828 protein-coding genes, 12 tRNA genes, 20 pseudogenes, 3 CRISPR repeat arrays and 5 riboswitches (2 of these 868 cut by a window edge) are annotated in these 922,746 nt (G+C 70.7%); of the genes and pseudogenes, 487 read left to right on the top strand and 373 right to left on the bottom strand.

Translation table 11 applies throughout. The features are described from left to right. From ccsB to OG792_RS34355, 6 genes and pseudogenes are all read right to left on the bottom strand, one after another. Positions 1-112: the start of a c-type cytochrome biogenesis protein CcsB gene (ccsB, locus tag OG792_RS34380; protein ID WP_329111617.1), read on the bottom strand. It extends 860 nt beyond the left edge of the window; only the first 112 of its 972 coding nucleotides appear in the window; its start codon is at positions 110-112; its stop codon lies beyond the left edge, outside the window. Positions 113-158: 46 nt separating this feature from the next. After that, positions 159-386: a heavy-metal-associated domain-containing protein gene (locus OG792_RS34375; RefSeq protein ID WP_329106042.1), complete on the bottom strand. Its 228-nt coding sequence runs from the start codon at positions 384-386 to the stop codon at positions 159-161. Positions 387-643: 257 nt separating this feature from the next. Continuing rightward, complete coding sequence (locus tag OG792_RS34370) at positions 644-1,075, bottom strand: hypothetical protein (RefSeq protein ID WP_329106040.1); 432 nt, start codon at positions 1,073-1,075, stop codon at positions 644-646. A 140-nt stretch (positions 1,076-1,215) separates the two neighbouring features. Then, on the bottom strand, positions 1,216-3,225 hold the full coding sequence (locus OG792_RS34365) for a cytochrome c oxidase assembly protein (protein ID WP_329111615.1): 2,010 nt from the start codon (positions 3,223-3,225) through the stop codon (positions 1,216-1,218). 44 nt (positions 3,226-3,269) lie between these two features. Continuing rightward, the gene (locus tag OG792_RS34360; protein ID WP_329106038.1) at positions 3,270-3,845 is read right to left on the bottom strand and encodes a copper resistance CopC family protein; all 576 of its coding nucleotides are present in this window, start codon (positions 3,843-3,845) and stop codon (positions 3,270-3,272) included. Between the two features lie 79 nt (positions 3,846-3,924). Further along, positions 3,925-4,548: pseudogene (locus tag OG792_RS34355) on the bottom strand (cation diffusion facilitator family transporter). Between the two features lie 291 nt (positions 4,549-4,839). Between OG792_RS34355 and OG792_RS34350 the strand changes: the two are divergent. Then, positions 4,840-5,865, top strand: a complete 1,026-nt coding sequence (locus OG792_RS34350; protein WP_329106036.1) for a C40 family peptidase — start codon at positions 4,840-4,842, stop codon at positions 5,863-5,865. Positions 5,866-6,320: 455 nt separating this feature from the next. On the opposite strand, the gene OG792_RS34905 is transcribed toward OG792_RS34350, so the two are convergent. Together OG792_RS34905 and OG792_RS34340 are read right to left on the bottom strand one after the other, a co-directional pair. After that, entirely contained in the window at positions 6,321-6,509 is a 189-nt protein-coding gene (locus tag OG792_RS34905) for a hypothetical protein (RefSeq protein WP_442932349.1), read from the bottom strand. Further along, on the bottom strand, positions 6,506-6,733 hold the full coding sequence (locus tag OG792_RS34340) for a hypothetical protein (protein ID WP_329111629.1): 228 nt from the start codon (positions 6,731-6,733) through the stop codon (positions 6,506-6,508). Before OG792_RS34340 ends, OG792_RS34905 begins: the two co-directional genes overlap by 4 nt. 96 nt (positions 6,734-6,829) lie before the next feature. Between OG792_RS34340 and OG792_RS34900 the strand changes: the two genes are divergently transcribed. Together OG792_RS34900 and OG792_RS34330 are read left to right on the top strand one after the other, a co-directional pair. Beyond that, positions 6,830-6,967 carry a DsbA family protein gene (locus OG792_RS34900; RefSeq protein ID WP_442932348.1) on the top strand — a complete coding sequence of 46 codons (138 nt, stop codon included), beginning with the start codon at positions 6,830-6,832 and terminating at the stop codon, positions 6,965-6,967. A 228-nt stretch (positions 6,968-7,195) separates the two neighbouring features. Further along, positions 7,196-7,672 carry a hypothetical protein gene (locus OG792_RS34330; protein WP_329106032.1) on the top strand — a complete coding sequence of 159 codons (477 nt, stop codon included), beginning with the start codon at positions 7,196-7,198 and terminating at the stop codon, positions 7,670-7,672. 1,006 nt (positions 7,673-8,678) lie between these two features. On the opposite strand, the gene OG792_RS34325 is transcribed toward OG792_RS34330, so the two are convergent. Together OG792_RS34325 and OG792_RS34320 are read right to left on the bottom strand one after the other, a co-directional pair. Beyond that, positions 8,679-8,751 (bottom strand) — tRNA-Arg (locus tag OG792_RS34325). A 35-nt stretch (positions 8,752-8,786) separates the two neighbouring features. After that, a tRNA-Ser gene (locus OG792_RS34320) sits at positions 8,787-8,877 on the bottom strand. Between the two features lie 843 nt (positions 8,878-9,720). Between OG792_RS34320 and OG792_RS34315 the strand changes: the two genes are divergently transcribed. Continuing rightward, on the top strand, positions 9,721-10,401 hold the full coding sequence (locus tag OG792_RS34315) for a hypothetical protein (RefSeq protein ID WP_329106029.1): 681 nt from the start codon (positions 9,721-9,723) through the stop codon (positions 10,399-10,401). Between the two features lie 108 nt (positions 10,402-10,509). On the opposite strand, the gene OG792_RS34310 is transcribed toward OG792_RS34315, so the two are convergent. Next, the gene (locus OG792_RS34310; RefSeq protein ID WP_329106027.1) at positions 10,510-11,280 is read right to left on the bottom strand and encodes a CPBP family intramembrane glutamic endopeptidase; all 771 of its coding nucleotides are present in this window, start codon (positions 11,278-11,280) and stop codon (positions 10,510-10,512) included. 208 nt (positions 11,281-11,488) lie between these two features. Here OG792_RS34310 and OG792_RS34305 point away from each other — a divergent pair, with 208 nt between their 5' ends. Next, complete coding sequence (locus OG792_RS34305) at positions 11,489-12,607, top strand: globin domain-containing protein (protein ID WP_329111611.1); 1,119 nt, start codon at positions 11,489-11,491, stop codon at positions 12,605-12,607. A gap of 363 nt (positions 12,608-12,970) precedes the next feature. On the opposite strand, the gene OG792_RS34300 is transcribed toward OG792_RS34305, so the two are convergent. After that, positions 12,971-14,485, bottom strand: a complete 1,515-nt coding sequence (locus OG792_RS34300; RefSeq protein ID WP_329106025.1) for a peptide deformylase — start codon at positions 14,483-14,485, stop codon at positions 12,971-12,973. A gap of 458 nt (positions 14,486-14,943) precedes the next feature. Here OG792_RS34300 and OG792_RS34295 point away from each other — a divergent pair, with 458 nt between their 5' ends. Together OG792_RS34295 and OG792_RS34290 are read left to right on the top strand one after the other, a co-directional pair. Further along, positions 14,944-15,729, top strand: a complete 786-nt coding sequence (locus OG792_RS34295) for an IucA/IucC family C-terminal-domain containing protein (RefSeq protein WP_329111610.1) — start codon at positions 14,944-14,946, stop codon at positions 15,727-15,729. Positions 15,730-16,041: 312 nt separating this feature from the next. Further along, entirely contained in the window at positions 16,042-16,761 is a 720-nt protein-coding gene (locus tag OG792_RS34290; protein ID WP_329106023.1) for a class I SAM-dependent methyltransferase, read from the top strand. An 81-nt stretch (positions 16,762-16,842) separates the two neighbouring features. On the opposite strand, the gene OG792_RS34285 is transcribed toward OG792_RS34290, so the two are convergent. Further along, positions 16,843-17,382: a YbhB/YbcL family Raf kinase inhibitor-like protein gene (locus OG792_RS34285; RefSeq protein ID WP_329106021.1), complete on the bottom strand. Its 540-nt coding sequence runs from the start codon at positions 17,380-17,382 to the stop codon at positions 16,843-16,845. 627 nt (positions 17,383-18,009) lie between these two features. Continuing rightward, positions 18,010-18,153, top strand: a riboswitch (cyclic di-AMP (ydaO/yuaA leader). Positions 18,154-18,567: 414 nt separating this feature from the next. On the opposite strand from OG792_RS34285, the gene OG792_RS34280 reads away from it, so the two are divergent. The 4 genes and pseudogenes from OG792_RS34280 to OG792_RS34895 form a co-directional block, all read left to right on the top strand. Beyond that, positions 18,568-19,419, top strand: coding sequence for a C39 family peptidase (locus tag OG792_RS34280; RefSeq protein WP_329106017.1), 852 nt, complete (start codon positions 18,568-18,570; stop codon positions 19,417-19,419). A 119-nt stretch (positions 19,420-19,538) separates the two neighbouring features. After that, positions 19,539-19,700 carry a hypothetical protein gene (locus OG792_RS34275; protein ID WP_329106015.1) on the top strand — a complete coding sequence of 54 codons (162 nt, stop codon included), beginning with the start codon at positions 19,539-19,541 and terminating at the stop codon, positions 19,698-19,700. Continuing rightward, the gene (locus OG792_RS34270; RefSeq protein WP_329106013.1) at positions 19,697-19,924 is read left to right on the top strand and encodes a hypothetical protein; all 228 of its coding nucleotides are present in this window, start codon (positions 19,697-19,699) and stop codon (positions 19,922-19,924) included. The genes OG792_RS34275 and OG792_RS34270 overlap by 4 nt, the downstream gene beginning before the upstream one ends. Before the next feature lie 55 nt (positions 19,925-19,979). Next, positions 19,980-20,153, top strand: a pseudogene (locus tag OG792_RS34895) (aldo/keto reductase); the annotation flags it as partial. A 227-nt stretch (positions 20,154-20,380) separates the two neighbouring features. On the opposite strand, the pseudogene OG792_RS34890 reads toward OG792_RS34895, so the two are convergent. After that, positions 20,381-20,587 (bottom strand): annotated as a pseudogene (locus tag OG792_RS34890) (hypothetical protein); the annotation flags it as partial. A 184-nt stretch (positions 20,588-20,771) separates the two neighbouring features. On the opposite strand from OG792_RS34890, the gene OG792_RS34260 reads away from it, so the two are divergent. Continuing rightward, positions 20,772-20,987: a hypothetical protein gene (locus OG792_RS34260; RefSeq protein WP_329106010.1), complete on the top strand. Its 216-nt coding sequence runs from the start codon at positions 20,772-20,774 to the stop codon at positions 20,985-20,987. 89 nt (positions 20,988-21,076) lie between these two features. Here OG792_RS34260 and OG792_RS34255 read toward each other — a convergent pair whose 3' ends face one another. Beyond that, the gene (locus OG792_RS34255) at positions 21,077-21,352 is read right to left on the bottom strand and encodes a hypothetical protein (protein ID WP_329106008.1); all 276 of its coding nucleotides are present in this window, start codon (positions 21,350-21,352) and stop codon (positions 21,077-21,079) included. A 437-nt stretch (positions 21,353-21,789) separates the two neighbouring features. Next, a tRNA-Ser gene (locus tag OG792_RS34250) sits at positions 21,790-21,881 on the bottom strand. A 169-nt stretch (positions 21,882-22,050) separates the two neighbouring features. Between OG792_RS34250 and OG792_RS34245 the strand changes: the two genes are divergently transcribed. Beyond that, positions 22,051-23,028: an NAD(P)H-quinone oxidoreductase gene (locus OG792_RS34245; protein ID WP_329106007.1), complete on the top strand. Its 978-nt coding sequence runs from the start codon at positions 22,051-22,053 to the stop codon at positions 23,026-23,028. On the opposite strand, the gene soxR is transcribed toward OG792_RS34245, so the two are convergent. Next, a complete protein-coding gene (gene soxR, locus OG792_RS34240; protein ID WP_329106005.1) occupies positions 23,015-23,512 on the bottom strand; it encodes a redox-sensitive transcriptional activator SoxR in 498 nt (165 codons plus the stop codon). The genes OG792_RS34245 and soxR overlap by 14 nt on opposite strands. A 47-nt stretch (positions 23,513-23,559) precedes the next feature. On the opposite strand from soxR, the gene OG792_RS34235 reads away from it, so the two are divergent. Together OG792_RS34235 and OG792_RS34230 are read left to right on the top strand one after the other, a co-directional pair. After that, on the top strand, positions 23,560-24,252 hold the full coding sequence (locus OG792_RS34235) for a transketolase (RefSeq protein WP_329106003.1): 693 nt from the start codon (positions 23,560-23,562) through the stop codon (positions 24,250-24,252). Positions 24,253-24,333: 81 nt separating this feature from the next. Then, complete coding sequence (locus tag OG792_RS34230) at positions 24,334-25,227, top strand: transketolase family protein (protein WP_329111609.1); 894 nt, start codon at positions 24,334-24,336, stop codon at positions 25,225-25,227. On the opposite strand, the gene OG792_RS34225 is transcribed toward OG792_RS34230, so the two are convergent. Then, positions 25,208-25,915, bottom strand: a complete 708-nt coding sequence (locus OG792_RS34225; protein WP_329106001.1) for a glycosyltransferase family 2 protein — start codon at positions 25,913-25,915, stop codon at positions 25,208-25,210. The genes OG792_RS34230 and OG792_RS34225 overlap by 20 nt on opposite strands. A gap of 120 nt (positions 25,916-26,035) precedes the next feature. On the opposite strand from OG792_RS34225, the gene OG792_RS34220 reads away from it, so the two are divergent. Beyond that, entirely contained in the window at positions 26,036-28,090 is a 2,055-nt protein-coding gene (locus OG792_RS34220; RefSeq protein ID WP_329106000.1) for a hypothetical protein, read from the top strand. Positions 28,091-28,096: 6 nt separating this feature from the next. Here the strand turns inward: OG792_RS34220 and OG792_RS34215 are convergent, their stop codons facing one another. The 5 genes from OG792_RS34215 to OG792_RS34195 all read right to left on the bottom strand — a co-directional run bounded on the left by OG792_RS34215 (position 28,097) and on the right by OG792_RS34195 (position 32,914). Next, positions 28,097-28,723 (bottom strand): hypothetical protein, encoded by a 627-nt coding sequence (locus OG792_RS34215; protein WP_329105998.1) that lies wholly within the window; start codon positions 28,721-28,723, stop codon positions 28,097-28,099. A 154-nt stretch (positions 28,724-28,877) separates the two neighbouring features. After that, positions 28,878-30,344 (bottom strand): sensor histidine kinase, encoded by a 1,467-nt coding sequence (locus tag OG792_RS34210; protein ID WP_442932347.1) that lies wholly within the window; start codon positions 30,342-30,344, stop codon positions 28,878-28,880. Next, positions 30,334-31,029 (bottom strand): response regulator transcription factor, encoded by a 696-nt coding sequence (locus tag OG792_RS34205; protein WP_329105996.1) that lies wholly within the window; start codon positions 31,027-31,029, stop codon positions 30,334-30,336. Before OG792_RS34205 ends, OG792_RS34210 begins: the two co-directional genes overlap by 11 nt. 82 nt (positions 31,030-31,111) lie before the next feature. After that, entirely contained in the window at positions 31,112-31,609 is a 498-nt protein-coding gene (locus OG792_RS34200) for a hypothetical protein (RefSeq protein WP_329105994.1), read from the bottom strand. A 114-nt stretch (positions 31,610-31,723) separates the two neighbouring features. Continuing rightward, positions 31,724-32,914: a thiolase family protein gene (locus tag OG792_RS34195; RefSeq protein ID WP_329105992.1), complete on the bottom strand. Its 1,191-nt coding sequence runs from the start codon at positions 32,912-32,914 to the stop codon at positions 31,724-31,726. 84 nt (positions 32,915-32,998) lie between these two features. On the opposite strand from OG792_RS34195, the gene OG792_RS34190 reads away from it, so the two are divergent. Then, positions 32,999-33,466 (top strand): PH domain-containing protein, encoded by a 468-nt coding sequence (locus OG792_RS34190; protein ID WP_329105990.1) that lies wholly within the window; start codon positions 32,999-33,001, stop codon positions 33,464-33,466. Between the two features lie 34 nt (positions 33,467-33,500). Here OG792_RS34190 and OG792_RS34185 read toward each other — a convergent pair whose 3' ends face one another. Both OG792_RS34185 and OG792_RS34180 read right to left on the bottom strand, forming a co-directional pair. Beyond that, complete coding sequence (locus tag OG792_RS34185) at positions 33,501-34,415, bottom strand: rhomboid family intramembrane serine protease (protein ID WP_329105989.1); 915 nt, start codon at positions 34,413-34,415, stop codon at positions 33,501-33,503. A 91-nt stretch (positions 34,416-34,506) separates the two neighbouring features. Continuing rightward, positions 34,507-35,037, bottom strand: a complete 531-nt coding sequence (locus tag OG792_RS34180) for a peptidylprolyl isomerase (protein ID WP_329105987.1) — start codon at positions 35,035-35,037, stop codon at positions 34,507-34,509. Positions 35,038-35,196: 159 nt separating this feature from the next. Here OG792_RS34180 and OG792_RS34175 point away from each other — a divergent pair, with 159 nt between their 5' ends. After that, the gene (locus tag OG792_RS34175; RefSeq protein WP_329105985.1) at positions 35,197-35,946 is read left to right on the top strand and encodes a hypothetical protein; all 750 of its coding nucleotides are present in this window, start codon (positions 35,197-35,199) and stop codon (positions 35,944-35,946) included. Positions 35,947-35,972: 26 nt separating this feature from the next. Here OG792_RS34175 and corA read toward each other — a convergent pair whose 3' ends face one another. Both corA and OG792_RS34165 read right to left on the bottom strand, forming a co-directional pair. Further along, positions 35,973-37,118, bottom strand: a complete 1,146-nt coding sequence (gene corA / locus OG792_RS34170) for a magnesium/cobalt transporter CorA (protein ID WP_329105983.1) — start codon at positions 37,116-37,118, stop codon at positions 35,973-35,975. 463 nt (positions 37,119-37,581) lie between these two features. Continuing rightward, on the bottom strand, positions 37,582-38,682 hold the full coding sequence (locus OG792_RS34165) for an aminotransferase-like domain-containing protein (protein WP_329105981.1): 1,101 nt from the start codon (positions 38,680-38,682) through the stop codon (positions 37,582-37,584). Between the two features lie 211 nt (positions 38,683-38,893). Between OG792_RS34165 and OG792_RS34160 the strand changes: the two genes are divergently transcribed. From OG792_RS34160 to OG792_RS34145, 4 genes are all read left to right on the top strand, one after another. After that, the gene (locus tag OG792_RS34160; RefSeq protein WP_329105979.1) at positions 38,894-39,343 is read left to right on the top strand and encodes an NUDIX hydrolase; all 450 of its coding nucleotides are present in this window, start codon (positions 38,894-38,896) and stop codon (positions 39,341-39,343) included. Positions 39,344-39,486: 143 nt separating this feature from the next. Further along, positions 39,487-40,227: a phosphocholine cytidylyltransferase family protein gene (locus OG792_RS34155; protein WP_329105977.1), complete on the top strand. Its 741-nt coding sequence runs from the start codon at positions 39,487-39,489 to the stop codon at positions 40,225-40,227. Between the two features lie 55 nt (positions 40,228-40,282). Then, positions 40,283-41,350 carry an iron-containing alcohol dehydrogenase family protein gene (locus OG792_RS34150; RefSeq protein ID WP_329105976.1) on the top strand — a complete coding sequence of 356 codons (1,068 nt, stop codon included), beginning with the start codon at positions 40,283-40,285 and terminating at the stop codon, positions 41,348-41,350. Continuing rightward, positions 41,325-42,050 carry a CDP-alcohol phosphatidyltransferase family protein gene (locus tag OG792_RS34145; protein ID WP_329105974.1) on the top strand — a complete coding sequence of 242 codons (726 nt, stop codon included), beginning with the start codon at positions 41,325-41,327 and terminating at the stop codon, positions 42,048-42,050. The genes OG792_RS34150 and OG792_RS34145 overlap by 26 nt, the downstream gene beginning before the upstream one ends. A gap of 208 nt (positions 42,051-42,258) precedes the next feature. Here the strand turns inward: OG792_RS34145 and OG792_RS34140 are convergent, their stop codons facing one another. Further along, positions 42,259-43,431 carry a glycosyltransferase family 4 protein gene (locus OG792_RS34140; protein ID WP_329105972.1) on the bottom strand — a complete coding sequence of 391 codons (1,173 nt, stop codon included), beginning with the start codon at positions 43,429-43,431 and terminating at the stop codon, positions 42,259-42,261. 25 nt (positions 43,432-43,456) lie between these two features. Here OG792_RS34140 and OG792_RS34135 point away from each other — a divergent pair, with 25 nt between their 5' ends. From OG792_RS34135 to OG792_RS34085, 11 genes are all read left to right on the top strand, one after another. Next, complete coding sequence (locus OG792_RS34135; protein ID WP_329105971.1) at positions 43,457-44,317, top strand: Fpg/Nei family DNA glycosylase; 861 nt, start codon at positions 43,457-43,459, stop codon at positions 44,315-44,317. Positions 44,318-44,588: 271 nt separating this feature from the next. Next, positions 44,589-46,151 (top strand): sugar transferase, encoded by a 1,563-nt coding sequence (locus tag OG792_RS34130; RefSeq protein WP_329105970.1) that lies wholly within the window; start codon positions 44,589-44,591, stop codon positions 46,149-46,151. A gap of 327 nt (positions 46,152-46,478) precedes the next feature. Continuing rightward, entirely contained in the window at positions 46,479-47,696 is a 1,218-nt protein-coding gene (locus OG792_RS34125) for a sensor histidine kinase (RefSeq protein WP_329105968.1), read from the top strand. 22 nt (positions 47,697-47,718) lie between these two features. After that, complete coding sequence (locus tag OG792_RS34120; RefSeq protein WP_329105966.1) at positions 47,719-48,474, top strand: LytR/AlgR family response regulator transcription factor; 756 nt, start codon at positions 47,719-47,721, stop codon at positions 48,472-48,474. Between the two features lie 111 nt (positions 48,475-48,585). Beyond that, positions 48,586-49,263, top strand: a complete 678-nt coding sequence (locus tag OG792_RS34115; RefSeq protein WP_329105964.1) for a response regulator transcription factor — start codon at positions 48,586-48,588, stop codon at positions 49,261-49,263. Next, positions 49,260-50,351, top strand: a complete 1,092-nt coding sequence (locus tag OG792_RS34110) for a sensor histidine kinase (RefSeq protein WP_329105962.1) — start codon at positions 49,260-49,262, stop codon at positions 50,349-50,351. The genes OG792_RS34115 and OG792_RS34110 overlap by 4 nt, the downstream gene beginning before the upstream one ends. Before the next feature lie 149 nt (positions 50,352-50,500). Continuing rightward, a complete protein-coding gene (locus tag OG792_RS34105; RefSeq protein WP_329105960.1) occupies positions 50,501-52,486 on the top strand; it encodes a DUF4153 domain-containing protein in 1,986 nt (661 codons plus the stop codon). Between the two features lie 224 nt (positions 52,487-52,710). Then, positions 52,711-53,124, top strand: coding sequence for a hypothetical protein (locus OG792_RS34100; protein ID WP_329105959.1), 414 nt, complete (start codon positions 52,711-52,713; stop codon positions 53,122-53,124). Continuing rightward, a complete protein-coding gene (locus tag OG792_RS34095) occupies positions 53,125-54,765 on the top strand; it encodes a sodium/solute symporter (RefSeq protein WP_329105957.1) in 1,641 nt (546 codons plus the stop codon). It abuts the gene before it with no gap. A gap of 129 nt (positions 54,766-54,894) precedes the next feature. Then, positions 54,895-56,778: a glycosyltransferase family 2 protein gene (locus tag OG792_RS34090; protein WP_329105956.1), complete on the top strand. Its 1,884-nt coding sequence runs from the start codon at positions 54,895-54,897 to the stop codon at positions 56,776-56,778. A gap of 49 nt (positions 56,779-56,827) precedes the next feature. After that, a complete protein-coding gene (locus tag OG792_RS34085) occupies positions 56,828-58,519 on the top strand; it encodes a glycosyltransferase (RefSeq protein ID WP_329105955.1) in 1,692 nt (563 codons plus the stop codon). A 70-nt stretch (positions 58,520-58,589) separates the two neighbouring features. On the opposite strand, the gene OG792_RS34080 is transcribed toward OG792_RS34085, so the two are convergent. From OG792_RS34080 to OG792_RS34065, 4 genes are all read right to left on the bottom strand, one after another. Next, on the bottom strand, positions 58,590-59,612 hold the full coding sequence (locus OG792_RS34080; RefSeq protein ID WP_329105953.1) for a glycosyltransferase family 2 protein: 1,023 nt from the start codon (positions 59,610-59,612) through the stop codon (positions 58,590-58,592). A 223-nt stretch (positions 59,613-59,835) separates the two neighbouring features. After that, entirely contained in the window at positions 59,836-60,069 is a 234-nt protein-coding gene (locus OG792_RS34075; protein ID WP_329105951.1) for a hypothetical protein, read from the bottom strand. Next, entirely contained in the window at positions 60,066-60,296 is a 231-nt protein-coding gene (locus tag OG792_RS34070) for a hypothetical protein (protein WP_329105950.1), read from the bottom strand. The genes OG792_RS34075 and OG792_RS34070 overlap by 4 nt, the downstream gene beginning before the upstream one ends. Positions 60,297-60,450: 154 nt before the next feature. Beyond that, the gene (locus tag OG792_RS34065; RefSeq protein WP_329105948.1) at positions 60,451-60,666 is read right to left on the bottom strand and encodes a hypothetical protein; all 216 of its coding nucleotides are present in this window, start codon (positions 60,664-60,666) and stop codon (positions 60,451-60,453) included. Positions 60,667-60,993: 327 nt separating this feature from the next. On the opposite strand from OG792_RS34065, the gene OG792_RS34060 reads away from it, so the two are divergent. The 15 genes and pseudogenes from OG792_RS34060 to OG792_RS33990 all read left to right on the top strand — a co-directional run bounded on the left by OG792_RS34060 (position 60,994) and on the right by OG792_RS33990 (position 77,058). Continuing rightward, a complete protein-coding gene (locus OG792_RS34060) occupies positions 60,994-62,211 on the top strand; it encodes a helix-turn-helix domain-containing protein (protein WP_329105946.1) in 1,218 nt (405 codons plus the stop codon). 339 nt (positions 62,212-62,550) lie between these two features. Beyond that, on the top strand, positions 62,551-63,309 hold the full coding sequence (locus tag OG792_RS34055; protein WP_329111607.1) for an ABC transporter ATP-binding protein: 759 nt from the start codon (positions 62,551-62,553) through the stop codon (positions 63,307-63,309). Next, positions 63,300-64,979: an ABC transporter permease gene (locus OG792_RS34050; RefSeq protein ID WP_329105944.1), complete on the top strand. Its 1,680-nt coding sequence runs from the start codon at positions 63,300-63,302 to the stop codon at positions 64,977-64,979. Before OG792_RS34055 ends, OG792_RS34050 begins: the two co-directional genes overlap by 10 nt. Positions 64,980-65,028: 49 nt before the next feature. Continuing rightward, positions 65,029-65,589: pseudogene (locus OG792_RS34045) on the top strand (flavin reductase family protein); the annotation flags it as partial. Positions 65,590-65,757: 168 nt separating this feature from the next. Further along, the gene (locus OG792_RS34040) at positions 65,758-66,108 is read left to right on the top strand and encodes a DUF485 domain-containing protein (protein ID WP_329105940.1); all 351 of its coding nucleotides are present in this window, start codon (positions 65,758-65,760) and stop codon (positions 66,106-66,108) included. Next, on the top strand, positions 66,105-67,778 hold the full coding sequence (locus tag OG792_RS34035; RefSeq protein WP_329105938.1) for a solute symporter family protein: 1,674 nt from the start codon (positions 66,105-66,107) through the stop codon (positions 67,776-67,778). The genes OG792_RS34040 and OG792_RS34035 overlap by 4 nt, the downstream gene beginning before the upstream one ends. A 172-nt stretch (positions 67,779-67,950) precedes the next feature. Beyond that, positions 67,951-68,928: an NAD-dependent epimerase/dehydratase family protein gene (locus OG792_RS34030; protein ID WP_329105936.1), complete on the top strand. Its 978-nt coding sequence runs from the start codon at positions 67,951-67,953 to the stop codon at positions 68,926-68,928. Positions 68,929-68,982: 54 nt separating this feature from the next. Beyond that, positions 68,983-70,272, top strand: a complete 1,290-nt coding sequence (locus tag OG792_RS34025; protein ID WP_329105934.1) for an LCP family protein — start codon at positions 68,983-68,985, stop codon at positions 70,270-70,272. A 143-nt stretch (positions 70,273-70,415) separates the two neighbouring features. Continuing rightward, complete coding sequence (locus OG792_RS34020) at positions 70,416-71,615, top strand: LCP family protein (RefSeq protein ID WP_329105932.1); 1,200 nt, start codon at positions 70,416-70,418, stop codon at positions 71,613-71,615. A 110-nt stretch (positions 71,616-71,725) separates the two neighbouring features. Beyond that, positions 71,726-72,808, top strand: coding sequence for an LCP family protein (locus tag OG792_RS34015; RefSeq protein ID WP_442932346.1), 1,083 nt, complete (start codon positions 71,726-71,728; stop codon positions 72,806-72,808). A 57-nt stretch (positions 72,809-72,865) separates the two neighbouring features. After that, positions 72,866-73,201, top strand: a complete 336-nt coding sequence (locus OG792_RS34010) for a rhodanese-like domain-containing protein (RefSeq protein WP_329105930.1) — start codon at positions 72,866-72,868, stop codon at positions 73,199-73,201. 2 nt (positions 73,202-73,203) lie between these two features. Continuing rightward, entirely contained in the window at positions 73,204-74,001 is a 798-nt protein-coding gene (locus tag OG792_RS34005; RefSeq protein ID WP_329105928.1) for a glycerophosphodiester phosphodiesterase, read from the top strand. Between the two features lie 118 nt (positions 74,002-74,119). After that, complete coding sequence (locus tag OG792_RS34000; RefSeq protein ID WP_329105926.1) at positions 74,120-75,580, top strand: sensor histidine kinase; 1,461 nt, start codon at positions 74,120-74,122, stop codon at positions 75,578-75,580. 43 nt (positions 75,581-75,623) lie between these two features. Next, a complete protein-coding gene (locus OG792_RS33995) occupies positions 75,624-76,067 on the top strand; it encodes an ATP-binding protein (RefSeq protein ID WP_329105924.1) in 444 nt (147 codons plus the stop codon). A 67-nt stretch (positions 76,068-76,134) separates the two neighbouring features. Then, positions 76,135-77,058, top strand: a complete 924-nt coding sequence (locus OG792_RS33990; protein WP_329105922.1) for a DUF5926 family protein — start codon at positions 76,135-76,137, stop codon at positions 77,056-77,058. 30 nt (positions 77,059-77,088) lie between these two features. Here the strand turns inward: OG792_RS33990 and OG792_RS33985 are convergent, their stop codons facing one another. Beyond that, positions 77,089-78,297 carry an arginine deiminase gene (locus OG792_RS33985; RefSeq protein ID WP_329105920.1) on the bottom strand — a complete coding sequence of 403 codons (1,209 nt, stop codon included), beginning with the start codon at positions 78,295-78,297 and terminating at the stop codon, positions 77,089-77,091. A gap of 159 nt (positions 78,298-78,456) precedes the next feature. Between OG792_RS33985 and OG792_RS33980 the strand changes: the two genes are divergently transcribed. From OG792_RS33980 to pheA, 5 genes are all read left to right on the top strand, one after another. Continuing rightward, positions 78,457-79,194, top strand: coding sequence for a hypothetical protein (locus OG792_RS33980; RefSeq protein WP_329105918.1), 738 nt, complete (start codon positions 78,457-78,459; stop codon positions 79,192-79,194). Positions 79,195-79,376: 182 nt separating this feature from the next. Then, positions 79,377-79,838: a PAS domain-containing protein gene (locus OG792_RS33975; protein WP_329105917.1), complete on the top strand. Its 462-nt coding sequence runs from the start codon at positions 79,377-79,379 to the stop codon at positions 79,836-79,838. 75 nt (positions 79,839-79,913) lie between these two features. Further along, positions 79,914-80,303, top strand: coding sequence for an ACT domain-containing protein (locus tag OG792_RS33970; protein ID WP_329105915.1), 390 nt, complete (start codon positions 79,914-79,916; stop codon positions 80,301-80,303). A gap of 115 nt (positions 80,304-80,418) precedes the next feature. Beyond that, complete coding sequence (locus OG792_RS33965) at positions 80,419-80,976, top strand: hypothetical protein (protein ID WP_329105914.1); 558 nt, start codon at positions 80,419-80,421, stop codon at positions 80,974-80,976. 10 nt (positions 80,977-80,986) lie between these two features. Beyond that, a complete protein-coding gene (gene pheA / locus OG792_RS33960; RefSeq protein ID WP_329105912.1) occupies positions 80,987-81,943 on the top strand; it encodes a prephenate dehydratase in 957 nt (318 codons plus the stop codon). Between the two features lie 55 nt (positions 81,944-81,998). Here pheA and OG792_RS33955 read toward each other — a convergent pair whose 3' ends face one another. From OG792_RS33955 to OG792_RS33945, 3 genes are all read right to left on the bottom strand, one after another. Next, entirely contained in the window at positions 81,999-82,721 is a 723-nt protein-coding gene (locus OG792_RS33955) for an AIM24 family protein (protein ID WP_329105910.1), read from the bottom strand. 86 nt (positions 82,722-82,807) lie between these two features. Then, positions 82,808-83,170, bottom strand: coding sequence for a metallopeptidase family protein (locus tag OG792_RS33950; RefSeq protein WP_329105909.1), 363 nt, complete (start codon positions 83,168-83,170; stop codon positions 82,808-82,810). A 147-nt stretch (positions 83,171-83,317) separates the two neighbouring features. Further along, a complete protein-coding gene (locus tag OG792_RS33945) occupies positions 83,318-83,749 on the bottom strand; it encodes an OsmC family protein (protein WP_329105907.1) in 432 nt (143 codons plus the stop codon). Positions 83,750-83,897: 148 nt separating this feature from the next. Between OG792_RS33945 and OG792_RS33940 the strand changes: the two genes are divergently transcribed. From OG792_RS33940 to OG792_RS33925, 4 genes are all read left to right on the top strand, one after another. Continuing rightward, a complete protein-coding gene (locus OG792_RS33940; protein WP_329105905.1) occupies positions 83,898-84,668 on the top strand; it encodes a hypothetical protein in 771 nt (256 codons plus the stop codon). 79 nt (positions 84,669-84,747) lie between these two features. Beyond that, complete coding sequence (serS, locus tag OG792_RS33935) at positions 84,748-86,007, top strand: serine--tRNA ligase (RefSeq protein ID WP_329105903.1); 1,260 nt, start codon at positions 84,748-84,750, stop codon at positions 86,005-86,007. A 208-nt stretch (positions 86,008-86,215) separates the two neighbouring features. Next, on the top strand, positions 86,216-87,037 hold the full coding sequence (locus OG792_RS33930) for an HAD family hydrolase (RefSeq protein ID WP_329105901.1): 822 nt from the start codon (positions 86,216-86,218) through the stop codon (positions 87,035-87,037). Beyond that, positions 87,037-87,843, top strand: a complete 807-nt coding sequence (locus OG792_RS33925; protein ID WP_329105898.1) for an HAD family hydrolase — start codon at positions 87,037-87,039, stop codon at positions 87,841-87,843. Before OG792_RS33930 ends, OG792_RS33925 begins: the two co-directional genes overlap by 1 nt. 92 nt (positions 87,844-87,935) lie before the next feature. On the opposite strand, the gene OG792_RS33920 is transcribed toward OG792_RS33925, so the two are convergent. Then, a complete protein-coding gene (locus OG792_RS33920) occupies positions 87,936-88,529 on the bottom strand; it encodes a bacterial proteasome activator family protein (RefSeq protein ID WP_329105896.1) in 594 nt (197 codons plus the stop codon). Positions 88,530-88,668: 139 nt separating this feature from the next. On the opposite strand from OG792_RS33920, the gene OG792_RS33915 reads away from it, so the two are divergent. Together OG792_RS33915 and OG792_RS33910 are read left to right on the top strand one after the other, a co-directional pair. Beyond that, positions 88,669-89,484, top strand: coding sequence for an alpha/beta hydrolase family protein (locus OG792_RS33915; RefSeq protein WP_329105894.1), 816 nt, complete (start codon positions 88,669-88,671; stop codon positions 89,482-89,484). 108 nt (positions 89,485-89,592) lie between these two features. Then, positions 89,593-90,795: an ABC transporter substrate-binding protein gene (locus OG792_RS33910; protein ID WP_329105892.1), complete on the top strand. Its 1,203-nt coding sequence runs from the start codon at positions 89,593-89,595 to the stop codon at positions 90,793-90,795. Positions 90,796-90,873: 78 nt separating this feature from the next. On the opposite strand, the gene ddaH is transcribed toward OG792_RS33910, so the two are convergent. After that, positions 90,874-91,707 (bottom strand): dimethylargininase, encoded by an 834-nt coding sequence (gene ddaH, locus OG792_RS33905; RefSeq protein ID WP_329105891.1) that lies wholly within the window; start codon positions 91,705-91,707, stop codon positions 90,874-90,876. A gap of 59 nt (positions 91,708-91,766) precedes the next feature. On the opposite strand from ddaH, the gene OG792_RS33900 reads away from it, so the two are divergent. Continuing rightward, positions 91,767-92,231 carry an Lrp/AsnC family transcriptional regulator gene (locus OG792_RS33900; RefSeq protein ID WP_326561806.1) on the top strand — a complete coding sequence of 155 codons (465 nt, stop codon included), beginning with the start codon at positions 91,767-91,769 and terminating at the stop codon, positions 92,229-92,231. A gap of 125 nt (positions 92,232-92,356) precedes the next feature. On the opposite strand, the gene OG792_RS33895 is transcribed toward OG792_RS33900, so the two are convergent. Continuing rightward, complete coding sequence (locus tag OG792_RS33895) at positions 92,357-92,839, bottom strand: hypothetical protein (protein WP_329105889.1); 483 nt, start codon at positions 92,837-92,839, stop codon at positions 92,357-92,359. A gap of 208 nt (positions 92,840-93,047) precedes the next feature. Here OG792_RS33895 and OG792_RS33890 point away from each other — a divergent pair, with 208 nt between their 5' ends. Beyond that, positions 93,048-95,090, top strand: a complete 2,043-nt coding sequence (locus tag OG792_RS33890) for a beta-propeller domain-containing protein (RefSeq protein WP_329105888.1) — start codon at positions 93,048-93,050, stop codon at positions 95,088-95,090. Positions 95,091-95,100: 10 nt separating this feature from the next. Here the strand turns inward: OG792_RS33890 and OG792_RS33885 are convergent, their stop codons facing one another. The 4 genes from OG792_RS33885 to OG792_RS33870 form a co-directional block, all read right to left on the bottom strand. Beyond that, positions 95,101-96,267 (bottom strand): T3SS (YopN, CesT) and YbjN peptide-binding chaperone 1, encoded by a 1,167-nt coding sequence (locus tag OG792_RS33885; RefSeq protein ID WP_329105886.1) that lies wholly within the window; start codon positions 96,265-96,267, stop codon positions 95,101-95,103. Positions 96,268-96,481: 214 nt separating this feature from the next. Next, positions 96,482-96,745 (bottom strand): DUF6457 domain-containing protein, encoded by a 264-nt coding sequence (locus OG792_RS33880; protein WP_329105884.1) that lies wholly within the window; start codon positions 96,743-96,745, stop codon positions 96,482-96,484. Between the two features lie 49 nt (positions 96,746-96,794). Continuing rightward, positions 96,795-97,421, bottom strand: a complete 627-nt coding sequence (mobA, locus tag OG792_RS33875; protein WP_329105882.1) for a molybdenum cofactor guanylyltransferase — start codon at positions 97,419-97,421, stop codon at positions 96,795-96,797. 52 nt (positions 97,422-97,473) lie between these two features. After that, a complete protein-coding gene (locus tag OG792_RS33870) occupies positions 97,474-98,616 on the bottom strand; it encodes a DUF4192 domain-containing protein (RefSeq protein WP_329105881.1) in 1,143 nt (380 codons plus the stop codon). A 158-nt stretch (positions 98,617-98,774) separates the two neighbouring features. Here OG792_RS33870 and OG792_RS33865 point away from each other — a divergent pair, with 158 nt between their 5' ends. The 5 genes from OG792_RS33865 (at position 98,775) to OG792_RS33845 (ending at position 105,745) form a co-directional block, all read left to right on the top strand. Continuing rightward, complete coding sequence (locus OG792_RS33865; protein ID WP_329105879.1) at positions 98,775-99,665, top strand: fructosamine kinase family protein; 891 nt, start codon at positions 98,775-98,777, stop codon at positions 99,663-99,665. A gap of 17 nt (positions 99,666-99,682) precedes the next feature. Further along, positions 99,683-100,756 carry a GTP 3',8-cyclase MoaA gene (gene moaA / locus OG792_RS33860; protein ID WP_329105878.1) on the top strand — a complete coding sequence of 358 codons (1,074 nt, stop codon included), beginning with the start codon at positions 99,683-99,685 and terminating at the stop codon, positions 100,754-100,756. A 2-nt stretch (positions 100,757-100,758) separates the two neighbouring features. Beyond that, complete coding sequence (locus OG792_RS33855; protein WP_329105877.1) at positions 100,759-101,025, top strand: MoaD/ThiS family protein; 267 nt, start codon at positions 100,759-100,761, stop codon at positions 101,023-101,025. Positions 101,026-101,146: 121 nt separating this feature from the next. Further along, positions 101,147-102,346 (top strand): low temperature requirement protein A, encoded by a 1,200-nt coding sequence (locus OG792_RS33850; protein WP_329105875.1) that lies wholly within the window; start codon positions 101,147-101,149, stop codon positions 102,344-102,346. A 177-nt stretch (positions 102,347-102,523) separates the two neighbouring features. Continuing rightward, positions 102,524-105,745 carry a UvrD-helicase domain-containing protein gene (locus tag OG792_RS33845; protein WP_442932345.1) on the top strand — a complete coding sequence of 1,074 codons (3,222 nt, stop codon included), beginning with the start codon at positions 102,524-102,526 and terminating at the stop codon, positions 105,743-105,745. A gap of 24 nt (positions 105,746-105,769) precedes the next feature. Here the strand turns inward: OG792_RS33845 and OG792_RS33840 are convergent, their stop codons facing one another. Further along, a complete protein-coding gene (locus tag OG792_RS33840) occupies positions 105,770-106,507 on the bottom strand; it encodes an A24 family peptidase (protein ID WP_329105872.1) in 738 nt (245 codons plus the stop codon). 234 nt (positions 106,508-106,741) lie between these two features. Here OG792_RS33840 and OG792_RS33835 point away from each other — a divergent pair, with 234 nt between their 5' ends. Beyond that, positions 106,742-107,815, top strand: coding sequence for an LppU/SCO3897 family protein (locus OG792_RS33835; protein WP_329105870.1), 1,074 nt, complete (start codon positions 106,742-106,744; stop codon positions 107,813-107,815). A gap of 147 nt (positions 107,816-107,962) precedes the next feature. Then, entirely contained in the window at positions 107,963-109,213 is a 1,251-nt protein-coding gene (locus tag OG792_RS33830; protein ID WP_329105868.1) for an ATP-binding protein, read from the top strand. Between the two features lie 47 nt (positions 109,214-109,260). On the opposite strand, the gene OG792_RS33825 is transcribed toward OG792_RS33830, so the two are convergent. Beyond that, on the bottom strand, positions 109,261-109,800 hold the full coding sequence (locus OG792_RS33825; RefSeq protein WP_329105867.1) for a GNAT family N-acetyltransferase: 540 nt from the start codon (positions 109,798-109,800) through the stop codon (positions 109,261-109,263). A 187-nt stretch (positions 109,801-109,987) separates the two neighbouring features. Here OG792_RS33825 and OG792_RS33820 point away from each other — a divergent pair, with 187 nt between their 5' ends. Both OG792_RS33820 and OG792_RS33815 read left to right on the top strand, forming a co-directional pair. After that, the gene (locus tag OG792_RS33820; protein ID WP_329105865.1) at positions 109,988-110,533 is read left to right on the top strand and encodes a DoxX family protein; all 546 of its coding nucleotides are present in this window, start codon (positions 109,988-109,990) and stop codon (positions 110,531-110,533) included. 244 nt (positions 110,534-110,777) lie between these two features. Further along, positions 110,778-112,229, top strand: coding sequence for a glycosyltransferase 87 family protein (locus tag OG792_RS33815; RefSeq protein ID WP_329105863.1), 1,452 nt, complete (start codon positions 110,778-110,780; stop codon positions 112,227-112,229). 16 nt (positions 112,230-112,245) lie between these two features. Here the strand turns inward: OG792_RS33815 and OG792_RS33810 are convergent, their stop codons facing one another. The 4 genes from OG792_RS33810 to moaC all read right to left on the bottom strand — a co-directional run bounded on the left by OG792_RS33810 (position 112,246) and on the right by moaC (position 115,046). Further along, positions 112,246-112,683: a molybdenum cofactor biosynthesis protein MoaE gene (locus OG792_RS33810; RefSeq protein ID WP_329105861.1), complete on the bottom strand. Its 438-nt coding sequence runs from the start codon at positions 112,681-112,683 to the stop codon at positions 112,246-112,248. 37 nt (positions 112,684-112,720) lie between these two features. Continuing rightward, positions 112,721-113,977 (bottom strand): molybdopterin molybdotransferase MoeA, encoded by a 1,257-nt coding sequence (locus OG792_RS33805; RefSeq protein ID WP_329105859.1) that lies wholly within the window; start codon positions 113,975-113,977, stop codon positions 112,721-112,723. A 98-nt stretch (positions 113,978-114,075) separates the two neighbouring features. Beyond that, on the bottom strand, positions 114,076-114,558 hold the full coding sequence (locus OG792_RS33800) for a MogA/MoaB family molybdenum cofactor biosynthesis protein (RefSeq protein WP_329105858.1): 483 nt from the start codon (positions 114,556-114,558) through the stop codon (positions 114,076-114,078). After that, positions 114,555-115,046 carry a cyclic pyranopterin monophosphate synthase MoaC gene (moaC, locus tag OG792_RS33795; protein WP_329105856.1) on the bottom strand — a complete coding sequence of 164 codons (492 nt, stop codon included), beginning with the start codon at positions 115,044-115,046 and terminating at the stop codon, positions 114,555-114,557. The genes OG792_RS33800 and moaC overlap by 4 nt, the downstream gene beginning before the upstream one ends. Before the next feature lie 615 nt (positions 115,047-115,661). Here moaC and OG792_RS33790 point away from each other — a divergent pair. The 6 genes from OG792_RS33790 to OG792_RS33765 are packed head-to-tail and all read left to right on the top strand — an operon-like array spanning position 115,662 to position 121,490. Next, positions 115,662-118,187 carry a putative bifunctional diguanylate cyclase/phosphodiesterase gene (locus OG792_RS33790; protein ID WP_329105854.1) on the top strand — a complete coding sequence of 842 codons (2,526 nt, stop codon included), beginning with the start codon at positions 115,662-115,664 and terminating at the stop codon, positions 118,185-118,187. A gap of 44 nt (positions 118,188-118,231) precedes the next feature. Continuing rightward, positions 118,232-119,551: a glycosyltransferase family 87 protein gene (locus OG792_RS33785; protein ID WP_329111604.1), complete on the top strand. Its 1,320-nt coding sequence runs from the start codon at positions 118,232-118,234 to the stop codon at positions 119,549-119,551. Positions 119,552-119,583: 32 nt separating this feature from the next. After that, positions 119,584-119,994 (top strand): fluoride efflux transporter CrcB, encoded by a 411-nt coding sequence (crcB, locus tag OG792_RS33780; protein ID WP_329105852.1) that lies wholly within the window; start codon positions 119,584-119,586, stop codon positions 119,992-119,994. Further along, complete coding sequence (gene crcB, locus OG792_RS33775) at positions 119,991-120,362, top strand: fluoride efflux transporter CrcB (protein WP_329105850.1); 372 nt, start codon at positions 119,991-119,993, stop codon at positions 120,360-120,362. Before crcB (OG792_RS33780) ends, crcB (OG792_RS33775) begins: the two co-directional genes overlap by 4 nt. Before the next feature lie 50 nt (positions 120,363-120,412). Beyond that, positions 120,413-121,039 (top strand): phosphoribosyltransferase, encoded by a 627-nt coding sequence (locus tag OG792_RS33770; RefSeq protein WP_329105848.1) that lies wholly within the window; start codon positions 120,413-120,415, stop codon positions 121,037-121,039. Positions 121,040-121,064: 25 nt separating this feature from the next. Next, the gene (locus OG792_RS33765) at positions 121,065-121,490 is read left to right on the top strand and encodes a TFIIB-type zinc ribbon-containing protein (protein ID WP_329105847.1); all 426 of its coding nucleotides are present in this window, start codon (positions 121,065-121,067) and stop codon (positions 121,488-121,490) included. 218 nt (positions 121,491-121,708) lie between these two features. On the opposite strand, the gene dnaB is transcribed toward OG792_RS33765, so the two are convergent. Next, the gene (dnaB, locus tag OG792_RS33760; protein ID WP_329105845.1) at positions 121,709-124,441 is read right to left on the bottom strand and encodes a replicative DNA helicase; all 2,733 of its coding nucleotides are present in this window, start codon (positions 124,439-124,441) and stop codon (positions 121,709-121,711) included. A gap of 433 nt (positions 124,442-124,874) precedes the next feature. Here dnaB and OG792_RS33755 point away from each other — a divergent pair, with 433 nt between their 5' ends. Continuing rightward, on the top strand, positions 124,875-127,139 hold the full coding sequence (locus tag OG792_RS33755; protein ID WP_329105843.1) for a hypothetical protein: 2,265 nt from the start codon (positions 124,875-124,877) through the stop codon (positions 127,137-127,139). A 110-nt stretch (positions 127,140-127,249) separates the two neighbouring features. Here OG792_RS33755 and rplI read toward each other — a convergent pair whose 3' ends face one another. The 4 genes from rplI to rpsF form a co-directional block, all read right to left on the bottom strand. After that, positions 127,250-127,699, bottom strand: coding sequence for a 50S ribosomal protein L9 (gene rplI / locus OG792_RS33750; RefSeq protein ID WP_329105841.1), 450 nt, complete (start codon positions 127,697-127,699; stop codon positions 127,250-127,252). Positions 127,700-127,713: 14 nt separating this feature from the next. Continuing rightward, the gene (gene rpsR, locus OG792_RS33745; protein ID WP_007073789.1) at positions 127,714-127,953 is read right to left on the bottom strand and encodes a 30S ribosomal protein S18; all 240 of its coding nucleotides are present in this window, start codon (positions 127,951-127,953) and stop codon (positions 127,714-127,716) included. A 44-nt stretch (positions 127,954-127,997) separates the two neighbouring features. After that, positions 127,998-128,543, bottom strand: coding sequence for a single-stranded DNA-binding protein (locus tag OG792_RS33740; RefSeq protein ID WP_329105839.1), 546 nt, complete (start codon positions 128,541-128,543; stop codon positions 127,998-128,000). Between the two features lie 81 nt (positions 128,544-128,624). Next, positions 128,625-128,915: a 30S ribosomal protein S6 gene (gene rpsF / locus OG792_RS33735; protein ID WP_121157770.1), complete on the bottom strand. Its 291-nt coding sequence runs from the start codon at positions 128,913-128,915 to the stop codon at positions 128,625-128,627. 807 nt (positions 128,916-129,722) lie between these two features. Here rpsF and OG792_RS33730 point away from each other — a divergent pair. Next, the gene (locus OG792_RS33730) at positions 129,723-130,499 is read left to right on the top strand and encodes a deoxyribonuclease IV (protein WP_329105835.1); all 777 of its coding nucleotides are present in this window, start codon (positions 129,723-129,725) and stop codon (positions 130,497-130,499) included. A 14-nt stretch (positions 130,500-130,513) separates the two neighbouring features. Beyond that, positions 130,514-132,757: a hypothetical protein gene (locus OG792_RS33725; protein ID WP_329105832.1), complete on the top strand. Its 2,244-nt coding sequence runs from the start codon at positions 130,514-130,516 to the stop codon at positions 132,755-132,757. Positions 132,758-132,861: 104 nt separating this feature from the next. On the opposite strand, the gene OG792_RS33720 is transcribed toward OG792_RS33725, so the two are convergent. Further along, positions 132,862-134,412, bottom strand: a complete 1,551-nt coding sequence (locus OG792_RS33720) for a glycosyltransferase family 87 protein (protein ID WP_329105830.1) — start codon at positions 134,410-134,412, stop codon at positions 132,862-132,864. 121 nt (positions 134,413-134,533) lie between these two features. Beyond that, entirely contained in the window at positions 134,534-136,801 is a 2,268-nt protein-coding gene (locus tag OG792_RS33715) for a transglycosylase domain-containing protein (protein ID WP_329105828.1), read from the bottom strand. A gap of 7 nt (positions 136,802-136,808) precedes the next feature. On the opposite strand from OG792_RS33715, the gene OG792_RS33710 reads away from it, so the two are divergent. Beyond that, on the top strand, positions 136,809-137,393 hold the full coding sequence (locus tag OG792_RS33710; protein ID WP_329105826.1) for a hypothetical protein: 585 nt from the start codon (positions 136,809-136,811) through the stop codon (positions 137,391-137,393). 319 nt (positions 137,394-137,712) lie between these two features. On the opposite strand, the gene OG792_RS33705 is transcribed toward OG792_RS33710, so the two are convergent. Continuing rightward, positions 137,713-138,174: a DUF5318 domain-containing protein gene (locus OG792_RS33705; protein ID WP_329105824.1), complete on the bottom strand. Its 462-nt coding sequence runs from the start codon at positions 138,172-138,174 to the stop codon at positions 137,713-137,715. A gap of 177 nt (positions 138,175-138,351) precedes the next feature. On the opposite strand from OG792_RS33705, the gene OG792_RS33700 reads away from it, so the two are divergent. Together OG792_RS33700 and OG792_RS33695 are read left to right on the top strand one after the other, a co-directional pair. Further along, the gene (locus OG792_RS33700) at positions 138,352-138,999 is read left to right on the top strand and encodes a PadR family transcriptional regulator (protein ID WP_329111602.1); all 648 of its coding nucleotides are present in this window, start codon (positions 138,352-138,354) and stop codon (positions 138,997-138,999) included. 20 nt (positions 139,000-139,019) lie between these two features. After that, positions 139,020-140,099 carry an inositol-3-phosphate synthase gene (locus OG792_RS33695; protein ID WP_326561844.1) on the top strand — a complete coding sequence of 360 codons (1,080 nt, stop codon included), beginning with the start codon at positions 139,020-139,022 and terminating at the stop codon, positions 140,097-140,099. Between the two features lie 90 nt (positions 140,100-140,189). Here the strand turns inward: OG792_RS33695 and OG792_RS33690 are convergent, their stop codons facing one another. After that, positions 140,190-140,765, bottom strand: a complete 576-nt coding sequence (locus OG792_RS33690; protein WP_329105819.1) for a methylated-DNA--[protein]-cysteine S-methyltransferase — start codon at positions 140,763-140,765, stop codon at positions 140,190-140,192. 23 nt (positions 140,766-140,788) lie between these two features. Further along, on the bottom strand, positions 140,789-141,460 hold the full coding sequence (locus OG792_RS33685) for a hypothetical protein (protein WP_329105818.1): 672 nt from the start codon (positions 141,458-141,460) through the stop codon (positions 140,789-140,791). Positions 141,461-141,799: 339 nt separating this feature from the next. On the opposite strand from OG792_RS33685, the gene OG792_RS33680 reads away from it, so the two are divergent. Further along, positions 141,800-142,357, top strand: coding sequence for an NADPH-dependent FMN reductase (locus tag OG792_RS33680; RefSeq protein ID WP_329105817.1), 558 nt, complete (start codon positions 141,800-141,802; stop codon positions 142,355-142,357). 85 nt (positions 142,358-142,442) lie between these two features. On the opposite strand, the gene OG792_RS33675 is transcribed toward OG792_RS33680, so the two are convergent. Then, positions 142,443-143,948 (bottom strand): CCA tRNA nucleotidyltransferase, encoded by a 1,506-nt coding sequence (locus OG792_RS33675; protein ID WP_329105815.1) that lies wholly within the window; start codon positions 143,946-143,948, stop codon positions 142,443-142,445. A gap of 153 nt (positions 143,949-144,101) precedes the next feature. Here OG792_RS33675 and murJ point away from each other — a divergent pair, with 153 nt between their 5' ends. From murJ to OG792_RS33640, 7 genes are all read left to right on the top strand, one after another. Beyond that, positions 144,102-145,847 carry a murein biosynthesis integral membrane protein MurJ gene (gene murJ, locus OG792_RS33670; RefSeq protein ID WP_329105813.1) on the top strand — a complete coding sequence of 582 codons (1,746 nt, stop codon included), beginning with the start codon at positions 144,102-144,104 and terminating at the stop codon, positions 145,845-145,847. A gap of 371 nt (positions 145,848-146,218) precedes the next feature. Continuing rightward, positions 146,219-147,817: a protein kinase family protein gene (locus OG792_RS33665; protein WP_329105811.1), complete on the top strand. Its 1,599-nt coding sequence runs from the start codon at positions 146,219-146,221 to the stop codon at positions 147,815-147,817. Positions 147,818-147,863: 46 nt separating this feature from the next. Then, complete coding sequence (gene sigM / locus OG792_RS33660; RefSeq protein ID WP_329105809.1) at positions 147,864-148,628, top strand: RNA polymerase sigma factor SigM; 765 nt, start codon at positions 147,864-147,866, stop codon at positions 148,626-148,628. Continuing rightward, a complete protein-coding gene (locus OG792_RS33655) occupies positions 148,625-149,653 on the top strand; it encodes a hypothetical protein (protein ID WP_329105807.1) in 1,029 nt (342 codons plus the stop codon). Before sigM ends, OG792_RS33655 begins: the two co-directional genes overlap by 4 nt. Before the next feature lie 185 nt (positions 149,654-149,838). After that, on the top strand, positions 149,839-150,792 hold the full coding sequence (trxB, locus tag OG792_RS33650) for a thioredoxin-disulfide reductase (protein WP_329105805.1): 954 nt from the start codon (positions 149,839-149,841) through the stop codon (positions 150,790-150,792). Positions 150,793-150,829: 37 nt separating this feature from the next. After that, positions 150,830-151,153, top strand: coding sequence for a thioredoxin (gene trxA, locus OG792_RS33645; RefSeq protein WP_329105803.1), 324 nt, complete (start codon positions 150,830-150,832; stop codon positions 151,151-151,153). A 287-nt stretch (positions 151,154-151,440) separates the two neighbouring features. Then, positions 151,441-152,604, top strand: coding sequence for an N-acetylmuramoyl-L-alanine amidase (locus tag OG792_RS33640; protein WP_329105801.1), 1,164 nt, complete (start codon positions 151,441-151,443; stop codon positions 152,602-152,604). A 23-nt stretch (positions 152,605-152,627) separates the two neighbouring features. Here the strand turns inward: OG792_RS33640 and OG792_RS33635 are convergent, their stop codons facing one another. Further along, a complete protein-coding gene (locus tag OG792_RS33635) occupies positions 152,628-153,293 on the bottom strand; it encodes a GNAT family N-acetyltransferase (RefSeq protein ID WP_329105799.1) in 666 nt (221 codons plus the stop codon). 325 nt (positions 153,294-153,618) lie between these two features. Here OG792_RS33635 and OG792_RS33630 point away from each other — a divergent pair, with 325 nt between their 5' ends. Both OG792_RS33630 and OG792_RS33625 read left to right on the top strand, forming a co-directional pair. Next, complete coding sequence (locus OG792_RS33630) at positions 153,619-154,935, top strand: aminotransferase-like domain-containing protein (protein WP_329105797.1); 1,317 nt, start codon at positions 153,619-153,621, stop codon at positions 154,933-154,935. Between the two features lie 83 nt (positions 154,936-155,018). Next, the gene (locus OG792_RS33625; RefSeq protein WP_329111600.1) at positions 155,019-155,960 is read left to right on the top strand and encodes a D-alanine--D-alanine ligase family protein; all 942 of its coding nucleotides are present in this window, start codon (positions 155,019-155,021) and stop codon (positions 155,958-155,960) included. A gap of 62 nt (positions 155,961-156,022) precedes the next feature. On the opposite strand, the gene OG792_RS33620 is transcribed toward OG792_RS33625, so the two are convergent. The 9 genes and pseudogenes from OG792_RS33620 to rpmH all read right to left on the bottom strand — a co-directional run bounded on the left by OG792_RS33620 (position 156,023) and on the right by rpmH (position 165,315). Beyond that, the gene (locus OG792_RS33620) at positions 156,023-156,904 is read right to left on the bottom strand and encodes a hypothetical protein (RefSeq protein WP_329105795.1); all 882 of its coding nucleotides are present in this window, start codon (positions 156,902-156,904) and stop codon (positions 156,023-156,025) included. A 1,629-nt stretch (positions 156,905-158,533) separates the two neighbouring features. Next, positions 158,534-159,367: pseudogene (locus tag OG792_RS33615) on the bottom strand (ParB/RepB/Spo0J family partition protein); the annotation flags it as partial. 231 nt (positions 159,368-159,598) lie between these two features. Further along, on the bottom strand, positions 159,599-160,636 hold the full coding sequence (locus OG792_RS33610) for a ParA family protein (RefSeq protein ID WP_442932529.1): 1,038 nt from the start codon (positions 160,634-160,636) through the stop codon (positions 159,599-159,601). Positions 160,637-161,664: 1,028 nt separating this feature from the next. Continuing rightward, entirely contained in the window at positions 161,665-162,519 is an 855-nt protein-coding gene (gene rsmG, locus OG792_RS33605) for a 16S rRNA (guanine(527)-N(7))-methyltransferase RsmG (RefSeq protein WP_329111599.1), read from the bottom strand. Positions 162,520-162,526: 7 nt separating this feature from the next. Beyond that, positions 162,527-163,090, bottom strand: a complete 564-nt coding sequence (locus OG792_RS33600) for a Jag family protein (RefSeq protein WP_442932528.1) — start codon at positions 163,088-163,090, stop codon at positions 162,527-162,529. A 285-nt stretch (positions 163,091-163,375) separates the two neighbouring features. Then, the gene (gene yidC, locus OG792_RS33595) at positions 163,376-164,428 is read right to left on the bottom strand and encodes a membrane protein insertase YidC (protein WP_329105787.1); all 1,053 of its coding nucleotides are present in this window, start codon (positions 164,426-164,428) and stop codon (positions 163,376-163,378) included. Continuing rightward, positions 164,425-164,718: a membrane protein insertion efficiency factor YidD gene (gene yidD, locus OG792_RS33590; protein WP_329105785.1), complete on the bottom strand. Its 294-nt coding sequence runs from the start codon at positions 164,716-164,718 to the stop codon at positions 164,425-164,427. Before yidD ends, yidC begins: the two co-directional genes overlap by 4 nt. Then, positions 164,715-165,143 carry a ribonuclease P protein component gene (rnpA, locus tag OG792_RS33585; RefSeq protein ID WP_329105784.1) on the bottom strand — a complete coding sequence of 143 codons (429 nt, stop codon included), beginning with the start codon at positions 165,141-165,143 and terminating at the stop codon, positions 164,715-164,717. The genes yidD and rnpA overlap by 4 nt, the downstream gene beginning before the upstream one ends. 34 nt (positions 165,144-165,177) lie before the next feature. Further along, complete coding sequence (rpmH, locus tag OG792_RS33580; protein ID WP_091249168.1) at positions 165,178-165,315, bottom strand: 50S ribosomal protein L34; 138 nt, start codon at positions 165,313-165,315, stop codon at positions 165,178-165,180. 658 nt (positions 165,316-165,973) lie between these two features. On the opposite strand from rpmH, the gene dnaA reads away from it, so the two are divergent. From dnaA to OG792_RS33555, 5 genes are all read left to right on the top strand, one after another. Next, positions 165,974-167,866: a chromosomal replication initiator protein DnaA gene (dnaA, locus tag OG792_RS33575; RefSeq protein WP_329105780.1), complete on the top strand. Its 1,893-nt coding sequence runs from the start codon at positions 165,974-165,976 to the stop codon at positions 167,864-167,866. Positions 167,867-168,901: 1,035 nt separating this feature from the next. Next, positions 168,902-170,035 (top strand): DNA polymerase III subunit beta, encoded by a 1,134-nt coding sequence (gene dnaN / locus OG792_RS33570; protein WP_329105778.1) that lies wholly within the window; start codon positions 168,902-168,904, stop codon positions 170,033-170,035. 39 nt (positions 170,036-170,074) lie between these two features. Further along, entirely contained in the window at positions 170,075-170,947 is an 873-nt protein-coding gene (gnd, locus tag OG792_RS33565) for a phosphogluconate dehydrogenase (NAD(+)-dependent, decarboxylating) (RefSeq protein WP_329105776.1), read from the top strand. Positions 170,948-170,952: 5 nt separating this feature from the next. Continuing rightward, positions 170,953-172,086: a DNA replication/repair protein RecF gene (gene recF / locus OG792_RS33560; protein WP_329105774.1), complete on the top strand. Its 1,134-nt coding sequence runs from the start codon at positions 170,953-170,955 to the stop codon at positions 172,084-172,086. After that, positions 172,076-172,783, top strand: a complete 708-nt coding sequence (locus tag OG792_RS33555; RefSeq protein ID WP_442932344.1) for a DUF721 domain-containing protein — start codon at positions 172,076-172,078, stop codon at positions 172,781-172,783. Before recF ends, OG792_RS33555 begins: the two co-directional genes overlap by 11 nt. Before the next feature lie 163 nt (positions 172,784-172,946). Here OG792_RS33555 and OG792_RS33550 read toward each other — a convergent pair. Both OG792_RS33550 and OG792_RS33545 read right to left on the bottom strand, forming a co-directional pair. Further along, positions 172,947-174,077, bottom strand: a pseudogene (locus OG792_RS33550) (MFS transporter); the annotation flags it as partial. Positions 174,078-174,271: 194 nt separating this feature from the next. Then, positions 174,272-174,826 (bottom strand): hypothetical protein, encoded by a 555-nt coding sequence (locus OG792_RS33545; protein ID WP_329105772.1) that lies wholly within the window; start codon positions 174,824-174,826, stop codon positions 174,272-174,274. Between the two features lie 496 nt (positions 174,827-175,322). On the opposite strand from OG792_RS33545, the gene gyrB reads away from it, so the two are divergent. The 8 genes from gyrB to OG792_RS33505 all read left to right on the top strand — a co-directional run bounded on the left by gyrB (position 175,323) and on the right by OG792_RS33505 (position 182,483). Next, entirely contained in the window at positions 175,323-177,266 is a 1,944-nt protein-coding gene (gyrB, locus tag OG792_RS33540; protein ID WP_329105770.1) for a DNA topoisomerase (ATP-hydrolyzing) subunit B, read from the top strand. 183 nt (positions 177,267-177,449) lie between these two features. Further along, positions 177,450-179,972 carry a DNA gyrase subunit A gene (gyrA, locus tag OG792_RS33535; protein WP_329105768.1) on the top strand — a complete coding sequence of 841 codons (2,523 nt, stop codon included), beginning with the start codon at positions 177,450-177,452 and terminating at the stop codon, positions 179,970-179,972. A 3-nt stretch (positions 179,973-179,975) separates the two neighbouring features. Beyond that, positions 179,976-180,965 carry a DUF3566 domain-containing protein gene (locus tag OG792_RS33530; RefSeq protein ID WP_329105766.1) on the top strand — a complete coding sequence of 330 codons (990 nt, stop codon included), beginning with the start codon at positions 179,976-179,978 and terminating at the stop codon, positions 180,963-180,965. 174 nt (positions 180,966-181,139) lie between these two features. Further along, positions 181,140-181,213 (top strand) — tRNA-Ile (locus tag OG792_RS33525). Positions 181,214-181,255: 42 nt separating this feature from the next. Beyond that, positions 181,256-181,384 carry a DLW-39 family protein gene (locus OG792_RS33520; RefSeq protein WP_329105764.1) on the top strand — a complete coding sequence of 43 codons (129 nt, stop codon included), beginning with the start codon at positions 181,256-181,258 and terminating at the stop codon, positions 181,382-181,384. 47 nt (positions 181,385-181,431) lie between these two features. Further along, a tRNA-Ala gene (locus OG792_RS33515) sits at positions 181,432-181,504 on the top strand. Positions 181,505-181,537: 33 nt separating this feature from the next. Next, positions 181,538-181,819, top strand: coding sequence for a hypothetical protein (locus tag OG792_RS33510; protein WP_329105762.1), 282 nt, complete (start codon positions 181,538-181,540; stop codon positions 181,817-181,819). Positions 181,820-181,889: 70 nt separating this feature from the next. Further along, positions 181,890-182,483 (top strand): cadmium resistance transporter, encoded by a 594-nt coding sequence (locus tag OG792_RS33505; protein ID WP_329105760.1) that lies wholly within the window; start codon positions 181,890-181,892, stop codon positions 182,481-182,483. A 70-nt stretch (positions 182,484-182,553) separates the two neighbouring features. On the opposite strand, the gene OG792_RS33500 is transcribed toward OG792_RS33505, so the two are convergent. From OG792_RS33500 to OG792_RS33490, 3 genes are all read right to left on the bottom strand, one after another. Next, the gene (locus OG792_RS33500) at positions 182,554-182,877 is read right to left on the bottom strand and encodes a transcriptional regulator (RefSeq protein WP_329105758.1); all 324 of its coding nucleotides are present in this window, start codon (positions 182,875-182,877) and stop codon (positions 182,554-182,556) included. Beyond that, positions 182,874-183,329 carry a hypothetical protein gene (locus tag OG792_RS33495; protein WP_329105756.1) on the bottom strand — a complete coding sequence of 152 codons (456 nt, stop codon included), beginning with the start codon at positions 183,327-183,329 and terminating at the stop codon, positions 182,874-182,876. The genes OG792_RS33500 and OG792_RS33495 overlap by 4 nt, the downstream gene beginning before the upstream one ends. A 97-nt stretch (positions 183,330-183,426) precedes the next feature. Continuing rightward, on the bottom strand, positions 183,427-184,440 hold the full coding sequence (locus tag OG792_RS33490; RefSeq protein ID WP_329105754.1) for an LCP family protein: 1,014 nt from the start codon (positions 184,438-184,440) through the stop codon (positions 183,427-183,429). A gap of 314 nt (positions 184,441-184,754) precedes the next feature. Here OG792_RS33490 and OG792_RS33485 point away from each other — a divergent pair, with 314 nt between their 5' ends. From OG792_RS33485 to OG792_RS33475, 3 genes are all read left to right on the top strand, one after another. After that, entirely contained in the window at positions 184,755-185,843 is a 1,089-nt protein-coding gene (locus OG792_RS33485) for an S-(hydroxymethyl)mycothiol dehydrogenase (RefSeq protein WP_329105752.1), read from the top strand. Beyond that, on the top strand, positions 185,843-186,472 hold the full coding sequence (locus tag OG792_RS33480; protein ID WP_329105750.1) for an MBL fold metallo-hydrolase: 630 nt from the start codon (positions 185,843-185,845) through the stop codon (positions 186,470-186,472). Before OG792_RS33485 ends, OG792_RS33480 begins: the two co-directional genes overlap by 1 nt. A 120-nt stretch (positions 186,473-186,592) precedes the next feature. Continuing rightward, positions 186,593-188,248 carry a carboxylesterase/lipase family protein gene (locus OG792_RS33475; protein ID WP_329105748.1) on the top strand — a complete coding sequence of 552 codons (1,656 nt, stop codon included), beginning with the start codon at positions 186,593-186,595 and terminating at the stop codon, positions 188,246-188,248. A gap of 17 nt (positions 188,249-188,265) precedes the next feature. Here OG792_RS33475 and OG792_RS33470 read toward each other — a convergent pair whose 3' ends face one another. Next, complete coding sequence (locus OG792_RS33470; RefSeq protein ID WP_329105746.1) at positions 188,266-192,819, bottom strand: cation-translocating P-type ATPase; 4,554 nt, start codon at positions 192,817-192,819, stop codon at positions 188,266-188,268. A gap of 172 nt (positions 192,820-192,991) precedes the next feature. Here OG792_RS33470 and OG792_RS33465 point away from each other — a divergent pair, with 172 nt between their 5' ends. Then, the gene (locus OG792_RS33465; protein WP_329105745.1) at positions 192,992-193,246 is read left to right on the top strand and encodes a hypothetical protein; all 255 of its coding nucleotides are present in this window, start codon (positions 192,992-192,994) and stop codon (positions 193,244-193,246) included. 110 nt (positions 193,247-193,356) lie between these two features. Next, on the top strand, positions 193,357-194,811 hold the full coding sequence (locus OG792_RS33460) for an MFS transporter (protein WP_329105743.1): 1,455 nt from the start codon (positions 193,357-193,359) through the stop codon (positions 194,809-194,811). Between the two features lie 19 nt (positions 194,812-194,830). Here the strand turns inward: OG792_RS33460 and OG792_RS33455 are convergent, their stop codons facing one another. Both OG792_RS33455 and OG792_RS33450 read right to left on the bottom strand, forming a co-directional pair. Continuing rightward, positions 194,831-195,400, bottom strand: a complete 570-nt coding sequence (locus OG792_RS33455; RefSeq protein WP_329105740.1) for a TetR/AcrR family transcriptional regulator — start codon at positions 195,398-195,400, stop codon at positions 194,831-194,833. Beyond that, positions 195,393-196,199, bottom strand: coding sequence for an alpha/beta fold hydrolase (locus OG792_RS33450; protein ID WP_329105738.1), 807 nt, complete (start codon positions 196,197-196,199; stop codon positions 195,393-195,395). Before OG792_RS33450 ends, OG792_RS33455 begins: the two co-directional genes overlap by 8 nt. Before the next feature lie 103 nt (positions 196,200-196,302). Here OG792_RS33450 and OG792_RS33445 point away from each other — a divergent pair, with 103 nt between their 5' ends. The 3 genes from OG792_RS33445 to OG792_RS33435 all read left to right on the top strand — a co-directional run bounded on the left by OG792_RS33445 (position 196,303) and on the right by OG792_RS33435 (position 197,949). Beyond that, positions 196,303-197,085 carry an SDR family oxidoreductase gene (locus OG792_RS33445; RefSeq protein ID WP_329105736.1) on the top strand — a complete coding sequence of 261 codons (783 nt, stop codon included), beginning with the start codon at positions 196,303-196,305 and terminating at the stop codon, positions 197,083-197,085. A gap of 37 nt (positions 197,086-197,122) precedes the next feature. After that, on the top strand, positions 197,123-197,320 hold the full coding sequence (locus OG792_RS33440) for a hypothetical protein (protein ID WP_329105734.1): 198 nt from the start codon (positions 197,123-197,125) through the stop codon (positions 197,318-197,320). Between the two features lie 77 nt (positions 197,321-197,397). Next, positions 197,398-197,949, top strand: a complete 552-nt coding sequence (locus tag OG792_RS33435) for a YbaK/EbsC family protein (RefSeq protein WP_329111595.1) — start codon at positions 197,398-197,400, stop codon at positions 197,947-197,949. Between the two features lie 211 nt (positions 197,950-198,160). On the opposite strand, the gene OG792_RS33430 is transcribed toward OG792_RS33435, so the two are convergent. The 6 genes from OG792_RS33430 to OG792_RS33405 form a co-directional block, all read right to left on the bottom strand. Next, positions 198,161-198,424, bottom strand: a complete 264-nt coding sequence (locus OG792_RS33430; protein ID WP_329105731.1) for a hypothetical protein — start codon at positions 198,422-198,424, stop codon at positions 198,161-198,163. After that, positions 198,421-198,648, bottom strand: coding sequence for a hypothetical protein (locus OG792_RS33425; RefSeq protein WP_329105729.1), 228 nt, complete (start codon positions 198,646-198,648; stop codon positions 198,421-198,423). Before OG792_RS33425 ends, OG792_RS33430 begins: the two co-directional genes overlap by 4 nt. A 77-nt stretch (positions 198,649-198,725) precedes the next feature. Beyond that, a complete protein-coding gene (locus OG792_RS33420) occupies positions 198,726-198,887 on the bottom strand; it encodes a hypothetical protein (protein ID WP_329105726.1) in 162 nt (53 codons plus the stop codon). Between the two features lie 133 nt (positions 198,888-199,020). Further along, positions 199,021-199,653, bottom strand: a complete 633-nt coding sequence (locus tag OG792_RS33415) for a DsbA family oxidoreductase (protein WP_329105724.1) — start codon at positions 199,651-199,653, stop codon at positions 199,021-199,023. A gap of 21 nt (positions 199,654-199,674) precedes the next feature. After that, positions 199,675-200,103 (bottom strand): SufE family protein, encoded by a 429-nt coding sequence (locus tag OG792_RS33410; protein ID WP_329111593.1) that lies wholly within the window; start codon positions 200,101-200,103, stop codon positions 199,675-199,677. 16 nt (positions 200,104-200,119) lie between these two features. Then, positions 200,120-200,545, bottom strand: coding sequence for a CBS domain-containing protein (locus tag OG792_RS33405; RefSeq protein WP_329105722.1), 426 nt, complete (start codon positions 200,543-200,545; stop codon positions 200,120-200,122). 145 nt (positions 200,546-200,690) lie between these two features. Here OG792_RS33405 and OG792_RS33400 point away from each other — a divergent pair, with 145 nt between their 5' ends. After that, positions 200,691-201,302, top strand: coding sequence for a dTDP-4-dehydrorhamnose 3,5-epimerase family protein (locus OG792_RS33400; RefSeq protein WP_329105720.1), 612 nt, complete (start codon positions 200,691-200,693; stop codon positions 201,300-201,302). 54 nt (positions 201,303-201,356) lie between these two features. Here OG792_RS33400 and OG792_RS33395 read toward each other — a convergent pair whose 3' ends face one another. After that, on the bottom strand, positions 201,357-203,114 hold the full coding sequence (locus OG792_RS33395; RefSeq protein WP_329105717.1) for a proline--tRNA ligase: 1,758 nt from the start codon (positions 203,112-203,114) through the stop codon (positions 201,357-201,359). A 127-nt stretch (positions 203,115-203,241) separates the two neighbouring features. On the opposite strand from OG792_RS33395, the gene OG792_RS33390 reads away from it, so the two are divergent. The 5 genes from OG792_RS33390 (at position 203,242) to OG792_RS33370 (ending at position 209,163) form a co-directional block, all read left to right on the top strand. Continuing rightward, complete coding sequence (locus tag OG792_RS33390; protein WP_329105715.1) at positions 203,242-203,769, top strand: SigE family RNA polymerase sigma factor; 528 nt, start codon at positions 203,242-203,244, stop codon at positions 203,767-203,769. Further along, positions 203,766-204,947, top strand: a complete 1,182-nt coding sequence (locus OG792_RS33385; protein WP_329105713.1) for a hypothetical protein — start codon at positions 203,766-203,768, stop codon at positions 204,945-204,947. Before OG792_RS33390 ends, OG792_RS33385 begins: the two co-directional genes overlap by 4 nt. Before the next feature lie 155 nt (positions 204,948-205,102). Continuing rightward, positions 205,103-205,870, top strand: coding sequence for an SGNH/GDSL hydrolase family protein (locus tag OG792_RS33380; RefSeq protein WP_329105711.1), 768 nt, complete (start codon positions 205,103-205,105; stop codon positions 205,868-205,870). A 134-nt stretch (positions 205,871-206,004) separates the two neighbouring features. Then, a complete protein-coding gene (locus tag OG792_RS33375) occupies positions 206,005-208,131 on the top strand; it encodes a hypothetical protein (protein WP_329105709.1) in 2,127 nt (708 codons plus the stop codon). A 141-nt stretch (positions 208,132-208,272) separates the two neighbouring features. Next, positions 208,273-209,163, top strand: coding sequence for a sulfurtransferase (locus tag OG792_RS33370; protein ID WP_329105707.1), 891 nt, complete (start codon positions 208,273-208,275; stop codon positions 209,161-209,163). A 36-nt stretch (positions 209,164-209,199) separates the two neighbouring features. Here the strand turns inward: OG792_RS33370 and OG792_RS33365 are convergent, their stop codons facing one another. Then, positions 209,200-210,456, bottom strand: a complete 1,257-nt coding sequence (locus tag OG792_RS33365; protein WP_329105705.1) for an MFS transporter — start codon at positions 210,454-210,456, stop codon at positions 209,200-209,202. Positions 210,457-210,574: 118 nt separating this feature from the next. Here OG792_RS33365 and OG792_RS33360 point away from each other — a divergent pair, with 118 nt between their 5' ends. The 4 genes from OG792_RS33360 to OG792_RS33345 all read left to right on the top strand — a co-directional run bounded on the left by OG792_RS33360 (position 210,575) and on the right by OG792_RS33345 (position 217,406). Beyond that, positions 210,575-212,368: an HSP90 family protein gene (locus OG792_RS33360; protein WP_329105702.1), complete on the top strand. Its 1,794-nt coding sequence runs from the start codon at positions 210,575-210,577 to the stop codon at positions 212,366-212,368. A 6-nt stretch (positions 212,369-212,374) separates the two neighbouring features. Continuing rightward, a complete protein-coding gene (locus OG792_RS33355) occupies positions 212,375-215,323 on the top strand; it encodes a hypothetical protein (protein ID WP_329105700.1) in 2,949 nt (982 codons plus the stop codon). A gap of 24 nt (positions 215,324-215,347) precedes the next feature. After that, on the top strand, positions 215,348-215,971 hold the full coding sequence (locus OG792_RS33350) for a TetR/AcrR family transcriptional regulator (RefSeq protein ID WP_442932343.1): 624 nt from the start codon (positions 215,348-215,350) through the stop codon (positions 215,969-215,971). Between the two features lie 97 nt (positions 215,972-216,068). Beyond that, positions 216,069-217,406, top strand: coding sequence for an acetyl-CoA carboxylase biotin carboxylase subunit (locus OG792_RS33345; RefSeq protein ID WP_329105698.1), 1,338 nt, complete (start codon positions 216,069-216,071; stop codon positions 217,404-217,406). Between the two features lie 111 nt (positions 217,407-217,517). On the opposite strand, the gene OG792_RS33340 is transcribed toward OG792_RS33345, so the two are convergent. After that, positions 217,518-218,243, bottom strand: a complete 726-nt coding sequence (locus tag OG792_RS33340) for an XRE family transcriptional regulator (RefSeq protein WP_329111589.1) — start codon at positions 218,241-218,243, stop codon at positions 217,518-217,520. Positions 218,244-218,938: 695 nt separating this feature from the next. Between OG792_RS33340 and OG792_RS33335 the strand changes: the two genes are divergently transcribed. From OG792_RS33335 to OG792_RS33305, 7 genes are all read left to right on the top strand, one after another. Continuing rightward, a complete protein-coding gene (locus OG792_RS33335; RefSeq protein WP_329105697.1) occupies positions 218,939-219,130 on the top strand; it encodes a hypothetical protein in 192 nt (63 codons plus the stop codon). After that, positions 219,127-219,363, top strand: a complete 237-nt coding sequence (locus tag OG792_RS33330) for a hypothetical protein (RefSeq protein WP_329105696.1) — start codon at positions 219,127-219,129, stop codon at positions 219,361-219,363. The genes OG792_RS33335 and OG792_RS33330 overlap by 4 nt, the downstream gene beginning before the upstream one ends. Before the next feature lie 142 nt (positions 219,364-219,505). After that, positions 219,506-220,414 (top strand): hydroxymethylglutaryl-CoA lyase, encoded by a 909-nt coding sequence (locus OG792_RS33325; protein ID WP_329105695.1) that lies wholly within the window; start codon positions 219,506-219,508, stop codon positions 220,412-220,414. A 127-nt stretch (positions 220,415-220,541) separates the two neighbouring features. Beyond that, positions 220,542-222,074 carry an acyl-CoA carboxylase subunit beta gene (locus OG792_RS33320; protein WP_329105693.1) on the top strand — a complete coding sequence of 511 codons (1,533 nt, stop codon included), beginning with the start codon at positions 220,542-220,544 and terminating at the stop codon, positions 222,072-222,074. An 84-nt stretch (positions 222,075-222,158) separates the two neighbouring features. Further along, positions 222,159-223,307 carry an acyl-CoA dehydrogenase family protein gene (locus OG792_RS33315; RefSeq protein ID WP_329105690.1) on the top strand — a complete coding sequence of 383 codons (1,149 nt, stop codon included), beginning with the start codon at positions 222,159-222,161 and terminating at the stop codon, positions 223,305-223,307. A gap of 215 nt (positions 223,308-223,522) precedes the next feature. After that, positions 223,523-225,793, top strand: a complete 2,271-nt coding sequence (locus tag OG792_RS33310) for an MMPL family transporter (RefSeq protein WP_329105687.1) — start codon at positions 223,523-223,525, stop codon at positions 225,791-225,793. A gap of 164 nt (positions 225,794-225,957) precedes the next feature. Continuing rightward, positions 225,958-228,606 carry an ATP-binding protein gene (locus OG792_RS33305; protein ID WP_329105685.1) on the top strand — a complete coding sequence of 883 codons (2,649 nt, stop codon included), beginning with the start codon at positions 225,958-225,960 and terminating at the stop codon, positions 228,604-228,606. A gap of 244 nt (positions 228,607-228,850) precedes the next feature. Here the strand turns inward: OG792_RS33305 and OG792_RS33300 are convergent, their stop codons facing one another. Further along, positions 228,851-229,297, bottom strand: coding sequence for a MarR family winged helix-turn-helix transcriptional regulator (locus tag OG792_RS33300; RefSeq protein ID WP_329111587.1), 447 nt, complete (start codon positions 229,295-229,297; stop codon positions 228,851-228,853). 158 nt (positions 229,298-229,455) lie between these two features. Between OG792_RS33300 and OG792_RS33295 the strand changes: the two genes are divergently transcribed. Then, the gene (locus tag OG792_RS33295) at positions 229,456-230,037 is read left to right on the top strand and encodes a YceI family protein (RefSeq protein WP_329105683.1); all 582 of its coding nucleotides are present in this window, start codon (positions 229,456-229,458) and stop codon (positions 230,035-230,037) included. A gap of 286 nt (positions 230,038-230,323) precedes the next feature. Continuing rightward, positions 230,324-231,802: a glutamate--cysteine ligase gene (locus OG792_RS33290; protein WP_329105681.1), complete on the top strand. Its 1,479-nt coding sequence runs from the start codon at positions 230,324-230,326 to the stop codon at positions 231,800-231,802. 40 nt (positions 231,803-231,842) lie between these two features. Here the strand turns inward: OG792_RS33290 and OG792_RS33285 are convergent, their stop codons facing one another. Continuing rightward, on the bottom strand, positions 231,843-233,177 hold the full coding sequence (locus OG792_RS33285) for a hypothetical protein (RefSeq protein WP_329105679.1): 1,335 nt from the start codon (positions 233,175-233,177) through the stop codon (positions 231,843-231,845). Positions 233,178-233,362: 185 nt separating this feature from the next. Between OG792_RS33285 and OG792_RS33280 the strand changes: the two genes are divergently transcribed. After that, positions 233,363-234,064, top strand: a complete 702-nt coding sequence (locus OG792_RS33280) for a PASTA domain-containing protein (RefSeq protein ID WP_329105677.1) — start codon at positions 233,363-233,365, stop codon at positions 234,062-234,064. A 312-nt stretch (positions 234,065-234,376) separates the two neighbouring features. Further along, positions 234,377-235,618, top strand: coding sequence for a PASTA domain-containing protein (locus OG792_RS33275; RefSeq protein ID WP_329105675.1), 1,242 nt, complete (start codon positions 234,377-234,379; stop codon positions 235,616-235,618). A 108-nt stretch (positions 235,619-235,726) separates the two neighbouring features. Here OG792_RS33275 and OG792_RS33270 read toward each other — a convergent pair whose 3' ends face one another. Both OG792_RS33270 and OG792_RS33265 read right to left on the bottom strand, forming a co-directional pair. Continuing rightward, a complete protein-coding gene (locus OG792_RS33270) occupies positions 235,727-236,194 on the bottom strand; it encodes a hypothetical protein (protein ID WP_329105673.1) in 468 nt (155 codons plus the stop codon). A gap of 193 nt (positions 236,195-236,387) precedes the next feature. Beyond that, positions 236,388-236,690 (bottom strand): hypothetical protein, encoded by a 303-nt coding sequence (locus OG792_RS33265; RefSeq protein WP_329105671.1) that lies wholly within the window; start codon positions 236,688-236,690, stop codon positions 236,388-236,390. Between the two features lie 575 nt (positions 236,691-237,265). On the opposite strand from OG792_RS33265, the gene OG792_RS33260 reads away from it, so the two are divergent. The 3 genes from OG792_RS33260 to OG792_RS33250 all read left to right on the top strand — a co-directional run bounded on the left by OG792_RS33260 (position 237,266) and on the right by OG792_RS33250 (position 239,024). Next, positions 237,266-238,141 (top strand): helix-turn-helix domain-containing protein, encoded by an 876-nt coding sequence (locus OG792_RS33260; RefSeq protein WP_329105669.1) that lies wholly within the window; start codon positions 237,266-237,268, stop codon positions 238,139-238,141. Continuing rightward, positions 238,117-238,338 carry a DUF397 domain-containing protein gene (locus tag OG792_RS33255; protein ID WP_329111585.1) on the top strand — a complete coding sequence of 74 codons (222 nt, stop codon included), beginning with the start codon at positions 238,117-238,119 and terminating at the stop codon, positions 238,336-238,338. The genes OG792_RS33260 and OG792_RS33255 overlap by 25 nt, the downstream gene beginning before the upstream one ends. Positions 238,339-238,610: 272 nt before the next feature. After that, positions 238,611-239,024, top strand: a complete 414-nt coding sequence (locus OG792_RS33250) for a hypothetical protein (RefSeq protein ID WP_329105666.1) — start codon at positions 238,611-238,613, stop codon at positions 239,022-239,024. Here the strand turns inward: OG792_RS33250 and OG792_RS33245 are convergent. The 6 genes from OG792_RS33245 to OG792_RS33220 form a co-directional block, all read right to left on the bottom strand. Beyond that, complete coding sequence (locus OG792_RS33245; protein WP_329105665.1) at positions 238,992-239,603, bottom strand: hypothetical protein; 612 nt, start codon at positions 239,601-239,603, stop codon at positions 238,992-238,994. The genes OG792_RS33250 and OG792_RS33245 overlap by 33 nt on opposite strands. A gap of 112 nt (positions 239,604-239,715) precedes the next feature. Further along, a complete protein-coding gene (locus OG792_RS33240) occupies positions 239,716-240,495 on the bottom strand; it encodes a 3-ketoacyl-ACP reductase (RefSeq protein WP_329105663.1) in 780 nt (259 codons plus the stop codon). Continuing rightward, positions 240,492-241,919, bottom strand: a complete 1,428-nt coding sequence (locus OG792_RS33235; protein ID WP_329105662.1) for a hypothetical protein — start codon at positions 241,917-241,919, stop codon at positions 240,492-240,494. The genes OG792_RS33240 and OG792_RS33235 overlap by 4 nt, the downstream gene beginning before the upstream one ends. 264 nt (positions 241,920-242,183) lie before the next feature. Next, positions 242,184-242,990, bottom strand: a complete 807-nt coding sequence (locus OG792_RS33230) for a WecB/TagA/CpsF family glycosyltransferase (RefSeq protein WP_329105660.1) — start codon at positions 242,988-242,990, stop codon at positions 242,184-242,186. Between the two features lie 90 nt (positions 242,991-243,080). Next, positions 243,081-244,154, bottom strand: coding sequence for an NAD-dependent epimerase/dehydratase family protein (locus OG792_RS33225; RefSeq protein ID WP_329105658.1), 1,074 nt, complete (start codon positions 244,152-244,154; stop codon positions 243,081-243,083). A 122-nt stretch (positions 244,155-244,276) separates the two neighbouring features. Continuing rightward, positions 244,277-244,362 (bottom strand) — tRNA-Leu (locus OG792_RS33220). A gap of 242 nt (positions 244,363-244,604) precedes the next feature. Between OG792_RS33220 and OG792_RS33215 the strand changes: the two genes are divergently transcribed. From OG792_RS33215 to pknB, 7 genes are all read left to right on the top strand, one after another. After that, a complete protein-coding gene (locus OG792_RS33215; protein WP_329105656.1) occupies positions 244,605-245,399 on the top strand; it encodes a DUF3662 and FHA domain-containing protein in 795 nt (264 codons plus the stop codon). A 4-nt stretch (positions 245,400-245,403) separates the two neighbouring features. Next, positions 245,404-245,886, top strand: coding sequence for an FHA domain-containing protein FhaB/FipA (locus OG792_RS33210; RefSeq protein WP_329105654.1), 483 nt, complete (start codon positions 245,404-245,406; stop codon positions 245,884-245,886). Beyond that, a complete protein-coding gene (locus OG792_RS33205) occupies positions 245,883-247,349 on the top strand; it encodes a PP2C family protein-serine/threonine phosphatase (RefSeq protein WP_329105652.1) in 1,467 nt (488 codons plus the stop codon). The genes OG792_RS33210 and OG792_RS33205 overlap by 4 nt, the downstream gene beginning before the upstream one ends. Positions 247,350-247,428: 79 nt before the next feature. Continuing rightward, positions 247,429-248,880 carry an FtsW/RodA/SpoVE family cell cycle protein gene (locus tag OG792_RS33200; RefSeq protein WP_329105650.1) on the top strand — a complete coding sequence of 484 codons (1,452 nt, stop codon included), beginning with the start codon at positions 247,429-247,431 and terminating at the stop codon, positions 248,878-248,880. Next, positions 248,877-250,379, top strand: coding sequence for a peptidoglycan D,D-transpeptidase FtsI family protein (locus OG792_RS33195; RefSeq protein WP_329105648.1), 1,503 nt, complete (start codon positions 248,877-248,879; stop codon positions 250,377-250,379). The genes OG792_RS33200 and OG792_RS33195 overlap by 4 nt, the downstream gene beginning before the upstream one ends. Continuing rightward, complete coding sequence (locus tag OG792_RS33190; RefSeq protein ID WP_329105646.1) at positions 250,379-251,818, top strand: serine/threonine-protein kinase; 1,440 nt, start codon at positions 250,379-250,381, stop codon at positions 251,816-251,818. The genes OG792_RS33195 and OG792_RS33190 overlap by 1 nt, the downstream gene beginning before the upstream one ends. Continuing rightward, a complete protein-coding gene (pknB, locus tag OG792_RS33185; RefSeq protein WP_329105645.1) occupies positions 251,815-253,626 on the top strand; it encodes a Stk1 family PASTA domain-containing Ser/Thr kinase in 1,812 nt (603 codons plus the stop codon). The genes OG792_RS33190 and pknB overlap by 4 nt, the downstream gene beginning before the upstream one ends. Before the next feature lie 78 nt (positions 253,627-253,704). Here the strand turns inward: pknB and OG792_RS33180 are convergent, their stop codons facing one another. The 4 genes and pseudogenes from OG792_RS33180 to OG792_RS33165 all read right to left on the bottom strand — a co-directional run bounded on the left by OG792_RS33180 (position 253,705) and on the right by OG792_RS33165 (position 257,598). Further along, positions 253,705-254,355 carry an aminodeoxychorismate/anthranilate synthase component II gene (locus OG792_RS33180; RefSeq protein ID WP_329105643.1) on the bottom strand — a complete coding sequence of 217 codons (651 nt, stop codon included), beginning with the start codon at positions 254,353-254,355 and terminating at the stop codon, positions 253,705-253,707. 4 nt (positions 254,356-254,359) lie between these two features. Further along, positions 254,360-254,650: a hypothetical protein gene (locus OG792_RS33175; RefSeq protein ID WP_329105641.1), complete on the bottom strand. Its 291-nt coding sequence runs from the start codon at positions 254,648-254,650 to the stop codon at positions 254,360-254,362. A 3-nt stretch (positions 254,651-254,653) separates the two neighbouring features. After that, positions 254,654-255,676 (bottom strand): annotated as a pseudogene (locus OG792_RS33170) (class E sortase); the annotation flags it as partial. 1,112 nt (positions 255,677-256,788) lie between these two features. Then, a complete protein-coding gene (locus tag OG792_RS33165) occupies positions 256,789-257,598 on the bottom strand; it encodes a DUF881 domain-containing protein (RefSeq protein WP_329105637.1) in 810 nt (269 codons plus the stop codon). Positions 257,599-257,818: 220 nt separating this feature from the next. Here OG792_RS33165 and OG792_RS33160 point away from each other — a divergent pair, with 220 nt between their 5' ends. From OG792_RS33160 to OG792_RS33125, 8 genes are all read left to right on the top strand, one after another. After that, positions 257,819-258,082 (top strand): cell division protein CrgA, encoded by a 264-nt coding sequence (locus OG792_RS33160; RefSeq protein WP_329105635.1) that lies wholly within the window; start codon positions 257,819-257,821, stop codon positions 258,080-258,082. A gap of 300 nt (positions 258,083-258,382) precedes the next feature. Further along, complete coding sequence (locus OG792_RS33155; RefSeq protein ID WP_329105633.1) at positions 258,383-260,575, top strand: (Fe-S)-binding protein; 2,193 nt, start codon at positions 258,383-258,385, stop codon at positions 260,573-260,575. 26 nt (positions 260,576-260,601) lie between these two features. Beyond that, the gene (locus tag OG792_RS33150) at positions 260,602-261,768 is read left to right on the top strand and encodes a sensor histidine kinase (protein WP_329105632.1); all 1,167 of its coding nucleotides are present in this window, start codon (positions 260,602-260,604) and stop codon (positions 261,766-261,768) included. After that, entirely contained in the window at positions 261,759-262,403 is a 645-nt protein-coding gene (locus tag OG792_RS33145; RefSeq protein ID WP_329105630.1) for a response regulator transcription factor, read from the top strand. The genes OG792_RS33150 and OG792_RS33145 overlap by 10 nt, the downstream gene beginning before the upstream one ends. Before the next feature lie 79 nt (positions 262,404-262,482). Next, positions 262,483-263,808 carry a hemolysin family protein gene (locus OG792_RS33140; RefSeq protein WP_329105628.1) on the top strand — a complete coding sequence of 442 codons (1,326 nt, stop codon included), beginning with the start codon at positions 262,483-262,485 and terminating at the stop codon, positions 263,806-263,808. Positions 263,809-263,833: 25 nt separating this feature from the next. Then, on the top strand, positions 263,834-264,877 hold the full coding sequence (locus OG792_RS33135; RefSeq protein WP_329111583.1) for a hemolysin family protein: 1,044 nt from the start codon (positions 263,834-263,836) through the stop codon (positions 264,875-264,877). A 137-nt stretch (positions 264,878-265,014) separates the two neighbouring features. Further along, on the top strand, positions 265,015-266,043 hold the full coding sequence (locus tag OG792_RS33130; protein ID WP_442932342.1) for an NlpC/P60 family protein: 1,029 nt from the start codon (positions 265,015-265,017) through the stop codon (positions 266,041-266,043). 215 nt (positions 266,044-266,258) lie between these two features. Then, positions 266,259-266,396, top strand: a riboswitch (cyclic di-AMP (ydaO/yuaA leader). Between the two features lie 117 nt (positions 266,397-266,513). Beyond that, on the top strand, positions 266,514-267,443 hold the full coding sequence (locus OG792_RS33125) for a C40 family peptidase (protein WP_329105624.1): 930 nt from the start codon (positions 266,514-266,516) through the stop codon (positions 267,441-267,443). A 171-nt stretch (positions 267,444-267,614) separates the two neighbouring features. On the opposite strand, the gene dcd is transcribed toward OG792_RS33125, so the two are convergent. Continuing rightward, entirely contained in the window at positions 267,615-268,193 is a 579-nt protein-coding gene (dcd, locus tag OG792_RS33120; protein ID WP_329105622.1) for a dCTP deaminase, read from the bottom strand. 115 nt (positions 268,194-268,308) lie between these two features. On the opposite strand from dcd, the gene OG792_RS34885 reads away from it, so the two are divergent. Next, on the top strand, positions 268,309-268,959 hold the full coding sequence (locus OG792_RS34885) for a pyridoxamine 5'-phosphate oxidase family protein (protein ID WP_442932341.1): 651 nt from the start codon (positions 268,309-268,311) through the stop codon (positions 268,957-268,959). Between the two features lie 125 nt (positions 268,960-269,084). Here OG792_RS34885 and OG792_RS33110 read toward each other — a convergent pair whose 3' ends face one another. Further along, the gene (locus tag OG792_RS33110) at positions 269,085-270,062 is read right to left on the bottom strand and encodes a zinc metalloprotease (RefSeq protein ID WP_329105620.1); all 978 of its coding nucleotides are present in this window, start codon (positions 270,060-270,062) and stop codon (positions 269,085-269,087) included. A 211-nt stretch (positions 270,063-270,273) separates the two neighbouring features. Here OG792_RS33110 and OG792_RS33105 point away from each other — a divergent pair. After that, positions 270,274-270,347: transfer RNA gene (locus OG792_RS33105), tRNA-Gly, on the top strand. Positions 270,348-272,071: 1,724 nt separating this feature from the next. Here the strand turns inward: OG792_RS33105 and OG792_RS33100 are convergent. The 5 genes from OG792_RS33100 to OG792_RS33080 all read right to left on the bottom strand — a co-directional run bounded on the left by OG792_RS33100 (position 272,072) and on the right by OG792_RS33080 (position 274,483). Further along, entirely contained in the window at positions 272,072-272,581 is a 510-nt protein-coding gene (locus tag OG792_RS33100; RefSeq protein WP_329105618.1) for a pyridoxamine 5'-phosphate oxidase family protein, read from the bottom strand. A gap of 67 nt (positions 272,582-272,648) precedes the next feature. After that, the gene (locus tag OG792_RS33095) at positions 272,649-272,957 is read right to left on the bottom strand and encodes a hypothetical protein (RefSeq protein WP_329105616.1); all 309 of its coding nucleotides are present in this window, start codon (positions 272,955-272,957) and stop codon (positions 272,649-272,651) included. Between the two features lie 94 nt (positions 272,958-273,051). Beyond that, positions 273,052-273,447, bottom strand: a complete 396-nt coding sequence (locus OG792_RS33090; protein ID WP_329105614.1) for a DUF7718 family protein — start codon at positions 273,445-273,447, stop codon at positions 273,052-273,054. A gap of 572 nt (positions 273,448-274,019) precedes the next feature. Continuing rightward, on the bottom strand, positions 274,020-274,277 hold the full coding sequence (locus OG792_RS33085) for a hypothetical protein (protein WP_329105612.1): 258 nt from the start codon (positions 274,275-274,277) through the stop codon (positions 274,020-274,022). After that, complete coding sequence (locus OG792_RS33080) at positions 274,274-274,483, bottom strand: hypothetical protein (protein ID WP_329105610.1); 210 nt, start codon at positions 274,481-274,483, stop codon at positions 274,274-274,276. Before OG792_RS33080 ends, OG792_RS33085 begins: the two co-directional genes overlap by 4 nt. A gap of 731 nt (positions 274,484-275,214) precedes the next feature. Between OG792_RS33080 and OG792_RS33075 the strand changes: the two genes are divergently transcribed. From OG792_RS33075 to OG792_RS33055, 5 genes are all read left to right on the top strand, one after another. Beyond that, positions 275,215-276,012: a helix-turn-helix domain-containing protein gene (locus OG792_RS33075; RefSeq protein ID WP_329105608.1), complete on the top strand. Its 798-nt coding sequence runs from the start codon at positions 275,215-275,217 to the stop codon at positions 276,010-276,012. Further along, the gene (locus OG792_RS33070; protein WP_329105606.1) at positions 275,999-276,187 is read left to right on the top strand and encodes a DUF397 domain-containing protein; all 189 of its coding nucleotides are present in this window, start codon (positions 275,999-276,001) and stop codon (positions 276,185-276,187) included. Before OG792_RS33075 ends, OG792_RS33070 begins: the two co-directional genes overlap by 14 nt. Before the next feature lie 229 nt (positions 276,188-276,416). Next, complete coding sequence (locus OG792_RS33065; RefSeq protein ID WP_329111581.1) at positions 276,417-276,809, top strand: MerR family transcriptional regulator; 393 nt, start codon at positions 276,417-276,419, stop codon at positions 276,807-276,809. Next, positions 276,779-277,126, top strand: coding sequence for a thioredoxin (gene trxA, locus OG792_RS33060; RefSeq protein WP_329105604.1), 348 nt, complete (start codon positions 276,779-276,781; stop codon positions 277,124-277,126). The genes OG792_RS33065 and trxA (OG792_RS33060) overlap by 31 nt, the downstream gene beginning before the upstream one ends. A 328-nt stretch (positions 277,127-277,454) precedes the next feature. Further along, a complete protein-coding gene (locus OG792_RS33055; protein ID WP_329105602.1) occupies positions 277,455-277,814 on the top strand; it encodes a hypothetical protein in 360 nt (119 codons plus the stop codon). Here OG792_RS33055 and OG792_RS33050 read toward each other — a convergent pair. Further along, the gene (locus tag OG792_RS33050; protein WP_329105600.1) at positions 277,807-278,550 is read right to left on the bottom strand and encodes a glycosyltransferase family 2 protein; all 744 of its coding nucleotides are present in this window, start codon (positions 278,548-278,550) and stop codon (positions 277,807-277,809) included. The two genes, OG792_RS33055 and OG792_RS33050, sit on opposite strands and share 8 nt — an antisense overlap. Then, positions 278,547-279,248: a UTRA domain-containing protein gene (locus tag OG792_RS33045; RefSeq protein WP_329105598.1), complete on the bottom strand. Its 702-nt coding sequence runs from the start codon at positions 279,246-279,248 to the stop codon at positions 278,547-278,549. Before OG792_RS33045 ends, OG792_RS33050 begins: the two co-directional genes overlap by 4 nt. 63 nt (positions 279,249-279,311) lie before the next feature. On the opposite strand from OG792_RS33045, the gene OG792_RS33040 reads away from it, so the two are divergent. Then, a complete protein-coding gene (locus tag OG792_RS33040; RefSeq protein WP_329105596.1) occupies positions 279,312-280,241 on the top strand; it encodes an LLM class flavin-dependent oxidoreductase in 930 nt (309 codons plus the stop codon). Positions 280,242-280,271: 30 nt separating this feature from the next. On the opposite strand, the gene OG792_RS33035 is transcribed toward OG792_RS33040, so the two are convergent. After that, positions 280,272-280,823 (bottom strand): phosphoribosyltransferase family protein, encoded by a 552-nt coding sequence (locus OG792_RS33035; protein WP_329105594.1) that lies wholly within the window; start codon positions 280,821-280,823, stop codon positions 280,272-280,274. 169 nt (positions 280,824-280,992) lie between these two features. Here OG792_RS33035 and OG792_RS33030 point away from each other — a divergent pair, with 169 nt between their 5' ends. The 4 genes from OG792_RS33030 (at position 280,993) to OG792_RS33015 (ending at position 285,526) form a co-directional block, all read left to right on the top strand. Then, positions 280,993-281,661 carry a septal ring lytic transglycosylase RlpA family protein gene (locus tag OG792_RS33030; protein WP_329105592.1) on the top strand — a complete coding sequence of 223 codons (669 nt, stop codon included), beginning with the start codon at positions 280,993-280,995 and terminating at the stop codon, positions 281,659-281,661. 147 nt (positions 281,662-281,808) lie between these two features. After that, positions 281,809-282,936, top strand: a complete 1,128-nt coding sequence (locus OG792_RS33025; RefSeq protein WP_329105591.1) for a PP2C family protein-serine/threonine phosphatase — start codon at positions 281,809-281,811, stop codon at positions 282,934-282,936. A 139-nt stretch (positions 282,937-283,075) separates the two neighbouring features. Then, a complete protein-coding gene (locus tag OG792_RS33020) occupies positions 283,076-284,929 on the top strand; it encodes an acyl-CoA dehydrogenase (protein ID WP_329105589.1) in 1,854 nt (617 codons plus the stop codon). A gap of 327 nt (positions 284,930-285,256) precedes the next feature. After that, complete coding sequence (locus OG792_RS33015; RefSeq protein WP_329105587.1) at positions 285,257-285,526, top strand: DUF6458 family protein; 270 nt, start codon at positions 285,257-285,259, stop codon at positions 285,524-285,526. 21 nt (positions 285,527-285,547) lie between these two features. Here OG792_RS33015 and OG792_RS33010 read toward each other — a convergent pair whose 3' ends face one another. Then, entirely contained in the window at positions 285,548-286,081 is a 534-nt protein-coding gene (locus OG792_RS33010) for a SixA phosphatase family protein (RefSeq protein WP_329105585.1), read from the bottom strand. Positions 286,082-286,520: 439 nt separating this feature from the next. Here OG792_RS33010 and OG792_RS33005 point away from each other — a divergent pair, with 439 nt between their 5' ends. Then, on the top strand, positions 286,521-286,793 hold the full coding sequence (locus tag OG792_RS33005) for a DUF6458 family protein (protein ID WP_329105583.1): 273 nt from the start codon (positions 286,521-286,523) through the stop codon (positions 286,791-286,793). 186 nt (positions 286,794-286,979) lie between these two features. Here OG792_RS33005 and trhA read toward each other — a convergent pair whose 3' ends face one another. Further along, on the bottom strand, positions 286,980-287,603 hold the full coding sequence (trhA, locus tag OG792_RS33000) for a PAQR family membrane homeostasis protein TrhA (protein ID WP_442932527.1): 624 nt from the start codon (positions 287,601-287,603) through the stop codon (positions 286,980-286,982). Positions 287,604-287,758: 155 nt separating this feature from the next. Here trhA and OG792_RS32995 point away from each other — a divergent pair, with 155 nt between their 5' ends. The 3 genes from OG792_RS32995 to OG792_RS32985 are packed head-to-tail and all read left to right on the top strand — an operon-like array spanning position 287,759 to position 289,981. Beyond that, positions 287,759-288,370 (top strand): 5-oxoprolinase subunit B family protein, encoded by a 612-nt coding sequence (locus tag OG792_RS32995; protein ID WP_329105579.1) that lies wholly within the window; start codon positions 287,759-287,761, stop codon positions 288,368-288,370. Further along, positions 288,268-289,236: a biotin-dependent carboxyltransferase family protein gene (locus OG792_RS32990; protein ID WP_442932526.1), complete on the top strand. Its 969-nt coding sequence runs from the start codon at positions 288,268-288,270 to the stop codon at positions 289,234-289,236. The genes OG792_RS32995 and OG792_RS32990 overlap by 103 nt, the downstream gene beginning before the upstream one ends. Next, the gene (locus tag OG792_RS32985; RefSeq protein WP_329111579.1) at positions 289,232-289,981 is read left to right on the top strand and encodes a LamB/YcsF family protein; all 750 of its coding nucleotides are present in this window, start codon (positions 289,232-289,234) and stop codon (positions 289,979-289,981) included. The genes OG792_RS32990 and OG792_RS32985 overlap by 5 nt, the downstream gene beginning before the upstream one ends. A 54-nt stretch (positions 289,982-290,035) precedes the next feature. Here OG792_RS32985 and OG792_RS32980 read toward each other — a convergent pair whose 3' ends face one another. The 22 genes from OG792_RS32980 to OG792_RS32880 all read right to left on the bottom strand — a co-directional run bounded on the left by OG792_RS32980 (position 290,036) and on the right by OG792_RS32880 (position 307,769). Next, a complete protein-coding gene (locus OG792_RS32980; protein ID WP_329105575.1) occupies positions 290,036-291,868 on the bottom strand; it encodes an NHL domain-containing thioredoxin family protein in 1,833 nt (610 codons plus the stop codon). 438 nt (positions 291,869-292,306) lie between these two features. Next, positions 292,307-292,582 carry a hypothetical protein gene (locus OG792_RS32975; protein ID WP_329105574.1) on the bottom strand — a complete coding sequence of 92 codons (276 nt, stop codon included), beginning with the start codon at positions 292,580-292,582 and terminating at the stop codon, positions 292,307-292,309. 498 nt (positions 292,583-293,080) lie between these two features. Continuing rightward, entirely contained in the window at positions 293,081-293,581 is a 501-nt protein-coding gene (locus tag OG792_RS32970; protein WP_329105572.1) for a hypothetical protein, read from the bottom strand. A 76-nt stretch (positions 293,582-293,657) separates the two neighbouring features. Continuing rightward, a complete protein-coding gene (locus OG792_RS32965) occupies positions 293,658-294,248 on the bottom strand; it encodes a sigma-70 family RNA polymerase sigma factor (RefSeq protein WP_329105570.1) in 591 nt (196 codons plus the stop codon). Next, entirely contained in the window at positions 294,235-294,615 is a 381-nt protein-coding gene (locus tag OG792_RS32960) for a hypothetical protein (RefSeq protein ID WP_329105568.1), read from the bottom strand. The genes OG792_RS32965 and OG792_RS32960 overlap by 14 nt, the downstream gene beginning before the upstream one ends. Further along, the gene (locus tag OG792_RS32955; RefSeq protein WP_329105566.1) at positions 294,612-294,968 is read right to left on the bottom strand and encodes a hypothetical protein; all 357 of its coding nucleotides are present in this window, start codon (positions 294,966-294,968) and stop codon (positions 294,612-294,614) included. The genes OG792_RS32960 and OG792_RS32955 overlap by 4 nt, the downstream gene beginning before the upstream one ends. Continuing rightward, positions 294,956-295,513, bottom strand: a complete 558-nt coding sequence (locus OG792_RS32950; RefSeq protein WP_329105564.1) for a hypothetical protein — start codon at positions 295,511-295,513, stop codon at positions 294,956-294,958. The genes OG792_RS32955 and OG792_RS32950 overlap by 13 nt, the downstream gene beginning before the upstream one ends. Further along, on the bottom strand, positions 295,510-295,668 hold the full coding sequence (locus tag OG792_RS32945) for a hypothetical protein (protein WP_329105562.1): 159 nt from the start codon (positions 295,666-295,668) through the stop codon (positions 295,510-295,512). The genes OG792_RS32950 and OG792_RS32945 overlap by 4 nt, the downstream gene beginning before the upstream one ends. A 96-nt stretch (positions 295,669-295,764) precedes the next feature. Continuing rightward, complete coding sequence (locus OG792_RS32940; protein ID WP_329105560.1) at positions 295,765-296,538, bottom strand: hypothetical protein; 774 nt, start codon at positions 296,536-296,538, stop codon at positions 295,765-295,767. 224 nt (positions 296,539-296,762) lie between these two features. Next, a complete protein-coding gene (locus tag OG792_RS32935; protein WP_329105558.1) occupies positions 296,763-297,044 on the bottom strand; it encodes a hypothetical protein in 282 nt (93 codons plus the stop codon). Between the two features lie 84 nt (positions 297,045-297,128). Further along, positions 297,129-297,428, bottom strand: coding sequence for a DUF7169 domain-containing protein (locus tag OG792_RS34880; RefSeq protein ID WP_442932525.1), 300 nt, complete (start codon positions 297,426-297,428; stop codon positions 297,129-297,131). Positions 297,429-297,519: 91 nt separating this feature from the next. Next, positions 297,520-299,328, bottom strand: coding sequence for a DNA polymerase (locus tag OG792_RS32930; RefSeq protein WP_329105556.1), 1,809 nt, complete (start codon positions 299,326-299,328; stop codon positions 297,520-297,522). Between the two features lie 361 nt (positions 299,329-299,689). Beyond that, a complete protein-coding gene (locus tag OG792_RS32925; RefSeq protein ID WP_329105554.1) occupies positions 299,690-302,206 on the bottom strand; it encodes a phage/plasmid primase, P4 family in 2,517 nt (838 codons plus the stop codon). 56 nt (positions 302,207-302,262) lie between these two features. Further along, positions 302,263-302,712 (bottom strand): hypothetical protein, encoded by a 450-nt coding sequence (locus OG792_RS32920; RefSeq protein WP_329105552.1) that lies wholly within the window; start codon positions 302,710-302,712, stop codon positions 302,263-302,265. Between the two features lie 279 nt (positions 302,713-302,991). Beyond that, positions 302,992-303,666: a recombination directionality factor gene (locus OG792_RS32915; protein WP_329105551.1), complete on the bottom strand. Its 675-nt coding sequence runs from the start codon at positions 303,664-303,666 to the stop codon at positions 302,992-302,994. 136 nt (positions 303,667-303,802) lie between these two features. Continuing rightward, entirely contained in the window at positions 303,803-304,180 is a 378-nt protein-coding gene (locus OG792_RS32910) for a hypothetical protein (RefSeq protein WP_329105549.1), read from the bottom strand. Beyond that, the gene (locus OG792_RS32905; protein WP_329105547.1) at positions 304,177-304,995 is read right to left on the bottom strand and encodes a hypothetical protein; all 819 of its coding nucleotides are present in this window, start codon (positions 304,993-304,995) and stop codon (positions 304,177-304,179) included. Before OG792_RS32905 ends, OG792_RS32910 begins: the two co-directional genes overlap by 4 nt. Positions 304,996-305,230: 235 nt before the next feature. After that, a complete protein-coding gene (locus OG792_RS32900) occupies positions 305,231-305,860 on the bottom strand; it encodes a hypothetical protein (RefSeq protein ID WP_329105545.1) in 630 nt (209 codons plus the stop codon). Positions 305,861-306,053: 193 nt separating this feature from the next. Beyond that, positions 306,054-306,605 carry a deoxynucleotide monophosphate kinase family protein gene (locus tag OG792_RS32895; protein WP_329105544.1) on the bottom strand — a complete coding sequence of 184 codons (552 nt, stop codon included), beginning with the start codon at positions 306,603-306,605 and terminating at the stop codon, positions 306,054-306,056. Then, positions 306,605-306,961, bottom strand: a complete 357-nt coding sequence (locus OG792_RS32890; protein WP_329105542.1) for a hypothetical protein — start codon at positions 306,959-306,961, stop codon at positions 306,605-306,607. The genes OG792_RS32895 and OG792_RS32890 overlap by 1 nt, the downstream gene beginning before the upstream one ends. Positions 306,962-307,047: 86 nt before the next feature. Further along, positions 307,048-307,437, bottom strand: a complete 390-nt coding sequence (locus OG792_RS32885; protein ID WP_329105540.1) for a hypothetical protein — start codon at positions 307,435-307,437, stop codon at positions 307,048-307,050. Beyond that, entirely contained in the window at positions 307,434-307,769 is a 336-nt protein-coding gene (locus tag OG792_RS32880) for a PadR family transcriptional regulator (RefSeq protein WP_329105536.1), read from the bottom strand. The genes OG792_RS32885 and OG792_RS32880 overlap by 4 nt, the downstream gene beginning before the upstream one ends. 200 nt (positions 307,770-307,969) lie before the next feature. On the opposite strand from OG792_RS32880, the gene OG792_RS32875 reads away from it, so the two are divergent. Continuing rightward, positions 307,970-308,851 carry a hypothetical protein gene (locus OG792_RS32875; protein ID WP_329105533.1) on the top strand — a complete coding sequence of 294 codons (882 nt, stop codon included), beginning with the start codon at positions 307,970-307,972 and terminating at the stop codon, positions 308,849-308,851. A gap of 136 nt (positions 308,852-308,987) precedes the next feature. Here OG792_RS32875 and OG792_RS32870 read toward each other — a convergent pair whose 3' ends face one another. The 20 genes from OG792_RS32870 to OG792_RS32775 form a co-directional block, all read right to left on the bottom strand. Then, complete coding sequence (locus OG792_RS32870; protein ID WP_329105530.1) at positions 308,988-309,302, bottom strand: hypothetical protein; 315 nt, start codon at positions 309,300-309,302, stop codon at positions 308,988-308,990. A gap of 26 nt (positions 309,303-309,328) precedes the next feature. Then, positions 309,329-309,574, bottom strand: coding sequence for a hypothetical protein (locus OG792_RS32865; protein WP_329105528.1), 246 nt, complete (start codon positions 309,572-309,574; stop codon positions 309,329-309,331). 6 nt (positions 309,575-309,580) lie between these two features. Next, complete coding sequence (locus OG792_RS32860) at positions 309,581-310,525, bottom strand: peptidoglycan-binding domain-containing protein (RefSeq protein WP_329105526.1); 945 nt, start codon at positions 310,523-310,525, stop codon at positions 309,581-309,583. A gap of 92 nt (positions 310,526-310,617) precedes the next feature. Continuing rightward, on the bottom strand, positions 310,618-312,036 hold the full coding sequence (locus tag OG792_RS32855; RefSeq protein WP_329105524.1) for a hypothetical protein: 1,419 nt from the start codon (positions 312,034-312,036) through the stop codon (positions 310,618-310,620). Between the two features lies 1 nt (position 312,037). Beyond that, positions 312,038-313,114, bottom strand: coding sequence for a hypothetical protein (locus tag OG792_RS32850; protein ID WP_329105522.1), 1,077 nt, complete (start codon positions 313,112-313,114; stop codon positions 312,038-312,040). Then, on the bottom strand, positions 313,111-314,091 hold the full coding sequence (locus OG792_RS32845) for a hypothetical protein (RefSeq protein ID WP_329105520.1): 981 nt from the start codon (positions 314,089-314,091) through the stop codon (positions 313,111-313,113). Before OG792_RS32845 ends, OG792_RS32850 begins: the two co-directional genes overlap by 4 nt. 15 nt (positions 314,092-314,106) lie before the next feature. Beyond that, on the bottom strand, positions 314,107-314,991 hold the full coding sequence (locus OG792_RS32840; RefSeq protein ID WP_329105518.1) for a hypothetical protein: 885 nt from the start codon (positions 314,989-314,991) through the stop codon (positions 314,107-314,109). After that, positions 314,984-317,173 (bottom strand): phage tail protein, encoded by a 2,190-nt coding sequence (locus OG792_RS32835; RefSeq protein WP_329105516.1) that lies wholly within the window; start codon positions 317,171-317,173, stop codon positions 314,984-314,986. The genes OG792_RS32840 and OG792_RS32835 overlap by 8 nt, the downstream gene beginning before the upstream one ends. Positions 317,174-317,531: 358 nt before the next feature. After that, positions 317,532-317,801, bottom strand: coding sequence for a hypothetical protein (locus OG792_RS32830; RefSeq protein WP_329105514.1), 270 nt, complete (start codon positions 317,799-317,801; stop codon positions 317,532-317,534). Between the two features lie 100 nt (positions 317,802-317,901). Further along, positions 317,902-318,453: a phage tail tube protein gene (locus OG792_RS32825; protein ID WP_329105512.1), complete on the bottom strand. Its 552-nt coding sequence runs from the start codon at positions 318,451-318,453 to the stop codon at positions 317,902-317,904. Between the two features lie 10 nt (positions 318,454-318,463). Continuing rightward, a complete protein-coding gene (locus tag OG792_RS32820; RefSeq protein WP_329105510.1) occupies positions 318,464-318,856 on the bottom strand; it encodes a hypothetical protein in 393 nt (130 codons plus the stop codon). Next, the gene (locus OG792_RS32815; RefSeq protein WP_329105508.1) at positions 318,853-319,140 is read right to left on the bottom strand and encodes a hypothetical protein; all 288 of its coding nucleotides are present in this window, start codon (positions 319,138-319,140) and stop codon (positions 318,853-318,855) included. The genes OG792_RS32820 and OG792_RS32815 overlap by 4 nt, the downstream gene beginning before the upstream one ends. After that, positions 319,137-320,099: a hypothetical protein gene (locus OG792_RS32810; RefSeq protein ID WP_329105506.1), complete on the bottom strand. Its 963-nt coding sequence runs from the start codon at positions 320,097-320,099 to the stop codon at positions 319,137-319,139. Before OG792_RS32810 ends, OG792_RS32815 begins: the two co-directional genes overlap by 4 nt. Beyond that, the gene (locus OG792_RS32805) at positions 320,096-320,539 is read right to left on the bottom strand and encodes a hypothetical protein (RefSeq protein ID WP_329105504.1); all 444 of its coding nucleotides are present in this window, start codon (positions 320,537-320,539) and stop codon (positions 320,096-320,098) included. The genes OG792_RS32810 and OG792_RS32805 overlap by 4 nt, the downstream gene beginning before the upstream one ends. A 41-nt stretch (positions 320,540-320,580) precedes the next feature. Next, a complete protein-coding gene (locus OG792_RS32800) occupies positions 320,581-321,498 on the bottom strand; it encodes a P22 phage major capsid protein family protein (RefSeq protein WP_329105502.1) in 918 nt (305 codons plus the stop codon). 15 nt (positions 321,499-321,513) lie between these two features. Next, a complete protein-coding gene (locus OG792_RS32795; RefSeq protein ID WP_329105500.1) occupies positions 321,514-322,041 on the bottom strand; it encodes a hypothetical protein in 528 nt (175 codons plus the stop codon). Positions 322,042-322,204: 163 nt separating this feature from the next. Further along, on the bottom strand, positions 322,205-322,963 hold the full coding sequence (locus OG792_RS32790) for a VG15 protein (RefSeq protein ID WP_329105498.1): 759 nt from the start codon (positions 322,961-322,963) through the stop codon (positions 322,205-322,207). Between the two features lie 3 nt (positions 322,964-322,966). After that, a complete protein-coding gene (locus OG792_RS32785; protein WP_329105496.1) occupies positions 322,967-324,367 on the bottom strand; it encodes a phage portal protein in 1,401 nt (466 codons plus the stop codon). Positions 324,368-324,391: 24 nt separating this feature from the next. Continuing rightward, positions 324,392-326,107, bottom strand: a complete 1,716-nt coding sequence (locus OG792_RS32780; RefSeq protein ID WP_329105494.1) for a terminase — start codon at positions 326,105-326,107, stop codon at positions 324,392-324,394. Continuing rightward, positions 326,104-326,553, bottom strand: coding sequence for a phage terminase small subunit (locus tag OG792_RS32775; protein ID WP_329105492.1), 450 nt, complete (start codon positions 326,551-326,553; stop codon positions 326,104-326,106). The genes OG792_RS32780 and OG792_RS32775 overlap by 4 nt, the downstream gene beginning before the upstream one ends. Before the next feature lie 58 nt (positions 326,554-326,611). On the opposite strand from OG792_RS32775, the gene OG792_RS32770 reads away from it, so the two are divergent. Together OG792_RS32770 and OG792_RS32765 are read left to right on the top strand one after the other, a co-directional pair. Next, positions 326,612-326,944: a hypothetical protein gene (locus OG792_RS32770; protein ID WP_329105490.1), complete on the top strand. Its 333-nt coding sequence runs from the start codon at positions 326,612-326,614 to the stop codon at positions 326,942-326,944. 336 nt (positions 326,945-327,280) lie between these two features. Next, on the top strand, positions 327,281-327,784 hold the full coding sequence (locus OG792_RS32765; RefSeq protein WP_329105488.1) for a hypothetical protein: 504 nt from the start codon (positions 327,281-327,283) through the stop codon (positions 327,782-327,784). A 985-nt stretch (positions 327,785-328,769) separates the two neighbouring features. On the opposite strand, the gene OG792_RS32760 is transcribed toward OG792_RS32765, so the two are convergent. From OG792_RS32760 to OG792_RS32730, 7 genes are all read right to left on the bottom strand, one after another. Next, positions 328,770-328,967: a hypothetical protein gene (locus OG792_RS32760; RefSeq protein WP_329105486.1), complete on the bottom strand. Its 198-nt coding sequence runs from the start codon at positions 328,965-328,967 to the stop codon at positions 328,770-328,772. Positions 328,968-329,135: 168 nt separating this feature from the next. Continuing rightward, positions 329,136-329,336: a hypothetical protein gene (locus OG792_RS32755; RefSeq protein ID WP_329105485.1), complete on the bottom strand. Its 201-nt coding sequence runs from the start codon at positions 329,334-329,336 to the stop codon at positions 329,136-329,138. Between the two features lie 242 nt (positions 329,337-329,578). Next, entirely contained in the window at positions 329,579-329,821 is a 243-nt protein-coding gene (locus OG792_RS32750; protein ID WP_329105483.1) for a hypothetical protein, read from the bottom strand. After that, the gene (locus OG792_RS32745; RefSeq protein ID WP_329105481.1) at positions 329,814-330,260 is read right to left on the bottom strand and encodes a hypothetical protein; all 447 of its coding nucleotides are present in this window, start codon (positions 330,258-330,260) and stop codon (positions 329,814-329,816) included. Before OG792_RS32745 ends, OG792_RS32750 begins: the two co-directional genes overlap by 8 nt. A gap of 106 nt (positions 330,261-330,366) precedes the next feature. Beyond that, on the bottom strand, positions 330,367-330,549 hold the full coding sequence (locus OG792_RS32740) for a hypothetical protein (protein WP_329105479.1): 183 nt from the start codon (positions 330,547-330,549) through the stop codon (positions 330,367-330,369). Continuing rightward, positions 330,546-330,944, bottom strand: coding sequence for a hypothetical protein (locus tag OG792_RS32735; protein WP_329105478.1), 399 nt, complete (start codon positions 330,942-330,944; stop codon positions 330,546-330,548). The genes OG792_RS32740 and OG792_RS32735 overlap by 4 nt, the downstream gene beginning before the upstream one ends. Before the next feature lie 142 nt (positions 330,945-331,086). Then, on the bottom strand, positions 331,087-331,338 hold the full coding sequence (locus OG792_RS32730) for a hypothetical protein (protein ID WP_329105476.1): 252 nt from the start codon (positions 331,336-331,338) through the stop codon (positions 331,087-331,089). A 157-nt stretch (positions 331,339-331,495) separates the two neighbouring features. Here OG792_RS32730 and OG792_RS32725 point away from each other — a divergent pair, with 157 nt between their 5' ends. Beyond that, entirely contained in the window at positions 331,496-332,170 is a 675-nt protein-coding gene (locus OG792_RS32725) for a hypothetical protein (protein WP_329105474.1), read from the top strand. Positions 332,171-332,261: 91 nt separating this feature from the next. Here OG792_RS32725 and OG792_RS32720 read toward each other — a convergent pair whose 3' ends face one another. The 12 genes and pseudogenes from OG792_RS32720 to pdhA all read right to left on the bottom strand — a co-directional run bounded on the left by OG792_RS32720 (position 332,262) and on the right by pdhA (position 345,434). After that, complete coding sequence (locus OG792_RS32720) at positions 332,262-332,474, bottom strand: hypothetical protein (protein ID WP_329105472.1); 213 nt, start codon at positions 332,472-332,474, stop codon at positions 332,262-332,264. A 10-nt stretch (positions 332,475-332,484) separates the two neighbouring features. After that, complete coding sequence (locus tag OG792_RS32715; protein WP_329105470.1) at positions 332,485-332,742, bottom strand: hypothetical protein; 258 nt, start codon at positions 332,740-332,742, stop codon at positions 332,485-332,487. 65 nt (positions 332,743-332,807) lie between these two features. Continuing rightward, a complete protein-coding gene (locus OG792_RS32710) occupies positions 332,808-333,095 on the bottom strand; it encodes a hypothetical protein (RefSeq protein WP_329105468.1) in 288 nt (95 codons plus the stop codon). Between the two features lie 502 nt (positions 333,096-333,597). Next, complete coding sequence (locus OG792_RS32705; protein WP_329111577.1) at positions 333,598-334,248, bottom strand: DUF5753 domain-containing protein; 651 nt, start codon at positions 334,246-334,248, stop codon at positions 333,598-333,600. Positions 334,249-334,251: 3 nt separating this feature from the next. Then, positions 334,252-334,452 (bottom strand): annotated as a pseudogene (locus OG792_RS32700) (helix-turn-helix domain-containing protein); the annotation flags it as partial. A 6-nt stretch (positions 334,453-334,458) separates the two neighbouring features. After that, on the bottom strand, positions 334,459-334,971 hold the full coding sequence (locus OG792_RS32695; RefSeq protein WP_329105466.1) for a DUF6879 family protein: 513 nt from the start codon (positions 334,969-334,971) through the stop codon (positions 334,459-334,461). Between the two features lie 674 nt (positions 334,972-335,645). Then, a complete protein-coding gene (locus OG792_RS32690; RefSeq protein ID WP_329105465.1) occupies positions 335,646-337,247 on the bottom strand; it encodes a recombinase family protein in 1,602 nt (533 codons plus the stop codon). A gap of 440 nt (positions 337,248-337,687) precedes the next feature. Continuing rightward, positions 337,688-340,984, bottom strand: coding sequence for a hypothetical protein (locus tag OG792_RS32685; protein WP_329105463.1), 3,297 nt, complete (start codon positions 340,982-340,984; stop codon positions 337,688-337,690). A gap of 374 nt (positions 340,985-341,358) precedes the next feature. Next, complete coding sequence (locus OG792_RS32680) at positions 341,359-341,490, bottom strand: hypothetical protein (protein ID WP_329111627.1); 132 nt, start codon at positions 341,488-341,490, stop codon at positions 341,359-341,361. Positions 341,491-341,768: 278 nt separating this feature from the next. Then, positions 341,769-343,250, bottom strand: a complete 1,482-nt coding sequence (locus tag OG792_RS32675; protein ID WP_329105461.1) for a dihydrolipoamide acetyltransferase family protein — start codon at positions 343,248-343,250, stop codon at positions 341,769-341,771. A gap of 4 nt (positions 343,251-343,254) precedes the next feature. Beyond that, positions 343,255-344,244 carry an alpha-ketoacid dehydrogenase subunit beta gene (locus OG792_RS32670; protein ID WP_329105459.1) on the bottom strand — a complete coding sequence of 330 codons (990 nt, stop codon included), beginning with the start codon at positions 344,242-344,244 and terminating at the stop codon, positions 343,255-343,257. After that, on the bottom strand, positions 344,244-345,434 hold the full coding sequence (pdhA, locus tag OG792_RS32665) for a pyruvate dehydrogenase (acetyl-transferring) E1 component subunit alpha (protein ID WP_329105457.1): 1,191 nt from the start codon (positions 345,432-345,434) through the stop codon (positions 344,244-344,246). The genes OG792_RS32670 and pdhA overlap by 1 nt, the downstream gene beginning before the upstream one ends. A 562-nt stretch (positions 345,435-345,996) precedes the next feature. Here pdhA and OG792_RS32660 point away from each other — a divergent pair. Both OG792_RS32660 and OG792_RS32655 read left to right on the top strand, forming a co-directional pair. Then, the gene (locus OG792_RS32660; protein ID WP_329105455.1) at positions 345,997-347,025 is read left to right on the top strand and encodes a hypothetical protein; all 1,029 of its coding nucleotides are present in this window, start codon (positions 345,997-345,999) and stop codon (positions 347,023-347,025) included. Positions 347,026-347,191: 166 nt separating this feature from the next. After that, positions 347,192-348,724 carry a M28 family metallopeptidase gene (locus OG792_RS32655; protein ID WP_329105453.1) on the top strand — a complete coding sequence of 511 codons (1,533 nt, stop codon included), beginning with the start codon at positions 347,192-347,194 and terminating at the stop codon, positions 348,722-348,724. 64 nt (positions 348,725-348,788) lie between these two features. Here OG792_RS32655 and OG792_RS32650 read toward each other — a convergent pair whose 3' ends face one another. From OG792_RS32650 to OG792_RS32640, 3 genes are all read right to left on the bottom strand, one after another. Continuing rightward, on the bottom strand, positions 348,789-350,015 hold the full coding sequence (locus OG792_RS32650) for a hypothetical protein (RefSeq protein WP_329105451.1): 1,227 nt from the start codon (positions 350,013-350,015) through the stop codon (positions 348,789-348,791). 87 nt (positions 350,016-350,102) lie between these two features. Then, positions 350,103-351,806, bottom strand: a complete 1,704-nt coding sequence (locus tag OG792_RS32645) for a GTPase (protein ID WP_329105449.1) — start codon at positions 351,804-351,806, stop codon at positions 350,103-350,105. Next, a complete protein-coding gene (locus OG792_RS32640; protein ID WP_442932340.1) occupies positions 351,803-353,656 on the bottom strand; it encodes an ABC transporter in 1,854 nt (617 codons plus the stop codon). The genes OG792_RS32645 and OG792_RS32640 overlap by 4 nt, the downstream gene beginning before the upstream one ends. Positions 353,657-353,994: 338 nt before the next feature. Between OG792_RS32640 and dnaK the strand changes: the two genes are divergently transcribed. The 4 genes from dnaK (at position 353,995) to OG792_RS32620 (ending at position 358,645) form a co-directional block, all read left to right on the top strand. Next, positions 353,995-355,881, top strand: a complete 1,887-nt coding sequence (dnaK, locus tag OG792_RS32635; RefSeq protein WP_329105448.1) for a molecular chaperone DnaK — start codon at positions 353,995-353,997, stop codon at positions 355,879-355,881. A gap of 161 nt (positions 355,882-356,042) precedes the next feature. After that, complete coding sequence (locus OG792_RS32630; RefSeq protein WP_329105446.1) at positions 356,043-356,891, top strand: nucleotide exchange factor GrpE; 849 nt, start codon at positions 356,043-356,045, stop codon at positions 356,889-356,891. A 95-nt stretch (positions 356,892-356,986) separates the two neighbouring features. After that, a complete protein-coding gene (dnaJ, locus tag OG792_RS32625; protein ID WP_329105444.1) occupies positions 356,987-358,180 on the top strand; it encodes a molecular chaperone DnaJ in 1,194 nt (397 codons plus the stop codon). A gap of 27 nt (positions 358,181-358,207) precedes the next feature. Then, entirely contained in the window at positions 358,208-358,645 is a 438-nt protein-coding gene (locus OG792_RS32620) for a heat shock protein transcriptional repressor HspR (protein WP_329105442.1), read from the top strand. A 160-nt stretch (positions 358,646-358,805) separates the two neighbouring features. Here OG792_RS32620 and OG792_RS32615 read toward each other — a convergent pair whose 3' ends face one another. After that, positions 358,806-359,114, bottom strand: a complete 309-nt coding sequence (locus OG792_RS32615; protein ID WP_329105440.1) for a hypothetical protein — start codon at positions 359,112-359,114, stop codon at positions 358,806-358,808. Positions 359,115-359,369: 255 nt separating this feature from the next. On the opposite strand from OG792_RS32615, the gene OG792_RS32610 reads away from it, so the two are divergent. Together OG792_RS32610 and OG792_RS32605 are read left to right on the top strand one after the other, a co-directional pair. Then, a complete protein-coding gene (locus tag OG792_RS32610; RefSeq protein WP_329105439.1) occupies positions 359,370-360,167 on the top strand; it encodes a helix-turn-helix domain-containing protein in 798 nt (265 codons plus the stop codon). Continuing rightward, positions 360,158-360,346, top strand: a complete 189-nt coding sequence (locus OG792_RS32605; RefSeq protein WP_329105437.1) for a DUF397 domain-containing protein — start codon at positions 360,158-360,160, stop codon at positions 360,344-360,346. The genes OG792_RS32610 and OG792_RS32605 overlap by 10 nt, the downstream gene beginning before the upstream one ends. 35 nt (positions 360,347-360,381) lie before the next feature. Here the strand turns inward: OG792_RS32605 and OG792_RS32600 are convergent, their stop codons facing one another. The 3 genes from OG792_RS32600 to OG792_RS32590 form a co-directional block, all read right to left on the bottom strand. After that, on the bottom strand, positions 360,382-360,813 hold the full coding sequence (locus OG792_RS32600; protein ID WP_329105435.1) for a hypothetical protein: 432 nt from the start codon (positions 360,811-360,813) through the stop codon (positions 360,382-360,384). Between the two features lie 171 nt (positions 360,814-360,984). Then, complete coding sequence (locus OG792_RS32595) at positions 360,985-362,196, bottom strand: cation:proton antiporter (RefSeq protein WP_329105433.1); 1,212 nt, start codon at positions 362,194-362,196, stop codon at positions 360,985-360,987. Between the two features lie 6 nt (positions 362,197-362,202). Continuing rightward, positions 362,203-362,703 (bottom strand): cation:proton antiporter regulatory subunit, encoded by a 501-nt coding sequence (locus OG792_RS32590; protein WP_329105431.1) that lies wholly within the window; start codon positions 362,701-362,703, stop codon positions 362,203-362,205. Positions 362,704-362,884: 181 nt separating this feature from the next. Here OG792_RS32590 and clpB point away from each other — a divergent pair, with 181 nt between their 5' ends. The 15 genes from clpB to OG792_RS32515 all read left to right on the top strand — a co-directional run bounded on the left by clpB (position 362,885) and on the right by OG792_RS32515 (position 376,154). Further along, a complete protein-coding gene (gene clpB, locus OG792_RS32585) occupies positions 362,885-365,476 on the top strand; it encodes an ATP-dependent chaperone ClpB (RefSeq protein ID WP_329105429.1) in 2,592 nt (863 codons plus the stop codon). Between the two features lie 122 nt (positions 365,477-365,598). After that, the gene (locus OG792_RS32580) at positions 365,599-365,991 is read left to right on the top strand and encodes a hypothetical protein (protein ID WP_329105428.1); all 393 of its coding nucleotides are present in this window, start codon (positions 365,599-365,601) and stop codon (positions 365,989-365,991) included. A gap of 70 nt (positions 365,992-366,061) precedes the next feature. Then, positions 366,062-367,009, top strand: a complete 948-nt coding sequence (locus OG792_RS32575) for a hypothetical protein (protein ID WP_329105426.1) — start codon at positions 366,062-366,064, stop codon at positions 367,007-367,009. A gap of 5 nt (positions 367,010-367,014) precedes the next feature. Further along, on the top strand, positions 367,015-367,689 hold the full coding sequence (locus tag OG792_RS32570; RefSeq protein WP_329105424.1) for a DUF4178 domain-containing protein: 675 nt from the start codon (positions 367,015-367,017) through the stop codon (positions 367,687-367,689). 2 nt (positions 367,690-367,691) lie between these two features. Continuing rightward, positions 367,692-368,240 carry a DUF2617 family protein gene (locus OG792_RS32565; RefSeq protein ID WP_329105422.1) on the top strand — a complete coding sequence of 183 codons (549 nt, stop codon included), beginning with the start codon at positions 367,692-367,694 and terminating at the stop codon, positions 368,238-368,240. After that, on the top strand, positions 368,237-368,662 hold the full coding sequence (locus OG792_RS32560; RefSeq protein ID WP_329105420.1) for a DUF4247 domain-containing protein: 426 nt from the start codon (positions 368,237-368,239) through the stop codon (positions 368,660-368,662). The genes OG792_RS32565 and OG792_RS32560 overlap by 4 nt, the downstream gene beginning before the upstream one ends. Before the next feature lie 32 nt (positions 368,663-368,694). Next, a complete protein-coding gene (locus tag OG792_RS32555) occupies positions 368,695-369,120 on the top strand; it encodes a DUF350 domain-containing protein (protein WP_329105418.1) in 426 nt (141 codons plus the stop codon). After that, the gene (locus OG792_RS32550; RefSeq protein ID WP_329105416.1) at positions 369,120-370,106 is read left to right on the top strand and encodes a hypothetical protein; all 987 of its coding nucleotides are present in this window, start codon (positions 369,120-369,122) and stop codon (positions 370,104-370,106) included. Before OG792_RS32555 ends, OG792_RS32550 begins: the two co-directional genes overlap by 1 nt. After that, the gene (locus OG792_RS32545) at positions 370,103-371,710 is read left to right on the top strand and encodes a polyamine aminopropyltransferase (protein ID WP_329105414.1); all 1,608 of its coding nucleotides are present in this window, start codon (positions 370,103-370,105) and stop codon (positions 371,708-371,710) included. Before OG792_RS32550 ends, OG792_RS32545 begins: the two co-directional genes overlap by 4 nt. A 132-nt stretch (positions 371,711-371,842) precedes the next feature. Continuing rightward, positions 371,843-372,601 (top strand): hypothetical protein, encoded by a 759-nt coding sequence (locus OG792_RS32540; RefSeq protein ID WP_329105412.1) that lies wholly within the window; start codon positions 371,843-371,845, stop codon positions 372,599-372,601. A gap of 141 nt (positions 372,602-372,742) precedes the next feature. Then, positions 372,743-373,414 (top strand): hypothetical protein, encoded by a 672-nt coding sequence (locus tag OG792_RS32535; protein WP_329105410.1) that lies wholly within the window; start codon positions 372,743-372,745, stop codon positions 373,412-373,414. Between the two features lie 20 nt (positions 373,415-373,434). Next, entirely contained in the window at positions 373,435-374,247 is an 813-nt protein-coding gene (locus OG792_RS32530) for an SDR family NAD(P)-dependent oxidoreductase (protein WP_329111574.1), read from the top strand. Between the two features lie 187 nt (positions 374,248-374,434). Beyond that, complete coding sequence (gene pyrE / locus OG792_RS32525; protein ID WP_329105409.1) at positions 374,435-374,974, top strand: orotate phosphoribosyltransferase; 540 nt, start codon at positions 374,435-374,437, stop codon at positions 374,972-374,974. A gap of 57 nt (positions 374,975-375,031) precedes the next feature. Then, positions 375,032-375,409, top strand: coding sequence for an ArsR/SmtB family transcription factor (locus tag OG792_RS32520; RefSeq protein WP_076468717.1), 378 nt, complete (start codon positions 375,032-375,034; stop codon positions 375,407-375,409). Positions 375,410-375,506: 97 nt separating this feature from the next. Further along, complete coding sequence (locus tag OG792_RS32515) at positions 375,507-376,154, top strand: class II aldolase/adducin family protein (RefSeq protein WP_329105405.1); 648 nt, start codon at positions 375,507-375,509, stop codon at positions 376,152-376,154. A 3-nt stretch (positions 376,155-376,157) separates the two neighbouring features. Here the strand turns inward: OG792_RS32515 and OG792_RS32510 are convergent, their stop codons facing one another. Beyond that, positions 376,158-376,865, bottom strand: coding sequence for a DedA family protein (locus OG792_RS32510; RefSeq protein WP_329105403.1), 708 nt, complete (start codon positions 376,863-376,865; stop codon positions 376,158-376,160). Between the two features lie 793 nt (positions 376,866-377,658). Between OG792_RS32510 and OG792_RS32505 the strand changes: the two genes are divergently transcribed. From OG792_RS32505 to OG792_RS32495, 3 genes are read left to right on the top strand one after another with little or no spacing between them, the layout of a single operon-like run. Then, a complete protein-coding gene (locus tag OG792_RS32505; protein ID WP_329105401.1) occupies positions 377,659-378,786 on the top strand; it encodes an LCP family protein in 1,128 nt (375 codons plus the stop codon). Next, positions 378,779-379,294: a SigE family RNA polymerase sigma factor gene (locus OG792_RS32500; protein WP_329105399.1), complete on the top strand. Its 516-nt coding sequence runs from the start codon at positions 378,779-378,781 to the stop codon at positions 379,292-379,294. The genes OG792_RS32505 and OG792_RS32500 overlap by 8 nt, the downstream gene beginning before the upstream one ends. Beyond that, positions 379,291-380,370 (top strand): LCP family protein, encoded by a 1,080-nt coding sequence (locus OG792_RS32495; protein ID WP_329105397.1) that lies wholly within the window; start codon positions 379,291-379,293, stop codon positions 380,368-380,370. Before OG792_RS32500 ends, OG792_RS32495 begins: the two co-directional genes overlap by 4 nt. 51 nt (positions 380,371-380,421) lie before the next feature. Here OG792_RS32495 and OG792_RS32490 read toward each other — a convergent pair whose 3' ends face one another. Continuing rightward, positions 380,422-380,670: a hypothetical protein gene (locus OG792_RS32490; RefSeq protein ID WP_329105395.1), complete on the bottom strand. Its 249-nt coding sequence runs from the start codon at positions 380,668-380,670 to the stop codon at positions 380,422-380,424. Positions 380,671-380,824: 154 nt separating this feature from the next. Between OG792_RS32490 and OG792_RS32485 the strand changes: the two genes are divergently transcribed. Both OG792_RS32485 and fbaA read left to right on the top strand, forming a co-directional pair. Then, positions 380,825-381,208 carry a phage holin family protein gene (locus tag OG792_RS32485; protein WP_329105393.1) on the top strand — a complete coding sequence of 128 codons (384 nt, stop codon included), beginning with the start codon at positions 380,825-380,827 and terminating at the stop codon, positions 381,206-381,208. 152 nt (positions 381,209-381,360) lie between these two features. Beyond that, the gene (gene fbaA, locus OG792_RS32480) at positions 381,361-382,386 is read left to right on the top strand and encodes a class II fructose-bisphosphate aldolase (protein ID WP_329105391.1); all 1,026 of its coding nucleotides are present in this window, start codon (positions 381,361-381,363) and stop codon (positions 382,384-382,386) included. Between the two features lie 72 nt (positions 382,387-382,458). Here fbaA and OG792_RS32475 read toward each other — a convergent pair whose 3' ends face one another. Then, positions 382,459-383,736, bottom strand: coding sequence for an LOG family protein (locus OG792_RS32475; RefSeq protein ID WP_442932339.1), 1,278 nt, complete (start codon positions 383,734-383,736; stop codon positions 382,459-382,461). Between the two features lie 364 nt (positions 383,737-384,100). Here OG792_RS32475 and OG792_RS32470 point away from each other — a divergent pair, with 364 nt between their 5' ends. Next, positions 384,101-384,529 (top strand): DUF3151 domain-containing protein, encoded by a 429-nt coding sequence (locus tag OG792_RS32470; protein WP_329105387.1) that lies wholly within the window; start codon positions 384,101-384,103, stop codon positions 384,527-384,529. A gap of 75 nt (positions 384,530-384,604) precedes the next feature. Here the strand turns inward: OG792_RS32470 and OG792_RS32465 are convergent. Next, positions 384,605-386,530: pseudogene (locus OG792_RS32465) on the bottom strand (chromosome partitioning protein). Positions 386,531-387,179: 649 nt separating this feature from the next. Next, the gene (locus tag OG792_RS32460) at positions 387,180-388,187 is read right to left on the bottom strand and encodes a hypothetical protein (protein WP_329105385.1); all 1,008 of its coding nucleotides are present in this window, start codon (positions 388,185-388,187) and stop codon (positions 387,180-387,182) included. A gap of 125 nt (positions 388,188-388,312) precedes the next feature. On the opposite strand from OG792_RS32460, the gene OG792_RS32455 reads away from it, so the two are divergent. Beyond that, entirely contained in the window at positions 388,313-389,599 is a 1,287-nt protein-coding gene (locus OG792_RS32455) for an adenylosuccinate synthase (RefSeq protein ID WP_329105383.1), read from the top strand. Positions 389,600-389,704: 105 nt separating this feature from the next. Here the strand turns inward: OG792_RS32455 and OG792_RS32450 are convergent, their stop codons facing one another. Then, positions 389,705-390,622 (bottom strand): type IV toxin-antitoxin system AbiEi family antitoxin domain-containing protein, encoded by a 918-nt coding sequence (locus tag OG792_RS32450; RefSeq protein ID WP_329105381.1) that lies wholly within the window; start codon positions 390,620-390,622, stop codon positions 389,705-389,707. Between the two features lie 193 nt (positions 390,623-390,815). Between OG792_RS32450 and purD the strand changes: the two genes are divergently transcribed. The 8 genes from purD (at position 390,816) to OG792_RS32410 (ending at position 403,199) form a co-directional block, all read left to right on the top strand. Continuing rightward, positions 390,816-392,069, top strand: a complete 1,254-nt coding sequence (gene purD, locus OG792_RS32445; protein ID WP_329105379.1) for a phosphoribosylamine--glycine ligase — start codon at positions 390,816-390,818, stop codon at positions 392,067-392,069. A gap of 109 nt (positions 392,070-392,178) precedes the next feature. Continuing rightward, positions 392,179-392,865, top strand: coding sequence for a hypothetical protein (locus OG792_RS32440; protein ID WP_329105377.1), 687 nt, complete (start codon positions 392,179-392,181; stop codon positions 392,863-392,865). A gap of 202 nt (positions 392,866-393,067) precedes the next feature. Next, positions 393,068-393,700, top strand: coding sequence for a hypothetical protein (locus OG792_RS32435; RefSeq protein WP_329105375.1), 633 nt, complete (start codon positions 393,068-393,070; stop codon positions 393,698-393,700). A gap of 14 nt (positions 393,701-393,714) precedes the next feature. Then, on the top strand, positions 393,715-395,742 hold the full coding sequence (locus tag OG792_RS32430; protein ID WP_329105374.1) for a flotillin family protein: 2,028 nt from the start codon (positions 393,715-393,717) through the stop codon (positions 395,740-395,742). Continuing rightward, positions 395,735-400,789: a DNA repair ATPase gene (locus OG792_RS32425; RefSeq protein ID WP_329105372.1), complete on the top strand. Its 5,055-nt coding sequence runs from the start codon at positions 395,735-395,737 to the stop codon at positions 400,787-400,789. The genes OG792_RS32430 and OG792_RS32425 overlap by 8 nt, the downstream gene beginning before the upstream one ends. A 503-nt stretch (positions 400,790-401,292) precedes the next feature. Continuing rightward, positions 401,293-401,715, top strand: coding sequence for a hypothetical protein (locus tag OG792_RS32420; RefSeq protein WP_329105369.1), 423 nt, complete (start codon positions 401,293-401,295; stop codon positions 401,713-401,715). A gap of 208 nt (positions 401,716-401,923) precedes the next feature. Beyond that, entirely contained in the window at positions 401,924-402,436 is a 513-nt protein-coding gene (locus OG792_RS32415; protein ID WP_329105367.1) for a SigE family RNA polymerase sigma factor, read from the top strand. After that, positions 402,429-403,199: an RICIN domain-containing protein gene (locus OG792_RS32410; RefSeq protein ID WP_329105365.1), complete on the top strand. Its 771-nt coding sequence runs from the start codon at positions 402,429-402,431 to the stop codon at positions 403,197-403,199. The genes OG792_RS32415 and OG792_RS32410 overlap by 8 nt, the downstream gene beginning before the upstream one ends. Positions 403,200-403,490: 291 nt before the next feature. On the opposite strand, the gene OG792_RS32405 is transcribed toward OG792_RS32410, so the two are convergent. The 3 genes from OG792_RS32405 to OG792_RS32395 are packed head-to-tail and all read right to left on the bottom strand — an operon-like array spanning position 403,491 to position 405,812. Beyond that, positions 403,491-404,069, bottom strand: a complete 579-nt coding sequence (locus OG792_RS32405; protein ID WP_329105363.1) for a hypothetical protein — start codon at positions 404,067-404,069, stop codon at positions 403,491-403,493. Between the two features lie 41 nt (positions 404,070-404,110). Further along, entirely contained in the window at positions 404,111-405,325 is a 1,215-nt protein-coding gene (locus tag OG792_RS32400; RefSeq protein WP_329111572.1) for an acyl-CoA dehydrogenase family protein, read from the bottom strand. A gap of 34 nt (positions 405,326-405,359) precedes the next feature. Then, positions 405,360-405,812, bottom strand: coding sequence for an SCP2 sterol-binding domain-containing protein (locus tag OG792_RS32395; RefSeq protein WP_329105362.1), 453 nt, complete (start codon positions 405,810-405,812; stop codon positions 405,360-405,362). A gap of 73 nt (positions 405,813-405,885) precedes the next feature. Between OG792_RS32395 and OG792_RS32390 the strand changes: the two genes are divergently transcribed. Then, positions 405,886-406,542, top strand: a complete 657-nt coding sequence (locus tag OG792_RS32390) for a TetR/AcrR family transcriptional regulator (protein WP_329105360.1) — start codon at positions 405,886-405,888, stop codon at positions 406,540-406,542. A gap of 3 nt (positions 406,543-406,545) precedes the next feature. On the opposite strand, the gene OG792_RS32385 is transcribed toward OG792_RS32390, so the two are convergent. Both OG792_RS32385 and OG792_RS32380 read right to left on the bottom strand, forming a co-directional pair. Beyond that, complete coding sequence (locus OG792_RS32385; protein ID WP_329105358.1) at positions 406,546-407,439, bottom strand: MaoC/PaaZ C-terminal domain-containing protein; 894 nt, start codon at positions 407,437-407,439, stop codon at positions 406,546-406,548. Beyond that, positions 407,439-408,866: a 3-oxoacyl-ACP reductase gene (locus tag OG792_RS32380; RefSeq protein WP_329105356.1), complete on the bottom strand. Its 1,428-nt coding sequence runs from the start codon at positions 408,864-408,866 to the stop codon at positions 407,439-407,441. The genes OG792_RS32385 and OG792_RS32380 overlap by 1 nt, the downstream gene beginning before the upstream one ends. Positions 408,867-408,923: 57 nt before the next feature. Between OG792_RS32380 and OG792_RS32375 the strand changes: the two genes are divergently transcribed. After that, positions 408,924-410,249, top strand: a complete 1,326-nt coding sequence (locus OG792_RS32375; RefSeq protein ID WP_329105354.1) for an acetyl-CoA C-acetyltransferase — start codon at positions 408,924-408,926, stop codon at positions 410,247-410,249. Positions 410,250-410,376: 127 nt separating this feature from the next. Here the strand turns inward: OG792_RS32375 and OG792_RS32370 are convergent, their stop codons facing one another. Further along, positions 410,377-411,243 (bottom strand): aldo/keto reductase, encoded by an 867-nt coding sequence (locus OG792_RS32370; protein WP_329105352.1) that lies wholly within the window; start codon positions 411,241-411,243, stop codon positions 410,377-410,379. Between the two features lie 259 nt (positions 411,244-411,502). On the opposite strand from OG792_RS32370, the gene OG792_RS32365 reads away from it, so the two are divergent. The 3 genes from OG792_RS32365 (at position 411,503) to purB (ending at position 416,377) form a co-directional block, all read left to right on the top strand. After that, entirely contained in the window at positions 411,503-412,768 is a 1,266-nt protein-coding gene (locus OG792_RS32365; protein ID WP_329105350.1) for an MFS transporter, read from the top strand. 101 nt (positions 412,769-412,869) lie between these two features. Then, a complete protein-coding gene (gene htpG / locus OG792_RS32360) occupies positions 412,870-414,795 on the top strand; it encodes a molecular chaperone HtpG (RefSeq protein WP_329105348.1) in 1,926 nt (641 codons plus the stop codon). A 136-nt stretch (positions 414,796-414,931) separates the two neighbouring features. Then, positions 414,932-416,377, top strand: coding sequence for an adenylosuccinate lyase (gene purB / locus OG792_RS32355; protein ID WP_329105346.1), 1,446 nt, complete (start codon positions 414,932-414,934; stop codon positions 416,375-416,377). A 46-nt stretch (positions 416,378-416,423) separates the two neighbouring features. On the opposite strand, the gene OG792_RS32350 is transcribed toward purB, so the two are convergent. Both OG792_RS32350 and OG792_RS32345 read right to left on the bottom strand, forming a co-directional pair. Continuing rightward, the gene (locus OG792_RS32350) at positions 416,424-416,888 is read right to left on the bottom strand and encodes a YbjQ family protein (RefSeq protein WP_442932338.1); all 465 of its coding nucleotides are present in this window, start codon (positions 416,886-416,888) and stop codon (positions 416,424-416,426) included. Positions 416,889-417,140: 252 nt separating this feature from the next. Then, positions 417,141-417,821: a S1 family peptidase gene (locus OG792_RS32345; protein ID WP_329105342.1), complete on the bottom strand. Its 681-nt coding sequence runs from the start codon at positions 417,819-417,821 to the stop codon at positions 417,141-417,143. Between the two features lie 410 nt (positions 417,822-418,231). Between OG792_RS32345 and purS the strand changes: the two genes are divergently transcribed. The 4 genes from purS to OG792_RS32325 are packed head-to-tail and all read left to right on the top strand — an operon-like array spanning position 418,232 to position 422,703. Continuing rightward, positions 418,232-418,486 (top strand): phosphoribosylformylglycinamidine synthase subunit PurS, encoded by a 255-nt coding sequence (gene purS, locus OG792_RS32340; RefSeq protein WP_329105341.1) that lies wholly within the window; start codon positions 418,232-418,234, stop codon positions 418,484-418,486. Continuing rightward, positions 418,483-419,166, top strand: a complete 684-nt coding sequence (gene purQ / locus OG792_RS32335; RefSeq protein WP_329105339.1) for a phosphoribosylformylglycinamidine synthase subunit PurQ — start codon at positions 418,483-418,485, stop codon at positions 419,164-419,166. The genes purS and purQ overlap by 4 nt, the downstream gene beginning before the upstream one ends. Continuing rightward, entirely contained in the window at positions 419,163-421,940 is a 2,778-nt protein-coding gene (gene purL / locus OG792_RS32330) for a phosphoribosylformylglycinamidine synthase subunit PurL (RefSeq protein ID WP_329105337.1), read from the top strand. The genes purQ and purL overlap by 4 nt, the downstream gene beginning before the upstream one ends. Then, a complete protein-coding gene (locus tag OG792_RS32325) occupies positions 421,933-422,703 on the top strand; it encodes a 2-phosphosulfolactate phosphatase (RefSeq protein ID WP_329105335.1) in 771 nt (256 codons plus the stop codon). Before purL ends, OG792_RS32325 begins: the two co-directional genes overlap by 8 nt. Before the next feature lie 166 nt (positions 422,704-422,869). On the opposite strand, the gene OG792_RS32320 is transcribed toward OG792_RS32325, so the two are convergent. Then, entirely contained in the window at positions 422,870-424,933 is a 2,064-nt protein-coding gene (locus tag OG792_RS32320; protein ID WP_329105334.1) for a carboxypeptidase-like regulatory domain-containing protein, read from the bottom strand. A 443-nt stretch (positions 424,934-425,376) separates the two neighbouring features. Between OG792_RS32320 and OG792_RS32315 the strand changes: the two genes are divergently transcribed. The 5 genes from OG792_RS32315 (at position 425,377) to amcA (ending at position 430,191) form a co-directional block, all read left to right on the top strand. After that, entirely contained in the window at positions 425,377-425,703 is a 327-nt protein-coding gene (locus tag OG792_RS32315; RefSeq protein ID WP_329111570.1) for a sterol carrier family protein, read from the top strand. Positions 425,704-425,873: 170 nt separating this feature from the next. Further along, complete coding sequence (gene purF / locus OG792_RS32310; RefSeq protein ID WP_329105332.1) at positions 425,874-427,454, top strand: amidophosphoribosyltransferase; 1,581 nt, start codon at positions 425,874-425,876, stop codon at positions 427,452-427,454. Positions 427,455-427,555: 101 nt separating this feature from the next. Next, a complete protein-coding gene (gene purM, locus OG792_RS32305) occupies positions 427,556-428,722 on the top strand; it encodes a phosphoribosylformylglycinamidine cyclo-ligase (RefSeq protein ID WP_329105330.1) in 1,167 nt (388 codons plus the stop codon). A 157-nt stretch (positions 428,723-428,879) separates the two neighbouring features. Next, positions 428,880-429,983 (top strand): cyclophane-forming radical SAM peptide maturase AmcB, encoded by a 1,104-nt coding sequence (gene amcB, locus OG792_RS32300; RefSeq protein WP_329105328.1) that lies wholly within the window; start codon positions 428,880-428,882, stop codon positions 429,981-429,983. Next, positions 429,952-430,191, top strand: a complete 240-nt coding sequence (gene amcA / locus OG792_RS32295; protein WP_329105326.1) for a multiple cyclophane-containing RiPP AmcA — start codon at positions 429,952-429,954, stop codon at positions 430,189-430,191. The genes amcB and amcA overlap by 32 nt, the downstream gene beginning before the upstream one ends. Before the next feature lie 190 nt (positions 430,192-430,381). On the opposite strand, the gene OG792_RS32290 is transcribed toward amcA, so the two are convergent. After that, positions 430,382-430,600: a DUF3073 domain-containing protein gene (locus OG792_RS32290; RefSeq protein WP_329105325.1), complete on the bottom strand. Its 219-nt coding sequence runs from the start codon at positions 430,598-430,600 to the stop codon at positions 430,382-430,384. A gap of 517 nt (positions 430,601-431,117) precedes the next feature. Continuing rightward, a complete protein-coding gene (locus OG792_RS32285; RefSeq protein WP_329105323.1) occupies positions 431,118-432,200 on the bottom strand; it encodes a Glu/Leu/Phe/Val family dehydrogenase in 1,083 nt (360 codons plus the stop codon). A gap of 207 nt (positions 432,201-432,407) precedes the next feature. Here OG792_RS32285 and OG792_RS32280 point away from each other — a divergent pair, with 207 nt between their 5' ends. After that, positions 432,408-433,247, top strand: a complete 840-nt coding sequence (locus tag OG792_RS32280; protein WP_329105321.1) for a hypothetical protein — start codon at positions 432,408-432,410, stop codon at positions 433,245-433,247. A gap of 381 nt (positions 433,248-433,628) precedes the next feature. Then, positions 433,629-433,838 (top strand): BldC family transcriptional regulator, encoded by a 210-nt coding sequence (locus OG792_RS32275; RefSeq protein ID WP_007073996.1) that lies wholly within the window; start codon positions 433,629-433,631, stop codon positions 433,836-433,838. A gap of 113 nt (positions 433,839-433,951) precedes the next feature. On the opposite strand, the gene OG792_RS32270 is transcribed toward OG792_RS32275, so the two are convergent. The 5 genes from OG792_RS32270 to OG792_RS32250 form a co-directional block, all read right to left on the bottom strand. After that, complete coding sequence (locus OG792_RS32270; RefSeq protein ID WP_329105318.1) at positions 433,952-434,659, bottom strand: ABC transporter ATP-binding protein; 708 nt, start codon at positions 434,657-434,659, stop codon at positions 433,952-433,954. Then, entirely contained in the window at positions 434,656-435,639 is a 984-nt protein-coding gene (locus OG792_RS32265; RefSeq protein ID WP_329105316.1) for an ABC transporter ATP-binding protein, read from the bottom strand. The genes OG792_RS32270 and OG792_RS32265 overlap by 4 nt, the downstream gene beginning before the upstream one ends. Then, entirely contained in the window at positions 435,639-438,362 is a 2,724-nt protein-coding gene (locus OG792_RS32260) for an FtsX-like permease family protein (RefSeq protein WP_329105313.1), read from the bottom strand. Before OG792_RS32260 ends, OG792_RS32265 begins: the two co-directional genes overlap by 1 nt. Positions 438,363-438,403: 41 nt before the next feature. Then, entirely contained in the window at positions 438,404-441,604 is a 3,201-nt protein-coding gene (locus OG792_RS32255) for an FtsX-like permease family protein (protein WP_329105312.1), read from the bottom strand. Positions 441,605-441,838: 234 nt separating this feature from the next. After that, positions 441,839-442,216: a PPOX class F420-dependent oxidoreductase gene (locus tag OG792_RS32250; protein ID WP_329105310.1), complete on the bottom strand. Its 378-nt coding sequence runs from the start codon at positions 442,214-442,216 to the stop codon at positions 441,839-441,841. 52 nt (positions 442,217-442,268) lie between these two features. Between OG792_RS32250 and OG792_RS32245 the strand changes: the two genes are divergently transcribed. Both OG792_RS32245 and OG792_RS32240 read left to right on the top strand, forming a co-directional pair. Further along, on the top strand, positions 442,269-443,048 hold the full coding sequence (locus tag OG792_RS32245) for a class I SAM-dependent methyltransferase (protein WP_329105308.1): 780 nt from the start codon (positions 442,269-442,271) through the stop codon (positions 443,046-443,048). Beyond that, a complete protein-coding gene (locus OG792_RS32240) occupies positions 443,048-443,623 on the top strand; it encodes an RNA 2'-phosphotransferase (protein WP_329105305.1) in 576 nt (191 codons plus the stop codon). The genes OG792_RS32245 and OG792_RS32240 overlap by 1 nt, the downstream gene beginning before the upstream one ends. Positions 443,624-443,788: 165 nt before the next feature. Here OG792_RS32240 and OG792_RS32235 read toward each other — a convergent pair. After that, positions 443,789-444,046 (bottom strand): annotated as a pseudogene (locus tag OG792_RS32235) (hypothetical protein); the annotation flags it as partial. Between the two features lie 126 nt (positions 444,047-444,172). Then, entirely contained in the window at positions 444,173-447,427 is a 3,255-nt protein-coding gene (locus OG792_RS32230) for a putative Ig domain-containing protein (protein WP_329105303.1), read from the bottom strand. 134 nt (positions 447,428-447,561) lie between these two features. Here OG792_RS32230 and OG792_RS32225 point away from each other — a divergent pair, with 134 nt between their 5' ends. Next, positions 447,562-448,419, top strand: coding sequence for a 3-hydroxyacyl-CoA dehydrogenase family protein (locus OG792_RS32225; protein WP_329105301.1), 858 nt, complete (start codon positions 447,562-447,564; stop codon positions 448,417-448,419). Beyond that, a complete protein-coding gene (locus OG792_RS32220; RefSeq protein WP_329111568.1) occupies positions 448,395-449,171 on the top strand; it encodes an enoyl-CoA hydratase/isomerase family protein in 777 nt (258 codons plus the stop codon). The genes OG792_RS32225 and OG792_RS32220 overlap by 25 nt, the downstream gene beginning before the upstream one ends. A gap of 9 nt (positions 449,172-449,180) precedes the next feature. Here the strand turns inward: OG792_RS32220 and OG792_RS32215 are convergent, their stop codons facing one another. Both OG792_RS32215 and OG792_RS32210 read right to left on the bottom strand, forming a co-directional pair. Next, entirely contained in the window at positions 449,181-449,786 is a 606-nt protein-coding gene (locus tag OG792_RS32215; RefSeq protein ID WP_329105299.1) for a hypothetical protein, read from the bottom strand. Positions 449,787-449,973: 187 nt separating this feature from the next. After that, the gene (locus OG792_RS32210) at positions 449,974-451,326 is read right to left on the bottom strand and encodes an ABC transporter substrate-binding protein (protein WP_329105298.1); all 1,353 of its coding nucleotides are present in this window, start codon (positions 451,324-451,326) and stop codon (positions 449,974-449,976) included. Between the two features lie 167 nt (positions 451,327-451,493). Here OG792_RS32210 and OG792_RS32205 point away from each other — a divergent pair, with 167 nt between their 5' ends. Next, complete coding sequence (locus OG792_RS32205; protein WP_329105296.1) at positions 451,494-451,883, top strand: hypothetical protein; 390 nt, start codon at positions 451,494-451,496, stop codon at positions 451,881-451,883. Between the two features lie 64 nt (positions 451,884-451,947). Then, complete coding sequence (locus OG792_RS32200; protein WP_329105295.1) at positions 451,948-452,703, top strand: DUF2786 domain-containing protein; 756 nt, start codon at positions 451,948-451,950, stop codon at positions 452,701-452,703. Here OG792_RS32200 and OG792_RS32195 read toward each other — a convergent pair. Then, positions 452,659-453,174, bottom strand: coding sequence for an SRPBCC family protein (locus OG792_RS32195; RefSeq protein ID WP_329105293.1), 516 nt, complete (start codon positions 453,172-453,174; stop codon positions 452,659-452,661). The two genes, OG792_RS32200 and OG792_RS32195, sit on opposite strands and share 45 nt — an antisense overlap. 237 nt (positions 453,175-453,411) lie before the next feature. Between OG792_RS32195 and OG792_RS32190 the strand changes: the two are divergent. Next, positions 453,412-453,918: pseudogene (locus OG792_RS32190) on the top strand (snapalysin family zinc-dependent metalloprotease); the annotation flags it as partial. A gap of 149 nt (positions 453,919-454,067) precedes the next feature. On the opposite strand, the gene OG792_RS32185 reads toward OG792_RS32190, so the two are convergent. Beyond that, entirely contained in the window at positions 454,068-454,658 is a 591-nt protein-coding gene (locus tag OG792_RS32185) for a hypothetical protein (RefSeq protein ID WP_329105291.1), read from the bottom strand. A gap of 168 nt (positions 454,659-454,826) precedes the next feature. On the opposite strand from OG792_RS32185, the gene OG792_RS32180 reads away from it, so the two are divergent. The 4 genes from OG792_RS32180 (at position 454,827) to OG792_RS32165 (ending at position 457,014) form a co-directional block, all read left to right on the top strand. Next, a complete protein-coding gene (locus OG792_RS32180) occupies positions 454,827-455,408 on the top strand; it encodes a helix-turn-helix domain-containing protein (RefSeq protein ID WP_329105289.1) in 582 nt (193 codons plus the stop codon). Continuing rightward, a complete protein-coding gene (locus tag OG792_RS32175; protein ID WP_329105287.1) occupies positions 455,405-455,767 on the top strand; it encodes a hypothetical protein in 363 nt (120 codons plus the stop codon). The genes OG792_RS32180 and OG792_RS32175 overlap by 4 nt, the downstream gene beginning before the upstream one ends. A 168-nt stretch (positions 455,768-455,935) precedes the next feature. Further along, the gene (locus OG792_RS32170) at positions 455,936-456,283 is read left to right on the top strand and encodes a DUF2304 domain-containing protein (protein ID WP_329105285.1); all 348 of its coding nucleotides are present in this window, start codon (positions 455,936-455,938) and stop codon (positions 456,281-456,283) included. Continuing rightward, positions 456,280-457,014, top strand: coding sequence for a glycosyltransferase family 2 protein (locus OG792_RS32165; RefSeq protein WP_329105283.1), 735 nt, complete (start codon positions 456,280-456,282; stop codon positions 457,012-457,014). Before OG792_RS32170 ends, OG792_RS32165 begins: the two co-directional genes overlap by 4 nt. An 83-nt stretch (positions 457,015-457,097) precedes the next feature. Here OG792_RS32165 and OG792_RS32160 read toward each other — a convergent pair whose 3' ends face one another. Next, positions 457,098-457,874 (bottom strand): GntR family transcriptional regulator, encoded by a 777-nt coding sequence (locus tag OG792_RS32160; protein ID WP_329105281.1) that lies wholly within the window; start codon positions 457,872-457,874, stop codon positions 457,098-457,100. 178 nt (positions 457,875-458,052) lie between these two features. Here OG792_RS32160 and OG792_RS32155 point away from each other — a divergent pair, with 178 nt between their 5' ends. The 4 genes from OG792_RS32155 (at position 458,053) to OG792_RS32140 (ending at position 459,423) form a co-directional block, all read left to right on the top strand. Next, positions 458,053-458,277, top strand: coding sequence for a hypothetical protein (locus tag OG792_RS32155; RefSeq protein ID WP_329105279.1), 225 nt, complete (start codon positions 458,053-458,055; stop codon positions 458,275-458,277). Continuing rightward, a complete protein-coding gene (locus OG792_RS32150) occupies positions 458,274-458,417 on the top strand; it encodes a hypothetical protein (protein WP_329105278.1) in 144 nt (47 codons plus the stop codon). The genes OG792_RS32155 and OG792_RS32150 overlap by 4 nt, the downstream gene beginning before the upstream one ends. Positions 458,418-458,867: 450 nt before the next feature. After that, positions 458,868-459,128, top strand: coding sequence for a hypothetical protein (locus OG792_RS32145; protein WP_329105276.1), 261 nt, complete (start codon positions 458,868-458,870; stop codon positions 459,126-459,128). Positions 459,129-459,141: 13 nt separating this feature from the next. Further along, complete coding sequence (locus tag OG792_RS32140) at positions 459,142-459,423, top strand: hypothetical protein (protein WP_329105273.1); 282 nt, start codon at positions 459,142-459,144, stop codon at positions 459,421-459,423. Between the two features lie 292 nt (positions 459,424-459,715). Here the strand turns inward: OG792_RS32140 and OG792_RS32135 are convergent. The 7 genes from OG792_RS32135 to crtI all read right to left on the bottom strand — a co-directional run bounded on the left by OG792_RS32135 (position 459,716) and on the right by crtI (position 464,303). Then, a tRNA-Phe gene (locus OG792_RS32135) sits at positions 459,716-459,789 on the bottom strand. A gap of 106 nt (positions 459,790-459,895) precedes the next feature. Further along, positions 459,896-459,972, bottom strand: a tRNA-Asp gene (locus OG792_RS32130). 45 nt (positions 459,973-460,017) lie between these two features. Beyond that, positions 460,018-460,090 (bottom strand) — tRNA-Glu (locus OG792_RS32125). 133 nt (positions 460,091-460,223) lie between these two features. Then, positions 460,224-461,039 (bottom strand): polysaccharide deacetylase family protein, encoded by an 816-nt coding sequence (locus OG792_RS32120; protein ID WP_329105271.1) that lies wholly within the window; start codon positions 461,037-461,039, stop codon positions 460,224-460,226. 162 nt (positions 461,040-461,201) lie between these two features. Next, on the bottom strand, positions 461,202-462,194 hold the full coding sequence (locus OG792_RS32115; protein WP_329105269.1) for a MerR family transcriptional regulator: 993 nt from the start codon (positions 462,192-462,194) through the stop codon (positions 461,202-461,204). After that, positions 462,184-462,825, bottom strand: coding sequence for an isopentenyl-diphosphate Delta-isomerase (gene idi / locus OG792_RS32110; protein ID WP_329105267.1), 642 nt, complete (start codon positions 462,823-462,825; stop codon positions 462,184-462,186). The genes OG792_RS32115 and idi overlap by 11 nt, the downstream gene beginning before the upstream one ends. Continuing rightward, the gene (crtI, locus tag OG792_RS32105) at positions 462,822-464,303 is read right to left on the bottom strand and encodes a phytoene desaturase family protein (RefSeq protein WP_329105266.1); all 1,482 of its coding nucleotides are present in this window, start codon (positions 464,301-464,303) and stop codon (positions 462,822-462,824) included. Before crtI ends, idi begins: the two co-directional genes overlap by 4 nt. Before the next feature lie 236 nt (positions 464,304-464,539). On the opposite strand from crtI, the gene OG792_RS32100 reads away from it, so the two are divergent. Beyond that, a complete protein-coding gene (locus OG792_RS32100; protein WP_329111566.1) occupies positions 464,540-465,448 on the top strand; it encodes a phytoene/squalene synthase family protein in 909 nt (302 codons plus the stop codon). On the opposite strand, the gene OG792_RS32095 is transcribed toward OG792_RS32100, so the two are convergent. Beyond that, on the bottom strand, positions 465,445-466,623 hold the full coding sequence (locus tag OG792_RS32095; RefSeq protein WP_329105264.1) for a serine hydrolase domain-containing protein: 1,179 nt from the start codon (positions 466,621-466,623) through the stop codon (positions 465,445-465,447). The two genes, OG792_RS32100 and OG792_RS32095, sit on opposite strands and share 4 nt — an antisense overlap. Before the next feature lie 299 nt (positions 466,624-466,922). Here OG792_RS32095 and OG792_RS32090 point away from each other — a divergent pair, with 299 nt between their 5' ends. The 9 genes from OG792_RS32090 to OG792_RS32050 all read left to right on the top strand — a co-directional run bounded on the left by OG792_RS32090 (position 466,923) and on the right by OG792_RS32050 (position 483,503). Further along, positions 466,923-468,284, top strand: a complete 1,362-nt coding sequence (locus tag OG792_RS32090; RefSeq protein WP_442932524.1) for a dihydrolipoyl dehydrogenase family protein — start codon at positions 466,923-466,925, stop codon at positions 468,282-468,284. Between the two features lie 76 nt (positions 468,285-468,360). Further along, the gene (locus tag OG792_RS32085) at positions 468,361-469,362 is read left to right on the top strand and encodes a LacI family DNA-binding transcriptional regulator (RefSeq protein ID WP_329105260.1); all 1,002 of its coding nucleotides are present in this window, start codon (positions 468,361-468,363) and stop codon (positions 469,360-469,362) included. A 295-nt stretch (positions 469,363-469,657) separates the two neighbouring features. Beyond that, complete coding sequence (locus tag OG792_RS32080) at positions 469,658-471,037, top strand: ABC transporter substrate-binding protein (protein ID WP_329105258.1); 1,380 nt, start codon at positions 469,658-469,660, stop codon at positions 471,035-471,037. Positions 471,038-471,123: 86 nt separating this feature from the next. Beyond that, on the top strand, positions 471,124-472,080 hold the full coding sequence (locus OG792_RS32075) for a carbohydrate ABC transporter permease (protein WP_329105257.1): 957 nt from the start codon (positions 471,124-471,126) through the stop codon (positions 472,078-472,080). A 12-nt stretch (positions 472,081-472,092) separates the two neighbouring features. Further along, positions 472,093-472,980, top strand: a complete 888-nt coding sequence (locus tag OG792_RS32070) for a carbohydrate ABC transporter permease (RefSeq protein ID WP_329105255.1) — start codon at positions 472,093-472,095, stop codon at positions 472,978-472,980. A gap of 100 nt (positions 472,981-473,080) precedes the next feature. Then, complete coding sequence (locus tag OG792_RS32065; RefSeq protein WP_329105253.1) at positions 473,081-474,709, top strand: glycoside hydrolase family 13 protein; 1,629 nt, start codon at positions 473,081-473,083, stop codon at positions 474,707-474,709. Between the two features lie 376 nt (positions 474,710-475,085). Further along, positions 475,086-478,028: a galactose-binding domain-containing protein gene (locus OG792_RS32060; protein WP_329105250.1), complete on the top strand. Its 2,943-nt coding sequence runs from the start codon at positions 475,086-475,088 to the stop codon at positions 478,026-478,028. Between the two features lie 226 nt (positions 478,029-478,254). Further along, on the top strand, positions 478,255-482,568 hold the full coding sequence (locus OG792_RS32055) for a galactose-binding domain-containing protein (RefSeq protein ID WP_329105248.1): 4,314 nt from the start codon (positions 478,255-478,257) through the stop codon (positions 482,566-482,568). A gap of 137 nt (positions 482,569-482,705) precedes the next feature. Further along, positions 482,706-483,503 (top strand): hypothetical protein, encoded by a 798-nt coding sequence (locus tag OG792_RS32050; RefSeq protein ID WP_329105246.1) that lies wholly within the window; start codon positions 482,706-482,708, stop codon positions 483,501-483,503. Between the two features lie 129 nt (positions 483,504-483,632). Here OG792_RS32050 and OG792_RS32045 read toward each other — a convergent pair whose 3' ends face one another. From OG792_RS32045 to OG792_RS32035, 3 genes are all read right to left on the bottom strand, one after another. Then, a complete protein-coding gene (locus OG792_RS32045) occupies positions 483,633-484,136 on the bottom strand; it encodes a hypothetical protein (RefSeq protein WP_329105245.1) in 504 nt (167 codons plus the stop codon). A 120-nt stretch (positions 484,137-484,256) separates the two neighbouring features. Continuing rightward, a complete protein-coding gene (locus OG792_RS32040) occupies positions 484,257-485,495 on the bottom strand; it encodes a phosphotransferase (RefSeq protein WP_329105243.1) in 1,239 nt (412 codons plus the stop codon). Positions 485,496-485,610: 115 nt separating this feature from the next. Further along, positions 485,611-486,129, bottom strand: coding sequence for a pyridoxamine 5'-phosphate oxidase family protein (locus tag OG792_RS32035; protein WP_329105241.1), 519 nt, complete (start codon positions 486,127-486,129; stop codon positions 485,611-485,613). Positions 486,130-486,442: 313 nt separating this feature from the next. Here OG792_RS32035 and OG792_RS32030 point away from each other — a divergent pair, with 313 nt between their 5' ends. Then, complete coding sequence (locus OG792_RS32030) at positions 486,443-487,801, top strand: IS4 family transposase (RefSeq protein WP_329104950.1); 1,359 nt, start codon at positions 486,443-486,445, stop codon at positions 487,799-487,801. Between the two features lie 16 nt (positions 487,802-487,817). On the opposite strand, the gene OG792_RS32025 is transcribed toward OG792_RS32030, so the two are convergent. From OG792_RS32025 to OG792_RS32010, 4 genes are all read right to left on the bottom strand, one after another. Then, positions 487,818-488,774, bottom strand: coding sequence for a zinc-binding dehydrogenase (locus OG792_RS32025; RefSeq protein ID WP_329105239.1), 957 nt, complete (start codon positions 488,772-488,774; stop codon positions 487,818-487,820). Between the two features lie 100 nt (positions 488,775-488,874). Next, positions 488,875-489,534, bottom strand: a complete 660-nt coding sequence (locus OG792_RS32020; RefSeq protein ID WP_329105237.1) for a response regulator transcription factor — start codon at positions 489,532-489,534, stop codon at positions 488,875-488,877. After that, complete coding sequence (locus OG792_RS32015; RefSeq protein ID WP_329105235.1) at positions 489,531-491,027, bottom strand: sensor histidine kinase; 1,497 nt, start codon at positions 491,025-491,027, stop codon at positions 489,531-489,533. Before OG792_RS32015 ends, OG792_RS32020 begins: the two co-directional genes overlap by 4 nt. Next, positions 490,999-491,445: a hypothetical protein gene (locus OG792_RS32010; RefSeq protein WP_329105233.1), complete on the bottom strand. Its 447-nt coding sequence runs from the start codon at positions 491,443-491,445 to the stop codon at positions 490,999-491,001. Before OG792_RS32010 ends, OG792_RS32015 begins: the two co-directional genes overlap by 29 nt. 273 nt (positions 491,446-491,718) lie before the next feature. On the opposite strand from OG792_RS32010, the gene OG792_RS32005 reads away from it, so the two are divergent. The 4 genes from OG792_RS32005 (at position 491,719) to OG792_RS31990 (ending at position 503,324) form a co-directional block, all read left to right on the top strand. After that, the gene (locus OG792_RS32005; protein ID WP_329105232.1) at positions 491,719-500,244 is read left to right on the top strand and encodes a right-handed parallel beta-helix repeat-containing protein; all 8,526 of its coding nucleotides are present in this window, start codon (positions 491,719-491,721) and stop codon (positions 500,242-500,244) included. 319 nt (positions 500,245-500,563) lie between these two features. Next, the gene (locus OG792_RS32000) at positions 500,564-502,042 is read left to right on the top strand and encodes a sensor histidine kinase (protein WP_329105230.1); all 1,479 of its coding nucleotides are present in this window, start codon (positions 500,564-500,566) and stop codon (positions 502,040-502,042) included. Beyond that, positions 502,020-502,682, top strand: coding sequence for a response regulator transcription factor (locus OG792_RS31995; RefSeq protein WP_329105229.1), 663 nt, complete (start codon positions 502,020-502,022; stop codon positions 502,680-502,682). Before OG792_RS32000 ends, OG792_RS31995 begins: the two co-directional genes overlap by 23 nt. A gap of 192 nt (positions 502,683-502,874) precedes the next feature. Then, positions 502,875-503,324 carry a type II toxin-antitoxin system PemK/MazF family toxin gene (locus OG792_RS31990; protein ID WP_442932337.1) on the top strand — a complete coding sequence of 150 codons (450 nt, stop codon included), beginning with the start codon at positions 502,875-502,877 and terminating at the stop codon, positions 503,322-503,324. 223 nt (positions 503,325-503,547) lie between these two features. Here OG792_RS31990 and OG792_RS31985 read toward each other — a convergent pair whose 3' ends face one another. Next, a complete protein-coding gene (locus OG792_RS31985) occupies positions 503,548-503,880 on the bottom strand; it encodes a hypothetical protein (protein ID WP_329105225.1) in 333 nt (110 codons plus the stop codon). Positions 503,881-504,226: 346 nt separating this feature from the next. Here OG792_RS31985 and OG792_RS31980 point away from each other — a divergent pair, with 346 nt between their 5' ends. Continuing rightward, positions 504,227-505,342, top strand: a complete 1,116-nt coding sequence (locus tag OG792_RS31980; protein WP_329105222.1) for a DUF1996 domain-containing protein — start codon at positions 504,227-504,229, stop codon at positions 505,340-505,342. Positions 505,343-505,417: 75 nt separating this feature from the next. Here OG792_RS31980 and OG792_RS31975 read toward each other — a convergent pair whose 3' ends face one another. Next, positions 505,418-506,179, bottom strand: a complete 762-nt coding sequence (locus OG792_RS31975) for a crotonase/enoyl-CoA hydratase family protein (RefSeq protein ID WP_329105220.1) — start codon at positions 506,177-506,179, stop codon at positions 505,418-505,420. A gap of 173 nt (positions 506,180-506,352) precedes the next feature. Here OG792_RS31975 and OG792_RS31970 point away from each other — a divergent pair, with 173 nt between their 5' ends. After that, positions 506,353-506,739, top strand: coding sequence for a DUF4259 domain-containing protein (locus OG792_RS31970; protein ID WP_329105218.1), 387 nt, complete (start codon positions 506,353-506,355; stop codon positions 506,737-506,739). 58 nt (positions 506,740-506,797) lie between these two features. On the opposite strand, the pseudogene OG792_RS34875 reads toward OG792_RS31970, so the two are convergent. Next, a pseudogene (locus tag OG792_RS34875) lies at positions 506,798-506,851 on the bottom strand (hypothetical protein); the annotation flags it as partial. 15 nt (positions 506,852-506,866) lie between these two features. Here OG792_RS34875 and OG792_RS34870 point away from each other — a divergent pair. Both OG792_RS34870 and OG792_RS34865 read left to right on the top strand, forming a co-directional pair. Further along, a pseudogene (locus OG792_RS34870) lies at positions 506,867-507,136 on the top strand (ABATE domain-containing protein); the annotation flags it as partial. Positions 507,137-507,161: 25 nt separating this feature from the next. Continuing rightward, positions 507,162-507,266: a hypothetical protein gene (locus OG792_RS34865; protein WP_442932336.1), complete on the top strand. Its 105-nt coding sequence runs from the start codon at positions 507,162-507,164 to the stop codon at positions 507,264-507,266. On the opposite strand, the gene OG792_RS31960 is transcribed toward OG792_RS34865, so the two are convergent. Further along, positions 507,254-507,670, bottom strand: a complete 417-nt coding sequence (locus OG792_RS31960) for an SUKH-4 family immunity protein (RefSeq protein WP_329105215.1) — start codon at positions 507,668-507,670, stop codon at positions 507,254-507,256. The two genes, OG792_RS34865 and OG792_RS31960, sit on opposite strands and share 13 nt — an antisense overlap. A 288-nt stretch (positions 507,671-507,958) precedes the next feature. On the opposite strand from OG792_RS31960, the gene OG792_RS31955 reads away from it, so the two are divergent. Together OG792_RS31955 and OG792_RS31950 are read left to right on the top strand one after the other, a co-directional pair. Next, entirely contained in the window at positions 507,959-510,280 is a 2,322-nt protein-coding gene (locus OG792_RS31955) for a serine/threonine protein kinase (RefSeq protein ID WP_329105213.1), read from the top strand. 102 nt (positions 510,281-510,382) lie between these two features. Further along, entirely contained in the window at positions 510,383-510,799 is a 417-nt protein-coding gene (locus OG792_RS31950) for a hypothetical protein (RefSeq protein WP_329105212.1), read from the top strand. A gap of 198 nt (positions 510,800-510,997) precedes the next feature. On the opposite strand, the gene OG792_RS31945 is transcribed toward OG792_RS31950, so the two are convergent. Next, positions 510,998-512,038, bottom strand: coding sequence for an NAD-dependent epimerase/dehydratase family protein (locus tag OG792_RS31945; RefSeq protein ID WP_329105210.1), 1,041 nt, complete (start codon positions 512,036-512,038; stop codon positions 510,998-511,000). Positions 512,039-512,298: 260 nt separating this feature from the next. Here OG792_RS31945 and OG792_RS31940 point away from each other — a divergent pair, with 260 nt between their 5' ends. Then, positions 512,299-513,150: a Rieske 2Fe-2S domain-containing protein gene (locus OG792_RS31940; protein WP_329105208.1), complete on the top strand. Its 852-nt coding sequence runs from the start codon at positions 512,299-512,301 to the stop codon at positions 513,148-513,150. Between the two features lie 135 nt (positions 513,151-513,285). Here the strand turns inward: OG792_RS31940 and OG792_RS31935 are convergent, their stop codons facing one another. The 12 genes from OG792_RS31935 to OG792_RS31880 are packed head-to-tail and all read right to left on the bottom strand — an operon-like array spanning position 513,286 to position 522,434. Next, positions 513,286-514,431, bottom strand: coding sequence for a LysM peptidoglycan-binding domain-containing protein (locus OG792_RS31935; RefSeq protein WP_329105206.1), 1,146 nt, complete (start codon positions 514,429-514,431; stop codon positions 513,286-513,288). A gap of 16 nt (positions 514,432-514,447) precedes the next feature. Beyond that, positions 514,448-514,873, bottom strand: coding sequence for a hypothetical protein (locus OG792_RS31930; protein WP_329105204.1), 426 nt, complete (start codon positions 514,871-514,873; stop codon positions 514,448-514,450). Next, complete coding sequence (locus OG792_RS31925; protein WP_329105202.1) at positions 514,870-515,352, bottom strand: TadE/TadG family type IV pilus assembly protein; 483 nt, start codon at positions 515,350-515,352, stop codon at positions 514,870-514,872. The genes OG792_RS31930 and OG792_RS31925 overlap by 4 nt, the downstream gene beginning before the upstream one ends. A 2-nt stretch (positions 515,353-515,354) precedes the next feature. Further along, complete coding sequence (locus OG792_RS31920; protein ID WP_329105200.1) at positions 515,355-515,780, bottom strand: TadE/TadG family type IV pilus assembly protein; 426 nt, start codon at positions 515,778-515,780, stop codon at positions 515,355-515,357. 49 nt (positions 515,781-515,829) lie between these two features. After that, positions 515,830-516,042, bottom strand: a complete 213-nt coding sequence (locus OG792_RS31915) for a hypothetical protein (RefSeq protein WP_329105198.1) — start codon at positions 516,040-516,042, stop codon at positions 515,830-515,832. 31 nt (positions 516,043-516,073) lie between these two features. Next, on the bottom strand, positions 516,074-516,940 hold the full coding sequence (locus OG792_RS31910; protein ID WP_329111564.1) for a type II secretion system F family protein: 867 nt from the start codon (positions 516,938-516,940) through the stop codon (positions 516,074-516,076). Next, a complete protein-coding gene (locus OG792_RS31905; RefSeq protein ID WP_329111563.1) occupies positions 516,940-517,845 on the bottom strand; it encodes a type II secretion system F family protein in 906 nt (301 codons plus the stop codon). The genes OG792_RS31910 and OG792_RS31905 overlap by 1 nt, the downstream gene beginning before the upstream one ends. A 16-nt stretch (positions 517,846-517,861) precedes the next feature. After that, complete coding sequence (locus tag OG792_RS31900) at positions 517,862-519,490, bottom strand: CpaF family protein (RefSeq protein WP_329105196.1); 1,629 nt, start codon at positions 519,488-519,490, stop codon at positions 517,862-517,864. Beyond that, complete coding sequence (locus OG792_RS31895) at positions 519,480-520,283, bottom strand: ParA family protein (protein ID WP_329105194.1); 804 nt, start codon at positions 520,281-520,283, stop codon at positions 519,480-519,482. Before OG792_RS31895 ends, OG792_RS31900 begins: the two co-directional genes overlap by 11 nt. A gap of 2 nt (positions 520,284-520,285) precedes the next feature. Further along, complete coding sequence (locus OG792_RS31890; RefSeq protein WP_329105192.1) at positions 520,286-520,948, bottom strand: SAF domain-containing protein; 663 nt, start codon at positions 520,946-520,948, stop codon at positions 520,286-520,288. Next, complete coding sequence (locus OG792_RS31885; protein WP_329105190.1) at positions 520,945-521,874, bottom strand: hypothetical protein; 930 nt, start codon at positions 521,872-521,874, stop codon at positions 520,945-520,947. Before OG792_RS31885 ends, OG792_RS31890 begins: the two co-directional genes overlap by 4 nt. Beyond that, the gene (locus OG792_RS31880) at positions 521,868-522,434 is read right to left on the bottom strand and encodes a hypothetical protein (protein WP_329105188.1); all 567 of its coding nucleotides are present in this window, start codon (positions 522,432-522,434) and stop codon (positions 521,868-521,870) included. The genes OG792_RS31885 and OG792_RS31880 overlap by 7 nt, the downstream gene beginning before the upstream one ends. A gap of 668 nt (positions 522,435-523,102) precedes the next feature. Between OG792_RS31880 and OG792_RS31875 the strand changes: the two genes are divergently transcribed. Both OG792_RS31875 and OG792_RS31870 read left to right on the top strand, forming a co-directional pair. After that, complete coding sequence (locus OG792_RS31875) at positions 523,103-523,897, top strand: prepilin peptidase (RefSeq protein ID WP_329105186.1); 795 nt, start codon at positions 523,103-523,105, stop codon at positions 523,895-523,897. A gap of 92 nt (positions 523,898-523,989) precedes the next feature. Then, positions 523,990-525,030 (top strand): fibronectin type III domain-containing protein, encoded by a 1,041-nt coding sequence (locus tag OG792_RS31870; RefSeq protein WP_329105184.1) that lies wholly within the window; start codon positions 523,990-523,992, stop codon positions 525,028-525,030. A gap of 23 nt (positions 525,031-525,053) precedes the next feature. On the opposite strand, the gene OG792_RS31865 is transcribed toward OG792_RS31870, so the two are convergent. From OG792_RS31865 to OG792_RS31850, 4 genes are all read right to left on the bottom strand, one after another. Continuing rightward, positions 525,054-525,221: a hypothetical protein gene (locus tag OG792_RS31865; protein WP_329105182.1), complete on the bottom strand. Its 168-nt coding sequence runs from the start codon at positions 525,219-525,221 to the stop codon at positions 525,054-525,056. A 118-nt stretch (positions 525,222-525,339) separates the two neighbouring features. Beyond that, the gene (locus tag OG792_RS31860; RefSeq protein WP_329105181.1) at positions 525,340-525,540 is read right to left on the bottom strand and encodes a DUF6186 family protein; all 201 of its coding nucleotides are present in this window, start codon (positions 525,538-525,540) and stop codon (positions 525,340-525,342) included. Next, the gene (locus OG792_RS31855; protein ID WP_329105179.1) at positions 525,537-525,959 is read right to left on the bottom strand and encodes a hypothetical protein; all 423 of its coding nucleotides are present in this window, start codon (positions 525,957-525,959) and stop codon (positions 525,537-525,539) included. The genes OG792_RS31860 and OG792_RS31855 overlap by 4 nt, the downstream gene beginning before the upstream one ends. A 53-nt stretch (positions 525,960-526,012) precedes the next feature. After that, complete coding sequence (locus OG792_RS31850) at positions 526,013-527,155, bottom strand: SAM-dependent methyltransferase (protein ID WP_329105177.1); 1,143 nt, start codon at positions 527,153-527,155, stop codon at positions 526,013-526,015. 54 nt (positions 527,156-527,209) lie between these two features. Between OG792_RS31850 and OG792_RS31845 the strand changes: the two genes are divergently transcribed. From OG792_RS31845 to OG792_RS31810, 8 genes and pseudogenes are all read left to right on the top strand, one after another. Then, the gene (locus OG792_RS31845; protein ID WP_329105175.1) at positions 527,210-528,505 is read left to right on the top strand and encodes a phytase; all 1,296 of its coding nucleotides are present in this window, start codon (positions 527,210-527,212) and stop codon (positions 528,503-528,505) included. Positions 528,506-528,652: 147 nt separating this feature from the next. After that, the gene (locus OG792_RS31840) at positions 528,653-529,645 is read left to right on the top strand and encodes a DUF2520 domain-containing protein (protein ID WP_442932335.1); all 993 of its coding nucleotides are present in this window, start codon (positions 528,653-528,655) and stop codon (positions 529,643-529,645) included. A 117-nt stretch (positions 529,646-529,762) separates the two neighbouring features. Then, a pseudogene (gene panC, locus OG792_RS31835) lies at positions 529,763-530,602 on the top strand (pantoate--beta-alanine ligase); the annotation flags it as partial. An 83-nt stretch (positions 530,603-530,685) separates the two neighbouring features. Then, positions 530,686-531,114: an aspartate 1-decarboxylase gene (gene panD / locus OG792_RS31830; protein WP_329105173.1), complete on the top strand. Its 429-nt coding sequence runs from the start codon at positions 530,686-530,688 to the stop codon at positions 531,112-531,114. A 122-nt stretch (positions 531,115-531,236) separates the two neighbouring features. After that, the gene (locus tag OG792_RS31825; protein ID WP_329105171.1) at positions 531,237-532,148 is read left to right on the top strand and encodes a septum formation family protein; all 912 of its coding nucleotides are present in this window, start codon (positions 531,237-531,239) and stop codon (positions 532,146-532,148) included. Between the two features lie 84 nt (positions 532,149-532,232). Next, a complete protein-coding gene (locus OG792_RS31820) occupies positions 532,233-533,918 on the top strand; it encodes an L-aspartate oxidase (RefSeq protein WP_329105169.1) in 1,686 nt (561 codons plus the stop codon). Further along, positions 533,915-534,883 carry a carboxylating nicotinate-nucleotide diphosphorylase gene (gene nadC / locus OG792_RS31815; protein ID WP_329105167.1) on the top strand — a complete coding sequence of 323 codons (969 nt, stop codon included), beginning with the start codon at positions 533,915-533,917 and terminating at the stop codon, positions 534,881-534,883. Before OG792_RS31820 ends, nadC begins: the two co-directional genes overlap by 4 nt. 3 nt (positions 534,884-534,886) lie before the next feature. Then, the gene (locus tag OG792_RS31810) at positions 534,887-535,645 is read left to right on the top strand and encodes a type III pantothenate kinase (RefSeq protein ID WP_329105165.1); all 759 of its coding nucleotides are present in this window, start codon (positions 534,887-534,889) and stop codon (positions 535,643-535,645) included. 42 nt (positions 535,646-535,687) lie between these two features. Here OG792_RS31810 and OG792_RS31805 read toward each other — a convergent pair whose 3' ends face one another. After that, complete coding sequence (locus OG792_RS31805) at positions 535,688-536,431, bottom strand: class I SAM-dependent methyltransferase (RefSeq protein WP_329105163.1); 744 nt, start codon at positions 536,429-536,431, stop codon at positions 535,688-535,690. Between the two features lie 173 nt (positions 536,432-536,604). Here OG792_RS31805 and lysS point away from each other — a divergent pair, with 173 nt between their 5' ends. From lysS to OG792_RS31790, 3 genes are all read left to right on the top strand, one after another. Then, on the top strand, positions 536,605-538,059 hold the full coding sequence (gene lysS / locus OG792_RS31800) for a lysine--tRNA ligase (protein WP_329111560.1): 1,455 nt from the start codon (positions 536,605-536,607) through the stop codon (positions 538,057-538,059). A gap of 108 nt (positions 538,060-538,167) precedes the next feature. Further along, positions 538,168-538,518, top strand: coding sequence for a histone-like nucleoid-structuring protein Lsr2 (locus OG792_RS31795; RefSeq protein WP_329105161.1), 351 nt, complete (start codon positions 538,168-538,170; stop codon positions 538,516-538,518). 677 nt (positions 538,519-539,195) lie between these two features. Then, a complete protein-coding gene (locus OG792_RS31790; protein WP_329105159.1) occupies positions 539,196-541,727 on the top strand; it encodes an ATP-dependent Clp protease ATP-binding subunit in 2,532 nt (843 codons plus the stop codon). Between the two features lie 184 nt (positions 541,728-541,911). Here OG792_RS31790 and OG792_RS31785 read toward each other — a convergent pair whose 3' ends face one another. Beyond that, entirely contained in the window at positions 541,912-542,841 is a 930-nt protein-coding gene (locus OG792_RS31785) for an A/G-specific adenine glycosylase (protein ID WP_329105157.1), read from the bottom strand. A gap of 208 nt (positions 542,842-543,049) precedes the next feature. Here OG792_RS31785 and OG792_RS31780 point away from each other — a divergent pair, with 208 nt between their 5' ends. The 3 genes from OG792_RS31780 to OG792_RS31770 all read left to right on the top strand — a co-directional run bounded on the left by OG792_RS31780 (position 543,050) and on the right by OG792_RS31770 (position 545,056). Further along, positions 543,050-543,562: a glycine cleavage system protein R gene (locus tag OG792_RS31780; protein WP_329105156.1), complete on the top strand. Its 513-nt coding sequence runs from the start codon at positions 543,050-543,052 to the stop codon at positions 543,560-543,562. 59 nt (positions 543,563-543,621) lie between these two features. Beyond that, positions 543,622-544,179, top strand: coding sequence for a peptide deformylase (locus OG792_RS31775; RefSeq protein ID WP_329111559.1), 558 nt, complete (start codon positions 543,622-543,624; stop codon positions 544,177-544,179). Between the two features lie 142 nt (positions 544,180-544,321). After that, positions 544,322-545,056 carry a hypothetical protein gene (locus OG792_RS31770; protein WP_329105154.1) on the top strand — a complete coding sequence of 245 codons (735 nt, stop codon included), beginning with the start codon at positions 544,322-544,324 and terminating at the stop codon, positions 545,054-545,056. Between the two features lie 53 nt (positions 545,057-545,109). Here the strand turns inward: OG792_RS31770 and disA are convergent, their stop codons facing one another. The 4 genes from disA to OG792_RS31750 form a co-directional block, all read right to left on the bottom strand. Beyond that, positions 545,110-546,294, bottom strand: coding sequence for a DNA integrity scanning diadenylate cyclase DisA (disA, locus tag OG792_RS31765; RefSeq protein ID WP_329105152.1), 1,185 nt, complete (start codon positions 546,292-546,294; stop codon positions 545,110-545,112). 163 nt (positions 546,295-546,457) lie between these two features. Beyond that, a complete protein-coding gene (gene radA, locus OG792_RS31760) occupies positions 546,458-547,900 on the bottom strand; it encodes a DNA repair protein RadA (RefSeq protein WP_329105150.1) in 1,443 nt (480 codons plus the stop codon). A 119-nt stretch (positions 547,901-548,019) separates the two neighbouring features. Then, positions 548,020-548,748, bottom strand: coding sequence for a hypothetical protein (locus tag OG792_RS31755; RefSeq protein ID WP_329105148.1), 729 nt, complete (start codon positions 548,746-548,748; stop codon positions 548,020-548,022). A 152-nt stretch (positions 548,749-548,900) separates the two neighbouring features. Then, positions 548,901-549,788: a UbiA family prenyltransferase gene (locus OG792_RS31750; RefSeq protein ID WP_442932334.1), complete on the bottom strand. Its 888-nt coding sequence runs from the start codon at positions 549,786-549,788 to the stop codon at positions 548,901-548,903. 20 nt (positions 549,789-549,808) lie between these two features. Between OG792_RS31750 and OG792_RS31745 the strand changes: the two genes are divergently transcribed. The 4 genes from OG792_RS31745 to OG792_RS31730 all read left to right on the top strand — a co-directional run bounded on the left by OG792_RS31745 (position 549,809) and on the right by OG792_RS31730 (position 553,680). Further along, positions 549,809-550,708, top strand: coding sequence for a methyltransferase domain-containing protein (locus tag OG792_RS31745; RefSeq protein ID WP_329105144.1), 900 nt, complete (start codon positions 549,809-549,811; stop codon positions 550,706-550,708). Between the two features lie 70 nt (positions 550,709-550,778). Continuing rightward, the gene (locus tag OG792_RS31740; RefSeq protein ID WP_329105142.1) at positions 550,779-551,948 is read left to right on the top strand and encodes an acyl-CoA dehydrogenase family protein; all 1,170 of its coding nucleotides are present in this window, start codon (positions 550,779-550,781) and stop codon (positions 551,946-551,948) included. After that, entirely contained in the window at positions 551,942-553,021 is a 1,080-nt protein-coding gene (locus OG792_RS31735; protein WP_329105140.1) for a type III polyketide synthase, read from the top strand. The genes OG792_RS31740 and OG792_RS31735 overlap by 7 nt, the downstream gene beginning before the upstream one ends. Continuing rightward, a complete protein-coding gene (locus OG792_RS31730; RefSeq protein ID WP_329105138.1) occupies positions 553,015-553,680 on the top strand; it encodes a hypothetical protein in 666 nt (221 codons plus the stop codon). Before OG792_RS31735 ends, OG792_RS31730 begins: the two co-directional genes overlap by 7 nt. A gap of 66 nt (positions 553,681-553,746) precedes the next feature. Here the strand turns inward: OG792_RS31730 and OG792_RS31725 are convergent, their stop codons facing one another. Further along, on the bottom strand, positions 553,747-554,493 hold the full coding sequence (locus tag OG792_RS31725; protein WP_329105136.1) for a hypothetical protein: 747 nt from the start codon (positions 554,491-554,493) through the stop codon (positions 553,747-553,749). 327 nt (positions 554,494-554,820) lie between these two features. On the opposite strand from OG792_RS31725, the gene OG792_RS31720 reads away from it, so the two are divergent. From OG792_RS31720 to OG792_RS31705, 4 genes are all read left to right on the top strand, one after another. Next, on the top strand, positions 554,821-555,306 hold the full coding sequence (locus OG792_RS31720) for a CarD family transcriptional regulator (RefSeq protein ID WP_121157498.1): 486 nt from the start codon (positions 554,821-554,823) through the stop codon (positions 555,304-555,306). 65 nt (positions 555,307-555,371) lie between these two features. Continuing rightward, entirely contained in the window at positions 555,372-556,082 is a 711-nt protein-coding gene (ispD, locus tag OG792_RS31715) for a 2-C-methyl-D-erythritol 4-phosphate cytidylyltransferase (protein ID WP_329111558.1), read from the top strand. A 35-nt stretch (positions 556,083-556,117) separates the two neighbouring features. Next, positions 556,118-556,591, top strand: coding sequence for a 2-C-methyl-D-erythritol 2,4-cyclodiphosphate synthase (ispF, locus tag OG792_RS31710; RefSeq protein WP_329105131.1), 474 nt, complete (start codon positions 556,118-556,120; stop codon positions 556,589-556,591). Between the two features lie 80 nt (positions 556,592-556,671). Continuing rightward, positions 556,672-557,739 (top strand): tetratricopeptide repeat protein, encoded by a 1,068-nt coding sequence (locus tag OG792_RS31705; protein ID WP_329105130.1) that lies wholly within the window; start codon positions 556,672-556,674, stop codon positions 557,737-557,739. Positions 557,740-557,883: 144 nt separating this feature from the next. On the opposite strand, the gene OG792_RS31700 is transcribed toward OG792_RS31705, so the two are convergent. Then, a complete protein-coding gene (locus OG792_RS31700; protein WP_329105128.1) occupies positions 557,884-559,053 on the bottom strand; it encodes a homogentisate 1,2-dioxygenase in 1,170 nt (389 codons plus the stop codon). A 95-nt stretch (positions 559,054-559,148) separates the two neighbouring features. Here OG792_RS31700 and OG792_RS31695 point away from each other — a divergent pair, with 95 nt between their 5' ends. The 4 genes and pseudogenes from OG792_RS31695 to OG792_RS31680 form a co-directional block, all read left to right on the top strand. Further along, positions 559,149-560,042, top strand: a complete 894-nt coding sequence (locus OG792_RS31695) for a hypothetical protein (RefSeq protein WP_329105126.1) — start codon at positions 559,149-559,151, stop codon at positions 560,040-560,042. Next, the gene (fahA, locus tag OG792_RS31690; protein WP_329105125.1) at positions 560,039-561,241 is read left to right on the top strand and encodes a fumarylacetoacetase; all 1,203 of its coding nucleotides are present in this window, start codon (positions 560,039-560,041) and stop codon (positions 561,239-561,241) included. The genes OG792_RS31695 and fahA overlap by 4 nt, the downstream gene beginning before the upstream one ends. A gap of 235 nt (positions 561,242-561,476) precedes the next feature. Next, positions 561,477-561,680, top strand: coding sequence for a DUF397 domain-containing protein (locus OG792_RS31685; protein WP_329105123.1), 204 nt, complete (start codon positions 561,477-561,479; stop codon positions 561,678-561,680). Positions 561,681-561,825: 145 nt separating this feature from the next. Beyond that, positions 561,826-562,155: pseudogene (locus tag OG792_RS31680) on the top strand (helix-turn-helix domain-containing protein); the annotation flags it as partial. Between the two features lie 139 nt (positions 562,156-562,294). Here the strand turns inward: OG792_RS31680 and bluB are convergent. Then, positions 562,295-562,954: a 5,6-dimethylbenzimidazole synthase gene (gene bluB, locus OG792_RS31675; protein ID WP_329105121.1), complete on the bottom strand. Its 660-nt coding sequence runs from the start codon at positions 562,952-562,954 to the stop codon at positions 562,295-562,297. 33 nt (positions 562,955-562,987) lie between these two features. Further along, positions 562,988-563,188: riboswitch (cobalamin riboswitch) on the bottom strand. A 128-nt stretch (positions 563,189-563,316) separates the two neighbouring features. Here bluB and OG792_RS31670 point away from each other — a divergent pair. The 4 genes from OG792_RS31670 to OG792_RS31655 all read left to right on the top strand — a co-directional run bounded on the left by OG792_RS31670 (position 563,317) and on the right by OG792_RS31655 (position 566,920). After that, positions 563,317-563,823 carry an SRPBCC family protein gene (locus OG792_RS31670; protein ID WP_329105119.1) on the top strand — a complete coding sequence of 169 codons (507 nt, stop codon included), beginning with the start codon at positions 563,317-563,319 and terminating at the stop codon, positions 563,821-563,823. Positions 563,824-563,925: 102 nt separating this feature from the next. Next, a complete protein-coding gene (locus tag OG792_RS31665) occupies positions 563,926-565,137 on the top strand; it encodes an outer membrane protein assembly factor BamB family protein (RefSeq protein WP_329105117.1) in 1,212 nt (403 codons plus the stop codon). Between the two features lie 210 nt (positions 565,138-565,347). After that, positions 565,348-565,902, top strand: a complete 555-nt coding sequence (locus OG792_RS31660; RefSeq protein WP_329105115.1) for a hypothetical protein — start codon at positions 565,348-565,350, stop codon at positions 565,900-565,902. A 70-nt stretch (positions 565,903-565,972) separates the two neighbouring features. Then, positions 565,973-566,920 (top strand): hypothetical protein, encoded by a 948-nt coding sequence (locus OG792_RS31655; protein ID WP_329105114.1) that lies wholly within the window; start codon positions 565,973-565,975, stop codon positions 566,918-566,920. 69 nt (positions 566,921-566,989) lie between these two features. Here OG792_RS31655 and hisC read toward each other — a convergent pair whose 3' ends face one another. The 4 genes from hisC to hppD are packed head-to-tail and all read right to left on the bottom strand — an operon-like array spanning position 566,990 to position 571,128. Next, a complete protein-coding gene (gene hisC / locus OG792_RS31650; RefSeq protein ID WP_329105112.1) occupies positions 566,990-568,108 on the bottom strand; it encodes a histidinol-phosphate transaminase in 1,119 nt (372 codons plus the stop codon). Then, positions 568,105-569,166, bottom strand: a complete 1,062-nt coding sequence (locus OG792_RS31645; RefSeq protein WP_329105110.1) for an RDD family protein — start codon at positions 569,164-569,166, stop codon at positions 568,105-568,107. Before OG792_RS31645 ends, hisC begins: the two co-directional genes overlap by 4 nt. After that, complete coding sequence (locus tag OG792_RS31640; protein WP_329105107.1) at positions 569,163-569,909, bottom strand: RDD family protein; 747 nt, start codon at positions 569,907-569,909, stop codon at positions 569,163-569,165. Before OG792_RS31640 ends, OG792_RS31645 begins: the two co-directional genes overlap by 4 nt. A gap of 10 nt (positions 569,910-569,919) precedes the next feature. Continuing rightward, positions 569,920-571,128 carry a 4-hydroxyphenylpyruvate dioxygenase gene (hppD, locus tag OG792_RS31635; RefSeq protein ID WP_329105105.1) on the bottom strand — a complete coding sequence of 403 codons (1,209 nt, stop codon included), beginning with the start codon at positions 571,126-571,128 and terminating at the stop codon, positions 569,920-569,922. A gap of 132 nt (positions 571,129-571,260) precedes the next feature. Between hppD and OG792_RS31630 the strand changes: the two genes are divergently transcribed. From OG792_RS31630 to OG792_RS31605, 6 genes are all read left to right on the top strand, one after another. Next, a complete protein-coding gene (locus tag OG792_RS31630) occupies positions 571,261-571,797 on the top strand; it encodes an Lrp/AsnC family transcriptional regulator (RefSeq protein ID WP_329105104.1) in 537 nt (178 codons plus the stop codon). Between the two features lie 26 nt (positions 571,798-571,823). Further along, positions 571,824-573,272 (top strand): outer membrane protein assembly factor BamB family protein, encoded by a 1,449-nt coding sequence (locus OG792_RS31625; RefSeq protein WP_329105102.1) that lies wholly within the window; start codon positions 571,824-571,826, stop codon positions 573,270-573,272. A 90-nt stretch (positions 573,273-573,362) separates the two neighbouring features. Continuing rightward, positions 573,363-575,033 (top strand): fumarate hydratase, encoded by a 1,671-nt coding sequence (locus OG792_RS31620; RefSeq protein ID WP_329105100.1) that lies wholly within the window; start codon positions 573,363-573,365, stop codon positions 575,031-575,033. Between the two features lie 287 nt (positions 575,034-575,320). After that, entirely contained in the window at positions 575,321-576,496 is a 1,176-nt protein-coding gene (locus OG792_RS31615) for a Fic family protein (RefSeq protein WP_329105098.1), read from the top strand. Between the two features lie 300 nt (positions 576,497-576,796). After that, the gene (locus tag OG792_RS31610) at positions 576,797-579,691 is read left to right on the top strand and encodes an AfsR/SARP family transcriptional regulator (RefSeq protein WP_329105096.1); all 2,895 of its coding nucleotides are present in this window, start codon (positions 576,797-576,799) and stop codon (positions 579,689-579,691) included. Between the two features lie 37 nt (positions 579,692-579,728). Beyond that, positions 579,729-581,138 (top strand): class II fumarate hydratase, encoded by a 1,410-nt coding sequence (locus OG792_RS31605; protein WP_442932333.1) that lies wholly within the window; start codon positions 579,729-579,731, stop codon positions 581,136-581,138. 4 nt (positions 581,139-581,142) lie between these two features. Here OG792_RS31605 and OG792_RS31600 read toward each other — a convergent pair whose 3' ends face one another. Then, a complete protein-coding gene (locus tag OG792_RS31600; RefSeq protein WP_442932523.1) occupies positions 581,143-581,799 on the bottom strand; it encodes an IclR family transcriptional regulator in 657 nt (218 codons plus the stop codon). A 95-nt stretch (positions 581,800-581,894) separates the two neighbouring features. Between OG792_RS31600 and cysS the strand changes: the two genes are divergently transcribed. The 3 genes from cysS to OG792_RS31585 all read left to right on the top strand — a co-directional run bounded on the left by cysS (position 581,895) and on the right by OG792_RS31585 (position 587,438). After that, on the top strand, positions 581,895-583,310 hold the full coding sequence (gene cysS, locus OG792_RS31595; protein ID WP_329105091.1) for a cysteine--tRNA ligase: 1,416 nt from the start codon (positions 581,895-581,897) through the stop codon (positions 583,308-583,310). Then, a complete protein-coding gene (gene rlmB, locus OG792_RS31590) occupies positions 583,310-584,470 on the top strand; it encodes a 23S rRNA (guanosine(2251)-2'-O)-methyltransferase RlmB (protein ID WP_329105089.1) in 1,161 nt (386 codons plus the stop codon). The genes cysS and rlmB overlap by 1 nt, the downstream gene beginning before the upstream one ends. A gap of 214 nt (positions 584,471-584,684) precedes the next feature. Beyond that, complete coding sequence (locus tag OG792_RS31585; protein ID WP_329105088.1) at positions 584,685-587,438, top strand: Hsp70 family protein; 2,754 nt, start codon at positions 584,685-584,687, stop codon at positions 587,436-587,438. A gap of 90 nt (positions 587,439-587,528) precedes the next feature. Here OG792_RS31585 and OG792_RS31580 read toward each other — a convergent pair whose 3' ends face one another. From OG792_RS31580 to OG792_RS31560, 5 genes are read right to left on the bottom strand one after another with little or no spacing between them, the layout of a single operon-like run. Beyond that, positions 587,529-588,200 (bottom strand): hypothetical protein, encoded by a 672-nt coding sequence (locus tag OG792_RS31580; protein WP_329105086.1) that lies wholly within the window; start codon positions 588,198-588,200, stop codon positions 587,529-587,531. Positions 588,201-588,205: 5 nt separating this feature from the next. Continuing rightward, entirely contained in the window at positions 588,206-589,111 is a 906-nt protein-coding gene (locus tag OG792_RS31575) for a carbohydrate ABC transporter permease (RefSeq protein WP_329105083.1), read from the bottom strand. Next, the gene (locus tag OG792_RS31570; protein ID WP_329105082.1) at positions 589,111-590,094 is read right to left on the bottom strand and encodes a carbohydrate ABC transporter permease; all 984 of its coding nucleotides are present in this window, start codon (positions 590,092-590,094) and stop codon (positions 589,111-589,113) included. The genes OG792_RS31575 and OG792_RS31570 overlap by 1 nt, the downstream gene beginning before the upstream one ends. A gap of 34 nt (positions 590,095-590,128) precedes the next feature. After that, complete coding sequence (locus tag OG792_RS31565; protein ID WP_329105079.1) at positions 590,129-591,481, bottom strand: ABC transporter substrate-binding protein; 1,353 nt, start codon at positions 591,479-591,481, stop codon at positions 590,129-590,131. A gap of 19 nt (positions 591,482-591,500) precedes the next feature. Continuing rightward, entirely contained in the window at positions 591,501-592,640 is a 1,140-nt protein-coding gene (locus OG792_RS31560; RefSeq protein ID WP_329105077.1) for a LacI family DNA-binding transcriptional regulator, read from the bottom strand. 297 nt (positions 592,641-592,937) lie between these two features. Between OG792_RS31560 and OG792_RS31555 the strand changes: the two genes are divergently transcribed. From OG792_RS31555 to OG792_RS31510, 10 genes are all read left to right on the top strand, one after another. Next, positions 592,938-594,266: a Gfo/Idh/MocA family protein gene (locus tag OG792_RS31555; RefSeq protein WP_329105075.1), complete on the top strand. Its 1,329-nt coding sequence runs from the start codon at positions 592,938-592,940 to the stop codon at positions 594,264-594,266. 19 nt (positions 594,267-594,285) lie between these two features. Then, positions 594,286-595,719, top strand: a complete 1,434-nt coding sequence (uxaC, locus tag OG792_RS31550) for a glucuronate isomerase (RefSeq protein WP_329105073.1) — start codon at positions 594,286-594,288, stop codon at positions 595,717-595,719. Next, on the top strand, positions 595,716-597,011 hold the full coding sequence (locus tag OG792_RS31545; RefSeq protein WP_329105071.1) for an enolase C-terminal domain-like protein: 1,296 nt from the start codon (positions 595,716-595,718) through the stop codon (positions 597,009-597,011). The genes uxaC and OG792_RS31545 overlap by 4 nt, the downstream gene beginning before the upstream one ends. Beyond that, positions 597,002-598,528: a mannitol dehydrogenase family protein gene (locus tag OG792_RS31540; protein WP_329105070.1), complete on the top strand. Its 1,527-nt coding sequence runs from the start codon at positions 597,002-597,004 to the stop codon at positions 598,526-598,528. The genes OG792_RS31545 and OG792_RS31540 overlap by 10 nt, the downstream gene beginning before the upstream one ends. 80 nt (positions 598,529-598,608) lie before the next feature. Next, a complete protein-coding gene (locus tag OG792_RS31535; protein WP_329105068.1) occupies positions 598,609-599,772 on the top strand; it encodes a Gfo/Idh/MocA family protein in 1,164 nt (387 codons plus the stop codon). 239 nt (positions 599,773-600,011) lie between these two features. Then, positions 600,012-601,364: a pectate lyase family protein gene (locus tag OG792_RS31530; RefSeq protein ID WP_329105067.1), complete on the top strand. Its 1,353-nt coding sequence runs from the start codon at positions 600,012-600,014 to the stop codon at positions 601,362-601,364. A 122-nt stretch (positions 601,365-601,486) separates the two neighbouring features. Next, positions 601,487-603,109 carry a pectate lyase family protein gene (locus tag OG792_RS31525; protein WP_329105064.1) on the top strand — a complete coding sequence of 541 codons (1,623 nt, stop codon included), beginning with the start codon at positions 601,487-601,489 and terminating at the stop codon, positions 603,107-603,109. 219 nt (positions 603,110-603,328) lie between these two features. Beyond that, positions 603,329-605,902: a pectate lyase family protein gene (locus OG792_RS31520; protein ID WP_329105062.1), complete on the top strand. Its 2,574-nt coding sequence runs from the start codon at positions 603,329-603,331 to the stop codon at positions 605,900-605,902. A 73-nt stretch (positions 605,903-605,975) separates the two neighbouring features. Continuing rightward, positions 605,976-607,565 carry a pectate lyase family protein gene (locus tag OG792_RS31515; protein WP_329105060.1) on the top strand — a complete coding sequence of 530 codons (1,590 nt, stop codon included), beginning with the start codon at positions 605,976-605,978 and terminating at the stop codon, positions 607,563-607,565. A 93-nt stretch (positions 607,566-607,658) separates the two neighbouring features. After that, positions 607,659-609,260, top strand: a complete 1,602-nt coding sequence (locus OG792_RS31510; protein ID WP_329105058.1) for a pectate lyase family protein — start codon at positions 607,659-607,661, stop codon at positions 609,258-609,260. A 58-nt stretch (positions 609,261-609,318) separates the two neighbouring features. On the opposite strand, the gene OG792_RS31505 is transcribed toward OG792_RS31510, so the two are convergent. Further along, entirely contained in the window at positions 609,319-610,152 is an 834-nt protein-coding gene (locus OG792_RS31505; protein WP_329105056.1) for an endonuclease/exonuclease/phosphatase family protein, read from the bottom strand. A 450-nt stretch (positions 610,153-610,602) separates the two neighbouring features. Here OG792_RS31505 and OG792_RS31500 point away from each other — a divergent pair, with 450 nt between their 5' ends. The 4 genes from OG792_RS31500 to recD2 all read left to right on the top strand — a co-directional run bounded on the left by OG792_RS31500 (position 610,603) and on the right by recD2 (position 614,289). Then, positions 610,603-611,373 carry a helix-turn-helix domain-containing protein gene (locus tag OG792_RS31500; RefSeq protein ID WP_442932522.1) on the top strand — a complete coding sequence of 257 codons (771 nt, stop codon included), beginning with the start codon at positions 610,603-610,605 and terminating at the stop codon, positions 611,371-611,373. Further along, positions 611,348-611,548, top strand: a complete 201-nt coding sequence (locus OG792_RS31495; protein ID WP_329105054.1) for a DUF397 domain-containing protein — start codon at positions 611,348-611,350, stop codon at positions 611,546-611,548. Before OG792_RS31500 ends, OG792_RS31495 begins: the two co-directional genes overlap by 26 nt. A 124-nt stretch (positions 611,549-611,672) precedes the next feature. After that, positions 611,673-612,005, top strand: a complete 333-nt coding sequence (locus OG792_RS31490) for a helix-turn-helix domain-containing protein (RefSeq protein WP_329105053.1) — start codon at positions 611,673-611,675, stop codon at positions 612,003-612,005. 94 nt (positions 612,006-612,099) lie between these two features. Further along, positions 612,100-614,289, top strand: a complete 2,190-nt coding sequence (gene recD2, locus OG792_RS31485; RefSeq protein WP_329111555.1) for an SF1B family DNA helicase RecD2 — start codon at positions 612,100-612,102, stop codon at positions 614,287-614,289. 89 nt (positions 614,290-614,378) lie between these two features. On the opposite strand, the gene OG792_RS31480 is transcribed toward recD2, so the two are convergent. Next, positions 614,379-615,059: a hypothetical protein gene (locus OG792_RS31480; protein ID WP_329105051.1), complete on the bottom strand. Its 681-nt coding sequence runs from the start codon at positions 615,057-615,059 to the stop codon at positions 614,379-614,381. A 311-nt stretch (positions 615,060-615,370) separates the two neighbouring features. On the opposite strand from OG792_RS31480, the gene OG792_RS31475 reads away from it, so the two are divergent. Further along, positions 615,371-616,738 carry an NlpC/P60 family protein gene (locus OG792_RS31475; RefSeq protein ID WP_329105049.1) on the top strand — a complete coding sequence of 456 codons (1,368 nt, stop codon included), beginning with the start codon at positions 615,371-615,373 and terminating at the stop codon, positions 616,736-616,738. Next, positions 616,723-617,361, top strand: coding sequence for a C40 family peptidase (locus OG792_RS31470; protein WP_329105047.1), 639 nt, complete (start codon positions 616,723-616,725; stop codon positions 617,359-617,361). Before OG792_RS31475 ends, OG792_RS31470 begins: the two co-directional genes overlap by 16 nt. 88 nt (positions 617,362-617,449) lie before the next feature. Here the strand turns inward: OG792_RS31470 and OG792_RS31465 are convergent, their stop codons facing one another. Next, positions 617,450-618,541, bottom strand: a complete 1,092-nt coding sequence (locus tag OG792_RS31465; protein ID WP_329105045.1) for an ABC transporter ATP-binding protein — start codon at positions 618,539-618,541, stop codon at positions 617,450-617,452. A 320-nt stretch (positions 618,542-618,861) separates the two neighbouring features. Here OG792_RS31465 and OG792_RS31460 point away from each other — a divergent pair. From OG792_RS31460 to OG792_RS31440, 5 genes are all read left to right on the top strand, one after another. Next, positions 618,862-618,935 (top strand) — tRNA-Thr (locus OG792_RS31460). Between the two features lie 200 nt (positions 618,936-619,135). Beyond that, positions 619,136-620,368, top strand: a complete 1,233-nt coding sequence (locus OG792_RS31455) for a helix-turn-helix domain-containing protein (RefSeq protein ID WP_329105043.1) — start codon at positions 619,136-619,138, stop codon at positions 620,366-620,368. Between the two features lie 250 nt (positions 620,369-620,618). Continuing rightward, complete coding sequence (locus OG792_RS31450) at positions 620,619-620,786, top strand: hypothetical protein (RefSeq protein ID WP_329105041.1); 168 nt, start codon at positions 620,619-620,621, stop codon at positions 620,784-620,786. Then, complete coding sequence (locus OG792_RS31445; protein ID WP_329105039.1) at positions 620,783-621,019, top strand: hypothetical protein; 237 nt, start codon at positions 620,783-620,785, stop codon at positions 621,017-621,019. The genes OG792_RS31450 and OG792_RS31445 overlap by 4 nt, the downstream gene beginning before the upstream one ends. Before the next feature lie 142 nt (positions 621,020-621,161). Further along, positions 621,162-621,743, top strand: coding sequence for a hypothetical protein (locus OG792_RS31440; RefSeq protein WP_329105037.1), 582 nt, complete (start codon positions 621,162-621,164; stop codon positions 621,741-621,743). A gap of 9 nt (positions 621,744-621,752) precedes the next feature. Here OG792_RS31440 and OG792_RS31435 read toward each other — a convergent pair whose 3' ends face one another. Then, a complete protein-coding gene (locus OG792_RS31435) occupies positions 621,753-622,403 on the bottom strand; it encodes an RNA ligase family protein (RefSeq protein ID WP_329105035.1) in 651 nt (216 codons plus the stop codon). A gap of 128 nt (positions 622,404-622,531) precedes the next feature. Between OG792_RS31435 and OG792_RS31430 the strand changes: the two genes are divergently transcribed. Together OG792_RS31430 and OG792_RS31425 are read left to right on the top strand one after the other, a co-directional pair. Further along, complete coding sequence (locus OG792_RS31430; RefSeq protein WP_329105033.1) at positions 622,532-623,815, top strand: VWA domain-containing protein; 1,284 nt, start codon at positions 622,532-622,534, stop codon at positions 623,813-623,815. Next, on the top strand, positions 623,815-624,690 hold the full coding sequence (locus OG792_RS31425; protein WP_329105031.1) for a peptidase: 876 nt from the start codon (positions 623,815-623,817) through the stop codon (positions 624,688-624,690). The genes OG792_RS31430 and OG792_RS31425 overlap by 1 nt, the downstream gene beginning before the upstream one ends. A 24-nt stretch (positions 624,691-624,714) precedes the next feature. Here OG792_RS31425 and OG792_RS31420 read toward each other — a convergent pair whose 3' ends face one another. From OG792_RS31420 to OG792_RS31405, 4 genes are all read right to left on the bottom strand, one after another. Continuing rightward, complete coding sequence (locus tag OG792_RS31420) at positions 624,715-624,951, bottom strand: RNA polymerase subunit sigma-70 (RefSeq protein WP_442932332.1); 237 nt, start codon at positions 624,949-624,951, stop codon at positions 624,715-624,717. Between the two features lie 54 nt (positions 624,952-625,005). Further along, the gene (locus tag OG792_RS31415) at positions 625,006-625,449 is read right to left on the bottom strand and encodes an HNH endonuclease (protein WP_329105029.1); all 444 of its coding nucleotides are present in this window, start codon (positions 625,447-625,449) and stop codon (positions 625,006-625,008) included. 300 nt (positions 625,450-625,749) lie between these two features. Beyond that, positions 625,750-627,285, bottom strand: coding sequence for an FAD-dependent oxidoreductase (locus tag OG792_RS31410; protein ID WP_329105027.1), 1,536 nt, complete (start codon positions 627,283-627,285; stop codon positions 625,750-625,752). Positions 627,286-627,298: 13 nt separating this feature from the next. Beyond that, positions 627,299-627,796 carry an MSMEG_6728 family protein gene (locus OG792_RS31405; protein WP_329105025.1) on the bottom strand — a complete coding sequence of 166 codons (498 nt, stop codon included), beginning with the start codon at positions 627,794-627,796 and terminating at the stop codon, positions 627,299-627,301. A gap of 109 nt (positions 627,797-627,905) precedes the next feature. On the opposite strand from OG792_RS31405, the gene OG792_RS31400 reads away from it, so the two are divergent. From OG792_RS31400 to OG792_RS31385, 4 genes are all read left to right on the top strand, one after another. After that, the gene (locus OG792_RS31400) at positions 627,906-629,705 is read left to right on the top strand and encodes an NAD-binding protein (RefSeq protein ID WP_329105023.1); all 1,800 of its coding nucleotides are present in this window, start codon (positions 627,906-627,908) and stop codon (positions 629,703-629,705) included. Between the two features lie 113 nt (positions 629,706-629,818). Next, entirely contained in the window at positions 629,819-630,424 is a 606-nt protein-coding gene (locus OG792_RS31395; RefSeq protein ID WP_329105021.1) for a hypothetical protein, read from the top strand. A gap of 136 nt (positions 630,425-630,560) precedes the next feature. Continuing rightward, the gene (locus tag OG792_RS31390) at positions 630,561-641,666 is read left to right on the top strand and encodes a LamG-like jellyroll fold domain-containing protein (RefSeq protein WP_329105020.1); all 11,106 of its coding nucleotides are present in this window, start codon (positions 630,561-630,563) and stop codon (positions 641,664-641,666) included. 6 nt (positions 641,667-641,672) lie between these two features. Beyond that, positions 641,673-642,095, top strand: a complete 423-nt coding sequence (locus OG792_RS31385; RefSeq protein WP_329105018.1) for a hypothetical protein — start codon at positions 641,673-641,675, stop codon at positions 642,093-642,095. Between the two features lie 84 nt (positions 642,096-642,179). Here the strand turns inward: OG792_RS31385 and OG792_RS31380 are convergent, their stop codons facing one another. The 3 genes and pseudogenes from OG792_RS31380 to OG792_RS31370 form a co-directional block, all read right to left on the bottom strand. Further along, positions 642,180-642,386, bottom strand: a complete 207-nt coding sequence (locus OG792_RS31380; RefSeq protein ID WP_329105016.1) for a DUF397 domain-containing protein — start codon at positions 642,384-642,386, stop codon at positions 642,180-642,182. Positions 642,387-642,393: 7 nt separating this feature from the next. Further along, complete coding sequence (locus OG792_RS31375; protein WP_329111552.1) at positions 642,394-643,014, bottom strand: DUF5753 domain-containing protein; 621 nt, start codon at positions 643,012-643,014, stop codon at positions 642,394-642,396. Between the two features lie 18 nt (positions 643,015-643,032). Continuing rightward, positions 643,033-643,131 (bottom strand): annotated as a pseudogene (locus tag OG792_RS31370) (helix-turn-helix domain-containing protein); the annotation flags it as partial. A 184-nt stretch (positions 643,132-643,315) separates the two neighbouring features. Between OG792_RS31370 and OG792_RS31365 the strand changes: the two are divergent. The 3 genes from OG792_RS31365 to OG792_RS31355 all read left to right on the top strand — a co-directional run bounded on the left by OG792_RS31365 (position 643,316) and on the right by OG792_RS31355 (position 646,316). Further along, complete coding sequence (locus OG792_RS31365) at positions 643,316-643,741, top strand: hypothetical protein (RefSeq protein WP_329105014.1); 426 nt, start codon at positions 643,316-643,318, stop codon at positions 643,739-643,741. 114 nt (positions 643,742-643,855) lie between these two features. Further along, on the top strand, positions 643,856-644,260 hold the full coding sequence (locus OG792_RS31360; protein WP_329105012.1) for an SCP2 sterol-binding domain-containing protein: 405 nt from the start codon (positions 643,856-643,858) through the stop codon (positions 644,258-644,260). Continuing rightward, complete coding sequence (locus tag OG792_RS31355) at positions 644,247-646,316, top strand: amylo-alpha-1,6-glucosidase (RefSeq protein ID WP_329105010.1); 2,070 nt, start codon at positions 644,247-644,249, stop codon at positions 646,314-646,316. The genes OG792_RS31360 and OG792_RS31355 overlap by 14 nt, the downstream gene beginning before the upstream one ends. A gap of 17 nt (positions 646,317-646,333) precedes the next feature. Here the strand turns inward: OG792_RS31355 and OG792_RS31350 are convergent, their stop codons facing one another. Then, the gene (locus OG792_RS31350) at positions 646,334-647,548 is read right to left on the bottom strand and encodes a DUF4032 domain-containing protein (protein WP_329105008.1); all 1,215 of its coding nucleotides are present in this window, start codon (positions 647,546-647,548) and stop codon (positions 646,334-646,336) included. Positions 647,549-647,753: 205 nt separating this feature from the next. Between OG792_RS31350 and OG792_RS31345 the strand changes: the two genes are divergently transcribed. Beyond that, positions 647,754-648,536, top strand: a complete 783-nt coding sequence (locus OG792_RS31345) for a phosphatase PAP2 family protein (RefSeq protein ID WP_329105006.1) — start codon at positions 647,754-647,756, stop codon at positions 648,534-648,536. A 10-nt stretch (positions 648,537-648,546) separates the two neighbouring features. Then, positions 648,547-649,806 (top strand): APC family permease, encoded by a 1,260-nt coding sequence (locus OG792_RS31340; RefSeq protein ID WP_329105004.1) that lies wholly within the window; start codon positions 648,547-648,549, stop codon positions 649,804-649,806. 144 nt (positions 649,807-649,950) lie between these two features. Here the strand turns inward: OG792_RS31340 and nagA are convergent, their stop codons facing one another. The 3 genes from nagA to OG792_RS31325 are packed head-to-tail and all read right to left on the bottom strand — an operon-like array spanning position 649,951 to position 652,972. After that, a complete protein-coding gene (gene nagA, locus OG792_RS31335; protein ID WP_329105002.1) occupies positions 649,951-651,060 on the bottom strand; it encodes an N-acetylglucosamine-6-phosphate deacetylase in 1,110 nt (369 codons plus the stop codon). A gap of 11 nt (positions 651,061-651,071) precedes the next feature. Further along, entirely contained in the window at positions 651,072-652,046 is a 975-nt protein-coding gene (locus OG792_RS31330) for an ROK family protein (RefSeq protein ID WP_329105000.1), read from the bottom strand. Continuing rightward, positions 652,043-652,972 carry an SIS domain-containing protein gene (locus OG792_RS31325; protein WP_329104998.1) on the bottom strand — a complete coding sequence of 310 codons (930 nt, stop codon included), beginning with the start codon at positions 652,970-652,972 and terminating at the stop codon, positions 652,043-652,045. The genes OG792_RS31330 and OG792_RS31325 overlap by 4 nt, the downstream gene beginning before the upstream one ends. A gap of 193 nt (positions 652,973-653,165) precedes the next feature. Here OG792_RS31325 and OG792_RS31320 point away from each other — a divergent pair, with 193 nt between their 5' ends. From OG792_RS31320 to OG792_RS31305, 4 genes are all read left to right on the top strand, one after another. After that, positions 653,166-653,951, top strand: a complete 786-nt coding sequence (locus tag OG792_RS31320; RefSeq protein ID WP_329104997.1) for a DeoR/GlpR family DNA-binding transcription regulator — start codon at positions 653,166-653,168, stop codon at positions 653,949-653,951. A gap of 92 nt (positions 653,952-654,043) precedes the next feature. Beyond that, a complete protein-coding gene (locus tag OG792_RS31315; protein WP_329104995.1) occupies positions 654,044-655,066 on the top strand; it encodes an ATP-binding cassette domain-containing protein in 1,023 nt (340 codons plus the stop codon). Continuing rightward, entirely contained in the window at positions 655,063-656,073 is a 1,011-nt protein-coding gene (locus tag OG792_RS31310; protein WP_329104993.1) for an ABC transporter permease subunit, read from the top strand. The genes OG792_RS31315 and OG792_RS31310 overlap by 4 nt, the downstream gene beginning before the upstream one ends. Positions 656,074-656,189: 116 nt before the next feature. Continuing rightward, positions 656,190-656,618 carry a DUF3263 domain-containing protein gene (locus OG792_RS31305; RefSeq protein ID WP_329104991.1) on the top strand — a complete coding sequence of 143 codons (429 nt, stop codon included), beginning with the start codon at positions 656,190-656,192 and terminating at the stop codon, positions 656,616-656,618. 25 nt (positions 656,619-656,643) lie between these two features. On the opposite strand, the gene OG792_RS31300 is transcribed toward OG792_RS31305, so the two are convergent. Then, positions 656,644-656,856, bottom strand: a complete 213-nt coding sequence (locus OG792_RS31300) for a hypothetical protein (protein ID WP_329104989.1) — start codon at positions 656,854-656,856, stop codon at positions 656,644-656,646. A 283-nt stretch (positions 656,857-657,139) separates the two neighbouring features. On the opposite strand from OG792_RS31300, the gene OG792_RS31295 reads away from it, so the two are divergent. Next, positions 657,140-657,982: a hypothetical protein gene (locus OG792_RS31295; RefSeq protein WP_329104988.1), complete on the top strand. Its 843-nt coding sequence runs from the start codon at positions 657,140-657,142 to the stop codon at positions 657,980-657,982. A gap of 150 nt (positions 657,983-658,132) precedes the next feature. On the opposite strand, the gene OG792_RS31290 is transcribed toward OG792_RS31295, so the two are convergent. Continuing rightward, on the bottom strand, positions 658,133-659,509 hold the full coding sequence (locus OG792_RS31290) for an acyltransferase family protein (protein ID WP_329104986.1): 1,377 nt from the start codon (positions 659,507-659,509) through the stop codon (positions 658,133-658,135). A 318-nt stretch (positions 659,510-659,827) separates the two neighbouring features. On the opposite strand from OG792_RS31290, the gene OG792_RS31285 reads away from it, so the two are divergent. Continuing rightward, complete coding sequence (locus OG792_RS31285) at positions 659,828-660,319, top strand: GNAT family N-acetyltransferase (protein WP_329104984.1); 492 nt, start codon at positions 659,828-659,830, stop codon at positions 660,317-660,319. A gap of 102 nt (positions 660,320-660,421) precedes the next feature. Here the strand turns inward: OG792_RS31285 and OG792_RS31280 are convergent, their stop codons facing one another. Further along, complete coding sequence (locus tag OG792_RS31280; RefSeq protein WP_329104982.1) at positions 660,422-661,000, bottom strand: CGNR zinc finger domain-containing protein; 579 nt, start codon at positions 660,998-661,000, stop codon at positions 660,422-660,424. A gap of 209 nt (positions 661,001-661,209) precedes the next feature. Between OG792_RS31280 and OG792_RS31275 the strand changes: the two genes are divergently transcribed. The 3 genes from OG792_RS31275 (at position 661,210) to OG792_RS31265 (ending at position 662,885) form a co-directional block, all read left to right on the top strand. Beyond that, positions 661,210-661,923 carry a type 1 glutamine amidotransferase domain-containing protein gene (locus OG792_RS31275; RefSeq protein ID WP_329104980.1) on the top strand — a complete coding sequence of 238 codons (714 nt, stop codon included), beginning with the start codon at positions 661,210-661,212 and terminating at the stop codon, positions 661,921-661,923. 138 nt (positions 661,924-662,061) lie between these two features. Next, positions 662,062-662,535, top strand: a complete 474-nt coding sequence (locus OG792_RS31270; protein ID WP_329104979.1) for a hypothetical protein — start codon at positions 662,062-662,064, stop codon at positions 662,533-662,535. Continuing rightward, complete coding sequence (locus OG792_RS31265; RefSeq protein ID WP_329104977.1) at positions 662,532-662,885, top strand: hypothetical protein; 354 nt, start codon at positions 662,532-662,534, stop codon at positions 662,883-662,885. The genes OG792_RS31270 and OG792_RS31265 overlap by 4 nt, the downstream gene beginning before the upstream one ends. Positions 662,886-662,896: 11 nt before the next feature. Here the strand turns inward: OG792_RS31265 and OG792_RS31260 are convergent, their stop codons facing one another. From OG792_RS31260 to OG792_RS31230, 7 genes are all read right to left on the bottom strand, one after another. Next, the gene (locus OG792_RS31260) at positions 662,897-665,179 is read right to left on the bottom strand and encodes an AAA family ATPase (RefSeq protein WP_329104975.1); all 2,283 of its coding nucleotides are present in this window, start codon (positions 665,177-665,179) and stop codon (positions 662,897-662,899) included. Between the two features lie 76 nt (positions 665,180-665,255). Further along, positions 665,256-665,903 (bottom strand): hypothetical protein, encoded by a 648-nt coding sequence (locus tag OG792_RS31255; protein WP_329104973.1) that lies wholly within the window; start codon positions 665,901-665,903, stop codon positions 665,256-665,258. A gap of 39 nt (positions 665,904-665,942) precedes the next feature. Further along, the gene (locus tag OG792_RS31250; RefSeq protein WP_329104971.1) at positions 665,943-666,740 is read right to left on the bottom strand and encodes a GTP-binding protein; all 798 of its coding nucleotides are present in this window, start codon (positions 666,738-666,740) and stop codon (positions 665,943-665,945) included. Then, a complete protein-coding gene (locus OG792_RS31245; protein ID WP_329104968.1) occupies positions 666,718-667,212 on the bottom strand; it encodes a DUF742 domain-containing protein in 495 nt (164 codons plus the stop codon). Before OG792_RS31245 ends, OG792_RS31250 begins: the two co-directional genes overlap by 23 nt. After that, on the bottom strand, positions 667,209-667,685 hold the full coding sequence (locus OG792_RS31240; RefSeq protein ID WP_329104966.1) for a roadblock/LC7 domain-containing protein: 477 nt from the start codon (positions 667,683-667,685) through the stop codon (positions 667,209-667,211). The genes OG792_RS31245 and OG792_RS31240 overlap by 4 nt, the downstream gene beginning before the upstream one ends. Beyond that, positions 667,682-670,495 carry a sensor histidine kinase gene (locus OG792_RS31235; RefSeq protein ID WP_329104964.1) on the bottom strand — a complete coding sequence of 938 codons (2,814 nt, stop codon included), beginning with the start codon at positions 670,493-670,495 and terminating at the stop codon, positions 667,682-667,684. Before OG792_RS31235 ends, OG792_RS31240 begins: the two co-directional genes overlap by 4 nt. Then, a complete protein-coding gene (locus tag OG792_RS31230; RefSeq protein ID WP_329104962.1) occupies positions 670,482-671,705 on the bottom strand; it encodes a hypothetical protein in 1,224 nt (407 codons plus the stop codon). The genes OG792_RS31235 and OG792_RS31230 overlap by 14 nt, the downstream gene beginning before the upstream one ends. A 516-nt stretch (positions 671,706-672,221) precedes the next feature. Here OG792_RS31230 and OG792_RS31225 point away from each other — a divergent pair. From OG792_RS31225 to OG792_RS31205, 5 genes are all read left to right on the top strand, one after another. Beyond that, positions 672,222-675,050, top strand: a complete 2,829-nt coding sequence (locus OG792_RS31225; RefSeq protein ID WP_442932521.1) for an alpha/beta fold hydrolase — start codon at positions 672,222-672,224, stop codon at positions 675,048-675,050. A 36-nt stretch (positions 675,051-675,086) separates the two neighbouring features. Further along, positions 675,087-675,971 (top strand): ABC transporter permease, encoded by an 885-nt coding sequence (locus tag OG792_RS31220; protein WP_329104958.1) that lies wholly within the window; start codon positions 675,087-675,089, stop codon positions 675,969-675,971. A 282-nt stretch (positions 675,972-676,253) separates the two neighbouring features. Further along, a complete protein-coding gene (locus OG792_RS31215) occupies positions 676,254-676,610 on the top strand; it encodes a hypothetical protein (RefSeq protein ID WP_329104956.1) in 357 nt (118 codons plus the stop codon). A gap of 214 nt (positions 676,611-676,824) precedes the next feature. Continuing rightward, a riboswitch (SAM riboswitch) is annotated at positions 676,825-676,957 on the top strand. A gap of 11 nt (positions 676,958-676,968) precedes the next feature. Beyond that, positions 676,969-678,276 (top strand): threonine synthase, encoded by a 1,308-nt coding sequence (gene thrC, locus OG792_RS31210; protein WP_329104954.1) that lies wholly within the window; start codon positions 676,969-676,971, stop codon positions 678,274-678,276. Positions 678,277-678,598: 322 nt separating this feature from the next. Then, positions 678,599-679,639 carry a GNAT family N-acetyltransferase gene (locus OG792_RS31205; protein ID WP_329104952.1) on the top strand — a complete coding sequence of 347 codons (1,041 nt, stop codon included), beginning with the start codon at positions 678,599-678,601 and terminating at the stop codon, positions 679,637-679,639. A gap of 16 nt (positions 679,640-679,655) precedes the next feature. Here OG792_RS31205 and OG792_RS31200 read toward each other — a convergent pair whose 3' ends face one another. Further along, a complete protein-coding gene (locus OG792_RS31200; RefSeq protein WP_329104950.1) occupies positions 679,656-681,014 on the bottom strand; it encodes an IS4 family transposase in 1,359 nt (452 codons plus the stop codon). Between the two features lie 408 nt (positions 681,015-681,422). Here OG792_RS31200 and paaN point away from each other — a divergent pair, with 408 nt between their 5' ends. Next, on the top strand, positions 681,423-683,096 hold the full coding sequence (paaN, locus tag OG792_RS31195) for a phenylacetic acid degradation protein PaaN (RefSeq protein WP_329104948.1): 1,674 nt from the start codon (positions 681,423-681,425) through the stop codon (positions 683,094-683,096). A gap of 244 nt (positions 683,097-683,340) precedes the next feature. Here the strand turns inward: paaN and OG792_RS31190 are convergent, their stop codons facing one another. After that, positions 683,341-683,883, bottom strand: coding sequence for a GNAT family N-acetyltransferase (locus OG792_RS31190; protein ID WP_329111551.1), 543 nt, complete (start codon positions 683,881-683,883; stop codon positions 683,341-683,343). Positions 683,884-684,478: 595 nt separating this feature from the next. Between OG792_RS31190 and OG792_RS31185 the strand changes: the two genes are divergently transcribed. Then, on the top strand, positions 684,479-684,682 hold the full coding sequence (locus OG792_RS31185; protein ID WP_121157415.1) for a cold-shock protein: 204 nt from the start codon (positions 684,479-684,481) through the stop codon (positions 684,680-684,682). Positions 684,683-685,620: 938 nt separating this feature from the next. Beyond that, positions 685,621-687,243: a chaperonin GroEL gene (groL, locus tag OG792_RS31180; RefSeq protein WP_329104944.1), complete on the top strand. Its 1,623-nt coding sequence runs from the start codon at positions 685,621-685,623 to the stop codon at positions 687,241-687,243. Positions 687,244-687,299: 56 nt separating this feature from the next. Here groL and OG792_RS31175 read toward each other — a convergent pair whose 3' ends face one another. The 3 genes from OG792_RS31175 to OG792_RS31165 form a co-directional block, all read right to left on the bottom strand. After that, entirely contained in the window at positions 687,300-687,494 is a 195-nt protein-coding gene (locus tag OG792_RS31175) for a hypothetical protein (RefSeq protein WP_329111549.1), read from the bottom strand. Between the two features lie 228 nt (positions 687,495-687,722). Then, positions 687,723-688,742, bottom strand: coding sequence for a GNAT family N-acetyltransferase (locus OG792_RS31170; RefSeq protein WP_329104942.1), 1,020 nt, complete (start codon positions 688,740-688,742; stop codon positions 687,723-687,725). Between the two features lie 62 nt (positions 688,743-688,804). Then, positions 688,805-691,390, bottom strand: a complete 2,586-nt coding sequence (locus tag OG792_RS31165; RefSeq protein ID WP_329104940.1) for a S8 family serine peptidase — start codon at positions 691,388-691,390, stop codon at positions 688,805-688,807. A 315-nt stretch (positions 691,391-691,705) separates the two neighbouring features. Here OG792_RS31165 and OG792_RS31160 point away from each other — a divergent pair, with 315 nt between their 5' ends. The 3 genes from OG792_RS31160 to OG792_RS31150 all read left to right on the top strand — a co-directional run bounded on the left by OG792_RS31160 (position 691,706) and on the right by OG792_RS31150 (position 694,842). Then, positions 691,706-693,514, top strand: coding sequence for a glycerol-3-phosphate dehydrogenase/oxidase (locus OG792_RS31160; RefSeq protein WP_329111548.1), 1,809 nt, complete (start codon positions 691,706-691,708; stop codon positions 693,512-693,514). 94 nt (positions 693,515-693,608) lie between these two features. After that, on the top strand, positions 693,609-694,196 hold the full coding sequence (locus tag OG792_RS31155) for a hypothetical protein (protein WP_329104938.1): 588 nt from the start codon (positions 693,609-693,611) through the stop codon (positions 694,194-694,196). A 64-nt stretch (positions 694,197-694,260) separates the two neighbouring features. Next, positions 694,261-694,842: an NADAR family protein gene (locus OG792_RS31150; protein ID WP_329104933.1), complete on the top strand. Its 582-nt coding sequence runs from the start codon at positions 694,261-694,263 to the stop codon at positions 694,840-694,842. 4 nt (positions 694,843-694,846) lie between these two features. On the opposite strand, the gene OG792_RS31145 is transcribed toward OG792_RS31150, so the two are convergent. Beyond that, entirely contained in the window at positions 694,847-696,247 is a 1,401-nt protein-coding gene (locus OG792_RS31145; RefSeq protein WP_329104931.1) for an FAD-binding oxidoreductase, read from the bottom strand. A gap of 36 nt (positions 696,248-696,283) precedes the next feature. Between OG792_RS31145 and OG792_RS31140 the strand changes: the two genes are divergently transcribed. Continuing rightward, positions 696,284-696,553, top strand: a complete 270-nt coding sequence (locus OG792_RS31140; protein WP_329104929.1) for a DUF4031 domain-containing protein — start codon at positions 696,284-696,286, stop codon at positions 696,551-696,553. Positions 696,554-696,641: 88 nt separating this feature from the next. Here OG792_RS31140 and OG792_RS31135 read toward each other — a convergent pair whose 3' ends face one another. Next, entirely contained in the window at positions 696,642-697,331 is a 690-nt protein-coding gene (locus OG792_RS31135) for an HD domain-containing protein (RefSeq protein ID WP_442932331.1), read from the bottom strand. A 69-nt stretch (positions 697,332-697,400) separates the two neighbouring features. On the opposite strand from OG792_RS31135, the gene OG792_RS31130 reads away from it, so the two are divergent. Further along, positions 697,401-698,603: an FUSC family protein gene (locus OG792_RS31130; RefSeq protein ID WP_329104927.1), complete on the top strand. Its 1,203-nt coding sequence runs from the start codon at positions 697,401-697,403 to the stop codon at positions 698,601-698,603. Positions 698,604-698,702: 99 nt separating this feature from the next. Here OG792_RS31130 and OG792_RS31125 read toward each other — a convergent pair whose 3' ends face one another. Then, a complete protein-coding gene (locus OG792_RS31125) occupies positions 698,703-700,010 on the bottom strand; it encodes an aminotransferase class V-fold PLP-dependent enzyme (RefSeq protein ID WP_329104925.1) in 1,308 nt (435 codons plus the stop codon). Between the two features lie 47 nt (positions 700,011-700,057). Beyond that, a riboswitch (SAM riboswitch) is annotated at positions 700,058-700,179 on the bottom strand. Positions 700,180-700,306: 127 nt separating this feature from the next. Here OG792_RS31125 and OG792_RS31120 point away from each other — a divergent pair. Next, entirely contained in the window at positions 700,307-701,770 is a 1,464-nt protein-coding gene (locus OG792_RS31120) for a PrsW family intramembrane metalloprotease (protein ID WP_329104923.1), read from the top strand. Between the two features lie 40 nt (positions 701,771-701,810). On the opposite strand, the gene OG792_RS31115 is transcribed toward OG792_RS31120, so the two are convergent. Next, positions 701,811-702,149 (bottom strand): GroES family chaperonin, encoded by a 339-nt coding sequence (locus tag OG792_RS31115; protein WP_329104921.1) that lies wholly within the window; start codon positions 702,147-702,149, stop codon positions 701,811-701,813. A 201-nt stretch (positions 702,150-702,350) separates the two neighbouring features. Here OG792_RS31115 and OG792_RS31110 point away from each other — a divergent pair, with 201 nt between their 5' ends. Beyond that, entirely contained in the window at positions 702,351-703,658 is a 1,308-nt protein-coding gene (locus tag OG792_RS31110) for an AI-2E family transporter (RefSeq protein ID WP_329104919.1), read from the top strand. A gap of 12 nt (positions 703,659-703,670) precedes the next feature. Here the strand turns inward: OG792_RS31110 and OG792_RS31105 are convergent, their stop codons facing one another. Further along, positions 703,671-705,863, bottom strand: a complete 2,193-nt coding sequence (locus OG792_RS31105; RefSeq protein WP_329104917.1) for an ATP-dependent DNA helicase — start codon at positions 705,861-705,863, stop codon at positions 703,671-703,673. Between the two features lie 99 nt (positions 705,864-705,962). Here OG792_RS31105 and OG792_RS31100 point away from each other — a divergent pair, with 99 nt between their 5' ends. Next, positions 705,963-706,466 (top strand): DUF402 domain-containing protein, encoded by a 504-nt coding sequence (locus OG792_RS31100; protein WP_329104915.1) that lies wholly within the window; start codon positions 705,963-705,965, stop codon positions 706,464-706,466. Between the two features lie 56 nt (positions 706,467-706,522). Here the strand turns inward: OG792_RS31100 and sigJ are convergent, their stop codons facing one another. Beyond that, positions 706,523-707,509: an RNA polymerase sigma factor SigJ gene (sigJ, locus tag OG792_RS31095; protein WP_329104913.1), complete on the bottom strand. Its 987-nt coding sequence runs from the start codon at positions 707,507-707,509 to the stop codon at positions 706,523-706,525. Positions 707,510-707,728: 219 nt separating this feature from the next. Here sigJ and OG792_RS31090 point away from each other — a divergent pair, with 219 nt between their 5' ends. The 3 genes from OG792_RS31090 (at position 707,729) to OG792_RS31080 (ending at position 710,431) form a co-directional block, all read left to right on the top strand. Continuing rightward, the gene (locus OG792_RS31090; protein ID WP_329104911.1) at positions 707,729-708,646 is read left to right on the top strand and encodes a PPK2 family polyphosphate kinase; all 918 of its coding nucleotides are present in this window, start codon (positions 707,729-707,731) and stop codon (positions 708,644-708,646) included. Positions 708,647-708,785: 139 nt separating this feature from the next. Continuing rightward, on the top strand, positions 708,786-709,412 hold the full coding sequence (locus OG792_RS31085; RefSeq protein WP_329104909.1) for a DUF47 domain-containing protein: 627 nt from the start codon (positions 708,786-708,788) through the stop codon (positions 709,410-709,412). A 5-nt stretch (positions 709,413-709,417) separates the two neighbouring features. Further along, positions 709,418-710,431: an inorganic phosphate transporter gene (locus OG792_RS31080; RefSeq protein WP_329104906.1), complete on the top strand. Its 1,014-nt coding sequence runs from the start codon at positions 709,418-709,420 to the stop codon at positions 710,429-710,431. A 95-nt stretch (positions 710,432-710,526) separates the two neighbouring features. Here the strand turns inward: OG792_RS31080 and OG792_RS31075 are convergent, their stop codons facing one another. Beyond that, on the bottom strand, positions 710,527-711,522 hold the full coding sequence (locus OG792_RS31075; RefSeq protein ID WP_329104904.1) for a Gfo/Idh/MocA family protein: 996 nt from the start codon (positions 711,520-711,522) through the stop codon (positions 710,527-710,529). A gap of 444 nt (positions 711,523-711,966) precedes the next feature. Here OG792_RS31075 and OG792_RS31070 point away from each other — a divergent pair, with 444 nt between their 5' ends. Continuing rightward, complete coding sequence (locus OG792_RS31070) at positions 711,967-712,929, top strand: threonine ammonia-lyase (protein ID WP_329104902.1); 963 nt, start codon at positions 711,967-711,969, stop codon at positions 712,927-712,929. 253 nt (positions 712,930-713,182) lie between these two features. Next, a complete protein-coding gene (locus OG792_RS31065) occupies positions 713,183-714,064 on the top strand; it encodes an NUDIX hydrolase (protein ID WP_329104900.1) in 882 nt (293 codons plus the stop codon). Positions 714,065-714,154: 90 nt separating this feature from the next. On the opposite strand, the gene pstB is transcribed toward OG792_RS31065, so the two are convergent. The 7 genes and pseudogenes from pstB to OG792_RS31030 all read right to left on the bottom strand — a co-directional run bounded on the left by pstB (position 714,155) and on the right by OG792_RS31030 (position 721,499). Further along, on the bottom strand, positions 714,155-714,931 hold the full coding sequence (gene pstB, locus OG792_RS31060; RefSeq protein ID WP_329104898.1) for a phosphate ABC transporter ATP-binding protein PstB: 777 nt from the start codon (positions 714,929-714,931) through the stop codon (positions 714,155-714,157). Positions 714,932-714,951: 20 nt separating this feature from the next. Beyond that, the gene (gene pstA, locus OG792_RS31055) at positions 714,952-715,995 is read right to left on the bottom strand and encodes a phosphate ABC transporter permease PstA (protein ID WP_442932520.1); all 1,044 of its coding nucleotides are present in this window, start codon (positions 715,993-715,995) and stop codon (positions 714,952-714,954) included. A gap of 35 nt (positions 715,996-716,030) precedes the next feature. Then, entirely contained in the window at positions 716,031-717,128 is a 1,098-nt protein-coding gene (gene pstC, locus OG792_RS31050) for a phosphate ABC transporter permease subunit PstC (protein WP_329104894.1), read from the bottom strand. 45 nt (positions 717,129-717,173) lie between these two features. Next, positions 717,174-718,277 carry a phosphate ABC transporter substrate-binding protein PstS gene (gene pstS, locus OG792_RS31045; protein WP_329104893.1) on the bottom strand — a complete coding sequence of 368 codons (1,104 nt, stop codon included), beginning with the start codon at positions 718,275-718,277 and terminating at the stop codon, positions 717,174-717,176. A 213-nt stretch (positions 718,278-718,490) separates the two neighbouring features. Beyond that, positions 718,491-719,432 carry a mycothiol synthase gene (mshD, locus tag OG792_RS31040; protein WP_329111546.1) on the bottom strand — a complete coding sequence of 314 codons (942 nt, stop codon included), beginning with the start codon at positions 719,430-719,432 and terminating at the stop codon, positions 718,491-718,493. 224 nt (positions 719,433-719,656) lie between these two features. Further along, a pseudogene (locus OG792_RS31035) lies at positions 719,657-720,592 on the bottom strand (polysaccharide deacetylase family protein); the annotation flags it as partial. Positions 720,593-720,770: 178 nt separating this feature from the next. Further along, on the bottom strand, positions 720,771-721,499 hold the full coding sequence (locus OG792_RS31030; protein ID WP_329104891.1) for a winged helix-turn-helix transcriptional regulator: 729 nt from the start codon (positions 721,497-721,499) through the stop codon (positions 720,771-720,773). 259 nt (positions 721,500-721,758) lie between these two features. Between OG792_RS31030 and OG792_RS31025 the strand changes: the two genes are divergently transcribed. From OG792_RS31025 to OG792_RS31010, 5 genes are all read left to right on the top strand, one after another. Then, a complete protein-coding gene (locus OG792_RS31025) occupies positions 721,759-722,865 on the top strand; it encodes a hypothetical protein (RefSeq protein WP_329104889.1) in 1,107 nt (368 codons plus the stop codon). 132 nt (positions 722,866-722,997) lie between these two features. Next, the gene (locus OG792_RS31020; RefSeq protein WP_329104887.1) at positions 722,998-723,819 is read left to right on the top strand and encodes an LmeA family phospholipid-binding protein; all 822 of its coding nucleotides are present in this window, start codon (positions 722,998-723,000) and stop codon (positions 723,817-723,819) included. Between the two features lie 79 nt (positions 723,820-723,898). Beyond that, positions 723,899-723,976, top strand: a complete 78-nt coding sequence (locus OG792_RS34860; RefSeq protein WP_311202345.1) for an Ms5788A family Cys-rich leader peptide — start codon at positions 723,899-723,901, stop codon at positions 723,974-723,976. 165 nt (positions 723,977-724,141) lie between these two features. Next, positions 724,142-724,990 carry a sulfurtransferase gene (locus OG792_RS31015; protein WP_329104885.1) on the top strand — a complete coding sequence of 283 codons (849 nt, stop codon included), beginning with the start codon at positions 724,142-724,144 and terminating at the stop codon, positions 724,988-724,990. Between the two features lie 3 nt (positions 724,991-724,993). Further along, positions 724,994-725,314 (top strand): DUF1416 domain-containing protein, encoded by a 321-nt coding sequence (locus OG792_RS31010; RefSeq protein ID WP_329104883.1) that lies wholly within the window; start codon positions 724,994-724,996, stop codon positions 725,312-725,314. A 160-nt stretch (positions 725,315-725,474) separates the two neighbouring features. Here OG792_RS31010 and OG792_RS31005 read toward each other — a convergent pair whose 3' ends face one another. Beyond that, the gene (locus OG792_RS31005) at positions 725,475-729,875 is read right to left on the bottom strand and encodes a S8 family serine peptidase (protein WP_329104881.1); all 4,401 of its coding nucleotides are present in this window, start codon (positions 729,873-729,875) and stop codon (positions 725,475-725,477) included. Positions 729,876-730,224: 349 nt separating this feature from the next. On the opposite strand from OG792_RS31005, the gene OG792_RS31000 reads away from it, so the two are divergent. The 7 genes from OG792_RS31000 to OG792_RS30970 all read left to right on the top strand — a co-directional run bounded on the left by OG792_RS31000 (position 730,225) and on the right by OG792_RS30970 (position 735,547). After that, positions 730,225-730,659 (top strand): winged helix-turn-helix domain-containing protein, encoded by a 435-nt coding sequence (locus tag OG792_RS31000; protein ID WP_442932519.1) that lies wholly within the window; start codon positions 730,225-730,227, stop codon positions 730,657-730,659. Between the two features lie 356 nt (positions 730,660-731,015). Further along, positions 731,016-731,501, top strand: a complete 486-nt coding sequence (locus OG792_RS30995; protein ID WP_329104877.1) for a winged helix-turn-helix domain-containing protein — start codon at positions 731,016-731,018, stop codon at positions 731,499-731,501. Positions 731,502-731,551: 50 nt separating this feature from the next. Next, complete coding sequence (locus OG792_RS30990) at positions 731,552-732,433, top strand: hypothetical protein (protein WP_329104875.1); 882 nt, start codon at positions 731,552-731,554, stop codon at positions 732,431-732,433. A 171-nt stretch (positions 732,434-732,604) separates the two neighbouring features. Further along, complete coding sequence (locus OG792_RS30985; RefSeq protein ID WP_329104872.1) at positions 732,605-733,417, top strand: inositol monophosphatase family protein; 813 nt, start codon at positions 732,605-732,607, stop codon at positions 733,415-733,417. A gap of 117 nt (positions 733,418-733,534) precedes the next feature. After that, on the top strand, positions 733,535-734,044 hold the full coding sequence (locus OG792_RS30980; protein WP_329104870.1) for a nucleoside deaminase: 510 nt from the start codon (positions 733,535-733,537) through the stop codon (positions 734,042-734,044). Next, a complete protein-coding gene (locus tag OG792_RS30975) occupies positions 734,041-734,928 on the top strand; it encodes a TIGR03619 family F420-dependent LLM class oxidoreductase (RefSeq protein WP_329104867.1) in 888 nt (295 codons plus the stop codon). Before OG792_RS30980 ends, OG792_RS30975 begins: the two co-directional genes overlap by 4 nt. A gap of 85 nt (positions 734,929-735,013) precedes the next feature. Next, positions 735,014-735,547 (top strand): GNAT family N-acetyltransferase, encoded by a 534-nt coding sequence (locus tag OG792_RS30970; RefSeq protein WP_329104865.1) that lies wholly within the window; start codon positions 735,014-735,016, stop codon positions 735,545-735,547. Here OG792_RS30970 and OG792_RS30965 read toward each other — a convergent pair. Then, the gene (locus tag OG792_RS30965) at positions 735,541-735,915 is read right to left on the bottom strand and encodes a DsrE family protein (protein ID WP_329104863.1); all 375 of its coding nucleotides are present in this window, start codon (positions 735,913-735,915) and stop codon (positions 735,541-735,543) included. The genes OG792_RS30970 and OG792_RS30965 overlap by 7 nt on opposite strands. Positions 735,916-735,929: 14 nt before the next feature. On the opposite strand from OG792_RS30965, the gene mtfM reads away from it, so the two are divergent. Both mtfM and OG792_RS30955 read left to right on the top strand, forming a co-directional pair. After that, positions 735,930-736,034, top strand: coding sequence for a small membrane protein MtfM (gene mtfM / locus OG792_RS30960; RefSeq protein WP_269476287.1), 105 nt, complete (start codon positions 735,930-735,932; stop codon positions 736,032-736,034). A gap of 29 nt (positions 736,035-736,063) precedes the next feature. Beyond that, on the top strand, positions 736,064-736,639 hold the full coding sequence (locus tag OG792_RS30955; RefSeq protein ID WP_329111545.1) for an FABP family protein: 576 nt from the start codon (positions 736,064-736,066) through the stop codon (positions 736,637-736,639). A 106-nt stretch (positions 736,640-736,745) separates the two neighbouring features. Here the strand turns inward: OG792_RS30955 and OG792_RS30950 are convergent, their stop codons facing one another. Beyond that, complete coding sequence (locus OG792_RS30950; RefSeq protein ID WP_329104856.1) at positions 736,746-737,603, bottom strand: aminotransferase class IV; 858 nt, start codon at positions 737,601-737,603, stop codon at positions 736,746-736,748. A gap of 97 nt (positions 737,604-737,700) precedes the next feature. Between OG792_RS30950 and OG792_RS30945 the strand changes: the two genes are divergently transcribed. From OG792_RS30945 to OG792_RS30930, 4 genes are all read left to right on the top strand, one after another. After that, positions 737,701-738,126 (top strand): Fur family transcriptional regulator, encoded by a 426-nt coding sequence (locus OG792_RS30945; RefSeq protein ID WP_329104854.1) that lies wholly within the window; start codon positions 737,701-737,703, stop codon positions 738,124-738,126. A 19-nt stretch (positions 738,127-738,145) separates the two neighbouring features. Next, positions 738,146-739,258, top strand: a complete 1,113-nt coding sequence (gene ygfZ / locus OG792_RS30940; RefSeq protein WP_329104852.1) for a CAF17-like 4Fe-4S cluster assembly/insertion protein YgfZ — start codon at positions 738,146-738,148, stop codon at positions 739,256-739,258. 66 nt (positions 739,259-739,324) lie between these two features. Then, positions 739,325-740,164: a 3-keto-5-aminohexanoate cleavage protein gene (locus tag OG792_RS30935; protein ID WP_329104850.1), complete on the top strand. Its 840-nt coding sequence runs from the start codon at positions 739,325-739,327 to the stop codon at positions 740,162-740,164. A 45-nt stretch (positions 740,165-740,209) separates the two neighbouring features. Continuing rightward, positions 740,210-741,175 (top strand): asparaginase, encoded by a 966-nt coding sequence (locus OG792_RS30930; RefSeq protein ID WP_329104848.1) that lies wholly within the window; start codon positions 740,210-740,212, stop codon positions 741,173-741,175. A 6-nt stretch (positions 741,176-741,181) separates the two neighbouring features. Here OG792_RS30930 and OG792_RS30925 read toward each other — a convergent pair whose 3' ends face one another. After that, a complete protein-coding gene (locus OG792_RS30925; RefSeq protein ID WP_329104847.1) occupies positions 741,182-741,979 on the bottom strand; it encodes an alpha/beta fold hydrolase in 798 nt (265 codons plus the stop codon). Between the two features lie 141 nt (positions 741,980-742,120). Between OG792_RS30925 and OG792_RS30920 the strand changes: the two genes are divergently transcribed. The 5 genes from OG792_RS30920 to OG792_RS30900 all read left to right on the top strand — a co-directional run bounded on the left by OG792_RS30920 (position 742,121) and on the right by OG792_RS30900 (position 745,578). After that, complete coding sequence (locus OG792_RS30920) at positions 742,121-742,735, top strand: helix-turn-helix domain-containing protein (RefSeq protein WP_329104845.1); 615 nt, start codon at positions 742,121-742,123, stop codon at positions 742,733-742,735. A 5-nt stretch (positions 742,736-742,740) separates the two neighbouring features. Next, entirely contained in the window at positions 742,741-743,535 is a 795-nt protein-coding gene (locus tag OG792_RS30915; RefSeq protein ID WP_329104843.1) for a hypothetical protein, read from the top strand. Between the two features lie 69 nt (positions 743,536-743,604). Further along, positions 743,605-743,919, top strand: coding sequence for a DUF2516 family protein (locus OG792_RS30910; RefSeq protein WP_329104841.1), 315 nt, complete (start codon positions 743,605-743,607; stop codon positions 743,917-743,919). Beyond that, on the top strand, positions 743,916-744,803 hold the full coding sequence (locus OG792_RS30905; protein ID WP_329104839.1) for an alpha/beta fold hydrolase: 888 nt from the start codon (positions 743,916-743,918) through the stop codon (positions 744,801-744,803). Before OG792_RS30910 ends, OG792_RS30905 begins: the two co-directional genes overlap by 4 nt. Positions 744,804-744,840: 37 nt before the next feature. Then, positions 744,841-745,578, top strand: a complete 738-nt coding sequence (locus OG792_RS30900; protein ID WP_329104837.1) for an alanyl-tRNA editing protein — start codon at positions 744,841-744,843, stop codon at positions 745,576-745,578. On the opposite strand, the gene OG792_RS30895 is transcribed toward OG792_RS30900, so the two are convergent. Continuing rightward, positions 745,575-746,261, bottom strand: a complete 687-nt coding sequence (locus OG792_RS30895) for a nucleotidyltransferase domain-containing protein (RefSeq protein ID WP_329104835.1) — start codon at positions 746,259-746,261, stop codon at positions 745,575-745,577. The genes OG792_RS30900 and OG792_RS30895 overlap by 4 nt on opposite strands. Before the next feature lie 95 nt (positions 746,262-746,356). Here OG792_RS30895 and OG792_RS30890 point away from each other — a divergent pair, with 95 nt between their 5' ends. Beyond that, positions 746,357-747,280: an SDR family oxidoreductase gene (locus OG792_RS30890; protein ID WP_329104833.1), complete on the top strand. Its 924-nt coding sequence runs from the start codon at positions 746,357-746,359 to the stop codon at positions 747,278-747,280. Positions 747,281-747,330: 50 nt separating this feature from the next. On the opposite strand, the gene OG792_RS30885 is transcribed toward OG792_RS30890, so the two are convergent. Then, positions 747,331-748,317, bottom strand: a complete 987-nt coding sequence (locus tag OG792_RS30885; RefSeq protein ID WP_329104832.1) for a helix-turn-helix transcriptional regulator — start codon at positions 748,315-748,317, stop codon at positions 747,331-747,333. Between the two features lie 175 nt (positions 748,318-748,492). Between OG792_RS30885 and OG792_RS30880 the strand changes: the two genes are divergently transcribed. Both OG792_RS30880 and OG792_RS30875 read left to right on the top strand, forming a co-directional pair. Further along, positions 748,493-749,320, top strand: a complete 828-nt coding sequence (locus OG792_RS30880) for an EI24 domain-containing protein (protein WP_442932518.1) — start codon at positions 748,493-748,495, stop codon at positions 749,318-749,320. Further along, a pseudogene (locus tag OG792_RS30875) lies at positions 749,320-749,445 on the top strand (macro domain-containing protein); the annotation flags it as partial. The gene OG792_RS30880 and the pseudogene OG792_RS30875, both read left to right, overlap by 1 nt. A gap of 12 nt (positions 749,446-749,457) precedes the next feature. On the opposite strand, the gene OG792_RS30870 reads toward OG792_RS30875, so the two are convergent. From OG792_RS30870 to OG792_RS30850, 5 genes are all read right to left on the bottom strand, one after another. Next, entirely contained in the window at positions 749,458-750,474 is a 1,017-nt protein-coding gene (locus tag OG792_RS30870; RefSeq protein WP_329104828.1) for a LacI family DNA-binding transcriptional regulator, read from the bottom strand. Between the two features lie 77 nt (positions 750,475-750,551). Next, positions 750,552-751,976, bottom strand: coding sequence for a GH1 family beta-glucosidase (locus tag OG792_RS30865; protein ID WP_329104826.1), 1,425 nt, complete (start codon positions 751,974-751,976; stop codon positions 750,552-750,554). 322 nt (positions 751,977-752,298) lie between these two features. Beyond that, positions 752,299-753,060, bottom strand: coding sequence for a maleylpyruvate isomerase family mycothiol-dependent enzyme (locus tag OG792_RS30860; RefSeq protein ID WP_329104824.1), 762 nt, complete (start codon positions 753,058-753,060; stop codon positions 752,299-752,301). A 250-nt stretch (positions 753,061-753,310) separates the two neighbouring features. Further along, positions 753,311-754,102, bottom strand: a complete 792-nt coding sequence (locus OG792_RS30855; RefSeq protein ID WP_329104822.1) for a class I SAM-dependent methyltransferase — start codon at positions 754,100-754,102, stop codon at positions 753,311-753,313. Between the two features lie 34 nt (positions 754,103-754,136). Beyond that, positions 754,137-754,901 carry an SDR family oxidoreductase gene (locus OG792_RS30850; RefSeq protein ID WP_329104820.1) on the bottom strand — a complete coding sequence of 255 codons (765 nt, stop codon included), beginning with the start codon at positions 754,899-754,901 and terminating at the stop codon, positions 754,137-754,139. 185 nt (positions 754,902-755,086) lie between these two features. Here OG792_RS30850 and mshA point away from each other — a divergent pair, with 185 nt between their 5' ends. The 3 genes from mshA to OG792_RS30835 all read left to right on the top strand — a co-directional run bounded on the left by mshA (position 755,087) and on the right by OG792_RS30835 (position 758,108). Then, a complete protein-coding gene (gene mshA, locus OG792_RS30845) occupies positions 755,087-756,475 on the top strand; it encodes a D-inositol-3-phosphate glycosyltransferase (protein WP_329104818.1) in 1,389 nt (462 codons plus the stop codon). A gap of 49 nt (positions 756,476-756,524) precedes the next feature. After that, complete coding sequence (locus OG792_RS30840; protein ID WP_329104816.1) at positions 756,525-757,058, top strand: YbjN domain-containing protein; 534 nt, start codon at positions 756,525-756,527, stop codon at positions 757,056-757,058. A gap of 189 nt (positions 757,059-757,247) precedes the next feature. Next, positions 757,248-758,108: a hypothetical protein gene (locus OG792_RS30835; RefSeq protein WP_329104814.1), complete on the top strand. Its 861-nt coding sequence runs from the start codon at positions 757,248-757,250 to the stop codon at positions 758,106-758,108. 515 nt (positions 758,109-758,623) lie between these two features. On the opposite strand, the gene OG792_RS30830 is transcribed toward OG792_RS30835, so the two are convergent. Continuing rightward, complete coding sequence (locus OG792_RS30830) at positions 758,624-759,997, bottom strand: MFS transporter (protein WP_329104812.1); 1,374 nt, start codon at positions 759,995-759,997, stop codon at positions 758,624-758,626. Between the two features lie 137 nt (positions 759,998-760,134). Then, complete coding sequence (locus OG792_RS30825; protein ID WP_329104811.1) at positions 760,135-761,454, bottom strand: MDR family MFS transporter; 1,320 nt, start codon at positions 761,452-761,454, stop codon at positions 760,135-760,137. A gap of 151 nt (positions 761,455-761,605) precedes the next feature. On the opposite strand from OG792_RS30825, the gene OG792_RS30820 reads away from it, so the two are divergent. Continuing rightward, positions 761,606-762,355, top strand: a complete 750-nt coding sequence (locus tag OG792_RS30820) for a phosphoglyceromutase (RefSeq protein WP_442932330.1) — start codon at positions 761,606-761,608, stop codon at positions 762,353-762,355. Between the two features lie 171 nt (positions 762,356-762,526). Here the strand turns inward: OG792_RS30820 and phoU are convergent, their stop codons facing one another. Further along, entirely contained in the window at positions 762,527-763,201 is a 675-nt protein-coding gene (phoU, locus tag OG792_RS30815; RefSeq protein WP_329104809.1) for a phosphate signaling complex protein PhoU, read from the bottom strand. A gap of 221 nt (positions 763,202-763,422) precedes the next feature. Between phoU and OG792_RS30810 the strand changes: the two genes are divergently transcribed. Both OG792_RS30810 and OG792_RS30805 read left to right on the top strand, forming a co-directional pair. Further along, positions 763,423-764,709, top strand: a complete 1,287-nt coding sequence (locus OG792_RS30810) for a sensor histidine kinase (protein WP_329104807.1) — start codon at positions 763,423-763,425, stop codon at positions 764,707-764,709. Between the two features lie 34 nt (positions 764,710-764,743). Next, positions 764,744-765,427, top strand: a complete 684-nt coding sequence (locus OG792_RS30805; RefSeq protein WP_329104805.1) for a response regulator transcription factor — start codon at positions 764,744-764,746, stop codon at positions 765,425-765,427. An 87-nt stretch (positions 765,428-765,514) separates the two neighbouring features. Here OG792_RS30805 and OG792_RS30800 read toward each other — a convergent pair whose 3' ends face one another. From OG792_RS30800 to OG792_RS30790, 3 genes are all read right to left on the bottom strand, one after another. Next, on the bottom strand, positions 765,515-767,005 hold the full coding sequence (locus OG792_RS30800; protein WP_329104803.1) for a cellulose binding domain-containing protein: 1,491 nt from the start codon (positions 767,003-767,005) through the stop codon (positions 765,515-765,517). Positions 767,006-767,123: 118 nt separating this feature from the next. Then, positions 767,124-768,362, bottom strand: coding sequence for an MFS transporter (locus OG792_RS30795; protein ID WP_329104802.1), 1,239 nt, complete (start codon positions 768,360-768,362; stop codon positions 767,124-767,126). Positions 768,363-768,496: 134 nt separating this feature from the next. Continuing rightward, positions 768,497-769,342, bottom strand: coding sequence for a hypothetical protein (locus tag OG792_RS30790; protein WP_442932517.1), 846 nt, complete (start codon positions 769,340-769,342; stop codon positions 768,497-768,499). A gap of 132 nt (positions 769,343-769,474) precedes the next feature. On the opposite strand from OG792_RS30790, the gene OG792_RS30785 reads away from it, so the two are divergent. Beyond that, complete coding sequence (locus tag OG792_RS30785) at positions 769,475-770,419, top strand: Ppx/GppA phosphatase family protein (protein WP_329104798.1); 945 nt, start codon at positions 769,475-769,477, stop codon at positions 770,417-770,419. A 75-nt stretch (positions 770,420-770,494) separates the two neighbouring features. After that, positions 770,495-771,295: a sugar phosphate isomerase/epimerase family protein gene (locus OG792_RS30780; protein WP_329104795.1), complete on the top strand. Its 801-nt coding sequence runs from the start codon at positions 770,495-770,497 to the stop codon at positions 771,293-771,295. A gap of 19 nt (positions 771,296-771,314) precedes the next feature. Here OG792_RS30780 and OG792_RS30775 read toward each other — a convergent pair whose 3' ends face one another. Next, positions 771,315-771,920, bottom strand: coding sequence for a CGNR zinc finger domain-containing protein (locus OG792_RS30775; RefSeq protein WP_329104794.1), 606 nt, complete (start codon positions 771,918-771,920; stop codon positions 771,315-771,317). A gap of 347 nt (positions 771,921-772,267) precedes the next feature. Between OG792_RS30775 and OG792_RS30770 the strand changes: the two genes are divergently transcribed. The 9 genes from OG792_RS30770 to OG792_RS30730 all read left to right on the top strand — a co-directional run bounded on the left by OG792_RS30770 (position 772,268) and on the right by OG792_RS30730 (position 781,288). Continuing rightward, entirely contained in the window at positions 772,268-773,185 is a 918-nt protein-coding gene (locus tag OG792_RS30770) for a proline dehydrogenase family protein (protein ID WP_329104792.1), read from the top strand. Positions 773,186-773,312: 127 nt separating this feature from the next. Beyond that, positions 773,313-774,638 carry a hypothetical protein gene (locus OG792_RS30765; protein WP_329104791.1) on the top strand — a complete coding sequence of 442 codons (1,326 nt, stop codon included), beginning with the start codon at positions 773,313-773,315 and terminating at the stop codon, positions 774,636-774,638. 97 nt (positions 774,639-774,735) lie between these two features. Then, on the top strand, positions 774,736-776,136 hold the full coding sequence (locus OG792_RS30760) for an efflux RND transporter periplasmic adaptor subunit (RefSeq protein ID WP_329104789.1): 1,401 nt from the start codon (positions 774,736-774,738) through the stop codon (positions 776,134-776,136). Then, complete coding sequence (locus OG792_RS30755; protein WP_329104787.1) at positions 776,133-777,029, top strand: ABC transporter ATP-binding protein; 897 nt, start codon at positions 776,133-776,135, stop codon at positions 777,027-777,029. The genes OG792_RS30760 and OG792_RS30755 overlap by 4 nt, the downstream gene beginning before the upstream one ends. 120 nt (positions 777,030-777,149) lie before the next feature. Then, positions 777,150-778,334 (top strand): ABC transporter permease, encoded by a 1,185-nt coding sequence (locus OG792_RS30750; RefSeq protein ID WP_329104785.1) that lies wholly within the window; start codon positions 777,150-777,152, stop codon positions 778,332-778,334. 257 nt (positions 778,335-778,591) lie between these two features. Continuing rightward, on the top strand, positions 778,592-778,804 hold the full coding sequence (locus OG792_RS30745; RefSeq protein WP_121157347.1) for a helix-turn-helix domain-containing protein: 213 nt from the start codon (positions 778,592-778,594) through the stop codon (positions 778,802-778,804). Between the two features lie 252 nt (positions 778,805-779,056). Then, complete coding sequence (locus OG792_RS30740) at positions 779,057-779,158, top strand: 30S ribosomal protein bS22 (RefSeq protein WP_020520584.1); 102 nt, start codon at positions 779,057-779,059, stop codon at positions 779,156-779,158. Between the two features lie 123 nt (positions 779,159-779,281). Beyond that, the gene (locus OG792_RS30735) at positions 779,282-780,376 is read left to right on the top strand and encodes an NAD-dependent epimerase/dehydratase family protein (protein WP_329104782.1); all 1,095 of its coding nucleotides are present in this window, start codon (positions 779,282-779,284) and stop codon (positions 780,374-780,376) included. A 6-nt stretch (positions 780,377-780,382) separates the two neighbouring features. Next, entirely contained in the window at positions 780,383-781,288 is a 906-nt protein-coding gene (locus OG792_RS30730; protein WP_329104780.1) for a lysophospholipid acyltransferase family protein, read from the top strand. An 11-nt stretch (positions 781,289-781,299) separates the two neighbouring features. Here the strand turns inward: OG792_RS30730 and OG792_RS30725 are convergent, their stop codons facing one another. From OG792_RS30725 to OG792_RS30710, 4 genes and pseudogenes are all read right to left on the bottom strand, one after another. Continuing rightward, positions 781,300-782,472 (bottom strand): hypothetical protein, encoded by a 1,173-nt coding sequence (locus OG792_RS30725; protein ID WP_329104778.1) that lies wholly within the window; start codon positions 782,470-782,472, stop codon positions 781,300-781,302. Then, positions 782,469-783,344 (bottom strand): HAD family hydrolase, encoded by an 876-nt coding sequence (locus tag OG792_RS30720; protein WP_329104776.1) that lies wholly within the window; start codon positions 783,342-783,344, stop codon positions 782,469-782,471. The genes OG792_RS30725 and OG792_RS30720 overlap by 4 nt, the downstream gene beginning before the upstream one ends. A gap of 470 nt (positions 783,345-783,814) precedes the next feature. Next, a pseudogene (locus OG792_RS30715) lies at positions 783,815-784,687 on the bottom strand (DUF5667 domain-containing protein); the annotation flags it as partial. A 256-nt stretch (positions 784,688-784,943) separates the two neighbouring features. Beyond that, complete coding sequence (locus tag OG792_RS30710; RefSeq protein ID WP_442932329.1) at positions 784,944-785,912, bottom strand: ECF subfamily RNA polymerase sigma factor, BldN family; 969 nt, start codon at positions 785,910-785,912, stop codon at positions 784,944-784,946. A 595-nt stretch (positions 785,913-786,507) separates the two neighbouring features. Between OG792_RS30710 and OG792_RS30705 the strand changes: the two genes are divergently transcribed. Both OG792_RS30705 and OG792_RS30700 read left to right on the top strand, forming a co-directional pair. After that, positions 786,508-786,756, top strand: a complete 249-nt coding sequence (locus tag OG792_RS30705; protein ID WP_329111541.1) for a glutaredoxin family protein — start codon at positions 786,508-786,510, stop codon at positions 786,754-786,756. 181 nt (positions 786,757-786,937) lie between these two features. Next, positions 786,938-787,576, top strand: a complete 639-nt coding sequence (locus OG792_RS30700) for an HAD family hydrolase (protein ID WP_329104771.1) — start codon at positions 786,938-786,940, stop codon at positions 787,574-787,576. A gap of 110 nt (positions 787,577-787,686) precedes the next feature. Here OG792_RS30700 and OG792_RS30695 read toward each other — a convergent pair whose 3' ends face one another. Further along, positions 787,687-788,349, bottom strand: a complete 663-nt coding sequence (locus tag OG792_RS30695) for a response regulator transcription factor (RefSeq protein WP_329111540.1) — start codon at positions 788,347-788,349, stop codon at positions 787,687-787,689. A 68-nt stretch (positions 788,350-788,417) separates the two neighbouring features. Next, positions 788,418-789,710, bottom strand: a complete 1,293-nt coding sequence (locus tag OG792_RS30690) for a sensor histidine kinase (RefSeq protein WP_329104769.1) — start codon at positions 789,708-789,710, stop codon at positions 788,418-788,420. 368 nt (positions 789,711-790,078) lie between these two features. Between OG792_RS30690 and OG792_RS30685 the strand changes: the two are divergent. From OG792_RS30685 to hemB, 5 genes and pseudogenes are all read left to right on the top strand, one after another. Next, positions 790,079-790,834 (top strand): annotated as a pseudogene (locus OG792_RS30685) (redox-sensing transcriptional repressor Rex); the annotation flags it as partial. Positions 790,835-790,902: 68 nt separating this feature from the next. Beyond that, positions 790,903-792,255: a glutamyl-tRNA reductase gene (locus tag OG792_RS30680; RefSeq protein WP_329104767.1), complete on the top strand. Its 1,353-nt coding sequence runs from the start codon at positions 790,903-790,905 to the stop codon at positions 792,253-792,255. Then, positions 792,252-793,217: a hydroxymethylbilane synthase gene (gene hemC, locus OG792_RS30675; RefSeq protein WP_329104765.1), complete on the top strand. Its 966-nt coding sequence runs from the start codon at positions 792,252-792,254 to the stop codon at positions 793,215-793,217. The genes OG792_RS30680 and hemC overlap by 4 nt, the downstream gene beginning before the upstream one ends. Next, positions 793,214-794,794, top strand: coding sequence for a uroporphyrinogen-III synthase (locus OG792_RS30670; protein ID WP_329104763.1), 1,581 nt, complete (start codon positions 793,214-793,216; stop codon positions 794,792-794,794). The genes hemC and OG792_RS30670 overlap by 4 nt, the downstream gene beginning before the upstream one ends. A 62-nt stretch (positions 794,795-794,856) precedes the next feature. Next, entirely contained in the window at positions 794,857-795,840 is a 984-nt protein-coding gene (hemB, locus tag OG792_RS30665; protein WP_329104761.1) for a porphobilinogen synthase, read from the top strand. 24 nt (positions 795,841-795,864) lie between these two features. Here the strand turns inward: hemB and OG792_RS30660 are convergent, their stop codons facing one another. Together OG792_RS30660 and OG792_RS30655 are read right to left on the bottom strand one after the other, a co-directional pair. After that, positions 795,865-796,899 (bottom strand): GNAT family N-acetyltransferase, encoded by a 1,035-nt coding sequence (locus OG792_RS30660; protein ID WP_329111539.1) that lies wholly within the window; start codon positions 796,897-796,899, stop codon positions 795,865-795,867. A gap of 83 nt (positions 796,900-796,982) precedes the next feature. Then, on the bottom strand, positions 796,983-798,398 hold the full coding sequence (locus OG792_RS30655; protein ID WP_329104760.1) for a lytic transglycosylase domain-containing protein: 1,416 nt from the start codon (positions 798,396-798,398) through the stop codon (positions 796,983-796,985). Between the two features lie 78 nt (positions 798,399-798,476). Between OG792_RS30655 and OG792_RS30650 the strand changes: the two genes are divergently transcribed. Together OG792_RS30650 and OG792_RS30645 are read left to right on the top strand one after the other, a co-directional pair. Continuing rightward, complete coding sequence (locus OG792_RS30650; protein ID WP_329104758.1) at positions 798,477-798,707, top strand: FmdB family zinc ribbon protein; 231 nt, start codon at positions 798,477-798,479, stop codon at positions 798,705-798,707. Between the two features lie 225 nt (positions 798,708-798,932). Next, positions 798,933-801,794, top strand: coding sequence for an NB-ARC domain-containing protein (locus OG792_RS30645; protein WP_329104756.1), 2,862 nt, complete (start codon positions 798,933-798,935; stop codon positions 801,792-801,794). Between the two features lie 51 nt (positions 801,795-801,845). Here OG792_RS30645 and OG792_RS30640 read toward each other — a convergent pair whose 3' ends face one another. Then, positions 801,846-802,382 (bottom strand): phospholipase, encoded by a 537-nt coding sequence (locus tag OG792_RS30640; protein WP_329104754.1) that lies wholly within the window; start codon positions 802,380-802,382, stop codon positions 801,846-801,848. 325 nt (positions 802,383-802,707) lie between these two features. Here OG792_RS30640 and OG792_RS30635 point away from each other — a divergent pair, with 325 nt between their 5' ends. Continuing rightward, positions 802,708-803,718, top strand: coding sequence for a potassium channel family protein (locus OG792_RS30635; RefSeq protein ID WP_329104752.1), 1,011 nt, complete (start codon positions 802,708-802,710; stop codon positions 803,716-803,718). Positions 803,719-803,796: 78 nt separating this feature from the next. Here OG792_RS30635 and OG792_RS30630 read toward each other — a convergent pair whose 3' ends face one another. The 3 genes from OG792_RS30630 to OG792_RS30620 form a co-directional block, all read right to left on the bottom strand. Then, positions 803,797-804,831 (bottom strand): 2-oxoacid:ferredoxin oxidoreductase subunit beta, encoded by a 1,035-nt coding sequence (locus OG792_RS30630; RefSeq protein ID WP_329104750.1) that lies wholly within the window; start codon positions 804,829-804,831, stop codon positions 803,797-803,799. Next, positions 804,824-806,671, bottom strand: a complete 1,848-nt coding sequence (locus tag OG792_RS30625; RefSeq protein ID WP_329104748.1) for a 2-oxoacid:acceptor oxidoreductase subunit alpha — start codon at positions 806,669-806,671, stop codon at positions 804,824-804,826. The genes OG792_RS30630 and OG792_RS30625 overlap by 8 nt, the downstream gene beginning before the upstream one ends. Positions 806,672-806,957: 286 nt before the next feature. Next, positions 806,958-808,448: a hypothetical protein gene (locus tag OG792_RS30620; protein ID WP_329104747.1), complete on the bottom strand. Its 1,491-nt coding sequence runs from the start codon at positions 808,446-808,448 to the stop codon at positions 806,958-806,960. Between the two features lie 168 nt (positions 808,449-808,616). On the opposite strand from OG792_RS30620, the gene OG792_RS30615 reads away from it, so the two are divergent. Beyond that, a complete protein-coding gene (locus OG792_RS30615; RefSeq protein ID WP_329104745.1) occupies positions 808,617-808,841 on the top strand; it encodes a helix-turn-helix domain-containing protein in 225 nt (74 codons plus the stop codon). A 31-nt stretch (positions 808,842-808,872) separates the two neighbouring features. Then, positions 808,873-809,253, top strand: a complete 381-nt coding sequence (gene ndhC, locus OG792_RS30610) for an NADH-quinone oxidoreductase subunit A (protein WP_329104743.1) — start codon at positions 808,873-808,875, stop codon at positions 809,251-809,253. A gap of 13 nt (positions 809,254-809,266) precedes the next feature. Here the strand turns inward: ndhC and folP are convergent, their stop codons facing one another. Then, on the bottom strand, positions 809,267-810,136 hold the full coding sequence (gene folP, locus OG792_RS30605; protein ID WP_329104741.1) for a dihydropteroate synthase: 870 nt from the start codon (positions 810,134-810,136) through the stop codon (positions 809,267-809,269). 127 nt (positions 810,137-810,263) lie between these two features. On the opposite strand from folP, the gene OG792_RS30600 reads away from it, so the two are divergent. The 5 genes from OG792_RS30600 (at position 810,264) to OG792_RS30580 (ending at position 813,079) form a co-directional block, all read left to right on the top strand. Further along, a complete protein-coding gene (locus OG792_RS30600) occupies positions 810,264-810,974 on the top strand; it encodes a DivIVA domain-containing protein (RefSeq protein ID WP_329104739.1) in 711 nt (236 codons plus the stop codon). After that, positions 810,971-811,465: an SRPBCC family protein gene (locus tag OG792_RS30595; RefSeq protein ID WP_329104736.1), complete on the top strand. Its 495-nt coding sequence runs from the start codon at positions 810,971-810,973 to the stop codon at positions 811,463-811,465. Before OG792_RS30600 ends, OG792_RS30595 begins: the two co-directional genes overlap by 4 nt. A 56-nt stretch (positions 811,466-811,521) precedes the next feature. Next, complete coding sequence (locus OG792_RS30590; protein ID WP_329104734.1) at positions 811,522-812,139, top strand: DNA-3-methyladenine glycosylase I; 618 nt, start codon at positions 811,522-811,524, stop codon at positions 812,137-812,139. A 31-nt stretch (positions 812,140-812,170) separates the two neighbouring features. Further along, a complete protein-coding gene (locus OG792_RS30585) occupies positions 812,171-812,737 on the top strand; it encodes a hypothetical protein (RefSeq protein WP_329104732.1) in 567 nt (188 codons plus the stop codon). Between the two features lie 84 nt (positions 812,738-812,821). Continuing rightward, complete coding sequence (locus OG792_RS30580) at positions 812,822-813,079, top strand: hypothetical protein (protein ID WP_329104730.1); 258 nt, start codon at positions 812,822-812,824, stop codon at positions 813,077-813,079. A 115-nt stretch (positions 813,080-813,194) separates the two neighbouring features. Here OG792_RS30580 and OG792_RS30575 read toward each other — a convergent pair whose 3' ends face one another. Then, positions 813,195-813,986 (bottom strand): enoyl-CoA hydratase-related protein, encoded by a 792-nt coding sequence (locus OG792_RS30575; protein ID WP_329104728.1) that lies wholly within the window; start codon positions 813,984-813,986, stop codon positions 813,195-813,197. After that, a complete protein-coding gene (locus OG792_RS30570) occupies positions 813,983-814,810 on the bottom strand; it encodes a PaaX family transcriptional regulator (RefSeq protein ID WP_329104727.1) in 828 nt (275 codons plus the stop codon). Before OG792_RS30570 ends, OG792_RS30575 begins: the two co-directional genes overlap by 4 nt. 190 nt (positions 814,811-815,000) lie before the next feature. On the opposite strand from OG792_RS30570, the gene OG792_RS30565 reads away from it, so the two are divergent. The 3 genes from OG792_RS30565 to OG792_RS30555 all read left to right on the top strand — a co-directional run bounded on the left by OG792_RS30565 (position 815,001) and on the right by OG792_RS30555 (position 817,798). Further along, the gene (locus OG792_RS30565; protein ID WP_007455245.1) at positions 815,001-815,168 is read left to right on the top strand and encodes a DUF3117 domain-containing protein; all 168 of its coding nucleotides are present in this window, start codon (positions 815,001-815,003) and stop codon (positions 815,166-815,168) included. A 155-nt stretch (positions 815,169-815,323) separates the two neighbouring features. Further along, positions 815,324-816,832, top strand: a complete 1,509-nt coding sequence (locus OG792_RS30560) for a leucyl aminopeptidase family protein (protein ID WP_329104725.1) — start codon at positions 815,324-815,326, stop codon at positions 816,830-816,832. 123 nt (positions 816,833-816,955) lie between these two features. After that, positions 816,956-817,798 carry an MBL fold metallo-hydrolase gene (locus tag OG792_RS30555; protein ID WP_329104724.1) on the top strand — a complete coding sequence of 281 codons (843 nt, stop codon included), beginning with the start codon at positions 816,956-816,958 and terminating at the stop codon, positions 817,796-817,798. A 9-nt stretch (positions 817,799-817,807) separates the two neighbouring features. Here OG792_RS30555 and OG792_RS30550 read toward each other — a convergent pair whose 3' ends face one another. Next, positions 817,808-818,434, bottom strand: a complete 627-nt coding sequence (locus tag OG792_RS30550; protein ID WP_329111538.1) for an O-methyltransferase — start codon at positions 818,432-818,434, stop codon at positions 817,808-817,810. A gap of 305 nt (positions 818,435-818,739) precedes the next feature. Here OG792_RS30550 and OG792_RS30545 point away from each other — a divergent pair, with 305 nt between their 5' ends. Together OG792_RS30545 and OG792_RS30540 are read left to right on the top strand one after the other, a co-directional pair. Continuing rightward, positions 818,740-820,059 (top strand): S1C family serine protease, encoded by a 1,320-nt coding sequence (locus OG792_RS30545; RefSeq protein WP_442932516.1) that lies wholly within the window; start codon positions 818,740-818,742, stop codon positions 820,057-820,059. Positions 820,060-820,134: 75 nt separating this feature from the next. Then, on the top strand, positions 820,135-820,590 hold the full coding sequence (locus OG792_RS30540; RefSeq protein ID WP_329104722.1) for a preprotein translocase subunit TatB: 456 nt from the start codon (positions 820,135-820,137) through the stop codon (positions 820,588-820,590). 72 nt (positions 820,591-820,662) lie between these two features. Here the strand turns inward: OG792_RS30540 and OG792_RS30535 are convergent, their stop codons facing one another. From OG792_RS30535 to OG792_RS30525, 3 genes are all read right to left on the bottom strand, one after another. Next, entirely contained in the window at positions 820,663-821,814 is a 1,152-nt protein-coding gene (locus OG792_RS30535; RefSeq protein ID WP_329104720.1) for an Mrp/NBP35 family ATP-binding protein, read from the bottom strand. Between the two features lie 74 nt (positions 821,815-821,888). Continuing rightward, on the bottom strand, positions 821,889-822,482 hold the full coding sequence (locus OG792_RS30530) for a DUF1003 domain-containing protein (RefSeq protein ID WP_329104718.1): 594 nt from the start codon (positions 822,480-822,482) through the stop codon (positions 821,889-821,891). Further along, positions 822,475-823,791: a magnesium transporter MgtE N-terminal domain-containing protein gene (locus tag OG792_RS30525; protein WP_329104716.1), complete on the bottom strand. Its 1,317-nt coding sequence runs from the start codon at positions 823,789-823,791 to the stop codon at positions 822,475-822,477. The genes OG792_RS30530 and OG792_RS30525 overlap by 8 nt, the downstream gene beginning before the upstream one ends. A 33-nt stretch (positions 823,792-823,824) precedes the next feature. On the opposite strand from OG792_RS30525, the gene OG792_RS30520 reads away from it, so the two are divergent. After that, the gene (locus tag OG792_RS30520; protein WP_329104714.1) at positions 823,825-824,694 is read left to right on the top strand and encodes a PhzF family phenazine biosynthesis protein; all 870 of its coding nucleotides are present in this window, start codon (positions 823,825-823,827) and stop codon (positions 824,692-824,694) included. Between the two features lie 79 nt (positions 824,695-824,773). Here OG792_RS30520 and OG792_RS30515 read toward each other — a convergent pair whose 3' ends face one another. The 3 genes from OG792_RS30515 to OG792_RS30505 form a co-directional block, all read right to left on the bottom strand. Further along, a complete protein-coding gene (locus tag OG792_RS30515; RefSeq protein ID WP_329104713.1) occupies positions 824,774-825,298 on the bottom strand; it encodes an SgcJ/EcaC family oxidoreductase in 525 nt (174 codons plus the stop codon). Between the two features lie 139 nt (positions 825,299-825,437). Continuing rightward, entirely contained in the window at positions 825,438-825,905 is a 468-nt protein-coding gene (locus OG792_RS30510) for a hypothetical protein (RefSeq protein WP_329111535.1), read from the bottom strand. Between the two features lie 90 nt (positions 825,906-825,995). After that, the gene (locus tag OG792_RS30505) at positions 825,996-826,751 is read right to left on the bottom strand and encodes an HAD family hydrolase (RefSeq protein WP_329104711.1); all 756 of its coding nucleotides are present in this window, start codon (positions 826,749-826,751) and stop codon (positions 825,996-825,998) included. Positions 826,752-826,887: 136 nt separating this feature from the next. Between OG792_RS30505 and OG792_RS30500 the strand changes: the two genes are divergently transcribed. The 3 genes from OG792_RS30500 (at position 826,888) to OG792_RS30490 (ending at position 830,853) form a co-directional block, all read left to right on the top strand. Next, positions 826,888-827,856, top strand: coding sequence for a DMT family transporter (locus OG792_RS30500; protein ID WP_329104709.1), 969 nt, complete (start codon positions 826,888-826,890; stop codon positions 827,854-827,856). 149 nt (positions 827,857-828,005) lie between these two features. Beyond that, complete coding sequence (locus OG792_RS30495; RefSeq protein WP_329104707.1) at positions 828,006-830,222, top strand: APC family permease; 2,217 nt, start codon at positions 828,006-828,008, stop codon at positions 830,220-830,222. 118 nt (positions 830,223-830,340) lie between these two features. Beyond that, positions 830,341-830,853 carry a pyridoxamine 5'-phosphate oxidase family protein gene (locus OG792_RS30490; protein ID WP_329104705.1) on the top strand — a complete coding sequence of 171 codons (513 nt, stop codon included), beginning with the start codon at positions 830,341-830,343 and terminating at the stop codon, positions 830,851-830,853. 132 nt (positions 830,854-830,985) lie between these two features. Here the strand turns inward: OG792_RS30490 and OG792_RS30485 are convergent, their stop codons facing one another. Then, complete coding sequence (locus tag OG792_RS30485) at positions 830,986-832,338, bottom strand: hypothetical protein (RefSeq protein WP_329104703.1); 1,353 nt, start codon at positions 832,336-832,338, stop codon at positions 830,986-830,988. Between the two features lie 316 nt (positions 832,339-832,654). After that, positions 832,655-833,452 (bottom strand): SDR family NAD(P)-dependent oxidoreductase, encoded by a 798-nt coding sequence (locus tag OG792_RS30480; protein ID WP_329111534.1) that lies wholly within the window; start codon positions 833,450-833,452, stop codon positions 832,655-832,657. A gap of 174 nt (positions 833,453-833,626) precedes the next feature. Here OG792_RS30480 and OG792_RS30475 point away from each other — a divergent pair, with 174 nt between their 5' ends. Continuing rightward, on the top strand, positions 833,627-834,580 hold the full coding sequence (locus OG792_RS30475; RefSeq protein WP_329104701.1) for an HpcH/HpaI aldolase/citrate lyase family protein: 954 nt from the start codon (positions 833,627-833,629) through the stop codon (positions 834,578-834,580). A 68-nt stretch (positions 834,581-834,648) separates the two neighbouring features. On the opposite strand, the gene OG792_RS30470 is transcribed toward OG792_RS30475, so the two are convergent. After that, positions 834,649-835,344, bottom strand: coding sequence for a DUF4190 domain-containing protein (locus OG792_RS30470; RefSeq protein ID WP_329104700.1), 696 nt, complete (start codon positions 835,342-835,344; stop codon positions 834,649-834,651). 193 nt (positions 835,345-835,537) lie between these two features. Between OG792_RS30470 and OG792_RS30465 the strand changes: the two genes are divergently transcribed. Next, positions 835,538-836,386: an SDR family NAD(P)-dependent oxidoreductase gene (locus OG792_RS30465; protein ID WP_329111531.1), complete on the top strand. Its 849-nt coding sequence runs from the start codon at positions 835,538-835,540 to the stop codon at positions 836,384-836,386. 3 nt (positions 836,387-836,389) lie between these two features. Here the strand turns inward: OG792_RS30465 and OG792_RS30460 are convergent, their stop codons facing one another. The 4 genes from OG792_RS30460 to OG792_RS30445 form a co-directional block, all read right to left on the bottom strand. Beyond that, positions 836,390-836,947 (bottom strand): DUF4190 domain-containing protein, encoded by a 558-nt coding sequence (locus OG792_RS30460; protein ID WP_329104698.1) that lies wholly within the window; start codon positions 836,945-836,947, stop codon positions 836,390-836,392. 89 nt (positions 836,948-837,036) lie between these two features. Continuing rightward, positions 837,037-837,444 carry a CoA-binding protein gene (locus tag OG792_RS30455; protein WP_329104696.1) on the bottom strand — a complete coding sequence of 136 codons (408 nt, stop codon included), beginning with the start codon at positions 837,442-837,444 and terminating at the stop codon, positions 837,037-837,039. Between the two features lie 70 nt (positions 837,445-837,514). Continuing rightward, entirely contained in the window at positions 837,515-838,567 is a 1,053-nt protein-coding gene (locus tag OG792_RS30450; protein WP_329104694.1) for an Rv2578c family radical SAM protein, read from the bottom strand. Positions 838,568-838,634: 67 nt separating this feature from the next. Beyond that, positions 838,635-839,657, bottom strand: a complete 1,023-nt coding sequence (locus tag OG792_RS30445) for a LacI family DNA-binding transcriptional regulator (RefSeq protein ID WP_329104692.1) — start codon at positions 839,655-839,657, stop codon at positions 838,635-838,637. A 216-nt stretch (positions 839,658-839,873) separates the two neighbouring features. Between OG792_RS30445 and OG792_RS30440 the strand changes: the two genes are divergently transcribed. From OG792_RS30440 to OG792_RS30430, 3 genes are all read left to right on the top strand, one after another. After that, positions 839,874-841,052 (top strand): Gfo/Idh/MocA family protein, encoded by a 1,179-nt coding sequence (locus OG792_RS30440; RefSeq protein WP_329104691.1) that lies wholly within the window; start codon positions 839,874-839,876, stop codon positions 841,050-841,052. Next, a complete protein-coding gene (locus OG792_RS30435) occupies positions 841,049-841,867 on the top strand; it encodes a sugar phosphate isomerase/epimerase family protein (RefSeq protein ID WP_329104689.1) in 819 nt (272 codons plus the stop codon). Before OG792_RS30440 ends, OG792_RS30435 begins: the two co-directional genes overlap by 4 nt. 86 nt (positions 841,868-841,953) lie before the next feature. Then, positions 841,954-842,358: a thiol-disulfide oxidoreductase DCC family protein gene (locus tag OG792_RS30430; protein WP_329104687.1), complete on the top strand. Its 405-nt coding sequence runs from the start codon at positions 841,954-841,956 to the stop codon at positions 842,356-842,358. Between the two features lie 238 nt (positions 842,359-842,596). On the opposite strand, the gene trxA (OG792_RS30425) is transcribed toward OG792_RS30430, so the two are convergent. Then, the gene (gene trxA, locus OG792_RS30425) at positions 842,597-842,959 is read right to left on the bottom strand and encodes a thioredoxin (RefSeq protein WP_329104686.1); all 363 of its coding nucleotides are present in this window, start codon (positions 842,957-842,959) and stop codon (positions 842,597-842,599) included. A gap of 619 nt (positions 842,960-843,578) precedes the next feature. On the opposite strand from trxA (OG792_RS30425), the gene OG792_RS30420 reads away from it, so the two are divergent. The 11 genes from OG792_RS30420 to OG792_RS30370 all read left to right on the top strand — a co-directional run bounded on the left by OG792_RS30420 (position 843,579) and on the right by OG792_RS30370 (position 853,164). After that, positions 843,579-844,208, top strand: coding sequence for a hypothetical protein (locus OG792_RS30420; protein WP_329104684.1), 630 nt, complete (start codon positions 843,579-843,581; stop codon positions 844,206-844,208). A 126-nt stretch (positions 844,209-844,334) separates the two neighbouring features. After that, positions 844,335-844,997 carry a TrmH family RNA methyltransferase gene (locus OG792_RS30415; RefSeq protein WP_329104682.1) on the top strand — a complete coding sequence of 221 codons (663 nt, stop codon included), beginning with the start codon at positions 844,335-844,337 and terminating at the stop codon, positions 844,995-844,997. A 134-nt stretch (positions 844,998-845,131) separates the two neighbouring features. Further along, the gene (locus tag OG792_RS30410; protein WP_442932328.1) at positions 845,132-845,773 is read left to right on the top strand and encodes a DUF6758 family protein; all 642 of its coding nucleotides are present in this window, start codon (positions 845,132-845,134) and stop codon (positions 845,771-845,773) included. Between the two features lie 119 nt (positions 845,774-845,892). Further along, the gene (locus OG792_RS30405) at positions 845,893-846,051 is read left to right on the top strand and encodes a hypothetical protein (RefSeq protein WP_329104678.1); all 159 of its coding nucleotides are present in this window, start codon (positions 845,893-845,895) and stop codon (positions 846,049-846,051) included. A gap of 6 nt (positions 846,052-846,057) precedes the next feature. Further along, a complete protein-coding gene (locus tag OG792_RS30400; protein WP_329104676.1) occupies positions 846,058-846,933 on the top strand; it encodes a PH domain-containing protein in 876 nt (291 codons plus the stop codon). A 136-nt stretch (positions 846,934-847,069) separates the two neighbouring features. Further along, a complete protein-coding gene (locus OG792_RS30395) occupies positions 847,070-847,858 on the top strand; it encodes a SigE family RNA polymerase sigma factor (RefSeq protein WP_329104674.1) in 789 nt (262 codons plus the stop codon). Next, entirely contained in the window at positions 847,855-849,024 is a 1,170-nt protein-coding gene (locus OG792_RS30390; protein WP_329104672.1) for a hypothetical protein, read from the top strand. Before OG792_RS30395 ends, OG792_RS30390 begins: the two co-directional genes overlap by 4 nt. Before the next feature lie 103 nt (positions 849,025-849,127). Beyond that, positions 849,128-850,348 carry a hypothetical protein gene (locus OG792_RS30385; RefSeq protein ID WP_329104670.1) on the top strand — a complete coding sequence of 407 codons (1,221 nt, stop codon included), beginning with the start codon at positions 849,128-849,130 and terminating at the stop codon, positions 850,346-850,348. A 197-nt stretch (positions 850,349-850,545) separates the two neighbouring features. Continuing rightward, positions 850,546-851,415: a PHP domain-containing protein gene (locus OG792_RS30380; protein WP_329111530.1), complete on the top strand. Its 870-nt coding sequence runs from the start codon at positions 850,546-850,548 to the stop codon at positions 851,413-851,415. A gap of 102 nt (positions 851,416-851,517) precedes the next feature. Beyond that, positions 851,518-852,132, top strand: a complete 615-nt coding sequence (locus OG792_RS30375) for a MarC family protein (RefSeq protein WP_329104668.1) — start codon at positions 851,518-851,520, stop codon at positions 852,130-852,132. 90 nt (positions 852,133-852,222) lie between these two features. Then, entirely contained in the window at positions 852,223-853,164 is a 942-nt protein-coding gene (locus OG792_RS30370; RefSeq protein ID WP_442932327.1) for a RecB family exonuclease, read from the top strand. Between the two features lie 24 nt (positions 853,165-853,188). Here OG792_RS30370 and OG792_RS30365 read toward each other — a convergent pair whose 3' ends face one another. Together OG792_RS30365 and OG792_RS30360 are read right to left on the bottom strand one after the other, a co-directional pair. Next, entirely contained in the window at positions 853,189-854,085 is an 897-nt protein-coding gene (locus OG792_RS30365) for an oxygenase MpaB family protein (protein ID WP_329104667.1), read from the bottom strand. A gap of 53 nt (positions 854,086-854,138) precedes the next feature. Next, positions 854,139-854,564, bottom strand: a complete 426-nt coding sequence (locus tag OG792_RS30360) for a Fur family transcriptional regulator (RefSeq protein ID WP_329104665.1) — start codon at positions 854,562-854,564, stop codon at positions 854,139-854,141. A 207-nt stretch (positions 854,565-854,771) separates the two neighbouring features. Between OG792_RS30360 and OG792_RS30355 the strand changes: the two genes are divergently transcribed. Beyond that, positions 854,772-855,248, top strand: a complete 477-nt coding sequence (locus OG792_RS30355; RefSeq protein ID WP_329104663.1) for a DUF2231 domain-containing protein — start codon at positions 854,772-854,774, stop codon at positions 855,246-855,248. A 41-nt stretch (positions 855,249-855,289) separates the two neighbouring features. Here the strand turns inward: OG792_RS30355 and OG792_RS30350 are convergent, their stop codons facing one another. After that, positions 855,290-855,676 (bottom strand): hypothetical protein, encoded by a 387-nt coding sequence (locus tag OG792_RS30350; RefSeq protein WP_329104662.1) that lies wholly within the window; start codon positions 855,674-855,676, stop codon positions 855,290-855,292. Between the two features lie 362 nt (positions 855,677-856,038). Here OG792_RS30350 and OG792_RS30345 point away from each other — a divergent pair, with 362 nt between their 5' ends. Further along, positions 856,039-856,227 carry a hypothetical protein gene (locus OG792_RS30345; protein WP_329104660.1) on the top strand — a complete coding sequence of 63 codons (189 nt, stop codon included), beginning with the start codon at positions 856,039-856,041 and terminating at the stop codon, positions 856,225-856,227. Positions 856,228-856,432: 205 nt separating this feature from the next. On the opposite strand, the gene OG792_RS30340 is transcribed toward OG792_RS30345, so the two are convergent. The 3 genes from OG792_RS30340 to OG792_RS30330 form a co-directional block, all read right to left on the bottom strand. Then, a complete protein-coding gene (locus OG792_RS30340; protein ID WP_329104658.1) occupies positions 856,433-857,059 on the bottom strand; it encodes a flagellar biosynthesis protein FlgA in 627 nt (208 codons plus the stop codon). A gap of 154 nt (positions 857,060-857,213) precedes the next feature. Further along, positions 857,214-857,660, bottom strand: a complete 447-nt coding sequence (locus OG792_RS30335; protein WP_329104656.1) for an FmdB family zinc ribbon protein — start codon at positions 857,658-857,660, stop codon at positions 857,214-857,216. Between the two features lie 86 nt (positions 857,661-857,746). Continuing rightward, on the bottom strand, positions 857,747-858,445 hold the full coding sequence (locus OG792_RS30330) for a 5-formyltetrahydrofolate cyclo-ligase (RefSeq protein ID WP_329104654.1): 699 nt from the start codon (positions 858,443-858,445) through the stop codon (positions 857,747-857,749). Positions 858,446-858,531: 86 nt separating this feature from the next. On the opposite strand from OG792_RS30330, the gene OG792_RS30325 reads away from it, so the two are divergent. From OG792_RS30325 to OG792_RS30300, 6 genes are all read left to right on the top strand, one after another. Next, positions 858,532-860,727, top strand: a complete 2,196-nt coding sequence (locus OG792_RS30325; protein WP_329104653.1) for a GGDEF domain-containing protein — start codon at positions 858,532-858,534, stop codon at positions 860,725-860,727. A gap of 9 nt (positions 860,728-860,736) precedes the next feature. Continuing rightward, entirely contained in the window at positions 860,737-861,699 is a 963-nt protein-coding gene (locus tag OG792_RS30320) for a UTP--glucose-1-phosphate uridylyltransferase (RefSeq protein ID WP_329104651.1), read from the top strand. Continuing rightward, a complete protein-coding gene (locus tag OG792_RS30315) occupies positions 861,696-863,027 on the top strand; it encodes a molybdopterin molybdotransferase MoeA (RefSeq protein ID WP_329104649.1) in 1,332 nt (443 codons plus the stop codon). The genes OG792_RS30320 and OG792_RS30315 overlap by 4 nt, the downstream gene beginning before the upstream one ends. After that, complete coding sequence (locus OG792_RS30310) at positions 863,024-863,665, top strand: GNAT family N-acetyltransferase (RefSeq protein ID WP_329104647.1); 642 nt, start codon at positions 863,024-863,026, stop codon at positions 863,663-863,665. Before OG792_RS30315 ends, OG792_RS30310 begins: the two co-directional genes overlap by 4 nt. Positions 863,666-863,831: 166 nt before the next feature. Beyond that, positions 863,832-864,650 carry a divisome protein SepX/GlpR gene (sepX, locus tag OG792_RS30305; RefSeq protein WP_329111526.1) on the top strand — a complete coding sequence of 273 codons (819 nt, stop codon included), beginning with the start codon at positions 863,832-863,834 and terminating at the stop codon, positions 864,648-864,650. 128 nt (positions 864,651-864,778) lie between these two features. Continuing rightward, positions 864,779-864,855, top strand: a tRNA-Ala gene (locus OG792_RS30300). Positions 864,856-865,073: 218 nt separating this feature from the next. Here OG792_RS30300 and OG792_RS30295 read toward each other — a convergent pair. Next, positions 865,074-866,981, bottom strand: a complete 1,908-nt coding sequence (locus OG792_RS30295; RefSeq protein ID WP_329104645.1) for a hypothetical protein — start codon at positions 866,979-866,981, stop codon at positions 865,074-865,076. A 151-nt stretch (positions 866,982-867,132) separates the two neighbouring features. Between OG792_RS30295 and OG792_RS30290 the strand changes: the two genes are divergently transcribed. Beyond that, on the top strand, positions 867,133-868,068 hold the full coding sequence (locus OG792_RS30290; RefSeq protein WP_329104643.1) for a threonine/serine dehydratase: 936 nt from the start codon (positions 867,133-867,135) through the stop codon (positions 868,066-868,068). 53 nt (positions 868,069-868,121) lie between these two features. Beyond that, a complete protein-coding gene (locus OG792_RS30285; RefSeq protein WP_329104641.1) occupies positions 868,122-868,634 on the top strand; it encodes a GNAT family N-acetyltransferase in 513 nt (170 codons plus the stop codon). 24 nt (positions 868,635-868,658) lie between these two features. Here OG792_RS30285 and OG792_RS30280 read toward each other — a convergent pair whose 3' ends face one another. Together OG792_RS30280 and OG792_RS30275 are read right to left on the bottom strand one after the other, a co-directional pair. Further along, entirely contained in the window at positions 868,659-869,921 is a 1,263-nt protein-coding gene (locus tag OG792_RS30280) for a D-alanyl-D-alanine carboxypeptidase family protein (RefSeq protein WP_329104639.1), read from the bottom strand. 167 nt (positions 869,922-870,088) lie between these two features. Next, positions 870,089-871,693, bottom strand: a complete 1,605-nt coding sequence (locus OG792_RS30275) for an alpha/beta hydrolase (RefSeq protein WP_329104637.1) — start codon at positions 871,691-871,693, stop codon at positions 870,089-870,091. Positions 871,694-871,890: 197 nt separating this feature from the next. On the opposite strand from OG792_RS30275, the gene OG792_RS30270 reads away from it, so the two are divergent. From OG792_RS30270 to cas2, 10 genes are all read left to right on the top strand, one after another. After that, on the top strand, positions 871,891-872,427 hold the full coding sequence (locus tag OG792_RS30270; RefSeq protein ID WP_329104635.1) for a DUF1697 domain-containing protein: 537 nt from the start codon (positions 871,891-871,893) through the stop codon (positions 872,425-872,427). A gap of 77 nt (positions 872,428-872,504) precedes the next feature. Further along, positions 872,505-873,077 carry a SigE family RNA polymerase sigma factor gene (locus tag OG792_RS30265; protein ID WP_329104633.1) on the top strand — a complete coding sequence of 191 codons (573 nt, stop codon included), beginning with the start codon at positions 872,505-872,507 and terminating at the stop codon, positions 873,075-873,077. Continuing rightward, on the top strand, positions 873,074-874,222 hold the full coding sequence (locus tag OG792_RS30260) for a hypothetical protein (RefSeq protein ID WP_329104631.1): 1,149 nt from the start codon (positions 873,074-873,076) through the stop codon (positions 874,220-874,222). Before OG792_RS30265 ends, OG792_RS30260 begins: the two co-directional genes overlap by 4 nt. Before the next feature lie 122 nt (positions 874,223-874,344). Beyond that, complete coding sequence (gene cas3 / locus OG792_RS30255) at positions 874,345-876,615, top strand: CRISPR-associated helicase Cas3' (protein WP_329104629.1); 2,271 nt, start codon at positions 874,345-874,347, stop codon at positions 876,613-876,615. 1,064 nt (positions 876,616-877,679) lie between these two features. Next, positions 877,680-878,366: a type I-C CRISPR-associated protein Cas5c gene (gene cas5c / locus OG792_RS30250; RefSeq protein ID WP_329111525.1), complete on the top strand. Its 687-nt coding sequence runs from the start codon at positions 877,680-877,682 to the stop codon at positions 878,364-878,366. Next, positions 878,366-880,189: a type I-C CRISPR-associated protein Cas8c/Csd1 gene (gene cas8c, locus OG792_RS30245; protein ID WP_329104628.1), complete on the top strand. Its 1,824-nt coding sequence runs from the start codon at positions 878,366-878,368 to the stop codon at positions 880,187-880,189. Before cas5c ends, cas8c begins: the two co-directional genes overlap by 1 nt. Beyond that, a complete protein-coding gene (gene cas7c / locus OG792_RS30240) occupies positions 880,186-881,049 on the top strand; it encodes a type I-C CRISPR-associated protein Cas7/Csd2 (protein ID WP_329104626.1) in 864 nt (287 codons plus the stop codon). Before cas8c ends, cas7c begins: the two co-directional genes overlap by 4 nt. Beyond that, positions 881,046-881,690, top strand: coding sequence for a CRISPR-associated protein Cas4 (cas4, locus tag OG792_RS30235; RefSeq protein WP_329104624.1), 645 nt, complete (start codon positions 881,046-881,048; stop codon positions 881,688-881,690). The genes cas7c and cas4 overlap by 4 nt, the downstream gene beginning before the upstream one ends. Further along, on the top strand, positions 881,683-882,711 hold the full coding sequence (gene cas1c, locus OG792_RS30230; RefSeq protein WP_329104623.1) for a type I-C CRISPR-associated endonuclease Cas1c: 1,029 nt from the start codon (positions 881,683-881,685) through the stop codon (positions 882,709-882,711). The genes cas4 and cas1c overlap by 8 nt, the downstream gene beginning before the upstream one ends. A 1-nt stretch (position 882,712) precedes the next feature. Then, positions 882,713-883,003 carry a CRISPR-associated endonuclease Cas2 gene (gene cas2, locus OG792_RS30225; RefSeq protein WP_329104622.1) on the top strand — a complete coding sequence of 97 codons (291 nt, stop codon included), beginning with the start codon at positions 882,713-882,715 and terminating at the stop codon, positions 883,001-883,003. A gap of 121 nt (positions 883,004-883,124) precedes the next feature. After that, a CRISPR array of direct repeats spans positions 883,125-884,947; the repeat unit is 37 nt; unit sequence GCTGCGCCCGGTCCCCAGACCAGGCGAGGATCGCAAC. Between the two features lie 708 nt (positions 884,948-885,655). On the opposite strand, the gene OG792_RS30220 is transcribed toward cas2, so the two are convergent. Beyond that, a complete protein-coding gene (locus OG792_RS30220) occupies positions 885,656-885,883 on the bottom strand; it encodes a hypothetical protein (protein ID WP_329104620.1) in 228 nt (75 codons plus the stop codon). A 1,042-nt stretch (positions 885,884-886,925) separates the two neighbouring features. Here OG792_RS30220 and OG792_RS30215 point away from each other — a divergent pair. The 4 genes from OG792_RS30215 to OG792_RS30200 all read left to right on the top strand — a co-directional run bounded on the left by OG792_RS30215 (position 886,926) and on the right by OG792_RS30200 (position 893,670). After that, positions 886,926-887,726 carry a helix-turn-helix domain-containing protein gene (locus OG792_RS30215; RefSeq protein ID WP_329104619.1) on the top strand — a complete coding sequence of 267 codons (801 nt, stop codon included), beginning with the start codon at positions 886,926-886,928 and terminating at the stop codon, positions 887,724-887,726. Beyond that, positions 887,723-887,905, top strand: a complete 183-nt coding sequence (locus OG792_RS30210; RefSeq protein WP_329111523.1) for a DUF397 domain-containing protein — start codon at positions 887,723-887,725, stop codon at positions 887,903-887,905. Before OG792_RS30215 ends, OG792_RS30210 begins: the two co-directional genes overlap by 4 nt. Before the next feature lie 472 nt (positions 887,906-888,377). Next, positions 888,378-888,923 (top strand): cysteine hydrolase, encoded by a 546-nt coding sequence (locus tag OG792_RS30205; RefSeq protein ID WP_329111521.1) that lies wholly within the window; start codon positions 888,378-888,380, stop codon positions 888,921-888,923. A gap of 406 nt (positions 888,924-889,329) precedes the next feature. Next, positions 889,330-890,792: direct repeats of the CRISPR family, unit length 37 nt; unit sequence GCTGCGCCCGGTTCCCGGACCGGGCGAGGATCGCAAC. A gap of 110 nt (positions 890,793-890,902) precedes the next feature. Beyond that, positions 890,903-891,236: direct repeats of the CRISPR family, unit length 37 nt; unit sequence GCTGCGCCCGGTTCCCGGACCGGGCGAGGATCGCAAC. A 280-nt stretch (positions 891,237-891,516) separates the two neighbouring features. Beyond that, complete coding sequence (locus OG792_RS30200; RefSeq protein WP_329104616.1) at positions 891,517-893,670, top strand: acyltransferase family protein; 2,154 nt, start codon at positions 891,517-891,519, stop codon at positions 893,668-893,670. A 9-nt stretch (positions 893,671-893,679) separates the two neighbouring features. Here OG792_RS30200 and OG792_RS30195 read toward each other — a convergent pair whose 3' ends face one another. Then, the gene (locus OG792_RS30195; RefSeq protein ID WP_329104615.1) at positions 893,680-895,233 is read right to left on the bottom strand and encodes an acetolactate synthase large subunit; all 1,554 of its coding nucleotides are present in this window, start codon (positions 895,231-895,233) and stop codon (positions 893,680-893,682) included. Positions 895,234-895,431: 198 nt separating this feature from the next. Between OG792_RS30195 and OG792_RS30190 the strand changes: the two genes are divergently transcribed. From OG792_RS30190 to OG792_RS30180, 3 genes are all read left to right on the top strand, one after another. Continuing rightward, positions 895,432-897,345 carry a glycerophosphodiester phosphodiesterase gene (locus tag OG792_RS30190; RefSeq protein ID WP_329104613.1) on the top strand — a complete coding sequence of 638 codons (1,914 nt, stop codon included), beginning with the start codon at positions 895,432-895,434 and terminating at the stop codon, positions 897,343-897,345. Positions 897,346-897,639: 294 nt separating this feature from the next. Continuing rightward, positions 897,640-902,022: an ExeM/NucH family extracellular endonuclease gene (locus OG792_RS30185; RefSeq protein WP_329104611.1), complete on the top strand. Its 4,383-nt coding sequence runs from the start codon at positions 897,640-897,642 to the stop codon at positions 902,020-902,022. Positions 902,023-902,230: 208 nt separating this feature from the next. Then, positions 902,231-903,142: an NADP-dependent oxidoreductase gene (locus tag OG792_RS30180; protein WP_329104609.1), complete on the top strand. Its 912-nt coding sequence runs from the start codon at positions 902,231-902,233 to the stop codon at positions 903,140-903,142. A gap of 132 nt (positions 903,143-903,274) precedes the next feature. Here the strand turns inward: OG792_RS30180 and OG792_RS30175 are convergent, their stop codons facing one another. After that, positions 903,275-904,798: an outer membrane protein assembly factor BamB family protein gene (locus tag OG792_RS30175; protein WP_329104608.1), complete on the bottom strand. Its 1,524-nt coding sequence runs from the start codon at positions 904,796-904,798 to the stop codon at positions 903,275-903,277. Positions 904,799-905,007: 209 nt separating this feature from the next. On the opposite strand from OG792_RS30175, the gene OG792_RS30170 reads away from it, so the two are divergent. The 6 genes from OG792_RS30170 to OG792_RS30145 all read left to right on the top strand — a co-directional run bounded on the left by OG792_RS30170 (position 905,008) and on the right by OG792_RS30145 (position 914,669). Then, on the top strand, positions 905,008-906,369 hold the full coding sequence (locus tag OG792_RS30170; protein ID WP_329104606.1) for a hypothetical protein: 1,362 nt from the start codon (positions 905,008-905,010) through the stop codon (positions 906,367-906,369). Further along, a complete protein-coding gene (locus OG792_RS30165; RefSeq protein WP_329104604.1) occupies positions 906,366-907,406 on the top strand; it encodes a transporter substrate-binding domain-containing protein in 1,041 nt (346 codons plus the stop codon). The genes OG792_RS30170 and OG792_RS30165 overlap by 4 nt, the downstream gene beginning before the upstream one ends. Positions 907,407-907,413: 7 nt before the next feature. Further along, the gene (locus tag OG792_RS30160) at positions 907,414-908,751 is read left to right on the top strand and encodes a hypothetical protein (RefSeq protein ID WP_329104602.1); all 1,338 of its coding nucleotides are present in this window, start codon (positions 907,414-907,416) and stop codon (positions 908,749-908,751) included. Beyond that, a complete protein-coding gene (locus OG792_RS30155) occupies positions 908,748-911,297 on the top strand; it encodes a serine/threonine-protein kinase (RefSeq protein ID WP_329104600.1) in 2,550 nt (849 codons plus the stop codon). Before OG792_RS30160 ends, OG792_RS30155 begins: the two co-directional genes overlap by 4 nt. 61 nt (positions 911,298-911,358) lie before the next feature. Next, positions 911,359-912,933: a vWA domain-containing protein gene (locus tag OG792_RS30150; protein WP_329104598.1), complete on the top strand. Its 1,575-nt coding sequence runs from the start codon at positions 911,359-911,361 to the stop codon at positions 912,931-912,933. Continuing rightward, a complete protein-coding gene (locus OG792_RS30145; protein ID WP_329104596.1) occupies positions 912,897-914,669 on the top strand; it encodes an NACHT domain-containing protein in 1,773 nt (590 codons plus the stop codon). Before OG792_RS30150 ends, OG792_RS30145 begins: the two co-directional genes overlap by 37 nt. Positions 914,670-914,717: 48 nt before the next feature. On the opposite strand, the gene OG792_RS30140 is transcribed toward OG792_RS30145, so the two are convergent. Together OG792_RS30140 and treS are read right to left on the bottom strand one after the other, a co-directional pair. Then, on the bottom strand, positions 914,718-915,374 hold the full coding sequence (locus OG792_RS30140) for an HNH endonuclease family protein (RefSeq protein ID WP_329104595.1): 657 nt from the start codon (positions 915,372-915,374) through the stop codon (positions 914,718-914,720). A gap of 138 nt (positions 915,375-915,512) precedes the next feature. After that, positions 915,513-917,348: a maltose alpha-D-glucosyltransferase gene (gene treS / locus OG792_RS30135; RefSeq protein WP_329104593.1), complete on the bottom strand. Its 1,836-nt coding sequence runs from the start codon at positions 917,346-917,348 to the stop codon at positions 915,513-915,515. Between the two features lie 635 nt (positions 917,349-917,983). On the opposite strand from treS, the gene OG792_RS30130 reads away from it, so the two are divergent. Together OG792_RS30130 and OG792_RS30125 are read left to right on the top strand one after the other, a co-directional pair. Further along, on the top strand, positions 917,984-918,373 hold the full coding sequence (locus tag OG792_RS30130; protein ID WP_329104591.1) for a hypothetical protein: 390 nt from the start codon (positions 917,984-917,986) through the stop codon (positions 918,371-918,373). 67 nt (positions 918,374-918,440) lie between these two features. Beyond that, positions 918,441-919,460 (top strand): NADPH:quinone reductase, encoded by a 1,020-nt coding sequence (locus OG792_RS30125; protein ID WP_329104589.1) that lies wholly within the window; start codon positions 918,441-918,443, stop codon positions 919,458-919,460. 59 nt (positions 919,461-919,519) lie between these two features. Here the strand turns inward: OG792_RS30125 and OG792_RS30120 are convergent, their stop codons facing one another. After that, entirely contained in the window at positions 919,520-920,275 is a 756-nt protein-coding gene (locus OG792_RS30120) for a TetR/AcrR family transcriptional regulator (protein WP_329104587.1), read from the bottom strand. A gap of 106 nt (positions 920,276-920,381) precedes the next feature. Between OG792_RS30120 and OG792_RS30115 the strand changes: the two genes are divergently transcribed. Next, complete coding sequence (locus OG792_RS30115; protein ID WP_329104584.1) at positions 920,382-921,656, top strand: DUF418 domain-containing protein; 1,275 nt, start codon at positions 920,382-920,384, stop codon at positions 921,654-921,656. A gap of 103 nt (positions 921,657-921,759) precedes the next feature. Here the strand turns inward: OG792_RS30115 and OG792_RS30110 are convergent, their stop codons facing one another. Then, positions 921,760-922,746: the 3' portion of a dolichyl-phosphate-mannose--protein mannosyltransferase gene (locus tag OG792_RS30110; RefSeq protein ID WP_329111520.1), read on the bottom strand. 858 nt of this gene lie beyond the right edge of the window; the window shows 987 of its 1,845 coding nt (coding positions 859-1,845); its start codon lies off the right edge, out of view — the gene reads right to left on this strand; the stop codon is at positions 921,760-921,762.

The following is a 922,746-nucleotide window of genomic DNA, read 5'->3' as shown; positions in this document are numbered from 1 at the left end:
GGGGATGTGCGGGGTTGCGCAGGCTCCAGGCGTAGGTGGCGGCGTGGGCGACCAGAGCCACCAGGTAGCAGCCCATGGAGACGACCAGCAGCTGGTCGGACAGGCCGGCCATCACCGCGAGATCCGGATCGGCGTCGACACCGGCGGACATGGATGGGTCACGGGTGTTCTACCTCCGTCGGGTAGCCGGCGATCGTCAGCGCGGTGGCGAGCTGCTGGGGGTCGCAGGTCGTGGGGTCGGCGTCGACGACACAGCGCCCGGTGCGGGCCGAGGTGTGGGCGTGATGCACCCCTGGCAGGCCCTGGAGGGTGTCGTTGACGCTGACCGCGTCCAGGACGCCGCTCAGTCCGGACACGATCAGGTGATAGGTGACGGCTTCGTGCATGGTTCGACCGCCTTTGGTCATGAGCGTTCACACGGGTAGGGCACAACGGGCCATCGGCGCCGGCACGACGTCGTGGACGGCACGTCAGGCCGACGTGTCATGGGTTCGATGGGTGCCCAAGGGGGACCCGCTCAACGCGATCCGGGCGGGCTCGTGGGCGGGGTTACGTGTGCATCCGGGTGTCGCGGGCGTCGCCTAGGTGCGGCAACGACATCCGCTGTCCAGGGAGGGGTGGCAATGAGCCGTGGAACCGGCTTCTACGTTCGCAGGATGCCCAGCTGGGACAGCGCCGGCCGAGACGGGCGCGGTCGTGCTCCGGGCCGTGGCCCTGGTCGGGGATCGTCGGCGGCGTAGCCCCTGGTCTCGCGGTTGACGAGGAGAAACGCGAGGACCAGCAGGAGCAGGCATGCCCCGACGGTCCTCGCGGTCCCGCTGCCGTGGTCCGGGCCGTCGGCGACGTCAACGGCCACGGCGAGGTCCGAACCGGGCGCCCCCCGCTGGGCGACGTCGACAACTTCGGGGGTGTGGCTGACGGCGGTGATGGCGGTGCCGGTGGCTGCCACGGCGGGACTGACCAACCCGGCCGCGCACTGCACGCCGTGCAGCCACGCGAGTGCCAGGGCGGCGACCATGATGATCAGGGCGCGTGCCTCGTGGGGCGCGCGCGGCTGGTCAACGGGCGCCGGCATGCGGCCACGGTACAACATTCTCATCAAGTCACCCCCTGCGCGAACCGGTCATCGGCCGGACCGCGAAGGGTTGCCCGCTCCTGTCGTTGCGCGGTGTCACGGCAGCATGCCGGCCCACTCGTAGTGGTGACCTTGTCGGGTCAGGTATCCGCATGGTGTGGCGTCTCGGGGGCGCCGTCGGGTTGGCGGTCGGCGGTCGCCTGGTCGCGTTGGGCGAGGCGGGTGAGCATGGTGTTGTACGCGGCGAGGGCGTCGTCTTCGTGGCCTTCGGCTTGCGCGCGGTCGGCCGCGCGGTCCAGGCGCCGCTGTTCGCGTTCGTCGGCGCGGATCCACTGGACCAGGAGAACGGCCAGGACGATCAGGGTCGGTATCTCCCCGAAGGACCAGGCGATGCCACCGGCGGTGCGTTGGTCGTCCAGCGGGGTGTCGCCCCAGGGTCGGGCCAGGGCGGTGAACCAGTCCGCGGCAACCAGGGTGCGGGACTGCATGAGGGCGACGCCGAGGAAGGCGTGCAGGACCATCGCCACCAGCACGAGGAGCATCCGCACAGGGTGGGGTGGGCGGCGGGGGGCGGGGTCGACGCCGATGACCACCCAGAAGAGGAGATAGCCGGTGGCGACGAAGTGGATCATGACGATCAGGTGGGTGGCGTGGGAACGCAGCGCCATCTCGTAGAGGCCGGTGAAGTACATCGCGTAGAGGCTGCCGACGTAGAGGGCCAGGGCGACCACCGGATGGGTCAGCACCCGCGCCGGCCGGGAGTGCAGGGCGGCCTGGATCCACTCCCTCGGGCCTGGCCAGTGCGGGTCTTTCGAGGCGGGTAGTGCCCGCAGGGCCAGGGTGACCGGGCCGGACAGGGCGAGCAGGATCGGGGCGACCATGGTCAGGAGCAGGTGCTGGGTCATGTGGACGCTGAACAGGACCGGGGCGTACCGGGCGACGCCGCCGGAGGTGGCCACGACGATGACCGCCCAGCCGGCCAGGAACACCACGGTCCGCGACAGCGGCCACGTGTCGCCGCGCCGGTGCAGCCGCCACACGCCGCGCAGGTAGAGGCCGGCGGCGATGACGGCCGCGGCGATCGACAACGGTTCCGGAAGCCAGTCGCCGAGCAGACCGTCGGCGGTCAGCGGGCCCGGCATCGGGTAGCCGAGCAGCGCCTGGGCGATGCTTTCCTCGCCGGCCGCCTGGACCGGTGCCGGGGTTCGGGACAGGGCGACGGCGGTGCCGATGGCGGCGGCGAACAGGAGCACTTCGACGGTGGCGGTGGTGACGAACCGGAGGCGGTCCCCCGCGTTCAGGGCGGGCATCGCGGCCCGGCGCTGCCACCACCCGGCGGCGCCGAGCCCGACCAGGGCGATCACCTTGATCAGGACGAGTTGGCCGTAGCGGGTGTCGACGAGCGTGCCGAGGTCGGGCAGCCGGACGTAGGCCGAGAGGAGCCCGGATACCCCGACGAGGGCCAGGCAGACGGTCGCCAGTGGTGAGAACCGGCGTACCGCGACGGGCAGCGCCGCCGTCGGTGCCCGATTCGTCAGGGCCAGGGCGAGTAGCCCGCCGGCCCAGACCGCTACCGGGACGACGTGCAACAGCAGCCCGGACACGGCGAGTTGGTGGTTACTCGCCGCGGCGGCGTGGCCGGTGAACACCGGGGGCATGACGGCGACGACCGCGAGGACGAGGGCGGTCGTCGCACCGCGCGGGGTGATGGCGGCGCGGCAGAGCAAGAAGATCACCGCGGCGAGCCACGCGGACAGCCCGAGGGCGCGGCCGAGTCCCACCGTGGTCGCGAAATTGATCACCGCGTTGATGGAGACGGCGTCGGCGACGGGAACTCCGAGGAGGTCGGCCAGGGTGTAGCACAGCGCGGCGACGGACGACAGGCACCAGGCCAAGGCGGCCCAGCCGGCGGCACGGACCCGCCGGTACCCGGTCGCGGACAGGCCGCCCGCGTCGCTGCGAGGTGAGAGCAGCACTGCCGCGAGCAGGAGCCCGATCGTCGCGACCGCGAACACCTGCATGCCCAGCCGGGCGGCGGGCACCGCCCACACGGTGACTGCCCCGGGGTCGACCAGTCCGGGCAGGGACTCACGGCGGGCCGCGCCGCCGTACCAGAGCAACGCGGCCATCACGCCGCCCGCGACCGCCATGCCCGCGACCGCGCGCGGCCACCAGCCGTGGACTGCTGTCCTGGTCACGACCGGCTGGTCCTGCGCCGCAGCAGGACGCTGACGGCGCCCCCGACAGCGGCCACCAGTGCCGCGGCGCCGAGGCCCCATCCCAGCGCGGAGCCGGATCGGCCTGTGGCGCTGTCAGCTGCGGTGACGGCGGCAGCAGGTGGTGTTGGTGTTGGTGACCCGGCAATTGACGCGGGGGTCGGGGTTGTCGGGGTTACGCCAGCGGCGGTGAGGGTGAAAACCTGTGATCCCTGTACGGGGTGGCCGTCGACTGAGACGACCCGGAACGCCACCGTGTATGTGCCGGCGGCCAGCGGCTGGGTCAGGGCCTGGGTGCCGCGTACCCCGTCGACGACCGGCTTGCCCACGGTGACCGCCATCCCCCGCGCCGTGGTCACGGCGATGGTGGTGAACTGCGGGTCCAGGCGCTCGGCGAACTCCAACACCACCTGCGTCGGCGGCACGTCGAGGGTCGCACCTTTCGCGGGGGTCGACGTGCGGAGCGAGTTGTGTGCCCAGGCCGGGGACGGTGCGATGACCGCTGCGATCACGCAGGCGGCGAGGACGGCCACGACTCGGCGCAGCGGGCGCATTTCTTCGTCAACTCCTGTGACCTGCGGGGACGGGTGGCCCACGGGTAGTCGTTGCGGACTGCGGGGAAGTTCCCGGCCGTTACCAGGAGTCCTGGCAGTCCTGCGCCGCGGTGCGCGGCTCGACCTGAAGGGTGGCGTGGTCAATGCCGAAACCCTCATGCAGTTGCTCGCGCGCGTCGGCGAGCACGGTGGCCGAATCGGCTCCCTCGGCGAGGGTGAGATGCGCCGACACCACGTCCATGCCTGAGGTCAGGGTCCACACGTGCAGGTCGTGGACGTCCGTGACGCCCGGCACCTGCCGCAGCCGGGTCTCGACCTCGCCGACGTCGAGGTGCTCCGGTGCCGCCTGTACCAGTACCCGCACCGCGGACCGGCCCAGTTACCAGGTGCGCGGGAGGATGAACGGCCCACCGCGACCGCTACGACGAGGTCGGCGTACAGCCACCCGGTGGTGGCGATGATGATGGCCGCGGCGATCACCCCGAGTGAGCCGAGTAGGTCGCCGACGACCTCGAGCCGCCAACGCCATGCCGATGCCCTGCATGTCGGTGAACATGTGCCCGGCGTCGGACAGCAGCGCCAGTGATCCGGTCCAGAAGGCTGCCGCGCCTTCGACCAGCATGAACACGGCCAGGACGACGAACGCCGTCCAGAGGCGTTTGCGGTGCCGCATACGCAAGCTTGGATTGACTGCGATGCGCATGAGACAGCTGGATCGAACAGGGTGTTCGTCGACTCCGGAGAGCAGCGGATCGGTTCGGTTCGACGCTGCGGTCCCGCACTCCCAAGCGAGCGCGTGGCCCGTGGCCCGACTAACAACGACCTCCACCACCAAGGGTCCCTGTGTTCCTATACCGGGCAGGCTATCTCCTATCTTGCGTCGGAGTGGACCCTTCCCTAATGTGGGGCATCGACCGGTTGTGGGGCGTCGGCCTCCCCCTCCTCAGCCCCCGGAGAGGCACCCCGACGGTCAATCAATTAAGGAGTCGTACTGGTGGCAAACCCGCCCACCCAGTCCCGCTCGCCGGATCGGCCGATCGCCCCTCACGTCAGGCCACTGCGAACGCTCCGCGGCCTGCTGCTAATCGCCACGGCCGTCTGTGTCGGCCTGGCGCCCGGCGCCATCGCGCACGCGGCGCCCACGCCGCAGGAGATCGAAACGCAGATGGACAAGCAGTGGGAACAGCTTGAGCCGACCATCGAGGAGTACAACAAGGTCCACAGCCAGTTGCTCGTCAACCGGAAGAAGTCCGACGAGCTGAAGCGGAAGATCCAACCGCTCGCACTTCAGGTCGACATGGCCCTCGGGCGGGTCGGCGAGCTCGCCTCCCGGTACTACCGCAGCGGCCCGTCATCCACCCTGAACGCGTTGCTGGCCAGCGGTGACCCGATGATGCTCACCGATCAGCTGACGCTTCTCGACCGGCTGGCCCGCGAGGAGCAGCAGCAGATCACGGAAGTGGTCGCCGCCCGGGACAAGTTCAACGCCGAAAAGGCGAAGCTCGACGGGTTGATCGCGCAGCAGACGAAGCAGGACACCGAGCTGGCCGGCAAGCGCAAGCAGATCGACGGGGAGATCAAGCGGCTGGAGCAGTTGCGGCAGGCGGCGTACGGATCGAGCACCGCCGGTGGCGCGCTGCGCAAGGGGCCCTGTCCCGCGACCTACATCGGGGGTCCCGCGGGTACCGCGGTGAAGACCGCGTGCGCCCAGATCGGCAAGCCGTACGTGTGGGCCAGCAACGGGCCGAACTCGTTCGACTGCTCCGGTCTCACCCAGTTCGCCTGGGGCAAGGCCGGGGTCTCCCTGACCCACCACACCGGAAAGCAGTGGACCGAGGGCAAGGTCATTCCCCGCGCCCAGGCCCGCCCCGGCGACCTGGTGTTCTTCTACGGCGACCTCCACCACATGGGCATGTATGTCGGCAACGGCCTGATGGTGCACGCCCCCCGCACCGGCGATTTCGTCAAGATGAGCAGCATCGACGTCATGCCCGTCGTCGGATTCCGACGCCCGGGCTGATCCCCTTTCTCCTCGTCACGATCCCCCGCCCGAGGTGGACGTCAGGTCGGTCGACGATGAGGTACCCGTACCAGTACGCCCGCGCGGATCCCGCTGCCCGATCCGCGCGGGCCGGCCCAGCTCCCGCGCGGCGAGGCAGTGTCACGTTCGGCTCCTGGGGCACCAGCGAACTGGTGTTACCGCGCGATGTTCGCCTGGCCCTGCCCGGATCGTACCCGCGGTGTCCCGGACGGAAGTCGTGCCGCCCGCTCCGCGAGCATCGTACGGTGGCGGGGTCGCTAGCGGGTGCCGTCGTGACGGTCTGCGCTGGTGGTTCGGGTGTGGGCGACCCCCTGTCGCTCAGGCGCGGCTGCGCCGAGAAGCTTCCCGAACTGCTGCGCCAGCCGCACGCCGGTCACGCCGTTGGCACTGAATCGGCGGGTTTCGCCGGTCTCGAAGCTCAACGTGACCGTCACTCACCCGCTCAGCACATCGCTGTTGCCCCAATGCACGTCGTGGGGACTGATCATCGACTGTGCACCCGGGAGACGCGCCGCGCGTTCGATGCGGGTGGTGATGGTCCAGGCGGCGACGACGCCAACCGCCCCGGTGACGAGCAGGACGGCCGCGGTGATCGCCAGCCCGACACCGAGCGTCGTGTTCACGGCATCGGCGACAGCGTTGGCGACAGCGGCGAGACCAAACGCGGTGACCGCCGCTGCACCGCCGAATCGGTAGAGGCGGCCGGGGTGATGCTCGGGTGACCCCGTACGGCGTCTTCCCCGAAGATCAGGCTGACGGTTTCGCCGGTCTCGACCTCGACGGGGGACACCTTCGCGGCCGCCAGGTTACGTCGCGTACCGAGGGTTGTCGGGATCTCGAAGGGCATGTGTCCCGTTGTCGGACTCGACGACCACGGCGCGCCGCCGCCGGCTCCGTGGAACGATTCGGGACACCTACCCAGGACCCGGATTTCGCCGAGCGGGTGGCAACCGACCAACGCGACGGGGCCACCCTCGGCGTCCGAGGCACCCCCACCTTCTTCATCAACGGCACGCCCATCAACGGCCTGCCCGACCACGCCACCTTCGTGGCCCTGTTGGATCGGGAACTGGCGCGGTGAGCACCACCGGACCTACGCCCGCCAGTGCAACCGCCCAGGTGGTTACTGATGTCGATCTGAACGGTGTCGCCGACCCTTCCGGGATGCATTACGGGCCACACGCGGACCTCGAATGTAGCCCCTGACCAACAACCGCCGCTGTCACAGCGACGCCCGTAACTTGTGATCAGGTGGCACGGTTTGCAAAGTGACAGCAGGAGCGATCACAGGAGCTTCGGGAGCGAGACAGTGAGCAGCGGAGAAGCCGGCTGGCGCCCGGCCCCGGGCGCCTACCGTGCTCCCAAGAATCTTCCCCGGGTCGAGCCCGGCCGTGTTGTTGGCCTGGGCGCCAGCTGCGATCTGCTTGGGGAGTACCCCGAGGATGCGAGTACCCGGAGCTTCATAGTCAGCGAGTTCGCGACGCTGGAGGACGGCCGGCGCGTGCTCCTGCATGCGGAACGCGGGTTCAGTGTCACTGCTAGGTCAACCGGTGTCCCAGGTGGTGTTGTACCGCTCGTCGAGACTCGGAAAAGCATCACCCAGCAAATTTTGAGCGCCGTGCTTCCCGACGATGAAGAGTGCGCAATGGAGCAGGAACACGATTGGTCAAGGCTGGCCGAGCTAGCTCGGGCTCGCGGCCTGGATGTGACCGCGGAAGACCTACAAGGTCTTCCCTATGAGGTGATTTTCACCGACAGGGTGGCCGAATGGCTTGCGCCCACCTGAGCTTGGCCGCATGCACCACCGAGTTGCAAGACGATGGGCGGCGGTACATGACCTCGTCCGAGTTGAGCCCGGACATCGACGTCGACCACTGGTGACTGTGGCCGGCGCAGCCCTGGTCCATCCTCGGCTGCCGGCATCCGGTGCTGGTCCGGGACACGGCCAGGCTGGACGACAGCCGGGAATGGTTCGGCTGGGAGCGCCGCTGGGACCGGCTCGGCGACCAGGGTCTGGACCGGATGCTTGAGTTCATCGGCTGCGCCGACGGGCGGGGGCACGAGGAACTGGGGTCCGGCCGGGGCACTCTGGGACGGTCTGGTCGGCGAGGTCTCGCGATCTGCGGGGAACTCGGTGCCTTCCGCGACGTCCGGGTCCGGTACCTGGCCACCGACTCCGCCGGGCGGCTCGGCCTGACGGTCCGGCCCGACGACGCCGAGGGTCGGTTGCGCGGCCCGTGCTGGCGCTGGAGATCTCGCCGGACTGGCTGGCGCCGTGGGCGCGGCTGGTGGCCGGCGTCACCGAGACCGGTGTGGACGCGATGGTGGCGCTGGTCGGTTCGGGCGAGGTGGTGCCGGTGGTCGAGCCGCCACCGGCCGACTCACCCCGTTCGACCGGATGCTGCGGTTCCGCGCCGAGGCCACCGTGGACACGTACCGGTCGGCCGGCTACCCCGCGGTCGACCCGCGCACCCCGTCGGTCATGCGGGTGGTGCAGTCGGCGATGATGCCCCGCTCCCGGCCCGCGCACCTAGTAGTACTTTGTCACGTTTTGGTTACGGCCGTAGCCGCACTCCACCCAGGGAACACCATGTCCCACTATTTGGGCTTCCGTGCCTACAGGGCACACCATGATCAAACCCAGCCGGACTAGGCACGGGTCCACCGGACAGAGCAGGACGTGAGGGATGCTCGTCGCACGAGCACCCACCGAGCACCCAATCATCCACAAGGGACAGACCAGCGAAGGGGCCTGACCACCGTTTCGGCAGGTCAGACCCCTTTTGATGCTGTGCGCCCGAAGGGACTCGAACCCCTAACCTTCTGATCCGTAGTCAGATGCTCTATCCGTTGAGCTACGGGCGCAGGTGCTCGATCAGCATACACAAGCCAATCTCGCGCGGAGACTCCGGGATTCGAACCCGGGAGGGGCTTTAAGACCCCAACCGCATTAGCAGTGCGGCGCCATAGACCAGACTAGGCGAAGTCTCCCCGGTGGTCAGCAGACCACCGCCGATCGAGAATACAGGTCCCCTACCGGGAGAGGCAAAGCGAGTATCCCGTCCGCCGTGCTGCGGGCGTGCGCGACACGGCGGACCTGGCTCGTACGCACAACTTCCGGGAGGTGAAGCTCGGTCAACCGGACTAGGCTCGCTGGGCATGGAGGAGCAGCCGCCCACCGATCCAGCGCCCGGCCGCCGACCGCAGGCGAAGTCGGCGCCCCGCTCCCGTACGCCGAGGGCGGCCTTCACCGCCCCGCCGCAGCCGGACGCCCCACCACCGACCGCCACCGCGCGTACGGCCGGGGCAGCGCCGGCGGTGCTCTTCCAGCCCCCGCCCGATGAGCAGCCGCCGCGCCCAGCGCCGCCTCCCGTCGAGCCGGATGAGCCGGATGAGCACGGGCCAGCTTCCGGCGTCACCACCGAACCACCGACGCCCCAGCCCGAGCCGGCCCGGGTCACCGCCCCCCGAAAGGCGACCGCGCCGAGGAAGTCGACCCCTGCTCGCAAGGCGACCACGTCGGCGAAGGCCACCACGAAGCAACCGGCCCACGCCGAAACCACCGACAGGGCCGTCCCCTCCGCCCCGACCCCACCCCAACCCGGACCCGACCTCGGAACCGTCCCCGACGCCGCAGCCACCCCGGCATCCACACCCCTACCGGCACCGGTCAAGCGGACCCCTCGCAAGGCCGCCACCACAAAGCCTGCAAAGGCTACAAAGACCGTCAAAACCGCCAAGGCGGCGACATCCATCAAACCCGCCGAATCACCGCCCGTACCCGCCCAGGCGGCGCCGACGGGACCGATAGCGCCGACGGGACCGATAGCACCGGTGCGACCCGTAGCGTCGAGCCGGCCCGTAGCGCCGATTGGCACGCGGCTGTTCGAGCACCCCGGCTTCACCCCCGAACTGCTGGCCCTCGCCGCCGTACGCACGTTCGGGCCCACCGCCGAGGCGTGGTCGGCCCGTACCCGGGGCAGTTATCCCACCGCGACCACCGACGGCCTGGCCCGGCTGGTCACCACCCGGTTCGTCCGGCTGGCCGGCGCGGGTGGCGCGGCATCGGCCGCCGCCGGCCTGTTCGCACCGCTCGCCGAGCTGGCGGTGGTCTCCTGGACCCAGGCCGAGTTGGTGCTGCACCTCGCCGCCGCCCACGGCCTGGACCCCACCCACCCGGAACGTGCCGTCGACCTGCTGGTCCTGACCCAGGTGCATCCGGACGACCGCAGTGCCCGCGACGCGCTCGACGCCGCCATCGCGGCCACGCCGGACGGTGACGGCGGCGGCCTGCACCGGCTGGCGGAGGCGGGCTGGCGACTTGCCGCACCGCTCACCGCGCAGGCCGGTGGCTGGGTGCTGCTGCGGCTCGCGGCACGGCTACTGCCCGGTGCCGCGATGCTCGCCGCCGCAGCCGGCGACTCGGCCGCCGCCCAGCGGCTCGCCGCACGGGCGGTGACCCGCTACCGCGCCGCCGTCACCAACGCCGCCCGCCCGGCACCCACAGCGGAGTAAACCTGCCAGCCGAGACGAGATCCGGTCGAGCCGGGACGAGATCCGATGACGGCAGGGACGAGATCCGAACGTGTCGGGACGGGATCCGAACGTGGTCGGCCGTGTCGCCTACAGCCAGTCGAGCCAACTCGACGGCAGCGCCGAGTAGCCGACGAAGGCGACCACGTCGAGCAGTGTGTGCGCGACCACCAGCGGCAGCACCCGCCTCGTCCGCAGGTAGAAGAGGCTGAAGATCACGCCCATGATCGCGTTGCCGATGAACGCGCCGAAGCCCTGGTAAAGGTGGTACGAACCGCGTAGCAGGGCGCTCGTCGCGATCACCGCGCCGACCCGCCAGCCGAGATCGCGCAGCCGGGTCACCAGGTAACCGACCACCACGATCTCCTCCAGGATCGCGTTCTGTGCGGCGGCGAGCACCAGCACCGGAATGGTCCACCAGAGGTCGGGCAGAGCGGCCGGGACGACCGAGACGTTGATCCCCAGTTTGGCCGCGACGTAGAACAGGCCGAGGCCGGGCAGCCCGATCAGGGCCGCCAGGCCCGCACCCCGGGCCAGGTCCTGGCCCGGTCGGCGGGCATCCAGGCCGAGCGTCAGTCGGGCATCGCCCCGGTCGCGGTTGAGCAGGTGTACGGCGAGCAGCACCGGAACCAGTGCGAACGCGATGTTCAGCGACTGGTAGGTGAGGTCGAGCCAGGGTCGGGCGGACTGGGACGCGTTGAGTGTCGCGGTCTGCTGCGACAGCGGCCGGTCGGCGGTGAGCCGGCCGACGATGTTCACGGCCGCGTAGACCGCGGACTGGCCGAGGGACACACCGAGGACCAGCAGCACCTCGGTGCCGAGGGTCCGGCGGGACACCGGCCGGGCGAGCTCAACCGTCACCCGACCACTCTGCCTCAGACCGTGGCGATCGACCGCCTCCGGGGCCGGAAGTTCCATTCGCCACCACCGCCCCGGAGTCGATCGCACATTCTGTGCGACCAACATCCACGGAGAGTGCCCATCCTGATCGGGACGGACAGCCCCATGGTCCCGCCATCCGAGAAGCTCGCACGTGCGCCGGCCGCACGTCGTCATCGAGAAGGGCGCAATGGACAACCTGGCGCAGGTGCTGAAGGAGAGTTGGACCCTGGTCGAGGAGGACCGGGCCAAGATCGCAGGACATTTCTACGCCCGCCTGTTCCTCTCCAACCCGCAACTGCGTGAGCTGTTCCCCGTACAGATGGACGGCCAGCGGGATCGGCTGCTGGAGGCGATCATCACCTCGATGCAGACGCTCGACGATCCGGAGCGGTTCGCCGACTTCCTGCGCGGGCTCGGTCGCGACCACCGGAAATACCATGTCACCCCGGAGCACTACGCGCTCGTCGGCGAGGCGCTACAGGTGGCGTTGCGCACCGCCGGGGGCGAGCAGTGGACCATCGAGTACGACCAGGCGTGGCGGGACGCGTACGCGCTGATCGCGGAGAAGATGATCGCGGGTGCCGCCGACGACGCCGCCAATCCCCCGTTCTGGCATGCCGAGGTGCTGACCCACGAACGACGGGGCCGCGACGTCGCCGTCTTCACCTGCCGCCCGCTCCAGTTTCCGCTGCACTACCGCGCCGGCCAGTACGTCAGCATCGAGGTCCCCCGCTACCAGCCGCGACTGTGGCGTACGTACTCGATCGCGAACGCGCCGACCGAGAACAACGTGCTGGAGTTCCACGTACGGGCGGTCGGCGCCGGTTGGGTCTCCAGCAGCCTGGTCCGCAAGATCAAGACGGGTGACCTGCTCCGGTTGGCGGCCCCGATGGGTTCGATGGTCCTGGACCGCAAGTCGAACCGGGACATCCTCTGCGTCGCCGGGGGTGTCGGCCTCGCCCCGATCAAGGCACTGGTCGAGGAGCTGACGCTCTACAACCGCACCCGCTGGGTGCACGTCTTCTTCGGCGGCCACAGCCAGGACGAGTTGTACGGCCTCACCGAGCTGTACGAACTCGCCGCCCGGCACCCCTGGCTGTCGGTGCTGCCCTCGTGCAGCGTCGACGACGAGTTCACCGGCGAGCGCGGCGACCTCGCGGAAGTGCTGTCCCGGTACGGCCCCTGGACCACCCACGACTGTTTCGTCTCCGGCTCCGCCCCGATGGTCCGCTCGATCCTGAGCACCCTGGCCCAACACGACGTCCCCCCCACCAACATCCGCTACGACACCTTCGGCGACCTCTAACCCCCCACCACGCCCACCCCTGACACCCAGCCCCCTCCCCCCAGCCGGGTATCGGGCCCTGCCGGCAGGGCCCGATACCCGGCCCCCAGCCCCACACCCACCCCAAATACAGAGAAAGAGTGGCTTCCCCCCCCGGAAATAGCCACTCTTTCTCTGTATTTGTCGCCCCCACCTCACCCCACACCAGCCGGCCGCCCCACCACCCCACCCCACCGCAACCGGAGTCGCGAGTCGACCGAGCGCCGCCGCGGTGTCTTCGTCCGAGGACGACGAGGCGAAGCCTTCGTCGCCCGCAGGACGAAGTCACCGCACTGGGCGGCGCGAAGCGGAGCGAGCCGGCCGAGCGGAGCGAGGCCCAGAAATCTAGTACCGCCAGGGGCTGCCGGTTTCGCGGTATTCCTCGACCGGGACGAGGGGGATGTTGGGGTCCATGCGGTCGATGTAGAGCTTGCCTTCGAGGTGGTCGATCTCGTGGGCGACGAGTCGGGCCATGGCGAACTCGAAGGAGGTGATCGCCCGTCCGCCGTCCCATCGCGCGTGTTCGACGTCGAGTCGGAGCGGACGGGCCACCAGGCCGCGCTGGTCGAAGAAGGAGAGGCAGCCCTCGTACTGCTCGTCGGTGTCTCGGGCGGCGTCGACGACGCGCGGGTTGAGCAGGACGACCGGTTCGGCGTCCCGGTCGGGCGGGCGTACGACCGCGGCGGCCCAGGGGATGCCGAGTTGCGGTGCGGCGAGTCCGACACCCTTGCTGAACGGGTGCAGTTCGTCCAGCCGGTGCAGGGCCGCGCGGAGTTGGTAGACGACGTCGCGGGCGGTGGCCTCGTCCCGGGGCAGTTCGAACGGCTGGGCCGGCTGCCGCAGCAGGGCCGCGCCGCGTTGGACGATGCCGGCGGCCCGCATCCGGTCGCTGGCCCGTGGTTCGGGCTCGGTGTCGACGGTGGGTTGGGCCCGGTAGCGCCATTCGAGGCGGTAGCGGGCGTTCAGCGGGGGTTCCTCGGTCGACCAGTCGAAGACCGCCCGGCCGTCGGCGTCGTGCCGGAGCAGGGGCGTACGGAGGGGGCCTTCCTCGGCCGACAGGGTGGTCTCCACCCCCCACACCTGTGGGTCGAGGTCCAGCGGAAGGTTCAGCCGGACGGAGAGCTGCCGGGTGGGCAGGCGTACGGCCCGCTGGAACCAGGGACCCCACTTCTCCTCACCGACGGTGTACGCGTACTCGATGGTGACCCGCTCGCCGGGGTAGAGCGGGAAGCGGCCGTTGGCGTTCTCGAAGAGCAGCCACACCTCTTTGAACGCGTCCCGGTCGTGCTTCTTGCGCCAGTCCATCGGCTCGGGCTCGCCCTCGTCGCCGCAGAACGCCTGGAGGTCGAGCTCGGCGAAGGTGAGCGGGTGGTCGCGGTGGTGCCGGTTGGATCGTCCGGGGTCGCTGGGGTAGCGGTCGACGGCCACCCGGACCAGGTAGCGGGTGACGGGTTCGGTGCCGGCGTTGTAGAGCGCGCGACGGATGACACACCGGTAGGACTTCTCCTGGTATGTCAGGGTGGCGGACTCCTGCTCGACGATGAGCCCGGTGCCGGGCGGCAACCACTGCTCGGGTACGGGCGGGTCCCGATGGGCGGTCAGGCTCGTCCGGGCGTGCCGGAGTTCGTCGTACTCCTGGAAGCGTTGCCAGATCGCACCGGACGCGCCGAGTACGGCCTCGGCTCGGCGGGCGAAGTCCTCGGTGGGCCGGTGGCGCCGGCCCTCTACGTGGCTGACATAGGAGGGGTCGAACCCCATCCGGGCGGCGAGCTGCTTCTTGGTCATGCCCCGCTCGACCCGCCGTTTGGAGAGTTCGGCCGCGAACGAGTCGGCAGCCCGTTCGATGGGCGAGGTGGTCATCTGGTTCCTAAGGGGCCGGGTATCCCAGTTTGCTGGCCGACTCACCCAACGGGGCAGAACTGCCGCGTTAACGACATTTGGCTTGACAATTCTTTCATCATCATCGATCCTATCGCGGCTCGCCGCCCTGCTCAGGGCCCTTTCCGAGCCCGCCACTCGATCACTGCCGGTTACCTGTCACCCGTTCGGGTACCCGCCCGCCGGACGTACCGGTGGATTTCAGTAGCCGATGGTGACGAAAGCCTCCGGCACCCCGCAAGATGTGGTTAGGCTTCCCTTAGTGCTAACGTGGCGTCGGCAGGTGACTGGAGGGCGGGTGCGGTGACAGCGGTGACACCACGGCGAACACGGCCACTCAGCCACACTGACCTGGGCATCGCCCGTATCCCGCAGGTCCCGGCCGGCAACCGGCACGGCGTACCGGCGCAGCAGACCGGTGACACCCAGTGACCGCCTTGATCGACGGTCGGGCGTACGCGACCGCCCCGTTGGCGCCGGTAAACGCGACGCTGCGTCAGATGTTCGGGACCGACGACCTACCCGGCCTGGTACCCGGACTGTTCGTCGACGACGAGCGGGGCTGGCTGCCCGCCACCGAGCTGATCAACGGCGAGGACCACCTGCCCGACCTGCTGGCCGCCGCGCAGCGCTCGTGGCAGTCGACCCCGCACGCCGCCGCCGCACTGTTCTGGAAGGCGTACACCTACTGGTTGGCGCTGCCCGCCGTGGTCGGTTGGGCCTCCGCCCGCCGGGTACCACTGCTCCGAGCATCGGACATACTGGTACAGATCGACGCCGACCGGGCCGCGTTGACCCTCGGGCTGCGGCGTACGACAACGGTCGCGGTGCTGCCCTCCGACCCGCTGGCGCTCAGTGGGCTGCCCGAGGTGCGGGTGCTCACCGACGAGACCGAACTGCTCCGCGCGCTGCGCGAATCGCTACTCGACGAGCACCTGACCCCGCTGCTCGACGCGATCCACACTCAGGTTCGGGTCGGCGCCCGTACGCTGCTCGGTTCGGTCGCCTCCGGGGTCGCGTACGGCGTCCTGCGGGCCGCCGACGGCCTGCCCGGCGCCGCGGCGGACAACGTCGGGACGCTGCTCTCCGCGCTCGACCTCGACGACCTGGTCGACCTCGTGCCCGGACCGGCGGGCGAGCCGACCGTGCAGCGCAAGACCTGCTGCCTGGCCTTCACCCTGCCGCAGCCACGCGTCTGCAAGGGCTGCTGCATCCGCTCGAACTGAGCGACGCCGGTCAGCGCCGTCATGGCCGTCCTGTAACGCGTCAGCCCGTCCCTGTGGAGCGAGGATGACCACCCCGCCCCGCCAGGACTGCGGCGGCCCGCCCGAGCACCACCGTGCGCCGGAGCGGGGGTCGGGCGCGATCACGGGCATCGGCGCGCTCTGTGCCTGAACGCCCGGAAGGCGGACGGGACGGATCAACCGAACAATCCGTTCGTGCCACGCCGATGCCTCAATTTCCCTACGGTCGTCGTAGATGGTTCACTCTGTCGGTCCAGGGTGCAGGTCGAGATTCAGATCGCGAGGAATCGACGCATGGCAGAAATCACTGGGGATCAGCGAGTTCAGTCCGAGGTACTCGAAGGTCTCGCGACCGCCGTGAACCACCGCCGATGGTTTGTTGAGCTGGCGCTGCCGTACCTGGGGGACAACCCGATCGAGATCGGCAGCGGCCTCGGTGACTACGTGCTTGAGTGGGCGCCGCACTTCCCCAGGTTCACCGCCACCGAGGCCGACCCCGACCGGCTGGTGGCACTGAAGGAGCGACTCGCCGGCGAGTCCAACGTCGAGGTACGGCAGATGCTGCTGCCGCAGCCCGAGCCGGAGCAGGGCGACTACAGCGCGGCGGTCTCGTACAACGTGCTCGAACACATCGAGGACCACGTCGGGGCGCTGCGCGGCATGCGGGACCTGGTCCGTCCCGGCGGTGCGATCGTACTGATCGTGCCGGCGTTCGAGTTCGCCATGGGCCCGGCGGACATCGCCACCGGACACGTACGGCGCTACACCAAGAAGACGATGCGGGCCGCACTGCTCGGCGCGGGGCTGACCGTGGAGCGGCTGCACTACGCGAACGCTCTGGGCCTCATCGGCTACTACATGGCGACGAACGTGTTCCGGCTGATGCCGAAGGAAGGCCCGATGGTGAAGGTCTACGACAGCCTGGTGCTGCCGGTGACCAAGGCGGCCGAGCAGATCGTGCGGCCACCGTTCGGACAGTCGGTCTTCGCCGTCGCCCGGGTGCCCGGCGCGTAGTTGGCCCGACCGACCAGGAGAGCGACGACCGACACCGTTCAACCCGTCCCCGGTGTCGGCCGTCCACTTACTCCGGTCAGCTCAGCCCTTGACCTGGTACGTGGGCCGGATCACCGCCCGTGCCAGGGTGTGGAAGGTCAGGTTGAAGCCGACGACCGCCGGGCTGTTGTCCGGCGTGAGGTCAAGCTTGTCCACATCGAGGGCGTGTACGGCAAAGAGGTACCGGTGCGGCCGGTCGCCGGCCGGCGGCGCCGCACCGCCGTACTCCTGGGTGCCGTAGTCGTTGCGGACGGCGAACGCCCCGCCCTCGACGGACCCGGCCTTGCCCGCGCCGCGCGGCAACTGGGTGACCGATACCGGGACGTTGACCAGCACCCAGTGCCAGAAACCGCTGGTGGTGGGCGCGTCCGGGTCGTAGCAGGTGATCACGAAGCTGCGCGTCGCGTCCGGGAACCCGGACCAGGCGAGCTGCGGCGACAGGTCGCCACCGCCCAGGCTGGAGTGGACGAACTCGTCGTCCAACTGCTCGCCGTCGCGTACGTCGTCGCTGGTCAGGGTGAACGCCGGCACCGGCGGCAGCAGGTCGTACGGGTCCGGCGCGATCGCTCGCTCAAGGTTCATCGAAAGGTCCTTCCAGAGATCGGGTGACTCGGTGTCTTTGTACCCTGTCTGACCCGGCCTACCGCCGCCGGTGGGCGAAACAACGGATGACGACCGGGTACGCGGCCGCGAATGTCGCTGTACGCCCATTCCCGCAGACGTTTATTCTTCGCTTTCGGGAAGCCGTTCCATTCACTCGCCCGGCCGACCTGTCGACGTTTCCATCCGATGATGAACGTCATTTCGTGCCCACCGGATCGCGCCCGGACCGCTTCGTTCGTCCGCCGGCGTGCGTCGGCGGCGGGACGGACGGTGCACCGGGCCGGCCGGGCCGGGCACCGGGGACGAGGGGACCGGCCCGAATCCGCCCAACGGACAATTCTCTGAACCGGACATCCGGCGGCAAGGGTCACCGGGTCGGCAAATCCGACACCCTCTATCTGCGGAACACAAGCGGGTACGCCCGCCACAGCCAAACTGGTCACTCCGGCGACAACCACTCTCCGTGATCATGGGGATAGACCCGAAACACCGGAAAGAAGCGGCGTGGGTCACGGTTTAAGCAGGCCAGTGGGGGTTGGCAGGAACAGAAGCCGCCCAGTAACGTCAGCCCGTCTGGTCCGGCCCTTAGTCACCGCGGGTGACACCGGAACAGGCCCGCTGAGTCGTAACTGTTACGAGCCGGGGACCCACAGTAGTTCTGGGGTGAATCCGCGAACCGTTGGTTCGTGGTAGGGCGAGCTTCCCGCCCGAATCCGTCAGCTAACCCGGTAGGCGGTATCGGAAGGAGAACATGCTCGTGCAGCGCCGTACCTGCCGTGGTCAATCCCTCGATCCCCCCGGTCCGCTCCGCCACCTGCCCCGGCTCGCCCGCACAGCGGCGCAGCCCGCGAAGGTAGCCCGCTAGGCCGTCCGACGACCGACGACGCGTGAGCGCGTACGCGGTCGGTGGCGCGAGGACGCGCGTGACCGGTGGGTGATCCAGAACCGTTCGGCGGCAATTTCGTCGGCGACGTTCATCCGGTGACGCATTCCACCGCTTCGCGGTGGCGGTTCCGCACGCCCCGATCCGGACTCGACGGCCGGCGGTGAATCCGCCCCGCCGATAACGCGTACGACGTCACGCGAACCGGCCCCGGCAGAGAAGAACGCCATCCCGAATCATGTGCCCCCGATCGCAGATCGGCACATCTGCGGAGGATTTATATGAAGCATCGTCAGCAACTCCGACGCGTCGTGACCGCCAACCCGTACCGGGCCAGCGTCGTCTCCGCCGCGGTTCTCGCCGTGGGTCTCACCACCGGCATCATGCTCACCCAGAACAACGGGTCGGCCGCGCCGACCAACCCCGAGACGGTCGCGGTCGCCGAGAGGCTGGGCGGCCAGGCCGGCGCCGAGGTCGCGCCCAGCCTGATCACGCCCAGCCCGGTCGTCCCGACCCCGAGCGCCTCGTCGGCGGCACCGGCACCGGCGGCGCCCTCGTCGGCTCCGCCCGCCACCACCAAGGCCCCGGCGACGCCGGTCAAGGCGGTCAAGAAGGCGGCTCCGCCCGCGTCGAAGGTGCTCGACTACGACTACGAGGCGCAGATCAACGGCTGGTACTGCGGCCCGGCGGCCGCCCGGATCGCCCTGACCGCCCGTGACCGCCAGCCGAGCCAGGACGACGTCGCCGCCGCCCTGGGCACCACTTTCAACGGCACCAACTCCGCCGACGACACCACCCGAGGACTGAACGCCCTGGCCAAGACCGACTTCTACCGGAGCACCTTCATCCCCGGGACCCCGTCCCCGGCCCAGATGGACCGGCTCCAGGCGGACGTCGTACACGCGGTCAGCAGCGGGTACGCGGTCGTGGCGAACATCGTCGGTTCGGCGACCGACGTCGACGGCGGCTGGCACGCGTACGACGGGGGTCACTACCTCACCGTGGTCGGCTACCGCGACAGCGGACGGACCGTGCAGATCGCGGACCCGGCGTACGTCAACGGGGTCAGCTCCTACTGGATGACCACCATCGACCTGGCCAACTGGATGGCTACTCGGGGCTACTCAGCCTGACCCACTCTCCCCCCGGCCCCGGGTGCCAGCCGTTCCGGTTGGTGCCCGGGGCTGTCCGTACCAGTGGGACGGTGGCCGTCCTGCCACAACCATCCAGGGACGCGTGCGTTGTCCCTGTCGTGACCATGGACCTCGCCGATCGGGCGGGCACCGACGACCGCGAGGTCCGGGTGGCCGACTCCGCCCCCTGCCGTCACTCCGAGTCGGCCGCCGCCGTGCGCCGGCACCCCGAACGAAAGGCCCAGGTGGTGGCCATGACCGGTCAGGTGCTCGTTCCGTGAGCCGCGTCGACGAACCGCTGACCCGCGCCGGGATCTGGGAGGCGGCGGCGATGACCATCGCCCAGCACCAGGACCGGGGGACCTCCTACGCCCCCGGCACCTGCGCCTGCTGCACCCCGGACGGCTGCGCGCAGCTACGTTGGGCGCAGGAGGTACGCGCCGGCCGCGACCCGGAGTACCCGGTCGGCACACCGGTCCCGCCGACGCTCAGGGCGATCAGCTAGCGCTCCGGGGCTGGCCGACCTGTTGCCGCTCTGCGTCGAGCGCGGGGTGGCGGTGATGGCGGCGGGAGTCTTCCAGGCCGGTCTGCTTGCCGAACCCCGAACCGGTGCCGCGTACGGCTATGCCGACGTGCCCGACGCCCTGCTCGACCGCGTCCTGGCCGTACGCGAGATCTGCACCCGGTACGGGGTGCCGCCGCTCGCGGCGGCGATCCAGTTCGCGTTCGGGCATCCGGCCGTCGCGACGGTGGTGGTCGGTGCGCGCGAACCACACGAGGTCGCAGCCTCTACGACCTGTCGGAACGTCATCTGGCCGTCGCGGGCACGAACCCACTCGGGAGCGACCGATGTCGCCGCGTTGTACAGCAGTTCCCCGCCGTCGCTCGCGATGGTGTTCGTGGCCAGGACGTACTCCTCGCCCGTGTCGCTCCGTAGGCGTGCCACTCCGGCTCGGATCTGCCCCATCGAAAGGCCGGTGTTGCGGAGCTCGCGCAGGATCTGGGCCTCGGCCAGGGCGATGAAGGGCAACCGTGGTCCGTGCGGGGTTTCGGGTGCCACCGAGTGCATGGCCGGTTGTTCAGGACCGTCGTAGCGGATCCACTGCTTGATAGTGCTCGCCGGGATACCGAGGTGCACACCCGCCGCGTGGGCAGTGAGAAGCGGCATCGTGAACCGCTCATCCCGTGGTCTCGTTCTCGGCGCCATGCTGGCCACGGTAGCGTGCCCCGCGCCCGGAACCAGCGAACCGGCCGCCGGTCGTCCGGTTCGCGCCATGCCAGAGCACCAACGGCGGGCCGCTCCGAATTTTCTCGCTCAACCTGCCACCGAACGCTGGCGTAGCCTCGGCGCGGTGTGGGGGATTCGGGACTACCGGCCGTACCCGGTGGACACCGTCGAGGACCTGGTGGAGCGGCACGGCGAACGGCTGACCGCGCTGGTCGGGCGCCGGTTCGACGGGTCGGCGTTACAGGTCTACAACAGCCTGAACGCGCTGGAGTTCGGCTACGAGGACCAGCACTCGGACTCCTGGCACCGGGCCGCGCTTTCCCGACAGGTCAACCGGTGAGGACCAAGGACGCGTTTCCGGTGTGGGCGTGAGCGCTCTCGCCCCATTTCAGGGGAGCGAAAATGCCCACGCCCACAACGGGCCTGGGGCTACCGGAGCAACTTGTGCAGGCTTGTTGCAATGACCAGTCCGGTCACCGCGAAAGCGACAATCCCGGCGGTGATTCCCACCGCTACATCGTCCACATTCCCCGATGCCGACCCAACCTGGGCTGTGGTCGTCAGACCCGCGACCGCACCGGCCATCGCGGAAACGACCAACGAGATCACCAGAATGACGAGGTCACGTGTGGACAGCAGAGGTGCGGGACTGTGCGTTGTGCCGTCACGGGGTGTATTGCGACCACCCCGGATGTTCTTTGCCACGGATCCTCCGTGCTAGCTGGTGGGAAGTGTTGCACTCGGGAAGACGCCCCTTCCTCTCGTGACCGTCCGCGCCGGTTACCGCCGTCGCGAACCGAGGTGAGAATCTCCGAACGTGACAACGAGACTCATTCACGTGCGTTACGGGAGTAATCTGGTCACGTTCGGACCTTGATCTACTTGTGCGGATTACTCAGGGATACGGAGAAGCCGTATCCACAGGCCAGCACCAAGTGATCTTCCGAAGAGATCGAACCTTGTCGGTTAATACTCATATTTGTACTTGCGTTCGATCGAGGCCCGTTCCCGCCATCTCGACCCATCGTTCCTGAGGAGGAGGATGTGAGCCAGGTGGGAATGGCTGCGCTTCGGACAGAACGGCCCTTTGTTACCGCAAGGGGCCGTTCGCCGCTAAATACCCCTGCGGGAGCGAAGAAGGCTGGCGGAGGGTGTGGGATTCGAACCCACGAAGAAGATCGCTCCCCTTACCGGTTTTCAAGACCAGCGCCATCGGCCACTAGGCGAACCCTCCTTGGCCCCGGAAGCCGTACCCGGCGGTCCGCTGCCGTCGCCTAGTCTGCCATGAACCACACCTTCCCGGATGCCAAGGTCCACCGGCATCCGCTGCGGTCGATCAAGGCGAACGGGCCCCGGACCGGGACAGGGCTGGACAGGACGGCAGCTTTCGCCAGACTGGACCCATGAAGGCGATCACTGTTCCGGAGCCGGGCGGACCCGAGGCACTGGTCTGGGCCGAGGTGCCCGACCCCGAGCTGGGCTCGGGCGAGGTGCTGATCGACGTACGCGCGACCGCCGTCAACCGCGCCGACGTACTGCAACGGCAGGGCAACTACGCGCCGCCGAAGGGCGCTTCGCCGTACCCCGGGCTGGAATGCTCCGGGGTGATCAGCGCGATCGCCCCCGACGTGACCGGGTGGCGCGTGGGCCAGGAGGTCTGCGCCCTGCTCACCGGTGGCGGCTACGCGCAGCGGGTGGCGGTGCCGGCCGGTCAGCTGCTGCCGGTGCCGGCAACGGTCGACCTGGTCGACGCCGCCGGCCTGCCCGAGGTGGCCTGCACGGTCTGGTCCAACCTGGTGCAGGTGGCCCGGCTCGGCATGGGCGAGACGCTGCTCGTGCACGGCGGCGGCAGCGGCATCGGCAGTTTCGCCATCCAGGTCGGTGCCGCGCTCGGCGCGAACGTGATCGTCACCGCCCGCACCAGCAAGCACGAACAGCTGCGCAAGCTGGGCGCGACGCACGTCATCGACTACACCGACCAGGATTTTGTCGAGGAGACCAGGGCCGCCACCGGCGGGCGCGGCGCCGACGTGATCCTGGACATCATGGGCGCGTCCTACCTCACCCGGAACGTGCAGGCGCTCACCAACCACGGCCGGATAGTGGTGATCGGGCTCCAGGGCGGACGCAAGGGCGAACTGAACCTGAACACCCTGATGGCAAAGCAGGGCACGGTCCACGGGACCGTGCTTCGCTCGCGCCCGGTCGCGGAAAAAACCGCCATCGTACGGGGAGTGCGCGAGGAGATCTGGCCGCTGCTGGAGTCGGGTGCGATCCACCCGGTGGTGGACCGCCGGCTGCCGATCACCGAGGCGGCGCAGGCGCACCGGATCGTCGAGGACAGCAACCACCTCGGCAAGGTGCTGCTCACACTGGAGTGACCGACGGCGGTTCGCTCGGGCCGGGGCTCGGATGCTGTGCCCTGCCGGAACCGGGAAGCATCAGGCGGGCACCCGGGCCGTGGGCGGCCAGCTCGTCGCCGGGGTTGTAGAGGGTGCAACGCTGCAACGACAGGCAGCCGCAGCCGATACAGCCGGTCAGGTTGTCGCGCAGCCTGGTCAGTATCCGGATCCGCTCGTCCAGCCGGCCCTGCCAGGCGGCCGACAGCCGGGTCCAGTCCGAGGTGGTGGGCGTACGTGAGTCGGGCAGCGAGTCGAGCGCGGTCCGGATCTCGTCCAGCGAGATGCCGACCTGCTGCGAGATCCGGATGAACGCCACCCGACGCAGCTCGCTGCGCTCGTAGCGGCGCTGGTTGCCGCCGGTGCGACCGGCCCGGATCAGCCCGAGCCGTTCGTAGTAGCGCAGCGCCGAGGGAGCCACGCCGGACCGGACGGCCAGTTCGCCGATGGTCAATCCCTCCTGCACCACACACCCCTTGACCTGAAGTTAACTTCAACTCGCAGGCTAGCCTCATGACAACAGCACCGACAACCAGCGCCGGGCTCGGCCCGCTGCTTCGCCGGTTGACCGGCGACGAGAAACACGGGCCGAGCGCGTTCTCGACCCTGGACGTGATCTGGGTGCTCTACGACCGGCTCCTGCGGGTCGACCCCGAGAACCCGGACGCCCCCGACCGGGACCGGTTCCTGCTCTCCAAGGGACACGGACCGGCCGCCTACTACGCCGTACTCGCCGCCAAGGGTTTCATTCCCGAGGCGTGGCTGGACGACCTCGCCGGACCGGAGAGCCGGCTCGGCCACCACCCGGACCGGCTGCTGGTGCCCGGCGTCGAGATCGGCAGCGGATCACTGGGCCACGGCCTCGGACTGGGCGTGGGCACCGCACTCGGCCTGCGGGCCCAGGGCATGAGCCAACCCCGGGTGTACGTCCTGCTCGGCGACGCCGAACTGGACGAGGGCGCCAACCACGAGGCGATCGCGTACGCGGGTGCGACCGGTCTGCCCAACCTCACCGCGATCGTGATCGACAACCAGTCGGCGAGCCACGGCTGGCCGGGCGGGATCGCCAGCCGGTTCACCGTCAACGGCTGGACCGCCAGCGGCGTCGACGGGCGGGACCAGGACGCCATCGAGGCCGCCCTGCGTGGCCACCACCGGAACCGGCCCCACGTCGTGGTGGCCCGGGTCGAACCGAAGGAAGGCTGAACGAACATGCCCGCGACCGAAGCCATGCCCGTGACCGAAGCCATGCCCGTGAGCGCGGCGGTGCCCGTGCCCGTCCGCAGCATGCGCGAGACGTTCGTCGACACGGCGGGCGCGCTGCTCGACGAGCGGCCGCGTACCGCCGTGGTGCTCGCCGACATCTCCGCCTCGGCGTTCGCCCCGGCCGCCCGAGCCCACCCGGACCGGGTGCTCAACGTCGGCATCCGCGAGCAGTTGATGATCGGCGTCGCCGGTGGACTGGCCCTGACCGGGCTGCGCCCGATCGTGCACTCGTACGCGACCTTCGCCGTCGATCGGGCGTACGAGCAGCTGAAACTGGATCTGGACCATCAGGGCGTGGGCGCGGTGCTGGTCAGCGTCGGTGCGTCGTACGACGGATCGAGCATGGGCCGCACGCACATGTCCCCGGCCGACGTGGCACTGATCGACACGCTCGGCAACTGGACGGTGCACGTACCCGGTCATCCGGACGAGGTGCCGCCGCTGCTGCGGGCAGCGGTCGAGCACGACGATTCGGTCTACCTACGGCTGTCCGACCAGACCAACGACCACGCGTACGAGCATGACGGCGGCCGGCTGCGGGTGCTGCGACAGGGAAGTGAGCAGGGGACCGTGGTGGTGGCGGTCGGGCCGATGCTCGAACCAACCCTGCGGGCGGTGGCCGGCCTCGATGTCACGGTCGCCTACACGAACACGCCTCGCCCGTTCGACACGGCCGGGCTACGGGCGCTTCTCGGCAACCGGGGTGTGGCCGAGGTGGTGCTGGTCGAGCCGTACCTGGCCGGTACGTCGAGCGGTGTGGTCGGCCGGGCGCTGGTAGACGTACCCCATCGGTTGCTCGCCCTCGGCGTGGGCCGCGCCGACCTGCGACGTTATGGCAACCCGGCGGACCATGCCCGGTGGCACGGGTTGGATCCGGTTGGACTGCGCGCCTCGATCAGCGGGTTCCCGGGGTGACGGTACGGCGTCGGGCGCGCTCGCGGCCGAGGATCCAGATCGCCTCGACGCCGTCCTTCCAGGTGATCTTCTTGCCCTCTTCGCGACCACGGGCGCGGTAGCTGATCGGCACCTCGTACGGGCGGATCTTGCGGCGGAGCAGCTTGCCGGTGACCTCGGCCTCCATGCCGAAACCGCGCGACTTCACGTCCAGCGATCGGTAGAGCGCCACCGGTAGCAGCTTGAAACAGGTTTCCAGGTCGCCGATGTACGAGTTGAACAGGACATTGGCAGCGGTGGTGACGGCCTTGTTACCCATCACGTACCAGAAGCTGTAGGCGCTGTGGCTGCCGAAGGTCCGATTTCCGTAAACGACCGTGGCCCGCCCGTCGAGCACCGGGTCGAGAAGCTTCGGAATGTCCTGTGGGTCGTATTCGAGATCGGCGTCGAGCATCACCATGTACTCACCGTCGGCATGCGCGACCGCGGTCTTGATCGCGGCGCCCTTGCCGGCGTTACGCGGATGGGTGATCACCCGAAGCCGGGCGTCGTCAGCCCGGCCGAGGATCTCGGCGGTACCGTCGCGGCTGCCGTCGTCGACAACGAGCAACTCGATCTCGCAGGGGTAGTCGACCGCAAGTGCCTGTTTGAGGGCATCCGCGATGCGTTCTTCCTCGTTGTAAACCGGCATGAGGATCGATAGCTTCACAGGAGTCTCCACGGTGCGGACGACGGATCGGCCTTAGCCTAGCTGGTCTCGCTGTATGCCAAAGTCCGGTGCTCTGCGTCGCTTCCCGGCCCGCAGGCCAGGTGGTGTTTAATTCCCGCCATGCCGGCAGCAGCCTCCGCGCTCGTGGTGGTACCCACGCTCGGGTTCCTGTCCCTGCTGTATGCCGCTCGTCCGGCCACGGATACCACCGTCGGACCGTACCGGCTGGCCGCCGTCCGGGCCGCACTGGCGACCGGCGCGTACGCCGTACTGACCGTCGAACTGCTCGGCGCACTCGACGCACTGGCACTGCCGGGGATCACCCTCGCCTGGCTGATCTTCCTGATCGTGGCGGTGGCCCTGGCCGAACTGCGCCGACGCCGCGACCCACGCCCCGTCACACCCCTCGACCGGTTCCGCGCCTTCCGCCGTACGGCGAGCCGGGGCGAACACCTGCTGGCCGGTACGGTCCTCGGCCTGCTCCTGGTCGAGCTGGTCGTCGCGGTGCTGGCCGAGCCGAACAACTACGACTCGCAGACGTACCACCTGCCGAAGGTCGAGCACTGGGTGGCCCAGCGCACGGTCGAGATCTGGCCGACCGTGGTCGACCGGCAGGTCACCATGCCGCCCGGCGCCGAATACCTGCTGCTGCACCTGCGCCTGTTCACCGGCGGCGACGGGCTCTACAACCTGGTCCAGTGGGCCGCCGGGCTGGCCTGCCTGCTGTTGGCCGCCCGGATCGCCGCCCAGCTCGGCGGTGGCCGGCGGGCCCAACTGCTCACCGCGTTCCTGGTCGGGACGACCCCGATGGTCGTACTCCAGGCCACCAGCACCCAGACCGACCTGGTCACCGCCGCCTGGGTGGCCTGCCTGGCGACGCTGGTCCTGGATGGGCTGACCCGACGGGTGACCGCCGGTTCGGCACTCGCCCTCGGTGTGGCCACCGGGCTGGTCGCGGTCACCAAGACGAGCGGGCTGATCGGCGCGGGGCCGCTGCTCGTACTCTGGGCGCTCGCCCAACTCCGGCTCGGCCGGACCGGCGGACAGGTGGGCCGGGCGGTGTGGCGTACCGGGCTCGCCTCGGTGGTGATCCTGCTGCTCGCGGCCGCGATCACCGGGCCGTACCTGGCCCGGATGACGGAGGAGTTCGGCCACCCGCTGGGACCGCCCCGGTTGCGCGACGTGGTTCCGACGCAGCGGCACGATCCCGGCTCGATCCTGGTCAACACGCTGCGGATCGCGCACACCGCACTGGACACGCCACTGAGCGCGCTGACCGACACCCCCGCCGGTGTGGTCGCCGACGCGCCGGCCGAGGCGATCAAGGGTGGGGCACGACTGATCGGGGTGGACCCGCAGGACCGGGCGATCACGTTCGGCCGGACCACGTTCCCGGTCCAGTCGTGGTACCCGGACGAGGACCGGGTCGCCTTTCCGATCGCCGGTGCGCTGGCACTGCTCGGTGGCCTGTTCGCGCTGGTCCGGCCGCGCCGGATCAGTTCGGCACGGCCGGGAACGCTGCGCGCGTACGCGGTGACGGCGGCGGTGACGCTGGTGCTGCACTGCTCGATGGTCAAGTGGCAGCCGTGGGGGAACCGGCTGCTGCTCTACCTGCTGGTGATGGCCCTGCCGCTGGCCGGGCTCTGGCTCGACGCGCTGCTGCGCCGGCGTACCGGGGGCGGGACGGCGACCGACCGCCCGGCTCGGCGTTCGGTCGCCGTCGTCCTGGCGGTCGCCCTGCTCGCCGGCTCGGCGCTGGCCGGGGTGCTCGCCGTGTCGTACGGCTTCCCCCGCCGGCTGGTCGGCAGCGGATCGGTCTTCACCACCTCCGACTGGGACACCCGGTTCCTGCGCCGTCCACAGTGGGCCGACGAGTTCACCTGGGCGGCCGACCGGGTACGGGCCAGTGGCGCGCACCGGATCGGCCTGGTCCAGCAGGTCGACAACTGGGAGTACCCGTGGTGGCTGCTGCTGCGCGACGACACCGGCGGCACCGGCCGGGAGATCGTGGCACTACAGTCGCTGGTGCCCAAGCGCCCGCCGGCCGATCCGTCCAGCGTGGACGCGATCATCTGCACCGGCAGGCCCGCCGACTGCACGAAACTGGTACCGGCCGGCTGGCCGATCGAGTGGAACGGCCACGTCGCCGTCGCCCTGCCGCCCACCCCACGCTGACCCGACCTACTTCGGGCGCGGTACGACGACGAGGCGGGCGACGCCGCCGTCACCGTCCCTGACGCCGGACACCCCGAGTTGCGTACCGACCTTCACGTCCGACGGTTGGATCGTCGCCCGCCGCTGCACCACCCGCAGGTCCGGCCCGAAGGTCCAGGTCTGGGCGAAGCCGTCGGTCGACTCGACGGTCATCGAGCTGCCGTCGATCGCGGTGACCGTGCCCCGCTGTACGGCGATCGTCTTCGCACCGTCTTTGCCCTGCACCACGACATCGCCGTGCAGCGTGTTCCGGCGCAGCAGCACCCGTGCCCTGGCCCGCTCCCGCAGTGCGCCGGCCCGCTCGCCGGCCCGCTCGCCGCCGCGCGCCCCGGTGCCGGGGGAAGCGGTCGGGGACGCGGTCGCGCCGGTCGACGGGGCATCCGACGAGGGCGCACCGGCCGCGATGTCCTCGACGTCGAAGCCCAGCGCCGCGAGCGCCTGCCCGTCCGCGCCCATCGCCGAGGCCACCTCGACCGCCACCGAGCCGGCGGCATCCGACACCGGTGCCCCGGCCGCACCGCAGCCGGCCAGCCCGACCAGACCGACCGAGGCCAGCAGGGCGGTCACGGCGGTGACCCGCCAACGTCGTGTCATCGGTATCCCTCTCAATCCGGTTCGCCGGGTCCCTCCCCGATGGAGGTCCCGTCCGCTCGGAGAAAGGCTCCCGCCGGCCCGGCAGCACCGGATCAGCCCGAGGTACGGATCAGGTAAAGGCTGGCGGGTCAGCGCACGGACGCAAGCCGGCGGATCAGCGGGCGGGTGGGAGCCAGACAGTGAACCGGGCGCCGCCCTCCGGCGCGTGTCCGGCGGTGATCCGGCCACCGAGCCGACGGACCAGACCGGCGGCGAGCGCCAACCCCAGCCCACTGCCGACCTTGCGTACGCCCCGGTAGCGCTGGTGCAGCGCACCCCGTTCGAAGGCGACCGCCAGGTCGTCGTCGGTGAAACCGGGGCCACCGTCGCGTACCTCGACCACCCCGCCGCCGTCCGGTGCGACGGCCACGGCGAGCACCACCGGCGTTCCCGGCGGCACCACCCGCAGCGCGTTCTCCAGCAGCCCGTCCACCACCTGCCGGATCCGACCGGGATCGGTGTACGCCGACACCGGCCGGTCCGCCACCTCGCTGCGCAGCAGTACGCCCATGCCGGCGCACCGGGCCGCCCAGGTTTCCGCCGCGTCGGCGACCAGCCGGCCGAGATCGACCCGCATCGGTTCCAGCGGAAAGTCGACCGCCTCCAGTCGGGCCAGCGCGAGCAGGTCGCTGACCAGCCGGTCCAGGTGTTCGGCCTCGGCGAGCATGGTCTGTCCGGCCCGCTGCGCGCCCTCCGGGCCGACCACCCCGTCGGCGATCGCCTCGGCGTAACCCCGGATGGCGGTCAACGGCGTACGCAACTCGTGCGAGACCGAGAGCAGGAACTCGCGCTGCCGACCCTCGCTGCCGGCCAGGGCGGCGGCGAGCTGGTTGAACGCGTACGCCAGGTCGGCCACCTCCTGCGGTGGCTCGACCGGCAGACGTACGGTCCGGTCGCCGGAGCGCAGCCGTCCGGCGGCGATGGCGGCGTTGCGGATGGGCCGGGCCAGCCGGCGGGCGAGCAGCACACCGGCGACGACCCCCGCGGCGAGCCCGGCGAGCAGTGGCACCCACATGCTGCCGAGCACCGTCCAGAACAGCCCGGTGGAGACCTCGCGGGCGAGCACCACCCCGTTGCCGCCGGGCAGGGCGCGCCCCTCGACCAGTGACGGAACCCCGGAGACGGTACGGCGACCGGAGAAGTTGCGGCCGGCACCGACCTGGTCGACCACCCGTGCCGGCAGGCCCGGCCGGTCGGCCACCCCGGCCCGGATCAGGTACGCGTCGATGTCCTGGTTGCGCAGCTGCCGGATGATCCGTTCCTCGTCGGCGGTACGACCACGGTCGAGCCGGGGACGGAGCGTCTCGGCGGCCAACCGGGCCTGCGCCGTGAGTGCCTCCTTCGCCTGACGTTGTGCCGCCGCGACCGCCAACGGCCCGGCCACGGCAGCGGTGACCAGCACCGAAACCAGGGCCACCGCGCAGCTGACCAGCACCGCGCGGGCGGAGAGGGTACGCCCGACCCGCCACCGCCGCGGCGGAGCCCCGTCGACGAAATACGGTCCGTCGGCGGGAGGTGGCCGGTCGGCGGGACGTGGACCGTCGGCGGGACGTGGACCGATGGCGCGGCGGTCAGTCGGCACAGGCGTACCCGACTCCCCGGTAGGTCCGGATCACCTCGGCGCCGGCGCCGAGCTTGGCGCGTACCTGCGCCACGTGCACGTCCACGGTGCGGGTGCCGGCGTGCGCCGCGTAACCCCAGACCCCGGCCAGCAACTCGTCCCGGGTGAACACCCGGCCGGGCCGGGCCATCAGGTGCGCCAGCAGGTCGAACTCGGTCGAGGTGAGCTGCACCGGGGCACCCGCCACGGCCACCGTACGCCGGGCGGGGTCGAGGGTGACCGGTCCGACCGCGCGGGGACGTTCGGTCCGGTCCGGCGGGCCCGCGGTACGGCGGAGCACCGCCCTGACCCGGGCCACCAGTTCCCGTGGGCTGAACGGCTTGGTCACGTAGTCGTCGGCGCCGAGTTCGAGCCCGACGATCCGGTCGGTCTCGTCGTCGCGCGCGGTGAGGAAGATGATCGGGGTCCAGTCGCCGGCCTCGCGCAACCGCCGGCAGACCTCCGTGCCGGCCAGTCCGGGCAGCGAGATGTCGAGTACGGCGGCAACCGGGCGCAGCCGCCGGGCGGCGGCGAGCCCGGCCGTGCCGTCCCGCTCGATGTGTACGCCGAATCCGTCCCGGACCAGGTAGAGCCGGACCAGGTCGGCGATGGCGGGCTCGTCCTCGACCACCAGGACGAGCCCACGGGCGGCTGCGTCGTCCGTCACCCGCCCATGATGGCCGACCGGTGGCCGTCCGGACATGGCGGGTTTGTTCGAGTTGTGTATGGATCCGGTACGGCGGGTCGGCTCAGGCCGCGACGGCCGGGCTGAACGTCAGGCGGCGGGCCTCTTTCGGGCTCGGCGGCGCCTGCGGGCCGGGGGCACCGGCGCCCCGGAACACGTGGTCGAGCAGGGCGTCGAGCTGCGGCACCGGCTGACAGTGCCCGGCCCTGATCAGGTAACGCTCACGGATGCCGTCCATCGCGGTCGCGGTGAACTCCAGTACGGGCAGCCGGGGATCCGGGGTCCAACTGACGTTGCTGAGGTGCCGCAGGTCGGTGTTGAGGTGCAGACCGAGTCGGCGGAGCACCCGACTCTGCCGGGTCACCACCAGCCGGTGGCTGGTGAGCAGGAGCAGGTGGCCGCCGGGCACCGGGGCGTCCGGTCGGATACAGCGGGCGACGAGTACCGCGGCGTCGTCGGCGGCCACGCATCGCCGGAAGATCGGCAGGTGCCGGCTCATGATCGGCGCGGCCAACCCCGCCTCCGCCGCAGCCGGCAGGAACGTTCGGAAGAAGAGGTCCATGCGCTACTCAACGAAACGTCACCTGGAACTGACGTGGCGTACGCATGGATGAATATGGAATTACAGAACTTCCACGATGGCAAGTTCACCCTCCGGGCGACGCCACCGGTGCGGTCACAGCAGCTCCACGATGGTGGCGTTGGCCATCCCGCCGCCCTCGCACATCGTTTGCAGCCCGTACCGGATGCCGTTGTCCCGCATGTGCTGCAACATCGTGGTCATGATCCGCGCGCCCGAGCCGCCCAGCGGGTGACCGAGCGCGATCGCGCCGCCGCGCGGATTGAGCCGGGTCGGGTCGGCCTCGGTCTCGGCCAGCCAGGCCAGCGGGACCGGCGCGAACGCCTCGTTGACCTCGTACACCCCGATCTCCTCGATGCCCAGCCCGGCCCGGCGCAGCGCCTTCGCGGTGGCCGGGATGGGGCCGGTCAGCATGACCACCGGATCGTCGGCGGCGACCACGGCGGTGTGGATCCGGGCCAGCGGTCGCAACCCGTGTCGACCGGCCCACTCCGAACTGGTCACCGCGAGCGCGGCGGCACCGTCGGAGATCTGCGACGCCGAGCCGGCGGTGACCACACCGTCGGGGCGGAACGGGGTGGCCAGCTCGGCCAACCGGGCCAGGGTGGTGTCCCGACGGATCCCCTCGTCGGCGGCGACCTTCCCGCCGTCGGCCACCGGCACCGGGGCGATCTCCGGGTCGAACGCGCCGGCGTCCTGCGCGGCGGCCGCCTTCTCGTGGCTGGCCAGGGCGAACTCGTCAAGCTGGCTACGCGACAGCCGCCAGCGTCGGGCCATCAGCTCGGCGCCGACCCCCTGGTTGAACGGCACCGGATCCGAGGCGGCGAAGCCGTCCACCCCCCGGTAGCGGGCCCGGACCTGCTCGCCGTAGGGGAGGCCGTCGGTCCCGGACTCCGGCACCCGGATGCTGCTGCCCATCGGCACCCGCGTCATCGACTCCACCCCGCCGGCCACCACCAGCTCGGCCTGGCCGGAGATCACCGAGGCGGCGGCGAAGTGCAGCGCCTGCTGACTCGATCCGCACTGCCGGTCGAGGGTGGTGCCCGGCACCGTCTCCGGCCAGCCCGCCCCGAGTACGGCGTTGCGCCCGACGTTCCACGCCTGCTCGCCGACCTGGGACACGCAACCCCAGATCACGTCGTCCACGTCCACCGGATCGAGACCGGTACGTTCGACCAGCGACCGCAGCACGTGCGCGGACAGGTCGACCGGATGCACCGTGGCCAGCCCGCCCCGGCGTCGTCCGACCGGGGTGCGTACGGCGCCGACGATGACCGCGTCTCTCATCCCAACTCCCCGGTAACTTGGCCTGCTCCGATCGTACGCGGGCAGGACCTGCACCCGACCGGGTCGGGCTGGCATCCTGGATCGGTGCACCCCGATCAGAGCGCGACGCCGACCCGCTGGCGGGTACGCCCCGCCCTGCCCGTACTGAAGCTCGCCGGGGCGGTGGCCCTGGTCGGGCTCGGCCTGCTGCTCGGGGGCGGGGATCCGGTGCCGATCGGGGTGAGCGTACTGGCCGGCGTCGGGCTGCTCGGCTGGGCCGTACGCGACCTGGTGGCCCCGGTACGACTCGCCGTCGACCCGGCCGGAGTGACCGTGATCAGGGGATTCGCCGGCCAGCGACGGCTCGCCTGGAGCCAGGTCGAACGGATAGCGGTGGACAGCCGGCCGCGCCTCGGACTGCGTACCGGCACCCTGGAACTCGATGCCGGTGACTCGCTGCACTTCTTCAGCCGCTATGACCTGGGCGCCGAACCGGGCGAGGTGGCGAACGCCCTGCGAATGGCCAAGTTCCACGCCGGCAACACGTCCGCCGGCCCGGCCGAGCAGCCCTGAGCACACCGGCCGCGCCCGGACCGGGCCCGCCGGCTCAGCCGAGCAGCAGCGAGGTGCGCAGCAGGGTCAGGCCGATCAGGGCGAGCACGACCACCGCGCCGCCGGCGGCCTGGAAGGCGGACCGGCGCATCCGTGGGGCGTAGGCCAGCACCAGCGCCATCAGGGCACCGATCACCAGCCCGCCGAGGTGGCCGGCGATCGAGATGCCGGGCACGGCGAAGGTGAAGACCAGGTTGACCACCAGGACCGGCACCACCGCCGAGGTGTCCCGGCCCATCCGGCGCATGATGATGAACAGCGCGGCGAACAGCCCGAAGATGGCGGTCGAGGCGCCCACGGTCTGGGCGTTGGGCGCGGAGAACAGGTACGCGGCGACGTTCCCGCCGAGCCCGGCGATCAGGTAGAGCGCGAGGAAGCGCAGCGGCCCGAGGGTCGCCTCCAGGGTGCGGCCGAGCATCCAGAGCGCCCACATGTTCAGCAGCAGGTGCACGATGCCGTAGTGCAGGAACATCGCCGTGAACAGCCGGTAGTACTCGTCGGCGGCGATTCCGTGCACCGGGCCGAAGCTGACGTACGGGGCGAAGCCCAGCACCGAGCCCCACCGGGTGAGCGGCGTGCCGCCGCCGAGCAAACCACCGAGACCGCCGCCGGCCACCGCGTCGCCACCGCCGGCCGAGGCGATCGAGATCAACATCAACAGTACGTTGAAGCCGATCAGGGTCTTGGTGACGTAGCCGGCACGGCCGGCGGCACCGCCACCGAAGACGGTACGCGCCGGCCGCTGGCCACGACGGCCTTCGGCCACACACTCGGGGCACTGGTGCCCGACCGACGCTTCCCGCATGCAGTCGGGGCAGATCGGCCGGTCACAGCGGGTGCACCGAACCCAGGTCTCCCGACCGGGGTGGCGGTAGCAGACCGGGGCGGTGGTCTGGGGCGACTCGCTCACGCGGCCACCTCATTGCGCTTACTCAACGCCCGCCACCTCGCTGCACTCGGATGCTCCCGCTCATGCAGCCAAAGGGTACCCCGGTGTGTGGTCAGTCGCCGATGCGCTCGATCTGCACCCGCTCGATCACCACGTCCTGCCGGGGACGGTCGCCCGCGTCGGTCGGGGTGTTGGCGATCACATCGACGACCTTGACCGAGTCCTCGTCGGCGACCTGGCCGAAGATGGTGTGCCGGTTGTTCAGGTGCGGGGTCGCGCCCACGGTGATGAAGAACTGCGAACCGTTGGTGCCCGGTCCGGCGTTCGCCATCGCGAGCAGGTACGGCCGGTCGAAGCGCAGCTCCGGGTGGAACTCGTCACCGAAGTTGTAGCCCGGACCGCCCCGGCCGGTGCCGGTCGGGTCGCCCATCTGGACCATGAAGCCGCTGATCACCCGGTGCGAGATGGTGCCGTCGTAGTACGGCCCGCTGCCCGGCTGCCCGGTGCGCGGGTCGGTGTAGTCCTTCGTGCCCTCGGCGAGCTCGACGAAGTTACGCACCGTCTTCGGGGCGTGGTTGGGGAAAAGTTCCAGCCGGATCGGACCGGCGTTCGTGTGCAGGGTGGCGTAAATGGCCTCGGCCACGGAGTACTCCTCGATCGTCGTGGACTTGCCGGCCGGGGGACGCAGACCGGCAGGCACGGGTCAGTTTCCATGCGGATCCTCCCATGTGCCCGTTCCGGCCGTGCGAAGGCATCCGAAGGTGGAGGATGGCGGAGGAACAACCCGAGGAGGTGGAGACCGGTGTTTGGATTCGGACGCCGCAAGTCCCACGGCCAGCTCGTGCGTACGGAGCTGGGTGAGGGCTTCGGCCACTTCATGCAGGCGGCCGGCCATGCCGCGGACGGTGTCGGCGCCACCGTCGGCCCGAGGGTGCAGGTGGCCCGGAGCCACCTCTCGCCGACCGCGACGAGGGTCGCGGCGACGGCGGCCAACGGTTGGGAGTCGACCATGACCGTGGTCGCACCCCTCGCGGTGGCCGCACTGGCCGGCGCCCGTCAGGCCGGTATGTCCGCCGCCGCGAGCGGGACCAGGAACATCACGGGATCTAAGAAGAAGATGATGAAGGCGATGCCGAAGAACAAGCGGAAGTCGAACGGGTCACGTCGACGCTGGACCCTGTTGACCGGGCTGCTCGCGGCCGGGGCGGTGGCCGGGGCGGTCGGGGCGGTCGCGATCCGCCGCCGACAGCAGGAGCACTGGGAGGCGTACGAGCCGCTGCCGGCGCCGGAGACCAGCCGGGGCGATGGTCGGGCCTCGGCCGGCGGTGGCCTCAGCTCGACTGCCGGCCGCAACGGCGACGAGGCGGCGGGGACGGCGACGAAGCCGAAGCCGGTCACCATCGAGAAGGTCCGGGACCGGACCGCGGCGGCCGGCGAGAAGATCGCCACTACGGCCGGGACGGCCACCGACGGTGGCAAGCCCGCCGGCAAGGCCGCGGCGAAGCCCGACGGTCTGCTCGGCGCCGGCCCGGCGGGCAACAGCCGGAGCTGAGGCCCCGCCGGACGGGTCGTGCCGGGTCAGAGCCAGCGGTTACGCCGGAACCAGCGGTACAGCCCCAACGAGATCGCCACCATGAGGGCGAACACCACCGGGTAGCCGTACTTCCACTGGGTCTCCGGCATGTACGCGAAGTTCATGCCGTACACGCCGGCGATAGCGGTCCAGACGGCCGCGATACCCGCCCACGCGGCGATCTTGCGCATGTCGTTGTTCTGGTCGACGGTCACCTGGGCGAGCCGCGCCTGGAGGATCGAGTTGAGCAGGTCGTCGTAGGAGTTGACCTGTTCGACGGTGCGGGTGAGGTGGTCCTGGACGTCCCGGAAGTAGCGCCGGATCTCCTTGGGCACGTCCCGGTTGACCGTGCCGGTCAACATCATCAGCGGCCGTTGCAGCGGAACCACCGCGCGCTTGAACTCGACCAGCTCGCGCTTCATCTGGTAGATCCGCTGGATCCGGCCGTGCGCCTTGACCGAGAACACCTGGGCCTCCAGGGTGTCCAGGTCGGCCTCGACCTGGTCGGCCACCTCCAGGTAGAGGTCGACCACCCGGTCGGTGACCGCGTACGCGACCGCCCACGGTCCCTGTTCCAGCAGCTCCTTCTTGCCCTCCAGATCGGCCCGGACACCGGCCAGCCGGCAGGCGTCGCCGTGCCGCACGCTGATCACGAACCGGGGCCCGATGAAGAGCATCACCTGGCCGGTCTCGACCACCTCGGAGGTCTCGGTCAGCTCACCGTGCTCGACGTACCGGGCGGTACGCAGCACCAGGAAGCTGACCTCGCCGAACCGCTCCAGCTTCGGCCGCTGTTCGGCCTTTACCGCGTCCTCGACCGCCAGCTCGTGCAGCCCGTACGCGTCGGCGATGCCCGCCATCTCGGCCTGGCCGGGCTCGTGCAGCCCGAGCCAGACGAAGGCGTCGGGCTTGTCCTGTGCGGCGGCCAGCGCGGAGGTGTAGTCCCAGTCGCCGGGCTGGCGCACCCCGCCCACGTAGAGGCCGCAGTCGACCACGCCGGTACGGACTCCATCGGGTGGGGACGCGGGGTGCTGACCGGGGTCGGCGTTGAGTATCCGGCCCATCGCCCGGACCGGGGCGATCCAGGAGCGGGGTCGGACCCGGACCCGCCCGTCGCTACCCGTCTGGTCCTGGTCAAGTCGTTCTGCCATTGGTGGCCCGCCCCCCTCCGTGATTCCGGTACGCGGCTTTGCAGGTTACGCCGGGAGTCGCCGGCCACGCAGATTACGCCGGGAGTCGCCGGCCACGCAGATTACGCCGGGAGTCGCCGGCCACGCAGATTGCGCCGGAGGCGCTGGACGCCGAGCGCGCCGGAAAGGGTCGGTGCCGGGTGGACCGACCGCGTCGGGGGGTAAGGAGCGGTCGGCCCACCCGGCACCTTTGGGGGCGGGGGGCTATGCATTTGGGTCCTGCCCGGACGACCTCGGCGGATCAGCACAGACAACGTCGTGGCTGGTGGCCGGGTCGAAACGTGACAGGCGCTCGCAGCATTGTGGGCCGTTTGCCGGTCCGGCGGGGCCCCCGGACCGGCAATGACGAACTTCTGTCGGGTATCCGACACTTTCTCGGTGGCCGATGCGGGATCTTTCTGATCACCGCCGGATTCTTGCCCGTTCAGCTCTGGCCGCGGACCTCGTCGACCGCGGCGGCCAACCGGCGTACGCCCTCCTCGACCTGGTCCAGGGTGACCGCCGAGTACGCCAACCGCAGCGCGTGGTGCCCACCCTCGATCAGGAAGTCGCTGCCCTTGACCACGGCGACCCCGCGTTCGGCGGCGGCCGGCGCCAACCGGTCGACCAGCACGTCCGGCGGCAGCTCGATCCAGAGGAAGTAGCCGCCGTCCGGCTCGTAGAACCGGACGCCCGGGATGTGCGTGCGCAGCGCCTCGGCGAGCAGCCGGGACCGCTCCCCGAGCGCGGTGCTTACCGTCTCGATCGAGCGGTCGATGTCCCCGGAGACGCAGAACTGGTAGACCGTGGCCTGGGCGAACATGCCCGGCGAGATGTAGAGGTTGGTGGCCTTCTTGGCGATCTCGGCGATCAGTGCGGCCGGGCCCACCAGGTAACCGACCCGGACACCGGGGCAGACCGTCTTGGTGAAACTCGACGCGTGCACCACCACGTCGTGCTCGTCCAGGGACAGCATCGACGGCAGCTGCTCGCCCCGGAACCGGATGTCCGCGTACGGGTCGTCCTCGAAGATCGTGAAGCCGTACTCGACCGCCAGGGCGAGCAGCGCCTGCCGCTTCGCCAGGGAGAGGGTCACCCCGGCCGGGTTCTGGTAGTTGGGGATGATGTGCGCGAGCTTGGGGCGTACTCCGGATTCGAGCAGCTTGCCCAACTCGTCGGTGTCGATCCCGTCGGGGTGGATGGTCACCGAGTGCAGATCGCCGCCCTGTTGTTGCAGGTTGAGCAGGGTCCGGTCGTACGTCGGCCGCTCCACCACCACCGAGTCACCCGGCCGGACCAGGTGCTCGAAGAGGAACGCGTCGGCCTGCAACGAACCGTTGGTCACCAGCACCTGGTCCACCGCCACGCCGTGTTTGCGGGCGATCCACTCGCGCAAGGGCGGGTAGCCCAGCGACGTTCCGTAGGCGGTGACGCCGGCCGGATCCGCGTCCAACGCGCGTACGGCCGCGGCCTTCAGCCCTTCGATATCGATGATGTCCAGCGACGGAGCGCCACGGGCAAAGGAGATCAGCTGCTCGGCAGTCATGACTACCCAGCGTACGGGCGCCCCTCGTCGGTACGGCGGCGGCACGGCGATGTCCGAATCCTGGAAAACGTGACCGGTCGCGTCCCACCCGCGCCCGGACAACGTCCCAGCCCCGCGTACGCCCCGCGGCGACGCGCAACCGACCGCGTGCACCGCGTACCGATGGAAAAGACCCTGTTCACGGCGGACAGCGGGTGACTAATCTCGACCCGTGCCCACCGACCCCCTCCGGTGCGCTGGAGCGCTGATCGTCGACGACGACGGTCGGATCTTCTTCCAGCGCCGGTCCCCGCAGCGAAAGCTCTTCCCCGACACCTGGGACATCGTCGGCGGCCACCTCGAACCCGGTGAGGAGGTCGAGGACGCGCTGTACCGGGAGGTGACCGAGGAGACCGGCTGGACCGTCTCGGTCGTGCTGGGCCCGGTCGGCGAGTACGCCTGGACCGGCAACGACGGCCTCGCCCGGGTGGAGAGCGACTTCCTGGTCCGGGTCGACGGTGATCTCGCCCGGCCCCGGCTGGAGCGGGACAAGCACACCGAGTTCCGCTGGCTGGCCGAGCACGAGATCGCGGTGCTCGACGAACACCGGGACGTCAACGACGGGCTGATCCGCCGGATCGCCGAGGACGGCTTCGCCGCACTGCACGTGATCGGCCTCTGAGCCGACGTCGGCTCGTGCGCGGCCGGCGCCGGCCGGTCGAGCACGAGCCGAGCCCGGCGGGGCACCTGGTCCGACTGGAAACCGCTGTTCTGTCCCGAGGGGCTGTCTCCGTGCGGTAGTCGTTGACTCAAGGAGGCCCCACGATGATCGGACTGGTGCTCGCCGCAGGGGCGGGACGGCGGCTGCGCCCGTACACGGACACCCTGCCCAAAGCGCTCATTCCGGTCGACGGTGGAACCACCATCCTCGACATCGCGCTGCACAACTTCGCCGAGGTCGGGCTGACCGAGGCCACCATCGTGGTCGGCTACGCCGCCCCGGAGGTACACGACCGGCAGGCCGCGCTGGAACGGCGACACGGGGTACGACTCACCCTGGTGCACAACGCCAAGGCCGAGCAGTGGAACAACGCGTACTCGCTGTGGCTGGCCCGGGAACACTTCGGTCGGGGCGCGCTGCTGGTCAACGGCGACACCGTGCACCCGGTGAGCGTGGAACGTACCCTGCTCGCCGGTCGTGGCCCGAGCATCCTGATCGCCGTGGACGACGTCAAGAAGCTCGCCGACGAGGAGATGAAGACCGTCTTCGACGCCGACGGCCGGCTCAAGAAAATCACCAAGCGGATGGACCCGGGCGACGCGCACGGGGAGTACATCGGGGCCACGCTGATCGAGCCGTACGCCGCGCCCGCGCTCGCCGAAGCGCTGGAGGCCACCTGGCGCCGGGACCCGAACCTCTACTACGAGGACGGCTACCAGGAGTACGCGACCCGGGGCGGCGAGGTACGCGGCGCACCGATCGGTGACGTCGAGTGGGTCGAGGTCGACAACCTCGCCGACCTGGTCCGGGCCCGTGAGCTCACCGGCTGGCAGTGGGGACCGTAGAACGACCCGGCAGTGGGGCCGTAGGACGACCGTCAGCGTTTGATGAGGGGGATCGATGCCGCTTCTAGCCCGTACGGTCAACACGCCACTGGTCATCGAGGTGCGCCGGGGTGCGATCGCCGACCTCGGCCCACTCCTGGCCGACCAGCGGATATCCGCCGGTGGCGACGTCGCGGTGGTGGTCGGCCCGGGGCAGGGCGAACGGATCGTCGAGCTGATCCGCCCGACGCTCGGCGCCGCCGACGTGTTCACCGTCTACGGCGGCACCCTGGACGCCGCCCTCGAACTGGGCGACAAGCTGCCCGCCGGGGCGTACGACGCGGTTGTCGGCATCGGCGGCGGCAAGACCATCGACACCGCAAAATACGCCGCCACCCGGTACGGCATGCCGATGGTCTCGGTGGCGACCAGCCTGGCCAACGACGGCATCGCCTCGCCGATCGCCACCCTGGACCACAACGGCGGGCGCCCCTCCTACGGCGTGCACATCCCGATCGCGGTCATGGTCGACCTCGACTTCGTCGAAACCGGTTCGGACCTGCGCAACCGGGCCGGGATCGGCGAGGTACTCAGCAACCTCAGCGCCCTGGCCGACTGGGAACTGGCCCGCGAGGTACGCGGCGAGCAGGTGGACGGCCTCGGCGCCACGCTCGCCCGCAGCGGCGCCGAGGCGATCATCAACCATCCCGGCGACATGAGCGACGACGGCTTCGTGACCATCCTCGCCGAGTCACTGATCTCCAGCGGCCTGGCGATGGCGATCACCGGCACCAGCCGCCCGTGCAGCGGCGGCTGCCACGAGATCATGCACGCGATGCACCTGCTCCGGCTCGGCACCGGCTCGCATGGCGAGCAGGTCGGTCTCGGCGGCCTCTTCTGCACCTTCCTCCGGGGCGACCTCGACCGCTTCCGGCAGATGGCAAGCTGCCTGCACCGGCACGGCCTGCCGATGCTGCCGGCCGGGATCGGACTGACCGACGACGAGTTCGTCGAGGTGGTGACTCTCGCGCCGCGTACCCGGCCGGACCGCTACACGATCATCGAGCACCTGGACCTGGCGCCGGACGGGATCCGCGGCCGGCTCGCGGACTATGCCGATGCGCTCCACGACCACCTCCGCTGAGCCGTACCGGCCGTCCGCCGCCGACTTCTACCGGGCGAACCGGGGCGGCGGGCTGTTCAGCGAGGCACTCAGTCAGCGGCTCGGCGCCGGCCTCGCGTGGCTCGCGTACCGGTTCGGGTTGAGCCCCAGCACGGTGACCATCGGCAACCTGGTGCTGGGCCTGTCCGCCTCGGTCACCACGGCGGCACTGGCCGCGCCGGTCGCCGACGGCACCGTACCGGCCTGGGCCGCCGGTCTGGTCGCGCTGATCGGCTGGCAGACGGCGTACGCCCTGGACTGCGCCGACGGGCAACTGGCCCGGGTGACCGGTCGGGACAGCCCGGCCGGCGCCCGGCTGGACGTGCTCTGTGACGTGGCCGCCCAGATCGGCGTGGTGACGGCGCTCGGCGCGACCGCGGTGGCCCAGCGCCCCTCGACGCCGGTCTGGCTGGTCGCGGCCTTCGCCGGCAGCTGGATGGTGAACCTGGTCACCTCGGTCATGCAGTCCGGCCCGAGTCGCGCCAGCCTGATCACCTCCACCGCCCTGCCGGTCCGGCTGGTGAAGCTCGTCCGCGACTACGGCGCACTGATCTTCGTCGCCGCCCTGGTCCTGCTCCTGGCCCCCGCCGCAACAATCTGGACCATAACCGCCCTCACCACCCTAAACAGCACCTTCCTCCTAGCCAGCATCGCCGCCTCCACCCGCCCCTCCCCCCACTAGCCCCTCCCTCCCCTCCTCCTCCTCCTCCCCCTCCTCCTCCGCGCCGCGCCGCGCCCGCGCGCCTCTCCTCGTCGATCTAGGGCAAATACGTGTTACTTGATCTCTGATCACACGTATTTGCCCTAGATCGACGGCGGGGGCGGGGGGCGGGGGCGGGGCGGGGCGGGGGCGGGGCGGGGCGGGGGCGGGGCGGGGCGGGGGGGTAGGTCTACTTCCGGGTTAGGGAGGTGTAGGTGGTTAGGAGTTGGGTGGTTACTACCTGGGGGTGGAAGGTTTGGGTGTAGCGGGTGCGGGCCAGGGGGGCCAGGGTGGGGGCGGCGGCTCGGGCGGTGGGCAGGGCGGCGGCCAGGGCGGCCGGGTCCGCCGGCACTACCCAGCCGGCGGCGGTGGGCGGGTGGTCCATGCCGATCAGGTACGGCACCCCGCCGAGCGCCGTACCGAGCACCGGGCGGCCGGCGGCGAGCGCCTCGATCACCACTGTCGGAAGTACGTCGTGCCAGGTGGGGACCGCCACCACCACGGCGGTGGAACGGACCGCCGCCCATACCCCGGCCCGGTCCAGCGGACCCAGGTACTCGATGTCCGTACGTTCGGCGGCAGCCGCCTCGGCGAGCGGGCGCAGTTCACCGTCACCGGCGATGCGCAGCGGCCCAAGTGACCCCTCGGGGTGCCGCCGCCAGGCGTCGAGCAGGAGGGCGAGGCCCTTCTCCGGGGAGAGCCGGCCGTAGAAGAGGAAGCCGTCGCCGAGCGGAGCCGGCTCGCCCGGATCGGGGATGGCGTTCGGCTTGATCACTATCCGGTCGGCCGGGATGCCGTACTCCCGGAGGTGGTCGGCGACGGCCGAGGTGAGCGCGATGAAGCGGTCGACCGAACGCCAGGTCGGACGGTGTACGGCGAGTGTCGTCGCCATCAGCGCGCTCTGCACCCGGGAGCCCCGGTAGCAGCGGTGCACGATCGCCGGCACGCCGAGCGCCCGTCCCCGGCAGTCGTGGCAGATGTGCCCGTCCCGGAAGTAGAGGCCGGAGGAGCAGACCTGGCGGTAGTTGTGCACCGTCTGCACCACCGGTACGCCGTGCTGGTGCGCGGTCCGCACTACCCAGGGTGACAGCAACGGGTACGGATTGTGCAGGTGCAGTACGTCCGGCCGGTGTGTCTCGATCAGCCGGCTCAGGTCCCGCTGCGCCTGGGGCGCGTAGATGGGCGAGATCGGCAGCAACGCCTTCGCGCTCTTCGGCATCGCCGGTATCTCATCCGAGCTGCGCAGGAACGGCAGGACCTCGACCCCCGCCGCCGTGAGCTGGGCGATCTCCAGATCGACCATGGTGTTCTCACCCGAGGGTTGAGCCTCGCGATACCGGTTGTGCGCCACGACCACCTTCACGCGACTAGAGGCTACCGTTAGTGACGTGCCCGAACTGCCTGAGGTAGAGGCGCTCGGTGCCTACCTGCGCGAGCGCGCGGTGGGCCGCCGGGTGGAGCGGCTTGAGGTCGCCGCCATCAGCGCCCTGAAGACGTACGATCCGGCGCCGACCGCGGCGGTCGGCCGCGCGGTGTCCGGTGCCAGCCGGTACGGCAAGTTCCTCGACGTCCAGTTCGACGGCGGCCTGCACCTGGTGGTCCACCTGGCCCGAGCCGGGTGGTTGCACTACCGGGAGGCGTTCGTCTCGACCACCCCGCTCAAGCCCGGCAAGGGCCCGATCGCCGTCCGGGTACGCCTCGACGACAGCTCCGGCTTCGACCTGACCGAGGCCGGTACGCAGAAGAAGCTCGCCGCGTACCTGGTCACCGATCCGACCCAGGTGCCCGGCGTGGCCCGACTCGGCCCGGACGCGCTCGCCGCCGACCTGCCGCTGTTCAGCGAGCGGCTGCGCTCCCGCCGGGGACAGGTCAAGGGGATCCTCACCGACCAGGAGATCCTGTCCGGGGTGGGCAACGCCTACTCGGACGAGATCCTGCACACGGCCCGGCTCTCCCCGTTCGCGATCACGGACCGCCTCGCCGACGGCCAACTCGCCGCCCTGCACGCCGCGACCCGGCAGGTGCTGGGTGACGCGGTGGCCCGGTCGGTGGGACAGCGCGCCGCCGAACTCAAGGGCGAGAAGCGGTCCGGGCTGAAAGTGCACGGCCGTACGGGACTTCCCTGCCCGGTCTGCGGCGATACTGTGCGTGAGGTTTCGTTCGCTGATTCGAGCCTTCAGTACTGCCCGACCTGCCAGACCGGGGGCAAGCCCCTTGCCGACCGCCGACTATCCCGACTTGTGCGTTAGGTGACCAACAATTGGCTGAGGGTAGAAATCGCCCAGGTGGCGATGAAATCTCCATCCGACAGATCTGGCGGGGGCGTCATCCATCGGTATAGTGACCCGGTCCGAGGCTCTTATCGCACAGGGCCGGGTCGTTCTCACCGCAAGCCGGTGAGGCGTAATGTCCCTCCGGTTCATGCCCCTACCGGGGCCTGCGTGGGAGACTGAGACGGTGGGCGACCCGAGCCCTTATGGCGAATGGGCGGCACGTGTCACACGGGAGGACGTAGGTGAGGTGACGACAAGCCTCCAACGCCCGGTAACCGGCACTGGCCGAACCAGCCCGGTACGACACGTCGACAGCTTCGAAATCCAGCTGCCCAGCACTCCACCTCCGAATGGCGTACCCCGCTCGGCCTGGGCGAAGGTGAGCCGGCGGGTGTCGCGGTGGCACCGGCCGTACATCCTGATCCTGCTGTTGCTGGATTTTGCCGCCGCCGCCCTGGCCAGTTGGGTCTCGATCAGCAGGTTCGAGAAGGCCACCGCAGGCTTCAACGCCGCCGACGTGGACGCCACCTGGTTCCACACCGTGTCCTACCTGCTGCTGCCGCTCGGCTGGCTGCTGGTGCTCTGGGGCAACCGCGCCTATGACCGGCGCTACCTGGGCATCGGCACCGAAGAGTTCAAACGCGTCGTACGCGCCGGGGTGGTGGTCGCGGCGAGCGTGTCGTTCCTGGCCTTCGCCACCGTGACCCAACTGTCCCGGCTCTCCGTCGCGACCGCGTTGGTCGGCGCACTGGTGTTCATCCTGATCTTCCGACTGCTCGCCCGTTCCGTGTTGCACACGATGCGCCGACGCAGTGGCCACGCCGCCCACCGGATGGTGCTGGTCGGCACCCTGCCGGAGGCGCTGGAGGTCTACACCGCGGTCACCCGCAGCCCGGCCGCCGGGCTGATCCCGGTCGCCATCCACCTCACCGACGGGTACGCCGCCGCCCGGGGCATCGAGACTCCGGTGCCGATCTACGCCGGACGGGACGTACTGGCGCTGGTCCGGGAGGTGGCCGGCGACACCATCGCGGTCTGCGGCTCGGCCAGTTGGGAGCCGGGCGAGCTGCGCCGGCTCGCCTGGCAGCTTGAGGGTTCCGGCATCGACCTGGTGGTGGCCCCGCAGTTGACCGACATCGCCGGCCCCCGGGTGCACATTCGGCCGGTCGAGGGCCTGCCGCTGCTGCACGTCGAAGAGCCGACCCTGTCCGGTCCGGCACTCCTGGCGAAGAACCTGCTCGACCGGGTCGCGGCCGGGCTCGGCCTGCTGCTGCTCGCCCCGGTCTTCATCGCCGTGGCGCTCGCGATCCGGATCTCCGACCCCGGCCCGGTCTTCTTCCGCCAGCCCAGGGTGGGCCACGAGGGCCGCACCTTCCGGGTCTGGAAGTTCCGCACCATGTACGTCGACGCCGAGGACCGCCTCGCCAGCCTGGTCGACCGGAACGAAACCGACGGCATGCTCTTCAAGATCAAGGAAGATCCTCGGGTCTTCCCGGTCGGCCGGTTCCTGCGCGCCAGCTCCATGGACGAACTACCCCAGTTGATCAACGTACTCAAGGGCGAAATGTCCCTGGTCGGGCCGCGTCCGCTCCCGGCGGACGACGGCGACTTCCTCGGCGATGTACGGCGCAGACTGCTCGTCCGCCCCGGCATGACCGGCCTCTGGCAGGTCTCCGGACGATCCGACCTCTCCTGGGACGAAGCGGTTCGCCTGGACCTCTACTACGTCGACAACTGGTCCCTCGCCTACGACCTCAGCATCCTCTGGCGCACCATCGGCGTCGTCCTCGCCCGCAAGGGGGCTTACTAGCTGGCGACGGCTCCGCCGTCGCGGCTCGCGCTTTGCTGGCTGGCCTCGGCTTCGCCTCGGCTGGCTCGCTCCGCCCAGTGCGGTGACTTCGTCCTGCGGGCGACGAAGGCTTCGCCTCGTCGTCCTCGGACGAAGACACCGCGGCGGCGCTCGGTCGACTCGCGACCTTGCTTGCGGTGGGGCGGGGCTGGGGTGGTGGGGGCGGCAGATGTAGAGAAAGAGTGCTTATCCGGGCTTGGGTAGGCACTCTTTTCTCTACATCTGTGGGCGGGTGGGGTGGGGGCGCGGGGGTGGGTGGGGTGTGGGGGGCGGCAGTAGGTTGTGCGGGTGGGGGCGAATCTTTCTGCTGCGCTTGCTGTGGTGGTGTTGGTGAGCGCGCTCGGGGCCGCCCTGTTTGCGGTGGTACGGCTGCGGGCCCGTCGGGGGATCGCCACCGCTAGTCAACTGGCTACGTACGACGTGTTGCATACGGCTGGGTTGGCGGCGGAGCCGTTGCGGGCCGGGTTGAGTCCGGCTAGTGCGGCCAAGGCGGTACGGCACCTGCGGGCGCTGGTGGGGGCGGCCGGGTTGGCGCTGGTGGACGACACCGAGGTGTTGGCGATCGACGGCCGGGGCGGGCATCACGGGGCCCAGTTCGTGGCGGCGGCGGAGCGGGCGATCGGGGTGAACCGGTCGACGGTGCTCGGCGAGCCGGAGTTGCGTTGCGACCGGGTCGACTGTCCCGTACGGGGGGCGGTGATCGCACCGCTGACCGGGTCGGACGGGCACGCCGTCGGGGTGCTGGTGGCGATCGCGGACGACCAGCCGGCACCGGGCCTGGTCCAGGCGACGCTGGAGACCGCACACTGGGCCAGTGCGCAGCTCGCGCTCGCCGAACTCGACTCGTCCCGGGAGCGGCTGGCACGGGCCGAGGTACGGGCACTGCGGGCACAGATCAGCCCGCACTTCATCTACAACGCGCTGACCGCGATCGGCTCGTTCGTGCGTACGGACCCGGAGCGGGCCCGGGAGCTGATCCTGGAGTTCGCCGAGTTCACCCGGTACTCGTTTCGGGCGCACGGTGAGTTCACCACGCTGGCCGAGGAGTTGCGTTCGATCGACCGCTACCTCACGATCGAGCGGGCCCGGTTCGGTGACCGGCTCCAGGTCCGGCTGGAGATCGCCCCCGAGGTGCTGCCGGTGACCGTGCCGTTCCTCTGCCTGCAACCGCTGGTCGAGAACGCCGTACGGCATGGTCTGTCCCGCAAGCCGGGGTTGGGGATGGTGAGCATCGAGGCGCGTGACGCCGGCGCGGAGTGCCACATCACGGTGGAGGACGACGGGGTGGGGATGGATCCGGCGGTGCTGGCCGCGGGCATCGCCGAGGCAGCTCGGGACAGCGCCGACGACGCCGGGCAGCACGTCGGACTTTCCAATGTGGACGAACGACTCCGGTCGGCGTTCGGGGACGCGTTCGGCCTGGTCGTGGAGACCGGGCTGGGATCGGGTACGAAGGTGAGCATGCGAGTGCCGAAGTTCCACCGGCATGTCCGGGCGCGTACGTGACCGAGCGGAGCGAGGTGCGGGTGTGAACGGTTTCCTACGGGTGCTGGCGGTGGACGACGAGCCACCTGCGCTGGACGAGCTCGCGTACCATCTGCGGGCCGACCCCCGGGTGGCCCGGCTGCACACCGCGTGCGACGCCACCGAGGCGCTGCGGGTGCTCCGGGACGCCGACGTGGACGTGGTCTTCCTCGACATCCGGATGCCCGGACTGGACGGCATGGAACTGGCCCGGGTGCTGCGGCGGTTCGCCCGGCCACCGGCGATCGTCTTCGTCACCGCGTACGACGACGGTGCGGTCGACGCGTTCGACCTGGGCGTGACCGACTACGTCCGCAAGCCCGTACGCGCCGAGCGGCTGGCCGAGTCGCTGCGCCGGGTGATCGGCGCCCGGGTGGTGCCGACCCATCCGGCGGCCCTGGCCCGTGCCGAGGAGGATCCGACGATCCCGGTGGAGCTGGCCGGGACGACCCGGATGCTGCCCCGTTCGGCGGTACGTTGGGTGGAGGCGCAGGGCGACTACGCGCGGCTGTACACGGCCGACGCGTCGCACCTGGTCCGGGTGCCGCTGGCGACCCTGGCCGAACGCTGGGCGGACGCCGGTTTCGTCCGGATCCACCGCTCGTACCTGGTGCAGCTCCGGCTGATCGCCGAACTCCGGCTGGCCAACTCCGGGTACGTGGTGGTGGTCGACGGCACCGAGCTGCCGGTCAGCCGTCGACACACCCGCGAGTTGAAGGACAAGCTGGTTCGCGCGGCGAAGCAGGACTGGAACCGGTAACCTCGCCGCGACCGGCGGAGTCGTGAGTTATCCACAGGCGCCGCTCGTTCTCCACAGGTTATTCACAACCTGCCCCGTCCCTCTCCATCCCGCATGCCTACAGTCCAGGACATGAACGAGCGTCGGGTCCTGGTCGTCGAGGACGAGCAGACCATCGCGGAGGCGGTCGCGGCACGGCTACGGGCCGAGGGCCTCGCCGTCGAGATCGCCGGTGACGGCCCGACCGCCGTCGAGTCGGTTCGGCTGCGCCCGCCGGACCTGGTGGTGCTGGACGTGATGCTGCCGGGCTTCGACGGGCTGGAGGTGTGCCGACGGATCCAGGCCGACCGACCCGTACCGGTGCTGATGTTGACCGCCCGTGACGACGAGACCGACCTGCTGGTCGGGCTCGCGGTCGGCGCGGACGACTACCTGACCAAACCGTTCTCGCTGCGCGAGTTGGCGGCGCGGGTGCACGCGCTGCTGCGCCGGGTCGACCGGGCGGCGAGCAACGCCCAGCAGATCCTCCGGCTCGGCGATCTGGAGATCAACCAGGCCGAGCGGCGGGTCCGGCGGTCCGGGGTCGAGGCACATCTGACGCCTACCGAATTCGACCTGCTGGTCCACCTCGCGGGCCGACCGAGGGCCGTACTGCCCCGGGAACGGTTGCTCTCCGACGTCTGGGGGTGGGCCGACGCGTCCGGCACCCGGACCGTGGACAGCCACATCAAGGCGTTGCGTCGTAAGCTCGGCGCGGATCTGATCCGGACCGTGCACGGCGTCGGCTACGCACTGGAGGTACAGCCGTGACGGACGCGATCTGGGCCTGGGTCAACCGGGGACTCGACCTGCTGCCCCGCCCGCTGGACCCGGTCCGCTCGATCAAGGTGAAGCTCGGCATCCTGCTGGTGTCGTCGGGCGCCGCCGGGCTGGCCGTCTTCTGGATCGGCATCGGCTGGATCCCGCCGTGGACCTCGGCGACCGCCATCATCGTCGCCCTGACCACCTCGCAGGTCCTCGCCCACGGAATGACCTCGCCGCTGCGGGAGATGACCGCCGCGGCCCGGGCGATGGCCCGGGGCGACTACACCCGCCGGGTCCGGGCCACCTCACGGGACGAGGTCGGGGAGCTGGCGGTCGCGTTCAACCAGATGTCGGCGGAACTGGCCGAGGCCGACCGGCGACGGCGGGAGCTGATCGCCAACGTGTCGCACGAGCTGCGTACGCCGATCACCGCGTTGCAGGGGGTGCTGGAGAACATCGTGGACGGGGTCGCCGAGCCGGAGCCGGCCACCCTGCGGACCGCCCTCGCGCAGACCGAACGGCTCGGTCACCTGGTCGCCGACCTGCTCGACCTGTCCCGGTTGGATGCCGGCGTGGTGCCGCTGCGCCGGGTCAACCTCGACGTCGCGGACTTCCTGGACGAAGCGGTCCGGCAGGCCGCGGTCAGCGCGAGCGGCGCCGGGCGGATGGTCGAGTTCCGGGTACGCCAACCGGCCGCACCGCTGAGCATCAGGGCCGACCCGTGGCGGCTGCACCAGGTCTTCGCCAACCTGCTCGACAACGCGGCCCGGCACAGCCCGGCCGGCGGCAACGTACTCGTGACCGCGGAGCAGCGGGCCGACCGGCTCAACGTCGAGGTGTCCGACGAGGGCGAGGGGATCCCGGTGGGCGAACGTTCCCGGGTCTTCGAACGGTTCACCAGGGGCGAGCGGGCCGGCGACGGCGGCACCGGACTCGGTCTGGCGATCGCCCGCTGGGTGGTCGAGCTGCACGGCGGCACCATCGCGGTGGCGGAACCCGCGCCGGGTGCCGGCAACCGCCGGAACTCCGGTTGCCGGATCCGGGTGAGCCTGCCCCTCGGTCCCTCCACAGTGGCGGTCACCGCGGTCTCCTGAACCCGTCGTCCCACACCACCACTGGCCGTCCCCCGTCCCACACCACCACTGGCCGTCCCCCGTCTCACACCACCACTGGCCGTCCCCCGCCCCGGACCACCCGGCGGGCCGAACCGGCCGGTCGGATCCGTGCGCCCCTCGGAGGAAGCATGACCACGCGTCCAATCCCCGACCCTGCACCCGAGCCGCTGCCACAACAGCCGGTGACCCGGGTGGAGCCACCGACGGATCACACCGAGCCACCGGCGGACAACCTGGAAGCGTCCGTGGACCGGACAGCGGAGCGGCAACCACCGATGAACGCGCAGGTGTCGGGTCCGACGACGGCACAGGATCCGCACCCGATCCCGCGGCGACCGCCGGTGACGGCACAACGAACGCCGGTGACGGCACAACGGCCGCTGCTCGTGACGGCGCAACGAACGCCCGTGGCGGTGCAGCCGTCGCCGCTCGTACCCGCGCCGCCGTCGAGGTGGCAGCGGCGGTGGGCGGGGCCGGCTGCCGATGCACCCCGGGCGGTCCTGGCCGCGACCGCCACGGCGGCGGTGGTCGGCGCGGTGAGCATTCCGCTGGACCGGCCCGGCGCCGGCTGGCTCGTCGCCGCCGTCGCCGGCACCGTGGCCCTGTCGGTCGCCGCCGCTCGGGTCCCCGGATGCTCAGGTCGACGCCCTCGTCGGCGAACCCTGCACCCGCCCAGGTCGAACACAAACGTGAACCCGGCGGGGGTGAACCCGACCGGCGTACGCGGTGGCGAGGCGGGCGCCGCCAACACGGACCCGGTACGGTCCGGCACCACGGGGGCGCCGGACCGTACCGCAGCGGTGGAGCAGGGTAGCCGGGGCGCCCGCACCCGGCTGGGTGCCGTACGGCTGATCTGGCTGGCCGCGACGGTGGCCCTGGTCGGGGTCGGCACCGTGCGGGCGGCCGGCTGGCTGTTCGTACTCTGTCTGTTCACCGCCGGACTGACCGCGTGCCTCGCGGTGGCCGACGGCCGGACGCTGCCCGGTCTGTTCTTCTCCATCGGGATCACACCCGCCGCGGTGCTCCGGGCCCTGCCCTGGGCGCGGCGCGGGTTGCGTCAGGCCGACCGGGCGGGGCGTTCGAGCCTCAGCCGGGGCTTTGCCACCGCCGCCGCCTCGGTCGCCCTGCTGGTCGTCTTCGGTGCCCTGTTCGCCTCGGCGGACGCGCACTTCGCGGACCTGATCGACGGTCTGCTTCCGGAACTGTCGGCCGGGACCGTGCTCAGGTGGATCTTTGTGTCGCTGGTGTTCGGCGGCGGACTGCTCGGAGCGGCGTACGTGCTGGCCGCACCGCCGGACCTGACCGGGTTGGAGCGGCCCGCCCGGCACCGGCTACGCGGTACGGAGTGGGCGGTACCGGTCGCCCTGCTCGACCTGCTGTTCGCGGCGTTTGTCCTGGTACAGCTCACCAACCTGTTCGGCGGGTCGGCACACGTGCAGGACACCGCCGGACTGACCTACGCCGATCACGCCCGGGGCGGCTTCTGGCAACTGCTGGCGGTCACCGTGCTCACCCTGATGGTGATCGCCGCGGCGACCCGTTGGGCGCCTCGGGACACACCCGCGAAGCGGTGGCTGATCCGGGCACTGCTCGGCATCCTCGCCCTGTTCAGCCTGGTCGTGGTCGCCTCGGCGCTGTACCGGATGAACGTCTACACCCACGCGTACGGTGCCACCCGGCTCCGCCTGCTGGTGGCCGCCTGCGAACTGTGGCTCGGCGTGATCTTCGTGCTCGTCCTCGTCGCCGGGCTGCGCCTGCGAGCCACCTGGCTACCCCGGCTGATCGTGGGTACGGCCGTACTGGCACTGCTCGGCCTCGCGGCGGCGAACCCCGATCGGCTGATCGCCGAGCGGAACGTCGACCGGCACGCCACCAGCGGACGTTTGGACCTGGAGTACCTCTCGCGACTGTCCGCCGACGCGGTACCGGCGCTCGACCGGCTGCCCGACCCGCTCCGGGACTGCGTACTCAGGAACATCGCCGAACACCTGAACGACCACCCCGACGACTGGCGCAGCGCGAACCTCGGCCGCTCCAACGCCCGAAACCTCCTCCACACCACCCCCGCAACCCACCCCACCCCCCAACAAAACCCCTGCCCCACCACCCCCTGACCCTCCCCGCCCTCCCTCCCCTCCCCCCTCCCCCCTCGCCCCGTCGATCTAGGGCAAATACGTGTGGGTAGAGATCAACTCACACGTATTTGCCCTAGATCGACGAGAGGGGGGCGGCGGAGGGGGCGCGGGGAGGGAGGGGAGGGAGGGAGGAGGGAGGAGGGAGGAGGGAGGAGGGAGGAGGGGTGGCTTGACTTTTGGGGGTGGGGGGTGAGACTGCCGGGGTGGGTGCTTCCATCGATCCGTCGGCTGATCCGGCGGCGCCGGTCCGTTTGCCGCGGGCCCGGGTCGTGCTGGCCGAGGTGGCGCGGCGGGGGCCCGGGACGGAGCGCACCCGAGCCGAGTTGACCGAACAGACCCGGGTCGGCGAGGCACTCGTACGCGGGCTGGTGCGCGCGCAACTGGCGCTCGCCGTACGGCTGTTCCTGGTGGTCGCGATCGGGCTCGGCGGGCTGCCGCTGATGTTCGCGCTCGCCCCGGCGGCCGGAGCGGTGAAACTGTTCGGGGTCAACCTGCCCTGGCTGCTGCTGGGCGTCTGCGCGTTCCCGTTCCTGGTCGGGGTCGGCTGGGCGTATGTGCACCTGGCGGAACGCAACGAGCAGGAGTTCACCGACCTGGTCCAGCGGCCGGAGCGCTGAGTGGACAACCCGTACCTGGTGCCGTCGATCGTCGCGGTCACCCTGATCACTCTCGCGATCGGGTTCTACGGGCTCAAGCTGGCCCGGACGACGTCGGACTTCCTGGTCGCGTCGCGTACGGTCAGTCCTAACTGGAACGCGGCGGCGATCGGCGGCGAGTACCTGTCGGCGGCGTCCTTCCTCGGCATCGCCGGCCTGATCCTGAAATACGGCGTGGACGTGCTCTGGTACCCGGTCGGTTTCGCCGCCGGCTACCTGGCCCTGCTGCTGTTCGTGGCGGCGCCGCTGCGCCGGTCCGGCGCGTTCACCCTGCCGGACTTCTGCGAGGTACGGCTCGGTTCCCGCTGGCTGCGCAAGCTCGCCACCCTCTTTGTCATCTTCATCGGCTGGCTGTACCTGGTGCCGCAGTTGCAGGGCGCCGGGCTGACCCTGACGACGGTCGCCGGTGGGCCGTACGAGTTGGGTGCGCTGCTGGTGGGCGCGGTGGTGACGACGAACGTGGCGCTCGGCGGGATGCGCGCGGTCACCTTCGTGCAGGCGTTCCAGTACTGGCTGAAGCTGACCGCGCTCGCCGTACCGGTGATCTTCCTGGCCTTGCAGTGGCAGTCGGACGGGCGTCCGGCGGTGACACCGCCGGACGGGCCGACGTTCCGGACCGCGATCACCGTCGTGGTCGAGCAGCCGGCGACCCTCACCCTGCCCGACGGTGGAACCCGAGCGGTACGCCCCGGCGACGAGCTGACCTTCGCCGCCGGTGACCCGGTGCCGGCGCTGTCGGGCGTGGTCACCGACGGGCCGGACTGGCTGCTGCCGAGCGCCGCCGGCAGCGACGACCGGGACCTGTTCGCGACGTACTCGCTGATTCTGGCGACGTTCCTGGGCACGATGGGGCTGCCGCACGTACTCGTGCGGTTCTACACCAACCCCGACGGTGCCGCCGCCCGGCGGACCACACTGGTGGTCCTCGCCCTGGTCGGCATGTTCTACCTGCTGCCCACCCTGTACGGCGTCCTCGGCCGGATCTACACCCCGCAACTGCTGCTGACCGGGCAGACCGACGCGGTGGTGGTGATGCTGCCCGGTGCGGCGCTCGGCGGCGGCCTGACCGGGCAACTGCTCGCCGCGCTGGTCGCCGCGGGCGCGTTCGCCGCCTTCCTGTCCACCTCGTCCGGGCTGCTCACCAGCGTCGCCGGGGTCATCTCCACCGACGTGCTCGGCCGGGGCTCGGTACGCGACTTCCGGCTCGCCACCCTGCTCGCCGGGGTGGTTCCGCTGGTGCTGGCGCTGAACGTCTCCGGGCTGGACGTGTCGCAGGTGGTGGGGCTGGCGTTCGCGGTGGCCGCGTCGAGCTTCTGCCCGCTGCTGGTGCTCGGCATCTGGTGGCGTGGGCTGACCGACCTGGGTGCGGCGGCCGGCATCCTGGCCGGCGGCGGTGCCTCGATCCTGGCGGTCCTGGTCACCGTGGTCGGGCCCGAGTTGACCGGCTGGCCGGCGACGTTGATCGCCCAGCCGGCCGCCTGGACGGTTCCGCTGGCCTTCACGGTGATGGTCGCGGTGTCGATGGCGACCCGGCGCCGGGCCCCGGTGGACGTCGGTGCGACCATGCTGCGCCTGCACGCGCCGGAGGCACTTCGCCTGTAGTCGGTGCGATCGGTTTTCGGGACGTTGATGGCGGTGTGGTGGTCCCACGGCCGGGTGGTCCGGATCGTCCGTACATCGTGGGTGCGTAGAGTGAGAGACCTACTAGCCGGAGGGAAACGGGCTGAGGTAATGCGCGATGCCAGTGCCGAGCCGGCCGGCCGGGGGCGCCACTGGCGCCTCGTCGGCGTACCTTCGCCCACCCTGCCCGAGCGGCTGAGTCGCGCCGTCGGTCTACGGGTCTTCCGGGTGCCCGGCTCGCGCCGGGTATTCGTCGCCGCCGGTTCGATGGACCGGCTGCGGGACCTGCTGGCCGACCCGGCGTCGCTCGCACCGACCTCCCGGGCCACCGTCCTGGTCGCCCTGTGGCGGGCCCCTTGGCGGGGCTGGTCCGGCGGCGTCGGCGCACTGCCGCACATGCGGCGGCACCGGGTGTCGCTGCCCAGGTTCGGACGCGGGGCCGCCACGGTCAGCGTGCACCTGGGTAGTCCTGCCCCGTTCCGTGAGGTGCTCGAAGCCGCGCTGCGCGCGCTGGGGCCGACCCGACCGCTGCCCGCACCGGCCAGCGCGGACCTGACCGGCCACGGCCTGCTGCCGGCGTACCTGCCGGCGCAGCCGTCGGCGACGGTGGCCACCGGCCGGCTGCCCGAACGTACCGAGATCCGCGCGCATGACCTGGTCCTGCGCGCATCCGACGCCGCCCCGGACAACACGGACACCGCGGCCTCGTACGCCGCCGCCTACACCGCCACCCGGCACGGGCTGCGGGGGCCGGCCGGCGAACAGGTGATCCTGGTCGACGCCCGGCGGATCAACCCTCGGGGCCGGCGGGCCGGCTCCTACGCACCGGACGCGGCCCGGATCGAACTGGACCTCGACGCGGGCGGGCGCCGGTTCGGGTGGGGCGGAAATCCGGCGACCGCGAGGCCGCTCGACGGGCCCGGCCTGGACGCGGCGACCCTGGCCGCGTTGCGCCAGACCGCCGTGGTGAGCGTGCCGCGGGTCGGCGGGGACGCCCCGGTGCCCACCGCCGCCCTGCTCGTCCAGGTGGCGATGGCCGGCGCCGTCGTCGCCGTACCGACACTGCCGCCGCAGGTCGCGAACCTGCTCGACCCGGATTTGCGGGCGATCCTGACCGCTGCCCTGGTCGAGACCGATCCGCTGGCCCTGGAGGCGCGCAGCGTACGGCAGCGGCGGGCCGCCATGCGCGGGCACGCGCTCGCCTTCGCGCTGCCGGAGCTGGCCACGGCCACCTTTCCCGAGCTGGGTCGCCCGCCCTCGGTCACCGCGATCCTGGCCACCCGGCGGCCCGAGATGCTCGCCGACGTGCTCCGGGCGATCGTCGGGCAGACCTACCCGGAGCTGGAGGTCGTCCTGTGCCTGCACGGGATCGAGCTGCCCGCCGAGGCGCGTGCCCTGCTCACCGCGAGCGGGCGGCCGTTCGAGATCGTGCACGTACCGGCCACCGCCAGTTTCGGCGAGGCGCTGGGCGACGCCACCCGCCGGGCCCACGGCACCCTCGTCACCAAGTTCGACGACGACGACACCTACTCCCTGGAACACGTCTGGGACCTGGTGCTCGCCCGGCACTACTCGGGCGCCACCCTGGTCGGCAAGATGGCCGAGTTCGTGCACCTGGAGACGCTCGGCATCACCGTACGGCGATCGTCGGGCGTCCCCGAGTCGGACGGTGAGATGGTCGCGGGCGGCACGATGCTGCTTGCCAAGGGCGACCTGGAGTCCGTCGGCGGTTGGCGACCGGTGCCGAGGTCGGTCGACCTCGGCCTGATCGACCGGCTCCGCCGCGACGGCGCGATGATCTACCGGACCCACGCGCTCGGCTATATCTACCACCGCCGGGCCACGGGTCACACCTGGGACCCCGGCGACCAGTACTTCCTCGACGCCGCCGTCGACCGGTGGCCCGGCCTGCCGCGCCTCGCCCTCACCGACCCCGAACCGGCAGCCGGCGGACCGGCAGCCGACGAGGCAGCCGAGACGGCGTCACGTGCCTGACAATTTCCCACCCCGGGAACCTTCCCCCGTACGAGGAGTCCGACAGCCGGTGAGCCGCACTCCCCGCGTCATCCGCAACGACTGGTCGCCGGTGACCGTGCCCGACCTGGACGGCTGGCAACCGACCATGACGGTGAGCGTGGTCATTCCCGCGTTCCAGTGTCAGCCCACGCTCGACCTGACGCTGGCGTCGCTGAGCCGGCAGACCTACCCGGCCGACCTGCTTGAGGTCATCGTCGTCGACGACGGCTCCGAACCGCCGTTGACCCTGCCGCCGATCCGGCCGGAACGGACGAAGCTCGTCCGTCTCGACGATGCCGACAAGTTCGGTTGGGGGCGGGCGAACGCGCTGCACTGGGGGGTGGAGCACAGCTCCGGCGAGATCCTGCACTGGCTGGACGCCGACATGATCGCCTACCCGGAGCACGTCGCGGCGCAGGCCCGCTGGCAGCACGTGCTGCCGTACGCGGTCACGCTGGGCTACAAGCGGTTCGTCGACACGGCGGTGCACGGCGCGTGGCCGTCGCCGGAGCGGGTCGCCGAGATGGCGGACCGGGGGGCGAGCGCCGAGCTGTTCGGCGGCAGCGCCGGCGAGCCGCACTCCTACGTCGAGCGGTACGTCAACCAGACGAACCAGCTCCGCACCGCCGACCACCACGCCTTCAAGATCCACGTTGGTGCCACGGCCGCGCTGCGCCGCGAGCTGTACGACGCGGCCGGTGGCCTCGATCGGGAGCTGCGCCTCGGCGAGGACACCGAGTTCGGCTACCGGCTGGCCCAGGCCGGTGCCGTCTTCGTGCCGGAGCCGCAGGCCCGCAGCTGGCATCTCGGGCCGACGCACGTGATGCAGGCCCGGGAACAGGTCAGCCGGTACAACCGCCCGTTCCTGGCCGACCGCATCCCGTACCCGCGCAACTGGCGTCGGGTCGGCGGAACGTCCTGGTCGGTGCCGCTGGCCGAGGTGGTCGTGACGGTGGCGGACGAGCCACTGGAACGCGTACGGGCGTCGGTCGACTCGGTCCTGCGTGGCACCGAGCACGACGTCCGGGTCAGCCTGGTGGGTCCGTGGGACCAGCTCGACAACGCACGGGTACGGGTGCTGTCCGACCCGCGACTCGACCTGCGGCTGATCGCCGCCACCTACCGTGGCGAACCTCGCGTACGGCTGGTCACCGAGCCGCCGGTGTCCGCCTTCCCGGCACCGTACCTGCTCGAACTGCCGGCCGCGTACGGCCTCGCGCCGGACACCCTGCGGAGCCTGATCGACCTCGCCGACCGCCATCAGGTCGGCCTGGTCCGGGTCGATCCGGCCGAGGAGGAACCCGCCGAGGGGGAACCGACCGAGGGGGAACCGACCGGGGTGGCAGCCGAGACGGGTCCGGCCGTGCTGCTCTGGCGGACCGCCGCACTCGGCCGTGCACACTGGGTCCGCGCCGAGGGCGAGTCACCGGTCGACGCGGTCACCTCGGTGTACGGCCAGCGGCAGGTGTCCGCCACGGCGGTCGGTGTGGTCGACCTGACCGGGTTCGAGCCTCGGGAGCTGGCCTCCGGCGTCGCCCGCCTGTCGTCCGGCGGCAGCCGGCGCTCGGGTGGTCTGGTGCCGGGAATGGTCGAGGTGGAGGGCGTGCGCTCGTTGGCCAAGGCAACCGTGGTGGTTGCCTGGCTGGCGGGCCGGCGGGCGAAGGCGTTGCTGCGGGTCCCCGAGCGACGCACGCACCGCCGCGACAGCGGCGGCTCGTAGCGGGATGAGGGCCCGGCGCGGCTGCCGATCGGCGTGGCTTCGGCCCGAGGCCGCTGCCGCCAACCCGCCGCTACCGCTGCTGACCCGCCGCGCCGGTACGCCCGGTCGTGGACGCGCCGACGCCGTCGGCCGGGGTGGGCTGGCCGGCGGCGTTCGAGTGGCCCCGGCGCTTCAGGACCCGGTCCCGCACGGTGTGCCGTAGCTGCGGCGGAATCAGCCAGATCTGGAGAAACGTCAGATAGTCGAGCGTGCTCGGCCGCCCGTGCTGACGGGCCTCGCGCAGCAGCGTCCCGAAGACCCTGGTGCTGCGGGTCGGCGCCGCCATCGAGCTGACCACGCTCATCGTGACGGCCGCGTACGCCCGCGGGGTGAACAGCGGGCGGCTGCGCCGGAGCCACTCCAGTTGCCGCTCCCAGGGCGTGCTGAGGGTGATCCGGGGCCGGTCCTCGTCCTGGTGGAAGAGGACCAGGGGCTCGTCGGCGAAGAACAGTTCGACGTCGTCGTGGCTGGTCGCCCGCAGGGTCCAGTCGAGTTCCTGCATCCGGGGCACGCTGGGGTCGAACGGCACCCGGCGCAGCAGTTCGGTCGGGGCCATGATGGTGGAGGTCTGGATGAAGCCGTCGCCGTGGAACAGCCCGCGCCGGACGGTGAGGTACTCGCTCAGTGGCTCGCCCGCCGACGGAAGCCGACGCGGGATGACAAACTCGGCGCGCGGCGTGCGGTTGATCAGGCGGCTCGCCACGATCGGCAGCGGTACACGCGCGTTCTTGGCCAGGTCGAGCTGGACTTCGAGCTTGTGCGCGAGCCATTCGTCGTCGTCGTCGAGCAGGGCGACCCAGGGGGCCCGGGCCGCCGCCACACCGGTGTTGCGGGCGTTCGGCGCACCGCCCGACTCGGGCAGTCCGATCACCCGCAGACGGGTGTCGGTGATCGCGGCGAGCACGCTGCGGGTCTCGTCGTCCGGTCCGTCGACCACGACGATGACCTCGATGTTCTCGACGGTCTGCGCCAAGGCACCGCGTACGGCGCGGGTCACCAGGTCCGGCCGGGACAGGGTGGGGATGACCACGCTGACGTCAGGTGTGGACGACATGTAGACCTGCAATCAGTACGGGGGAAGAGGCACGAGGGGTCGTACTCGAACCGCCTGCGTCAGGGGGATCCGATGCGGGCGTGTCCCGGCGGATTGTACCGTTCCGGCACGCCCACCGCTCCAAGCCGAACCCCGCCCCGGCGAGCGAATGGCGACACCGCCCCTCGGACCTGTCGATTGCTCCGTTCGTCCTCGGTGCGTGCCAGGGAAGAATTGCACGTTCTCACAGCAGGTGCACCCGTTCGGTGCTGCCGTCCGGCAATAGCACCGTCAGGCTCCCGCCACCGTGCTCGACCAGCTCAAGCACCAGGTTGTGGGCAACCAGGGCCCGGTTGATCGTGTCGGTCTTGGTGTCGCTGGTCCGGGCGCAGGCCGCTTCGAGGGCGTCCTGGGCGCGAGGGATCAGATTGACGGTGACCTTCGTCAACGCCGACCGGTCCGGCTTCGGTTCGGTCACACCGGCGTCATTCGATCGGCGGCCGACTGACGCTCCACCATCGGGTACGCGGCAGCCCGGCTGGACCGGATCTCGACCGCCCACGCCAACTGGGCGCACCCGTCCGGCTCGCACTGGTAGCAGGTGCCCGGCCGCCACATGTTCCCGCCGGGCTGATGCTGCCGCCAGGTCCGATCCGCAGCGGCGAACAGGGTGGCCGGGTCTGTGGCTTCGTCGTTGCGGCTCACCACGCCGCCCCCGCTCGCTCGATCGCGGAGACACGCACGTAGTTGCCGAAGCAGTCCTGGTGCGGACGTGAGAACACGCACGGCAACCGGTGCGCCCACACCCAGACTTCCAGTTCCCCCTCGTGGGTACGCGGATCATCGCCGTCGATGGGGATCACCGAGCCGCCTGCCGCTCGGCGGCCAACATCTCCGGGTCGACCACCATCAGCCGGGCCCACCGCCACCGACTGCACCGGCCGGGCTTGTAGCACGGGCACAGGCCGCACTCCTCGCCCTGCTCATGCCGGGCGACGGTGACCCTGGCGATCCCGAGCAGTGCCGGCCACAGGTACCGGGAGGCTCGGGTGAGCGGATGCTGCTGAGTGTTCATCGCCGCCGCCACACCCAGCGCGGGCGGCGGGTGTTCCACAGGATCCGGACCAGGGCCCGCGTGTTGCGGGCCAGCGGCGGCTTAGGGACCGGTGGGGCGTCGGCTGGCCGGTACGCGCCGCATCGGTCGGGATAACTGGTCGCCGGGCCAGGGCCCGGCGACGGGTCGGGTGAATCAAGCGGTCGCATCGCGCATCCTCGCTCTGACATTGCGGAACGGTCCAAGGGCGGGCCCCGCAGTTCCGTCCGGTCACTTGCCGCTGACGCCGAACGGTCCCGCTGATGACACTCTGGCGTCGCGAGGCATACGCTCGGAAGGTGCCGCGTGATGCCTGAACACACTGGCAACAGCCTGGGGGATCTGATGCGCGAGACGTTCGGGGCAGCAGTACGTCGCCTCCGCGCGGAGCACACCGGCATGACGCTGCGTACCCTTGCCCGCTTTACGCACGTCGATCCTGGACACCTGAGCCGGATCGAACGCGACCTTCGTCCACCCACACCCGATATCGCGGCAGTACTCGACGAGGCACTTTCCGCAAACGGCTACCTCGTTGGCCTCGCCGCGGATGCGGGCGATCTGGCCGCACGGGAGTCCGCCAAACTGACCGACCTGTTGTGCGGCATTTCGGCATCGGACCTGGTGGGTCGGCTGGCCGCAGAAACGCATCAACTCGCGATCGCGTATCTGTCGTCGCGACCGGCCGACATGCTCGACCGAGCGGGCGCACTTCGTCGCCAGGCAATCGGGGCGTTGCACGGTGGCCGACTCAACCGGCCGGGTGAACTCGCCGACACCGTTCTCTATGCGGGTTATCTTTCGGGAGTCATCTCCTACGCTGCCCTCGACCTGAACGATGCTCGCAGCGCCATGACCCACGCGGAGGCGGCATGGCACGCCGCCAAGTCGGCCGGCTCCGATCCGCTTCGCGCGTGGGTACGCGGTACCCAGTCACTGATTGCCCGCTTTTCCAGCGATTTCCCCCGTGCGCTCGCCTATGCGGAAGACGGACTCCGGTACGCCACGAGCGGAACGGCCAGGGTCCGGCTACTGGGCGGGGTGGCGCAGTGCCACGCGAACATGGGCAGCGGCCCGGCGGCCCGTGCCGCACTGGGTGCGGCTGTTTTCGCCCGTGATCGTGCCCATGAGCCGGATGACCTGCCCGGCCTCTTCACGTTCAGCCAGGCCAAGCAGCACTACTACTCGGGTTCAGCACTCATCTGGCTCGATACCGAGGCGGACGCCAGGCGCGCTCGGGCGGGCGCCGAGCAGGCGCTCGCCCTGTGGGCTGCGGCTGGGTCGACTGATCGGGCCCTGGACGACGAGGCGTTGGCTCACATCTACGCGGCGACCGCATCATTGCAGCTCAATGATTTGGAATCGGCAGTCGAATCCCTGAATCCGATCCTCGACCTTCCCGAGGATCGGCGGATCTCGTGGATTCACAAAAGGCTTGAACGGGTTGACGCGATGCTGTCGGCGAAGCCGTACGCCAAAGATCCGTTGTCAATCGAAACGCGGGCACGTATAGCTGAATACCGGTAGGCAACGGATGTGACCTACCCCATCGCAACACTCCAGGCGAAACGCTCGTGGCGGCATTGCTGCGGGCCGGACGCCGCTACGAGCGGCCCGGTCTCGGCGAGATGCTGCGGCTCAAGATCAGGAATCGTGCGACAGTCGGGGACCGCCGGATCGTGCGGCTGGTCAGCGCCCCGGTGCGGGGTCACGATGAACGGGACTGTAGGCCGCCAACCGGACGGATCGGGCTCGCCCCGGCCGGGCAGCGGCCTCGGCGGGTGACTTCCGCGTACGCGGGCACGGTGACGGATCGGCACGGCACGGACACGATTCGGCGCTCTGAGCGACTACCGTCAAGGGATGATCGGGGCTGAGCACGCCGCTCTCGCGCTGCGCGGGCTGGGCAAGCGGTTCGATGCCAAAATCGCCGTCGCCAGGGTCGATCTCGAAGTGCCGGCCGGCTCGTTCTACGGCCTACTCGGCCCCAACGGCGCCGGCAAGACCACCACCCTGTCGATGGCTGTCGGACTGCTCCGGCCGGACGCGGGCGCGGCCTGGGTGCTCGGCCACGACGTCTGGGCCGACCCGGTACGGGCGAAGCAGCTGCTCGGTGTGCTGCCCGACGGCGTACGGCTGTTCGACCGGCTCAGCGGGGCCGAGTTGCTGGCGTACCACGGGTTGCTGCGGGGCATGGAGCCGGCGGTGGTCGACCAGCGGGCCGGCGAACTGTTGGACGTACTCGCGCTGGCAGACGCCGGGCGGACCCTGGTGGTCGACTACTCGGCCGGGATGAAAAAGAAGATCGGCCTGGCCTGCGCGTTGCTGCACGGGCCGCGGCTGCTCGTCCTGGACGAGCCGTTCGAGGCGGTCGACCCGGTTTCCGCCGCCCTGATCCGCGACATCCTCCAGCGGTACGTCGCCGGTGGCGGCACGGTCGTCTTCTCCAGCCACGTGATGGAGGTGGTGGAGCGGCTGTGCAGTCACGTCGCGATCCTCGCCGACGGCACCATCAAACGGGTCGGCACGCTGGCCCAGGTGCGCGGTGACCGCTCGTTGGAGGACGTCTTCGTCGAGGTGGTCGGCGGTCGTACGGCGACCGGGGAGGAACTGGCGTGGCTCTGAGCGCCGAGGGTGGAGTGACCGGCATACATCCCGTCTCGGCCCGGCACTTCGTCCGGCTCAAGCTGCGGATGATGGCCAACAGCTTCCGGGGGCAGGGCTGGCGGATCGCCATCTTCCTCAGCGGCATCCTGATCGGCGGCTGGTTCGCGGCGTCCGGGTTCCTGCTGCTGGCCCTGCCCGGTCTGGCCGGCAACCGGCAGATGGCCGGCATCACCGCCGCCTTCGTCGGCGCGCTGCTGGTGATCGGTTGGCTGCTGCTGCCGCTGATCTTCTTCGGGGTGGACGAGACGCTCGACCCGGCCCGTTTCGCCCTGCTGCCGCTGTCCCGGCGCACCCTGCTCACCGGCCTGATCGCCGCCGCGCTGATCGGGGTGCCCGCGGCGGCGGCACTGCTCGCCACCAGCGGTCTGGTGCTGACCGGTTGGGCGCTGGGCGGCTGGGGTGCGGGGCTGGTCACCGGGCTGGGCGTCCTGGCCGGGCTGCTGCTCTGTGTCATCGCCAGCCGCGCGGTGACCAGCGCGTTCTCGAACATGCTCCGGTCGCGCAAGGTACGCGACCTGGCCGCGATCCTGCTCGCGGTCTGCGCCGCCCTGCTCGGTCCGTTGCAGATCGCGGTGCTCAGCGCGGTCGGGCGGGCGGACTGGGATCGGTTGGCCGGTATCGCCGGGGTGCTGAGCTGGACCCCGCTCGCCGCGCCGTACACGATGGGTCTGGACGTCGCCGACGGGCGGGGCTGGGCCGTACCGGTGAAGTTGCTGATCACGGCCGGGACCATCGCCGCGTTGCTGCGCTGGTGGTCGGTCTCGCTGGAGGCGGCGATGCTCGGCACGGCCAGCACCGACCGGGCGGCGCGGGCTCAGCCGGCCGCCGGTAGGGGGTCGAGCGCGCAGCTCTTCCCGTGGATTCTCGGCTGGTTGCCGCGTGACCGGTACGGCGCGCTGGTGGCCCGGGAGGCCCGCTACTGGTGGCGGGACACCCGCCGCCGGGCCAGCCTGATCACCTTCGCCGTGGTCGGCATCTTCGTCCCGGTGTCGGTGAACATCGGCAGCCAGGGTCTGTTCACCGGGCCGACCGAGTTGGACGCGTCCCCGGTGCTGGTGAGCCTGTCGATGCTGTTCGTCGGCGTGGTCGCGGCGGTCACCCCGGCGAACCAGTTCGGCTGGGACGGCAGCGCGTACGCGGCGAACGTGATCGCGGGCGTGCCCGGCCGGCTGGAGCTGCGGGCACGGGTGGTCGCGTTCACGCTCTACGTCGGGCCGATGCTGTTGGTGATCGCCGCCGTCCTGGCGTTCTTCCTGCGGGAACCGGAGTGGATCGGCGTACTGGCCGGGTCGCTCTTCGCGGCGTACGGCAGCGGCCTGGCGGTCACCCTGTACGTCTCGATCCTGAGCCCGTACGCGCTGCCGGAGAGCACCAACCCGTTCGCGATGAACAGTGGCGCCGGGGTGGCGAAGAGCGCCCAGGTTCTGCTGGCGATGCTGGTCGGGTCTGTGCTCGCGTTGCCGATGGTGCTGGCCACCGCCCTGCTCGGCGGGGTGTGGCTCTGGCTGGCCCTGCCGGTCGGCCTGGCGTACGGCCTCGGCGCGCTCGCCCTCGGCATCCACCTCGCCGGTGGCGTGCTCGACCGGCGGATGCCGGAACTACTGGTCGCGATCACCCCGCGCCGGTGACCGGGGACAATGTGCCGGTGAGCGGACAGGGGACCACGGCGAACGGCGGCGGGTGTTTCACGTGAATCCAGAACCGGGCGCCCGGATCCACGACTCCGACCCGTTCGCCACCCCGGACGCCGACCGGTCCCCGGTCCGCCGGATGCGCGGCCGGCTGGCCTCGGCGGTGACCCTCTGGACCGCCGGTGGCGGGACCGGGGACGACCGGAACCCGCCGGCCGGCCTGACCGTCTCCTCGACCGTGATCGCGGACGGCGATCCGGGTCGGCTGCTCGGCCTGGTGGACGAGGAGTCGGAGTTCTGGGCGGCGGTGTCGGTCACCGGGCGGTTCGCGGTCGCCACCCTCGGCCCGGCCCACCGGCAGCTCGCCGACCGGTTCGCCGGCCTCTTCCCCGCGCCGGGCGGACTCTTCGCCACCGGGGAGTGGACCCGAACCGGGTACGGGCCGGTGCCGGCCGACGCCGGGGCGTGGCTGGGCTGCCGGCTGGACGGCTCGCGCGAGTACGGCTGGTCGCTGCTGGTGGAGGCCACCATCGAGGTGGTCGAGGTGGTCGGGGAGAGCGTGCCGATGGTGTACCACCGGGGCCGTTACCGGGGCCTGGCCGGCTGACGACGCGACGTCGGCCGCACCGTTGAGCGACGTGACCGAGGTCACTCGGCGCAGCCAGTAGCCCGTTCGGCGCAGCCGCCCGCAGGGGCCCGTACACCGCTTTCCGGCAGGTCGGCCGGGTCCTTACGGTGCGCGAAATCCCCCACACCTGCGAAGGTGGTGACTCCCATGTCCACGGATGCTCCCGCACCGGCGAGTGCGCCGGATCGGTACGTCGCAGTTCAGCAGTCGGACGAGTTCAGCGGGCTCCGCAAGGCGCTACGCGGTTTCGTCTTCCCGATGACGGTGGCGTTCTTCCTCTGGTACGCGCTCTACGTGATCCTCTCCGCGTACGCCCGCGGTTTCATGAGTACGAAGCTCTTCGGCAGCAACATCAACGTGGCCCTCATCTTCGGGCTGTTGCAGTTCGTCTCCACGTTCCTGATCGCGTGGCTGTACTCCCGCTACGCCGATCGCAAGCTCGACCCGGTCGCGGACAGGATCCGGGCAGAACTCGACCAGGGGGTTGAGTCCCGATGACCGACGTGTTCGCCGCGGCGGCCGGGGACAACACCGCCCGTACGCTCACCATCACGCTGTTCCTGGTCTTCGTCGCGGCCACCCTGGGCATCACCATCTGGGCCAGCCGGCAGACCAAGACCGCCACCGACTTCTACGCCGGTGGCCGCTCGTTCACCGGTTTCCAGAACGGCATGGCGATCGGCGGCGACTACATGTCGGCGGCCTCGTTCCTCGGCATCGCCGGCATCATCGCCCTGTACGGCTACGACGGCTTCCTCTACTCGATCGGCTTCCTGGTCGCGTGGCTGGTCGCCCTGCTGCTGGTGGCCGAACTGCTGCGCAACTCCGGCCGCTACACGATGGCGGACGTGCTGGCGTTCCGGATGCGGCAGCGACCGGTCCGGACCGCCGCCGCGGTCTCCACCATCACCGTGTCGATCTTCTACCTGCTGGCCCAGATGGTCGGCGCGGGCGCACTGGTCGCGCTGCTGCTGGGGATCCGGCCGGGGACGACGTTCCTGGGCATGGACGCCGACGCCGCCAAGATCGCGACCATCATCATGGTCGGCGCCCTCATGATCATCTACGTGACCGTGGGTGGCATGAAGGGCACCACGTACGTGCAGATCGTCAAGGCGTTCCTGCTGATGACCGGCGCGCTGGTGATGACCCTGCTGGTGCTGGCCCACTACAAGTTCAACCTGTCCGCGCTGCTCGGCGACGCGGCGGCATCCTCCGGCAAGGGGGACGCGTTCCTCGAACCCGGCCTGCGGTACGGCGTGGAGGTGGCCGGCAACGCCACCCAGACCTTCTACAACAAGGTCGACCTGCTCTCGCTCGGCATCGCCCTGGTGCTCGGCACCGCCGGGCTGCCGCACATCCTGATCCGCTTCTACACCGTGCCGACCGCGAAGGCGGCCCGCAAGAGCGTGCTCTGGGCGATCGGCATCATCGGCACCTTCTACCTGTTCACCCTGGCCCTCGGCTTCGGCGCGGCAGCCCTGGTGGGCGGGGAGGCGATCACCGCGCAGGACAAGGCCGGCAACACCGCCGCGCCGCAGCTCGCCCAGGCCCTCGGTGCCGACTTCTTCGGCGGCGAACTGGGCGGGGCCACCCTGCTCGCGATCATCGCGGCGGTCGCCTTCGCGACCATCCTCGCCGTGGTCGCCGGCCTCACCCTGGCGTCGTCGTCCAGCCTGGCGCACGACTTCTACGCCAACGTGATCAAGCGCGGCGAGGCGTCGGAGCGGCAGGAGGTCCGGGTCGCCCGGATCTCGGCGTTCGTGATCGGCGCGATCTCGATCGCACTGTCGATCTTCGCGCAGAACCTCAACGTCGCCTTCCTGGTGGCGCTGGCGTTCGCGGTCGCCGCGTCCGGCAACCTGCCGGCCATCCTGTTCAGCCTGTTCTGGAAGCGGTTCAACACCTCCGGCGCGGTCTGGGCGATCTACGGCGGCCTGCTCAGCGCCGTACTGCTGGTGTTCTTCTCCCCGGTCGTCTCCGGGGCGGCCACCTCGATGTTCCCGGACCACGACTGGCAGTGGTTCCCGTTGTCCAACCCGGGCATCATCTCGATCCCGCTCGGCTTCCTGGCCGGCTGGATCGGCACGATCGTGTCCAAGGAGACCGACGACGAGAAGTACGCGGAGCTTGAGGTGCGGGCGCTCACCGGACACGGCGCGCACTGACCCGATCCGGGCAGCATGTTCGGTGCCGGGCGACCTCGGGTTGCCCGGCACCGAACAGCGGTTACCGACCCTGAGCAACCGATCAACGACGCACCGACACAACCGCTGCCGTACGGTCACCCCCCGCCACCCATGACCCACCCGAGATCGGCATCCTGGGTAGGCTGGCGGCATGGTGGTAGCCCAGCGATTCGGACAAGGTCACCGCATACTCGTCACCGGAGGCGCTGGTTTCGTCCCGTCTCACCTGGTAGACGCGCTGATCGCCCGCGGTTGCACGGTTGTCGCGATGGACAACTTCGTCACCGGGTCGAAGGACAACGTCGCCCACCTGATCGAGCACCCCCGGTTCACCCTGGTCGAGGCCGACGTCTCCGAGGGGCTGCCGCAGCACCAGCCGGCGATCGCCGCGCGGTTCGACGCGATCCTGCACCTGGCGTCCCCGGCGAGCCCGACCGACTTCGCCACGCTGCCGATCGAGATCCTGCGGGTCGGTTCCATCGCCACCCTGCACCTGCTCGACCGGGCCGTCGCCGACGGTGCCCGGTTCGTCATGGCCTCCACCTCCGAGGCGTACGGCGACCCGAGGGAGCACCCGCAGCGGGAAACCTACTGGGGCAACGTGAACCCGGTCGGCATCCGGAGCGTCTACGACGAGGCCAAGCGGTTCGCCGAGGCGGCCACCATGGCCTACCACCGCTTCCACGGTCTCGACGCCGGAATCGTCCGGATCTTCAACACGTACGGGCCCAGGATGCGGCCGGACGACGGGCGGGCCATCCCGACCTTCATCACCCAGGCCCTGCGCGGCGAGCCGATCACGGTCCACGGCACCGGCACCCAGACCCGCTCGATCTGCTACGTCGACGACCTGGTCCGCGGCATCCTGATGCTGCTCGACTCGACCGAGACCGGCCCGATCAACTGCGGCACCGAGCACGAGGTGTCCATGACCGAGCTGGCCGAACTGATAGTGACCCTGACCGGGAGCCGTTCCTCGGTGACGTACGTCAACCGGACCGCGGACGACCCGGAGATGCGCCGGCCGGACCTGACCCTGGCCCGCGAGCGGCTGGGCTACGCGCCGACCATCCCGCCGCAGGAGGGGCTCCGTCGTACGATCGAGCACTTCAGTCACCGGTTGGGCTGACACCGGGCGGTTGCTGACCAGCGCCCCTTGGCTTCGCTCCGTACCCTGATGGACATGTCAGCCAGCGCGTCTGCCGGTCCCCTGCCCGTCTCCGTCCACCTGCGTTCGAGTGGTGGCACCGCCGGACGCGGATCCGTTTCCGGATCCGACTCCGGACGCACCGGCCGCACCTACGGCCGGGCCCCGCGCGGGCGGGACCGGGAGTACGCCGCCGTTCCCGGCGGGCCGACCGGACCGAGTGGACCGACCGGACCGAGTGGACCCGGCGGACCCAACGGGCCGGGTGGGCCGACCGGACCCGGTGGACCGGTGCCGCCCGGTGGACCGGTACGACCCGGCCCGCGCCCCCGCTGGGGCCGGATCGCCATGGTGGCCGGTGCCGCCGTACTCGTGCTCGCCCTACTCGCCGCCGGCGGCACCTGGATCTACGTACGCGGCCTGGACAACGACCTGGCCCGGACCGACCCGTTCTCGGAACTCACCGGCGAACGGCCGAAGTCGGTCAACGGCGCGCTCAACATCCTGCTGGTGGGCAGTGACTCGCGCGACCCCGACGCGCCGGTGGACCAGAAGAGCGAATGGCGGGCCGACACGATCATCGTGATGCACATTCCGGCCGACCACAAAGCGGCCTACCTCGTCTCCATTCCCCGCGATCTATACGTACCCATTCCGGACGGAGCCGGGGCGGAGTGCGGCAGCGGAGCGCGAGGGAAGATCAACGGTGCGTTCGCATTCGGCGGCCTGCCGCTGGCCGTACGGACCGTGGAGTGCGTCACCGACGTGCGCATCCACCACGTGATGGCGATCGACTTCGGTGGCTTCAAGGAGGTCACCGACGCGCTCGGCGGGGTGGACCTGACCGTCGAGCAGACCACCACCTCGATCCACAAGCCCTTCCGCAAGTTCAACAAGGGCGTCAACCACATGGACGGCACCGAGGCGCTGGACTGGATCCGGCAGCGCTACCAGTTCCCGGACGGCGACTTCGCCCGGATGCGCCACCAGCAGGAGTTCCTCAAGGCCCTGCTGGACAAGGCGGCCAGCTCCGGCACGCTGACCAACCCGGCGAAGCTGAACTCGTTCCTCAAGTCGGTCACCTCGGCGGTCACCGCCGACCAGGGTTTCTCGGTGGTCGACATGGCGGTCGAGTTCCGCAACCTGCGCGGCGAGAATCTGCACTTCTACACCAGTCCGAACCTGGGCAGCGACACCATCAACGGGGAGTCGGTGGTGGTGTCCAACCGGGAGAAGGCGCTGGCGATGTACCAGGCGATGGCGGCCGACAAGATGGCCGAGTGGGCGCAGGCGAACGGTACGCCGGCAACCCCGGACAGTAACTGAATGGCAGCGGAAACACTCGAATCGAGCCATCGACGGAGATACACGGGGAACAAGACACAGGTTTGAAACGTACGAGACTCGCGCGATTCCGCCCTTGTCCGTACAGTGGGCTCGCCCCCATCGATCCGCGAAGTGGAGCGAGCATGCCGGTTCAAACCAGCCGACGTTCCCCGTCGCCGGACCAGACCGAGCCGCCGGGCCGCACCGGAACCACGGTCGGGAAGTCCACAAGGGGCGGCAAGCGCGCCCGGCGCAAGGATCCGCTCTGGGCCCGGCTCGCATTGATCATGGGCGCGGTCCTGCTGGTGAGCAGCGGCGTCGCGATCGTCGGCAGCAAGGTCGTGATCAACCAGGCCACCAGCGGCATCGAGCAGGAGAACCTGCTCGGTGACGCCGGCAAGAGCGACGCCGAGGGCGGCAAGGACCTTGAGGGTCCGATCAACATGCTGCTGCTCGGCGTGGACGTGCGCGGTGCGTGGGGTCCGGAGAACGTCCGCGCGGACACCATCATCGTGCTGCACATCCCGGCCAGCCACGACCAGGCGTACCTGGTCTCGATCCCCCGCGACACCGAGGTGCAGGTGCCGGCGTCGAAGAAGAGCGGCTGGGGCGGCGGCACGGCGAAGATCAACAGCGCGTTCGAGATCGGCGCCAAGAACGGGGCCGGTTGGGCCGGCGGCGCCCAGATGATGGCGGCGACGATCAAGAACCTGACCGGCATCAGCTTCGACGGTGCCGCGATCATCAACTTCGAGGGCTTCAAGAAGGTCATCGACGCGCTCGGCTCGGTGCATCTCTGTGTCGACCAGGAGGTCACCTCGTACCACATGAAGTGGGTCGACGGTAAGCCGATGTGGAACTCGGACGCCGAGCGGTCCGGCAAGCCGATGAAGCCGATCGTGCACAAGAAGGGCTGCCGGGACATGAAGGGCTGGGAGGCGCTGGACTTCTCCCGCCAGCGTTACGGCCTGAAGAACGGCGACTACGACCGGCAGCAGCACCAGCAGCAACTGATCAAGGCGATGGCCAAGAAGGCGATGGACAGCGGGGTGATCACCAACCCGATCAAGCTGAACGGGCTGGTGAAGTCCGCCGGCGAGGCGTTCGTGCTGGACACCGGCGGTACGCCGGTCGCCGACTTCGTCTTCACCATGCGCGGCGTGGCCGCCAACGACCTGGTCATGCTCCGCACCAACGACGGCCACTTCAACTCCGTCACGGAGGGCGCGGAGGAGCGCGAGGTGCTCAAGCCGATCAGCCTGGAGATGTTCAAGGCGGTCAGGGACGACAAGCTCGCCGACTTCATCGCCGCCAACCCGAACGTGATCTCGACCAAGAAGTGACCGGCGTGACGCTACAAACGCCGCTGGGCGGGTAGCCCGGATCCAGGCCGGACGTGGGAGATGCCCACGCGGCAGGGGTCCGGGAGGCTGTCACGTTCAAATCGAAGCGGGTGACTCGGGATCAGCCGGAGCACCCGGAACGCGAGTCGGATTCGTCACCCTCGGGCGGATCGGGGCGCCGCCGTACGAAGCGGGCACGCCGTACCGCACGTTGGCCCAGATTCCTGCTCGGCCTCGGCATCGTCCTGGTGCTGGTCGCCGTCGGCGCCAGCCTCAGCCTGCACGGTGTGACCCAACGGTACGACCGCAGCCTGGCCAAGGAACTCCTGCTCGATCCGGCCGCCCGCCGGGACGGGGGCACCGGCAACGGTCCGCTCAACTACCTGCTGGTCGGCTCGGACCGGCGGGCCGCCAGCGAGCAGGGCGACCAGCGGGCGGACACGATCCTGATCGCGCACGTCCCGGCCGGGCTGAACCGGGCCTACCTGATCTCCGTACCCCGGGACCTGCTGGTGGAGATACCGCCGTCGCCCGCGAACGCCTACGCCGGCGGATCCGACAAAATCAACTCCGCGTTCCACTACGGCGGCGGCGGACAGCCCGGCGCACGGCTGCTCTCGGCGACCCTGACCCAGGTCACCGGACTTCGGTTCGACGGCGCGGCCCTGATCGACTTCTCCGGCTTCCGCAAGGTCATCGACCTGCTCGGCGGCGTACGGATGTGCGTCGACACCCCGGTCCGGTCGATCCACACCAACACCCAGTTCAACCCCGGCTGTCAGGATATGAACGGGGCGACGGCGCTGGACTACGCCCGCCAGCGCTACGACCTGCCCGCGGGCGACTTCGACCGGCAGCGGCACCAGCAGCAGTTGCTCCGCGCGATCATGGACAAGGCCAGCGCCAGCGACCTGCGTACCAACCCGCTGAAACTCGACCAGGTGATCCGCGCGGTGGGCGCCTCGCTGACCGTGGACACCAACGGCAAACAGACCCAGGACATCCTGTTCGGCCTGCGCGGTCTGCGCCCCGAGGCGATGAAGGGCATCCAGGTGCCGTCCCGCTCCGAGATGATCGGCGACACGTCGTACGTGATGCTGGACGACGGCGCGCCCGGACTCTTCCAGTCGCTGCGCGGTCCCGACCTGGACGGATGGGTACAAGCCAACCCTAAATGGGTGAACAGACTGTAGTGGGGTTCGCCCGCCCGGCCGCGCCGCCCCGACCGTCCGGGCTCTAGGCTGGTGGTCGTGAACGGATCTGGAATCCCCAGCGTGACGGTGTCCGAGGTCGACGACGACGCATACCTGCTCGACGTACGCGAACCCGACGAGTGGGCGGCCGGCCACGCGCCCGGCGCGCACCACCTGCCGATGATGGAGGTGCCGGCCCGCCTCGCCGAGCTCCCCACCGATCGGGACGTGGTAGTGGTCTGCCGGTCCGGCGGCCGCTCCGGTCAGGTCGTCTCCTACCTGCTCGGCAACGGCTGGGACAACGTCCGCAACCTCGACGGCGGCATGCAGCAGTGGGCCGCCTCCGGCCGGCCGGTGAGCAGCGAGAACGGGCAGCCGGCCCGAGTGATCTGAGGATGACCGGACCTCTCGTGTTCGCGCACCGCGGTTCCTCCGCGGTGCTGCCCGAACACACCCTCGCCGCGTACCTGCGGGCGCTCGACGAGGGCGCCGACGGGTTGGAGTGCGACGTCCGGCTGACCCGTGACGGGCACCTGGTCTGCGTACACGACCGGCGGCTGGACCGGACCAGCAACGGCACCGGGCTGGTGAGCACGCGTACCCTCGCCGAGCTGGACCGGCTCGACTTCGGCTCGTGGCACACCGCGCCGACCGGGGAGGACCTGCCGACCGACGTACCGGCCGACCCGTCCCGAACCCGGCTACTCACCCTCGACCGGCTGCTGGCCGCGGTCCGCGCCGCCGGTCGCCCGGTCGAGCTGCTGATCGAGACCAAACACCCGACCAGGTACGGCGCCGACGTCGAGCGCCGGCTGGTCGACCTGCTCCGCCGGCACGGGCTGCTCGACACCGGCCCGAACGCGACCGTACGGGTCACCGTCATGTCGTTCTCGCCGCTGGCCGTACGCCGGGTCCGCGAACTGGCCCCGCGACTGCCCACCGTGCTCCTGCTAGAGGTGCTGCCGCCCTGGCTGCGGATGGGACGGCTGCCGTTCGGAGCCAGGATCGCCGGCCCCGGCATCGGCCTGATCCGGGCCCGTCCCCGGTTGGTGTCGGCGCTGCGCGCGGCCGGCAACCGGGTTTATGTCTGGACGGTCAACGAGCCCGCCGATCTGGATCTGGTCCTCGACTGCGAGGTGGACGGCATCATCACCGACCGCCCGGCGCTGGTCCTGCGCCGGCTGGGTCGCTGACCGGACGACCGGCACTGCGGAAAGCCGACCGGAGCCGGGGGACCGGCACTGCCGAGAGCCGATCGAAGCCGGACGACCGGGACTGCCGAAAGCCGACCGGAGAAGGCAGACTCGGGGCATGCCGGACCGCCCCGATTACCCCGCGCTCGTTGCCGGCCACACCGTCGTCATCGAAATGATCAATTCCGGTGACGCCGCGCTGCCGGTCCTCGGTCACCTGCTCCGGGTCGCCCAGCGGACGGTCGGCGCGGCCGGCATGGCCTTTGTGGAGTACGCCCCCACCAGCGGTCGGATCATCGCCGCGACCGGCGCCGCCGAGTGGGCGCTCGGTCGGCCGGTGCCGCTCGGCGACCCGGCGACCGAACGGCTGCGTCTCGGCGCCAGGGTGCAGGACATGCGGGTCGACGCGCTCTCCTGGGAACTCGCCAACCAGCCCGACGGGTCGGACCTGCGCCGGATGGTGGTCGCGCGGGCGGAGATCGGCGGCGTCATGATCGGCAGCCTGCACGCCCTCTACCCGGACGGGGACGACCACTGCGGCGCGGAGTACCGCAGTGTGCTGACGTACGTCGCCTCCTGCGTCGCGCACATGTACGGCGACCAGGCGGGCCTGCCCGTACACGGGGACGGGCCGGTGGTGGCCGCGCTCGCCGACGGGCTGGCGATCGCCGACCGGGACGGCTTCGTCCGACTCTGGAACCCGGCGGCCGAGCGGATCGTGGGGCGGGTGGCCGCCCAGGTGCTCAACCGGCCGTTGCCGTTCCCGCTGCCGCCGCCGGGACAGGTGCTCGACCACCGGCTGCCCGACGGGCGCTGGCTCAAAATCACCTCGGGCGAGCTGCCCGGCGCCGTCGCGTCCCGGGTGGTCACCTTCCGGGACGTCACCGACCAGTTCCGGCAGGACCACGACACCGACCTGTTCGTCGCGGTCACCAGCCACGAACTCCGTACGCCGGTCACCGTGATCAAGGGGTACGCCGACACGCTCACCGACCACTGGGACTCACTTTCCGAACCGGACCGGCGCCAGGCGGCCCGGGTGATCGGGCAACGGGCCGGCGAACTCGCCCGCCTGGTCGACCGACTGCTCTCGGCGGCCAACGACGCGGGTCCGGTCGGCGGTGGCGCGCCCGTACCGTTCGACCTGGTCGAGGCGCTGCGTGCCGCGGTCGCCGACCTGCCCGCGCACCTGCGCCGCCGGTTCGTCCTCGCACTGCCGGCGGACCTGCCCAAGGCGCTCGGCGACCGGGCCAGCCTGGCCACCGTGCTGACCGAGCTGGCCACCAACTCGGACAAGTACTCGCCCGCCGACTCCCCGGTCGAGCTGCGCGCGGAGGCCGACCGGCACACGGTGGCGTTCCGGGTCAGCGACCGCGGCGTCGGCATCCGTTCCGAGCACGTGGAGCGTGCGTTCGACCGGTTCTGGCAGGGCGAGTCCGGTGACCGGCGGCGCTATCCCGGCGCCGGCCTCGGCCTCTACCTGGTCCGCCGGATCGTCGAGCGACAAAATGGATGGGTTTCCCTGCGACCCCGGGCCGGGGGCGGTACGGTCGCAGAGGTGCGGCTGCCGAGAGGGTGATCCGCGCCGATGGATTCCGGCGGTGTCCCGAGGAGGCACGTCCGTGGTTACGGGGATCGCTGAACGCTCCTGGTGCGTGGTCGTACCGCACGAGGCGAGCGGTGCACGGACGGCCCGGCAGCGGTTGGCCACCGAGCTGTCCGGCGTTATCCCGGCGGAACTGCTGGCCGACGTCGTGGCCGTCCTGGCCGAACTGGTCGGCAACGCGGTCCGGCATGCCGAGCCGCTACCCGGCGGCGTGGTCCGGGTGGCCTGGCGACTGCGCCACGGTCCGGGCACCGACGTGGTCGGAATCCGGGTCACCGACGGCGGGGCGAGCACCTCACCCCGGATCCGGACGGTCGGGCTCGACGCGATCGACGGCCGCGGCCTGCACATAGTGACCGCGCTCACCACCGGCTGGGGGGTCGAACGGGACGGGCTCGGGCAGAGCGTCTGGGCCGAACTCGCCGCCCCCGCCGCGGACCGCCTGGTCGCCCTGCACTGAGCCGATCCGGCCGGTACCGGGCCCGAGCCGACCGGAGTCCGGGCCCGATCCTCTAGGCTGTCTCGCCGTGAGCAAGCGTCGAAAGCAAACCCGGTCCGCGTCCGTTGCCGGTTCGAGCGGCGCCCCGGCCGGCGGCCAGCGGGCGAAGGAGAAGCGGGAGAAGATCCGCGACGTCTTCGTACCCCGGCCGTTCGAGGGGCTCGCCGACGAGGCGGAGTGGATCGCCCTGCGCGAACTCGTACCGGCCGCGTCGGCCCCGCTGCGGCTGCACCCCGACCTGGTCGAGCGGTACGGCGACCGCCCGGTGACGCTCTCCACCGTGCTGCCGATGGCCTGGCCGGCGATGACCAAGCCGGATGGTCGGGTCTTCATCGGCCTGCAACGCCACGACCAGTCCGGTGATGTCTCCCGCGACCTCGCCGTGGCGCTGCTCGCCGCCCTGGACGCCGAACCCGGCAAGCAGGTGTCGGTGCCGCCGCTGCCCGGCATCGGGCCCCGGTTGCAGGACCTGCTGGTGACCGACCGGCTCGACATCACCATGCACGACGGCTTCGACTTCTGGCTGGACCCCGACGCCACCGACGACCCGACGGTGCAGGCGTCGCTGGAGCGGGCGAACGCCTCGATCTACCCGACCGTACGGCTGGCCGCCGCGCCCGCCGCGTACTGGTGTCGGGTGCCGGAGAAGAGCCACGTGCGCTGGGTGCTGCCCGACGACGAGGATCCCGCGCTCGACGCCCTGTCCCGGCTCAGCGCGGCCGGTGAGCTGACCCTCGGCGAGGGCACCCGGTTCGCCGGCATGTTCCGGGCCCACGGCCGGCTCGTCCCGGTCTGGGACCTGCCCCGCAACCCGGAGGCGGACGAGTGGGAGGCCCCGCTGGCCGACTTCGCCAAGCGGTACGCGGGCGCGCTCGCCGACCCGGCACCGCTGGACGGCGCCGCCCGCCGCGCCCGCCAGGGGCTGGTCGGCCGGCAACTGACCCTGCGCTGACGATCCGCTCCTCGATCCGGGGCGGCGCGGTTACCGGAGCGGGTCGCGGACCAGCGGGCACGACATGCAGCGCGGGCCACCCCGGCCCGAGCCGAGTTCCGAACCGGCGATCCGGATCACCTCGATCCCGGCCCGCTCCAACTGCGCGTTCGTCTCCACGTTGCGCTCGTACGCGACGCAGAGCCGGGGTGCCAGGGCCAGGGTGTTGTTGCCGTCGTCCCACTGTTCCCGTTCGGCGGTGACCGGGTCGAGTCCGGTGTCGATGACCCGCAGCGTGTCCAGGTCCATCGCGTCGGCCGCCGCCCGCAGGAACGACGCCGGGCCGTCGACCTGCGGCTCGCCGTCGGGGCCGGCGACCACGGTGTACGCCGTGAGGGTGTCGGCGACGTTGGCGTACATCAGCACGGTGTCGACGTCGACCATGGTGCAGACGGTGTCCAGGTGCATGGTGGCGCGTTCCTGCGCGATCGGCACCACCAGGACGGTGTGCGCCAGCTCGGCGGCGAAGACCCGGCGGGCCAGCCGTTCGGCACCGGCCGGGGTGGTCCGCTCACCGACACCGACCGCGATCACGCCGGGGGCGAGCAGCAGCACGTCGCCGCCCTCGATCCGCTCCAGACCGGGCTGGTAGACGAACGGCGTACCGCCGAAGCGGGGGTGGTGCCGGTAGATCGCGTCGGTCAGCGAGGTCTCCCGCTGCCGGGCCGGCATGGTGAGACTGGTCACGGCGGCATGGTCTCTGATCCAGGTTGATGAATCTCTGGTGAAGAGAAGATTGGGCAACGGGTCGATGACGAAGTCGTGCCGGTCGAGCAACGTGTAGACCAACCCGCCGGGCCGGTCCCAACTCGTACGGAGCTCCTCGTGCGCGAGCCCGGCGATGAGTACGCCGGCGAGCGCGGCCGGGTCGAGGTAGGTCAGATGGTCCGCGACCCGCCGCCGCAGCGTCTCACCGAGCCGGGGGTCGGCGAGCACCTGTTCGGTCAGTTCGGCTCGGGCGTCGGACAGGGCCAGCGTCTCGGCCAGCAGGTTTCCCAGGTACAGCACCTCGACCCCACGGGACGCGAGCGCGGCGGCGAAGGCGTCGTGCTCCTCCTGGGCCCGTCCAACCCATGGGATGGCGTCGAAGAGCAGCGAGCCGTTGTTCCGGGGCGTGAGCCGGGCGAGTTCGCCGCCGGGGCGGTGCAGCAGCACCGTACGAAGACGGCCTACCTCACTGTCGACGTAGTGTGTCACCATCGAAGCGTAGGGCAGGACTTGTCACCATCCGGGAAAACGGGCTGGGCATGAATATGGCATTCATCCATACTCACTCAGCGGTTCGCCTTGCCGAACCACCGGTGTGGCCACGTACGGTAGTGAAGACATAACCCGAGGGACCTTTTGCCGGAGGTCACGATGACTGTGTTTCCTGCGCGCCGCGCGGTTTCGACCGCTCGGGCCCTACCCGCTCCGCCACCCAACGGGCCGTCCGCGGAGCTCGAAGCAGCCCGACCCACCCCATTGGACTGGGCCCGCCGTCGCCGCGCCGAACGCGACGCCCGCCGGGTCGAGGCGGCCGGCGCACGCGCACTCAACCAGCTCGACCACCTCGGTCCCTCGTGGCACGTGATCGACGTACCGCGGGCCGACATGTCCGGGTCGAACCCGGTCCTGGACCGCGGCGCCCGCGACGACCGGGCCAGCTTCCTCGCCATCGGACCCAGCGGGCTGTTCGCGGTCACCATCGCCGACCACGGCCGGGCCCGCGTCATGATCGCCGGTGACGTGGTCCAGATCAACGGCAAGCGCCCGAACTACGTCGCCGAGGCACGCCGGGACGCCAAGCGGGCGAGCAAGGCGCTCTCCACCGCGGTCGGCCTGAACATCCCCGTCACCCCGGTGCTCACCTTCGTCGGCTCCGGCGTGATCAGCGTCTACGGCCTGCCGAAGGAGTGTCTGGTCGCGACCCACCGCGAACTGGACCGCCTCCTGGTGGCCGGCGGGGCCAAGATCAGCGCCGCCACCGCCGAAAAACTGTCCCAGGTCGCGCAGGCGCCTTCCACCTGGTTGAACGGCCCGTACCGGTCGGCCGCGGACTACCGTTGGTACGAGGACGGCCGAACGGCCGCTGACAAGCGGGCCAGCCACCGGTAACGTCACGAGCCAGCGTCACCTATCGGGGCGAGAGTCCGCTTTCGCCCCCGTGGCATCGCTGGGCCCTGCCCGGGGCCGGGTGCTGTCATGGCTGGCCGTTGCGACGACCCCACCGGGGGTGAGCACCGAACCGTCGCGATCGGCTAGCGTGGGTCCGACCGGTGGAGTGCATAGGAGGCGCGGTGGCCCACGTCGAACTCTCACTCACCGAGGCGTTCGTGTCACCTGCCGACGACACCTCGACGGGTCACGAGTCCGACAGCTTCAACCACTGGTCCGCCAGTGTTTCAAGAGCCGCCGAGCCGTGCCTGCTCATCGACCTGCGTACGACCATCACCGCCATCTCCGACTCCTGCTGCGCACTGCTCGGCCTGAGCGCGCCCGCGAAGGTGGTGGGCCACCCGCTGCTCGACGGTGAACTGCGACTGCTCGACTTCACCGCCGCCCGTGGCGAGCTGCACGAGCAGGAGGTCGACAAGATCCCGCCGCTGCTCGCGCTCAGCTCCGGCCGGCTCACCCGCGGCCTGCTCCGCGTGCAGGCCGGCACCGGCCCGACAACCGACGCCACGGTGGACGCGATCTCGACGCCGTTGCTGGTCGCGGGTGCGGTCGCCGGATCCCTCACCTTCTTCGCCAAGATCTGACCGCCCGACCCACTGTGTCAATCACCGCACGGTAAGGAGTTGGGCGGCCGACCAGGCTCACCGTAAGGTTCCCTCATGTTGGATATCGCTCTGCTTCCGGAGGAATACGCGGTGTGCCGGCTGCCGGCCGGCTCGTCGCTCCCCGCCGGCCTGCTGAGCGGTTCGGCCGAGTCCGGCGTGCTGTCGGTGACCTGGACCGCCGACGAGGTGTCGATCATCTGCCGGGCCGACCGGGCGCCGGTCGAGGCCACCGTCGAAACCCCGTGGCGCTGCCTGCGGGTCGCCGGCCCGCTCGACATGGCGCTGACCGGGGTCCTGGCGTCGCTGGTCGTACCGCTCGCCGACGCGCGGGTCAACATCTTCGCGTTCTCGACCTACGACACCGACTACCTGATGGTTCCGGCGGTCCGGCTCGCCGAGGCTCTGGCCACCCTGACCCACGCCGGGCACCGGGTCTCCGGCTGAGCCTCTACCTACGCCCGGTTTCAGGCAATACCATGGGGCCCGGTCAACTGATCGGCTTTTCCGCCCCGGCGCAAGGAATCGGCCCGTGCTCCGCGCACCATCCTTACCCACCACAGTGGCCCGCCGGCTGCTCGCCGGCGGCCTGCTCGTCGGTTGCCTCGCCCCGGCCGGCTGCGGCACCCCGCCTGAACTCCGCAAGCCACCCGGCAGTGACCTACCGTCGCCCACCGCACATCCGAGCCCGACGAGCACGCCGGCCGGACCCGGAACCCGTACTCCGACGTCCGGCCTCCCGTTGAGCCCCACGCCGCTGTTCGGCGAGAACACCGCCGTCGCGTGCCAGGGGAAACCCACCGCCGACCAGGTGGTCGCCCTGCTCCGCCGCTCGTCCACCGGAATCCCGCGCGGGGTCGGTCTGACCGTCCCGGCACCCGGCCCACTCTGCGCCGGCGACTGGCAGTACACCGTGATCCAGGTCGGCGACCGGGGCCCCTGGCAGGTCGTATCCAAGGGACCGGCCACCGCGCTGACCCTGGTCACCGCCGGCACCGACGTGTGCAGCATCCCGGTGCGTACGGGCGCACCCGCCGGCATCCGGACCGCCGCCTGCGAAACCCCGCCACCCGTCGGCATCGGCGGGTACACCACTGCACCGCCCACCACGGGTGCGTAGGCTGGACCGCATGCCCGGCATACCGCCGACCCGGTTCGTCTATCTCGGCCCCGAGGGGACCTTCGCCGAGCAGGCGCTGCGTACCCTGCCCGCCGCCGAGCGGAGCAGCCGTACGCCGTCGCGCAGCGTGCCGGAGGCGCTCGACGCGGTCCGCCACGACGACGCGGACGCGGCGCTGGTGCCCCTGGAGAACTCGATCGGTGGCGCGGTCGGGGTCACCTTCGACGAGATGGTCGACGGCGAACCCCTGATGATCGCCCGCGAGGTGGTGCTGCCGGTCGAGTTCGTGCTGGCCGCCCGGCCGGACCGGACGCTGGCCGAGATCCGTACGGTGGCCGCCCATCCGCAGGCGTCCACCCAGTGCCGGGGTTGGCTGCGGGAGCAACTCCCGAACGCCACCGTGGTCGACGTGCTCTCCAACGGGGCCGCCGCCGCGGCCGCCGCGGCCGGCGAACATGACGCCGCCATCTGCGCACCGATCGGGGTGACCCGGCAGCGGCTGGCCGTACTGGCCGAGAAGATCGCCGACCACGGCGACGCGGTCACCCGGTTCGTGCTGGTCACCCGGCCGGCGACCCCGCCGCCGCCGACCGGCGACGACGTGACCTCGCTGGCCGTGTTCATCGCCCACGACCGGGTCGGCGCGCTGTTGGCGGTGCTGATGGAACTCGCCGTACGCGGGGTGAACCTCACCCGGATCGAGTCCCGCCCGACCGGCGAGGCCCTGGGCCGCTACGTCTTCTTTCTCGACTGCACCGGGCACGTCGCCGACGACCGGGTCGGCGAGGCGCTGCGCGGGCTACGCCGGATCTGCGCCGAGGTCCGGTTCCTCGGCTCCTATCCCCGGCACCGGTGGGGCGTGGCGCCGCACGAACGGCCGGTACCGGCGCCGCCGGGCCTGACCGACGCCGACTACGCCGACGCGACCGCGTGGCTGACCCGGCTGCGCACCGGCGACATCGGCTGACCGTACGGCGGGGCGACCGTTGCCACGGCCACCCCGCACGACCCCGGTCACCGGGTCAGCTCAGCAGTCCGCCCAGCAGACCGCCCTGCTGTTCCTGCTGGCCACTGCCCTGCACCGGCGGCTCCTCCGACGGCTGGACGACCACGAAGCCCTGGCCGGCGAAGCTCATCGTGAACGCTTCCCCGGTGCGGCGTCCGAGCAGGGTGCCGAGCCCGAGCTGCTCGGCCCGGTGGTAGCCGGTTTGCAGGCTCGCCGACCAGCAGACCGCCGCCTGCGGGTCGACGTAGGTCGGCTGGTCGACGTTGAGCACCACCGGGGTCCCCTTGGTGGTGATCGCGATCCGGCCGTAGCCGGTGAACACGCAGTTGAACAGGCCGGACGACGAGGCCATGCCGGCGCCGCCGACCATCTTGATGTCGTACTGGAGGCTGGAGTCGAAGGCCAGCACGCTGGAGCCGTTGATCGACAACGCGTCGCCCGGCTCCAGGTCGATCAGGTGTACGTCGCTGGCGTAGTCGGCGAGGAAGACGTCGCCCCGGCCGGTGACCTTCATCAGCGGCACACCCTCGCCGGTGAGCTTCTGCTTGAGGAACTTGCCGATGCCGCCGGAGCCGAGTGCCTGGAACTGCACCTGCCCCTGGTACGCCACCATCGAGCCGACGCGGGCCATTGCCTCGCCGTTCAGCTCGATCTTCAGCATCTTGGAGTTTTGCAGCCGCAGGCCGGGCTGGTCGGACTCCTTCTCCAGATTCTCTGCCGAGAACAGCGCGCTGCGCATGGGTGTTCCTCCTGGTAGGGGTTGTGGCCCGAGGGTAGGCACCGGACGCAACAACGGGTACCACCCGAACGGCGGACCGGGCCCGCTCAGCCCCAGCCGAGAGCGTGCAGGCGCTCGTCGTCGATGCCGAAGTGGTGCGCGATCTCGTGCACGACGGTGACCGCGATCTCCTCGACCACCTCGTCGTCATCGTGGCAGATGCGCAGGATCGGGTAGCGGTAGATGAAGATCCGGTCCGGCAGGACGCCCGCGTAGTCCCAGCCCCGGCTGGTCAGCGCGTGGCCCTCGTAGAGGCCGAGCAGCTCGGGACCGTCCGGGGGCGAGTGGTCCTCGACCAGGATCACGACGTTGCTCATCAGCCGGAGCAGCTCCGCGGGCACCTCGTCCAGTGCCTCGCCGACCAGCTCCTCGAAACGCTCGCGGCTCATCTCGACCGGCACGCTCACCATTGTGCCCGATCAGCGGAGGCGCGGCCGGGGCGTCGGACGTCCGGTACGGGTGAGCGCGGTGCTCCGGCGGCCGTACCGCCGGTCTGCCGGCGCGTACGGGTGGTGCCGTGAACACCGCGCTCGGCGGCTCGGATCAGCTGGTGCTGGTCAGGCGGAGAGGCTGGCGACCAGGGAGATCTCGGCGCCCGGAGAGAGCAGCCGGGAGATCGGGCAGTTCGCCTTGGCGCCCTCGGCCAGCTTCTGGAACTCGGCCTCGTCGATGCCCGGGACGTCCCCGACGGTTTCGAGGTCGATCCGGGTGACGGCGAAACCCGCGTCGGTCTTGTCGAGGTGGACCTTTGCCGTGGTCTCCACCGAGGTGGGGGTGAAGCCGGCGTCGGCCAGGCCCTTCGAGAAGGCCATCGAGAAGCAGCCGGCGTGAGCCGCGCCGATCAGCTCCTCCGGGTTGGTCCCCTCGCCCTCCTGGAACCGGGACTGGAATGAGTAGTTCCCTTCGAGTCCGCCGTTGCCGGTGCGGATCGTGCCGGAACCTTCGGTCAGGTTGCCCTGCCAGCGGGCGGAAGCGGTACGGATAGGCATGCCCACGACGCTAGTGCAAAGCGGCCGACGAAGCGACGAAGCGGGGCGGGACCATGGACACAGTGTGCCGGCGGCGTTTCCCGGGCGGGCTCAGGAAGCTGTGTCATGATGCCGCTGAGGACCGCGCTTACCCGGAAAGGGCTCGGCCATGTCCCAGGATTACCCGATTCCCCGGCAGGATTCCCGGTCGGACGGCGTCGCCACGGTGGAGTGGGGCGACCAGGACGAACCCCGCCGACCCGGTCGCCGTGGCGACCTGTTGGCCCGACTCGGTCGCGACCCCCGGCTGGTGCCGGTGGTCGCCGGGATCGGCGCGGTCGCGATCTTCGCCTCGCTGGTCGGCGAGTGGACGATCATGCTGGCGCCCAACTTCGGCCCGGACGGCGGCACCGTCGGCCGGACCCCGATCGGCGTCTCCGACTCGACGAACTTCGGCAGCGCGTACCTGTTCGGGATCTTCGGCATCGTTGGCTGCCTGGCCCTGGTGATCTTCGGCACGGCCGCCGTCCGGCGCAACGTACGGGTGCTCGGCCTGGCCCTCACCGGTACGGTGCTCGCCGTACTCGTCGCGGCCTCGCTGACCCTGGACGACGTCTCCCGGCTCGGGCTGGGCGAGGACACCGGCCTGCGCATCGAGTACGGCCGCGGCCTGGTGATGGCGTACGTCGGCACGGCGGTGCTCGGGCTCGCCCTGTATCTCGCCGGGCGGCTGGTCGGACCCGATCCGGTGCCAACCGGATCATCGGCGACCGGGGTGGACGGGGTCGGGTCGGCGGAGTCGGCGCCGGAAGCGGCCTTCTCCTGGCGTCGCCCGATGGGCAGCGGTGGGCCGGACGACGAGTTGGACGAAGCGCCGCGCGACCTGACGGTCGGCCCGACCACCCCGTTCGCCTCGCCCGAACAACCGGACGCCCGCTGACCACCGCTTCGCCCCGACCGGCCCCGCGCCGAGATATCGCGGTGAAGGAGTCCGGCACTTCCCGGTAGGCTCACTTCCCGTGATTGACCTGCGTCTGCTTCGCGACGAACCGGAAACCGTCCGTGCCAGCCAGCGTGCCCGTGGCGAGTCCGAGTCGGTCGTCGACGACCTGCTCCGCGCCGACGAGCAGCGGCGGGCCGCGGTCGGCCGCTTCGAGGCACTGCGGGCCGAGCAGAAGCAGCTCGGCAAGCAGATGCCCAGGGCCACCGGGGACGAGCGGACCGCGCTGCTGGCGCGTACGAAAGAGCTTTCCCCCGAGGTGAAGGCGGCCGAGGCGGCCGTCACGGACGCCGAGGCGGCCCTACACCGGGCGCAGTTCGCGGTTCCGAACGTGGTCCAGCAGGGCGCACCGCCCGGCGGCGAGGACGACTACGTCGTGCTGCGCGAGGTCGGCGAGCGGCCGGCGATCGACAACCCCCGCGACCACCTCGAAATCGGGGAGGCGTTGCGGGCGATCGACATGGAACGCGGCGCCAAGGTCTCGGGCAGCCGGTTCTACTTCCTGACCGGGGTGGGAGCGCTGCTCCAGCTCGGCATGCTCCAGCTCGCCATCGCCCAGGCGGTCGAGTACGGCTTCATCCCGGCCATCACCCCGGCGCTGGTCAAGCCGGAGTCGATGGAGGGCACCGGCTTCCTCGGCGCGCACGCCAGCGAGGTCTACCGGCTCGACGCCGACGACATCTTCCTGGTCGGCACGAGCGAGGTGCCGCTGGCCGCGTACCACTCGGAGGAGATCCTGAAGCTGGACGACGAGCCGCTGCGCTACGCCGGCTGGTCGTCCTGCTTCCGCCGGGAGGCCGGCTCGTACGGCAAGGACACCCGCGGCATCATGCGGGTGCACCAGTTCGACAAGGTCGAGATGTTCTCCTACTGCCGGCCCGAGCAGGCCGCCGACGAGCACCTGCGGCTGCTGGCCTGGGAAGAGGAGATGCTGGCCAAGGTCGAGATCCCGTACCGGGTGATCGACGTGGCCGCCGGCGACCTCGGGTCGAGCGCCGCCCGCAAGTTCGACTGCGAGGCGTGGGTGCCCTCGCAGGGGCGCTACCGGGAGGTCACCTCGACCTCGAACTGCACCAGCTTCCAGGCCCGGCGGTTGCACGTCCGCTACCGGGACGCGGACGGCAAGCCGCAGTTCGCCGCCACGCTCAACGGCACGCTCGCGACCACCCGGTGGCTGGTGCCGATCCTGGAGAACCACCAGCAACCGGACGGTTCGGTACGGGTCCCCAAGGCCCTCCAGCCGTACCTCGGCGGCCGGGACGTGCTCGAACCAAGCTGATCCGGGCAGCGGAGACGGGTGCCGGGCGGCCGGCTCGGCCATCCGGCACCTGCACGCTGGTACGGGAGTATTAGCGCGGAAGTCATGGGCACGTAGCACGGCGTGAGATACGGTTGCTCCCCCGTCGCCACGGACAGACCCCTGGAACTGGGCGAATCCCGCCAGTTCGACCGGGTCGGCGGAGGTGGCGGGGCCGAGGAGGAATCTCATGCCGCGACCCGGACTACCCAAGCTGGTGGCCACCGACCTGGACGGCACCCTGGTACGCAGTGACGACACCGTCTCGGCGTTCACCCACGAGGTGCTCGACCGGGTACGCGCCGCCGGTATCCCGGTGGTCGGCGCGACCGGCCGGGGCCCACGCCTGGCCGAGCTGAGCCGAAACGACATCAGAGCGGCCGACTTCCTGGTGATGGCCGGCGGCGGCTGGGTGGTGGACCAGACCGACCCGCTCGGGCCGGTGGTGCTGCGCGACGAACGGCTGCCCGGCGGCGTCCTGGCCGCCCTGCTCGGCACCCTGGAGGCCGAGGTCGGCCCGCTCACCGTGATGGTCGAGGCGCTGGACACCGTGGACGCGCCGCTGTGGGGCGACTACGACCCGACCTGGCCGTACCCGGAGCGGTTCGAGTCCCGGTCCCGGCTGGACTGCTGCGCCAGCGACGTGATCAAGGCGTTCGCGCGTACGCCGGGGCACGACGTGGACGCGCTGCTCGACGCCGCCCGCCGGATCGTGCCGCCGGAGCAGGCCACGATCACCCAGGCCGGGCAGGGCTTCATCGAGATCAGCCCGCCCGGGGTGGACAAGGCCACCGGGTTGGCCGTGGTGGCCGAACGACTCGGAGTCGACCCGGCCGAGGTGCTGGTCTTCGGCGACATGCCCAACGACCTGCCGATGTTCGAGTGGGCCGGCTGGGGCCGGGTGGCGGTCTCCAACGCCCACCCGACGGTCCGGTCGATCGCCGACGAGGTCACCCTGCGCAACGACGACGACGGGGTCGCGGTCTACCTGGACCGGCTACTGTCGCACTGATGGATCAACCGCCCCGCCTGATCGCCACCGACCTGGACGGCACCCTGCTGCGCGGGGACCGGACGGTCAGCGTACGGACCGCCGACTCGCTCGCCCGCAGCACGGCGGCGGGGGCGCGGGTCGTACTCGTCACCGGTCGGCCGATCCGCTGGCTGAACGGGGTGTACGAGCAGCTGAGGGGCACCGTACCGGCGGTCTGCGCCAACGGGGCGGTGGTGTACGACCCGGTCGAGGACGTCGTGTTACGGGCGGATCCGCTCGCCCCGGACCTGCTCGCCGAGGTGGCCCGCCGGCTCCGGGCGGAGGTGCCCGGCGTACGGCTCGCGGTCGAGGTCACCGACGGGCGACAGATGCGGCACGAGGTCGACTGGCCGTTGCGCTGGGACGGCGACATGAAGGACATCCGGAGCATCGAGTCGCCGGAGGAGCTGTTCTCCGTACCGGCGGTCAAGCTGCTCGCCCGCGCCGGCACCCAGGATCCGGACGTGTTCGTCAAGGTGGTGGCCGGGGCCGTGGCCGGGCTGGCCGAGGCGACGCACTCGTCCAACTCGGGGCTGGTCGAGATCTCCGCGGCCGGGGTGACCAAGGCGGCCGGGCTGGCCTGGCTCTGCGCGCGGTACGGGGTGAGCGCGGACCAGGTCGTGGCGTTCGGTGACATGCCGAACGATCTGCCGATGTTGGCCTGGGCGGGGCGGGCGGTGGCGGTGGCGAACGCTCATCCTTCGGTGTTGTCGGTTGCGGATGTGGTGGTGGGGTCGAATGAGGAGGACGGGGTGGCTTCGTACCTCGACCGGTTGTTCCTGTAGCGGGGTCGGGGATTTGGGGCGGCGTGCGGTGCGCGAGTCGGTCGCGGTGGCGTGGCAGCAGATGGTGCGGCTGCGGTGCGGCGTGGGCTGGGTCAGAGGTACTGGCCGGTGTTGGGGTTTTCGGTGGGTTGGCCGGGGGTGCCGGGGATGAGGCCGGGGCCCTGGGGGCCGCTGGGCAGGGCCGGGCGGCCGCCGCGCATCTGCTCCAGTTGCAGTCGGGCGGCCATCTGCTGGGCCACCAGGGCGGCCTGGATGCCGTGGAAGAGTCCTTCCAGCCAGCCGACGAGCTGGGCCTGGGCGACCCGGAGTTCGCCCTCGCTCGGGGTCACGCCCTCCTCGAACGGGAGGGAGAGGCGCTCCAGCTCGTCGCGCAGCTCGGGGGCGAGACCGTCCTCCAGCTCGACGATGGAGCGCTGGTGGATCTCACGCAGGCGGTGCCGGCTCGCCTCGTCCAGCGGAGCGGCCTTGACCTCCTCCAACAGCTGCTTGATCATGCTGCCGATCCGCATCACCTTCGCCGGCTGCTCGATCAGGCTGCCCGGATCCTCGCCCTGCGCGTTCCCACCGCCCGGTAGTGCGCCGACCGGCTGGCCGTCCGGGCCGACCACCACCACGGTGCCGGGACGGCCGGCCTCCGGGCGACTCGACTCGTCATTCTCGTTCGCGGAGCGCGCGGCATCGGTCATGACCCCATTTTCGCGCAGTGGGAGGGCCGGCCGCTCGCCGGGACCGGTTTCAGCCAGTCCGGAGGGCGGCCGCTCGCCGGGACCGGTTTCACACGGTCCGGAGGGCGGTCGCTCGCCGGGACCGGGATACCGTCTGGCCGTGCTTCCCGATCCCCGCGCGGTGCTCAGCCGCGCCGCGCCCGTACCCGATGCCACGGTTCGCTATGGCGACGGGCCGGACCAGGTCGCCGACGTACGCCTGCCGGCTGCCCTCGGTGGCCCGGCGCGGCCGTTGGTGGTGGTGATCCACGGCGGGTTCTGGCGGTCCGAGTACGACCGGGGGCACACCTCGCCGTTGGCCGCTGATCTGGCCGCTCGGGGGTATCCGGTGGCTCAGTTGGAGTACCGGCGGACCGGGCAGGTGGGTGGGGGTTGGCCGGGGACGCTGGCGGACGCGGTGGCGGGGGTGACCGCGTTGCCGGGGCTGGTGGCCGGGGTGCTGGCGGCGGCCGACCGCCCGGCGGGGGCGGCCGGGAGCGGGCCCGCGGTGGGGGCGCCGCTGCTGGTGGGGCACTCGGCCGGGGGGCAGCTCGCGCTGTACTGCGCGCGGTCGGTGCCGGAGCGGGTGGGCGGGGTGCTGGCGTTGGCGCCGGTGAGCGATCTGGCGGAGGCGTACCGGCTCGATCTCGACGGGGGTGCGGTGGCGGAGTTGCTGGGCGGGGGTCCGGCGGAGTTCCCGGAGCGGTACGCCGCCGCCGACCCGCGCCAACACGTGCCACTTCAGTCACGTACGGTAGTGATCCATGGCGGTCTCGACCAGCAGGTACCGGCCGGGATGAGCCGGCGGTACGCGGCGGTCGCCGGGCCGAACTGCCGGTTGATCGAGCTACCTGATTGCGAGCATTTCGGTCTCATCGATCCCGAATCGGCCGCCTGGCCGACCGTGACCGCCGCGCTGCGTTCACTTCACCGGTGACGTCTCATTCCCTGAACGGATGATCCACCGCCATTGACGCAGCGTCGCCAACCCGGTAGAACGCGGAGGGGCTGTCGGCCGCCCATTCACGTTCGGGAGGAACGATCTGTGTCGCAAATGGACCGCAGGCAGGCACTGAAGCTCTTCGCCGCACTCGGCGGAACCGGGCTGGCCGCCGCGTGCAGTACCGACACCACGGCGGAGGAGGCCGACGGTCCGGTGAGCGACCAACCGGTCCGGATCGGCCTGATCGCTCCGCAGACCGGCGGCTACAAGCCCATTGGTGACGAGATCGTAAAGGGTTTCCAGCTCTACCTGGAACTGAACGAGGGACGGCTCGGCGGGCACCCGGTGCAGCTGGTCCAGGCCGACGAGGGCGAGACGGCGCAGACCGGCAAGGCGGCCCTGGACGGGCTGCTCAAGCAGAACGTGCTCGCCCTGACCGGGGTGGTGAACTCGTCGGTCATGCTCGGCATCCGGGACGCGGTCGAGCAGGCCAAGGTGCCGCTGGTCGGCTCGAACGCCTCACCCGCGACGTTGCAGAGCGTCGTGTACATCTGGCGCACGTCGTACGTGAACGACGAGCCGGGACGCGCACTGGCGCCGTACGTCGCGGAGCATGTGCCGCGCGGGAAAAAGATCGTCATCATCGCGCCGGACGGACAGAGTGGCCGGGACGCGGTGGCCGGCTTCCAGCAGGGATTCGGCGCCGCCGATCCGCGGATCTCCGGTTCCGTGCTGTGGACGGAGTTCTCCACCAATCCCGGCAAGGGCGCCTTCTCCGCCAAGATCGAACAATTGCGCGACCGCAATCCGGACGCGGTCTTCTGCTTCTATGCCGGTGCCGCCGCGGTCGAGTTCCTCCGCCAGTTGCGCGGCTCCGGCTACCGCAAGACCATCTACGCGCCGGGCTTTCTCACCGAGGGTTCCGTGCTCAGCGAGCTGAAGCCGGACGAGGCGGAGGGGATCATCACCGCCCTGAACTACTCGGCGGACCTCAACAACTCGGCCAACCGTCGGTTCGCGTCGGCGTTCCGCAAGGCCCACGGCGCTTCGCCGACCACGTACGCGATGGCCTCGTACGACGCGGCGCAGGTGTTGAACAAGGCGATCCGGATCGCCGGGGTGAAGCCGACGCCGCAGCAGGTCAACCTCGCGCTCGGCAACGTGGGTCAGATCGACAGCCCGCGCGGGCCGTGGCAGTTCAACCAGCCCCGTACGCCGCAGCAGAAGTGGTACCTGCGCAAGGTCCAGCGCGACGGGCAGTTGCTCTCCAACGTGCTGATCAACGAGTTGGCGACGCTGGGCTAGCCGAGCTGACGGGTGGTCGGCCGGGGGCACCGGAATCCGATGTCCCCGGCCGAGGCGCGGTCAGCGGCACGGGTCGGCTCAGGGGCGCAGTTCCGCGACGCAGCACTTGACGCTGCCGCCGCCCTTCTTCAGCTCGCCCAGCTCGATCGGCACCGGGACGTAGCCGGCCGCCTCGATCTTGCTGGCCAGGCCGGTCGCCTCGCTGTTGAGCAGTACGTGCCGGCCGTCGCCGACCAGGTTCAGCCCGAAGGCCAGGGCGTCGGTCTCGTCGGCGAGCACGGCGTCGGGGAAGAGCTGGGCGAGCACCTGCTGGGCGGCGGTCGAGAACGCGCCGGGGAAGTAGGCGATGTTCCGGTCGTCGAGCGCGGCCAGCGCGGTGTCCAGGTGGTAGAACCGGGGGTCGACCAGGCGCAACGAGATCGCCGGGCGGCCCAGCACCTCCTGTGCCTGCGCGTGCGCGGCCACCTCGGTCCGGAAGCCGTAGCCGGCGAGGATGACGCCGCCGTACGCCTCGGGCAGGTAGGCGAAGTCGCCCTCGCCCTCGTTCGTCACGGTCGGCGCCACGTACCGCCAGCCGTGGGCCTGGTAGAACGCCTGGTGGGCGGCAGCCTCGGCGGTGCGCTGCTCGTACCGGAACTGGGCGCCGTAGGCGGTGCCGTCGACCACGAACGCCCCGTTGGCCGCGAAGACCATGTCCGGCAGGCCGGGCTCGGGGTCGAGTACGTGGACCGTGTGGCCGAGGCCGACCAGGGTCTCCCGAAGCCGCTCCCACTGTTTGACCGCCAACTCGACGTCGACCGGCGCGGTGGGATCCATCCACGGGTTGATCACGTACTGCACCGCGAAGTACTCCGGTGCACACAAGAGAAATGTCCGCTTTCGCGGGATCCGCCGCTGGTTCACGGATACCAAGAGTAGGTACGCTGGAGCAGCGTAAACAGCCGGATCTGTTGCTTCTCAGAGGCGGAACGTTGCAGATAGACGAGATAGATCAGCGAATCATTGCGTCCCTGGTGGCGGACGCGCGTCAGTCGTACGCGGAGATCGGTAGTCGAGTGTCACTCTCCGCACCGGCGGTCAAGCGCCGGGTGGACCGGCTGCGGGCCGGCGGGGTCATCCGGGCATTCACCACCGTCGTGGACCCGGCGGCCGTCGGCTGGACCACCGAGGCGTTCGTCGAGCTGTTCTGCACCGGCCGGACCACCCCGGCACAGCTCACCGTCGCCACCCGCCGGCATCCGGAGGTGGTCGGCGCGTACACCGTCTCCGGGGAGGCGGACGCGCTGGTGCACCTGCGCGCCGCCGACATCACCCACCTGGAGCAGGCGCTCGAACGATTGCGGGCGGAACCGTTCGTCACCTCGACCCGGAGCATGATCGTGCTGTCCCGGCTGGTCGACTCGCCGACCGTCGTCCCGGCGCCGGCCGCCGGCTGAGCGGACGCTGCGGGGTCAGCTCGGGCGACCGGCGGTGCGGGATCGACGGAATACGGCGTCGGGTCGACGCGAGGCGGTGCGGGATCAACGCGAGAGCGCGGGCCGGGGCCCGCGTTCCGGCACGGTCAGCGCGGGCCGGGGGTGGCGTCGCTGCCGCCCCAGCTCAGACCCCCGAGGCCGGCCGCCCGGTGGAAGCCGGGATGTTCGCGTACGTCGGCGCAGACCTCCTCGTCCGGGCCGACCGCTCCACAGAAGAGCGGTTCGATGTGGTTCCAGGTGTCGGCGCGGGAGAGCAGTGGCGCGTGCACGCCCACCTCGGGCCGGAGCATGCTGAGCCCTTCGGCGTAGCTGACCGCGTGCGCGCGGGCCTCGTCCAGGGTCGCCGCCGGGAAGGTGAGATGCAGCGTGTACCGGGTGTGCGCGGCCTGCTCCGGCCAGGTGGGCCCGGACTGCCGGGGAAACTGTGGCGGGCGCCTGAGCGCGTGCGCCACCGCCGCCCGCACCGGCTCGGAGACGTCCGCCCCGTCAAGTACGGCAAACAGGTCCGCCTCGCGCTCCGGTTGGGCATAGTGGGGCTTGTGCCAGTGTGGCGAGCGGTTGTCGATCACCAATACCTCCCGGTACGCACGCAGTAGCGTCCTTTGTCGATATTTCTCGTGAAACACAGTGACGAAGCAGTCACGAAGAGCATGCATGGGATTTCTCTCGGATGCAACGCCGCAAATCGGGATGGACCGCCGACCCCTCGCGGATCCAGTGGCGGCCAATCGCCGACCGGGGCGGAACGCGAGCGCCGTTCGGTGCGTCGTACCGGCCATGACCCGCAGGCGTTTCGCTCGTCCCGTCACCGTCATCGCCGGCTGCGCACTGGTCGGCACGCTCGCACTGGTCGCCGCGAGCAGCAGCCCGGCCCCCACCGGCCGCCCCGGTCTCCGGGACCCCGGCGTACCGGCCGCGGGCTGGCAACTCGTCGCCTTCGACTCCTGCGCGGACGCGCTGACCCGGCTCAGGTCGGCCGCCAGGGCGTACGTCGGGCCGTGGGGTTTCGGGGGCGACCACCGGGCCCTCGCCGACGCGTCGGTGGGCGGCGGACAGCGGGCGCGGGCAGCCGAGGGCGCGGTCCCGCCGGCCGGAGCCGGAGCGCCCGGCGCGGCCGTCGAGAAGGGATCCACCTACTCCGGCACCAACACGCACGAGGCCGGCGTGGACGAACCCGACCTGGTCAAGACCGACGGCCGACGGATCGTCACGGTCACCGGCGGGGTGCTGCACGTGGTCGACCCGGCCACCCGGCAACGGACCGGACGGCTGGAACTGTTCGGGGCCGACGACCCCGGCCGGTGGAGCGAGAGCAGCCTGCTGCTGCACGGCGACCGGGCGCTGGTGCTGGTCCGCGACGGTTGGGGCGGCGCAATGCCGGCGGCCGAGATCAGGCGCCCGGCCATCGTGCCCGGCCCCGACGGAATGCCACCCGCGGCGGACGCGGTCAGCGGGCCACGGCTGATCCTGGTCGACCTGACCGGAACACCCCGGATCCTCACCGAGTACCGCACCGACGGCAGTCTGATCGACGCCCGACAGGTCGGCGCCACGGTCCGGATAGTGGTGCGGTCGGCGCCCCGGCTGACCTTCCCGTACAAGGAATCCGGCACCGACGCGCAACGCGTCGACGCCAACCAGAAGGTCATCGACGAGGCGCCGGAGGAGTCCTGGCTGCCCCGCTACGAGGTCACCACCGGCGGCGCCACCCGCGCCGGGCAGGTCGGCTGCGACCGGCTGGTCCGGCCGGCAACCTACTCCGGTACGTCGATGGTGACCCTGCTCAGCTTCGACCTCGGCGCCACCAGCCTCGGTACGGGCGACCCGCTGACCGTGGTCGCCGACGGCGACACCGTCTACAGCACCGGCGCCCGGCTCTACCTGACCAACGACCAGCGGTGGCGGGTCACCGGCGGACCGGCCGTCGACGGCTTCGCCCCGAAGCCCGGAAACGAGAACACCGAGATCTACCAGTTCGACACCAGCGGTACGGGCACTCCCCGTTACCTCGCCGCCACCACCGTCCCCGGCTGGCTGATCAATCAGTACGCGCTGTCGGAGTGGGACGGCCACCTCCGGGTCGCCACCACCACCGGCCCGGCCAGGGGCACCGACCCACAGTCCAGTTCGGCCGTGTACGTGCTGCGGGCGGACGGCAAGACGCTGACCGAGACCGGACGGGTGACCGGGCTGGGCAAGGGCGAACGGATCTACGCCGTACGGTTCGTCGCCGGCACCGGGTACGTGGTCACCTTCCGCCAGACCGATCCGCTGTACACGGTGGACCTGAGCCGTCCGGCCGCCCCACGGGTGGTCGGCGAGCTGAAGATCAGCGGATACTCGGCGTACCTGCATCCGGTCGACGGTAACCGGCTGCTCGGCATCGGCCAGGAGGCCAGTGAGCAGGGGCGGGTGCAGGGCACGCAGGTGTCCCTCTTCGACGTCTCCGACCCGGCCCGGCCGAACCGGCTGGCTCAGCACCACGTTCGGCAGGGCCAGTCGGAGGCCGAGTACGACCCGCACGCGTTCCTCTACTGGCCGGCGGACCGCCTGGTCGTGGTGCCGCTGACCGCGTACGACGACACCGCGACCCCGACCGGGAAGATGCCGACCCAGGGTGCCCTGGCCCTGCGGGTCACCGAGCGCGGCTTCACCCAACTCGGGGTGGTCGAACACACGCGCGAGGCCGGGCCGGAGCAGACCGGGATGATCCGCCGGTCGCTGGTGGTGAACGGAGTGCTCTGGACCGTCTCCGACACCGGCCTCAAGGCCAGCCAACTATCCACGATGGAGACAACGGGCTGGGTGGAGCTGTCCTGACCGGCGCCGGTCAGAGATACATCCCGGTACGGTGCTCGCCCGTACCCCGGTTCGTCGGCTTGTCACCCTCGCCGAAGAACCGCTTGCCGCCGAACTCGCCGTGCAGCCGGTCGTCGAGTTCGTCGGCGAGCCCGGTCATCACCTGTACGGCGAGCATCAGGTGGGTCGCCTGGAAGTTACGGCCGAAGACCGGGATCGACGCCCAGACCGTCTCGTTGGCACAGTAGAGCCGGCCGATCGGCATCCGGTTGGTCAGTTCCGAGAGCTTCACGTAGAGCTGCTCGGTCGGCTCGATCTCGGTCAGGATCGGGGAGAAGACGTCGACCAGCGGCGGGTTGTCCCGTACCCGGACGAAGACCATGGCCGAACCGGCCCGGATGTTGATGTCGCCGTCGGAGTCGACCTGGACCTGTTCCGCATTGGACTTCATCATCGCGGAAACCACCGTCCGGACCCGCTCGTCGAGCGGGATGACGTCTTCGCCGACCCCCTGGGCGGCCCGTGCGGCGGCCAACGCCTCGTCCAGCGCCGCTTCCTCGGCTTCACCGGTGGATCCGGTGTCCTCGTCGGCGTCCGGAACGAGCGCGGAACGGGCCGTACCGAGCGGTTGGATGGCGATCGGCTCGTCGTCGGCGTCCTGGGCCAGGTAGACCAGGAACGCCGGGTGCGGGGCACCGTAGACGTCGCGCAGCGTACGGACCACCGTGGTGGCCAACCGGCTCGCCTCCGCCGTGGCGCTGCGCAGGCCGAAGTGCGGGCCGGAGCCCTCGATCACGCCGGGCGGCGACCAGCCGAGCGCGACCATTTCCGCGACCGCGCTTCGGTTCAGCCGGAAGCCCTCCGGCAGGGCCGCGTTGCCGACCGCACGGGCACCGATCCTGCCCTCGGCACCGCCCTCGATGCTGACCGAGTAGATGGCGTCACCGGTGCCGGAGGCGGTGGGATCGAGGGTGACCTCCACCCGGGCGCCGGGCGGCAGCTCACGCAGGGCCACCGCCAGCGCGCGGGCGAACTCCTGCCACGCCTCGGTCACCTTCGCCTGAAGATCGGCGGTGCTGGGCTCGTCGAGCAGAATCGAGTCGTGGTGACCGAGCCAGGCGTCACCGGCCAGGGCAGGCTCGGCCGCAGCAGGCTCGGTCGCTTCGGACCCGGTCGCCGAGGGGTGCTCCGCGTTCATGATCGCCTCCGTCCGTCAGGCTCACACCCTACCCAGCGCGACGGTCGGGGGGCATAGCGCCGACCCGGATCGGACACTCGCCCCAAGCCGCGCCGGAACCGATGTCCACAGGCGTCGGTCAGCGCTCGCAGACCGTGGCGTGCACGTCCTCAAACCGCGGCGCCCAGGCCCACGGATCGTGGCGCGCACGTCCTCACACCGTGGGCTCAGGTCCTCAGGTCGCGTCGTCGGAGGCGGCGGGACCGTCGGGGAGGGGCCAGGAACGGGCCAGCACGGCCAGCCGGTCGGCCGCCCGTGCCGGGTCCGCGCCGCGCCCGACCGCGATCCCCAACAGGTACGCGGTGACCGGCGCACCGGGACGCAGCACCTGGTGGGCGACGTCCCGGGCCAGGTCGAGCACCACCGGAACGTCTGCCTCCGTCGGCTCCAGCCCCAGCTCGGCGCAGGCCGCCGCCACCCAGTCGTCGAGCGTCCCCATCAGCTTCGCACCGCTGTCCGGTCCGCTGACCTGAGCCGATCGAGCACCGTCATCGCGTCCACTCCTCGGCCCGGCGTACGTCGTCGTCAGTGTCGCAGTCGAACCACGGCGGTGGACCCGATCCGGCCCAGGAAATCTCGATCACGCTCAGTTCGGCCACCAGCGCCCGGATCGCGGCGCCGGCCAGGCTCCCGCCCCGCTGTTCGGCGAGCCGGTCGAGGGCGCCGACCAGGGCCGCCGTACGCCACACCCCGCACAGCAGCTGCCGCCGGCCGTCGTCGTCGCGGTAGAGCACCCCGTCGGCGGTGGACCCGGCGAGCCGGTCGACCAGCAGGGCGACCGCGTCGGCGGTCAGCAGCGGCAGGTCGGCGGCGAGCAGCGCGACGTACTCCGGTGGGGTTGCCCGGTCGTGCTCGCGCGGGTGGTCGGCGAGCGCGGCGAGGCCGGCGGCGGTCGCGGCGACCGGGCCGCCGCCGGGCGGCTCCTCGCGGGTGAGCAGCACTCCCGGTGGCAGGTCGACGAGCGGCCCGACCACGACCCGTGGCGACGCCGTGGCGACCGCGGCGAGCACCCGGTCACGCATCGACCGACCGTTGACCGGCACCGCTGGCTTGTCCACCCCGCCCATTCGACGGGCCGCACCCCCGGTGAGCACCACCGCCGCCATTCCAACCATCCGCCCACGTTAACCCGGCAGGTCGGCCCGGACCGGGTGGCACCTCAACCGCTCAGTTGGCGTCGCGGCGGGACGGGCGCCAGTCCCGGCGACGGATCCTGGACCGGCGCGGCCGGGCGGCCCGTTCGGAGAGGCCACCGGTGCCGGGGCGGCGCGGACCTCCGCCCCGGCGGCCACCACGCCGGTTGCGACGGGCCGGCGATGCCCAGCTCTCGTCCAGCGCGGACGGCGGCAGGCCGCCGTTGAGCACGTCGGCCATCAGCTGTGCCATCGAGTAGCCGGGGTCGTCGGCGAGCGCCCGCTCCACCGCCGTCGAGGCCAGCGCGCCGTTGCCGACCCGCCAGGCGGCGAAGGCGAGCAGGCCGCCCGGTGCCGCCGCCAGGCCGGGTTCGGCCCGGCGCAGTACGTCGGTCCAGAGCGTCACCTGCCACTCCTGCCCGCCGATCCGCTCCCAGGCGTGGTCGCGTACGGGCAGGTGGGTCAGGAGCACGGTGAGCCAGGCCAGCTGGTCGTCGGGCAACGTGTTCCCGGCGCGGTACCGGTCCTCGGCCAGTCGTACCGCCGTCGCACCGGCCGCCCGGACCGCTCCGATGCCGGTCGGATCGGTGTCCGGAACGGTGGCGAGCAGGTCGAGCAGGCGCTGTCGGGCGCGTACGGTGGCCCGGCTCATCGCCTCGCGGGCCGGGCCCTCGACCGGGGCCACCCTGCCCGTCAGTGCCGCCCGGTCGGGCAGTGCCACATGGCCGGCGAAGGTGGCCGCGGCGGCGACCTCACTGGTGGTCGGGTCGAACGGGGTGCCCTCCGGCGGGCAGCACCGGGGTTCGTCGCACCGGTACGACCAGTAGCGGCCGTCGGTGACCCGGAGCGCGTCGAAGACCATCAGGCCGGCTCGTCCGATGGCGGCCTCCAGTTCGTCCACGGCCGGCGTGACCCGCTGCGGCGGCCCGTACCCGATGATGGTGACCGCGTGGGCGCCCTGCCGGCGGATGACGGCGGTCAGGTACTCGGCGGCCTGGCGCAGCTCGGGGCCGCCCGGCTCGGGCAGGTCGCCTCGGGCAACGAAGACGATCCGGGTGCCCCGCATGGCGAGCAGCACGAGGCTGTCGGTGGGGTGGAAGCCGAGCAGGTAGGGCACCGCCGAGATCATGTCGGCGGTCGAACGTACGGTGAGCTGCGATGGATCGGTCGGGGTCATACCGGCAGCCTGGCCCGGAGGGCCCGTTGATCGGAAGGACCCCGGTCCCGGCTGTGGACAACACGCGGGTTATCCACAGGTACGCAGCGTAGTTCCCCTGCTCAGCCGGATCCGCGACCGGCGGCGGTGAACCGCCGGGCGGGCGGTACGTTGCGCGGATGGACCTGGCGTACCTCCGGGCACACCCGCGACACCTGCCCACCTTCCTGACCCACCAGCGGATCAGGGAGACGCCGGTCGCCGGTGGCGACATCTGCGACGCCCGTCGGCTCACCCTGGACGACGGTAACTCGGTGTTCGCCAAGAGCTGGCCCGAGGGCGGTGCGACACCCGTACCCGATGGGTTCTTCGCCGCCGAGGCGGCGGGGCTGCGCTGGTTGCGGGCGGCCGGCGCGGTGCCGGTGCCGGAGGTGATCGCGGAGCTGCCGGAGCTGCTCGCGCTGGAATGGGTCGAGCCCGGTCCGCCGACCCCGGCGGCGGCCACCCGGTTCGGCCGGGAGCTGGCCGCGCTGCACCGGGCCGGGGCACCCGCGTTCGGTGCCGACCGGGCCGGTTTCATCGGCGCGCTGCCGCAGTCGAACACCCCGTCGACCGGGCCGTGGCCGGCGTGGTTCGCCGAGCACCGGCTCGGACCGTACCTGCGGCTGTCGGTCGACAACGGCGCCCTGGGGTCGGCGGAGGTCGCGCTGGTCGAGCGGGTGATGAAAAACATCGACGGGTACGGCGGAGCCGAACCACCCGCCCGCATCCACGGTGACCTGTGGCCGGGCAACCTGCTCTGGGGAGCGGACGGGCGGGGCTGGCTGGTCGACCCGGCCGCCCACGGTGGGCACCGGGAAACCGACCTGGCCCAGCTCGCGCTCTTCGGCGGTGCCGCCGAACTGCCCCGGATCCTCGACGGTTACCAGGAGATCTGGCCGTTGGCCGATGGTTGGCGCGAGCGGGTGCCGGTGCACCAACTGCACCTGTTGCTGGTGCACACGGCGCTTTTCGGCGCCGCCTACCGTACGGCGGTAAGCGCGGCGGCTGGCTCCGCACTACATGGTTGACGGTATACCTTCGAACGATGGGCATCCCGGTTATCCAATCGACCGTCACCGGGCCGGCGACCGTGTCCGTACGGCCGCCGCTCGGCACCCTCGTTGACCGGTACCAGCGGGTCGCCACCGACCTTCGTGTCTCCCTGACCGACAAATGCAACCTGCGCTGCACCTACTGCATGCCGGAGGAAGGGCTGCCCTGGCTGCCGAAGGGCCGGCTGCTGACCGACGCCGAGATCAACCGACTGGTCCGGGTCGCGGTGCGACTGCTGGGCGTGACCGAGGTCCGGTTCACCGGCGGCGAGCCGCTGATCCGCCCCGGACTGCCGGCCATCGTCGCGGCCGCCGCCGGCCTGATCCCACGACCGAAGCTGTCGCTGACCACCAACGGTATCGGGCTGGAACGGCTCGCCGGCCCGCTGCGGGCGGCCGGGCTGGACCGGGTGAACGTCTCGCTGGACACCATCGACGCCGACCGGTTCACCACGCTGACCCGGCGCGACCGGCTGGCCGACGTACTGGCCGGGCTGGCCGCTGCGGCGACCGCCGGACTGACCCCGGTGAAAATCAACTCGGTGCTGATGCGCGGCGTCAACGACCGGGACGCACCGGAGCTGCTCCGCTTCGCCCTCGACCACGGCTACGAACTGCGGTTCATCGAACAGATGCCGTTGGACGCCCAGCACGGCTGGGACCGCTCCTCGATGGTCACCGCCGACGAGATCCTGGCCGCCCTGCGGGCCGAGTTCACCCTGCTCCCCGACCCGGTGGCGCGCGGTGGCGCACCGGCGGAGACCTGGCTGGTCGCCGGGTTCACCGGGCTCGACGGGCGGCCGGCACGGGTCGGCGTGATCGGCAGCGTCACCCGCCCGTTCTGCGGTGACTGCGACCGGACCCGGCTCACCGCCGACGGCCAGGTACGGGCCTGCCTGTTCGCCAGCGAGGAGTCCGACCTGCGCGAGGCGCTGCGGGGCGGGGCGGACGACGAGGAGATCGCTCGGCGCTGGCGTACGGCGATGTGGGGCAAGCGGGCCGGCCACGACATCGACGACCCGACGTTCCTGCAACCGTCCCGCCCGATGTCGGCGATCGGAGGCTGACCATGACCACACCCGAGACCTCCCCCACCATCACGGTCCGCTACTTCGCGGCGGCGCGGGCGGCGGCCGGGGTCAGCGAGGAGTCCGCTCCCGGCGGGCTCACCCTCGACGCGCTGGCCGACACGCTGGGCATCCGGCACGGCGAGCGGCTGGCCGGCGTACTCAAGGTGGCCAGTTTCCTGGTGAACGGCGTGGTGCAGCGCGACCGCCGGCAACCGCTGCCGGCCGGCGGCACGGTGGACGTACTGCCGCCGTTCGCGGGCGGCTGACCGACCGGGAGGGCGAGACCGACCGGCTGACCCGCCGGCCCGCGTCGGCACCGGCCGTCGCTCGTTCGTCTGCACGTGGGGGCGGGCAGAGCTTGGGGTACGGGGGTCGGGCCGGTGGGTGATGGCGACTGACCGCGCCGCCGACCTGGTACGCGAGCCCGACGAGCCGGAACGCGCCACGTTCATCGAACTCCTCTTCGACGTGGTGTTCGCGTTCGCGCTGACCCGGGTGTCCCAGCAACTCCTGGAAAGCATCGATTCGGGTCGCCGGATCGAGTGGCTTCCCTTCGGCGAAACCCTGGTGCTGTCGGTCGCGGTGTGGAACGTCTGGACCTTCACCTGCTGGACCACCAGCAGGTTCAACCGGCTGGCCGGGTCGCTGCACGTCACGATCTCGGCGCTGATCCTGGGCAGCCTGCTGATGGCGGTGGGCCTGCCGAAGGCGTTCGAGGACCGGGGTCTGCTGTTCGCCGGGGCGTACGCGGCATCGCAGATCGGTCGACCGCTGATCATCGTGCTCGCGTTGGGCAACCATCCACGGCGGGAGAACTCGCTCCGGATGCTGTGCTGGGCGGTGGCGTCCGGGGTGTTCTGGATCGTCGGCGCGTTCCTGCCCGGTGCGCTGCGGATGCTCTTCTGGGCGGTCGGGATCGGGATCGACTACCTGGGCATCCGGTTCGGGTGGCCGGTGCCGGGGCTCGGCCGGGAACGCAACGAGCGGTGGCGGCTGGCCGGTGAGCACCTCGCCGAGCGGTACCAGCAGTTCTACATCCTGGCGCTCGGCGAGTCGGTCCTCTTCACCGGGCTGACCTACAGCGACGGCGACCTCACGTTCGGCCGTACGCTCGCGTTTCTGATCTCGCTCGGCAGCACGCTGCTGCTCTGGCACATCTACTTCTTCGAAGCCGGTCGCTCACTGCCGGACGCGATGGCCCGCGCCGGGCGTCCGAGCGAGCTCGGCCAGTCGTCGAACTACACCCAGTACGCCCTGGTGGCCGGTGTGCTCGCCACCGCGGTCGCCAACGAACTGGCCATCGACGACCCGTTCGGCAGCCCGCACCTGGCCTTCGTCGCCGTCACCCTGGGCGGGCCGGCCATCTTCCTGGCCGCGCGGCTGCGCTTCGAGTACGAGGTGTTCGGGCGACTCAACCTGAGCCTGGTCATCGGACCGCTGGCGCTCTGCGCGCTGATCCCGGTGATGCTGTTTCCGCCGGCACTGGTCGCGACCATCACCGCAGCCGGGGTGCTGGCCGCGGTGTCCGCCGTCCAACTCGTACGCCGCCGGCAGGGCCGGACCGTCGAGCCGGCGCCGCCGTTCTGACCTCGGCGGGAGCCCCCGGCCCGACCGCTGCTCGCCGGACCACCACTCTGGTTTGGCCGGACCATTGCGCCGGTTTCGCCGGACCACCGCCCCGGTACGGCTCCCGGGCCGCATCGCGGATCTCACGCTTGTGCGTGGCGCCACGCGCGGGCGGACCGGCCCATGACAGGATGCGGCGTGCTTCCGTTCAGCGCTGCACCTTCCGGCGGCCCCGCCACGACCGCCGGTTCCTTCGTCGCGGACCTGCACATCCACTCGAAATACTCGCGCGCCTGTAGCCGGGACCTGACCCTGCCGAACCTCGGCTGGTGGGCCAAGCGCAAGGGCATCAGCGTGCTGGGCACCGGCGACTTCACCCACCCCGCCTGGTACGACCACCTGCGCGAGACGCTGCGCCCGGCCGAGCCGGGGCTCTACCGGCTCAGCCCGGAGGCGGAACGGGACATCGCCCGGCGGTTGCCGCCCCGGCTGTCCAGCGTGGCCGAGGCCAACCCGGTGCGCTACCAGCTCAGCGTCGAGATCTCCACGATCTACAAGCGGGACGACCGGACCCGCAAGGTGCACCACCTGGTCTACCTGCCCGACCTGGACGCGGTGGCGCGGTTCAACACCGTACTGGGTCGGATCGGCAACATCGGTTCCGACGGGCGGCCGATCCTCGGGCTCGACTCCCGCAACCTGCTGGAGATCGTGCTGGAGGCGAGCCCGGACGGTTACCTGGTGCCGGCGCACATCTGGACCCCGTGGTTCTCCGCGCTCGGCTCGAAGTCCGGCTTCGACGCGATCGCCGACTGCTACGCCGACCTGGCCGAACACATCTTCGCGGTGGAGACCGGCCTCTCCTCCGACCCGGAGATGAACTGGCGGGTCTCCAGCCTCGACCGGTACCGCCTGGTCTCGAACTCGGACGCGCACTCGCCGCCGGCGCTGGCCCGCGAGGCCACCGTCTTCGCCACCGACGTGGACTACTACGCGATCCGCTCCGCGCTGCGTACGGGCGACGGGCTGGCGGGGACCATCGAGTTCTTCCCCGAGGAGGGGAAGTACCACGCGGACGGCCACCGGCTCTGCGGGGTCAACTGGGCGCCGGAGCGAACCCGGCAGGCCGGCGGGCTCTGCCCGGAGTGCGGCAAGCCGCTCACCGTCGGGGTGCTGAGCCGGGTCGAGGACCTGGCCGACCGGCCGGAGGGGCACGTACCGGCCGGCGCGCCACGGGTGAGTCACCTGGTCCAGCTCGCCGAGATCCTGGGCGAGATCAACGGGGTCGGCCCGAAGTCGAAGACCGTCGAGGGGCAGCTCAACAACCTGGTCGCCGCGCTCGGCGCCGAACTGGACATCCTCACCGCCGTACCCCTGGACGACCTGCGGCAGGCCGGTGGGGAACGGATCGCCGAGGCGATCGGCCGGCTCCGCCGGGGCGAGGTGCGCCGAACCCCCGGCTTCGACGGCGAGTACGGCGTGATCAGCCTCTTCGCCCCGGACGAACTGCGCGGACCGGGTGCGGCCGGCGAACCGGCGGCGCTGTTCGACGTACCCGTTTCGGTGCCCCGGCCGCGACCGGCGGCGGAGTCGGCGCCGAAGCCCCGGGCCAAACCCGCCGCGAAGGCCGCCGCCGAACCGAAGCGCCGACCGGCCCGACCCGTGCCGGCCCCGGCCCCGCCGATCGCTCCGCCGCCCTCGCCGCACGAACCGTTCGAGCCGATGCTCGCCGGGATGGAGGAGGTCGGCACCGGGCTGCTCGACCGGCTCGACGCGATGCAGCGGGTGGCCGCGTCGGCACCGGGCGGACCGCTGCTCATCGTCGCCGGTCCGGGCACCGGCAAGACCCGTACGCTGACCCACCGGATCGCGTACCTGTGCGCGGAGCTGAACGTCTTCCCGGAGCACTGCCTGGCGATCACGTTCACCCGGCGGGCGGCGGAGGAGTTGCAGGCCCGGCTCGACGGGCTGCTCGGCCCGGTGGCCGAGGACATCACCGTGGCCACCTTCCACTCGCTCGGCCTGGCGATCCTGCGGGAGCACCCGGTCGCCGCCGGCCTGCCGACGAACTTCCGGATCGCCGACGACACCGAGCGGACCGCCGCGCGGGCCGAGGCCGGCGAGGACGATTCGGCGTACGTGAAGCTGCTGCGCGGCCAGGACCTGGTCGACCTGGACGAGCTGGTGACCCTGCCGGTACGGCTGCTGCGCGACGATCCGGCGCTGGTCCGGCACTACCGTGACCGCTGGCGCTGGATCTTCGTGGACGAGTACCAGGACGTCGACGAGGTCCAGTACGAGCTGCTCCGGCTGCTCGCCCCGCCGGACGGCAACCTCTGCGCGATCGGCGACCCGGACCAGGCGATCTACTCGTTCCGGGGCGCGGACGTGGCGTACTTCCTGCGGTTCTCGGAGGATTTTGTCGACGCCCGGCTGGTCCGGCTGACCCGCAACTACCGCTCGTCGGCGCCGATCCTGGCTGCTGCGGTGCAGGCCATCGCGCCGACGTCGCTGGTGCGGGGGCGCCGGTTGGATCCGGCCCGGCTGGATCCGGAGGCACCGCTGGTCGGCCGCTATCCGGCCGCGTCGGTCGCGGACGAGGCGAACTTCGTCGTACGCACCGTCGACGACCTGGTCGGTGGCCTGTCCCACCGGTCGTTGGACTCGGGCCGGATCGACGGTCGCAACTCGTCCGTCTCGTTCTCCGACATCGCGGTCCTCTACCGCACCGACGCACAGGCCGCACCGATCGTGGACGCGCTGGTCCGGGCCGGGGTGCCGGTGCAGAAGCGGTCGCACAACCGGCTGCGGGACCGGCCCGGGGTGGCGGTGATCGCCCGCGAGCTGCGGCACGCCGACGGGCTCGGCGGTTCACTGGCGGCTCGGGTGCGTCTCGCCGGTCAGGTGCTCGCCGAACGGTTCGCCATGCCGACCCTCGACACGCCCGGCGGGGTCGGCCCGGAGGAGATCCGCAACGCGGTCGACCTGCTCACCCCGCTGGCCCAGCGCTGCGGCGACGACCTGCCGCTGTTCCTGGCCCAGCTCGCCACCGGCGCCGAGGTGGACGCGCTCGATCCGCGCGCCGAGGCGGTCACCCTGTTGACCCTGCACGCCGCCAAGGGCCTGGAGTTCCCGGTGGTGTTCCTGGTCGGCTGCGAGGACGGGCTGCTGCCGCTGCGTTTCCCCGGTCGCCCACCGACCGACGACGACGTGGCCGAGGAACGCCGGCTGTTCTTCGTCGGGCTCACCCGTGCCCAGGACCGGCTCTACGTCAGCCACACCGCCCGGCGGGTACGCCACGGTCAGGAGCGGGACATCGTGCCGACGCCGTTCCTGGGCGCGATCGACCCCGGCCTGTTCGAGCGCTTCGGCGACACCGAGCCGCGCCGCCCGAAGGACCGCCAGCTCCGCCTGCTCTGAGAACTTCCGCTCTGGGTTCCTCTGTCACGCTCGGAGCAGGATCGCCAGCAGAGCGCCGGTGAGCAGGGCGGGGCCGAAGGGCAGGGCGGTGTTCCGGTCGGCGCGGCGGCTCAGCAGCAGAACCAGCGCCACGGTGCCGTTGATCAGGTGCGGCAGCGCGAGCCCGAGCAGCAACACCGGCCAGCCCAACCAGCCCAGCGGCAGGCCGAGTACGGCGGCCAGCTTCACGTCGCCGAAGCCGAGCCGGGACCCCGGCAGGAGGGCGAGCAGCAGGTAACCCACGCCGCTGGCGAGCGCACCGAGCAGGGCGCGTACCAGCGGCTGCGGGGTGCCGAGCAGGTACGCGGCGGCGGCGAGCCCGAGCAGGGCGGCCACCGCACCGAGTGCCACCAGGGGGTCGGGCAGCCGCAGGCAGGCCAGGTCGATCAGCGCCAGTGGCAGCCCGACCGCGGCGACCGCGAGCAGCGCGGGCAGCACCGGATCGACCCCGGTGTCGGTGCCCATCCGCACGGTGAGCAGGCCGAACACGACAGCGCCGAGGGCGGCGGGCAGTCCGATACGGGAACCCAGACGCGCGCCGCAGCCCGGGCAGCGCGCGTCGGGGCGTACCCAGCCGGGGAGGCCGCGCGGGAAGGTGCGGGTGCACCGGGCGCAGGCCGACCTCGGCGGCGATCCGGACTCGACGGCGAGTCGGTGGACCAGCCACGGTGTGCTCGCCCCGAGCACCGCCCCGAGTGCGGTGGCGGCGAGCGCGGCGAACATGCGCCCGGATGTTATCGCCCGATCGCCGGGTCGGGCGACCCCCGAGTCGACCGGGGTGACATTCTCCGCTGTCGGGGCGGATTCGGATGGTACGGATCCGGCAAAGCCGACCGACTCGGCGAGTTGGCGCGGTTGGGGGAGGTGAGCCGATCGGGGGGTCACGCTACGGTGGCCTGAGCATCGCCGTCGCCCGCGGGTGACCAGCCTCTTTCTCTCGCGCCAGGAGGACAGTCCATGTCTAACTACGGACCGCCCGGCGGGCCGTACCCCGGCCAGCAGCCGTACCCCGGCCAGCAGCCGGAGCCATGGCCCGGTCAGCAGCAGGGGCCGCGAGGCCAGCAGGGACCGGGGCAGCCACACCCGGGCCAGCAGGGGCCCTACCCGGGCCAGGAGCCGTATCCGGGGCAGGAGCCGTATCCGGGCCGGGAGCCGTGGCCGGGGCAGCAGGCGGACGACCCGTACCGGCGGCCACAGGACGACCCGTACCGGCAGCAGCCGGCCGAGCCGTACTGGCAGCAGGGCGGGCAGCCAGCGGGTCCGGCGTACCCGCAGGAGCCGTACCGGCAGCCCCGCGACCCGTACGCCCAGCCGCCGCAGGAGCCGTACCGGCAGCCGCGTGACCCGTACGCCCAGCCGGCCGACCCGTGGAGCGGCGGTCAGGAGCAGTGGGGTGGTGGGCCGGCTTCGGTCCCGCCCGCCGGCCCCGGCTCGCCGACCGGCTACCCCGGCTACGGCGACCAGGGTTACCGCGACCAGGGTTACCGTGAGCAGGGCTATCCGCCGGGTTACCCGGCGCCGGGACCGGATCCGGAGTGGACCACGGCCGCGCCGGTGCCGCCGCCGAAGGGCAACCGGGGGATGACCGCCGTCCTGGTCACGCTGGTGGTGCTGGTGGTCCTGGTCGGCGGGGCGGGGTTCTGGTGGGTGACCCGGGACAGCGGCGGGTCGGACACGCTGCCGAACGCCGGTGCGACCACTCCCGCCACGGACCCGAGCGGGCAGGCACCGGCCGAGCCCGGACCGGATCCGGAGCAGGGCAGCCCGGCACCGGAGTCGTCGACCGACGCGCGACTGGTCAAGGAGGGCCAGTGCGTGAAGAACGAGGGCGACGCGAGCGGCAAGCCGAAGCTGGCGATCACTCAGTGCGCGCCGAAGACGTACGAGGTGCTGCGGCGGTTCGACGGGGCGACCGGTGGCGAGGAGGACGCCAAGACGAAGTGCGCCCAGGTCGAGGGCTACACCGAGTGGTACTTCTTCAACAGCGAACTCGACGTGCTCGACTTCGTGCTCTGCCTGAAGTCCCGCTGACTCCGGCCGGAATCGCTGCCGATTGTGGAAACTAGGACTGTCTAGCGGAATTGCTAGACAGTCCTAGTTTATTCACGAGACGACACGCCGTAGCGGGATCTACCTGTTTCTAGCTCACCGGCTAGACGTGCCGATACGGTGCAATGCGTGGATCCGGTCCGCAACCCGTACGCCCCCGGCGCCGGCCAGCGCCCGCCCGAACTCGCCGGCCGGGGGCGGGAACTCGACGTCTTCGACATCGTGCTCGAACGGGTCGCCCGAGGCCGCCCGGAACGCAGCCTGATGCTCACCGGCCTGCGCGGGGTCGGCAAGACCGTACTGCTCAACACGCTGCGCTCACAGGCGATCGGGCGACTGTGGGGCACCGGCAAGATCGAGGCCCGACCGGACCAGTCACTGCGCCGACCGGTGGCCGCCGCCCTGCACATGGCCGTACGCGAACTCGCCCCGCACCACCGCGCGCCGGACCGGATCGACGGCTTCCTCGGCGTACTCAAAGCCTTTGCCCTGCGTGGCGGACCGGCCGGCGGCAGCGGTCGCGGAGCCGCCGCCACGAAGCTGCGCGACCGCTGGCAGCCCGGCATCGACGTGCCCGCCGCCAGCGGCCGGGCCGACTCCGGCGACATCGAGATCGACCTGGTCGAACTGCTCACCGACGCGGCCAGCGTCGCCACCGACGTCGGCACCGGCATCGCGGTCTTCATCGACGAGATGCAGGACGTGAACCCCGAGGACGTCTCCGCGCTCTGCGCCGCCTGCCACGAGCTGTCCCAGCTCGGCGCGCCGCTGATAGTGGTCGGCGCCGGGCTGCCGCACCTGCCCGCCGTGCTGTCGGCGGCCAAGTCCTACTCCGAGCGACTGTTCCGCTACCAGCGCATCGACCGGCTCGACCGGATCGCCGCCGACCAGGCGCTGTGCGCCCCGGCCGAGCGCGAGGACGTCGAGTACGAGCAGAAGGCGCTCGACCTGCTCTACGAGAAGTCCGGCGGCTACCCCTACTTCGTCCAAGCGTACGGGAAGGCGACCTGGGACCACGCGCCCCGCTCCCCGGTCACCGCCGCCGACGTACGGGTCGCCGCCCCGGAGGCGGAGGCGGAACTGGCGGTCGGCTTCTTCGGCTCCCGGTTCGAACGGGCCACCCCGGCCGAACGCGAGTACATGCGGGCGATGGCCACGTTGTCCCTGGTAGCGGGCGAGGAGAGCGGCGTGGAGCGCGACGACATGGACGCGGCGGTGCCGACCGCCGAGATCGCCCGCGCGCTCGGCCGCAAACCGGCGAGCCTGTCCCCGGCCCGGGACGCGCTGATCAAGAAGGGCCTGATCTACTCGGGTGAACGGGGCACGGTCGCGTTCACCGTGCCGCACTTCGGGCGCTACCTGCGTACCCAGCCGGCGTGAGTCGGCGCTGTCGGCGTGCCCGGCCGGCGTGAGTCGGCGCGGCGCGGTCAGACCCGGGACCAGGGCAGCGGGTAGTTGACCTCACCGGTCGGCACCGCGCCGTCACCGCTGACCGACGGCGGCAGCACCAGCGCCTGCCACGGCGCGCCCAGCCCGGACCAGGGGCTGGTCAGGTCGTACCGGGCCGCCGGCACGAACCCGAACCGGCGGTAGTACGCCGGATCGCCGAGCACCACCACCAGCCGCTCACCGAGCTCGGTGGCGGCGGCGAGCGCCGCCTGCACCACGTCGGTGCCGTAGCCCACCCCGCGCCGCTTCGGCAGCACCGCCACCGGCCCCAGCGCCAGCGCCGGCACCGCACCGGGCTGCACCAGCACGCGGGTGAGCAGCGCGTAGCCGACCACCTCGCCATCGACCTCGGCCACCATGGACAGCTCCGGCAGCCACGCGTCGCTGTCCCGCAGCGCCTCGACCAGCCGCACCTCGGCCGGCACCGGCCGCTCCGGGGCAGCGAAGGCGGCGGCCACCACCCGGCGGATCGCCGGTGCGTCGGCCGTGTCCTCCGGTCGCAGCCGTACAGTCGTCACGCCTGGCGACGCTACCGGTACCCACACCCCGCCCGCATCACGATTCGCCGACCAGATACCTGATCAAGGCGGGTGCCGGCGGTGACGATCAAGGGTGCCGGCCGCGCCGGGCGGTCAGGGGTTCGGCGTACGGTGAGTCCGGCGGTTGCGGGGGTGAACGGGGCGCCGAACGGGTAAGACTGGTCTCATGAGACCCGTACGTACCGTCGCCCGGACCCTACTGAGCGGCATCTTCGTGGTCAGCGGCGCACAGTCGGCCGCCAGTCCCAAGTCGTACGCGGCTCGGGCCGAGCGGGTGACGGACCGGGTCGCCCCACTCCTGGCCCGTGCCAATCCCCGACTGCCGACCGACCCGACGACGCTGGTCCGGATCAACGGCACCGTCCAGCTCGTCGGCGGCCTCATGCTCGCCACCGGTTACTTTCCGCGTACGGCCGCCGCGGTGCTCGCCGGCACCCTGGTGCCGACCACGCTGGCCGGGCACGCGTACTGGGCCGAGGACGACCCGGCCCGGCGCCGGATGCAGCGCATCAACCTGCTGAAGAACCTCGGCCTGTTCGGTGGTCTGCTGCTCGCCGCCGTCGACACCGAGGGCCGCCCCGGTTTGCGTTGGCGGGCGGAACACGCGATCGTCGACAGCGGCCGGTCGGTACGCCGTACTGTGCGTGACGCCCGGCGGGGCACCCGGATCGCGGCGAGGTCCGCCCGCACCGCACGACGGCTGCCGGGGTGAGTCAAACGACGGCTGGTTGAGCTGCGTCGATATCGGGGCGTGTCCCCTCCGGTACGGCGGAAACGGCGAAACACGTGAAACAGTCTCCCTGCGTTAACGCGGTGGAAATGTCGCGAACTAGTGTGGGATCGGACACGGTCGGGTAACGCAGGAGGCATTCACGTGGTGCGCCGTTCTAGGCTCCCAACAGGACCTGGGCGGGAACTTCGGGAAGTTCGACATTGGTACGGGGGGTGGCCACACCATGCCGGCGACCGTCGGGAGACGGCTGGACCGACTTGCCCCAGTCCGCCGTGTCACACGTGGGATCGATCGTCGAACGGTCGCCCAGCTCGGAATCATCGTCGCGAGCTGGTACGCCGCCTGGCTCGCCATCGACGCATTTGGACGCCCGTACAACTTCTTCGACATGAAGATCTACCACGGTGCGATCGTGTGGTGGGCCAACGGAAACGACCTCTACGGCTTCATCGCGCCGATGACCACGCTCGGCTTCACCTACCCACCGTTCGCGGCCCTGCTCATGCTGCCGATGGCCTGGTTCCCGGTCGGCGCCGCCGGCTGGCTCAACGTACTGGCCAGCCTCGGTGCGCTCACGGTTGTGCTGACCGCCCTGTTGCGACCGACCGTCGAACGGCTCGGCTGGTCGCTGTGGTTCGTCGTCGGTGTCGCCGTACCGCTCGCGGTGGCGATCGAGCCGGTCCGGGAGACGCTCGGCTTCGGCCAGGTGAACCTGCTCCTCTTCGCGCTCATCATGGCCGACCTGGTGGCCCTGCGCTGGCGGGCCCGGCGCAGCGTCCGTACCGGCTGGACGGACCGGCCGCTGCGCCGGTTCTTCTTCAGCGGTGCCTGGGCCGGCGTCGGCATCGGCCTGGCCACCTCGGTCAAGCTCACCCCGGCCCTGTTCATCCTGTACTTCCTGCTGACCCGGCAGTGGCGGGCCGCGATGACCGCGATCGGCACAATCATCGGTGTCGCGCTGGCAGGCTTCGCGATCGCCGGCCGCGAGTCGATGACCTACTTCACCGGCGTGATCTGGGAGACCGAGCGGGTCGGCGCGGCCGACATGACGCCGAACCAGTCACTGGCCGGGGTGCTCGCCCGGCTCTACGACTCGATCGAGACGCCGAGCCTGCTCTGGCTCTCGTTCGCCCTGGTCATCCTCGCGATCGGACTGTCCCGGGCGGGCAACGCGCACGCCGACGGTGACGAGCTGACCGCGTTCACCCTGGTCGGGCTGACGACCAACGTGATCAGCCCGATCTCCTGGTCGCATCACCTCGTCTGGGTGGTGCCGGCGATCATCGTGCTCGCGGACACCGCCCTGCGCCGCCGTCGAGCCAGTCGCGGCCTGCTGCACCGGATCGGCCCACCGCCGTCGGCGGCCAACCCGATAGGTGTAGCCGGACTGCGCTCGCCGATCTGGTTCCCGACCCTGACCGGGCTGCGGCACGCGGTCGCCGCGGTCGGCCTCTACCTACTGTTCCTGATCTCGCCGATCTGGCCGTACGAGCACAAGCTGCCCGAGGTGTCGCACTACCAGGACGGGTTCTTCGGCGCCCTGATGGAGAACTCGCTCGCGCTGGCGCTGATCGTGCTGGTGGCGACGCTGCCCTGGCGACCCGGCGCGGAACCGGCGTTCTACGCCGAACGGCGCCGGCCGGAACCCATCTCGCTGCACCACGGTCAGCGCTGACCAGGTGTTGCCCCGGTCAGGGGCAGTTGACCCACTCCTCGGTGCCATCGGCGAACACCTGCCGCTTCCAGACCGGCAACTGCGCCTTGACCTCGTCGACCAGCCGGGCGCAGGCCGCGAACGCCGCCGCCCGGTGCGCGGTGCTCACCGCCGCCACCAGGGCCACGTCGCCGATCTCCAACGGTCCGACCCGGTGGGACACGGCAACCGCGTGTACGGCCGGGTCGGCGGCGATCTCGGCGGCCACCTTCCGGAGCACGTCAACGGCGCTCGGGTGGCCCTCGTACTCCAGCCGGGTGACCGCGCGGCCTTGATCGTGGTCGCGGACCACGCCCTGGAAGCAGACGACCGCACCGGACCGCGGGTCGGCGACCGCGGCCTCGTGCGCGGCCGGGTCGAGCGGTTCGGTGGTGACCGCCACCTCGGTGACGCCTCCGGCAGTCGGTGCGCTCACGAAACCCACCTTCCGTCCCCGGCCGGCGGGCCGGTGGTCATGGTCTCACTCCGGGCAGCAACGGCAACGGTACAACCGGAACCCGCGCCCCCGCCTCGCCGGTGCTGCCCGGTTCGATGACCGCGAAGCCGTCGGCCCGGGCCAGCCCGCGCAGCATCGCCGATCCGACGTGCCGGACCGGGGCGGCGGTGCCGAGCACCGGGTCGACCCGGACCAGGGCCAGGTGGGTGTAGTCGCCCCGACCGGCGACCGGTTCGGCCAGCGTGACGTACGGCAGCAGCGGTGCCGGTCGGCCCTGTAGGGCCGCCAGCAGCGGCGCGACCAGCGAGACCAGGGCGACGATGGCGGACTGCGGGTTGCCGGGCAGCCCGGCGACGTACCGGTTGCGCCCGTCCGGGCCGGTGATCCGGGCCAGCAGCATCGGGAAGCCGGGGCGGACCGCCACGGTGTTGACCACGTAGTCGGCGTCGAGTTGGGCCAGCGCCGGGTGCAGGTGGTCGACCGGCCCGTGCATGGTCCCGCCGGTGGTGCAGACCAGGTCGGCGCGGGCCAGCGCCCGGCGCAGCGCGGTCACGTGCGCCGGCAGGGTGTCCTCGACCGGCCCGATCACGTCGTCCGGGGTGACCGTGGCGCCGTACCGCCGCAGCCAGGCCGGTACGGCCGGGCCGAGTGCGTCGCGTACCCGGCCGGCCTGGGGCGGGCCGGCGGTGAGCAGTTCGTCGCCGAAGACCAGCAGGGCGGCCCGGGGCGCGGGAAACACCCGGAGCCGGTCGTAGCCGCAGGAGGCGGCCAGCCCGATCACGCCCGGCCCGACCGGGGTGCCGGCCGGCAGCAGTTCCTCTCCGGCGTACGCCTCCTCGCCCGGAACCCGCCACTCCGGCGTGCTTCGCGGCGTGCCCGCCACCCGCCCGTCGGCGGTACGGGTCGACTCCTCAATCCGCAGCACCTCGTCCGCGCCGGCCGGCAGCATGGCCCCGGTGGCGATCTCCACGCCGGTGCCGTCGTCGGTCAGCGGCGGTGGCGTACCGCCGGCCAGTACCCGCCCGACCACCCGCCACGGTCCGTCGCCCCGGACCGCCCACCCATCCACGCTGGAGGTCGGGAACGCGGGCAGGTCGGTCAGGGTGCGCAGGGGTTCGGCCAGGGTGAGCCCGTCGGCGTCGGCCAGCGGGACGTCGACCGGTGCCGGGGTGTCCGCCCGGCCGGTCGCGTAGACGAGGGCCCGCGCCTGCGCCCAGTCGACCGGCGGCGCTCCGGCGCCCCGGTCCGTGGCGACGGCGGGTTCGACGCTCATCGGGCCGGCCTCGACCGGCTGAAACTTCCATCCACCGATCGAGCCTATCGTCGTGCACCGCCGGTTGGTCCCGGTCGGGGCTGCGGGCCGGTCCGGGCTCAGGCCGGCTGTGGGTGATCGCCGCCGCGTAGCTGGTCCACGGTGTGGGCGAGGATCGGACCGAGTACGGCGAGCCCGTCCTTGGCGCCGCCGGTGGATCCGGGCAGGTTGACCACGAGCATCCGGCCGGCCACCCCGGCGAGTCCCCGGGAAAGGACGGCGGTCGGTACGGCCGCCCGGCTGTGCGCGCGGATCGCCTCGGCGATGCCGGGGATCTCGTAGTCGAGCACCGGCCGGGTCACCTCGGGCGTCCGGTCGGTCGGGGTGACCCCGGTGCCGCCGCTGGTGAGCACGACGTCGATCCCGTCGGCGAGCGCCTGGCGCAGCGCCGCGCCGACCGGCTCACCGTCGGGCACGACCACCGGATCGTCGACCTGACAGCCGAGTTCTCGCAGGCCGGCGACGAGGCGGGGGCCGCTGGTGTCGGCGTACACCCCGGCGGCGGCCCGGTTGGACGCGACGACGACCCTGGCCCGGATCACGGGCGGTCCGCCGGCCGGTCCCAGTCTCCGGTCTTGCCGCCCTCTTTGCGCAGCACCCGTACGTGTTCGAGGGAGGCGGCGGGGTCGACGGCCTTGACCATGTCGATCAGGGCGAGGCCGGCGGTGGCGACCGCGGTCAGCGCCTCCATCTCCACCCCGGTCCGGTCGGCGGTCCGTACGGTCGCGGTGATCTCCACGGTCGAGCCGTCCGGGTTCAGCTCGACGGTGACCCCGTGCAGCGCGATCGGGTGGCAGAGCGGGATCAGGTCCGGGGTCCGTTTGGCGCCCATGATGCCGGCCAGCCGGCCGACCGCCAGGGCGTCGCCCTTGGGCAGGCCGTCCTCGCGTAGCAGCCGGACCACCTCGTCGGTGGTCTGGAGCCGACCGGCGGCGACGGCCCGGCGGCCGGTCACCGGTTTGCCGGACACGTCGACCATGCGGGCCGCGCCGGCCCGGTCGACGTGGGTAAGACGGTCCGAGGTGGTCACGTCCGCGAGCCTATCGACCGTCGCCGTCGGTTCGCGAGAACCCGACCCGGAGGTGCATTTCGGGAATTGACTAGTCCGGCGAATCGAGAGAACATCCGCCGATGACACCCGAGCGGGGATGTCTGGGGGCGGTACGGCGGCTGGCCGGGGGCGGCTCGATGCCGATCGGACCGACCCGATCGACCTGGCCACAGCGACGTGGCAGGCGAATAGGGCCTTGGGCCCGAGCGGCGCCGGCTGTCAACGGGGGGCGTGGACTCACGATTCTCCGACCCCAATCCACAAATGGGAAATATGACGCCGTTCAGACGGACGCATAAGCATTCAGTCTCCATATCGGGACGCAAAGTAGCAAACTAGGTGAGGATTAGCGAATACTGCGCATATCGACACCTAACGGTATATATTTGTCACGCCAGCCCATACGCTTCTCCCGTCGAACACGGACGAGCGAAGCGCGGGACCCCCTCCCGCCTTCACGGATACACGGAAGGACGGGCCCCATGCGCACCCTCGACTGGACCTGAGCAAGAGGTATCCGACAACCACTACGAGTCGTAGGCTGGCGAGACATACCGTCACGAGAGAAATACCGAGTGGCGACAAAGGACTGGTATGACTCGGACTGATCAGGACGACACTGGGACCGATCGGCGGCTGGTGCTGCTTGTCGGTCTCGTCGTCGTTTGTGCGGGCATAGCCGCAGTGATCAGCATTGGCGATATCTCGACCCACGGACTCCCGTCATTCGCGGAACTGTCCACCGCCGCCAAACTGACCTTCCTGGTCGTCGTCGGCGCGACGGTCAGCGTCCAGATCCGCATCCGCTCCACCGCGCACGGCATCTCCTGGACCGAGGTCGCCTTCCTCACCGGACTCGCGACCGCGCCGACCCCCTGGGTCATCCTCTGCACCGGGCTCGGTGTCGCCATCGCCCGGGTGATCGTCCGACTCGCGCCGCTGAAACTCACCTTCGGCGTCGCCAAGGACATGCTGCTCGCGTCCGCGGCCGGGCTGGTCCTCATGCAATTCGGGGCATCCGGTCCCACCGACCGGCCACTCACCGAACTGATCCTGCCGCTCGCCGCCGCGTACCTCGCGGTCGTGGTGCTCGACGAACTACTCGTCCTGCCGGTCGTCGCACTCGCCAGCCGGGTCAGCGTACGCAGCCTCTTCTCCGGTCACCTGGACCTGCGGCTGGCCAGCGGCATCGCCCACTTCCTGGTGATCCTGGCCATCCTGCTGATCCTCCAGGTCGACATAAACCTGCTGCTCATCGTCCCGCCCCTGGTGCTGAGCCTGCACCTGGCGTACTCGTCCCGACTGCGCAGCCGGGCCGAACGACACGCCTGGCAGCAGCTCGCCCGAGCCACCGACGCGCTCAACGACGTCGACCTCGGACAGGTGCTCCGGACCGCCGTGCACAGCGCCGCCGAACTCTTCGCCGCCGACGAGGTCGAGGTCGTACGCCACGACGGCGGGCGAACCATCCGGGGCGACAGCGCCACGATCACCTCCGACGGCACCGGCGGCGAGCCGCTACCCGGCAGCGGCACCACCATCACCACCCCGCTCCAGGGCCACGACGGCATCGAGATCGGGCTGCTCCGGCTCTGGTTCCCCGGCCCGGTCCAGTTCTCCGAACGCGAGCGGTACACGCTGCGTACGTTCGCCTCCGCGCTCTGCACCGCCATCCGCAACGCCTCGGCGTACGCCGAACTGACCCGGGTCGCCGACGAACACGCGCACGCGGCTTCGCACGACGTACTCACCGGCCTGGCCAACCGGCGCCACCTGCTGGAGCGCGGCACCGAGCAACTGAACCTGCGGCACGCCGACGGGGTCGCCGCCGTACTGCTGATCGACCTGAACCACTTCAAGGAGGTCAACGACACCCTCGGCCACCCGTCCGGCGACCGGGTGCTGATCGAGGTCGCCGAGCGGCTCAGCGCCGCCGCCGGCCCCGAGGACCTGGTCGCCCGGCTCGGCGGCGACGAGTTCGCCGTACTGATCGCCGGCCTCCCCGCCCCGGCGGTCGCCACCCACCGGGCCGAGAAGCTGCTGGCCGTACTCCACGAACCGATCGAGCTCGACGGCATGCGGATCAGCGTCGAGGCCAGCGGCGGGATCGCCGTCGCGCCCAACACCGGCGGCATGTCCGAACTACTGCGCCGCGCCGACGTCGCGATGTACCAGGCAAAACGGAGCGGCCAGCGGCTCGCGAACTACGTACCGAGCCGGGACACCGCCGACCTCGGACGGCTCACCCTCAGCGGGGAGCTGTCCCGCGCGGTCGCCGAGCGGGAGTTCACCGTCGAGTTCCAGCCGATCGTCGACCTCGGCACCGGCGTGGTGGTGGCCGCGGAGGCACTGGCCCGCTGGCAGCACCCGACCCACGGCACGATCGACCCGCTGCGGTTCCTGGACGCTGTCGAACGCTCCGGCCTGCTGCCGGCGTTCGCCGCCGCCGTACTCGACCAGTCCATCGTCGCCGCCCGCGACTGGCACGCGGCCGGGTTCGACCTGCCGGTGGCGGTGAACGTGTCCCCACGCAGCCTGCTCGACGCCAGCTTCCCCGAGGTCGTACTGGCCCGGCTGCACGCCCACGACCTGCCACCCGAACGCCTGGTCCTGGAACTCACCGAGAACCTCACCCTCAGCCAGCTTGAGATCGTCGACCGGGTGCTCGGGCAACTACGCGACGCCGGCGTCCGGCTCGCCCTCGACGACTTCGGCACCGGCTACTCCTCGCTGTCGGTGCTGTCCCGGATCCCGGTGCACGAACTGAAGATCGACCGGACCTTCGTGATGGCGATGGAGACCTCGGCCGAGGCGGTGGCGGTGATCCGATCAACCGTCGACCTGGGCCGCAGCCTCGACCTCCAGGTCATCGCCGAGGGTGTGGAGAGCGAACCGCAGCGGCTGGCGCTCTGGGAACTGGGCTGCACCGCCGGACAGGGCCACCTGTTCGCCCGCCCGATGCCGGCCACCCGGATGCTCGCCGCGCTGCGCCGGGGCGCCGACGGCCGGCCGGGCGCCCTCGCCCCGCCGCTGCACGACGAGGGCGCGGTGATCCGGCTGTCCCCCGGACGGCGCACCGGCATCCGACAGACCGACCGTCTGCCACACTTGCCGGCGTGATCTCCCCGGACCCGCGCGGCCGCGCCCACCGGCTGTGGAGCCGGATGGACGGTGCCGCCGGTGGGCTCGCCGGAGACCTGTGGTTCTACGGCGCCTCGACCGTCTTCGCCGCCGTCACCGCGGCCACCTCCACCCTGCTGCCGCACCGCGCCTGGGGAACCGTGGCCACCGCCGGCTACCTGCTGGCCGTGCTCGCCGCCACCGGCCAGTTCCTCGCCCGCCGCCGGGGCGTGACCCGGCTGACCGGCACCGCCGCCCGCGCCACGCTCACCGCAGTGACCTGGGCGACCACCGCACTGTTACCGATGGTGTGGCAGTCCGTCGAACGGGCCGGTGGACACGCCGACCGGGCACAGGAGGAGGTGGCCGTGATCGAGCACGCCGGCATCCGCCTGCTCGACCACGGAACGCCATACCTCGGACCGGACGCGATCAGGGCGTTGCCGGCCGGCGAGCAACTGTCCGGCTACACCCCGTACCAGCCGGGCATGGCCCTGTTCGGGCTGCCGAGGGCGATCGCCGCAGACGCCTGGTGGACCGACGCCCGGATCTGGTTCGCCCTGGTCACCGCCGTCGCGCTGGGCGTCGCGGTGACGACGCTGCGGCGTACCGGAAAAGCCCTGGCCCGGACCGCCGCGCGACCGGACCGGTCCGACCGGGCCGACGCCCGCGACCATGCCCTGGTACGGGCGGTGCAGTTCGCCACCGTGCTGCCGGTCTGCGCGCTGACCCTGGCCACCGGCGGAGACGACCTGCCGGTCCTGGCCCTCTGCCTGCTCGCCCTGGCCCTCGGCGCGAAGCACCGGTTCGGTGCCGCCGGGGTGGCGATCGGGCTCGCCGGAGCGCTGAAGCTCTTCGCCTGGCCGGTCGCCCTGGTGCTGATCGGCTACGCCGCGACCCGGGGTTGGCGGACCGCCGCCCGACTGGCCGCCGGCGCGATCGGCCTGCCCGTCGCCGCGCTGATCCCGGTCCAGCTCGTCGACTCGTCGGCGCTGGTGGAGAACGTGCTGCGATTCCCGCTCGGCCACGGTGTGGTGACCAGCCCGGCCCAGTCGCCGTTCCCCGGTTACCTGATCGCGGCGGCGTTGCCCGCCGGCCGGGTGATCGCCGCCGCGCTGCTCGTCGGGGCCGGGCTGCTGATCGCCGTACGACTCGTCCGCCGCCCCCCGCAAACCGCCGGATCGGCCACCCTGATCTGCGGGTACGGACTGCTCGCCGCGATCGTGCTGATGCCCTCGACCCGCTTCGGCTACCTGCTCTACCCGATCGTGTTCCTGACCTGGGCGCCCGCCCTGTGGCTCGGCCGACCCGCAGCCGACCCCGCCACCGACCGGACCCCACCGGCGGCCGCCACCGCCCGATGAGGAACCCGACCGGAGCGGTCGACGGTGACCGAATGCCGCTGGACGTGCTCGCCACGGTGGCGGTCGGCGGCGCCCTCGGCGCGGCGGCCCGGTACGGCGTCGCCGTGCTCTGGCCGACCCCGTCCGGCCATTTCCCGTGGACCACCCTGGCCGTCAACCTGACCGGCTGTCTCCTGCTCGGCCTGCTGATGGGATTCGTCAACGGCCGGATCGCCCCGCACCGGCTGATCCGCCCGTTCCTCGGCACCGGTCTGCTCGGCGGCTACACCACCTTCTCCACGTACGCGGTCGAGACCCGTGGACTGCTCGCCACCGACCGCCCCCTGCTCGCCTGCGGGTACGTGCTCGGCACCCTGGCCGGCGCGCTGACGGCCGCCTGGCTCGGCGGCCGGCTGGTCGAGCGGATCGTTCCCGGCGCCTTCGACTCCGACCGGCCGACGTGACGAACCTGCTGCTCGTGCTGGCCGGCGGGGCAATCGGGGCGGCCTGCCGGTTCCTGGTCGACCGGATCGCCACCCGCCGGCTCGACCGGACCCTGCCCTGGGGCACCCTGACCGTGAACGTGGCCGGCTCGCTGGTGCTCGGGCTGCTCGCCGGGCTCGGCAGCGCCCTGCCCGGCTGGGTCGGCGTACTCGTCGGAACCGGCTTCTGTGGCGCGCTGACCACGTACTCCACCTTCAGCTACGAGACCGTGCGGCTGGCCGGCGAGACGACGTACGGGCGGCTGCGGGCGCTGCTCTACGTCGCCGCGACGCTGATCGCCGGACTCGGCGCGGCCGCACTCGGCTGGTGGCTCGGCCAGACGCTCTGAGTCTGGCGGAGAAGCCGGCGGGCTACGCCGACGAGGCGTACACCTGAGGCATGACCTTCTACCGGGACCGGGTCGACGCGGGCCGGGCACTCGCGGATCAGTTGGCCGACCTCGCCGGGCGGCCGGACACCAGCGTGCTCGGCCTGGTCCGGGGCGGTGTCCCGGTCGCCGCCGTGGTGGCCGAACGGCTCGGCGCGCCACTGGACGTGCTCGTCGTACGCAAGCTCGGCCTGCCCCAGGCCCCCGAGGTGGCGTTCGGCGCGCTCGGTCCGGGCGGTGTCCGGGTGCTCAATCCGGAGTTGGCGGACCGGCTCGACCCCGAGCGGATAGCGGAGGTCGTCCGCCGGGAGGCGGCCGAGCTGGAACGCCGGGAGCAGCTCTATCGGGCCGGTCGACCACCGCTGTCGCTCGATGGCCGTACCGCCGTGATCGTGGACGACGGGCTCGCCACCGGCGCCACCGCACGGGCCTCGGTGGCGGTGGCCCGTCGGCTGGGCGCGCAGCGGGTGGTGGTGGCCGTGCCGGTGGGCTCGCCGGAGGCGTACGCGGCCCTCGCCACCGAGGCCGACCAGGTCGTCTGCCCGCACCGACCGGAGCAGTTCGGCGCGGTCAGCCGCTTCTACGAAGACTTCCGTGAGGTGTCCGACGACGAAGTCACGGCCGCGCTCGGTGGGTGATGGTGACTTGACCCGGTACCTTCGAGTGATGCATCTGACATGTCCGAAGTGCCAGGGCGACATGCGCCAGTACGAGCGCAGCGGCGTCACCGTAGACCAGTGCAGCGAATGCCGTGGAATTTTCCTTGACCGCGGCGAGCTGGAGAAGCTTTTCGAGGCCGAGTCGAATTGGAACCAGCAGGGTGGCGCACCGCGCCAGCCTTCCGCCGCGCCGGCCGGCGGTTACGCACCGCCGCCGCCTCCGCCCGGCGCCGGTTACCCGCCGCCCCCGCCCGCCCCGGGACAGCACCAGCCCGGTTATCCCGCCCCGGGCCACGCCCCGCCGCCGCCGGTCACCCACGGCTACCCGCCGGCTCCGGCGTACGGACAGCACCAGGGACAGCACCAGGGCTACCACGGGCACTACCGGAACAAGAAGCGTAAGAGCTTCCTGAACGAGCTCTTCGACTAACCACCACCAACTCGCCCAGCAAAAAAACAAGGTGTCGGCCGGGCCCGGGACGCCCCCCTCCCGGCCGCCACCCCCTCCCCCCGTCCCTACTTCCTCCGCGATCTAGGGCAAATGGTGGTGGATAGAGATCCACTAGCACGTATTTGCCCTAGATCGACGGCGTGTGGGGGGTGCCGGGGGGTGCGAGGGGTGCGAGGGGTGGCGTTCGGGGGGTTGGGTTAGACGATGGCCATGTCTACGAACCGTGACAGGTGGAGTTGTGCGGCGACGGTCACGGTGTCTGTTGGGCCGTTTCTGTGTTTTGCGACGATGAAGTCGGCCTCGCCCGCGCGCGGGGACTCCTTGTCGTAGTAGTCGTCGCGGTGCAGCAGGATGACAACGTCAGCATCTTGCTCAATTGACCCAGACTCACGCAAATCAGACAGTTGGGGTCGCTTGTCCGTACGCTGCTCCGGTCCACGGTTCAGCTGACTGACCGCGATGACCGGGCACTCGACCTCCTTGGCCAGCAGCTTCAGTCCTCGGGACAGCTCGGCGACCTCCTGCTGGCGGCTCTCCGTCTTCTTTGGCGAGCTCATCAGCTGGAGATAGTCGACCACGATCATCTTCAGATCGTGCCGCTGCTTGAGTCGGCGAGCCTTTGCCCGGATCTCCATCAGGTTCATGTTGGGCGTGTCGTCCACGAAGAGCGGGGCCTCGCTGATCTCGCCCATGCACCGGGCGAGCTTGGTCCAGTCGTCGTCGGAGAGCTGCCCACTGCGCAGGACATGCAGCGGGACCCGGGCCTCGGCCGAGAGCAACCGCATGACGATCTCGACCTTGCTCATTTCGAGCGAGAAGATGGCCGCCGCCTGATTAGCCCGAATCGCAGCATTTCGGGCAAAGTCCATAGATGCGGTGCTGTTGTGAGTCGGAACCATCGTCTCGCCAGCGAGGTACAGGTGGTCCTCGTTGTCGACGGTGACGCAGCGGACCGGCACGCTGGGAACCGCACGCACGGCAACGATGAACCGGGAGCCGCTGCGGACCTCTGAATCGGTTCTGCGCCGAGTTCGGTGCGCTTCCTGCTTCCGTCGCAGTCGAAACACGACGTCGTTGGTAGAGAAGTTCAACGTGTACGCCGTCGACGACTCGGGCCCGCGTTCCCGTACCTTCTTTTCGGTCACGCTGCACCGGTACCCGAGGGTGACGACCAGTTCTCGAACGTTGTAAGCCAGGCGCCGAGAAGTCGACGTGTACTGGAGGTTCCCGCTGGGGGCGACCGTGCCGTCCGTGTCGAGCAGCCCCGCCAGGAGTGCTCGACGCTGGGCCTCGGATGCCCGGAGGTAACTCTGGGGAATGTGCTTGTTGTTGAGCACCCCGATCGACTTCAGCATCCCCCCGAAAGACCCGAACGTACGGTGACAGTCCTCGCACCGCCGGCTGATCGCGTAGAGCATCGGGCCGGTTTGGCGGACGAGAAGGCCGGCTTCCTCGATGTAGGTCGCTATCTCGGGGTCGGCACTGGTGAAACGATCGCCAGCACTATGACCGTCCCCCAGCCACACCCCCAACACGTACGGAGGCACGAGTAGTTCTTGTTCCGGAAGTGCGAGCGGGGCGCAGTTTTCAACCGCGTGGTTGAGACGCCGATCAGCAGTGTCGGTTCGCAGGGTGGCAGCGATTTGCTCGGTCGTAACCACGCTCTGCTGTGCCGCCCGGTCCAGCGTCTCGCTCCAACCCTCGCCGCGATCCAGCAAGCCCGAATACAACACCTGGGCGGAGTAGGTTTGAGCAGGACGGCCTCGTCGCCCCGTCCCGGCAGTTGATCGGACCGACTGGACCGGCAGGCCGCGCACCACGCGTTGAAGGGTGCTCTTGAACTCCGGGCCGACCATAGCAAGCGCTTCCTGGATAGAGACTTCCGTATCCGGCGCTGTCGCGTGCTCCTGGTGGGCGCGCCGCAACCCGGTGAGGGCATTGCCAGACCAGCCGATCTGCCGGCGGGTACTGCCGCCTCGGCGGCTTGCCCTGGTTGTTGTTTTCCACAGGTGCTCAGCGTCCGCGACGATGACCGACCCGTCGGAGAACTCGACCTCGTAGCACGGCCGGTCGTGCATCACCTCGAAAACCGCCGTGACAACGGTTGGACGGCCGTCGGCACCCAACAGCTGATCGCCCTGGCGCACGGCTTCCATCGTCGTCCACCCATCGGGGGTCGGCAGCGGCGTGTCGAGCGCCAGCGCCTTCCCTAGACCGGGCCGACCGGCAACAATGATCAACTGGCCCGGATGCAGCCCGTTCAGCAGGCGGTCCAGGTCGCTGAAGCCGGTCGGTACGCCGGTCATCATCCCGCCGGAGGCACCGACCGCCTCGATCTCGTCGAGCGTGGGTTGCAGCATGTCGGCGAGGACCGCGAAGTCCTCGCTGACCCGCTTCTCGGTGACGTCGTAGATGGCCTGCTGGGCCAGGTCGACCACGTCGTCGACGTCGCGCCCGCCGCCCGCGGCCGAGCCGTAGCCAAGCTGGACGATGCGGGTGCCGGCCTCGACCAGGCGGCGCAGCACCGCGCGCTCGCCGACGATCCGGGCGTAGTAGCCGGCGTTCGCGGCGGTCGGCACGCTGGCGATGAGCGTGTGCAGGTACGGCGCGCCACCGATCCGGGCCAGGTCCCCGGAGTCGGCGAGCGCTGCGGCCACGGTGATCGAGTCGGCCGGCTCTCCCCGCCCGTACAGGTCGAGGATGATGTCGAAGATCGTGCCGTGTACCGGCCGGTAGAAGTCACCGGTCTTGAGGATCTCGACCACGTCGGCGATGGCGTCCTTGGACAGCAGCATCCCGCCGAGCACGCACTGTTCGGCCGCGATGTCCTGGGGCGGGGTCTTGTCGAACTGACCGTCGCGCTGGGCCGGTGGTCCCGAGGGTGGTCCGGCCGCCCTGGCCTCCGCGCGTATGTCATCGCTGACCGACACCGACTCCCCCTCCGCTGGATCGGCTGTGTCTGAGCGATACCGCCGAGGTACGACAAATTTTCGGGTTCGCGCCTACCTGTTTTCGGTTCGGGCCTACCTACCGGCACGGCCGGGGAACATCGCGTCAGGGGTGGGGTTCCGCCAGGTAACCATACGAAAGTCGAGGTCAGGACCTCAAACGCGGCGGTGGACGAGCCTCGGGACAACCTGTGGACAGCGGGCGCCAGGGTGTGTGCAGCCCTGTGCACAGGCTGTGCATAACGGCTGGGGAAGGTAGCCTGTACCAGTCGTGACATGGGCGTACTCCGTCCCCACGGTGTGGAGGAAAGAAAAACCCAGAAGATCCGTCCGAGCTGGCAGGATTATGCCGACATCGACAGATCCGTCTGGACGGTCGATTGCCATTCGATCTCAGAAAGGTCACGCTCCGACCGTGGACTATCGGGACTGGGGGCGCGGTGACCTCACCCGCCCCGCGCGGCGACCAGCCGACGCCTGGGTCGATGATGGCGATCCACGCCCCGGTGACCCCTACTCGCACACCGGCGAGGGTTACGAGCCCACCAGCCGCCGTCGCGGCGCGCACCGCAGTGACCCGGAGCGGTACACCCCGAGTTGGGCGTTGGAATCCGCGGCCGGGGCTCGGGACGACGTCGCGCGGTATCCGGCCGATCCAGAGCCCGATCGCCCCTGGGCCGACGTCGGCGGCACCGCCGGGCGCGGCGGCAGTGGGTCGCGTACGGCCGACTCCGGCACGGACACCTCGGCGACGGACTACTGGACCGCCCCGACCGGTTGGCAGGGCACCGAGCCGTCGGGCGGTGGACGGCGCAGGGCCGAGCCGGACGACCGGCCGGCGGGCCGCTCGGGCCGGCACGCGGACGACACCGACGAACGGGCCGGTGGCGGCCGCTCCGACCGCCGAATCAGCGACGGGTACGCCCCTCGGCGACGCAGCCGTTCCGAGGATGGAGAGTCGACCGCCGGCACCTGGACCGACGGCGGGGCGGGCACGGACGACACCCGTACCGGCGGTTCCCCGGCGGGGGGCACCCGGCAGCGCTCCGATCGCCGGAGTCGGGACTGGGCGGGCGACACACCCGTCGACGGTCGGGGCGAAGCGACCGGCACGAGCCGGTGGAGCACCGGCTCCGACGCCGCCACCACCAGCAGCGGTGGCCGGCGGCGGCGTACGGCCGGTTCTGACCGCTCTGCGGACGCCGCCCGCTGGCAACGGTTCGACGACACCGGCGTCTGGGACCGATCCGACCTCCTCGACCAGGACCCCGACAAGGGCGTCGAGCGGGCCGATCGGGCCGGTCCGACGGCTCGTGGTGGGCTGTCGGCGGAGCCCCGACGCGCGGACCGGACCGGACGGTCCGAACGCGCGGGCCGCACCGAACGGCCCGAGCGTGCGAACCGGACCGAGCCCACCGGCCGGACAGGTCGCGCGGACCGAACCGAACCCACCGGCCGGACAGGTCGTGGGGACCGGGCCGAACGAACGCGGGCCGAGCGAGCGAGCCGGGCCGAACGCCCGACCGGGGAGAGCCGAGCAGGGCGGGCGGACCGGGCCGGACGGCCGGATCTGCGCGCGGTGCCAGGGCCGGAGGATCGGGTACGCGCGCCGCGCTCCGACCCGCCGGAGGCGCCGCCGGACGAGCCCTCGACGGGCCGGCGCAGCCGGGACAGGTTCACCGAGACCGGCCAGTGGAACCGGGTGACCGACACCGGTGAGCGGCACCGGGCCGCCGGGCCGGGTCACCGGCACCGAGCCGCCGACACCGGCCAGTGGGACCGGTTCGACGACACCGGCGTCTGGGACCGGTTCGACCTCGACAGCCGGGGCCCCGACGAGGCGGGCACCGGGGTCTTGAGTTCGTTCACGGACACCGGCCGGTGGGATGGCTCCACGGACACCGGCCGGTGGGATGGCTCCACCGACACCGGTCAGTGGGACCGGTTCACCGACACCGGCGTCTGGGACCGGAGCGAGCTGGCCGCGCTGGACGACCCGGACCGGCGGGAGGGCGCGGCACCGCCGTGGCGGGACCGGGACGCCTTCTGGTCCGGCACCCGCCTGGCCGGCGACGATCCGCGCTGGATGGAGACGCCCACCTCGGCGCCCCGGTCTCCGGCGGTGGCCTATCCCCGTCCGCCCAGGACCGGACCGCCGCGTACTCCGGCGGCACCGACGACGGGGGCCAGGACCGCGCCCGCCGTCGCGGCGCAACGGCGTACCGGTCGCAGTGTTCGGAACGCCCCGACCGCGCCGCCCGGACCGGGCAACCTGCCGGGCCGGAGCAGTCGACCGCCACGGCGGATCGAAGAGGACCTGCTCGCCGCGGAACCCGGCAGCCATCTCGCGGCGGTGCTCTATACCGCCGCCTGGTACGCCGTACCGGTGCTGGTTTTCTTCGTCTGGCTGGTGACCCTGGACAACAGCGTCCCGGATGGTTGTGTGACCGACCCGACCGGCGGCGGATGTGACTCGCAGCGGGCCCAGGCGCTGGCCTCGATCCTCGGTGCCGCACCACGCTTCGGTGCCGCGCTGACGGGCAGCCTGGTGGTGGCACTGTTGCTGCGCTGGGTGAGTCGAGCCTGGCGGCCGGCCAGCCTCGGACTCGCCTCGGCGGTTGTCGGCGGCGGTCTGTCCACCGTGCTCTACAGCGTGATCACCGGTCAGCAGCTCGGCTGACCGGGGCGGGGACGGTCGGCGTCGACGGTGTCCCCCGGTCGCGAGTGTTCGTTCGATGCAACGAGTGAAGGCCGCACCCGAGGGTGCGGCCTTCACTCGTCAGTTCCGTACTACCGGCCCTGCACCACGTTCAGGTCGAACTTGGCGGTGACGTCCGGGTGCAGCTTGACCCGCACCGGGTACGCACCGACCGACTTGATGTGGCCGGGCAGTTCCAGCCGGCGCCGGTCGAGGACCGGGCCGCCAGCGGCCTTGACCGCGTCGACGACCTCGGCCGGGGTGACCGAGCCGAAGAGCCGGCCACCCTCGCCGGCCCGCGCCCTGAGGCTGACCTTGAGCCCTTCGAGCTGGCCGGCGACCTCGGTGGCGTGGCCGAGGTCGCGGATCTCGCGAGCCGAGCGGGCCCGCTTGATGACCGAAACCTGCTTCTCCGCACCCTTGGTCCAGACGATGGCGAAGCCCTGCGGAAGCAGGTAGTTACGGCCGTAGCCGTCCTTCACCTCGACAACGTCGCCGGGGGAACCGAGACCGGACACTTCCTGCGTCAGGATGACCTTCATGTCGGCGTCTCCTCTCAGCGGGCCGTGGCCGTGTACGGCAGGAGCGCCATCTCACGGGCGTTCTTGACCGCACGGGCGATCTGGCGCTGCTGCTGGGAGGTGACCCCGGTCACCCGCCGAGCGCGGATCTTGCCGCGGTCGGAGATGAACTTCCGCAGCAGCGCGGTGTCCTTGTAGTCGATGTAGGTGATCCCGTCCTTGTCGAGCGGGTTCACCTTCTTCTTCGGCTTGCGCAGTGCCGCAGCCTTTGCCATTGCTCTTGCTCCTGGTTTGCGATCGCGAGCGCTCGGCGGCGCCATCAGAACGGGGGCTCTTCGTCGAAGTTTCCGCCGCCCGAACCGGAAGCCGAGGAGGACGGGGCTGCCGTGGCCCACGGGTCGTCGAAGTTGCCTCCGCCGCCCTGGCCACCACCGCCACCGCCACCGCCGGAGGCGCCGAAGCCGCCACCTCCACCAGCGGAACGCGACATCTTCTGCACCTTCGCCGTGGCGTACCGCAGCGACGGGCCGATCTCGTCGACCTCCAGCTCGATGACGGTGCGCTTCTCACCCTCGCGGGTCTCGTACGACCGCTGGCGCAGCCGGCCCGAGACGATCACGCGGGCACCCCGCTGTAGTGACTCGGCAACGTGCTCCGCTGCCTGCCGCCATACGGTGCAGGCAAGGAAGAGCGGGTCGCCGTCCTTCCACTCGTTCGTGGCCCGGTCCATGAACCGGGGCGTCGATGCGACCCGGAACTTGGCTACCGCCGCGCCAGACGGGGTGAAACGCAACTCGGGGTCATCAGTCAGGTTGCCGATGACCGTGATGGTGGTATCTCCTGCCATGACCAACTCCTCGCGCACTCATCAGACTCCGTCGTAGGCTGCCAGAGCAGTACGACAGAGCCCTGAGGCTGATCCGGGCGTGCCGGGAAAGAACGCGCGTCAGCGCGTTTCCGGCCGGATGACCTTGGTGCGCAGCACGGACTCGTTGAGTCGCAGCTGACGGTCCAGCTCAGCCACCGCCGCAGGGGATGCCTGCAAATCGATGACGGCGTAGATGCCCTCGGCCTTCTTATTGATCTCGAACGAGAGGCGCCTGCGGCCCCACACGTCGAGCTTCTCCACCGAGCCACCCGCAGTGCGGATCACGTTGAGGTACGTGTCGAGCGACGGGGCGACGGTGCGCTCCTCGAGGCTTGGATCGAGGATGACCATGATCTCGTAATGACGCAAGACGTGCTCACCTCCTATGGGCTAACGGCCACGGTCCTTCCGTGGCAGGAGGTCGTGCGTCGTTGCCTCGGCACCGGCGGGGGAACCCGTGGTGACACAGACAACCTGACCAGGATACCCGGTGGCGTACCGGGAGGTTCACCGGGCGTACGGGGTGTTGACAGAGCCCCCTCCCGTCGAAGATCGACAGAAAGGGGCCCTTCCTTGCAGAGCCGCGGGGCGCCCTGTCCGCATTCTTTGGGTGGGACCTGGGGAGGAACGACCACACCGATGAGGTTGGACAGGAGGCGCCCCGCGGAGCCTACTTAGTTGTCATCTTACGCCACAACAGTCCGTGTTGCCCGTTGAGCGATGATAGCCCGAATTGCCCCGGCGCTTACGCCTACCACGCAGATCGTGGCAATGAGCGCGAGCAGGCGGGTCAACCCGGCGTCCCCGGCAAGGGTGCTCCCCTCCGCCGCGCCGGGCCGCGCGGCGGAGGGGTGCCATGAATCAAGGTCAGTCGTACGCCCGACGGCCGGCACCACCGCGATCTGCCCACCGAGGGTCGCCGCCGCCAGCGGCGGCGCACCGGCGAACAACGCGGCAACGGCCACGGTGGCGCGGCGGTGTCGGAGCAGCGACGGCACTTTCCTCGTCCCTCGGTCGGCAGCGGTTGCACCTGATCCGAGTGCCGGGCCAGGAGTCTCACCACTGCTAACGACCGGCCCGGCAGGCGGTAACGCGGCCCGCTCCGCGACGCCGCACCGCCCCACCCGACAGCCGCCGCGATGCCGGCCCTGGTCTGTGGCACGTAGGCTCGCCCTCATGCGTATCGGAGCCCACGTCGACTCTGCGGACCCGCTGGACGAGGCCACCCTCCGCAAGGCGGACACGGTGCAGTTCTTCCTCGCCGATCCCCAGGGCTGGAAAGCACCCGAGCCACGGGCGGACGCCGACCGGTTGCGCGCCGCCGAGGTCGACGTCTACATCCACGCGCCGTACGTGATCAACGTGGCGACGTTGAACAACCGGATCCGGATCCCCAGTCGCAAGCTGCTCGTCGAGCACGCCAACGCCGCCGCGACAGTCGGCGCCCGAGGGCTGATCGTCCACGGCGGTCACGTGAACAAGGGCGACGACATCACGAAGGGCTTCGACAACTGGCGGAAGACCTTCGCGTACGCGGCCGAGTCCGGCGGGTTCGCCACCCAGGTGCTGATCGAGAACACCGCCGGCGGCGACAACGCGTGCGCCCGCCGGTTCGACGCGCTCGCCCGGCTCTGGGACGCGGTCGGTGAGTACGGCGTCGGCTTCTGCCTCGACACCTGCCACGCCCACGCCGGCGGCGAGGACCTGCTCGACATCGTGGACCGGGTCAAGGCGATCACCGGTCGGATCGACCTGATCCACGCCAACAACTCGAAGGACGGATTCGACTCGGGCCGCGATCGTCACGACAATCTGGGTCAGGGGAACATCGATCCCGACCTGGTGGTCGCCGTCATCCGCGCGGCCGGCGCCCCGGTCGTCGTGGAAACCCCCGGCGGGGTCGACGGCCAGAGCGCCGACATCGCATTCCTGCGCGACCGCGTGGGCCGGTAGGGAAAAGCAGGCTGATGACAACGGACCAGTCGAACGCCACCGACGTGCCCGCCGAGGCGACCGGTCAGGCCGACCCGGCCGATCGGGATGCCACCGGCACGGACGCGGCGACCACCAACGGGTCCGGTCCCACGACCAACGGGTCCGGCCACACCAAAGCCACCGACAGGTCCGAGGGCGCCGGCCAGCCCGACCAGCCGCGTACGACGGTCGGACCCGACGCCACCGACCAGCCGGATGCCGACGGCGCCACCGAGGGCCGCGACAAGACCGGCACGGGCACGGGCTCGACCGCGACGCTGGTCGAACCGGCGGTCATCGACCTGGGCGTCGTCGAGCGGAACACCTCGGCATCCGGCACCGGGTCGCGCCCGCCGTGGTGGCGGCGGACCTGGCCGTTGCGGCGGCCGGCGGCGAGCAGCGGCGAGCAGCTCAGGGAACCGACCGGTACGGACGCGACCGATCAGCCCGACGCCGAGCCGGCCGACCGGTGGGCGGCGTTCGCGCCCGCCCCGGAGCCGGTGCCCGGTCGGCTGAGCCGGGTCACCCGGGTCCTGTTCCACGAGTGGACCCTCGCCGGTCTGGCCAGCCTGGTCCTCGCCGTCGTCATGACCTGGCCGACGCTGCGCTACCCGGCGCACACCATCCCGCAGGACATCTGGGACCCGACCCTTCAGGCGTGGCAGATGTCCTGGTCCGGGCACATCCTGCTGACCAACCCGGCGCTGCTCTGGCAGTCGAACGCGTTCTACCCGGAGTCGTGGAGCTTCGCCTTCTCCGACACCCTGCTCGGGTACGCCCCGGCCGGGATGATCGGCAACGGCCCGGTTGCCGCACTGGTCCGCTACAACATCATCTTCGTGCTGGCGCACGCTCTCGCCACCGTCGGCGCGTACGCCCTGGTGCGGCAGCTCGGGGCGGGGCGGATCGGCGCGGCGGTCGCCGGGGTGGCGTTCGCGTACCCGCCGTGGTTGCTCTCCCAGGCCGGTCACCTGCACGTCATCTCCAACGGCGGGATCCCGCTGGCGCTGGCCATGCTGGCCCGTGGCCACGGCTGGTCGCTGCGGCACGGCTTCCGACCGGAGCGCAAGCACGCCGGCTGGGCGCTCGGCGGTTGGCTGGTCGCGGCGTGGCAGCTCAGTCTCGGCTTCGGCATCGGCCTGCCGTTCGCGTACCTGCTGGCCGGGATCGTGCTCGTCGCCTCGGTGACCTGGTTCGTGCGGCGTACCTGGTTCTGGCCGGAGCGCCGGCCGCTCGGCGTACGGCTGCTGCTGGCCGACTTCTGGGGCGCGGTGATCTTCGCGGGGATCGGTGTACTGCTGGCCATCCCGTACTTCCGGGTCGCCGAGCTGCACCCGAACGCCCGGCGTACGGTCGGCGACCTCGCGCTCTACTCGCCCCCGCCCAGCGGGTTCGTGGTCGCGCCGCAGGAGTCGCTGGTCTGGGGCAGGCTGCACGACGCGGCGCGGGCCGGACTGCCGTGGGCACCGGAGAACACCCTGCTGCCCGGATTCGTGCTCTACGCGCTGGCCCTCGCCGGCCTGCTGTTCTCCATCTGGACCATCCGGCAGCGCCTGCTGCTGCTCGCCGGGGTGCTGGTCAGCGCGATCCTCACGATGGGCACCGAGTTCTTCGGCGGTCGGTTCTCCTACCTCCCGCTGTTCGAGCACCTACCCGGTTGGGACGGGCTGCGTACGCCGGGCCGGCTGATGATCTGGACGACGCTGCTGCTCGGGATCATCGCCGCCGGTTCGGTGAGCGCGTTCGCCGAGCGGGCCCGGGACATCTCGGCGGCGGAACGGATACCGCCGCGACCCGGCCCGCTGCTGCGGCTGGCCACCCTGCTGCCGCTGGTGCTGGTGCTGGCCGAGGGGCTGAACTCGACCCCGACGCCGATCGTGCCGGCCCAGCCCGCGGCGCTGCGTACGGTCGACGGCCCGATCCTGGTGCTCCCCTCGGACCAGGGCACCGACCAGCACGTGATGCTCTGGTCGACCAGCCGGTTCCAGGACGTGGTGAACGGCGGCAGCGGTTTCACCCCGGAGTCGTTGGCCCAGGCGCGCAAGCGTGCGGAGGCGTTCCCCGACCAGGAGAGCGTCGACTACCTGCGCGGGCTCGGGGTGAAGACGGTCGTCCTGCTCAAGAACCGGGTGGCCGGTACGCCCTGGGCGGGTGCCGCAGACATGCCGGCGGAGCAGTTCAACATCCGGCGCGAGGACAGTGGCGACACCATCGTCTTCCACCTCGACGGAAACTGAGCCGGTACGCCCGAGCCCCACGGCGGCCCCGAACGCGACGGCCCGGTTCACCCCGACGATCGGGTGAACCGGGCCGGTTCGACTTCTGCCCTCGGTGCCGCCGGTCAGCTCACCGGTACCGGCTGGTCGCTCGCTGGCGGTGGTGGTTCGGGGGACGGGTCGGACCCGGCCGGCCCGCGTCCCGTACGCCATCGGGTGAACCAGGGCGCGTCCGGTGCGCCGTCCAGCACGCCGCCATCGGGGTCATCGTCGTACGTGGCGCGGACCGGGTCGAGTTCGGGGCGGAGGATCTCCCGGATGATCAGTCCACAGAGGATGGCCACGGTGACCAGCCGGAGGGTGGCGGCGAGTACGAACACGCCCTCGGGGAAGACCTGCTTGCCGGAGGCACCGAGCAGTTCGCCGTAGAACGCGACGAAGTAGCCGACCTCGGCGAGTTGCCAGGCCAGGAACGCGCCCCAGCGGGGGCGGGCGAGCACCAGCAGCGGCAGCAGCCAGAGCGTGTACTGCTGGGACCAGACCTTGCTGAAGATCAGGAACGCGGCTACCACGAGGAAGGCGAGTTGGGCCAGCCTCGGCCGGCGCGGAGCGAGCACCGCCAGCAGGGCCACGCCGATGCAGGCCAGCACGAACAGGGCGTACGTCAGGTAGTTGAGGGTGGGGTCGACGTTGTTGCTCAGCCACTGGAACGGCCCCTGGTCACCGGGGTTGCCGGTGTTCCACTTCCCGTCCAGGTAGCGGCCGATGTACCAGAGCGTGCCCCAGTCGATCGGTCGTTCGGTGTTCAGCTCGAAGAACCGGTCCCAGCTCTCCCGGTACGGGATCGCCACCGGCAGGTTGACCGCGACGACCGTGACAACGGCGGTGCCGGCGGCAATGAGTGCCTGCTTCAGCCGGTTCGCGCGGAGCGCGAGGATCAGCAGCGGGCCGAAGATGAACAGCGGGAAGAGTTTTGCCGCACCGGCCAGGCCGAGCAGGATGCCGGCCGCGACCGGCCGTCGTCTGGCCCAGGCGTACATGCCGAAGGCGGCGAGGCCGATGGCGAGCAGGTCCCAGTTGACGGTGGCGGTGACCAGCAGCGCCGGTGACAGGGCGAAGAGCGCCGCGTCCCAGGGCCGGCGGCGCCGCATCGAGAGCAGCATGGCCACGGTCGCGACCGCCAGGGCGCTGAGCACCAGGGCGTTCAGGTTGTAGAACCACTGGCCCTGGTTGATGCCGGGCCGGGACTCGCCGAGCGCGTGTACGGGCAGCCCCAGCGCGCCCATGAAGTACCCGGTCACCACCGGGTACTCGACCGGGTGGTCGGCGTAGGGGACCTTGCCCTCGTTGAGGCCCTCGGCGTAGTAGAGCGCGAGCACGTCGGTGTAGCAGAGCCGGGTGTACTGGTAGTTGTTCTGCCACGCACCGTCCTGGCAGGGCGACTTCTGCACCCAGTGCAGGGCGAGCGTGAGGCAGGTCAGGGCCAGCACGATCCGGGCCGCGCTCCAGAAGACGAGTCCGCCGCGACCACCGCCGCGTCGCCGGTCGACGCCCACGGCGTGTTCGCCGATGGGCCCACCGATCGCTTCGGCCAGTCCGCGGACGAAGCCGTCGGAGCGGGAGGGATGGTCCACCTTTTCAGGCTCGTCGATGCCTGCCGTCGACTGCGCGCTCATGAACAGGCATCCTGCCGTACGCGACCGCCATTCGTCCCGCCCGGTCCGCCCGTGTCGGCGGCCGGGTACGGAAATGGGCCGGCGGCCGGGTGGTCACCCGGCCGCCGGCCCATCGAATCGATCAGTTCCGCGTCCGCGGGGTGGGGGACGCCGTCCCGCCGCCACCGCCGCCGCCGTTGGGGCGACCCGGCTCGTTGGGTTGACCCGGTTGGCCCGGCTGGTTCGGTTGACCCGGCTGGTTCGGCTGGCCGGGCTGGTTGGGTTGACCCGGCTGGTTCGGCTGACCCGGCTGGTTCGGCTGGTTCGGCTGACCCGGCACGCTGCCGGGCGGGCAGAGGATCTGGATCGGGTTGTCGCAGACCGGCGGCGGCGGGGGCGGAGCCACCCCGTTGCCGGCGTCCGGGTCACCGAAGTCCTTCGGCGGATCGGGGAACTTCTGCGTCTTCATGCCCTTGGAGGCGGCGTTCATGAAGTCTTTCCAGATGTCGGCCGGCAGGCCGTTACCACCGATCGCCGTCTTGTTCTTGTCCTTGATCGCCTTCAGGTCGCCCACGTTGCCGACCCAGACCGCGGTGGCGATCTGCGGCGTGGCACCGACCATCCAGGCGTGCGCGTTGTCCTTGCTGGTCGGGCTCAGTTCCCAGGTGCCGGTCTTGCCGGTCGCGGGGCGGCTGCCGGACAGCGTGTCCTTGTTCGCCTCGGGGATCTTCTCCAGCACCGCGTTGACGCTGTCGGCAACCTCGGTACGGATCCGCTGTTCCACCTTGAGCTGCTCGCCGCCGACCTTCGTCCAGGCGCCGGTTTCCTTGTCCTTCTGCTCGACCTTGATGATGAAGTGCGGCTTGCTGTACTTGCCCCGGGCGGCGAGGGTGGCCACCCCGGTGGCGTGGTCGAGCACGGTGATCGCGTACTGGCCGTAACCGACGTAGGTGTCGAACGGGGAGTCCTTGCCGGTGCCCTTGATCATGTCGAAGGGCTTGCCGGCGTCGGTCCACATGGTGGTGATGCCGGCGTCCTTTGCCATGTCCACCACCTTGTCGACGCCGATCTTCTCCGTGACGTGGTAGAAGGGCACGTTGTACGACTGGACCGTGGAGTATTCCAGCGAGCAGTTCTTGCCACAGGTCGGGTTACGACCCGCGTTCTGCACGCTGGGGCCGTTGCCGCCGACCTTGAACGGCATCGCGTCCCAGTGTGAATCGACCGAGATCCCGGCCTCCAGCGCCGCCGCCAAGGTGTAGATCTTGAAGGTCGAGCCCGGCGGGTGGCCACCGGTGAGGGTGCCTTCCAGGTTCTTGCCGGCGTAGTCGTGACCGGTGCCGTTGTCACCACCGAAGTAGGCCAGCACCCGCCCGGTTCCCGGCTGGATCGCCACCGCCGCCGCCATCAGGTTGTCCGGCTGGTCGCTGAGCTCGGAGCCCTTGGCCTTGCGCCAGGCCGCGGCCTCCATCGCCTTCTGCATCTTGCCGTCGATGGTGGTGGTGATCTTGTAGCCGCCGTCCCGGATCTCCTTGACGCAGGTCTCCGCGCTCGAACAGATCTTGAGCTGGACCATCTCGTCGCGGACGTAGTTGACGACGTTGCCGACCGGGCTGTTGATGCCGCACTCGTTGACGCAGGTGGTGTTGGGCGGGTTGACCTTCGGATACTCGACCGGCCGCTGGTCCGCCGGCAGCCACTTTTTGTCCACCATGCCGTTGAGGACGTACGTCCACCGGTCCTTGGCAGCCTCGGGGTTGTCCGACGGGTCGAAACCCTTGTGCCCGGTCACCTCGTCCGGCTGCGGCTGCTTGATCACCGCTGCCAGCACCGCGCCCTGGGCGGGGTTCAGCTTGTCCACCGAGAGACCGAAGTACGCCTGCGCCGCCGCGTCGATGCCGTACGCGCCGCGGCCGAAGTAGATCGTGTTCAGGTAGAACTGCATGATCTCGGACTTGCTGTACTTCTCGTTCAGCTTCGAGGCGAGCACCGCTTCCTTGATCTTCCGGCCGTAGCCGCCGCTCAACTCCATCGCGTTGCGGGCGTACTGCTGGGTGATCGTGGACGCGCCCTGCTTGCTGCCGCCGGTGAAGTTGTTCCACGCGGCACGGGCGATACCCATGTAGTCGAGACCGCCGTGGGTGTAGAAGTTGCCGTCCTCGGCCGCCGCGACCGCCTTCTCGACGTGGTCGGGGATCTGTTCGATCGTGACGAAGTTCCGGTTGTACTCGCCCAGCTTCACCAGTTGGGTGGTGCCGTCGCTGGCGTAGATGGTGCTGGAGAGCGGCAGCGGCAGGTCCTGCGGCAACGTCACCGTCGTGGTGTAGTACGTGGTCGCCACGACACCACCGCCGGCCAACATGATCAGCACCGCGAATCCGGCGATGAGCCAGTTGATCCGCTTACGCATCTTGGCCTTGCGCAGTGCCTCGGGGTCGTCGCCGCCCCGCCGACCGCGCCGTCCCGGTCCACCTGGTCCACCGGGACCGTTCGGGCCGCCGGGTCCACCGGGGCCACCCGGCCCGGCCGGCGAGACCGGGCGGACGCTGGCCCGACCGGCTACCCCCGCGCTGCCGGCCGCACCACCGACCGCCGCCGAGCCCACACTGGCCCGACCGACCCGGGCCCGACCGGCGGGACCGGCCCCGACCGAGGCGGAGCCGACCGAAGCCGAGCCGACCGAGGCCGAGCCAACTGAAGCGGAGCCGACCGAGGCCGAGCCGACGGAGGCGGAGCCGACCGAGGCCGACCCTCTCGACGCCGTACCCCTGGCACCCGGACCGACGGAGGCCGATCCCGAGGCCATCGGGCCGTTCGGAGGCGCGCTGCGCGGGCCGGAGCCGCCCACCGAGGCGGAGCCGACCGAGGCACGTCCACCGGCGGGCGGACCGACCGACGCGGAGCCGCGGGGTGCGGCCGGTCCCGCCGGGCCGTGGCCGCCGTTCGGGCCGCCGTGGGCCGACCAGCCCGATCCCGCGCCCTCCGGCGCGGACGAATGGTAGGTCGGGGGGGCGTCCGGAGCCGGACGCCGGTACGGGTCGTCCGCCGTGGGTCCGGGTTCGCCGTTCGGCCCTGAACCACGGGCCTGACCGCGTGCGGAGCTGGGGTCGCCGTACGAGTTCATCTGTCACACCCTGCCGGTCGCAGTGGGGCGCGCCAGCGCCACCACCGGGTTGCCGTGAGCTAGGACACGCTGCAAGCCTGACCGGGATTGCCCATTGCTTGCAGCTATTTCGGGAATAACCGGACTTATCCGGTTAGAAATCCGCCACGCGCCCTGACTGGTCAAGGAAACCGTGTTAGGGGCCGGGGGCGGTGGGTTCACCGTTGCGCCTCACGCCTTCGCCGAGCTGTTGGGGTCCGCGAGCCCGTGCCGGCCATCGCCTCGCCGACGGGCGATTCACCCGGCTCGGCCGCCAGGCCGTCCCGCCCGAGCAGATACTGCTCGACGAGGTGGTTCCAGTTGCAGCTCTGGCAGACCTCAACCACGTACACCTGGAATTCACGCACAGTCATGGCGAGCACGGGAAGCTCCGCCAACCTGCGGGCCTGACCGGCGGACTGCTTGAGCTCATCGCCGTAAATGTAGTGGACGTGCGTGAGATTCTCGCGCCGGCAGATCGGGCACCGCACCTCGGTCGGTTCGCCGTGGAAGTGAGCGGCGTTCTTCAGGTACGGAGACGCGTCGCACACCTCGTACGTGCCGACCCGCCCGGCGTAGACCTCGCGCAGCACCGCCCGCTTCTGGAGCGAGTAGTCCACCACCCGGCGCTGCGTACGCATGCGGTGAAGGGTACGCGGTTCGGCCCGACGAGGCGACCACCGTCACAGTCTGTAGCGACACGCATGCCGATCAGGGGTTTGCCCTCGCCACCCCCGGAGGTCTACGGTGCGATGTATCGGGCCGATACATCGGGTGGATTACCGGGGACCAAGCGGGGAATGGAGGACTGGCAACAGATGCTCGAACTCGCCATCCTCGGCCTCCTACAGGAGTCCCCCATGCACGGCTACGAGCTGCGCAAGGAGCTCGCCGCCAAGCTCGGAGCCATCCGTGCGGCGATCAGCTACGGCTCCCTCTACCCGACGCTACGCCGGCTGCAAAGCGCCGGTTGGATCGTCGAGGCAGCCGAGACCTCGGTCACGACCGAGGTGGTGCCGGCGCTGACCAGCCGCCGGGGCCGGGTGGTCTACAAGATCACTGCGGAAGGCAAGGAGCGGTTCGCCGAGCTCATCGCGCAGACCGGCCCGGAGACGTACGAGGACACCGGATTCGGGGTTCACTTCGCGTTCTTCGCCCGCACCGACCAGGCAACCCGGCTACGGATCCTGGAAGGTCGCCGACGCAAGATCGAGGAACGTCGCGAGGGTCTTCGCGACGTGCTGGGCCGAGCGGCCGAGCGTCTCGACGCGTACACACTCGAACTTCAGCGCCACGGGCTGGACGCCTGCGAACGCGAAGTCCGCTGGCTGGAGGAGCTCATCGCAAACGAGCGCTCCGGCCGGTCCCCGGCGGCACCGTCAAGTGCCGGCGGGACCCCATCAACCGAAATAAGCCCGTCTCCGCCTGGACGACAGCAGTCCAGCAATGAGCCGGAGCGGCCGTGATAAAGAAGGAGGCAAACGCGATGGGCTCCGTCCGCGTCGCCATCGTCGGTGTCGGAAACTGCGCCTCGTCCCTGGTACAGGGCGTGGAGTACTACCGCAATGCCGACCCAAACGACCGCGTGCCGGGTCTCATGCACGTTACCTTCGGCGACTACCACGTCTCCGACGTGGAATTCGTCGCGGCGTTCGACGTGGACGCCAAAAAGGTGGGCATGGACCTGGCCGAGGCAATCGTGGCCAGCGAGAACAACACCATCAAGCTGGCTGACGTGGCGCCGACCGGCGTCACCGTCCAGCGCGGTCCGACCCTGGACGGGCTGGGCCAGTACTACCGGGAGATCGTGCAGGAGTCCGACCGCGAGCCGGCCGACGTCGTGCAGGCACTGCGCGACGCCCGGGTCGACGTGGTCGTCTCCTACCTGCCGGTCGGCTCCGAGCAGGCGGACAAGTTCTACGCCCAGGCGGCGATCGACGCCGGCTGCGCGTTCGTGAACGCCCTGCCCGTCTTCATCGCCTCCGACCCGGCCTGGGCGCAGAAGTTCACCGACGCCGGGCTGCCGATCATCGGCGACGACATCAAGAGCCAGGTCGGTGCGACGATCGTGCACCGCGCGCTGGCCAAGCTGTTCGAGGACCGCGGGGTCGAGCTGCTGCGCACGTACCAGCTCAACTTCGGCGGCAACATGGACTTCATGAACATGTTGGAGCGCACCCGGCTGGTCTCCAAGAAGATCTCGAAGACCCAGTCGGTCACCTCGCAGATCCCGCACGAGATCAACAAGGGTGACGTGCACATCGGCCCGTCGGACCACGTGCCGTGGCTGGACGACCGCAAGTGGGCGTACATCCGGCTTGAGGGTCGCTCCTTCGGCGACGTGCCGCTCAACGCCGAGCTCAAGCTGGAAGTCTGGGACTCGCCGAACTCCGCCGGTGTCATCATCGACGCGGTCCGCGCGGCGAAGATCGCCCTGGACCGGGGCATCGGCGGGCCGATCCTCTCGGCCTCGTCCTACTTCATGAAGTCCCCGCCGGTGCAGTACTCCGACCACGACGCCCACCAGTCGGTCGAGGACTTCATCGCGGGCACCGTCGAGCGGTAGTTCACCCCCACGGTGACCACCACCGGCGCAGCGCCGATCAGCACACTTCGAGGGCCGGGTCCGATCGGGATCCGGCCCTCGCTGGTCCGCTCAGCCCCAGGCCCGCCGCAACGCGACGCCGGCCTCGATCTCCAGCAGCTGCCGCTTCCGGGGCAGACCGCCCCCGAAGCCGACCAGCTTGCCGCCCGCGCCGACGATCCGGTGACACGGCACGATCACCGGGATCGGGTTGCGGTTGCAGGCAACCCCGACCGCCCGAGCCGCACCCGGGTCGCCCAGCGCCGTCGCCACCTCGCCGTACGTGCGCATCTTCCCGTACGGGATGGTCGACATCTCCCGCCAGACGGCCCGCTCGAAGTCGGAGCCGCGACGGACCGAGAGCGGGACCGTGAAGTCGGTCAACTCCCCGGCGAAATACGACCGGAGCTGCTCGATCGCCGCCCGACGCCACCGCCCGGCCGCCGGATCGTCCACGGCGTCGCCCGCGCCCGGTTCGCCGGCCGAAACCGCCGCGCCGCCCGCCGCCGGTTCCGTATCACCCGCCGTCGGTTCCGCACCGGCCGGCAGCGCACCGGCGATCGGGCCGAAGTGCACACCGCAGATCCCCGCGTCGTCGGCGGCCACGGACAGTTCGCCGATCGGCGTGTCGAGCACGGTCCAGCGCATCGGCCCATTATCCAGGGGAAGGTTCAGACCCGGTCGAGCTGCTCCACGAGTCGGGCCGCGACCGCCCGCGCCCCGCTCTCGTCGCCGGGATCGGGCAGGTTGAGGGTGGAGACCACCAAACCCCGGCGTACGACCACGAAGTAGGAAACCGCCGCGGGCGCCTCGGCTGTCACGATCCGGCCCCGTACCAGTAGTGCCCCGTCGCCGGCGAAGTCCGAGTCGAGCAGGCTGAACGAGACCTGCCCGCCGTAGGCCGGATAGCTGCCACACGTCAGCAGCACCCGGCGTACGTCATCCAGCGCCCGCCCGGCCCACTCCGGCTCGTACGCCTCGACCACCTGGAGCGCGGCGGCCCTCGGTGTCGTACGCAGGTACTGGCGGGCGGCGGCGGCCTGCCGGTGTCGTTGCGCCGGGAAGTCCCCGTCCCGGTATCCCGGACAGTCCTCCTGGGCCCAGGGCCACCGGACCCCGTCCACCGACGTGGTGCCGGCGGCCCAGTCCGCGCCGAGCGCACTCGCGCTCAGCAGCGCCGGCTCCACCGCGACGGGTCGGCCGGCAGCCGGCGGTCGCGCCCCCGGTCGGTCGGCGCAGGCCGACAGGGTCGTGCCGGCCAGCGCGAGCAGCATCACGGCGAGCGCCGACACCGTCCGTGCCCGCGCGTTCGGCTTCGTCCGCTTGCCCCGGTGGTTGACCACGCCTGTAGAACGTGGCGCCCCGAAGCCGGCGTTGCATCCCCGCTCCGGTGACCGTCGCGGCCGGGTCGGGGACCACCGAGGTGGTCGCCGCCGTCCGGCCGCTGGGCAGGGAGTTGTGGTGCTTGGCGGAAGGCCGGACCTGTGCCGGCCGCTCGTGCGATGCTGGCGCCAACCGGGTCCTTCGCCCCACGGCTACGCCGGATCCACTGGTTGCGCGGGTCGCCGTCCGGGTAGCCGTGAGGCGTGTGTCACGTCCGATGATCCCAACAAGGGTGACGTGTCATCCTGGCTATGGCGATGTCTAAGGATGACACGTCACCCTAGTAAAGGAAGATCCACATGACCAAGGTAGCCATCATCCTCGGCAGCACCCGCCCGGGTCGTAACGGCGAGGCCGTCGCGCGCTGGGTCTACGACCTGGCGAGCAAGCGCACCGACGCCGAGTTCGAGCTGGTCGACATCGCGACCTACAACCTCCCGCACCTCGACGAGGCCATCCCGCCGGCGATGGGCCAGTACGCCAACGATCACACCAAGGAGTGGGCCGCGAAGATCGCGGAGTTCGACGCGTACATCTTCGTCACCCCGGAGTACAACCACTCCACCTCCGGCGCGCTGAAGAACGCCATCGACTACCTGTACGGCGAGTGGAACAACAAGGCCGCCGGCTTCGTCAGCTACGGCAGCCTCGGTGGCGCCCGCGCCGTCGAGCACCTCCGCCTGATCATGGCCGAGCTTCAGGTCGCGACCGTACGCGCCCAGGTCGCGCTCTCCCTGCACACCGACTTCGAGAACTACAGCGTGTTCAAGCCGGCCGCGATGCACGACGACGCGCTGAACACCGTGCTCGACCAGACGGTCGCCTGGGGCCGCGCGCTCGAAACGCTGCGCAAGTAATCGCCACCGCGCGGTACGACGAAACGGGGCGGTGTCCGGTCCGGACGCCGCCCCGTTGCCGTCACTTCCGGCCGCCCACCCGCCGTCAGCCCCCGACGCCCCGGTCCCGCGCCCAGCGTTGGAGTTCCGCCTCGGCCTCGTCCCGGTCCATCGGCCCGCGCTCCAGCCGCAGCTCCTTGAGGTGCCGCCACGCCTGCCCGACCAGCGGTCCGGGCGGTACGCCGAGCAACTCCATGATCGCGTTGCCGTCCAGGTCGGGCCGGACCCGGGCCAGGTCCTCCTCCGACCGGATCCGGGCGATCCGCTCCTCCAGCGCGTCGTAGTCCGAGGCGAGCTGGCGGGCCTTGCGCCGGTTGCGGGTGGTGCAGTCCGACCGGGTCAGCTTGTGCAGCCGCTCCAGCAGCTCACCCGCGTCGGCGACGTACCGGCGGACCGCCGAGTCGGTCCACTCGCCCCGGCCGTACCCGTAGAACCGCAGGTGCAGCCCGACCAGCGCGACCACCTGCGAGATCACGTCCTTGGGGTAGCGCATCGCCTTCATCCGCTGCTTCGTCAGCTTGGCCCCGACCACCTCGTGGTGGTGGAAGCTGACCCGCCCGTCCGAGCCGACCGCCTTCGTCGCCGGCTTGCCGACGTCGTGCATCAGCGCGGCCATCCGCAGGATGAAGTCGCAGCCCTGCTCCTCCAACCCGACCGCGTTGCTCACCACCGTCAGGGTGTGCTCGTACACGTCCTTGTGCTGGGCGTGCTCGTCGATCTCCAGCTTCAGCCCGGACAACTCAGGCAGGAACCGATCGGCCAGCCCGGTCTCGACCAGCAGCCGCAGGCCGGTGATCGGATCCGCACCGCAGAGCAGCTTGGTGAACTCGTCCCGGATCCGCTCGGCGGTGATCCGGTCCAGGTCGGTTGCCATCTCGACCATCGCGGTGCGCACCTGCGGCTGCACGGCGAAGCCCAGTTGGGCCGCGAACCGGGCCGCGCGCAGCATCCGCAACGGATCGTCACCGAACGACGCCCGCGGCGTGCCCGGCGTACGGATCACCCGCGCGGCCAGATCGGCCAGCCCGCCGTACGGGTCGGTGAAGACGTGTCCGGGCAGGCTGACCGCCATCGCGTTGATGGTGAAGTCGCGCCGTTGCAGATCGTCGATCAGGTTCGTGCCGTACCGCACCACCGGGTTGCGGGTGATCTGGTCGTACGACTCGGCCCGGAACGTGGTGATCTCCAGCCGCAGACCCTCGCGCTGGGCGCCGATGGTGCCGAACTCGCGCCCGGTCTCCCAGGTCGCCTCGGCCCAGCCCCGCAGAATCAGCAGCGTGTCGTCCGGGTGGGCGTCGGTGCAGAAGTCGAGGTCGTCGCCGAGCCGGCCGAGCAGCGCGTCCCGGACCGAGCCGCCGACCAGGTGCAGTTCGTGGCCGGCGCGGGCGAATCGGCGCCCCAGTTCGTCGGCGACGGGGGAAACCCGCAGCAGTTCGGCGACGGCGTTGCGTTGGGCGGCGGTCAACCCGGCCTCGGAGGGCTGGGGCGCGGCTGGTCCGGCGGCGGGTGCGGCGGCTGGTCCAGCGGCGTCGGGAGCGGAGGTTTCGGACATGGGAACGCCAGCCTATCGGTCCACCCGGGGCGGCACCCCGGCGGGCGGACCAGCCGGATCGGACTCGGCGCGGCGAGCGGTGACACCGGTTGACTAAGGTCTGAGCAGTATCGGTGGGCACGCCTGCCCGCCGTACCGGTTGGGGAGGCGCTCATGGGCGACGGGCTGTACCGCAGCGCGAACGCCATGCCGCACGGGGTTCCGCCGCCGGCCGACGGCGCGACCCTGATCTCGATCGAGTCGCAGGACCAGCCCATGGTCGAGACCACCGCGCCGGCCCCGGAGCCGCCGGGCGAGGGGACCGCCGCCGGGAACAGCGCGGTGATGGCGATCGGCAGCCTGGTCAGCCGGGGTACGGGCTTCCTGCGTACGGTCGCGCTCGGCTCGGCGCTGGGCTCGCTCGCGGTCGGCAACGCCTACACCACCGCACAGATCTTCCCGGGCATGGTCTACGAGTTCCTGCTCGGCGGCATCCTGACCAGCGTGCTGATCCCGGTGCTGGTCCGCCGCCGCAAGGGCGACCCGGACCAGGGCCAGGCGTACGCCCAGCGCCTGCTCACCCTGGCGGTGTTCGCCCTGGGCGTGGCGGCGATCATCGCGGTGGCCGCGGCCAGTTGGCTCACCGCGCTCTACGGCAGCGACAAGACCAGCGCGGACTTCCAGGGCCTGGTCACGAGGCTCTCCTACCTGATGCTGCCGATGATCTTCTTCACCGGCCTGTCCGCGTTGATCAGCGCGGTGCTCAACGTCCGGGGCCACTTCGCCGCCCCGATGTGGACGCCGATCCTGAACAACCTGGTGGTTATCGCCACCTTCGGCATCTACATCGCCGTCTTCGGCGCGAAGGTGATCCCGGCGGACGAGATGACGCCCGGCCGGATCGCGCTGCTCGGCGGTGGCACCCTGCTCGGTGTCGTCGTCCAGGCCGTCGGGCTGGTGCCGGCGCTGCGCAAGGTCGGGTTCCGGTGGCGCTGGCGGTTCGACTTCCGCGCCCTGGGCCTGCGGGAGCTGGCCCGGCTCGGCGGCTGGATGTTCTGTTACGTCGCGGTGAGCCAGATCGGCCTGGCCGTCCTGTTCAACCTGCTGAACCGGGCCGGGGACGCCGACGAGGCCGGCCCGCTGATCTACAACAACGTCTTCCTGCTGGTGATGATGGCGCACGGGATCGTGGCGGTGTCGATCCTCACCGCGCTGATGCCCCGGATGAGCGCCGCCGCCGCCGAGGGCCGGTACGCCGACGTCGTCGCCGACCTGTCCCGGGGAACCCGGGTGGTCACCGCGGTGCTCGCACCCATCTCGGTCTGCTACGCCGTGCTGGCCAGCCCGATCGCGGTCGTCCTGTTCAGGTACGGCGCGTTCAGCGACAAGAGCGCCACCGCGACCTCGGTGGTACTGCTGGTCGGTGCGCTGGCGCTGATCCCGTTCGCGGTCAGCCAGCTCTTCACCTTCGCCTTCTACGCGCTGCCGGACACCAAGACCCCGGCACTGATCAACATTCCGGTGGTGGGGATCCGGGTGCTGGTACAGATCGGGCTGTTCGCCGCGTTCAGCGCCTCGTTCGCCGCCGCCGGGCTGATGCTCGGCAACGCGGTGTCGTACCTGGCGGCAGTGGTGATCACGGCGATGCTGCTGCGTCGCCGGATCGGTCGACTCGGGCTCGGCGAGATCATGAAGACGGTCGGCAAGGTGGTGGTCGCCGCGCTCGGCTCGGCACTGGTCGGCTGGCTGGTCCTGCAACTGCTGCCGGGCGACTCGACCCCGAGTCGGCTGGAGGCGATCGTCCGACTGGTGGTCGGCGGCGGCCTGATCGGCGCGAGTTACGTCGGGCTCGCCATGCTGCTGCGGATCCACGAGATCAGCGAGGTCGTCCAGCTCGTACGACGCAAGGTCGGTCGCTGATTGGCACGGCATGACTGGGGATGACCTGTGGATAACCGAGGGAAGTGGCGTGGATGACCTGCCCTCGGGCTGTGGACAACGGCAGATCACCCCCGACGGTGGGTACGGGTGGCCGGGCCACACCGGTGGCCCTCGCGCAAGTAGTTGAAATGAACCGATAGATTAGGAATTGCCGGTGCCATCGAGGCGGATGACACCGGTCGTACTTGGACTGTTCGGCATACTCCCGGCACCAGGTCGGGTACGCCCGCAAGATGACATGTCGGGGATGAGTCCATCCCAGGTAAGGTCGCTCTCGACAGGTGCGGAGAGCGCCTACGCTATGGAATGGCGCCCAGCGTCCGGTCCACCGGCGATAGAGCGGAAAACCAATGCCCAGCAGCACGGGTCCATCGATCGCGACAATCATCGAGGGAGGACGGGTGACCCAGGTCGGCGAAGGTCAGGAGGCGGACGAGGTCGCGCCGCCCGTTATGGCCTTCGGTGCGCCCGCCGTCGGTGAGGTCCTCGCCGAGCGGTACGAGCTGGCCGAGCACATCAACGACGACAGCGCCGGCCGCCAGGTCTGGCGCGGTGTCGACGTGGTCCTCCGCCGACCCGTGGCCGTGGTACTCCGTTATCCCGGCGGCGACTCGGCGATGGAGATGCTCCAAGCCGCGGTGACCGCGAGCCGGGTGATCCACCCCAACCTCGTCGGCGTCTACGACGCGATCGACGAGGACGAGCGGGCATACGTCGTACGGGAGTGGGTGGACGGCCACTCGCTGCGGGAACTGGTCGCCGACGGCCCACTCGAACCGGCCCGCGCCACCAGCATCGCGCACGCCGTCGCCGGTGCCATCGCCGCCGTACACGCCACCGGAATGGTGCACGGCAACGTCCACCCCGGCACCGTGATGGTCGGCGACGACGGTCGGGTGGTGCTCGCCGACGCCCGCGCCGACGGCAACGACACCATCGAGACCGATGCCCGCGCGGTCGGTGGTGTGCTCTACTTCGCCCTCACCGGGGCGTGGCCGCACGTCGAGGCCAACCTCTCCGGCGGCCGGGGCCGATCCGCCCTGCCCGACGGGGTCCGGGACGCGAACGGCGCCCTCGCCGCCCCCCGGCAGGTCCGGGCCGGCGTGCCGGCGTACCTCGACGACCTGACCATGGACCTGCTCGACCCGCAGCTCGCCGTTCCCTCGGTCGACGTGCTCGCCGCCGAACTCGGCCGGCTGAACGCCGCCGCCGAGGAGCAGTACCTGGACAACAGCGGCCCGCTGCGGTTCACCAGCCACGACGAGGAAAACATCGGCGCACCCGCCGCGCCGGCCGGTGCCCGCAAGATCGTCGCGGGGGTGGCCGGGCTGCTGGTGATCGCCCTGATCGGCCTCTACTTCGGCATCAACGCGCTCTCCGACAACGGCGGCACCGGCACCGCCTCGCCGGCCACCCCGCCGGGTGCCACCGCCCCGGCCGGCGGCACCGACGCCCCGACCACCCAGCCGAAGAAGATCCCGATCGACGGCAGCAGCGTACGGATCGTCAGCACCGGCACCGACCGGGGTGACGAACTGAACGGCGCCGCGGCGGTGGTGGACGGTGACGTCAACAAGGGCTGGGAGTCCGACTCCTACGACGGCCCGAAGTTCGCCAACCTCAAGACCGGCATGGGCGTCCTGATCGACCTGAAGGAGCCCCGGGCCATCAAGGACGTGCAGGTGACCCTGGCCAACACCGGTGCCACCGCCGAGTTGAAGACCGGCACGACCACCCTGCCGTCGAGCAAGGCATCGGACACCCAGCTCGTCACCTCGTACCAGATCATCGGCGAGCCGTTCGAACGGGCCGGATCGGTGATGACCTTCAGCGCGTTCGAATCCGAGAAGAAGTACCAGTACCTGCTCTTTTGGGTCACCGACATCATCAAGAACGCCAAGGGCGACTACCGGCTCGGCATCCAGGAAATCACGGTCCGGGAACCGTGATCGGTCAGCCGGCGCGCCGCACCCGTCCACCGGACCGGGCCGGGTCATGACCAGCCCTCCCGTGCCGGACGAGACGAGCGGCGCCCCGGCCGACACCGCCGGTGCCCCCGACCGGCTGGCCGGACTCAGCGACGCTGAGCTGCTCCGGGCGCACGTCGACGGCGATCGGGACGCCTTCGCCCAGCTCTTCCACCGGCACCGGGACCGGCTCTGGGCGGTGGCCCTGCGTACCCTCGCCGACCGGGAGGACGCGGCCGACGCCCTACAGGACGCCCTGCTCTCGGCCCACCGCGCCGCCGCCCGCTTCCGCGGTGACGCCGCCGTCACCACCTGGCTGCACCGCATAGTGGTCAACGCCTGCCTGGACCGGATCCGGCGCCGGCAGGCACACCCCACGGTCCCGCTGCCCGACGGCTCGCGGACCGACGAGACCGGCCGGTGGGTGGGCGTCGAGCCCGCCGCGCCGGCCCCCGACCACGACACCGCGCTCGTCGTCCAGCAGGCGCTGGCCAGGCTTCCGGCCGAGCAGCGGGCGGCGATCATCCTGGTCGACGTCCAGGGCTACCCGATCGCCGAGGTCGCGATCATGCTCGGGGTCGCCGAGGGCACGGTGAAGAGCCGCTGCGCCCGAGGTCGGGCCCGACTCGCCCTGATCCTCGGTCACCTGCGTCCCCGCGGACCGGCCGCAGCGGCGCCGAACAGGGCGAACGACGACGTGCCGTCGGTCACCCGGGGGAACCCGGCGCCCGGTGACGGCGTCCGATCGGGGTCGAGTCAATCCGGGCGCGACCGCATGCAGGAGGAACAGTGACCGCGGGCCAGTCCAGCGAGGTCGACCTCGACCTGCTGGCCGACTATCTCGGGGGGGTCCTGGCGGACACCCCGGAAGAGGCTGCGGTCGCCCGTCTGATCGATGCGGACCCGGAGTGGGCGGCCGCGTACGCGGCACTGAGCCGGGCGTTCGACTCGGTCCGGCAGGACCTCGCCGCCTGGGCGGACACCACCGAACCGATGCCGGCCGAGATCAGCCACCGGCTCACCAACGCGCTCACCGACGCCGGGGCACTCGGCCAGCCCGCCATCCCGACCCAGTTCACCGAGCAGGCCCAGCTCACCGAGCGGGCGGAACGTACCGAGTCGACGCGGCGCACCGAGCAGGCGGAACGCCGGCTCACCGCCGTACCCGGAATTGGTGACCGGGTGGCCGGCGGCCGGGACCGCGTTCCCCGGTCGGCCCGGCGACGCTGGTCGCGAATGGCCGGGGCGGTCACCGTCGCGGCCGCCGCGGTCGCCTTCGCGGGCTTCGGCCTCAGCCGCCTCGGTGTGTCGGACGTCGCGTCCAACGGCGGTTCCGCAGACAGCGCCGCCGCGCCCGTCGTCTCCGGCCCGGTCCCACCGATCGCGCTGCCCGCCGCCCAACAGCTGATCGCCACCGGTACGGACTACCTGCCCGACTCCCTGCCCAAGTCGCTGGCCAGCAGGCTGCCTGCGAACACCGAGGAGCGCAGCGGCACCGACGCCGCCAGCCCGCCCAACACCGGTTCGCTGGGCACCTTCGGCGCCGCCCCCGAGCCGGACCGGGGCCCGATCGCCGCCGGCCTGGCCCGGCTGGCCGACCGGGACGCGCTCACCGCCTGCCTCGAAGCGATCGCCCTCGCTCACGGCCGCGGCGCGGTCACCTTCAACCTGGTGGACTACGCCACCTTCGAGGGCGTTCCCGCGCTCGTGATCAGCCTCACCGACGGCACCGGCGGTCGCTGGGCCTGGGTCAGCGGCGCGGACTGCGGCCTGCCCACGTCGGGTGCGGACACCCGTTACCAGTCCCAGGTAGGGTGAATCGACTCCGCACGGCTGTAAGGCCTTCGGCGTGACGTGACCCACCGGATGTCCGGCTGGGGAATTTCCCCTTCGTAGGATGACGTTCTGCTCAACAGTTGCCGGTCGTCGGATCGTCGGCCGGCGGCTCGCCGGCATCGATGGGCCACACGGGTCGGCGACACACAGACTCTCGGGAGACGGCAGTGGACGAGGTCCGCAACCTCATCATCATCGGCTCTGGGCCGGCCGGCTACACGGCCGCCGTGTACGCCGCCCGGGCCAACCTCAAACCGCTGATCATCGAGGGTGTGCAGTCGGGTGGCGCCCTGATGACCACCACCGAGGTGGAGAACTTCCCCGGCTTCCCCGACGGCATCCTCGGGCCGGAGCTGATGGACTCGATGCGCAAGCAGGCCGAGCGGTTCGGCGCCGAGTTCCTCACCGACGACGTCAGCCGGGTCGAGCTGACCGACACCGGTGAACCGGGCTCCGCCGCCGTCAGCGTCGTATACGTCGGCGAGACCGCGTACCGGGCCAAGGCGGTCATCCTCACCACCGGCTCCGCCTGGCGGCCGCTCGGCGTTCCCGGCGAGCAGGAATACCTCGGCCACGGTGTCTCGTCCTGTGCCACCTGTGACGGCTTCTTCTTCCGGGGCCAGGAGATAGTGGTGGTCGGCGGCGGCGACTCGGCGATGGAGGAAGCGAGCTTCCTCACCAAGTTCGCGGCCAAGGTGACGATCGTGCACCGCCGGGACAGCTTCCGGGCCAGCAAGATCATGGCCGAGCGGGCGTTGGGCAACGAGAAGATCCAGGTGGAGTGGAACAGCCAGGTCGAAGAGGTTCTCGGTGCCGACGGCAAGGTCACCGGGGTACGGCTGCGTAACGTACACACCGGTGAGACCAAGGTGCTCGACGTCGCGGGCGTGTTCGTGGCCATCGGTCACGACCCCCGCAGCCAGCTCTTCCAGGGTCAGGTCGACATGGACGAGAACGGCTACGTACGGGTGAACGCGCCGGGCACCACGACCAACGTACCGGGCGTCTTCGCCGCCGGAGACCTGGTCGACCACACCTACCGCCAGGCGATCACCGCCGCCGGCACCGGCTGCGCCGCGGCGCTGGACGCCGAACGCTTCCTGGCCACGTTGGAAGTCTGAGACAACCGAAAGCGCACGCCCGGAGGAGGGTCTTTTCATGGGAACAACCAAGGCGGTCACCGACAAGAATTTCGTCAGTGACGTGCTCCAGTCGGACAAGCCGGTCCTGGTCGACTTCTGGGCCGAGTGGTGCGGACCGTGCCGGAAGGTCTCCCCGCTGCTGGAGGAGATCGCCCGCGAGATGGGCGACCGGGTCACCATCGTGAAGCTCAACATCGACGAGAACCCCGAGACCGCCATGGCCTACCGGGTGATGTCGGTGCCGACCCTCACCATCTTCAAGGGCGGCCAGCCGGTGCAGTCGGTGGCCGGCGCCCGCCCCAAGAGCGACCTGGTCAAGCTGATCGAGGCCGCGCTCTAGGGCTGCACCACCGACTCGCATTCGAGTCTGCACGTCCGTGCCCGTCACCGCTCCACCGGTGACGGGCACGTTCCGTTCCGGCAACGATGTCCGGAAACCGGCGGCACGCGATCCGACAGCCGTCCGCATCCGGTCAAGTCAGGGCGGTGGGCACCCGGTCACGGTACGCTCCGGAAGCGTTCTCAGGAGCAGTCGGCAACCGGCGAACAGGACACCGCCGGACGTTGGGCCCGACTCGCCCCGCCGCCAGACCGACCGAACACAGCACCCGCAGAGGGAGGTCGTTCGTGCGTCCTGTCCGACGTGGTGACCGCGGCCCTGCGGTCACCGAGATCAGAGGCGTCCTGCTCGGCCTCGCCCTGCTCACCCCCGGCACCTCGGCCACGACCGACGAGTTCGGGCCGGACATCGAGCACGCCGTACGCGCCTTCCAACAGAGCCGTGGACTGAGCGTCGACGGCCAGGTCGGCGCCGAAACGTGGCGCGCTCTCGACGCCGCCCGCTGGCGGCTCGGCGCCCGTACCCTCTACCACGCGATTCCCGACCCGCTCACCGGCGAGGACGTACGCACGTTGCAGGAACGGCTGCTCGAAATGGGCTACGACGTCGGCCGGGCGGACAGCATCTACGGCATCCAGACCGCCCGCGCGGTGGCCCAGTTCCAACGTGAGGTCGGCCTCTCCCCGGACGGCACCTGCGGGCCGCACACCATGCACGCGCTCCGCCGGCTGGGTCGCAAGGTGGTCGGCGGACGGCCACAGTTGCTGCGCGAGTCCGACGCGATCCGGCAGTCCGGCCCCAACCTGATGGGCAAGGTCATCGTCATCGACCCCGGTCACGGCGGCTCCGACCCGGGCATCGTCGTACCCGACGGCGGGCTGCGCTGGACCGAGGCGGAACTCGCCTACGACCTGGCCAACCGGCTGCGCGGGCGACTCGTCGCCGCCGGCATGCGGGTCCACCTCACCAGGGGGCCGGTGCCCGCCGCCGTACTGCCCGACCTGGCCCGCGCGGAACTCGCCAACGAACTCGGCGGCGACCTGTTCATCTCGCTGCACACCGACGGCCACGCCAACCCGGAGGCGGACGGGGTGGCGACCTACCACTACGGCACCGACAACGGGGTCACCTCGACCTTCGGTGAACGGCTGGCTGGCCTGGTCCAGCGGGAGATCGTGGCCCGGACCGGCATGCGCGACTGCCAGGTGCACGCCAAGACCTGGGAACTGCTCCGACTCACCCGGATGCCGGCCGTACGGGTCGAGGTCGGCTACCTCACCTCACCCGTCGACCTGGCCCGACTGACCAACCCCGGCTTCCGGGACCACGTGGTCGAGGCGATCGTCGCCGCCGTACAGCGGATGTACTTCCCGATCGAGCAGGACGTACCGACCGGCTCGATCGACGTCAGCGAGCTGCGCGCGGCGGTGGCGGCCGGCGCGCCCAAGTAGAGGCTCGCGCCGCCGCCGGTGCCTCAACCCGTCGTGGTGGTGGTACGGGTGGCCGGGCGGACCGGGCGCAGCAGGCTCTCCGGGCTCATCGACCCGAGCAGCTTCTCCAGCGCGTACTCGACGTCGGACTTCCAGGAGAGCGCGGTGCGCAGCTCCAACCGCAGGCGCGGGTAGCGGTGGTGCTGGCGTACCGTCTTGAAGCCCACGGAGAGGAAGTAGTCCGCCGGGGCGACACACCCGCCGGCCTCGTCACCGGCCTCGCCGAACTTCGCGTCCCCGAACGCCTCGATCGCCTTGATGCCCCGCTTGGTCAGGTCGCGGGCGACGCCCTGGACGAGCATCCGGCCCAGTCCACCGCCGGCGAACGCGGCCACCACGTGCGCGGTGGTCAGCAACGCGGCGTCGGCCGAGACCGGCGAGGTGGGAAACGCCATCGACCGGGGCACGTACGCCGGTGGCGCGTACATGGCGAAGCCGGCCGGCATCCCGTCCACGTAGACGAGCTTGCCGCAGGAACCCCACTCCAGCAGGGTCTGCGAAACCCAGGCTTCCTTCTCCAGGCCCGGATCACCCGCCGCGCAGGCCCGGTCGGCGGCCACCGGGTCGAGCTCCCAGTAGACGCACTGCCGACACGGGCGCGGCAGATCTTCGAGCGTATCGAGGGTCAGACTGACCAGACGTCGCGACATCGCCGTATCCCCAAAAATCCGGTCGGAGGCCCAAAGACCGCGAAATATCGCCACAGCCGCGCCTTGCCCCCAACGAGCGATCGTACGCCGTAACTTCGCGGCACGGGAGAGGTCGGGCTGACCGGTACGACCCGGGTCGCGGATCGGGTCGCCGACCGCTGTCCGGGATGTGGACCACGGGTCGGCTGTACGGCCGTAACGCTGCGGCGCAGATTACGATCGAATTAACGGTGCCGTGTGGCTAGGGTTGCCCGGCACCCTGCGATCAGGTGTGTCATGACCGAGAGACCGGGTTGTCATGACCGAGCGCAGCGAGGGAGAGGCCATGACCGGCACGACGCTCGACGACTATACCGACCGCTACGCCCGCCGCGTGCGGGGCATGACGGCATCGGAGATCCGAGCGCTCTTCGCCGTGGCCAGTCGCCCCGAGGTGGTGTCACTCGCCGGCGGCGCCCCGTACATCGCCGCCCTGCCGCTCGACGCGGTCGGTGAGATGCTCGGCCGACTCGGTGCCGAACACGGCACCACCACCCTCCAGTACGGCATCGGCCAGGGCATGCTCGACCTGCGGGAACGCATCTGCGAGGTGATGGCGCTCTCCGGCATCGACGTCGGCTGCGGTGCGTCCCCGGAGGACGTCGTCGTCACCGTCGGCGGTCAACAGGCCCTCGACCTGGTCGCCAGACTCTTCCTCGACCCCGGCGACGTGGTGCTCACCGAGGGCCCCACCTACGTCGGCGCACTCGGTGTCTTCCAGGCCGCCCAGGCCCAGGTCGTGCACGTGCCGATGGACGGCGACGGGCTCATCCCGGAGGCGCTGGAACTGGCCATCGCCGAGGTGGCCCGGAGCGGGCGGCGGGCGAAGTTCCTCTACACCATCCCGACCTTCCAGAACCCGACCGGCGTGACCCTGACCGACGAGCGGCGGGAGCGGGTGCTCGACATCTGCGAACGCGCCGGTCTGCTGGTGGTCGAGGACGACCCGTACGGCCAGCTCGGCTTCGACGGGGACGCACCCGCGCCCCTGCGGGCCCGTCGCCGGGACGGCGTCTTCTACCTCAGCACCTTCTCCAAGACCTTTGCGCCGGGCCTGCGGGTGGGCTGGATCCTCGCCCCGCACGCCGTACGAGACAAGCTGGTGATCGCCTCCGAGGCGCAGATCCTCTGCCCGAGCGCGTTCGCGCAGTCCGCCGTTACCAGCTACCTGACCACCATGCCGTGGCGGGAACAGCTCAAGACGTACCGCGAGGTCTACCGGGAACGCCGGGACGCCCTGCTCGGGGCGCTCGGCGACCTGATGCCGGCCGGCACCAGTTGGACCAAACCCGGCGGCGGGCTCTTCGTCTGGGCGACGCTCCCGGACGGTCTGGACTCGAAGGCGATGATGCCGCGTGCGATCGCCGCCCGGGTCGCGTACGTGCCGGGGACCGGTTTCTACGCCGACGGAACCGGCACCGGTCACATGCGGCTCAACTTCTCCTTCCCGCCGCCGGACCGGATCCGTGAGGGCGTCCGGCGGCTGGCCAGCGTGATGGAACAAGAAATGGCGATGCGCCAGGTGTTCGGCACGGTCAGCCGGCCGGCGGCGGGTCGCCGCGGGCAGGCCGGCGCCGACGCTCCGGGTCCCGACTTGGCATGATCTCCGGCATGAGTACGCCGCCGGCCGATTCCGGTCCGCCCACGAACGAACCGCTGATCCCCACCGCGCACACCCTCACCGACATGCGCGTACTGGTGCTGGCCGGCGGCCTGTCCTACGAACGCGACGTGTCGTTGCGCTCCGGACGCCGGGTACTGGACGCGCTGCGCACGGTCGGGGTGGAGGTGGAACTCCGCGACGCCGACGTGGCGCTGTTGCCCGCGCTACAGGCCGACCCGCCGGACGCGGTGGTGATCGCACTACACGGGGCGACCGGTGAGGACGGCTCGCTGCGCGGCGTGCTGGACCTCTGCGACGTCCCGTACGTCGGCTGCGACGCCCGCTCCTCCCGACTCGCCTGGGACAAACCCTCGGCGAAAGCGGTGTTGCGCGAGGCGGGCATCCCGACGCCGGACTGGGTAGCGCTGCCGCACGATCGCTTCTCCGAGCTCGGCGCGGTCGCGGTGCTGGACCGGATCGTCGACCGACTGGGACTGCCGCTCATGGTCAAGCCGGCGCAGGGCGGATCGGGCCTCGGCGCCGCCGTGGTGCGGGACGCCGCCGCGCTGCCGGCCGCGATGGTCGGCTGTTTCGCGTACGACTCGACGGCGCTGGCCGAGCGCTACGTGCCCGGCATGGACGTGGCGGTTTCTATCGTCGACCTGGGCGACGGGCCCCGGGCACTACCCGCGGTCGAGATCGTGCCCCGCAACGGCGTGTACGACTACGCGGCCCGCTACACGGCCGGTCTGACCACCTGGCACGCGCCGGCCCGACTGACCCCCGTGGTGGCCGCCGAGGTCGCCGACACCGCCCTGGCCGCGCACACGGCACTCGGCCTGCGTGACCTGTCCCGGGTCGACCTCATCGTCGACGAGGCCGGACGCCCACACGTACTGGAAGTCAACGTCTCGCCGGGGATGACCGAAACCTCACTGCTCCCGCTCGCGGTGCAGGCCGCCGGCCTCGACTTCGGCAAGCTGCTCGGCTCGCTCGTCGCCCGCGCGGTCGGCCGCCGCCGCTAGCGTCCGGGGAGCGGGCGGCACCGGTGCCCGACCCGATCCCCGGCGCCCTGCCCGCCGCCTGATCAACCGGCTGACCGGTCGAGCGGCTGCCCGGTCCGACCGTCCTGCTCCGGGCTGTCATCCTGCTCCGGCGGTGCCTCGGCGTACGCGACCAGGGACGCGTCCGTCACCGATCGGCCCGCCGGAGAGTTGTCCGAGGTAGCTCCGTCCGGGACCGTGCTGTCTGCGCTGTCCGCAGCCGTGCCGGTCGAAGCCCTGCCGGTCGGGGAATCGGCACCGGCGGCGCCACTCGGGCTTGCCGGCTCCAGTTCGAGGTCTTCCAGGCCCAGACCGGCTGCGGCCTGCTGGGTCAGGTTCGAGGGTGCCTGCCACTGGATGCGCGGCGGCTCCGCCAACGGCCGCCCGCCGAACTCGGCCAGCCAGGCCGCCACGTGCGCGAGGTTCTCCCGCCAGGTCGACTCGGGAATCGCCGGCAGGATGGCGTCCCACAGCGACAGGAAGGTGCCCCGCAACTGCAACCGACCGTACGGTCGCGCCAGGAACCACATGTGCAGGTGCGCCGAGCCGTCACCCCATCGGTTGACGTGTACCCGGGCGACGCCGTCGAGGGACCGGATCGCTCGCTCCAGACGCACGGTCATCACACCGAGCTCGGCCGCGAGCAGGTTGGGTAGGTCACCCAGGTCGAGATGCGACCGGGATTCGAGGATGAGCACCATCGGCAGTCCGGTCGGACGGTCCATGGCGCGTACCCGCCAACGCTCACTGACCCAGATGTAGGCGTCATCCGGCGCGTTGCAGGAGAGGCATTCGGCCGAACCTTCGCCCTTGCGAGCCGGCTCGACGTCGACCGGGTCGTCGAGGTGCTTGACGCTGAGGTCTCCCTCGAAGGGAAACGACGGCCACTTCGCGAAGTCTGGAACAGAAAGAGGGGTGTGGGGCACGACGCTGACCCTAACCGAGTTGTAGACGACTGTCCCTCCCCATCTCGGCCCGCGACCGGTACGCGTACCGGTCCTGATCACGGGCTCCGGCCGGGCGCGTTCCGGCTCCCGGCGAGCACCTGGTCGACCCGGTCCCGGAAGAGCAACACGGCCCGACCGGAGGACCTGATCAGGACCGACCAGCCCCGGAACCAGCCGACAACGGCCCGGTTTTCGGTCCGTCATCCACAGGCCCGCACCCCGTTTTACGCGCGGTTTCACGTGAAACGGGGCCAGGCTGTGGACAAACCCTGTGGATTACTTTCGGACGCCCCGTCGATCGGCCTCCGCGATGATCCCGACCCCTGGTTCGGGCCCTCTCCCAGCCGATCTGCGGGGGCCCCGTCGACCCCGGAAGCGACCGGCCCCCGCGTCTCTCGGCCGTCTCCGGATCACCCTGCCGTTAGCCGATCGGGCACTGCCTCCGTCCCGCCCGGCGCATGTCCAGCCGCTCCAGGCCGGCCAACGCCGCCATCTCCGGCATACACCACCCGGACGCGCGAACCCGGACTACTCACGGAGCCGGACAGGCGCCGGGGCTCGGCCACCGTCGGCGGGACACCGGGTGCCGCACCGACCATCGCCGGACCGGGATCCGATGGGTCGGCCGTCCCCGGATCCGGTGGGTCGGCCCGTCCCGTCCTGTCTCGACCCGCCCTGTCCATGCGGCAGTCCCGTCCTGTTCCGAATCTGGCCACCGCATCTCGACCGTGCCCGCGATGCCACTCGCGTGTGGCGGCCTTCACGAGTGACTGCCGGCGTCGGCACCAGAAACGGTTGACTCGGGGTACGGGCGGACAGCCGAGTACCGACTGAACCTGACTCCGGCGAGCCGTCCCGTTGATCAGTCCGTCGGTCGGTCCGAGCCAGTTGAGGCTCCGACCGCTCGTCGGTCCGAGGTGGCCGAGGCTCCGCGTCGTCCCAGGGGCCTCGGCGTCCGCACCTGGTCGGCCTCTTCCTTCCCGTTCCCGAAGCAAACCTTCGAGTGACTGCGTTCCACCGAAGGACACCGAGGCGGCGAGGGCACTCGGACCCCGTGACGGCCGGACCGCCCGCCATGCCGGTACGCCGACGCCGCCCGAGGACTACGGGTTCGGGCAACCGCGAAAAGGTGCCGCGCACCTGCCCCGCCCCGACCCGTCCCCGACTCGTCTAACCCGCCCGTCCCGTCGTACGCCTGTCCCGTCCCGGTGATTGTCTGAGACGCTGCGCCCAGCGGAGCAGTAGCGTCGACAGCGGCGGGGCGGCGATTCGGCATGACCCTCCGGCCGGACACTTCCCGGTCGACTCGGGATCAACGGACGCGGACCCGACAGCCAGTCTCAGCGTGCTGCCCGGCGATCCGTCGCGGGAGTGCCCGACGCTCGGCCGCGTCCCGCCCGACAATCTCTGCCGTGAAACACCTCGAAGATCGCCGCACGGTTTCACGTGAAACGGGCCGACCGGCGGAACGCGCCCCACCGGAGCCGCACCTCGTCCGAACGAGACATGCCTGCGGCGCGAGCCGGAAGGCGGCGTACCCCGAAAATGGCGATGGCCGCGGTCCGCCGGAGTCGGCGGGCGCGGCCATCGGTTCAGCTCCAGGATCGGTCAGCCGGGAGCGTCCTGCTCCTCCATGCCGATGATGCCCACGATGCGTTCGAGATCGTCAACCGAGGCGAACTCGATCGTGATCTTGCCCTTGCTCCGACCGATGTCCACCTTGACCCGGGTGTCGAAACGATCGGACAGGCGGTCGGCGAGATCGGTCAGCGCCGGAGCGTGCGGCTTGGCCCGTCGCGCCGCAGGCGCACTCTTGGTTGCCGCGCCCTCGGAGATTGCCAGTTGCACAAGCTCCTCGGTCGTACGCACGGAGAGCCCCTCGGCCACCACTCGCAGCGCGAGTGCCTCCTGCGCGTCCGCCTCGTCGAGACCCAGGAGGGCACGAGCGTGACCGGCGGACAGTATGCCCGCAGCGACCCGCCGCTGAACCTGTGCCGGGAGATTCAGCAGCCGGATCGTGTTGGAGATCTGGGGCCGGCTGCGGCCGATCCGCCGAGCGAGTTCCTCGTGCGTGGCCCCGAACTCCTCCAGCAGCTGCTGGTACGCGGCCGCCTCTTCCAGCGGGTTCAGGTTCGCCCGGTGGATGTTCTCCAGCAGCGCGTCCCGCAGCATCGCATCGTCGCGGGTGTCCCGGACGATCGCCGGGATGACCTCCCGGCCGACCGCCTGCGCCGCGCGCCACCGCCGCTCGCCCATGACGAGCTCGTACTGATCGCCGTCGAGGCGCCGTACGACGATCGGCTGGAGAAAGCCGACCTCCTGGATCGAGGTCTTCAGCTCCTCCAGTGCCTCCTCGTCGAAGACCTGCCGGGGCTGCTTCGGGTTGGGCACGATCGAGCCGACGGGGATCTCCGCGAAGTGCGCCCCCGGCACCGGTGCCAGTTCGGGACCGGACTCGATCGCCGGTTCAGGTTCGAACGGCTCGGGCGCGGCCGGGAAGGCGCTGTCGTCGGCGACCTGCTGGGTGGCCTCGATCCGGCTCGGGACGTCGTCCTCGGCCGTCGCCACTCCGGACGCCGGTACCGGGGCAGTGGGGATCAACGCCCCGAGACCCCGACCAAGTCCGCCCCGCGGACGGTTCTTCATGCCACGCCTCCCACCGAATCAACCGACCTAAGCATTCCGGCCGGCGGGGTCCTTGACCCCCCGCTCCGCAATCTCCTGGGCCGCCTCGAAGTAACTCGTCGCGCCCCGCGAACCGGGATCGTAGGTCATCACCGACTGACCGTAACTAGGAGCCTCCGAAACCCGCACGTTACGCGGGATGACCGCCTGGAGGACCTTGTCGCCGAAGTGGTTGCGGACGTCCTGCTCCACGGCGTCGGCAAGCCGGGTACGCCGGTCGTACATGGTGAGCAGGATGGTCGAGACGTCGAGGGTGGGGTTCAGGTGCTGCTTCACCAGATTGATGTTGTTGATCAACTGGTTGAGCCCCTCCAGCGCGTAGTACTCGCACTGGATCGGGATCAGCACCTCCTGGGCGGCGACCAGAGCGTTGACCGTCAGCAGGCCGAGTGAGGGCGGGCAGTCGATGAACACGTAGTCGAACTGGCCGGGGTAGGCGTTGATGGCGCGTCCCAGCCGCGACTCGCGGGCCACCACGGAGACCAGTTCGATCTCGGCGCCGGCAAGGTCGATGGTCGCCGGTACGCACCAGAGGTTCGGAATGCCCTCGACCGCCTGGGCCACCTCGGCGAGGGGCACGTTCTCGATCAGGCAGTCGTAGACGTCGGGGATACCCGCGTGGTGCGGAACGTTGAGTCCGGTCGAGGCATTTCCCTGGGGGTCGAGATCGACCACGAGTACCCGGTTACCGTGCAGCGCCAGCGCAACCGCCAGGTTGACCGTGGTCGTGGTCTTGCCGACGCCGCCCTTCTGGTTCGCGACACACATGATCCGCGTCCGGGTGGGGCGGGGCATGGTCACCTCGCCACTCGGGTTCAGGATTTGCACGGCGCGCATTGCCTCCATAGCCAACGGGGGATCATCCTCTTCCCGAGACGAAGTTTCACGTGAAACGTACGCGTCCCTTCCCGGATCTTCCGGGAAGGGTCCGGTGCTGTGCGGGGGTGTGTCTGGCGGGGCGGCCGCCGCCGGCTCCGGTTGAACGGGCGCACTGGCGTTGGGCTGCTGCACCACGGGCCCACCCACTCCCGACGACTGGTACGACGAACCGGCCGACACCGGTACGGGTTGTTCCGGTACTACGGGCGCCTGCCGTGGCGCCCCGCCCCGCTCGACCGCCGGCCCGTCGGACCGGTGCCGCTCCGCTACCAGCCGCCTCCGTGTCGATGCTCCCGCTTCCGCCGTTCCGGTCGCGGGGCGAGCGGTTGTCCGATCGACTCCTGGTAACGCGGGGCCGTACTCCTCTGCTGGACTCGCCGCTGAATCTATCCCGTGGGGTAACCGGGCTCGACTTCCGGCCGACCAGCCCTCGTACTCGGTTTCACGTGAAACATCGGGGCCATCGGGCTGATGGCGCCGGGCTTCGGTTATCGCTTGATCGTCGTACCTACCGTTGTCATGCACCGTGTCATCCCTGCCAGCTTCGGATGGGTCGGCACCGCCAGCGCCCAAGAACTTCGCGCTTCCGGGTTGTAGCCTACGGCCCGGTAAGAAACGGCAGGGGCCCACAGGGCCGCCGGCCGACGCCCGGTCCACACTATCGACGCGCGGCCAGCCTACGGCCGATGGGCCGACGAGACCATGGCTGACAACAAGGTCCACCGCCGAGGCCGCCAGAAACAACCCTCCGAACGAGGCAACCACACTAGGAACGAGCCAACCACGGCAGAGGTGCCGGCCTGACCGCACACCTCGGCCGTCCACGACGGTGCTCGCTCACCGGTCCGGCATCGCCGACCCGATGTCGCAACACCCGTCCGATCGTTGGTCGCGCCCCTGGCCGTGTGCGTGGCCTGGCGGCCGCCGACCATTCGCTCGCGTCGACCGCCGCTCGATGGCAGCAACCCCGGCCCGGCCCGACTCCGGTCGAGCAGCCGCTTCACGCCGACCGGAAGCCGAGGTCGGCCTCGCCACGGGCGACCCGCCCGCCATACCCACCGATGCTCACCAGAACCAGCGGGACCGCCCGATCTCCGGAACGGGTGCCGACACAGCCCGGCCCTGGCTCATCGTGAACCAGGGCCGGGCCGACAGGATGCCGAGAACGCGCGGGGTCAGCGGCCCCGGGCTCGACCGCCACCACGGCGGCCCGACTCCGCGCGGGCGGCCGCGCGGCGCTCGGCCAGGGCGGCCCGCGCTGCGGCACCGACCAGGCGCTCACGCACGATCTCCACCACGGTGGTCGGCGGGTCGACCAGCCCGACCCCGCAGTGCTTCACCTCGGGAGCCGCACCACCGAGCCGCGCTACGGCCTTGCCGTACTCCGCGACCTCCTCGGCGGCCGAGGAACCCTTCAGCGCGAGCACTCGTCCCTTGAGGGTGGTGAGCGGCAGGCACCAACCGGCGAGCCGGTCGAGCGGGGCCACGGCTCGGGCGGTGACGATGTCGGCCGGCACCCCGCGAGGCCCGCCGGCGGCCAACTCCTCCGCCCGCGTCCGGAGCACCGTCACCGACGGATCCAGACCGAGGGCGGTCACCGCCTCGGTCAGGAAGGCGGTCCGCCGGGCCAACGGCTCCACGAGTACGACCGACAGGTCCGGCCGTGCGATGGCGAGCACGATGCCGGGCAGACCGGCCCCGGAACCGACGTCCAGTACGGAAGCGCCGGTGGGGATGAGTTCGGCAACCGCCGCACAGTTGAGCAGGTGTCGGGCCCAGATCCGGGGCGCCTCGCGTGGCCCGATCAGACCACGCAGCACCCCGTCGGTGGCCAGCAGTTCCGCGTACGCGGTGGCCAGGTCGAGTCGGTCGCCGAAGAGCGTACGAGCGGCGTCGACCAGTTCGTCGGGCAGCGACACGTCCGGGGCCGCGGACTGGTCCACTCCGTCCGGGACGGCGGAAGCAGACGGCCCGGGCGGTGTGTCACCACCCGGGCCGGCGGCGGCGTCAGCCGCAGGGTCGTACGTCATCATCCGGTCAGGCAACCGGACGGACGATGATGCGACGGTTGGGCTCGACGCCCTCCGACTCGCTCTCCACGCCACTGATGGCGTTGACCACGTCGTGCACACACTTGCGCTCGAACGCGGACATCGGTTCGAGGCGTACCGGCTCGCCGTGCTCCTTGACCTTCTCCACCGCGTTCTTCGCCACCGCGGCCAGCTCCTTGCGCCGGTTGGCGCGGTAGCCGCCGACGTCGAGCAGCAGACGGCTCGGCGTACCGGTCTGCCGGAAGACGGCGAGCCGGGTCAGCTCCTGGAGCGCCTCCAGGGTGGCGCCGCGCTGGCCGACCAGCGGTTGCAGCCGGCCCCCCACGACCTCCACGACCGGACGGCCGGCCGACACCAGCTCGTCGATGTCACCGTCGTAGTCGAGGATGTCCAGCAGCCCTTCGACATAGTCCGCGGCGATCTCGCTCTGCCGGAACAGGTCGGCTTCGGTGATCGCGGGCTTGCCAGCCGCCGCCGTACGCACCTCGGTGCCGCCCTCGGCGGCCTCCTCGTCGGTGTCGTCGTCGATGTCGTCGGACTCGACCGTGATCGGATCCGTCTCCTCTTCGAGGGTCTGCTGCTCGGCGCGCGGAATGCTGGTGTCGGTCACGGTCTCATCTCCGTACTCGCTCGGCCGGACCTGTACGGTCCGCTGATTCCCGGGCCCGGCGGGAGGTCGCCGAGTGCCACGGGCACGTCTTCTCGGGCGGGTCGCCCGCTACCGCGACCGCGCGCGGTGGAATCCGGTTCCGGCGCCGGGCGCGCTGGCGGCTGCCTGGACTCCGGATTCCTGCGGGCTGCCGGCGGGGGTGGGTACCGCCGGCAGCCCGATAGCTCAACCTTGACGCTTGGCCGGGCGACCCTTCTTCGGGTTGACCGGCTTGGCACCCGGCTTCGGCGCCAGCGCCTTGGTGTCGATGGCGGGCTTGGGTGCCGGCTGCGCGGCGCCGTTGGCCTTGGTACGGCCGAAGAGACCACTCGGCTTGGCCGCCGGTGCCGCCTTGCTGCCGGTGCCCGGCCGGTTGCCCGTACCCGGGCGGTTGCCGGTGCCCGCGTTCCGCGAGCTCGATCCGGGCAGGCCGGGCAGGCTCGCGGTGGGCGGCGGCGGGTACTTCCGCAGCACCCACTGCTGCTGGCCGAGGGTGAAGAGGTTGTTGGTCACCCAGTAGATGATCACGCCGATCGGGAAGATCGCGCCGGAGATGAGCAGCGAGGCCGGGATGCCGTAGAGCATCAACCGCTGGATCATTCGCTGCTGCGGGTCCTGGGCCCAGCCGGTCTTGAGGATCATCTGACGGCTGGTCAGGTACGTGGTGGCGATCATGATGAGGACCAGGAAGCCCGCGATGATTTTCACGGTGGTCGGGTTGGCGCCCAGGGCGCTCATCTCGGCCGCGGTCGAGCCGAACCGGCCGGAGATCGGGGCGGTGAAGAGCTTCGCGTTGGAGGCGCTGGTGAACTGGTCCAGGCTCCAGCCGTAGATCGTCGGCCGCGGGTTGTCCGGGTTGACCCGGCGGAGCACGTGGAAGAGGCCGAGGAAGACCGGGATCTGTAGGAACATCGGAAGGCAACCCATCAGCGGGTTGGCCTTCTCCTTCCGGTACAGCTCCATCGTTTCCTTCTGGAGCGTCTCCCGGTCACCCTTGTGCTTCTCCTGCAATGCCTTGATCTGAGGCGCGAGGGCTTGCATCGCCCGCTGGGACTTGATCTGCTTGACGAAGACCGGGAAGAGGATCACCCGAACGGTGATCACCAGGAAAACGATCGAGAGGATCCAGGTCCAGTTCGTACCGAGGACCGCTGACTCCGGTACCCCGATCGCGTCCCACGCGGAGTGCCAGATCAGCAGGATCCACGAGATCGCCCAGTAGATCCAGTCGAGACTCAATTCGGGGCTCCAGTCACATCGGCATGTCGGCGGCCGCCCGGTTCCGGTACCGGGTCATATCCACCAGGGTGGAAAGGGTGGCAGCGCGACAGCCGCCAGACCGCGAGGCCGGTTCCCCGGAGGGCACCGTGCCGCGTCACCGCCTCAAGGGCGTATGCGCTGCACGACGGGTAGAACCGACAGCGGGCCGGCAGCGCCGGGCTTATCCAACGACGGTACGCGACGATGGCTCCTGCCAGCACGCGGGCACCGAGTGTGGTGGCTCGGGACCTCCCGGTAGCCCCGCTCATTCGGCCCGCCGCCCCGAACGCCGGGGTCGCCGGGCCGCGGCGAGGGCCGCGTCCAGGTCGGCTGCGAGTCGGTCGTACGTCAGGTCGCCAGCGCCGGGCAGCGCCCGTACGACGAGGGTTGTCCCGGCCGGCAGGGTGACCAACCGTTCCCGGACCAGGTGCCGCAACCGGCGACGGACAGTGTTGCGGACCACCGCGCCGCCGACCGCCTTGGAGACGACAAAGCCGGCGCGCGCCGGCGTGGAGTCGTGCTCCGCGCCGGCCGGACGCACCGGCTCTGGCGTTGCTGTTTCGGGCCCGACGGACGGCAAACCGGACGACAGGTCGAGGTGGACCACGACGGCGCCCCGACCGGCACGCCGTCCGCCGCGGATCGCAACGGCGAACTCGCCGCTACGCCGCAGTCGCTGCGCGGCCGCCAGCACGACGTCTACATCCCCGGGCCGGGCCGATCGGCCCTCAGGCCGACAGGCGGTCGCGGCCCTTGGCGCGGCGGGTCGAAAGGATGGCGCGGCCGGCGCGGGTACGCATGCGCAGCCGGAAGCCGTGGGTCTTCGCGCGCCGGCGGTTGTTCGGCTGGTAGGTGCGCTTGCTCACGTCAGGCTCTCCGTCTTCGTACGAGCCCCGGTCGGTCGACTACGGGGTCGGATGGTGGTCCGCCGTCGACCACCGTCGCGGGTGGCCTACGGTCGATGCTGCCCGCTGGTGCACGGACCGGCGAGGCGCGGGGTGGCGGCCGCGGACAGCAAGCACCCATCACCCTAGCAGAGGGCGAGAGAGCAGCCGCTAAAGCCTACGCACGGGCGCAATGACCGTCAAACACCACCGGAACCGTGCCAGAAAATCGGTCAGCATGGGACGACGGGGTCGGAAGGGGCAGTTTTCGCCGATGTTCGGCCTGCCCACACCCGTCCGACGGTTGAAGCGTTGTGGAGAACGCTGTTAGCGTGCCCGTTTGCCGGTGAGCGTCAGGGGGCTGTTGCCGCTACCGTGCAAAACTGGACAAGCTAGTCGATCGTTCGACAGGTGAACCCGCGTCAGCGCTGATTCAGCCGGGGGCAGGTAGGGCAGGGGTCCGGCGGGGAGCCACAATCAGTCGATACACAGGTTGTGGATAACTTGTGGACGACGGTGCGGTCAACCGCCGGGCATGCCAGGTCGTGCCTGTTCGAGAGCGGTAGCAGGCCCGGAAAGCGTCGACTGGCAAGACAGCAGCGGCGACCGGGGACGCAGAGGCGATGGGGGTGGCGCGACGGTGGCCGACACGATCGACCTTGCCGCGGTGTGGCTGGCCGCAACCGATGATCTTGCCGACGAGATTATCTCGGCGCAACAGCGCGCGTACCTCCGCCTCACCCGCCTGCGCGCCATCGTCGAGGACACGGCACTGCTCTCGGTCCCGGACGCGTTCACCCGCGACGTCATCGAGTCCCGGCTCCGCCCGGCGATCACCGACGCGCTCTCCCGCCACCTCGGCCGGGCCATCCAGGTCGCGGTCACGGTCCGCCCGCCGGAGGACGGCCAGGGACGGCCGACCGGCACCCTGTACGGCAGCGGCACCCCGAACCCGGCCCCGAGCGGGTACGCCCCGGCGCCCGTACCGAGTGCCTACGGCCCGATGCCGGAGGGGCCCCGGGACACCGCACCGACCGGTCCGATCGACCGAGTGCCCACCGGCTCCGCCCAGTACCCTCCCGCCGCCCCGGTCGAGTCGCCCCGGATGGGGCTGATCCCGAACAGTCGCGACGGTGGCCAGGACACCCTGTTCGGGCCCGGCTACCCGGACCACTCGGGCTACCCCGAGCAGTCGTCGTACCCCGAGCCGGGCTACCCGGACGGAACCTATCCCGATCCCGGCCGCGCGGCTTCGCACCAGGAGCGGCGCAACCTGGACGACCGTGGCGTCGACCGGAACGCGGGCGGCCCGCATGGCCTGGACCCCCGGCAGTTGGAACACCGCTACCGGGACGACTCGATCGGCGACCAGGGGCCCCGCGTCCTGCCCCGTGACAACGGCACCGACAGCGGACCCGGTCGGGGCAGCTCGCCGATCGACCACCGCTCGGGAGTCCGGGACGACCGCCGGCTCGGCGGCGGCATGGACAACGGGAGCGCCGGCGGCAACCGGTTGAACCCGAAGTACATGTTCGAGACCTTCGTCATCGGTTCGTCGAACCGGTTCGCCCACGCCGCCTCCGTCGCGGTGGCCGAGTCGCCGGCCAAGGCGTACAACCCGCTCTTCATCTACGGCAGCTCGGGGCTGGGCAAGACCCACCTGTTGCACGCCATCGGGCACTACGCCACCACGCTGGGCAACGCCCGCTCGGTGCGGTACGTCTCCACCGAAGAGTTCACCAACGACTTCATCAACTCGCTGCGGGACGACAAGACCAGTGCGTTCCAGCGCCGCTACCGCGACGTCGACATCCTCCTGATCGACGACATCCAGTTCCTGGAGAACCGCGAGCGGACCCAGGAGGAGTTCTTCCACACCTTCAACACGCTGCACAACGCGAACAAGCAGATCGTGATCAGCTCCGATCGCTCGCCCCGCGACCTGGCCACGCTGGAAGACCGGATGCGTACCCGGTTCGAGTGGGGCCTGCTGGCCGACATCCAGCCGCCGGATCTGGAGACGCGGATCGCGATCCTCCAGAAGAAGGCCGCCCAGGAGCGGATGTACGCCCCGCCGGACGTACTGGAGTTCATCGCGTCCCGGGTCTCGAACTCGATCCGGGAGCTTGAGGGTGCCCTGATCCGGGTGACCGCGTTCGCCAGCCTGACCCGGGCCACGGTCGAGCTGTCGCTGGCCGAGGAGGTCCTGCGGGACTTCATCCCGGACGGCTCCGGCCCGGAGATCAACGCCGACCAGATCATGGTGTCCACCGCCGACTACTTCGGGGTGAGCCTGGAGGACCTGCGCGGTCAGTCCCGGTCCCGGGTACTGGTCAACGCCCGCCAGGTGGCCATGTACCTGTGTCGGGAGCTGACCGAGCTGTCGCTGCCCCGGATCGGCCAGGCGTTCGGCGGCCGGGACCACACGACGGTGATGCACGCCGACCGCAAGATCCGCCAGCAGATGGCCGAACGGCGTTCGCTCTACAACCAGATCGCCGAGCTGACGAACCGGATCAAGCAGAACACCTGAACTCAGGACGGTACGCGGACGAGCCGGCGAGGGGTGCCGAACCCCGTACGCCGGAACCGACCCCGCCGATAGCCGGACGCGTCGGCGCGTCCGCCCGCTTGTCGTGCGCCTACGCCGACGGTGATCGACCCCGCGCGGTCAGGTTGCGTTGTCTCCCTGCCGCCGTCGCGTCCCCCGCTCGGGCCGCTGATCTTCCACCGGTGGGCTGTCCTTTCGTACCGTCCGGCACGACGATCGGGTCGGATCCGGGGCGCCCGGCGGCACCGACGACAGCGGCGGATGGTCTTCCGAGGGGCCCGTCCCGCCCCGGATCGGGCACTGCCACGGGGTCGTCCGGGCCACATTGACGGCGTACGGCCGCCTCGCCGCACCTTGCCGAGGACGATCGGCGGTGGACGGGCGGAAGTTGTCCACACCCGGTTATCCACCGACGGTGGACAACCGGTGGTGCCGATCTTCTCCGTCATCCACAACCTGTGGACAACTTCTGGGGAAACCGCTGTGGACAGACACGCTCCGTAGTCGAGTTATCCACGGGTGGCGGGTGCCTGTGGACCGCCTGTTGAAGGTTCTGGGGACAGTGGTGGTCGATGGGGATTCGACTGTCCCCAACCCTGGGGAGAAACCCGGTGGAGAACCGGTGGACAACCGGTGGATAACCGTGGACAACCGTGGATGACCGGTGGGCTGTGGATCGCGGGCCGGGTTTTACCCCAGGTTTTCCCCAGCTAACCCACCGGTGGATAATCCTCTGGCCAGGCCAAACGCCGCTCATCCACAGTTTGCACAACACCGATGAAGACGATGAGTTTTATCTCTAAGACAACAAAAACCAATCATCACCGTTGGGCATTCTGTGGATTGTGCTGATCGACCGCAGCAGAGCCCGGCATCGACCGCCGAACCACCGGGGTCGGACGCAGAGCCGATGACATCGCGGCCTAAGGTGCGATGGGGATCCGCACGGTTGGCCGGGCGGGCAGGCGCCACCCGGCATGAGACAGTGGTCGCTGACGTCGACGCGGAGGCAATGGCATGAAGTTCCGAGTGGAGCGCGACGCGCTCGCCGACGCCGTGGCCTGGACGGCCAAGAGTCTGCCGAGCCGGCCATCGGTTCCGGTGCTCGCCGGCGTGATGCTGCGGGTCGCCGAGGGGAGCCTGCATGTGTCAGGCTTCGACTACGAGGTTTCCAGCCAGGTGACGGTGGACGTACAGGCCGACGCCGACGGCGCGGCCCTCGTCTCCGGCCGGCTGCTCGCCGAGATCACCAAGGCGCTGCCGAACAAGCCGGTGGACATCGCCGCCGTCGGCTCGCACCTGGAGCTGGTCTGCGGCAGCGCCCGGTTCACCCTGCCGACGATGCCGGTCGAGGACTACCCCACGCTGCCGGAGATGCCCGCCAGCACCGGCACCATCGACGCCGCCGCGTTCGCCGCGGCGGTCGGCCAGGTCGCGATCGCCGCCGGCCGGGACGAGACGCTGCCGATGATGACCGGGGTACGGATCGAGCTGAACGGCGGCACGCTGTCGATGCTGGCGACCGACCGCTACCGGCTCGCCCTGCGCGAGATGCAGTGGCAGCCGGACGACCCGGAGATCAGCCTCAACGCGCTGGTGCCGGCCAAGACCCTGAACGACACGGCGAAGACGCTCGGCCCGATCGGTGGCCAGGTGACCATGGCGCTGGCCCAGGGCGCGGCCGGCGAGGGGATGATCGGCTTTGCCGGTGGCACCCGGCGTACGACCAGTCGGCTGCTCGACGGAGCCAACTACCCGCCGGTCCGGTCGCTCTTCCCGAGCAGCCACAACGCCGAGGCGCGGGTCGCGGTCAGTGGGCTGATCGAGGTCGTCAAGCGCGTGTCGTTGGTCGCCGAGCGCACCACGCCGGTGCTGCTGAGCTTCAGCTCGGACGGTCTGGTGGTCGAGGCCGGCGGCACCGAGGACGCGCGGGCGAGCGAGGCGATGGAGGCGACCTTCACCGGTGAGCCGCTGACCATCGGCTTCAACCCCGGCTATCTGATCGACGGGCTTCAGAACCTGGGCGCGGCGACGGCGGTGTTCTCCTTCGTCGACGCCTTCAAGCCCGCGGTGATCTCTCCTTCCGGAGAGGACGGGGAGGTCATCCCCGGCTATCGCTATCTGATCATGCCGATCCGGGTCACTCGCTGACCCGAAGCGGTAGAACGTAACTCATAAGGGGACACGGAAATGCAAATCGGCCTGGTAGGGCTCGGTCGGATGGGCGGCAACATGCGCGAACGGTTGCGCGCCGCCGGACACGAGGTGGTCGGTTTCGACCGTGACCCCGCGGTCACCGACGTTGCCGGTCTCGCCGAGCTGGCCGAGAAGCTGGCCGCCCCCCGGGTGGTCTGGGTGATGGTTCCGGCCGCGGTGACCTCGGCCACCATCGACGAGCTGTCCGGGGTGCTGGCGGCGGGCGACATCGTGATCGACGGCGGCAACTCCCGGTTCAGCGACGACGCCCCTCGGGCGGAGAAGCTCGACCGGTTCGGTATCGGCTACGTCGACGTCGGCGTTTCCGGCGGTGTCTGGGGCCGGCAGAACGGCTACGGGCTGATGGTCGGTGGCGCGCAGGAGCACGTGGACCGGCTGATGCCGATCTTCGAGGCGCTCAAGCCGGCCGGCGAGTTCGGCTTCGTGCACGCCGGCCCGGTCGGCGCCGGCCACTACGCCAAGATGGTGCACAACGGCATCGAGTACGGCCTGATGCACGCGTACGCCGAGGGCTACGAACTGATGTCCGCCTCCGAGCTGGTTACCAACGTGCCGGGCGTGATCAAGTCCTGGCGTGAGGGCACCGTGGTCCGGTCCTGGCTGCTCGACCTGCTCGACCGGGCGCTCGACGAGGACCCGGAGCTGGCCAACCTGCGTGGCTACGCCGAGGACACCGGCGAGGGGCGGTGGACGGTCGAGGAGGCGATCCGGCTCGCGGTTCCGCTGAACGTGATCACCGCGTCGCTGTTCGCCCGTTTCGTATCCCGCCAGGACGACTCGCCCGCGATCAAGGCGGTGGCCGCACTGCGCAACCAGTTCGGCGGCCACGCCACCCACAAGAGCTAGCGTCCGTGCACGTCCGCCGGCTCGAACTGATCGACTTCCGCTCGTACGAGCGGGTCGAGTTGGATCTTGAGCCGGGCGGGAACGTCTTCGTCGGCCCGAACGGGGTGGGCAAGACGAACCTCGTCGAGGCGCTGGGCTACGTGGCGACCCTGGCCAGCCACCGGGTCGCCACCGATGCCCCGCTGGTCCGGGTCGGGGCGGGTGCCGCGGTGCTCCGCTGCGCGATCGTGCACGACGGGCGGGAACTGCTGGTCGAGCTGGAGATCGTGCCGGGCAAGGCCAACCGGGCCAGGCTGGGGCGCTCGCCGGTCCGGCGGGCCCGGGATGTGCTCGGTGCCCTGCGGCTGGTGCTCTTCGCCCCGGAGGACCTGGAACTGGTCCGGGGCGATCCGGCCGAGCGGCGGCGCTACCTGGACGACCTGCTGGTCACCCGGCAGCCCCGGTACGCCGGGGTGCGGGCCGACTACGAGCGGGTGGTCAAGCAGCGCAACGCGTTGCTGCGGACGTCGTACCTGGCCCGTAAGACCGGCGGTTCGCGGGGTGGTGACCTGTCCACCCTCGACGTCTGGGACGCCCAGCTCGCCCGGCACGGCGCGGAACTGCTCGCCGGTCGGCTCGACCTGGTCGCCACCCTGGGGCCGCACGTCACGAAGGCGTACGACGCGGTGGCCGCCGGTCACGGTGCGGCCGGGATCGCGTACCGGCCCTCGGTCGAGCTGACCGACTCGGTGCCGGACCGGTCGACGCTGGAGGCGGTGTTGCTCGCCGCGCTGGTCGAGTCCCGGCCGGGTGAGGTGGAGCGGGGCGTGACCCTGGTCGGGCCGCACCGCGACGAGCTGAGCCTCACCCTCGGTCCGCTGCCGGCCAAGGGGTACGCCAGCCACGGCGAGTCCTGGTCGTACGCGCTGGCGCTGCGGCTGGCCGCGTACGAGCTGTTGCGGGCGGACGGCATCGAGCCGGTGCTGGCGCTGGACGACGTGTTCGCCGAGTTGGACGCCGGACGGCGCGAGCGGCTGGCCGAACTCGTCGGCGGGGCCAGTCAGCTGCTGGTCACCTGCGCGGTCGACGACGACGTGCCACGGCTGCTGCGGGGGTCCAGGTACGCCGTGACCGACGGGACGGTCCGCCGTGCCGGCTGATCCGAAGCCGAGCTCGAATCCGGCCCCGAGGACGACTCCGGGCACGACTCCGAAGGCGAAGCGGGGTACCGGGTCGGCAGCGGCCAAGGCTCCGGCCGCCGGTGCGCCCGAGGTTCCGGTGGCACCCGCGCAGTCGCCCGACCCGACGGCCGGGGCGAGCGGGCCGGAGCTGGCTCGGGCCGTACTGGATGCGGCGCGGGCCCGCCGGGAGACGAACCGGGCGCCACGTGCGCGCCGGACCGGCGCGGACGTCGACGGGGTGACCGGCGACGACCGGGGGGTGGGCCGGGACGGCCAGCCCCGGCGGCGGTTGCGCGGCTACTCGGGCCCGGGACCGGACCCGCGCGATCCGCAACTGCTCGGTACGGTGCTGGCCCGGTTGGTCAAGGCCCGTGGCTGGCAGCAGCCCACGGCGGAGGCGACGGTCTTCGGTGCGTGGGAGAAGGTGGTCGGCCCGGACGTGGCCAAGCACAGCCGCCCGATCAAGCTGGAGAACGGCGAGTTGACGGTGGAGGCGGAGTCGACCGCGTGGGCGACCCAGCTCCGGCTGCTCGCCGGCTCGCTGTTGAAGCGGATCGCCGGCGAGGTCGGCCATAACGTGGTTCGGAAGCTGCATATCCATGGGCCGACGGCGCCGTCGTGGTCGCGTGGGCCGCGACGGGTACGGGGGCGTGGCCCGCGGGACACATACGGCTGACCGCCGCCACACCGCGCCGCCGGGCCGCCGCCCGACCGATGGTCACCGCCGCCGCTGGCAGCGACCCGACCAGTACGGTCCGAGCCCGCTGCCGGGCGAGGGCCAGCCCGCCTGCCACCGAGGCGACCGCCGCGACCGCCCCAGCCAGTACCAGCGTCTGGCGTGGCCCGAAGTGCTCGGAGAGCCAGCCGAGCAGTGGCGCCCCGACCGCGGCGGAGACCGCGCCGGTGACGCCGACGGCGGCGAGGACCCGACCCCGCATGGCACCGTCGGTGTCGAGCTGGGCCCGGGTCCCGACGGTGGTGTCGATGATGACGGCGGTCGCCGCGATCGGCAGGATGAACGCGGCGAAGGTCCAGGTGCCGGGCGCCAGCCCGGCCAGGATCTGCATCAGGCTGGCGAGTATCCCGGCGCCGACCAGGATGCCGTGGCCCAGTTCGCGTCGCTGGGCGGCGACCAGCGCACCGATCACGGTGCCGACCGCGAAGACGGTCGAGAGCATGCCGTACCCGGAGGCTCCGGCGCGGAGCGGGCCGTCGCTCATGGCGGCCATGGTCACCTGGTAGTTGCGCCCGAGGCTGCCGAGCACGAAGGCGAGCGCGAGCATGGTCAGCACCAGGGGCTGCCCGCGCAGGTACGCGAAACCGGCCCGTACGCCCCCGGTGTCGGTCCGTGCCGCGACGCCGACCGATCGGGGTTCGGGGGTGTGCAGATCCCGCTGCCGGATGGCGAGCAGGGCCAGCACCACGGCGGCGAAGCTGATCGCGTTGACGAGGAACAGCGGGGCCGGGCCGGCTGCGGCGACCAGCACGGCGCCGACGCTCATGCCCAGGATCCGACCGGCCGAGTTGGTCAGCGAGCCGAGCGCGAGGGCGTTGCCGAGAGTGGCGCGGTCGACCAGGGTGGAACCCCAGCGACCCATCACCGGGCCCTCGACGGCGGAGACGGCACCACTGACCAGCGAGATCGCGTAGATCACCGATAGTCCGCCGACGTGTGACCAGGCCACGGTGGCCAGTCCCAGGGCGAGCGCGGTGTGCATGATCTGGGTGCCGATCAGCAGCGGCCGGGGCGGCAGCCGGTCGGCGAGCGCGCCGCCCCAGGTGCTGAGCAGCAGGGTCGGTACGGCCTGGAGCAGCACCGCCCAGCCCATCGAGGTCACCGAACCGGTCGCCTGGAGCACGAACCAGTTGATGCCGAGTACCTGCATCCAGGTGCCGATGATCGACACGAAGCCGGCGCCGGCCCAGATGCGGTAGTTGCGATGGCGCAGAGCAGCGAATGTGGCGCGCATGCCGCGGGCCGACCCCCCTCGGACGGCGGCGACGTACGCACACCAGATCCCGAACCCGCCGCCGGCTCTCGGCGACGACGCGCAATCATGGCTCGGGAGGTAACGGATCGTTTACTTCTAGTGATGCGGTTCATGCCCGGCGAGGGCGGTCCTGACCTGTGCCTATGTCGACCCGGGTCGGCGGCGGGACCGACTCAGGAGTCGGCGTAGACGGCGAAGCCGCGGTCGGCGCAGCGCCGGTAGAAGCCGGCGAGCACACTCAGCTCGGACCGGACGAAGCTCCACTGCGGGGCCGCGCCCGACTCGTCGCGCAGGGCGTCGAGCCGGCTGTCCAGCCAACGCAACTGCTGCTCGGCGAGGCGCCCGTCGGACAGCGCGGACCGGAGCACCGCACCGACCGTGTCGAAGGTCACCAGATCGCCGTACTGGCGGTGGCCGTCGACGAAGCGTTCGAGGCCGCCGGCGATCCAGGCGCAGCCATCCGGGTCGATCACCGGGTCCTCGTCCTCGGCTGCGGCCTCTGTGGCGTAGAGCACACCGTCGAGGCCGAGCAGAAGATCGACAAGCTCGGTGTACGCGGTCGCGCGTACCGTTCCGGTCTTCGCGATGTATCCGGCCAGGGCGGCGGTCGGAGCGGCCACCTCGGGCGCGTCGGCCAGGTCGCCGAAGTCGACGAAATCGGCCGGGGCCACCGGATCGTAGAAGCGGCCGGTACGCGGCCAATGCACCGCGACGTTGTCCAGCCCCATCGAGCGTCACCTTCCTGAGCACGTACCAAACCGGCCGTCCGAGGCACGGCGACAGCGACGCAAAGTTACGGCACGGCGAGGCGTTCGCGCGACCCCCGTACCCAAGATCCGCCTCCGATTTGAGCGCGGCGGCGCGGAGCGGCCTTGATCCGACCGATGGCGTGTGGGGGGAGTCGCGGTAGGCGGGGTGCGGCCGGCTACGGAGGTCTGAGGTGGGTCCGCAGGGGTGCCGCGTACTGGTTCTGTCGTCTCGGCACAGTAGGATTGACATCGAGACGAGGACACGGTGTGGAGCGACGACGCGGGCCAGGGTGGCCTGGGCCACCAGTCCGCACCGGGTCCGAGCCGATCGCGATCCGCGGGCATCCGCGGCGACCGGCGCTTTCGGCCGTATCCGCAGATCAATCGTGGTGCCGGCCTGTGCGCTGAGTCGCGTGCCCGCCAAACCCGCGCCCGCCGCGCCCTGGTGCCCGGATGGTGCGAGAAAGTGGCCAAGGTGGCAACGCAGGACAAGCAGGAATACGGTGCCGGGTCGATCCAGGTGCTTGAGGGCCTGGAGGCGGTTCGCAAGCGGCCCGGTATGTACATCGGATCGACCGGCGAGCGTGGTCTGCACCACCTGGTCTGGGAGGTTGTCGACAACGCGGTCGACGAGGCACTCGCCGGATACTGCGACACCATCGAGGTGACGGTGCTCGCCGACGGCGGCGTGCGGGTGATCGACAACGGCCGTGGTTTCCCGGTCGACCTCCACCCCACGCTGAAGAAGCCGGGCGTCGAGGTGGCGCTGACCATCCTGCACGCGGGCGGCAAGTTCGACGGCAAGGCGTACGCGGTCTCCGGCGGCCTGCACGGCGTGGGTGTTTCGGTGGTCAACGCGCTCTCCGTCCGGATGGCGCTGGAGATCCACAAGGACGGCTTCGTCTGGCGGCAGCAGTACCACAACTCCAAGCCGACGCCGCTGGAGAAGGGTGAGAGCACCAACCTCACCGGCTCCTCGGTGTCGTTCTGGCCGGACCCGACGATCTTCGAGACGATCGAGTTCACCTTCGAGACGATCTACCGCCGGTTGCAGGAGATGGCGTTCCTCAACCGGGGCTTGACGATCCAGTTGCGCGACGAGCGGGTCCAGGAGGACGACGGCAAGCCGCGCGAGGTGACCTTCTGCTACAAGGGCGGCATCTCCGACTTCGTCCGCCACCTGAACGCCTCGAAGAGCCCGATCCACAAGACCGTGGTCGAGTTCGGGGCCGAGGAAGAGGGCATGTCGGTCGAGATCGCCATGCAGTGGAACGAGTCGTACGGCGAGTCGGTCTACACCTTCGCCAACACGATCAACACCCACGAGGGTGGTACCCACGAGGAGGGCTTCCGGGCCGCGTTGACCGGTGTGGTCAACAAGTACGGCACCGAGAAGAAGTTCCTCAAGGGCGACGAGAAGCTCTCCGGTGAGGACGTCCGGGAGGGGCTGGCCGCGATCATCTCGGTCAAGCTGGCCAACCCGCAGTTCGAGGGTCAGACCAAGACCAAGCTGGGCAACACCCCGGTGAAGAGCTTCGTGCTCCGGGTCTGCAACGAGTGGCTGGTCGACTGGTTCGAGCGGAACCCGGCCGAGGCCAAGCTGATCATCACCAAGGCGACCCAGGCGTCGCGGGCCCGGATCGCCGCACAGCAGGCGCGCAAGCTGGCCCGGCGCAAGTCGCTGCTGGAGTCCGGCTCGATGCCGGGCAAGCTGGCCGACTGCCAGTCGACCGACCCGCGCGAGTCCGAGGTGTTCATCGTCGAGGGTGACTCCGCCGGTGGTTCGGCCAAGCAGGGGCGGGATCCGCGTACCCAGGCGATCCTGCCGATTCGCGGCAAGATCCTCAACGTGGAGAAGGCCCGGATCGACCGGGTGCTGAAGAACAACGAGGTCCAGGCGCTGATCACGGCGCTGGGCACCGGCATCCACGACGACTTCGACATGGAGAAGCTGCGCTACCACAAGGTCGTGCTGATGGCCGACGCGGACGTGGACGGCCAGCACATCCAAACCCTGCTGCTGACGCTGCTGTTCCGGTTCATGCGGCCGCTGGTCGAGATGGGGCACGTCTACCTGGCCGCACCGCCGCTCTACAAGATCAAGTGGAACAAGAAGGGCGACGACGCCCAGTACGCCTACTCCGACCGGGAACGGGACGGGCTGATCGCGCTGCGGCAGCAGAAGAAGCCGAACGCGAGGCCGGACGACATCCAGCGGTTCAAGGGTCTGGGCGAGATGAACTACCCGGAACTCTGGGAGACCACGATGAACCCGGCAACGCGTACGCTGCGTCAGGTCACGCTCGACGACGCTGCAACCGCTGACGAGTTGTTCAGCGTCCTGATGGGTGAGGACGTGGAGGCACGGCGGTCGTTCATCCAGCGGAACGCGAAGGATGTCCGGTTCCTCGACATCTAGGTGCTGACCCCGTACATCGGGGTCTTCCGGGTTGTGTCCTGGTTTCCGGGTGACCGACGGTGGACATCAGGATGACCGGTGGGTGTATGGAGACTTGAATCCACAGGGTTATCCACAGCTTCGACGGTTTCCACAGCCGTTATCCACAGGTAAAGCGGCTAATTAGTCTGATAAGGGTTGACAGTGACGGATACTCCCGAGTCCTTCGATAGCGAGCCGGACGTCCCGGCTGCCGCCGGCGGGGCGGTGGTCCAGCACGACCGCATCGAGCCGGTGGGGCTCGAAGTGGAGATGCAGCGGTCCTACCTCGACTACGCGATGAGCGTGATCGTCGGTCGTGCCCTGCCGGACGTACGGGACGGACTCAAGCCCGTACACCGCAAGATCCTCTACGCGATGTTCGACTCCGGCTACCGCCCCGACCGCGGGTACGTGAAGTGCTCCCGGGTCGTCGGCGACGTGATGGGTCAGTTCCACCCGCACGGCGACTCCTCCATCTACGACGCGCTGGTCCGGATGGCCCAGCCCTGGTCGCTGCGCTACCCGCTGGTCGACGGCAACGGCAACTTCGGCTCGCCGGGCAACGACCCCGCCGCCGCCATGCGGTACACCGAGTGCAAGCTCGACCCGCTGGCGATGGAGATGCTCCGGGACATCGACGAGGACACCGTCGACCTCCAGGACAACTACGACGGCCGGGCCAAGGAACCGACGATCCTGCCGTCCCGGATCCCGAACCTGCTGCTCAACGGCTCCGAGGGCATCGCGGTCGGAATGGCCACCAAGATCCCGCCGCACAACCTGCGGGAAATCGGCGCCGCCGTGCAGTGGTGCCTGGAGAACCCGGACGTCGACGAGGCGACCACGCTCGACGCGCTGATCGAGATCGTCAAGGGGCCGGACTTCCCCACCTACGGGCTGATCGTCGGGCACCAGCCGATCCAGGACGCGTACCGGACCGGGCGGGGCTCGATCCGGATGCGCGCCGTGGTCGACGTGGAGGAGGACAAGAAGGGGCGGGCCTGTCTGGTCGTCACCGAGCTGCCCTACCAGGTCAACCCGGACAACCTGGCCGAGCGGATCGCCGAGCTGGTCAAGGAGGGCAAGCTCGCCGGCATCGCCGACATCCGGGACGAGTCCTCCGGGCGTACCGGCATGCGGATCGTGCTGGTGCTCAAGCGCGACGCGGTCGCCAAGGTGGTGCTGAACAACCTCTACAAGCACACCCAGCTCCAGGAGACCTTCGGCGCCAACATGCTGGCGCTGGTCGACGGCGTGCCGCGCACGCTCAACCTGGCCCAGTTCATCCGCTACTACGTGGAGCACCAGATCGAGGTGATCCGCCGGCGGACCGCGTACCGGCTGCGCAAGGCCGAGGAGCGGGCGCACATCCTGCGCGGTCTGGTGAAGGCACTGGACGCGCTCGACGACGTGATCGCCCTGATCCGGCGCTCGCCCACGGTCGAGGAGGCCCGGCAGGGTCTGGTCGCGCTGTTGACGATCGACGAGATCCAGGCGACCGCGATCCTCGACATGCAGCTCCGCCGGCTCGCCGCGCTGGAGCGTCAGAAGATCATCGACGAGTTGGCGAAGATCGAGATCGAGATCGCCGACTACAAGGACATCCTGGCCAAGCCGGAGCGGCAGCGGAAGATCGTTTCCGAGGAGCTCGGCGAGATCGTGGCGAAGTGGGGCGACGAGCGGCGGACCAAGATCCTGCCGTTCGACGGCGAGGTCTCGATGGAGGACCTGATCGCCCGCGAGGACGTGGTGGTCACCATCACCCGTACCGGCTACGCCAAGCGCACCAAGGTCGACCTGTACCGGTCGCAGCGCCGTGGCGGCAAGGGTGTCAGTGGCGCGACCCTGCGCCAGGACGACATCGTCAGCCACTTCTTCGTGTGCTCGACGCACAACTGGATGCTCTTCTTCACCAACAAGGGTCGGGTCTACCGGGCCAAGGCGTACGAGCTGCCGGAGGCGAGCCGTACGGCAAAGGGTCAGCACGTGGCCAACCTGCTCGCCTTCCAGCCGGACGAGCAGATCGCCCAGGTCATCCAGATCCCGGACTACCAGGTCGCGCCCTACCTGGTGCTGGCGACGCAGAAGGGCCTGGTCAAGAAGACCAAGCTGGAGGAGTTCGACTCCAACCGATCCGGCGGCATCATCGCGATCAACCTGCGCGACGAGGACGAGCTGGTCGGCGCGGCACTTGCCGGACCCGAGGACGATCTCCTGCTGGTGTCCAAAAAGGCACAGGCGATCCGGTTCAACGCCACCGACGAGGCACTGCGGCCGATGGGCCGAGCCACCTCGGGCGTGATCGGGATGCGCTTCACCGACGACGACGTCCTGTTGGCCATGGAAGTGGTCGTCGACGGGATGGACGTCCTGGTGGCAACGAACGGCGGGTACGCAAAACGTACGCCGATCGAGGAATATCCGGTCCAGGGCCGGGGAGGAAAGGGTGTGCTGACCGCGAAGATCACCGAGCGACGTGGTGGACTGGTCGGCGCAGTGGTGATCAGTCCGGACGACGAGTTGTTCGCGATCACCAGTAACGGCGGCGTCATCCGGACTCCGGTGAAGCCTGTACGCCGTACACGCGATCGGAACACAATGGGGGTCAAGCTCATGGACCTCCCGGATGGTGTGACGATCGTGGCCATTGCTCGCAATGCCGACGAGCCTGACGAACAGGACTAGTTGATGACGGAGACACAGGCGAAGTCGGGGAGCGCGGGGACCTCGGCCAACCCGGTCGATGAGGAGGCCGCCGCAGGCGGCGCACCAGCGACCGGCCGCGCGGCCGTCGGCCGGGCGGTAGTCCCCGCCGACGCACCGTCGCCGAAGTTCACCCGGGCCCCCGGCATGCCACCCCCGCCGGACCAGCCCGGCGGGGAGTCGGGCAGCCGTCCGGCCGAGCCATCCGGCGGCGAGGGCGGCTCGCCCTCGCCGCACGCTTCCGGACCGACAGCGGACGCGACGGCGTCAGCCGGTGGCCCGCCGCCGGCCGAGCGGCCGAGCGCCCAGAACCGGCCGGGCGCGCAGAGCAGGCCGTCGATGCCGGACCGCCCCGGCGGTCCGACCCCGGGACAGACCGCTGCGGGGCAGACCATGCCGGGCATGTCAGTGCTGGGTCAGCCGGCGCCGGGCACGCCCACGGGCGGGCCGAGCGGTCCCGACGACGGACGGGCGACCGGATCGGCCCGGCCCAATCCGGGCGGCGGCCCGAGCCGTACGTTCGGCGGCGCCGCCGCGGTCGGAGCGGCCCGAGTCAGCGAGGCCGTACGGTCGGCGCGCAGTGCGGTCGGCTCCGCCGCCTCGCGGGGGCCGCGACGGGCCCGGCTGAATCTCAAGCGGATCGACCCGTGGTCGGTCATGAAGTTCTCGTTCGCGGTGTCGCTGGTGCTCTTCGTCGTCGTGATCGTGGCAACCTCGGTGCTCTACCTGGCGCTGGACGCGATGGGCGTGTTCGAGAGCGTCAACAGCAGCCTGACCGACCTGATCAACGCCGGTGGTGGGCAGAGCGACAACGCCCTGAAGATCACCGCCAAGGGCGTGATCCTCAGCTCGGCGCTGATCGGACTGGTGAACGTGGTGCTCTTCACCGCGCTCGCCACGCTCGGTGCCTTCGTCTACAACGTCTGCGCCGACCTGGTCGGCGGGATCGAGTTGACCCTCGCCGAGCGCGACTGACAACGTGCCGACGCCGGGGCGCCGCAGCTATTGCGGTGGCCCCGGCGTTTCGTTTTCGGTAGCGTCTGCGACGACCGCAGGGCTACCGGCAACAATCGTTGTCGCAGGTCAGTCTGGGGGTCAGCCCCCGAGTTGGGACATGGCCCGTAGGTACGGTAACCTTGCTCGTCGCACGGGGCTATAGCTCAGTCGGTTAGAGCGCAGAGCTGATAACTCTGAGGTCGCTGGTTCGATTCCAGCTAGCCCCACTTTTAAGACCGTCCGACAGCAGTCGACCGTGAGGGACTGTCATGTTCAAGAAGCTTCTGATCGTTGCCGGTGTTGTCGGTGTGGCAGCCCTGATCGTCAAGAGGGTCAAGGAATCCAACGACGAGCGGGCCCTGTGGCACGAGGCCACCACCGCACCCGATCTGCGCTAGTCGTTCGATCGGGATTGCCCTGACCCGGTGGCCGACCGGCCACCCCAGGGGCCATAGCTCAACTGGCAGAGCACTGCCTTTGCAAGGCAGGGGTTAGGGGTTCGAGTCCCCTTGGCTCCACTCTTCATCCCTCCCGTGCCGGAGAGGAGCGAGATGTCCGACGAGCCGGAGCCGGGCCTCGCACCCGAGCACATGCGGATCAGGTACCGAGGTGATCCGATCATGCTCACCGTCGACGGGCAGGACTTCCGCGTCGGTGAACGTGCCGGGGAGCCGGGCGCGTACGACTTCGACTGGCTCAACGGGCCGCACGACTACGGCTTCGGAATCTCAAGATCCGCCAGCCCGCCGATGAGCCTGCCCGAAATGGAAGAGGCCATCCGGAACTTCATCGGGCAGGTCGACCCCGCCACCGGGTACCTGGCAGAGGACTGACCGGTCGGGCCTGCCGGCGAGAGGCTGGCGTTTACGGCCGGCTCGTACGCTGTCGGCCGTGGGAGATCTCGTGAACACGTTACTGACGGCGGCTGGCGTGTTCGCGGGCACGAATGTCGATGATCTCGTCGTGCTGACGGTGCTGTTTCTCTCCGCGCGGGCCAACCGGGCACCGAGGGTGTGGCAGGTCTGGGTAGGACAGTACGCGGGCATCGCCGTACTGGTGGCTGTCTCCGCGGTCGCGGCGCTGGGGTTGACGATCGTGCCGGACGAGTGGGTGGGCCTGCTCGGGCTGCTGCCCTTCGCCCTGGGCGTGCGTGGCCTGATCGCCGCGATCCGGGCTCGCGGCGAGGACGAGGCGCCGGAAGCGACGGTGGCCACCGGCCTGGTGGCGGTGGCCGGGATCACCATCGCCAACGGCGCCGACAACATCTCCGTCTACACCCCGCTGTTCCGCACGGTCGGATTGACGGACGCCCTGGTCACCGTGGCGGTGTTCGCCGTCCTGACCGCGGTGTGGTGTCTGGCCGGCGCCGGGCTCGGGTCGCACCGGAGGGTGATCGCGGTCGTGCGGCGGTACGGCCACTGGATCGTGCCGGGGGTCTTCATGGTCCTGGGTGCGGTTATCGTGGTCGAGTCCGGGGTGATCGGCCACCTGTGGTGAAGTCCCGCCGGAGGTGACCGGGGTGGCCGTTGCGGACCTCCACCGGTCGACGACCTCGACCCGGCGATCATCAGGCGTCGACCGGCTCGGCCGGGGTGCCGACGATCGCCTGTAGTGCGGCCACGTGCTCGCGGTAGGCAGCTCGCCCCTCCGGGGTGAACCGCAGCCAGACGCGGGGCCGGGTCTCCCGTACCGCCTTGCGTTGCGTGACATAGCCGGACTCGGTCAGCACCGTCACGTGCTTGCTCAGCACGGAGGCGCTGACCTTCAGCCGTTCCTGCACCGTGCCGAACTCGATTTCGGCGACGCTGTCGAGCAGCGCGCAGATCAGCAGCCGGTTCGGCGCGTGGATGACCAGGTTGAAGCCGCCCGGTTCGGTTGTCTGTGCCGTCATGCGTCGGCCCGCAACCGGCGACGGTGCCACCAGCCCAGGCTCAGCACCGCGCCGGCGTTGACGGCGGCGGCGACGATCCAGGCCCAGTGGTGGCCGGAGTCGTCCAGCCAGACGGCGGCCAGCATCACGAGCACCAGCGGCGTCGCGGACAGGACGATCCCCCGTACGGTGACCGTGCCGGTGAGTGGCACGACCCCGGCCCGGTCGAGGAAGGCCCGCGCCATCGCCGCCATGGCGGCCACCAGCGTGAGGGTGACCAGGATGGTGGCGGGCGTGGGAAGCAGCTGGCTCAGGGTGATCGCACCCAGCAGTGCCGCGAGGGTCGAGAAGTACCAGCTCGGTGCCATCCGGCGGCCCAGTGCGGACTGGGTCTCCCGCACCCGCCGCAGCGCCGCCGCGGCTTCCGCCGCGCTGGGGTACGGGTTCGGATCGGTTTGTGCGTCACTTGCCATGATGGAAAGCATGACCGAAGCTTTCCGTCATGGCAAGTGGAGACTTTCGGTGACGGAAACTCGTGTGGCGAGCCTCGGGGCGGTCACCGCGCCCCGATCAGGTGCCCGGCGGCCGGGGATTCTCGGCCAGCCACTGCGGCACCCGGTCCGCGCCGACGGCGTCGAAGAGGGCCTGCGCCCCGACCGGGTCGAGTTCGACCGCCACCCCGGCCGGCGTCTCCAGGTCCGCATTCGCGTACGGCACGGTCAGGTACCGCACGTTCGCCGGATCGATCTTCCGTACGCCGAGCGCGAGCTTGCGCAGGTCGAGATCCCGGTCCACCACCAGACTCTCGGCCGCCGTGGTCAACAGCCGGTCCAGCAGCAGCGGGTTGCTCAGCAGGCTTTCCGTACCGACCTTCTCCATCAGCGCGCTGAGCACCAGTTGCTGGTGGTGAATCCGGCCGAAGTCGCCACCAGGGACGTCGTGCCGCTGGCGGACGAAGTCGTCGGCGGCCGTACCGTCGAGCTGGTGGCAGCCGGCCGGCCAGGTCCGCCCGGTGTCGGTCGAGACAACCTGGTACGGCACGCAGATCGAGACCCCGCCGACGGCGTCCACCAGTTTTCGTACGGCGGCGAAGTTCACCACCACCGCGCCGTGCAGCGGTAGTCCGGTCAGCTCGGTGATAGTCGCCGCGGCCAGCGGCGCGCCGCCGAACGCGAAGGCCGCGTTCAGCTTGTTCATCCCGCCGCTCCAGTGTTCGCCGTACGCCGGGATGTTGACGTAGCTGTCCCTCGGTACCGAGATCACCGTGGCCTGGTCGCGTTCCGCGTTGAGGTGCACGATCATCACCGCGTCGGAACGCTGGCCGGGATATTCCTCCTGGTCGGGCTCGCCGAGGCGCGAATCCGAACCGAGCAGCAGCAGGTTGAGCGCCCCGGAGTCCCAGTTCGCCCGGGTGCCCGTCCGCGCGGCGTCGCCGAGCAGATCCTCCCGCTGTACGCGGTCCTCGTAGCGGTGCAGCAGCCCGTACCCCACAACTCCCACTCCTGCGCAGAGGGTCGCGAGCAGGGCGGTCAGGACGATCGAAGCCTTCTGCCAGCCGGTCAGTCGACGCCAGCGTGAAGTCACAGACGTCCTGCGTTGATCCGGTTCCACCGAGTGTGTGGCCACTGACCCATTCCCCCCGCGAGAAAGTCCAGTTCGGGGACTGTTGTCCCTCGCCGAGGATGATAGGGAGCCGATCATCGGGTATGGGCTGTTTTGCGGGTTATATCCCACGATGGTGCTGTCTCAACGGTCAGCGAGCGCGCCGGGACCGCCCCTGCCAGTCGCCGCAACTCTGGCCCTCGATCCGGCCACATGGTGTGATACGTCGAGATCACGGCGGTGTGACACGTCGAGGTCACGTCCGGGATCGAGCGTGGCGGAAGCGAGGGCGACCAGTGGGTCAGCAAGTACGCGGGGTCATCTCCAGGGCCAAGGGCGCACCGGTGGAGGTCGCCACGATCGTGGTGCCCGACCCCGGACCGGGTGAGGCCGTGGTGCGGGTGCAGAGCTGCGGGGTGTGCCACACCGACCTGCACTACCGCGAGGGCGGTATCAACGACGACTACCCGTTCCTGCTCGGCCACGAGGCGGCCGGGATCGTGGAACAGGTCGGCGCGGGCGTCACCGACGTGGCGCCGGGCGACTTCGTCGTACTGAACTGGCGTGCGGTCTGCGGCGACTGCCGGGCCTGCGCCAAGGGCAAGCCCTGGTACTGCTTCAACACCCACAACGCCAAGCAGAGAATGACCCTCACCGACGGCACCGAACTGTCGCCCGCCCTGGGCATCGGCGCGTTCGTGGAGAAGACCCTGGTTCACGCCGGACAGTGCACGAAGGTCAACCCGGCGGCCCGCCCGGCCGCCGTCGGCCTGCTCGGCTGCGGCGTGATGGCCGGCCTCGGCGCGGCGATGAACACCGGCGGAGTGACCCGCGGCGACTCCGTCGCGGTGATCGGCTGCGGTGGGGTCGGCGACGGCGCGGTGGCCGGCGCGGTACTGGCCGGCGCCACCACGATCATCGCGGTCGACACCGACCCCCGGAAGCTGGAGTGGGCGAAGGGGTTCGGCGCCACCCACACCGTCAACGCCCGCGAAACCGACCCGGTCGAGGCGATCAAGGCCCTGACCGGCGGCTTCGGCGCGGACGTGGTGGTCGACGCGGTCGGCCGCCCGGAAACCTGGCAGCAGGCGTTCTACGCCCGCGACCTGGCCGGCACGGTGGTCCTGGTCGGGGTGCCGACACCGGAGATGAAGGTCCCCGAGCTGCCGCTGCTGGACGTGTTCGGCCGTGGCGGCGCGCTGAAGTCGAGCTGGTACGGCGACTGCCTGCCCAGCCGCGATTTCCCGCTGCTCACCGAGCTGTACCTCCAGGGCCGGCTGGACCTGGACAGCTTCGTCACCGAGGAGATCACCCTCGACCGGGTGGAGGAGGCGTTCGCCCGGATGCACCACGGCGACGTACTCCGCTCGGTGGTGGTCTTCTGATGGCGGCCCGGATCGACCACGCGGTCACCTCTGGCACCTTCTCCCTCGACGGCCAGACCTTCGACGTGGACAACAACGTCTGGGTGATCGGCGACGAGCACGAGTGCGTGGTGATCGACGCGCCGCACGACGTGGCGGCGATCAGACGTACGGTCGGCAATCGACGGGTACGGGCGATCCTGGCCAGCCACGCCCACGACGACCACGTACGGGTGGCGCCGGAGTTGGCCGAGGCGACCGGTGCGCCGGTGCTGCTGCACCCCGCCGACCGGGTGCTCTGGGACCTGGTGCACCCGGACGTCGTACCCGACGGGGAGCTGGCCGACGGGCAGACGATCGAGGTGGCCGGGGTGGTGATCACCGTGCTGCACACGCCGGGGCACAGTCCGGGCGCCTGCTGCTTCCACGTACCCCGGCTCGGTGCGGTGTTCACCGGTGACACCCTCTTCGCCGGTGGTCCGGGGGCAACCGGGCGGTCGTTCAGCGACTTCGGCACCATCGTCGCCTCGATCCGGGACCGGCTGTCGGGGCTGCCGCCGGAGACCGTGGTGCACACCGGTCACGGCGACCGTACGACGATCGGCGCCGAGGCGCCGCACCTGGAGGAGTGGCTGGCCCGAGGCCACTGACGCTGCCGTCGTCCATCCAGTGTGGATGGTTCCGGCCCCGAGATCAGTGGTGTTGGCACCACCTCGGTTCGGGTCGTGGCACCCCTGTGTCCGGCACCCGGATCGGGTTGTCTCGAAGCCATGAGCAGAGAAGCCACGAGCAGAATCAGTGTGCTGCGGCGAGCCGCCGTCGGCCTGGTCGTCGTCGCGACCGTACTCACCGTCGGCGGCACGGCGTCGGCGCAACCGTCGTACGCCCGGCCGGATCCGGCGGTGGTCCGTACCGACAGCGGTCCGGTTCGCGGCATCGTCGCCCGGGACCACCGGTCCTTCCTGGGGATCCCGTACGCGGCGCCGCCGCAGGGCGACCTGCGCTGGACGTCGCCGCGTCCGCCCGCGAGCTGGACGGCGGTACGCGACGCGACGGTGCCCGGCGCCGCCTGCGCCCAGCCGGCCGGGATCCCGATGGGGCGGCCGAGCACCGGCGAGGACTGCCTCTTCGTCAACGTGACCGTGCCGCTGCGGCCGGCCGTCAAGCCGCTACCGGTGATGGTCTGGCTGCACGGCGGCAGCCTGAAGTACGGTGCCGGCGACATCTACGGTGCCCGTTCCCTGGCGGTACGCGGTGATGTGATCGTCGTGTCGATCAACTACCGGCTGGGCATGCTGGGATTCCTGGCCCATCCGGCCCTCGACGCCGGTAGGGCCGCCTCGGGCAACTTCGGCCTGGAGGACCAGCAGGCGGCGTTGCGTTGGGTACGTCGCAACGCGACCGCCTTCGGGGGCGACCCGGGCAATGTCACGCTGTTCGGCGAGTCGGCCGGCAGCTTCAGCATCTGCGCCCACCTTGCCGCCCCGGCCTCCGCCGGGCTCATGCACCGGGCGATCATGCAGAGCGGTCCCTGCACCGCGGGCTGGTCGCCGTCGACGCCGTCGTCGGCCCGGCCACGGCAGACCGCCGAGCGGGAGGGGCTCGCGGTGGCCCAGGACCTCGGCTGCTCCGATCCGGACACCGCCGCGGTCTGCCTGCGCGGTACGTCCGTGACCGAGTTGCTGGACAAGAGCGACCCGATCGAGTTCGGTCCGGTGCTCGGTGGTCCGGTGCTCCCCGTCGACCCGGCCCGCGCCCTGGCGACCGGACACTTCAACCGGGTGCCGGTGATCCAGGGCGGCAACCGTGACGAGGAGCGGCTGCGGGTGTGGGGCATGGAGGTGTCCGGCGAGAACTGCGCACCCGGCGTGCCGTCGATTCCCGGTCGGCCGAACGAGTGCCCGCTCACGGTGGACCAGTACCACGATCAGTTGGACGAGCTGTTCGCCGCCGACGCGGCGACGGTACGAGCGCGCTACCCGAGCGGGTCGTACGGTTCGCCCAGCCTCGCGCTGGGTGCCGTGTTGACCGACTCGATCTGGTCCCGGCCGGCCCTCGACACGGCGAAGGCCCTGGCCCGGCACACCCCCACGTACGCCTACGAGTTCGCCGACGATCGCGCCCCCTTCTTCGTCGGTTCGAAGGAGCCCAGTTTCCTGCTGGGTGCTTTCCACACCTCGCAGCTGCCGTACCTGTTCGGGGTCGACTACGCGGAGCCGCTCACCGACTCGCAAGCCCGGTTGGCGGAGCAGATGATCGGCTACTGGACGCGGTTCGCGTACAGCGGTGACCCGAACGGCGGGGGCGCGCCGTACTGGTCCGAGTTCTCCGACCGGCGGGTGCAGTCCCTGGCCCCCGGTGCCATCCGGCCCGTCGACTTCGCTCGGGCGCACCGGTACGACTTCTGGCGGTCTCTCGACGGCTGAACGCCCGCCTGTGGTGCCTACGTCCCTCGGCGGTCGTCACCGGGGGATGTAGGCACCGTCCCGCGGTCGTCACCGGGGGACCTGGCACCGTCCGTCGTCGCACCGCTGCCGTCCGGTTCGGCAATGGCCGGCGCTTCGGCACCGCCGGCCCCGGCGTTCTCGGCGGGTGACTCGTGGTCCTCGGCCGCCCGGGTGAAGATCCGGCTCAGGGTGGTGCTGGCGAAGGTGGCGCCGAGCGCGCTGCCGGCGGCGATGCCCCAGCCGAGCGGGCCGAGCGGGGTGCAGCCGAAGAACTGGCTCACACCGGGAGTCTGGATCACGCCGGCCAGCACCGCCAACGAACCCGCCGTCGAGACGAGTACGGCCGGGCTCGCGCCGCCGTCGACCACGGTCTGGCCGAGTTGGGTGCCGACCAGCGAGGCGAGCGCGATCGTGCCCGCGCGCCGCTGCCGCCCGGTGTACCGGGCCACGGTCCAGCCGGCGGTGGCGCCGAGGGTGGTGGTCGCGGCCCGCAACGCGATCTCCCGGTTCAGGCTTCCGCCGAGCGAGCTGTCCGGTCCTTCGAGCAGCAGGCCGTCGGTGGCGTCCGGGTTGGGTGCCCGGATCGCGATCGCCATCGCCGGGGCCAGGTCGGTGAGCAGGTTGACCAGCAGCAGTTGGCGACCGTTGAGGGCGGAGCGGCCGGTGGCGGCGGCGGTCAGCACGCTGAACGCGATCTCGCCGAGGTTGCCGCCGACCAGGATGCTCAGCGCGTGGCGTACCGACGACCACATGGCCCGGCCCTCGACCAGGGTCGCGATGATCGTTTCGAGCCGGTCGTCGGTGACCACCAGGTCGGCGGCGGCCCGCGCGGCGGGGGTGCCGCGTTGCCCGAGCGCGATGCCGACGTCGGCGAGTCGGATCGCGGGGGCGTCGTTGGCTCCGTCCCCGGTCATCGCGACCACCCGTCCGGCCTGCTGCAACGCCTGGATGATCCGTACCTTGTGGGCCGGGGTGCACCGGGCCACGACGTCCGTACGGGCCAGCCGCTCGGCGAGGGCCGCGTCGTCCAGCCGGTCGAGTTCGGTGCCGGTGGCGACCCGCTGCTCGGCGTCGTCAGTGCTGATGATCGAGGCGATCGCGGCGGCGGTACCCGGATGGTCGCCGGTGATCATGATGGTGTGCACGCCGGCCTGCCGGATCCGGGCGACCGCCGGTGCGGCGCTGGCCCGTACCCCGTCGGCCAGGGTCAGACAGCCGACGAAGGTCAGGTCCGCGACGTCGGTGTCGGTGACCGAGTCGTGGTCGAGCACCCGTTCGGCGACCGCCAGCACCCGCTGTCCGGCGCCCGCGTGCTGGTTCATCATCTGCTGGAGCGCCTCCCGGCCGGCGTCGTCCAGCGACACCTCACCGTCGCGGGTCCGCTTCCGCCCGCACCGGGGCAGGATCGTCTCCGGTGCGCCCTTGACGCTGAGCAGGTACGTCTCGTGCCGGCTGCCGACGGTGGCGTGGTAACCCCGGGACGGCTCGAACGGCAGCGCGGACGCGAAGCGCCAACTGCGGCAGCCGGTGGTCGGCTCGACCTCGGCCCCCTGCGCGCCAACCAGCACCGCCCGGTCGGTCTGCCCGCTGAGCTGATCGGCGTGATCCGCCTCCGGGGTGGCTCGCAGGGCCGCGGCAAGGACCCGGCTCAGCGTACGGTCGAGCGCGTCGACCTCGGCGTACCCCTCGCTGTCGCCGACCCCGGCGAGCCGCAGGTGGCCCTCGGTCAGGGTGCCGGTCTTGTCGAAGCAGAGCACGTCGACCCGGCCGAGCGCCTCGATCGTGCGCGGGTTGCGGACCAGCGCACCGTGCTCGGCCAGCCGCCGGGCGGCGGCCAGTTGGGCCGCGCTGACCAGGAACGGCAGCCCCTCCGGCACCGACGCCACGGCGAGGTTCGCGGCGGTCGCCGCCGTCTCGGCCAGCGGTACGCCGCGGAACAGTCCCGCCCCGGCGACCGCCATCGCGGCACCCGTGGCGACCGGGATGGTGGCCTTGGTGAGCTTGCTCAACCGCGCCTCGACACCGCTGCTCGGCGGCGCCTGACGGGCCAGCGCCATGCCACGCCCGACCTCGGTGTCGGAGCCGGTGGCGACCACCACCGCCACGCCCCGGCCGGCGGCGACCGTGGTGCCCTCGTACAGCATCGAGTGTCGGTCGGCGACTGCGGCGGCGACCACCGACGGGCTGTTCTTCGCCACCGGCAGCGACTCGCCGGTCAGCGACGATTCGTCCGCCTCCAACCCGGCGGCCTCCAGCACCCGGCAGTCGGCCGGGATCGCGTCGCCCGGCCCTACCAGGACGATGTCGCCGGGGACCAGGTCGGTCGCGGCGAGCACCCGTTCCTCGCCGTCGCGCCGGACCAGGGCGGTGACCGCCGACCGGGACAGCAGCTCGGCCAGCGACTTCTCGGTGTTGATCTGGTGGATGGCGCCGATCAGCGCGGAGAGCCCGACCACGCTGCCGACCAGCGCGGCGTCGACGACCGAGCCGACCGCCGCCGAGAGGCTGGCCCCGGCGGCCAGGACCGGGGTGAGCGGGTTGGCGAGTTCGTCGACGAAGGCCCGACCGAGGTTCACACCGGGCTGGTCGGCGGCGCCGGTGTCGTGGCCGCGCCGCTGCGCCTCGACCGTGCTCAGCCCGTCCACGCTGGTGTCCAGGCGGGTCAGCACGGTCGGCACCGGCATCAGGTGCCACGGTGTGGCGACCCCGGTCGGCGGGACGGTGCTGTGCGCGGGGAGCCGCTTGGCCCGCCAGACGCCGTTGGCCAGTGCCATCGCACCGGTCACGTTGACCGCGTTCATCGTCCGGCGGGGCAGCAGGTTCACCGGTGCGGTGAAGGCGGTGAGGGCGCCCAGGCCGCTGCCGGCCGCCGCCAGGGCAATGTTCTGCCGGGTCAGCTTCTTGGCCACGCCGACCGCCTCGACGATCAGAGCGGGGATCTCCAGGTCCGCTCCGACCAGCAGGTGCGCGCCCCAGGGCGGCGGCTCCCCCGGGTGCCAGATGCCCAGTCCGCAGTCGGCGGCGCCGAGTGCCCGCCGGTCGCCGGAGACGAGCATGACCATCGCCCCTTCGGCCTGCAACCTGCGGATCGACGCGGTCAGTTCGGAGCCGCCCGGCAGCACTGCGTCGGCGAAGTCGTACGCGTTGGCGTCGGTGCTCGCCACGACCAGCCGTACGCCGACCCGGCGGGTGGCCGACGGCAGCGCGTCCACCCCGGGCGCCGGCTCCGGCTCGTACTTGACCACGGCGGTCAGCTCGTCGCCCCGGGCCAGCCCGAGCACGCTGCCACCCGAGTCGAACAGTCGGCTCGCCTCCGGGTGCCCGGTCGGCGCGGACAGGCCCAGTTCGGCGAACGGGCCGAGTCGCCAGCCGTCGGCCTGGCGCAGTTCGGCCGGGCAGGCCGGGTCGAACAGGACGAATGCCTGGCCGGCGACCTCCTCCTGGTCGCCGGAGAGCGGCACCAGGTCGGTCAGTGTGCCCCGGTTCGAGTGCAGCACCGACTCGTCCAGCACCAGGGTGTCGACCCGGTCCAGTTCGCGCAGCACCGAGCGGTCCATGGCGATCACGCCCCGGGCGGCGAGCGCGCGGCCGAGTTGGGCGGCATACCCCTCACGGCCGTCGAACGGGGCCATGGACAGGCTGGACATGGCCAGGGCGGCGGCCCGCTTGGGGCCGGCGAACGGCAGTGCGGTCGCCCCGGCGAGGGCTCCGGCGGAGAGCGTACGGACGACGTACCGTTCCAGCGGGCCGTCCGGCTTCGGGCGGGGGCGGCCGTCGAGCAACGGGCCCGCCGAGGCCAGCTCGGGGGTGCCGGCGAGTTTTGGTTCGACCTCCTGCCAGGCGGTGAGCTGGGCGCGTGCCTCCTGCCACTGGAGCACCCGCTGGGCGCCGTCGAGCAGGATGCCCGCCCAGCCGCCGGTCAGACCGAGGGCCACCGCCTCGGCCAGCGGCAGGAACGAGTCCGCCCGGTGGTCGCCGCGCAGTCCCCGGCCGACCAGCGCGTGCAGCCTGGGCTGCATGTCGATCGCCTTCAGCAGGCCGGCGACCTCACCCGGCAGCGGGGTGAAGGGCAGGATCCGGGTGGCCACGGTCAGTCCCAGGCCGAAGGCGTCCGCGGCCAGGGTGGAAACGGCGCGCCGGGTCCGCGGGCCTTCCTCCGGCGGGTGCGGTGGCCGGTCGTCGGGGTGGTGCTCACAGCCATCGGTACGTTCCACCGCGGCGATCGCCGCGATCAGGTCCCGCAGCCGGGGGGTCGGTTCGCCGACCGCCACCACCACCCGGCCGGTGGGTGCGTTCACCCTCGCCCAGCGCACTCCGGGGATCCGTTCGAGGGTTTCCTCGACCCGGTGGGCCAGCGGTTCGCTGCCGGGCTGGGTCACGCCGCGTACCTCGATGTGGTGCCGGCCGGGTCGGGACCGTACGCCGCGCTGGGTCAGCCCGGCGGCGCGCGCGCCCTGTTCGGCCAGGGCACCGGCCCGGTTGACCAGTTCGTGGGCGCCTCGGGAGACCCCACCGAGCAGGTTCGAGATGGTTGGCGCGGTGTACGCCATTTCGCCCCCGATCCACGATCGGCCCTGCCTTCCCAGGTGTGGATGGGTTATGCCTGCCGGGGTGGCGGCGTTTCCGGGGTGACGGCGTTTCCGGGGTTTCCGGCTCGGTCCGGTGCATGGACGGCGTCCCGCGTGGAATGCCAACCGGCACACGTCGACCCCGGGAGGAACGATGGACGCCAGTGTTCTGCACGATCCGCGCAGGGTGGTCGAGTCCTACGCCGGACGCCTGCGGATCCCCGGCCTCGGTGAGATCGCGGTGCCGCCGCCGGACAAGCTCGCCTACTACGCCGGTCTCGGCCTGCTCGCCGCCCTACAGGTCATCGAGTGGCCGCTGGCGTTGGTGATCACCGCCGGTCATGTCATCGCCGACCAGCATTTTTCCGGGTTGGCACGGGGGCTGGGTGAGGCGTTGCAGCAGGCGTAGCCGCCCTCCGGGTTGACCTCAACCTCGGTTCATGCCCGATGCTGGTGCCCGGGACCGGTCGACCGCCGGCCGTACGGGAAGGGGCACCGAGCCATGATCGAGTTGTCCCGGTGACCGCCGCGCTGGTGGTACCGACCCCGCCGGTGGGCGGGCTGTTCGACCGGCGGTTCCGGGCGCTGACCGTCGGCATGGTGGCGCTGATCTCGCTGCTCGCGTTCGAGGCGCTCGCGGTCGCCACCGCCATGCCGACGATCGCGGACGCCCTGGACGGGTTGCGCCTGTACGCACTCGCCTTCGGCGGGCCGGCCGCCGCCGGTGTGGTGACCATGGTTCTCGCCGGCATGTGGAGCGACGCCCGGGGCCCGGCCGCCCCGGTGTGGCACGGTGTCGGCTGGTTCGTCGTCGGCCTGGTGGTCGCCGGCACCGCCCCGAACATGGTGCAGTTCGTCATCGGGCGGGTGCTTCAGGGACTCGGCTCGGGACTGCTGATCGTGGCGCTGTACGTGGTGGTGGCGCGGGCGTACCCGGAGGTGTTGCACCGGCGGGTCTTCGCCGCGTTCGCCGCGGCCTGGGTCGTGCCGTCGCTGGTCGGTCCGGCGATCGCCGGACTGATAGTGCAGTACGCCGGCTGGCGCTGGGTGTTCCTCGCGGTACCGGCCCTGGCCGCCCCCGCGGTACTGCTGATCCGTCCCGCCCTGCGCCGACTCGGCAACCGCTCTGCCGAAGAGGGAGCGGGCCGGGATCGACCTGAAGAGGGAGAGGGCCGGGACCGGCCTGCGGAAGAGGGCCGGGACCGACCGGTGCGCGGGCTGGCGCCCGGTTCGGTGGCCCGGATCGGCTGGGCGGGCGGGGCCGCCGTGAGTGCCGGGCTGTTGCACGTCGGGGGGCAGCAGCGCGGCACCACGGCGGTCGTCCTGGTCGCGCTGGCCCTCGGTGGCCTGGCGGTGTGCGTACCCCGGTTGTTGCCGGCCGGGGTGCTGCGGGCCGCGCGCGGGCTGCCGACGGTGATCGCGTTGCGGGGGTTGGCCGCGGCGGCGTTCCTCGGGGCGGAGGTGTTCATCCCGCTGCTGCTCACCCGGGAGCGGGAACTCGCCCCGGCGCTGGCCGGTGCCGCGCTCGCGGCCGGTGCCGTCTCCTGGTCGGTCGGCTCCTGGGTGCAGGGCCGGGTCCGGCAGCCGAAATCCCCGGCCACGCTGCCCCGGTTCGGGCTGCTGCTGATGGCCGCCGGTGTCGCTGCCGCCGCGCCGCTGATGCTGGCGACGGCGGTGCCGGTGGTGCTGGGCATCCTCGCCTGGGCGGTGGCGGGCCTCGGCATCGGGATGGCCTACCCGTCGATCTCGGTGCTGACCCTGGAGCTGTCCGCGCCGGGGGAACAGGGGCGCAGCAGTTCGGCGCTCCAGCTCAGCGATTCGCTGTCGGGTGCGACCGTACTGGCGTTCACCGGGGCGTTGCTGGCCGCGACGGCGGCGCCGGGGCCGGGCACCTACCTGGCCGGGTTCGGGGTGGCCACCGGCCTGGCCCTGCTCGGTGGCCTGATCGCCGGCCGGGTCAGTCTCCGTACCTAGACCGGCCCGGTCGGGGTGCTCAGTCCTCGGGCCAGCTGCGCAGTGCCCGGTCGAGGGCCTCGACCAGCAGGTCGTACGACCGGTCGAGGTTCTGTGGCAGCCCGAAACCGTGGGCGGCCTCCAGGGTGACGAACCCGTGCAGGGCGCTGCGCATCGCCCGGGTCGCGTCGATCGCCCTGTCCCCTTCGAGGCCGTACGCGGCGAGCACCGCGTAGACCACGCGCACGCTCCGCTCGGCGGCGACGACGTGTGCCGGGTCGCCGGGGTCCGGTGCCCGGAGCGTGGCCGCGTAACTGCCCGGGTGGGTACGGGCGTAGTCCCGGTACGCCGAGGCCATCGCCCGTACGGCGGCGGTGCCGGACAGGCCGACCGTGGCCGTGGTGACCCGCTCGGTCAGCTCGCCCAGCGCCCGGATGGCGAGCTGCTGCGCCAGCCCGTCCAGACCCCGTACGTGTTTGTAGAGGCTGGGCAGGGTGACTCCGAGCTGCTGTGCGACGGCGGCCAGGGTGAGCCGGTCCAGTCCCTGCTCGTCGGCGACCCTGGCTGCTTCGGCGACCACGATCGCCGGGGTGAGGCCGGCTCTAGGCATTCGCGTGGACCCGGTCGACGAAGGCGACCAGCGCCGGGTTGACCAGTTCGGGGTACTCGGTCATCGGGTAGTGCCCGCTGTCGGGCACCAGCAGCAGTTCGGCGGACAACCGCTCGGTCATGTACCGGGCCTCGGCCACCGGGTCGGGGAAGTCGGGGTCCTTCTCACCCATCACCACCAGGGTGGGTGCCCGGACCGCGTCCAGCCGTCCCTCGACCACGGCGTGCGACAGCCTGGTGGTCTTGACGAACGAGCGCCAGTGGTCGCCCCGGCGCATGCTCGTCGCGATCTCGGCGAGGTGTTCGGTCTGGTCGGCCGGCGGCCGTCCGGGGTAGAGCGTCTTGAGGTACGCCCGCCAGGCGGCCGGCCCCCAGGGCTTGACCAGCAGCAGCCGCATCAGGGAAACCAGGACCGGGTTCAGTTTCGGGTCCCGGACCAGGGCGTCGATCAGTGCCAGTCCGGTGACCCTGGAGGGTTCGGCCGCCGCGGCGAGGACGGCGGCGCTGCCACCCATCGAGTTGCCGACCAGGAAGGCGGGGCCGCCGAGGTGGTCGATCAGGGCCAGGGCGTCGCCGGCCAGCGCCTCGTCGTCGTGGTCGCGGAAGCCGTCGTCGCTGTCGCCGTGGCCGCGCAGGTCCGGTACGGCGACCCGGTAGCCCGCGTCGAGCAGGGCGGGCACGGTGAACCGGTATACCGAGCGCAGCTCGCCCATACCGGGTAGGCAGATGACCAGGGGACCTTCCCCCTGCACCGTGTACGCGATCCGGCCTTCGCCGCGATCAAGGAAGTTAATCGTCATAACCGCAAAGTTAATGGCATTAGCCAAATTCGTCAACCGTGACCGACGCCACCGTCACACTTCGAGCGATCACCCCGTCCCACCATCGGGAAAGGAGCACACGATGAGGGTTCTGGTCACCGGTGCCAGCGGCACGCTCGGCCGGGAGGTCGTACCGCGGTTGCACGACGCCGGACACGACGTACGAGGAATGAGCCGACGGCCGCGACCGGCGGCGGACGGGGTCGAATGGGTGGTCGGCGACCTGGCCGCCGGTACCGGCGTGGACCTGGCCGTGCTCGGCGTGGACGCGGTCGTCCACCTGGCCTCCGCCACCGGGCCGTACAGCGGGCGGGTCGACGTGGCCGGCACCCGCCGGCTGGTCACCGACGCCGCCGAGGCCGGGGTACGTCACCTGCTGTACGTCTCCATCGTCGGCATCGACAAGGTGCCGATGCGGTACTACCGGCTCAAACTCGCCGCGGAGCAGATTGTGGCGGCGGGCGCGGTGCCCTGGAGCATCCTGCGGGCCACCCAGTTCCCGCAGTTGCTGGACCAGATACTCGGCGGTGCCAGCCGGCTCGGGCCGGTGCTCGGCGACCGGGCCCTGCTGGCCCAGCCGGTCGACCCGCGCGACGTGGCCGGCCGGATCGCGGGCCGGCTGGACGCCGGCCCGAGCCGGGCCATCGAGGAGTACGGCGGACCGCAGGTGCTCCGGTACGACGAGGCGGCCGCCGCCTGGCTGACCGCGCGGGGCCGACGCCGGCCGATCCTGCCGATCCGGTTTCCGGGCGCGTTCGGCCGGACGGTGCGTGCGGGTGCGCTGACCACCGCCGCCACCCCGACCGGCACCCGTACCTGGGCCGACTACCTCGCCGACACGTACGGGGGATCAGCCGAGAAATGAGGGCTTCTCGGACAATCCGTCGCCCTAACGTGAAGCCATGCTTGAACTCGCTGCCGCAGTGCTGCTGTACGTCGGTGGATTCCCCTGCCTCTACGGCGTGATGCGCCTCGCCGTACGCCACGGCTTGCAGGACGTGGCCCAGTCCCGGCAGGAGAGCGCCGAGCAGGCCGATGAGCGGGCCCGGCTGGAGGAACGCACCTTCGCCCGCGAGAACGCCTTCCTCAGCGGAAGCTGACCATTGGTCCGTGCCCCTTGTTGCCAGGTGGGCCTGGGTGGGCGGTCGGGCGTCGGCGGTGCGAGGATCAAGCCGTGATGGGGACCCTGCGCACCGAACCGGCCCGGACCCGCCTCGACCTGCTCGCCCCACCGGTGGCTACGGCCGTCCGGGGCTGGCCGGTCGAGTCCTCGGTGCCGGTGGACGACATCCTGGTGGCGCCGATCGACGCCACGCTCGCCGACACCGCCGCCTTCTGTGCGGCGTACGAGGTCGGGTTGGACGTGTCGGCCAACTGTGTGGTGGTGGCCGGCAAGCGTGAGGGAGTCACCCGCTACGCGGCCTGCATCATCCTCGCCACCACCAGGGCGGACGTGAACGGCGTGGTGCGCCGCCAGCTCGACGTACGCAAGGCGAGCTTCGCCCCGATGGACGAGGCGGTCAGCCTCACCGGGATGGAGTACGGCGGCATCACGCCGATCGGGTTGCCCGCCGAGTGGCCGATCCTGGTCGACGAGCGGGTGGTCGACACCAAGTACGTGATCATCGGTTCCGGCGTACGGCACAGCAAGATCGCGCTGCCCGGCCGGGCCCTGGCCGCCCTGCCCAACGCGCGCGTGGTGACCGACCTGGCCCGACCGGCCGCCTGAGCTGGCCATTCTGCGCAAACCACCCAATCTTCCGTCGCCGGAGCGGGTTACTCGTTTTGTTCGTACACCTTCTTTGATGTGAGCACACCAAAGAAGGCGTACGAGTTCGACGCGTTATACGTCCTGTCCGCGTCGACGGGTTCGTGCTGACGCCATGTCCGGTCGGCGGCGAGCCGGAGCGTGGCCTGGTCCACCGGTTCGTCGTGCCGACTCACTCCGATGCCGCCGCTCGTGCGAGCGGTTCCCAGTAGACGTACGCATGGCTACAGGGTGAGGTGCAGTCGGACGTCGGCCACTCACACTCCAACAGGTGCCCAGTGACCCAGACCCCCGGAGCATCCTCGGGAGCGCGGTCGGTGTGGACCCGGGACACCCAGATGACCAGGTGAGTCTCGGCGGGTAGCCCCGTACCGTCCGACCATTCGCCCGCTGCCAGCCGCAACACCGTCCCGACGGCGACGTTCGGGCGGCTCATGACCTGTCCTTGATCTCTGCTGCCTTGCGCTCCACCCGCAACATCTCAGGGTCGGTCAGGTACGTCTGGGCGCCGTTGAGCCGGGAGCACACGCCCGGGGTGATGCGGTAGTCGCACAGCATTCCGTCCGCGTGGCGCTCGGCAACAACGCGGGCACCGGCGAGCAGGGCGGGCCAGAGCGCCGGACTGAGGTTCGTGCTCGTGGAACGGGGGCCGTCGCTCATATCGCCCGCCAACGGGATCCCCGGTTGGCGCGCATCCGGGCCCGCTTCTGCTCGATGCTGTTCTGCTCAATGTGGCCTTACCCGACGTCGTTCTGCTCGTCGCTGATCTGCTCTCGTCGCTCGTCCGGCGACGGCTCGGCAGGGTAGGCGCCAGACCTGCTGCCGTACGCCGTCGCGGGACCGGTCCTTTCGTTCGGTTCAGGCTCGTACGGGTTCGCGAACCACTTCCATCTGCCCATCGGACACCTCCCTGAGCGGGGAGGGCGCCGGACCCGACACGGGGAATCGGGTCCGGCGCCCTGCCCTGGCGCCCCCACTCGGCGCTTCGATGTATATCAATACTGTTTCACGTGCAACATCCGAATGTGCCGGTCAGGCGGCTGCCTCGCGCTGGGCCACCTCGTTCAGTGCCGCGAGCAGGGTCTCCGCCTCCTGGGCGCCGGTGACCGCGTACTTGCCGGCCAGTACGTAGGTTGGCACGCTGCTGATGCCCAACTCGCGGGCCTCGGCCAGCTCGGCCCGTACCTCGTCGGTGCCGGCGGTGGAGTCGAGGAACTCCCGTACCTCGGTCTCGTCCAGCCCGACCCCGGCGGCCACGCCGGCGAGCGCGGCCGGTGAACCGACGTCGACCCCGTCGACGAAGTGGGCCCGGTAGAGCGCGTCGACCATCCTGCTGTCCAGCCCGCGCTGCCCGGCGAACCAGACCAGCCGGTGTGCGTCGAAGGTGTTCGCGGCCAACGCGTGGTCGTAGTGCAGGGTCAGCCCGGCGCCGGCGGCGACGTCCACCACGCGGGCGATCATCTGTTCCGCCCGCTGGGTGCCACCGAACTTGGCGCCCAGCGCCTCCAGTATCGGCAGCGGCTCGGGCACCGGCGACGGGTCGAGCTGGAACGGCCGCAGCCGGACCGTCACCTCGCCGTCGTACGCCCTGAGCGCCTCTTCGAGTCGGGTCTTACCGATGTAGCACCAGGGGCAGACGACGTCCGCATAGAGATCGATTTCCACGCACAGGTGCAACGCGCCGGGTCAGCCGATCTGTTCCCGTACCTGCCGCTTGAGTCGGGCCAGGATCGCGGTGCCGCCGCGTACGCGCAACGGGCTGATCGCCTGAGCCAGGCCCATCCGCTGGTAGAGGTCGTCCGGTACGGCGAGCACCTCCTCGGCGCTCGCCCCGGCCAGCCCCTCGGCGAGGATGCCGGCGAACGCGCGGGTGGTCGGCGCCTCCGGCGGGCAGTCGAACCAGGTGTCGACCGTACGTTCCGGGGTCACCTCGGCGCGCAGGAAGAACGAGGTCTGGCACTCCGGGACCTGTTCCATGCCGGCGTGCCCGGCCAGCTCGGCCGGCAGTGGCGGGACCGCGTCGGAGTATTCGAGCAGCATCTCCAGCACCAGGTCACGCGGGGCGGAGGCGAACTCCTCGACGATCTCGGCGAGCTTCGGTGGCATGCGACCCAGGCTACCCAGCCCCTCGTCAACTGCTCGAACTCGCCTCGCTGATCTCGCTCAGCGCGGACGACGGGTCGAGCTGCTGGGCCAGGTCGCCCAGCGAGATGATCCCGACGAGCTGACGGTCCGAGTCACAGACCAGCACCCGGCGTACGGCCCGTTCCCGCATCATCCGGGCCGCCTCGGCCCCGGTCGAACTCTGCTCGATCATCACGATCTCCCGGGTGGCGATCGAGCCGAGCGTCGTCTTCGCCGGGTCCCTGTGCTCGGCCACCGCCCGGACCACGATGTCCCGGTCGGTCACCATGCCGAACAGGCTCTGCCCGTCGGTCACCACGATGTCGCCGATGTCCGCGTCCGCCATCGCTCTGGCCGCCTCGTCCAGGGTGGTCTGCGCCGACAGGTATACAACCTGTCGGGTCATCAGGTCGGCGACCCGATAGTTGGTCATGAAAGCCTCCGTGAAATGTGTACGTCGATGTCATTCCGGTACCCCGTGGCCGGAACGTCACACCCGGTTGGGATCCCCACCTCACCTGGATGTTCGGCCTCGCCCGGTATCGTGTGCTGTTGCTGATTGCGTGAAAGGTGAAAAGGTGAAAGCCACCGAGTTGTCGATCTCCGGTGCCTGGGAGTTCGTGCCCCAACAATTCCCCGACAGCCGTGGCAACTTCCTCGTCTGGTACGACGCCGTCGCGTTCGCCGACGTGTTGGGTTTCCAGTTGTCCGCCGTACAGATGAACCACAGTGTCTCCAGCCGCGGCGTGGTCCGGGGCATCCACTGGGCCGACGTACCGCCCGGTCAGGGCAAGTACGTCTACTGCCCGCAGGGCGCCCTGCTGGACATTGTGGTCGACCTGCGGGTCGGCTCGCCGACGTTCGGCCAGCACGAGGTGGTCCGGCTGGACACGATCGACTACCGCGCCCTCTATCTCTCCGAGGGGCTGGGCCACGGTTTTGTCGCGCTTGAGGACGACACCGTGCTGAGCTACGTCTGCTCGACCGGCTACGCCCCCAAGCGGGAGCGGATCGTGAACGTGCTGGACGAGGAACTCGCCCTGCCGATCCCGACCGACATCACCCCGAAGTTCTCCGAGCGGGACGCCAACGGCCCGAGCCTGGCCGAGGTGCGCGAGGCGGGGCTGCTCCCGGCGTACGACGAGTGCCTGCGCTACTACGACTCGCTGCGCGCCGGCCACCGGAACTGACGGCCGCGCCGCCCGTCAGTGGCGCTGACCGGTGACCGGTCAGCGCCGGGGCGGCTACTCGGCCAGCCGGCGCAGCCCGGTGAGCTGGGCGACGATCTCGGCGACCGGCAGTTCGGTCCGCTCACCGCTGGCCCGGTCGCGCAGTTCGGCGTACCCGTCGGCGAGCCGGCGGCCGACCACTACCGTGCGCGGAATGCCGATCAGCTCGGCATCGGCGAACTTGACCCCGGCCGACACCTGCGACCGGTCGTCGACCAGCACCCGCAGGCCGGCGTCGGCCAACTCCCGGCCGAGGCCCAACGCCGCCTCGACCTGCGGCCCCCGGCCCGCCGCCACCACGTGTACGTCGACCGGCGCGACCGCCGCCGGCCAGGCCAGTCCCTGCTCGTCGTGGTGCTGTTCGGCGATGGCCGCTACCGCGCGGGAGACCCCGATGCCGTACGAGCCCATGATCGGCCGGACCGGTTTTCCGGCCGGACCGAGCACGTCGATCGCGAAGGCGTCGATGAACCGGCGACCGAGCTGGAAGATGTGCCCGATCTCGATCCCCCGGCGGATCGTCAGTTTCCCGGACCGGCAGGCCGGGCAGGGGTCACCGGCCCGGACCTCGGCCGCCTCGATCGTGCCGTCCGCGATGAAGTCCCGGCCGCTGACCACGTTGACCGCGTGCCGGCCGGGCTCGTTCGCGCCGGTCAGCCAGGCGGTGCCGGGCACCACCCGGGGGTCGACCAGGTACCGGATGCCGAGTTTCGCCAGCACCTGCGGCCCGATGTAGCCGCGGACCAGGTCGGGTCGGTCGGCGAACCCGTCGAAGAGGGTGGCGGTGTTCGGGTAGAGCGCCACCCCGACCCGCTTCAGGTCCACCTCCCGGTCGCCGGGTATCCCGATCACCAGCAGTTCCGGTTCGGCGACCCCGACCCGGCGTACCGACAGGACCACGTTCTTCAACGTGTCCGCGGCCGTCCAGTCGTCCCGACCACCGAGCCGACGGGCGTTCGCGAGCTGTACCAACGACTCGATCGTCGGCGTGTCCGGGGTGTCGTACGCCTGCGCCGGCGCGAACGCGTGCACGTCTCCCGAGGCCGGCGCGGGCGTCGTCACCGCCTCGGTGTTCGCCGCGTAGTGGCAGGCGGTGCAGCCGACGAAGGTGTCCTCACCAACCGGCGTGGCGGCCAGGAACTCCTCCGACGCGGACCCCCCCATCGAGCCCGACGAGGCGGCGACGATCGTGTAGTCCAGCCCGAGCCGGTCGAAGATCCGCTGGTACGCCATCCGGTGCTGGTCGTACGCGGCCTGCAACCCGGCCTGGTTCAGGTCGAACGAGTAGGCGTCCTTCATCAGGAACTCCCGCCCGCGCAGCAACCCGGCCCGGGGCCGCGCCTCGTCCCGGAACTTGGTCTGTACCTGGTAGAGGATCACCGGAAAGTCCCGGTACGAGCTGAACAGGTCCCGTACCAGCAGTGCGGCCATCTCCTCGTGCGTCGGCGCGAGCAGGTGCTCGGCGCCGCGCCGATCCTTGAGCGTGAAGATGTCGTCGCCGTACTCGGTCCACCGGCCGCTCGACTCGTACGGCTCACGGGGCAGCAGGGCCGGGAAGTGGATCTCCTGGCCGCCGATCGCGGCCATCTCGTCCCGGACCACCTGCGCCACCCGGTCCAGCACCAGCTTGCCCAGCGGCAGCCAGGTGTAGCCGCCGGACGCGGCCCGCCGGACGTAGCCGGCCCGCAGCAGCAGCCGGTGGCTCGGCACCTCCGCGTCCGCCGGATCCTCCCGCAGCGTACGAAGGAAGAGCGTGGACATCCGAAGCAGCATCCAGGCAGCCTGGCATGTCACAAACCCGACGTCCAAGCATTTCGTACGACCGGCAACCTCGCGTCGCAAGGTCGCGTCTTGGGTGGCATGACTTGCCCACGTTCCACTACCCCAAGGACCGGTTCGGGTGGATCCCTCGCTTAACGAGTTCGACACCTTCGTCCGTACGCGTACCCCGGCGCTGCTGCGCTCGGCGTACCTGCTGACCGGGGACCAGCACCTGGCCGAGGACCTGGTCCAGTCGGCGTTGGCTCGTACCCACCGGGCCTGGCGGGGACTGCACGAGACCGGCAACGCCGAGGCGTACACCCGTAAGACCATGTACCACCTGCAAGTCTCCTGGTGGCGGCGGCGCCGGGTGGCCGAGTCGATGACCGGTGAGCTGCCCGAGCCGCGTCGGGACGCCTCGACCGACCACGCGCACCAGACCGCACTGCGGCTGTCCCTGCGGGCCGCGCTGCTGAAGCTGTCCGCGAAGCAGCGGGCGGTGCTGGTGCTGCGGTTCTTCGAGGACCGCAGCGAAGCGGAGGCGGCCGAACTGCTCGGCGTCTCCGCCGGCACGGTCAAGAGCCAGACCTCAAGGGCACTCGCCCGGCTACGCGCCGTCGCCCCCGAACTCGCCGACATGTACCTCCTGGAAGGGAGCGCCCGATGAACCTCGACCGTCTTCGCAGCGACCTGGCCGACCTGGCGGAGGAGGCCGCGCCGGTGGACCTGCGGGACCGCACCCTGCGTACGTCTCACCGCCTCGGCCTGCAACGCACCCTGGCCTCCTCGGCCGCGGCCCTGGTGATGCTCGGTGCCGCGACCGGCACCGCGTTCGCCTTCTTTCCCCGTGGTGACGGCGGACCCGCGCCGGCCACGACGACGCCGCCGGTGGTCGAGACCCCGACCACGCCCCCGACGCCGACGCCGATGCCGACCAGGACCGTCGGGAACCCGCCCGCCCCGCCGCTGACGCCCGACGAGATCGAGAACGGGTCGTTGACGCTGCCGGCCTGGGGAACCACCTCCTGCCCGGCCGGAACGTTCCGGTTCAGCAAGGGCAATCACGTCTACCGACCCCAGCCCGACTCCCCGATGGCGTTCGCCATCCTGGACAAGCCGGTTCCGGTCGACGTGGACGGCGACGGTTCCAACGAGATGGCGGCGCTGGTCGTGTGCAGCCCACACGCGGTGCACGCGCAGCAGGTGCTGGTATTCAAGCGCGGTGCCGACGGTGGGATCGAGACCTTCGGCCAGGTGGTCAACGTCGCGCCGGGGCCGGACCAGTCGGTGCCGGAGGTGTTGCAGGCGGTGGCGGCCGGGCCGTCCGGGACGGTCCGGGCGCGGTGGGGCGACCAGCAGGCATTCTCGTCGGCGCCGCAGCAGTGGCGTGACTACCGTTGGCTCGGTGGCCGCTTCCAGCAGGTCGCCGGTCCGACCAGGTTCCCCGACGTCAGCGCCGACCTACGGGTCACCGCCGCGAACCCGGTCATGGCCATGCATGCGGACGGCTACTACGAGGGCGAGGTGACGGTGACCGTACGCAACGTCGGCCCGGCGACCGCGGAACCGCCAGTGGTGCATCTGACGCTGCCGAAGGGCGTGACCCTGGTACGGGCGCAGGGCACGAAGGCCGGTTGCGGCATCAACGACCAGGGGCCGCCGGTGGTCATGATCTGCACCGTGCCCAAGATCGGCGTGAACAAGAGCGTGAGCGCCATCTTCACCCTGGTCTACCGGGGCGAGCTGGTGACGATGACCGGCGGGGTCGAGGTGTCGGCCAGCCAGGACCGCCGTACCCAGGACAACAAGGCCCCCTTCGAGTTCCTGTGGCAGGTCACCGGATAGTTCCGACCTACCCCCGGCGAGGGGTCCCGAGCGTGGCGGTGCCGAGTGGTGTTGTCGGCGCCGCCACTTTCGGCGTACCCGGCGGTAACCTCGCTTCGGCGGGTGCAAGACTCCGAACGGACCTGGTGGCAGGCGGCGGATTCAGGAGGATGCGGATGCGCTGGCGCAGCTTCGTGGCGGTGGGGGACAGCTTCACCGAGGGCATGGACGACGCGTACCCGGACGGCACCTATCGGGGGTGGGCCGACCTGGTCGCCGCCCGCCTGGCCGTCGAGGCCGGCCCCGATTTCGGGTACGCGAACCTCGCGATCCGGGGACGCCTGTTCCCGAGTGTGGTGGCCGAGCAGGTGCCCACGGCCCTGGCCATGCGCCCCGACCTGGTCAGCTTCGCGGCCGGCGGCAACGACGTACTGCGTCGCAACTTCGACGCGGAGGCGCTGACCAGCCGGTTCGACCGGGTGATCCGGGAGTTCCGGGAGAACGGGGCGGACGTACTGGTGTTCCGGTTCGCCGACGTGATGTCCCGGCTGCCGGGCCAGCGGATGATGGCACCCAGGGTGGCGATGCTCAACCGGGCCGTCGGCGAGACCGCCCATCGGTACGGCGCCCGACTGGTCGACCTCTTCGCCGACGATGTGTTTCTGCACCCGGAACTGTGGAGTGTGGACCGACTGCACCTCTCGGCCGCCGGTCACCGGCGGGTGGCCGGGCACGTGCTGGGCGCCCTCGGCCTGGCGCCGGACGAGCAGTGGCTGGTCGTACCGCCGCAGCCGGCGCCGACGCCGTGGCTGGCGGCCCGCAATGCCGACCTGCGCTGGGCCGGGCAGCACCTGGCCCCGTGGCTCAAGCGTCGGCTGACCGGCCGCTCCTCCGGTGACACCATCACCGCCAAGCGCCCGATTCTCGGCCCGTTCACCGACTGATCCCCGCGCCGTCCCAGCGCCGTCCACAGTAGATCCAACGGTCGGAAACTCATCCACCGTTGTCGTACCCCCTGGTTACGATCATCTTCCTCCCACCATCGGTGTGGGCTTGCTTTTCACGGGGAGTTCGATTGATGCCAGACGGATTCGGCAGTGGTCGTTGGAGACGGATCGGCAGCCGAGGGCTCGCGACCGCGATGACCGCGACGCTGACCGCGGGACTGCTCGCGGTCACCGCCCAGCCGGCAGCGGCGGTCGGGTACCACTACGAAGAGAATTCGTCCTGGGCGTACACCGACGCCCACCGGCCGTCGAAGATCTACGTTGACGGCGCGGGTGACGTACCGGTCGGCTCGTGGCTCGACGACCGGAATCGGAAGCACACCGCTCGGGCCTACTTCACCTTCGACATCACCCGCTTCCGGGGCACCACCGTCAACTCGGTGACCTTCTCCGCCGAGGAGACGTCGGTGACCGACTGCGCCCAGCGCCCACCGGTCGAACTCTGGCGTACGGCACCGGTGAACCCCGCCAAGTCGAGCTGGAAGAAACCCCCGGCCCAGCTGGCGCTGCTCCACACCAGCACGCAGACCGCCGACGGCTGCCCGAGGCCACGCGTCGAGTGGGACGCCGTCGTTGGTCTGCGCCAGGCCCTCGCCGAGGGCGCCTCGACCCTGACCCTCGCGCTCCGGCTGCCCGCACCGCTGGAGAGTGACCCGGCACAGGGGCGTCGTTTCGCCAGCACGGTGGGAATCTCCGTCGACTACAACACCCCGCCCCCGGTGCCGACCGACCCGGTCACCGCCCGGGACCGGGGCTGTGCCACCAGCGCTCCCGGTCCGACGCTCCCGCTCGGTGACGTCGGCGTCTCCGCGAAGGTGACCGACCCCGACATCAACGGGACCGGTGGCGGGGACCCGGTGACCGGGACCTTCGCGGTCTGGCCGGTCGACGATCCGGCTGCCCGTACCGAGCAGACCGGTCACCCCGGTCTCGAAGACCGGGCCGGGGTCGGCTTCCCGGCCGACCGGTTCGAGCACGGTCGCGGTTACGCCTGGGCGGTGCGTGCCTCGGACGGCGCCGAGGTCAGCGCCTGGAGCCAGCCCTGCTACTTCACCAAGGACAACGAGCGGCCGGCGCAGCCGCCGACAGTCTCCTCGACCGACTACCCCGACGACAACAACTGGCACAGCGGCACCGGCATCCCCGGCGAGTTCACCTTCGGCCCCAACGGGGTCACCGACATCGGCGGCTACTCGTACAGCCTGGTGGGCGGCAGCGTCGGCACGTACGTCGCCGCCGGGCCGGACGGCACCGCCACGGTGACCGTCACCCCGCAGGACGACGGCCCGAACCGGCTCTACGTCTCCAGCACCGACAGCGCGGGTAACCGCTCCGACCAGACCGTCTACACGTTCCGCGTGACCGACAGCGGGCCGATCGTCGAGGGCGGCATCACCGGTGTCGGCGTACCGAGCACGCTGACGTTCCGGCCCCGGCTCGACGGGGTGGTGCAGTACCGCTACCAGTTCAACGGTGAGCCGGAGCAGACCGTCGCCGCCCAGCCGGACGGCACCGCCCAGGTCACCGTCACCCTGCTGACCGGTGGGCTGCGTCAACTCACCGTGACCAGCCGTACCGCCGCCGGACTGGAGGCGGCCACGGTCACCAGCTTCAACCTGCGTACGGATCCGCTGGTCAGCTCGGTCGAATACCCGGAACAGCAGAGCAGCGGCGGGATCGGCGTACCGGGCACCTTCACCCTCGGCCCCCGGATGCCGAACGTGGTCTCGTACCTCTACTCGTTCGCGATCGTCGGCCCCGAGCAGTCCGTCGCGGCGGACGCCACCGGCCAGGCCACCTTTACCTGGACGCCGACGACGGCCGGCTCCCACCAGTTGCGGGTACGCAGCGTCAGCGCGGACGGCACCAGGTCGCCGTTCTACACCTATCGATTCACCGTGATCAATTCGCTCCCCGAGGTCTGGGGCACCCTGTACGACGACAGCTATCCCTACGGCGGACCGGGCATCACCGGCTCGTTCTACCTGAGCAGCCAGCTGGCGGGCGTCACCGAGTACGTCTACCGGTTCAACGACGGCCCGGAGCAGGTGGTGGTGGCGGAGTTCGGCAGCGCCGTCATCGACTTCACGCCGACGATTGGCGGCCGGCACGTGCTGGAGGTACGCAGCCGTACCGCCGCCGGGGTCGAGTCGGGGATCACCAGCTACCCGTTCCAGGTCAGCAGCGCCAACAACTGAACCCGGCCCCACCCGGCGTTTCGTGGCCCGTCACCCCTGCCGGGGTGGCGGGCCACCGCGTTGCCGTCCCCGCCCCGAAGTGACCCAGCAGGCATCCCATTCCCTGCCTGCTCAACGCAACGCTGGCGTACGTTGGGCTGCATGTCCGTACCAAGTGATCCCAGGCCCGCCCTACAGGCATACGCCGACCCGCAGCGCCTGGTCACCACCGAGTGGCTGGCCGAGAACCTGGGCACGGAAGGTCTGGTGGTGATCGAATCCGACGAGGATGTGCTGCTCTACGAGACCGGTCACATCCCCGGTGCGATCAAGGTCGACTGGCACCTGGAACTGAACGACCAGGTCACCCGGGACTACCTCGGCGCCGAGGCGTTCGCCGAGCTGTGCGCGGCCAAGGGCATCGGCCGGGACGACACGATCGTGTTCTACGGCGACAACTTCAACTGGTGGGCCGCGTACGCGCTCTGGGTCTTCTCCCTCTTCGGCCACGGCGACGTACGGCTGCTCAACGGTGGCCGGCAGAAGTGGGTCGAGGAGGGGCGGGAGCTGACCCGGGACAGGGCCGAGCGCCCGCGCGCCGACTACCCGGTGCCGCAGCGCGACGACAGCCAGATCCGCGCGTACCGCGACCAGGTGGCGGCGCACATCGCCAGTGGCCGGCCGCTGGTCGACGTCCGCTCGCCCGGTGAGTACAGCGGCGAGCTGCTGCACATGCCCGACTATCCGCAGGAGGGGGCGATGCGCGGTGGGCACATCCCCGGTGCGGTGAACAAGCCGTGGAAGTCGGCCGCGAACGAGGACGGTACGTTCAAGCGCCCCGACCAGCTCCGGGCGATCTACGCCGACGAGCTGGGGCTGTCGACCGCGGACGACATCATCGCGTACTGCCGGATCGGTGAGCGGTCCAGCCACACCTGGTTCGTGCTGCACCACCTGCTCGGCTACCCGCAGGTCCGCAACTACGACGGCTCCTGGACCGAATGGGGCAACCTGGTCCGCGCCCCCGTCATCCAGGGCCCCAATCCCCTGTAGATCAACAGTCAGGTAGAGAAGGAGTGTTCGCCGGAGTCATTCGGGCCGGCTGTGCAGCACCCGCCGGGCCGTGCCGGTGACGACGGCGAAGATCGCGGCTGCCGCGTACGCGACCGGGAGCAGGCCGTACGCGTTCGCGGTGAAACCGGCGAGCAGCGCGCCGACCGGGGCGGCGAGCAGTCCGGCGACCCGCTGGGCGCTGCCGACCCGGCCGAGCAGTTCCGCCGGCACGTGACGCTGGCCGTACGTCGACCAGAGCGCGTTCCAGATGGCGGATCCGGCGGAGAAGACGGCCAACGCGATCGCTGCGGGCAGCGGGTGCCGTGACACCGCGAGTGCCACCAGTGCGATCGTCTGCACGGCCAGCACCCAGCGCAGCCCGGTACGGGTGCCGAGGCGTCCCGCGACCCGACCGGCGCCGAGTCCGCCGGCCAGCCCGCCGACCACCGCGCACGCCATGAACAGGCCGTAACCGGCCTCGGGCACCCGCAGCACCTCCAGCGCGTAGAGCACCATGACCGCGATCAGTCCGCTGATGGCGAGGTTGCTGGCGGCGGTGAGTGCGGTGATCCGGAACAGGGTCGGATCGCGCCGGAGCCACCGCAGCCCGTCACCGGCCTCCCGCCACACCGACCGTCGAGGTGGGGCAACAACGGGCGAGGTGAGCGGCGGCAGGGTCAGCGCCAGCAGCGCGGCGAGCGCGAACGAGACGGCGTCGACGGCGAACGGCAGTGCGGTGCTGATCGCGAACAGCAGGCCGGCGACCGGTGCACCGACAAATCCGCCGGCCACCGCCGTACCGGCGGCCAGTCGACCGTTAGCTGCCGGTAACCGGTCGGCGGGCACCAGCGCCGGCAGCACCGCGAACGCCGCCGCGTCGAAGAGCGCGCCGAGTGCCGCCAGCAGGAACGCGGCGGCGGCCAGCGCACCGATGCCGACCTGCCCGAACAGCACCAGGACCGCCAGCGCGGCGACCAGCACGCAGCGGATCCCGTCGACCATCGCCATGGTGCGCCGCCGGTCCCAGCGGTCGGCGTAGACCCCGGCGAGCAGGCCGAACAGCAGCGGCGGGACCTGCCCGGCGGCGACCACGGCCGCGACCAGGCGCGGATCGCGGGTCAGCGAGACCGCGAGCAGGGCAAGAGCGGGGGTACGCACCGCGTCACCGAACCGGGACGTCACCGCCGCCACCCACAGCCGCCCGTACGCGGCACCGAGCGTCCGCCGTACGCCGGTGTTGTCGCGGACGGCGGGCCCGGCGCAGGTCGCGGGTTCGGTCGTGGGTCTGGTCATGTCGGCGACCCTGGGGGCTCGACCAGGTTGAGGGTCAACTCGGCCCGGATAAGGGCGACGGGTGTCGCCGGTCACCGGTACGGTGGGCGCCTGCACTTGAACCGGGGAGTAACAAAGCGTGGACCGCACCTTCCAGGTTGACCTTCGCGGCATCGTCGACCTGCTCAGTCACCACCTGTACGCCAGTCCGAGGGTCTACCTGCGGGAGTTGTTGCAGAACGCGGCGGACGCGATCACCGCCCGGCGGGCCGACGATCCGGGCGCACCGGCGGTGGTGTGGATCGAACCGCCGGAGCTGACCGCCGACGGCACCCTGCGGATCCACGACACCGGGATCGGCCTCACCGAGACGCAGGTGCACGAACTGCTCGCCACCATCGGCCGCAGCTCCAAAAGGGACGAGCTGGGTTTCGCCCGGCACGAGTTCCTCGGCCAGTTCGGCATCGGCCTGCTCTCCTGTTTCCTCGTCGCCGACGAGATCCGGGTCGTCACCCGGCACGCCGACCAGCCGACCGTGCTCTGGACCGGGTACACCGACGGCCGCTACCGGGTCGAGGTGGCCGCGTCGGACGACGGGCGGGCCGAACCGGGCACCACCGTGACCCTGGTGCCGCGCCCCGGCGCCGAGCAGTGGTTCACCCAGCCGACGGTGACCGAGTTGGCCCGCCTGTTCGGCTCGCTGCTGCCGGTGACCGTGCGGGTCGGCGAGGTCGAGACGACCACCGGGCCGCCGCCGTGGTCGGCCGCCGCCGGTCCGTCACCGGCCGCCCGCCGCGAGGGTCTGATCCGGTACGCCCGCGAAACGCTCGGTTTCACCCCGTTCGACGTCATCCCGCTGTCGGTGCCCGAGGCGGGGCTGACCGGGGCCGCCTTCGTGCTGCCGGCCCCGGCGAACCCGGCCGCCCGGGTCGGACACCGGGTCTACCTGAAGCGGATGCTGCTCACCGAGGGCGCCGAGGGGCTGCTGCCGGAGTGGGCGTTCTTCGCCCGGTGCGTGGTCGACGCCGGTGAGCTGCGCCCCACCGCCAGCCGGGAGGCGCTGTACGAGGACAGCCTGTTGGAGGCCACCCGGGAGGCGCTCGGCGACCAGTTGCGCGGCTGGCTGGTGCAGCTCGCCAGCGGCGACCCGCGCCGGCTCGGCGAGTTCCTCCAGGTGCACCACCTCGGGGTGAAGGCGCTCGCGCTGCACGACGACGAGATGCTCCGGCTGGTCGAGCAGTGGTGGCCGATGGAGACGAACACCGGCCGGATGACCCTGGCCGAGTTCCGGGCCCGGCACGGTGTCATCCGGTACGCCGCCACCACCGACGAGTTCCGCCAGCTAGCAGCGGTTGCCGCAGCCCAGGACCTGGCCGTGGTCAACGGCGGTTACACGTACGACACGGAGATCATCGAGCGGTTGCCGGGGCTCGACCGGTCGGTGCTGATCGAACGGCTGGAGCCGACCGACCTGACCACCCGCTTCGACACCCTCGACCCGTCGGTGGAGTTGGCGTTGCGGCCGTTCCTGGTCGCCGCCCAGCGGACCCTGGACCGGCTCGGTTGCGAGGTGGCGCTGCGCGCGTACGACCCGGCCTCGTTGCCGGCGTTGTACCTGGTCAGCCGGTCGGCGGCATTCCACGACCAGCTTGAGTCGACCCGGCAGCGGGCCGACGAGCTGTGGGCCGGGGTGCTGGACGCGATCGCCTCGTCCGGGCCACCGGAGCGGCCACAACTCGTGCTCAACCACCGCAACCCGCTGGTCCGCCGGATCACCACCCTCGGTGACCCGGACCTGGTCGGGCTCGCCGTCGAGGCGCTGTACGGGCAGGCGCTGCTGCTCGGCTACCACCCGATCCGACCGGCCGACGCGGCCCTGCTCAACAATTCGTTCCTCGGCCTGCTCGGCCGGGCTGTTCCGGGACAGGAGTGATCCGCGGTGGCCAGCGGTAACGACGATCTGTGGGCGGTGTACGAGCGGACGGCCGACCTGCCGTTCGGGGCCGGGCAGATCGCCGCGGTCGAGCAGTTGATTCGGCAGGTCGACGCCAAGGGTGACCAGGAGTTGGCGTTCGCCGCCCGGATGCTCGGCACCAGCGCCTACACCTACGGCGGCGAGCCGGCGAAGTCGTTCGTCACCTTCTCCTGGTGCCTGGCCGACTACGACCGCAATCCGCAGCCGTACCACCAGCGGCACGTACACACGCTGCTCTGGCACTTCAAGCACATGATCAACGCGCTACTCGACTTCCCCGAGGTGCCACTGGAACGCACGTACGCGGTGCTCGACGACATGCAACGGCGCTACCGCGACGGCGGGCACAGCCTCCAGGCGGTCTACAAGTACCGGCACCTGGTGGCCCGGCACCGGGGCGCCGCCGAGGAGACCGAGGAGTGGTACCGCAGGTGGGTCACCGCGCCCCGCGACGAACTGTCCGACTGCGCCGGCTGTGACCCGTCCGGGCAGGTCCGGCACCTCGCCGCAACCGGGCAGGTCGAGGAGGCGGTGGCGCTGGCCGAGCCGGTGCTGGCCGGGCAGCTCACCTGCAACGAGCAGCCACAGGGGATCCTGACCAGCCTGCTGGTGCCGTACCTGCGGTCCGGGCGGCGGGAGCGGGCGCGGGACGCGCACCGGCGGGCGTACCGGCGGTTGCGGGGCAACCTGGCCGATCTCGGCAGCATCGCCGAGCACGTCGAGTTCTGCGCCGTCACCGGCAACGAGTCCCGGGGGCTGGAGATAGTCGAACGGCACCTGGACTGGGTGGACCGGGCCCCGTCCCCGGCCGACGCGATGTCCTTCGCCGCCGCGGCGGCCCTGCTGCTGCGCCGGCTGGACGAGACCGGGCACGGTGAGCTGACCGTGCACCGCCGGGCGTACGGCGACCGCGCCGCGGCCGACCTGCCGGTGGGTCTGCTCGCCGCCGACCTGACCCGGCTCGCCACCGACCTCGCCGCCCGGTTCGACCAGCGCAACGGCACGACGAGCCAGTCCGGGTGGGTCGGGCGTCGGCTGGCGGCCGAGCCGATCGGGGAACACCTACCGCTGTCCGCTACCGCCCACCGTCGGCCCGCCCCGGCGACCGGGTCCGCCACCCCGACGACGGGTACGGCCGGCGACGCACCGCCCGCTACCGTGGTCACCGTGCCACCGGTGCCGACCCCGGCCGACATCCCCGCCGAGGCGACCCCGGCCGAGCTGCTCGACCTCGCCGAGCAGCACTGGAACACCGAGCGGTACGAGCACCTGCGGGTGGTGCTGCGGGTGCTCGACGAACGCCTCGGCGTGAATCCCGTCACCGACGCCGACGCTGATGATGCTCCGCCTCGGGGACTGGACCCGGCGGACGAGGCCCGGTGGGTCGAGCTGCGGGCGGTGGAGCGGGTGGTGGCCGACGACCGGCCCGCCGCCATCGAACTGCTCCGGCGGGCGATCGAGCACTACCGGGGGCTGGCCGACCAGCGGCGGGAATGGGTGGTCGCCGGCCGGCTCGGCGTACTGCTCTGCCACGACGGGGACGACACCGACGGTCTGCCGCTGGTCGAGGCGGGGACGGCGTACCTGACCGAGCACGGGGACCGGGCCGACGCGGCGGGTGCCCGGGACCGGCTCGCCCTCGCCCTGGCCGGACTGCAACGTTGGCCCGAGGCGCTCGAAGCCGTCGAGCTGGCGGCCGAGGCGGCGGCGGACGTGGACGACCCGTACCTCGCCGCCCGGATCGAGCTGCGCCACGCCATCTGCCTACAGGCGGCCGGGCGGCGCCCGGAGGCCCGTGACGCGGCGGCACTGGCTCGGGACGCCTACCGGGCGCTCGGTGTGCCCGAACGACTCGCCACGGCCTGCATCTGTCACGCCCAGACCCTCGACGACCCGACCGAGGTACGCGCCGCGCTGGACGAGGCGCTGCCGTACGCGACCGGGGAAGCGGCCCTGCACGTACGGATCGGCCGGGGGCGGGCGTCGATGGCGCTGCACCGTCCGGTGGACGCGGTTGACGACTTTGTCGAGGCGGTCGCGATCTGCGCCGAACAGGGCATCGCCGACGGGTCCGCGTACCTGCGGTTCGAGCTCGCGAACGCGTACCGGCTGGCCGGGCGGATGCTGGACGCGGCCGAGGTCGCCGAGGAGGCGGTGCTCGAACTGGACCGGCTCGGCCAGCAGGGCGACGCCGACCGGTGCAGGCACCTGCTCGCCGGGGTGTACCGGGAACTGGACGAGGACCAGCTTGCGCTGACCCTGCTGGACCAGCTCGCCCGGAACCTGGACGGACCGGACAACCTCGGCGGCCGGGCGCAGGTGCTGGAGGAGGCCGGTGACCTGCTCTACGCCCAGGACCGGGACGCGCTGGCGGCGCAGCGGTTCGCGGCCGCCGCGAACGCGTACGGGCTGGCCGGGATGTCGCTGGACGCGGCCAGGGCCGGCCGGCGGGAGGCGGACGCCTGGCACTGGGCCGGTGAACCGGACGCGGCCCTGACGGCGGTCGAACGCGCCGAGTCGGGGTTGGCCGCACTGCCGGCGGAGGAGACCGACGAGCCGGCGGTGAGCTGGGAGTCGTCGATGCTGGCCGACAGTGCCGCCCGCGCGCTGGTCGCCGCCGACCGGCTGGAGGACGCGTTGCGCCGGGTGGCGGGCGTACCGGAGCGGTTGCGGGCGATCGAGGCGTTCGGCGAGGCGCTACAGGTCGAGTTGCTGACCGGGGAGGTGCTGCTGCGGTTGGATCGGGCGGTCGAGGCCGAGTCGATCCTGCGTACGGTGCTCGGCTCATTACCCACCGGATCACCCGCCGTACGTCGGGCGGCGTGGTTGCTCGGCGAGGCGCTCGACCGGTCCGGGCGTACCGACGAGGCCGAAGAGCTGCGCCGGGAGCACGATCTGGACACCGATGGCTGAGCGGGGCCGGACTAGGCTGGCCTGGTGACGCTGGAACAGCAGGTGACAGGGGCGACGCCGGGCGCTACCCCGGCAAGTCCACGGCGCCGGTCGCGCCGTGACGAAATTTTGGAGATCGCGGTCGGGTTGTTCGCCGCCCGGGGCTACCACGGCGTGTCCATGGATGACATCGGGGCAGCCGCGGGCGTCACCGGGCCGGCCCTCTACCACCACTTCGCGGGCAAGGAGGCGATGCTCGCCGCCGCGCTCATCCCGGTCAGTCAGGGACTGCTCGACGGCGGCCGGCAACGGGTGGCGGAACATCCGGGTCGACCGCAGCCGATCCTGGAGTCGTTGATCGACTTCCATGTCGACTTCGCGCTCGCCAACCCGGCGGTCATCGCGCTGCACCTGCACGAACTCGACCGGTTGCCGGAGGAACCGCGCCGGCAGATCCGCCGGTTGCAGCGGCTCTACGTCGAGGAGTGGGTGTCGGTGCTCACCGTGCTGCACCCCGGACTCGCCGCCGGCGAGGCGCGGGTGCTGGCACACGCCGCCTTCGGTCTGATGAACTCCACCCCGTTCCTCGGCGGTGAGGTTGACCGGCGCCGCCGCGCCGCGTTGCTTCGGGCGGCCACCCTCGCCGCCCTGCTCGGGCCGATTTCCTGACCCGCGACCGGTTCGGAGCAACCCCGGATTCGTGATCCGAGGGGTACTCATGGTGTCCTAGCACAGACAGGACGCCCGGACCCCCGAGGAGAAGGACATGATCGAGTCGCTGCTGGTCGCGAACCGCGGTGAGATCGCCCGCCGGATTATCCGCACTGCCCGGCGGCTCGGCGTACGGACGGTGGCGGTCTACTCGGAGGCTGATGCCGAGATGCCGTTCGTCCGCGAAGCCGACGAGTCTGTCTGTGTCGGCCCGGCCAACCCGGCGCAGAGCTACCGCAATGCCGAGGCGATTCTCGCCGCCGCGAAGTCGACCGGTGCGGTGGCCATCCACCCCGGTTACGGCTTCCTGTCGGAGAACGCCGACTTCGCCCGTACGGTCGAGGCCAACGGCCTGATCTGGGTCGGACCGAGCCCGGACGCGATCACCGCGATGGGCGACAAGATCAATGCGCGGAACCTGATGGCCGCGGCCGGGGTCCCGGTCGCGCCGGGCACCACCGACCCGGCCGCCGACGTCGAGGCCGCACTGACGGCGGCGGAGTCGATCGGGTTCCCGGTGATGGTGAAGGCCGCGGCCGGTGGCGGCGGCATGGGCATGGCGGTCGCGAACGACGCCGCGTCGCTGGGCACCGAGTACGACAAGGTCCGTGCGTTCGCGGAGCGGATGTTCGGCGACGGCTCGGTGTTGATCGAGCGTTACTTCCCCCGGGTACGCCACGTCGAGGTGCAGATCCTCGGCCTGGCCGACGGTCGGGTGGTGGCCCTCGGTGAGCGGGAGTGCTCGGTCCAGCGGCGCAACCAGAAGCTGGTCGAGGAGTCCCCGTCGCCGGCCGTCTCGCCCGAGCTGCGGGCGCGTTTCATGGCGGCGGCGGTACGGGCCGGCGAGGCGGTCGGCTACCGCAACGCGGGTACGGTCGAGTGCCTGCTCGACCCGACGACCGGTGAGTTCTTCTTCCTGGAGATGAACACCCGGCTCCAGGTCGAGCACCCGGTGACCGAGCTGGTCTACGGGGTGGACCTGGTCGAGGAGCAGTTGCGGGTGGCGTCCGGGCTGGCGCCGAACTTCGACCCGGACGCGCTGGAGCAGCGCGGGCACGCGATCGAGCTGCGGATCAACGCCGAGGACCCGAAGCGGTTCCTGCCGGGGCCGGGCGCGGTCAAGTCCTGGGTGGAGCCGACCGGCGAGGGCGTCCGGGTCGACTCCGGCTACGCGGCCGGTACGACGGTGACGCCGTTCTACGACTCGCTGATGGCAAAGTTGATCGTGTTCGGGGCGGATCGGGCCGAGGCGATCGAGCGGGCGAAGGCTGCTGTTGCCGGGTTCGTGGTCGAGGGGCCCAAGTGCAATCTGCCGTTCTTCGCCGAGCTGTTGGAGAACGCCGAGTTCAACTCGGGGGACTATGACACGGGGATTGTTTCTCGGATGCGGTGAGAGTGGGTGGGGTCCACCATGCCCACTCTGGGCCGTCAAGCTTGATCCCCGCCGTGGACACGGTGGGCCCCACCCTGAGCCGATCACTGTGGCAGGTGCAGGAGGTCGTGGTTACACGTCGGGATCGGGTGGGCGGTTGTATCGCTCCAGGGTGGCTTTGTTCGTGGAGGCGTCCTGGAAGATCAGCTCCCAGGGGCCGGTGTTGATGTCCATGTTCTTGCCGAATCCGACCCACTTGCCGGCCATCCGGCGGCCGGTCGGCTCGGCCAGCATCTGGATCGAGCCGTGGTACCGGGCACCCCGGTAGTAGCTCTTCGGGTCCGTCTGCTCGACCCAGGTGCCGGTCAGGACGTTCCCGTCGACCGTCAGGTCCAGGGTCAGCGAGGAGTCTGCTGATCCGGGCAGGCTTCGTACGGTCAGTCGGTCGCCGTGCTGTAGGAGCGTGACGTAGTGCTGGCCGGTGAATGTGGCGTTCCGGCCGCTGGAGAAATACTCGTACCGGCTGAGCCACACTCCGGAGTAGTCACCTCGCGGTCGCACCTGACCGGCTGGCGTGTTGGTGACTGCGGTGACCACCTCCGTCGGTGAGGTCGTGTCGTGTCCACCTCGCCCGTCGTCTGTCACGCGCGCATGTGCTGCGGGTGCGAATCCGAGAACCTCGATCGGTAGGCCGGTTAGAGCTTCGAGGGCGCAGGCATATGTCGGCCTGGGTGAGGTGATGGCGCCGGACTCCCAGCGCTGGACGAGGCGCTTGTTTGCGTCGTTGGGTCGCCCGGCTCGCTGGCCGGCGGCTTGGAGTGCGCGAGCGAAGTCGTCTTGGCTCATCAGCAGGTTCATGCGGGCGGCCCGGAGCGCGCTGTTGGGTGTCGGCACTCTTCGGATGGTAATCGCAATGACGCCATAATGACGCCCTGCTCGCCGTCGGTAGGCCGCCTTGGCGGCCGTCGCGGAGGGCGACCCTTCGGCGTCATTGTGTGACTGCGGGCGCCGGATAAGTCGAGCGTTGGGACGGGGCTCCCCGTGCCACGGTCCGGCCGCCACCTGACGGAGGTGTGCGATGCGATGGAAGTGGTTTGCCGGCAGCAGGTATGGATCGGATCCGATCGGTCCCTTTCGTGATCGACGGGTCCGCGAACCGGCGCAGGAGCAGAGTCTCGTCGCGGACGTCCCGACCATGGTCTCGGGCGCGGTTCGCGGGCGGACGATGAGCGACCTGGAGCGGCGAGCACGGTCCAATTCCCGCCAAGCGGCCTGGTGGGGATCCCGGTGAACATTCCGCGCAGGGTGCCCGCCGGCACGCTTCTGCACCTTCGGCCTGACGAGTGGTATACCGGCGGCGCCCCGGCCACGGAGGCGATCACGATCCGGTTGGTCGCCATTGACCGTGCTGACCCGCGCACCCGTGACGGTGAACAGGAGGTATGGGTGTCCGCGCACTGGGCGACGTGCACCGACCCGAACCGCGCCGGGCACCTGCCGTGTTTCGGGGGCTACGTCCGTGCCGCCGCGATCACGAGGGAGGCGAAACCGAGATGAGCCGGCAGGACGAGCCGATCACCCCGGCGGCGATCTCGTGGGCGGCAGCCCGGACCATCGAGGGGCACGCTGGTGAGCGCCGGTGCCCGCAGTGCCGGCGCGACGGGTGTGCCCAGCTCGACTGGGCTCGGCGGGAGCAGGGCAACGTCTCGGTGGTGCCGGTGTCGCCGGCGGGTGTCGGTCCGTGACCGAGTCGGCGCAGGAAGCCGGGCCGGTAGCCGAATTGGTCAAGCGAACGTACAACCACACCCCGGCCGCCCTCGCCGCCGTGGATGAGTTGGCCTCGAACTGGCGGGTGTCGCGTACCGATGCGGTCAACCATGGCCTCCGGATCGCGGCCGTGATGCTCAGGCTCGCCCCGGACGGACACCTGGTGGTTATCCGACCCGACGGGACCACCGCCGAGGTGTACCTGGTCTGATCCAGGGCCGGCGGCAACCGGTCCCGGACGGAGCAGGATGCCGGCCCGGACCTCGGAAGTCCGGGCCGGCCCCGGCGTGTGGGCTCGTACGGGTGGGCGAGTGACAATGGGTGGGTCCAGTGGCGTCACAGTGAGGTGGCCGATGAGTCAACTGCCAGGTGCGGTGTCGATCCGCGAGGTGGGACCGCGCGACGGGTTGCAGAACGAGGACCCGATCCCGACCGATGCGAAGGTGCGGCTGCTCGACGCGCTCTCGGCGACGGGCGTACGGCGGATCGAGGCGGTGTCGTTCGTGCACCCGCGCGCGATTCCGCAGATGGCCGACGCGGACGAGGTCTGGCAGGCGGCGGTACGGGCGCCGGAGGTGCGCTACTCGGCGCTGGTGCCGAACTCGCGCGGGGCGCAGCGGGCGCTGGCGGCCGGGTTCACCGAGATCGAGGTGGTGGTGTCGGCCAGCGACACGCACAACCGGCGGAACGTGAACCGGTCGACGGCTGAGTCGTTGGACGACATCGCGGGGCTGATCGAGTTGCTGCACGGGGCCGGGGCGACGGTCGAGGTGATCGTGGCGACGAGCTTCGGGTGCCCGTACGAGGGGGACATTGCTCCGGCGCGGGTGGCGGGGATTGTCGATCGGGTGGTTGCCGATGGTGCCGATCGAGTGGCGTTCGGTGACACCACGGGGATGGGTACGCCGCGTCGGGTGCGGGAGTTGGTGACGGCGGTCCGGTCCGCCCAGCCGGACGTGCCGGTGTTGCTGCACTTCCACAACACCCGGGGTACGGGCCTGGCGAACATCTTGACCGCGTTGGAGCTGGGGATCACGGAGTTCGACGCGAGCATCGGTGGGCTCGGTGGGTGTCCGTACGCGCCGGGGGCGAGCGGGAACGTGGCCACCGAGGAGGTGGTGCACATGCTGCACGACATGGGGATCGAGACCGGGATCGACCTGGACCGGTTGATCGAGGTGGCGGAGTTGGCGGAGAAGCTGGTCGGGCGGCAGTTGCCGTCGGGGGTGTTGCGGGCGGGGCCGCGTAGTCGACTCGTCTGATCCGGTGGGGCGCGTGCTCGGTGCCGGTCGACTCGATGCGCTAGCCTAACGACCGTTAAGTAGACTGGGGTGTCCCGGCGAAAGTCGGGACACCGGGTCGGTCGGTCGGGTGCGGTGAGGAGTCGGCGTGACGCTGGACAGTGAGGCGCTGGAACAGCTCCGCAAGCGGGTCCAGCGCGGCGGCGCGGAGAAGTACCACACGGCGAACGCGGCCAAGGGCAAGCTCTTCGCCCGGGAGCGGGTCGCGCTCCTGGTGGACGAGGGCTCCTTCGTCGAGGACGGCGCGTACGCGAACGCACTGGCCGAGGGGTTGCCGGCCGACGGGGTGATCACCGGTCAGGCGACCATCGACGGCCGGCCGGTCTGCCTGATGGCGAACGACTCGACGGTGAAGGCCGGAAGCTGGGGCGCCCGTACGGTCGAGAAGATCATCAGGATCATCGAGCGGGCGTACGCGGTCGGACAGCCGATGGTCTACCTGGTCGACTCGGCCGGGGCCCGGATCACCGACCAGGTGGACCTGTTCCCGGGGCGGCGCGGCGCCGGGAAGATCTTCTGGAACCAGGTCCGCGCCTCGGGCTCGATTCCGCAGGTCTGCGCGCTGTTCGGGCCGAGTGCGGCCGGTGGCGCGTACATCCCGGCGTTCTGTGACGTGGTTGCCATGGTCGAGGGCAACGCCAGCATGTACCTGGGTTCGGATCGCATGGTCGAGATGGTGACCGGCGAGAAGACCACGCTGGAGGAGATGGGCGGGGCGCGGGTGCACTGCGCCGAGTCCGGCGTGGGGCACTTCCTCTGCAAGACGGAGGCGGACGCGCTCACGGTCGTGCGCGACTACCTGTCGTACCTGCCGGCGAACTGGACGCAGGAGCCGCCGGCCGTGCCGGCGGTGCCGGCGCCCGCCTCGGTCGATCTGGCCGCGCTGGTGCCGGCCAGCGAGCGGCAGGCGTTCGACATGCGCCGGTACGTGAAGGGCCTGCTCGACGCCGACTCGTTCCTGGAGATCCAGGCGCTCTGGGCCAGGGAGCTAACGATCGGGTTCGGCCGGCTGAACGGCGAGGTGGTCGGCGTCGTCGCCAACAACTCGATGTTCAAGGGCGGCGTGCTCTTCGTCGACTCGGCCGACAAGGCGACCCGGTTCGTCCAGCTCTGCGACGCGTTCAACGTACCGTTGCTTTTTCTTTCTGATGTGCCCGGTTTCATGGTCGGCACGGCGGTGGAGAAGCAGGGCATCATCCGGCACGGCGCGAAGATGATCACGGCGATCTCCGAGGCGACCGTACCCAAGATCTGTGTTGTCGTGCGCAAGGCGTACGGCGCGGGTCTCTACGCGATGGCCGGGCCCGGCTTCGAGCCGGACGCGACGATCGCCCTGCCCACCGCGAAGATCGCGGTGATGGGGGCGGAGGCCGCGGTGAACGCGGTCTACGCCAACAAGATCGCCGCCATCGCCGATCCGGACGAGCGGTCGGCCTTCGTCGCCGCGAAGCGCGCCGAGTACGAGCGCGACATCGACATCGTGCGGCTGGCCAGCGAACTTGTCATCGACGCGATCGTGGAGCCGCACGAACTGCGAACCGAACTGGTCCGCCGGTACGCCGCCGCAAAGGGCAAGGACCGTGAGTTCTCCCGGCGCCGGCACGGCGTCACCCCGGTCTGAAGATCGTCGTTTTCGCCGGTGGACCACCACAAGTGAGTCGGCCGGCACCCGTGTTTCACGTTGTACCGCCTACGAGGAGGAACCATGGACTTCCGGCTCACCGAGGAGCAGGAGGCACTCCGGCAGACCGTACGGGAGTTCGCCCGTGAGGTGGTGGCGCCGGTCATCGGCGAACACTACGAAAAGCACACCTTCCCGTACGAGGTAATCCGGGAGATGGGCAAGATGGGCCTGTTCGGGCTCCCCTTCCCGGAGGAGCACGGCGGCATGGGCGGTGACTACTTCGCGCTCTGCCTGACCCTGGAGGAACTGGCCCGGGTCGACTCCAGCGTGGCGATCACCCTGGAGGCGGCGATCTCGCTCGGTGCGATGCCGATCTTCCGGTTCGGCACCGACAAGCAGAAGGCGGAGTGGCTGCCGAGGCTGCTCAGCGGTGAGGCGCTGGCCGGGTTCGGGCTGACCGAGCCGGGGACCGGGTCGGATGCCGGTGGCACCACCACGCGCGCGGTGCTGGACGGCGACGAGTGGGTCATCAACGGGTCGAAGGCGTTCATCACGAACTCGGGCACCGACATCACCGCGCTGGTGACGGTCACGGCGGTGACCGGGATCAGGGAGGACGGTTCGAAGGAACTGTCCACCATCATCGTGCCGTCCGGGACCCCCGGCTTCACGGTGGCGCCGGGTTACTCGAAGGTCGGCTGGTGTGCCTCCGACACCCACGAGCTGACCTTCGACGACTGCCGGGTGCCGGCGGCGAACCTGCTCGGCACCCGTGGCCGGGGCTACGCCCAGTTCCTCCAGATCCTGGACGAGGGCCGGATCGCCATCGCCGCGCTCGCGGTCGGCCTGGCCCAGGGCTGTGTTGACGAGTCGATCCGGTACGCCAAGGAGCGGCACGCGTTCGGCAAGCCGATCGCGAAGAACCAGGCGATTCAGTTCAAGATCGCCGACATGGAGTTGCGGGCGCACATGGCCCGGTTGGCGTACTACGACGCCGCCGCGCGCATGCTGGCCGGCGAGGACTTCAAGCGCCAGGCCGCCATCGCCAAGCTGTACGCCAGTGAGAGCGCGGTCGACAACGCGCGCGAGGCGACCCAGATCCACGGCGGGTACGGCTTCATGAACGAGTTCCCGGTGGCCCGGTTCTGGCGCGACTCGAAGATCCTCGAAATCGGCGAGGGCACGTCCGAGGTCCAGCGCATGATCATCGCCCGCGACCTGGGTCTCTGACCATCCGGCTGTAACAACGGGAACCCCCGGTCCTACCTGTGTAGGCCGGGGGTTTCCCGTTCCGTGCCCGGCCGACCACCGGGCGACGGGTCCGAATGTGCGAATCGGACGTTCGGACTGACCGGTTGCGGGCTGGCGCGAGCCTGCACCGGGTGCTTGCATCGACGGGACAAACACGCAAAGCGACCGTACGGGTCGCCGGGGAGGTCTCGGTCATGTTCGCTGCACTCGGGCGCTCGATGTGGCGCTGGCGCTGGCCGGTACTGGGTGCGTGGCTGATCCTCGTACTCGCCGGTGCGGCTCTCGGCGGCTCCGTCTTCGATCGGCTGAGCAGCACGGACAATCTGCGGTCGGACGCCGAGTCGCAGGTCGCGCAGGCGCGGGTGGACCAGCTCCTGCCCGAGGGGCCGATGGTGGTGGCCGTGGTCCGGGACCGGGACCCGTACGACCCGCCGCTGGTGGAGAGCGTCACCAAGATCTCCGCCGAGCTGCGGGCGCTACCGGGTGTCGCCGGTGTGGACGATCTCTACAACGCGCCGGGCGGCCGGATCGGCGCCGACAACCGCAGCACCCTGGTCCGGGTCGAGTTGGTCAACGGGCAGCCGGACGCCGAGCGGGAGCGGGTCGAGGACCGGGTCACCGAGTTGCTGCGCCGGATCGACGCGCCGCAGGTGCTGGTCGGCGGCGAGAAGCTGGCCGAGCGGGCGTTCGCCGACCAGGCGGTCCGGGACGCCGCGGTGGGCGAGTCGATCGCGCTGGTGGTGCTGCTGGTGGCGCTGGTGGTGATCCTCGGCGGGGTGCTGGCCGGCGCGATTCCGCTGCTGGCGGCGCTCGGTGCGGTCGCGGTGACGCTGCTCGGCCTGCTCGGGCTGGCCTCGGTGACCGAGGTCGGCGAGTTCACCGTCAACGTGGTCACCCTGCTCGGCATCGGCCTGACCGTCGACTACGCGCTGCTGCTGCTGTTCCGGTTCCGGGAGGAGCGGGCCGCCGATCCGGAGGCGGTCCCGGCGGAACTGCTCGGCCGTACGCTGGCCACCGCCGGGCGGGCGGTGCTGATCTCCGGGCTGGCCGTGGCAGCCGCGATGACCGGCCTGTTCGTCTTCGCCGAGCCGCTGCTCGCGGCGATGGCGCTGGGTGGCGCCCTGGTCGTGGTGCTGGCGACGCTGGCCGGGCTGACCGCCGTACCGGCGTTGATCGCGGTCGGCCATCGACGGATTCCGGCGCCGGGCGCGCGGACCCGGGCCAACCGCGCGGTCGGCGCGGTTGTCGGGCTGGCCCGCCGGGTCCGACCGACCAGGTCCACCCCCATTTCGGGTACGCGCAGCCAGGCGCCCGGCGCCGGCCTGCTCGTTCGGTTGGCCACCTTCGCCCAGTCCCGGCCGGGGCCGGTGGTCGCGGTTGTCTCGGCCGGTCTGCTCCTGCTCTCGGTGCCGTTCCTGTTCGGGGCGAACCTGGCCAACTCGGACGCGCGGGCGCTGCCGTCGACGATGGAGGCGCGTCAGGTGCACGACGTGCTGTTACGCGACTTCGAGTCCGGCCGGGCCCAACCGGTGGTCGTGGTGGTGACCGCCGACCCGGCCAGCCCGGCGGTACGCGACCTGATGAACCAGCTCAACCAGCTCCCGAACGTGATCCAGATGCAGCCCCGGCCGGACGTTCCGGGCAACGCGCTGGTGATCGACGTGACCCCGGGGGGTGCGACCGGCGGCCCCGAGTCCCGCGAACTGGTCCGTGCCGTACGGGCGCTGGACGCGCCGGTGCCGTTGCTGGTCGGTGGCCCGGCCGCCGAACTGGTCGACTACCGGTCGTCGGTGGCGCAGCGCCTGCCGCTGGCAGTACTGGTGTTGCTGCTGGTCACCGGGGTGCTGTTGTTCGTGTTGACCGGGTCGGTGGTGATCGGGGTCAAGGCGCTGCTGATGAACGCGCTGACCCTGCTCGCCACGCTCGGCATCCTGGTGGTGGTCTTCCAGTGGGGGGTCGGCGCGGCGCTGCTCGGGGTCGAGTCGTGGGGGGCGATCGACCTGACCACGCCGATCCTGCTGTTCGTCTTCGTCTACGGGCTGTCCATGGACTACGAGGTCTTCCTGCTGTCCCGGATCCGTGAGGAGTGGCTGCGCTGGCCGGCGCAGGTGACGCCGGCCGGACGGCGCGGTGCCGGTGACCGGGCGGTGTTGGCGGGAATCACCCGTACCGGGCCGGTGGTGACGGCCGCCGCGGTCTGCATCGTCATCGTCTTCCTCGGCTTCCTGCTCGGGGACCTGACCGCGGTCAAGGAGATCGGCTTCGGCATGGCGGTCGCGGTGATCCTGGACGTCACCGTCGTACGCGGACTGCTGCTGCCGGCGGTGATGAGCCTGCTCGGCGAGTGGAACTGGTGGGCGCCGGGGCCGCTGCGCCGGCTGCACGAGCGGTGGTCGGGCCGGCGTGCTGGCCCGGTGCCGCCGGCTGTTGCGGCGCCGGTGGAGCCGCTGGGGGCGGGGCGCTGACGGTTCGGTCAGCATCACGATTCGTGATGTTGACTGATTTCTGACCGGATGTTGACCAGTTCCGGACATCTGCGACGGTAACTGTCGGGTATCCGGTGCCTTCCCCGTCGGTACCTTGACGCATGCCTGCCCCGGGTGTCGCCGTGTGCGTACTCTTCCTGCCCATGACTCCGGATCATGGGTCGGAGCGGGACGACGCCTGCTTTTCCGAGCTGCTCCGCACCCGGCGCCGAGCAGCCGGGATGACCCAGGCCGACCTGGCCGTACTGGCCGGAGTCGGGGTCCGGACCGTACGGGACCTGGAGCGCGGACGGGCACAACGTCCGCAGCGGACCACCGTCGAACTGCTCGCCACCGCGCTGCGCCTGGCCGGTGCCGAACGCGCGGAGTTCATCGCCTCGTCGCGGGGACAGGGACCGACCGGAATCGAGGCCGGATCGGCCACCCCGGCCGGAGTTCCGCCGGCCGGCTCGGCGGCCATCGGTGTCCCACCGGTAGCGCCCGGCGGCCGACCGGCACCAACCGGCCTCGGCCTGCCCGCGCCCGGAGCACTGATCGGCCGGGACACGGAGGTGCCCGAGTTGGCCGCCCTGCTGACCGGTGGCACCGGTGCCGCACCGTCGGTGGTCAGCCTGGTCGGACTGGCCGGGGTGGGCAAGACCGCCCTGGCCCTGGCCGTCGCGGACCGGGTCACCGCGCAGCACCCGGGCGGGGTGGCCGGCATCGTGGTCACCGACCTGTCCATCGAGAGCGACGTGTTGTCGGCGGTCGCCACCGTGTTCGGCGTCGGCCGGGCGCAGGACCTGGCCGCCCGGCTGTCCGTCGGACCGTCGCTGCTGCTGGTCGACGCGGTGGAACGGGCACCCGGCGCGGTCGCCGAGGCACTGCACCGGCTGATCGTCGGCGTGCCGACGCTGCGGGTGCTGGCCACCGGCCGACATCCGGTCGGACTGGCCGGCGAGCGGGTCTGGCCGGTGGCGCCGCTGGAGGTGCCGCCCGCCGACGCGCCCGCCGAGCTGGCCGTCGTCGCCCACTACCCGGCGGTCGAGCTCTTCCTCGCCCGGCTGCGCCAGGTCCGCCGGGAACCCCCGCAGCCGGACGAGCTGGCCGCGCTGATCCCGCTGGTCCGCCGGCTCGGCGGGCTGCCGCTGGCGATCGAGCTGGCGGCGGCGCGCGGCGGCATCCTCGACCTGTACGGGATCCTCGACCGCTACGGGGACCGGGTGCTCGACCTGGCCCGCCCGGCGGCGGTGCACGAGGCGGTCGCGTTGACGCTGCGCGACGCGGTGGCCGCCTCGTACCGGTTGCTCGATCCGGACGACCGGGCCGCGCTGCGCCGGCTGTCAGCCTTCCGCAACCGGTGGTCGGTCGAGCTGGCCGAGGCGATGCTGACCGGTGAGTCCGACCGGGCGGGGCGACCACTGCCCGCGGACCCGGTGCCCCTGCTCGACCGGCTGCTGGCGCTCGGACTGCTCAGCGCGCGGGGCCGGGGCCCGTTCCGGTTCCGGCTGGTCGACGTGGTGCGGGACTTCGCCGCCGAGGCGGCCACCGCCGACGGCGAGCAGACCGTGATCCGGCGCCGGCACGCGCAGGTGTTCGCCGGGCTCGCCGCCCGGACCGCGCCCGAGCTCAACGGGGTCAACCTGGGTGCCGCCGTACGCCGGTTGGACGAGGTCTCCAGCGACCTGTGGGCGGCGCTGGCGCACGCCGCGACCGACGACCCGCACACCGCGTTGCGCCTGGCGGCGAGCCTGGTCCGGTGGTGGCGGTTCCGGGGCAGGGACGTCGCCGGGCGGCAGTGGCTGCGCCGGTTGCTGGACGACCCGCGTACCGCTCGGGCCGACCCCGGTGTCCGGGCCTGGGCGCGGGTGGGAGTGGCACAGCTCGCCGCCGCACACGGCGCCGGCCCGCAGGAACTTTCGGCGGCGCGGGCGGCACTCGACTGGTTCCACGACAACCGTGACGTGGTCGGCGAACTCGCCGCGCTCGGCGTGCTCTGCGGCCTCTGGACGGCCACCGGCGGGTACGGCGAGGCGCGCCGGCTGGGCGAGACCATGCTGACGCTGGCCGGCCGCAACGGTCGGGTACGGGACATGGCGGTGGCACAGCACTACCTGACCTGGCACGAGATCCGCAGTGCGAACCTGTCGGCGGCGCGGCGGCGGCTGGCCGCGATGGACCTGCTCGGCGCCCAGTGCGGGGACGAACGGCTGCGGGCGTTGGCCCGGGCGAACCTGGCCGAGGTGGCCCGCCTCGACGGCCGGTACGCCGACGCGGTCAACCAGGGCCGGCGGGTGGTCGCCGCACTCAGCGACGACGGCGACCCGACCCACCGCCGGCAGGTGCTCGGCACCGTCGGGCTGGCCCTGGCCCAGGACGGTCGGCTGGCCGAGGCGAGCGCGGTACTGGCCGAGTTGCGGATGAACACCGTGTCGCCGGTGACGTCGGCGGATGTCCGGTCGTCGGGCGAGGCGTTGGACACGGGGCGGCCGCTCGTCGACGACCGGGGCGGTGTCGAGGACGGGACCTGCGCGTTGATCGAGGCGATCCTGGCCGTACAGCGCGCCGACCGGGAGTGGGCGGTCGAGTGGTTCGCCGCGGCGGCCAGCGCGTACACCGATGGTCGTGACCTGCGGGGTGCGGCGGAGGCGTTGGTCGGCCTGGTCGTCACCACCGACGACCCGGAGGCGCGTACGGCCCTGCTGGCCCGGATCGACCAGGTCTGCCGAGAGGGTTCGATCACGCTGCTGCCCCGGGAGGGGGCGCTGCTGGGTGCGCTGGCGTCAACAGCGCTGGCCGAACCGGTCGATTGACCCCGGCTCTCGGGCGTGAAGCCGGCTCTCGGGTGTGGCGCGAGCGAGACTGCCCCCCGACAGCCCCTCATTGCCTCCCGCTCGCGCCACTTCCCCCGGAGCCCCCGTTCGATGGACACTAGTCGGCCCGAGCGAGCGTTTCGTCCGGTAACACGGCTTATGCCGAAGTGCGCGAATGACTTCTGCCGGTTTTTCTGCCGGTCCCACCGGTGCTCGGGATGGACCTCCTTCGCCGGTGCGGGAGTCAGGCGGCGGGCGCGGTGTCGTCCATCCCGGTGCTGCCGGCGGTGGCACCCGGATTGACCGCGTCCCGTACGTCACGCAGCGCGCCGAGCAGTCCGTGTAGGGCCTCCGGGGCGAGTTGCGAGGTGAACCACCGCTCGATCAGCGCCAGGTGGCCGGGGAGGGTCTCCTCCAGACGGACCATTCCGGCGTCGGTCACCACCGCGAAGAGGCTGCGCCGGTCGGACGCGCAGGCGTGCCGGCAGAGCAACCCGTCGCGTTCCATTCGGTCGACCACGCGGGTCACGCCGCTGGTGGAGAGGGAGGTCTGGGCGGCGAGGTCGCTCATCCGCAGTTGCCGCTCGGGTGAGCGGGCCAGGCGCATCAGCACCTCGAACTCGACCGGCGACAGCCCGTGCTCGTCGAACTGGGCGGCGAACCGGGAGGTCAGCCCGGCATGGACCTCCATCAGCAGCCCGAGGGCGGTGATGCGGGGGTCGTCGGAGAGCTTTTCGATCGATGCCACCGGCACATCCTAGCAATCCTTGACAACGGGAATATTGCTCAGTCTATAGTTGCTCCGTCAGTCGTTGATGTACTCAATCATCCCCCGGAAGGGTCACGATCATGACCAGCAGCACGAACTCCGCCACCCGTGACTGGGCCGGCCTGACCATCCCGGCCGCTGGCACCTACCTGCTCGACCAGGCGCACAAGCGCGTCGGCTTCGTGGCCCGGCACATGATGGTGAGCAAGGTGCGTGGTGAGTTCACCGAGGCGACCGCCACCATCACCGTCGCGGAGGACCCGTTGCAGTCCTCGGTGACCGCGACCATCTCGGCCGCCAGCATCACCACCGGCCAGGCCGACCGCGACGCCCACCTCAACGGCGGCGACTTCTTCGAGGCGGAGAAGCACCCCAACCTGGAGTACCGCAGCACCGGCGTGAAGTCGCACAGCGGCGACGAGTTCGTGCTCAGCGGTGAGCTGACCATCCGCGGCGTCACCAATCCGGTCGACCTGAAGGTTGAGTTCCACGGCGTCGGCACCAGCCCGTTCGGGCAGGAGATCTTCGGGTTCACCGCGACCACCGAGATCGACCGTGAGGACTGGGGTCTGACCTGGAACATGGGCCTGGAGACCGGTGGCGTACTGGTCGGCAAGAAGGTCAAGATCGAGATCGAGGGCGAGGCCGTCCGCCAGGCCTGATCGACTCTCCATATCGGACAGTGTGCTACCCGCGTCCGGTACGCGCGCGCCCACCCCGGGACCGGTTCGCCGGTCCCGGGGTGGCGCGAATTTGAGACCGAATGCGAGCGTGGACTGACTCTGTGCGATGGTTTGATCGACGTCGTTGGCGGCCCGTCCGCCGGCACCGTCGCTGATCTGGTCGGACGCGGTCCTTACTCGTACCGTAATAGTTCGGTCGCGGGAAGAATCCGGGCATCGGCTCCTCCGGGCTGCGCCGACAGCGCTTCGGCGCCGGGGAGGACACATGGGCACTGAGGTCGGACAAACCGCATTCTCCCGCGCGGATCGCATCCGCTACCGGCAGAAGGTACGCCGCTGCCTGGACGTCTTCGCGCTCATGCTGGACGACTTCGGCTTCGACGCCGAACGGCCGACCACCGGCCTGGAGATCGAGCTGAACCTGGTCGACGCCGACGCCGAACCGGCGATGCGCAACGAGGAGATCCTGGCCAACCTCGGCGACCCGATGTTCCAGACCGAACTGGGACAGTTCAATCTTGAATTCAACGCCCGACCGCGCCTGATCGAGGGCACCGGCTTCGCCGACTACGAGCATGACCTGCGGGTCAGCCTGGACCGCGCCGACGACCGGGCGATCAAGGCCGACGCCTCCGTCATCCTGATCGGCATCCTGCCCACCCTCACCGAGCAGCACCTGGTCGCCGACAACCTCTCGACGAACGCGCGGTACCGCGTACTCAACGACCAGATCGTCGCCGCCCGTGGCGAGGACATCGAGATGGACATCCGGGGAGTCGAACGGCTGCACACCCAGACCGACTCGATCGCACCCGAGGCCGCCTGCACCAGCATCCAGCTCCACCTTCAGGTCGCGCCGGACAACTTCGCCAGCTACTGGAACGCGTCCCAGGCCATCGCCGGCATCCAGGTGGCGGTCGGCGCGAACTCGCCGTACCTGTATGAACGGCAACTGTGGGCGGAAACCCGGGTAGCGGTCTTCGAACAGGCCACCGACACCCGGCCGGACGAGCTCAAGGCCCAGGGCGTACGACCACGGGTCTGGTTCGGCGAACGGTGGATCAATTCGATCTTCGACCTGTTCGAGGAGAACGTCCGCTACTTCCCGCCGCTGCTGCCGATCTGCGAGGAGGAGGACCCGGTCGAGGTACTGCACCAGGGCGGCGTACCGCGCCTGGGTGAGCTGCGGTTGCACAACGGGACCGTCTACCGGTGGAACCGCCCGGTGTACGACATCATGAACGGCCGCCCGCACCTACGGGTGGAGAACAGGGTCCTGCCGGCCGGTCCGACCGTGGTCGACATGCTGGCCAACGCCGCGTTCTACTTCGGACTGGCCCGCGAGCTGGCCGAGGCCGAGCGACCGATCTGGAGCCAGCTCACCTTCAGCGCGGCGGAGGAGAACTTCCACTCCGCCGCCCGGCGTGGCATCGACGCCGCGGTCTACTGGCCCCGGCTCGGCGAGGTAAGGGTCACCGACCTGGTGCTCGACGTACTGCTTCCCCGGGCCGCGGTCGGACTGGACCGGTTCGGGGTTGCACCGGCCGAGCGCGACCGCCTGCTCGGCATCATCGAGCAACGCTGTCTCACCCGCCGTAACGGTGCGGTCTGGCAGGCAAAATCGGTGTGGGCCGCCGAGCACCGCCACGGCCTGGACCGCTCGGCCGCGCTGCATCGGATGCTGCAACGGTACGGCGAGCTCCAGCGCACCAACGAACCCGTACACACCTGGCCCATCGACTGACGAGGGAACCGGCCCGGTCCCGTCGCGGGTACGCGGGCAGTCAGCGGGTACGGCGTCCGAACCGGGCCGACCTGCTCTTCGGCTTCGCCGCGTCCTCCGGCCGGTCCACGCCCGCCGACGGTTCCGGGCGCACCGCGCCGTCCTCGTCGTCCCGCTGTCCGGAGTCCGGCCGGTCGTCCCGCTGCCGCTCCGGCTCCGCCGCCCCGAACCGCTCCGTAGCGGCGTCGAACCGCTCGCTGCCCGGCTCGGCACTGTAAGGGGTGCCCGGCTCGGTGCCGTACGCGGTGGTCGGCTTGGTCTCGTGCGACGTTGTCGGCTTGGTTTCGTGCGGCCGGGGCGAGGGGCGGTCGTCGTCGGCCGGGCCATCGGACCCGCCGACCCGCTGCATCGGTACCGGATTCCGCTCCGGTGACTCCGTCGGGTCGGCACCCGCCGGTTCCGAACGCACCGGCCGGGCGGTCGAGGCGCGCTGCGCCAGCGCCGCCACCAGCGCCGAACCGGCCAGGCCGGCAATCACCGCGTACGGTGCGGCCAGGTGCGCCGAGACCTGCTCGGCCCGGATCCCGACCAGCCTCGGCGCGGCCAGGAAGTACGCGGCGGCGACCAGCAGCGGCCCGGCCACGCCGGAAACCACCGCCCCGACCCGACGTTCGGGCAGCCGTGCCGTGGTGCGCGCCGCGAGCGCTCCGATCAGCAGCGCCGAACCGAGCGCGAGGGCTGCGCCGGGCCAGTAGAAGTAGTCGCGGAACCAGAACCGTTCGCTGTCCGAGGTGATCTGCCAGACGCCGAGCTGTGCACTGCCCAGGCCGCGCCCGGAAACCACGCCGTCGACGACCGACACGATCGCGAGCAGCCACAACCAGCCGACCGTGGCGATCACGTTGCTGGCGACAGCCGGCGAGGAGAGCGCCCAGATCGCCATCACCAGCCCGAGCATCACGCCGATGACCGCGTACCCGGCGGCGATGCTCTGCGGCGAGACGCTGTCGGCCCGGGTCGCCGCCCTGGCCGGTACGGCAACCAGCGCGACGGTGACCAGCCCGCCGACCGCGCTGGCCAGCGCCAGCGCTATCCGCCACAGTCCGGCGGCGAACGTTCGTCCGGCCGGCGTGAGGGTTCCCACCGGGCTGGTCGAGCGGGCGGTTTCCGGCGCGCCGATTCGCTGCGCCGCGATCGCACCGGCAACCGTCGAGGTGGCGGCGATCCAGGCGGCCCAGGCGAGACTCGCCACCCAGGATGCCTCGCTGGTACCGCTCGCGGACGGCAGCCAGGCGATGATGCCGAGCCCGTAGCCGAGCCCCAGTTGCGCGGCACCAGCGCCGGCAGCTACGCCGATCGCGATGGCGACCGATCCTCCCCAGCCTCGTACGGCCATGCCGGGCAGCGTAGCGTCCACCCGCCGGCAGGGCGAGTCACGGCGGTCGGGGTGCCGGCCCCCTCACGGAGGGTGCGGATCGACGCCCGATTGGATGGCGGTTGCCGGTAGCCAGCACACTTCATCAGTCAGATGTTGATTGTCGGCGGGCGGTTCGGTGCCCGGATGGTGAGGCAGTGGTCGACATGACGGATGGGAACACGAGCTGGCAGACATCGTCGCCGGTCGAACAACCGGATCGTCCGCGCCGAGGTGCGATGGTCGCCGGTGCGGCGGTGGCGACGCTGCTGCTCGCCACCGTCGGCGCGATCGGCGGTTGGGCCCTGGCCAACAGCGAGGGCACCGATCCGAGTACCGACGCCGGACCGGGGGCGACCAGCACCCTCGACCCGTCCCCGTCGCAGACGTCGAAGCCCCGTCCGACCACCGCGGCGCCCAGGACACCCCCGGCGTCCGGACCACCGGCCGGTCAGTTCGCGCTGCCCGACCTCACCGGTCAGAGCTTCGAACGGGTACGGGAGGACCTGCGTGACCGTGGCCTCGGCTGGCGCCTGATCTTCGGTGGCTCCGGCGAGGATCCGACGGTGGAACGTACCGATCCTGCGGCCGGCGCGAACGTACGCAAGGGCACCACCGTCAAGGTGTACGTGGCGGGGGCGGCGCCGCTGACGGACGTACCCGAGGTGACCGGGCTCAGTTGCAGCCAGGCGCAGTCACGGCTGGTCGAAGCGGGGTTCGAGCCGGACTACCGCAGCGGCAAGAGCGGTCCGGTGCTGCGGCAGGACCCCGCACCGGGCGAGCGACTGCGGTGGAACGAGAAGGTCGCGGTCTACTGCGGCAGCCTGCCGAACAATCCGCCCGGACAGCCCACGCCGGCCGCCACCTGACCCCGACCCGGTCTCCCCGGCCACCGGACCGGGCGTCGGGTGGGTCCGGCCGGAGGGCGGGTGATCCGTGTCCGGTGGTGCGGCGGTTGGCGGAGCAGTCAGCCGGATAAATTGGACGGGCGCAGTTTGCCGGGGAGAGGACGTGCCATGGCGAAGGACGGTCATCAGCCACGGGACGTGGCCGAGGAGCCCCCGACCGAGCCCATCCCGCAACCGCCCGAGCCCGCAGCGCCCTCGGAACGGCCCGCAGCTCCGGACAGGCCCGCAGCGACCGGTGAAGAATCCGTCGGTGAGCCGGACGAGCCTGCCGACGTGTCGCAGGAATCCGTCGGGCAGCCGGAGCAGGGCGGGGAGTCCGACCGGGTGACCGCGCCGGATGCCGAGCCGGCACCGGCGGACCCGGCGTCCGCGCCGGATGCGGTCGACCGGCAGCCGGCCTCCGACGAGACGATGTTGCTGCCGGGTACGCCCACCGCTCCGCCGGCCGACGAGACGGTGGCGTTGCCTCCGTCCCCCGCCCCGGCCAGCGACGAGACGGTGGCGTTGCCTCGCCCGTCCGCCGCTCCGGCGGCCGACGAGACACAGGTGTTGCCGGACCGATCGTCCGGTCCAGGCATCGACGAAACGCAGGCGTTGCCCCCATCGCCCGCCCCCACCGGCGGCGACAGAACCGTGGCGTTGCCCGCCCCGTCCACCGGCGCGAGCGTGGACCAGACGGTGGCGTTGCCTCCGTCCGCCGGCCCGGCCAGTGACGAGACGATGGCGTTGCCTCGTTCGAGCGGCGGGTCGGGTGGGGACGAGACGATGCCGTTGCCGGGCCGGTCGTCGGGCTCGGAAAGCGATCAGACCATGCCGATTCCGCGTCCACCGACCGGTCCGGCGGGCGACGTGACGGCGAAACTACCCCGCCGTACGTCAGACGGGTTGAACCGTACGGCGACGTTCCCGGCGGTTGGCGACGGCGGCCAGCCACCGGGCGGGGCCTGGTCGGGGCGGGCAGGGGTTCCCCCGCCGGCGCCGCCGGTAGTACGGGGACCGGCACCGGCCGAGTGGTCCGGTGACGACGGGCACCCGCGGCGTTGGTGGCTCCCGATTCTGGTGGGACTGATCGCGCTGGTCCTGCTCGGGGTCCTGGTGTTCGGCGTCTGGCTGATCGTGCAGGGGAATCCGGGCGACAACGGACCCGCACCGGTCCGACCGTCGCCGAGCCCGACCGCCACGGCTGCGCCGACATCGGCGGCGCCGACCACTCCGGCGGCCACTCCGACCGAGAGCGCCGCCGCCATCGTCAGCGTGCCGCCGGTGATCGGGCTGAGCCAGGAGGACGCCCAGGCACTGCTCGACCAGGCGGGGTTGCCGTTCCAGGTGCAGTTCCGCGAGTCGGATCGCCCGGCCGGTACGGTCATCGCCTCCGATCCGCGGCCGAGTACGCCCATCGCCGTCGGTTCGCAGGTCACCCTGACGATCGCCGAACCGCCCGCCCCGACGGCGACCCCGACTCCGGCGCCGACCACCGGGCCCCCGGTCACGCCCGACCCGACACCGACAGGCTGATCCCCCGGGCCGGAATCCGCCGACATCCGGTCGACGTGGCTCCGACGGAGATCACCGGGGCGGGTGGATCACCGGGACCGGAGCGGAGATCATCAGAGCCGGAGCGGATCACCAGAGCCGGCGGCGTCGGCCGACCATGGTGAGGCCGATCGCCGCGATGAGGAGCCCGAGCAGGCCCGAGTAGACCAGTGAACGCTGGTAGCCCGTCGGTCGTTGGTCCATCGCCCGGTCCGGGCCGGTGGCGTGGGCACTCGACCGGGTGGCCAGCGAATCCGAGCCACCGACGCCGCCCGCCGGTGGCGTCGGGTCGACCGGCGGTGGGATCGGGGCGACCACCTCCGGTGGTGTGGACCCGCCGGGCAACCTGGTGGGAGGCAGCGGTGTCGGCCACCCGTCCGGCGTCGGCGACCGGAGCTGGTCCGGCAGTGGGTACGACGGCCACACGGTGTTCGTGTCGGCGGGCCGCTCCTGCGGTGCGGGTGAGGTCAGTGCGGCCGGGCCGGTGGATCGGGAATCGTCGTTCCCACAGCCTGCGGCCGTGCCGCCGAGCAACACGACGAGTACGGGAAGGAGCATGACGGGCAGCGTCGGGCGGTGCCGAGCGCCGGATTTCGTGGCCATGGCCACCCCTGCGGTTCGGGCCTCGCTTGCGAGTGGTTCGCCGCCCGACTCGTCCGTTCTGTGAGCCGTACGGTCATCCCGAGTCTATGGGGGTGGGCCCGGCGGTGCCGGTCGAACGCCGGGATGCCGCATCCCGCGCCGGTACGGGTCAGCCGACCCGTACCCGGATCGGCGACGCGTTGCGGCCCGGGACGGTCCGTGGTCCGGCGTTGAGGTGTCGGGACGCGGGAGCGGCGAGCCGGACCGCGCGCAGCCCGTCCAGCTGTACGAAGATCGAGCGACGGGCGACGGCGTCCAGCGCGCTGTTGAGTTCGTATCCGTCGAGCCAGATCCATCCGTCGTACGTGTGCCAGTCGTGTGCCCGGATCACCCGGAAGAGGATCGGCTCGGCGAACTGGACGCTCGCCGCGCGGGTCACCTGGAGGACGTCACCTGAGCGGGGAGGAAGCACATCGACTCCTGTCCGAACTGACCTTGGCTGGACGATTGAGCTGGTGAGCTTTGCCACGGGAACCCGTTGTCGGTGTCTCGCGGTATCCCGCCGCCCGCAGCGGTGGGCTGGGGTGCTGGCCGGGCCGCGTCGAACCGGCGCCGGTCCGTACGCCGGCCCGGCCAACACCCGTCAACTCCGGGACCGCGCCAGCCGCCATAGCCGTGTGGCGTACAGCGGCGGGGCTATTACCCCGGAGCTTGTCCGGCTGGGGTGGTAGCGCGGAGGGCGGCACCGTCCGTTAGATAGGGAGGGCCGGTGCACGACCTCACTAGATCGAAACGCTGAGTAACCCGAGCCATACGGACAGGGTGCACGAAGAGCGTGATCAATGCAAGTTGCAGCATGGCTCTTGCGCGTTCGGTGTCGCTGATGCTTGAAGTGTCGCGTGTGGACCCGGCACACTGGGGCGGTCTTCGCCGCCGCGGCCGGCTGACGTACGTCCTTTTCCCGCCGCGAACCTGATCGCCCGCCGCCCCGACGGTCGCGCACCGCGGCGGGCCGAAACTCATGCGCGATCGACCGGAGGTGACCCGGTGTCCGAGCGCCGGAGCCCGACAATCCGCCGCCGCCGACTGGGAGCTGAGTTACGTCGGCTCCGTGAGGCCGCCGGAGTGACAATCGAGGTGGTCGCCGAGCGGCTGGAATGTTCGCAATCAAAAATCTCACGTATTGAGACAGGCCATACCACTGCCACAGTTCGTGACGTACGCGACATGATCAGTATTTATGGCATCGTCGGCGTCGAGAGCGAAGACCTGTTGCAGATCGCCCGGGAGGCTCGACAGAAGGGTTGGTGGGCCTCCTACAGCACCGTACTGACCAGCGCATACGTCGGATTCGAGGCTGCTGCCGGCTCGATCCGGGCGTACGAGCAGCAGGTCGTGCCGGGTCTGCTGCAAACCGAGGACTACGCCAAGGCGATGATCCGTTCGGCCCGCCCGGACATCACCGCCGAAGAAGTCGAGCAACGCGTCCGTGTCCGGTTGAGTCGTCAGTCGTTACTGAGCCAAGACGATCCGATCGACGTGTGGGTGGTGCTCGATGAGACGGTGGTGAGTCGGCCGGTCGGTGGCGAAGAAGTCATGCGCGACCAACTGAAGCGGTTGGTGGAAGCGGCCGATCAGCCGAATGTGACGATCCAGATCTTGCCGTTCGACGTCGGTGCGCATGCCGGCATGGACGGCACCTTCACGATTCTCGACTTTCCGGAACCAGGTGACCCGCCGGTGGTGTACGCCGAAAATGCCACGGGTGGTCTCTTCCTGGAAAAGGCCGACGAATTGCAGAAGTACGCCTTTATTTTCGACCATATTCGAGCAGCGGCCATTCGTCCGGAGGACTCCGTAGCTCTTATTGGAAAGTTAGCAGAGGAGCCATTGTGGAAGTGGAGACAAAGGGGTTTCGCGTAGACCTCACCAGCGCGGCGTGGTACAAGAGCTCGCGTAGCGGGCCGAATTGTGACAACTGCGTCGAGGTGGCCTTCGTGAGTGGCGCGATCGCCGTTCGTGACTCGAAGAACGCGGCCGGGCCAGCCTTGATCTTCACGCCGGACGAGTGGGACGCCTTCGTCGGCGGTGCCAAGGACGGCGAGTTCGACCTGGGCTAGTCAGACGCACCATGCGGGCCACTTTGAGCGCGGTCACCCGATGGGTGCCCGCGCTCTCCATGTCCGGACCCCGGCACCCGCGCTCTCCATGTCCGGCACCCGCGCCGGCACCCTTCCCAGTGCTCCGCCGCAGGTCACGGCAGGTGTGGCCGGCTACTGATCCGTTCCACGCCGTCGCCACCGCCGGTCCGCGTCGTTGTACCAGGCGGCGCGGCACCCCGCTGGGCCAACCCGCCGCGCGGGTTCGCGACGGAGCGAGGCAGGCGAGACGGATGACGATTGGGTCGGAAAACCTGGGCAATGGGTCGGCGAAGCCGGAACGGCTCGCCGGTAAGTATCGCGGTGCCCGACGGGACGGTGTGCTGGCCGACGACGGCCCTCCCGGCCAGGACCTCGGCTCCCACGACGGTGGGGTGACCGACCTGGGATCGACCGGGCCGGTCAACCGGCCGCCGAAACTGCCGTCGCTCGACCTGGGCGGGCTCACCGAGCCGGTGTATCCGCCGCCGGACTGGGCCGAACCGCAACCGGAGTCATTGGTCGATCACCCATTGTTGCGTGGGCTGTTGCTCGAATTGCCGTCGAAGGGCTCGCTGCCCCGCCAGGAATGGCTGGACCGGTGGTTCGAAGCCGCGCGGGCAATTCTCGAACTGCTATACGTGCAGGACTCGGGTCGCCCGCGCTGAAGACGACGGCACGGCCGGTCGTACCGCGGTCGAACCCTCGGCGAGCCGGCTGTGCCGCAGCGCGTGCCGTACGCCGATGATGCTGACCGCGGCCAGGCCGACGGTGAGCGCGAGCCCGGCCAGGGCCGGCGCGGCCAGCGGGACGATCGAGGTGGCGGCCGCTACTGCGGGCAGCATCACCAGCCCGGCCACCTGTAGCGGCAACGCGACCATCGGATGCGCCGCGCCGGCCCGCAGCACGGGCGGGACCGGAGCGTCCGGGGCCGCGGCAAAGGCGCCGGCACCGGCCCGCAGCCGGCGGAGCCGCCGTACGGACAGCTTCGCCACGGCGATCGCCGGCACGGCGGACAGGGCCAGGACGAGCGGTGCGCGGTCGGCCACCGTCGGGCCCGACGCGACCAGCGCGGCCAGCCCGAGCGCTGCCATCGCCCCGAGCCCGGTCATCGTCAGGGCCAACAACCAGGTGGTACGACGACGCAGCGCGCGGGGACTGTCCGATTGCGGCAGTCCATCCGCGACGATGCCGGCGGTCAGCCACACGAGGGCCACCGCGATCAGCACGGCCAGGTCGATATCCACCAGTCCAGCATTGTCCGGTTCCCCGCGCGGGAAATCAGGGCCGTGCCCTGGGCCGCCCCCGGAGTTCGTCCAGTAGGGGTGACCCGGGGCATCCGTCCGAGCCGGTGAGCGGCTAGAGCGTACGCAGGTGGAAGCCGCCGTCGACGTCGATGACCTGCCCCGTGCTGAACGGGAGCAGGTCGGTGGCGACCGCGACCACCGCCCGGCCCACGTCGTCGGGCTGTCCCCAGCGGCGGATCGGCGTCAGCCCCTGGTTGAAGATCAGATCGTCGTACCGTTCCTTCACCCCACCGGTCATGTCGGTCTCGATGATGCCCGGCCGGATCTCGTACACGTTGATCCCGTGTTCGGCGAGCCGGGCGGCGTAGAGCTGGGCGGTCATCGCCAGCCCGGCCTTGCTCACGCAGTAGTCGCCACGGTTCACGCTGGCCGTGTACGCGCTGATCGACGAGACGATCACGATCTTCGGACTGCTGACGATCCCCGCCGCCTGATGCTCGATCATCGTCCGGGCGGCGAGCTGGACCAGGAAGTACGGCCCCTTGAGGTTGATCTCGATCAGCCGGTCGAAGGACTCCTCCTGCGCGTCCAGCAGGTCGGCCCGAACGTTGGGCGCCACGCCCGCGTTGCTCACCAGCAGGTCGAGCCGGCCGAACGTGTTGACGGTTTCGTCCACCAGGTGCTGCCGGTCGGCCCGCTGCGAGACGTCGGCCCGTACCGGTAGGGCCTGGCCACCGCGCGCCTGCACCTCCTTGCCGACCTCGCGGGCGGCGTCGGCGTTGCTGGCGTAGTTGACCACGACGTCGTAGCCGGCTCCGGCGAGCGAGAGCACGATGCCCCGCCCGATGCCCCGGGAGCCGCCGGTGACGATCGCGACCGGCCGCCGGCTCACCGGGCCGCCCCGACCGGCGTCGCAATCACCGGTACGGACGCCGCCACCGGCCCGAAGAAGGTGTAGTACGGCTCGTCGCGGGCCACCCGCTGGACATAGAGGGCCAGTTCACGAGCGTGGTAGTCGCCCCACATGCTCGACTCGCCGTTCGGCACCCGCTGTCCCGCCGGTACGTGGTCCCAACCGTTCGGCCGGTGGTAGACCGAGTGCAGGATCAGCCCCTGGTGTCCACCGTCGGTGCTCAGGTAGGGCTCGTCGAACAGGGTGTCGCAGACGGTCAGCCCGGCCTGCCAGTAGCGCTGCCCCTCGGCGACCCGACCGATCGAGCCGAGGTAGCGGCCGAGCCGGAGCAGCCCCTGCGCCCCGATCGCCGCCGCCGACGAGTCCACCGGCTCGTGCGCGTTGTACGGGTCGGCCGGGTGCTCCAGGTAGTCGCCCATCCGGGACAGGCCGGGCGCACCGGTGTCCCAGTAGGGGATCCCGTCGACCGGGGTGTGGGCCAGGTAGAAGTCGCAGGTGGCGATCGCGGCCCGGAGCAGCGTCGCCTCGACCCCGGCCCGGCCGCCGTACGGCTCGAACGCCTCGTCCGGCAGGACGGCGAGGAATTCGAGCTGCTCGGGGAAGCCGAGCATGGCCCAGGCCAGTCCCCGGGTCCAGGTGCTGAACGGGGAGTAGCCCTGCTGCGTGCTCGGGCACCGGTAGCTGCCGTCGTTCACGTTGAAGATCGACTCATGTGCGGTACGACCGGAGATGTCGTAACTGTCCCGGCCCTCGCCGTAGAAGACGTTCCACCGCGCGGTGTTCGTGGCGTGCTCGATCAACCGGCCGAGCAGTGAGATCCGCTCGTCCCGCTCACCCATCAGTACGTGCCCGAGCAGGTGTGACACGGCCAGTGCCCGACAGGAGCGGATGGTGTCGACGAAGAGCGACTGCGGCCCGTTGAACGAGTAGATGTAGCCGGTGCCGTCGATCGTGTCCCGCCACCGGGCCGCCTGCACCGCGCCGGTGAGCTTCAGCGCCAGCTCGTGGAAGTGCCGCTCGCCCCGGTCGTCCGGGATCCGCCCCTCGTTCATCAGCCGCCACAGGTTGCCGTACGTGCTGACGTTGTTGAACCCGTGGTCGTGTACGCCGATGTGGCTGACGTGGCTGGCCATCACCGCCACGGTCTGCTCCCGCCCGATGTCGAGGAACCGCCGCTCACCGGTGGCGTCGTACTGCAACAGCGCGGAGCCGTACTGGAAGCCCTGGGTCCACTCGGTCCACCCCCGCGCGGTGTACCGGCCCTCGACCGTGAACACCGGCGACGGCGAACCCGCCGGACAACTCCGCTCGATCGAGTCGATCTTCTCCGCCGACAACGCCCAGAGCCGTTCGATCTTCGGCACCAGCCGCCCCGGACTCAACTCCCCATCGCTCCTCATCATGCGCCCAGCATAGGAAAGCGCTTGCCCAAAGCCCACCCCCACCCCTCTCCCACCCCCAGCCATGACCCAAACACAGAAAAAGAGTGCCCATCCAAGCCCGGATAAGCACTCTTTCCCTACATCTGCCGCCCCCACCCAGCCCACCCACCCCAGCCGCCGCCCCAGCGCAAGCGAGGTCGCGAGTCGACGAAGTCACCGCATTGGGCGGCGCGAAGCGGAGCGAGCCAGCGACGGCGAAGCCGGCGCCAGCCAGCAGAGCGCCAACTAAACAGAAAAGGTGGGGGGAGGTTCGGTGGCGGGGGGTGGGGGGGTGGCGCGCCAGAGTTTGGTCTTCTGGGCGGTCAGGCGGGCCAGGTAGGCGGGGTTCAGCACCAGGTAGCGCTGCCACAGGCGGCCCGGCTCCAGGCCGAGTCGCCACAGCCACTCCAGTCCGGCCCGCTGCATCCACGGGGGCGGCTTGCGCAGCAGACCGGCGTGGTAGTCGAAGGCGGCACCGACGGCGAGCAGCGGCATGTCCAGCAGCGGGCGCATCGCGTACGCGAAGACCTCCTGGCGGGGGCAGCCGAGCCCGACCAGCACGACCCGGGCGCCCGAGGCGCGGATCCGGTCGGCGATCTCGTTCTCCTCGTTCGGCCGCGCCTGACGGAACTTGGACGGCTCCACGCCGGCGAACTTCAGGGCCGGGAAGAGTTGCTCCAGCGCTGGCACCAGCCGGGCCAGGGTCGCCTCGGTCGAGCCGTACAGGTAGACCGGCAGGCCGGCGTCGGCGGCGCGGGACAGGACGCGCAGCGTCAGCGTCGGACCGTAGACGCGGTCGGTCAGGGCGGCGCCGTGCAGCAGGTTGAGGGCCCAGCGGACGGGCTGGCCGTCCGGCGTGACCACGTCGAACGAGTTCAGCCTGGCGTTGTGCGGCGGGTCCAGTACGCCGGTCATCACCCCGTGTACGGCCAGCGCGGTGAGCGCGAACGGACGGCGCTCCTGTGCGGCGGTGATCACTGCGGTCGCGGCGGCGTCGTAGTCGATCGCGTCCACCAGTACGCCGAGCACGTTCCGTTTACCCTTGGAGATCATCGCGTTCCCTTGCTGCGCCGGGCGGCGCGGTGACCCCCGTGATTGAGCTGACTGGTCGAGCCGTGACACCCACTCATGGCACCCGTGCCGTCATGCCTGCGGTGTCCACTTGTCCACGTTGGCTTCGTAGATCTCCCGCAGGATCATCGGTACGTCGTAGATCTGCTTCCAGTCCGGGTAGTGGGCCTGGAACGACGCGTTGGAACCGATCCACCACTGGTGGTCACCGACCCGGTTCTCGTCCCGGTACTCGGTGATCATCGCCTGGCCGGAGATCTCCTCGGCCAGCGCGAACGCCTCCAGGTGCGAGCAGTTCGAGTGACGCCCACCGCCGAGGTTGTAGACCGCGGCCGAGCGGGGGTTGCGGAAGAACGCCTCGAACGCGCTCACCACGTCGTGGCTGTGGATCGCGTCCCGCACCATCTTGCCCTTGTACCCGAAGATCTTGTACGTCCGGCGTTCCATGTTGCAGCGCATCACGTACGCGAGGAAGCCGTGCAGTTCGGTGGCGGAGTGCGCCGGGCCGGTGAGCGTGCCGCCCCGGAAGCAGGCGGTGCGCATGCCGAAGTAGCGGCCGTACTCCTGCACCATCACGTCGGCGGCGACCTTCGAGGCGCCGAAGACGGAGTGCAGGGTGCCGTCGATCGACATGTCCTCCTTGATCCCGTCCGCGTACGGGTGTTCGGGGTCGATCTCCCAGCGGGTCTCCTGCTCGACCAGCGGCAGGCTGTTCGGCCGGTCGCCGTAGACCTTGTTGGTCGAGCAGTGGATGAACGCCGCCTCGGGCGCGTGCTCACGCACGTTTTGCAGCACGTTGAGCGTGCCGCCGGCGTTGACGTCGAAGTCGGTGAACGGGTCCCGGACGGCCCAGTCGTGCGACGGCTGCGCGGCCGTGTGGATCACCACCGAGATCTCGCGGCCGTATCGGCGGAAGATCTCCGCCAGCGCGTCCCGGTCGCGGATGTCGGCGTCCCGATGGGTGTACGCCCCGCCGAGGTCGCTGGTCAGCCGCAGTACGTTCCACGCGGTGGACGCCTCGGCGCCAAAGAACTGCCGGCGCATGTCGTTGTCGATGCCAACAACGTCGAGACCGAGGCCGGCGAAGTGCCGGACCGCCTCGGAGCCGATCAGACCGCCTGATCCGGTCACCAGCGCGACACTCACACGACACTCCAGGATCCTCGGCGACCGTGAACCACCGGAGCATAACGTGGCGCCGACCCGGGCCGGGCACTCGTGCCCGGAGACGAGTGAAGGGCCCCGCGTGAACGCGAGGCCCTTCAAGTTGGTGGGGAAGGGGGGAGTTGAACCCCCACGCCCTTTCGGGCACACGGACCTGAACCGTGCGCGTCTGCCATTCCGCCACTCCCCCGTGCGCCAAGCCCGGGACAGATCGCTCTGTTCCAAGCCCCGCTCGGGCCCAACCAACTTCAGCTTATCCCAGCCAGTTCTACGACTGACGCCGGGACATATTACGCTGTTCGTACTGCGACCGTGGGCGTTACCGCTTGCGGCGCATGGAACACTAGCACGAGGACTCCGGCCCTCAAGTACGGGTCGGCAGCGGACGGCCGAGCGGCGTGCAAGCCGCGTGTGCGACGGCCGGATACCATCATGTCCTCGGGACCCGAGGAGGAGCCGGTGAGCGTGCTGCAACGCTTCGAGAAGCGTCTGGAAGGCCTGGTCGAGGGGGCCTTCGCAAAGGTGTTCAAGGGGGTCGTCCACCCAGTGGAGATCCTCAACGCGATGCAGCGGGAGGCAGAGGCGCACAAGGCGATCCTGGCTGGTGGGCGCACTCTCGTGCCCAACCGCTACGTGATCGATCTCTCGCCGTACGACCACAGCCGGCTCGCGCCGTACGCCGCCGCGCTGGCCCAGGAGCTGGCCCAGTCGCAGGCCGAGTTCATCGGCGAGCAGGCGTGGACGGTCTACGGCGACGTGATCGTCGAGATCGAGCGCGGCGACGGGCTGGACACCGGCATGTTCCGGGTCACGGCCGAGGTCTACACCGGTGGCGACGTCGCGCCGGTGCAGCAGCAGGCGTACGAGCAGCCCGGTCAGGGCGGCTATCCGCCGTACGAGCAGCAGGGTGGTGGCTACGGCCCGCCGCCCGGCCACGGTGGCGGCCGCAACGTGCGGCTGGTCTCCGGTGACGGGCGCAGCTACCCGTTGCAGATGGGCTCGACCGTGATCGGCCGGGGCGACCAGGCCAACCTGCGGCTGCCCGACGTCGGCATCTCCCGCCGACACGCCCGGCTCGACTTCGACGGCGCCCAGGTGGTGCTCACCGATCTGGGTTCGACCAACGGCACGATGGTCAACGGCCAGCGGGTCTCGGCGGTCGCGCTCAATCCAGGTGACATGGTCCAGCTCGGGACGACCACCCTCACGTTCCGAGTGGACGGCTAAAAACTTGGCGCCCTTCGTCATCACCGTTGCCCGGTTCGGGTTCATCGTCCTGCTCTGGGTCTTCGTCTTCACCGTGGTCGGGGTGATCCGTCGAGACCTCTTCGCCGGCGCCCGGTCCAGTCGTCTGGTCGCGGCGCCACGGGGGATCGGCGCGGTGACCGGACAGGGCAAGCCAGCGAAGGTGAAGCGCGGCAGAGCGGCTCACCAACTCGTCGTCACCGCCGGTCAGCTCGCCGGCACCCGGATCACTCTGGGTGAAGGGCAGATCACCATCGGCCGCGCGGAGGACTCCACCCTGGTGATTACCGACGACTATGCCTCGGCCCGACACGCCCGACTGGTGCCCCGCTCGGGCCAGTGGTTCGTAGAAGACCTCGGCTCGACTAACGGCACGTACCTCGATCGCGCTAAGGTCACCGGACCAACCCCCGTCCCCCTCGGCGTGCCGATCCGGATCGGCCGCACTTCTCTTGAGTTACGGCCATGACTCTGACCCTGCGCTATGCGGCCCACAGCGACCGCGGTCTGATCCGAGACGGAAACCAGGACTCCGTCTACGCCGGTCCGCGGCTACTCGCCGTGGCGGACGGCATGGGCGGCATGGCCGCCGGTGACGTCGCCAGCAACATTGTCATCGGTGCGATGGCGCCGCTCGACGAGGACGTCCCCGGGGATGCTCTGGTCGACGCGCTGCGCTCCGCCGTCGATACCGCCAACCAGCAACTCCGCGACACGGTGGACGCCAACCCGCACCTGGAGGGCATGGGCACCACCCTGACCGCGACGCTGTTCTCGGGCAGCAAGATCGGCATGGTGCACATCGGTGACTCCCGCGCGTACCTGCTGCGCGACGGTGAGTTCGGCCAGATCACCAAGGACGACACCTACGTCCAGATGCTCGTCGACGAGGGCCGGATCACCCTGGAGGAGGCGAGCAGCCACCCGCAGCGGTCGCTGCTCACCCGGGCCCTGGACGGCCGCGACATCGACCCGGAGTACTCCGTCCGGCAGGTGCTGCCGGGCGACCGCTACCTGATCTGTAGCGACGGCCTCTCCGGCGTGGTGAGCGCCGAGACCATCGGGCAGACCCTGCGCGAGTACACCGACCCGCAGCAGTGCGTGGAGCGGCTGGTCCAGCTCGCGCTGCGCGGTGGCGGCCCGGACAACATCACCGTGGTCATCGCCGACGCCACCGACCAGGACATCCTCGAAGCCGCGCCGATCGTGGGCGGTGCCGCCGCACGGGACCGGGGAATGGCCACGTCGGCCGACGACTCGACGCCGGCCGCTCGGGCCTCGGCGCTCACCCCGCCGCGCCCGGCCAGCCCGGAGCCGGTGAACGCCTCGGCGAACGGCGACGACGACTCCGACCGGCCCCGACGCCGACCGCTGCGTACGGCGGTGCAGTTGATCGTCCTGGCCGGCATCCTCGGCGGCGGTCTCTGGGGCGGCTGGACCTACAGCCAGCGACAGTTCTACGTCGGCGCCACGGAGACCGGGCAACTCGCCGTCTTCCGCGGCGTGCCCGGCCAGATCGCCGGGCTGGACCTGTCCAGCGTGCACGCGACCAGCCGGGCCGAGCTCGACGACCTGACCAACGCCGCCCAGGAGCAGGTCAAGCAGGGGATCCAGGCCAAGGACGAGCCGGACGCGGAACGGCTGCTCTCCGAGCTGACCGTCGACCGGCCGGGCAACCCGAACCTGAAGCCGACCTGCCCGCCGAGCCCCTCGCCGTCGAGCGAGGCCCCGAGCCAGACAACGCCGGCCGCACCCCCTGCCGGTACGCCGGCGGTGAACGGCACCCCCGGCGGTCCGTCGTCGCCCGCGGCGGGTTCGGGTATCACCCCGAGCGCGCCGGCGCCGACCGACCCTGCCAGCCCCGACCTGCTCCCGTCCGACACCCTGCCGCCGGCCACCCCCGACCCGGCGGGATGCCGGTCGCCCGAGTGACCGTGAGATCGAACGATCCGAGGGACTCATCGTGACTGCCCCAGCCGGACCGCCGCCAGCGCCCGCAGTCACGGGTGAGATGCCACGCGTCCGGGACACCAAGTCCCGGCGCAACGCCGAGTTGGCGCTGCTCCTGCTGGCTATGGCGCTGGTCGCCGTGTACGCGGCCACCGTCGAGGCGAACCTGCTCGACACGGTCACGATGGACTTCTGGGTGCCGACCGCGGCGCTGACCGCGGTGTTCCTCGGTCTGCACCTGGTCATCCGCTACCTGGCGCCGTACGCCGACCCGGTGCTGGTGCCGGCGGTCGCCCTGATCAACGGGCTGGGTGTGGGCTTCCTGCGCCGGCTCGACCTGGTCGACCCGGACCTGGCGCCGGAGGCACGGGCCGACTTCCCGATCTTCGCGGGCACCGGCGGCCGGCAGCTGGCCTGGACCCTGGGCGCGGTGGTCTTCGCGGCCGTGCTTCTCTTCCTGGTCCGTGACCACCGGGCCATCTCCCGGTACGCGTACACGCTCGGCCTCGCCGGCATCGTGCTGGTGCTGATCCCGGCGGTGCTGCCGAGCCGGTACTCCGAGATCAACGGTGCCAAGCTCTGGATCATGATCGGCGGGTTCTCCATCCAGCCCGGTGAGTTCGCCAAGCTGGCCCTGCTGGTCTTCTTCGCGTACTACCTGGTCCGCAAGCGCGAGGTGCTGTCGCTGGCGAGCCACCGGTTCCTCGGCATCGACTTCCCGCGCGGGCGGGACCTCGGGCCGGTGATCGGGGTCTGGCTGGTCAGCCTGATGGTCCTGATCTTCGAGAAGGACCTCGGCACCTCACTGCTCTACTTCGGCATGTTCGTGGTGACGCTCTACATCGCCACCGAACGGGTCAGTTGGTTGATCATCGGTTTGGTGCTCTTCTTCGGCGGCGCCTTCCTGGCGTACTTCCTGGGCAGCACGGTCGGCGGTCCGTTCGCCAACTTCTACCTGCGCGCCGAGATCTGGCTGCACCCGTTCGACAAACCGTACGACGACGGTTACCAACTCGTGCAGGGGTTACTCGGGCTCGGTACCGGAGGTCTGTTCGGCGCCGGGCCGGGCGGCGGTCAGCCGACCGAGGTGCCCGAGGTGCACAACGACTTCATCTTCGCCGGCATGGGTGAGGAGATCGGCCTGTTCGGGCTGACCGCGCTGCTGGTGATCTATCTGCTGATCGTGGAACGCGGGCTGCGGGCCGCGCTCGCCGTACGCGACTCGTTCGGCAAGCTGCTCGCCGGTGGTCTCGCCTTCACCCTCGGGTTGCAGGTCTTCGTCATCGTCGGCGGGATCAGCAAACTGATCCCGCTCACCGGCCAGACCACCCCGTTCCTCTCCGCCGGTGGATCGTCGCTGATGGCGAACTGGCTGCTGGTGGCGTTGCTGTTGCGGATCTCCGACGCGGCCCGGCGGCCGGTGGACGGTTCCACGCCCGGACGTCCGGCGGGCGGGTCCGGGACACCACCGGCCCAGCTGCACGGTGCCCCAACGGAGGTGATTCGCCCGTGAACGCGCCACTGCGTCGGGTCGGTGTGGTCGTGATGGTCCTGTTCGGCCTGCTCTTCGTGAATCTGAACTGGGTCCAGGGCTACAAGGCCGACGAATACCGCACCAGCGACTACAACGGTCGGGTCCAGGTCGCCCAGTACGACCGCAAGCGCGGCAACATCGAGGCCGGCGGCACCGCCCTGGCCAGCAGCAAGGAGACCAGCGGCAAGCTGAAGTTCCTCCGCTCGTACGTCGACGGGCCGATGTACGCCCACGTGCTCGGCTACCAGCCGGTCAACATCGGGCCGACGGGCATCGAGCGGAGCGAGAACGACTTCCTGAACGGCACCAGCGACCAGCTCTTCGGCGACCGGGTCCGGGACCTCTTCACCGGTGACCAGACGGCCGGCGGCAACGTGCTACTGAGCCTGTCCCGTCGGGCCCAGCAGACCGCGTTCGACGAGATGTCGAAGAACAGGGTCGACGCGGTCAAGGGCGCGGCCGTGGCGATCAACCCGACCACCGGGGCGATCCAGGCCCTGGTCTCCATGCCGAGCTTCGATCCCAACACGCTCGCCACGCACGAGACCAAGGCGGCGAGCGAGGCGTACAAGAAGCTGGAGAACGACCCGAACGGGCCGCTGCGCAACCGCGCGCTCTCCGAGACCCAGCCGCCCGGCTCGACCTTCAAGGTGATCGACGCCGCCGCCGCGCTGGAGGCCGGCTACAAGAAGGACACCAGGATCCCGGCCGGCTCCAGCTACACCGCGCCGACCTCGGGCACGGAGATCCGCAACGCCGCGCCGAGCATCTGCCCGGAGGCGGAGGTCACCCTGATCGACGCGCTCACCGAGTCGTGCAACACGGGCTTCGCGCGGCTCGGCGTACAACTCGGTGCGGACAAGGTCAAGGAAACCGCGCGGAACTTCGGCTTCGAGGACGAGGACCTGACCGTCGGCCGGCTCGACGAGGGCGGGATGGCCACTGCGGCCAGCCGTACCGGAGACATCCAGAACCCGGACGGCGGGGACGACCCGGCGGCCCTGGCGCAGTCGGCGATCGGCCAGAACAACGTCCGGATGACCCCGCTGGAAGGCGCGATGATCGCAGCCACGGTGGCGAACAACGGCAAGCAGATGCGGCCGTACCTGGTGCAGCAGTTGCTCGGGCCGGACCGGACCACCGACTACTACACCGCGGACCCGCGCGAACTGCGCCAGTCGGTCAGCCCGCAGGTCGCCAGCGACCTGCGGGACATGATGTTCAGCGTGGTCACCAACGGCACCGGTAACCAGGCCAAGATCAGCGGCTACCAGGTGGGTGGCAAGACCGGTACCGCCCAGTCCGACGCGAGCACGCAGGACCACGGCTGGTTCATCGGCTTCGTGATGAAGGACGGCAAGCCGATCTCCGCGGTGGCGGTGCTGCTGGAGGCGGCCGGCAGCGGCGGCAGTTCCGAGGCGGCCCGGATCGCTGGCAAGATCATGCAAGCGGTCATCCAGGACGGGGGAGGCAAGTAATGCTCAGCCCCGGCGTTCTGCTCGGCAACCGCTACCGCCTGGACGAGCGGATCGCCGGTGGCGGCATGGGTGACGTCTGGCGCGGTACGGACGAGGTGCTCGGCCGTACGGTCGCGGTGAAGATCCTGCTGCCGGCGCTGCTCGACGAGCCCGGCTTCGCCGAGCGGTTCCGGGGCGAGGCCCGGACGATGGCGACGATCAACCACCCCGGCGTGGTGGACGTTTACGACTACGGCAGCGACCAGCAGATCGCCTTCCTGGTGATGGAGTACGTCGAGGGCGACGCGCTCTCCACCACCCTGGGTCGGGTCGGCCGGCTCACCCCGGCGCGCACCATGGCGCTGGTGGCGCAGGCCGCCGACGCGTTGCACGCGGCGCACGAGAAGGGCATCGTGCACCGCGACGTCAAGCCGGGCAACCTGCTGGTACGGCCGAACGGCACGCTGGTGCTCACCGACTTCGGCATCGCCCGTTCCGCGCTCGTCGGCCAGCTCACCGCGGCCGGCTCGGTGCTCGGCACCGCCTCCTACATCTCGCCGGAGCAGGCGACCGGGTCCACCGCGTCGCCCGCCTCGGACGTCTACGCCCTCGGTGTGGTCGCCTACCAGTGCCTCTCCGGCCGGCGACCGTTCGAGGGGGAGAACCCGCTCGACATCGCCATGCAGCACGTACGGGACGCTCCCCGGCCGCTGCCGGCGGACATTCCGCCGGCCGTACGGGCGATTGTCGAGCGGTCGATGGCCAAGGATCCGGCGGCCCGGTGGCCCACAGCGGCCACGCTGGCCGCGGTCGCCCGGCAGGCCGCGACCCCGGCGCCGCCGATGCGCCCGCCGGTACACCCCGCGCCGGCGCAGCCCAACCGGGCCGCCGTGCACCCGTCGCCGCCGGCCCCGGCACAGCCGGGTCGGCCGGCCGGCTATCCCGGTTCGGTGCCGCCGGGTTCACCGGTTGCCGGCCCGGTCTCCGGAGCGCCGCCGATGGGGCCGGGCGCGACCAGGGTGGGCCCCGCCTACCCGCCGGCAGCGGCCGCCCCGGTCCCGAACCGGCCCGGCTCGCCGGCCGCCCCGCCGCAGCCGGCGGGATACCACCGGGGAGCGGCCTCGGTGCCGACTCCCCGACCACGGCAGGAGCTCAGTTACGCTCCGCCACCGGCGGCGGTGGCGTCCCGCCCCCCGTCGCCGGCCAACCGGTCGTTGGTGGTGGCGCTCGCGGTGGTGCTCGGGCTCATAGTCCTGATCTGCTCCGGCGTGATTTCCTACTCCCTGACGAAGGGCAACAAACAGGATTCCGGCGGCAACTACGGCTTGCGGACAGTGACGTCTAGCTTGCAGAGAGTCAACGAAGGCGACGTTTCGCAATATGCGTCGTACCGTCGGATAGAGCGGTACGGGTACGGCGCCCGGATGACCCAGATGAGCGAAGGACGACAGACGCGATGACTGCGCAGGCCCGCCTGCTGGGTGGCAGGTACCAGGTCGGCGAGCTGCTCGGCTACGGCGGCATGGCCGAGGTGCACCGGGGGCGCGACCTCCGGCTCGGCCGGGACGTCGCGATCAAGATGCTGCGTACGGACCTGGCTCGGGACGCCACCTTCCAGATGCGCTTCCGCCGGGAGGCGCAGAACGCCGCGTCCCTCAACCACCCGGCCATCGTCGCCGTCTACGACACCGGCGAGGAAATCGCCCCGACCGGCGAGACGCTGCCGTTCATCGTCATGGAGTTCGTCAACGGGCGCACCCTCAAGGAGGTGCTCGCCGCCGAGGGGCGGCTGATGCCCCGGCGCGCCCTGGAGCTCTCCGCCGACATCTGCGCCGCGCTGGAGTTCAGCCACCGGCACGGCATCATCCACCGGGACATCAAACCCGGCAACGTGATGCTCACCCTCAACGGCCAGGTCAAGGTCATGGACTTCGGCATCGCGCGGGCCCTGGCCAGCGGTGCCACCACGATGACACAGACCAGCGCCGTCATCGGAACCGCCCAGTACCTCTCGCCCGAGCAGGCCCGCGGCGAGCCGGTGGACGCCCGGTCGGACGTCTACGCGGCCGGCTGCGTGATCTTCGAACTGCTCTGCGGACACCCCCCGTTCGTCGGCGACAGCCCGGTCAGCGTGGCGTACCAGCACGTACGGGAGGACCCGCCGGCGCCGAGCGACATCAACCGGGACGTCACCCCGCCGATCGACGCGATAGTGCTCAAGGCGCTGTCCAAGAACCCGCTCAACCGTTACCAGAGTGCCGGCGAGATGCGCGCCGACCTGCTCCGGGCGGCGGCCGGTCGACCGGTCATGGCCACCCCGGTGCTGCGCGACGACGAGACCAGCGCCCTACCGCCGGCCGGCGTCAGCCGCCCCGGTGGCGGCGGAACCCGACCGGCGCCGGCCCGGGTCGGCGACCCGCGTAGCCGCCGTGCCTCGGCCTGGGTGCTCGCCACCCTCAGCGGGCTCGGCGTACTCGCGGTGATCGCACTGGTGGCCGGTCTGCTGATCTACCAAAACGGCAAGTCGAACACGATCGAAGTGCAGGCGGTGGTCGGGCAGTCCGAGGCGGTCGCCGTCGCCGCACTTCAGAAGCAGGGATTCAGGCCCACCCTCGGTGATCGGGAGTTCAACGACACCTGCGTCAAGGACACCGTCGTCTCGCAGGATCCGGGCGCGGGGCAGGCGGTCCAGCCGAACACCGCGGTCACCCTGCGTCTGTGCGGGGGACCGGAGTCGGTGAAGGTGCCGGCGAACCAGGTCGGCAACCCGTACGAGAACGTCGCCGCGGCGTTGAAGGCGGCCGGGTTGGAGCCCGTACGCAAGGACGTGCTGAGCGACAAGCAAGAGGGCACCGTGCTCAAGCTCACGCCCGGCTCGGACGCGTCGGTTCCGAAGGGCTCGAAGGTCACCGTCGAGGTCGCCACCGGCAACCTCAAGACCGTCCCGTACGTGGTCGGCGAGTCCCGCGACGACGCCGAGAACACGCTGGACAACCTCGGGTTCGACGTGCGGATCGTGTTCGGCTCGAAGGTCGACCCGCAGGACGCCGGACGGGTGGAGAAGCAGAGCATCGGCCAGGGTCAGAAGCGGGCCCCCGGCACCGAGATCGTGCTCACCGTGACCCAGGCACGGGAACAGCCGCCCACGAATCCGACCACCCCGACACCCACTCCGACGCCGACCGGTGGCACTGGCGCGGGCGGCGGCACGCCGGTCATCCCCAACCCGATCCCGAGCGTGCGGCCGACCAGGAGCGGCATCCGCTAGCACGGCGGCGGTTCGCTCCGCCGTCGAAAGAAGGGGTACGGCCGCCGCCGGGTCACGCCCGGAGAGACGCGGCCGTGGCTAGACGGTGACGAAGGCCGAGCGGCGGCGGGCGTCGACCTCGGCGGCGAGCGCGGGGGCCAGGTCGAGTGCCTCCGGGTGGCCGCAGGCGGCCAGCCAGTTGGCCAGCATCAGGTGACCGCCCTCGGTCAGCACCGACTCGGGGTGGAACTGCACCCCCTCGATCGGCAGCGTTCGGTGCCGCATCGCCATCACTACGCCGGACTCGGTCCAGCCGGTCACCTCGATCTCGTCGGGCAGCGTCTCCGGCAGGACGGCCAGCGAGTGGTACCTGGTGGCGGTGAACGGGTCGGGCAGGCCGGCCAACACCCCCACCGACTTGTGCTGCACCTGGGAGGTCTTGCCGTGCAGCAGCTCGGGGGCGCGGGTCACGGTGGCCCCGAAGGCGACACCGATGGCCTGGTGGCCCAGGCAGACACCGAAGATCGGTAGGACACCCACGTACTCGCGAACCACGTCGAGGCAGATGCCGGCGCGTTCGGGCGTACCCGGTCCCGGTGAGAGCAGCACCCCGGCGACGCCGAGCCGGCCGATCTCGGCGAGCTCGATCTCGTCGTTGCGGCGTACCTCGCAGTCGACTCCGAGCTGGCCCAGGTACTGGACCAGATTGAAGACGAAGGAGTCGTAGTTGTCGATCACCAGGACGCGCATCGGGTTACCTGTTCGGGCTGGGGGGCGGGGTGTTGTTCGCATCGGTGTCGTACGGCACCGAGTGGTCGCCGCCGGTCGCCGGGTCGCCGCCGACGCCGGCGTCCTCGCCGGAGTCGACCCCGTCGGGGCCGCCGCCGTCCTGGGTCACCTGTACGTCGTCGAACGGCAGCAGCGGCTCGGCCCAGGGAAACACCACGTACCAGAGCAGAGCCACCGTCGCCGCAGTGAGCGCGACCGAGCCGACCAGCTTGCCGACCAGGCCAAATGGTAGTCGTCGCCAGATCCAGGCGTACACGGCTCAGCCCTTCAGCTCGTCCGGTTGCCCGGCCGACTTCGGTTGGGTACGGGCCAACTCGGCGTGCACGATCAGGCGCTGGTAGTTGTCGAACTTCGGATTGCAGGTGGTCAGCGTGAGCATCGCCTTGGTCGCCTTGGCCTTGGGCTTACCCGGTACGGCCGCGACCACCTCGACCTGGGTCGGCTTGACGATGATGTTGTCGGTGACCTTGTAGACGTACCAGTCGGTCTTTGACTCGACCACTATCACGTCGCCGTCTTTCAACTCGTCCAGCCGCCAGAAGGTGGCCTTGTTGCGGTGGCCGGCGACCGAGAAGTTGCCTACCCGACCGGGCAGGGCGGTGTTCGGGTAGTGGCCGGGCGCGTACCGGATGTCCTTCTGGGTGACGCCCTCGACCACGACCCAGCTCTTGTCGAGCTTCGGGATGTAGAGCGAGGCCATCGGCTTTCCACCGGGTGGCGCCTTGGGCGGGGCGACTCCGGGTCCCTGGGTCGGGCCGACGGTCGGGTCCGGTGCGGGCTCGTCCGCCCAGGCCTGCTCAAGTTCCTGGCTCAGGTCGCTCTGGTGGGCGTTGACGATGACCGACTTGCCCCAGATCTCGTACCCGGCGAAGAGCAGGATGACCAGGCCGAATGTGATCATGAGTTCGCCGCTGAACCGGAGCCCGGTGCGGATCCGCGAGCCGATGGTCGGTCGGGTCAACTCCGAGTAGACGCTCTTGTAGCCCTCGTCCGTACGCTCCGGGCGAAGTTTCACCACCCGCTCACCCCGTCGTGATCTGGAATCGGCCCCGGCCTTGTCGTCCGGGCCGTCCCGGTCCGTGTCCGGGCGCTGGTCGCCGTCGGTCGGCTCCCGCTTCGTCCGTCCCCCGCCGCTCACGATCGGCAGCAGGGTCGTGACGTGCGCCTCCGGCTTCGACTTCGGTTTCGGTTTCCGAGGGGTTACCGCCGGCAGCAGGGTCGTCGCCGACGGATCCCCGGCCGGCACCGCCGAAATGATCATCGTTGAGTTGTCCGGCCGCGGTGGGGTGGCCGGGGGCCGTCTCGGCGGCGAGGCGGGCAGTGGTGGCCGGATCGCGGGCGTGCTCGGTCCGGCTCCGGTGGCCGCCGTGGTCGCTGCCGTCGGCTGCCACTCCGCGCCCAGGGCCGCCCACTCGGCCGCTCCGGGGATCTGCTGGGTACGGTCAGCCGGCCCTGCGGCGGCCCGGGCGCGGTCAGGCTGCCCTGCGGTGCTTGGGGAACGGTCAGCCGGCCCCGTGGTGGCCTGGGCGCGGTCGGGTGCCGCCAGAGCGGCCTGAAGGCGTTCGAATGCCCCCGTGGCGCCGCCTCGGGCAGGGTCAGACCAGCCCGGACCGGGCTGGGTGCGGTCGGATCGCCCCGGGATGGGCTCGGTGCGGTCGGCCGGGCCGGGAATCGGCTGGGTGGGTTCGGACGAACCGGGTGGCGCAGGCGGGCGGGGTGGGGCAGGCGGTCGGGGTGGTCCGGGCGTGGCCGGCTCGGCGCGTTCGGACGGGACCGGCATGGTTCGGGCGCGTTCGGACGGGACCGGCATCGTTCGGGCGCGTTCGGGTGGGGCGGGGCGGAGATGTCCGGAGGCTTGCGGCTCCGACCCGGTGCCGGGAGCGATCGCAGTGGCGGCGACCGGTCCGGTCTCGCCGGTGGCGGGTGGAGGGCCGGTCAACGCCGTACCGGTGGGCCCGACCGTACCGGGCCAGACCCTGGCCGGGCCGTCGGACGGTGCGGTGGTCGACTTCGCGGGCCGGGCTGCAGGCCCGAACGCCCCGACGCTGGGGATCGGCACCGTCGCGTCCACGGTCGCCGCCGTCGGGTCCCGGGTCGGCACCGTCAGGTCCCGGGTCGCCGCCGTCGGGCCGCCCGTGGTCGGGACGGCGGGTGCGGTGACCGGGGTCGACGGGCGGGTTCGGCCGGGGCTCGTGGTGCCGTTGTGCTGGGCCGGAGACACCGGCGTCGGCCCCGGTTCGGCGGGGGGCGTGATCGTCGGGGGAGCGGCCGGGGTCGAGGCAGAGGGGGGACCAGGATCGGTGAAGCGGGGGATCACCATGGTCTGGTCGTCGGCGTCCGGGGCACGATGGCGTCCATTGCGCTCGTCGTGCGACGGGTCGCCGCTGATCGAACTCACCCCGGCACCTGGGCGGTACGCAGCCCGGTTGACCCCTCGAAGGCCGGCACGGTCACGCTGGACTCCACTGTCTCCTGGTATCCGAGTTGGAAGTGGTCCACGGCGTCCTTGAACAACCGGACGCCCTCGGAGGCGGCGAGGGCCCGCTGTAGGGCGGCGGGGTCACCAATTGCGGTGATCTTGAAAGGCGGCGAATATACCCGTCCGTGTAGCAACAGGGTGTTTCCTACGCAGCGTACCGCGCTGGTGGCGAGCACGCGGACGTTCATGATGGACATGCCCTCGGCCCCACCTGCCCAGAGAGCGTTGACAACCGCCTGCACGTCGCCCTGGTGGACCACGAGATCGTCGTTGCTCGCGTTCGCCGGCCGGCTGTCGTCGCCGAGCCGGGGAGCGTCATTGAGCTCGACCACGAGGCCCGACCCGGCCAGGGCGGTGAAGCCGGCCGCCACCCGACTGGCGGCGGCGCGGTCGCGCTGGGCGGCGACCGGCGCGTCGGAGCCGGCCAGCGACTCGGTCTGCCGCTCCACCTGCGCCCGCAGGTCCGCGGCCTGTTTCTCGGTGGCCACCACCTGGTCCCGGCGGTCCTTCATCAGCTGGGCGAGTTCGGGTCGGCGGTCCTCCCGCAGCGAGGTGCCGTTCGCGGTGGTCGCCGAGGTGGTGAAGAGGAGACCGGCGGCGAGTGCGATCAACGGCACAGCGGCCGACCAGCCGGGCCGTCGCTGCCCCGAGCGGCGGGGCAGTAGCCCGACAACCGCCCGACGGAGCACCTTGCGCCAGGAGATGACACCCGTTGTGTACTCCACCGAGCCCGTCCTCCCCATCGTGTCGATCTCTCGTACCGTGGGCGCCGTGTCCCACCCGGTAGCCGGATCCGTTCACCGGGAGCAACCGGTTGGCCCCGTTCATGGCCTGATCGGGCCATCGCGACTACGCTAGCTGTCGAACATTATTGGCCATGGACCGTCGCCCCTGCGTCCGGTTGTCAGGCCGGACGAGGATCGCCACCCCCTCAGGAGGAGCGCCGTGCCGAAGTCGCAGGTCCGCAAGAAAAAGGTCTACACCCCCCCGACCGACGTGCGCCCCTCGGGCACGGCGGCGACCCGCAAGCCTAGCCCGATCTGGCTGCCCATCACCGCGGTCAGCTTGATCGTCTTTGGCATCGCGTGGCTGGTGGTCTACTACCTTTCCGAGACCCTCTACCCCGTTCAGAGCTGGGGTTACTGGAACCTCGCGATCGGCTTCGGGGGCATGGTGGGCTCGTTGGCCCTGCTCTCCCGTTGGCGCTGATCCGGTCGAACCGGATCAGACAGATCTCGCACGACATCCCGCGCTGACCGTCCCGTACGGGTAGGTCGGTCGGTTCAGCCGGCGCCAGCACCGTCCCGCGGGCGCCGGCTCGGCGTACGCGCACCCTGACCGGCGCGGCAGGTCCCGACCGGCTCCGCCTAGGGTGTCCGTACGGCGGCGTATCCGGCTGCGAGAAATCCCACGTTACCAGTGGGTAACTTAGCGCGTAGGCTGCAAACACGATCGCACCCCCGCGGTCGTGCCAGTCGCCGGGCACGTCGTACACCGGGAGGCCAGGGCATGGGCAGCGTCCAGATCGTCACCACGGCCGTCGCCGCCACCATCACCGTGGTGGCGGTGGTGCTGGCGGTCCGCGCGGTGCAACGGATGCTGGCGGTGATCCGGTCGGGTCGGCCCGACCCGACGCGCTTCGGTGACCGCGCCCTGCGTACCCGGACGATGCTGACCGAGACGCTCGGGCACACCCGCATGCTGCGCTGGAGCGTGGTCGGCGCCGCGCACTGGCTCGTGATGGTCGCCTTCATGGTGCTCTCGCTGCTGGTGCTGGAGGCGTACTTCGAGGTGGTCACCCCGACCGGCGGGCTGCCGGTGGTCGGCCACTGGCTGGTGTACGGCCTGGCCACCGAGATCATCGGCATCCTCGGTACGGTCGGCATCCTGGTGCTGATCGCCATCCGGCTGGGCAACCGTCCCGGTAACCCGGAGCGGCGGTCCCGGTTCACCGGCTCGACCATGTGGCAGGGCTACTTCGTCGAGGCCGTGGTGCTGGCGGTGCTCGTCTGTGGCTTCCTGATCCGGGGTTTCAAGGTCGCAGGCGACCACTTCGAGTTCCCGGCCTGGGCCACCCCGGTCAGCCACGCCGTCGGGGCGGTGCTGCCGGACTGGTCGGACGGCACCAGCGTCACCGCCATGGTGAAGATCATCATCTCGATGACCTGGGTGATCGTCATCGCGCTGAACGTGACCATGGGTGTGGCCTGGCACCGGTTCTTCGCGTTCTTCAACATCTACTTCAAGCGGGACCCCGGCAAGCCCGGCTCCGGGCTCGGTGCGCTGCGGCCGATGATGAGCGAGGGCAAGCCCCTCGACTTCGAGGAGGCCGACCCGGAGAAGGACCAGTTCGGGGTCGCCCAGGTGGAGCAGTTCACCTGGAAGGGACTGCTGGACTTCAGCACCTGCACCGAGTGCGGTCGGTGCCAGTCGCAGTGCCCGGCCTGGAACACCGGCAAGCCGCTGTCGCCGAAGCTGCTCGTACTGAGCCTGCGCGACCACGCGTACGCGAAGGCGCCGTACCTGCTGGCCGGTGGGGGCAAGGACCTGACCGGTGAGGAGAAGGCGACCCAGGCCCAGCTCGCCCACCTGGACGTACTGTCCCTCGCCGAGGGGAACCGGCCGCTGATCGGTGGGGCCGAGGAGGGCGGGGTGATCGACCCGGACGTGCTCTGGTCCTGCACCACCTGCGGCGCCTGCGTCGAGCAGTGCCCGGTCGACATCGAGCACGTGGACCACATCGTCGACATGCGCCGCTACCAGGTGCTGATCGAGTCGAACTTCCCGCCCGAGGCGGGCGTCATGCTGCGCAACCTGGAGAACAAGGGCAACCCGTGGGGTGCCCCGCCGAACACCCGCGAGGACTGGACCAAGGGGCTCGACTTCGAGGTGCCCCGGGTCGGCGAGACCGAGGACTTCGAATACCTCTTCTGGGTCGGCTGTGCCGGGGCGTTCGAGGACCGGGCCAAGAAGACCACCCGCGCGGTGGCGACCCTGCTGCACGAGGCCGGGGTCAACTTCGCCATCCTCGGCGAGGGCGAGACCTGCACCGGCGACCCGGCCCGGCGGATCGGCAACGAGTTCGTCTTCCAGATGCTCGCCCAGCAGAACGTCGAGACGCTGAACGAGGCGTTCGGCGACCGGGAGCCGGCCAAACGCAAGATCGTCGCGACCTGCCCGCACTGCTTCAACACCCTCGGCAACGAGTACGGCGAACTCGGCGGCCAGTTCGAGGTCGTGCACCACACCCAGTTGCTGGCCCACCTGGTCGCCACCGGCAAGCTCACCCCGGTCGCGCCGATCGACGGCGGCGTCACGTACCACGACCCCTGCTACCTGGGCCGGCACAACCGGGTCTTCACGCCCCCGCGTGAGGTGCTCGGCGCGGCGGCGGCCGACGGGCTGACCGAGATGCCGCGTAACAGCGAGCGTTCCTTCTGCTGCGGTGCCGGCGGCGCCCGGATGTGGATGGAGGAGCGGATCGGCAAGCGGATCAACGTCGAGCGGGTCGAGGAGGCCATCTCGACCGGCGCGAAGACGATCGCGGTCGGCTGCCCGTTCTGCACCACGATGATCAGCGACGGGGTGAACGGCAAGGGGGCGGGCGATCAGGTCGAGGTGATCGACGTCGCCACCGTCCTGCTCCGCTCGGTCAAGCCGACCACCCAGGGACAGCCCGAACCCGCCGGTACGGCCGGCTAGCCACGCCGTTGGACCGGCCTGCCGCGATGTCGAGAACGGCCCGTTTCGCAGCGGCGGCCGTACGACTGGTTGGCCGGGCCGTACGTCTCGTGGTCGGGGTCCTGCTCGGCGCGGTTACCGCGGTGGTGGACCTGACGTACCTGATCTGGTCCGGGCTGATCCTGGTGCCGGTCTGGCCGCATCCGGGAGCCCGACGGGCGGCGGTACGCGAGATCCAGTCCGGTGCCCGGCACCTGGCCGAGGTGGAGCGGTGGCGCCTGGCGGCGTTCCTGGGCAGCGTCAACGCCGACGACTACAGCGGTCGGCGCGCGGTGCAGTACCTCTGTCTGCGCTGGGCCGTCGGCCTGCTCGGCGGCTTCGTCCTGCTGGCCTTCGCGTACGGCGCCCTGGCCGGACTGGTCTGGCTCGGTGAGTGGGTCGCCGGCCAGAGCCGTCCGCTGCTGTTCGCCGGTCAGCTCCTGCTCGGTCTGATCGGCTTGTTCCTGGTCGTGCAGGGGCTGATCGGCCTGGCCACGCTGGACCGGCGGCTGGGTCGGCGGTTCTTCGGGCCGAGCGGCCGGGAGGTGCTGGAGCGCCGAATCAGCGAGCTGGCGGTGAGCCGGGCCGGGATCGTCGAGGCGGTCGACGCCGAGCGGCGGCGGATCGAGCGGGACCTGCACGACGGTCTTCAGCAGCGGCTGGTCGCGCTCGGCATGCTGCTCGGCCGGGCCCGCCGCACCGACGACCCGGACCGGGCCGGGGAGCTGCTCCGGCAGGCGCACGAGGAGTCCCGTACGGCCCTGGACGATCTGCGCGAGGTCGCCTGGCGGGTGTATCCCGCCGCGCTGGACAACCTCGGCCTCCAGGACGCGTTGGCCGGGGTGGGCGAGCGGGCCGGGGTGCCGGTGACGATCCACTACCGGCTGGTCGAGCAGCCGCCGGACCGGGTCCGGACCGCCGCGTACTTCGTGGTGTCGGAGGCGGTGACGAACGCGGCCAAGCATGCCCGCGCCGGCCGGGTCGTGGTCGGGGTGGCGCCGGGGCAGAATGCGGTCGTGGTGACGATCGAGGACGACGGGATCGGTGGCGCGGACCCGACCGGCAGCGGCCTGGCCGGGCTGGCCCGCCGGGTGGCGGCGCTGGACGGCCGGTTCCGGGTGGACAGCCCGCCCGGTGGCCCGACCACTGTCGTCGCGGAGCTGCCGTGCGGGTGATCCTGGCCGAGGACTCGACCCTGCTGCGGGAGGGGTTGGCCCGGCTGCTGGTCGAGGAGGGGCACGAGGTGGTGGCCGCGGTCGGCGACGCGGTCGCCCTGGTCGCGGCGGTCGCGGCGGGACCGCCCGATGTCGTGGTCGCGGACGTACGGATGCCGCCGACGCACACCGACGAGGGGCTGCGCGCCGCCCTGGAGATCCGCCGCCGCTGGCCGGCCGTCGGGGTCCTGGTCCTCTCCCAGTACGTGGAGAAGCGGTACGCGGTCGAGCTGCTCGGTGGCCACACCGACGGGGTTGGTTACCTGTTGAAGGACCGGGTGGTGGAGGTCGGCGAGTTCCTCGACGCCCTGGCCCGGGTCGGCGCCGGCGGCACCGCCTTCGACCCGGAGGTGGTACGTCAGCTGCTCGCGCGTACGTCGCACGTGGACTCGTTGGGCCGGCTCACCGAGCGGGAGCGGGCGGTGCTCGACCAGATGGCGCAGGGGCAGACGAATGCCACCATCGCCGGGCAGCTGCACGTCTCGCAGAGCGCGGTGGAGAAACACGTGAACTCGATCTTCGAGAAGCTGGGGCTGTCGCACACGACCGGCTACAGCCGCCGGGTGCTGGCGGTGCTCCGCTACCTCGGTAGTTGACCTGCCGTCAGCGCTCGTGCCATCCGCATAGTCGTGGAACAATCGGCGCAGAGGTGAGCAGATCATCGATAGCCCGCTGTTGACGACCCTTCTGCCGCTGGTCGCCTTCGTGCTGCTGACCGCCGGCAACGCGTTCTTCGTGGTGGCCGAATTCGCCCTCGTGACCGTCGACCGGGCCCAGATCGACCAGCGTGCCGCCGCCGGGGATCGCCGGGCCGGCACGGTCCACAAGGCACTGCGGGAGCTGTCCTTCCAGCTCTCCGGGGCGCAGTTGGGCATCACCATCACCGCCCTGCTCACCGGCTATCTCGCCGAGCCGGCGCTGGCGAAGATCTTCGGCCCGGTGCTGCGGCCACTGATCGGCGACCGCACCGAGCCGGTCACCCCGCTGCTGGCGCTGGTGCTGGCCACGCTGCTGTCGATGCTCTTCGGTGAACTGATCCCGAAGAACGCCGCGCTGGCCCGGCCGCTGCCGGCGGCGCTGGCGACGGCCGCGCCGATGCGTACGTTCAGCATCGCCTTCAAGTGGCTGATCCGGGGACTGAACAACTCGGCCAACTGGCTGGTGCGGCGGCTCGGGGTGGAGCCGCAGGAGGAGTTGGCCAGCGCCCGGTCCGCCGACGAGCTGGGTCTGCTCGCCGCGATCTCGGCGCAGGCGGGGGCGTTGCCGCCGGACACCGCGATGCTGCTGCGCCGGACCATCCGGTTCGGCGACAAGCGGGCCGCCGAAGCGATGACGCCCCGGGTGGACGTGGTGGCACTGCGGGCCGGCGCCACCGTGGCCGAGCTGCTCGACCTGGCGCAGCGCACCGGGCGGACCCGCTTTCCGGTGTACGAGGACACGCTCGACCTGGTGACCGGGGTGGCCGGGGTGCCGGACGCGCTCGGCGTACCGCTGGCCCGCAGGGCCGAGACGACGGTCGCCGCGGTGGCCCGCGAGCCGGTGTACGTACCGGAGAGTCTTGACCTGGACAACGTGCTCGCCGCGCTGCGTCGCGCGGACGCCGACCTGGCGATCGTGGTCGACGAGTACGGCGGCACCGACGGTGTGGTCACGGTCGAGGACCTGGTGGAGGAGCTGGTCGGGGAGATCGCCGACGAGTTCGACCCGGCGGCCGGGCCGGACAGCGGGTGGATCGAGCTGACCGTGCCGGGCGGCGAGCGGACGGTCCTGGTCGACGGGGTGCGGCGCGGGGACGAGTTGGCCGAGCAGACCGGCTTCCGGCTGCCCGACGGCCCGTACGAGACGCTGGCCGGTTTCCTGCTGGCCCGGCTCGGGCACATCCCGGTCGCCGGGGAGGCGGTCACCGAGCAGGGGTACGAGTTCACCGTGGTCGAGGTGGACCGGCACCGGATCGAACAGGTCCGGGTGCTGCGCCCGCCGGAGCCGGGTGAACCGGGATGACCCGGCCGACGACGGGACACTCCCGGTGACCGAGCTGCTGATCGCCCTCGGCCTGCTGCTCGGCAACGGCTTCTTCGTCGGCAGCGAGTTCGCGTTGATCGCCTCCAGACGTACGGTGATCGAGCCGATGGCGGCGGTGCTCCGCCCGGCCCGGTGGGCGCTCTCGGCGATGAACCAGATTCCGCTGATGATCGCCGGGGCGCAGCTCGGCATCACCATCTGTTCGCTGGGTCTGGGTGCGATCGCCGAGCCGGCCCTGGCGCACCTGTTGGAGGGCCCGTTCCACGCGGTCGGGATGCCGGTGGGCGCGGTGCACCCGGTCGCGTTCGTGCTCGCCCTCGGGGTGGTGGTGTTCCTGCACACGGTGGTTGGCGAGATGGTGCCGAAGAACATCACCCTGGCCGGTCCGGAGCGGGCGGCGATCTGGCTCGGGCCGGCGATGCTGGCCTTCTGTACGGCGACCAAGCCGCTGCTGCTGGCGATGAAGTGGGCGTCCCGCCAGGTGCTGCGGTTGTGGGGGATCGAGGCGGCGGACGCGGTGAAGACGGTGTTCACCGCGGAGGAGCTGGCCGGGCTGGTCGCCCAGGCGCGTACGGAGGGGCTGCTCGACCCGGTGGAGCACGCCCGGATCGCCGGGGCGCTGGCACTGCACCGGCAGACCGCGGCGGACGCGTTGCGGCCGTGGTCGACGGTGACGACGGTGGCCGAGGACGTGTCACCGGCGTCGTTGGAGGTGCTGGCCACGAGTACGGGCCGGTCGAGGTTCCCGGTGGTCCAGCGCAGTACCCGACGGGTGCTCGGGTTCGTGCACGTCAAGGACGTACTCGGGTATGCCGGGGCGGCGCGGCGGGCGCCGGTGCCGGCCGACGTGGTGCGGGTGCTGGCGGTGGTGCCGCCGGACCGTACGCTGGCCGAGCTGTTGTTGTCGATGCGCCGGGAGCGTCGGCACATGGTGTTGGTGAGTGACGGCCGGGCACCGCTGGGTGTGGTAACGCTCGACGATGTATTGACTGCCGTCGTTGGTAGGTCCACTGAGATCGTTGTCCGGCAACCGATTGCGCCGGTTTGAATACAGCGAGCAGTATCCGCCCACCGGCCTTGATTCGCACTCGAACCTTCCCCTAATGTGGGGCTCCGACCGCTGTGGGACGTCGGCGCCCATTTCCCCCCTCGGGTGGCACCCGGCGGTCGGTAACGAAGGAGTCGGTGCCGGTGGCACGCGTGCCCTCCCATCGCCATTCGACCAATCATGAGCATCCGGGCGGCGGCAATCGTCGTCGTGCCTACCGCCTGGTGGCACTCGCCGCGGTGGTGCTCGCCGGACTGCTGCCCGCCGCCCAGGCGCAGGCCGCCCCGACGGTCGACGAAATCGAAAAGCAGATCGACGCCCAGTGGGTGCAGCTCGAACCGACCATCGAGCAGTACAACAAGGTGCACAGCCAGCTTCTGGCGAACCAGAAGAAGTCGGCCGACCTGCAAAAGAAGATTCAGCCGCTGGCGCTCCAGGCCAACATGGCCCTCGACCGGGTCGGTGACCTGGCCTCGCGCTACTACAAGACCGGCCCGTCGTCGGACCTGAACGCGCTGATCACCACCGGCTCGCCGACCCAGCTCGCGGACCAGCTCACCATCCTGGACCACCTGGCCCGGCAGCAGCAGGAGCAGATCGCCGACGTCACCGCGGCCAAGGACAAGTACGACGGCGAGAAGCGCAAGCTGGACGACCTGATCACGCAGCAGAAGAAGCAGGACACCGAGCTTGCCGGCAAGCGCAAGCAGATCAACGGCGAGATTGAGCGGCTGGAGAAGCTGCGGCTGACCGCGTACGGGTCGGGCGGCGCCGGTGGGTCGCTGCGCAAGGGCCCCTGCCCGGCGACGTACCCCGGTGGTGCCGCCGGCACCGCGGTCAGGACCGCCTGCGCGCAGATCGGCAAGCCGTACGTCTGGGGTGCGACCGGCCCCAACTCGTTCGACTGCTCGGGGCTGACCCAGTACGCCTGGGGTAAGGCCGGGGTGCGGCTCACGCACTTCACCGGTGCACAGTGGAACGAGGGCAAGGTGGTGAGTCGGGCCGACGCCCGACCCGGCGATCTGGTCTTTTTCTACAGTGATCTGCACCACGTGGGGATGTATGTCGGTAACGGGCTGATGGTGCACTCGCCACGGTCCGGTAAGCCGGTGCAGATGCAGAGCATTGACGTCATGCCGGTTGCCGGGTTCCGTCGACCGGGCTGACCGGGTTAATTGCCCAGATTTGCAATGAAGAAACCCCTTGCTGGCGACACCCGCCATTAGCAAGGGGTTCTCTTTATGTCGACCACAACACACCCTGAGTAATTGTCAGATATACGGAAAGATTGCCTTCCTGTCACGGGTTGCACTTCGATAACGGGCTTCCTACTGTGAGAGATCGTCGGGGCGGTACCAGTCCACCCAGCCCGGGTGGCACCGGCTCGACACCGCCGAATCGTTTCCCGAAACGAACCGGGGACCCAGCACCTCGGGGTGAATCCGCGAATTCTCGTGGTAGGGCGCCACTTCCCGCCCGAACCCGTCAGCTAACCCGGTAGGCGGTTCCGGAAGAAGGAGCGCCTACCCCGGTGGCTAACCATGCCCCGAGGCCGCTGTCCACACGGTCGACTCCGGTCGACCCGAGGACTTTGCGGTCGCGTACCCGTCGGCCCGTCCGTACCAGTTTGCTCGCCGTGATCGTCGGCGTAGCCGTCGTCCTGCTCGGGGCCCCGGCCCACGCCGACCCCTCGGTCGCCGAGATCGAGAAGCAGATCGACGTGGCCTGGAACCAGCTCGAACCGATCATCGAGAAACACAACGCCACCCGTCAGGACCTGGACGTCAAGAAGAAGCAGGCCGACGCGCTGGCCAAGAAGATCCAGCCGTTGCAGATCCGGGTCGACCTGGCCATGGGCAAGGTCAGCGAGATGGCGGTGCGGGCGTACAAGGGGGACAACACCTCCGCGATCAACGCCATCCTGACCACGGACTCGCCGACCATGCTCGCCGACCAGCTCACCATCCTCGACCAGTTCGCCCGTCGGCAGCAGCACGACGTGCAGGCGGTGGTCGACCTCAAGGAGAGGTACGCGGCCCAGAAGGCCCCGCTGGACAGCCTGGTCGCCCAGCTCACCCGGACCGAGGCCGACCTGGCCGCGAAGAAGAAGCAGATCGACGCCGAGATCGACCGGCTCCAGAAGCTGAGAATCAAGGTGTACGGCAACGGCGGCGGCGGTCCACTCGCCCCGGCCCCGTGCCCGTCGGAGTACCCGGGCGGCGGCGCCGGCATCGCCGTCAAGTACGCCTGCCAGCAGATCGGCAAGCTCTACGTCTGGGGCGCCGCCGGCCCGAACACGTTCGACTGCTCCGGCCTGATGCTCGCCGCCTGGGCCAAGGCCGGGGTGACCCTGCCGCACAACGCCGCCGCCCAGCGCCGGGTCACCGCGTACGTCAAACGCGCCGACCTGCGCCCCGGCGACCTCGTCTTCTACTACGCCGACCTACACCACGTCGGCATGTACGTAGGCAACGGCTGGGTAGTCCACGCCTCCCAAGCCGGCGAACCCATCAAAATGAAACCCGTAGACGAAGGCACCATCCACAGCTTCGGCCGCCCCCACTAGCCCCTCCCTCCCCCTCCCCCCGCTTGGCTTCCGCGCTTGGCTTCCGCGCTTGGCTTCCGCGATCTAGGGCAAATACGTGCTTGTTGATCTCCAAACACACGTATTTGCCCTAGATCGGCGAGCGGAGACGGGCGCGGGGGAGGGGAGGAGGGGTTTAGGGGGTTCAGGGGGTTAGCGGGTGGGCCAGGTTCGCCAGTGTTGCCAGGAGCGGCTGGGGGTGGGGCCGCGTTGGCCCTGGTAGCGGGAGCCGTAGACGGCTGAGCCGTAGGGGTGCTCGGCGGGGGACGAGAGCCGGAAGATGCAGAGCTGGCCGATCTTCATGCCGGGCCAGAGGGTGATCGGCAGGTTGGCCACGTTCGACAGTTCCAGCGTGACGTGGCCGGAGAAGCCCGGGTCGATGAAGCCCGCGGTGGAGTGGGTGAGCAGGCCCAGCCGGCCCAGGCTCGACTTGCCCTCCAGTCGGCCGGCGAGCTGGTCGCCGAGCGAGATGACTTCGAGCGTCGAGGCGAGCACGAACTCACCGGGGTGCAGCACGAACGGCTCGCCGTCCGGCACGTCAACCATCGAGGTCAGGTCGTCCTGCTGACTGGCCGGGTCGATGTGGGTGTAGAGATGGTTGTTGAACACCCGGAAGAGCCGGTCCAGCCGTACGTCGATGCTCGACGGTTGCACCAGTGCCGGCTCGAACGGGTCGAGCCCGAGGGTGCCCGCCTTGATCTCGATGACCAGGTCACGGTCGGAGAGCAGCATCCCGCCACCTTAGCGAGCGGTCGAGATCGACTTCGTCGTACCCGTACCGGCGGTGGTGTCGGGCTCACGCGTGTCGCACTACCGTACTCGAACAAGTGTTCGATAGACTCTGCCCATGGCATCCTGGTCCGAATTCGCCGCCGACGCCCCGCGTCTCGCCGAGGCGATCCGCAACCTCTTGCAGCAGTACGGGCCGGGTCTCGGCTACCTGGCGACCGTGCGTGCCGACGGGGGTCCACGCGTACATCCGGTGTCGCCGGTGATCAACGACGAAGGGCTCTTCTGCTTCGTCGTCGACTCTCCCAAGCGGCGCGATCTCGAACGTGACGGCCGCTACGCACTGCACTCGTTCCCGCCGGAGGAGAGCGACGACGAGGCGTACGTCGCAGGTCGGGCGCAGGCGGTCACCGATCCGGTGAGGATCGCCCGGCTGGCCGATGCGGTCCGGGCCGAGCCACGGGCCGACTGGCGGCTGTTCGAGTTCACCGTCGAGGCCGCCATGGTGGCCCGGCACGGGCGGGTCGACGCCATCCCGCTCGCCTACGGGGGGCGCGGCGGCGAGCGGCCGGGCGTACAGGTGTGGCTCGATCCGGCCGGCACCCGACCGCAGCAGATGTCCCGCCGCGGTCGCCGTACCCGCCGGCACCCCAATCCGTCGGACGTTCGTGGCGTCTCGACGGCCAACGGGGTCGACCAGCGCTTCACCCGTGAGCCGAGGGTGGGGGTGGCGGCCACCGCGCCCGATCCTGCGGTCTGGGCCTCGTGACGAGGTGTTCGGCGGGCTCCAACCGGGCACTGTGCTGGTAGGCGGGGCCCCTGGGACGCGACGAGGGCCGGCTCCTCGGGAATGGGCCGGTCCTCGTCGTTCGACTCCGCCTCAGGCGCGAGCCGTCAGGCCCGATACGCCTGCCACGCCTTCACCATGCGGCTCACCTGGCCGGGGGTGAACTCGTCCATGCAGGAGTCGACCGTGTAATCCATGAAGTTGTGGATCGGGTCGAGCCCCGGCTTGCTCACGCACGAGTCCCGGCCCGTCGGGCAGCCGAACGCCGGCTCCGCCTCGGCCGGGGTGTCCGCCACCGCGTCGCCGTCGCCCGTACACCCGTCCTGGAACGTGTGGAACAGGTCCAACCAGTGGCCGACCTCGTGCGTACCCGTGTCGCCCTCGTTGTACGGCTTTTCGGTACCGCCCGGCAGCGACTCCGAGAGCACCACCACCCCGTCGTACGTGGTCAGCTTCTTCTGCGGGAACGTCGCCCAGCCGAGCAGTTCGTCGCTGAGCGCGCCGAGGTAGAGGTTCAGCGTCTCGGGGCCACCTACCCGCAGCGCCTTCTTCATCTGCGACTCCGCGAGGCTGTCAGCCACGATCGGGTACCAGGCCGGGTTGACGACCCGGTTCAGCTTCTTGAGCTTGAACCTGAACGGCGTCAACGGGCTGCCGTCACCGCCGGTGAACGCCTCGTTCAACACCTTGAGCTGGGCGTTGATCAGTTCGCGCGGGATGTTCCCACCGATCCGGGTGCGGTCCTTGCTGATCACGTGCACCACCACCGGGATGGTGATCTTCGTCGGCAGGGTGCTGAACGGGGCGACGCCGACACGCTTGGCGTACGCGTTGTCCAGGTCGCGATTGCGCTGCGTGGCCTCGGCGGCGCTCAGCTCGTTGGGGTCGTGCCGGCCCGGCGCGCCGGGCTTGGCCTTGGCCTGCGGGTGGGCGCCCGCCGGTTCCACGCATGGCGCAGCCGGTGGCCCGGCCGCGACGGCGACTGCCGGCGTGGCGACCACCGCCGTGGACCCGAGCAGCAGTACGAGAGCAGCGCTCGCCACACCAGTCGAGCGAAACGCCTTCCGGACGCGATGGAAACCCATGACCTCACCTCTTCGCCCCACGGAGAGCGACGCAAAACTCACGCGCCGCAAGTTACAGGTGTGACGGACGTTACAGGCCGGGACAGTCTTCACATACGACGCGGATCGGCGTGGTTCCGATCGATCTGCCCCGCCCACCCGACGCCGCGCTCCTGTGTGCCGGGTACGTTGATGCGCGCCGACTGCGGACCAGGTACAGTGGGCTCCGCTCGCGGGTGTAGTTCAATGGCAGAACATCAGCTTCCCAAGCTGACAGTGCGGGTTCGATTCCCGTCACCCGCTCCAATATGAAAGCCCTGGTCAGACGTAAAGTCCAACCAGGGCTTCCGTTTATGCTTTTCGATTCCTTCGGTGGGCGCGCCTGTTACGTGCCCGATCTCGTTCCTGGGTCGCGTGGGTACCGAGCGCGTCGGCAATGCCCCTGTTCTGCTGTTGGGCGGCGTGTTGATAGACCAGTGCGGCTCGGGCGGAGCCGTGACCTACGCGGGCCATCAGGTCGGCAAGGCTCGCTGGCGGGGCGCTCCGGCTCCGGGATGGCCGAAGATCGTCGGCGGGTCGCGGTCCGTGGGTGGTTGCGCGAGCAATCCCACCCGTCATCCACCCGGGCGAGCCGAGCAGACCGCCGCCCGGCGAGCCACCGTCCGACGTGCGTCGAGGTCCGCTGATGTGGCACCGGGTGGCGGCCAGCTACACAGGGTGCGGGTCGACGGCGGACGGGATGGCAGAGCTTGCGATGGCCGACGATGGGGGGTGGATCGTCGTCACTATGGTGTCCCTGTGTTGACGTGGGCCCTAGCGGCTATCGGAAAGGTAGATTTCGGCGATGTTCCCGCATGGGGGTCATTCGTCACGACCTTAGGTGCACTTTTTGCTGCGATCTGGGCTGGCCGAACCGCACGACGTCTGTATGAGCGGGAATCTGAACGCGATAGGCGGGCCGAGGAGGACCGACGTGAGCGCGCAGAGGATCAGAGGCGTGCGCAAGCTGTGCAGGTTTGCGCATGGCTCGGGCGGATGCAGTATACAGGTCGGTGGTGTGCGCGCGTTCAGAACGACTCACGGACTCCCATACACAATGCGAAAGTAGAATTTTACTTCCGTCGCTTTGGTACGGAAGATGAATACATTTTGCGAGGGGTCGCTTCAGTAAACATCATCCCACCCACGAACGAGCCGGTGGACGTTTTCCCAGGTAATGGCATTGCAAAGGTTGCCGACGAAAAGGACGAGTATGGCAAACTTCACTCCGAAGATAAGTTTGCAGACTTCTCTGTCGCTATCGAATTCACGGATGCGGCTGGGTACCGCTGGCGGAGAGACGTGCGGGGACGCCTGACTGAGTTAAGCAACCAGGGGTGATCAGTATCAGACGAACCGCGCTGGGCCGTCCGGCGGCTAGTAGGCGCGGTCACGAGCGGTCACGAGCGGTCACGAGCGGGCATGAGACCTAGGCGGGTCAGCCGCCTCAGGTGCGCGTTGCGGGCATCAGGACCCATTGAGCACGCACTTCCAGACTGACGGCGTGCGAGTTCGTCCTAAAGGTTGTCGCTCCAGCTCGGTCCTGTGGAGCAGTGAATGCAGTGATCGGCACGGCAGACGTCGATTAGGCCACGGTGACGGCAGTCCGTCCCAGGGCAGTCTAGTTCGGCACACGTACCGGTGTCGTCTTCATGTAGCAGGACAGTTCCCTCGCACAGCACGGGGATAGGCGTTCCATCGGCTAAGCGGCCCATTCCACGACTCCTCCTTAAGGGAACTGCCCAAGTCTCCGACCTTCGATCGCCGTGCCAACAGTTCAGACCGAAGAGGTCAGCACGAAGCTAGTGGTCGCGCACCGTCGGCTGGTCGGCCAATGCCGTCGGGTCCGAGGTAGCGAGTTTGTAGCGGCCAGACGGTAAGGCGGGGGCGGTAGACCTTCTGCGATGGATCGACCGTGTACCGAGATCCAGCTAGGGCGGCGTCCTGATCGCCGCCATCACCCGCTTGCTTGAGCGGCCGGAGAGGTATCTTCAGCGCCGCCAGAACTGGCGTGCCGCAAACCCCTCACGTCGCAGCCAGTGCTCGGTATAGACAATCCGCTCCGCCTCAATGACCACGAGTGTGTCCTCGGGCGGCTCGGACAGCAGCCGACCCCGCTCGGCGTGCTCGTTCTCCCATCGGACCGCCGCCCAGTAGTGCGCACGGTCGGGATGCTCTGGGTCGAGCACCCTGGCGGTACCGAACAGTTGCGCACCGCGGCTACTGGCCAGCCCGACCAGCGGCGCGAAGATGCCGACGGACACGCGCGGGTCGGCGGCGATGTTGCGCATCTTCGGCGAACGTGGCGCGGCCGTGAAGAGCACCGCGAAGCCGAGCGAGTAGTAGCGCACAGGGGTGGCCAGTGGCCCGTCCGGACCCATGGTCGCGAGCACACACATGTTCTGCGACGACAGTAGATTGAGAAGACGCTCTTCAAGCCGTTCACAATCGAGCCGCTTTGCCGGCGTGGGCTCGGACAGCCACGGATTCGTCAACGGCACGCGGCGTCCTCGATCATGACGAGGACCCTACCCGCATAGCCTCCTACCAAAGTCGGCAGGACATGCCCTAGGTGGTGCTCGGAGCGAGTTCCACCCGAAACGTCGCTGGTTGCCAATCGTTGGGAACCGTTACGAGGCTATTACGTCTCTGCCGGGCGGCCATGGCGTCATAGAGCATCCCGATGCTGGCCGTATCTCCGGTGCTCGTAGCCTCATCGGCTTCGCCGTACGCGGTTTGCCCAACAGTCATGAACACGAAGCCGAACTCCGCATTCGGCCGAGGGATCGCGACCACGACAGGCGGCTTGGTTTCACTGAGGATTCGTGAGAAAACCTCGGTAACTGGCTCTTCGTCGTGGGCGACCACTACGGTCATGCCCGATTGATACCCGTTTCGAGCCATAAAGGCACGAAAAGCGGGATCCCTGAGCCTCCTGGCTAGGTCGAAGGTGGCGCTGCGGTCTTGTCTGCTACGCGCTGTCACCGTTCCACCTCCGCAGGTTGCCTTCCCAGTCATCTTCCAACATCTGAAGCGCCCTGTCGAACCACCTGTCGACTACTTTCCAGCCTTGATCGGGTGGAATTTCCTCCAGGGGGCGATGATCCCAGACGTCCTCGCCCGTGCTGCGTACGTACTGGTGGCGGTGGATGACACCCCGATCACAATCGATCTTGGCGACGTTGATCCATGCCCCATCGACCCGGACAATCTGTATAACCGCAAAATCGACGATGCGGTTTCGGTAGATGGACTGACGAACCCGCAGCTCGTTGCCGGGCTCTGGGAGTCGGATCGGGATCTCGATCTCCTCGCACGCCTCACGTGGCGGCGGGTCATAACGGCGTTGTTCCGGCACGATGGACATGTCGGCAAGCTGGTGTCGCTTTGGGCGCCCCTTTGCCTTGCTCAATCGTGTGCCTCCACAAGTTACGTCGACCCACCCACATGACCGGGCGAGGATATCGAGACGTTGCTCTGTGTGAGAAGTTGGTATCGCGATGAGGATACGTCCGCTGTGGATATCTACGGCTGCCCCGCCGGCGCCACACCGGTTGTGGCGCGAACTGGTCAACATATGACGGCATGAGCCCGCCCCGGGACTGTCGCGTACGGGGGGACGCGGCAGGCTCGGGGCGGGCGGTCAGATGGATCGTTTGACCTGTCGGATGGGTGGGCCGTAGATCCAGGTCAGGAATCGTGCGTCGGCGATGGGGCGGGACATGCCGTTGGCCAGGGCGCTGTCGCGGAAGCTGGTCATGATCAGGTGTAGGCGGTGGCGGTCCTGTTGGCGTGGGTACCAGGACCACATGCGGCGCCTGTAGGTCGGGCAGGGCCATTCCTGGCCGTCGTCGGTGCAGTACCAGTCTTCGTTGGGTCGGTGTGGGGGCGCCCTGGCCTTCGGGTGGCCGGTCGTACTCCATGGTTCATTGCCTCCGGTTAGATCAGGTGCACCCGTTCGAGCGACCCGTCGGTGTTTCGCAGGGTGAGGCTGCCGTCCCCGTGGTCGATCAGGTCGAGTACCAGGTGGTAGGCGACCAGCGCGCGGTTGATCGTGTCGGTCTTGGAGTCCCGGGTACGCCCGCAGGCCAGCTCAAGCGCACGAACCGAACGCGGTACCAGGTTGACGGTGACCTTCACCAGCGACCGACCGCTCTCCTCGTCGCCGCCCGCCCCAAGCTTCGATTCGTTGGTCACAGGATCGTGCCTGCTTGGGCGAGCAGTACGGATACGTCTGAGGCCGCTCTCGCCTCGGTCCACTCCTTGATCGCCCAGTCGAGCTGCCGGCACTCGTGGTCGGCCACGCACTGGGGACAGCGCCGACCGTCGACGTGACCCTGGAGCGTCAGGCGTACGGCCCACCAGATCCCGGCCCTCGTCAGCGGCTCATCCTGCCTGCTCATGACTCCCCGTCCCCAACCCCGTCCCCGACCCGTGCATCGATGCTCGTGCCCCGCGCGAGGGCCTGGAGGAACTCGATCGCGCGATCCATGTACGGGCATCCGTACTGGGTGCAGTGGAGGCAGACCGGTCGCCAGAGGCGCGAATTGCGGTGCCGCATGACCTCACTCCGAGCTATCCACTTCAACGTCTCGATGCTCAATTCCCCGCCCATCGGTCAGACGATGGGGTTCCGCCGGATGCGTCCGGACATCCCGATGGCGAAGAACTCCATCGGCAGTGTCCGGCAGTCACGATCACCGTCGCGGTCGTGCCGGCCACGGTTCGGCATCTGGATCTGATCTGGCGCCCGGCCCTGATGCGACAGCGGGCCTCGGTTCGGCACTCGGCGTCGCGGGGTGGGGCTCGGGGGCAGGTCGGGCGATCCTTCACCGGAGATTTCCGGGTCGGCAATCGGGTCGGTGTTGTCGTCGTTCACAGGGTGCGCCTCCATCTCGGACGGTTGGAAGTGGGGCCGTTCCGGCGGGGGACGGAACGGTCCTGCATGGTCCTGCACGTCCTCGCAGGCGTGTGCACCATTTGAGGGAGGTGAATTCGAGCGGGACCGTCAGATGACAGCTTGTAGGGATATCGATACGCTTGAAAGGCGTACGCGCGGGTCCGGGTGCTGGTCTGGCGATCGTGTCCGACCCCTGATGGCGCTCGGCGATCATGGTCTTTCTCTGGAGGTGCAATGGAACGCGAAGACCCCTTTCTCTTCATTCGTGATCAGCTTCGCAGGCAGCGAGCCCTACGTAATATGTCGCAAGAGGAATTTGGCAAGCGCGCGAACTACTCAGCCTCCACTGTTTCTGCCGTGGAAACCGGAACCCGTTTGATCGACATGCCGTACGCCAAGCGGACCGACGAAATCCTGGACACCGGTGGGCTGTTCGAGTCCCTGCTGAGGTCGGCGCAGGATGACGCCGAGCCCATCTGGTTCAAGCCCTGGCTGGAGGCCGAGCGCAACGCCAGGCAGCTCCGATGCTTCGAACCGATGCTGATTCCCGGACTGCTTCAAACCGAGAACTACGCCCGTGCGGTGCTGCGCCTCGATGACGTCCGCCCGGAGGCCGAGGTAGAGAAGCGGCTGGCCGCCCGGATGGAGCGGCAAGAGATCTTGAATCGCGAAAATCCGCCCCAGTTCGTCGGCGTCATTGACGAGTCGGCGTTGCGCCGTCGCGAAGCGATCATGGGTGAGCAGCTTGCCTACCTGCTGCGCATGGCGGAACTGCCGCATGTCCACATCCACGTCATTCCGTTGAGCGCCGGCCTGCACGTCGGGCTGTGTGGGCCACTGGCGCTGGCGATGCTGGCGGACGGGACCTGGGTCGGCCACATGGACGACCAGCTCAGCGGATCGCCGGTCGGCGCCGAGGAAGGAGTGGCTGCGCTTCTGGCGAGGTGGGAAGCTGTGCGGAGCATCGCCCTTCCCGAAGATCAATCGATCGCCCTGATGAAGGAGATTGAGAACCAGCATGGACCTCAGTAGGGCTCGATGGAGAAAGTCCACCAGGAGCAACACGGCAGGTGGGAACTGCGTCGAGGTCGCGGACAATCTGTCCGGCGTGGTAGCCGTTCGTGACAGTAAAGACCCGTCCGGCCCGGCGTTGATCTTCAAGCCGCAGGCGTGGCGCGGCTTCGTCAATCTCGCGAAGCAGAACTAGATCACGCAAATCTCTACGAAGCAGAACTAGATCACGCATCTCTGCGAAGCAGGACTAGATCACGCACGAACGCCCCCTGGCCTGGACGGAGGCGCTCTCGGCCCGACCTCGCGTCGGCTCGGGAGCGCCTTTGTCGTACCCGTGGGTCTGCCTGCCCTCGCGGGGTGAGGATCGCCGGTTGCCTTGACACCGACGGCAAGGTTTAGCGTGGGTGAAACAGGAGGTCAGCATGCTGATCGGCGAGCTGGCGGAAAACGCCGGTACGAGCACCCGGACGCTTCGCTACTACGAGGCACACGGACTCGTGCGGGCGAAACGTTCCGCCAACGGCTACCGCGTCTACGACGAGGCGGAACTGCGGGTCGTACGCGAGATTCGCGCGCTGCTCGCCGTCGGCTTCGGCCTGGACGACATTCGTCCGTTTGTCGCCTGCCTGCGCGCCGGCAACACGTCCGGACACGTGTGTCCGGACTCGGTGGCGGTCCTGCGCCGCAAGCTCGCCGAGGTCGACGCCTACATCGGCCAGCTTGGCGAGGTACGCCGGCAGCTACAGACTCAGCTCACCCAGGCCATCGGGCAACGGGAGGAAACATGCTCAAAGCACAGGAAACCGGCGCAGTAGTCACGGTCACCGATGACACGTTTGCCGCGCTGGTGCTGGCCGCCGACCGGCCGGTGGTGGTCGACTTCTGGGCCGAGTGGTGCCCGCCCTGTAGGGCGATCTCGAAGAGCCTCGGCGAGCTGGCCGACGAGTTCGGCGACCGGATGACCGTCGCGACGATCAACACCGACGAGAACCCGACCACCACCCGTGCGTACCGGATCATGTCGCTGCCCACGCTGCTGGTGTTCCGCCGGGGCGAACTGGTCGGCTCGACCGTCGGGGCCAGGCCAAAGAGCCACCTACGGCAGGCGCTGAGCACGCACATCGAGCCCTAGACGAGCAATCTCCTAACTCCCGCCGCCTACTCCACCGATTTCGTCGGCGATCTTGCACTTGTGGTGCCCGGATTAGGGCCCTCATCCGGATTTGTTCGCCACCACAAGTGCAAGATCGTCGCGCCGTTTGGTGTGCGGCGGTGAGAGCGGTTCGATCTGCGGGTTCTGTGGCTTTTGAGGGCGACGGGGACAACAACCAGCCAGAGTTAGGGATTATTCGTCTAGCGCACCGGTAACCGGTGGAGCCGATTGCACCGCCTCGGTAGGGTCCGGGCTCAACGTGGACGTGAAGACGTCAACAAAAAGACGTGGGCGCCGGGAGGTTGGCATGACGGGGAGCGGCGGCGGGGCGACGACCGAGCTGTGGCGGCCGACCGGACCGGCGGAGCTGGATCTCGTACGCGAATCGGGGTGGCGCCGCTGGCCGCCGCGCCTGCCGGACCAGCCGATTTTCTACCCGGTCCTGAACGAGGACTACGCGATCATGATCGCTCGGGACTGGAACGTGCCCAGTTCCGGCGTCGGCTACGTCACCCGGTTCCGGGTCGACGCCGAATTCCTGAACCGGTACCCGGTCCGGCAGGCCGGCGGGCGGACCATTCTCGAACTGTGGGTGCCGGCCGAGGAACTGGACGAGTTCAACGACCACATTGTCGGGCTGATCGAGGTCGTACACGAATTCAGGTGAGCAGGGCGCGGATCGCGTGCGCGCGGGCCTCGACCACCCGCGTCCTGGCCGTGTGCTCGGCCGGTTCGCGGTGGGTGGCCTGGTTGGTCAGCTGACCGGGCCACCTGCGGTAGAGCAGGCCCGGTTCGTGGATGAACCAGCCGGGGCTGATCGCGCTCGCCGCGAGCAGCAGGCCGGTGTCCTCGAAGGCGGGCAGTGCCATCCAACCGCCGAGGGCGAGCAGCAGCTCGGTCCGCATGCACAGGGTCGCCGGGTGCACCGGCAGTCCGTAGTCGTTGTCCTGCCAGAACGCGAGGATCGCGCCGGTGTCGACCAGGCCCTCCGGCGGGTCGTCGTACCAGTTTCGGGTGGACCCGTCGGTGAGCAGGTCGAGCACCCGCGAGGTGGTCCACCCGACGCCCGGATTGTCGGTCAACGCGGCAATGTCCCGGCCGAGTGCGCCGGGCGTGAGCTGGTCGTCGGCGTCCAGCACCTTGACCAACTCACCCTCCACCCGGGACAGGGCCAGGGTACGGGCGACGCCCGGCCCGCCCGGTCGGCCGCTGCCGGCGCTGATTCGCGGATCGAACTCGGGAAGCTGGTCGACCAGCAACCCGTCCTGTCCATCCTCCTGGACCAGCCACTGCCAGTCCCAGCCCTCCGGCAGCTCCTGCCCGGCCAGCGACTCGTACGCGCCGGCCAGGTAGCCGATGCTGGGCCAGTGGACCGGCGTGATGACGGAGACGAGCCGGCTCACCGCCGCCACCGCTTCAGCGCCGTCGCGTACGCCAGTTCGGTGCGGTCGCCGGGGAAGACGATGTCGGCGACCTCCACCACCCGTCCGGTGGTGTCGATCGAGGTCTTGCGTACGGCCAGGACCGGGTCGTCGGGGGCGAGATCGAGCAGGTCGGCCTCGTCGCGGGACGGGGGTCGGGCGTGCACCCGGTCCACGATCCGGTCCAGCTCGACGTCGACGGTGGAGAGCTGGTGCTGGGTGCCGCCGGGCCAGGGCTCGTTGTCGGCGTCGAGCAGGGCCAGGTTCGCCGAGGCCAGCTCGTACGGCAGGTAGGAGTGGGAGACCGACAGGGCGGCGCCGCGCGCTCGGGAGCTGGTCCAGTAGATCCGCCGCAGCAGTGGCGTACCGACCGGGAGTTCGAAGGCGGCGGCCAGGTCCGCGTCGGCGTCGACGCGGTCGTACTCGGCGTGGAAGCGCAGGTCGCTGGTGCGTAGTCCGGTGTCGTGTTCGGTGCCGCCGACCCGGCGTCGCCCCGCCTCGTCGAGCAGGACCCGGTCCTTCTCCCACTGGTACCGCTCGGTGTTGTCCCGGCGTACCCGGGGTGGGGCCGCTTCCCGGTTGTCGGCGGTGTCCGGCAGCTCGCCGCGTGGCTGCTGGTCGGGACGCGAATAGCGAGGGTGACGGTTGCGGGCGATCACCTGGCTGACGGTACCCGTCACGACGCCGACCCGCCCGCTATGCGGGTGCTTCACCCCGTGTCGTCCGATTGGGGCGACTTACTGATGGTTGATCTGCCGTACGTCTGCCCGTCGGACGGAGGTCGTAGGCTTCCGATCATGCGCGTGGGTATCGTCATTCTTCCCGACCAGCGGTGGTCCGAGTCGCAGCGCCGGTGGCGTCAGGCCGAGGCGTGGGGCTTTGACCACGCCTGGACGTACGACCACCTGGGCTGGCGTGACCTGGTGGACGGTCCGTGGTTCGACTCGGTGCCGACGCTCACCGCGGCGGCGACGGTCACCAGCCGGATCAGGCTCGGCACCCTGGTCGCCTCCCCCAATTTCCGGCATCCGGTGCATTTCGCCCGTGAGGTGACCGCCCTGGACGACATCTCCGGCGGCCGGGTGCTGCTCGGCCTCGGCTCCGGCGGGATCGGGTTCGACTCCGCCGTGCTCGGCGGCGAGACGCTGCCGCCCCGGCAACGGGTCGACCGGTTCGCCGAGTTCACCGAACTGCTCGATGCGATCCTGCGGACCGACCGGGTCGACTGGCGGGGTGACTGGTACGCCTCGGTCGACGCCCGCAACAACCCTGGCTGCGTACAGACGCCGAGGGTGCCGTTCGTGGTGGCGGCGAACGGGCCACGGTCGATGAAGCTGGTCGCCCGCTTCGGGCAGGGCTGGGTGACCACCGGCCTCGGCGGCGACGACATGGCCGCCTGGTGGCGTACGGTGACCGACCTCAGTGGCCAGCTCGACCGGACGCTGGAGGCCGCCGGCCGAGATCCGGCCACCCTGGACCGTTACCTCTCGCTGGACTCGGCACCGGTCTTCTCCCTGTCCAGTGCCGCCTTCTTCACCGACGCGGTGGCCCGTGCCGCCGACCTCGGCTTCACCGACGTGATCACCCACTGGCCCCGCGAGTCGAGCTGGTACGCCGGTGACGAGGCGGTGCTTCGAGAGGTCGCCACCACCGTGCTGCCCGGACTGGGATGACCCGGTCATGCCAGCCCTGGTCGACGCGGGTCAGAGCGCCAGGTCGTGGCCGTCGAGCAGGCTGCGTACGCGCAGTTCGCGGGCGAGTGGCAGCGGGCAGTCGGCGATGATCGCGGCGGTGCCGACCGGGGTGGCGCCACGGGCGGAGATCACCTGGTAGAGGGCGCGGACCTGGGCGCCGCTGGCCACCCAGTCGTCGACCACGAGCACCCGGTCGTCGGGGCGCAGGTGCCGGTCCCGTACGCCGAGGGCGAGTTGCCGGCCCCGGTAGTCGGGCGGGGTGGTCGCCCAGGTGGTCGGCTCGGCGATCCGCCGGTCCCCGGTGTTCTTGTACGCCGGCAGGAAGCCGATCCCGAGCGCGGTCGCCACCAGGGGCCCGAGCAGGAGGCCGGTTACCTCGGGGGCGAGCACGACGGTGGGCGACTCGGGGCGGAACAGGTCGGCGAGCGCCGGTCCGATTTCTGCCAGAACCTCCGGATCGCGCCACCAGCCCGAGATGTCGCTGACGAGGTGGGTGCTGTTCGGGCCGGGATCGATCCAGCGGAACAGCTCGGTCAGCCGTTTGCTCAGCTCAGCGCCCATCTGAACCATCCTGGAGTACGGGCACGACCGGCCCAGGGCAGGTCGGCCGATCGGCTACACGTTTCACCGCAAATACGGGCATAAGCATATGATCACGTTGACTTCCGAAGCGCCCCGCTCGCTACCTTCCGATCTTCATCATTGTGTCGTCAGCGGGAAGGACAGGTCGGTGACGGAGAAGCACCCCCTGGTTCGGATATTCAAGTCGCCGGTCGGCCTCACCGCCAGTGCCGCGCTGGGCGTGGCGCTCGCCGTCGGTGGCGCGGTCGGTGGGATCCACCTGGCCAGCGGCCCGGCCGCGTCGAACGTCTCGGCGACCGCCGAGGTCGTACCGAGCGGGTTGGCCAGCGAATCGCCCGGCGGTTCGGCCAGCGGATCGGCCAGCGCGTCGCCGACCACGGCCGCCCCGGTCACCCCGTCGCCGTCCGCGACCCCGGCCACGCCGCTGGCGACCCGGACGCCGGAGCGCGCCTCGCGTGGCAAGACCCGGGCCGCCGCCCCGAAGCCGAGCGCGACGACGAAGAAGCCCAAGCCGGCGGCGGCGACGCCGGTGGTCGGCAGCGGCACCTGCGGTGCCTCCTTCTACGACCAGGGGCAGCTGACCGCGAACGGCGAGAACTTCGACCCGAGTTCGCTCACCGCCGCGCACCTCACCCTCGCGTTCAACACCCGGGTACGGGTAATCAACCCGGACAACGGCAAGTCCGTGGTGGTACGGATCAACGATCGGGGACCGTACGTCGGCGGACGGTGCCTGGATCTTTCCCGGGCCGCATTCGCGGCGATCGCCTCCACCGACCTCGGCGCGATCACGGTCCGGTACGAGATTCTCGGGTGACAAGCCGTTGACCAGGTACGTCGACCGGCACCCCACTAGCTTCATGATCGGTGCGTAGCGGTGACACCGCAGCCGGGCACCGACCGGGTGGACAGAACCCACTCAGACGAGGGGTCAACTTCGTTCAACAGTGCCCGTCGATCAGGCATGCTGTTCGGCGTACCCATGCAATTCTTGCCGCCGGGCCGCCGCCCGCTGAGTTCTGGTTCCCGCGCCGGCCTCGGCGCGGCCCTCGTGCTGCTCGCGCTCGTGTCCGCGATCGAGGTGGCCGACGGCAGCCGGGCCGACCATATCGGACTCCTGGTGGCCGCCCCGTTCCTCGCCGCCGCTTTCGCGTCCTGGCGGGTGGTGCTGGGGGTGGGGGCCGCGGCCACCGGGATCGGTGCCGCCTTCACCCTGAGCGCGGAGAACGTCGAGCTGGGCAATGTGGTCAACGTCGGCGGCGTGATGGCCTTCATCGGCGTCGCGGCGGCGGTGGCCGTCGTCCGGCAGCGGCAGGCCGAGCAGATCGCCGAGTTGTCCAAGCTCGCCGCGGTGGCCCAGCAGGCCGTGTTGCGCCCGCTCGGGCCGCAGGTCGGCACGCTCGCCGTCGCCGCCCGCTACATCTCCTCCACCGCCGCCGCCGAGATCGGTGGCGACCTCTACGAGGTGATCGACACCCCCTACGGCGTACGGATGCTGATCGGTGACGTACGCGGCAAGGGGCTCGACGCCGTCCGGCTCGCCAGCATCGTGCTCGGTTCCTACCGGCACGTCGCGTACGAGCGGGCCGACCTGCGGGCGATCGTGGCCGACCTGGATCGGGCGGTGGCCCGCAGCGTCGGCGACGAGGACTTCGTCACCGCCGCGCTGGTCGAGGAGCGGGGCGGCACCCTGACGATCGTCAACTGTGGTCACCCGGCACCGCTGCTGCTGCGCCGGGGTCAGGTGATCCCGCTGGAGCCGCCGTCGCCGGCCCCGCCACTGGGGTTCATGCCGGTGGTCCGGCCGAGGGTGGAGCGGCTCGAACCGGGCGACCGGTTGCTGCTGTTCACCGACGGGCTCGGCGAGGCCCGCCGGGACGGCGAGTTCTTCCCCACCGAGGAGCGGGCCTGGCAACTGCTCGGCCACGGCACGGTCGCCGACGGGCTCGCCTCGCTGGAGACCGCGCTGGTCGAGTGGGTGCACGGACGCCTCGACGACGACATCGCCCTGGTGCTGATGGAGTACGCCGGACCCCGTCCCGTCACTACCGTTGCCGTGCCCAGTTGGGAAGTCGGCGCCTCGGACGGGTGACGCTGAGCAGCGCTTTCACTACTTCCTGTCGGTCATGTGTCCGCCGTCACTTCCGTTTTCGCCTTGTCGGGGCTACCGGTGAGTAATACAGTCGGAGTTACTGGCCGGTAACACCTGTTCGGAAGCGGGGCCCGCCCACATGACGCACTACAAGAGCAACATCCGGGACCTGGAGTTCAACCTCTTCGAGGTCTTCGGAGCGGATCGATCGTTCGGCCAGGAGCCGTACGCCGATCTTGATGTCGACACGGCCCGCAGCATTCTCGCCGAGGTCGACCGGCTGGCCCGCGAAGACCTCGCGGCGAGTTACGTCGACGGCGACCGCAACCCGCCGGTCTTCGACCCGGCCACCCACTCGGCGCCGCTGCCCGCAGCCTTCAAGAAGTCGTACGCGGCCCTGATGGAGTCCGAGTTCTGGCGGCTGGACCTGCCGCCCGAGCTGGACGGGACCAACGCCCCACGGGCGTTCTGGTGGTCGCTGGCCGAGCTGATCCTCGGCGCGAACGCCCCGATCTGGATGTACGCCTCCGGCCCGTCGTTCGCGCACACCCTCTACGTCGAGGGCACCGAGCAGCAGCGCGGGTGGGCCAAGCTCTTCACCGACAAGCAGTGGGGCTCCTCGATGGTGCTCACCGAGCCGGACGCCGGCTCGGATGTCGGCGCCGGCCGGACCAGGGCGATCCCGCAGCCCGACGGCTCGTGGCACCTGGAGGGCGTCAAGCGCTTCATCACCTCCGGTGAGCACGACCTCACCGACAACATCGTCCACTACGTACTGGCCCGGCCGGTCGGCGTCGAGGGCGTGGGCGGCCCCGGCACCAAGGGACTGTCGCTGTTCATCGTGCCGAAGTTCCACTTCGACTCCGAAACCGGCGAGCTCGGCGAGCGCAACGGCGTCTACGCCACCAACGTCGAGCACAAGATGGGCATCAAGGTCTCCAACACCTGCGAGCTGACCTTCGGTGAGCACGGCGTACCGGCCAAGGGTTGGCTGCTGGGCGACGTGCACGACGGCATCCGGCAGATGTTCCTGATCATCGAGTACGCCCGGATGATGGTCGGCACCAAGGCGATCGCCACCCTCTCCACCGGCTACCTCAACGCCCTCGAATACGCGAAGAGCCGCAAGCAGGGCGCCGACCTGCTCGCCACCGATCGGAACGCACCCCGAGTCACCATCACCCACCACCCGGACGTCCGCCGTTCGCTGATGCTCCAGAAGTCGTACGCGGAAGGGCTGCGCGCCCTGGTCTGCTACACCGCGAGCTGGCAGGACCGGGTGAAGCTGGCCCACGCCGCCGGTGACGAGGCGGGGGTGAAGCAGGCCAAGCGGGTCAACGACCTGCTGTTGCCGCTGGTGAAGGGCTGTGGTTCGGAGCGGGCGTACGAGATGCTCGGCCACGAGTCGTTGCAGACCTTCGGTGGCTCCGGCTTCCTCCAGGACTACCCGCTGGAGCAGTACGTCCGGGACGCGAAGATCGACACCCTGTACGAGGGCACCACCGCCATCCAGAGCCTCGACCTCTTCTTCCGGAAGATCGTGAAGGACAACGGTCGGGCGCTGATGGTGGTGGCCGGCGAGATCCAGGAGTTCATCACCGCTGAGGGCGGCAATGGGCAGCTCAAGGAGGAACGGCTGGCGCTGGGTCGGGCCCTCACCGAGGTGCAGACCATCCTCGCCACGATGACCGGTTGGCTGGGCGAGGTGCAGGCCGGCGAGCCGCGCGCGGTGTACAAGGTCGGGCTGAACAGCCGGCGACTGCTGCTGGCGGTCGGTGACCTCGTGGTCGGCTGGCTCCTACAGCGGCAGGCCGAGGTGGCCCTGCGTGCGCTGGGCGGCGACGTGTCGGCGGCGGACAGGTCCTTCTACACCGGCAAGGTCGCGGCGGCCCGTTTCTTCGCCCACGAGGTGCTGCCCCGCATCGGTGCCGACCGGCGCATCATCGACTCCACCACCCTCGACCTGATGGACCTCCCCGAGGACGCGTTCTGACCCCTCCGCTAGCGCCGTATCCGTAACCCAACCCCCAACCCCCAACCCCCAACCCCCACCCCCACCCCCAGAACACCTCGCCGATCTTGCACTTGTGGTGGCGAACAAACCCGGATGAGAGCCCTAATCCGGGCGCCACAACTGCAAGATCGGCGACTGGGGGTGGGGAGGGGGCGGGGAGGGGGTGGGTGGTGGGGGAGACTGCTTGTCGGGTGTCGCGTTATGGTGGAGGCGGTGCGAGTAGCAGTTTGTTGGGATTTGTCAGCTTTAGGTTTTTGGATTGGTCAGGTTAGCCCAGAAGCCATCGCACGGGGGAGTGCAGCGGACATGGGCGTCGGTAGCGGTATTTTCCTCATCGGACTGGGAGCCATCCTGACGTTCGCCATCAGGGCGAACATCTGGTGGCTGGACCTGCGCGCGGTCGGCTGGGTGTTCATGCTGGCCGGCCTGGCCGTGCTGTTGACCACGCTCTGGTACTGGCAGACCAGCAAGAAGAAGGCCCGGACCCTGATCGTCGAGGAGAACCGGCTGTCGCATCCGACCGCGATGATGCCGCCGCCACCGGATCCGCCGCCGCCGCAGGCTCCGCCCTCCTGACCGATTCCGGGGCGGGGGCGATCAGCTCCGAGCGGTGTGCGTGGCCTCTATCGGCCCCCGGCTGGGGCGCAGTTGCGTCCACTCGTCCACCGCGAGGCGGTGCACCGCGATGCCACTGGTGCGCAGCCCGTCCGGATCGGCGCGTACCGGGTCCAGCAGGCGGGAAAGGCCCGAAATGCTCGGATTGTGCCCGATCAGCAACACCACGGCCGCCGCCGGGTCGACAGCCTGGATCAGGTCCAGCAACTCTCTCGCGTCACCCTCGTACACCGAGGGTTCGTAGCTCACCACCGGCCCGCCGGCAGCCTCCGCCCCGACCCCGGCCTTCGCGGCCGGGGTCTCGGCCATCGCCAGGGCCACCCCGTGCCAGGTCTGCCTGGTCCGCTTGGCCGGCGAGCAGATCACCGCCGAGGGCAGGTGCCCGCCGTTGGCCAGCCAGGCTCCGGCGGCGCCCGCGTCCGCGTACCCACGGGCGGTGAGCGGCCGGTCGAAGTCCGCGATCCTGGCCGGGCGTTCCGCCTTGGCGTGCCGCAGCAGTACGACGCGCTTGGTCATGACGTCTCCTCGCTCCGCTCGTCGTCGTCATGACCTTTATAGCGTTGCCCGCTGGGCGACCTCGCTTCGCGCTCGGTCGGCAACGTCTCCTCGCTCCGCTCGTCGTCGTCATGACCTTTATAGCGTTGCCCGCTGGGCGACCTCGCTTCGCGCTCGGTCGGCAACGTCTCCTCGCTCCGCTCGTCGTCGTCATGACCTTTATAGCGTTGCCCGCTGGGCGACCTCGCTTCGCGCTCGGTCGGCAACGTCTCCTCGCTCCGCTCGTCGTCGTCATGACCTTTATAGCGTTGCCCGCCTGGCTCCTCGCATCGTCCCCGTCGTCCTGTGGGAGTCGGTGATTGGGCGACGAAGCACGTGGGTAAGTCCTTTGGTGCCGCAACCTCACAAAGTGGCCGCGGCGGGCCGGTAAGGCCAGCGGATAGCCAAGGAGGGCGACAAAGTGGGTATCGGTGGAAGTATCTTCCTCATCGCGATGGGCGCGATCTTCGCGTTCGCGGTGGACGTCGAGCTGGGTTGGCTCGATCTCAGCGTGGTCGGCTGGGTGCTGATGCTCGCCGGTCTGGTGGGCCTGATCATGACTTCGTGGCTGTGGCAGAGCCGCCGTCGTACGGTCGTCACCACTCCGGTCGAGGACACCCGGATCGTGCCGGTACGGGACGACCGCCTGGTCGAGGAGTACCGCGAGGTGCGCCGTCCCGGCCACCCCATCTGAGCCAACCGAACAACCGGGTTCACGGGCCGATCGACGGGATGCGGCCTGACCCACCATTCGTAGCCGGCGCGGACCGTCCCCCCACGCGGTCCGCGCCGGTTACTCGTGTCCGAAGCCGGCTTCCGCCCGGCGCCATCGCCGCTGACATCAGGGCCGACGTCAGGGCGGTCGACGTCAGGGCCGAGGTCAGGCGTAGAGGGCGAAGTAGATCGCGATGTGGTGGCAGATCGCGGCGATCAGGGTGCAGGCGTGGAAAAACTCGTGGTGACCGAAGACGGTCGGCCACGGGTTGGGGCGGCGCAGGGCGTAGAACACCGCGCCCACGCTGTACGCGATCCCACCGGCGATCATCAGCACCAGCGCGGTCACGCCGCCGTACCGCAGGATGTCGGGCAGCACCGCGACGGCTACCCAGCCGAGACCGAGATAGAGCGGGGCGGAGACCCAGCGCGGCGCGTGCGGCCAGACCAGTTTGACCGCCACCCCGGCGAGCGCACCGGCCCAGACGATCGTGAGCAGAATGGTCGCGCTGCGGTCCGGCAGCAGCAGTACGCAGAACGGCGTGTAGGTGCCGGCGATGAAGATGAAGATCATCGAGTGGTCGAGTCGGCGCATGGCCTGGAAGCCGCGTTCCGTCCACACCCGACGGTGATAGAGCGCGCTGGTGCCGAACAGGCCACAGACCGTGACGCTGTAGATCGCGCAGCTGACCAGCGGGCCCCAGCCGGGCCGGGTCGCGGCGAGCGAGCAGAGCACCGCCCCGCAGGCCAGGGCGACAAAAAAGGCGTACGTGTGCAGCCAGCCCCGCATCCGGGGCTTACCGATGTCGGCCGGTCTGATCCGCGCCGAAGTCGAGGTGGTCACCGCATCAGGCTACGGCAGCGTAAGTTACCCATGGGTAGTGGACCCGCTGACGTACGCGTCGTACCCGCCGGTTTGCCGCCGTGGTCCGGCACGATAGCCGGATGCGAATCTTTCCGGTCGGCGCCCACGCGCTGCTGCTCGAATGCGTGGACGGTGCCGAGGTGGAAAACTGGCGGACCGAGCTGTGGCGGCACCGCGAAGCCGGCGAACTGGTCGCCGTCGACATCGTGCCGGCCGCGCGTACGGTGCTGGTCGACGGCGTACCGGACCCGGACCGGGCGGCGGAGCTGATCCTCGGCTGGACCCCGCGACCGGCCGCCGGCACCGATGACGGCCCGCTGATGGAAGTGCCGACCGCGTACGACGGGGAGGACCTGACGGCCGTCGCCGAGTTGTGGCGGGTGGACGTACCGACGGCGGTCGAACGGATCGGCGGCACCGAACTCCGGGTCGCCTTCTGCGGCTTCGCCCCGGGCTTCGCCTACCTGACCGGGCTACCCCGGGCGTGGGCGGTGCCCCGGCTGCCCAGCCCCCGACCCAGGGTCCCGGCCGGGGCGGTCGCCCTCGCCGGCCCGTACGCCGGGATCTATCCGACCGCGTCGCCCGGCGGCTGGCGACTGGTCGGACGGACCGAACTGACACTCTTCGACGTACGCCGCGACCCGCCCGCCCGGCTCGTCCCCGGCACCCGCGTCCGGCTGGTGCCGGCGTGAGCGGGCACGGGCTGGTCCAGGTGGTACGGGCGGGTGGCCTCACCACCGTGCAGGACCTCGGCCGACCCGGCTGGGCGCACCTCGGCGTACCGCGCTCCGGCGCACTGGACCCGGCCGCCCTGCGACTGGCGAACCGGCTGGTCGGCAACCCGGAGTCGGCCGCCGCACTGGAGACCACGATGACCGGGTGCATCCTGCGACTGGTCCGGGCGGGCACGGTCGCGGTCACCGGTGCACTCGCGACACTGCGACTCGACGGCCGACCGGTCGACACCGGCGGGCCGGTCGCCGTACCCGCCGGAGCCCTGGTCGAACTCGGGCCGGCCCGGCACGGCGTACGCAACTATCTGGCGGTCGCCGGCGGGATCGCGGTCGAGCCGGTGCTCGGCAGCCGGGCCACCGACACCCTCTCCGGCCTCGGACCGGCCCCGCTGCGCGACGGCGACACCCTGCCCCTCGGGGCGGTCACCGGCCGGCCGGCACCGGTGGACTTCCTGCCCGTCGGGCCACCACCGACCTCACTCGACCTGCCCGTACGGCTCGGGCCCCGGCACGACTGGTTCACCCCGGAGGCCGTACGCACGCTGCTCGGCACGGCGTACACGATCGGGGTGATGAGCAACCGGGTCGGTGCGCGACTCGTCGGCGCGGCCCTGCCCCGCGCGGTGGCCGGCGAACTGCCGAGCGAGGGCGTGGTGCTCGGCGCGGTGCAGGTGCCGGCGAACGGCCAACCGTTGATCTTCCTCGCCGACCATCCGACCACCGGCGGTTACCCGGTGATCGCGGTGCTGCACGACGTGCTGCCGCTCGCGCAGGCCCGGCCCGGGACTATCGTGCGATTCCATGGACCGATCCCACTCGATTGATCTCAACGCCGACCTCGGCGAAGGGTTCGCCATCTGGCAACTCGGCGACGACGAGGCGCTGCTCGACGTCGTCACCTCCGCCAACGTCGCCTGCGGCGGCCACGCCGGCGACCCCGGCACCATGCGCCGCGTCTGCCTCGCCGCCGCCGAACGGGGCGTCGCCGTCGGCGCCCAGGTCGGCTACCGCGACCTGGCCGGATTCGGGCGGCGGCGAATCGACTACGCGTTCGCCGAACTGCGCGACGAGGTGACCTACCAACTCGGTGCGCTCGACGCGTTCTGCCGGGTCGCGGGCACCAGACTGCGCTACGTCAAGCCGCACGGGGCGCTCTACAACGTGGCGGCGGTCGACCACACCCAGGCCGCCGCGGTGGTCGCCGCCATCGCCGAGTACGACGCCACCCTGCCCGTACTCTGCCTGCCCGGATCGATGCTCGCCGAACTGGCCCGCGAGGCCGGACTCCGCCCGGTCGCCGAGGGCTTCGCCGACCGGGGCTACCAGCCCGACGGCACGCTGGTTCCGCGTACCGCCGCCGGGGCGCTGGTCACCGCCGCCGAGCAGGTCGTCGAACGGGCCGTACGGATGGCCGTCGAGCAGGTCGTGGTGGCGGTCGACGGCAGCCTGGTGCCGTGCCCGGCAGAGTCGATCTGCCTGCACGGTGACACGCCGGGGGCGGTGACCATGGCCCGTCAGGTACGGGCCGCGCTCCTCGCCGCCGACGTGAAACTCACCCCGTTTGCCTGAGGCTCGCCGGCCCGGTTTGCCTGAGGCTCGCCGGCCCGCCCGAGCGGCGGTCGGTCAGGCGTCCAGGCCGCGCAGGATCAGCGGTAGCCGGTTCGCGCCGCCCAGGGTGATCCGCAACGGGACGCCCCAGTCCTGCCGGGTCAGGTGACAGGCCGCGTGCTCCGCCTCGGCGTCACAGGTCGCCGCCTGCGCCGTGATCTGTAGCACCCCGGCCGGCACCGCCGGATTGAGCACGAGTTCGCGGGACAGGTCGGTGCTCACCCCGGCCCCTTCGAGCAGCAGCTCCGGCGGGGACGCGGAAACCACCACCCGGGTCGACGGCCCGAACGACTCGTCCAGCTTCTGTCCCGGCGCGGGCGTGAAGATGACATCCAGGGTGATCGTCCCGGCCGCCAGATCGGTCGGCGGCCGTTCGGTCCGCTGCCGTTCGCCGCTGACGGTGGTCGCGCCGGCAGCCGAGAGGGCACCGGGCGCCAGTCGGGTCAGCCGGTGTGCGGCCGACTCGACCACGAGTACGTCCCCGTCACCGGTGAGCACCAAATCGCTCGGCTCCGCCAACTCGGCCGCGACGGTGTTGACCAGCCCGGTCGCCGGATCGAACCGGCGCACGGCGCCGTTGTACGTGTCCGCGATCAGCACCGAACCGTCCGGCAGCGCGCACACCCCCAGCGGGTGCTGCAACAGTGCCTGCTCGGCCGGACCGTCCACGTGACCGAAGTCGAACAGTCCCTGGCCGACGGAGGTGTGCAGCACCCCGTCCTCGATGAAGCGCAACGCGCTGGTCTCGCTGTCCGCGATCCAGAGCCGCCGCCCGTCCGCCGACACCGACAGCCCCGACGGCTGCGCCATCCACACCTGGTCCAGCGGCCCGTCCTTGAGCGCCTCGACAGTGGTGCCGGCGTACATGCCGGCGGTCCGCTTGATCGGGTCGAACCACCAGAGCTGGTGGATGCCGGCCATCGCGACGATCACGCGATCGTCGTACCAGGCGAGATCCCACGGGGAGGAGAGGTCGATCGACACCGCGTCGTGCGGGTGGTCGTCGACCGTCGAGCGCCATTGGCGGCCGGTGCCGGCGACGGTGCGTACCTCGCCGGAGTTCAGCCGTACGCCCCGCAGCAGGTGGTTCACCGTGTCGGCGACCACGAAGTCGTAGCCGACGACCTCGGCCACGTGCGGCGGCAGCAGGCAGATCCCCTGCGGTTCGGCGAACCGGGCATCGTCGGGCCCACCGTCGGCACGGCCCCGGTCACCCGACCCGATCCGGCGCTGCACCGTCTCCCCGTCGGCGGCCAGCTCGACGATCGAGTGCCGGGACGAGTCGGAGACGAGCAGACCGCCGCCGTCGAGCACCACGGCCTTGCCGGGGAAGCGCAGGCTGGTCGCCGGTTGCGCGGGCGGGACGTACGGGCCGTCGCCCCGGTGCAGGGTGCCCTTCGCCTCGTGGGTGGCGATCAACTCCTCGATCAGCCGGCCCAGCCCCTCGGCGTGCCCCTCGCCGGCCATCATCGCGACGACGTAACCCTCCGGATCGACCACGGAGAGGGTCGGCCACGCCTTGGCCGCGTACTGCTGCCAGGTGTGCAGTTCGGGGTCGTCCAGTACCGGGTGGTGCACCTCGTACCGCTCGACGGCGGCGGCGAGCGCGTCGGCGTCCCGTTCGTGCTCGAACTTCGGCGAGTGCACCCCGACCACCACGAGTACGTCGCCGTACTTCTCCTCCAGCGGCCGAAGCTCGTCCAGTACGTGCAGGCAGTTGATACAGCAGAAGGTCCAGAAATCTAAGATCAACAGACGACCACGGAAGTCCTTGATCGAGTAGGACTTCCCGCCCGTGTTCAGCCATCCTCGGCCCTGTAGTTCGGGTGCCCGCACGCGTGGTTGCATAAGGCCATCTTGCCTGATGAGGGGCGCCCATCCGGCGCGTGGGGGACGCGGCAGCGGTACTCGCGACTCGGCCGTGCCGATCATCAGGACGGACCCGCCGGACCGGTATCGGCCGTCGATGAGGCGGTAGACCTCGGGCGGCCCCACCGGCCTAGCGAGGTCACCCGCTGCAACGATCGCCGAATGATCCGCCCCCACGTGCTCGCCCAGCGTCTCGACTCGACGGATGACAACTGACGTCGCGGTGACCCGGATGATGACCGCTGGGTACGCGTCGTCGCCGACAAGGATCGTCGCCCCCATGCCCAGGGTCGGGCCGGGTTCGTGCCGAGCGGCGTTTTCGCACTGGCCGGACGAATGGTGTGCGTGGGCGTCGCAGGACGGGCACCGAGCAAGCGTCGAACGCAGGGCGAAAGTCACTCGACTTACGTTAAACGTTCAACGCAGGATCGCCCACCGTAGCCAGGGTGAGCGTGGATCAGGCAAACCGTCAGGCGGTGGGTAGTCAACAAGGCTCAGGCTTTTTTTTAAGAGGCATTGCGCGGAAATGTGACCGCAAACCTCGCAGACCTCGCAGACCTCGCATGAGCGATTTTTTTTAAGGGGGGTCGTGGCTGGCGCTGCCCAGAGCGCCAGCGTGACGCCGAACGTTGCTGCGGTGAAGATCCATTGCGAGGCGGTCGGGAAGCCGTTGAAGCCCGCCGCGATCTTCAAGACCTCGACTGTGCCGTAGGTAGCGGCGAGCACGGCGACAGGCATAGGGCGGCGTAGGCGCGGCTTGATCCGCTGCCACCACTTCCCGCCGGGCCGTCGCACGTGGACAGCGTAAGAGGTGCCTGCATTGATCCGGTCCAGACACGACAAAGCCCCGCGCCCGGTGGTCCGGGGCGGGCGATCCGTAGACCGAGGGAATGCGTCGAACGTTCAGCGTACTGAATCGGTCAGCCGACCCGCCGGACCTCGGCCTGAAGCAAGATGGCCGGCTCGGTGCCGCCCAGGTTGACCGCCACGAACTCGGCGAAGGTCTCGACAACCTCGCCGGTCATACCGAAATAGCCGATGGGCTCGACCTGGTCGCCGAGGGTGGCTGGCGTCGCCCGCCGCGTGGTCTCTTCGTTGAGCCAGGCCAGCGCTTGATGCGCTAAACGTTTAGCGCGACTACAAACGCCCCGCGCCTGAGAAATTCCAGGTCACGGGGCGTTCGGAGATGCGTCAGGCGACGGGTGCACCCATCACGACCACGTCGCAGGTGACGTCGTTTCTGTTCAACTGCCAGGGGGAGACCGGGACGAATCCCAGGGCTAACAGGGTCGCGGCGAGCCGTACCGGGGCTAGGTGCCCGTTCGGCTCGTCGACTTCCAGCGGTACGGATCGGGTGACCTCCCCGCCGTCGAAGGCCACGCGTAGGACGCTCTGGTCGGTGAGCCTTCCGGCCGCGTCAACGTTGACGGATGCCGTACCGGGGGTGCCCGGTGGGAGCGCCGGGGGAGGGGTGGGCTCGGGAGCCTGGACGACGAAAAGCCGGGCCGTCGGGCCGGCTTCGATCTCGCCGAGATCGGTCGTCACTGATACCTTCCGGCTCACCTTCACGGGGGCGCCGGTGACGGTCGCCGACCGGGCGCCCTCTTCGACCTTCGCGAAGGCCAGGCGGTCGGGGTCAACGAGGACCACGGCGCCGACTTGCAGGGCGCCGACGGTCGTTCGTTCGGTCATGAGTGCTCCTCCCGCGCCGCCGATCAGGCGACGCTCATCGGGGTGTTGTTGCAGGGGCAGATCGGGGCGCCGACGTTTACGCGCACCCCTGAAGGTGCCCCAACTTGCCGACTAGCACTGCCCGCGCGCCCCATCGCGGGTCACGCCACCAGTTCCCCGACAGGAACACCGACTCATCGAGCCAGAACTTCCGGTAGAGCCGGTCCCGCTGCGTCGGCGCCAGTGCCGCGACCGCTTCGCGCACCTCGGCCCGGACGTCGGCGAGGTCCGCGACCCCGTACGCGGCGTCCTCGGCCGACACCTCGTGCCACTCGCGCATGACATCATCCGGGTAGGACTGCTCGACCTGGTCCGCGTGGACGACGCCCGCCGAGTTGACCCCACGCGGGGCGCGCACCTTGTCTTGCCCGGTCCACTTCCGTCGGTTTAGGACCCGCAGGACGTGCCACTTCGCCGCCTGAATCAGGTACGAGTCCAGGTTCGGCCCTGGTCCGTCGAGCCGCTGGTACGCCTGCCACATCGCGTACAGGCCCTCGGATTCGAGGTCGTCCGGGCTGACGCTGGGCGGGGCCAGCCGGCGGGCGAAGCCCTTCAGCCATGGGCCGGCCATGCCGGACACGGCCTCGTCGAACGGTGGGAGGGGTGCGGGGGCGTCAGTCGCGGTCACGGGTCTTGTACTCCTCAGCGTGGTCAACGAAGCCCCAGGGAGAGGCGTAAAGCTCGGCCCGCCACACCCGCGCGGGGTAGCGGTACCGTTCGCGGTAGAGCGACGGATAGGCGAGCAGGTAGCCGGTGTCTTGCATGGTCTGAGCGCCCGTTCGCATCGGCTCGTAGCCGTCGGACCGAAGGGCTTCGTCGCCGGAGCCGTGCCGGGGCGTGTACGGCGTGGGGACCTGCGCGACTCCCCGGAATTCCCCGGTCACCTCGCGGACGATCGCGGCCAGCTCGACCCGGCCCTCGGGGGTCTCCCAGCCAGGCTCAACGCGTGCCGCCTCGCGGCGCGCTGCCAGGTACGCACGAAGCCGGCGGATCACCGGACGCCACCGGGAGTCATACCGGCGCCGATGCCGTCAACCATGAACCCGGCGTACTTCGCGTAGCCGCGTTCGATTGCGGCCAGCGTCGCGGGGCTCGCCCCGGCCGCTTCCGCCTCGGCCAGCCGGACGGCCTTCGCCTCGCGGGCCTCAGCCGCCATCTCGGCGTACGACCGGCGTACGTGCTCGCCAGCCATGAGCGCGCCCAGCAGAGCCACGCACGCCGCGAGGTGCCGACGCCCGCCGAAGTCCCGCACGTCGGACAGGGCGCACGCCACCTCGCCGCACAGCAGGCAGGTGCAGTCGCGGATCTCGTCGCGGTACGGCGCGAAGTCGGCCCTCACTTCCGCCACGCCCGATCGTGCGAAGCGCTGACCTTGTCGAGCGCCTTACCGAACATCTCGACCAGCTCGGCACTGCTGGGCAGGACATCGCCGGCCCGCTCTCGGGTCCGGAGGGCGTTCACCACGTCGCGGAACTGCCACAGCGCGGACAGCACGGCCACGCGGGACGCGTCGTTGCGCCGGGCCTGCTCGTCGAAGTGGTGCGCCTGCTTGCCCAGCGCGATGAGGTCTGCCCCGTGGGTTTCACAGTCATCGGCCCGTCGCATGGCCTCCCGGACCGCTCGGTCCTTGTCGACCATGAGGTGCCCGGCCTGTTCCCGGAGTCCGTGAATCTCGTTCACCAGGTCGATGACCTCGGGGACCGGGGCGCCTGCGGTGAGCAGGGTGCGGGCGGCGGTCCGAGGCCGGCTCGGCAGTGCCCGAATGCTGATGTCCGGCCCGTCGTACAGCGGGTGCCGGGCGTCAATGTGCACCCCGCCGACGTGGGTCGGCCGGTCAGCGCAGGCGGTCCGCCGACAGGTCGCGGCCGGGCCGTGCTGGCGCGGGACGCTCAACGCAGTGTCCCGGAGCGAGCCGGGAGGCCGGTCAACTCTTCGCGGGCTCGGTCGACCGCCTCGGCGTCCAGTTCGTCGCGGGCCTCGAAGGTCAGCATGTCGTACTCGGCGTTCGGCTCGGCGACGGTCACGGCGTCGAACTCGGCGAGATCCACGGTCGGTTGTCCCTTCGGGTGGGGGGTGGGTTTCGTGAGGGGAGTGGGCCAGCGGGGGCCGAGATGTTCAGGCGATCTCGGCCCCGATACTGTGCGCTAACCGTTTAGCGCACCTAGCCCAGCGCGCATCTTCGATAGAGCGCCTTGACGAGTGCGTAGGGCCTTCAGGCGGGAGACGCCGAGGCGGTGGCCGATCTCGGCGTCCGGGATCGTGTCGTAGTCCGCGAAGCCGTACGCCATAGCGCACACGCCGGCTTCGAGGGGGGACACGCTGCGGAAGGCCAGATCGCACAACACGCGGTCTTCGGCGTCGGCGATCTCGCGCGGCCCTGCAACCTCCGACGAGACGGGGGACATGCTGTCGCTGCCCTTGGCTTCGAGTGCCCCTTCGAGGGAGTCTTCCGCCCCGATCGCGGTATAGACGGACCACCAGGTGTCTTCGGTCATCTCGTAGTCCGGGGCCAGCTTCGCGGCCTCGAAGTGGTCGCCGTTCGCACGGGCCAGGATGCCGAAGTAGCGCTTCATGGTGCGGGTGGGGACCGAGAATCCGCCGGTCGCGTCGGAGGTCGCCGAGGTGAGCGCGTCGTGAAGGTACTGACGGAGGATGCCGGCCAGAAGGTCCGCCTCGTTGGCGCCACGGCGGAAGGCGTGGACGGCCTCCATGAAGCCGATGATCGCGGCTTGCCGTGCGTCGTCGATCGACAGGCTTTCGTACCGGGAGACGGCCGCGCGAAGGGCTGGCATGTAGGCCGTGAGTAGACGGAGGGTGGCCGTTTCGTCGCCAGCTTGAGCGGCTTCGATCACTGCGGATTCCTCTCCTGCGGGAATCCGGGAAGTCTTAACGGTCCAAATGGCATCGAAAATGGACATAGTGATGCCTCCGTGGGCGCAAAGAGGTAGCCGGTGTGCGCCGGCCAACTCGAAAGGGGTGTGCGTATTTCCTGGTCAGAGGCGACGCTAGGTGCGCTAAACGTTCAACGCAATGCCCCTGAGGTGCACGAAGGGCGGCGGTGCTGCAGGTCACACGCAGGGAAGCAGGAAACGGGCAGAGGCCCTAGGGAGAAGTCCCCCAGGGCCCCGTTTCCGCAGCTAGGTCAGGCTGACATCGGCTGGTTCAGTAGTTCGACGGCGTAGACAACCGGGATGCCGACCGCTTGCGCGTACACCGGTTCCCACAGTCCTTCGCACCCGTCAGTGATAGCCAGGATGTCCGCCCCAGCCAGACACGACATGTCTTCGTCGACCACCGTCAGTAAGTCGTCTGCGTCTTCCGTCGGCGGGTGGGTGACGGACGGGCAGATGACTTCGTAGCCGGCCTCCCACAGGGCGTTGAACGTCCCGATGGCGGCGGCTAACCGCCTGGACGTGGTGCCCACCGTAGGTAGGACCAGGTACACGCGCGGCAGTCCGAACGGGGACTTTGGTGTCCCCGCGACACGCAGATTTCTGCGGCTTCTCACTCATGCCTCCCCGTGCCACGGCGTCAGCGCAGACTCGACGCCCCGGCGCGCTGCCCGGAGTGACGTAACCCCGCTAGCCAACACGTAGGCGGAGCGTACTACCTGGTCACGGAGGTGCAGGCGGTCGAGATCAAGTGCTATGTCTGCTGTTGGCTCGCTACGACGATATTTAGACCGTTCGGTGGTGTCTTCCCTCGGCCGTGCGACGGGCGCGGCCGTCCATTGGGCGTCTACCGCTGCGGGCAGGACCCGCGATAGTGCGTCGAGTTCTTGCTGTAGCGCTGTGACCAGGTCGGCCATGCGGATTACGTCGCGGTCTAGGTCTAGATCGGCGGGCTTCAACCTGGCTCCTTAGAACACCTGTGCGAAATGATCATAGCCACGGCCCCGGTCAGTTCAGGGCGCCGTACGCCGCGCCCCAGGACTTCCCGACGACCGACGTGTCCGAGGCGATCCGCACGCCGTAGAAATCGGACTCCATCACTCGACCGATCTCGCGGATAACCTGCTCGGCATCTGCTGTTGGCGCCTGGGCTATCAGCTCGTCATGTACGGGTAGCAGTAGGTGATCGCCTAGTCCCGCGTCGAAGACGTCCACAATGGCCTGGGCGAGTAGGTCTCTAGCCGTGCTCTGGACGACGTAGTTGGTTGCCGCATACAGGCGGTCCCTGTCTAGCGGCAGGTGCCGTCCCGAGGGGGTAATGACCTCTTTCCGCCCGTACTCGGCGCGGCTGACCAATCTGCGTGAGTAGCGTTTGATGCCGGGGAACGTCGCGTCATACGCGGCCAACGCGGGGCGGATCGCCTCGATCGGGGCGCCGGTCTGGCGAGCGATGCCGGCCGCCCCGCCGCCGTAGACCTTGCCGAAGCCGATCGCCTTCGCAATCTTTCGGTGTGCCCTCGTGAAGTCCGGACCGAACACCCGCGCGGCCGTGAACGAGTGCAGGTCGACGCCGTCCGCAATCGCCTTGCGCATCGTCTCGTCACAAGAAAGCGCCGCGAGGACCCGCATTTCTACTGCCTGGTAGTCAGCGGCGATGAGGGTCTGTCCGGGGTCCGGGATGAACGACCGGCGGACGCGCCAGTCCGACGAGGGAAGCTGTTGAAGCGGGGGGCGACTGACCGACATGCGGCCGGTCCGGGCCTGAAGGGCGCCGATCGAGGGGTGTAAACGATCGTCCTCGTCCCGCAGCGTCAGGAACGCCTCGGCGTACGTCTCGGCCCACTTCGCGGCCCGCTTGCTGCGCACGACCGCGTCCGCGAGCGGGTTGGGCTCCCGGACTTCCATCCGTCCCCACTGCTGGTCAAGGTCGGCCAGCGGCAACAAGACGCCCTTGTCGACCTTCGGGGCGCCGGATGCCGTCCGCTCGTCGAGCGCTTCACCCATCGCGGCCAGCGCCTCGGCAACCTGCGCTGTGCTGTTGACGTTGCCGACGCCGTACCGCGCCGCGACCTGTTTGAACCGGTCCGCCTCGGTGAGCAGGTCATCCCGCAGGGCCTCGATGTACGCGACGTCGAGCCGCATACCGCGCCGCTGGAGGATTGCCAACAGGACGGCTAGGTGATGCTCGAACTTCGATAGGTGGTCTAGACCGACATCCCGCACCATCGGCCCGATCTGACGGAACAGCCGGTGCGTCAGGATCACGTCCAGGCCGGCGTACCGGACGTAGGTCTCGTGATCGATGGGGATTTCAGCCCAGCCGGTCTCTTTGGTGAGGCCGAGCGATCGAAAGACGGCTGTCAGACCGGCTTGCGTGTCTGGCGCCTCGGTGTCTACGTAGACCGCCGAGAGCGGCTTCAGCGATAGGCCGATTCCGCCTTCCTGTGGGCCGCGAGGGTCGAGCAGGTGAGCCAAGATCCTCGTGTCGAAAGTCCGCCCGCCCAGCTCCTCAAGCCGTACCCCTAGATGCCGGTCAAGGACGAGCAGGTCATACGGCGCGTTGTGCGCGATGAGCGACCGGGATACCCGCAGGGCGCGGGCCGCTGCGTCGGCGAACATGTCGGCGCGAAGAACCCACGCCTCGCGCGAGTTGCCGAACTGGATAAGCCGCAGGCGGTGACTGGTCGAGTAGATGTCGAGGCCAGTCGTCTCGGTGTCGACCGCGAGGACTCGATCGGGGCCGGCTACGAACTGCTCGAAGCCGTACAGGTCGGCCGGGCGCTCGGGGAAGTGGATTCGACACGCTTCCCCAGCCACGGTATGTGATAGGACGATCACCCGCAGACTCCTTTGGTGCGAGTGAAGGGCCGCCTCCCGGTGCGGGGAAGCGGCCCTTCTTGGGCGGGGAAGGTCAGGCCGAGCAGGCACCGCCGCAGCAACCGGCGCCCTCGGGGGGCGGCTCGGCTGGGTCGATGTCTGGGGCGTCGGTGACCGGCGGCCCTTCACACGAGCGACACGGTCTGCGCCCGCAATCCATTCCTTGTAGGTGCGCCTCGAAGACGAACTCAGGGATCGGCGCCGGGTCTCCGCAGACGTCGGCCGCGAACAGCGGGCACGCGGGACAGCCACCGGTCACGCCGCAGTCATCGGCCGGGGCGGTAACGGACACGGGCACTCCCTAGAAAGCGATGTCGTCCAGCGACGGGCCGGAACTCGGGGTTTCGCTAGGGGAGTGGGCCAGCGGGCTACTGGCTGTTCGCTCGTCGTCCGGGATTTCTGGCGCGTGATCCTCGACCGCGTCCGTCTGCCGGGCACGCCGGATGCCGACGAAGACGATGCCGCTCGCTTCCTTTTTCTTGACTGCCCCGCGCTCTTCCAGGGACGCGAAGAAGGCCCGCCGCGTCCAGCGCTCTTTGCCCGGTAGGTTCTCGTCGTCCGCCCACTGCTGGTAGGCGTCCCACACGAGTTTCCCGGTCACCTTGCCGTCCGGGTCCATCACGAAAAGGCCCGGCAGCAGGCCGGTCAGGGCATCCGACGTCTGCCGGTATTCCTTCGTCGCGTTGACGATCGCGGCCGGGTCGCCCAGGCCGTCGCGGTACCACTCCTGAGCACCGCGCACCGCCCACGCGAGGATGCCGGGGGCCTCGGTCAGCAACTTCTCGCCGAGCTTGTGATCTCGCTCGTGCGGGGCGAAATACCTCTCCCACGGGATCAGCTTCACCCTCCGCCAAAGGCCCTCGTCCGCCCCGCGAAACTGCGGCTTGAAGTTGGTCGCCAACAAGAGCAGAAAGGTTGGTCTGAACTCGAAGAACTCTTTCCGCATGAAGCGGGCGCTGATCAAGTCACGTCCGGTGACCCGCTTCAAGATCGCCTCGGCCATCGGTCTGCCCTGCTCGCCCTCAGCCGCCATGACAAGCCGTGCGCCCTTCAGCGCTGCCAAGTCGTTAGGAATGCCGCCCGACCCGCGATCCTCAAACGTGCTGAAGGGGGTCGTCACGGTCAACTCGCGGAAGACCTCGGTCAGCGTGTCCGTCAGGACCGATTTCCCATTCGCCCCGGTGCCCCAGAGGACGGCGAACGCCTGCTCTGCGGTCTCGCCGGTGATGCCGTACCCGACGAGCCGCCTCATGTATGCCGGCAAGCCGGCGTGCGCCGCGTGCGGGAAGACCTCCCGAAGGAACGCTTCCCAACGCGGGGCCTGGGCGTCGGGGACGTAGTCCAGGTCGACGCGCCGCGTCAGCAGTAGTTCGGGGTCATGGGGTTGGAGCCGGCCCGTCCGCAGGTTGACCACGCCGTTACGGACCGCCAACAAATGATGGTGCCGGTCGAACGCTTCGAGGTCGGCCGCTACGCCGCGAAGCGCCTTCAGTTCTCGAACCATTGCGTCGATGCCGCGCGAGCTGTTCGCGTTCCGCGCGAACGCCTTCAGCTTCCCGACTCGGGCCTTCAGCCGCTTAGCCTCGCCGGCAGGGTCGCCGGCCTCTTCGACCGCGTCCAGGGCCTCGGCCAGCTCTGCCGCCTCGCCCCAGATCGATCCGGCCACCTCCTGAGCCGCAGTCCGGACCGCATCGAGCTTGTCAGCCCGCCACACGCCACCGTCGAGCAGGAAGAACCCCGCCTCGGGGCTGTACCTGACGCCGGACCCAGTGCCGATGAAGTGCTCCTTCAGCCGGCGGGCCGAGGCAACCTCGGTCAGGTCGGCATCCGTCCAGACGTCGAGCCTGGTCTGTAGTCCGCCGGGGTCCTGCGCCGTTTGGATCGCCCGGATGAAGTTCGTCGCGAACGTCGCCGGATCGCTCTCGCGCCACTTCGTGAGGTCAAAACCGTCGACCGGAGGCCGAACCCTCCGGACCGACAGGCCCAGCTTCGCCAGCTCGGCCGCGAGGGTCCGCGCGAAGGCGTCGCCCGACGGGTCCGCGTCGCCCACCACAACGACCGGGCGCCCCTCGGCCAGCCGCGCGACCTCGTCCGCCACGCTGGAGGCCAGCCCGGCACCACGCACAGCGATCGTGTCGTAGCCCGCAGCCGTCGATGTCAGCCCGTCGCCGGGGCCTTCGGTGACGATGACCTCGGGCCAGCCGGTATCAGCCGGCAGCCAGGCCACCCGCGCCCAGCTTGCACCATCGGGAGACTTCGCGCCGAGCCAACGAACCTTCGCGTCGGCGCCCAAGGCGCGGGCTTGGAAGCCGCGAGGGATGCCGTTGCGGTCGCGGAACGGCACGACGAGCCGGCCGCCCCCGCCGAGGTCTTCGGCGTAGCCCAGGCCCAGCCGCTCGACATCGGCCGGGAAGATGCCGAACCGAGCCTCGGCGTACTCGAGTGCCCGCCGGGCGCCCGGTGCCGTCGGATGAAGGAGGGCCGCCGCGTACCGGTCGAGCTGCGCGGCGAGCCGGGCGACATCCGCCGGGCCTGCCGGGGTGTCGGTCGACGTCGCGCGGGCGCGGACCTCGCCGGGCTCGATACCGTCCAGGTCGGCCCAGGTCATGCCGAGCGCTTCCAGCACACCCGCCGGGTCCTCGGCTTTCCGACGCCCGGTCGGACAACCGGCACGGCACTTCAGCAAGACCTTTCCGGCGTCGCTCACGGCCACCCGCAATGACGGGTGCGAGTCGGTGTGCGCCGGGCATGGGACGAGCCAGCCGTCCCGCTCGTCCTGTACCTCGGCGAACCGGCTCAGTAGGTCGTCCAGGGTCACGGGCTGTCCTTCCGTAGGGGTATGGCGTCGGAGTGGGCCAGCGGGCCGCGAGGTGTTCAGGCGTCCTCGGCTTTCTCGGTGCCGCGCGGAAACGGCCGGGCCAGCTCGTCGGCGGTGGCGGCCATGTGGGCGGCGTAGGCGTCGGGCGCCAGCTCGGCGAGCAGGGCTTCCGCGCGCCGCAGGCGGACCAGGACCCGAGCCCAGGTGGCGAACGTCTGGACGGCGTAGGACTCGCCGACCGACCGGTAGGCCCGCTTCACGAGAGCCACCCCGTAGGACTCGTGGGCATTTACACGCTGTTTCTCGGCGCCGTCCAGGCCGATCCGGATCGCGTCCTGCCAGCTCTTGTACGCCTTGTTCTGGCCGATCCACGGGGACAGCCCGTGAAGGTCGCCGGTGTCCTTCGCGCCAGCCTGAGCGGCCCGGTAGGCGTCGACACCAAAGGTGTTCAGCGCACGGACAGACAACGTCTCGTAGGCAGTGCCCTTCGCCTTGTTCGTCGTCACGGGCGACGCTCCACCGTGACGCCGTTCACGAGGGCTTGCCCGAGGACCGCCGCCCAGGTGCCGGAATCCGAGGGCTTCGCCGGGCCAACCGCGATGACGTGCCCTGAGGTCATCCCGCGCAGCTCGCCGGCCGCAGCTACAGGCACGGCCCGCCCGTTCTCGACTCGGTAGATATCCAATGTGCTCCCCAAACGTGGAAAGCCCCGAGGCCGGCGGACTCGATGTCTCGCCGAACTCGGGGCCGGTTTATGCGCTGAACGTTCAGCGCATCAGGGGTAGTTACTTGACGGCACCGATGACGTCGACGACGGGCTTCGTGAAGCGCCGCTTCTTGCCGCCCGCCTCGTACTCGACGACTTCGAGGCCGAGCCACGCTTCGGCCGGTCCGTCGATCGCCGCGAGCTGCGCTTCGGCGGTCACGATGTCGCGGACGAGGGACCATGACCCAGAGTTGAAGCGGAAGCGTCCAAGGTCGGGGTCATCCGCGAGCGTGAAGTAGATCGTGATGCTCGGCGCGCAGCCACGGCCGGACTTAGCCGCGTCCTTGCGGTCCTGGTAGGACGCGGGGCACTCGCACGGCTTGCCCTTGTCCTCGTCCATCGTCTGCTCGACGCCGTCACAGCGCCGAATCATCGTGTTGCGGCCCCAGAGGATCATCTCTTGCCGGATGGCCGAGGGGCCGTCGAGAACGACCTTCACACGCGGGGCCTCGGTGAACACTTCCAGGCTGTCCTCGCCCTGCGTGTCCCAGGTCTGCGCGGCATCGCCACCGAACATCGCCCGGATGGTGTCGGCTACGTCCGGATCGCCGGACGTGACCCGCCACTGTTCGAGCGCTGCCGGGCGCCCGTTGACCTGGTAGCCGCTGCGAAACCGGCCGACGATATCGCTTGTGAACTTCTGGCGGGGCTTCGGCTCGGCCTCGGGGTCGGTCTCCCAGATACGCAAACCCATGTACGGGCTCCTTCAAGGGGTGAAGCGCGGGCGCCCTGCTAAGCCGGGTCGTTGGGAAGCTGGGCGGCGTTGAAGGCCCACGCCCCGCGCTGCGGTAGCTGTCAGGTAGTGAGTGGGCCAGCGACGTAAGCCCTGTTCACGCGGCTTTCGGCGCGCTCGGGAGACCCGGCGGACGCGAGATCGAGACGGTCGTCTTCGCCGTCTTCGGGGCGTGGCCGAGGATCGTCGCGATGCGCGCCGACCGCCGGGCACCCATGTGCGGCAGGATCGCCCGCATAACCGCCTCAGCCTTCGGCCCGGACGCCTCGGCATGCCACATCGCCTGCTGCGGCGCCGGCTTGAGCGTGAGCCGAACGGACACGCCGAAGAGGGTCGCGGCCCGGCCGATCACGTCCCGGTCGGTCATCGCCACGCGGACGCGCGGATACCTCGCCCGGTGCAAGTCGAACGCGCCTTCCCCTTCGAGCAGGCCCGCCAGCCACAGGACGTCGTCGCGGTCGGCGTGCTCGATCACGCGGTCCGCCGACGGGGCGCCGGGGTGCGCCGCTTCGGCTCGGCGGTCGGCGCCTTGTTGACCGGCTCGCCAATTACCCCGTCCTTCGTCTCGCGGTCCCAGGTGAAGACCTCGCGCAACACCTTGAAGACCTCGAACACCTCGGCGTCGCACCGAACGGGGACCAACGACCAGCCCTCGGGCCGGACGTGCAGCACCGCGCCCCCGTCAGCACCGGGGAGCGGGACGCGGGTCTTGTCTGGCCTGATGATGTAGTCCGCGTGCCGGTACGCGGCCAACTGGATCGCGACCTCGGGGTGCACGCCGCTGCGGGTCGTCTTCCAGTCCAACCACAGCCGCTCACCGTCAATCACCGCGTAGGCGTCGAACGAGCCGGCGTAGTCGACCTCTTCGGACCACACGGTCTCTTCGGTGAACACGATCTCGGGGTGGAATTCCACCAGGAACGCGTCAAAGTGTTCAACGAACGGCTTGTAGTCCGGGTGCACCCGGCCGACAGGCAGGCCCTTTGCCATCGTCTCGAAGAGGTCGTGAGCGGCCGTGCCGGTCTCTGCCGCCTGCGCGGTGTCCCGCCGGGGCGCTCCCTTCAGGTAGTCGATTGCGCCCTGCCGGTCTCCCCGTAGGGCGATGCCGACGATGTCTCCTAGGTTCTCGACGGCGTAGGTCGCTACGACCTTAGCGGCCCAGTGCTGAAGGAACGGTTTCGGCAACATCCCGAGAACGCTCGTCACGCCCGGTGCCTTCGCGCCGCTTTCGGGGTTCACGTACCAACGCGAGCCGCCGCGCGAGATGGTGTTGATTTTGGGTGTGGTCATACCTACCCGGCCCCTCTCGGCCTGTGTTCCAGATGGACACAGGAGGAGTGGGCCAGCAGGGTATGTGCTGTTCAGGAGGTGCCGACAGTAAGACGCCCGCCGGGCCAGTGAGGGCCTAGCGGGCGCGGTGAGAGGGTCGACAGTGACGGAACGACGGAACTTCCGTCACTTCCCTATTCAGGTTAAAGAGGAGGAGGAGAAGTCTCTAAAGCAGCTATACAGAAATGACGGCACTTCAAGCTGTTTCGTCATCCGGCGCTTCGAGCGCTGCGCTCAGTGCATCGCCCACTGCGGCGAGCCGCGCTAGCACAGCTCGTGCCTGCGTCTTCGCGGACCCGTTCAGCGCGGCGACCTGCGCCAGGTCGAGCCGCTGAAGGATCAGCAGGGCGGCGGCCATCGACCGACCGGGGTCGGCGTTCAGATCGTCTGCCGGGGCAGCCACGGTCGCGAGAATTGCGCTCCGCACGTTGCGCCGGTCCCGCTCCCTCTTCAGGATGTCGTCGGACTGAAGTCCCGCGTCCTCGACCTGCTCGGCCGAGATTCGGTCACGAATGGCCGTTGCGGTGTGGTAACGGACGGCAGTCTGAATCGGCCGCGCCTCATCCTTGCTGTAGCCCGCGTCGCTGTACTTGCTGCGGATGAACTCGCGGTACGCCCACGTCCGGCCCGCCCAGTCGGGCTGGCCGGTCTCCTCCACCAAAAAATGCGGTCGTAGATCAACGGAAAGTATGGCGATTTCACGGTAGAACGGCGTTCGTCCTTCCTTGCCGGTCACGCGGCGTAACTGTTTCAACGTGCGCACGAGGGCTCCACCAAGCTCGTCCTTCGTACGGGCCTGCTCGTCCTCGGCGCTGGTGGGTTCCACGGTTCGGCGCCCTCGTTTCACTCGGGGTGTCCCAGACCAGCCTAGCTGCGTTGAACGTTCAGCGGTAATCCCTTGATCCTTAAATCGCCCTTAAAGGTGCAGATGGGCCGCTGACCTGGGCAAACGCCGAAAGGCCCCTGGCAAGGTCAGCGTATGCCGGACCATGCCAGGGGCCTACTTAGGGTGACCTTAGTTACAAGAGGTTTACCAGCTCGTCGGCGTGCCTGTGCAACGCCGGGACATCCCTGTCGTTCAGAAGATCGAACTTCGTCGGGTAATCGGTTAGAGCGGTCTCGCTGGCGTGGATATCGGACTCGTCGAGGCCGGGCCGAACGACGCGGGCGAGCACGCCCCCGACGTCCTCGACCGCCCGAGCCTCGTTCGGGAAGCGGACATCGGTAATCACGACCGGGCGCGGATCGTCGTTCACCTCGCGCAAGACCAGACGGACCCAGAAATCCGGGTCCAATTCGCGGATCGCCACGCCGTAATTTTGCAGCGTCCGCCGGACCTCGGGGTCTTCCTTTGCCTTCTCCCAGCCGTCGGCCGTGACAATCTCAGACAGCCGGTACGACCCCCACGGGGTGTTACCCGGAACAATGATCGGATTGAGCGCCAGCGCCGCGCGCCGCAACTCATCCGCGAAGGCGTACCGGACGAAGCCGTGAGCCTCGACGAGCCGGGCCGCGACCGTGTCCTTACCGGTGCGCTTCCGGCCGACGAGTCCCAGGATCGGACGCGCCATCAGAGCCGGGTCCGCTCGAACGGCACGCCCCCGGCCTGCAAGACGGGCTTCAGTCGGTCACGGTCGTACTGCTCGTTCATGAAGCCGTCGGCCTTCGCCGGGCGGTCGCCATCGGCGGGCCAGGTCTCCCGGCCGCGAACGTAGGTGTACGGGGTGCGCTGCGGGCCGTAGTAGACGACCACGACATCCCCGGCCTTCCATGCCGGGTGACGCGGGACGATGTCGGCCTTCACGCCGGCAGTGCGAAGGATCAGCTCTGCCCGGCGGATGGCGTCTTCGCGGGTGGCGGGGGCGGCGGTTGCGAGCCGGCGAAGGAGTGGGTCGTTCCAGGTCGTGTAGCTGTCAATCGATGGCACCGGTCGGCTCCCTGTGTCGGTTGCTGGACACGAAGGGAGTGGGCCGAGGGGTGCGAGGGTGTTCAGGAACGTTCGTCCCCGGTCTGCTACTCCGTTGGGTTCCGGGGTGGGTTGGTCTTGAGCAATTCCTCGATCGCACGAACCCTGCGTCGGTCACGCCCGGTGAGGACATTCATAAGGAGATGAGGGAGAAAGAGGGTCACGACAGATCGAGACCAAGCCGCTAGACGTTGCGGCGCCCACCGTCCGAACGCTCCGAAAGTGAACGACAGGGCGGTCGCCAACTTGAGAAGCCTTCCTGGTCGGGCCTCGATGACCGCTGCCCACTCTTCGGCGTACCCGGCTGCAATTTCCTCATCGGCCGTCCAGTGGTAGGCAGCCCACCGAGCCAAGCGCCGAGCGGCCCACGGTGAGATGTCGGTGAACTCCGTTATCAGCAGGCTGATGATTGCACCGATAACGATCTCCCGGGTCATGCCTCGCACCCGTCGATGGCCCCGAACGCCAGCCGGAACCGGCCAACGGGCTTCGACCGCTGGTGCGCCAGGATGTCCTCCGCTCGCGTGGCCCCGTGTGGGGTGAGCCGGTAGTAGCGGCGACGCGGCTTGCCTGGCTCGACCTCGGCCTCCCACCGGGACGTTACCCACTCGGCCTCGGCTAAGCGCTCCAAGATCTTGTAGATGGTGGGTCCGGCTCGGCCGGTGGCTTTCATGATCGCCCAGCCGTGTAGCTCGTGCTCGTCGGCAGCAAGGAGTGTCTCAAGAACCACAAGTAGGGGCTGAGTGATTCGTACAGGTCCATCGCTCACGATGCTAACGGTACTAGGTGAAATAAGGGCGGTCCACTTTTGATCTACTCGTCCGGCGGTCGGATCTCGGCTGGGCTCGGCCGACCGTCGCAGGGCCACATGCGTCAGGCGGCGTTTCCGGGGGTGTGAGGGTTCACCTCGGGTTCCTGCCTGGCGTCGGTGCTCGCAGATCGTCGATACGCTCATGTTTAAATGCCCCTATGACGCAGACGCTCGGCCAGACCTCGACTCAGGCGCCGACACTCCTGGTCGTGGCCGATCTTGGGGACACCCCGCCTCTCGCGGTCGTCAGCGAGTATCTGGCTGCACTGGACGCCATATGCCGGTACGCGTATTTGCTTACCCGAGCGCAAGCTAGTGGTGGTCCGGCGCCGGCGGGCAGGCAGGCTAGCGAAGACGTTCCGGGCGCGAGTGAGAGCGATGGGCCCACCGACAGAGGTCAAGGCCGTGACGCAACCGTGTACCGTGGGGTTGCTGATTTTGGCGGGCCGGATGTCCAGGATGGGCCGGAGCGCTCGACCACGCGTGGTGATTTGCTGAAGCAGATAATCGGTCGCCTGCCGGGCGGTATGGAAGGCGTCGGCCATCGGCCCGTGCAGCAAGTTGATTTGTTTGAAAGCTCCGTGACCCACAGTGGGGCCGTCTGGGTTACGCAGACCGGGCCAACTTTTCACTTCGCCCGAGCCGAGGCGACGCGACCCGATGTGCCAGTTGGGGTAGCCAGCCTCAAGCTGGCGAGCCCGCTAGAGGTGGTTCTCACGACGCTAGCCAGTGAGACAAAACCATTCGGATATGCCTTAGCGGCCTTGTACGTGGCGAAGCAAGGGCTGCAAATGGTAATGGACTGGCAGGTGCACCGCGCTGAACTGTCGTCGCGGAAAGCAGGGCTGACCACAGACGAGGTGGCGCCTGGAGAGGCCGGGGCCGTGGGGACGAACGTGGTCTTGGAGATGCTTCAAGCGTCCGGTACCCGGCCCGCTCCCGAGAACTACGAGGCGCAGGAAGGGGCGGCGCAAGCTGTGCGCGTGCTGGTGCGGCGGCCTCTCGTCCGTGTCGAGCAGGGCGACGGGCAGGCTCCCTAGCACTTCCCGCCACAGCCGCCGGGCGGATTTCGGGCGGGCGGGGCGGACCGCCCGAGGGCTACAGCTGATAAGCGGAGCGTGTAAACGCCGAAACGCCCCGCTCCCGGTGGAGACCGAGGGCGGGGCGGGTGGCGCGTCAGGCGGCGTGCTCGGGGGTGTATGCGTCCGCCTCAGGGCTGAAGCTGTTCGCCCCAGCGCCGCCGTCGGCTTCCTGACCTGCGGATACCGCCGGGACCAGGGGTGAGCCGTTGGCGTCCTGCGGGTCGGAGATGGGCGTGGTGTGGCGCCGGGCCAGGAGCGCCACGGCGAACGGGGCGACGATCACCAGCACGCCGACGACCGCTGCACTGATTGGGGCGGGAACGTCTACCCCGAAGAGGGCGAGCAGGGCGACGACGGTACCGACGCCCGAGACGATGGCGGCGCGGGTGACGATGGGCTGACGGGACATGGCGGGGTCCTTCCGGGTGGGCGGGGTCAGTTGGCGTAGAGGCGGTCTAGGAACGGCTGTGCCGCCGCGACTAGACCGCCGACAGCGGCGAGGCCCACCCACATCGCCCGAGGTGTCACGACCGGCCGCCGCTCGATCTCGCGGAGGCGGGTTTCGTGGTCGGCGTGCTGGGACAGCGCGATGTCGAGCTTTGCTTCCAGGCGGGCGAACCAGATCTGAACCTGGACTTCCGGCGGAAGGTCGGACGACGGGTCGGGCGAAGTGAGGGGCATGAGGGGTTACTTCCTGAGAGCGCCGATGGTCTTCGGTCCGGCCTGCCCGTCAACGGCGAGCTTCCGGTTCTTCTGGAACGCCTTCACAGCCGCGAGGGTCTTCGGACCGAACTCGCCGTCCTGGTCGAGCTTGTAGCCCTGGGCGGTGAGCAAGCGCTGAAGCTCACGCACGTCGGAGCCGGTCGCGCCCTGCTTCAGTGCGCGACCGCCGAGGCCGGTCAGCAGCGCCGCGACGGTGTTCGGGCCGACGATGCCGTCCGGGCTTAGCGAGTAGAGCCGCTGAAACGCTGTGACCGCGTTCAGGGTCGCCGGGCCGAAGTTGCCATCCACGGTCAGCCGGGGGCCCTTTGCGTTGAGCTTCGTCTGGAGCTCGCTCACGTCGGCGCCGGTCATGCCCTGCTTCACGGTCCGCTGACCGAGCTTCGTCGGTGCGGGCGTCGGCGCCGGGGGCTTCGGGGCGGGGGTGCCGTTGACGTACGCGATGTAGCGCCGGAACAGGGGGCGCACGTCGCGGTTAGCCTTTGTGGCGTCGCGGTAAAAGCTGATGTGCGTGTGCCAGAGGTGGGAGTCGTCGCCCGAGGTGCGCTTTCCCTCGCGGTCCCAGCGCTTCACGCTGTGCCCGTCGGGGCTGTAGATGACCTCGCGGATGTCCTTGGTGTCGGCTGCCCCCTTTGCACATTCGTTTACCAGCCACGCCGAGAACGTCCGCAGGTTGTGGGCGCCCTTGAAGAACTGTCCGACGTCGAGCGCGCTCGCTGCGGTCGTCAGGCCCGTCTTGTCCCGCGAGGACTCGACCACGGAGTAGTCGTTCTTCACAGTCCGGTCCGAGCCGCAGTGATATCCGCCTGAGTGCGCGTCGTCGCCGACGATGCCGACAGCCGCCGGGTCGACCGGCAGAGATTCGAGGATGAGGGTTCGGGCGTCCTTCAGGTTTTGAGGGGCAACCGTCACGGTGGTTCCTTTCGGGCAAACGAAAGGGCGCCCCCGGAATGGGAGCGCCCTTTTGGAATGAGGCGGTGCGTCGAACGTTTAGCGCATCCAGATCAGGCGCCGACGAGGCGGACTGACATGGTCGACAGGCTGAAGTTTCGGTTCGCGCCGCTGGTCTGGAAGGCCCAAAGCTGGATGACGTCGTTCTCGGCGCACACGATCTCGATCGCAACGTTCATCGGGTCGTTCTGCGCCGGGGTGCTCGCGGGCCGTTTGAACTCGGCGATGTTGTCGCCGTTGCGGTGCACGCCCATGGAACGAACCCCGGTGGCGTTTCCGTCGAACGAGCCGGCGGCGGTGACGAGGTAGGTACCGGCCCGCCTGATTACGACGTCGGTCCCGCTCGACCACATGCCGCCGACGTTGCGCGCGGCGGTAGCCCAGGGGATCGGGCTGCCGGAACCGTTGCTAGCCACGGTGAACGCGGATGGGCGGGTAAGGACGGCATGAGCGCCAGAAGTAATCGGGCCGTCGACTTCGAGCGAGCCGAAGACCTCGATGTCACCATAAAAACTGGACGTTCCCTCGACGCTGAGACTGGGCTTGCTCGGGTCGTCCTCGTCGCCCCAGAAGCCGGCCGTTCGGCCCTCGAACGACGAGGCGTGGACGCTCCCGTCGTTCCAGACCTGGAAATAGATCATGTAGTACAACTGACCGTCTTCCGGGTCGACCTCGGGCCGTGCAAGTTCCCAGTCACCCCCGAGAACCCAGGAACAGCCGTTGTCGGAGGTTAGCCAGTAGTAGCCGCTGCGGATCTCCAGCGTGCCGCCGTAGCCGTCCGACCCCATGAAGATTTCGGCGGACCCGTTGCCGTTGATGTTGGGTCCGCGAATCACCGTGGTCACGTCCTCGTCGACGAGCGCCGTCCGGATTGTTGCGGGGGTAATGACTGAGTCGTCTACGTCCGCCGGGCGCATGTCGATCGTTGCGCCGCTGGCCGGGTCGTCGTAGACGTGCACGTAACTTCCGTCGGTGTCCGCGACGATCAGCTCACCACCCGCGAGCGTGATGCCCGTGATGGTCTGTGCCTTGATCTCGCGGGCCGTGATCGCGTCGGCCGCGATCTTCCCGGCCGCTACGGCGTCGGCCGCGAGCTGCGCGGTCTGGACGGCACCCGCGACGATCTTCGGCGTGCTCACGGCGTCGTCGGCGATCTTCGTCGTCGTCACGGCGCCGGCCGCGAGCTTGGCTGCGGTCACGGCGCCGTCCGCGATGGCGAGGTCTTTCGATATCTCTTCGGCCAGCTCGGGCGTGACCGCGTTCGCGATGATGCGGGCGTGTTCCTCGGCGGACACGGCGAACGAGCCGTCAGGCTGTCGGCCGACCCGGATTACCGGGACGCCGGCCGAGTCGTTGACGACCAGTGCGCCGCCGTCGATGCTTGATCGCGGCATCTGCGCGGTGCGCTCGATCGCGGTCAGCCGGCGGCGTAGGTCGGCCAGCTCGCGGGCGAGCGCGTCAGCGGATGTCACCTCAGATACCCCCGTAGGTGAATGCGTCGGACCGACGCAGCAGAAGCCGGGCGCGGTCTTCTCCGATCAGTGACCACCCGGTGATGCGCTCCCAGAGCGCGACTTCGCCGAGCCACGGAAGCTCGGCCTGAATCAGGACGTCGTCGCCGACCTGCCATGACCCGATCGGTGCGTTCGGGTGGTTGATGAGGTCGACCGAGGCGACTTCGAGGACGTTCCGGCGGATCGCCAGCTCGCCTCGGGCCAGCGTCGTCAGCCGGTCCTTCGAGGTGACTGACTTGTCGGCGTACACGGAGATGCGGCGTAGCCGGCCGTCCCGCTCGACGACATCGGTCGCGACGGCCGCCCGGCCCTCACCCGCGCCCAGGCCGTGAATCCCGTTGGCGTACTCGCCGCCGTCGCGGTCGACCGCCACGACCGAAGTCACGTTGTCGCCCTGGACGAACGCCAAGTCCTCACGCCGACGGCCGATCCGCGGGTAACCGATCCGTATACGGTGCGCGATCGTTGAGGGCCCAGACCAGGCGTGTTCCTCGGCGTAGTCGAACCGGCCTTCCTGCGCGAGGGTGTCCAGCTCGCCGCCGCAGTCGGGGGCCTCCCACCAGTTCAGCGCGTACGGCTCATCGGTGGTACCGAGGCGAGCGGGCGTGGCCGTGCCGTCCACCACGACGCCGAGGTTTCCGTCCGGGCTGCCCTGGACGTGGGACCAGATGTGCCGGAAGGCTTCCGCCGGGTCGACGCTCGGCGATGCCCAGTCGCCCAGGTACGGCAGGCCGTGCGGGTAGGTCGTGAAGCCGGCGGCCTCGACCTCCCACGCCGGGCCGTTGAAGCCGGACCGGACGACGATGCCGCCCCAGCGAATTTGCCCGTCGGCTTCCGCATAGAGCAGGGTTCCCCACTCGTCCAGGACGAGCCGGCCGTCCGGGGCGCGCAGTGCGCCGACGTCCGGGGCGATGGTGCCGCGCAGGGCGCCGGCCCCGGACAGCGCCCAGGTCAGCTCGTCGCGGGCGAGCGGCACTTCCCAGTGCACGAACTCCCCGGTGAGTGCCCGCTGTGCGATGTACCGCCAGACGGTCACTCGGGTACCTCGACGAACTCGATGTCCGTGACGATCGTCGTCGCGTCGTACGCCTGAAGGGTGCCGTCGAACGGGGCAGCCGGGCCGCGATACGTGGCCGCGCCCTGAACGGCCACGGCCTGCGTGGTTCCTCGGTACGACGCGGGAACGCTCAGGACATCGGCCGTCATCATGGTCTTGTCCAGGGCGTCGAAGGTCGTGACGCTGTTCGTGTCGTAGCGGGTGTCCTGCCCGAACGTGGCTCCGAACCGGTGGCGGATGATGCCGTCTACCCGGTTGTTGATCGCGACGACGCCCGAGAGCGTCGTGATGATGCGGACCTGTGTTGCCCAGGCAGGCACCTCGACGGATTTCACGGCCACCGTCGGCCAATCGCGGTACGCGGCTTCGGTGAGGTTGTCGGCGGTGCTCGGCGACGAGATCAGGACCCGCCGTTCCCGGCGCGGGTTCGCCACCTTCCGCAGGTCGACGATCATCGCGTCCGTGGCGGTGCCCGTGCTGGGCGGGAAATCGATCCGGGCGAGCGCGATAGCGGAGTAGCCGAGGCCGAGCTGAGCGACGGTCCGCGTGTTCGCCGGCACGTTCGGGACGACGCGTGTAAACACGTACGGGCCGACCTTGGCGTCCGTCGGGTCCTGCCACGGCTCGCCGGGCATGGTCGGGTCTTCGATTCGGGCGACAACGAGATCCGACCGGTTGCCGCCCGATCCGGTCGGCGTGGTGGGGACGGTGTCCTCACTGATCAGGCGGGCCGCGTACGTCTGGAACGCCCCACCGGTCGCCCGGTTCAGGATCGAGCAGGCGCCGGGCATGACCCGGACGCCAGCACCGGGCACGGACAGCGCCCGGACCTTCAGGTCCCCGACGCCGAGAACGCCTTCGTTGCCGTTCAGTGCGCTGTACGCGAGCAGGCGGGCGACCTCGGGGCTGTGTTCGGCGCCCCCGCCGACGAACCAGGGGACGGAATCCCAGGCCATGTTTAAACACGCTCCCTATGGGGTGGTGAAGGTCTCGCGCCACGCGAAGCGCAGGAAGGCGGTACCGGTCTCGTCGGTGCCGCGAAGGGCCAGCTCGTACGGGCCGGGCGGGATGGCCGAGGCGCCCAGGCGGACCGACCCGCGCGTCAGAGAGCCGGCCAGTGAGCCGCCGCCGTTGATCTCGACCAGCCGCCGCCACGGGCGGGTGTCGACCCACACGGTCCGGTCGTAGGCGATGGTGGTGTTCAGCTCGACGCGCCAGAGTCCGACGATCTCGACGACCGGGTTCGTGATGGGGCCGTGGACTTCCAGCACCGACCAGGCCGGCAGCTCGCCGCCGATCGTGACGCCGATCGACCGGTCAGAGTTGCCGGTCGTGGTCAGCGGGGACGCGAGCAAGCCGGTCAGCCCACCGCCAGCCGGCGGGGCGAGCGTCACGGTGCGCCAGTTGTCCTCGGGGCTGTACCAGAGGTCATCGACCGTGTCGAAGTCCGCGACGACGGCGAAGATCCCATCTGCCGCGTAGGTCTCGATGACCGCGAATCGGCGTGGCCGCCCGTAGGTAACTCGCTCGCGGCCGGCGTACCGGACGCGCAGCTCGGCCACGGCGCCCGGTACGGTCCGGACCGCGTCGGCCCGCCACGCGCGGGCCAATTCGGCGACGGTCCGCCGAGCGGTGGCCTCGTCGGGGCCGAACACCCCGAGGTCGAACGAGATCGTCGTACCGCCCCGGAAGTCGACGCCGAACCCCCGACCATCGGACCGGGGCCGATCGTCGTCGTCGGCCCGTAGCGCCGCGTCGCCCAGCGCCGGAGCCGACATATTCACGATCGGCGAAGCCGCGGTGCCCCACGTGATCGAGGTGCCGGGGTAGGACAGCGTCCACTCACCGTCACGCATAGACGCCCCCTCGGCGAATGCGCCGAAGCGCGAAGTTGACCTCGTCGAGTTGGTCGCGGACCGAGTCGGTCGACGAGATGGTGAGCGAGCCGATCAGCGGCCCGCCCGAGCTGGCCTCGTCGTCGCCCGGCTTACGCGGAACGGTGCCGACGTTGACGCTCGCGGCGTCCGGAATCTGCGTCAGGGCCGAGACAGCCTTCGTGACCTTCCCCGCCCGCTGGTTGATGCCGAGCGCCATGCCCTCGGACACGTTGCGGCCCAGGGCAGCGAAGACCCGGCTCGGCGAGTGGATGCCGAGGGCGTCCTTCACGAACGAAGGCAGCTTGTCCGTAATCGCCGCGCGGACTGCCGAGATGATGCGGCCGGCGTTGGACTGGACACCTCGGATGAAGCCCGAGACGACATCGGCGCCGATCGAGACGAACCGGGAGGCGAGAACGGACACGGCCCCGATCGCCTTGTCGCGCAACGAATCGAAGCCGGTCACCACGGACGACGCGCCGCTGACCACGGCGGAACGAGCGCGCGACATCGCCAAGGTGAAGCCGCTCGCGACGGACGAGGCGAGGCCGGACACCGACGCGCCGACGCGCCGACCGAGGTCGGCGAACCACGATGCGACCGAGCCGGCCCAGCTACCGACGGCCCGGCCCGCTTCGGCGAGCTTCGAGCCGATCAGCGAGACCAGCCCGCCGAACAGGCCCACGGCGAGCGCGCGGACGGCCTCGGCCGCGCCGACCAAGGTCGACTCGATCGCCCGCCAGACGCCCGCAAAGATCGTCTGTACGCCGGTCCAGACGAGCGACCAGTCCCCGGTAAAGATCCCCTTGACGATCTGCCAGACGCCCTGAACGACGGTCAGGAAGCCCGAGACGATGCCGATCACCGCGCCGAAGACGAATTTCACGGCCTCGACCAGCGGCGGACCCAGGAATCCGAAGACGGTCTTCAATGTGAGGCCGAGAACGCCCAGCGCGGGGACCAACGCGTCGATCATCGATCGGATCGCCGCGCCGGCCTGCCCGAGCAGCGGGGCCGCCTGCACCCCGAGCCACTGAAGGGCCGGCATGATCTCGGCCTGAAAGAAGGAACCCAGGAACCGGCCAAGGTCGGCGAAGGTCGCGCCGATGGCCTTCAGGCTCGGGGTCAACGAGGCGAAGTAGCTCTTCAACCGGAGGATGCCGGTCCCGAGCCGGGTCAGCGGGTCGACGTACTTCGAGGTGTTGCCGAACGCGTTGTCCAGCAGCTCGCCGAACCCGTACGCCGCGTCATCGTTGGCCGGGTCGAACAGCGTCGAGAACGCCCGGCCGATCGTCGGGAGCTTGCTCGCCCCCGAGGTGAGCGACTTCATCGCCGGGGCGAAGCCCTTGTTCAAGACCTGGACGACGCCCGTTATCGCGGGTAGGAACGCCTGCCCGAGCGTCGCCTTCGCGTTCTCCCACTGCGCCGTCAGGATCCGCTGTTGGTTGGCGAGGCCGTTCGACGTCTTCGCGAAGTCGCCTTGCGCGACGGTGCTCTGTCGCATGATCGCGGCCTGAGCCGCTAGCACGCGCTGTTGCGGCGTGAGGGCGTTCTTCGTGGTCTTGATCAGCCCGAGGCGTAGGGCTTCCTGTCGAAGCGTCGCGTCGTCGAGCAGCACGCCGTACGCCCGCAACGGTTCGGACTCGCCTCGCAGGCCGGCAGTGATCGCCTCGACGGCCTGTGTTGGGTGGGTGTTGTAGAAGCTCGCGAGGTCGGTCGAGAGCTGGACGAGCTGCGTCGAGAAATCGGCGTTCGCTGCGCCGGCCAGCCCGGCGGCCTTGCCGTACACGCCGAACATCGCGGCGGCGTTCTGGACGGCTAGGTTGCTCTGCCCGAGGCCCGAGGCTCCGGCCTTCGCGAAGTCCATCACCGAGCCGGTCGCCGTGCCGAAGACCGTATTGAGCTTGTTCGCCGCCTCGCTGAGGTCGGACGCCTGCGTGATCGCGTCCTTCAGGAAGCCGCCGACCTGGACACCCGCGAAGACGGCCGCCAGCGGGCCGGCGAACTTGCCGACGCCTGCCAGCAACGCCCCGCCGAACGCCCCGCCGGACTTCTTCCCGGTCGCGTCGAGCTGCGGATCCACGTCCTTGCCGAGGGTCTTACCGAAGTCCTTCGTGGACGGAATGATTTGGAGGGTCGCCCAGCCCACGCGCGTACTCACGACGTGGCCTCTCTTTCTCGCTTCAGGCGTTCGCGCTGCGCCTTCAGGCGGGCGAAGGTGTCGGACGCGGCGACGTCGCTGACCTGCTGGTTCGGCTTCGGCCGTAGCGGGTGCGTCTCGCCGGTCAGCGCGCCGTACAGGTCGGCGAGCAGGACATCGGTAGGAGAGGTGCCGAAGGGGACGCCGTGCTCAATCGCCCAGCACGCCGAGGCTGGCGGGAGGTGGGCGACGTAGGCGTGTAGCTCGCGCCAAGACAGCTCGCCGCGCCAGAGATCCGCGAGCCGGACGCCGGGGTAGTACCGAGCGAGGTCGGCTTCCAGTGCGTCCGGGTGCTCGCGGACCAGGGCGACGAGCTGCGTCAGTTTGGGGTACCAGCCGCCTTTTGGATCGTCTCGAACAGCGCGGACAGGTCGCCGACAGTGCGCTTCGTGCCGCGCGGCTTGAACTTCGCGTACTGCTCGGGGCCGAGGATCAGCCGGATACAGGTGACGAGGTTGCCGTCCTCGAACGCCTCCATCGCGTCGAGATCCCAGCTCATCGCCGGGTCCATCTCGTACGAGACGTCCTCGTGGGTGAAGGCGATCTTCACGCCCAGGGCCTCGGCCTTCGCGGCGCTGCGTGCGGTCATCGGTACTCCTCAGGTCATCGCGGAGGCGCGGAGAGACGAACCCCGAGGACGTCCGCGCGGCGCCCTCGGGGTTCGGGTGATGCGTGCAACGTTGAGCGCATCAAGCTGTGGGAGTGAACAGCCCGGCAAGCTCGGTGTAGAGGGTTGCGTCAGCCTCGGGGTAGAGCGTCACGAGGAACGTGTAGGCGGTCAGCTCGGTCTCGCTTTCCTTGACCTCGCCGTCTACGTCGGCCGTCGCCCGCTTGACGAATCGCCGGGTGCGCTTCGTGCCGTCGCGCAGCTCGAAACCGATCGCGAACTCGCGGTTCTCCGGCACCTTGACGAGCGAGGTCGTCACGCCCTCGCTGACCGTTCGGGTGCTTCCTGGGTTGGCCAGCTCGTACACGACGTCGTTGTCTTCGAGGGCCACGAAGGTCACGGTCCGCTTGTGCTTCGAGCGGGTCTTCCGGATGAGGATTCCGCCCCAGCCGTAGAACTCGGACTCCTCCATGTCCCGCGCCCAGGTGAAGCCCTCTTCGCCGTCCAGGATGCCTACCGGCTCCCAGTCCACGGCCCAAGCCGTCGCGAGGTCGGTCGGGAACGCAGTCCCGACGGGTGCAATGTAGACATCGGCGCCGCCCCAGAGGCCCGCCTTCGTCGGGTCGCCTGCCATGCGAACTCCTTCAGGTGATGTACGGCCGCAGGCGTGCGGCAACGGTGGTCGAGCAGATCGGCCGCCCGGTGTCCGGGTCGGCCGCCGGGAGCGGGCCGGTGAGATGGCCGAAGCCTCGGGCGTCCGGGCCGCCCTCGTAGCCGAGCAGCGTCGCGAGGATGTCGCCGGCCAGCTCGACGCCCGCAGCCTCGGACTGGGCCCAGACGGTCACGCGTACGGTCGATGTCGCCTCGACCGGGTAGCGCACCTTCGTCGCGTCGGTCCGGACGCACCCGTAGGGCAGCGCCGGGCCGTCGCCGGCCGCGAACTCGTCGGGAAGCTTCGTCCCGAACGTGACGCCGGGATGCGCCGGCCGTAGTACCGCGAGGGTGGCGCGCATCGGGTCGGGGAAGCGAACCTTCACGACTCGCGGACCTCTAACCCAGCCGCGCCGGCCGCTCGGGTCAGGACTCCGTACTTTGCTTGGGCGCCCAGCCCGCCGGGGTGCGCGATGTCGACGGCCGCCGCCGCACGGTCGGTGGTGTACGTGCTCACGCGGACGGTCATCTTGTGCTTTGTCACGGCCGGGTGAGCGGCGACCTCGGCCCGGACGGACTCGGCGAGATCGCCGATTTCGGCCGCCACCTCGGCGGACTTCAGGACCGCCTCGATACCGGAGTGGTCGAGCTTCAGCTTCGAGCGGTTCACGCGACCCTCCGGATGCTCAGGTAGGTAGCGGTGGGGTCCATCCGCCAGCCGCCGCCCGCTGTCGGGCGAAAGAAGCCTTCGACGTAGTCACCGGCGACGAACTCGGCCTCGAACGAGCCGGCCCCGCCGAACGGCTGGCCGAGGACGTTCTGTCCCTGGCCGACGCCCACGCCGATCGTGAAGCCGCCCAGAGCCGCGCCAGCCGAGTTTTTCCGGGCCATCGCGTAAAGGGTCGCGTTGCTGGGCTGCGTTTCCGGGGCGATGAGGACGATTGAGAACGTCAGCGTGTAGAAGCCGGTCTCGGCGATCGTGACCCGCGTCGGGACGTCGGGCGTCCACATGCCGGAGTCGACGTGCTCGGGCATCGCGAACGCGAGCAGGTTGTAGGTGTTGGTCTGCCAGGGCTCGGGGTCCGGGTTGGCGACGTGCACCTTCGCCCGAGGCATCGACGCGGCGCCGCCGCCCGTTCCGGGCGGACCCTGCGGGCCGGGGGGACCTTGCGGACCCGGCTGGCCGGGCTCGCCCTGGTCGCCCTTCGCGCCCTGCGGACCAGCCGGACCGATGCCGCCACCCTCGCCACCGTGGGCCAGGACGAACGCCTCGGACGCGGCCGGCGAACCGTCCGGCAGAACGAGCGGGCCGGTCATGGTGTCGCCGGACCGGCGGACGGCGAACTCGGTTGGCTGCGCGTCGTCCAGGGCGACGACCTGAGCGGTCTTCAGCACCGACTTACTCGGCGAGCGGGCCTCGGTCACCTCGCCGTTGATCGCGTACATCCGGCCGTTGATCAGCAGCCGATCGCCCCGGACTGCGTCGGCGTTGGCCCGTAGGTAGCAGACCTCGCCGGACAGGAACCCGGCCGTCGGGATCGCGAGCGGGTTATCCCATGAGCCGTCTGCGTTTCCGTATTCGTCGGCGCCGACTGACCGCAGGATCACGACCTCGTCCGGGAACCTCACGCGAGCCTCCCGAACGGGAACTCGTCGGCAGGCGGCGAGCTGTAGGCCGAGGGAGTCCGGACCGTGTAAACGCCGTAGCTTCCCGAGCCGACCCGCGCCGCGCGCTTGACGACGTCCTTCTCTGGCCCGAGCAGGTACACGGACGTCGCGCCCTGGGCGTACTGGTAGGAGTAGGAACCGACGCTCTCGCCCTGGTAGCCGTCCGGGTTCCGGTAGCTGCGTAGGGCCGCCGTCACGACGACCATCGCGACGACCGCCGGGGCCTGGGGGGTGACTCCGTCCTCGGCTACCCAGTCCTTCGCGGCCTCGGCCCGGACGAGCGCCGAGGCGTCGTCGAGCGCCGCCCCCGCGCGGACCAGGTCGGCGCCAGTGATCGCGCCCGGTGCAAGACCTAGGCGCTTCTCCATGTCGCCGACCGTGGCGAGCGAGGGCAGGCTCATACGAACTCCTTCAGGTGCGATGAACGTTCAACGCATATAAGTCAGGCGACCGGGGTGGAGGTCTTCACCCGAAGCGCCGGGGTGACGAGCGAGGCGACGCCGTCCTTCCCGAGCCGCTGCACCTTCATGGACTGGCAGCCGGCGTAGGTCTGGAAGATCGAGCGGTCCTTCAGGACGGACGAGTCGTAGTCCTTGACCCAGGTCAGCGCGAAGCCGTTCTCGGACTGGGAAGTGCTGAACGCCGCGCCGTCCGGCGGGTATGGCGCGCGGATCGCCAGGGTGAAGGCGTCCCGGCCGTAGAAGACGATCTCGTCGTCTTCGAGTCGGTTGTTTTCGACGGTCGTGAAGCCACGCACCCGGCCGACGTTGGCGTTCCGAAGCGCCTCGGTGCTGCCCGACTGGCTGACATCGGTGATCGCCTGCGCGTCGACCAGCTCGGAGTAAACCCCGGTCCCGACGGCCGCCCAGAGACCATCGGCCGGAAGGCCCAGGTCCCGCAGCACCTTCCGGGCCTGGGTGAACGAGAGGTGCGGCTTTGCCGGGTCGTAGGCGATACCCAGCGTCTCGGGGAGGGCCTGCATGGTCTCGACCACGAGGTTTTCCAGGTCCTCGACGATGCCCCGGACCTGCGGGACGGTCACCTGCCGACTGAAGTCGGCGATCTCCATCCGCATCTGTACGTCCGAGACGTCGACCGCGCTGTAGACGTGCTCGGTCATCGTGACCGGGATGGTCGACTCGCTCACGGTGTCGGTGGTGATCGCGGTACCGTCGGCGGTCAGCTTCCGACGCCGGGCCTTCAGGGTCGCAGGCACCCGGACGTTGACCACGGTGCCCTTTCCGCCACCGAAGCTGTCCTCGTAGTCACGGTTGATGGTCGCGGCGAGAACGAGGTCATCCCGAACCAGCGCAATCGCGGTCGAGAGAACCTGCTCAGGGATAACGAACTCGTTCGGCATTGCTACCTCTCAGGGTCAGTAACCGCGTGCCGCACGGGCAACAGCGGCGGCGTCGAAGTCGTGCGAGTCGGCGTCGGCCGCCGCACGGCCCGGCGTGAGCCGGGGCTTCGGGAGACCCGGAAGCGGGTCGGTGGTGGTCTCGCCGGCCGCGAAGTCAGCGGCCACCTTCTCGGCGCTCGCCTTGATCTCCTCCGGGGTCTTGCCCGAGACGTAGCCCGCGAGGTGCGCGGGGACCTTTGCGTCGGCAATGGCGGCACGCTTCGCGGCCTCGATCGCCTCGTTCCGCGTCTTCGCCAGCTCGGCCGTCAGCTCGGCGAACTGCGCCTTCACGTCGTCGGCCGGCGGGGTCGAACGCTTCGCCTTGACCTCGGCCAACTCGGCGCGAAGGTTCTCGATCAGGCGGGTTGCGCGTCCCTCGTCGTACGGCCCATCCCAGGGCGACGCGGCCGGCGGGGTGGGCGGGGTGCTACCGGCGTTGCCCGGCGTCAGCTCGCCCGTCTGGGCGGACTCGGTCGCGGGCGGGGTGGTGGGCTCGTCGGCCACGGGTTGTCCTCCTGGGACGGGTTGGGGTGCGGGTCCTGCCCGCGTAGGGGTGGTGCGCTAGCCCTGAGAGGGTGCGTGAGTCGTTCAACGCACCTCGGCTAGGTAAGAGGGAAGGCCGCGGAATGCTCGTAGCTCCCAGGGCCGTTCTAGGGGGGTGCGCGGGCTATGCCGCTGCGCGTTGCTGGGCTTCGTACGCGCGCCGGAAGGCGTTGATCGCGTCCCTGCCGCTCTCGCCCTCGGTCGCGCTCTCGTACAGGGCTTCAAACTCCCGAGCCTTGCCGGGCCACGGGTCGCCCTTGCTGTAGACCGCGACCGGATGGCACCCGCACTTCCCGTGATACCTGCCCTTGCGGCCCGTCGCGGACTGGTCCGACTTGTAGACAGGGCCACGGCTCGCTAACAGCGCACAGAACGAGCAGGGGTTCCCATCGGTGACCCGCGCCCAGCCAAGGGCCAGCCGGTCGCGTGCGGTCATGGTGTCGATCGTGTCCCGCCCAGCGTTCGCGGTCAGCCGGAACACCGCGCCGGCCGTCGTCGCGGCGGCCTTGCTCATGGCGACGGAGATCGGCTCGCCCCGGATGATCGCGCGCTTCACCTCGACCGGCCCCGTGACCAGTGCGACTGTGGTCATCTGCTCGGGCGGGAGCGCGCCAGCCAGCAGGACCGGCGGTGCGTCGGCGAGGACTTGCATAGCCTCGCGGTGGGTCAGGTAGAACTGACCACCGGTCGCGGCCATGCGCTGCCGGGCGTCGTCCGTGATCAGCGCGAGGACGCGTAGGTAGGAACCGAACGAGCCGTCCAGGTTCGCCGGATCGAGCAGGGCGTTAAAGGCCACGACCGCCCGGCTCGCCGCCTCGCCCGCGATCTGCGCCTGAGCGAGGCGGTACAGCTCGATAGCCTGCGTCGGCGTCAGCTCGGCCACGGATTACGCCGCAGCGGCAAGGGCCGCAGTAGGCACGGCCGCAGTGGGCAGGGCCGGCGTTGACTGCCGGGTCAGCGCGTCCGCCAGCGCCGCGAGTCCGTCGCTGGACGTCGCCATGCCGCGCCACCGCTGAATGTCGGTGTCCGTCACGCCGGGGATGCGCTCCCATGCGGCCTCGGCCGGCACGGCAAGCATCGTGACCATCTTGCCCAGGGCGTCGACCGCAGCCGCGAGGCTTCGCGCCTCGGTGTCGCGCCAGCGGACCTGACACGAGATGTCGCCAGCCGACGTCTTGTCGCCAGCCGCGAGGGCCGCGAGCCGTAGGGTCTGCTCCCAGCTCTCGCCGAAGATCGTCTCGTACTCGCCGATCTTGCGCTGTGTCGCGGCCTCAGCAGCGGCCAACGCATCGGCCGAGAGGTTGACCAGGTCGCCGAGCAGGACATGGGGGGAGAGCTGCGCGATAGCGGCCAGCGTCCGCACACCCGAGCCGTACGTTTCGAGGTGCCCGGTGACGTCGGTCTGATCGAAGCTCCCGAACTTGGCGTCCGGCGAGTCTGAGACCCACAACCGATCTACGGCCGCCTCGAACGGCTCGATCGGCTGGCCGTACAGCGGTGACGCCGGGTCGTCGATCGTGGGGATAGCCAGGCCGGTTGCCCAGCGCTGCCGGAATGACGCGAACTGAAGTGCCGCGAGCAGCGAGAAGACGGCCTCGCTGATGCGGTCCTGAAGCACGAGCAGCGGGGCGATAACGCCGACGTTCTGGCCGTCCAGCCGGTCGCGGAACCGCGACAGCGGCGTCACGCCCAGGCCGTGAGTGTCCGAGCGGACGACGGTCAGCTTGCCCGAGTCCTTCGGCCGCGCGAGCAGGTGAACCGCCTCGCTGTCGAACAGCTCGTAGAGCCGCGCGCCGTCGGCTGACCGGCCCTTGACCCGCAGGCCATGAATCGGCCAGTCATCGTCGTCGTCCTCGTACATCGCGATCGTTTTCAGAGGCGTCAGCGGGCGGATCATCGGCGCCTTATCGCCGGGCAGGACCACGACGTAGGACGCGCCGAACTCCAGTGCGCCACGGTGCGGGATGGTCTGGCGGGCGTCGAGCCGGTTCGCCTGCCAGTACGACCAGGGCGCGGCGTTCTCGGTCGCCCGAGTCGCGCGGTACCCGTCCACGAACAGGCCCTTCACGTAGGTCTCGCTGATCAGCGGGAGCCAATTCGTGATGGACTTCTGTGCGAGAGACTTGTACTCGGCCTTCGCGCCCTTCGGCATGTACGGCAAGTCATGATCGCCGCGCAGGTAGCGGGCGACCTTGCCCGCTCCCCGGCTGCGGTCCTGCGTTTGCGTCCGGTGCTCGCCGATCAGTTCCTCGGCGAGGCCAGTGATAGCGCCGTCGGTGGCAGGCACGAAGGGGCCTCCTTCCGAGGCGGGTCAGAATCCGTAAAGGCGTCCGGATCGCTTCCGGCGCTTGCGAAGGACGTCCTCGGCGAGGACGCGGGAACGGGCCATTCGGGCGAGGACCAGGGCCGCGAGGGCATCGACCTTCTTCGGTGACTCGCGGGTTTCCTTGCCGAAGGAGATCCCCCAGCGGTTCGGCCGCCTGCGGCCGTTGAGGACGTGCCGGCGTAGGGCCTGGGCTCCGTCCGTGCCGTCCGCGAGGACGTTCGGGCCGTGCGGCACCTCGCCGTCGATGAAGGCCCGGTGCAGGGACTCGACCGCGCGGACGGTGTCGCTCTGGTGACCGCGCATGTCCCACGCGACGGTGTGACGGGTCGTGGCCTTGACTAGCAGCCGGTCCCCGTACAGCTCGCGCCAGCGGTCGACGTCGGTTTCCCATAGCGCTACGTCGCTGAAGAAGGCGATGACGTCGAAGCGTGTAAACGCGTTGTCGACCAGGTCCCGGACCGCTTCCTGGTCGACCTCCCAGCCGACCCCGGATGGCCCTTCGGGCTTTTCCCAGAGGCCGAGCAGGTAGGGGGCGCCGTCGCTCACCCGGACCAGGACGAGCGCCGAGCTGTCGTCGGTCCGGCCACCGTCGAAACCGAGGCAAACCGTCTCGCCGTCGACCAGCGGGGCCAGGTCGTCACGCCGGTTTGCGTCGTACTCGTGCGGGGCGAGCCAGCTATCGGAGGCGGCGACGATTTGGTTCAGGTAGAACCGGCGCGACTCCTCGGGCGGGGTCGACGGGTCGTAGACCTCTTCGGCGATGCGTTCCAGGTCGACCCAGGTCGAGTCACCGTAGGCACATGCCAGCCCAGCCATGAGCCGATCGCGGTCGGACAGGTCGATGTCGCCCGGCGCCTCGCGGGAGTCGTACAGCAGACCGGCCGCCCGCGTCCGCTTCTCCCGCATCGCCAGGTACGCGAGGTAGGAGACTTCGGCGATGCTGTCGCGGCCGGGCGCGTGCGCGTTGGTGGTCTCGATCATCCGAGCCGCGCCGTCGCGCGACTTCGCGAGGTTCCGGGCGATGACCCGGAACAGCGCGTGCCCGCCGTTGGATTCGGTCCAATGGTGCGTTTCGTCTAGGACGGCCATGCTCGGCCTGGCACCCTCGGCCGAGGCGCTGGCCGTGGTGATCGGCTGAATTTTTCCGCCGCCTGGCGTGAAGATCCGCGTCTTGCCGATGTCCAGGCCCGCGGCTTCGACGAGGCTCGATCCCTCGACCATCGAACGAATGGCGGCCATCGTGTTTTCGGTCTGCGTCTCCGAGACACCCGCGATCACCACCCACGGCGCCGGGTGCGGCTTGCCGATGGGCTCGCCGTCGCTGCCCCAGCCGGCGAAGCGGACCGGGCCGCACAGCTCGGCGAGGCAGATAGCGCCGATGAACGGTGACTTGCCCCAGCCCTTCGCCCTGCGGAGCACCGCGCGCCGGTAGATGAAGCGGCCCCTGCCGTCCACGGCGTAGAACCAGAGGACGAAGTTCAGTTGCTCGCGGGTCATCCGGTACGGCTCGCCGGCTTCGTCGCCGTCGGGCTGAAGTAGCCAGCCCTCTACCCAATCGATGACGCCCCAGCCGAGGGAGCGCACCGAGCCGTCCATCGGGAACGCGGGGACGGTCGTCAGGGCGTGCAGTTCGACCGCCTCGCGGGCGGCCTCTCGTGCGTGGGCTTTCAGCTCTGCGTCGGCGAGTGCCTGCGCGGTCACGCCAGCCGGCGACGAAGTTCGTCGCGGGCCGTGTTGATGTCGGTCACGCCCGGCGGAAGCTCGGCGCCTTGGTCGTCGTCCTCGTCGGCGACCCGCAGGCGGGCGCGCATCCGGTCGACGAAGGTCGCGCCGAGGCGTTCTTCGTTCATGCGGATCTCGCCGAGCGCCGCAGCGGACGGCCGGCGGAAGTGCGCCTCGACGATCGGGGCCAGCATCGCCAGCCGCAGCCAGTCGGTTGACTCGAACACGGCCGCCTGCGGGGAGCGCCGCCACACGTCGTACCAAGCCAGAACTTCCGGGCCGAAGACCCGGCCACCGGTCAGCTCGGCCAGCTCAGGGCCGCGCAGCTCGTCACTGCGGGGAAGGACGGTCTCGCCGTGCGTCGGGGTGTTCCGGCGCCGTCGCTGGCCTTCCGGCTTGCTCGGGTGCATCGTGCCTCGGGACACGGCGTGACCTCCCTTCGGGCGATGGCTGTGAGTAGTGACGAGTTGACAGACTGATTGCGTGACGAGTGAACGAGAGACCTCGCCCGACCAGGGCGGACCTGCGGACCAGAATTCGCAAGCGCCGGCTATCGAGGTGTCTGTCAGCGGAACGGGAGGTGTTTGGGCGGGCGGGAACACCATCGGCGTCGTTCTCGTCGACGTCGTCGTGCCGGTGCTTGCTAGCGGCGCGGCGGGGCTGGTCGCGCGTGAGGTTGTTCGTCAGATTGGTGAGACCACCCGCGAACGCCTACGCCAAGACGGACAGACAGCACGGGCACTCATCCGCCGAGGGACGCCCGAGGAAGAGAGCACCGCCGCCGAGCCGCGCAGCGAGGAACCGGGCGAGGGCTAGCCCGTCCGTCCCGCTCAGTAGGGTCGGGGAGTGAAGGCATTACCGCAGCTCAGAGAGGCCGGGTGGCTCTACGCCGAGGGATCGGACATCCCGTCGGCGGACGTCCGGCTCTGGCAGGACATGGCCGAGCCGTGGGGGTGGGAGGTGCACCTCAGCGATCCCGCTCGGGAGCCGATGCAGCGAGCGCGGTACGCCGACGAGGCAGAGGCACGCGCCGAGCTGGTGAGGATTTACGCCGAGGGGGCGAGTCGCGGAGTGTGGCGCGTGACGCGGCCCGAGCCGCTGTTTCCAGCGGAAGATTCAAGGCCGTCTTGACCGAGCGGCCACAATCTCCTTATGGGCGATGGCGGCAAGGGTGACGGCGGCGATCAGCAGGGCTCCGCATCCCCAGAGGAGACCAGCTTTATCCCGGCCGGCACCTGGCAGACGAGTAGGAACTACCACGCAGGCGCCTTGACATTCGTGCTCGGGGCAATCGAGCCTTACAAGGATCTTGTTACAACCGTTGGCGCGGCAGCGATCAGCGGCGTTATTGGGAACGCCGCCTACGACGCCCTTATGAGTGTTGCCTGGCGTCGGTGGAAGAAAGCTCCAGAGCAGCTAGCGCTTCTGACGACGAACGAGGCGTTAACCTTCGCTACAGCTGCATTCCGCGTGGCTGCCGAGCGTCGGCCAGACGCCGTACCGCCGGTGACGGGGGGTGCCCAGGCGGAATCGGACGGATCGTGGCGCTTCGAGGTTCATGAGAGATTCGAGAAGTGGGAGATTACTTTGCCACCTGGCTACCCTCGGACGGGACGAATCTCCGTCAAGAGGACTAGCCGGCCAATTCCACCGTGACCGCTGGGTAGGCGCACGACCTGTATGCCCGTACAGGCAGGCAGACGCTATGCCGTCCCGGTGAGCAGGCCAGAGGGGGAGGGGCCACCCCCCACCGCTCAACGACGTCCCCCAGATCGATCAGCTTCTTGATCAGCGCTGGTCACAGCGCGCCAGGATGAGACTCAGGCTTGCGATAACGCGAGGGCGTCGGCGGTCGTGCGGCGTTGCCTTCGGCCGCTGTCTTCTGACCGTGATGCCATCGGCAGATGGCCTGAAGATTCTCGGGCTCGTGGTTATCGCCAGGCTCGATGTGATCGACCTCGCCGGCAGGGGCCAGGCACCGGGGGCCACTTTCGAGGGGCACCTGACAGCGGTACTGGTCACGCCGCAGGATGCGCAATCGCCGTACTGCCCAGTCCGGGGGCAGGCGGGAGGCTCTGTCTGATCCTTCCCAGGCCACGCCTGCCCCCAGTCACCCCCCGGTGGGGTCAAAAAGGAACGCCCTGTGGCACTCCATCCCGAACCGGGAGAGCGCACGCCCAGGGCGTAGCCAGTGGAAAACGCAGCGGCCCCGCTGTTCAGCCGGTCCCTAGGGGCACACCGGTCGTGATCAGCGGGGCGCTTGCAGGTGGAGGGGCCTAGGGGCGTGTAAACGCCCTTCCCCCCTAACTAGTTAGTGTGCCGAGACTGGGACACGCGACGACCTGCTTCCCGGACCGCCATGCATTCGCGGCAAACGATCTTCAGTCCGTCGCCCTTGCTCGCGTCCTCGGCGAACGCCAGCGCCGGAAGGTCGTTCCGGCAGACTGGGCACCGCTTGTGCGGTCGGGTGCCTCGGGCGATGCGTCGGGCGAGCTGCGCCCGGACCCGGCGGGCGAAGTCCTCGGGGTCCAGGGCGAAGCGCTCGGCGACTTCCCGGGCCGCCTCGTCGATGGGGTTACACAACAGGGCTCCTATCTCAGGGTGCGCCAGGGCCGGGGACGGGCGGGTGCCCCGACCTCGGCTATGCGGAGGGGTCCACGAACTCGATAGCGGCCAGAGCCAGCCCGAGCGCACCCGCGAACGCTGCACCGCCAACGAGGACAGCGCTTCCGGTCTTTCGGGTACCCGCCCAAGAGATCACCCCCGCAGCCGCGCCGATGAACGCGGCGGCCAACACGGCAACGGCGAGCCAGAGTGCGCGGACGGTGGTGTTGTGCATCGCGAAGCCTCCTGAGACCTACTCCTCCTTTATGGAGGGGTCTCGCTCTTCGCCTTGCTTCGCAAGATGCCCGGCCAGGCTGGTCGTGTCAAGGATTTGCGGCTAACAGTGCGTGTTGTACAGGAATGCTTACTGTCCGAGACGGCTAGCCGAGACGTGCTGCCCGACTCAGGCACTCCGGTCGGTAACAAACCGGATCGCGGTCAGGATCAGCGCGAGGCCACCACCGAACGCCCCAGCTCCAACGAGGACGGCATCCCCGGCATCCTTGCTCTCCTGCCAGGTGATCGTTCCCGCAGCCGCGCCGATGAACGCGGCGGCCAACACGGCAACGGCGAGCCAGAGTGCGCGGGTGGTGGTGTCGTGCATCGCGAAGCCTCCTGAGACCTACTCCTCCTTTGAGGAGAGGTCTTGACTTCGCCTTGCTTCGCAAGATGCCGGCCCGGATATTTTGTGTCAACCACGACTCGATAGATAAGCATTTCTTATGTGACGGTATCAACCGTTTTGGTGGCAGAATGCGGGCAGAATGCCGGAAATGTGTGTCGGGTTCTTTACTCGGCACTTGAAAAGTCGGTGCGCGTTTGGTTCAAGACCCGCAGCCCTGTTCGTCACGGGCAAGCATCCTCGACAACGATGCGAATGGTGATGTTCCGCGTCGGTCGATCGAGGATCGCCGGGGAGTACGGGACCAGCGAGTAGGACAGCTCGCCGGTCGCGTCGTTCCGGGCGACCGGGATCAGCGCCCAGCCAGGCAGCGGGACGGGGTACTTCGACGCCCACTCGTGAACCGCGTCGAGCGCGATCCCTCGAACCTCGTCGAGCGCGCCAGCGGGCGCCAGCTCGTCACTCACCCGGCGCCCCCTCTCGGGGCTGGAAGACGAGCAGGGGCGAGGCGCCCTCGGCCTCGTCCGCGCAGTCCAGAGCGCCGGCCGCGAACGCGCGCACCTCGACCAGCGAGAGCGCGAGCTGTGTCAGCTCGCCGTCGACCACGGTTTCCAGGGCGACGAACGGAACACCGTTCGACTTCCCGCCCCGGACGTAGACGTAGTCGCCGGGGCTGGCCGAGGACTGCACACGGCGGGCCGGACCAGCCGGCAGAGACTCGGCGAGGACGATCCGAGGGTCCGGCTCGGCTTCCTCGTCGTCGGCCGGTGCGGCGTACTCCATGAGGAACTGTGCGACGTCCAGGGCTGCGCGAGCCAGGTCGTCTGCCGACGCGGTGAACTGGTGAGGGCTGCGAAGGCTCTCGACGTACTCGCGGCCCTGGGCCAGGGCTTCATCCGGGGTCACAGGCCGAAGACCAGACGGATAGCGCCGGCCCAGCCGAAGCCGAGGCCCAGGCCGGCAGCGACGCCAGCGACGAGGCCGAGGACGGCCGCACGCAGGATGCGACGGGTCACGCGGGCACCTCCCAGAAGACCAGCACGCCCAGGGCGCAAGCGGTGTAGAACGCGATGACGAAGGCGACCGCGTACTCATCCGGTCGGTCGTCACCGTCCTTCGCGAGTTGAAGGACAGCGGCCAGTGTGTGAAGGGCCAGCACGACGACGATGAAGGTCTTCACGACGAAGGCGGTCACGCGGCGGCCTGCTGGTAGTCCTTCAGCTCGCCGAGCAGGAACGCGGCGTATGCGAGAGCGGTCTGCCCGGCCGTCGCGGGTGCGAGCGGGCTCGTCGGCGTCAGCTCGACGGCCAGCTTCAGGGCAGCGGACCGCCTCGAATCGAGCGGGAACGATTCCGCGGTGACCACGTACGCCTCTCGGTCACCCAGGGCCTCGACGTCTGCGGGCGTCAGTTCGTCGAACGCGTTCGGCTCGGGCTCGTCGCCGAGGATGTCCGTCAGGTGGTCGCGTAGCTCGGCGACCACCGAACGGGACAGGTACTCGGTCGCGGTGCCGGGCACGATCACGGGAAGCTCGTCGTCGTGGTCGGTCGCGTTGCCCACGACCAGCGGGCCGAAGTTGGTGTGCTCCATGGGTAGCTCCCTCAGTATCCGTACGAGCAATCGGGGTTAGGGCACTCGGCGTGCGGCTCGGCGTCGTCCGGGTCATCGAACGAGGGCTCGTACCAGCGCCAGAGCGGATTGCCGCAGGACGGGCACGGCTGGGCGGCGATCATCACCGAAGGGCGTCGATCTGGGCGGCCATCATCAGGGCGTCACTCGCGGCACCGAGGGTCGCGCCGACACGGATCGCGCCCTCGGTGCCGGACACCTGAAAGGCGGTCAGCGCCGCGTCGATCTCGTTCAGCAGGCGGGCGACGGCCTCGTGAAACTCGACCGACATCGGCTCGCTGACGAAGGGATGCTCGGCCGGGCTCGCACCGACCATCCGCGCGGTGATCGCGGCGACGGCGGAAAAGTTCGACATGGTTCGGGGGTCTCCCTCGGCGTCCGGGATGCTGGTGACGTCGAGTGAGTGGGCCAGGGGCGCCGGTGGTGTTCACGACAGACAAAGGCCCGCCTCAGGGCCGACGAGATGGCTAGCGGGGCGCGGCAGGTTGGCTGGCATCGAGTAACTTGAGTTTGTGACCACAGTGCAGGCAGTAACTGGAGGTATCGCCCTGCTGGCACTCCTGGTCAGCATCGCAACCTACCGATTGAACTTCCGCGACAAGCGCTACGCCTGGGAGGATCAAGCACGCGCCCAAGCGGAGGAAGTCGCAGGCTGGCTCGTGCGTGAGATGTGCGATGAGCACGAAGAGGTGGAGTGGAAGGCGTACGTTCGAAACGGCTCGAAGTCTCCTGTCTATGACGTGCTCTATGTCATTCACGACAGTGAAGACTTGGACACAGCGATGCCTGAATTCATTTCGCTGGTTCCGCCGGATACCACATGGGACTTTTTCCCGAAGTGGTTCGGGGAGGAGCCGGGAGGGAATCCGCGTGTCTACATGACCTTCCGCGACAAGCGGGGGAATGCTTGGCAGCGAGACACGCACGGCAGGCTCATGCCCACGCGGCGGCCGGTCGACCACGCCCCTCCTGCCAACCGGGTCACTGGACGGATTAGGTACGACATGACTAGGCGGCCGTGGAGAGCGCGAATAGCCGAAGCGGTCATTCGACGGCTGGTGGACAGAGGAAAGATTGGCGAGGAGACTCCGAGACAGGAAGACCGACGCTCGGACATAGGCGGACGTCTCGCATCGGACCACCGGACGGCACCGGATCTCCACCCGGGGTCCGGGCCGGGAGCCTGACGCAAAGGGGGCCGGTAGCGGTAGGCCGCGTCGGTCGACCTGATTGGCGGCCTTGGTCGCGGTTAATGCCTCACCTCCGATCAGAGTCCGATCAGAGTAGGTGCACCCGTTCGGTGCTGCCATCCGGGTTCCGCAGGGTGAGGCTCCCGCCGCCGCGCTCCAACAGTCCTAGGACCAGGTTGTAGACGACCAGCGCGCGATTGATCGCGTCCGTCTTCGTGTCCCGCGTCCGCGTACAGGCCCCGTCGAGCGCGTCGACCGCGCGTGGGTTGAGGTTGACGGTGACCTTCGTTAGCCCACTCACCGGAAGTCGGTCATGATCCGGGCTCCGATGCCGGTCTCGGCCTGTCACGGAAGGCCCCACCCGAACGGCGAGGCACCCATCCCATGAAGCGTTCGAAGATCACGCGGGGGTCCGGCGGGTCGCCCAGGTCCGGAGCGACGGCGGAAAGATCGGTCAGCGCCTCGACGAACAGGGGCGCGAGGTACAGGTTCAGGGCAAGTAGCCGACCGTGGAAGCCCGCGAGCAGGTTCAGGCGGGCGTCCGCGCACGGCCACGGGTACGCGTCCACGCGACAGATCCAGAGCTGCGGTATCGCCGTGTGCTGGGCGACCGCGTCCGTGAGTGGGAGGCCGGTCATAGCTGCCCGCCCGGCCTGATGAACGGCGGGCACGACGGCTCACACCCAAACCCGCATGGGGGCCGGCGGTAGCCAGGAAGGGCGTTTGTTCGTACGACGCCGACAAAGCCCGCAACTCGCTGGCCGTCCGGGCCCAGCTCGACGCCCACCAGCGCGACCCAATCGGTACGACTCAGCTTGACGTCCGGCACGTGGGTCACCCGCAGATACAAGGATTGCCGGCCCTCGGGCCACTCAAACGGTCCGTGACCCAGCAGGTACGCCATAGGGTCGATCGTGAACATGTCGCCGACCTTGACCAGTGGTCTGGCCGACATGGCGGCGGTCACGGGCTTGAATAGCGGCCTAGCCGACATGACGGCCACCGTTCCGGGGGACGCGGTAGCCCACCTGCTGCCCGAACGTGAGTGGCGGACTCTGGTTCGCCGTCGGCTCGGCAACCCAGGCCGGGCGTGGTACCGGAGCGACGCCGTAAAGCCGCGCGCCCTGCGGGGGCGCGCCTCGATCAAGGCACGGCCAGCGCAGCCCGCACACGCAGTACCGGCGGAAGCCGCGCCACACGCGGCGGTGTGGGCTTTTGGGAGCCGGGTCAGAGTCGGGCCGGGTGAGCCCATGCCAGGGCCAGTCAGACCAGTGACGGAAGACAAACATTGCGCATCTCCTCCGGGGTCGGTTCAGATCGAACCTAGGAGGGGGCGCGGCGTACGGCCCCCACTCAGAAGGTGACGCTAGATATCTGGCAGGTTCCAGCTCAACGAGTGTGCGCGAGTGTGCGCGCCAATTTGGTCACGCGCCGATTGATTCGATCGCGGCCGTGATCCGGGCGCGCGCGGCAGCACCGTAGGAAGCCAACTCGGAAAGTTCGGCGAAGACCTGGGCGTACATCGCGATCTCGCTTGGCTTAGTCACGGTGAGGTGCCCGGATACCAGCTCGACCATGACCTGTGCATCATCGAACATCCAGAAGCCCTCGACTGGCCAGGCGGCATCGCGGTCTGGTCGGGACGGGAGAATCCCTAGACTAACTGTTGGTGTGGCCGACAGTTCGATCAGATGGCCGAGTTGCCCGATCATGACTTCGACCCCGCCAATCCCGGCAGTTAGTGCCGATTCCTCGATCAAGATCGCGAATCGGTGCCTTGCGTCCTGAAGGATGCTTTTCCGGTCCATCCGGACGGCTACCGCGTCTTCGATGTCGTCTGGTACAGAGCGGCGGCGCCGAATCGCGGCGAGGATGGCAACCGTGTATGCCCTGGTCTGAAGGACGCCGGGGATCAGATTCGGCGTGTAGACACGGAAGTGTCGGGTTCGCTGGTAGAGGGGCCAGACCGCCTCTTGTGCATGTCGTAGACCGGCCTGCTCCATGCGGCGCCACTCGACCCACATCGTCTCAACCGCGCGGAGCGTGGCGAGCAAGTCCGGGACCAGCTCGGACACTCCGCAGTGCTCGCACCACGCGCGGATGTCGTCCTCGGAAGGTGTCGCGGACCCGTGCTCAATCCGCGACACCTTCGCGTGATGCCTTCCTAAACGGCCCCCGAGCGCCGATGCCGTGAGGCCAGCCTCCCGCCGGATCTCGCGAAGCCTGAGCCCGAGGGCTTCGCGCGCTTGCTGGGCGCTGGACGACGAGGACGCAGACAACGGGACCTAGCTCGTCGGCGGGCGGTAGGCGTCGTGCGGCATTGCGCGTTCCCAGACAGCGTTGAACGCCTCGACGAGACGGCGCGCTAGGTCTGGGTCGTCGCGGACCTCCTCGCCTCCCCAGTTGCCGAAGCCGTCGAAGTGGTTGAACACCACCGTGTCATCGATCACCCAGAAGTCCGCAGGTGGGACGAGAAGGTCGGATGCCTGCGAGCGTGAGAGCCAGCGGACCGATTCGCCGGCCGCGATATTGTGGGCCTCCGTCACGTCGTACTCGAAGACCACGTAGTCAGTGACGGGCTCAGAGACGATCCGTGCGCGCCGGATGAGCACCCCGCGAGCCGTCGTCTCCTTGATCAGTCCGTGCCACTCATGCCAGCGCTCAGCCGGGTTGAAGCGGTCACCGGCCTGCCAAGCGAGCCAGTCGGGGTCATCGGGCGTGTAAACGTCTCGCAACTCCAGGTGGCAAGCCGACCGAGTGGCGGAGGCCAGGAGCCTAGCGGTCTCCGACGTCGTCACCACATACCTCCAGCAAGAGCGGCGCCATGCGGCGAGGCAGTCTGAGGACGGTCTCGTGACCAGGGACCGAGCCGATCGCGGCTAGCGTCGCCTCGTCCGTGATCTTCCAGCCTTGAAGCACGATGCTCCCGTCCCCCTCATCGAGCCACACTGTAGGCGAGCCGTTGTTCGGGCTGTCCGGGTCCTTGCCGATGAACCGTAGCGACATCCTGGTCTCCTTCGATGATCAGCGGGGCGGATGTGAGCGAGTTTGCGCGCCGTTGGCCTCCGTCTCAAGACTTTGTGCGGGAGTGTGCGCGGAACTTTTCCGAGCCAGCCCGCGATCCCTCGCACGTGCAGCGAGGCGGAGGCCGCTCGCGGGCGGCCCGCTCGCCCACGTGAGGCGGGCGACGATCTGCGGGGGGCGTGGGCTTCGCGCCGACTGGCGCGACGGACAGACGGGACCGTGGCGGTGACGCCTTGGGCGACTCCTCATGACGGAACAGGCGAAGTTTCGTCATCTCCCTATTCAGGTTGTAGAGGAGGAGAAGAAGCCTCTAAAGCAGCTATATGGAAATGACGGAACTTCCGGCAGTTCCGTCACCCCACGAATCTCGCGTATACCCTGCGTCATCACGGCGTCACCCGCAGGACGACCAGCCAGGGTGCCGAGGGCACCTTGTCGGACCGAGTGGTTAGCCGACCAGCTCATACGCGGGCGACTTCGTCCCGTCTGCCCAAACGATCGTCAGGCGGTCTTGCGGGTGGAACCGAAGACCCCGGCCGTCGGCGCGAGTTGCCCGCACCTCCCGAATCGCCAGGCCCAGCAAGGACCGGCGTTCCGGCAGCGGCAGAGCCTCCCACGCGGGTACTGACTGCGCCATGTCCAGCAGCGGGGAGATGTCGGCCTCGGGCAGCGGGAGGGCGCCTAGGCGGCCCTCAGCGGCTTGTACGGCCTCGCGTAGACGCGGCATGGTCTCGGCTGCGTCCTGCTCGTCGAACGTGCCGGCCACGACGAGCCGCCGGACGCGGGCGAGATCGGCGCGGGCCACGTCTAGGGAATCCTGGGCGGCTTGGCGCTCGGTGAGGAGGTCGGGAGACACCTTGGCTACCCACGCGTCGGCGACAGCTTCGAGCAGTGGATCTCCCGGTTCCAGGCTCGCGACTCGGGCGAGGAAGCTCAGCGACACCGCCGCGTCGGCGTCCGGCACCGGGCAGCTAAAGCCGAGGCATCCCTTCCCGTTGTTGTAGTTGGCACAGCGGTAATACTTGTACTTGCCGCCGGAACGGGCCGTGCGCGAGTCGCAGAGGTCGCAGCGAAGGACTTCTGTCAGCAGCGAGCGCGACACCTTGCGGCCCCGCATCGCCACCTGAACGCTCTCCCGCTTCCGCCACCCGGCGGACTCTGAGCGCGCCTCGACAGCCTTCAGGATGCGAACCCGCTCGGCGGGCGTGATTACACCCTCGCCGACCTTGACCGGTAGCCCGTCCTCGCCGAGGAACACTTCAGCCGTCGCCTGCCAGCGGCCCGACGGCAGGCGTTCACGGATGGACTGAAGGCCCGCCCAGCCTGGCGACCGGATGAGTTGGGCGATGGTTCCGATACCCCAGGTCTCGGCCCGTACGGGCTTGACCTTTCGAGTGTTTAAACCCTTGACGACCTGCCACAAGCTGTCACCGTTCAGCAGCGGGTCGGCGATCATCAGGCGGGCGATCGAGTAGTTCTCCAAGTCCCGCACGAGATGCCCATCCACCACGCTCGTCCCGAACGGCGGTGGGCCGCCCAGCCAGCGACCATCAGCGCGAGCGAATCGTTTCGCGCGCCCAACGCGTTCCGAGAGGTGGTCGGCCTCCTCTCGGGCGATCTCGGCTCGGATGATGTGTTCCAGCCGGCGGCGGGGGTCGCCCGTGTCGGTCCCGTCAACGCCGATGATGCGGCGCGAGCCGTCAGCGTGTGCGTCGAGCAGGGCGCCGATCTGCACGGCCCCACGCCGGTCGGCCCGGTCGAGCGCCCAGACCCCAACCGTTCGGAACGTAGCGCCGATGTGCAGGTGATCGAGGGCCTTCTCCCACTCTGGCCGTGCCTTGTGTGAGTGGCGAGATGCACCCGTGCCCTCTCGCTCGACGTAGACCGCCACGACGACGAGGCCGAGACGGGCGCATAGGTCGCGAAGCTCGGATTCCTGCTCCTTCAGCGAGCGCCCGTTCCGTAGGTCACCTTCGGCGTTCCGGTGCGACCGGCGCAGGTAGAGCGCGACGCAGAGGGACGGGTCAAGCAGGGCATGAGCAGGGGACATGCGTTGAACGTTACACGCACGTTGCGTTGAACGCTACGCGCACCTTGCGATGAACGTTGAGCGCATCAGGGCCGTTACGGAGCGGATTCGTCGGATGCTCTTAGATGCCCAGAAGTCGAGCAGGACGATCCGACCCCGGAAGTCCTTGATCGAGTAGGACTCACCCCCGGTGTTCAGCCACCCACGCCCCTGCAACTCCGGAGCGCGAACCCGAGCAGTACGTATCTCACCCATACCCTCATCCTGCCCGACCCCCCACCCCCACCCACCCCTCCCCCCAGAACCCCCCCCGTCCCCGCCCCCTCCCCGCCCCCTCCTTCGTCGATCTAGGGCAAATGGTGGTGATTAGAGATCAACAAGCACGTATTTGCCCTAGATCGACGGCGCGAGGGGTGGCGCGGGGGGTGCGGGGCGGGGGAGAGAGGGAGGGGAGGGGAGGGTTAGCTGGTGGTGGTGGGGCGGAGGCAGAGGACCTGTTGTTTGCCGTCTTCGGTGGCGATGATGACTCTCGGGAGGGCCTGGTCGGCGCACTCTGCCTCGCTGGCCACCTTTGACACGACGGTGAAGGAGCCGGGTTCGCTGCATGCGACGCCGACCGCCTGTTCACCGGACTGCTTGACGCATTCGCCGACGGCGGGGTTGAACGCTGGCTCGCCGCCCCGACCGATGAACCACAGGGCGCCGAGCGGGATCGCGAGCAGCAGCACCGCGGCGGTCAGCACCATCAGCAGGACCCGACCGTTGCGTACCTGGGGGGTCGGTGCCGGCTCGGGCTTGGCCTCCGCGTCCGGCTTGAACGCGTCGAACCGATTCTGCTGGGACTCGTTCGGCGCGGCCTGGGCCGGCCAGGCGGCCGTACCGGCGGTGCCGGGGTGCGGCGGTGGCATGGGCGGCAGTGCGGGTGCGGGAACCGCCGGGGACACGCTGGTCCGATCGTCGAACCCGCCCATCCCGGAACTCCCGACCGTGCCCGGCTGACCGAACTGCGCCGGTACGGAGGGACGCGCCGAACCGGCCGCCGGGCTGCCCGGCATCGCGTTCGGGCCCTCGCCGAGCAGGTCGCCGAAGGGCGCGCCACCCATCCCCGGGTACTGCGGCGAGGCGCTGCCCTGTGCCGGCTCGAACCCGCGCGGCTGGTTGTCGTAGCCCGTCGGCGGCCCGTCGAACGAGTGCGGTGCGGGAGCGAATCCGCCGGGTTGACCGTCGAATCCGGTCGATGCCGGCGGGAATCCGCTCGGTTGACCGTCGAATCCGGTCGCTGGTGGTGGGAAAGCGCCGGGTGGTGAGTCGAAGCCGGGGGGCGGTGGCGGAAATCCGCCGGGTGCCGAGTCGAATCCGGTCGGCGGTGGCGGGAATCCGGCCGGTGGTGAGTCGAAGCCGGGGGGCGGGCCGTCGAATCCCGACCCTGGGGGTGGGGCGACCCGAGCGGCTCCGCTGACCGGCGGTGCGCCTGCCGGCGAGATGGGGTGCTCGGCCGCCTCCTCGCCGGCGGGCGGGACGGCCGCTGCGGCGCCGTACACGGTGGAGCCGCGCCGGGGGGCCGGCTCGGCGTACTCGTTCGGGTCGGGGTATCCGGTTGGGTCGGCGTATCCGGTTGGCTCGGGGTAGCCACCACCGGCCTCCGGGTAGCCGGTCGGTGCCGGGGCGAACCCGGTCGGCTCGGCATAGCCGGTCGGCTCGGGGTAACCGGTCGGCTCGGGGTAACCGGGCTCGGGGTAACCGGTCGGCTCGGGGTAACCGGGCTCGGGGTAGTCGGTGGGCTCCGGGTAACCGCCGGGCGCGCCGTAGGTGGTGGGGCTCCGACGGGCCGACGGGTCGTTCGCCGACCGCTGCGGGTCTGCGGCTACCTGCTGTTCGGGTTGCTCCACCGGATCGGCGTCGACGGGGCGTCCGTACACCCTCGGCTGCGGGGTGGGGATGGCCGACGATCTGACGGCCTGGTCCGTGGGCGGCATGACCCGGCTGGCGAGCGGTACCGAGGCGCTGCCCGAGATGGCGATGCCGGCGGAGACCGCCGCGCTGACCGAGACGGCGGCGCTGGCCGAGCCCGCCGCGCTGACCGGGGCGGCGGCGCCGGCCGAGGGCCGGATCTCGGCGGGCTCGATCTCCTGGATCGGCTCCGGCTGTTCCGGGCGGGGCATCGACACTCGACCGGAGATGCCCGACTCGCTCGACGAGCGCGGCTGCGGGACCACAGCCTGCGGGACCAGGGGCGGTGCCGACGTGACCGGGGGGCTCGCTGGTGACTGGGGAGACACGCCGGCCCCGGAATAGCCCTCCGGCGCCCAGGACTGTGGGGCGTCCCGTCCGTCGTTGGACGGCTGGCCGTAGTCCGGACCGATGCCGTACTCGATGCTGGCCCCACGTCCGCTGCCGGTGCCCTGGTCCGTTCCGGCGTAACCGCCGGTCGTCGGAAAGCCGCTGTCGGCCGCCGGCGGGTTGCCGTAGGGCGGCTGCTGGGCCGGCGGATTGCCGTAGGGCGGTTGGTCGGCAGGTGCCGGGTTGCCGTAGACGGGCTGGTCGGCAGGTGCGGGGTTGCCGTAGGCGGGCTGGTCGGTGGGTGCCGGGTTGCCGTAGGACGGCTGGTCGTAGTTCAGTTGCCGGGGGTAGCCGGGCGACGGTGGGAAGTCGATCTGCGCCGGGGCGTCCGGGTAGTCGGGGACCTCCGCGCGGCCGGGACGGTCGGTGTGCGGTGCCGGGCCGGCGGTCGCGGGGAAATCGTCGGCCGGCGGGTAGCCGGACGGGGAAGCCCATCCCGCCGGTGCCGGATAGTCCGCCTGCGCCGAATAGTCCGGGCCGGTGGGCGGGTGGTTCGGGCCTGCGGCCGGGTAGTCCGGGCCTGCGGCCGGGTAGTCCGGGCCTGCGGGCGGGTAGTCCGGGCCTGCGGGCGGGTAGTCGGGGGCGGGCCGGGCGAAGCCGCCGGGCGCCGGGTAGGCCGAAGGCGGGGCCGGGTAGCCCGTGGGCGGGGCCCAGTCACCGGACGGGGCGTACTCCGGGGGCTGGGTGTAGTCACCGGACGGGGCGAAGTCGGCCGGCGGGGACGCCGCCAGGCTCGCACCCGGGACCCGTGGCTCCTGCGGCGGCAGCGGTATCGCACCGGACGGGGAGATGCCCGGCGCCGGGGCCGGCTGGTAGATCGGGGTGGGCGATCCGCCCGGCTGGGCGGTACGGTCCGGCGGGTCGCCCCAGGCCGGACGGTTCTCGCTGCCGGCGTCCGGCGGGAACTCGTCGGCCGGGAAGGTGTCGGCCCCGAACCGTCCCCGGTCCCGTTGGGGCAGCTCTCCGGCGGCGGCGCCGGTCGGCGGCACGGTGGCACGGCCGGGCTCGGACGCGCCCCACGCCTCGCCGGGTGCCCACGGCTGCGCACCGGCGACCTCGGGCGGCAGCGGGGGTGGGGTCGGTGCCGGGCGGGTGCCCGTCGCGCCGCCGCCCTGGGCGCCCCAGCCAGCGGTCGGCTCGGGCTGGGCCGCGCCGGGTGGGTTGCCCGGCGTACCCCATGGGCCGCCGGCATCGGGACGATCCGGTCCGGGTACCGCGCCCCAGGGGGTGGTGGCGGGCGATCCGCTGGTCGGCGCGGGTGGCGCCCAGCCGGTGTCGTATCCGGGCGCGGCTGCGGGCGGGTTCGGGTACCGCTGCGGGGGGTGTTGTTCGTTGCTGCCCTGCGGCGCTGGTCCAGCGGGGCCCGGCGCAGCCTGGTCCGGCTCCTGGCCGGGATGCTGCAGGTCCTCGGACGTCATGCGCGCGTCTCCTCCATGACATGTCGGCCGTGCCGATGCCGTCCGGACGTCCCCGGCGTGCGGCCGAAGGCGCCGGCCGGACCGGCCGTGCAAGCTTCCCGCACGGTAGCCGGTCGAGGCCGGTGACGCCCGGGCAGCGCCGGCCGTCGGGCCCGGGCTGCCGGTGGGGAGTCGAGTCAAGTGGATCTACTCAGACGTCCCGTCGGCCCGGTCGGGTGACGACCGAGCCCAACCGTACCGGGCGCGTCGATGGGCGCTTATCCCGGTCTCGTGCGCCCGGGAGGCCGATGACTGCGCGTGAAACGCCGATGACCCGCCCGGGTGAACGGGCGGGTCATCGATCTGGGAGGAAGAGGAGAAGGTCTGTACGGGCGTCAGCCGTAGTAGCGCTGGGCGATCGTGAGGATCTCGTCGCGTACGGCCGGCGAGTTGGCGGAACGGAGCGCGCGCTCGATGGCCCGTGCGCGACGTGCGGCGTCCCGACGACTGCGGAATCTGTCGATCATGCTCATGGTGTGGCCCCCCTGGCTGGTTTCCCCCAGCCGTTGCGTACCTCCATTAAAGCGCACCAGGGGGAGGATGACCAACGATTAGTAGGTGAGCTGGGCCACTGGCCGAACAATCGAAGGCCGCGAGGCTGTTGGGCTGACGTTTCGTGTTGCCGGAACGACACGGCCGGTGTTCCCGGGGTTAACCCCGGGAACACCGGCCGGTTGGCGCGGTACCGCCTCCGCCGTAGCCGGACCGGACATCACGTCAGATCGGGCAACGGTTCGGGCGTCGATCAGGTCCAGGCGAGCAGTGACGCCTCCGGATCAGCCAGGAAGGCGCCGATGTCGCGGAGGAACTTCGACCCGAGTTCACCGTCGATGATCCGATGGTCGAACGACAGACCGAGAGTGGTCACCTGACGTACCTTGATCTTGCCCTTGTGTACCCACGGGGTGTCCCGGATGGTGCCGAGGGCCAGGATCGCGGACTCACCCGGCGGCAGGATCGGGGTACCCGTGTCAACCCCGAACACCCCCACGTTGGTGATCGTGAAGGTGCCGCCGGACATGTCGGCCGGTGCCGTACGACCGGTCTTCGCGGTCTGGACCAGCGCGGTCATCGCGTCCGCCAGTTCGCGCAGCGACAGCCGACCGGCGTCCTTGATGTTCGGCACGATCAGGCCACGCTCGGTGGCGGCCGCGATACCCAGGTTGACGTACTCCTTGACGACGATCTCGTCGCCGGCCCAGGTCGAGTTGACCATCGGGTGCCGACCGACCGCCAGCAGGACCGCCTTGGCGACCAGCAGCAGCGGGGAGATCCGCACCTCCCGCCACTCCGGCAGCGCCCGCAGCCGGTCGATCGCCCTCATCGAGCGGGTCACGTCGACGGTCAGGAACTCGGTGACGTGCGGTGCGGAGAACGCCGACGCGACCATGTTCGCCGCGGTCAGCTTCCGTACCCCCTTCACCGGGATCCGCTGCTCACGGTCGGGTCCGAAGACCGCGGCCGAGGCCCTGGTCACCGTCGCGACCACCGGTTCGGCCACCGCCGTGGCACCGGTCGCGGCCAGGTGTACGTCATCGCGCGTGATCGACCCGAGCGGTCCCGACCCGCTCAGTACGGTCAGATCCACTCCCAGGTCCCGGGCGAGCTTGCGCACCGGCGGCTTGGCCAGCACCGGTCCACCGACCACCGGCGGGGTCACCGCCCGAGCCGGCGGTTCCTGCACGGCCGGAGCCGGAGCGGGAGTCGTCACGGGCTGGCGTACCGGGGCCGGAGCGGGCGGCGTCGAGACCACCGCGCCCACCGGCTCGGCGGCGGCGGCGCCCTTGCGCGGCCTCCGCTTCGCGGCACCGGTCTTCGGGCCGTAACCGACCAGCACGGCGGTACGCCCACCCGGTGCCGGACCACCGATCATGCCGGGCTCGATCGCGCCCTCGTCCGGGGCGATCTCCACCGCGGCCAGTGACGCGGCCGACGGCACCGGCAGGCCACCGTTGTCGGCGGCGCCGAGCGGCCCGGCTCCGGGCTGGGTGTCGATCTGGATGATCGGCGCGCCGACCTCGACCACGGCACCCTCGGCCTCGAAGATGGCGTGTACGACGCCGCCCCACTTCGCCGGGATCTCGACCGCTGCCTTGGCGGTCTCGACCTCGACGATCGGCTGGTTGAGCTCGATCGTGTCGCCGACCGAGACCAGCCACTTGAGGATCTCGCCCTCGGTCAGGCCCTCGCCCAGGTCGGGCAGGTTGAACTGTTCGATCCGTGGCATTAGCTCACCATCCGAAGGTGCGGTCGACGCCGTCGAGCACCCGGTCGAGGTTCGGCAGGTAGTCCTCCTCGACCCTGGCCGCCGGGTACGGGGTGTCGTAGCCCGTCACCCGCAGCACCGGCGCCTCCAGCGAGTAGAAGCACTCCTCGGTGATCCGGGCGGCCAGTTCCGAGCCGAGGCCCAGGTTGCCGGGCGCCTCGTGCACCACCACGCACCGACCGGTCCGGCGGACCGAGTCGTAGACCGGGCGCAGGTCCAGCGGGGAGAGCGTACGCAGGTCGAAGACCTCCAGGTCCCGGCCGTCCTCCTCGGCGGCGGTGGCCGCCTCCAGGGCGGTCCGGACCATCGGCCCGTACGCGAGCACGGTGGCGTCCCGACCGGCCCGCACCAGGCGGGTGGCGTGCAGCGGGTACGCGTCGGCGAGCGGGGCGTCGACGTCGACCGGGCCCTTCTCGTAGTAGCGCCGCTTCGGCTCCAGGAAGACGATCGGGTCGTCCGACAGTACCGACTGCTGGATCATCGCGTACGCGTCCTGGGGGGAGGCGCAGCTCACGACCTTGAGCCCGGCGGTGTGCGAGAAGTACGCCTCCGGCGACTCGGAGTGGTGCTCCACCGCGCCGATGCCGCCGCCGTACGGGATCCGGATCACGATCGGCAGTTTGACCTTGCCCTGCGACCGGTAGTGCATCTTCGCCACCTGCGACACGATCTGGTCGTACGCGGGGTAGACGAAGCCGTCGAACTGGATCTCGCAGATCGGCCGGTAGCCGCGGATGGCCAGGCCGACCGCGGTGCCGATGATGCCGGACTCGGCGAGCGGGGTGTCGATGATCCGGTTCTCGCCGAAGTCCTTCTGTAGGCCGTCGGTGATCCGGAAGACGCCGCCGAGCTTGCCGACGTCCTCGCCCATGATGACGACCTTGGGGTCCTGCTCAAGCGCGCGCCGCAGGCCGAGGTTGAGTGCCTTGCCCAGGGTGAGGGTTTCGGTGGCCATCAGTGCGCACTCCCTTCGAACGACTCCAGGTACCGGGCTGCCTGCTCACGTTCCGCGTCGAGCAGCGGCGAGCCGTGGGCGTAGACGTGGTCGAAGAGGGTCAGCGGCTCCGGGTCCGGCATCGCGAGCACCCGCTCGCGCAGGTGCAGCGACTCCCGCTTGGCCTGCTCGTCGATCTCGGCGAAGAACGCCTCGTCGGCGATCTGCTGCTTTTCGAGGAACGCCTTCATCCGGGCCAGCGGGTCCTTGGCCCGCCACGCCTCGACCTCGCTGGCGATCCGGTACCGGGTCGGGTCGTCGGTGGTGGTGTGGGCACCCATCCGGTACGTGTACGCCTCGATCAGGGTCGGGCCCTGTCCGTTACGCGCGTTGTCCAGGGCGTCGCGGGTGACCGCGTACGTGGCCAGCACGTCGTTGCCGTCGACCCGTACGCCGGGGAAGCCGAAGCCGGCGGCCCGCTGGTAGAGCGGGATCCGGGTCTGGCGCTCCAGCGGCTCGGAGATCGCGTACTGGTTGTTCTGGCAGAAGAAGACGATCGGCGAGTTGAACACACCCGACCAGACGAACGCCTCGTTGACGTCACCCTGCGAGGTCGCCCCGTCACCGAAGTACGCGATGACGGCTTCACCCTCGTCGCCGCCGATCTTGCCGTCCATGGTGATGCCCATGGCGTAGCCGGTGGCGTGCAGGGTCTGTGCCCCGATCACGATCGTGTACATGTTGAACTTGAACTCGTTGGGGTCCCAGCCGCCCTGGTCCACGCCCCGGAACAGCCCCAGCGGCATGATCGGGTCGATTCCCCGGCAGTAGAGCACGCCGTGCTCGCGGTAGGTGGGGAAGGCCATGTCCTGCGTGCGTAGGGCCCGCCCGGAGCCGACCTGGGCGGCCTCCTGGCCGAGCAGGCTGGCCCAGATGCCCAGCTCGCCCTGACGCTGGAGCGCGGTCGCCTCCGCGTCGAGCTTGCGTACCAGGACGAGGTCGCGGTAGAGCCCGCGGTACTCCTCGTCGGTGAAGTCGACCCGGTACTCGGTCCCGTCCGGGCCGGTCACCGAGTCGATCCGCTCACCCTCCGGGGTGAGCAGCTGCACGAGGTTGGGATCGCCCTTACCCGCCCTCGTGGCCCCCGGCTTTGCTGCCTTGGGTGCGGCCCGCTTGCCACGGGCTGTGGCCCCGCCGTCGCCTCTCGCCATCCGTCTCTCCCTGTCGTGTGTGCGTCGGCCTCGGGGGTTTCCCGACCGCGCAGCTCAAGCGCCCGCCCGGCTGCTGCCGGACCGGGTAGTGGCCGCCACGCCTAGCCCCGGTGGGGGTTGCCGCGCGGCGTGAACCGGATTCTGGCCGAACCTGGTTCGGGAGTTGCCGGCGTCGAGCCGCGCCTGCCGCGGGGTACGCGGAGACCTTGGCTGCGTTGCCGTCAGGTCCATATTTGCAGAGGTGGTGAGCACGCCCACAGCTCGGCCTCGACCACTGATCGACAGACGTCGCCTTCATGAAGTCCTGTCCCTTTTGTGGCTATCGAGAGCGTCGACACCAAACTTCAAAAATTGACACGCTGTGGGGGGCTAGCCAACAAAGCGTTACTACGTCACTGTATGTGGCGGTGCTACCGCTGCGGTAGGGAGAGGTCTTCCCTGCCGCCCCGCCCGGTTGACGCCGCCGTACGTCGGCGCCGGTGATGTCGCATGACCTCGATGTCACCGGTGCCGGCGTCAGGCGTCGCGACCGGCCCGCCCGACGAGGACGAGGAGGACTTCCGTGCCGAACCACGGTGTCGACCCCGTACCCTCGCTGCCGGCCCGTCACCGACGATCCGACCCTACGCCCGGCCGTCGCCGTACCGCCGGGGCGCACCGGGCCGAGGGGCTGGCCGGGCCGACCCGGCGCTACCTGTTCATCGTCACCCTGCTGGCCAGCACCTCGTCGCTGCCGATCATCGCCGCGATCAGCGCCGGTTCGGCCACCGTCGGCAGCACGCCGACCGGCACCACCCCGTTCGTCGCACCGCCGTCCGTCGGGCCGGTCGTCCTGCCGCTGCCGCCAACGACGCTGCCGGGCAGCCGGCCGGCCGGCGCCGAGGCCCGGACCACCCCGTCGGTGCAGCGACAGCCCGACCCGGTGGGCCCGGTGCCCCGCGGCCCCGGACCGGCCCGCCCCGCCCGGCCCGAGCCGGGTCACCCGCCCCGGCCGGCGCCGCCACCGACCCGCCCGCCGGCACCACCGCCGGTGCTGCCGCCCAGCCCGCAACCGACCGGGTCCAGCCCCGCTCCGCAGCCGACCCCGACGGGTCCGCCCGATCCGACCGTCGGTCCGAGCCCCGAGCCGACCCCGGAGCCGACACCCAGCCCGGATCCGACCGCCAGCCCGGCGCCCGAGCCGACCGGGGGTCCGACCCCGGAGCCGACCGAAACCGGCACCCCCGACCCGACGCCGGAGCCGACCGCCACCGTCGCCCCGGGCCCGACCCCGGGCCCGTCGCCCGCGCCGACCGAGAGCGGCCCGCCGGGCCCGTCGCCCGCGCCGACCGAGAGCGACCCGCCGGGCCCGTCGCCCGCACCGACGGGCACGGGTACGCCCGAACCGACGCCACCGGTCCGGCCGAGCCCGAGTCCCGCACCGCCGCCGGTATCGCGCACCGTGCCGGCGCCCCGTCCGGCGCCACCCGTGCCGGCCCCCGCCGGTGACAACCGGCCGGTGACGTCACCCCGGCTCGGGGCGCCCGGTCGGTCGGTCCCGATCCCGTCCGCGCGGACGGCGGTCACCGGGTCGCCGGCCGTACCCACCTGACCGTCCTCAGTGGGCGGTCGTACGGCGGAAAATCGCAAGTCAGAGCGACGTGGGCGGCCTGCCGAAGCTCTTGGTTCGGTCGAGCGCGGCACAGTGACGACTGACTATGCTGACCCTCTTCGATTGATTCCGGATCATCCCCGGACGACTCGAACGGGAGGGCAGTGTGGCTCAATCCAGTCGTACCTGGCGCCGTCTGCTGGCCGTCGGCACCGTGCTGGTGCTGGGCGTGGTCGTGGCGGCGCCGCCGGCACAGGCCACCGGCGGGTCAGGAGCATTCCGGTCCTGGCAACTACGCAAGGCGGTCACCGCCGACGGCGTCCTGCACCACCTCAGGGAACTACAGAAGATCGCCGACCGTAACGCGGGCAACCGGGCCTCCGGCAGCGCGGGCTACAACCGGTCCGTCGACTACGCCGAGAAGGTGTTCCGCAAGGCCGGCTACCGGGTGACCCGGCAAGCGTTCGACTTCCAGACCTTCCTCATCAACAGTCCGTCCGAACTGGAACGGATCACCCCGACGCCGGGCGACCTGGCCCACCGGATCATGAGTTACTCCGGCAGCGTGGACGTCACCGCGAGCGCCACCGTACCGACCGGTGACCCGCTCGGCTGTGCGGCGGCGGACTTCGGCCCGGTCAACGTCGGCACGATCGTGCTGGTCAGCCGGGGCACCTGCTCGTTCGGGCAGAAGGCGACAACGGCGGCGGCGGCCGGGGCGGCCGCGATCGTCATGTACAACAACATCCCCGGTGCCCTCGCCGGCACCCTCGGCAACACCTTCACCGCCGACTTCGGCGCCGTCGGCGTCAGCCAGGCCCTCGGCCAGGAACTCGTCGCCCAGGTGCCCGCCGGGCTCACCCTGCGGATACACACCGACACCTTCCGGGGTACGGCCACCACCGAGAACATCATCGCCGAGTCCCGCTGGGGCAACCCGAACAACGTGGTGATGGCGGGTGCGCACCTCGACTCGGTGCCCGAGGGACCGGGCATCAACGACAACGGCAGCGGCAGCGGCGCGGTGCTGGAGGTCGCCGAGCAGATGCGCCGGGTGTACCCGAAGAACAAGGTCCGGTTCGCGCTCTGGGGCGCCGAGGAGTCCAACCTGGTCGGTTCGACGTACTACATCGCCAACCTGCCGCAGGCCGAGCGGGACAGGATCGCGCTCTACCTCAACTTCGACATGGTCGGCTCGCCCAACTACGTACGGTTCGTCTACGACGGCGACAACTCGGCCTTCCCACCGGGAACCGGCTCGGCCGCCGGACCGCCCGGCTCGGGCGCGATCGAAGCCCTCTTCCACGACTACTTCGAGTCCCAGGGGCAGGCGTCGGCGGAAACGCCGTTCTCCGGCCGCAGCGACTACGGGCCGTTCATCGCGGCCGGCGTCGACATCCCGTCCGGGGGCCTGTTCACCGGCGGGGAGCTGATCAAGACCGAGGCCGAGGCGGCGGCCTACGGCGGCACCGCCGGTGTCGCCTACGACGTCTGCTACCACCTGGCCTGCGACACCATCAACAACGTGAGCAGGAAGGCCATCGGCGAGATGTCCGACGCGGTCGCGCACGCCGTGATCACGTACGCCTTCGACACCCGCAGCCTGAACGTACCGACCAACGGGCCGGCGAGCGGCTCGACCGCTCCCGCCGGTGGTGGCGGCGGACTGCACGACCAGGAGCACGAGTACGCCAGCTAGCACCGACAACGGGTACGGGGCGACGCGTCTGCGCCGCCCCGTACCGCTGTCCGGGTCGTACGGGTCAGGACGGCTCCTCGCCGAGCCGCTGTCGGTTCGCCTCGATCCAGGCGTCCAGCGCGTCCGGGTCGTCCGGGTCCACCCCGTCGGCCATCAACTGGGCCACCGCCGCCGTCGCCGGGCTGCGCCGCTCACCGGTGCTGTAGAGCCGGGCGAACTCCGGCACCATCTCCACGATCGCCTCGTCGGTCTGCGGCACCGCCGACTCCGGCAGGCCCCGCTGACGGGCCGCGTAGGCGGCCCAGGCGCGCACGGCGCGGGGCAGCATCGCCGCGTCGTCCATGTCCAGCACCGCGCGGCGGTGCACCCAGTCGAGCAGGAACAGGCCGGCGACCGCCGGACTCCACCGCATCGGATCCGCGTCCGGGAAACTGGCCGAGTGGTCCAGCACCAGGCTCAGGCAGAAGTGCAGCGAGGCGAGGTCGGCCTCGGGCACGTCGGCCAACCCGAACCGGGCCGCCTCCGGCGAGTCGAGGAAGGCCCGGACCAGCGCCGAACGCTGCTCCGCCGACAGCGGCTCGGGCTCGTCCGGCACCACCGTCAGCACCGACGCCGGCAGCAGCGCCAGCCGGGCACCGACCAGGGCCCGGTCGGTGGCGAGCGAACCCTCCGCCGGCAGGTCCCCGAGCTCGTCGGTCACCTCCAGGTAGCGGACCACCTCGCGGCGCAGCCGGCGCGGGTCCTCCTCCCGGAACCAGGTCAGCTCGTCGTTGGCGCACATCTCGCGTACCTGACCGAGGATGCGCTCGGCCGGCCCGCCGACGAAGACGTCCTTGGTGATCCCGATGTTGTGGTCGACCAGGGCCACCACCGCATGCTCCGGCCCGCCCGACTCACCGTCGTCGTACGCGAACGTGGCGAGGTAGGACGTCTGGTCGCCGTACACGTCGCCGTAGGCGTAGCTGCCGGTCAGCCGGACCTTGCCGAGCTGGCCCGACCACGACGGCGCGGTCGCGCCCTGCTTGACGGCGGACGCGCCCTCGGCGTCCGGCACCAGGGTGGCGAACACGTTCCGGATGGTGGTCGCGGCGGCTGTGCGGCGCCGCGACGTCGCGGCGAGGAAATTACCCACGAACTCTCGTACGGCGGTGCTGCGGTCTTCGTCGGCGATCGCGTAGACACTGCCCAGAAGAGCCGCGCCGAGCATTTCGGCGTCGAGTGCGCAGTCCAGCTTGGTTACGTCGCGGGCGGCGTGCAGCACCGCGTCGTAGGGGGATTGAGGCGTCGCCATGGGTTCGACCCTACGCCCGAGGCCACCTTGTGAGCACCAGCAGCGCGCCCGGCGCGAGTACGCCCACAGCGAGCGACACCACCCCGGTCACCGAGAGGACGAGGCCAGGGCGAGTGCCTCGCGGGCTTGGGCGTACCGGCGCAACACGTCGCGTACGGGCGTGACGACCAGTTCCCGGCCCACCTCGCCGACGCTGGTGTGCAACCGTTCCTCGGCCCGTCCACCGGCCCGCCGCGCGGCCCAGCCGATGACCGGCTTGACCAGCAGGGCGACGACCACCCCGAGCAGCAGCCCGCCGAGCAGCAGGACGGTCGGCATCGGCACCACCCCGACGGTCGGGTAGTCCAGCGGCGGCAGGCCCAGCGCCCGCAGCGCGTAACCGAGCATCAGCCAGCCGAGTCCGGCCAGTGCGGCCAGGATGGCCAGCCACTGCACCCCGCCGACGATTCGCCACCAGAGCGGTCGACGATCCATGCCGAGGTCGGTGCCGGCCACCGCCTGATCGAGCGCGTCCGGCAGGTCGGTGAGGCGGGACCGGGCGGCGGCGGTCACCGCGGCCGGCCACGGGTCCGGCAGGGCGGCACCGGCCTGGTCGGCGATCGCCCGTACGGCCAGCCCGACGGCGGCCCGCTGGGCGGCGGTCGGATCGGGCAGCGAGGTGACCCCGAGCGGGGTCGGTGCGGTGCGAGGTTCGTCCCCGGCCGTCCCGTCCCGTCCGGAACCGGGCAGGTGCAGCCGGCGCAACGGGTCCGGGCGCAGCCGGCGCCAGCCGCGTACGACCGGCCAACCGGTGGCCCCTCCGGCCCGGTGCACGTACGCCCGGCGGGTCGCCTCGGCCACCGCCGGCACCCCGGCCGAACCGGCGAGCGCCTCGGTGAGCCGGCGAATCGTCCGGCGGTCGACGTCGTTCTCGTTCGCCGCCGGGCCCATCAGCTCGGCGAGTTCGTCGACGACCACGTCCACGTTGGCGGAGAGCCGACTCAACGCCGCCTGCCGAGACGCGACCGTACGTTCGAGGGCGGCCCGCAGGTCGGCGATGCCGGCCTGGTTGAGTGTCGAGGTGGCCAGCACCGGCACCTGGTCGAGCTGGTCGGTGACGAGGATCCGGTGCAGGTCGGCCACCACCCGGGGCACCTCGGCCGGCGGCAGCAGGTCGGACTGGTTGAGCACCACGACGGTGACGTCCTGGTGCTTGCGGAAGTCGCGCAGGTAGTTGGCGTGCACCACCCGGTCGGCGTACTTCTGCGGGTCGACCACCCAGACGACCAGGTCGACCAGGCCGACCAGGCGGTCCACCTCGGCCCGGTGGGCCCACTGGACCGAGTCGAAGTCGGGCAGGTCGAGCAGGACCAGGCCGTGCAGGGCCAGTTCGTCGTCGCCGTCGAGCGCGCTCTCCCGGACGAACCGGTGCCGGGGCAGCACGCCGACCCAGTCGAGCAGCTTGGCCGCGCCGGTCAGCGGTCCCCAGACGCAGGCGTGGGTGACGCCGGTGGTCGGCCGGCGCACGCCGACCGGGGACATCTCCCACCGGGCGAGCGCGTTGAACAGGCTCGACTTGCCGCTGCCGGTGGCACCGGCGAGCGCGACGACGGTGTGGTCCCGGGACAGCGCGAGTCGGGCCTCGGCCCGTTCGACCAGGGTGTGCGCGGTACCGAGGCGCTTTTCCGGCAGCAGCCCGTCGACCGCCCGGCGGAACCGGTCGACCGCCTCCAGCCGGTTCAGCAGCCGGTCGGCGTCGATCAGCCGGTCGCCGCGCAGCGCGTCGCGTACCTTGCCCGCGAGGTTGCTCACCGGGCCACCTCCGGGCCGCCGGTGGTCAGGGCGGTCCGGGCGCGGGCGACTTCGACCGTCGCGCCGGCCGCGCGCAGCCGGGCGCCGGGTTCCGCGCCGACCTCCACGGTGTCGAGCTGGTCGAGGTAGCGGGCCAGTTCCTCTTCGAGCAACTTGTCGACCAGGGCCAGCAGGTCGCGGCGGGCGCGGGCGGCGAGGGTACGGATGGCCTGGTCGCCGAAGATCGCTTCGAGCACCTTCTGGGCGGCCACGGTGGTGCCGCCGGCTGCGGCGACCTCCAACCCGGTCGGGATGAAGGCGGTCGAGGCGAAGACCGCCACCATGACCGCGAGCCCCATCGCGTTGACCGCGTACGCGGCGGTCCGGGCGACGAACCGTTTGTCGCCTGCCTCGGCCCGGACCAGGTCGAGTACGCCCCGCTGCCAGTCCCGGATCAGCCGTTCCGCCCGGTCCGGCAGGTCGGTGCCGGGGCGGCCGAGTTCCGGGGTGAGCAGTGCCGCTCCGGACGGATGGGTGTGCCAGGCGTTGTACGCGCCCTCGGCCGCCTCGGCGGCGACCCCGCGCAGCAGGTTGACCAGTTGGGACTCGATCGCGTGCTGGAGCTGTCGGCCGGGTGCGGGTCGCCCGGTCACCGCGGCGACGACCCGGTCGCGGAGTCGACCGATCCGTGCCTCCAGGGTGCGGAACAGTTCGCCGGTGCCGACGAACTCCTGCCAGCGGTTGAGCACCTCGCCCCGGAGCAGCCGACCGTCGGAGAGCCCGTTCTCGACCGTACGCCGGGCGCCCCGGTAGGCGGCGTGGGCGCGTTCGGCGAGGTCGTCGGCGGTGGCCGCCTGGTCGTCGGCGGCGCCGGCCAGGCTCTCGACCGCCGGTCGCAGCGCGCTCAGCGCGCCGTCGAGGGTCTGCCGGACCACGGTGGCGCGGGCGTCGGCGTCGCCGGCCAGCCGGGCGAACCAGCCGCGCAGCGCAGCGGTGTAGCGCTCGGGTAGCAGGCCCTGCCCGTCGACCGGGGTCTCGGGGAGCACGAACAGCGGTGCCGCGCCGAGGCGTTGTTCGGTGAGCATCTCGGTGAGGTGGTCGGCCACCTCGTCGGCGGCCCCGAAGGGCACCCGGTCGAGGACCAGGGCGATGACGGTGCCGCGCAGCCGGGCGGTGCGCAGCAGTTCCCACGGGACGGCGTCGGCGTACCGGGCGGCGGTGGTGACGAAGAGCCACAGGTCGGCGGCGGCGAGCAGTTGCGTGGCGAGGGCCCGGTTGGCGTCGACCACCGAGTCGATGTCGGGTGCGTCGAGGAAGGCCAGGCCCGGCGGGAGGGCCGGCGCCGCGATCAGCTGGAGCGTGCCGGGGTCGTCACTGGCGTCTCCGGTTCGGGTCAGGCCGGGCAGCAGGTCGCCCTGGCGGAACCAGGCGAGGTCGCCGGGGTTGCAGACCAGGACGGGTGCCCTGGTCGTCGGCCGGAGCACGCCGGTGGCGCTGACCCGGGCCTGGACCAGGCTGTTGACCAGGGTCGACTTGCCGGCACCGGTGGAGCCGCCGACGACCACGAGCAGCGGGGCGTCGAGTCGGGCGAGGCGCGGGAGCAGGTAGTCGTCGAGTTGCGCGGCGATGGCCGCGCCGACCTGCCGGGCCTCGTCCGCCGATGGCAGGACCAACGGGTACGCGGTTTCGGCGATCACCGTACGCAGGTGCGCGAGCGCGGGTCGCAGGTCGGGTTCGGTGCTTTCCGCGACCTTCTGTCCGGCTGCTGCCCGCCAGGTCACCTCGCGTACGACCGGTGCGCTCCGGGTGGCGCCGGGAGTGTTCGGGTCGGCGTGACCGGTTCGGGGCTCGGTGCCCGGTTCAGCCGCCACTTGAGAGGAAGATTCGGATATTGTGGGAGGTTTCTCTACGAGGGCGGGCGCGCCGGGACCACTGGCGGGATCGCCGTGCGTCGTCACGGGTAAAGCCTGCCTGATGTATGCAAGACAGACAACAGGCACCCATACCGGTTCGGCCGCACCGGTACGTCGCCGGCCGGCAATCGTCCCTGGTCAGCAGGCCGATCGGCCGAGGTTGCGCGGATGTGACTCAACTCCAACTTGACGCCTGGGATCCTCGTGGCACTATTGAGTCCGGTCCACTCAACTTGCGGTGGGTTAGCTGCGGGCGGTGCCCGTCACCTGCCTAGTAACGAAGCGAGGAAGCAAAGATGGCACGTGCGGTCGGCATCGACCTCGGCACGACGAACTCCTGCGTCAGCGTTCTCGAAGGCGGTGAGCCCACCGTCATCGCGAACGCCGAGGGCTCGCGGACGACTCCTTCGATCGTCGCGTTCGCCCGCAACGGCGAGGTGCTCGTCGGTGAGGTCGCCAAGCGCCAGGCGGTGACCAACCCGGACCGGACCATCCGGTCGGTCAAGCGGGAGGTCGGCACCAACTGGTCGGTAGACATCGACGGCAAGAAGTACACCCCGCAGGAGATCTCGGCGCGCACGCTGATGAAGCTCAAGCGGGACGCCGAGGCGTACCTCGGCGAGCGGATCACCGACGCCGTGATCACCGTTCCGGCGTACTTCAACGACGCCCAGCGGCAGGCCACCAAGGAGGCCGGCGAGATCGCCGGCTTCAACGTACTGCGGATCGTGAACGAGCCGACCGCGGCGGCGTTGGCCTACGGGCTGGACAAGGGCTCCAAGGAGCAGACCGTACTGGTCTTCGACCTCGGTGGCGGCACCTTCGACGTGTCGCTGCTGGAACTGGCCGAGGGCGTGGTCGAGGTCAAGTCGACCAGCGGTGACAACCACCTGGGCGGCGACGACTGGGACGAGCGGATCATCGACCACCTGGTCAAGACCTTCCGGGGCCAGCACGGCGTCGACCTGTCGCAGGACAAGATGGCTATGCAGCGGCTCCGCGAGGCGGCCGAGAAGGCCAAGATCGAGCTGTCCGCGGCGACCACCACCAGCATCAACCTGCCGTACATCACCGCGGGTCCGGCGGCCACCGACGGTGCCCCGTCGGCTCCGCTGCACCTCGACGCGACCCTGACCCGGGCCGAGTTCCAGCGCATGACGCAGGACCTGCTGGACCGGACCAAGGGCCCGTTCCAGCAGGCCATCAAGGACGCCGGGGTGAAGGTCGCCGATGTCGACCACGTGATCCTGGTCGGCGGCTCCACCCGGATGCCGGCCGTCAGCGATCTGGTCAAGCAGCTCATCGGCCGGGACCCGAACAAGGGCGTCAACCCGGACGAGGTCGTCGCGGTCGGCGCCGCGTTGCAGGCCGGTGTGCTCAAGGGCGAGGTCAAGGACGTCCTGCTGCTCGACGTGACCCCGCTGAGCCTGGGCATCGAGACCAAGGGTGGCATCTTCACCAAGCTGATCGAGCGCAACACCACCATCCCGACCAAGCGCTCCGAGGTCTTCACCACCGCGGACGACAACCAGCCGTCGGTGCTGATCCAGGTCTTCCAGGGTGAGCGGGAGATCGCCGCCTACAACAAGAAGCTCGGCACCTTCGAGCTGACCGGCCTGCCGCCGGCCCCGCGCGGGGTCCCGCAGGTCGAGGTCACCTTCGACATCGACGCCAACGGCATCGTGCACGTCAACGCGAAGGACCTCGGCACCGGCAAGGAGCAGTCGATGACGATCACCGGCGGCTCGGCGCTGCCGAAGGACGACATCGAGCGGATGATGCGCGACGCCCAGGACCACGCCGACGACGACAAGCGTCGCCGCGAGGAGGCGGAGACCCGCAACGTCGCCGAGCAGCTCCAGTGGCAGACCGAGAAGTTCCTGGCCGAGAGCGGCGACAAGCTCCCCGGCGAGTCCCGCGAGCAGATCAACGAGGCCCTCGGTGACCTGCGCAGCGCGCTCGGCGGCACCGACCTGGAGGCGGTCAAGTCGGCGCACGAGAAGCTGGCCACGGTCTCCCAGCAGGCCGGCTCGCTGCTCTACGCGTCCCAGGCGGAGCAGGGCGAGCAGCCGGGTGCCGCGGGTGCCGGTGCGACCGGTGCCGGCCCGACCGGCGGCAAGCCGGCCAGCGGCCCGGACGACGTCGTGGACGCCGAGATCGTGGACGAGGACGACAAGAAGTGACCCGTCGCCACCACGCCGGCCCGGTCGCCCTCGGGCGACCGGGACCGGCGCTGCCTTCGGCGCTGTCCGGCACGAGGTAGTCGCGTGGCCGAACAGCGCAGGGTGATCGGCCAGCCCGGCCCGGTGGACCGGGGTCTGGACGAGTGGAGCGAGGAGAAGTCATGACGGAGAAGCCACAAGCCGCCGACCCGGAGACCACCGGGTCGACGCCGGGTGGCTCCGGCCCGGCGCAGGAGCAAACTGGCGAGCGGGTTGTCATCCGGGACAGGCGGAAGATCGACCGGTCCGACGACGGCACCGACCCGACGATCGACGATGTCGATTCGGCAAACGCCGAGGCATCGGTGAACGGGGTCGAGCCGGGGCAGCCGGACGAGTCGGACGACGACGAACTGGTCGGCGAGTCCGACCGGCCCGGTACCCCGATCCTGGACGAGTTGGTCGAGGACGCCGAGGTCGAGGTCGAGCTCGCCGACGGGAAGGCCCGGGGGCCGAAGTTGGACCAGCCGGCCGGCCTTGAGGGCGCGGTGGTGGACGCACCGGCCAAGCCGGTCGGCGGCGCACCCGGCCCGCTCGGCGCCGAGTTGGAGGCGCTGCGCGCCGAACTCGACGAGCGGACCCGGGACCTCCAGCGGGTGTCGGCGGAGTACGCCAACTACCGCAAGCGGGTGGACCGGGACCGGGGGCTGGCGGCCGAGCAGACCACCGGACAGGTGCTGACCGCGCTGCTGCCCGTACTGGACGACCTGGACCGGGCACGTGAGCACGGTGACCTGGTCGGGCCGTTCGGCACCGTTGCCGAGCAGCTCAACACGGCACTGACCCGGTTCGGCCTGACCCCGTTCGGGGAGAAGGGCGACCCGTTCGACCCGACCCGGCACGAGGCGGTGGCGCACCGGACCTCGGCCGAGGTCACCGAGCCCACCTGCGTCGAGGTCATGCGTCGGGGCTATCAGCTCGGCGAGCGGCTGCTGCGACCCGCACTGGTCGCCGTCGCCGATCCGGAGTAGTTGGATTCGACTGTCATGATCGGGGCGTACCGGGGGCCGTTACGGCGGAACCCGGTACGCCCCGATCACGACGCGAGGAAGGGGGTGGACGACAGATGAGTTCCAAGGACTGGCTGGAGAAGGACTTCTACGCCGCGCTGGGTGTGGGTAAGTCCGCCTCCTCCGACGAGATCAAGAAGGCGTACCGCAAGCTGGCCCGCGAGTCGCACCCGGACCACAACCCGGGTGACCCGCAGGCCGAGGAGCGGTTCAAGACCGTCTCCGAGGCGTACGACGTGCTCTCCGACGAGCGCAAACGCCGGGAGTACGACGAGATGCGCTCGCTGTTCGGCTCGGGCGCGTTCCGGCGCAACGCCCGCAGCGGCCAGCCGGGCGCCGGCGGTTACCCGTTCGACGTGTCCGACCTGTTCGGCAACGCCGGTCAGCCCGGGGCCGGTGACCGCCGGTTCGGCGGGGCCGGATTCTCCGACCTGTTCAGCTCGATCTTCTCCGGTGGCGGTGCCACCGGGGCGCCCCGGGCCCGTGGCCCGGCTCGCGGGCGCGACGTCGAGGCGGAGGTCGTACTCGACTTCAACGACGCCGTACGCGGGGTGACCCTGCCGTTGACGTTGCGCGCGCCGGGCGTCTGCGACACCTGCCACGGTGACGGCGCCAAGCCGGGCACCCAGCCGCGGGCCTGCCCGCAGTGCCACGGCGCCGGTGTGGTGACCCGCAACCAGGGCTCGTTCAGCTTCTCCGAGCCGTGCCGGGAGTGCCAGGGCGTCGGCACGGTGGTGGAGGAGAAGTGCCCGGAGTGCCTCGGCACCGGCGGGGTGACCAAGACCCGCACCCTGAACGTACGTTTCCCCGGCGGGGTGGCGGACGGCCAGCGGATCCGGCTCGCCGGTCGCGGTGAGCCGGGTGAGCGCGGCGGTTCGGCCGGTGACCTGTACGTGCTGGTCAAGGTACGCAACGACGAGCTGTTCGGGCGCAGCGGTGACGACCTCACGCTGACCGTGCCGATCACCTTCGCCGAGGCGGTGCTCGGCACCGACCTGCGGCTGCCGACGATGGACGGCGCGGTGACCCTGCGGGTGCCGCCGGGCACCCCGAGCGGCCGGACCCTGCGGGCGCGCGGCAAGGGCGTGGCCCGGCGCGACGGCCAGCCGGGCGACCTGCTGGTCACCGTGGAGGTCACGGTGCCGGCCCAGGTCTCGGCGGAGGCCCGTGAGGCGCTGGAATCGTTCGCCAAGCAGAGTCCTCCGGCCGGGCGGGAACATCTCGACGCCCGGGTGCGTCGAGTTAACTAGCGGTCGGTGATGCGGAGGTGAGTGGCGATGGCTGAGGAGTTCATCATCTCGGTCGAGACGTCGTCCGATGCCAAGGTGCTGATGATCTCGGTGGCGGCCCGGATGGCGGGGATGCACCCACAGACCCTCCGCCAGTACGACCGGATGGGCCTGGTCCAGCCGGGTCGGGCGGCGGGCGGTGGACGGCGCTACAGCGTGCGTGACGTCGCCCTGCTGCGCGAGGTGCAGCGGCTCAGTCAGGACGACGGGGTCAACCTCGCCGGGATCAAGCGGATCATCGGGCTGGAGCAGTTGGTCGACGAGTTGCAGCAGCGGATGGCGCAGATGGAAGCCGAGCTGGAGCACGCGTACCGGCGGGTTGCCGAGCTGGAGGCGGCGGCGACCGGCGCGTTCCCGCGCCGTGACCTGGTGCCGACGAACCAGGTGTCGACCGCCCTGGTGGTCTGGCGTCCGCGCGCCCGCTGACCCGTTGCCGCCGACCGGCCGTGGTTGGTCGTCCAGATGTCGGAACGCCCCGCATTTCCGCCCGGAAGTGCGGGGCGTTGGCCTAGTTTGAGGATGCCGGCACGGGCCGGGATCCACGGGGGGTCCCGGCCCGTACCGGCTTCGGTGCTGTCGGTGAGCCTCAGATCGATCTGAGCCGGCGGTGTACGGGCGGGTCGTTGATCCAGCCGACGAACCTCGCCTGGATCTGCTCCGGGGTCAGTTCGGGCAGTGCCGGCGCCGCCCTGTCCCGGAAGTGCCGCATGAAGGCGGCCAGTCGGTCGGGTTCCCCCGGGTAGAGCAACCGCACCCGGCGGCGGAAGACAGCGCATGGCCAGTCCTCGCCGTCGTCCGGGCAGCGCCAGTCGTCCGGGGCGGGGCGGTGCGCGGAGGTCAGGTCGTCGTCGGGCACGCCCGGTACCGCCTTCCGTCGATGTTGGACCAGGAACATGGCACCTCCTCGATCTGGATGGGACCGCCCCGGTCCGGTGGGCACGGACTCCGGTGGGCACGGATTCCGGGGCGGTCCCCAGTTCCGCCCGTCCACGTCCGGCCGTCCTACCGGGAGGGTCCGAGCGGTTCCTTGGTGACACTGTGGTGCCTCAACCATTACTGTCGGAACGGCACAATCCGCTTCGTGGATGAACCGGCACCGCTAGTGATGGTTGATAGACGATCGTCGAAATCATGGGAAGGTGTGGAACCCGTGGGAATCTCGCCGTCGGAGTTTCTGGTCCGCGAAATCAGACGCCGTCGGGTCGCCGCCAACATGACCCAGATCGTGCTGGCCCAACGGACCTTCTGCTCGGACTCGCACATCAGCAACATCGAGCAGGGCAAGGCCACCCCCGACGAGAAATTCCTGAGACTGCTGGACGAGGCCCTTGAGACCAGCGGCTTCTTCGTCAACCTCTGGCAGGAGTTGGTCCGCGACGCCGCGTCGCCCGTCTGGCTGCGCGAATGGCTGGAGTACGAGCGTGAGGCACTCACCCTGCGCGGGTACGAGCCGGCCTTCGTGCCCGGCCTGTTGCAGACCGAGGCGTACGCGCGGGCACTGTTGCGAATCGGTGGCCTGTCCGGTGCCCGGCTGGACGAGAAGGTCGCCGAGCGGCTCTCCCGACAGGCGATCCTCGACCGGGAGACCCCACCGGAGTTGTTCCTGGTGCTGGACGAGATGGTGCTGCGCCGGAGGTGCGGTGGCCACGACGTGATGAGCCACCAGGTCGAGCATCTGCTCGCCCAGATGGAGCGGCCCAACGTCCACGTCAACCTGATCCCGGTCGACCACGGCATCTATCCCGGACTACAGGGCAGCTTCGTCATCGCCGACCTGTCGAGCGGGTTGCGGGCCGGATATATCGATAACCAGCTTGATGCTCAGGTCTTCGAGGGGCAGGTGGACGTTGCTAGGCTGGGCGTGCGGTGGGACGGCTTGACCAGCGAAGCTCTCCCCGGCCGGCAAACGCTCGACATGGTGAGGGAAGTGGCCAAATCATGGATGTGACTGGCGCCCGGTGGCGGAAGTCGACCAGGTCGGGCACGAACGGGGGCAACTGTGTGGAGGTCGCCGACAACCTGTCCGACCGGGTTCTGGTCCGGGACAGCAAGGACCGTGGCGGGGGCATCCTGGCCTTCGACCCGGTCGCGTGGCGGGCGTTCGTGAGCCTCGCGAAACAGCACTGACCCGGTTCCGCGCGGAACCGGGCCGGCTGCTCCGGTCAGCCGAGGCGGCGACCCTGGCGGACCAGGCCGCCCTCGCACCAGTCGTGGTAGTTGAAGAGTTCCGGCTTGGCCAGCAGCACCCGGCTGTTGTGCGCCCAGACCTGCATCTGCTCGTCGCCGCCCTGCTCGGCCTGCTCGACCAGCTTGCGCAGCCGCCGCTTCGGGTGGGCCCGGAACTTCGTCCGGATGCCGTCGGCGGCGTAGATGTAGAGGCAGTGCAGGGCGAACCGGCGGGCCGGGCAGGACCGGTCCATCGCCAGCTCGAACAGGGTGGTGACGAGCCGGTCACCGGAAACCAGCAGGTCCCAGTCCTGCGGCATCGATTGCAACGGTACGGAATCGGGCTGGTAGGCCCAGGCGCGCAACTCGGCGGGGGACGGGTCCACCGGGTTGGAGAAGCCTTGGAACGCGGTCTGTTGCACGCTCACCGGGCCGACCTTCCGCTCTCGCGGGCGCGGGTCACTTCAGCGTCCCGCGCACGCACCACCTGTTGCGGCGACACGGTAGCGTGCCGCCGTCGATCTGGGGAAGAGCCCTGACGTGCCATTTCATCAAGCCGTTACGTCAAAAGTACGGAGAGTCCCCCGTACCGGGGCGATTCAGTCGGTTGCGGGTGCCGGCTTGAGGGCGGACGCCTGAGCCTTGCGGCGCAGCCAGTCCTTGAACCAGCGCATGTCCGGCAGTCGGGCCAGCATCGGACCGGTGACCACGGTGATCAACACGTACGCCGTGGCGAGCGGGGCGAGCTGCGGTTCGATCGCCACCCCGGTGGAGGTGACCGCGAGCCCGGCGATGACGATCGAGAACTCGCCGCGTGGCATCAGCGCCAGTCCCGTACGCCAGCGACCGGGTAGGGCGATCCCGACCCGGCGGGCGGCCAGGTAACCGGTGAGCAGCTTCGTGCCCATCGTGACGACGGCCAGTCCCAGCGCCGGCAGCAGCACCGGCGGCATGTCGGCGGGATCCGTGGCCAGCCCGAAGAAGACGAAGAAGACGGCGGCGAACAGATCCCGCAGCGGCGACAGCAGCTCGGTCGCGTGGTGTGCGACCGGCCCGGAGAGCGCGATGCCGACCAGGAACGCGCCGACCGCCGCCGAGACCTTCAGCCCGGCCGCCAGGCCCGCCACCAGCAGGGTCAGCCCGAGTACGCCGAGCAGCAGCGCCTCCGGATCGGTCGGCGCGAACATGCGCGAGATGATGTGCCCGTACCGGATCGCCACGACCAGCACCACGACGACGGTGGCGACCGCGATGCCCAGCGCCTTGGCCCCGCCGATCAGCCCGATGCCGGCCAGCAGCGCGGTCACCAGCGGCAGGTAGAGCGCCATCGCGAGGTCCTCGATGACCAGGATCGACAGGATGACCGGGGTTTCCCGGTTACCCAGCCGACCCAGGTCGGCCAGGACCTTGGCGATCACGCCGGACGAGGAGACCCAGGTGATGCCGGCGAGCACCACGGCAGCGAGCCAGCCCCAGCCGAGCAGCAGCGCGAAGGCGGCCCCGGGCAGCGCGTTGAGCAGCCCGTCGATCAGCCCGGCCGGGGCGGCGGCGCGCAGGTTGCCGACGAGTTCGCTGGCCGAATATTCCAGGCCGAGCATGACCAGCAGCAGGATCACGCCGATCTCGGCGCCGACCGCGAAGAACTCCTCGCTGGCCGAGAGCGGCACGATGCCGCCGTGGCCGAAGGCCAGGCCGGCCAGCAGGTAGAGCGGGATCGGGGAGAGCCCGATCCGGCGGCTCAGCCGGCCGAGCAGGCCGAGCCCGAGCAACAGCGCGCCGACTTCGACGAGCAGGACGGTTTGATCATGCATCCGCGATCAGCCGTCCGGATCGCTGTCGGCGAGGATCGCGGTGACGCCGTCGAGACCCCTGCGGGTACCGACCACGACCACGACATCGCCGGCTTCGAAGCGGAACGAGGGATCGGGGGAGGCGATGACCTCGCGCTCGCGCAGCACTGCCACGATCGAGGCGCTGGTCCGGGTGCGAGCCTTGGTGTCGCCCAGCTTCCGTCCGACGTACGGCGACCCGGCCGGGATGGAGATCTGCTCGGTGAGCAGTCCGGCGGCCTGCTGGCGCAGTCCCGAGAGCTGACCGAGCATCAGCGAGGCGCCGAGGATGTCGGCCAGTGCCTCCGCCTCGTCGTCGTTCAGCGGGATGTCCGCGGTGCAGGCATCGGGGTCGTCCTGGTCGTATAAAACCAGGTCACGTCGGCCATTGCGATGGGTGACCACCCCGAGCCGGCGACCGGACGTGGTCACCATGTCGTGGCGCACGCCGATCCCGGGCAGGGCGGTCTGTTCTACGCGTACTCGCACGGGCGCAACGCTACCGTGTGCCTTCACGTACCGCCCACGGGGCGAAAGTGTGCTGATCACGGCCGAGTTGATCGCGATGTTCCGGTTTCCCGAGTGATCGACGTCACAACGTAGAGTTGAGCGGAATAGACTCAACTCTGGTTGTGTCGTCACCAGTGGACACGCCGATCCAGGGGAGCCCATGAACGCCGAACGCCTGACCACCAAGAGCCGCGAAGTCATCACCGGCGCGGTCGCCATCGCCAACCAGCGCGGCCACGCCACCGTCGAACCGTGGCACCTACTGCTGTCGTTGCTGGACACCGGCGGCTCGACCGCCGGCGGCCTGCTGCGCGCCGTGGGCGCCAACCCGGCGGACATCCGCCGGGCCGCCGCACGAGCGGTGGAGAACCTGCCCGCCGCGCGCGGCGCCAGCGTCGCCGAACCCAGTCTCTCCCGCGAGTTCGCCAACGCCATCGGCGCGGCCGAGCAGATCGCCCGGCCGCTCGGCGACGAGTACACCTCCACCGAGCACCTGCTCGCCGGCCTGGCCCGGGTGGGCGGCGTGGTGGCCCAGACGCTCAAGACCGCCGGTGCCACCGAGGAGAACCTGGTCGCGGCGTTCCCGACCGTACGCGGTGGCGACCGTCGGGTGACCACCGCCGACCCCGAGCAGACCTACCAGGCCCTGGAGAAGTACGGCGTCGACCTGACCGCCAGCGCCCGCGCAGGCAAGATCGACCCGGTGATCGGGCGCGACTCGGAGATCCGCCGGGTGATCCAGGTGCTCTCCCGGCGTACCAAGAACAACCCGGTCCTCATCGGCGAGCCCGGCGTCGGTAAGACCGCGATCGTCGAGGGCCTGGCCCAGCGCATCGTCGCCGGTGACGTACCGGAGTCGCTGCGGAACAAGAAGCTGGTCTCGCTCGACCTGGGCGCGATGGTGGCCGGCGCGCAGTACCGGGGACAGTTCGAGGAACGCCTCAAGTCGGTGCTGGAGGAGATCAAGGGCTCCGACGGCCAGGTGATCACCTTCCTGGACGAGCTGCACACCGTCGTTGGCGCGGGCAAGGGCGAGGGCTCGATGGACGCCGGCAACATGCTCAAGCCCATGCTGGCCCGGGGTGAGCTGCGGATGGTCGGCGCGACCACGCTCGACGAGTACCGCGAGCACATCGAGAAGGACGCGGCGCTGGAGCGCCGGTTCCAGCCGGTGCTGGTCGGTGAGCCGACCGTCGAGGACACCATCGGCATCCTGCGCGGCCTCAAGGAGCGCTACGAGGTCCACCACGGCGTACGGATCACCGACGCCGCGCTCGTCGCCGCCGCGTCGCTGTCCGACCGGTACATCACCGAGCGTTTCCTGCCGGACAAGGCGATCGACCTGGTGGACGAGTCCGCCTCCCGGCTACGGATGGAGATCGACTCCCGGCCGGTCGAGGTGGACGAGATCGAGCGGGCGGTCCGCCGGCTCGAAATCGAGGAGATGGCGCTGGCCAAGGAGCCGGACGCCGCCTCCGCCGAGCGCCTCGAACGGCTGCGCAAGGAACTGGCCGACAAGCGCGAGCAGCTCACCGCGCTCAGCGACCGGTGGCGGCTGGAGAAGGAGCACATCACCCGGCTGTCCACCGCCAAGGAGGAGCTGGAACGGCTCGGCGGCGAGGCCGAGCGGGCCGAGCGCGACGGCGAGCTGGAGCTGGCCGCCGAGCTGCGCTACGGCCGCATCCCCACCATGCAGGGCGAACTGGCCAGGGCCGAGGCGGAGCTCGCCGTACTCCAGGCCGCCGGGGCGATGCTGAAGGAGGAGGTCGGCGCCGACGACATCGCCGCCGTCGTCGCCTCCTGGACCGGTATCCCGGCCGGCCGGCTGCTGGAGGGCGAGACCGCCAAGCTGCTGCGGATGGAGGAGTCCCTCGGTTCGCGGGTGGTCGGGCAGACCGAGGCGGTCGGCGCCGTCGCCGACGCGGTCCGCCGGGCGCGGGCCGGTGTCGCCGATCCGGACCGGCCCACCGGCAGCTTCCTCTTCCTCGGCCCCACCGGTGTCGGCAAGACCGAGCTGGGCAAGGCGCTGGCCGAGTTCCTCTTCGACGACGAGCGGGCCATGGTCCGCATCGACATGAGCGAGTACGCCGAGAAGCACTCGGTGGCCCGCCTGGTCGGTGCCCCGCCCGGCTACGTCGGGTACGAGGAGGGCGGCCAGCTCACCGAGGCGGTGCGTCGGCGACCGTACTCGGTGGTGCTGCTGGACGAGGTGGAGAAGGCCCACCCGGACGTCTTCGACGTGCTGCTCCAGGTGCTCGACGACGGCCGGCTCACCGATGGTCAGGGACGCACCGTCGACTTCCGCAACGCGATCCTGATCCTCACCTCCAATCTCGGCTCGGGGCTGATCACCGACCCGACCCTCACCCACGAGCAGCGGCGCGACGCGGTGCTCGCGGTCGTCCGTACCCATTTCAAGCCGGAGTTTCTCAACCGGCTCGACGACATAGTGGTCTTCGCGGCTCTGACCGGCGACGATCTGCGGTCCATCGTGGACATTCAGCTCGATCGGCTGCGCCGGCGGCTGGCCGACCGGCGGCTCGCGCTGGTCGTCGCCGACCCGGCCCGCGACTGGCTGGCCCAGCACGGGTACGACCCGATCTACGGTGCCCGCCCGCTACGCCGACTGGTCCAGTCGGCCATCGGCGACCGGCTCGCCCGAGCACTGCTCGCCGGTGACATCCGCGACGGTGACGTGGTCCGGGTCGACCTGGCCGAGAGCAAGGACGCGCTGGCGGTCTCCGCCGGCTGATCGACCCGGCTGATCGACCCGGCTGATCGAACCCGGATCCCGGTGGGGGCGGCCGCCGTACGGGCGGCACGCTTCCACCGGGATCCGGGTTCGGAAAGCTTCGATTGGGGCACAATCGAACCATGGCTGATTCCCCCGCAGCGAGTTCCCGCGAGGCGAGCGACGGCATCGAGGCGGCGGTGCGGGAACTCCGTACCGCCGAGGCGGTGGCGTTCGGCGGCGTCGGTTTCGCCGGCCGGATCATGCCGTCCACCGAGGCGTACAACATCCTTGAGGTGGCGCTGCCGAGCCGGCTGGACGAGGTACGCCCGCACATCTGCGAGCTGCTGACCCACGGCTCACCCGCCGGCAAGGTGTACGCGGCCACCCTGCTCGCCCGCTTCGACCCGGCCGCCGCCCGTGCCGCCTGGGAGGCGCTGACCGACGAGCGGGCCGAGTTCACCACCTACACCGGTTGCCTGATCGACCAGACGACCGTCGGCGAGTACGCCACCGCACAGCTCGACCAGGGCTGATCCGTACGGCGTCGGCGAACGGCTCTTCGCCCACTGTCGCCGGGACCCCTTGATCGCTACCGTCACGCCGGTGAGCTACGCGTGGCAGTACCCACCGCCGGGCTTCCCGTCGCCCGGTCCCCCGCCGATGGGGCCGTACGGGTCGTACCCGAACCGACCGGCGGCGGTGACCGTGGCGGCCTGGTTGGTGTGCGGCGTCGTTGCCGTACTGCTGATCGAGATCGTGCTCGCCGTGGTGGAGGCGGTGCACTTCGCGGGCGTGATCGACCGGACCGCCGAGCTGACCGACGCCACGTCGGGCGAGGTGGACGGCGAGCGGTTCGGCAACGTCATGGGCCTGCTGTTCACCGGCGGCCCGGCACTGCTGTTCGCGATCTGGCTCGCGGTCTGCGTCCCACCGCTGCTGCGGGGACGGAACGCGGCCCGGATCCTCACCATGATCCCGGCCGGCCTGACGCTGCTGATGTGTTGCGTACCGGCCATGTTCGGTTCGATCTTGGCGCTGTTCCTGCTGGCCAGCCCGGTGCTGGACGAGCCGACGGCGAGCGGACCGTGGCCCGAGTCGGACCCCGACTACCCCGACTACCCGGCCGACCCGGACTTTTCCGGCTACGAGGAGTCCGAGTTCTACGAGGTGCTCTACAGCGACACCGACCCGGTCTTCGACGCCCTCTCGGTCGTCACGCCGCTGCTGGTGCTGCTGGCGTTCGGGCTGACGGTGGCGGCGACGGTGCTGTTGCTGACGCCGCCGGCGAACCGGTTCTTCCGACCGCAGCACCAACCCCCGCCCTCCTGGCCCGGCTATGGCACCGGATACGCGTATCCGGTGCCGGTGCCGGTGCCGGTGCCGGTGTTCGGGTCGTTCGGACAGCCATTCCAGCAGCCCCCGGCGGATTTGAAGGTGGGTGACTGTCCGATCACGACGGAGGGGCCGGCCGCGCCGGAGGCGGCAGCGGGTGTTCCGGAAGGGTGCGCGGGGTTGTTACCGTCGGCGCCCGAACAAGGTCGAGAGGGGTGAACCCGGTGGATGGCGGGACTGCGTACCTGGTGGCAACGCTCGGGTGCCTCGTCGCGGTGGCGGGCGTGGTGGTAGCCGTACTGGCCCTGCGGGCGAAGCGGCGACAGGCCCGGAAGTCCGGGCAGACCAAGGAGCGGGACCCGTTCCGGGTGGTGGACGACGACGCCGACGCCGTCCGGGGCGATCCACGCAGGCTGCGCCCCGGTGACATCGTGGAGATCCGGAACACCCAGTACGGCGTACGCGGCACCCTGCGGTTCGCCGAGGGCGACTGGGGCTGGGCCGAGCACCTGCTGGACGACGCGCAGGGCGCGAAAATCTGGCTCTCGGTCGAGGAGGACCCCGACCTGGAGCTGGTGTTCTGGACCGGGGTGCCGGGCCCGGACGGCGTACCGCAGCCCGGTCCGGCGCGACTCGACTTCGCCGGCCGGAGCTACACCAGTGACGAGGCCGGGCAGGCCCGTTACACCGCCACCGGAACCACCGGGCTCAACCCCAGCGGCACCGTCCGCTACCACGACTACCTGGACCCGACCGGCGCCCGGCTCTCCTTCGAGTCGTACGGCGACAGCCCGACCTGGGAGGCGTCAACGGGCGAGCTGCTGCAACGGTCCGAGGTGCGGATCTATCCGCAGTCGACCTCCGGCACCGACGGTGGACCGATCGGGCGGGCCGGCTGAACATGCTCGTCACCCTGGACGCCCCGTACGCCGACACCACCGCCGCCGAGCTGAGTCTCGCGCTCGGTGGGCCGGAACTGCCGGCGTTGCACGTACTCGACCTGGTCCATCCGGACCGGCCCGGCGTGCGCCTGCGACTGCGCCTGCTCGGCGCCTCCCACCAGGTGGTACTCCGGCGCGACGGTGACCCGCTCGTGCCGTCGGGGGAGCTGGTCGAGACGGTGGCCTGCCTGCCGGGCCGGCAACCCGAGCTGCCGGCGGAACTGGCCGATCCGGTCAACGGCTACCGGTTCGCCGCACGGGTGCTGCGGCTGGACCCGGCCGAGATGTCGGCCCGTACGGCCGTGTTGCGGCGGGACCTCGCCGACGACCCGTACGCGTTGATCGGGGTCTTTCCCGGCGGCCCGGAAGCGATCACCGCGCTGCGGCTGCACCGGGACCACACCACCGACCGGTCCGGCGGCACGATGGCGATCGGTTGGAGCACCTGGCACGCGTACCCGCAAAGTGGCGAGCTAGTCGAGACCGAGACGGTGGTGAGTACGGCATGACGTACCGCAGGTGGCTCTTTGTCGGATCGGCGTTCGCCCTGGTGGGGTCGCTGGTCGCCGGATTCGCGATCTTCTACGGCAACTTCTCGCCACGGGGATACGTCCAGGACCACTACTCCCGGTCGGCGACCCGGGACATCGGGTCGCAGGCAATGGCCTACAGCTCGAACAAGGCACCCAGCGCGGTGGCCAAGGAGGTCACCGGCCACTGGCGCCCGGCCGACCAGTACGTCGACGCCAGCGGGGTCTACCTGCGTTACGACGACGACTCGGTGGTGATCCTGCCGTTGGCCGGCGGCTCGCTGATCCTGCTGGAAAAGGTCACCACCGCCCAAGGGCGCTACCACTCCAAGGTCGGTAACGAGTGGGGCTGGGGGCGGGGCGTGACCGTACGGGGCGGCGGTCCCGGCGCCGGCAAGTAGTTCGTCTTCCCTCCTCATCCCTCGGGAGTCCCATGTTGAGCACCCTCGCCAACGACCTGCTGGCCACGCTCGCCTTCGGCGTGGTCGGTGTGCTGCTGATGGGCGTCGGTTACGCCCTGGTCGACATGGCCACACCGGGTCGGCTGCACGAGCTGATCTGGGCCGACCGGAACCGCAACGCCGCGCTGCTGCTCACCTCGAACCTGGCCGGCGTCGGCATCATCGTGACCACCGCGATCGTGGCCAGTGACGACGACTTCGTCGCCGGCCTGGTCGGCAGTGCCGCGTACGGGCTGATCGGGCTGGTCATCATGGCCGGCGCGTTCCTCCTGCTGGACATGGCTACGCCGGGCCGGCTGGGCGAGATCCTGGTCGACCCGGAACCGCACCCGGCCGTCTGGGTCTCGGCGGTGGTGCACCTCGCCACGGGCGCCGTGATCGCCGCCGCGATCAGCTGATGGCGGACAGATCGGGGCGGGACCAGCAGGCGAAGCCGCCCCTGAGTCCGGCTGAGGCGGCGAAGCGAGCGGCGGCGGCGAAGCGGGCCGAAACGGCGCGACGGGCGGCGGCTGCGAAGCGGCCCACAGGTCGCCCGCGCACGCGGGACCAGCGGATCGCCAGGCGGATCAAGATCGGCGGCGCGGTGCTGGTCGCCGTGCTGGCCATCGTGGTGGTGTGGGTCGTCAATGCCGGGGGCGACGTTTCCAACGACGCTAGTGGTACGGCGGTGCCGGGGCCGGAACCGACCGAGCGCGCCGATACCGTCGTGCTGCTGCGTAACGCCCATCGGACGCAGGAAATCTGCTACGGGTGGGAGCTTCTGGGCGGGACCCAAAAGGTCAGTGTCGGCTCGAATCTCGGCGTCAGTGTGGCGCTGGGCACCGACCCGTCACAGTGTTCGCGGTGGGTGAAGGTCATCGCCGATGTCACCTACACCGAGGAGTCCAGCGAGAGCGAGGACTGGGCCTCGTTCTGGGTGACCAGTTCCGACGACCTGTCGGGGATCGACTACGTCGAAGGGCTGAGCCGGTTGGGGCTGACCGACGACGACTTTCTCGCCGATCCGGGCTGGGCGATCTGCCGGGCGGCGGTGTTCCTGCCGTTGCTGGTGGCCGAGTCCGACGCGGTGCCGGCCGCACCCGTACCGACGTCCGGAGCGGGGCCGTCGCCGTCACCGTCACCGCAGGCCACCCTGGCGGCGCTCCCGGATCCGGGCAGCGACTTCTGGCGTGACCGCTCGTTCCAGGCCATCGGTGCCGGCTTCCTCTTCCTGATCAGCGTGCTCCTGCTGGCCGTCGGCTGGTTCGAGCGACGCCACCAGCGCGGCGGCACGAAGCCGAAGAAACCGTCCGACGGCACCGGCACCGGCACCGGCAACGGCACCGGCAACGGCAACGGCAACGGCACCGGCACGGTTGCCGGTCCGAGCGGTCGGCAGCGATGACGGTTGAGGCGGTGACCGACCCGGCCTCGACGTCCGATCCGGCCGAGACGTCCGCGCGTCCGCGCTGGCGGGGGGCGCGGGCGGCCGTACTCGCGGCGGTTTTTGTCTGTGCCGCGTGCGGGCTGGTCTACGAGTTGGCGCTGGTGGCGCTGGGCAGCTACCTGATCGGGGACACGGTCGGGCAGGCGTCGATCGTGCTCGGGGTGATGGTCTTCGCGATGGGCATCGGTGCGCTCGCCGCCAAGCCGTTGCAGTCCCGTGCGGCGGTCGCGTTCGCCGCCGTGGAACTCGCCCTCGCCCTGTTCGGCGGGCTCTCGGTGCTCGGGCTCTACGCCGCCTTCGCCTGGCTCGACCTGTACGTCCCGGCCCTGGTCGGCACCGCGTTCCTGCTCGGTCTGCTGATCGGGGCGGAGATCCCGCTGCTGATGGTGCTGCTGCAACGGATCCGGGCGCAGTCGGCCGGCAGCGCGGTCGCCGACCTGTTCGCCGCCGACTACGTCGGCGCCCTGCTCGGCGGGCTGGCCTTCCCGTTTCTGCTGATGCCGGTGTTCGGCCAGCTGCGCGGGGTGCTCGTGGTCGGCGTGGTGAACGCTATCGCCGGGCTCGCGCTGGTCTACACCGTGTTCCGGCGCGAGCTGGGTCGGCGGGCCAGGGTCGGCCTGGCCGCCGGGTCCGTGCTGGTCGGGCTGATCCTCGGGTACGCCTACGTGACGGCGTACGACTTCGAGGTGACCGCCCGGCAGCAGCTCTTCCGGGACCCGGTGGTGTACGCCGAGCGCACCCCGTACCAGGAGATCGTGCTGACCCGGTCGGTTCCGCTCGTCTCGCAGGGCGTGACCGACCTGCGGCTGTTCCTCAACGGGGACCTCCAGTTCAGTTCGGTCGACGAGTACCGCTACCACGAGGCGCTGGTGCATCCGGTGCTCAGTGGCAGCCGGGGTTCCGTGCTGGTCCTCGGCGGCGGTGACGGGCTCGCCGTACGGGAGCTGCTGCGCTATCCCGACGTCGACTCGGTGACGGTGGTGGAACTCGACCCGGCGGTGGTCCGGCTGGCCCGGACCGAGCCACAGCTCCGTACGCTCAACGCCGACGCGTTCGCCGATCCCCGGGTGCGGGTGGTCAACGCCGACGCGTTCCAGTGGATGCGTACCCAGGCGCAACGGTTCGACGCGATAGTGGTGGACCTGCCCGACCCGGACGAGACGGCCACCGCCAAGCTCTACTCGGTGGAGTTCTACGCACTGGTACGCGCCGTGCTGGCCGAGAGCGGACGGCTGGTGGTCCAGTCCGGTTCGCCCTACTTCGCGGCTAAGTCGTACTGGTGCATCGAGGCGTCGATCCGAGCTGCCGGCTTCACCACCACGCCGTACCACGTGGACGTGCCGTCCTTCGGGGACTGGGGCTTCGTGCTGGCGGCGCCGGGTGCGACCGCGCCGGTGCTGGGGCTGCCGTCGGACGTACCGCCGTTGCGGTTCCTCGACGCGGACACGCTCCGGCTGGCCGCGAACTTCCCCCCGGACCGGCGCCGGCAGGACCTGCCGCCGTCGACCCTGCTGCACCCACGGGTGCTCGAATACGCCCGGGCCGAGTGGCGCAGCTACTGACCGCCGCGCGAAGGGGTGACACATCGAGGCTCAGTGATGATTTTGTGTCGTGTCGTGCTTCGACACGCCGGTTTGGTCTGTCGGGCTGGCGGGGTACCGATACGGTAATTCTCGATCTGTGGAGGGAGCGCCGTGTCTGATCCACACAATCCGGCGAGCGCCGCGGCGAGGCCGCGCCCCAGCACCGTCACCGTCGCCGGCTACCTGCTCTACCTGGCCGCCGCGCTCCAACTGATCGGAGCGCTCATAGCACTCCCGTTCATCGGCACCATCAACGATGTCTACGAAGAGGCGTACGCCGGCAGCGACCTGGCGGGTGCGGGTGCGGTGGGCAGCGTGACGGTGATCGCTGGCGCGGTGATCGGGCTGATCGTCGCCATCGGGTTGGTGGTCCTCGCACTGCTGAACAACCGTGGCAAGAACCCCGCTCGGATCGTGACCTGGGTGCTCGGTGGTCTCTTCCTCTGCTGCTCGATCGCGGCCCTCTCGCTGAGCGCGGCCGGCAGCGCGCTCAGCCCGTCCTCCGGCGATGCCAACCTGCCGGACGAGGCCGAGGTCCAGCGCATGTTGGACGACCGGCTGCCGGGCTGGTACACCCCGGTGACCACGCTGGTCAGCGTACTGACGGTGATAGCGGTGCTGGTGGCGCTGATCCTGCTGGCCCTGCCGCCCTCGAACGAGTTCTTCCGCAAGCCGCAGCCGGTCTGGCAGCCGCCCGTGCCCGGCTCGGCGTACCCCGGTTTTCCCCAGGCGATGCCGCCGGCCGGCCCGCAGCAGTGGTCCGGACCGGGCGCCGGCAGCCCGCCGGTCGACCCGTCCGGCGGCGACCCGGACGACCGACGGGAATTCCCGCCGTCGGCACCCCCGCCGTCCGGGCCGTCCAACGGCTGATCGGACCATCCGAAAGCCGACCGGAGAGCGCTTGTCGGCCGACCGGATCGGCGACTCGTCAAATTGGTCGGACCGGGATCGGACTTCCGGGTGATCTTCCCGAGTAGGTTGCATTCCGACGCCTACTCGGGGGGATCTGTCGTGTCGGAACCAGCGCACATGTGGCCCGGCGGTGTGGTTCCGCCGACGGCCGGTTGGCCCGACCCGGTGTCGGCCGTGGCACCGAGCCGGCGGCCGGGGGCGGTGCTGCTGGCCGCTGTCGTGCTGGGCGTGATGGCGACCGGTGGGCTGGTCCACGCGTTGGTCGGGCTGGTCACGTCGACCGGCACGGTGGACCGGTTCCGGGCCGCCGCCGAGCCGGCCGGGGTCGACCGGTCGGAGATCGACGGCTTGGTCGCGCTGCTGCGGGTCGGTGCGGGGATCAGCACCGCCGTGGCGGTCGGGGCGGCCGCCCTGCTGGTCGGGTTGGCGGTGGGCAACCTGCGGGGCCGCAACCGGGTCCGGATCGCCACCTGGGTGGTCTGCGGGCTCGGTCTGCTCTGCGGGTGCGGCACGCTGGCGGCACTGATCGTGCAGCGGGCGGTGCCGCTGACCGGCGGCGGGGACGACCGGATGTCGGCCGAGGCGATCCGGGCGTTGACCGACGCGTACCCGTCCTGGTGGGTTCCGCTGACCGCCGGTCTTTCGGTGGCTCAGGCACTCGGTTACTTTGTAGTAGCAACGCTGCTGGTGCTGCCCGCGGCGAACGCCTTCTTCCGTGAGCGGGCGTCCGTCCCGGTATGGCCACCGGTGCCACCGCCGCCGAACCGCTAAGGACCCTGCCCGTGCCAGCAGTGCCCGTTCCGTCCCGTACCGGCCCGGCGCTTGCCCTGGTGACCGGCGCGACCGCGGGCATCGGTGCGGCGTTCGCCCGACGGCTCGCCGCCGACGGGACGCACCTGGTGCTGGTCGCCCGCGACGCGGACCGGCTGGCCGGGCTGGCGGCGGAGTTGACCGAGCGGCATCGGGTTCCGGTGGACATCCTTTCGGCCGATCTCAGTACGGACGACGGGTGCGCGGCGGTGGAGCGACGGCTCGCCGATTCGGCCGAACCGATCGAACTTCTGGTGAACAGTGCGGGTATCAGTCTCGCCCGGTCGTTCATCAGGTCGACCGCCGAAGATGAGGCCCGGTTGTTACGGCTGAATGTCCACGCGGTGATGCGGTTAACCCTTGCGGCGCTGGCCACGATGACCGTACGGCGGCATGGGGCAGTGATAAATGTCTCTTCGGTAGCCGGCTTCGGAGCCGTAATGCCGGGCTCCACCTACTCCGCCAGCAAGGCGTGGGTGACCAATTTCAGCGAGTCCGTGGGGCTGTCCGCCCGCCGCTCCGGCGTACGGGTGATGGCCCTCTGCCCCGGCTTCACCCGTACCGAATTCCACCAGCGGGCCGGCATCAACGTGTCTAAAATGCCCGATTGGCTGTGGCTCTCGGCTGACGACGTGGTGGTCGACGCCCTACGTGACCTGGGAAAAGGTAGGTTCGTCAGCGTCCCGGACTGGAAATACAAGGCGGCGGTCTTCGGGCTGCGGCACGCGCCCCGTGGGCTGCTGCGGACGTTCGGCGGCGGCGGCCGGGCCCGGATCGGCCGCGACGAGCGTTGATCCGCCGCCCCGGCGACGGTCCGTGGGCGAGCGACCGGGGGATCCCGCGATCCGGTTCGCTACACCAAAATCCGAGTACGCAGCGTAGTCGCGCACCGTCATTCCTGACCATCATCGTCGGCTTCGGATCGTCGTCCGGTCGGGTCCACCCAACGGCACCCAGACACGAGCAGTACCCTTGGGCGCCATGGGGGACCACGACGACCTGCGTAAATTCATTTCTGACCTGGCCGTAGTACACGGCCGGGTGGTGCTGTCCTCCGGTCGTGAGGCGGACTGGTACGTGGATCTGCGCCGCGTGACGCTCCATCACGCGGCGGCACCGTTGGTAGGCCGAGTGTTGCTCGACCTGACCGCAGACTGGGATTTCGACGCGGTCGGTGGCCTGACACTGGGCGCCGATCCGGTCGCCGCGTCCATGCTGCACGCCGCTTCGGCGACGGGACGCCGACTGGATGCCTTCGTGGTGCGCAAGGCAGAGAAGACGCACGGCCTGCAACGGCGGATCGAGGGCCCGGAGGTGGCCGGTCGCCGAGTGCTGGCGGTGGAGGATACTTCGACGACGGGTGGCAGTGTGCTGACCGCGGTCGAGGCGTTGCAAGAGGCTGGGGCCGAGGTTGTAGGCGTTGCGGTTATTGTTGATCGAGGCGCGGGCGACGCCGTTCGAGCGGCCGGACTGCCATACCGAGCGGCCTATACGTTGCCTGACCTCGGCCTAGTGGCCTAAAAGTTTGACGATTCGGATCTGCTGATATGCAGGCGGGTCGATGCTGCTGGTGGAAGGATGGAAAACGTGGGAACTGCGTTGGCTGAAATGACTATGCCTCAGATCTCGCCGCTTGCCGGCGAGCCGATCGAACGTGCCGACGCCGAGCGACTTGCGGGGGTCCTCAAGGCCCTCGCCGACCCCGCCCGGCTGCGGCTGCTCAGTCTGATCCAGTCGGCGCCCGAGGGCGAGGCGTGCGTGTGTGATCTCACCGCACCTCTCGGCCTCTCGCAGCCGACGGTCAGTCACCACCTGCGTATCCTCACCGAGGCCGGCTTGCTGGAGCGGGAGAAGCGTGGCGTGTGGGCGTACTACCGGCTGGTGCCGACGGCGATCGCTACGATCGCCGACCTGTTGACTCCGCCCCGTAAGCGAGCCACCAAGAAGGCTCGCTGAATCAGCGAGCGGCCCGTCTGGTGCCCTCCCCTGTCCGGGTGGCACCAGACGGACCGACGGCTTTCCGGGTGGACTCGACGGTGCGGGGTTCGCTGGGGTGAACGACGACCTCACCGGTGACCTGCGTGCGCAGCTCGCCCGGGTCGGCCGCGATGTGGTGCGGTCCGGCCTCGTCGTGGGCTCCGGCGGAAACCTTTCCGTCCGGCTACCCGGTACGGATTCGTGCTGGGTCACCGCGGCCGGCACCTGGTTGGACCGGCTCGACCGGTCCGACTTCGTGCGGGTCGGCATCACCGACGGCACCGTGCACGCCGACGGTGCCGCCGACGGCGGCGTGCCGACGAGTGAGTTGGCGCTGCACCTCGCCACCTACCGCGCCCGCCCGGACGTACGGGCGATCGTGCACCTGCACCCGCAGCATGCCCTGCTGCTCGACGCCCTCGGCGTGGCCATCCGGCTGGTCACCACCGATCATGCCTTCTACCTGCGCCGGGTGGTCCGGGTGCCGTTCCGGCCGCCGGGTTCGGCGGAGCTGGCGGACCTCGCCGCCGCGGCGGTGGCCGACGGCACCAACTGCGTGGTGTTGAGCCGGCACGGCTGCTCGGTGCTGGCCGACAGCGTGGAACTGGCGCACAAGCGGGCGGTCAATCTCGAAGAAGCGGCCCGGCTGACCTATCACGCCCTGGTCGCCGGTCGGCTCGACGACCTGACCGAGCTTCCGCCCGACCTGCTCGACCGGATCTGAGGATCAGGGGCGGTGCTGCTGGCTCTCCCGGGCGGCCTCGTCCAACGCGGCCTGCTCGGCCGGGGTGGTGCCGCGACGGGCGGCCAGCCGGGCCCGGAGCAGCTCGATGATGATCGGTACGACCGAGATGACCACGATCAGGATCAGGATGATCTCGATGTGTTCCTTGACGAAGTCGATCTGGCCGAGGAAGTAGCCGAGCAGGGTGACCCCGGTGCCCCAGAGGGCGCCGCCGATCACGTTGTAGATCACGAACGTGCGGTAGTTCATCTTGCTCACCCCGGCCACGATCGGGGTGAAGGTCCGTACGATCGGCACGAATCGGGCCAGCACGATCGACCGCGCGCCGTACTTGTCGAAGAACTCGTGCGCCTTGAGCAGGTTCTCCTGCTTGAACAGGCGTGAGTTCGGGCGGCGGAACAGCGCCGGGCCGACCCGCCGGCCGAACAGGTAACCCACCTGGTCACCGGCGATCGCCGCGATCGTGATCAGCAGGCAGACCAGCCAGATCGGGTACGTGATGTACTGCCCGTCCGAGGTCAGCAGGCCGGTGGTGAACAGCAGCGAGTCGCCGGGCAGGAAGAACCCGATGAGCAGCCCGGACTCGGCGAAGACGATGGCCAGGATGCCGAGCAGCCCGAAGGTCGAGATCAGCCACTCCGGGTCGAGGAACTGAGGCCCCAGGGCCAGCGTGGTGGTGGGCGTCGGCACGGGGTGACCTCCGAGGTTTCCCGGTCGGGTAGCGACTTTCCGCGCATCGGCGGACATTCCAAGCAGGTGACGACCCTCCGCGACGGCGACGGGTACCCCCGCAGTCTAGGTGGCGACGGTGCGTGCCCGCCCGCCGACGTCTCCCCCGCCCGGTGGGCGGGCCAGCCGTACGGGTGACCTCGGTTACAGCCGAGGAATCGATCGGCTCGGACTCGTCGGCACCCCACCCCCGGCACCTCACCCCCGGACGGGGCGGCTGGCCAGGTCGTTGGCGGGTCGGTGGGTGGTGGTGACGGTGAGCGGAACGTCAGGAATGATCTCAGTCAGCAGCTGCCCGCGTCGCCCTTATCGGCCGGCGCCCGGGCACGAGCGGCGGGTACGGTCGGCCCTTTCGATGGTCGACCGGCCGAGTTGATGAAACCGTCACCGGGAAATTGCAGCCTTTCCCGGGTCTCGACCCGTCAATAGTTATGGCAGCGCGACGCGACAGGGAATCCGGACGGTGACGATGCGGGCTCGCAGCGGCAGAGGCAGCGACTCGGGCGTGGACGGCAAGCAGAAATCGAAGCGATCGGGACAGTCGAAGCGACCGAGGGAATCGGGTCAGTCAAAGCAGTCGGAGCGGGTGCCGCAGCCGCGGCGACCGGTCGGTTCCCGGGCCGCCCCGACGGCGGCGGATGCGACCACCGGTTCCGCGCGGACTGTGACGGGCGGTTCCGTAGGGGAGGCGACGGCCGGGACCGGTTCGGGGTCCGGTAAGGGGAAGCGCGGGTCGGGGCGGCGCCGTACTCCGGTGTGGACGAAGGTGCTGGTCGCCACGGGGTCCCTGCTGCTGGTGATGAGCGGCGGGGCGTACGCGCTGACCAGGGTCGCGATCGACAAGGCGACCTCGAAGATCACCCAGGCCACCCTGCTCGACGGGGAGGCGGTGGCGCTGCCGGCGGAGACCCCCGGCCCGACCGGGAAGAAGATCGACGGGGCGCTGAACCTGCTCCTGGTCGGCATCGACGTGCGGCCGGACTGGGACGCCGGGGCCCGGTCCGACACGATCATGATCGTGCACATCCCGGCCAGCCACGACCAGGCGTACCTGATCTCGATTCCCCGGGACTGGCGGGTGCCGATCCCGGCGAACCCGGCGACCAACTACCGAGGTGGCACCGACAAGATCAACGCGGCGTTCGAGTTCGGCTACCGGGGCGAGGGTACGGAGATCGAGAAGCGGGCCCGTGGGTTCAAGCTGCTCGCCCGTACGTTGAACAAGCAGACCGGGATCACCTTCAACGGCGCCGCGCTGATCGACTTCCAGGGCTTCCAGGCGGTCATCCGGGCCCTGGGCGGCGTCGACATGTGCATCGACCAGCGCGCCTCCTCGATCCACTACGCGTACGACCGCAAGGGCAAGATCGTGCCGATCAAGTTCGACGAGGCGTCGCGCAGGGTCTTCGACCTGCCGCCGGGCGGGAAGGTCGTCGTGCACGAGGTCGGCTGCCGACCGATGTCGGCGGAGCTCGCCCTCGACTACGCCCGGATCCGGTACGGCCTGCCGAAGACCGACTACGACCGGCAGCGCCATCAGCAGCAGCTCATCAAGGCCATGGTCAAGAAGGCGACCAGCGCCGGTGTGCTCACCGACCTCGGCAAGATCGACCGGGTGATCACCGCCGCCGGTAAGGCGTTCATCCTCGACACCCAGGGCGTGTCCATGGCGGACTTCCTGTTCACCCTGAAGGGCGTCGCCGCCAACGACATGACCGTACTCAGGACGAACCAGGGCAACTTTGCCGAAGTGAAGATCAACGGCATCTCGTACCAGAAGCTCACCGCCGAGTCGATGAGCATGCTGCACGCGGCGCGCGACGGCACCCTGCCCGAGTTCGTCCGCGCCCACCCGGACGTGGTCGCACCGAAGAATGAGTGACCCGGGCCCGGACGCACCGGCCACCTTCGCGGAGTTCGCCGACACCCGGCTCGGCCCGCTACTGCGGTACGCGGTGCTGCTCACCGGCGATCCCCACCTCGCCCAGGACCTGGTGCAGGAGACGATGGTCCGGGTCCAGCTCAACTGGCGCAGGGTCGTCCGGGCCGACTCACCCGAGCGGTACGTCCGCCGCATGCTGACCAACCAGTACTTCGACTGGCAGCGCGGCACCTGGTTCAAGCGGGTGCTGCTGCGCGCCGACCCGGAGGAGGCGGTGGCCCCCGTACGGCCCGACCACGCCCAGCTCTCCGCCGACCGGGACCAGGTCTGGGGCTGGGTGATGCGGCTGCCCCGCCGACAGCGGGCCGCCCTGGTACTGCGGTTCTACGAGGACCTGCCCGACGCGGAGATCGCCGACATCCTCGGCTGCGCGGTCGGGACCGTACGGGCGTCCATTTCGCGTGCGCTCGCCGCCCTGCGGGCCGAACTGGTGGAGGCCGGCTCATGATCGAGGAAGAGCTGCGGGCGGCGTTCGCCCGACAGGAGGCCCTGGTGCCGGACACCGAACCGGTGCGGGCCGCCATCGACCGGATCGCCGTACGTCGCCGTCGACGGCGGCACACGATCCGGTCCGCGGGTGCGGCGCTCGCCGTACTGGCCGTGGTCGCGGTGCCGGTGGTGGGCCGGAACCTGAGTGCGACGCCGACGCCGGCCGAGAGCCTGACCGGAGCGCCGGCCGCCCCGGTCGTCGTACCGGATCGGGCGTTGAACGTGCTGCTGCTCGGGGCGGACGGGCAGCCCGGCTCGGACACCGGCTACCGGGCCGACACGGTGCTGATCGTGCACGTGCCCCGCGACCGTGGCCAGGTGTACTTCGTCTCGATGCCGCGCGACCTCGGGATCGACATTCCCGGCCACGGGTTCGGCAAGCTGAACGAGGCGTTCCACCTCGGCAGTACCCGCCCCGGCGGCGCCGTCGACCTGACCGCCGGTGCCCGGCTCACCGCGCGTACCCTCACCGGGCTCGGCGCACCGGCCTTCGACGCCACCGCCGTACTCACCTTCGACGGGCTGCGCAAACTCACCGACGCGGTCGGCGGCGTACGGGTCTGCCTGCCGAAGAGGGTGCCGTCCCAGCACACCGGGCGGGTGTTCCCGGCCGGCTGTCAACGGCTCGACGGCGCCGGCGCGCTCGACCTGCTCCGGCAGCGCTACGGCCTGCCGCTCGGCGCGCACGACCGGGACCGCAACGCCCAACGGTTCGGTGCCGCCCTGCTGGCGGAACTGACCGACGCGGGAACCGTCACCAACCCGGTCCGGCTGTCGAAGATCCTGCAAACCGTCGGCGACGGGCTCGCCACCGACACCGGTGGCACCTCGCTGGTCGAACTGCTGCCGGTGCTGGCCGAACTCGCCGGCGCCCAGACGACCGGGATCGGCTGGGAGATGAGCGCGGCGCCCTCGGCGGGACCGGTCTACCAGGCCCTGGACCCGGTGGTCAGCGGCAGCCTGTTCGCCGCCCTGCACGCCGACACGCTGGCCGAGTGGGTCGGTCGCCACCCGGAGCGGATCACGCCCAGGTAGAGCCGGATCCGGTCGCCGGTAGCGGCCCGGTGGGGCCGGGCTCGGTGCCGGTCAGCGGTAGTCGTCCTCCGGGCCGATGATCCGGGCCTGTTCGAGCGCGTCCCACTCGTCCACCTCGATGCCCCGGGGCAACTGCTGCGCGTCGGTGGCGGACGGGGGACCGTCGTCGGTCGGGTCCACGGCGGACGCCTGCTCGACGGCGTCGTCGGCGGGTGCCTCCGGATCACGCTCGTCCGGGTCGAGGTGGTCGCCGGGGGCGAACTCCTCGCCGAGGACAAAATCATCGTCGGGCTGGGTCATCGTCGCCTCCTCCGGTCCGCGGTGCTGTTTTCACCGTACGGGTTGACCTGCCGGTCCGTCGGGTACGTGCCGGCAAACCCGAGCCCGGCCGGTCGGTGGCGCCAGTCGGGCCGAATGGCACCCCGCCGGGCGGTGGCGGTGACACGATGGGCCGGTGGGCTACCTGATCCGGCTGGTGATCACGGCGGTCGCGTTGTGGGTCACCACCGCACTGGTGCCCGGCATCGACGTGTCCGGTTCGTCGGCCGGGGAGAACGCGTTGACGCTGCTGGTCGTGGCGGTGATCTTCGGTGTGGTCAACATGGTGCTGAAGCCGGTCATCCGGGTGGTCGGCTGCGTGTTCTACGTCCTCACCCTGGGGCTGTTCGCCCTGGTCGTGAACGCGCTGCTGTTCCTGCTGACCGACTGGATTGCCGGCGAGTTCGATCTGCCGTTCCACGTGAACGGCTTCTGGGCGGCCTTCTGGGGAGCCATCGTGGTGGCGGTGGTGAGCTGGTTGATCAGCGTCTTCGTACCGGACCGGTTCGACCGTCGGTGAGCCGCTCCGGGTCGGTGAATCGGGTCGATCCGGGTCGGTTGTGTCGGCAAGGGCGTCCTGCGGGATACTGCCCGCGAAGGACAGCGCGGTCCGGCGCGTACACGTGAGACAGCGGCCGTTGCGGCCGAAGTGGTTAGTAAGGAGCGTTCGACATGCCCATTGCTTCCCCCGAGGTCTACGCGGAGATGCTGGACCGCGCCAAGGCGGGCAGGTTCGCATATCCCGCGATCAACGTGACGTCGTCGCAGACGCTGAACGCCGCGCTGCGCGGGTTCGCCGACGCGGAGAGCGACGGCATCATCCAGGTTTCCACCGGTGGTGCCGAATACCTCTCCGGCCCGTCGATCAAGGACATGGTCAGCGGCTCGGTCGCCTTCGCGCTGTTTGCGACCGAGGTGGCCAAGAAGTACGGCGTGAACATCGCGCTGCACACCGACCACTGCCCGAAGAACAAGCTCGACGGGTTCGTCCGCCCGCTGATGGCGCTCTCCAAGGAGCGGGTGGCCCGCGGTGAGGCGCCGCTGTTCCAGTCGCACATGTGGGACGGCTCGGCCGTACCGGTCGCGGAGAACCTGGAGATCGCCGCCGGGCTGCTGGACGACGCGGCCGCCGCGCACGTCGTACTCGAAATCGAGGTCGGCGTTGTCGGCGGCGAGGAGGACGGGGTCGAGGGCGCGATCGACGACAAGCTCTACACCACCGTCTCCGACGGTCTCCAGATGGTCGAGGCGCTCGGCCTGGGTGAGAAGGGCCGCTACATGGCGGCGCTGACCTTCGGCAACGTGCACGGCGTCTACAAGCCGGGCAACGTCAAGCTCCGGCCGGAGATCCTCAACGAGATCCAGCAGGCGGTCGGCGCCAAGTACGGCAAGGACAAGCCGCTCAGCCTGGTCTTCCACGGCGGCTCCGGCTCGCTGCTGGAGGAGATCCGGGAGGCGCTGGACTACGGCGTGGTGAAGATGAACATCGACACCGACACCCAGTACGCGTTCAGCCGCCCGGTCGCCGACCACATGTTCCGCAACTACGACGGCGTGCTCAAGGTGGACGGCGAGGTCGGCAACAAGAAGCTGTACGACCCTCGCGTCTGGGGCAAGGCCGCCGAGTCCGGTCTCGCCCAGCGGGTGGTCGAGGCGTGCGAGCACCTGCGCTCCACCGGCACCACCCTCGCCCGCTGACCCGTTTTCGCTGATCGAACGCGTACGGCCGGTCCCGGACACAACCGGGACCGGCCGTTTCACGTACCGGTGTCAGTCTCGGACGAGCAGTCGTACCGCCTCGTGCACGTCGTCGGTCACGTGGATCGAGCCGGTCAGGTCGCCGAACGGGGTGAGCGAGAACAGCGGCCGGAGCAGCGACTCGATCGGCAGCGTCTCGGTCCAGAAGGCACGGTCGAGGAAGACGTACGCGCCGCTCGCCCCGTCGGTGCCGTAGAACGTCTTCGTCGCCGCCTGGAACACCTCCTGCACCGTCCCGGCCCGGCCGGCGGCGAAGACGATCCCGCCCCGGGCCAGCCGGAGCAGGGTGTCCTCGCGGATGGCGTTCGAGAAGTACTTGGCGATCCTGCCCGCGAACAGGTTCGCCGGCTCGTGTCCGTACAGCCAGGTGGGGATGGACAGGCCACCGCGCCGCGCCCAGCCGACGGTGTCGGCCACGACGGACCGGTCGCCGCCACGCTGGGCGGGTGCGGCACCGGCCGGTGCCGCACCGAGCCCGGTGGTGAACCCCGGCCCGTCCGGGCCCGGCCCGAACTCGGCCCGGACCCGCAGCGCCGCCGCCGTGTAGCGGTCGTGGTCGGTGAAGTCGGGTGCGGCGGCGAGCAGGTCGATGGCCGCCGCCAGCTCCTCCGGGGTACGGCCGGAGAGGTACGCGCCGAGGTTCGCCGCCTCCATCACACCCGGCCCGCCACCGGTCACCACCAGCCGGTCCGCCCGAGCCAGCTCCCAGCCCAGCGTGGCCGCCAGCCGGTACGCGGAGGTTCCGCGCGGTACGGCGTGCCCGCCCATCACCCCGATCACCGAACCGGGGCCGTGCACGGCCAGCCAGCTCCGGGTGGCGTCGGCGAGCGCGTTGTCGACCCCGTGGTCGTGCATCCGCTGGGCCAGCGCCTCCCGAACCGGTGGCATCGCCCCACCGTGCGTCCGGAAGTGCTCGTAGACCAGCGCGTCGAACATGCTGGCGAAGCCCCCGGTGCCGAAGCCGGCGACCAGGTCGTCCGGGGTGTAGAGCCGGGGCGGCTGGGTCGAGTACGGCAGGTCGGCGAACGGCGGCAGCAGGTGGGCGCCCCGCCGGATCAGGTCCGCCTCGACCTGCCGGTCGGCGAACCGGCAGCCGATGAAGAGGGTGTCGGTCAGGTCGACGCTGGTGAGGTCGGGCTCCGGGTCGAGGTCCAACCGCAGGCCCTGCACCGTCAGCCCGGCAAGGCTGCCGGTGGCCAGGTGGCGGTCGAGTTCGGCGCGGGACTCGATCTCGGACTCCGTGGTGTCGTCGTCCGGTTCGAGTAGGTGGGTCGAGGGTGGTGTGGGCACGTCCGTCATCCTCCTCCGCGCCGGCAACCGGCAACCGGCGACCACGCGCGGGGCCGCGCCGGGTCTCGTCGGGGTCTCGCCGAGTCCCGCCCGGTCCGGCCGAACTGGTCCAGCCGGACGTCTCCCGGACGTCTCCCGGATGTCGCCTCGACGTCGCCTCGACGGCGCCTCGACGGCGAGAGCCCGGTGACCGAGATCACCGGGCTCTCCTTACCGGGTCCTGGGGAGGCTCCGGACCTCTATTTGTAGTCGAGTCGACCATCGCCCGCACCGGCCGCACGCGTGACCAAACCCTCAGCCTTTCAGTCAGGCCGAAAGGCATCCCGCCTCGCCACCCCGCAGGTCGGGCAGGTTCAATGGGCCGATGCAGAGTCTGTTGCCCGAACCGCCGGCCACCCTCCTCCCCGGCGACGACGCGGCCGAGGCGGCCCTCGCCGAGGCCATCGAGGCCGACACCGACGAGGCGTACGCCTCGGTTGCCGCGCGTTTCCCGACCTCCAGCGCCGCCTGGGGGGCACTGGCCTCGCGGGCGTTCGCGTCCGGGCAGGTCGTCACGGCGTACGCGTACGCGCGTACCGGCTACCACCGTGGGCTGGACCAGCTCCGCCGCAACGGCTGGAAGGGGCACGGTCCGGTGCCCTGGTCGCACGGCCCCAACCAGGGGTTCCTGCGCTGCCTGCACGTGTTGTCCCGGGCCGCCGGTGAGATCGGCGAGTCGGACGAGGCGGCGCGCTGCGCGCAGTTCCTGCGCGACTGCGACCCCGAGGCCGGGGACGCCCTCGCCGGCTCCTGAGCCACCTCGCACCGCAGCTCGTCCTGCCTGCGGGTCCGCTCCCCGCCCCGGTCGAACCGGGGCGGGGAGAACCCGTCACAGCCCCTCGGCCACCGCGGCGGCAATCTTCAGCCAGGCGTCCCGGCTGGCGGCGGAGAGCTGCCCGTACCGGATCGGCTCGCCGGTGTCGATCAAGCGCTCGTACGGGGCCAGCAGCACCGCCCTGGTCCGGGCGGCGAAGTGGCGCTGGATAGCCGGCAGGTCGATCTCCTTGCGCGACGGCGGCATGGACACCACCGTCACGGCCTGCCGGACCAGCCGTTGCCGGCCGCTCTGCTCCAGGTGGTCGAGCATCCGGGCGGCGGTCTCGGCGGAGTCGTTCCGGGCGGACATGGTGATCAGGAGCTGGTCGGTCGCGTCGATGGCGGCCTGCCAGTTCTGCGCCCGTACGTTGTTGCCGGTGTCCACGAAGATCAACTTGTAGAACCGGCTGACCACCTCACGGATCTCCGCGAAGGCGGCGGCGGTCAGCATCTCGCCACCGGTCGCCGACTCGTCCGAGGCGAGTACGTCGAACATCCCCTCGCCCTGCGACCGGACGTACTGCGACAGGTCACCGACCCGCCCGTGGGACACCTGGAACTGCCCCAGGTCCCGCAGCATGTCCCGGACCGTACGCGAGTGGAAGTCCTGCTGCGCCCGCATCCCGAGGGTGCCCTGCGTCTCGTTGTTGTCCCAGGCCAGCACGTACCCGCCGCGCTTCTGACCGAAGGTCATCGCGAGCAGCAGGATGGCCACCGTCTTGCCCGCCCCACCCTTCGGGTTGACCACGGTCACCTGTCGCAGCCCGCCGAAGTTCCGGCGCACCATCTCGACGTCCTGCCGAATCTCCTGCTCGTGCCGCCCCGGCGACAGCCGTACCAGCCCGAGCGTGCTCTTGTTGACCGCCGCCCGTACGCCCATCGTCGCGATCGGGTCGGCCGGCCGGTTCGCCCGGCGCCGCGCGAACTCCTCCGCGGTCGGGGTCGACGAGTCCGGCGTCCAGACCGGTTCCGGGTACGTCGCCGGTGGCGGCGGCATCCTGGTCACCCCCGGTGCCTCCCGGTACGCCTGCTGCGGCACCTCGGCCACGCCGGGATACGCCTCGGCCCGCGGCTGCCGCCCACCAACCGGCGGGTACGGCGCCGACCTGGCTGCCGGTTGCCCCGGTACGGCCGCAGCCCCAACCGCCGTCCCGCCTGCTGTGCCGCTTGTCGTGTCGCCTGCCGTGCCGCTTGTCGTGTCGCCTGCCGTGCCGCCTGCCGGAAACCCGGGCCCGGCCGGTGCGGGCTGGTACTGGACGGCTTGATCGTGTCGGGTCGGTCCGGGGTGGTGCTGGTCGGTATACCCGTGCTGGGTCGGTCCGGGGTGGTGCTGGTCGGTATACCCGTGCTGGGTCGGTCCGGGGTGGTGCTGGTCGGGATGACCCTGCTCGGCTGCTCGGGGATGGTGCCCGCCGGGTGGGTAGCCGTGGCCGGCCGGTGCCGGGACATCGGTCGCCGGCTCGGGGCCGGTTGCCACTGGCGATGGCGCCGAACGGTCGGCGGCGGGGCGCTGCGGCGGCTGCGCCCACGGAGACTCGGGTGCCGTCGGCCGGCCGGTCCGGGGTCCGGCGGCTGTGCCGTCCGTCGTACCGCTCATGCCGTCGGGTCCACCGGCGAGCAGGGTGTCGATGGTGAACGGGTCGTCGAGGCGTGCCGAGGGGGTTGCCGGGCCGGGTGCCGTACCTGGGGTGGGGGTGCCGGCCTTCGGTGCCCACGGATCCGGCGGCGACGATTGCGATGCGGACGTGGTCTGCGCCGGGTCGTCGTTGCCGGCTCGGGCCGCTCGGCCCGGAGGACGACCGGCCGCCGCGCCGGCCGCGCTCGTGATCAACGGCCACGCCCTGGTCGGCTGCTCGACCGCCGCCCTGGCCTGCACCGTCGGGTCTCCGGCCGCCACGGGCGCGCCCGCCGCACCCCCGTCCGTGATCGTCCCGCCGATGCCGGTAGCTCCGCTGCCAACGACCCCTGCGGTAGCCCCGCCGCCAACGGTGCCGGTGGTCGCGTCGATCGCCGGGGTGAGGTGGATCGGTGCCGGGGGAGAGGGCGGGGCCGGTGGCGCCGACGGAACCGGCGTGACCGGCGCTGCCTGCGCCAGCGGCACCGAAGGCGTCGCCGCTGGTGGCACTGCGGAGGCCGGTGGCATCGCCGGTGGTGGCGGCACTGCGGAGGCTGGTGGCATCGCCGGTGGTGGCGGCACTGCGGAGGCTGGTGGCATCGCGGGCGGTGGTGGTGCGGTTGGGCGGGGCAGCATCAGGGGCGGGACCGGAAGCGGGGACGGGACCGAACCCCCGCCCCAGGCGATGTCCGCACCGACCCCCGGCGGCTGCGCCGGTACCGGCGTACTGCCGGTGCCCGATCCGGCGTGGCTGGCCGGGGTGCCGCCACCGCTCGGCTGCGGCGGTTCGGCGACGATCTCGTCCGGCGGCCAGAACGGCTCGACGTCACGGGGCGCCGCCCCCTGGCCCGGCCCGCGGAACTGGTCCGGTTGGTCGTCCACCACGGCTAACTCCCCCCTGCTCCGCCCGAGGATATGCCCGCCGGGCGGGATCAGCCCGGCACCGAGCCCGGCTGTCGGCCGACGTACGTGGTCAGCGGCCGTAGACCGCCCAGGCACCGGGCTCGATCCACCAGGACCGCTTGCGGCTGAGGTCCCCGCTCACGCCGTCGTCCACGTACGGCAGGTCGCCGTCTCGGGGCACGACCGCGACCGCGCGTCCCCTGGCCCGGCGCACCTCGATGCGTACCTTTTTGCGCCCCCAACGGCTACCGGCGAGCACCGGGACCGCCACCGCGACCTCGATTGTGCCGCTGGTCGGGTCCGCCTCGGTGAGCAGCGGAAGCCCGGCGAGCTGGGAGTACCCGCGTCCGTTGCCGATCGCGCAGGCCAGCACGGGGTCGTCGCCTGCGGTGAGGATCGTGTCGTCCACCTCTACCCGGCCGCGCCAGGGGATCGTCCGGCCCTCCTCGTCGCCACCGCCGAGCAGCACCCCGTCCAGGGTGACCGAGCCGCCGTCGTTGCGCAGCAGGTCGAGCCGGCGGACCGGGCCGTCGAGCAGCGCGGCGGCGACCTCGGCCGGTTCCCGGGGCAGCCCGAGCTGGCCGACCAGGTCCACGGGGGACCCGGCGCCGGGGGACCGGCCGGCGGTCCCGGTCGGGTCGAGCGGGAGCAGGCCGATCGGTGGCAGGTCCGGGACCGTACGGTTGCCGGCGAGGTCGGCCGGGCGGCGGCTCGGCGGCGGGGCGTACCGGCGGACCATCCGGCGGATCACGGCGCGTAACTGGCCGTCACTGGCGGTGGCGATGATCAGGCGGGTCTTGCTGTCGCCGTCCGGCCAGGTGAGGCCGTCGGGGCGGGGCGGGGCGTCCAGCCGGGCCAGCACCTCGTCGATCTCCGCGTCCGATCCGGCGGTGACCATCTCCACCCGGGCGCCCCGGGCGGTCAACGCGTCCGCGCAGTTCAACACGGGTACGCGAGGGGTGTCGGTGCAGCTGTCGCCGGCACTGTCGGCGCTCGTACCACAGCATCCGTCGCCGTTTCCGCAGCCGGCGGAGCCGTCCCGGCCGGACCCGAGGGTGAGCAGCACCACGTCGTACACGGGCGGTGGCCTCCTGCCTGTCTCCCGGCCACTACTGGCAGGGCTGTCACTTCTTGTTAATCTGACACCTCGGGCTCGCCACGCGGTCGCCACCTGGCACCCGAGCCCCTCGAAGGCGGGTTGAGATGCCAGCGATCGTGCTCATCGGGGCGCAGTGGGGCGACGAGGGCAAAGGCAAGGTTACCGACCTGCTCGGCGAGCAGGTCCACTACGTCGTCCGTTACTCCGGTGGTAATAATGCCGGACACACCGTGATCACCCCGGACGGGCAGAAGTACGCACTGCACCTGATGCCGTCCGGCGCACTTTCGCCGAACGCGATGATCGTGATCGGCAACGGGGTGGTGGTCGACCCGAAGGTGCTGCTGGCCGAGATCGACGGACTGGCCGAGCGGGGCGTCGACGTCTCCCGGCTGCGGATCTCCGGCGACGCGCACCTGATCATGCCGCACCACCGGGCGCTGGACCGGGTGGTCGAGCGTTACCTCGGCTCGGCCCGGATCGGCACCACCGGCCGTGGCATCGGCCCGGCGTACGGCGACAAGGTCGCCCGGATGGGCATCCGGCTACAGGACCTGCTCGATCCGGGCATCCTGCGCAAGAAGCTGGAACTCGCGTTGCGCGAGAAGAACCAGATGCTGTTCAAGGTCTACAACCGCAAGGCGCTGGACGTCGACGCGGTGACCGAGGAGTACCTGGAGTACGCGAAGCGGCTGCGGCCGTACATCGCGGAGACCCGGGCGATCCTCTGGGACGCGCTCGACCGGGGCGAGACGGTGCTGCTGGAGGGCGCCCAGGCGACCATGCTGGACATGGACCACGGCACGTACCCGTTCGTGACCTCGTCGAATCCGACCGCGGGCGGGGCCTGCGTGGGGGCGGGCATCCCGCCGACGGCGATCACGAAGGTGATCGGGGTGACCAAGGCGTACACCACGCGGGTGGGTTCCGGTCCGTTCCCGACCGAGCTGTTCGACGAGAACGGCATGCACCTGCGCAAGGTCGGCGTCGAGTACGGCACCACCACCGGCCGCGAGCGGCGGACCGGCTGGTTCGACGCCGTGGTCGCCCGGTACGCGACCCGCCTGAACGGCATCACGGATCTGGTCGTCACCAAGCTGGACGTGCTCACCGGCTTGGAGAAGGTGCCGATCTGCGTCGGCTACGAGATCGACGGCGAACGGTTCAGCGACATGCCGATGACGCAGACCGCTTTCCACCACGCGACCCCGATCTACGAGGAGCACGACGGCTGGTGGGAGGACATCACCAAGGCCCGCACCGAGGCTGAGCTCCCGGAGAACGCCCGCCGCTACATAGCCCGGATCGAAGAACTCTGCGGCACCCGCGTCTCCGTGGTCGGCGTAGGCCCCGGCCGAGAGGAAAACGTAGTCCGCCACCCCCTCCTCTGACCGCCCTCCCTCCTCTGACCGCCACCCCCTCCTCTGACCGCCCTCGTTCGTTGATCATGAAGTTAGCGACCGGAAACGTGCTCCGAACCGTCGCTAACTTCATGGTCAACGGGCCGGGTGGGTCTGGGCGGCGCGGATGGTGGTGGGGATGTAGGTGGGGTTCAGGGTGTCGGCCCAGGTGAAGCGGAGTACGCGCCAGCCGGCGTTGGCGATCAGGTTCTGGCGGCGGCGGTCGCGGTAGAGGGCTTCCGGGGTGGCGTGTACGAGCGCGCCGTCGGCTTCGCCGATGATCCGTTCGCGGAGCCAGGCGAGATCGCCCACGGCCAGCAGGTGGCCGTCGTCGTCGCGTACCGGGTGCTGTAGTGCGTCCGGTGGTACGCCACCGTCCACGCAACGCAGGCGTACCCGGGTCTCCAGTGGGGACTCGGCCCGCCCGTCCGCCTCGGCCAGGTGACGCCGGGCGGCCACCGCACCTCGGCGCCGGGCGAGCAGCGCGCGTACGACCAGCAGGTCCGGCTCGGTGATCGAGCCCTGGTGCAGAGCCGAGTCCAGCAGCGACACGGCCGCGAAGCGGTCCACCCGGAGTGCCAGGTCGGCGGCCGTACGGGTCGCGGTGGTGGTTCGGATCCCGGCGACCGTGCCGATCTGCCCGGCCGGGATCACGAGCTGGTGCACCACCACGGCCGGATCTTTCGATCGCAGCGGTCGGGCGGCCGGGCCGGGTACGGAGACGTGGATCCGCGCATCCGGCCGCAGTCCCGCCAACCCGTGCAACTCGGCCGAGGTCCCGAGCACCGCCGTCGCCAGCTCCCCGAACGAGGCGACTGCCGCCCGGATCCGGGCTCGCCGCGCCGCCACCGGACTCGGCGTCAGATCCACCAGGTACGCCGCCCGAGCCAGCCTCCGCCACTCGCGGCTGCGACACAGTCGATCGATCTCCCGCACCGTCAACCCCGCGGCCAACGCCTGCTCCCGAGTCACCACCCCGTCCTGCCCCGCCGCCACCCGCCGAACCAACGTCATCCCATCCATCCCCCGACCCACCCCCCTTCCACCCCCTCCCACCACCCCCTGTGCACAACCCCCACCCCCCCTGTGGATAACCCCCACCCCAGCCCCGTTGATCATGAAGTTGGCAACGGAAAATGCGCCTGGAGGCGTTGCTAACTTCATGATCAACGAGCGGGGGGTGGGTGGGTGGGTAGGATCTGGGGTCGTGCGCGTACTTGTGGTGGGTGGTGGTGGGCGGGAGCATGCGCTCGTGCTCGGGTTGACGGGTGACTCGGCGGTTGAGGCGGTGGTTGCGGCGCCGGGGAATCCGGGGATCGCGGCTGTGGCGGAATGCCGGGCGATTGACGCGGTTGATCCGGGGGCGGTCGCGGGGCTGGCCGTGGAGACCGGGGCCGACCTGGTGGTGATCGGGCCGGAGGCGCCACTCGTCGCCGGGGTCGCCGACGCGGTTCGGGCCAAGGGGATCGCGGTCTTCGGGCCGTCCGGGGCGGCTGCCCAGTTGGAGGGCTCCAAGGCGTTCGCCAAGGAGATCATGACGGCTGCCGGGGTGCCCACCGCTCGCGCGTACACCTGCACTGATGCGGACGAGGTGGCTCGCGCGCTGGACGAGTTCGGCCCGCCGTACGTGGTGAAGGACGACGGGCTGGCCGCCGGCAAGGGCGTGGTGGTGACCGAGGACCGGACCCACGCGCTCGAACACGCCGCCCAGTGCAACCGCGTGGTGGTCGAGGAATATCTGGCCGGACCCGAGGTCTCGCTGTTCGTGGTGACCGATGGGGAGGCGGCGCTGCCGCTGCTGCCGGCCCAGGACTTCAAGCGGGTCGGCGACGGCGACACCGGTCCGAACACCGGCGGCATGGGGGCGTACGCGCCACTGCCGTGGGCGGCACCGGACCTGGTCGAGGACGTGATGGCCCGGGTGGTCGAGCCGACCCTGGCGGAGATGCGCCGACGCGGCACCCCGTTCTCCGGGCTGCTCTACGTCGGCCTGGCCATCACCGCCAGCGGGCCCAAGGTGATCGAGTTCAACGCGCGCTTCGGGGATCCGGAGACGCAGGTCGTACTCGCGCTGTTGGAGACGCCGCTGGCCGGCCTGCTGCACGCGGCCGCGACCGGGACGCTCGCCGCGCACCCGCCGCTGACCTGGCGCGGCGGTGCCGGGGTCGCGGTGGTGGTGGCCTCGGCCGGATATCCCGAGTCGGCCCGCACCGGCGACGTGATCACGGGCGCCGAGCGGTCGGGCATCATCCACGCCGGCACCGCGCGCCGCGAGGAAGACGGTGCCCTGGTGTCCGCCGGGGGCCGGGTCCTCTGCGGTACGGCGATCGGCCCGGACCTGGAGGTCGCGCGGGACGCGGCGTACGCCCTGGTCGAGGGGATCGGGTTGGCCGACTCGCACTATCGACGGGACATCGCGCTGGCGGCGATCGAGGGTCGGGTCACCCCGCCTCGTCGCTAGTTGGCGGCAACGGCACGAAAGCGGGATTCGCCGAAGCCGGTCCGGTCCTTACCTTGGGATCCGACACCCGGTCGATCATCGGCCGGGGCGAGTTCCGCAGGGAGCGACCATGAACACGATCGTGGCCAGCCGGTACGTCGGGCAGCCGACCGACGAGCAGCGCACGAGCGGGCAGAGTGCCGGTGGCGGTCCCGCCACCAGGTACGGCCGGCGGGTGGCGCGGAGCAGGGTCGGCCGGCTGACGCTGCCGCTGCTGGCGGGTGCGCTGGTCGTGGCCGGGGCGGCCGGGTGTTCGTCGAAGGACCGGGCTCCGGCTTCGTCGGCGGGTCAGCCCGCCGCCAGTTCGTCGGCCGGGCTCGGTGCGGTCCCGACGGCGTCCGCCGTGGATCCCGGCACCAGCCCCGAGGCCACCTCCGCCGGTCAACCGGGCAAGCCGCTGCCCACCCCCACCGGCAAGGCTCCCGGCGCGGCCAGCTCACCCGTGAAGATCGTGCAGTTCAGGATCGCGCAGAAGCCGACCTGCCCGCAGGGCACCTCGGAGTTCCCGGTGGAGGCGACGCCGCTGGTGATCGAGTGGAAGGTCACCGGGGCGGATCAGGTGGAGCTGGCGGTGGACGGGCCGGGTCTCTACGACACCTATCCCGCGCAGAGCAAGGAGACCTTCACCTTCTCCTGCGGCGGCACTCCCGGCAGCATCGAGAAGCACACCTACAAGATCACCGCCAAGCACGGCTCGTACGTCGAGACCCGTACGGTCACCGCCACCGCCACGGTGTACGACAAGGCGGAAGTCTGAGAGGTTGGTGCCGGTCGGCCACCCCGATCGGCACCGCTGACCGATCGTCTTCCCGGATCGTCCGTTCGGTGTAACGACCGGGCATCCTGCGTTGACACCCCGTGCCATGATCAGCCTGTCGCGCCGAACGGATTGACATCCAGCTCTGTCTCAGGGGGCTCCGCGCGGCTGTTGGCAGCGTGGGGGAGGTCGACGAAGTTCGATGGGTGAGTTCCTGGACGTGGCGCTCGGTTTCCCGACCGCACTATTCAGTTTCCTGCTCGTGGTGGTGGTCGGCTACTGGGCGCTGGTGCTGTTCGGGGTGGTCGGACTGGACGACGACGCGGCTGCCGAGCCCGCCGGGGCGGCCGGATTCCTGGCCGGGCTCGGGCTCGGCGGACCGCCGGCCACGGTTGTCCTCTCCCTGCTGATCGCGGTGGCCTGGTTCGTCAGCCTGGCCGGCACGGTGCTGCTGGAACAGCCCGGTTGGTCCGGTGCGCTGGCGGCGGTGCTCTCCACGGTGCTGCTGCTGTTCGCCCTGGCCGGCGGCTGGCTGGTCACCCGACTGCTGGTACGGCCACTGCGACAGTTCTTCCAGACCGATCAGACCGTTTCCCGTAACGCCTTCGTCGGTCGGGTCTGCGTGGTCCGTACCGGGCTGGTCAGTGTCGACTTCGGCCAGGCCGAGGTGACCTCCCCCGACGGCTCGTCGGCGGTGATCCAGGTCCGGCAGGCCAGCGGCGACAACCTCGGCTCCGGCAGTCGCGCGCTCATCTACGACTACGACGCCGACCGCGAGTTCTTCTGGGTGCTGCCGGTGGAGGCCACCGGTGACCCCGACTACCACCCCCACTGACAGAAGGACCACTGATGGATGTGATCACCACCGGGTTCGGCGTGCTCCTGGCCGTCGTCCTGCTCGTCGCGATCGGCGTGGTTTTCCTGGTCAGCCGCCTGTTCCGGAAGGTCGAACAGGGCAAGGCGCTGATCATCTCCAAGGTCCGCCGGGTGGACGTGACGTTCACCGGTGCGGTCGTGCTGCCGGTGCTGCACAAGTCCGAGATCATGGACATCTCGGTGAAGACGATCGACATCGAGCGGACCGGCCAGGAGGGCCTGATCTGCCGGGACAACATCCGGGCAGACATCAGGATCACCTTCTTCGTCCGGGTGAACAAGACCACCGAAGACGTGATCAAGGTGGCGCAGGCGATCGGCACCGCGCGGGCCAGTGACCGGGAGACGTTGCAGGAACTGTTCAACGCGAAGTTCTCCGAGGCGCTGAAGACGGTCGGCAAGCAGCTCGACTTCGTCGACCTCTACACCAAGCGGAACGAGTTCCGGGATCAGATCATCCGGGTGATCGGCACCGACCTCAACGGCTACAGCCTGGAGGACGCGGCGATCGACTTCCTTGAGCAGACCCCACTGTCCAAACTGGACGCGGCGAACATCCTCGACGCCCAGGGCATCCGGAAGATCACCGAGCTGACCGCGATCGAGCACATCCGTACCAACGAGTTCCAGCGCAACGAGCAGAAGGAGATCACCCGGCAGAACGTCGACGCCCGGGAGGCCATCCTGGAGCTGGAACGACGCCAGGCCGACGCCGAGCTCAAGCAGAATCGCGAGATCGAGACGCTGCGGGCCCGCGAGGACGCGGAGATCTCCAAGGTACGGGCGGAGGAGCGGCTCCGCTCGGAAGCCGCGCACATCCGTACGGACGAGCAGTTGGGCATCCAGAAGGAGAACAAGGCTCGGGAGATCGCGGTCGCGGAGAAGAACCGGGAACGGGTCATCGCTATCGAGTCGGAGCGGATCGAGAAGGACCGGATGCTGGAGGTGATCGGCCGGCAGCGGGAGACCGAGCTGTCCACCATCTCCAAGGACAAAGAGGTCGAGGTCGAGAAGCGGGCGATCGCCGAGGTGATCCGGGAGCGGATAGCGGTCGACAAGACCGTCGCCGAGCAGGAGGAGAACATCAAGCGCCTGCGGGTGGTCGAGGAGGCCGAGCGGACCCGGCAGGCGGTGATCATCCAGGCCGAGGCGGAGGCGCAGGAGGCCCTGGTCAAGGACATCAAGGCGGCCGAGGCGTCGGAGCAGGCGGCCAAGCACAAGGCGCGGGAGAACCTGGTCCTGGCCGAGGCCCGGCAGCAGGCCGCCGAACTGGAGACCCGCGCCAAGATCCGGCTGGCCGAGGGCGCGCAGGCCGAGGCCGCCGCGACCGGTCTGGCCCAGGTCCAGGTACGCGAGCGCGGCGCCGAGGCCATCGAGAAGGAGGGCCGGGCCGAGGCGATGGTCGAACGCGAGAAGGCGCTGGTCCTGGCCGACGCCCTGCGTGACAAGCTCAAGGGCGAGGCGGAGGGTCTGACCGAGAAGGCCGCCGCGATGGCCGCGCTGACCGACGCCAGCCGGGGGCACGAGGAGTTCCGGCTGCGGTTGGAGGCGGAGAAGGACCTCCGGCTGGCCGAGATCAACGCGCAGCACCGGGTGGCCGAGTCGCAGGCGATGGTGCTCGCCGCCGGGCTGGAGAAGGCGAACATCGACATCGTCGGCGGGGACACCATGTTCTTCGACCGGCTGGTCAACTCGATCACCCTCGGCAAGAGCGTCGACGGCTTCGTGCAGCACTCCGAGGTCGCGCAGAGCCTGGCCAAGCCGTGGCTGGACGGCGAGGCGAGCTTCCCCGCCGACCTGACCCGGATACTCGGCTCGCTGAACACCGGTGACGTACAGAACCTGACCGTGTCGGCGTGGTTGTTGCAGCAGATCAAGGCCGGCGGGTCCAACTCGGACAAGTTGCAGGACCTGCTGCGGGCGGCCCAGCAGCTCGGCCTGGCCGATCAGCCGATCGCCGCACTGAGCGGCAGCCCGAGGCAACGGGGTACGGGTGAGTGACCCGTCGACCGCCGGCACGGTGACCAGCACGGTTGAGCCGGATGCCGGAGCCGGGGCGGCCACCGGCGGCGGAGTCGACGCCGGCACGTACGAGGTGTTGCGGGCCCGGCTCGCCGAGCGGGCCGGGGAGCTGGCTCGGCGGGCCGAGTGGCTGAACAGCCGCCGGTTGGAGGTCTTCGGCGGCACCGAGCTGCGGCTGATCGGCACCGAGCGGATCCGGACCCGGAACAACTGCGTACCCCGGGACATCGTCTCGGTCGGCGGCCTGATGCTGTTCGGCTACAACGTCTTCATCGGGCTCAAGCCCGAGACGACCGTGGACGACGTCTTCTCGCTGCACCACTTCGCCCGTGGCCGGGCCGCCACCGACGACCCCTCCGGCGACGACGAGGACGCGTTCCGGTTCGACGACGTCGATCCGGCGCAGCTCGCCGGGCTGCTGCGCGACCCGCAGTTCGAACGCGACTTCGGCGAGCTGTACCGCTACTACCGGGAGACCCGGTTGGTGCAGTTGCGACGGCTGGACGGGCGGTTGCTGGCGGTCTTCCAGACCGGGCCGCGTACCGAGGACATCCGGGTGTTGCGGTGGCAGGTCGACGTCGACGGCAGGGTCACGTACCTGGACAACCGGGGCGAGCGCGACCATGTTTTCCCGCCGTCGCACGACTTCGAGTGGATTCCGACCACCCGCGACGACCACATCCTCGGCCGGCACCCGCACATCTCGATCGAGGACGAGGTCTTTGTCGAGACGGTCGGCGGCACGCTCACGGTCAAGCTGGAGAACAACACCGAGACCGGCGAGGGCATCTACTCCGAGCCGGTCGACGAGCCGTTGCAGAGCCTCGCCGACGCCGACGTCCAGCACGCCCGGATCGGCCCGCTGATCCTGCTGCGGATGCGGCCGTACAAGGAGACGCGGTGGCGGCACCTGGTCTTCAACACCAGGACCAAGGAGGTGGTCCGGCTCGACGGCATCGGGCAGGCCTGCCAGCGGCTGCCCGAGGACCACGGCATCATCTTCCCCGGCGGCTACTACCTGGCCACCGGGGTCAGCCGGACCTTCGACACCGACACCGAGGGGCTGGAGTTCGAGCGGACCATCCGGTCGACCAACGGCGAGGACGTGCTCTACGTCTTCCACGCCCGAGGTGCCGGGCGAACGCTGCTGCTGCCGTACAACGTGATCCGCAAGGAGGTCGCGACCCCGGTTCCGTGTCACGGCTACTCGCTGTTCGACGACGGGACGCTGGTGGTCTTCCGGGCCACCTCGGACGAGCCGACCCGGGTGCACCCGATGCAGGTGTGGCAGACGCCGTACCTGTCCGACAGTTACGCCGCCGGACAGCCGGTCGGCACCGGTCCGCTGGAGCGGGTCGGCAACGCGGACCTCGTACGCGGAATCTCGGACTGTCTGTCGGTGGCCCGGATGGTCAACGAGATGACACCGACCCTCGGGGTGTTCGAGGCGCTGATCACGGCCTGTGCCCGGATCTTCGACCACTACCACTGGCTCGGTGAGGCCGACCTCGGTGACCTGCGTGCCCCACTGAGCGAGGTACGCGCCAGCGGCAAACAGGTGCTGGACGAGTTCGAGAAGGTCCAGTCGCTCACCGCGCACGCCGCCGCCACCCTGGACGAGGCCGCCGCCCGCACCGCGACCCTGGTCCGCCAGGTACGCGGCGAAGCCCCGCGCACCGCCGACGAGTGGGTACGCCAGCTCGCCGGCCTCCGCCAGGCGCAGGGTCAACTCGTGACCCTGCGCGACCTGCGGTATGTCGACCTGGCCCGGATCGACGCGCTCGGTGTCGACCTCGCCGCCGAGCTGACCTCCACCGGGCAGCGGGTGGTCGCCTTCCTGCGCCGCGACGACGCGTTCGGCGACTACCAGGCCGAGGTGGAGCGGCTGCGTACCGGCGCCGCCGAGATCGGCACGGTGGCCGAGGCCGCCCCGCCGCGCGACCGGCTCGCCGAGCAGGCCGAGGGCCTACAGGTGGTGACCGAGGTGGTCGGCTCGCTGGAGATCGGCGACGCGACCGTACGGACCGGGATCCTGGCCAGCATCGGCGAGGTGCTCGGCGCGGTCAACCGGGCTCGGGCCACCCTCGACGGCCGTCGCGCCCAGCTGCTCACCGCCGAGGGGCGGGCCGGCTTCGCGGCCGAGTTCGCGCTGCTCGGGCAGGCGGTGACCGGTGCGCTGGCGGTCGCCGACACGGCCGAGCGTTGTGACGAGCAACTGGGCCGGCTGCTGCTCCAGGTGGAGAACCTGGAGTCCCGGTTCGGCGAGTTCGACGACTTCCTCGCCGAGCTGAGCACCCGCCGGGCCGACATCTACGAGGCGTTCTCCGCCCGCAAGCAGGCCCTGCTGGACGAGCGGGCCCGCCGCTCCGACCGGCTGGTCGGCTCGGCCGAGCGGATCCTGGTCAGCGTGCACCGCCGGCTCTCCGGGCTGCGCTCGATCGACGAGATCAACACGTACTTCGCCTCCGATCCGATGGTGGCGAAGCTGCGCGGGGTCGCCGACGAGCTGCGTACGCTGGGCGACCCGGTCCGGGCCGAGGAGCTCGCCGGGCGGATCAAGGCCGCCCGGCAGGAGGCGGGCCGGGCCCTGCGCGACCAGCAGGACCTGTACCTCGACGGCGGTGCGACGATTCGGCTCGGCCGGCACAGCTTCTCGGTCAACACCCAGGAGGTCGACGTCACGCTGGTGCCGCAGGACGGCCGGCTGGCGGTCGCGGTCACCGGCACCGACTACCGGTCACCGATCCGGGACGAGAGCTTCCAGCAGACCAGCGCCTTCTGGGACCAGCTTCTGGTTTCCGAGTCGCCCGAGGTGAGCCGGGCCGAACACCTGGCCACCTCGATCCTCACCGACGCCGGGGCGGGCGTCGGCGGACTGACCCTGGAGGCGTTGCACAAGGCGGCGGTGAGCCGGCCGGCGCTGCTCGACCTGGTCCGCCGGGTCGCCGAGGGCCGGTACGACGAGGGTTACGAACGCGGCATCCACGACCACGACGCGGCGGCGATCCTGGAGCCGCTGCTGCGCCTCTACGACGGTGCCGGTCTGCTGCGCTTCCGGCCGGGCGCCCGCGCCGCCGCACAACTGTTCTGGACCTTCGGCGTGGACGAGCCGACCCGTACCGCCTGGTCCACCCGGGCCGGTTCGCTGGCCAGGGCCCGGACCGCGTTCGGCGCCACGGACGCGATCGGGGAACTCCGTACGGAGCTGGCCGACGCGGCGGAGCGGTTCCTGCGTACGGCCGGGTTGCCGGAACACGCCTCGGCGGCCCCGCTCGCCGCCGAGTACCTGTTCGAGGAGCTGTCCCGGGCGCCGTTCGGCTTCGTCACCGGCGCCGGTGCCCGCGCGCTGCTCGACCGGTTCCGGCGCACCCTCGGCGGCCCCGCCTCCAAGTCGGTGCAGGAGTACGAGGAGGACCTGCGGGCACTCGGCGACGACCTGGCCGCCCGGCACCAACTGGTCGAAGCGTGGCTGGAGTCGTTCCTGCGTACGGCGGATCTGTCCGAACCGGTCGGCGGCGGCCCGGCGCTGGACGCGTACGACCTGCCGGAGGCGGTGGCGATCGAACTCTGCGGCTCGGGTCTGCCCCGGCACGAGTCGGCGGCCACCCTGACCGCCGAGGTGACCGGGCTGCTCGCCACCCATCCCCGGATCACCGACGCCCGGCTGTCGGTACGGATGGACGAGCTGCTGTCGCGTACCGGTGAGTTCCGGACCGTGCGGGTGCCGGCGTACCGGGCGTACCAGAAGCGGCGCAACGAGCTGGTGGCCAGCGAGCGCAAGCGGCTGCGCCTGGCCGAGCACCAGCCGAAGGTGCTCGGTTCGTTCGTCCGCAACCGGCTGCTGGACGAGGTCTACCTGCCGCTGATCGGGGACAACCTGGCCCGCCAGATCGGCGCGACCGGTGACGGCAAACGGGTCGACCAGATGGGCCTGCTGCTGCTCATCTCCCCACCGGGTTACGGCAAGACAACCCTGATGGAGTACGTCGCCAGCCGGCTCGGCCTGGTCTTCGTCAAGGTGAACGGGCCGGCGCTCGGTTCGGCGGTCACCTCGGTCGACCCGGCCGAGGCACCGAACGCCACCGCCCGGCAGGAGGTGGAGAAGATCTCGTTCGCGTTGGAGCTGGGCAACAACGTCATGCTCTACCTGGACGACATCCAGCACACCTCGCCCGAGCTGTTGCAGAAGTTCATCTCGCTCTGTGACGGGCAGCGCCGGATGGAGGGCGTCTGGGACGGCCGTACCCGCAGCTACGACCTGCGCGGAAAGCGGTTCGCGGTGTGCATGGCGGGCAACCCGTACACGGAGTCGGGGCGGCGGTTCCGGGTGCCGGACATGCTGGCGAACCGGGCGGACGTGTGGAACCTCGGTGACGTGCTCTCCGGCCGCGAGGAGGTGTTCGCGCTCAGCTACCTGGAGAACGCGATCACCTCGAACCCGGTGCTGGCACCGCTCGCCGGACGGGACCGTGGTGACCTGCAACTGCTGGTCCGGCTGGCCCGTGGCGACGAGACGGTCCGCGCCGACCAGCTCACCCACCCGTACGCGGCGGTCGAGTTGGACCAGATCCTTTCGGTGCTGCGCAAACTGGTCCGGGTGCAGGAGGTGGTGTTGGCGAACAACCGGGCGTACATCGCCTCGGCGGCGCAGGCGGACGCGTCGCGTACGGAGCCACCGTTCCTGCTCCAGGGTTCCTACCGGAACATGAACAAGCTGACCGAGCGAATCGTGCCGGTGATGAACGACGAGGAGCTGGAACGGGTCATCGACGACCACTACCTCGGTGAGGCGCAGACCCTGGCAGCGGGAGCCGAGGCGAACCTCCTCAAGCTGGCCGACCTGCGGGGCCGTCTGACCCCCGGCCAGTCCCGCCGATGGACCGAGGTAAAAACCGGCTACCTGCGCGAACGCGCCCTGGGCGGCACCTCCGACGACCCCATCACCCGAGCCGTAGGCGCCCTCGGCCTCCTGGCCGACCGCATAGCCGCCATCGAATCCGCCATAACCCGAGCCACCCACCCCTAACCCGCCATCGCCTCGTTGATCATGAAGTTAGCGCGGATTTTTGCCGCCCGGGGCGCGCTAACTTCATGATCAACGCGCGTTTTCGGGGTGGGGGGAAGTTTTTTGGGGTTTCTGAAACCGGGGGGTGGGGGCAGGCGTGTTGGGGGTGCGTCGGCGCGATGAGGGCCGGTGTGGCGTCCATGTTGATCGCCCGGCGGACAGTTGCGGGCAGTGTGTGTGAGGAGTACGGCATGTCCAAGGTGAAGTGGCTGACCGGCGCGACGATGCTGGCGTGCACCGGTGCGCTGGTGGCGTGCCAGAGCGGTTCGCCCGCAGGCCCTACCGCATCCGCCGGACCCACCGCCTCCGCTTCCGTGACGGCATCACCGGCGGCCACAGCCACGGCACCGGCCTCGCCGTCCGTCGCGCCGCCGCCCGTCCCGGGGAATTCGTCCGTCGCGCCGCCGCCCGTCCCGGGAGGTTCGACCGACGCGGTGCTGTCGGGCAAGCGTGAGGTGACGATCGTGCGAGTGCAGGCGTCGGAGTCCGGCGTGTCGCTCGACGGTCGGTTGGGCGAGGCCGACGACGACAGTGGCCGGCAGTTGTTCGTCCCGACGCCGCTCGGTGGTGACACGTACCTGATCAAGGCGTACGGCAAGTCCAACAACCACCCCGCCTCGGACGAGCCGACCTGCTGGCAGGTGCTCAACCCGGGTACGTCGGCGCCACTGACGGTCGAGGGGGCCGTCTGTGACCAGGCCAAGCCGGCTCAGCGGTTCACCATCACCGCAAAGGGCAAAGGGGTGTACGCGATCAGCAACTCCTCGGCGTACCTCCAGTTCTCTTCCACCCGTGGCCTGATCATGGAGGAACTGGGCGACGCGCCGCTGCGTACGACGTTCCGCTTTGTCGACAATGGCCCCGCGCGCCGTCCGGCGGGTGGCTGACCACGTTCGAGCGCGCCGGTGTCAGGGGGCGGCGAATCGAGTCGCCGTCCTGACACCGCACGAACGCTCCACCCCCACGCCTGACGGCCGGTGTCGGGCGCCTACCCTCTTCGACGGAAGTCGATGACGGTCTAGGCGTGTACCGAATCCGTACGCTGGGTAACTGGGTCAGCCGGATGTTGTCCGGTCGGGTGGGAGTACATGGCACATGCGTAACGCCGAGGAGTTCGATGACTTCTACGCCGGATCCTCTCGGCGGGTGCTGGGGCAGGTGTACGCGATGGTCGGCAACCGCGCCGAGGCCGAGGATGCCGTGGCAGAGGCGTACCTGCGGGCGTGGGATCGGTGGAGTCGGGTGCGTGAGTGCGAAAGCCCCGAAGGGTGGGTGCGCCGGGTCGCGTACCGGATAGCGGTCTCGGCGTGGCGCAAGGCCGCGAACCGTCTCCGGGCTCATCGCCGGGACGTGACCGACGACCATGTCGACCCGATCAACCCCGACCACGTGGCGCTGGTGCAGGCCCTGCGCCAGATCTCAGCCGATCAACGTAGGGTCGTCGTCCTGCACCATCTCGTCGGTCTCAGCGTCGCCGAGATCGCGGCGGAGATCGGAACCTCCGCCAACACGGTCAAGACCTGGCTCGCCCGGGGCCGCCGGGCCCTGGCCGAGCACCTGACCAGCAACGAGCAGTACGTCATGGGCGGGAGGGGCCGTGATGCGTGACGACCATCTCGACGACGGGCTGCGTTCAATCGCCGCGCACGCTGCCCGTACCGGCCGGCTCACCACCGTCGCCGCCGACATCCGCAAGCGCGGTGACGCTCGGCGTAAGCGGAGGCACGTCGCCACGGCAACGCTCGGTGTCGCGCTGGTGGGCGTGCTCACCACGGGCGTCGCCCTGGCCCGGCCGGACAACCGGCCGTACACGGGTCCGCCCGCGGCCCCTCCCGCGTCCGCCGGACCCTCCGTTTCCGTACCGGTGTCGCCGTCGCTGTCCCCACCACCGCCCATCCCCGGGCGTGCGACCGATCCCGTGCTTTCGGGTACGCGTGAGGTCACCATCGTGCGCGTACAGGCGTCCGAGTCTGCGGTGTCGCTCGACGGCGATCTGGTCGAGGTCGACGACGACAGCGGACGTCAGTTGTTCGTGCCGACGCCGCTCGACGGTGACACGTACCTGATCAAGGCATACGGCAAGCCCGACAATCACCCCGCCTCGGATGAGGCGTCCTGCTGGCAGGTGCTCAACCCGGGTACGTCGGAGTCGCTGACGGTCGAGGCGGCGGCCTGTGACGCGGACAATCCGGGTCAGCGGTTCACGATCACCGCCAGCGGCAAGGACGCGTACGCGATCAGCAACTCCTCGGCGTTCCTCCAGTTCTCCGCGACCCGCGGTCTGATCCTGGAGGAGCTGGGCGACGCTCCGCCGCGCAGCACGTTCCGCTTTGTCGACAACGGTCCCGCGCGCCGTCCGGCCGGCGGCTGACCGCGCTCGCGGCATGGTCTCCGGGAAAGCGGAAGCGGCCGGACCCCGCTTGACGGGTCCGGCCGCACTCCTGTGGCTCAGCGGTCAGGTGCTGATGAGGCGATCCTCAGCCGCGTTCCCAGTCCACGCTGGCGCCGTCGGCCAGACTGCCCTCCCCAGCCCCCCACCCCCGTCGATCTAGGGCAAATGGTGGCGCTTGAAGATCAAGTAGCACGTATTTGCCCTAGATCGACGGGGAGGAGGGTGGGGGAGGAGGGAGGGAGGAGGGAGGGGGGTGGGGGTGGGGGTGGGTCAGCGGCTTTGGAGGGCGTCCAGGCCGATCGCCATGGCGATCACCAGGCGGCGGTCGAGCTGCGGGTTCTGCACCTCGATGACGTACTTGTCGCGCAGGCCCCACTTCTTGACCACCGAGAACGCCGGCTGCTCGCCGATCAGGAAGTCGAAGTGGTACGGCAACCAGCTCAGCGAGTCCACGAACCGGCGCAGCAGCGCCACCGGCAGGCTGCGCTCCTGGCCACGGGCGGCGCCCAGGCCGGGCTGCTCGACGATCCAGGTGGAGCGGAGCAGCGACGCCTTGAAGTCCTTGCGGAACAGGCCGATGGCGTTGCCGGCCGCGTCGGTGATGTCGTACGTCGCGCCGAGGTCGATCTTCTGCCGTGCCTTGAAGCCGAGCACCGGCTGCTGCTTGGTGTCGTCGGTGTAGAAGGTGACCTGTTCCTTGAAGGCCATCCGCTTCTGCTGCGCGAAGGCGAGCAGGTCGCCCTCGGAACCGTCGGGTGCCACCGCGCGAACCTCGTACTGGTTCACCATCATGCGCAGTCGCTGCCGTACGTAGAACTGTTGCTGACCCTGAATGAGATCGACGGACATAGTGCTCGCCTCGTTCTGAGGAGGGGGAATGTGGAGGCGCGTCAGCGGATCGAGGATCCGGAGATGGCCCGGGCGATGACCATACGCTGGATCTCCGACGTTCCCTCGAAAATTGTGTAGATCTTGGCGTCCCGGTACCAGCGTTCGACCGGATGGTCACGCAGGAAACCGGCACCGCCGAGGATCTGTACGGCCTTCTCGGTGACGGACACGGCCACCTCGCCGGCCTTCAGTTTGGCCATCGAGCCCTCGCCGGCCAGGAACGGGTGGTTGTTGCGCCCCATCCAGGCGGCCCGCCAGACCAGCAGCCGGGCGGCGTCGATCTCCATCCGCATGTCGGCCAGGGCGAACGCGACCGCCTGGTGCTCCACGATCGGTCGGCCGAACTGCACCCGCTCCTTGGCGTAGTCGAGCGCGTACTCGTACGCGGCGCGGGCGACGCCGAGGGCCTGTGCGCCGACGGTGGGCCGGGTCAGCTCGAAGGTGCGCATGGCGGCCTGGCCGGTCGACCGCGCTCCGGTGCGCGCCCGGTCGAGGCGTTCGAGCAGCCGTTCCCGGCCGCCGAGCAGGCAGCGCCCGGGTACGCGTACGTCGTCGAGGAAGACGTCGGCGGTGTGCGAGGCGCGCAGCCCGAGCTTGCGCAGTTTCCGGGTCGCGTTCAGTCCCGCGGTGCCCGGCGGTACGACGAAGGCCGCCTGCCCGCGTGAGCCGAGCGTGGGTTCGACGGACGCGGTCACCACGTGCACCCCGGCGATCCCGCCGTTCGTCGCGTACGCCTTCTGGCCGCTCAGCACCCACTCGTCGGTGGCCTCGTCGTAGCGGGCCCGGGTCCGGATGGCGCTGACGTCGGAGCCGGCCTCGGGTTCGGTGCTGCAAAACGCGGCGACCGCCGGTTCGTCGACGGTGCCGTAACACTGCGGCACCCATTCGACCAGTTGTTCGGGGGTGCCGGTGCCGTAGATGGCGGCGACGGCGAGGGAGGTGCCGAAGATGCCGAGCCCGATGCCGGCGTCGCCCCAGAAGAGTTCCTCACTGGCGATCGGCAGGCTCAGCCCGGTCGGGTCGGCCCAGCAGTTGGCGACGAACTCGAAGCCGTAGAGGCCGATCTTCGCCGCTTCCCGGATGACCGGCCAGGGGGTTTCCTCGCGGGCGTCCCAGTCGGCTGCCGCCGGGCGCACGACCTCCTGTGCGAAGCCGTGCACCCAGTCCCGCAGATCGCGCTGTTCCTCGTTCAGGTCGAGCGAGAACTCGGTCACGCCCATGCCGCCAGGGCACGTACGGTCATGTTGGTCAGCCCTTGGGGATGTCGAAGAGGTTGGCGATGTTGGAGGCCAGGGCCAGGTCGCCCTTTGCCTTCAGCTTGCCGGTCATGAACATCATCACCGGGTTTCCGCCACCGGAGACGATCTTGAGGAACTCCACCGGGCCGAGGGTGAGGGCGAGCTTCGGGTCGCGCTCCGGCGGGGCGTTGACGACGCAGGTGCCGTTGTCGATGACGACCTCGTAGGTGTCGATGCCGCCGTCGGCGCGACCGGAGATGTTCCAGTGGATGACCGTCTGGGTCGACCCGGCCTTCTCGGCCCGGAACAGCGACGGCATCCGCTCGAAGATCTGGTTCAGGATGGGGGCCCGGTTGTCGCCCTTCATGATGGTGGCGATCTGCGCATCCGGAGTGGTCTTTACCAGCTTGGCGAACTGCTTCGGTTCCAGGGCGGCGAAGTTGGCCGGGTCGAAGTCGCTCATGAGGTGCACCTTCCGAGAGAGAGCTTAGGTTACTCTGGCGTAACCTTACGGGTGAGTAGGTATGCTCGCAAGGATGCCGAGCGCCCCCACCTTCAAGCGGCTGCCCCGATCCGTCCGGGAGCAGCAGATGCTCGACGCCGCCGTGAAGGTGTTCTCCCGTCGTGGGTACCACAGCGCCAGCATGGACGACATCGCCGAGGATGCGGGCATTTCAAAACCCATGGTCTACGCCTACCTCGGCACCAAAGAGAGCCTTTTCACCGCGTGTCTCCACCGCGAGGGAACCCGGCTGATGGAGGCGATCGCCGGCGCCGCCGCGCCCGAACTGCCCCCCGACGAACAGCTCTGGCGTGGCCTGCGGGCCTTCTTCGGATTTGTCGGCGCGCACCGCGACGGCTGGTCCGTGCTCTACCGGCAGGCGCGCGGCGAGCAGCCGTTCGCCGACGAACTGTCGGTGATGCGGGCCCAGGTGATCGAGGTGGTCGCCGGCCTGCTGGGCCGCAACCTGCCCACCCCGGCGCCCGGCGCCCGCCAGGTCCGCGACACGGACCTGGAAATCATGGCGTACGCGCTGGTCGGTGCCGCCGAGTCGGTGGCCGACCGGCTCGCCGACCACCCCGACGAGGAACCCGAACCGCTGGCCACCCGACTGATGAACGCCACCTGGCTCGGTGCCGGACAGCTCCGCCTCGGCGAGGTCTGGCACCCGCCCACCCCGGACCAGCCCTGACCCCTACCGGAGCGTTCCGGTCAGGTGCGGGCGACCGGAATCGGCGTCGTGCAGGGCGAAGTCCCAGGCCGGGGTGGCGCTGAAGGCGACCGTACCCGGCAGTGGAATCGGCAGTTTGAACAGCACCTCGACCGCGTACGCGTCCGGTAGGCGCCCCTCCAGCGCGGCCAGGCAGCGGGCCTTGCTCCACATGCCGTGTGCGATCGGGCGCGGGAAACCGAGCAGGCGGGCGCCGAGCCGGGAGGTGTGGATCGGGTTCCGGTCGCCGGAGACGCGCGCGTAGTCCGTACCCACTCGGGCGGTGACCGGCCATTGTCCGGTGGCGGCCGGCGGCGCCGGGCGGTCACCGGGCTCGTGCCGCTCGTCCGCCGTCGGGGTTGGCTCCCGGCGCAGGTACGTCGACACCTCCTGCCAGACCGGCTCACCGCCGACCGAGGCGGTGGACAGCACATCGAACTGCCGGCCACGCGGATGCGACCGCGCATCGGCGGTACGCACCGACAGGTCCAGCGGTTCGCCCGCGTCGACCGCCCGGTGCACGGTGATCCGGTTCGCCACGTGCACCAGCCCGAGCAGCGGGAACGGGAAGTCCGGTGCCGTCATCAGCCGCAACGCCAGCGGAAACGCCAACACGTGCGGGTACGTCGCCGGCAGCGTGTCGGTGAGCCGGAACCCGCACACCCGGTCGTACGCGGCCAGGTGGCCCCGGTCGACGGTGACGCCCCGCAGCAGCAACTCCGTACCCGGCAACGGTGCCTCGACGTCGGGCCCGCCGGCCTGCGCCGACGTCGACCGGCGACGGCCCGGCAGCAGCGCGGTGACCGCCCGCCGGTAGAGCGCCCCGGTGGCCGGTGCGCCGCTCAGCTCGATCCGCTCGTCCCGGTCCGGGTTGGACATCACGCCCCCAGCAGGCTCTGGCCGCAGACGCGGACGATGTTGCCGGTGACTCCGGCGGAGGTCGGCGCCGCGAACCAGGCGATCGTCTCGGCCACGTCCACCGGGAGCCCGCCCTGCGCCATGCTGTTCAGACGTCGACCGGCCTCACGCAGGCCGATCGGCATCCTGGCGGTCAGCCGGGTCTCGATGAAGCCCGGCGCGACCGCGTTGATGGTGATGCCCCGTCCGGCGAGCACCGGTGTCATCGACTGCACCAGCCCGATCACCCCGGCCTTGGCGGTGGCGTAGTTGGTCTGGCCCCGGTTGCCGGCGATGCCGGCGATCGAGGAGACGCTGACCAGCCGCCCGCCGGCCGGGATCAGATCGCGGTAGAGCAGCAGGTCGTTGATCCGTTCCTGGCTGGACAGGTTCACCGCCAGCACCGAGTCCCAACCGGCGGCATCCATCCGGGCGATGGTCCGGTCCCGGGTGATGCCGGCGTTGTGCACCACGATGTCGACCCGGCCGTGCCGGTCGCCGAACAGGTCGGCGAGGCGGGTCGGCGCGTCGGGCGCGGTCAGATCCAGTTGTACGGCGCTGCCCCGGATGTCGTTCGCCACCTCGGCGAGCAGGTCCCCGACGGCCGGTACGTCCAACGCGACCACGTGCGCGCCGTCCCGGGCGAGCACCTGCGCGACGGCGGTGCCGATGCCCCGGGCGGCCCCGGTGACCAGGGCGACCTTGCCGGCGAGCGGCCGGTCCCAGTCGATCCGTTCCCGGTCGCCGTCGTCGCCGGGGCCCGGATCGCTGATCCGGACGACCTGCCCCGAGACGTACGCGGACCGGCCGGAGAGCAGGAAGCGCAGCGTCGACTCGATAGCGGTCCCGGCGTTACGGTCGACGTAGACGAGTTGGGCGGTGATGCCCCGGCCGAACTCCTTGCCGATGCTGCGGGTCAGTCCTTCGAGGGCACGCTGCGCGGTCGCCTCGCGCGGGGCGGCGCACACCTCCGGCGGGGTGCCGAGCACGATCACCCGCCCGCTCGGTTGGACCGACCGGGCGTGTGCGTGGAAGAAGTCGTAGAGCGGCCGGAGCCCGGTGGAGTCGGTGACCCCGGTGGCGTCGTAGACGAGCGCCGCCGGCCGGCTGCCGGTGGGCGTTGTGGCGGCGGGTGTTGTGGTGGTGGGTGTTGTGGTGGTGGGTGTTGTGGTGGCGACCGGCGTGGTGGTGGTTGACGGGTCGGCGAGTTCGATGCCGGCGGCGGTGAGCAGTTTGGCGACGGGTTCGCGCAGCCGGCCGCCGGGGGCGGCGTCAAGCAGCACCGGACCGGGCACGAGTGGATCGCCCGGCCGGTATCGGCGCAGTCTGGGCGGATCGGGCAGGCCGAGTCGCTTGACGAGGGCGCGGCCGGCGCCTGAGTTCGCGAAGCTCGCGTACCTGTCACTCATAGGCGTAGCCTACTGGTGAGTAGGTTTGAGGCAAGCCCTGAACGAGGAGACGGGAACGTGGAGACCGTACGTCGCGTCGCGGTGCTCGGGGGTAATCGCATCCCGTTCGCCCGTTCCAACGGCCGCTATGCCGACGCATCCAACCAGGACATGCTCACCGCCGCGCTCAACGGACTGGTGGCCCGGTTCGGGTTGGCCGGGGAGCAGATCGGCGAGGTGGTCGCCGGGGCGGTGCTCAAGCACTCGCGCGACTTCAACCTCACCCGCGAGGTGGTGCTCGGCTCCCGGCTCGACCCACGCACCCCGGCGTACGACATCCAGCAGGCGTGCGGCACCGGGCTGGAGGCGACCATCCTGGTCGGCAACAAGATCGCCCTCGGGCAGATCGACGTCGGCATCGCCGGTGGGGTGGACACCACCTCCGACGCGCCGCTCGCGGTCAACGAGGAGTTCCGGCGCACCCTGCTCAAACTCAACTCCGCCCGTACGCCGATCGCCCGGCTGCGCGCGGCGGCCCGGCTGCGCCCACACCAGCCGTTCCTGCCCGAGACGCCGCGCAACGCCGAACCGCGTACCGGGCTGTCGATGGGCGACCACGCGGCGATCACCGCCCTGCGCTGGGGCATCGGCCGGCAGGCCCAGGACGCGCTCGCGCTCGCCTCGCACCGGCGACTCGCCGCCGCGTACGAGCGCGGCTTCTTCGACGACCTGGTGACTCCCTACCTTGGGCTGACCAGGGACGCGAACCTGCGACCGGACACCTCGATGGAGAAGCTCGGCGCGTTGCCGCCGGTGTTCGGCACCAAGGGCCCCGGTCGGGCGGGCGCCACCATGACGGCCGGCAACTCGTCCCCGCTGACCGACGGCGCGTCGACCGTGCTGCTCGCCTCGCAGGAGTGGGCCGCCGCGCACCATCTACCGGTGCTGGCGTACCTGACCTTCTCCGAGGTGGCCGCGGTCGACTTCGTACACGGCGACGAGGGGCTGCTGATGGCCCCCGCGTACGCGGTGCCCCGGATGCTGGCGCGGGCCAAGCTGAGCCTGACCGACTTCGACTTCTACGAGATCCACGAGGCGTTCGCGTCGCAGGTGCTGGCCACCCTCGCCGCCTGGGAGTCGGCCGACTTCTGCAAGGACCGCCTCGGCCTGGACGGCCCACTGGGCACCATCGACCGATCGAAACTGAACGTGACCGGCTCCTCCCTCGCCGCCGGCCACCCGTTCGCCGCCACCGGCGCCCGCATCGTCGCCACCCTCGCCAAGCTCCTCCACGAGGACGCCCGCGACCCCGCCGGCGCCTCTGCCTCCGCCCGCCCCCGCCGCGGCCTCATCTCCATCTGCGCCTCCGGCGGCCAAGGCGTAGTAGCCATCCTCGAACGCTAACCCCCACCCCCGCCCCCACCCCCCACCCCCCACCCCCACCCACAACTCGTTGATCATGAAGTTAACAACCGATTTTGACGCTCGGGAGTGCGTTAACTTCATGATCAACGAGTTGGGGCGGGGCGGGTCAGGCGGTGGTGGTGAGGGTGTCGTATTCCTGGTCGGTTAGTTTGATTGAGGCGGCGCCTAGGTTTTGTTCCAGGTGGGCGACGGTTGAGGTGCCGGGGATGGGGAGCATTGCCGGGGAGCGCTTGAGCAGCCAGGCGAGCGCCAGTTGGGCCGGGGTGGAGCCGTGGTCGCGGGCGATCCGGACCAGTGGGCTGCCCTCGCGGGCGAGCGGGCCGCTGGCCAGCGGCGCCCACGGGATGAAGCCGATGCCGTGCTCGGCCGAGTAGTCGAGCAGCGCCTCGGCGTCCCGGTGACCGACGTTGTAGCGGTTCTGCACCGAGACGATGTCGGCGAACTTCGATGCCGCCTCGACGTCGGCGACCGACACCTCGCTCAGCCCGATGTGCCGGATCTTGCCCTCGTCCTGGAGCGCCTTCAGCTCACCGATCTGGTCGGCCAGCGGAACCTGCGGGTCGATCCGGTGCAACTGGTACAGGTCGATCCGGTCCACCCCGAGGTGGCGCAGGCTCAGCTCCGCCTGCTGGCGCAGGTACTCCGGACGACCCACCGCCGTCCACTGTCCCGGCCCCTGGCGAGTGAGCCCGGCCTTGGTCGCAATAACCAAATTCTCCGGGTACGGGTGTAGCGCCTTCCTGATCAACAGCTCGGCGGTGAACGGGCCGTACGAGTCGGCGGTGTCGATGAAGTCGACGCCCAGTTCGACCGAGCGCCGCAGTACGCGTACCGCCTCGTCGGGGTCGCGTGGGTCACCCCACACACCGTCGCCGGTGAGTCGCATCGAGCCGAATCCGAGCCGGGTCACCGGCAGGTCTCCACCGAGCAGGAAGGTGCCGGAGGGTGACGCGCTGACGGTTGCGTCTGTCATCTGGACTCCATGGTCAACTGATCTGAACGAACAGGTCAGTCTAGGTCGGGTGGGGCGCCTCGACCAGCTCGGTTGATCACTGCCCCCGGACCTGGTTGCCTGGGGGCCATCACTTTTCGGGCCAGGTTGCCTGGGGCCGTGACTCCTCGGGCCCGGTTGCCTGGGGGCCATCACTCCTCGGGCCCGGTTGCCTCGGGAGATCACTGCTCGGGCATGGTTGCCCGGGACGACCACCCCTCGGGCCGGAAGGAGCGCGGCGATGTCGAGCAGGGCTGCCCTCGCGCCACTGCGTCACCGTGCGTTCCGCTATCTCGCCGTCGGCCGGTTCGTGAACGTGCTCGGCAACTCGGTGGCGCCGACCGCGCTGGCCTTCGCCGTACTCGATCTGACCGGGTCGGTGCGTGACCTCGGCCTGGTGGTCGGGGCCCGGTCCCTGGCCAACGTGATTTTCCTGCTCTTCGGCGGGGTGCTCGCCGACCGGCTGCCCCGGCAGCTCGTGATGGTCGCCTCCTGCACGCTGGCCGCCGTCACCCAGGCGGCCGTCGCCGCGCTGGTGCTGACCGGGCACGCGACGATCCCGCTGCTGCTCGTACTCAGTGCGGTCAACGGCACGGTGAGCGCCTTCGCCTTCCCGGCCGCCGCCGCCCTGATGCCGCAGACGGTGCCGGCGGACCTGCTCCAGTCGGCGAACGCGCTCAGCCGGCTCGGCGTCAACATCGGTTCGATCGGTGGCGCCTCGGCCGGCGGGATTCTGGTCGCGGCGGTCGGTCCGGGCTGGGGCATCGCCGTCGACGCACTGACGTTCGCGCTGGCGGGGCTGGCCTTCGCCGGCGTACGGGTGGCCGGGGTGCGGGACCGGACGCAGGCTCGGCGCAGCACCTGGATCGAGTTGCGGGAGGGCTGGACCGAGTTTGTCTCGCGTACCTGGGTCTGGGTGGTGGTGCTCGGCTTCATGGTGCTCAACGCCGCGCTGAGCAGCGGGGTCGGCGTACTCGGCCCGGCCGTGGCCGACGAGACGATCGGCCGCAAGGCGTGGGGGCTGGTGCTCGCGGCCCAGACCCTGGGCCTGGTGGCCGGGGCGCTGATCGCCCTGCGGGTGCGGGTCCGCCGGCTGTTGCTGCTCGGGGTCGCCTGCATGCTCGGATCGGCGTTGCTGCTGGTGGCGCTCGCGGTGGCGCCGGTCTTCGCGCTCCTGGTGCCGGCCGCGTTCGTCGGCGGTCTGGCCATGGAACAGTTCGGCGTCGCCTGGGAGACCTCGGTGCAGCAGTACGTGCCGGCCGACCGACTGGCCCGGGTCTACTCGTACGACGCGCTCGGATCGTTCCTGGCGATCCCGCTCGGCCAGATAGCGATCGGGCCGGTGGCGGTCGCCCTCGGCAACGAGACGACCCTGCTGATCGCCGCCGGGCTGGTCACCGTCTCGGTGCTCGGCATGCTCGCCAGCCGGGACGTACGTCAACTGCCCAGCCGGCCGCCGGTGACGCCGGAATCGGTGCCCCTGGCGACGGCCACTGTCGGAGGGTGACCGCGGGGGCGGTACCCGCCACCGTCCAACCGCCGACAGTGGAGATCGTGACCGAGGTCGTACGATCCGTCAGGAAGGTCCGACAGTCGGAAAGGGGTTCCATGAGCACCGGGGTCGAAACGCTTGAGTTCCAGGCCGAGGCGCGCCAGCTCTTGCAGTTGATGATCCACTCGATCTATTCGAACAAGGACATCTTCCTGCGCGAACTGATCTCCAACGCCTCCGACGCGCTGGACAAGCTGAGGCTGGAGTCGCTGGTCGACAAGGAGTTGCAGGTCGACACGTCCGATCTGCACATCGAGATCGAAGTCGACCGGGAGCAGCGCACGCTGACCGTACGGGACAACGGCATCGGCATGTCGCGGGACGAGGTCGTCGGGCTCATCGGCACGATCGCGAAGTCCGGCACCGCCGAGCTGCTGCGGCAGCTGAAGGAGACGAAGGACGCGGCGGCGTCGCAGGACCTGATCGGCCAGTTCGGAGTCGGTTTCTACTCCACCTTCATGGTGGCCGACAGGGTATCGCTGGTCAGCCGGCGGGTGGGCGAGGAGGACGGCACCCGTTGGGAGTCGGACGGCGCCGGGACGTACACCATCGAGCCGGTCGCCGACGCACCGCAAGGCACGGCCGTCACCGTGCACCTCAAGCCGGAGGACGAGGAGGACCAGCTCTTCGACTACACCGGTGAATGGAAGATCAGGGAGCTGGTCAAGCGCTACTCCGACTTCATCGCCTGGCCGATCCGGATGCAGGTCGAGCGGCCGGTCACCGACGGCGAGGGTGACGACGCCCCGAAGCACGAGGTCAAGACCCTCAACTCGATGAAGGCGCTCTGGGCCCGGCCCCGCAACGAGGTCGGCGACGACGAGTACAACGAGTTCTACCGGCACGTCAGCCGCGACTGGAACGACCCGCTCGAAATCATCCGGATGAAGGGCGAGGGCACCTTCGAGTACGAGGCGCTGCTCTTCATCCCGTCGCAGGCGCCGTTCGACCTGTTCACCCGCGACGCCAAGCTCGGCATCCAGCTCTACGTCAAGCGCGTCTTCATCATGGACGACTGCCAGGCGCTGATGCCGGAGTACCTGCGCTTCGTCAAGGGCGTGGTCGACGCGCACGACCTCTCGCTCAACATCTCGCGGGAGATCCTCCAGCAGGACCGTCAGATCCAGCTGATGCGTCGTCGCCTGGTCAAGAAGGTGCTGTCGACGGTCAAGGACCTGATGGCCCAGGACGCCGACAAGTACGGCACCTTCTGGCGGGAGTTCGGCCGGGCGGTCAAGGAGGGCCTGCTCAACGACTTCGAGAACCAGCGTGCAATTCTCGACATCTCCTCGTTCGCCTCCACCCACGACCCGGAGCAGGTGGTCACGCTCCAGCAGTACGTCGACCGGATGAAGGAGGGGCAGACCGACATCTATTACATGACCGGCGAGTCCCGCAAGATGATCGAGAACTCGCCGCACATGGAAGCCTTCAACGCCAAGGGCTACGAGGTGCTGCTGCTCACCGACCCGGTTGACGAGATGTGGGTCGAGGCGGTCCGCGACTTCGACGGCAAGCAGTTGCGGTCGATCGCCAAGGGGCAGGTAGACCTGGACGCCGACGGCGAGGACAAGGCCGACGAGCCCGAGCGCGACCAGCAGAAGGAGGAGTACGCCGCGCTGCTCACCTGGCTGTCGACACAGCTTGAGGAGCAGGTGAAGGAGGTACGCCTCTCGTCCCGCCTGACCACCTCCCCGGCGATCCTGGTCGGTGACGCCCAGGACATGACCCCGACCCTGGAGCGGATGTACCGCGCCATGGGCCAGGAGGTGCCGCAGATCAAGCGGGTCCTCGAACTGAACCCGACGCACGCGCTGGTCACCGGCCTGCGTAAGGCCCACGAGCAGCGCCCCGAGGACCCGGCGATCGCCGAAACCGCCGAACTCCTCTACGGCACCGCCCTGCTGGCCGAGGGCGGGGAACTGACCGACCCCGCCCGTTTCGCCCGCCTCCTCTCCGACCGCCTCTCCCGCACTCTCTAAAAACCGCGTTGATCATGAAGTTAGCGACGATTTCGAGCCTGAATTTTGTCGCTAACTTCATGATCAACCGAGTGTGGGGGTGGGTGGGAGCGGGGTGGGGGTGGGGGGTGGGGGTGGGTGCGGGAGGATTGGGGGTGTGACGGTAAGCGGGCAGGGTCGGGTTCAGGTTCCCAATGTGCTTGCGGGGCGGTATGCCTCGGCCGAGCTGGTGCGGCTCTGGTCGCCGGAGGAGAAGATCCGGATGGAGCGGCGGCTCTGGCTCGCCGTACTCCGGGCCCAGCGGGATCTCGGTGTGGCGCTGCCGGACGGCGTGGTCGAGGCGTACGAGCGGGTGCTGGACCAGGTCGACCTGGAGTCGATCGCGGCCCGTGAGCGGGTCACCCGGCACGACGTCAAGGCGCGGATCGAGGAGTTCAGCGCGCTGGCCGGGCACGAGCACGTGCACAAGGGCATGACCTCCCGCGACCTGACCGAGAACGTCGAGCAGTTGCAGATCCGGGCCTCGCTGGAGCTGATCCGGGACCGGGTGGTCGCCACCCTCGCCCGGCTCGCCCGGCTCGCGGTCGAGCACTCCGACCTGGTCATGACCGGACGCTCACACAACGTGGCGGCGCAGGCGACCACGCTGGGCAAGCGGTTCGCGTCGGCCGCCGAGGAACTGCTGATCGCGTACGAGCGGCTGGACGACCTGATCAATCGGTACCCGCTGCGGGGCATCAAGGGTCCGGTCGGCACCGCCGCCGACCAGCTCGACCTGTTCGACGGCGACGACGAGCGGCTGGCCGAGCTGGAACGGCGGGTCGCCGGGCACCTCGGCTTCAGCCGGGTCCTGTCCAGCGTCGGCCAGGTCTACCCGCGCTCGCTCGACTTCGACGTGCTGGCCGCGCTGGCCCAGACCGCGGCGGCACCCTCGTCGCTGGCCACCACCATCCGGCTGATGGTCGGCCAGGAGCTGGTCACCGAGGGCTTCCGCCCCGGCCAGGTCGGCTCCAGCGCGATGCCGCACAAGATGAACACCCGGTCCAGCGAGCGGGTCAACGGGCTCGCCGTGGTCATCCGGGGTTACCTGTCGATGGTCGGCGAGCTGGCCGGCGACCAGTGGAACGAGGGTGACGTCTCCTGCTCGGTGGTCCGCCGGGTGGCGTTGCCGGACGCCTTCTTCGCCGCCGACGGCCTGTTCCAGACCTTCCTGACCGTGCTCGACGAGTTCGGCGCGTACCCGGCCGTGATCGCCCGTGAGCTGGACCGCTACCTGCCGTTCCTGGCGACCACGAAGCTGCTGGTGGCGGCGGTCCGCCGGGGCGTGGGCCGGGAGGTGGCCCACGAGGTGATCAAGGAGCACGCGGTCGCCGTCGCGCTGGCCATGCGGGAGAAGGGTACGACCGAGAACGACCTGTTCGACCGGCTCGCCACCGACGGCCGGCTCGGACTGGGCCGGGCCGAGATCGACACGCTGGTCGCGGACCGGTCCGCGTTCGCCGGTGCGGCATCGGCCCAGGTACGGGCGGTCGCCGACCGGGTCGCCGAGGTCGTCGCGACGCACCCGAAGGCGGCCGGGTACGAGCCCGCCCCGATCCTCTAGAGCGGTCCGGTATCGGGCCAGCCCGCTGGCCCGATACCGGCAACGGTCAGGTCTCCGGGGTAGGGGTCGGGGTCTCTGCCGCACTGCGCAGGTCGGGCGCGCTGGGCGGCTCCGAGACTCCGATCGGACCGGGCAGGATCTCCGCGCTGTGGGCCAGGTCGGCCGCGAACAGCGGCTCGTCCGGCAGCGGTGTACGCGGCTGTTCGCGGATCACCACGGCCGTGCCGTACGCGCAGAGTTCCATCCACATCTCGCCCACCTCGCGATGGTCGAAACGCATGCCGATCACGGCGTTCGCGCCGAGCCGGCGGGCTTCTTCGCCCAGATTGGCCACCGCCTCCGTCCGCCACCGGGTGAGGTTCTCCGGTGCTTTCGGGTCGTATGCCCCACCGCGGAGGTTCTTCACCCCTTCGCGGTACGGGTTTCGGGTTCGGGCCATCGATGACACTACTTCGCCGAGGACTGCGCGGATCTCGTACCCGGGAAGGACATCCGTCGTCACGACCAGCACGTGTTGATGCTGGCAGAGCCGGGGTGGCGGCAATTGTGAGGCCTGTTCACGTCGGCTCATGCTGCAAAACCGCGCGCGCCGGTAGAACGGCGTGCGGAGCGTGCAACGGCCCGTAACCTCGTGCGGAGGGTGCAATGCGCGTCGCGTACCCGTTTGGCGCGGGCGGCGCGAACGTCGCCGCGAGCGGGTGAAACAGCGCGGCGCGGACGGCCGGGGTGATCCGGAACGTCCGCGCCGTACCCCTGAGGAGGACTAGACCCCGGCCACGGAGGTGATCCAGGACCGGTTGTAGGCCACGCTGCCGTAGTTCTGGATGTTCGCGCCGTCGGCGGTGGAGGCGACGCCGACCTGGGCACCGTTGTAGAACTCCGGCCCGCCGGAGTCACCGCGCCAGGCGTTGCCGTTGACCCGGGTGCTCCGGATCGCCCGGCCGCCGTACGCGTCGGTCACGTTGGTGCTGGTGACCCGGACGTTGGCGGTCTTGAGCGTGGTCGAGGCGCCGCAGCCCTCGTAGCAGGTCATGCCCCAGCCGTAGATCGAGTTCGTCGAGTTGACCGGCGGGTAGGCGCTGGACAGCGGCGCGTACGAGGTGCTGATCGCGGTCGAGAGCTGGAGCAGGGCGAGGTCGTAGCGGCTGGAGGACGACGAGACGCCGCTGGTGACGCCGCCGGAGGTCCGGTTGACGCTGCCGACCCGAACCGACATCGTGCCGCTGACGCAGTGCCGGGCGGTGAGCACCCAGCGGGACGCGATGATGGTGCCGGAGCAGGTGAACGAGCCGTTGCTGAAGACGGCGGCGGCCCACGGGGCGGACGAAACCGTACCGCCGCCGATGATCAGCGGGGTGACGTCGTTCGCGGCGGCGGCGGAGGGGGCGACGAACGCACCGACCAGCGCGGTGGCGACCGTCACCAGGGTGAGGCGGATGCGCATGAAGGGGCTCCTTCCGGGGGGCGGCACCCGGGGTTTCCGGGTCGGGCTGAGCCACCGACGGCGGTTGGGTGTCCGCCGTACGGGTTTGAAGATCAAACGTTTGGTGTGACGAACCAGACGTTCGACGCCACACGCTAGGACGTTCGTCGTCCATCCACAAGAGTCAAATCGAGCCCGCCCGATACGATCCCGCCGTCCGGACCGCCGGAGTCAAGGAAGATCATCATCGGTACGCCCACGGGTGCCCCGGCCAGGTGGTCGCGATCACGCCGGTGGGCGGCGAGTGTGCGATTTTCCACAGGGTTGTCCACAGGGCGGCCGGTGCGTCGGGCGAGCGCTCTGCCAGGTAGGCTAGCCCCGCTCGCCCCTATGGGCCGGCACCCAACTGCGTACACAGTCAGGAGTGCCCAGTGCCTCGCGTCGTCGTCGACGTCATGCTCAAGCCGGAGATTCTCGATCCTCAGGGCCAGGCCGTCGCAAACGCGCTGCCTCGCCTGGGCGTCGGCGACGTCTCCTCGGTGCGCATCGGTCGGCGCATCGAGATTGAGTTCGCCGGTGAGCCCGACCTTGATCGGGCTCGGGAGATCGCGGACAAGCTGCTGGCCAACCCCGTGATCGAGGACTTCTCGATCCGGCTGGCCGATGCCGAGGATGAACATCGGTGACGGCCCGGATCGGTGTGGTGACCTTCCCCGGGTCACTGGATGACGGCGATGCCGCCCGCGCGGCACGCATCGCCGGGGCGGACGTGGTCCGGCTCTGGCACGACGACCCCGACCTGCACCAGGTCGACGCGGTGGTGCTGCCCGGCGGCTTCTCCTACGGCGACTACCTGCGTTGCGGCGCCATCGCCCGGTTCGCCCCGGTGATGGGATCCCTGATCGATGCCGCCCGCGAGGGCATGCCGGTGCTTGGCATCTGCAACGGCTTCCAGATCCTCTGCGAGGCGCACCTGCTTCCCGGCGCGCTGACCCGCAACAAGCATCTGCACTTCCGTAACCGGGACCAGTGGCTGCGGATCGAGGCGGTCAAGACCGCCTGGACCAACACCTTCCAGCCCGAGCAGGACGTGCTCATCCCGGTCAAGAACGGCGAGGGCCGGTACGTCGCCGACCGTCACGTCCTCGACCAGCTTGAGGCCGAGGGCCGGGTGGTCGCCCGCTACCAGCGAGGCAACCCGAACGGCTCGGAGCGCGACATCGCCGCGATCACCAACGAGGCGGGCAACGTGGTCGGCATCATGCCGCACCCGGAGCACGCCGTGGAGGCGTTGACCGGCCCCTCGCTCGACGGTCTCGGCTTCTTCACCTCAGTCCTCAAGCACCTCGCGGGAGTGCCGGCATGACCACCCAGCCCGACACGGCGTCGAGCGAGGTCGATGGGGTGACCCCGCCGACCGACCAGCCCACGCCCCGTGCCGCCGACTCCGCCCCGCAGACCCCGGCCGCGGTGACGATCCCGCCCGCGAAGGCCGCCGGGGCGCACGCCGCCCCGAGCGCCTACCCGGACGACCTCGACACCGTCGAGCGGGCCGTGGACACCCCGGAAGAGCTTCAGCCGTACCCCGAGCTCGGTCTCCGCGACGACGAGTACGACCGGATCCGGCAGATCCTGGACCGCCGGCCGACCCAGGCCGAGCTGGCCATGTACTCGATCATGTGGAGCGAGCACTGCTCGTACAAGTCGAGCAAGGTGCACCTGCGCCAGTTCGGCGAGAAGGCGCCGCCCAGCGACCGGATGCTCGCCGGCATCGGTGAGAACGCGGGCGTGATCCAGATCTCGGACAAGCTCGCCGTCACGTTCAAGGTCGAGTCGCACAACCACCCCAGCTACGTCGAGCCCTACCAGGGCGCGGCAACCGGCGTCGGCGGCATCGTCCGCGACATCCTCGCCATGGGCGCCCGCCCGATCGCGGTGATGGACTCGCTGCGCTTCGGCGCCATCGACCACCCCGACACCGCCCGCGTGCTGCCCGGCGTGGTGGCCGGCGTCGGCGGGTACGGCAACTGCCTCGGCCTGCCGAACATCGGCGGCGAGATCGTCTTCGACCCCTCCTACCAGGGGAACCCGCTGGTCAACGCCCTCTCGCTCGGTGTACTGCCGGTCGACCGGTTGCAGAACAAGGCGGCCGCCGGACCGGGCAACATCGTCGTGCTGATGGGCGCCAAGACCGGCCGGGACGGCATCGGCGGCGTCTCCGTACTCGCCAGTGCCACCTTCGACGAGGGCAGCGAGCAGCGTCGCCCGGCGGTCCAGGTGGGCGACCCGTTCACCGAGAAGCTGCTGATCGAAGCCTGCCTGGAGCTGTACGACGCCCAGCTCGTCGTCGGCATCCAGGACCTCGGCGGCGCCGGCCTCACCTGCGCGCTGACCGAGACCGCCGCCGCAGCCGGCACCGGCATGCGGGTCTGGCTGGAGCGGGTGCCGCTGCGCGAGCCGTCGATGACCCCGCACGAGATTCTGGCCAGCGAGTCGCAGGAGCGGATGCTCCTGGTCGTCACGCCGGAACAGCTCGAAGCGGTGCTGAAGACGGCCGACAAGTGGGGCGTACTCGCCACCGCCATCGGCGAGGTCACCCCGGCCCAGGCCGACGGCGAGCCGGGACGACTGCTGATCACCTGGCGGGACCACACGGTGGTCGACGTACCGCCGGGCTCGCTGGTGGACGACGGCCCGGTCTACGCCCGGCCGATGCGTGAGCCGGCCGACCTGATCCTGCTCCAGGCCGACCGGGCCGAGACGCTGCCCCGCCCGTCGACGCCGGAGGCGCTGCGCGAAACCGTGCTGCGCATGATCGCGTCGCCGAACCTGACCGACAAGTCCTGGGTCACCGAGCAGTACGACCGCTACGTCCTCGGCAACACCGTGCTCGCCCAGCCGGAGGACTCCGGCGTGATCCGGGTGGACGAGGAGTCCGGCCTCGGCGTGGCGCTCTCCGTCGACGGCAACGGCCGGTACGCCCGCCTCGACCCGTACAACGGGGCGAAGCTGGCGCTGGCCGAGTCGTACCGGAACGTCGCCGTCACCGGCGCCAAGCCGGTTGCCGTCACGGACTGCCTCAACTTCGGTTCGCCCGAGGACCCGAGCGTCATGTGGCAGTTCGCCGAGGCCGTACGCGGTCTCGCCGACGGCTGCGCCGAACTCGGCATCCCGGTCACCGGCGGCAACGTCAGCTTCTACAACCAGACCGGCGCGGCGGCGATCCACCCGACCCCGGTGGTCGGTGTGCTCGGTCTGCTGGACGACGTGGCGCAGCGGGTGCCGATGGGCTTCGCCGCCAAGTCCGGCGGCGACCACGACGTGGTGTTCCTGCTCGGCGAGACCCGGCTGGAGCTGTCCGGCTCCGAGTGGGCCTGGGTCACCCACGCGCACCTCGGCGGCGTACCGCCCAGGGTCGACCTCGCCCGCGAGCGGGCCCTGGCCGAGCTGATCGCGGAGGCGGCCCGGTTGGGCCACCTGACCTCGGCGCACGACCTGTCCGACGGTGGTCTCGCCCAGTCGCTGGTCGAGGCCACTCTGCGGCGCGGCGTCGGTGCCAAGATCGCGCTGCCGGACGAGTTCGGCGCCGGCTCGATGCCGTTCGTCTACCTGTTCAGCGAGTCGGCCGCTCGGGCGCTGGTGACCGTGCCGCGCGGCCAGGACAAGGCGTTCATGGCACTCTGCGATGACCTCGGGGTGCCGGTGACCGCGCTTGGGGTCACCGACCCGGCCGGCGGCGCCCTGGACGTACGCGGCCAGTTCACCATCGGTCTGGACGAGCTGCGGACGGCCTTCGAGTCGACCCTGCCGCGCTTCTTCGGCGGGGCCACCGCCGGCGAGGCCACCGCAACGGTGACGGACATCCCGGTGGCACCGGTCGCCGGCACCGAGCCGGTTGCCGCGTCGGTGCCGGTCGTCGCGGACGATTCCGTCGCGTCCGACGAGGCACCGGCAGCCGACGAGCCATCGGCAGCCGACAAGGCACCGGCAACTGACACGGCATTGGCAACTGACGAGGCACCGGCAGCCGATGAGGCACCGGTCGATGCGGCGCCGGTTGACGAGGTGCCGGTGGTGCGGCAGCAGGCAACGGCAGAGGAGCCCGCGACGGAGGCTTCGGCCCCCGGCACGGGTGACTGAGGCGTTGGTCGGCACCGTCTACGCCCAACCAGGATCCGGGGCACGGTTCGACTGGGGGCTGGGCGGTGCCGCCGAACTCGGCCGGGTCTGTGTCGCCCTGGTCGTGGTCGACGTACTCTCCTTCACCACCTCGGTGGAGGTGGCGGTCAGCCGGGGAATCAGGGTGCACCCGTTCCCCTGGGGCGCCCAGGCGGCCGAGTACGCCCGCCGGGTCGGCGCCGTCGCGGCGGTCGGACGAGGTGCGGTCACCCCGGAACAGCCGTGGTCGTTGTCGCCGGCGGCGCTGCGTACCGCGCCGGTCGTGCCCGATCTCGTACTGCCGTCACCGAACGGTTCCGCGATCTGCGCCGCCGCCAGCGCCACCGGAATGCCGGTGGTGGCGGCCTGTCTCCGCAACGCACCCGCCGTCGCGCGCTGGCTGGTCAACGAGGGGTACGGCACCGCGCAGGCGCCGATCGGGGTGGTCGCCGCCGGTGAGCGTTGGCCGGACGGCACGGTCCGCCCCGGCGTGGAGGACCACCTCGGAGCGTCCGCCGTCCTCGATGGGCTCGTCACCGTTGCCGGTGGACTGTCGGTGGAGGCGGCGGTGGCACTGGCGGCGCTGAGCGGTGTGCCCGACCTGCCGGCGGCGATCCGGGGCTGCGTCTCCGGCCGCGAGTTGATCTACCGGGGCTTCGGCGAGGACGTGGAGATCGCCGTCGAGTTCGGAGTCTCCAACGTGGTGCCGCTGCTCCGGGACGGGGTCTTCGCGGCCGCCGCCTGAGTCCCGGCACGTGTTCGCCGGGCCTGAATTCTGCCCGTGTCGGCCGGGCGGTTAGCGGTAGTTTCGAACGTTCCGTGGCTGTCGACCGAGCGGTACAGACTGATCGGGCTGGTCGGGAAGTGCTTCCCGACCAGCCCGGATGTGTCAGTCTTCCAGCGAGACCAGGTCAGTCGTCCAGCCAGTCCAGTGAACGGCGCTCGCCGCCACGGTTCGGTTGCTGCGGTCCGCCCGCGCCGCCCCGGCCGCCGCCGTGCCCGCCGCCCTGCGCCGACTCGTCGTAGTAGCCGCCGCCCTGCTGCTGGTCGTAGCCGCCTCGGTCGTCGTAACCGCCGCGCTGGTCGGGGCCGCCCCGCTGGTCGTAGCCACCGCGCTGGTCGTAACCACCGGCCTGGGGCTGGTCGTAGCTGCCCGCTGCCGGACCGGCACCGTAACCGGGCTGGTCACCGTACCCGCCGCCAGCGGCGCCGTAGCCGCCCGCGCCCTGCTGCTGGTCGTAACCGGCGCCCGCGCTCGGCGCACCGTACGCACCGCCGCCGCCCTGCTGCCCGTAGCCCTGACCGCCCTGACCGCCGTACGGCTGCTGGTCGGCGCCGTACGCGCGGGTGCCGTCGGCGCCGCCGGCACCGTAGGAACCGCCGCCCTGGGCGTACGGGTCGGCCGGTGGGGCGTACTCGCTGCCGCCGGCACTGGGGCCGTCGTAGCGGCCGGTGGGCTCGTCGTACCTGCCACCCGGAGCCGGGGTGGGCGGGTACGGGCCAGCGCCCGGACCGGCCGGCGGGTACGCACCGGGCGCCGGGGGGTACCCCGCGCCGGGCTGCTCGCCGCCGTAGTTGCCGCCGCCATAGCCGCCGGCACCGGATCCCGGCGCACTGCCGTAGCCGTCCGCGCCCGAGCCGGGTGCGTTGCCGTAACCGGCGTCCGAGCCGGGTGTGTTGCCGTAACCACCGGCGCCCGGCGCAGCGCCGTAGCCGCCGGCCCCGGAGCCGGGTGCGTTGCCGTAGTCGGCACCGGGAGCGGCGCCGTAGCCGTTGGCCGGGGCACCGTAGCCACCCGCACCGGAGGCGGGTGCGTTGCCGTAACCGGCACCCGAACCCGGTGCGTTGCCGTAGCCGGCGCCCGAGGCGGGTGCGTTGCCGTAACCAGCGCCGGAGGCGGGTGCGTTGCCGTAGCCACCGGCGCCCGGTGCGTTGCCGTAGCCACCGGCTGCGCCGGCACCGTACTCGTTATTGCCCTGCGGGGCGCCGCCGTAGCCGTAGCCGGCGCCCTGTCCCGCGGCACCGTAGGCCGACCCCTGTGGCTGCTGGGACGGCAGCGGTGCGCCGTACGGGTCCGGGAACTCGTCGTCCACCAGCGGCCGGCTGTGCATCATGGTCGGCGCGTCGGCGAGCGAGGTGCTCCGGTTGATCGCGGTGGCGTCGTGCCCCATGCCGGCGCGGTTCGTGACCCGGGTCTGGTCGGCCCCGCCGTACTGGCCGGCACCGGCGGCGGCCGAGGACCGGGCGCCGCTCGGGCCGTCCTCGTCGTCGTCCGCGTTCTCCTTGCGCCGCATCCAGAGCAGCACGATGGCGCCGACGCCGAGGGCGACCAGCAGGCCACCGACGATGATCAGCATCCAGGAGCCGAGCCCGCCGCCGGAGCCGGTTTCCGACGTCGCCTGCTGCCCCGGTGCGTTGCTGCCGTCCGCCGCCGGTGCGCCTTCCTCGGTCGGCAACGCCTCGTCGCTGGGCAGGGCCTCCGGGGTGGCGGACGGTGAGGCATCGGCGGTGAGCGCCAGCACGATGCGCTGGTTGGTCAGGGTCTGGTTGGCGGCAGCCGTGATCCGCTTCTTCTGGATCGTGTCGTTCAGGCTGGCGCCGAGGTCGATCTGCCCCGGGGTGATCGGGGCGCCGGCGGTGCCGACGAACTTGAAGCTGCCACTGGTGCTCGTGGTGGCGTCGTAGCTGTGACCCCCCGAGTCGAGCAGGACGACCGAGGCGTTCGGCACCGGGGTGTTGTTGGCGTCGGTGACCCGCCCGGAGATCTCCTTGACCGTGGGCGTCGCCGCCGGCTGCGTGGGCTGCGGCGGCTGCTGCGCGGCCTTGACGGTGAGCGAGAAGTCCTTGGTGGCGACGTCGTCGGATGGCTGGCCCGTGGCCCGCACCGTGACCGAGGTCGCGTTGGCGGCAGCAGCGTTGTCGCTGGCCTTGAGGGTTAGCGCGATGGACTTCTGTGTACCCGGTACCACGGTCACCCTGCCGCAACCGCCGGTGCAGGTGACACCCGGTGGCAATCCGGTGACGCTGATCTCTACCGTGATGTCGGCGTCGGTCTTGACACGGACGCTGACGGTCGTGTCGCTGCCGGCCGAGACCGTGGCCGAATTTGCGACCTCAAGGTCCGGAGGTGCAGCGAGAGCTGGTGCCGAGGGGAGAGCGAGCAGGGCACTGGCTGCCAGCGCCACGACCACACCGGCCCGTCGCTTCCAGGCATGTCGGTGTGTTGTCACGTCCACCGCCTTCCGGTCTGGCTTCTCCGACCGACTCAATTCCGGCCAGGGTTCAATACCGTACGAGTACACCGTCGGCAACTATGCCTTGTTCGAGTGGACTCGCGCGACCCAGGGGCAGCGTCAATTGATACGACGGCAGGTCGTATCGTCCCGTCGTGTCCTCTCCGTACAGTAAGTCCTCGGTGGTGGTGGCAGCGGTCGCGGAACTCGACGCTGGTCGTACCCCGCAGCGGGAGCTGCTTCGGGACGCGGTCCGCGCGCTCCTCGCGGAGCTGGCCCGGCGCGCACCTGGCCGTTCGGTGGAGGTGCGGGTTCCACCTTACGGCGCGGTTCAGTGTGGTGCCGGGCCGCGACACACCAGGGGTACGCCGCCGAACGTGGTGGAACTGGATCCGGTGACCTGGATTCTGCTGGCAACCGGTCGGCTGGGATGGGCCGACGCGGTCGCGGCCGGACGGGTCAGGGCCAGTGGGAATCGCGCGGACATATCTGCCTATGTGCCACTCGAATAACTCAATTCTGCGCTAATCGGTCATCACAGCGAGGAGCCACGAGGTGACTTTCTGTATTGTCTCCGGCTCGCGTACACTGTTCGGCGACGGAACTTCCAAATTCCCGCGCGCAAGGCGAGTCCGAGCAGATCCGCATAGAGCAGATCAGCCTTCAGTTTGAGGAGCGGCACGTGCCCCGAGGCGACGGCCGGTTGAGCCACGAACTCGACCCCGAACGGCCCGGCCCGCAAGACGCCTGCGGCGTGTTCGGAGTGTGGGCGCCGGGTGAAGAGGTCGCGAAGCTGACCTACTTCGGTCTCTACGCTCTCCAGCACCGTGGCCAGGAGGCGGCGGGGATCGCCGTCAGCGACGGCTCGGGTGTCGTGGTCTACAAGGACCTCGGCCTGGTTGCCCAGGTCTTCGACGAGCCCACCCTGGCCAGCCTGCGCGGACACCTCGCGATCGGGCACGCCCGCTACTCGACCACCGGCGGTTCGACCTGGGAGAACGCCCAGCCGACGATCCGGGCCAACACCGCCGGCACCACGATCGCGCTGGCGCACAACGGCAACCTGGTCAACACCGCCGAGCTGGCCAAGGAGTCGGCCGCACGCGGCATGGACTCCGACGGTTCGACCTCGGACACCGCCCTGGTCACCGCGCTGCTGGCCAGCCGCCCGGACCTCTCGGTCGAGGCCGCCGCGCTGGAGGTGCTGCCGATGCTGCGCGGCGCGTTCAGCTTCGTGTTCATGGACGAGAGCACCCTATACGCCGCCCGCGACCCGCACGGCGTACGCCCGCTCGTGCTCGGCCGGATGGAACGCGGCTGGGTGGTCGCCAGTGAGACCGCCGCGCTCGACATCGTCGGGGCCAGCGTGGTCCGCGAGGTGGAGCCCGGTGAGCTGATCGCGATCGACGAGCACGGCCTGCGTTCGGCCCGGTTCGCCGTACCGGAGCCCAAGGGCTGCCTGTTCGAATACGTCTACATCGCCCGCCCGGACACGACGATCGCCGGCCGCAACGTCTACTCGACCCGGGTCGCGATCGGGCGGAAGCTGGCCATGGAGCACCCGGTCGAGGCCGACCTGGTGATTCCCGTACCGGAATCGGGCACGCCGGCCGCGATCGGCTACGCCGAGGCGTCCGGCATCACCTACGGCGCCGGGCTGATGAAGAACCCGTACGTCGGGCGGACCTTCATCCAGCCGTCACAGACCCTGCGCCAGCTCGGTATCCGACTCAAGCTCAACCCGCTGCGGGAGAACGTCCGGGGCAAGCGGGTGGTGGTCGTCGACGACTCGATCGTCCGCGGCAACACCCAACGGGCGATCGTCCGCATGCTGCGTGAGGCCGGCGCGCTGGAGGTGCACGTACGCATCTCCTCGCCGCCGGTCAACTGGCCGTGTTTCTACGGCATCGACTTCGCCACCCGGGCGGAGTTGCTGGCCAACGGGCTGGACAACGAGGGCATCCGCCGTTCGATCGGCGCGGACAGCCTCGGCTACGTCTCGCTGGCCGGCCTGGTCGCGGCGACCGAGCAGCCGAAGACGCGGCTGTGCCGGGCCTGCTTCGACGGGGAGTACCCGATCGAGCTGCCGGCCGGGAACCTGATCGGCAAACACGTACTCGAAGGGGTGGGGCGTCGGGTCGCGGACCAGGCACCGGAGCCCGCAGAGCAGCGCTACGACGGCGGTTCCGACGGAGCCGACGTCGACCGCGCCACACCACTCGTCACCAGCCCCGGTGCCCGTGACGCACTGCAACGCCCGTAACGACCCGACCGGCGCCGCCCAGCGGCCGGTGAGTGCCAGAAGTCGAGCCATCCTCGACCGCTACCCGACGCGGCTTGCCGCGAGGAACAAAGGGGAGAACCGTGACGCACGTGACTGAGCGCAATGGCGCAGGTAGCGGGTCGGCCGAGGGCTCCGGCTCCGGCGGCGGTGTGCGCCAGCCCTGGACCGCCGGATCCGGTCGCGCCACCCGCAAGCGCAGCGTCTCGTACGCGGACGCCGGCGTTTCGATCGAGGCCGGTGACCGGGCGGTCGAGCTGATCAAGTCGAAGGTACGGGGCGCCCAGCGGCCCGAGGTGATGGGCCAGCTCGGCGGCTTCGCCGGCCTCTTCCGGCTGGACACCACCAAGTACCGCAAGCCGGTTCTCTCCGCCTCCACCGACGGTGTCGGCACCAAGCTGGTCATCGCCCAGCAGCTCGGCATCCACGACACGGTCGGCATCGACCTTGTCGCGATGGTGGTCGACGACCTGGTCGCGACCGGTGCCGAGCCGCTCTTCCTGCTTGACTACATCGCCACCGGCGAGGTCGTGCCGGACAAGGTCGCCGAGATCGTCGCCGGCATCACCGACGGCTGCCGCTACGCCGGTTGCGCGCTGCTCGGCGGCGAGACCGCCGAGCACCCGGGTGTGTTGAAACCCGACGAGTACGACATCTCCGCGACCGGGGTCGGCGTGGTCGAGGAGAGCGAGATCCTCCGCCCCGAGCGGGTCGAGATCGGCGACGCGGTGATCGCGATGCGCTCGTCCGGCCTGCACTCCAACGGCTACTCCCTGGTCCGGCACGTGTTGCTGGGTGCCGGCCGGATGCGGCTGGACACGGTGATCGAGGACTTCGGCCGGCAGCGGACCCTCGGTGAGGAACTGCTGACCCCGACCAAGATCTACGCGCAGGACTGCCTGAAGCTGATCGCCGAGACCGAGGTGCGGTCGATCGCCCACATCACCGGCGGCGGCATCCCCGGCAACCTGGTCCGGGTGCTGCCGGAGACGGTCGACGCGGTGGTCAACCGGGCCACCTGGAAGCCGCAGCCGATCTTCGACCTGGTGCAGGCCAAGGGCCGGATCGAGGACCCGGAGATGGAGTCCACCTTCAACATGGGCGTGGGCATGTTCGCGATCGTCTCCGCCGAGGACGCGGACCGCGCGCTGGCCTGCCTGGCCGGCCGGGGCGTCGACGCATGGCAGGCCGGCGAGATCATCGAGGGCACCGGCGAGGTGCAGATGATCGGCCAGCACACCCGCGGGTGATCACCGAACGTACATTCGTGCATACCTGATTCATTGCCGTGATCCTTCGCATACCCGATCAGGACTTCACCCGAGTGGCCACCGCAACCTAGCCTGAGGGACACCTCAGGTACGGGGAGGAGGGCCGATGGCTGTTGTCCGGCAAGCATCGACGGGGATGCGAGGCATCGCCACGGTGCCGTCGTACGTGGTGATGCAGCCGACCACGCTCTGTAACCTTGATTGTTCATACTGCTATCTCCCGTTTCGGGCGGATGATCGGAAGATGCCCGTCCCGGTGGCGCAGGCGGTCGCGGGCCCGGTGAACGACTGGGCCCGGTCCGGCCGGTTCTCCGTGGTGTGGCACGGGGGCGAGCCCCTCGCCGCCGGACGGGAGCACCTGGCCGCGCTGCTGGCCCCGTTCGACGACCGGGTCGAGCACCACGTGCAGACCAACGCGACGCTGATCGACGACGCCTGGTGCGAGTTCTTCGCCGAGCACCGGATGCGGGTCAGCGTCAGCGTGGACGGGCCGAGGGAACGCAACTCCGACCGGGTCGGCCGGGGCGGGCGGCCGGCGTACGACCGGATCGAGCGGGGCATCGAGGCGCTGCGGCGCAACGATGTCGGATTCTCCGCACTGTGCGTGGTGACCCGGCCCGAGCCCGGCCTCGCCGCCGAGCTGTACGCGTACTTCCTCGACCTGGGCTGCGACGTGCTCGGCATCAACATCGAGGAGATGGAGGGCGTCAACACCCGGCTCAACGCCCACCCGGCCGAGGCGGTCACCGCCTTCTGGGCCGAGCTGGTCAGCGCCTGGCGCCGTACCCCGAGAATCCACCTGCGCGAGGTCGAGTGGTCCCTGCGGTACGCCGCCGCGGTCCTCGACGGCACCGCGGACGATCTGCTGCCGCGCCGGCTCGACCCGATCCCGACCATCGGGTACGACGGCTCGGTGGTCCTGCTATCGCCCGAGTTGGCCGGCTTCTCCGATCCCCGCTACGGCGACTTCACCAGCGGAAACGTGCTGTCCACCGGGTTGGCGGAGATCCTCGCCGGGGCCGACGGCCTGCCCTGGGTGCGGGAGTTCCTCGACGGCGTGGAGTCCTGCCGGTCCAGCTGCCCCTACTTCGGCTTCTGCGGCGGAGGTCACGCCGCCAACCGTTACTTCGAGCAGGGACGTTTCGACGGTACGGAAACCAACCACTGCCGTAACAGCAAGATCCGTCTACTCGAAGGAGTGTTGGACCATGCGCGAGATCACCAGCCCGCTGGACACTGAGCCGGCCGGGGGCGTCGTCCCCGACCCGGTCGCCGATCGGGTGCGCGCGGCCCGCAGCGGGCTCACCACCCTGTTGCACGAGGCCGAGCAGGCCCGGCGAGTTCGGGCGGAGGCGGCGGCGGTGGGCGAGAGTGGCGGCGCGGTCTGCGCGTGGAACCACTTCGAGAACATCCCGACCTTCTACAACTGGAACAACAGGCCGCGCTGAAGCGGCCGGCGGTCCGGATCGGTCGGCTCTGGCACGGCCGACCGGTCGAGGACCTGCCGCGCGGGTCGGACAACGATCCGCACGGCAGACCCTCGACCGGATGGAACCGTGTTGATCAACGGTGTGCCACACCATCCGGACACGCGTGAGCACGCGGGCGTTACCGCGTGCTCAATGTGCCCGACGGAGGTCAGCGGGCGGGAGGCGACCAGTTGTCTGGGTCGTCGTCCGCGTCATGGTCCTCGTCATCGTCGTCGACATACTCTTTGTAGTCGTCGTCGAAGTCGTGGTCCGACTTGCCGCTGCCGCCGAGTTCTCGCTGCAAGGCGGCGAGGTCGGTGTTCGGGGAGTGGTACTTCAACTCCCGGGCCACCTTTGTCTGCTTGGCCTTAGCACGGCCGCGCCCCATGGCTCGACCCCCTCGCACAGAATTCGGGGCAGCCCGAAGGCGGGCCCCGATGACGTCAGGCATCTCTCGTGGCTCTTACGGTACATGGGTATGCCCGCGTTCGGCACCTCGGGTTACCGCCGGTGGTGCCCGCGCGTCGAGTTGACCCGACCGTACCGTTTTTCGGCCGGGTAACGACCATGCCGGAAAACCGGTCATGACGGCTCGATCACCCTGTGCAGTGGACGGACCGCCGAGATCCCCCTCGGACTCCGATCCGGGACGAAACAACGGCGTACCCGCGCATCGGCGCCGGTCCCGCTGGGCGACCGGCGCCGGTCGGTGGGGCTACGGGCGCCGGTCGGCGACGGGTACGGACGGCCGACCGGACCGGGTCGGCCCCGCCAGCGGCTCTGAGCGGTCGCTCACGGCCCGAGCAGGTGCGCGGCGAACCCGGGGAGAGGCGAGCACGGTCCTTACGCGGTGGGACGCGTGGGGACGCACCGGGGAACCGGCCCCGGCACGTCCCGCGTCGATGTCAGGGGAGGTGGATCGAGCGGAGCCGGCCGACGTCGGCCATCCGGCGCTCGGCCAGCCGGTCGGCCGCCACCGCCGGCGGTACGCCCTCGGCGTCGGCCAGACGCAGGATCTCCCGGGTGGTGTCGTAGATCCGGGTGGCCCGCAGCTTGGCCCGTTCGAAGTTGAAGCCCTCGATCTCGTCCGCGACCTGGATCACGCCCCCGGCGTTCACCACGTAGTCCGGGGCGTAGAGCACACCCCGGTCGGCGAGCTGCTTCTCGATGCCCGGGTGGGCGAGCTGGTTGTTGGCCGCGCCGGCCACGATCTTCGCCCGGAGGGCGGGCACCGTCTCGTCGTCCAGTGCGCCACCGAGCGCGCACGGGGCGTACACGTCGATGTCCGAGGTGATCAACGCGGTCGCGTCCGCGACCAGGTCGACCTCCGGGTACGTGTGCCGGGCCCACTCCAGCGCCTTCTCGCTCACGTCGGTGGCGACCACCGTGGCGCCGTCCTCGATCAGGTGGCCGACCAGGTGCTTGCCGACCTTGCCCAGGCCGGACACGCCGACCCGGCGGCCGGTGAGGGTGGCCGAGCCCCACTGGTGCTCGGCGGCGGCGCGCATGCCCTGGAACACGCCCCAGGCGGTCAGCACTGACGAGTCGCCGGCTCCGCCGTGCTCGACGCTGCGGCCGGTGACGAAGCGCGTCTCGCGTGCCACCACGTCCATGTCCTGCACGTACGTGCCGACGTCGCAGGCGGTGTAGTAGCGCCCGCCCAGCGACTGGACGAAGCGACCGTACGCGCGCAGCAGCGGTTCGGACTTGAGCTGCTCCGGGTCGCCCCAGATGACCGCCTTGCCGCCGCCGAGGTCGAGTCCGGCGAGTGCGTTCTTGTACGCCATGCCCCGGGAGAGGTCGAGCACGTCGTGCAGTGCGTCAGCCTCGCTGGCGTAGGGGTAGAACCGGGTCCCGCCGAGCGCGGGGCCGAGCGCGGTCGAGTAGATGCCGATGATCGCCTTCAGCCCGGTCGGCTTGTCCTGACAGAAGACGACCTGCTCATGCCCGGCCGAAACCTGTTGGTCGGTGCTGGCGAAAACGCCCATGACTGCTCCTGATGTCGGTGTGCGTCCTTGTGGGACGCGGACCTCTCCGGTGGCCGGCGGGGTGACGCCGGTGCTGTCGAGCCTAATATCGGCCGTCGCAACCTGCCGATACCGACCGGGGACTGTTCGTCCCACCTGGCGGGGGCGGCGGCCCGTGATCGGTGCCGTCGTCGGCAGGGAACTCGGATTTCATGGGAGGATCGCGCCGTGCCGTCGCTCTTCGCTTCCTACCTGCGGGTGTATGAGCCGTTGACCGCGTTCGACCGGGACCGGCAGATTTTCTGGCGCCGGTATGTCAAGGAGGGCCGGGCGGTCGCCCCGCTGGAGGGCCCGGGACGGCAGCGTACGGCGGTGATCGAGGCGCTCGGCGCGGGCTGGACCCGGCTGCCCGACCTGCCCGACGAGGCGTACGTGCTGGAGACCGACGACACGCTGCTGGTCTGCCCGTGGAACCTGCGGGTCCGGGTGGCCGAGGCGGCGCTGAGCGCCCGGGACGGGGTGCCGCCGGTGCTCGCCGACGCGTTCGTGCCGCCGATCCTGGCCGGTCAGGCCAAGGCGGTGGTGGAGGACTTCCGCAGCGGGGCCCGGGTGCTGGAGCACGGGGTGCCGCGGCTGCACGAGCAGATCGCCACCTGGGGTGTGCCGCTGCGCTGGTTCGTCTTCGTTGACGCCGCCGAGCGGGAGCTGACGGTCCGGCCGGAGCGGCGGGTGCTGCGCTACCGGACGGAGATCTCGAAGGCCCGGCGCCGGGCCTCCCGGGGGCTGGCGGTGCTGCGCAAGTCGGTCGGGGACGCGCCGATCACGGAGGCGGTCGAGGAGGGCGCCCGCTGGCTGGAGGAGTTCCATCCCCGGTCGGTGGTGGAGCTGGACTACGGCGGTCTGGTGCAGTTGCTGCCGGACCAGGCGCTGGCCGACGACGACTCGCCGGCGTTGGTCGCGGAGGGCCTCGCCGGGCTGTCCCGGGGCGACGCGGAGGGGGCCACCGAGGTGTACGAGAAGTTGGTCGCCCGCTGGCGCGCGGTGCAGTTGCTGGAGCGGTGCAACTAGGTCTCGTCCGGGGAGTTGCGACCGGCGCTCGCGGGGTTCCGCGTTAGGGGCGTCGGGCCGCACCTCCTAACAACCCCGTGTTGATCTTGTTGAATGCCGTATCCCGACACTCGTTCGTGTTTTCCGAGGTCACGGGCTTGTGGAGCGTTTCCAACGTGAGGTCTGCTCGTAATCTTGGGGTTACGATGGGCCACAAGCCGCCCGAATAAGACAGTTTTCAGTATAGAAAAGTTGTATAAATCGGTCATTGTTCATCCGTCCATCCAGGGACGTTCGGCCGTTCGGCCCATGTCGGACATCGGGGACTAGCCGGACCATGGGAGACGCGTCGGCCGGCGGGACCCCGGCCGATGTCTATAGGCACCTGTGGAGGAGTGACCGATGGCATCGCGTACGCATGAACCAGAGCCGCTACTCACGCCGGCCGAGGTGGCGTCGATGTTCCGTGTCGACCCGAAAACCGTGACCCGGTGGGCGAAGGCGGGCAAACTCAGCGCAATTCGAACGTTGGGTGGCCACCGGCGTTACCGCGAGTCGGAGGTTCGCGCCCTGCTGCAGGGGCAGATTCCCCAGCAGCGTCAAGGCGACTGACCCCTTACCGGGCCAGCCGCGTTTCGTTTCGTCCCAGGGGCGGCGGAGATACGGGAAACCGTACTCCACCGCCCCTGAGTCGTGCCGGCGGCGCCCACCCGCGCCGCGGGCACTCAACCGGCCGCCACCGCCAGGTTGGTCTCCTCGACCAACCGTCCGTCCCGCAGTTGCAGCACCCGGTCCGCCAGCTCGATCAACGTCGGGTCGTGGGTGGCCACCAGCGCCGTCATCCCACGCGACCGGACCAGGGCCTGGAGCAGATCCATCATCGACCGCCCGGTCTCCGAGTCGAGCTGACCGGTCGGCTCGTCCGCGATCAGCAGCGGCGGATCGTTGGCCAGCGCACGGGCGATCGCCACCCGCTGCTGCTGCCCCCCGGACAGCTCGTACGGCCGCTGGCCCGCGTGCCCGCCCAACCCGACCAGCTCCAGCAGGATCGACACCCGCCGGTCCCGCTCGCTCGCCGGCACCTTGGCCAGCCGCATCGGCACCCCGACGTTCTCCGCCGCGGACAGGATCGGAATCAGGCCGAACGACTGGAACACGAAACCCATCGTGTCCCGGCGCAGGTCCAGCAGGTTCCGCTCGCCGGCCGCGGTCACCTCGTGACCGGCCACGAAGATCCGTCCCGAGGTCGGCCGATCCAGCCCACCGATCAGGTTCAACAGGGTCGTCTTGCCCGCCCCGGACCGGCCCCGGATCGCCACCAACTCGCCGTGGCCGACCCGGAACGACACCTCCCGCAGCGCGTGCACCACCCGGTCACCCGAGCCGTAGTCCCGGCTCACACCCTCGATCCGTACCAGGTCCTCGCTGCTCACTGCTGCTCCTTCTGCGGTTCGTCGCCGGGGCGGATCTCCACGTGATCCGGCTGGAGGTTGAGCTTCACCCGGTCCCGCAGGACCAGCGCGTCCACGAAGGCCGCTGGCAACTGCATCCGGCCGGCCCGGTCGAGCACCGCGTACTCCTCGGTGACCACCTCCTCGGAGCCGTCCGCGCCGATCCGGGCCGACCGCCGTACCTCGGATGCGGTTCGCCCGTCGCGGATCGCGACCGTCCGACGGACCTGGGTCGCCACGTTGTGGTCGTGGGTGACCACCACCACGGTGACGCCCAGCTCGGCGTTGATCGTGCGCAACGCCCCGAAAACCTCGGCCGCCGTCGACTCATCCAGCTCACCGGTCGGCTCGTCGGCGAACAGCACCTCCGGGTCGTTCGCGACCGCGACCGCCACCGCGCAGCGCTGCTGCTCCCCACCGCTCATCTGGTCCGGCCGCCGGTCCGCGCAGTAACCGACCCCGACCAGGTCCAACAGCTCCAGCGCCCGGCGGCGGGCCGCCCGCCGGGAGGTACGCCGGGCCAGCCGCATCGGCAACTCCACGTTCTCCCGCGCGGTCAGGTACGGCAGCAGGTTCCGTCCGGTCTGCTGCCAGACGAAACCGACAGTGCTCCGGCGGTAGCGCAGCCGCTGCTTCGCCGACATGGTCAACAGGTCGAACCCGGCCACCCGGGCGATCCCCGCGGTCGGCACGTCCAGCCCGGAGAGGATGTTGAGCACGGTCGACTTGCCCGAGCCGGAGGCGCCCACGATGGCGATCAGATCGCCCCGGTCGATCACCAGGTCCAGCCCCTGTAGGGCCACCACCTCGACGCCCTCGGTCTTGAAGATGCGGACCAGGCCGTCACAGACGATGTGACCCCGCAGCCGGTCGTTGCCGCCGGCCCGCTCCGCCGCCCGTTCGGCGGCGCGGCGTTGCAACGCCGCGAGATCGGGTACGGCGGTGGTCAGGGCAGCGGTCATCAGTTTTCCTCTCCCAGCCGGAGGACCTCGCCGAGGCGCATCCGTCGGTTGACCAGATTCTCGATCACGAGCGCGGCGGCCAGACCGACCACCACCAGCAGCAACACCCCGCCGACCAGCAGCGGGTCAAGATGGGTCCGGGCGGCCACCCCGGAGGTGAAGGTGGACAGGTTCAGCGCCGGCCCGATCAGGCCCGGCAGCGCCACCCCGACCAGCCCACCGGCGAGCACCGCGGCGCCGATCAGCGGCAGCAGCTCGTACACCAGCAGTTGCCGTCCCTGCCGGCCGGACAGGCCCATGGTGCGCAACCGGGAGAGCACCCGACCCCGGGTACGGGCCTCGGCGAGCACCGCGAAGCCGACCGCGAGCAGTGCCAACCCGGTCCCGCCCAGCGCACCGATCAGGAACGCCAGGCTGAGCAGCTCGTTACCGCCGGTCCGGTCCAACGACGTCCGGTACTCCGACCGGGTCACCAGCTCGGCCGGAGCGGCGACCCCGGTGACCGGCCGACCGAGCACGCCCGAACGCCACTCCCGCTGCCCGTCGTCGGCTGTTCGCAGCAGCGCCGCCCGGTCGAAGTCGTCCCCGGCCACCAGGTAGCGGTTCGGCATGATCGGTTTGAAGTCCGGCACCGGCAACGCCTGCCAGGGCAGCACCACGAACCGTTCGACCCCGACCTTCACGCCGGGGAAGGTGTCCGCGACCACGCTGGGGGTGAAGGCGTAGAACCGGCCCTGGACATCCGCCACCGCGCCGTCGCCGACCGACGCGGCGATCGCCGGCGAGACGACCGCCGGCACCGGCCCCTCACCCCGGGTCGCCCGGCGCAACGCCGCGGGCACCGCGTCATCCGGTACGCCACTGCGCCGCATCACCTCGACGAAGGCCGGTACGTCCACCACGACCACCTGTGCCTGCCCCAGATCCTCGGCGCCGACGCCGGTCCCGGAAAGCAGATGCTGGGCGTTTTCCAGCGCGACCCCGGTGACCGCGTCCACCCCCGGCAACTCCCGGAGCCGGTCGGCGGTCGTCGTCGCGAAAGTGCCCCCGACCAGGTCGGCGTCGGCCGGGACCACCCGCTCGGTCACCTGGTCCCGGGCATGCGAGATGGTGCCCGCGACCACCCCGCTGAACACCCCGGTGGTGATCGCGACAACCAGTACGGCGAGCGGGCCGATGGTCACCGGCGCACCCCGACCGGCCCTGGCCAGCCCGAGGAACAGCACCGAGCCACGGGTTCGGGCGGCGACCCGGTCGAGTATCCGCAGTGGCCAGGGCAGCAGCCGCAGGGCGATCAGCGCGGTGCCGGTGGCCAGCAGCACCGGCACCGACACCAGGTACGGATCCAGCCCACCGTCCGGGGCGAGGCCGCGCCGTCGGAGCAGGAACACCCCGAGCGCGGCCAGCCCGAGCACGCTGATCTCGGCGGTGAGTCGCCGGGCCGACGGCCGCTGCCGGACCAGGTCCTGCCGGCGTACGACGAACGTGACCCGGCGCTGGCTGGACATCGCCAGCAGCGGAACCGCGACCGTGGTGAGCACCGCGAGCACCGGGACCAGCCACTCCGTCCCGGCCGGGCGACCGGGGACCAGGGTGCCGAGCAGCCAACCGGCGAGCATCGCGAACGGCTGCACCAGCACCGACTCGGCGAGCGTGCGGGTGCCGATGGACAGCGTCGAGGCGCCCCGGGCGCGCAGCAGGGCCAGTTCCTCGCGGCGGCGCTCCAGCGACAGCCGGGCGGCGAGCAGGATCAGCCCGACCAGGCTGGCCAGCACCCCGGCCTGGACCACCCCGAGCAGCGCGCGTACGGAGGCCAGTCGTTCCTGGAACTGGATCAGGGACGCGTCCAGCGAGGTGGCCACCGGGGCGCCGGCCAGCGGCGGGACCCGCTTCAGCCGGACCAGCGCGGCGGTCAGCGACTCGATGTCCCCGGAGTTCAGCCGGTGCTCGTCGATCCGGTAGTGCCACTGGTAGGTGAACTGGCCCAGGCGCCCGTCGACCGCGCCCATCCCGGCCCAGTCGGTCACCACCAACGCCTGGAACCGGTCGCCGTCGAGCAACGGCACCAGCGGCTCCAGGGCGAGCCGCATGTCGTTCCAGACCGGTGCGCTCGGGTCCAGCGCCGCGAAGATGCCGACCACCTCGACGGCCACCGGCGGCGTACCCGGAGCCGCGTTGATGCCGAAGTGGCTGCCGAGTCGCAGCGACAGCGTGTCCGCGGTCGGCTCGGACACCACGATCGCGATCCGGCCGGCGGGCGTCCTGCCGGCGGCGTCCGGCCAGACGCCGGAGACCATCCGGACGGCCTCCCGAACCCCGGTCTGGGCGCGGATCCCGACGGACGGCCCGGCGCTGCCGTTGAACGGGATGAAGTCTCCGGAGGAGGAGAGTCCCACCGGTCCGACCGAGGCGGAGTACCACTGGTCGCCGATCAGGCGGGGCAGCGGTTGGGGCATCGCGTCCCGGTACACCGGGAGGTTCGCCGTCCCGGCTCCGGGGTCGCCGAGCGGACCGGGCTGGACCGACGTCGGCAACATGATGTCCCGGACCAGGTACGGCAGCCCCGCCACGTCCGCGCCGAGCCCCCGGTCGGCGTACTCGTTGGCCAGCCGAGGGGCACCGGTGACCAGCGCCGCCGCCATCAACCCGAGTACGGCGAGCAGCCCGATCTGTCCGGCGAACGCGCGCAACCGACCGATCGGCCCGGACCCGTTGGCTCCCACAGACCTCTTCCCGCTCCTGTTCCCGTTGCTGTTTTCGGGGTTCACCGGTCGTCTCCGATGCGGAGCTGGGCGGCGACGAGGCGCTGCCGCAGGGTGGTGGCGACCAGGCCGCTGAGCAGCAGCGCGAGCGCCAACAGCCCGGCCGTGGTGGCGAGCACCGGTGGCCAGTCGACGGCGAGCAGCGGTGGTGGCGATGGTCGGTCCGCCGACGGGGTGAGGATCACCAGTGGGGCCATCGTGGCCGCCACCCCGACCCCGACCCCGAGGCCGACCAGCACCCCGATCCCGGAGAGAAACGCCTGTTCGGCGATGAGCGACCGGGCCAGCAGCCGGTGCCCGGCGCCGAGCGTGTGCAGGACCGCCAGCTCGTTGACCCGGCGCCGGGCGGTGGCGCTCACGTCGACGGCGATGCCGACCGCGGCGAGCAGCAGCGCCCCCAGGGCGGCGGCGAACAACGCCCCCCGCGCACCCACCCCGTACGGGTCGACCTGGTCGGCGATCGCCTGCCGGTCGAGCACCCGCAGGCCGCCGAGCTGCGCCGCGGCCCGCGCGGTCGCCGTCGGCTGCGCCGGGTCGGTGCCGACCCACCACTCCTCGTTCGTCCGGAGGATGCCGTGATCGTGGAAGAACCGGGCGCTCAGCGAGGGCAGGTCGGTCAGGAGCGCGGCCGGTTCGGTGTCCCCGGGGATCGAGTCGACCGTACCGACGATCTTGATCTGGGCGTCCGCCAGCCCGAGCGGGAGGCCGGTCACGCCGCCGACGTCGAGGCGCAGCGCGGCCAGCGCGGGCGGGGTGGCCAGCACCGGGATCGGGCCGGTGCCGGCGGTACGGACCAGCGCCATCCGTACCGTCGAACTGCCCCAGCGGGAGTTGTTGTTCTCGACGTCGTACCGGGTGGCCATGGTGCCGACGTTGGCGGACGCCGTACCCTCCCGGTCGAGTTGGTCCATGGTCCGCCAGCCGCCGCCGACGGTCAGATCGACCGGGGTGCCGGCGGTGCCACCCGGACCGGCGGTGAGCTCGGTGAGCGTCCAGTCGAGCCGCATGCCGCTCTGGCCGATCGCGTCGGTGACGAACCCGGCCAGCCGGGCCGGCGAGGTGCCGACCGGCAGGTCGACGGAGAACCGCAGCGGCGCACCGTTGCGGCTGGCACCCAGCGGCACCCGGCGATAGTCACCGGTCGGCTCGACAAGGACGGCGGCGGTCCGGATCTCGTCCGAGTACGGGGACTGCCCGACGGTCGTACGGACCACGCCGGAGAGCTTCCGGGCACCGGCCGGCAGTTCGGTGTACGGCGCCTCCACCCGCTGCGCGGCGACCTGCCGGAGCAGCTCCGCGCCCGAGCCGCCGCCGACCAGGTCGTCCCGGATCCGGACCACGTCCGCCCCGGCGGCGGTGTCGATGGCGACCAGCGACGCCGGTTCGGCGGCCGGGCCGAGCCGCAGGCTCTCCCGCCACGCCGGCAGCACCTCGCGTACGCCGGGCAGGCCGGCGAGCGCCTCCGTGCGTCCGGCGGGCGGGAAGCCCTCCATCTCCACCAGCCGCAGGTCACTGCCGACCCCGTGGGTGGCCTGGTCGACCAGCGACCGCTCGGAGGTGCTGGCCAGGCACCAGGCCAGGGTGCTGACCGCGACGGCGAGGGCGAGCAGCAGGACCGGGCCGGCGTGCGGTCGCCGACCGGCCTGCCAGGTGCCGAACATGGTGGCGGTCCACGGCTTGCGTTCGACGTACCGCTCGGCCAGCCGGGTCAGTGGCGGCAGCACCCGCAGTGCGAGCACCGCACCGGCCAGTACGCCGAGCGTCGGGGTGGCGGCGAGCAGCGGGTCGATGCCCAGCTGGTTCCCGCTGCGGGAACCGGCCAGCGGTGAGGAGTACTGCCGCAGTTGCAGCCAGCCGAGCACCGCGAGGGCGATCAGGGCCAGGTCGACACCGGCCCGCTGGGCGACCGCGCGGCGGCTGGGCCGGGAGCGGCTGGCCAGCTCGGCGACGTACGTTCCGCTGCGGCGTACCGAGGGGCCGATGATCGCCAGCGCGCAGCCGGCGGCGGCGAGCCCCGCCACCAGCCAGCTCAGCGGTGCCGGCGAGGAGTCGAACCGGAGCCCCACCGCCGCCAGCATCGGCACCCGGTCGGCCAGCCGCAGGCCCTCGGTGGCCAGCAGCGGGGCGAGCAGGGCGGCCGGCAGGACCATCAGCGTGGCTTCCCGTACGGCCAGGCCGGCGAGCTGGTTGCGGGCCGCGCCCCGGGCCCTCAGCAGCGAGTTCTCGCCCCGGCGCTGCTCCACCAGGAGTACGGCGACCAGCACCAGCGCGTACCCGCCGAGCACGATGACCAGGAGCATCGGGGTGACGAGTGCGGATCGGCCGACCAGGTTGGCGCGTTCGAGTCGTTCGGCCAACCGGTCGAGGCTGGTGGTCATCAGCCCGGAGGTGCCGAGCCCGGCGGCTTGCGGCAGTTCGGTGGTGAGCCGGTCGACGGTCTCGGCGAGCCGGCTCAGCTGGTCCACGGTCGCGCCGACGAGTTGCGGCTCGACCAGCCAGGCGGCACTGGCGTTGGTGGCGAAGTGGGCGACGAAGTCGGCCCGGTCCACGACCAGCGGCCCGTACGTGGACGACTGTGGTACATGCCCGTCGGTGACCTCGGGCGTGAGCCGCCAGTAGGGGGCCTGCGGGTCCCGTGGGTGCCAGATGCCGGCGACGGTGAGGTCGCTGACCCGACCGGTGACCCGGTCGGTGACCGGGATCCGGTCGCCGACGGTCACGCCCAGGATCTCGGCGACCGGTTCGGCGAGCGCGGTCTGGACCGGGCTGCCGCCCGGCTGCGGCCACCGACCGGCGCTGAGTTCGGCCTGCTCGGGCAGGCCGTCGAGGAACACCACCGAACCGAAGACGATCCCGTCGTCGTCGGGCACCGCCTCGCCGACCGGGCCGGAGAGTTGCCGCCCGGCGGCGTACCCGGCGGCCGAGACCGGCGCGGGCAGGCCGGCGACGCCGCCGGACACCTTCTCCCGCAGGGCCGCGTCCCGGTCCCGCAGGGCGTCCGGCGAGCCACCGGTCGAGCCCCGGACGAGCATCGAGCGTTCCTGCGGGTCGGCCGAGTCGATGGCGTTGGCGGTGCCGGTGTCGACGACCTGCCGGCTGTAGCCGGCGAGGCCGGTGAGCAGCGCGGCGGCGATCAGGGTCGCCCCGGTCGCCGCGAGTAGCAGGCCCTTCACCGCACGGGCGCGCCGTAGCACCAGCCTCATTCCACCGCGTCCCCTCGTCACCCGTCCGGGCGACGTGTTCGACCGCCCCTCACCGCTCCTGATCGGCGAGGGGGTCGGAAAGGTTCGCAGGGATCGTCAGAAATCTTTCGAGCCGGCGGTTCGTGACGTGACGAATACCTAATCGAGATCCACCCGTTGTGTTGCGGCGGAGCGCAAGGCTACCCGCTCGTCGGGGCGGGTCGATCGGCTGCGATCCGCAGCGTGACCGGCTCGTCAGGTCAGGGTGATCCGGACACAGACCGTGCCGTCGGCACCCCGGCGCAGCCGGGAGCCGAGCAGGGTCAGCCGGCCGAGCAGGCCGTACTTGTGCCGGAGCAACTCCTGGATCCGTCCGGCGCCGGCCCGGTCGGTGAGCACCGCCTGTCCGGGCACCGCCTCGCCGGTCGGCCGGCCGCGTACGTCGCACGGCGCCACGGTCACCCGTCCGGACCGCCGGATCCGCTTGACCTTGCCGCTGCCCGCGGCGGTCCAGACCGCGAGCGCGTCACCGTCGCGGACCACCCAGACCGGGGTGCCGACCGGTCGGCCGTCCCGGCGGAAGGTGGTGAGCAGCACGTACTTTCCGCCGACGAGGAGATCGAGGTTGGTCACCCTCGCAGGGTACGACGATGTGCGCCGCCGCGTGACGGATACCGTCTACCCCATGGTGGGAGAGCCGCAGGTCGGCGACGTCTTCGGCGAGCTGCTGCGGGACACGCTCGCGGTGGCGACCGGAGTCGGGCCACGTCCCCTGGTCGGGGGCCGGTTGCCCCGCCCGGTCGTCGAGATCATCGAACGCGACGACGGTCTGATCAACGGCGCCCCGGCCGCCCACTACCTCGACGGGCCGGCCGACTGGCAGCCGTACGACCACCGGGCGGTCGGGCGGGTCCGGGGCCGGGTGCTCGACATCGGTGTCGGTGCCGGCCGGATCGCCCTGGAGTTACAGGATCGCGAGGTCCCCGTGACCGGGCTGGACATCTCACCGGGCGCGATCCGGGTCGCCCGCAAGCGGGGCGTACGGGACCTGGTGCTCGGTACCGTCGACGAGTACGCCACCAACCGGCACCGGTTCGACACCTTCCTGCTGCTCGGCAACAACCTCGGGCTGATCGAGGGGCGGGACCGGGCACCGGCGTTCCTCGCCGCGCTGGCCGCCCTGGCGAATCCGGGTGCCGAGATCATCGCGCACGGCACCGACCCGTACGGCACCACCGACCCGGTGCACACCGGTTACCACGAGCGCAACCGGGCCCGGGGGCGGCTCGGCGGACAGTTGCGGCTGCGGCTGCGGTACCGGGAACTCGGCACACCCTGGTTCGACTACCTGGTCTGTACGCCCGACGAACTGGGTGAGCTGATCCGGGGCAGCGCCTGGCGGCTGGTCGACGTGGACGACGCGGACGCCCCGTACTACCTGGCCACGCTGCGGTTGGTGGGCTGATGGAGCCGGCCGAGCTGCGTACGGTCAGCAAGCGGATGTCCCGGGTGCTGCGGCACGCGCCGGAGAGCGTGGGGCTGACGCTGGACGCCAACGGCTGGGTGCCGGTGCCGGACCTGCTCGCCGCGCTGTCCCGGCACGGCCGGCGGATCACGCCGGAGGACCTGGACGCCGTGGTGGCCGGCAACGACAAGCAGCGCTTTGCGGTGCGTACGGCACCGGACGGGGTGGCGTGGATCCGGGCCAGTCAGGGGCATTCGGCGCGGGTGGCGGTGGATCTGGCGCTGACCCCGGTCACCCCGCCCGAGCTGCTCTACCACGGCACCGGCACGGTCAACGTACCGGCGATCCTGGCGCAGGGGCTGCGGCCGGGGCGGCGGCATCACGTACACCTATCGGTCGACGTGGCGACGGCGGTGACGGTCGGTCGGCGCCGGGGCGGGGCGGTGTCGGTGCTGGTCGTCGACGCGGCGAAGCTGGCCGCCCGGGGGCACGAGTTCTATCGCAGCGACAACGGGGTGTGGCTGACCGCGACCGTCCCGCCGGACGCCATCCGGCCGTCGGCGGAGTCGGCGTAGGGGAGTCGGCCCCGACTGCCCGAGCCTGACCCGTACCCGGAAAAGGCCCCGACCGGCGCACGATCGCGTCGGGCAGGGCCCTTTCCGCTGGAATCGGAAGCCGGTGACCTGCGGTCGGAAGCCGGTGACCCGGCGGTCAGACCGTGACGGTCGGCGGTGCCGGGTCGGCGGGTGGCCACCGTCGCCGTCGACCACCTCGTCCGGCGTACCGTCCTCGTCCAGGTCGACCATGGTGATGTCCACCGTGCCGTCACCGGTGGTGTCGAACTGGAACAGGTCAGCCTTGCCGTCGCCGTCGGTGTCGGCCACCCAGAGGTCGACCTTGCCGTCGTTGTTGGTGTCCGCGCGGATCAGGTCGACCCGCTCGTCGCCCCGCGTCTCGACGATCTCCTGCGGCTCGGTGGTTGCCTGCGACTCGCTCATGAAGGGAAGCCCTTTCTCCGGCTGACTGAGGCGTGCTCGTCCGCAGTACCCAGAACCGCGGCCCCGCATACGCTAGCGGCGGCGGCACCATCGCCGGCTCCCCCGGAGCGCCGGCCGTGGGAGACGTCAGGCCACCGAGTGCGTCACCACCGCGGAGTAGGCACCCGCCACCACGCTCGGCGGGTACGTCACCACGATGGTCGGGTTCCAGGAGGCCGAGTTGGCGCCGGCCTGACCGTGCCACTCGGCGGCCGTACGGGGCACGTCCAGCTCAGCGCCCGGCTGCGGCACGAACGTGCCGATCCCGGTCGTCACCAGCGCCGGGCCGGACGAGTAGCTGACTGCGTCGTGCGGGATCGGCGCGCCGCCGGAGCCCGGATCGGTGGTGAAGTCCGTGATCGAGACGGTCGCGATCCAGTTGCCGGACGCCGGCCCCCGATCGTCGGTCACGGTGACCAGGCCGAGCTGCCCGGAGATCACACCGGTGGTGATGTGTACGACGCCCAGGGTGGCGACGTCCGGCGCGCTGATCGACAGGCCACCGAGCGGGGCGATCACCAGCGTGACCGGTCGACTGTCAGTTTGTCCGAACGAGTCGGTGACCCTGACCGTGAACGGGTAGCTGCCGGCGGTGGTGGGGGTGCCGGAGAGCAGGCCGGTGGTCGGGTCGAGGGTCAGTCCGGCCGGTAGGGCTCCGGTGCTGATCGTCCAGGTGAACGGTGCCGTACCGCCGGTGACGGTGAGCTGGTAGCTGTAGGCGTCGTACGCCTTGCCGGCCGGTGGCGGGGGGAAGGTCAGCGTCGGCGCGGCGGCGATGACCAGGGTGACGTCCCGGGTGGCGCTCAGTGCGCTGGCGTCGGTGATGCTGACCGTGAACGGGTAGCTGCCGGCGGTGGTGGGGGTGCCGGAGAGCAGGCCGGTGGTCGGGTCGAGGGTCAGTCCGGCCGGTAGGGCGCCGGTGCTGATCGTCCAGGTGAACGGTGCCGTACCGCCGGTGACGGTCAGTTGGTCGCTGTAGGCGGCACCGACCTCGCCGAGCGGTGGTGCGGGGAACGCCAGGGTCGGCGCCGCGTTGACGGTCACCGGAGCGGACGCGGCGGAGGCCGGACCGGTGCCGGCGGCGTTGGTCGCGGCAACCCGGAACGTGTACGTGGTGCCGGCGGTCAACCCCGTGATCGTCTGGCTGGTGGTCGACGAGGGAAAGGTACGGGTCGGCTGCGCCACCCCGGCGACGTACGGGGTGACCAGGTAACCCGTGATCGCCGAGCCCCCGTTCGCCGGCACGCTCCACCCCAGTACGGCGGAGAGGCTGCCGGCGCTGACGCCGGTGATCGTGGGCGCCGACGGCAGCGTGTACGGCACCACCGCCGCCGAGGCGGGGCTGGTCGCACCGGTGCCCAGGGCGTTGACCGCCGCGACCCGGAAGGTGTACGACGCACCCGCGGTGAGCCCGGTCAGGGTGCGGGTGGTGGTGGAGGCGTCGAAGGTCTGGGTCGGCTGGGTCACCCCGTTGCGGATCGGGGTGATCACGTACCCGGTGATCGGGTTGCCGTTGTCCGCCGGGGCGGTCCAGCTCACGGTGGCGCTGGTGATGCCGGCGGTGGCGGTCGGCGCGGCGGGCGCGGCCGGGACGGAGCTGTAGACGTAGTTCGCCGACCCGGCGACACCCCGGGTGACGATCCTGACGTTCACCGTGGCCGGTGTGGATCGGGCGGGCATGGAGGAGATGGCGAGGGTGCCGTTGCCGTTGACGGTGAAGCAGCCGGCGGCCGGACCGGCGGCGCAGGGCAGCAGGACGACCGGCGTACCGGCCTGTAGTTCGGCGGTGGTGCCGATCTCGATGGCGGTGGCGCCGGTGAGGTTGGTGCCGCCGACGGTGACCGCGATGCCGCCGGAGATCGGGCTGGTCGCCGGGGTGACGGTGACGCCGGTCGGTGCGGCGGGCGGGGCGACCGGTGTGGTGGCGGTGGAGTATCCGGGGTTCGAGTCGTTGGAGGAGGAGGTGGCCACGGTCGTGGTCTGGATCAGCGCGGGGGTGACCCCACTGGCGGTGACGATGCCGACGACCGAGATCGGTGCCAGGGTGCTGCCGGCGGCGAACGGCCCGTTGCCGTTGGTGCAGGTGATCGTCTGTCCGGATGGTGCGCCGCAGACCCACCCGGTGCCGAAGGCGCCGAGCGGTACGACACCGGTCGGCAGGGTCTGGGTGACCGAGACCGGTACGGTTTCGTTCACACCGGGGTCCACACCGGCGGTGACGGTGTAGTTGACCGGGTCGCCGGGTTGCGGCGACGGGCCGGTGTAGCTGGTCTGGGCCACGTTCAGGTCGGGGACCGGGTTGAAGGTGACCGCTACCGCGTTGTCGACCTCGTGGAAGTCGGTCACCGATCCGGTCGACCCGACCCAGCCGAAGGCGAGCTGCTTCGGGATGCCGTTCGCGTTGAGCCAGTTCGCCGACGGATAGAGGGTCGGCGACACCACCGGCAGGGCGCCGGCCAGGGTGGTCGCTGCCCCACCGACGGGGGTGAACCGGACCCGGTAGGCGCCGGCGGGGACGGTGATCCCGGAGACGGTGGTGAACGACGACGCGGTCGGGTTGATCACCACTTCGACCGGTACGACGGAGGCCGCCCGGGTGGCGGCGCGCAGCGCCAGGGCCGGCGAGGCGCTGCTGGTGGCGGTGCTGTTGATACCGCAGTAGCCGACGCCGAGGCGACCGGGTCCACGGATGACTACCTGTCCCGGGATCCGTGGCCCGATGTACGCCGGGTTGGTGCAGCCGGAGCCCTGGTAGGTGCTGTTGCTGAAGTTGCCGTAGGGGTCGATGCCGATGCCGAGGTAGCCGTTGGACAGTCCGGCGGTCACACCGGCGAACGCCGCCGAGTAGCCGAGCGATCCGCCGCTGGGGCCGAGCATGGCCGGTGACATCGGGTTGGTCGGGTCGACCGCGGCGAGTACGAAGGCGAGTCCGTCGGCGCCGGGGCTGGTGCCGCCGTACTGGTAGGTGTTGAAGGTGATGTCCAGGCCCTGCGAGGTCGGCACGCTGGCCGCGCTGAAGACTCCTCCGGTTTTGCCGCCGGTGGCGTTGGTCAGCCGTAGCTTCCCGGCGCCCTGGGGGTCGGTGGAGGTGGGGCAGCTCAGCAACGGGCCGGTGGTGGTGTTGCCGGCGGCGGAGAGGCAGGCGGCGTTGACGCCGCCGAGCAGGGGCAACGCCGGTATCGACACCGGGCCGGTGCCGGAGACGGTGTTGTCGTGGAACGGCTGGTTGAACAGTGTCGTACCGGCCGCGAGGGCGGGGCCGGGCGTCAGCACCAGGGCCGCGACGGTGAGGACGAGCGCCAGTGCGCCGGTCAGGGCGCGCACCCGTGGTGTTGGTGACATTCCTCGCCTTCCCTCACGTATGCCAGCTAATGCACCTTATCGTCCTATTCGTGATTCTTTTCGGCTAATGGGGTAATCGTGACAGCGGGGGTCAGCGGAGAGCGCGTCCGACCCACTGCAATAGGGTCGCGACCATGAACGAGCGTTTTGTTGTCGTGGGCGCCGGCACCATGGGGCTCGGCATCGCCTACGTCGCGGCCACCGCCGGGTACCGGGTCGACCTGGTCGAGGTGGACGCCGGACGAGCCGAAGCGGCCGACACCGCGCTGGGCGGGCTGCTGAACCGGGCGGTCGAACGGGGCAAGCTGACCGCTCCCGCGGCGGCGGACGCGCGTACCCGATTGAAGCTCCGGCGCGACCTGGCCGAGGTGGCCGACGGCCCGGACGTGATCGTCGAGGCCGTGCCGGAACGCCCCGACCTGAAGCGGGCCGTGCTGGCCGCCGCCGCGGCCCGCCACCCGGCCCTGCTCGCCACCAACACCTCCAGCATCCCCATCGCCGAGCTGGCTACCGCGGTGCCCGACGCAGGGCGCTTCATCGGTTTGCACTTCTTCAACCCGGTCTGGGCAATGGCGCTGATCGAGATCGTCGTCGGGCCGGCGACCGCCGAGGAGACCACCGCGGCCGCCGTCGCCCTCGCCGGCCGGCTGGGCAAAGACCCCGTCGTCGTACGCGACCTGCCCGGCTTCGCCACCTCCCGGCTCGGCGTCACACTCGGCCTGGAGGCGATCCGGATGGTGGCCGACGGGGTAGCCAACGCGGCCGACATCGACAAGGCGATGACCCTCGGCTATCGGCACCCGGTCGGTCCACTGGAACTCACCGACCTGGTGGGGCTGGACGTACGGCTGGACATCGCCCGCACCCTCCAAGCGGCGTACGGCGACCGGTTCGCGCCGCCGCCGCTGCTGGTCGAGATGGTCGAGCAGGGCCGGCTGGGCAAGAAGTCCGGGCAGGGTTTCTACCGCTGGGTGGACGGGGTCAGGCAGTGAGCACAGTGGAGCCCGGCGGGCTGCGGATCGAGGAGCGGGACGACCGGCTGGTGGTCACCCTGGCCCGGCCGGAGAAGCGCAACGCGATCGACGCCGACCTGGTCGCCGCCCTGCACGAGGTGTGCGGGCGGTTGGAGCGGGAGCCGAAACTGCTGCTGCTCACCGGCGGCACCGACGGCATCTTCGCGGCCGGCGCGGACATCGCCCAACTGCGGGAGCGGGACCGGCTCGACGCGCTGGCCGCGATCAACTCGGCCGTCTTCGCCCGGCTCCGGGCGCTGCCGATGCCGACCGTGGCGGCCGTCGACGGCCCGGCCCTGGGCGGCGGCGCCGAGCTGTCGTACGCCTGTGACCTGCGAATCTGTACCTCCCGCGCCACCTTCGGGCAACCCGAGGTGCGGCTCGGCATCATCGCCGGGGCGGGCGCGACGCACCGGCTGCCGGCCCTGATCGGCGAGACCCGGGCCAAGGAGCTGCTCTTCACCGGTCGCCGGATCGACGCCGCCGAGGCGCTGCGGATCGGTCTGGTCAACCGGGTGGTGGACCAACCGGCCGACCTGCTCGGGGCCGCACACGAGTTGCTGGACGAGATCGCCAAGGCTTCGCCGCTGGCCGTACGCCTGACCAAACTGGCGGTCGACGCGCCCGCCGCCGCGCACCCGCAACTCGACCTGCTCAGCCAGGCGGTGCTCTTCGAGGACCCGGAAAAGCACCGCCGGATGACCGCGTTCCTCGACCGGAAGAACCGGTGACCGCCCCGGTCAGCGGCTGACGTACGGGTTGCTGTCCGAGTCGAGGTAGGCGACCCGGTCGGCGACCCCGTCGAAGTCGGTGTCGACCAGCCGCGAGTCGGGCCGGCCGTCCTCGTCCAGATCGGTGACCGAGTGGTCGGGGCGCCCGTCGTGGTTGAGATCCCGTACCCAGGTGTCCGGCTGGCCGTCGAGGTCGCTGTCCCGGGTCACCTGGTCCATCACGCCGTCGGCGTTGGTGTCTACGGCGACCCGGTCCACCACGCCGTCCTCGTTGGCGTCACCGATGATCCGGTCGACCGTGCCGTCGTCGTCGTAGTCACGCAGCATGGTGTCCAGCGCGCCGTCGTGATCACCGTCGATCAGGGTGGTCTCGGCGATGCCGTTGCTGTCGAGGTCCCGCTGCACCAGGTCGGCGACCCCGTCGCCGTCGAAGTCGGTGAGCGTCTCGGTGGAACCGTCGACGTGGTGCTCGACCACCGTCTCCGGCTGGAACGCCGCCAGATCGTACGCGGGCAGCTCGGGCCCCGGGTCGAGGCTCGATCCGAACCCCTCCTGGCCGTCGGCGGAGCCGAGGTCGATCTCCTCGGCCAGCGGGTTGTAGGTGAATTCGCTCATCGTCTGGTGCCCTTCGGCTCGGCTCGGCTCGTCCGGTGTCCGGTGTCCGGTGTCTTGTGTCCGGGAAACCGTACGGCGACCGGCCGCCCCGATTGCTCCCGGAAACGTGCCAGACCGTGCCGGCCGGTTGTCGTCGGCCGGGTTGTCGCCGGTTACCGGCTTGCTCGCGGCCGACCGGCGACGCGGGTCAGTGCCGGATCTGCACCCCGGCGGCGGACAGCGCCTTGATCACCTGGGCCGACTCGGCGAACCCGATGACCAGGACCGCGTCCGCACCGAACTGCTTGATCTCCTGGGCGCCACTGGTGAAGTCGACCGGCGGGGAGTCCGGCCTGGCCGGCGGGTCGTAGGTGAGCAGCTTGACCCGATCGGCGGCGAAGCCGGCCCGCTCCAGCTCGGCCCGGACGTTGCCCTGTAGGCCCTCGCCGTACGAGTCCTTCCGGGCGACCAGGGCGATCCGGTGCGGACCGTCGCGCATGATCACGTCGGCCAGCGCCCGGCCCTGGAGGATGTCCGAGGGCGCGGTGCGGAAGTAGCGACCCTGGTCGTCGATGGTGGTCAGGCCGGCGTCGGTGTTCGACGGGGAGAAGAGGATCAGCCCGGCCGCGACCACGTCGGGCAGCACCGCGCGGGAGATCCCGGACGCGGCGGCACCGATGATCACGTGTACGCCGGCCGCGACGTGTTGCGCGACGGTCGCCTTCGCGACGTCCGGGTTGGTCCCGTCGTCTCCGTCGACCCAGACCGCCGGTTCGCCGAGTACGCCGCCCGCGTCGTTGATCTCCTTCATGGCCAGCTTCGCGCCCGCCCCGAGCGGCGGGTACGCCAGCGCGAGGTCACCGGTCTTCGGCAGCAGCCCGCCGATCTTCAGCGGCGAACCGTCCCGCTTGTCGTTCTTCCCGCCGACCTGCTTCTTCGGCGCGGGCGGGGCCTGGGTGCTGGCCGCCGACTCGTCACCGGCCCCGACGAACTCGGTCTTCCCGTCGTCGATCTTCGCCTGCTCGCCGAAGTGCATGGTGGCGTAGCTGGCGGTCGACGGCTCGCCCGCGTCGGTGAAGCCGCCCCGGCTGAGCGAGGCGCCGCGATACTCGATGTCCGTACCGGAGCGGGCGATGGTCAGGCAGTCCGCGATCGAGTCGCAGCGCTGGCCGCCCACGGTGACGGCGTTGATCTGCTTGGCGATCTCGGCCGGAGCGGTCGAGCCGGCCAGTTGCGCCGCGAGCGCGCTCACCGCGATGGCGTCGTAGACCTCGGCCGAGTAGAGAAAGTCGGTGAGCGTCGGGTCGATGGCGGTGACCCGGTCCTTGAAGTCCTTGGAGAGCGGGGTGAGCGGGATGGTGCCCTTCATGCCGTCCAGCAGCTTGGTCTGCCCGTCGAACTCCTTGACGAAGGAGTTCTGCATGTTGCCGTCCGTACCGTAGAGCCGGGTCGGAAGGGCGCTCGACTCCTCTGTATCGTCCCCGCCGCATCCAGCGGTGGCGAGCAGAAGCGTCGCGCAGGCGGCAAGAGCAGCACCGCGCGAACCGCGTGGTACGAGCATGAGGTCGTCCTTCCTCCCCGAAGGTCCGCTGCGCACACTAGCGTGCCCTTGGTGGGCGACGTGACTGCGGTCGCGGATCGATCTTCTACCCGGCGGTAATATACGCCGGCCGATCGCTTTCGACATTCCCGAGCGCCTGCTTGACCTGGCGGCATACCCTTCCGCACGTGATGGACGAACCCCAGGACACGCTGGACGACGCCAACGCGGTACTGCGGTCCGCGCTGACTGGTGACAGTGACGCGGTGGTCGGCACCTTCGACGCGGTGGTGGACCGGTCCGGTGTCGCTGGGGCCTACGAGGTGGCCTGGCGGCTCGCCGCCACGATGGTCGGTGACCAGGTGCCACGCGGCAGTTGGACGCTGGAGTTCCCGGGCATCGACGAGGCCGGCTACGACGCCCGCTGGGTGGCCCGCTTCGTCAGCGCGTACGCGAACTCCGACATCGACACGGCCGAGGCGCTCTTCGGTGCCGCGCTGACCGACGGCCAACTCCCCGACTGCCTGCTCACCCTCGCCGGCTCGGCCGTCGCCACCATCCGCCACCGCAAGCCGTAACACCACCGGCCCCGATCCGGCCCCGCGCCGCCCCGGTCCCGATCACGGGTGGGAACCTGGAGCAATGCTCGACAAGGTGCGCAAGCTGCTGGCGATGGCCGAGGACCCGGCCTGCACCGAGGCCGAGGCGGCGGCGTTCATGGCCAAGGCCACCGACCTGATCGCCCGGTACGGGGTGGACCGGGCCCTGCTCGCCGCCCGGGACCCGACCACCGACCCCGTCGGCGACCGGGTGGTCGACCTGCTGGCGCCGTACGCGTTGGACAAGGCGGGCCTGCTCGCCGCGGTGGCCGACGCGCTGCGCTGCCGGAGCGTACGGCGGCGGTCCGGCAGCGGTTTCGCGATGCACCTGTTCGGGTTCGCCAGTGACCTGGAGCGGGTGGAGTTGCTCTTCACCTCTCTCCTGGTGCAGGCCGCGCACGGGCTCGCCGCGACCCCGGTGCCGCTCGGCGACCAGCCGGCCGCGTTCCGGCGCTCCTGGCTGGCCGGGTTCGCCTACTCGGTGTCGCAACGGTTGCGGGCGGCCGAGTCCGCCGCGGCGGCCGACCCGGCGGGTGTGCCGGTCGGACATACGTCGATGGCGCTGGTGCTGGCCGATCGGAGTACCCGGGTGCAGCGCCGGCTGGCCGAGGTGTACCCGAGGCTGCGTACCGCTTCGGCCCGCCGGCTGGCCGGCGGTGGCGCGGGCCAGGGCGCCGAGGCCGGCCGCCGCGCCGATCTGGGCGGTACGAGCGTGCGTACCGGTACGAACGCCGCTCTGCACGGCTGGTCCGGGTCAGTTGGTGATCATGCTGACCGAGGTGGCGTACCGGGAGAGTAGTTCGTGCCAGCCGGCGGTGAGTGCCTGCCGGTAGCCCTCGGCGGCCTCGCCGTGCCGGTCGAAACCGCGGTGCTCGACCTCGACCCGGGTCCGGTCGCCGTCCTCCGGAACGAACCGGACGTCCACCTCGCTGGCGTTGGCCGGGTCCGGCACCGGCACCCGGTCGGGCCCGATCTGCCAGGTGAAGACGAGCCGGTACGGGGGCTGCCAGTGGACCACCCGACCCCAGTCGGTACGGAAGCCGTGCGGCCCGATCTCGTACGCCATCCCGCCGACGTGCGGCTCGAAACCGATGGCGGCCAGTGCGGTCGGCCCGGACCAGGTGTACTCCATCACCCACCAGTCGGCGAGGCCGTTGGTGAAGACCGCGAAGGCGTGCTCGGGCGGAGCGGAGACCCGCAGGGTGCTGCGTAGGGAATACCTCGCCACGTCCTGGTGGATGCCGCCCGGGCCGGTGGTCTCCTGTCCCATAGGCCCGGACCATACCGGCCGCTGACTCCCGACGCAGCGTCCATCCGACCAGCGGTTGAATCTCTGCGCCGAACGTGCGGTTACCCGTTGTCGCTATGGGCGGCGGTCGATGGGCGCACGGGGCGCGCTCGATATGAGGCAAGTGCTATGCGGGCCGTCGACGACCCCCGCACTAGATTAATGTTCGTCGATTAAATCGGAGAGATCCACTCCGTGTCACCGAACAAGGAGCCCGCGATGGTCAGACGACAACTCCTCCGTACCGCCGTGGCCGCCCTGGTGGCGGCCTGCTCCATGATCGGCGTACAGGCCGCCACCGGAACGGCCGCGGTGGCGGACGCCAACATCGCCGTACGCACCGTCTACTACGACGCCAGCCGGGCCGGTGAGTTCACCACCAACTTCACCCAGGCCGCCCAGATCTGGAACAGCCGGGTGAGCAACGTACGCCTGGTCGCCGGCACCCCGGCCAGTGTGGTCATCTACGTCGACAACGGCTGGCCCCGGGCGTACGTGACCGGGCTCGGCTCCGGCCGGGTCTACATGGGCTGGGAGGCCGTGAACGACGGCTACAACCGGACCAGGATCGCGACCCACGAGATCGGCCACATCCTGGGCCTGCCCGACAACCGCACCGGTCGCTGCACCGACCTGATGTCCGGCAGCAGCGCACCGGTTTCCTGCGCCAACGCCAACCCGAGCGCCGCCGAGGCGGCCAGGGTCAACCAGCTCTTCGCCGGCAGCGCCGCGGCGGCAAAGTTCGACCAGGCGAACCCCAAGGTGTACGTCTGGAACGGCAGCTGACCTGATCCGCGTACGCGGGACGGGACGGGGCCGATCGGCGGCGACGCTGGTCGGCCCCGCGGTCCGTGCCGGGGCGGGCCGGGTACGGCTCAGCGCACCACCGCTCCGGAGTTGTGTCGGGCCACCCCGGCTCCCGCCGCCAGCGGACCGACGATCAGGTACAACACCCAGGTCAGCGGCATGGTCACGATGCCGAGGCCAACGAAGATCAGCGCGAAGTTGATCCAGAACAGCACCCAGAACGACACCATCAGGGCGATCCCGACACCGATCCGCCCGGCGTAGATGTTCCCGATCCCGAAGATCCCGATCAGCCCGGGAAGCAGCTCCAGCAGGACCGCCGCCCCGGTGGACTTCGTCGGCACCACCGGCACGTGCACCGGCTGCGGGTGAGGTAGCGCCGGGGCGTACTGCTGTGCGGGCAGGTGGTGCGGCGCCGGCGTGTACGGCGGCGGTGTCGGCGGATACTGCTGTATTGGCGGCGAATACTGCTCCACCGCTGCCGGGTGATGCGGCGGCGGCGAATGGTGCGGTGGCGAGTGGTGCGGCGGTGGCGAGGTGGGGGCCGGCGGGTAGTGCTCCGCGGGCAGTTGCATCGGTAGCGTCGGCGGCAGTTGCGGGGGCGGCGGTGCCGCCGCCTGATCCGCCCACGGATCCTGCTGCGGGTATGGATGGGTCATAACTTGCAGTCTGGTCAGCGCCTGCGGCCGGACGCTACGTCCAACCGTCTCTTATATGTCACGGTTCGATGGAGCCCGTCCCGACGGTCCGAATCCCCGCCCCAATGGGCCATGGCGACGCGCCGAAGGGTACGGCGAGGTCGACACCATCCTGGCTAGGATCCGAGAATGGCGGACGAGCAGGCGGTACGGGGAGAGGGCTTCGCGAACCTCGTACACGGCGCCCGGCAGCGCCTGGGCTGGACCCGGCGGCAACTCGCCGAGCGGTCCGGACTCCCCGAGGACCTGATCCAGGCATGGGAAGCGGGCGACCTGCACGGCTCCGAGCCGGCGAGCCTGGTGCGGTCGGTGCTGGTAGCGCTCGACATCGAGCCGGCCGACGCCCTGGTCGCCCTCGGCTATCTCACCCCCGACGACCTGCGCGACCGACCGGCCGGGCGGACCGTCGGGAACGTACGACTCGACACCGAAACCGGCGACCTGCTGAACCAGCTCGCCCTCGCCAGCCACAGCACACCCGAGCGGTACCTCGCCTCGCTGATCGTCGCCGACTACGACCGGCAGTGGCCCGGCCGCCGGGACTTCCAGCAGATCCCGCTGGAAGCCCGCCTCCAGCGGGTACGCGAACTCCTCGGGCAGACCGAACTCCTGGACGATCCCGAAGCCGAACGGCGACTGGACGAGGCGCTCGCGCGGGCCCAGGAGGAGGCCCTGCGCATCTACGGCGACTCCGACCAGGCAGCCGCGTGAAGCAACTCCACGTCTTCGACACCTCGGCGCTCATCGGACTACTGAACAACCAGGACCCACTGGTACGCCTCTACCGCCGCGCCGAACACGGCCGGATCCTGCTGGGCTTCCCGACCACCGTCATCCACGACGCCAACGCGGCGCTGCCGATCGGCTGGGATTCCTGGTACGCCCTGCTCAACCTGCCCGACGTCATCTGCCTGCCGCTGACCGAGCACGTGGCGGTCGCCATCTCCGGCGGGGCCGGTGACCTCGCCGTACGGCATGCGGTTTTCGAGGCCAAGGGAGCGACCGGCCTGATCGTCACCTGCCGCCCCGGCCAGTACGAAGGCCGAGGGGTGCCGGTGCTGGCCCTCTGAGGCTTCAGATCGAAGCGGGCGGGCCCGAAGCAGCGTCAAACGTGGACTAGTCTCACGGCTCGTGATGCCTGCGACGGTGATCGCTGACCGAGACCGGTCGACGTCCGATCAGCGTCCACCGCTCGGTGTCGCTACTGGCTCGCAGGTTCGAGAGGAACCCGCCCACTGATGCGCCTTACCGTCCTTACCGCCGTTGTCGGTATCTGTCTCATCGCCTTCGTTGTCGAGTTGCTCCGACGGCGTCAACTACGAGAGAAGTACGCGGCTTTGCTGATCACCGTGGCCGTGATCGCGTTGCCGCTCGCGTTCTTCCCCCGCCTGCCCGACCGCCTGGCCGATGTGTTCGGGGTGGTCAACGGGGTGAGCCTCGTGCTGTTCGGCGGGGTCGTCTTCCTCCTGCTGGTCACCATCCATCTGAGCTGGGAACTCAGCCGGCTGGAGGAGGAGACCCGGGTGCTCGCCGAAGAGGTGTCGCTGCTGCGCGGCGAACTCCAGAGGGAAAAGAGCGGGTCATGAGCATGGACAAGAAGATTCTGATCATCATTCCGGCCTGGAATGAGGAGAAGTCCATCGCCGACGTCGTACGCGAGGTCCAGCGGGAACTGCCGACGGTCGACGTACTCGTGGTCGACGACGGCTCGATGGACAGCACCGCCGAGCAGGGGCGTCGGGCCGGGGCCCACGTGCTGCGGCTGCCGTACAACCTGGGTGTCGGCGGGGCGATGCGGCTCGGCTACCGGTACGCCGAGGACAACGGCCACGACATCGCGATCCAGATCGACGCCGACGGTCAGCACGACCCGCGCTTCGTACCGCAGCTCGTGGCCGCGCTCGACCACGCCGACCTGGTGATCGGAGCCCGCTTCGCCGGCACCGGCGACTACACCGTACGCGGCCCCCGCCGGTACGCCATGCGCCTGCTCGCGGTCGTGCTCAGCCGGATCACCGGCACCCGGTTGAGCGACACCACCTCCGGCTTCCGGGCGGCGAACCGTCGGGTGATCGAGATGTTCGCCCACGCCTACCCGGTGGAATACCTCGGTGACACCATCGAGACGGTGGTGCACACCGCCCGGTCCCGGTTCAAGGTGTTGCAGGTCCCGGTCGCCATGCGCCCCCGCGCCGCCGGTACGCCCAGCCAGTCCCCGCTGAAGGCCACGCTCTATCTGACCCGCGCGGTCGCCGTACTGGGTCTGGCCCTGATCCGCCGCTACCCACTACCCCAGGAACAGGTCAAGCAGGTCTGATCCGTTGCCTGCCCTGCCTGGGTGGGGCAGGTGGAGTGAGAGGGCTGTCCATGTATTGGGGACAGCCCTTCTCCGTGTCGCCGTCAGGTGAGGTCGATCCAGTAGCCGAGAGACACCCGGTCGGCCGGGACCACAATGTCGGCCACCTCGACCACCCGGTTTTCGGCGTACGTCTGCCGGGTGATCGTGACGACCGGGGTACCGCTCGGGATGCGCAGCGTTTTGACCTCGTCGGCGACGGGCATCCGTGCCCGCACGTCCTCCTGGATCCCGGTGATGACCACGCCGAGGCTGAACAACTGGGCGGTGTTCCCGCCGGGCCACGGCTCCCGCTCCGGATCAGCAAGAGGTGTGCCGGCGACCATGCCGAGCAGATAGCAGGACGTCGACATCTGCTGGGCGACACCGTCGGCGTAGAACACGAACCGGCGCTCCAGCAACATCGTGCCGGGTGGTACGCCGAACAGCTCGGCGGTGGCAGCGTCGGCGGGTACGTCCTGGAACGCCTTGTCCAACCGGTAGTCGTTCCACCTGACACCCCGGTCGACGGTGAACGACGTCTCGGGTGGGGCGTCACCTCGAATCTGTTCCAGCTCCCTGCGGTACCGCTCGGAGCCGAGGCGCCGGACTGGCAGATTGGGCCGGACGAAGGTGCCCCGGCCCATCTCGGTGACCGCCAAGCCCTCCGACCGCAGTAGAGCGATGGCTTCTCGTGCGGTGCCGCGTGACACCTCGAACTCGGCCATGATGGCCGTCTCGGACGGCAGGATGGACCCGGCCGGGATCGCGCCGGCCATGATCCGGCGGCGCAGCTCATCGGCGACCCGTTGATATCGGGGCCGCTCGCGCGGGGTAGGCACGTTCGTCACCGTACCTTCGATCAACGCGCTTCGGATGTTCGCCATCTCCCTTCGGGCAACCTATCTAGACGGGCAGTATATACGGGTGTAGCTTGCTGTTAGGTGGCCAGCGCAGACAGTTGTTCTAGGGGTAGGCGACCCTGTGCTGGCCGCCCTTCCAAGTTGACGGAGGTGGGCCATGCTGATCAACAGCACGCGACGAAAGTATTTCTTCGACCCTGACCCTGGACTGGCGTCGACCGATCAGGTGAGCCTCAGCCCCGCGCCGGAGGCGGTGCCGCCGATCAGTCACGCCGATCAACGTCCGGCCCAGTTGGTCGGGGCGGCGATGGTCAACGTGCCCCGCCAGTTCGGCCCTGGTGTGCCACCGGCACGCGGCAACGGTGGGCGGTGGCGGGCATGAGTGACGCCGAGCAACTGGCACGTGAGGCGCTGCGGGTTGTCTCGCAGCACGACAACGGCGGCCGCTGTGATCGGTGCACAGACAGCGAGTGCCCGGCACTTTCCAAGGCACAAGGGCTGACCAAGCCGGGTGAGTGGTGACTCCGCTCATGCTGCACCAGCGGCTCCGGCTCACCCAGCTACGGGCGCGGAAGGTGCTGCGCCGGCACTGGCCGGTCAACGGTCGGTGCCCGCGTTGCCCCCTGGGGCGGACATGTACGGGGTTCGTCCGAGCATGCGTCGTCCTGGAGGCACTGGGTGACGACTACCAGCCGTCCCCGATCCCCGAGCCGGCGGTGGTCCGGGAGATCGTCGTTCGGTTTCGAGCCGAAGTCGAAGGCGCCGTCGGGTGAGCCGGCAGGATGAACCGCTTACGCCAGCGGCGATCTTGTGGGCGGCCAGCAGGACGGTCCGGGGCCATGCCAACGGCCGCCGGTGCCCGCAATGCATTGCCGACGGCGGGTGCCGGCAGCTCGACTGGGCCATTGAGATCCGGGGCGGCGGCAAGGCGGCGTCGGTGCTGCTCGCCGACGCCAGGGCGGGGAGGGCCTCGTGACCACTCAACCGGGCGTGAAGGCGACCTTCATTGGGGACGACGGTGCCCGCTCACTGGTGAAGGTCACCGTCAACCTTGCCCCGCGTGCTGTGGACGCGCTCGACGCGGCCTGCATGCGTACCAGGGACACCAAGACGGACACGATCAACCGTGCGCTGGTCGTCTACAGCGTCGTCCTGGAGCTGATGGAACGTGGCGGCGGGAGCCTCACCCTGCAAAGCCCTGATGGTGGCACTGACCGGGTACATCTGCTTTGACCGGAGGTGATACGTGGAGCGCGACCAGCAAGACGATGCCGCCGGTGCTCCGCACCGGCCGGGCGACGACTGGCGGTGCCGTGACGACAGTGAGGAATGGCCGTGCCCGGTCTTCCGGCGGCGCATGTGGTCGCTCTACCGCGACGACCGGGTCCGCCTGGTGGTGTTCATGCGCCACTTCCGCGATCGAGCGGCTCCCCTCATCGGCTTGACCGACGAGCAGGCCGACGCCCGGTTTGTCGACTGGGCACACGAGCCACCGGCACCGGTACGCAAGCGCCTGCGGCAGATCTGACCGGCGGAGACTCCTGGGGGCCAACGGCATCCAACTTTCCCCGGACAGCAAGAAGCTGGCGCGACTCGACGCCAAGGCGGGCGTGGCCAGAGCAGGCAGTGGGCACGAATGAGCTTGACCCGATGCCCCCGGAGAAGCCGTACGCGAAGGTCGCCAGAAGCAGTTGCGATGGGAGTGACAACCATTCGGGTCTGGAGTCGATCCACCCGGCGGAACTCGACACAAATAGAGCAGCCCCGGTCCTGCGTTTCCGCTGGTCGGGGCTGCTCTGATAGCCCGGCGAAAGGCTATGTGGCCAGGGGCGGGGTCGAACCGCCGACCTTCCGATTTTCAGTCGGACGCTCGTACCAACTGAGCTACCTGGCCCGGGTGTTGCTCGGCTCATGTTACCCGTCCGGCGGAATGGCCGCAGCACGGGTGACCTGCTCCGAAACGCAGAACGCCGCGCGTTGTTACGCGCGGCGGACGGCGCTGGCGGTCCTGACGGGACTTGAACCCGCGACCTCCGCCTTGACAGGGCGGCGAGCACTCCAACTGCTCCACAGGACCTAGCTCTTACCTTCTTGCGCCGACCGGCAGGTCGGATGTTACACGTGCCCCCAACGGGATTCGAACCCGTGCTACCGCCTTGAAAGGGCGGCGTCCTGGGCCACTAGACGATGAGGGCGGCCCCGCCATCATTGCACAAGACAACTCAAGCAGTTGCACCCATCCGGCCCCGCCGGAGGCTTGGAAAGCATACGTGATCGCCGGCCGCCGGATCAAACCGGTAGCGGGTGGGGCAAGAATGCCCCCAAAACCTACTTCAGGCGTACGATCCCGTACTTCTGTTTCAAAGTGGTGAGCAGGGTCGGGCAGGCGGTGAGGGTGGCGCTGCGGTCCCCACCCCCGTCGTGCAGCAGGATGATCGACCCCGGCCGCGCCTGGTCGATCACGCGTTTGCTGATCGCCTCGGCACCGGGCTTGTCCCAGTCCCTCGGGTCGACGTCCCAGTGCAGCGCGGTCATGCCCAGCGCCCGGCTCACCCGGACCACCGACGGGGTCCACTCACCGCCCGGCTGCCGGTAGTAGCCGATCTTCGCTCCCGGTACCGCCCGGCGGATCTCCCGGTTGGTCCGGACCAGGTCGGCCCGGATCTCCGCCTCCGACTTCCGGCCCAGCTTGAGATCGTGCTGCCAGCTGTGGTTGCAGAGGGTGTGGCCCTCGCGCACGATCCGGGCGACCAGTTGGGGGTACTTGCGGGCCTTCGTGCCGATCAGGCAGAAGGTCGCCTTGACCTTGGCGGCCCGGAGCTGGTCGAGCACCTTCGGGGTCCACTCCGGGGCGGGACCGTCGTCGAAGGTGAGCGCGACCGCCTTCACCCCGGTCAGCCGCCTGGTGTCGTACGGACCGACCTTGCCGCGCGGTGCCGGGGGGCGGCTCGGCGTCGGCTGGAGCGTCGGGGCGGGCGGTGCGCTGGTGGCCGGCGCGGTCGGGCTGGGCGCCGGTGCGCTGGTGGCCGGGGTGAACGGGGTGAAGCTGGGCGGGGTGGCCAGGTCGTGTTGTTCGTTGGCGCAGGCACCGGTGAGAAGCGCCACCAGGACCAGCCCGGCCGCGAGCGCGGCGGGTCGGATCATCGTCGACTCCCGAGGGGTATCGGGCGAGGGAGCATCGGGGGCAAGCCGGACTCACGCTAGCCCACCCCGGCGCCGACCGCGGCCCCGCCGGGCCTCGAATCCGGCCGATTCAAGGAGATCCCGGTCGATCCCGGCTGATTATCGGGTCAGCCGGTCAGCCGGTCAGCCGGTCAGGGACCGGTCGGCCGTCTCGCCGACCGCCACGGTGAGCGCCAGCGCCTCGCCCAGGCTGGCCGGAGACGGCACCCCGGCGGGCAGCGTCTCGGCCCGCCAGCCGGGTCCGGCGGCGACCAGCAGCACCGGCCGGTGCGGGCCGGCCAGGACCGCCCGGAGCTGGGCCGGGTCGGCGGTGGACCGGGCGTGCGACCAGAGCACCACCGCGGCCGGTCCGGTCCGGGCGACCGCGTCGGCCAGCGCCGCCGTTGGCACCCGGGCGCCGAGCTGTCGGGCGGCCACGCCGGCTTCGGCGAGCGCGGCGGCGAGCGCCTCCAGCGGCAGGGTGTGCTGCTCCTCGTCGGCGCAGGAGAGCAGGATCCGCGCCGGTCCGGTCCGCGCGGCGCTCCGGGTGACCACCGCGAGCACCTCGGACACGCAGCGCGACACCAGGTGTTCCACCTCGATCAGACCGGCCGTGGCGGCGTGCCGCTCACCGAGTCCGGCGAGCACCGGCCGCAGCAGGCCGTCCCACGCGGACACCACGCCGTCGATGGCGATCACCCGTTCGATGGTCTCGCACACACCGGCCGCGTCCAGCCGCATCGCCGCGCGGGCCAGCCCGCGCGCGTCCGGGCCGGCGGCCCGGACCGGGATGGTCCGCCCGCCGCCGTCGCGCTGCCGGATCGTCACCGGCCGCGGTGCCCAGGCCCGATCGGGTACGTCGGCCGCCACCCGGCCGTCCGGACCCGGTCCGACCCGATCCGGTACGTCGGCCGCCCGTTGCGCCCACCGGGCGGCCTCGGCCGGCACCACCCCCTCGGCGGTGAGCCGACGCATGATCTCCAGCCGAGCGAGATCCTGGGGGGTGTAGCGCCGGTGTTGACCGGGCACGTGCCGGCTCGGTCCGAGGCCGTACCGCTGGTGCCAGGTGCGCAGGGTGGTGACCGCCACGCCGAGCCGGCGCGCCACCGCCCCCGCGCTCAGTCCGTCATCGCCCACCCGGCGGCTCCGCCGCGTTGTCCGCCGGCCCGGCAGTGGCGCTGGCCGGCACCCCGGCCGCTTCGGCGGCAGGGGCGGCAGCGGCGTCGGCCGGGATCGACCGCAGGTAGGCGTCGAGTACGCCGACCAGCCAGGGGGCGTACCGGTCGGAATTGGCGGTGAGGTCGGCGCGCAGCTCGTCGGGGTCGACCCAGCGCAGGTCGGACACCTCCGCCGGGTCCGGCAGCAGCGGCTGGTCCGGCGCGAAGTCGGCGCGCAGGACGTGGTCGTACTCGAACTCGACCCGTCCGGTCGCCGGGTCCTCGGCGAAGTACTGGTAGACCCCGACCTCGGTCAGCTCGACCGGGCCGACGCCCAACTCTTCCATCAGCCGCCGGTTGGCCGCCGTACGCAGGGACTGGCCCGGTTCGGGGTGCCCGCAGCACGAGTTGGCCCAGCGCAGCGGGAACCGGGTCTTGACCGTGGCCCGCTGTTGCAGCAGCACCCGGCCGGACGGGTCGACCAGCAGCACCGAGAAGGCCCGGTGCAACTGCCCCGGCGGCTGGTGCGCCGCCGCGACCGTGGTTTCGCCCAGCACGGCGCCGTCGTCGTTGACCAGCTCGACCAGGTGTTCCTCCCGCGCCGTGGTCATCGGCCACCGCCGGTGACCCGGGCCGCGGCCAGTTTTCCGGAAATCAACACCATTGGGACTCCCACTCCTGGCTGCGTACCCGAACCAACGAACACCACATTGGTGAGTGTGCGGTGCAGATTCGTGGGACGGAATGGTCCGGTCTGGAAAAGACTGTGCGCGGCGGCGAACGGCGTACCGGCGGCCATGCCGGCGTCGGCCCAGTCGGCGGGGGTGACGACCTCGGAGACCTCGATCCCGTCGGCGAAGCCGACGTATCCCCGGCTCTCCAGGGTGGCGGTCAGCTCGGCGGCGTACCGCCGGGCCAGGTCGCCGCGCCAGTCCAGCGGGGCCCGGTCGAGGTTCGGCACCGGGGCGAGCACGTAGTACGAGTGCTTTCCGGCCGGGGCGACGGCCGGGTCGGTCCGGCTCGGGTTGGTGACCAGCAGCGACGGGTCCGACATCAACTCACCTCGCTTGATCACCTCCTGGAAGGTGCCCCGCCAGGAGCGGCCGAAGTGGATGTTGTGGTGGGCGATGCCGGAGTACGCCTGGCTCGACCCGACGTGCAGCACCACGCAGGACGGGGAGTAGCGCAACCGGCGCTGCCGAGCCGGCGGCAGCAGGTCGCGGTAGGCGACCGGCAGGTCCGGGTTGAGGACCACCACGTCGGCCGGGATCCGTTCACCGTCGGCGGTGGTCACGGCGGTGGCCCGACCGGCCGAGGTCTCGACCCGGGTGACGGTGCTGCCGTACCGGATCTGGACGCCGTGTTTCTCGGCGGCCCCGGCCAGGGCGCGGGAGACCGCGTGGATGCCGCCGCGCGGGAAGTAGACCCCGGCGACCGAGTCGAGGTACGAGATCACGGTGTAGATGGCGAGCGCGTCGTGCGGGGCGAGTCCGGCGTACATCGCCTGGAAGGAGAAGATGCGCTGGGTCCGGGGGTCCCGGAAGAACTGGTTGACCTTGGTCTGGAGCCGGCGGAAGGCGCCGGCCGCCACCAGTTTGACCAGGTTGCCGGTGAGCAGGTCGGTCGGCGAGTCGAGGTTGCGGTCGATGAAGTCGGTGCGTTCGAGTTGCCAGAGGTTGCGGGCGTAGTCGACGAAGCGCAGGTAGCCGTCGGCCTCGCGGGGGCCGCAGACGCGGGAGATCTCGGCCGCCATCGCGGCCGGATCGGTGTGCACGTCGAGGGTCGAGCCGTCCGGGTAGTGCGCCCGGTACGCCGGGTCGAGCGGGATCAGGTCGAGCCAGTCGGTCAGCTCCTCGCCGACCGCGTCGAGTGCCTCGGCGATCAGGTCGGGCATGGTGAGCACCGTCGGGCCGGTGTCGAACTCGTACCCGCCGAGGCTGAGTCGACCGGCCCGGCCGCCCGGCACCGGTTCGCGTTCCAGCACGGTGACCTGCCGGCCGCTGCCGGCCAGGTGCAGGGCGCAGGCGAGTCCGCCGAGTCCGGCACCGACCACCACCACCCGATCGGTCCGTCCGCTCACGGTACGCACGCGACCACCTCCCTACTGCGATCCCTCATCATGCCCGCCGATGAGTCGTTACCACAGCAAGACAGGTAAGTGCGGGGGCGTTTGTGGTGCGGCCGGGTTCCTTGGCCGTTGCCGGAGCGTACCCTAGGGTTGCGAGTTGCGTCGATTGGTGCGTCGATTGTCGATAGCGGGCGGGTAGCGGACGTCGACGGCGGAGAGACTCGGAGGACCGGGCGGTGGACCAGGAACGGGTGATGGTGCGGACCGATCTCACCGCGGCCTACGCGCGCTGCCGTGAGCTGCACAAACAGCACGGCCGTACGTACTATCTCGCGACCCGGCTGCTGCCGGCGTGGAAGCGGCGGCACGTGCACGCCCTCTACGGCTTTACCCGGTACGCCGACGAGATCGTGGACCGTACCGACGTCCTGCCGCCCGCCGTCCGGGCCGCCCAGCTCACCGACTGGTCGCGGCGGTTCGTCGCCGGGCTGCGCGGCGCCCCGGTCGACGATCCGCTGCTGCCGGCGGTGCTGCACACCATCGCCACGTTCGACCTTGACCTGGGCGACTTCGAGTCGTTCCTGCGGAGCATGGCGATGGACCTCACGGTCACCTCGTACGCCGGCTACGACGACCTGCTCGACTACATGGAGGGCTCGGCGGCGGTGATCGGCACGATGATGCTGCCCATCCTCGGCTCGTCCGACCCGGTCGCCGCCCGCGAGCCGGCCCGCCAGCTCGGCCTGGCGTTCCAACTGACCAACTTCATCCGAGACGTCGCCGAGGACCTGGACCGGGGACGCACCTACCTACCCGACGAGGACCTGGCGAAGTTCGGGGTGAGCCGGGACGACCTGGTCGAGGCCGCCGCGCGGCGCCGGGCGAGCACCCCGATCCGGGAGCTGATCGCGTACGAGGTGACCCGCGCGCAACGCCACTACGCCGCCGCCGCACCGGGGATCGTGCTGCTCAACCCCGCCTCGCAGGCGTGCATGCGAACCGCGTACCTGCTCTACGGGGGGATCCTGGACGAGGTGGCCGCCGCCGGTTACGACGTGTTCGTCCGGCGGGCCGCCGTACCGAACCGGCGCCGGGCGGCGGTCGCCGCACGGGCCCTGCTGACCCGGCCCGGCACCCCGGTCGTCGTACCCGGCCCGATCGGCTAGCCGTCGAGGCAGGTGTGCAGTACGTCGACCAGCCTCCCCACCCGGTCGAAGCCGGACAGGTGCCGGGTGGCGTACGCGAACGTGTAGTCGCGGGCCGGGTCGGCCCAGGCCACGCTGCCGCCGATCCCGCCCATGCCCCAGCTTCCGTCCTCTTCGAGCTGCATGCCGAGCGTCCACTGTGTCGGGCGCTCCAGCAGCAGGTCGTCGCCGACGTACTGGGCCCGGGTCAGCTCGGTCACCAGCTCGGCACCGAACAGCCGTACGCCGTCCAGCTCGCCACCGGCGAGCAGCCCCGCGTAGAGCCGGGCCAGGCCGGCGGCGGTGGCGTGCAGGTTCACCGCGGGCACCTGCGCCGACCGCCAGAGCGGGCCGTTGAGTACGGCCGGGTCCAGGCAGCCGGCCGGGTTGCCGAGCGCGCGGGCGCGCAGTGAGCCCGGAGCGCCCAGGACGGTGATCGGCCAGTCCGGGTCGCCGTGGCCGAGGTCGGCGCAGCGGGCCTGGGCGGCCGGGGCGAGCCCGAAGTGCAGGTCCAGCCGCCACGGCCCGGCGATCTCGTCGGCCAGGAACCGGCCGATCGACCGGCCGTCGACCCGGCGGACCAGCTCGCCGACGAGGTGCCCGTAGGTCAGCGCGTGTTCGGCGGCCACGGTGCCCGGCGCCCAGACCGGTTCGGCGTCGGCCAGGTCGCCGGTGAGCAGCGCCCAGTCGCCGAGGGCCGATTCCGGTCGGGGCACCGGGAAGACGGGCAGCCCGGCGGTGTGGCTCAGCACGTGCCGTACGGTCGCCCCGGCGGCGCGGAAGCCCGGCCAGTGCCGGGCCACCGGGTCGTCGAGCCCGATCCGGCCCCGCTCGACCAGCAGCAGCAGGCAGAGCGCCGCCACCGGCTTGCCCACCGAGTAGACGTTGACCAGGGTGTCCGGGGTCCACGGGCGGGTCCGGGCGGAGTCCCGCCAGCCGCCGACCAGGTCCAGTACCGGCCGCCCCCGGTGCCAGACGGCGAGCGACGCACCGGTCTCGGCCGCCCCGCCGAGCCGACCGCTGCCGGCCGTGCCGCCTGGCAGGTCGCCGGTTGGCTGCTCGTCGCTCAGCAGCGCCGCGAAGGCGTCCCGTACGGCGACGTACCGCCGGTCCCAGTCGCCGTCCACCCGATCCTCACGTACCCGGTCCGCGTCCACCCGGACACGGTAGGCCGGCGTCCCGGTCCGGCGACACACGTTATGTGAGCCGTCACCCGTTCCGGATCGATGCCGCTGGATCGGCCGGCGGATCCCGGTCGGCGGCGCGCGGAATCGGCGGGCGGATCCCGGTCGGCGGCGCGCCGGATCGGTGGCCGGCTGAATCGGTGGCTGACCGGATCGGCGGCCGGCCGAATCGGCAGCCGGGCCTTCCGGGTCCTCCGGTGCGGGATGCCGACGGGGTGACGGTGCGGGATGCTGACGGGGTGACGGAGCCGGAGCAGTTCGACGTGATCGTGATGGGACTCGGTGTCGGGGGCGAGGAGGTCGCCGGCCGGCTGGCCGAGGCCGGCCTGTCCGTACTCGGGATCGAGCGCCGGCTCGTCGGGGGCGAGTGCCCGTACTGGGGCTGCATTCCCAGCAAGATGATGATCAGGGCGGGGAACGCGCTGGCCGAGGCGAAGCGGGTCGGGATGCTCGGCGGCCGGGCGGAGGTCGTACCGGACTGGGCACCGGTGGCGGCCCGGATCCGGGACGAGGCGACCGCGGACTGGACCGACAAGCGGGCCGCCGACCGGTTCGTCGGCAAGGGCGGGCGGCTGGTCCGCGGGTCGACCGAGCTGGTTGGGCCCGGTCTGGTCGAGGTCGACGGGATCCGCTTCCGGGCCTGTCGGGGCATCGTCGTCGGCACCGGTACGGAACCGGTCATCCCGCCGGTCGAGGGGCTGGCCGGGACGCCGTACTGGACTAACCACGAGGCGATCGAGGCGGCCCAACTGCCCGCCTCGATGGCGGTACTCGGCGGCGGGGCGATCGGCCTGGAGCTGGCGCAGGTGTTCGCCCGGTTCGGCGTACGGGTGCACGTGGTCGAGCGGTCCGACCGGCTGCTGGCGATGGAGGAGCCGGAGTCGTCGGAGCTGGCCACCACCGCGTTGCGGGCCGACGGGGTGGAGCTGCACACCGGCATGCGGACCGAGCGGGTCGAGCACGACGCGGGCGGATTCACCCTGCACCTGACCGGCGGCGGCACCGTACGCGCGGACCGGTTGCTGGTCGCCAGCGGCCGGCGGGCCCGGCTGGACGAACTCGGTCTGCCGAGCGTGGGACTGGACCCGGAGCAGCGCTATCTCGACACCGACGACCGGATGCGGGTGGCCGACGGCATCTGGGCGGTCGGCGACGTCACCGGTCACGGCGCATTCACGCACATGGCGATGTACCAGGCGGGAATTGTGATCCAGGACATCCTGCGCGGTGGTGGCTCGGGACCGGGAGTGGACGATCGGGCCGTGCCGAGGGCCGACTATCGGGCCCTGCCCCGGGTGACGTTCACCGATCCGGAAATCGGTGCGGTGGGGCTGACCGAGCGCCAGGCCCGGGAGACCGGGCGGCGGATCCGGGTCGGGCAGACCCGACTGCCGGATTCCTCACGCGGGTGGATCCACAAGGTCGGCAACGAGGGATTCATCAAGCTGATCGCGGATGCCGATCAAGATGTCCTGATCGGTGCCACCTCGGCCGGTCCGGCCGGCGGCGAGGTGCTCGGTGCGCTGGCCGTGGCGGTGCACGCGGCCGTCCCGGTGGCCCAACTGCGGCAGATGATTTGGGCCTACCCGACTTTCCACCGGGCCATCGGGGACGCCCTGAACAATCTGAAGTAGCCGTACGGCAGCCGGAGAGGCCACCCCGGCAGATTCGCGTTAAATTCTTGCAAGAAATTGCCGTACCATTGCGGCCGTGACTAAACGCCTCACCGAAGTAGCAAAGAAGGCCGGCGTCAGCGAGGCCACGGTGAGCCGGGTGCTCAACGGTCGGGATGGCGTCTCCGAGGCGACTCGGACCGCCGTGCTCACGGCTTTGGACGTGCTCGGCTACGAACGGCCGACAAAGCTGCGGGGTGAACGAGCCCGGCTGGTCGGCCTGGTCCTGCCCGAATTGCAGAACCCGATCTTCCCGGCGCTCGCCGAGGTGGTCACCGGTTCGCTCGCCCAGCGCGGCTTCACCCCGGCGCTCTGCGCCCGCACCATCGGCGGCGTCTCGGAGATGGACTACGTCGAGATGCTGCTGGACCACCAGGTCTCCGGGGTGATCTTCGCCGGTGGCTCGTACGCGCTCGCCGACGCCCGGCACGACCACTACCGCCGGTTGACCGACCGGGGGCTGCCGGTGGTCCTGGTCAACGCGGGCGTGGACGAGTTGGAGTTCCCCCGGGTCTCCACCGACGACGCGGTGGCGGTGGAGCAGGCGTACGGGCACCTGCGCTCGCTCGGCCACGAGCGGATCGGCATGGTCCTCGGCCCGGAGGACCACGTCCCGTCCCGGCGGAAGCTGGCCGCGATGGTCCAGGTGTCCGGCTGGTCGCCCGGCGACGAGTGTGTGGAGCGGTCCAGCTTCTCCATGGAGGGGGCCAGGGTCGCCGCGACCAAGCTGGTCGAGCGCGGGGTGACCGGCATTATCTGCGCCAGCGACGTGCTGGCCCTGGGCACGATCCGGGCGGCCCGCCGGTTGGGCCGTTCGGTGCCGGCCGACATCTCGGTGGTGGGTTTCGACGACTCCGCGTTCATGACCTGCACCGATCCGCCGCTGACCACGGTCCGGCAGCCGATCGAGACGATGGGGCAGGCGGCGGTGGACCTGCTGGTGACCCAGATCGAGGGGGCCGGCGTGCTGCACGACGAGTTGCTCTTCGAGCCCGAGTTGGTGGTACGCGGCTCGACCGCGCCCGTACCGAGCCGCTGACGTTGTCGACCGGCGTCGCAGCGCCGACCGACGTTCCCGCCCCGACACCTCTCTGACCAGCCCCGACGCGTACGACCCAGGGCGGACCGGCCACCGGTCCGCCCTTTCGCGTGCGGTACGGGGCCGGGTTGAACGGGACCGCCGTCCACCTGGGGCAAACAGTCGTAGTCTTTCGAATTTCGGTCGAGTTCTTGCGTGAAGCGATCCGACTTTGTATCGTCATCGCCACGAAACATTGCGTGTTAGAGAGCTAGATCACAATCCTGCGTGCCCACCCAGGGGAGGGTGTTATTCCATGGACAGATCCAGGCTGCGGAAGGCTGCGGCGTTGACGCTCGCGGCCGGCCTGGGGCTCAGCCTTACGGCGTGCTCCACGAAGAGTGACGACGCATCGACCGATGCGAACGGCAAGGTCACCATCACCGTCGACTGTCAGCCGGTCGGCTCCCAGAAAGAGCTGTTGCAGAACTGGAACGACGACGTCGCCGAGTTCCAGAAGCAGAACCCGGACATCGTCATCAAGAGCGTCAGCGTCGGCGAGCAGTGCAACAACCCGCCGGACTTCACCGCCCGCCTCGCCGGTGGCACCGTGACCGACCTGTTCTACGGGTACATGACGGATCTCCAGCAGGTGCTCGACTCCGGTCAGGCGAAGGACATCACCGAGCTCGTCGGCAAGGACTCGGTCCCGACCTGGGACAGCGTCGACCCGGCGCTCAAGGAGGTCTTCACCGACGGCGGCAAGCTCTACGCCGTACCGGTGAAGAACTACTCGATGGGCCTGGTCTACAACAAGGTCCTGTTCCAGCAGGCGGGGCTCGACGCCAACAACCCGCCGAAGACCTGGGGCGAGGTCCGGGCCGCCGCCAAGAAGATCTCCGCGCTCGGCAACGGCATCGCCGGCTACTCGGAGTACAGCGCCGGCAACACCGGCGGCTGGCACTTCACCTCCCTGCTCTACTCACAGGGTGGCCAGGTGCTCAGCGCCGACGGCAAGAAGGCCGACTTCAACAACGCGGCCGGCAAGCAGGTCCTCCAGAACCTCAAGGACATGCGATACGGCGACAACAGCATGGGCGACCGCCAGCTCCTCCAGTGGGGCGACCTGCTGACCAACGCCGGCGCGGGCAAGGTCGGCATGTTCATCGGCGCGCCGGACGCCACCCAGGCCATCGTCAGCCAGTTCCAGGGCAAGTTCCAGGACTGGGCGATGGCCCCGCTGCCCGGCCAGGACGGCGCGGCAAAGGGAACGCTCGGCGGTGGCGAGGGCTACTTCTTCAAGAAGGACCTCACCCCCGAGCAGGTCAAGGCCGGTCTGAAGTGGATCGCGTACCAGAAGCTCACGCCGGGCAAGGGCCAGTTCGACTACGTGCGGGCCAAGCCGCAGAACTACCCGGTCGGCCTGCCCCAGCCGCTGCTGTTCGCCAACGGCAGCGACGCGCAGAAGCAGGAGCTCGAACTGCGCAAGGCGAACGCGAACGTCGACACCGCGAACTTCGCGATCTTCGAGGCGACCCCGGTCCCGATCAAGGGTGAGCCCCGCAACGCGCAGGCGATCTACGCGGTGCTCGATGCCGCGATGTCCGGGGTGCTGACCAGCCCGAACTCGAACATCGACGCACTGCTCAAGACGGCCGAAGAGAAGGTCAACCAGCTCCTCGCCGCCGAGAGCTGATTGGCGAGGGTGTGGGGGCCGGTGCGCCCGGCCCCCACACCATCCGCGCCGCACCGTCGGTGTCACTAACTCACGTTGGAGTTGCCTTGGCGCTCACCACCGCCCCGGAGACCACCAGGAAACCGGGCCGCCCCGCGTCGCCGTACCAGGCACGGCCGCAGCGTACGAGCCTCGGCCGCAAGGTACGGGACAACCTCACCGGTCACGCGTTCCTGATCGGCGCGGTGCTCTGCTTCATCGTCTTCTCCTGGTACCCGATGATCCGCGGCGTCGTGATGAGCTTCCAGCGCACCCGGCGCGGCGAGACCACCTGGGTCGGCTGGGACAACTACGTCCGCATCGTCGCCGACCCCAGCTTCTGGACCGCCTGGCAGAACACGTTCTACTTCACGGTCCTCGCGCTCGTCCTCGGCTACCTGGTGCCGTTCTTCGTGGCGATCCTGCTCAACGAGTTCCGCCACGCCAAGGGCTACCTGCGGATCCTGGTCTACCTGCCGGTCATGCTGCCGCCGGCCTCGGCGCTGTTCCTGTTCAAGTTCTACGCGTACGACCCCAGCGAGGCGGGTCTGTTCAACGCGATCCTCAAGGCGCTGCACCTGCCGACCTCGCAGTGGATGCAGTCCCCCGAGATGACGATGCCGGCGATGGTGATCGCGTCGACCTGGATGAACATGGGTAGCGCGGTGCTCATCTACCTGGCGGCGTTGCAGAACGTACCCGGCGAACTCTACGAGGCCGCCGAACTCGACGGCGCCGGGATCTGGCGGCGGATCGTCAACGTGACCATCCCGCAGACCCGGCTGATCCTCGCGCTGCTGGCGATGTTGCAGATCGTCGCCACCATGCAGCTCTTCATCGAGCCGCTGATCCTCGCCAACGGCGCGGGCGCGGAGGACTCGGCTACCTCGGTCGCGTACCTCATCTACCAGCACGGGTTCTTCCAGAACGACCTCAACGGCGCCGCGGCGCTCGGCGTGATCATGCTCGTGGTGCTGGCCGGCTTCTCCGCCGTCTACGTACGACTGACCGCGAAACAGGACTAGGACGGCGAGGAAATGGCACAGGACTCCGGGACCCGGACACTCATCTCCCACGCCCAGCTCACACGGGGTCGCGGCAGGATCGTCTACTGGACGCTGCTCGCCGTCGTCGTCACCGGGTTCACGCTCGTCTTCCTCGGTCCGCTCTACTGGATGGTCACCGGCGCGCTCAAGTCCGGCCAGGAGATCGCGCAGACCCCGCCGTCGCTGTTCCCGCAGGACCCCCAGTGGCAGAACTACACCGACGCGTGGAACAACCTCGACCTCGCCAAGCTGCTGTTCAACACGTTCTACTACGCGGCCGGCGCGGTGCTGTTCCAACTCGTCTTCGACACCGCCGCCGCGTACGCCCTGTCGAAACTGCGACCGATCTTCGGCAACGTGATCCTCGGCGCGATGCTGGCGACGCTGATGATCCCGGCGATGGTCCTCATCGTCCCGCAGTACGTGACCGTGATCAACCTGCCGATCCTGCACATCAACCTGCTCGACTCGCCGTTCGCGATCTGGCTGCCCCTGGTCGCGAACGCGTTCAACATCTTCCTGCTGAAGCGGTTCTTCGACTCGATCCCGGAGGACCTGATGGCGGCGGCCCTGATGGACGGGGCAACGTCGCTGCGTACGCTCTGGTCGATCATCCTGCCGATGTCGCGCCCCATCCTCGGCGTGGTCGCGATCTTTTCCGTGACGGCGGTCTGGAAGGACTTCCTCTGGCCGAAGCTGGTCATGCCGTCGCCCGAGACCCGCACGGTCAGCGTCGGTATCTACGCCTTCGCCGGTGGTACGCCGCAGAACGTGGTGATCGCCGCCTCGGTGATCGCCGCGATCCCGACCGTCATCATCTTCCTGATCTTCCAGCGGAACATCATGTCCGGGCTGACCACGGGCAGCCTCAAGGGATAGCCCTGCGTTACCTCCCGCGCGGCGGACAACGACAGTTCGCCCGATACACATCCAGGTCCGGCGAACCCGCCCGACGTACTGACGCAGAAAGCAGGTGCTCGTGTCCACAGCAGACAACAGTCCGTGGTGGCGTGGAGCGGTGATCTACCAGGTGTATCCGCGTAGCTTCGCCGACGGCAACGGCGACGGCATCGGCGACATCGCCGGCATCCGATCCCGGCTGAATCACCTGTCCGCGCTCGGCGTCGATGCGATCTGGTTCAGCCCCTGGTACCCGTCCCCGATGGCGGACGCCGGCTACGACGTGGCCGACTACCGCGACATCGACCCGATCTTCGGCACCCTGCCCGAGGTCGAGGCGCTGATCGCGGAGGCGCACGCGCTCGGCATCCGGACCATCGTCGACGTGGTACCCAATCACTGCTCCGACAAGCACCCGTGGTTCCAGGCGGCGCTCGCCGCCGGGCCCGGCGCGCCCGAGCGGGACCTGTTCTGGTTCCGCCCCGGACGGGGCCCGAACGGTGACCAGCGGCCCACCGACTGGGTCGGCGAGTTCGGCGGCGAGACCTGGACCCGGACCACCAACCCGGACGGCACCCCCGGCGACTGGTACCTGCACCTGTTCACCGCCGAGCAGCCGGACTTCAACTGGGAACACCCGCTGGTCCGGGCCGAGTTCGAGGACATCCTGCGGTTCTGGTTCGACCGGGGCGTGGACGGCATCCGGATCGACTCCGCCGGCCTGCTGGTCAAGGACGGGACGCTGCCGGAGACCCTGCCGGACAAGCCGCACCCGTTCCGCGACCTCGACGGGGTGCACGACGTCTACCGCGCCTGGCGGCGGATCGCCGACGAGTACCCCGGCGACCGGGCACTGATCGGCGAGGTGTGGATGCCCGACCGGCAGCGGTTCGCCAACTACCTGCGCCCGGACGAGCTGCACGCCGCGTTCAACTTCGACTTCCTCGGCTGCGCCTGGGACGCCTCGGCGCTGCGCGAGAGCATCGACGGCACCCTGCACGCGCACGCCCCGGTCGGTGCGCCGGCCACCTGGGTGCTCTCCAACCACGACGTCACCCGACACGTCACCCGGTACGGCCGGGAGGACACCACATTCAGCTTCGCCAAAAAGCGCGAGGGTATCCACACCGACCTCGAACTCGGCACCGTACGGGCCCGCGCGGCGGCCCTGCTCTCGCTCGCCCTGCCCGGCGCCGCGTACGTCTACCAGGGCGAGGAACTCGGGCTCTGGGAGGTCGACGTCCCGCCGGCGGAGCGTACGGACCCGATGTGGCCGCGCTCCGGTTACGTCGACCCGGGCCGGGACGGCTGCCGGGTGCCGCTGCCGTGGTCCGGCGACGCGCCCCCGTTCGGCTTCAGCCCCGACGGCGCGACCACGGCACCGTGGCTGTCGCAGCCGGCGGACTGGAAGGGGCGTACCGCCCAGGCGCAGACCGGGGACCCGTCGTCGATGCTCGCCCTCTACCAGGCGGCGATCCGGATCCGGCGGGCCGAGGCCGGTCTCGGCGACGGGCCGATGCACTGGCTGGAGGCCCCGGACGACGTGTTGGCCTTCGCCCGCGGCGACGACTTCGCCTGTGTGGTGAACCTGTCCGGCGTACCGGTGCCGTTGCCGGCGCACCAGACCCGGCTGCTGGCCAGCGGACCGCTCGCAGGAGATCTGCTTCCGCCGGACACCACCGTCTGGCTGCGGACCGGAACGGTCTAGTCATGGCCCGCAGCACCGCCGCCGAGCGCCGCACCGGGACACCGGTGTGCCGTTCCCACCGGCCGCCGGCGGCGGCGTACGCGGGCCAGTGGATCGCCGGGTCCGTCCGGCTCGGCCCCGGGCCCACCCGGGCCGAGTGGGACGGCACGGTGGTGTCCGTCGGCGGTGGGGACGCCGACCCCGCCGCCGACGGACACGCCGTACCCATGATTTTTCCGGCGGCGGTGCGATGCGTCCCCGTCGCCGCCACCACCACCGGCCCGGCCCACCGGTCCGGTAGTCGAACGGGAGGTCTACGCGCACTGAACCATTGCTGATTGCGGCTCCACGCGGCTCCACGCACGGGGGAATTGGTTTTCCTGACGAAAGGGATCCAATGGCCATCCATACTGCCGGCGCGCCCACGCCCGGCACCGCCACCGCACCACGTACCAACCGCGCCCGGGTCGGGCTGGCAGCCATCGCCAGCACCGCGATGGCCGCGGCCTCGATCAGTGTTCTCACGCTCACGTCGGCTGCGCCCGCCCAGGCCGCCGGCCTCTCCCCGTTCGACATCGTCGGTCGCGGTGCCACCGTGCCCTTCGTCGAGCAGGAGGCGGAGAACGTCGCCCACAACGGATCGAAGATCGGCCCGACCCGCTACTACGGTCAGCTACCGTCCGAGGCCTCCGGCCGCGAAGCGGTGACCCTGGACGCGGTCGGCGAGTACGTCGAGTTCACCCTGACCAAGCCGGCCGACGCGGTGACCTTCCGGTACAGCATCCCGGACAGCGCGTCCGGGACCGGTCGGGACGCCAGCATCGACCTGCGGATCAACGGCAACGTGGTCAAGGCCGTCCCGGTGACCTCGAAGTACGGCTGGTACTACGGGGGTTACCCGTTCAACAACAACCCCGGTGACACCAACCCGCACCACTTCTACGACGAGGCCCGGACCCTGTTCGGGTCGACCTACCCGGCCGGCACCAAGGTCCGGTTGCAGGTCAGCTCGACCGCCCAGTCACCCACCTTCACCATCGACCTGGCCGACTTCGAACTGGTCGGCGGGCCGATCGCGAAGCCGGCGAACGTGATCGACGTGGTCACCGACTTCGGCGCCGACCCGACCGGCGCGACCGACTCCACCGCCGACTTCCAGGCGGCGGTCGACGCGGGCGCGGCACAGGGCCGGGCGGTCTGGATCCCGCAGGGCAACTTCACCCTCTGGGACCACGTGGTGGTCGACCGGGTGACGCTGCGCGGCGCCGGACCGTGGTACTCGGTGCTCGGCGGCCGGCACCCCACCCAGCGCAACCGGGCGGCCGGCATCTACGGCAAGTACGTGCCCGGCGGCGGTTACACCGGGGGCGTACGCCCGCACGAGGCGAACGGTCCCAGCCGGAACGTGACCGTACGGGACTTCGCCATCATCGGCGACATCCAGGAGCGGATCGACGACGACCAGGTGAACGCGTTCGGTGGGGCGATGACCGACTCGGTCATCGACAACATCTGGATGCAGCACACCAAGGTCGGCGCCTGGATGGACGGCCCGATGGACAACTTCACCATCCGCAACAGCCGGATCCTGGACCAGACCGCGGACGGGGTGAACTTCCACACCGGGGTCACCAACTCCACGGTGACCAACACGTTCGTCCGCAACACCGGGGACGACGCGTTGGCGATGTGGGCGCAGAGCGTGCCGAACGTCAACAACTCGTTCACCCACAACACGATCGGCGTCACCCTGCTGGCGAACCACCTGGTCAGTTACGGCGGTCGGGATATCAAGATCACCGACAACGTGACCGCCGACTCACTCAGCAACGGCGGCGGCATCCACGTCGCCAACCGCTACCCCGGCGTACAGGGGGCGACCTCGGTACTGGGCACCTGGACGATCGCCCGCAACACCCTGATCCGGAACGGGAACTCCGACTACAACTGGAACTTCGGCGTCGGCGCGATCTGGTTCTCCGCGCTCAACCAGGCGTTCCAGAACCCCACCATCAACATCACCGACACCGACATCCTGGACAGCTCGTACGCGGCGCTGCACTGGATCGAGGGTCAGACCAACGGCATCAACCTCAACAACGTCAACATCGTCGGCGCCGGCACGTACGCGCTCCAGGTGCAGGCGGCCAGCCAGGTCTCCTTCACCAACGTACGGGCCAGTGGGATCGCCCAGCCGAAGCCGATCCACAACTGCGTCGGCAGCGGTTTCCAGATCACCCAGGGCGCGGGCAACTCGGGCTGGTACACCGCCACCCCGGACTGCGGCCCGTGGCCGACACCGATCTGGAACAACGGGCCGACCAGCCCGCCGCCGACCGGCACGCCGCCGCCCACCACCCCGCCCACCACCCCGCCGACGACGCCGCCGACCACGCCCCCGACCACGCCGCCGACCAACGGCAACCTGGCCCAGGGCAAGGCGATCACGGCGACCAGCACCTCGCAGGCGTACGTGCCGTCGAACGCGAACGACGGGAACGCCGCCAGCTACTGGGAGAGCGTGAACGGCGCCTTCCCGCAGTCGCTGACGGTCGACCTCGGCGCGGTGGTGAACACCAACCGGGTGGTGGTGAAGTTGCCACCGGGCTGGGAGACCCGTACCCAGACCTTCGTCGTGCAGGGTTCGACCGACGGGAGCTTCCCGCCGATCGTCCCGGCTGCCGGTTACACCTTCAACCCGGCCACGGGTAACTCGGTGTCGATCGTGCTGCCCTCGGCGAACCGCCGCTACCTGCGGCTGGCCTTCACCGGCAACACCGGTTGGCCGGCGGCGCAGGTGTCCGAGTTCGAGGTGTACGGCAGCGGCACCACGCCGCCGCCCACCACGCCTCCGGTGACGACACCGCCGCCGACCACGCCGCCGCCGACCACACCCCCGCCCACCACGCCGCCGGTCAACAGCAACCTGGCCGCCGGTCGGCCCACGACGGTGACCAGCACGGTCGACGTCTACGGCGGCGCCAACGCGGTCGACGTCAACCCGAACAGCTACTGGGAGAGCGCCAACAGCGCGTTCCCGCAGTCGATCACGGTGGATCTCGGGCAGGCCCGGTCGGTGTCCAGGGTGGTGCTGAAACTGCCACCGGCGGCAGCGTGGCAGACCCGTACGCAGACGCTGTCGGTGCTCGGTTCCACCACCGGTCAGGTGCCGTACGCCACGCTCAAGGCGTCGGCGGGTTACACCTTCAACCCCGCCTCGGGTAACACCGCCACGGTCACCTTCCCGGCGACCTCGCAGCGCTACCTGCGGCTCACCTTCACGGGCAACACCGGCTGGCCAGCGGCCCAGCTCTCCGAGTTCGAGGTGTACGCCTCCTGAGGCGTACGGCAGGGCCCCTTCCGTAACCCCGGTCGCGGGGAGGGCCCTGCCACACCCATCGGCTCGGAGAGTGCCTTCGGCGTACCCGTGACAGGAAGGTGTCGTTCCGTATGTCCAGGTTCAGCAGCAATCGGGATCGGGCAACGTCCGCCTGTCCCGCCGCCCCCCGTGGGCTTACGCACCACCACCCCCATCTGACGTTCCAGCCCGAAGTTGGAGGAACGCAATGAGATCCAACCCCGTCTCCTGGCGCCCGCTGGCGGCGATCCTCGCGACCGGTATGGTCGCGACGCTCGCCCCGGCGGTCCCCGCCTCCGCCGCACCCGCCTCCGCGGCGAGTGCGACCAACCTCGCCGCCGGCAAGGCCGCCGCGGCGACCAGCACCAGCACCGGTTACGCCGCCGGCAACATCTCCGACCGCGACCAGGCCAGCTACTGGCAGGGCAGCGGTGCCTTCCCGCAGGCCGCCGCGGTCGACCTCGGCAGCGGCACGAGCATCGACCGGGTCACCCTGAAACTGCCGAAGGGCTGGGCGAAGCGGACCCAGACGCTCGCCATCCAGGGCAGCCCCGACGGTACGTCGTACAGCACGATCGTCGGCCGGGCCAGCTACACCTTCAGCCCCACCTCGGGCAACCTGGTGACGGTCAAGTTCCCGGCCACCACCACCCGGTACGTGAAGGCCGACATCACCGCCAACAGCGGTGCCGCCGCCGGCCAGCTCGCCGAGCTGGAGGTCCACCCGGCGGCGGTGTCGAAGGTCAACCTCGCCGCCGCCGCGGCGGTGGTGTCGCTGACCGCCAGCAGCACCGCCGACGTGTACGGGCCGGGAAACGCCGGTGACGGCAACGCCAACACCTACTGGGAGAGCGCGAACAACGCCTTCCCGCAGTGGCTCCAGGCCGACCTCGGTTCCGCCGTCGGGGTGAACCGGGTGGTGCTGAAGCTGCCGCCGGCCACCGCCTGGCAGACCCGTACGCAGACGCTGAGCGTGCAGGGCAGCAGCACCAGCAGCACCGGCCCGTTCTCCACCATCGTCGCGTCGGCCGGCTACACCTTCAACCCGGCCACCGGCAACACCGTGACGATCAACTTCAACCAGACCACCGCCCGGTACATCCGGCTGAACATCACCGGCAACACCGGTTGGCCGGCCGGTCAGATCTCGGAGTTCGAGGTCTACGGGCCGACCGAGGGCGACACCCAGGCGCCGTCGGCGCCGGGCAGCCTGGCGTACACCCAGCCGGGGTCCGGGCAGATCCGGTTGACCTGGAACGCCTCGACCGACAACGTCGGCGTGACCGGGTACGACATCTACGCCAACGGCACGCTGCGCACCAGCGTCGCCGGGAACGTGCTGACGTACACGGACAGCCAGCCGGCGACCGCGACGGTCGCGTACTACGTGCGGGCGAAGGACGCGGCGGGCAACCAGTCCGGCAACAGCAACACGGTCACCCGTACCGGCACGCCGGGCGGGGACACGCAGGCGCCGACCGTACCGGGAACGCTGTCCTTCACCGAGCCGGCCGCCGGGCAGATCCGGCTGGCCTGGGGCGCGTCGTCGGACAACACCGCCGTGACCGGGTACGACATCTACGCCAACGGAACGGTTCGGGCGAGCGTCGCCGGGAACGTGTTGACGTACACCGACAGCCAGCCGGCGACCGCGACGGTCGCGTACTACGTGCGGGCGAAGGACGCGGCGGGCAACGTCTCCGGCAACAGCAACACGGTCACCCGTACCGGTAGCACGCCCGGCGGCTCGAACCTGGCCGTCGGCAAGCCGGTCACCGCATCGGGTTCGATCTTCACCTTCGTTCCCACCAACGCGAACGACAACAGCCTCACGACCTACTGGGAGGGCAACAACTTCCCGAGCGTGCTGACCGTGGCGCTCGGCGCGAACGCCACCGTCAACTCGGTGGTGGTGAAGCTGAACCCGGATTCCTCCTGGGGTCCGCGTACGCAGAACATCCAGGTGCTCGGCCGGGAGCAGAGCAGCACCACGTTCACCAGCCTCTCGGGTGCGCAGGGCTACAGCTTCAGCCCGGCCACCGGTAACACGGTGACCATCCCGGTCAGCGCCAACGTCGCCGACGTGCGGCTGTCGATCGCGTCGAACAGCGGTGCTCCGGGCGGGCAGGTCGCGGAGATCCAGATCATCGGCGTACCCGCGCCGAACCCGGACCTGACCATCACCGGCCTGTCGTTCGCCCCGGCCGCGCCGGTGGAGACCGACGCGATCACCCTGTCGGGCACGGTCCGCAACGCGGGAACCGCCGCGTCGCCCGCGACCAACGTCAACTTCTACCTGGGTACGACGCTGGCCGGCACCGCCGCGGTCGGTGCTCTGGCGGCGGGTGCCTCCACCACCGTCACCGCGAACGTCGGTCCGCGTGACGCGGGTACGTACCCGCTGAGCGCCAAGGTCGACGAGGCCAACACGGTGATCGAGCAGAACGACGCGAACAACAGCTACACCAACCCGTCGTCGCTGGTCGTCTCCCCGGTGGCCAGTTCCGACCTGGTCTCCACGGTGAGCTGGTCGCCGAGCAACCCGGCGGCCGGTAGCACGGTCACCTTCACGGTGGCGATCAAGAACCAGGGCACGATCGCCTCCGCCGGTGGCGCCCACGGCATCACGCTCACCGTGGTCAACCCGGCCAACGGCGCGGTCGTGCGTACGCTGACCGGCTCCTACACCGGCGCGATCGCCGCCGGTGCCACCACCGCCCCGGTCTCCCTGGGCACCTGGACCGCCGTCAACGGCCGGTACGACGTCCGGGTGGTGCTCGCCGACGACGCCAACGAGTTGCCGGTGAAGCGCGCCAACAACACCAGCGTCACCGGGTTCTTCTCCGGTCGCGGGGCGAACCTGCCGTACGAGATGTACGAGGCCGAGGACGGCCTCGTCGGCGGCGGCGCGCAGGTCGTCGGGCCGAACCGGACCATCGGCGACCTGGCCGGTGAGGCGTCCGGTCGTCGGGCGGTCACCCTGAACTCGACCGGCAACTTCGTCGAGTTCACCACCAAGGCCAGCACGAACACGCTGGTCACCCGCTTCTCCATCCCGGACGCGGCGGGCGGCGGCGGGATCGACTCGACGCTCAACGTCTACGTCAACAACGTGTTCCACAAGGCGATCCCGCTGACCTCGAAGTACATCTGGCTCTACGGTGCCGAGGCCGGTCCGGGCAACTCGCCGGGTGCGGGTCCGGCGCGGCACATCTACGACGAGGCGAACATCTTCCTGGACGCCACCATCCCGGCGGGCAGCAAGATCAAGCTCCAGAAGGACGCCGCGAACACCACCACGTACGCGATCGACTTCATCAACACGGAGCTGGTCGCCGCGGCCGGCAACCCGGACCCGGCCCGGTACGCCGTACCGGCCGGCTTCACCCACCAGGACGTGCAGAACGCCCTGGACCGGGCCCGGCAGGACGCCAACCTGATCGGTGTCTACCTGCCGGCGGGTACCTACCCGACTCAGTCGAAGTTCCAGGTGTACGGCAAGGCGCTCCAGGTCGTCGGTGCCGGTCCCTGGTACACCCGGTTCGCCGCCCCGGCGAACCAGGAGAACACCGATGTCGGCTTCCGGGCCGAGGCGTCGGCGAACGGCTCGACCTTCGCCGGTTTCTCGTACTTCGGTAACTACACCAGCCGCAACGACGGTCCGGGCAAGGTCTTCGACCTGTCCCGGGTGTCGAACATGACGTTCGACAACATCTGGGTGGAACACCAGATGTGCATGTTCTGGGGCCTCGGGGTCAGCAACATCACGATCAAGAACTCCCGGATCCGGAACACGTACGCCGACGGCATGAACATGACCAACGGCAGCACCAACAACCTGATCAGCAACGTCGAGGGTCGGACCAACGGTGACGACGCGTTCGCGCTCTTCTCCGCGACCGACGGCGGCGGCGGGGCGAACACCGGCAACGTGTTCGAGAACCTGACGGCCACGTTGACCTGGCGTGCGGCCGGTCTGGCGGTGTACGGCGGACAGAACAACATCTTCCGCAACCTGTACATCGCGGACATGCTGACCTACTCCGGCATCACCGTCAGCTCGCTGGACTTCGGGTACTCCTTCACCGGCTTCGGGCCCGGGTTGACCACAATCGAGAACGCCTCGATCGTCCGGGCCGGTGGTCACTTCTGGGGCTCGCAGACATTCCCAGCGATCTGGATGTTTGCCGCCTCGAAGGAGTTCCGCGCCATCCGCATCAACAATGTGGACATCGTCGATCCGACGTACCACGGCATCATGTTCCAGTCGAACTACAGCGGTGGCCAGGCGACCCAGGCCGTCACGGACACCGTGTTCAACAACATCTCGATCAGCGGTGCGCAGAAGAGCGGTGACGCGTTCGACGCCAAGTCCGGCTTCGGGATCTGGGCGAACGAACTGCCCGAGCCCGGCCAGGGCCCGGTGGTGGGCTCGGCCACCTTCAACAATGTCCGGTTCAGCAACAACTTCCAGAACATCCGCAACACCACGTCAACCTTCACCATCACCATCAACCCCTGACCGGGGCTGGTGGGTGTAGCTAGGTCCCAACAGGTGCCGCCGGGAGGCCAGCCCTCCCGGCGGCACTGCCACATGTAGCCACCCCGTTGATCATGAAGTTAGCGACCAAAAATCGAGCTCAGGGGTGCGCTAACTTCATGATCAACGAGGTGTGGTGTGGTGGGGTGGGGTGGGGGGTGGGGGTGGCGGTCGTATGGGACTGGCGGCGGGTGCTGGTGGTGGGCGTACGCGGGTCGTTGGTGGTGCTCTGGGTGCTCTGGGCGGCGCTGGCCTGGTGGTCGGCGCCCCGCCCCGCCGACGCCGAGCAGGCGCGACGCGACATCGCTGCGGACACGGTGACAAACGTCCACAGTGGAACTAACTGGGACGACGGCGGGTTCTGGGGCCGGAAACCAGCCCTGGCGGGCGGGACCGACGGGAACCTGGTGAGCTGGACCACGGACGCCGGTCGGGTCCGGTACGCCGACGTCGGTTACGGGCGATCCGCCCAGACGCCGGACCCCCGGGACGCCTCCGGAATGGTCAGGGACCGGCCGCTCGTCGCGGAACTGCGGACCGCGGCGGGAGTCGACCGTACGGGGTTCGTCCACCCGGTCGTCCGTACGGCGAACTGGGTAGCGGTCTCCCTGATGGCGGTGTTCCTGATCGCCCTGGTCGCCGGTCCGGCACCGATCCACGGTACGAAGTGGTACTGGTTCTGGCTCTGCTGGACCCCGTTCGGGCTCGGCGTGCTGGCCTGGGTCACCTGGGAACGGTGGCTGGACGAACCACGGGCGGCGCGGGAGCGGCAACTCGTCGGCATCGACGGGCCGGTCGCAAAGCGGCGCCGGGACGGCTTCGAGGGCTTCCTGCTCGCCATCGTGCTGGGAATCGCCATCGGATTCGTGACATACGCCCTGCGCTGGCTGCTCGGAGTGGGTCTCGTACCCGGCTGAACGGTGTGCCCCGACAGCGGCAGGTAGCCGGCGTAGCCGGGGCAACTGCGGCTGCCGCGTACCCGAATTGGACGGCGACGCGGCCCGACCGGGCTGGTCGGGCCGCGCGCACCTCGGGAACCGGCCCGGTCAGTCGGCCGAGCCGCCGGAGTCGGCGGAACCGCCCGAGTTGGCCGAGTCACCGCCACCACCACCGCGCTTGCGCACCGGGGCCGGCGAGTCGTCCGGGCTGTCGTTGCCCGCCTTCGGCTTCGCCGGAGCCGGCTTGCCCCTGTCGCCCGCGCCGGTGGCCTTCTTCGCCGGCGGCGCCGGGGCGGGGGAGTCGACGGCCGAGTCGTTCGCGCTGTCGGCGGACTCGGGCGACGGGTCGGCCCACTGCCGGTCACCGGGACTGTCCGACGCCGAGTTCGAGGAGTCGAACGGCGACTGGTGCGGGCTGTCGGCGGACTCCGGCGAGTCGTCGGCGGCGGCGCCCTGGCCGGCCTGGTCCACCTGGGTGTTCACCTGGATCGGGCTGACCTTGTCGCGCAGCTCGATGCCGTCGCTGGCGGTCGCCGCGCCGGCCGTGAGCCCGGCCACCAGAGCGGCGGCACTCGCCCCGGCGATGATTCGCCACGGTCGATTGATGTGCATGACATCCTCCTCGGTGTTCGTCTGCCTGTCTCTCCAGCCTCGGCCGCGTCGATGAGGTGCGACTGAACCGGACGTGAGACCTCCTTCATCGGCCGCACTCGCTCTCTCGGCGCGCGTGGATCAACGGGGTCGGGTGGGCGGGCGGAGGCGGCGGGCGCTGTCGAGCCACTGTTCGGCCAGGTCCAACCGGTCGCGGGTGTTTGCCGGCCAGTCCTGCTCCTGCACCCGGTGCGGGCCGGTGGCCAGCGACAACACCACCGCGGCGGTCCGGTATCGCAGATCGGCGGGATCCACCACCCGCTCGAACGCGGCCAGGTACGCCGCCCCCGCGCGCAGGATCGTGCCGGCCCGGTCCCGGTTCATCCCGGCCAGCACCGAAAGGTGCCCGAGCAGGCAGGCGAGGTCGTCCAGCCGCTCGCCCGGTCCGGCGGTGTCGACATCGAGCAGGCCGCAGATCCGGCCACCGGAGACCAGCAACTGACTCTCGTACAGGTCGCCGTGCACTACCGTCGCCGGCTCCGGTCCGGCCTCGCACATCACCGCCTCGGCCAGCGCGCGGGCCTGCTTCGCCACGCTGGGCAGCGCTGCGGCGAGCACCGAGGCGTAGTGCGGCGACTTCTCCCGCCAGGACCGCCGGGGCCGCCCGTACGCCAACTCGGCCGGCAGCCGGTCGAGCAGACCCAGCACCGCCTGCCCGGACGGTGGCGCCTGCCGGGCGTACAGCGCCTGCCGCAGCGTGCGGCCGGGAAGCGCCTGCAACACCAGCAGCCCGTCCGGGGTGTAACCCAGGCTCGGCGCGGCCGGCACGCCGGCTCCGACCAGCAACCGGTGCCGTTCGTGCAGGTCCCGTACCTGGTCGGGCCGGACCACCTTCAGGAAGAGCCGGTGCCGGCGGCCGATCGCCTCGATCACCGCCCGCCGTCGGGGCCGGTAGGCCCGGATCGCCAACCGCACCGGTCCGCCGCCGTCGAGGCCGAGGTCGTCCAGGAGTACGGCAACCGCCCGCTCGTCGTACGCGGTGCGCAGCGCCGGCAGGTCCGGGTCGTACGGGAAACGCCATGTCGCCACCTGGTCGGTGCCGTCGCCCAGTACCACCGTGCCGCGTGGTGGCCGACCGGTGCAGGCGCCCAGCCGCTCCTCCCGGACCCGTCCGTCCGCCCAACGGATCCGAGCCTGGTACGCGGCCGTGGACCGACGTCCCGGCTGGTGTTCGACCTGGGTGGCCCGCCAGGTGAGCAGCTCACCACCGGCCGGTCGCAGAGCCGTGCGCAGCAACTCTGCGGCGCCCGGCCCGGTGAGCAGGTCAAGATCGGGGTCGGGGTTGCTCCCCGGCCCACCGGTGCTGGTGGTCATCGACATACGAGCGACGATCCCGGCGCGGGATGAGCCGCGGGTTAGCCGACGATGAGAATGCTTTCAGCTGTCCCGGATCTGCCGGGGGATCCGCCGGGGGATCGGCCGGGCTGTTGCCGGGTCAGCGGGGGAAACGCCAACGGGTCTGGCTGTACCGGCCCTTGCCGAAGCCGAAGGCGGTGGTCGGGGCGACCTCGAACACCAGCGCCGTTCCCGGCCCACCCGAGTGCCGGAAGGCCCCGTCGCGTACGTCGAACCGCCAGTCGTCGCCGTACTTCGCGGCGTAGGCGTCGGCGACCCGGCGCAGCCGCGCGTCGTCGGTGAGCCGGACCGCGTCACCCTCGACCACCAGGTCCAGGCCCTCGTGCAGCGCGTTGCTGCCGGTGGTGAGCACGCAGTGCGGGTTTCCGGCGAGGTTGCCGGCCTTGCGCTCCTCGGGGCCGGTGCAGAAGTACAGCGCGGACTCCAGCCAGACCCCGAGCAGCGGAGTGACGTGCGGCCGCCCGTCCGGTCGAACGGTCGACAGCCAGTAGACCTCGGCGGCGGCCAGGATCTCGCGAGCCTCCGCCCACCCGATGGCCTCGGCGTTGCCGTCGCTGTACCGAACATCCAACTCGGCCACCGGTTCCAGCATGTCCATCACTAGCCCCCCATCACACCCCATCCGCCCATCCCCGCCGACGCTACCGCCCCACCCCGACACCTCGTCGATCTAGGGCAAATACGTGCTTGTTGATCTCTGATCACCACCATTTGCCCTAGATCGACGAAGCGGGGGCGGGCGGGCGGGGGGCGGGGTGGGGGAGGGGAGGGAGGGGAGGGGGCTAGTGGCAATGCCGCGTAGTTAAGGCTTGGGTCTGCTTGTCAAGGGCGTGTCGTGGCAGAAGGAACGACGGGGCTCCGGTATAGAGGTTTGTCACTCCAAGACAGCCTCTGGACCGGGAGCCCCGCCGTTGGAACAGTTTGCCATCACCCGGACGATCGCGGTGGCTTCGGGGCGGTTCGCGCCGGGTCATCTGGGTGAGTTGACGCAGCACGTGCCGTTCGAGATGGTCGACGCGGTCCTGGCCGATACCCGGTCGGTGCAGGCTCGGGTGCGGGATGTGCCTTCGCGAGTGGTGGTATATCTGCTGCTCGCGGCGGGGCTGTTCACCGAGTTGGGCTACCAGCAGGTATGGGCCCGGCTCGTCGCCGGCCTGGACGGGTTGGCGGTGGCGATGCCGACTTCCTCAGCCCTGTCCCAGGCCCGCCGTCGGGTCGGGGACAAGCCCCTGGCGGCGTTGTTTCGGCTGTTGGCGGGTCCACCCGCCGGGGCCCAGCGGTGGCGGGGTCTGCTGGTCTGCGCGATCGACGGCACCAGCATGTTCGTGCCCGACAGCACGGCGAATCTGGCGGTCTACCCGCGTCAGGCCGGCACCCACGGCGGGTCCGGATATCCCATGGTGCGGCTGGTCGCGGTCGTGGCCTGCGGCACCCGCACACTGATCGACGCGGTGTTCACCCCACTCACCACCGGTGAACTCGCCTGCGCCGGGCGTCTGCTGGGCTGTCTGCACCCGGGCATGCTCCTACTGGCCGACCGGGGCTTCGCCGCCCGCACGATGATCGAACAGTTCGCCGGCACCGGCGTCGACCTGCTCGTGCGGGACAAAGACGACCGGCGGCTACCGGTGATCCGCCGCCACCACGACGGGTCCTGGCTATCGGTCATCGGCGCGATGACGGTCCGGGTCGTCGACGCCGAGATCCTGGTGCACCTCGACGGGAAACACCATGTCGGCCGGTACCGGCTGATCACCACCCTCACCGATCACCACCGATTCCCCGCTCTGGACCTGGTCACGCTCTACCACCAACGCTGGGAAATCGAGACGACGTACCTGGAGTTGAAGTCCACCCTGCTCGGCGGACGGGTCCTACGGGCCCGGACCCCGAACGGGGTGAGTCAGGAAGTCCACGCCCTGCTGACCGTCTACCAAACGGTGCGGCTGGCTATGGCCGACGCCACCGCCAACCAACCGACCAGCCCGGACCAGGCCAGCTTCACCGTGGCGGTCCACGCCGCCCGGGACCAGATCATCCTGGCCACCGGGGTCATCGCCGACACCACCATCGACCTCGTCGGAGTGATCGGCCGCGCGGTCCTGACCCACCTCCTCCCGAAACGACGCGCCCGAACAAGCCCACGAGTAGTCAAACGCGCCATCTCCAAACACCGCGCCAAAGGCACCATCGACCGCACCAACTACCACCACACCATCACCGTCAACATCCTGCACACCACAGGATTGACAACCGACCCACCCCCCTAACTAAGCGGCATTGGGGCTAGTGGGGGGTTAGGAGGGTTTTGCCGGTGGTGGTTCGGGAGGTGATGGCGGCGTGTGCTTCGGCGGCGCGGTGTAGGGGGAAGCGTTGTCCGATCGACGGGCGTAGGCGGCCGGCGGCGGCTTCGGCGAGGGCGCTCTCGGTGAAGGTACGGAGCCGCGTCGGATCCATGGCCGGGCGGATCGCCTGTGCGCCGCGCCGCTCCGCCGCCTCCTCGGAAATGTTCGCCCACTCCCCGCTGGCCAGGCCGAAGCTGAGCATCCGGCCGCCCCGGTCCAGCAACTCGAAGGCGGCGCGGGCGACGGTGCCGCCGACCCCGTCGAAGATCACGTCCACACCGCCGACGGCGGCGCGTACCCGGTCGGTCCAGTCCGGGTTTCGGTAGTCGACGGCGACGTCGGCGCCCAGGTCCCGGGCCAGTCCGACCTTGTACGGGCCACCGGCCGCCGCGACGACCGTGGCGCCGGCCGCGCGGGCGAGTTGCACCAGCAGGGTGCCGACCCCACCGGCCGCCGCCTCCACCAGTACCCGTTCGCCGCCGACCAGCCCTGCCGAGTGGACCAGCCAGGTCGCGGTACGCCCGTCGGCGAGCAACGCCACCGCACTGTCCAGGGCCAACCCGTCCGGCACCAGGAACAGACCGGCGGCGTCAACCGCTGCCCGTTCGGCGTACCCGCCGGAGCCGCCGGTGCTGCTCACCACCTGCCGGCCGATCAGTGTCGGGTCGACATCGGGGCCGACCGCGCTCACCACGCCACCCACCCCGTTGCCCGGGATCATCGGCAGTTCCGGCCGGTACGGACCGGCGCCGGTCGCCCGGAACTGGGTCTCGACGAAGGTGATGTTGACGTACGCCACCTCGATCAGCGCCTGTCCGGGCCCGGCGACCGGGTCCGGGGCATCGCCGGGGACGAGTTTCTCCGGCCCGCCGAACCCGGTCAACCACACTGCGCGCATAACCATCCCTCCGCCGTCGGGGCTCGCCCGATCCCTACCCGGAGAGCCTGCAACCTCAACAACGGTTGAGGTCAATCACCGGTACGACGACAGCGGTGGATCAGCCGGCCAGGCGGTAGCCGATGCCACGTACGGTCTGGATCAGGTTGGTGCCGAGCTTGCGGCGCAGGTAGCCGATGTACACGTCCACCACGTTCGAGCCGGGATCGTGGGCCAGCCCCCAGACCCGGTCCAGCAGCTGCTCCCGACTGAGCACCTGACCGGGGTGCCGCAACAGCGTCTCGGCGAGCAGGAACTCCCGCCCGGTCAACTCGACCAGCTCCCCGTTCACGGTGGCCGTACGGCGTACCAGGTCGAGCCGGATCGGACCGGCCTGGACCACGGTCGGGGTGGCCTGCCCGTGCTCGCGCAGCCGGGCCCGTACCCGGGCCAGGAGTTCGTCGAAGCTGAACGGCTTGGTCATGTAGTCGTCGGCACCGAGGTCGAGCCCGGCGACCCGGTCCGGCACCGCGTCCCGGGCGGTCAGCACGATCACCGGCAGCCGCTCGCCCCGCGCCCGGAGCTGGGCCAGGGCGGCCAACCCGTCCTGGCCGGGCAGCCCGAGGTCCAGGATCAGCACGTCGAAGTCTCCACTGCGGGCGGCGACGGCGACCTCCACGCCGCTGGTCACCACCGTGGTCACGTAGCCGGCCGCGCGCAGGCCCTTGGTCAGGAACGAGGCGATCCGCGGCTCGTCCTCGGCGATCAGCACCCGGTTCACCGGAGGCCCCCGATCATCGGTCCGGGCAGGACCGCGGTGGCGGGCAGGACCAGGGTGAAGGTCGAGCCCGCGCCGGGAACGCTGTCCACCGCGACGGCGCCCCGGTGGGCCTCGGCGATCGCCGCCACGATGGCCAGGCCCAGCCCGGCCCCCTCGGCTCGGGCGCGGGCGTGTTCGGCGCGGGCGAACCGGGCGAAGATCCGTTCCCGGTCCTCGGGCTCGATGCCGACCCCGGTGTCCCGTACGGAAAGCAGCACCCGGCCGGGTTCGACCTGGCCGGGATGCTCCACCCGGGCGGACAGTTCGATGGTGTCCCCGGGACCGGTGAACTGAACGGCATTCTGGGCGAGCTGCATCAGCGCCTGGGTCAGCCGCTGCCGGTCGGCGAGCACGGTCACCTCCTCGATGGTGCCGATCCGCCACTCCCGGTCACCGAGGGCGCCGGCCTTGGCGTAGACGTCGTGCATCATCAGGTCGACCTCCACGTGGTCGGGGTGCAGGAAGTCGGGCTGCTCGGCCTTGGCGAGCATGAGCAGGTCGTTCACCATCCGGTTCATCCGGTCCAGTTCGTCGGTGACCAGTGCGATGGTCTCGGCCCGGTCGTCCGGGTCGTCGCCCATCAGTTCCAGGTGACCCCGGACGATGGTGATCGGGGTACGCAGTTCGTGCCCGGCGTCGGAGACGAACGCCTGCTGCGCGGCGAAGGCCCGGTGCAGCCGCCCGAGCATGCCGTTGAAGGTGTGCGCCAGGTCGGCGACCTCGTCGGTGCCGGTGACCTCGATCCGGCGGGAGAGGTCGGTCTCCTCGATCGTGCGCGCGGTCTCGGTAACCGTCCGAAGTGGACGCAACGCCCGGCCCATGGCCAGGTAACCGCCGGCCGCGACGACCACGATCACCAGCAGGCAGGCGAGCGCCATCAGGCGTACGGCGTCGTCGATGTCGGCTCGCCGTTCGGCGCCGAACTCGACCACGACCACCTGGCCGCGTACCGCGCCGTCGATGATCAACGGTACGGCGAGCCAGTGCGCCGGACCCTCGGGGCTGTCCCGGACCCGCCCGTACGCGCTCTCGGTCAGCCCGGCCCACCGGCGCATCAGCTCAACATCACCGCTCAGGTCGTACGGTGGCGCCTCGGTCGCCCGGTAGAACGCCCCGTCGACCAGCACCAGCACCGCCTCCCCGGCCTGCGGCTCGTTGCGCAGCAGGTACGTGTCCGCGATCGCCCGCAGGTCGGGCCCGAACGGCTGCCCGCTCGCCGGGTCACGGCCGCCGACCAGTCGCCGGAACTCGGTCACCTCCTGGCGCATGTCCGTACCGATGCGGTTTTCGAGCTGGTTGAGCAGCACCTGGCGGATCACCACCACCGAGGCGAGACTGGCGACCGCGAGCAGGGCCAGCGCCCACCCCAGCAGCCGCAGCCGCAACCCCAGGCCGAGGAGCCGACGCAACGGCCGTACCGGTGGTTCAGTCGTCGTCCCCGTCGTCATCGTCATCGTCGTCGCCGCCGGACCGTTCGGAACCGTCGTCATCGTCGTCGCCGCCGGATCGTTCGGAACCGTCGTCGTCATCGTCCTCGGACCGATCGGCACCGGCACCGGAACCGGCATCGTCGTCGCCCCCGTCGTCGCCCCCGTCGTCGCCCCCGTCGTCGCCCCTGTCGTCGCCCCTGTCGTCGTCTCCGGCGGCGGGCTGGCCGGCGTCGCGGTCATCGTCGCCTCCGGGGTTGGCCGGGCCGAGGCTCGCGCTGCCGGCTGTGTCGGCTCCATCGTCGGTCTCCGTCTGCGCTGCCGGGCTGATGATCTGGATCGCCGGGACCTGGTCGGGCGGAAGTAGCGCCGGCAGACCGACACCGGTGAGCAGCCCCACCAGTGCCGCCAGCCCGATGCCGGTGGCGACTTTTTGTGTGCTCATCGGACCAAGCGTGCCGACCCGCGATAACCAACCGATGAGAGCCGGATGAGAAGCCTCTCATCGAGGGATCTTCGCAGGTCAGCGGCGGGCCGCCAGATAAAGAAGTTTTCACCTTCGGCTGAGCGTCGGCTTACCCGCCCGCTGAACACTGGCGGCCACTGACCATAGACCGACCGTGGGGGCGGCATGAGTAACAGCAGACCATCGACCACATCCAAACGCAGATCCGGCGGCGGGACGAGACGCCGCCGGATCTGGCTCTCGGTCATCGGGGTGGCATCCCTGTTGACCACCATGGTTGCCGTACAGCCCGTCTGGGCGATCACGTTCACCGTCAACAGCACCGCCGACGCGGTCGACATCAACATCGGTAACGGGATCTGCCGTACCAGCGCCAACACGTGCACGCTGCGCGCCGCGATCCAGGAGGCGAACGCGACGCTGCCCGGTGACACGATCCAGGTGCCGGCCGGCACGTACCAGATCACCCGCGCGCCGGCCGGTGACAACGGCGACGACACGGGCGACCTCGACATCCTCAGCCCGCTGACCATCATCGGTGCCGGCGCCGCCGGGACCATCGTGGACGGTGGGCAGGCACCGGCCGGCTCCCCGGTCGAGCGCCGTGGGCTGGACCGGCTGCTGGAGATCCACGACAGCGCCGGCAACGTCACCGTCTCCGGGGTCACCCTGCGCGAGGGGTACGACTCGGAGCAGGGCGGTGCCGTACTCAGCGTCTCCTCCGGGGTGGTGCGCCTTCAGGGCGTCACGGTGCAGGACAGCTACGCCGGGGTCTCCGGCGGCGGCATCGACCTCGACGGCGAGGGTCGGGTCGAGATCAGCGGCTCGACCGTCAAGGGGAACACGACCGACGGCGACGGCGGTGGCATCTCCAACCAGCACGAGGTCGAGCTGGCGCTGACCGACACCGCCCTCACCGGAAACACCGCCGGTGCCGACGGCGGTGGTCTCAGCAGCGTCTCCAAGACCCGGCTCACCGTCACCCGGGGCACCGTGTCCGGCAACGCCGCGCACGGCAGCGGCGGTGGCGTACTCGCCGACTCGGAGCGGGCCAGCACCATCCGCAACACCGTCTTCACCGGCAACTCCGCCGGTGACCCGGTCTCCGGTGACGGTGGCGGCGCCGGCCTCTACCTCGGCGGCAGCGGCGGGGCCACGGTCACCGGCGCCTCGTTCACCGAGAACGAGTCGATCGCCGAGGGCGGCGGTCTCGCCATCGGATCCGGCGGCCCGGTCACGGTCAGTGACAGCACGGTCCGGGACAACACGTCCGAGGCCGGCGGCGGTGGCGTCGAGAACGACGGCCAGCGGGTCACCCTGACCCGGCTGACGATCACCGGGAACACCGCGGCGGCCGACGGTGGCGGCATCGAGAGCCAGGGCAGTGGCGCGTTCTCGGTGGTCGACACCACGGTCAGCCAGAACACCGCCGAGCACGGTGGCGGTTTCGCCAACGTCGCCGACGGCACTCTCCAGATCACCGGCTCCACGTTCTGGGACAACCGGGCCAAGCAGTACGGCGGCGGCATCTACAACGCCAGCGACGCCGAGGCGCTGATCGAGAACACCACGTCCTCGGGGAACGTCGCCCAGGTAGCCGGCGGTGGTCTCTACACCGACGCGGACGCCGGCCTGCGGGTGGTCAACGCGACCATCAACCGCAACGTCGCCCCGCACGGCGCCGGCATCGGCGACGAGCCGGGCGGCTCGGTCAACTTCCCGATCGAGCCGAGCCAGTCGGTGATCCTGCGCAACACCATCGTCGCCGGCAACCTCTACAGCCCGGAGTGCAGCTTCGCGGTCGGTTCCGAGGGCGGCAACCTGGACAGCGCCGACTCCTGCTACCTGCGCGGCAGCCGGGACCGGTCCAACGCGGGCGACCCGAAGATCGACGCGATCGCCGACAACGGCGGCCCGTCGATGACCCACGCGATCCAGGACGACAGCTTCGCCCTGGACGGCGGTGTCGCCCCGTGCGCCAGCGTCGACCAGCGCGGCGTCACCCGGCCGAAGAACACCACCTGCGACATCGGCGCCCTCGAACACGAGGGACCGTTCCCGGCGGCCGACCTGACCCCGCCGGAGACCTCGGTGGTGTCCGGGCCGACGTTCGCGGCCGAGCGGGCCACGTTCACCTTCGCCGGCACCGACAACTCCACCCCGGTCGCCGAACTGCTCTACGAGTGCCGGGTGCTGGTCAACGACCCGACCGAGCCGCCGGACCCGCCGGACCCGACCGAACCGCCGGACCCGGAGTTCATGTTCGTCGGCTGCCCGAACCCGTACGAGCTGCTCGACATCGAGCTGGGTGAGAACACCCTTGAGGTACGGGCGATCGACCGGGCCGGCAACGTCGACCCGACCCCGGCGGTCTGGGTGTTCACCGGTGGCGAGGACATCACGCCCCCGGAGACGACGTTCGCCAGCACCCCGCCGAACCCGAGCGCGGGCCGTACGGCCACGTTCTCGTTCCTCGGCACCGACGACCTGACCCCCACCAACCTGCTCGAATACGAGTGCCGGATCGACAGCACCGACGACCTGGCCTGGTTGGAGTGCGCCAGCCCGTGGAGCTTCTCCAACCTGACCACCGGCTCGCACACGGTGCAGGTACGGGCGATCGACGAGGGCGACAACATCGACCCGACGCCGGCGACGTACACCTGGACGGTCGGTTCGCCGGTCGACTGTGACGCCTCGAACGTGATCCTCGGCGCCAACGCCGACTCGTGGATCGACGAGTCGAACACCGTGGAGAACTTCGGCATCGACGAATCGCTCAGTGTCCGCTCGCGGGCACCCGGCGAGGACGCCCGTACGCTGATCCGGTTCCCGCTGCCGACCGACGTACCGTCGGCCTGTGAACTGACCGGGGCGACCCTGCGGATGCACGCGGACGGTGAGGTCGGTCGGACCCTGGAGGCCGTTCCGATCGGCGCCGCCTGGACCGAGATGCAGGTGACCTGGGCCAACCAGCCCGGCACCGTCGGCGTTGCGGCGACCACCGGTTCCGGTGCCGGCTTCCGTGAGTGGAACGTGACCGGCCAGGTCGCGGCGATGCTCGGCGGGGCGCCGAACCACGGGTTCCTGATCCGGGACTCGGTCGAGGAGGGCGAGGGTGACGACTCCTCGTTCGCCTCGCGCAACACGCTCGCGGAGCCGCCGCTGGTGCCGCAGCTCGTGCTCCGGTTCGACGGTCCGGGGGCCCCGCAGCCGCCCGCGCCGCCGACCCCGGTCGCGACCACGGTCACCTGCGGGCAGGTGCTGACCCAGAGCACCCGACTGCTCAACGACCTGACCAACTGCCCGCTCGACGGGCTGGTCATCGGTGCGCCGAACATCGAGGTCGACCTCGACGGGCACACCATCGACGGGCCGGGTTACTTCCCCGGCCAGCCGGGTTCCCCGATCGAGCTGCCCGAACTGGGCGGACCGGCGGGCGTACGCAACGTCGGGTTCCAGAACATCATCGTCACCGGCGGTACCGTGCAGCAGTTCGTGTACGGGATCTCCGCGATGGCCGGCACCCGGTTCAACCGCTACCAGGACCTGACCGTACGCGAGAACGCGGTCGCCGGGATCGAACTGTCGAACGCCGACGACGGCCGCAACGCCAACCAGGTACGCGGCAACACGTTCGACGCCAACGAGATCGGTGTGGCCCTCGTCGCCGGTTCGGAGAACAGCGTGCTGGCGGAGAACAGCTTCACCGGCAACCTCGGGGTGGCGCTCTGGATGCAGGACGCCAGCGGTCACCTGATCGAGGACAACACGGTCAGCGGGGTGACCGCCGATCCGACCATCGGCAGCGACGGCGGCTTCCTGCTGGAGGACTCCCGCGACAACCGGCTGATCGGCAACACCCTGTCGGACAGCGGGGACGGCGGCATCCTGATCACCGAGGGTTCGCACCGGACCCTGGTGCAGGGCAACACGCTGACCCGTACCGGCGATGCCGGGGTGACGGTCGAGGACTCCGACGAGATCCAGGTGATCGAGAACGTCTCGCACCTGGCGGCGGACTCCGGCGTCGGCCTGTCCGGGTCGAGCAACAGCGTGGTCCGGGACAACGACGTCCGGTACAACCCGGGCGGCGTGGAACTGGAGGGTTCCAGCGACAACCTGGTCGAGCGCAACGACGCCAGCTACTCCGGTGGCGTCGGCATCTCGGTCGGGCCGGGCTCGCTGCGTAACCGCATCCTCGACAACGTCGTCAACGGCGCGTCCGGTGGCGGTATAGCGGTCGAGGGCGCGGCGGTCGACCCGGAGGGGGTGCCGCTCGGCGCGAACGTGGTCGAGCGCAACGAGGTGATCGGTAACCAGGGCGACGGCATCTCGGTGCCGGAGGCCGGGCACCGGTTGGCCGACAACGTGGCGCACCACAACGCCGCCTTCGGCATCGACGCCGACGAGGAGGGCACCATCGACGGCGGCGGCAACGTCGCGGGTGGAAACGGTGAGCCGGAGCAGTGCCGGGGTGTGGTCTGCGGTCCGGGTACGCCGGGTGCGCCACCGGCAGCGGACATCACCGGGCCGGACACCGTACTGACGTCGACGCCGCCGAACCCGAGCAGCAGCCTCACCACGATTCACTTCGGGTTCACCGGTACGGACAACGTGGCCCCGCCGACCGCACTGCGCTTCCAGTGCCGGCTGGACCCGCCGCCGGACCCGCCGGCTCCGGAGCCGGATCCCGGTGACCCGCCGCAGCCGCCGGACGTCGACAACTGGGTCGAGTGCGTCAGCCTGACGTCCTACCACTTCCTGTTTGCCGGGGTGCACCGGTTCGAGGTGCGCGCGATCGACCCGTCGGACAACGTGGACCTGACCCCGGCGACCTACACCTGGACCGTGGCGGCGATCCCGCCCGGCCCGGACTCGACCCCGCCGAACACGACCATTTTCTCCACGCCGGATTTGGCGGCCACGACTCCGGTTGCCGTCTTCGGCTTCCGGGGCAGTGACAACTCGTCGCCCGGCCCGAACCTCAGTTACCAGTGCCGGTTGGACGCCGCGCCGTTCGGGCCGTGTCTGAGCCCGAAGACGTACTCCGGGTTGGCGCTGGGCGTGCACACCTTCGAGGCGCGCGCGGTGGACCTGGCCGGCAACGTCGATCCGACGCCGGCCACGTACACCTGGACGATTTTCCCGGCTCCGGCGGACAGCACCCCGCCGGACACCACCATCGATTCGGCCCCGGACGCCACCACCGTCGGTACGGACGCGAACTTCACCTTCTCGGCGAGCGAGGCGGACTCGACGTTCGAGTGTTCGTTGGACGGTTCGGCGTTCACCGCGTGTACGTCGCCGGTGACCCACGTCGGGCTCTGGACGACCGACCACGAGTTCCGGGTCCGGGCCACCGACCCGGCGGGAAACACCGACCCGACCCCGGCGGCACACGCCTGGACGATCCGTCCGGCGCCGGTGCCGACGCAGGTCAGCTGTGGCCAGACGCTCACCCAGAGCGTGCTGCTGACCAACAACCTGACCAACTGCGGCAACGACGGGTTGGTGATCGGGGCGGCCGGCATCACGGTCGACCTGAACGGGTACGGCATCGACGGCATCGGGCAGGGGGTCGGCATCCGGAACAACGGTCACGACCAGGTGACCGTCACCAACGGCACGATCGGTGGCTTCGACTACGGCCTCCAGTTGAACGCCGGCACCTTCGGCAACATCATCGGCAACCTGACGCTGACCCAGAACCAGGAGGCGGGCATCCAGCTCGCCGACGCGGACAACGGCAGCGCCGGCAACCTGGTCCGGGCCAACGAGCTGACCGCAAACGCGGCCGGCATCGTGCTGACCGGAGGCACCCAGGGTGCCCTGCTGCTGGACAACACGATCAGCGGCAGTGCGTTGGAGGGCATCCACCTGGTGGGTGCCAGCGGTAACCGGGTCGAGGCGAACCGGGTCAGCGGGTCCAGCGGTACGGGCCTGTGGCTGGAGGGGTCGAGCAACAACTCGATCGTGGGCAACACGATCCTCGACAACTCCGACGCGGCGGTGACGCTGGAGGCGGCGTCCAACGGCAACAAGCTGGAGGGCAACGAGCTGACCGAGAGCGAAGCCGGGATCAACATCGTCGAGTCCAGCGGCAACGACGTCATCGCGAACATCGTCACGAATCACAGCGATGCCGGGATCAGTCTGGAGGCCGCGCTGAACAACGTACTGCGTGGCAACGACGTACGGTTCAACAGCACCGGCATCGATCTGCACCAGTCGTCCGGGAACCGGATCGAGTCCAACGACGCCAGCGACTCCTCGTCGACCGGCATCGCGCTCGGTTCGGAGTCGCTGAACAACGTGGTCACGTTGAACACGGCCAGCGGCAACTCGGCGGAGGGCATCTCGGTCGAGGCGGAGGTGTTGCCGGAGAGCACCGAGCCGGGCAACATCATCGACCGGAACACCGCCGGCAACAACAGCAGTGACGGCATCTCGGTCAACAAGGCCGGTCACCGGATCTCGGCCAACACGGCGAACAACAACGGTGGCTGGGGCATCTACGCCGAGACCGGCAACGTCGACGGTGGTGGTAACCGGGCGTCGGGCAACACCGAGCCGATGCAGTGTTACCAGATCTCCTGCGACGGTTCGGCGCCGACACCGCCGGAGGTCGCACCGCCGGACACGTTGATCGTGGACGAGCCGTCGAACCCGAGCAACAGCACGTCGGCGAGCTTCACCTTCACCGGGATCGACGACAACACCCCGCTGTTCGATCTCGGGTTCGAGTGCCGGCTGGACAGCACCAACGAGGCCGACTGGGTGGAGTGTGAGAACCCGCAGACGTACGGCAACCTGACCGCGGGTACGCACACCTTCCAGGTACGGGCGGTGGACCTGTCGGACAAGGTCGACCCGACGCCGGCCACGTACACCTGGGTGGTGGCGTTGTCGCCGCCCGGCGTACCGCCGGTGACCACTATCAGCGCCGGGCCGACGGCCGAGACCGCCGCGCGCAGCGCGCTGTTCACCTTCTTCGCCAACGAGGACGCGACGTTCGAGTGTTCGTTGGACGGGGCGGTGTTCGCCGACTGCGTGTCGCCGGTGTTCTACGAGGATCTGCTTCCGGGTACGCACGAGTTCCAGGTGCGGGCGCGCGACGCGGAGGGCAACGTCGAGCCGACGCCGGCCACCCGCGCGTGGACGATCACCGGCCCGCCGGTGGTCACCCTGGTCGTCGCTCCGGCGGCCGAGGATCCGAGTACGACCGCCACGTTCGCCTTCACCGCGAACGAGCCGGTGATCCGGTTCGAGTGCTCGCTCGACCTGGGTCCGTTCACCACCTGTGTCTCTCCGGTTGACTTCGCCAACCTGGCCATCGGCGAGCACTACCTGCGGGTACGCGCGGTGGACCTGGACGGCGTCACCTCCGGCGAACAGGAGTGGGCCGAGCACGAGTGGGCGGTGGTCCCGGGTCCGGACGCCACCCCGCCGACCACGGTGATCAACACCGGGCCGGCGAACCCGAGCACCGTCGGTACGGCGAGCTTCACCTTCGCCGGCACCGACAACGTCACGGCTCCGGCCGGGCTGATCTTCGAATGCCGCCTCGACAGCCAGAACGAGGCCGATTTCGTGGAGTGTGTGAGCCCGCACGGCTATCCGAACCTGGATCTGCCGGCCAACCTGGAGCCCGGTCCGCACGTGTTCGAGGTGCGGGCGATCGACCAGGAGGACAACGTCGACCTGACCCCGGCGAGCTACGCGTGGACGGTGGCCGGTACGCCGACCGCGCCGCAGACCACCATCGCGTCGGCGCCGGATCTCGCCACCACGGCAACCACGGCGACGTTCACCTTCACCTCCAGCCAGCCGGGCTCGACCTTCGAGTGCTCGCTGGACGGGGCGGCGTTCGCCGCGTGCACCTCGCCGCGTACGGTCACCAACCTCGCGGTCGGTGACCACACCTTCGAGGTGCGGGCGATCAACGGGGGCGGGGCCGGGGACCAGAGTCCCGCGGTCTTCGAGTGGACGGTGGAGCCACCGCCGGACACCACCGCGCCGCAGACGTCGATCGGCAGCACGCCGCCGGCGACGACGACCAGCCCGACGGCCGGGTTCACCTTCACCGCGAACGAGCCGGGCTCGACCTTCGAGTGCTCGCTCGACGCGGCGGCGTTCGGGCCGTGTGTCTCCCCGGTCAACTACGCCGGGCTGGTGGCCGGAAACCACCAGTTCCGGGTACGGGGAATCGACGTGGCCGGGAACGTCGACGCCACCCCGGCGACGTACTCCTGGACGGTCTCGGCGCCGCCGAGTTGCCTCACGCCGGGTTCGGTGACGCTCGGGGCGAACCAGGACAGTTGGGTGCTCCAGTCCTCGTCGTCGAGCAACTACGGCCAGGATTCGGCGATCAAGGTCGACAGCAAGTCGGGCAACAACGCCCGGGTGCTGGTCCGGTTCAACCTGCCGGCGATCCCGTCGGGTTGCCAGGTCACCGACGCGCGGCTGCGGCTGTACTCCGGGTCGTACAAGACGGGGCGCACGTTGCAGGCGATTCCGCTCGCGGCGACCTGGTCGGAGGCGAACGTCCGGTGGAACAACCAACCGGCGACCACCGGTACGGCGGCCACCACGGCGTCGGGCAACGGCTACCGCGAGTGGGTGGTGCCCGCTCAGGTCGGCGGCATGTACGCGACCGGCAACTTCGGGTTCCTGATCCGCGACAGCGCCGAGAATGCGGGCGGCATGGAGCAGGCGTTCAACAGCAGGGAGAAGGGGAGTGACAACCCGCCGAGGCTGGTGATCACCTTCGGCTGACCGAGTCGGGTCACCGAAAACCGGGCCGCCCCCTCCGAAACCATCGGAGGGGGCGGCCCGTCATGCGCAACCGAATGAGCGGTACGCGATTTCAAGGTGAACGCACATTGAACAGAACATGAACCAGGGCGGGATTTTAGGTAAGAACGGCTAGTCGGAACGGCCAATCGCACCCGAGCGCCCGCCGAGTGGGTCAAGCCATTCGATGAATCCCGATGCCTCCACTCCGGACGTACGATGCGTTAGGGCGCCGACACGTGCTGGTGAGCCGGCTGTGCCCGCCGTACTCGCCGGGTGGCTTCGTGGAGGAGATTGTTCGATGCTGGGTCGCTCCGGCTGGTCCCGTGTCGCCAGGAGCATCCACACGCGCATCCTGCTGTCGTACATCGCGTTGATCATTCTTTCCGGCGGACTCTGTACGGTCGCCATCCACGAGGTGCTGATGATCCGGCTGGAGACCCGGATCAGCGAGGCGGTGCAGCAGGAGTTCCAGGAGATCAACCGGCTCGTCGCGAACGGCCGCGATCCGCGTACGGGTGCCGCCTTCACCTCCGTACAGGGGGTCTTCGACGTCTACTTCCTGCGCAACGTACCGAGCCAGGAGGAGGCGGTACTCGCCTTCGCCGACGGACGGCTGCACCACGCCGCACTGAGCCGCTTCCCGATCGACCGGCTGCCCGACGACACCATGCACGCCTTCGCCACCTCGGCGCGCTCGTACACCCTCGCCGACGGTCGGCCACCGCTGGACCGGTACGACACCGCCCGCGGCGACGCCTACTACGGCATCCTGCCGGTACGGGTCGGCGCCAGCAGCGGGGCGTTCGTGGTCACCCTGCTGCCGGTGAGCCAACGCCAGGAGATAGCCGAGCTACAGACGTACGGCGCCGGCGCGGTGCTCGGCGTACTGGTGCTCGCCTCGGGGTGCGCCTGGCTGGTCACCGGCCGGGTGCTCGGTCCCGTACGCCAGCTCACCGAGACCGCGCGACTGATCTCGCAGTCGGACCTGACCCGGCGGATCCCGGTCGGCCGGCAGGGCGAGTCGGCCGAGATGGCGCTCACCTTCAACGCCATGCTCGACCGGCTGGAGGCGGTCTTCCGCCGGGAACGCGAGTTCATCCTCGACGCGAGTCACGAACTGCGCGGACCGTTGACCATCTCGATGGGCAACCTCAGCATGCTCGACCCCGACGAGACCGACCATCCGGAATGGCACTCCACCATCGCCCTGGTCACCGACGAACTGGAACGGATGGGCCGGATCGTCGGCGACCTACAGTTGCTGGCCGACGTCGCCCACCCGCAGTTCCTCCAGCCGGAACGCATCGATGTCGAACTGTTCGTCGCGGAACTCGCGGTGAAACTCAGCGCGCTCGCGCCCCGGCGCTGGCACGTCGACGACCTCGGCTCCGGCATCGTCGTCGCCGACCGGCACCGGCTCACCGAGGCGGTGATCAACCTGGCCGACAACGCGGTCCGGCACACCGAGGACACCGAGACCGTCGCCCTCGGCGCGGCCGTCACCGGCACCGAGTTCCGGCTCTGGGTACGCGACACCGGCTGCGGCGTACCGCTGGACGACCAGCCGCACATCTTCGACCGGTTCCGCCGGGGCAGCCACGCGCACCTGCGCTACCCGGGCTCCGGGCTGGGCCTGTCCATCGTCCGCGCGATCGCGCAGGCGCACGGCGGGCGGGCCGAACTGGTCAGCCGGCCCGGCGCCGGCGCCACCTTCACCCTGGTGATACCCCGGCAGACAAGGGAGGGCTGGCACCATGGCCAGGATTCTGATCGCTGAGGACGACCCGCAGATCGCGTCCTTCCTGAGGAAGGGCCTGGCGGCGAACGGCTGGCAGACGGTGCACGTCACCGACGGCGAGCAGGCCGAACAGTACGGCTGCACAGACGACTTCAACCTGCTCATTCTCGACATCGGCCTGCCCGTACGCAGTGGCCTGGAGGTGCTGCGCTCACTGCGTGCCCGGGGGCGTCGACTGCCGGTGCTGATCCTCACCGGGCGCTCGCAGGTGCACGACGTGGTCGACTGCCTCGACGCGGGCGCCGACGACTACATGACCAAGCCGTTCCGGTTCGAGGAACTGCTGGCCCGGGTACGGGCCCGACTGCGCGATGTCGGCTCGGACGAGCCACGGGTGCTGACCGCGGGTCCCGTACGCCTGGATCTCTGGTCCCGACAGGTCACCGTGCACGACCGCGACGTGACCCTGACCGGCCGCGAGTTCGCCCTGCTGGAAACCCTGATCCGGCACGCCGGACGCGTACTCAGCCGCGAACAGCTCCTCTCCCACGCCTGGGGCTACGACTTCGACCCCAGCACCAACCTCGTCAACGTCTACGTCAGCACCCTCCGCAAAAAACTGGGCGAAGACGTCATAGAAACCCTCCGCGGCTTCGGCTACCGGCTCCGCACCACCTAACCCACCCCACCCCACCCCTCCCCTCACACCACCGAGGCGCCTCTTGTCGAGAAAGAGTGGCAATTCGGCGTTGGGTTGCCACTCTTTTCCCTAGATTAGTGTCGATCTTGGGGTGGGGGGAGGGGTGGGGGCGGGAGGTAGGGTGCCGGGGTGGCGAATGTTTTGAGGGATGTGGCGGCCAGGGTTGGGCGGATGGCCAGGCGGGAGCCCGCTCGGATTCCCGGTCAGCCGACCCCGGCGCAGGTTGCGCGGCGGCGGCAGCTCGCGGCACTGCAACGGCGGGAGTTGACGTACGCGCCGGAGTTGGACGGGCAGGCCGATCCGGGCGAGATCGTGTGGACCTGGGTGCCGTACGAGGACGACCCCCGCCAGGGCAAGGACCGTCCCGTACTGGTCGTCGGACGCAAGAGCCGGACCCTGTACGGCCTGATGCTGTCCAGCCAGAGCGAGCGCCACGGTCAGCGGAACTGGTTCGCCCTCGGGCCCGGCGAGTGGGACCGCGACCACCGGCCGAGCTACCTGCGTCTCGATCGGGTGCTGACGATGCGCGAGGACTGCATCCGGCGCGAGGGGGCGATCCTCGACCGGGTCCGGTTCGACCGGATCTGCCAGGCACTCCGGGCCGGCTACGGCTGGCGCTGACGCCACACTCCGCAAAGGACCGTCGCGGGGACCGGCCGGGGTCGACCCGGAGTGCTCTGTTGGACGGCCGGACCTATCGGCATCGGTGCGAGGACGTGCCGACCGCGCGAATGACCGCGTACTTCCATTGGACCGCGGCATTCCCAATCGACCGACTCGGCGTTCCGCTGCGGAAGGGTCAGATCAGTCTGTAGTCGCGAGCCGGTCGCGGCCGGTTCGGGTATCAGTCATCGTCGAACGGTTCGTCGTTCCATCGCCACCATGCCTGCTCGCCCCGGATGTGTAGCAGGAACTCCGGCACCCGGAACCCGTCCGGGTCGGCCAGCGCGATCGCCGCCGCCCGCATCGCCCGGTCCGAGGCGACCTGCGCCTCGACGTCCTCCACGGCGCCGTCGAGCAGCCGTACGTCCTCGTCGAACAGCGGCCGGAACGGCCGGTACGCGGGCAGCGGCTCGAATCGGGCGGCCAGCCAGGGGAAGTCTCCGCCGTCGACCACGAGGTCGCCCAGCAACTCGTCTCCGGCGTACAGTCGCCAGATCCGGCTCGTCCGCGTCACAGCGCCTCTTCCCTCGCGTCCCGTCCGACCGCCCGGAGCCCGGGCCCGAGGACCTTGGCCCGGGAGCCTGGGCCCGGATCCGGAGCCTAGGCCCGCATCGGCGAATGCGTCGAGTGGCCCGGTGACGTAAGAGGTCCGACCTTAACTGTGGAGTCGGTGGCCGAGCGTCGATTACGGATTTTAGAAAAAAATCAGGGAATTGAGATTCGTTCGACAGGTGGGTCGCTCCGGAAAGCCGATCCGGCAATCGCTAAGCCAGATTTAAGGGAGAAATAATCGTTCTGGCTCGAAGCAAGTAGGGGTGCGCTCGTAGTGTTCCTTCTCGGAAGAAAGGTGTGCCCCCCACATGAATTTGCGACCCACCCCCAGACAACGTCGTTCGGTCACCGCGCTGCTGCTGCTGAGCGTGGCGCTCGCCGGCGGATGCAAGGAGCTGCCGGGCACCCCCGGCGCCTCCGACCCGTCCGGCGACGCCGGCATGGGTTCGACCGGCCCCACGTCCCCCGCCCCGGGCGACCCCTCGGCCACGCCGGGCGCCTCCGCCACCCCCGGCGCGCCGGGCACGTCGCCCGACCCGTCGACCAGCACCGCCCCGCCGACCTCGGTGGGTGGCTGGGTGGCGGTCGACCCCGCCGCGCAGGCCGCCGCGACCGCGGCTTTCTTCGCTCGCAAGCCCAAGCCGGTCACCGGCAACCCGGTGAAGGTGCCCGAGTTCAACGTCGGCTGCACCACCAGCCACCACAACAGTGACGACCCGATCGTCCTGCCGAAGCTGGCCGGGGCCTCGCACAACCACACGTTCTGGGGCAACAAGTCGACCAACGCGAACTCGACCGCCGAGTCGCTGCGGGCGGCCACCGCCACCACCTGCAACTCGCCCCAGGACCACTCCGCGTACTGGGTGCCGACGATGTACCAGAACGGCAAGGTCGTCGACCCGGACGAGGTGACCGTCTACTACGGTTCCCGGCTGAAGGACCCGAGCAAGACCCAGCCGTTCCCGTTCGGCCTGCGCATGATCGTCGGTAACGCGAAGAACCAGGTCGACACCCCGGACAAGCAGGGCAACCACTTCTGGTGCGCCGGCATCGGCGGCGAGGTCGGGCGCAGCGCGGACAAGACCTTCCCGGTCTGCGCCAAGACCGCGCACATCGTCCGCCAGATCACCTTCCCGGACTGCTGGGACGGCAAGCACCTGGACAGCCCGGACCACAAGGCGCACATGGCCAACGGTGACCACACCGGTGCCTGCCCGAAGAGTCACCCGGTCCCGGTTCCCTCGGTGTCGTTTGTCATCTCGTACCCGCTGAGCGCCAACACCGACGGCATCACCCTGGCGTCGGGCACCTCGTTCTCGATGCACGCGGACTTCTTCAACGCGTGGGAGGACGACGCGCTGGCGGCACGGGTCCGCAACTGCCTCGACCAGGGCGTGAAGTGCAACTCGGCGGGTAATTTCTAGACCTTCCCGCGCCACAGGGCGGCGGCGGCACGGTTCCTCCCCGATCGGGGTCGGCCGTCCGCCGCCGTCGTGTTCTCAGGCGTACCCGCCGTGACGGCCGGCACCGGCGGCGAACCGGGCGGCACCGGTGGTCGCGTCGGCGGCCAGCGAGTGCATGCCGTACTCCAGTTCGGTGGCGAGCGCGGCCGGCTCCGGCTGCCCGGCGGCGGCGAGCAGCGCCTGCCGGTCGTTACGCAGACAGGCCTGTGGAAGATCGGCGAGCTGCGCGGCCAGGTCCTCCGCCGCCGCTCGCGCACCGCCCGGCGGTGCCAGCCGGTTGATCAACCCCATCTCGTACGCCTCGACGGCCGGCACCGGGCGCCCGGTGAGGATCAGGTCCATCGCCCTGCTCTCGCCGATCAGCCGGGGCAGCCGGACCGTGCCCCCGTCGATCAGCGGCACCCCCCAGCGTCGGCAGAAGACGCCGAGCACCGCGTCCGACTCGGCGATCCGCAGATCGCACCAGAGGGCCAGCTCCAGTCCGCCGGCGACCGCGTACCCGGAGATGGCGGCGAGCACCGGCTTGCCGAGGCGCATCCGGGTCGGACCCATCGGGCCGTCGCCGTCCGGCTCGACCCGGTTGCCGCTCGGCGTACCGATGGCCTTCAGGTCCGCACCGGAGCAGAACGTGCCGCCGGCACCCCAGAGCACCGCGACGGATGCCTTCGGGTCGGCGTCGAAGGCCCGGAAGGCGTCGGCGAGCGCGCGGGCGGTGGGCCCGTCCACGGCGTTGCGGCGTTCCGGCCGGTCGAGGATCACCGTCGTCACCGGACCGCTGCGTTCCATCCGTACGACCATCGGTCCAGGATGCCCCGGACCCGCCGGTCGCGGAACCGGCCGGGCGGATTTGTCCACGCCGCGCCCACCTGCCGCTCCGCGCGCCGCCGAGACCGGCGGTGGGCCGGTCGAACCAGTAGTGTCGCCGGGGCCGGGCAGTATGGCGGGGACGTCCGAGTTGTGGAGGAGGGCCCGTGGGTAGCTGGGGCAGGGGCAACTTCGACAGCGACACCGCCGCCGACCATCTCGGCATCGTCACGGCTCGGCTGGTGGCCGAGGTGACCGAGGCGATGTCCGGCGATCCGGTAGAGATCGAGCCGGACGAATACTGGGGGGTCGCCGTACCGTGCAACCTGGAACTGCTCTGCCTGCTCTCCGAGCAGCGGTACGTCGGCGTCGAGCTGCCGTCGGAGCAGACGATCGCCGACTGGAAGCAGCGCTACCTGGCGGTGTGGGACGACAGCATCGGCGAGCTGGAGCCGACGGCCGACTACGTGTCGCAGCGGCGCGCGGTCCTGGTCGCCACCTTCGACCGGCTGGCCGCCGAGGTCCGTCGGCAGGCCGGCACCGACCCGGGCTGACTGACCGCCCGAGTACGTCGAACAGCGGTTGCACCCTCGCGATGGCGCTGGCATCGCCGGCGGCGAGGACGGTCAGGTTGCCGGCTCGGGCGACCTCGACCCGACCGAGCACCGGCGCGGCGACGTAGTGCAGCCCGTGGCGCCGGTGCTGCCGGCGCCGAGCGGGGCCGACGTGGCGCTGCTCAACGACTGGGCGAGCCGGCCCGGCGCCGTACCGCAACTGGTCCCGGGGGCGCCCGGTCGGCCGTACAGTCGGGTCCGGGCGACCTCGGTCGACCAGGTCCTGGCGGACATCGCCCGCGACGCGGTCGACGCGATCGGGAACTCTCCACTTCGGGTCCGCCGCTGCGCCGCGCCGACCTGCCGGGGCGTCTTCCTCGACGACTCGCCCGCCGCCACCCGCCACCCGCCGCTGGTGTTCGATGTCCACCTGCGGCAACCGGAGCAAGAAGGCCACCCACCGCCGGCAGAACACGGGTGCGCGGGCAGCCGGCGGCGCTGGTGAGCGGCCAGCTCAGAGGCCGTAGCCGAGCTCCTCGGCGGCAACCGCCCACACCTGGTTCTCGTCGCGTACGGCATCCGGGTCGATCCGGCCGATGTGGTCGGTCGTCGCGGCGGCCAGCGCCTCCAGCGCCTCGTCGTCGTCCTCGTCGATCCCACGGGCCCGGCGGGCCGCGCCGGAGTAGATCCGTGCGGACTCGACGAGTTGGCCCAGCGACCGGTTGACCAGTGCCGGCACGTCGTCCTTCGTGACGAACAGGACCGTTCCGTCGACCCGGTCGACCACCAGGGTGGCCACGTCCGGATCGTCGCAGAGCACCGCGACCGGCCGTTCGCCGATCGTGTGCTCGGGGAACGGCGACTGCTGCCAGCGCCCCTCGATCGGCACCTTCGCGTACGTGAGCGGACGCAGCGGGGCCAGGAGGTCCATGATCGTCTCATCGGATAGCACGGTGTCCGAGCATGGCACAGCCGGTCCGAACGATGTTTCCGCGTCCACAATGGTTATCAGCCGTCCCGGGATTCCCTGTAAATGGCTTGAAATCGTCGTGTATCTATCTCGACCTCGGTAGCCTCGCATCGTGCAGGATCACGGCTGTGGGACCGGTCGAGATACCGATCGTGAAAATGACCCGGGCCCGGTGCGCCCCTTCCGACTGTCGCCAATCCGGCCGCCCCGAAAATTGGGAACAATGACGGCGGCGGGTACCGTCCGGTGGTGCCCGACACCCCGCAACGGCTGATCGCCGACCGGTACCGGCTTTTACGGCCGCTCGGGCAGGGCGGTATGGGACGCGTCTGGCAGGCCCGCGACGAAATGCTCGAACGCGATGTGGCCATCAAGGAACTGGTGCCGCCACCCGGACTGACCGACGACGAACGGCGGGAGATGCGCGGGCGCTCCCTGCGTGAGGCCCGCGCCATCGCCCGCCTCGACCAGACCAACGTCGTACGGATCTTCGACGTACTCAACGCCGGCGGCGACCCGTGGATCGTGATGGAACTCGTCCCGTCGCGCTCGCTGCACCAGGTCCTCGAAGCCGAGGGGGCGATGCCACCGGCCCGGGTGGCGCACATCGGGCTGGGCGTGCTGGCGGCGTTGCGGGCCGCGCACCGGGCCGGGCTGCTGCACCGGGACGTCAAGCCGGCCAACGTACTGCTGGCCGACGACGGTCGGGTGGTGCTGACCGACTTCGGGCTGGCCATGGTGCCCGGCGACCCGCACGTGACCCGTACCGGGATGGTGCTCGGCTCGCCCGCGTACCTCGCCCCGGAACGGGCCACCGACGGCATCGTCGGCCCGGCCGCCGACCTCTGGTCGCTCGGCGCGACGCTCTACTCGGCCGTGGAGGGGCGTACGCCGTACAACCGGTCCTCGGCGATCGCCACGCTCGCCGCGCTGGCAACCGAGCTGCCCCCGCCGCCCCAGCGCGCGGGTCTGCTGACCGTGCTGCTCGAAGGGCTGCTGCGCCGGGACCCGGAGCAGCGGTTCGGCGCAGAGGAGGCGGAACGGCTGCTCCGCCGGGCCGCCACCTACTACGCGGTCGACCCGGTCGACCCGATCGGTGTCCTCGGATCGATGAACCTGTCCGACCCGCCCGACGCTCTCGGCTCGTACGGTCCGGGCGGCCCGTTCGGTTCGTTCGGTTCGCTCGACCGGCCGCCCCCACCGATCGTGCCGGAGTCCGTCGCCGACGACGCGTCCGCCGATACCGGTGCGGACGCCGTCACCGGTGCGGGTGCGGGTGCGGGCGGCGGTGCGGTTGCCGTTACCGGTGCGGTTGCCGTTACCGGTGCGGTTGCGGGCGGTGGCGGTTTCCCGGGTGGCGCGGCGGTTGCGGTGGCGCCGGTCCCCGGGTGGAGGCGTCGGGGCTGGCTGGTGGGAGCGCTGGCGGCGGCGCTGCTCCTGCTCGGGGTGACCGTGCCGCTGAGCAACGGCGGCACGGTCGGTTTCCTCGGCGGGGATTCGGACCCGGCGTCGTCGCCGACGCCGGTCGGCAGCCCGTCCGGCCTTGCCGGGGCAGCGGTGAACCGGGTGGGTCCACCGCCGGCCGCGGGCTGGCACTACTACCGGGACAGCGCCAACCTGGCCGTACCGGTGCCGGACGGTTGGCAGTCGCATCGCGACGGTGACCTGGTCGAGTTCCGCGAGCCGGAGGGCAGTCGGCGGCTCGCCGTCGAGGAACTCCGGTCGATCAAATCGGACCTGGTGGCGGAGCTGCGGGCACGAGAGAAGGCGGAACGGGACGTCGGGCGGTACCCGGACTACCGGCAGATCCGGCTCGGCAACATCGGTTACCACGTACGGGCGGCGGAGTGGGAGTGGACGTACACCGCCGAGAACGGGGAGTTGACCCACTCGACCCGCCGTACGTTCGTCAGCTTCAACGGACAGGCGTACGCGATCGTCTGGACCACCGCGGACGCCGAGTGGGCGACCAGCCGGGGCGCCTTCACCCTGATCGTGGCGGGTTTCCAGGGGTTGCCGCCGCCCGGTGGGCCGCCACCGGGACGACCCGGCCCGCCACCTCCGGGACAGCCCGGCCCGCCGGGACCGGGGCAGCCACCCCCGCCCGGGGCGGGTTGGCCATCGCCGAACTCGGCGTATCCGGGCAATCCGCTGGCGTTGCCCCCACCGGGGCCGTTCGACGGGACGGCCGGGAATCCGATCGTCAACATCGGCAGCGGTCGCTGTGTTGACATTCCGGACAGCATCGCCACGGCGGGCGCGGCCATCCGGATGTGGGAGTGTCACCAGCTGGCCGGCCAGCTCTGGACCTTCCCCGCCGACGGTACGGTCCGGTCGCTGGGCGGGTGCCTCGACGTGGCGGGCGGGTCGAGCGCGAACGGGGCAGCGGTCCAACTCGCCGACTGTAGTGGCGGCGCCTCGCAGAAGTTCACCCTCAACAGCGCGGCCGACCTGGTCAACGTACGGGCCGACAGGTGCGTCGACGTGCCGGACGGTAACCCGGAGAACGGTGCCCGGTTGCAGATCCGGGATTGCACCGGCGTGCCGAGCCAGAAGTGGCGGCTCGGTTGAACAGGGCCGTGCCCTGCCCGCCACCGACGCACATGATCTCCAGCCCCTCTCGGGGCCCGTTAAACAGTGGACAGTCGGCCCCGTCAGGGATACCTTGACGTAGTGGATCAGTTGATGAGCACCGCGCTGACCGTCGATGTGGCGCGGGCCGCCGTGGCCGCCGAGCATGCCGCGGCCAACGAGGCCAGTCAGCAGGCCGACCTGCTACTCGGCGGTCGACCCGTACCCGGCTCGGAGCAGTGGCAGGCCGAGCAGGATGGCCCGGTCGGCGCCCAGCGCGAGGTGGCGGCCCAACTTCTCCGGTTCCGGATTGAGCTGAAGACCGGCATCGATCCGATGGGCAGCCTGATCGGGCTCCGCCGCTGGGGCGTGACCTGGGAGTTGATAGCACGAGCCGCCGGCATCAGCCGCCAGGCCGCCCACGAGCGCTGGGGCCGCCGCGTACGCCAGGTGCTCGACCCGTACAACACCGGCGACCTGGGCGGCCCCATCCCCAACGACGAACAAGACCTAACCTGACCCTCCCCTCCCCCTCCCCTCCCGTGCCCCTCCCCCTCCCCCTCCCCTCCCGTGCCCCGCGTGCCCGCCCCCTCGCCGTCGATCTAGGGCAAATGGTGGTGGATAGAGATCAACAAGCACGTATTTGCCCTAGATCGACGAGCTGATGGGGGGCACGGGGGGCACGGGGGGCACGGGGGACACAGGGAGGGGAGGGGTTTAGGAGGGGAGGGGGTGGGGGTGGCGGTCGGGGTGGAGGGCGGTGCTGCTGGTGCCGGCGCCGGTGGCGATGCCGCTGAGGACGTCGCGTACGGCTTCTCGGGCGTCGTGCCGAGGGTGCCAGCCCAACTCCTGCTGCGCCCGTGAGCAGTCCATCAGCGGGACCCCGGCGGTGAGGTCGATCCAGCCGGGCTCGGTGGGCAGCAGCCGGAGCCGCCACGCCGCCTTGGCCAGCGTACGGAGCAGGAAGATCGGCACCGGAATGGTCCGACCCCCCAACTCCTGAGCCAGCACCGGCCCGTCGAGCACCGGTTCGCCGGCGATGTTGAACGCGCCGTTGCGGTCGCTACGCAGCGCCAACACGTACGCCTCGGCCAGGTCGTCGGCGTGCACCGCCTGGGCCCGCAACCGCTTGTTCCGGGGGATGACCGGCAGCCGCCCCGAGCGCAGCCAGCCGACCGGCAGGATCCGGCCGATGAAGTACCGCTTGATCTGGGCGCCCGCCTCACGCTGGAAGACCAGGGCCTGCCGCATCCGAATGATCCGCAACTCGGGGTGGTCGTGTTCCACCCCGTCGAGCAGCGCCTCGACCGCAGCCTTGTCCGTGCTGTAACCCGAACCGCCGATCCCGGTCGCCGGCCAGGTCTCCGTCACCCGACGGTCCTTCGGACCCTGGGCGTACGCGCCGATCGACGAGGCGTACGCGAGCGTGGGGACCCCGGCCTCGTCGATCGCCCGCAGCAGGTGCCGGGTGCCGGTGAGGTTCGTACGTCGCAGCAGAACCCGACGGTGGCTGGGCTGGATCTGCCAGGCCAGGTGCACCACCGCGTCGACCCCACGCAGTATCTCGGTCAACCGGTCGAGATTGTCCGGATCGCCGAGGTCCAGCGCATGCCACCGCACCCTGCCGTACGGGCTACCCGCGTCCTTTGCCGGCGGCCGTCGGGCGATGCCGACCAGCTCGATGTCTGATTCATCGGTCAACCTGCGCAGCAGCGCGGTTCCGACGTTGCCGGTGGCTCCGGTGATGGCGATCCGCATGTCAACCTCTACCCGACCACCGCCCGGTCATGCCCTGTCCGGCGCACGGTGCCGCAGGACCGGCACCGTGCGGGGCTGATCCCGCTACCCATCGTGGGATGGCGCCGTCCCCGGCCGGAGCAGCCGGTTCGCCGGTCGACCAGCCGGTTCGCCGGTCGATTGGCCGGTTCGCCAAACGTCCAGCCTGTTCGCCAATCGACCAGCCTGTTCGCCAAACGTCCAGCCGGTTTGCCGAACGAACAGCGGGGAAACCGGCGCGGATGCGAGCGGTGTTGACGAAACTTGAGCAGGCTGCCCAACTGGACCGGGTGGGTGATCAGATCCAGCGGGCGATCTGGTCCGCGCTGCCCCGGCGGTGGATTCGGGACGTCCTCCATGGGGTCTGGCTGGGCCATCCCCTGCATCCGGTGCTGGTGCAGGTGCCCGTCGGCGCGTGGACCGCCAGCGCGATTCTCGACCTGCTGCCCAACCAGCGCAGGGCGTCGACGGCGCTGGTCGCGATCGGTACCTTCGGCGCCCTGCCGGCGGTCGTCGCCGGGTGGAACGACTGGGCCTCGCTCACCCAGTCGCAACGCCGGGTCGGTCTGGTGCACGCTGCGGCCAACGCGGTCGGGCTGGCGCTCTACGGCGGCTCGCTCGGCGCCCGGCTCAGCGGCCACCATGGCGTCGGCCGAATCCTCGGCTGGGCCGGCCTGTCGGCGGCGAGCGGTGGTGCGTTCCTCGGCGGGCACCTGACGTACAAGATGGGCTCCGGGGTCAACCAGGCCGTGCCCGACCTGCACCGGATTGACGAGGGCTGGCATCCGGTCGCCGATCTGGCCGCCCTGCCCGAGGCGAGCCTGGTGACCCGGAAGATCAACGACGTGTCGGTGCTGGTCTACCGGGACGGGGAGAAGGTCACCGCAATGCTCGAACACTGCGCCCACCAGGGTGGGCCGCTCGGTGCCGGTGACGTCACCAAGGTCGACGGACAGCCCTGCGTGGTCTGCCCGTGGCACGGCAGCACGTTCCGGCTGGACAACGGCGAGGTGGTGCACGGCCCGGCCGCCACCGACCAGCAGACCCTGCCCACCCGCGTCATGAGCGGGGTGCTGGAAATCCGGATGCCCTGATCGGCTGCTGCGTCGGCGCCCTGATCGGCTGCGGCGGCGGCGCTCTGACCGGCTGCGGCCGGCTCGGCTGCGTCGGCGGCGGCCGGCTCGGGCTGCGGCCGCCTCCGGCAGCGGCCCGAGCCGGTCGTGATGGCCTCAGCTGCGTCGGTGACGGCCGCCGTCGGTAACGTCGCTGAAGGTGCCGGTCGCGGGGCGGCGACGCAGACCGAGTACGGCTCCGATCTGGGCGCCGATGATGCTGGCAACCGCGATCACCGCACCGACCGCGAGCGGCCGATTCAGGTTGTTCAACTCGCTGGCTCGGGACGCGCCGACCGCGTACGTGCTGACCTCACCCGGCTTGCGGGGCTGCGGCGGCGCGGGTGGTTTCTCCGGCTCCGGCCAACCGTTCGTGGGCGGTTCGGCCTGCGCACCTGCTGGCGGCGGGGTCGCCACCAGACCGGTGGCGTGCTTGCGTACGCCCTGGTCGGCGGCGTCGGACGGCAGGTGCAGCAGTTGGCCGGGCTTGATCCGGTCCGGGTTGCGGATCTCGTTGAGCCGGGCCAGGTCCTTGTAGCGCTCGAAGTCGCCGAGGTAGCGGTCGGCGATCGTGCCGAGATAGTCGCCGTCCTCGACCCGGTAGACCGGGACGGGCTCGTCGGCGGGTGCGTTCGGTGCCGCCAGGGCACCCGGCATCGCCACGGCCGCCGTGGTCACCGGAGCGTTCGCCGCCGCCGTCGTGGTCAGCGGTGCGTTCGCCGCCGCCGTCCGGCCGTACGGGGCCGCCGCCCAGGCGGTCGGGACGTACTCGTTGGGGGTGGCCGCGGTGGGGGCGGCGATGGCCAGGGCGGGCCGGGCGGACGGTGTGTAGGGCGCGCTGGCGACCGTGCCGGCGACCGCCGAGGTGGCCGCGGTTGCCGCCGGGCTGGTGACCAGGATCAGCGCCACCGCCCCGACCAGGGCGGCGGCCGCCCGCTGCTGCCGGCGCATGCCGGGCAGCCGGACCGCCGGCCGGCGCATGATCCGGGCCGGCAACTCCACGAGTACGGAGAGCGCGAACGTCGCCCAGCCGATCCAGCCGACGATCGCCAGCGCCCGCAGGAAAAGTTGCCCGTCGTCGCGGCTGGTCAGCGTGTTGCCGACCTCCGCCAGGGTCGGTAGGTGGTCCGGCAGTGGGTTGCCGGCGAAGGCCAGCAGCGCGATGGGCGCGCCGGCTATCAGTCCGACCAGGATGAGGAGCGAGCAGAGACCGGTGAGGAACTGCCCGGTACGCCGGGCCGCCGATACGCGCGCTGCGGGCATGACGTCGCCTCCCTATCTACGGTTCTTCGGTGAGCGGCCGGGCGGTGGCGGTGCCCTCGATCGGCACCGCGCCCATGCCGAAGGCGCTGAGCAGGATCGGCTGGTAGGTGAACTGGACCGTGACGGTGATCGTCTGGTTCGGTGGATCGCCCTCGATGACCGGCGTCGGGCCGGTGACGCCGGCCGCGGCCCGGTAGCCGTTGACGGCGGCGATGGCGGCGTTCACGTCGAGCCGTTTCGGCCCGCCGTCGATCGCCGCTCCGAGGTCGATCGCCTGGCCGCCGGTCCGGGCGGCTTCGGCCGCCAGGTTGTGGGCGCGCTGCATCGCCATCAGGCGCCGGGTGCCGTCGTACGACACCGCGATGATCATGAAGATGGCGAGCATGCTGATCGCGAGGAAGACGCTGACCCGGCCGGCGTCCCGGTCCGCCCGCCCGCTCATCCCCGGCTCCGGTAGCGGTCCAGCGGCGACACGAAGCGTGCGGAGACCGGCGCTGTCTGAGGCAGCCCCAACCCGGCCAGGTCCTGGTAGGACACGACACAGGTGACGTTGGCGACGATGAAGACGGGATCGCCGAGCGGCTGGGCGAACGCCTCCTGCAAACTCCAGTTGGTGCCGCCGCTCACCGCTGACGTACCCGAGAGGGTGACGGCGGCGGCCGGTTGGCAATTCAGTCCCTGTTCGGCCAGCCGTTGGGTCACCGCCGTGTCACCGGCCGTCTGCGCCTGGGCCGCCGTCCGCGAGATGCTGCTGGCGCGTGCGGCGTCGTGGGCCGCCGCCGAGACGGCGTTCTCGGCGATCGCCTGTCGGCCGGCCACCACCGCCATCCCGAAGAGGAGGACGAAGATCGGAGCGAGAATCGCGATCTCGACCGAGACCGAGCCACGCTCCGCCCAACGCCCCCTTGCCCTCGCGGCCATCGTCAATCTCCCGGGGTGAAGCGCTCGATCGGGCCGCGCGCGTTCTGCCGGACGGTGAAACTGAACCCGGGCATCACCTGCAACACCGATCCTTCGACGGTCGCCGTGGCCACGCCGGCCGCCTCGTTCCGATTGACGTCGACGCTGGTCGCGACGAGCCAGTCCGGGGCCGCGTTGATGTAGGCCAGGACCTTCGCCTCGGCGCCCGCCTCGGTGTCGCCGGCGAGCGTACGGGTCGAGTTGACGCCGATCTGCGCGGCGTTGAGCGCCACCGCCCGAGCGAGGAAGTACACGCCGGCCTGGATCGACATCATCAACAGCAGGAAGATCACCGGCAGCAGGATCGCCAACTCGACCGGACTGGCCCCCCGGTCGGAGCGCCCGCGCGCGGTGGTCGCGTGCGGGCAGCCCGCGTTGTCATCCCCCACCACGACAACTGTGGGGGATGACAACGCGGGCTGACGTCGGCGCATCGGGTCAGTCGACCGCGCCGCCGCCACCGGCCGGGGCGTCGGGTAGCTCATCGGTCCAGCTGGTCACGAAGTCGGTGGCCGTGACGATGAGGGCGGCCGCGAGGATGGCGAGTCCGACGATGATGACGGCGGTGGGCACCGGTCCGTCACCCCGGTCGGCCTCGCCGCGTAGCTCCGCCAGCCGGTTGCTGACGTACGCGTAGACGTAGTTGACCATTGCTCTTCCTGCCTTTCTGGCAATCCTGGATTCAGAGTCGAGCGACAAAGGGGTAGAGAATGAAGCCGATGAGGACGAAGACGAGCAGTGCACCGGGTACGTCGAGACGACTCGTCACCATCTCGGCCTGGGCCAGTTCGTCCGTGCGGATCTGATCCCGCAGCGAGTCGGCCCGCTGGCGGAGCGTTTCGTGTACCTGCGCCCCGTCAGAGCCGGAGGACTGCATGATGGCGCCGACGTCGCCGAGCTCCGGCACCCCGATCTCGTCGGCGAGGTCCCGGATCTCGTCCCACGGTGAGTGCATCTGGAGCTGGGCCAACCGCAGCGCTTCCCGGACCCGGTCGAAGACCCAGCCGTCGCAGATTGCGGCGGCCTGCTCCAGCGCCTGCACCGGACCGTGCGCGGCAGAGAGTTGCAGCGCGACGAGATCCAGGTAGGTGCAGACGGCCCGCCTGAACTCGCGCCGGGCCCGATTCGCCTTTGCCAGCACATCGCGGTGCGCGATGAGTGCCGCCAGCACCGCCAGGCCGATGGCGGCAACCACGGGGACCACCACCGGTGGGGTGATGCCCGCCATCGCGAGCAGCACCCCGCCCGTTGCCGGCGCCAGCAGTCCGATCAGTACGGAGAGCACGATCGACAGGGCGTACTGCTCGGGAGTGCGGTCCAGCAGGGCCAGGTCGCGGGTCGGTGGTTTCAGCCATCGGGCTACGCCACCGAGCCACTCCGAATCGCTCCGGCTGGACGGCCCCGCGACCGGTGTGGCCGGTTGGTGCAGCCGGCGTAGCGCGGGTCCGAGCGCCGGGGTGGCCGGCAGCGCCTCCCGGACCAGCAGGAAGAGTCCCAGGCCGACGGCGGCGCCGCCGCTCACGGCGAGGGTGAGCTGCCAGTTGAGGATCATGCGAGCACCTCGCCCTGCTGCGGCGTGGCGAGGAAGCGGGCCGGGCGGGGCGGCTGACTCATCGACCGGACCCAGGCCAGCAGCCCGATGAACGCGGCACTGAGGACGATCATCACGAGCTGTCCGGTCGGAGTGCCGTACGGGCGCATGTAGGCCGGGTTGATCAGCCCGTACACCAGGACCGCGAGTGTCATCCCGCTCAGGAACCGGACCGCGAACCGGGGCTGGGAGCGTTTCGCCTCCACCTCCCGCCGGGTGGCGACCTCGGCCGCCGCCGCCGAGGCGATCGAGCCGAGTACGTCGCCCAGCCGCTCGCCGCGATCGGAGAGGTGCAGGATCAGCGCGGCCACCACCTGGTCGCCGACCGGGTCGCCGATCTCGTCGGCGAACGCGAGCAGTGCGGCGCGGCCCAGCCAGCCGGCCTGGAGCCGGGCGGCGAGCAGGCGCACCTCCTCCTCGATCTCCGGCGGCGCGGTGGCGACGGTGTTGGTGATGGCCTGTTGCAGTCCCTGCCCGGTGCTGGACATGTCCTTGAGCCGGCGGGTCCACTCGCCGACCGCCTCGATCCGGCCGATCACCCGTTGCTCGGCCTTGCCGGCGGTGAACAGCCACGGGACGCCCAGCACCGCGATCGTGAACAGCAGACCGATCACCGGCAGCCCGGTGAGCAGGAAGGCCAGCGCGCCGACCAGCGCGGCGACGCCGAGCAGCGCTTGGTGTCGCAGGTGGTCGGAACGGCTGGTGCCGGAACCCTGCCAGAGGCGACGCAGCCACTGGTCGGAACCGCCCGGCGGCGGGACCGGCTTGGTGGTCCCGACCAGCGCGACCACCAGCAGGACCAGCCCGCCCAGGCAGGCCGCCCCGCCGAGCACCGCGATCAGTTCGACGTTGCCGAGGGGGATCACCGCACTGCCCCGTTCATCCGCGCCGCCCGAGTTGGGTCCGGCGGGGGCGCCGCCAGGCACCCGTACCGGCCTCGATGTAGCGGCTCAGCAGTCGGGCGTCGTACCCGATCCGGAGGAGCTGGTCGCGGATCCGTTCGGGCAGGTGCCTCGGGACCGCGCGACCGTCCGGCCCGGGGCCGAACACCGTGGTGGTGGTGATCCGGCCGGTTTCCCCGGCGCCGATCACCTCCTCGATGTGGGAGACGAACCGGTGCTTGCGGCCGCCGATGGCGGTCTCGTCCTCGACGGTGACGTAGACGATCAGGTCGAGTGCGTTGCCGGCCATCCGGCGGGCCTGGTCGACGGTCATCTCCCGGCCGTGCGCCAGCGCCAGCTCGATGATCCGCTCGCCCACCCCGGCGGGCGTACGGGCGTGGATGGTGCACATCGAGCCACGGCTGGTGGTCATCGCCTGGAGCATCGGGACGATCTCCCGGGAGCGGACCTCGCCGACGATGATCCGCAGTACGCCCATCCGCAGCGACAGCGGGATCAGGTCGGCGATCGTCACCTCGCCGGCCGGACGCCCGTCGGCTCCGCGCTCGCCGTGTCCCTCGCGGGACTCGAAGCTCATCACCGCCCGGTGCTTGATCCCCCGCTTGGTCGGGAGCAGTTCCCGGCTCTCCTCCAGCACCACGTACGGCTCGTCGGCCGGGATCTCGTCCATCAGCGCCCGGATCACGGTGGTCTTCCCGGCCCCGGCCAGGCCGGCGACCATGATGTTCAGGCCGGCCGCCATCGCCGCGCGCAGGAAGTCCCGGATCAGCAGGTCGATCATCTCGTCCAGGTCGCCCCGGCCGCCGGCGATCTCGTCCAGGCTCACGTCGAGCGTGTTGTGCTTCCGGATCACCGCGTACGGGCGGTGGCTGACCAGGTAGACCGCGGCCAGCCGGCTGCCGTCGGGCAGTTGTAGGTCCAGGGTCGGCTTCGAGGTGGACAGCGACCGTTCGGTGGAACCGGCCCGGCGGGCGGCGGCCTGCAAAATCTCGACCAGTTCCTCGTCGCTGTCGGCGATCGGGTCGGCCCAGTCGACGCCCCCGCCGTGCCGGGTGATCCGCACCAGGTCACAGCCGAGGATGTGCACCTCCTCGATGGTGCTGTCGACCAGCAGGGTTTGCAGCCGGCCCAGCCCGACCAGTTCGGCGGTGACCTGGTCGAGCAGGCTCCGTTCCTCGATGGCGTGCATAGGTGTGCCCGCCCGGCGGGCCGCGTCGGCGTACTCGCCGACCACCGCGACCGCGAGCCGGGCCCGCTCGGTGTCCTCCTCATCGACGCTGAACTCCCGGCCGCGTTGCCAGAGGGTCAGGCGTTCGCTGAGTTCGCGCCGGAGTTCGCGGACCACCGCGAAGTCGATCCGTGTTCGTTGGGGCGGCGGCCCGGCCGCCACCACCGCGCCGCCGGCCGGAGCCGGTCCGCCGACGCCCTGGATCGGGTACGGGGCAATGGCGGCCGCCGGTGCGGTGTGGCCGGGGGGTGTGGCAGTGCCGTTCGCCGGGGGAGCGGCGGTGCGTTGGTGCCGGCCGTTCGCCGGGATCGGCGGCACCGTCGAGGTGGCACTGTTCTCCCGGCCGCGCGGGTCGTGCGAGACCGGCTCAAACCGCATGCGGCACCTCCTGGACGGTGGCCGGCCAGGAGAGTCGGGCACGGCGGCGGTCCAGCAACGTACGGATCGGCACCTCCAGGGCGCCGGCGGCCCGCATCAGCGGCCGTCTCGCCCGTACGGTGCCGCCGTGGCTGAGCACGTCGGCGGTACGCGGGTCGTGCGGCAGGTGGGCGATCACGGGCAGGCCGAGTGCCTTGCTCACCTCGCTCCGGCTGTGGCCGTTGCCGACCAGCAGCAGCCGCAGCGAGCCGGGCGGCACCCGGTGCTCGGCGAAGTCCCGCTCGATCGCCTTGACCGTGGAGCGGGTGCTGGAGATGTCGGCGAGGCCGGCGCCGGTGACGACCAGCACGATGGCGGCCGCCCGCAGCAGTGGCCACGGTGGCGCGACCACCTGCAACCGGCCACAGTCGACCAGCACGTCGTACGCGGGTTGGCCCCGGTCGAGTTCGGTGAAGAAGTCGGCGAACCGTTGCCAGAGCGGGGTGACGCTGCCGGCCTGGGCCGGGTCGACCACGCCGGGCAGCAGCAGTCGTTCCCGTTTCGGCGCGTCGAGGTCGACCAGCTGGGACCAGAAGGCCGTGTCGAGGTTGCCGTCGCGCAGTTCGCCCACGGCCAGCTCGCCGATGCCGCGCGGGCCGTCGAGCGCCCCACCGAGGTAGCCGGCGAGCACCGAGCCGCCGGAGGGGTCGCATTCGGCGAGGATCACCCGGTGGTGCCAGGACAGCGTGCAGGCGAGCGCGGCGGTGGTGACCCCGGGTGAGCCCTTGGCGGCGACGAAGGCGACGACGGCCATGCTCAGGCCGCCGAGGTCAGCACGACGGCGACCCGGTTGCCGGCGTTGAGCGCGACGACCGCCGGCACGTCGCGGACGGCGAGTGCCACGTAGATGACGACGCTGCTGTTGTCCGGGTAGGCCGTGTCGATCACGGTGCTCTCGAACCGGGTGCCCGCCGGATCGGTGCCGCCGGTCCTGCTCTGGTCCGGCAGCCCGATCAGGAGCAACTTGTCACCCGGGCGGAGCCGCTTCGCCGGTACCGCGCCGACCCGGAGGCTGATCGCGACCTGTTGCTGGCCGGGGCCGAGCAGCGGCTTGTCGGTGAACTGCCCGGCGGTGAGCAGGGTGCCGGGTGTCAGCGTCACCGCGGCCCGCTTCCCGATCACCTCGCCGAGCCGGCTGGCGGCCACCGGGGCGAGGCCCTGGCCGCCGGCCACCTCGACCCGGGTGACGTCGTCGGCGGTCAGGATGGCGCCGACCTGGACCGGCCGGGCCACCGCGAGGTAGCTGCCGGTGGCCCGGACCGAGGTGACCGCGAACGCCGACCCCAGTCCGCCGAGGGCGACCAGCAGGACGGCCAGGCCGAGCAGACCCGGTCGGACCCGTCGCTGGCGGACCACCCTGGGCGGGGCCACCGGTGCGTCGACCGGTCCCGACTGGGCGCGAGTGGGTGCCACGGTCACCTCGTCACCACCTGAAGCTCGTCGATCTCGATCGCCACCTCGGCGCTCTGCCGGGTGGTGCGCATGGTGCCGCTCGCGCCGCCGCCGAGGACGCGCCACGGCACCACCCAGTGGGTGACGCCGCTGACCCTGTACTTGCCGTTGCCGCTGGGCTTGCTGTAGCCGTCGGGCAACCCGCACGGCGGTGTGGCGTTCTTGTCGCTGTTCGGGTTGTACGCCCGGCCGGCGGTGGTGCAGGTCAACGTCCTGCCGTCGCCGAGGTCCCAGACCATCTTCTCGACGCTGGCCTCGATCTCGACGGTGACGCCGCGGTCCGACGCCCTGGCCTCCTGCGGCCCCCAGGTTTGGGCGCTGGGGTCGGTCCAGAGCCACACCGGGAGCCCGACCAGGCCGGGTCCCTTGCTCGGGTGGGGGGCGACCCCGACCCGCGGGCGGTTGAGGGTGAGGCTGGCGAGCGCCTCGGCGGCCAGTTCGGCCGGGTCCGGGGGAGCGCCGAAGCCGGGTGGTGGGGCGTCCAGCGTGACCGAGACCTGGCCGTTGCCGGCGCAGCTCACCCAGTACTGGTCCTGGCCCTCGGGCACGCCGTCGGGCTGCGGTTCGGCGAGCTTGTAGTAGCAGCTGTCCTCCGGGTTGTACCAGCCGAGGACGTTGTCGTAGCAGGGGATCGGGCGGCCGTCGCGGGTGCACTTGCGGGCCGGGCCGTCGTTGCCGCCGCCACCGCCCGGGTTGCCGGGGCCGCCGGGGCCACCGGGGTTGCCGGGGATGTCGTCCCAGACGTGGCAGTCGGTCTGGGTGGGTGGGCAATCGGCACCGGGGCCACGGGCGGTGGCCGGCGCGGAGCCGGTCAGGCCGATGGCCAGGGTCAGCGTGGCCGCAGCGCCGACGGCGAGCAGCCGCCGGGTCAGGCGGGAGCGCCGGCTCAGCACGGCTGGTCCCGGTGGGCGGTGCCGGTGCTGATCAGCCAGCGGCCGTCGGGGTAGCGGGCCGCGGTCGCGGTGGCCAGGTACCGGCCGCTGGTGGAGCCGGGTACGACTGACTTGTCCTTGGTGTAGACCAGTCGGTATCCGGTGCCGTCCAGGCAGTCCTGGATCGAGACCGTGGCCGGGACGGTGTCCAGCCGTACGTCGGTCACCTGCGGGTCGGAGATGAGCGTGCCGGTACGCATCGCGCCGTGCTCCTTCGCGTCACGAATGGCAAGCCGGACCTGGGTCAGCAGGGGGTCGGCCAGATACTTCTTGAGCGCCGGATGGAGATGGTTCGCCGATTTTTCCGCTTCCCGCGAGGCGTCCAGATAGCCGGCATAGGCGGCAAGTGCGGCTTTCGAGGCGGCTTCGGTCTCCGGCGCGGCATCGGGTGTGGCGGCGGGAACGCCGTCGAGAGGCGCCGGTACGCCGGGCGCCTGGTCCTTCGCGCAGCCGGCGCCGAGGGCGACCGACACGATCGCGACGAGGACGGTGGAGTACCTGCCCAATCGCTGTGCGCGCAACGGTGTTTCCTTCCTTTCCGCCGCTCGCCGTGCAAAACACCGGATTGCTTACCTCACCGATCTGTCCTGGTGAGGTGCCCGTGCCGGGTGGAGTACGGGCACGGCACAGCGGGCCCTGACGGCTCGTGTCGAGCCCGGTGCCGCCGTACGGACATTTACTTGTTTCGATCTGAACGGGATCTTACAGATGTGCCAATTCTTTGCCGGATCGGTGGGTTGATCTGTTTTACCCGACGGTTGTGCTCCACCCAAGGGGCGAGCATAGGCTGACCGCCGACGATGCAACAGAGGCAATTGCGGAGAACACGTACGGTTACCATCCGTCGTCCGGATATCCATTGGGGTCATTTGATGATGGTCGATAGGTATCGACTCCTTGGCGGTCCTCGGGCCGGGGTGGTAGATCACTGTGCGCGTGCTGATGCACGTTCGGATGCGCTGCGAAATACAGGGGATGGCGGTGTTCTGGCCGTTTCCGTACCCCGGTCCGGGAGCGGTACCGGCGGATCCGCGACTGCCCCGCGTGATCGTTCGGACCGCCGCCGGGTCGGCCCGGAGCCGGTCGCCGACGTCGATCGAAGATCGCTCTTGGCTGATCATGAAGTCACGCAACGTGTTGTCGAAGATCCGGCCCGGCCGGCTCTCCCCGTCCCCGCGCGGAGGTTGTCATGTCGTTGACCGAGCACCGGCCGACACCGGCCGGGCCCCTGCGGTCCGGTGCCGGCTGGCCGCTGCGGCTGCTCGCCGCCGCCACCGTCGCCCCGCTGATCCGCTGGATCGTGGCGGCCGACTCGGTGCCGGGCGGAACGGCCCGGCGGACCGGGTGCGACAACTGCGGTACGCCGTTCGGGAGCGCCGGGCCGCCGCTGGCCCTCTCCCCGCTCGCCCGTTGCGGCGCCTGCCGTCAGCGGATCGGCGCTCCACCGGCCACCGTGGAACTGGCCCTGCTCGTCTCGATCGGGGTGCTGGTGCTGGCCGCCCGACCGGCCGTGGAGACGGTCGCCTTCGCCTGGTGGCTGCTCTGCGCGCTGCCGCTGTTCTTCGTCGACCTGGCCGTACACCGGTTGCCGGACCGGCTCACCTCCGCCGCCGCGTTCGGCACCTGGGGCCTGCTCGGCCTCGCGGCCCTGGCCGGTGATTCGGGGACGGCGGCCGGCGGCGGTGCGGACTGGCTGCGGGCGCTGCTGGCCGGGGGCGCGGTCGCCTTCGTCTTCGCCGCCTCGACGGTGCTGCTCGGTCGGCGTGGGTTCGGTCTGGGCGACGCCAAGTTGGTGTTGAGCAGTGCCGCCGTGCTCGGCTGGTTCGGCTGGGGGCCGGTGTTCCTCGGCCTGATGGTGGCCTTCGTCGCCGCCGCGCTGACCAGCGTCGTCCTGCTGGTCGCCGGGCGGGTCCGCTGGTCCGGCCACCTGCCGTTCGGTCCGTTCCTCATCCTGGGCAGCATGGTTGCGCTCGCCCTGGCCTGATCGGCCGGAACGGTCCCCATTAATTGATGTTCGTGAATACAATGGTCTCGATTCGTCCAGTGCCGCCCGCCTGCCAGAAGTGAGAGACGACCATGATGGACAGTTCTCGGCCGATCACCCGGGCCGGACGGGGCGGCGGCGTCCGTGGGAACGTCGGGCCCCGGCTACTGACGGGCCTGCTGGCGGCGATCCTGCTCGCGGCGGCGCTGCCGGCGGTCGGCCCGGTCACCCCGGCGGCGGCCGCGGTCGGCGACACCGAGCGGCCGACCACACCCGGACCGATCGAGGTCGTCGGTTACGGCACCGGCTCGGTCCAGCTGACCTGGGCGGCGTCCACCGACAACGTCGGCGTGGTGCGGTACGAGGTGAGCCAGTTCTACACCGACATCGCCGTGCTGTGGCGTACGCGGACGAACAGCATCACCATCACCGGGACGCTGCCGTCGCGCACCTACCGGTTCAGCGTCCGCGCCGTCGACGGGGCGGGCAACTCGTCCAGCTCGCCCCCGCTGTTCAAGCTGACCATGCCGCCGGGCGACAACCAGCCGCCCACCGCGCCGTCCGCGCTGACCGCGACCCGGATCACCGACACCTCGGTCACCGTCTCCTGGGGCGGCTCCAGCGACAACATCGGGGTGGCGCTGTACGAGGTGCTGTCGATCACGCCGAGCGGTGACACGGTGGTCGCGAGCCGCTCGCAGCACCCGCCCTGGCCGAACAACGTACTGGATGTCACCCGGCTCACGCCGGGCACGACGTACACCTTCGCCATGCGGGCCGCAGACGACGCCGGCAACTACTCCGCGCTGTCCGCGCCGGTCACGGTCACCGCCCGGCCGGCCGGGCCGGACGTCAGCCCGCCGAACATTCCCGGTACGCCGGTAGCGTCCAACCTCGGCCCGCACGGCGTGACCCTGACCTGGATTCCGGCCACCGACGACAGTGGTCCGCCACGCTACGAACTGGTCGACCGGGCCGACCCGAGCGGTCCCGTCGAGGTCGCCCGGACCCTCCTCAACCAGGTCACGGTCGGCCTGGTGTCGGGCCGGACGTACGTCCTCGTGGTGCACGCCGTGGACGCCGCTGGCAACCGGTCGCCCGCCTCCGGTCCGCTGACCCTGACCGCGCCCTAGACCTGTCGGCCCGACTACCCCGGTCAGGTCATCAGGGTGGTGAGGAAGTCACCGAAGCCCTGAAGGATCATCATGCACCCGGCTCCGAGGGTCTTGAAGGTGTGCGCGGCGCTGTCCGGGCGGAACGCGATGAAGAAGATCAGGAAGGCCAGGCCCCCCCAGGCAAATACTTTCTTGATGAAAACGGGCATCTTTCCTCCGGTGGGGCGATCGGCCGTTTCGTCCGGCCCGTGGAGTTCGGATGACTAGTACTGCTTGACATGTCGGTGGCTTCCCTCCCGGGAGGGTGGCAAACAGCACGGACCGGGGTCACCTGGCCAGGAAGTGCCAACCGATCCAGACCCACGCCCCGAGTACGATCAGCCGCCCCGTGCCGCCGCGCATCGCCGCGATCAGCGCGCTGCCCAGCGGGGCGACCGCGCTGTTCGGGCGGCGGCCGGCGAGATCGACCAGGACCATGGCGCCGATGATCACGACGAAGCCGGCGACGAGGATGGCGCGTGCGGTCAACGGGTCACCAGCCAGGCGCCGGTGCTCAGCCACAGCACGTACCCGGCGACCCTGCCCGGGTAGGTGTCCAGGAACGGGTCGGCCAGGATGCTGAAGGTCGGATTGTTCACGTCGTTGCCGGTGAACAGGGCGACCAGTTCCCAGACGCAGAAGGCGGCGCCGAGCCCGACCCAGGTCACCGAGGTCGCCCGCCCGGACGGCAGCGTACGGTGCGGCACCCGCCGGGCGCCCCACCAGAGCAGGACCAGTCCGGGTGCCAGTACGGCGCAGGCGGCGGGCAGCGTCAGTGGCCGGGCGAATGCGGCGAGCAGGGCGTACCCGGCGATGGTGGCGGCGAGAGTGGGGGCCGCCCGACCGACGAGTGGGCCGACCGTATCGGCAGCGGGCGGGTCGGCCGTGTCCAGATCCGTCTGATGCATCCCCATAGGATGCGGTGCTTCTCCCGGTTTATCCGCCCACGGCACGCGGGGAATCAGGGCTGAACTGGATAAACGGCCGGAACCCTATGATTCCGTTCAGTCTCGGCGAAGGCCACCGGCAGCAGGTCGACCGGGTCGACGCCGACCGGCTGGAGCAGCCACCAGTGCCCGCCCAGCCCGGCCGGGTCGGTCAGCTCGGTCACCGTCGAGGCGGCGGCCAGCGCCCGGACGTACCCGGTCGGGTCGGTATGGGCCAGGGTGAGCGGCGGCCGGCTGCCGTCGGCGCCGAGCGCCCGCAGCGCCGCCCGCTGGCTGACCAGCGTGTACGGCACACCGGTCACCGCTTCGCCGGCCGCCGCCACCGAGTCGACGGCGACGTGGGCGGTCAGGTCGCACGACCCGTCCGGCACCGGTGGCACCTGGCGGCCGGCCCGGAAGCCGGTCAACGTACCGCTGGAAGGGCGACCGGCGCGGAGGTGGCCGTAGTCGACGGCGAGCGCCAGTCCACGGTCGACCGCACCGACCGCCGCCGCCCAGGCGGCGTCCCTGCTCCGGCCGATCTCGGCCCGGCTACCCGTCGGCGGACCCGCCGCACCGGCCCGGTCCGGCGCTGACCGCCGTCCCGACACACCCGTTTGGTCCGGGGGACCGGGCCGGTCCGACGCACCCGTTTGGTCCGGCCACCACTCGGCCAGCCAGGCGAGGTCGGCGGCGGCGAGCGGTGGACCGACGGACTCGGCGCCCGACACCGGGTCCACCAGCACCTGGCGCCAGCCGTCCGGGCCGGCCTCGGCCAAATCCAGCGGTACGTTGTCCAGCCACTCCGTGCCGAGCAGCAGCCCGACGACACCGGTCGGCAGGGTGTCGCGCCAGCCGATCGTCGGCGGCAGCGGATCGGGGCGGGGGGCGAGTTCGACAGCGGTCAGCCGCAGCCGGCGACCCAGTTCGGCCGGGGCGAGCGCGGCCAGCGTACGCAGCAGTTCTCCCCGGCCGGCCCCGACGTCGACCACGTCCAGCCGGTCCGGGTGACCCAGCGTTGCGTCGACCCGCTGGAGCAGGCGCAGCACCGCCGCGCCGAGCACCGGTGCGGCATGCGCGCTGGTACGGAAGTGGGCCGCCGGGCCGGCACCGGTCACGAAGAAGCCATCGGCGCCGTACAGCGCCGTCGTCATCGCCGCCCGCCAGGTCATCGACATCCGTTCATCCGCTGTTCAGGGCATGTCACGGTGCAGACCCTACGGTCGGCGGACATGCGACGACTTCTGATCCCCGCAGCGCTGACCGTACCGCTGCTCCTGGGTGCCGCCGTTCCGGCGAACGCCGGCGGGTCCGCCGGAGGCCATACCCGCGCGGTCCGTGCCGTGGTCGAGACCCCGGCACTCTTTGACGACGAGGCCGGCGGCGACGCCGACGCGGACGATCCGGCGATCTGGGTCAACCCGGTCGACCGGGCCGGCAGCCTCGTGATCGCCACCGCCAAGAACGGCGGCCTGCGGGTCTACGACCTGCACGGCCGGCAGCGGCAGGTGATCCCCACCCCGCCCGCGCCGGGTCCCGACGACGAGTCCGGCCGGTTCAACAACGTCGACCTGGTCGAGGGCTTCAGGCTCGGTGGCCGGCGGTCGGACCTGGCCGTGGTCAGTGACCGGGGCCGGGACCAGCTCCGGTTCTACCGGATCGACCCGGCCGGGCGCCGGCTGGTCGACGTGACCGCGCCGGACGTGCCGTACGCGTTCAGCCGCGACCAGGCGGAGGTCAACGGACAGCGTACGGCGTACGGCCTGGCCACCTGGGTCGCCCCGGACGGCACCGTCTACGTGGTGGTCAGCCGGCGCAGTACGCCGGAGGTCGGCATCTTCCGGCTGGTCGTCCGGGGTGACCGGGTCAGCTACCGGCCGGTGGACCGGCTGACCCTGCCGGCGGAGTTCACCCTGCCGAACGGCACCCGCTGGGCGCCGTGTGCCGATCCGGGTGACGGACCGCAGGTCGAGGGGATGGTGGTCGACCCGGCGACCGGGGTCGCGTACCTGGCGCAGGAGACGGTCGGGTTGTGGCGGATCCCGGTCACCGGTGGCCGCTTCCGCGGTCAGCCGACCTCGGTCGAGCGGACCCGTGAGTACGGCGTACCGGCGGTGTTCGACGTCGAGCAGGACGACTGTGTGGTCGACTACGCCGCCGATCCGGGCTTCGGCGGGCGGATCGCGGCGGACGTGGAGGGGCTCACCATCCACCGGACCGGGCGGCTCGACGGCACGCTGGTCGTGTCGAGCCAGGGCGACGACACGTTCTTCACGTACGACCGACGGACCAACCGGCCGGTGGCACGGTTCGCGGTGACCGACACCCGGCGCCCGAACGGTACCGAGATCGACGGGGTGCAGGAGTGCGACGGCGCCTCGGTGGTGTTCACCCCGCTGCCCGGATTCCCCGGTGGCCTGCTGGTGGTGCACGACGGGCAGAACACCCCCGACGTGGTCGACGGTGACGGCGAGGTACGGCCCAACACCAACTTCAAGTTCCTCGACGCCGGCTTCCTCCGCCGGTAGACCATGACGAATGCGCCCGGCTGGTGCCGGGCGCATTCCGTCGTTCGGGGGGTGGTGAAGGTTTTCACACATGCTTGTCGCACGTCCGTAACAACGGCGCATACTTGCGATCGACCGGTACCACTTATCGAGGACTGGATCGAAGACATGAGCGCATCGCCGCGCCCGCGTCCGGCCGCCCCTGCCGGGGTGACCGCGCCGGCTCACCGCCCCGGCGGCCCCACCGCCGCCGTAACCGACGGGGCACATCTCGGCCCCCGGATGCTGACCGTCGGGGTGATCGGCACCGGTCGGGTGGGTGCCGTACTCGGCGCCGCGTTGGCCCGCGCCGGCCACCGGGTGCGGGCCGCCTCCGGCGTCTCCGCCGCCGCGAAGGCCCGGATCGACCAACTGCTGCCCGGTGCCACCAACCTGCCCGCCGCCGAGGTCGCCCGTTCCGGCGTCGACCTGCTGGTCATCGCGGTGCCGGACGACGCGCTCGCCGCCGTGGTGTCGGGCCTGGCCGAGACCCGGGCGCTGCGCCCGGCCCAACTGGTCCTGCACACCTCCGGTGCGCACGGGCTCGGGGTGCTCGCGCCCGCCGTCGCCGTCGGGGCCCGCCCGCTCGCGGTGCACCCGGCGATGACCTTCACCGGTACCGCCGACGACCTGGCCCGGCTGCCCGGAATCTCGTACGGCGTGACCGTGCCGACCGATCTCCGGCCGCTCGCCGCCCGGCTCGTCGCCGACCTCGGCGGGGTGCCCGAGTGGGTGGCCGAGGGCGACCGCGCGCTCTACCACGCGAGTCTCGCCCATGGCGCGAACCACCTGGTCACCCTCGTCAACGAGGCGATGGACCGGTTGCGGGACGCGGGTGTGGCGCAGCCGGAGAAGGTGCTCGGGCCGCTGCTGCACGCCGCCCTGGACAACGCCCTGCGGCTCGGTGACGCGGCGCTGACCGGTCCGGTCGTCCGCGGTGACGCCGGCACCGTGGCCAAGCACCTGGATCGGCTGGCCGCCACCGCGCCCGAGTCGGTCGCCGGTTACCTTGCGCTGGCCCGGCGCACCGCCGACCGGGCCATCGCCGCCGGCCGGCTCCGACCGGTCGACGCGGTGTCGCTGCTCGGCGTACTCGCCGACCGGCAGCGGCAGTCGGTGTGACCCGACCGGGCGTCCGGTTCGGTGGGCAGGGAAGCCAGGCGGGCACGGGAAGCTCGGTGGGCAGGGAAGCCAGGCGGGCACGGGAAGCTCGGTGGGCACGGGAAGCGAGGAGTGGGCATGACCGAGGTGGTACGCACCCGGGCGGAGTTGACGGCCGCGCGTGACGCGCTGCCGGGCACGGTCGGGGTGGTGATGACGCTGGGCGCGCTGCACGCCGGGCACGAGGCGCTGCTACGCGCCGCCCGCGAGCGGGCCGACCACGTACTGGTGACGATCTTCGTGAACCCGTTGCAGTTCGGGCCGAACGAGGACTTCGACAGGTATCCCCGTACGTTCGACTCCGACCTGGCGATCTGCGCGGCGGCCGGGGTGGACGTGGTGTTCGCGCCGGCCCGCGAGGAGATGTACCCGACCGGGACGCCACTGGTCCGGGTCGACCCCGGACCGCTCGGCGGTGAACTGGAGGGCGCCAGCCGCCCCGGTTTCTTCCACGGGGTCCTCACCGTCGTGCTCAAGCTGCTCCAACTGGTCCGGCCGGACTTCGCGTTCTTCGGCGAGAAGGACTACCAGCAGCTCACCCTGGTTCGCCGGATGGTGCGTGACCTGGACGTACCGGTGGAGATCGTCGGTGTGCCGACCGTCCGGGAACCGGACGGTCTGGCCCTTTCCAGTCGCAACCGCTACCTGTCGGCGGACGAGCGGGTGACCGCCGCGAGCCTGTCCGCCGCGCTGCGGGCGGGCGCGACCGCCGCCGACGCCGGGCTCGGTCCCGACGCCGCGCTCGCCGCCGCCCACCAGGCACTCCAGGCATCCGGTACGCCGGGCGCGAAGCTCGACTACCTGGTCCTGACCGATCCGGACCTGGCACCGGCCCCGCTCGTCGGTCCGGCCCGGATGGTGGTGGCGGCCTGGGTCGGTAGCACCCGCCTGATCGACAACCTGGCCGTTCGGCTCGCCGACCCCGATTCCGGCACCGAATCCGCCGCTGCGGCCGCTGCCGCGCCGGCCGGTGCCGTCGCTGCTTCGAAGGAAGAGATCTGATGTTCCGCACCATGCTCAAGTCGAAGATCCACCGCGCCACCGTGACCCAGGCCGACCTGCACTACGTCGGCTCGGTGACCATCGACGAGGAGCTGCTCGACGCCGCCGACCTGCTGCCCGGGGAGAAGGTGGCCATTGTGGACGTCACCAACGGGGCCCGGCTGGAGACGTACGTCATCCCCGGTGTCCGGGGCAGCGGCGTGATCGGCATCAACGGTGCCGCCGCGCACCTGGTGCACCCCGGTGACCTGGTCATCATCATCGCGTACGGGCAGTTCGAGGACGCGCAGGCGCGGTCGTACCAGCCTCGGGTGGTGCATGTCGACGCCGACAACCGGGTGGTCGGGCTGGGTGCCGACCCGGCCGGTGTGGCAGCCGGTACGGCCGGCGGACCGGTCCGCGGTGACCTGGTGGCGGACGCCCGCTGAGGACGTGATCCGGACCGATGGGCCGAGGATGATCAGCCCATCGGCGAGGCGACGCAACGACGCCGGACGGCTACGCTATGTCCCAGCCGTCCATACTGGTGCCGCCCCTGGGGAGGGACGCGATGCGTCGTTGGTGGAGCGTCCTGGTCGCGGTTTCGGTGGCGGGAGTGCTGCTGTCCGGGTGCGGGCAACCGGCCGGGATCGACGGGGCGCTCGTCGACGACTGGGCACCGCTGGCCGAGCCGAAACCCTTCGTACCGCCGGTCGGCACCTGCCACCCGGCCGAGCCGGTCAAGGTCGCCCCCCTCACGGCGTACGAGCCGGTCGACTGCGCCGCCCCGCACCGGACGGAGACCGTGCATGTGGGCACGTTCAGCGGCGCTGCCGCGAGTCGGGAGGCGCCGCCGGCCGAGCAGTCGGCGGAGATTCGTACCGCCTTCGGCGAATGCGACGGGAAAGCGCGGGAATACGTCGGCAACGAATGGCGGGCGGGCCGTCTCCGGATGGAGGTGGCACTTCCCTCTCCGGTGGCCTGGACGGGTGGTGCGCGGTGGTTCCGGTGCGACATGGCGGAGGTGGCCAGCGTCGAGCCGACCAGCGGCGCCGTGGTCAACCGTACGGCCAGCGTGCGGGGTGCCCTGAAGGCTCCGTCCCCGCTGGCTCTGGCCTGCTACTCGATCCGGCGGTCGGCGCAGCGGACCATCACCGGGATGCCCGCCGTCGACTGTGCCAAGCCGCACAACAGCGAGTTCGTCGGGGTGTGGAACGCGCCGGAGATACCGTTCCCGACCAGGGACATCGACTGGGTCCGGCTCTTCGACGAGTGCCGGAAGCTGATCGCGACGTACGTCGGCGCCCCCGATGACGCCAACATGCGGTTCCGTACGGACGTGCTCGCGCTGCCGGGCCGACAGGCCGACTGGCAGGCCGGTAACCGGGGTGTCCGCTGCTACCTGGGTCTTTACGGCCAGGGCGTGGTCAGTCGCTCGGTCAAGGGTGCCGGACTCGCCGCACTGCCCGTACCCACGAACTGACCGGGTAGTCGATCCGATCGGATCCAGATCACCCTCGCCGCCCCCGGGCGTCGGGTCGTGCATCGAGCGGAGTTCACTGTGCTGATGCATGTGCCGACCCTGGATCTGCCGGTCTTGCCCACGCTGCTCGGTGCACCCGCGCCGGGCTGGGTGGAGACCACCGACGTGTTGGTGGTCGGCTCGGGTATCGCCGGGCTCACCGCCGCGTTGCAGTTGCGGGAGGCCGGTCTGCACGTGACCGTCGTCACAAAGGTCAACATCGACGACGGCTCCACCCGCTGGGCCCAGGGCGGCATCGCGGCCGTACTCGACCCACTGGACACCCCCGCCGCGCACGCCTACGACACCGAGGTCGCCGGGGTCGGTCTCTGCGACCCGGAGGCGGTCCGGGTGCTGGTCGAGGAGGGCCCGGCCCGGCTGCGCGAACTGATCCGGATCGGTGCCGAGTTCGACCGCAACGCGGACGGGTCGCTGATGCTTACCCGCGAGGGCGGGCACCGGACCAACCGGATAGTGCACGCCGGCGGCGACGCCACCGGCGCCGAGGTGCAGCGCGCCCTGCACGAGGCGGTCGGGCGGGACCCGTGGATCCGGCTGGTCGAGCACGCGCTGGTGCTGGACCTGCTGCGCGCCCCCGGCTGGGGTGACGCACCGGGCCAGGCGTGCGGCATCACCCTGCACGTGCTCGGCGAGGGCAGCGAGGACGGGGTGGGGGCGATCCTGGCCCGCGCGGTCGTACTCGCCACCGGGGGGATGGGGCAGGTCTTCTCCGCCACCACCAACCCGGCCGTCTCCACCGGGGACGGTGTGGCGTTGGCGATCCGGGCCGGCGCGGCGGTCACCGATCTCGAATTCGTCCAGTTCCACCCGACCGCCCTGATCAGCCCGGCCGACGCGACCAGTGTGCTCGGTGCCGCCCAGCAGCCGCTCGTCTCCGAGGCGCTGCGCGGTGAGGGCGCGTACCTGGTCGACACCGACGGCAAGCGGTTCATGGTGGGTCAGCACGAGCTGGCCGAGCTGGCCCCGCGCGACGTGGTGGCGAAGGGCATCCACCGGGTGCTGCTGGCCTCCGGGGACGACCACGTCTTCCTCGATGCCCGGCACCTCGGCGCCGAGTTCCTCAACCAGCGGTTCCCCACCATCGTCGCCTCCTGCCTGGCGATCGGCATCGACCCGGCGGTCGACCTGATCCCGGTCGCGCCGGCCGCGCACTACGCCTCCGGCGGCGTCCGTACGGACCTGCACGGCCGCACCTCGATCCCCGGCCTGTACGCCTGCGGCGAGGTCGCCTGCACCGGTGTGCACGGCGCGAACCGGCTGGCCAGCAACTCGCTGCTGGAGGGGTTGGTGTTCGCCCGGCGGATCGCCGACGACATCGCGCACAACCTGCCGCCGCAGGCCGAGCCGGCGCCGGGCGGGGCCTGGCAGGGCGGCACCGGCTGGGTGGTGCGGCCGGAGACCCGGACCGCGCTGCAACGGGCGATGACGCGGGGTGCGGGCGTGCTCCGGTCGGCGGAGTCGTTGCGGGCGACCGCCACCGAGTTGAACGAGGTCGCCGCGACCCGGGACACGCCCCGGACCGCGAGCTGGGAGGCGACCAACCTGGTCACGGTCGCGGCCGCCCTGGTGGCGGCGGCGTACGCGCGTCAGGAGACCCGCGGCTGCCACTGGCGGGAGGACTTCCCGACGGTGAGCGACGAGTGGCGGGGCCATCTGGTCGGTTCGATCGGACCGGCCGGCGAACTGCTGGACAGCTGGGAGGCGCTGTGAGGACCGCTACCGAGGACGCGTTGCGGGTGGCCGGACTCGATCCGGTGGCCGTGACCCGAATCGTGCAGACCGCGCTCCAGGAGGACCTCGGGCCGGACCGGGTCGACGTGACCAGCGTGGCGACGATCCCGGCCGGGCAGGTCGACACCGTGGACGTGGTGGCCCGCGCCGACGGGGTGGTGGCCGGGCTGGCCGTGGCGGCGGCGGTGTTCGAGCTGGTCGGCGACGACGAGGCGGTGGTGTTGGAGCTGGTCGGCGACGAGGCGGCCGGCCGTACGGTGGAGGTGTTGTTGCGGGCCCGCGACGGCGACCGGGTGGCCCGCGGCGACGTGCTGGCGACGGTGACCGGGCCGACCCGGGTCCTGCTCACCGCCGAGCGGACCGCGCTGAACCTGCTCACCCGGATGTCCGGGGTGGCGACCCACACGCGGGCCTGGGCGGACGCCCTGGTCGGCAGCAAGTCGACGGTGCTGGACACCCGCAAGACCACGCCCGGCCTGCGGGTGCTGGAGAAGTACGCGGTACGGGCCGGCGGCGGCACGAACAAGCGGATGGGCCTCTACGACGTCGCGATGATCAAGGACAACCACAAGTTGGCGGCCGGCGGGATCACCCCGGCGTACCAGCGGGTGCGGGAGGCGTTTCCGCTGGTGCCGATCCAGGTCGAGGTGACGGACGTCGCGGAGGCGCTGGAGGCGGTCGAGGCGGGCGCGGGGTTCCTGCTCTGCGACAACATGACGCCCGGCCTGTTGGCCGAGGTGGTGGCGGTGGTCGGCGACCGGGCCGAGCTGGAGGCGACCGGCGGGCTGACCCTGGACGTCGCGGCCGAGTACGCCGCCACCGGGGTCGACTACCTTTCGGTTGGGGCACTGACCCACTCGTCGCCTATCTTGGACATCGCACTAGACCTCCGGCCGGCCGACCTCGGCCGAACCGAGGGTACGGACCTGGAGCACCGGGGCTGACGAATGCTGCTCTGCATCGACATCGGTAACACCAACACCGTTCTGGCGACGTTCGACGGGGACAAACTGGCCCACTCGTGGCGGATCAAGACCGATGCCCGGTCCACCGCCGACGAGCTGGGCCTGAAGTTCCGTGGGCTGCTCGCCGGTGACGCGGTCGAGATCACCGGGGTGGCCGCCTGTTCGACCGTACCGGCGGCGCTGCGGTCGTTGCGCAGCATGCTGGCCCGGTACTACGCCGACGTACCGAGCGTGATCGTGGAGCCGGGGGTGAAGACCGGGGTGCAGCTCGCGATCGACAACCCCAAGGAGGTCGGCGCCGACCGGGTGGTGAACACCCTGGCCGCGTACACGATCTACGGGGGTCCGTCGATCGTGGTCGACTTCGGCACCACCACCAACTTCGACGTGATCAGTGGGCGGGGGGAGTTCCTCGGCGGGGCGTTCGCGCCCGGCATCGAGATCTCCTTCGACGCGCTCGCCGCCCGCGCCGCCCAACTGCGCAAGGTCGAGCCGACCAAGCCGCGTTCGGTGATCGGCAAGAACACCGTCGAGTGCCTCCAGTCGGGGCTCTACTTCGGCTTCGCCGGGCAGGTGGACCGGATCGTCGAGCGGATGACCCAGGAGTTGGGTGAGGTGCGCGCGGTGATCGCCACCGGTGGGCTGGCCCCGCTGGTCATCGGCGAGTGCGCCACGATCACCCACCACGAGCCGATGATCACCCTGATCGGCCTGCGGATGGTCTACGAGCGCAACCTCTGACCGCTGCCGGCCGCGAACCCGCCGAACGGTGAACCTGCCGGGTCAGCGGCGGCGGGCCCGGTAGACGGTGGTCCGGTAGGGCAGGTCGAAGGCTTCCCGGCCGACCAGGTCGGGGTGGTGCAGGGCCAGATCGCGTACGGCCGCTTCGAGCTCGCGTTGCCGCTGCCGGGTGGCGGTCAGGTAGTAGGAGCGGGTGCGGACCAGGCCGACCAGGCTGTCGGCGGTCTGGCTGACCGCGTGCGAGAACTCGGCCCGCTGTAGCGGCTCGAAGCGGTCGCCGAAGGTGCTCAGCTCCGGTGCGGTGTCCACGCTCGGCTTGCCGGCGAAGTCGGCCAGCAGCCGGCTCAGCGCGGCCACCCATGTCACCGACTCGTCCCGGCTGTTCCAGATCGGGGCGAAGCGTCCGCCGGGGCGCAGCACCCGGGCCGCCTCGGCGTGCGCGCGGTCGCGGTCGAACCAGTGGTACGCCTGCCCGGTCATGATCACATCCGCGTCGCCGTCCGGCAGTGGCACCGCCTCGGCGCTGCCGGCCAGCGCCGTCGTGCCCGGGGTGGCGGCGGCCAGCTGGGTCCGCATCCCCTCGTCCGGCTCGACCGGTACGACGCTGTGTCCCAGCCCGAGCAGTTGCCGGGTCAGGATGCCGGTTCCGGCGGCGAGGTCCACCACCCGGACCGGCTCGGCGGCGTCGACGGCCCAGGTCAGCGCGGCCAGCGGGTACGCCGGACGGAAACGGTCGTAGGTCTGCGCGGCGGCGCCGAACGACAGCGCCTGATCAAGATCAGTCACAGCCCGATGTTATCCGTTGGTCACGCGATGCTGTCCGCTGGTTATCCGCTGCCCGCTCCGGAGGCACTTGAGTAGGCTCGGGGAATTCTGCCGAACTCACTGTCCTGAGGAAGCCTGCCGTGACCGAGCACATCCCCGCCGCCGCCGAACCAGTGGACGACCTTCCGGAGCAGATGCGGGTCCGGCGGGAGAAGCGGGACCGCCTGCTCGCCGACGGCGTCGAGCCGTACCCGGTGGGTTATCCGCGTACCGCGACCCTGGCCGAGGTCCGGGCCCGGTACGTCGACCTGGCCACCGACAGCCAGACCGGGGACACCGTCGCGGTGACCGGCCGGGTGATCTTCGTACGGAACAGCGGCAAGCTCTGCTTCGCCACCCTGCGCGACGGCGACGGCACCGAACTCCAGGCGATGATCTCCCTGGACCGGGTCGGGGCGGAGCGGCTCGAAGAGTGGAAGCGCCAGGTCGACCTCGGTGACCACATCGGCGTGACCGGTGAAGTGATCACCAGCCGGCGTGGCGAGTTGTCCGTGCTCGCCGAGTCCTGGAAGATCACGGCGAAGGCTCTGCGACCCCTGCCGGTGGCGCACAAGCCGCTCAGCGAGGAGGCACGGGTCCGGCAGCGTTATGTCGACCTGATCGTCCGGCCGCAGGCCCGTGAGACCGTTCGGACCAGGGCGACCGCCGTACGGAGCCTGCGCGATTCCCTGCACGCCCGCAGTTTCGTCGAGGTCGAAACCCCGATGCTCCAGTTGCTGCACGGCGGGGCCACCGCCCGGCCATTCGTGACGCACAGCAATGCGCTGAGCACCGACCTGTACCTTCGAATCGCGCCCGAGCTTTATCTGAAGCGCGCCGTGGTCGGCGGCATCGACCGGGTCTTCGAGATCAACCGTAACTTCCGTAATGAGGGCATCGACTCCTCGCACTCTCCCGAGTTCGCGATGCTGGAGATGTACGAGGCATACGGCGACTACGACACTATGGCCAAGCTCACCAGGGAACTGGTGCAGGAGGCGGCGTACGCGGTGGCCGGCTCGCACGTCGTGACGCACGCCGACGGGGCCGAGTTGGACCTGGGCGGCCAGTGGCGTACGACGACGCTCTTCGGGTCGCTATCGGAGGCCCTCGGCGAGGAGGTGACGGTCTCGACCGATCGGGCCCAGCTCGTCCGGTACGCCGAAAAAATTGGCCTCGGAGTCGATCCGAAGTGGGTGCCGGGCAAGCTCGCCGAGGAGCTGTTCGAGGAACTGGTGGTGCCCGGACTGCGTGAGCCGACGTTCGTACGGGACTACCCGGAGGACACCAGCCCGCTCGTCCGCGCCCACCGTGAGCAGCCAGGACTCACCGAAAAATGGGACCTGTACGCGCTCGGATTCGAACTCGGCACGGGCTACTCGGAACTGGTCGACCCGGTGGTGCAGCGGGCCCGGCTGCTCGCCCAGGCGCAACTCGGGGCGAAGGGCGACGACGAGGCAATGCGCCTGGACGAGGACTTCCTCCGCGCCTTGGAGTACGGAATGCCGCCCTCCGGCGGCGTCGGAATTGGAATCGACCGGCTGCTGATGACCCTCACCGGCCTCGGAATTCGGGAAACCATCCTCTTCCCCTTGATCCGCGCGGAGTAGTCGCGTAAGTCCTGTTGAGTAATTTCCGGGTCCTATTGACGCAACGAGTGCGCGTCGGGCTATTGTGCTCTTGTTTGCGGAACACCCTGCTCGAGAGGATTACGGCACGTGGCCAAGCAGATCATTCACAAGCTTGTCGATGACCTTGACGGCGGCGACGCGGACGAGACCGTCAAGTTCTCGCTCGACGGCGTTCAGTACGAGATCGACCTGTCGAAGAAGAACGCCGGGAAATTGCGGGACCTATTCTCGCCGTACGTCGCGTCCGGCTCGAAGGTCGGCCGTGGCGGCGTCGTCGTCGGCGGCCGGGCGGCTCGGGGGCGCGGGGGCGCCACCGCGGACCGGGAGCAGAACAAGGCGATCCGGGCCTGGGCCAAGAAGGAAGGCCGGGACATCTCCGACCGGGGGCGCATCCCGCAGGAGATCGTCGACGAGTACCACGCCAAGGCCGGCCGCTGAGCCTGCCGGCTGACCGGCTCCCCGCGCCGGGTCCGGAGCGAATGCGACGCTTCTGGCCCGGCGCTGGACTTTATCCCCTAGATATCCGTTTCGGCGGAATCGGGGTAAGTTGCCGCTCGCGTCCCGGCTGCTCGTCATCCGCCTCCCCCTGCCGCCCGTCCCGGGTGCCCCCGTGACCGCCCGCCGGGGTGCCCGCCCGTCCTGCCCCGCGCGTCGCCCCGTCCGCCCGTCCCCGTCCGCCCGTCCGTCCTTGCTCGCTCGCGTGGCCGTCCGCCCGTCCCCGACCGCCTGTCCGTCCTTGCTCGCTCGCGTGGCCGTCCGCAGCCGTGCCCACGGGTCCGGAAACCTCCCCCGCCGCCGGGAAGGAACCCGGCGGCCCCGACGTTGTCCACAACCAGTGGAAGAGTTATCCACAACCTGTGGAGGAACTCGGGACTGCCTGTGGACGTCAGACCGCCGGGCTGGATTTCGCTCTACGCGTAGAGCCGGGGGCCGGGGAACACGCTCTGAGCGCGGGCAGTTGGGAAAAAACGTCGCGGACGTGGCGCATTCCAGCAACACACGACCTCAGAAGAGTCGGTTCGCGGCGATAGAGTGATGGCACGGGTGTCACCTGGACGCCCGGGCGCTGGCCCCGCCAAGATCAATGGCGCACGGCACGTGAGGAGCACGAGGGCATGTTCGAGCGGTTCACCGACCGAGCGCGGCGGGTTGTCGTCCTGGCTCAAGAAGAAGCCCGGATGCTCAACCACAACTACATCGGTACGGAACACATCCTGTTGGGTCTCATCCACGAGGGCGAAGGCGTCGCCGCGAAGGCTCTGGAGAGCCTCGGCATCTCCCTGGAGGGCGTCCGCCAGCAGGTCGAGGAAATCATCGGCCAGGGTCAGCAGGCGCCGAGTGGGCACATCCCGTTCACGCCGCGGGCCAAGAAGGTGCTGGAGCTGTCCCTGCGCGAAGCGCTACAGCTCGGCCACAACTACATCGGTACGGAGCACATCCTGCTCGGTCTGATCCGCGAGGGTGAGGGCGTCGCCGCCCAGGTGCTGGTCAAGCTCGGCGCCGACCTGAACCGGGTCCGCCAGCAGGTGATCCAGCTCCTCTCCGGCTACCAGGGCAAGGAGCCGGCCGCGGCCGGAGCCGCGCCGGGTGAGGCCGCGCCGTCGACCAGCCTCGTGCTGGACCAGTTCGGCCGGAACCTGACCCAGGCCGCCCGCGAGGGCAAGCTCGACCCGGTCATCGGGCGCGAGAAGGAAATCGAGCGGGTCATGCAGGTGCTGTCCCGCCGTACCAAGAACAACCCCGTCCTGATCGGCGAGCCCGGGGTCGGTAAGACCGCGGTCGTCGAGGGGCTGTCCCAGCGGATCATCAAGGGCGAGGTGCCGGAGACGCTCAAGGACAAGCAGCTCTACACGCTTGACCTGGGTGCCCTGGTGGCCGGTTCGCGCTACCGCGGTGACTTCGAGGAGCGCCTCAAGAAGGTGCTCAAGGAGATCCGCACCCGCGGGGACATCATCCTGTTCATCGACGAGATCCACACGCTGGTCGGCGCTGGCGCCGCCGAGGGTGCGATCGACGCGGCCAGCATCCTCAAGCCGATGCTGGCCCGTGGCGAGTTGCAGACCATCGGTGCCACCACGCTCGACGAATACCGCAAGCACCTGGAGAAGGACGCGGCGCTTGAGCGCCGGTTCCAGCCGATCCAGGTGGGTGAGCCGTCGCTGGCCCACACCATCGAGATCCTCAAGGGTCTGCGTGACCGGTACGAGGCCCACCACCGGGTGAGCATCACCGACGCCGCGTTGGTCGCGGCGGCCACGCTGGCCGACCGGTACATCTCGGACCGCTTCCTGCCGGACAAGGCGATCGACCTGATCGACGAGGCCGGTGCCCGGATGCGCATCCGCCGGATGACCGCGCCGCCAGACCTGCGGGACTTCGACGAGCGCATCGCGCAGGTGCGTCGGGACAAGGAATCCGCCATCGACGCGCAGGACTTCGAGCGCGCCGCGCAGCTGCGGGACAAGGAGAAGCAGCTGCTCGGCCAGAAGGCCCAGCGGGAGAAGGAGTGGAAGGCCGGCGACCTGGACGTCGTGTCCGAGGTCGACGACGAGCAGATCGCCGAGGTCCTGGCGAACTGGACCGGCATCCCGGTCTACAAGCTGACCGAGGAGGAGACCTCCCGGCTGCTCCGCATGGAGGACGAGCTGCACAAGCGGGTCGTCGGCCAGGAGGACGCGGTCAAGGCGGTGTCCAAGGCGATCCGGCGTACCCGCGCCGGGCTGAAGGACCCGAAGCGGCCCTCCGGCTCGTTCATCTTCGCCGGCCCGTCGGGTGTGGGTAAGACCGAGCTGTCCAAGGCGCTCGCCGAGTTCCTCTTCGGCAGCGAGGACGCCCTCATCCAGCTGGACATGTCCGAGTTCCACGACCGCTACACGGTGTCCCGGCTCGTCGGTGCGCCCCCCGGATACGTCGGTTACGACGAGGGTGGGCAGCTGACCGAGAAGGTGCGTCGGCGGCCGTTCTCGGTGGTTCTCTTCGACGAGATCGAGAAGGCCCACCCGGACGTGTTCAACACGCTCCTCCAGATCCTGGAGGACGGTCGGCTCACCGACGGTCAGGGCCGGATCGTGGACTTCAAGAACACGGTCATCATCCTGACCACCAACCTGGGTACGCGGGACGTCGCCAAGGCGGTGTCGCTGGGCTTCCAGGCCTCTGAGGATTCCGAATCGAACTACGAGCGGATGAAGCAGAAGGTCAACGACGAGCTCAAGCAGCACTTCCGGCCGGAGTTCCTCAACCGGATCGACGACACCATCGTCTTCCACCAGCTCAACCAGAACGAGATCCTGCACATCGTCGACATCATGATCCAGCGGATCGAAGCTCAGCTCCGCAACAAGGACATGGGGCTCGAACTCACCGACAACGCCAAGAAGTACCTGGCGAAGAAGGGGTTCGACCCGGTGCTGGGTGCCCGGCCGCTACGCCGGACGATCCAGCGTGATATCGAGGACAACCTGTCCGAGCGGATCCTGTTCAACGAGCTGACCCCCGGTCAGATCGTGGTGGTGGACTGCGAGGGCGACCCGGAGAACATCGACAAGTCCAAGCTCGTGTTCCGCGGCGCGGAGAAGCCGGTGCCGGTGCCCGACGCGGTGCCCGCCGACCTCGGCAACACCGCCCCCGCAGGCGCAGACGAGTAAAGCACCACCTCCACCCAGCACCCCCAGCGCGGCCCCGGCCAGGCGAAAGCCCCCGGGGCCGCTCTGCATCCCCCTCCCCCTCCCCTCCCCTCCCCTCCCCCCGCCCCCCCGCGTGCCCCCACCCCCATCCCCGTCGATCTAGGGCAAATACGTGTGATTGGAGATCAACAAGCCACCATCTGCCCTAGATCGACGAGGAGAGAGGTGGGGGGAGGGGGGAGGGCAGGGGGAGGGGGGAGGAGAGGGGGAGGGTGTAGGTGGTGTTGGGGAGGGGGGTCACTAGGCCGTCGTCGATGAGGGAGGTTAGGGCGCGGGTTCGTTGGGTGGGGTCGGGCCAGACGAGGTCGAGTTGGGCGAGGGGTACGGGGGCGGTCGCGTCCCGTAGCACCGCCAGCAGTAGGCCGCGTACCTGGCGGTCGGTGCCGGCGTAGCGCTGTGGGCGGCGCGTCGGGCCGGTTGGCGCGGGTGCGCCCGAGGCACGCCAGGCGCACCGCTCGGCGAGTGGGCAGTCCACGCACCGGGGGGCGCGGGCGGTGCAGATCAGCGCCCCGAGTTCCATGAACGCCGCGCTTGCCCGAGCCGCCTCGGCCGGCTTCTCCGGCAGCAGTTCCGCCGTGGCGACCAGGTCGGACGGGCGGGTTGCCGGCCCGGCATCGGCGGCACCGGCCACCGCCCGAGCCACCAGCCGCCGTACGTTCGTGTCCACCACCGGGTGCCGCTGCCCGTACGCGAACGCGAGCACCGCCCGCGCGGTGTAGTCGCCGATGCCGGGCAGGGAGAGCAGGGCGGCCAGGTCGGTCGGCACCTCGCCAGCGTGCCGTTCGACCAGTGCCACCGCACAGTCGCGCAGCCGCAGCGCCCGACGGGGGTAGCCGAGCCGTCCCCACATCCTGATCGCCTCGCCCGGTGGATCGGCGGCGAGTTCGGCCGGCCCGGGCCAGCGGGTCAGCCAGGCACGCCAGGCGGGCAGGACCCGTACGACCGGGGTCTGCTGCAACATGACCTCGCTGACCAGCACCGCCCAGGCGGTGACATCGGGCTCTCGCCACGGCAGGTCGCGCGCGTTCTCGTCGTACCACCGGATGGCCACGGTGGCGAGGGTTGGTTCGGACATCGCGCCCGATCCTGTCACGGCGACCAGGGCCGCGACAGCGGGCCGTCGCCGGTGTCGCATGGGCACCGTTGGCCGTCCGGTGACGGGCCACCTGTCCCGCTGTGTGACAGGCCACCTAGTCCCGCCCCGGACAGGCCACCTGTCCCGCAGCGTGGACCGGTGGCCCGTCTGGGGCGGGTCGCGGGCGCCGATCGGGCAGAATGCCCGGATGAGCCAGCTCGCGATCACCGTCATCGGTCATGACCGGCCCGGCATCGTGGCCGATGTGGCGGAGGTGCTGGCCCGGCTCGGTGCCAACCTGACCGACTCGACCATGACCCGGTTGCGCGGGCACTTCGCGATGACCCTGATCTGCGTCGGCCCGACCGCCGACGAGGTCGAGGCCGCGTTGCTCCCGCTGCGCGCGGACGGTCAACTGCTGGCCACCGTACGGGCGGTGCGGGCGGACGGGGAGCAGCCACCGGCCGGCGAACCGTACGTGCTCGCGGTCCACGGCGCCGACCGTCTCGGCATCGTCGCCACGGTGACCCGGGTGCTCGCCGAGTACGGCGGCAACGTCACCGACCTGACCACCCGACTCACCGGGCCGCTCTATCTGATCGTGGCCGAGGTGGACCTGCCGCCCGGCACCGCCGACCCGCTCGCGGCCCGGCTGACCGAGGTGGGCGCCGGCCTGGACGTCGAGGTGACCCTGCGCCGAGCCGATTCGGACCTGTTGTGACCGCCGAGGAAGCCGGCGAGCCGGCTGCCCGGACGCCGGGGGAGTCCGGCGTCGACGCGATCGTGGCCGATCCCGGGTTGGGCGGATGGACGGTGGCGGTACTCGGGACGGTGGGGCGGGTACGGCCGGTTGTCTCCGCGCCCGACCCGGTGCTGAGCCGGGCCGGTGTCGACGTCGACCCCACCGCCGACGAGGTGGTACGACTCGCCGCGGACCTGATCGCCACCATGCGCGCCTCGCCCGGCTGTGTTGGGCTGGCGGCGCCGCAGATCGGAGTCGGCGTACGGGTGTTCGCGGTCGACGTGACCGGCCACCCGAAGGCGGTGACCGTGCACGGCACGTTCGTGTTGTGCAACGCGACGGTGGTGGAGGCGAGCCGGTGGCGGCCGGGTCGGGAGGGCTGCATGTCGGTGCCGGATCTGACCGGTGACGTGAAGCGGGCCAGCCGGCTGGTGGTGACCGGTCAGCTACCGGGTACGGGCGAGCCGGTCCGGTTGGTCGCGGACGGCTTCGAGGCGCGGGCGTTACAGCACGAGATCGACCACTGTGCCGGTCTGCTCTTCCTCGACCGGGTGGCCGGCGCACACGCGGTGTACCAACGCAAGGTGTATCTGTGATCGGCGCCGGATCGGCTTGCCCGGTAGCGGTTTGCGGAAGGCCGAACCGGGCCTTCGGGTGCTCGAATCGGGGATTCCGGACCCGTGAATCCCGGCGCGTCGCGGGAGTCTGTCGAGTGTGCCCGGATACGGTGAGCGCATCATGCGTTTGACGGTTGGCCCCCTGTCACCCGCCGTCTATTGGCGGCGTCGAGCCGTCGTGCTCGGCGTGGGTTTGCTCTTTCTCATCGTCGTGCTCTGGTCGTGCACCGGGCCGGGTAAGTCCGGTTCGAACGCGGCGAAGCCCACGCCGACGCCGACAACGCCGGCCGGGGCGCAGCCCACCGAGTCGGTGCTCACCCCGCAGAGCGGTGCGCCGGCCCCGGAGGGGGCGGACGACCAACCGGCGGATGCCGACCCGGCCGCGGCCGACCCGCAGCAGCCGGCCGGGGATCCGGCGGCCCCGCCGGCCGGGACCGTGCCGGACGTGCCGCCGCCGGCCGCCGGCTCGTGCACCGACGACGAGATCTCGGTGGTGCCGGTGCCGGTGGTGAAGTCGATCAAGCAGAACGGGACGCTCGGACTGCGACTTGAGGTGACGAACACCTCGGACCGTACGTGCAGCCGTGACCTGGGGGCCGACCTCCAGGAGCTGTTCATCAAGCGCGGTGCGGAGAAGGTCTGGTCGTCCGACACGTGCGGGACGAAGGGCAGCAGCGTGGTGTCGCTGGTGCCGGACTTGAAGCACACCTTCCAGGCAGACTGGAACATCAACCGCGACACGAAGTGCGGCGGTTCCGTGGCTACCGGGCCGAAAGCGGAGCCCGGCGAGTACCAGATCTTCGCGCGGCTCGGCACCAAGCACAGCGACCCGGTGGCGCTCACCATCACGAGCTGATGCCGGTCACCGCCGCCCCGGCCGGTAGGAGCCGGCCGGGTGACGGCTGACGGTCAGACGTACCGTTCCAGGATGGACGCTTCGGCGAGCCGGGAGAGCCCTTCGCGTACGCCACGGGCGCGCGCGTCGCCGACGCCGTCGACCGCCTGGAGGTCCTCGACGGTGGCGCCGAGCAACTGCTGGAGGCTGCCGAAGTGGCCGACCAGCCGGTCGACCACCGCAGCGGGTAGCCGGGGCACCTTGGCGAGCAGCCGGAAGCCGCGCGGACTGACCGCCGCGTCCAGTGCGTCGGAGGCGCCCGCGTAGCCGATCGCCTTCGCCACCGCGACCAGGTCGATCAGCTCGGTGGCGGTGAGCAGGTCGAGTTCGACCAGTGCCTCGTCCAGGGTGCGGGCCTTGCGCCCGGTGGGCAGGTAGTCGCGGATCACCAGGGTCCGGTCGGCGTCGACGCCGGCCATCAGCTCGTCCAGTTGCAGGGCGAGCAGTCGGCCGTCGGTGCCGAGTTCGACCACGTAGCCGGCGATCTCGTCGGCGATCCGGCGCACCATCTCCAGCCGCTGCACCACCGCCACCGCGTCGCGTACGGTGACCAGGTCTTCGATCTCCAGCGCGGACAGGGTGCCGGACACCTCGTCGAGCCGCAGCTTGTAGCGCTCAAGGGTGGCGAGCGCCTGGTTGGCCCGGGACAGGATCGCGGCCGAGTCGTCCAGCACGTGCCGCTGGCCGTTGACGTAGAGGCTGATGATCCGCATGGACTGGCTGACCGAGATGACCGGGTAGCCGGTCTGCCGACCGACCCGTTCCGCGGTGCGGTGCCGGGTGCCGGACTCCTCGGTCGGGATCGACGGGTCGGGCATCAGGTGCACGGCGGCCCGGACGATCCGGGTGCCGTCGCTGGACAGCACCACCGCACCGTCCATCTTGCACAGTTCGCGGACCCGGGTCGCGGAGAACTCGACGTCGAGCGGGAAGCCGCCGGTGCAGAGGGTCTCGACGACCTTGTCGTAGCCGAGCACGATCAACGCGCCGGTACGGCCGCGCAGGATGCGTTCCAGGCCGTCGCGCAGGGCGGTGCCCGGCGCCATCAACGCGAGATTGGCGCGCAGCGGGTCGCCGGTGGTTCCGGGTACGTTCACGGTCACCCCCGCGCTGATGGTGCGTGCCAGTGAGCCCACGGCGCTGCCGCGGGCCGGGGCACTCGCGCCAGCGCTTCTGCTCGCGTCGCGGTCGGTTGGCACCCGGACAGTCTACGGATCGGCGTGCACTCGGTGCTGCCGCGGTTACTGTGATGTGCCACTGCGCCCGTTCCCTTCGCCGCGATCGGGTCCGCGCCGGGGCGGCGCAGACCATCCAGGTGTTCGTCACATTCGGTCGTATGGGGATCTATCAGGGACTTTCCGGTCACCCGGCGGATACCCGAGCGGCCTGTTGCAGGGCCGATCGTACGTCGGTGACCTCCAATACCCGCATGTTCTCCTGGCTCACACCGGTCGATTCGGGTCCGCAGCCCTGTGGCACCAGGGCGAAGCGGAAGCCCAGCCGGGCGGCTTCGGCCAGTCGCCGGGGCACCGCGCCGACCCGGCGTACCTCGCCGGTCAGGCCGACCTCCCCGATCGCCACCAGGTTCGGCGCGATGGCGAGGTTGAGGCCACCGGACGCGACGGCGAGCGCCACCGCCAGGTCGGCTGCCGGCTCGACCACCCGGATCCCGCCGACGGTGGCGGCGAAGACCTCGCGGTCGTGCAGGGTGAGCCGCTCCGTACGCCGTTGCAGGACGGCGAGGACCATGGCCAGCCGGGCCGAGTCGAGCCCGGAGACCGTACGTCGGGGCGAGCCGGCGACGGTCGCCCCGATCAGTGCCTGGACCTCGGTGAGCAGGGCCCGGCGTCCCTCCATCGCGACCGTCACACAGGTGCCCGGCACCGGCTCGGTGTAGCGGGTGAGAAACAGCCCGGACGGGTCGGCGAGGCTGCTGATCCCGCCCTCGTGCATCTCGAAGCAGCCGACCTCGTCGGCGGCACCGAACCGGTTCTTCACCCCGCGCACCATCCGCAGCGAGGAGTGCTTGTCGCCCTCGAAGTGCAGCACCACGTCGACCAGGTGCTCCAGCACCCGGGGGCCGGCGACCTGGCCGTCCTTGGTGACGTGCCCCACCAGCACGATCGCGATGCCGCGTTCCTTGGCCACCGACACCAGCGCGGCGGTGACCGCCCGGACCTGGGTCACCCCACCGGGCACCCCGTCGCTGGCCTGGGTGGCGATGGTCTGCACCGAGTCGAGCACCAGCAGACCCGGTTTTACCGCGTCCAGGTGGCCGAGCACCGCCCCCAGGTCGTTCTCGGCGGCCAGGTAGAGCTGCTCGTGCAGGGTGCCCATCCGCTCGGCCCGCAGCCGGACCTGGCTGACCGACTCCTCGCCGCTGACCACCAGGGACGGGCTGCCGGCGACGGCGGCCCACTGCTGGGCGACGTCGAGCAGGAGGGTGGACTTGCCGACGCCGGGTTCACCGGCGAGCAGCACCACCCCGCCGGGGACCAGGCCGCCGCCGAGCACCCGGTCCAGCTCACCGATGCCGGTCGGCCGGGCCTTCGCCGGGGCGGCGCTGATGGTCGCGATCGGTCGGGCCGGCTCACCCGGCGTGCGGGAGCTGACCACCCGCCCGGCCACCGTGGGGCCGCTGACGACGGTCTCGATCACCGCACCCCACTCGCCGCACTCGGGGCATCGGCCGACCCACTTGGGCGGCTGGTGCCCACAGGCGTCGCACTGGTAGGCGGGCCGAGGCTCGCGGGCCGTGGCTCGGGAACGCGTGGGGGTCGCGCGGGGAGCGGGGGGCGGGGTCACCCCGCGACGTTAGCCAATCCGTACGACGAAACGGGCCGGTCGTGGTCACTGCCACGCCGGCCCGGTTCGGTGATCTTTTGTTGTGCCGGTGGTGCACCGGCGTGGGGAGCCCCGAAGGGTCAGCCCTCGTGGCCCTCGCCACCGACCTGCGGGGTGACCGGCGGGGGCGCCGTCAGCGGGATCGCGACCGGCGCCGGCGTCTGGATCTGCTGACCGCCGAAGTCGAAGACCAGCTGCACCGACTGTCCCGGCCGCAGCGTCTCGTTGAGCCCGGCGAGTTGCAGGAAGCTGCCGGTCGTCGGGTTCAGCACGACGAACTCGTGCGCCGGGATCTGGATCTTCGCCGGTTGGTTGACCGGCGGCTGGCTGGTCGCGGCGGTGGTCGGCTCCGGGGAACCGCTGGCGCCACCCGACGGGGTCGCGCTGGGCGAGCCGGACGCAGCGACCGAGCCGGACGGGGAGGCGGAGCCGGACGGGGAGCCCGATGCCGACGGCGACGCGCTCGGCTGCGGGCTCGGGGCCAGCTTGCCACCGAGCACGACGGCCTGCGCGCTGGTGGTGGTGATGGTGACCGTCACCGGCTCCATCGAGTCGTTGTAGATGGAGACCTCAAGGGGCGCGTCGGAGCCGGCCGGGTAGCCCTTGGTGTCCTTGTAGACGACCGCGAGGTTGCGCAGCTTGAAGGCGTTGTCGGCCGTCTCGGTGTTCACCCCGGAGACGGTCGGCCGCATGGCCGCTGTCTCGGCGATCTGGCCCGTCCCGCACCCGGAGAGCAGCAGGGCGGCAGCGGTCGCCGCACCGCCCAGCAGCAGCGCCGCCCGCCGGGGTCGCCTGATCGAGCGCGTCACGTCGGTCCTCCTCGTTGCGATCCGCGCCCAGTTGGCACCGGGCGCGGTGGCCATACCCGCGCAGACCGGCCTCCAGGGTAGTGGGGGGTCGTCCCGTACCGTACGCCGACCCGGTTAACCGGTGTGGACTCCACTGACCAGGCAGAACACGCTCATACCACCCGTCCGCTGGCGACCAGGAGCACCACGTCGATCACGGCCACCACCAGCACCGCCCGGAACACGCCGACGGCCCGGTTGCCCCGTCGACCGGCCGAGCGGCCGGCGTACCAGCCGACCGGAAGGACCACGGCGGCGGCGGCGATGGCCGCGAGCCCGGCCCACGACGGCGGCCCGGCCGGGCCGAAGACGAGCATCGCGGTCGCCGCGAGCAGCAGCACGGCGGCGGCCACCCGCGACCCGGCCGGGCCGATCCGGTGTGGCAGGCCGCGCACCCCGGTCCGGGCGTCGTCGTCGAGGTCCGGCAGTACGTTCGCGAAGTGCGCACCGGCGCCGAGCAGCGCTCCCGCCGCGACCAGCCAGCCGGGCGGGGCGGGCGAGCCGGGCAGGGCGAGTACGACGAAGGCCGGCAGGGTCCCGAACGAGATCGCGTACGGCAGCACCGAGACCGGGGTGGACTTGAGCGGCCAGTTGTAGAGCAGCGCGGACAGCAGTGCCACGCTGATCGCGACCGTCGCGGTCGGGTTGAGCAGCAGGGCCAGCGCCGGGGTGGCGAGCGCGGCGGCGAGCCCGCACAGCAGCACCAGGCGGCGGTCGAGTGTTCCGTTGGCCAGCGGCTTGTCGGTCCGGCCGACGGCGGTGTCGCGGTCCGCGTCGAGCCCGTCGTTGAGCCAGCCGACCGCCAACTGCGTCGCCAGTACGGTCACGGCCACCGTCGCGATGCCGCCGGGCCGGTGTCCGACCCCCCACGCCAGTAGTGCCGACACCCCGGTGACGGCGGCGGCCGGCTCCGGGTGACTTGCCCGGACCAGCCCTAACAGCATTCGCGACATAGAAGAAGTCTGTTCGTTACCGGCGAGTCGTGCCAGGCTCAACGCCATGGCGAGTGAGGATCCCTGAGGTGGGCGACGCCAAGACGGCGCGTGCCGGGATCCCGGTCCGGCCGCGTAATGATCCACGACAGTACGACGATCTGGCCGACGAGTGGTGGCGGCCGGACGGTGTCTTCGCGATGCTGCACTGGCTGGCGCGGGCACGGGCCGAGATGGTTCCGCCGGCCACCCGTACCGGGGCGGTGCTGGTGGACATGGGCTGCGGCGCCGGGCTGCTCGCCCCGCACGTGGCGGGTCGCGGGTACCGGCACGTCGGGGTGGACCTGACCGGGTCGGCACTCGTCCAGGCGGCCGGGCACGGGGTGACGCCGGTCAACGGCGACGCCACCGCGCTGCCGTTGACCGACGGGTGCGCCGACGTGGTGGCAGCGGGCGAGCTGCTGGAACACGTACCGGACTGGCGGGTGGCGGTGGCGGAGGCGTGCCGGGTGCTCCGGCCGGGCGGCACGCTGGTGCTGGACACGCTCAACGACACGGCGATCAGCCGGCTGGTGGCGGTGACGCTGGCGGAGCGGGTGCGCGGGGTGCCCCGGGGCATCCACGACCCGCGGTTGTTCGTGAACGCACGGGCGCTGGTCGCCGAGTGCGCCCGGCACGGGGTGGCGCTGCGGTTGCGCGGGATCCGCCCGGCGGTGCCGGGCCTGCTGCGCTGGCTGGCCCACCAGTCGACCGCCGCCCGCCGACCGGTGCCCGGCCGGTCGAGCGGTGGCGAGGCGTCGAGCGGTGGCGGGGCGTCCAGCGGCGGTGGCGGGGCGTCCAGCGGCGGTGGCGGGGCGTCGGGTGTCAGCGGGGCGTCGGGCGGTGGCGGGGCGGTGGGCCGGGCCGGTGGCGGGCGGGGTGCACCTCGGATCGTGCCCACTCGGTCGACGGCGGTGCTCTACCAGGGCCGTGGGGTGAAGCATGGGTAGGTGTGGAGGGCGGCACGGGTAGGCAGGCGGATGGCCCGGCGGTACGGGTGACGTGCAGGAGGGGGCAGGTATGGCGGTGGACGCGCTCGGAACCGCGCGCCGGTTGGCGCCACGGTTGGCCGCGCGAGCGGCCGAGCACGACCGCGAGGGCACGTTTCCCGTTGAGGATTTCGTGGACCTCCGGGATGCGGGCCTGTTCGGGCTGATGGTGCCGGCGACGCTGGGTGGCATCGGTGCCCGCTTCGCCGAGTACGCCGCGGTCGCCACCGAACTCGCTCGGGGCAACGGTGCGACCGCGCTGGTGTTCAACATGCACGCCTCGGTCACCGGTGCGCTCGGCGCGGTGACCGAGGAGTTGGCCGAGGCGCTCGGCGTACCGGACGAGGCGCTCGCGGCGCGGGACCGGTTGCTCGCCGAGGCGGCGTCCGGCGCCTGGTACGGCGTGGCGATGAGCGAACGGGGTGCCGGCGCCCGGCTGTCCCAACTCTCCACGGTGTACGAGCCGGTGGACGGCGGTTTCCACATCAAGGGAGCGAAGACCTTCTGCTCCGGTGCCGGGCACGCGGACGCGTACCTGGTGGCGGCCCGGAGCGTGGCCGACCAGTCGGTGGTGTCGCAGTTCCTGGTGCCCGCGTCCGTGGACGGGCTGCGGGTCGAGCCGACCTGGGACTCGCTCGGCATGCGGGCGACCGCCTCGCACGACCTGCACCTGGACGTGACGGTGCCGGCGGACCGGCTGCTCGGTGGGGTGGAGGGGCTGGCGCTGGTGGTGGCGCAGTTGATGCCGCACTGGCTGGTGGCGAGTTACGCCGCGGTCTACGTGGGGGTGGCCCAGGCGTCGATCGACGCGGCGGTCGCCCACGTCAACGCCCGTAACCTGGGCGAGCTGCCGGCGATCCGGGCCCGGATCGGCCGCGCGGACGCGGCGGTGGCCGCCGCCCGGCTGGTGGTGGCCGAGGCGGCCCGCCGGGTGGACGACGAGCCGGGTGACGCGGAGACCAACCGTTGGGTGTGGCGGGCCAAGCTGCTTGCCGGTACGACGGCGGCGGAGGTGGCCGCGTCGATGCTGGAGGCCGCCGGTACGTCGGCGACCCGGCGGGGCCATCCGCTGGAGCGGCTGTACCGGGACGCGCGCTGCGGGTCGCTGCATCCGGCGACCTCGGACGTCTGTGCCGACTGGCTCGGTGTGGCGGCGATCGGTGGAGATCCGGACCGGGACGGGTCGGCCCCCCGATGGTGAGCGCCGGCGGTACGGGCGGGTTGCCGGTGATCGCCGGCCTGGGTGTCGCACTGCCGCCCCGGGCGGCGCAGGCCGACCTCTGGACCGGTTTCTTCGCCGAGCACTTCGACGGTACGACCCGCGCGCTGGCCGAGCGGATCTTCGCGAACTCGGGGGTGGTGACCCGGCAGGCGGCGGTCAACCCGCTGCTGGAGGACGTCTCGACCTGGCCGACCGAGCGGCGGATGCGGCGTTACCTGGTGGAGGCGTTGCCGCTGGGTAAGGAGGCGGTCGGCCGGGCGTTGACCGGTGCCGGGCTCGCCGCCGGCGACGTGGGCCTGTTCGCGGTCTGTTCCTGCACCGGGTACGCCACACCGGGGCTGGACATCCTGCTGGCGCGGGACATGGGCATGTCGACCGCGACCCAGCGGATCTTCATCGGGCACATGGGCTGTTACGCGGCGCTGCCGGGACTGGGCGCGGTGAGCGACTTCGTGGCCGCCCGGGGGCGACCGGCGCTGCTGCTCTGCGCCGAGCTGACCAGCCTGCACATCCAGCCGTCGTCCGCGCGGGTGGACACCCAGCAGATCGTCTCGCACGCGCTCTTCTCGGACGCGGCGGTGGCCGTGGTGCTCACCCCGAGCGGACGCCCCGGGTACGCGGTCCGCGAGGTTGTCGCGGTGACGGACACCTCGACGGCTGACCACATGACCTGGGACGTCACTGACACCGGCTTCCGGATGGGTCTGTCGCCCCGGGTGCCGCAGGTGCTCGCGGCGCACGTGGGCGGCCTGGTGGACGACCTGCTGTCCCGCAATGGGCTGGGCATCGCCGACGTGGACGGCTGGGCGGTTCATCCGGGAGGACCCAGGATCCTGAGCGTGGTGGAGCGCGAGCTGGGCCTGTCGCCGGAGGCGCTGGCCGACTCCCGGGCGGTCCTGGCCGACCACGGCAACTGTTCGTCACCGACGGTGCTGCTGATCCTGGACCGGTTGCGGACCAGGCCGGTGCCGCCGCGCCGGGTGGTCATGCTCGCGTTCGGCCCCGGCCTGACCCTGTACGCGACCCTGCTCGAATTCGCCGCCACGTGCTGACCGGCACGCACCCCGACCCGTCGGGCGCCGACCCGCCAGTTCCGGGTCCGTCGGGTCCGGGTCTGTCGGGTCCGGGTCTGTCGGGTCCGGGTCCGTCGGGTCCGGGTCCGTCGGACGTCGACACCCCGGCCGGGGTCGACCGGGGCGTCGACGTCCTGCTGGCCGTGGGTACGGCGGCGGTGCTGGCGGTTGGTGGCTGGTGGTGGGCGGCCTCGGCGCCCACGCCGACCGGGCCGGTCGCCGCGCCACGGACCGCGTCGCCGGTGGTGCCGCCGGACCTGGCGTACGACTCGTACGACTCGGTGGATCCGGAGACCGGGGCGATGGTGCCCGATGCCGGCCGGGGGCTGCCGGAGTTTCCGGGCACCGTACGGCGGGACCAGTTCGCGGTGCACGAAGGCACCATCATCGACTGGCCGGTCCAGGTCGAGTCGGGTGCGCGCTACCTATTGCAGTACGTCTGCGACGGTCCCGGTGAGTTGACCATCCGGGTCGACGGCACCCGTACCGGTTTTACCGAGATGGCGCTGGTCTGCGGTGACGGGTTCGCCAGCACCGCGGTGACCGCGGCCGGTACGCGGATGGGTATCCAGGTGTCCCGGGCCCGCCCGCAGCCGGGGCCGGTCGAGGTGGCGATCCAACTGCTCGCCCTGTCCTGACCCGTTCCGTGCCGACCCGTCCCGCACCGAACCTGTTCCGGGCAGGAGGGTGCCGACGGGACGGGTTCAGCGTCGGGTGAGTTCGGGCAGGTCTAGCTGGTAGTCGGTGGGCGAGCCCAGGGCGGGCAGGATCCGTACGATCTCGCCGGAGCGGTCGACCAGCACGGCGGTGGCGGCGCCGGGCCGTCCCTCCACCTGGATGAAGCCGCGCAGTTCGGCGGCCGGGTCGGCCAGCGCGCGGATGGGTGCGCCGACCACCGGTGGTGGGCTCGGCAGCGGGCTGGGCCGGGACCGGCCGCTGGTCACCACGATCACGGTCACCCCGGTGGGTGCGGTCATCGCGACGGCGGTCACCTGGTCGCCGCAGGCGCAGGTGTCGGTCAGCAGGATCACCGCCGGGAGCAGCCCGCGCAGGGCGACCGGGGCGGCGAACGAGTCGACCAGGTCGAGCGCGGGCAGCGTACGTCCGGGGCTGCCGCCGGTGCTGGTGCGCGGGGCGGCGGGTTGGCGTTGCTGGCCGGGCCAGACCACCGCGAAGAGGCTGCCGAGCGCGGCGATCAGCGCCAGCGGCATGATCAGCAGGGTGAGCCGGACTGCGGTGAGGCTGCCGGTGCGGCCCAGGCCGAGGCGTCGGCGCCAGGTTGCCCGCCGAGTCTGTTGGCGCAGTTCGCGGCGGATCAGGGCTGCTTCGGCGGCGAGTTCGGCCGGATCGTCGGGGATGACGATCGGACCCCAGCCCGGCGGCAGGTCGGGCAGGCCGTCCGGCTGACCGCCGAACTCGGGCGAACCTTCGCTGTTTCCCGGCGTGCCCATCGTGCCCCCTGGCCGGTCACGTGATAATGGATCGGGCTCCTCGTCCAGCGTCCCGTACCGGGGCCCGTACCGCTAGTCTCCGGCGCCCCCTAAGGGGGAGAGATATGATTGAACCACCGGAACGCCCCACATCCGATTCTTCCGACTAGGCTCGCCGGCCGGTGATCCGGAGGTTACGCAGCGTGGTGAAACCTGTGGATCCGCGGCCTGTCAAGCGGAAGAAAGACCTCTCACAGGGCCTCTGAGCTGCGCTAATGGTCAGGACTGAGGTGGGACATCAGTGCCTGAGCGTGTTACCCTAGACACAGCGAAAGGGGTTTCGAACCTATGGTTTTCAGTGTCGGCGAGACCGTTGTTTACCCCCACCACGGGGCCGCACTCATCGAGGCAATCGAGACTCGGGTCATCAAGGGCGAGCCAAAGCAGTACCTCGTCCTCAGGGTCGCGCAGGGTGACCTGACGGTCCGGGTGCCCGCTGAGAATGCCGAGATCGTCGGCGTCCGCGAAGTGGTCGGCGAAGAGGGCCTGGGTAAGGTCTTCGATGTCCTCCGCGCCCCTCACACCGAGGAGCCGACCAACTGGTCGCGGCGTTACAAGGCGAATCTGGAAAAGCTGGCCTCCGGAAACCCCCTTAAGGTGGCTGAGGTCGTTCGCGACCTCTGGCGCCGGGAGCGGGAGCGGGGCCTGTCGGCGGGCGAGAAGCGGATGCTCGCCAAGGCCCGCGACATCCTGGTCGGCGAGGTCGCGCTCGCCGAGAAGAGCACCAAGGACGAAGCTGAGAACCTTCTCGACAAGGTGCTCACCGAGGCGTAACACCCGGGTAGGGATGATCCGCCGCAATCCCACCCATGGCTCGCAGAGAAGACGAGGACCGCGACGTGACCGCGCAGCTCAATCCGCGCGGTGACGTCGCGGTCCTCGTTCCTGCGGCGGGCGCGGGCGTACGACTCGGGCCCGGCGCACCGAAGGCGCTCCGGCTGCTCGCCGGGGAGCCGCTGCTGGTGCACGCGGTGCGCCGGATCGCCACCGCTCCGTCCGTACACACGATAGTGGTGGCGGCGCCGCCGGCCGAGGTCGAGGCGGTGCGGCGGCTGCTGGCCCCGATCGCCGAACTGACAGTGGTGGTCGGTGGTGCCACCCGACAGGCGTCGGTCGCCGCCGCGCTGGCCGCCGTACCGGACGGGCCGTCGATCGTGCTGGTGCACGACGCGGCGCGGGCACTGATCCCGCCGGTGCTGGTCGAGTCGGTCGCCGCGACGATCCGGGCCGGGCACGACGCCGCGATCCCGGTGCTGCCGGTGATCGACACGGTCAAGGAGGTCGACGCCGACGGGATGGTGCTCGGCACCGTCGACCGGTCCGCGTTGCGGGCCGTACAGACCCCGCAGGGCTTCCGCCGGGCGGTGCTGGCCGCCGCGCACGCCGCCGCCGTCGACTCGCTCACCGACGACGCGGGCCTGGTGGAGAAGCAGGGCGTACGGGTCACCTGCGTGCCCGGCTCGCCGTACGCGATGAAGATCACCGCTCCGTTCGACCTGGCCCTGGCCGAGCACCTGTTGCAGAGCCAGCCGGGGCCCGGCGCCGCCTGACCGACGGCACGACGCCCGCTCGGTACCCTGTCCCGGTGATCGTTCCCCGGGTCGGCATCGGCACCGACGTACACGCCTTCGAAGCTGGCCGGGCCTGCTGGGTGGCGGGCCTGCACTGGCCCGGCGTCGACGGGCTGGCCGGGCACTCCGACGGTGACGTCGCCGCGCACGCCGCCTGCGACGCGCTGCTCTCCGCCGCCGGGCTCGGCGACCTCGGCGCCAACTTCGGCACCGACCGGCCGGAGTGGGCCGGTGCCGCCGGGGTGGTGCTGCTCGCCGAGACCGCCCGCCGGGTACGGGCCGCCGGCTTCGAGATCGGCAACGTGTCGATCCAGGTGATCGGCGTACGGCCGAAGATCGGGCCCCGGCGCGACGAGGCGCAGCGGGTGCTCACCGAAGCGGTGGGCGCCCCGGTGACGGTCTCCGGCACCACCACCGACGGTCTCGGACTGACCGGTCGGGCCGAGGGGCTGGCCGGGCTCGCGGTGGCCCTGATCCATTCCCGGTGACTCTCGTTCCGTTCACGGTGACAGGCTCGGCCATCCACGGCCGCCGACCTCCGTTCGTACGGCCCGTCTAGGCTCGAACGGTGTCCAGCGATGCCGCACCCGAACAGCACGCTTCCGCCGAGGACTACCTCCAGCGGGCCGACCTGATGGCCGAACTCGGCCGTTACGACGACGCCGTGGCCGAACTCGGCTTCGCCATCACCCTCGACCAGGCCAGCGTCCGGGCGTGGACCATGCTCGCCCGGGTGCAGTTGGCGGCGCAGCGGCCGGAGGAGGCACTGGCCGCCGCCGACACCGCGGTCGCCGTGTCGACCGCGACGGCCGCCATCCCCGGTGCCGCGCCCGACTGGGCGCCCCCGCTGGTCGCCCGGGGACTGGCCCTGGTCGACCAGCGCCGGTTCAAGGAGGCCGCCGAGGTCGCCGACGAGTTGCTGCGCCGGGGACCCGCGGACGCGTACGCCCAGCGCAGCGCCGCCGGAATCCTGGCCGACGCGCGCAACGGCCAGCCGGCGCTGAACGCGGCCTGGCGTGGGGTCGAGCTGGCCCCGCGCGAGGCGCAGGCGCACCTGGTGCTCGGCATGGTCGCGGCCCGGCTGGACCTGTTCGACCTGGCCGAGCGGGCCTACCGGGAGGCGCTGGAGCTCGATCCGTCGCTCGCCGAGGCCCGTGACGACGTGGGCCAGAGCCGGCTGGAGCGGCGCCGGTACGTGTGGGCGCTGGAGCAGGTCGCGGCGAACGTGGCGATCACCCCGGTACGCACGAACAGCGTACGTTCGGTCGGTGAGAGCCTGCTCCGCCTGGTCACGTACGGCGCCGGCTACTCGATCGCGGCGGCGGTGCTGGTGGCGTACCTGACCCTGGTGAACGGCCCCGCGTCGCGGGCCTGGGCGGCGCTGCTGGCCGTCGGCGGCGGGCTGCTGCTGTGGCGGTTCGCCTCGGCGGTGCCCGGCCTGGTTCGGACGATCCTGCCCGAGCTGCTGCCCCGGGACCGGACCCTGGCGCTGGCGGTGTACGCCGCCCTGGCCGCGCCCGTACTCATTATGCTCTATGCCCTGGTTGGGTCGCCGTGGCCGCTGATCCTGGCCATCGCCGCCGCCTCGGTCGCCGAGTTCGCCGTCCTGCGTCGCTACGGCCCCGCCCCGAGCTGACCCTCCCGCCGCCCGGATCCGCACTCTTTCAGAGAACCGGATCCGCACTCTTTCAGAGAAAGCGTGCCCACTCCCGCGCGGACGGGCACGCTTTCCGTGGAAGAGTGCGGATCTCGGAAACCGGGGTCGGCCGGCAGGCGGGGGTCAGATGGTGCGGCGGGCCCAGGTCCAGGCGTAGGCGGGGTCTTCCACGGCCAGGCCGGGTTCGCAGAGGTCGAGCGGGCGGAAGGTGTCGACCATGACGGCCAGTTCGTCGAAGTAGTCGACCCCGATGGCGCGTTCGGCGGCACCGGGCTGGGGGCCGTGGGTGAAACCCGCCGGGTGCAGCGAGATCGAGCCCTGCTCGATGCCGGAACCGCGCCGGGCCTCGTAGTTGCCGCCGGTGTAGAACAGCATCTCGTCGGAGTCGGTGTTGTGGTGGTTGTACGGCACCGGGATCGCCAGCGGGTGGTAGTCCACCTTGCGCGGGACGAATGAGCAGATGACGAAGTTGGGGCCCTGGAAGGTCTGGTGCACCGGTGGCGGCTGGTGCACCCGGCCGGTGATCGGCTCGAAGTCGTGGATGGAGAAGGCCCACGGGTATAGGTGCCCGTCCCAGCCGACCACGTCGAACGGGTGGTTGGCGTAGACGTACCGGGTCCAGCCGCGTCGGTGTTGGACGTACACCTCGACGTCCTCATCCTCGACGAGGAACGGTTCGGCGGGGCCGCGTACGTCGCGTTCGCAGTAGGGGGAGTGCTCCAGGAACTGGCCCCGGGCGGAGAGGTAACGCTTGGGCGGGCCGATGTGCCCGGTCGCCTCGACGGTGAGCAGGCGCAGTGGATCGGGGGCGATCGGCACTATCCGGTGGATCACCGAGGTCGGGATGATCACGTAGTCGCCGGCGGTCACCCCGAGCACACCGAAGCTCGACTCGATCCGGGCGGCGCCGGACTCGACGTACAGGCACTCGTCGCCGATGGCGTTGCGGTAGAGCGGGGACGGCCGGTCGGCGACCACGTACGAGATGCGTACGTCGTCGTTGGCGAGCAGGTGCTGCCGGCCCAGTACGGGGTCCGCTCCGCCCGCGTCGAGCTTGTGCGTACGCAGGTGGCGGGGCTTGAGTGGCAGGTTCGGCAGCCGGGACCAGGCGGGCGGGGTGAACTCCTGCGCGCCCACGATCGCGGTCGGCGGGTAGCGGTGGTAGAGCAGCGACGAGTCGGAGGAGAAGCCCTCCTGACCCATCAGCTCCTCGGCGTACAGGCTGCCGTCGGGCTGGCGGAACTGGGTGTGGCGTTTACGGGGCAGCTCACCGACGCTGCGGTAGTAAGGCACTTTGACCTCCGCATTTGTCCCATTCAGCGGCCGATGGTGTCCGATAATCGGACGCTGTTGTCCGTTAGTCGTAGCGTCCCGTAAGTTCTCTGTTCGTGTCAACGCAGGTGCCCCGGCTCTTCGCCGGCCTGGTCGACGACGCGGCCGTCTTCCCGCCCGGCAGCGCGTCGCTGGCCGATGCCCTCGTCGCCCACCGGGCGCACCGGACCGCCTGGTACGCCGACCTCGTCGGCCCGCTGCTCGTCCCCGCCTCGGCCCTGACCCAACTGTCCGCCCTGCTGGACCCGGACGAGCGGATCGAGGTCGGCGTCATCGGTGACGTGCCGATCGGCCGGCTGCCCGCCCTGCTGGCCACGGCCGACCCCCGACTGGTGCCCCGGCAGATCGAGGTGGCGGTCGCCAAACGCGGCGAGGACCCGCTGCCCGGCCTGACCGAACTGCTCGCCCTGCCGGCGGAGGAGCCGAGGCCCGAGCCGTACGCCGTCCGGGCCGACCTGCCGACGCCCGAGCTGTACGCCGAGGTCCCGCTGACCTGGGGGCTGCTCGGCGCCCTGGACGGGATCGCGGCGGCGCGGGCGGCCGGCACCCCGATCGCGGCGAAGTTCCGCACCGGTGGGCTCGCCGCCGAACTCTTCCCGAGCCCGGTCGAGCTGGCCGCCGTGATCCGCGCCTGCCGGGACCGGGACCTGCCGTTCAAGCTCACCGCCGGGCTTCACCACGCGCTGCGGCACACCGACCCGGAGACCGGCTTCACCCACCACGGCTTCGTCAACGTACTGGTGGCGACCGCCGCCGCGGCCGAGGACGCCGAGGTGGCCGAGGTCGCCGAACTGCTCGCCAGCGGCGATCCGCTGCGCCTGGTCGAGCCGGCCCGGATCCGGCGCGACCAGGCCCGGCCGCTCTGGCGCGGGTTCGGCTCGTGCAGCATCGACGAACCACTGACCGACCTGGCCCAACTGGGACTGATGAACCACGGGGAGACCGAGTGAGCTGGGTCGAGGGCGCGGCGGGCTCGCCGTACGACGTGCACAACCTGCCGTACGGGGTGTTCGTACGCGGCGACGAGGCGGTGCGGCGGATCGGCGTACGGATCGGGGATCTCGTGCTCGACCTCGACGGCGCGGAGGCGGCCGGGCTGATCCTGGCCGGCGGTGCGCTGCGCGAGCCGTCGCTCAACGAGTTCATGGCGCTCGGGCACGCCCAGTGGGGTGCCGTCCGGCAGCGGATAGTGGAACTGCTGACCGAGCCCGCGCACCGGGCAGCGGTGGCGCCGCTGCTGGTCCCGCTGGCCGAGGTGACCATGGTGCTGCCGTTCGAGGTCGGCGACTACGTCGACTTCTACTCCTCGGAGCAGCACGCGTCGAACGTGGGCCGGATCTTCCGCCCCGGTGAGCCGCCGCTGCTGCCGAACTGGAAACACCTGCCGATCGGCTACCACGGGCGGGCCGGCACCGTTGTCGTCTCCGGTACGCCGATCGTCCGCCCGTGCGGGCAACGCTCCACTCCGGATGGCCCGGTCTACGGCCCCTCGATCCGGCTCGACATCGAGGCCGAGGTCGGTTTCGTGGTGGGACTGCCGTCCGCGCTCGCCGACCGGGTGCCGGTCGAGCAGTTCGCCGAGTACGTCTTCGGGGTCGTGCTGCTCAACGACTGGTCCGCGCGGGACCTGCAAAACTGGGAGTACCGGCCGCTCGGCCCGTTCCTGGGCAAGTCGTTCGCCACCTCGATCTCGCCCTGGGTGGTGCCGCTGGACGCGCTGGCGCACGCCTGGGTGCCGGCGCCGGAGCAGGACCCGCCGGTCCTCGACTACCTGCGCGACGACCCGCATCTCGGTCTCGACCTGCGGTTGGCGGTCGACTGGAACGGCAGCCGGGTGAGCGAGCCGCCGTTCGCCGGCATGTACTGGACCCCGGCCCAGCAGTTGGCCCACCTGACCGTCAACGGCGCCTCGGTGCGCGCCGGTGACCTCTACGCCTCCGGCACCGTCTCCGGTCAGCGGCGTGACCAGGTCGGCTCGTTCCTGGAGCTGAGCTGGGGCGGCAGCGAGCCGCTGACCCTGTCCGACGGAACCACCCGTACCTTCCTCGAAGACGGCGACACCGTCACCATCACCGCCACCGCCCCCGGCCCCAATGGCCGCCCTGTCGCCCTGGGCGAAGTAACCGGCACCATCACCCCCGCCCGCTGACCGTCCCCAGATCGGTCTTCGTGATCATCGAGCGGTTTCGGTTTGTGGTTAAGCGGTTTACCGATCGTGGTGGGCAACCGGTCGCGGGTTGAGTAGCGAGTCGCACAGATTGTGTGAAGTCCTCCCGTCGTACTGAGGCATGTTGCTCTCGGTGATGCGCAGTGCACGCTGTGCCGTGTAAGAATACCGGCTAAAGCACTTTTATGTGCATAAACCAGGGCGAAAGAGGTATAAAATGCAGCTTGATCTCGCGCGCGCTACGTGGCGTAAGAGCACCCGTTCGAACGACCAGGGCTGGTGTGTCGAGGTGGCCGACAACGTGGCCGACGTGATCGGTGTCCGCGACTCGAAGGACATCGCCGGCCCGGTGCTCGCGTTCAACCCGGCAAACTGGTCCGCGTTCGTCGGCGCGGCGCGATCCGGCGCTTTCGACGGCTGATCCAGACCAACCTCAGAGTTTGGCTTCGGGCGGCCCCGCCCAATCCGTGATAGGTCGGGGCCGCCCGCGTGCGTCCGGCACCGGTTGCCGCCCGGCCAAACAAAATCAAAAGCCATTTGGTACGGGGTGAGCCGCACTGCCCGCCGTGATCGGCTCCGGGTTGCGGCTCATCGGGCTCTCATCCGTGCTCTCGCCCGCTCCAACAGGGCGTTCGCTCGGGCGAGGACTCATATCTACCGCCTCGGCCATTCGGGCCCACGGTTCACCTCGGTACGACGGTCGGGAGGGCTGGCGGCGCCGCTGTTCCTCTCGGGGTACTCGTCGGCTCCGCGAACACGAGGCGCGGATGCCACAGGTGGACGCCGACCGAGCGCTGGAGTGGTCGGTCACGAAGCCGTGGCGCTTCGAGAGCGGCGAACTGCCCGCCCGTACGGTCGACGTGAAGGCCATGTGCGACCTGTACGGCGCCGACGAGCAGACCACCACCGCCCTGACCGCCATCGCCCCGCACACCAAGTCCAAGGGCTGGTGGCACGACCACGCGGACATCCCACCCTGGTTCGAGCTGTTCATCGGTCTCGAAGAGGCCGCGAGCAAGCTCCGCGAGTACCGGTTCAGGTTGCCGTCGGTGAGCCCGAGCTCGTCCCGGAGCTGCGCCAGCGGTCCTGGTGGATCGCCGCCGACAGCGGTCGGCGCCGCCGCCAGCCGTGTCGTTCCAGGTCGGGAGTCTGCTCGAAGTGGGTCACCGGGCCCAGGCAGAGCCAGGCGACCGGACGGATGGAGGCCGGGATGCCGAGCAGGTCACGCAGGAACGGCTCCCGGTAGAACGACACCCAGCCGACCCCGAGTCGCTCGGCGCTGGCCGCCAGCCAGAGGTTCTGGATCGCCAGGCAGACCGAGTAGAGACCGGCGTCGGCGATCGCGTGCCGGCCGAGCACCGACGGGCCACCCCGCTCCGGGTCGTAGGTGACGACGATCGACAGGGTCGACTCGCGTACGCCGTCGATTTTTATCCCCGCGAACCGCCGCGCGGCGTCGCCGTCCAGGGTGGCCGCGAAGTTGTCCCGCTCCCGCTCGACGTGCCGGTGGAACTCCTGCCGCAGGTCCGGATCCCGGACCAGGACGAAGTCCCAGGGCTGGGAGAGCCCGACGCTCGGCGCCGCGTGCGCCGCCGCCAGTACGCGCTGTAGCACCTCGTCATCGATCGGCGCCCCGGTGAACTGGCCGCGTACGTCCCGGCGACGGTGGATGACCCGGTAGAGATCCGTGTCCAAGGCAGGCTCCCGCTGCGCTCGTGCCCCGAGAACGGGGCTGATGAACGCGAGGCCGGTCTTCGGACTCCCGGATCTGCGCTGGTCACCCGCCTTCCCAGCCCTGTTCGGGCCAGTGGCCGCGTCTGGTACGCGTGGGTGGCAGCTCCCCGGTCACCGCGGCGGGCCCGTGCCGGATTCACACCGGCTTCCCGATTCTCCCCGCTCGCGCGGGGCACCTCGCAACGTTTGTGCCAGTGCGCACCCTAACGGGATCGGCTCCGGGGCGGGTCCGGCCGTCGCCCGGGTCACGTTCTCGTCGCCTTCCGCGAATGTTCGCGTGGATGGTCGGTCACCCACCGTACGGTGAGGGTTGGGGAGGTGTGATGGCGACGGTAGCGGTGACCCGGCTGGTGCAGGCGTCCGCCGACGAGCTGTGGCGGGTCTTCACCGACCTGCCGGGCCGGTCCGACTGGCTCTCCACCATCAGCGGGATCGAGGTGCTGACCGCCGGTCCGACGCGGGTCGGCACGGTCTGGCGGGAGAGTCACCGCCTGCCGGACGGCACCGAGCTGATCGAGGAGTTCCGGGTGGACGAGGCCAGTCCGCCGCATCGGCTCACGGTCAGCTCGTCCGGCGTCGGCGTGAACTACCGGACCGCGTACTCCTTCACACCGGTCGAGGGGCGGCGTCGTCGGCGCGGCGGCTGGACGGCGGTGAGCGTGGTCCAGGAGGGCGCGGTCACCGCACCGTACGGGCGACTGCTCGCGTTGGTGTTCGGCGGGCTGGCCGCCCGTACCGTCGAGGGCGCGTTGCGTCGTGACCTGGCCGACCTGGCCGCCGTGGTCACCCCGCTCGACCCCGAACACCCGGGTGGCCGGGCCGCCGCCTGACCTGACGGGTGCCGGTCCGGGGCGGCTGGGTAGGGTGCCCGGCGGAGGTGCTGGATGCGATCGCGGGGCCGGAGGGTGGGTCGACGCCGGCCGGCAGTGGTCGTGATCGCGGCCGTGCTGGTCGTGGCGGCGGTCGCGGTGATCACGTACCGGGTGCTCGCTCCGGCCGAGGTGCTCACCCCCGCCCGCGCGGACTATCCGGCTCCGGTGAGCGCGGCGACCGGGGTGGTCGGCACCCTCGCCTCCGCCCCGCTGATCGTCGACCGTCGGCTGCGGATCTACGCCACCACCCGCCAGGTCCGCGCCGACGCGCCGGTGGACGCCCGGACCCGGCGTACCCCGTACTGGTCGTTCCGACGCTGGCCGGCCGAGCTGATCGGCGTCGTGGCCGGCGGAACCACCGTGGTCAGCCGGTGGTCGGACGGCGACCTGGTCGCGCTGGACGCGCGTACCGGCCGGATCAGGTGGCGGGCCGACGGCCCACCCCCGGGACACGGGTACGACGGGCGGCGCACCGGGGCCAGCACGAACTACACCCCCGCCGGACTGATCCCGGCCACCGGACGCGGCGGGCGGACCGTACTGGTGCTGATCGGCGGGTCGGGACTGCGCGGCCTCGACCTGACCGACGGGCGCGAGCTGTGGCGGGTCGACATCGACGGCTCCTGCCGGGCCGGTGCGCTCACCACCACCGCCGGCCAGCTCGTCACCGTCGACGCCTGCGCATCTCCGCAGGTGGCGGAGTTCCACGACGTGGAGACCGGCCGGCTGGTCAACCGGTGGCGGCCGGAGGACGCCGGACCCGAGCTGGGTCTGGTGCCCATCGGCTGCGGCAACGGCGCCTCGAACTGCCCGGCGATGCGTACGACCAGCGGCGGCAACAGCCGTGGTTGGCTGGTGGACCGGGGCGAGCCGGCGCCGATTCCGGTGCTCGACGCGGCCGAGGTGGTGCTCGACGGCGACGTGGCGCTGACGCCGAGCGGCAACGAGCTGGTGGCGCGTTCGGTGCGGTCCGGGGCGGAGTTGTGGCGGCGGACCGGGCCGGTGCCGGCGCGGATAGTGGCCGTACAGCCGGGGCGGGTGCACCTGCTCACCGACGCACACGAGCTGATCACCCTCGACGCGACGACCGGGGCGCAGAGGTCGAGTTTCCCGCTGGTCGCGGGCGACGAGGTGGTGCCCTGGCGACCCGGTTTCGCGTACGCCTCGGACGGGTTCGTCGCGATCGAGCGGGTGGCGCGGGCGGCGCCATCGGACGCCGCCGACGCGCAGTTCTACGCCGCTGGGCAGCCGGTCATCCTCGCCGCCACCTGAGTTCCCGGCCCGGAACACCCGGGAAGGCAGGAGCACCACCGAGGCGCCCGGCCGGGCGGTTTCCCGGCAGTGGGGCCGGAGGGCTTCCAACAGGTGATAGTTGCCGCATTCTGCTCTTATCCGGACAGAAGCGCAAGTATCGTCCGATACGCGGTCGGATATCGGCTGCCACCGGTCGCCGGTGAACCTTCCCGAAAGTGAGAACGCTTCATGCGTCGCGTACGTACCTGGGCGATCGTCGCCGTTGCCTCCGCGGGCCTGGCGCTGACCACGCTGCCGGCCCTCGCGGCCCCCACGGACAGCACCGTGGTCACCTTCAACGTCGTCGGCGCCGGCCTGGACATCACCGCACCGGAGACCGCACATCTCGGCAGCGGCCTGCCCGGCGACGACATCGCCGGCTCGATCGGCACCGTACGCGTGGTCGACGAGCGCGGATCCGGCAACGCCTCCTGGGTCGCCACGGTCACCTCAACCCACTTCGAGACCGGCGGCGGGTCCCCGACCGAGCGGGTCCTGGCCAGCCAGGTCGACTACTGGTCCGGACCGGGCGCCGAGCAGGTCGGCACCGGAAGCTTCGTACCCGGACAGCTCACCGCAGCCAACGCCCAACCGCTCGACACGGTCGTGCCGCTCACCGCGTTCACCCACAGTGGTGGCACCGGCGTGAACAGCGTGGCCTGGTCGCCAACCCTCATCGTGCACGTGCCGCTCGCCGCGGAGGTGGGTCTCTACACCGGGACGGTGACACATTCGGTGGCCTGACCGGGGCGCCCGGCGGGTCGGGGCGACGACGCTGACACTGCTCTGCGTCGGAGCCCTGGCCTCGCCGGCCGTGGCGGATCCGGGCGACGCGGAGGGCACCATCGGGATCCAGCTGCTGGAGGCACCGGCCGACCGCCGGCTCGACCCCCGGGCCCACACGTACATCATCGACCACCTGGCGCCGGGCACCGACGTCGAGCGCCAGGTGAAGATCGCCAACCGGTCCGATCGCAGGCAACGCCTCCAGCTCTACGCCGGGGCGGCGACCGTCGACCGGGAACAGTTCCGGTTCGCCGAGGGGCGGACGGCCAACGAGCTGACCTCCTGGGTCACCCTGAGCGAGGACGAAATCGACCTCGACGCCGGTGAGTCCGCCGAGGTCAGCGCCGTGGTCAGGGTGCCGGCGAAGGCGTCGGCCGGCGAGCGGTACGCGGTCATCTGGGCCTCGGCCACCTCCGCCCCGGTAGCCGGTGCCAACGTCACCAAGGTGCACCGGGTCGGCATCCGGCTCTACCTGGACATCGGGGCCGGTGGCGAACCGGCGTCCTCCTTCGACATCGGGGAGTTCACCGCCGGACGGGCCCCGAACGGGCAGGCATCGCTCACCATCGGAGTACGCAACACCGGTGGCCGAGCCCTGGACATGACCGGGAAGGTCTCGCTCGCCGATGGGCCCGGCGGGGTCAGGGCGGGTCCGTTCGACGTGGTCGACGGCACCACCCTCGCCCCCGGCGACAGCGGATCCGTACAGGTCGCGCTGCCGCGAGAACTGCCGAACGGGCCGTGGCGGGCGGAGGCGGAACTGAGCAGCGGTCTCGTACGGCACTCGGCCGTCGCGCAGATCACCTTCCCGCCGCCCGGCGGTGCCAAGCGGACCAGCTCCCCGATGCAGAGCGTGACGGTGCTGCTGGCCGGCGCGCTCGGCGTCGGCCTGGTGGTCCTGCTCGGTCTGGTGCTGGTGCTGAGCCGGTCCCGACGACACCGAGAACCCGCCGCCGCCGCCCACCGGGTGGACTGAGGCGACCCGGACCGGACGAACGGACTGTCGGGGGCGGGACGCATTCGGTGGCGTCCCGCCCCGAAGTGTCTAGAGTGCCGTCTCGGCGACGGCAAGGAAGGCGTCGTTCTCCGCCGGGGTGCCGATGGTGACCCGTACGCCCTCACCGGCGAACGGCCGGACGATCACGCCCCGCGCCTCGCAGGTACGGGCGAACTCCGCCGCCCGGTCACCCTGCCCCGGCACGCCCGGCAGCGGCAGCCAGACGAAGTTCGCCTGGCTTTCCGGCACCTCCGGCAGCAGCTTGCGCAGCGCCTCGGTCACCCGGTCCCGCTCGGCCACCACCAGCGCGCAGCGGCGGCGTACCTCCTCGGCCTGGGTGAGCGCGGCGAGCGCGCCGGCCTGGGCGAGCGAGTTGCTGGAGAACGCGGTGACCACCTTGCGTACGGTGGCGGCCACCTCCGGGTGCGCGATCAGGAAGCCGATCCGCAGACCGGCCAGCCCCCACGCCTTGGACAGCGTCCGCAGGACCACCACGTTCGGCCGGTCGCCGTAGGCGAGCAGCGCGTCCGGCACGTCCGGGTCGGTGACGAACTCCCGGTACGCCTCGTCGAACACCACCAGCACGTCGTCCGGCACCGAGTCCATGAACCGGTCCAGCTCGGCCCGGCGCAGGCTGGTGCCGGTCGGGTTGTTCGGGTTGCAGACCAGGATCAGCCGGGTCCGGTCGGTGATCGCGGCGAGCATCGCCGGCAGGTCGTGCCCGTGCCCCTCGGTGTTCGGCACCCGTACGCTGGTCGCGCCGCTGGTCGCGGTGACGATCGGGTACGCCTCGAAGGACCGCCACGAGTAGAGCACCTCGTCGCCGGGGAGGCTGGTGACCCGAACCAGGTGCTCGGCGAGCGCCACCGAACCGCAGCCGGTCGCGACCCGGTCGGCGGTGACGCCGTACCGCTCGGCGAGTGCCTCGCGCAGGGCCACCACCGCCATGTCGGGGTAGCGGTGTGTCCCGGCGGCGGCCTCGGCGATCGCCTCCACCACGCCCGGCAGTGGCCCGAACGGCACCTCGTTGCTGGCCAGCTTGATCGCCTCGGCCAGGCCGAGGTCGCGGGCCAGGTCGGCGGGGCTGCGGCCGGGCACGTAGTTCGGCAGCGCGGCCAGGTCGGGGCGGGTCAGCCGGTACGGCTGGCTACGGTCGCGGCCGGTCATGACGTGGGACCTCCTGGGGTGTCGGTACGGTCTGCCGAGGGCGGCGGGGACGGGTTGTCGACCGACCGGTCGAGCCGTACGACGACGGTCTGTGCGCGCTTGTCGTGCAGGGCCTGCCGCAGCGGTCGGTCGAAGAGCGCGAACGCGCAGTCGATGATCTGCAACAGGAAACCGAGACCGCAGCAGTACCAGAAGAAGGTCGGCAGGCCGAGCGTGTTCCACCGGCGGGCGGAGCGACCGAAGCTGAGCTGTTCGTCGTTGCCGAGCGAAACGACCTTGAGTCGGAGCAGGCGCTTGCCGAGGGTCTGCCCGGTGTTCGCCACCGACGGCACCTCGTAGGCGAACCAGAGCGCGACGGCGATCACCAGGATGACCAGGAGCAGCCAGTCGGCCTGCGCGCTGACCGCGGGCAGACCCTCGGTGGAGCGGTCGCCGGCCAGCGACCGGCGCCAGATCTCCCGGTAGACCGGGCCGATCTCCTGGACGTACTTCCAGACGAACAGCCCGTTGACCACCACGTTGAGTAGCAGCACCACACCGATGTCGATCAGCCGGGCGCCGATCCGGGCACCGAGCGACGCCAGCGGCTTGCCGTGCGGCCGTGGTTCCTGCGGGGGGAGTGGGAAGAACGAGTGGCCCCAGGCCGGCGGCACCGGGCCGCCCTGGTGTGGCGGGTTCGGGCCGCCGGGCTGCTGCGGGTACGGGCCGGCGGGCTGCTGGCCCGGCCAGGCGGGACCGGCCGCGCCGGGCCACGGTGGTACGCCGTTGGCCGGCGGTGCGCCGGGTGAGCCGGGCTGGACCGGCGATCCGGGTACGCCCGGCAGGCCGCTGGTCGGACCAGCTGTCGGGGCGGCGGTGGTGGTCGTACCGCCTCCGCCCGGTGTGCCGGTTCCGCTCGCTGTCGGCGTGCCGGCCGCCGGTTCCGGCTCGGCGGGCGGTGGGCCCGGCGGCGGGGTGGCGTCGGCGGGCAGTGGCGCACCGATCCACCCGCCGCCGTCCCAGTAGCGCTGGGTGCTCGGCTCGGCGGGGTCGGTGTACCAGCCCGGTTGCACCGTCATGGCGCCAACCTCAGTTCGTTCACCCTGGGAACCTTAACCACAACGGTACGGGCGGCCTTGTCGTGGAGGCACTGTTGGTACGGCTTGTCCCACAGTTGCCACAATCCGTCGAGGTAGCTCAGGCCGGGTAGGAATGTGGCCGCGACGAACTGGACCAGGTAACGCTTGGCCGCCGCTGCCCGGGTGAGGGTCGCCTGCGGGTCGAGCGGCACCACCCGGATCTTCATGATCCGCTTCCCGAGGGTCTGCCCGGACCGGAACATCATCTCGACGTGATAGACGTACACCAGCGTGAGCAGGACCACTACCAGGGCGAACTGGAGCAGGAACAGGGGCACCAGCGCGGCGACGAAGTCCGGTTCGAGGGTCGCGCCGTCCGGGGCGGTCTCGAACATCGCCGGCAGGGTCCGGGTCACGTAGAAGATCATCACAGGCACGGTGAGGACCAGGCTGGTCAGGAAGTAGATCCCGTAGTCCACCAGCCCGGCGAGGAAGCGGTCGGAGAACTCGGCCAGCGGCTGACCGGCCGGGCTCACCGGGGGCGGGGTCGGGAAGCCGGGCCGGTGGTACGCCGGCGGGCCGGGGACCGGACGCGGGGGCGGCGAGGCGTACCAGAGGGGTGGGTTGCCGGGCGGCGGCCCGGCCTGCGCCGGGATGTGGCCGCCCGGCGGAACCTGGCCCTGGGGGTTGGGGGCCGGGGTCCCGCCGGGCGGCGGCGACGAGGGTGGGGGCGGGGCGGTCACGCGGACAGTGTTACAGGTTCCCGCGTGCTTCCTGCTCCCGCTCGATCGCCTGGAACAACGCCTTGAAGTTGCCCTTGCCGAAGCCGAGCGAGCCGTGCCGTTCGATCAGCTCGAAGAAGACCGTCGGCCGGTCCTGCACCGGCTTGGTGAAGATCTGCAACAGGTAGCCGTCCTCGTCCCGGTCGACCAGGATCTTGCGGGCCTTCAGCTCCTCGATCGGGGCCCGTACGTTGCCGATCCGGTCCCGTAGTTCCGGGTCGTCGTAGTACGAGTCCGGGGTGTCCAGGAACTCCACCCCGGCCGCCCGCATCGCGTCCACGCTGGCCAGGATGTCGTTCGTGGCGACGGCTATGTGCTGCGGGCCGGGGCCGCCGTAGAACTCCAGGTACTCGTCGATCTGCGACTTGCGCCGGGCCACCGCCGGCTCGTTCAGCGGGAACTTGACCTTGCGGGTGCCGCTCGCCACCACCTTCGACATCAGCGCCGAGTAGTCGGTCGCGATGTCGTCGCCGACGAACTCGGCCATGTTGGTGAAACCCATCACCCGCCGGTAGAACTCCACCCAGTCGTCCATCCGGCCCAGCTCGACGTTGCCCACCACGTGGTCGACGGCCTGGAAGAACCGCTTCGGCTGGACCCCCGCGTCGATCATCGGCTGCCGGTTCACGATCGGCGCGCGGGCTACGAAGCCGGGCAGGAACGGCCCGGTGTACCTCGACCGGTCGACCAGGGTGTGCCGGGTGTCGCCGTACGTGGCGATGCTCGCCATCCGGACCGTGCCGTGCCCGTCGGTCACGTCGTACGGGGCGACGATCGCGGTGGCGCCCTGGGCGAGCGCGTGGTCGTACGCCGCGTCCACGTCCGGCACCTCCAGCGCGATGTCCCGTACGCCGTCGCTGTGCCTGGCCACGTGCTCGGTGCCGGGGGCGTTCGCGTGCACCGCGCCGGTCAGCACGAACCGGGCCGAGCCGCTGGTCAGCACGTACTCGGCGTGGTCGCGGAAGCCCTGCTCCGGGCCCCGGTACGCGACACAGGTCATGCCGAAGGCGGTCGAGTAGTAGTGCGCCGCCTGCTTCGCGTTGCCGACCAGGAACTGGATGTGGTCGATGCCGCGGACCGGGAACGGGTCGGCCGAGATGTCGTGGTCGACCGCGCCCACCAGCACGTCGATGTCGACGTCCTGGATGTCGGGCGAGGGTCGATCGATCGCCTGGGTCATGGTCGCGACTCCCTCCGTGCCGGCGCCCGCGGGTGAGCAGCCGTCCTGTGGCGAGGATCTCGTCCCGGCACCGGGTGGGCAACTGTCGGGTTATTAGCTGGTCAGCTTGCGCATTCGGTATGGTCAACTACCGTGACCGCTATACAGGATGTACAGCTGGATCGGTTGGACGCCAGACTGATCGACCTGCTCGCCGCCGAACCCCGGATCGGGGTGCTCGAATGCTCCCGCAGACTGCGGGTGGCCCGCGGCACGGTCCAGGCCCGGCTGGACAAACTGCTGGCCCGAGGGGTGATCCAAGGCTTCGGCCCGGAGCTGGCGCCGGCCGCGATCGGCTTCGGGGTGACCTCCTTCGTCACCCTGGAGATCACCCAGCGGCACGGCCACGACCCGGTCGCGGCCCACCTGCGGCAGATCCCCGAGGTGCTGGAGGCGCACACCATCACCGGCTCCGGCGACATGCTCTGCCGGATCGTCGCCCGGTCCAACGCCGACCTGCAACGGGTCATCGACCAGATCGTGTCGTACGAGGGAATCGCCCGCGCCTCGACGATCATCGCGCTGGCCGAGCAGATCCCGTACCGGGTGCTGCCGCTGGTCCGCTCGGCCGCGGCCGGCGCCGTACGCGCAACTCCGGAAGATCTCGGCGGCGAGCCCTCCCGCGTTTGACCCGGGCGGGTCGTTACGGTAGCCGGATGGCGAAGGGGAGCGCCGGGCGGAGCGCGAAGTGGTTCCTCGCCTTCATGCTGGTCGCGGTCATCGTGCTCTCGGCAACCGGGGTCTGGAACCCCTTCCCCAACGTGGTGTCCTGGATCAACCGCAGCCAACCACTCTCCGAACCGGACGTCATCTGGCAGCAGCGGGTCGGCGGCACGCCACAGAGCGTCACGGTCGCCGGCAGCACCGTCGTGGTCGAACAACGTACCTTCGTGGAATCCCGCAGCCTGGCCACCGGCGGCAAGCTCTGGGAACGCAAGGCCGACTGGTCGGCGGTCGCCGGCGGCGAGACCGACCCGGTCGTCGCCGTCGGCAAACTGCTCCAGAAGGGGTACGAGCTGATCGACCCCGAAACCGGCGCGGTACGCCGCCGCGACACCCGGGCCAGCGGAGTCTGGACCTACCGCAACGCGCTGCTCGACGTCCGCTGCTCCGACCCCCGCGAGTGCACCCTCACCCGGTGGGACCCGCGCGGCACCAAACCGGTCTGGACCGCGTTCCTGCCCGGCGTCGGCACCGGACTGTTCGCCGACAACCCGGAGGTGCTCGGCACCCGGCGGCTGACCACCAAACACGTGGCCGACGACGCGAGCGGCCCGGAGACGATGCCGTCGCTGCTCGGCTTCCCGGTCGACGGCCGGGTGCACATCGTGGACACCGCCACCGGCCGGGTGCTGCGCGACGTACAGCCCGGCCGGGCCGATCGGCTGGTGGTGGTCGGCGGGCGGATGCTGCGGATCGAGGCTCGGGCGCAGGACGGCAGCTGCTACTTCACCGTGCTGGCCCGCGATCCGCTCACCGGCCAGGAGGTCTGGCGCCGCTCCGGGATCAACCTGCGTACGGCCAACGCCGGCGGCTGCGTACAGCGGGAGGACCCGCAGGGCGGCCAGAGCGTGCTGGTCGGCGTCGGCCCCGACGGCCGCGAGACGATCCTCGACGGGTACGACGGGCGGGTGCTCTGGTCCGGCGCCGAAGGCGAGAAACTGCTCGCCGTCGACGACCGGTACGCGCTGGTCCGCTCGGCCGACCGGCAGACCGTCATCGGCCGCGAACTCGCCCGTACGGCACCCCGCTGGAACCGGCCGGTGAGCCCCGACGGCGGAGCCACCCTGACCCGCGCCGCCGCGCTGCTGGTGGACCAGAAACCGAACCGGGTGATCGCCCTCGACCCGCTCAGCGGACGTGAGCTGCTCACCCTGGCCACGTCGGCCAAGGTGCTCGCGGTCGGCCCGGCCGGACTGGTCATCGGCGACGGGCGAGACATCGGTTATGTCCAATTCAGCACGGCGGCCGGCGTACCCGGTCCCGGAGCCGGCGCCCCCGGCGCGCCCGCCGGACCGGGCGGTGGTCCCGGCGACACCGGGCCGACCTGCGGCGGACCGAAGATGGAACAGTGCCACCCGGCCGGCCCCGGCAAGGACGGTTGAGCGGGCCGCGCCCACGCCACGCGCGGCGGAGAACCGGGACCGACCCGGCGGCTAGGACGGTTCCGGTCGGCTGGCCTAGGCTTTCCGCTCATGAGCAGTGCAGCCGCGTTCTCCTACGCTCCCTTGCTCCCCGTCGGTGCCGACCAGACCGAATACCGGCTGGTCACCGACGAGGGCGTCGACGTGGTACACGGGCCGGGCGGCCGGCGTTTCCTGACCGTGGAGCCCGCCGCGCTGACCGCGCTGACCGCCGAGGCGATGCACGACATCGCGCACTACCTGCGCCCCGCGCACCTGGCCCAGCTCCGGGCCATCATCGAGGACCCGGCCGCCTCGCCGAACGACCGGTTCGTCGCGCTCGACCTGCTGCGCAACGCGAACATCGCGGCCGGCGGGGTGCTGCCGATGTGCCAGGACACCGGCACCGCGATCGTGATGGGCAAGCGCGGCCGGCACGTCCTCACCGACGGGGCCGACCACGAGGCGCTGTCGCGCGGGGTGTACCAGGCGTACACCCGACTGAACCTGCGCTACTCGCAGCTCGCCCCGCTCACCATGTGGGACGAACGCAACACCGGCAGCAACCTGCCCGCCCAGGTCGAGATCTACGCCGAGGACCCGGACGGGCACCCGGACGCGTACAAGTTCCTGTTCATGGCCAAGGGCGGTGGCTCGGCCAACAAGTCGTACCTCTACCAGGAGACCAAGGCGCTGCTGAACCCGACCAGGATGATGCAGTTCCTGGAGGAGAAGCTGCGGCTGATCGGCACCGCCGCCTGCCCGCCGTACCACCTGGCGATCGTGATCGGCGGCACCTCCGGCGAGTACGCCCTGAAGACCGCCAAGCTGGCCTCGGCGAAGTACCTCGACGCGCTGCCGACCGAGGGGTCGATGCTGGCCCACGGCTTCCGGGACGTCGAACTGGAGGCCGAGGTGCTGGAGCTGACCCGCCAGTTCGGCATCGGCGCCCAGTTCGGCGGCCGCTACTTCTGCCACGACGTACGGGTGGTCCGGCTGCCCCGGCACGGCGCCTCCTGCCCGGTCGCGATAGCGGTGTCCTGCTCGGCCGACCGGCAGGCGGTGGCCAAGATCACGCCGTCCGGCGTCTGGCTGGAACGGCTGGAGACCGACCCGGCGCGCTTCCTGCCCGACGTGACCGACACCCAGCTCGACGCCGGTGCCGAGGTGGTCCGGATCGACCTCAACCGGCCGATGGACTCCATCCGGGCCGAGCTGTCGAAGTACCCGGTCAAGACCCGGCTCTCGCTCACCGGCCCGCTGGTGGTGGCCCGCGACATCGCACACGCGAAGATCGCCGAGCGGCTCGACGCCGGTGAGCCGATGCCGCAGTACCTGCGCGACCACGCGGTCTACTACGCCGGGCCGGCGAAGACCCCCGAGGGTTACGCCTCCGGTTCGTTCGGCCCGACCACCGCCGGCCGGATGGACGCGTACGTGGAGAAGTTCCAGGCGGCCGGCGGCTCGCAGGTGATGCTCGCCAAGGGCAACCGGTCCGGCCAGGTCACCCGCTCCTGCCACGAACACGGTGGTTTCTACCTCGGCTCGATCGGCGGCCCGGCCGCCCGGCTGGCCCAGGACTGCATCAAGCGGGTCGAGGTGCTGGAGTACCCGGAGCTGGGCATGGAGGCGATCTGGCGGATCGAGGTCGAGGACTTCCCCGCCTTCGTCGTCGTAGACGACAAGGGCAACGACTTCTTCGCCGAGGTGACCAAGCCGGTGCTGACCGTCGGCCGGCGCTGACCTTCTCGAAGACTCGGCGGCTGAGGACATCCCCACGGCGGCGCTGCCCGAGCCGGTCGGCCATCGAAGGCTGCGGCCGGTCGGCCCGGGCGCGCCAGGGCGGGGCGTCGGCAGCAGTGGTGGCCGGTTCGGCGGGAGGTTGCCGGCTACTGGCGTCACGTAGAGTAGTTCAAATTCATCGGCGGGATTGCACGTCGTCGACCGAAAACTTGCAATCTTGGCTTGTATTGGTCCGCGCTTGAAAAGTCGGACCTGGTTTTCAAGTTTCTTGTGGTTTACTTCAAATCATGGACGATGCTGCGTTTCGTTCGTCCCCTACGGGGTCCCTTGTCCGGATCACCGGGTGGGACGCGCGCTTCCGCGAGAACTACGACTGCTCAGCCTTCATCCCCGATCCCCTCCCGACCAGGTTCGACCTGGGGCAGGAGACCTACCTGGCGGCCATGGACGCGGCGGTCGCGGTGGCTCGCCTTGACCAGGCCGCTTTCCGGCTGCCCAACCCTGGGCTCCTTGCGCGTCCGGCGATCCGGCAGGAGGCTGTCAGTACCTCGGCGCTCGAAGGCACCTACGCGGCGCTCGATGACGTACTTGAGGCCGACTTCCTCAACCGCAACCAGCTCACCGCGTCGGTCGCGGAGGTCCACAACTACGTCGAGGCCGCGGAGCTGGCTTTCGAGTGGATCAAGGACAAGCCCATCACGGTTGGCATGCTCGAACAACTACAGAAAATGGTTGTGCGAGGGACCCGCGGGGATACGCACGACGCGGGCCGGATTCGAACGACCCAGGTCTTTATCGGCGCTGGCGGTGGTCGAGTGGACGACGCGCGGTTCGTGCCGTCGCCTCCGGGTGACCAGCTACGCGCCGGCATCGACGCCTGGGCGTCGTGGCTCATGGCCGAGGACACGATCCCTTTGGTGATCAAGATGGCGCTCGGTCACTACCAGTTCGAGACCCTGCACCCCTTCAACGACGGTAACGGTCGACTCGGGCGCCTGGTCTGCGTCCTGCAACTGGCTTACCGGGGGGAACTGCGCGTGCCGGTGCTGAACCTCTCTCCCTGGCTCGAAGCCAGGAGGCGTCAGTACCAGGACCACCTGCTCGCTGTCAGTGCCACCGGCGACTTCGAACCCTGGATCCGATTTTTCTGCGAGGCCGTACGTGCGCAAGCGGTTGGCGGCGTGGAAAAAATCGACGCTCTACACGACTGGCGGGATGAGGCGCTGACCCAGTTGCTCGATGCCGACGTCCGCGGTGTTGCCGTGCGGATCGTTGAGGACCTGCTCGGGTATCCGCTGATCACGGCCACGCCCACCGCCGAGAGGTACGGGGTCTCCTACCAGGCTGCGAACACGGCGATCAGGCGTCTCGTCCAGCTGGGCATTCTGGAGGAACGCACGGGTCGCAGGTATGGGCGTGTTTTCGTGGCGCGGAGTGTCCTGAACATCATCAACGCCACCTGAGCCCCGAACTGGCTGAGGCGTAGTGGCCGAGGGACCAAGCCGGTCCTGTCGGTCAACGCTGACCGCGCCACCACCTGCGAAGGCACCCCGCTACACCGGTACGACCGCCCGGTGCACCCGCCGCCGATGGCGACGGGTGCACCGCCCCCGATCAGGGCAGACCGACGTACGCCGGAAACCCGCTGCGCATCGTGCCCGGCGGCGCTCTCGAATCACTCCCGGCCCGCTATCGTCCGGCCGCCTACCGGCCTTGCCGTCCGGGCTAGGCTTTGATCATCGCTGGTCGCACGAGGGCGGGGAATGCGCTTCGGAATCCTGGGTCCGCTGGAAGTGGACGGTGGAGTCACGGTCACCGCGGGTCGGGACCGGATAGTGCTCGGCATGCTGCTGCTGCGGGCCGGCCGACCCGTACCGGTGGACGACCTGGTGGACGCGGTCTGGGGCGATGACCCGCCGGCCACCTCCCGGGCCCAGTTGCAGACCTGCGTGTCCCGGCTGCGCCGGCTGTTCGCCCAGGCGGGAGCGGGCAACGACGTCATCGTCACCGACCCGGTCGGCTACGGCTTCCGGCCCGGCACGGTGGAGACCGACGCGCAGGCGTTCAGCCGGCTGGTCGACGCCGCGCGGACCGAGGTCGCCGCCGGTCACCTGCCGGCCGCCGGGCAGCACTTCCGGGCCGCGCTGGCGCTCTGGCGCGGGCCCGCGCTCGGCGGGATCTCCGGTGCCGGCGTACGCCGGGCCGCGGTCGCGCTGGACGAGGAGCGCACCGTGGTGACCGAGGAGTGGGTGGAGGTCGAACTGCGGCTCGGCCGCGACGGTGAGCTGATCGGTGAGCTGACCGACCTGATCGCCCGGCACCCACTGCGGGAGCGGCTGCGCAGCCAACTGATGCGCGCCCTGTGCGCGGTCGGTCGGCAGGCCGACGCCCTCGCCGTCTACCGGGACGCCCGGCGGGCGCTGGCCGAGGAGCTCGGCATCGAGCCGGGCGCCGAGCTGCGTGACCTGCACCGCCGGATCCTCGCCGGTGAACTGCCCGACCAGGTGGCCGGCAACGACGAGGCGACCCCGGCCCGGTGCCTGCCGCGCGACGTACCCGACTTCACCGGTCGGGCGGAACTGCTCCACCGGGTACGGCACGCGATCGGGACCGCCGATCCGGCCAAGCCGGTGGTGGTACTGGTCGAGGGGATGGCCGGGAGTGGGAAGACCGCGCTCGCCGTACACCTGGCCACCTCGCTGGCCGACCGCTACCCGGACGCCCACCTCTTCCTCGACCTGCACGGACACAGCGAACGCAGCCCGGTCGACCCGGCCGCCGCCCTGGTGACCCTGCTGCGGCAGCTCGGCGTCGGCGGCGAGCGGATCCCGGCGGACTTCGACGGGCGGCTCGGGCGCTGGCGTACCGAACTCGCCGGCCGGCGGGCGGTGATCGTGCTGGACAACGCGGCCAGCGCACAGCAGGTGGGTCCGCTGCTGCCGGCGGGTGCCGGCTGTCTGGTGCTGGTGACCACGCGCCGGCGGCTGGTCGGGCTGGACGGGGTGCAGCCGTACCCGTTGCCGGTGTTCGACCCCGACGAGGCGGTGGAACTGCTGGCCCGGATCGCCGGCCCGGAACGGGTACGGGCCGAGCCGGCTGCCGCGGCCGAGGTGGTCCGCAGGTGCGGCTACCTGCCGCTGGCGATCCGGTTGGCCGGTGCCCGGCTGGCCCACCGGCCCCGGTGGACGGTCACCGACCTGCACGACCGGCTCGCCGACGACGGGGCGGTGCTGACCGAGTTGGCGGCCGAGGAGCGTACGGTCGCGGGCGCCTTCACCCTGTCGTACGCCCAACTGCCGGCGCCGGCCCAGCGGATGCTCCGGCTGCTGGCCCTGCATCCGGGCGAGTCGTTCGACGCGGCTGCCGCCGCCGCGCTCACCGGCGGCACCCTGCTGGCCGCCCGGGACCTGCTCGACGACCTGGTCGACGGGCACCTGCTCGAAGAGCCGGCGGCCGGCCGGTTCCGGTTCCACGACCTGATGCGCCAGTACGCGGCGAACCTGGTGGCGAGCGACCCGCCGCAGGTACGGCACACGGCCACGACCGGGCTGCTGGACCACCTGTTCCACCTCGTCGCCCGGGTGACCCGGCCGATGGAACCGTTGACCGTGCCGCTGACCGGGCACGAGCCCGCGAACCCGCTGCGCCCGGAACTGCTGCCCGCCGGTGGTGACGCCGGACTGGACCGGTTGGAACCGGAACGGACGACGGTGGTCCGCGCGGTTGGGTACGCGGTGGCCCACCAGCACGACACGTACGCCTGCGTGCTCGCCCGTGCCCTCTGGTTCTACCTCTTCCTGCGCGGCTACCACGACGACCTGATCGACACCCACCAGCAGGCGATCGTCGCGGCGCAGCGGCTGGACGAGCCGAACCTGGTCGCGTCGCTGCGCGTCCAGGCCGCCTCCGGGTACTACGGGGCGGGTCAGTGGGCGGCGGCGAAACGTGAGCTCGAAGCGGCGTTGCCGGTGCACGAGGCGCACGGGGACCCGCTCGGGATCGCCCGGGTCCGGACGAACCTGGGCGGCGTGCTGACCCACATGGGAAAGTTCGAGGACGCGGAGCGACACCTCCGGCTGGCGGCGATGGGTTGGGGCAGCGAGAAACTGTCCCTGCTCCGCCTGCCGCAGGGGCTGAGCGACCTTTACCTCCAGATGGGCCGGCTGACCGAGGCGCTGCCGCTGGCCCGGCACAGCCTCTTCCTGGCCCGGGTGTACGGCACCGACCGGAACCTGACCACGGCGCTGTGCAACACCGGGCACATCCGGGCCCGGCTCGGCCAGCACCTCCCCGCGTACCGGCTGCTCAGCGCCGCGTTGCGGCGGGTTGTCGCGACCGCCGACCGGCTGACCGAGGGGGAGGTCCTGCACAGCCTCGGGTTGACCCTGCGCGGGCTGCGCCGGGACGAGGAGGCGGTCGGCGTACTGCACGACGCGCTGCGGATCCTCCAGGAGTTCGGCGTGACGCGGGTGCTGGTCGACTGCCAGATCGAGTTGGCCCGAGCGGTGTGGGACACCGGTGACCGGGTCAGCCCGCTCGCCCTGTACGAGCGGGCGTTCGCGGCGGCGACCACGCTGGCGTACCCGGCCGGGCGGACCCGGGCACGGGAGGGAATGGCCGCCTGCCGGCGGGATGTCGCGCTCGTGGCCGGCGGGTGACCGGGATCATCTGCGCGTCGGCGCGACGCGCGGCAGGATGGAACACGTGAGCACACCAGTGACGACGGGCTACCGGGTCGAGCGGGACACCATGGGCGAGGTCGAGGTGCCCGCCGAGGCGTTGTGGCGGGCCCAGACCCAGCGGGCGGTGCAGAACTTCCCCATCTCCGGGCGCGGGCTGGAGCCGGCGCACATCCGCGCCCTGGCCCAGATCAAGGGCGCGGCGGCGCAGGTGAACGCGGAGCTGGGCGTGGTCGACGCGGACATCGCGGCGGCGATCGCGACGGCGGCCGCGCACGTCGCCGACGGCGGCTACGACGACCAGTTCCCGGTGGACGTGTTCCAGACCGGTTCCGGAACCTCGTCGAACATGAACGCCAACGAGGTCATCGCCACCCTGGCCACCCGTGAGCTGGGCCGCGACGTGCACCCGAACGACCACGTGAACGCCTCCCAGTCCAGCAACGACGTCTTCCCGTCGTCGATCCACCTGGCGGCCACCCAGTCGGTGATCCAGGACCTGGTTCCGGCGCTGCGGCACCTCGAACTGACCCTGCGTTCCAAGGTGGAGGAGTTCGCGGCGGTGGTGAAGGCCGGCCGTACGCACCTGATGGACGCCACCCCGGTCACCCTCGGCCAGGAGTTCTCCGGCTACGCCACCCAGGTCCGATACGGCGCCGACCGGATCGAGTCGGTGCTGCCCCGGCTGGCCGAGCTGCCGCTGGGCGGGACGGCGGTCGGCACCGGGATCAACACCCCGGCCGGGTTCGCCCCGGCGGTGATCGCGAAGCTGCGCGAGCAGACCGGCGTACCGGTGACCGAGGCGGGCAACCACTTCGAGGCGCAGGGCGCGCGGGACGCGCTGGTCGAGGCGTCCGGCCAGCTCCGGACGATAGCGGTCGGCCTTTACAAGATCGCCAACGACATCCGTTGGATGGGCTCCGGCCCGCGTGCCGGCCTGCGCGAGTTGCAGATCCCCGACCTCCAGCCCGGCTCGTCGATCATGCCCGGCAAGGTCAACCCGGTGGTCTGCGAGGCGGTTCGCCAGGTCAGCGCCCAGGTGATCGGCAACGACGCCACCGTCGCCTTCGCCGGCTCACAGGGCGACTTCGAACTCAACGTGATGCTCCCGGTGATGGGCCGCAACCTGCTGGAGTCGATCCGCCTGCTGGCCGCCGTGAGCCGGTTGCTGGCCGACCGCTGCGTGGCCGGCCTGGTCGCGAACGCGGAGGTCTGCCTGGCGTACGCGGAGGGCTCGCCTTCCGTGGTCACCCCGCTCAACCGCTACCTCGGGTACGACGAGGCGGCCTCGATCGCCAAGGAGGCCCTGGCCAGCGAGTCGACGATCAAGGCGGTGGTGCTCGCCCGAGGGCACGTCGACGCGGGCAAGCTCACCGAGCAGGAACTCGACCAGGCCCTCGACGTGCTCGGGATGACCCACCCCTGAGCCGTCAGGCCAGCGCCCGACCGATCGTCTCCGCGGCGGCGCGTACCTGCGCCCCGACGGCGGGTACGTCCAGCGGGGCGAGCGCCACCACCCCGACGCTCGCCTCCAGCCCCGGTACGCCGAGCACCGGCGCGGCCACCCCGTACGCCCCGGGTTGCAACTCGCCGGTGGTGGCGACCGGCTCGACCTGCCCCGCGCGCCCGGCGATGATCGCCTGCCCGGCGGCGCCCCGGTCCAACGGATGCCGGTAACCGGTCCGGTAGGCGACGTGGAACGAGGTCCAGCTCGGCTCGACCACCGCGACCGCTACCGCCTCGGTCCCCTCGACCACCGTCAGGTGGGCGGTCGCACCGGCCTGCTCGGCCAGCCGACGCAGCGCCGGCAGGGCGGCGTCGGCGAGCAGCGGTTGGGCCCGCCGGGCCAGGTGCAGCACCCCGACCCCGAGGCGCAGCCGACCGGCGGCGTCGCGCCGGACCATGCCGTGCTGGGTGAGGGCGCCGACCAGCCGGTAGACCACCGCCCGACCCACCCCGAGCCGGGTCGCCGCCTCGGTCACGGTCAGCCCGCCCGGTGCGTCGGCGACCAGGTGCAGCAGCCGCAGGCCCCGGTCCAGGGTCTGCGCCGTCTCACCGGTGTGACCCGTCGGCTCCACAACAGGCAGCGTACGGCGGGCCGGCGGCCGGACCCCGGCTGAGGGCTTCGGGCGAGGGCCGCGCGCGTACAACGGCCGGAACCGGTGACCGTTACCCTTGTGCGGTGACGCTACGCCTATACGACACCGCCACCCGATCGGTGCGGGACTTCGTCCCGCGGCAACCCGGCAAGGTGGGGGTCTATCTGTGTGGTCTCACCCTCCAGGGGCCGCCACACATCGGCCACCTTCGCTCCGGGGTCAACTACGACGTGCTGCGCCGCTGGCTGACGTACGCCGGTCTCGACGTGACCTTCATCCGGAACCTGACCGACATCGACGACAAGCTCCTGGTCAAGTGCCGGGAGCAGGAGCGCCCGTTCTGGTCGATCGCGTACGCCAACGAGGTCATCCTGGCGAATACGTACCGGACGTTGAACGTCGCGCCGCCGACGTACGAGCCGAGGGCGACCGGGCACATCCCGGAGATGCACGAGCTGATCCAGGCGCTGATCGACGGCGGGCACGCGTACCCGGCCGGGGACGACTCGGGCGACGTCTACTTCGACGTGAAGTCGGACCCCGACTACGGTTTCCTCTCCGGCCAGCAGCTGGAATCGGTGCAGGCCGGCACGGACGAGTTCGAACGCGGCAAGCGGGACCCCCGGGACTTCGCCCTGTGGAAGGGCGTGAAACCGGAAGAACCGCAGGATGCCTCCTGGCCATCGCCGTGGGGGCGGGGGCGGCCCGGCTGGCACATCGAGTGCTCGGCGATGTGCCGCCGTTACCTCGGTGCCGAGTTCGACATCCACGGCGGCGGCCTCGACCTGGTCTTCCCGCACCACGAGAACGAGCTCGCCCAGTCCCGCTCGGCCGGGCTGCCGTTCGCCCGGTACTGGGTGCACCACGGCCTGCTCAACCTCGGCGAGGCCAAGATGGGCAAGTCGCTCGGGAACGCGCTCGACCTGGCGCACGTCACCGCGCTCGGCGTACGCCCGGTGGAGTTGCGGTACTACCTGGCGTCGCCGCACTACCGGTCCCGGATCGACTACTCCGACGAGGCGCTCGGCGAGGCCGCGGTGGCGTACCGGCGGCTGGAGGGCTTCGTCCAGCGGGCGGTGGAGCGGGTCGGCCCGGCCGAGTTGGGTGCCGTACCGGCCGCCTTCGCCGCCGCCATGGACGACGACCTGAACACCTCGGCCGCCCTGGCGGCGCTGCACGAGGTGCTCCGCGAGGGCAACAACGCGCTGGCCGAAGGCGACGACAACGCCGTCCGCAGTACGCTGGTCTCGGTCCGCACGATGCTGGACCTGCTCGGCGTCGACCCCCTCGATCCGGCCTGGGCCGATCACGGGCAGGATGGCGAGCTGCGGAACGTCATCGACGCGCTGGTGGCGCTGGCGCTGGAACAGCGCGCGCAGGCCCGCGCCCGAAAGGACTGGACCGCCGCCGACGGGGTGCGCGACCAGCTCAGGCACGCTGGTGTCGTGGTCGAGGACACCCCCCATGGACCGCGTTGGACGATCGGAGAACAGGACTGATGGCCGGCAACTCACAGCGGCGTGGTCGGCGGGTGACCGCCAAGAAGGGCGCTCCCGCCGGATCCGGCGGCAAGAACCGGGCCTCGCTCGCCGGCCGGGGTCGGACCCTGCCCGCCGACGAACGCCCCTGGCACAAGGGCTACTCCGGCACCGAGCAGGTGCCGGAGCGCACCGCCTGGAAGCAGGACAAGGAGCGCCGGGCGGCGGCCGAGGAGGGCCGCGCCCCGAAGATCGGTCAGCCGGGCACGAAGGACACCACCTGGGGCGCCGGTGGCGGCGGCAGTGGCCGGGGCAGTCGGGCCGCCGGTACGGGCCGGGGTGCCGGTGCCGCACGGGGCGCGGGTGGCCGGGGTGGCCCGAAGCAGCCGAGCCGGGGACCCCGGGTCGCGCCGGGGCGCAAGTCGAACCCGGCCAAGGACGCGCCGGAGTTGCTGGTCGGGCGGAACCCGGTGGTCGAGGCGCTGCGGGCGAACGTGCCGGCGACCGCGCTCTACATCGCGCAGGGCATCGAGGTCGACGACCGGGTGAACGAGCTGGTCCGGATCGCCGCGGACCGGGGCATCGCGATCCTGGAGATCAGCCGGGCCGAGTTGGACCGGATGACCGGCGGGGTGCTGCACCAGGGTGTCGGCATCCAGGTGCCGCCGTTCGCGTACCAGTCGTTCGACGACCTGCTCACCGCGTCGCTGGAACAGACCGCGCCGCTGCTGGTGGCGCTCGACGGGGTGACCGACCCGCGCAACCTCGGCGCGGTGATCCGCTCGGCGGCGGCGTTCGGCGCCCAGGGGATCTTCGTACCGGAACGTCGGGCGGCGGGCATCACCGCGACCGCGTGGCGGACCAGCGCGGGCGCCGCGGCGCGGGTGCCGGTGAGCCAGGTGGTCAACCTGACCCGGTCGCTGAAGGCGTGCCAGGAGGCCGGCTTCATGGTGGTCGGGCTGGACGCCGACGGCGAAACCGATCTGTACGACCTGGAGGCCGCGGTCGGACCGCTGGTGGTGGTGGTCGGCTCGGAGGGGCGTGGGCTGTCGCGGCTGGTCGGGGCCACGTGTGATCTGCGGGTGAGCATTCCGATGATGTCCGAGGTCGAGTCGTTGAACGCCAGCGTGGCGGCTGCGGTGACGTTGGCTGAGGTGGCTCGGCGTCGGGCTGCCGTCTGATCTTTGGGTTGGTCCGCCGTGCTCGGTCTGCGCGGTTGGGTCGATGCGCGCGTGCGGTGGGGTTGGGCCCGCCGTGACCGGCGAGGGCCGTCAGGCTTGATCCCCTCGCCGGTCACGGCGGGCCCAACCCCTGTGGTGGCTCGGGTGGTGGGGCTGCGCGGTGGCCGTAGCATTCGGGGCCGGGTAATTTCCTCGGCCCCGGAGGAGTCGGTAGATGGCAGCGCAGGACGGCGGCTACGCGCTCGGCGTTGATCTTGGTACGTCGAACACGGTGGCGGTGTTGCGCTGGCCGGACGGGCGGACCCGGCCACTGCTGTTCGACGGGCAGCCGGTCATGCCGTCGGGGGTTTTCCTCGATGCGACCGGTCTGCTGCACGTGGGGCGGGACGCGCAGCGGCTGGCTCAGGCGGATCCGGGACGTTACGACCCGAACCCGAAACGGCGGATCGACGAGCCGGGTGTGCTGCTCGGTGACGCCGAGGTGGCCACGGTGGATCTGCTGGCCGGACTGTTGCGGGCGGTGGCGCAGGCCGCCGTCGAGGCGGTCGGCTTCCTGCCGCCGGCGGCGCTGACGTACCCGGCGAGTTGGGGTGCCCGGCGTCGGGGTGCGCTGGCCACGGCGGTGGCGCGGGCCGGGTGGCCGCCGGTGCGGGCGGTCGACGGCGGGACGGGGGCCGGCGTCGGGACGGCTGCCGATGGCGGCGGTACGGTGCTGGTGGCGGAGCCGGTGGCGGCGGCCCGGTACTTCGCGGAGGTTCTGCGGCGTCCGGTGCCGGTGGGTGCGGCGATCGGGGTCTTCGACTTCGGCGGCGGGACCCTCGACGTCGCGGTCGTACGCAACGAGGGAATCGACCACGGTGGACGGGCCCGGTTTGTCGTGGTCGGCTCGGGCGGGCTGTCCGAGCTGGGCGGGCTCGATCTGGACGCGGCCCTGGTGGAGCAGATCGGTCGGCTGGTCGGTGCCGGGCAACCGGAGGCGTGGCGGCAGCTCGCGGCGCCGGAGAGCAGCACCGGGTGGCGCAACCGGCGGCAGTTCTGGGACGACGTACGCGGCGCGAAGGAGATGCTCTCTCGTACGACGGTCGCACCGGTCGCGGTGCCCGGGGTGGAGCAGGCGGTGCACCTGACCCGGGACGAGCTGGAACGGCTGGCCACCCCACTGCTGCGGCGCGCCGTCTTCGAGGCCGCCTCGGTGATTGGCCACTGTGGATTACGGCCGGACCAGCTCGCCGGGTTGTTCCTGGTCGGCGGGTCGTCCCGGGTGCCACTGGTGGCCCGCCTGCTGCACGCCGAGCTCGGTGTGGCGCCGACTGTGCTGGAGCAGCCGGAACTACCGGTGGCGGAGGGCGCACTCGCCGAGCTGACGATGCGGGTCGGCACCTCGGGGCCGGTGCCGGGAGCGTCGGATCCCGTCATGGTCGGAGCGGTGGCGGGGGCTTCGGATCCCACGGTGGCGGGAGCGCTGCTTCCGGTGTCGGGGGTTCCGGTGTCGGGGGTTCCCGTGTCGGCGCTTCCGGTGTCAGGGGTCCCCGCGTCCGGGGTGCCGGGTTCCGGGGTGCCGGGAACGGCGTACGCGGGGGGTGTTGGTCGGGCGGGTCGCTGGCGGGGGCGGCGGGCGGTGCTGATCGGTGCGGGCGCCGTGCTCGCGTTGGCGGGGGTGGTGACCGCGGCGGTGCTCTACTTCACCCGCGACGGTTACTCGGACATCGCGTTCGAGCCCTTCCATGACGTCGGCGTGGGGATCCCGCTGGGGGAGGAGCGGCCGTACTACAGCTGGACCGGGCTGACCGGGAACCGGGCGTACATCGCCTACCAGCGGGAGGACAAGCGGCTGGAGGTGATCGCCGCGAAGGCCGGTACGGGCAGCCGGGAGTGGCAGGTGACGACGGAGGTGGTCGCGGACGGGTGGGACGGCATCGTCGCCCTGCCGCGCGGGTTGGTGCTGCGCACCGAGGAGGCGAGCGGGTCCGATTCGCGGGAGTTGGTGGTGCTGGACCCGGCCGACGGTGGCGAGATGTGGCGGCGCACCATCGGCGGTGACGACTCGGTGCTGTACTTCGACCGGACGCTGGTGCTGGTCGACCGGGTCGCGAAGCAGCTGGTCGGGCTCGATCTGGGCACCGGAAAGGCGCGCTGGGACGAGCCGAGCCCGGTGGACACGTACGGCAACGCGACGACCTCGGTCTATCCGGTGACCGTGCCCGATGACCTGGGCGAGGCGGCGGACGCGGAGGGTGGACGGGCACCCGTCGGCGGGGCGAAGCCGAAGATCGTACAGATCGGCGCGGACCGTTCGGCACGGGTGATCGACGTGAACAGCGGCGAGGTGCTCAGGTCGAAGGAGAGTGTGGCGACCTACACCGATCTCGCGGTGGCGCACGACGGCCGGTTGTACGTCACGCCCAAGGAGAGCGGCTACCGGGTGATGGCATACGACCTGGAGCGGATGGGGGAGCCGAAGGTCCTGCACACCGCCGCCGAGCAGCACTACCCGGACACGTTGGTGGCCTGTGGTGGGGACCGGGTCTGCCTGCTGGACCGGGAGAACTTCGACATCGAGAAGACCGAACTGGTGTCGATCGGGTCGAAGGACGGCGACGGGGCCACGGAGGACATCTGGCGCAAGCCAGCTCCCAAGGCCGACAGGGTGGTCGCGGTGGGCGAGCACGTGCTGGTGGCGGGCGGATCGCCGGAGGTCAGCACCATCTACCGTCCCGACGGGACCCAGGTGCTCAGCAAGGAGGGGGTCGGGGTACGGCTCGACGGCGGCAACCTGCTGCTCTTCGCCGACAACCTCTCCACCAGCACGGACGACGTCAGCGTTGCCGGCGTACGGGTCAGCTCGGCCGCGCCGTTCGAGCTGGGCGAGCTGCGGGACGTACGACCGTCAGCCTGTTCCTGGAACACCTCGGTAATCGTCTGCCCAGGCGAAACGGCGCTCCTCTTCCGTAGCTTCGTAGAAAACTAGCCACCCCCTCCACCCCCTCCAACCCTGCGCCACGCCCTGCCCACCGACCCCCTCGACGATCTTGCACTTGTGGCGCCTGATTCGGGGCACTTAGTCCGATTCGTCCACGACCACAAGTGCAAGATCGTCGCGTGCTATCCGGCGTGCGGTGGCGTGCAGGGCGAGCAGGGTGTAGCCGGCCAGGATCGGTGTGATCAGCGGCAGGATCAGCCCGCAGAGTACGGCCACCAGCGCCAGCACCCCGGCCAGCGCCAGCGGTACGACCGGCCGGGCAACGGCGACCCGCCCCGCCTGCCGGACGGCGTCCCGCCAGCCCTGCCCGCCGAGCCGACCGAGTTGCACCACGGTCAGCCCGGCGAAGCCGGTCACCGCCCCGGCCAGCACGGCGGTGACCACGATCAGGGCCGGGCCGCCGGGCACCACGCCCCGGCCGAGGGCGAGCAGGTTCACCGTGAACAGGGCGGCGACCGCACCGAAGATCGCCGTGGCGACGGCACCGGGCAGCAGCCCACGGACGAAACCGCGCACCACCGCCCGGGTGCCCGGCCAGCCGTCCTGTTCGGTCCAGTGGTGCACGGCCGCGCTGGCGGTGGCGACCGCGGCACCCGCGGTCAGCACCGCCAGCGCGGCCACCGTGGTGAGGATGCCGACCAGGGCGAGGTCACTGGCGTTGCGCAGGGTGTCGCGCCAGTCCGGACGCCGGGCCACCGACCCGCCCGGTTCCTCCGGCCACCCCGCCCCGCCCCGAGTCACCTCACCCATCCGATTCACCCCTTCAGGCCGCTGGTGTTGAGGCCCTCCACCAGCATGCGCTGGAAGGCCACGAAGAAGAGGAACACCGGCAGCAGGGAGAGTACGGACATGGCGAACATCGGGCCGACCGCGCTCTGGCTGGTCGAGTCGATGAACAGGGTGAGCGCCACCGGCACGGTGTAGTCCTCCAGGTCGGAGAGGTAGACCAGTTGCCGGAAGAAGTCGTTCCAGGTCCAGATGAACGAGAAGATCGCCGTGGTGACCAGGGCCGGTCGGCTCAGCGGCAGGATGACGTACCGGAAGATGCCGAACGGGCTGGCTCCGTCGATCTTCGCCGCCTCGTCCAGTTCGCGCGGGATGCCGCGGATGAACTGGACCATCAGGAAGACGAAGAACGCCTCGGTGGCCAGGAACTGCGGCACGACCAGCGGCAGGTACGGCCACGGCCCGCCGACCATGTCGAAGGTCCGGAACAGGATGTACTGCGGCACGATCAGCACATGGCCGGGCAGGAGCAATGTCCCGATCATGATGGCGAACCAGAAGCCGCGCAGCCGGAACCTGAGCCGGGCGAAGGCGTACGCGGCGAGCAGGCAGGAGAGCGCGTTGCCGAGCACGGTGAGCAGGCTGACCATCGCGCTGTTGAGGAAGAACCGGCCGAAGCTGACGTCGAAGTTGCTCCAGCCGTCGGAGTAGTTGCCGGGGGTGAACTCCCGGGGCAGCAGCCCGATGTTGTTGACGATCTCCTCGGGCGACTTGACCGACGTACCGATCATCCAGAACAGCGGGTAGAGCACGACCGCGAGGATCGCGACCAGGATGAGCAGCCGGCCGAGGTGCCGGCCGGTGCCGCTGGGACGCCGGGCCGAGGTCGGCGCGAGCGCCGCCGTCGGGGCCGGGGCCTCGGTCTGGGTAACCATCAGCGGTCCTCCCCGTCGGAGTAGTGCACCCAGAACCTGCCGGTGCTGAACAGCACGACGGTGATCACCGCGATGGCGAGCAGGAAGACCCAGGCCATCGCCGAGGCGTAGCCCATCTCCAGATCGACGAAGCCCTTGATGTAGAGGTTCAGGGTGTACATCAGGGTGGAGTCGACCGGTCCGCCGGTGCCGTTGCTGAGCACGAATGCCGAGGTGAAGCCCTGGAAGCCGTTGATCGTTTCGAGTACCAGGTTGAAGAAGATGACCGGTGAGAGCATCGGCAGGGTGACGCTGAGGAACTGCCGGACCTTGCCGGCCCCGTCCACCGACGCGGCCTCGTACAGCTCGGTCGGCACCTGCTTCAGCCCGGCCAGGAAGATCACCATTGGTGCGCCGAACTGCCAGATGGCCAGCACCATCAGGGTTTCCAGGGCCCAGTCCGGGTCGTTCACCCAGGGCTTGCCCTCGATGCCGAAGAGGCCGAGGAACGAGTTGAACGCCCCGTCCCGGTTGAACATGCTGACCCAGACGATGGCCAACGCCACGCTGCCGCCGAGCAGCGACGGCAGATAGAACAGGCCGCGGAACAACCCGACGCCGCGCCAGGCGCGGTTGAGCAGCAGCGCCACGCCGAGGGCGGCGGCCAGCTTCAGCGGTACGGCGATCAGCGCGAACGAGAGCGTCACCTGCACGGCGTGCCAGTACGACGCGTCGCTGGTGAACATCCGTTCGTAGTTGGCCAGCCCCACCCACTCGATTTCGGACCAGGGGGTGAGGATGTCGTAGTTGGTGAAGCTCAGGTAGAGCGACAGAAGCATGGGGACCGCCGTGATGGCCAGCAGGCCGATCAGCCACGGCGACAGGAAAACGTACCCGGCCAGACCCTCGCGTTGCCAGATCCGTCCGGACCCGCGCTGGTCAGCGGGGGTCCGGACGGGGCCGGTGGCGCGCGGAGTCGAGCTGGGCGCCGTGGTCAGCGCCACGAGCCGGCTCCTCTCCGAGATGTTGGGCCGATCGTCAGGCGATCGCGGTCTTGCAGATTTCCAGGAACGCGCCGGCCGACTGGGACGGTGACTGGCGGCCGTACTGGACCTCCTCGGCTGCCTTGATCAGCTCGGCCCGGATCTTGCTGTGCCCCTTGAGCGGCACCTGCGGGGACTTGCCGAACTTGGTGGCCAGCTCGGTCTCCACCGCGATGGAGAGCTTCATCGCCGGGTCGGTGACCCCTTCGCTGACCGACTTGCGCACGTCCAGGTTGGACGGAAGCCCCCGGTCGGTGCCGAGGATCTTGCCCGCCTCCGGGTCGTTGACCAGGAAGTTCAGTACGTCGACCGCGGCGTCCTTGTGCTCGCTGCTGCGGGCCACCGAGTAGTAGAGCGAGGCCCTGGCCCACTGTGCGCTCGGGTCGCCGGGGTAGGCGACGACGCCCAACTCGTCCTTGGTGGCCTTCTTCAGCTCGGGCAGCTGGTTCGCCCAGACGAACGAGGTCGCGGCCTTGCCGGTGACCACCAACTGCTTGGTGATGTCGGTGGCGTTGCCCTCGTGGATCACGTCGGCGGTCGGGGTGGCACCGCGCTCACGGGCGCCCTTCCACAGGTCGAACCACTTGGTCACGTCATCGGCGGTGAAGCCGAGTTCCTTGCCCTTGTAGAGGTCCTTGCCCTGCTGGCGGAGCCAGACCCAGAACGCCTTGTAGTCGGCGCTCGGGTCCATCGTGCCGGGGACCTTGGTCGTCTTCGAGACGTTCTCGGCCCAGGTGATGAAGTCCGCCCAGCTCATGCCGGTGGTCGGCTCGGGCAGGTTGTGCTTCTGCAACAGGGTCTTGTTGTAGACCAGCCCCTGGGTGTTCTCACCGCCGGCGATGCCGGCCAGCTTGCCGTCGACGACGCCGTACTGCCAGAGGCTTTCCGGGAGCTTGGTGACGTCGAGCTTCTTGTCGTCCTTGTACTTGGTCAGGTCCAGGGTGACGTTGCGCGACGCGTACTCGGTGAGGAAGTTGTCGTCGATCTGGAAGATGTCCGGGGCATCACCGCTGGCGGTGAGGGTGGCCAGCTTGTCGAAGTAGCCCTGGTTGGCCTGCCAGGTCGTCTTGAACGTCACGTTGGGGTGCTTGCTGGTGTAGAGGGCGAGGGCGTCCGCGGTGAGCTTGGCCCGCGCCTCACCGCCCCACCAGAAGACCGACAACTCGACCGGGGTGTCCGGGGCGGCGGGCCCCGAATCCTCCTCGCTGCCGCAGGCCGCGGCGCCGAGCAGGAGCGGTAGGACGACGGCGGCCGCCACCAGACGGTGGATCAGGCCGCGACGGGAAGTCGGGGTACGGTGATCGTGCGCGGCACGTTCGTCCGCCATCGGGGGTGTTGCGGGGTGCATGTGCGCTCACTCCTTGGCGTTAGGAGGCGACAGCTTCGGGGTTGACCGCGGCCGCGTTGCCCGGGTCCGCAGGGCTGTGCGGGCCCGGGTCAGCGGTTGTGGTGGTGGCCGCGGGGCTGGTCCGGCCGTTGGCCGGTGGGCGGGGCCCCGTCGAGTCGCGGATGACCAGTTCGGTCTGGAGCATTACCTGTGCGGTGGTACGACGGTCGTCTGCTGCCACGGTCCTGTTCCCACCCCGGTTGCGGTGGGCGGCAGCACTGTCGTGTTGGAGCAGCATGTCGACGGCCGTCCGGCCGGCGGCCGCGGTTGGCGTGGCCACCGTCGTCAATTTCGGCCGGACCAGTCGGCTCAGCGCGATGTCGTCGATGCCGACGACGCTGACCTCCTGGGGCACCCGGATGCCGAGCGAGTCGAGCCCTTCGATCAGGCCGATCGCCATCAGGTCGTTGTAGGCGAGGACGGCGGTGACGCCCGCCCGGCGGACCTGTTCCGCCATGGCGATGCCACCGCCCTCGGTGGGCGGGTTGGGTCCGAGCACGGTCAGCGCCGCGTCGGCGGAACGGGCCGCGGCGGTGGCCGCCCGGCGGATCTCGCGGCTGGTCCAGGATCCGCGCGGACCGCCGAGCAGGGCGAGTTCGTGGTGCCCGAGCCCGGTCAGGTGCTCGATCGCCAGCCGGGCCCCCTGCCCGACGTCCATCACCACCGCCGGTAGTCCGGTCACCTGGCGGTTGATGACGACCAGCGGCACCTCGCGGCTGAGCTGCTCGATCAGGCTGTTGCTCATGCGGGGGCTGCACAGCAGGATGCCGTCGACCTGTTTGGCCAGCGCGTGGACCAGGTCCTCCTCGGCGGCCGGGTCCTCGTTCGTGTCGGCCACGAAGATGTGGTAGTCGCGGTGCCGGGCCTGGCTCTCGGCCGCCTTGATCAGTGGTGGGAAGAACGGGTTCGCGATGTCGGCGACGATCAGGCCGATGTTGTGCGTACGGCCGGTGATCAGCGCGCGGGCGGCGCGGTTGGGTCGGTACCCGAGGTGTTCGGCGCAGGCCAGTACCCGCAGCCGGGTCTCCGGGTTGACCAGGTGCGGGGCGGAGAACGTGCGGGACACGGTGGAGATGTGCACGCCGGAAGCACGTGCGACGTCTCGGATGGTGGCTGGCACGCGAGTCCCTTCGTCTCCACGTCGGCCGGTGTGCGCTGGCCGACGGTTGTGCTTGTCATCACATTGGGTGTCGCCAATTAATGCAAACGGTTGCTCACGTGTCAACGGGTCCTGGTTACGGGTTTGTTGCGGCGGCCTGCCTTCGATGCCGTCATACCTTCGTAAACCCGGAGAAAATACGCCGGTTTCCCGTCGATCGTTGACCGCGAGAGTCCTCACGTGGTTACTTCGACTGCAAACCTTTGCAGTCACACCGAGGCCGCACTCGGCCTTTGCCGTCACACGGAGGCGAGCGGGATGTCCACAGAACCCGGAAAACGACTTCGGTACGCGGTCGTCGGCACCGGCGCACGGGCCGAGATGTTCGTCCGCGCGCTCGTACTCGACCATCCCGCCACCGCCGAGCTGGTCGCGTTCGCCGACGTCAACCAGGCCAGGATGGACGCACACAACGAGTGGCTGGAGGAACTCGGCTTCGACTCGGTGCCGACGTACCTGGCGGTCGACTACACGACCATGCTGGAGAAGGAACGGGTCGACGTGGTGCTGGTGACCACCGTCGACCGGGTGCACGACGAGTACATCGTGGCCGCGCTGCGCTCCGGCCGGGACGTCATCACCGAGAAGCCGATGACCATCGACGTGCCCCGCTGCCAGCGGATACTCGACACGGTGGCGGAGACCGGCCGAAAGGTTTCGGTGGCCTTCAACTACCGCTACAACCCGTTGCACGAGAAGGTACGCGAGGTGCTCGCCGCCGGTGAGATCGGCGAGATCGGCTCGGTCCACTTCGAGTGGCTGCTCGACGTACGACACGGCGCCGACTACTTCCGCCGCTGGCACCGGGAGAAGGCCAACTCCGGCGGCCTGATGGTGCACAAGGCCAGTCACCACTTCGACCTGGTCAACTGGTGGCTCGACGCGGTGCCGGAGGAGGTCTACGCCTCCGGCCGGCTCTTCTTCTACGGCGAGACCGGGCGGCGTCACGGCTACGCCCGCGACTACGAGCGGGCGCACGGCTCCCCGGCCGCCGCCGGCGACCCGTTCGCCCTGCACCTGGCCAGCCACCCCCGGCTGCGGGCGCTCTACCTGGACGCCGAGGCCGAGGACGGCTACCACCGCGACCAGAACGTCTTCGCGCCCGGCGTCACCATCGAGGACGACATGTCGGTGCTGGCGAAGTACTCCAACGGCGCGACCATGACCTACCACCTGACCGCGTACGCGCCCTGGGAGGGCTACCGGGTGATGGTCAACGGGAGCAAGGGGCGGCTGGAACTGGAGGTCGTGGAGAGCGACTTCGTCAGCCCGTACGCGGCCGGTGAACTCAAGGGTGCGGCGCTGCACGGCGTACAGGCCGCGATCGAGGAGGGCTGGGCGAAGCTGACCGTCCGGCCGTTCTGGGAACAGGCCCGGCAGGTGCCGGTGTCCGGCTACACCCGTACCGGTCACGGCGGTGCCGACGTACGGATGACCGGGGTGCTCTTCGGTGGGCACCCCGACCCGATGGACCGCGGTGCCACCGCCCGCGACGGCGCGCTCGCGCTGCTCACCGGCCTGGCGGCGAACCGCTCCTTCGAGACCGGCCAGCCGGTCCGCGTTGCCGACCTGCTCACCATTGCCTGACCAAGAGGAGCCAGCTTCCGTGCCGCCACTACCAGGAGCCGACCTGCTCCTTCCGTCCGAGCCCGGTCAACGGGCGATCGCGCGGGAGCTGTACGCGTTGGCGAAGGACCAGCCGCTGATCTCCCCGCACGGGCACGTCGACCCGGCCATCCTGGCCGAGGACGCACCGTTCCCCGACCCGGCGCGGCTGATCATCGTCCCCGACCACTACCTGACCCGGATGCTGCTCAGCCAGGGCGTTCCCCCGGCCGACCTGGGCGTACCCACGGTCGACGGGGCACCGGTGGAAACCGACGGCCGGACCATCTGGCGCCGGTTCGCCGCGCACTGGCACCTCTACCGGGGCACCCCGTCGCGGCTGTGGCTGGAGCAGACCTTCCGCCAGGTCTTCGGGGTGACCACGGCGTTCGGGCCGGCGACCGCCGACGAGATCTACGACGAGATCGCGGCGAGGCTGGTCGAGCCGGCGTTCCGGCCCCGGGCGCTGTTCGAGCGGTTCAACATCGAGACCCTGGCCACCACCGAGTCGCCCCTGGACGACCTGGGCCGACACGCCAAACTGGCCGCCGACGGCTGGGGCGGCCCCGGCGGTCGGGTGATCACCACGTTCCGCCCGGACAACGTGGTCGACATGGAGTTCGACGGGTGGGCCGAGAACGTCGAACGGCTCGGCGAGATCGCCGGCACCGACACCGCCACCTACGCCGGCTACCTCGACGCCCTGCGGGTACGCCGACAGGCGTTCATCGCCGCCGGTGCCACCTCCACCGACCACGGCCACCCGACCGCGCTGACCCTGCGGCTGAGCGCCGCCGAGGCGGCCACCCTGTTCGAGCGCGGTCGCGCCGGCACCGCCACACCCGAGGACGCCGAGGCGTTCCGGGCGCACATGCTGGTCGAGTTCGCCGCGATGTCGATCGAGGACGGGCTGGTGATGCAGCTGCACCCCGGCGCCGTACGCAACCACAACCGCTGGCTGTACGACCGGCACGGGCGCGACGTCGGCGGCGACATCCCGCAGGCCACCGAGTACCTGCACGCGCTCACCCCGCTGCTCGACGCGTACGGCAACGATTCCCGGCTGCGGGTGGTCGTCTACACCCTGGACGAGTACACCTTCACCCGCGAACTCGCCCCGCTGGCCGGCGGTTATGCCGCGCTGTACCTCGGCGCGCCGTGGTGGTTCCTGGACTCGCCGGAGGTGTTGCGCCGGTTCCGGGAGGCGGTGACCGAGAGCGCCGGCTTCTACAACACCGCCGGATTCGTCGACGACACCCGCGCGTTCTGCTCGATCCCGGTACGCCACGACGTGTCCCGCCGGATCGACGCGGGCTTCCTGGCCCGGCTGGTCGCCGAGGATCGGCTGCCGCTGGACGAGGCCGCCGAGACCATCGTCGACCTGGCGTACCACCTGCCCAAGCGGGTTTTCAAGATCGGGGAGAAGCTGCAATGACGGTGACCATCACCGCCGCCGAGGTGCACGACGTACGGTTCCCGACCGCGGCGGCCGGCGACGGCTCCGACGCGATCAACCGGGGCGACTATTCGGCCAGTTACGTCGAGCTGCGCACCGACGACCCGAGCGGGGTCTTCGGCGCCGGCTTCACCTTCACCAACGGCCGGGGCAACGAGCTGACCTGCGGTGCCATCGAGGCGCTGGCCCACCATGTGGTCGGCCGTACGGTGGAGGAGATCTTCGCGGACCCGGTCGGATTCTGGCGCTCGCTCAGCGCGGACGTGCAGTTGCGCTGGCTCGGCCCGGAGAAGGGCGTCATCCACATGGCGACCGGCGCGCTGGTCAACGCGGTCTGGGACCTGCGGGCCAAGCTCGCCGGCAAGCCGATGTGGCGGCTGCTGGCCGAGCTGCCGACCGAGGAGCTCGTCGCCAGCGTCGACTTCCACCACATCAGCGACGCCATCACCCCGGCCGAGGCCACCGCCATCCTCGACAACGGACTCGTCGGGCTGAAGGAGCGGCTGGCCGAGCTGGAGGAGACCGGCTTCCCGTCGTACACGACCTCGGTCGGGTGGCTCGGTTATCCGGACGAGAAGGTGCGGGCGCTGACCCGGGCGGCGTACGCCGACGGGTGGCGGGCGATGAAGATGAAGGTCGGCGGGCCGATCGAGGACGACGTACGCCGGGCCCGGATCATCCGGGACGAGATCGGCCCGGACGCGCTGCTGATGATGGACGCCAACCAGGTCTGGGACGTGGACGAGGCGATCGCCAACATGGAGCGGCTGGCCGAGGTCGAGCCGTACTGGATCGAGGAGCCGACGCACGCGGACGACGTACTCGGGCATGCCCGGATCGCCCGCGCGGTCGCCCCGGTACGGGTGGCCACCGGCGAGGTAGCGGCGAACCGGGTCATCTTCAAACAGCTGCTCCAGGCCGAGGCGATCCGGGTCTGCCAGATCGACGCCTGTCGGATCGGCGGGGTCAACGAGGTCCTGTCGGTGATCCTGATGGCGGCCAAGTTCGGCGTGCCGATCTGCCCGCACGCCGGCGGCGTCGGCCTCTGCGAGTACGTCCAACACCTGGCGATCTTCGACTACCTGAGGGTCGGCACCTCGCTCGACGGCCGCATGGTCGAGTACGTCGACCACCTGCACGAGCACTTCGTCGACCCGGTACGCACCCGCGAGGGCCGGTACCTGCTGCCGGAACTGCCCGGTTACAGCGCCACGATCAAGCCCGAGTCGATCGCCGAGTTCAGCTTCCCGGACGGCCCGGCATGGCGGTGACCATCGGGGCGTCGCCGCTGGGGCTCGGTGCCCTGCGCCGGCTGCCGGAATCGGCCCGCCCGCTGGTCCGGCCCGGCACCGTACCGGCCGGCATCGTGCACCTGGGGCTCGGCGCGTTCCACCGGGCCCACCAGGCGGTCTACACCGAGCAGGCGGTGGCGCGGGCCGGTGGTGACTGGGGCATCGTCGGGGTGGCGCCGCGCAGCACCGAGGTGTTCGACCAGCTCGCCGCGCAGGACTGTCTGTTCAGCGTCACCACGCTCTCCGGTGTCGGCAGTGAGACCAAGGTGGTCGGGGCGCTCGCCGGGGTACGGCACGCGGCCAGCGACCCGGCGGCGATCGTGGCGTTGCTGGCCGACCCGGCGATCCGGGTGGTCACCCTCACGGTGACCGAGAAGGCGTACCAGCTCGACCCGGCCACCGGCAGGTTGCGGCCGGACGCCGAGGTGACCGCCGACCTGACCACCGACCGGGCCCCGCGTACGGTGCCCGGCCTGCTGGTCCGTGGACTGCTCGCCCGAGCCGTCGCCGATGCCGGCCCACTGGCCCTGGTGAGCTGCGACAACCTGCCGTCGAACGGTAAGCGGCTGCACAGCCTGGTCGGCCAGGCGCTGGCGGTGCTGGCCGAGGCGGCGGGTGGGCGCAACGGGGCGAACGGGGCGCGGGCGGAGCGGATCGCCGACTGGCTGCGTACGAACGTGACGTATCCGGGAACGATGGTGGACCGGATAGTGCCGGCGAGCACGCCGGAGACGCTGGCCGCGGCGCAGACCGCGCTGGGCTTCACCGACCTGGCCGCGGTCGCGGCGGAGCCGTACCGGCAGTGGGTGATCGAGGACAACTTTCCCGGTGGGCGTCCCGCCTGGGAGCAGGCGGGCGCGGTGCTGACCGACGACGCCGGATCGTGGGAGCGGTTGAAACTGCGGGCGCTCAACGGGGTGCACTCGGCCGCCGCGTACCTGGGTGCGCTCGCCGGGCGGGAGACGATCGCCGACGCGCTGGAGATCCCGTGCCTGCGCGAGGTGCTGCGCCGGATGATCGCCGAGGACGTGGCCCGCAGCTTCAGCCCGCCGGACGGGGTGTCCGTGGTCGAGTACGGCGACCAGGTGCTGGACCGGTTCGCCAACCCGGTGATCCGGCACCGGACCATCCAGGTGGCGATGGACGGTTCGCAGAAGCTGCCGCAGCGGGTGCTGCACACCATGGTCGACCTGCGGGCCGCCGGACACCGGCCCAGGTACGCGGCGCTGGTGGTGGCCGCCTGGATGCGGTTCGTCCGGGGCCGCGCCGACGACGGCGGCCAGCTGCCGTTGGACGACCCGCTCGCCGACCGGATCCGGACGGCACTGGCTGCTGGCCGGGACAGCCCGGCGGGGGTGGTCGACGCGCTGTTCGGGCTGACCGAGGTGTTCCCGGCCGAACTCGCCGCCGACGAGGAGGTTCGCGAGTTGGTGCTGGAGTGGCTGACCGCGCTGGACCGGTACGGGGTCGAGGCGACCCTGGCGGGTGCGACGTGACCGGGATCGCGAACGGACAGGACAGGACGGGGCCCGGGGTCGCGGATGGACGAGACGGGACGGGATCCGGGCCGCCTCGGGTGGCGTTGATCGGTGCCAGCGGCCACGGCCACTGGCACCGACAGGTTATCGCCGAGCTGGGCGCCGCCGGCCGGCTGCGACTGGTCGCGCTGGTCGACGTACGGCCGGTGGAGCCGTTGCCGGACGCGGGCGCCGCCGAGACCGCGGCGGTCTTCACCGACCACCGCGAGATGCTCCGGGCCGTCCGGCCGGAGGTGGTGGTCGTCTGTACGCCGCCGCACACACACCTGCCGATCGCCCTGGACGTGCTCGCGTCCGGCGCCGATTTGCTGCTGGAGAAGCCACCGGTGCTGAACCTGGCCGAGCACCGGACACTGGTGAGGGCGGCCGAGGGCCGGGCGGTCCAGGTCGGCTTCCAGGCGCTCGGCTCGGCGGCCCTGGTGGAACTGCTCGCCGCCGTCGCCGACGGCCGGCTCGGTACGGTCACCGGCATCGCCACGGTCGCCTCCTGGCAGCGCACCGACGCCTACTACGCCCGCTCCCGATGGGCCGGTCGGCGCAGCCTCGACGGGCGCCCGGTGCTCGACGGCGCGCTGGTCAATCCGCTGGCGCACGCCCTCATGCAGTGCCTCGCGGTAGCCGCCGCCGAATTGAGGGGACGAGCGGCAGAGCCGGTGGCGGTCGAGCTGGAGCGGTACCGGACCCGGCCGATCGAGGTGGACGACACCGCCTCCCTGCGGGTGACGCTGCGTGGCGGGCTGCCGGTGGTGGCGGCGGTGACCCTGGCCGGGGAGGAGTTCATCCCGGGCGAGGTGATCGTGCACGGTACGGCGGGTCGGGCGGTGCTGGAGTATCCGACCGACCGGCTGCTGCTACCGGGTGACCCGGAGCCGCGTGCGGTCCCCGGTCGGGTGGGGTTGCTGGCGAACCTGCTGGAGCACAGGGCCGACCCGGACGGGGTGCCGCTGATCGTGCCACTGGACCGGACGGCGGGCTTCACCGCCCTGATCGAGGCGATCCACGCGGCCCCCGAGCCGACCCTGCTCGGCGGGGAAACCGTGGTCGGTACGGGTGCGGGGCCGGACCGGGTGTGGTCGATCCGGGGGGTGAACGGGGTGCTGCGGCGGGCCGCCGAGTCCGGTGCGCTGCTGCGGGAGTTGGGCGTGCCGTGGGCGGTCGAGCCGTACCGGGTGGCGCTGGGCGAGGAGACGGGCAATGGCTGAGCGACGTACGGAAAACGGACTGCAAATCACCGGGGCAGTCGTGCGGTAAGAATCGGACCGAATACCCACTTCTCGGCCGACGGGCGGCCGGGGCAATTAATATTGCCTCCATTCTATGCAACATATCTGCACACGCAGCGCATTGACTCTTATGACTGCGAATCCTTACCGTCTGTTTGTGAACAGGTTTCGTACGCGTTACGGAACCGCGAATCGACAGGCAGACGCGGAGAGTGCAGATGCGACTGATCAGGTTGACCGCCGTCCTGGTGGGGATCTCGCTCGCGGTAGTGCCGGGAACGGCCGTAACCGCAGCTGGATCGGATGACCGACTGTCCTGGGGAGCCCGTCTGCTGGGCCGGCAGGCACTGCCGGTGAATGACGGCTGGGCCGCCGCCGGACCTGGTACTACCGGCGGTTCGGCCGCCGCCGAGGACCAGATCCACGTGGTCGACAGCCGTACCGAACTGGTGGCCGCGCTCGGTGGTGACAATGCCACCAACCGAACCAACGCCACCCCGAAGATAATCTACGTCCGGGGTTCCGTCGACGGTTTCGAAGCCGCCGACGGGACACTGTTGGACTGTACCGACCTGGCCGATCCGGAATACAGCCTGCCCGCCTATCTGGCCGCGTACGACCCGGCGGTGTGGGGGCGGGTGGCGCCCAGCGGACCGCTGGAGGCGGCCCGGGTGCGGTCGGTGGCGAACCAGACCCGGCAGACCCAGATCAACGTCGGGCCGAACACCACCATCGTCGGGCTGCACGGGGCCACACTGACCGGGCTGACCCTGATGCTCGACGGTGCGAGCAACTCGATCGTCCGCAACCTCACCTTCGACGACGCCCGCGACTGCTTCCCGGCCTGGGCGCCGACCGACGGCGAGAACGGCAACTGGAACTCCCAGTTCGACCTGGTCTCGGTACGCCGCAGCGAGAACGTCTGGGTCGACCACAGCACCTTCACCGACGGCGACAACCCGGACTCGGCGCAGCCGGTCTACTTCGGTCGGCCGTACCAGGTGCACGACGGGTCGCTGGACATCACCCACACCGCCAGCCGGGTCACCGTCTCCTACAACCGGTTCACCGACCGGGACAAGGTGATGCTGATCGGCTCGTCGAACACGGTCGGCCCGGACGTCGGCCGGCTGAACGTCACCCTGCACCACAACCTGTTCGCCGGCACCCTCCAGCGCCTGCCCCGGGTGCGGTTCGGCCAGGTCGACCTCTACAACAACCACTACCAGCTCGCCAGCGGTGCCGACTTCCAGTACGCGCTCGGCGTCGGCGTCCAGGCGGCCCTCTACGCGGAGAACAACTTCTTCGCGCTGTCCGACGGGATCGCGCCCGCGGACCTGCTCTACGACTGGGGCGGCACCGCGGTCACCGAGCGCGGTAGCTGGGTCCGTACCGATGGCGGCTGGCCCCGGCCGACGAGCCTGCTCGACGCGTACAACAGCACCCACGAACCGGACCTGGGCGCGGACGCCGGCTGGACCCCCACCCTGCGCGCCGCTCCGCCCCTGCCCACCGCGTTGGTCCCGCTGGCGGTCCAGCTCCTCGCCGGCGCCAACCGTCTCCCCGTCTGACCCGCCGGGAGGGGCCCGCCGCTCCCGGTCGGCCCCTCCCACCGCACTCACACCCGTTCCACCACACACCAAACCCCGTCCAGTCACACCCAACCCCGTCCCACCACCACAGGAGGCCCACTGTGAAATCGATCCGGACCCGGGGACGACCGACCTGGCGGCTGCTTGCCGCGACGGTCGCCGCCGGCGCCCTCAGCGTCGCCGCGGTGACCTACGGGATGCCGTACGCGTTCGCCGACACGCTGCTGTCGGACACCTTCGAGGACGGCAACTCCAACGGCTGGTCGAAGTCCGGCGGTAGCTGGTCGGTGGTGACCGACGGCTCGCTCGTCTACCGCCAGACCGGTCAGAGCAGCGACGCCCGCACCCTGGTCGGGCAGCCGAGCTGGACCGACTACGGCGTGCAGGCGCGGGTGCGGCCGACCGGCTACAACGGTGCCAACCGGCACGTCGGCGTGGTCGCCCGCGCGCAGAGCAGCAGCAGCTACTACGCCCTGGTGGTGACCAGCGGCGGCGCGGTGCAACTGGTCAAGCGGGCCGGCGGCGACCCGGTCGCGCTCGGCACCGGCTCGGCGTCGGTGCCGGTCGGCAGCTGGGCGACCCTGCGGCTGGACGCCGTCGGCAGCTCACTGCGCGGGTACGTCAACGGCAACCTGGCGGTCCAGGCCACCGACGCCGGCTTCAGCTCCGGCCGGGCCGGGCTGGCCACCTCGTACGCCAGCGCCTCGTTCGACGACGTCGAGGTGGCGACGGTCACCGGGCCCCCGCCGACGACCGGGCCGACCACCGGCCCGACGCTGCCGCCGACCGAGCCGCCGCTGGATCCGGGCGCCCCGCCGATCGGTTTCGCCTCGGTTAACGCGCTCGGGCAGAACGGCACCACCGGTGGGGCCGGTGGCCCAACCGTGACCGTCGACACCCCGGCCGAGCTGCTCGCCGCGATCGCCCAGTCCGGGCCGCTCAACATCCGGGTCAGCGGCATGATCGCGCTGCCCGGCCCGATGCACGACGTGACCAGCGACAAGACCATCGTCGGCGTCGGCGCCAGCTCCGGGATCACCGGTGGTGGGCTGAACATCGGCCTGCCGTCGAGCGATGTCACCGTTCCGCCGGCCAACGCGGTGCACAACGTCATCGTGCGGAACCTGAACTTCCGCAACACGGTGGACGACGCGGTCAACGTGCAGCAGCACTCGCACCACGTCTGGATCGACCACAACGACCTGTCGACCGGCTACGACGGCCTGATCGACATCAAGCGGGGGTCCAGCTACGTCACTGTCTCCTGGAACCACACCCATCACCACACCAAGAACATGCTGCTCGGTCACGACGACAGCAACGCGGCCCAGGACACCGGATACCTGAAGGTGACGTACCACAACAACTGGTTCGACCGTACGCCGCAGCGCAATCCGCGGGTCCGGTTCGGTGAGCCGGTGCACGTGTTCAACAACTACTTCGTCTACAACACCGATGTTGGCGTCGCCTGCCAGATGGACTCCGGCTGCATCGTGGAGGGCAACTACTTCGAGGACGTCGAGGTGCCCTGGTCGATCAGCTACGCCGGTGACCGGGGTCGGCTGGTGGCCCGGAACAACGTCCTCGTCGGCACGAGTGAGCCGGGTGACTCCGGCGGCACGGTGCAGGAGCCGAGCACCTACTACAGCTACACGGTCACCGATCCCAACAGCATCAAGGCGGTCGTGATGGCCGGATCCGGCACGGGCAAGATCGGCCTCTGACGGCCGTCGGGGGTCGGCCGTCGGCCGACCCCTCCGGTGCGCGCCGGGAGCGGGTACGGGCGAGTCAGCCCGGTTCTCCCGCACCCCTCCCGGCGTGGCGCCGACCGATCCGAGTGGGCCGGGTGGCTGTCCTTTCCACGGGGGCGAACCCTACCCGCAAAGATCGAAACTCATCGATCTATCCGTCCCGCCTGGGCGGATAGCCACCAAGGAGGTTCAGTGGAAACCACCGAAACCCGGCGCAGACATCGCCGCGGTCTCCTGATCGCGATCGGCGCCGCGGTCGCCGCGGTCGCCCTCGCCCTCGGCATGGGCGCCACCGCCTACGCCGCGACGCTCTTCTCCGACGACTTCGAGGACGGCAACTCCACCGGCTGGACCCCGTCCGGCGGCAGTTGGTCGGTCGCCACCGACGGCTCCCGCGTCTACCGGCAGAGCGGCACCAGCAGCGACGCCCGCTCGATCGCCGGTACGGCGAGCTGGACCAACTACTCGGTCCAGGCGACCATCAAGCCGACCGCGTTCAACGGTTCCAACCGGTTCGTCGCCCTGCTGGCCCGGGTGCAGAGCAGCACCAGCTACTACTACCTGGCCCTGCGCAGCAACAACACGGTCGAACTCAAGCGGCTCTCCGGCGGCTCCTCGACCACCCTGGACACCGGCAGCGTGTCGGTGAGCGTCGGCACCACGTACACGGTGCGGCTCGACGTCAACGGCAGCTCGCTGCGGGGCTACGTCAACGGCACCCTGCTCGCCGAGGGCACCGACAGCCAGTACGCCACCGGCCGGATCGGCGTGGCCACCTTCAACGCCTCGGCCAACTTCGACAACGTGCTGGTCTCCTCCGGTGGGGTCGACCCCACGCCGACCCCGACCACGCCGGGCCCGACCCCGACCACCCCGACGCCGACGCCGCCCGGAAACCCGGGCAGCAACGTCGCCGACGGCTGGGCCTCGGTCGACGCGTGGGGCCAGAACGGCACCACCGGCGGCGCGGGCGGCCCGACCGTCACCGTCACCACCGCCGCCCAGTTCATCGCCGAGGCGGCCTCGGTCGGACCGAAGATCATCCAGGTCAGTGGCCTGATCGCGCTGCCCGGACCGATGCACGAGGTCAGCTCCGACAAGACCATCGTCGGCCTCGGCGCCAACTCCGGCTTCACCGGCGGCGGGCTCAACATCGGCCTGCCGATCGACAACGCGATCACCGCACCGCCGGCGAACGCCGTACACAACGTCATCGTGCGGAACCTGAACTTCCGGAACTGGGCCGATGACGGCATCAACGTCCAGATGTTCTCGCACCACATCTGGATCGACCACAACACCTGGACCACCGGCTTCGACGGCGGCGTCGACGTCAAGCGCGGCTCGTCGTACGTCACCATCTCGTACAACCACGCCGACGGAACCGACAAGAACATGCTGCTCGGCCACGACGACGGCAACGCCGCCCAGGACGTCGGCCGGTTGAAGGTCAGCTACCACCACAACTTCTTCGACAACACCAACCAGCGCAACCCGAGGGTCCGCTTCGGCGACCAGGTGCACGTCTACAGCAACTACTACCTGAACACCGGCAACTACGGCGTCGCCGCCACCGAGGACTCCGGCGTCATCGTCGAGGGCAACTACTTCGAGAACGTCGACGACCCGTACCACCTGGGTGAAGCCTCGTCCGGGGACGGCCGGCTGGTCGCCCGGAACAACTGCTTCGTCAACTCCGGCGCCGGACAGACCGGCGGCAGCGTCACTGACCCGCCGTACCCGTACACGATCGGCACCGCTTGTGACACGAAGGCCGTGGTGACCGCGCAGGCCGGGGTCGGCAAGGTCGGGCTGCCCGGCGGCCCGACCACTCCGCCCGCCACCACCCCGCCGGCCACCACGCCCCCGGCGACCACCCCGCCGGCCACCACACCCCCGCCGACCGGCCCGCCGCAGACCGGCCTGATCGGCTGGGCCGCGCAGAACGGCGGCACCACCGGCGGTGCCGGCGGCGCGACCGTCACGGTCACCACCGGTCAGGCGCTCGCCGACGCCCTGGAGTCGTCGTCACCGCTGACCATCCGGGTGCAGGGCTCGCTCAGCATGCCCGACACCATGAACGACGTCCGGTCGAACAAGACAGTGCTCGGCGTCGGCACCAACGCGACCCTGGACAACGGGCTGAACGTCAGCTCCGCGACCAATGTCATCATCCGCAACCTCACCTTCCGGGGCTGGGACGACGACGCGATCAACGTGCAGGGCTCGCGGAACGTCTGGATCGACCACAACACCTTCGACGCCGGCTACGACGGCGCCGTCGACGTGAAGCGGGAGTCCGACTTCGTCACCGTCTCCTGGAACCGGGTGGTCAACCACACCAAGAGCATGCTGCTCGGTCACGACGACGGGCACACCGCCGACATCGGCAAGCTGCGGGTGACGTACCACCACAACTGGTTCGACGGCAGTAAGGAACGGCACCCTCGGGTCCGGTTCGGTGACCCGGTGCACGTTTTCAACAACTACTACTTCGGCGCCGACTACGGCGTCGCGTCCACGATGGGCGCGGGCGTGCTGGTCGAGGGGAACTACTTCGAGAACGTGACCCGGCCGACCGCTGTCGGCTACGCCGAGTCCGACCCGGGCGACCTGGTCCAGCGCAACAACTTCTTCGTCAACTCCGGTGCCCCCGAGAGCGCCGGCGACGTCGTCGCCATCCCGTACGCCTACAGCACGGACGCGGCGGCCAACGTCAAGTCGATAGTCACCGCCGGCGCCGGCGCCGGCCGCATCAACCCCTGACCCACCAGACCCGTCCCATACCGGCGGGGCGGTGGCCGCTGACCGTCGCCCCGCCACCAGCAACGGAGGAATCGTGCACCTACCAAGAAAAAGCCTGCACCGGCGCGGCCTGTTGGTCGCGCTCGGCGCGGCCGGTGTGGCGGTGGCACTCACCGTCGGCCTGACCACCGCCGCGCAGGCCGCGACCCTGTTCGCGGACAACTTCAACGACGGCAACGCCGACGGCTGGTCGAAATCCGGCGGCGACTGGTCGGTGGTGACCGACGGTAGCGCCGCCTACCAGCAGGGCAACACCACCAGCGAGCTCGCCCGTGCCTTCGCCGGCCAGACGAGCTGGACCGACTACCAGGTGCAGGCCCGGGTCAAGCCGTTGGCGTTCAACGGCGCGAACCGGGTCGTCGCCATCGCCTCCCGGTCCAACAGCGCGACCAAGATGTACCGGCTGGCACTGGTCAACAACGGCCGGGCCGAGTTGCAGGCGGTCAACGGCGGGGCGGTCACGGTGATCGGCTCGGCCGCGGTGTCGGTCTCCGCCGGCACCTGGTACACCCTGCGCCTGGAGGCGAGCGGCAGCACCATCCGCGGTTTCGTCAACGGCAGCCAGATCGGTTCCGGCAGCAACAGCGCCCAGGGCGCCGGCCGGATCGCCCTGGTCACCACGTACGCCAGCGCGGTCTTCGACGACGTCAGCGTCGACAGCGGCGGCGGCACCACGCCGACCACTCCGCCGACCTCGGGACCGACGAACCCGCCCACGAACCCGCCGACCACTCCGCCGACCACCGGCCCGACCCTGCCGCCGCAGACCGGGCTGGTCGGCTGGGCCACCCAGAACGGCGGCACCTCCGGCGGCGGCAACGCCTCGCCGATCACCGTCTCCGACGCGGGCGCACTGACCACCGCGCTCGGCTCGACCAGCGCGGCGGTGATCCGGGTCTCCGGCACCATCTCCTGCTCCGGGATGCTCCGGGTGCGGTCGAACAAGACCATCCTCGGGGTCGGCTCCGGTGCCACCATCTCCGGCTGCGGCTTCAACATCAACGCCGACCGCAACGTCATCATCCGGAACCTGAACTTCCGCGGCTGGGACGACGACGCCATCAACGTCCAGGAATCGGCCACCAACATCTGGATCGACCACAACAGCTTCACCGACGGGTACGACGGCGCCGTCGACATCAAGCGCGGCTCCGACTTCGTCACCGTCTCCTGGAACCGGGTCTACGGCCACGACAAGAACATGCTGCTCGGCCACAGTGACGACAACGGCAGTCAGGACATCGGCCACCTGCGCGTCAGCTACCACCACAACTGGTTCGACGGCAGCACCCAGCGCAACCCCCGGGTGCGGTTCGCCAACCCGGTCCACGTCTACAACAACTACTACAACAACAACAGCGGGTACGGCGTCGCCTCCACCGAAGGCGCTGGCGTGCTGGTCGAGGGCAACTACTTCGAGAACGTGCCCGACCCGTACCACCTCGGCGAGGCCGACTCGGGCCCCGGCACCCTCGTCGCCCGGAACAACCACTTCGTCAACTCGGGCACGGGGCAGACCGGCGGCAGCGTCGCCAGCATTCCGTACTCGTACCAGCTCGACACCGCCAGCAACGTGAAGTCCATCGTCACCTCGGGCGCCGGCACCGGCCGGATCGGCCTCTGACACACGGTTTGGTCTCTGACAAACGGTTCACAGGGGCTCCTCCGGTCATCCGATCCGGCGGGGCCCCTGTGGCTTTCGTGGCTGGAGGGCCTCGTGAAAGCTCGATCCCGACTCCGGCGGGGCGGGTTGGTCGCCGCCGCGGCCGGCACCGCGACCGCACTGTTCGTCGCGCTCGGCGGCGGTTTCGCGTACGCCGACACGCTGTTCGCCGACAACTTCGAAGGTGGAAACTCCAACAACTGGTCCAAGTCGGGCGGAAGCTGGTCGGTGACCGGCGACGGCTCGCAGGTGCTGCGCCAGTCGAGCACCAGCAGTGACGCCCGAGCCACCGCCGGCACCGCGACCTGGACGGACTACACCGTGCAGGCGCGGGTCAAGCCGACCGCGTTCAACGGCACCGACCGTTCGATCGGGCTGGCCGCGCGGGTGCAGACCTCGTCGAGTTACTACGCGCTGGTGCTCACCAACGCCGGGCGGCTGGAACTGCGCGAACGGTCCGGCGGTACGCAGACCGTGCTGGCATCTGCCCCGGCCACGGTGACCGTGGGCGGGTGGCACACCCTGGCGCTGGAGGTCACCGGTACCGGTCTGCGTGGCCTGTTGAACGGTGCCGCCCTGGTCAACGCCACCGACAGCACCCTGACCAGCGGCCGGGTCGGGCTGCTGGCCGCGTACGCCAATGGTTCTTTCGACGACGTGACGGTGACCGGCGCCGGCACCGCGCCGCCGACGACCACCCCGACGGTCGTGCCGACGGGTACGACCGCACCGCCGACAACCGGTCCGCCGACGAACCCGCCGCCGCAGACGCCGGCCGGGCTGGTCGGTTACGGCGCGGTCAGTGGGCGTGGCCTGGCCACCACCACCGGCGGGGCCGGCGGGGCGGTCGTGACGGTGACCGACGCGGCCGGGTTCGAGACCCAGGCCGGCAGCCGGGACACGCTGGTCATCCAGGTTTCCGGGATCATCACGCTGAACGACGCGGTGTACGTCCGGTCGAACAAGACCATCGTCGGGGTGGGCGCCAACTCCGGCTTCACCGGCGGCGGGCTGAAGATGTCCGGCCAGCAGAACATCATCATCCGCAACCTGAAGATCTCGTTCCCGGTCGGGGTAGATGCGATCACCGTGCAAAACAGTCATCATGTCTGGATCGACCACAATGAATTGTCGAGCGATCGGGCCCACGACATCGACTACTACGACGGCCTGATCGACATCACCCACGCGTCGGACTTCATCACGGTCTCCTGGAACATCCTCCGGGACCACTGGAAGACCTCGCTGATCGGGCACGACGACGACAACGTCGCCGAGGACACCGGGCACCTGACGGTCACCTACCACCACAACCACTGGTCCAACCTGGACGCCCGTGGCCCGAGCGTCCGGTTCGGCACCGCGCACGTCTACAACAACTACTACTCGAACGTGGTCAACGGGGTGCACTCCCGAATGAGCGCGCAGGTGCTGGTGGAGAACAACGTCTTCCGCAACACCGGTACGCCGATCAAGACGACCACCCTGTCGGTCCAGGACGGGTACGCCGTCGAACGGGGCAACGACTTCGGCGGCGGCGTCAACAACATCACCCAGGTCGGCAGCTTCACCACCCCGCCGTACGCGTACCCGCTCGACCCGACCACGTCGGTGATCGCCACGGTGACGGCCGGTGCGGGAACCGGTCGTATCTGACGAGCCAGCGGCGTACCGAGCCCCGGTGGTTGGTTGCTCCGACCACCGGGGCTCGGCCCTATCTCAGGTCGGCGTAGACGATGTCGTGGTCGGAGTACTTTGAATTCACGACAGTCACGCCCGGAAGAGCCATGTTTTTCCGTAGAAAGACGTAGTCAAATTTTTTGCGAGGGGGACCCGCGTCTGCGGTCGCCTTGCACTTCGCGTTTGCCTTGGAGCCACAGTTGGGGTCGGCATCCCGGTAGTACACCCACATGGACCGCATTTCCGACGAGTGCGGCTGAGCGTTGAAGTCGCCGAGCACTATGGATCTGGCGAACTGTCTCGCCACCTCAACCAGGGTTCCGACCTGCTCGGCCCGAAGCTCGTTCTGGCCGTGCTCGGAAAGATGGGTGTTGAACACCCGGGTTTTCTTGCCGTTGACAGTGGTCTCCACCCACATGTAACCGCGCGGCTCGGTGCCGCCGCGAGCGTAGAGCTTGTTGCCCTTCGTCGTAATCGGCGCTGCCGAGATGATCGCCTGCCCAAAGGCGTTTCCGCCCCAGAATCCGCAGTTGGCCCGGTCATTCATCACGGTGCCGTAGGCGATGTGGTACCTGAGTTTGTACTTGCTCTTGAGGATCTCGACCGTCTTCCTAACATCCTCTCGGCAGGCTTCCTGTATGCCGAGGACCTGTGGCCGGTACTTGGCGATTTCCTTTGCCTTCTCCGCCGGACCGCCGTCCTTCCCGACGTGGATGTTCCAGGTCATTACCCGATTGGACAGTGGCGCGGTCGACTCGGCGGCCGAGGCGAGCACGGCGGTGCCGGCGATGAGTGCGCCGATGAGGGCGGTGGCCAAGGCGAGTGGCGTCACCTTGGCGGTAAGCAGTTGCCGTCGTACCGATGGCATGGGTGGCTCCCTCACGGTGTCTGGTCAGAGTCGACAAACGAGCGATCTGATCCGGGTCGATCCACCCGAGGAGGACCTCCCGAGCTGACTCATTCCACCTAAACCTCTGCCGGGGGTTAATCGAAGGTTTGAGCCGTACGGGTCTGTCCGGGTCATGACGGAGCGATTCCCGGAGCCGACGGGCCAGTTGTCCCGGACGGGACAGGACGGCGGGGGCAACCCCGGCAGGGTGTGGTAGTGACCTTGCGCAGTCTCGCCCGACAGTCGAGGGATGTGGATCCGAGCGCCTCTACCTAATGACAGTTGTCTCACGACCCCGCTATTGTGGAAGACCGTTCGCGCAGGTCATGGCCCAGGACTCGGTAACTCTGCCTGCCAATTGCTGGCGGAGCCTGGCGATCATGGTCGAGAATCTGGAGGTGCAATGGAACGCAAAGATCCCTTCTCTTCATTCGTGATCAGCTTCGTAGGCAGCGAGGCTTGCGCAACATGTCGCAGGAGGAATTCGGCAAGCGCGCGAACTACTCGGGCTCCACTGTTTCTGCCGTGGAAACCGGAACCCGATTGCTCGACATGCCGTACGCCAGGCGGACCGACGACCTCCTGGATAGCGGTGGACTGTTCGAGTCTCTGCTGAGGTCGGCGCAGGAGGACGGTGAGCCGACCTGGCTCAAGCCCTGGCCGGAGGCCGAGCGCGACGCGAGGCAGCTCCGATTCTTCGAGCCGATACTGATCCCCGGCCTGTTCCAGACCGAGAACTATGCCCGCGCGGTGCTGCGCCTCGATGACACCCTCTCGGAATCCGAGGTGGAGCAGCAGCTGGCCACCCGGATGGGGCGGCAGGAGATCCTTACCCGCGAGCGCCCCCCTCAGATCATCGGCGTCATCGATGAGTCCGCGTTGCGCCTTCGCGAAGCAATCATGGGGGAGCAACTCGCCCACCTGCTGCGCATGGCTGAGCTGCCGTACGTTCATATCCATGTCGTGCCGTTGAGCGCCGGTCTGCACATCGGGCTGTCCGGTCCGCTCATGCTGGCGATGTTGGCGGACGGGGCCTGGGTCGGTTACCTGGACCATCAGATCGATGGATTGCCGGTTGGCGTCGAGGAGCATGTGGCTAGGCTTCTGGCGAGGTGGGAAGGCGTGCGGAGCGCCGCCCTCCCCGAAGGATTGTCGCTCGCCCTGATCAAGGAGATTGAGAGCCAGCACCGACCTCAGTAGGGCTCAGTGGAGGAAGTCGACCAGAAGCAACACGGGAGGCGGGGGCTGCGTCGAGGTGGCCGACAACCTGCCCGGCGTCGTGGCCGTCCGCGACAGCAATGACCCGTCCGGCCCCGCGCTGACCTTCAAGCCGACCGCGTGGCGTGGCTTCGTCAATCAGGCAAAGCAGAACTAGACCCTCATCCGACGCGGAGCAGCCCCCGACCTGCTGGCCGGGGGCTTCTTCGCACCCGAGCTCGGCTGCACGACTCCTATCCGGGCGAGGTCCTGAACCTGACAGTTCTCAAGGAGGTGCAGACATGACCGGAGCATCGAATTGGCGCGATGTCAAAGCCGAGGCGCGGGCGGCTGACCCCGACTGGGACAGCGAGGAGCGCATCCGCCGCCGGACCCAGATGCGAGAAGAAATGCTTGCCTCGATCAGCGGCGCCCAACTTGCCGAGATCCGCAAACAACTCGGCCTCACGCAGACCCAACTCGCTGAAACCGCCGGCCTTTCCCAGGCCCATATCAGCCAGATCGAAAGCGGCACCGCCACCAACCTCGAAACCCTCCGCGCCTATGTCACCGGGCTCGGTGGCCACCTCGACATCGTTGCCCGCATCGGCAACATCCAGCTCAACATCGCCTGATGGCTGCATGCATGATGTTCGGGTGAGCCTGACCGCGACCGGAACCGCCGTACCACCCGCTTCGACCGGCGCTGGGAGTCGCCCGCCGGGCACGGTGCTGCTGGACGCGGTGCTGGAGCGGATCACGTACGCCAATGAGGAGACCGGGTACACGATCGCTCGCGTCGCCACCGACCGCTCCGGCAATGATCTGCTGACCGTGGTCGGGGCGCTGCTCGGGGCGCAGCCGGGGGAGAGCCTGCGGCTGGTCGGGCGGTGGGGCTCGCACCCGAAGTACGGGCGACAGTTCGAGGTGCACTCGTACACGACTGTGCTGCCGGCGACGATCCAGGGGATTGAGCGGTATCTCGGCTCGGGGCTGATCAAGGGGATCGGGCCGAAGATGGCCGCCCGGATCGTGGAGCTGTTCGGGGCGGACACGCTGCGGATCATCGAGGAGGAGCCGGGTCGGCTGGTCGAGGTGCACGGGCTCGGCAAGAAGCGTACGGCGATGATCGGCGCCGCGTGGGAGGAACAGAAGGCGATCAAGGAAGTGATGATCTTCCTCCAGGGTGTCGGAGTTTCCACCTCACTGGCCGTACGGATCTACAAGAAGTACGCCGACAAGTCCGTCGCAGTGGTTCGCGACGAGCCGTACCGGCTGGCCGCCGACGTGTGGGGGATCGGCTTCAAGACCGCCGACACCATCGCCCAGGCCGTCGGCATTCCGCACGACAGCCCGCAACGGGTCCAGGCCGGCATCCAGTACACCCTCTCCGAGGCGGCCGACAGCGGGCACTGCTACCTGCCCGAACCGAACCTGGTCGCCGACGCCACCGAGATCCTCCAGGTCCCGGCCGACCTGGTCCGCACCTGCCTGGACACCCTCGCCGCCGACGAGGGCGTCGTACGCGAACAGGTGCCGAACCCCAGCACCGAGGGCGCGACGATTCCGGCGGTGTACCTGGTGCCGTTCCACCGGGCCGAGACCGCGCTCGCCAACAGCCTGCTCCGGCTGCTGAACCATCGCAGTGACCGGATGCCGGCCTTCGGCGGGGTGGACTGGACGAAGGCGCTCGCCTGGTTGCGTACCCGGACCGGGGCCGACCTGGCCGACGAGCAGGAACGGGCGGTGCGGCTCGCACTCACCGCGAAGGTCGCCGTCCTCACCGGCGGACCCGGCTGCGGCAAGTCCTTCACGGTCAAATCCATCATCGCCCTGGCTGCGGCGAAGCAGGCGAAGATCGTGCTGGCCGCGCCGACCGGCCGGGCCGCGAAGCGGATGACCGAGCTGACCGGGCACCCGGCCGCTACCGTGCACCGGCTGCTGCAACTGCGTCCCGGCGGCGAGCCGACCCACGACCGGGACAACCCGATCGACGCCGACCTGATAGTGGTGGACGAGGCGTCGATGCTCGACCTGATCCTGGCCAACAAGCTGGTCAAGGCGGTCGCGCCCGGCGCACACCTGCTGCTGGTCGGCGACGTGGACCAGTTGCCGTCGGTCGGTGCGGGCGAGGTGCTGCGCGACATCCTCGGCGCCGAGGCCATTCCCCGGGTACGTCTGACGAAGATCTTCCGCCAGGCGCAGGAGTCCGGGGTGGTGGTCAACGCGCACCGGATCAACGCCGGACAGCCGCCCGCGATCGGCGAGTATCCCGACTTCTTCCTCTTCCCGATGGACGAGCCGGAGGACACCGCCAAGCTCGTGGTCGACATCGTCGCGCACCGGATCCCGCGCAAGTTCAGAATGCACCCGCGTGACATCCAGGTGCTCACCCCGATGCACCGGGGCCCGGCCGGCGCCGGGAACCTCAACACGATCCTTCAGGAGGCGCTCGCCCCGCACCGCGAGTCGATGCCGGAGCGGCGGCACGGGGCCAGGGTCTTCCGGGTCGGCGACAAGGTCATCCAGGTCCGCAACAACTACGACAAGGGCAAGGCCGGGGTCTTCAACGGCACGGTCGGCGTGATCACCGCGCTCAGCGGCGAGGACCGCCAGCTCACCGTCCGCACCGACGAGGACGAGGACCTGGCGTACGACTTTGACGAGCTGGACGAGCTGCAACACGCGTACGCCATCACCGTGCACCGGTCGCAGGGCAGCGAGTATCCGGCGGTGGTGATTCCGGTGACCATGAGTTCGTACACGATGTTGCAGCGCAACCTGCTCTACACCGCGGTCACCCGGGCCCGGAAACTCGTCGTGCTCGCCGGCTCCCGCAAGGCGATCGCGATCGCGGTCCGCACCGCCGGGACCGGTCGCCGGCACACCGCCCTGACCCATCGACTGACCTCGCCGTAACCGTCGGCCTCGATGATCCGGCTATCACGCACGAATGTGGCCGACCACTGAGCGGTGATCGGCCACATCGAGAACATGTCGGACGGCGGCTACTTCTTCACGCAGGCTTTCAGATCCTTGGCCACCCAACTGTCGTCCTTCGTGCCGACGTAGATTTTCACGGTGGCGGTCGCCCCGAGGCAGAATGCGAACGTGCTCACCTTTCCCCGCGAATCCGTCACGCTCTGTGGCACGGAGCCGGCCTTGCCGTCCTTCCAGGATACCGGTCGGCCGCTGTTGTACTGGGTGTAGGTCTTGCCCTTGCCGTACGAACTGGTCCGGCTCGCGGTCTTCACGGAACCACATTTGGCCGTCGCGCCAACACTGATCGCCCATGGGAATCCGGCCGAGATACTCGGCTCGACCGCACAGTTGTGGTCGTACCACCGCTGGTTGACGCTGGCCTTGGTTGCCGTTGCGGGCTTGGCGCCGGCACCGCACTTGTCCAGTATGGAGGCCCGGACGGTCGGGTTCTCGATTTTGCGGTTCACGTAGTCGGTGATGCGACCGGCCCACTCGTTTCGGACCTTGGTCTGGAAGGTCACGCTGCCCCACAGGGTGACCCGGACGCAGCGCTTCAGCGGCTGCGAGTAGAACTCCTTCACTATCGTGTAGCTCCGCGTGTAGGTGGTGGCCGCGCTCGCCATCGTCGCACCGGCGGCAACCGCCGAACCGATCATGACCAGCGCAAGCGCGAGGGGTGCGAATTTACTCTTCAGTACGGATCTCATCAGCCCGCTCCAGTTCGGAATGTAATAGGTGCCGACGAGCCTGGTTTCGTAGCCGCGTCGGTCATTTCAGTCAATGGCGGCGCCCACCGAAAAGCCAGGCGGGATCCCGTACGGGACAGTCCCGACCTGCCCATCCACCCGTTCCGGACAACCGGGACCGGTACGGGGCAGCGTCTTCGTGGTCGGAACTTTCCCGTACAGCTCCATTCCTGACAGGACATCCCGCGCCACGGTGAACTGGTCTCCATACGCGGGCCGAGCCGGACTCTTCCGCACATTCGCCAGCTCGACGGACCCTGGAGGCCGACCACATGAAACGAATCCGAAAACTGTTGCCGCTGCTGTTCGCGACAACCCTGATCGGCGCGGCGATCGCGCTCACCACCGGTCTGGCAAGTGCGGCTCCGAACTGCACCGGAAACGGCAACCAGAAGGCGCTGTGCCATGCCCGGGAGCAGGTGGGCAAGAAGTGCAGTTGGGACGCGAAGCAGACGAAGGCTCTGGCCTGTGCCCGGATCGGCTACGAGGCGTACCGGAAAGCGGGTTTGAAGGGCAACTACCTGCCCGCGTCCGGCAGCTACAACAAGGCGGTCAAACTGGGTTGGACGGTGCCGGTCAAGGACCGTAAGGCCGGGGACCTGCTCTACTTCAACTCGTCGGGACAGGGCGTCGACCGGGTCGGAATCTATGCCGGAAAAGACCGGGTGATCATTGCCACCGGTTCTCCGTCCTCGAAGAAGTCCGAAACCGTCAAGCTCACCGAGCTGACCCCCGCCCGGATCAAGCAACTGACGAAGCTGGCGGTACGCCCCGTCGTCGCCGGTCCGAAAGTCGAACAGGTTCGGGTGAACAACCCCATGGCGGAACAGGACGGCACCGATTCGTGCCCCGAACCCGACGGCGGCGCCCCCGACGAGGAGACGCCCGACGGCGGTGCCCCGGACGAGGAGACGCCCGAGGGAGACGTCGGCACGCCGGAGGGCGAAACGCCCGCCCCCGAGGGGGAGGGAACCGAGGGCGACACCCCCGAGGGGGACGGGACCGAGGGTGACGGGACCGAGCCGGTCGAGGACGACGTCGAGACACCGGGTGGGGACGACACCACGACGACCTCCGGCGACGGCACCACGACCACTACCACCACCACGACGACCACGGGCGACGGAACCACCACGACGACCACCACGACGACCGGTGGCGACACCAGCGGTGGACCCGAGAGCGACGCCGACACCACCGGGACGGAGCCCGCCCCCGACGCCGACAGTCCCGAGGGCGACGCGGACACCGACAGCCCGGATACCGCCCCCGAGACCGACGCCGACGCGGACACCGACAACCCGGACGGCGACGCCCCGGAGACCGACGCCGAGACCGACAGCCCGGACAGTGGCGCCCCGGACACCGACAGCCCCGAGGGCGACGAGCAGGGCGACGGGGAGGGTGACGGGGAGGGTGACGCGGCTTGCGGTGGCACCGAGGACGAGCCGACCACCGACGGTGAGCCGACCACCGAGCCGACCGATGACTGCGTCGACACCGACGTAGTCGACCACAAGATCGTGAGCATCGACCCGTCCGGCGCGCTGGACGACAAGCCCGGCGTGGTGGAACCGGCCACCGCCGGGGACAACGGCACCGGCACGAACCCGGAGGAGGCACCGTGCGACCGACCCTGATCCGCAACCCGTGGCCGGGAGTCCAGTCCCTTGCCAAGCTGATGTTCGCCCTGGTCCTGATCGGCGGGGCCCTGTTCGGGGTGAGCAGCCTGGCCAGTGCCGCGAGCAAGTCGTGCACCAGCGGGAGTCCGGGCGAGCGGGCGGTCTGCCGGGCCGAGCAGCAGATCGGCGACCGGTACGTCTGGGGCGCCGAGGGCCCGAGCAGCTTCGACTGTTCCGGTCTCGTCTACTACGCGTACAAGGGGACCGGGGCGAGCCTGGCGCGTACCACCGCCGAGGTGCAGTCACACAAGGGGAAGACCGTCTCGGTCAAGAACCTCCAGAAGGGCGACCTGCTCTACTTCGACTGGAACAACGACGGCAACGTCGACCACGTGGGCATCTACGCCGGCAAGGGCAAGATGGTCCACGCCTCGTCCGGGTCGGGCAAGGTCAAGAAGGTGACGCTGAGCGCGTACTACAAGAACCACCTGGACACGGCCAAGCGGCTGACGCCGACCAAGCCGCCGAAGGCCGACCCGAAGAAGTCGTCATCGGGTGAATCGCCGAAGCCGAAGGCGAAGTCGCAGCCCACACCCACTCCGACCCCGGTAGCCGTCGAAATCAACAACGTGTATCCGTGACCGACGACGACCCGTTCGTCGGGCGTACGCGGAAGGGGCGGTCCGCTCGCGCGGACCGCCCCCTCGTGTTGTCGCCTGTCGCGTTACCTCAGATGCGCACGCCGGTGGTGGCGTGGAAGGTGTGGTTCTTGCCGGTACGCGGCTTCACGTAGACGGTGTCACCCATGTTCGGCATCGTGCGCCGGTCGGTACGCACCACGAAGCGCTCCGAGGTGCCGTTGATCGTGGCGGTGCCGTAGATGTTGGCGTCCGAGCCGAGGTCCTCGACCAGCTCGACCGTCACCGGCAGGCCGCCCTCGCTCGGGCTGACCAGGTCGCAGTCCTCGGGGCGGAAGCCCACGGTGACGTTGCCGTTGCCGCCGTCGGCCTTGGCCGCCTCGATCTGCTCACGGGTGAGCGGAACGATCAGCTCGGCGAAGTTCGCGCCGGTCTCGGTCAGCGGAACGGTCTTGATGTTCATCGCCGGGGAGCCCATGAAGCCGGCCACGAAGACGTTCGACGGGGTGTCGTAGAGCGCCCGCGGGGTGTCGACCTGCTGGAGCACGCCGTCGAGCATGACCGCCACCCGGTGACCCATGGTCATCGCCTCGACCTGGTCGTGGGTGACGTAGACGGTGGTGATGCCGAGCTTGGCCTGCAACGACGCGATCTGCGTACGGGTCTGCACCCGGAGCTTGGCGTCGAGGTTCGACAGCGGCTCGTCCATGAGGAAGACCTGCGGCTCGCGGACGATCGCCCGGCCCATCGCCACCCGCTGGCGCTGGCCACCGGAGAGCGCCTTCGGCTTGCGGCCGAGGTAGTCGTCGAGCTGGAGCAGCGCCGCCGCCTCCTTGACCCGCCGGTCGATCTCCGCCTTCGAGGTCTTGCGGAGCTTCAACGCGAACGCCATGTTCTCGTAGACCGTCATGTGCGGGTAGAGCGCGTAGTTCTGGAACACCATCGCGATGTCCCGTGCCTTCGGCGGCAGGTGGGTGACGTCGCGGCTGTCGATGAAGATCGAGCCGTCGTCGACGTCCTCCAGGCCGGCGAGCATCCGCAGGCTGGTGGACTTGCCGCAGCCGGAGGGGCCGACCAGGACGAGGAACTCCCCGTCGCCGATCTCCAGGTCGAGGTGGTCGACTGCGGGGCGTTCGGTGCCCGCGTAGATGCGGGTTGCCTTGGAATAGGTGACCGTAGCCATGGTGAAGCGCTTCCTTTCACCGGCAGGAACGTGCCGGACGATCCGAGTGAAGGAGCCACCGGAGCGGGGGGCCGCTCCGGTCCGGGCGACGCGCCGGAGCCATTGGGGTGGTCGGCGTGTCGTCCGTGTCACGCCACCGTAATCCGCCCGGCCCGACCTGCCAAGGTCAGAGGCGTACGGAGACGCGTGGGCGACTCACATTTCGGGCATCAGGGCACGGCAGGACATCAATGGGTATGGCGAATGTGCCGAACTTGGCGTCCGGGACCGTGGCGACGATGGGATCGGCACCACACTGGCTATGCTGACCCCGGAACACTGCCCCTGTAGCTCAGCTGGCCAGAGCACTCGCCTTGTAAGCGAGATGTCGCCGGTTCGATCCCGGCCGGGGGCTCAGATTGCCCATCACCTGCATAAATGTCGGTAAGCCTCCCGGGGGAGGCGAACCGCAGAATGCTCAACGACCACTCGCTTAGCGACTTGTTGACGGATGTCGATCAAAGGTCAACAACCTCCGGGCGAGCGGGGGGTACAGAGCCGGCCGCCTCGGGCGTACCGTTGGGTACACGATGTACCCAATCGATGAGGTGCGAGATGGCCGAGCCGACACAGCCCAAAGCCGAGCCGACACAGCCCACACCGGGACAGCGAGTGGAACGTCTCCGGCGAGCGACGGGGCTCTCCCGTGAACGCCTTGCCGGACTGGCCAGCCTCTCGCCCACCACCGTCAAGTTCATCGAGAACGGCAAGCGGAGCCTGACCCTCCGCGCCGCTCAGCAACTCGCCCCGCACCTCGGCGTCAGAGACCTCGGCGACCTCTTCGGGCCGGCGGTCACCCTGTCTCTCGACGGTCGCCCCAGCCACCCGGCCGTCGAGGACGTGCGCCGAGCGCTGACCGCCTGGCACATCACCGTGAGCGGTGAGCCGGCCACCACCAACTACCTGCGCGGCGCAACCGACGCCGGATGGCGAACCTGGCACACGTCCCGTCACCAGCGCACGGAGGTTGGGACGCTGCTGCCCGGCCTGCTCGACGCCACCCAACGGGCGGCACGGCTCCACGAGGGGTCCGAACGACGGGCCGCCCTGGCTCTGCTCGCCCAGTCGTACCACCTCGCACAGGCGTACCTGGCGTGGCACGGCGACCGGGAGCTGGTGTACCTGACCGTCGATCGGGGCATGGCGGCCGCCCTCGACGCTGACGACCCGCTGGCCCTGGCCCACGCCATCTGGTACGCGGCGCACCTGCTCCGGTCCACGGGTCGCGGTGACGAGGCGATCGAGCGCCTGCGGGATGCGCGGGACCTGATCGAACCCCGAGTCGCGGACGGGCCGGTCGAGTACGCCGAGATGCTGGCTGACCTGTACCTGTGTTCCGCGTTGACGCGAGCGCGGACTGGCGACCAGGGCGCGTGGGCCGACTGGGAGTCCGCCCGAGACGTCGTGCACCGGGCGCTGCCGGCGGACTACGTGGGCCTCCGGACCAGGGTGTCCCGACCGCTGGTTGAGGTGTACGCGGTGATGTGTGCCGTGGACCTCGGCAACCCGGACGAGGCTCAGCGGCGGTCGCACGCGTTGGACCCGGCCACCATCCCGTCGACGGAGCGCCGGGGTCGCCACTACGTCGAGTTGGCCCGCAGTGCCGATCTCGAAGGCGCGTCCGAAGCGAGCCTGCACCTGCTGAGCAAAGCGGACGCGACCTCACCCGAAACGGTTCGGTACTCGCCGGCGGCCCGGGATCTGCTGACCAGGTTGGCGACGGAGGCGCCTGCCTCGGTGCGCGCGGACGCAGTCGAGCTGGCTGAACGAGCGGGCGTCTACCTGTAGGGGTACATCCGTAACCGGGTACACCACGTACCCCTGGCTACCAACGCCGATACCTACCGTGACTGCACAGGCGCGGTGAAGTGTCGCACCGAGAGGGCCCTTCTGTACCTCGTAGCCGTTCACCTCGCCGCGCCTGCCCGTTCGCGCCCTGCTGGTGCCACCGTGCCGGCTGGGCGTAGGGGGCGCGGGACGTGGCCGAGCTGGCCCGCATCGGTCACGTCCCGCGCTCCACCTGACTCGGAGGTGAGCAGTGGCGATCAAGGCGGCGTCCCGGACCGTTGACGGGCATCTCGGTGAGCGCCGGTGCCCGCAGTGCCGCCCGGACGGGTGCGAACAGTTGGCCTGGGCGCTCCGGCGGCGGGCCGGCGGCAAGGCGACCGTGGTGGTGCCGATCCTGCTGGCCGCCGTGACCCCGTGACCGACCCCGAGCCGGAGCCAAATCGGTCCCTGACGAAGGTCACGGTCAACCTGAACCCGCGCGCGATGAACGCCCTGAACTCCGCGTGCGCGCGGACCAGGGACACCAAGACGGACACGATCAACCGGGCGCTCATCGTCCACAACTTCGTGCTGGAACTGACGGCGAGCGGAGGCGGGAGTCTGACCGTGGTGCAGCCGGACGGTGGCACCGAACGGGTACACCTGCTGTAGCGGTTCGAGGCCGTCCAGGGCTGATCGGCCGGTTCCGGACGCTCGTACGACATCGCCTGTGGGTCGGTACGCCGAAACGGTCGGTAGCCTTTGGGGATGCATGACCTGCCGAAGGCCGAATTCGCCCTGGAGCGGATCTGACGTGACCTACCACTACCTCACCTCGCCCACGCTGGCCCGGGTGCCGGGTCTGCTTGACTTCGTCTCGGCCCGGACGGGCCAGCCGAGTCCGGGCACCAGTCACCGGCTCACCTCGTACTTCGTGGACAACAATGGCGACGACGGCTTCCTGCGGCACACGAACGTGGTCGCGCGGGCCCAGGACGGCCTGCCCGTACGACTGGTCCGGGAGGCGGACTACCTGACCGCGAGCGTACGGATTCCGATCTTCTCCGCCGCCTTCGTCTCGGCGCTCGGTGCGGAGCTGGCCGGGGATCTGGAGTTCCACCGCTGCCTGGTGCGCTGCCAGGACGAGGAGTACGACGACTACTCGGTGGCGCGGGTGAAGACCGTGCTGCCACTGATCGACGAGGCCCGGTCCCGGCAGCGGGCACCGGCCGGCGGCGGGACGCCGATCCTGACCGAGCCGTTCTTCCGTGAGGAGTACGCCGACGAGTTCCTGATCGCCCGTGACGCCCGTTTCCGGACCATGGTGTGCAGTCCGCGCCTGGTGGAGATGATCCGGTCGCACCGGCTGCGGGTCCGGTTCACCGCCACCAACTGACCGTTGCGGTCAGCGGACGAAGCCGTTGACCGCGAAGTCGTCCCGGTGTCGCCAGGTCGCCGGGGTGCGCACGTGCTGCGCGCGTACCCATTTGGCGACCTGGCGGCCGAACTCGGCCTCCGGGAGGGGCGCGGCCGTGCGCACGACGAAGCCCTCCGAGTAGTCGGCGTCGCGCTGCCGCGACCAGGCCGCGCGGGCCGTCGCCAGGTCGGTGCCGCGATAGAGCACGGGCACCAGCGGCAGGTCCAGCAGCGCCGCCCACTCGGCGGTCTCGTCCCAGCCGCGCAGCGTGTGCGTGCCGTCCCAGACGGCGAAAACCAGGAAAACACCGGGCAGATCGGTGTACGCGACGCTGCGCCGAGCCCACATCGACTCGCCGCAGACCCGCCAGCCGTCCGGGATCTCGTGCGCCACCCGCGCCCAGAGCGCCTTTGCCGGGCGGTCCCAGGCGTGCGTGCCCGAGTCGACCGAGCGGGCGTACATCAGGTCGCGGGTGAAGGTGACGTTGCCGCCGTCCATCTTCTCGGTCACCACGAGTTCGCCGGTCAGCCCGTCGAGATCGGTGACCATCCGATCGTCGCCGGTCGCACCCGGCGAGTCGGGCAGGTGATGGGTACGCGGATACTTGCGCACCGCCCCCGGTCCCGGCCCCTCCCGCATCGGCAGATCGTGGCATGACAACGGACTGCCGGGCACCTGCTTTGTGGTCTCAACCAGGGCCGCTACCGGCTGTCGGAATCGGTCGATACCACTGAGACCGCCCATTCGATGCTCACTAGGATCCTGGCGTGATCATCATGAGACGGTCCATCGCGGTCCTCTTAGGACTACTGGCCGCCCTTACACCCCTTGGCATTCCACCGGCCTCGGCCGAAGAACCCACCTCCGAACCGCCCAAAGTGGAGCTTGTGCTCGACGTGAGCGGGTCGATGCGGGCCAACGACATCGGCGGCCGCACCCGGATCGCCGTCGCGCAGGAGGCGTTCCACGAGGTGGTGGATGCCCTCCCGGACGAGACCGAACTCGGCATCCGGGTGCTCGGCGCCACCTATCCCGGCGACGACAAGAAGATCGGCTGCCAGGACACCCAGCAGATCGTGCCGGTCGGCCCGGTCAACCGGGAACAGGCCAAGGCCGCGATCGCCGGGCTGCGCCCCACCGGATTCACCCCGGTCGGGCTCGCGCTGCGCGGCGCCGCCCGGGATCTCGGCACCGGCGGGACGACCCGCCGGATCGTGCTCATCACCGACGGTGAGGACACCTGCGCACCGCCCGACCCGTGCGAGGTCGCCCGGGAACTCGCCGCCCAGGGCACCCACCTGGTGGTCGACACACTCGGCCTGGCCCCGGACGAAAAGGTACGCAAGCAGCTCGTCTGCATCGCCGCCGCGACCGGCGGAACGTACACCTCGGCGAACAGCGTCGAGCAGCTCAGTAGCCGGATCAAACAACTGGTCGACCGGGCGAAGGACACCTACACCCAGACCCCGGCGCAGGTCACCGGCGCCGGCGCGTGCGGTGACGCGCCGATCCTGAGCCCCGGTGTCTACACCGACCGGGAGAAGTTCTCCGAACACCGCTACTACCGGGTGCCGGTTCGGGCCGACCAGGAACTGCGCGCCTCGGTGAGCGTCGCCCTGGACCGCCCGCTCAACCGTGACTACGGCGTACTGCTGCGGGCCACCGCCGCCGACGGCCGGGAACTGGTCCGGGGCACCGACGCCGGCAGCGGTCGTACGGATGTGCTCTCCACCGGTCTGCGCTGGTCGGCGTCGGAACCGGACGAGGAGCCCAGCGAGGAACCGACCGAGGGTGCCGGCACGGTCGCCGAGACACCCACCGTCTGCCTGGTGGTCAGCAACTCCTTCTCGGCCCAGAACGCCGCAGCCCAGGTGCCCGGCATGCCGGTCGAGCTGACCATCGACGTGGTCGACTTCTCGCCCGCGCCGAACAGTCCGGGCCTCGGCCGGGGCTGGGTGCTGCTGGCGTTGCTGACCATCGCCGGTCTGCTCACCGGCCTGATCGCCGGCTGGCTGACCCGCTGGTGGGTCGCCACCTGGAGGGAGAACTGATGCCCCCGACCGAGACGACGACGATGGCGCGGCTCGGCGTGACGGCGGTCGCCGTGGCCGTCGGCATCCTGCTCCCGGCCGGCGTGGCGTCGGCCGCTCCGGCCTCGCCGCTGCCGACGCCCTCACCGGGCGCGGTGACGGTGACCAAGGCCGGCACCTCGTTCCTCACCGCCACCGGGATCACCGCCGGCCAGCCGGTCAACGTCGCCGGGTCGACCGGCGACTACCTCTACTGGTCCTTCGCCGCCTCGGCCGGGCAGACCAGCGACGTAGCGGTCAACGTGACCCTGCCCCCGGCGGCGGACCGGCACGGCCCGTCCACCTGGACCGTCGACGTCTTCGACGGGCTGCGCCGCCGGCAGGCGTGCACCGCCGGCGCCCAGGCCCCGACGGCCGCCGCCACCGACACGACGGTGGCGCTCAACTGCATCCTGCGCCAGGTACGGGCGTGGGCCGAGCCGTGGTCCGGGGACCCGCTGCCCGGCACCTACTACGTGCGGCTGTCCACCACCGAGCTGCCCGAGCAGGACCTCGGCCTGCCGATCCAGGTGGAGTTGCTGGTCGGCGCGGTGGACGACGACAACATCGTGCCGGAGGACGGTGACCTGAAGACGCCGCTCGTACCGGCGGTCGAGCCCGGTGCGATCCTGCCGGCCGGCGGTACCGCCGCCACGCCGGATGCGAGTGCCAGCCCCGATCCCGCCGCCCAGGCGGCGAACGAGGACGAGGGCTTCTTTTTCGGTTGGTTCGACGGTTGGTTCGACGGCTTCTCGTCCCGGTGGATCTGGACCGCCGCCGGTGGCGTACTGGCGGCGGTCGCCGGGGTGGTCGGGTTCGCCCTCACCCGCCGCCCCCGCCGCGTCGTCGTGCGCTGACCCGTAGGTCACGACTCCTTCAGGTCACGGCTCCTTGTGGAACAGGCCGCCACCGCCGTACTTGCGGTGGGCGGCCTGTTTCGAGACGCCGAGCGCCTCGGCCACCTGGGCCCAGGAGGCACCGGCCACCCGGGCCCGGCGGACGAGCACCGCCTCCATCCGCTCGACGCCGCGGCGCAACTCGGCCGCCGCCCGCAGACTCCCCAGCGGGTCGGGGCCGGTGCTGAGTTCGAGCAGCTCCCGGAGTGGTTCGTCCGACACGCCGTCAATATACGCTGACGGAAAGTGCTCTGTCGGCCTCGACAGCTGCAGCCGTCAGAGGCGTACCAGCGCCGCCCAGTTCGGGGCCGTCGGCTCGTACCGCAGCGGCATGCCCGCCTCGGCCGGCGTACGGTCGCCCTTGCGCTGGTTGCAGCCGTAACACGCCGCGACCGTGTTCTTCCAGGTGTTCCGTCCACCCCGGGAGCGGGGCAGGACGTGGTCGATGGTGGTCGCCCGGCCCTCGCAGTACGCACACCGCTGCGCGTCCCGCAGGTGCACTCCCGAACGGGACCAGGCCGGCCCGGAGCTGAACCGCCAACGGGTCACCACGTACCGGACCAGCCGGACGACCCGGGGCATCGGGAAGATGCCGATCCGCTGGTCCGGCTCGGCCTCGTGAATTTCGGCGACCCGGCGGCAGAGCATCCGGATCGCGTGCTGAACACTGACTCTGTGCAGTGGGCCGAGGTCGGCGTTGATGACGAGCACCGCGTCCACCGGGTCCTCCTCTCGATTCGATGATTCGTCCGGTACGACCGGCGATCCGCCGCCCGTCTGACATGTCCGGCGCCGGCCACCAATCGACCGACGACTACTCCGGTGACTGGGGCGACCGATACGAACAGCCTCGTCTGCCGGGGTAGGGCGGAAAACGTGACGCGCTAAACGGTAATTGCGTCCCATCGTCACCGCCAACGGATTTGATCAGTAGTCGTCCGGAGCGCGAATTCACCCGACCGGAAGTCACGGGCGGGTTCGTCCGACCGGGAGTCACGGGCGGGTTCGTCCGACCGGAAGTCACGGGCGGGCTAGCAGCCCGCGTGGGCGTACGGACCAGATCGGTTCGGGGGCGGTGCCGTACCGGCGGAGGATCTGGTTCGCGGCCAGGATCCCGGTGACCGCGGCCCGTTCCATCAACGCGCTCGGCGGATCGGCCCGGATCCCGTCGCCGGCCAGGAACAGCCCGTCGGCGTCGGTGACCACCGTCGGCCGGGTGCCATGACCTCCCGGCCGGAACGACGGCGCCTGCCGTTCCACCCGGGCACGGAGTTCCACCACCGGCAACCCGGCCACCTCCGGCCAGAGTCCGGCCAGCTCGGCGCGCATCCGCTCGGCCAGCTCGGTCGCGGGCGGGTCGGGCGCGCAGGCGTACGCGTGCAGTTCGACCACCGACCCGCCGGTCTGCCCGGCCCACCGGCGGGCCCCGGCCTCCAACCGGTGGTAGAGCGTCACCGAGTCGAGCGTCGGCTGCCGGGACACCCCGCTGAACACGGCCCGGTCCGGGGCGACGTCCCCGGCCAGCCAGTACCGCGCCACCGCGTACGGCGGACCGGGTTCGAACGCGGCGACCCGACCCGCCAGCCGGGGCGCCTCGGCGGCCAGCTCCGGCGCGGCGGCGAGCAGCGTACGCAGGGCCGGCGGGTCGACCGCGAGCACCAGGAACTCGGCCCGGTGGTGGGTGGCGTCCGCCCCGGACACCCGCCAGCCGCCGCCGTCGTCGCGCCCGATCCGGGTCACCGGCGCGTCGACCAGCACCCGGCCGCCGCGTTGGCGCAGGTACGCGGCGAGCGGGCGCCAGATGGCCGAGTCGTAGTCCAGGTCCGGCGCGTCGAAGCCCAGCCCCTCCGGGTTGCCGAGCAGGTAGAAGTGGAAGTTCGCCACCAGTTCGGCCGCCGACATGTCGTCCTCGTGGTTGAAGAACGAGTGCGCGAAGACCTCGAAGAGCATGGCCCGCGCCCGGTCCGGCAGGCGCAGCGAGTCGAGCAGTTCCTTCGCCGTGGTCCGGTCCAGGTCGGCGTAACTGCGTTCCGGGTGGTACGCCAGTAGCGGCAGCGCCGCGTTCCCGTCCATGGTCCGCAGGTCGCGCAGGCGCAGGCTCGGGCTGCGGGCGATCAGGGCGAGCAGGTTCATCGGCGGTGCGGTGGGCAGCCGGGCGAACTCCTCGGTCGGCCAGTCCGCGGACAGCACCGGATATCCGGCCACCGGTCGCAGGAAACCGAGCCCGGCGTCGATCCGGCGCAGAATCGACCGCCAGTTGTAGTACTGCCGGAAGAACGCGTGGAAGCCGTGGTCGACGGACTGGGCGGTGCCGTCGGCGAGCCGGTCGGGCCAGGCGGCCAGCCGTCCGCCGAGCGTCGGCCGGGCCTCCAACACGGTCACCCGTACGCCGCGTTCGGCGAGTACGACCGCGGCCGACATGCCGGCGATCCCACCGCCGACCACCAGCGCGTCGACCCCTTCGGGTACGCGTGCGGTGCCTCCCGCGCCGCCGTCGGGATCGATCCGGACCGGGCGTACGCCGAGCAGCCGGCCCACCCCTCGCGCCACCCCCATGGAGGTCCCCTTCCTAACCGGGTTCCGGCGTGGCGGGCCGACAGGCGGGTGGACGGTCCGACGGCGGCCAGACGTACGGGAGGTCGGGCGGGAGGTCACCGAAGATCGGGCGGTAGTGGTCGGGGTCCTTGCGCAGCAGCGACACCCGGTGGCTCAGGTGCAGGTCCTCCCGACCCAGCCACGGCGGCACCTCACCCGCGGCGGTCAACTCGGGCTGGTCGCGTACGCGCTCGATGCCGCAGGCTGCGGTCAGGTCCACCATCAGGGTGCCGGCGACGGTGTCGGCCCGGCCGGTGGCGCACCACACGTCGCAGACGTCCAGCCCGTACCGGACCAGCGCTTCCTCGTACCCGGCCCACATCTTGACCGCCGGATGGTGCCGCCAGCCGTACCGGGGTCGGGTCAGCGCGCGGAGCACCTGGAGCGCCTCGACCCGCTGCTTGCCCAGCCGCAGCGGATCCAGCGACCGGGCACTGGCGCCGAAGTCCGGGTACGGCAGGAACGTCTGCATCCCACTCCACCGCCCCGCCCGGTGCCCGCCTGCCCGCCGGCCGAACGCGCCCACCCCGACCACGGCTCGGCGGGCAGCGCCGGGTGATCGTGCTGGCTACGATCCGGGCATGGCGGACCCGTGGCGTTATCGGGCCCGGCGCGCGGTCGAGACCCGGCTGCGCGACGGGCTGCGGACCAACGAAAGCCGTCCGCACTATGTCGTCTGCGGCCAGGACGCCCTGGCCGTTCATCTGGTCAACGCGCTGCTGGCCGAGTCGGTACGGGTAACCGTGATCGTTCCGCCGCGTCGTCGGGCGGACGGCCCGGACATCCGGACGATCCGGGGCGTACGGGTGATCCCAGCCGTGCGGCTCGACGAGGAGACCTTCCGGACGGCCGGCCTGTCCGGGGCGCACGGCCTCGCCCTGATGGACCAGGACGACGTCGGGAACATCCACGCGGCGCTCTGCGCGCAGGAGGTCGAACCCGGACTGCGGCTGGTCCTGCGGATGTTCAACACCGGGCTCGGCAACAGCGTACGGCCGCTCTTCGCCGACTGCGCGGTGCTCTCCGACGCCTCGATGGCCGCGCCCACGTTCGTCGCGGCGGCGCTGGGCGCGGTGACGCCGACCCACTTCCGGTATCGGGGACGGACCCTGGTCGTGGCGCGGCGTGCCGACGTACGCCCGGAGCACGTGGTGACCGGCCTGGCCGACACCAGCGACCCCCGACACGTACGGATTCTGCCGTCGGACGAGGCGCAGGCCGACCTGGTGCTGGCCGAGGCGACCGGCCAACCGCCCGGTACGGAGGTGGCCGCGCGTCGGATCAAGCGGGCCCGCCGTCGCGAGCGGCGCCCGAGCGCGCTGCTGTGGCAGGCGGTGACCTCGTTCGCCACCCGCAAGATCGGCATTGCCACCCTCGCCGTGCTCGGGGTGATCGTGCTCTTCGGCTTCCTGCTCGCCCGCGCCGAGCACCTCAGCCTTGCCGAGGCGCTCTACGTCGCGCTGGTCACGACGATCAGCGGCGCCGACCCGGACCCCGGCAAGGCGGCGTCGGCGCAGGTCATGCAGGTGGTGCTGAACCTCGCCGGGCTGGCCCTGATCCCGCTGATCACCGCCGCCGTGGTGGACGGCATGGTCAACGCCCGGTTGGCGCTCGACCACGGCCGGCTGCGTCGCCCCCGCAAGGGCCATGTGGTGGTGGTCGGGCTCGGCAACGTCGGGACCAGGGTGATGTGGCAGTTGCACGACCTCGGCATCGAGGTGGTCGCCGTCGACAAGGACCCGCAGGCGCGCGGCGCGACGGTCGCCCGCCGGTTGAACATCCCGCTGATCATCGGCGACGGCGCCCGGGAGGAGACCCTGGAGGCCGCGTCGGTGGCCACCTGCCAGGCCCTGGTGGTGGTCTCCACGGACGACGTCACCAACCTTCAGGCGGCGCTGAACGCGCGGGCGGCCAAGTCCGACCTGCGGGTGGTGCTGCGCCTCTACGACGGGGACCTGGCCGACCGGATCCAGAGGGCATTCAACATCAACATCTCCCGCAGCGTGTCCTATCTGGCCGCGCCGTCGTTCGCCGCCGCCCTACTCAACCGCGAGATGATCGCGACCATCCCGATCAACCGGCACGCGCTGCTGGTGGCCGAGGTCCCGATCGCCGCCGAGGCATCGCTGATCGGTCGCGAACTGGCCGAGGTCGACCGGGCCATCGGCGTACGGGTGATCGGGTTGACCCCGGCCGGGCAGGCGAACCTGCTCTGGTCCCCCGCGCGGGAACAGCGGCTGCGGGCCGGGGACCGGCTTCTCGTGGTGGTGCGTCGGGCGGCGCTGAGCGCGTTGCTGAAGCAGGCGAGCCCACCGCAGCCCGAACCGGAGCCACCGGCACTGCCGACCCAGCCGGGCTTCCCGGCCGGGAGCCCCGGCTGACGCTTCTGGTCCAACTAAAGCATCATCGGCCTGATCTGTCTGTTGCCGCTCATGCTGAGTACGTAGGCGCGCTTCCGGTCGCTGCCCGCCCGGGTGCTTCCCGAGCACCGGGTATGGTCCTCGCCGTGCTGGGTGGCGGGGTGGGCGGGAAGGTACGGCAGCGCGGGCGATCGGATCGTGAGCCGGGCGCGCTGCGACAGTGGTTGCTCGGCCCCCGTCCTCGCGGCGGGCGTCGACTCTGGTGGCTGGCCGGGGCGGTGGTCGGTGTTGCCGGCCTGCTGACCTGGGCACTCTGGCCGTCGTCCGCGCCGGAGCCGCTCGCCCGGCAGTACGGCGAGGCCACCGCCTGCCTGCTCACCGACGAGCACGGGGTGACCGGAGCGGAAGCCGCCGCGGTCTGGGCCGGCATGCGGGAGGCGTCCGAGGCGACGCTGACCAAGGTGCAGTTCCTTGAGGTGGACGGCCCGCAGACCGTCGACAACGCCAAGACCTACCTGGCCAGCCTGGTGCAGAGCCGGTGCGACCTGGTGCTCGCCGTCGGCGCCGGCCCGGTGTCCGCAGTGGACGCCGAGGCGAAGCGCTTTCCGAATGCTCGGTTCGCCCTGGTCGGAGGCGGTACGGCCGCGCCAAACGTGTCCCTAGTGGACGCTACGACGCCGCAATCCGTACGGGAGAACGTACGTGCGGTTGTCGCGGCGGTAAAACCCGCCGCTCAGTAGCCCTGGCTTCGCTCTGCGTCGAAGATTTCCTTGACGGCAAGATCCTCGGTGCCGCAGACTCCCGCTGTTCGATTCACCACGGGGGAGGTGGCGGCCGATGCGCCGTTCGGGGAGTCGTGTCCTGATACGGGGCACCTTGCTCATCGCGGTCGTCTTCGGACTCACCGTGGCGCTGCCACCGGGTGCCGTTCGGGCGGGTGGTGACTTCCCGCTGACCTGGCTCTCCTGGCTCACCCAGCGGCCCGCGTGGTCGGCCTGGTCAGCGGCCAAGGCCCTGGACGGGCTGCCGGTCCAGCAGCGGGGAGCGCGGGAATCGCCGACCGGACAGGCATCGGCCGAGTCGACCGACGCGCCGGGCGGTGCAGGTCGCGCCCCGGTCCCGGCCCCCGGCACGCTGCCGCCGTACCAGCCGTACCAGCCGCCGGAAACCCTGAAGACCACCGGTACGAGCGGGTTCGACGCCCAGCGGAGCCGGCGGTTGGCGGCGCGGTCCGATGCCAAGTCGGACCTCTTCTCGAATCCGGACGGCTCGATGACCCGCCGGGTCTACACCTCCCCGGTCAACTTCCGGGCCGCCGACGGCTCCTGGCAGCCCATCGACCCGACCCTGGAGCAGCGGCCGGATGGTCGGCTGCACGCCAGGGCGAACTCGCTCCGGGTCTCCGTCGCCAACCCGGACGCCGGCACCGGCGCACGGGCCCGGAACCTCGCCCCGTCCGGTACGACCGACCCGTCGACGTCGACGGTCACCGGCACCGAACTCGCCCTGCTGACACTGCCGACCGGCGAGACGTTCGGCTACGGCCTCGACGGCGCCGCCGACGTCACCCCGGTTGTCGACGGTGCCGTCGCCACGTACCCGGAGATCCTGCCGCTGACCGACGTCGAGTTGCAGTCGATGGACACCGGCCTGAAGGAAACCCTGGTTCTCAAGTCGCCGGACGCGGCCTCGTCCTGGGTGTTCCCGCTGCACCTCAATGGGCTCACGCCGCACCTGGTCGAGACCGGCTCGATCGAGCTGCGCAACGCCGACGACGAAGCGGTCGCCTGGATCCCGCGCGGCTTCATGGAGGACTCCAAGGTTGACCCGCAGTCCGGCGCCCCGCTCCAGGGCCCCGTGACGTACGAGCTGATCACGCTGGACGGCGGCCAGCCGGCGCTGCGGGTGACCGCCGCCGAGGCGTGGCTGCACGACCCGGCCCGGGTCTACCCGGTACGGGTGGACCCCACCGCGGCGATCGCCACCAACGCCGACGTCTTCGTCGACGACGACTCCGACACCGCCAACACCGACGGCGACAACCTGGCGGTCGGCACCTACAACGGCGGTGGGGTCAAGGCCCGTTCGTTCCTTGCCTTCGACCAGTGGGGCAACGACGGGCTCAACGGGCTGCGTTACACGGATGCCCAGCTCAAGCTCTTCCTGACCTGGGCTTACAGCTGCACCGAGCATCGGCCGTTCTCGGTGCACCGGGTCACCGGGAACTGGCAGGTGATCGACCTCGCCTACGGCGGCTTTCCCGGGCCGACCCTCTCGCCGAGCGCGATCGGCTCGTTGGAGGTCAACGATCACTACCCGGCCTGCCAGAACCAGGCCGCCCACCGGAACGTGGGCGAGTGGGTCACCGTACCGCTGGAATCCGATGTCTTCAGTGACTGGGCCACCGGTGGACTGAACCGGGGACTCGCCCTGGTCGCCTCGGAAACCGACAGCAACGCGTGGAAGCGGTTCACCTCGGCGAACCCGTTCAGCGGGGCCCTTCGGCCGTACCTCCAGTTGGAGGTCGCCGCCAACGGTCCGCCGCAGATCAACGGGCGGTACCCGGACAACAACGCTGTCGTGTCGACGTTGACCCCGGAACTGCTCGCCCGTGGTTACGACGCGGACGCCTGGCCGAACAAGGGGCTGACCTACAACTTCACCGTCGGGGACGCGGCCACCGGGGCGACGATCGCCGAGTCCGGTTGGACCACCGCCGCGTGGACCGTGCCGGCGGGCAAGCTCGCCTGGAACAAGCGTTACCTCTACACCGTCCAGACCTTCGACAAGGCCGGCTACAGCCAGGTCGCACCGCCGTACGCGTTTACCACCTCGGTGCCGCAACCGCAGCTCACCGGCAACCTGGCGCAGAACTCCGGCCGGGGATACGACCCGAGCATCGGTAACTACACGACCTCGGCGACGGACGCGGCCATCAGCACCGTCGGCCCGTCCCTGGCGGTCACCCGCAGCTACAACAGCCTGGACATCCGCCGGACGGGCGCTTTCGGCACCGGCTGGTCCAGCGTGCTGGACGTACGCGCGACGCAGGTGAAGGACGTCGCCGGTTCGGTGCAGACGGTGCTGGTCACCTATCCGACCGGGCAGGACGTGGCCTTCGGGCGTAACGCCGACGGCAGTTTCACCGCGCCGTCGGGCCGGTTCTCCACCCTGAAGGAAACCAAAAACGCGGGCGGCACCCTCACCGGCTACACCCTGACCGACAAGGACGCCTCGGTCTACACCTTCGGGCAGGCGGCCGGGCCCGGCGTGTTCAAGGTGACCGGCATCGCCGACGCGAACGGCCGACAGTTGTCGTTCACGTACGACGGTGCCGCCCAGTTGCTCCGGATGACCTCCGCCTCGGGTCGGTACCTCCAGTTCACCTGGGCCACCCCGGCCGGGTCGGCGTACCCGCACGTGTCCCAGGTGACCACCAACCCGGTCATCGCGGGCACCCCCGGCAGCGCCGACACCTGGACGTACGGCTACGGCGCGGACGACCGGCTGACGAGCGTCTGCCCGCCGGCCGCCGGCAGCCAGTGCACGACCTACCAGCACGACTCCACCTCGCAGTACGCGAACACGGCGCTCAACGTCGGGCCGTACTCGTACTGGCCGTTGGACGAGGCGCCCGGTGCGTCGGTCGCCGCCAGCAGGGTCCTGGCGAACGCGGGCGTCGACAACGCCCGGTACAACAACGTGACCCTGGGGCAGCCGGGTGGCCGACCGGGGTCGACCGCCACGACGGCCGGCTTCAACGGCACCTCGTCGTACGTGCAGTTGCCCGGCAACCTGATCGCCGACGGCCAGTACCAGTCGGTGTCGATGTGGTTCCGCACGACAACCACCGGCGGGGTGCTGTTCAGCTACAACGGCGCCCCGGTGTCCAACGGCACCACCGGGGGCAACTACACGCCCGCGCTCTACATCGGCAGTGACGGCAAACTGCGTGGCGAGTTCTGGCAGGACTTCACCACTCCGATCACCACGGACGTCGCCGTCAACGACGGTGCCTGGCACCACGCGGTGCTCTCCGGTGCCGGCGACTCGCAGACGCTCTACCTCGACGGTGTGGCCAAGGGGTCGCTGAGCGGCACGATCAACATCGCGGCTCCCGGTGGCGCCAACCATGTCAGCATCGGGGCGGGCTTCATGGGTGGCGGCTGGCCGAACCACCCGAGGACCGGCTTGCCGGCGGTGGCGACGTACTTCAACGGTTCGATCGCGGGTGTCTCGATCTTCAACCAGGCGTTGACCGGGTCGGCCGTGTCCGCCCTCTACACGGCCGGTACCAGGGCGCATCCCGTTCTGTCGAAGGTCATCCGGCCGTCCGGCGGGGTGACCGCCGAGGTCGCGTACGACAAGGTGACCGGTCGGGTCGCCACCGTCACCGACGAGAACGGCGCCGTGTGGACGATGGGCGCCCCGGCAGTCAGCGGCAGCAGCGCCGTGTACGCGGCGTCGGTGCTGGGCGGAAAGCCGACCGACTACTGGCGGCTGGGCGAGACGGACGCCACCGACGCGGTCAACGAGGTGCAGGGCGGCAAGGCGATCTACAACGGCGTCACCCTCAATGCCGACGGCCCGTTCGCGGACAGCAGGGCGGCGGCGTTCGACGGCGCATCGTCCCACCTGCGGCTCCCCGATGATCTACCGGTCGGCGACAACTCGATCGAGCTGTGGTTCTCCACCACCCAGGCCGGCGGCATCCTCCGGTCCTCGCAGGCGTCGGCCATCGGTCAGACCCTGTGCCCCTGCCGACCCACGCTCTGGATCACCAGTGACGGCAGGCTGCGCGGCCTGGCCCCGGCCAGCACCCCGACCGGTCCGCTCCGGGCCGGTCAGCCCGGCAAGTGCGTCGACAACGACGCTGCGAGTACGGCCGACTCGAACCCGATCCAGCTCTACACCTGCAACGGCAGCCCGGCGCAGAACTGGTCGATCTACCCGGACGGGACTGTCCGTACCTCCGGCAAGTGCCTGGACCTGCTCGGCGGCGCCACCGCGGACCTCACCAGAGTCGTGCTGTTCACCTGCAACGTGTTGCCGAGACAACAGTGGGAGCCGTACAACGGCGGTCTGCGGAACGTGTTGTCGGGGAAGTGCCTGGACAATCCGGCCAATTCAACCGTGAACCGGACCCCCTTGCAGATCCTGCCCTGCAACGGAACCCCCGCGCAGCAGTGGGCCCTGTCGCTCGGCTCGTCCGCGCCGGTCAACGACGGCGAGTGGCACCACGCGGTGTTGACCAGCAACGCGAACAGTCAGGCGCTCTACCTGGACGGGGTCCTGGTGGCCGGCTCGACCGGATCGGCGGTGCTGACCCGGGCCGCGCAGCAGTTCGCGTACGCCGGAGCCGGCGCGACCGGCACCGGCCTGTCCGGACTGACGCCCAACACGACCGCGTACTTCGACGGTCGGATGGCGGAGTTGGCGTACTACCCCAGCCAGTTGACGGCGCAACAGGTGGCGGCCCATTTCGAGGCGTCGAAGCAGACCACTCCGGTGGCGATCACGCTGGTCTCCGGGGTGGCCACGACCATCTCGATGCCGGTGTCCACGGTGGCGGTGACCGGTCCGACCGGTGAGAAGACCTCCTACAGCTACGACCTGGTCAACGGCAACCGGATCGTCGCCCAGACCGACGGCCTGGGCAACACCACCAAGTTCGGGTACGACGTCGGCGGTTACAGCAGCCTGGTCTACGACCCGCGTGGGGTCTGGACCCAGGACCTCCAGGACGTCCGGGGCAACACCAAGCAGAAGATCACCTGCCAGGACCAGACGACGAACAGGTGCTCGTCGATCTACTACACCTACTTCCCGGACGCCACCAGCACGAACCTGTCGCCGGACGCGCGCAACGACCTGCTGCTGGAGACCCGTGACGGGCGCTCGGCGTCGGCGACCGACAACACCTACCTGACCAAGTTCGGCTACGACGCCAAGGGCAACCAGACCACGATCACCGACCCGCTCGCGCGGGTCACCGCGACCACGTACACCGATGGCACGACGACGGCCGCCTTCGGCGGTGGGATCGCGCCGGCCGGGTTGCCGACGACCGTGGTCACGCCGGGCGGTGCCAAGCAGACCGTCCGGTACTACAGCAGCGGCGACGTCGCCGAGGTGATCGACCCGACCGGCAAGATCACCAGGTTCACCTACGACGGCCTCGGTCGCCGGCTCACCGAAACCGAGATCACCGACACCTACCCGGCCGGTCTGACCACCACGAACACCTACGACCAGCAGGGTCGGCGGGTGACGCAGACCGAGCCGGCGGTGACCAACCGGGTCACCGGCGCGGTGCACACGGCGAAAATCACCACCGGGTACGACCCGGACGGCAACATCCTGTCCGAGACGACCGCCGACCTCACCGGTGGTGACGCGTCCCGGACCGAGACGCACGTGTTCAACGGCTACGGGCAGGAAACCTCGGTCACCAATCCGGTCGACGAGACGACCAGCTTCCAGTACGACACGTACGGCAACGTGGTCAGGGAGACCGAGCCGGACGGCGGGGTCACCACGAACGCGTACGACACCGCGGGCAACCTGCTCAGCACGACGGTGGTCGGCTTCACCGGCGACCCGAACGACCCGAGCCCGGCACAGGACCTGGTCATCGTGACGAAGCAGTACGACCCGGCCGGCCGGCTCGCCACCGAGACCGATCCGATGGGCTGGACGACGTCGTACACGTACACCGACAACGGGCTGGCCGCGAAGACCATCCGTTCCGACGGCAGCAAGACCTTCGTGGTCGAGGAGAACACCTACGACGCCGCCGGCAACGTGGTGCGGCAGGTGACGAACAACGGCGTCACCGTCAACACCTCGGTCTACGACGCGGCGAGCCGGCAGATCTCCTCCACCGCCGACCCGGCCGGGGTCAACCGGACCACGACCCTCACCCACGACCGCGACGACAACGTGGTCAGGACCGTCGAGTCCGACCCCAGCGGGGTGCTCGCCCACTCCGACGCGATCTACGACTTCGGCGGCCGGCCGGTTGCCGAAACCACGTACCAGACGAACCTGCTGGTCCCGGTGGCTCGGTGGAAGCTGGACGACGGCAGCGGCACGAAGGCGGCCGACGCGGCGGGCAACAGCCCCGGCACCGCCTCCGGCGGGCTCACCTGGTCGACCGAGCGCGGCGGCGCCGCCGTCCTCAACGGCACGAACAGCGGGATCAAAGCCCAGGGTCCAATCGTGGACACCTCGCGCGCCTACACCGTCTCCGCCTGGGCGAAGCCGACGACGATGACCACGGAGGGCTTCGTCGTTCTGATGCCGGGAGCGATCGGAAGCTCGGCGTTCAAGCTCTCGTACGTCCCGGCGACGAGCGTCTGGAACGTCTCGCTGTCCTACCGGGACGTCAACGGCACCAACGTCTTCATCGGCGGCAGCACACCGGCCGGCTCGGTACAGATGAACGCCTGGAGCCACCTCGCCGTCACCGTCGACCCGGCCACCAGCTCGGTCAAGCTGTACGTGGACGGCGTCGTCCAGGCGACGATTGCCCTCACCAAGCCGCTCAACAACCAGCCCACCGTCACCAACATCGGCACGGACTTCGCGTCCTCGTGGTTCAAGGGCTCGATCGACGACGTGCAGGCGTACCAGAAGGCGCTGACCCCGGCGGAGATCGCGCAGGTGTTCGCCGGCACCGCGCCGGCCGCCGACGCCGGGGTCATCCGCAGCTCGGTCGCCCTCGACCAGGACGGCAACACGAAGTCGAGCACCGACCCGAACGGCAACACCACCACCTTCTCGATCGACGAGGAGGGTCGTACGGTCAAGACGACGGCGCCGGCCGCGATGGCGGAGTCGGCGACGCTGGGTTCGGCGTTGGCGAACGCCGTCTCCTGGGTCGGTTACAACACCTTCGGCGAGCAGACCGACAGCAAGGACCCCAACGGCAACTGGTCGGTGACCGGCTACGACCGGGCCGGACGGGCGATCTCGCAGCGGTCGCCGAGTTACACCGCGCCCGGCTCGTCCACCCCGATGGTCGCCGAGACCACCACCGAGTACGACGACCTCGGGCAGGTCACCCGGACCACCGACCCGCTCGGCAACAGCACCGAATACGAGTACGACCAGCTCGGGCGTACCTCGAAGGTGATCGCGCCGAACGACGGCGCCAGTACGTTCACCTACGACCTGATCGGTGACCCGTTGTCGCAGACCGACCCGTCCGGGGCGGTCAGCACCTCCACCTACGACTACCTGGGCCGGCAGCTCACCTCGACCGAGGTGGTCCGCCAGGACGGCACCAACTACACCACCACCTACTCGTACGCGCCCGGTGGTTGGTTGTCGCAGGTCAAGAGCCCGTCGCAGGTGACCAGCACGACGACGTACAACGCGCTCGGCGAGACGTTGACGGTGACCGACGGCGCGAACAACGTCACCGGGTACAGCTACGACGGTGTCGGGCGGCCGACCCGGACCACGATGCCGGACGGCACCTACCGCGCCACCACGTACGACCTGGCCGGGCGGGTGACCTCGAACGCGTCGTACAGCGCGGCCGGGACGATGCTCACCGCGGACTACAGCTTCTACGACCGGGCCGGAAACGTGGTCGGGGCCAAGGACGGCCGGGGCACCACAACCAATTTCGAGTACGACGCGACCGGCATGCTGACCCGGGAAGTCCAGCCGATCTCCGGGTCGGATTCGATCCAGACCACCTTCGGGTACGACCTGGCCGGCAACCGGACCCGGTTCACCGACGGGCGGGGCGGGGCGTTCCTCACCACGTACAACAGTTGGGGTTTGCCGGAGTCGCAGATCGAGCCGGCGACGACCGCGCACCCGTCCCCGGCCGACCGGACCTTCACCGTGACCTACGACCTGGCCGGGCGGCCGGTCTCCCAGGTGATGCCCGGCGGCGTCTCGGTGACCAGCAGCTACGACGAGATGGGACAGGTGGAGCGGCAGGTCGGCGCGGGTGCCGAGGCGACCGCCGCGGACCGGGTCTTCGACTACGACATGTCCGGCCGAATGACCTCGTTCTCCGGACCGGGCGGCGCGAACACCCTCACCTACGACGACCGTGACATGCCGCGCACGATCACCGGCCCGGTCGGCAACTCGACCTTCGGCTACAACCCGGACGGGCAGCTCGCCTCGCGGGTCGACGCCGCCGGTAGCACCTCCTACGGCTACGACGGCGCCGGGCGACTGGCGTCGGTCGCGAACCCGACCGCCGGCGTGCAGCTGACGACCATGTACAACACCCTGTCCCAGGTTTCGAAGATCACCTACGGGGGCACGGGCAACACCCGCAACTTCAGCTACGACGGCCTGCACCGGCAGCTCGCCGACGAGCTGAAAACCCCCGGCGGTACGTTGATCGCGCGGGTGGCGTACGGCTGGGACGGCAACGACAACATCGTCTCGAAGTCATCCTCCGGTTTTGGCCCGTCGGTGTCGAACACGTACAGCTACGACCTGGCCGACCGGTTGACCTCCTGGAACAACGGCACGGCAACCACCGTGTACGCGTACGACAAGGCCGGGAACCGGGTGCAGAACGGCAGCAAGCTGTTCACGTACGACCAGCGGAACCGGTTGCTGACGGCCGACGGGGCGGGTTACGCGTACACCGCTCGGGGCACGCTCGCCTCGGTCGGTGGCGTGACGACTGCGACTGACGCGTTCGGGCAGGTACGTTCGCAGGGCTCGGCGTCGGGCGCGCGGACGTACGACTACGACGCGCTGGGTCGGGCGGTGCAGTCCGGTTTCGCGTACGCGGGTCTGGGCAACGACCTGGCCTCGGACGGCACCACGACCTACACCCGTGATCCTTCGGGCGGCCTGTTGGGTACGGCGTCCGGCGGGACCCAGCGGTTGTCCTGGACGGACCTGCACACCGATGTGATCGGCCAGTTCACCGCCACGGGTACGGCGTTGACGGGCTCGTCGACGTACGACCCGCTGGGCAAGGTCCTGGCGCAGGCAGGATTGATCGGCGGGCTCGGTTACCAGTCGGAGTGGACGGACACGGCCACCGGCCGGGTCAACATGCACGCCCGCTGGTACAACACCGACACCGGCCAGTTCGACACCCGCGACACCGCGTCGAACTCCCCGGTCCCGGACTCGATCACCGCCAACCGCTACCAGTACGGCGACGCGAACCCGTTGACGATGACCGACCCAACCGGTTACTGGCCCAACCCGCTGAAGGCGATCGGCAAGAAGGTCTCCAGCGCGGCGAAGGCCGTCACGTCGGCCGTTTCGTACGTCTACACCGCGGCGAAGACCGTTGCCACGGTGGTGGTGAAGGCTGCGGTGTCGGTGGCGAAGAAGGTCGTGTCGGTGGCGAAGAAGGTCGTCACCGTCGCGAAGAAGGTGACCAAGAAGGTCGTCAAGGCGGTCAAGAAGAAGGTCGAGCAGGGCCGCAAGTACGTGGCGAAGAAGGTCGACCAGGCGAAGAAGGCAGTCAAGAAGACCGTCAGCGTGGTCAAACAGGCCGGTAAACAGATCATCGCGAAGGCGGCGCGTCCGCTGGTGGTGGCGGCGACCGCGTTGAAGGACTCGTTCTCGGCGGTGAGTAAGTGGGCGGCCGCGAACAAGGACACGCTGTTGGAGTTCGCCGCGATCGGCGGCGCGATCCTCGCCGGCATGGCCTGCACGGCGGTGACCGCCGGTGTGGGTGCGGTGGCCTGCATGGTCGGCGCGGGCGCGTTGATCAACCTGGCGAAGGACGCGGCGCAGGGTGACATCCACTCGATGGGCGACGCCCTGGGGTCGTTGGGTACGGGTGCGCTGTCGGGTCTTGCCGGTGGTGCGGGTGGGTTGTTGGCCGGTAAGGCCGCAGCGGCGGTGGGTAGTCGGCTGGGTTCGGGGTTGCTGGGTCGGTTGGCGACCGAGGCGACGGAGAACGGTGTCGACGAGGTCCTGAACCAGGCGTTCACGACGGGTCGGATCGATCCGAAGAGCGCCCTGGCCGGGATGGTGCCGGGGCTGAGCCTGCTCAACCGCAAGGGTGGCGGAGGAGTGCCGTCCGGGTCCGGTAAGTCGTCGGGCCCGGCTGGCGCAGGGTGCGTGCCGAAGCACAGCTTCGATCCGGCGACGCCGGTGTTGATGGCGGATGGTTCGACTCGGCCGATCGAGGACGTGAACGTCGGTGACCGGGTGGTGGCGACCGATCCGGAGACGGGGGTGTCGCTGGCCAAGCCGGTTACCCAGTTGCACCGCAACACCGACAAGCAGTTGACGGATGTCACGGTGACCCGGGTCGAGGACAAAAAGAGCCCGAGCAAGTTGGGTGTGAAGGTTGCGGCTGCGGTTGCCGGGTTGGCCGCTGCGGTGGTGTTGCAGACGACGGCATATCACCCGTTCTGGGACGAGACGACCGACACCTGGGCCAACGCCTCCGAACTGACCGTCGGCCACGAACTCCGTACGGCCGACGGGGACAAGGTCGTTGTTGCCAAGGTCGACAACCACACCGGCCTCAAGGAGATGCGCGACCTTACGGTTGCCGACATCCACACGTACTATGTGGCGGCCGGCGTGGAGTCGGTACTCGCGCACAATGTCGGTGGTGAGCGTCGCGGTGATGGAGCGTCCTGCGGCGGTGGTGGTGGTGGTGAATGGGCTGACCCGAACGATATCAATTTCTCCCAACGAACAGCCTCGCCAAATAGCTATGCTGATCAGATGAGGTCAGGTGAGTGGGACTGGAACCGCCCAGGCACACCGCTGCGGGTGATGGATGTTGATGGCCAGCTGGTAAGTTACGACAATCGGCGACTGGACGCGGGTCGAGAGGTTGGTGCGCCGGTGCGGATCGAGCGCGTTAATCCAGGCGACCCATTCCCGGATTCGACGACGGGGAAGACTTGGGGAGATAAATTCAGAGAACGTTTCAATGATCCGCGCAACAAGCGAGCGGGTGGCGTTGTGCCACCGCAAGGTCTATACGATCGCCCTGACACAACTGGAAGACGGTGAGTGCCGATGTCGATTGTGGATTTATGGTTATCGGGCTGCCTGCCCATCAAAAGTGGATTGTATCGTGCAGACGGCGTGGCTAGAGCGGTACGAATTGGCTCCGGGCAGCCGAGCGACCTGGAGCTACTTGATTCCTTCTCTCTCGATGCCGTCCTCGCGGCGGACCCTGAATATGTGAGCCGCGTCGACATCACTCTGGAGTGCGAGTTGCGTGATGGCTCGGGCTATCTCGTCTGTGGTGAGGGCTCGTACGGTTCGGAGGGATTCTTTGGGCAACTTGACGTAGATAGGCGCCTTGTTTGGGTCGTATATTTGGAGGACAGTAATCCCTTTATTGACGTGGTGGTCGAATCGACCTCTGCGATATTCACGTCGAGCGCAGGCCTGATTGTAAGAGTGTATCTAGACGGCGACCCATTTCACTCGTGACGCGCTGCGCCCTTACTTATCATCCATATATCGCTGATGTGAACGCATCATCGTGAGAGGTTGGCCTCGTCGGAGTAGCTGCGCTCACACAAAATTGGGGCCGATCGTGCGAACTTGGGTGATGAAGCTTCCCCAAGTCGAGCGCTGAAAGACGAGTATGGCCCCACCGGGGTCCTTGGAGTCGCGTACGGCGATGGTGTGCGGTAGTTCGGCGATCTCGACGCAGTCGGTGTCGGAGCCGCTGCGGCTGGACTTGCGCCAGACCACGTCACCGAGATCCGCAGCGACCATCAGGGCCTCACTCTCGCTCGTGCTCCGTTGCGATGCGCGCAACGAACTCCACCGACCTGGACGGGCTGAGCGCCATCCTCGCCAGCTTATCCGCCGCACGGCGGAAGGCATCCACCTGCGCGGGCTCCTCCAGGAAGAGACTCGACATCCTGTGCTCCAGGTGCACGACGGCCGGATCACGAACGAAGTCCAGGATGACGAACGGTCCGTCCACACCGATGTGCCCGCCGACGCCGAACGGCAGCACAGACAACGTCACGTTCGGCCGCTCGGCGGCCTCGATCAGGTGACGCAGTTGCCGGACCATCACCCGTGGCCCACCCAGCACCCGACGTAGGGCCGACTCGTCCACGATGACGTGCAGTTCGGGTGGCTCGTCGCGGGACAGGATCGCCTGCCGGCCGAGTCTCGCCGCAACCCTGATCTGGGCGTCCGCATCCGGTACGTCACACGCCCGCATGATCGCCTTGGTGTAGTCGGGAACCTGGAGCAGACCGGGCACGAGCATCGGCTGCCAACTGGTGATCCTGATCGCCTCGGTTTCGAAGCGGATGAACGTACGTGACCAGGGCGTCAGCCCGGAACCGTACGTCTCCCACCAGCCTCGGTCCTTGCCGCGTTCGGACATCGCGAGCAGGCGCTTGCGTTCGTTACCGATGACGCCGTAGATCACGAGTAGCGAGGCGACGTCCTCGGGCGGGATGCCCTGCTGGCCGGTCTCCATCCGGGACAGTCGGGACGGCTGCCAGCCGAGCTGCGCGCGCTGACCGCCGCACCGGTCAGGCCCTTGGCCTTGCGCAGTTGTCGCAGCTCACCGCCGAGTCCACGACCGACAACGGTCGGTGCGTTCTGCTTCGGCATGTCCGCTCGCCTCCACCTCGGGGTATTGACATCCGTACGCCAGAAAGCCAACCGAATCGCTAATGGCGGTGACAAGCAACCCCTTGGCGATCATCTGTGCGAGAAGTGTCAACAGGAGCGATCTCAAGCCGTACCGCTACGTGCCGACCTGGGCCCACCCGTACGACCCGGCGGACTCGCCGGGACCGATCGAGTCGGTGCTGGAGCGGTTCCGGCGCGGCCGTCCGGAGGAGCCCGAGCCGAGCGAGGCCGAGATCGAGGCCGGCAGGTACACGATCGTGCTGGTGCCGCCCGAGGCCGCCGAGGTGATCGGCTACGACCGTACGGATGTGGGGTTGCGGATGTTCCGGAACGGCGACTGGGACCACAACCCGAGCGACCTGGACGAGGCGGCCGACCTCATCCAGCAGGCGTGCGGCGAGCCGGTCACCCTGGTCGAGCACCACTCCGACCTGACCTACTGGAGCGCCCGACTACGTCCGGCCGCCGGTTAAAAAGGCGGTTCATCCCATCGGGGTGATGCGGGAGCAACGTCCGCCGGGTCAGGCTGACCCTGACCCGTAAGCGCGCTACGGGGTGGACGGCCAAGGGCGGAGGGAGGCGGATGGGTGGACCGGACGGGGGAGTACTTCGCGGGTCCGGCGCGGCAGCGTATCCACCTGCTGCCCCGCGACTTCTCGGCGACCGTACGCCTCGATCTGAGCCGGCCGGACGGGATGACCCGGTGGTATCTGACCGTCAGTGAGCACAGCATCTCGGTCTGGCCCGGCGGTGAGCGGGAGGCAGACTGCGTGCTTTCGTCCGACGGCGCGGTCTTCGACCGCCTCGTGGCGGGGGGCGACATCACGACGGCGACACTGCGCAACGAGGTGACGTACATCGGGTCGCAGCGTGCCCTGATCTATTTCGAACGCCTGCTGCCCGGACCACCCGGTTCGCGCGGCCCCGAGCGGGTGTCTGTCGGCAGAGCCGGACGGCACCACGTCGAGGGCGGCCAGAATGACGCAGTCTGACCAAATCAACATCTTGGAGGGGCTGACCTACATCGTCAGCGACCGGAGTGGTGACGTGGATCCGGCCCCCGGTGACCCGGACGGGCTGTACTTCCTCGACACCCGGTTCCTGTCCAAATGGGTTCTGACGGTCAACGGGGAGCGCCTGACCCCGCTCTCCGTCGACGATTTGCAGTATTTCGAGGCGCGATTCTTCCTCGTACCCGGTCAGCCCACGCACTATGTCAACACCACCCTTTCGGTGATCCGCCACCGCTCGATCGTGGCCGGCTTCGAGGAGGAGCTGACGGTCGTCAACAGCAGCGGTACGCCGGCCGAGATGACGATTCGGCTGGACGTGGCGAGCGACTTCGCCGACGTCGACCGGATCAGCCTCCCGGAGGTGCACGACGATCCGCGACCGGAGAAAAAGGGACACTTCTATCACGAGTCCGGTGACAGGCATCTGCACCTGTGCTACGTCCGCAAGGATTTTCACCGGTCGACCCTGGTGCGATCCAGTGAGTCGGCGGAGATCGACCAGGACGGGATGACGTTCGCCGTCACCATTCCCGGACAGGGGAAGTGGACCACCCGGCTGCGGGTGATAACCGACATCCGGGCGCCGGGTCGCGAGGACGTCGCCGGTGGGGCAGCCCTGATTCGAAAGACGAAGGAGGGGATGCGGGAGGAGTTGGACCAGTGGGTCGACCAGGCGCCTCGACTGGAGTGTGACTACGAACCCCTCGCCGAGGCGTACCGCCGGAGCCTGGTCGACCTGGCCGCGTTGCGGATTCCGGGGCTCGACGGCATCGGCCCGATCCCGTCCGCCGGTCTGCCGTGGCTGAACACGGTGGTCGGCCGACAGAACATTTTCACCAGCCTGCAAACGCTGCCGTACCTGCCCGAGTTGGCCTCGACCACACTGCGGACGTTGGCGACCTTTCAGGGGTCGAAGCTGGACGACTTCCGGGAGGAGGAACCCGGAAAGATTCTCCACCTGCTCCGCTGGAACGAGGCCGCCGCCTTCCAGGAAACCCCGAACGCCCGCTACTTCGGCTCGGTCGACGCGACGCCGCTGTTCGTCGTGCTGCTCGATGAGTACGAACGCTGGACCGGCGACGCCGAGCTGGTCCGCGAGTTGGAGAAGGAGGCTCGTGCCGCGCTCCACTGGATCGACGAGTGGGGCGACCTGGTCGGCGACGGTTACCTCTGGTACCAACCGCCCCGGGCATCGGGCAAGGAGCCCAACCAGTCCTGGAAGGAATCCGAGCGGGCGATCTGCTACGCCGACGGCAGGCTGCCCGGTTTCCCCCGGGCCACCTGCGAGGTGCAGGGCTACGCGTACGACGCGAAGGTGCGCGGTGCCCGGCTGGCCCGTACCTTCTGGGGCGATCCGGCGTACGCCGACCGACTCGAACGCCAGGCTGCCGAGCTGCGGGAACGGTTCAACCGGGATTTCTGGCTGCCGGACCGGCGGTACTACGCGCTCGCCCGCGAGGCCGACGGCAGCCGGGTGGACGCGCTCGCGTCGAACCTGGGACACCTGCTCTGGAGCGGCATCGTCGAGCCGGACCGGGCGGAGTCCGTGGTCGAGCACCTGCTCGGGCCCCGACTCTTCTCCGGCTGGGGAGTGCGCACGCTCGCCGCCGACGAGGCAAAACACAATCCGGTCGGTTACCACGTCGGCGCCGTCTGGCCGTACGAGAATTCGATCATCGCCGAGGGCCTGCGCCGGTACGGGTACGCGGCCGAGGCGGGCATCCTCGCCCAGGTGACGTTCGAGGCCGCGCGCTACTTCCAGGGGCGGCTGCCCGAGGCGTTCGCCGGCTACGACCGTGAACTCACCACCGCTCCGGTGCGCTATCCCACCGCCACCAGCCCCCAGGGGTGGTCGGCGGGCGCGGTGCTGTCGCTGCTGCGTACCGTCCTCGGCCTGGAGGCGCACGCGGATCACCTGGTGGTCAAGGCCGCCGTGCCGCCCGGCCTCGGGCAGATCGCCCTACTCCACGTACGCGGACCGTGGGGCATGGCAGACGCACTCGGCCGCCCCACCGCCTCCGGCCCGTACTCCTGACGGCCCGGCCGTGCTGTCTACCCGGTGACGGCCGGTACGGGTACGCCCAGCACCGCCTGTTCGTCCGGCCGGTGTACCAGTACGTCGGCCAGGAACGACTGCACCGCCGGGGCCAGTCCCACGTCCCGCCCGGCCTGCTCGGACAGCCGCCACCGGTGCTCGATCACCTGCACGAACAGCTCGGCCGGCTCCAGTTTCTTGCGCAGGTGAGCCGGCACCGCCCGTACGACGGGTTCGAAGACCTCGGTCAGCCAGCGGTGCGCGGACTGTTGCTCGTCGGACAGGTCGCTCTCGGCGCGGTACGTGTCCAGGTCGTTGAGCAGGCGCCGGGCCTGGTTCTCCTCGGCGTCGAGCCCGGTCAGCCGGAGCAGTCGCCGGCTGTGGTAACCCGCGTCGACCACCTTCGGCCGGACCAGGTACCGCCCATTGTCCACAAGGGACATCGCCACCTCGGCGACGTCGAAGCCCATCTCGTTCAGCCGCCGGATCCGGCCCTCGATGTCGTGCCGGTCGTCCCGTTCCACCTGCTGCTCGTACGTGACCTCGTGCCACAGTCGCTCATAGCGCTCGACCACCTGGTCGGCGACCTCCTCCGGGTCGATCGCCTCGTGCAGCAGTCCCGCCGCCTGGAGGTCGAGCGCCTCGCCGAAGATGTTCACCCGGGCGATCTCGATGTCCTCGCCGCGCTGGCCGTTGGAGAGCTTGGTGCGCAACGCCCCGGTCTCCGCGTCCACCAGGTAGGCGGCGAACGCACCGGCGTCCCGCCGGAACAGGGTGTTCGACAGCGAGCAGTCACCCCAGAAAAAACCGGTCAAATGCATCCGTACGATCAGCGCCGCGAGCGCGTCCAGCAGTCGTGTCATCGTCTCCGGGCGCAACGTGTGCGAGAACAGCGCCCGGTACGGCAGCGAGAACTGTAGATGCCTGGTGATCAGTACGGGATCCAGCGGCTCGCCGGCATCGTCCTGCCGGTCGGCGACGATCGCCACCGCCTGCACCGACGGAAAGTCGATCCGTTCCAACGCCCGGAGCAGGTCATACTCCCGCTCGGCAACCCGCTCACCGGTCTCCTTGACCGCGTACACGGTGTTGGCGAGACGTACGAAACGTACGATATGCCGGGAGATACCCTGCGGAAGTGCCACCAGATGGTCGGCCGGCCACTGCTCCAGCGGCGTCGACCACGGTAGATCGAGCAGCGCCGGATCCACGAGGGCCGAAGTAATCCGCACGCCCCCAGCATGCCGCCTCCACCCCCCACCCCCACCCCCACCGTGTCCCGTCACACACCCACCCCACCCCGCGCCGCCCCACTCGGGTAGAGAAAGCGTGGCCTTACCACCACTCCTTCCCGGTAATTGTGCGGATCTTGGGGGGAGGGGATGGAGGGTGCGTGCGTGCGGGAGGGGGTGCGGTGGGGCGGGGTAGCGTGGGCGGGTGCGAGAGAGTGGGCGGGGGACCGGAACGGTGCGGCGGTCGGGGCTGCGGCTGCGGCGGGTGTATCCGGGCGGCTGGTGGTTCGACGTTCTGCTCCTGATCGGCCTGGCCGGAATCACCCTCGCCCTCGCCAACGGTCACCTGTACGGCGTCGACCAGTCCGTACGTGAGTGGAGCGACAACCATCGGCCCGATGTCGCCTACTGGGTCGCCCGGGTGTTCAACTTTCTCGGGCAGGGTGGTGCGCTGCTCACCCCGGTCGCCGCGATCCTGGCCATCGCCACCGGCCTGCGGTCCCGCTCGATCCGGCCGCTGCTCGTCGTCGCCGCCGCGTTCGTCGCCACGTACGTCACCGTCGGGCCGTTCAAGATCTGGACCGACCGGGCCGCTCCCAGCTCCGAGCTGCCACCCACAGAGTCGGTCAAGATCTTCAACAGCCACCTGCCGGTCGACGAGTACAGCATGTCCTACCCGTCCGGGCACGTCGCCAACGCCATCGTCTGGTACAGCGTGATCTCCCTGCTCCTGGTGGCGCTGCTGCGTGCGCTGGGCCGACCGGACCCGCCCGCGGGCCTGGCGCTGGCGATCCGGATCGTGCCCACGGCGATCGTCTTCTGCACCACCACCTACCTGAGCTTTCACTGGATCACCGACAGTGTCGCCGGGCTCCTGCTCGGCCTCTTCATCGACCGGCTGATCACCCGGGTGCCGTGGGACGACGTTCCGTTGCCCGGCCTGCCGCGCAACGTCGACCGACCCGGGGTGTTCACCTCCGCCTCCTAGGCTCCGGCCCATGGAGCAACAGCGGTTGCCAACAGTGCTGGACCGGCGACTCGGCGTGCCCGACGCGGTGGTCATCGGACTCGGCTCGATGCTCGGCGCGGGCGTCTTCGTGGTCTTCGCCCCGGCGACCGCCGCCGCCGGCAGCGCCACCGGCCTGCTGATCGCGCTCGCGATCGCCGGCTTCGTCGCCTGGTGCAACGCGACCAGTTCGGCCCGGCTCGCCGCCCGTTATCCCGAATCCGGCGGCACCTACGTCTACGGGCGGGAGCGGCTCGGTGACCTCGCCGGTTTTCTTGCCGGCTGGGCGTTCGTCGCCGGCAAGACCGCGAGTTGCGCCGCGATGGCGCTCACCGTCGGCGCCTACCTCTGGCCGGGGCAGGCCAGAATCGTCGCGGTGGTTGCCGTACTCGCCGTCACCGCGGTCAACCTCGGCGGCATCGCCAAGACCGCCCGCGCCACCCGCTGGCTGGTCGCGGCCACCCTCGTGGTGCTCGGCACGGTCGCGATCATCGGTCTCACCGCCGGGTCCGCCGACCCGTCCCGGCTCACCGACACCGCCGGCATCAGCGGGTACGGCGTACTCGGCGCCGCCGGGCTGCTCTTCTTCGCGTTCGCCGGATACGCCCGGATCGCCACCCTCGGCGAGGAGGTACGCGACCCGGAGCGGACCATTCCCCGCGCGGTGCCGCTCGCACTCGGCCTGGTGCTGCTGATCTACCTGAGTCTCGCCACGATCAGCCTGTCGGTGCTCGGCGCCGACCGGCTCGCCACGTCGTCGGCCCCGCTGGCCGACGTGGTGACCGCCGCCGGCCTACCCGACCTCACCCCGCTCGTACGCGTCGGCGCGGCGGTCGCCGTCACCGGCGTACTGCTGGCCCTGGTCGCCGGGGTCGGCCGGACCATGCTGGCGATGGCCCGCCGCCGCGACCTGCCCGGCGCGCTCGCCGCCGTACACCCCCGTCACCGGGTCCCGCACCGGGCCGAGTTGCTGGTGGCGGGAGTGGTGATCGTGCTGGTCAGCCTCGGCGACCTCGCTACGGCGATCGGCTTCTCCAGCTGCACCGTGCTGGTCTACTACGCGATCACGAACGCGGCGGCCCTCACCCTCGGCCGTGACCCGAACCGCCGTCTCCCCGTACAAGCCCTGGCCGCCCTGGGCCTGGTCGGCTGCCTAACCCTCGCCGCCACCCTCCCCCTCACCAGCGTCCTGTCCGGCCTGGCCATCCTCACCCTCGGCGCCCTGACCCACACCCTCCTAACTCGGAACTAGACCTACCTCCTCCTTCCTCCCGACAAGGGCCGCTCCACCTGAACGCGATCTAGGGCAAATGGTTGCTAGTTGATCTCTATTAGCAACCATTTGCCCTAGATCGCGGACTGGGTGGAGCGGGGGGGAGGGGGGAGGGGCGGGGGGTTATGGGAGCCAGGTGCCGGCGCGCATTACGCGGAGGACCTGGAGGTTTTCGTCCAGTTCGACCAGGTCGGCGCGGTGGTTGGGGATGAGGGCGCCCAGGTGGTCGCCGAGGCCGATGGCGCGGGCGGGGGTGGTGGAGGCCATCCGGCAGGCGTCGGACAGGGTGATTCCGGCCTCGACGGCGCGACGCAGGGCGGCGTCCATGGTGAGGGTGCTGCCGGCGATGGCACCGTCGCGGGCCAGCCGGGCCGCCTGGTCGGCCACCACGACGGCCTGCCCGCCCAGCTCGTACTCGCCGTCGGGCATGCCGGCGGCGGCCATCGCGTCGGTGATCAGGGCGGACCGGTCCGCACCGCCGACGGAGGCGGCGAAGTGCAGCGTGCCGTCGTGCAGGTGGAGGCCGTCGGCGACCAGTTCGCAGACCACGCTCGGCGCGCCGAGCAGTGCGAACACCGGGCCGGGTTCGCGGTGGTGCGGCGAGCGCATGCCGTTGAACAGGTGGGTGGCGACGGTCGCCCCGGCGTTCACCGCGGCCACGGTCTGGGCGTACGTGGCGTCGGTGTGCCCGACCGCGGCGACCACGCCACGGTTGACGAGCAGCCGGATCGCGTCCAGCGCGCCGGGACGCTCCGGGGCGATGGTGACCATGCGTACGGCACCTTCGCCGGCCTCGATCAGCTCGGTGAGTTCGTCGAGCGACGGGTCGCGCAGGAACTCCGGGTTCTGCGCCCCGCACCGGACCTCGGACAGGTACGGACCCTCGAAGTGGACACCGGCGAGCACCCCCTCCTTGACCAGCGGGGCGTACGCGGAGGTTGCCTGCTGCATCAGCTCGGCCGGCGAGCTGACCAGGCTGGCCAGCAGGGTGGTGGTGCCGTGGGAGAGGTGGAATTCCGCCGCCGCACGGGCTTCGTCCGCGTCGCCGGTGGTGAAGGTGTGCCCGCCGCCGCCGTGGGTGTGGATGTCGACGAAGCCCGGCACGATCCAGTTCCCGTCCCGGATCGACGGGTACTCGGCGACCGCGGTGATCCGTTCGCCGTCGAGTTCCACACACCCCTGCCGGATGACCCCGGTCGGGGTAACCACCTTGCCAGTCACGCGTTCCGTCACGAGTTCTCCTACTACCGGTCGGGGGTGGGGGCGGCGCCGATGACGTCGAGGGCGAGCAGGGCGGCGCCGAGGCAGCCGGCTTCGTCGCCGAGCGTGGCCGGGACCAGTTCCGGCTCCCGGTGGAAGGTCAACCGGGTGCGCAGGGCCGCGCGCAGCGGGACGAGCAGTTCGTCACCGGCCTCGGCCAGACCGCCGCCGATCACCACCACCGCCGGGTCGTAGAGCGCCTGCGCGATCAGCAGCCCGTCGGCGAGCGCTTCCACGGTTTCCTGCCAGATCCGGGTGGCGAGCTTCTCCCCGGCCACCGCCCGGCGGACCACCTCGGCCGCGCTCGCCGGTTCGCCGGCCAGTTCGGTGTAGCGGCGGCCGACGGCGGCGGCCGAGGCGACCGCCTCCAGGCAGCCGACCTGGCCGCAGCCGCAGCGGGGCCCGTCCGGGCGTACGACGATGTGTCCGAGTTCGCCGGCCGCGCCGTGCGCGCCGACGAACGCCGTACCGTCGATGGTGAGCGCGGCGGCGATGCCGGTGCCGATGGCGACGAACAGTACGTGGCGGCCGCCCCGGCCGGCGCCGATCCGCGCCTCCGCGATGCCGCCCGCGCGCACGTCGTGGCCGAGCGCCGCCGGCAGCCCGAGGTGTTCGCCGGCAAGGGCCCGCAGCGGTACGTCGCGGAAGCCCACGTTCGCCGACCAGACCGCCACCCCGGCGGCCTCGTCCACCACCCCGGGTACGGCGATGCCGACGGCCACCGGGTCGAGCCCGTCGGTGCGGGCCCGGTCGGCCAGGCCCGCGGCGATGTCGAGGATGGTCCGGACCACCGCGTCGGGTCCCCGGTCGGCACGGGTGGGGTGCCGTTCGGTGTGGTGGCTGGTGCCGTCCGGGCGGACCAGTGCGCATTTGATGCCGGTGCCGCCGACGTCGAGCGCGATGACGACGGACGGGTCGGCGGGCGGGGTGGACCGGGCCGGCGGGGCGGCCTGGGTCACGTCAGCACCACGGAGCGGGTGAGGTTGCGCGGGGTGTCCGGGTCGAGGCCGCGGCTGACGGCGAGGGCCACCGCGAACCGCTGCGCCAGGATCAGGTCGGCCATCGGGTCGAGCGCCGTACGGCCGGCGGCCCAGTCGCCGAGCACGGTGTGGGTGCCGTTGGTGCGGCTGTGGACGAAGGCGGCGCCGGTGCTGGTGATCTCCTCGGCCAGGCCCTCGGGGATGTCGCCGAACGCCCAGACCATCCGGCCGGGGCCGGCGATGGCGATCGGGCCGTGCCGGTAGTCCATCGCCGGGTACGCCTCCGACCAGAAGGTGGCCGCCTCCCGGCACTTGAGGGCGGCCTCCTGGGCGAGCCCGATGGTCCAGCCCCGGCCGAGGAAGGTGGCCTGTTCGATCTGGGCCGGGTCGACCGGCAGCGGGGCGCGTACGGCCACCTCGGCGTCGTGGGCCAGCGCGTCGAGGTTCTCGCCGAGGTGTGCGCGCAGCAGTGCCAGGGCGCTGGTGGCGAACCGGGTCTGCACCACCGACCGCTCGTCGGCGAAGGGCAGTCGTACGTTCGCGGTGGCGAGGCCGACGGCGGGTGAGTCGGGGTCGCCGACGATGACCGTGCTGGGGGTCCGGCCGTCGACCGAGGCGAGCAGGTCGAGGACCTCGGTGGTGGTGCCGGAGCGGGTGATCGCGATGATCCGGTCGTAGTGGCGGCCGGCGGGGAACTCCGATGCCTGGAACGCGTCGGTTTCGCCGTGGCCGGCGCGCTCGCGCAGGGCGGCGTACGCCATGGCCATGAACCAGGAGGTGCCGCAGCCGACGACGGCGACCCGCTCGCCTCGCCGGGGTAGTGCGTCGGCCGACGGGCCGGCGAGTGTGGCGGCCCGCAACCAGCAGTCGGGCTGGCTGTTGATCTCCGCGTCGACGTACGCCATCAGGGCTCCCTCGCTGGCGTGAACTGCTGCGCGATACCGTTCGTTCCGACCGTCTTTCGCGCGTTATTCTGCTCGAAACACGTTCGGCATGGCAACTGTGGTGCGAGTTCGCGCAGACATACTCTTTGCGCCACCGTAGTTTCGCGCACTAGTGTGCACGCAATCAATCACCGTACGTGCATGGAGGCTCGCGGTGGACCGGTACGCGAGATGGAACGCCCTGCTGGAACTGCTGACCGAGAGCGGCCGGGTCAGTGTGGAGGATGCCGCCGCCCGGCTCGACGTCTCGCAGGCGACCATCCGGCGTGACTTCGACCAGCTCGCCCAGCAGCAGATGATCAACCGGACCCGGGGCGGCGCGGTCGCCAACGGCGTCTCGTACGACCTGCCGCTGCGTTACAAGACCGCCAAGCACTCGGCCGAGAAGCAGCGCATCGGCACCGCCGCCGCCGCACTGGTCGCGCCCGGCATGGTGGTCGGCCTCAACGGCGGCACCACCACCACGGAGGTCGCCCGTGCCCTCGCCGTTCGGCCGGACCTCAACACCAGCGCCGACGGCGCGCAGCTCACCGTCGTCACGAACGCGCTGAACATCGCCAACGAGCTGCTGGTCCGGTCCCGGATGAAGATCGTGGTGGCCGGCGGTGTGGTCCGCCCACAGTCGTTCGAGCTGGTCGGACCGCTCGGCGGGGCGCTGCTGCGCGAGGTGACCCTGGACGTGGCCCTGCTCGGGGTGGACGCGATCGACGTACAGCTCGGCGCGGCGGCCCATCACGAGGGTGAGGCGTCGATGAACAACCTGATGGTGGCGCGGGCCAAGCGGGTGGTGATCATCGCGGACTCGTCCAAGCTGGGCGGTCACGCCTTCGCCCGGATCTGCCCGGTCGAGCGGGTCGAGACCCTGGTCACCGACTCCGGGGCCGACCCGGCGATCGTCGAGGGCTTCCGGCAGGCCGGCGTACACGTCATCACCGCCTGACCGCAACGGCCGTTTTCCGTGTTCCGGCCCCCGAAGCCGTCGCATCGACTACGGTGGCGCGCGAGTCGCAACCGTTGCACGGGAGGTCGGCGTTGACGGCCGTACTGGAGATCGAGGGTCTGCGGAAGACCTACCGGAGCAGACGCCGGGGCACCCGACACGCCCTGGACGGCTTCGACATGCTGGTCGAGGCCGGGCAGGTGCACGGCTTCCTCGGCCCCAACGGTTCCGGCAAGACAACCACCCTGCGTACGCTGCTCGGTCTGATCAGGGCCAACGACGGCCGGATGGCGATCCTCGGCCGCGAGGTGCCGGCCGCCCTGCCCGAGGTCGCCGGCTCGGTCGGCGCGATCGTGGAGAGCCCGCAGTTCTTCCCGAACTTCACCGCCACCGACACCCTCTCCCTGCTCGCCGGTGCCGGCGGGGTGCCGCAGCAGCGGGTGACCGAGGTGCTGGAACTGGTCGGCCTGCGGGACCGGGCCGGGGACCGGGTCAGGTCGTACTCGTTGGGCATGAAACAGCGACTGGCGGTCGCGTCGGCGCTGCTGAAGGAACCGCGACTGCTGATCCTCGACGAGCCGGCCAACGGCCTCGACCCCGGCGGCATCCGGGAGATGCGGGCGCTGATGCGCAACCTGGCCGAGTCCGGCATGACGGTGGTGCTCTCCAGCCACATCCTGGCCGAGATCCAGCTCATCTGCGACTCCGTCACCATCATCTCGCGCGGGCGCCGGGTCGCCGCCGGACCGGTCTCCCAGGTCCTCGCCCAGCACGCCGGCAGCGGCCTGCGGGTACGCCTGGAGGCGGTCACCGAACTGCCGGTGGCGGCCGAGGCGCTGACCCGCGCCGGCGCCCGGGTGACCACCGAGGCCGACCACCTCATGGTGTACGGCGTCGAGCAACCCGCCCGGGTCAGCCGTACGCTCGCCGACCACCACCTGTACGTCAGTGAACTCGTCCCGGTCACCGCCGACCTGGAGAGCGTCTTCCTGGACCTGACCGCCACCGCGCCGGTGCCCGGCCAGCACCGTCAGGTCGACGAGTCCGCGCTCGTCGGCGGCACCGATCCAGGGGCCGCCGGATCCGGCGGCACGCCGGGAGGTTGGGGAGTATGAGCCTCTACACCACCGAACTGCGCCGGATCTTCAAGCGCCGGCTGACCCGGCTGATGCTCAGCCTGGTCGTCCTCGGACTGGCCGGCATCGCGATCGCCTTCACCGTGAACAGCCACCGGGTCGGTCCGGCGCAGGTGGCCGCCGCCGAGGTCCGGGCCGAGGCGGCGTACCAGGAGCAGTTGCGCTACCACGACGAGTCCGTACGCGCCTGCGAGGCGGCCAAGGCGGCCGGTACCGGCGCGGACCGGTTCCCGCCCGACTGCGGGCGGGAGTGGGCGCCGACCCGGGACAACTTCCAGGCACAGTGGTTCATGCCGTACCAGTTCGACTTCCGGGCCGAGTTCGGCGCCTTCATCGCCATCTTCGCCGGCATCATGGCGCTGTTCGGGTTTGTCGTCGGCGCCTCGTACATCGGGGCCGAGTGGCACAGCGGCGGCATGACCAACCTGCTGCTGTGGCGGCCGAAACGGCTGACCGTGCTGCTCACCAAGCTGGCCGCGCTGCTCAGTACGCTGCTCGGGCTCAGCGTGGTGCTCGGGGCGCTGTGGACGGCCGGCTTCTGGCTGATCGGCCGGTACGACGGGGTGACCGGGAAGCTGACCCGGGGCGTCTGGGAGTCGTTCGCGCTCTCCGGTCTGCGCGCGGTCGGCCTGGTGCTCGCGGTGGCCGCGATCGCCTTCGGCCTGGCCTCGCTGGGCCGGCACACCGCGATGGCGCTCGGGGTCGCGGTCGGCGTCACCGTGGTCAGCGAGATCGGCGTACGGACCATCATGAGCCTGATCGGCACCCCGTTCGGCGACCGGTACGTCCTGTCCACCTATGCGCTGGCCTGGTTCGAGAAGAAGTGGACGCTCTTCGACTACGAGGCGTGCAACTTCCGCCAGGGCGAGTGCGTCCCCGGCGAACTCGTGCTCACCTGGCAGGACTCGGGCCTGGTCTTCGGCATCGGCACGGCGGTCGTACTCGCCGCCGCGATCTGGGCGATGCGCCGCCGCGACGTGACCTGATCGGGATCATCCGTCGGCCAACCCCGCCGAGTCGGGGTCTGGGAGTTCGGGGCGGGCGCGATTAGGCTGGTGGGGCCGTACGGCGGGTGCGGCTGCCGAGGTCTGCGAGGAGCGCCATGAAGCCGGGTGCTGACGCTCCAGCCACGGACGGCGACGATCGCATCGAGCAGGGCGTCGAGGCGAGCACCGGGCCGGTCGTACCGGGTCAGCGGGTCGGTCCGGAGCACCGGACCGAGCCGGAGTCGCCCGATCACGACCCCGATCGGACCGAGCCGGAGTCGACGCTCACCCGGGAGTCGGCGACCGCTCCGGCGCGCGGGCTGACCGCGCGGGAGCGGGAGATCCTCGGCTTCGAGCGGCGCTGGTGGAAGCACGCCGGGGCCAAGGAACAGGCGATCCGGGACTCCTTCGACATCTCCGCGACGCGTTACTACCAGCTGCTCAACGGCCTGTTGGACAACCCGGCCGCGCTCGCCGCCGAACCCGTACTGGTGGCCCGGCTGCGCCGGTTGCGTGCCGCGCGCTCCCGCACCCGCCGCCGCTGAGTTCACCGTCCGCGGGCGGAAATTCCTACTTCTCGTACGCCTGTAGGCCGTTGCCGAGCGCGATGAAGGTGGGCGCCCACTCGCCGACGAAGATGCCCCAGCGGTCCGCCCGGTCGATCTCCGCCTTCTCGAACTGCTTCGACATCAACCAACAGCCGAAGGACAGGGCGATGCTGGCGAAGCCGGCCGCGTAGCAGTGATCCGAGCGCAAGCCCATGTCGTGCAGTTTCTTCAACATCTGGCCCCCCAAACACGAGGTGTCGTCACCCGGACACGGGTGGGCACACCGTTCTCGCTTGACGTTACCGTCGGTGACGGCGAAGGATCCTCGTGTTCGCGATAACCGGTCGCGCCGGCACGTACTTTCGCCGGCTGCGCGGGTATTCCACGGGTGGGAAGGGACTCAATCCCTCCGAGGGTGCGGGTTCGGTCGGGTAGACATGGATCAAGGCGAAACTTCTTCGACACCCCTTCGATCGAGCGCAGCCCCGCTGCCTCGCGGCAGAGCCGGAGACCTCAGGATGATGCAGGTATGGTCCGCCTCCGAAGCGGCACCGGACCGACTGGCCAACGAGGATCACGTCTTCCAGTACGGGCAACTGGTCGGCGTCCTGGACGGGGCGACCGTACCGGAGGGTTTCGACACCGGTTGCGTACACGGCCCGGCGTGGTACGTCCGCCGGTTGGCCGCGCGGATCGGCCTGGCCGCGGCGGACCGCCCCGGCGCCACGCTGATGGAGATCCTGGCGGCGGCGATCGACGCGGTACGGGGCGATCACGGCAACCGGTGCGATCTCGGGCATCCCGGCACCCCGTCGTCCACCGTCTGCCTGATCCGCGAGGGCAGTGAGCACGTCGACTACCTGGTGCTCTGTGACAGTCCGCTGGTGGTCGACCTCGGCAGCCGGTTGCAGGTGATCACCGACGACCGGCTGGAGACGACGATGGTCGGGCTGAAATCGGCCGCGTTCGCGGGCGGGGTGGGCCACGACGACGGCGACCCGCAGGCCCGGTTCCGCCGCTCGGTGACCTGGCAGCGGCAGCAGATGAACACCCCCGGCGGCTACTGGGTGTCAGCCGCCGACCCGGAGGCGGCGTACCACGCCATCGGCGGCGGGCTGTCGCTGGCCGGGCCGGATCGGGTACGCCGGGTCGCGCTGCTCACCGACGGCGCGTCGTACGCGGTGGACAAGCTCGGGCTGTTCGACTGGCAGAGCCTGCTGGCCCTGCTCACCGCCGAGGGGCCGAGCGAGTTGATCCGCCGGGTCCGCGCCGCCGAGCAGGACAACGGCGACGGCCGGGACCGGCACCGGTTCAAGCGGTACGACGACGCGACCGCCGCACTGTGCCGCTTCGACCGCTGACCGCCTGCCACCAGCGGACGGGCGGAAGGTCCACGGAGTCCGGCTGATCCGCGGCGGCGCGGTCTTGGCGGACCGATGAGTCGGCCAAGACCGCGCGCACGGGCGGCCCACCACCGGTCGGGCGGCGTACCACGGGAGAGCCTCGTGGGCTCAACGTCTCCGCTCCTCCAGCAACTGTTCGAGGTCGCGGTAGGACAGTTGCCGGCTCCGACGCGGCCCGGCCGACCTGCCGGCCGCCGTCCGGCTGTGCCGGGCGGGGGGCCGACGGCTCGGGGTGCTGCGGGCGAGCGGGCTCGGGGACATGCCGGGGAAGGTCGGTCGGGGCACCCGTCGGCCGCTCACCAGGTCGCCGTGCCGGCGGCGGTAGGTCTTCCCCACCGGCGGGCGGTGCTTGAGCCGCATCGCCGGACCCTCGACGAAGTGCCAGGACGGCACCGCGAACAGCAGCGTGCCGAGCAGGCTGAGGACGATGTAGCCGAACAGGCCGAACTGGGCCGCGCCGAGCAGCGCGATGATCTGCTGCACCGGGAACCCGTAGATGTAGAGCCCGTACGTGTAGTCCCGACCACGGCCGAACCGGGCCAGCCGCTGTGGCAGCGCCACCGCCAGGTAGAGCACCAGGTAGGCGATCGTCGGCGGGCCGATCGCGACGAACGCCCCGAACGTCAGCGAAGCCAGCAGCAGCGCGGCGGCCAGCGCGGCCAACGATCCGTGCATCGGGATCCGGTGCGGGTAGAGCCGGGCGGCGGCGCCCAGGACGAAGAGGAACCCGAGGTAGAGCGTCCAGTCGGCGGCGAACGATCCGATCAGCGGGAACGGGCCGACCGCGCCGTGCTGCGGTGGTCGGCTGGTCCAGTCCGGGGCGGTGAGCAGGTCGCGCAGGATGAACACGTAGCAGATGGCGGCGAGCAGCAGTATCGCCCTGGGCGCCCGGCGCAGCACCGCGGTGGCGATCAGTACGGCGATGATCCCGTAGAACGCCAGGTCGTAGCGGAGTGTCCAGAGTGAGCCGTCGAACGCGCTCGGGCCGCCCATCATCTGCCCGAACGGGGTGCCGGTGAGCAGCCCGGAGATGGAAAACTGCTCCATCGAGGCGAGCCAGTTGGTGGTGAGGTAGTCGAACGGACCGTCCGGGTGGCTCCAGAACCCGTCCAGGCTGCCACGTTCGTAGAGGGCGACCAGCGGGGCGAAGACGAGGGCGGTGACGAGCAGGCAGACCCACAGTCCGGGGAAGACGCGTACGAAGCGGGCCCAGGCGTACTGGCGGAACGAGTGGCGCAGACCGCTCTCGGTGATGAGGAATCCCGAGACGAGGAAGAACCCGTACAGCGACATGGTGCCGAGGTCGCTCTGCTCGGACGAGAAGCCCCAGCCGATACTCGGCTCGCCGAAGCCGAGTGGCTTGGCGTGCGCGATGATCACGCCGCAGGCCAGTGCCATCCGGAGTACGCCGAAGGCGTTCTGCTTGGCCGAGTACCGGTCCTTGAGCGTGGGAAGGTGGTGCCAGTAGGACCAGAACGCGCGCACTGACGGCTCCCTCACGATCGTTGGACGGACACGCCGGCCCCGGCGCTGCCGCCGATAGGTTGGGCGAGATTTGCCCGCCGCCTACCCGTACGGGCTGGCTGGGCTCATAAAGCATTATTACTACGGTTTGAGAACGATTTGACCGGTATTAGGGAACTCGTCCATCCCGTCCTCGGTGCGAGGTACCTACTGTCGGTCACCATCGGACCGGCCGTTCAGGCCCCGCCCCGGCTGTACCGGACAGGGCGTCCCGGCAATAACGGCAGCGCTTGGCCAAAGTGGTGGACGAGGCGGGTTCGGGCCGGGAACACTGCGGTCGTGAGCAGCAACGTACAACTGAAGCCGATCGACGAGCAGACCCTGGAGCCGTTGCTGTCCGTAGCCGTCGCGGAGGCGGAACCCGACGACGTGATGCCGCCGGTGACGGCCCCGGCCGGCTGGTCACACGCGCGCCGGGAGGCGTTCCGGGAGTTCCACCGAGCGCGGTTCGACGGGTTGGACGGCTCCGCCCGTACGCTCATGTTCGCGATCGTGGTCGACGGTGACGTGGTCGGGATGATCCGGATGAGCCACCACGACAAACCGGCGACCATGGAAACCGGAATGTGGCTGGGCAAGTCGGCGCGGGGCCAGGGCATCGCCGCCACCGCGCTGCGGCTACTGCTCGCCGAGGCGATCGGAGCCGGCGCCCGCCTGGTCGTGGCCGAGACCACTGCCGACAACGGTCCCGCGCTCGGCGTCCTCCGTCGGGCCGGTGCGGAACTCGAACGGGACGGCGAAGCGGTCAGAGCCCGAATCAGACTCGGCTGACCGTCGCCTCGCCCAGGACGACCTCGGCGCGGGTGGGCTCGCCCCGCCCGAGAAGCAGGACCGTCCTGTGCAACAGGCGCGACGCCGACATCCGTACTCGTACTACGCGGTCCTGAGCCGGCTGCGGTACGCGCGCATCGACGCCTGCGAGCCGCATGCGGCACTGCAATAGAGGCCGGAGGTGTTGCGGGTCTTGTCGAAGAAGCCGGAGTGGCAGGACGAGTTCTTGCATACCTTCACCCGTGACCAGCCCCCGCGCGCGGCCAGGTCGGCGACGGCGGCGAACAGCGAGCCGAACGCCCCCGGTACGCCGGACTGGGACGCGACGAGCGTGCAGCCCTCGGCGCTGACCCTCGGGGTGAGCGGGTAGCGCTCCGCGATGCGCTGGAGATACGTCTCGGCATCCGGTACCGCCGCGTCGTCGTCAACGCAGCCGGCGTGCGACCGGAGGATCGTCACGAAGGCCGCGCGCAGCTCCTGGGCGGCAATCGCGTCGGCATAGGTGGCGGTCGGGGCGGCGTCGGCGCGGCCGGCTCGGGTGAGCCAGTCGGCCAGCCCGGTCCGGTCGTCGAGCAGCTCGGGTTGTCCGTTGCCGGTGGGACGGGTGTTGACGAAGCCAAGGATCAGCTCCGAGCTGTCGCACACGCTGGGGGGACACGCGTACGTCTCCGTTCCCGGCATGGTCAACCACCTCCTCGTCCGACAAAGCTACCGTACCTCGGGCCCGATACCGAGGTGATGTCCTAAGTCTCAACGATACTAACGCGAGCCATCAAGATCGGCCTGCCGTTATGAGTGACGGTGCTACGGTCGTTGCGGCGGTGTGGAACGTGTCGCGCCTGAGAATGCTCGGCGGCCCGTTCCCGGGCCGCGTTACACGGGAGGTATTCATGTCATCGATCCTTATGGTCCTGACCTCGGCCCGAACCTGGACCCAGCGCGACGGGAGCCAGCGACCCACCGGCTTCTGGGCCGAGGAATTCGTGGTGCCGCATCGCCTCCTCACCGAGGCCGGGGTGGACGTCACCATCGCCACCCCCGGCGGGCTGGTGCCCGTCGCCGACGGGGGCAGCCTGGCGTTGGAGACGAACGGGGGCGACGCCGAGAAGGTGGCCGAACTGCACGCGTACCTGGAGCAGGTCGCCGGCCTGCTGGAGAGGCCCGTACGGCTGGAGGACGTCGATGCCACCGCCTTCGACGGCGTACTCATCCCCGGTGGTCACGGCCCGATGCAGGACCTGGCGGTGAACCCCGATGTCGCGCGGGTGCTGTCCACCCTGCTGCCGGACCAGACCAAGGTGGTCGCCTCCCTCTGCCACGGCCCGGCGAGCTTCTTCTCCGCCGGCAACCCCGATGGCAGCTGGCTGTTCAAGGGACGCAGGCTGACCGCGTTCACCGACGAGGAGGAGCGGCAGGCCGGTCTCGCCGACAACGCGACCTGGCTGGTGGAGCAGCGGCTGCGTCAGGCGGGCGCCGAGTTCGAGTCCGGTCCGGCCTGGGCGTCGTACGTGGTGGTCGACGGCAACCTGATCACCGGCCAGAACCCGGAGTCCAGCCGGGCGGGCGCCGAGGCAGTGCTGAAGGAACTGGCCACCCACGTCTGAGCGCCCGGCGCGGGTTCAGAAGGTTCGTCCGGCAGGGGCAGTGCGACGTCCGCCAGGTCGAGGAGTTCGTAGCGGAGCGGGCTGCCCAGCCGGGGCGACGGCGCCGGAAACGAAGAGTTCCACGGTAGTGTGGATGTCATGGTGGCGGCGTACGAGGAACTGCCGTTCAGTGAGTTTCTGCACCGGCCGGCGGCCGCTGCCGATCGACTGGACGTGGTACGAGCATTGCGGCTGCGACGCCGCGACGCCGGTGATCTCGCCCTGATGCGGGTCGACCAGATGGAACGCGACGGTGTGGTGGTGGACTTCACCGCACGCCTGTTGGCCGGTCTGGTCCGTTCCGAGCCGCTGGACGTGGTGCGCCGAGTCCTCGGCGAGGCGTTGCCCTGGGTGACCTTCCTGCCCGAGGCGGACGTGGACCAGTTGCTCTCCGAACTGGTGACGGTGGCCCAGGGCGCGGCATCCCTGGAGAACCTGTCCCCGATCGCGGTCCTGCTGACCCAGTGGCGGCACACCGCCGAGATCTACAGCGATCCGGCCCTGCTGGAGATCCTCACCCGCGAACCCGAGGGGGATTTCGGTCCGGTCCAAGCTCCGGATACCGAGCAGTGACGCCGAAGCGGGGCGACCGGGCGGCACCGCCGCCGATCGAGGGGGAGTTCGACCTCCGGTTCGCCACCTCGGCCGCTGCGGAGGGCTGGGAGAACCTCGCCCGCCAGACGCCCGCGAACCTGCGCCGGGCGTACGACGCGATCCGCGCAAAGCCGAGGGCCACCGCGTCACCGGAGCGGCACCACCGGCTCAAGGGCGCTCTGGCCACCGGGATGTGGAAGGGCCAGGCCCACGAACGCTGGCAGTACGAGGTTACCGGCGGCGGTCGCATCTGGTACCTCGTCGACGACACGAGCCGGACGGCGTGGATCACCTATGCCGGCACCGGACATCCACGGGAGACCGACTGATAATCCGGTGACTATCCGGGGCTGTGCTGCTCCGCGTACGCGGCGAGCCAGGCGACCTGGACGGGGTCGAGCGACGCCCGTACCCGTTTGCGGGCGGCGGCGACGTGCGCGGCGGTGACCGTGGCCGCGGACAGTGACTCCCGCATCGCGACCAGGGCGGCTTCCCGGATCAGGGCCGCGCAGTCGGCCGCCGAGAACCCGTCCAACGACTTCGCCACCGCCACCAGGTCGACGTCCGGCGCGAGCGGCACCGACTTCGCCACCGCCCGCAGGATGTCGGCCCGCCCACCATCGTCCGGCGGCGGTACGTAGACCAGCCGCTCCAACCGGCCCGGCCGCAGCAGCGCCGGGTCGACCAGGTCGGGCCGGTTCGTCGCGCCGACCACTATCACGTTCCGCAGGGTCTCCACCCCGTCGAGTTCGGTCAGCAGGGCGGCGACCACCCGGTCCGTGGTGCCGCCGTCGGTGGCCTGGCCCCGGGTCGGGGCGAGCGCGTCCACCTCGTCCAGGAAGATCAGGGTCGGGGCGGCGTCGCGGGCCCGGCGGAACAGTTCGCGTACGGCACGTTCGCTCTCGCCGACCCACTTGGAGAGCAGTTCGGCGCCCTTGACCGAGAGCACGTTCGCCCGCCCCGAGCCGGCGAGCGCGGTGACCAGGAACGTCTTGCCGCAGCCGGGCGGCCCGTAGAGCAGCACCCCGCGCGGCGGCTGCACACCGAGCCGGGCGAACGTGTCCGGGTAGGTGAGCGGCCAGAGCACCGACTCGGTCAGCGTCTCCTTCACCTGCGCCATGTCCCCGACGTCGTCCAGTGTCACCGTGGCCAACCGCAGCGTCGACGACGACATCGAGGTGGGCCGGACCACCTCCAGCGCGGCGGTGAAGTCGACCATCGCCACCACCGGCGATTCGTCGGTGCGTTGGCGCAACGCCGCCCGGACACCGGCCTCGCGGGCCAGCGCGGCCAGGTCGGCGGCGACAAATCCGGGCGTACGGGCGGCCACCTCGTCCAGCCGTACGTCCTCGGCCAGCGGCATCTTCCGGGTGAGCACCGCCAACTGCTCGCGTCGCAGGGCGGTGTCCGGCAGCGGCACGGCCAGTTCCAGCGACAGCAGGTCCGGTGCACGCAGCGACGGGTCGACCGCCTCCGGTCGGCTGGTCGTACAGACCACGGCGGCACCGGCCCGGATCGTGTCGCCGAGCAGCTGCCGGAACACCGTCGCCAGCGGCCCCGGTTCGTCGCGCGGGGCGAGCGCCTCGACATCGGTCACCAGGAGTACGGCCGGCCCGTGACCGCGTACGGAGGTGGTGAGCGCGTCCAGGCGGCGGGCGGCGGCGTCGTTGGTCAGCGCCGCCAACTCGGGCGCCCAGAGCGTCTCGATCCGGGCGCCGACCGTGCCGGCGACCGCCCGTACCAGTGCCGACTTGCCGGAGCCGGCCGCACCGGTGATCAGCACGCCGAGGGAGATGGTGGTGCCGAGCCGCCCCAGCACCTCCCCGTGATGGAACCCGAGGTCGAGCAGTTCGGTCAGCGCCTGCGCCTGGGCCCGTACGCCGGGCAGGTCGGCCAGGGTCGGCGCCGGCTCCGGCTCGACCAGCGGCAGGTGCGACGGCGCCGTGCTCCGGGCCGGTACGGCACTCCGGTAGCCGGACCGCTCCCGCCCAGGGTCCACGGCACCCGCCGGCGCGTCGGTGCCGGTCGGCTGCGGCATCCCGTTCGTCGCGGGACCGCCCGACCAGCCGACCACGGTGTCCATGGTGACCAGGGCGGCGGACGCGGGCTCGGCGGCGGTGACGGTGAGCAGGGTGCTCGTCCAGGCGTACCCCATGGTGTTCGCCAGGCTCCGCCGGGCGGCGTCGACCAGCGCCCGCACCCCGTCGTCCGGCAGTACGTCGCGCGGCAGCAGCGACACGTCGTCGCCCACCGTGACCAGCTTGCCGAGCAGGGCCAGCCGCAGCAGCTCCACCGGTACGACCGCGGCCACCTCCGGCGGCCCGGTCAGGACCACCCGGTGGGCGGCCAGCACCGGCACCGGTGCGACCGTCACCGGGTCACCGGCGCGCACGCCCAGGTTGCCCAGCAGGAGATCGTCGGCGTGCAACAGGTCCCGTCCGCTGGCCGGCTCCGCGCGGGCCACGATGCCGGCGGTGGTCCGGCGACCGGTCAGCCGTACGGGATCACCGGGATGCAGCCCCAGCGCGGTCAGTACGGTCGGATGCAGCCGGACGATGCCCCGGCGGGCGTCCAGGGTCGCCGATCGCAGGTTCGCGGTGAGAGTGAGATCGGGCTCGGCCACCGGCCGAGCGTAGCCGCCGCCGGCACCCCTGATCCGTGTTCCACCCGCCCGGCCGATCCAGCCGGGGCGGGACGGGTCACTGCTCCTCGGAGCCGCCGAGCAACGACGGGTCCCGCCGGATCAGCTCGGCCAGCCGGGCGGCCGAGTCGCCGGAGGAGTCGCCGGTCGCCGTCGACCAGTCCGGCATCGTCCGCACCGGCAGCGGCCACACGGGCGGGGCGGGTGCCGGTACGGGAACGGGTGTTGGAACGGGTGCGGCAGCTACGGGTCCGTCGCCCTGGGTCACCGTGACCCTGCCGTCGGACCAGCCGACCTGGACGTTGGCGTGCGACGTACCCTGCTCCATCGCCAGGCGGACCGTCAGCCCCGGATGGTGCGCGACCACCTGCCGGACCGCCTCGGCCACGTCGTCGACCGGCGTCCGCTGCGCCGGCACCGCCGGCCGGACGCTCTCGGCCGGCGGACGCAAGCCCTCGGTGGACGAGCGGAGGGTTTCGGTCGGCGGCCGGAGACCGGCGTTCGGGGACCGGGTGCCCTCGATCGGGTAGCGGGTGCCCTCGGCCGGATAACGCTGGCCGTCGGCGGGCGGGCGGTTGCCCGCGGGCGCGGGGCGGGCAGCGTTATCCGGGGTCCGCTCACCCTCCGTGGGCGTGGCGGATCGCCGCCGGAGCAACTCCTCCCGCCGGGCCATCCGGGCCAGCGCGTCGTCCAACTCGCCTCGCATCACGCCACCTTTCCCGACCGTCGTGCCCTGGGCACGGGCTTACGACTCCCGATCACGGATCGCCCGGTCCAGTGCGCGATCCAGGACGACCAGCAGGGCGTCGCGTACCGACAACCGGTCCCGGGCGTCGAACCGCACCAGTGGCACGTGCTCGCCGATCGCCAACGCCCACCGGATGGAGTCCAGATCGTGGGCGAGTTGTCCGTCGAACGCGTTGACCGCGACGACAAAGGGTAATTTCGCGCGCTCAAAGAAGTCGATCGCAGGGTAGCAGTCATCCAGCCGGGCGCTGTCGACGACGACCAGCGCCCCGAGCGCCCCCCGTGCGAGGTCGTCCCACATGAAACCGAACCGGGACTGACCCGGCGTGCCGAAGAGGTAGAGCTTCAGGCTTCGATCGATGGTGACGCAGCCGAAGTCCATCGCCACCGTCGTCGTGGTCTTCTCCGACCGGGTACCGGGATCGTCGACGCCGATCCCGGCGGTGGTCATCTCCGCCTCGGTGGTCAGCGGCGCGATCTCCGAGATGGCACCGACAGTGGTGGTCTTCCCGACACCGAACCCACCGGCGATGAGGATCTTCACCGGGATCGGTGCGGACTTGGGGCGACCTGGCGCCGCTCCGCCGGCTCCCATCGGCTCACCGTAGTCGACGCCGACAGCGGGCCGCGCATGGCGGGCGGTGGGCGCGGACGGCCCGACGTACCCCGCCGGAATGGCGTTGCCACCCGGTCCGCCGTAGCCGGCCGGTCCGCCGTACCGGCTCGGCGCGCTGTTGACGGGGGAGCCGGCGGCCGTCGGGGTGGCCGGCACCTCAGGAGATCGCACGAAGTCCATCGATCACTCGCAGAATGAGGTCGGGGTCGTGGGCATCCTCGATGTCGTACGTGTGCACATCGAGGTGACCGGTGGCCCGGAGGTCACCGACCAGAATCTTGGTGACGCCGAGATGCAACCGCAGCCGGGCGGAGATCTCGGCCACCGACATCGGTTCGGCGCAGAGCGTGACGATGTCCTGTAGCTCCGGTGCGAGTCGGCCCAGCGGCGGGCTGGTCCAGGACGGCCCGTCCGGTCGGGCCGTCACCTGCGTCTCCAGACAGATCGCCGGGTCGACGCTGTCCACCCGGCCGGCGGTCAGCACGAACGGTCGCAGCCCGTACGGCACCGGGCCGCCGAGTCCCGGGTCCGCGTTGTCGACGTCGAGCTCCGGATCGGGTTCGCCGGGTGTCGACGCCGCCGCCTGGAGGTAGGGGCGGATCCGGATGGCCGGCTCGGGCTCTCGCCCGGCGCCGGCCGCGGGCCGGGTCATGCCTGTACGGAGTTCTTCAACTCGACGATGAGCCGAGGCGTGAGCGCACTTCCCGCCCGGCCCGCGAAGAGCGTCATCTCGTACGCGACCGTGCCCAGGTTGGCTGAGCGGTCGGCGACGACGCCGAGTACGGAACCACTGCTGATCGAGCTGACCAGCAGGTATCCATCGGTCATGTCCACGATCACCCGGTTCAGTCCGCCGAGCGAGTACCAGTTGGCCGCGCCCCCGGCGAGACTGGTCATGCCGGAGACGACCGCAGCGAGCCGCTCGGCGTTGGACCGGTCCTTGATCGCGGACATCGCCATCAGCAGCCCGTCGGAGGAGACCGCGATCGCCTCGACCACCCCGGCGGTGTTGGTGGTGAACGAGTCCAGCAGCCAGTTGAAGGTCCGGGCTTCCTGGCTGAGCTCTCCGGTGGCCGTACCGGACTGCTCGCGGTCGATGCTGTCGCGAATGAAGGGGCTGGTCATCGTGGTGTTTCCTCTTCGTGACGGTGGTCGGTACGGACTTCGTCGAGGGCGCGGGCGACCCCGGCCTCGAACTGGGTGACGAGTTTCCGGACCTCGTCCGGGTCGTCCGGGCGGCTGCCGGACCGGTGCCGGTCCCAGCGCGGTCCCGGCCCGGCCGGCTCCAGGTTGCGCCCCGGCACCCGTCGGGTGAGCTGCACCGGTCCCGCGCCCACCGGGGCCACCTCCGGTGCCGTGCCCCGGCCCGCCCCCGCCGGCTCCCCGACCGGTGTGGTCGTTCCCGGTTGCTGGCGCTGGGCCCGTCGTACGCCGGCCTCGAACTCCTCGATCAGGGCGCGGACCACGGAGGGGTCGGCCGGCTGGGGGCCGCTGTTGCGGCCGACGCCCCGGCCGGCCGCGCCGGGTCCGTTGTTGGCCGGCAACTGCGCGCCGGGCACCCGCTGGCGCAGCCCGAGCGCCTTCGCGGCACCGGCGTCGTCGGCCGCCGACGCCGCCCTGGTGTCGGCCGGAGTGGCCGAGCCCTCAACCGGCACCCCGGCGAACGCGTTCCAGGGCTCGCCGGCCGCCAGCGATTGGCTGGCCCGCCGTAGCAGCGCCGCGTCGAACACCGGCTCCACCGGGCCGTCCGCCGGCGCGGCGCCCACATCGGTACGGGCGGCACCGCCGTCCCCGACAGCGGCCGGTCCGGCCGCGCTCGGCCGGGACGCGACGGGCACGGGCGGTGCGGACTGCGGTGCGGGCCGGGCCGGCGGCGGGGGCTGCACCGGCGACGGGGCCGGCGCGGGCAGGGGCGTGCTGACCAGTGCCCGGATCGGGTCGGCGATCGGGCCGATCGGAGCGGGCTTGCGGGTCGGCAGCGTTCCGGCCGGTGCCGGCTCGGCGGCCGGCGCGACGTCCGCCCAGGCGAGCGACGCCGACGGCACACTGGCCCGCGCCACGGCGACCGCCGACGGTTCGGTCCGACGCGGCACCAGCAGCCGGTCGGCGATCTCGATCTCGGCGGTGACCCCGCCGCCATTGGTCCCCGACAGGGTCACCCGCCAGCCGTGCCGGCGGGCCAGCCGGCCGACCACGAACAGCCCGAGTACCTCGGTCGGGGCCAGGTCGAGCCGTTCCCGCCGGGTCAACCGGGCGTTCTCCTCGGCCAGCCGCTCGCCGTTCATGCCGATGCCGTGGTCGACCAGGGTGAGCTTCACCCCGCCCTCGACCACCTCACCGCCGACCGTGACCCGGGTGTGCGGCGGGGAGAAGGCGGTGGCGTTCTCCATCAGCTCGGCCAGGGTCAGTACGAGGTCGCCGATGACCGCCGGTGCCACCCCCATGTCGACCCGTACCTGCACGTCGACGCGGGTGTAGTCCTCGATCTCGCCGAGGGCGAGCCGGACGACGTCGCCGAGCGGCATCGGCGCCACGTGCCCGTCGGCGCCGGCCGAGCCGGAGAGCACGACCAGGCTGCTGGCGCTGCGGCGCAGCCGGCTGGAGACGTGGTCGAGCCGATAGAGGTGCTGTAGGCGGGTGGGATCGGTCTCCTGGTGCTCCAGCCGGTCGATCAGCGCGATCTGCCGGCCGACCAGGTTCTGGGTCCGCCGGCCGACGTGACCGAACATCTGCGCCACGTTGCGCCGGCTCGCCGCCTGCCGTTCGACCAGGCGGGCGGCCGTACCCTGGACCCGGTCGAAGGCGCGGGCCAGGTCGCCGATCTCGTCGCGGGCCCGGATGTCGACCGGGTCGAGCCGGATAGCGGTCGACGACTCGGACTCGTCGTCGGCGATCCGGACCAGTTCCCCCTCGGCGACCCGGGCTACCCGGTCGGCCGACTGGGTGAGCCGGATCAGCGGCCGGGCGACCGTACGGGCCACCGCCAGGCTGAGCAGCACCACCACCAGCAGGGTGAGCAGGACCAGCCCGCCGACCCAGTACGCCGCGGCCAGCGCCGACCGCTGTTCCGCGGTCACCTGGGAGATGACGTCGGTGACGATCCGCTTCTCGACGAACTGCCCGAGGGTGATCAGGGAGGCGACGGCGGGAAAGAGCCGCTGCATGCTGAACCCGGCGACGGTGCCCTCGGGGTCCACGGCGAACCTGGTGAGGAACTCGGGGCTGGTACGGCTCGCCACCGCGTCCTCGACCAGCCGGTAGAGCGCGTTCTGCTCCGGGGTGGCGAAGGCGCTGAACCGGGCCGTGTTGACGGTCAGCGCCGCCATGTTGCTGATGTACGCGGTGATCGCGCCCTGGTTCTTGCTGGCGACAACGAGCACAATGATCGACGCGCCGGCGCTGATCCCCTCGTCCGTACGCAGCACCGCGTCGAGGGCGACGACCTGGCGCCCCTGCGGCGTGGCGGTGTCCACCCCGTACGTCAGTTGCAGGGACTCGATCAGCGCCACGTTGATCGGCCCGAACTTGCCCAGCACCTGGTCCGGGGTGGCCCGGCGGTTGAGTACGGCGGACCGCAGTTCGGCGAGTTGCTGCACGTCGGCGATGGCGGCGGTGACCCGGGTGGTCAGTCGGTCGCCGAGGTCGGCGCGCAGGTCGGCGATCTTGTCGCTGACCGTGGCCGTCTGCTGGATCAGCGCGGACCGGTCGGCGTGACCCATCAGGTAGCCGATGGAGAGCAGTCGTTCCTGCTGCAACTCCTGCACCAGCGAGCCGACCCGGCCGGCGGTGCGTACCGATTCGGCGGTGTCGGCGGCCCGGCTGGCCTGGTTCACCCGTTCGACCACCACCGGCACGGCCAGACCGACCATGCTGAGCAGCGGGATGATGACCAGCAGCGTGAGCTTGGCCCGAATCCGGAGCCTACCGAGCAGCATCGGAACGCCCCCAACCGCCGGGTCCGTCGGAACCCGCACCGGCGGTCGCGACCGGCCGGCCGGTCGACTGTCCACCGGGTGTACCGGCGGGGCCGGTGGCCGGCCAGTCGACCAGCGCGTCCCAGCGTCCGGGCTCGGTGCCGCCCGGCTCGGCCGGCGGTCTGTCGGCCGAGCCGGGGGCGGTCGGGTCGGGGCGGCGGCCACGGCCGCTGAGCACGATCGCCACGGCCAGGCCGGACATGAGCAGCAGCGCCAGCGCGCCGGCGACGTAGGTGATCTGTTGGCTGCGGGCCAGGCGGTCGTTGCGGGAGTCGACCAGGGTGGCGAGTTCGGTGAGGATGATCGAGGAGAGTTGTTCGGCGGCGGCGTGGGCGGTGACCCGGGCCGCGGCGATCTGGGTCAGATCGGCCTCGGAGGTGCCGTCGGTCAGCGCGGCCGACGCGCCCAGCGCCTCGATCGCGCGCTGGTAGCTGTCGAGCTGGTTGAGCAGGTTGCCGCCCAGGTTGGGACTGTCGGTGCTTTCCACCGCGGCCTGGAGGGACTCGATCAGGTCGGTGGCCGGGTCGAGCAGCGAGGTACGGGCGGCGGTCAGTTCGGCAACCGTGCGTAGTCGTTCGGTGGACTTCCGGGTGGCCCCGATCACCGCCAGATCGGCGAGTCGGCCGGCGGCGATCATGGCGGCGGGCAGTTCCTCGCCGACGGCATCCTGGAGGTAGTACGAGTCGGCCTCGGGGTCGCGCATCAGGCCGGAGCTTTCCCGTACCTTGCCCCAGAGGGCCAGCAGCAGGTCGGCGGCCTCGCGGTAGACGCCGAAGACCGCGTCCGGGCTGGTCGCACCCCGGTCGGGCAGAGACTCGATCTTGGCCCGTACGCCGGCCCAGCGTTCCCGGGTGCGCAGGTCGGCGCCGAGGCGGGTGTCGACGGCGGTGGTCCGTTCCACCGCGGTGGTCAGGGCCTCGCGCAGCACGGGCCGGCCGGCCACGGCCGCCGACTGGGCCTCGGTGAGGGCAACCGTCACGTCGGTGAGCGAGCGTAGATACTCGATCCCGTGCTGCTCCCGGGCGACCAGTTCCTGATCGGCGTCGACCGATCGTTGCAACTGCACGAAGAGCACGGCAACCGGCACCAACAGGATCACCACGAGGAACAGGCGCAGTGCGTTACCGGGCGCGTTCGGCCATCGTCGGGGCCGCTGCGCGGGAACTGTCATCGTGCATCTCCTCCGGCGACGGCCAGGGTGCGGTGGTGGTGAGCGCCGGGAGGCCGCCGGGGTCCCGCCCACCGGAGCGGAAAACTAACTGAACGCCCGACTCTGTCCATCCACGACGAACAGTCAGTTTCACGTCAGTTGCGCACCTGTGGTCACGGCTACTCAAAATCGTGACTCTGCGTGCTTATTGTTGAGCGACATGTATCGATTGAGCTGTATGTCCCGGTAGATCGGAATTCACATAGTCCGAATTTGTCCTGCCGTGCTTGCGCTTGGGATGTTCGTACGATGCGTTTTGCGCGCCAATCGGGTTGACCGGACGGACGTACGGCGGATCTCAGCCACGGCACAGGTTCGGGGCCGTACGGTGTGCCCATGCCTTCCGCGCTGCCGTCCCGGCTCCGCCATGCCCTCCACCGTGTCCGGTCGGGGGCGAGCATGTCCGGACCCGGCCGATCCGGGACCTCGTGGACGGCCCGGCTCGGCCGACGCCGGCTCGGCGCCGCAACCCTCGTCGTGGCACTGCTCGCGGCCCTGGTCGGCTGGGCGGTCTGGCCCGGGGGAGACTCCTTCCGCACCGAGGACCGGCTGATCAACGTCCGGTCCGGGCCGGACGGCAACCAACCGGTCGACCTGGACACCACGTTCTACCTGCCCGACGGGGCCGGCGCCGCGGCCAGGGTCCCGGCGATCCTGCTCCCGCACGGCTTCGGCGGGACCAAGGAATCGGTCCGCGCCGACGCCGAGGACCTGGCCGAACACGGGTACGCGGTGCTGGCGTACAGCGCCCGCGGGTTCGGCCGCAGCGGCGGGGAGATCCACCTGGACAGCCCCGACTTCGAGGTACGCGACGCCGCCCGCCTGCTCGACTGGCTCGCCGCCCGGCCGGAGATCCGCACCGACGCCACCGGTGACCCGAGGGTGGGCGTCGTCGGCGGCTCGTACGGCGGCGGCCTGGCACTGCTGCTCGCCGCCGCCGACCCACGGGTCGACGCGATCGTTCCGATGATCACCTGGCACGACCTGACCGCGTCGTTCCTGCCCGAGTCGAGCGGCCGATCCAACCTGGACGGGGTGTTCAAGAAGGGCTGGGCCGGAGTCCTGTTCGGCAGCGGCGGCACCGGCCCGGGCGGCCTCGGTGGCCTCGGACCCGGCGGGCCCGGCAACACCGCGTCGACCACCGGGCCGACCGCCGCCCCCACGGTCACGCCCAGCGTGGCACCCTCGACCCGACCCGGTCCGGGCATCGGTCCCGGTGCCGGCCCCGGTGTCGGACCGAGCAGCCCGGCCTGCGGTCGCTTCGCCGCCGACGTCTGCGCCGCCTACCTGGAGATCGCCACCACCGGACGGGCCAACGAACCGGCGCTCGCCCTGCTGCGCCGGTCCAGCCCGGCCGGCGTACTCGACCGGGTCAAGGCGCCGACCCTGTTGATCCAGGGCGAGGCCGACACGCTCTTCCCGCTCAGCGAGGCCGACGCCAACGCCCGGGGCATCGCCGCCGCCGGCACCCCCGTACGCGTGGCCTGGTTCACCGGTGGGCACGACGGCGGCGCCGGCCCGCGCAGCGACCAGGACCGGGTCAAGTTCCTCACCGTTCAGTGGCTCGACCACTACGTACGCGGCGACGCCGCCGACCCCGGCACCAGCTTCACCTGGTCCCGGCTCGCCGGTTTCGACGCGCTCGACCGGGGGCTGGTCGCCACCGGCTTCCGTACCGCCGACTATCCCGGCCTGACCGGCACGGACGCCGAGGCCGGCGGCGGTGTCCGGGAGGTCGCCGTCGGCGGCCCGCCGCAGCAGGTCGCCAACCCGCCGAACGGCAACCCGGCCGCGATCTCGACCGTGCCGTTCGCCGGGGCGCTCTCCGGCGTGGTCGGCGGGGTGGCCGGGGACCTGCCCGGCCAGCATGCCCGGTTCGTCACCGAACCCCTGGACGAGCCGGTCGACGTGGTCGGCGCCCCGACGGTGTCGATCCGGGCCGCGTCACCGACCGGCGAGGCGGTGCTCTTCGCCAAGCTCTACGACATCGGGCCGGACGGAACCGCCGAACTACCCGGCGGCCTGATCGCGCCGGTCCGGCTGACCGGCCTCCCGGCCGACCTGGCCGGTGCCGCGCCGGCCCGGGTGACCCTGCCGGCGATCGTGCACCGGGTCGAGGCCGGACACCGGCTCGCGCTGGTGGTGGCCACCTCCGACCAGGGCTACGCCACCCCGGTCGAACCGACCGTCTACTCGGTCGCGCTCGGCGGCGACCGGATCACCCTGCCCACGGTGAGCGGCGAGCCGATCCCCACCACCGGTGTGCTGTGGCGCTGGGCGCTGGCCGCCCTGCTCGCCGCGATAGCGGTCGGGCTCGTCGTGGTCCTGCTGGTGGTCCGCCGCCGGCACCGCCGCCACGACACCTCGGTGACCGCGGAGTACGCCGACATCCCGCTGGTCATCCGCGACCTGCGCAAGGAGTACGCGGACGGCTTCGTCGCCGTATCCCGGGTGGACTTCGAGGTGCACCGGGGGCAGGTGGTCGGCCTGCTCGGGCCGAACGGTGCCGGCAAGACCACCACCCTGCGGGTGCTGATGGGGCTGACCCAGCCGACCGCCGGCAAGATCTTCGTCTTCGGGCACCGGTTGGTCCCCGGCTCGCCGGTGCTGTCCCGGATCGGCTCGCTGGTCGAGGGGCCCGGCTTCCTACCGCACCTGAGCGGGCTGGCGAACCTGCGGTCGTACTGGCGGGCCACCGGGCGGCCGCTCGCCGACGCCCACTTCGAGGAGGCACTGGAGATCGCCGGCCTCGGCGACTCGGTACACCGCAGGATCAAGACGTACAGCCACGGGATGCGGCAGCGGCTGGCCATCGCCCAGGCCATGCTCGGCCTGCCCGAGCTGCTGGTGCTGGACGAACCGACCGACGGGCTCGACCCGCCGCAGATCGCCGAGATGCGCCGGGTGCTCCGCCGGTACGCCACCGGCGGCCGGGCGGTGCTGGTCTCCAGCCACCTGCTGGCCGAGGTGGAGCAGTCCTGCACCCACGCGGTGGTGGTCAACAAGGGCACGATCGTCGCCTCCGGGCCGGTCGACGAGATCGTCGGCGAGTCGCCCAGCGTGCAGTTCGACGTCAGCGACCCGGTCGCCGCGCGGGCCGTACTCGATCGGTTGGACGGGGTGCAGGTGCTGTCCAACGGGGACGGGGCGCTGGTGGTGGACGTGAACGGGACCGCCCGCAGCGAGGTGGTCGCCGAACTGGTCCGGGCCGGCGTGGGAGTCGACCGGGTGATGCCGCGCCGCCGGCTGGAGGACGCGTTCCTCGCCCTGGTCGGCGACAACTCCCGGGGCAGCGGGGACCGATGACGATGACCGATTCTCGGGAAAGCGGGGACCGCTGACATGGCCGGCACGGATCAGGTGACCGTCGAGAGCGCGGGTGCGGCGACGGGTTACCGGCCCCGGGCGACGCTCACGGTGGCGACCGAGTGGCGCCGGCAGTTCGCGCGTCGGCGTACGCAGTTGACGTTGGCGGCGATGGTCCTGCTGCCGATCATCGTGCTGATCGCGTTCCAGTTCAACGCGGGCGGTGACGACGACAACGGCAACAACGAGTTCGCCAGCCTGATCGACCTCGCCACCACGGGCGGGCTCAACTTCGCCCTGTTCTGCATCTTCGTGTCGTCGTCGTTCCTGCTGGTCGTCGTGGTGGCGCTGTTCTGCGGCGACACCGTGGCCAGCGAGGCGAGCTGGGGCAGCCTGCGTTACCTGCTGGCGGTCCCGGTGCCCCGGTCCCGCCTGCTGGCGGTGAAGCTGGTCGTGGCGCTCGCGTACTCCGGGCTGGCGTTGCTACTGCTGATCGGCACCGCCCTGCTCGCCGGCACCATCCGGTACGGCTGGGAGCCGTTGCAGAGCACCGTCGCCGCGCAGATCCCGGCCGGCGAGGGCCTGCTTCGGTTGCTCGGCATCCTCGGCTATCTGGCGGTGGCGCTGCTGGTGGTGGCCGGGCTGGCGTTCCTGCTCTCGGTCACCACCGATGCCGCCCTGGGCGCGGTCGGCGGCGCCGTGCTGCTCTGGATCCTGTCCAGCATCCTGGACCAGATCGAGGCCCTCGGCGTGGTCCGCGACTTTCTGCCGACCCATTACAGCACTGCGTGGCTGGGCCTGCTCTCCACCCCGATCCAGACCGACGACATCGTACGGGGCTGCATCTCGGCGATCAGCTACGCCACCATCTTCTGGAGCCTTGCCTTCTGGCGCTTCACCCGCAAGGACGTGGTCAGCTGACCGTCGGCTGGGGTGAGGTGCCGGCGCCGGGAATCGCTCGCCGAGTACGACAGCCGAGTGAGGGTCGGCGACATCCCGTACAGTTTATTTCGAATTCCTTTTTGCCGGCATAGCTCTTGAATGAAAGCAATCGAGCGTTACCGACTGCTTGGCAGACTATGCATCGACCAAGATGATTGTCTTGATGGCTGATCTATCGTGCGTCCCGCTGAGGTGATTAAGATTGAATCTGCCGGCGAGGCAGTGCCGGTGGTCAATCCGCCTAATCTCCAAGGAGGTCGAATGCTGTCATCGCCGTCAGTGAAGCGGATCACCGGGTTCCTCGTGGCCCTGTTCGGTAGCCTCGCCATCGCGCTCGCGCCGACTACCCCGGCCAGCGCCTACCCCGCCATCAAATACCTGGACTGCGAGTCCGGCGCATCCACCCTGGCCTGCTTGGTGGAGTACGCGGGCGCCGTCGAGCCGGTGACCATCCAATGGTTCGTCGACGGCGCCCACCGCCCCGCATGGGACGGCAAGACCAGCGTGCGTAAGAGCTGCTTGTTCAACATGTACTACGACGTGACGGTGTACGTGACCGACAGCTACGGCACGGCTTTCGCGTCGACTGCCGGGTATTGCCGGCGGGTCTGGTGGTAAACCCGTACCCCGCACGCCGCGAGATCTCCACACTTTCGCTGAAAGAGTGGTTGTTTTGCCCGCGACAGCCACTCCCTCCGCGAAAGTGTGCGGATCTTGGCTGGTTCGGGGTGGGGCGGGTGGCGGGCGCGTCGGGTGGGGTGTGGGTCACAAGGGGTGGTGGGGTGCTGGGTTGCGGCGGCGTTCGGCCGTAGGATCGGCCCTACAACTGAATACCTCATCCAGAGGGGCAGAGGGATACGGCCCGATGAAGCCCCGGCAACCACCCGCCGGCTCGATGACGAGCCGATCGTGGCAGGTGCCAAGTCCGTCCCCGCCGCACCGTGCGGCGTTGGGAAAGATGAGAGGACGACATCGCATGACTGCGATCCTCGGCGAGACCCAGAGTTCCGCTACCGCTGCTGACAGTGACGCGCCGGTAAATCCGGCCCGCGCGCTGGTCTGCCGGGGCTGCGGCGCGCAGTACCCGCTGATCGCGCAGCACGCCTGTTACGAGTGTTTCGGCCCGCTTGAGGTCGCCTACGACCAGGAAGCCCTGGCGAAGGTCACCCGAGCGGACATCGAGGCCGGCCCGCAGAACATCTGGCGGTACGCCGCGCTGCTCCCCGCCGGCCAGGACCCGGCCACCCGGGTCACCCTCGACCCCGGCCTGACCCCGCTGGTCGCCGCTCCGCACCTCGCCGCCGAGCTGGGCATCACCGCGCCGCTCTGGGTCAAGGACGACAGTGCCAACCCCACTCACTCGTTCAAGGACCGGGTGGTCTCGGTGGCGCTGACCGCCGCGCGCGGCCTCGGCTTCAACCGGTTCGCCTGCGCCTCCACCGGCAACCTGGCCAACTCGGTCGCCGCGCACGCGGCCCGCGCCGGGGTCCCCTCGATCGTGTTCATCCCGGCCGACCTGGAGCAGGGAAAGATCATCACCACCGCCGTGTACGGCGGCGACCTGGTCGCCATCGACGGCTCGTACGACGACGTGAACCGGCTCTGCGGCGAGCTGGTGGAGACCGACGAGTTCGAGGACACCGCGTTCGTCAACGTCAACGTGCGGCCGTACTACGCCGAGGGTTCGAAGACCCTGGGGTACGAGGTGGCCGAGCAACTCGGCTGGCGCATCCCCGAACAGGTGGTCATCCCGATGGCCAGCGGCGAGCTGCTGACCAAGATTGACAAGGCGTTCAGCGAGCTGGTCGAGATCGGCCTGGTCGAGGCGCCGGCCAACGGCTGGAAGGTGTTCGGCGCCCAGTCGGCCGGGTGTAACCCGATCGCGACCGCCCTGCACAACGACACCGACACCATCGTGCCGGTGAAGCCGACCGGCATCGCCAAGTCGCTCAACATCGGCGACCCGGCCGCCGGGGTGTACGCGCTGGAGGCGGTGCGGCGTACCGGCGGCTGGATGGAGTACGCCGACGACGACGAGATCCGCGACGCGATCCGGCTGTTGGCGCGTACGACCGGGGTGTTCGCCGAGACGGCGGGCGGGGTTACGGTGGCCTGCCTGCGCAAGCTGGTGGCGAGCGGACGGCTCGACCCGACCGCCGAGACCGTTGTCTACAACACCGGCGAGGGACTCAAGACCATCGACGCGGTGGCGTCGCTGGTGGGGCCGACGTACCGGGTCAAGCCGTCGCTGAAGGCGGCGCGCGAGGCCGGGCTGCTGGGCTGAAGTGGCTGGCCCGACGGCTGATGGCGACCCACTCATCGGAGGTCGCCGTCAGCCGATCGGACCAGGACAAGTGGGCTGATCGGTGGATCTATCCGATGCGGTGGGTAGCTGACGATTTGCCACCCGTTAGCAAAATACCCCGTGCGGGGCTTGACGGCGCGAACCGGGCGACGCAAAATGCTCCGTGCGGGAGGGCGCATCGCCGTAGACTTTTGAAGCTCTTACGACCCAGCGCCGGAGGCGTTGTGCGATCGTCCTCCCGACCAACGACCCCCGGCTAATTCATTCGCGTTCATCGCGGACGCCGGGCACCCTCGGGAACATGGACACCGTCGCCACCACCGTAGGGCTCATCGTTACCCCACTCGACGTCGCCGACGACCTCGCGGTCGAGCAGGCGTACGCGGTCCGGTCCGCGGTCATCGCCGCCGACCTGCCGGACTTCCCCCCGCTCTGTCGCCAACGCTTCTTCGGTCAGCTGCGCCATCCGATGCCCGGCGAGGAGACGCAACCCGTACTCGCCCACCTCGACGGCCGGGCGGTCGGATACATGAGCATCGAACTGCCCCAGCTGGAGAACACCGAGAACTCGTCGGTGGACATCGAGGTGCTGCCGGAGTACAGGCGCCAAGGGGTCGGCCGGGCGCTGCACGCGTACGCGCTGCGTACCCTCCGGGAACTCGGACGTAAGCGGATGAACGGGGTGTCGGCGGCCCCGTTGCCCGGTGAGCCGTCCCGGATCGAGCCCGGTCGGGAGTTCGCCACCTCGCTGGGTGCGAAGAACGCCCTGGTCGACGTCCGCCGCCGGCTCGACGTGACCACACTGGACCAGGCGCACCTCGACGAACTGCTCACCGCCGCCCACAACCGGGCCGACGGGTACTCCGTGGTGCGATGGATCGGGCCGACCCCCGACGAGTACCTGGACGACATCGCCTACCTCGACGGCCGACTGATCCTGGACGCGCCAATGGGTGACCTGGAGTGGGAGCCGGCCACACCCGACCGGGAGCGAATCCGGGCGGTGGACGAGGCGCTGCGCGTACGCGGCCGGCGGTTGTACAGCACCGCGATCCGCCACGACGCCTCCGGCAAGGTGGTCGCCTGGACCCTGATCGATGTCGGCGCGACGCCCGACTGGCACGCGTACCAGCAGATCACCATCGTCGACCCGGACCACCGCGGCCACCGGCTCGGCACCATCGCCAAAATCGAAAATCTCCGGTACGCCCTGTCCCACGAACCCGCCCTGCGCATCATCGACACCTGGAACGCCGCCGTCAACGACCACATGATCACCATCAACGAGGCAATCGGCTTCCACCCCACCGACGCCTGGAACAACTGGCAACTCACCCTCTAACCCCAATGCCGCTTAGTTAGGGGGGTGGGTCGGTTGTCAATCCTGTGGTGTGCAGGATGTTGACGGTGATGGTGTGGTGGTAGTTGGTGCGGTCGATGGTGCCTTTGGCGCGGTGTTTGGAGATGGCGCGTTTGACTACTCGTGGGCTTGTTCGGGCGCGTCGTTTCGGGAGGAGGTGGGTCAGGACCGCGCGGCCGATCACTCCGACGAGGTCGATGGTGGTGTCGGCGATGACCCCGGTGGCCAGGATGATCTGGTCCCGGGCGGCGTGGACCGCCACGGTGAAGCTGGCCTGGTCCGGGCTGGTCGGTTGGTTGGCGGTGGCGTCGGCCATAGCCAGCCGCACCGTTTGGTAGACGGTCAGCAGGGCGTGGACTTCCTGACTCACCCCGTTCGGGGTCCGGGCCCGTAGGACCCGTCCGCCGAGCAGGGTGGACTTCAACTCCAGGTACGTCGTCTCGATTTCCCAGCGTTGGTGGTAGAGCGTGACCAGGTCCAGAGCGGGGAATCGGTGGTGATCGGTGAGGGTGGTGATCAGCCGGTACCGGCCGACATGGTGTTTCCCGTCGAGGTGCACCAGGATCTCGGCGTCGACGACCCGGACCGTCATCGCGCCGATGACCGATAGCCAGGACCCGTCGTGGTGGCGGCGGATCACCGGTAGCCGCCGGTCGTCTTTGTCCCGCACGAGCAGGTCGACGCCGGTGCCGGCGAACTGTTCGATCATCGTGCGGGCGGCGAAGCCCCGGTCGGCCAGTAGGAGCATGCCCGGGTGCAGACAGCCCAGCAGACGCCCGGCGCAGGCGAGTTCACCGGTGGTGAGTGGGGTGAACACCGCGTCGATCAGTGTGCGGGTGCCGCAGGCCACGACCGCGACCAGCCGCACCATGGGATATCCGGACCCGCCGTGGGTGCCGGCCTGACGCGGGTAGACCGCCAGATTCGCCGTGCTGTCGGGCACGAACATGCTGGTGCCGTCGATCGCGCAGACCAGCAGACCCCGCCACCGCTGGGCCCCGGCGGGTGGACCCGCCAACAGCCGAAACAACGCCGCCAGGGGCTTGTCCCCGACCCGACGGCGGGCCTGGGACAGGGCTGAGGAAGTCGGCATCGCCACCGCCAACCCGTCCAGGCCGGCGACGAGCCGGGCCCATACCTGCTGGTAGCCCAACTCGGTGAACAGCCCCGCCGCGAGCAGCAGATATACCACCACTCGCGAAGGCACATCCCGCACCCGAGCCTGCACCGACCGGGTATCGGCCAGGACCGCGTCGACCATCTCGAACGGCACGTGCTGCGTCAACTCACCCAGATGACCCGGCGCGAACCGCCCCGAAGCCACCGCGATCGTCCGGGTGATGGCAAACTGTTCCAACGGCGGGGCTCCCGGTCCAGAGGCTGTCTTGGAGTGACAAACCTCTATACCGGAGCCCCGTCGTTCCTTCTGCCACGACACGCCCTTGACAAGCAGACCCAAGCCTTAACTACGCGGCATTGCCTCTAACCCCACCCCCACCCTCCCGCCCCCCACCCCCGCCTCCCGCCTCCCGCCTCCCGCCTCCCGCCCCCCTCCTCCCTCCCTCCCTCCGCGCCCCGCCCGTCGCCCCGTCGATCTAGGGCGAATGGTGGTGATCGGAGATCAACTAACACGTATATGCCCTAGATCGACGAGGCGGGGGGCGGGCGGGGGCGGGCGGGGCGCGGGAGGGCGGGGGCGAGGGGCGGGGGCGAGGGGAGGGGCGGGGAGGGGAGGGGGTGGGGTGGGCTGGGGCATGATGGCGGGATGACGGAGACCCCGCATCCCCTCTACGCCACGCACGCCGACACCCTCGCTCGGGCGCTGACCGCGATCACCGAGCGCGGGTACTGGTCGGCCTTTCCCGAGTCGCCCAGCCCCAGGGTGTACGGCGAGACCGCCGCCGCCGAGGGTGAGGCGGCCTTCCGCGCTTACCTGGACGCAGACTTCCCGCTCGACCAGCCCGGCACCGTGGGCCGGGTGGCCACCGAGGTCAGCCCGTTCGGCGTCAACCTCGACGTACGGTATCCGCACGTCGACGCGGACGTGCTGGTCAGCGCCGCCACCGCGGCCCTGCCGGGCTGGCGGGACGCCGGACCGCAGACTCGGGCCGGCGTCTGCCTGGAGATCCTGGCCCGGCTGCACCGGCACATCTTCGAGCTGGCCAACGCGGTGCACGCGACGAGTGGACAGGCGTTCGTGATGGCGTTCCAGGCCGGCGGGGCGCACGCCCTGGACCGGGCACTGGAGGCGATCGCGTACGCGTACGCGGAGATGACCCGGCATCCGGGCAGCGCCGAGTGGGAGAAGCCGGCCGGCAAGGGTGACCCGCTGCGGATGGTGAAGACGTTCCACGTGGTGCCCCGGGGCGTGGCGCTGGTGATCGGCTGCAACACCTTCCCGACCTGGAACTCGTACCCGGGTCTGTTCGCGTCCCTGGTCACCGGCAACCCGGTGGTGGTCAAGCCGCATCCGGGGGCGGTACTGCCGCTGGCGATCACCGTCCGGTACGCCCGCGAGGTGCTGGCCGAGGCCGGGTTCGACCCCAACCTGGTGCTGCTCGCAGCCGAGGAACCGGGCGAGAAGCTGGCGACCACGCTGGCGCTGCGCCCCGAGGTACGGATCATCGACTTCACCGGCTCGACCGAGTACGGCGACTGGCTGGAGAACAACGCGCGCCAGGCGACGGTCTACACCGAGAAGGCCGGCGTCAACACCATCGTGGTCGACTCCACCGACGACTTCGCCGGCATGTGTCGCAACATCGGCTTCTCGCTGACGCTCTACAGCGGGCAGATGTGCACCACGCCGCAGAACATCCTGATTCCGGCCGCCGGCATCGAGACCGACCAGGGTCACAAGAGCTTCGACGAGGTGACGGCCGGGATTGCCGGTGCGGTCGGCAAGCTCACCGGTGATCCGGCGCGGGCGGTCGAGTTCACCGGGGCGATCGTCAACGACGGGGTGCTGGCCCGGCTGGACGAGGTGGCCGGGCTCGGCGAGGTCGTGCTGGCCTCGCGTCCGGTCGAGCACCCGACGTACCCGCAGGCGGTGGTGCGTACGCCGACGATCGTGCGGCTCGGCGCGGACGCCGCGCAGACCTACGGCCGGGAGTGGTTCGGACCGATCTCGTTCGCGATCGCCACCGATTCCACCGCGCACAGCCTGGAGATCCTGCGGGAGACAGTGGGGGCGCGGGGCGCGTTGACGGCGGCGGTCTACGCCAGCGACGACAAGGTGCTCGACGCGGCCGAGTCGGCGGCAGTGGACGCCGGGGTGCACCTGTCCTGCAACCTCACCGGCGGCGTTTTTGTCAACCAGTCGGCGGCGTTCTCCGACTTCCACGCCAGCGGCGCCAACCCGGCGGCGAACGCGGCGTTGACCGACGGCGCGTACGTGGCCGGTCGGTTCCGGGTGGTCCAGTCTCGTCGGCACATCTGAGCCGTCCGACCGGTGGCCGGGATCCCCGCCCTGCTCACGCGGGGTGACGGGAACCCCGCCGTCGGTCGGCGGCCGGGTCCGTTCCCGCACGCGGGTTGAGCGGGGTGGGGATGGTGTTCCCGCGCGGGTTGAGCGGGGTGGGGATGGTGTTCCCGTGCGGCTGGTGCGGGTCGGGGATGGTGTTCCCGTGCGGCTGGAGCGGATCGGGATCGGTGGGTGGCGGGGAGCCGGTGCGGGGTTCGGGTCAGGCGCGGCGGCGCATCTGCAACTCGGTCAGCGTGGGCACTCGCGGGTGGGGCAGGCGGACGCCGGTGTCCTCGAAACCCAGGCGCTGGTAGGCGCGGATCGCCCGGTTGTTGCCGACCACCACCTCCAGCAACAGTTCGGGTCGTCCGGCCGCCCGTGACCAGGCTGCCACCCCCTCGATCAGGTCGGCGAGCAGGCCGGTGCCGCGCCTGGCCGGGGTGAGGTAGACGGCGAAGATCACGGTGAGTCCCGGCTCGGCGTGCACCGCGTGCCCACCCGCGTGCCCGACGAACCGGCCGTCGGGGTACGCCGACCGCGGTTCGGCGACGAACGCCGCGATCTGGCTGCCGTAGGCGTTCTGTCGTACTCGGCTCGCGTACTCGGCGTGTGGTCGGGCGGCTGCCTCGGCGACCGTCTCCAGGAAGGCCAGGGGTGCGTCGGCGAGCATCTCCAGTCGCAGCGCCCGCATCCGGGCGGCGTCGGTGGGTCGGATCCGCCTGACCCGTGGCCGCTCATCGACGCTCCCGTCGCCGGGTCGCAGACCGTCGACGGCGCCCGGACGGAGGCCGTTGCCGGGCCGCAGGCCGTCGCCGTCGGCGCCCGGACCGAGGCCGTTGCCGTCGTCGGCCGGGATGCCGTCGACGGGTGTGCGGGACACGGCGCCGGCGTCCGGTGGGCCGGTTGCGGCAGCGCTCGCGTCGGATCGGGCGGTTGCGGCGGCGCTCGCGTCGGATCGGGCGGTTGCGGCGGTCGCGTGCGGTGGGGCGGTTGCGGCGGCCACGTCTGGTGGGGCGGTTGCGGCGGACGCCGGCATGCTGGTCATGGGGCATGCCTACCCCCGACTGACCCGACGGGCAACCGGATTGCGGATCACGGTTGCGTCGCGCCCCGCGAGATACATGATCAATTGTACGACGTAAAGACGTCCGACGATGTAGGTGTAATCGTCGTCGGAGAGGTGCGCGTACCGGCTGCTGTCCCTTTTGGGGTAGTGCACCTCGGTCGGACCTCGTGTAGCGTGCGATTTCGGTTGCTGTATTCGTGGATCGATATGGGTCCCGAGTCGGCGGCTCCGGTCGGCGTACGCCGGGGCCGGGGGTGTTTGACCCAGCACGATCGAAGTGAGGAAGTGCACCGTGGCACAGGGCACCGTCAAGTGGTTCAACAGTGAAAAGGGCTACGGCTTCATTGCGGTCGACGGCGGGCAGGACGTATTCGTCCATTTCTCCGCGATCGAGATGGATGGCTACAAGGCGCTCGACGACGGCCAGCGGGTGGAGTTCGAAATCGCCCAGGGCCAGAAGGGGCCGCAGGCGGAGAAGGTGCGCCTCCTCGCCTGACCGGTTCGTCTGAACCGTCCGACCGGTCGGGAGTCCCGACCGAGTGCAACCGATAATCACAGCCGGAATCGATAACGACAGGGCGTCGGTCTCCCCGTGGAGTGCGGCGCCGCTGTCGCGCTTCTGTCTTGGTCGGTGTTTCGCTGCCGCCCCGGTTGATGTTCCGCTGCCGTGTGCCCGGGACCCAGGGGTGTCGGTCCGGTTGGCTGTGTGGCTCCCGTCGTCGCGGTGGGACGGGCTCGTGTGTTGGCCCGAGCCTGCCCCGATCCGTGACGCCCGAGCCCGCGCCGATCCGTGACGCCCGAGCCCGCGCCGATCCGTGACGCCCGAGCCCGCGTTAGTTCAGGTGATGTCCTGGCTCGTGTTGGTTCGTGTGGAGTCCGATTCGCATGCTGTCCAGTCTGCTACGCCTTGGGGGCTCTGCTGCCATTCGAGGGGTTCGCCCGGCTTGCGGGGTCGGTGCGCCGGATGTTCATCCGTGCGTCGTCCACGCGATGTTCCGCACCGGGTCGGGACCGTACGGGTCGCAGGGTGGTGTGGTCGGGCTTTCGGCGGTGATGGTGCTGGTCGCCGGGGTGGCGGATCGCGCGCGAAGGTAGGTCCGGTCGGTCCGGCTCCGGCCCACTCGCTTGCACTCGACATGGGAGAGTGCTAAACAAGTGATTGGCACTCGCGCGGTGTGAGTGCCAGAGGTCGGGGCGGTTAGGGCCACGGTCGCGCACCGGTGACGGAGCGGGGCACATGGCCGGTCGTCGCGGGCTGTCCGGCCCGACCGACGGACGTCACTGCCGCCTAGTGCGCGGGAGTCGGTCCGGTGCGTTCGCGCCGGACCAGACCGCGCGCCAGCGCAGTAGTGACGTCCGAAGGTGCGAAGTCAGGCGGCCGATCCGGGACCAACCGGCTCGGGTGGCCGTGAGTGTCCAGGAGGACAACGCCGTATGGCCAAGATCATCGCGTTCGACGAAGAGGCCCGCCGTGGCCTTGAGCGGGGCATGAACCAGCTCGCCGACGCCGTCAAGGTGACGCTCGGCCCCAAGGGCCGCAACGTCGTGCTCGAAAAGAAGTGGGGCGCCCCCACCATCACCAACGATGGTGTGAGCATCGCCAAGGAAATCGAGCTTGAGGACCCCTACGAGAAGATCGGCGCCGAGCTGGTCAAGGAGGTCGCCAAGAAGACCGACGACGTTGCCGGTGACGGCACGACGACGGCGACCGTCCTGGCTCAGGCGCTGGTCCGCGAGGGCCTGCGCAACGTCGCGGCCGGCGCGAACCCGATGGCCCTGAAGCGGGGCATCGAGGCTGCGGTGGCGGCGGTGGCGGAGGAACTGGCCAAGCTCGCCAAGGATGTCGAGACCAAGGAGCAGATCGCCTCGACCGCGTCGATCTCCGCCGGTGACACCACCGTCGGCGAGATCATCGCCGAGGCGATGGACAAGGTCGGCAAGGAAGGCGTCATCACCGTCGAGGAGAGCAACACCTTCGGGCTCGAACTGGAGCTCACCGAGGGTATGCGCTTCGACAAGGGCTACATCTCGCCGTACTTCTGGACCGACCCGGAGCGGATGGAGGCCGTCCTCGACGACCCCTACATCCTGATCGTCAACAGCAAGATCGCTTCGGTGAAGGACCTGCTGCCGATCCTGGAGAAGGTCATGCAGTCGGGCAAGCCGCTGCTGATCATCTCCGAGGACGTCGAGGGCGAGGCCCTGGCCACCCTCATCGTCAACAAGGTCCGGGGCACCTTCAAGTCCGTTGCCGTCAAGGCGCCGGGCTTCGGTGACCGCCGCAAGGCCATGCTGACCGACATCGCGATCCTCGCGGGTGGCTCTGTCATCAGCGAGGAGCTGGGCCTGAAGCTCGACGGCATCGGCCTCGACCTGCTGGGCCGCGCCCGCAAGATCGTGGTGACCAAGGACGAGACCACGATCGTCGACGGTGCCGGTGACGCCGACCAGATCCAGGGTCGGGTCAACCAGATCCGCGCCGAGATCGAGAAGAGCGACTCGGACTACGACCGCGAGAAGCTGCAAGAGCGCCTGGCCAAGCTGGCCGGCGGTGTTGCCGTGATCAAGGTTGGCGCGGCCACCGAGGTCGAGCTCAAGGAGCGCAAGCACCGCATCGAGGACGCCGTTCGCAACGCGAAGGCGGCCGTCGAAGAGGGCATCGTCCCCGGTGGTGGCGTCGCGCTGGTGCAGGCCGGCAAGACCGCCTTCGACAAGCTGGACCTCTCGGGTGACGAGGCGACCGGTGCGGCGATCGTCAAGATCGCGCTGGACGCCCCGCTGCGCCAGATCGCCGTCAACGCCGGCCTTGAGGGTGGCGTCGTGGTGGAGAAGGTCCGCAACCTGGAGCCCGGCCACGGCCTGAACGCCGCGAACGGTGAGTACGTCGACCTGCTCAAGGCCGGCATCATCGACCCGGCCAAGGTGACCCGTTCGGCGTTGCAGAACGCGGCCTCGATCGCGGCACTGTTCCTGACCACCGAGGCAGTGGTGGCGGACAAGCCGGAGAAGAACCCGGCCCCGGCTGCTGCGCCGGGCGGCGGGGACATGGACTTCTGAGTCCATCCACGTAACATCCGTAAGGGGCGGGCCGCGTCAGCGGTCCGCCCCTTACGTCATGTCGGTAGTCGTCGTTGATTGCGTTGCTTGTCCGTACGGGAAAAGGGCTTTCCGATCTGGATCGGGGCGTCGACCATCTCCAGCGGTTCATCGGATGCGAGTTCGTTCAGCCGATCCATTTCCGCGCGCTGCTCCGCGTCGCCGTAATCGAGGCGATGTACCGGCGTTTCGGCGGGAATCTCGGCTGCCATCCTGGCCCAGGCGCCCGCCGCGAGATCGTCAATCGGTTCGTCGTCCTTCGCCATGACTTCCTCCTTGGCTCAAACGGTAGGAGCCGGGAAGGCAACGGTGCTGAGAAACGGCGCTATAAACGGATATCTCCTATTCGCCCCTTTCGTGGCGAACCGCTGGTGTGTCCCGCCGAACCCGCAGGAGTGTCCCGCCGACCCGACGGGTCGTTCCGCCGGCGCGATGCCCGGTCAGAGTTGCTTGCGGTAGAGGAAGAAGACCCGCTCGATCCGCGCACCCGAGTTGCTGGCATAGAACGGGACCGGACCCACCCAGCCGATCTCCGCCCGCAGGTGTCCCGCCGCGCGCTGGTCGGCCAGACACCGCCGCAACAGCACCCCGCCGATCCCCAACCCCTGGGCGGCCGGGGCGGTGCCCATCGGGCCGAACCAACTCGGCCGCGACGACCCGTACGCGGCGAAGCCGAGCACCTCGACCGTCGAGCTGTCGACGGCGGCACCGCCCTCGCCCGTACCGGCGTCCGGGGCGGCGCCGTCGATGGTGGCGGCAACCCGGTCACGTACGGCGATGTGGCAGCCGGCGCCCGTACGCCCGATCGAGTCGGCGACCTCGCCACCCCAGGCCACCCCGAACGTCTCCCGCGCGAACCCGACCAGCATGGCCGCGTCTTCGGGCTCGGCCCGGCGTACCGTGACGCCCTGCGCGGCGAGCCGCTGTTCGGCGTCCTCGGTGCCGCGCAGTGCCGGCGACTCGTCGTAGGACAGGTCGGCCGTCATGTTCCAGGCGGTGTTCTCCTGCTCGTAGCCAAGCGCCATCGCGGCGCAGATGGCCGGCGTGTAGCGCACGTCGATGCCGGGCCAGACGTAGTGCGGCGGATTGCCGGCCAGCAGCACCTCACCGGCACCGAGCCCGGACAGGGCGCCCTCGATCCGGGCCAGCAGGGCCCGCCCGATCCCGCGACGGCGGTGCGCCGAGTGCACCGCGACCAGGTCGACGTGACCCAGGGACGAGTCGCGGTGGGCGATCGAGCCGAGCACCACGCCCACGGTGGCGGACTCCACGACGGCGACAAAACCGACAGTACGGCGGCGGGTCGGGGCACCCGGCAGCGTGGTGGTGTCCCGGAGCCGGGACACGATCGCCGCCGACTCGGCCGCGTCGTCCGGCAGGTCCAGCGCCTCGGCGCAGAGGGCCACCACCGCGGGTACGTCGTCGTCGGTCAGTTCGATGATCGAGAAATCGTGGTCCACGATCGCCGACCATAGGACACCGTCGCCCCGCCGCGCTGCCCGCCCTGTGTGGCCGTACCGGTTCAGCGCGACTGCCGGGCGGCCCGCACGGCGGCGTACGCGTCGACCAGACCGGCCCCGGTGAGGTTGCCGGGCGGGCCGCAGGTGGTGTCCGGTCCGGACGGGCCGTCGTCGGACGGTGCCACCGGTGCGGCGGTCTCCCGCAGGATCCGCCAGGTCCGGTCCAGGTCACCGACGAGCGCCGGATTCGCCGACCACATCAACGCCACCACCCCCGCGACGTGCGGGGTCGCCATCGAGGTACCGCTGAGGGTGGCGTACCCGCCGCCCGGCATCGCCGACAGCACGTCGGCGCCCGGCGCGACCAGGTCGGGCTTTGCCGCGCCGCCCGCCGCCGGCCCCCGACTGGAAAACGATGCCACCCGTCGCTCCCGGTCCACCGCACCCACGGTGAAGACATCGGCGTACGGTGCCGGCGGGTCGTCGATCGAGTCGCAGACCGGACCGGTGTTGCCGGCGGCGGCGGTGAAGAAGACCCCGGCGGCGGCGAAGGCGGCGGTGGCCGGGCGGAGCGCCCCGGCGTCGCAGCCCTCGATCGGCGGGCAGCCCCACGAGTTGGTCAGCACCTGCGGGGCGCGATCCGGCCGACCGTCGGTGAACGGGTCACCGCCGTTCGGGAACGGGGCCAGCATGAACTGGAGGCAGTCCAGGTAGTGCGCCGGGTTGCCGAGGTTGCGGTCGAGGTTGACGCAGCCGACCCAGCGGGCACCGGGAGCGACGCCGACGTTCTGCCCGCCGACCGCGGAGGCGAGCGTGTGCGTACCGTGGCCGCCCTGGTCGGTGGGGGAGCGGGTGCCGTTCCACGGGTCGTACCAGGAGTCGTCCCCGCCCCGGAAACCGGAGGCGAGGGCCGGGTGGTGACCATCCACACCGGAGTCGGAACTGCCGACCACGACCCCGGAGCCGGTGGTGCCCAGCTGCGACCAGACCCGGTCGGCACCGATCTGGGTCAAATTCCAAGAGGGTACGGCCGGCGCCGCCGCGCCACCATGACTGCTCCCGGGCCGCTCCGGCAGCGGGCGCAGTTGCTGGCTGAGCAGCACCCGGCCGACGTCGTCCCGCCCGGACAGCCAGGCCCGTACGCCCGGACCGCCGTCCACCTCGATCGCGTTGACCAGGTAGTACGGGGTGTAGTCCAACCGCCAGCGGTCGAACTGGCGGCGCAGGTCCACCTGCGACCGGGAGGCGGTGTCGACCAGCCGTTGGTAGACCTCCCGCACCCGGGCCGGCTGACCGGCCGCCCCGGTCGGTCCGGCCCGCAGGTCGTCCAGGGACGCCTGCTCCTTCAGCACCACAAAGAGCTTCTCGCCGTGGAATCCGGGCTGCCCCGGCCCGAGGTAGACGCCACCGGTAACCAGCAGCAGCACCACCGCCGGCACCGCGCCCGCCCGGCGACCCGGAACTCGGGACCCGGTGCGGCCGAAGGCGACGCCGTACGCGATGCCGAGCAGCAGCGCCAGGGCGAGGGAACCACCGGCGGCGACCGCCGCCCAGAACGGTACGTCCCGGCCGGTGGCCAGCAGGACCGAGATCTCCTCCGGGTCCACGAAGGCCAGCGGACCGAGTACGGCCACCCCGACCAGCCAGGCGGCGGGTGCCGATCCGCCGTCGCCAGCCGTTCCGGTGCCGGCCGTTCCGGTGCCGGTCGTCCTGTCGCCGGCTGTTCCGGTGCCGGCTCGACGCCCGACTCGGCGGAGGGCGGCGATGATGAAGCCGGCTGCCGGCAGGACGAGCAGCACGGCGAGCTGCGTACCGGCGGCTCCGGTGCCGCCCGCGACGAGCGCCAACGCGACGCCGGTCACCAGGCCGGCGAGCAGCACCGATCGGGCCGGGCCGGCGGGACTGCCGTCGGACCGGTGCTCGTACCCGGTCCAGAAGCTCCGGTCGAGCAGGCTGCTGACAAACCAGCCGAGGGCCGCTGCGGCAACCAGCGCCAGCGCGGTTTCGAGCAGACCGCCGAGCGCGCCCAGCCAGACCCAGGGCAGCAACAGTGCCAGCCCGGCGGCAACCGCCAGCCCGATCCCGGCCGACCCCGATCCGGGCGCGGGTGAGGTTGCAACCCCGGGCGCGGGGACCGGCAGCGCAGCGGGCGGCGGTGCAACGCCGGGCGCGGGGAGCGGCAGCGCACCGGGCGCGAGCGGTGGCAGCGTGGCGGCCCCGGGGGGCGGCAGGGCACCGGGCACCGGGCCACGGGATCGGCCGGCGTGCCGACGTACGAGGAGCGCGGCCAGGGTGGCGGTCAGGGCGAGTGCGGCCAGGTAGCCCTCGTTCTGCGCGGGCGGAATGGTCCGGAGCAGGCCGAAGGCGCCGAGGGCGAGCGCGCCGACCAGCCAGACCCGGCCGGCGGCCCGAACCGGAACCGACCGGGGCAGTACGCCGAGCAGCACCGCCGGTACGCCGACCAGCACCGCGTTGACCAGGCCGGTGACCGGCCACACCCACGCCGGCTGGGTCAGTCCGCCGACCAGCAGCACCTGTTCCACCAACCAGCCGACGGCCTGGGCGCCGACCGTCACCGCGACCGCCCAGCAACCGACCAGCACCGCCGCCACCACCGGCCACGGCCCCCCGCCCGACCGGCCCGCCACCGGACCCGGCCCCCACGGCGGTTGTCCCGGCGGCCAGGATGCCTGCCCCGGCGCCCACGGCGGTTGTCCAGGTGCCTGCCCCGGCCGCCATGGCGGTTGCACCGGCGGCCAGGCGGGCGACGGCGGGGGCAACGATGACGGTGGCGGGCCCGACCCGCTCGGGGACGCACCGGCCGGCGGTGACGCGGCCGAGGGGGAAACCGGTTCGTCGGCGGGTTGCGGGGGTCCGACCTGCATGTCCGAAACAGTACGACGGACCGGAAGCGCGAACCGTTCACCGGAGGCGGTTAACGTGGACAGGTGCGCGATCCGAATATCTCCCGGTACACCGCCGGCCAGCTCTCACCGATCCGCCGCGCGGCGGACCTGCGTCGCCTGCGCGGCGAGCGGTTCGACGTACTCGTGATCGGTGGTGGGGTGACCGGCGCGGGCGCCGCCCTCGACGCCGCGTCGCGCGGACTCCGGGTCGCCCTGGTCGAGGCGCGGGACTACGCCGCCGGTACGTCCAGCCGGTCCAGCAAGCTGATCCACGGCGGGCTGCGCTACCTGGAACAACTGGAGTTCGGGCTGGTGCACGAGGCGCTCACCGAACGTGGTCTGCTCGCCACCCGACTCGCGCCGCACCTGGTCCGGCCGGTGCCGATCCTGGTCCCGCTGCCCTCGGGCGCCGGCCCGTCGGCACTGCCGGCCCGCGCCTGGCGGCGCTCCTACTACGGTGCGGGGGTGGCCGCGTACGACGCGTTCGCCGGCCTGTTCGGCGGCGGTCGGGGGATGCCGCTGCACCGGCACCTGAGCCGGGAGGGAGCCCGCCGGCTCTTCCCGAGCCTGCGCGCGGACGCGGTCGCCGGGGCGATCCGCTATTACGACGGCCAGGTCGACGACGCCCGGCTGGTGGTCACCCTGGCCCGGACCGCCGCCAGCCTGGGCGCGGCCGTGGTGACCAGCACCCGCGCCGTCGGCCTGATCCGCCAGGCCCGCGAGGTGACCGGGGTACGGGTACGCGACATGGAGGCGCGGCCCGGCTCACCGGACGCCGAGTTCGAGGTGTACGCCCGTACGGTCATCGCCGCGACCGGGGTGTGGAGCGACGACATGTCGCGGATGCTCGGCGACATCGGCGCCCGGCCCGGACTGCGGGTGCGTTCCTCGAAGGGCGTCCACCTGGTCGTGCCCCGCTCGGCGATCACCGGCGAGGCCGGGCTGATCCTGCGGACCGCCACCTCGGTGCTGTTCGTGCTGCCCTGGGGCGGCCACTGGATCATCGGCACCACCGACACCGACTGGCGGCTCGACCGGGCCCATCCGGCGGCCTCGGCCAGCGACATCGACTACCTGCTCGAACAGGTCAACACCGTACTCGACCGGCCGCTGACCACCTCGGACATCGAAGGGGTGTACGCCGGGCTGCGCCCGCTGCTCTCCGGCGAGGCGGACTCCACCTCCAAGCTCTCCCGCGAACACGCGGTGGTCGAGCCGATGCTCGGGCTGCTGCTGGTGGCCGGCGGCAAGTACACCACGTACCGGGTGATGGCCAGTGACGTCGTCGACCGGGCGGCCCGTCGACTCGGCCTGGTCCGCCCGTCGCGTACGGCCGACCTGCCGTTGCTCGGCGCGGACGGCTTCCCGGCCATGTGGCGGGACCGGGCCGACCTGGCCCGCCGGCACGAGGTGCAGGTCGGGGTGGTCGAGCACCTGTTGGAGCGGTACGGCACCCTCACCGTCGACCTGCTCGCCCTGATCTCGGCGGATCCACTGCTCGCCGCGCCGCTCGCCGGTGCGCCGGAATATCTTGCCGCCGAGGTCGCGTACGCGGCCAGCGCCGAGGGGGCGCTGCACCTGGACGACGTACTGACCCGGCGGACCCGGATCTCGTTCGAGACCGCGCACCGGGGCACCGAGTCGGCCGAACACGCGGCCGAGATCATGGGCCGGGTGCTCGGCTGGGACGCGCCGATCCGGGCCCGCGAGGTGGAGCACTACCTGGCGCGGGTGGAGGCGGAACGGCAGTCACAGCGGATGCCCGACGACGCCACTGCGGACGCGGCCCGGCTCGGCGCACCGGACGTACGCGGGTTCGCCGCCGACCGGGGCGTCGACGTCGCCGGGGTGGAGGCGTCGAGCTGACCGGGCACCGACGCACGACGGGTCCGACGCACAACCGGTCCGGCGCGCCGGTGCTGGGCTGCGGTGGAGCCGGTCTGCCCGTACGGTGTGTCGAATGAGCGCCCGGCTGTGGCAACGTGCCGTACCCGTCATCGCGGTTAGCCTGCTGCTCGTGCCGTTGGCAGCCTGCGGTGAGGCCGATCAGGACCCGCCGGTCTGGGAGGCCGGCTCCTCGCCCACCGGCGGCGAAGCCGTCCCCAGCCCCGCGCCGACCCCGGTCGAGCCCTCGCCCACCGCCGCCGCACCAACCCCGAAGGCCAGCGCGACTCCCCGGCCGAGTACGAGCCGCAGTTCGAAACCGCCGACCATCGGCACCGCCCGCGTCTCGGTCGTCCGGACCGGCTCGGGTCAGGGGGCGCGGACGCTGTCGGTGGAGGGCGACGGGCGGTGGAGTTACCTGGCCGGCTCGCGGGACGACAACGGCACGTTGAAGCAGGCCCAGCGCGAACGGTTGCAGGCGCTGCTCGCCGACCCGAAGCTGGCCGCCGAGGCCCGGGATCGGGACCGGCCCCGCTGCCGCGACGCCGCGTCGTACGCACTCAACACCGGCCAGACGACGGTGGTCTGGCAGGTCTGCCCCACCGGTGTACCGGAGACCGCGACCGCTATCGTCCGCCTGCTGGAGGGCGTCACTCCGCTCTGAGCCCCAACCCGGCGGGACCGGAATCGGTTGGTGTGGTCGGGGGCGTCTCTGACAACCTGTCGGCGTGTCCGAAACCGACTCGCCGCCCCTTGATCTCGACGCACTGCGCCTGGCGACGCGGCGCGGCGTACGGCTGCGGTATTTGTTCTTCTGGGGTCATCGGCCGCAGCGCGACGGCAGCGTGGGTGCGGGGTGCCTGAGCCAGTGGTGGCCGTCGCCGTTCGAGGTCGACGGAATCCGGTACGCCACCGCCGAGCACTACATGATGACGGCCAAGGCGCGGCTGTTCGGCGACGAGTCGGTCGCCGAACGGGTGCTGGCGGCGGGTAGCCCCGGCGCGGCAAAGGCGCTGGGCCGCCGGGTCCGTGGGTTCGACCAGGCAGTCTGGGCGGCGCACCGCTTCGACCTGGTGGTGGCCGGCAGTGTTGCCAAGTTCGGCCAGCACCCGGACCTGCGGGACTACCTCGTCGGCACCGGTGGCCGGGTGCTGGTCGAGGCCAGCCCGGTCGACCCGATCTGGGGAATCGGCCTGGCCGGCACGGACCCGCTGGCGGCGGACCCGGACCGGTGGCCCGGCCTGAACCTGCTCGGCTTCGCCCTGATGTCGGCCCGCGCCCAACTCGCGGCCGAACAACGTCGGCGCTAACCGGCTAGATGACCTTGCCGGGGTTGAACAGGCCGGCCGGGTCGAGCGCGGCCTTGACCGCCTGATGGACCCGGATGCCGACCGGGCCGATCTCACGAGCCAACCAGTCCCGCTTCAGCAGACCCACCCCGTGCTCGCCGGTGCAGGTGCCGCCGAGCGACAGCGCCAGTTCCATGATCGCGTCGAACGCCCGCTGGCTGCGCGCGACGCTGGCCGGGTCGGCCCGGTCGACCACGATCAGCGGGTGCATGTTGCCGTCGCCGGCGTGCCCGACCACACCGATCAGCACACCCTGCTCGGCCGAGATCCGCTCGACCCCGTCGAGCAGGGCGGCCAGTTCGCTGCGCGGCACCGCCACGTCGTCGAGAAACAGTCCGCCGTTGCCGGCCGGGAACGCCTCGGCCGCGTACCGCTCCATCGCCGGGTGGGCCAGGCGCCGGGCCTGGAGCAGTGCGGCGGCCTCCACCGCGTCGCTTGCGGCGAACACCTCGTCCGCGCCGGCGAAGGTGCAGACCTCGGCCAGCCGGGCCAGGTCGGCCGGGGCCCGCGAGCCGGTGTCGACCGCCGCGAGCAGCAGCGCGCGGGCATCCGTACGCAGACCCATCGGCCGGTACGCCTCGATCGCCCGCAGGTGGGTCTGGTCCAGCAACTCCAGCAGGCTCGGCGAGAGCCCCCGGGCGGAGATCTCGGCGACCGCCGCCCCGGCGGTGGCGATCGACCCGAACACCGCGACCAGGGTCAGCGACTCCTCCGGGGCGGGCCGCAGCGACACGGTGATCTCGGTGATCACCCCGAGGGTGCCCTCCGAACCGACGAAGAGCCTGGTCAGGTCATACCCGGCCACCCCCTTGGCCGTACGTCGACCGGTGCGCAGCACCTCACCGGAGGCGAGCACCACCTCCAGGCCGAGCACGTACTCGCCGGTCACGCCGTACTTGACGCAGCACATGCCGCCCGCGTTGGTGGCCACGTTGCCGCCGATGGTGGACGACTCCCAGGAGCCCGGATCGGGCGGGTAGCGCAGCCCGTACTTCGCGACCTCGCCGGCCAGGGCGGCGTTGACCACGCCGGGCTGTAGCACGGCGATTCGGTTCACCGGGTCGATCTCCAGGATCCGGTCCATCGCGGTGAGACTGAGCACCACCGCCCCGTCGACCGCGTTCGCCCCGCCGGCCAGCCCGGTCCGCGCCCCCTGCGGGATCACCGGTACGCCGTGCGCCGCCGCCACCCGCACCACGGCGACCACCTCGGCGGTGTCGGTGGGGCGGACCACCACCGCGGGCATGCCCGACGCGCACAGGTCCGCCTCGTCGTGCCGGTAGCCGGCGAGCAGGTCCGGGTCGGTCAGTACGGCGGCCGTACCGAGGGCGGCGCGCAGGTCGTCGAGCAGGGGGGAACCGGCCATGGGTGGCAGGCTAGCCGCCGGACTACCGTGACGGCCATGGTGTACGTCGACCCGCCCGCCTGGCCCGCCCGTGGCCGACTCTGGTCACATCTGGTCAGTGACGTGTCCTACGCGGAGTTGCACGTCTTCGCGGAGATGGTCGGCGCACCTCGTCGGGCGTTCGACCGGGATCACTACGACCTGCCGGACAACCGGTTCGCGATGGCGGTCTGGCTCGGCGCCCGGGTCGTTCCCGGCCGCGAGATCGCCCGCCTCCTGCGCGCCGCCAACCTCCGTCGCCCCAAACACCTCTCCCCACCCTCCTAACCAACCCCGCCCTCGCCCCGCCCGGGTCGGGCCACTCATGTAGAGAAAGAGTGGTTATCCGGTCCGGGATAGGCACTCTTTCTCTACATCAGGGGCGAGCCGTTCGGGGTGGGGTGTGGGGGGTGGTTAGGTGGGTTAGTTCGCGAGTGAGGTTGGTGCGGGCGGGTTGTTCCCAGCGGGCGGCCAGGGTGGGCAGGCGGTAGCGGGTGGGCAGGTCGAGCAGGTCCCGGAGCACCGCCGCCCGGCCGGCACGGAAGTCCTCCGCCGGTACGTGGGCGTACTCGCGGCGGATCGCGGCGGCGTACTCGTCGTACGCGGCGGCGGGGGCGGCGAGGATGGCCAGGTCGGCGTCGCAGAGCAGCGCCCCGGCCCGGTCGGTCGGCTCGACCCGGTGTCCGGCGGTGAGCAGCACCAGACGTTCGACCTCGGCTACCGCCGCAGCCGGCAGGCCGAGCCCGGTGAGCAGTTCGGTGGCGAGGGCGGCGCTGGCCCGCTCGTTGGTGTCGCCCGGCGAGCGGGGGTCGTAGATCGCGTCGTGACACCACGCCGCGAGCCGGACCGGGTCGGTGTCACCGGTCCACCCCGCCTCGGCATCCACCACGTCCAGTACGGCAACCAGGTGTTCGACCGTGTGGTAGTGCCGGTGCGGCTCCCGCCACCGCCGGAGCAGGTCCTGCCCGGCCTCGTCCAGGGCAGGTTCGGCGGCCGTGGCACCCGCGTTCCGGGCGGCGGTGCGCCACCGCCCGATCAGTGCGCCCGGCCCGCTCAGCCCGGTCACCGAGTCGGCCCGATCGCCGCCACCGGGGTCCGATGGGGTTGACCGGGGCGATGGTGGGTAGTCCCGGCCATGGAGTCCGCCCGGAACAAGGTCCGCTCAGCCGCAGATCTTGACAGCGAGCGGGTCAACCACGTGGTGAGCGAGCTGAGCGAGCGCTCCAAGACCACGGTCCAGGATCGGATGCACGCGGTCCGGGCGAACTTCGTACTCGCCCTCCAGGCGGGGGTGGCGGCGCTGCTGTCCTGGTTCATCTCGCACGACATTCTCGGCAATCCCGACCCCGTCTTCGCCCCGATCTCGGCGGTCGGCACGCTCGCCGCCTCGCTCGGCCAGCGGCTGCGCCGGACGGTCGAGCTGATCCTGGGGGTCGCGGTCGGAATCGGGATCGGCGACCTGTTGATCGTCCTGGTTGGCAGCGGGCCGTGGCAGCTCGGACTGATCGTCACCCTGTCCATCATCGTCACCATCTTCCTCGGCGGAAGTGTCGCCGTGGTGACCCAGGCGGCGGCAACCGCCGTACTGCTGGTCGCGCTGGCCCCGAAGATGAGCAACCCGGAGTTCCCCCGGGTCATCGACGCGCTGGTCGGCGGCGGGGTCGGGCTGTTCGTGGTGGCGCTGCTGCTGCCACTGAACCCGCTGCGGATAGTGGACCGGGCGGCCCGGCCGGCGCTGGAGACGCTGGCCGAGCAACTGACCGTGACCGCCGACGCACTGGCCGAACACGACGCCGGCCGGGCCGCGGCGGCGCTGGAGCGGCTGCGCCGGGTGGAGGAATACATGGACGGCCTCCAGGAGGCGCTGGAGGGCGGCAGGGAGACCGCCACCCTCGCCCCCGCCCGGTGGAACCGGCGCCGGGCACTGACCCGGTACGCGGAGAGCGCCGAGTACATCAACCACGCCGTACACAACAGCGGGGTGCTGGTTCGACGGGCGGTGACCGCGCTGGAGGACGACGAGCCGATCCCGGCCGCGATGGCGTCGGCGGTGCGGCAGTTGGCCGACGCGGTCCGGCTGCTGCACCAGGAGCTCGGTGCCGGGCTGGACCCGGAGGCCGCGCGGGAGCGGGTGCTGCGCTCGGTCACCGCCGCCGGACGGGCGTACACGGAGGGGGTCGGCTTCTCCGGCAGTGTGGTGGTGGCCCAGATCCGGACCGCAGCCAGTGACGTACTCCGGGCCACCGGGGTCGAGCGGATCGAGGCGAACCGCCTGGTCCGGCAGGCGGTGAGCACCCAGACCAGCCCGACCCGCGCCGCCCGCCCATCCGCCCACTGACCGCCCGCCGGTCGAACTGGACAAGCCGGCGGGCCCGGTCGGGTCGGTGCGATCGCCGGAGCGGCTCGGCGCGGCGGGCGGGGCGGGCGGGCGACGGTGTCAGCGCAGGTCGGCCAGGGCGTCGAGCAGCCGGTCGACGTGGGCGGCGGTGCTGCCGAGGCCGATGCTGGCCCGCAGCGCGGTCGGCGGCAGGTCGGATCGACCGCTGCGCGCGGCGGCCTCGGCGAGCAGCCGCCGGGCCAGCGGGTGGGCGCAGAACAGGCCGTCGCGGAGCCCGATCCCGTGACCCCGGGCCAGGTCGGCGGCGACCTCGGCGGAGTCCCGACCGGCGACCACGAACGAGACGATGCCCACCCGTGGCGCGTCGGCGTGGAACGTACGCAGTTCGACGATGCCCGGCAGGGCGTTCAGGCCGGTCCGCAACCGGGCCAGCAGTTCCTGCTCGCGGGTGTGCAGTTCGGTGCGGTCCGCCTCGGAGAGCGCGGTACAGACAGCGGCGAGGGCGACCGCGCCGAGCAGGTTCGGGGTGCCGGCCTCGTGCCGTCCGGGTCCGTCCGCCCAGCGCACGTCGTTGGTGGCGGTGCCGACGCCGAGGGTCGCGCCGCCGCCGAACAGGTACGGCGGTGCCGCGTCCAGCCAGTCCGCCCGTCCGGCCAGTACCCCGGTGCCGAACGGGGCGTAGAGCTTGTGCCCGGAGACCGCCACGTAGTCGATCTCCGATTCGCTGATGTCCACCGGCGCGTGCGGTGCGAGCTGGGCCGCGTCGACCGCGATCCGGGCGCCGTAGCGGTGGGCGACGGCGGCCAGCTCGGTCACCGGCCACCGCTCGCCGGTGACGTTGCTCGCCCCGGTGACGGTCACCAGGATCGGGGCTGCCCGATCGGTGTCGCGGCGCAGTTCGCGCAGCGCCTCGCTCAGGGCCCGGATGGCCGCGGCGGGCGAGTCGGGCACCGGCAGCCGTACCGTGTTGGGCCACGGCAGCAGGTTGGCGTGGTGTTCGCCACCGAAGGTGACCACCGTGGTGCCGGCCGGGACGGCGCGGGCCAGCAGGTTGAGCGCGTCCGTGGTGTTCCGGGTGAAGATCACTTCGTCGTCCGCTCGGGTGCCGAGGAAGTCGCCCACCGTCTGCCGGGCCCGTTCGTAGGCGAGCGTGCTGCGCTGCGACAGCGCTCCGGCGCCCCGGTGCACGCTGCCGTACCAGGGCAGTAGCTCGGCCACCGCGTCGGCCGCCACCCGGGCGCACGGTGCGGTGGCCGCGTAGTCGAGGTTGACCAGGTCGGGCACGCCGAGCACGTCGAGCGGCCCGGCCGACTCCGGCGACGCGGCGGCGGACCCGGTCGGGGCCGTCGGGCGCGGCACGGCACGTGGGCCGGCCGGCGAGGACACGGGTACGAGGCTGGAACGCATGGGTACGACCTCCGGCAATCCAGGGACCCCGGTTGCTGAGGGGATGGGGCCCGCGCTTGCCCAGCACCCGGATCGGGCTGGGCCCGGTCATCACCCAGGGCACCCCACCGCGAACTCGACGAGGGTTGCCGGCCAGCAAGCTGGGGCTTCGCACACCGTCCGGTCGACCGTCCGGCGGTTGCCGGTGGTCGGTCGCGGTTGGTGCGCGTTGGTCGCTGGCACTCGTGACCTGCCTGGCAGCATAACCGGGCGGCTTGCGGTCCGACCAGCGGGTCGAGGGTGACTACGCTGACGACATGGCCGACACCCCGCCCGGCGGAGATCCCTACCCGCCGCAGCCGACCCCGCCTGCCGTGCCGACCCCGCCGATCAGCGCCGTCCCGCCCCGGGTGGCCAAGTTCGCCGGTCGGGGGCTGACCTGGCGGCGCGGTCTGGTGCTGGCCGGGGTGATCCTGCTGATCGCCGGCTGCGCGGTCTACATGGCGATCACGCTCGGCGACGACCTCGGCGCGCAGGCGCTGATCATCGGGTTGGTGGCGGCGATCCTGCCGGTGCCGGTGCTGGTCGCCTGCTTCCTCTGGCTCGACCGGTACGAGCCGGAGCCGATGGCGTACCTGATCTTCTGCTTCGCCTGGGGCGCCTTCGTCGCCACCGCGGCCTCGTTGAACGTGAACCGGGAGACCGCCGAGCTGTTCGCGGGCTGGGGTCTGCCGGATTCGCTGGTGGCGGTGCTCGGGGCGCCGTTCATCGAGGAACTGACCAAGGCGCTCGGGCCGCTCCTGCTGCTGCTGTTCCGGCGCCGGGAGTGGTCCGGCATCACCGACGGCATCGTCTACTGCGGACTTTCCGCGGTCGGCTTCGCGATGGTGGAGAACATCCTCTACCTCGGTGGCTACGGCTACGCCGCCGGTGCCAGCGAGTACGGCCCGGCGACCGGGGTGCAGAACGTCTTCGCCATCTTCATCGTCCGGATCCTGCTGACCGGCTTCGCCCACCCGCTGTTCACCGCGATGACCGGGATCGGGCTCGGCATCGCGGCCCGCTCGGCCGACCGGCGGATCCGGATCTTCGCCCCGCTGGCCGGACTGCTGGCGGCGATGATGCTGCACGGCACGTGGAATCTGATGCCGTCGCTGGCGGCGGCGCTCGGGCAGAACCTGATAGTGCTCTACGGGTACATCGGGGTGATGGTGCCGATCTTCTTCGGCATGGTCGGGTTGGCCGTCTGGCTGCGTGGCTGGGAGGGCCGGCTGACCGAGCGGCGGCTGCCCGACTACGTACGCGCCGGCTGGCTGAGCCCGCCGGAGGTGGCCGCGCTGGGCAGCCTCGGCCGGCGGCACTCGGCCCGGCGGTGGGCTCGCCGGGTGGCCGGTGATCCCGGTCTCAAGGCGATGCGTGGTTTCCAGTTCTCGGCCACCCGGCTGGCGCTGCTACGCGACGGGATGCTGCGCGGGCTGGACACCAAGCCGGCCGACCGGGCCCGCACCGCGTACGAGGAGCGGCAGTTGCTCGACGCGATCTCGGCGTACCGGTGGGTCTTCGTGGGTCGGGACCCGCAGGCGCCGGTCGGCGTCTGGGACGGGGCCCGTTACCACCTGAGTTTCCCGGACGGGGTGGCCCGCACCGTCGAGGCGCCGGCCGAGCCGGTGGTGCCGATCCCGGTGGTGCTCACGCCACCACCACCGCCCACGCCCACCGGCTACGGCCCGTACGGTCCGCCCCCGCCCGGCTACGGTCCCTCGCCCGGCGGCTACCGGTAGCGCCCCCGGCCAGGGGCCAAGGGTCAGGGGTGCCGGTGGGTCACAGGTAGAGGCCGGTCGAGTCGTTGTTTACCCGCTCGGCGGCGACCGCGTGGACGTCGCGTTCGCGGAGCAGGACGTACTCCCGGCCGTGCAGTTCGACCTCGGAGCGGTCGTCGGGGTCGAACAGGACCCGGTCGCCGGAGACGATCGAGCGTACGTTGGGCCCGACACCCACCGTGGTCGCCCAGGCGAGCCGGCGTCCCATCGAGGCGGTCGCCGGGATGACGATGCCGGCGGTCGAGCGCCGTTCACCTTCGCTTCCCTCCAGGCGGACCAGGACGCGGTCGTGCAGCAGGCGGATCGGTAGGCCGTTGTCGAGGTCTGGGTCGACGGTCACGCCCGGAACGCTACCGTGCGGCCGCAGCGGCGGCGGTGGAGGTCGAGGTCACGCCCGGCGGGAGGGTTGCCGCGCTGCTCGTGAGGGCAAACTGGGGGAGAAATCAGGGCTCGGCCGGAAGGTTCCGGTAGGTTCCTGCCGGTTACCGTAGGTGAGCCGGTTTCCCAGCCAGCCTGATCGGGCCGGTTCTCCAGCCAGGAGGTGCGCTTGAGCCGCTTCGAGCAGCTGCGGGCGAGGGCCCGCCGCGCGTACGAGTCCGGCCGAGCCTCGGTCCGGGCCGCGCGTCCGGCTGCCGGTGCGCAGGTGACCGTGGCCGACGAACCGCCGGCGCCGGAGCAGCAGTCGTCGTTCGTGCCGCCGCCCCGGACGCCGATCGGCGGCGACCAGACGGCCGGGGTGCACTCCTCCACCTCCAGTCGGGACGACGCGGACGTGCCGAGGGCGCTGCGGATCGCCGGGGCCTGGTCGTGGCGGCTGCTGGCGATCGGCCTGGTCACCTACGCCCTGATCAGGATCATCGGCACGATCCGGATCGTGATCATTCCGTTGGTCATCGCGCTGCTGCTCTCCGCCCTGCTCGCCCCGGCGGTCGGCTGGTTGCTCCGGGCCCGCTTCCCACGCTCGCTGGCGACCGCGCTGGTGCTGGTCGGCGGCCTGGCGGCGGTGGTGGGCACGCTCACCCGGGTGGTGACCGAGTTCATCGGCGGGGTGCCGGAGCTGAGCAAGAACGCGTCCGAGGGCATCCGGCAGATCCAGAACTGGCTCCGTACCGGGCCGCTGCACCTGTCGGACAACCAGCTCAACTCGTACATCGACGAGGCGCAGAAGTGGATCGACGAGAACACCCAGGCGCTGACCAGCGGTGCCGTCTCCACCGCCACCACCCTGTTCGAGCTGCTCACCGGCGCCCTGCTGGTGCTGTTCGCCACCTTCTTCTTCCTGCGTGACGGGGAACGGATCTGGCGGTTCCTGGTCCGGCTGCTCCCGGTCAACGCCCGCTGGCGCATCGACGACGCCGGTCGGGCCTCCTGGGCCACCCTGGTCGCCTACGTACGCGCGACCGTGCTGGTCGCCTTCATCGACGCGGTCGGCATCGGCATCTTCCTGGTCATCTTCGAGGTGCCGTTCGCGTTCCCGCTCGCCGCGCTGGTCTTCCTCGGCGCGTTCATTCCGATCGTCGGGGCCACCCTCTCCGGCGTGGTCGCGGTGCTGGTCGCACTCGTCGACAGCGGTCCGGTAACCGCGCTGATCATCGCCGGCGCGGTGGTCGGGGTGCAACAGATCGAGGGCCACATCCTGCAACCGCTGATCATGGGGCGGGCGGTCGCGATCCACCCGCTCGCGGTGATCGTCGGCATCGCCGCCGGGGTGGTGCTCGCCGGGATCGTCGGCGCGCTGGTCGCCGTACCGCTGATCGCGGTGCTCAACACGGCCGTCCGGCGGTTGGCCCACCGGCGCCCGCCCGAGGTGCCGCCGGACGCGGTCGTGGTCGCCTCCACCGCCCCCTGAGCGGCCTCCCGCTCACTCCTTGGCGAGGCGTTGCAACGCGCCACGGGCCACCTCGGGGCGGGTGGTGTACCAGAACGGCGGCAACGAGCGGCGCAGGAAGGCGCCGTAGCCACGGGCGGTCTCCAGCCGCGAGTCGAGCACCGCGACCACCCCCTTGTCGCCGGTCGACCGGATCAGCCGGCCCACCCCCTGGGCCAGCCGGACCGCCGCGATCGGCACACTCACCGCCGCGAAACCGGACCCGCCGGAGGCGTCGACCGCCGCCGCCCGAGCCGCCGCCAGCGGCTCGTCCGGCCGGGGGAACGGCAGCCGGTCGATCACCACGAGCTGGCAGGCGTCGCCCGGCACGTCGACGCCCTGCCACAGCGACATCACGCCGAACAGGCAACTCGCCCGGTCCTCGCGGAACCGGCGGACCAGCAGCGGCAGCGACTCCTCACCCTGGAGCAGAATCGGCAGGTCGGTCCGCGCCCGGAGCAGCTCCGCGGCCTGCTGCGCGGCCCGTCGGGAGGAGAACAACCCGAGGGTACGGCCACCGAGCGCGGTCACCAGTTCGAGCAGTTCCGTACCGGCGGCGTCGGGCAGGCCCGAGGCGGCGGGGCGGGGCAGGTGCGCGGCGACGTACAGGATGCCCTGGCGGCCGTAGTCGAACGGTGAGCCGACGTCGAGCGACCGCCATCCCGAGCCCGACTCGCTCTCGATCAGGGCGCCGCTGCCGCCCGGCTTCGCCGCCGGGGTGGCCTTGGCCGCCGGGGCGGTCCTGCGCGCCGGAGCCGTCGAGGCAGCCAGTGCGGCGGCTGCCGGCGACGGCGGGTCGACGGTCACCGGGCCGAGGCCGAGGGCTCGGGCGACGGTGTCGAACCGGCCACCGAGGGCCAGGGTGGCGGAGGTCACCACGACGGTGCGCTCGTCGTACAGTTCGTTGGCCAGCATCCCGGCGACCGAGAGCGGCGCGACGACCAGGGCCCGGCGCCCGGCCCCCGGACCGTCGGACTTCTCCACCCAGGCCACGTCGTGGTCGGCCTCCTCCAACAGCCGCTGGGCGGTCTTGGAGAGGTCGTCGAGGACCGCCTTGGCCTGCTGCTTGCGTACCGGATCGGGGTCGTCGGCCTTGATCTCGCCGACCTTGTCCAGGGCCGCGCGGGTGGCCGCGTCGAGCAGGGTGCACGCCTCGCGCAGCGGACCCGGCAGCCCGGCGGTGATCCGCCCGGCCGGCGCCTCGGCCAGCCCGACCGCGAGCGCGTCACCGGCCGCGATCAGCGACTCGGCGACCTCCGGGGTCAGCAGCGGCCGGGCCCGTCGGGCCGCCCGGTCGACCTGATCCGGTACGAGTTCGGCCTGGGAGGCCGAGGAGACCCGGTCGGCCAGTTCGTGCGCCTCGTCCACCACCAGCAGCTTGTGCGGTGGCACGATGTGCCGGTCGGCCAGCAGGTCGACGGCGAGCAGGCTGTGGTTGGTCACCACTATGTCGGCCTCGCGGGCCCGGACCCGGGACGCCTCGGCGAAGCACTCCGGCCCGTACGGGCACCGCCCGGCCCCGACGCACTCGCGGGCCGGCATCGACACCAGCCGCCACGCCTGGTCGTCGACGCCCGGATCGAGCTCGTCCCGGTCACCGGTCTCGGTCTTGTCCGCCCAGGCGCGCAGCCGTTCGACCTGCTTGCCCAGCCGGCCCGCCTCACCGAGCCACTTGGTGCCCCCGCCGCGTCCGGGCGTGTCGAAGAGGGTGTCCTCCGGCTCGTCCTCAGTGGAGTTGTCCAGCCGGGCCAGGCACAGGTAGTGGTGCCGGCCCTTCAGCACCGCGTAGGTCGGTCGGCGGCCGAGCACCGGCTCGACCGCGTCGGCGAGCCGGGGCAGGTCGTGCTCGACGAGCTGCGCCTGCAACGCGAGGGTGGCGGTGGAGACCACCACCGGCCCGTCCACGGTCAGCGCCGGGGCCAGGTACGCCAGCGACTTGCCGGTGCCGGTGCCGGCCTGCACCAGCAGGTGCTCGCCGGTGTTGATGCTCTCCTCGATCGCCGAGGCCATGAGCTGCTGACCCGGCCGGGCCGAGCCGCCGGGCACCGCGCCGACCGCGGCGGCGAGCAGTTCGTCGGTGCTCGGCCGACCGGCGCGCCGCCGCTTGCGGGCGGCCGGTGCCGGGGGCTGTCCGGAGCCGGTCTTCCCGGAGTCGGCGGTGTCGTCGGTGGTGGTCGGAGCGGTCACCGTAGGACCGTACCTGGCCGTCCCGACACCGAACGCGTACCTCGCTGGCGAGGGCCTTCGTACGGGCGCGGAGTGGGCACCATCGGTTAGGGTGCGGGCATGTCGAGCGATGTGGTCCGGGTCGTTTACCAGAAGTACGACGGCACCGCGCACCGGGACTACCCCGCCCGCCGGCTGACCGAGGACGACCTGGGCATCTGGCTGGGGGTGACCGCCGGCACCGAGTCGGTCTACCATGGCCGCCCCTCGGTCGAACAGATCCCCTTCGTCCTGCTGGTGCCGCATGCGGCCTGGTGGACCGGCATGTTCAACCCGCCGCCACGGACCAGTGAGGTCTACTGCGACATCACCAGCCCGGCTCGCTGGGAGGGGGACACGGTCCACCTGATCGATCTCGATCTCGACGTGGTCCGGCGCCGGGCGACGGGTGCGGTGGAGCTGCGCGACGAGGACGAGTTCGCCGAGCACCGGGTCCGGTTCGGCTACCCGGAGGACGTGGTCGTCCAGGCCGAGGCGGCGGCTGAGTGGCTCTACGACGCGCTCGGCGACGGGACCGAGCCGTTCGCCACCGCGTACCGGAAGTGGCTGGCGCTGGTGCTCTGAGCGCCGGGTCCGGCGGGCGGAGGTGGCCCGGTGGGCCGGTGGCCCGGTGGCCCGGTTCAGGGTTGGTCCGGCGTGTCCGGGTCGAGCACCGGCACCCGGCTCAGTTTCGCCGGGTTCGCCTGGTGGAAGATGCCGGTGATCTGCCCGTCGGCGACGGTGTACCAGGTCACCAGGCGCAGTCGCCCACGGTCGCGGTGATCGCCCTCGAACTGCAACCCGAGGGTGTCGTTGACCAGCACCGGCCGGGACCGCAGGCCGGTTGCGTCCAGCACCGTACGGCGGAGCAGGCCGAGCGTGAGCCGGGCCACCTTGAGCACCCCGACGACCGGGTGACGGGCGGTCGGCAGGTGGCCGCCGCCGTCCCCGACGAAGACCACGTCCGGGGCGAGAACCGCTACCAGCCGGTCCAGGTCGCCCGATTCGGCGGCGGCGAGGAACGCGGCGAGCACCCTGCGCTGCTCGGCCAGGTCGGCGGTGTGCCGTGGTCCCCCCTCGGCAACCGCCCGCCGGCCCCGCGAGGCGAGCTGCCGGGCGGCCGTCGGCGTGCTGTGCAGCACCCCGGCGATCTGGGTGAACGGCACCGCGAAGACGTCGTGCAGCACGAACGCGACCCGCTGTTCGGGGGTGAGACGTTCGAGCACCACCAGCAGCGCGATGCCGACCTCCTCGGTCTGCGCCACCCGTTGCGCCGGGTCGGGGGCGAACCCGCCGGCCGCCGGGAGGTGCCCGGCGGCGCCGGAGCCGGCCGGGCCGTCGGGCAGCCGGCCGACCACCGGCTCGGGTAGCCACTGCCCGGGGTACGCCTCGCGGCGTACCCGGGCGGAGCGGAGCAGGTCGAGGCAGATCCGGCCGGTGGTGGTGGTGAGCCAGCCGCGCAGGTCGCGGATGTCGGCGCGGGCCGCCGGCTCGGCCAGCGCGCGGGCGTAGCGCAGCCAGGTCTCCTGGACCGCGTCCTCGGCGTCGGCCCGGCTGCCGAGCATGCGGTAGGCCACCGCGGTCAGGTGGTCCCGCTCGGCTTCGAACTCGGTCGCGAGGTCGCGCACGCCCGCCCTCCTGCCTGGATCGTTCGCCCGGTGGGTGTCGCCGGCCGTCGGTACCGACCCGCCTGTCGGCTCCCGCCGCCGGCTCCCGGTGGGTCTCCGCGACGAATTCTCCGCCTACTCCGACGGGACGGGCCACCGAGATGTGACCCGTGGTCGCGTCGCGGTGGGGCGCCCGGTCGGCGATGATCGGGGGATGAGTGAGCGCGCCGGATTGCCGGCATGAGCGGGTCGAGGCGGTCGATCCGCGAGTTGCTGCGGGTGCCGACCGGCGGTACCGGGTTTGACCTGGGTGCGATCCATCCGCGTACGACGCCGGGGTTGCCGCCGGCCGGGGTGGTCGGGTCCGATCCGAAGGACTGGGCGCGGGAGCAGGTACGGGCGATCGGGGCGGAGCTGGGCCGGCAGCAGGAGATGTTGTTCGCCTCGGCCAAGGTCGACCCGGCGTCCGGGCGCCGGCTGCTGCTGGTGCTCCAGGCGATGGACGCCGGTGGCAAGGACGGGACCATCCGGCGGGTGGCCGGCACGATGAACCCGTTGGGCCTGCACATCAAGTCGTTCGGGCGGCCGACCGAGGAGGAACGCCGACACCATTTCCTCTGGCGGATCCGTCGAGCGCTGCCGGCGCCGGGGTACGTCGGGGTGTTCAATCGATCACACTACGAGGACGTCCTGGTGCCGAGGGTCGAGGCACTGGTCCCCGAGCACACCTGGCGGGCCCGGTACGACGAGATCAACGAGTTCGAGGAGGAACTGGCCGACGGCGGGGTGACCCTGCTCAAGGTGTTCCTGCACATCTCCTACGACGAGCAGTTGGACCGGTTGCTGAGCCGGCTCGACGATCCGGAGAAGCACTGGAAGTACGAGCCGGGGGACGTGGACACCCGGGCCCGCTGGTCGGACTACCAGGCCGCGTACGCGGAGGCGCTGGCGCGGTGTGGCACCGCCCGGTCGCCGTGGTTCGTGGTGCCGGCGAACCGGAAGTGGTATCGCGACTGGGCGGTCGCCAACCTGCTGCGGGAGACCTTCGCGGGGTTGGACCTGAGCTATCCGGCACCGACGTTCGATCTTGCGCGGGAGCGGCGGCGGTTGGTCGAGTTGCGCCCGTCGGCGCCGGAGGGTTCAACGGGCGGTAGATGAACAGCAGGTAAACCGAAAGTGAATCACGGCTGGCCAGAGGTGGGCCGGTGGTTGCGCGATTTTGTCGTTTCCTAGCATTCCCCAAGGCAGGTCCGTTGACGCCCGCCACCCCCACCGCCGACGCGACGAGGTCCGTGCCGTGAAGTTTTCCTTCCGCCCCACCGAGGGCGCCTTCTACGAGCTCTTCACCAGGGCCGCGCAGAACCTGGTGCGGGGCACCGAGCTGCTGAACGAACTGGCCCTGCCCGGGGTCGACGTGCAGTCGGTGAGCGAGCGGCTCACCGAGGTCGAGCACGACAGCGACCAGATCACCCACGAGCTCTACAAGAAGATCAACTCGACCTTCATCACGCCCTTCGACCGGGAGGACATCTACCGGCTCGGGTCGCTGCTCGACGACGTGATGGACCACCTGGAAGCGGTCGGCAACCTGCTCTACCTCTACGGGCTGACCAAGCTCCCGTCACTGCCGCGGGAGATGCACGAGCTGGTCAACGTACTCGACCAGCAGGCGAAGCTGACCGCCGAGGCGATGCCCCGGCTGCGCTCGATGCGCGACCTCGAAGACTACTGGATCGAGTGCAACCGGCTGGAGAACGACGGCGACCAGGCGTACCGGATGCTGCTGGTCCGGCTCTTCTCCGGCGAGTACGACGCGTTGACCGTGCTGAAGATGAAGGAGGTCGCCGACGAGCTGGAGGCGGCCTGCGACGCCTTCGAGCACGTGGCCAACACCGTCGAGACCATCGCGGTCAAGGAGTCCTGATCCCGGTGACCCCTGAACTGATCGCCGTACTCGCGGTGATCGCCGTCGCCATGCTCTTCGACTACACCAACGGCTTCCACGACGCCGCGAACGCGATCGCCACCAGCATCTCCACCCGCGCGCTCACGCCCCGGGTCGCGCTGGCCATGGCGGCCGTCGGCAACTTCATCGGCGCCCACCTCGGCGGCAACGTGGCCAAGACCGTCGGTGACGGACTGGTCGAACTGCCCACCGGGCTGGCCAGCCTCGGGGTGGTCTTCGCCGGGGTGCTCGGCGCCATCTGCTGGAACCTGCTCACCTGGTACTTCGGCATCCCCTCCTCGTCCTCGCACGCGCTGTTCGGTGGGCTGGTCGGGGCGACCCTGTGCGCCACCCTGTTCGGGGTCGGTGGCACCGTGCTCTGGGACGGCATCCTGATCAAGGTGGTCATCCCGATGGTGGCCTCGCCGCTGGTCGGGTTCGCGCTCGGCGCGCTGATGATGCTCGCGGTGATGTGGATCTTCCGGCGGGGCAACCCGGCCAAGCTGAACCGGGGCTTCCGCTGGGCCCAGACCGCCTCCGCGATGGCGATGTCCATCGGTCACGGCATGCAGGACGCGGCCAAGACCATGGGCATCGTGGTGCTGGCCCTGTTCGCCGGTGGCTACCAGGACAGCAAGACGCACATCCCGGAGTGGGTGTTCTGGACCTCGGCGACCGTGCTCGCGCTCGGCACCTACGCCGGCGGCTGGCGGATCATCCGTACCCTCGGTCGGAAGATCATCGACCTCGGCCCGCCGGAGGGCTTCGCCGCCGAGACGGTGGCCAGCATCGTGCTCTTCACCACCTCCCGGCTCGGCCTGCCGATCTCCACGACCCACACCATCACCTCGGCCATCATGGGCGTCGGCGCGACCAAGAAGCTCTCCGCCGTCCGCTGGGGCGTAGCCGGCAACATCGTCATGGCCTGGATCCTCACTTTCCCCGCCGCCGCCGCCATCGCCGCCATCTGCTACCTCGCCGTCCGCCCCCTCTTCTAGCCCGTCCCTGAAGCGCTCATACCGAGAATGAGTGGTTATCCGCGCGCGGATAACCACTCATTCTCTGTATCCGTGCCCCCGACGGGGCGGGTGGGTCAGGGGTAGGTGACTCCGATTTGGGTGCGGATGGTGTCGAGGAGGTTCATTACTTCGAGGGTTACGGCGTGGGGGACCAGGGGGCTTTGCTTCAGGCCGGTGGTCAGGCAGCGTTGGACCTCGGCGGCCTCGTACTGGTAGCCGTTGCCCACCAGGTCGGCCGGCAGCGGCTCCGGGTCGGCGTCGGTGCGGTGCAGGGTCGCGGCGCTCGGGCGGAAGAACGGCTCGGCCAGCTCGATCCGGCCGGTGGTGCCGGTGATCGTCGCGGTCAGCGGGGTCGCGCCGACGATGCCGCAGCTCAGCGACGCGACCGCGCCGGAGTCGTAACCGAAGACGATGCCGGTGTTCTCGTCGACGCCCTCCGGCCCGAGCGACGCCCAGGACCGGATGTGGTCCGGTCGGCCGAGCACCAGGTGGGCCAGGCTGATCGGGTAGACCCCCAGGTCGAGCAGGGCACCGCCGCCGAGTGCCTTGGCGCGCATCCGGTGCTCGGGCGGGAACGGCCCGGCCACCCCGAACGCGGCCTGCACCCCGGTCACCGCGCCGATCGCGCCCTCGGCGATCAGGTCCAACACCCGCAGTACGGTCGGGTTGCAGCGCATCCACATGGCTTCCATCAGGAAGACGTCCCGCTCCCGAGCGGTCTCGATCAGGGCGGTGCTGGTCGCCAGGTCCAGGGTGAACGGCTTCTCGCAGAGCACCGCCCGGCCGGCCGTCAGGCAGGTCATGGTGGCGTCGTAGTGGGCGGCGTGCGGGGTGGCCACGTACACCACGTCGACCTCGTCGTCGGCGGCGAGCTCTGCCCAGGAGCCGTACGCCCTCGGGATGTCGTGGTGGTCGGCGAAGAGCCGGGCGGCGTCGGCGGATCGGGAACCGACGGCGACGACCTCGGCGTCCGGCAGGAGTCGCAGGTCCTCGACGAACCGCGCGGCGATGTTGCCGGTGGCCAGGATGCCCCAGCGGGTAACGCCCCCGGAGCCAGCTTGCTGAACCATGTCACCCCTTCGACTACGGGCCGCCGGTCACGTCCGGCAATCACGTGCCCGTGAGAACCAGTCCGAAGCATCCCCCGCGACCGAGCGGGACGCCAACTACGCGGGTTCCGTGCGGGACGGCAGGTGTCCGGCGGTGGGGAAGGCGACGACGCCGGGGTGGTTCGTGCGTCATGGGTGGGCGAGGTGGGAGGTGCCCGATCGGGCGGTGGTAACCGGCACGGTCTGGGCGGGGGTGTGGACCGCGTCGAGCCGGGCGCGAGCGGGAGGGCCCTGACCGGGGCGTCGGGAAACTAACGCGTTCAACTCGTACATCGTCTTTTGCGTACGTACACCAAAGACGATGTACGAGATAAATGCGTGGTATTGGTCGGGCCCCCGAGGGCGTCGGTTGACGAGTCTTTCACGTCGACGGCCCGGGGGGACCATCGGGTGTATGGTCGCGGTGTGATCAAGACGCGCCTTGATCTTGACCGGATCCGCGCGGCCCGCGGCGTGATCGACCCCATCTTTCTGGACACGCCGATGTACCGGTGCGATGCACTGGGAAGCCAGCTTGGCTGCACCGTGAGCATCAAACTGGAAACGGCGAACCCGGTCCGCAGCTTCAAGGCCCGGGGTACCGAACTCGTGGCGAGCCTGCTGACCGAGCAGGGCCGGAACGCCGTGGTGTGCGCCAGCGCCGGCAACCTCGGCCAGGCGCTCGGTTGGTCGGGCCGCCGCCGTGGCATCGACGTGACGGTAGTGGCGTCGCGGCGGGCACCCGTTGCCAAGCTCGATCGGATCCGCGCGCTGGGCGCGGAGTTGGAATTGGTGGACGGCGACTTCGAAATGGCCCGCGAGCGGGCCGCGAGTATCGCGCGATGGCGGGGCATACGGCTGGTCGAGGACAGTCTGGACGTCGAGACGTGCGAGGGAGCCGCGACGATCGGCCTTGAACTGGCGGGCGGAGAATCCGCGTTCGACGCTGTTCTGATCGCCCTGGGCGGCGGTGCGATGGCTACCGGCGTGGGCTACGTCCTGAAGACCCTGGTGCCCGGAGTCGAGGTGATCTGCGTACAGCCCACGGGTGCGCCGGCGATGACTCGCTCCTGGCACGACCGCCGCGTCGTCACCACCGAATCGACCGACACCATCGCCGACGGCGTCGCCGGCCGGTACCCCATCCCAGCGGTCCTGGACGACCTCCTCACGGTGGCCGACGACGCCGTCCTGGTCCGGGAGACGTCGATCATCGCGGGTATGCAGATGCTCCTGGAGCACGCGGGCCTGGTTGTCGAGCCATCAGCCGCCCTCGGCGTCGCCGCCGTCCTGGAAGACCGCGATCGGTTCGTCGGCCGTCACGTCATCACCGTCATCTGCGGCAGCAACGTCGACCCGGATGCCTATCGCCGCTGGGTCCATCGCTGATCTCGTTACCCTGCACGGGTTCGATGTCGAAGATCGAGAGGATCCGTGAGCGTGGCGCGTACAGCCGATCGAACCGGCACCTCCGAGACGGGCGGCCCCGAGCACGGTGTGGCGCTGGTCGAGCGGCTGATCGCGTCGATCTCGACGAAGCCCGCCGAGCTGAACAATTCTCGACGGCCCCGGCACCGGCCGGCGTTGGCCCGTCGGTGTGCGCCCCGTCCACCGGTCAAGATCTCCCACTAGGCTCGGCCACATGACTATCGACAGCGGTGGGCCGCCGACTCGACCGGCGGCCACCCCGCCGATGTTCGCCGCCCCGGAGTCGCTGGTCGAGCACGCCCGCCGGTTCTACGCCGCGGGCGGGCCGCCGGCACCGCCCAGGATGGCCGCGACGGTCCTGCTGGTCCGCCCGGTCCCGGCCGCTGACAGTGACAACAACTTCGAGGTGTACGTCATCCGCCGGCTCGCCTCGATGACGTTCGGCGGCATGTACGCCTTTCCCGGCGGCGGCGTCGACCCGTCCGACTCGAAGGCGGCACTCGACTGGTCCGGTCCCTCCGCGGCGGACTGGGGTGACCGGCTGGGGCTGGCACCCGACGCCGCCCAGGCGGTGCTCTGTGCCGCCGCGCGGGAGGTGTTCGAGGAGGCCGGGGTGCTGCTCGCCGGACCCGGACCGGGCACCATCGTCGGTGACGTGAGCGGTGCCGACTGGGAGTCGGCCCGGCAGGCGCTGGTCGAGCGGCGGGCCGGTTTCGCCGAGTTGCTCCGTGAACAGCGGCTCACCCTCCGGGCCGACCTGCTACTGCCCTGGTCCAGGTGGGTCACGCCGGAGTTCGAACCGCGCCGCTTCGACACGTACTTCTTCGTTGCCCTGCTGCCGGCGGGGCAGCGGACCCGCGACGTCTCCGGGGAGGCCGACCACACGATGTGGATCCGGCCGGCCGAGGCGCTGGCGCGGGCCGACGCGGGCGAGATCGCGATGCTGCCGCCGACCAGGGTCACGCTGGCCGAGATCGCCGCCTGTGGCGGGCGGGCAGGGCTGCCGGCCGCCTCGGCGGAGCGGGATGCCGCGACCCCGGTGATGCCCCGGTTGGACCTGGCCCCGGACGGTACCGGCCGGTTCCTGCTCGCCTGAGCCTCATCGGTTGGGGGCCGTAGAGACGGAAAATGGTCCCCCGGCGAACCCAATGGGTCGCCGGGGGACCGGTACGCCTCGTGCCGCCGGTCAGCCGAAGCGGCCGGTGATGTAATCCTCGGTCTTCTTCACGCTCGGGTTGCTGAAGATCTTCTGCGTGTAGTCGTATTCGATCAGGCGGCCGGGGTCGCCGGTGCGCTCGATCGAGAAGAACGCCGTACGGTCCGAGACCCGGGCCGCCTGCTGCATGTTGTGCGTCACGATGATGATCGTGTAGCGGTCCTTCAGCTTGAACATCAGATCTTCGATCGCCAGCGTGGAGATCGGGTCGAGCGCCGAGCAGGGCTCGTCCATCAGCACGACCTGCGGCTCGACCGCGATCGTCCGGGCGATGCAGAGCCGCTGCTGCTGACCGCCGGACAGGCCGGCACCGGGCTTGCCGAGCCGGTCCTTGACCTCGTCCCAGAGGTTCGCCGAGCGGAGGGCCTTCTCGGCCGCGTCCTCCAGCACCGACTTGCGCCGTACGCCGTTGAGCTTCAGTCCGGCCACCACGTTGTCGAAGATCGACATGGTGGGGAACGGGTTCGGGCGCTGGAAGACCATGCCGATCAGCCGCCGTACGGCGGTCACGTCGACGTCGTTGTCGTAGATGTTCTGGCCGTCGATGGTGAGCTTGCCGTCGACCCGGGCGCCCGGCAGCACCTCGTGCATGCGGTTGATCGAGCGCAGGAAGGTCGACTTGCCGCAGCCGGACGGCCCGATCAGGGCGGTCACGGTCTTCGGCTCGACGGTCAGGTTGATGTTCTCGATCGCCTTGAACGACCCGTAGTACGCGGTGACGCCCTCCGCCTCGACGCGCTTTGCCATGGTGATTGCTCCTCCGGGGTTCAACGGGAGATCTGGCTGCGGCGAGCGAGCAGCTTCGCCGCGATGGTGAGGACGAGAACGAGGGCCACCAGGGTCAGCGCGGCGGTCCAGGCCCGGTCGGGGGAGTACCGTCCCGCCTCGGTCGCCTGGCCGTAGACGAACAGGGACAGCGACGACTGGTTGTTCTCGAACGGGTTGAAGTTGATCGCCGCGGTGCCACCCGCGACCAGTAGCACCGGTGCGGTTTCGCCGGCGGCGCGGGCGATGGCGAGCATCACGCCGGTGACGATGCCGGGCAGTGCGGTCGGCAGCACGATCTTCATGATCGTCTTCCACTTCGGGATGCCGAGCGCGTACGAGCCCTCCCGCAGGGGTGCCGGCACCAGCCGCAGCATCTCCTCGGTCGACCGGACGATGGTCGGCAGCATCAGCACGCTCAGCGCCAGTGCGGCGGCGAAACCGGAGTAGCCCGGTCGGCCGTCCGCGCTGAACCAGGGGGAGACGATGAGCACCCAGAACGAGAGGACGAACAGGCCGGCGACGATGGACGGGATGCCGGTCATCACGTCCACGAAGAAGCGGATCGTGTTGGCGAACCGGCCCCGGCCGTACTCGACGATGTAGATCGCGCCGGCGACACCGAGCGGGACCGTGATCAGCGTGGCGATGCCGACCTGCTCCAGCGTGCCGATGATCGCGTGATAGGCGCCACCGTTCGCGTCCCGGGCGCCGATGTTGTTCATCGAGCTGCCGAAGAAGTCGCCGTCCAGCCGCGCGACTCCCTTGGAGACCAGCGTCCAGACCACCGAGGTGAGCGGGAGTACGGCGAGCACGAACGCGGAGTGGATCAGTGCACTCCAGGTCCGGTTGTTGGCCGCCCGCTGGCCCTCGACGTTCCGGGCCACCAGGTAGAGGCCGAGCAGGTAGAAGACGGCGCCGAGGACGACCGCCAGCACCCAGCCGCCGATACCGGTGCCGTAGACCACGACGGCCGCGAGGACCAGCGCGAGTACGGCGATGCCGATCGGTGCCCACTTCGGGAGCCGACGGCCCCGCAGGTCCACCCCGGTACCGCTGGGGCTTACCAGTGTCGATGCGCTCACGCTGCCCCCTCGGTGAATTCGCGGCGGCGGTTGAGGATCGCTCGGGCGGTCATGTTGACCACGAGGGTGATCGTGAACAGCACCAGACCGGAGGCGATCAGGGCGCCGCGGCCGATGTCGTTGGACTCACTGAAGCCGTTGGCGATGTTGGCCGCGATCGAGTTGCCGCCGGATTCGATGAGGTTGAACGAGATGGCGAAGGTGGCGCCGAGGGTCATCGCCAGGGCGATCGTCTCGCCGAGTGCGCGACCCAGCCCGAGCATGACCGCGGCGACCACACCCGGCCGCCCGTACGGCAGCACCGAGGTGCGGATCATCTCCCATTTGGTGGCGCCCAGGGCGAGGGCGGCCTCCTCGTTGGCGGTCGGGGTCTGCATGAAGACCTCGCGGGAGAGCGAGGTGACGATCGGCAGCACCATGATCGCCAGGACCAGGGCGCCGAGCAGGATGGCCCGGCCGAACGGTCCCTCCCCGCCGAAGAGCGGGATCCAGCTGAAGTATTTGTTGAGCCACACGGAGAGTTCGGTGACCGGTCCGCTGAACACGTCGCGACCCCAGAGCCCGAAGACGACACTGGGTACGGCAGCGAGCAGGTCGATCAGGAAGCCGAGCGTGGTGGCGATCCGCCGGTGAGCGTAGTGCGAGAGGTAGAGCGCGATACCGAGCGCCACCGGCACCGCGAGTAGCAGTGCGATGACCGCGCTGAGCACGGTGCCGAAGGCCAGCGCGGCGATACCGAAGCGGGGTTCGCCCTCGTTCGGCGCCCAGTTCCGGTAGGTGAAGAAGTTCTCGTGGTTGGCCTGTAGGGCCGGCACCGCCTTGCTGACCAGGAAGATCGCGATCGCCACGATGATCACCAGGACCATCGTGCCCGCGGCCAGGGTCAGCACGCGGAATAGCTGCTCGGCACCGAATGCCCGGCGTCGGGGCAGTGCGCCACCGCCGCCCAGTCCGCCCCCGTCGGGAGCACGGTGGGACGGTATCGCTGAATTCTCGGCCGTTTGTGCCGAAGCACCGGCGGGTCGGTCGTGACTCGTCGTCACGCCCGATCCGCCGGTGCCGGCGTCGGCCGAGCGGGGAGGGGTTTCACCCATCTGCTCGCTCGCTCCGTGTGGTGTCCGGGGGCTGGATTACCGGGGTCAGGCGATGGTCTTGACTGCGGCCTCGACCTTGGTGCGGACCGTCTCCGGCAGCGGGGCGTAGCCCAGGTCGGCCAGGTCGGCCTGACCCTCGCTGCTGGCCGCGTGGCCGAGGAAGCCCTTGACCAGCGCCAGCTTGTCGGCGGCGAGGCCCTTGTTGCAGACGATCTCGTAGGTCACCAGGACGATCGGGTACGCCCCGGCCTCCTTGGTGTTGTAGTCGATCGACATCTTCAGGTCGTCGCCCTGGCCGGTGACCTCGGCGCTGGCGATGGTCTTGGCGGCCGACTCGGCGGTCAGCGCGACGAACTCGCCGGAACCGTTGGCGACCTTGGCGGTGCTGAGGGAGGAGTTCTCGGCGAACGAGAGCTCGACGTAGCCGATGGTGCCGGCGGTCTGCTTGACCAGGGCGGCGACGCCGTCGGAGCCCTTGGCGCCGGTGCCGCCCGGTGCCTTCCACGCCTTGGCCTTGCCGAAGGTCCAGTCGGTCTCGGCGGCCTTGCTCAGGAACGCGGTGAAGTTGTCGGTCGTGCCCGACTCGTCCGAGCGGTGTACGGCCTGGATGGCGGTCGCCGGCAGGGTCGCGCTGGGGTTGTCGGCCTTGATCGCGGCGTCGTCCCACTTGGTGATCTTGCCAGCGAAGATCTTCGCCAGGGTGGCCGGCTTGAGCTGAAGGCCGTCAACACCGGTCAGGTTGTAGGTGATCGCGACCGGGCCGATGACCATCGGCAGGTGGATCGCCTTGCCGGACGGGCACTTGGCGTCGGCCTGCGGCTGCTCGGTGTCCTTGAGCGCCGAGTCCGAGCCGGCGAAGTCAGCGGTGCCGGCGATGAAGGACTGGATGCCCGCGCCGGAACCCGAGGGGTCGTAGTTGATGGTCACGCCGGTGCACTGCTGCTGGTAGGTCTTGACCCATTCGGCAACGGCGTTCTTCTGCGCGGACGAACCCGCGGCGTTGATGGTGCCGGTGGCGCAGTCGGCTGCGGCGGCGGACCCGGAGGCCGAGGGCCCGGCGGGCTCGTTGTTGTCCGAGCCGCACGCACTGAGTGCAAGTGCCGCAGTCAGAGCGAGGCAGGCAAGAATGCCGTGCCGCTGGAGCTTCACCTGAGGGGTTTCCCTTCACATGGACGGAGCGCCGGGAACTGTGCCCCGGGAGCCGGCTATTCCGCTGGCTACTAGGCAAGTTAGAAGTGCCAGGTAGCCGGTTCGCCGGGCACGAGTGAACGAAGGGTGAACAGGTGCGGCCGGTCAGATGGACCGCAGCTGAGGGCGAGTTGTCCGTTCCGTGAACTGAGGGGCTGGTGTTCGCTACGTCCGTTATGCGGCGCGTCGGTACTGCACGTGCGTCGTCCAACGGGAAAAGCCGAGTCGCCGGTAGAGCGCCACCGCAGATGAATTTGATTCGTCCACATAGAGCATTACCCGGGTCAACCCACGGTCACCGAGGTAACGCAGTCCGGCCGAGGTCAGTGCCCTGCCCAGGCCCGTGCCGTGGGCTTCCGGCTCGACCCCGATCACGTACACCTCGCCGACCGGTTCCTGTCGTGGCCCACCGGGTTCGGCCCGGTTCGAATCGCCGTGCACCTTGGTCCAGTGGAAGCCGAGCAGGCGGCCGGTCGACTCCTGCACCGCGAGTAGGAAGCCGGCCGGGTCGAACCACGGCTCCGCCATCCGTACGGCGAGGTCGGTGGCGGTCCACCGGCCCTGTTCCGGGTGGTCGGCGAAGGCCCGCCGGTTCACCCCGAGCCACGCCTCGTCGTCGGCGCCCGGACGGAACGCCCGCAGGACCACACCGGCCGGCAGCACCGGTTCGGCGAGGTCGTCGCCGAGCGGCCGGCGCATCTGCCACAGCTCGCGGTCACGGCCGAAGCCCAGGTCGAGAGCGAGCGCGGCGGCCGACGGGTGGTCGCCGTGGGCCCACAGCCGCAGCTCGGTGCCGACGCTCGCGGTGGTCAGCGCGGCGACCAGGGCCCGGCCCAGTCTGGCCCGCCGGTGCGCCGGATGTACGACCAACTCCGCCTCGGCCACGGCCGGGTCACCGGTGCGGTCGAGCTGCGCGTAGCCGACCGGTGTGCCGTCCTGGTCGCGTACGACCAGGTGCTCGACCCCGGCGGCGCCGTCGGGCCGGAGCCGGAGCGTCACCTGCTCGGAGATCGGGTGCGCGCCGTCGGCCCGATCCGCGGCCCGGACCAGGTCCAGGATGTCGCTGATCTCCGCCGGGCCGAGTCGATCGGTCCGGACCACCTCGGGTGCGGTCATGGTCACCCGGCCACCGTAGCCCGTCGGTACCAGGCGTACCGGGTCGGTTCAGCCGGTCGAGGGCGACATCACTGGACGGGCGGGTTCGGCACGTCGGTCCGGGTCGGTGGCGTCTCGGCGGTCGGCCGCTCGTCGCCGCGCGCGGTCGGATCGGGTACGCGGGCCGACCCGCCGCCCCCGCCCGCCGCCGCGTTCGTGTGGTTGGTGTCGGCCGAGGCGGGCCGGGGTAGTCCGGTCGGCAGGGACTCCAGTTCGAACCGGCGGAGCAGGTTGGGCAGGATGGTCCGGAGCGCGCTGATCGTCTGCTGCCGGTCGCCGCCCGCGTCGTGCATCAGCACAATGGCACCGGCACCGACACCGGCCGTGACTATCGACGCGATGTTGCCGGCGCCGGGCCGGGTCCAGTCCCTGGGGTCGACGGTCCAGTGCAGCGAGGTCATGCCGAGTTCCCAGGCGGTTGCCACCACACCGCTGGTCCAGGCTCCGCCGGGCTGGCGGAAGTAGACGATCCGGGCGCCCGGCACCGCCGCCCGGATGGCCGCGTTCGTACGGGCCAGGTCGGTCCGGATCGCGGTCCGGGTACGCGCACCGAGTCCGACGTCGTGTGACCAGGAGTGGTTGCACAGGGTGTGGCCGGCGTCGACGATCGCCCGTACCAGCTCGGGGTGTGCCGAGACCTGCTGACCGACCAGGCAGAACGTCGCCTTGACCCGGTACCGGGCGAGCAGTTCCAGCACCTGCGGGGTGTACTCCGGGTCCGGCCCGTCGTCGAAGGTGAGCGCCACCTCCCGTGCCCCGGTGGTGATCCGGCTGCCGTACGGGCCGTCGCGTTCCAGGGCCAGCCGGGGGCGGTCGTCGGCGGGCGTGGACTCGCCGTCGGGGGCGGCCGACGGAATTGGCGACGGGGTGGCCGACGGGGTGGGCGATGGTGCGGTGGGGGTGGGTGTGGGTGAGTCCGTGGTCACCCGGGACGGGCCGGGCGAGGTGGCGACGCGGTGTGGATCCGATCCCTGGTCGCGGGTGCTGGCCGCTCGGCCGAGGACGTACACCCCACCGAGGATCGAGCCGATCGCCAGCGTGAGCACCAGGATCAGGCGCAGGTTCGCCGTGCCGGGTCGGTGCTGTGCGTACCGGTATACCGACGCCCGGCGGCCACGTATCGATGCCACTGCCGTCCCCCCTTGACGCCGCACCTGAAGACCTAGGGTACGTACGATTTGCCAAGTAAAGGGTGCTTTCCGGCATTAGGCCGATATGGGGCCACCGATACGCCGAACGCCACCCGGTGAGGTCACCGGATGGCGTTCGGGATGCTGTGGTGCGGGGCGGTGCGGGGGGTCAGACGGACAGGGCCGCGGCCACGGCCGGCTCCGACTCCGGGAGCGAGCGGGAGGACGACGGCGGTACGACGAACTTGTAGCCGACCTGGCGAACCGTGCCGATCATCGACTCGTACTCCGAGCCGAGCTTGGCCCGCAGCCGCCGGACGTGTACGTCGACCGTGCGGGTGCCACCGAAGTAGTCGTAGCCCCACACCTCACGCAGCAACTGGTCCCGGGTGAAGACCCGGCCGGGGTGCTGGGCGAGGAACTTGAGCAGCTCGAACTCCTTGTAGGTGAGGTCGAGCGGGCGACCCTTCAGCTTGGCCGCGTAGGTGTCCGGGTCGATCGACAGCTCACCGGCGCGGATCTGGCCGCCGGCACCGGCGATGGCGTTGGTGAGCCGGCCCACGGCGAGCCGCAGCCGGGCCTCGACCTCGGCCGGGCCGGCGCTGGCGAGGATCACGTCGTCCACGCCCCAGTCGGCGTTCAGTGCGATCAGACCGGCCTCGGTGACCACCGCGATCAGCGGTACGCCGAGCCCGGTGGCGTGCAACATCCGGCAGGTCGCCCGAGCCTCGCTCAGCTCGGAGCGGGCGTCCACGAGTACGGCGTCCGGGCTGGGCCCGGCCACGAGGGTCCGGACGTCGCGTGGTGCGGTACGAATCGAGTGGGGGAGCAGGTCCAGAGCGGGCAGCACGGCCGAGGGCTCGCCTGCACGCGCGGTGACCAGCAACAGGATCTCCACACATCACCTCCGTCCCGGCGGCGCATCGCCGCGCGGTGGCCAGTGGGTCTCCGGCTCCTGGCCGGCTTGCTCACTGGTTAATGGTGTCGGTCCCGGCGTCGCTGACGGGGCGGGGTAAGGCCCGAGCTTAACGGATCCAGCGCGGGTCGATCCCGGACGATCGCCCCTTCGGTTGTGTTCTCCACCTCAACGGGGGAGGTTTTTACCTGGCCGTAACCAGAATCCGTGCGTCTGCGGCCCGATCTGGCACGATCAGTGCGTGTTCCCCTCGACGTCACCCGAGACCGGTCGCGATTCCTGGGCCGACGGGCCCCGTACCGGACCGGCCGGGCCACCGCCCGGCCCGGCCCCCCGCGGCGGTTATCCGCCCGGACCGGGCCCGTCCGGCATGCCCTTCGACGAGCCGCCGGTCGCCGTGGACGAGGAGCCCGAGCCCGAGACGGGGCGGCGGCGGCTGCGCGGCAAGCGCGGCTCCGACGACCCCGTACCCGGTAGTGGCCTCGACCCGGAGACCGACGACGAGGACGAGGAGGAGTTCGAGCCGGTCCCGATCCGCCGTCCGCTCGCGCTGGCCGTCGCCGGCTTCGCCGGCCTGCTCGGCCTCGGCCTGGTCTTCGGCGCGCAGACCTCCGGTCCGGGCGCCCGGATCCCGTTCGCCCTGGTGGTGTTCGGGGTCCAGCTGCTCTACATCCTGGCCTGGACGATGGCGATGCGACCGCCCGCGCTGCTGCTGGTCGCCGGGGTCTCGGTGGCCGTCGCCGCCGGGGCGGACGTGGCCGCGATAGTGCCGGACGTGGCCGCCCTCGGACCGGTCGGCTTCGTGGCCGTGGCCGGCTTCGTGGTCGGCGTGCTCGGTCAACTGGTCCGCCGGACCGACCGGGCCCGGGTCACCGAGTCGCTCGGCGCCACCCTGCTGATCGTGATCGGCGTGGTCGCGTTCGCGAGTCTGATCGTGCTCAGCCGGTTGCCGATCGGCACCCAGGCGATCTTCGTCTGCCTCGGCGGGAGCGGGGTGGCGCTGGTCGTCGCCCGGCTCACCGACGCGGTGCTGCCCTGGCCCCGGCTGGCCCCGCAGGTGCCCCGAGGGGCGGCCGGGGTGGTGCTCGGCGCGATGCTCGGCACCCTGGCCAGTAGCCTGATCGGCGGCTACGTGGTCGGCTTCACGCCGACCAGCGCCGCGATCGTCGGCCTGGTCGCGGCGACCGCGGCGGTCCTCGCCGACCTCGGTGTGAACTACTCCGAGGCGGGTCGCCTGATGGCCGGCGAGCCGCCGACCATGTGGGTGGCCCGGCACATGCAGGGCCCGCTCGGCGGCTTCGCCCTGGCCGCCCCGGCGGCGTACGCGATGACGGTCTTCTTCCTCTGAAGCACCGGCGGCGGCCACCGGTTCGCCGATGCGGGATCATGTGACTTCCCCGGTTGAGGTTCGCGCGGGCCGGGTACATAGCGGTTCCCCGATCGGTCGCTCCGCCGATCCGGGTAGGCGGAGGCGGGTGGCGTGGCAGACAGTTATCCGGCACAGGGTGAGAGTTATCCGCGGCGGTTGCCCCGGTCGCACCGGACCGACCGGCCGCGTCGGCGGGGGCGCAAGCTGCTGATCGTGCTGTTGATCCTGCTGCTGGTGTTGATCGCCGCGCTGGTGGTGGCCGACCGGTACGCGGTCGGCTTCGCCGAGCGCGAGATCGCCACCCGGATCAGCCAGGAGACCACCCGTCAGGGGATCAAGACCGCTCCGCCGGACGTCACGGTCAACGGCACGCCGTTCCTCACCCAGGTGGTCGCCGGCAACTACGAGTCGATCGTGATCGTGCTGCGGGACGTCGAGGCTCCGGTGCCCGACGTCCAGACCACGGTGAACCTGCCCGAGCTGCACATCGACGCGCGAAACATCGCCGCGTCGATCAACACCCTGCGTACCGGCCAGGGTCAGGTGACCGCCGGGACGGTGAACGGCACCGCGACCATCTCGTACGACAGTGTGGTGAAGCTGATCGACCAGCCCGGCATCCGGTTGAAGGAGGAGGGCGGCAAGCTCCTGGTGGACGCCCCGCTCCAGCTGTTGGGGCAGCAGTTCACCGTGCACGGCGCGGCCAACGTCAAGATCGAGGGCGCCGAGGTGGCACTCAGCTTCAGCAACGTGACCGTCGACGGACTGCCGGAGATCCCGCTGGCCCGGCTGGCGGTGCAGGAGGCCGCCCGCCAGATCGCGATCCGGCTGCCGCTGCCGGAACTGCCGTTCAACCTCCAGGTGCAGGAGGTCACACCGCTGCCCGGCGGGCTGGCCGTACGGGCCACCGCGAAGGACGTGCCGCTGAGCTAGACCAGGCCCCGACGAGGCACTTTCCCGGATCGTGGTCGGCTGGTGACGCGTTTATTTCCGGCTGGTAAGCTCCCTGCCCATGGGGACGCTCCTCACCAAACGGCGCGCGGTCGACCTGTGCCGCGTGGCCACCTGCCTGTGTCGCCCCGTCATCTGACGGCGGGGCTGCTCTCGCGTACCCTCTGATTTTCCTCACGCCCGGCAGCGGCGCCGTCGCACGAACCCGTGATCCTCTCGTTCTGGGTCCCGCGCGTGGTGCGACGAAAACTATCGATACCTCGCGCTGGCTCACCAATCCATCATCCTAATTAGGAGTGATTCGATGAGTCGCGACACCGCACTCGTCTCGGCCGACTGGGCCGAGAAGAACCTCGACACCCCGGGCGTGGTCTTCGTCGAAGTTGACGAGGACACCACGGCCTACGACGGCGGCCACATCGCCGGCGCGATCAAGCTCGACTGGCGCAAGGACCTCCAGGACCCGGTACGCCGGGACGCGGTCAACAAGGAGCAGTTCGAGGCCCTGCTCTCCGAGCGGGGTGTCGGCAACGACGACATCGTCGTGCTCTACGGCGGCAACAACAACTGGTTCGCCGCGTACGCGTACTGGTACTTCAAGCTCTACGGCCACCGCGACGTGAAGCTGCTCGACGGCGGTCGCAAGAAGTGGGAGCTGGACGCCCGTCCGCTGGTCTCCGACGCGGTCTCCCGCCCCGCCACCCAGTACGTCGCCCAGGAGCCGGACCTGAGCATCCGCGCGTTCCGCGACGAGGCGGTCGCCGCGATCGGGGTCAAGAACCTGGTCGACGTCCGCTCGCCCGACGAGTACGCCGGTCGCCTGCTCGCCCCCGCGCACCTGCCGCAGGAGCAGTCCCAGCGGGCCGGTCACATCCCGACCGCGGTCAGCGTGCCGTGGTCGAAGGCGGCCAACGAGGACGGCACCTTCAAGTCCGACGACGACCTGCGCAAGATCTACGGCGAGGCCGGGCTGGACGACAGCCTCGACACGATCGCGTACTGCCGGATCGGCGAGCGCTCCTCGCACACCTGGTTCGTGCTCAAGGAGCTGCTCGGCCACCAGAACGTGAAGAACTACGACGGGTCCTGGACCGAGTACGGCTCGCTCATCGGCGTGCCGATCGTGCTCGGCGACGAGCCGGGGAGGGCCTGAGCCATGACCGCTCCCACCGCCGCCAGCTGCGCGGCACCGGACCAGTCGGCCCCGCTGCCGGCCGGGCTGGACCTGAACCGGGAAACCGTCATCACCGGCGTGGTCCGGGCCGACTCGGGCGACGCCGTTCCCGGTGCGTACGTCCGGCTGCTCGACTCCACCGGCGAGTTCACCGCCGAGGTCGTCACCTCGCCCGAGGGCCAGTTCCGGTTCTTCGCCGCGCCCGGCACCTGGACCCTGCGGGCCCTGTCCCGGCACGGCAACGGGGACGTCCTGGTCACCGCCGGCCGGGGCATCAACGAGGTCGGCGTCACGGTCCTCTGACCGGCTGGACAGCATCGCGGATCGCCGCCCGGACGCAACGGTCCGGGCGGCGATCCGCTTTCCGGCGTACGCCCGCAGCTGCCGTGACAACGGCGGTGGCCGCCGGACTCGGGTGAGTCCGACGGCCACCGTGGATCAGTAGCGGGTCAACGGGTCGGGATCAGATCCCGCCCACCCGGGTGTCGCAGGGCGTCACCGGTTCCAGACCCCAGTTGATCGTCGAGACGAAGCCGGCCGAGATGGTGATCCGCTGCACCTCGGGGATCCAGCCGTCCTTGGCGACGATCACGTCGTACTTCCCCTTCGGCAGCCAGAGACCGTAGGCCCCGGCGGCGTCGGAGGAGATGGTGTAACCGGTGGCCGGGTTGCCGTTCAGGTTCGCCCGGATCGTCGCCTTGACCGGCACGTCCGTACCCGAGCAGCTCTCGCCGAGTACGGTGCCCTGGACCTTGCCCCAGCCGTTCGGCGGAGACACGTTCATCTCCACCGGCACCGACGAGACCGGGTACGGGGTGTCCGAGCCGATACCCAGCTCGGCGGTGTACGTACCCGGCTGGAGGACACCGGCGTCCGCCGTGGCGGTCAGGGTGACCGTCACCTGCTTCGAGGCGCCCGGAGCCAGGGTGAAGGTGGACGGCGCCGTGGACAGCCACGACACGTCACCCCCGCCGCCCGCCTGGTCACAGAGTTCGAGACCACCGAGGTACTCGGTCTCCACCGAGCCGACGAACGAACTCGGCGAACCACCGATCTTGTACGCACCACACGCGCCGGCACCCCGGTAGCGGGTGAACGCCGCGTTCGGCAGGTCCTGCCAGGCACCGGCGGCGGGGTCGTACGCCACCGTCCGGTTGGTGATGGTGGCGGAGTTCGCGGTGACCCCACCGGCGATGACCAGCAGGCCACCGGCGGCGGCGTACTGCGAGCCCCACAGGTCGATCGGCAGGTCCGGCAGCGCCGTCCAGGTGTTGGCGGCCGGGTCGTACTCGAACGCGTCGGTAGTGGTCGCCGTGCCGGCCGTACCACCGCCGCAGTAGACCTTGCTACCGATGCCGCCGCAGGACATCCAGCCGATGACGAACGGGTAGTCCGCACCGACGCTGAAGGTGCCAGCGGCCGGGTCGAAGATCACCGTGTTCTTCGAGCTGGTGCAGCTACCGTCGGCGCAGCCGCCGACCAGGTAGATCTTGCCGTCGAGCACCGCCGTACCGGCCGCCGAACGCGCCGCCGGGTTGGTGACGCCGGCGAGGGTGCTCCAGGAGCCCGCCGCCGGGTCGAACACGTCGACCGTGGCGACCGGGGTGCCGCTGGCACTCCAGCCACCGATCACGTAGAGCTTGCCACCGACGGCCGCCGCGGACGCCTTGGAACGGCCGGACGGCATGTCGGGCAGCGTGCTCCAGGCGTTGGTCTCCGGGTCCAGCACCCAGGTCTTGCGCTCGTTGCCGCTGGCGTTACCGCCACCGACGGAGTAGATCTTCCCGTCGATCACGGCGGCGGCGTTGTCGAAGACGGCCGCCGGGGTGTTGGCCACCCGGGTCCAGGCGGGGTCGACCGCGGGAGCGGCCGCCGCCGAGTTACCGGCCGGGCCGTACGCGACACCGTTCTGGGCCGGGCTGAGCCCCTTCACGCTGTACTCGTTCAGGGCCGCACCCTGCCGGGACAGCAGCTCGAACGTACCGTCCCGCTCCAGCACCTCCACCTGCGCCGGCGCGTTGCCGGTGTTGGTGACGGTCACCTTGGCGGTGCGGGTGCTGCCGTACGGCTGGTGCGACTCGATCTGCGGCGGGCTGACCGACAGCCGTCCCGCCTTCAGGGCGAAGTCGGCCTTACGGACGTCGTTCGCGACCACCGGAACGCCCTTGGTGACCGAGGTGTACGGCGCCTTGCTCGCGGTGAACGGGTGGGTCCCGGTCAGGCTGGAGAAGAACGAGTAGAAGCCGTCGCCGATGTTCGGGTCGTCCGACGTGGCCGCCGAGACGCCCTTGTCCGCCGGGGCGTCACCGCTGGTGACGGTGACCCCGTTGAGCGCGGCACCGGTGTTCTGGTCGGTGGTGAAGCCGGCCACGATGCCACCGGGCAGCGGGGTGCAGACCCGGTTGACGATCGAGACGTTGTCCACCTCCCACCACCAGGCGTAGGTGCCGTTGAACCGGAACCGCAGCTGGGCGGTGGCCGCCCCGGCGAGCCCGGTCAGCGGGACCTCCTCGACGCGGGGGCCGCGCCGGCTGGCGGTCTGGTGCCAGATGTTGGTCCAGGTGGTGCCGTTGGTGGAGATGTCGATGTCGGCCGTGTCGGAGAGCCCGACCGCCCGCCAGTCGCTGTTGAACTTCAGCGTCGGCGCGCTCACCCCGGTCAGGTTCAGCGTCGGGCTGACCAGGTCGGCGTCCTGGGTGTTGCTGGTGCCCAGGATGTCGCTGTCGATGATGGCGAAGTTGCCGGCGCCACCGGTCAGGTTGCCCCGGTTGCCCGGGTCGTCGAACTCCCAGCCGCCGTCCTCGGTCCGGTTGACCGTGGACCAGCCGGCCGGGGTGGCCTCGGCGTCGAAGGTCTCCGAGAGCAGCGGGGCGCCGAGGGTGGCCGAGTAACCGGCCGCCAGGCAGTCCGCCGCCACCGGTACGGCGATGTCCAGGGTCTTCGCCGCGCCTTCGAGGACGAGTTCCTTGGTCACCACGGTGTAGCCGGCCGCCTTCGCGGTCGTGGTGACCGAGTAGGTGGCGTTGCCCGGCACGGTGAACGAGTAGCGGCCGGTGAACGGGTCGGTGAAGATCGGCCCACCGGGCCGACCGGGCACCTCGATCTTGGCGTAGAGCGGCCAGCCGTGGCCGGAGCCGTCGGTGACCTTGCCGGAGACCGTCACCGACTGCGCCCCGACCAGGGCGAAGTCCTTCGTCACCGAAGTGCCGTCGGGGACGGCGACGGTGGCGGTCTGGGTGTGGAAGCCGAACGCCGCCACGGTGAGGGTGGCGTCGCCGGTCGGCAGCCGCAGCGTGTACTCGCCGTCGGTGCCGGTGGTGGCGGTACGGGAACCGACGCTGACGGTCGCGCCGGCGATCGGCTCGCCGCCGTCGGCCTCGGTCACCGTGCCGTTGACCTCACCGGCGCCACCGCGCGGGGCGTTGAAGACCGCCTCGTACGCGTTGAGCCGGCCCTCGCCGAAGACGTTGTTGTCGTCGACCGTGCCGCCACAGGTGAGCGCCGAGACGTCGGTGGCGGTGTCGTCGAGCAGCGCCTCGGTCGCGGCGATGTCGTTACGCAGCGCCGGTGCGGCCGACCAGATCAGTGCGACCGTGCCGACGACGTGCGGTGACGCCATCGAGGTGCCGCTGAACGACGAGTATCCGCCGCCCGGAACGCTGGACCGGACGTTGCTGCCCGGGGCCGAGATGTTCGGCTTGATCGAGCCGTCGATCGAGGAGGTGCCCCGCCCGGAGAAGGACGAGATGTTGTTGTTGATGTCGTACGAGCCCGTCCCGTACGCGTTGGGGTAGTCGCCCGGGTTCTCGGTGCTGTTGCAGCCGGCCGTGCCGTTGTTGCCGGCGGAGAAGCCGGGGAAGATCCCGGCGGCCCGCCAGGCGGCGACCGTCTGCTCGTACCACTCGTCGCCGCGGCCGCCGCCCCAGGAGTTGTTCACCACGTCGGGGCGAAGGTCGGGGCGGGGGTTCTGGCCGGTGATGTCGGTCGGGGCGACCACCCACTGGCCGGCGGCGAGCAGCGACGCCTCGGAGCAACCGGTGGTCTCGCAGCCCTTGGCCGCGATCCACTTCGCACCGGGGGCGACACCGATCTGGTTGGCGCCACCGTCGTCGCCGACCATGGTGCCCATGGTGTGCGTACCGTGGCCGTTGTTGTCACAGGGGGTGTCCCCGGCACAGATGTTGGCCGGGTCGAAGAAGTTGTAGTTGTGGTCGAAGTTGCCGCCGCCGAGGTTGCCCCGGTACTTGCCGACGACCGCGGCGTGGGTGTACTCCACACCGGTGTCGATGTTGGCGACCACCACGGTCTCGCCGCGTACGCCGAGCTCGTTCCAGACCCGGGGGGCCTGGACGTTGTCGATGTTCCACTCGACGGCGTTGGTGCCCGCACCCGCCGGGTCGGCCGGGGTCGGCTTGATCAGCTCGTAGCTCCGGGTCGGCGCGATCCGCTCGACCTCGGGACGTGCGGCGATCGTGTCGACCAGCGCCCGGTCACCACCGGTGACCAGGAGGGCGTTGGCTACCCAGAACGCCTTGTAGCTGGCCTTACGGTCGTCCAGCGTGGCCTTCAGGTCGCGCTGGGTCCGGTCGGCGGTGCTGGTGAGCGTCTCGAAGACCTTGGTGGCCCGAGCGTCCGCGTCCCCGACCGTGGCCGCGGCGCTGAGGTTGGCCTTCTCGCGCAGGTAGATCGTGAAGTTGGTGTTGCCCTTGGTGCCCAGCTCGCTGAGCACCTGCGGGTCGATCGTCGCGGTAGCTGCGGGCGCCGCGAAGGCGAGCGCTGGTTGGGCCGTGATACCGAGGACGACAGCCGAGACGACGGCGAATGATCGCCAGAGTCTTGATCGGCTCTCTGGTCGGTGTGACATCTGTTCCTCCCCACTTTCGGCGCCCCGATCGGTTCGGGACGCCTGCCGCGGCACCGGGTTGTCCGGCACCGCGTAGCACGCGTAGGGGCCTCGTTGGACACGCAGAGCATCCCCCACATCGGCTAGGAGTCATGCTCTGGCGCGTAGCGGTAGTGATCAATGGAAGTTGTCGGCCAGTATTCGGGCAGTAACTGGTCGAGATCTGGGCGGCCAGGAGGAGATCATGGCATCGGCCGGTGTCGTTGTTGACTCCATCGATCAAAGGGGATTGGCTGTCCCCACGCGGCAGAGGGGGAGGTTGCGGGTGTCCAACAATGAGGTTCCGCTCGTCGTGTGCGTGTCGTCCGATGTGGCGGTACGTGAGCGGGTGGTCCGCCGGCTCGACGACTTCGGCACGGTGGTGATCTGCGCGGACCTGTCGGAACTGCGGGCGATGCTCTTTCCGGGTGCGGGCGCCGAGCCGGGAGTCGGACTGGCCCCCGTCCACCTGGGAGAACTCAGCGTCGATCCGGGTGGCCACCTGGTCACCTGGCGCGGCGAACCGCTGGCCCTGACCCGGCTGGAGCGGGAGTTGCTGGCCCGGTTGGCCACCCCGCCGGTCGGGGTCTGGACCTACGAACGGCTCTTCGGCTCGGTCTGGGGTGGTGCGTACCTCGGCGACACGGCGATCCTGCACTCGGCGGTCAAACGCCTGCGGCGCAAGCTGCGCGCGGTCGAGGGCGGCCCGCAGGTGCAGACCGTACGGGGTGTCGGTTACCGGCTCGCCTTCGGTCGAGGCGGCTGAGCGGGCGCCCGGAAACGACGACGGCCGCCGTACTCCCACCGGAGTACGGCGGCCGTCTCTGACAAAACGGCCCGCTCGGCCGATCGGCCCGGGCCACCGACCGCGACACCTGATCCGGTTGCCAGCGCGGTCGTTGCCGAGGTTCCCCTGGGTACGCGTTGACCAGCGAGTGGTCGACGTTTTGACCATGATCAAGACCATGGGTTGGCAGTATTCGGGCAGTATTCAGCCTGAATTCGATCACCTTGACGTCCCTGGGAGGGCGCCCATCCAATTTGAAGGGTGCCCACAGGCCGTTGACTCCGTCAACCGAAGCGCGTTGGCTGATGCGAGCCGAGGCGTGAGGGAGGATCCGGTTGACCGAGACCGAGGTACCGCTCGTCGTATGCGTATCCACCGACGCGGCCGTTCGTGCCAGGGTACTGCGCCGACTCGACGACTTCGGCCGCGTACTCATCGTCGCGGACCTGGCGGAACTGCGGGCGACACTGTTCCCACCGGGGGGCGTCCCGACGGGTACACCCCCGCTGTCACCAGCGCTGCCGGTGAGTATCGGCGAACTCCTCGTCGACCCCGGCGGCCACCTGGTCACCTGGCAGGGGGAGCCGCTGGCGCTGACCCGGCTGGAGCGCGAGCTGCTCGCCCGGCTGGTCGGACCGCCGCTGATGGTCTGGACCTACGAACGGCTCTTCGACTCCGTCTGGGGCGGCGCCTACCTCGGCGACACCGCGATCCTGCACTCCGCGATCAAGCGACTGCGCCGCAAACTGCGGGCCATCGAGGGCGGTCCGCAGGTGCAGACCGTACGCGGTGTCGGCTACCGACTGATGCCCGTACTCTGACCGCCGCCCGGCCGTACTTTGACCTGCGCTGACGTGTCACGATGGCGGGCGTGAGTACAGACGCGGTGGCGTACCCGCCGCCGGCCGCATCACCGGAGCCGGGGCCGGGATCCCCCCGACCACGGCGGCGCTGGCTGCTCGCCGGGGTGGCCGCCTGGGCGGTTCTGCTGCTGGTGGTCGCCTATGTCTCGATCCGCCGGGACACCCCCACCGTCCGCGAACAGCGCGACATCGTCGCCGCCATGCCGGTGCTGCACCGCGCCCTCGGCCAACTACTGGCCGGCGCGGGACCCGAACCGGTGGTCGAGATCAGCGGTCCGACGGTGGAACGCGGCTGCCGGATCACCCCGGTACGCGACGGTGCGGACCTGGTCGGCACCATCATCCTGCGCACCGCCGAGGCCGACGCACCGGTCCTGCTCGACCGGATAGCCGCGCGGTTGCCCACCGAATACCGCCCGCGCGTACGGCACAACCCGACGGTCGGCACCCACACGCTGCGCGCCGACGCGGGCGAGTTCGTCGCCATCTACGGCGACGTCACCGACCCCGGCGTCGTCGAACTCGCCGCCGAGAGCGGCTGTCGCCCCATCCCCGACGGCGCCGACTTCGCCGAACCCCTGATCGGGCTGCCGGTCGACGCCGAGCCCGGCCGGGTGCTGGCCGCCCTCGGCGTGCCGATTCCCAGCTCGACCGAACGCAGCGGCGGTGTCCCCTGCCCCACCGGCGGCACCGCCCACACCGCGAGAGCGACCGCCCGCACCGCCGTTCCCGCCCCGCTCGGCGCCACCCTGCGCCCCTTCGCCGGCCCCAACGCCACCATCATCACCGAAGAACCCGACCTGTACGCCTACCGCACCCCCACCCTCAGCGTCGTCGTAACCCGCACCCAAACCGAAACCCACGTCTCCACCACCACCCCCTGCCCCTAACCCCCTCCCCTCCCCTCGATCCCCACGGTTGATCATGAAGTTAGCAACCGATTTCCACGCTCGGCGGGTTGTTAACTTCATGATCAACGTGGGTGGGCGTGGTTTGATCCTGCGGGGATGGTGGTTGTGAGGAGGGGGGCGGGGATGGGGGGCTACGGGGGTTTGCTGGCGGTGGCGCATGAGGCCGTCGATCTGGCTCGGGACATGATGCGTACGCTGCGGCCGGGAGTCCTGACCGGCAAGGGTGACCGGGACATGGCCTCCGAGGTGGACTTCGCCATCGAGCGGAAACTGCGCGCCTTCCTGGCCGACCGTACGCCGCAGATCGGCTTCCTCGGCGAGGAGGAGGGGACCAGTGGGGTGGGCGACGAACTCACCTGGTCACTCGACCCGGTCGACGGGACGGTCAACTTCGTACACGGGTCACCGCTGTGCGCCGTCTCGCTCGGTCTGATCGCCCGGAAGCAATCCGTGCTCGGGGTGATCGACCTGCCGTTCCTCGGCAACCGCTACTCGGCGGCGCTCGGGCACGGCGCCTTCGCCGACGGCGAGCGGATCCACGCCAGCCAGACCGCTGACCTGGCCGAGGCGCTGGTCGCGCTCGGCGACTTCGCGGTCGGGGCGGGGGCCGCCGCGCTGAACGCGCCCCGGCTGGCGATCACCGCCGCCTTCGCCGAACAGGCGCAGCGCGTACGGATGTTCGGGTCCGCCGCGATCGACCTGGCCTGGCTCGCGCACGGGCGGCTCGACGCCTTCGTGATGCTGAGCAACAAGCCGTGGGACACCAGCGCCGGTGTGATCATCGCGCGGGAGGCGGGCGCCCGCCTCGCCGACGCCGACGGCAGCCCGCACACCGCCGACTCCGGCGCCACCATCGGCGCGAACGAGGCGCTGCTGCCGGCGGTGCTCGCTCTCGTCCGGCAGGCCCCGCCCGCGAGCTGGCCCCACGGCAGGTCCCGACCCAGATCAGGGACGCCCGGATGATCAAGATGCTCCGGTAGGGCCGGTGTCCGCTGACCCAGATCCGGCCCGTACTACTGACCGACCCGGAGTCGGCCCGGCGGGTCAGCGGGACGCCGATACGACCCCTAGCATCTGATCATGAGTATCGATCGATACAACGCCGATGACAGTGCCGAGCATCGGTTCCTGGCTCAGGCCGTACGCCTGGCCGCCGACAACGCCGCCACCGGCCAGCTCCCGTTCGGCGCACTCGTCGTACGCGACGGCGAGGTTGTCGCCACCGGTGTCAACACCGCCCTGCGCGACCACGACCCGACAGCCCACGCCGAGGTCGCGGCCGTCCGCAACGCCTGCCGGGAACTGGGCGTCCTGCACCTGACCGGGGCGGTCATGCTGTCCAGCTGTGAGCCGTGCGCGATCTGCCACGCGGTCGCCGCCAGCGCCGGGATCACCCGGATCGTGTACGCCGCACCGAAGGAACTCGTGCCGGACCTCGGATACCCCGCACCCTCGGACAACGGCCCGCTGCTGACCGCGATGCAGCAGGCCCTGCGCGGCCTGGCCCCGGAACAGGTGATACACCTGCCGGTCGACGCCGCGGACGAACCCTTCACCCGGTACCTGTCCACCATGGAGGCACACTCGTGAAGCTCGGTCTCAACATCCGCAACTTCGGCCCCGCCGCCACCCCGGACAACCTACGGGCCTGGGCACGATTCGCCGAGGACACAGGTTTCGCCGTCGTGATGATGTCCGACCACGTTGCACCCACCCCCGACGTGCAGGCGATCTACCCCACCCCGTTCTACGACCCGTTCACCACCCTGTCCTGGCTCGCCGCGCAGACCCGCACCCTGGAACTCGGTACGTCGGTCACCGTGTTGCCGTACCGGAATCCGCTGTTGACCGCGCGGGTGGCGGCGAACCTCGACCAGTTCAGCGGCGGCCGGTTCATCCTCGGTGTCGGCGTGGGCTGGTCGAAGCCGGAGTACGACGCGCTCGGTGTGCCATTCGAGCGGCGGGGCGCGATCACCGACGAGTACCTCGACGTGATCAGGGCCTTCTGGGCGAACGACCGGATCTCCGCCGACGGCCGGCACGTGTCGTTCCGGGACGTCAGCACCGCTCCCCGGCCGGTCCGGACACCGCCGATCTGGGTCGGTGGCACCTCACCCGGCGCGATCCGCCGAGCGGCGAGGTACGGCGACGCCTGGCACCCGAACAACGCCGGCATGTCCTGGCTGCGCGACGAGGGTCTGCCGGCGCTGCGAGCCGCCGCCGAGGCGGCCGGTCGACCGGTCCCGGAGTTCAGCCCCCGGTTCCAGATCCAACTCACCGACCATCATGTTTCCGCCGACGACCGCCCGGTCGGCACCGGCACGCTCGCCCAGATCCGGGCCGACCTCGACGAACTTGCCACGCTCGGCTGCGCGTACGTCGTCCTCGACACCAACCCGGACGCGCCGGACGACCCGCGTCCGGTCACCGAGGACTTCGGCGTCCTCGAACGGGTCGCCCGATCGGTGACCTGATCGGGCGGCGCCGCGTCGAGGGTGGGAATCCTCCGTCGGGCGGGGACGAGCGCGGGGTTCCCGGCCGGACCGGCACAATGACCGTATGCGCATCCGTCCGGCCCGGATCGACGAACTGCCCCTCCTACAGGAGATCGAACGGGCCGCCGGGGAGTGCTTCCGGGACATCGGAATGGTGGAGATCGCCGACGACGACCCGCCGGGCCTGGCCGAACTCGGCGCGTACCAGCGGGCCGGCCGGGCCTGGGCGGTGGTCGACCCCAGCGACCGGCCGGTCGGGTACGTGATCGCCGACGAGGTCGACGGGAACCTGCACGTCGAGCAGATCTCGGTGCACCCCGCCAACTCGCGGCGCGGTGTCGGGCGGCGGCTGCTGGAGCACGTCGCGACCGAGGCGGTGCTCGGCGGGATGGCGGCGCTGACCCTCACCACCTTCGTGGAGGTGCCGTGGAACGCGCCGTACTACCGGCGGTGCGGGTTCCGGACCCTGGAACGGGACGAGCTGACGCCCGGACTGCGGGCGATCCAGGATCGCGAGGCCGAACACGGGCTGGACCGCTGGCCGCGTACGGCGATGCGGTGGGATCTGACCGGCCGGGAGGAACCGTCCGGTCAGTAGACCAGTGCCTGGGCGCCGTCGGCCATCGCTTCCTCGACGAAGGCCGCCGCCCCGGCGATCCGTACGCCCGGGAGCACGTCCGGCGCGCCAATCTCCCGCCGTGCCGCACACTGGGAGCAGACGGTGACCCGACCAGCGGTCAGGATTACGTGTAGCAGTTCGGCCAGCGGGGCCGAGTGCGGCAGCTCGAACTCGGCTGCCCGGCCGGGCAGCGCGAACCAGCTCGACTCGCCGGTCAGCCACAGCGACACGTCCACCCCTGCGGCTACGGCCGTAGCGGCGACGGTGAACGCCTGGGCACACCGCTCCGGCGAATCGGAGCCGGCCGTGGCCTTGACGACGAGAGTGCGTGCCATACCGACCAGCATAGGATGACCTTGTCATGGTTACCGAGATTGGGTTCGTCAGCCTGCTGGTGGCGGGCTTTGGCCTGCTCGCCGGTGGCCTGGTCTACCTCGCCGTACGTATCTCGAGAGGACGCTGGTGAGCGCGGAGAGCACCTCCCCGGACAATCCGATGGCACCGCCGCCGTGGCTGAACGCGCCACCGGTCGAGCCGTACCCGTTCGAGGAAACGTACGACCTGCGGGTTGGTCCCGACCTGCACCCGGCACTGCTGGGCCTGCTGCCGTACGTGGGGCTGTGGCGCGGGCGCGGGCGCGGCGGATATCCGACGATCGAGGACTTCGACTACGGCCAGGAAATCAAGATCAGCCACGACGGGCGGCCGTTCCTGCACTATGAGTCGCGCGCCTGGCTGCTGGACGAGGAGAGCCGTCCGGTCCGGCCGCTCGGTCGGGAGATCGGCTGGTGGCGGCCGGTGATGGCCGACGGTCGGGCGACCGACGAGATCGAGGCGCTGATGAGCATCCATACCGGGATCATGGAGCTGCACGTCGGCAAGCTCACCGGCCTCCGGCTCGAACTGGTCACCGACGCGGTGGTCCGTACCGCCACGGCGAAGGAGGTCACCGCCGGGCATCGCCTCCTCGGCATAGTCGAGGGCGCCCTGCTCTACGCCCAGGAACTCGCCGCGGTCGGCCACCCCCTCTCCCCCCACCTCTCCGCCCGCCTCACCCGCGTCGGCGGCTGACCCGCGCTCATCGAGGCTGAGAAGCCCACTAGTACGGAGAAAGAGTGGCTACCCGACTCGGGATAGTCACTCTTTCTCCGTACTAGTGCGGATCTTGGGGTGGGGGTCAGGCGCTGGGGAAGGCCAGGAGGTTGCGGAGGGTGGGGGTGTGGGGGGACGGGGGGAGGGGCATGCCGTCCAGGGTGCGGATTTCGGCCAGGCCGCGTACGGACGAGGTGAACCAGGCGCCGAGGCAGATTCCCTCGCGCAGTTCGGCCGGGGTGATCATGCGTTCCTCGGCGGACAGGCCGAGCGAGCCGGCGTGGGCGAGCAGCCAGGCGGCGGTCACCCCGGGCAGGATCCCGGTGCTGGCGGCCGGCACCGTGCAGAGGGTGTCACCGGCCAGCCAGACCAGGTTGGCGCTGGGCCCCTCCAGGGCGTAACCGTCGGTCGAGGTCCAGAGCACGTCGTCGACCCCGTTCGCCGCCGCCCAGCGGTGGGCCGCCAGACTCGTCCCGTACGAGGTTGATTTGACCCCGGCGAGCAGCCAGGGCAGCCCGGCGCGGGCCCCGGCCGGCACCCCCAGCGGCAGCGTGGCGACGTTGAGGCCGGCGGTACGGGCCAGCCGCTGCGCGGGCGTGACCGGTGAGACGGTGGCGAAGACGGTCGCCGGCCCGCCGATCCCCGGGCCCCGGGTGCAGACCAGCCGGAGCGCTCCCTCGGTCTCCGCCGGCCAGGCCGCGCAGGCGATGCTCAGCAGTTCGGCCAGTTCGGTGGCGTCCGGCAGCAGCAGGTCGACCGAGGCGGCGGCGCGGGCCAGCCGGGTCAGGTGCTCGTCGCGCAGCCACGGGCGACCGGCCCGGACGTGCATGGTCTCGAACAGGCCGTCGCCGTGCAGCACCCCCCGGTCGTCGGCGCGCACGATCGGCTCGTCGGCCGGCAGTACGCCCCGGCCGAGTACGGCGACGATCTGCTGCCCGGACACGACTCCAGAGCGTAGCGGTGGCCGGGGCGCCGGTCCGGGCAACCGGGGCCTGGTGCCGGAATCGGGGGAAAGCGGTTCGGGGATCTACACTCGTACGGTGTCGGAATCATCGCTGGCCGAGATGTTGCGCTCCCGTGGGCTGCGCCTGACGGCGCAGCGGCAACTGATTCTCGAAGCCGTCCTCGAACTGGGCCATGCCACTCCCGAGCAGGTGCACACGGCGGTCCGCGGGATTGCCGCCGGAGTGAACATCACCACTATTTACCGCACCCTGGAATTGCTGGAGCGGCTCGGGCTGGTTACCCATACGCACCTGTCGCACGGTTCTCCGACGTACCACGGGGCCGGTGCGGACCAGCACGTGCACCTGGTGTGCCGGTCGTGCGGGGATGTGGACGAGATGGAGCCGGAGCTGCTCCGGCCGCTCGCCGACCAGTTGGCCGGTGACCGGGGGTTCCGGGTCGACGTAGGGCACGTGGCACTCTTCGGCGTCTGCCGTAGGTGCGGGGAGCAGCAGGACTAGTCGACGGCGGGGTACACAAATGATCGACATCGCGGGCGCGGTGGCCATCGAGGTACTGGACGAAACCACGCCGGACCAGCCGGGACCGGAACACGTCGCGGCCGGCGTACGCGGGGTTGCCGCCCACTACGGTGACCCGATGCGCGAGCAGCGCCACCTCGCCACCGACGTGGGCCTGGTCGACCGCTCCCACCGGGGTGTGATCGCGGTGCCCGGCGTCGAACGGGCGAGTTGGCTGCACACCCTCACCAGTCAGCACCTGGCCGACCTGAGCGCCGGACAGGGCAGTGAGCTGCTGGTCCTGTCCCCGCACGGGCACATCGAGCAGCATGCCATGGTCGCCGAGGACGGCGAGACCACCTGGTTGGACACCGAGCCCCGGGACACCGCGGGCCTGCTGACCTACCTGGAGAAGATGCGTTTCTTCACCCGCGTCGACCCGCGCGACGCGACCGCCGAGTGGGCGGTGCTGTCGCTGGTCGGCCCGCGCGCCGCCGAGGCCGTCGGCACGCTCGGCGTCACCGGGCTCGCGGAACCGGACGCGCTGCCGGTGCCGGGTCCGAAGTTCGCCGGCGGGGCCGTGCCACCCCGACCGACCACGAGGTACGACGTACGACCGTTGCCGGGCGGCGGTTGGGCCCGTCGGGTCGAGCTCGGGGTGGACCTGCTGGTGCCCCGGGGCGAGGTGGACCGGGTGGTCGCCGACCTGACCGGGGCCGGGGTGCCACTGGCCGGGCTCTGGGCGTACGAGGCGATCCGGGTCGCCGCGCGGCTGCCCCGGGTGGGCTTCGAGACCGATCACCGTACGATCCCGGCCGAGGTGGACCTGATCGGGCCGGCCGTGCACCTGGACAAGGGCTGCTACCGGGGGCAGGAGACGGTGGCGCGGGTGCACAACATGGGCCGCCCGCCCCGCCGGCTGGTCCTGCTGCACCTGGACGGGATCAGCTCCGACCAGCTACCGGCGGTCGGCACGCCGGTGGCTGACGGTGACCGTACGGTGGGCTTCGTCGGCACCGCCGTACGCCACTTCGAGCTGGGGCCGGTCGCGCTCGCCGTACTGAAGCGGAACGTGCCGGAGGACGCGCGGTTGCTGGTCGGCGGGACGGCGGCGGCGATCGACCCGTCCTGAGTCGTCGAGCGGCGGCGTACGGCTGGTGTGGCGGGGGTCGGGGGCGGCCTGGTTAGGATCGCCGGCATGACAACAGGGACGTTGATCACGGTTGCCCCGACCGGGGCGGAGTCGACCAAGGCCGAGGTGCCGGCGCTGCCGGTGACCCTGGACGAGCTGGTGTTGACCGCGAAGGAGTGCGAGGCGCTCGGCGCGGCCGTGATCCACGTACACATCCGGGACGGTCAGACCCGGCCGACGCTCGACCCGGCGCGGCTGCGCGACACCGTCGCCGCGCTGCGGGAGAGCACCGACCTGATCGTGCAGCTCTCCACCGGTGGCGCGGTGACCGATCCGGAGGTCGAGCGGCTGGCGGTGCTGGACGCCGGCCCGGAGATGGCCTCCTGCACCATGGGTACGGTCAACTTCGGCGACGACGTGTTCCTGAACCGGTGGGAGTTCATCGTCGAACTGCACACCCGGATGCGGGAACGCGGCATCGTGCCCGAGTACGAGATCTTCGACCTCGGCCAGCTCACCACCCTGCGCCGGCTGTTGGACCGGCACGGCCTGCCGGCCGGTGGGCACGTGCACGTCGACTTCGTGATGGGGGTGCCGGGCGGCATGCCGGGCACCACCGAGGCGCTGGTGGCCTGCCGGCAGGCGTTGCGGGACCTGCCCGAGGGCAGCACGTTCTCCGCCACCGGCATCGGGCGCAGCACCATCGACGTGCTGCTCGCGTCGCTGTCCGCCGGTGGTCACCTGCGGGTGGGGATGGAGGACACCATCACGTACGCGAAGGGCCGGCCGGTGGAGTCGAACATGCAGTTGGTGGCTCGCGCCGTCGGCTTCGCGCAGCTCGCCCAGCGCCCCCCGTTGAGCACCACGCACGCCCGTGAGCTGCTGGGACTGCCGCCTCGAAACTGAGGGCTCCCTAAGGTGGCGGTCGGGCGACTCGCTACCGTCTGCGCCATGGCACACAGCTACACGGGTGGCGCACCGCTCGCCGAGGTGGTCCGGTCCGGTTTTGTCGAGGGGTTGCACCGGGGTTCCGTGGTGGTCCTCGACGCGACCGGGACCGTCGTCGCCTCGGCCGGTGACGTGCTGTCACCGATCTTCCCGAGGTCGTCCAGCAAGCCGTTGCAGGCGATCGGGATGCTCCGCTCCGGGCTGCGGCTGGTCGACTCGGCCGACCTGGCGCTGGTCTGCGGCAGCCACTACGGCGAGGACTTCCATCTGGCCCGGGTCGATGCCCTGCTGCGCAGTGGCGGCCTGACCGAGTCGGACCTGCGGTGTCCGCCGGACCTCCCGATCGGGGAGGCGGCGCGGGCCGCGGTTCTGCGGGCCGGTGGTGGCCCGGCCCGGATCCGGATGAACTGTTCCGGCAAGCACGCCGGCATGCTGCTGACCTGCCTGGCGGCGGGTTGGCCGGTGGAGGGGTACCGGGAGCCGGAGCATCCGTTGCAGGAGCGGTTGCGGGCCGCGGTCGAGGAGTTCACCGGGGAGCCGGTCGCGGCGGTCGGGGTCGACGGTTGCGGCGCACCGGTGCTCGCGGTCTCGCTGACCGGGATGGCCGGCGCGTTCCTGCGGTTGGTGTCCGGCGCGCCGGGTTCGGTGGAGCGGACCGTCGCGGACGCCATGCGTACGCACCCGGAGCTGGTCGCCGGCACCGGTGCCGAGGACACCCGGCTGATGACCGGGGTTCCCGGCCTGCTCTCAAAGGTGGGTGCGGAGGGCGTCGTGGTGAGCGCGGTGCCGGGCGTCGGCGCGGTCGCCATCAAGATCGATGACGGTGCCGGTCGACCCCGGATGCCGGTGCTCGTCGCCGCCCTCCGCAGGCTGGGCGTGACCGCCGCCGTCCTGGCCGAGCTGGCCGAACTTCCCCTGCTCGGCGGCGGCGTCCCGGTCGGCGCGATCCGCGCCCTGCCCACCTTCTGACCGGGGCTACCGGAGGAAGGCCAGCAGGGCTTCGTTGACCGGGGTGGGGCGTTCCAGCGGGAGCAGGTGGGCGGCGTCGGGCACGTCCGGCAGCCGGGTCGCCCCGGGCACCTGCGCGGCGATCAGGTCAGCCAGCACCGAGATGTCCGGTACGTCCGCAGCACCGGCTCCGACCAGCACCGGCACCCGGATCTCGGCGAGCCGGTTGATGGCGGGTGGGTCGAGTTCGCGTACCTCGATGTTGCCCAGTGCCGCCTCGGCGGCCAGTGCCCGCCGGTCCATCTCGCGGGCGAAGTCCAGAAACGCCGGGTCGGGGTCGGCCGGTTGGCGACCCGGACCGACCACCCAGAACCGCACCTCGGCCTCGGCCGTGGCGTCGAGGTCCTCGTCGTCGACCTCGCCGATCAGGGTGTCCCAGAGGTCGTTGGTCTCGTCCGACCATTCATAACCGGATACCGCCGAGCCGAACAGGGCGAGTGCGGCGACCCGGTCGGGGTGGGCGAGCGCGGTGTTGATCGCCACCGCGCCACCGAACGAGCAACCGACCAGGGTGGCCCGCTCGATGCCGAGCGCGTCGAGGAAACCGACCACGTCGTCGTGGTGGGCGAAGGCGTGCTCCGGCAGGTTGGACTCGCCGTACCCGCGCAGGTCCAGGTTGAGCACCCGGTGCCGACCGGCGAGTACGTCGACCTGACCGCACCACATCCGGCGGTCGGCGATGCCGGCGTGCAGCAGGACGACCGGGTTCCCGTCGCCCAGGTCGTCGTAGGCCAGCGTGGCCCCGTCCAGTTCGATCTTTGACATCAGGCGAAGTTACGCACTCTTGTGGTTGATATGCAACGCGATTGCCTGACCTGTACGGATCGGTGCTCCGGGATGAGACTTCGCTAACTCTTGCTAGCACTTTGCTTGCAATAGCTAGCATCGGCGAATACCGTCGAGCACATGGCGAACCCCAAGGACCTACCCCGCGACGTCGGTGGGTTCATCCGTGACCTGCGACGCAACGCGAAAATCTCGCTGCGCCAGCTCGCCGACCAGGCCGGGGTCAGCAATCCCTACCTGAGCCAGGTCGAGCGCGGGCTGCGCAAGCCGAGCGCGGAGGTGCTGCAACAGCTTGCCAGCGCGCTGCGGGTGTCGACCCCGGTGATGTACCTGCGGGCCGGCCTGCTGGACGACAAGGAGGGGCACGGCGTGCTCGCCTCGATCGCCGCCGACCCCGACCTGACGATGCCGCAGAAGCAGTCGCTGAGCCAGATCTACGAGACCTTCCGACGGGAAAACGCCCGCCAGGCCGAAACCACGGCACCGGCCGAAACCGGCCCGCCGGCAGCGGACACGGCTCCGGTCGGAAACACGACACCGGTCGAAACCGGCCCGCCGGCAGAGGCCGCCACCGGTGGCGACAACCCGGCGGCCGGTACCGCCGTGGACGACGTACTCGAATCGGTGGCGCGGACCGAGTCGGGCACCGCGCCCGCCCCGAACGCTCCCGAACCAGCCAAGCGAACCGCCCGCAAGGCGGCCCGGAAGACCGCCCCCGCGGTCGAGGAGGAGTAGTAGTCATGACCCAGCCCCGGACCAGCACCCGCATCCCCGCCCCCCTCTACGCCGTCGCCGGTGTCGGCGACCTCGCCCTACAGCAGCTCCGCAAGCTGCCCGCGGTCGTCACCGAGCTGGGCGAGAAGGCCGCCACCAGCACCGCCGAGCTGCGCGAACGGGCCGTCACCGGTACCGGAGAGCTGCGCGAGCGGGCCGTCACCGGCACCACCGAGCTGCGCGAACGGGCGGCCGGCATCACCACCGCCGAACTGCGCGAAACCGCCGCCACCCGCGCCGCCGAGCTGCGCGAACGGGCCGTCACCGGCACGGCGGAGCTGCGCGAGCGGGCGACCGGTGTGCTGCGTACCGCGAACACCACCGCCACCGAGCTGCGCGGGCGCACGGCAAGCGCCGAGCTGGACGTACGTCGGCTGCGTACCGCCGCGATCCGCAACGCCGCCGTTGTCGTGTCGGGCGCGTACTCCGCCTCCGAGCGGGCCGCCGCCGCGTACGAGGCCCTGGTGGCCCGGGGCGAGCGGGTGGTCGGCACGGTCGGCACCCCGACTCCGGCCCCCGTACCGGCACCGGCCGACATGGACGCGCCCGAGGTGCCCGCCGAACTGACCGCCACCCCGGAGGTCCTCGCGACCAAGCGGACAGTGGCCAAGGTCGCCGCGATCAAGGCCACCCGGAGCCCGGCGGAGAAGACCCCGAAGGCGCCGGCCACCAAGGCCACCGCCGCCGAGGCGGCCCCGAAGGCCAAGCCGACCAAGGCCGCCAAGCCGGCCAAGAGCACCGCGACCACCGACGAGAAGTAGGCCGGGTCGGGCAGACCTCGGGTACGGCATGTAGCCCGTACCCGGGGTTGCCGACATAAGCTTCACGGCATGGTTACTGCCGCGCCGATCTTCTACTCCGATGTCCGGGGCGTCATCGAGCTGGTGCTCCTGGCCTTTTCTCTCATCATCGAGGGGGTGGCGTTGGTGCACGCCATCACCCAACGATCGGACGCCTTCCCGGCGATCGGGACCCTGCCCAAGGGCGGCTGGATCGCCATTCTCGGCGTCTGCCTGGCGCTGACCCTGCTCGGCTTCGGCGTACTCAGCATCTTCGGCCTGATCGGCATCGCCGCCGGCCTGATCTACCTGCTCGACGTCCGACCCGGTCTGCGTGACCTGACCGATGGCAAGGGCTTCTGGTGAGAGATTTCCGCTGGCCACCGCCGCCGGACGGCGGGCCACGGACGTACGGACCCGGTCCCAGCGCACCCAGGACCGGGCGTCCGGCGCTGCCCGAACCGGAGACCGAGCTGGTCACCACCCCGCACGGGGTACGGCTGGAGCGGCTGGTCACCGGCGCGGGCGACCCGGTGACCGTGTTCGCGCACGGCCTCGGCGGTGCGATCTCCGCCACCCGACCGCTGGGCAGCGCGGTCCATGGCCGGCGGGTCTTCTTCCAGTTCCGGGGGCACGGCCGGTCGGATGCGCCGGACGGCCCGTGGACCTACCTGGATCTCGCCCGCGACCTGCGCGCCGTCGCCGACCTGAGTCGGGCCACCCGGGCGGTCGGCGTCAGCCTCGGTGCCGGTGCGCTGACCCGGTTGCTGCTGGAGAGCCCGGAACGGTTCGACCGGGCGGTCTTCTTCCTGCCGGCGGTGCTGGACGAGCCGCGTCCGGCGGCGTCCCGCGAGCGGCTGACCCTGCTGCTGGAGGCGGTACGCAGCGGCGACCCCGGTACGGTCGCGGAGGCGGCGGCGGCCGAACTGCCGGCGGCGGTCCGGAACACCCCGGCGGGGTGGGCGTACCTGCGGCAGCGGATCGACCAGTTGATGCGGGACGGGTTGGCCGACGGGTTGGCCGACCTGCCCGACCAGGTCCCGGTACGCGACGCGTCGGCGCTCGCCACGGTCACCGCCCGGTCCCTGGTGATCGGCTGCGCCGGTGACGACCTGCACCCGGCGGTGGTCGCGGAGCAACTCGCCGCGGCGCTGCCGAACGCCACCCTGCACGTGTACGACCGCCCCGGCGTGCTCTGGACGCACCGCGCCGACCTGCGCGCGCGCATCTCCGAGTTCCTGAACGGGTAGTCGTCGCGGTGTCGGTGAGCGGGTAGTCTGCCCGGTCATGGGTGTCACGCAGCACGGCCACACGCTCCGGCTGGACCTCGCCGACCCGACCCTGCGCGAGTGGACCTGCACGGTGGTGCACGTCGACCCGGAGCAGGGCATCGTGCTGGACCGTTCGGCGTTCTACCCGGGCGGCGGCGGCCAGCCGCCGGACCACGGCGTGCTGCTCTGGCAGGGGACGCAGACCCGGATCGTCGGCACCCGCAAGGGCGACGACCTGTACCTCGTACCCGCCGACGGCGACCCCGTCCCGCCGGTCGGTACGGCGGTCACCGGCGCGGTCGAGGAGACCCGCCGCACCCTGCTGATGCGTACCCACTCCGGGCTGCACGTGCTCTGCGGTGTGGTTTTCCGGGACTTCGGGGCGCTGGTCACCGGCAACAGCATGGAACCGGGCGAGGCCCGGATGGACTTCAACCTGCCCGAGGTGCCGGCCGACTTCAAGGCCCGGCTGGAGGAACTGGTCAACGTCGAGGTGACCGCCGACCGATCGGTGGCGGTGAAGGTGCTGCCGCGCGTCGAGGCGTTGGCCCTGCCGGACATCATCCGTACCCAGTCGAACCTGATTCCGGCGGACGAGCAGGAGATCCGGATCGTGGACATCGTCGGGTTGGACGTGCAGGCCGACGGCGGCACGCACGTGGCGTCGACGGCGCAGATCGGCAAGGTCCAGGTGGTCAAGGTGGAGAGCAAGGGCAAGGCAAACCGCCGGGTACGGGTACGCCTCGTCGGCTAGCCCGCCGGGCGGTAGTTCGCCGCCCGTACGTCGAGCAGCCAGCGTTCGACCGTCTCCTCGTCCGGGTGTTCCGGCAGCGGCGTACGGATGGTGTCGAAGTCCTTTTCGGCCTCGCCGAGCAGGGCTCGGGCCCGGTCGATCCGACCCGCGGCGACCTGCTCGCCGAAGTCCACGAAGGTCTGCGGGGCGTCGAGCCGGATCGGCAGGTGGCCGGTGGCGTACAGCACCCGGCCCTGGTGCAGGAGTCGGGCCAGGTGCCGGGCGTGTTTGGCGGTGCGTCGTCGGGTGTCGGCCGAGAACGAGCCGTCGCCGCGCGATTCGAGTTTGCGGAACTGCTGGCCGGCGTAACCGAGGTAGGCGGACCGGACCCGGGGACCGGACAGGAAGGCCGACCGGATCCCGATCAGCCGGTCGCCGAGGTCGGTCCGGGTCTCGTAGAGGTCGTCGGGCAGCCAGGCGAGTTCGGTGGCGGTCGGGTTGCCGCCCAGCGCCAGCCGGCACCACTTGCCGGCCTCGTGCCGGGTGCTGTCCGGTGCGGTGGTCACGATCGACTCGCGCGGCGGGTGCAGGCCGTGGAAGGCGACCGTGGGCGCGGCGAACAGGCCGAGCCGGTCCACGTCCGAGCCGGCCCCGGCCAGCCCGTACGCGGTCGAGCCGACGATCCCGGCGAGCAGCAGGCGCATGCGGGACATGATCGCGTACGCGGCCGGGCGGGTGAACCGAGTTTGTCGGCAAATCCGGCCACCGGTTGTCAGGTATTGCTGGTTACCTCTCCGGTATGACCGAATCGAACCAACCGCTCAGCGGAAAGATCGCGCTCGTGGCCGGTGCCACCAGGGGCGCCGGCCGGCAGATAGCGGTACAACTCGGCGCGGCCGGCGCCACCGTCTACGCGACCGGGCGCAGCACCCGTGGACAGCGCTCGGAGATGAACCGTCCGGAGACCATCGAGGAGACCGCCGAGCTTGTCACCCGGGCCGGCGGCGTCGGAATCGCGGTGCCGGTCGACCACCTGGAGCCAGAGAAGGTGCAGGCCCTGGTGCAGCGGATCGACCGGGAGCAGGGCCGGCTGGACGTGCTGGTCAACGACATCTGGGGTGGCGATTCGATGATCGGTTGGAACCAGCCGGTCTGGCAGCACTCGCTGACCGACGGGCTGCGTACGCTCCGGCTGTCGATCGACACCCACATGATCACCAGCCACTACGCGCTGCCGCTGCTGATCCGCTCGCCGGGCGGGCTGGTGGTGGAGATGGGCGACGGCACCCGGGAGTACAACGACAACACGTACCGGCTCAACGCCTTCTACGACCTGGCCAAGGTCGCGGTCACCCGGCTGGCCTTCAGTCAGGCCCACGAACTGCGCGAGTACGGCGGCACGGCGGTCGCGCTCACGCCGGGCTGGCTGCGTTCGGAGACGATGCTCGACCTGTTCGGCGTGACCGAGGCAAACTGGCGGGACGCGACCGAGAAGGAACCGCACTTCGTCATCTCGGAGTCACCCGCGTACGTCGGTCGGGCCGTCGCGGCGCTCGCCGCCGACCCGGATCGGGCCCGCTGGTCCGGCCAGTCGGTGTCCAGCGGCCAACTCGCCCGGGTGTACGGCTTCACCGATCTCGACGGCAGCCAGCCCGACGCCTGGCGCTACATGGTCGAGGTGCAGGACCCCGGCCGCCCCGCCGACGCCACCGGCTACCGCTGACCGTCGGCTCACCGCTGTCCTACGGCCCGTCGCTGTGGCCCATCGCTGTCCTACGGCCCGTCGCGGTCCGGCGGGTCCCGGTAGAGGGCGGTGAGCCGGGCCGCCGCGTCGGCGAGCCGGGCGCGTAGCGACGGCGGATCGAGCACCTCCACCTCCGGGCCGAACCGGAGCAGCAACGAATAGGCGATGTCGAGCGACTCGATGGGCAGGCGGGTCACCACCCGGCCCTGCCCGTCGGGCTCGCCCGCGTCGTCGAGCGCATCCTGGGCGGCCGGTGGCTCGATCACGTACCGCAGGGCGCGCAGTCCGGCGGGGCTCAGCCGTACGGTGATCTTGTCGGGGAACATGGCCCGGACGAACTCGATCACCCCGGCCGACCAGAACCCGGCCAGGTCGAAGGTCTCGTCCCGGTCGAAGCCGGCGGTGGTGACCTCGACGTGGGTAACCCGGTCCACCCGGTAGGTGCGATGGTCGTCGCCGACCCGCCCGACCAGATACCAGACCCCGCCCTTGAGCACCAGCCCGTACGGCTGCACCGTCCGGGCCACCTCGCGGTCGCGGCGGTAGCGCAGCTCGACCACCCGGTCCTGCCAGACTGCCCGAGCGAGGTCGGTGAGCAGTGGTGGCGGGTCGGCGGTCCCGAACCAGCCGGGTACATCCAGGTGGAACCGTTGACCGGACCGTCGCGCCGCGTCCCGCAGCGGCGGGGGCAGTGCGGCCAGCACCTTCAACCGTGCGGCCGCCACCGGCTCGGCCAAACCCATCTCGTCGACCGGTCCCGGCAGTCCGGAGAGGAACAGCGCTTCGGCCTCGGCCCGACTCAGCCCGGTCAGCCGCGTCCGATACCCCCCGAGCAACCGATAACCGCCCGCCCGCCCGCGATCGGCGTACACCGGCACCCCCGCCGCCCCCAGCGCCAGCACATCCCGATAAACCGTCCGCTCCGAAACCTCCAACTCCCGAGCCAGCTCGGTAGCGGTCATCCCCTCCCGACTCTGCAAAAGCAACACCAACGAAATCAGCCGAGCCACCCGCATCCCCCCATCCTCCCCCCACCCACCCCCACCCCCACCCCCACCACCACCCCGACCCAACCCCCACCAACCCCGTTGATCATGAAGTTAACGACCGATTTTCGGCCTCGGCGGTGCGCTAACTTCATGATCAACGGGGTTGGTGGGAGGGCCGGTAGGGTTTCGGGTTGTGGGTGCTGTGAGGGTTGCGGGTCCGGGTCCGGGTGTTGGGGTGGTGGGGCAGTTCCTCAGTGGGGTGGGGCTGTTGGTGCGCGGGTTGGGGATGTATGCGCGTACGCCTCGGCTGGTATTGCTGGGGATTCTGCCGGCGTTGATTACCGGGGCGCTTTTTCTTGCCGGGTACGCCACATTGATCGTCTTTGTTGACGACCTCGCCGGGGTGGTGACCCCGTTCGCTGACGGTTGGGCGGGGTGGGCGCGGGACCTGGTCCGGGTGCTGGCCGGCTTCGCGTTCCTGGCCCTGGGGGCGGTGCTCGGCGTACTGACCTTCACGGCGGTAACCCTGGTCGTCGGCGACCCGTTCTACGAGGAGATCTCCGCACGGGTGGAGTCCCGCTACGGCGGGGTGCCGGGTGAGATCGAGGTTTCCTGGTGGCGGTCACTGCGCCGGAGCATGGCCGACTCGGTGCGGTTGGTGGCCCGGTCGGTGCTGCTCGGCGTACCGCTGTTCTTCGCCGGTTTCATCCCGGTGGTCGGGCAGTTCGTCGTACCGGTGGTCGCCGCGGCGGTCGGCGGCTGGTTCCTCGCCCTGGAACTGGTCGGCGCCCCGTTCTACCGGCGCGGCCTGCGGCTGCCCGACCGGCGGCGGATGCTGGGCGCGCAACGGCCGGTGTCGCTCGGCTTCGGGGTCGCGGTGTTCTGCTGCTTCCTGATCCCGCTCGGCGCGATCCTGGTCATGCCGGCGGCGGTGGCCGGTGCCGCCCTGCTGGCCCGGCGCTCGCTCGGTGAGGCGATAGACGAGCCGGGCCGCTGGACCGAGCACCCCGCGCCGAGAGCGGACGCATAGTGGACACCATCCTGGTCCAGGGCGACATCACCACCGTACGGGTGGACGCCATCGTCAACGCCGCCAACCCGTCGCTGCTCGGCGGCGGTGGAGTGGACGGCGCGATCCACCGGCGCGGCGGCCCGGTGGACAGCCGGTCAGGCGGACTCGCGTAGGACGAGTTCGGTCGGCAGGACGACCGCGGGCTCGACCTCCTCGCCGGCCGCGATCCGGAGCAACTGCCGGGTCATCTCCCGGCCGATCTGGAGGATCGGCTGGCGTACGGTGGTCAGCGGCGGGTCGGTGTAGCGGGCCGACTCGATGTCGTCGAAGCCGATCACGGCCACGTCGTCGGGCACCCGGCGACCCGCTTCGCGCAGCGTACGCAGGGCACCGTGGGCCATCAGGTCGGAGGCGACGAAGACCGCGTCCAGCGTCGGGTCGTCGTCGAGCAACTGCCGCATGGCCAGTGCCCCGGACTCGCGGGTGAAGTCGCCGACCGCCACGATCGACCGGCGGCGGGAGTCCTGCAACTCGGTCCGGTAGCCGGCCAGCCGTTCGATGCCGGCGACCATGTCCTGCGGACCGGCGATGGTGGCGATCCGGCGTCGGCCCGAGTCGAGCAGGTGACGTACGGCGCGGGCCACCCCGCCGATGTGGTCGACGTCGACGTACGGCACCGGCACGGTGGCCCGACCGAGCGGCCGCCCGCCGCAGACGACCGGGATGCCCATCCGGGCCAGTGCGCTGGGCAGCGGGTCGGCACCGTGCAGCGAGGCGAACAGCACCCCGTCGACGTGCCGACCCATCGCGTAGCTCTCCACCCGGTCGTGGCTGGCGGTCGAACCGGCGAGCATCAGCACCAGTTGCTTGTCCGCCGCCTCCAACTCCTGGCTCACCCCGCGGATGATGCCGGGGAAGAAGTGGTCGTCGGAGAAGACCCGGGTGGCCGCCTCGGGCAGGATCAGCGCGATCGAGTCGGTCCGCTGGGTGACCAGGCTGCGGGCGGCCAGGTTGGGGACGTACCCCAGTTCCTGGACCGCCCGACGGACCGCTTCCCGGATCGGCTCGGCGACGGTGGTGGAGCCGTTGACCACCCGCGACACGGTTGCCCGGGAGACACCGGCGCGGCGCGCCACCGCCTCCAGGGTCGGTCGCTCCCGTGCCATGGTCATGCGCCCGCCTCACGCCGCTCGCTCATGCCCCCGCCTCGCTCTCGCTCTGTTCGCCTCGCCGATCCGGCACCGGCCGGTTACAGGCCGTTGCGCCGGATGACCTCCTGGTACCACCGTGCGCTGTCCTTGAGCACCCGGCGCTGGGTCAGGTAGTCGACGTGGACGATCCCGAACCGCTTACGGTAGCCCTCGGCCCACTCGAAATTGTCCATCAGTGACCATACGAGATACCCACGAAGGTCCACGCCCCTCGAAATGGCCTCGTGTGCGGCACGAAGGTGTCCGTCGAGGTAGTCCACCCGGTCGGCGTCCGGCACCCGGCCGTCGGCGTCCGGGTCGTCGCGGTTGAACTTGTCCGGGAAGGCGGCGCCGTTCTCCGTGATGATCATCGGTACGCCCGGGTAGTCCTCGGAGATGCGTACCAGCAGGGTGGTCAGGCCGCGCGGTTCGATCATCCAGCCCATGTCGGTGAGCGGGCCGACCGGGGCCACGAACTCGATCCCCTCGGTGCCCGGGTAGGCGCCGCCGCCACCGAGCGCGCCCTCGCGGGCGGTGACGTAACTCGGCTGGTAGTAGTTGATGCCGAGCAGGTCGATCGGGACGTTGATGATCTTCTCGTCGCCGTCGCGCAGATGACTCAGGTCGGTGAACCGGGCCACGTGCTCCAGCACGTCCGCCGGGTACTCGCCGCGCAGCATCGGGTCCAGGAAGATCCGGTTGGCCAGGCCGTCGACCAGCCGTACCGCCGCCTGGTCCGCGGCGCTGGCCGGGTCGACCGGCAGCGCGGTGGTCGGGTTGAGGGTGATCCCCAGGGTCTGCGCGCCGGCCGCGCGCAGCGCCCGCCCGCCCAGGCCGTGGGCCAACAGCAGATGGTGTACGGCCTGGAACGCCGCCGCCGGGTCCTGCCGTCCGGGGGCGTGGATGCCGTTGCCGTACCCGAGGTAGGCCGAGCACCACGGCTCGTTCAGCGTGGTCCAGGTGCGGACCCGGTCGCCGAGTCGGGCGTAGACGGCGGTGGCGTAGTCGGCGAAGTACTCCGCGGTCGCCCGGTTGGTCCAGCCGCCCCGGTCCTCCAGCGTCTGCGGCAGGTCCCAGTGGTAGAGCGTGACGATCGGGTCGATGCCCCGGCCGATGAGCTCGTCCACCAGCCGGTCGTAGAAGTCCAGGCCGCGCGGGTTGACCGGGCCGGAGCCGTCCGGCTGGATCCGGGGCCAGGCGACCGAGAACCGGTACGCGTGCAGCCCGAGGTCGGCCATCAGCGCCACGTCCTGCGGGTACCGGTGGTAGTGGTCGCAGGCCACGTCGCCGGTGTGTCCGGCGTACACCTTGCCCGGCGTACGGCTGAAGGTGTCCCAGATCGACGGACCGCGCCCGTCGTCCTGGGCCGCGCCCTCGATCTGGTACGACGCCGTCGCCGCTCCCCAGACGAAGCCCTCGGGGAAGCGCACCGCCGCCTCCGCCGGTGCCGCGAGCACCGTTTGCTGCGTTTCAAGAGTGGTCATACCGTTACCGCACCTTTCCTGATGCCGCTGAGGATCCCGCGGACGACGACGTGAACGACGAGCAGCGGCACTCGGCGGTCGCGGCGCTGGCGCAGGCCCGCGTGCCGTCCGAGCGGTGGCCGTTCGACGGGGCGCGCGGGGAGACTTCTCTTCCGAGCCTGAACGCGGGTTACCCGAGTGTCAAGAGAGCGCTCTCACAAAGTTACACGGTGCCTCCGCCTGATACCGCAAGCGTAGTAACGGGCACCGCCGATCGGCGCCCGGCCCAGTATCGCCGGCCGGACGCCGCCCGTGGGGGATGCGCGGTGGTGCGGCGGCGGCCTCAGCCGGCCCGCAGACCCTGGAGCAGGGTCACGTCGCCGGAGACGTCGAGCACCTCGAAGTTGATCCGGCCCCAGAGGGCCAGCAGCAGGTCGCTGGCGTTCCCGGTGACGTGCGCTCGGGCGTGGTGGTCGTCGGTGTCCAGGATCGTGTCCGTGTCCAGCAGGGCCACCCCGGTGCCCCGCAACCGCAGGTACCAGTCCTGACTCGCGTCGACGGCGACCAACTGGACCACCCCGTACCGGGGCTCGGGGGAGCGCCGCCGGCCCGCCGGCAACCAGGTGTCCAGCACCTCGCTCACCCCGTCGGCGGCGAGCTTCGCCTCGATCGGCTCGGCCGAGGCGATCGCCAACTGGGCGTCCCAGCGGTGCACCGTGGTCTCGTGCGCCATCCGGCGCGGCCAGAACCCGACCCGCTTCGGCTGCGGCGCCCAGTTCCACGCCGGAGCCTCCGGGTCGAGCCCGTCCAACGCGGCGAGCAACTGGTCGTACTCGTGCTGCCACCAGTCCAGCCCGGCCTGGCCCGAGGGCAGACCGTCCTCGACCGGCCGGTCGCTCGGCGCCTCCGTCCGGCCGCTGGTCACCACGCCCCGGACCCAGCGATAACGGGAGCCGAGGTGGTGCACCAGATCGGTCGCGGTCCACTCCGGACAGGACGGCACCGGCGCATCCGGTGGCGCCTCGGCCACCGCCGCGCGGAAGGCCGGCCCGTCCGCGCGCAGCGCAGCGAGCCAGAAATCCTTCGTGCCGTGCAGTCTGCTCATCACGATCCTCCCCGCGCTACCGGGCAACCGAACGGGTCGCCTGGCTCGCCCTCAGCCTAGGGTGAACAACGCGCCAGACGTTAGCGCCCATTCGACCGCCGCCGATTCCGGCGCGCCAATCGGTCCCGGCAGAACAATCGGATTAAATCGTACAAGCAGCGTGTCGGTCGGGCAGCTCCGGCGGGCGTGACCATCGAACGCCAGGTCAGCAGCCGGGTCACCGGCCCGATCAGGGGCGACGGCCGACCGGTCAGGGAGCGACGGCGGACCAGGCGACGGTGATCTCGCCGAGCCGCCACCGGGCCGGGCGGTCGAGCACCGGCCACCCGGCGTCCCGCACCGCTGTCACCGTACGCAACCAGCGCTGCCGGGGACCGAAAGTCGCGTACGCGGCCGCATCGCGCCAGCCGTCGTCGAGCGCCCGGACCAGGGCATGCACCCCGGTACCCGGCACGTTGTGGTGGATCAGCGCCTTCGGCAGCCGCTCGGCCAGCGCCGCCGGACTCTCCAGTGTGGCGAGCCTCGGCGCCAGGGTCAGCGACCGGGGTTGCCCGGAGGAGTCCACCAGCACCCAGGTCGCCAGCCGGCCCAACTCGTCACAGGTGCCCTCGACGATCAGCCCGTCCGGGGCGAGCCCGCCGGCCATCGTCCGCCACGCCGGACCGACCGCCGACTCGTCGTACTGGCGCAGCACGTTGAAGACCCGGACCAGCACCGGACGCAGTCCGGCCAGCTCGAAGCCGCCACGGGCGAAGGTGAGCCGAGGCGGGTCGGCCGCTGCGGCGGCAGCCGCGACGCGTACCGGATCGATCTCCAGCCCGACCACCCGCACGTCCGGCCGGACCGCGGCGGCCAGCCGGGCCCGCAGCTCCACCGCCGTGACCGGGGTGGCACCGTAACCGAGGTCGACCACCAGCGGATCCACCGCGTCGAGCAGCGGCCCGGCACACCGGGCCGCTATCCAGTTGTCCACCCGACGCAGCCGGTTGGGATTGGTCGTGCCCCGGGTCACCACCCCCAGCGGTCGGCGCGGCGGCGGCATCAGCCCCACCGGAAGCGTCGGGTCGGCGGCGGCATCAGGTCACCCGGTGCACCCTGTGCTGGGCCGCCTGGGCGATCGGGCGGACCACCAACCGGTCCACGTTGACATGCTGGGGGCGGGTGGCGCACCAGGCGATGCAGTCCGCGATGTCGTCGGCGACCAGCGGCTCCGCCACCCCGGCGTAGACCGCCTCCGCCCGCGCCGCGTCGCCGCCGAACCGGTGCAGCGCGAACTCGTCCGTGCGGACCATGCCCGGATCGATCTCGATCACCCGGATCGGCCGACCGACCAACTCCAGCCGCAGCGTACGGGTGAGCGCGGTCTGCGCGTGCTTGGCCGCGGTGTAACCACCACCGCCCTCGTAGACGTCGAGCCCGGCGGTCGAACTGACCACGATCACGGTGCCGGCACCGGACGCCTCCAGCGCCGGCAGCACCGCCCGGGTCACCCGCAGCGTGCCGAGGACGTTCACGTCGTACATCCACTGCCAGTCGGCGACCGAGGCGGACTCCACCGGGTCGAGGCCGATCGCCCCGCCGGCATTGTTCACCAGCAGGGTCACCGGACCGGGCAGCCCGGCGGCGGTGTCCGCCAGGGCCGCCACCGACTCGTCCGAGGTGACGTCGCAGACTGCGGCGGTGGCCGTACCGCCGCTCTTTTCGATCTCTTCGACCAGGTCGGTCAGGCGGTCGCCGCGACGAGCGGCGGCCAGGACGTGAAAGCCCTCGGTGGCCAGCCGCCGGGCGGTGGCCGCGCCGATCCCGCTGGAGGCGCCGGTGACGATCGCGACAGGAGTCATCCGGGCATTGTTTCCCATCGACCGACCTGCTCGGGCGCAGGGCGCCGGATGAGGTCGGTCACCTGTACGGGTACCGGGATGAATGGTTGTGGCGTGATCGGGAAGATGACGTTCGAGGCGACGGTTGATGTCTTGGGCGCCCGGATCGTGCCGGACTGTGTCTCACTTTGACCGAGGGAGTGGTTGTGGCGGAATCGCACACGGGCGTCGGGCGGCAGCGGGGCGCCCGGCCATGGCCGACACCGGCCCGGATCGCCACCATCTCCGTACACACCTCGCCACTGCACCAGCCGGGCACCGGTGACGCCGGTGGGATGAACGTCTACATCGTCGAGGTGGCCCGGCGACTGGCCGACGCCGGTGTCGAGGTCGAGGTCTTCACCCGGGCCACCGAGAGCGGCCTGCCGCCGGTGGTCGAGATGGCTCCCGGGGTGCAGGTGCGGCACGTCACAGCCGGCCCGTTCGAGGGCCTGGCCAAGGAGGAACTGCCCGGTCAGCTCTGCGCCTTCACCAACGGCGTGCTGCGGGCCGAGGCGGCCCACCCGCCGGGCTACTACGACCTGATCCACTCGCACTACTGGCTGTCGGGGCACGTCGGCTGGCTGGCCAAGGAACGCTGGGGCGTACCGCTGGTGCACACCGCGCACACCCTGGCGAAGGTGAAGAACTCGCGGCTCGCCGAGGGGGACCGGCCGGAGCCGAAGTACCGGGTGATCGGCGAGGAACAGCTGGTGGCCGAGGCCGACCGGATGGTGGCGAACACCGCCGTCGAGGCCCGCGACCTGATCGCCCGCTACGCGGCCGACCCGACCCGGGTCGCGGTGGTCGAGCCCGGCGTCGACCTGGACCGCTTCCGGCCGGCACCGACCGGGTCGGGCGTCGACGGCCGGATCGCCGCCCGCCGCCGGCTCGGCCTACCCGACTACGGGTACGTGGTCGCCTTCGTCGGCCGGATCCAGCCGCTGAAGGCACCCGACGTGCTGCTGCACGCGGTCGCGGCGCTGCGCGAGCGGGATCCGCACATCGCCGACCAGTTGACCGTCGTGATCGCCGGCGGTCCCAGCGGGAGCGGGCTGGACCGGCCCACCGCGCTGATCGAGCTGGCCGCCTCGCTCGGCATCACCGACTCGGTCGTGTTCCGGCCGCCGTGCACCGGCGAGGACCTGCCCGCCCTCTACCGGGCGGCCGACCTGGTGGCGGTGCCGTCGTACAGCGAGTCGTTCGGGCTGGTGGCCCTGGAGGCACAGGCCTGCGGTACGCCGGTCGTCGCTGCCGCGGTCGGCGGCCTGGTCACCGCCGTACGGGACGGGGTGAGCGGCATCCTGGTCGACGGGCACGACCCGGTCGACTGGGCCCGTACGCTCAGCGGCCTGCTCGCCGCGCCCGGCCGGCGGGCGGCGCTCTCCGCCGGTGCGGTCCGGCACGCCCAGAACTTCTCCTGGACCAGGACCGCCGCCGGGCTGCTCACGGTCTACCGTGGTGCCGTGGCGGAGCACCGGAGCAGGCTGGCGTCCGAGTTGGGCGGCGAGACCGGGGTGCCGACCGCCGAGGTGCTGCCGGCGGGGGTCCGGTGATCCGGCTGACCGGGCGGAGTCGCCGGAGGGGACCGAACGGAGTCGCCGGATGACCGGGCGGGACGAGCGGGCGCGGATCGGCGCCCTGATCGAGTCGGTCTGCGTCGACCGTGAGCTGGCCTGCGAACCGACCGGCGAGTTCGCGTACGCGGTCACGCTGCCCGGCACCCACAAGCTCAAGACGGTCTGCAACCTGATCGTCGGCGAGCACGCGCTGCGGGTCGAGGCGTTCGTGATGCGCCAGCCGGACGAGCGGCGCGAGGAACTGTGGGCCTGGTTGCTGCGCCGCAACGCCCGGATGTACGGGGTCGCGTTCTCCATCGACGCGGTCGGCGACGTCTACCTGACCGGCCGGGTCGGCCTGTCCGGGGTGAACGAGGACGAACTGGACCGGCTGCTCGGTTCGGTGCTCAGCTACGCCGACGATTCCTTCGACACCCTGTTGGAGATCGGTTTCGGTACGGCGATCCGCCGGGAATGGGACTGGCGGCTCAAGCGGGGCGAATCACTGGCGAACCTGGCGGCGTTCGCTCATCTCTTCGAGCCGTCGAAATCCGCCGACTCGGATTTGGACCGCCCCTGACGGGTATGGCAGCGGTGGCGCACGGACGACCGGGTACGCGCGCCGCATGCCGATGACAGACTGTCCAGGGAGCGTGAGAATCTCATGGCTCAAGCTCAACGAAGCAGTTCGAGTCGCGGCGGCAACGCGACCGCGACCAGAAACCGTACGATCAGCGCCGGAAGCAGTAGTCCGGGTGACATCGCCCAGATGACCGCCGAACAGATCCGTAGCCAGCTCCGCAAGCGCGGCATCACCGGTATCTCGGCCCTGCGCAAGGGCGATCTGGTGCAGAAGCTGTCGAGGGCGCTGAGCGCCGAGGGGCGTCGCGGTGGCGCTTCGGCGAGGAGCGGTGGTGGCTCGGCGAGAACGAGCACCGGCCCGGCGAAGCGGACCACGGCGGCGGCGCGCAAGACCAGCCCGGCCGCGCGCAAGAGCACCGCGTCGGCCCGTACCGGCGCCTCGGCGGCCCGCAAGAGCGCCTCGTCCGTGGCCCGCAAGGCAACCTCGGCCGCGCGCAAGACCACCTCGGCCGCGCGCAAGACCACCTCGGCGGCGCGTAAGAGCACCCCGGCCTCGGGGCGGACCACCTCCGGCGGGGTGAGTGCCTCGGCCCGCCAGCGCCCGTCGTCCCCGGCCAAGGCCGCGCCGAGTACGGCCGCCCGTACCGCCGAGCGGGCGAAGGCAGCGGCGGCGAGCGGGATCCGGATCGGCCGGACCATGTCCCGATCGCTGAAGTACGCCCAGCCGATCTCCTCACCGGACCAGCAGCCGGAGCGGCTGGGACGAAGTCTGGTTACCACCAGTCACGAGGTGATCCAGCGCTGGGCGCGGGCCCGAAAGGCGAAGCCGGCGACGATCGCCGGTACCGAGCGGGACGGCCGGGCCGGCGTACTGACGTTCAATTTTCCGGGCTGGCGGGAGGGTGGCCGGCTGCGGGAGATCACCTGGGAACAGTGGTTCAAGACGTTCGACCTGCGCCGGCTGAACTTCATCTATCAGGATCGGCGTTCGGACGGTAAGCAGAGCAACTTCTTCAAGCCGGAATCACCGGACCGTGAGGATGGCTGAACGGATGGGAAGGTTCGCGGGGCGGACCGGGACGCACGAGTGCGGTACCGGCTGCCATGTGACCGGCGAGACAGTGATCCAGCTTGTGCCGGTTACAGAACGCGAACTACCGTGATCGCGGGCGACGCGCTCGGAACGGTTCGGGGGAGCCGTGAATCGATCAGATTCGAGCACCGAGTGGACGGCGCCCGGGGGACGGGTGGCACGAAGCCGTTGGGGGACGGCGCCACCTGAGACCGGCGGTGTGAGCGGGCGACGCTTACGGGGGTGAGTGTCGCCCGCCGCCGCCGGGCCGACGAACCACCACAGCCGGCGCGCGGGAGACAACCACCGCGCGCCGGCTGTCGTCACGGCTACGCCCCCTGTCCCGCACCGGCGCGACCGACGACACCCATTCCACGCAGGACCGAGTCCGCACCCGATCTACTCCGCACCCGATCTACTACTCCGCGCCCGGCCTGCTCCGCAGTGGGTAGAGCGTCTTGTGGTTGATGAAGTCGACCAGCGGGCCCGATCTACTCCGGGACGGCTCCGGCGGTGGTGAGCGCGGCCGGGGACGTGGGTGGCGTACCGGCGCGGAGCACCGCGACCCGGCGTTCGCGGGCCGGGCCGGCCAACAGGTGCCCGAGCGCGGCGGCCAGCCCCAGGGCACCCGCGATGATCCAGTGCCAGTCGCCGAGATACTGCAAACTCACCCCGCCCAGGGCCGGCGCGACGAACGCCGCCGCCGGGAAGGTCAGATAGAACACCGACTGGTAGCGGGCCCGCAGCACGGCCGGAGCCAGCTCGGCGTTGATCTCCGCGTTCGGCGGCGCGGCGAGCATCGAGCCGACCGTCCAGATCACCGCCGCGACCAGGTAGACCGGCAACAGGTCGGCGAAGGCCAGCGCCCCGAACCCGACGGCGAGCAGCCCGGTCGATACCGCCAGCACCAGGTGCTTGCGGTACCCGTCGATCAGGCGGGGCACGAACAGTTGCCCGAGCACGATCAGCGCGCCGCCGAGCGCGACCACCACGCCGTACGACGCCGTGCTCAGCCCGTCGGCCCGCATCGCCAGCGGCATGATGGTCGACGTCTGGGTGGTGAGTACGGCCAGCACGAAGGTCAACCCCACGAACACCATGAACGTACGGTCGGTCAGCGCGGTGACCAACCCCGGCTGCCGCCGCTGAAGAACCTGCCCTGCCCCCGTCCCCGGCCCGGTGGCGCGTCGTCCCGCACCCCGGCGCTGCGTCCCCGCCCCTGCGCCCCGCCCCGCACCACGACGTAGCGTCTCCGGCACCTTCCAGGCAATCGGCCCCCTGGTGCGGCGCAGCGTCTCCGGGACCTTCCAGGCGATCAGCCCGGTGGTGATGAGTGTGGCGCCCGCGTCGACCAGGAACAGGGCCAGGAAGCTCGTCTCGGCGAGCAGGCCGGCCAGGAAGGAGGCGGCGGCCATGCCCAGGTTGAAGGCCCAGAACTGTAGGTTGAACGCCCGTGAGCGGCGTTCCTCGGGCACCACGTCGATGATCGCCGCGACGAACGCCGGCCCCGGCATCGAGTGCACGATCCCGATCAGCCCGGCGAGTACGGCAATCGCCGCCAGATTCGTGGTGAACGCGAGTACGAGCATGCCGAGCGCGGCGGCCAGATGCGACCAGACCAGGGTGGCCCGTCGCCCCCAACCGTCCGCCAGCACCCCGCCGAGCAGTACGCCGACGGCCCCGCCCGCGCCGTACGCGCCGACCACCAGCCCGGCGAGCCCCGCACTGGCCCCCCGACTGCCGGTCAGGTAGAGCGACAGAAAAAGCATCGCGAACGCGCCGACCCGATTGATCAGCAGCCCGGTCCAGAGGTACCAGTACGTAGCGGGCAGCCCACCAGCAGTCTCACCCAACCACCGCCGCACCAATACCTCCTCTCAAAAGCCCCTTTCCAGTCCCCGATCCTAAAAACCCCACCCCTCCCCCTCCCCGAGTGCCCCCGCTACCCCCGGCGATCTAGGGCAAATACGTGCTTGTGGATCTCTAATCACCCCCATATGCCCTAGATCGACGAGGAGAGGGGGTGCGACGCGGGGCGCGGGGAGGGGGTGGAGGGGGAGGAGGGGGTGGGGGTGGGGGAGGGGGTGGGGGTGGGGTGGCGGAGTTGTGTGGCGCGGCGTTCGCGTACGGGGCCGGAGAGGAGGTGGGCGACGGCGAGGGCGAGGCCGATCGCGGCGCAGCCGAACCAGAGGGTGGTGTTGCCGAGGTGTTCGCGTACGAGGCCGCCGAGGATCGGGGCGCTGAACCCGGCCACCGACCAGGAGAGCGAGAAGACGCCCTGGTAACGGCCGCGCATGCCGGGTAGTGAGAGCTCGGCGATCAGGGTGGAGTTGGACGGTGAGTTGAGCATTTCGCCGAGGGTCCAGGTCAGTACGGTGAGCGCGTAGAACCAGGCGGCGTCGGCGAACGCGGTCAGGCCGAACCCGACGCCCATCACGATCGCGGCCAGGGCGAGTACGTGTGACCGGTTGCGGCCCCGGATCAGCCGGGGGACGAAGAGTTGACCGGCGACGATCAGGATCCCGTTCAGTGCGATCACGGTGCCGTACGTCGAGGGGGACAGGCCGTCCTGCCCCATCGCGATCGGCAGCATCGAGATGTGCTGGAGGAACACCAGCGCGGTGAATATGTTGATCACCACGAAACCGAGGAAGACCCGGTCACCCAGGACACTGAGCAGCCCGTTACCGACGCGACGCGTACCCGGGGTTGACGGGACGCGACCGACGGCGACCCGGCGCGGCTCGCGGACCTTGAGGAAGATGACCGCCGCGGTGGTGAGCGTGGTGGCCGCGTCGATCAGGAAGAGCAGCTCGTAGCTGACCTGGGCGGCGAATCCGGCCAGGATCGCCGCGCAGGCGAAGCCCAGGTTGATGGCCCAGTAGTTGAGCGAGAAGGCGCGCAGCCGGTCGCGTTCCGGCACCACGTCGACCATCATCGCGGCGAACGCCGGCCGGGCCGCCTCGGCGAACATGCCGAGCAGCAGCGCGCCGGCCGCGATCACCCAGAGCCCGCGGGCGAAGCCGAGGGCCACCATCATCGCGGCGGCGCCGATGTGGGCGGTGAGCAGCGTGGGCCGTCGGCCCCAGCGGTCGGCGAGGATGCCGCCGGTCAGGGTGCCGACCGTGCCGCCGGCGCCGTAGAGGCCGATCACCAGGCCGGCCTCGACCGCGGAGAAGCCGCGCGCGGTGGTCAGGTAGATGGCAAGAAAGATCAGTACGAACGAACCGAGACGGTTGATCAATGTGCCGGTCCACAGGTACCAGAAGGTGGCGGGCAGCCCGCCGGTGGTGTCCCTGACCCAGCCTCGTACCGACCGCACGTCGCCCCCCGGATACGTAATGACCGACGTTCGGCCGATGCCTTACAACCTAGTCGTCCCGATCAGCCGGGGTCATGTGCATTTCGACGTGGTGGTCGTCACCGACGGGGTGTCCGCACGTCAGGACCGCGACTGCGGAAAGATGTGGGCCATGACAGTTGGGACCCTCGTGCTGCTGCGGCACGGCGAGAGTGATTGGAACGCCAAGAACCTCTTCACCGGCTGGGTCGACGTGGACCTGACCGCGAAGGGTGAGGCCGAGGCGCGGCGCGGCGGCGAACTGCTGCGCGAGCACGACCTGCTCCCCGACGTGGTGCACACCAGTGTGCTGCGTCGGGCGATCCGTACCTCCGAGTTGGCGCTGAACGCCGCCGACCGGCACTGGATCGCGGTGCGCCGGTCGTGGCGGCTCAACGAGCGGCACTACGGCGCTTTGCAGGGCAAGGACAAAAAGCAAACCCTGGCGGAGTACGGCGAGGAGCAGTTCATGCTCTGGCGCCGGTCGTACGACACGCCCCCGCCGCCGATCGACGACAACGACGAGTGGTCGCCGGCCGGTGACCCGCGCTACGCCCTGGTGCCGCCGGAGCTGATGCCCCGTACCGAGTGCCTCAAGGACGTGGTCGAGCGGATGCTGCCGTACTGGTACGACTCGATCGTGCCGGACGTGCTCGCCGGCCGTACGGTGCTGGTGGCCGCCCACGGCAACTCGCTGCGGGCCCTGGTCAAGCACCTGGACCAGGTCTCCGACGAGGCGATCGCCAAGCTGAACATCCCGACCGGCATCCCGCTGCGCTACGACCTCGACCCGCAGCTGCGTCCGGTCACCTCCGGCGGCACCTACCTTGACCCGGTGGCCGCGAAGGAGGCCGCCGCGGCGGTCGCCAACCAGGGTCGCTGAACCCCGGGCGGTATCGGATCGGCGGCAACCAGCCGACCGGCTAACGGGCAAGCGCGGCCGACAGGCAAGCGGAAGGGGCCCTTCCCGTCGTTCGAGGACGGGAGGGGCCCCTTCACCGTCTACCGGCCGCGCCGCCGGACAAAACTCTCCGGCCCGCTGCTCTCCGGCTCGCTACTCGCGGGAGAACTCGTCGGACGACTGCTCGTCGGCGAACTCGCCGGTGACCAGGTAGACGACCCGCTCGCCGGCGTTGACCGCGTGGTCGGCGTACCGCTCGTAGAAACGTCCGAGCAGTGCCCCGTCGATGCCGGTCTCCACGCCGTACGGCCAGTCGTCGCTGAGCAGCACCGCGAAGAGGTCGCGGTGCAGGTCGTCCATGGCGTCGTCGTCCCGCTCCAGTTCGGCGGCGAGTTCGGCGTCGGGCTTGGAGAGGACCTGGCCGATCTTGTGGGCGATCCGGTCGGCGACGGCCGCCATCTGGGTGAAGACGCCCCGCAGCTCGGCCGGTACGGCCGGCGACGGGTGCCGGCGCAGTGCCGTCTTGGCGACGTGGTCGGCGAGGTCGCCCATGCGTTCGAGATCGGCCGCGACGTGCAGCGCGGTGATCACCGCGCGCAGGTCGGAGGCAACCGGGGACTGGCGGGCGAGCAGGTCGGCGACCCGCTCCTCGACCTGCCGGTAGATACTGTCGATCTCGGCGTCGCGGGCGATCACGGCTTCGGCGGCCGCCCGGTCGGCGGTGAGCAGTGCCTTGGTGGCCTTGCTCATTGCCGCGCGGACAGCCTCCGCCATGTCCACCAGTAGTTGGCTGACGATGTGCAGATCGGTCCGGAACTCGTCGCGCATGATCACGTCCTGTGGTCGGTGGGCTCGCCGGTGGGCGACCGCCGCCGACGGACCCGCACGGGGTTGGGGCAGGTGACCAGCCCACCGTAGGCCGAATCCGAGGGCCCTTAGATGAACGCAAGTGAACGACGCGAGGCTGGAGCGTGAATTTTGCCATGGCCGCGCCTGATATGTCCTATTGTGTAGGGTCGCTCGGATAACAATGACCCTACGATCGCCGGGTGGAATGGGGGGTCGTAGCCGGCGTGGCCGGTGGACTGGTGATCGGGCTGATCATCGGTCCCATGCTGGTGCGCGCCATCCGGCGCTCACCGGAGCACGGCGTGCGGCGACTCCCGGGCGGGGGAGACCTCACCCCAGCCGACGGGAGGCCGGCGATCGCAAAGCACCAGAAGGCCGAACTTTCCGGGATCGGCCGTAAGAGCATCGACTCCCTGCGGGTCGGCGTGGTGGTCCTGGACACCGAGGACGTACCGGTCCTGATCAACCCGGCTGCGCGGGCGATGGGTCTGCTGCGCGCCGGGATCACCCCCGGCACAGTGGCCGCGCACCCGATCATCCGTACGCTCGCCGGCCAGGTGCGTCGGACCGGGGTGCGCCGCGAGGTCGAGCTCGACCTGCCGCGCAGCCGGGACGGCGGGGTTCACGATCCGCTCGGCGTGCACCTGCGCGCCATGGGGATCGGCAACGGGTACGTCGCGGTCGAGGCCGCCGACGTGACCGAGTCGCACCGGGTTGCCCGGGTACGCCGTGACTTCGTGGCCAACGTCAGTCACGAGCTGAAGACGCCGATCGGGGCGTTGCAGCTGCTCGCCGAGGCGTTGCTCGACGCCACCGAGCCGCCCAGCGACAACGGCGGCGTCGAGCCGTCCGAGGACGTGGTGGCGGCCCGGCGGTTCGCCGAGCGGATCCAGCACGAGTCGACCCGGCTCGGCCGACTGGTCAACGAGCTGCTCGAACTCACCCGGTTGCAGGGCGCGGAGCCGCTGCCGGAGCCGGAACCGGTCGCACTCGACTGGGTGGTGGCCGAGGTCATCGACCGGACCCGTACCACCGCGTCCGCGCGCAAGGTCGAGGTCGTGGTCGAGGGCCAGCGCGACCTGACCGTGTACGGCAGCGACAGCCAGGTCGCCACCGCGGTGGCCAACCTGGTGGAGAACGCGATCGCGTACTCCGCCGAGGAGACGCGGGTGACGGTCACCACACTCGCGGACGACGACCACGTCCAGATCTCGGTCGCCGACCAGGGCATCGGCATCGCGCCGAACGAGGTGGACCGGATCTTCGAGCGCTTCTACCGGGCCGACCAGGCCCGTTCCCGGGCGACCGGGGGCACCGGGCTCGGCCTGGCGATCGTGAAACACATCGCCACCAACCATGGCGGACGGGTCGAGGTGTCAAGCACGCTGGGTGGAGGCTCGACGTTCACCCTGCGGTTGCCCGCCCGCCCGCCGGACGCCGTCCTACCGCTACCCCCGTCAACTGAGATCGACACTGGTCCGGCTTAGTAACCCCAGGTCGGACAGAGGAAAGGAAAGTCCGTTGGCCCGCGTTCTCGTGGTCGAGGATGAGGAGTCGTTCTCCGACGCCCTCTCCTACATGCTGCGCAAAGAGGGTTTTGAGGTCTCGGTCGCACCGACCGGCCTCTCGGCCCTCACCGAGTTCGACCGCACCGGCGCGGACATCGTGCTGCTTGACCTGATGCTGCCCGAAATGTCCGGCACCGAGGTTTGCCGGGAGCTGCGCCAGCGCTCGCATGTGCCGATCATCATGGTCACCGCCCGGGACAGCGAAATCGACAAGGTGGTCGGGCTGGAGATCGGTGCCGACGACTACGTCACGAAGCCGTACTCGCCGCGTGAGCTGGTCGCCCGGATCCGGGCGGTGCTGCGGCGCAAGAGTAGCGAGACGGTCGACCTGGCCGCGCCGACCCTGGCCGCCGGTCCGGTCCGGATGGACATCGAACGGCACGTGGTGACCGTCGACGGCAGTGCCGTACAGCTTCCGCTCAAGGAGTTCGAGCTGCTGGAGCTGCTGCTGCGCAACGCCGGCCGGGTGCTCACCCGCGGCCAGCTCATCGACCGCGTCTGGGGTGCCGACTACGTGGGCGACACCAAGACCCTCGACGTACACGTCAAGCGCCTGCGCTCCAAGGTCGAACCGGAACCCAGCACCCCCCGCTACATAGTCACCGTCCGCGGCCTCGGCTACAAATTCGAGCCGTAACCCTCCCCGCCCATCAGGGCGTTGATCATGAAGTTAGCGCGGAAATCAGGCCGTCTGAGCGCGCTAACTTCATGATCAACCGTGTTTCTAGGGGGTGGTGGGGATGTTGGTCAGGCCGTTGAGGGCGTTGGTGACGGTGTTTGAGGTGTGGACGATGTTGGGGTTATTGGGGCACTTCGAGGTTGAGGTGACGTTGATGGCCCAGCGGCCCACACCGCCCAGGTTCGAGCTGTTGGTACGCCAGATGTTGCCGCAGCCGTACCCGGTCAGCAGGTTGTGTGTCTCGTAGCCGTTGGCGAAGGTCCCCGGTGAGCTGAACGAGCCGGTGTTGCGCTCGAAGAGATAACCGTTGCCCTTGGCGTCGACCCAGGAGTCGCCGGAGTTCTGTCCGGTTATGCCCCGGCCGTCGAAGGTGTTGCCGCGCACCACCCCGCCCTCGGTCCCCTCCTTGATGTCGATGTGCTCGGCGGTCACGTACGGGCCGATCCGGTTGTCCAGCACCTGCACCCGGTCCGAGCGGTCGATCCCGCCGGAGTTGCCGTGGCAGGCGAAGTTCGACTGGGCCGAACCGAGGTAGACGCCCTCGCCGTAACCGGGCTGGACCAGACCGGTGTACTCGACCTGCGAGTTGCGCAGGATCCCGTCCGCCGACGAGCGCCGGAAGTGCACCCCCTCCTCCTCGGTGTGGTGCACGTACACCCCGTCGATCGTGACGTGGTGCGAGTTGTCGAGCATGATCCCCTTCTTCGACTCCGCCACCGTGAAGCCGGTCAGGTTCCAGTACGGCGCGTCAAAGAGCCAGACCCCGTACCCGGAGTCCCAGCCGGTGGTCGGCGCCGGGCAGGAGGGGCCGCTGCCGGACGGGCCATCGTTGATCAGAACGGCGGTACGCGGCCCGGTCAGGGTGATCCGGGCCGACGCCGTGCCGGCCCGCTGGGCGACGAACGAGCCCCGGTAGGTACCCGCGGCCAGCCGGATGGTCTGGCCGGGCTGGGCGGCGGCCAACGCCGACCTGAGTTCGGCGGCGGTGCTCACGTTCACGATCGGCCCGCCCGACGGTGGCGGTGAAGTGGTCGGCGGAGGGGTCGTGGGTGGTGCCGTCGTGGGTGGGGGAGTGCTCGGCGGTGCCGTCGTGGGTGGGGGAGTCGTCGGGGGCGGGCCGCCGGTGCAGGGTGCGCCGTTGAGGGTGCAGTTGGTGGGCGTACCGAGGCCGCTGACGTTGAAGCCGAAGCTCTGGGTGGCGCCGGGGGCGACGGTGCCGTTCCAGCCGGCGTTGGCGAAGCGGTAACGCTGCCCGGACTGGCTGCGTACGGAGTCCCAGGAGGTGCTGATGGTGGAGCCGGCGGCGAGGTCGAACTCGACCACCCAACCGTTGGCGGTGGCGTCCCCGCCGTTGCGGATCGTGTAGCTGGCGGCGTAGCCGCTGCTCCAGGTCGAGGACTGGGCGAAGGTGGCGGTCAGGGCCGGCGCGGCGGCGTACGCGCTGGGCGCCAGGACGAACGTGGCGGCGAGGGTGGCGGCGGCGAGGGTGGCCGCGGCTGCGCCGAGCGCCGTACGGCCGATCGGGGTGATTGTCACGGGCGGAGCCTTCCGTCGATCGAACGATGGGCGGAACGCTCCGGCAATTGAGCGACCGCGCTCGATCAGTTAGTAAACCTAACAGTTATCGACGGGGTCAAGGACGGTGTCGGCGGCACTACCCGGCGAGGCGGTGTCGGCGGGTCGGGCGAGCCAGAACCAGGCCGAGCAGGGCCAGCGCGGCCAGCGCCATGACCGCGATGCCGTACTCCCGGGCGGTGGTCAACACCCCACCGGCGTGCACGACCAGGAAGCCGGCGACCACCGCGGGCAGGCCCATGGCCAGGTACGACACCAGGTAGACGACGGACAGCACGCCGGCCCGCTCGTGCGGGCTGGCCAGCGGGATCACGGTCCGGATGACGCCCTGGAACGCGGCGCCGAAGCCCGCCCCGGCCACCACCGTGCCGACGAAGAAGAGGGCTTCCGAGGTGCCGGTGATGGCCAACAGGGTGATTCCCACGCCCACGAACAGGCCGGCGGTGCCGATGAACATCAACGTACGGGGTGCGGTGGCCCGCAGGAGCAGCACCATCGCGCCGCCGCTCGCGGCGAGGGTGAACAGGGCGAGCCCACCGAGCACGAACGAGTCGGAGCCGGCGACCAGGCGGATGACGCTCGGGCCGAGCGACCCGTAGAAGCCGGCCAGGGACCACGTCGCCACCAGGGCGGGTACGGCCAGCAGCAGCGGGCGTCGGGCGACCGGGGGCAGGGCGAACTGGAGTCGCAGCGAGGCGAGCGCGCCGGGTCGGGGGGACGACGACTCGCGCATCAGCAGCACGCCGACGCCCTGGAGCACGAAGATCCCGAAGAGCACCAGGTAGACCAGGTGGGCCGGGGCCGGCAGGTACTGGACCAGCAGTCCGGAGCCGAGGGCGCCGGTGGCCGTACCGAGCAGCGGGCCGACCGCGTTGGTGATCGCACCCCGGGCCTGGTTCAGGTCGAGCATCCCGGCGCCGATGGCTCCGGCGGCGGCACCGGTGGACAGGCCCTGGAGCACCCGGGCGGCCATCAGTTCGGGTACGCCGTCCGCGGCGGCGAACACCAGCATGGTCGCCGCCTGCACGGCGATCGCCGCGATCAGCACGGGGCGCCGCCCGACGTGGTCCGAGAGCGACCCGACGGTCAGCAGCGCGACCAGTACGGCCAGCGCGTACACCCCGAAGACGAGGGTCACGGTGATCGGTGAGAAGCCCCATTCGGCCTGGTAGATGGCGTAGAGCGGGGTCGGGGCGCTGGAGCCGGCGAGGAATGCCACCACGATCGAGGCGAGCAGCCAGAAGCCGACGGCGGTCGGCAGCCGGCGGGACCGGGACGGGGCACGGGTGGCGGGCGGAGCGGTGAGCAGGGAGGTCATCGGGCTTCTCTCGCGGACGGGCGCGACTTCCCTGGAGCGGACAGGCGCACGAACAGACAGGTTCGTCTAGCTCGCTCAGGCTAGACAGGTCTGTCTGTCAGTGGCAAACGAGTGTCGTCAACACCACTGCCCGGTCAGGGGGCGACGGTCGGGGTGGCCGGCTTGCGACCGATGGTGACCCGCCGGGTCGGCGGCGGTTCCGGGGTCGCCGGGTGCGGGGCGACCAGGCCGCGCTTCGCCCGCGCCGCGCACAGCTCGGCCAGCTTCGCGTACGCCGGAGCGCCGATCAGGGCGGTCAGCTCGGCCTCGTACGACAGGTACATCGCCTCCTGGCCGACGTGCGCCTCCGGTGACGAGGTGCACCACCAGTCGAGATCGTGGCCGCCCGCGCCCCAGCCCCGCCGGTCGAACTCGCTCAGCGTCGAGACCAGCAGCTTGCTGCCGTCCGGCCGCTTGGTCCAGTCCTGGTCCCGCCGGACCGGTAGCTGCCAGCAGACGTCCGGCTTGTACTCCAGCGGGTGCACCCCGTCGCGCAACGCCTGACCGTGCAGCGCACAGCCGCCGCCACCGGCGAAGTCGGCGTCGTTGAGGAAGACGCACGGCCCCTCGTCGGATTGGGTAGCGGTACGCCGGGCCGGCGTCTTGCCGTCGACCGTGTCCATCTCGGTGTACTTCTTGAAACCCCGCCGGTAGTGCTGCCAGGTCTGCGGGGTGAGCCGCCCGGCCGCCGCCCGTACTCGCTGCTCATCATCGTCGTCGGTGAAGAACGCGCCGTGCGAGCAGCAACCATCGGCGGCCCGGCCGGCGATGATGCCGTGGCAACCCCTGCCGAACACACACGTCCAGCGGGACAGCAGCCAGGTCAGGTCGGCTCGGACGAGATGCTCGGAGTCCGCGGGGTCGAGGAACTCGATCCACTCCCGGGGGAAGTCGAGGTCGACCTCCCGGCTACGGGGATCGGTCGGATCCTGGACCAGGATGCGGAGCTGGGTACGGCCTGCCACCCGGTCAGCGTACGCCCGGCGGCCCTACCAGGTCGGATAGCTGCCGTTTCGGGCGCGCTGCACCGGGTGCGGGCGGATCGCGTACGTGAGCGAGTCTAGGGTTTCGGCATGCGACTCGGAGTACTCGACGTCGGTTCCAACACGGTCCACCTCCTCGTGGTCGACGCCCACCATGGCGCCCACCCCTGGCCGGCCCACTCGGAGAAGGCCGTACTGCGGTTGGCCGAGCAGATCGGCCGCGACGGCGCGCTCACCGGAACCGGTGAGAATGCCCTGGTGGCGGCGGTTGCCGAGGCGAAGGCGTCGGCCGCCCGGCTGACCGTCGACGACCTGCTCGCCTTCGCCACCTCGGCGGTCCGGGACGCCAAGAACGCGGCGCACGTGCTGGGCCGGGTACGGGCCGAGACCGGGGTGGCGCTGGAGGTGCTGTCCGGGGCGGACGAGGCGCGGGCGACCTTCCTCGCGGTCCGCCGCTGGTTCGGCTGGTCCGCCGGCCGGCTGCTGGTGCTCGACATCGGCGGCGGTTCGCTGGAGGTGGCGGCGGGCATCGACGAGGACCCGGACATCGCGCTCTCGCTGCCGCTCGGCGCCGGGCGATTGACCCGCGAATGGCTCCGGGTCGACCCCAGCTCGACCGAGCCGCCATCGGCCCTGGCCGTCGCGGAACTCCAGGAGTACGTCGAGTCGATGCTCGACCCGGTGGTGGACCGGATGACCCAGATCGGGTGGGAACGACCGGTGGCGACCTCGAAGACCTTCCGGATGCTGGCCCGACTGGTCGGGGCCGCCCCATCCAGCGCGGGGCTCTGGGCCCGGCGCGGCCTCTCCCAGAACGGGCTGCGGCAGGTGATCGGCTTCATCCGGCACATCCCGCCGAGCAAGCTCTCCGAGCTTGAGGGGGTGAGCAGCAGCCGGGCGCACCAGCTGTTGGCGGGCGCGGTGGTGGCGGAGGCGGTGATGCGCCGGCTGGGCATCCAGTCGCTGGACATCTGTCCGTGGGCGCTGCGCGAGGGGGTCATCCTGCGCCGGCTCGACCAACTCGAACCGGCCTGACCTGAGCTGCGGAAACGGGCCGCTCGGCGCATCTTGTCGGTGGCGCCTTGCGGACCGGGAGCTAGGCTGACAATCGTGGCGACCCCTGTGCTCCTGTCCAGCTCCTCGGTCTTCCCCGAGCCGACGGCGGCGGCTTTCGAGCTGGCCGCGTCGCTCGGCTACGACGGTGTCGAGGTCATGGTCTGGACCGACGCGGTGAGTCAGGACGCCGGAGCGCTGCGTGGCCTGGCCGAGCACTACGGCGTACCGGTGCTCTCGGTGCACGCCCCGTGCCTGCTGGTGACGCAGCGGGTGTGGAGCAACGATCCGGCGCAGCGGCTGCGCCGGGCGGTGGAGCTGGCCGAGACGCTGGACGCGCCGACGGTGGTCGTCCACCCGCCCTTCACCTGGCAGCGTGACTACGCCCGCTCCTTCGGCCAGATCCTGGCCAAGCTGGCCGAGGACCACCCACGGGTACGCGTCGCGGTGGAGAACATGTACCCGGTCAGGATGGCCGGACGGGAGTTCGTGCCGTACGCACCGGGCTGGAACCCGACCGACACCGGCTACGACGCGTACACCCTCGATCTGTCGCACTGTGCCGCGTCGCACACCGACTCGCTCGACATGGCCGACCTGATGGGGGCGAAGCTCGCCCACGTCCACCTCGGTGACGGCACCGGCGAGGGGCGCGACGAGCACCTGGTGCCGGGCCGGGGCAACCAGCCCTGCGCCGAACTGCTCGCCTCGCTGGCTGGCCGTGGCTTCACCGGGGCGATCGCGGTCGAGGTGTCGACCCGGGGCGCCAAGAGCCGGGCCGCCCGCGAGGCGGACCTGGGGGCGGCCCTGACCTTCGCCCGCGAGCACCTGGCGACCGCCCCCACCCTCAACCGGTGAACCCACCCGGTCGGGCGGCTCAGACCTTGCTGAGCGCCTGCGTCGGCAGGGTGGACTTGGGCACGCTGGGCTTCGGTACGGCCGCCGCCTGCACCGCCCCCTGGACCGCGGCCCGCTTGCGGGCCCGGTGGGCGGCGACGTGCGAGCGGGTGGCGCAGCGTTCCGAGCAGAACCGACGGCAGCAGTTGGACGAGGTGTCCAGGTAGACGTTGCCGCAGCGGTCGTCGGCGCAGACGCCGAACCGGGCGCTGCCGTACTCGCAGAGCCAGACCGAGAGACCCCAGACCGCGCCGGCCAGATACTCCGCGCTGACCGAGGCGCCCCGGCTGGTCACGTGCATGTGCCAGTCGCTGGATCCGTGACCGGAAATGCGGGGCTGGACGGGAAAGGTCTCCAGAAGCGAGTTAAGTTCGGTCACCGCGGCCGCGTCGCGGCCGGAGGTGCCGAATTCGAAGACGTCACGCAGACGCTTCTGTGCGCGGCGGAATATCACCACGTCGCGTTCGGCCACCTCGTCGCGCATCCAGAGGTTTTCGTCGGCGAAGAGCGCCTTCAGGTCGTCGAGGTCGTCCAGGCGCGCGTTGACAAGGTCAACTCCGGTCCGGGCGTACGCGTCGAAGTTCACCCGACAACCGTAGACGATTCGTCGCCGTAGTGGCGGGTGACCTTAGTGCGGCGTGACCGTCTGTGCGTCGGTGATAAGGCTTTCACTTTGTGATTGCCTGACCTGCGCTGAACCACTCGTCGGCGACATACTTCGTCACGCGAGGTGATGATTCGAGAAATGCCGGCAACAGCTATGGGTGTTCCGGAAAAAGTTCTCACGACGCGGCGAGTAACACCAAGTGTGGAAGTCGCAACTTCCACGGACACCGATCCCCCGGTCGGCCCGCCCGGCGCCACGTCTGTCCGGGGGAAGCGGACCTGCCCGCTGCCCGTTTCCGGTCCGGCGGCGGAGGATACGCTCCCAGCATGCGCTCGGTCATCCTCGCCGCCTCCCGGTCATCCCGGGTCGAGCGGCTCGTCGAAACGGCCCCCTACACCCGGGACGTCGTACGCCGGTTCGTCGCCGGCACCGCCACGGACGACGCACTTCGTGCCACCCGCGAACTCGTCGCCAACGGTCTCACGGTGACCCTCGACCACCTCGGGGAAGACACCGTCACCCCGGATCAGGCCACCGCCGTCCGGGAGGAGTACCTCACCCTGCTGACCGTGCTCGCCGGGGCCGACCTGACCCCGGCCGCCGAGGTCAGCGTCAAACTCTCCGCCCTCGGGCAGAAGTTCGACGAGAAGCTCGCCTACGACAACGTCAGGGCGATCTGCGTCGCCGCGGCGGCCGCCGGCACCACGGTGACCCTGGACATGGAGGACCACACCACCACCGACTCGACCCTGGACATCCTGGCGCGGCTGCGCAAGGACTTTCCGTCGACCGGTGCGGTGCTTCAGGCGTACCTGCGGCGGACCGAGGCGGACTGCCGGGAACTGGCCACCGCCGGGTCACGGGTGCGGCTGTGCAAGGGGGCGTACAAGGAGCCGGAGTCGGTGGCCTACCAGTCGGCCCGCGACGTCGACAAGTCGTACGTCCGCTGCCTGAACGTCCTGCTCTCCGGCGCTGGCTACCCGATGCTCGCCACCCACGATCCGCGCCTGATCGCGATCGGCCAGGACCGGGCCCGGTGGTTCGACCGTACGCCGGACGAGTTCGAGTTCCAGATGCTCTACGGCATTCGTCCGGAGGAGCAGCTCCGGCTGGCCGGTGAGGGTCACACGGTCCGGACCTACCTGCCCTACGGCAGCGACTGGTACGGCTACCTGATGCGCCGGCTCGCCGAACGTCCGGCGAACCTGGTCTTCTTCGCCCGCGCCCTGCTCTCCCGGCGATAGGCAGCCGACGGGGCAACCGGGTGCCCGGGACGCCACGTCCACAGCGGATCGTGACGCGTACGGATGATTGCCGTACGGGGGATATGCGGCCATCCGACGTACAGCGGGATGTCGTACTCTCCCGTGAGTGATCGACGGGGTGGACGTGCGGCCGGTACGTCGGTGGCGGTGGCCGTTGTGGGTGGCTCTCGGTGTGGTCGGGGTACTGCTGTTCTGCGGGCTTCCGGTCGGTCTGACGGCGGTGCTGATCGCCCGGATGCCGGATCCGGCGAGCCTGCCCGACTCCATCGCCAGCGTGACCCCGGCGGTCAGCCCGGAGCCGGGTGACCCGGACGACGTGACGGCGGCCTGGCTCGGCGAGCGGATCGACGCCGCCCTGGACCAGCAGGCGCAGGCCCTGTTGCGCGGCGACGAGCAGGGCTTTCTGGCGGTGGTCGATCCGGCGTCACCGGCCGCCGAGGACCTGAAACGGCAGTTCCGGGTGCTCCGGTCGATGAAGGTGACCGCCTGGCAGCCGTCGTTGAACGGCCGCCCGACCCGGATGAACAGCAACACCAGCCAGTGGCGGGTCCTGGTCACCATTGGACACTGCTTCGCGGTGACCGACTGCCGTACCGGTCCGGTGACGATCGGCACCCGGTGGGACGATGTCCGACCGCAGCCCCGGCTGACCGCTATCGAGCCGTCGATGTCCGGATCGGACGGACCGAGACCGTGGGAGGTCAGCGACCTCGCGGTCGGCATCGGCGCCCGGACCCTGGTCGCGGTGCCGCAGACGGTACGCGACAAGCTGCCCGATCTGCTGAAGGCGGCCGAGCAGGCGGCCGTGGTGGCCGACCGGTACGCGGTCAGCGGCACCCGTCCCGATGTCTACCGGATCTTCTACGCCCCCGGAGCCGAGTGGAAGCGCTGGTACGGCGGCGACCGACCGGCCTGGACCGGCGGCTACGCGGTCGGTATCGGCGGGGACCGGTTCGACGTGGTGCTCAACGCTGACGGGCTGCACCGTACGGCAGTTGATGACCTGCTCCGACACGAGATGACGCACGCCTCCTCGCTGCCCGGCAGGGGTTACGCCAGCAGCGAGAACTGGTGGCTGGTCGAGGGGATCGCGGAGTACGCCGGTGCCGGTGGCCGCCCGGTGGCCCAGTACGAGGGACTCCCCGACGTGACCCGGCTGCTTGGTTCGGGTGGCGGCTGGAACGGCAAGCTCGGATCGGTCGAGCCGGCGGACAGTGCCGAAGACTGGCGGGTCTCGGGCAGCTACGGCATCGGTTACCTGGCCGTCCGCTACCTGGCGGAGCGGTTCGGCGAAGAGGACATGCTCGCCTTCTACCGGTCGATCGTGCACGAGGGCCGCCCGGTGCCGGACGCCGCACGGCAGAGCTTCGGCACGGAGTGGACTGCCCTGCACGACGAGAGCGTGGCGTACGCCCGCAGCGTCGCCCGCTGACGGCTGCCCGCTGACGGCCGACGGCTGGGTGGCCGGGGCGGGTGCACCCCGCGCGTCGCGGTGTCCGTACCAGGGGTGTTGCTCGTAGCATGAGGCCGTGAGTCGCGTTCCGTCGCCGCCCGTGTACGCAGCGTCGCGGCCCCTGCTGTCCGTCCTTGTCGTCGGCTCGGTCGTCCTGGTCGGCCTCGGTGCGGCCGCCTGCGGCGACGACCCCGCCCCGGTCGCGCTCGGCAGCGCGGCGCGGGCCAGCGTCGCGGAACTGGTCGACGCCCCGGCCAGCGTCACCGCCCGCGCGGTGGCGACCCTCAGCGCGCCCGCCGACGGCGTCCTGACCGACCTGCGGGTCAGCCCCGGCGACACCGTCACCGCCGGCCAGACCCTCGCCGTGATCGACTCGTCGACCGCCCGAAGTCGGCTCGACCAGGCAAAACAGGCCCTCGACGCGGCCAAACGGGCGGGCCGCACCGGTGGCGGTGGCCTGCGGCGGGCCGACCTCAAACGGAGCCAGCGGGCCACCGACCAGGCCGCTGCCCGCGCGTTCGCCGCCGCCCGGGACGCCGCCCGGAAGATCACCGATCCTGCACTCCGGGATGCCCAACTCAACCAGGTCCGTGCCGCGCAACAGCAGTACGCCACCGCCGCCCGCGCCGCCGACCAGGCCGTACGGGCCGCCCAGCGGGGCGTCGCCCAACTCGACGCGGCGGTCGGCGCGCTCGGCGCCGCCCAGCGGATCCAGGCCCAGCAGGCGTACGACCTGGCGAAGTCGACGGTCGACGCGCTCACCCTGCGGGCGCCGGTCGGCGGAGTGATCCAGCTGGGTGGCACCGCCGACGGCACCGGACCGGCCGACGCGCTCACCGGACTGCTCGGCGCGGCCGGCATCACCGGCGGTATCGGGGGAGCCGGCGGCCCCGGCGCACTGGCCGGCCCGGCGATGCCCGGCGTCGATCCAGCCGTGCCGGTGGGCGGCCGGGTCAGCGCCGGTACCCCGATCATGACCGTCGTCGACCTCGCCGAACTGGGACTGGTCGCCGAGGTGGACGAGACAGATGTACTGCTCGTCGCGCCCGGAGTCGCGGCGACCGTTGAGTTCGACGCCGCCACCGGCGCCACGTACGACGCCCGGGTGCGTGCCGTCGACGTACTGCCGGCCGCCGGAGCGCGGGCCGGCGTCGGCTACCAGGTCCGGCTCGTGCTGGCCGAGGGGCGCTACCCCGACGGACGCCCCGCCCCCACGCCCCGGCCCGGCATGAGCGCAATCGCCCACCTGCGGGTACGTCAGGCCGACGACGCGGTGACCGTACCCGCCACCGCCGTCTTCTCCACCCAGGGGCGGGACAACGTCTGGCTGGTCCGCGCCGGCCGAGCCGTCCGGGTGCCGGTGACCGTCGGCGTCCAGGGGACCGAACTGGTGCAGATCCTCGACGGGGTGCAGGCCGGACAACAACTCGTCGTCGGTGACACCGACCGGATCCGTACCGGACAGCAGATCCCTTGACCGGCACCGGGACCACCGTCGGGTGCGGGGTCGAACCCGCGGTCGAGGCGATCGACGTGACCCGCACGTACGACCTGGGTGGGGGCGAGGTGGCGGCGCTGCGCGGGGTGTCGCTGCGGATCGCGCCCGGCGACCACATCGCGATCGTCGGGCCGTCCGGATCCGGCAAGTCGACCCTGATGCACCTGCTCGGTGGCCTGGACCGGCCCAGCGCCGGGACGTTGCGTATCGGCGGTCGGGACGTCGGCACGCTGACCGCCGCGGAGTTGGCGGACCTGCGCAACCGGACCATCGGCTTCGTGTTCCAGTCGTTCCACCTGCTGCCCCGCACCAGCGCGGTGGACAACGTGGCGCTGCCCCTGGTCTACCGGGGACTCGGGGCCCGACAGCGGCGCGCACTGGCCAGCGAGACCCTGGTCCGGGTCGGTCTCGGGCACCGGCTCGGGCACCGGCCGAACCAGCTCTCCGGCGGTGAGCAGCAACGGGTGGCGATCGCTCGGGCGCTGGTCACCGACCCGGCCGTCCTGCTGGCCGACGAGCCGACCGGCAACCTCGACAGTGTCACCGGCGAATCCGTACTCGCCCTGTTGGAGGAGCTGAACGCCGAACGCGGGGTGGCGATCGTGCTGGTGACCCACGACCGACAGCTGGCGGCCCGTACGCGACGACAGATCATCATCCGGGACGGCCGGATCGTCGAGGACGAGCCCGTGCCGGTGGGGCCGGTTTCCTCACCTGAGATAGTGGACGCCGCTCCCAGCGCGGAGCCCCGGTTCGCGTCCGGAAGCGAGCCGGGGCACCCGTCCGGTGGCTCCGGTGGCGCCGCCGGAGCCACCGGGCGCCTTCGCCCGCCGCATCCCCTGCCCACGCCCCGCCGGGGCGGCAGCACATGACCCGGCAGCGAACTACCCCGCAGGACTCGGCCCGGCGGCACTCGGCCCGGCGGCACTCGGCCCGGCAGCACTCGGCCCGGCGGCACTCGGCCCGGCGGAAGTTGATCGGCTCGGTGGCACGTGCGGCTGGCTGAGGGGTGGCGGGTGGCGCGGGACGCGCTGCGGGCCAACCGGATGCGCAGCGGGTTGACCATGCTCGGGGTGATCATCGGCGTGGCCGCGGTGGTGGTGCTGGTGGCCATCGGCACCGGCGCGAAGCGCGAGGTCCAGCAGCAGGTCGAGGGGCTCGGCTCGAATCTGCTGGTGGTGGTGCCCGGTCGGCTCGACCTGGGTGCCGCGCCGGCGGTGTCCCGGCTCGACCTGTCCGACGTGGCCGCGGTTAGCGAGGTGGTCGGCGACGCCGCTCTGGTCACCGCCACGGTCGCCTCCGGCGAGACCGTACGGGCCGGCACCAACTCGGCGTTCAGCACCGTACAGGGCGTGCTGGAGACCACCCAGCAGGTCTTCGTCCGCGAACTCGACCGGGGGGCCTACCTCAGTTCGTCCGATGTGGACGGTGCCCGCCGGGTGGCGGTGCTCGGGTCGCGGGTGGCCAGCGCGCTGTTCGGCGACCACGAGCCGATCGGCCGGCAGGTCTCGATCGCGTCGGTGCGGTTCCGGGTGATCGGCACCTTCGCACCGCTCGGGCAGAGCCTCGGCCTGGACCGGGACCACGAGGTGCACATCCCGGTCACCGCCGCGCACCGGCTCTACGGTACGACGAGGATCGACGGGATAGCGGTGAAAGCGCCGGACCGGGAGCGGATCACCGTACTGGGGAACCTGATTATCGGCGAGTTGACGACCCGGCACCCGGACACCGAGTTCAGCGCGATCACCCAGGAGCAGATCCTCGGCGTACTCGGCGACATCCTCGGTGTGCTGACCGGGGTGCTGGCCGCGATCGCCGGCGTCTCGCTGCTGGTGGGCGGGGTCGGCGTCTCGAACATCATGCTGGTCTCGGTACGCGAACGGACCCGCGAGATCGGGCTGCGCAAGGCGGTCGGTGCCCGACCCCGGGACATCGGTTTGCAGTTTCTGCTGGAGGCGGTGCTGCTGACCGCCCTCGGCGGGGTGAGCGGGATGGGTCTCGGCATCGGCGGGGCGTTGCTGGTGGCCGGACTCAGCCCGGTGCCGGCCACGGTCACCGGTTGGTCGCTGGCACTGGCCTTCGGCGTCTCGGCGGCGGTGGGCATCGTCTTCGGCGTGCTACCGGCCCGGCGCGCCGGGCGACTCGACCCGGTGGTCGCCCTGCGCGCCGAGTGAGGCCATCGTTACTCACGGTCGGATGTGATGGTTTGGGCGCCCGTTCCGGTGCCGAGTCGGAATTCTGTCCCCTACCGGGTGGAAAATGCCTGCTCAGGCCGGTGTGGCAGCTTGACGACCTATGATCAACAGCGTGAAGGGATCGCGCAGGTCACAGCCGTCCCGCTACCGTACTGGTAACACGCGCGTTGCCCGCCGTGGCGCGGGAGCAGCCCGCCCGGGGGCACGCGCCGGGGAATGGAATGGGTCGGTGAGCCATGACGGGATCACCACAGTCCGACGCTCGGCTGTCGGAGGTCAGGTTCCTGACCGTCGCCGAGGTGGCGACTCTGATGCGGGTTTCGAAGATGACCGTCTATCGGCTGGTGCACTCCGGTGAACTCACCGCGGTCCGGGTCGGTCGGTCGTTCCGGGTGCCCGAGCACGCGGTGCACGAGTACCTGCGCGGGGCGTTCCAAGAAACGGCCTGATCCCGCCCGCGACGCCCGTCGGCGTCGGGACGGTGCAGGCCGGGGTGGTCGTGGCCGGGGCCGTGACGGTTGTGCATGGGGCCGCGTTGGGCCTGTGCAGGGGCGACGGCTACCCTGGACCGCGACCGTGATCCCATCTTGGTGCGTCCAACACCCACCAGCCGGATCCGGTCCGTTGTCCAGTTCGGTTCCCGGTGCCATCCGACGATGGCCTCCGGGCCGACCCGCACGTTGCATCGGAAGGGCTGTCGTATGGGCTCGGTGGTCAAGAAGCGCCGCAAGCGCATGGCTAAGAAGAAGCACCGCAAGCTGCTGCGTAAGACCCGCGTCCAGCGTCGCAAGCTCGGCAAGTGACCTGGGCCGGGCCCAGGCCCGGCTCAAGGCGCCACTTGCCACCCGTCGACCCGCGGAGGCAACCGTGACGCGGTCGCGGTGGTCCGGGCGCGCACGCCCGTACCCGCTGACGAGGAGCCTGGGATGACCCCCGGCCGCACCTCGGGTGCACCGGGGGTTGTCGTGGTCACCGGGGTCAGTCGCTACCTCGGCGCCCACGTCGCCGCCCGCCTCGCCGCCGATCCCCGGATCGCGCGGGTGGTCGGGCTGGACGCCGCCGACCCGTCCGCCGAACTGGCCCCGCTACTCGACGGAGTCGACCGGGTACGGGCCGACGCGGCGTCGGTGGGCACCGTCATCGACGACCTGGCCGCCGACTCGGTGGTCCACCTCGCGCTGGTGACCGCCCCCGACCAGCAGCACGGTGGGCGGGCGGCAATGAAGGAACAGAACGTCATCGGCACCATGCAGCTGCTCGCCGCGTGCCAACGCGCGCCCCGGCTGCGTCGGTTGGTGGTCCGTTCCTCCACCGCCGCGTACGGGGCGTCGTTTCGCGACCCGGCGGTCTTCACCGAGGAGACCGAACCGCACGCGGTGCCGCGCGGCGGATTCGCCCGCGACATCCTCGACATCGAGGGCTACGTCCGCGGCTTCCGCCGTCGCCGGCCCGACGTCACCGCGACCGTGTTGCGCTTCGCCCCGTTCATCGGCTCCACCGCCGACACCACGCTGACCCGCTACTTCGCCCAGCGGGTCGTACCGACGGTGCTCGGGCGGGACCCGCGACTTCAGTTCCTGCACATCGAGGACGCACTCGAAGTCCTGCACCGGTCGGTGACCGAGGAGCACGGCGGCACGTACAACGTCGCCGGTCCGGGCGTACTCGCCCTGTCCCAGGCGATCCGGCGGTCCGGGCGGGTCGCCGTACCCGTGCTTGAACCCGGCCTGTCCGGCGCGGCCGGAATCGCCCGCACGCTGGGCTTCGGACGCTACGGCCTGGACCAGGTCGACCTGTTCGTGCACGGCCGGGTGGTCGACACGACCAGGCTCACCACCGAGTACGGCTTCACCCCGCGCTCCACCGCCGCCGCGTTCGACGACTTCGTCGGCGGACACACCGACCGAACGGTGGTCCGGGCCGACCAGCTCGCCGCCGCCGAACGGGCGATCCTGGACGGCATCCGCCAGGTACGCGCTGCGGTGGCCAATTCCCCCGGACCAGCGAACACCGGTGAGTGACCGTCGATGAGTGAGAACGGGCGGTCGCCCGCGCCGGAGCCGATCGGAGCAGCGGTGCCCGACCAGCCGGGTGACGTCTGGGATCGGCGGGTCGCGTCCGGGCTCGCGTTCCTCCGCCGCCGCCTCGCCGGCCAGTACGAGATCGACGAGTTCGGCTTCGACCCCGAGCTGACCGATCGGGTCTTCCACCCGCTGTTGCGCCAGCTCTACCGGGACTGGTTCCGCACCGAGGTCACCGGGGTGGAGAACCTGCCGGTCGAGGGCGCCGGGCTGGTGGTGGGCAACCACTCCGGCACCGTCGCGCTGGACGCGCTGATCCTCTCCGCGGTGCTGCACGACCGGCACCCGGCCCACCGCTACCTGCGCCTGCTCGGGGCCGACATCGTGTTCCGGATGCCGGTCGTCTCCGAACTTGCCCGCAAGACCGGCGGCACGATGGCGTGCAACCCGGACGCCGAGCGGCTGCTCGGCCGGGGTGAGCTGGTCGGGGTGTTCCCCGAGGGCTTCAAGGGCGTCGGCAAGCTCTACGCCGACCGCTACAGGCTGCAACGGTTCGGCCGGGGCGGCTTCGTCTCGGCGGCACTGCGTACCGGCACCCCGATCATCCCGGTGGCGATCGTCGGGGCCGAGGAGACGTACCCGATGCTGGCCGACATCAAGCCGTTGGCCCGACTGCTCAAGCTGCCGTACTTCCCGGTGACGCCGACCTTCCCGTGGCTCGGGCCGCTGGGCATGGTGCCGCTGCCGAGCAAGTGGCTGATCGAGTTCTGCCCGCCGATCTCGACCGAGGGCATGGCCGACCAGGCCGACGACCCGCTGGTCGTGTTCAACCTCGCCGACCAGGTACGCGAGACGATCCAGCAGACCCTGCACCAGTTGCTGGAGCGTCGCCCGGACCCGTTCGGCCCCTGACCCCGCCCGGCCTACTTCAGGTCGCGCAGGTCCAGGCTGTGCCAGGCGGTGATGTCGCTGCCCCCGGTCGACCACCACAGGATGCCGTCCCGGCAGAGCACCAGCCCGCTGCCGTCGCTCACCACCACGGTCTGCCGGTCCCGTACGTCGTACAGCAGCAACTGCTGGCTGTCGGTGGCGGTGCGCTGGGCGTCGGCGAGGGAGAGCACCTCGAACCGGTCGAGCACCGCCACGTCGATCACGGCGGCGGTCGCCACCCCGCCGGCCACCCGCTGTCGGGACGTACCGTCGGGGCGCATCAGCTCGATCCGCCCCGGCCCGACCGCCCCCAGCACCAGCACCCGGCACCAGGTCGGACTACAGGTGACCAGTTCGGAGCCGGTGGCGTCGACCTCGATCACCTTGCGCTGCTCCAGGTCGCGGAGCTGGACCGGGCCGCTCGTTCCGGTGCCGGCGCTGGCCAGCCACGGGTACGCCGACACGGACCAGGCGCCGGGCTCGGTACGGATCGACACCTCGCCGCCGGTGAGCGCCACCGAGCGGATCTCGGTCGCCGTCTGCTCGCCCGGTGCGACCGAGGCCCAGTGGAGCCGGCCCGAGTTGATCACCATGTCGTACTGGGAGTTGAAGAAGACCACGTCACCGCTGTCCGAGGTGACCCGTCGGGCCGGCTGGGCCGACGGCAGGTTCACCACCCACAACTCGGTACGTCCGCGACCGTCCGACCCGATGGTCGACTCGGCCCAGGCGAACTCGTCACCGGCGCGGGCGAACCCGGCGTACTGCGGGTCGTCCGCGATCGGCAGCCGGCGCAGCTCGCGGATCGCGCCGTCGGCGGTGCGCAGCACCAGCCGCAGGTGGGTCCCCTCCGGGCTGGGCGCGGTGCCGACCGAGGCGCGCGCGTCGAGGAAGAAAACCGGGCTGTACGCCGGCCCGTCCGGCAGAGCGGCCGGGATCTCCACCGGTCGGGCGTCCGGCCACACCTGTTCGATCGTGCGCACCTGCGTCCCGGGGGCCGGGTCGGGGCCGGCGGTGGGCAGGGCGAGCAGCACCCCACCCGCGGCCAGTGCCGCGACCAGCCCGATCACCCCACCTGGTCGACGCCGTTGCGGTGTGCCGGTCGCTCCGGTGGTGGTGCCGGTGACCGTCCCGGTGCTCGCCTCGGTGGTCGGCTGCGCGGTCATCGGCCCTGCCGGCGCCGACGCATCGCGAGCCCGGCGGTCACCGCACCGGCCAGCAGCCCGGCGGCCACCGTCGACGGTACGGCGATCCGGGCCGCCTTCCGGCCGGTACGGAAGTCCCGCACCTCCCAGCCCCGCATCCGCGAGGCCCGACGGAGGTTGTTGTCCGGGTTGATCGCCACCGCCCGGCCGACCGCGCAGAGCATCGGCAGGTCGTTCGAGGAGTCGCTGTACGCCACACAGCGGGACAGGTCCAGCTGCTCCACCGCGGCGAGCTGGCACACCGCGTCCGCCTTCGCCGGGCCGTGCATCAGGTCCCCGACCAGCCGTCCGGTGTACGCGCCGTCGTGGATCTCGGCGACCGTACCGATCGCACCGGTCAGGCCGAGCCGGGCCGCGATCACCCGGCCGATCTCCACCGGAGCCGCGCTGACCAGCCACACCCGTTGGCCCGCGTCGAGGTGCAGCTGCGCCAGGGCGCGGGTGCCGGCCCAGATCCGGGGCGCCATCAACTCGTCGAAGATCTCCTCGGTGAGCCGCTCGACGTCCTCGACCCGCCACCCCTCCACGAAGGCGAGCGCGGCCTCCTTGGCGTGGGACATGTCGCCCGCGTGCTCGGTGGCGAGCAGCCGGAACCGCAGCTGGTGCCAGGCGAACCGGGCCAGGTCGGTGGTGGTGAAGTAGTTGCGCGCGGCCAGCCCGCGGGCGAACCAGTAGATGGAGGCGCCCTGCATCATCGTGTTGTCCACGTCGAAGAAGGCGGCGGCGTGGTGGTCGGGGGGCGCGGCCGGGGCCGCCTCCAGCTCCGTCGCGGCCCAGCCGGCGGTGTGACCGTGTGCGTCCGTACTGACGGTCACCTTTCGGGTCCGGGCCACGCGGACCTCCCTCCGCTCGATGGATGCGTCGCGTGTCTTGAGCGAGCCTAGTCGGATCCGTCACACCGAAGCTCGGTCCCGACGCCGACCCGGTCCGACGATTCCACCGGGTAGTCGGACCATCGCCGCTGGTGTACGTGCATGCGACCGCTTGTCGGCGTACGTGCGACAGGTCCGCTGTCCGGCCGGCGTACGTGCGGTGGTGGGGTCCGGGCCCAAAGGCCCGGACCCCACCACGGTCGCTTGACGTGCCCGCTGGCGTGCCGTCAGTCGACGGGCCGGCCGTCGACCGGCGTGGTCGTGTCGACCATCGGCTTCTTGGCGTTCGACCCGTGCTCCAACCGCCGGTCCGGGGTCCCGGTCGGAGTCACCTCAGGCTCCTCCGACGTCTCCGGCCGGGGCGCGTTCGGGGTACGAGTGGTATTCGGCCGGCTGTCCTGCGGGGAACTCTGCGGCAACCCGTTGACGCCCCGGCTGGTGCCGCAGGCGTGGGGCAACGGCCCGAGATGGTCGATCCGGGTGGCCGGATCGACCCCGCACTGCAAGGCCGCACGCAGCAGGTCGGCGCGCTTGCCGATCGAGTCGAGCAGGCTGAGCGAGTCCGCGACCCGGCGGCTGTCGGCGGCGGTCGCCCCGCCGAGCAGCCCGGTCACCTGCCGGCGCTGGCCGGTCAGGAACTTGCCGATCGCGTCCAGCGCGGCGGCGTCGCGGCGCTGCGCGGCGGTGGTGTTCAGCAGCTTGATGCCCTGGCGGGTGTCGTCGTCCATGTCGTTGAGGACGGCCACGAAACCGAGCGCATCGCCCTGCACCGCGACCGCCTCGGCGAGTCGGGTCTGGGCGAAGTCGAGGAGCAGCTGCCCTCGGCTCAGGTCCGAACTGGCCAGCGCGAGCTGGGCCCGTTCGGTGGACCGCTTGACCGCGTACAGGGCGTCGCCGGGCAGGGCGTTCTCGCTGGCGGCGGACATGCCGGAGACCGCGATCGCCCCGACGGCCACGCCGACGATGATCGAGCCGCGTACCCGGGCACGGGTCCGTTGGCCGTTGCGTACGGGTCGGCGTTCGGGCCGGCCGGCACGTTTCCCGACGATCTGGTCGGCAGCCGCCGCCGTCTCGAACGCCGCCTGCTCGGCGGCGGTCACCAACCTCAGCCGCAGCCCGGTACGGAACTCGGGATCGACCTCGACGGACTGCTGGGCGCCGCGCATCCGCTGTCCGACCGTCACCAGTTCGGTCAGGTCGTCGTCGGCGCGGGAACGGATGTGGTGTCGACGGCCGCCGTTGGCTTCGTCGAGAAGTTGCGCGAAGCGCTCGGCGCGCCAGCGGCGGAATATGTTCAGATTCACCGCGGGCACCTCCCTTCGCTGGTCACGGCCGTACGGGCGGCATCGTCGCCGACCGTGCGACGGCGGCTGGAATTCCGGGCCGCGTGGCCGTGGCCGAATCAGTCGACCGGACCGACGGGCCGGCGGTCTGCCTGGGCAACCGCCCGTCGCATCGGGACAAACGGCCGGTAAGCCCGGCCGGTTACGGGCCGTTCGGTCGCAGTATCACGATGAGTGATCGGTGTCACCGCGTCTGAGTATCCCGGATTCATCGGACTCACGGCTGGAATCCGTCCGGGAGCAGTCGGGCCAGGGCCCGTACGGCGCGGTATTGCAGGGCCTTGATCGCGCCCTCGTTCTTGCCCATCGTGTGCGCCGTTTCCGCGACGGAGAAGCCCTGTAGGAACCGGAGCACTATGCATTCCTGTTGCTCGGGGTTGAGTTGTTTCACCGCACCGAGCAGCGCCATGTTGGTGATGTGCTCGACCACCGCGGCCTCGGGGCTTCCCTCCGGACCACGGTCTTCACGATCCGCATCTAACACATCACCCGTAGTAACCTCTAGTCGGTACCGACCGGACTTGAAGTGGTCGGCGACCAGGTTCCGGGCGATCGTCACCAGCCAGGCGCCGAGATCGCGCCCCTGCCAGGTGAAGCTGCCGATCCGCTTGAGTGCGCGCAGGAAGGTGTCCGAGGTCAGGTCCTCGGCGAGTTGCCGGTTGCCGACCCGGAAGTAGACGAACCGGAAGACGGTGTCCACGTACCGGTCGTAGATCAGGCCGAACGCCTCGGACTCGCCCTGCTGGGCCCGCTCGATCAGCTTCCACACCTCGGTCGCCGGATCCGACGGATCCGGTCGGTCCGGGTAGCCGGTCGGCGGCGGCTCCGCCGGGGTCGGGGTCGGTTCGACGGGTACGACCGGCAGGATCGCGGTCTCGGTCTCCGGCGCGTCCGGCCGGGGTCCCGTCTGTCCGGGGCCGGGTTGGGCCGGCATCGTCGGCCGGGTCGGGCTGGTCACCCGCCCACTGATCGGCCGGGCGTTGTTGCCCGGTGGGGTGTGCCGGGACGGCGTCTCGTTCGGGTGCGGTCGGTTCCGGATCCGTTTGGGACTGCCCTCCCCGCGTACGGCCAGGCTCAGCATGTCGTCCATGGACGTACGCAGCATGTTCAGCCCCTGGTTCAGGGCGGAGCGCGCGGATTGGACCTCGCGGTGACGTGTGGAGTCCGCATATCCGTGGGTGCTCACAGGCCCTCCCCGAGCCGGTACGCCAGCGGGACCGGTCGACGCGATGTCGCGGCGACGATGCCGCGATCCAGGCCGGGACCGGCACGATCCACCGGACCGGGGGCAGGTTGCCCCGGTTGGCGGCACGCATCCATGAGGTGCTGGTGCAGTGCAGTTACGGGCACGGCGGCCTCCTCGGGCTGAGGGGTGTGGACTCACAGCAAAAGGGGTGAGCCGACCCGAGTGATGATAGGGCCAACGTCACCCACGCGTGGCGAGTCCGTTACACAGAGCCAAAGTATTTCCCAGATTTGCCGATCTGGACCGGACCAAATGTGCGCTGTCGGATCCTCGACAGTAGAGCCATCCGAGGCCTGAGCTGCGAAAACACCGCAACACGCCGAGAAGCGGCACGGTCTGGCGTGCCGCCGGCAAAAGTGCTAGCGGTGATGGACGGTCCCGCTCGTGACATTTCCACGTGGGGACGCGGTCTCGTGGACGGTACCGTGACCCATCGGCGAAGTCGAGTGGCCGCCGTACGCCGATGCGCGGCAGTGGCCGGGGTCGGCCTGTGCCAGACTTCTGCGATCCACGCCGGACCTGGGAGAACGCCATGGTGAGCGAGCCGCGACTGACCCTGATCACCCGACCCGGATGTCATCTGTGCGAGGTGGCCCGGCAGGCCGTCGAGCGGGTGGTGTCCACCACCGGCAACCGTTGGGTCGAGGTCGACATCACCGGCGACCTGGAACTCGAACGCGAGTACGGCGACCGCATCCCGGTCATCCTCCTCGACGGCAAGGAACACGGCTACTGGCGAGTAGAAGAACCCCGCCTCCTCCAAGCCCTAACCCAAACCCCCTAACTCCCCCCGCCCCCCGCCCCCCCCCCCCCCGCCCCCCCCGCCCCCCGTGCACCCCCTCTCCTCGTCGATCTAGGGCAAATACGTGTTAGTTGATCTCTAACCACCACCATTTGCCCTAGATCGACGAGCTAGAGGGAGGGGGAGGGAGGGGAGGGGGGAGGGGTAGGGTGCTGGGGTGGGGATGGGGCGGGCGCATTTGGTTTGGGACTGGAACGGGACTCTGCTCAACGATCTCGGTCTGGTTGTGGCGTCGACGAATGTGGTGTTCGCCAGTGTCGGGGGACCGTTGGTCACGGCTGAGGAGCATCGGCTCGGGTTCCGGCGACCGATCTCCGAGTACTACGCGGACGTGCTGGGGCGGGCGGTGGACGCCGACGCGTTCGGCTCGCTCGACAAGATCTTTCATGATGCGTACCGGACCGGGTTGACCACCTGTGCGCTGGCGGAGGACGCCACCACCGCGATGCGCTCCTGGACCGGTACGCAGTCACTGCTGTCCATGTGGTTCCACGACGAGCTGGTTCCGGCGGTCGAGACGTACGGCCTGACCGGGATGTTCAGCCGGGTCGACGGTCTGCGGGGCACCGTCGGCGGCGACCACAAGGCCGCGCACCTGGCGCGTCACCTGGACGAGCTCGGCATACCCGGCTCGTCGGTGGTGCTCATCGGCGACTCGATCGATGACGCCGACGCCGCCGAGTCGGTCGGCGCCACCTGCGTCCTCTACACCGGCGGCTTCACCGACCCGGCCCGCCTGCGTGCCTCCGGCCGCCCGGTGGCCGACACCCTCACCGAAGCCGTGGCGCTGGCAGCCCGCTGACCACCGCTGTCCCAGCGGGGGGCACTGCTGCCGGGCCGGCGCTGTCCGAGCGGGGGCTGGGCGCCACTATCCGTGCCGGACCACCGCTGTCCCAGCGGAGCTGGGGGCGACTATCCGCGTAGGTAGGCGAGCACGGCCAGGACGCGGCGGTGTTGTTCCTCGTCGGGGGGTAGGCGGAGCTTGGTGAAGATGTTTCGGACGTGCTTCTCGACGGCTCCGTCGCTGACCACCAGGGCGCGGGCGATGGCGGTGTTGGAGCGTCCTTCGGCCATCAGGCCGAGCACTTCGCGCTCGCGCGGGGTCAGTTCGCGCAGCGGGTCGTCGCGGCGGCGGCGGACCAGCAGTTGGCCGACCACCTCGGGGTCCAGCACGGTGCCGCCGCCGGCGACCCGGCGGAGCGCGTCGAGGAACTCGTCGATCGCGGCCACCCGGTCCTTGAGCAGGTAGCCGATCCCGCCGCCGGCGCCGGGTCCGGGATTGACCGTGGCGAGCAGGTCGTCGGCGTACGAGACCTCGACGTACTGGGAGAGGACCAGGATCGGGGCCCGGGGGACCAGTCGTCGGGCTTCGACCGCGGCCCGGAGCCCTTCGTCGGTGTGGGTCGGCGGCATCCGTACGTCGACGATCGAGACGTCGGGCAGGTGTGCGACCACTGCCTCGACCAGGGCGGTGCCGTCACCGACCGCGGCGACCACGTCGTGGCCGTGCTCGGTCAGCAGTCGGACCAGCCCCTCGCGGAGCAGGAACGCGTCGTCGGCGATCACTACACGCATGGCTCGGTTGTCTACCACGTTGTCGTCGGCCACGGCGTCACCGGCTCTGTTCGGGGTGGTGGTTTCGGTCAGCACGGAAGCTCGGCGCGGACCTCGGTCGGGCCGCCGGTCGGGCTGATCACGGTCAGGGTGCCGCCGGTGGCGCGTACGCGGTCGGCGATGCCGGCCAGGCCGTGCCCCTTGGAGAGGTGGGCTCCGCCCTCTCCGTCGTCGATGACGGCGATGTGCAACTGCCGGTCGGCGCGGGTGACGGTGAGCCAGCACTCGGTGGCCCGGCTGTGCTTGGCGACGTTGGTCAGGGCTTCGGCCACCACGAAGTAGGCGGCGTTCTCGACCGCCGGGTCGAGCCGGCCGGTGGGCGTACCGAGTTGGGGGTCGACGGTGAGGTCGATCGGGATCAGCCCCCGGCCGGCGAGCGCGGCGAGGGCGCTGGGCAGGCCCCGGTCGACCAGGATCGGTGGCGCGATGCCCCGGGAGAGGGCCCGCAGCTCGGCGAGGGTGTCCCGGGTCTGGGCCAGCGCCTCGTCGAGGGTGCGCCGGGCGGCGTCCGGGTCGGTGCCGAGTTGATGTTGGGCCCGGCTGATGTCCATGGCGAGCCGGACCAGGCGCTGCTGGGGGCCGTCGTGGATGTCACGTTCGAGCCGGCGCAGCGCGCTGGCCTCGGCGGAGACCGCCGCTCGCTTCTGTTCCTCCAGCACGGTGATCCGGTTGCGCATCTCGGCGACCCCGGTGAGCAGGGCCCGGCCGAAGCTGGCCTGGAGCAGTGCGCAGCCGCGTACGACGATCGGCAGGGTGATCAGGAAGAAGATGCCGAAGGCGCTGTTCAGGCCGATCCGGGCGCCGGCCGAGTCGCCGAGTCCGAGCAGCACGTTCAGCTCCTCGTCCCCGTCGCTGCGCGGCAGGGTCCAGTCGTACGCCCAGTAGAGCGACCCGCCGATGGCGGCGGCCCACCAGACGACGGTGACGATGAAGGTGGACAGGGCCACCACCAGCTTGCCGCAGCCGTGGGCCAGGTCGAGCCAGGACTGGCCGTCGGTGATCGGTACGAAGATCCGCCGCCAGGCGTTCGCCTCGGGCTCGGCGGTGCGGTACCGGGGCCGGATCCGGGGCTGGTGCAGTACGGCGGGAATGCGTCGCCGCTCGATGTCGGCCCAGCCTCGGGCGGCGTAGAGCGTGCCGGCGAGGATCGGCAGTCCGATCACGGTCACCATCAGGCCGATGCCCAGCGCCAAGCCGATGATCAATACGATGAAGCTGGCCAGCGCGAGTGGGAACCCGAGCAGCACGTACGCCGAATCGACGCCGAGTTGGCGCAGAATCGTCGACGGGGCCGGTTCGGCGTTGGCGGTGACGGTGGTCATGCCCTCCACGCTAGGCAACCGGACGACCGGTCCATATCCCGTCGGCCTGCCTATTTCCGGTAGGGCTGGCCTCACCTGCTCCGGTCCTCGCGTACCCACGTTAGCCTGTCGAGTTGGCGAGAATAGTCGGAATTGAGCAATAATCGACATGGCGGAACCGTCCCGCCCTCAAGCCGATCTTGTGAATGGAGTTCCTGGTGAAGCCGTGTCGCGGGGCTTCAAGATCGCGATTTGTGCACGTCTTCACAAGCGCCTACTCTGTTACTCCGACGAGCCCTGCTAGCACAGCCGGTCACAGCGGTCGCAAGCGGGAGCCCTCTAACGGCCCGCCACTCCGGTTGGTCGAGGATCGCACCGCACGGAGTCACATGAGTCAGCACCGCCCCGCAGGCGCGTCCGGGCGCGCCGGTGCCGTTCCGGCGCTTCCGGATCTTCCTGAGGCGACGGTCGCCCGGCTACCCGAATACCTGCGTGCCCTGCACAACCTCGCCGAGGCCGGCGACGACACGGTCTCCAGTGAGGGGCTGGCCGCCGCGGCCGGGGTCAATTCGGCCAAGCTGCGCAAGGATCTCTCACACCTCGGCTCGTACGGCACCCGGGGGGTCGGTTACGACGTCGCCCTCCTGATCGACCAGATCGAGTACGTCCTCGGCCTCACCCAGCGCCGCGCGGTCGCACTGGTCGGCGTGGGTAATCTCGGTCACGCTCTGGCCGGCTACGCGGGCTTCGCCAGCCGTGGTTTCCGGATCGCCGCCCTGTTCGACGCCGACGCCGCGCGGGTGGGCGAGGAGATCAACGGGCTGACCGTCCGGCACATCGACGACCTGCCGGTGACCGCGGCCGAGGAGGCGATCGCGATCGGTGTGATCGCCACCCCCGCCTCCGCCGCACAACGGGTCGCCGACCTGCTGGTGGCCGCCGGCGTGACCAGCATCCTCAACTTCGCGCCCTGCGTGCTCGGGGTGCCGGAGGGAGTGGACGTGCGCAAGGTCGACCTCGCGATCGAGTTGCAGATCCTCTCCTTCCACGAACACCGCAAGGCATCGTTGACCGCACTGCCCGGTGGGCGGGCCGAGGTCGATCCGAACCTCGCCGCCACCGGTACCGAGGACGCCAGCGGCACCGGCACCGGGGCCAAGGAACCCGCCCCGCCGGGTCGTCCCCGCTCGAACCGTACGGAGGTGGTCGGCTCGTGAACCTGCTCGTCGTCGGCGCGTCCTACCGCACCGCCCCGGTCGCCACCCTGGAGCGGCTGTCGGTCTCCACGGCCGACCTGCCCCGGATCCTCGATCGCCTGCTCGCCCAGCCCTACGTCGGTGAGGCCGTGGTGGTCTCGACCTGCAACCGGGTCGAGATATACGCCGCGGTGTCCGGCTTCCACGGCGGTCTCGGCGACATCTGCACGGTGCTCGCCACCGAGGCCGGCTGCTCGCCCGCCGACCTCGCCAACCACCTCTACGTGCACTACGACGAGGCCGCGGTCGAGCACGTGTTCCGGGTGGCCACCGGGCTGGACTCGATGGTCGTCGGCGAGGCGCAGATCCTGGGCCAGCTCCGGGACGCCTACCACGTGGCGACCGAGGCCGACGCGACCGGCCGGCAACTGCACGAGTTGATGCAGCAGGCGCTCCGGGTCGGCAAGCGGGCCCATTCCGAGACCGGCATCGACCAGGCGGGCCAGAGCGTGGTCAGCGCCGGGCTGGAGATCGCCGCCAACCGGCTCGGCGGATCCCTGTCCGGCCGGCCGGCACTGGTGATCGGCGCGGGTGCGATGGGTGCGCTCGCCGTAGCGACGCTGACCCGGCTCGGGCTCGGCTCGATAGCGGTCACCAACCGGGGCGCCGACCGGGCGTCGCGGCTGGCCGAGGCGTACGGCGCCACCGCCGTCCCCTTCGATGATCTTACCGTAGCCCTGTCCACTGTGGACATCGTAGTCACCGCCACCGCGGCGATCGAGCCGGTGCTCACCCGCGACACGGTGGCCGCCGCCCTGGCCCGACGAGTCGCGAACGGGTCCGCCGCCACGCCGCTGGTCCTGCTCGACCTCGCCGTACCCCGGGACGTCGACGCGGCCGTCGCCGAGCTGCCCGGCGTACTCGTGGTCGACATCGACCGGCTCGCGGCCGACCTCGCCGACGGACCGGTCGCCACCGACGCCGCCGCGGTCGCCGACATCGTCACCAGCGAGGTGGCGGCCTTCCTCACCTGGCTGCGCGGCGCCGACGTGGTGCCGACCGTGGCCGCCCTGCGCGCCCGCGCCGACGAGGTGGTCACCGCCGAACTGCGCCGGCTCGCCCAGCGCCGGCCCGACCTCACCGACGACCAGCGGGCCGACGTCGCACACACCGTGCACCGGGTGGTCCAGCGGCTGCTGCACCAGCCGACCGTACGGGTCCGCCAGCTCGCCGCCGAACCCGGCGGCGACCAGTACACCGCCCTGCTGCGTGAACTCTTCGACCTGGAAGTACCGAACACCGCACAGGTCGACACCGTGCCCGAGATCGCCCCCCGGCTGTCGCTGCCCGCTCCGGGAGGTGACCGATGACCGCCCTGCGCCTGGGAACCAGGGGCAGCGCCCTGGCCATGGCCCAGTCCGGCATGGTCGCCGACGCCGTCCGGGCCGCCACCGGCCGAGAGGTCGAACTGGTCGAGGTGGTCACCGCCGGCGACCGGTCCTCCGCACCGGTGCAGCGGCTCGGCGTCGGGGTGTTCGTCTCGGCGCTGCGTGACGCGCTGCTCGCCCACGAGATCGACTTCGCCGTGCACTCGTACAAGGACCTGCCCACCGCACCCGCGGACGGCCTGCACATCGCGGCCGTGCCCGAGCGCGAGGACCCGCGCGACGCGCTCGTCGCCCGGGACGGTCGCACCCTGGCCGAACTGGCCCCCGGCTCGACCATCGGCACCGGCGCGCTGCGCCGGATCGCCCAACTGCACGCACTCGGGTTGCAGTTCGAGGTCGTCCCGATCCGCGGCAACGTCGACACCCGCGTCCAGCGGGTACTCGGTCCGAACGCGGACCTTGACGCGGTGGTGCTCGCCCGGGCCGGACTGGCCCGGCTCGGCCGCACCGCCGAGATCACCGAGACGCTCGATCCGATGCTGATGTTGCCCGCGCCCGCCCAGGGTGCCCTCGCGGTCGAGTGCCGGGCCGACGAGCCGGATCTGATCGAGCTGCTCGCCCTGCTCGACCACGCACCGACCCGGGCCGCGATCACCGCGGAACGGGCGTTGCTGGCCACCCTGGAGGCCGGCTGTAGCGCACCGGTCGCCGCATTCGCGGAACTCGCCGAGGGCGACGACGGCGATGAGATCTACCTGCGCGGGGCGGTGATCAGTCCGGATGGGGTCCATGACCTCCGGCTGTCCCGCACCGGTACGCCCGCCGACGCCGGGGAGATCGGTAAGGCACTCGCCGCCGAACTCCTCGACCGCGGCGCCGACTCGATCCTCGGTACGCCTTCGCACCCCGGCGCGAGGACCCAGCATTTTGGAGCACAGCCATGATCCGCACCCGTAAGCCCGCAGGCCACATCGCGTTCGTCGGGGCCGGCCCCGGCGACCCTGGCCTGCTGACCCGCCGGGCGCACGACGCGCTGGTCGAGGCGGACCAGGTCATCTTCGACCGGGGTGTCCCCGAGTCGTTGCTCGATGTCCTGCGCGCCGAGGCCAAGGAGGACGCCCAGTTCAGCCCGGCCGAGGGCGCCCCCGGCGACGTCGCCAAGGTACTGATCTCCGCGGCCCGGTCCGGGCTGTCGGCGGTGCACCTGGTCGCCGGTGACCCGTTCGGCCACGACTCGGTGGTCAAGGAGGTACAGGCGGTCGTCCGTACCGCGGTGCACTTCGAGGTGGTACCGGGCATCGGCCAGGCCGAGGGCGTGGCCAGCTACGCCGGGGTCCCGCTGCCGGGCGTACGCACCGCCGCCGACGTGGACGACGTCACCGCGCTGGACTTCGAGGCGCTCGCCGCCGCGGTCAACCGCGGTTCGCTCGCGCTCGCCGTGGACGCCGGTGATCTCGCCGCGGTCCGCGACGGCCTGCTCGCGGTCGGCGTCGACGGGGCCACCCCGGTCGGGGTGACCGGCGACGGCACCGGCGAGACGCAGTACACCACCACCTCGACCGTGGACAGCTTCGTCGCCGCCGCGCTCGGTTTCACCGGCCGCGTCGTACTCACCCTGGGTGCGGGCGTCAGCCAGCGGGACAAGCTGAGCTGGTGGGAGAACCGCCCGCTGTACGGCTGGAAGGTGCTCGTCCCACGCACCAAGGAGCAGGCCGGCGTGATGAGCGCCCGGCTGCGCGCGTACGGGGCGATCCCGTGCGAGGTGCCGACGATCGCGGTCGAGCCGCCCCGTACCCCGGCCCAGATGGAGCGGGCGGTCAAGGGCCTGGTCGACGGCAGGTACGCCTGGGTGATCTTCACCTCGGTCAACGCCGTACGCGCGGTTTGGGAGAAGTTCGCCGAGCACGGCCTGGACGCCCGCCACTTCGGTGGCGTCAAGATCGCCTGTATCGGTGAGGCCACCGCCGACGCGGTCCGTGCCTTCGGTATCCAGCCCGAGCTGGTGCCGGCCGGGGACCAGTCCTCGGAAGGGCTGCTGGCCGAGTTCTCCCCGCACGACGAGATCCTCGACCCGGTCGGCCGGGTGCTGCTGCCGCGCGCCGACATCGCCACCGAGACCCTCGCCGCCGGGCTGACCGAGCGGGGCTGGGAGGTCGACGACGTGACCGCCTACCGGACCGTCCGGGCGGCCCCGCCGCCGGCCGAGATCCGGGACGCGATCAAGTCCGGCGGGTTCGACGCGGTCCTGTTCACGTCCTCATCGACAGTGCGCAATCTAGTGGGTATCGCGGGCAAGCCGCACACTCGTACGGTGGTAGCGGTGATCGGGCCGAAGACGGCCGAGACGGCAACCGAGTTTGGTCTGCGGGTGGACGCCCAGCCGACCAACGCCTCGGTGCCCGATCTCGTCGAGGCACTCGCCTCGTACGCCGTCGAACTGCGCGAGAAGCTGATGGCGATGCCGGCGAAGCAGCGCCGTGGCTCGAAGGTGCAGGGGCCGACCGCGCTGCGGTTCCGCTGACCGACCGAGGAAAGGTCGGTGCGACCAGTCGGGTCGCGCCGACCGGTGGTACAGGAGGGCTCATGTCGTACCCCGACATCCGACCGCGACGGTTGCGGCGCACCCCGGCGATCCGTCGTCTGGTGACCGAGACCCGGCTGGCCCCGGCCGAGCTGGTGCTGCCGATGTTCGTCAAGGAGGGGCTGGCCGAGCCCCGACCGATCGCCACCCTGCCGGGGGTGCTGCAACACTCCCGCGACTCGCTGCGCAAGGCGGCGGTCGAGGCGGTCCAGGCCGGGGTCGGCGGCATCATGCTCTTCGGGGTGCCGGCGACCAGGGACGAGCGGGGCTCCGGCGGGGTCGACCCGGACGGCATCCTCAACGTGGCGCTGCGGGACCTGCACGCCGAGCTGGGCGACAGCACCGTGCTGATGAGCGACCTGTGCCTGGACGAGTTCACCTCGCACGGGCACTGCGGGCTGCTCGCCCCGGACGGCAGCGTCGACAACGACGCGACGCTGGCCGCGTACGCCGAGATGGCGGTGGCCCAGGCCGCCGCCGGCGTCCACATGGTGGGGCCGTCCGGGATGATGGACGGCCAGGTCGGCGTGGTCCGTCGGGCGCTGGACGCGGCCGGTTACCGGGACACCTCGATCCTGGCGTACGCGGTGAAATACGCCTCGGCGTTCTACGGCCCGTTCCGGGACGCGGTCGAGTCGGCGCTTGAGGGCGACCGGAAGAGCTACCAGCAGGACCCGGCGAACCTGCGGGAGTCGCTGCGTGAGGTCCAGCTCGACATCGCCGAGGGCGCCGACCTGGTGATGGTGAAGCCGGCGCTGCCCTACCTCGACGTGCTGGCCGCGATCCGCGACTCGGTGGACGTGCCGGTCGCCGCCTACCAGGTCTCCGGCGAGTACGCGATGGTCGAGGCCGCCGCGGCGAACGGCTGGGTGGACCGGGACCGGGCGATCATGGAGAGCCTCACCTCGATCCGTCGGGCCGGGGCGCAGATCATCCTCAGCTACTGGGCCGTCGAGGCGGCCAAGATGCTGCGCGAGAGCTACTGAGCGGCACGGTGGCCGGGTCCGGCGCTACGGCGTACCGGTTCCGGTGGCGTCCAGCCGGTGCACCAGTTCGGCGACATTCACGCCGTACTCGCACCAGTCCCGCTCGGCCCGGAAACCCAGCTCGGCGTTGACCTTGAGCATCGGCTCGTTGGCCTGGGCGTTCCAGGTCTGCACCTCGGCCAGGTCCGGCTCGGCCGTACGCAACTCGAACAGCATCCGCGCCTTGATCGCCCGGTCGATGCCGTAACCGCGGTGGTCCTGCACGATGATCGTGTCGTACTGGTCGGCCCGGGTCGGGTGCTGGGCCGGCACCACCACCTCGGTCAGCCCGGCGACCTCGCCGGTGCGCTCGTGCACGGCGAGCACGATGTACGGCTTCATGCCCCGCCGGTGCAGGCAGCTCAGGCTGTCCCGCAGCCGCTGCGGGTCGTAGGAGCTGGGCCGCAGGTCCAGGTCACCGTCGTCGATGTCGCGGATCTCGGCCTTGGCCCGCGCGTACGCGGCGAGCATCTCGTCCGGCGGACCACCGGGATAGAACTCCAGCCGGTAGCCGGAGCTGATGCCCTGGGCCATCTCCTCCAGCGTGACCCAGTCCACCGTGGACAGGGGCAGCACGCTGCGGGTCTCGACGTACTCCCGGGCGAAGCCGAGCGCCTCGAAGAAGTGGATCGCCGGGGTGTCGCCGATGACCTCCACCCCGATCGAGGAGAAACCCTCCTGGTACGTCCGTCGGGCCGCCTTGGCCAGCAGCTCCCGTCCCAGCCCCCGGCGTCGCGCGGCGGGGTGGACGAGCACGTCGATCACGCCGATGTCACCGAGCAGCAGGACATGAATGTGGCCCATGATCCGACCGGCCGTGCCGTCGGCCGCCGGTTCCTCCTGGGCGATCCAGGAAATCCGCCGTTCACCCGGCATCACCTCGGCCAGATACTCCCGAAGTGAGTTGTTCCGCCACTGAGGATCGGCCGGAAGGTCCGCCGCGAACGCCGCGTTGACAGTGTCCAGCAACGACTCGATCTCGGCGGACGACGCGGTCCGGGGATCCCACTCGCGCACCATCACCTGTACAGCTTGCCGCTAACCGCAGTCTGGCGAAAGTGGCCAATTCTTCAATGTACGTGGACCATTACGCTACGTCTAGACTACGCCCGGCTGTTGGCACCGTACTCGTTGGCCTTGTTGAACACGTCCTGAGCGTAAACATGCAGGTTGTTGTAGGAGAGGATGGCGTTCCACCAGTCTTCGATCACGGAGAGGTTCCGGGTGCCCTTGCACAGATAGTTACCGGCCGCGAGGGCTGCGTCATCGAGGTCCTGGGGGTTTTTCACCCCGTCGTTGTCCGCGTCGACGCCACTTTCCTGCCAGGTGGTGGGGATGAACTGCATCGGACCGACCGCCCGGTCGTAGGTGACGTCGCCGTCGAGCGCGCCACGGTCGGTGTCCATGATCCGCATTCGGTTCCCCTGGCCGTCCAGGGGTTCGCCGATGATCTTCGGAGTGGACGCTCCCTTCGCGTCGAGCTGGGCGCCGTTCGCGGTGCCGTGTCGCGACTCGACGTACCCGATCGCGGCCAATGTGGTCCAGCTCAGCTTGCAGGCCGGTCTGGTCTGCGCGAGTACCAGCTCGGCGTAGCCGTACGCCTCCATCGCCAGCGGCGCCACCCCGGTCCGCGCCGAGGTCTGCTGGGCCCAACCGGTGAGGACGTCCGCCGGCCGGGCGGTTGCCGGCAGTGCGCCCGGCAGACCGCCGGTGGGCAGCGGCCCGGCGCCGTCGGAGGGGACGACCGAGCCGTCCGGCCCGGTGGGTGGTGCGGTGAGGTCGGGGTTGGGGCCACCGGCGTTGCCGGCACGGGACGGCGGCACGTGCGACGTGGCCGGGATCAGCACCCCGCCGGCCAGCCCGGCCGCCGCGATCAGCGCCAGGATGAGCATCGCGGGCAGGACCAACCGCCCGCTGCCGCCCCTGGACCAGGACCGGACCGCGCGGGTGGTCGCGGCGGGGATCTGGCGGGCTGGCGGGAACCGCCGCAGGGCGTGCGCGAACGGCACCCGGGTCCGCCGGCCACGGGTGGCCGCCCCCGCCGGGGTGGCGTCGCCGGTGGTGGCGCCGTCCGGGCCCGGCGTGGTCGTGTCCCCCGTCGCGCCGTCGGTCTTCGTCTCCGGGTCCCCGGTCGCCGCCCCGGCCTCGGTGGCCTCCGGATCGCCCGAACCGGCGCCGGCCCGCCCCTCGTCGCCCGGTACGGCATCGGCTCGCTTGGCGTCGCCCGGTACGGCGTCGGACAGCCCGACGTTGGCCGTTACGGCGTCGGCTGGCTTCGCTTCGGCGGGTGCGGCGTCGGTCGGCTCGGGGGTGACCGCCGTGCTGACGGCCAGCCCCGGACGGTCGGGCTCGGGGGTCGTCGGCGTCGCGTCGGCCCCGATGGCGTCGGCCGGAGCCGGGTCCACGGGCCTCGCGCGCACCGGTTCCGGTGCCGCTCCCGAACTCGCGAGCGGACCGTCGAGCAGGGGTACGGCCCGCCGCAGCGGTCGAACCGCCGAGCTGTCCGCGCCGTCGGTCACGCGCTCTTCCCCGTCCGCCACGCGTCGAGTATTACCCACCCCGGGGAAAATCGTCAGGGGCGGTCGTACGCTGTTGCCATGCCCCGGTATGAGTTCCGCTGCCGCGCCTGCGGTGACACCTTCGAGATGAATCGACCGATGGCCGAGGCGTCCGCGCCTGCGGCCTGCCCGCAGGGCCACGACGACACGGTGAAGCTGCTCTCCGCCGTGTCGGTGACCGGTCGCGGTGGTTCGGCGATGGGTGGCCCGGCACCGGCCGGCCCGGCCGGCGGCGGTGGCGGTTGTTGCGGTGGCGGTGGCTGCTGCTGAGTGGTGTCCTGCCGCCCACTCGCTCCGCACTTGTGGCAACTGTGCATAATGCCCGATGTGCACCGAACGTCTAAATTGTTCAGTAGTTGACGTTTAGTCGTTCTTCCATGGTCACGTAGTGAGTTGGCACCTTGGGTCGGCCTCGCCCCGTCCGTTCCTACGATGCGCTGTGACGTCGAAATACGGCAGCATAAACGCGACTTCCAGGGGGCGGAGGTTCCACGCATGTCGGTACGGATCCACCTGCCGAGTGGGCTGGTGACTTTCATGTTCACCGACATCGAGGGCTCGACCAGGTTGGCCCAGATGCTCGGTTCGGGCTATCGCCCGGTGCTCAGTGAGCACCGACGACTGCTCCGCTCCACCCTGGCCGCGAGCGACGGCACGGAACTCTTCACCGAGGGCGACTCGTTCTTCATCGCGTTCGCCGACGCGGCCGCCGCACTGGACGCCTGCCTGACCGCACAACGTGCACTGGCCAGCCACGAGTGGCCCACGCCCGAGGCCACCCCACGGGTCAGGATGGGGCTGCACACCGGCCACGCCGAGCCGCTCGCGGGCGAGTACGCCAGCCCCGAGGTGCACCGCGCCGCCCGGATCGCCGCCGCGGCGCACGGCGGACAGGTGCTCTGCTCCGGCGCGACCGCCCGGCACGCGGCACCACTGCCGCCCGGAGCATCGCTGCTCGACCTGGGACTGCACCGGCTGCGCGGCTTCGACGACCGGGAACGCCTCTTCCAACTGGTCGCCCCCGGGCTGGAGCGCCAGTTCCCCCGGCCGCGTACCGCGGATGCCGTACCGCACAACCTGCCGACCCAGGTCACCTCGTTCGTCGGGCGCCGGGCGGAACGAGCCGACCTGCACCGCCTGGTCAACGAGCAACGTCTGGTCACCGTGGTCGGGGCCGGTGGCGCGGGCAAGACCCGGCTCGCGGTCGAGGTGGTCGGTGCCGACGTGGAGACGTACCCGGACGGGGTCTGGTTCGTCGACATCGCGGCGGTGACGGATCCGGGCCTGGTCGCCTTCGCCATCGCCGCGGTGCTCGGGCTGCGACCCGAGCCCGGCCGACCGATGTCGGAGACCCTGGTCGAGTACGCCGCGTCGCGGCGGATGCTGGTCCTGCTGGACACCTGTGACGCCCAGCCGGCGGCCTGCGCCGAGGTCATCGCCCGGCTGCTCACCGGCGGCAGCGGCGTGCGGGTGCTGGCGACCAGCCGGGAATCGCTCGGCCTGCCGGGCGAGGTGGTGTGGCGGATCCCGCCGCTATCCGTCGAGCCGGGCCCCGGCGGCGGTCCGAGCGACGCGATAGCGCTGCTGCTCGACCGCACGGTGGCCGCCCGTGGAGGCCGGCGTTCCAGCCCCGCCGAGTCGGCCGACCTGGAACGGGTGGTGGCCCGGTTGGACGGCCTTCCGCTCGCCATCGAGCTGGCCGCCGCCCGGCTGCGGATCCTCTCCGCGAGCCAGCTCGCCGGGCGGCTGGACGACGTGCTCGGCGCGCTGGACGCCGGGCGGGACGAGCCGGAACAGCCCGAACCGGCACCCAGGTGGATCGCCAACCAGCACGACACCGTCGACCTGGCCGCCGCCGCGCTGGGCGTGGCCCCGGCCGCCGCCACCCGCGCCGCCCAACGGTCGGCGACCCAGCGACACGTCACCATGCAGGCGACCGTGACCTGGTCGTACCGTACGCTCGGGCCCCGCGCCGCGCGGCTGCTGCGCTGGCTCGCGGTCTTCTCCGGCCCGGTCGACCTGGCCACCGTGGAGTGGCTGCTTGACGACGACCCGCTCGACCCGCTCTCGGTGCTCGCCGACAAGTCCATGATCCAGGTCGAGCCGAACGTGTCCGGCAGCACCTACCGGATGCTCGACCCGATCCGTGCCTATGCCGCCCGCCGCCTGGTCGACGCCGGCGAGGAGCAGGGCGCCCGGGACCGGCACGTGGCCTGGTCACTGCATGCCCTGCAACGGGCGTACCTGGGGCCGGACGACCGCCCGGTCACCCTGTCGCTGTACGCGCTCGACCCGCTCGCCGACGAGATGCGCGCCGCGCTGCGGTGGACGGCCACCGGTGGCAGCGCCCGCCAGGGCCTGCAACTGGCCGGCGGCCTCGACCAGTGGTGGCGCGAACGCGGACTGGCCCGGGAGGGGCGGCTGTGGCTGTTCCGGCTCTACGGTCGGATCGCCGAAACCGGTGAGCGGATCCCCGAGGCGGAGCTGGCTGCGGCGTACCACATGCACTCGCTGCACGCCGGGGCGGACGGCGAGTTCGCCGAGGAACTGCGCTTCTCGCAGCGGGCCGAGTCGGCCGCCCGGCAGGCCGGTGACGCCGGTCTACAGGCGCGGGTGCTGGCCGGACGGGCCGCACCGCTGATCGACATGGGGCAGCTCGCCGAGGCCGAGCGGGTCTGCCGGGAGGTGATCGCCTGGGCGCACCAGAACGACGTCTCCGGCGACGCGCTGTTCGCCGTCTACAGCCTGGCCGAACTGCTCTGGCGCCGGTGCGCGCTGGACGAGGCGGCCGAGCTGCTCGGGGCGGCCCGCCCGGTGGAGGCGGCCCGCCCGACCGAGCGGGCCCGGCGCTCGGTCGACATGCTGCTCGGCATGGTGGCGCTGTCCCGAGGCGACCTGGTCGCCGCGCACGACCACCTGGTGGTGGCGCTTCGTTCCCGGATGGGGCACGGATTCCACGGACGCGCCTGCGACACGATCAACGCGATCGCGGTGCGCTGCGCCTGGGGCGGTGACCCGGTCACCGCCGCCCGCCTGTTCGGCGCGGCCCAGGCGACCCGGTCGGCGATGCGCAGCACGGCCGGCATGTTCGGTCAGTACTGGCTGGAGGAGCAGGCCGGCCTGCGGGGCGTACTCGGTGACGGGGCGTTCGACGCGGCCTACGCGGAGGGGGCCGAGTTGACGTTGGAGGAGGCGGCCGCGGTGGCGCTCGCGGTCGACCATCCCGACCTGGCCGCCGGATCGATCCGTTTCTCCGGGGTGGAGCAGGCGGCCCAGCGGTCGAGGGCCGGGCGCGCCCCGGTCCGTTCCGATCCGCTGGGCGAGGCCCTCGACCGCCGTGAGCGTCCCGGTTCCTGACCGGACGAGCCGGGCTCGACGGGCGAGCCCGGCTCGGCGGGTGGAACCGGCTCAGTGGACGAGGCCGGCGCTCCGCTCGGCGTCGGACTTCATCTTGGCCACGCGGTCCAGGTCGGCCTGGCTGACGGCCACCTTGCCGAAGACGCTCACCGCCTCGTAGTAGATCCAGGCCAGGCTGGTGCAGGCCGGACGTACGATCGAGTTGTAGGTGGCGCAGGAGCGCTTGAGGTCCTCGTAGAAGGCGCTGTCCAACCGGGACTTGTTGGCCGGGAACTGGCCGATCGCCTTGAAGTTGCGGTAGCCGAAGTCGTGCCGGTAGCAGGAGAGCTCGAAGTTGAACCCGAGGGGGTTGTCCGGGCTCGACGAGCAGTAGTCGGTGGACCAGTCGAAGTTGTAGTCGGCCCAGGGAGCCTTGTTGTTCCGGGCGGCGTTCCAGTTGTTGTAGCTGGCGGCGCTGGTCTGGGTCCAACCGGTCAGGACGGAGAGCTTCTGGGCGGGCGTCACCGCGGCTGCGGGCGAGGCAACGCCGAGTATGCCGAGCAGGGCGAACGCTGCGGCGGCGAGCATTGTGGTCAACCGACGGGGCATGGGGGGATACCTCCGGAGGAAACGATGCCCGTGGTGGGGGCACCCGGGGGGATGGGGTTTTGTTACCGGCGGGTTACCGGGGTCTGCCCAGTCTCGATGAATCGTTGGACGTCGATCTCGATCTAGCATGAATATTTGTCGACATGCGTCGAAACAGACGCATGTCATCGGGCCGGCGTCACCGGGTCGAAACCACCGGTGACGGCGTGGCGGCCGGCGGCGCTGCCGCTCGATGCCGGGTGTCGGCCGCCCGTGCGTTTCCGGTCGCGGGTACCCGCTATGTTGTGGGCGTGCAGCAGAGTGTGGCGACCGGACCGGACCCGCGGTGATCCATTTCCCCGCCGTCCGGCAGGGCCCGTTGCGCGCCCTCAGCCTGCGACTTCTCGCCGCCATCGGCCTGGTGCTGATCATCGTCTTCGTGGTCTACATAGACCGGGACGGCTACCGGGACGTCAACGAGGACAACCTCACCCTGCTCGACTCCGCCTACTACGCGGTGGTGACCCTCTCGACCACCGGGTACGGCGACATCACCCCCATCTCACCCTCCGCCCGGTTGGTGAACGTCCTGATCATCACCCCGGCCCGGGTGCTGTTCCTGATCATCCTGGTCGGCACCACGCTGGAAGTCCTGACCGAGCAGTACCGCACCAACCTCCGCATGACGCGGTGGAGGAAAACTGTGAAAGACCACGTCATCATCTGCGGTTACGGCACCAAGGGCCGCAGCGCCATCAGCGCCCTGCTGGAGACCGAATACGACAAGTCGAAGATCGTCGTGGTGGAGCGCAGCGCGACCGCCGTACGGCAGGCCACCGCCGCCGGACTGGTCGCCATCGAGGGCTCGGCCACCCGGTCCTCGGTGCTCAACGAGGCACACGTCAAGAACGCCAAGGCGGTGATCATCGCCACCGACAGCGACGACGCGTCGGTGCTGGTCGCGCTCACCGTACGGCAGCTCACCGCCGGCCAGGTGCGGATCATCGCGGCCGTACGCGAGGCCGAGAACGCGCCCCTGCTGAAGCAGAGCGGCGCGCACCACGTGATCGTCTCGTCCGCCACCGCCGGCCGGCTGCTCGGCCTGTCCACCTCCGCCCCGCCGCTGATCGACGTGGTCGAGGACCTGCTGACCCCCGGTCAGGGCATGGCGCTGGCCATGCGGTCGGCCGAGCGGCGCGAGGTCGGCACCTCACCCCGCGAGGTCGAGGCGCTCGTCATCGCGCTGATCCGGCGCGGCAAGGTGGTCTCGGTGGTGGAACCGGCCGGGGTGCGGATCGAAACCGGCGACATGCTGGTCTTCGTACGCGACGACCGTCCGTCCACCACGCAGGTCTGACCGCTCCGGCCCCCGTACGACGCGAGCAGGGCCCCGTGGACGACCACGGGGCCCTGCTGCACGTGCCGGTGGTGCGAGCTAGCTGATGGTCCAGGTGTCGCCGCTGTTGAGCAGGCCGGCGAGCTGCTGCTCCGGGGTGTCGGTGTTGCCGGCGACGGCGGTGGCGACCTGCTCCTGCACGATGCTGTCGTAGGACGGCCGGGACACCTTGCGAAGCACCCCGATCGGCGTGTTGCGCAGGTCGAAGCCGGGCAGCCGGGAGAGCGCGAACGCGTACGCCGGCTCGGTCACCCCGGTGTCGTGCACCACGATGTCCTCGGGGCGGACCGAGGCGGTGTCGCGTACTTCCAGGCCGAAGCCGCCCGGCGCCTGTACGACGCAGAACTGCCCCTGCGCGCCGAACGTGATCGGCTGGCCGTGCTCCAGCCGGATCAGGTAGTCGTCGCGCGTACCCGGCTCCTTGAGCTGCTCGAACGCGCCGTCGTTGAAGATGTTGCAGTTCTGGTAGATCTCGACGAACGCCGAGCCCTGGTGCTCGGCGGCGGCCCGGAGCACCGACTGGAGGTGCTTGCGGTCGGAGTCGATGGTGCGGGCGACGAAGGTCGCCTCCGCGCCGAGCGCCAGCGACAGCGGGTTGAACGGCGAGTCCGCCGAGCCGACCGGGGTCGACTTGGTGATCTTGCCGACCTCCGAGGTCGGCGAGTACTGCCCCTTGGTCAGGCCGTAGATCCGGTTGTTGAACAGCAGGATCTTCAGGTTGACGTTGCGGCGCAGCGCGTGGATCAGGTGGTTGCCGCCGATGGAGAGGGCGTCGCCGTCACCGGTGACCACCCAGACCGACAGGTCCGGCCGGGACACCGACAGGCCGGTCGCGATCGCCGGGGCCCGCCCGTGGATCGAGTGCATCCCGTACGTGTTCATGTAGTACGGGAAGCGGGACGAGCAGCCGATGCCGGAGACGAAGACGGTCCGCTCACGCGGGATCTGCAACTCGGGCATGAACGACTGGACCGCGGCCAGGATCGCGTAGTCACCGCAACCGGGGCACCAGCGCACCTCCTGGTCGGACTTGAAGTCCTTGGTGGTGAGCTTGAGAGCGAGGGGCTCAGGCATTCTTCACTACCTCTTCCAGCATGGACTCCAGCTCGGCGGCGGTGAAGGGCAGCCCCCGGACCTGGTTGTAGCTGATCGCGTCGACCAGGAAGCGGGCCCGGATCACGTGCGCGAGCTGGCCGAGATTCATCTCCGGAATGACCACCCGGTCGTACGCCCGCAGCACCTCGCCGAGGTTGGCCGGCATCGGCGACAGGTGGCGCAGGTGCGCCTGGGCCACCGAGAGCCCGTGCTGCCGCAGCGCCCGGCAGGCCGCGCCGATCGGCCCGTAGGTGGAACCCCAGCCGAGCACGAGCACCCGTGCGTCGCCGTCCGGGTCCTCGACCTCCAGGTCGGGCACCGGGATGGCCTCGATCCTGGCCGCCCGGGTACGGACCATGAAGTCGTGGTTCGCCGGGTCGTACGAGATGTCGCCGGTCTTGTCGGCCTTCTCCAGCCCGCCGATCCGGTGCTCCAGGCCGGGCGTGCCGGGGACCGCCCACGGCCGGGCCAGGGTCACCGGGTCGCGCAGGTAGGGCAGGAACGTGGTGCCGTCCTCGCCGTTGGGCTTGGTGGCGAACTCGACCCGCAGGTCGGGCAGGGAGTCGACCTCGGGCAGCAGCCACGGCTCGGAGCCGTTGGCGACGTAGTTGTCCGAGAGCAGGATCACCGGCGTGCGGTACGTCAGCGCGATCCGGGCCGCCTCGATCGCGGCGTGGAAGCAGTCCGACGGGGACCTCGGGGCGATCACCGCGACCGGCGCCTCGCCGTGCCGGCCGTACAGCGCCATGTTCAGGTCGGCCTGCTCGGTCTTGGTCGGCAGGCCGGTCGACGGGCCGGCCCGCTGCACGTCCACGATGACCAGCGGCAGTTCCAGCGCCACCGCGAGCGAGATGGTCTCGCCCTTGAGGGCGACGCCGGGGCCGCTGGTGGTGGTCACGCCGAGCGCCCCGCCGTACGACGCGCCGAGTGCCGCGCCGATCGCCGCGATCTCGTCCTCGGCCTGCATGGTCGTCACGCCGAACCGCTTGTGCTTGCTCAGCTCGTGCAGGATGTCCGAGGCCGGGGTGATCGGGTATGCGCCGAGGAAGACCGGCAGCTTCGCCCGGACACCGGCGGCCACCAGACCGAGCGACAGGGCCGCGTTCCCGGTGATGTTGCGGTAGGTGCCGGGGTTCATCTTGGCCGGCTTGACCTCGTACCGGACGCCGAAGTCCTCGGTGGTCTCGCCGAAGTTCCAGCCGGCCTTGAAGGCGGCGGTGTTGGCGGCGATCAGCTCGGGGCGCTTGGCGAACTTGCGTTCGAGGAACCGGATGGTGGACGCGTACGGCCGGGAGTACATCCAGGAGAGCAGGCCGAGGGCGAACATGTTCTTGGCCCGCTCGGCGTCCTTCTTGGCCACGTTCAGCTCGGTCAGCGCCCCGACGGTCATCGAGGTCAGCGCGACCGGGTGCAGCGCGTAGCTGTCGAGTGAGCCGTCTTCGAGCGGGCTGACCGTGTAGCCGACCTTGGCCAGGTTGCGCTTCGTGAACTCGTCGGTGTTGACGATGATGTCCGCGCCGCGGGGCAGGTCGGCCAGGTTGGCCTTGAGCGCCGCCGGGTTCATCGCGACCAGGACGTTCGGCGCGTCACCCGGGGTGAGGATGTCGTAGTCGGCGAAGTGCACCTGGAAGCTGGACACGCCGGGCAGGGTGCCGGCGGGTGCCCGGATCTCGGCGGGGAAGTTCGGCAGCGTCGAGATGTCGTTGCCGAGCTGCGCGGTTTCCGAGGTGAAGCGGTCGCCGGTGAGCTGCATCCCGTCGCCGGAGTCGCCGGCGAACCGGATCACCACCCGATCCAGTTGACGGACCTGCTTGGTCACGTGACCTCCTGTCGCCGGCCGGCGGTTCGGACGCCTTGTCGGTCTGTCCCCGCCCTGTCTCCGAGAGCCTACGTCGGACCCTTAGGTAAACCTTCCCCCAGGTCCGTCCGATGGGAAGGTCAAGAAAGCGGATTTACCGGTATTTGCCTGGTCAAACTTTATCGACGTAACCCAGATCACTGAAGGTTCGGTCCGGTTCCCGATCCATCATCGCCCGAGGCCGGGCGCCGATACCGCCGATTGCGCGGCCGCTCCCGAAGTCCGCACGATCGCGGGTCCGCCCCGGTCAGTGCGTGTGCCGGCGCAGCGTCACGGCGGCGAACGTCAGTGCCACCACCACCAGCAGGCCGGAGACCACGATCAGCCCGATGGCGGTCCGCTGCACGCCGGTCAGCCCGTCGTCCGGACGGGAGACCGGTCGCACCACCAGTACCCCCTGGGAACCGACCGGCGTCGCACCGGCCGTACCGACGGTGCCGCCGGCGGCGACCGCGCTGATCCGGAAGCTCATCTGGATCCGGTCGGTCCGGCCGTGTGCCGGGACGAGGGTGCCGATGGCGGCCCCGGACAGCGGAGCCATCCGCTGGGCGTCCGGCGTCGCGGCGACCGGTAGCCGTACGGTGGCGGTCTGACCCGCCCGGACCCGGCCGAGGTCGCAGGCGACCCGGGACGTACCGGTCGGGCCGGCGCCGGACGGGTCGGGATCGGTCGGGGCCGGGACGGCGGCTGACGGCACGGTCGGGCGGCAGCCGCTCGGTGGGGTCGGCACGGTGACGCCGGCCGGCAGGACCACATCGACGGTGCCCGCCGCGTCGGCCGTACCGGTGTTGCCGAGCCGGACCACCAGCGTGGTCGGCGTCCCGGTCACGTCGAAGGCGACCTCGTCGGCGCCGAGCGTCACTCCGGCCGACGGCGGGCCGGCCGGGAAGAGCACCGCGAAGCCCTCGTCGTCGGTCACCGCGGCCACCCCCGGTCGAGCCGGGTCGGTGGCGCTGACCTGCACCGAACCGTCGAGGGGCATCCGCTGCCAGGCGTCGGCGGCGACCAGGACCCGGATCCGGGCGCTGAACCGGGCGCCGGCCGCGGCGGTCCAGGCGCCGCACTGGTACGTCCCGTTCCCGGTCGCCGAACAGCCTTCGGTGCCGGCGTCGGTGACGCCGCTGGGCAGCGCGTACCGCAGCCGGACGAGCTGCGGCACGTCGCCGGTGTTCGTCACGGTCACCCGCAGTTCGGCCGTGGTGTTCCGGGCGCCCCAGTAGGCGTCGGTGAGGGTGATGTCGCCGGTGCCGACCGTGACCCCGAGCCGGGGTGGTCCCGGCCGCGACGGCGGCCTGGGCAGGGTGCCGGGCGGCCGCGGGGAGGAGGACGGTACGGGGTCGGGGTCGCCGGTCGGCGGCGGGTCGACCGGCGGGGGCGGATCGGTCGGCCCGCCCGTCGGCGGAGCATCGGTCGGCGGAGCGTCGGTCGGTGGCTCGGCGGCCGGTGGCGTGGTCGGTTGCCCGGTTTCCGGTGGTTGGCTCGGTTCCGGTTCCGCCGGGGCGGTCCCCCCGCCGCTCGGCTGTTCCGGCTCGGGCACGGCCCGGACGGTCGCGGCGGCGGGCCGGCCCCCGTCGACGGCCAGGAGCGCGGCGAACCCCACGGTGGTGAGCGCGACGAGCGCCGCGACGGCCAGGGTGGCGCTCGTTCGTGCCCGGTTCCCGGTACGGCCGCGGCCACCGCCCCGCCGGAGGGTGTGCCGAGGTGTGCGAGTACGTGGTTCGAACTCGACGCCTGCCATCCGGTCCTCCGTGGTGCTGCTCGGTCAGCCCCATTATTCGGCGCCGCCGGGCCGGGTACGGCGTCTCCACACGGAACAAATCCGTAACGAGCGGGTGCCGCCGTCAGCATGTGTTGACGATCCGGATGCGTCAACGTATGTTGACGATAGGGATGAGGAGGCGCCGTCATGTCACTGGTCGCACAGGAATCCGACGACGACCCCCGGCGGGCACTGCGAGCCGCCGGAGAGTTGCGCCGCAGCGCGGAGAAGGCCGAGGCGATCCAGGTCCGGCGGGCCCGCAACGCCGGCCTGAACTGGCCCCAGATCGCGCTCGCGCTCGGCGTCACCACCACCGAGGTCCGCCGCAGGTACGGCACCCGCCGCCGGCTGCTGCGCGCCGGTCAGCCCTGACCGGCCCCCCGGTACGGGTAGGCTCCCGCGCATGAGCGGCTACCTCGGGTCGTACGCGACGCTCGGGCTCCTGTTGCTCGCCAGCGTGCTGGTCTTCGTCGGCGCGTTCTCGGCGAACCGGCTGCTCCGGCCGGCCCACCCGGCCGACCCGCCGGGCAAGCGGACCAGCTACGAGAGCGGGGTCGACCCGGTCGGCAGCGGCTGGGCGCAGGTGCAGATCCGCTACTACGTCTACGCCTACCTGTACGTGCTCTTCGCGGTGGAGGCGGTCTTCCTCTTCCCCTGGGCGGTCGTCTTCGACCGGCCCGGCTTCGGCCTGGTCACCGTCGTCGAGATGGCGATCTTCGTCGCCGTGCTCGCGCTCGGCATCCTCTACGCCTGGCGCAAGAACATCCTGCGCTGGTCCGACTGATCCGCCCGGCGGCTCAGGCCAGGCCGCGCCGGGAGAGCGCGGGCGGGCGGTCGCCCCGGATCGAGGCGACCATGTCCAGCGCCCGCCGGGTCTGGCGTACCTGGTGTGCCCGGAACACCCGCGCGCCCAACCAGGCCGAGACCGTGGTCGCCGCGAGCGTGCCCTCCAGCCGCTCGTCGACCGGCACGTCCAGCGTCTCGCCGACGAAGTCCTTGTTCGACAGCGCCACCAGCACCGGCCAGCCGGTCGAGGTCAGCTCGCCGAGCCGACGGGTGATCTCCAACGAGTGCCGGGTGTTCTTGCCGAAATCGTGCGCGGGGTCGATCAGAATCCCGTCCGGGCGTACGCCGAGGGCGACCGCGCGTTCGGCGAGTCCGGTGACCGTCGACACGACGTCGGCGACCACGTCGTCGAAGGCCGCCCGGTGCGGCCGGGTACGCGGGCTCAGCCCGCCGGCGTGCGAGCAGACCAGACCCGTACCGGTGTCGGCGGCGACCTGCGCGAGTGCCGGGTCGGCGCCGGACCAGGTGTCGTTGAGCAGGTCCGCCCCGGCGGCCACCGCCTCGACGGCCACCTCGGCCCGCCAGGTGTCGATCGAGATCACCACATCGGGGAAGGCGGCCCGGACGGCGGCGATGGTGGCCACCGTACGGCGGATCTCCTCGACCACCCCGACCTCCGCGCCGGGGCCGGCCTTGACCCCGCCGATGTCGATGATCTGCGCTCCCTCGGCGAGCGCCCGTTCCGCCGCACGCAGGGCGGCGTCCGCGGCGAACGTCGCGCCGCGATCGAAGAACGAATCCGGCGTACGGTTCACGATCGCCATCACGGCCAGGTCGCCGGGGCCGAAGGTCTGCGTACCCAGCCGTAACGTCCGGCCCATCCGGAACCTCCCTCGAAGCCGACACCGATGACCCCGACGCTAACCGGCCGCCGGCGACGGCGGTGCGACGGGAGTCGGGCGGGGTGGCGGGGTCGCCCGACGGGGGTGGGCGTGACACGATTCTTCTATGGGTCAGTTTCTGCTCCTCCTGGTTGTGGCGGTGACCGCCGCGGCGGTCGTCTTCGGCGTGACCGTGCTGCTGACCGGCAGCGATCCCGGTCTCGCGCCGGCCGAGCCGGACGGCCGGGCGGTGCCGCTGCCGGCCAGCCGGCCATTGGCGGAGTCCGATGTCGGCGAGGTGCGGTTCGACACCGCGCTACGCGGGTACCGGATGAGTCAGGTCGACCGGGCGTTCCAGCGGGCGGCCTACGACATCGGCTACAAGGACGAACTGATCGGCGTGCTGGAGGCGGAGGTGGCGGCGTTGCGCGAGGGTCGGGGTGCGGACGCCGACGCGCTGCGTCGGGCCCGGGTGGCGGCGCTCGCACCGGTCGCCGACGGGGCCGAGGCCGCGCCGACCGGCTCGCCGGTCCGCCGGCCCGAGGCCGAGCAGGCGACCGTCGCCGCCACCACCGCCCCGGTCGACGCCGACACCGCCACCGCCCCGGTCAACGCTGACACCACTGCCCCGGTCGACGCCGACTCGACGACCCCGGTCGGCGCCGACTCCGCCGCCCCGGCATCGACCGACCGTGCCGACACGGACCGCGCCGCGGCGCCGGCCGACGCCGTCGTGGCGGACGCCGATCCGGCCGGCACCGGATCCGTGCCGGACCAGGCGACGCAGGACGTGCGGGCGGAGAGCGCCGGTACGGCACTCCGGTCGGAGCGCGGGTGACCGGGACCGGTCCGGATGGGCTCGACGGCGCCGTGGCGCCGGGCGCCGGTGAGGTCACCGCGACGGTGATCGTGCGGGCGCCGGCCGCGACGGTGTTCGCCGCCTTCACGGCGTGGGAACGGCAGGGCGACTGGATCCCGTTCACCCGGGTCCGGGTGGTGCAGGGTGACGGCGGCGAGGGCAGCCTGGTCGAGGCGGTGACCACGGTCGGCCCGGCGGTGCTGCGGGACGAGATGCGGGTCATGCGGGTGGACGCCCCGTACGAGCTGAGGGTGCTGCACTGTGGACGGCTGCTGCGCGGTCCGGGCGTACTGCGCTGCACGCCGATGGACCGGGAGCGGACCCAGGTGGTCTGGCACGAGTGGTTCCACCTGCCCGGTGGCACGGTCGGCCGGTGGGCCTGGCCGTTGCTCTGGCCCGGTTCGAAGATCAGCCTCGGCCAGGCGCTGAAGCGGTTCGCCCGGCTGGTCGAGAGCGGGCAGTTGCCCTGATCACGGCCGTGCCGGCGGGTTAGCGTCGGCCGGTTGGCTGACCTACGGTAGTGACCGTGACGGATCTGGTGATCGGCGCGGACGGGCTGGCCCGCTGCGGCTGGGGCGCGAGCACGCCGGACTATGCGATTTACCACGACGAGGAGTGGGGACGGCCGCTGCGCGGCGACGACGCCCTCTTCGAGCGGCTCACCCTGGAGGCGTTCCAGTCGGGCCTGTCCTGGCTGACCATCCTGCGCAAGCGGGCGGCCTTCCGGGTCGCCTTCGACGACTTCCACCTGGAAACGGTCGCCGGGTACGACGAGTCGGACGTCGAGCGACTGCTGGGGAATGCCGGAATTGTCCGTAACCGTAGCAAGATCGAGGCTGCCGTCAACAACGCCCGCGCCGCGCTCGAACTGCCCGACGGGCTCTCCGCCCTGCTCTGGAGCTTCGCCCGGACCGGACAACGGGAGCAACCGCGCTCCTTCGCCCAGGTGCCGGCGCGTACGCCCGAGTCGACGGCCCTGGCCAAGGCGCTCAAGCAGCGGGGCTTCCGGTTCGTCGGCCCGACCACCGCGTACGCGCTGATGCAGGCGACCGGGATGGTCGACGACCACCTCGTCGGCTGCCACGCCGCGGGGGCGTACCGCACCGGTCGTTCCGAGCCGCCGGTGGCGGCCGTGATGGGATAGGAGCCATGGGTCAGCGGAACGAGGCGCGGGCATGAGCGCCTGGGCAGTGGTCATCAGCGACGAGCGGTACGAGGCGGAACGACTCTTCCACCACGACACGCTGGAGTTCACCGGACTGCCGGGGCGGCATCGGCCGGCCAACGGCGACCCGGTGCTGGTGCTGCGCGAGGGCGGCAGCCCGCTTCTGGTGGCGCTGGGCCGGGTCACCCCGTACGGGATCGAGCAGGACCGGGATCCCGACGGTGACGGGCCCGAAGCGCTGGTGGTGACGTACACCCGGCGGGTGTTCGACGCGCCGGCCGAGGTCGACCAGCTCGCCCTCGACGGACCCCTGACCCCGGTCGACCCGGCCACCTACCGGGCGCTGGCCGACCGGGTCGGTCCCGCGCCCGACCGGAGCACCTGGCTGGTCAGCCTGGACCTGCCGATCGAGGCCGGGTCGCCGGCCGAGGCGGTCGGACTCTTCTGGTCCTACGTGCGCGACCTCGGGCCACGGGAGCTGCCTACGTATGTCTCGCCGGCCGGTGACGAACTGGCCATGCAGGCGTTCGTGCTCGGCGCCGAGGCGAACCAGGACCCGGAAGAGGACGACGACTAGGGCCCCGTCTTGCCGCGAGGGGCTGTTGCATCGATCGACGTGTGCCGATAATGGGGTACCCCTATGTCGAGGCTGGGAGACGTCGTGCGCAACCGTGTCGCCGTGGCAGTGGCCACCTGCTTCTCCGGACTGATTCTCGCCTCGTCGGCGGCCGGACCCGCGTCCGCCGCGACCTGGTACCCGAGCGGGCCGTACTACGACGAGGCCGAGTGCGAACGCTACCGCGAGATCTACCGGGAGATCCCCGTGTTCGTGGGCCGGTGCGCTTACCACGACAAGCCGAACGACGCGCAGGACGGCTGGTGGTTCCAGCACACCGAGCTGCCCTGGGGTCGCCGCTAGCCGGGTGCTACCGGTCTTCCGGGTAGCCCCGGAAGACCGGTAGCACCGGATCAGTGGCCGAGGAAGACCGCTGCGTAGCCCGGTTCAGTGGCCGACGAAGACCGCGTAGCCCGGCTCAGTGGCCGACGAAGACCGCCGGCTGCTTGTCGACGAAGGCGACGGTGGCGACCCGGTGGTCCTCGGTGGCGCCGCAGATCGCCTGCGCCTGGGCCTCGGCGGCCAGCGCCTCGGACAGCGTTCCGGCGTCACCGACCGACAGCTGCCGCTTGATCGCCCCGTACGCCACGGTCGGGCCGGCGGCGAGCCGGGCGGCCAGCGCCTGGGCGGCCGGCACCACGTCCTCGTCGTCGTCCAGGAGCTGGGTGAGCAGGCCCAGCCGGTCGGCCTCGGCGGCCGGTACGGGCTCGGCGAGCATCAGCAGCTCGACCGCCTTGGCGTGCCCGACGAGGCGGGGCAGCGACCACGAGGCGCCGGTGTCGGCGGCCAGGCCGACCTTGGCGAACGCCATCAGGAACTTCGTCGACGGGCCGCCGATCCGGAAGTCGGCGAGGAACGCCAGCGACGCCCCGGCGCCCGCAGCCGTGCCCCGCACCGCGGCCACCACCGGTTTGGGCAGGTTGCCCAGCCGGGCCGCGATCGGGTTGAAGTGCGCCCGTACGGTGCCCAGCGGGTCGGCCCGGCGGGTGCGCAGGGTCTCGACGTGCTCGCGCAGGTCCTGCCCGGCGCAGAAGGCCCGACCGGCACCGGCGAGCACCACCGCTCGGCAGGAGCGGTCGGTTTCCAGCTCGGCCAGCGCGTCCCGCAACGCGACCTTGAGCGCGACGTCGAGCGAGTTCATCGCCTCGGGACGGTTGAGGGTCAGGGTGACGACGGCGTCGGCACGCTCGATGAGCAACGGCTCGGTCACGATTTCTCCGGACCCTTCTGTCGGGGAACCTTGCTGCTGACGTCGAGGCAGTGCTCGACGTACCGGTCGGCGGCGGGACGCAGGCGGGCCGCGTGCCGGTCGAAGAAGGCGGCGGCACTGGTGCCGGGCCATCGTTCCGGCAGCAGTGCCGGCGGCAACTGCGGATCCCGAAAGAGGAAGGTACGCCAGGCGTGCACCAGGCGAAAGCGGACCGCGTACGCGTCCTCGTCACTGCTGCGTACGGTCACGGCACCGACCAGTGCGCGCTGTTCGGCGATGAACCCCTCGTACGCCCGGCCGATCTCGTCGAGGTCCCAGGCCCGGCGGACCAGGCCCATCGCGCCCGGCGTACCGGCGGTGTGGCTGGCGGAGAACCGCTCGTAGCGCACACCTGCCTCGTTGAGCATCCCGTCCACCTCCTCGCCGGTGCGGGTGGCGACCCAGGTCTGCTCGTCGATCATGCCGTAGCCGAGGAAGGCGAGGCTGGTGTCGAGCCGCTGGCGGTCCCGGCGGGCCGGCGGTGGTTGCAGGACGATCAGGTCGAACCGGCCATCCCAGCCGATCTTGCCGGTACGGTAGATTCGGGCACCGGCCTCGTCCAACCGGCGGGCTGCCTTCGGGCTCAGCAGGTAGCCGGGTCCACTGCTCATCCTGGTCGGGTAGAGCCAGCCCTGGCGGACCATGCGGGAGACCGCGGTCCGTACCGCCGGTGGCGCGATGCCCAGTGGTGCGAGAAGCTTGACCAAGGCGGCGACCGGCGCACGACCACCTCGGGCGCGCAGATAGTCGCCGTAGAGGTCGAAGAGTGCCGACCGTGCCTGCATGACCGCACATTGTGACAGCCCTTCGCAAGATATGCTAGACGCTGTTACAGCGTTGCTGGTTCGGTTTGGGTCCGGCGGTGTTCATCAGGGAAAATCGTTGGTCGGCACCGCGGGCCGTGAGCGCGGTGATGTCGGCGAAGTGAATGTGGGGCAACCCACCGACCCTGGTGAAGGTCTGAGGGGAGACAACATGGCGGCGATGAAGCCGCGGACGGGCGACGGTCCGCTGGAAGTCACCAAGGAGGGCCGGGGCATCGTCATGCGGGTTCCGCTGGAGGGTGGTGGCCGGCTCGTCGTCGAGATGACTCCTGACGAGGCCAACGCGCTCGGCGACGCGCTGAAGGCCGCCGCGGGCTGAGTGATCATGGGGGTCCGGGCGCGCCGCGTGCCCGGACCTTCGTTCGTGCTGGGCCACCGGCGACGCCGGTGGCCCAGCACGTTCAACCGGGCCCGAGCGCGGATGCACGCGCCGGCGGCCTGCTCGTTCCACGATCTTCTGGAGGTACGGTCGGCGTGCTGACCATCCGTCTCGTCGCCGACCCCACCGGGTTCGACGCGCTCGCCCTGCCCGTCCGCCCGAGCGGCGCGACGGCCACCGAACCGGGTCCGGCCACCGGGGAAACCGACCCCGTCGACGCACCCGCGGCCGAGCTGCCGCCGACCGCACCGGCCCTGCCGGACGACCTGCTGGCCGAGGCGACCGCCCTGCTGCCGCTGGTCGGACAGACCGGCTCGGCGGGCAGTACGCACCTCTCCGTCCGGGCGCTGCGTCAGCCCAGCCGGCTGCTGCTGGTCGGGGTGGGCGCCGCCGACGAGGCCGGTTGGCGGGCCGCCGGAGCGGCGATCGCCCGTACCGCTTCTGAGACTTCGATCACGATAGCCATGCCGGTCGATGCCGGCTCCGAGGCCGTACGCGGGCTGGCCGAGGGGCTGTGGCTCGCCTCGTACCGGTTCCGATTGACCGACGCGGACGCCCCCGGCGGCCTCGCCGAGGTGCTGGTCGCGGTCGCCGACCCGGCCGCCCACGAACCAGCCCTCGAACTGGCCCGGGTGACCGCCCGGACCACCCGGCTCGCCCGCGACCTGATCAACACCCCGTCCTCGACGAAGTCGCCGCGGTGGCTCGCCGACCAGATCGTCGCCGCCGCGGCCGAGCAGCCGGGGCTGACCGTCGAGGTCCGCGAGCCCGAGCAGCTCGCCGACGAGGGCTTCGGCGGCATCCTGGCCGTCGGCGGCGGCTCGGCCACCGGCCCGCGCCTGGTCGAGCTGAGCTGGCAACCGGCCGGCGCGAGCATCCACGTGGTGCTGGTCGGCAAGGGCATCACCTTCGACACCGGCGGCATCTCGATCAAGCCGCGCGAGGCGATGAAGCTGATGCGCAAGGACATGGCCGGTGCCGCCGCGATCGCCGCCGCCACCATCGGCGCGGCCGCGCTGAACCTACCGGTACGGATCACCGCGCTCGCCCCGCTCGCCGAGAACATGGTCAGCGGCTCGGCGTTCCGCCCCGGCGACGTGATCCGCCACTACGGCGGTCTGACCAGCGAGACCACCAACTCCGACGCCGAGGGACGGCTGGTGCTCGCCGACGCGCTCGCGTACGCGGTGCAGCGGCTCGCCCCGGACCTCCTGATCGACGTCGCCACGCTCACCGGCGCGAACGCGGTCGCCCTCGGCAAGCGGCACGCCGCCCTCTACAGCGAGAACGACGAGCTGGCCGAGGCGCTGATCGGCGCCGGTCGGCAGGCCGGCGAACTGGCCTGGCGGATGCCGCTGCCCAACGACTACGTCGAGTACCTCGGCAGCGACATCGCCGACCTCTACAGCGCCCCGGACCGGGGTGCCGGCTCGGTGACCGCCGCGCTCTACCTGCGCGAGTTCACCGGAGCGCTGCGCGACCGCTGGGTGCACGTCGACATGTCCGCCCCCTCGTGGGCCGAGGGCAACGACGGTCCGGTGGTCAAGGGCGCCACCGGCTACGGCGTCCGTACGCTGCTGCGCTGGCTGGGCGGCCTGGGGTAGCCCGCTGCCGCTCGGGTGGGGTGTGATCCGTTGTTACGCCACGGGGAACGGCTCCCGGATGGTTACGTGTTGGCCTGGGACGGCTCGACGCCGTGGCCGAGCCGACAACCGTGAGGACGCGACATGGCACCGCTTCGTTACTCCACGTACGTCGCACCGCCCAAGCCGGCGGTCTCGGACGACCTGCCGCCCGGCGGGACGCAGCGGACCTGGTCCCCCACCACCGCCACCCTCATCTCGGGCGAACGCGACGCGATCCTGGTGGACGCCCTGATGACGGTGGACGAGGCGACCGGCCTGGCCGACTGGATCGCCGCCACCGGCAGGAACCTCGCCACGATCTTCATCACCCACGGCCACGGGGACCACTTCTTCGGTACGTCCGTGGTGCTGGACCGGTTCCCGACGGCGAGGGTGGTGGCGGCCGCGCACGTGGTCGAGCGGATGCAGCAGCAGTTGGGCCCGCGGTGGCTCGACGACATCTGGCGGGTCCAGTTCCCCGGCCAGTTGCCCGACCGGCTGGTCGTCGCCGAACCGCTGACCGACCACACCCTGGACCTGGAGGGCGAGCGGCTGGTAGTGGTCGAACTCGGCCACAGCGACACGGACGACACGACCGCGCTCTACGTACCGTCCATCGGGCTGGTGGTCGCCGGTGACTCCGTCTACAACGACGTGCACCTCTACCTCGGCGAGGCCGGCAGCGGCGGCATCGCGGCCTGGCTGACCGCCCTGGACACCGTCGAGGCGCTGCGCCCCACCGCGGTGGTCGCCGGGCACAAGCGCGACGGCGCCGACGACGGGCCGCACATCATCGAGGAGACCCGCGACTACCTGCGCGACTTCGAGGCCGGCATGGCGCGGACCAAGACCACCCTGGAACTGTACGACTACATGGTCACGCTGCACCCCGGCCGGGTGAACCGGGGTGTGCTGTGGGATTCCGCCCGCGCCGTCAAGGGCTGACCGCCCCGGTCACCCCCGCTTGATCGCCGCCAGCAGGCCCTCGCCGGCCGGGAGCAGGGCCGGGATCCAGTCGTCGGACTCGCGTACCGCCTTGACGATCTCGCGCACGGTCACCGTGGTCAGGTCGCGGGCGGCCGGGTCGCCGATCCGCCCGCCGGCCAACGCGCCGTGCAGCACGAGCGCGCCGCCGGGGCGCAGCAGCCGCAGGGCGGCCTCGACGCAGGCGCTGTACTCGGTCGCGTCGGCGTCGGCGAAGACCAGGTCGTAGACCCCGTCGGCCAGCCGGGGCAGCACGTCCAGCGCCCGACCGGTGATGATCCGGGTACGACCGGCCGGGAAGCCCGCCTCCTGGAAGATCCGCCGGGCGATGCGCTGGTGTTCGGCCTCGACGTCGATCGTGGTCAGGACGCCGTCGGGACGCATCCCGCGCAGCAGCCACAGCCCGCTGACGCCGGTGCCGGTGCCGATCTCCACCACCGAACGCGCACTGCCGGCGGCGGCTAGTAGTCGCAGGGCCGCGCCGGCACCGGGCGTGATGGCCGGCAGGCCGACCTCCCGGGCCAGGCTGCGGGCGGTCTGGAGGACCAGGTCCTCGGCGACGTACGCCTCGGTGAACTGGAGTGCCTGGGCGGTCATCGAGGTGACTGACCGGGCGACCATGGCGATGGCGTACCTCCGCGACGGTGAGGGGTGGACAAGGGGCTATGACGCTATGAGCCTAAGGGCGTCCGTACGTGATCGACAGTCGTCCCACCGGTTCCCCGTCCACGCCGGACCCAACCGCTGAATGCTCTTCGGCTATCCGTGCAATCCTGGAGGCGGAACCCGTACGCCCCGACCGGAGAGCGGCTCACGCCGTAAGGTCGGCGAACGCTTTCCGGGACGGACTGGGAGGGCACGTGACCGACGGCTGGAACTGGCGCCAGCCCGACGGGACCCCGATGACGGCACCTGTGCCGCCGCCGGTGGGCCCGCCGGGGCGTATGCCAGCGGGATCTGGTGGTGTCGGGGGCCCGACGCCCTCCGTACCGGGGGGTGTCGGTGGGTCGGCGCCCTCCGCCTGGTGGTCCGACGCGCTGGGTGACCCGTGGCGGGACCCACGGACGCACACCGCCGTGGTGGTGCAGGCGCCGCCGCTCGCCCCGGACGCGCTGCCGGAACCGGTCACCGACCCGGACGCGCCGCGTCAGCGGGGGACCGGCCCGGTCTTCCTGGTCGCGGTGGTCGCCGCCCTGTTGGCCGGCACGCTCGGCGGCACGCTCGGCTTCGTGTTCGCGTCCCGCAGCGGGGTCGGCGGGCCGACCACGGTGCTCGGTCGTCAGGGCACCGAGGCCCCGGCCGCGGCGCAGCGCAAGCCGGACACCCTGGCCGGGGTGGCCGAGCGGCTGGCGCCGAGCGTGGTGACCGTACGCGTCAACGGCGGTGGCGGGTCGAGCGTCGGTTCCGGCTTCGTCGCCTCCACCGACGGTTACGTGATCACCAATGATCACGTGGTCGAGGGGAGCAACGGGCGCGCGACGGTGGTCTTCAACGACGGGTCCACCACGGCGGCGACGGTGGTGGGCACCGACCCGGAGTCCGACCTCGCCGTGATCAAGGTGTCCCGGCCGGGTCTGGTGCCGGTCGAGTTCGGCGACTCGGAGTCGATAGCGGTCGGTGACCCGGTGCTGGCCTTCGGTACACCGCTGGCCCTGGCGAACACCGTGACGGCGGGGATCGTCAGCGCCCTGGACCGGACGATCAGCGCCGGTGAGCCGGGCGGGCAGGTGCGTTACTACGCCGCGATCCAGACCGACGCCGCGGTCAACCAGGGCAACTCCGGTGGCCCGCTGGTCGACGGCGCGGGCCGGGTGATCGGGGTGAACTCGGTGATCAAGTCGCTGGCGGTGGACGAGTCGGCGGCGGGCAATATCGGACTCGCCTTCGCGATCCCGATCAACCAGGCCAAGCGGGTCGCCCAGGAGATCATCGACACCGGCAAGGCGCGCCGTACGGTGATCGGTGCCCAGGTCAGCGGCGCCGGGGTGGGTGCCGAGGGCGGCGTACGCGTCGCCGGGGTCGACCCGGCGGGGCCGGCGGCCGGTGCCGGTCTGCGGACCGGTGACGTGCTGCTCCGGCTGGACGGACGGGTCCTGGAGGAACCAACTGATTTGATCGCTTTGGTCCGCAAATACGCGCCCGGGTCGGTGGTGACCGTCGAGTACCGTCGCGGTACCGATCGGCAGCAGGCGTCAGTGACACTTGCCGCAGATGCGAAGTAGCCGGTCCGCACCCCCTCCCGGATTCGCCCCCGGCGTGCGTAGTCTTGCCCTGGACCGGCACGAGGAGGCGGCGAGGTGTTCGAAAACCTGAACTGGTGGGAGATCGGCGCGCTGCTTCTACTTGCGCTGTTGATCTTCGGTGACAAGCTGCCGACCGTGATCAACGACGGCCTGCGGATGCTGCGCAACCTGCGCCGGATGGCCACCAACGCCACCGGCGACCTGAGCCGCGAGTTGGGCACCGACATCCAGCTCGAAGACCTGCACCCGAAGGCGTTCATCCGCAAACACCTGCTCAGCGAGGACGACGAGGCCGCGCTGCGCAAGCCGTTGCAGGGGCTCTACGACACGGTCAAGTCCGACCTCAGTGGCGTACACGACGAGCTGAAGGATGTTGCCGCCGCGACCGACCTGCGCAACGGCGGCCGTACGGCGAGCGCCAACGGCTCCGGGGCGGGTGCGGTCAACGGCAGTGCCGCCGCCCCGGCGGGTGCCGTCCAGGCCCGGTCGTACGACGACGACGCCACCTGATCCGAGCGGTCGGCAAGAAGAAACGGTTCCACCCGCTCGCAAGCGGGTGGAACCGAACGGTACGGGTGGTGGTCAGCGACCGGCCGGGCGCAGTCCGAGCGGCTTGCCGATCAGCGACTCCCGCCGGACCGCCAGCCGGTCGGCAACCGCGTTGAGGGCCACCGAGGCGGGCGCGGACGGGTCGGCGAGCACGATCGGGGTGCCCAGGTCGCCGGCCTCGCGTACGCGGGTGTCGAGCGGGATCTGACCCAGCAGCGGGACCGGTGCGCCGACCACCCGGGTGAGCGACTCGGCCACCGCCGTACCGCCGCCGGAGCCGAAGACCTCCATCCGGGACCCGTCGGGCAGCTCCAGCCAGGACATGTTCTCCACCACGCCGACCAGGCGCTGGTGCGTTTGCAGGGCGATCGCGCCGGCCCGCTCGGCCACCTCGGCGGCGGCGGTCTGCGGCGTGGTCACGACCAGGATCTCGGCGTTGGGCAGCAACTGGGCCAGCGAGATGGCCACGTCGCCGGTGCCCGGCGGCAGGTCGAGCAGGAGTACGTCCAACTCGCCCCAGTAGACGTCGACCAGGAACTGCTGCAACGCCCGGTGCAGCATCGGCCCGCGCCAGACGACCGCCGCGTTGCCGTCGGTGAACATCCCGATCGAGATGATCTTCACGCCGTGTGACTGCGGTGGCATGATCATGTCTTCGACCCGGGTCGGCCGGGCCTCGGTGCCGAGCATCCGGGGAACCGAGTGGCCGTAGATGTCCGCGTCGACCACGCCGACGGAGAGGCCACGGGCGGCCAGTGCGGCGGCCAGGTTGACCGTCACGCTCGACTTGCCCACCCCGCCCTTGCCGCTGGCCACCGCGTACACCCGGGTCCGGGTGCCGGGCTGGGCGAACGGGATGACCGGTTCCTCGGTCGCGCCACCGCCGCCGCGGAGCCGCTGTTGCAGCGACTGCCGCTGCTCCGGCGTCATCACGCCGAAGTCGATCTCCACGCCGGTGATCCCGGGCACCGCGCTGACGGCGGCCGTGATGTCCGTACGCAACTTGTCCTTCAACGGGCAGCCGGCAACGGTGAGCAGGAGCTCTACGCGTACCCGGCCGTCCGGGCCGACCACGGCGGAGCGCACCATGCCGAGCTCCGTGATGGGCCGGCGGATCTCCGGATCGTCGACGGTGGCCAGGGCGGCCTGTACCGCTTCCTCGACGGTGCTGACGGGTGCTGACATGCCTGCCATCGTACGTCGCATACGGGATCCCGTTGGCGGTCGCGGGCACCCGGTGTGATCGATCAGATCCGCGCTTACTCGGCGTCCAGCTCGTCGACCGGTTCCTCGATGCTCTCCGCCGGCACCCGACGCCCCGAACTCTGCTGCCGGTCCTTGCGGTACTGCCGCTGCTCCAGCCGTTGCCGCCGCTGCGCCTGCTCGTCCAGCTCCTCGGCCAGCCGGCCCAGCTCCGACCGCAGGAAGTCGCGGGTGGCGACCTCGCCGAGGGCGATCCGCAGGGCGGCGATCTCCCGGGCCAGATACTCGGTGTCCGCCTTCTGCAACGCCGCCCGCCGCCGGTCCTCCTCCGAGGCCAGCCGGTCCCGGGCCGCCTGCCGGTTCTGCGCCAACAGGATCAACGGCGCCGCGTACGACGCCTGCAACGACAGCAGCAGGGTCAGGAACGTGAACGTGTACGGGTCGAACCGCAGTTCCCGGGGAGCGAGCGTGTTCCATAGCAGCCAGAGCGCGATCACCACGGTCATGTAGACGATGAAGTTCGCCGTACCCATGTAGCGGGCGATCCCCTCGGACCAGCGCCCGAACGCCTCCGGGTCGAACCGGGGCAGGCGCAGCCGGCGCGGTTCGCGCGGCTGGTCGAGGCGTTCCAACCGGCGTGGCTCAGTCATCGTCGCCGCCGATTCCGGCCCAGTCGGCCCGGCCGGCACCCAGATCGCCCCCGGCCGCCGCCGTGCTCACCGCCGCGTCCCGGTCACGCCAGTCGGCCGGCAGCGAATGATCGAGTACGTCGTCGACGGTGACCGCCCCCACCAGCCGGTTGGACGGGTCGATCACCGGGAAGGCGACCAGGTCGTAGGTGGCCATCCGGCGGGTGAGCTCGTTCAGCCCGGTGGTCGGCTGCAACGGGTCGATGTCGTTGATCAGCAGGCTGCCCAGCAGTTCCGCCGGAGGCTCGCGCAGCAGCCGCTGGAAGTGCACCATGCCGAGGTACCGGCCGGTCGGGGTGGCCATCGGCGGGCGGACGACGAAGACCTGGGCGGCGATGGCCGGGGAGAGCTGCGGGTCCCGGATCCGGGCCAGCGCCTCGGCGACGGTGGCGTCCGGCGGCAGGATCACCGGCTCGGAGGTCATCAGGCTGCCGGCCGTACCGGACTGGTACTTCAGCAGTTGGCGGACCGGGTCGGCCTCGCCCGGTTCCATCATGTCGAGCAGCATGTCCTGCTCCGGCGGTGGCAACTCGCTGAGCAGGTCGGCGGCGTCGTCCGGGTCCATCTCCTCCAGCACGTCGGCGGCCCGCTCCCGGTCCAGCCCGGCCAGGATCTCCACCTGGTCGTGCTCGGGCAGCTCACCCAGCACGTCGGCCAGGCGCTCGTCGTCCAGCGCGGCGGCGACCTCGTTGCGGCGGGCGTCCGGCAGGTCCTGGAGCGCGTTCGCCAGGTCGGCCGGGCGCATGTTCTCCAGCACCGAGAGCAGGTTGGCGGTGCCCCGCGTCTCCGGCAACCCGAGCAGCCCGCCGGCCCGCTCCCACTCCAACTGGTGCAGGTGCCCGCGCCGGCTGAGCCGGCTGGTCTGCTCGCGTACGGCGACCCGGGTCAGGGACCACTCGCCCTGGCGGTTGGACTCCATCGCCACGTCGACGACGGTGCCGGGCCGACCGGTCGGTTCGATGATCACCCGGCGGTCGAGCAGGTCCTCCAGCACGAGCAACTCGTTCGGGCGCTTCTCGAACCGGCGCAGGTTGAGCGTTCCGCTGGCGAGCAGCACCGACTCGGCGTCGATGGTGGTGATCCAGTTGATCGAGAGGAAGATCCGCCGGCGCATCGCCAGCTCCGCCACCAGCCCGACGATCTGCGGGTTCCGACTGCTCGTACGGAGTCGGGCGACCGCGTCCCGGATCCGGCCCACCTGGTCTCCGTTGGGGTCGAAGACGGCCAGTCCGGCAAGGCGGGCGATGTACACCCGGGTCGGCGTGGTCACGGGAGCAAGCCTATGCGCCTAGGCTTTACCAACATGTCGACCTTGGCGTACGAGATCGTGGACGTCTTCACCGACCGTCCGTTCGCCGGCAACCCGCTCGCGGTCGTCTTCGACGCCCAGGCACTGGCGACCGAGCAGATGCAGATCATCGCCCGGGAGTTCAACCTGTCCGAGACGGTATTCGTGCTGCCGTCCACGGCGGCCACGGCGACGTACCGGGCCCGGATCTTCACCCCGGAGCAGGAACTTCCGTTCGCCGGGCACCCGAGTATCGGCGCGGCGGTCACCGCCCGTCGGCGCGGCTGGTTCGGTGCCGGTGAGGTGATCCAGGAGTGCGGTGCCGGCCTGCTGCCGATCGAGGTGACCGGCGACCGGGCCACGGTCACCGGCGCCGGTCCCACGCTCGGCCCGGAGCTGGACGTGGAGCCGCTGCTGGCCATGGTCGGGTTGACCGCCGCCGACTTCGTCGGGCCGGCTCCCCGGGTGGCCGGCTGCGGGCTGGAGTTCCCGTACCTGTCGGTCCGACCGGAGGCACTGGGCCGGGTGGTGCTCAACGCCCCGGCGGCGGTACGGGCCGGGGTCGAGCACCTGAGCGTCTTCGCCTGGCATCCGGCGCAGCGCACCGCGTACGCCCGGGTCTTCGCGCCGGGGGTCGGCGTGCCGGAGGATCCGGGCACCGGCTCGGCCGCCCTCGGCCTCGGGGTGTGGCTGGTCACCAGCGGGCTGCTGCCGGGGGAGGGGCGCTCGTCGTACACCGTGCGCCAGGGTGCCGAGATCGCCCGCCCGTGCCTGCTCGAATGTACGGTGACCGCGGCCGACGGGGTGGCGCTGGGCGCCACCGTCGCCGGCCAGGTCGTCCCGATCGCCGCCGGCCGGATCACCGTCCCGCCGTTCGTGGGCTGATTTCCGGCACCGGCCACCGTCGGTTGATTCCGGCACCGGCCGGCGGCGTTCGAGGTGGGCCCGCCGGGTTATCCGGAGGTCACTTCTTCTCCGGCATCTGCGACGAGTGGTGGTTGACGATCAGCCACTTTCCGTCCCGCAGCTCGTAGACGAACGTGTAGCGCGCCTCGACCTTCCCGGCCACACCGCCCTCGGTCACGGTGAACTCGTAGACGCCGGTGTCGATGGCGTCCCTGTCGCCGAGGATCTTGACCGTCGAGTCCTTGATCGTGCCGCGCGGCTTCTTCTCCAGGAAGTGGTCGAAGTAGTCGACGATCCCCGCGGGGGTCTTGCGCACCTCGTTCGAGACCGTCGGAAGGAGGACGGCGTCCGGGGCGTACCGGTCGGCCACCCTTGCCGGGTCGCCGGTGGCCAGGGCTTCGTCCCAGCCCTTGAAGAGATCCCTGATCTGTTGCTCGGTCGGCTGTGCCGGGATGCCGGTCGGGACGGGTGTGGCGGTCACGACCACCGTCGGTGCCGTTACCGCCGCCGCGCTGATGGCGGCCCCGGTGACCAGGGCGGCGCCGAGCATGCCGGCGATGAGGATGGGGGAGGTCCGTCGCACGTGCGCTCCTAGAGTAGAGAGGCATCTGCGACTGTAAATATACATACTGTAGACAGTGTCCCAGCATCGAGGGGGTGATCGACCCTCCGACGGCGGGCGGAGCTCTCCGGGAGCAGGTCGGCCGGGGTGCGGCCCAGCGTCAGCGGCGGCGGACCCGGTGCAGGCGGAACGGCTTGTGGGTCAGCCGGACGGCCGGCGACGGTCTCGGCGTCGCGGCCAGCGAACCATCCGGCAGCGAGCCGCCCTCGGCGAGCGGGGTGCCGGCCGGGGCCAGTCGGTTGAGCGCACAGCCGCCCGCCGCCCAGCGTTCGACCAGCTCGGTCGCCGTACCGGCGGCGTTGAGCCGCTTCGCGGCGACCAGCGGCGCGCTGGCCCCCCACTCCTCACTGCCGGGAAGCAGCCGGGTCACCCGCGCCGGCCAGGTGACGATCCGGCCGCCGTGATCGCCGCGCAGGGTCACGGTGGCGGTGGCGGTGTCGGCGAGTCCGGGCGCGGTCTGCTCGCCCGGCCCGCTGACCACGTAGAGGGCGCCGTCCAGGGGCATGCACCACAGCGCCAGACCGGGACCGCCGTCGACCGACACCCAGGCCATCGCGGCCTTCTTCATCGCCTCTTCGACCAGCGGTGACGGGCCGACCTCCGACGCCACCGGGGCAGACGTGCCATTCTCGTCAGTCACCCCCGCATCCTCCCATTCTCAACGGGTGCGAACCGCCGAGCGCCGCCGGCCACGAAGGGTTCGGGTGACCGGCCGGGCGGTGCCGGACAGCGCCGGTTCGACCAGGTCGAGCACCTCGCGCAGCGAGGTCAGGGCCGGTCCGGTGAACCCGGTGTCCGGGTCGAAGACCAGGTGCTGACCGAGGTCGGGGGCGTTCAGCCGGACCGCGTCCAGCCCGGCCCCGGTGGCGCCGGTCAGTTCCCGGCTGCCGCCGTCGCCGACGTAGAGGCAGTCCGTCGGCGCCACCCCGAGCCGGTCACAGGCGATCCGGTAGATCGCCGGGGCGGGCTTGCAGTAGCCGACCTGGACCGAGAAGACCTGCGTGTCGAGCAAGGCCGCGATCGGAAGCTGCGGCAGGAACACCGGCAGTTCGTGGGTGCAGTCGCTGACCAGGGCGGTGGCGACCCCGAGCCGGCGCAGCGCGCGCAACGTCGGCACCGCCTCCGGGCGCAGCCGGGTGTCGGCCCGGACCGCACCCAGCCGGGCGGCCACCGCCGCCCGTACCTGGTCGTCGGACGGGTGTACGCCGATCCGGTCGCAGACCCAGCGCAGGGTCGCCTCGGCGGTGCCGAGCGCCCCGCTGGCCCGCAGGTAGAACGACCGGTCGAGGACGTCGAGCAGCGCCTCGGTGGTGCAACCGAGCCGCTCGGCGACGAGGGCGTGCCGCCGGCCACGGTTCGCCGGCCGGGTCAGGGTGTTGAAGAAGTCGAAGAGCACCGCCCGGTATGTGGACATGGTGGACCAGCCTCCGGGAGGAAATCGATGAACATCGGTCGGCCAGATGGTAACGAAGTGTTGATCGTCTCGTGGCCCGGGGTGAGCGGAGTGTGGAACTTTCGAGGGGCCGAGATGCGCGTGTGAGGATCTTCCCGTGCCATCTCCGCAAGTCACGCCCGCCGGACGCCCGCCGGTCGACCCACTGAGCGCCGGTGCGGTGATCCTCGCGGTCGCCGCCGTCTCCTCCTCGGCACCGCTGATCGCGTACGCCGCCGCACCCGCGCTGGCGATCGCGTTCTGGCGGAACACCATCTCGGTCGGCCTGCTCAGCCCGGTCACCCTGCTCCGGCGCCGGGCCGAACTCCGTACGCTGACCCGGGGCGCCGGGCGGCGCGAGGGCTGGTTCTGCGTGCTGTCCGGGGTGGCGCTGGCCGTGCACTTCGCCACCTGGATGCCCAGCGCCCAACTCACCTCGGTGGCCGCCGCCACCGCCCTGGTCGCCACCCAGCCGGTCTGGCAGGGCCTGATCGCCCTCGGGCAGGGCCGGCGACTGCCCACCGTCGCCTGGGTCGGGATCGGGGTGGCGGTGCTCGGTGCCGCCCTCGCCACCGGAGCCGACTTCGGGCACTCGCACCGGGCGGTCATGGGTGACCTGCTCGCGGTGATCGGCGGGATGGCGGCGGCGGTCTACACCGCCTTCGGGGAGCGGGCCCGCGCCACGATCAGCACCACCACGTACACCACCATCTGCTACGGGGTCTGTGCCGCGCTGCTGCTGGTCGTCTGCCTGGTCGGCGGCGTACGGCTGACCGGCTTCGCCGGCACGACCTGGCTGGCCATCCTCGGGCTGGTGGCCGGCGCCCAGCTGCTCGGACACTCGATGTTCAACTACGCCCTGCACCACTTCTCGGCCACCACGATCAGTGTGCTGATCCTGCTCGAAGCACCCGGCGCGGCACTGATCGCCTGGGCCTGGCTGGGCCAGCTGCCCCGACTGGCCGCCCTACCCGGCCTCGCCCTGCTACTCGTCGGGGTAGCCATCGTGATCCTCGGCAACACCCGCGCCAACCGCCGCACCACCCCCATCCCCGCCCCCGCCGAAACCGCCCCCCTCCCGGACTGACCGACCCCGCCGCCACCCCACCCGCCGCTCCCAACCCGCAATTTCTCGGCAAGTGTGGCTATTCGCGTGCCGATGGCCACTCTTTCAGTGAAAGTGCGGGGCAGGGGCAGCGGGCAGGGGCAGCGGGACGGGGATGGGGGTGGGGGCGGGTGGGGCGGGATGAGGGGGAGGACGGGGCGGATCGGCCGACCGTGACGCTCAGCCCGTCGGCGGAGTTTCCCGCGCTGCGGCCCGAGGAGCTGGCGGTGCTGCGCGAGGTCGGGCAGCGGTGGTCGGCGGCCATCCGCGACCGGCCGGCCGACTGGGACGAACTGCCGCTGGACCCGAGCCTGGACCGGTACCGGCATCCGCCCACCCCGAGCCGGTTCGGCCGGCTCGCCCGGATCGAGATGTTCAAGTCCGACGAGCCGGACCAACTGCTCGCCACCGAGACCGCGAACCTGCCGCAGTCGGGAGCCGGCCGGGTCCTCGCCCGGCTCCGGCGCGGGATCCTCGGACCGCCGCTGGCCAGCACCGCCGTACTCCAGGAACGGATGCGCAAGCTGGTCGCCCTGCCGGTGCTCTCTTCCGACCTGCTCTCCTCGGTCGCGTACGGGCCGGAGGCCCTGCTCGCCGTCCTGGTCCTGGCCGGCAGCGGCGCGCTGAACCTCGCGCTGCCGCTGGCCGGCGCGGTGGTGCTGCTGATGATCGTCGTCGGTACGTCGTACCGGCAGACCGTCCGCGCCTACCCGCACGGCGCCGGCTCCTACCTGGTGGCCAGCGACAGCCTCGGTCCCCGGTTCGGGCTGGCCGCCGCGGCCGGCCTGATCCTCGACTACGTGCTGACCGTGTCGGTGTCGGTGGCCGCCGGCATCAGCGCGATCACCTCGGCACTGCCCGGACTGACCCGGTTCACCGTGCCGCTCGGCCTGCTGGCGATCGCCGTCCTGCTCGCCGGCAACCTGCGCGGCGTACGGGTGGCCGGCAACCTGTTCGCCGCGCCGACGTACGTCTTCATCGTCGCCGCGGTCCTGCTGCTGGTCGTCGGGTTCACCCAGGCCGGGATGCGCGGCTTCGAACGGTTGCCGACGCCCCCGGTCACCGCCGTCGAGGGGCTCACCGTGCTGGTCATCCTGCGGGCGTTCGCCTCCGGCGCGACCTCGATGACCGGGATCGAGGCGGTGTCGAACGCGGTCCCGGTGTTCAAGCCGGTCGAGTGGCGCAACGCCCGTACGACGTTGACCTGGATGGTCAGCATCCTGGTCGTGCTCTTCGCCGGGCTGAGCCTGCTGATCCACCTGAGCGGGGTGGTGCCGCACCCCAACCAGACGCTCATCTCCCAGGTCGCCCGGCAGACGTTCCGCACCGGCCCGTGGTACGGCTTCATCCAGGCGGCCACGGCGATGATCCTGCTGCTCGCGGCGAACACGGCGTACCAGGACTTTCCCCGGCTGCTGTTCTTCGTCGCCCGGGACGACTACGCGCCGCGGCGGTTCCTGCACATGGGCGACCGGCTGGCGTTCAGCAACGGGATCATCGCCCTCTCGGTGGCCGCGGCGATCATCTTCCTCGCCTTCGGCGGCGCCACCCAGAAGCTGATCCCGCTCTACGCGGTCGGTGTCTTCCTCGCCTTCACCCTGTCCCAGGCCGGCATGGTGGTGCACTGGCGGCGGCACCGTGGCCGGCACTGGCACCGGCGGGCGGCGCTCAACGGGTTCGGCTCGGCGCTCTGCGCGATCGTGCTGGTCACCGCCGCCGTCACCAAGTTCGGCGAGGGGGCGTGGGTGGTGGTGCTGGCGATTCCGCTGCTGGTGCTGCTCGCGCTGCGGATCCGGCGGCACTACGACCGGATGCACCACGCGCTGGCCCTGCGGCCGCCGTCGGTGCCGGCCGGCGGGCCGGGGCAGCCGGCAGAGGGCGGTGGGCCCCGGGACCGGGCGGTGGGCGGGGACGACCAGGAGAGCGAACAGAGCCCGCAGGACGTACGTCACCTGGTGGTGGTGCCGGTGGCCCGGCTGAACCTGGCCGCCCTGCGGGCGCTGGCGTACGCGGCGTCGCTCGGGCCGCCGGTCTTCGCCGTACACCTCAGTCCGGAGCAGGAGGAGGCGGACCGGTTCCGGGAGGCGTGGCAGACCTGGGGCGACCATCTGCGGCTGGAGACGATCATCACGCCGTACCGGGCGATCACCGCGCCGCTGGTGCAGTACCTCGACTCGCTGCACAAGCTGCGGCCGGACGTGCTGCTCACCGTGGTGGTGCCGGAGCTGATGGTGAAGCGGCCCTGGCACCGGCTCCTGCACACCCCGATCGACCAGCGGCTGCGCCGGGCCCTGCGCGGCCTGCCCGGAGTGGTGATCGCCAGCGTGCCGGTGCACCTGCCGGAGTGAGCCGGCCGGTTCCGCCCACCGCTTTCCCGCCTGCGGCGCAGGGGACGAGGTTACGTTGGGCTGGCGGCGTACGGGCCGGTGGTCGCCGGTCGCGCCGAGCACGGGAGGGGCTGGTCCGATGCCGGACGACCGGGAACTGCTCCAGGAGTACGTCCGCGCGGGGCAGCTCATGCAGTTGGCGACCGTACGGGCGGACGGTTCGCCGATGGTCGGCAACCTCTGGTACGACCCGCACTTCGCCCCCGACCTGCTCCGGTTCGTCGCCCGGCACGACCGGTGGCAGGCGGCCGACGGGCACCGGGCGGGTGGGCACGGGCCGGCCGGACCGGAGGACGGGCGGGTCGGCGGCAGCATCGTCGCCGTACCGCCGGATGTGCGGGCCGGAACCGTACGCGGGGTGGCCTTCACCGGTGTCGTCCGGGCGCTGCCGCCGGTCGGGGTGGAGGCGGCGGCCCGGTCGTTCCTGGACCGCTGGCCGGGTGCCGAGGTGGCGGTCGATCCGGGCCGGCTGGCCCGGCACGAGACCCCCAGCCGGCTCTACGAGATAGCGGTGACCGAGTGGGTGCTCTTCGACGAGCGCCGCTTTCCGGAGGAGTCCCGGCACGTCCTCGCCGCTGCCCGGACGGCCTGACCGGCCTGTCCCCGATACGGGGCGGCGGGGCAGACCGTCGGGCGGTTCGTCAACGGGCGGTTGGTGAACGGGCGGTTGGTGAACGGGCGGTTGGTCAATGGGCGATGATCAACGCGCGGTGGTCGACGGTGGTCAACGGACGACCGGGAGGCCGTTGTCGAACCAGACGTTGGTCGCCCGGTCCCAGAGGACGCCTGTCTGGTTGGGGCGGGCGATGACGCCGAAGCGGTAGTTGCGGCCGAACTTGTTGTTCCTGATCACGATGTTCGAGGCGACCAGGTCGTCCCGTACCCCGATGGAGTAGTTGCCGCCGTTGCAGTAGTTGTCCTCGAAGGTCAGGTTGCGGACCGCGTCCGCGGTGGTCGAGCCGATCATGATGCAGGCGTTGTGCGGGTCGTTGGTGCTCGCCTTGTACGGCTCCAGCCGGTTGTGTTTGACCAGCATGTTGCTGCCGCCGGTGGTTTGCAGGGCGTCGTTGTGTGAGTTGGGCACCCTGGACAGGTCGTGGATCCACGAGTCCACGATGGTGGTCTTGGTGCCGATGCGGGGACCGTCGACCATGTTGTAGACGTTGGCCCGGCGCAGGGTGTAGTTGCCGCAGCAGACCGAGGTGGAGTTGCGGCCGGTGCCGTTGATCTCGACGTCCTCCACCAGCAGGTTGACCGCCGTGTCGTAGACCCGGATGGAGAAGGTCGGGCTGTTGCAGGTGATCCGTGACTTGCGGATGACCACATTGTTGGCCCGGACCGTGACGCAGCCGACGATGTTCAGGTTCGTTATCACCTGGCCGTCCTGGCGTACGTCGAGCGAGCCCGAGCTGGTCAGCACGGTGCCGATCGGCACGCCGGTGGTGGTCGGGCCGGGCCAGTAGCTGAGCGGGGTCGGCGGGGTCGTCGTCGGTGTCCGGGTGGGGCTCGGCAGCGGGTCCTCCGGGCCGAGGCCGGAGGGTGTGGGCGCGACCGCGACCCCGCCGGGTACGTCCGGTGAGTACGCCTCGCCGTTCTGCTCCGAGTCGACGATGGTCGCCGGTGCGGCCGTGCTCTGTACGAACGACCTTCGGCAGCCCTGCACGGTGACCCGGGTCGCCGCGTAGTCGCCGGGCACTATGCCGTCGGTGTTGCTGTCGGTGCAGTGGATGTCGGTGTCGGTGATGGTGGCGCCGGAGACGCCGGGGCGGATCCGGATGGCCGCCGTCCCACCGGTCCGGATGGTCACCCGTTGCAGGGTGACGTTGTCGGCCGCGATCTCGATCGGCCGGTCGAACGTCTGGCCGGCGACGATGGTGCCCGCGTTGGCGTACACCATGGGGGCCGGGTCGGAGCCGGGTCCGGCGAGGATCGCGTATCCGGTGCCGGCTATCGCGGCGAGACCGACGGCGCTGGTGGCGGCGATGATCTGGGTGCGACGGCTCAGGCCGGTACGGCTCGGGGTCGGGTCGTCGCCTGCCTGGGGCTCGCCCGATGGATTTAAATCGGTGTTGTTCATGGCTTCGCCCTTGGGGAATGGGCGGCGCACGGCGCGGCTGCGCTGCCCGTCCTGCCTAGGTAGCCCACCTCGGTCGCGCCGGCGTCAGTGCCGCGTCGACTTCTCAGGTCGGTCCAACAAGGTCAATGATCGAGGGCCCTGCCGCCCCGGAAGCTACTAGATGCTTCTACGTGAAGGCTACGCTTCGTATTGTGTCGGGCACTATATAGAATCTGACGGATTATCGACAGAAAACGGTATTCATCACTGCGACTACTGACAAAACAGCTTCAACTGTCGATCCGAGGATAGTGGAGTGTCCGGCCGATGCCGCCGCTCAGGGCAGCCCGACCGCCCGCTCGCTGGCCCGCCAGAGCCGGGCGGCCAACTGCGGATCGGCGGCGTGCGGCCGGGGTCGGCGCAGCTCACGATCGGCGTAGTAGCCGCCGTTGGTCAGTCCGCCGGGGGCCTGGTGCGCCAGCCACACCAGCGTCTCCGCGCCCTTGGCCGGCGACCGCATGAACCAGGCGTATTTCATGCCCCAGGCGACCAGTCGACTCTCGTTGGCGAACCGGGTACGCACCGCGCCCGGGTGGTACGACACCGTCACCACTCCCGGCCAGCGTCGGGCCGCCTCGGCGGCGAACAGGACGTTCGCCTGCTTGCTGCTGCCGTACGCGCGCATCACGTGGTAGTCGCGCAGGGCGGCGGAGAGGTCGTCCGGATCCAGCGCACCCCACCGGTGCGCGCCGGACGCGGTGGTCACCATCCGGTCGACCCGGTCCCGCAGCAGGCTGCTGAGCAGGAACGGCGCGAGATGGTTGGCCTGCATGGTCAACTCGAACCCGTCCACCGTGGTCACCGGGCGGGGACTGACCGCACCGGCGTTGTTGGCCAACACGTCGATCCGGTCGTAGGCGGCACGCAGTTGCGTGGCGAGTCGCCGTACGTCGTCGAGCACCGCGAAGTCGGCCCGGAACTCGGCCGGGCGGATGCCGCTCGCGTCGCGTACCTGATCGGCGGCGGCGGTCAGACGGGCCGGATGCCGCCCGACCAGGACGACCTCGTCGCCGCGTCCGGCCAGCTCGATGGCGGCGGCCAGGCCGATGCCCGAGGTGGCGCCGGTGATCACCACCCGGAGTCCGGTCCGCCGGCCGGTGACCGGCGGACCGGGCGGCGTCGGCCCGGTGACATCTTCGACAGGTCGCTCCTCGCCGGTCATGGCGCGAGGTTACCGTGTGGTCACAAAGATTGTCGTGATCGTTCCACCCGGTCAGCACCGCCGACCGGGTGGTGGAAGGAGCGCCCGATGGCCGCAGCTGGCCGCCCCCGCCGGTCCTGTCTCGCGGTGCCCGGATCGAGCGTGAAGATGCTCGGCAAGGCCCAGGAGCTCCCGGTCGACCAGGTGTTCCTCGATCTGGAGGACGCGGTCGCGCCACTGGCCAAACCGGAGGCCCGCCGCAACGTCGTCGCCGCGCTCAACGAGGGCGACTGGGGTGGCAAGATCCGGGCCGTACGCGTCAACGACCTCACCACGCCGTGGACGTACCGGGACGTGGTCGACGTGGTCGAGGGGGCGGGCGCCAACCTGGACTGCGTGATGCTGCCGAAGGTGAGCAACGCCAGCCACGTCGAGTGGCTGGACCTCACCCTCGGCCAGATCGAGCGCGCCCTCGGCCTGCCGGTCGGCGGGATCGGCATCGAGGCCCAGATCGAGAACGCGGCCGGCCTGGTCAACGTCGACAGCATCGCCGCCGCCTCGCCCCGGGTCGAGACGATCATCTTCGGCCCGGCCGACTTCATGGCGTCGATCAACATGCGGTCGATGGTGGTCGGGGCGCTCATCCCCGAGTACCCCGGCGACCCGTACCACTACATCCTGATGCGGCTGCTGATGGCCGCCCGCGCGTACGACCGGCAGGCGATCGACGGCCCGTACCTGCAAATCCGGGACGTGGACGGTTTCCGCGAGGCGGCCCGCCGCTCGGCCGCGCTCGGCTTCGACGGCAAGTGGGTGCTGCACCCCGGCCAGATCGAGGCCGCGAACGAGGTCTACGCACCGTCCCAGCGGGACTACGACCACGCCGAGCTGATCCTCGACGCGTACCAGCACTACACCTCGGCTGCCGGCGGCCGGCGCGGGGCGGTGATGCTCGGCGACGAGATGATCGACGAGGCGTCCCGCAAGATGGCGCTGGTCATGGCCGCGAAGGGCCGGGCCGCCGGGCTGAGCCGTACGTCGACCTTCACCGTGCCGGACTGAGCCGGCCGGCCCCGACGGGCGGGGCCGGCCGCAGGCCCGGCGGCACCGGTGTCAGCCGGCACCTGAACTCAGTAGGTGGCGAACTCGTCCGGGTTCTGGGACACGTACACGATGCCGATGATGATGACGATGGTGGCGATCACCGCGATCGCGGTCGTGATCCAGCCGATGATGACGCCGGCGGTCGCCATCCCGCCGCCGCTCTCGCCGCGCTCGCGGATCTGCCGCTTGGCGACGTGGCCCAGGATCGCGCCGACGATGCCGAGGTAACCGCCGAGGCCGTAGCCGCAGAGCCCGAGCACGGAGACGATCGACACCACCAGCGCGGCGACCGCCATCCCGTTCTGCGGCGCCGCGACCGGGTAGCCGTAGCCCGGCTGGTAGCCGGGGGCGGGGTAGCCGGCCGGGGCCGGATAGCCGGGCGGCGTCTGGTAGGCCGCCGGGTCGGCGTACTGGTACTGGGCCGCCGGGTCCGGGCTGCCGGCCGGGTACTGGTACGCGCTCGCCGGGTCCGGGCCGGGCGGGTACGGGTACGCCGGTCCGGCGGGCGGCCCGGCCGGATACTGGAAAGCGGTCGGATCCTGGTACGCGGGCGCGCTCGTCGGGTTCTGGTACGCGGTCGGATCCTGGTAGGTCGGGTTCTGGTACGCGGTCGGGTCCGGTGCGCCGAGCGGGGGCTGGTAGGCCGGGCTCTGCGGGCTGTCCGGTGGCTGGCTCGGCCCGGCCGGGGCGTTCCAGTTGCCGGGTTGCTGGGGGTCGCTCATCGGGTCTCTCCGTCTACGCAGGGGATGCGGCAGCCAGGGTAGTGGCAGATCGCCACTGACATCCGCCCGCTGTCGGTGGGGGTGCCGCGTTGCCCGGATTGGCGGGACCGGGCAGGATCGCGGCATGGCATTCGACGCGCGCGCCGGTGAACGTGCCGGCAGCCGACCCCGGCGGGACGCTTCACGTTCCGCGCTGGCTCGCCGTAACCGGACCGCACCGCCGGGTGGCGTCCCGGTCGACGACTCCGACGAACCCACCGCCCTGCCCGACAGCGAGCCGATCACGCTCCGCCTGGACGGCCGGGTCGCGCTGGTCACCGGCGCCGGTAGTCCGGACGGCATCGGGTACGCCACCGCCCGCCGGCTGCGTGATCTCGGCGCGCGGGTGGGGATCGTGTCGACCACCCGGCGTATCCACGACCGGGCCAGCGAGCTCGGCGCGACCGGCTTTGTCGCCGATCTCACCGACGAGGCGGAGGTGGGCGCGCTCGCCGACGCCATCGCCGAGCAGCTCGGCGAGGTGGAGGTGCTGGTCAACAACGCGGGCCTGGCCAGCCGGGCGAGCCCGGAGGTGCTGCGTCCGGTCGCGCAGCTCACCTATGACGAGTGGCACGGTGAGATCGAGCGGAACCTGACCACCGCCTTCCTGTGCAGCCGGGCGTTCATCGGCGGTATGGCCGAGCGCGGCTGGGGCCGGATCGTGAACCTCGCCGCGACCGCCGGACCGGTGAACGCGCTGCCGACCGAGGCCGCCTACGCCGCGGCCAAGGCCGGTGTGGTGGGCCTCACCCGCGCGCTGGCGATGGAGATGGTCGCCGACGGGGTCACCGTGAACGCGGTGGCGCCGGGCACGATCTACACCGCCGCATCCACCGTCGCCGAGCTCAAGCAGGGCCTGGGTACGCCGGTCGGCCGCCCCGGCACCCCGGACGAGGTGGCGGCGGCGATCACGTTCCTCTGTTCCCCGGCGGCCTCGTACATCACCGGTCAGATGCTGGTTGTCGACGGCGGCAACAGCGTGCGGGAGGCACAGTTCCGGTAGCGGTCAGTAGGAGGTGCCGGCCGCGTTGTCACCGCCCCAGATCGCTAGCGCCAGCCAGCCGCAGCAGAAGATCAGGTAGAACGCGGTGAAGATGTAGGCGAGTACCAGGCCGGCGGTGGCGAGGCCGTTGCCCTGTTCCCCGGTCTGCCTGATCTGCCTGCGGGCGAGATGGCCCAGCACGATGCCGGCCGGCGCGAAGACGAAGGCGAACACCAGCGACAGGATCGCCAGTACGTTCGTGCCGGTCGGCGGCCCGTAACCGGGTGGGTAGCCGCCGGGTTGGCCGCCGTACTGTCCCGGCTGACCGTAGGTGCCGTACGGGCCGTACTGGCCGGGTTGACCGTACTGGCCGTACTGCTCGGGTGGTGGTTGGCCGTACTGGCCGGGCTGTTGGCCGTACTGCTCGGGTGGGCCGTACTGCTCGGGTGGGCCGTACTGGCCCGGTGGTTGGCCGTACTGGTCTGGTGGTGGGCCGTACTGGTCTGGGTCGCCGGGCGGCGGGCCGTACGGCGGTTGGGGCTGGTGGGGATCGGGGTTCTCGCCCGGTGGTGGGTAGCTCATACCAATCGCCCTCCTCGCTCCGGACGCTACTTGACCAGCGAGTCCGTGCGCGGCGGTTGGGTCGACTGACGCCGTGACCGTTAGGGGGATCAGGGCAGGCGGGTCAGGTTGCCGTTCGCTCGTTCGATCACCAGGCAGGCGTCCTCGACGTAGTCGATCCCGGCCTGCTCGGCCAGCCGGCGCGCCTCGGCCGAGACGATTCCGAGCTGTAGCCAAACCGCGGGGGCGCCGATCGCGATCGCCGCCCGGACCACCTCGACCGCGTCCTGCGCCGGCCGGAACACGTCGACCAGGTCGACCGGGTGCGGGATGTCGGCCAGCGACCGGTAGACCCTCTCCCCGAAGAGTTCTTCCGCGACCGGGTTGACCGGGATGATCCGCCAGCCGTACCGCTGCATTTGGAGCGGCACGCGGTGGGCCGCCTTCATCGGGTCGCGGGCGGCACCGACCACCGCGATCACCTTGGCGTCGGCCAGGATCTGTTGGGCATCTCGCACGAGGCGACTCTAGCTCCGGTCGGTGCCCGTCGGCACCGCGCAACGTGCGCCCGCCGGTCGACCCGGCGGATCAGAGCAGGGTGAGCTGTTCGGTCGCGGGTTGCTCCGGTGCCGGCGCCGGCACCTGGCGGGTCTCGCCGGGTTCGGAGCGGAGCAGGCCGTGCCGGCGGGCGGCCATCCTGACCCGGGCCACGATCTCCCGCTGGTAGCTCTGCGGCAGGTAGGAGCCGCTGCCGAACAGTTCGCGGTAGCGGGGGACCAGGGTGGGGTGTTCGCGGGCCAGCCAGCTCGCGTACCACTCGCGGGCGCCGGGCCGCAGGTGCAGCGGGATCGGCGTGACGCTGACCGCGCCGGCCGCGGCGATGGCGGCGACGGTGGCCTCGATCGACTCGTCGGTGTCGGTGAGGCCGGGCAGGATCGGGGCCATCAGCACACCGACCGGGAAGCCGGCGTCGGTCAACTGCCGGATCGCGTCCAGCCGCCGTCGCGGGCTCGGGGTGCCGGCCTCGACCGTGCGCCACAGCTGCTCGTTCACGAAACCCACCGAGTACGACACGCCGACCCGGGTCACCGTCGCGGCCTGCCGGAGCAGCGGCAGGTCCCGCAGCAGCAGGGTGCCCTTGGTGAGGATCGAGAACGGGTTGGCGAAGTCGCGCAGCGCCGAGATGATCTGCGGCATCAGCCGGTAACGGCCCTCGGCCCGCTGGTAGCAGTCGACGTTTGTGCCCATGGCAATGTGGGAGCCCCGCCACTTCGGCGCGGCCAGTTCCCGGCGGACCAGCTCACCGGCGTTGACCTTGACGATCACCCTGCGGTCGAAGTCCTGCCCCGCGTCCAGGTCGAGGTACGTGTGCGTGTTCCGGGCGAAGCAGTAGACGCACCGGTGCGAGCACCCCCGGTACGGGTTGATCGTCCATTCGAACGGCACCCGGGAGGCGCCGGGCACCCGATTGATGATCGACTTCGCGCGTACCTCATAGAAGGTCATCCCGGCGAAGCCGGGGGTGTCGAAGGTCCGGGCGACCGCGTCGGGCAGCGCCAGCGGCAGGGGTGGTGCCGCGGGTGCCGCCGGATCGGTCGCCCCGGCGCCGACCGCCGCGAAGGACAGGTTTTCCCAGCGCATGACCCTGATTCGAACACGTGTTCGACCATCGGTGCAAGTCCGACCCGCCGCCCGGCGTCCGGCCCGGTCAGGCGGGCGGTGGCGCGGTGCTCTCCCGCCGGATCAACTCGGCCGGTACGTGTTCCACCTGGTGGTGGTTGGTCGGGTCGGGTGCCTGTAGGGCGAGGGTCATGGCGCGGGCGCCCATGTCGGCGAGGGGGAGGCGGACGGTGGTGAGGGTGGGGGTGACGTCGCGGGCGATGGGCATGTCGTCGAAGCCGGTGATGCTGATGTGTTGGGGGACTTTGATGCCGCGGGTGCGTAGGAGGGCGAGGGCGCCGATGGCCATGGTGTCGTTGAGGGCGGCGATGGCGGTGAGGTGGGGTTGGGTGTCGAGGAGGTGGGCGGTGGCGGTGGCGCCGCCGTCGCGGTCGAAGTTGGCGTAGGCGATGTTGCGGGTGGGGAGTTTGTGGCCGTGGTCGCGGGCGGCGTGGCGTAGGCCGGTGAGGCGGTCGGTGGTGGTGGTGAGGTGTTTGGGGCCGGCGATGACGCCGAGGTGGGTGTGGCCGAGTGCGTAGAGTTCGGTGCCGATGAGGTAGCCGCCGGTTTCGTTGGCGGGGATGACGGCGTGGCCGGTGTGTTCGTGGCGGCCGATGACGGCGATGTGGCCGCCGGTGGCTTGGTAGACGCGGAGTTTGGCGTCGAGGGTGTTGGTGAAGGTTTCGTTGTGGTGGCCGCTGCCGGCGAGGATGATGGCGGCGGCTTGGTGGGCGCGGAGGAGTTCGACGTATTCGAGTTCTTTGTCGGGGTCGCGGTAGGTGTTGCAGATGATGACGAGTCGGCCGTGTTCGGTGGCGATGCGTTGGAGTCCGCGGGTGATTTCGGCGAAGTAGGGGTCGGATACGTCGTGGACGATGACGCCGACGGCGGATCGGTGGTTGCGGGCGAGTAGTTGGGCGTGTGCGTTCGGGACGTATTGGAGTTCCTCGACCGCTGCCAACACCCGCTCCCGCAGCGCGTCGGTGACCGGTTTTGCACTGCCGTTGATGATCCGGGACGCGGTCGCGGGGGAAACCCCTGCGCGGCGCGCCACATCTGCCAAGGTGGCCATCGATCCGACCTCTCCCCGGCCGCCCTGAAGCCGGCTGGAGGTGAGGATAGCGCGAGCCGGTCCGGCCATAAGGAAAGCCCTTGCCGAATCCGGGTCCGGACCAGTAACGTGCGCAGGAAAGCGCTTACCTATCGCCTGTCGGCGTGTCCCGTACCCGAAACCCCCCGGATCGAACAGCTAGCTGGATCGACCGCGACAGCCTGAGGAGGCAACGGCATGGCCCGTACCACGATCGGGATCGTGCTCAACGGCGTGACCGGCCGCATGGGCTACCGACAGCACCTGGTCCGGTCACTGCTCGCGATCCGCGAACAGGGCGGCCTGCCGCTGCGTGACGGCACCCGGCTCTGGCCCGAGCCGGTGCTGGTCGGCCGCAGCGAGAACAAGCTCCGGGAGATCGCCGAGCGGCACGGCCTGACCGAGTGGACCACCGACCTGACCGCGGCGCTGGCCCGACCGGACGTGCAGATCTACTTCGACTCCCAGGTCACCGCCCAGCGGGAGAAGGCGCTCCGGCTGGCGATCGAGGCCGGCAAGCACATCTACACCGAGAAGCCGACCGCCGAGGACCTCTCCGGCGCGGTCGAGCTGGCCCGGCTCGCCGACGCCGCCGGCATCAAGCACGGTGTGGTGCAGGACAAACTCTTCCTGCCCGGCCTGCGCAAGCTCGACCGGCTGGTCAAGGGCGGTTTCTTCGGCCGCATCCTGTCCGTCCGGGGCGAGTTCGGCTACTGGGTCTTCGAGGGCGACTGGCAACCGGCGCAGCGCCCGTCCTGGAACTACCGGGCGGCCGACGGCGGCGGCATCGTGGTGGACATGTTCCCGCACTGGCACTACGTGCTGGAGCAGATCTTCGGCCAGGTCAGCGCGGTGACGGCGCACGCGACCACGCACATCCCGACGCGCTGGGACGAGGCCGGCGAGCCGTACGACGCGACCGCCGACGACGCCGCGTACGGCATCTTCGAAATCGATCGGCCGGGCCAGTCGAGCCCGATCGTGGCCCAGATCAACTCCTCCTGGGGAGTGCGGGTCTACCGCGACGAGCTGGTCGAGTTCCAGGTCGACGGCACCGAGGGCAGTGCCGTCGCCGGGCTGCGCAACTGCCGGATCCAGCACCGGTCGACCACGCCCAAGCCGGTCTGGAACCCGGACCTGCCGGCCACCGAGGACTTCCGGTCCCAGTGGCAGGTGGTGCCGGACAACGAGGAGTTCGACAACGGGTTCAAGGCGCAGTGGGAGCTGTTCCTGCGGCACGTGGTCGAGGACCACCCGTACGCCTGGGACCTGTGGGCCGGCGCACGCGGCGTACAGCTCGCCGAGCTGGGGCTGCGGTCCGCCCGCGACGGCGTTCGGATCGAGATCCCCGAGCTGTCCGGCGAGCCCAACCGATGAGCGAGTCCGTGCGCGACCGGTTCTCGCTCAACCAGGCCACCACCAAGTACTGGCCGATCGAGGACCTCGTCGCCGGCTGCGTCGACGCCGGGGTCGGCCAGGTCGGCCTCTGGCGCGAGGAGACCCGGGCCTACGGCGTGGCGAAAACCGCCGCGCTGGTCCGGGGCGCCGGGCTCGCGGTCACCTCACTGTGCCGCGGCGGTTTCTTCAACACCCCCGACTGGTACGACGAGAACCGGCGCGCGATCGACGAGGCGGCGACGCTCGGCGCCCCGGTGCTGGTGCTGGTCTCCGGCGGACTGCCCGACGGCGGCCGGGACCTGGACGGGGCACGGGCGCACGTGGGCGACTCGATCGGCGCACTGGTGCCGTACGCGCTCGACGCCGGGGTCCGGCTGGCGATCGAGCCGCTGCACCCGATGTTCTGCTCCGACCGGTGTGTGGTGGCCAGTCTCGGGCAGGCGCTCGACCTGGCCGCGCCGTACCCGGCCGAGGCGGTCGGGGTGGTGGTCGACACGTACCACGTGTGGTGGGACGACCAGGTGTGGACGCAGATCGACCGGGCGGGCCGGGAGGGGCGGATCGCCTGCTTCCAACTCGCCGACTGGCTCACCCCGCTACCGGAGGGGGTGCTGCTCGGGCGCGGGTTGCCCGGCGAGGGTTGCGTGGACCTGCGCCGGTTCGCCGAGGCGGTGGACGCCACCGGTTTCACCGGACCGATCGAGGTCGAGGTGTTCCATGCCGGGGTGTGGGCGCGTCCGGGGCGCGAGGTTCTGGACGCCACGCTCGCCGGCTACCTGACCGCGGTGGGGTAGCGGCGGGGTCGAATCAGTTTTCCGGCCCGGCATGATCGTCGCGACATGACCTGGCCCGTCCCGCCCTGGCGGAGGAGGATGGACGGATGGACCGGTCCATTTTCCTGTACGACGGCGACTGCGCGTTCTGCACCACCTGCGCGGAGTTCGCCAGTCGGCGTGTTCCGACCCGCGCCCGGGTGCTGCCCTGGCAGTTCACCGACATCGACGCGCTCGGACTGACCGTCGCGGACTGCGACGCAGCCGTCCAGTGGGTCGGTGCGGACGGCGTACGGGCGGCCGGTCCCGATGCCATCGCCCGGCTGCTCGGTGACAGCCGGCCGGTGTGGCGTGTGCTGGGTCGACTGCTCCGCCTCCCACCGGTACGCGCGGTCGCCTGGCCCACGTACCGCTGGGTCGCCCGCAACCGCCACCGCATGCCCGGCGGCACCGCCGCCTGCTCCCTCCCCCAATCCGCCCGCGACCAACACCCCAACCCCACCCCTCACTAACCCCTCCCTCTCCCCCTCTCCCCCTCCCTCCCCTCCCCCCTCCGCGCTAACCCCCCACCCCTCTCCCCGTCGATCTAGGGCAAATGGTGGTGGATAGAGATCAACTAGCACGTATTTGCCCTAGATCGACGGGGAAAGAGAGCGGGGAGGGGGCGGGGGAAGGGGAGGGGAGGGGAGGGGAAAGGGGCCGGCCGGGCACCTGGGGTGGCCGGCCGGGGTGGTGCGGGTGGTGGGTGGGTCAGTGTTCGTGGTTGGCGAGTTGCTTGCGTACGTCTTCCATGTCGAGCTGTTGGACCTGCTCGATCAGCGACTCAAGGGCGGTCTCGGGAAGCGCGCCCGGCTGGGAGAAGACGATGACGCCGTCCCGGACCGCCATGATCGTGGGGATCGAGCGGATGTCGAACTTGGCGGCGATCTCCTGCTGGGCCTCGGTGTCCACCTTGCCGAAGACCACATCCGGGTGCTTCTGGGACGAGTTCTCGTAGACCGGGGCGAACCGCTTACAGGGGCCACACCAATCTGCCCAGAAGTCCACCAGAACGGTGCCCTCCGAACTGGTCACCTCGTCGAAGTTGGCTGAAGTCAGCTCAACGGTCGCCATCGAACTCTCCGTTCACGGGTTGAGACCTATGCCTGCAAGAACCTCTTCGCCCGTACGGACATTCCCGGTCCCCGCGCACCGAAACGCCCAGCGTGGCCAGGGTCACGCCGATCCGATCCAGTGGACAGGGTCGATCCGTTGGTAACGCCTCGTGACCGACCGTATCGATGTCAATCGCCATGCGGGTTCGAAGAAGAGCATGATGAAAGAAGATTAACTAATTACGTTCAGTTACGGGAGCGCTTCCAAATTCTTGACCTTCGCGACCCGTGGTGATCCGACGAACACGCTCATGAGGAGCGGAAATTGCCAGGATGACCATGGGTCACCGCAACATCAACTCTCACGTAAAGTAATGTTGCAGAAAAGTAACTGTGATCTCTGTCTCTGTTAAGACTCTTCTGTGTGTGGCGGTCATCGGGCAGAATCTCTCGTATCAGAGCGTGGGCGGCGGGTGCCGGGGAGGGCCCCGCCGCTCATTGCGTCCGGACCCGTTTCTGATCCGGGGCCCGACCCTGCCCGACGAGGGTCGCAGCGCCTTTCGCAAGCCTGATTCTCTGTCTCGCAAGACCTCATTCCTCTGCTCCGGTGGTCATATGCTGGCGCCGGGAGGTCCCCCATGAGTTACTCCGTGCCGGGTGAGCCGCCGATCGCCGGTCGCCGAACCGGCCGAGCGCCCACCCTGGCCTACTCCACCGACGAGTGGAAACTACTCATCCGGCTGCCCGGTCGGGTCCTGGTGGCGGCAACCTCGCCGCAACCGGCAAGTCCGCGCCATGCCGTCCGTGAGGGGCTGGCCGGCCTGGAGGGCATCGCCGCCGGACGGGCATTCGACAGTGACCTGGTCCGGGCCGTGGTGGCGGCGATCTACGCCGAACCCGACGACGCGCCGCTGTACGCCGGACTCCGCCCGGCGTGGCGGCTGGGCGGGAGTCATGGTGGCGTACCCGGTGACGGCTCTTCGGTCGTGTCCGGCTCTTCGGTCGCGTCCGGTGCCGGGCGGCGGGCCGACCGGCACGACCGGTTGGCCGGACTGCTGGTCTCCTGCCAGGCGGCGGTCGAACTGCTCGCCGACCGGGCCGACCCGGCTGATTCGGCGGCCTACCGGCAGTGGGTGCAGTCGGTGGCGGCACGGGTACGCCGGGCCGCCCACCCGGTGGACCGGCACCTCGGCACCGCCGGGGAGTGGCTGCCCGACGGCTCCGGTGGCTTCCTCGCCCGACTCGGCACCGCACTGGCTCTGCGCTGAGCGGGGCTCGGTGCCGTCGGGCCCGCGTCGAACGGGCTCGGTGCCGTCGGGCCTGCGCTGGACGGGGCTTGGCGCTGCCGGGCCTGCGCCGAGCGGGGTGCCCGACGGGCCGTACCCTCTGTGCTCGTGGGAGATGGGGCCCCGGAGGGCGACGAGTCGGAGATCGGCGTCGGCCCATGGCCGGGCGATCCGCCGACCGATCCCCGGTACGACCCCGAACTGCTCGCCCACGGCGACCGGCGCAACGTGGTGGACCGCTACCGGTACTGGCGGCAGGAGGCGGTCATCGCCGACCTGGACCGGCGCCGGCACACCTTCCACGTGGCGATCGAGAACTGGCAGCACGACTTCAACATCGGCACGGTGGTACGGAACGCGAACGCCTTCCTCGCCGCCGAGGTGCACGTGGTCGGGCGGCGGCGGTGGAACCGGCGGGGTGCCATGGTGACCGACCGGTACCAGCATGTCCGGCACCACGAGACGATCGACCAGTTCGTCGCCTGGGCGCGGTCGGCCGATCTCGTGGTCATCGGGATCGACAATCTGCCCGGCTCGCGCCCGCTGGAGACGGTCACCCTGCCGCCACGATGCGTACTGCTCTTCGGGCAGGAGGGGCCGGGGTTGTCCGATCCGGCCCGTACCGCCTGCGACCAACTCTTCTCGATCGCCCAGTACGGGTCCACCCGCTCGATCAACGCCGGGGTGGCCAGCGGGATCGCCATGCACGCCTGGATCCGGGCACACGCCGGTCCGCCGCCGCCGGAGTGGTCGTCCGGCTCGCCCGGCTGACCGCCGCTCCGAGGCAAGTTGACCGAAAAGGCCGGTTCGCTTGACTACGGGGTGCTGTGCCGTGGACTGTAGTTCGTGTGAGTCTTGCGGTGAGTTGTCCGAGGTGCGGTGGTGCGGTTTCGCCGCCGGACCTGATGCACACCGACTGGCGCTGCACGGACTGTGGCCCGGTGCCGCCGCTGCACACGGCGGGGCAGGTCGGGCCGGGGATCGTGGCGAGCGCGACCGACCGGATCCGGGACACGCCCGAGCCGACGAACGGTTCTCCGATGCCGCTGTGGTGCCCGTGGCCGCTGCCGCCCGGATGGGTGATGACCGGCTCGGTCTGGGCCGGTGACGATCGTACGGGTGTGCGAGCCACCGCCGTGGCGTGCAGCGGACCGGCTCCGCTGGGCGGCGGACCGGCCGACCTGGTCCTGGTGGCCGAGGAACCCGGCGTCGGTCTCGGCACCCGGTTCGCCGGCATCGCCGGTCTCGATCCCGGTGCCCTGCTGGCCGACGTGATGACCGATGAGCTGCCGGGACACGCGGAGCACCCCCCACATGCGAAGGTACGGGCCGACGGGCATCCGACTCCACTTTGGTCGGTCAAATCCCCGACAGACCGCAGCGCGTACGTCGGCGAGGCTCGGGGACGGTGGCTATATGCGATAACCTGGCCGTCGAGCGCGGGCTACCTCCTCGCGGAAGATGTCGTGCTACACGACTTGACCGAGTGGTTGCCGCCCGAGCTGGTGTACGGCGCGCCGTCTCCGTACCTGCACGGGTTGGTCTAGCGACCGGCCGGGCCGGTTCGGAAATGGCACAAACTTGGAATTCACGGTACGACACCTGACTGATACGCTACGTACTGCTGCGGTGACGCCACTCGGCGCCGATGAGGGGATGGCCCGTCATGGTCAAGAAGGTCCTCACCTGGGGCGGAATCGCCTTCCTGGTTTTCTTCGTCGCGTTCCGACCTGACTCCGCCGCCGACGTCTTCAAGTCGTTGGGCGGCGGCGTAATGGACATCGCGCAGGGCTTCAGCGACTTCTTCGCCAGCCTCTTCGCGTAGCCGGGCATGGGCAATCCGTCCGGGCCACCCCCCGACCCAGACGACGCCGAACGCTGGCGTCGCGAGCGGGACACCGAGCCGATTCCCCGAGCCCGACCCGACGACGACCTCGGCGACGGCTCTCCCTACGGTGGCGGCCCCTCCTATTCGGACGGGCCGCCCTACCCCGAGGGCGCCGGCTACGACGACGAGTCACGCTCGGGCCGGACCTGGGACCGTGACCCGGACGCCGGCTACCGGCCCCCGGAAATCTCCGAAGAGGAGTTGGCCGGGCTCCGGGTCGACGCGTCGGGCATGCCGCTCGGCCCGCGCCGGGTGCTGCCGCTGGAGGACGAGCCGACCGCCCTGGTGGCGCGTTACCTCTTCCCCACCGAGCGGTACCGGGGCGAGTGGAAGCGACACAAGATCTATCTGGCCACCCCGATCCTGATCGGGCTCGCCGCCACCTTCGTGCTCGGCTACCTCTCCGGCTTCCTGGCCGGGCAGCAGATCGCCGGGCTCACCCTGATCGCCGCGCTGATCTGGCTCGGCGTCATGGGCTACGTGGCATGGAAGGTCGCGGACTGGTTCTTCGACCGGTTCATCCTGACCAACAAGCGGGTGATGGTGGTCAACGGGATCATCACCCGGCGGGTCGCGATGATGCCGCTGGCCCGGGTCACCGACATGAAGTACGAGCAGTCGCCGCTGGGCCGGACCCTCAACTACGGCACCTTCGTGCTGGAGTCGGCCGGTCAGGACCAGGCGTTGCGCGAGGTCAAGTACCTGCCCAACCCGAACGAGCTCTACCTGCGTGTGGTCGAGGAAATGTACGAGCCGCAGGCGGTCGAGGCGCGGCTCGGCAAGGAAGCCGACGAGGCCAAGGCCGACGACGGAGCGTAGCTCGGTGTAGCCGAGACTGTGCGATGGGTGCGGGACTTCCAACCGAAAATCGGAGGGAACCCGCACTGATCGCCGTCGACTCGACGGCCCTGGCTGTGACAACCTGACGGTTGGTACAGCTTCGGGGAGGCGACAGGTGGCGGCCAGGGCAGACCTGGAAGACGAGTTCCGCGAGTTCGTCGCGGCCCGATCCGCCGCCCTGCTGCGTACCGCGTACCTGCTGGCGGGGGACTGGGCGACGGCCGAGGACCTGTTGCAGACCGCGCTGACCAAGACGTACCTGGCCTGGAAGCGGCTCGGCGAGATCGAGGCGGTCGAGCCGTACGCGCGGCGGGTGCTGGTCAACACCGCGACGAGTTGGTGGCGGCGGCGCTGGCACGGCGAGCGCCCGACCGAGGTGCTGCCCGAGCGGCCGGCCCCGGACATGATCGAGGAGCAGCTGGAACGTGACGCCCTCTGGCGGCACGTACGGACCCTGCCGGCCCGGCAGCGGGCCGTCCTGGTGCTCCGCTTCTACGAGGACATGACCGAGGCGCAGACCGCCGCGATGCTCAACATCTCGCCCGGCACGGTCAAGAGCCAGACCTTCCGGGCGCTCAACACGCTGCGCCGCCGCCTCGGCGAGGAACAGCCGGGCTCGGCGACGGCCCTCGGAACGCAGGCCGCCCTCGCCGCCCGTACCGCCGCTGCTGCCGGGGCACCCGCTGCCGCCGGGGCATCCGCTCACGGCTCGCCGGCCAGGGGGCGGACCGACACCGGGTCGACCGCCGGTCCGGGTGGAGCACGCGGCGCCGCCCCGGCAGCCGTACCCGCGCCACGTCGGGTGCCGGCCGTGCCGCGTACCGCGTCGGCCCGGCTGCCGGTGACGACCGTGCCCGGGGCACCGGCACCAGCCGGGCCGGCGGCCCGGGGCGAGGGCCGATGACGATGCTTGAGGACTCGCTGCGGGGCATGTTCGCCGAACAGGTCCAGTCCCCGCCCCTGATCAACGACCCGGCCAGCGTCGCCATCCGTCGCGGGCGGGCGGCCCGACGACGCCGAACCGCCGCCTCGTCGGTCGCCGCCGCGCTCGCGCTGCTGGTCACCGTCGGCGGGATCGTCTCGCTACGGGACATCTCCGGCGGCAACGCCGACCCGGGCGAGTCGGTGATCGCCTTCAACGGCCAGCCGGATGCCACCCCCAGCGGCCCGCCGGTCGAGCCGCGCCCCACCACCGACACCGGCGTCGGCCTGGACCTCTGGGCCACCGACCGGCTCTGGACCACCGACGGCCGTACGCTGCCGCTGACCGGGGTCGGCAGGGTGACCCGGATCTACCGGGTCCCCACCGGCTGGGTGTACGGCGGAACCGACGGGATCCGGTTCCTGCGTACCGACGGCAGCTCGATCTCACTCAGCGGCAACCGGGACCGGTGGGCGCTGAACCCCGGCGGGGACCAGCTCGCCTTCGTCATCGACACCGCGCTCTACGTGGCCCGGGTCAGCGCCACCGGCCTCGCCGTACGGACGAGGGTCGACGTGCCGGCCGGCATCTCGCCGGTGGCCTTCCTCGACCGGTCCGTGGTGGTGACCGCCGACACCGGTGGCTTCGACGTGGTGGATCCCCAGCGGGCGTACCGGCCGAACTGGAACACCGATGTCACGGCGGTCTACGGCGGCAACGGCAACGCCCTGCGCGGGCTCGTACGCGCGACCGGTGACCAGCCGCCGTGCGTGGCCGACCTGGTGGCGGCCGGCGCCGGTCTGGCGTTCCAGCGGACCGGCACCTGTGGGCTGGACCTCGAACGCGGTACCACCGGGGACCGGACCACCCCGGACGGCGGCTGGCTCGCCGATCCCCGGGCGATGGAGGTGCGCCTGGTCGACCTGACGCCGACGGTGGCCGGGCGCCCCGAGGCGGTGGCCTGCCCGGTCCGTACCACCGTCCCGCCGGCCTGGGCCGACAGCCGGACCCTGCTGACCGCCGACGACCGGGGTGTGGTCCGGTGCGGGACCGATGGCACCCAACGGGTGGTGCCGCTGCCGGCCGGGGTGACCGCCCAGTGGCAGTTCGTGCCGAAGCTGATCACCGCCCAGCCCTCCACCGGCTGATCACCGCCCAGCCCTCCACCGGCTGACCACCACCGAGCCGCCTACGGGCTGACGACAACCGGCTGACGACAACCGGGAATCGGGGCCGGGGCGTCCAAGCAGTGTGACCACGGGCAGGTTGGAACGGGTGCTGCGGGAGTGCCTGGCCGAGCGGGCCGGCACCGGGCCGGGAGCCGCCGACCCACCGCCGGTGGCCGCGTACCGCTATCGGGTCCGGGCCGACGAGCTGGCCGAGGCCGTACGGCGGCGGGGGCGGCGGATCCGGCGGCGGCGTACCGCCACGGGAGCCGCGAGTGTGCTGCTGATCTGCGTACTGGCCGGGGTCGGCGGGCTGTCGGTCGGGGACCCGTCGAAACCCGCCCGGCCACCCGGTGGCGTTGCCCTGCCGGTCGACGTCGTGGTGCCGGCAGGACTGCGTACGGCCACCGGCGAACTGGTCGACCTCGGCGCGGTCGGGCCGGTGGCGCAGGCGAGCCGGACCCCCGGCGGCTGGCTGGTGGTGGGCACCCACCCGGCCGGCGGATCCACGCTCTGGTACGTCCCCAACGCCGGCCCGCCGGCACCGCTGCTGGCCGGGCCGGTGGCGGTGGCGGTGGCGCCGGACGGCCGGCGGGTCGCCTGGCGGGACGGCGACCAACTCCTCGTCGCCCCGGTCGACGGGGGCCGACTCGGTCCGGTCCGGCGTACCGGCGCACCGGACCGGGTCGTACCGACCGGGTTCGCCGGTGCCGCGGTGCTGGTCCGCGGGCCCGACCCGGACCAGCGCTACGACCTGTGGTGGCCGGAGCGGGGCGGGTACCGGTGGTCCGGACGGGATCCGGCGGTCACCGTCTACGGGGCGCTACCGGACGGCCGTACCGTGGTCGGACAGCTGCCGGCGGCGGACGGTGGGCGGCCCTGCCTGGGCCTGCTGGACGCGGCCCGGGAACTGGCCACGACCAGGGTGACCTGCGCCCTGCCGCTCGCCCCCGGCGGTCGCGGCACCATCTCCCCGGACGGCCGCTGGCTGGTCGCCAACGGGGTGTTCGCGCACTGGTTCGGCGACACCGCCGGTGCCGGGAACGCCTCCGCCGAACTGGCCCTGATGATCGACCTGACCACCGTGTTCGGGCCGGCGCCGGTGGTCCGGGCGGCCGGGCCGAGGCTGACCGGACCGGTGGCCTGGACCACCGGCGGGCTGCTGCTGCACGCCGGGGAGCGAGGCCCGCTGCTCCGGGTCTCGCCTTACCGGCTGCCCGGTCCCGACCCGGTGGTCGACCGGCTTCCGGTGCCCGAGACCGGGGCGAACGACCGCCTGCTGGTGGTCGCCGGTTCGGCCGGCTGACCGGGGTACGGCGGCCCGAGGTCGGGCCGACCGGGATCCGGCGGTCCCCGTTCGGGGCGGTCGAGCGGGGCCCGACGAATCCCGTCCGGGCCGGTCGAACAGGGCCCGACGGGTGCCGGTTCGGCCGGCCGACCGGGGACGTCCGGCCTGCCGGTAGCCTGGTACCAGTGATTTCGTCCGCACCGAACCCCCTGCCCATGCCCGGTCCGGACGCGCGGATCGACCTGCACGCCCACTCGACCGCCAGCGACGGCACGCTCACCCCGGCCGAGTTGATGCGGGCCGCGGCCCGCGCCGGCCTCGACACGGTGGCGATCACCGACCACGACACCACCATCGGCTGGGCGCCGGCGGTCGCCGCCCTACCGCCGGGCCTGACCCTCGTACGCGGAGCCGAACTCTCCTGCCGCTGGTACGGCACCGAGCCGTCGATCGCCCTGCACCTGCTCGCCTACCTCTTCGACCCGACCGCCCCGGAACTCGTCGCCGAGCTGACCCGGATCCGGGCCGCCCGCGAGGTCCGGGCCGAGCTGATCGTCGAGTCGCTGCGGGCCGACGGGATCGACGTCGACTGGACCGACATCCAGGCGCGGGCGGCCGGTGGCACGGTCGGCCGGCCGCACATCGCGCAGGCGCTGATCCGGGCCGGCCTGGTCGCCAGCACCAGCGAGGCGTTCGAACCGAGGTGGCTCGGCTGGCGTTACCGAGCGCCAAAGGACGACCTGGACGTCTTCCGCGCGATCCGACTGGTCCGCGAGGCCGGCGGGGTGACGGTCTTCGCCCACCCCCGGGCCACCCGGCGCGGCGAGGTGGTGCCGGACTCGCTGATCGTCGAGCTGGCCGCCGCCGGACTGTTCGGGCTGGAAGCCGACCACGAGGACCACTCCCCGGCCGAGCAGGCGCACGTACGGCGGCTCGCGGCGCAACTGGGACTGGTGGTGACGGGCTCGTCGGACTTCCACGGCGAGCACAAGACCGTACGGCTGGGCGCGTTCACCACGTCGGTGCCGGCGTACGAGCGGATAGTGGGTGCGGCGACCGGCGTACCCGTGGTTTCTTCGTCCTGATCGGCGGCCCGCCGACTGGTTCGTCCTGATCGGTGGCGATGACCGCGGTGGCCTCGCGCACATCGACGTGGGATAACCCGGCCGGCCAACTACCGTGTCCGCGTGGATCTCAAGCTCTTCGTGGAGGTGTTCGTCACCCTGCTGGTCATCATGGACCCGCCGGGTATGGTGCCGATCTTCCTCGCCCTGACCGGACCGCTCGCCGCCCGCGAACGACACCGGGCGGCGCGGCAGGCGGTGACGCTCGCCCTCGGGGTGATCGTGATCTTCGCGGTCGCCGGCCAGACGATCCTCGACTACCTGCACGTGTCGCTGCCCGCCCTACAGGGTGCCGGCGGGTTGCTGCTGGTCCTGGTGGCGCTCGAACTGCTCACCGGCAAGGCCGACGACCCCGGCCAGCAGACCACCTCCAACATCGCGCTGGTGCCGCTGGGCACCCCGTTGCTCGCCGGGCCGGGCGCGATCGTCGCGACCATGCTCTTCGTCCAGGGCGCCGACGGCCTCTCCGACCAGCTCGCCATCGCGGTCGGCATTGTCGCGGTGATGGTCGCCGTCTGGCTCACCCTGCGGTTCTCCGGCGGCATCGTACGGGTGCTGCGGCCCAGCGGCATCGAGGTGCTCACCCGGATCGCCGGTCTGCTGCTCGCCGCCATCGCGGTCCAGCTCATCGCCGACGCGGTCGGCGCCTTCGTCAAGGTGTTCCAACAGGCGTCCTGACCGCCGTGCCGGGTGGCGGTGGCCGGCGCCGACGCGCGTACCGAGCGGGCATCGACCGGAGTGTCGGTGGTGGATGGCAGGATCGGGTCCGTGCGCAGACCAACCTCCCCTGGTAACCGGACCCCACGCCCGCGAGGCAACGAGCCGGAGCAGTTGGGCTTCGAGGGGATGCCGGAACGGCTCTTTGTCTGTACGCCGAGCAAACTCGGTAGCTACACCGACTGCCCCCGCCGCTACCGCTACTCGTACGTCGACCGGCCCGCACCGGTCAAGGGGCCGCCGTGGGCGCACAACTCGCTCGGCGCGAGCGTGCACACCGCGCTGCGCAACTGGTATGCCCTGCCCGAGGCGAAACGCCGCCCGGAGGCGCTGCCGGTGCTGCTCAAGGGCACCTGGGTCGGCGAGGGTTACCGCGACGACGAGCAGGAGCGGACCGCGTACCGCCGGGCGCTGCACTGGCTCGAATCCTATGTGGACACACTGGAGCCGGGGGTCGACCCGCTCGGGGTGGAACGGGTGGTCGCGGTCAAGACCTCGGTGCTGGCGTTCAACGGCCGGGCCGACCGGATCGACGCCCGCACCGGCCCCGACGGCCCCGAACTGGCGATCGTCGACTACAAGACCGGCCGTACCGGACAGGACGTCGACGACGCCCGCGGCTCGCAGGCACTCGCCCTCTACGCGTACGCGGCCGAGCGGGTGTTCCGCCGCCCGTGCCGCCGGGTCGAACTGCACCACCTGCCCAGTGGAACGGTCGCCGCGTTCGACCACACCCCGGAGTCGATCGCCCGTCAGGTGAGCCGGGCCGAGGACACCGCCCGCGACATCATGGCCGCCGAACGGGCGATCACCGACGGCACCGACCCGGACGAGGCGTTCCCGGTCGCCCCGGGGCCCGGCTGCGCCTGGTGCGACTTCCGGCGTACCTGCCCCGGCGGGGCCACCGCCCAGGCCAAGGAACCGTGGGCGGCCGTCGAGCGCACCCTGCTCCCGGTGGCGCCGGCCGGACCGGACGACAACCAGAACCGGTAGGACCGGCACCGGTCGGCCGGGAACCTATCCGGGGCCGGCCAGTCGGGCGGCCCGAGCCTGTGCCGCCCGGTAGATCGGTCCCTCCATGTACCGGCGCGGAATCGCGTTCAGCGCCAGCCGCAACGTCCGGGCACTGAGTTCGGCCGACCGGTCCGTGGTCGACAGGCCGAGGCCGCCGTAGAGCCGCCGGGCCCAGGGCGGCAGCAGGCCGAACGCGATGCCGGCGATCCCGAAATAGGCCAATCGGGGCGGACCCAGGCTCAGCCCCAGCCGCGCCGGCCGGCTCACCTTCCACGGGATCGGCGGCGCGGTGAGGAAGAACGCGGTCTCGGCCCCGTCCCTGGTCATCCGCAGCTCGGGCCGGACCTCGCGGTAGTAGTCGGCGACGGCGGCAGCCGAGCCGGGCACGGTGGCCGGGTCGAGGCCGACCAGGGCGGCGGCCCGCCGCTGCTCGGCGTAGTAGCCGTCGGTCTCGGCGTCGGACAACCGCAGGCCGGCCCGCCGGGCCGTGCTGAGGAACGACTCCACCTCGGTCACGTGCACCCAGCGCAGCAGGTCCGGGGAGTCGATCCGGAACTCCTGTCCGGTCTCCGGGTCCCGGGCCCGCATCCGGGAGTGCAGTGCGGTCAACCGCCGCCCGGCGGCCTGTGCCTGCGCCGTGGTGCCGTAGATGGTGGTGCCGACGTACCGGGAGGTGCGGATCAGTCGACCCCACGGGTCCGACTTGAAACTGCTGTTCTGGGCCACCCCGGCGACCGCCCGTGGATGCAGTGCCTGAAGGTAGAGGGAGCGGAGCCCGGCGACGAGCAGGATCGGCTCCCGGTGCACCTTCCAGGTGACCGAGCCCGGACCGAACAGGCCGAGGTCGTCCTCGTGCTCCGGGTCGTGCTCCGGGTCCACCGGCGGATCGTCCGGGTTCATCAGCCAAGGGTGCCACCATCGAAGCGCCGGTCGCGGCCTTGCCGGCCGACGTCCTACTGGTCGGCGCTGCGGCGCTGCTGGCAATTCGGGCAGAGACCCCAGAAGGTGACCTCGGCCTCGTCGACCTCGAAGCCACCGGCGTTGTCCGGGTCGAGACAGGGCGCCGCGCCGTGGGCGCAGTCGACATCCTCGATCTCGCCACAGCTGCGGCAGACGACGTGGTGGTGGTTGTCACCGGCCCGTGCCTCGTACCGCGCCGGGCCGCCGGCCGGTTCGATCCGTCGGGACAACCCGGCCCGCGACAGCGCGCCGAGCACGTCGTAGACCGCCTGGGTGGAGACCGAGTCGAGGCGCCGGCGGACCCGCCGCAGGATCTCGTCGACCTCCAGGTGCCCACCGGCGGCGAGCACCTCAAGCACGGCGAGACGCGGCCGGGTGACCCGCAGGCCCCTCGACCGGAGCATCTCCTCGCCCGTCATGAGGCAATAACAGCACGGGTATGCGGAGCCATCAAGCCGTCGCCGGGCACGGTGGCGTGCGGCACAGCACCCGGCCCTGGTCAGCGGCGAGTTGCGAACCGGGGTGAACCGTAGCGGCTCCGCCTTCGTGTACGACTGTTGAGGGAAGCGTTCCCGATCTATACGTACCGTGGCTCGCGGTGTGGTCGGCCGCTGGAGGAGGTTGTCGTGTTCCTGGAAATCATGGGCCTTCCCGTACATCCGTTGGTCGTGCACGCGGCGGTGGTGTTCGTACCGCTGCTGGTGCTGCTGTCGATCGGGTACGGGATCCTGCCCCGGTTCCGCGCCAGGATCGGTTGGGCGGTGGCGTTCCTGGCCGTGGTCGCGCCGGCCTCGGCGCTGTTCGCGAAGCTCTCCGGCGAGGAACTGCTTGAGGCGCTGATCGCCAAGGGCTACCCGCCGCCGATCGTCGCCCAGCTCACCGAACACCAGGGGTACGGCGACCTGCTGTTCTGGTTCGCCCTCGGGCTGGGCATCGTCGCCGGCCTGCTGCTCTACGTCACCAGCGCCCGGGGCGCGAACCTGCCGGGCTGGGTGACGCTGGTGGTCACCGGTCTGGTGATCGTGCTGGGTGTGCTCAGCGCCGTCTACGTCTACCTGACCGGCGACTCGGGCGCCCAGGTGGTCTGGAACGGGGTGCTCTAGCCCGCGCCGGTCCGGACTTCGGCGGCGACCGGCGGCATGGCTCAGAACAGCAGGCGGGAGCAGAGCAGACACATCACCACGAGCAGGACCGCCCCGGTGATCAGCCCGATGCCGTAGGTCAGCGTCCGGGCGCTCGCCTCCTGCGCCTCCAGTGTGGGTATGTCCTGGGCCGGCAGCGGACGCGGCGGCGCCGGCTGTACGTGCACCGGCGGTCGCCAGCCCGGTGGCGGCACGGGGCTCTGCGGCGGCCCCGGATAGCCGCCCGCTCCGGGTGCCACCGGCGGCGGGCCGGACACCACGCCCGGCGGCGGCCCGAAGTAGGGCGCCGGCGGCGGGCCCGCCGGTCCCCCGGCGAACGAGGGCGGCGGCAGCATGGCGGCCCGAGCAGGGTACGGCGCCGGCGCGGCGGGTGACGGCCCGGTCGACACCGGTGGCGCCGTCGCCTGCTCGCCTGCCGGCTGCGCCGCGGGTGCCCGGCCCAGCGGTGGCCGCGCTGCCGGTGCATGCCCGGCCGAAGGCTGTGGTGCCGACGGCGGCCCGGTCGGCGGCGGTTCCGCCGGCCGCGGTGACGGTTCGGCGATGCCGTCCGGGGAGGTGACCGGCGGGGGACCGGGGGAGTCTGCCGGGGGTGTATCGGGCGAGCCCGTCGCGGGTTCGGCCGGCCGCCGCCAGAAGCTGTCGTCGATGGGCTCGTCGCTGGGGGAGGTCACGGCGTTCGACGCTACCCGAGCGATCGAGGTACGAGCCGGCGCACACCGGCCCGAGTGCCCGGGTGGGTACGCTACTGAGCGTGAAAAGCGTGGACGAGCCCCGGTCGGCCGGCACCGGCCTGGACGGCGAGCGTACGGTCGATCTCTCCGAGGACGACTTCGTGGTGATCCCCGAGCAGTCGGCCGACGACACCGACCGGGGCTGGGGCGAGCGTTCGAGTTCCAACGACGAGCGGCTGCTCGCCGACCGCCCACCGCACTGGGACTAGACGGTAATCCCCCAACTCCCGCCGATACCCACTCCACCGACTTCGTCGACGATCTTGCACTTGTGGCGCCCGAATTAGGCCCCTCATCCGGATTTGTTCGCCACCACAAGTGCAAGATCGTCGCGCCAGGACGACGACCAGCCAGGGGTAGGAGTTATTCGTCTGGCACTTGGTGGCTTGGATGGGTCCGATCCGGTGGGGGCGGCTATTCCCGCACCATGATCGCGAAGCGGGTGTCGTCGGGCAGGGCGATCGCGCGATGCGCCTCGCCGGGCGTCAGCGCGAGGTAGAGGGCGCCCGTCCCGTCCGGCGCGGCGTCGGCCGTCAGCACATCCAGCACCACCGCTCGCGCGGCGACCAGGGTCGGACCGGTCGGCCGGGAACCGGTGCCGGCGGCGAGCAGGTCCACCCGCGTGCCCGGCCGTACGACGGCGAGCGCGGCCGGCTCGGTCAGCCGGATCGGCACCCCGACCGTGCCCGCCGGCAGCGGCAACCTGTCCCCGCCCGACGGCGCCGAACCGGCGGGCAGTCCGGCACCGGCCGGCGGCGCCGGGTCGGGCGGCGGTGCCGGGGGAGTCGCTGACGAGCCGGGACCCGATGACGGGTGGCCGGGCGGGTCGGCGGCGCCGGCCGGGGGTGACGCGTCCGGTCCGGCGGCGGTGGCCCGGGGGCAGGGAGACTGCGGCTCGCGGGCGTAGAGCACCCCGGCGGCGAGGGCGAGCAGCAGGGCGGCCAGGGCCAGGCGGAGTGCCGTACCGCGCCGGGGCGGGGTCGGCCAGCGGGACGGCGACAGCGACGGGGGTCGCCGTCCCGGCCGGGGTGGAGTCGCCATCGGTCTGCCTCCCGTTCGAGCCGGGCGCCCGGTGCGGGCGTACTCCGGTGGGCAGGAGGCTAGGCGTACGGAAACCGGGCGCGTGGGCGCCCGGTTCACCGTTGTGGATAACTCGGCGGGTTGTGGATAACTCCGGTGTCGGGCTGTGGATCTGCTAAGCGGCGCTGCCGGACGATGAGCCGCCGGAGCTGCTCGTGCCCGCCGTCGACTTCGACGTACTGGCGGATCCGCCGCCGGAGCCGTTGCCGGAACCGCCGCTGCCCGACCCGCCGTTGCCCGACGACGTCGAGCCGGACGAGGTCGAACCGGACCCGGTCGAGGACTCCGACTTGGTCGAGGACTCCGACTTGGCCGGGGTCGAGCCGCCCCCGGCAACGGTGTCCGACCCGGTCGTACGGGAGTCGGTGCGGTAGAAGCCCGAGCCCTTGAAGACGATGCCGACCGAGTTGAACACCTTGCGCAGCCGCCCCGCGCAGGCCGGGCACTCCGTCAGCGGCGCGTCGGTGAACGACTGCACCGCCTCAAGCTGCTGGCCACACGCGGTGCAGGCGTACTGGTACGTGGGCACGGTCTCCTCCGGATCTTGCTTTTCGTTTGGCACTCGTCGTATCCGAGTGCCAATGGTGCGTCATCGGACCCATTTTCGTCCACCCGAGGTGTCCGGCGTGACGCTGGCCCCGGACCGGCTCACCCGCGGCCGAGCCGGTGGAACCCGTCCGCCGGGGTGATCACGGCGTGGACCGGACGGTCGTGCGGCTGCGCCGGCACCCGGTCGACCAGCTCACCGTCGTGCAACAGGGCCACGATCAGCGCGCCGGGCCCGACCCGGGCCAGTGCCCGGTCGTACGAGCCGCCGCCCCGACCCAGCCGGACGCCGCGACGGTCCACCGCCAGCGCGGGCACGATCACCAGCTCCGCGGTGCCGATCGCGCCGGTGCCCAGCCGGGCGCCGGACGGCTCGCGCAGCCCCCGCCCGGCGGCCACCAGCGTCCCGCCCGATCCGGACCCGGAATAACGGGCCCAGTCCAGGTCCAGATCGGCCCGAAGCACCGGCAGCAACAGCTCACCGCCCGAACCGAGCCCGCCCGAACCGAGCCCGCCCGAACCGAGCCCAGCGGTGTCGGGAGCAGCAAGGACGAGTGCGGCGAGCAGGTGCTCGGGCAGGTTCGGGCCGCCGGGTTCGGAGCCGACCGGAACGTACGCGGTGATCCGGCGCGGCGCGCTTCGGCGTACCAGATGGGTCAGCTCGGCCTGGACGAGCGCGGCGGCGGCGGCCCGGTCCGGGGCCGGCAGCGCCCGGCGGCGGGCGAGCAGGACGGCCCGCAGGGCGACCTTCTCCCCATGGGTCTCGTCAGTCACTTCCGCTTCATCCGGAAAATCCGGCACGTAACACTCCTGCGGTAACTCCAGTTGCCTATGTCGGGCGATGCCCAGCATCCCAGCAACGAACGCGGAACTTCCCGGGGGAAAAAGTGACGCTGCGTGGACGGCTGACCACCGCCTTCCTCGCCGTCGTGCTCGGCCCGGTGCTGCTCGGCGCGTTCTTCGCCGGTGGAACCGTCGCCGTGGTCAACGACCACCGGTCACGGGAGCGGCTCGACCTCGCCGCCACCACCGTACGCACCTCGGTCAGCGCCCTCTGCCAGCAGCTCTACGCGGCCGCCGACGCCGTCGCGGTGGCCGGCGAGCCGGTCGTCCGGGCCGTCGCCGCCCGGCAGGTGATCGCCCGCGGCCTCGCCGTCGCGATCCGGGTCACCGACGCCGTCGGCGGCACCACCCTGCTCACCCCGGCCGCGCCGGGCGCGCCGTGGGCGGACTGCGCCGGCGGCTACCCGGTCAGTGCCGCGATCCAGGCCCTCGCGGTACGGGTCGAGCTGCGCGACCCGGCCGGCGGCTCGATCGGCGCGGTGTGGGCGGCCCAACGCCTCGACCCCGAATTCGTCTCCCGGCTCGCGGCGGCCACCGGCACCGCCGTCACCCTCTGCCGGGGTGAACCGGCGCCGGGCACCGCCATCCAGAGCACCGAGCACAGCGGCAGCCGGGACGCGGTGCTGGTCGCCGCCCGCCGGCTGGACGGGGACGCGGTCGGCGAGACCGACACCGGCCGGTACGTCCGGCGGGTCGGCCCGTCACCCGGCCAGCCGCTGCCGCTGGTGCTGTCCGTACCGCCGAACCCGCCGCGGGACATCTACGCCATCATCGCCGGGGCGGTGCTGCTCGCCGGACTACTCGCCGTACTGGCGGCCTGGCGGCTGGCCCGCTCGACCACCCGCCCGCTGTCCGAACTGGCGCTCGCCGTCGACCGGGTCGCCGACGGGGACCTGACCGCCAGGGTGCCGGTGAACCGGCCGGACGAGGTCGGCCGGCTGGCCCGGACCTTCAACCGGATGACCCGCGAGACCCAGTCCTACGTGCACGCCCTGACCACCAGCCGGGACCAGCTCCGGGGCCACCTGGCGCTGCTCGGCGACACCCTCGCCAGCACCCACGACCTGCACCGGATCCTCCAGGTCATCCTCCAGACCGCGCTGGTCGCCACCGGCGCGCGGGCCGGCCTGCTGCTCCTGCTCGACCCGGACGACGGCACCCTGGTCGGCCAGTGCGCCGAGGGGCTGGACGGTCCACCGGCGGCGGATCCGGAGGCGGTCCGGGTGCCGCTCGGTGCCGGCGTACTCGGCACGGTCGCGGCCACCGGGGAGCCGCTGCGCGGCCGGATCGAGCGGGACGGGCCGCACCGGGACGGGTACGAACCGGACTGCCGGACGTACCTGGCGGTGCCGTTCGCCGCCCCCGGTTCGGCCGGCCCGCCGCCGCAGCACCCGGCCGATCCACTCGTCCCGGCCCCGGCCGCCGCCACCCTCGGCGTGCTGGTCCTCTACGACCGGCACGGCTCCGACGACTTCGACGACACCGACCTGGTCACCCTGCGCAGCTTCGCCTGCCACGCGGCGGTGGCGGTGGACAACGTACGGGTGCACGAGGAGGCGCAGCGGCTGTCGCTGACCGATCCGCTGACCGGGTTGTGGAACTACCGCTACCTGAAGGAGTCGGTACGTCGCGAGGTCGAGCGGGCCAGCCGGTTCGGTCGCATGATCAGCCTGCTGGTGCTGGACCTGGACCGCTTCAAGGAGGTCAACGACACCTACGGGCACGCGGCCGGGGACGTGGTGCTGACCGAGTTCGCCCGCCGGATCCGGGGGGTGATCCGGGAGGTCGACCTCGCGTTCCGGCAGGGTGGCGAGGAGTTCGTCCTGCTGCTGCCGGAGACCGACGCGCGCGGCGCGGTCACCGTCGCCGAACGGCTCGGCGCGGCGGTCCGGGACACGCCGATCGCGATCCCCCCGCCGCCGGGATCGGTGTCGGCGGCACCCCGGGCCCTCGTCCCGGTCACCGTCTCCATCGGCATCGCCGTCTATCCGCACCACGCCACCACCGCGGCCCGAATGCTCGACGCGGCCGACGGCGCCCTGTACGCGGCGAAGGCGGGCGGGCGGGACACCCACCGGGTGGCGACGGCCGGCGACGGCCCGACGGTGCAGGAGATGCCGGTGCCGGCCGCGGCGGCGACGCCGGACGACGGACTGCCCCGGGCCGGCGGGCACCCTGGTCCGGGCGATGGCGGCGCGTCTTCCGGGCCGCACCCGCCGCGCCAGGGCCGTGGCCGATAGTCTCGCGGCATGTCGGAGCACTCAGCGTCCCCAGGAACGACCTCCAGCGCGACCCCCGGACGGGCCGTCAAGGCGGTGATCCCCGCCGCGGGTCTGGCCACCCGATTCCTGCCCGCCACCAAGGCGGTTCCCAAGGAACTGCTGCCGGTGGTGGACCGCCCGGTACTTCAGTACATCATCGAGGAGGCCGCCGCAGCCGGTATCCGTGACGTCCTGCTGGTCACCGGCCGGGGCAAGACTTCCATGGTGGATCACTTCGACCGCTCGCCGTCGCTGGAGGCGCACCTGGAGAAGAAGGGTGACCTGAAGCGGCTGGAAGCGGTACGCAAGCCCAGCCAGCTGGTCGAGATCTTCACCTCCCGGCAGCACGAGCCGCTCGGGCTCGGCCACGCGATCGGCTGCGCCGAGGCGCACGTGGGCACCGAGGCGCCGTTCGCCGTACTGCTCGGCGACGAGTTCGTGGACCTGGCCGAGCCGCTGCTGCCGGCCATGCTCGACCTACAGGCCCGTACCGACGGCATCGTGCTGGCGTTCATGGAGGTGCCGCCGGAGGAGACCAAGCGGTACGGCATCGCCTCGGTCGCCCCCGCCGAGCCGGAGCTGACCGACCTCGGCGAGGTGGTCCGGGTGACCGGCCTGGTGGAGAAGCCGGCACCGGAGGACGCGCCGAGCAACCTCGCCGTACTCGGCCGGTACATCCTGCCGGGCAAGATCTTCGAGGCGATCCGGCGTACCGGGCCGGGCAGCGGCGGCGAGATCCAGCTCACCGACGCGATGGCGACGCTGCTGGACGAGGGCACCCCGGTGCACGCCATCGTCTACCGGGGCACCCGGTTCGACACCGGCATGCCACTGGGCTACCTCCAGGCGGTGGTGCAACTCGCCAGCCAGCGCGACGACCTGGGCCGGGAGTTCCGGCAGTGGCTCGCCGACTTCGTCAACTCGGAGGCGTTCGGCGGGCGCAATACATGACAGCCACGGCCGATGCCGAGGCGGCCGCTAACGAGCTGACGCCGCTCGCCGAATACCTGGGCAGCACGCTGCGCAGGCTGCGAGCGCTGCCCCCGCTCGACCTCGACCTCACCCAGGCGTACGGGAACGTGCTCGCCGAGGACGTTCTCGCGCCGCATCCGTACCCGGCGTTCGACCAGGCCGCGATCGACGGGTACGCGGCCCGCTGGGAGGACCTCGCCGGTGCCGGGCGGGGCGGCGGCTTCATCCCGCCCGGCACCGGCGCACCCGGTCGTGGCCGCCCCGGCGACACCCGCCCGGTGCGGCTCAACGTCGTCGGCGACCTGGGGGCGGCGAGTTGGCGCCCGGTCCGGCTCACCCCCGGCTCCTGCTTCTCGGTGGCGGCCGGGTCCCCGCTGCCGATCGCCGCCGACGTCGTCGTCCCGGTCGAGTGGACCGACCAGGGCATGGCCGCGGTGGAGATCTTCCGGGTGCCGAAACGCGGGTACGGCCTGCGCCGGGCCGGGGAGGAGATGCCGGCCGGGGCACTGCTCGCCCGCTCCGGCACGTACGTCTCACCGGCGCTGGTCGCGGTGTTCGCCGCCACCGGTATCGGGCACGTGGTGGTCCGGCCGAGCCCTCGGGTGGTGATCGTGGCGACCGGTGACGAACTCGTCGAGGTGGGCCGACCGAGCCAGCCCGGTCAGGTGGTGGACACCAACTCGCACGCGCTGACCGCCGCCGCGGCCGAGGTCGGGGCGCTCGCGTACCGGGTCGGGATCTGCGACGACGACCCGGAGGGGCTGCGCGGCCTGCTGGAGGACCAGACCCTGCGGGCGGATCTGATCATCACCACCGGTGGTACCGGCACCGGCCCCGGCGACATGGTCCGGCGCATCCTGTCCCGCCGCGACGCCGGCCGGGCCGGGCCGGTGACCTTCACCGAGGTGGCCCTGTACCCCGGTAGTGCCCTCGGATTCGGTACGGTCGGTGCCGAGGAGGTTCCGGTGGTCTGTCTGCCCGGTGAACCCGGTGCCGCGTTGATCGGCTTCGAGATGCTGGCCCGCCCGGCGATCCAGCTGCTCGCTGGCGCCGAGCCGGTGTTCCGGCCGAGCGTACGCGCGCACCTGCTGGAGACCGTGTCGTCCCCCGGCGGGCTGCGCGAGTTCCGCCCCGCGCACGTCGCCGAGCGGCGCGGCGGCGGTTACACCGTCCAGCCGCTGCGCGGCGGTCCGCACACCCTGGCCGGGCTGGCCGAGGCGAACGGCCTGCTGGTGCTCGGGGAGCGGGTCACGACGGCGGCCGCCGGCTCCACCGTGGACGTGCTGCTGCTGGACCGGCGCCGATGAGCCTGATCGGAACACCGGGCTGGCCGGTGGCGCTGGCCGACGGCGCGGTGCTGCTGCGGCCGTACAAGCGCGGGGATGCCGCGTCCTGGTCGGAGGTGCGCCGGGCGAACCAGGCGTGGCTGGCGCCGTGGGAGACCGCCCCGCAGGGTGGCTGGAACGAACTGAACTCGCCGATCGCGTTCCGGTACGTCTACCGGGACCAGCGCCGTTCGGCCCGCCGTGGCGAGAGCATGCCGTTCGCGGTCTGCCTGCGCGAGCACGGGCGGGAGCGGCTGGTCGGGCACATCAACCTCGGCAACATCGTCCGCCGGGCGTTCTGCTCCGCGTACGTCGGCTACTGGGTGGACGCGCGGGTGGCCGGGCGCGGGGTGATCCCGACCGCGCTGGCGCTCGTCGCCGACCACGCCTTCGGCCCCGGTGGGCTGCACCGGATCGAGGTCAACATCCGGCCGGAGAACGGCCCGTCCCGCCGGGTGGTGGAGAAGCTCGGCTTCCGTGAGGAGTCGTACCACCCGCGTTACATGCACATCGACGGCGCCTGGCGCGACCACATCGGGTACGCCATGACCAGCGAGGAGGTCGCGGCCGAGGGTGGTCTGCTGGCCCGCTGGCACCGGCTCCGTACCGTCGCTTCTTGATCATTGTTGCTGGTGGTAATCGGCGCGGCGCACGTTGATCCTGGTGCACCGCCCGTAACCTGAAGTAACTGGATGTGTGGTAACTGTCCGGCGGTCGTAACGACCCTGCCAGCTCGGCGGGGGTCCGGACGGCCGGCGGGGTTACCCGACGTGGGTGACGGGAGGGGTGAGGGTGCCGGCCTCGGTGCTCCTCGCCGTCCTCGCCGCCGCGGGTCTGCTCGCTTTCGCACCGGCGCTCGTTCGCCGGTACGACGCCACCGAGCGGCTGGTGGCGGAGCGGGCGCAGTCGACGGCGCGGGTGCTTGCGCGCCGCCGGCGACGCCGTACTGTTCCGGGCCGGCAGCCGCTCAATCCGTCGCGTGTTCTTACGGTTACTCTGCGCGGCGATCTGTCCGGTGGCAACAACCCGGTGTACGGAATGCCCGACCCCGTCTCCGCACCCCCGGCCACCGGCCGACGGGCCAGCCGGCTGCGTTCCGTGCCCCGATCGGGCCCCCGCCCCCGTCGCCGCCGCCGGGTCCACCGGCACACTCCCGCCGTCTACCGGCGCCGCCGGGTCTTCGCCGCACTGCTCCTGCTCAACCTCGCCGAGCTGATCGGCGTCATCGCGGTCAGCCCCGGTTTCTGGATCAGCTTCGCGGTAACCGGCGCACTGCTCGCCGCGTACGTCGTACACCTGCGCAACCGCGCCATCGCCGGACGCCGACGCCGTCGGATCCAGGCCCGCGAGGCGGCCTGGCTCGCCGCCCGACAGGCCGAGGTGCGCCGCGAACAGGCCCGCCGCGCGGCTGCCCGCCGGGAGGCGCAGCGCCGCCTGGCCGCCCAGCGCGAGGCGGTACGCCGGGCCGCGATGGGCCTGGACCGGCGGGAGGACCTGCCGGCGGCGGCCAGCGGGGGCCGGGCGCGTGCCTCGGTCTCCTACCGCCGCTCGGGTGGCCTGCGTGGTCGCCCCTACGAGGCCGGTCGCGGCTCGCACTCCGCCTGAGCCTGCTCGGTCGGATTCGGCTTGCCGGGGGGCGGATTGGCTCGGTGGGTGCCGTACCTGTTAGCCTTGGCGCCGGTTCGCCGTTGAGATTCGGACGGCGGGTCGGTCGTCCGGCGCGAGTCGGTTGAGGGGCTGTGGCGCAGTCTGGTAGCGCACCTCGTTCGCATCGAGGGGGTCAGGGGTTCGAGTCCCCTCAGCTCCACCATCACCATTTCTGGCCAGCGGAAACGCTGGCTTTTTGCTTGTCTGGGTCGTCCCCGGCAGATCGGCTCCGAGCCCGAACGCGGTCGCCCGTACCCGCGTGGCGCAATGATAGAGACATTGGGACATCCGGCCGGTGAGTCGAGTTGTTCCCGATCGCGAAGAGTTCGGCCTGGCTGACATCGCCGGCCAAACTCTTCGCGATCATGCAAGCCCGGGAACTCAGGCGGTGTCGGCCACCAGGAACGAATACCAGTTGGAGTCGTCGCTGACGGTGCCGTCGGCGCGGACCGCGTACACGATCAGGGTCATCCAACCGGCTGCGGTGGGCGTCCAGGTGATGGTCGCCCGGCCGTCGGGGCCGGCCGCCAGTTCGGTCGACTCGCCGCCGTCGAAGGTGTACCGGTAGGCCGCCACCTCGGTCCAGCCGGGCGGGGGCGAGAACGCGAACTCACCCGGCACGCCGACACCGCCGGCCGGCTCCCAGCCCGCCGGATAGACCTCGGACCGTACGCCGGGCCACGGGCCGAAGTTGACGGACCAGTTCCCCTCCGACGAGACGAACCCGTTGTCGCCGTGACTGCGCACCGTCACCTGGTGGCCGTAGACGTTGCTGGCCTGGAACGAGAGGTAGGCGTACCCCTCACTGTCCGGGTAGAGCCGCTGCGGCTCCCCGTTGTCCAGTGTGTACTCGTACCCGTTGACGGTCAGTCCGGCCGCGGGCGAGAACTTCAGTCGTACCTCCTGGTTCCACTCCGGCGGACCGCTGAGCGCGGTGACCGTCGGCGCCGTACTGGGGACGAAGATGTCGTACGTCACGGTCGGCGAGACGTTTCCGGCCAGGTCCAACGTGCGGACGTACAGCCGCTGGGGGCCGTAGCGGTCCGGGCTCAGGGTGACTGTGGCCGAGCCGCCCGGCCGGTTGGCCCGTACGGTGTCGGGGCCGTCGAACGGGCTGGTGCACTCCAACTGCCCGAACTCGCCGCTGTACGAGCAGGCCGGTACGCCAAGCTCCGACCAGGAGTAGGCGAACCCGGCGACGTCCTTGTCCCCGTTGCCGGAGAAGGTGAACACACCCGGCACACCGATCGGGGTCTGCTCGCCGCTGTCATCCTCCGGGTAGTTCGAGGAGGTGATCGTCGGGCTGGTCGGGCGGGTGCGGTCGTAGGTGAAGTAGCACTTCTTCGACCAGGCCGAGACGTCCCTGCCGTCGCCGACGCTGGCCTGCCAGACGTACGAGGTGCCGTCGACCAGTGCGGTCTCCGGTATCCGAGGCGAGTTCGCCCGGCCGGACGTGCCGTACTCGTCGGTGAACTCGGTGCGGTTCTCCGGCTGGCCGGTGGGCCAGATGGCGACGGTGGTATCGATCCGACCCCGGTCCTGCTCGTCCGCGTCGGAGCCGACCACGTTGATCACATTGGCGAGGCCGCTGAGGCGGGGGTACGGCTTGAGTGCCGTACACGGGAAGCCGCCGTTGTAGAGGTTGTTGTTGTCGACCGTCGGCAGCGAGTTGTACTGCACGTTCATGCTCACCGAGGAGTACCAGTACAGCCTGCGGCCGTAGCTCGGGTCGGCCTCGTACTGTTCCGGGACCCGGATCTCGAACGTGATGCGACGCTGCCGCTTCTGGATCGCGTCCTGCACCGCCGCCGCGATGTCGAAGGTGATGTACGCGCTCGGGCACGCCTGCGGGGTGAGGATCTCGTCGATCTTCGCCAGCGGCGCGGGTGGCCGCTTCCAGGTGGGGGTGGCGTCGACCGGCTTGGTACGCCAGATCTCGATCGCCCGCTTCGTGCAGTCGGCCGCGCTGTACTCGCGGATGAAGACCGAGCCGCCGTAGATCTTCTTGCCCTCGTACGCGCTCAGGTCGAAGGTGGCGTAGATCCGCGAGGTGTGTTGCCCGCCGGCCTCGTCCTGCCAGGTGCCGAGCGGCATGTTCACGCTGCCGCCCTCGTCGTGCGCGATTTTCGGGGTGGCCGAGTCGGTGTAGCCGACCTGCACCTTGCCCGGCGAACTGTAATGCGGCGCCGCGCTGGCGGTGCCCGTGCTGCCGATGACCGCCACGCCGGTCGCCGCCAGCGATAGGGCGAGCAGCGAAACCGCCGCCCGGTGTGCCCCAAGTTTGAGCAAAGTCGCCCTTCCTCCCCGTTGCGCCCGCGCCCCACGCGCGGGATCACAAGGCATTGAAGTGCATTGCCGCAACGCAGGCAATGGCCGGGCGCGCTCGGGGCCTGGTTAGCATCGGGGTTCGGCATCCGGCGCAACGAGGAGGCGGCCAGTCGTGATCACCCGAGTAGAGGTCGACGCGGCGGCGGCCCGGATCGCCGGACGGGTAAGGCGTACCCCACTGATCCGGGTCGATCCGGGGGACCGGGCCGGGGCGGGCTGGTTCAAGTGCGAGTTCATGCAGCACACCGGCTCGTTCAAGGCGCGGGGTGCGGTCAACCGGGTGTTGGCCGCGCGGGAGTCCGGCGAACTCGATCCGGCGGTGGGCATCATCGTCGCCTCCGGTGGCAACGCCGGGCTGGCCAACGCGTACGCGGCGCGGGCGCTCGGGGTGCCGGCCACGGTGTTCGTGCCGCTGACCGCGCCGGCCGTGAAGGTGGCCAAACTGCGGGCGTACGGCGCGACCGTGGTCCAGCACGGCAACGAGTACGCCGAGGCGTACGAGGCCGCGCAGAAGGCGGTCGCCGAGACCGGAGCGGTCTACTGCCACGCGTACGACCAGCCGGAGATCGTCGCCGGTGCGGGCACCGCCGGCAGCGAGTTGATCGAGCAGCTCGACGGGGAGGTCGACACCATCCTCGTCGCGGTGGGCGGTGGCGGGCTGATGGCCGGTGTCGCGGCCGCCGCCGAGGGGCTGGCCCGGGTCGTCGCGGTGGAGCCGGTCACCGTCCCGACCCTGCATCACGCGCTGGAGCGGGGCGGGCCGGTCGACGTACCGGTGTCGGGGATCGCGGCGGACTCGCTCGGCGCCCGGCGGGTCGGCGACATCGCGTACGCGGTAGCGGTCCGGACCGGCGTACACAGCGTGCTGGTCACCGACGACAACCTGGTCGACGCCCGGCGGCAGCTCTGGGACCGGTGGCGGATAGTGGTCGAGCACGGCGCCGCCGCCGCGTACGCCGCCCTCGCCGCCGGTGCCTACCGGCCGGAGCCGGACGAGCGGGTAGCGGTGTTGCTCTGCGGGGCGAACACCGACCCGTCCGATCTCTGAGGCGTCGCGATGCCCCGCCGGCTGCCGCGACGATGACCAACAAGGGGACGATCATGCCGACGAGGGCGGTCCGGCCGGTCGAGCCGGCGGATCTTGACGAGGTGGCGCGGATCTACGCCCACTACGTGACCGAGAGCGTGGCCACCTTCGATGAGGTGCCGCTGACGGTGACCGACTGGGGGCGGAAGGCGGAGACGCTGCGCGCGGCCGGGCTGCCGTTCCTGGTGGTCGAGGTCCGTGGGCGGGTGGCCGGATTCGGGTACGCCGCCCAGTGGCGCCCCAAGCCGGCGTACCGGCACTCGGTCGAGAACACGATCTACCTCGCCCCGGACTCCACCGGTGGGGGCCTCGGTTCGCTGCTGCTCGGCGCGGTGCTGGACGAGTGCGCGGCGGTCGGCGTACGGCAGGTTGTCGCGGTGATCGCCGACACCGGCAGCGACGCCTCCGCGGCCCTGCACCGCCGGCACGGCTTCACCGAGGTCGGCCGGCTGCGGTCGGTCGGCTTCAAACACGGCCGTTGGATAGACACCGTGCTCTTCCAGCGCGACCTCACCGCTGGTCCTTGATCCGCCCCGGCCCGACCGCGCGGCTCAGCGGTGGGTCAGGCGGTGCCAGACCCCCGGCGGTTCGAGCTGGTCGGTGGTTTGCAGCGGCCCACCCACCGGTGGCTGCTCGCCAACCGTCGCGGTCACCCGACCGTGCTCGGCGCCGGCCGCGAGCTGCCTCGGTACGGGCGGAATCTCGGCGCCGAGCCGGACCTCCAGCCCCGGCCAGCCGATCACGTCCACGTTCCGCGTCGCCCGCAGCGTCGTACCGGCGGTATCCAGCGGACCCCGTACGGCCGCCACCTCCTGCCCGGCCGTGACCACCGTGTGTACGCCCAGCGCGGCGGCGGCCGACCGGACCAGCGGGGTGGTCGCCCGGAACACCGCCCGGAGCTGTTCCGGGGTGTGCGCGCCCGGCTGCCCGAGCACCGCACCGACCACGAGCACGGTGGTGGTGCCGACCCTCGCGACGGCGGCGAAGGTGAAACAGCCGCCGGCCTCGTCGGTGGAGCCGGTCTTGACCCCCACCACGCCGTCCCGACCGAGCAGGTCGTTGTAGTTGGTGATCGTCCCCTCCACCGGCACGGTCGCCTTCGACTGGGCGACGATCTCCGCGAACGCCGGCAGGGCCATCGCCTTGCGGGTCAGGATGACCTGGTCGACGGCGGTGCTCACGGTGTCCGGGGCGAGCCCGGCCGGGTCGGTGTAACGCGTGTTGGACATGCCGAGCCCGGTCGCCATCGCGTTCATCTTGTCGACGAACGCGGGCACGCTGCCCGCGTCCCAGGCGGCGAGGATCCGGGCCATGTTGTTCGCCGACGGCAGCATCACCGCCTGCAACGCCTGCCGCTGGGTGAACTTCGCCCCGGCGGCGACCCGGATCAGCGACTCGCCGCGCGCCTTCTCCGCCGGGTATGCCGCCGCCTGGGCCGCGCTGACGGTCAGGCTCGGCCCGGACTCGCCCACGCCGAGCGGATGGTCGGTCAGCACCACGTACGCGGTCATCACCTTCGCCACGCTGCCGATCGCCACCGGGGTCGGATTGCCGTGGCTGCCCAGGTCACCGACGCCCTCGACGGAGACGGCGGCCTGCCCGGTCGACGGCCAGGGCAGCTCCGGCGGGGTGCCGGGGATCCGGGTCGAGGCGGGCAGGGTCCGGTCGGCGGTCGGGCGCGGCGGGTCGTGCCAGAGCGGCTGGCTGACGAGCAGCCCGATCGCGACGAGCACCAGCGCCAGCGCGGCGGGCAGCAGCAGCTTCAGCCGCCGCGACCGGCGTCGCGCCGCCGCGTACGAGGCCGACTGATACATGAGCGGTGTTTCCTCCACGGGACCGTCAGCGCCCCGGGCGGCGCCGACCAACCTGATATTGCCGCTGGTCATGGGCGTGGTGCGGCATCATCGACGGATTGGCTCCCGCGAGCGGAGGGAGCCTACGTGATCATCGAGCCGCCCGGGGAGCAGTTATCGGACGACGGTCACGACACGACGGCTGCCCAACCGGGCCGGACCGGCCCCGGCAGACCCGGTAGGGCGTCCCGGCGCTCGGCGTCGGCGCCCATCCGGGCCGGCGTCGGAGGAGCCGCACAGGTCGCGCCGGACGGCGGGAGCGTACGGTCGACCAGGTACCGGTCGACGTACGAGGTGGTGCACGGCGTGCCGGGGTAGACCCCGTGCCCCGGACCCTCGAAGGTGACCAGCCGACCGTTGCGCCCCAGTTGGTCCGCGACGCCCACCGCCCACTCGTACGGGGTGATCGGGTCGTGCAGCGAGTTGACGACCAGCAGGGGCAGTTCGGTGCGTACGCGGAGCCGGTGCTGCGGGTTGCTCACCTCGCCCTTCCAGCCGAGGCAGACGCCCAGGGCCATGATGGCGGGCGCCGAACCCCGCATGTTCGGCGACACCTCTCGGGCCAGGTCGACGTACCGGTGGAAGCCGGCCAGGCCGCCGACCGGCAACGCCCAGTCCTGGCACATCACCGGCAGCGGAAACTTCACCAGTTCGTCCGCCGCCGTCCCGGCCGGTCGGGTAGCGGACCCGACCGGGGTGGGTGTGCTGCCGGACAGGGCGACGAGCAGGTCGGCGAGTCCGTTCCAGTCGGGGCCGTAGAACGTCCTCAGCACCCGACCGCTCAGGTCGTGCCAGGTCAGGCTCTGGCCGGTCACGGGGTCGACCAGGGTGCCGTCGTCCGCGCGACGCATCAACGACGCGAAGATTCCGGGTACGTCCTGCCCGTGCAGGGCACAGCTCGGGTCCCGGCCGCACCCGGCCACGAACTGCGCGAACGAGTTCTCCGCGCCGATCGACTCGTTCCGGACGAACGCACCGGTGCCGCCGCTGTGGTCCATGGTGCTGTCCATTACCAGCGCCCGTACCCGGTTCGGGTAGTTCTCGGCGTACATCTGGCCCATCAGGGTGCCGTACGAGGCGCCGTAGTAGCTGATCTGGCGTACGCCGAGCGCGGCCCGGATCGCGTCCATGTCGTGCGCCACGTTGACCGAGTCGACGTGGTCGAACAACGGGCCGGTGTTCGCCTTGCAGTCGTCGTACAACCGGTGGTTGTACGCGACCAGCGCGCGGTACTCCGACTGGTTCGCCGGGACGGCGAACGGCCGCTCGGCGAGGAGCGCGCCGGAGCAGCGGATCGGGTTGCTGCGGGCGATGCCGCGCGGGTCGAAGCCGATCAGGTCGAAGCGGGACCGGATCTCCGGGCTGCCGTACCGCTCGTAGCGTCCGACCACGGCGTCGACCCCGGAGTCGCCCGGCCCGCCGGGGTTCACCAGCAGCGGGCCGATCCGCGATCCCGGCCCGGTGGCGGCCCGTTTGGCGAGCGCCAGCGGGAAGGTTGCGCCACGCGGGCGGGACCAGTCGACCGGCACGGCGAGGGTGGCGCAGCGCAGGGCGGCGTCGTCCGGCCGGTCCGGGCACGGTTGCCAGTCGAGCGGCGGAGGCCGCCAACCGTTCGTCGCCGTACCCGCCGCCACCGCGCCGGCGGGTACGGCGACGGCGGGTACGGCGGTAGCGCCGAGCAGGAGGACCAGGGGGGCCAGTACACCGATGGTCGTACGGATTGTTCCTCGCATGCGGCAACAGCTCCGATCGATGGATGAGCGGCCAGTCGAGCACGGAAGAACCGCTCGGCTGAAGGGCTGTCGGAGCGCTTCGGGGGGAACTCCGGGATGTCACCGAGCGGTCGGTCCGGTGGTGCCCCGAGCCCGATGTCAGCCTGGTCCGATACGGTTCGGGGCAGGATCGGTGGGCGTCGTCGGGGGAGGCTCGGGTGAAGTCGTACGCGGTGCTGCTGCGAGGCATCAACGTCGGCCGCAACAACCGGGTCGCCATGGCGGACCTGCGGGCACTGCTGACCGGGCTCGGCTACACCGACGTCGCGACGCTGTTGCAGAGCGGCAACGCGGTGTTCCGTACCGGCGGGACCGATCCGGCGAAGCTGGCCACCGAGATCGAGCGGGCGATCGAGGCGGAACTCGGGCGCAGCATCAGGTGTGTGGTGCGGGACCGGGCCGAGCTGGCCCGGATCGTGGCCGACAACCCGCTGCCGGACCGGACCGACGAACCGTCGAGGCTGCTGGTCTGCTTCCTCGCCGAGCGCCCCGATCCGGCGAAGCTCGCCGCCATCGACTTCACCGCGTACGCGCCCGAGGAGTGCGGGGTCGGGGAGCGGGAGGTCTACGTCTGGTACCCGGCCGGGCAGCAGACGGCGAAACTGACGTACGCGTTCTTCGAAAAGCGACTCGGCTGCGCCGCTACCGCCCGCAACTGGAACACGGTCACCAAACTGCTCGCCATGATGAGCTGAACCTTCCCGAGGAACCGGTCTTCGCGGGGTGAGCAAACTTTCCCGGTCTGCCAGCGTCGTAGTGGCGGAGGTGGGCTGTGGAGGGTTCCGAACGCGAGTTCACCGCATTCGTCAGCGAACGCGGTCAGGCTCTGCTGCGGGTCGCGTACGCCCTCGCCGGTGACCAGTACGCCGCCGAGGATCTGCTCCAGGACGCACTGGCCAAGGCGTACGCCCGCTGGCCGAAGATTCGTGGCGACGCCGAGCCGTACGTACGCCGGATCCTCTACAACGACCAGGTCTCCGGCTGGCGGCGCCGCAAGCGGCGACCGGAGGTGCCGCTCACGGCCACCCCGGAACCCGCGTCCGGTCGCGACACCGCCGACGACGCCGTGTTGCAGATGATGTTGCGCGAGGCGCTGAAGCTCCTGCCACCCCGGCAGCGGGCGGTCCTGGTGCTGCGCTACCTCGAAGACCTCAGCGTGGAACAGACCGCCGCGCTGCTCGGCTGCCGGGTCGGCACGGTGGCGAGCCAGTCCTCCCGGGCCCTGAGCAAACTGCGGGACCTGGTGCCCGCCTTCGACACCCTGACCAGCCGGGACGACCCGACTCAGCAGCACAGGCAGACCGAACGCACCGATCCTCGGACCCGTTGGGAGACGGCGCGATGAGCCACGCGACTGACGAGGCCCTGCGGCGGGCCGTACGCGGACTGGCCGGTGAAGCCCGTACCGTGATCGACCTGGCGCCGCTCGCGATGGCCCGGAGCCGCCGGGTACGGCAACGCCGCCGCCTCGTCGGCGCCGTCGCCGCCGGAATGGTCGCGTTCGGGGTGATCGCGGCACCCTTCCTCTGGCTGCGCCCCGGTTCGGAGCCGCAGCCCACCGGACCACACATCGTCGCCCCGCCGTCCGATCGCTCGACCAGGCTTCCCGTGTCGCCGTCGCGACCGCCCGCGCCGGAGGCGGGCAGTGCGTGGCGGAACCGGCCGCTCGGACTCACCGACGGCTGGGTGATGACCGGCGCGACCACCACCGGCTCCCCGCGCCAACCCGCCTACGTGCTCGACCGCGCACGGAACGCGTACGTCTCCTACAGCGCCTACGACGAGCTGTGGGCGGCGCCGAGCGGCAACCTCGCCGCCGTCTACGACTATGACCGACGGGGCGAGACCGGGCTGCTGGACGTCTCGACCGGTACGATCGACTGGGTCCGGACCGGCACCCACAACGTCGATCCGCAGTGGTCGCCGGACGGCGGCAAACTGCTGCTGACGGTCGTGGGCGAGCAGCCGGTGGGCAGCCTCGGCGCCGTCATCCTCACCGCCGCGACCCGGCAGGTACGCCAGTTCCTGGCCGACGAGACGACCTATCCCTGCACCGACTACTGCCAGTTCACCTGGCTGCCGGACGGCAGGGAGATCGCGCTCCAGCAGACCGATCTGACGGTGGAGCGCACGAAGGATGCCCGACCCCCACGGCGCGGGCTCCAGCTCTTCTCGGTCGACACCGGCCAGCCGACCCGGTTCCTGCCGATCAAGGGCGACGTGGCCGGACCGTACTCGTGGTCACCGGACGGTGATTCCGTGGTGATCCAGGAACAGGAGCCGCTGCTCGTCGACGCCACCGCCGGTACGGTGCTGGGAAAGCTGCCCAGCGCGGACGCCTTCTGGACGGCCGACGACCGGCTGGCGTACGTGACCGACGGTGGCGGGGATCCGATCGCGATCCAGATCGACATGGCGGGCAACGAACTGCTGCACCTCCCGCTCCCACCCGAGCTGGCCGGGCGACAGCTGTCGGTCGCGCCCCGCTGAGGACCGGTGACGGTTACTCGACAGTGGGCGGTCGGGGCTTGAGCGTGCCGAACGTCTCCGATTGGATGGGCGGGCTGATCCGACTCCGCCCGTTCCGTCCCTTCCGTCCGTGAGGATCGTTCATGTCAGCTGGTCGGCCGCTCTGGGCGCACAGCCCTGCCCCGGGAATTCCGCGGTGGCACGGCCTCGCGGACCATCTTCGGGGCACCGCCGAGCTGGCCAAACGGTTCGCGGCGCCCTTCGGCGGCGGCGACGTGGCGTACTGGTTGGGGGCGCTGCACGACGTGGGCAAAGCCGCCTGCGGATGGCAGGACAAATTGGCGGCGGTGGCGAACACCGGTACGGCGGTGGGCATCGACCACAAGGCACTGGGCACCCGGATCGCCGGGGAGCGGGGGCTCGGCGGCTTCGCGAACGGGATCTACGGCCACCATGGCGGCCTGGTCGACGGTCCACGGCTAACCGGCGAACTGAAGAAACGGCTTGTCAGGTATTCGGAGCACATCGCCTCGGCCGAGACCGAGCTGTCCGGGCTGCTGCCGGACCTGCCGGCCAGCCTGGCCGGGTTCGTACCCGAGGCATGGCGGGACCCGCTGGTGGGGGAGATGGCGCTGCGGCTGTGTTACAGCGCCCTGGTGGACGCGGACAGCCTCGACACCAGCGCTCACTTCCGGCAGCTCTCCGGGCCGCAGGTCCGTGACGATGCCGACTTCGAGCGCCTCCACAAGTTGTTCGAGCAGCGCCGGGGCGACGAGGTGGCCGGACGTGGGAACACGCCGATCGGCGTACTCCGTGAACGGGTCTACGCGGACTGCCTGGGTGCGGCCGAGAATCGGCCGGGGGTGTTTCGACTGGGCGCACCGACCGGGGCGGGCAAGACTCTCGCGGGTGCCGGGTTCGCGCTCCGGCACGCGGCGAAGTACGGCAAACAGCGGGTCATCGTCGCCGTACCGTTTCTCACCATCACCGAGCAGAATGCCGCCGTCTATCGACGGATGCTCGATGAGGACGGGGCGGAGCCGGTTGTCCTGGAGCACCACAGCCAGGCCAACTTCGACGACGAGGCGGCCAGGCGTTGGGCCCGGCTGGCGGCCGAGAACTGGGATGCGCCGTTTGTCGTCACGACGTTCGTCCGGCTGTTCGAGTCGCTCTACGCGCGCAAGCCCGCTGCGATGCGGCGGGTGCACCGACTCGCCAATTCGGTGATCGTGTTGGACGAGGTCCAGGCACTGCCACACCCGATGCTCGCACCGATCCTCGACGGGTTGCGGCTGCTGGTCCAGCACTTCGGCGCGACCGTGCTGCTCTCCTCCGCGACCCAACCGAGCTTCTGGGCCCTGGACGAATTCAAGGGCGTACCGTGCACCGACCTGATCCACGACACGCCCAAGCTGGTCAAAGACCTGCGACGGGTACGGTTCGACTGGCAGCTCGACGAGCCAAGGCCGACCCTGTCCGGCATCGCCGAGCAGGCGGCGGCCGAGCCAGCGGCGCTGGTGGTCGTCAACACCACCGCGAACGCCAAGACCGTCTTCGACCATTGGCGAGACACCGAGCCGGAGGGCGTGGCCTGGCATCTGTCCACCCGGATGTGTCCGGACCATCGGCAACGGGTGCTGACACGGGTACGGCGGATGCTCAAGGACGGTGAGCGGGTGCTGCTCGTCTCCACCCAGCTCATCGAGGCCGGGATGGACGTGGATTTCCCGGTGGTGTTCCGGGCGATGGCACCGGCGGATTCGTTGCTCCAGGCCGCTGGGCGGGCGAACCGGGAAGGGCGGCTCCCGCAGGGTGGTCGAGTGGTGATCTTCGCGCCGGAGGACGGGAGCCACCCGCCGACGTACAAGACCCTGATCGGGTGCGCCGACCAGCATTTTGGGCAGGACAAGAACGATCCCGACGACCTTGCCGCGTTGGAGCGTTACTACCGGGACGTGTACGACGCGCTCAACCTGGCGGATGCGCAGCACGTCGGGCAGTTGATCCAGAAGGCTCGTGCCCGGTGGGAGTTCGAGACCGTCTCTGACGGCCCGATGGTGGAGGCCGGTAAAAATCGGCGCGACCCGAAGTTGGCGTTCCGGATGATCGATGATGGCGGTGTCGCCGTAGTGACGCCACAGGGCGCGGAGACCCCGGAAAAGCAGCTTGAGGTTGAGCGGGTGGTGGAAGAGCTGCGAAACTCGCCGGTCCCCGACATGGCGAAGTTGCGGCTCCTCCAGCCGTACACGACCAACGTGCATCAGAGCGCGCTGAGGAAGCCGGGTGTGAGCGCGCTGATGAAACCGATCCTCGGCACCGATGTGCATCGTGGCGCGCTGGCCGAGTGGTGCGGCGAGTACGACCAACGCACGGGAATCGAACTCGATCCTAACCTAGAGTGCTTTGTCCTGTAATGCCGGGAGCCGGAATGAGCTGATGTAGTAGCTGAGTTGTCGGTTGGGCGAGCATCCGCATGTCTCGCCCAACCGACAACTCAGATTCCTACCGCCTCAACACGCGATGCAGTACACCGAGGGTGACGATCCCTGCGAAGACTCCTGCCGCAGCACCTGTGGTACCTCCTATGGCTAGTCCGACGGCAATGCTAAGGCTCACGATCAGAGCCCAGCGGGGTGGCAAGCCTTCGGGGTCGGCCGGATGTTGTGGGGGATCAGGCGGCAGGCTGCGGGGAACCTGATTCAAGCTCATGAAATCTCCTTACTGCTCTGGGACTTTGTGGTGGGAGCTGGCGGTCCGCTGTTCGTGCAGCGGACCGCCTCTTATTCGGGTCCCTCAAGTCATGGTCGTCACCGCCAATCCGGCTAGATGGCAAACAGGATGGCACACAGTGTGAGCATTCGGCAACCGTGGATCGCTATTGCTTCGCAGGACACTGCATTTACAACGAATCCTAGATTGACACCATCATCTAGGTAGGGGGTTGGGCTAAGGTTTGTGAGCTGGGAGGCAGCGTCGTGGGCTCGCTAGTCGGCGCCGGTCTGTCCCCCAGTGATCTTCATGCGTCCACTAGTCGAGGGGCGCCTGCGGCGAAGCTTCGTGCGTCGAGGGTCGAAACGTTGTGAATGCGGTGCGTTGCGCTGCAATGAAGTTGGCCTGGAGGTCGACGGGGCATCGGTCCGTGCGTCGTTCGGGCCGACGCACACGCTGTCCGTCCTTTCTGGATATGGGGTTGACCGATCGTTGTCTTCCTGGCTAAGTCGACAGACCGTGCGTCGGCCGTTGGTCGGTTGAGGTTACGCTCGGGATTTGCAATAGTCGGGAAGCCGACAAGCGGGTCTGCGTGACGCCTGTTATGAAACGTTGTCGATCATGATGATGGTCTTCTGAAAATTGTCGTACCCATCATCCAGTCTTACAGCGCATGAATCTTGTGGTGTATGAGTGGTCGTGTAGCGAGTAGGCGCCGTCCTGACGCGCGTTGATCCCTGATCTGGAGGTCGGGTCTGTGACAGCGGAAGTGGTCAACGGGGTGACGCTGCGGCGGAGTCCCGAGGGGGATCTGCCGGTGGTGGTGCAGGTCAGCGCCGAGGCGGCGCTGTTCTCTCGGCCAGAGTTGAAGGTCGAACGGGTCACCTACCCGGTGATGACACCGTCGGCCGCGGTTGGCGTACTGGAAGCGATCTTCTGGAAGCCCGAGATGCGCTACCGGATCGTCGCGATCGAGGTGCTGAAGCCGATCAAGCAGTTCACCATCCGGCGCAACGAGACCTCGGACGTCGCGCCCCTGGCCGAGGCGATCAAGGGATCCCGGCGGGTCGACACGGCGGCCCGGCGGGACCAGCGCAACGCGGTGTGCCTGCGCGATGTGGCGTACCGGATCCACGCCCATATCGAGCTTGCGGCGCACGCCGACAAGTCGGTGGCGGCGTACCGGGACCAGTTGCGGCGGCGGGTGCGTAAGGGCGCCTGCTTCCAGCAGCCGTACCTGGGCGTGCGGGAGTTCAGTGCCGAGTTCGGCTGGCCGGACGACACGGAGCGAGCGCACGTCAACGAGGAGGTCGGCATCATGCTGCACTCCATCCACCGGGACGGTAAGGGCGGTCAGCCCCGGATGGAGTGGTTCGCCGCCCGTGTCATCGACGGGGTCCTCGCCGTCCCGGAGCACGGAATCGAGCTGGCACTGCCCGAAGGTCTGGTGGCCTAGTGCTCCTGCAACGCCTGGTCGAGTACGCCGAGACCAGCGACGACGTGATCCCACCGTTCTACGCCCGCAAGGCGGTGCGCTGGATCCTCAACCTCAGCGCTGACGGCACTCCCACCGGCGACTTCGTCAACACGGCGGAGCCGACCGATCCGCAGCGGAAGTACGGCACCCTGCGCCTGGTGCCGGCCGTCACCCGTACCGTGGGGATTGCCCCCGTGCTCGGAGTCGACAACGGCGAGTACGTCTTCGGCTGGCTCTCCGAGGGCGCAAAGCCCGAACGGGTGGCGAAACAGTACGACGCGTTCCGTGAGCTGATCGACCAGTGGGCAGCGGCCGAGCCGACCGGACCGGGCCCCGCCATCGCCGCGTTCTACCGGGACGGCCACGATCGCAAGCTCGAACCGCCCGACGGCTGGGCCCGGCCCGACCTGATCACGTTCCGGGTGGCCGGCGCCTATGCCGCCGAAACCGAACAGGCCATCCGCTTTTGGGCCGGTATCGCCGGTGACCGCAAAGGTTCCGGGCGGGTCGGCATGTGCCTGGTCTGCGGGCAGGTCCAGCCCCTGCTGAAGACGATCCCGCAGCAGATCCCGCAACGCTGGCTGCCGGGAGCTACCCAGGGTGCCTCGCTCGTCAGCATGAACGAGGCGGTGCACGGCTACGAGTTGCAAAAGTTCCTGACCAACACGCCGATCTGCGCCGACTGCGGGCTGAAGTTCATGACGGCGTTGACCGGGCTGCTCTCCGACCCGCGACACAGCACCGCGTTCTCCGGACAGAACGCCCGGCTGGCCTGGTGGGTGCTGGGCGGCTCGACCTACGACCCGTGGGCCTGGGTCGAGCAACCCGATCCGACCGCGATCCAGGAAATGCTCGCCGGACCCGCCACAGGCTCGGACAGAAGCGTTGACGATTCCTCCACGTACTGCTCGGTGACGGTCGGCGGCAACGTCGCCCGAGTGGTGGTACGAGACTGGGTCGAGCAGCCGATTCGCGCCATCCAGGACAACATCCGCAAGTGGTTCGCCGACTACCCGATGGTGGACGCCTGGACCGGCGAGGTGGTCTACCCCGGCATACCGCACCTTGCCAGGGTGGCCGGGCGGTTCGAGGCCGGTCGTAACGGGGCCAACGGGTCCTGGACGAAGTTCGGCGCGTCCGGGGAGCATCGCCCGCCGGACATGTTCCACCGCCTGATCGGTGCCGCCCTGCTCGGCCGCCCGTTGCCACCGAAACTGCTCCACCACGTGATCAACCGGATTCGTCTCGACGGGCGGCTCGACGCGGCCCGCGCCGGACTGATCCGGCTCGCCCTGCGCCGCCATCCGTACCTGAGCCAAGACGACCGAGAGAGGCTGACGCCAACCTTGAGTGTGGACAAAAAGCACCCGGCCTACGTGTCCGGCCGGATCATGGCGGTGATGGACGACCTGCAACGAACCGTGTTCCGGGTCGCCGATCAGAAGCTGAACACGACGTTCGCCGAGCGTTACTTCAGCCGGGCCATCGACAACCCGCAGGTGGTGCTCATCTCCGGCCGACGCAACACCACCGCCTGGCTCAAGCGGCTCCGTGGGCCGCTGCACCGACCGAACTGGTCGGAGGCGTACGAGCGGCGGCTCGATGACCTGTTCATGCGGCTCGACGCGATCCCGAGCGGTGCCGTGCTCACCGACAAGGCCGAGTTCATCCTCGGCTACCACCAGCAACGTGCGGACCTGCGAGCCGAGCGGATCGCCGCAGCCGCCAGCAAGAAGAAGACCGACCTGCCCCCGGAGCCGGCGCAAGAGGCACCGAAGCCCGAAGGAGACGAGAGCGCATGACCGCCGCCCACCTGGACCCGACCCGGCGACACGACGCCGTACTGCTGTTCGACGTCGCCGACGGCAACCCGAACGGCGACCCGGACGCGGGCAACCAGCCGCGTACGGATGACGAGAGCGGCCAGGGGCTCGTCACCGACGTGGCGATCAAGCGCAAGATCCGGGACACGGTGTCGTTGCTGCGTGGCGACGACCCGCGCTACGGCATCTTCGTCGAGGCCGGCTTCGCCCTCAACACCCGGATCGAGGCCGCGCTCAAGGCCAATCCTGGCAAGGCCGACGAGGCCCAGCGCTGGCTCTGCGAGCACTACTTCGACATCCGGATGTTCGGCGGGGTGCTCAGCACCGGCAAGGGCGGGGGCGCCGGCCAGGTCCGTGGGCCGTTGCAGCTCACCTTCTCGCGCAGCATCGACCCGATCCTGCCCACCGACCACACCATCACCCGGGTCACCCAGACCCGCCAGGACGACATAGACAAAGGCGAGCGTACGGAAATCGGCTCGAAGTGGACCGTGCCGTACGGCCTCTACCGGGCGCACGCGTTCTACTCGGCACCCCGCGCCGCAAAGACCGGTGTCACCAGCGACGATCTGGCCGCGCTCTGGCAGTCGATCAGCGTCATGTTCGACCACGACCGGGCCGCCACCCGGGGCGAAATGAAACTCTGCGGCCTGTACGTCTTCAGCCACCCGGACGCGTTCGGGGTCGCCCCGTCGGCCAGCCTCACCCAGCGGATCACCCTCGAACGGATCAACAAGGAGAAGGCGCCCCGCGCACACACCGACTACGCCCGTCAGCTGGACGAGTCGGGGCTGCCCGACGGCGTCGAGCTGACCAAGCTGGTCGACCTCTGGCCGTGACGGACGATTCCCAGGCGGACAGCGGCCTCCGGGAGGTGCCGCTGTCCGCGCTGGAACACTACGACTACTGCCACCGGCAGACCGCCCTCATCCACGTCGAGGGCGTCTGGTCGGAAAGCGCGGAAACCGTACGCGGCGACCTCAGCCACACCGCCGTCGACCTGCCCGGAATCCAGCGCCGCCGAGGGCTCACCGTCGTGCGCTCCCTCCAGGTCTGGAGCCACGTCCACGGCCTACGCGGCATCTGCGACGTGGTCGAATTCGAGCAGGGTACGGCGACGCCGGTCGAGTACAAGGTCGGGCGCTACCTGCCCGGCGGTCCCGCCGAACTGCAACTCGCCGGCCAGGCGCTCTGCCTGATCGAGGCTGGCTTTGCCGTGCCGACCGGATACGTCTACTCGGTCGCCGAACGGCGCCGGCACCCCGTACCCATCACCGCCGAACTGCTCGACCAGGTTGTTCGCGCGGCCGAGGCCGTACGGGAGCTGATCGTCACCGGGACGCTGCCGGCGGCGCGCAACGACGCCCGCTGCCGGAAATGCTCTCTGCGCGAGGACTGCCTGCCCGAACTCACCGACGGCCGCAGGCAAGCGATTCCCGACCTGTTGACCCCGCGACCATTGGGACAGTGGCGTGACTGAGCTGCTCAACACCCTCTACGTGCAGACACCCGGCACCAGCCTGCACCTCGACGGCGACACCGTACGCGTCTTCCACCCCGACCAGACCGGACGGCGGCTCCTCCCGCTCGTCCGGATCGATCACTTCGTTGTCTTCGGTGGCGTCAACGTCACCGACGACCTGATCCTCCGCTGCGCCGACGACGGCAGATCCATCAGTTGGCTCACCGGGAACGGGCGCTTCCGGGCCCGTACGGTCGGCCCCACCACCGGAAATCCGCTGCTGCGCCAGGCCCAGCACCGGGTGGCCGACTCGGTCGAACAGCGGCTACAAATCGCGGTTGCGATGGTGGCCGGCAAAATTCACAACAGTCGGCAGGTGCTGCTCCGGACCGCCCGGGACACCTCCGGTCACCGACAGGTCGCCCTGCGGGCGAGCGCCGAGTTGCTGGCCGAACGGCTCGGGCTGCTCGGCACCGCGGCCAGCGCCAACGAGGTGCTGGGCGTGGAGGGCATCGCCGCCCGCGACTACTTCGCCGCCATGCCGTACCTGTTGACGGAGAGCAAGGAATGGAAGGCGTCCGGGCGGAACAAACGCCCACCCACAGACCCGCTGAACTGCCTGCTCTCCTTCCTGTACGGGATGCTGCGGGTGGCGGTGCAGGGCGCGCTTGAGCAGGTCGGGCTCGACCCGTACATCGGCTTCCTGCACGGGGTGCGTTCCGGTAAGCCGTCGCTCGCCCTGGACCTGATGGAGGAGTTCCGCCCGCTGCTCGCCGACCGCCTCGCGCTCACCCTGCTCAACCGGCGGGAGCTGACCCGCGACGACTTCGAAGCGCTGCCCAACGGCGGGTACCGGCTGACGGACGGGGGACGTAAGTCGGTGCTCGGTGCGTGGCAGCAGAGTCGTCAGCGGAGTTGGCAACACGTCCAGTTGGGGCGCGAGGTGCCGGGGGCGTTGCTACCGTTGGTGCAGGCCAGGCTCCTTGCCCGTCATCTGCGAGGTGATCTGGTCGCGTACCAGCCGTGGATGGTGAGCTGAGGTGGATCTGCTGGTCACGTACGACGTCGAGACCGTCACACCGCAGGGCCAGCGCCGACTCCGCGCGGTCGCGAAGATCTGCGAAGCGTACGGACACCGGGTGCAGAAGTCGGTGTTCGAAATCGTCTGCCGCGACCCCGACAAGGTACGACTGGTCGCCGAACTCCAAGCCGTCATCGACCCGGTACGCGACAGCGTACGGATCTACCGGCTGCCGGCGAGCGCACTGGACGACGTCGAACACCTCGGCAAGCCACGCGCCGTCGACCCACGCGGCCCCTTCGTGATCTAGGAACCCCAAGCTCACACAGAATCGCCGAAGGTCCCGAACCAAGAAACCCGGATGAGATGAACAAATCGGATCACAAACAGCAGCACATTCCTTCGTCGCTCGTCTATATGTGCTGTTCGTGAACCCGCCCGGTCCCCAGACCAGGCGAGGATCGCAACCTCTACGCAGGGCGGCCAGTTGGTCGGCGCGGGGTGCCGGTGCGCCCGGTCCCCAGACCAGGCGAGGATCGCAACCTCTTCCTCGAATCCACCTTCCTCGGCCTGTGGATCTTCGGCCGCCCGGTCCCCAGACCAGGCGAGGATCGCAACCTCATTACGAACTCGACACCACCGCGTTGACCGAGCTGATCGCGCCCGGTCCCCAGACCAGGCGAGGATCGCAACCTCATTGTGCACGATGTTGCTGTTCGGCCGGATCGACGAATTCGCCCGGTCCCCAGACCAGGCGAGGATCGCAACCTCACATGGCCCGCTGGCGCCAGGAAGCCTGGAAGGAGTTCCGCCCGGTCCCCAGACCAGGCGAGGATCGCAACCTCACAGCCTGATGCAGGGCATCTTCCACGCCTACTACTCGGTCGCCCGGTCCCCAGACCAGGCGAGGATCGCAACCTCACGGGTGCTGCCGTTGGTGGCATCGAGCCAGGGCTGCGCCCGGTCCCCAGACCAGGCGAGGATCGCAACTCGGTGGGGTGAACGTACGACCGACCGAGCCGGAGCCCGCCGGCTGCGCCCGGTCCCCAGACCAGGCGAGGATCGCAACATGAGCAGCGGGATGTATTCGATGCTGGTACCGCCGGGCTGCGCCCGGTCCCCAGACCAGGCGAGGATCGCAACTTTGACCACGAAGGCGAGTCCGGCTACGTCAGCGCCTGCTGCGCCCGGTCCCCAGACCAGGCGAGGATCGCAACGTCCACGGCCGAACGTCACCGCGCGGCGGCCTGGTCTGGCTGCGCCCGGTCCCCAGACCAGGCGAGGATCGCAACTGCTGCCGCAGGGCCGTACTGATCCGGCGACGGCAGGCTGCGCCCGGTCCCCAGACCAGGCGAGGATCGCAACCCGGGGGCGTGTGGCCGGTGGTGCCTACCTACCTACGGCTGCGCCCGGTCCCCAGACCAGGCGAGGATCGCAACGGTCCTGCCGGACCTCGGTCAGGAGACGGTGGTTGAGGAGCTGCGCCCGGTCCCCAGACCAGGCGAGGATCGCAACTCCGCCCCTTGACGAGGATGGCCTCACTACCGACGAGTGGCTGCGCCCGGTCCCCAGACCAGGCGAGGATCGCAACATCAGGATTGCGGGGGTTGGGCTGGGGGTGTTGGTCCAGCTGCGCCCGGTCCCCAGACCAGGCGAGGATCGCAACGTGTAAGCAGCCGCATGGGCGGCCATCATGGACGCTCGCTGCGCCCGGTCCCCAGACCAGGCGAGGATCGCAACCGCCCCCAGGTCTTGGTCAGGAACTTCTGCCGAGACGGAGCTGCGCCCGGTCCCCAGACCAGGCGAGGATCGCAACTACGGCAGCGCGCTCATGGAGGCCGGGCCCGGCCGGGCTGCGCCGGTCCCCAGACCAGGCGAGGATCGCAACGGTTTCGTGCGCCGGTGCGACCCAGCCGGTGCCGGGCTGCGCCCGGTCCCCAGACCAGGCGAGGATCGCAACCAATGTCGCCCGGAACGTCAGTGACGCACGCCAGCAGGCTGCGCCCGGTCCCCAGACCAGGCGAGGATCGCAACGCCGGGTTTGTTGACTCGTGGCCTCTTCGGTGGGAGCTGCGCCCGGTCCCCAGACCAGGCGAGGATCGCAACGCCGTGATCTGCCGCCAGTGGAGCAGGCCGGTCCGGGTAGCTGCGCCCGGTCCCCAGACCAGGCGAGGATCGCAACATCGGTGCCGACGACCAGCGCCGCGACTACGTGGGGCTGCGCCCGGTCCCCAGACCAGGCGAGGATCGCAACGGCGTCGTGACCGTGAACGGGCACCGATCCGAGCACATCGGCTGCGCCCGGTCCCAGACCAGGCGAGGATCGCAATACGACGGATGGCCGGCTCGTTGTTGCCGAAATCGGGCCAGCTGCGTCCGGCGCCCGGACCAGGCGAGGATCACAAAAGGTCGTGAACAAATGCCAATCCAACAGAGCCGGTAGCGCTGTGCCTGGTTCCCGGACCAGGCGAGGATCGCGACGACTCGATGCTGGGTACGCTCGATACCGTGCAATGGATGCTGTGCCCGTTTCCGGATCGGGCGAGGATCGTGGCGGGCATATGGGCGAGGAGTGCGCCTGCTTTTCAGAATCTCCCGGTAACGACTATGAAAAGGCCGCCCCGAGACTGTCGCGTACGAGAGACGCGCCAGTCGCGGGGCGGGCGGTCAGATGGACCGTTTGACCTGTCGGACGGGTGGGCCGTTGATCCAGCTCAGGAATCGTGCGTCGGCGATGGGGCGGGACATGCCGCTGATCAGGGCGCTGTCGCGGAAGCTGGCCATGATCATGTGTAGTCGGAGGCGGTCCTGTCGGCGTGGGTACCACGACCACATGCGGCGTCTGTAGACCGGGCAGGGCCATTCCTCGCCGTCGTCGGTGCAGTACCAGTCCTGGTTGGGTCGGTGTAGGGCGCCTTGGCCTTCGGGTGGCTGGTCGTACTCCATGGTTTGTCGCCTCCGGTTAGATCAGGTGCACCCGTTCGAGGGATCCGTCGGGATTTCGCAGAGTGAGGCTTCCGTCCCCGTGGTCGATCAGGTCGAGGACCAGGTTGTAGGCGACCAGCGCCCGGTTGATCGTGTCGGTCTTGGTGCCCCTGGTACGCAGACAAGCTGAGTCGAGTGCGTCGACCGCGCGCGGGATTAGGTTGACCGTCACCTTCGTCAGCGCCGAACGGTCCGGCTCAGTCACGACGGGTACCGATCAAGTTGATCGGTACCGGTGGGGCTGGCGGTCGTGTCTTTCGTGACCAGCACGGGCACGAGCACGGTGCCCACGGCAGCCACGACTTCGACTTCGGCTTGACCCAGCCTCCGCACCGGTGGCATCTGTTGCTGCTGCCACCGCAGCTCATGCACAGCGACCCCTCCGTCACCGGGGGAAGCGGCCCGTCCGTCACCGGACCACCGGCGCCAGCGTGCGTCGCTCGCGTCGCGCCCAGGCCAACTGCTCGCACCCCTCCGCCCGACACTGCGGACACCGCCGACCATTGACATGACCCTGGAGTGTCATCCCGGCGGCCCACCAGATCCCGGCCCTCGTCAACGGCTCATCCTGCCTACTCATCACTCCCCACCCCCGTCCCGTTCCCGGTGCTGGCCCGCGTATCGGTGCTCGCGTCCCGCGCGAGGGCCTGGAGGAATTCGATCGCCCGATCCATGTACGGACATCCGTACTGGGTGCAGTGCAGGCAGACCGGTCGCCAGAGGCGCGAATTGCGGTGCCGCATGACCTCACTCCGAGCGATCCACTTCAACGTCTCGATGCTCAATTCCCCGCCCATCGGTCAGGCGACGGGATTCCGCCGGACGCGTCCGGACATCCCGATGGCGAGGAACTCCATCGGCAGGTTCCGGCGGTCGCCGTCGTACCGGCCCCGGTTTCGCACCCGGCGTCGCGCGCCAGGGGCCGGGGGCAGGTCAGGCACCCCCTCACCGGAGATTTCCGGTTGGGTGGTTGGGTTGATCTCGTCGTCGCTCACGGGGTGCGCCTCCATCTCGAACGTTGGGAGCAGGGCCACTCCGTCCATCGCCGGAGTGGCCCTGCGCAGTCCCGCCCGTCCTTGTGGGTGTGGGCGACATCCGAGGGGTGTGGATTCGAGCGGTCCCGCTTGATGACAGCCTGATATCGGAACCCTTACTGTCGGAATAGTTCAGTCCACTTCGGGGAGTGCCGGTGGCCAGCGCTGGTCGACGGGAGGTGGATCTTCGATTTGAGGAAGGTTGGGGAACGCGTGGGAATTTCAGCGTCGGAGTACCTGGTTCGCGACCTGAAGCGGAAGCGGCTCAAGGCAGGACTGACCCAGGCCCAGCTCGGGGAGCGGATCCACTATTCCGATACCCAGGTCAGCGCCATCGAGACGGGCAGCAAGCCCGTGACCCTCGACTACTTGCGCCTCGTGGATGCTGCGCTCGATCTCGATGACCACTTCCAGGTGATGTGGGAGGAACTGGTCAAGGACAGTGATGCTCCGGTCTGGCTGCGCGAGTGGATGGTCTTGGAGCGCGAGGCGACCGCACTGCGCTGGTACGAGCACGCTTTCGTTCCCGGCCTGTTGCAGACCGAGGCGTACGCGCGAGCGATCTTTGGGGCCAGTCATCGGCTGCATCGCGACGAGGTTGACCCTCAGGTCGCCGCTCGGATCGAGCGTCAGGCAATCTTGGCTGGCCCTAGCGCGCCGGACTTGTTCGTCGTGATTGACCAGATGGTCCTGACCCGGATGGCGGGAAGCCGGAAGATCATGGCTGAGCAGGTCGAACACTTGTTGGCCTGCGTCGAGGAGCCCAAGATTCACGTGCAGGTCATCCCCACAGCCCTTGGGCTGTACTCAGGTCTGCAAGGGGCATTTATTATCGCCGACCTCCCCGACGCACACCGGGCCGGCTACGTCGATAACCAACTGACGGCACAGATCGTTGAGCGGCCGGCTGACGTTGCTAGCCTGGGGGTGTCGTGGGACGCACTCCGATACGAGGCGCTCCCGCGCAGCCAGACCATGGAAGTTCTCAAGGAAGCGGCGAAATCATGGACATGACCGGCGCCACGTGGCGTAAGTCGACCAGGTCGGGAACGAACGGTGGCGCGTGCGTCGAGGTTGCCGACAACCTCGCGGGCATCGTGCTGGTGCGGGACACCAAGGACCGTGACGGCGGCACGCTGACCTTCGGGCCGGATGCGTGGCGTGCGTTCGTCGGTCTGGCAAAGCAGCAGTAAACGCCCGTAGCGGGCACCACGTGCCCGGCGGGTTGACGACAGTGACGAAGGAACGTCATTCCCTTATTCCTTCTCAAGAGAAGCGAACTCTTGAAAGAGAAATAGAGAATGACGTTCTTTCGTCATCCCCGTCAGTCCTCACGACAAGCTGCGCCCGGCTTTCGGACCGGGCGAGGAGGGCAGTCGGGCGAACTGCCCGTCGTGCTTCGCCGGATCGTAACATCGACGCCGTACTGGTGTCCGAATTGGTGTATTTCGTTTTCGCTCGGTCCCAGATCAGGGGAGAACCGCAACCGGGGCTTCCACGCGGACGGCAGGGGTGGCCCGGATCCTGCGCTCGGTCCCCGATTTCCGGAGACCAAGGCGAGGATTGCAACATGTAGACCAGCGGGATTCTTTGAACGAGCGATTCTCATGCCCACGCTAGCGCAAGCCATCGCAATTCTTCGTGACGCCGATCGAGGTTGGGGCAATGACGACGGAAGGGTCGGTCCTGGTGGTGACCGACATGCAGAACGGATTCGTTCGTGAGCAGTCGGTGCACATCGTCCCGATCGTAGTTGACCTGGTCGCCCAATGGCAGAACGCCGGGGGTGACACACTCTTCACTCGCTATCTGAATTATGCTGGTAGCCCGTTTGAACGCTTCTTCGGCTGGCAAAAGCTTCAGTCTGCTCCTGAAACGGACATCGTGCCTGATTTGCTTCCATACTTAGAACGAGGAACGGTCCTCGACAAAAGAATTTATACCCCGTTCACCGCGGAGGGTGTGCGGCTGTTCGAGTGGCAGGGTTGGAAACATTTCTATTTTTGCGGGATCGCTACCGAAAGCTGCGTACTCAAAGGTGCCGTGGACGCGTTCGAGCGCGATCTGACCCCGTGGCTGATTGCAGATGCATCTGCCAGCCATGCTGGCATCGATGCCCATGAGGCGGGGCTGCTGGTGGCTCGGCGCTTCATTGGCGCCGGCCAGGTGATTGAGCTGGCCGACATTCCCCCTGCACTCCTCAAGGCGTAGGGGAATATGTGGTACCAAATGATCTGCTTGGGGTTGATGTGCAGCAGCGTGGGTCGACTCGCAGTGCAAAACCGGGCACTTAACCATCCAGTCCCGTTCGCTATTAGTGGGGACGCCGGATGAGTGTTATTTGCCCTGATTGCCTCGGATGACCCTCTAGTCAGTAATGTGTGGGGGTACTGAGGGGGTGCAGTCCGTGACTTAGCGACAGTCGCCTTAGGTAACGCGAGCTAGCATTCGGGTTGCCGTGCCATCGACTTGTTCGCCCGTTCCTGATCTAGGAACCTCAAGCTCACATGGATCCGTGAGGGATTCCGAACCATAGAATCGGGATGGAGTGAATAAATCGGACCACGTGTGGGTGGCGGACGCATCGTCGCTCAGCTATTTATCCTGCTCGTGAGCAGCTGCGCCCGGTTCCCGGACCGGGCGAGGATCGCAACACCCGCTCGCGAGCCGGCAGGACCGCGCCGAACGAGCTGCGCCCGGTTCCCGGACCGGGCGAGGATCGCAACCTCCGGTGTCGGCATTCGGCCGCCGACCTCCTCCTCTAGCTGCGCCCGGTTCCCGGACCGGGCGAGGATCGCAACTCCATCAATGGCGGTACGGACGGCCCGGTGGCCATCTCGCTGCGCCCGGTTCCCGGACCGGGCGAGGATCGCAACTTAGTCTCAGGTCTCTCTTCGCGATCGCGCGCGGGAGAGCTGCGCCCGGTTCCCGGACCGGGCGAGGATCGCAACACACGTGCGGCACAGTCGGCTGCGGCCGATGACGTGGCTGCGCCCGGTTCCCGGACCGGGCGAGGATCGCAACCCCAATCCGGTTCAGCCGAGTGGAAGAAGTCGCGGTAGCTGCGCCCGGTTCCCGGACCGGGCGAGGATCGCAACCGGTTCGCTCCCCGCCCGGTGTCGGGATCGGTACCCCGCTGCGCCCGGTTCCCGGACCGGGCGAGGATCGCAACAAGGGCCAGCCGGACCGGTACTGGCTCAAGACGTGGGCGGCTGCGCCCGGTTCCCGGACCGGGCGAGGATCGCAACCGGTCCAGGTCGAGCACGACGGCCCCGCTGGCGCGGCAGCTGCGCCCGGTTCCCGGACCGGGCGAGGATCGCAACGCCCATGCCGGCCTCGCGGTTCGGCTCGAACGGGTTGAGCTGCGCCCGGTTCCCGGACCGGGCGAGGATCGCAACGCGGTGACCTCCCGCAGCGACCTCGCGCCGGTGAACACGCTGCGCCCGGTTCCCGGACCGGGCGAGGATCGCAACCGCCGACAGGCGATCGGTACGCAGTGCCAGGTGCAACCCGCTGGCTGCGCCCGGTTCCCGGACCGGGCGAGGATCGCAACCGCAGCCGACACGACCTGATCACCGATCCGCGATCGAGGCTGCGCCCGGTTCCCGGACCGGGCGAGGATCGCAACGCCCCCTGCGAGCTGGCCTTGATCCGGTTGATGTCGTCGCTGCGCCCGGTTCCCGGACCGGGCGAGGATCGCAACAGGTCCCGGATCATGCGGCGCTGAGCCTTACCGACGGCTGCGCCCGGTTCCCGGACCGGGCGAGGATCGCAACAGCGATCGAGGCAGTCAGCAGGAGCGGGTGACCGCCCCGCTGCGCCCGGTTCCCGGACCGGGCGAGGATCGCAACCTGGTGCGGGAGTTCGGCTACACGGTCGGTGCGGCACCGCTGCGCCCGGTTCCCGGACCGGGCGAGGATCGCAACTCCGGTGGTCGGAGCGAAGGACTTCCGGAAGCGTTCGCGCGCTGCGCCCGGTTCCCGGACCGGGCGAGGATCGCAACGCAGCCGAGCACGAACCGAATCGACGGACGACGCTCGTCCGCTGCGCCCGGTTCCCGGACCGGGCGAGGATCGCAACCACTCGCGCGGCTCCACCACGTCGAGGCTGTACGAGTGCTGCGCCCGGTTCCCGGACGGGCGAGGATCGCAACGTCCAGAACCATCGTCAGTTGCGGATCGAGCCGGCCGCGCTGCGCCCGGTTCCCGGACCAGGCGAGGATCGCAACGACAGGTTTTTCGAACCACCCGTTTACATTGGCGATCGAGCTGCGCCCGGTCCCCGGACCAGGCGAGGATCGCAACGTCGCGCAGCCGACGATGTTCATGTTCCTCTTCACGAGGCTGCGCCCGGTTTTCGGACCGGGCGAGGATCGCAACCAGTACGAGTCCTGGCAAGAGGAAGGCTGGTCCTAGCTGCGCCCGGTTCCCGGACCGGGCGAGGATCGCAACCGCAGGACGAGGTCGGCCTGTGGACGAGGGCCAACCGCTGCGCCTGGTTTCCGGACCGGGCGAGGATCGCAACGCCTACTACCACGCGCACCGCCCGGAAGGGATGGATGTGGCTGTGCCCGGTCTTCGGACCGGGCGCGGATCACGCCGGACCTTTTCGGGGCGGCTGTATTGCCAGCCACAGCCGGAAACATGAAACCTCGGTCATTGTCCATAATGAGCTGACCAGGGGTTATTGACTACTAACATGCCCCTGAAACCCGTTGTACCCGTTACCGAGCCTCCTGGGTCGTCCCCTCCGCGCCCAGGTTCCGTCGCCGGCACCGGGGCGGGGCCTGGAGGGGTAAGCCGATATGACACGACTGGACAGTCGACCGGAGACGAATACCGACATCCGGGCCGGCTATCGCGGTGACATCGAGGGACTGCGTGCGCTGGCGGTCGTACTCGTGCTGTTGTCGCACGCGGGCCTGGACTTTCTGCCCGGCGGCTTCGTCGGTGTGGACGTCTTCTTTGTCATTTCCGGGTTTCTGATCACCGGGCTGCTGGTCGCGGAGCTGGAACGTACCGGCAAGATCTCGCTGGTCGGCTTCTACGCCCGGCGGGCGAAGCGGCTGTTGCCCGCCGCCGGTCTGGTGCTCGGCACGTCGCTGCTGCTGGCGCTGTTCTTCCTGCCGAAAACCCGCTGGGCGGACACCGGCTGGGACGTGGTCGCCAGCGGGCTCTACGCGATGAACTGGCGGCTGGCCGAGCAGGCGGTCGACTACCTCGCCGTAGGGGACGCGCCGAGCATTCTCCAGCACTACTGGTCGCTCGCGGTCGAGGAGCAGTTCTACCTGGTCTGGCCGCTGCTGCTGATCGTCGTCGGCTGGTCGGGCTGGAGCCGGCGCCGCGCCAGCAAGGGCGACAACCTCGGCCGTACGGGCGTCAGTCGGCGTCGCTGGCTCCTGCTCGCCCTGGCCCTGATCGCGGTCCCGTCATTCGCCTGGTCGATCCATTTGACCCAGTCTGACCCGTCCCGCGCCTACTTTGTCACCACCACCCGGATGTGGGAGCTGGCCCTCGGCGGTGGCCTGGCCCTGCTCAGTTTCCGGCTGTCCCGGCTGCCCCGACCGGTCGCCGCCGCCCTCGGCTGGGCCGGGCTCGCGGCAATCGCCGTCTCCGCAGTGTGGATCACGCCGAGCATGGCGTTCCCCGGTTACCTCGCGCTGCTGCCGACGCTCGGCGCCGCCGCCGTGATCGCCGCCGGCACCGCCGGCCGTGCCGGCCCCGAACTGCTGCTCGGCCTGCGTCCCGTACGCGCGGTCGGCGCCCTCTCATATTCGCTCTACCTGTGGCACTGGCCGCTGCTGATTGCCGCGCAGGCCCGGTTCGGTGAGCTGAGTGTGAGCGCCGGACTGGCGGTCGTCCTGTTCTCCGCGCTGCCGGCAGCCGCGACGTACCACTACCTCGAAAACCCGGTACGCCGGTCGAAGCGGCTGACGTTCTATCCCGTACGGGCGTTGCGGTTGGGGTTGTTCTTCACCGCCGTACCGGTGCTGGCCGGGTTGTTGTTCCAGTTCGCCGTCTGGCCGCCGCCGCGCCAGTTGGCGGCGAGTGACACGGTCCCGTGGACAGGTGCCTCCGCGCCGGCGCCGGTCGGGCCGCCGGGCGCGGCGATCCTCGGTGACACGCCCCGGACCAGCAGGGACGGGGTGCCGGTGGACCGGGTGGACAGCATCGTCCCGGATCCGCTGGCCGCCAAGGATGACCTGCCGGACGTCTACCGGCACAAATGTTTTTCCGAGGGGAGCAAGACCGCGATTGTGAACTGTGTCTACGGCGACCGGGAGGCCGATTTTACGGTGGCGGTCGTCGGGGACTCGCACGCCGGCAACTGGATCCCGGCGTTGCAGGCGGTTGCCACCGAGCGGAAATGGCGGCTGGTGACGTACCTGAAGCAGTCCTGCCCGTTCCTCGACCTGGAGATTTCGGTGTTGGCGCGGGCGACGCCGGCCTGTGCCGAGTGGAACCGGAGCGTACGCGCGGAGCTGACCGGTGCGGCCCGGCCCGACCTGCTGTTGACCAGTGGCGCCTACTACGTGCCGATCCGCGACGACACCCTGCTCAACGGCGCCGCCGGGTACGACGCCACGGTCGAGGCGATGCGCCGGACCTGGACGGCGATGACCGACGCCGGGGTCCGTACGGTGGTGCTGCGCGACACCCCGCACCTGAACGTACGGGTTGCCGAGTGCGTGTCGGCGAACCGGACGAGGCTCAGCAAGTGTGCCGCGTCGCGGGAGTTGGCGGTGGACCGGAGCGCCGGTCCGGCCCAGGTGGAAGCGGTGCGGGGGTTGTCCGGGGTGCGGCTGGTCGACCTGACCGACGCTATCTGCCCGGCCGACCGGTGTGCGCCGGTGATCGGCGGGGTGCTGGTCTACCGGGACAGCAGCCACCTGACCGCGAGTTACGCCCGCAGTCTCACCCCACGGCTGGGCGCCGAACTCGACGCTCTGCTGAACTGAGAAGCCTCGTCAGGCGACCGGTGGGAAGATCGCCTCGATCACGTGTGGGCCGGGTTCGCGCAGCGCGCGGGAGAACTGTTCGGCGAGTTCCTCGGCGGTGGTGGCCCGGCTGGCCGGGACCCCGAAGCCCTCGGCGAGTTTGACGTAGTCGATGGTCGGCCCGGTGAGGTCGAAGAGGCTGTTGGACTCCGGGTCGACGTCCGTGCCGACCAGGTGCTGCCACTCCTCGCGCAGGATGGCGTAGGAGCGGTTGGTCAGGACCACGTTGGTGATGTCCAGGTTTTCCCGCGCCTGGGTCCAGAGCGCGGAGAGGGTGTAGACCGCGCAGCCGTCGCCCTCCAGGGTGACCACTGGGCGATCCGGTGCGGCGATGGCGGCGCCGATCGCCAGTGGCATCCCCTCGCCCATCGCGCCGCCGCACTGGGTCAGCACGTCGTGCCGGGGTGCGCCGACGGTCGCGGCGGCCAGCGCGCCTCGGGAGCTGATCGTCTCGTCGACGACGATCGCCCGTTCGGGCAGCAGCGCGCCGATCACCTCGGCCCAGTTGGTGGCGGTGAGCGGGCCGGTGGGCAGCGGCGGCCGGGCCGATCCGGGCAGCTCGGGTTCGCTGGCCGGATCGAGCAGGTCGGCGAGGGCGGTCAGCGCGGCGACGGCGTCCTGACCGACCTCGGCCAGGATCTGGGTGTTCGCGCCCGGCGGCACCAGGCAGCTCGGCTTGCCGGGGTAGGCGAAGAACGACACCGGCACCTTCGTGCCCGCGACGATCACCTGCTCGACCCCGTCGAGCTGCGCCGCGACCTGCTCCGGATAGGACGCCAACCGCTCGAACGACGGCACCCCGGCCCCGTGCTCCAGCCTCGGTGTGTACGTCTCCAGCAGCACTTTAACCCCGGTGCTGGCGGCGATCCGGCCGGCGGCGCGCAGCCCCGCCTCCCGTCCGGCCGGTCCGCCGACGACCAGCACGGCGCGTTCGCCGCCGCGCAGCACCGTGCAGATCCGGTTGATCACCGCCGGGTCGACGGTCGGCACCGGCCGCGCCGGCACCGGCTCACCGACCAAACCACCGTCGCTCCAGGAGACGTCCGCCGGCATGATCAGCGTGGCGATCTGTCCCGGCGATTCGAGCGCCTCGGCGTACGCGGACGCGGCGTCGGGACCGGCGCCGGCCGGGTTCTCGGGGCGCCGGACCGGGCCGCGAAGGGTCCCGGCGACGGCGGCGATGTCCGACTCCAGCGGTGGGTCCTGCACCCGGTGCCGGCTGGGGTGGTCGCCGACGATGTTGACCATCGGCGAGTTGGCCCGGCGGGTGTTGTGCAGGTTCGCCATCCCGTGTCCGAGACCGGGTCCCAGGTGCAGCAGGGTCGCGGCCGGTCGGCCGGCCATCCGGGCGTACCCGTCGGCGGCGCCGGTGACGACACCCTCGAACAGCCCGAGTACGGGCCGTACCTCGGGGACCGTGTCCAGTGCCCGGACCAGGTGCAGTTCGGTGGTGCCGGGGTTGGCGAAGCAGACCTCGATCCCCGACCCGGCGAGCGTACGCAGGACCGCCTCCGCACCGTTCATGATGCCCACCTCCGGTGCTCGTCCGGGTAGCCCCTCCAACGGACACTATCGGCCGGGGGACCGTTACGGGCGGACATCGAACCAGCGGCGATACCCACCGGGTACGGGATCGGGGTGGCGGGGTCTACACGCGGCGTTCCGGCGGCGGCCACTCCTTATTGATCATGACTTCGGCTGCGCTTCGTAGCGTCCATGATCATGACTGTCCTTCCTGCATCATCACCGTTGCGCGGTGCCGCGACGGGGCTCGCCGGTACGCGTACCCGTGCCGTTGCCCTGCTCGCGGTGCTCGCCGTCACCGGCGGTGCCCTCGTGGTCGGCACCGCCTCGACGCCGGCCGCGGCCGAACCGGGCGACGTCGTCGTCTCGGAGAACTTCTCCTCGGGGTCCCTGCCCGCCGGCTGGCGCGTGGTCGACGGCGCCTGGAAGGTGGAGAACGGCCGGCTGTACGGCACCTCCGCCAGCTCGGCCGACAACAACAAGATCACCTTTGGTCGGCACCTGAACGACTTCCGGTTCGAGGCCACCATGCGCTTCGAAACGGTCTCCGCCGCCACCCGCTGGGCCTCACTCGGCCTCGACGTCCCGGCCGACGGCGCCACCCCGTGGTGGATCGCCACCATGCGCAGCGGCACCAACGCCGCCAACGGGCTCGAATTCGCCCAGCGGACCACCGCGAACACCTGGGTCGTCCCGAACACCGCCGCCGCCCCGTACGCGGCCGGCACCGGTCGGGACATCCGGGTCGCGGTCGAGGTGCACGGCAACCAGGCCCGCTGGATCTTCGACGGACGGGAAGCGATGCGCACCAACAGCCTGGTCCGTTCCGCCGACGGTGGGCAGGCACTTTTCGTCAACGGCGCCACCGTCTCGTACGACGACGTCACCGTGACCGAGCTGCCGCCCAACGGCTACATCCGCCCCGAGGGCAGCCCGTTCACGGTCATCGCCCACCGGGGCGCGTCGGCCGCCGCGCCGGAGAACACCCTGGTCGCCCAAGAGATCGCCCGCAAGGGCGGGGCCGACTGGATCGAGAACGACGTCCAGCCGAGCAAGGACGGGATTCCGTTCATCCTGCACGACGGCACCGTCGACCGGACCACCGACGGCACCGGCAACATCCGGGACCTGACCGCCGCCCAGATCAAGGCGCTGGACGCCGGCTCCTGGTTCGGCCCGCAGTACGTCGGCGAGCGGGTGCCGACCCTCGCCGAGCAGCTCGCCGACCTGCGTACGCGCGGCGGCAGCCTGCTGCTGGAGATCAAGGGCAGGCACACGCTGGACGAGGTCGCCACGATCGTCAAGGTGATCCGGGACGAGCAGATGACCAGCCGGGTCTTCGTCCAGAGCTTCGAGGTCGACGCGCTGAGGTACACCTACCAGCTCGCCCCCGAACTCCCGCTCGGCCTGCTGCGCACCAGCCTCGACGCCGACCCGGTGGCGATCTCGAAGGAACTGCACCTGACCGCGTACAACCCGGACGGCAACGTGCTGCTCGCCAAGCCGGAGATCATCGCCCCGCTGCACGCCGCCGGGGTCGCCGTGATGGCGTGGACGATGGACTCCGCCGGCCTGTGGCAGCGGCTGGAGCGCATCGGCACCGACGCGATCATCACCAACCGGACGGCCGAACTGGTCGGCTGGAACTCCGCGTTCATGCAGCGGGCCTCCGGTGACCCGACCGTCGAGATCACCTCGCCGGTCGACGGTGCGCGGCTCGACCGGGCGCAGTCGCCGGTGATCGCGGTGGCCGCGACCAACGCCGACACCGTGACCGTCACCGTCGACGGCAAGAAGTCGGCCGCCGGCCGCAAGCTCGACCTCGCCAAGCTGACCGCCGGCCGGCACACCATCGGCACCGAGGTCACCGGGCCCGAGGGCACCGCGACCGCGACCAGCACCTTCACCGTGACGGTGAGCCAGGCCGGTCTCGGCTACCTCATCCTCACCTCGGCCGCCGACCCGGCCGCGATCGGCACGATGACCGCCAAGCTGGTCGACGGCAGGTACGCCGAACTCGCCGCCTACGCCGACCGGCAGGCCGGCAAGCTCGTCCCGGCCGAGGTGGCCAGCGTGATCGCCGCCGACGCCCGCACCCTCGCCCTGCGGTAGTCCACCGGCCACCAGCCCCCGTCCCCGTCCCCGTCGCCTTCCTCCGGGCGACGGGGACGGTTCGTGAACGGGGGAGTGGACCGGGTTGTCAACATGAACAGCAGGACAACCCGTACGTCACCATTTGCGCCGGGCGTTATGCGAGTGACGGATCGGACCGACCGGATAGCCCCTTTTTCGCAGGCCGGCGACGCCAAAAATTTACATCGTTCCGTACACCCGTCAGTTCATGTAACGACACTGTTTCCGCATATGCTCCAGCGCGTCTACCCCCCTTTACGGAGGCTTAGTTTGATGCGCCGGAACAGACGCACGCGCTCACTGAACGCGCTGGGCGTACTCCTCACCACTGGTGCGCTCGGCCTGGCCAGTGGCACCGCCGCGGTGGCCGCCGAGCCGACGGCGACCCCGTTCATCAGCGAAATCCACTACGACAACGCCGGCACCGACTCCGGCGAGGCGATCGAGATCGAGGCCGCCGCCGGGTTCGACCTGGCCGGCTGGCAGATCGTCCTCTACAACGGCAACAACGGAGCCGTCTACAACACCCGTACGCTCAGCGGCGTCGTCCCGGCCGCCGGCGTGGTGGTCGCGACCTACCCGGTCGACGGCCTCCAGAACGGCTCGCCCGACGGGATCGCGCTGGTCGCCCCCGGTGGCACCGTCGCCGAGTACCTCACCTACGAGGGCACCTTCGCCGCCGTCGGCGGCCCCGCGAACGGTCTGACCGGCACCGACATCGGCGTGTCCGAGGGATCTACCAGCCCGGTCGGTTTCTCGCTGCAAAAGGTCGGCGGCGCGTGGCAGGCCGCGGCCGCGAACACCTTCGGCGTACGCAACGCCGGTGGCGACCCGGACCCCGACCCCGATCCCGACCCGGTCGGCTGCACGGTCACCGTCACCAACACGATCGCCCAGGTCCAGGGCACCGGTGACGCCACCCCGCTGGCCGGCACCCGGGTCACCGTCGAGGGTGTGGTGACCGGTGACTACCGCACCGGCGGCTACAACGGCGTCTCGGTGCAGACCGCCGGCACCGGTGGCGGCGCACCGGCCGCCGGCACCGCCTCCGACGGCATCTTCGTCTACCTGACCAGCAACGCCGCCAACCACCCGGCGGTCGCGATCGGCGACCGGATCCGGGTCAGCGGCACCGCCAGCGAGTTCAACGGGCTCACCCAGCTCAGCATCGCCGCCAAGGCCGACGTGCAGGTCTGCGAGCAGGGTGCGGCGCTGCCGACCCCGGCCGCGTTCAGCCTGCCGCTCGACCCGGCCGGCCGCGAGTCGGTCGAGTCGATGCTGGTCGCCCCGGTCGGCCCGTACGCGGTCTCCGAGGTCTACAACACCAACCGGTACGGCGAGGTCGTGCTCACCGCCGGTGAATACCCCGCCGCGATCCCGACCGACCTGGCCCGCCCCGGCACCGAGGACGCCCAGGCGGTCGCCGCATGGAACAAGTCCGCCCGGCTGCTGATCGACGACGGTCGTACCACCAACCTGTCGACCGACAACACCCTGCCGCCGTACTTCTCGCCGACCAGCCCGCTGCGCGTGGGTGACCAGGTCGAGGCGTTCGGCCCGACGGTGCTGTCGTACGGCTTCAACGAGTGGCGGCTCCAGCCGACCACCCCGGTCGCCGCCAGCACCCCGCCGGCCGGTCGCACCACCTTCAAGTCGACCAACCCGCGTACGGCGGCACCGGAGAACGTCGGCGGCGACATCCGCCTGGCGAGCTTCAACGTGCTGAACTACTTCGTCCACTTCGGTGGCGATGCGCGCGGCGCCGTGGACGAGGCCGGCCTGTTGAAGCAGGAGGCGAAGATCGTCTCGGCGATCAACGCGCTCGGCGCCGACGTGGTCGGGCTGGAGGAGATCGAGAACTCGGTACGGTTCAACACCGCCGACCCGCAGCAGGCGCTCAAGCGGCTGGTCGCCGCCCTGAACACCGCCGCCGGTGCGGGCACCTGGGACTACGTCCGTACGCCGGCGCAGTTGCCGCCCGCGACCGCGCAGGACTTCATCACCACGGCCATCATCTTCAAGCCGGCCAAGGTGACGCCGAAGGGCGAGTCCCGCTCGGTCAACGACGAGAGCGTCTGGTTCAACGCGCGTGAGCCGATCGCGCAGAGCTTCACCTCCGGTGGGGTCACCTTCACCGTCGTCGTCAACCACCTGAAGTCCAAGAGCGCCTCGGACTCGGCGACCGGCGACAACGCCGACGCCGGGGACGGCCAGGGCCAGTTCAACGGTGACCGGGTCCGCCAGGCGCGGGCGCTGGTCACCTTCGTGGAGCAGTTGAAGACCGACAGTGGCAGCGACGACGTGCTGCTGCTCGGCGACTTCAACTCCTACACCCTTGAGGACCCGATGCAGGTCCTCTACGACAACCAGTACTCGTACCTGAACCGCACCCACGAGGCGAGCTACGTCTTCGGTGGCGAGTCCGGCTCGCTGGACCACGCCATCGCGTCGCCGTCGCTGGCCGCGCGGGTCACCGGCATCGACGTGTGGCAGATCAACTCGCACGAGTCGTTCGCCTTCCAGTACGACGGCCACCCGGCGTTCTACGCGCCGAACCCGTACCGGGCCAGCGACCACAACCCGATCGTCGTCGGCCTGGACACCACCCCGGCCGGTCCGATCGAACTGCAACTGCTGGGCATCAACGACTTCCACGGTCGGCTCGAATCGCCCGGCAACGCGCCGGACGGCCGACCGGTCGGCGGCGCCGCCCAGCTCGCCGGACTGGTCAACCAGTTGCGTGAGCAGAACCCGAACACCGTGTTCGTGTCGGCCGGCGACAACATCGGCGCGTCGACGTTCATCTCGGCCATCGACGGGGACAACCCGACCCTGGACGCGCTGAACCTGATGGGCCTGGACGCCGCCTCGGTCGGCAACCACGAGTTCGACAAGGGCTTCGCCGACCTCGCCGGCCGGGTCAACGACCGGGCCGACTTCCCGTACCTGGGTGCGAACGTGTACCGGGGCAACGAGCGGGCCCTGCCCGCGTACGAGGTCAAGACGGTCGGCGGCGTACGCGTCGGCATCATCGGTGTCGTCACCGAGCAGACCGCGTCGCTGGTCAACCCGGACGGGATCGCCGGCATCACGTTCAGGTCGCCGGTTCCGGAGGCCGAGGCGGTCGCCGCCGAGCTGAAGGACGGCAACCCGGCCAACGGTGAGGCCGACGTCGTGGTCCTCGTCGCGCACGAGGGTGCGGCACTGGAGAACATCGCCACCCCGGAGGCGCTCGCCGCCGACCCGGTGTTCGGTGCCTTCGTCCGGGCCAGCGCGAACATCGACGCCATCGTCAGCGGGCACACCCACCAGCCGTACGCCTTCGAGATGCCGATCCCCGGCACGGACCGGCTCCGGCCGGTCGTCGAGGCCCAGGAGTACGGCCGCAAGCTCGCCCAGGTGAAGCTGAGCATCGACCCGACGACGAAGGCGATCACCGCCTCCGACGCCGGCCTGCTCGACGTCGTCGGCGCACCGGCCGACCCGGCGATCGCCCAGCTCGTGGCGACCGCCAAGGCCAACGCCGACGTGCTCGGCCAGCAGCCGCTCGGCTCGATCACGGCCGACATCCGCCGGGCCACCACCAACGGCCTGGAGGATCGGAGCAAGGAGTCGGCGCTCGGCAACTTCATCGCCGACGTGCAGCTCGACGGCACCAAGGACGCCGGCCGGGGTGGCGCGCAGATCGCGCTGATGAACCCGGGCGGCCTCCGCGCCGACCTGGTGTACGGCACCGACGGGGTGGTCACCTACTCCGAGGCGTTCTCGGTCCAGCCGTTCTCGAACGACGTGGTGACCAAGACGTACACCGGTGCCGAGATCAAGCAGGCGCTGGAGCAGCAGTGGCAGCCGGCGGGCGCGTCCCGTCCGCTGCTCTGGCTCGGTGTCTCGAAGGGGTTCAGCTACACCTACCTCCCGACTGCGGCACAGGGCTCGCGGATCACGTCGATGAAGCTCAACGGCGTGGCGATCAACCCGACGGCCAGCTACCGGGTGACGGTGAACTCCTTCCTGGCGGCGGGTGGGGACAACTTCCTCGCCCTGGCCGGCGGCATCAACCGGGTCACCACCGGTGACAACGACCTGACCATGCTGACCGACTACCTCGCCGCGAACTCGCCGGTGACCGCCGACGCGGCGCCGCGATCGGCGATCGGCCAGCCCGGCCCGCAGTGCACCACGACGATCACCGGCCGCTACAGCCGGCCGCTGACCGTCACCGCGGGCCTGACCTGCCTGGATGGCGCCACCATCTCCGGCCCGGTCACGGTTGCCGCCGGCGCGTCGCTGATCAGCACCAACAGCACCATCTCCGGTCCGGTCACGGCCAACCGCCCGGTGCTGTTCACCCTCACCGGCACCACGATCTCTGGTCCGGTGACGGTGACCGGCGCGACCGGCGCGGTGCTGATCGAGAAGGGCCGGATCAGCGGCCCGGTCACGGCGACCAACAACACCGGCGGGGTACGCCTCGACATGCTCACCATCGCCGGCCCGGTCACCGTGACCGGCAACTCCGGCAGCCAGCCGGTGCTGGTGGCGGCGAACGCGGTCAACGGTCCGCTCTCCTGCTCGGGCAACACGCCCGCGCCGGGCAACGACGGCCGGCCGAACAACGTACGCGGTCCGGCGAGCGGGCAGTGCGCCCGGCTCTGACCTGACGACGTACTGAAGAAGTAGTGCCCGGCCCGGTCCGGGGTCGCCTTTGACGGCGGCCCCGGGCCGGGTCTTTTTCGGTGTGTGTCGGCCCCCGGATCCGGCCCGGTCGGGCAGGATTCTCGCCACGGGGCGGTGTAAGTGCCGACCCGCGTACCGCCACCGGCGGCGCCGGTGATCAGCGACGATCTGACGAGGGAGTTCCGACATGAAGGCCGTTCAGTTCGGCGAGTACGGAGACCCGGACGTGCTGTACGTGGCCGAGGTGCCGGAACCGCACGCCGGAGCGGGTCAGATCCGGGTGGTGGTCCGGGCGATCGGGGTCAACCCGTGGGAGTGGAAGGTCCGCAGCGGCGCCCTGCGGGAGTTCATGCCGCTGACCCTGCCCAGCATTCCGGGCAGCGAGGTGGCCGGTGTGGTCGACGAGATCGGCGACGGGATCACCGGGGTCTCGGTCGGCGACGAGGTGTTCGGCTTCGCCACCCGCGACGCGTACGCCGAGTACGCCGTGATGGCACAGGACATGTTCGCCCACAAGCCGCCCGCGCTGCCCTGGCCGGAGGCGGCGGCGCTGCCGACGGCGGCCGAGACGGCGCTGCGCGCCCTGGACGCGCTCGGGGTCACCGGAGGGCAGACCGTGCTGGTCAACGGTGCCGCCGGCGGCGTCGGACTGGCCGCTGTCCAGTTCGCCGCACTGCGCGGGGCAACCGTGATCGGCACCGCCAGCGAGCCCAACCACGACTTCCTCCGCTCGCTCGGCATCGCCCCGGTCACTTACGGCGAGGGCCTGGTCGAGCGCGTACGCGAGATCGCCCCGACCGGTCTGGATCGGGCGCTGGACGTGGCCGGCAAGGGCGGCCTGCCCGACCTGATCGAGCTGGCCCACGGCACCGACAACGTGCTCACCATCGCCGACCCCGACGCCGAGAAGTACGGCGTCCGCTGCTCAAGCGGTCGCAGCAAGAACCCGTTCCCCGCCCTGGACCAGGTGGCCCGCCTGATCGAACAGGACGCCTTCACCCTCCCCGTAGCCGAAACCTTTCCCCTGGCCCAAGCCCCCACCGCCCACCGCCGAAGCCAGTCCGCCCACTTCCGAGGCAAACTAATCCTCCTCCCCTGACCCGCTCCGCTCCGCGATCTAGGGCGTATGGGGGTGATTAGAGATCAACAAGCCACCATATGCCCTAGATCGCGGGCGGAGAGGGCGCGGGGAGGGGGAGGGGAGGGGGAGGGGGAGGGGAGGGGAGGGGGGTCAGGGGGTGAGGGCGTGGAAGGCGCCGGCGCGGGTGGCGACGTAGATGTGGCCGTGCCAGACGGCGGGGGTGGACTCGATGCAGCCGCCGAGTTTGAGCTGCCAGAGGGGCTTCGGCAGGGTGGTGGTGTCGGTGATGTCGTAGGCGTGCAGGACACCGGCGCAGTCGCCGATCAGCAGGACGTCGTCGACCACCACCGGGGATTGCCAGGTCGGTCCGGGCAGGTCGAACCGCCAGCGGACCGTACCGGTGGTCCGGTCGACGCCGAGCACCTCGCCACCGTTGGTGTCGAAGATGGCCACGTCCCGGTGCAGGGCCGGGGTGCCCCAGACCCCGGCGGGCCGGCTGTCGGTGTCGGATACCCGCCAGACCAGCGGGTTTCCCGCACGCCGGGGATCGAGCTTGACCATCTGGCCGACCTCACGGGAGCGGGCGGTACCGCGCTCGTACTCGGCGCCGACGTAGAGCGCGCCGTCGGCGTCGACCACCACCGTGGCGTCGGTGTCGTCACCCATCCAGAACCGGAACACCCGTTTCGGCGTACGGCCCTCCTTCAGGCCGCCGATGTCCCAGCCCTGCACCAGGCCGCCGGAGTTGGCGAAGTAGACGGTGTCGCCGTACACCGCGACCGAACTCTCGATCGACACCATGTTGTCGCCGACGTCGCGGAGCAGTTGCGCGTCCCAGCCGGGGGCGTGGAACACCAGTTTCGGCGCGACCGTCACCTTCCCGTCCGGGCCGTAGCCCCGGTTGAGCTTCACAATGTGGAACTGGCTGTTCTCGCCGCCCTCGAACAGGTAGTCGTCGATGACGATGGCCGAACCGTCCCAGTCGTCGTTCCACAATGTCGGTGAGACCGCCTTGGCGGACAGTTTCCACAGCTCGGTGGGCTTGTCGCGGTCGATCGCGAGGATCCGGTAGTAGTTGTCCCGGGAACCGGTGTAGACCAGCGGGAAGCCGTCCGGGTCGACCGTGACCGAGCCCTTGATGATGTCGCCGGTGGGGAAGTCGGGCAGCAGCCGCTCGCCGGTCACCGCGTCGAGAAAGTGCACTTTGCGGTCGTACGCGCCGAACACCACCCAGGTGCGGCCGGCTCGTTCGAACACGGCCGGTTGACCGGTCCAACCGGATCCGCACCACTGCCGGGTGCCCTTGTCGTCGGTGGACTCGGCGCAGAGTCCGCCGCTGCGGGGAAACGTCCACGCCTGCCGGGGGGCGGTGCGCGGCAGCGGCCCGGTTCCGTACCAGGTTCGGGTCGGATTGCCACGGAAGGTGAGCAGGCCGGGGACCTTCCCGCCGTACGGCTGGCCCACCCCGGCCGGGTCCGACCACCGGGTGTCGGGCGCGGCGGCCGAGGTGGGCGCGGTCGGCCCGCCCGTCACCGCCCGCGACCCGGTCACCCAGGACGGACCGGTACGCTCCGGCGCGTCCCCCCGGCCACACGAGCCCCCGGCCAGGAGCAGCCCGAGTACGACGAACGCCGCGCAGAGGCGGCTCGGGCGCCGATCATGGGATGGGCTCATCGGGTCAGTCTGCCCACCGTCCCGCCGGCCCGTGCTCATCCCATCCGACTGTTTCGATATCTGCGCTGTCAGTGCATGTCGGACGAACGGACGATCCGGCGCGGCCGTGGCGCGGGCCCTCACCTGTCGCATGCCCTCAGTAGCATTGCGTGCGGATGTGGGTCGGATCACCACCGACCCGCCGCACCGGTCGACAAGGGGTGGTGACGATGACGCTGACCGAGTTGGACCCCGATCCGCGGCCGGGTCCCGCCACCGCGCCGACCGGGCGGCGCTGGCCGACCGGCCGCCGGCAACGGGGCGTCCGCCGTCGCCGGTTGCGTGAGTTGCTGACCCCGACCCCCAACCGGTTCGTCCTGGTCGGTGTGCTGCTGGTGCTGCTGTTCGCGCTGACCGCGGGCATCGCCGGGCTGGCCGTCCGGGCCGCGGTCAACGCCGGCGAGGTGATGGTCACCAGCGCCGCCCAGATGAGCGGCAATGCCCAGGCGATGCACCGCTGGCTGGCCGAGGCCGACGCCGCCGCCACCGGCCGGTTCCTCGCCCCACCCGACTCCGGCCAGCGGGACCAGCTCAACGCCAGCTACGAGGACGCGCTCGGCCAGGTACGCCGGCTGCTGGCGGAATCGGCCGGGCTGACCGCCGGTGACCCGGACCGGGCCGCCGGGCTGGCCCGGGTGGCCAACCAGTTGCCGGTCTACACCGATCTCGTGCAGCGCGCCCAGCAGCTGGGCGCCGAGCCGACCGACCGGAAGTTCGACGCCCTGCTCGGCTCGGCGTACCTGCGGGAGGCGTCCGGTTACCTGCGCGGCGTACTGCTCCCGGCCGCCCTGCAACTCTGGGAGGACGAGTCGACCCGGCTGAGCGAGGCCCGCCGGGGCGGACAGCTCGCGCTCTTCGGGTCGATCGGGATCACCCTGCTCACCCTGGTCGCGCTCTGGTGGAGCCAGCGCTACCTGCGCCGACGTACCAAGCGCCGGGTCAGTCCGGGGCTGGCGTTGGCCATGGCCGCCATGCTCGCCACCACCGGCTGGCTGGTCGTCTCCTGGCGACACTGGCCGCAGGCCGAGGAGCGGCTGACGGTCGCCGGCCACAAGCTCGAACAGCACCGGAAGCTGATCGAGATTCAGCGCGACGCCCTTCGCGCCCGCGCCGACGTCCACCTGCGACTCGGCGGCAACAGCAACCAGTTCGGCATGGTCGCGCTGAACCAGCGCTTCGAGCGGGACGCGCACTGCGGCTCGACCGGGGCCGGCTTCACCGACCAGATGCGGGTGCTGGTCGGCGGCTGGTGCACCGCCCACCAGCGCTACATCGAGGAGAACGAGCGGCTCGGCGCGCACCGGGCCGCGGTTGCCGCGGCGCTGCCCGGCGGTGAGGTCGCCGCCGCCTTCCAGCACTACGACGCCGAGCTGACCAAGGAGATAGCCCGGGTCGACCGGGAGATCTACCAGGAGCTGACCAACACTCCACCGGCACCGACATCGCTGGGTGTGGTCACCCTGCTGCTCTGCCTGGTCGCCGCCGCCGCGGTGGCGGTCGGCATCGGGGTACGGGTGAGGGAGTACCAGTGACGAGATACCCGGCCGGACCCCGGCGCGCCACCGCCGTACTCGCGCTGGCGGCCCTGCTCGCCGCCGGTGGCTGCGCGAGCAGTTACCAGCCGCCGCCGACCGCTTCGCCGTCCCCGGCCGGGGCGCAGTGGCCGGCGCCGACGCCCAGCGCGATCAACCCGCCGGAGTGTGACGCGCGGCTGAGCCTGCTGCCGGACCCGACCCCGCCGCGCAACTACGTCGAGCAGGGCTACATCCGGGCCGGGGTGGACCAGACGATGACCCGGATGACCTATCGGCACCCGGCCACCGGTGAGTTCTCCGGCTTCGACATCGACCTGCTGTACGAGATCGCCAGGGCGATGTTCCCCGGCAAGGATCCGAAGGAGACGCTGCGATTCGTTGTGGTCACCTCGGGCGAGCGGCAGCAGCGGCTCAACGACGGGACGGTCGACATCGTCGCCGACTCGATGACCGCCACCTGTGCACGGGCCACCGAGGTCGCCTTCTCCACCGACTATCTCGACTCGGGCCAGACGGTGCTGGTACGCGGTGACTCGCCGTACCAGGGGATCGGGGACCTGGGCGGCAAGCCGGTCTGCGCGGCCACCGGCACCACCTCGCTGGAACACACCCGGGCCCGGCCGGAGAAGCCGTTGCCGGTCGCGGTGCCGAACTGGACCGACTGCCTGGTCATGCTGCAACAGAAGCAGGTCGAGGCGGTCTCCACCGACCACAACGTGCTGCTCGGTCTCCGCGACCTCGACCCGACCACCCGGCTCGTCACCCAACCGCCGTCACGCCCGGCCGGCGACCGATCCTGCGACTGGCACGCCGAGCCGAAATCCGCCTGCACCTGGTTCAGCGACGAACCGCACGCGATCGCCACCCGGCAGGACGACATCGCCCTGCTCAGGTTCGTCAACCATGTGCTGGAGCAGATCCGGCAGGACGGCAGGTGGGTGCGGATGCACGAGCAGTGGCTGCCGGAACACCCGGACAACGGGCCACCGCCGGCCCGCTACGGCACCAACCTGTCCTGGCCACCGGGTGTGTGAGGACGCGATGGCCGAACCACGTGCGCGGGAACATCCGGGCGGACAGCGCCAGCCGGAGATGCAGCACCAACAGGGTGGACACCAGCAGCCGGAGGTGCAGCACCAGCAGGGCGGGGCGGAGGCGGAACTGTGCCGGCTGCGGGCCGAGTGCGCGCGGCTGGCCGGTGCGCTGGTGGTCCGGGACGACCCGGACGGCTACCGCCAGTTGGAGCGGCCGGACGCGGTCGGCGCCACCGCCCGCGCCTGGCAGGACGTCCAGTGGCGGATCGGCGAACTCGCCGCCCAACTCGCCGCCGCCCAGCAACTGCTCGACCGGGCGGACCTGCTGCGTCAGCGCCGCTTCGCCGGCCCGACCGAGCCGGCGCCGGTCGGGGGCGGTCCGGCGGACCCGCCGGGGCCGACCGGCGACGCCGAGCTGTGGGCGCTGCTGCGTGGTCCGTGCGAGGTGGTGCTGACCGCCGCCACCGGGGCACCGGTCGAGGTGATCCGGCTGCCGTTGCCGGAGGTGATCGTCCGGGCCGGTGAGCACCACGCCGCGATCCTGGCCGTCGCCGAGGCGGTGGCCGCCGCCCGCGCGACCGTTCTCAGCCGGATCGATGCGGTGGTCGAGCGGCTCACCGGCCTGCGGGATCGGGCGGCCGGGGTGGGCGTACCGGAGGTGCTGGTCGAGGGGTTGCGGGCCGAGGTGGAGACGCTGCGGCGGGTCGGGGAGCGGGATCCGTTGGGCGCCGCCGACGGGGTGGCCTGGGCCGCCGGCCGGGACCGGCTCGTCGGCCGGGTCACCGACCTCGGCGTACGGGTGGGGCAGGCCGAGGAACTGCGCGGCCGCTGGCCGGGCCTGGTGGACGAGTTGCGCCTGCTGATCGGTCGACTCGACGCGGACGAGACCGAGACCCGGCACGCCTGGCGGGGACTCACCCCCATCCCGGGTGATCCCGAGCCCGTTTCCGGCGTACCGGTGCCGCAGGCCGCGACGCTGCGGATCCGGCTGCGCGCGGTCGAACGCCGGTGCCGCCGGGGCGAGTGGTGGGACGCGGTCGACGAGGGGCCCGAGCCGGCCGAGATCGGCGCGGCGATCACCACGGCAGCGGAGCTGGCCGCTCGGGCCCGGGACGCGGCCGGCATGCACCGGCGGCGGCTGTACGACTTCCGGCTCGAACTGCGGGGTCGACTCGACGCCTTCCAGCGCAAGGCGTTCAGCGCCGGGCGTTCCGAGGATCTGGCGCTGACCGACCTGTACAACGAGGCGCGGCGTCGGCTCCGTTCGGATCCGTTCGACGCCCCGGCCGCCGACCGGGCGGTCACCCGGTACCTGCACGCGGTGAACGAGGGAGGCCCGGCATGAACGGCTGTCTCGCCCGGGACTGTCCGGGCACAGTCGACCTGGACGGCTTCTGCCTCAAGTGGGGGCACCGCTGCGTGGGCCAGTCCGGCGACGACTCCGCCGGCTCCGACGGAGTCGTCGGCTCCAACGGCGCCGGCGCTCCGGTCGGCGCGGCCGGTGGCTCGGCCACCGGGCCCGGCCCGGCTTCGCCCGGCGGGTCGAGCGCGTTCGCCCGCCCGGCCGCTCCGGGAAACCCCGCCGCTCCGGGGCACCTGTCCGCTCCGGGCCGCCCGGCCGCTTCGGGGCACCTGTCCGCTCCGGGCCGCCAGGCCGGGCCGGGGCGTTCGGCCGCTGCGGGGCGGCCCGCGACCGGGTCGGGTACCCCGGCGGGTGGGAGTGGACCTGCGCCGGCCGGGGTCAGCTCGGGAGGTGCCGGTTGGCGTACCGGGTCGGGCGGCGGATCGACCGGCGGCTCCGGCGGCGGCGCGGTGGGCCGGCCGGGCGGTGGGCCGTCAGCGGGCTTCGGCGGCGGCACCCGGCGCTGGTTCGGGCTGGTCGAGATGCCGGTGGTGCCACCACGGGACCCGCTCACCGCGATCCGGGCCGAACACGCCGTGCCGGAGCACGCCCGGATCTGTGCCCGGTCGTCCTGCCGGCGACCGGTCGGCCGGACCGACGGCGCCGACTCCGGCATCACCACCGGCTACTGCCCGTACTGCGGCACCCCGTTCTCGTTCGTGCCGCCGCTGCACGACGGGGACGTGATCAAGCAGCGGTACCGGATCCGGGGCTGCATCGGCTACGGCGGCATGGGCTGGATCTTCGCCGCCCGGGACGAGGACATGGACGGGAGCTGGCGGGTGCTCAAGCGCCAGCGGGCCGCCGAGGACTCCACCGCGGCCGAGGCGTTCGTCGGCGAACGGCGGGCACTGATCGCCCTGGACCACCCGAACATCGTCAAGATCTACGACTTCGTGCCGCCGGAGGCGGGTGACGGTACGCCGTACATCGTGATGGAGTTCGTCGGCGGGCAGTCGCTGGACGAGATGCGACCGCGCCCCTCGGGCTGGGGCGTACCGGGGCCGTTGCCGCTGCCGCAGGTGCTGGCGTACGGGTTGGCCATCCTGGACGCCTTCGAGCACCTGCACGAGCAGGACTGGCTCTACTGTGACCTGAAGCCGGACAACGTCATGCACGTCGGCAACCGGCTCAAGCTGCTCGACCTCGGTGCCGCCCGGCGGGCCGACGACCTGGACAGCCCGCTGCTGGGCACCCGTGGGTTCGAGGCGCCCGAGGTGCACCGGCACGGGGCCCGCGCCGCCTCGGTCCGCTCCGACCTCTACACCGTCGGGCGTACCCTGGGCGCGCTCAGCCTGGCCGCGAACACCAGCCAGTACGTCAGCCGCTTCCCCGACGGGCTGCTGCCGGACACCGTGCCGCAGCTGCTCGGCGAGCACGAGTCGTACCGCCGGTTGCTGGCCCGGTCCACCCACCCCGAACCGGCCCGCCGATTCGGCTCGGCGACCGAGATGTACGCACAGGTGCACGGCGTACTGCGGCAGGTGTTGGCCGAGCAGGGCCAGGAGGTGCCGTCGTCGGCGTCGACGCTGTTCGGCCTCGCGCCCCGCCCGTTCGGCGCGTACGACGATCTGACCACGTCGGTGCCGGCGGCGATGGTCGCCACCGCGCTCCCGGCGCCGCTGATGGATCTCGCCGACCCCGGTGCGGGTTTCCTCGGCTCGGTCGGCGCGGTCCAGCCGGCGGAGCTGATCGGCCTGCTCGGTCGGGCGCCGGAACGAAGCCGCGACGTGCTGCTCCGGCTGACCCGCGCCTACCTGGACGCCGGGCAGCCGGAGCTGGCCGCCGGCACCCTGACCGAGCTGGCGGCGCGGCCGGACGCGCCGGTCGACGACTGGCGGCTGGACTGGCACCACGGGCTGGTCGCGCTGGCCTCCGGCGAGATCGGCGCCGCCCGCGAGCACTTCGACACCGTGTACGGGCTGCTGCCGGGCGAGTTGGCGGCCCGCCTCGGGTACGCGGTGGCCAGTGAACTCGACGGTGACCTGCCGACGGCCGAACGCCACTACGCGGCCGTCTGGGCGACCGAGCGCTCGTCGCTGAGCGCACTGTTCGGGCTGGCCCGTACCCGGTTGTGGCAGGGCGACCGGCGGGGTGCTGCGGCGGCGCTGGACGAGGTGCCGGAGGCGGCCAGTCACCGGGTGCCGGCGCAGATCGCGAAGGTCCGGGCGCTGCTGGCCGGCGCCCGTCCGGCCGAGTCGGCATCGGACGACCTGGTCGCCGCGGCCGGTGCGGCGGAGGGGCTCGACCTGCCCGGTGCCGCCCGGGACCGGCTCACCGCCGAGGTGCTGGAGGTGGCGCTCGCCTGGGCGATCCCGCGTCAGGGCGACGCCCCGGAGCAGGTGTTCGGGGTGCCGCTGGCCGAGGGGCGGCTGCGGGAGCGGCTGGCCGGGGTCTACCGCTCGCTGGCCCGGCAGAGCGTGTCCCGCCGGGAGCGGGTCGCCCTGGTCGACCGGGCCAACCGGGTACGTCCCTGGACCTGGTTGTGAAGCCCCGGTCCCGCGCAGCGTCGCGCCGTCCACACCCGAACCGATCCGGGGAGGTGCGCCGGTGAGCGCTGGCCCGAGTTTCGACATCAGCACCCACTACGAGATGTACCTGCCGACCGAGGGGACGCTGGTCGACGTCGTCGCCACGGTCCGCTCGACCGGTACGGCGGCCGGTGACGGCCGGTCCGGTTCGGTGGCGCCGCACCTGGCCGAGGTGATCCTGCTGGACTGTTCGGGCTCGATGGGTTCGCCGACGAGCAAGCTGATCCAGGCCCGCCGGGCGGCGGCCGCGGCGATCGACGCGCTGCCGGACGGGGTCCGGTTCGCCGTGGTGGCGGGCACCCACACCGCGGAGATGATCTATCCGGGGGTGGCCAGGTTGACGGTCGCCAGCGATGCCACCCGGGCCGCGGCCAAGGAGGCACTGCGGCGTACCGGTGCCGGGGGTGGCACGGCGATGAGCAGTTGGCTGCGGCTGGCGGCACGGATCTTCGAGGAGGTGCCGGGCAGCGTACGGCACGCGATCCTGCTCACCGACGGGCGCAACGAGAGCGAGCCCGTCACCGAGCTGGACGCGGTTCTGGGCGAGTGCGCCGGCCACTACACGGTGGACTGTCGGGCGATCGCGGAGCGGCCGGGGGTGCACGCCTGGCGGGGCACCGAGCTGATCCGGATCGCCGACGCGCTCGGCGCGAACCCGGTCGTCCCGGTGGAGGACCTGGATCGCCTCTCGGCGGAGTTCACCCAGCTCGTCGCGGGCGCCCTGGGGCAGCGTACGGCGGACGTGCGGTTGCGCGTACGGACCTCGGCGCTGGCCGGGGTCCGGTTCGTCAAGCAGGTGTACCCGACCATCGCCGACCTCGCCGAGCTGGCCCAACCGGTCGACGGCCAGACCACCGACTATCCGATCGGGTCCTGGGGCGAGGGACACCGGGATTACCACATCGGGTTGGCGGTGCAGCCGATGGCGGCGAACGAGACCCGCCGGGTGGCCTGGTTGAGCCTGCTGGTGCCGGGCGCGGTCGAGCCGGCCGACGCGGTGCCCGACCGGGACCGGCCGGACCGGGTCGGGGCGGCGGAGGTCGGCCAGACGGCGGTGGCGGTCGAGTGGACCGAGGACATCGCCCGTTACACCGGGATCAATCCGACGGTGGCCCACTACACCCGCCAGCAGGAGTTGGCGGTCGCGATCCGGGCCGCCTGGGAGGCGTTCGACGAGCGCCGGCTCGCCGACGCGGAGGCGTTGATGGGGCGGGCGGTGGCACTGGCGTACGCCGCCGGTGCGCACGACAAGCTGGCCGTCTTCGGCCGGGTGGTGGAGATCGAGGACGGCGCGGCGGGACGGGTCCGGCTCCGGTCGGACGTCGACCCCGGCCACTGGCAGGTGCCGACGGTGACCGGCCACCACACCCGGTCCTGGGACACCGCCGGTCCGACCGGCTTCAGCGTGCACGACGCGTCCGGTCCCGGTCCTGCCGGTGTCGGGACGCCGGGTCTGCCGGGTCAACGGTCGGTGGCCCCGGCCGACGCGAATGTCGACCCGCTGCCGGACGAGTGCCCGGAGTGCCAGACCCGACGCCGGGGCCGGTTCTGCGAGCGGTGCCGGTACGACTTCCAGGCGAGCCGGACCGGCTGATGGGCTTCGACCTGTTCGAGTGGCTGGAGCGATTCGACAACATCTCGTCGATAGTGGTCAGCACGATCGCCGTACTGGCGATGGTCGGCGGCAGTGCGGCCTGGCAGCGGCTGCGGCCGGGCCGCGTCACGGGGAACACGGAATCGGTACGCGCCCTGGTGGCCGCCCAGCGCGACACGGTGCCGGCGCACGCGTACCAGTTTCTCGACGGTTCCGTCTCCGCGCTCTCCGCGATCTACGTACGGCAGCGGGTCGCGTCGGGTGCGGGTCCGATCGGGCCGGCACCGGCGTTCGAGGCCGAGCGGCTGCTTCGCGGCGACGAGCACCTGCTGCTGGTCGGCGTCGCCGGCAGCGGCAAGACCACCTTCGTCGGCCACGCCGTACGCGAGCTGGCGCGTGGCTTCACCGGCACCGGACGGGGTCGGGGCGGGGCGCCGGAGCAGGTGGGGCTGACCCTGCCGGCGACCGCGCTGGTGGACCGGTCGCTGCCGGAGGCGCTCGCCGAGGCGTACCGGTTCGGGTTGCCGACGGTGTTGACCGGTCAGCCGCCGGGGCGGTCCGGCCGGTGGCTGGTGCTGGTCGACGGGGTGGACCGGATCACCGATCCGAACGTACGGTCGCGGGTGCTGGGGCAGTTGCGGGAGTGGGCGGCCCGCGCCGACCACCCGTACCGGTTGCTGCTCACCACCCGCCCGCTGGCGGCGGAGGAGGCGACGGCGCTGCGGACGTACTTCACCGAGTTCCACCTGCTGCCGTTCGACCCGGCCGACCTGTCGATGTTCGCCGAGCGCTGGTTCCGGGACCGGGTGGCCGATCCGGACCGGGCCGCCACCGACCGGGACCGGTTCCGGGTGGACCTGGACCGGGTGGAGTTGGGCGGGTTGACCGGCAACCCGTTGCTGGTCACGCTCGCCGCGCTGAGCTGGGAGCGCCGGCCGGGTGTGTTGCCGCCGGGTCCGGCGGAGCTGCTGGACCGGTTCGTCCCGCACTTGGTCGAGAGCGGCGCCGCCGCGGTCGAGGAGACCGGCGCCGCGCTCGGCCGCCGGGGTGGTTCGGGTACGGCGGTCGCCGGCTGGCTGGACGAGCAGGTCGAGGGGTTGTGCGAGGCCGCGGCGGCGGGTTGGCTGCGCGACGGTGCCACGGTCGCGGCGGCCGTCGGTTGGACCAACGAGCACGCCCCGGTCCCGCCGGGTGGCCTGCTGCGGGACTGGCCCGGCCGGGTTCGTGCCCTGCTGGTCGCCACCGGGCTGTATGTGCCGCGCGGCGCCGACGCCGAGCCGCTGACCAGGTCGGTGGCGGAGTACCTGGCGGCCGGGCCGGTGGCCCGGTCGTGGCTGGAGCCGCAGTGGCTGGCGTTGATGGCCGAGCCGGCCAGCCGGGGGACCGCGGTGTACGCGCTGGCCCGAGCGGGTCGGGCCACCGAGTCGACGCTGACCCGGTTGGCCGGCGGGACGGTTCCGCAGGTGCTGGCCGCCGGGCGCCTGCTCGGTGCCGGGATCCCGATGTCGGACGGCGTACGGGACATGGTCCTGGCGGCGCTGTTGCGGCACTGGCAGGCCGGTGAGCGTCCGCTGGCCGCCGAGTGCCTGGCGGTGCTGGGCGAGTTGGCCGGGGCACCGGTGATCCGGCGGGCGGTGTTCGGCATCGCCTCGGACTCGCGCTGGCCGCGTCAGGTGCGCTCGGCGGCCACCACCTTCGCCGCCGTACCGGTCCTGCACCGACCGGCACCGGACTGAGCCGTACGGGGTGCCGGTGGGTCGCACCGGCACCCCGTACGTCACGGGTCAGAAGGCGTGGGTGACCGTGATGGTGATGTTGGAGCAGGAGGCGGCCCGGCTGGTCAGCGCGTTCTTCTCGGCGGTGTCGACGGTGAGCCGCCAGCGGGTCTTCACCGCCACCCACTCGCCGATGTAGCGGCAGACGTCGCGGGTCGGTACCCAGGTGGTCGGGTCCTGGTCACCCTTGGACTGGTTGACGTTGTCGGTGACCGCGATCAGGGCCCGTACGTCGCCCATGTCGTTGGCGTACGACTGGCGCCGGGAGGTGGTCCACGACCGGGCGCCGGAGTCCCACGCCTCGGCCAGCGCCACCACGTGGTCGATGTCCAGGTCGGCCGGGTTGGTCCAGTACGCCCCGTCGTAGTACGAGAACCAGCGACCGCCGGTGAGGGTGCAGCCCGAGCCGACCGACGGGTTGGTGGTCGCCTCGGCGATCAGCACCTCGTAACGGGTGTTGCAGCCGTCGCTGTCGGCGTCGACCCAGTGCGGGAAGAGGTCGCGGTCGTAGCCGGTGCGGATCTCGCTGGCCACGGTCAGGTTCGCGACCAGGGTCCGCAGCGGCTGGGAGACGGTCGCGGCCTGGGCCGGGTTGGCGAGGCCGAGGACGGCGAGGGTGGCGGTGGCCAGCAGGGTGGTGGCCCAGCGCAGGGGGGTACGGGTCATCACGGCTCCATCCGTTGGTGCAGGCGATCTGCCTGGCACCTATATGGACGTAGCTGGATTTCATCTGGCCCCACCCGCGCATGAACGATTGTTAAATTATTTCCACCCTGTTTCCCGTCCCCGGTCCCGCCGACCCGGTCAGCCGGCCGCCACCAGCGAGTCCGTCGGCGACGTACGCGGCTTCGGGGTCTTGCTGGTGAGCTGGAACCAGAACGAGCCGTAACCGGGCAACGTGAGCTGGTACGGCCGGGAGCTGACCAGCGGGAACGGTGTCTGCCCGGTCAGCTCCACCGGCAGGTGACCGATGAACCGGCTGCCCAGCGGCAACTGCGCCGGCTGCGGATGCCGCGACAGGTTGTGCACGCACAACACCACCTCGTGCCCGTCCGGCCCGTCGTACTCGCGCAGGAAGGCGAGCACGGTGGAGTTCTTGCCACCCAGGTCACGGAAGGAGCCGAGAGCCAGCGCGGGGTGCCGCTTGCGTACCGCGATCATCTGGCGGGTCCACTGCAACAGCGACGCCGGCTGTTCGAGCTGACGTTCCACGTTGACCGCCTGGTACCCGTACACCGGGCCCTGGTTGACCGGCAGGAAGAGCGCGCCGGGGTCGGCGCTGGAGAAGCCGCCGTTGCGGTCCGGCGACCACTGCATGGGGGTACGGACCCCGTTGCGGTCGCCCAGCCACACGTTGTCGCCCATGCCGATCTCGTCGCCGTAGTAGAGCACCGGCGAGCCGGGCAGCGAGAGCAGCAGCGAGGTGAACAGTTCGATCTGGTTGCGGTCGTTGTTGACCAATGGGGCCAGCCGGCGCCGGATGCCCAGGTTCACCCGCATCCGGGGATCCTTGGCGTACTCGTCGTAGAGGTAGTCGCGCTCCTCGTCGGTGACCATCTCCAGCGTCAGTTCGTCGTGGTTGCGCAGGAAGGTGCCCCACTGACAGCCCTGCGGGATCTGCGGCGTCTGGGCGATGATCTCGGAGATCGGGAAGCGGGACTCACGGCGTACGGCCATGAAGATCCGCGGCATCACCGGGAAGTGGAACGCCATGTGGCACTCGTCGCCGCCGGCCTCCGGATCACCGAAGTAGTCGACCAGGTCGGCCGGCCAGAGGTTCGCCTCGGCCAGCAGGACCCGGCCGGGGAACTCCTCGTCGACCGTCTGGCGCAGCCGCTTCAGGTACGCGTGCGTCTCCGGCAGGTTCGCGCAGTCGGTGCCCTCCCGCTCGAACAGGTAGGTGACCGCGTCCAGCCGGAACCCGTCGATGCCCAGGCCGAGCCAGTAGCGTACGACGTCGAGCATGGTCTCGCGCACCATCGGGTTGTCGTAGTTCAGGTCCGGTTGGTGGGCGAAGAAACGGTGCCAGTAGAACTGCTGCCGGACCGGGTCGTAGGTCCAGTTCGACGGCTCGCTGTCACAGAAGACGATCGGGACCTGCGCGTACTCGGTGTCGGTGTCGCGCCAGACGTAGAAGTCCCCGTACGGCCCGGTCGGGTCCTGCCGGGACTGCTGGAACCACTCGTGGGTGTCGGAGGTGTGGTTCAGCACCAGATCGGTGATCACCCGGATGCCGCGCGCGTGCGCCTCGTCGATCAGCGTCACGAAATCGTCGATGGTGCCGAACTCCGGGGCGACGCTGAGGTAGTCGCGGATGTCGTACCCGCCGTCGCGGCGGGGGGAGTCGTAGAACGGTGGCAGCCAGAGGCAGTCGACGCCCAGCCACTTCAGGTAGTCCAACTTGGTGGTCAGGCCGGGCAGGTCGCCGAAGCCGTCACCGCTGGCGTCGAAGCACGCCTGGACGAACATCTCGTAGAAGATCGCCCGCTGGTACCACCGTGGTTCGACCGGCAGTTCGCGGGCGCGCCGCCGGTTGGTGGTCGGTGTCGGTAGTACGGGCATCTGCCTGGACAGCAGCCCCAGATCCTGGTCCGTGGACGGGATCGTCAGCGCGTTGATGCGCTCAGCTAGATCGGACATGGTTCTCCTCCGGGGTTCCAAGATGGAGGGCCCGCAGGTTCGACAGTTCGGCGCACCCGCGGGTCACGCGGGAAGGAATCGCCGGCGTCGGTGACGGCGGGTTCACCGCCCGTTCATCCGCTTCAACCGGGCCCGACGATCAGCGGTAACGCCGATGTTTCAGTAGCGAATCCGACGATCGAGGCGAGCGCCGCCGTTGATCGCCCGACAACCCCTTCCACCAGCGTTTATGTGCGCTCGGCTGGCACGGTGAGGGGCCCGGGGCGGGCGGCGCGCGACGCTGGTTTGTGCTGTTCTGATCTGTTTGCGTCTTCTGTGCGCACGAGCGGCGGTCGGAAATCTGACTCAACATCACCCGTTGTGTTCGGTGAACAGGCATGGTTAAGCTCATCGTGCGCGCCCCAATCGCCCGCTTCCCCCGTGGCAGGCGATCGGGGCGCGCACCTATCTACCGGCTCCCTCGATCGATGCGCCACCGGCGCGGCGAGGGTGGACGGACGCCCGGCGTGTTGATCGGCGCTGGCCGGGTAGACCGGCGTCGTGCGACGAACCGAACGGTCGAACTGTCCCGCGCCTTCCGGACCACTGCCGGCGCCCACTTCCGTCGAGCCCGGTACGCACCGGGTGGACCCCCGATGACCGGGCCGGCGCCGCGACGGTTCGGCTTCGCGTTCGCGTCCTCCTTCCGGCGTCCGCTGTCGCTCGTCGGCATCCGTCCGGACACCGCCTGGGTCACCGTCGACGACACCCTGGTCGTCCGGTACGGCCCCTGGCGGCTACAGACTCCCCGGGCGAACATCGTCGGGGCCGAGCGCACCGGGCCGTACAGGTGGTGGCGGGTCATGGGTCCGCACATGTCGATGGCCGACCGGGGTCTCAGCTTCGGCACCACAACGGCGGCGGGCGTCTGCATCCGGTTCCGCGAGCCGGTCCCCGGACTGGCCCCCGGCCGCTGGCTTCGGCACCCCGCGGTCACCATCACGATCGACGACCCGGACGGCCTCGTCGCGGCCCTGAACACCTGACGCCGTTGTGAGGGCGGTCACGAGTCGAGTGCGCGAGAACGGGCCGAGCGCTCCATAGTCTCGACCCATGAAGGCCATCATCTACACGCAGCCCGGTGAGCCGGACGTGCTGCATCCGATCGAACGGTCCGTACCCGAGCCCGGCGCCGGTGAGGTACGGGTCCGGGTCAGGGTGTCGGGGGTCAACCCGACCGACTGGAAGGCCCGGCGCGGGATGGCGGGGCGCGCCCTCGCGTACCCGGAGATCGTGCCTAACCAGGACGGCGCCGGCGTCGTCGACGCGGTCGGCGAGGGGGTCCCCGCCGACCGGGTGGGTGAGCGGGTGTGGCTGTGGGAGGCGTCCTGGCAGCGCGCCGACGGCACCGCCCAGGAGTACGTCACCCTGCCCGCGCGCCAGGCCGTGGCCCTGCCCGACGACGCCTCCTTCGACCTCGGGGCCAGTCTCGGCATTCCGGCGTTGACCGCGCACCGCTGCCTGACCGTCGGCGACGCCGGCCCTCGGCGGCTGGCCCCGGGCGCGCTCGCCGGCCGGATAGTGCTCGTCGCCGGCGGCGCGGGCGCGGTCGGCAACGCCGCGATCCAGCTCGCGAAGTGGGCGGGCGCGACCGTGGTGACCACCGTGAGCGGGCCGGACAAGGCCGGACTGGCGCAGTCGGCCGGCGCCGACCTGGTGGTCAACTACCGCACCGGGAATCCGGCCGAGGAGATCCGCGCGTTCGCCCCCGCCGGGGTCGACATCGTCGTGGAGGTCGCCCCGAGCGCCAACGCCGCTCTCAACCACGCCGTCACGGCTCCCGCCGGCACGATCGCCGTGTACGCCACCGACGAGCACGCCGAGGTGACGCTGCCGGTCCTCCCGCTGATGCTGAAGAACGTCGGCTACCGGTTCGTGCTGGTCTACACCGTGCCCGAGGCGGCGAAGCGGGACGCGGTCGAGGACGTGGCGGCCGCCGTGGCAGCCGGCGCGATCCGGGTCGGCGAGGCGGCGGGCCTGCCGCTGCACCACTTCCCGCTCGACCGTACGGCGGCGGCCCACGCTGCGGTCGAAGCCGGCGCGGTCGGCAAGGTCCTCATCGACGTCGCCTGACCGTCGTCAGCTCCCGGCCGACCCTGAGCGTTGTCATTCCCGGCCGACCCTGACCGTCGTCAGCTCCCGGCCGGCCGTGCTCCGGAGCCACGGGTGATCAGGGCCTCGATGCCGTCGAGGAGGAGATCGAGCCCGAAGGTGAAATCGGCGTCGTCGATCCACTCCTCGGCGGCGCCGAAGGCGTTCGCCTCCACGGCGGCGGTCAGTTCCGGGTAGTTCTGCGGGTCGAGGACCTGACCGAGGATGTCGCCGTAGTCGGCCAACCCGTCGATCGAGCCGTCGCCGCCGGCCGCCGCGACCATGCCGTGGGTGAGGCTCGCCTGGCTGGCGGCATAGCCGGTGAGGGTGGTGGCGATGTTGATCCGCCTGCCGAAGTCGAGTCCGGTGCCGTCGAGTGCGGCGAGTGCGTGGTCGAGCCAGCGCAGTGTCCTGGGCCCGGCGGGCGGGGTGCGGCTGGCGACCGACAGCAGCCAGGGCCGGTCGAGCAGCAGGTCCCGGTTGGCCCGGGTCCAGGCGGTCAGGTAGTCCCGCCACGGCCGCCCGTCGAGCGCGGGTGGCTCGCCGGTGGCGGCGTCCACCATCACGGTCAGCAGCTCGTCCTTGCTGCCGACGTACCGGTAGAGGGACATCGTCGCCATGCCGACCCGGGCGGCGACGCTGCTCATCCGTACGCCCTCCAGCCCCTCGCTGTCGGCGATCCCGATCGCGGCGTCGACGATCCGGGCCAGGTCGATGCTCGGCCGCGGCCCGTGTCGGGATGCGGTCTCCCGACCCCACATCCGCGCCACCACCGGTGGAAGCGCCCGCTCGGTCACTGTCGGCTTCTCCTCATCTCTCGCCCCGGTCTTGTCCACACCTTAGATCTCAGTACTCTGTATCTCGTACGGTGTAGCCGATACATAGATTACGGGAAGGATTGGTGTGAGTACACAGAGTCCGGTAAGACGTGTTCTCGACGTCGACGCGGTCCGGGGCTTCGCGCTCCTGGGGATCTTCGCCGTCAACGTCACCTTCATGGCCTCGGGCTATCCGGGGAACCTGGTGATCGACCCTGACTTCGACTCCGGCCTGGACAACGTCGTCCGCGCACTGTCGTCCGTCTTCATCGACATGAAGTTCTACGTGCTCTTCTCGTTCCTCTTCGGATACAGCTTCACCCTCCAGATGGAGTCGGCGAGCAGGGCCGGAGCCGCCTTCTCGGCCCGGATGCTCCGCCGCATCGCCGGACTCTTCGTCCTCGGCGCCCTGCACACCGTCTTCCTCAACGGCGGCGACGTGCTCACCACGTACGCGGTGGCGTGCCTGGTCCTGCTCCTGCTGCGCAACGTACGGGACCGGACCGCGATCCGGGTCGCGATCGGTCTGTACGCCTTCGTGCTGGTCAGCATGATCGTCAGCGTCCTGTTCGTGGACCGGTCGGCATTCGTGCCGAGCGAGGTCGAGGCGCTGGCCAACGCCGAACACGCCACCCGGGCGATGCTCGGCGGCTGGGGGGACAACATCGGGGTGCACCTGGCCGGCCTGCCGCTGCTGGTCCTCCAGGCGGTCAGCCTCCAGGGCCCGACCGCGCTGGGGCTGTTCCTGCTCGGCATGGTCGCCGGCCGCCGACAGTGGCTGGGCCGGGTCACCGGCAGTGAGCCCGTCCTGCGCCGGATCCAGTGGATCGGGTTCCCCGTCGGGCTGGTCGGATCGGTTGTCTACACCGTGCTCGGCGGCAACGGCAGCACCCTCGGTGTCGGGGCCAGCGTCGCGACGGCACCACTGCTGGCCGCCGCGTACGTGGCCACGCTGCTGCGGATCATGCACAACCCGCGTACCGCCGGGGTTAGGGCCGCCCTCGCCCCGGCCGGTCGGATGGCCCTCACCAACTACCTGTCCCAGTCGGCGGTCTGCCTGATCGTCTTCAGTGGCATCGGCCTCGGGTACGCGGGAAGGTTCTCGCCGCTGGCGCTGTTCGCCTTCGTCGCGGTCGTGTTCGCCACCCAACTCCTACTGAGCCGCCTGTGGCTGGCCCGCTTCCGCTACGGCCCCATCGAATGGGCCCTCCGCTGGTTCACCAACGCCCAACGCCCACCCCTAACCACCCCACCCCCCACCCCCCAACCCACCCCCACCCCCCACGCCGCCCCCACCCCCCACGCCGCCCCCACCCCCCACGCCGCCCCCACGCCGCCCCACCACCACTCGTCGATCTAGGGCAAATGGTGGTGATCAGAGATCAACTCACACGTATTCGCCCTAGATCGACGGGGAGAGGGGTGGGGGTAAGGGGGGAGGGAGGGGAGGGGAGGGGGAGGGGTTAGATCCAGCGGGAGGCTAGCCACATGCGGGCGGACCATTCGGCGTAGGGGAGGAGTTGGCCGACGAAGACGGGGTAGAAGTAGGCGAAGCAGATGGCTACCAGGAGGACGTAGGCGCCGGCTATGACGGCGCCGACCGTACGCCGGTCCAGGCCGCCGTCGTCGGAGGTGGGACGGCCGGGCTGGGCGGTGAGGTCGGCGGGCAGGGTTTCCTCGGAGAGGTCGAGGAGGGCCGGTGCGGTGTCGGCGTCGGCCACCGGGACGGGGGTTCGGACCGCCGTCGCCGCCGGTACGGGTGACCTGGCCGGGCCGATGATCGCGCCGAGTACGTAGGTGACCGCGAGGATCAGGAACGGCAGCGCGGGTGCGGTGTAGAACGAGAACATGGTCCGGCCGTCGAAGGCGTACCAGAACCAGGGCAGCAGGCCGCCGGCCACGCAGAGCATGATCGCCCCGGCCCGCCAGTCGCGACGGGCGATGCCCAGCCAGGCGGTGGCGGCCAGTGCGGGCAGGAACGACCACCAGAGGATCGGGGTGCCGAGCAGCAGGATCTCGGCGGCGCAGCTCGGCGCCCCGCAGCCGCCGTCGGAGGACCAGTAGAAGGCGACCGGGCGGCCGAGCAGCAGCCACTGCCACGGCCACGACTGGTAGACGTGCGGGGTGACCAGCGTGGTGTGGAACTTGTACGCCTCGGCGTGGTAGTGCCACAGGTTCTGCAACGCCCCGATGACCGGCAGTTCGTTCCTGCCCGAGTCGGCCAGCCAGTGCCGGAAGTAGCCCTGGTCGGTGACGAACCAGCCCGACCAGGTGGCGATGTACGTGGCCACGATCAGCACGCCGGCCAGGGCCAGCCAGCCGATCTCGCCGAGCAGGGCGTCCCGCCACGGGCGTCGTACGCCGGCCGAGCGGCGGGCGCCGACCTCCCAGAAGATGACCAGCAGGGCGAACACCGGTACGAAGTAGAGCGCGCTCCACTTGACGCCGAG

It is taken from the genome of Micromonospora sp. NBC_01699, assembly GCF_036250065.1.
Lineage (GTDB): Bacteria > Actinomycetota > Actinomycetes > Mycobacteriales > Micromonosporaceae > Micromonospora_G.
This window is presented reverse-complemented; position numbering and strand designations above follow the sequence as displayed.

Bases quoted from the DNA above. Each gene is read 5' to 3' on its own strand.
- OG792_RS34375 (WP_329106042.1), bottom strand. From the start codon at position 386: ATGCACGAAGCCGTCACCTATCACCTGATCGTGTCCGGACTGAGCGGC.
- OG792_RS34370 (WP_329106040.1), bottom strand. From the start codon at position 1,075: ATGCCGGCGCCCGTTGACCAGCCGCGCGCGCCCCACGAGGCACGCGCC.
- OG792_RS34365 (WP_329111615.1), bottom strand. From the start codon at position 3,225: ATGGCGGTCGCGGGCGGCGTGATGGCCGCGTTGCTCTGGTACGGCGGC.
- OG792_RS34360 (WP_329106038.1), bottom strand. From the start codon at position 3,845: ATGCGCCCGCTGCGCCGAGTCGTGGCCGTCCTCGCCGCCTGCGTGATC.
- OG792_RS34340 (WP_329111629.1), bottom strand. From the start codon at position 6,733: ATGCCCTTCGAGATCCCGACAACCCTCGGTACGCGACGTAACCTGGCG.
- OG792_RS34305 (WP_329111611.1), top strand. From the start codon at position 11,489: ATGGACAACCTGGCGCAGGTGCTGAAGGAGAGTTGGACCCTGGTCGAG.
- OG792_RS34300 (WP_329106025.1), bottom strand. From the start codon at position 14,485: ATGACCACCTCGCCCATCGAACGGGCTGCCGACTCGTTCGCGGCCGAA.
- OG792_RS34290 (WP_329106023.1), top strand. From the start codon at position 16,042: ATGGCAGAAATCACTGGGGATCAGCGAGTTCAGTCCGAGGTACTCGAA.
- OG792_RS34285 (WP_329106021.1), bottom strand. From the start codon at position 17,382: ATGAACCTTGAGCGAGCGATCGCGCCGGACCCGTACGACCTGCTGCCG.
- OG792_RS34280 (WP_329106017.1), top strand. From the start codon at position 18,568: ATGAAGCATCGTCAGCAACTCCGACGCGTCGTGACCGCCAACCCGTAC.
- OG792_RS34245 (WP_329106007.1), top strand. From the start codon at position 22,051: ATGAAGGCGATCACTGTTCCGGAGCCGGGCGGACCCGAGGCACTGGTC.
- OG792_RS34235 (WP_329106003.1), top strand. From the start codon at position 23,560: ATGACAACAGCACCGACAACCAGCGCCGGGCTCGGCCCGCTGCTTCGC.
- OG792_RS34230 (WP_329111609.1), top strand. From the start codon at position 24,334: ATGCGCGAGACGTTCGTCGACACGGCGGGCGCGCTGCTCGACGAGCGG.
- OG792_RS34220 (WP_329106000.1), top strand. From the start codon at position 26,036: ATGCCGGCAGCAGCCTCCGCGCTCGTGGTGGTACCCACGCTCGGGTTC.
- OG792_RS34215 (WP_329105998.1), bottom strand. From the start codon at position 28,723: ATGACACGACGTTGGCGGGTCACCGCCGTGACCGCCCTGCTGGCCTCG.
- OG792_RS34200 (WP_329105994.1), bottom strand. From the start codon at position 31,609: ATGGACCTCTTCTTCCGAACGTTCCTGCCGGCTGCGGCGGAGGCGGGG.
- OG792_RS34195 (WP_329105992.1), bottom strand. From the start codon at position 32,914: ATGAGAGACGCGGTCATCGTCGGCGCCGTACGCACCCCGGTCGGACGA.
- corA (WP_329105983.1), bottom strand. From the start codon at position 37,118: ATGGCAGAACGACTTGACCAGGACCAGACGGGTAGCGACGGGCGGGTC.
- OG792_RS34165 (WP_329105981.1), bottom strand. From the start codon at position 38,682: ATGACTGCCGAGCAGCTGATCTCCTTTGCCCGTGGCGCTCCGTCGCTG.
- OG792_RS34155 (WP_329105977.1), top strand. From the start codon at position 39,487: ATGATCGGACTGGTGCTCGCCGCAGGGGCGGGACGGCGGCTGCGCCCG.
- OG792_RS34150 (WP_329105976.1), top strand. From the start codon at position 40,283: ATGCCGCTTCTAGCCCGTACGGTCAACACGCCACTGGTCATCGAGGTG.
- OG792_RS34145 (WP_329105974.1), top strand. From the start codon at position 41,325: ATGCGCTCCACGACCACCTCCGCTGAGCCGTACCGGCCGTCCGCCGCC.
- OG792_RS34115 (WP_329105964.1), top strand. From the start codon at position 48,586: ATGAACGAGCGTCGGGTCCTGGTCGTCGAGGACGAGCAGACCATCGCG.
- OG792_RS34105 (WP_329105960.1), top strand. From the start codon at position 50,501: ATGACCACGCGTCCAATCCCCGACCCTGCACCCGAGCCGCTGCCACAA.
- OG792_RS34090 (WP_329105956.1), top strand. From the start codon at position 54,895: ATGCGCGATGCCAGTGCCGAGCCGGCCGGCCGGGGGCGCCACTGGCGC.
- OG792_RS34080 (WP_329105953.1), bottom strand. From the start codon at position 59,612: ATGTCGTCCACACCTGACGTCAGCGTGGTCATCCCCACCCTGTCCCGG.
- OG792_RS34065 (WP_329105948.1), bottom strand. From the start codon at position 60,666: ATGAACACTCAGCAGCATCCGCTCACCCGAGCCTCCCGGTACCTGTGG.
- OG792_RS34060 (WP_329105946.1), top strand. From the start codon at position 60,994: ATGCCTGAACACACTGGCAACAGCCTGGGGGATCTGATGCGCGAGACG.
- OG792_RS34040 (WP_329105940.1), top strand. From the start codon at position 65,758: ATGTCCACGGATGCTCCCGCACCGGCGAGTGCGCCGGATCGGTACGTC.
- OG792_RS34035 (WP_329105938.1), top strand. From the start codon at position 66,105: ATGACCGACGTGTTCGCCGCGGCGGCCGGGGACAACACCGCCCGTACG.
- OG792_RS34030 (WP_329105936.1), top strand. From the start codon at position 67,951: ATGGTGGTAGCCCAGCGATTCGGACAAGGTCACCGCATACTCGTCACC.
- OG792_RS34025 (WP_329105934.1), top strand. From the start codon at position 68,983: ATGTCAGCCAGCGCGTCTGCCGGTCCCCTGCCCGTCTCCGTCCACCTG.
- OG792_RS34020 (WP_329105932.1), top strand. From the start codon at position 70,416: ATGCCGGTTCAAACCAGCCGACGTTCCCCGTCGCCGGACCAGACCGAG.
- OG792_RS34005 (WP_329105928.1), top strand. From the start codon at position 73,204: ATGACCGGACCTCTCGTGTTCGCGCACCGCGGTTCCTCCGCGGTGCTG.
- OG792_RS34000 (WP_329105926.1), top strand. From the start codon at position 74,120: ATGCCGGACCGCCCCGATTACCCCGCGCTCGTTGCCGGCCACACCGTC.
- OG792_RS33985 (WP_329105920.1), bottom strand. From the start codon at position 78,297: ATGGTGACACACTACGTCGACAGTGAGGTAGGCCGTCTTCGTACGGTG.
- OG792_RS33980 (WP_329105918.1), top strand. From the start codon at position 78,457: ATGACTGTGTTTCCTGCGCGCCGCGCGGTTTCGACCGCTCGGGCCCTA.
- OG792_RS33970 (WP_329105915.1), top strand. From the start codon at position 79,914: ATGTTGGATATCGCTCTGCTTCCGGAGGAATACGCGGTGTGCCGGCTG.
- pheA (WP_329105912.1), top strand. From the start codon at position 80,987: ATGCCCGGCATACCGCCGACCCGGTTCGTCTATCTCGGCCCCGAGGGG.
- OG792_RS33955 (WP_329105910.1), bottom strand. From the start codon at position 82,721: ATGCGCAGCGCGCTGTTCTCGGCAGAGAATCTGGAGAAGGAGTCCGAC.
- OG792_RS33950 (WP_329105909.1), bottom strand. From the start codon at position 83,170: ATGGTGAGCGTGCCGGTCGAGATGAGCCGCGAGCGTTTCGAGGAGCTG.
- OG792_RS33945 (WP_329105907.1), bottom strand. From the start codon at position 83,749: ATGCCTATCCGTACCGCTTCCGCCCGCTGGCAGGGCAACCTGACCGAA.
- OG792_RS33940 (WP_329105905.1), top strand. From the start codon at position 83,898: ATGTCCCAGGATTACCCGATTCCCCGGCAGGATTCCCGGTCGGACGGC.
- OG792_RS33930 (WP_329105901.1), top strand. From the start codon at position 86,216: ATGCCGCGACCCGGACTACCCAAGCTGGTGGCCACCGACCTGGACGGC.
- OG792_RS33925 (WP_329105898.1), top strand. From the start codon at position 87,037: ATGGATCAACCGCCCCGCCTGATCGCCACCGACCTGGACGGCACCCTG.
- OG792_RS33920 (WP_329105896.1), bottom strand. From the start codon at position 88,529: ATGACCGATGCCGCGCGCTCCGCGAACGAGAATGACGAGTCGAGTCGC.
- OG792_RS33890 (WP_329105888.1), top strand. From the start codon at position 93,048: ATGACCCGCAGGCGTTTCGCTCGTCCCGTCACCGTCATCGCCGGCTGC.
- OG792_RS33885 (WP_329105886.1), bottom strand. From the start codon at position 96,267: ATGAACGCGGAGCACCCCTCGGCGACCGGGTCCGAAGCGACCGAGCCT.
- OG792_RS33880 (WP_329105884.1), bottom strand. From the start codon at position 96,745: ATGGGGACGCTCGACGACTGGGTGGCGGCGGCCTGCGCCGAGCTGGGG.
- mobA (WP_329105882.1), bottom strand. From the start codon at position 97,421: ATGGTTGGAATGGCGGCGGTGGTGCTCACCGGGGGTGCGGCCCGTCGA.
- OG792_RS33870 (WP_329105881.1), bottom strand. From the start codon at position 98,616: ATGACCCCGACCGATCCATCGCAGCTCACCGTACGTTCGACCGCCGAC.
- OG792_RS33865 (WP_329105879.1), top strand. From the start codon at position 98,775: ATGGACCTGGCGTACCTCCGGGCACACCCGCGACACCTGCCCACCTTC.
- moaA (WP_329105878.1), top strand. From the start codon at position 99,683: ATGGGCATCCCGGTTATCCAATCGACCGTCACCGGGCCGGCGACCGTG.
- OG792_RS33855 (WP_329105877.1), top strand. From the start codon at position 100,759: ATGACCACACCCGAGACCTCCCCCACCATCACGGTCCGCTACTTCGCG.
- OG792_RS33850 (WP_329105875.1), top strand. From the start codon at position 101,147: ATGGCGACTGACCGCGCCGCCGACCTGGTACGCGAGCCCGACGAGCCG.
- OG792_RS33840 (WP_329105872.1), bottom strand. From the start codon at position 106,507: ATGTTCGCCGCGCTCGCCGCCACCGCACTCGGGGCGGTGCTCGGGGCG.
- OG792_RS33835 (WP_329105870.1), top strand. From the start codon at position 106,742: ATGTCTAACTACGGACCGCCCGGCGGGCCGTACCCCGGCCAGCAGCCG.
- OG792_RS33820 (WP_329105865.1), top strand. From the start codon at position 109,988: ATGAGACCCGTACGTACCGTCGCCCGGACCCTACTGAGCGGCATCTTC.
- OG792_RS33815 (WP_329105863.1), top strand. From the start codon at position 110,778: ATGCCGGCGACCGTCGGGAGACGGCTGGACCGACTTGCCCCAGTCCGC.
- OG792_RS33805 (WP_329105859.1), bottom strand. From the start codon at position 113,977: ATGAGCGTCGAACCCGCCGTCGCCACGGACCGGGGCGCCGGAGCGCCG.
- OG792_RS33790 (WP_329105854.1), top strand. From the start codon at position 115,662: ATGACTCGGACTGATCAGGACGACACTGGGACCGATCGGCGGCTGGTG.
- OG792_RS33785 (WP_329111604.1), top strand. From the start codon at position 118,232: ATGGACGGTGCCGCCGGTGGGCTCGCCGGAGACCTGTGGTTCTACGGC.
- crcB (WP_329105852.1), top strand. From the start codon at position 119,584: ATGCCGCTGGACGTGCTCGCCACGGTGGCGGTCGGCGGCGCCCTCGGC.
- OG792_RS33770 (WP_329105848.1), top strand. From the start codon at position 120,413: ATGACCTTCTACCGGGACCGGGTCGACGCGGGCCGGGCACTCGCGGAT.
- rplI (WP_329105841.1), bottom strand. From the start codon at position 127,699: ATGAAGGTCATCCTGACGCAGGAAGTGTCCGGTCTCGGTTCCCCCGGC.
- rpsR (WP_007073789.1), bottom strand. From the start codon at position 127,953: ATGGCAAAGGCTGCGGCACTGCGCAAGCCGAAGAAGAAGGTGAACCCG.
- OG792_RS33730 (WP_329105835.1), top strand. From the start codon at position 129,723: ATGCGTATCGGAGCCCACGTCGACTCTGCGGACCCGCTGGACGAGGCC.
- OG792_RS33725 (WP_329105832.1), top strand. From the start codon at position 130,514: ATGACAACGGACCAGTCGAACGCCACCGACGTGCCCGCCGAGGCGACC.
- OG792_RS33720 (WP_329105830.1), bottom strand. From the start codon at position 134,412: ATGAGCGCGCAGTCGACGGCAGGCATCGACGAGCCTGAAAAGGTGGAC.
- OG792_RS33715 (WP_329105828.1), bottom strand. From the start codon at position 136,801: ATGCGTAAGCGGATCAACTGGCTCATCGCCGGATTCGCGGTGCTGATC.
- OG792_RS33705 (WP_329105824.1), bottom strand. From the start codon at position 138,174: ATGCGTACGCAGCGCCGGGTGGTGGACTACTCGCTCCAGAAGCGGGCG.
- OG792_RS33700 (WP_329111602.1), top strand. From the start codon at position 138,352: ATGCTCGAACTCGCCATCCTCGGCCTCCTACAGGAGTCCCCCATGCAC.
- OG792_RS33695 (WP_326561844.1), top strand. From the start codon at position 139,020: ATGGGCTCCGTCCGCGTCGCCATCGTCGGTGTCGGAAACTGCGCCTCG.
- OG792_RS33690 (WP_329105819.1), bottom strand. From the start codon at position 140,765: ATGCGCTGGACCGTGCTCGACACGCCGATCGGCGAACTGTCCGTGGCC.
- OG792_RS33680 (WP_329105817.1), top strand. From the start codon at position 141,800: ATGACCAAGGTAGCCATCATCCTCGGCAGCACCCGCCCGGGTCGTAAC.
- OG792_RS33675 (WP_329105815.1), bottom strand. From the start codon at position 143,948: ATGTCCGAAACCTCCGCTCCCGACGCCGCTGGACCAGCCGCCGCACCC.
- murJ (WP_329105813.1), top strand. From the start codon at position 144,102: ATGGGCGACGGGCTGTACCGCAGCGCGAACGCCATGCCGCACGGGGTT.
- OG792_RS33665 (WP_329105811.1), top strand. From the start codon at position 146,219: ATGCCCAGCAGCACGGGTCCATCGATCGCGACAATCATCGAGGGAGGA.
- sigM (WP_329105809.1), top strand. From the start codon at position 147,864: ATGACCAGCCCTCCCGTGCCGGACGAGACGAGCGGCGCCCCGGCCGAC.
- trxA (WP_329105803.1), top strand. From the start codon at position 150,830: ATGGGAACAACCAAGGCGGTCACCGACAAGAATTTCGTCAGTGACGTG.
- OG792_RS33635 (WP_329105799.1), bottom strand. From the start codon at position 153,293: ATGTCGCGACGTCTGGTCAGTCTGACCCTCGATACGCTCGAAGATCTG.
- OG792_RS33630 (WP_329105797.1), top strand. From the start codon at position 153,619: ATGACCGGCACGACGCTCGACGACTATACCGACCGCTACGCCCGCCGC.
- OG792_RS33625 (WP_329111600.1), top strand. From the start codon at position 155,019: ATGCGCGTACTGGTGCTGGCCGGCGGCCTGTCCTACGAACGCGACGTG.
- rsmG (WP_329111599.1), bottom strand. From the start codon at position 162,519: ATGACGTACGACCCTGCGGCTGACGCCGCCGCCGGCCCGGGTGGTGAC.
- yidD (WP_329105785.1), bottom strand. From the start codon at position 164,718: ATGAGCGGGGCTACCGGGAGGTCCCGAGCCACCACACTCGGTGCCCGC.
- dnaN (WP_329105778.1), top strand. From the start codon at position 168,902: ATGAAGTTCCGAGTGGAGCGCGACGCGCTCGCCGACGCCGTGGCCTGG.
- gnd (WP_329105776.1), top strand. From the start codon at position 170,075: ATGCAAATCGGCCTGGTAGGGCTCGGTCGGATGGGCGGCAACATGCGC.
- OG792_RS33545 (WP_329105772.1), bottom strand. From the start codon at position 174,826: ATGGGGCTGGACAACGTCGCGGTGCATTGGCCGCGTACCGGCCGCTTC.
- OG792_RS33530 (WP_329105766.1), top strand. From the start codon at position 179,976: ATGACGGAGACACAGGCGAAGTCGGGGAGCGCGGGGACCTCGGCCAAC.
- OG792_RS33520 (WP_329105764.1), top strand. From the start codon at position 181,256: ATGTTCAAGAAGCTTCTGATCGTTGCCGGTGTTGTCGGTGTGGCAGCC.
- OG792_RS33510 (WP_329105762.1), top strand. From the start codon at position 181,538: ATGTCCGACGAGCCGGAGCCGGGCCTCGCACCCGAGCACATGCGGATC.
- OG792_RS33500 (WP_329105758.1), bottom strand. From the start codon at position 182,877: ATGACGGCACAGACAACCGAACCGGGCGGCTTCAACCTGGTCATCCAC.
- OG792_RS33495 (WP_329105756.1), bottom strand. From the start codon at position 183,329: ATGGCAAGTGACGCACAAACCGATCCGAACCCGTACCCCAGCGCGGCG.
- OG792_RS33480 (WP_329105750.1), top strand. From the start codon at position 185,843: ATGGCGGCCCGGATCGACCACGCGGTCACCTCTGGCACCTTCTCCCTC.
- OG792_RS33475 (WP_329105748.1), top strand. From the start codon at position 186,593: ATGAGCAGAGAAGCCACGAGCAGAATCAGTGTGCTGCGGCGAGCCGCC.
- OG792_RS33470 (WP_329105746.1), bottom strand. From the start codon at position 192,819: ATGGCGTACACCGCGCCAACCATCTCGAACCTGCTCGGTGGGGTCTCC.
- OG792_RS33465 (WP_329105745.1), top strand. From the start codon at position 192,992: ATGGACGCCAGTGTTCTGCACGATCCGCGCAGGGTGGTCGAGTCCTAC.
- OG792_RS33455 (WP_329105740.1), bottom strand. From the start codon at position 195,400: ATGCCTAGAGCCGGCCTCACCCCGGCGATCGTGGTCGCCGAAGCAGCC.
- OG792_RS33450 (WP_329105738.1), bottom strand. From the start codon at position 196,199: ATGACGATTAACTTCCTTGATCGCGGCGAAGGCCGGATCGCGTACACG.
- OG792_RS33445 (WP_329105736.1), top strand. From the start codon at position 196,303: ATGAGGGTTCTGGTCACCGGTGCCAGCGGCACGCTCGGCCGGGAGGTC.
- OG792_RS33440 (WP_329105734.1), top strand. From the start codon at position 197,123: ATGCTTGAACTCGCTGCCGCAGTGCTGCTGTACGTCGGTGGATTCCCC.
- OG792_RS33435 (WP_329111595.1), top strand. From the start codon at position 197,398: ATGGGGACCCTGCGCACCGAACCGGCCCGGACCCGCCTCGACCTGCTC.
- OG792_RS33430 (WP_329105731.1), bottom strand. From the start codon at position 198,424: ATGAGCCGCCCGAACGTCGCCGTCGGGACGGTGTTGCGGCTGGCAGCG.
- OG792_RS33425 (WP_329105729.1), bottom strand. From the start codon at position 198,648: ATGAGCGACGGCCCCCGTTCCACGAGCACGAACCTCAGTCCGGCGCTC.
- OG792_RS33420 (WP_329105726.1), bottom strand. From the start codon at position 198,887: ATGGGCAGATGGAAGTGGTTCGCGAACCCGTACGAGCCTGAACCGAAC.
- OG792_RS33405 (WP_329105722.1), bottom strand. From the start codon at position 200,545: ATGACCAACTATCGGGTCGCCGACCTGATGACCCGACAGGTTGTATAC.
- OG792_RS33395 (WP_329105717.1), bottom strand. From the start codon at position 203,114: ATGCTGCTTCGGATGTCCACGCTCTTCCTTCGTACGCTGCGGGAGGAT.
- OG792_RS33385 (WP_329105713.1), top strand. From the start codon at position 203,766: ATGAACCTCGACCGTCTTCGCAGCGACCTGGCCGACCTGGCGGAGGAG.
- OG792_RS33380 (WP_329105711.1), top strand. From the start codon at position 205,103: ATGCGCTGGCGCAGCTTCGTGGCGGTGGGGGACAGCTTCACCGAGGGC.
- OG792_RS33375 (WP_329105709.1), top strand. From the start codon at position 206,005: ATGCCAGACGGATTCGGCAGTGGTCGTTGGAGACGGATCGGCAGCCGA.
- OG792_RS33370 (WP_329105707.1), top strand. From the start codon at position 208,273: ATGTCCGTACCAAGTGATCCCAGGCCCGCCCTACAGGCATACGCCGAC.
- OG792_RS33365 (WP_329105705.1), bottom strand. From the start codon at position 210,456: ATGACCAGACCCACGACCGAACCCGCGACCTGCGCCGGGCCCGCCGTC.
- OG792_RS33345 (WP_329105698.1), top strand. From the start codon at position 216,069: ATGATCGAGTCGCTGCTGGTCGCGAACCGCGGTGAGATCGCCCGCCGG.
- OG792_RS33340 (WP_329111589.1), bottom strand. From the start codon at position 218,243: ATGAACCTGCTGATGAGCCAAGACGACTTCGCTCGCGCACTCCAAGCC.
- OG792_RS33335 (WP_329105697.1), top strand. From the start codon at position 218,939: ATGAGCCGGCAGGACGAGCCGATCACCCCGGCGGCGATCTCGTGGGCG.
- OG792_RS33325 (WP_329105695.1), top strand. From the start codon at position 219,506: ATGAGTCAACTGCCAGGTGCGGTGTCGATCCGCGAGGTGGGACCGCGC.
- OG792_RS33315 (WP_329105690.1), top strand. From the start codon at position 222,159: ATGGACTTCCGGCTCACCGAGGAGCAGGAGGCACTCCGGCAGACCGTA.
- OG792_RS33310 (WP_329105687.1), top strand. From the start codon at position 223,523: ATGTTCGCTGCACTCGGGCGCTCGATGTGGCGCTGGCGCTGGCCGGTA.
- OG792_RS33305 (WP_329105685.1), top strand. From the start codon at position 225,958: ATGACTCCGGATCATGGGTCGGAGCGGGACGACGCCTGCTTTTCCGAG.
- OG792_RS33300 (WP_329111587.1), bottom strand. From the start codon at position 229,297: ATGGAGGTCCATGCCGGGCTGACCTCCCGGTTCGCCGCCCAGTTCGAC.
- OG792_RS33295 (WP_329105683.1), top strand. From the start codon at position 229,456: ATGACCAGCAGCACGAACTCCGCCACCCGTGACTGGGCCGGCCTGACC.
- OG792_RS33290 (WP_329105681.1), top strand. From the start codon at position 230,324: ATGGGCACTGAGGTCGGACAAACCGCATTCTCCCGCGCGGATCGCATC.
- OG792_RS33285 (WP_329105679.1), bottom strand. From the start codon at position 233,177: ATGGCCGTACGAGGCTGGGGAGGATCGGTCGCCATCGCGATCGGCGTA.
- OG792_RS33280 (WP_329105677.1), top strand. From the start codon at position 233,363: ATGACGGATGGGAACACGAGCTGGCAGACATCGTCGCCGGTCGAACAA.
- OG792_RS33270 (WP_329105673.1), bottom strand. From the start codon at position 236,194: ATGCTCCTTCCCGTACTCGTCGTGTTGCTCGGCGGCACGGCCGCAGGC.
- OG792_RS33250 (WP_329105666.1), top strand. From the start codon at position 238,611: ATGACGATTGGGTCGGAAAACCTGGGCAATGGGTCGGCGAAGCCGGAA.
- OG792_RS33235 (WP_329105662.1), bottom strand. From the start codon at position 241,919: ATGATGAGGAGCGATGGGGAGTTGAGTCCGGGGCGGCTGGTGCCGAAG.
- OG792_RS33230 (WP_329105660.1), bottom strand. From the start codon at position 242,990: ATGATCTCCAAGGGTAAACGGAACGTGCTCGGCGTACTGGTGGACGCG.
- OG792_RS33215 (WP_329105656.1), top strand. From the start codon at position 244,605: ATGTCCTCGGGACCCGAGGAGGAGCCGGTGAGCGTGCTGCAACGCTTC.
- OG792_RS33205 (WP_329105652.1), top strand. From the start codon at position 245,883: ATGACTCTGACCCTGCGCTATGCGGCCCACAGCGACCGCGGTCTGATC.
- OG792_RS33200 (WP_329105650.1), top strand. From the start codon at position 247,429: ATGCCACGCGTCCGGGACACCAAGTCCCGGCGCAACGCCGAGTTGGCG.
- OG792_RS33190 (WP_329105646.1), top strand. From the start codon at position 250,379: ATGCTCAGCCCCGGCGTTCTGCTCGGCAACCGCTACCGCCTGGACGAG.
- pknB (WP_329105645.1), top strand. From the start codon at position 251,815: ATGACTGCGCAGGCCCGCCTGCTGGGTGGCAGGTACCAGGTCGGCGAG.
- OG792_RS33180 (WP_329105643.1), bottom strand. From the start codon at position 254,355: ATGCGCGTCCTGGTGATCGACAACTACGACTCCTTCGTCTTCAATCTG.
- OG792_RS33155 (WP_329105633.1), top strand. From the start codon at position 258,383: ATGGGCAGCGTCCAGATCGTCACCACGGCCGTCGCCGCCACCATCACC.
- OG792_RS33150 (WP_329105632.1), top strand. From the start codon at position 260,602: ATGTCGAGAACGGCCCGTTTCGCAGCGGCGGCCGTACGACTGGTTGGC.
- dcd (WP_329105622.1), bottom strand. From the start codon at position 268,193: ATGCTGCTCTCCGACCGTGACCTGGTCATCGAGATCAAGGCGGGCACC.
- OG792_RS34885 (WP_442932341.1), top strand. From the start codon at position 268,309: ATGGCATCCTGGTCCGAATTCGCCGCCGACGCCCCGCGTCTCGCCGAG.
- OG792_RS33110 (WP_329105620.1), bottom strand. From the start codon at position 270,062: ATGGGTTTCCATCGCGTCCGGAAGGCGTTTCGCTCGACTGGTGTGGCG.
- OG792_RS33095 (WP_329105616.1), bottom strand. From the start codon at position 272,957: ATGACCGTAGTGGTCGCCCACGACGAAGAGCCAGTTACCGAGGTTTTC.
- OG792_RS33090 (WP_329105614.1), bottom strand. From the start codon at position 273,447: ATGTCCATCGTGCCGGAACAACGCCGTTATGACCCGCCGCCACGTGAG.
- OG792_RS33080 (WP_329105610.1), bottom strand. From the start codon at position 274,483: ATGAGCAGGCAGGATGAGCCGCTGACGAGGGCCGGGATCTGGTGGGCC.
- OG792_RS33075 (WP_329105608.1), top strand. From the start codon at position 275,215: ATGGAACGCGAAGACCCCTTTCTCTTCATTCGTGATCAGCTTCGCAGG.
- OG792_RS33070 (WP_329105606.1), top strand. From the start codon at position 275,999: ATGGACCTCAGTAGGGCTCGATGGAGAAAGTCCACCAGGAGCAACACG.
- OG792_RS33065 (WP_329111581.1), top strand. From the start codon at position 276,417: ATGCTGATCGGCGAGCTGGCGGAAAACGCCGGTACGAGCACCCGGACG.
- trxA (WP_329105604.1), top strand. From the start codon at position 276,779: ATGCTCAAAGCACAGGAAACCGGCGCAGTAGTCACGGTCACCGATGAC.
- OG792_RS33055 (WP_329105602.1), top strand. From the start codon at position 277,455: ATGACGGGGAGCGGCGGCGGGGCGACGACCGAGCTGTGGCGGCCGACC.
- OG792_RS33040 (WP_329105596.1), top strand. From the start codon at position 279,312: ATGGTTGATCTGCCGTACGTCTGCCCGTCGGACGGAGGTCGTAGGCTT.
- OG792_RS33035 (WP_329105594.1), bottom strand. From the start codon at position 280,823: ATGGGCGCTGAGCTGAGCAAACGGCTGACCGAGCTGTTCCGCTGGATC.
- OG792_RS33025 (WP_329105591.1), top strand. From the start codon at position 281,809: ATGCTGTTCGGCGTACCCATGCAATTCTTGCCGCCGGGCCGCCGCCCG.
- OG792_RS33020 (WP_329105589.1), top strand. From the start codon at position 283,076: ATGACGCACTACAAGAGCAACATCCGGGACCTGGAGTTCAACCTCTTC.
- OG792_RS33015 (WP_329105587.1), top strand. From the start codon at position 285,257: ATGGGCGTCGGTAGCGGTATTTTCCTCATCGGACTGGGAGCCATCCTG.
- OG792_RS33010 (WP_329105585.1), bottom strand. From the start codon at position 286,081: ATGACCAAGCGCGTCGTACTGCTGCGGCACGCCAAGGCGGAACGCCCG.
- trhA (WP_442932527.1), bottom strand. From the start codon at position 287,603: ATGCGGGGCTGGCTGCACACGTACGCCTTTTTTGTCGCCCTGGCCTGC.
- OG792_RS32995 (WP_329105579.1), top strand. From the start codon at position 287,759: ATGCGAATCTTTCCGGTCGGCGCCCACGCGCTGCTGCTCGAATGCGTG.
- OG792_RS32980 (WP_329105575.1), bottom strand. From the start codon at position 291,868: ATGCAACCACGCGTGCGGGCACCCGAACTACAGGGCCGAGGATGGCTG.
- OG792_RS32970 (WP_329105572.1), bottom strand. From the start codon at position 293,581: ATGACCGAACGAACGACCGTCGGCGCCCTGCAAGTCGGCGCCGTGGTC.
- OG792_RS32940 (WP_329105560.1), bottom strand. From the start codon at position 296,538: ATGTCCATTTTCGATGCCATTTGGACCGTTAAGACTTCCCGGATTCCC.
- OG792_RS34880 (WP_442932525.1), bottom strand. From the start codon at position 297,428: ATGGCCGACCTGGTCACAGCGCTACAGCAAGAACTCGACGCACTATCG.
- OG792_RS32915 (WP_329105551.1), bottom strand. From the start codon at position 303,666: ATGGGTTTGCGTATCTGGGAGACCGACCCCGAGGCCGAGCCGAAGCCC.
- OG792_RS32905 (WP_329105547.1), bottom strand. From the start codon at position 304,995: ATGACCACACCCAAAATCAACACCATCTCGCGCGGCGGCTCGCGTTGG.
- OG792_RS32895 (WP_329105544.1), bottom strand. From the start codon at position 306,605: ATGGCGCGTCCGATCCTGGGACTCGTCGGCCGGAAGCGCACCGGTAAG.
- OG792_RS32885 (WP_329105540.1), bottom strand. From the start codon at position 307,437: ATGACCCGGGAGATCGTTATCGGTGCAATCATCAGCCTGCTGATAACG.
- OG792_RS32875 (WP_329105533.1), top strand. From the start codon at position 307,970: ATGACGCAGACGCTCGGCCAGACCTCGACTCAGGCGCCGACACTCCTG.
- OG792_RS32870 (WP_329105530.1), bottom strand. From the start codon at position 309,302: ATGTCCCGTCAGCCCATCGTCACCCGCGCCGCCATCGTCTCGGGCGTC.
- OG792_RS32865 (WP_329105528.1), bottom strand. From the start codon at position 309,574: ATGCCCCTCACTTCGCCCGACCCGTCGTCCGACCTTCCGCCGGAAGTC.
- OG792_RS32845 (WP_329105520.1), bottom strand. From the start codon at position 314,091: ATGGCCTGGGATTCCGTCCCCTGGTTCGTCGGCGGGGGCGCCGAACAC.
- OG792_RS32840 (WP_329105518.1), bottom strand. From the start codon at position 314,991: ATGCGTGACGGTGAGTGGACGCTGTCCTACCCCGGCACCTCGATCACG.
- OG792_RS32830 (WP_329105514.1), bottom strand. From the start codon at position 317,801: ATGACCGCACGCAGCGCCGCGAAGGCCGAGGCCCTGGGCGTGAAGATC.
- OG792_RS32825 (WP_329105512.1), bottom strand. From the start codon at position 318,453: ATGGCAGGCGACCCGACGAAGGCGGGCCTCTGGGGCGGCGCCGATGTC.
- OG792_RS32805 (WP_329105504.1), bottom strand. From the start codon at position 320,539: ATGAGCCTGCCCTCGCTCGCCACGGTCGGCGACATGGAGAAGCGCCTA.
- OG792_RS32800 (WP_329105502.1), bottom strand. From the start codon at position 321,498: ATGCCGAACGAGTTCGTTATCCCTGAGCAGGTTCTCTCGACCGCGATT.
- OG792_RS32765 (WP_329105488.1), top strand. From the start codon at position 327,281: ATGGGCGATGGCGGCAAGGGTGACGGCGGCGATCAGCAGGGCTCCGCA.
- OG792_RS32760 (WP_329105486.1), bottom strand. From the start codon at position 328,967: ATGCACAACACCACCGTCCGCGCACTCTGGCTCGCCGTTGCCGTGTTG.
- OG792_RS32755 (WP_329105485.1), bottom strand. From the start codon at position 329,336: ATGCACGACACCACCACCCGCGCACTCTGGCTCGCCGTTGCCGTGTTG.
- OG792_RS32735 (WP_329105478.1), bottom strand. From the start codon at position 330,944: ATGGAGCACACCAACTTCGGCCCGCTGGTCGTGGGCAACGCGACCGAC.
- OG792_RS32730 (WP_329105476.1), bottom strand. From the start codon at position 331,338: ATGTCGAACTTTTCCGCCGTCGCCGCGATCACCGCGCGGATGGTCGGT.
- OG792_RS32710 (WP_329105468.1), bottom strand. From the start codon at position 333,095: ATGTTCACGATCGACCCTATGGCGTACCTGCTGGGTCACGGACCGTTT.
- OG792_RS32690 (WP_329105465.1), bottom strand. From the start codon at position 337,247: ATGTCCCCTGCTCATGCCCTGCTTGACCCGTCCCTCTGCGTCGCGCTC.
- OG792_RS32685 (WP_329105463.1), bottom strand. From the start codon at position 340,984: ATGACGTCCGAGGACCTGCAGCATCCCGGCCAGGAGCCGGACCAGGCT.
- OG792_RS32680 (WP_329111627.1), bottom strand. From the start codon at position 341,490: ATGATCGACAGATTCCGCAGTCGTCGGGACGCCGCACGTCGCGCACGG.
- OG792_RS32675 (WP_329105461.1), bottom strand. From the start codon at position 343,250: ATGCCACGGATCGAACAGTTCAACCTGCCCGACCTGGGCGAGGGCCTG.
- OG792_RS32670 (WP_329105459.1), bottom strand. From the start codon at position 344,244: ATGGCCACCGAAACCCTCACCCTGGGCAAGGCACTCAACCTCGGCCTG.
- pdhA (WP_329105457.1), bottom strand. From the start codon at position 345,434: ATGGCGAGAGGCGACGGCGGGGCCACAGCCCGTGGCAAGCGGGCCGCA.
- OG792_RS32650 (WP_329105451.1), bottom strand. From the start codon at position 350,015: ATGGCGACGCCTCAATCCCCCTACGACGCGGTGCTGCACGCCGCCCGC.
- dnaK (WP_329105448.1), top strand. From the start codon at position 353,995: ATGGCACGTGCGGTCGGCATCGACCTCGGCACGACGAACTCCTGCGTC.
- OG792_RS32630 (WP_329105446.1), top strand. From the start codon at position 356,043: ATGACGGAGAAGCCACAAGCCGCCGACCCGGAGACCACCGGGTCGACG.
- dnaJ (WP_329105444.1), top strand. From the start codon at position 356,987: ATGAGTTCCAAGGACTGGCTGGAGAAGGACTTCTACGCCGCGCTGGGT.
- OG792_RS32620 (WP_329105442.1), top strand. From the start codon at position 358,208: ATGGCTGAGGAGTTCATCATCTCGGTCGAGACGTCGTCCGATGCCAAG.
- OG792_RS32615 (WP_329105440.1), bottom strand. From the start codon at position 359,114: ATGTTCCTGGTCCAACATCGACGGAAGGCGGTACCGGGCGTGCCCGAC.
- OG792_RS32605 (WP_329105437.1), top strand. From the start codon at position 360,158: ATGGATGTGACTGGCGCCCGGTGGCGGAAGTCGACCAGGTCGGGCACG.
- OG792_RS32595 (WP_329105433.1), bottom strand. From the start codon at position 362,196: ATGCATGATCAAACCGTCCTGCTCGTCGAAGTCGGCGCGCTGTTGCTC.
- clpB (WP_329105429.1), top strand. From the start codon at position 362,885: ATGAACGCCGAACGCCTGACCACCAAGAGCCGCGAAGTCATCACCGGC.
- OG792_RS32580 (WP_329105428.1), top strand. From the start codon at position 365,599: ATGGCTGATTCCCCCGCAGCGAGTTCCCGCGAGGCGAGCGACGGCATC.
- OG792_RS32565 (WP_329105422.1), top strand. From the start codon at position 367,692: ATGCTCGTCACCCTGGACGCCCCGTACGCCGACACCACCGCCGCCGAG.
- OG792_RS32560 (WP_329105420.1), top strand. From the start codon at position 368,237: ATGACGTACCGCAGGTGGCTCTTTGTCGGATCGGCGTTCGCCCTGGTG.
- OG792_RS32555 (WP_329105418.1), top strand. From the start codon at position 368,695: ATGTTGAGCACCCTCGCCAACGACCTGCTGGCCACGCTCGCCTTCGGC.
- OG792_RS32550 (WP_329105416.1), top strand. From the start codon at position 369,120: ATGGCGGACAGATCGGGGCGGGACCAGCAGGCGAAGCCGCCCCTGAGT.
- OG792_RS32545 (WP_329105414.1), top strand. From the start codon at position 370,103: ATGACGGTTGAGGCGGTGACCGACCCGGCCTCGACGTCCGATCCGGCC.
- pyrE (WP_329105409.1), top strand. From the start codon at position 374,435: ATGGGGGACCACGACGACCTGCGTAAATTCATTTCTGACCTGGCCGTA.
- OG792_RS32520 (WP_076468717.1), top strand. From the start codon at position 375,032: ATGGAAAACGTGGGAACTGCGTTGGCTGAAATGACTATGCCTCAGATC.
- OG792_RS32500 (WP_329105399.1), top strand. From the start codon at position 378,779: ATGAGTGACCCGGGCCCGGACGCACCGGCCACCTTCGCGGAGTTCGCC.
- OG792_RS32495 (WP_329105397.1), top strand. From the start codon at position 379,291: ATGATCGAGGAAGAGCTGCGGGCGGCGTTCGCCCGACAGGAGGCCCTG.
- OG792_RS32490 (WP_329105395.1), bottom strand. From the start codon at position 380,670: ATGACCCAGCCCGACGATGATTTTGTCCTCGGCGAGGAGTTCGCCCCC.
- fbaA (WP_329105391.1), top strand. From the start codon at position 381,361: ATGCCCATTGCTTCCCCCGAGGTCTACGCGGAGATGCTGGACCGCGCC.
- OG792_RS32470 (WP_329105387.1), top strand. From the start codon at position 384,101: ATGCAGAGTCTGTTGCCCGAACCGCCGGCCACCCTCCTCCCCGGCGAC.
- OG792_RS32455 (WP_329105383.1), top strand. From the start codon at position 388,313: ATGCCAGCGATCGTGCTCATCGGGGCGCAGTGGGGCGACGAGGGCAAA.
- OG792_RS32450 (WP_329105381.1), bottom strand. From the start codon at position 390,622: ATGACGTTGGTTCGGCGGGTGGCGGCGGGGCAGGACGGGGTGGTGACT.
- OG792_RS32440 (WP_329105377.1), top strand. From the start codon at position 392,179: ATGAACACGATCGTGGCCAGCCGGTACGTCGGGCAGCCGACCGACGAG.
- OG792_RS32435 (WP_329105375.1), top strand. From the start codon at position 393,068: ATGGGTGAGTTCCTGGACGTGGCGCTCGGTTTCCCGACCGCACTATTC.
- OG792_RS32430 (WP_329105374.1), top strand. From the start codon at position 393,715: ATGGATGTGATCACCACCGGGTTCGGCGTGCTCCTGGCCGTCGTCCTG.
- OG792_RS32415 (WP_329105367.1), top strand. From the start codon at position 401,924: ATGCGTAACGCCGAGGAGTTCGATGACTTCTACGCCGGATCCTCTCGG.
- OG792_RS32410 (WP_329105365.1), top strand. From the start codon at position 402,429: ATGCGTGACGACCATCTCGACGACGGGCTGCGTTCAATCGCCGCGCAC.
- OG792_RS32405 (WP_329105363.1), bottom strand. From the start codon at position 404,069: ATGTCCGTCGATCTCATTCAGGGTCAGCAACAGTTCTACGTACGGCAG.
- OG792_RS32395 (WP_329105362.1), bottom strand. From the start codon at position 405,812: ATGAGCGACTTCGACCCGGCCAACTTCGCCGCCCTGGAACCGAAGCAG.
- OG792_RS32390 (WP_329105360.1), top strand. From the start codon at position 405,886: ATGCCGAGCGCCCCCACCTTCAAGCGGCTGCCCCGATCCGTCCGGGAG.
- OG792_RS32385 (WP_329105358.1), bottom strand. From the start codon at position 407,439: ATGTCCAACCCGGACCGGGACGAGCGGATCGAGCTGAGCGGCGCACCG.
- OG792_RS32380 (WP_329105356.1), bottom strand. From the start codon at position 408,866: ATGAGTGACAGGTACGCGAGCTTCGCGAACTCAGGCGCCGGCCGCGCC.
- OG792_RS32370 (WP_329105352.1), bottom strand. From the start codon at position 411,243: ATGACAGACGCAACCGTCAGCGCGTCACCCTCCGGCACCTTCCTGCTC.
- OG792_RS32365 (WP_329105350.1), top strand. From the start codon at position 411,503: ATGTCGAGCAGGGCTGCCCTCGCGCCACTGCGTCACCGTGCGTTCCGC.
- htpG (WP_329105348.1), top strand. From the start codon at position 412,870: ATGAGCACCGGGGTCGAAACGCTTGAGTTCCAGGCCGAGGCGCGCCAG.
- OG792_RS32345 (WP_329105342.1), bottom strand. From the start codon at position 417,821: ATGCGCATCCGCCTCACCCTGGTGACGGTCGCCACCGCGCTGGTCGGT.
- purL (WP_329105337.1), top strand. From the start codon at position 419,163: ATGACCACCCAGCCCGACACGGCGTCGAGCGAGGTCGATGGGGTGACC.
- amcB (WP_329105328.1), top strand. From the start codon at position 428,880: ATGCGAGGCATCGCCACGGTGCCGTCGTACGTGGTGATGCAGCCGACC.
- amcA (WP_329105326.1), top strand. From the start codon at position 429,952: ATGCGCGAGATCACCAGCCCGCTGGACACTGAGCCGGCCGGGGGCGTC.
- OG792_RS32290 (WP_329105325.1), bottom strand. From the start codon at position 430,600: ATGGGGCGCGGCCGTGCTAAGGCCAAGCAGACAAAGGTGGCCCGGGAG.
- OG792_RS32285 (WP_329105323.1), bottom strand. From the start codon at position 432,200: ATGGGCGTTTTCGCCAGCACCGACCAACAGGTTTCGGCCGGGCATGAG.
- OG792_RS32275 (WP_007073996.1), top strand. From the start codon at position 433,629: ATGGCATCGCGTACGCATGAACCAGAGCCGCTACTCACGCCGGCCGAG.
- OG792_RS32265 (WP_329105316.1), bottom strand. From the start codon at position 435,639: ATGACCGCTGCCCTGACCACCGCCGTACCCGATCTCGCGGCGTTGCAA.
- OG792_RS32255 (WP_329105312.1), bottom strand. From the start codon at position 441,604: ATGAGGCTGGTGCTACGGCGCGCCCGTGCGGTGAAGGGCCTGCTACTC.
- OG792_RS32245 (WP_329105308.1), top strand. From the start codon at position 442,269: ATGGTGGGAGAGCCGCAGGTCGGCGACGTCTTCGGCGAGCTGCTGCGG.
- OG792_RS32240 (WP_329105305.1), top strand. From the start codon at position 443,048: ATGGAGCCGGCCGAGCTGCGTACGGTCAGCAAGCGGATGTCCCGGGTG.
- OG792_RS32230 (WP_329105303.1), bottom strand. From the start codon at position 447,427: ATGTCACCAACACCACGGGTGCGCGCCCTGACCGGCGCACTGGCGCTC.
- OG792_RS32225 (WP_329105301.1), top strand. From the start codon at position 447,562: ATGAACGAGCGTTTTGTTGTCGTGGGCGCCGGCACCATGGGGCTCGGC.
- OG792_RS32215 (WP_329105299.1), bottom strand. From the start codon at position 449,786: ATGAGCGAATTCACCTACAACCCGCTGGCCGAGGAGATCGACCTCGGC.
- OG792_RS32210 (WP_329105298.1), bottom strand. From the start codon at position 451,326: ATGCTCGTACCACGCGGTTCGCGCGGTGCTGCTCTTGCCGCCTGCGCG.
- OG792_RS32200 (WP_329105295.1), top strand. From the start codon at position 451,948: ATGCTCGACAAGGTGCGCAAGCTGCTGGCGATGGCCGAGGACCCGGCC.
- OG792_RS32195 (WP_329105293.1), bottom strand. From the start codon at position 453,174: ATGGGACAGGAGACCACCGGCCCGGGCGGCATCCACCAGGACGTGGCG.
- OG792_RS32185 (WP_329105291.1), bottom strand. From the start codon at position 454,658: ATGACCCATCCATACCCGCAGCAGGATCCGTGGGCGGATCAGGCGGCG.
- OG792_RS32180 (WP_329105289.1), top strand. From the start codon at position 454,827: ATGGCGGACGAGCAGGCGGTACGGGGAGAGGGCTTCGCGAACCTCGTA.
- OG792_RS32170 (WP_329105285.1), top strand. From the start codon at position 455,936: ATGCGCCTTACCGTCCTTACCGCCGTTGTCGGTATCTGTCTCATCGCC.
- OG792_RS32165 (WP_329105283.1), top strand. From the start codon at position 456,280: ATGAGCATGGACAAGAAGATTCTGATCATCATTCCGGCCTGGAATGAG.
- OG792_RS32155 (WP_329105279.1), top strand. From the start codon at position 458,053: ATGCTGATCAACAGCACGCGACGAAAGTATTTCTTCGACCCTGACCCT.
- OG792_RS32150 (WP_329105278.1), top strand. From the start codon at position 458,274: ATGAGTGACGCCGAGCAACTGGCACGTGAGGCGCTGCGGGTTGTCTCG.
- OG792_RS32120 (WP_329105271.1), bottom strand. From the start codon at position 461,039: ATGATCCGACCCGCCGCGCTCGCGGCCGGGCTGGTCCTGGTGGCGCTT.
- idi (WP_329105267.1), bottom strand. From the start codon at position 462,825: ATGACCACGGCGCGGGAGGAACACCTGGTCGAGCTGGTCAACGACGAC.
- OG792_RS32090 (WP_442932524.1), top strand. From the start codon at position 466,923: ATGGGACTCGGTGTCGGGGGCGAGGAGGTCGCCGGCCGGCTGGCCGAG.
- OG792_RS32080 (WP_329105258.1), top strand. From the start codon at position 469,658: ATGGACAGATCCAGGCTGCGGAAGGCTGCGGCGTTGACGCTCGCGGCC.
- OG792_RS32070 (WP_329105255.1), top strand. From the start codon at position 472,093: ATGGCACAGGACTCCGGGACCCGGACACTCATCTCCCACGCCCAGCTC.
- OG792_RS32060 (WP_329105250.1), top strand. From the start codon at position 475,086: ATGGCCATCCATACTGCCGGCGCGCCCACGCCCGGCACCGCCACCGCA.
- OG792_RS32055 (WP_329105248.1), top strand. From the start codon at position 478,255: ATGAGATCCAACCCCGTCTCCTGGCGCCCGCTGGCGGCGATCCTCGCG.
- OG792_RS32050 (WP_329105246.1), top strand. From the start codon at position 482,706: ATGATCAACGAGGTGTGGTGTGGTGGGGTGGGGTGGGGGGTGGGGGTG.
- OG792_RS32045 (WP_329105245.1), bottom strand. From the start codon at position 484,136: ATGCACATCAATCGACCGTGGCGAATCATCGCCGGGGCGAGTGCCGCC.
- OG792_RS32040 (WP_329105243.1), bottom strand. From the start codon at position 485,495: ATGTCGATGACCACCAGCACCGGTGGGCCGGGGAGCAACCCCGACCCC.
- OG792_RS32035 (WP_329105241.1), bottom strand. From the start codon at position 486,129: ATGGACATGCTGGAACCGGTGGCCGAGTTGGATGTTCGGTACAGCGAC.
- OG792_RS32025 (WP_329105239.1), bottom strand. From the start codon at position 488,774: ATGCGCGCAGTGTGGTTGACCGGGTTCGGCGGGCCGGAGAAACTCGTC.
- OG792_RS32015 (WP_329105235.1), bottom strand. From the start codon at position 491,027: ATGACGATGACGACGGGGACGACGACTGAACCACCGGTACGGCCGTTG.
- OG792_RS32010 (WP_329105233.1), bottom strand. From the start codon at position 491,445: ATGAGCACACAAAAAGTCGCCACCGGCATCGGGCTGGCGGCACTGGTG.
- OG792_RS32000 (WP_329105230.1), top strand. From the start codon at position 500,564: ATGCTGGGTCGCTCCGGCTGGTCCCGTGTCGCCAGGAGCATCCACACG.
- OG792_RS31995 (WP_329105229.1), top strand. From the start codon at position 502,020: ATGGCCAGGATTCTGATCGCTGAGGACGACCCGCAGATCGCGTCCTTC.
- OG792_RS31990 (WP_442932337.1), top strand. From the start codon at position 502,875: ATGGCCAGGCGGGAGCCCGCTCGGATTCCCGGTCAGCCGACCCCGGCG.
- OG792_RS31980 (WP_329105222.1), top strand. From the start codon at position 504,227: ATGAATTTGCGACCCACCCCCAGACAACGTCGTTCGGTCACCGCGCTG.
- OG792_RS31975 (WP_329105220.1), bottom strand. From the start codon at position 506,179: ATGGTCGTACGGATGGAACGCAGCGGTCCGGTGACGACGGTGATCCTC.
- OG792_RS34865 (WP_442932336.1), top strand. From the start codon at position 507,162: ATGTCCACCTGCGGCAACCGGAGCAAGAAGGCCACCCACCGCCGGCAG.
- OG792_RS31960 (WP_329105215.1), bottom strand. From the start codon at position 507,670: ATGGACCTCCTGGCCCCGCTGCGTCCGCTCACGTACGCGAAGGTGCCG.
- OG792_RS31945 (WP_329105210.1), bottom strand. From the start codon at position 512,038: ATGCGGATCGCCATCACCGGAGCCACCGGCAACGTCGGAACCGCGCTG.
- OG792_RS31940 (WP_329105208.1), top strand. From the start codon at position 512,299: ATGCGAGCGGTGTTGACGAAACTTGAGCAGGCTGCCCAACTGGACCGG.
- OG792_RS31935 (WP_329105206.1), bottom strand. From the start codon at position 514,431: ATGCCCGCAGCGCGCGTATCGGCGGCCCGGCGTACCGGGCAGTTCCTC.
- OG792_RS31930 (WP_329105204.1), bottom strand. From the start codon at position 514,873: ATGAGCGGGCGGGCGGACCGGGACGCCGGCCGGGTCAGCGTCTTCCTC.
- OG792_RS31925 (WP_329105202.1), bottom strand. From the start codon at position 515,352: ATGGCCGCGAGGGCAAGGGGGCGTTGGGCGGAGCGTGGCTCGGTCTCG.
- OG792_RS31915 (WP_329105198.1), bottom strand. From the start codon at position 516,042: ATGGTCAACTACGTCTACGCGTACGTCAGCAACCGGCTGGCGGAGCTA.
- OG792_RS31900 (WP_329105196.1), bottom strand. From the start codon at position 519,490: ATGCGGTTTGAGCCGGTCTCGCACGACCCGCGCGGCCGGGAGAACAGT.
- OG792_RS31895 (WP_329105194.1), bottom strand. From the start codon at position 520,283: ATGGCCGTCGTCGCCTTCGTCGCCGCCAAGGGCTCACCCGGGGTCACC.
- OG792_RS31875 (WP_329105186.1), top strand. From the start codon at position 523,103: ATGTCGTTGACCGAGCACCGGCCGACACCGGCCGGGCCCCTGCGGTCC.
- OG792_RS31870 (WP_329105184.1), top strand. From the start codon at position 523,990: ATGATGGACAGTTCTCGGCCGATCACCCGGGCCGGACGGGGCGGCGGC.
- OG792_RS31865 (WP_329105182.1), bottom strand. From the start codon at position 525,221: ATGCCCGTTTTCATCAAGAAAGTATTTGCCTGGGGGGGCCTGGCCTTC.
- OG792_RS31855 (WP_329105179.1), bottom strand. From the start codon at position 525,959: ATGCATCAGACGGATCTGGACACGGCCGACCCGCCCGCTGCCGATACG.
- OG792_RS31850 (WP_329105177.1), bottom strand. From the start codon at position 527,155: ATGTCGATGACCTGGCGGGCGGCGATGACGACGGCGCTGTACGGCGCC.
- OG792_RS31845 (WP_329105175.1), top strand. From the start codon at position 527,210: ATGCGACGACTTCTGATCCCCGCAGCGCTGACCGTACCGCTGCTCCTG.
- OG792_RS31840 (WP_442932335.1), top strand. From the start codon at position 528,653: ATGAGCGCATCGCCGCGCCCGCGTCCGGCCGCCCCTGCCGGGGTGACC.
- panD (WP_329105173.1), top strand. From the start codon at position 530,686: ATGTTCCGCACCATGCTCAAGTCGAAGATCCACCGCGCCACCGTGACC.
- OG792_RS31825 (WP_329105171.1), top strand. From the start codon at position 531,237: ATGCGTCGTTGGTGGAGCGTCCTGGTCGCGGTTTCGGTGGCGGGAGTG.
- OG792_RS31820 (WP_329105169.1), top strand. From the start codon at position 532,233: ATGCATGTGCCGACCCTGGATCTGCCGGTCTTGCCCACGCTGCTCGGT.
- OG792_RS31810 (WP_329105165.1), top strand. From the start codon at position 534,887: ATGCTGCTCTGCATCGACATCGGTAACACCAACACCGTTCTGGCGACG.
- lysS (WP_329111560.1), top strand. From the start codon at position 536,605: ATGCGGGTCCGGCGGGAGAAGCGGGACCGCCTGCTCGCCGACGGCGTC.
- OG792_RS31790 (WP_329105159.1), top strand. From the start codon at position 539,196: ATGTTCGAGCGGTTCACCGACCGAGCGCGGCGGGTTGTCGTCCTGGCT.
- OG792_RS31785 (WP_329105157.1), bottom strand. From the start codon at position 542,841: ATGTCCGAACCAACCCTCGCCACCGTGGCCATCCGGTGGTACGACGAG.
- OG792_RS31780 (WP_329105156.1), top strand. From the start codon at position 543,050: ATGAGCCAGCTCGCGATCACCGTCATCGGTCATGACCGGCCCGGCATC.
- OG792_RS31770 (WP_329105154.1), top strand. From the start codon at position 544,322: ATGCGTTTGACGGTTGGCCCCCTGTCACCCGCCGTCTATTGGCGGCGT.
- OG792_RS31750 (WP_442932334.1), bottom strand. From the start codon at position 549,788: ATGGCGTTGAGCCTGGCACGACTCGCCGGTAACGAACAGACTTCTTCT.
- OG792_RS31740 (WP_329105142.1), top strand. From the start codon at position 550,779: ATGGCGGTGGACGCGCTCGGAACCGCGCGCCGGTTGGCGCCACGGTTG.
- OG792_RS31735 (WP_329105140.1), top strand. From the start codon at position 551,942: ATGGTGAGCGCCGGCGGTACGGGCGGGTTGCCGGTGATCGCCGGCCTG.
- OG792_RS31725 (WP_329105136.1), bottom strand. From the start codon at position 554,493: ATGGGCACGCCGGGAAACAGCGAAGGTTCGCCCGAGTTCGGCGGTCAG.
- OG792_RS31720 (WP_121157498.1), top strand. From the start codon at position 554,821: ATGGTTTTCAGTGTCGGCGAGACCGTTGTTTACCCCCACCACGGGGCC.
- OG792_RS31685 (WP_329105123.1), top strand. From the start codon at position 561,477: ATGCAGCTTGATCTCGCGCGCGCTACGTGGCGTAAGAGCACCCGTTCG.
- OG792_RS31670 (WP_329105119.1), top strand. From the start codon at position 563,317: ATGGCGACGGTAGCGGTGACCCGGCTGGTGCAGGCGTCCGCCGACGAG.
- OG792_RS31660 (WP_329105115.1), top strand. From the start codon at position 565,348: ATGCGTCGCGTACGTACCTGGGCGATCGTCGCCGTTGCCTCCGCGGGC.
- hisC (WP_329105112.1), bottom strand. From the start codon at position 568,108: ATGACCGGCCGCGACCGTAGCCAGCCGTACCGGCTGACCCGCCCCGAC.
- OG792_RS31645 (WP_329105110.1), bottom strand. From the start codon at position 569,166: ATGACGGTGCAACCGGGCTGGTACACCGACCCCGCCGAGCCGAGCACC.
- hppD (WP_329105105.1), bottom strand. From the start codon at position 571,128: ATGACCCAGGCGATCGATCGACCCTCGCCCGACATCCAGGACGTCGAC.
- OG792_RS31625 (WP_329105102.1), top strand. From the start codon at position 571,824: ATGGCGAAGGGGAGCGCCGGGCGGAGCGCGAAGTGGTTCCTCGCCTTC.
- OG792_RS31620 (WP_329105100.1), top strand. From the start codon at position 573,363: ATGAGCAGTGCAGCCGCGTTCTCCTACGCTCCCTTGCTCCCCGTCGGT.
- OG792_RS31615 (WP_329105098.1), top strand. From the start codon at position 575,321: ATGGACGATGCTGCGTTTCGTTCGTCCCCTACGGGGTCCCTTGTCCGG.
- OG792_RS31610 (WP_329105096.1), top strand. From the start codon at position 576,797: ATGCGCTTCGGAATCCTGGGTCCGCTGGAAGTGGACGGTGGAGTCACG.
- OG792_RS31605 (WP_442932333.1), top strand. From the start codon at position 579,729: ATGGAACACGTGAGCACACCAGTGACGACGGGCTACCGGGTCGAGCGG.
- rlmB (WP_329105089.1), top strand. From the start codon at position 583,310: ATGGCCGGCAACTCACAGCGGCGTGGTCGGCGGGTGACCGCCAAGAAG.
- OG792_RS31585 (WP_329105088.1), top strand. From the start codon at position 584,685: ATGGCAGCGCAGGACGGCGGCTACGCGCTCGGCGTTGATCTTGGTACG.
- OG792_RS31580 (WP_329105086.1), bottom strand. From the start codon at position 588,200: ATGGGTGAGGTGACTCGGGGCGGGGCGGGGTGGCCGGAGGAACCGGGC.
- OG792_RS31575 (WP_329105083.1), bottom strand. From the start codon at position 589,111: ATGGTTACCCAGACCGAGGCCCCGGCCCCGACGGCGGCGCTCGCGCCG.
- OG792_RS31565 (WP_329105079.1), bottom strand. From the start codon at position 591,481: ATGCACCCCGCAACACCCCCGATGGCGGACGAACGTGCCGCGCACGAT.
- OG792_RS31555 (WP_329105075.1), top strand. From the start codon at position 592,938: ATGTCCACAGAACCCGGAAAACGACTTCGGTACGCGGTCGTCGGCACC.
- OG792_RS31545 (WP_329105071.1), top strand. From the start codon at position 595,716: ATGACGGTGACCATCACCGCCGCCGAGGTGCACGACGTACGGTTCCCG.
- OG792_RS31540 (WP_329105070.1), top strand. From the start codon at position 597,002: ATGGCGGTGACCATCGGGGCGTCGCCGCTGGGGCTCGGTGCCCTGCGC.
- OG792_RS31530 (WP_329105067.1), top strand. From the start codon at position 600,012: ATGCGACTGATCAGGTTGACCGCCGTCCTGGTGGGGATCTCGCTCGCG.
- OG792_RS31505 (WP_329105056.1), bottom strand. From the start codon at position 610,152: ATGCCATCGGTACGACGGCAACTGCTTACCGCCAAGGTGACGCCACTC.
- OG792_RS31490 (WP_329105053.1), top strand. From the start codon at position 611,673: ATGACCGGAGCATCGAATTGGCGCGATGTCAAAGCCGAGGCGCGGGCG.
- OG792_RS31480 (WP_329105051.1), bottom strand. From the start codon at position 615,059: ATGAGATCCGTACTGAAGAGTAAATTCGCACCCCTCGCGCTTGCGCTG.
- OG792_RS31475 (WP_329105049.1), top strand. From the start codon at position 615,371: ATGAAACGAATCCGAAAACTGTTGCCGCTGCTGTTCGCGACAACCCTG.
- OG792_RS31465 (WP_329105045.1), bottom strand. From the start codon at position 618,541: ATGGCTACGGTCACCTATTCCAAGGCAACCCGCATCTACGCGGGCACC.
- OG792_RS31455 (WP_329105043.1), top strand. From the start codon at position 619,136: ATGGCCGAGCCGACACAGCCCAAAGCCGAGCCGACACAGCCCACACCG.
- OG792_RS31435 (WP_329105035.1), bottom strand. From the start codon at position 622,403: ATGCGGGAGGGGCCGGGACCGGGGGCGGTGCGCAAGTATCCGCGTACC.
- OG792_RS31425 (WP_329105031.1), top strand. From the start codon at position 623,815: ATGCCCCCGACCGAGACGACGACGATGGCGCGGCTCGGCGTGACGGCG.
- OG792_RS31410 (WP_329105027.1), bottom strand. From the start codon at position 627,285: ATGGGGGTGGCGCGAGGGGTGGGCCGGCTGCTCGGCGTACGCCCGGTC.
- OG792_RS31405 (WP_329105025.1), bottom strand. From the start codon at position 627,796: ATGCAGACGTTCCTGCCGTACCCGGACTTCGGCGCCAGTGCCCGGTCG.
- OG792_RS31400 (WP_329105023.1), top strand. From the start codon at position 627,906: ATGGCGGACCCGTGGCGTTATCGGGCCCGGCGCGCGGTCGAGACCCGG.
- OG792_RS31395 (WP_329105021.1), top strand. From the start codon at position 629,819: ATGGTCCTCGCCGTGCTGGGTGGCGGGGTGGGCGGGAAGGTACGGCAG.
- OG792_RS31385 (WP_329105018.1), top strand. From the start codon at position 641,673: ATGTCGATTGTGGATTTATGGTTATCGGGCTGCCTGCCCATCAAAAGT.
- OG792_RS31380 (WP_329105016.1), bottom strand. From the start codon at position 642,386: ATGGTCGCTGCGGATCTCGGTGACGTGGTCTGGCGCAAGTCCAGCCGC.
- OG792_RS31375 (WP_329111552.1), bottom strand. From the start codon at position 643,014: ATGTCCGAACGCGGCAAGGACCGAGGCTGGTGGGAGACGTACGGTTCC.
- OG792_RS31355 (WP_329105010.1), top strand. From the start codon at position 644,247: ATGACGCAGTCTGACCAAATCAACATCTTGGAGGGGCTGACCTACATC.
- OG792_RS31340 (WP_329105004.1), top strand. From the start codon at position 648,547: ATGGAGCAACAGCGGTTGCCAACAGTGCTGGACCGGCGACTCGGCGTG.
- OG792_RS31325 (WP_329104998.1), bottom strand. From the start codon at position 652,972: ATGGCGTACGTCGACGCGGAGATCAACAGCCAGCCCGACTGCTGGTTG.
- OG792_RS31310 (WP_329104993.1), top strand. From the start codon at position 655,063: ATGAGCCTCTACACCACCGAACTGCGCCGGATCTTCAAGCGCCGGCTG.
- OG792_RS31305 (WP_329104991.1), top strand. From the start codon at position 656,190: ATGAAGCCGGGTGCTGACGCTCCAGCCACGGACGGCGACGATCGCATC.
- OG792_RS31300 (WP_329104989.1), bottom strand. From the start codon at position 656,856: ATGTTGAAGAAACTGCACGACATGGGCTTGCGCTCGGATCACTGCTAC.
- OG792_RS31295 (WP_329104988.1), top strand. From the start codon at position 657,140: ATGATGCAGGTATGGTCCGCCTCCGAAGCGGCACCGGACCGACTGGCC.
- OG792_RS31280 (WP_329104982.1), bottom strand. From the start codon at position 661,000: ATGCCGGGAACGGAGACGTACGCGTGTCCCCCCAGCGTGTGCGACAGC.
- OG792_RS31275 (WP_329104980.1), top strand. From the start codon at position 661,210: ATGTCATCGATCCTTATGGTCCTGACCTCGGCCCGAACCTGGACCCAG.
- OG792_RS31270 (WP_329104979.1), top strand. From the start codon at position 662,062: ATGGTGGCGGCGTACGAGGAACTGCCGTTCAGTGAGTTTCTGCACCGG.
- OG792_RS31255 (WP_329104973.1), bottom strand. From the start codon at position 665,903: ATGCGAGGCGAGTTGGACGACGCGCTGGCCCGGATGGCCCGGCGGGAG.
- OG792_RS31250 (WP_329104971.1), bottom strand. From the start codon at position 666,740: ATGGACTTCGTGCGATCTCCTGAGGTGCCGGCCACCCCGACGGCCGCC.
- OG792_RS31245 (WP_329104968.1), bottom strand. From the start codon at position 667,212: ATGACCCGGCCCGCGGCCGGCGCCGGGCGAGAGCCCGAGCCGGCCATC.
- OG792_RS31240 (WP_329104966.1), bottom strand. From the start codon at position 667,685: ATGACCAGCCCCTTCATTCGCGACAGCATCGACCGCGAGCAGTCCGGT.
- OG792_RS31235 (WP_329104964.1), bottom strand. From the start codon at position 670,495: ATGCTGCTCGGTAGGCTCCGGATTCGGGCCAAGCTCACGCTGCTGGTC.
- OG792_RS31230 (WP_329104962.1), bottom strand. From the start codon at position 671,705: ATGACAGTTCCCGCGCAGCGGCCCCGACGATGGCCGAACGCGCCCGGT.
- OG792_RS31220 (WP_329104958.1), top strand. From the start codon at position 675,087: ATGGCCGGCACGGATCAGGTGACCGTCGAGAGCGCGGGTGCGGCGACG.
- OG792_RS31215 (WP_329104956.1), top strand. From the start codon at position 676,254: ATGCTGTCATCGCCGTCAGTGAAGCGGATCACCGGGTTCCTCGTGGCC.
- thrC (WP_329104954.1), top strand. From the start codon at position 676,969: ATGACTGCGATCCTCGGCGAGACCCAGAGTTCCGCTACCGCTGCTGAC.
- OG792_RS31205 (WP_329104952.1), top strand. From the start codon at position 678,599: ATGGACACCGTCGCCACCACCGTAGGGCTCATCGTTACCCCACTCGAC.
- paaN (WP_329104948.1), top strand. From the start codon at position 681,423: ATGACGGAGACCCCGCATCCCCTCTACGCCACGCACGCCGACACCCTC.
- groL (WP_329104944.1), top strand. From the start codon at position 685,621: ATGGCCAAGATCATCGCGTTCGACGAAGAGGCCCGCCGTGGCCTTGAG.
- OG792_RS31175 (WP_329111549.1), bottom strand. From the start codon at position 687,494: ATGGCAGCCGAGATTCCCGCCGAAACGCCGGTACATCGCCTCGATTAC.
- OG792_RS31155 (WP_329104938.1), top strand. From the start codon at position 693,609: ATGAGCGCCCGGCTGTGGCAACGTGCCGTACCCGTCATCGCGGTTAGC.
- OG792_RS31145 (WP_329104931.1), bottom strand. From the start codon at position 696,247: ATGGCCGGTTCCCCCCTGCTCGACGACCTGCGCGCCGCCCTCGGTACG.
- OG792_RS31140 (WP_329104929.1), top strand. From the start codon at position 696,284: ATGGTGTACGTCGACCCGCCCGCCTGGCCCGCCCGTGGCCGACTCTGG.
- OG792_RS31130 (WP_329104927.1), top strand. From the start codon at position 697,401: ATGGAGTCCGCCCGGAACAAGGTCCGCTCAGCCGCAGATCTTGACAGC.
- OG792_RS31125 (WP_329104925.1), bottom strand. From the start codon at position 700,010: ATGCGTTCCAGCCTCGTACCCGTGTCCTCGCCGGCCGGCCCACGTGCC.
- OG792_RS31120 (WP_329104923.1), top strand. From the start codon at position 700,307: ATGGCCGACACCCCGCCCGGCGGAGATCCCTACCCGCCGCAGCCGACC.
- OG792_RS31100 (WP_329104915.1), top strand. From the start codon at position 705,963: ATGTCGAGCGATGTGGTCCGGGTCGTTTACCAGAAGTACGACGGCACC.
- OG792_RS31090 (WP_329104911.1), top strand. From the start codon at position 707,729: ATGAGCGGGTCGAGGCGGTCGATCCGCGAGTTGCTGCGGGTGCCGACC.
- OG792_RS31075 (WP_329104904.1), bottom strand. From the start codon at position 711,522: ATGGTTCAGCAAGCTGGCTCCGGGGGCGTTACCCGCTGGGGCATCCTG.
- OG792_RS31065 (WP_329104900.1), top strand. From the start codon at position 713,183: ATGACTATCGACAGCGGTGGGCCGCCGACTCGACCGGCGGCCACCCCG.
- pstB (WP_329104898.1), bottom strand. From the start codon at position 714,931: ATGGCAAAGCGCGTCGAGGCGGAGGGCGTCACCGCGTACTACGGGTCG.
- pstC (WP_329104894.1), bottom strand. From the start codon at position 717,128: ATGGGTGAAACCCCTCCCCGCTCGGCCGACGCCGGCACCGGCGGATCG.
- mshD (WP_329111546.1), bottom strand. From the start codon at position 719,432: ATGACCGCACCCGAGGTGGTCCGGACCGATCGACTCGGCCCGGCGGAG.
- OG792_RS34860 (WP_311202345.1), top strand. From the start codon at position 723,899: ATGGGGACGCTCCTCACCAAACGGCGCGCGGTCGACCTGTGCCGCGTG.
- OG792_RS31015 (WP_329104885.1), top strand. From the start codon at position 724,142: ATGAGTCGCGACACCGCACTCGTCTCGGCCGACTGGGCCGAGAAGAAC.
- OG792_RS31010 (WP_329104883.1), top strand. From the start codon at position 724,994: ATGACCGCTCCCACCGCCGCCAGCTGCGCGGCACCGGACCAGTCGGCC.
- OG792_RS31005 (WP_329104881.1), bottom strand. From the start codon at position 729,875: ATGTCACACCGACCAGAGAGCCGATCAAGACTCTGGCGATCATTCGCC.
- OG792_RS30980 (WP_329104870.1), top strand. From the start codon at position 733,535: ATGAGTATCGATCGATACAACGCCGATGACAGTGCCGAGCATCGGTTC.
- OG792_RS30970 (WP_329104865.1), top strand. From the start codon at position 735,014: ATGCGCATCCGTCCGGCCCGGATCGACGAACTGCCCCTCCTACAGGAG.
- OG792_RS30965 (WP_329104863.1), bottom strand. From the start codon at position 735,915: ATGCTGGTCGGTATGGCACGCACTCTCGTCGTCAAGGCCACGGCCGGC.
- mtfM (WP_269476287.1), top strand. From the start codon at position 735,930: ATGGTTACCGAGATTGGGTTCGTCAGCCTGCTGGTGGCGGGCTTTGGC.
- OG792_RS30955 (WP_329111545.1), top strand. From the start codon at position 736,064: ATGGCACCGCCGCCGTGGCTGAACGCGCCACCGGTCGAGCCGTACCCG.
- ygfZ (WP_329104852.1), top strand. From the start codon at position 738,146: ATGATCGACATCGCGGGCGCGGTGGCCATCGAGGTACTGGACGAAACC.
- OG792_RS30935 (WP_329104850.1), top strand. From the start codon at position 739,325: ATGACAACAGGGACGTTGATCACGGTTGCCCCGACCGGGGCGGAGTCG.
- OG792_RS30930 (WP_329104848.1), top strand. From the start codon at position 740,210: ATGGCACACAGCTACACGGGTGGCGCACCGCTCGCCGAGGTGGTCCGG.
- OG792_RS30925 (WP_329104847.1), bottom strand. From the start codon at position 741,979: ATGTCAAAGATCGAACTGGACGGGGCCACGCTGGCCTACGACGACCTG.
- OG792_RS30920 (WP_329104845.1), top strand. From the start codon at position 742,121: ATGGCGAACCCCAAGGACCTACCCCGCGACGTCGGTGGGTTCATCCGT.
- OG792_RS30915 (WP_329104843.1), top strand. From the start codon at position 742,741: ATGACCCAGCCCCGGACCAGCACCCGCATCCCCGCCCCCCTCTACGCC.
- OG792_RS30910 (WP_329104841.1), top strand. From the start codon at position 743,605: ATGGTTACTGCCGCGCCGATCTTCTACTCCGATGTCCGGGGCGTCATC.
- OG792_RS30900 (WP_329104837.1), top strand. From the start codon at position 744,841: ATGGGTGTCACGCAGCACGGCCACACGCTCCGGCTGGACCTCGCCGAC.
- OG792_RS30895 (WP_329104835.1), bottom strand. From the start codon at position 746,261: ATGCGCCTGCTGCTCGCCGGGATCGTCGGCTCGACCGCGTACGGGCTG.
- OG792_RS30890 (WP_329104833.1), top strand. From the start codon at position 746,357: ATGACCGAATCGAACCAACCGCTCAGCGGAAAGATCGCGCTCGTGGCC.
- OG792_RS30885 (WP_329104832.1), bottom strand. From the start codon at position 748,317: ATGCGGGTGGCTCGGCTGATTTCGTTGGTGTTGCTTTTGCAGAGTCGG.
- OG792_RS30870 (WP_329104828.1), bottom strand. From the start codon at position 750,474: ATGACCATGGCACGGGAGCGACCGACCCTGGAGGCGGTGGCGCGCCGC.
- OG792_RS30865 (WP_329104826.1), bottom strand. From the start codon at position 751,976: ATGACCACTCTTGAAACGCAGCAAACGGTGCTCGCGGCACCGGCGGAG.
- OG792_RS30860 (WP_329104824.1), bottom strand. From the start codon at position 753,060: ATGAGCAGACTGCACGGCACGAAGGATTTCTGGCTCGCTGCGCTGCGC.
- OG792_RS30855 (WP_329104822.1), bottom strand. From the start codon at position 754,102: ATGCCGCCGCCGCGCCGACCGCTGGGGGTGGTGACCCGGGGCACGACC.
- OG792_RS30850 (WP_329104820.1), bottom strand. From the start codon at position 754,901: ATGACTCCTGTCGCGATCGTCACCGGCGCCTCCAGCGGGATCGGCGCG.
- OG792_RS30840 (WP_329104816.1), top strand. From the start codon at position 756,525: ATGACCGGGCGGGACGAGCGGGCGCGGATCGGCGCCCTGATCGAGTCG.
- OG792_RS30835 (WP_329104814.1), top strand. From the start codon at position 757,248: ATGACCGCCGAACAGATCCGTAGCCAGCTCCGCAAGCGCGGCATCACC.
- OG792_RS30820 (WP_442932330.1), top strand. From the start codon at position 761,606: ATGACAGTTGGGACCCTCGTGCTGCTGCGGCACGGCGAGAGTGATTGG.
- phoU (WP_329104809.1), bottom strand. From the start codon at position 763,201: ATGCGCGACGAGTTCCGGACCGATCTGCACATCGTCAGCCAACTACTG.
- OG792_RS30795 (WP_329104802.1), bottom strand. From the start codon at position 768,362: ATGACCTCCCTGCTCACCGCTCCGCCCGCCACCCGTGCCCCGTCCCGG.
- OG792_RS30785 (WP_329104798.1), top strand. From the start codon at position 769,475: ATGCGACTCGGAGTACTCGACGTCGGTTCCAACACGGTCCACCTCCTC.
- OG792_RS30770 (WP_329104792.1), top strand. From the start codon at position 772,268: ATGCGCTCGGTCATCCTCGCCGCCTCCCGGTCATCCCGGGTCGAGCGG.
- OG792_RS30745 (WP_121157347.1), top strand. From the start codon at position 778,592: ATGACGGGATCACCACAGTCCGACGCTCGGCTGTCGGAGGTCAGGTTC.
- OG792_RS30740 (WP_020520584.1), top strand. From the start codon at position 779,057: ATGGGCTCGGTGGTCAAGAAGCGCCGCAAGCGCATGGCTAAGAAGAAG.
- OG792_RS30735 (WP_329104782.1), top strand. From the start codon at position 779,282: ATGACCCCCGGCCGCACCTCGGGTGCACCGGGGGTTGTCGTGGTCACC.
- OG792_RS30730 (WP_329104780.1), top strand. From the start codon at position 780,383: ATGAGTGAGAACGGGCGGTCGCCCGCGCCGGAGCCGATCGGAGCAGCG.
- OG792_RS30725 (WP_329104778.1), bottom strand. From the start codon at position 782,472: ATGACCGCGCAGCCGACCACCGAGGCGAGCACCGGGACGGTCACCGGC.
- OG792_RS30700 (WP_329104771.1), top strand. From the start codon at position 786,938: ATGGGGCGGGCGCATTTGGTTTGGGACTGGAACGGGACTCTGCTCAAC.
- OG792_RS30695 (WP_329111540.1), bottom strand. From the start codon at position 788,349: ATGCGTGTAGTGATCGCCGACGACGCGTTCCTGCTCCGCGAGGGGCTG.
- OG792_RS30690 (WP_329104769.1), bottom strand. From the start codon at position 789,710: ATGACCACCGTCACCGCCAACGCCGAACCGGCCCCGTCGACGATTCTG.
- hemC (WP_329104765.1), top strand. From the start codon at position 792,252: ATGACCGCCCTGCGCCTGGGAACCAGGGGCAGCGCCCTGGCCATGGCC.
- OG792_RS30670 (WP_329104763.1), top strand. From the start codon at position 793,214: ATGATCCGCACCCGTAAGCCCGCAGGCCACATCGCGTTCGTCGGGGCC.
- hemB (WP_329104761.1), top strand. From the start codon at position 794,857: ATGTCGTACCCCGACATCCGACCGCGACGGTTGCGGCGCACCCCGGCG.
- OG792_RS30660 (WP_329111539.1), bottom strand. From the start codon at position 796,899: ATGGTGCGCGAGTGGGATCCCCGGACCGCGTCGTCCGCCGAGATCGAG.
- OG792_RS30650 (WP_329104758.1), top strand. From the start codon at position 798,477: ATGCCCCGGTATGAGTTCCGCTGCCGCGCCTGCGGTGACACCTTCGAG.
- OG792_RS30645 (WP_329104756.1), top strand. From the start codon at position 798,933: ATGTCGGTACGGATCCACCTGCCGAGTGGGCTGGTGACTTTCATGTTC.
- OG792_RS30640 (WP_329104754.1), bottom strand. From the start codon at position 802,382: ATGCCCCGTCGGTTGACCACAATGCTCGCCGCCGCAGCGTTCGCCCTG.
- OG792_RS30630 (WP_329104750.1), bottom strand. From the start codon at position 804,831: ATGCCTGAGCCCCTCGCTCTCAAGCTCACCACCAAGGACTTCAAGTCC.
- OG792_RS30620 (WP_329104747.1), bottom strand. From the start codon at position 808,448: ATGGCAGGCGTCGAGTTCGAACCACGTACTCGCACACCTCGGCACACC.
- OG792_RS30615 (WP_329104745.1), top strand. From the start codon at position 808,617: ATGTCACTGGTCGCACAGGAATCCGACGACGACCCCCGGCGGGCACTG.
- ndhC (WP_329104743.1), top strand. From the start codon at position 808,873: ATGAGCGGCTACCTCGGGTCGTACGCGACGCTCGGGCTCCTGTTGCTC.
- folP (WP_329104741.1), bottom strand. From the start codon at position 810,136: ATGGGCCGGACGTTACGGCTGGGTACGCAGACCTTCGGCCCCGGCGAC.
- OG792_RS30600 (WP_329104739.1), top strand. From the start codon at position 810,264: ATGGGTCAGTTTCTGCTCCTCCTGGTTGTGGCGGTGACCGCCGCGGCG.
- OG792_RS30585 (WP_329104732.1), top strand. From the start codon at position 812,171: ATGAGCGCCTGGGCAGTGGTCATCAGCGACGAGCGGTACGAGGCGGAA.
- OG792_RS30570 (WP_329104727.1), bottom strand. From the start codon at position 814,810: ATGCAGGCACGGTCGGCACTCTTCGACCTCTACGGCGACTATCTGCGC.
- OG792_RS30565 (WP_007455245.1), top strand. From the start codon at position 815,001: ATGGCGGCGATGAAGCCGCGGACGGGCGACGGTCCGCTGGAAGTCACC.
- OG792_RS30555 (WP_329104724.1), top strand. From the start codon at position 816,956: ATGGCACCGCTTCGTTACTCCACGTACGTCGCACCGCCCAAGCCGGCG.
- OG792_RS30550 (WP_329111538.1), bottom strand. From the start codon at position 818,434: ATGACCGCCCAGGCACTCCAGTTCACCGAGGCGTACGTCGCCGAGGAC.
- OG792_RS30545 (WP_442932516.1), top strand. From the start codon at position 818,740: ATGACGGCACCTGTGCCGCCGCCGGTGGGCCCGCCGGGGCGTATGCCA.
- OG792_RS30535 (WP_329104720.1), bottom strand. From the start codon at position 821,814: ATGTCAGCACCCGTCAGCACCGTCGAGGAAGCGGTACAGGCCGCCCTG.
- OG792_RS30530 (WP_329104718.1), bottom strand. From the start codon at position 822,482: ATGACTGAGCCACGCCGGTTGGAACGCCTCGACCAGCCGCGCGAACCG.
- OG792_RS30520 (WP_329104714.1), top strand. From the start codon at position 823,825: ATGTCGACCTTGGCGTACGAGATCGTGGACGTCTTCACCGACCGTCCG.
- OG792_RS30510 (WP_329111535.1), bottom strand. From the start codon at position 825,905: ATGAAGAAGGCCGCGATGGCCTGGGTGTCGGTCGACGGCGGTCCCGGT.
- OG792_RS30505 (WP_329104711.1), bottom strand. From the start codon at position 826,751: ATGTCCACATACCGGGCGGTGCTCTTCGACTTCTTCAACACCCTGACC.
- OG792_RS30490 (WP_329104705.1), top strand. From the start codon at position 830,341: ATGCCGGACGACCGGGAACTGCTCCAGGAGTACGTCCGCGCGGGGCAG.
- OG792_RS30485 (WP_329104703.1), bottom strand. From the start codon at position 832,338: ATGAACAACACCGATTTAAATCCATCGGGCGAGCCCCAGGCAGGCGAC.
- OG792_RS30475 (WP_329104701.1), top strand. From the start codon at position 833,627: ATGGCCGCAGCTGGCCGCCCCCGCCGGTCCTGTCTCGCGGTGCCCGGA.
- OG792_RS30470 (WP_329104700.1), bottom strand. From the start codon at position 835,344: ATGAGCGACCCCCAGCAACCCGGCAACTGGAACGCCCCGGCCGGGCCG.
- OG792_RS30460 (WP_329104698.1), bottom strand. From the start codon at position 836,947: ATGAGCTACCCACCACCGGGCGAGAACCCCGATCCCCACCAGCCCCAA.
- OG792_RS30450 (WP_329104694.1), bottom strand. From the start codon at position 838,567: ATGCGCTGGGAAAACCTGTCCTTCGCGGCGGTCGGCGCCGGGGCGACC.
- OG792_RS30445 (WP_329104692.1), bottom strand. From the start codon at position 839,657: ATGGCCACCTTGGCAGATGTGGCGCGCCGCGCAGGGGTTTCCCCCGCG.
- OG792_RS30440 (WP_329104691.1), top strand. From the start codon at position 839,874: ATGGCCCGTACCACGATCGGGATCGTGCTCAACGGCGTGACCGGCCGC.
- OG792_RS30435 (WP_329104689.1), top strand. From the start codon at position 841,049: ATGAGCGAGTCCGTGCGCGACCGGTTCTCGCTCAACCAGGCCACCACC.
- OG792_RS30430 (WP_329104687.1), top strand. From the start codon at position 841,954: ATGGACCGGTCCATTTTCCTGTACGACGGCGACTGCGCGTTCTGCACC.
- trxA (WP_329104686.1), bottom strand. From the start codon at position 842,959: ATGGCGACCGTTGAGCTGACTTCAGCCAACTTCGACGAGGTGACCAGT.
- OG792_RS30420 (WP_329104684.1), top strand. From the start codon at position 843,579: ATGAGTTACTCCGTGCCGGGTGAGCCGCCGATCGCCGGTCGCCGAACC.
- OG792_RS30410 (WP_442932328.1), top strand. From the start codon at position 845,132: ATGCACACCGACTGGCGCTGCACGGACTGTGGCCCGGTGCCGCCGCTG.
- OG792_RS30405 (WP_329104678.1), top strand. From the start codon at position 845,893: ATGGTCAAGAAGGTCCTCACCTGGGGCGGAATCGCCTTCCTGGTTTTC.
- OG792_RS30400 (WP_329104676.1), top strand. From the start codon at position 846,058: ATGGGCAATCCGTCCGGGCCACCCCCCGACCCAGACGACGCCGAACGC.
- OG792_RS30390 (WP_329104672.1), top strand. From the start codon at position 847,855: ATGACGATGCTTGAGGACTCGCTGCGGGGCATGTTCGCCGAACAGGTC.
- OG792_RS30380 (WP_329111530.1), top strand. From the start codon at position 850,546: ATGCCCGGTCCGGACGCGCGGATCGACCTGCACGCCCACTCGACCGCC.
- OG792_RS30365 (WP_329104667.1), bottom strand. From the start codon at position 854,085: ATGAACCCGGACGATCCGCCGGTGGACCCGGAGCACGACCCGGAGCAC.
- OG792_RS30360 (WP_329104665.1), bottom strand. From the start codon at position 854,564: ATGACGGGCGAGGAGATGCTCCGGTCGAGGGGCCTGCGGGTCACCCGG.
- OG792_RS30340 (WP_329104658.1), bottom strand. From the start codon at position 857,059: ATGGCGACTCCACCCCGGCCGGGACGGCGACCCCCGTCGCTGTCGCCG.
- OG792_RS30320 (WP_329104651.1), top strand. From the start codon at position 860,737: ATGTCGGAGCACTCAGCGTCCCCAGGAACGACCTCCAGCGCGACCCCC.
- OG792_RS30315 (WP_329104649.1), top strand. From the start codon at position 861,696: ATGACAGCCACGGCCGATGCCGAGGCGGCCGCTAACGAGCTGACGCCG.
- OG792_RS30310 (WP_329104647.1), top strand. From the start codon at position 863,024: ATGAGCCTGATCGGAACACCGGGCTGGCCGGTGGCGCTGGCCGACGGC.
- OG792_RS30285 (WP_329104641.1), top strand. From the start codon at position 868,122: ATGCCGACGAGGGCGGTCCGGCCGGTCGAGCCGGCGGATCTTGACGAG.
- OG792_RS30280 (WP_329104639.1), bottom strand. From the start codon at position 869,921: ATGTATCAGTCGGCCTCGTACGCGGCGGCGCGACGCCGGTCGCGGCGG.
- OG792_RS30275 (WP_329104637.1), bottom strand. From the start codon at position 871,693: ATGCGAGGAACAATCCGTACGACCATCGGTGTACTGGCCCCCCTGGTC.
- OG792_RS30260 (WP_329104631.1), top strand. From the start codon at position 873,074: ATGAGCCACGCGACTGACGAGGCCCTGCGGCGGGCCGTACGCGGACTG.
- cas3 (WP_329104629.1), top strand. From the start codon at position 874,345: ATGTCAGCTGGTCGGCCGCTCTGGGCGCACAGCCCTGCCCCGGGAATT.
- cas7c (WP_329104626.1), top strand. From the start codon at position 880,186: ATGACCGCCGCCCACCTGGACCCGACCCGGCGACACGACGCCGTACTG.
- OG792_RS30210 (WP_329111523.1), top strand. From the start codon at position 887,723: ATGACCGGCGCCACGTGGCGTAAGTCGACCAGGTCGGGAACGAACGGT.
- OG792_RS30205 (WP_329111521.1), top strand. From the start codon at position 888,378: ATGACGACGGAAGGGTCGGTCCTGGTGGTGACCGACATGCAGAACGGA.
- OG792_RS30200 (WP_329104616.1), top strand. From the start codon at position 891,517: ATGACACGACTGGACAGTCGACCGGAGACGAATACCGACATCCGGGCC.
- OG792_RS30195 (WP_329104615.1), bottom strand. From the start codon at position 895,233: ATGAACGGTGCGGAGGCGGTCCTGCGTACGCTCGCCGGGTCGGGGATC.
- OG792_RS30190 (WP_329104613.1), top strand. From the start codon at position 895,432: ATGACTGTCCTTCCTGCATCATCACCGTTGCGCGGTGCCGCGACGGGG.
- OG792_RS30185 (WP_329104611.1), top strand. From the start codon at position 897,640: ATGCGCCGGAACAGACGCACGCGCTCACTGAACGCGCTGGGCGTACTC.
- OG792_RS30180 (WP_329104609.1), top strand. From the start codon at position 902,231: ATGAAGGCCGTTCAGTTCGGCGAGTACGGAGACCCGGACGTGCTGTAC.
- OG792_RS30175 (WP_329104608.1), bottom strand. From the start codon at position 904,798: ATGAGCCCATCCCATGATCGGCGCCCGAGCCGCCTCTGCGCGGCGTTC.
- OG792_RS30170 (WP_329104606.1), top strand. From the start codon at position 905,008: ATGACGCTGACCGAGTTGGACCCCGATCCGCGGCCGGGTCCCGCCACC.
- OG792_RS30160 (WP_329104602.1), top strand. From the start codon at position 907,414: ATGGCCGAACCACGTGCGCGGGAACATCCGGGCGGACAGCGCCAGCCG.
- OG792_RS30155 (WP_329104600.1), top strand. From the start codon at position 908,748: ATGAACGGCTGTCTCGCCCGGGACTGTCCGGGCACAGTCGACCTGGAC.
- OG792_RS30140 (WP_329104595.1), bottom strand. From the start codon at position 915,374: ATGACCCGTACCCCCCTGCGCTGGGCCACCACCCTGCTGGCCACCGCC.
- treS (WP_329104593.1), bottom strand. From the start codon at position 917,348: ATGTCCGATCTAGCTGAGCGCATCAACGCGCTGACGATCCCGTCCACG.
- OG792_RS30130 (WP_329104591.1), top strand. From the start codon at position 917,984: ATGACCGGGCCGGCGCCGCGACGGTTCGGCTTCGCGTTCGCGTCCTCC.
- OG792_RS30125 (WP_329104589.1), top strand. From the start codon at position 918,441: ATGAAGGCCATCATCTACACGCAGCCCGGTGAGCCGGACGTGCTGCAT.